The organism is Bacillus sp. SRL543 (assembly GCF_984799205.1).
Genome location: NZ_OZ481794.1, coordinates 1,522,012 through 2,444,757, shown reverse-complemented (window position 1 = coordinate 2,444,757; position 922,746 = coordinate 1,522,012). Strand labels below are relative to the sequence as shown.

The 922,746-nt window shown below is 45.9% G+C and carries 895 protein-coding genes, 3 tRNA genes, 8 pseudogenes, 4 riboswitches and 3 other annotated features (2 of these 913 cut by a window edge); of the genes and pseudogenes, 241 read left to right on the top strand and 665 right to left on the bottom strand.

What is annotated here, in order from left to right; translation table 11 throughout:
* The 3 genes from sucA to AC4E8B_RS12265 all read left to right on the top strand — a co-directional run.
* A protein-coding gene (gene sucA, locus AC4E8B_RS12275) for a 2-oxoglutarate dehydrogenase E1 component (protein WP_490219358.1) crosses the window boundary here: on the top strand, positions 1-209 show its end. Its footprint begins 2,632 nt before the window's first position; the window shows 209 of its 2,841 coding nt (coding positions 2,633-2,841); its start codon lies off the left edge, out of view; it ends in the stop codon at positions 207-209.
* A gap of 1 nt (position 210) precedes the next feature.
* Entirely contained in the window at positions 211-1,476 is a 1,266-nt protein-coding gene (odhB, locus tag AC4E8B_RS12270; RefSeq protein WP_490219357.1) for a 2-oxoglutarate dehydrogenase complex dihydrolipoyllysine-residue succinyltransferase, read from the top strand.
* 117 nt (positions 1,477-1,593) lie between these two features.
* The gene (locus tag AC4E8B_RS12265) at positions 1,594-1,719 is read left to right on the top strand and encodes a hypothetical protein (RefSeq protein ID WP_490219356.1); all 126 of its coding nucleotides are present in this window, start codon (positions 1,594-1,596) and stop codon (positions 1,717-1,719) included.
* Between the two features lie 119 nt (positions 1,720-1,838).
* On the opposite strand, the gene sda is transcribed toward AC4E8B_RS12265, so the two are convergent.
* Positions 1,839-1,961 carry a sporulation histidine kinase inhibitor Sda gene (sda, locus tag AC4E8B_RS12260; RefSeq protein ID WP_346992573.1) on the bottom strand — a complete coding sequence of 41 codons (123 nt, stop codon included), beginning with the start codon at positions 1,959-1,961 and terminating at the stop codon, positions 1,839-1,841.
* A gap of 269 nt (positions 1,962-2,230) precedes the next feature.
* On the opposite strand from sda, the gene AC4E8B_RS12255 reads away from it, so the two are divergent.
* The 10 genes from AC4E8B_RS12255 to AC4E8B_RS12210 all read left to right on the top strand — a co-directional run bounded on the left by AC4E8B_RS12255 (position 2,231) and on the right by AC4E8B_RS12210 (position 9,401).
* Positions 2,231-3,061, top strand: coding sequence for an AAC(3) family N-acetyltransferase (locus AC4E8B_RS12255; protein ID WP_490219355.1), 831 nt, complete (start codon positions 2,231-2,233; stop codon positions 3,059-3,061).
* Positions 3,045-3,824 (top strand): VOC family protein, encoded by a 780-nt coding sequence (locus tag AC4E8B_RS12250; protein ID WP_490219354.1) that lies wholly within the window; start codon positions 3,045-3,047, stop codon positions 3,822-3,824. Before AC4E8B_RS12255 ends, AC4E8B_RS12250 begins: the two co-directional genes overlap by 17 nt.
* 18 nt (positions 3,825-3,842) lie before the next feature.
* Complete coding sequence (locus AC4E8B_RS12245) at positions 3,843-4,259, top strand: secondary thiamine-phosphate synthase enzyme YjbQ (RefSeq protein ID WP_490219353.1); 417 nt, start codon at positions 3,843-3,845, stop codon at positions 4,257-4,259.
* Between the two features lie 84 nt (positions 4,260-4,343).
* Positions 4,344-5,075: a class I SAM-dependent methyltransferase gene (locus AC4E8B_RS12240; RefSeq protein WP_490219351.1), complete on the top strand. Its 732-nt coding sequence runs from the start codon at positions 4,344-4,346 to the stop codon at positions 5,073-5,075.
* Positions 5,076-5,215: 140 nt separating this feature from the next.
* A complete protein-coding gene (locus AC4E8B_RS12235; RefSeq protein WP_490219651.1) occupies positions 5,216-6,841 on the top strand; it encodes an AMP-binding protein in 1,626 nt (541 codons plus the stop codon).
* Between the two features lie 111 nt (positions 6,842-6,952).
* Entirely contained in the window at positions 6,953-7,102 is a 150-nt protein-coding gene (locus tag AC4E8B_RS12230) for a hypothetical protein (protein ID WP_490219349.1), read from the top strand.
* A gap of 141 nt (positions 7,103-7,243) precedes the next feature.
* Positions 7,244-8,113, top strand: coding sequence for a gamma-glutamylcyclotransferase (locus AC4E8B_RS12225; RefSeq protein ID WP_490219649.1), 870 nt, complete (start codon positions 7,244-7,246; stop codon positions 8,111-8,113).
* A gap of 90 nt (positions 8,114-8,203) precedes the next feature.
* Positions 8,204-8,431 (top strand): hypothetical protein, encoded by a 228-nt coding sequence (locus tag AC4E8B_RS12220; protein ID WP_490219347.1) that lies wholly within the window; start codon positions 8,204-8,206, stop codon positions 8,429-8,431.
* 51 nt (positions 8,432-8,482) lie between these two features.
* On the top strand, positions 8,483-8,686 hold the full coding sequence (locus tag AC4E8B_RS12215) for a DUF6501 family protein (RefSeq protein ID WP_490219345.1): 204 nt from the start codon (positions 8,483-8,485) through the stop codon (positions 8,684-8,686).
* Between the two features lie 112 nt (positions 8,687-8,798).
* Positions 8,799-9,401 (top strand): GNAT family N-acetyltransferase, encoded by a 603-nt coding sequence (locus AC4E8B_RS12210; protein WP_490219343.1) that lies wholly within the window; start codon positions 8,799-8,801, stop codon positions 9,399-9,401.
* Here the strand turns inward: AC4E8B_RS12210 and AC4E8B_RS12205 are convergent.
* From AC4E8B_RS12205 to AC4E8B_RS12195, 3 genes are all read right to left on the bottom strand, one after another.
* Positions 9,394-9,936 carry a YhcN/YlaJ family sporulation lipoprotein gene (locus tag AC4E8B_RS12205; protein ID WP_490219341.1) on the bottom strand — a complete coding sequence of 181 codons (543 nt, stop codon included), beginning with the start codon at positions 9,934-9,936 and terminating at the stop codon, positions 9,394-9,396. The genes AC4E8B_RS12210 and AC4E8B_RS12205 overlap by 8 nt on opposite strands.
* A gap of 117 nt (positions 9,937-10,053) precedes the next feature.
* Positions 10,054-10,842 carry a membrane protein insertase YidC gene (yidC, locus tag AC4E8B_RS12200; protein WP_490219339.1) on the bottom strand — a complete coding sequence of 263 codons (789 nt, stop codon included), beginning with the start codon at positions 10,840-10,842 and terminating at the stop codon, positions 10,054-10,056.
* Positions 10,843-10,867: 25 nt separating this feature from the next.
* Positions 10,868-11,170: a hypothetical protein gene (locus AC4E8B_RS12195; protein WP_490219338.1), complete on the bottom strand. Its 303-nt coding sequence runs from the start codon at positions 11,168-11,170 to the stop codon at positions 10,868-10,870.
* Positions 11,171-11,348: 178 nt separating this feature from the next.
* Between AC4E8B_RS12195 and AC4E8B_RS12190 the strand changes: the two genes are divergently transcribed.
* Complete coding sequence (locus tag AC4E8B_RS12190; RefSeq protein WP_490219336.1) at positions 11,349-12,245, top strand: lysylphosphatidylglycerol synthase domain-containing protein; 897 nt, start codon at positions 11,349-11,351, stop codon at positions 12,243-12,245.
* 42 nt (positions 12,246-12,287) lie between these two features.
* Here the strand turns inward: AC4E8B_RS12190 and AC4E8B_RS12185 are convergent, their stop codons facing one another.
* Together AC4E8B_RS12185 and AC4E8B_RS12180 are read right to left on the bottom strand one after the other, a co-directional pair.
* Positions 12,288-12,866, bottom strand: coding sequence for a biotin transporter BioY (locus AC4E8B_RS12185; protein WP_490219335.1), 579 nt, complete (start codon positions 12,864-12,866; stop codon positions 12,288-12,290).
* Positions 12,867-13,008: 142 nt separating this feature from the next.
* Positions 13,009-13,782: a glycoside hydrolase domain-containing protein gene (locus AC4E8B_RS12180; protein ID WP_490219333.1), complete on the bottom strand. Its 774-nt coding sequence runs from the start codon at positions 13,780-13,782 to the stop codon at positions 13,009-13,011.
* Between the two features lie 204 nt (positions 13,783-13,986).
* Between AC4E8B_RS12180 and AC4E8B_RS12175 the strand changes: the two genes are divergently transcribed.
* Genes AC4E8B_RS12175 through nadE form a run of 3 tightly spaced genes read left to right on the top strand, consistent with a single transcriptional unit; the run spans position 13,987 to position 16,852 of the window.
* Positions 13,987-14,532 (top strand): cysteine hydrolase family protein, encoded by a 546-nt coding sequence (locus AC4E8B_RS12175; RefSeq protein WP_490219332.1) that lies wholly within the window; start codon positions 13,987-13,989, stop codon positions 14,530-14,532.
* A 16-nt stretch (positions 14,533-14,548) separates the two neighbouring features.
* Complete coding sequence (locus AC4E8B_RS12170) at positions 14,549-16,012, top strand: nicotinate phosphoribosyltransferase (protein WP_490219330.1); 1,464 nt, start codon at positions 14,549-14,551, stop codon at positions 16,010-16,012.
* Between the two features lie 15 nt (positions 16,013-16,027).
* Positions 16,028-16,852, top strand: coding sequence for an NAD(+) synthase (nadE, locus tag AC4E8B_RS12165; RefSeq protein WP_490219329.1), 825 nt, complete (start codon positions 16,028-16,030; stop codon positions 16,850-16,852).
* 98 nt (positions 16,853-16,950) lie between these two features.
* Here nadE and AC4E8B_RS12160 read toward each other — a convergent pair whose 3' ends face one another.
* Complete coding sequence (locus AC4E8B_RS12160) at positions 16,951-18,000, bottom strand: hypothetical protein (RefSeq protein ID WP_490219328.1); 1,050 nt, start codon at positions 17,998-18,000, stop codon at positions 16,951-16,953.
* Between the two features lie 185 nt (positions 18,001-18,185).
* On the opposite strand from AC4E8B_RS12160, the gene safA reads away from it, so the two are divergent.
* The gene (gene safA / locus AC4E8B_RS12155) at positions 18,186-18,809 is read left to right on the top strand and encodes a SafA/ExsA family spore coat assembly protein (protein ID WP_490219327.1); all 624 of its coding nucleotides are present in this window, start codon (positions 18,186-18,188) and stop codon (positions 18,807-18,809) included.
* A 972-nt stretch (positions 18,810-19,781) separates the two neighbouring features.
* Here safA and AC4E8B_RS12150 read toward each other — a convergent pair.
* Positions 19,782-20,237 carry a cupredoxin domain-containing protein gene (locus tag AC4E8B_RS12150; RefSeq protein WP_490219326.1) on the bottom strand — a complete coding sequence of 152 codons (456 nt, stop codon included), beginning with the start codon at positions 20,235-20,237 and terminating at the stop codon, positions 19,782-19,784.
* 169 nt (positions 20,238-20,406) lie between these two features.
* On the opposite strand from AC4E8B_RS12150, the gene AC4E8B_RS12145 reads away from it, so the two are divergent.
* The 3 genes from AC4E8B_RS12145 (at position 20,407) to AC4E8B_RS12135 (ending at position 24,111) form a co-directional block, all read left to right on the top strand.
* Positions 20,407-21,612: a DHH family phosphoesterase gene (locus AC4E8B_RS12145; protein ID WP_490219324.1), complete on the top strand. Its 1,206-nt coding sequence runs from the start codon at positions 20,407-20,409 to the stop codon at positions 21,610-21,612.
* Positions 21,613-21,699: 87 nt separating this feature from the next.
* Positions 21,700-22,686: a glycine-rich domain-containing protein gene (locus AC4E8B_RS12140; RefSeq protein WP_490219323.1), complete on the top strand. Its 987-nt coding sequence runs from the start codon at positions 21,700-21,702 to the stop codon at positions 22,684-22,686.
* Between the two features lie 261 nt (positions 22,687-22,947).
* Entirely contained in the window at positions 22,948-24,111 is a 1,164-nt protein-coding gene (locus AC4E8B_RS12135) for a D-alanyl-D-alanine carboxypeptidase family protein (protein WP_490219321.1), read from the top strand.
* Between the two features lie 67 nt (positions 24,112-24,178).
* Here the strand turns inward: AC4E8B_RS12135 and AC4E8B_RS12130 are convergent, their stop codons facing one another.
* On the bottom strand, positions 24,179-24,424 hold the full coding sequence (locus tag AC4E8B_RS12130; RefSeq protein WP_490219319.1) for a YkuS family protein: 246 nt from the start codon (positions 24,422-24,424) through the stop codon (positions 24,179-24,181).
* A 104-nt stretch (positions 24,425-24,528) separates the two neighbouring features.
* Here AC4E8B_RS12130 and AC4E8B_RS12125 point away from each other — a divergent pair, with 104 nt between their 5' ends.
* Positions 24,529-24,666, top strand: coding sequence for a YuzL family protein (locus AC4E8B_RS12125; RefSeq protein ID WP_490219317.1), 138 nt, complete (start codon positions 24,529-24,531; stop codon positions 24,664-24,666).
* Between the two features lie 147 nt (positions 24,667-24,813).
* Here the strand turns inward: AC4E8B_RS12125 and AC4E8B_RS12120 are convergent, their stop codons facing one another.
* Positions 24,814-26,433 (bottom strand): ABC-F family ATP-binding cassette domain-containing protein, encoded by a 1,620-nt coding sequence (locus AC4E8B_RS12120; protein ID WP_490219315.1) that lies wholly within the window; start codon positions 26,431-26,433, stop codon positions 24,814-24,816.
* A 306-nt stretch (positions 26,434-26,739) separates the two neighbouring features.
* On the opposite strand from AC4E8B_RS12120, the gene AC4E8B_RS12115 reads away from it, so the two are divergent.
* A complete protein-coding gene (locus tag AC4E8B_RS12115; protein ID WP_009793811.1) occupies positions 26,740-26,874 on the top strand; it encodes a hypothetical protein in 135 nt (44 codons plus the stop codon).
* A gap of 183 nt (positions 26,875-27,057) precedes the next feature.
* Here the strand turns inward: AC4E8B_RS12115 and AC4E8B_RS12110 are convergent, their stop codons facing one another.
* The 3 genes from AC4E8B_RS12110 to AC4E8B_RS12100 all read right to left on the bottom strand — a co-directional run bounded on the left by AC4E8B_RS12110 (position 27,058) and on the right by AC4E8B_RS12100 (position 31,395).
* On the bottom strand, positions 27,058-27,657 hold the full coding sequence (locus AC4E8B_RS12110) for an SCO family protein (protein ID WP_490219313.1): 600 nt from the start codon (positions 27,655-27,657) through the stop codon (positions 27,058-27,060).
* A 215-nt stretch (positions 27,658-27,872) separates the two neighbouring features.
* The gene (locus AC4E8B_RS12105) at positions 27,873-29,357 is read right to left on the bottom strand and encodes an aldehyde dehydrogenase family protein (protein WP_490219311.1); all 1,485 of its coding nucleotides are present in this window, start codon (positions 29,355-29,357) and stop codon (positions 27,873-27,875) included.
* A gap of 820 nt (positions 29,358-30,177) precedes the next feature.
* The gene (locus AC4E8B_RS12100; protein WP_490219309.1) at positions 30,178-31,395 is read right to left on the bottom strand and encodes a NupC/NupG family nucleoside CNT transporter; all 1,218 of its coding nucleotides are present in this window, start codon (positions 31,393-31,395) and stop codon (positions 30,178-30,180) included.
* Between the two features lie 282 nt (positions 31,396-31,677).
* Between AC4E8B_RS12100 and AC4E8B_RS12095 the strand changes: the two genes are divergently transcribed.
* The 4 genes from AC4E8B_RS12095 (at position 31,678) to AC4E8B_RS12080 (ending at position 33,267) form a co-directional block, all read left to right on the top strand.
* Positions 31,678-32,331 (top strand): phospholipid phosphatase, encoded by a 654-nt coding sequence (locus tag AC4E8B_RS12095; RefSeq protein ID WP_490219307.1) that lies wholly within the window; start codon positions 31,678-31,680, stop codon positions 32,329-32,331.
* A 160-nt stretch (positions 32,332-32,491) separates the two neighbouring features.
* The gene (locus AC4E8B_RS12090; RefSeq protein ID WP_490219305.1) at positions 32,492-32,764 is read left to right on the top strand and encodes a hypothetical protein; all 273 of its coding nucleotides are present in this window, start codon (positions 32,492-32,494) and stop codon (positions 32,762-32,764) included.
* A gap of 94 nt (positions 32,765-32,858) precedes the next feature.
* Positions 32,859-32,960 carry a YjcZ family sporulation protein gene (locus tag AC4E8B_RS12085; RefSeq protein ID WP_490219303.1) on the top strand — a complete coding sequence of 34 codons (102 nt, stop codon included), beginning with the start codon at positions 32,859-32,861 and terminating at the stop codon, positions 32,958-32,960.
* Positions 32,961-33,108: 148 nt separating this feature from the next.
* Positions 33,109-33,267, top strand: a complete 159-nt coding sequence (locus AC4E8B_RS12080) for a hypothetical protein (RefSeq protein WP_490219301.1) — start codon at positions 33,109-33,111, stop codon at positions 33,265-33,267.
* A gap of 39 nt (positions 33,268-33,306) precedes the next feature.
* Here AC4E8B_RS12080 and AC4E8B_RS12075 read toward each other — a convergent pair whose 3' ends face one another.
* Together AC4E8B_RS12075 and AC4E8B_RS12070 are read right to left on the bottom strand one after the other, a co-directional pair.
* Entirely contained in the window at positions 33,307-34,368 is a 1,062-nt protein-coding gene (locus AC4E8B_RS12075; RefSeq protein WP_490219299.1) for a class I SAM-dependent methyltransferase, read from the bottom strand.
* A gap of 84 nt (positions 34,369-34,452) precedes the next feature.
* On the bottom strand, positions 34,453-35,685 hold the full coding sequence (locus AC4E8B_RS12070) for an MFS transporter (RefSeq protein ID WP_490219297.1): 1,233 nt from the start codon (positions 35,683-35,685) through the stop codon (positions 34,453-34,455).
* A gap of 295 nt (positions 35,686-35,980) precedes the next feature.
* Between AC4E8B_RS12070 and AC4E8B_RS12065 the strand changes: the two genes are divergently transcribed.
* Complete coding sequence (locus tag AC4E8B_RS12065; protein WP_490219295.1) at positions 35,981-36,814, top strand: manganese catalase; 834 nt, start codon at positions 35,981-35,983, stop codon at positions 36,812-36,814.
* A 199-nt stretch (positions 36,815-37,013) separates the two neighbouring features.
* On the opposite strand, the gene AC4E8B_RS12060 is transcribed toward AC4E8B_RS12065, so the two are convergent.
* Complete coding sequence (locus AC4E8B_RS12060) at positions 37,014-37,148, bottom strand: hypothetical protein (protein ID WP_490219294.1); 135 nt, start codon at positions 37,146-37,148, stop codon at positions 37,014-37,016.
* A gap of 47 nt (positions 37,149-37,195) precedes the next feature.
* Here AC4E8B_RS12060 and AC4E8B_RS12055 point away from each other — a divergent pair, with 47 nt between their 5' ends.
* Positions 37,196-37,414 (top strand): cold-inducible protein YdjO-related protein, encoded by a 219-nt coding sequence (locus AC4E8B_RS12055; RefSeq protein ID WP_490219292.1) that lies wholly within the window; start codon positions 37,196-37,198, stop codon positions 37,412-37,414.
* A 236-nt stretch (positions 37,415-37,650) separates the two neighbouring features.
* Here AC4E8B_RS12055 and AC4E8B_RS12050 read toward each other — a convergent pair whose 3' ends face one another.
* The gene (locus AC4E8B_RS12050) at positions 37,651-37,887 is read right to left on the bottom strand and encodes a transcriptional regulator SplA domain-containing protein (RefSeq protein ID WP_490219291.1); all 237 of its coding nucleotides are present in this window, start codon (positions 37,885-37,887) and stop codon (positions 37,651-37,653) included.
* Positions 37,888-37,901: 14 nt separating this feature from the next.
* Positions 37,902-38,093 (bottom strand): hypothetical protein, encoded by a 192-nt coding sequence (locus tag AC4E8B_RS12045; RefSeq protein ID WP_490219289.1) that lies wholly within the window; start codon positions 38,091-38,093, stop codon positions 37,902-37,904.
* Between the two features lie 150 nt (positions 38,094-38,243).
* Between AC4E8B_RS12045 and AC4E8B_RS12040 the strand changes: the two genes are divergently transcribed.
* Positions 38,244-39,491 carry an erythromycin esterase family protein gene (locus AC4E8B_RS12040; RefSeq protein ID WP_490219287.1) on the top strand — a complete coding sequence of 416 codons (1,248 nt, stop codon included), beginning with the start codon at positions 38,244-38,246 and terminating at the stop codon, positions 39,489-39,491.
* 36 nt (positions 39,492-39,527) lie between these two features.
* Here AC4E8B_RS12040 and pepF (AC4E8B_RS12035) read toward each other — a convergent pair whose 3' ends face one another.
* Both pepF (AC4E8B_RS12035) and yhfH read right to left on the bottom strand, forming a co-directional pair.
* Positions 39,528-41,345 carry an oligoendopeptidase F gene (gene pepF / locus AC4E8B_RS12035; RefSeq protein WP_490219285.1) on the bottom strand — a complete coding sequence of 606 codons (1,818 nt, stop codon included), beginning with the start codon at positions 41,343-41,345 and terminating at the stop codon, positions 39,528-39,530.
* A gap of 148 nt (positions 41,346-41,493) precedes the next feature.
* Positions 41,494-41,628 carry a protein YhfH gene (gene yhfH, locus AC4E8B_RS12030; RefSeq protein ID WP_490219283.1) on the bottom strand — a complete coding sequence of 45 codons (135 nt, stop codon included), beginning with the start codon at positions 41,626-41,628 and terminating at the stop codon, positions 41,494-41,496.
* 274 nt (positions 41,629-41,902) lie between these two features.
* Here yhfH and AC4E8B_RS12025 point away from each other — a divergent pair, with 274 nt between their 5' ends.
* Positions 41,903-42,748, top strand: coding sequence for a 3D domain-containing protein (locus tag AC4E8B_RS12025; protein ID WP_490219282.1), 846 nt, complete (start codon positions 41,903-41,905; stop codon positions 42,746-42,748).
* A 575-nt stretch (positions 42,749-43,323) separates the two neighbouring features.
* On the top strand, positions 43,324-44,580 hold the full coding sequence (ltrA, locus tag AC4E8B_RS12020; RefSeq protein WP_490219280.1) for a group II intron reverse transcriptase/maturase: 1,257 nt from the start codon (positions 43,324-43,326) through the stop codon (positions 44,578-44,580).
* A 77-nt stretch (positions 44,581-44,657) separates the two neighbouring features.
* Here the strand turns inward: ltrA and AC4E8B_RS12015 are convergent, their stop codons facing one another.
* Positions 44,658-45,287: a hypothetical protein gene (locus AC4E8B_RS12015; RefSeq protein ID WP_490219278.1), complete on the bottom strand. Its 630-nt coding sequence runs from the start codon at positions 45,285-45,287 to the stop codon at positions 44,658-44,660.
* A gap of 177 nt (positions 45,288-45,464) precedes the next feature.
* Here AC4E8B_RS12015 and AC4E8B_RS12010 point away from each other — a divergent pair, with 177 nt between their 5' ends.
* Entirely contained in the window at positions 45,465-45,884 is a 420-nt protein-coding gene (locus tag AC4E8B_RS12010; protein ID WP_490219276.1) for a hypothetical protein, read from the top strand.
* A 30-nt stretch (positions 45,885-45,914) separates the two neighbouring features.
* On the opposite strand, the gene AC4E8B_RS12005 is transcribed toward AC4E8B_RS12010, so the two are convergent.
* Complete coding sequence (locus AC4E8B_RS12005) at positions 45,915-46,118, bottom strand: DUF2188 domain-containing protein (protein ID WP_490219274.1); 204 nt, start codon at positions 46,116-46,118, stop codon at positions 45,915-45,917.
* 113 nt (positions 46,119-46,231) lie between these two features.
* Between AC4E8B_RS12005 and AC4E8B_RS12000 the strand changes: the two genes are divergently transcribed.
* The 3 genes from AC4E8B_RS12000 (at position 46,232) to AC4E8B_RS11990 (ending at position 47,301) form a co-directional block, all read left to right on the top strand.
* Complete coding sequence (locus AC4E8B_RS12000) at positions 46,232-46,372, top strand: hypothetical protein (RefSeq protein ID WP_490219272.1); 141 nt, start codon at positions 46,232-46,234, stop codon at positions 46,370-46,372.
* Positions 46,373-46,440: 68 nt separating this feature from the next.
* Complete coding sequence (locus tag AC4E8B_RS11995; RefSeq protein WP_490219271.1) at positions 46,441-46,587, top strand: lmo0937 family membrane protein; 147 nt, start codon at positions 46,441-46,443, stop codon at positions 46,585-46,587.
* Positions 46,588-46,803: 216 nt separating this feature from the next.
* Positions 46,804-47,301: a hypothetical protein gene (locus AC4E8B_RS11990; protein ID WP_490219269.1), complete on the top strand. Its 498-nt coding sequence runs from the start codon at positions 46,804-46,806 to the stop codon at positions 47,299-47,301.
* 71 nt (positions 47,302-47,372) lie between these two features.
* Here AC4E8B_RS11990 and AC4E8B_RS11985 read toward each other — a convergent pair whose 3' ends face one another.
* Both AC4E8B_RS11985 and AC4E8B_RS11980 read right to left on the bottom strand, forming a co-directional pair.
* A complete protein-coding gene (locus tag AC4E8B_RS11985) occupies positions 47,373-48,275 on the bottom strand; it encodes an aldo/keto reductase (RefSeq protein WP_490219268.1) in 903 nt (300 codons plus the stop codon).
* A gap of 51 nt (positions 48,276-48,326) precedes the next feature.
* Positions 48,327-49,289, bottom strand: coding sequence for a 3'-5' exonuclease (locus AC4E8B_RS11980; RefSeq protein WP_490219266.1), 963 nt, complete (start codon positions 49,287-49,289; stop codon positions 48,327-48,329).
* Between the two features lie 194 nt (positions 49,290-49,483).
* On the opposite strand from AC4E8B_RS11980, the gene AC4E8B_RS11975 reads away from it, so the two are divergent.
* From AC4E8B_RS11975 to dacB, 23 genes and pseudogenes are all read left to right on the top strand, one after another.
* Positions 49,484-49,915: a hypothetical protein gene (locus tag AC4E8B_RS11975; protein WP_490219264.1), complete on the top strand. Its 432-nt coding sequence runs from the start codon at positions 49,484-49,486 to the stop codon at positions 49,913-49,915.
* Positions 49,916-49,961: 46 nt separating this feature from the next.
* The gene (locus AC4E8B_RS11970; RefSeq protein WP_490219263.1) at positions 49,962-50,234 is read left to right on the top strand and encodes a hypothetical protein; all 273 of its coding nucleotides are present in this window, start codon (positions 49,962-49,964) and stop codon (positions 50,232-50,234) included.
* A 133-nt stretch (positions 50,235-50,367) separates the two neighbouring features.
* Positions 50,368-51,633: a glycosyl hydrolase family 18 protein gene (locus AC4E8B_RS11965; RefSeq protein WP_490219261.1), complete on the top strand. Its 1,266-nt coding sequence runs from the start codon at positions 50,368-50,370 to the stop codon at positions 51,631-51,633.
* A 111-nt stretch (positions 51,634-51,744) separates the two neighbouring features.
* Positions 51,745-52,668: a CAP domain-containing protein gene (locus AC4E8B_RS11960; protein ID WP_490219259.1), complete on the top strand. Its 924-nt coding sequence runs from the start codon at positions 51,745-51,747 to the stop codon at positions 52,666-52,668.
* A gap of 114 nt (positions 52,669-52,782) precedes the next feature.
* Positions 52,783-54,003 (top strand): MFS transporter, encoded by a 1,221-nt coding sequence (locus tag AC4E8B_RS11955; RefSeq protein WP_490219257.1) that lies wholly within the window; start codon positions 52,783-52,785, stop codon positions 54,001-54,003.
* A gap of 4 nt (positions 54,004-54,007) precedes the next feature.
* A complete protein-coding gene (locus tag AC4E8B_RS11950; protein WP_490219255.1) occupies positions 54,008-54,148 on the top strand; it encodes a hypothetical protein in 141 nt (46 codons plus the stop codon).
* Positions 54,120-56,357: an AAA domain-containing protein gene (locus AC4E8B_RS11945; RefSeq protein WP_490219253.1), complete on the top strand. Its 2,238-nt coding sequence runs from the start codon at positions 54,120-54,122 to the stop codon at positions 56,355-56,357. The genes AC4E8B_RS11950 and AC4E8B_RS11945 overlap by 29 nt, the downstream gene beginning before the upstream one ends.
* Before the next feature lie 338 nt (positions 56,358-56,695).
* Entirely contained in the window at positions 56,696-57,676 is a 981-nt protein-coding gene (locus AC4E8B_RS11940) for a ring-cleaving dioxygenase (protein WP_490219251.1), read from the top strand.
* 139 nt (positions 57,677-57,815) lie between these two features.
* Positions 57,816-58,556: an STAS domain-containing protein gene (locus AC4E8B_RS11935; RefSeq protein WP_490219249.1), complete on the top strand. Its 741-nt coding sequence runs from the start codon at positions 57,816-57,818 to the stop codon at positions 58,554-58,556.
* Between the two features lie 91 nt (positions 58,557-58,647).
* Positions 58,648-60,717, top strand: a complete 2,070-nt coding sequence (locus AC4E8B_RS11930) for a transglycosylase domain-containing protein (protein ID WP_490219248.1) — start codon at positions 58,648-58,650, stop codon at positions 60,715-60,717.
* Positions 60,718-60,928: 211 nt separating this feature from the next.
* Positions 60,929-61,123 carry a hypothetical protein gene (locus tag AC4E8B_RS11925; RefSeq protein WP_490219246.1) on the top strand — a complete coding sequence of 65 codons (195 nt, stop codon included), beginning with the start codon at positions 60,929-60,931 and terminating at the stop codon, positions 61,121-61,123.
* 119 nt (positions 61,124-61,242) lie between these two features.
* Positions 61,243-61,761, top strand: a complete 519-nt coding sequence (locus tag AC4E8B_RS11920) for an HD domain-containing protein (RefSeq protein WP_490219647.1) — start codon at positions 61,243-61,245, stop codon at positions 61,759-61,761.
* A 191-nt stretch (positions 61,762-61,952) separates the two neighbouring features.
* Positions 61,953-62,495: pseudogene (locus tag AC4E8B_RS11915) on the top strand (protoglobin domain-containing protein); the annotation flags it as partial.
* A gap of 291 nt (positions 62,496-62,786) precedes the next feature.
* Positions 62,787-63,257, top strand: a pseudogene (locus AC4E8B_RS11910) (methyl-accepting chemotaxis protein); the annotation flags it as partial.
* Between the two features lie 301 nt (positions 63,258-63,558).
* The gene (locus AC4E8B_RS11905) at positions 63,559-63,996 is read left to right on the top strand and encodes a peptidylprolyl isomerase (RefSeq protein WP_490219244.1); all 438 of its coding nucleotides are present in this window, start codon (positions 63,559-63,561) and stop codon (positions 63,994-63,996) included.
* Positions 63,997-64,094: 98 nt separating this feature from the next.
* Positions 64,095-64,634 carry a mismatch-specific DNA-glycosylase gene (locus AC4E8B_RS11900; protein WP_490219242.1) on the top strand — a complete coding sequence of 180 codons (540 nt, stop codon included), beginning with the start codon at positions 64,095-64,097 and terminating at the stop codon, positions 64,632-64,634.
* Between the two features lie 23 nt (positions 64,635-64,657).
* Positions 64,658-65,413 carry an exodeoxyribonuclease III gene (locus AC4E8B_RS11895; protein WP_490219240.1) on the top strand — a complete coding sequence of 252 codons (756 nt, stop codon included), beginning with the start codon at positions 64,658-64,660 and terminating at the stop codon, positions 65,411-65,413.
* Between the two features lie 111 nt (positions 65,414-65,524).
* Positions 65,525-66,598, top strand: coding sequence for an undecaprenyldiphospho-muramoylpentapeptide beta-N-acetylglucosaminyltransferase (murG, locus tag AC4E8B_RS11890; RefSeq protein WP_490219238.1), 1,074 nt, complete (start codon positions 65,525-65,527; stop codon positions 66,596-66,598).
* Positions 66,599-66,743: 145 nt separating this feature from the next.
* Positions 66,744-67,706, top strand: a complete 963-nt coding sequence (locus AC4E8B_RS11885; RefSeq protein ID WP_490219236.1) for a S8 family peptidase — start codon at positions 66,744-66,746, stop codon at positions 67,704-67,706.
* Complete coding sequence (locus AC4E8B_RS11880; RefSeq protein WP_490219234.1) at positions 67,703-68,512, top strand: endonuclease I family protein; 810 nt, start codon at positions 67,703-67,705, stop codon at positions 68,510-68,512. Before AC4E8B_RS11885 ends, AC4E8B_RS11880 begins: the two co-directional genes overlap by 4 nt.
* Positions 68,513-68,544: 32 nt before the next feature.
* Positions 68,545-68,874, top strand: a complete 330-nt coding sequence (locus AC4E8B_RS11875) for an MGMT family protein (RefSeq protein ID WP_490219232.1) — start codon at positions 68,545-68,547, stop codon at positions 68,872-68,874.
* Between the two features lie 22 nt (positions 68,875-68,896).
* Positions 68,897-69,134 (top strand) — a binding site (T-box leader).
* A gap of 55 nt (positions 69,135-69,189) precedes the next feature.
* The gene (ileS, locus tag AC4E8B_RS11870; protein ID WP_490219230.1) at positions 69,190-72,255 is read left to right on the top strand and encodes an isoleucine--tRNA ligase; all 3,066 of its coding nucleotides are present in this window, start codon (positions 69,190-69,192) and stop codon (positions 72,253-72,255) included.
* A 162-nt stretch (positions 72,256-72,417) separates the two neighbouring features.
* A complete protein-coding gene (gene dacB, locus AC4E8B_RS11865; RefSeq protein WP_490219229.1) occupies positions 72,418-73,905 on the top strand; it encodes a D-alanyl-D-alanine carboxypeptidase/D-alanyl-D-alanine endopeptidase in 1,488 nt (495 codons plus the stop codon).
* A gap of 55 nt (positions 73,906-73,960) precedes the next feature.
* Here the strand turns inward: dacB and AC4E8B_RS11860 are convergent, their stop codons facing one another.
* Entirely contained in the window at positions 73,961-74,218 is a 258-nt protein-coding gene (locus AC4E8B_RS11860; RefSeq protein ID WP_490219227.1) for a YpbS family protein, read from the bottom strand.
* 186 nt (positions 74,219-74,404) lie between these two features.
* Here AC4E8B_RS11860 and AC4E8B_RS11855 point away from each other — a divergent pair, with 186 nt between their 5' ends.
* The 4 genes from AC4E8B_RS11855 (at position 74,405) to AC4E8B_RS11840 (ending at position 79,703) form a co-directional block, all read left to right on the top strand.
* Positions 74,405-76,987, top strand: a complete 2,583-nt coding sequence (locus AC4E8B_RS11855) for a helicase-related protein (protein WP_490219225.1) — start codon at positions 74,405-74,407, stop codon at positions 76,985-76,987.
* Between the two features lie 264 nt (positions 76,988-77,251).
* Positions 77,252-77,638 carry an IDEAL domain-containing protein gene (locus AC4E8B_RS11850; protein WP_490219223.1) on the top strand — a complete coding sequence of 129 codons (387 nt, stop codon included), beginning with the start codon at positions 77,252-77,254 and terminating at the stop codon, positions 77,636-77,638.
* 40 nt (positions 77,639-77,678) lie between these two features.
* Positions 77,679-78,647 (top strand): LLM class flavin-dependent oxidoreductase, encoded by a 969-nt coding sequence (locus AC4E8B_RS11845; RefSeq protein WP_490219221.1) that lies wholly within the window; start codon positions 77,679-77,681, stop codon positions 78,645-78,647.
* 63 nt (positions 78,648-78,710) lie between these two features.
* Positions 78,711-79,703, top strand: coding sequence for an LLM class flavin-dependent oxidoreductase (locus AC4E8B_RS11840; protein WP_490219219.1), 993 nt, complete (start codon positions 78,711-78,713; stop codon positions 79,701-79,703).
* A gap of 919 nt (positions 79,704-80,622) precedes the next feature.
* Here the strand turns inward: AC4E8B_RS11840 and AC4E8B_RS11835 are convergent.
* Positions 80,623-82,032: an aldehyde dehydrogenase gene (locus AC4E8B_RS11835; protein ID WP_490219217.1), complete on the bottom strand. Its 1,410-nt coding sequence runs from the start codon at positions 82,030-82,032 to the stop codon at positions 80,623-80,625.
* A gap of 155 nt (positions 82,033-82,187) precedes the next feature.
* Here AC4E8B_RS11835 and AC4E8B_RS11830 point away from each other — a divergent pair, with 155 nt between their 5' ends.
* From AC4E8B_RS11830 to AC4E8B_RS11780, 11 genes are all read left to right on the top strand, one after another.
* A complete protein-coding gene (locus AC4E8B_RS11830) occupies positions 82,188-83,366 on the top strand; it encodes a M20 family metallopeptidase (RefSeq protein WP_490219215.1) in 1,179 nt (392 codons plus the stop codon).
* 221 nt (positions 83,367-83,587) lie between these two features.
* Positions 83,588-84,403 (top strand): adenosylmethionine decarboxylase, encoded by an 816-nt coding sequence (gene speD / locus AC4E8B_RS11825; protein ID WP_490219214.1) that lies wholly within the window; start codon positions 83,588-83,590, stop codon positions 84,401-84,403.
* Positions 84,404-84,706: 303 nt separating this feature from the next.
* Positions 84,707-85,597: a nitrilase-related carbon-nitrogen hydrolase gene (locus AC4E8B_RS11820; protein ID WP_490219212.1), complete on the top strand. Its 891-nt coding sequence runs from the start codon at positions 84,707-84,709 to the stop codon at positions 85,595-85,597.
* A 123-nt stretch (positions 85,598-85,720) separates the two neighbouring features.
* Entirely contained in the window at positions 85,721-87,046 is a 1,326-nt protein-coding gene (locus AC4E8B_RS11815) for an NAD(P)-dependent oxidoreductase (RefSeq protein ID WP_490219646.1), read from the top strand.
* On the top strand, positions 87,039-88,328 hold the full coding sequence (gene preA / locus AC4E8B_RS11810; protein ID WP_490219210.1) for an NAD-dependent dihydropyrimidine dehydrogenase subunit PreA: 1,290 nt from the start codon (positions 87,039-87,041) through the stop codon (positions 88,326-88,328). Before AC4E8B_RS11815 ends, preA begins: the two co-directional genes overlap by 8 nt.
* 13 nt (positions 88,329-88,341) lie before the next feature.
* Positions 88,342-89,757: a dihydropyrimidinase gene (gene hydA / locus AC4E8B_RS11805; protein ID WP_490219208.1), complete on the top strand. Its 1,416-nt coding sequence runs from the start codon at positions 88,342-88,344 to the stop codon at positions 89,755-89,757.
* Between the two features lie 140 nt (positions 89,758-89,897).
* Positions 89,898-91,352 (top strand): NCS1 family transporter, encoded by a 1,455-nt coding sequence (locus tag AC4E8B_RS11800; protein ID WP_490219206.1) that lies wholly within the window; start codon positions 89,898-89,900, stop codon positions 91,350-91,352.
* A gap of 21 nt (positions 91,353-91,373) precedes the next feature.
* Positions 91,374-91,601, top strand: coding sequence for a hypothetical protein (locus tag AC4E8B_RS11795; protein WP_490219204.1), 228 nt, complete (start codon positions 91,374-91,376; stop codon positions 91,599-91,601).
* Between the two features lie 128 nt (positions 91,602-91,729).
* A complete protein-coding gene (locus tag AC4E8B_RS11790) occupies positions 91,730-93,193 on the top strand; it encodes a CoA-acylating methylmalonate-semialdehyde dehydrogenase (protein WP_490219203.1) in 1,464 nt (487 codons plus the stop codon).
* 31 nt (positions 93,194-93,224) lie between these two features.
* The gene (locus AC4E8B_RS11785; protein WP_490219201.1) at positions 93,225-94,580 is read left to right on the top strand and encodes an aspartate aminotransferase family protein; all 1,356 of its coding nucleotides are present in this window, start codon (positions 93,225-93,227) and stop codon (positions 94,578-94,580) included.
* A 91-nt stretch (positions 94,581-94,671) separates the two neighbouring features.
* Entirely contained in the window at positions 94,672-95,136 is a 465-nt protein-coding gene (locus tag AC4E8B_RS11780; RefSeq protein ID WP_490219199.1) for an SRPBCC family protein, read from the top strand.
* A gap of 2 nt (positions 95,137-95,138) precedes the next feature.
* Here the strand turns inward: AC4E8B_RS11780 and AC4E8B_RS11775 are convergent, their stop codons facing one another.
* Positions 95,139-95,675 carry a ribonuclease H-like YkuK family protein gene (locus AC4E8B_RS11775; RefSeq protein ID WP_490219197.1) on the bottom strand — a complete coding sequence of 179 codons (537 nt, stop codon included), beginning with the start codon at positions 95,673-95,675 and terminating at the stop codon, positions 95,139-95,141.
* A 226-nt stretch (positions 95,676-95,901) separates the two neighbouring features.
* Here AC4E8B_RS11775 and AC4E8B_RS11770 point away from each other — a divergent pair, with 226 nt between their 5' ends.
* From AC4E8B_RS11770 to AC4E8B_RS11740, 7 genes are all read left to right on the top strand, one after another.
* Positions 95,902-96,528 (top strand): flavodoxin family protein, encoded by a 627-nt coding sequence (locus AC4E8B_RS11770; protein WP_490219196.1) that lies wholly within the window; start codon positions 95,902-95,904, stop codon positions 96,526-96,528.
* Between the two features lie 157 nt (positions 96,529-96,685).
* Positions 96,686-98,080, top strand: a complete 1,395-nt coding sequence (locus AC4E8B_RS11765) for a flavin monoamine oxidase family protein (protein ID WP_490219194.1) — start codon at positions 96,686-96,688, stop codon at positions 98,078-98,080.
* 157 nt (positions 98,081-98,237) lie between these two features.
* Positions 98,238-98,834 carry a branched-chain amino acid aminotransferase gene (locus AC4E8B_RS11760; protein ID WP_490219192.1) on the top strand — a complete coding sequence of 199 codons (597 nt, stop codon included), beginning with the start codon at positions 98,238-98,240 and terminating at the stop codon, positions 98,832-98,834.
* A 186-nt stretch (positions 98,835-99,020) separates the two neighbouring features.
* Positions 99,021-100,115: a branched-chain amino acid aminotransferase gene (locus AC4E8B_RS11755; protein ID WP_490219191.1), complete on the top strand. Its 1,095-nt coding sequence runs from the start codon at positions 99,021-99,023 to the stop codon at positions 100,113-100,115.
* A 365-nt stretch (positions 100,116-100,480) separates the two neighbouring features.
* On the top strand, positions 100,481-101,905 hold the full coding sequence (locus AC4E8B_RS11750) for an FAD-binding domain-containing protein (RefSeq protein ID WP_490219189.1): 1,425 nt from the start codon (positions 100,481-100,483) through the stop codon (positions 101,903-101,905).
* Positions 101,906-102,122: 217 nt separating this feature from the next.
* Positions 102,123-103,169, top strand: coding sequence for a tRNA 2-selenouridine(34) synthase MnmH (gene mnmH / locus AC4E8B_RS11745; RefSeq protein WP_490219188.1), 1,047 nt, complete (start codon positions 102,123-102,125; stop codon positions 103,167-103,169).
* A gap of 98 nt (positions 103,170-103,267) precedes the next feature.
* Positions 103,268-103,783 carry an NUDIX hydrolase gene (locus AC4E8B_RS11740; RefSeq protein WP_490219186.1) on the top strand — a complete coding sequence of 172 codons (516 nt, stop codon included), beginning with the start codon at positions 103,268-103,270 and terminating at the stop codon, positions 103,781-103,783.
* Between the two features lie 61 nt (positions 103,784-103,844).
* Here AC4E8B_RS11740 and AC4E8B_RS11735 read toward each other — a convergent pair whose 3' ends face one another.
* From AC4E8B_RS11735 to AC4E8B_RS11710, 6 genes are all read right to left on the bottom strand, one after another.
* Positions 103,845-104,456 carry a polysaccharide deacetylase family protein gene (locus AC4E8B_RS11735; RefSeq protein ID WP_490219185.1) on the bottom strand — a complete coding sequence of 204 codons (612 nt, stop codon included), beginning with the start codon at positions 104,454-104,456 and terminating at the stop codon, positions 103,845-103,847.
* Positions 104,457-104,493: 37 nt separating this feature from the next.
* Positions 104,494-105,246 carry a phosphonate ABC transporter ATP-binding protein gene (gene phnC / locus AC4E8B_RS11730; protein ID WP_490219183.1) on the bottom strand — a complete coding sequence of 251 codons (753 nt, stop codon included), beginning with the start codon at positions 105,244-105,246 and terminating at the stop codon, positions 104,494-104,496.
* A gap of 15 nt (positions 105,247-105,261) precedes the next feature.
* A complete protein-coding gene (gene phnE, locus AC4E8B_RS11725) occupies positions 105,262-106,017 on the bottom strand; it encodes a phosphonate ABC transporter, permease protein PhnE (RefSeq protein ID WP_490219181.1) in 756 nt (251 codons plus the stop codon).
* 11 nt (positions 106,018-106,028) lie between these two features.
* Entirely contained in the window at positions 106,029-106,931 is a 903-nt protein-coding gene (phnD, locus tag AC4E8B_RS11720) for a phosphate/phosphite/phosphonate ABC transporter substrate-binding protein (RefSeq protein WP_490219180.1), read from the bottom strand.
* Between the two features lie 115 nt (positions 106,932-107,046).
* The gene (gene selD / locus AC4E8B_RS11715) at positions 107,047-108,096 is read right to left on the bottom strand and encodes a selenide, water dikinase SelD (protein WP_490219178.1); all 1,050 of its coding nucleotides are present in this window, start codon (positions 108,094-108,096) and stop codon (positions 107,047-107,049) included.
* A gap of 46 nt (positions 108,097-108,142) precedes the next feature.
* Positions 108,143-109,138 (bottom strand): glycosyltransferase, encoded by a 996-nt coding sequence (locus tag AC4E8B_RS11710; protein ID WP_490219176.1) that lies wholly within the window; start codon positions 109,136-109,138, stop codon positions 108,143-108,145.
* A gap of 246 nt (positions 109,139-109,384) precedes the next feature.
* Here AC4E8B_RS11710 and htpG point away from each other — a divergent pair, with 246 nt between their 5' ends.
* Positions 109,385-111,262 carry a molecular chaperone HtpG gene (htpG, locus tag AC4E8B_RS11705; RefSeq protein WP_490219174.1) on the top strand — a complete coding sequence of 626 codons (1,878 nt, stop codon included), beginning with the start codon at positions 109,385-109,387 and terminating at the stop codon, positions 111,260-111,262.
* 152 nt (positions 111,263-111,414) lie between these two features.
* Complete coding sequence (locus AC4E8B_RS11700) at positions 111,415-112,305, top strand: vanadium-dependent haloperoxidase (RefSeq protein WP_490219172.1); 891 nt, start codon at positions 111,415-111,417, stop codon at positions 112,303-112,305.
* 128 nt (positions 112,306-112,433) lie between these two features.
* Here AC4E8B_RS11700 and AC4E8B_RS11695 read toward each other — a convergent pair whose 3' ends face one another.
* A complete protein-coding gene (locus AC4E8B_RS11695; protein ID WP_490219170.1) occupies positions 112,434-112,901 on the bottom strand; it encodes a nucleoside deaminase in 468 nt (155 codons plus the stop codon).
* 222 nt (positions 112,902-113,123) lie between these two features.
* On the opposite strand from AC4E8B_RS11695, the gene AC4E8B_RS11690 reads away from it, so the two are divergent.
* Complete coding sequence (locus AC4E8B_RS11690; protein ID WP_490219168.1) at positions 113,124-113,495, top strand: rRNA methyltransferase; 372 nt, start codon at positions 113,124-113,126, stop codon at positions 113,493-113,495.
* A 557-nt stretch (positions 113,496-114,052) separates the two neighbouring features.
* On the opposite strand, the gene AC4E8B_RS11685 is transcribed toward AC4E8B_RS11690, so the two are convergent.
* The 11 genes from AC4E8B_RS11685 to AC4E8B_RS11635 form a co-directional block, all read right to left on the bottom strand.
* Positions 114,053-114,529 (bottom strand): staygreen family protein, encoded by a 477-nt coding sequence (locus AC4E8B_RS11685; RefSeq protein WP_490219166.1) that lies wholly within the window; start codon positions 114,527-114,529, stop codon positions 114,053-114,055.
* A 77-nt stretch (positions 114,530-114,606) separates the two neighbouring features.
* Positions 114,607-115,377: a hypothetical protein gene (locus AC4E8B_RS11680; protein ID WP_490219165.1), complete on the bottom strand. Its 771-nt coding sequence runs from the start codon at positions 115,375-115,377 to the stop codon at positions 114,607-114,609.
* A gap of 291 nt (positions 115,378-115,668) precedes the next feature.
* Positions 115,669-117,114, bottom strand: coding sequence for an alanine/glycine:cation symporter family protein (locus AC4E8B_RS11675; RefSeq protein WP_490219163.1), 1,446 nt, complete (start codon positions 117,112-117,114; stop codon positions 115,669-115,671).
* A gap of 257 nt (positions 117,115-117,371) precedes the next feature.
* Positions 117,372-119,807: a DNA topoisomerase IV subunit A gene (parC, locus tag AC4E8B_RS11670; protein ID WP_490219162.1), complete on the bottom strand. Its 2,436-nt coding sequence runs from the start codon at positions 119,805-119,807 to the stop codon at positions 117,372-117,374.
* Positions 119,804-121,783 (bottom strand): DNA topoisomerase IV subunit B, encoded by a 1,980-nt coding sequence (gene parE / locus AC4E8B_RS11665; RefSeq protein ID WP_490219160.1) that lies wholly within the window; start codon positions 121,781-121,783, stop codon positions 119,804-119,806. Before parE ends, parC begins: the two co-directional genes overlap by 4 nt.
* A gap of 348 nt (positions 121,784-122,131) precedes the next feature.
* Positions 122,132-122,545 (bottom strand): CoA-binding protein, encoded by a 414-nt coding sequence (locus tag AC4E8B_RS11660; protein ID WP_490219158.1) that lies wholly within the window; start codon positions 122,543-122,545, stop codon positions 122,132-122,134.
* Between the two features lie 144 nt (positions 122,546-122,689).
* Entirely contained in the window at positions 122,690-123,550 is an 861-nt protein-coding gene (locus tag AC4E8B_RS11655; protein ID WP_490219156.1) for a GNAT family N-acetyltransferase, read from the bottom strand.
* Positions 123,551-123,661: 111 nt separating this feature from the next.
* Positions 123,662-124,963, bottom strand: coding sequence for a purine/pyrimidine permease (locus tag AC4E8B_RS11650; protein WP_490219154.1), 1,302 nt, complete (start codon positions 124,961-124,963; stop codon positions 123,662-123,664).
* A 96-nt stretch (positions 124,964-125,059) separates the two neighbouring features.
* Positions 125,060-126,778: a glycosyl hydrolase family 18 protein gene (locus AC4E8B_RS11645; RefSeq protein WP_490219153.1), complete on the bottom strand. Its 1,719-nt coding sequence runs from the start codon at positions 126,776-126,778 to the stop codon at positions 125,060-125,062.
* A 211-nt stretch (positions 126,779-126,989) separates the two neighbouring features.
* Positions 126,990-128,423, bottom strand: coding sequence for a phospholipase D family protein (locus tag AC4E8B_RS11640; protein ID WP_490219151.1), 1,434 nt, complete (start codon positions 128,421-128,423; stop codon positions 126,990-126,992).
* A gap of 123 nt (positions 128,424-128,546) precedes the next feature.
* Positions 128,547-128,867 (bottom strand): DUF3243 domain-containing protein, encoded by a 321-nt coding sequence (locus tag AC4E8B_RS11635; protein ID WP_490219149.1) that lies wholly within the window; start codon positions 128,865-128,867, stop codon positions 128,547-128,549.
* Between the two features lie 196 nt (positions 128,868-129,063).
* On the opposite strand from AC4E8B_RS11635, the gene AC4E8B_RS11630 reads away from it, so the two are divergent.
* Positions 129,064-129,543, top strand: a complete 480-nt coding sequence (locus AC4E8B_RS11630) for a DinB family protein (RefSeq protein ID WP_490219147.1) — start codon at positions 129,064-129,066, stop codon at positions 129,541-129,543.
* A gap of 57 nt (positions 129,544-129,600) precedes the next feature.
* Here the strand turns inward: AC4E8B_RS11630 and AC4E8B_RS11625 are convergent, their stop codons facing one another.
* Positions 129,601-129,858, bottom strand: coding sequence for a type B 50S ribosomal protein L31 (locus AC4E8B_RS11625; RefSeq protein WP_490219145.1), 258 nt, complete (start codon positions 129,856-129,858; stop codon positions 129,601-129,603).
* A gap of 258 nt (positions 129,859-130,116) precedes the next feature.
* Between AC4E8B_RS11625 and plsY the strand changes: the two genes are divergently transcribed.
* Together plsY and AC4E8B_RS11615 are read left to right on the top strand one after the other, a co-directional pair.
* A complete protein-coding gene (gene plsY / locus AC4E8B_RS11620) occupies positions 130,117-130,704 on the top strand; it encodes a glycerol-3-phosphate 1-O-acyltransferase PlsY (RefSeq protein ID WP_490219143.1) in 588 nt (195 codons plus the stop codon).
* Positions 130,705-131,030: 326 nt separating this feature from the next.
* On the top strand, positions 131,031-132,167 hold the full coding sequence (locus tag AC4E8B_RS11615; RefSeq protein WP_490219142.1) for a two-component system sensor histidine kinase NtrB: 1,137 nt from the start codon (positions 131,031-131,033) through the stop codon (positions 132,165-132,167).
* A gap of 545 nt (positions 132,168-132,712) precedes the next feature.
* Here AC4E8B_RS11615 and AC4E8B_RS11610 read toward each other — a convergent pair.
* A complete protein-coding gene (locus tag AC4E8B_RS11610) occupies positions 132,713-132,973 on the bottom strand; it encodes a hypothetical protein (protein ID WP_490219140.1) in 261 nt (86 codons plus the stop codon).
* Positions 132,974-133,211: 238 nt separating this feature from the next.
* Here AC4E8B_RS11610 and AC4E8B_RS11605 point away from each other — a divergent pair, with 238 nt between their 5' ends.
* Positions 133,212-133,502, top strand: a complete 291-nt coding sequence (locus AC4E8B_RS11605; RefSeq protein WP_490219138.1) for a HesB/YadR/YfhF family protein — start codon at positions 133,212-133,214, stop codon at positions 133,500-133,502.
* 44 nt (positions 133,503-133,546) lie between these two features.
* On the opposite strand, the gene AC4E8B_RS11600 is transcribed toward AC4E8B_RS11605, so the two are convergent.
* From AC4E8B_RS11600 to acnA, 10 genes are all read right to left on the bottom strand, one after another.
* The gene (locus AC4E8B_RS11600) at positions 133,547-133,837 is read right to left on the bottom strand and encodes a hypothetical protein (protein WP_490219136.1); all 291 of its coding nucleotides are present in this window, start codon (positions 133,835-133,837) and stop codon (positions 133,547-133,549) included.
* A gap of 8 nt (positions 133,838-133,845) precedes the next feature.
* Complete coding sequence (locus tag AC4E8B_RS11595; protein ID WP_490219134.1) at positions 133,846-134,280, bottom strand: acyl-CoA thioesterase; 435 nt, start codon at positions 134,278-134,280, stop codon at positions 133,846-133,848.
* Positions 134,255-136,618: an AAA family ATPase gene (locus AC4E8B_RS11590; protein WP_490219132.1), complete on the bottom strand. Its 2,364-nt coding sequence runs from the start codon at positions 136,616-136,618 to the stop codon at positions 134,255-134,257. Before AC4E8B_RS11590 ends, AC4E8B_RS11595 begins: the two co-directional genes overlap by 26 nt.
* Positions 136,619-136,784: 166 nt before the next feature.
* Positions 136,785-137,012: a small acid-soluble spore protein Tlp gene (tlp, locus tag AC4E8B_RS11585; RefSeq protein WP_490219130.1), complete on the bottom strand. Its 228-nt coding sequence runs from the start codon at positions 137,010-137,012 to the stop codon at positions 136,785-136,787.
* Between the two features lie 161 nt (positions 137,013-137,173).
* Positions 137,174-137,317: an acid-soluble spore protein N gene (locus AC4E8B_RS11580; RefSeq protein ID WP_009790921.1), complete on the bottom strand. Its 144-nt coding sequence runs from the start codon at positions 137,315-137,317 to the stop codon at positions 137,174-137,176.
* A 57-nt stretch (positions 137,318-137,374) separates the two neighbouring features.
* A complete protein-coding gene (locus AC4E8B_RS11575) occupies positions 137,375-137,506 on the bottom strand; it encodes an FbpB family small basic protein (protein ID WP_490219128.1) in 132 nt (43 codons plus the stop codon).
* A gap of 175 nt (positions 137,507-137,681) precedes the next feature.
* The gene (locus tag AC4E8B_RS11570; RefSeq protein ID WP_490219126.1) at positions 137,682-138,194 is read right to left on the bottom strand and encodes a peroxiredoxin family protein; all 513 of its coding nucleotides are present in this window, start codon (positions 138,192-138,194) and stop codon (positions 137,682-137,684) included.
* 24 nt (positions 138,195-138,218) lie between these two features.
* Entirely contained in the window at positions 138,219-138,635 is a 417-nt protein-coding gene (locus AC4E8B_RS11565; RefSeq protein WP_490219124.1) for a hypothetical protein, read from the bottom strand.
* Positions 138,636-138,725: 90 nt separating this feature from the next.
* Positions 138,726-139,769, bottom strand: a complete 1,044-nt coding sequence (mtnA, locus tag AC4E8B_RS11560) for an S-methyl-5-thioribose-1-phosphate isomerase (protein WP_490219122.1) — start codon at positions 139,767-139,769, stop codon at positions 138,726-138,728.
* Between the two features lie 144 nt (positions 139,770-139,913).
* Positions 139,914-142,622 carry an aconitate hydratase AcnA gene (acnA, locus tag AC4E8B_RS11555; RefSeq protein WP_490219121.1) on the bottom strand — a complete coding sequence of 903 codons (2,709 nt, stop codon included), beginning with the start codon at positions 142,620-142,622 and terminating at the stop codon, positions 139,914-139,916.
* 330 nt (positions 142,623-142,952) lie between these two features.
* Between acnA and sspO the strand changes: the two genes are divergently transcribed.
* Positions 142,953-143,102: a small acid-soluble spore protein SspO gene (gene sspO / locus AC4E8B_RS11550; protein WP_490219120.1), complete on the top strand. Its 150-nt coding sequence runs from the start codon at positions 142,953-142,955 to the stop codon at positions 143,100-143,102.
* A gap of 76 nt (positions 143,103-143,178) precedes the next feature.
* Here the strand turns inward: sspO and AC4E8B_RS11545 are convergent, their stop codons facing one another.
* The gene (locus AC4E8B_RS11545) at positions 143,179-143,439 is read right to left on the bottom strand and encodes a hypothetical protein (RefSeq protein ID WP_490219119.1); all 261 of its coding nucleotides are present in this window, start codon (positions 143,437-143,439) and stop codon (positions 143,179-143,181) included.
* Between the two features lie 110 nt (positions 143,440-143,549).
* Here AC4E8B_RS11545 and AC4E8B_RS11540 point away from each other — a divergent pair, with 110 nt between their 5' ends.
* Positions 143,550-143,693: a small acid-soluble spore protein P gene (locus AC4E8B_RS11540; RefSeq protein WP_148949502.1), complete on the top strand. Its 144-nt coding sequence runs from the start codon at positions 143,550-143,552 to the stop codon at positions 143,691-143,693.
* Positions 143,694-143,718: 25 nt separating this feature from the next.
* Here the strand turns inward: AC4E8B_RS11540 and selA are convergent, their stop codons facing one another.
* Complete coding sequence (gene selA, locus AC4E8B_RS11535; protein WP_490219117.1) at positions 143,719-145,143, bottom strand: L-seryl-tRNA(Sec) selenium transferase; 1,425 nt, start codon at positions 145,141-145,143, stop codon at positions 143,719-143,721.
* Between the two features lie 97 nt (positions 145,144-145,240).
* On the opposite strand from selA, the gene AC4E8B_RS11530 reads away from it, so the two are divergent.
* Entirely contained in the window at positions 145,241-145,612 is a 372-nt protein-coding gene (locus AC4E8B_RS11530; protein WP_490219115.1) for an Hsp20/alpha crystallin family protein, read from the top strand.
* A 59-nt stretch (positions 145,613-145,671) separates the two neighbouring features.
* Here AC4E8B_RS11530 and AC4E8B_RS11525 read toward each other — a convergent pair whose 3' ends face one another.
* Positions 145,672-145,905, bottom strand: a complete 234-nt coding sequence (locus tag AC4E8B_RS11525; protein WP_490219114.1) for an Rdx family protein — start codon at positions 145,903-145,905, stop codon at positions 145,672-145,674.
* A 302-nt stretch (positions 145,906-146,207) separates the two neighbouring features.
* On the opposite strand from AC4E8B_RS11525, the gene AC4E8B_RS11520 reads away from it, so the two are divergent.
* Positions 146,208-146,948, top strand: a complete 741-nt coding sequence (locus AC4E8B_RS11520; RefSeq protein WP_490219112.1) for an arylamine N-acetyltransferase family protein — start codon at positions 146,208-146,210, stop codon at positions 146,946-146,948.
* Positions 146,949-147,001: 53 nt separating this feature from the next.
* On the opposite strand, the gene AC4E8B_RS11515 is transcribed toward AC4E8B_RS11520, so the two are convergent.
* From AC4E8B_RS11515 to AC4E8B_RS11500, 4 genes are all read right to left on the bottom strand, one after another.
* Positions 147,002-147,949 (bottom strand): L-threonine 3-dehydrogenase, encoded by a 948-nt coding sequence (locus AC4E8B_RS11515; protein WP_490219110.1) that lies wholly within the window; start codon positions 147,947-147,949, stop codon positions 147,002-147,004.
* 47 nt (positions 147,950-147,996) lie between these two features.
* On the bottom strand, positions 147,997-149,187 hold the full coding sequence (locus tag AC4E8B_RS11510; RefSeq protein WP_490219108.1) for a glycine C-acetyltransferase: 1,191 nt from the start codon (positions 149,185-149,187) through the stop codon (positions 147,997-147,999).
* A gap of 687 nt (positions 149,188-149,874) precedes the next feature.
* On the bottom strand, positions 149,875-150,195 hold the full coding sequence (locus tag AC4E8B_RS11505) for an 8-amino-7-oxononanoate synthase (protein WP_490219106.1): 321 nt from the start codon (positions 150,193-150,195) through the stop codon (positions 149,875-149,877).
* A gap of 18 nt (positions 150,196-150,213) precedes the next feature.
* Positions 150,214-151,110, bottom strand: a complete 897-nt coding sequence (locus tag AC4E8B_RS11500) for an HD-GYP domain-containing protein (RefSeq protein ID WP_490219105.1) — start codon at positions 151,108-151,110, stop codon at positions 150,214-150,216.
* Between the two features lie 389 nt (positions 151,111-151,499).
* Here AC4E8B_RS11500 and arcA point away from each other — a divergent pair, with 389 nt between their 5' ends.
* A complete protein-coding gene (gene arcA, locus AC4E8B_RS11495; protein WP_490219103.1) occupies positions 151,500-152,729 on the top strand; it encodes an arginine deiminase in 1,230 nt (409 codons plus the stop codon).
* Between the two features lie 32 nt (positions 152,730-152,761).
* Here the strand turns inward: arcA and pdxR (AC4E8B_RS11490) are convergent, their stop codons facing one another.
* Positions 152,762-154,138 carry a MocR-like pyridoxine biosynthesis transcription factor PdxR gene (gene pdxR / locus AC4E8B_RS11490; protein ID WP_490219101.1) on the bottom strand — a complete coding sequence of 459 codons (1,377 nt, stop codon included), beginning with the start codon at positions 154,136-154,138 and terminating at the stop codon, positions 152,762-152,764.
* Positions 154,139-154,244: 106 nt separating this feature from the next.
* On the opposite strand from pdxR (AC4E8B_RS11490), the gene AC4E8B_RS11485 reads away from it, so the two are divergent.
* On the top strand, positions 154,245-154,793 hold the full coding sequence (locus tag AC4E8B_RS11485; protein WP_490219099.1) for a pyridoxamine 5'-phosphate oxidase family protein: 549 nt from the start codon (positions 154,245-154,247) through the stop codon (positions 154,791-154,793).
* 98 nt (positions 154,794-154,891) lie between these two features.
* On the opposite strand, the gene trhO is transcribed toward AC4E8B_RS11485, so the two are convergent.
* Positions 154,892-155,857 carry an oxygen-dependent tRNA uridine(34) hydroxylase TrhO gene (gene trhO, locus AC4E8B_RS11480; RefSeq protein ID WP_490219098.1) on the bottom strand — a complete coding sequence of 322 codons (966 nt, stop codon included), beginning with the start codon at positions 155,855-155,857 and terminating at the stop codon, positions 154,892-154,894.
* A 242-nt stretch (positions 155,858-156,099) separates the two neighbouring features.
* Between trhO and AC4E8B_RS11475 the strand changes: the two genes are divergently transcribed.
* On the top strand, positions 156,100-157,659 hold the full coding sequence (locus AC4E8B_RS11475) for an ABC-F family ATP-binding cassette domain-containing protein (protein WP_490219096.1): 1,560 nt from the start codon (positions 156,100-156,102) through the stop codon (positions 157,657-157,659).
* Positions 157,660-157,739: 80 nt separating this feature from the next.
* Here AC4E8B_RS11475 and AC4E8B_RS11470 read toward each other — a convergent pair whose 3' ends face one another.
* The 4 genes from AC4E8B_RS11470 to AC4E8B_RS11455 are packed head-to-tail and all read right to left on the bottom strand — an operon-like array spanning position 157,740 to position 162,483.
* Entirely contained in the window at positions 157,740-159,299 is a 1,560-nt protein-coding gene (locus tag AC4E8B_RS11470) for a fatty acid--CoA ligase (protein WP_490219094.1), read from the bottom strand.
* 42 nt (positions 159,300-159,341) lie between these two features.
* Positions 159,342-160,490, bottom strand: a complete 1,149-nt coding sequence (locus tag AC4E8B_RS11465; RefSeq protein WP_490219093.1) for a thiolase family protein — start codon at positions 160,488-160,490, stop codon at positions 159,342-159,344.
* Between the two features lie 30 nt (positions 160,491-160,520).
* Positions 160,521-161,672, bottom strand: a complete 1,152-nt coding sequence (locus AC4E8B_RS11460) for an acyl-CoA dehydrogenase family protein (RefSeq protein WP_490219091.1) — start codon at positions 161,670-161,672, stop codon at positions 160,521-160,523.
* 43 nt (positions 161,673-161,715) lie between these two features.
* Positions 161,716-162,483, bottom strand: a complete 768-nt coding sequence (locus AC4E8B_RS11455; protein ID WP_490219089.1) for a 3-hydroxyacyl-CoA dehydrogenase — start codon at positions 162,481-162,483, stop codon at positions 161,716-161,718.
* Between the two features lie 206 nt (positions 162,484-162,689).
* Between AC4E8B_RS11455 and AC4E8B_RS11450 the strand changes: the two genes are divergently transcribed.
* The gene (locus tag AC4E8B_RS11450; RefSeq protein ID WP_490219087.1) at positions 162,690-163,541 is read left to right on the top strand and encodes a DegV family protein; all 852 of its coding nucleotides are present in this window, start codon (positions 162,690-162,692) and stop codon (positions 163,539-163,541) included.
* A 102-nt stretch (positions 163,542-163,643) separates the two neighbouring features.
* Entirely contained in the window at positions 163,644-164,390 is a 747-nt protein-coding gene (locus tag AC4E8B_RS11445) for a metallophosphoesterase family protein (protein ID WP_490219085.1), read from the top strand.
* Between the two features lie 552 nt (positions 164,391-164,942).
* Here the strand turns inward: AC4E8B_RS11445 and AC4E8B_RS11440 are convergent.
* From AC4E8B_RS11440 to AC4E8B_RS11355, 18 genes are all read right to left on the bottom strand, one after another.
* Complete coding sequence (locus tag AC4E8B_RS11440; RefSeq protein WP_490215983.1) at positions 164,943-166,226, bottom strand: IS110 family RNA-guided transposase; 1,284 nt, start codon at positions 166,224-166,226, stop codon at positions 164,943-164,945.
* Between the two features lie 357 nt (positions 166,227-166,583).
* Positions 166,584-167,720, bottom strand: coding sequence for a homogentisate 1,2-dioxygenase (locus tag AC4E8B_RS11435; protein WP_490219644.1), 1,137 nt, complete (start codon positions 167,718-167,720; stop codon positions 166,584-166,586).
* 29 nt (positions 167,721-167,749) lie between these two features.
* The gene (locus AC4E8B_RS11430; protein WP_490219084.1) at positions 167,750-168,667 is read right to left on the bottom strand and encodes a fumarylacetoacetate hydrolase family protein; all 918 of its coding nucleotides are present in this window, start codon (positions 168,665-168,667) and stop codon (positions 167,750-167,752) included.
* A gap of 4 nt (positions 168,668-168,671) precedes the next feature.
* The gene (locus AC4E8B_RS11425) at positions 168,672-169,292 is read right to left on the bottom strand and encodes a flavin reductase family protein (protein WP_490219082.1); all 621 of its coding nucleotides are present in this window, start codon (positions 169,290-169,292) and stop codon (positions 168,672-168,674) included.
* 1 nt (position 169,293) lies between these two features.
* The gene (gene hisC / locus AC4E8B_RS11420) at positions 169,294-170,385 is read right to left on the bottom strand and encodes a histidinol-phosphate transaminase (RefSeq protein WP_490219081.1); all 1,092 of its coding nucleotides are present in this window, start codon (positions 170,383-170,385) and stop codon (positions 169,294-169,296) included.
* A gap of 26 nt (positions 170,386-170,411) precedes the next feature.
* On the bottom strand, positions 170,412-171,527 hold the full coding sequence (gene hppD, locus AC4E8B_RS11415; RefSeq protein ID WP_490219079.1) for a 4-hydroxyphenylpyruvate dioxygenase: 1,116 nt from the start codon (positions 171,525-171,527) through the stop codon (positions 170,412-170,414).
* 101 nt (positions 171,528-171,628) lie between these two features.
* Complete coding sequence (locus AC4E8B_RS11410) at positions 171,629-173,059, bottom strand: dihydrolipoyl dehydrogenase family protein (protein WP_490219077.1); 1,431 nt, start codon at positions 173,057-173,059, stop codon at positions 171,629-171,631.
* A complete protein-coding gene (locus AC4E8B_RS11405; protein WP_490219075.1) occupies positions 173,059-174,240 on the bottom strand; it encodes a dihydrolipoamide acetyltransferase family protein in 1,182 nt (393 codons plus the stop codon). Before AC4E8B_RS11405 ends, AC4E8B_RS11410 begins: the two co-directional genes overlap by 1 nt.
* Before the next feature lie 63 nt (positions 174,241-174,303).
* A complete protein-coding gene (locus tag AC4E8B_RS11400) occupies positions 174,304-175,299 on the bottom strand; it encodes an alpha-ketoacid dehydrogenase subunit beta (RefSeq protein WP_490219074.1) in 996 nt (331 codons plus the stop codon).
* Positions 175,300-175,301: 2 nt separating this feature from the next.
* Positions 175,302-176,366 carry a pyruvate dehydrogenase (acetyl-transferring) E1 component subunit alpha gene (gene pdhA / locus AC4E8B_RS11395; protein WP_490219073.1) on the bottom strand — a complete coding sequence of 355 codons (1,065 nt, stop codon included), beginning with the start codon at positions 176,364-176,366 and terminating at the stop codon, positions 175,302-175,304.
* 36 nt (positions 176,367-176,402) lie between these two features.
* On the bottom strand, positions 176,403-177,509 hold the full coding sequence (locus tag AC4E8B_RS11390) for a Leu/Phe/Val dehydrogenase (protein WP_490219072.1): 1,107 nt from the start codon (positions 177,507-177,509) through the stop codon (positions 176,403-176,405).
* 56 nt (positions 177,510-177,565) lie between these two features.
* Positions 177,566-177,964 carry a thioesterase family protein gene (locus tag AC4E8B_RS11385; protein ID WP_490219071.1) on the bottom strand — a complete coding sequence of 133 codons (399 nt, stop codon included), beginning with the start codon at positions 177,962-177,964 and terminating at the stop codon, positions 177,566-177,568.
* Positions 177,965-178,123: 159 nt separating this feature from the next.
* Positions 178,124-178,918, bottom strand: coding sequence for an ABC transporter ATP-binding protein (locus AC4E8B_RS11380; protein WP_490219069.1), 795 nt, complete (start codon positions 178,916-178,918; stop codon positions 178,124-178,126).
* A complete protein-coding gene (locus AC4E8B_RS11375; protein WP_490219643.1) occupies positions 178,902-179,921 on the bottom strand; it encodes an ABC transporter permease in 1,020 nt (339 codons plus the stop codon). Before AC4E8B_RS11375 ends, AC4E8B_RS11380 begins: the two co-directional genes overlap by 17 nt.
* Before the next feature lie 20 nt (positions 179,922-179,941).
* Positions 179,942-180,949, bottom strand: coding sequence for an ABC transporter substrate-binding protein (locus AC4E8B_RS11370; protein WP_490219067.1), 1,008 nt, complete (start codon positions 180,947-180,949; stop codon positions 179,942-179,944).
* A gap of 173 nt (positions 180,950-181,122) precedes the next feature.
* Complete coding sequence (locus AC4E8B_RS11365) at positions 181,123-182,121, bottom strand: NAD(P)H-dependent flavin oxidoreductase (RefSeq protein WP_490219065.1); 999 nt, start codon at positions 182,119-182,121, stop codon at positions 181,123-181,125.
* Positions 182,122-182,520: 399 nt separating this feature from the next.
* Positions 182,521-182,718: a hypothetical protein gene (locus AC4E8B_RS11360; RefSeq protein ID WP_490219063.1), complete on the bottom strand. Its 198-nt coding sequence runs from the start codon at positions 182,716-182,718 to the stop codon at positions 182,521-182,523.
* A gap of 35 nt (positions 182,719-182,753) precedes the next feature.
* Positions 182,754-184,229, bottom strand: coding sequence for a hypothetical protein (locus AC4E8B_RS11355; RefSeq protein ID WP_490219061.1), 1,476 nt, complete (start codon positions 184,227-184,229; stop codon positions 182,754-182,756).
* 119 nt (positions 184,230-184,348) lie between these two features.
* On the opposite strand from AC4E8B_RS11355, the gene AC4E8B_RS11350 reads away from it, so the two are divergent.
* The 3 genes from AC4E8B_RS11350 (at position 184,349) to AC4E8B_RS11340 (ending at position 187,574) form a co-directional block, all read left to right on the top strand.
* Positions 184,349-184,969, top strand: a complete 621-nt coding sequence (locus AC4E8B_RS11350; protein ID WP_490219059.1) for a hypothetical protein — start codon at positions 184,349-184,351, stop codon at positions 184,967-184,969.
* A gap of 36 nt (positions 184,970-185,005) precedes the next feature.
* A complete protein-coding gene (locus AC4E8B_RS11345; RefSeq protein WP_490219057.1) occupies positions 185,006-185,899 on the top strand; it encodes a glycosyltransferase in 894 nt (297 codons plus the stop codon).
* Between the two features lie 319 nt (positions 185,900-186,218).
* Entirely contained in the window at positions 186,219-187,574 is a 1,356-nt protein-coding gene (locus AC4E8B_RS11340) for a collagen-like triple helix repeat-containing protein (RefSeq protein WP_490219055.1), read from the top strand.
* 181 nt (positions 187,575-187,755) lie between these two features.
* Here the strand turns inward: AC4E8B_RS11340 and AC4E8B_RS11335 are convergent, their stop codons facing one another.
* Positions 187,756-188,499 carry a glycosyltransferase gene (locus tag AC4E8B_RS11335; protein ID WP_490219053.1) on the bottom strand — a complete coding sequence of 248 codons (744 nt, stop codon included), beginning with the start codon at positions 188,497-188,499 and terminating at the stop codon, positions 187,756-187,758.
* A 144-nt stretch (positions 188,500-188,643) separates the two neighbouring features.
* On the opposite strand from AC4E8B_RS11335, the gene AC4E8B_RS11330 reads away from it, so the two are divergent.
* Positions 188,644-189,741: a glycosyltransferase family 4 protein gene (locus AC4E8B_RS11330; protein WP_490219051.1), complete on the top strand. Its 1,098-nt coding sequence runs from the start codon at positions 188,644-188,646 to the stop codon at positions 189,739-189,741.
* A 126-nt stretch (positions 189,742-189,867) separates the two neighbouring features.
* Here AC4E8B_RS11330 and AC4E8B_RS11325 read toward each other — a convergent pair whose 3' ends face one another.
* Positions 189,868-191,103 carry a BMQ_0737 family morphogenetic spore coat protein gene (locus AC4E8B_RS11325; protein ID WP_490219049.1) on the bottom strand — a complete coding sequence of 412 codons (1,236 nt, stop codon included), beginning with the start codon at positions 191,101-191,103 and terminating at the stop codon, positions 189,868-189,870.
* Positions 191,104-191,262: 159 nt separating this feature from the next.
* On the opposite strand from AC4E8B_RS11325, the gene AC4E8B_RS11320 reads away from it, so the two are divergent.
* Positions 191,263-192,480 (top strand): hypothetical protein, encoded by a 1,218-nt coding sequence (locus AC4E8B_RS11320; protein WP_490219047.1) that lies wholly within the window; start codon positions 191,263-191,265, stop codon positions 192,478-192,480.
* A gap of 159 nt (positions 192,481-192,639) precedes the next feature.
* On the top strand, positions 192,640-193,491 hold the full coding sequence (locus AC4E8B_RS11315) for a hypothetical protein (protein ID WP_490219045.1): 852 nt from the start codon (positions 192,640-192,642) through the stop codon (positions 193,489-193,491).
* 463 nt (positions 193,492-193,954) lie between these two features.
* On the opposite strand, the gene AC4E8B_RS11310 is transcribed toward AC4E8B_RS11315, so the two are convergent.
* The 6 genes from AC4E8B_RS11310 to AC4E8B_RS11285 all read right to left on the bottom strand — a co-directional run bounded on the left by AC4E8B_RS11310 (position 193,955) and on the right by AC4E8B_RS11285 (position 198,155).
* Positions 193,955-195,130, bottom strand: a complete 1,176-nt coding sequence (locus AC4E8B_RS11310) for a BMQ_0737 family morphogenetic spore coat protein (RefSeq protein ID WP_490219043.1) — start codon at positions 195,128-195,130, stop codon at positions 193,955-193,957.
* A gap of 455 nt (positions 195,131-195,585) precedes the next feature.
* The gene (locus AC4E8B_RS11305; RefSeq protein ID WP_490219641.1) at positions 195,586-195,786 is read right to left on the bottom strand and encodes a hypothetical protein; all 201 of its coding nucleotides are present in this window, start codon (positions 195,784-195,786) and stop codon (positions 195,586-195,588) included.
* A 28-nt stretch (positions 195,787-195,814) separates the two neighbouring features.
* The gene (locus tag AC4E8B_RS11300; RefSeq protein WP_490219041.1) at positions 195,815-195,916 is read right to left on the bottom strand and encodes a group II intron maturase-specific domain-containing protein; all 102 of its coding nucleotides are present in this window, start codon (positions 195,914-195,916) and stop codon (positions 195,815-195,817) included.
* A gap of 28 nt (positions 195,917-195,944) precedes the next feature.
* Positions 195,945-196,424 (bottom strand): reverse transcriptase domain-containing protein, encoded by a 480-nt coding sequence (locus AC4E8B_RS11295; RefSeq protein WP_490219039.1) that lies wholly within the window; start codon positions 196,422-196,424, stop codon positions 195,945-195,947.
* A gap of 120 nt (positions 196,425-196,544) precedes the next feature.
* Positions 196,545-197,285, bottom strand: coding sequence for a glycosyltransferase family 2 protein (locus AC4E8B_RS11290; protein ID WP_490219037.1), 741 nt, complete (start codon positions 197,283-197,285; stop codon positions 196,545-196,547).
* A 24-nt stretch (positions 197,286-197,309) separates the two neighbouring features.
* The gene (locus tag AC4E8B_RS11285) at positions 197,310-198,155 is read right to left on the bottom strand and encodes a glycosyltransferase family 2 protein (RefSeq protein WP_490219035.1); all 846 of its coding nucleotides are present in this window, start codon (positions 198,153-198,155) and stop codon (positions 197,310-197,312) included.
* Between the two features lie 204 nt (positions 198,156-198,359).
* Between AC4E8B_RS11285 and AC4E8B_RS11280 the strand changes: the two genes are divergently transcribed.
* The gene (locus AC4E8B_RS11280; RefSeq protein WP_490219034.1) at positions 198,360-199,886 is read left to right on the top strand and encodes a glycosyltransferase; all 1,527 of its coding nucleotides are present in this window, start codon (positions 198,360-198,362) and stop codon (positions 199,884-199,886) included.
* 425 nt (positions 199,887-200,311) lie between these two features.
* Here AC4E8B_RS11280 and AC4E8B_RS11275 read toward each other — a convergent pair whose 3' ends face one another.
* From AC4E8B_RS11275 to AC4E8B_RS11265, 3 genes are all read right to left on the bottom strand, one after another.
* Complete coding sequence (locus AC4E8B_RS11275; protein WP_490219639.1) at positions 200,312-202,927, bottom strand: collagen-like protein; 2,616 nt, start codon at positions 202,925-202,927, stop codon at positions 200,312-200,314.
* Positions 202,924-203,088 carry a hypothetical protein gene (locus AC4E8B_RS11270; RefSeq protein WP_490219032.1) on the bottom strand — a complete coding sequence of 55 codons (165 nt, stop codon included), beginning with the start codon at positions 203,086-203,088 and terminating at the stop codon, positions 202,924-202,926. Before AC4E8B_RS11270 ends, AC4E8B_RS11275 begins: the two co-directional genes overlap by 4 nt.
* Before the next feature lie 431 nt (positions 203,089-203,519).
* Complete coding sequence (locus AC4E8B_RS11265) at positions 203,520-203,876, bottom strand: hypothetical protein (RefSeq protein ID WP_490219030.1); 357 nt, start codon at positions 203,874-203,876, stop codon at positions 203,520-203,522.
* Between the two features lie 832 nt (positions 203,877-204,708).
* Here AC4E8B_RS11265 and AC4E8B_RS11260 point away from each other — a divergent pair.
* The 6 genes from AC4E8B_RS11260 to AC4E8B_RS11235 are packed head-to-tail and all read left to right on the top strand — an operon-like array spanning position 204,709 to position 209,651.
* Complete coding sequence (locus tag AC4E8B_RS11260; RefSeq protein WP_490219637.1) at positions 204,709-205,833, top strand: aminotransferase class I/II-fold pyridoxal phosphate-dependent enzyme; 1,125 nt, start codon at positions 204,709-204,711, stop codon at positions 205,831-205,833.
* The gene (locus AC4E8B_RS11255) at positions 205,830-206,465 is read left to right on the top strand and encodes an acetyltransferase (protein ID WP_490219028.1); all 636 of its coding nucleotides are present in this window, start codon (positions 205,830-205,832) and stop codon (positions 206,463-206,465) included. Before AC4E8B_RS11260 ends, AC4E8B_RS11255 begins: the two co-directional genes overlap by 4 nt.
* A gap of 43 nt (positions 206,466-206,508) precedes the next feature.
* A complete protein-coding gene (gene rfbA, locus AC4E8B_RS11250) occupies positions 206,509-207,375 on the top strand; it encodes a glucose-1-phosphate thymidylyltransferase RfbA (protein WP_490219026.1) in 867 nt (288 codons plus the stop codon).
* A gap of 23 nt (positions 207,376-207,398) precedes the next feature.
* A complete protein-coding gene (gene rfbB / locus AC4E8B_RS11245; RefSeq protein WP_490219024.1) occupies positions 207,399-208,355 on the top strand; it encodes a dTDP-glucose 4,6-dehydratase in 957 nt (318 codons plus the stop codon).
* Entirely contained in the window at positions 208,352-209,203 is an 852-nt protein-coding gene (rfbD, locus tag AC4E8B_RS11240) for a dTDP-4-dehydrorhamnose reductase (protein WP_490219022.1), read from the top strand. Before rfbB ends, rfbD begins: the two co-directional genes overlap by 4 nt.
* Positions 209,193-209,651 (top strand): dTDP-4-dehydrorhamnose 3,5-epimerase family protein, encoded by a 459-nt coding sequence (locus AC4E8B_RS11235; protein WP_490219020.1) that lies wholly within the window; start codon positions 209,193-209,195, stop codon positions 209,649-209,651. Before rfbD ends, AC4E8B_RS11235 begins: the two co-directional genes overlap by 11 nt.
* 47 nt (positions 209,652-209,698) lie before the next feature.
* On the opposite strand, the gene AC4E8B_RS11230 is transcribed toward AC4E8B_RS11235, so the two are convergent.
* Positions 209,699-210,928, bottom strand: coding sequence for a glycosyltransferase family 4 protein (locus AC4E8B_RS11230; RefSeq protein ID WP_490219019.1), 1,230 nt, complete (start codon positions 210,926-210,928; stop codon positions 209,699-209,701).
* Positions 210,929-211,077: 149 nt separating this feature from the next.
* Between AC4E8B_RS11230 and AC4E8B_RS11225 the strand changes: the two genes are divergently transcribed.
* A complete protein-coding gene (locus AC4E8B_RS11225; protein WP_490219017.1) occupies positions 211,078-211,791 on the top strand; it encodes a glycosyltransferase family 2 protein in 714 nt (237 codons plus the stop codon).
* 13 nt (positions 211,792-211,804) lie between these two features.
* Here AC4E8B_RS11225 and AC4E8B_RS11220 read toward each other — a convergent pair whose 3' ends face one another.
* The 4 genes from AC4E8B_RS11220 to wecB are packed head-to-tail and all read right to left on the bottom strand — an operon-like array spanning position 211,805 to position 215,610.
* Positions 211,805-212,716, bottom strand: a complete 912-nt coding sequence (locus tag AC4E8B_RS11220) for an NAD-dependent epimerase/dehydratase family protein (RefSeq protein WP_490219635.1) — start codon at positions 212,714-212,716, stop codon at positions 211,805-211,807.
* On the bottom strand, positions 212,713-213,540 hold the full coding sequence (locus tag AC4E8B_RS11215; protein WP_490219015.1) for an SDR family oxidoreductase: 828 nt from the start codon (positions 213,538-213,540) through the stop codon (positions 212,713-212,715). Before AC4E8B_RS11215 ends, AC4E8B_RS11220 begins: the two co-directional genes overlap by 4 nt.
* Positions 213,537-214,526, bottom strand: coding sequence for a polysaccharide biosynthesis protein (locus AC4E8B_RS11210; RefSeq protein WP_490219013.1), 990 nt, complete (start codon positions 214,524-214,526; stop codon positions 213,537-213,539). Before AC4E8B_RS11210 ends, AC4E8B_RS11215 begins: the two co-directional genes overlap by 4 nt.
* Positions 214,513-215,610 (bottom strand): non-hydrolyzing UDP-N-acetylglucosamine 2-epimerase, encoded by a 1,098-nt coding sequence (gene wecB / locus AC4E8B_RS11205; RefSeq protein WP_490219011.1) that lies wholly within the window; start codon positions 215,608-215,610, stop codon positions 214,513-214,515. The genes AC4E8B_RS11210 and wecB overlap by 14 nt, the downstream gene beginning before the upstream one ends.
* Positions 215,611-216,391: 781 nt before the next feature.
* Here wecB and AC4E8B_RS11200 point away from each other — a divergent pair.
* A complete protein-coding gene (locus AC4E8B_RS11200) occupies positions 216,392-217,903 on the top strand; it encodes a glycine betaine uptake BCCT transporter (RefSeq protein WP_490219009.1) in 1,512 nt (503 codons plus the stop codon).
* 418 nt (positions 217,904-218,321) lie between these two features.
* Here AC4E8B_RS11200 and paaX read toward each other — a convergent pair whose 3' ends face one another.
* From paaX to AC4E8B_RS11135, 13 genes and pseudogenes are all read right to left on the bottom strand, one after another.
* Positions 218,322-219,197 carry a phenylacetic acid degradation operon negative regulatory protein PaaX gene (gene paaX, locus AC4E8B_RS11195; RefSeq protein ID WP_490219007.1) on the bottom strand — a complete coding sequence of 292 codons (876 nt, stop codon included), beginning with the start codon at positions 219,195-219,197 and terminating at the stop codon, positions 218,322-218,324.
* Positions 219,198-219,324: 127 nt separating this feature from the next.
* A complete protein-coding gene (locus AC4E8B_RS11190; protein ID WP_490219006.1) occupies positions 219,325-220,527 on the bottom strand; it encodes an acetyl-CoA C-acyltransferase in 1,203 nt (400 codons plus the stop codon).
* Positions 220,524-221,387 (bottom strand): 3-hydroxyacyl-CoA dehydrogenase, encoded by an 864-nt coding sequence (locus AC4E8B_RS11185; RefSeq protein WP_490219004.1) that lies wholly within the window; start codon positions 221,385-221,387, stop codon positions 220,524-220,526. Before AC4E8B_RS11185 ends, AC4E8B_RS11190 begins: the two co-directional genes overlap by 4 nt.
* A gap of 71 nt (positions 221,388-221,458) precedes the next feature.
* Positions 221,459-222,232, bottom strand: a complete 774-nt coding sequence (locus AC4E8B_RS11180; RefSeq protein WP_490219002.1) for an enoyl-CoA hydratase/isomerase family protein — start codon at positions 222,230-222,232, stop codon at positions 221,459-221,461.
* 13 nt (positions 222,233-222,245) lie between these two features.
* Entirely contained in the window at positions 222,246-222,554 is a 309-nt protein-coding gene (locus AC4E8B_RS11175) for an EthD family reductase (RefSeq protein ID WP_490219633.1), read from the bottom strand.
* A 36-nt stretch (positions 222,555-222,590) separates the two neighbouring features.
* Complete coding sequence (gene paaD / locus AC4E8B_RS11170; protein WP_490219000.1) at positions 222,591-223,091, bottom strand: 1,2-phenylacetyl-CoA epoxidase subunit PaaD; 501 nt, start codon at positions 223,089-223,091, stop codon at positions 222,591-222,593.
* 16 nt (positions 223,092-223,107) lie between these two features.
* The gene (gene paaC, locus AC4E8B_RS11165) at positions 223,108-223,926 is read right to left on the bottom strand and encodes a 1,2-phenylacetyl-CoA epoxidase subunit PaaC (RefSeq protein ID WP_490219631.1); all 819 of its coding nucleotides are present in this window, start codon (positions 223,924-223,926) and stop codon (positions 223,108-223,110) included.
* Entirely contained in the window at positions 223,904-224,269 is a 366-nt protein-coding gene (gene paaB, locus AC4E8B_RS11160; protein WP_490218998.1) for a 1,2-phenylacetyl-CoA epoxidase subunit PaaB, read from the bottom strand. The genes paaC and paaB overlap by 23 nt, the downstream gene beginning before the upstream one ends.
* A gap of 15 nt (positions 224,270-224,284) precedes the next feature.
* Positions 224,285-225,241 (bottom strand): 1,2-phenylacetyl-CoA epoxidase subunit PaaA, encoded by a 957-nt coding sequence (gene paaA, locus AC4E8B_RS11155; RefSeq protein WP_490218996.1) that lies wholly within the window; start codon positions 225,239-225,241, stop codon positions 224,285-224,287.
* A gap of 18 nt (positions 225,242-225,259) precedes the next feature.
* Positions 225,260-226,593, bottom strand: a pseudogene (locus AC4E8B_RS11150) (phenylacetate--CoA ligase family protein).
* Positions 226,594-226,847: 254 nt separating this feature from the next.
* Positions 226,848-227,276 carry a DUF6188 family protein gene (locus AC4E8B_RS11145; protein WP_490218995.1) on the bottom strand — a complete coding sequence of 143 codons (429 nt, stop codon included), beginning with the start codon at positions 227,274-227,276 and terminating at the stop codon, positions 226,848-226,850.
* A 344-nt stretch (positions 227,277-227,620) separates the two neighbouring features.
* Positions 227,621-228,376 (bottom strand): TraR/DksA C4-type zinc finger protein, encoded by a 756-nt coding sequence (locus tag AC4E8B_RS11140; RefSeq protein ID WP_148976976.1) that lies wholly within the window; start codon positions 228,374-228,376, stop codon positions 227,621-227,623.
* 144 nt (positions 228,377-228,520) lie between these two features.
* A complete protein-coding gene (locus AC4E8B_RS11135; RefSeq protein ID WP_490218993.1) occupies positions 228,521-231,937 on the bottom strand; it encodes a hypothetical protein in 3,417 nt (1,138 codons plus the stop codon).
* Between the two features lie 219 nt (positions 231,938-232,156).
* Between AC4E8B_RS11135 and AC4E8B_RS11130 the strand changes: the two genes are divergently transcribed.
* Positions 232,157-233,533, top strand: a complete 1,377-nt coding sequence (locus AC4E8B_RS11130; protein WP_490218991.1) for a dipeptidase — start codon at positions 232,157-232,159, stop codon at positions 233,531-233,533.
* A gap of 35 nt (positions 233,534-233,568) precedes the next feature.
* On the opposite strand, the gene AC4E8B_RS11125 is transcribed toward AC4E8B_RS11130, so the two are convergent.
* From AC4E8B_RS11125 to AC4E8B_RS11085, 9 genes are all read right to left on the bottom strand, one after another.
* Positions 233,569-233,760, bottom strand: coding sequence for a hypothetical protein (locus AC4E8B_RS11125; RefSeq protein ID WP_490218989.1), 192 nt, complete (start codon positions 233,758-233,760; stop codon positions 233,569-233,571).
* A gap of 70 nt (positions 233,761-233,830) precedes the next feature.
* Entirely contained in the window at positions 233,831-234,178 is a 348-nt protein-coding gene (locus tag AC4E8B_RS11120; protein WP_490218987.1) for a KH domain-containing protein, read from the bottom strand.
* 583 nt (positions 234,179-234,761) lie between these two features.
* Entirely contained in the window at positions 234,762-237,086 is a 2,325-nt protein-coding gene (helD, locus tag AC4E8B_RS11115) for an RNA polymerase recycling motor HelD (RefSeq protein ID WP_490218985.1), read from the bottom strand.
* Between the two features lie 300 nt (positions 237,087-237,386).
* Positions 237,387-238,085: a tryptophan 2,3-dioxygenase family protein gene (locus tag AC4E8B_RS11110; protein WP_490218983.1), complete on the bottom strand. Its 699-nt coding sequence runs from the start codon at positions 238,083-238,085 to the stop codon at positions 237,387-237,389.
* 15 nt (positions 238,086-238,100) lie between these two features.
* Positions 238,101-238,727: an arylformamidase gene (kynB, locus tag AC4E8B_RS11105; RefSeq protein WP_490219629.1), complete on the bottom strand. Its 627-nt coding sequence runs from the start codon at positions 238,725-238,727 to the stop codon at positions 238,101-238,103.
* A gap of 10 nt (positions 238,728-238,737) precedes the next feature.
* Entirely contained in the window at positions 238,738-240,009 is a 1,272-nt protein-coding gene (gene kynU, locus AC4E8B_RS11100) for a kynureninase (RefSeq protein WP_490218981.1), read from the bottom strand.
* Between the two features lie 117 nt (positions 240,010-240,126).
* On the bottom strand, positions 240,127-241,725 hold the full coding sequence (locus tag AC4E8B_RS11095) for an MDR family MFS transporter (RefSeq protein ID WP_490218979.1): 1,599 nt from the start codon (positions 241,723-241,725) through the stop codon (positions 240,127-240,129).
* A 29-nt stretch (positions 241,726-241,754) separates the two neighbouring features.
* Positions 241,755-242,117 (bottom strand): MarR family winged helix-turn-helix transcriptional regulator, encoded by a 363-nt coding sequence (locus tag AC4E8B_RS11090; protein WP_490218978.1) that lies wholly within the window; start codon positions 242,115-242,117, stop codon positions 241,755-241,757.
* 425 nt (positions 242,118-242,542) lie between these two features.
* Positions 242,543-243,808, bottom strand: a complete 1,266-nt coding sequence (locus tag AC4E8B_RS11085) for an MFS transporter (RefSeq protein ID WP_490218976.1) — start codon at positions 243,806-243,808, stop codon at positions 242,543-242,545.
* Positions 243,809-243,978: 170 nt separating this feature from the next.
* Between AC4E8B_RS11085 and AC4E8B_RS11080 the strand changes: the two genes are divergently transcribed.
* From AC4E8B_RS11080 to AC4E8B_RS11070, 3 genes are all read left to right on the top strand, one after another.
* The gene (locus tag AC4E8B_RS11080; RefSeq protein WP_490218974.1) at positions 243,979-244,404 is read left to right on the top strand and encodes a VOC family protein; all 426 of its coding nucleotides are present in this window, start codon (positions 243,979-243,981) and stop codon (positions 244,402-244,404) included.
* 147 nt (positions 244,405-244,551) lie between these two features.
* Positions 244,552-246,126, top strand: a complete 1,575-nt coding sequence (locus AC4E8B_RS11075; protein WP_490218972.1) for a histidine kinase N-terminal 7TM domain-containing diguanylate cyclase — start codon at positions 244,552-244,554, stop codon at positions 246,124-246,126.
* Between the two features lie 71 nt (positions 246,127-246,197).
* Positions 246,198-247,115 (top strand): nuclease-related domain-containing protein, encoded by a 918-nt coding sequence (locus AC4E8B_RS11070; protein ID WP_490218971.1) that lies wholly within the window; start codon positions 246,198-246,200, stop codon positions 247,113-247,115.
* A gap of 235 nt (positions 247,116-247,350) precedes the next feature.
* On the opposite strand, the gene AC4E8B_RS11065 is transcribed toward AC4E8B_RS11070, so the two are convergent.
* The 19 genes and pseudogenes from AC4E8B_RS11065 to AC4E8B_RS10975 all read right to left on the bottom strand — a co-directional run.
* Positions 247,351-247,812, bottom strand: a complete 462-nt coding sequence (locus AC4E8B_RS11065; protein ID WP_490218969.1) for an SRPBCC family protein — start codon at positions 247,810-247,812, stop codon at positions 247,351-247,353.
* 261 nt (positions 247,813-248,073) lie between these two features.
* Positions 248,074-248,445: a YhfM domain-containing protein gene (locus AC4E8B_RS11060; protein ID WP_490218968.1), complete on the bottom strand. Its 372-nt coding sequence runs from the start codon at positions 248,443-248,445 to the stop codon at positions 248,074-248,076.
* Between the two features lie 72 nt (positions 248,446-248,517).
* Complete coding sequence (locus AC4E8B_RS11055; RefSeq protein ID WP_490218966.1) at positions 248,518-248,922, bottom strand: NUDIX hydrolase; 405 nt, start codon at positions 248,920-248,922, stop codon at positions 248,518-248,520.
* A 72-nt stretch (positions 248,923-248,994) separates the two neighbouring features.
* Entirely contained in the window at positions 248,995-249,393 is a 399-nt protein-coding gene (locus AC4E8B_RS11050) for an NUDIX hydrolase (RefSeq protein WP_490218964.1), read from the bottom strand.
* Between the two features lie 162 nt (positions 249,394-249,555).
* A complete protein-coding gene (locus tag AC4E8B_RS11045) occupies positions 249,556-250,812 on the bottom strand; it encodes an MFS transporter (RefSeq protein WP_490218963.1) in 1,257 nt (418 codons plus the stop codon).
* A gap of 16 nt (positions 250,813-250,828) precedes the next feature.
* Entirely contained in the window at positions 250,829-251,332 is a 504-nt protein-coding gene (locus tag AC4E8B_RS11040; RefSeq protein ID WP_490218961.1) for an ArsR/SmtB family transcription factor, read from the bottom strand.
* Between the two features lie 123 nt (positions 251,333-251,455).
* Positions 251,456-252,709, bottom strand: a complete 1,254-nt coding sequence (locus tag AC4E8B_RS11035; protein ID WP_490218959.1) for an MFS transporter — start codon at positions 252,707-252,709, stop codon at positions 251,456-251,458.
* A gap of 53 nt (positions 252,710-252,762) precedes the next feature.
* Positions 252,763-253,170 (bottom strand): GNAT family N-acetyltransferase, encoded by a 408-nt coding sequence (locus AC4E8B_RS11030; protein WP_490218957.1) that lies wholly within the window; start codon positions 253,168-253,170, stop codon positions 252,763-252,765.
* A 148-nt stretch (positions 253,171-253,318) separates the two neighbouring features.
* Positions 253,319-253,765 (bottom strand): GNAT family N-acetyltransferase, encoded by a 447-nt coding sequence (locus AC4E8B_RS11025; protein ID WP_490218955.1) that lies wholly within the window; start codon positions 253,763-253,765, stop codon positions 253,319-253,321.
* Complete coding sequence (locus AC4E8B_RS11020) at positions 253,762-254,688, bottom strand: aminoglycoside phosphotransferase family protein (protein WP_490218954.1); 927 nt, start codon at positions 254,686-254,688, stop codon at positions 253,762-253,764. Before AC4E8B_RS11020 ends, AC4E8B_RS11025 begins: the two co-directional genes overlap by 4 nt.
* Before the next feature lie 60 nt (positions 254,689-254,748).
* Positions 254,749-255,597, bottom strand: coding sequence for a GNAT family N-acetyltransferase (locus AC4E8B_RS11015; RefSeq protein ID WP_490218952.1), 849 nt, complete (start codon positions 255,595-255,597; stop codon positions 254,749-254,751).
* A 22-nt stretch (positions 255,598-255,619) separates the two neighbouring features.
* The gene (locus AC4E8B_RS11010; RefSeq protein WP_490218950.1) at positions 255,620-256,567 is read right to left on the bottom strand and encodes a Gfo/Idh/MocA family protein; all 948 of its coding nucleotides are present in this window, start codon (positions 256,565-256,567) and stop codon (positions 255,620-255,622) included.
* A gap of 110 nt (positions 256,568-256,677) precedes the next feature.
* The gene (locus AC4E8B_RS11005) at positions 256,678-257,568 is read right to left on the bottom strand and encodes a phosphotransferase family protein (RefSeq protein WP_490218948.1); all 891 of its coding nucleotides are present in this window, start codon (positions 257,566-257,568) and stop codon (positions 256,678-256,680) included.
* A gap of 10 nt (positions 257,569-257,578) precedes the next feature.
* Positions 257,579-258,295 (bottom strand): class I SAM-dependent methyltransferase, encoded by a 717-nt coding sequence (locus AC4E8B_RS11000; RefSeq protein WP_490218946.1) that lies wholly within the window; start codon positions 258,293-258,295, stop codon positions 257,579-257,581.
* Positions 258,296-258,308: 13 nt separating this feature from the next.
* Positions 258,309-259,355, bottom strand: coding sequence for a hypothetical protein (locus AC4E8B_RS10995; RefSeq protein WP_490218944.1), 1,047 nt, complete (start codon positions 259,353-259,355; stop codon positions 258,309-258,311).
* A 249-nt stretch (positions 259,356-259,604) separates the two neighbouring features.
* Complete coding sequence (gene sdaAA, locus AC4E8B_RS10990; protein WP_490218942.1) at positions 259,605-260,477, bottom strand: L-serine ammonia-lyase, iron-sulfur-dependent, subunit alpha; 873 nt, start codon at positions 260,475-260,477, stop codon at positions 259,605-259,607.
* Positions 260,478-260,503: 26 nt separating this feature from the next.
* Complete coding sequence (gene sdaAB, locus AC4E8B_RS10985; RefSeq protein ID WP_490218940.1) at positions 260,504-261,163, bottom strand: L-serine ammonia-lyase, iron-sulfur-dependent subunit beta; 660 nt, start codon at positions 261,161-261,163, stop codon at positions 260,504-260,506.
* Between the two features lie 504 nt (positions 261,164-261,667).
* Positions 261,668-262,162 (bottom strand): methyl-accepting chemotaxis protein, encoded by a 495-nt coding sequence (locus AC4E8B_RS10980; protein ID WP_490219628.1) that lies wholly within the window; start codon positions 262,160-262,162, stop codon positions 261,668-261,670.
* Positions 262,163-262,210: 48 nt separating this feature from the next.
* Positions 262,211-262,537 (bottom strand): annotated as a pseudogene (locus tag AC4E8B_RS10975) (PAS domain-containing protein); the annotation flags it as partial.
* A gap of 339 nt (positions 262,538-262,876) precedes the next feature.
* On the opposite strand from AC4E8B_RS10975, the gene AC4E8B_RS10970 reads away from it, so the two are divergent.
* Together AC4E8B_RS10970 and AC4E8B_RS10965 are read left to right on the top strand one after the other, a co-directional pair.
* Positions 262,877-263,041 carry a hypothetical protein gene (locus tag AC4E8B_RS10970; protein ID WP_490218938.1) on the top strand — a complete coding sequence of 55 codons (165 nt, stop codon included), beginning with the start codon at positions 262,877-262,879 and terminating at the stop codon, positions 263,039-263,041.
* A gap of 235 nt (positions 263,042-263,276) precedes the next feature.
* Positions 263,277-263,903 (top strand): FMN-dependent NADH-azoreductase, encoded by a 627-nt coding sequence (locus tag AC4E8B_RS10965; RefSeq protein WP_490218937.1) that lies wholly within the window; start codon positions 263,277-263,279, stop codon positions 263,901-263,903.
* 45 nt (positions 263,904-263,948) lie between these two features.
* On the opposite strand, the gene AC4E8B_RS10960 is transcribed toward AC4E8B_RS10965, so the two are convergent.
* The 9 genes from AC4E8B_RS10960 to ltaS all read right to left on the bottom strand — a co-directional run bounded on the left by AC4E8B_RS10960 (position 263,949) and on the right by ltaS (position 272,048).
* On the bottom strand, positions 263,949-264,584 hold the full coding sequence (locus AC4E8B_RS10960; RefSeq protein WP_490218935.1) for an FMN-dependent NADH-azoreductase: 636 nt from the start codon (positions 264,582-264,584) through the stop codon (positions 263,949-263,951).
* A gap of 86 nt (positions 264,585-264,670) precedes the next feature.
* Positions 264,671-265,045, bottom strand: a complete 375-nt coding sequence (locus AC4E8B_RS10955) for a permease (protein ID WP_490218933.1) — start codon at positions 265,043-265,045, stop codon at positions 264,671-264,673.
* Positions 265,046-265,049: 4 nt separating this feature from the next.
* Complete coding sequence (locus tag AC4E8B_RS10950; RefSeq protein WP_490218931.1) at positions 265,050-265,265, bottom strand: helix-turn-helix transcriptional regulator; 216 nt, start codon at positions 265,263-265,265, stop codon at positions 265,050-265,052.
* Between the two features lie 591 nt (positions 265,266-265,856).
* A complete protein-coding gene (locus AC4E8B_RS10945; protein ID WP_490218929.1) occupies positions 265,857-267,041 on the bottom strand; it encodes an alanyl-tRNA editing protein in 1,185 nt (394 codons plus the stop codon).
* 26 nt (positions 267,042-267,067) lie between these two features.
* On the bottom strand, positions 267,068-267,796 hold the full coding sequence (locus AC4E8B_RS10940; protein ID WP_490218927.1) for a nucleotidyltransferase domain-containing protein: 729 nt from the start codon (positions 267,794-267,796) through the stop codon (positions 267,068-267,070).
* Between the two features lie 23 nt (positions 267,797-267,819).
* Positions 267,820-268,191 carry a VOC family protein gene (locus AC4E8B_RS10935; protein ID WP_490218926.1) on the bottom strand — a complete coding sequence of 124 codons (372 nt, stop codon included), beginning with the start codon at positions 268,189-268,191 and terminating at the stop codon, positions 267,820-267,822.
* A 90-nt stretch (positions 268,192-268,281) separates the two neighbouring features.
* The gene (locus AC4E8B_RS10930) at positions 268,282-269,244 is read right to left on the bottom strand and encodes an RNA polymerase sigma factor (RefSeq protein WP_490218924.1); all 963 of its coding nucleotides are present in this window, start codon (positions 269,242-269,244) and stop codon (positions 268,282-268,284) included.
* A gap of 467 nt (positions 269,245-269,711) precedes the next feature.
* On the bottom strand, positions 269,712-269,945 hold the full coding sequence (locus tag AC4E8B_RS10925) for a hypothetical protein (protein WP_490218922.1): 234 nt from the start codon (positions 269,943-269,945) through the stop codon (positions 269,712-269,714).
* Between the two features lie 132 nt (positions 269,946-270,077).
* Entirely contained in the window at positions 270,078-272,048 is a 1,971-nt protein-coding gene (gene ltaS / locus AC4E8B_RS10920) for a lipoteichoic acid synthase (RefSeq protein WP_490218920.1), read from the bottom strand.
* A gap of 373 nt (positions 272,049-272,421) precedes the next feature.
* Here ltaS and AC4E8B_RS10915 point away from each other — a divergent pair, with 373 nt between their 5' ends.
* Positions 272,422-273,036 (top strand): YczE/YyaS/YitT family protein, encoded by a 615-nt coding sequence (locus tag AC4E8B_RS10915; RefSeq protein WP_490218918.1) that lies wholly within the window; start codon positions 272,422-272,424, stop codon positions 273,034-273,036.
* A gap of 120 nt (positions 273,037-273,156) precedes the next feature.
* Here AC4E8B_RS10915 and AC4E8B_RS10910 read toward each other — a convergent pair whose 3' ends face one another.
* The 4 genes from AC4E8B_RS10910 to AC4E8B_RS10895 all read right to left on the bottom strand — a co-directional run bounded on the left by AC4E8B_RS10910 (position 273,157) and on the right by AC4E8B_RS10895 (position 278,314).
* Positions 273,157-274,122 carry an ATP-grasp domain-containing protein gene (locus AC4E8B_RS10910; RefSeq protein WP_490218916.1) on the bottom strand — a complete coding sequence of 322 codons (966 nt, stop codon included), beginning with the start codon at positions 274,120-274,122 and terminating at the stop codon, positions 273,157-273,159.
* A 14-nt stretch (positions 274,123-274,136) separates the two neighbouring features.
* Positions 274,137-275,183, bottom strand: coding sequence for an LLM class flavin-dependent oxidoreductase (locus tag AC4E8B_RS10905; protein WP_490218914.1), 1,047 nt, complete (start codon positions 275,181-275,183; stop codon positions 274,137-274,139).
* 81 nt (positions 275,184-275,264) lie between these two features.
* Positions 275,265-275,371, bottom strand: a riboswitch (SAM riboswitch).
* A gap of 101 nt (positions 275,372-275,472) precedes the next feature.
* Positions 275,473-277,764, bottom strand: a complete 2,292-nt coding sequence (locus tag AC4E8B_RS10900; protein ID WP_490218912.1) for a helicase C-terminal domain-containing protein — start codon at positions 277,762-277,764, stop codon at positions 275,473-275,475.
* A 103-nt stretch (positions 277,765-277,867) separates the two neighbouring features.
* A complete protein-coding gene (locus AC4E8B_RS10895; RefSeq protein WP_490218910.1) occupies positions 277,868-278,314 on the bottom strand; it encodes a C40 family peptidase in 447 nt (148 codons plus the stop codon).
* Positions 278,315-278,530: 216 nt separating this feature from the next.
* Between AC4E8B_RS10895 and AC4E8B_RS10890 the strand changes: the two genes are divergently transcribed.
* The gene (locus AC4E8B_RS10890) at positions 278,531-278,722 is read left to right on the top strand and encodes a hypothetical protein (RefSeq protein WP_490218908.1); all 192 of its coding nucleotides are present in this window, start codon (positions 278,531-278,533) and stop codon (positions 278,720-278,722) included.
* A gap of 48 nt (positions 278,723-278,770) precedes the next feature.
* Here AC4E8B_RS10890 and AC4E8B_RS10885 read toward each other — a convergent pair whose 3' ends face one another.
* Positions 278,771-279,805, bottom strand: a complete 1,035-nt coding sequence (locus tag AC4E8B_RS10885) for a mechanosensitive ion channel family protein (protein ID WP_490218906.1) — start codon at positions 279,803-279,805, stop codon at positions 278,771-278,773.
* A gap of 166 nt (positions 279,806-279,971) precedes the next feature.
* On the opposite strand from AC4E8B_RS10885, the gene AC4E8B_RS10880 reads away from it, so the two are divergent.
* Positions 279,972-281,057 (top strand): AI-2E family transporter, encoded by a 1,086-nt coding sequence (locus AC4E8B_RS10880; protein ID WP_490218904.1) that lies wholly within the window; start codon positions 279,972-279,974, stop codon positions 281,055-281,057.
* Positions 281,058-281,132: 75 nt separating this feature from the next.
* Here the strand turns inward: AC4E8B_RS10880 and AC4E8B_RS10875 are convergent, their stop codons facing one another.
* A complete protein-coding gene (locus tag AC4E8B_RS10875) occupies positions 281,133-282,557 on the bottom strand; it encodes a PAS domain S-box protein (RefSeq protein ID WP_490218903.1) in 1,425 nt (474 codons plus the stop codon).
* A 172-nt stretch (positions 282,558-282,729) separates the two neighbouring features.
* On the opposite strand from AC4E8B_RS10875, the gene AC4E8B_RS10870 reads away from it, so the two are divergent.
* Positions 282,730-283,764 (top strand): M42 family metallopeptidase, encoded by a 1,035-nt coding sequence (locus tag AC4E8B_RS10870; RefSeq protein ID WP_490219626.1) that lies wholly within the window; start codon positions 282,730-282,732, stop codon positions 283,762-283,764.
* A gap of 36 nt (positions 283,765-283,800) precedes the next feature.
* Here AC4E8B_RS10870 and AC4E8B_RS10865 read toward each other — a convergent pair whose 3' ends face one another.
* Together AC4E8B_RS10865 and AC4E8B_RS10860 are read right to left on the bottom strand one after the other, a co-directional pair.
* The gene (locus AC4E8B_RS10865) at positions 283,801-284,412 is read right to left on the bottom strand and encodes a M15 family metallopeptidase (RefSeq protein ID WP_490218901.1); all 612 of its coding nucleotides are present in this window, start codon (positions 284,410-284,412) and stop codon (positions 283,801-283,803) included.
* A gap of 351 nt (positions 284,413-284,763) precedes the next feature.
* On the bottom strand, positions 284,764-285,759 hold the full coding sequence (locus AC4E8B_RS10860) for a C40 family peptidase (protein ID WP_490218899.1): 996 nt from the start codon (positions 285,757-285,759) through the stop codon (positions 284,764-284,766).
* A gap of 417 nt (positions 285,760-286,176) precedes the next feature.
* Here AC4E8B_RS10860 and AC4E8B_RS10855 point away from each other — a divergent pair, with 417 nt between their 5' ends.
* Positions 286,177-287,571, top strand: a complete 1,395-nt coding sequence (locus AC4E8B_RS10855; RefSeq protein ID WP_490218898.1) for a M28 family peptidase — start codon at positions 286,177-286,179, stop codon at positions 287,569-287,571.
* 32 nt (positions 287,572-287,603) lie between these two features.
* Here AC4E8B_RS10855 and selB read toward each other — a convergent pair whose 3' ends face one another.
* The 6 genes from selB to AC4E8B_RS10825 form a co-directional block, all read right to left on the bottom strand.
* The gene (gene selB / locus AC4E8B_RS10850) at positions 287,604-289,487 is read right to left on the bottom strand and encodes a selenocysteine-specific translation elongation factor (RefSeq protein WP_490218897.1); all 1,884 of its coding nucleotides are present in this window, start codon (positions 289,485-289,487) and stop codon (positions 287,604-287,606) included.
* Between the two features lie 34 nt (positions 289,488-289,521).
* The gene (locus AC4E8B_RS10845) at positions 289,522-290,358 is read right to left on the bottom strand and encodes a type II pantothenate kinase (protein ID WP_490218895.1); all 837 of its coding nucleotides are present in this window, start codon (positions 290,356-290,358) and stop codon (positions 289,522-289,524) included.
* 134 nt (positions 290,359-290,492) lie between these two features.
* Positions 290,493-290,714: a hypothetical protein gene (locus AC4E8B_RS10840; RefSeq protein WP_490218893.1), complete on the bottom strand. Its 222-nt coding sequence runs from the start codon at positions 290,712-290,714 to the stop codon at positions 290,493-290,495.
* A gap of 655 nt (positions 290,715-291,369) precedes the next feature.
* Positions 291,370-292,077, bottom strand: coding sequence for a YwaF family protein (locus AC4E8B_RS10835; protein ID WP_490218891.1), 708 nt, complete (start codon positions 292,075-292,077; stop codon positions 291,370-291,372).
* 23 nt (positions 292,078-292,100) lie between these two features.
* Complete coding sequence (locus tag AC4E8B_RS10830) at positions 292,101-292,778, bottom strand: Dph6-related ATP pyrophosphatase (protein ID WP_490218889.1); 678 nt, start codon at positions 292,776-292,778, stop codon at positions 292,101-292,103.
* A gap of 88 nt (positions 292,779-292,866) precedes the next feature.
* Positions 292,867-293,748, bottom strand: coding sequence for a TetR/AcrR family transcriptional regulator (locus AC4E8B_RS10825; RefSeq protein ID WP_490218887.1), 882 nt, complete (start codon positions 293,746-293,748; stop codon positions 292,867-292,869).
* A gap of 175 nt (positions 293,749-293,923) precedes the next feature.
* Here AC4E8B_RS10825 and AC4E8B_RS10820 point away from each other — a divergent pair, with 175 nt between their 5' ends.
* The gene (locus AC4E8B_RS10820) at positions 293,924-296,977 is read left to right on the top strand and encodes an efflux RND transporter permease subunit (RefSeq protein WP_490218885.1); all 3,054 of its coding nucleotides are present in this window, start codon (positions 293,924-293,926) and stop codon (positions 296,975-296,977) included.
* Positions 296,978-297,159: 182 nt separating this feature from the next.
* Here the strand turns inward: AC4E8B_RS10820 and AC4E8B_RS10815 are convergent, their stop codons facing one another.
* Positions 297,160-300,300: an AAA family ATPase gene (locus tag AC4E8B_RS10815; RefSeq protein ID WP_490218883.1), complete on the bottom strand. Its 3,141-nt coding sequence runs from the start codon at positions 300,298-300,300 to the stop codon at positions 297,160-297,162.
* Positions 300,297-301,442, bottom strand: coding sequence for an exonuclease SbcCD subunit D (locus tag AC4E8B_RS10810; RefSeq protein ID WP_490218881.1), 1,146 nt, complete (start codon positions 301,440-301,442; stop codon positions 300,297-300,299). Before AC4E8B_RS10810 ends, AC4E8B_RS10815 begins: the two co-directional genes overlap by 4 nt.
* 256 nt (positions 301,443-301,698) lie before the next feature.
* Between AC4E8B_RS10810 and AC4E8B_RS10805 the strand changes: the two genes are divergently transcribed.
* On the top strand, positions 301,699-301,854 hold the full coding sequence (locus tag AC4E8B_RS10805) for a hypothetical protein (RefSeq protein WP_490218879.1): 156 nt from the start codon (positions 301,699-301,701) through the stop codon (positions 301,852-301,854).
* Positions 301,855-301,920: 66 nt separating this feature from the next.
* Here the strand turns inward: AC4E8B_RS10805 and AC4E8B_RS10800 are convergent, their stop codons facing one another.
* The 5 genes from AC4E8B_RS10800 to AC4E8B_RS10780 form a co-directional block, all read right to left on the bottom strand.
* Entirely contained in the window at positions 301,921-302,121 is a 201-nt protein-coding gene (locus AC4E8B_RS10800; protein WP_490218877.1) for a cold-shock protein, read from the bottom strand.
* Positions 302,122-302,320: 199 nt separating this feature from the next.
* Positions 302,321-302,488, bottom strand: coding sequence for a YvrJ family protein (locus AC4E8B_RS10795; protein ID WP_490218875.1), 168 nt, complete (start codon positions 302,486-302,488; stop codon positions 302,321-302,323).
* 94 nt (positions 302,489-302,582) lie between these two features.
* The gene (locus AC4E8B_RS10790; protein WP_490218874.1) at positions 302,583-302,801 is read right to left on the bottom strand and encodes a DUF2922 domain-containing protein; all 219 of its coding nucleotides are present in this window, start codon (positions 302,799-302,801) and stop codon (positions 302,583-302,585) included.
* Between the two features lie 29 nt (positions 302,802-302,830).
* Entirely contained in the window at positions 302,831-303,049 is a 219-nt protein-coding gene (locus AC4E8B_RS10785) for a DUF1659 domain-containing protein (RefSeq protein ID WP_490218872.1), read from the bottom strand.
* 497 nt (positions 303,050-303,546) lie between these two features.
* Positions 303,547-303,840, bottom strand: a complete 294-nt coding sequence (locus AC4E8B_RS10780) for a DUF3817 domain-containing protein (protein WP_022543779.1) — start codon at positions 303,838-303,840, stop codon at positions 303,547-303,549.
* A gap of 344 nt (positions 303,841-304,184) precedes the next feature.
* On the opposite strand from AC4E8B_RS10780, the gene AC4E8B_RS10775 reads away from it, so the two are divergent.
* Together AC4E8B_RS10775 and AC4E8B_RS10770 are read left to right on the top strand one after the other, a co-directional pair.
* Complete coding sequence (locus AC4E8B_RS10775) at positions 304,185-304,478, top strand: phage holin family protein (RefSeq protein ID WP_490219624.1); 294 nt, start codon at positions 304,185-304,187, stop codon at positions 304,476-304,478.
* A gap of 290 nt (positions 304,479-304,768) precedes the next feature.
* Positions 304,769-305,047: a hypothetical protein gene (locus AC4E8B_RS10770; protein WP_490218870.1), complete on the top strand. Its 279-nt coding sequence runs from the start codon at positions 304,769-304,771 to the stop codon at positions 305,045-305,047.
* Positions 305,048-305,100: 53 nt separating this feature from the next.
* Here AC4E8B_RS10770 and AC4E8B_RS10765 read toward each other — a convergent pair whose 3' ends face one another.
* The 12 genes from AC4E8B_RS10765 to AC4E8B_RS10710 form a co-directional block, all read right to left on the bottom strand.
* A complete protein-coding gene (locus AC4E8B_RS10765; protein WP_490218869.1) occupies positions 305,101-305,406 on the bottom strand; it encodes a DUF3219 family protein in 306 nt (101 codons plus the stop codon).
* 349 nt (positions 305,407-305,755) lie between these two features.
* Positions 305,756-306,796 carry a VanW family protein gene (locus tag AC4E8B_RS10760; RefSeq protein ID WP_490218867.1) on the bottom strand — a complete coding sequence of 347 codons (1,041 nt, stop codon included), beginning with the start codon at positions 306,794-306,796 and terminating at the stop codon, positions 305,756-305,758.
* 202 nt (positions 306,797-306,998) lie between these two features.
* Positions 306,999-307,853: a sugar phosphate isomerase/epimerase family protein gene (locus AC4E8B_RS10755; RefSeq protein WP_490218865.1), complete on the bottom strand. Its 855-nt coding sequence runs from the start codon at positions 307,851-307,853 to the stop codon at positions 306,999-307,001.
* A 58-nt stretch (positions 307,854-307,911) separates the two neighbouring features.
* Positions 307,912-308,694, bottom strand: coding sequence for a 2-dehydro-3-deoxy-D-gluconate 5-dehydrogenase KduD (gene kduD / locus AC4E8B_RS10750; RefSeq protein ID WP_490218863.1), 783 nt, complete (start codon positions 308,692-308,694; stop codon positions 307,912-307,914).
* 27 nt (positions 308,695-308,721) lie between these two features.
* A complete protein-coding gene (gene kduI / locus AC4E8B_RS10745) occupies positions 308,722-309,552 on the bottom strand; it encodes a 5-dehydro-4-deoxy-D-glucuronate isomerase (protein WP_490218861.1) in 831 nt (276 codons plus the stop codon).
* Positions 309,553-309,580: 28 nt separating this feature from the next.
* Positions 309,581-310,594, bottom strand: a complete 1,014-nt coding sequence (locus AC4E8B_RS10740) for a PfkB family carbohydrate kinase (RefSeq protein ID WP_490218860.1) — start codon at positions 310,592-310,594, stop codon at positions 309,581-309,583.
* Entirely contained in the window at positions 310,591-311,247 is a 657-nt protein-coding gene (locus tag AC4E8B_RS10735) for a bifunctional 4-hydroxy-2-oxoglutarate aldolase/2-dehydro-3-deoxy-phosphogluconate aldolase (RefSeq protein ID WP_490218859.1), read from the bottom strand. The genes AC4E8B_RS10740 and AC4E8B_RS10735 overlap by 4 nt, the downstream gene beginning before the upstream one ends.
* A gap of 42 nt (positions 311,248-311,289) precedes the next feature.
* Positions 311,290-312,783 (bottom strand): UxaA family hydrolase, encoded by a 1,494-nt coding sequence (locus tag AC4E8B_RS10730; RefSeq protein ID WP_490218857.1) that lies wholly within the window; start codon positions 312,781-312,783, stop codon positions 311,290-311,292.
* Positions 312,780-314,243, bottom strand: a complete 1,464-nt coding sequence (locus tag AC4E8B_RS10725; RefSeq protein ID WP_490218855.1) for a tagaturonate reductase — start codon at positions 314,241-314,243, stop codon at positions 312,780-312,782. Before AC4E8B_RS10725 ends, AC4E8B_RS10730 begins: the two co-directional genes overlap by 4 nt.
* 72 nt (positions 314,244-314,315) lie before the next feature.
* Positions 314,316-315,311, bottom strand: coding sequence for a LacI family DNA-binding transcriptional regulator (locus AC4E8B_RS10720; RefSeq protein WP_490218853.1), 996 nt, complete (start codon positions 315,309-315,311; stop codon positions 314,316-314,318).
* A 91-nt stretch (positions 315,312-315,402) separates the two neighbouring features.
* Positions 315,403-316,839, bottom strand: coding sequence for a glucuronate isomerase (gene uxaC / locus AC4E8B_RS10715; RefSeq protein ID WP_490218851.1), 1,437 nt, complete (start codon positions 316,837-316,839; stop codon positions 315,403-315,405).
* 264 nt (positions 316,840-317,103) lie between these two features.
* Positions 317,104-318,054 (bottom strand): aldo/keto reductase family protein, encoded by a 951-nt coding sequence (locus tag AC4E8B_RS10710; protein WP_490218849.1) that lies wholly within the window; start codon positions 318,052-318,054, stop codon positions 317,104-317,106.
* A gap of 461 nt (positions 318,055-318,515) precedes the next feature.
* Between AC4E8B_RS10710 and AC4E8B_RS10705 the strand changes: the two genes are divergently transcribed.
* The gene (locus AC4E8B_RS10705; protein WP_490218847.1) at positions 318,516-319,313 is read left to right on the top strand and encodes an alpha/beta hydrolase; all 798 of its coding nucleotides are present in this window, start codon (positions 318,516-318,518) and stop codon (positions 319,311-319,313) included.
* Between the two features lie 148 nt (positions 319,314-319,461).
* On the opposite strand, the gene AC4E8B_RS10700 is transcribed toward AC4E8B_RS10705, so the two are convergent.
* The 5 genes from AC4E8B_RS10700 to AC4E8B_RS10680 all read right to left on the bottom strand — a co-directional run bounded on the left by AC4E8B_RS10700 (position 319,462) and on the right by AC4E8B_RS10680 (position 324,743).
* Positions 319,462-320,403: a pectinesterase family protein gene (locus AC4E8B_RS10700; protein WP_490218845.1), complete on the bottom strand. Its 942-nt coding sequence runs from the start codon at positions 320,401-320,403 to the stop codon at positions 319,462-319,464.
* Between the two features lie 103 nt (positions 320,404-320,506).
* Complete coding sequence (locus AC4E8B_RS10695) at positions 320,507-321,502, bottom strand: pectinesterase family protein (RefSeq protein ID WP_490218843.1); 996 nt, start codon at positions 321,500-321,502, stop codon at positions 320,507-320,509.
* A 103-nt stretch (positions 321,503-321,605) separates the two neighbouring features.
* Positions 321,606-323,126: an extracellular solute-binding protein gene (locus AC4E8B_RS10690; protein ID WP_490218842.1), complete on the bottom strand. Its 1,521-nt coding sequence runs from the start codon at positions 323,124-323,126 to the stop codon at positions 321,606-321,608.
* A gap of 52 nt (positions 323,127-323,178) precedes the next feature.
* On the bottom strand, positions 323,179-323,850 hold the full coding sequence (locus AC4E8B_RS10685; protein ID WP_490218840.1) for a YesL family protein: 672 nt from the start codon (positions 323,848-323,850) through the stop codon (positions 323,179-323,181).
* A gap of 35 nt (positions 323,851-323,885) precedes the next feature.
* On the bottom strand, positions 323,886-324,743 hold the full coding sequence (locus AC4E8B_RS10680; protein WP_490219622.1) for an ABC transporter permease: 858 nt from the start codon (positions 324,741-324,743) through the stop codon (positions 323,886-323,888).
* 477 nt (positions 324,744-325,220) lie between these two features.
* On the opposite strand from AC4E8B_RS10680, the gene AC4E8B_RS10675 reads away from it, so the two are divergent.
* Positions 325,221-326,090 carry a carbohydrate ABC transporter permease gene (locus tag AC4E8B_RS10675; RefSeq protein ID WP_490218838.1) on the top strand — a complete coding sequence of 290 codons (870 nt, stop codon included), beginning with the start codon at positions 325,221-325,223 and terminating at the stop codon, positions 326,088-326,090.
* 160 nt (positions 326,091-326,250) lie between these two features.
* Here the strand turns inward: AC4E8B_RS10675 and AC4E8B_RS10670 are convergent, their stop codons facing one another.
* The 5 genes from AC4E8B_RS10670 to AC4E8B_RS10650 form a co-directional block, all read right to left on the bottom strand.
* On the bottom strand, positions 326,251-327,015 hold the full coding sequence (locus AC4E8B_RS10670; RefSeq protein WP_490218836.1) for an NAD-dependent epimerase/dehydratase family protein: 765 nt from the start codon (positions 327,013-327,015) through the stop codon (positions 326,251-326,253).
* 306 nt (positions 327,016-327,321) lie between these two features.
* Positions 327,322-328,224, bottom strand: a complete 903-nt coding sequence (locus AC4E8B_RS10665; protein WP_490218834.1) for a dienelactone hydrolase family protein — start codon at positions 328,222-328,224, stop codon at positions 327,322-327,324.
* Entirely contained in the window at positions 328,221-329,552 is a 1,332-nt protein-coding gene (locus AC4E8B_RS10660; RefSeq protein WP_490218833.1) for a glycoside hydrolase family 28 protein, read from the bottom strand. The genes AC4E8B_RS10665 and AC4E8B_RS10660 overlap by 4 nt, the downstream gene beginning before the upstream one ends.
* Positions 329,533-330,681 carry a glycoside hydrolase family 88/105 protein gene (locus tag AC4E8B_RS10655; RefSeq protein ID WP_490218831.1) on the bottom strand — a complete coding sequence of 383 codons (1,149 nt, stop codon included), beginning with the start codon at positions 330,679-330,681 and terminating at the stop codon, positions 329,533-329,535. Before AC4E8B_RS10655 ends, AC4E8B_RS10660 begins: the two co-directional genes overlap by 20 nt.
* A gap of 461 nt (positions 330,682-331,142) precedes the next feature.
* Entirely contained in the window at positions 331,143-333,365 is a 2,223-nt protein-coding gene (locus AC4E8B_RS10650) for a helix-turn-helix transcriptional regulator (protein WP_490218829.1), read from the bottom strand.
* A gap of 289 nt (positions 333,366-333,654) precedes the next feature.
* Between AC4E8B_RS10650 and AC4E8B_RS10645 the strand changes: the two genes are divergently transcribed.
* Together AC4E8B_RS10645 and AC4E8B_RS10640 are read left to right on the top strand one after the other, a co-directional pair.
* Complete coding sequence (locus tag AC4E8B_RS10645; protein ID WP_490218827.1) at positions 333,655-334,341, top strand: rhamnogalacturonan acetylesterase; 687 nt, start codon at positions 333,655-333,657, stop codon at positions 334,339-334,341.
* A gap of 33 nt (positions 334,342-334,374) precedes the next feature.
* Positions 334,375-336,138: an ABC transporter ATP-binding protein gene (locus AC4E8B_RS10640; RefSeq protein ID WP_490218825.1), complete on the top strand. Its 1,764-nt coding sequence runs from the start codon at positions 334,375-334,377 to the stop codon at positions 336,136-336,138.
* 184 nt (positions 336,139-336,322) lie between these two features.
* Here AC4E8B_RS10640 and AC4E8B_RS10635 read toward each other — a convergent pair whose 3' ends face one another.
* The gene (locus AC4E8B_RS10635; protein WP_490218823.1) at positions 336,323-337,021 is read right to left on the bottom strand and encodes an aspartate/glutamate racemase family protein; all 699 of its coding nucleotides are present in this window, start codon (positions 337,019-337,021) and stop codon (positions 336,323-336,325) included.
* A gap of 107 nt (positions 337,022-337,128) precedes the next feature.
* On the opposite strand from AC4E8B_RS10635, the gene pdxR (AC4E8B_RS10630) reads away from it, so the two are divergent.
* Complete coding sequence (gene pdxR / locus AC4E8B_RS10630; RefSeq protein ID WP_490219621.1) at positions 337,129-338,532, top strand: MocR-like pyridoxine biosynthesis transcription factor PdxR; 1,404 nt, start codon at positions 337,129-337,131, stop codon at positions 338,530-338,532.
* 42 nt (positions 338,533-338,574) lie between these two features.
* Here the strand turns inward: pdxR (AC4E8B_RS10630) and AC4E8B_RS10625 are convergent, their stop codons facing one another.
* The 9 genes from AC4E8B_RS10625 to AC4E8B_RS10585 all read right to left on the bottom strand — a co-directional run bounded on the left by AC4E8B_RS10625 (position 338,575) and on the right by AC4E8B_RS10585 (position 349,371).
* Positions 338,575-340,260, bottom strand: a complete 1,686-nt coding sequence (locus tag AC4E8B_RS10625; protein ID WP_490218821.1) for a methyl-accepting chemotaxis protein — start codon at positions 340,258-340,260, stop codon at positions 338,575-338,577.
* 409 nt (positions 340,261-340,669) lie between these two features.
* A complete protein-coding gene (locus AC4E8B_RS10620) occupies positions 340,670-341,473 on the bottom strand; it encodes a zinc-dependent metalloprotease (RefSeq protein ID WP_022543762.1) in 804 nt (267 codons plus the stop codon).
* Between the two features lie 528 nt (positions 341,474-342,001).
* The gene (locus AC4E8B_RS10615; RefSeq protein WP_490218819.1) at positions 342,002-343,444 is read right to left on the bottom strand and encodes a YcdB/YcdC domain-containing protein; all 1,443 of its coding nucleotides are present in this window, start codon (positions 343,442-343,444) and stop codon (positions 342,002-342,004) included.
* 120 nt (positions 343,445-343,564) lie between these two features.
* Positions 343,565-344,026: a FixH family protein gene (locus AC4E8B_RS10610; RefSeq protein ID WP_490218818.1), complete on the bottom strand. Its 462-nt coding sequence runs from the start codon at positions 344,024-344,026 to the stop codon at positions 343,565-343,567.
* A gap of 12 nt (positions 344,027-344,038) precedes the next feature.
* Positions 344,039-345,385 (bottom strand): PepSY-associated TM helix domain-containing protein, encoded by a 1,347-nt coding sequence (locus AC4E8B_RS10605; protein WP_490218816.1) that lies wholly within the window; start codon positions 345,383-345,385, stop codon positions 344,039-344,041.
* 175 nt (positions 345,386-345,560) lie between these two features.
* Positions 345,561-346,760: a YecA family protein gene (locus tag AC4E8B_RS10600; protein WP_490218814.1), complete on the bottom strand. Its 1,200-nt coding sequence runs from the start codon at positions 346,758-346,760 to the stop codon at positions 345,561-345,563.
* 648 nt (positions 346,761-347,408) lie between these two features.
* Positions 347,409-347,984, bottom strand: coding sequence for a class I SAM-dependent methyltransferase (locus AC4E8B_RS10595; RefSeq protein ID WP_490218813.1), 576 nt, complete (start codon positions 347,982-347,984; stop codon positions 347,409-347,411).
* Positions 347,985-348,007: 23 nt separating this feature from the next.
* A complete protein-coding gene (locus AC4E8B_RS10590; RefSeq protein WP_490218811.1) occupies positions 348,008-348,919 on the bottom strand; it encodes an NAD(P)/FAD-dependent oxidoreductase in 912 nt (303 codons plus the stop codon).
* 50 nt (positions 348,920-348,969) lie between these two features.
* Entirely contained in the window at positions 348,970-349,371 is a 402-nt protein-coding gene (locus AC4E8B_RS10585) for an Rrf2 family transcriptional regulator (RefSeq protein ID WP_490218810.1), read from the bottom strand.
* Between the two features lie 230 nt (positions 349,372-349,601).
* Here AC4E8B_RS10585 and AC4E8B_RS10580 point away from each other — a divergent pair, with 230 nt between their 5' ends.
* A complete protein-coding gene (locus tag AC4E8B_RS10580) occupies positions 349,602-350,165 on the top strand; it encodes a CBO0543 family protein (protein ID WP_490218808.1) in 564 nt (187 codons plus the stop codon).
* A gap of 193 nt (positions 350,166-350,358) precedes the next feature.
* Here AC4E8B_RS10580 and AC4E8B_RS10575 read toward each other — a convergent pair whose 3' ends face one another.
* The 25 genes from AC4E8B_RS10575 to AC4E8B_RS10455 form a co-directional block, all read right to left on the bottom strand.
* Positions 350,359-351,489 (bottom strand): sensor histidine kinase, encoded by a 1,131-nt coding sequence (locus AC4E8B_RS10575; protein WP_490218806.1) that lies wholly within the window; start codon positions 351,487-351,489, stop codon positions 350,359-350,361.
* Positions 351,479-352,186, bottom strand: a complete 708-nt coding sequence (locus AC4E8B_RS10570) for a response regulator transcription factor (RefSeq protein WP_490218804.1) — start codon at positions 352,184-352,186, stop codon at positions 351,479-351,481. Before AC4E8B_RS10570 ends, AC4E8B_RS10575 begins: the two co-directional genes overlap by 11 nt.
* Positions 352,140-352,742 (bottom strand): VanZ family protein, encoded by a 603-nt coding sequence (locus AC4E8B_RS10565; protein WP_490218802.1) that lies wholly within the window; start codon positions 352,740-352,742, stop codon positions 352,140-352,142. Before AC4E8B_RS10565 ends, AC4E8B_RS10570 begins: the two co-directional genes overlap by 47 nt.
* A gap of 402 nt (positions 352,743-353,144) precedes the next feature.
* Positions 353,145-353,423, bottom strand: coding sequence for an NUDIX domain-containing protein (locus tag AC4E8B_RS10560; RefSeq protein ID WP_490218801.1), 279 nt, complete (start codon positions 353,421-353,423; stop codon positions 353,145-353,147).
* A 100-nt stretch (positions 353,424-353,523) separates the two neighbouring features.
* Positions 353,524-355,113 carry a malate:quinone oxidoreductase gene (locus AC4E8B_RS10555; RefSeq protein WP_490218799.1) on the bottom strand — a complete coding sequence of 530 codons (1,590 nt, stop codon included), beginning with the start codon at positions 355,111-355,113 and terminating at the stop codon, positions 353,524-353,526.
* A gap of 333 nt (positions 355,114-355,446) precedes the next feature.
* Positions 355,447-355,887: a cell wall hydrolase gene (locus tag AC4E8B_RS10550; RefSeq protein ID WP_490218797.1), complete on the bottom strand. Its 441-nt coding sequence runs from the start codon at positions 355,885-355,887 to the stop codon at positions 355,447-355,449.
* 129 nt (positions 355,888-356,016) lie between these two features.
* On the bottom strand, positions 356,017-357,120 hold the full coding sequence (locus AC4E8B_RS10545) for a 5-methyltetrahydropteroyltriglutamate--homocysteine S-methyltransferase (RefSeq protein WP_490218795.1): 1,104 nt from the start codon (positions 357,118-357,120) through the stop codon (positions 356,017-356,019).
* Positions 357,121-357,260: 140 nt separating this feature from the next.
* On the bottom strand, positions 357,261-358,178 hold the full coding sequence (locus tag AC4E8B_RS10540) for a LysR family transcriptional regulator (RefSeq protein WP_490218794.1): 918 nt from the start codon (positions 358,176-358,178) through the stop codon (positions 357,261-357,263).
* A gap of 178 nt (positions 358,179-358,356) precedes the next feature.
* Complete coding sequence (locus AC4E8B_RS10535) at positions 358,357-359,685, bottom strand: 6-phospho-beta-glucosidase (RefSeq protein WP_490218792.1); 1,329 nt, start codon at positions 359,683-359,685, stop codon at positions 358,357-358,359.
* Complete coding sequence (locus AC4E8B_RS10530; protein WP_490218790.1) at positions 359,682-360,011, bottom strand: PTS sugar transporter subunit IIA; 330 nt, start codon at positions 360,009-360,011, stop codon at positions 359,682-359,684. Before AC4E8B_RS10530 ends, AC4E8B_RS10535 begins: the two co-directional genes overlap by 4 nt.
* A gap of 74 nt (positions 360,012-360,085) precedes the next feature.
* Complete coding sequence (locus AC4E8B_RS10525) at positions 360,086-360,409, bottom strand: PTS sugar transporter subunit IIB (protein ID WP_490218789.1); 324 nt, start codon at positions 360,407-360,409, stop codon at positions 360,086-360,088.
* A gap of 218 nt (positions 360,410-360,627) precedes the next feature.
* Positions 360,628-361,371 carry a chitin disaccharide deacetylase gene (chbG, locus tag AC4E8B_RS10520; protein WP_490218787.1) on the bottom strand — a complete coding sequence of 248 codons (744 nt, stop codon included), beginning with the start codon at positions 361,369-361,371 and terminating at the stop codon, positions 360,628-360,630.
* A gap of 12 nt (positions 361,372-361,383) precedes the next feature.
* Positions 361,384-362,736: a PTS cellobiose transporter subunit IIC gene (celB, locus tag AC4E8B_RS10515; protein WP_490218786.1), complete on the bottom strand. Its 1,353-nt coding sequence runs from the start codon at positions 362,734-362,736 to the stop codon at positions 361,384-361,386.
* A 13-nt stretch (positions 362,737-362,749) separates the two neighbouring features.
* The gene (locus AC4E8B_RS10510) at positions 362,750-363,055 is read right to left on the bottom strand and encodes a PTS sugar transporter subunit IIB (RefSeq protein ID WP_490218784.1); all 306 of its coding nucleotides are present in this window, start codon (positions 363,053-363,055) and stop codon (positions 362,750-362,752) included.
* Positions 363,056-363,292: 237 nt separating this feature from the next.
* A complete protein-coding gene (locus AC4E8B_RS10505) occupies positions 363,293-365,236 on the bottom strand; it encodes a BglG family transcription antiterminator (RefSeq protein ID WP_490218782.1) in 1,944 nt (647 codons plus the stop codon).
* A 304-nt stretch (positions 365,237-365,540) separates the two neighbouring features.
* A complete protein-coding gene (locus AC4E8B_RS10500) occupies positions 365,541-365,819 on the bottom strand; it encodes a hypothetical protein (RefSeq protein WP_490218781.1) in 279 nt (92 codons plus the stop codon).
* Between the two features lie 127 nt (positions 365,820-365,946).
* Positions 365,947-366,687: a GntR family transcriptional regulator gene (locus AC4E8B_RS10495; protein ID WP_426838199.1), complete on the bottom strand. Its 741-nt coding sequence runs from the start codon at positions 366,685-366,687 to the stop codon at positions 365,947-365,949.
* Between the two features lie 65 nt (positions 366,688-366,752).
* On the bottom strand, positions 366,753-367,574 hold the full coding sequence (locus tag AC4E8B_RS10490; RefSeq protein ID WP_490218779.1) for a PfkB family carbohydrate kinase: 822 nt from the start codon (positions 367,572-367,574) through the stop codon (positions 366,753-366,755).
* Entirely contained in the window at positions 367,574-368,464 is an 891-nt protein-coding gene (locus tag AC4E8B_RS10485) for a carbohydrate ABC transporter permease (RefSeq protein WP_490218777.1), read from the bottom strand. The genes AC4E8B_RS10490 and AC4E8B_RS10485 overlap by 1 nt, the downstream gene beginning before the upstream one ends.
* Positions 368,464-369,348, bottom strand: a complete 885-nt coding sequence (locus tag AC4E8B_RS10480; protein ID WP_490218775.1) for a carbohydrate ABC transporter permease — start codon at positions 369,346-369,348, stop codon at positions 368,464-368,466. Before AC4E8B_RS10480 ends, AC4E8B_RS10485 begins: the two co-directional genes overlap by 1 nt.
* A gap of 64 nt (positions 369,349-369,412) precedes the next feature.
* A complete protein-coding gene (locus tag AC4E8B_RS10475) occupies positions 369,413-370,693 on the bottom strand; it encodes an ABC transporter substrate-binding protein (RefSeq protein ID WP_490218774.1) in 1,281 nt (426 codons plus the stop codon).
* Between the two features lie 56 nt (positions 370,694-370,749).
* Entirely contained in the window at positions 370,750-371,724 is a 975-nt protein-coding gene (locus AC4E8B_RS10470; RefSeq protein ID WP_490218772.1) for an SIS domain-containing protein, read from the bottom strand.
* A 347-nt stretch (positions 371,725-372,071) separates the two neighbouring features.
* The gene (locus tag AC4E8B_RS10465) at positions 372,072-373,439 is read right to left on the bottom strand and encodes an excalibur calcium-binding domain-containing protein (RefSeq protein ID WP_490218770.1); all 1,368 of its coding nucleotides are present in this window, start codon (positions 373,437-373,439) and stop codon (positions 372,072-372,074) included.
* A gap of 232 nt (positions 373,440-373,671) precedes the next feature.
* On the bottom strand, positions 373,672-374,655 hold the full coding sequence (locus AC4E8B_RS10460) for a tRNA dihydrouridine synthase (RefSeq protein WP_490218768.1): 984 nt from the start codon (positions 374,653-374,655) through the stop codon (positions 373,672-373,674).
* 205 nt (positions 374,656-374,860) lie between these two features.
* Positions 374,861-376,555: a M3 family oligoendopeptidase gene (locus AC4E8B_RS10455; RefSeq protein WP_490218767.1), complete on the bottom strand. Its 1,695-nt coding sequence runs from the start codon at positions 376,553-376,555 to the stop codon at positions 374,861-374,863.
* A gap of 366 nt (positions 376,556-376,921) precedes the next feature.
* On the opposite strand from AC4E8B_RS10455, the gene AC4E8B_RS10450 reads away from it, so the two are divergent.
* Positions 376,922-377,752 (top strand): protein-glutamine gamma-glutamyltransferase, encoded by an 831-nt coding sequence (locus AC4E8B_RS10450; RefSeq protein WP_490218765.1) that lies wholly within the window; start codon positions 376,922-376,924, stop codon positions 377,750-377,752.
* Positions 377,753-377,941: 189 nt separating this feature from the next.
* Positions 377,942-378,100, top strand: a complete 159-nt coding sequence (locus AC4E8B_RS10445) for a YjcZ family sporulation protein (RefSeq protein WP_490219619.1) — start codon at positions 377,942-377,944, stop codon at positions 378,098-378,100.
* A gap of 366 nt (positions 378,101-378,466) precedes the next feature.
* On the opposite strand, the gene AC4E8B_RS10440 is transcribed toward AC4E8B_RS10445, so the two are convergent.
* From AC4E8B_RS10440 to AC4E8B_RS10415, 6 genes are all read right to left on the bottom strand, one after another.
* On the bottom strand, positions 378,467-379,180 hold the full coding sequence (locus AC4E8B_RS10440) for a hypothetical protein (RefSeq protein WP_490218763.1): 714 nt from the start codon (positions 379,178-379,180) through the stop codon (positions 378,467-378,469).
* A 375-nt stretch (positions 379,181-379,555) separates the two neighbouring features.
* Positions 379,556-379,882, bottom strand: a complete 327-nt coding sequence (locus AC4E8B_RS10435) for a hypothetical protein (protein ID WP_490218761.1) — start codon at positions 379,880-379,882, stop codon at positions 379,556-379,558.
* Between the two features lie 133 nt (positions 379,883-380,015).
* Positions 380,016-381,878 (bottom strand): FtsX-like permease family protein, encoded by a 1,863-nt coding sequence (locus tag AC4E8B_RS10430; protein ID WP_490218760.1) that lies wholly within the window; start codon positions 381,876-381,878, stop codon positions 380,016-380,018.
* Positions 381,853-382,617 carry an ABC transporter ATP-binding protein gene (locus tag AC4E8B_RS10425; protein WP_490218758.1) on the bottom strand — a complete coding sequence of 255 codons (765 nt, stop codon included), beginning with the start codon at positions 382,615-382,617 and terminating at the stop codon, positions 381,853-381,855. Before AC4E8B_RS10425 ends, AC4E8B_RS10430 begins: the two co-directional genes overlap by 26 nt.
* Positions 382,618-382,702: 85 nt before the next feature.
* Positions 382,703-383,701, bottom strand: a complete 999-nt coding sequence (locus tag AC4E8B_RS10420) for a sensor histidine kinase (protein WP_490219617.1) — start codon at positions 383,699-383,701, stop codon at positions 382,703-382,705.
* Entirely contained in the window at positions 383,698-384,405 is a 708-nt protein-coding gene (locus tag AC4E8B_RS10415) for a response regulator transcription factor (RefSeq protein WP_490218756.1), read from the bottom strand. The genes AC4E8B_RS10420 and AC4E8B_RS10415 overlap by 4 nt, the downstream gene beginning before the upstream one ends.
* Before the next feature lie 157 nt (positions 384,406-384,562).
* Between AC4E8B_RS10415 and AC4E8B_RS10410 the strand changes: the two genes are divergently transcribed.
* Positions 384,563-384,925 (top strand): YxeA family protein, encoded by a 363-nt coding sequence (locus AC4E8B_RS10410; RefSeq protein ID WP_490218755.1) that lies wholly within the window; start codon positions 384,563-384,565, stop codon positions 384,923-384,925.
* Positions 384,926-385,290: 365 nt separating this feature from the next.
* On the opposite strand, the gene AC4E8B_RS10405 is transcribed toward AC4E8B_RS10410, so the two are convergent.
* Together AC4E8B_RS10405 and AC4E8B_RS10400 are read right to left on the bottom strand one after the other, a co-directional pair.
* Positions 385,291-385,387, bottom strand: a tRNA-Sec gene (locus AC4E8B_RS10405).
* A gap of 80 nt (positions 385,388-385,467) precedes the next feature.
* Positions 385,468-385,812 (bottom strand): hypothetical protein, encoded by a 345-nt coding sequence (locus AC4E8B_RS10400; RefSeq protein WP_490218753.1) that lies wholly within the window; start codon positions 385,810-385,812, stop codon positions 385,468-385,470.
* 159 nt (positions 385,813-385,971) lie between these two features.
* Here AC4E8B_RS10400 and AC4E8B_RS10395 point away from each other — a divergent pair, with 159 nt between their 5' ends.
* Entirely contained in the window at positions 385,972-386,406 is a 435-nt protein-coding gene (locus tag AC4E8B_RS10395) for a DUF2621 domain-containing protein (protein ID WP_490219615.1), read from the top strand.
* Positions 386,407-386,703: 297 nt separating this feature from the next.
* Here AC4E8B_RS10395 and AC4E8B_RS10390 read toward each other — a convergent pair whose 3' ends face one another.
* The 3 genes from AC4E8B_RS10390 to AC4E8B_RS10380 all read right to left on the bottom strand — a co-directional run bounded on the left by AC4E8B_RS10390 (position 386,704) and on the right by AC4E8B_RS10380 (position 388,637).
* Positions 386,704-387,198, bottom strand: a complete 495-nt coding sequence (locus AC4E8B_RS10390) for a CcdC family protein (protein WP_101547531.1) — start codon at positions 387,196-387,198, stop codon at positions 386,704-386,706.
* 135 nt (positions 387,199-387,333) lie between these two features.
* Entirely contained in the window at positions 387,334-387,693 is a 360-nt protein-coding gene (locus AC4E8B_RS10385; RefSeq protein ID WP_490218752.1) for a response regulator, read from the bottom strand.
* A 236-nt stretch (positions 387,694-387,929) separates the two neighbouring features.
* Positions 387,930-388,637: a cytochrome c biogenesis protein CcdA gene (locus AC4E8B_RS10380; protein ID WP_490218751.1), complete on the bottom strand. Its 708-nt coding sequence runs from the start codon at positions 388,635-388,637 to the stop codon at positions 387,930-387,932.
* Positions 388,638-388,958: 321 nt separating this feature from the next.
* Between AC4E8B_RS10380 and AC4E8B_RS10375 the strand changes: the two genes are divergently transcribed.
* On the top strand, positions 388,959-389,132 hold the full coding sequence (locus tag AC4E8B_RS10375; protein WP_490218750.1) for a Spo0E family sporulation regulatory protein-aspartic acid phosphatase: 174 nt from the start codon (positions 388,959-388,961) through the stop codon (positions 389,130-389,132).
* A 49-nt stretch (positions 389,133-389,181) separates the two neighbouring features.
* Here AC4E8B_RS10375 and AC4E8B_RS10370 read toward each other — a convergent pair whose 3' ends face one another.
* Positions 389,182-390,981, bottom strand: a complete 1,800-nt coding sequence (locus tag AC4E8B_RS10370; RefSeq protein ID WP_490218748.1) for an ABC transporter ATP-binding protein — start codon at positions 390,979-390,981, stop codon at positions 389,182-389,184.
* Complete coding sequence (locus AC4E8B_RS10365) at positions 390,971-392,734, bottom strand: ABC transporter transmembrane domain-containing protein (protein ID WP_490218746.1); 1,764 nt, start codon at positions 392,732-392,734, stop codon at positions 390,971-390,973. The genes AC4E8B_RS10370 and AC4E8B_RS10365 overlap by 11 nt, the downstream gene beginning before the upstream one ends.
* A 207-nt stretch (positions 392,735-392,941) precedes the next feature.
* Here AC4E8B_RS10365 and AC4E8B_RS10360 point away from each other — a divergent pair, with 207 nt between their 5' ends.
* The gene (locus tag AC4E8B_RS10360) at positions 392,942-393,211 is read left to right on the top strand and encodes a hypothetical protein (RefSeq protein WP_490218744.1); all 270 of its coding nucleotides are present in this window, start codon (positions 392,942-392,944) and stop codon (positions 393,209-393,211) included.
* 45 nt (positions 393,212-393,256) lie between these two features.
* Here the strand turns inward: AC4E8B_RS10360 and AC4E8B_RS10355 are convergent, their stop codons facing one another.
* The 7 genes from AC4E8B_RS10355 to yneA all read right to left on the bottom strand — a co-directional run bounded on the left by AC4E8B_RS10355 (position 393,257) and on the right by yneA (position 398,079).
* Positions 393,257-393,454: a hypothetical protein gene (locus AC4E8B_RS10355; protein ID WP_490218743.1), complete on the bottom strand. Its 198-nt coding sequence runs from the start codon at positions 393,452-393,454 to the stop codon at positions 393,257-393,259.
* 139 nt (positions 393,455-393,593) lie between these two features.
* Positions 393,594-393,809, bottom strand: coding sequence for a YneF family protein (locus AC4E8B_RS10350; RefSeq protein WP_009790944.1), 216 nt, complete (start codon positions 393,807-393,809; stop codon positions 393,594-393,596).
* Between the two features lie 86 nt (positions 393,810-393,895).
* Positions 393,896-394,333, bottom strand: a complete 438-nt coding sequence (sirA, locus tag AC4E8B_RS10345) for a sporulation inhibitor of replication protein SirA (RefSeq protein ID WP_490218741.1) — start codon at positions 394,331-394,333, stop codon at positions 393,896-393,898.
* A gap of 201 nt (positions 394,334-394,534) precedes the next feature.
* Positions 394,535-396,535: a transketolase gene (tkt, locus tag AC4E8B_RS10340; protein WP_490218739.1), complete on the bottom strand. Its 2,001-nt coding sequence runs from the start codon at positions 396,533-396,535 to the stop codon at positions 394,535-394,537.
* 179 nt (positions 396,536-396,714) lie between these two features.
* Positions 396,715-396,954 carry a DUF896 domain-containing protein gene (locus AC4E8B_RS10335; protein WP_490218737.1) on the bottom strand — a complete coding sequence of 80 codons (240 nt, stop codon included), beginning with the start codon at positions 396,952-396,954 and terminating at the stop codon, positions 396,715-396,717.
* A gap of 129 nt (positions 396,955-397,083) precedes the next feature.
* Entirely contained in the window at positions 397,084-397,731 is a 648-nt protein-coding gene (locus tag AC4E8B_RS10330; protein WP_490218736.1) for a YneB family resolvase-like protein, read from the bottom strand.
* A gap of 15 nt (positions 397,732-397,746) precedes the next feature.
* Positions 397,747-398,079, bottom strand: coding sequence for a cell division suppressor protein YneA (gene yneA, locus AC4E8B_RS10325; RefSeq protein ID WP_490218735.1), 333 nt, complete (start codon positions 398,077-398,079; stop codon positions 397,747-397,749).
* 158 nt (positions 398,080-398,237) lie between these two features.
* Between yneA and lexA the strand changes: the two genes are divergently transcribed.
* From lexA to AC4E8B_RS10310, 3 genes are all read left to right on the top strand, one after another.
* Entirely contained in the window at positions 398,238-398,861 is a 624-nt protein-coding gene (gene lexA, locus AC4E8B_RS10320) for a transcriptional repressor LexA (protein ID WP_009791598.1), read from the top strand.
* Between the two features lie 253 nt (positions 398,862-399,114).
* Entirely contained in the window at positions 399,115-399,396 is a 282-nt protein-coding gene (locus AC4E8B_RS10315) for a DUF4257 domain-containing protein (protein ID WP_094767396.1), read from the top strand.
* Between the two features lie 205 nt (positions 399,397-399,601).
* A complete protein-coding gene (locus AC4E8B_RS10310; protein WP_490218732.1) occupies positions 399,602-400,144 on the top strand; it encodes a DL-endopeptidase inhibitor IseA in 543 nt (180 codons plus the stop codon).
* A gap of 159 nt (positions 400,145-400,303) precedes the next feature.
* Here the strand turns inward: AC4E8B_RS10310 and AC4E8B_RS10305 are convergent, their stop codons facing one another.
* Complete coding sequence (locus AC4E8B_RS10305; protein ID WP_490218730.1) at positions 400,304-400,837, bottom strand: helix-turn-helix domain-containing protein; 534 nt, start codon at positions 400,835-400,837, stop codon at positions 400,304-400,306.
* Positions 400,838-400,945: 108 nt separating this feature from the next.
* Positions 400,946-401,353: a hypothetical protein gene (locus tag AC4E8B_RS10300; protein WP_490218728.1), complete on the bottom strand. Its 408-nt coding sequence runs from the start codon at positions 401,351-401,353 to the stop codon at positions 400,946-400,948.
* 203 nt (positions 401,354-401,556) lie between these two features.
* Here AC4E8B_RS10300 and AC4E8B_RS10295 point away from each other — a divergent pair, with 203 nt between their 5' ends.
* Positions 401,557-402,078, top strand: coding sequence for a hypothetical protein (locus tag AC4E8B_RS10295; RefSeq protein ID WP_490218726.1), 522 nt, complete (start codon positions 401,557-401,559; stop codon positions 402,076-402,078).
* 82 nt (positions 402,079-402,160) lie between these two features.
* Here the strand turns inward: AC4E8B_RS10295 and AC4E8B_RS10290 are convergent, their stop codons facing one another.
* The 5 genes from AC4E8B_RS10290 to hflX form a co-directional block, all read right to left on the bottom strand.
* A complete protein-coding gene (locus AC4E8B_RS10290) occupies positions 402,161-402,406 on the bottom strand; it encodes a hypothetical protein (RefSeq protein WP_490218724.1) in 246 nt (81 codons plus the stop codon).
* A gap of 853 nt (positions 402,407-403,259) precedes the next feature.
* A complete protein-coding gene (glnA, locus tag AC4E8B_RS10285) occupies positions 403,260-404,594 on the bottom strand; it encodes a type I glutamate--ammonia ligase (protein ID WP_490218723.1) in 1,335 nt (444 codons plus the stop codon).
* A 36-nt stretch (positions 404,595-404,630) separates the two neighbouring features.
* Complete coding sequence (locus AC4E8B_RS10280; protein WP_224906531.1) at positions 404,631-405,035, bottom strand: MerR family transcriptional regulator; 405 nt, start codon at positions 405,033-405,035, stop codon at positions 404,631-404,633.
* 159 nt (positions 405,036-405,194) lie between these two features.
* Positions 405,195-406,463: a methionine gamma-lyase family protein gene (locus tag AC4E8B_RS10275; protein WP_490218722.1), complete on the bottom strand. Its 1,269-nt coding sequence runs from the start codon at positions 406,461-406,463 to the stop codon at positions 405,195-405,197.
* A 48-nt stretch (positions 406,464-406,511) separates the two neighbouring features.
* Positions 406,512-407,768, bottom strand: coding sequence for a GTPase HflX (gene hflX / locus AC4E8B_RS10270; protein WP_490218721.1), 1,257 nt, complete (start codon positions 407,766-407,768; stop codon positions 406,512-406,514).
* Between the two features lie 295 nt (positions 407,769-408,063).
* On the opposite strand from hflX, the gene AC4E8B_RS10265 reads away from it, so the two are divergent.
* Complete coding sequence (locus tag AC4E8B_RS10265; protein WP_490218720.1) at positions 408,064-408,675, top strand: trimeric intracellular cation channel family protein; 612 nt, start codon at positions 408,064-408,066, stop codon at positions 408,673-408,675.
* 41 nt (positions 408,676-408,716) lie between these two features.
* Here AC4E8B_RS10265 and spoVK read toward each other — a convergent pair whose 3' ends face one another.
* The 3 genes from spoVK to miaA form a co-directional block, all read right to left on the bottom strand.
* Positions 408,717-409,667, bottom strand: coding sequence for a stage V sporulation protein K (gene spoVK / locus AC4E8B_RS10260; RefSeq protein ID WP_490219614.1), 951 nt, complete (start codon positions 409,665-409,667; stop codon positions 408,717-408,719).
* Positions 409,668-410,407: 740 nt separating this feature from the next.
* Positions 410,408-410,641, bottom strand: coding sequence for an RNA chaperone Hfq (gene hfq / locus AC4E8B_RS10255; RefSeq protein ID WP_022543740.1), 234 nt, complete (start codon positions 410,639-410,641; stop codon positions 410,408-410,410).
* A 28-nt stretch (positions 410,642-410,669) separates the two neighbouring features.
* Entirely contained in the window at positions 410,670-411,659 is a 990-nt protein-coding gene (gene miaA / locus AC4E8B_RS10250) for a tRNA (adenosine(37)-N6)-dimethylallyltransferase MiaA (protein WP_490218719.1), read from the bottom strand.
* Positions 411,660-411,938: 279 nt separating this feature from the next.
* On the opposite strand from miaA, the gene mreBH reads away from it, so the two are divergent.
* Together mreBH and AC4E8B_RS10240 are read left to right on the top strand one after the other, a co-directional pair.
* Positions 411,939-412,946, top strand: coding sequence for a rod-share determining protein MreBH (gene mreBH, locus AC4E8B_RS10245; protein ID WP_490218717.1), 1,008 nt, complete (start codon positions 411,939-411,941; stop codon positions 412,944-412,946).
* Positions 412,947-413,107: 161 nt separating this feature from the next.
* On the top strand, positions 413,108-413,644 hold the full coding sequence (locus AC4E8B_RS10240; protein WP_490218715.1) for a hypothetical protein: 537 nt from the start codon (positions 413,108-413,110) through the stop codon (positions 413,642-413,644).
* 405 nt (positions 413,645-414,049) lie between these two features.
* On the opposite strand, the gene AC4E8B_RS10235 is transcribed toward AC4E8B_RS10240, so the two are convergent.
* Positions 414,050-414,589 carry a GrpB family protein gene (locus AC4E8B_RS10235; RefSeq protein WP_490218713.1) on the bottom strand — a complete coding sequence of 180 codons (540 nt, stop codon included), beginning with the start codon at positions 414,587-414,589 and terminating at the stop codon, positions 414,050-414,052.
* A 232-nt stretch (positions 414,590-414,821) separates the two neighbouring features.
* Between AC4E8B_RS10235 and AC4E8B_RS10230 the strand changes: the two genes are divergently transcribed.
* Positions 414,822-415,220 (top strand): nucleoside 2-deoxyribosyltransferase, encoded by a 399-nt coding sequence (locus AC4E8B_RS10230; RefSeq protein WP_490218711.1) that lies wholly within the window; start codon positions 414,822-414,824, stop codon positions 415,218-415,220.
* Between the two features lie 74 nt (positions 415,221-415,294).
* Here the strand turns inward: AC4E8B_RS10230 and AC4E8B_RS10225 are convergent, their stop codons facing one another.
* The 137 genes and pseudogenes from AC4E8B_RS10225 to AC4E8B_RS09545 all read right to left on the bottom strand — a co-directional run bounded on the left by AC4E8B_RS10225 (position 415,295) and on the right by AC4E8B_RS09545 (position 565,717).
* Positions 415,295-415,834, bottom strand: a complete 540-nt coding sequence (locus tag AC4E8B_RS10225) for a helix-turn-helix domain-containing protein (protein ID WP_490218709.1) — start codon at positions 415,832-415,834, stop codon at positions 415,295-415,297.
* A 106-nt stretch (positions 415,835-415,940) separates the two neighbouring features.
* On the bottom strand, positions 415,941-417,863 hold the full coding sequence (gene mutL / locus AC4E8B_RS10220) for a DNA mismatch repair endonuclease MutL (protein ID WP_490218707.1): 1,923 nt from the start codon (positions 417,861-417,863) through the stop codon (positions 415,941-415,943).
* 18 nt (positions 417,864-417,881) lie between these two features.
* Positions 417,882-420,533 carry a DNA mismatch repair protein MutS gene (mutS, locus tag AC4E8B_RS10215; RefSeq protein WP_490218706.1) on the bottom strand — a complete coding sequence of 884 codons (2,652 nt, stop codon included), beginning with the start codon at positions 420,531-420,533 and terminating at the stop codon, positions 417,882-417,884.
* Positions 420,534-420,754: 221 nt separating this feature from the next.
* Positions 420,755-421,195: a VOC family protein gene (locus tag AC4E8B_RS10210; RefSeq protein WP_490219612.1), complete on the bottom strand. Its 441-nt coding sequence runs from the start codon at positions 421,193-421,195 to the stop codon at positions 420,755-420,757.
* A gap of 291 nt (positions 421,196-421,486) precedes the next feature.
* Positions 421,487-421,798, bottom strand: a pseudogene (locus AC4E8B_RS10205) (VOC family protein); the annotation flags it as partial.
* 163 nt (positions 421,799-421,961) lie between these two features.
* On the bottom strand, positions 421,962-422,510 hold the full coding sequence (locus tag AC4E8B_RS10200; protein ID WP_490219610.1) for an outer spore coat protein CotE: 549 nt from the start codon (positions 422,508-422,510) through the stop codon (positions 421,962-421,964).
* A gap of 239 nt (positions 422,511-422,749) precedes the next feature.
* Positions 422,750-423,178, bottom strand: a complete 429-nt coding sequence (locus tag AC4E8B_RS10195; RefSeq protein ID WP_490218704.1) for a YlbF/YmcA family competence regulator — start codon at positions 423,176-423,178, stop codon at positions 422,750-422,752.
* Positions 423,178-424,719 carry a tRNA (N6-isopentenyl adenosine(37)-C2)-methylthiotransferase MiaB gene (gene miaB / locus AC4E8B_RS10190; protein ID WP_490218703.1) on the bottom strand — a complete coding sequence of 514 codons (1,542 nt, stop codon included), beginning with the start codon at positions 424,717-424,719 and terminating at the stop codon, positions 423,178-423,180. Before miaB ends, AC4E8B_RS10195 begins: the two co-directional genes overlap by 1 nt.
* A 484-nt stretch (positions 424,720-425,203) precedes the next feature.
* On the bottom strand, positions 425,204-426,070 hold the full coding sequence (locus AC4E8B_RS10185) for a 2-oxoacid:ferredoxin oxidoreductase subunit beta (protein WP_490218701.1): 867 nt from the start codon (positions 426,068-426,070) through the stop codon (positions 425,204-425,206).
* Positions 426,070-427,806, bottom strand: a complete 1,737-nt coding sequence (locus tag AC4E8B_RS10180; protein ID WP_490218699.1) for a 2-oxoacid:acceptor oxidoreductase subunit alpha — start codon at positions 427,804-427,806, stop codon at positions 426,070-426,072. The genes AC4E8B_RS10185 and AC4E8B_RS10180 overlap by 1 nt, the downstream gene beginning before the upstream one ends.
* Positions 427,807-428,048: 242 nt before the next feature.
* Positions 428,049-428,996 carry a dipeptidase gene (locus AC4E8B_RS10175; protein WP_490218698.1) on the bottom strand — a complete coding sequence of 316 codons (948 nt, stop codon included), beginning with the start codon at positions 428,994-428,996 and terminating at the stop codon, positions 428,049-428,051.
* Between the two features lie 232 nt (positions 428,997-429,228).
* Positions 429,229-429,489 (bottom strand): stage V sporulation protein SpoVS, encoded by a 261-nt coding sequence (gene spoVS / locus AC4E8B_RS10170; protein ID WP_490218696.1) that lies wholly within the window; start codon positions 429,487-429,489, stop codon positions 429,229-429,231.
* A gap of 202 nt (positions 429,490-429,691) precedes the next feature.
* Positions 429,692-430,489: a TIGR00282 family metallophosphoesterase gene (locus tag AC4E8B_RS10165; RefSeq protein WP_490218694.1), complete on the bottom strand. Its 798-nt coding sequence runs from the start codon at positions 430,487-430,489 to the stop codon at positions 429,692-429,694.
* 113 nt (positions 430,490-430,602) lie between these two features.
* Entirely contained in the window at positions 430,603-432,165 is a 1,563-nt protein-coding gene (rny, locus tag AC4E8B_RS10160; RefSeq protein ID WP_009791524.1) for a ribonuclease Y, read from the bottom strand.
* A 317-nt stretch (positions 432,166-432,482) separates the two neighbouring features.
* Positions 432,483-433,529 carry a recombinase RecA gene (recA, locus tag AC4E8B_RS10155; RefSeq protein ID WP_490218692.1) on the bottom strand — a complete coding sequence of 349 codons (1,047 nt, stop codon included), beginning with the start codon at positions 433,527-433,529 and terminating at the stop codon, positions 432,483-432,485.
* Positions 433,530-433,911: 382 nt separating this feature from the next.
* On the bottom strand, positions 433,912-435,153 hold the full coding sequence (locus AC4E8B_RS10150; protein ID WP_490218690.1) for a competence/damage-inducible protein A: 1,242 nt from the start codon (positions 435,151-435,153) through the stop codon (positions 433,912-433,914).
* Positions 435,154-435,185: 32 nt separating this feature from the next.
* Positions 435,186-435,764, bottom strand: coding sequence for a CDP-diacylglycerol--glycerol-3-phosphate 3-phosphatidyltransferase (gene pgsA / locus AC4E8B_RS10145; protein ID WP_490218688.1), 579 nt, complete (start codon positions 435,762-435,764; stop codon positions 435,186-435,188).
* Positions 435,765-435,956: 192 nt separating this feature from the next.
* Positions 435,957-436,862 carry a helix-turn-helix domain-containing protein gene (locus tag AC4E8B_RS10140; protein WP_490219608.1) on the bottom strand — a complete coding sequence of 302 codons (906 nt, stop codon included), beginning with the start codon at positions 436,860-436,862 and terminating at the stop codon, positions 435,957-435,959.
* Between the two features lie 20 nt (positions 436,863-436,882).
* Positions 436,883-437,674: a YmfK family protein gene (locus AC4E8B_RS10135; RefSeq protein WP_490218687.1), complete on the bottom strand. Its 792-nt coding sequence runs from the start codon at positions 437,672-437,674 to the stop codon at positions 436,883-436,885.
* 195 nt (positions 437,675-437,869) lie between these two features.
* Positions 437,870-438,133 carry a DUF3243 domain-containing protein gene (locus AC4E8B_RS10130; protein ID WP_490218685.1) on the bottom strand — a complete coding sequence of 88 codons (264 nt, stop codon included), beginning with the start codon at positions 438,131-438,133 and terminating at the stop codon, positions 437,870-437,872.
* Positions 438,134-438,209: 76 nt separating this feature from the next.
* A complete protein-coding gene (gene ymfI, locus AC4E8B_RS10125) occupies positions 438,210-438,932 on the bottom strand; it encodes an elongation factor P 5-aminopentanone reductase (protein ID WP_490218683.1) in 723 nt (240 codons plus the stop codon).
* A 70-nt stretch (positions 438,933-439,002) separates the two neighbouring features.
* A complete protein-coding gene (gene yfmH, locus AC4E8B_RS10120) occupies positions 439,003-440,289 on the bottom strand; it encodes an EF-P 5-aminopentanol modification-associated protein YfmH (protein ID WP_490218681.1) in 1,287 nt (428 codons plus the stop codon).
* Complete coding sequence (gene yfmF, locus AC4E8B_RS10115; protein WP_490218679.1) at positions 440,290-441,570, bottom strand: EF-P 5-aminopentanol modification-associated protein YfmF; 1,281 nt, start codon at positions 441,568-441,570, stop codon at positions 440,290-440,292.
* A 225-nt stretch (positions 441,571-441,795) separates the two neighbouring features.
* The gene (locus AC4E8B_RS10110; protein WP_490218677.1) at positions 441,796-442,854 is read right to left on the bottom strand and encodes a GGDEF domain-containing protein; all 1,059 of its coding nucleotides are present in this window, start codon (positions 442,852-442,854) and stop codon (positions 441,796-441,798) included.
* Positions 442,855-443,007: 153 nt separating this feature from the next.
* Entirely contained in the window at positions 443,008-443,967 is a 960-nt protein-coding gene (locus AC4E8B_RS10105) for an ABC transporter permease (protein WP_490218675.1), read from the bottom strand.
* Positions 443,968-445,017: an ABC transporter permease gene (locus AC4E8B_RS10100; protein WP_490218673.1), complete on the bottom strand. Its 1,050-nt coding sequence runs from the start codon at positions 445,015-445,017 to the stop codon at positions 443,968-443,970.
* Positions 445,010-446,545 (bottom strand): ABC transporter ATP-binding protein, encoded by a 1,536-nt coding sequence (locus AC4E8B_RS10095; RefSeq protein ID WP_490218671.1) that lies wholly within the window; start codon positions 446,543-446,545, stop codon positions 445,010-445,012. The genes AC4E8B_RS10100 and AC4E8B_RS10095 overlap by 8 nt, the downstream gene beginning before the upstream one ends.
* Before the next feature lie 270 nt (positions 446,546-446,815).
* Positions 446,816-447,913, bottom strand: coding sequence for a BMP family lipoprotein (locus tag AC4E8B_RS10090; protein WP_490218670.1), 1,098 nt, complete (start codon positions 447,911-447,913; stop codon positions 446,816-446,818).
* Between the two features lie 90 nt (positions 447,914-448,003).
* Complete coding sequence (locus tag AC4E8B_RS10085) at positions 448,004-448,729, bottom strand: GntR family transcriptional regulator (protein WP_490218668.1); 726 nt, start codon at positions 448,727-448,729, stop codon at positions 448,004-448,006.
* Positions 448,730-449,132: 403 nt separating this feature from the next.
* Positions 449,133-451,490 (bottom strand): DNA translocase FtsK, encoded by a 2,358-nt coding sequence (locus AC4E8B_RS10080; RefSeq protein ID WP_490218666.1) that lies wholly within the window; start codon positions 451,488-451,490, stop codon positions 449,133-449,135.
* Between the two features lie 261 nt (positions 451,491-451,751).
* Positions 451,752-451,952 (bottom strand): YlzJ-like family protein, encoded by a 201-nt coding sequence (locus AC4E8B_RS10075; RefSeq protein ID WP_490218664.1) that lies wholly within the window; start codon positions 451,950-451,952, stop codon positions 451,752-451,754.
* Positions 451,953-451,966: 14 nt separating this feature from the next.
* Positions 451,967-452,719: a ClpP family protease gene (locus tag AC4E8B_RS10070; RefSeq protein ID WP_490218662.1), complete on the bottom strand. Its 753-nt coding sequence runs from the start codon at positions 452,717-452,719 to the stop codon at positions 451,967-451,969.
* 171 nt (positions 452,720-452,890) lie between these two features.
* Complete coding sequence (locus AC4E8B_RS10065) at positions 452,891-454,564, bottom strand: ribonuclease J (RefSeq protein ID WP_490218660.1); 1,674 nt, start codon at positions 454,562-454,564, stop codon at positions 452,891-452,893.
* A 494-nt stretch (positions 454,565-455,058) separates the two neighbouring features.
* Positions 455,059-455,928 (bottom strand): 4-hydroxy-tetrahydrodipicolinate synthase, encoded by an 870-nt coding sequence (gene dapA / locus AC4E8B_RS10060; RefSeq protein WP_490218659.1) that lies wholly within the window; start codon positions 455,926-455,928, stop codon positions 455,059-455,061.
* 17 nt (positions 455,929-455,945) lie between these two features.
* A complete protein-coding gene (gene dapG / locus AC4E8B_RS10055) occupies positions 455,946-457,190 on the bottom strand; it encodes an aspartate kinase (RefSeq protein WP_490218657.1) in 1,245 nt (414 codons plus the stop codon).
* A gap of 29 nt (positions 457,191-457,219) precedes the next feature.
* Positions 457,220-458,269: an aspartate-semialdehyde dehydrogenase gene (gene asd / locus AC4E8B_RS10050; protein WP_490218655.1), complete on the bottom strand. Its 1,050-nt coding sequence runs from the start codon at positions 458,267-458,269 to the stop codon at positions 457,220-457,222.
* Between the two features lie 259 nt (positions 458,270-458,528).
* The gene (locus tag AC4E8B_RS10045; protein WP_490218653.1) at positions 458,529-459,128 is read right to left on the bottom strand and encodes a dipicolinate synthase subunit B; all 600 of its coding nucleotides are present in this window, start codon (positions 459,126-459,128) and stop codon (positions 458,529-458,531) included.
* Positions 459,118-460,026 carry a dipicolinic acid synthetase subunit A gene (gene dpaA / locus AC4E8B_RS10040; RefSeq protein WP_490218651.1) on the bottom strand — a complete coding sequence of 303 codons (909 nt, stop codon included), beginning with the start codon at positions 460,024-460,026 and terminating at the stop codon, positions 459,118-459,120. The genes AC4E8B_RS10045 and dpaA overlap by 11 nt, the downstream gene beginning before the upstream one ends.
* A gap of 650 nt (positions 460,027-460,676) precedes the next feature.
* On the bottom strand, positions 460,677-460,925 hold the full coding sequence (locus AC4E8B_RS10035) for a YlmC/YmxH family sporulation protein (RefSeq protein WP_490218649.1): 249 nt from the start codon (positions 460,923-460,925) through the stop codon (positions 460,677-460,679).
* Between the two features lie 637 nt (positions 460,926-461,562).
* Positions 461,563-462,801, bottom strand: coding sequence for a M16 family metallopeptidase (locus AC4E8B_RS10030; protein WP_490218647.1), 1,239 nt, complete (start codon positions 462,799-462,801; stop codon positions 461,563-461,565).
* Between the two features lie 46 nt (positions 462,802-462,847).
* Positions 462,848-463,849 carry a polysaccharide deacetylase family protein gene (locus tag AC4E8B_RS10025; protein WP_490218645.1) on the bottom strand — a complete coding sequence of 334 codons (1,002 nt, stop codon included), beginning with the start codon at positions 463,847-463,849 and terminating at the stop codon, positions 462,848-462,850.
* Positions 463,850-464,079: 230 nt separating this feature from the next.
* A complete protein-coding gene (pnp, locus tag AC4E8B_RS10020; RefSeq protein WP_490218643.1) occupies positions 464,080-466,203 on the bottom strand; it encodes a polyribonucleotide nucleotidyltransferase in 2,124 nt (707 codons plus the stop codon).
* Between the two features lie 240 nt (positions 466,204-466,443).
* Entirely contained in the window at positions 466,444-466,713 is a 270-nt protein-coding gene (gene rpsO / locus AC4E8B_RS10015; RefSeq protein ID WP_009795996.1) for a 30S ribosomal protein S15, read from the bottom strand.
* A gap of 118 nt (positions 466,714-466,831) precedes the next feature.
* A complete protein-coding gene (gene ribF / locus AC4E8B_RS10010; RefSeq protein ID WP_490218641.1) occupies positions 466,832-467,788 on the bottom strand; it encodes a bifunctional riboflavin kinase/FAD synthetase in 957 nt (318 codons plus the stop codon).
* Positions 467,789-467,820: 32 nt separating this feature from the next.
* Positions 467,821-468,738 carry a tRNA pseudouridine(55) synthase TruB gene (gene truB, locus AC4E8B_RS10005; RefSeq protein WP_490218639.1) on the bottom strand — a complete coding sequence of 306 codons (918 nt, stop codon included), beginning with the start codon at positions 468,736-468,738 and terminating at the stop codon, positions 467,821-467,823.
* A gap of 102 nt (positions 468,739-468,840) precedes the next feature.
* On the bottom strand, positions 468,841-469,212 hold the full coding sequence (gene rbfA, locus AC4E8B_RS10000; protein WP_224903554.1) for a 30S ribosome-binding factor RbfA: 372 nt from the start codon (positions 469,210-469,212) through the stop codon (positions 468,841-468,843).
* Positions 469,213-469,226: 14 nt separating this feature from the next.
* Positions 469,227-469,508, bottom strand: a complete 282-nt coding sequence (locus tag AC4E8B_RS09995; RefSeq protein ID WP_490218637.1) for a DUF503 domain-containing protein — start codon at positions 469,506-469,508, stop codon at positions 469,227-469,229.
* On the bottom strand, positions 469,508-471,760 hold the full coding sequence (infB, locus tag AC4E8B_RS09990; protein WP_490218636.1) for a translation initiation factor IF-2: 2,253 nt from the start codon (positions 471,758-471,760) through the stop codon (positions 469,508-469,510). Before infB ends, AC4E8B_RS09995 begins: the two co-directional genes overlap by 1 nt.
* Positions 471,761-471,779: 19 nt before the next feature.
* On the bottom strand, positions 471,780-472,082 hold the full coding sequence (locus AC4E8B_RS09985; RefSeq protein ID WP_490218634.1) for a YlxQ family RNA-binding protein: 303 nt from the start codon (positions 472,080-472,082) through the stop codon (positions 471,780-471,782).
* Positions 472,082-472,363: an RNase P modulator RnpM gene (gene rnpM, locus AC4E8B_RS09980; RefSeq protein ID WP_490218632.1), complete on the bottom strand. Its 282-nt coding sequence runs from the start codon at positions 472,361-472,363 to the stop codon at positions 472,082-472,084. Before rnpM ends, AC4E8B_RS09985 begins: the two co-directional genes overlap by 1 nt.
* A 16-nt stretch (positions 472,364-472,379) precedes the next feature.
* The gene (gene nusA / locus AC4E8B_RS09975; protein WP_490218630.1) at positions 472,380-473,564 is read right to left on the bottom strand and encodes a transcription termination factor NusA; all 1,185 of its coding nucleotides are present in this window, start codon (positions 473,562-473,564) and stop codon (positions 472,380-472,382) included.
* A 42-nt stretch (positions 473,565-473,606) separates the two neighbouring features.
* Positions 473,607-474,080 (bottom strand): ribosome maturation factor RimP, encoded by a 474-nt coding sequence (rimP, locus tag AC4E8B_RS09970; protein WP_490219606.1) that lies wholly within the window; start codon positions 474,078-474,080, stop codon positions 473,607-473,609.
* A gap of 340 nt (positions 474,081-474,420) precedes the next feature.
* Positions 474,421-478,743 (bottom strand): PolC-type DNA polymerase III, encoded by a 4,323-nt coding sequence (locus AC4E8B_RS09965; protein WP_490218628.1) that lies wholly within the window; start codon positions 478,741-478,743, stop codon positions 474,421-474,423.
* 1,344 nt (positions 478,744-480,087) lie between these two features.
* Positions 480,088-481,794: a proline--tRNA ligase gene (locus tag AC4E8B_RS09960; protein ID WP_490218626.1), complete on the bottom strand. Its 1,707-nt coding sequence runs from the start codon at positions 481,792-481,794 to the stop codon at positions 480,088-480,090.
* Between the two features lie 132 nt (positions 481,795-481,926).
* Entirely contained in the window at positions 481,927-483,204 is a 1,278-nt protein-coding gene (gene rseP / locus AC4E8B_RS09955) for an RIP metalloprotease RseP (RefSeq protein ID WP_490218624.1), read from the bottom strand.
* 68 nt (positions 483,205-483,272) lie between these two features.
* Positions 483,273-484,415 carry a 1-deoxy-D-xylulose-5-phosphate reductoisomerase gene (locus AC4E8B_RS09950; RefSeq protein WP_490218623.1) on the bottom strand — a complete coding sequence of 381 codons (1,143 nt, stop codon included), beginning with the start codon at positions 484,413-484,415 and terminating at the stop codon, positions 483,273-483,275.
* A 42-nt stretch (positions 484,416-484,457) separates the two neighbouring features.
* Entirely contained in the window at positions 484,458-485,255 is a 798-nt protein-coding gene (locus AC4E8B_RS09945; RefSeq protein ID WP_490218621.1) for a phosphatidate cytidylyltransferase, read from the bottom strand.
* 19 nt (positions 485,256-485,274) lie between these two features.
* Complete coding sequence (gene uppS / locus AC4E8B_RS09940) at positions 485,275-486,051, bottom strand: undecaprenyl pyrophosphate synthase (RefSeq protein ID WP_490218619.1); 777 nt, start codon at positions 486,049-486,051, stop codon at positions 485,275-485,277.
* A 290-nt stretch (positions 486,052-486,341) separates the two neighbouring features.
* Entirely contained in the window at positions 486,342-486,899 is a 558-nt protein-coding gene (gene frr / locus AC4E8B_RS09935) for a ribosome recycling factor (protein WP_490218617.1), read from the bottom strand.
* Positions 486,899-487,624, bottom strand: a complete 726-nt coding sequence (pyrH, locus tag AC4E8B_RS09930; protein WP_148975422.1) for a UMP kinase — start codon at positions 487,622-487,624, stop codon at positions 486,899-486,901. The genes frr and pyrH overlap by 1 nt, the downstream gene beginning before the upstream one ends.
* A 105-nt stretch (positions 487,625-487,729) precedes the next feature.
* Positions 487,730-488,611: a translation elongation factor Ts gene (gene tsf, locus AC4E8B_RS09925; RefSeq protein ID WP_490218616.1), complete on the bottom strand. Its 882-nt coding sequence runs from the start codon at positions 488,609-488,611 to the stop codon at positions 487,730-487,732.
* A 91-nt stretch (positions 488,612-488,702) separates the two neighbouring features.
* The gene (rpsB, locus tag AC4E8B_RS09920; RefSeq protein ID WP_490218614.1) at positions 488,703-489,404 is read right to left on the bottom strand and encodes a 30S ribosomal protein S2; all 702 of its coding nucleotides are present in this window, start codon (positions 489,402-489,404) and stop codon (positions 488,703-488,705) included.
* A gap of 147 nt (positions 489,405-489,551) precedes the next feature.
* A complete protein-coding gene (locus AC4E8B_RS09915) occupies positions 489,552-490,151 on the bottom strand; it encodes a hypothetical protein (RefSeq protein ID WP_490218612.1) in 600 nt (199 codons plus the stop codon).
* A 9-nt stretch (positions 490,152-490,160) separates the two neighbouring features.
* On the bottom strand, positions 490,161-490,424 hold the full coding sequence (locus AC4E8B_RS09910) for a hypothetical protein (RefSeq protein WP_490218611.1): 264 nt from the start codon (positions 490,422-490,424) through the stop codon (positions 490,161-490,163).
* Positions 490,425-490,533: 109 nt separating this feature from the next.
* Entirely contained in the window at positions 490,534-491,295 is a 762-nt protein-coding gene (locus tag AC4E8B_RS09905) for a FliA/WhiG family RNA polymerase sigma factor (protein ID WP_490218609.1), read from the bottom strand.
* A 262-nt stretch (positions 491,296-491,557) separates the two neighbouring features.
* On the bottom strand, positions 491,558-492,058 hold the full coding sequence (locus AC4E8B_RS09900; RefSeq protein ID WP_490218607.1) for a chemotaxis protein CheD: 501 nt from the start codon (positions 492,056-492,058) through the stop codon (positions 491,558-491,560).
* Complete coding sequence (locus tag AC4E8B_RS09895) at positions 492,051-492,707, bottom strand: chemotaxis protein CheC (RefSeq protein WP_490218605.1); 657 nt, start codon at positions 492,705-492,707, stop codon at positions 492,051-492,053. Before AC4E8B_RS09895 ends, AC4E8B_RS09900 begins: the two co-directional genes overlap by 8 nt.
* On the bottom strand, positions 492,700-493,164 hold the full coding sequence (locus AC4E8B_RS09890; RefSeq protein ID WP_490218604.1) for a chemotaxis protein CheW: 465 nt from the start codon (positions 493,162-493,164) through the stop codon (positions 492,700-492,702). The genes AC4E8B_RS09895 and AC4E8B_RS09890 overlap by 8 nt, the downstream gene beginning before the upstream one ends.
* A gap of 43 nt (positions 493,165-493,207) precedes the next feature.
* Complete coding sequence (locus tag AC4E8B_RS09885; RefSeq protein WP_490218602.1) at positions 493,208-495,247, bottom strand: chemotaxis protein CheW; 2,040 nt, start codon at positions 495,245-495,247, stop codon at positions 493,208-493,210.
* A 20-nt stretch (positions 495,248-495,267) separates the two neighbouring features.
* Entirely contained in the window at positions 495,268-496,347 is a 1,080-nt protein-coding gene (locus AC4E8B_RS09880; RefSeq protein ID WP_490218600.1) for a protein-glutamate methylesterase/protein-glutamine glutaminase, read from the bottom strand.
* The gene (locus tag AC4E8B_RS09875; protein WP_490218598.1) at positions 496,348-497,220 is read right to left on the bottom strand and encodes a MinD/ParA family protein; all 873 of its coding nucleotides are present in this window, start codon (positions 497,218-497,220) and stop codon (positions 496,348-496,350) included.
* Positions 497,213-498,358 (bottom strand): flagellar biosynthesis GTPase FlhF, encoded by a 1,146-nt coding sequence (gene flhF / locus AC4E8B_RS09870; protein ID WP_490218596.1) that lies wholly within the window; start codon positions 498,356-498,358, stop codon positions 497,213-497,215. The genes AC4E8B_RS09875 and flhF overlap by 8 nt, the downstream gene beginning before the upstream one ends.
* On the bottom strand, positions 498,355-500,391 hold the full coding sequence (gene flhA / locus AC4E8B_RS09865; protein WP_490218594.1) for a flagellar biosynthesis protein FlhA: 2,037 nt from the start codon (positions 500,389-500,391) through the stop codon (positions 498,355-498,357). Before flhA ends, flhF begins: the two co-directional genes overlap by 4 nt.
* Positions 500,392-500,508: 117 nt before the next feature.
* Complete coding sequence (gene flhB / locus AC4E8B_RS09860) at positions 500,509-501,591, bottom strand: flagellar biosynthesis protein FlhB (RefSeq protein WP_490218592.1); 1,083 nt, start codon at positions 501,589-501,591, stop codon at positions 500,509-500,511.
* Entirely contained in the window at positions 501,588-502,370 is a 783-nt protein-coding gene (gene fliR, locus AC4E8B_RS09855) for a flagellar biosynthetic protein FliR (protein WP_490218591.1), read from the bottom strand. The genes flhB and fliR overlap by 4 nt, the downstream gene beginning before the upstream one ends.
* A gap of 4 nt (positions 502,371-502,374) precedes the next feature.
* A complete protein-coding gene (gene fliQ / locus AC4E8B_RS09850; RefSeq protein WP_490218589.1) occupies positions 502,375-502,644 on the bottom strand; it encodes a flagellar biosynthesis protein FliQ in 270 nt (89 codons plus the stop codon).
* A gap of 13 nt (positions 502,645-502,657) precedes the next feature.
* On the bottom strand, positions 502,658-503,323 hold the full coding sequence (gene fliP / locus AC4E8B_RS09845; protein WP_490218587.1) for a flagellar type III secretion system pore protein FliP: 666 nt from the start codon (positions 503,321-503,323) through the stop codon (positions 502,658-502,660).
* Complete coding sequence (locus tag AC4E8B_RS09840) at positions 503,320-504,009, bottom strand: flagellar biosynthetic protein FliO (RefSeq protein WP_490218585.1); 690 nt, start codon at positions 504,007-504,009, stop codon at positions 503,320-503,322. The genes fliP and AC4E8B_RS09840 overlap by 4 nt, the downstream gene beginning before the upstream one ends.
* Before the next feature lie 28 nt (positions 504,010-504,037).
* Complete coding sequence (locus AC4E8B_RS09835; RefSeq protein ID WP_009795890.1) at positions 504,038-504,400, bottom strand: response regulator; 363 nt, start codon at positions 504,398-504,400, stop codon at positions 504,038-504,040.
* 21 nt (positions 504,401-504,421) lie between these two features.
* Positions 504,422-505,648, bottom strand: a complete 1,227-nt coding sequence (gene fliY, locus AC4E8B_RS09830) for a flagellar motor switch phosphatase FliY (RefSeq protein ID WP_490218583.1) — start codon at positions 505,646-505,648, stop codon at positions 504,422-504,424.
* The gene (fliM, locus tag AC4E8B_RS09825; protein WP_490218582.1) at positions 505,638-506,636 is read right to left on the bottom strand and encodes a flagellar motor switch protein FliM; all 999 of its coding nucleotides are present in this window, start codon (positions 506,634-506,636) and stop codon (positions 505,638-505,640) included. Before fliM ends, fliY begins: the two co-directional genes overlap by 11 nt.
* 43 nt (positions 506,637-506,679) lie before the next feature.
* A complete protein-coding gene (gene fliL, locus AC4E8B_RS09820) occupies positions 506,680-507,108 on the bottom strand; it encodes a flagellar basal body-associated protein FliL (RefSeq protein WP_490218580.1) in 429 nt (142 codons plus the stop codon).
* A complete protein-coding gene (locus AC4E8B_RS09815) occupies positions 507,098-507,319 on the bottom strand; it encodes a flagellar FlbD family protein (RefSeq protein ID WP_009795894.1) in 222 nt (73 codons plus the stop codon). The genes fliL and AC4E8B_RS09815 overlap by 11 nt, the downstream gene beginning before the upstream one ends.
* 48 nt (positions 507,320-507,367) lie before the next feature.
* Entirely contained in the window at positions 507,368-508,162 is a 795-nt protein-coding gene (flgG, locus tag AC4E8B_RS09810) for a flagellar basal body rod protein FlgG (protein ID WP_490219604.1), read from the bottom strand.
* Between the two features lie 82 nt (positions 508,163-508,244).
* Entirely contained in the window at positions 508,245-508,631 is a 387-nt protein-coding gene (locus AC4E8B_RS09805; RefSeq protein ID WP_490218577.1) for a TIGR02530 family flagellar biosynthesis protein, read from the bottom strand.
* A gap of 16 nt (positions 508,632-508,647) precedes the next feature.
* The gene (gene flgD, locus AC4E8B_RS09800; RefSeq protein ID WP_490218576.1) at positions 508,648-509,283 is read right to left on the bottom strand and encodes a flagellar hook assembly protein FlgD; all 636 of its coding nucleotides are present in this window, start codon (positions 509,281-509,283) and stop codon (positions 508,648-508,650) included.
* Positions 509,284-509,291: 8 nt separating this feature from the next.
* Complete coding sequence (locus AC4E8B_RS09795) at positions 509,292-510,581, bottom strand: flagellar hook-length control protein FliK (RefSeq protein WP_490218574.1); 1,290 nt, start codon at positions 510,579-510,581, stop codon at positions 509,292-509,294.
* Positions 510,582-510,610: 29 nt separating this feature from the next.
* A complete protein-coding gene (locus AC4E8B_RS09790) occupies positions 510,611-511,216 on the bottom strand; it encodes a MotE family protein (RefSeq protein ID WP_490218573.1) in 606 nt (201 codons plus the stop codon).
* On the bottom strand, positions 511,213-511,668 hold the full coding sequence (gene fliJ, locus AC4E8B_RS09785; protein WP_490218571.1) for a flagellar export protein FliJ: 456 nt from the start codon (positions 511,666-511,668) through the stop codon (positions 511,213-511,215). The genes AC4E8B_RS09790 and fliJ overlap by 4 nt, the downstream gene beginning before the upstream one ends.
* 3 nt (positions 511,669-511,671) lie before the next feature.
* Positions 511,672-512,988, bottom strand: a complete 1,317-nt coding sequence (fliI, locus tag AC4E8B_RS09780; RefSeq protein ID WP_490218569.1) for a flagellar protein export ATPase FliI — start codon at positions 512,986-512,988, stop codon at positions 511,672-511,674.
* Positions 512,985-513,755 carry a flagellar assembly protein FliH gene (fliH, locus tag AC4E8B_RS09775; RefSeq protein ID WP_490218567.1) on the bottom strand — a complete coding sequence of 257 codons (771 nt, stop codon included), beginning with the start codon at positions 513,753-513,755 and terminating at the stop codon, positions 512,985-512,987. The genes fliI and fliH overlap by 4 nt, the downstream gene beginning before the upstream one ends.
* Positions 513,739-514,755 carry a flagellar motor switch protein FliG gene (fliG, locus tag AC4E8B_RS09770; RefSeq protein WP_009795903.1) on the bottom strand — a complete coding sequence of 339 codons (1,017 nt, stop codon included), beginning with the start codon at positions 514,753-514,755 and terminating at the stop codon, positions 513,739-513,741. Before fliG ends, fliH begins: the two co-directional genes overlap by 17 nt.
* A gap of 12 nt (positions 514,756-514,767) precedes the next feature.
* Positions 514,768-516,354: a flagellar basal-body MS-ring/collar protein FliF gene (fliF, locus tag AC4E8B_RS09765; protein WP_490218565.1), complete on the bottom strand. Its 1,587-nt coding sequence runs from the start codon at positions 516,352-516,354 to the stop codon at positions 514,768-514,770.
* A gap of 77 nt (positions 516,355-516,431) precedes the next feature.
* Positions 516,432-516,740: a flagellar hook-basal body complex protein FliE gene (gene fliE / locus AC4E8B_RS09760; protein ID WP_490218563.1), complete on the bottom strand. Its 309-nt coding sequence runs from the start codon at positions 516,738-516,740 to the stop codon at positions 516,432-516,434.
* A gap of 13 nt (positions 516,741-516,753) precedes the next feature.
* The gene (gene flgC, locus AC4E8B_RS09755; protein WP_490218561.1) at positions 516,754-517,203 is read right to left on the bottom strand and encodes a flagellar basal body rod protein FlgC; all 450 of its coding nucleotides are present in this window, start codon (positions 517,201-517,203) and stop codon (positions 516,754-516,756) included.
* 2 nt (positions 517,204-517,205) lie between these two features.
* The gene (gene flgB, locus AC4E8B_RS09750; protein WP_490218559.1) at positions 517,206-517,604 is read right to left on the bottom strand and encodes a flagellar basal body rod protein FlgB; all 399 of its coding nucleotides are present in this window, start codon (positions 517,602-517,604) and stop codon (positions 517,206-517,208) included.
* 490 nt (positions 517,605-518,094) lie between these two features.
* Positions 518,095-518,874, bottom strand: coding sequence for a GTP-sensing pleiotropic transcriptional regulator CodY (codY, locus tag AC4E8B_RS09745; protein WP_490218557.1), 780 nt, complete (start codon positions 518,872-518,874; stop codon positions 518,095-518,097).
* 116 nt (positions 518,875-518,990) lie between these two features.
* Entirely contained in the window at positions 518,991-520,397 is a 1,407-nt protein-coding gene (gene hslU / locus AC4E8B_RS09740) for an ATP-dependent protease ATPase subunit HslU (protein ID WP_490218555.1), read from the bottom strand.
* A 96-nt stretch (positions 520,398-520,493) separates the two neighbouring features.
* Positions 520,494-521,036 carry an ATP-dependent protease subunit HslV gene (gene hslV, locus AC4E8B_RS09735; protein ID WP_490218553.1) on the bottom strand — a complete coding sequence of 181 codons (543 nt, stop codon included), beginning with the start codon at positions 521,034-521,036 and terminating at the stop codon, positions 520,494-520,496.
* Positions 521,037-521,058: 22 nt separating this feature from the next.
* Positions 521,059-521,961 (bottom strand): tyrosine recombinase XerC, encoded by a 903-nt coding sequence (xerC, locus tag AC4E8B_RS09730; RefSeq protein ID WP_490218551.1) that lies wholly within the window; start codon positions 521,959-521,961, stop codon positions 521,059-521,061.
* 62 nt (positions 521,962-522,023) lie between these two features.
* Positions 522,024-523,331, bottom strand: a complete 1,308-nt coding sequence (trmFO, locus tag AC4E8B_RS09725; protein WP_490218549.1) for an FADH(2)-oxidizing methylenetetrahydrofolate--tRNA-(uracil(54)-C(5))-methyltransferase TrmFO — start codon at positions 523,329-523,331, stop codon at positions 522,024-522,026.
* Positions 523,332-523,562: 231 nt separating this feature from the next.
* Entirely contained in the window at positions 523,563-525,638 is a 2,076-nt protein-coding gene (topA, locus tag AC4E8B_RS09720) for a type I DNA topoisomerase (protein WP_490218547.1), read from the bottom strand.
* A gap of 476 nt (positions 525,639-526,114) precedes the next feature.
* Entirely contained in the window at positions 526,115-526,960 is an 846-nt protein-coding gene (gene dprA, locus AC4E8B_RS09715; RefSeq protein WP_490218546.1) for a DNA-processing protein DprA, read from the bottom strand.
* Positions 526,961-527,056: 96 nt separating this feature from the next.
* On the bottom strand, positions 527,057-527,959 hold the full coding sequence (sucD, locus tag AC4E8B_RS09710) for a succinate--CoA ligase subunit alpha (protein ID WP_490218544.1): 903 nt from the start codon (positions 527,957-527,959) through the stop codon (positions 527,057-527,059).
* A 16-nt stretch (positions 527,960-527,975) separates the two neighbouring features.
* On the bottom strand, positions 527,976-529,136 hold the full coding sequence (gene sucC, locus AC4E8B_RS09705; RefSeq protein ID WP_490218542.1) for an ADP-forming succinate--CoA ligase subunit beta: 1,161 nt from the start codon (positions 529,134-529,136) through the stop codon (positions 527,976-527,978).
* 356 nt (positions 529,137-529,492) lie between these two features.
* On the bottom strand, positions 529,493-529,789 hold the full coding sequence (locus AC4E8B_RS09700; protein WP_490218540.1) for an EscU/YscU/HrcU family type III secretion system export apparatus switch protein: 297 nt from the start codon (positions 529,787-529,789) through the stop codon (positions 529,493-529,495).
* The gene (locus AC4E8B_RS09695; protein ID WP_490218538.1) at positions 529,786-531,660 is read right to left on the bottom strand and encodes a hypothetical protein; all 1,875 of its coding nucleotides are present in this window, start codon (positions 531,658-531,660) and stop codon (positions 529,786-529,788) included. The genes AC4E8B_RS09700 and AC4E8B_RS09695 overlap by 4 nt, the downstream gene beginning before the upstream one ends.
* A gap of 15 nt (positions 531,661-531,675) precedes the next feature.
* Positions 531,676-532,440, bottom strand: coding sequence for a ribonuclease HII (rnhB, locus tag AC4E8B_RS09690; protein ID WP_490218537.1), 765 nt, complete (start codon positions 532,438-532,440; stop codon positions 531,676-531,678).
* A 166-nt stretch (positions 532,441-532,606) separates the two neighbouring features.
* Complete coding sequence (gene ylqF, locus AC4E8B_RS09685) at positions 532,607-533,479, bottom strand: ribosome biogenesis GTPase YlqF (protein ID WP_490218535.1); 873 nt, start codon at positions 533,477-533,479, stop codon at positions 532,607-532,609.
* A 31-nt stretch (positions 533,480-533,510) separates the two neighbouring features.
* Positions 533,511-534,062, bottom strand: a complete 552-nt coding sequence (gene lepB / locus AC4E8B_RS09680; protein ID WP_224903407.1) for a signal peptidase I — start codon at positions 534,060-534,062, stop codon at positions 533,511-533,513.
* Positions 534,063-534,440: 378 nt separating this feature from the next.
* The gene (rplS, locus tag AC4E8B_RS09675; protein WP_224903403.1) at positions 534,441-534,785 is read right to left on the bottom strand and encodes a 50S ribosomal protein L19; all 345 of its coding nucleotides are present in this window, start codon (positions 534,783-534,785) and stop codon (positions 534,441-534,443) included.
* Between the two features lie 129 nt (positions 534,786-534,914).
* Positions 534,915-535,664 (bottom strand): tRNA (guanosine(37)-N1)-methyltransferase TrmD, encoded by a 750-nt coding sequence (trmD, locus tag AC4E8B_RS09670; RefSeq protein ID WP_490218532.1) that lies wholly within the window; start codon positions 535,662-535,664, stop codon positions 534,915-534,917.
* Positions 535,661-536,179, bottom strand: coding sequence for a ribosome maturation factor RimM (rimM, locus tag AC4E8B_RS09665; RefSeq protein WP_490218530.1), 519 nt, complete (start codon positions 536,177-536,179; stop codon positions 535,661-535,663). Before rimM ends, trmD begins: the two co-directional genes overlap by 4 nt.
* Before the next feature lie 15 nt (positions 536,180-536,194).
* Positions 536,195-536,581, bottom strand: a complete 387-nt coding sequence (locus AC4E8B_RS09660) for a YlqD family protein (protein WP_490218528.1) — start codon at positions 536,579-536,581, stop codon at positions 536,195-536,197.
* Positions 536,582-536,699: 118 nt separating this feature from the next.
* Positions 536,700-536,930 (bottom strand): KH domain-containing protein, encoded by a 231-nt coding sequence (locus AC4E8B_RS09655; protein ID WP_490218527.1) that lies wholly within the window; start codon positions 536,928-536,930, stop codon positions 536,700-536,702.
* An 11-nt stretch (positions 536,931-536,941) separates the two neighbouring features.
* Entirely contained in the window at positions 536,942-537,214 is a 273-nt protein-coding gene (gene rpsP, locus AC4E8B_RS09650; RefSeq protein WP_009795931.1) for a 30S ribosomal protein S16, read from the bottom strand.
* Between the two features lie 169 nt (positions 537,215-537,383).
* Positions 537,384-538,733 (bottom strand): signal recognition particle protein, encoded by a 1,350-nt coding sequence (gene ffh / locus AC4E8B_RS09645; protein WP_490218525.1) that lies wholly within the window; start codon positions 538,731-538,733, stop codon positions 537,384-537,386.
* Between the two features lie 12 nt (positions 538,734-538,745).
* Positions 538,746-539,078: a putative DNA-binding protein gene (locus tag AC4E8B_RS09640; RefSeq protein ID WP_490218523.1), complete on the bottom strand. Its 333-nt coding sequence runs from the start codon at positions 539,076-539,078 to the stop codon at positions 538,746-538,748.
* A 97-nt stretch (positions 539,079-539,175) separates the two neighbouring features.
* Positions 539,176-541,950: a VWA domain-containing protein gene (locus AC4E8B_RS09635; protein ID WP_490218521.1), complete on the bottom strand. Its 2,775-nt coding sequence runs from the start codon at positions 541,948-541,950 to the stop codon at positions 539,176-539,178.
* Positions 541,934-543,700, bottom strand: a complete 1,767-nt coding sequence (locus tag AC4E8B_RS09630; protein ID WP_490218519.1) for a vWA domain-containing protein — start codon at positions 543,698-543,700, stop codon at positions 541,934-541,936. The genes AC4E8B_RS09635 and AC4E8B_RS09630 overlap by 17 nt, the downstream gene beginning before the upstream one ends.
* A gap of 11 nt (positions 543,701-543,711) precedes the next feature.
* Positions 543,712-544,578 (bottom strand): DUF58 domain-containing protein, encoded by an 867-nt coding sequence (locus AC4E8B_RS09625; RefSeq protein ID WP_490218517.1) that lies wholly within the window; start codon positions 544,576-544,578, stop codon positions 543,712-543,714.
* Positions 544,571-545,584 carry an AAA family ATPase gene (locus AC4E8B_RS09620; RefSeq protein ID WP_490218515.1) on the bottom strand — a complete coding sequence of 338 codons (1,014 nt, stop codon included), beginning with the start codon at positions 545,582-545,584 and terminating at the stop codon, positions 544,571-544,573. Before AC4E8B_RS09620 ends, AC4E8B_RS09625 begins: the two co-directional genes overlap by 8 nt.
* Positions 545,585-545,589: 5 nt before the next feature.
* A complete protein-coding gene (locus AC4E8B_RS09615; RefSeq protein WP_490218513.1) occupies positions 545,590-547,137 on the bottom strand; it encodes a DUF8809 domain-containing protein in 1,548 nt (515 codons plus the stop codon).
* Positions 547,138-547,150: 13 nt separating this feature from the next.
* Entirely contained in the window at positions 547,151-547,990 is an 840-nt protein-coding gene (locus AC4E8B_RS09610) for an ABC transporter permease (RefSeq protein ID WP_490218511.1), read from the bottom strand.
* A complete protein-coding gene (locus AC4E8B_RS09605; protein WP_490218510.1) occupies positions 547,987-548,922 on the bottom strand; it encodes an ABC transporter ATP-binding protein in 936 nt (311 codons plus the stop codon). Before AC4E8B_RS09605 ends, AC4E8B_RS09610 begins: the two co-directional genes overlap by 4 nt.
* The gene (locus AC4E8B_RS09600) at positions 548,922-551,288 is read right to left on the bottom strand and encodes a DUF8725 domain-containing protein (RefSeq protein WP_490218508.1); all 2,367 of its coding nucleotides are present in this window, start codon (positions 551,286-551,288) and stop codon (positions 548,922-548,924) included. The genes AC4E8B_RS09605 and AC4E8B_RS09600 overlap by 1 nt, the downstream gene beginning before the upstream one ends.
* 760 nt (positions 551,289-552,048) lie before the next feature.
* Positions 552,049-553,038 (bottom strand): signal recognition particle-docking protein FtsY, encoded by a 990-nt coding sequence (gene ftsY / locus AC4E8B_RS09595; RefSeq protein ID WP_490218506.1) that lies wholly within the window; start codon positions 553,036-553,038, stop codon positions 552,049-552,051.
* Between the two features lie 80 nt (positions 553,039-553,118).
* Positions 553,119-556,685: a chromosome segregation protein SMC gene (gene smc, locus AC4E8B_RS09590; RefSeq protein WP_490218504.1), complete on the bottom strand. Its 3,567-nt coding sequence runs from the start codon at positions 556,683-556,685 to the stop codon at positions 553,119-553,121.
* Between the two features lie 13 nt (positions 556,686-556,698).
* Entirely contained in the window at positions 556,699-557,478 is a 780-nt protein-coding gene (rnc, locus tag AC4E8B_RS09585; protein ID WP_490218502.1) for a ribonuclease III, read from the bottom strand.
* Between the two features lie 228 nt (positions 557,479-557,706).
* The gene (locus AC4E8B_RS09580; protein ID WP_009795947.1) at positions 557,707-557,940 is read right to left on the bottom strand and encodes an acyl carrier protein; all 234 of its coding nucleotides are present in this window, start codon (positions 557,938-557,940) and stop codon (positions 557,707-557,709) included.
* Positions 557,941-558,033: 93 nt separating this feature from the next.
* Positions 558,034-558,777 (bottom strand): 3-oxoacyl-[acyl-carrier-protein] reductase, encoded by a 744-nt coding sequence (gene fabG, locus AC4E8B_RS09575; protein ID WP_490218500.1) that lies wholly within the window; start codon positions 558,775-558,777, stop codon positions 558,034-558,036.
* Entirely contained in the window at positions 558,774-559,721 is a 948-nt protein-coding gene (fabD, locus tag AC4E8B_RS09570; RefSeq protein ID WP_490218498.1) for an ACP S-malonyltransferase, read from the bottom strand. The genes fabG and fabD overlap by 4 nt, the downstream gene beginning before the upstream one ends.
* Positions 559,722-559,754: 33 nt before the next feature.
* Positions 559,755-560,756 (bottom strand): phosphate acyltransferase PlsX, encoded by a 1,002-nt coding sequence (plsX, locus tag AC4E8B_RS09565; RefSeq protein ID WP_490219603.1) that lies wholly within the window; start codon positions 560,754-560,756, stop codon positions 559,755-559,757.
* Between the two features lie 37 nt (positions 560,757-560,793).
* Entirely contained in the window at positions 560,794-561,363 is a 570-nt protein-coding gene (gene fapR / locus AC4E8B_RS09560) for a transcription factor FapR (protein ID WP_490218496.1), read from the bottom strand.
* A gap of 108 nt (positions 561,364-561,471) precedes the next feature.
* Complete coding sequence (gene recG, locus AC4E8B_RS09555; RefSeq protein ID WP_490218494.1) at positions 561,472-563,511, bottom strand: ATP-dependent DNA helicase RecG; 2,040 nt, start codon at positions 563,509-563,511, stop codon at positions 561,472-561,474.
* A gap of 144 nt (positions 563,512-563,655) precedes the next feature.
* Positions 563,656-565,338: a DAK2 domain-containing protein gene (locus tag AC4E8B_RS09550; protein WP_490218492.1), complete on the bottom strand. Its 1,683-nt coding sequence runs from the start codon at positions 565,336-565,338 to the stop codon at positions 563,656-563,658.
* 16 nt (positions 565,339-565,354) lie between these two features.
* Positions 565,355-565,717 carry an Asp23/Gls24 family envelope stress response protein gene (locus AC4E8B_RS09545; protein WP_490218490.1) on the bottom strand — a complete coding sequence of 121 codons (363 nt, stop codon included), beginning with the start codon at positions 565,715-565,717 and terminating at the stop codon, positions 565,355-565,357.
* 314 nt (positions 565,718-566,031) lie between these two features.
* Between AC4E8B_RS09545 and rpmB the strand changes: the two genes are divergently transcribed.
* Positions 566,032-566,220: a 50S ribosomal protein L28 gene (gene rpmB / locus AC4E8B_RS09540; RefSeq protein ID WP_009795956.1), complete on the top strand. Its 189-nt coding sequence runs from the start codon at positions 566,032-566,034 to the stop codon at positions 566,218-566,220.
* Positions 566,221-566,410: 190 nt separating this feature from the next.
* Here the strand turns inward: rpmB and spoVM are convergent, their stop codons facing one another.
* The 17 genes from spoVM to AC4E8B_RS09455 all read right to left on the bottom strand — a co-directional run bounded on the left by spoVM (position 566,411) and on the right by AC4E8B_RS09455 (position 584,598).
* Positions 566,411-566,491: a stage V sporulation protein SpoVM gene (gene spoVM / locus AC4E8B_RS09535; protein ID WP_022543708.1), complete on the bottom strand. Its 81-nt coding sequence runs from the start codon at positions 566,489-566,491 to the stop codon at positions 566,411-566,413.
* Between the two features lie 104 nt (positions 566,492-566,595).
* A complete protein-coding gene (locus tag AC4E8B_RS09530; protein ID WP_490219602.1) occupies positions 566,596-567,240 on the bottom strand; it encodes a thiamine diphosphokinase in 645 nt (214 codons plus the stop codon).
* Positions 567,241-567,313: 73 nt separating this feature from the next.
* Positions 567,314-567,958, bottom strand: coding sequence for a ribulose-phosphate 3-epimerase (rpe, locus tag AC4E8B_RS09525; RefSeq protein WP_490218488.1), 645 nt, complete (start codon positions 567,956-567,958; stop codon positions 567,314-567,316).
* A 1-nt stretch (position 567,959) separates the two neighbouring features.
* A complete protein-coding gene (gene rsgA, locus AC4E8B_RS09520; RefSeq protein WP_490218486.1) occupies positions 567,960-568,841 on the bottom strand; it encodes a ribosome small subunit-dependent GTPase A in 882 nt (293 codons plus the stop codon).
* A 20-nt stretch (positions 568,842-568,861) separates the two neighbouring features.
* Positions 568,862-570,835, bottom strand: a complete 1,974-nt coding sequence (gene pknB, locus AC4E8B_RS09515) for a Stk1 family PASTA domain-containing Ser/Thr kinase (protein ID WP_490218484.1) — start codon at positions 570,833-570,835, stop codon at positions 568,862-568,864.
* Positions 570,829-571,590: a Stp1/IreP family PP2C-type Ser/Thr phosphatase gene (locus AC4E8B_RS09510; RefSeq protein WP_490218482.1), complete on the bottom strand. Its 762-nt coding sequence runs from the start codon at positions 571,588-571,590 to the stop codon at positions 570,829-570,831. Before AC4E8B_RS09510 ends, pknB begins: the two co-directional genes overlap by 7 nt.
* A 4-nt stretch (positions 571,591-571,594) precedes the next feature.
* The gene (gene rlmN / locus AC4E8B_RS09505; RefSeq protein WP_490219600.1) at positions 571,595-572,686 is read right to left on the bottom strand and encodes a dual-specificity RNA methyltransferase RlmN; all 1,092 of its coding nucleotides are present in this window, start codon (positions 572,684-572,686) and stop codon (positions 571,595-571,597) included.
* On the bottom strand, positions 572,683-574,029 hold the full coding sequence (gene rsmB / locus AC4E8B_RS09500; protein WP_490218480.1) for a 16S rRNA (cytosine(967)-C(5))-methyltransferase RsmB: 1,347 nt from the start codon (positions 574,027-574,029) through the stop codon (positions 572,683-572,685). The genes rlmN and rsmB overlap by 4 nt, the downstream gene beginning before the upstream one ends.
* Positions 574,019-574,975, bottom strand: coding sequence for a methionyl-tRNA formyltransferase (gene fmt / locus AC4E8B_RS09495; protein WP_490218478.1), 957 nt, complete (start codon positions 574,973-574,975; stop codon positions 574,019-574,021). The genes rsmB and fmt overlap by 11 nt, the downstream gene beginning before the upstream one ends.
* A complete protein-coding gene (def, locus tag AC4E8B_RS09490; protein WP_490218476.1) occupies positions 574,972-575,457 on the bottom strand; it encodes a peptide deformylase in 486 nt (161 codons plus the stop codon). Before def (AC4E8B_RS09490) ends, fmt begins: the two co-directional genes overlap by 4 nt.
* 71 nt (positions 575,458-575,528) lie before the next feature.
* Positions 575,529-577,937, bottom strand: a complete 2,409-nt coding sequence (gene priA, locus AC4E8B_RS09485) for a primosomal protein N' (protein WP_490218474.1) — start codon at positions 577,935-577,937, stop codon at positions 575,529-575,531.
* On the bottom strand, positions 577,934-579,139 hold the full coding sequence (gene coaBC, locus AC4E8B_RS09480; protein ID WP_490218472.1) for a bifunctional phosphopantothenoylcysteine decarboxylase/phosphopantothenate--cysteine ligase CoaBC: 1,206 nt from the start codon (positions 579,137-579,139) through the stop codon (positions 577,934-577,936). Before coaBC ends, priA begins: the two co-directional genes overlap by 4 nt.
* Positions 579,140-579,672: 533 nt before the next feature.
* Positions 579,673-579,894, bottom strand: coding sequence for a DNA-directed RNA polymerase subunit omega (rpoZ, locus tag AC4E8B_RS09475; protein ID WP_148974242.1), 222 nt, complete (start codon positions 579,892-579,894; stop codon positions 579,673-579,675).
* Positions 579,895-579,898: 4 nt separating this feature from the next.
* Positions 579,899-580,513, bottom strand: a complete 615-nt coding sequence (gmk, locus tag AC4E8B_RS09470) for a guanylate kinase (RefSeq protein ID WP_490219598.1) — start codon at positions 580,511-580,513, stop codon at positions 579,899-579,901.
* A 10-nt stretch (positions 580,514-580,523) separates the two neighbouring features.
* Positions 580,524-580,787 carry an extracellular matrix/biofilm regulator RemA gene (remA, locus tag AC4E8B_RS09465; RefSeq protein ID WP_009795972.1) on the bottom strand — a complete coding sequence of 88 codons (264 nt, stop codon included), beginning with the start codon at positions 580,785-580,787 and terminating at the stop codon, positions 580,524-580,526.
* A gap of 57 nt (positions 580,788-580,844) precedes the next feature.
* Positions 580,845-581,720 (bottom strand): YicC/YloC family endoribonuclease, encoded by an 876-nt coding sequence (locus tag AC4E8B_RS09460; protein ID WP_490218470.1) that lies wholly within the window; start codon positions 581,718-581,720, stop codon positions 580,845-580,847.
* Positions 581,721-581,919: 199 nt separating this feature from the next.
* On the bottom strand, positions 581,920-584,598 hold the full coding sequence (locus AC4E8B_RS09455) for a calcium-translocating P-type ATPase, SERCA-type (protein WP_490219596.1): 2,679 nt from the start codon (positions 584,596-584,598) through the stop codon (positions 581,920-581,922).
* A gap of 332 nt (positions 584,599-584,930) precedes the next feature.
* Here AC4E8B_RS09455 and AC4E8B_RS09450 point away from each other — a divergent pair, with 332 nt between their 5' ends.
* Positions 584,931-586,643: an Rqc2 family fibronectin-binding protein gene (locus AC4E8B_RS09450; protein WP_490218468.1), complete on the top strand. Its 1,713-nt coding sequence runs from the start codon at positions 584,931-584,933 to the stop codon at positions 586,641-586,643.
* Between the two features lie 55 nt (positions 586,644-586,698).
* On the opposite strand, the gene pyrE is transcribed toward AC4E8B_RS09450, so the two are convergent.
* From pyrE to AC4E8B_RS09205, 49 genes are all read right to left on the bottom strand, one after another.
* The gene (gene pyrE / locus AC4E8B_RS09445; RefSeq protein ID WP_490218466.1) at positions 586,699-587,331 is read right to left on the bottom strand and encodes an orotate phosphoribosyltransferase; all 633 of its coding nucleotides are present in this window, start codon (positions 587,329-587,331) and stop codon (positions 586,699-586,701) included.
* Complete coding sequence (gene pyrF, locus AC4E8B_RS09440) at positions 587,328-588,044, bottom strand: orotidine-5'-phosphate decarboxylase (protein ID WP_490218464.1); 717 nt, start codon at positions 588,042-588,044, stop codon at positions 587,328-587,330. Before pyrF ends, pyrE begins: the two co-directional genes overlap by 4 nt.
* Positions 588,016-588,957, bottom strand: coding sequence for a dihydroorotate dehydrogenase (locus tag AC4E8B_RS09435; RefSeq protein ID WP_490218463.1), 942 nt, complete (start codon positions 588,955-588,957; stop codon positions 588,016-588,018). Before AC4E8B_RS09435 ends, pyrF begins: the two co-directional genes overlap by 29 nt.
* Entirely contained in the window at positions 588,954-589,733 is a 780-nt protein-coding gene (locus tag AC4E8B_RS09430; protein ID WP_490218461.1) for a dihydroorotate dehydrogenase electron transfer subunit, read from the bottom strand. Before AC4E8B_RS09430 ends, AC4E8B_RS09435 begins: the two co-directional genes overlap by 4 nt.
* Positions 589,730-592,942 carry a carbamoyl-phosphate synthase large subunit gene (carB, locus tag AC4E8B_RS09425; protein ID WP_490218459.1) on the bottom strand — a complete coding sequence of 1,071 codons (3,213 nt, stop codon included), beginning with the start codon at positions 592,940-592,942 and terminating at the stop codon, positions 589,730-589,732. The genes AC4E8B_RS09430 and carB overlap by 4 nt, the downstream gene beginning before the upstream one ends.
* Positions 592,921-594,027, bottom strand: coding sequence for a carbamoyl phosphate synthase small subunit (locus AC4E8B_RS09420; RefSeq protein ID WP_490218457.1), 1,107 nt, complete (start codon positions 594,025-594,027; stop codon positions 592,921-592,923). The genes carB and AC4E8B_RS09420 overlap by 22 nt, the downstream gene beginning before the upstream one ends.
* Positions 594,024-595,310, bottom strand: coding sequence for a dihydroorotase (pyrC, locus tag AC4E8B_RS09415; RefSeq protein ID WP_490218456.1), 1,287 nt, complete (start codon positions 595,308-595,310; stop codon positions 594,024-594,026). The genes AC4E8B_RS09420 and pyrC overlap by 4 nt, the downstream gene beginning before the upstream one ends.
* The gene (locus AC4E8B_RS09410) at positions 595,273-596,211 is read right to left on the bottom strand and encodes an aspartate carbamoyltransferase catalytic subunit (RefSeq protein ID WP_490218454.1); all 939 of its coding nucleotides are present in this window, start codon (positions 596,209-596,211) and stop codon (positions 595,273-595,275) included. The genes pyrC and AC4E8B_RS09410 overlap by 38 nt, the downstream gene beginning before the upstream one ends.
* 173 nt (positions 596,212-596,384) lie before the next feature.
* A complete protein-coding gene (locus AC4E8B_RS09405) occupies positions 596,385-597,689 on the bottom strand; it encodes a solute carrier family 23 protein (protein WP_490218452.1) in 1,305 nt (434 codons plus the stop codon).
* Between the two features lie 142 nt (positions 597,690-597,831).
* Complete coding sequence (gene pyrR, locus AC4E8B_RS09400) at positions 597,832-598,374, bottom strand: bifunctional pyr operon transcriptional regulator/uracil phosphoribosyltransferase PyrR (RefSeq protein WP_490219594.1); 543 nt, start codon at positions 598,372-598,374, stop codon at positions 597,832-597,834.
* 215 nt (positions 598,375-598,589) lie between these two features.
* Entirely contained in the window at positions 598,590-599,495 is a 906-nt protein-coding gene (locus tag AC4E8B_RS09395) for an RluA family pseudouridine synthase (protein ID WP_490218450.1), read from the bottom strand.
* Positions 599,470-599,958 (bottom strand): signal peptidase II, encoded by a 489-nt coding sequence (lspA, locus tag AC4E8B_RS09390; RefSeq protein ID WP_490218448.1) that lies wholly within the window; start codon positions 599,956-599,958, stop codon positions 599,470-599,472. Before lspA ends, AC4E8B_RS09395 begins: the two co-directional genes overlap by 26 nt.
* 99 nt (positions 599,959-600,057) lie before the next feature.
* Positions 600,058-600,399, bottom strand: a complete 342-nt coding sequence (locus AC4E8B_RS09385) for a hypothetical protein (protein ID WP_490218447.1) — start codon at positions 600,397-600,399, stop codon at positions 600,058-600,060.
* Between the two features lie 197 nt (positions 600,400-600,596).
* Positions 600,597-603,368 carry an isoleucine--tRNA ligase gene (gene ileS / locus AC4E8B_RS09380; protein WP_490218446.1) on the bottom strand — a complete coding sequence of 924 codons (2,772 nt, stop codon included), beginning with the start codon at positions 603,366-603,368 and terminating at the stop codon, positions 600,597-600,599.
* A gap of 89 nt (positions 603,369-603,457) precedes the next feature.
* Positions 603,458-603,699: a binding site (T-box leader), on the bottom strand.
* Positions 603,700-603,743: 44 nt separating this feature from the next.
* Positions 603,744-604,259: a DivIVA domain-containing protein gene (locus tag AC4E8B_RS09375; RefSeq protein ID WP_490218444.1), complete on the bottom strand. Its 516-nt coding sequence runs from the start codon at positions 604,257-604,259 to the stop codon at positions 603,744-603,746.
* A gap of 122 nt (positions 604,260-604,381) precedes the next feature.
* Positions 604,382-605,155 (bottom strand): YlmH family RNA-binding protein, encoded by a 774-nt coding sequence (locus AC4E8B_RS09370; RefSeq protein WP_490218442.1) that lies wholly within the window; start codon positions 605,153-605,155, stop codon positions 604,382-604,384.
* 108 nt (positions 605,156-605,263) lie between these two features.
* Complete coding sequence (locus AC4E8B_RS09365; protein ID WP_490218440.1) at positions 605,264-605,527, bottom strand: YggT family protein; 264 nt, start codon at positions 605,525-605,527, stop codon at positions 605,264-605,266.
* A 6-nt stretch (positions 605,528-605,533) separates the two neighbouring features.
* A complete protein-coding gene (locus AC4E8B_RS09360; protein WP_009791729.1) occupies positions 605,534-605,974 on the bottom strand; it encodes a cell division protein SepF in 441 nt (146 codons plus the stop codon).
* Positions 605,975-605,990: 16 nt separating this feature from the next.
* Positions 605,991-606,662, bottom strand: a complete 672-nt coding sequence (locus AC4E8B_RS09355) for a YggS family pyridoxal phosphate-dependent enzyme (protein WP_490218438.1) — start codon at positions 606,660-606,662, stop codon at positions 605,991-605,993.
* A complete protein-coding gene (locus AC4E8B_RS09350; protein WP_490218437.1) occupies positions 606,663-607,022 on the bottom strand; it encodes a purine nucleoside phosphorylase YfiH/LACC1 family protein in 360 nt (119 codons plus the stop codon).
* Positions 607,006-607,491 carry a purine nucleoside phosphorylase YfiH/LACC1 family protein gene (locus tag AC4E8B_RS09345; RefSeq protein ID WP_490218435.1) on the bottom strand — a complete coding sequence of 162 codons (486 nt, stop codon included), beginning with the start codon at positions 607,489-607,491 and terminating at the stop codon, positions 607,006-607,008. The genes AC4E8B_RS09350 and AC4E8B_RS09345 overlap by 17 nt, the downstream gene beginning before the upstream one ends.
* 73 nt (positions 607,492-607,564) lie before the next feature.
* Entirely contained in the window at positions 607,565-607,834 is a 270-nt protein-coding gene (locus tag AC4E8B_RS09340; RefSeq protein WP_009791726.1) for a YlmC/YmxH family sporulation protein, read from the bottom strand.
* Positions 607,835-608,267: 433 nt separating this feature from the next.
* The gene (gene sigG, locus AC4E8B_RS09335; RefSeq protein ID WP_490218433.1) at positions 608,268-609,047 is read right to left on the bottom strand and encodes an RNA polymerase sporulation sigma factor SigG; all 780 of its coding nucleotides are present in this window, start codon (positions 609,045-609,047) and stop codon (positions 608,268-608,270) included.
* Between the two features lie 145 nt (positions 609,048-609,192).
* A complete protein-coding gene (gene sigE, locus AC4E8B_RS09330) occupies positions 609,193-609,912 on the bottom strand; it encodes an RNA polymerase sporulation sigma factor SigE (RefSeq protein WP_009791193.1) in 720 nt (239 codons plus the stop codon).
* A gap of 44 nt (positions 609,913-609,956) precedes the next feature.
* Complete coding sequence (gene spoIIGA / locus AC4E8B_RS09325) at positions 609,957-610,895, bottom strand: sigma-E processing peptidase SpoIIGA (protein WP_490218431.1); 939 nt, start codon at positions 610,893-610,895, stop codon at positions 609,957-609,959.
* 270 nt (positions 610,896-611,165) lie between these two features.
* Positions 611,166-612,332 carry a cell division protein FtsZ gene (ftsZ, locus tag AC4E8B_RS09320; RefSeq protein WP_490218429.1) on the bottom strand — a complete coding sequence of 389 codons (1,167 nt, stop codon included), beginning with the start codon at positions 612,330-612,332 and terminating at the stop codon, positions 611,166-611,168.
* Positions 612,333-612,373: 41 nt separating this feature from the next.
* Positions 612,374-613,654 carry a cell division protein FtsA gene (gene ftsA / locus AC4E8B_RS09315; RefSeq protein ID WP_490218427.1) on the bottom strand — a complete coding sequence of 427 codons (1,281 nt, stop codon included), beginning with the start codon at positions 613,652-613,654 and terminating at the stop codon, positions 612,374-612,376.
* A 126-nt stretch (positions 613,655-613,780) separates the two neighbouring features.
* Positions 613,781-614,140, bottom strand: a complete 360-nt coding sequence (locus AC4E8B_RS09310; protein ID WP_490218425.1) for a small basic family protein — start codon at positions 614,138-614,140, stop codon at positions 613,781-613,783.
* Complete coding sequence (locus AC4E8B_RS09305) at positions 614,140-614,871, bottom strand: DUF881 domain-containing protein (RefSeq protein WP_490219592.1); 732 nt, start codon at positions 614,869-614,871, stop codon at positions 614,140-614,142. The genes AC4E8B_RS09310 and AC4E8B_RS09305 overlap by 1 nt, the downstream gene beginning before the upstream one ends.
* A gap of 46 nt (positions 614,872-614,917) precedes the next feature.
* On the bottom strand, positions 614,918-615,628 hold the full coding sequence (locus AC4E8B_RS09300; protein ID WP_490218423.1) for a DUF881 domain-containing protein: 711 nt from the start codon (positions 615,626-615,628) through the stop codon (positions 614,918-614,920).
* A complete protein-coding gene (locus AC4E8B_RS09295) occupies positions 615,597-616,382 on the bottom strand; it encodes a cell division protein FtsQ/DivIB (protein WP_490218421.1) in 786 nt (261 codons plus the stop codon). The genes AC4E8B_RS09300 and AC4E8B_RS09295 overlap by 32 nt, the downstream gene beginning before the upstream one ends.
* A 200-nt stretch (positions 616,383-616,582) precedes the next feature.
* On the bottom strand, positions 616,583-617,491 hold the full coding sequence (gene murB / locus AC4E8B_RS09290; protein WP_490218419.1) for a UDP-N-acetylmuramate dehydrogenase: 909 nt from the start codon (positions 617,489-617,491) through the stop codon (positions 616,583-616,585).
* A gap of 54 nt (positions 617,492-617,545) precedes the next feature.
* Positions 617,546-618,649, bottom strand: coding sequence for an undecaprenyldiphospho-muramoylpentapeptide beta-N-acetylglucosaminyltransferase (gene murG / locus AC4E8B_RS09285; protein ID WP_490218417.1), 1,104 nt, complete (start codon positions 618,647-618,649; stop codon positions 617,546-617,548).
* Positions 618,650-618,933: 284 nt separating this feature from the next.
* On the bottom strand, positions 618,934-620,034 hold the full coding sequence (spoVE, locus tag AC4E8B_RS09280) for a stage V sporulation protein E (RefSeq protein WP_148973840.1): 1,101 nt from the start codon (positions 620,032-620,034) through the stop codon (positions 618,934-618,936).
* Between the two features lie 109 nt (positions 620,035-620,143).
* Positions 620,144-621,496, bottom strand: a complete 1,353-nt coding sequence (gene murD, locus AC4E8B_RS09275) for a UDP-N-acetylmuramoyl-L-alanine--D-glutamate ligase (RefSeq protein ID WP_490218415.1) — start codon at positions 621,494-621,496, stop codon at positions 620,144-620,146.
* Positions 621,497-622,471, bottom strand: a complete 975-nt coding sequence (mraY, locus tag AC4E8B_RS09270) for a phospho-N-acetylmuramoyl-pentapeptide-transferase (protein WP_490218413.1) — start codon at positions 622,469-622,471, stop codon at positions 621,497-621,499. It abuts the gene before it with no gap.
* A 1-nt stretch (position 622,472) separates the two neighbouring features.
* Complete coding sequence (locus tag AC4E8B_RS09265) at positions 622,473-622,622, bottom strand: hypothetical protein (RefSeq protein ID WP_490218411.1); 150 nt, start codon at positions 622,620-622,622, stop codon at positions 622,473-622,475.
* A gap of 87 nt (positions 622,623-622,709) precedes the next feature.
* On the bottom strand, positions 622,710-624,170 hold the full coding sequence (locus AC4E8B_RS09260) for a UDP-N-acetylmuramoyl-L-alanyl-D-glutamate--2,6-diaminopimelate ligase (protein WP_490218409.1): 1,461 nt from the start codon (positions 624,168-624,170) through the stop codon (positions 622,710-622,712).
* Positions 624,171-624,489: 319 nt separating this feature from the next.
* Positions 624,490-626,406 carry a stage V sporulation protein D gene (locus AC4E8B_RS09255; RefSeq protein ID WP_490218408.1) on the bottom strand — a complete coding sequence of 639 codons (1,917 nt, stop codon included), beginning with the start codon at positions 626,404-626,406 and terminating at the stop codon, positions 624,490-624,492.
* 95 nt (positions 626,407-626,501) lie between these two features.
* Positions 626,502-628,742, bottom strand: coding sequence for a penicillin-binding protein (locus tag AC4E8B_RS09250; RefSeq protein WP_490218407.1), 2,241 nt, complete (start codon positions 628,740-628,742; stop codon positions 626,502-626,504).
* Positions 628,739-629,098, bottom strand: coding sequence for a cell division protein FtsL (gene ftsL, locus AC4E8B_RS09245; protein WP_490218405.1), 360 nt, complete (start codon positions 629,096-629,098; stop codon positions 628,739-628,741). Before ftsL ends, AC4E8B_RS09250 begins: the two co-directional genes overlap by 4 nt.
* 93 nt (positions 629,099-629,191) lie before the next feature.
* Positions 629,192-630,124 (bottom strand): 16S rRNA (cytosine(1402)-N(4))-methyltransferase RsmH, encoded by a 933-nt coding sequence (rsmH, locus tag AC4E8B_RS09240; protein ID WP_490218403.1) that lies wholly within the window; start codon positions 630,122-630,124, stop codon positions 629,192-629,194.
* A 58-nt stretch (positions 630,125-630,182) separates the two neighbouring features.
* Positions 630,183-630,614, bottom strand: coding sequence for a division/cell wall cluster transcriptional repressor MraZ (gene mraZ, locus AC4E8B_RS09235; RefSeq protein ID WP_490219590.1), 432 nt, complete (start codon positions 630,612-630,614; stop codon positions 630,183-630,185).
* Positions 630,615-630,956: 342 nt separating this feature from the next.
* The gene (gene bshC / locus AC4E8B_RS09230; protein ID WP_490218401.1) at positions 630,957-632,591 is read right to left on the bottom strand and encodes a bacillithiol biosynthesis cysteine-adding enzyme BshC; all 1,635 of its coding nucleotides are present in this window, start codon (positions 632,589-632,591) and stop codon (positions 630,957-630,959) included.
* Between the two features lie 127 nt (positions 632,592-632,718).
* The gene (locus AC4E8B_RS09225; RefSeq protein ID WP_490218399.1) at positions 632,719-633,114 is read right to left on the bottom strand and encodes a DUF3397 domain-containing protein; all 396 of its coding nucleotides are present in this window, start codon (positions 633,112-633,114) and stop codon (positions 632,719-632,721) included.
* A gap of 13 nt (positions 633,115-633,127) precedes the next feature.
* Positions 633,128-634,024: a 2-dehydropantoate 2-reductase gene (locus AC4E8B_RS09220; RefSeq protein WP_490218398.1), complete on the bottom strand. Its 897-nt coding sequence runs from the start codon at positions 634,022-634,024 to the stop codon at positions 633,128-633,130.
* A gap of 325 nt (positions 634,025-634,349) precedes the next feature.
* Positions 634,350-635,891, bottom strand: a complete 1,542-nt coding sequence (locus AC4E8B_RS09215) for an acyl-CoA carboxylase subunit beta (RefSeq protein ID WP_490218397.1) — start codon at positions 635,889-635,891, stop codon at positions 634,350-634,352.
* 31 nt (positions 635,892-635,922) lie between these two features.
* Positions 635,923-636,135, bottom strand: a complete 213-nt coding sequence (locus AC4E8B_RS09210) for a biotin/lipoyl-containing protein (protein WP_490218395.1) — start codon at positions 636,133-636,135, stop codon at positions 635,923-635,925.
* A gap of 14 nt (positions 636,136-636,149) precedes the next feature.
* Entirely contained in the window at positions 636,150-637,493 is a 1,344-nt protein-coding gene (locus tag AC4E8B_RS09205) for an acetyl-CoA carboxylase biotin carboxylase subunit (protein ID WP_490218393.1), read from the bottom strand.
* A gap of 341 nt (positions 637,494-637,834) precedes the next feature.
* Between AC4E8B_RS09205 and AC4E8B_RS09200 the strand changes: the two genes are divergently transcribed.
* The gene (locus tag AC4E8B_RS09200) at positions 637,835-638,314 is read left to right on the top strand and encodes an N-acetyltransferase (protein WP_490218392.1); all 480 of its coding nucleotides are present in this window, start codon (positions 637,835-637,837) and stop codon (positions 638,312-638,314) included.
* 55 nt (positions 638,315-638,369) lie between these two features.
* Here AC4E8B_RS09200 and AC4E8B_RS09195 read toward each other — a convergent pair whose 3' ends face one another.
* From AC4E8B_RS09195 to AC4E8B_RS09180, 4 genes are all read right to left on the bottom strand, one after another.
* Entirely contained in the window at positions 638,370-638,972 is a 603-nt protein-coding gene (locus AC4E8B_RS09195; RefSeq protein WP_490218390.1) for an RsfA family transcriptional regulator, read from the bottom strand.
* Positions 638,973-639,051: 79 nt separating this feature from the next.
* The gene (locus tag AC4E8B_RS09190) at positions 639,052-639,810 is read right to left on the bottom strand and encodes an enoyl-CoA hydratase/isomerase family protein (protein WP_490219588.1); all 759 of its coding nucleotides are present in this window, start codon (positions 639,808-639,810) and stop codon (positions 639,052-639,054) included.
* A gap of 137 nt (positions 639,811-639,947) precedes the next feature.
* Positions 639,948-640,121 (bottom strand): 50S ribosomal protein L32, encoded by a 174-nt coding sequence (gene rpmF / locus AC4E8B_RS09185; RefSeq protein ID WP_490218388.1) that lies wholly within the window; start codon positions 640,119-640,121, stop codon positions 639,948-639,950.
* A gap of 126 nt (positions 640,122-640,247) precedes the next feature.
* Complete coding sequence (locus AC4E8B_RS09180) at positions 640,248-640,769, bottom strand: YceD family protein (RefSeq protein ID WP_490218386.1); 522 nt, start codon at positions 640,767-640,769, stop codon at positions 640,248-640,250.
* 224 nt (positions 640,770-640,993) lie between these two features.
* Between AC4E8B_RS09180 and AC4E8B_RS09175 the strand changes: the two genes are divergently transcribed.
* Complete coding sequence (locus tag AC4E8B_RS09175) at positions 640,994-642,220, top strand: nucleotidyltransferase (protein WP_490218384.1); 1,227 nt, start codon at positions 640,994-640,996, stop codon at positions 642,218-642,220.
* Positions 642,221-642,260: 40 nt separating this feature from the next.
* Here the strand turns inward: AC4E8B_RS09175 and AC4E8B_RS09170 are convergent, their stop codons facing one another.
* Positions 642,261-643,283: a SepM family pheromone-processing serine protease gene (locus AC4E8B_RS09170; protein ID WP_490218382.1), complete on the bottom strand. Its 1,023-nt coding sequence runs from the start codon at positions 643,281-643,283 to the stop codon at positions 642,261-642,263.
* Positions 643,270-644,070, bottom strand: coding sequence for a patatin-like phospholipase family protein (locus AC4E8B_RS09165; protein WP_490218380.1), 801 nt, complete (start codon positions 644,068-644,070; stop codon positions 643,270-643,272). Before AC4E8B_RS09165 ends, AC4E8B_RS09170 begins: the two co-directional genes overlap by 14 nt.
* A gap of 342 nt (positions 644,071-644,412) precedes the next feature.
* On the opposite strand from AC4E8B_RS09165, the gene ylbJ reads away from it, so the two are divergent.
* The gene (ylbJ, locus tag AC4E8B_RS09160) at positions 644,413-645,639 is read left to right on the top strand and encodes a sporulation integral membrane protein YlbJ (RefSeq protein ID WP_490218379.1); all 1,227 of its coding nucleotides are present in this window, start codon (positions 644,413-644,415) and stop codon (positions 645,637-645,639) included.
* Positions 645,640-645,659: 20 nt separating this feature from the next.
* On the opposite strand, the gene coaD is transcribed toward ylbJ, so the two are convergent.
* From coaD to AC4E8B_RS09145, 3 genes are all read right to left on the bottom strand, one after another.
* Positions 645,660-646,148: a pantetheine-phosphate adenylyltransferase gene (coaD, locus tag AC4E8B_RS09155; RefSeq protein ID WP_490218378.1), complete on the bottom strand. Its 489-nt coding sequence runs from the start codon at positions 646,146-646,148 to the stop codon at positions 645,660-645,662.
* Positions 646,149-646,150: 2 nt separating this feature from the next.
* Complete coding sequence (rsmD, locus tag AC4E8B_RS09150) at positions 646,151-646,720, bottom strand: 16S rRNA (guanine(966)-N(2))-methyltransferase RsmD (protein ID WP_490218376.1); 570 nt, start codon at positions 646,718-646,720, stop codon at positions 646,151-646,153.
* 677 nt (positions 646,721-647,397) lie between these two features.
* Complete coding sequence (locus AC4E8B_RS09145) at positions 647,398-648,819, bottom strand: hypothetical protein (protein WP_490218375.1); 1,422 nt, start codon at positions 648,817-648,819, stop codon at positions 647,398-647,400.
* Positions 648,820-649,073: 254 nt separating this feature from the next.
* On the opposite strand from AC4E8B_RS09145, the gene AC4E8B_RS09140 reads away from it, so the two are divergent.
* Positions 649,074-649,463: a DUF7147 family protein gene (locus tag AC4E8B_RS09140; protein ID WP_490218373.1), complete on the top strand. Its 390-nt coding sequence runs from the start codon at positions 649,074-649,076 to the stop codon at positions 649,461-649,463.
* Positions 649,464-649,737: 274 nt separating this feature from the next.
* On the opposite strand, the gene AC4E8B_RS09135 is transcribed toward AC4E8B_RS09140, so the two are convergent.
* The 5 genes from AC4E8B_RS09135 to AC4E8B_RS09115 all read right to left on the bottom strand — a co-directional run bounded on the left by AC4E8B_RS09135 (position 649,738) and on the right by AC4E8B_RS09115 (position 651,853).
* Positions 649,738-650,013, bottom strand: a complete 276-nt coding sequence (locus AC4E8B_RS09135) for a YlbG family protein (RefSeq protein WP_490218371.1) — start codon at positions 650,011-650,013, stop codon at positions 649,738-649,740.
* Between the two features lie 138 nt (positions 650,014-650,151).
* Positions 650,152-650,592, bottom strand: a complete 441-nt coding sequence (locus AC4E8B_RS09130) for a YlbF/YmcA family competence regulator (protein ID WP_490218369.1) — start codon at positions 650,590-650,592, stop codon at positions 650,152-650,154.
* A gap of 59 nt (positions 650,593-650,651) precedes the next feature.
* On the bottom strand, positions 650,652-651,062 hold the full coding sequence (locus AC4E8B_RS09125) for a hypothetical protein (RefSeq protein WP_490218368.1): 411 nt from the start codon (positions 651,060-651,062) through the stop codon (positions 650,652-650,654).
* A gap of 132 nt (positions 651,063-651,194) precedes the next feature.
* A complete protein-coding gene (locus AC4E8B_RS09120) occupies positions 651,195-651,437 on the bottom strand; it encodes a YlbE-like family protein (RefSeq protein WP_490218366.1) in 243 nt (80 codons plus the stop codon).
* A 17-nt stretch (positions 651,438-651,454) separates the two neighbouring features.
* Positions 651,455-651,853, bottom strand: a complete 399-nt coding sequence (locus AC4E8B_RS09115; protein ID WP_490219587.1) for a YlbD family protein — start codon at positions 651,851-651,853, stop codon at positions 651,455-651,457.
* Positions 651,854-651,995: 142 nt separating this feature from the next.
* On the opposite strand from AC4E8B_RS09115, the gene AC4E8B_RS09110 reads away from it, so the two are divergent.
* Both AC4E8B_RS09110 and AC4E8B_RS09105 read left to right on the top strand, forming a co-directional pair.
* Positions 651,996-652,481, top strand: coding sequence for a PaaI family thioesterase (locus AC4E8B_RS09110; protein WP_490218364.1), 486 nt, complete (start codon positions 651,996-651,998; stop codon positions 652,479-652,481).
* Positions 652,482-652,507: 26 nt separating this feature from the next.
* On the top strand, positions 652,508-652,867 hold the full coding sequence (locus tag AC4E8B_RS09105; protein ID WP_490218363.1) for a hypothetical protein: 360 nt from the start codon (positions 652,508-652,510) through the stop codon (positions 652,865-652,867).
* A gap of 78 nt (positions 652,868-652,945) precedes the next feature.
* On the opposite strand, the gene AC4E8B_RS09100 is transcribed toward AC4E8B_RS09105, so the two are convergent.
* Both AC4E8B_RS09100 and AC4E8B_RS09095 read right to left on the bottom strand, forming a co-directional pair.
* Complete coding sequence (locus AC4E8B_RS09100) at positions 652,946-653,863, bottom strand: CAP domain-containing protein (RefSeq protein ID WP_490218361.1); 918 nt, start codon at positions 653,861-653,863, stop codon at positions 652,946-652,948.
* A gap of 586 nt (positions 653,864-654,449) precedes the next feature.
* Positions 654,450-654,881 carry a CBS domain-containing protein gene (locus tag AC4E8B_RS09095; protein WP_490218359.1) on the bottom strand — a complete coding sequence of 144 codons (432 nt, stop codon included), beginning with the start codon at positions 654,879-654,881 and terminating at the stop codon, positions 654,450-654,452.
* A 339-nt stretch (positions 654,882-655,220) separates the two neighbouring features.
* Between AC4E8B_RS09095 and AC4E8B_RS09090 the strand changes: the two genes are divergently transcribed.
* Together AC4E8B_RS09090 and ytvI are read left to right on the top strand one after the other, a co-directional pair.
* Positions 655,221-655,580, top strand: coding sequence for a YugN family protein (locus tag AC4E8B_RS09090; RefSeq protein WP_490218357.1), 360 nt, complete (start codon positions 655,221-655,223; stop codon positions 655,578-655,580).
* Between the two features lie 191 nt (positions 655,581-655,771).
* Positions 655,772-656,830, top strand: a complete 1,059-nt coding sequence (gene ytvI / locus AC4E8B_RS09085) for a sporulation integral membrane protein YtvI (RefSeq protein WP_490218356.1) — start codon at positions 655,772-655,774, stop codon at positions 656,828-656,830.
* A gap of 130 nt (positions 656,831-656,960) precedes the next feature.
* Here the strand turns inward: ytvI and AC4E8B_RS09080 are convergent, their stop codons facing one another.
* The 8 genes from AC4E8B_RS09080 to cyoE form a co-directional block, all read right to left on the bottom strand.
* Entirely contained in the window at positions 656,961-658,142 is a 1,182-nt protein-coding gene (locus AC4E8B_RS09080) for a GNAT family N-acetyltransferase (RefSeq protein ID WP_490218354.1), read from the bottom strand.
* A 132-nt stretch (positions 658,143-658,274) separates the two neighbouring features.
* Complete coding sequence (locus AC4E8B_RS09075) at positions 658,275-658,742, bottom strand: DUF420 domain-containing protein (protein WP_490218352.1); 468 nt, start codon at positions 658,740-658,742, stop codon at positions 658,275-658,277.
* Between the two features lie 160 nt (positions 658,743-658,902).
* The gene (ctaG, locus tag AC4E8B_RS09070; protein WP_490218350.1) at positions 658,903-659,814 is read right to left on the bottom strand and encodes a cytochrome c oxidase assembly factor CtaG; all 912 of its coding nucleotides are present in this window, start codon (positions 659,812-659,814) and stop codon (positions 658,903-658,905) included.
* 184 nt (positions 659,815-659,998) lie between these two features.
* Complete coding sequence (ctaF, locus tag AC4E8B_RS09065; RefSeq protein ID WP_035401058.1) at positions 659,999-660,334, bottom strand: cytochrome c oxidase subunit IVB; 336 nt, start codon at positions 660,332-660,334, stop codon at positions 659,999-660,001.
* Positions 660,335-660,338: 4 nt separating this feature from the next.
* Positions 660,339-660,968: a cytochrome (ubi)quinol oxidase subunit III gene (locus AC4E8B_RS09060; protein ID WP_009791129.1), complete on the bottom strand. Its 630-nt coding sequence runs from the start codon at positions 660,966-660,968 to the stop codon at positions 660,339-660,341.
* Complete coding sequence (gene ctaD, locus AC4E8B_RS09055) at positions 660,968-662,845, bottom strand: cytochrome c oxidase subunit I (RefSeq protein WP_490218347.1); 1,878 nt, start codon at positions 662,843-662,845, stop codon at positions 660,968-660,970. Before ctaD ends, AC4E8B_RS09060 begins: the two co-directional genes overlap by 1 nt.
* 25 nt (positions 662,846-662,870) lie before the next feature.
* On the bottom strand, positions 662,871-663,938 hold the full coding sequence (gene coxB / locus AC4E8B_RS09050; RefSeq protein WP_490218346.1) for a cytochrome c oxidase subunit II: 1,068 nt from the start codon (positions 663,936-663,938) through the stop codon (positions 662,871-662,873).
* A 110-nt stretch (positions 663,939-664,048) separates the two neighbouring features.
* Positions 664,049-664,987, bottom strand: coding sequence for a heme o synthase (gene cyoE / locus AC4E8B_RS09045; protein ID WP_490218344.1), 939 nt, complete (start codon positions 664,985-664,987; stop codon positions 664,049-664,051).
* Between the two features lie 534 nt (positions 664,988-665,521).
* On the opposite strand from cyoE, the gene AC4E8B_RS09040 reads away from it, so the two are divergent.
* Entirely contained in the window at positions 665,522-666,499 is a 978-nt protein-coding gene (locus AC4E8B_RS09040) for a COX15/CtaA family protein (RefSeq protein ID WP_490218342.1), read from the top strand.
* Between the two features lie 119 nt (positions 666,500-666,618).
* On the opposite strand, the gene pyc is transcribed toward AC4E8B_RS09040, so the two are convergent.
* The 3 genes from pyc to AC4E8B_RS09025 form a co-directional block, all read right to left on the bottom strand.
* Positions 666,619-670,059, bottom strand: a complete 3,441-nt coding sequence (pyc, locus tag AC4E8B_RS09035; RefSeq protein WP_490218341.1) for a pyruvate carboxylase — start codon at positions 670,057-670,059, stop codon at positions 666,619-666,621.
* Positions 670,060-670,283: 224 nt separating this feature from the next.
* Positions 670,284-671,492 (bottom strand): FtsW/RodA/SpoVE family cell cycle protein, encoded by a 1,209-nt coding sequence (locus tag AC4E8B_RS09030; protein WP_490218339.1) that lies wholly within the window; start codon positions 671,490-671,492, stop codon positions 670,284-670,286.
* 222 nt (positions 671,493-671,714) lie between these two features.
* Complete coding sequence (locus AC4E8B_RS09025) at positions 671,715-671,996, bottom strand: Fpa/YlaN family protein (protein WP_094768883.1); 282 nt, start codon at positions 671,994-671,996, stop codon at positions 671,715-671,717.
* 210 nt (positions 671,997-672,206) lie between these two features.
* On the opposite strand from AC4E8B_RS09025, the gene AC4E8B_RS09020 reads away from it, so the two are divergent.
* Positions 672,207-672,704 (top strand): peptidyl-prolyl cis-trans isomerase, encoded by a 498-nt coding sequence (locus tag AC4E8B_RS09020; RefSeq protein WP_490218337.1) that lies wholly within the window; start codon positions 672,207-672,209, stop codon positions 672,702-672,704.
* Positions 672,705-673,031: 327 nt separating this feature from the next.
* Here the strand turns inward: AC4E8B_RS09020 and AC4E8B_RS09015 are convergent, their stop codons facing one another.
* A complete protein-coding gene (locus tag AC4E8B_RS09015; protein ID WP_490218336.1) occupies positions 673,032-674,360 on the bottom strand; it encodes a PhoH family protein in 1,329 nt (442 codons plus the stop codon).
* A gap of 257 nt (positions 674,361-674,617) precedes the next feature.
* Here AC4E8B_RS09015 and AC4E8B_RS09010 point away from each other — a divergent pair, with 257 nt between their 5' ends.
* Positions 674,618-675,205 (top strand): YhcN/YlaJ family sporulation lipoprotein, encoded by a 588-nt coding sequence (locus tag AC4E8B_RS09010; protein ID WP_490218334.1) that lies wholly within the window; start codon positions 674,618-674,620, stop codon positions 675,203-675,205.
* 38 nt (positions 675,206-675,243) lie between these two features.
* Here AC4E8B_RS09010 and AC4E8B_RS09005 read toward each other — a convergent pair whose 3' ends face one another.
* Entirely contained in the window at positions 675,244-675,699 is a 456-nt protein-coding gene (locus tag AC4E8B_RS09005) for a pyridoxamine 5'-phosphate oxidase family protein (RefSeq protein WP_490218332.1), read from the bottom strand.
* Between the two features lie 256 nt (positions 675,700-675,955).
* On the opposite strand from AC4E8B_RS09005, the gene AC4E8B_RS09000 reads away from it, so the two are divergent.
* A complete protein-coding gene (locus tag AC4E8B_RS09000; protein WP_009791115.1) occupies positions 675,956-676,156 on the top strand; it encodes a YlaI family protein in 201 nt (66 codons plus the stop codon).
* Positions 676,150-676,593 (top strand): hypothetical protein, encoded by a 444-nt coding sequence (locus AC4E8B_RS08995; RefSeq protein WP_490218330.1) that lies wholly within the window; start codon positions 676,150-676,152, stop codon positions 676,591-676,593. Before AC4E8B_RS09000 ends, AC4E8B_RS08995 begins: the two co-directional genes overlap by 7 nt.
* 113 nt (positions 676,594-676,706) lie before the next feature.
* Here AC4E8B_RS08995 and AC4E8B_RS08990 read toward each other — a convergent pair whose 3' ends face one another.
* Genes AC4E8B_RS08990 through typA form a run of 3 tightly spaced genes read right to left on the bottom strand, consistent with a single transcriptional unit; the run spans position 676,707 to position 679,192 of the window.
* Positions 676,707-676,994 (bottom strand): hypothetical protein, encoded by a 288-nt coding sequence (locus AC4E8B_RS08990; RefSeq protein WP_490219586.1) that lies wholly within the window; start codon positions 676,992-676,994, stop codon positions 676,707-676,709.
* Positions 676,995-677,018: 24 nt separating this feature from the next.
* Positions 677,019-677,330, bottom strand: a complete 312-nt coding sequence (locus tag AC4E8B_RS08985; protein ID WP_490218329.1) for a YlaH-like family protein — start codon at positions 677,328-677,330, stop codon at positions 677,019-677,021.
* 23 nt (positions 677,331-677,353) lie between these two features.
* Positions 677,354-679,192 carry a translational GTPase TypA gene (gene typA, locus AC4E8B_RS08980; protein ID WP_490218327.1) on the bottom strand — a complete coding sequence of 613 codons (1,839 nt, stop codon included), beginning with the start codon at positions 679,190-679,192 and terminating at the stop codon, positions 677,354-677,356.
* A gap of 264 nt (positions 679,193-679,456) precedes the next feature.
* On the opposite strand from typA, the gene AC4E8B_RS08975 reads away from it, so the two are divergent.
* Complete coding sequence (locus AC4E8B_RS08975; protein WP_490218325.1) at positions 679,457-679,642, top strand: YlaF family protein; 186 nt, start codon at positions 679,457-679,459, stop codon at positions 679,640-679,642.
* 48 nt (positions 679,643-679,690) lie between these two features.
* Here AC4E8B_RS08975 and AC4E8B_RS08970 read toward each other — a convergent pair whose 3' ends face one another.
* The 3 genes from AC4E8B_RS08970 to AC4E8B_RS08960 all read right to left on the bottom strand — a co-directional run bounded on the left by AC4E8B_RS08970 (position 679,691) and on the right by AC4E8B_RS08960 (position 681,461).
* A complete protein-coding gene (locus AC4E8B_RS08970; protein ID WP_490218323.1) occupies positions 679,691-680,176 on the bottom strand; it encodes a GNAT family N-acetyltransferase in 486 nt (161 codons plus the stop codon).
* Complete coding sequence (locus AC4E8B_RS08965) at positions 680,163-680,963, bottom strand: inositol monophosphatase family protein (RefSeq protein WP_490218321.1); 801 nt, start codon at positions 680,961-680,963, stop codon at positions 680,163-680,165. Before AC4E8B_RS08965 ends, AC4E8B_RS08970 begins: the two co-directional genes overlap by 14 nt.
* Before the next feature lie 303 nt (positions 680,964-681,266).
* Positions 681,267-681,461 (bottom strand): hypothetical protein, encoded by a 195-nt coding sequence (locus tag AC4E8B_RS08960; protein ID WP_490218320.1) that lies wholly within the window; start codon positions 681,459-681,461, stop codon positions 681,267-681,269.
* 189 nt (positions 681,462-681,650) lie between these two features.
* Between AC4E8B_RS08960 and AC4E8B_RS08955 the strand changes: the two genes are divergently transcribed.
* Positions 681,651-682,271, top strand: coding sequence for a YktB family protein (locus AC4E8B_RS08955; protein ID WP_490218318.1), 621 nt, complete (start codon positions 681,651-681,653; stop codon positions 682,269-682,271).
* Positions 682,272-682,335: 64 nt separating this feature from the next.
* On the opposite strand, the gene AC4E8B_RS08950 is transcribed toward AC4E8B_RS08955, so the two are convergent.
* Positions 682,336-682,608, bottom strand: a complete 273-nt coding sequence (locus tag AC4E8B_RS08950; protein ID WP_490218317.1) for a UPF0223 family protein — start codon at positions 682,606-682,608, stop codon at positions 682,336-682,338.
* Between the two features lie 69 nt (positions 682,609-682,677).
* Complete coding sequence (locus AC4E8B_RS08945; RefSeq protein ID WP_490218315.1) at positions 682,678-683,637, bottom strand: NAD(P)H-dependent flavin oxidoreductase; 960 nt, start codon at positions 683,635-683,637, stop codon at positions 682,678-682,680.
* Positions 683,638-683,920: 283 nt separating this feature from the next.
* Here AC4E8B_RS08945 and AC4E8B_RS08940 point away from each other — a divergent pair, with 283 nt between their 5' ends.
* Together AC4E8B_RS08940 and AC4E8B_RS08935 are read left to right on the top strand one after the other, a co-directional pair.
* Positions 683,921-685,390: an aminotransferase class I/II-fold pyridoxal phosphate-dependent enzyme gene (locus AC4E8B_RS08940; RefSeq protein WP_490218313.1), complete on the top strand. Its 1,470-nt coding sequence runs from the start codon at positions 683,921-683,923 to the stop codon at positions 685,388-685,390.
* Positions 685,391-685,395: 5 nt separating this feature from the next.
* The gene (locus tag AC4E8B_RS08935; protein WP_490218312.1) at positions 685,396-685,629 is read left to right on the top strand and encodes a hypothetical protein; all 234 of its coding nucleotides are present in this window, start codon (positions 685,396-685,398) and stop codon (positions 685,627-685,629) included.
* Positions 685,630-685,695: 66 nt separating this feature from the next.
* On the opposite strand, the gene AC4E8B_RS08930 is transcribed toward AC4E8B_RS08935, so the two are convergent.
* Complete coding sequence (locus AC4E8B_RS08930; protein ID WP_490218310.1) at positions 685,696-685,818, bottom strand: GapA-binding peptide SR1P; 123 nt, start codon at positions 685,816-685,818, stop codon at positions 685,696-685,698.
* A gap of 252 nt (positions 685,819-686,070) precedes the next feature.
* Here AC4E8B_RS08930 and AC4E8B_RS08925 point away from each other — a divergent pair, with 252 nt between their 5' ends.
* Positions 686,071-686,505, top strand: coding sequence for a DUF1885 family protein (locus AC4E8B_RS08925; protein ID WP_490218308.1), 435 nt, complete (start codon positions 686,071-686,073; stop codon positions 686,503-686,505).
* Between the two features lie 59 nt (positions 686,506-686,564).
* On the top strand, positions 686,565-686,894 hold the full coding sequence (locus tag AC4E8B_RS08920; RefSeq protein WP_490218306.1) for a hypothetical protein: 330 nt from the start codon (positions 686,565-686,567) through the stop codon (positions 686,892-686,894).
* A gap of 38 nt (positions 686,895-686,932) precedes the next feature.
* Here the strand turns inward: AC4E8B_RS08920 and AC4E8B_RS08915 are convergent, their stop codons facing one another.
* Positions 686,933-687,802 (bottom strand): polysaccharide deacetylase family protein, encoded by an 870-nt coding sequence (locus tag AC4E8B_RS08915; protein WP_490218304.1) that lies wholly within the window; start codon positions 687,800-687,802, stop codon positions 686,933-686,935.
* A gap of 243 nt (positions 687,803-688,045) precedes the next feature.
* Here AC4E8B_RS08915 and AC4E8B_RS08910 point away from each other — a divergent pair, with 243 nt between their 5' ends.
* Positions 688,046-689,578 carry a glycine betaine uptake BCCT transporter gene (locus AC4E8B_RS08910; RefSeq protein ID WP_490218303.1) on the top strand — a complete coding sequence of 511 codons (1,533 nt, stop codon included), beginning with the start codon at positions 688,046-688,048 and terminating at the stop codon, positions 689,576-689,578.
* Between the two features lie 194 nt (positions 689,579-689,772).
* Here the strand turns inward: AC4E8B_RS08910 and AC4E8B_RS08905 are convergent, their stop codons facing one another.
* Positions 689,773-690,015, bottom strand: a complete 243-nt coding sequence (locus AC4E8B_RS08905; protein ID WP_490218301.1) for a hypothetical protein — start codon at positions 690,013-690,015, stop codon at positions 689,773-689,775.
* A gap of 217 nt (positions 690,016-690,232) precedes the next feature.
* Here AC4E8B_RS08905 and AC4E8B_RS08900 point away from each other — a divergent pair, with 217 nt between their 5' ends.
* A complete protein-coding gene (locus AC4E8B_RS08900) occupies positions 690,233-690,613 on the top strand; it encodes a small peptidoglycan-associated lipoprotein (RefSeq protein WP_490218299.1) in 381 nt (126 codons plus the stop codon).
* An 80-nt stretch (positions 690,614-690,693) separates the two neighbouring features.
* Here AC4E8B_RS08900 and lpdA read toward each other — a convergent pair whose 3' ends face one another.
* The 5 genes from lpdA to AC4E8B_RS08875 form a co-directional block, all read right to left on the bottom strand.
* Positions 690,694-692,103: a dihydrolipoyl dehydrogenase gene (gene lpdA / locus AC4E8B_RS08895; RefSeq protein ID WP_490218297.1), complete on the bottom strand. Its 1,410-nt coding sequence runs from the start codon at positions 692,101-692,103 to the stop codon at positions 690,694-690,696.
* 4 nt (positions 692,104-692,107) lie between these two features.
* Entirely contained in the window at positions 692,108-693,445 is a 1,338-nt protein-coding gene (locus tag AC4E8B_RS08890; RefSeq protein WP_490218295.1) for a dihydrolipoamide acetyltransferase family protein, read from the bottom strand.
* An 84-nt stretch (positions 693,446-693,529) separates the two neighbouring features.
* Complete coding sequence (locus AC4E8B_RS08885) at positions 693,530-694,507, bottom strand: alpha-ketoacid dehydrogenase subunit beta (protein ID WP_490218294.1); 978 nt, start codon at positions 694,505-694,507, stop codon at positions 693,530-693,532.
* A gap of 3 nt (positions 694,508-694,510) precedes the next feature.
* Positions 694,511-695,626: a pyruvate dehydrogenase (acetyl-transferring) E1 component subunit alpha gene (gene pdhA / locus AC4E8B_RS08880; protein WP_490218293.1), complete on the bottom strand. Its 1,116-nt coding sequence runs from the start codon at positions 695,624-695,626 to the stop codon at positions 694,511-694,513.
* 570 nt (positions 695,627-696,196) lie between these two features.
* Positions 696,197-696,793, bottom strand: coding sequence for a YkyA family protein (locus AC4E8B_RS08875; RefSeq protein WP_490218291.1), 597 nt, complete (start codon positions 696,791-696,793; stop codon positions 696,197-696,199).
* 342 nt (positions 696,794-697,135) lie between these two features.
* Here AC4E8B_RS08875 and AC4E8B_RS08870 point away from each other — a divergent pair, with 342 nt between their 5' ends.
* Positions 697,136-697,270, top strand: a complete 135-nt coding sequence (locus tag AC4E8B_RS08870) for a YjcZ family sporulation protein (RefSeq protein WP_490218289.1) — start codon at positions 697,136-697,138, stop codon at positions 697,268-697,270.
* Positions 697,271-697,452: 182 nt separating this feature from the next.
* Positions 697,453-698,007, top strand: a complete 555-nt coding sequence (gene def / locus AC4E8B_RS08865) for a peptide deformylase (RefSeq protein ID WP_490218287.1) — start codon at positions 697,453-697,455, stop codon at positions 698,005-698,007.
* Between the two features lie 41 nt (positions 698,008-698,048).
* On the opposite strand, the gene AC4E8B_RS08860 is transcribed toward def (AC4E8B_RS08865), so the two are convergent.
* Together AC4E8B_RS08860 and AC4E8B_RS08855 are read right to left on the bottom strand one after the other, a co-directional pair.
* Entirely contained in the window at positions 698,049-698,819 is a 771-nt protein-coding gene (locus AC4E8B_RS08860; RefSeq protein ID WP_490218286.1) for a Cof-type HAD-IIB family hydrolase, read from the bottom strand.
* Positions 698,820-698,854: 35 nt separating this feature from the next.
* Positions 698,855-699,751 (bottom strand): DMT family transporter, encoded by an 897-nt coding sequence (locus AC4E8B_RS08855; protein WP_490218284.1) that lies wholly within the window; start codon positions 699,749-699,751, stop codon positions 698,855-698,857.
* A 105-nt stretch (positions 699,752-699,856) separates the two neighbouring features.
* On the opposite strand from AC4E8B_RS08855, the gene AC4E8B_RS08850 reads away from it, so the two are divergent.
* The 3 genes from AC4E8B_RS08850 to rnjA all read left to right on the top strand — a co-directional run bounded on the left by AC4E8B_RS08850 (position 699,857) and on the right by rnjA (position 702,321).
* Positions 699,857-700,135: a hypothetical protein gene (locus AC4E8B_RS08850; protein ID WP_490218283.1), complete on the top strand. Its 279-nt coding sequence runs from the start codon at positions 699,857-699,859 to the stop codon at positions 700,133-700,135.
* 302 nt (positions 700,136-700,437) lie between these two features.
* Entirely contained in the window at positions 700,438-700,647 is a 210-nt protein-coding gene (locus tag AC4E8B_RS08845; RefSeq protein ID WP_490219584.1) for a DNA-dependent RNA polymerase subunit epsilon, read from the top strand.
* A 6-nt stretch (positions 700,648-700,653) separates the two neighbouring features.
* Positions 700,654-702,321 carry a ribonuclease J1 gene (gene rnjA, locus AC4E8B_RS08840; protein WP_490218281.1) on the top strand — a complete coding sequence of 556 codons (1,668 nt, stop codon included), beginning with the start codon at positions 700,654-700,656 and terminating at the stop codon, positions 702,319-702,321.
* Between the two features lie 92 nt (positions 702,322-702,413).
* On the opposite strand, the gene AC4E8B_RS08835 is transcribed toward rnjA, so the two are convergent.
* The 6 genes from AC4E8B_RS08835 to AC4E8B_RS08810 form a co-directional block, all read right to left on the bottom strand.
* Entirely contained in the window at positions 702,414-703,073 is a 660-nt protein-coding gene (locus AC4E8B_RS08835; RefSeq protein ID WP_022543668.1) for a potassium channel family protein, read from the bottom strand.
* Between the two features lie 64 nt (positions 703,074-703,137).
* Positions 703,138-704,151 (bottom strand): cytochrome d ubiquinol oxidase subunit II, encoded by a 1,014-nt coding sequence (locus tag AC4E8B_RS08830; RefSeq protein ID WP_490218279.1) that lies wholly within the window; start codon positions 704,149-704,151, stop codon positions 703,138-703,140.
* A 20-nt stretch (positions 704,152-704,171) separates the two neighbouring features.
* Complete coding sequence (locus tag AC4E8B_RS08825; RefSeq protein ID WP_490218277.1) at positions 704,172-705,518, bottom strand: cytochrome ubiquinol oxidase subunit I; 1,347 nt, start codon at positions 705,516-705,518, stop codon at positions 704,172-704,174.
* Positions 705,519-705,738: 220 nt separating this feature from the next.
* Positions 705,739-706,638, bottom strand: a complete 900-nt coding sequence (locus AC4E8B_RS08820; protein WP_490218275.1) for a DUF4349 domain-containing protein — start codon at positions 706,636-706,638, stop codon at positions 705,739-705,741.
* 201 nt (positions 706,639-706,839) lie between these two features.
* Positions 706,840-708,657 carry an ABC transporter ATP-binding protein gene (locus tag AC4E8B_RS08815; RefSeq protein ID WP_490218273.1) on the bottom strand — a complete coding sequence of 606 codons (1,818 nt, stop codon included), beginning with the start codon at positions 708,655-708,657 and terminating at the stop codon, positions 706,840-706,842.
* Positions 708,658-708,669: 12 nt separating this feature from the next.
* Positions 708,670-710,424 carry an ABC transporter ATP-binding protein gene (locus tag AC4E8B_RS08810; protein WP_490218271.1) on the bottom strand — a complete coding sequence of 585 codons (1,755 nt, stop codon included), beginning with the start codon at positions 710,422-710,424 and terminating at the stop codon, positions 708,670-708,672.
* Positions 710,425-710,622: 198 nt separating this feature from the next.
* Between AC4E8B_RS08810 and AC4E8B_RS08805 the strand changes: the two genes are divergently transcribed.
* A complete protein-coding gene (locus AC4E8B_RS08805) occupies positions 710,623-711,507 on the top strand; it encodes a mechanosensitive ion channel family protein (protein ID WP_490218269.1) in 885 nt (294 codons plus the stop codon).
* 92 nt (positions 711,508-711,599) lie between these two features.
* On the opposite strand, the gene AC4E8B_RS08800 is transcribed toward AC4E8B_RS08805, so the two are convergent.
* The 5 genes from AC4E8B_RS08800 to AC4E8B_RS08780 all read right to left on the bottom strand — a co-directional run bounded on the left by AC4E8B_RS08800 (position 711,600) and on the right by AC4E8B_RS08780 (position 715,750).
* Positions 711,600-712,721, bottom strand: a complete 1,122-nt coding sequence (locus AC4E8B_RS08800) for an N-acetyldiaminopimelate deacetylase (protein WP_490218267.1) — start codon at positions 712,719-712,721, stop codon at positions 711,600-711,602.
* Between the two features lie 95 nt (positions 712,722-712,816).
* Positions 712,817-713,527, bottom strand: a complete 711-nt coding sequence (gene dapD, locus AC4E8B_RS08795) for a 2,3,4,5-tetrahydropyridine-2,6-dicarboxylate N-acetyltransferase (protein WP_490218265.1) — start codon at positions 713,525-713,527, stop codon at positions 712,817-712,819.
* A 70-nt stretch (positions 713,528-713,597) separates the two neighbouring features.
* Complete coding sequence (gene ccpC / locus AC4E8B_RS08790; protein ID WP_490218263.1) at positions 713,598-714,482, bottom strand: transcriptional regulator CcpC; 885 nt, start codon at positions 714,480-714,482, stop codon at positions 713,598-713,600.
* 249 nt (positions 714,483-714,731) lie between these two features.
* Positions 714,732-715,178 carry a cyclic-di-AMP-binding protein CbpB gene (gene cbpB / locus AC4E8B_RS08785; protein WP_490218261.1) on the bottom strand — a complete coding sequence of 149 codons (447 nt, stop codon included), beginning with the start codon at positions 715,176-715,178 and terminating at the stop codon, positions 714,732-714,734.
* A 335-nt stretch (positions 715,179-715,513) separates the two neighbouring features.
* Positions 715,514-715,750: a YkuJ family protein gene (locus tag AC4E8B_RS08780; protein WP_490218259.1), complete on the bottom strand. Its 237-nt coding sequence runs from the start codon at positions 715,748-715,750 to the stop codon at positions 715,514-715,516.
* Positions 715,751-716,128: 378 nt separating this feature from the next.
* Here AC4E8B_RS08780 and AC4E8B_RS08775 point away from each other — a divergent pair, with 378 nt between their 5' ends.
* Positions 716,129-717,040 carry an MBL fold metallo-hydrolase gene (locus tag AC4E8B_RS08775; RefSeq protein WP_490218257.1) on the top strand — a complete coding sequence of 304 codons (912 nt, stop codon included), beginning with the start codon at positions 716,129-716,131 and terminating at the stop codon, positions 717,038-717,040.
* A 69-nt stretch (positions 717,041-717,109) separates the two neighbouring features.
* Complete coding sequence (locus AC4E8B_RS08770) at positions 717,110-717,346, top strand: glutaredoxin family protein (protein WP_490218255.1); 237 nt, start codon at positions 717,110-717,112, stop codon at positions 717,344-717,346.
* Positions 717,347-717,375: 29 nt separating this feature from the next.
* On the opposite strand, the gene AC4E8B_RS08765 is transcribed toward AC4E8B_RS08770, so the two are convergent.
* From AC4E8B_RS08765 to AC4E8B_RS08755, 3 genes are all read right to left on the bottom strand, one after another.
* Complete coding sequence (locus AC4E8B_RS08765) at positions 717,376-718,035, bottom strand: DUF3993 domain-containing protein (protein ID WP_490218254.1); 660 nt, start codon at positions 718,033-718,035, stop codon at positions 717,376-717,378.
* A gap of 197 nt (positions 718,036-718,232) precedes the next feature.
* Positions 718,233-718,472 carry a hypothetical protein gene (locus AC4E8B_RS08760; protein WP_490218252.1) on the bottom strand — a complete coding sequence of 80 codons (240 nt, stop codon included), beginning with the start codon at positions 718,470-718,472 and terminating at the stop codon, positions 718,233-718,235.
* Between the two features lie 69 nt (positions 718,473-718,541).
* Entirely contained in the window at positions 718,542-719,756 is a 1,215-nt protein-coding gene (locus AC4E8B_RS08755; protein ID WP_490218250.1) for an EAL domain-containing protein, read from the bottom strand.
* Between the two features lie 203 nt (positions 719,757-719,959).
* Between AC4E8B_RS08755 and AC4E8B_RS08750 the strand changes: the two genes are divergently transcribed.
* Positions 719,960-720,703: a C39 family peptidase gene (locus AC4E8B_RS08750; RefSeq protein WP_490218249.1), complete on the top strand. Its 744-nt coding sequence runs from the start codon at positions 719,960-719,962 to the stop codon at positions 720,701-720,703.
* Between the two features lie 42 nt (positions 720,704-720,745).
* Here AC4E8B_RS08750 and fadH read toward each other — a convergent pair whose 3' ends face one another.
* A complete protein-coding gene (gene fadH / locus AC4E8B_RS08745) occupies positions 720,746-721,507 on the bottom strand; it encodes a 2,4-dienoyl-CoA reductase (protein WP_490218248.1) in 762 nt (253 codons plus the stop codon).
* Between the two features lie 244 nt (positions 721,508-721,751).
* Between fadH and AC4E8B_RS08740 the strand changes: the two genes are divergently transcribed.
* The 5 genes from AC4E8B_RS08740 to AC4E8B_RS08720 all read left to right on the top strand — a co-directional run bounded on the left by AC4E8B_RS08740 (position 721,752) and on the right by AC4E8B_RS08720 (position 725,950).
* Positions 721,752-722,618: a metallophosphoesterase gene (locus AC4E8B_RS08740; RefSeq protein ID WP_490218247.1), complete on the top strand. Its 867-nt coding sequence runs from the start codon at positions 721,752-721,754 to the stop codon at positions 722,616-722,618.
* 62 nt (positions 722,619-722,680) lie between these two features.
* Positions 722,681-723,196 (top strand): L,D-transpeptidase family protein, encoded by a 516-nt coding sequence (locus AC4E8B_RS08735; RefSeq protein WP_490218246.1) that lies wholly within the window; start codon positions 722,681-722,683, stop codon positions 723,194-723,196.
* 236 nt (positions 723,197-723,432) lie between these two features.
* Positions 723,433-724,044, top strand: a complete 612-nt coding sequence (locus AC4E8B_RS08730) for a PadR family transcriptional regulator (RefSeq protein WP_490218244.1) — start codon at positions 723,433-723,435, stop codon at positions 724,042-724,044.
* Positions 724,045-725,322: an MFS transporter gene (locus AC4E8B_RS08725; RefSeq protein WP_490218243.1), complete on the top strand. Its 1,278-nt coding sequence runs from the start codon at positions 724,045-724,047 to the stop codon at positions 725,320-725,322.
* A 133-nt stretch (positions 725,323-725,455) separates the two neighbouring features.
* Positions 725,456-725,950: a YkyB family protein gene (locus AC4E8B_RS08720; protein ID WP_490218241.1), complete on the top strand. Its 495-nt coding sequence runs from the start codon at positions 725,456-725,458 to the stop codon at positions 725,948-725,950.
* Between the two features lie 223 nt (positions 725,951-726,173).
* On the opposite strand, the gene AC4E8B_RS08715 is transcribed toward AC4E8B_RS08720, so the two are convergent.
* Both AC4E8B_RS08715 and AC4E8B_RS08710 read right to left on the bottom strand, forming a co-directional pair.
* Positions 726,174-727,079 carry a chemotaxis protein gene (locus AC4E8B_RS08715; RefSeq protein ID WP_490218239.1) on the bottom strand — a complete coding sequence of 302 codons (906 nt, stop codon included), beginning with the start codon at positions 727,077-727,079 and terminating at the stop codon, positions 726,174-726,176.
* Positions 727,080-727,181: 102 nt separating this feature from the next.
* Positions 727,182-728,513 carry an MFS transporter gene (locus AC4E8B_RS08710; protein WP_490219582.1) on the bottom strand — a complete coding sequence of 444 codons (1,332 nt, stop codon included), beginning with the start codon at positions 728,511-728,513 and terminating at the stop codon, positions 727,182-727,184.
* 265 nt (positions 728,514-728,778) lie between these two features.
* On the opposite strand from AC4E8B_RS08710, the gene AC4E8B_RS08705 reads away from it, so the two are divergent.
* Positions 728,779-729,387, top strand: coding sequence for a TetR/AcrR family transcriptional regulator (locus AC4E8B_RS08705; RefSeq protein WP_490218238.1), 609 nt, complete (start codon positions 728,779-728,781; stop codon positions 729,385-729,387).
* 22 nt (positions 729,388-729,409) lie between these two features.
* Here AC4E8B_RS08705 and AC4E8B_RS08700 read toward each other — a convergent pair whose 3' ends face one another.
* Positions 729,410-729,880 (bottom strand): DinB family protein, encoded by a 471-nt coding sequence (locus AC4E8B_RS08700; RefSeq protein ID WP_490218237.1) that lies wholly within the window; start codon positions 729,878-729,880, stop codon positions 729,410-729,412.
* 121 nt (positions 729,881-730,001) lie between these two features.
* Positions 730,002-730,535, bottom strand: coding sequence for an RDD family protein (locus AC4E8B_RS08695; RefSeq protein ID WP_490218236.1), 534 nt, complete (start codon positions 730,533-730,535; stop codon positions 730,002-730,004).
* Positions 730,536-730,775: 240 nt separating this feature from the next.
* Between AC4E8B_RS08695 and AC4E8B_RS08690 the strand changes: the two genes are divergently transcribed.
* The gene (locus AC4E8B_RS08690; RefSeq protein WP_490218234.1) at positions 730,776-731,930 is read left to right on the top strand and encodes an aminotransferase A; all 1,155 of its coding nucleotides are present in this window, start codon (positions 730,776-730,778) and stop codon (positions 731,928-731,930) included.
* Positions 731,931-731,997: 67 nt separating this feature from the next.
* Here the strand turns inward: AC4E8B_RS08690 and AC4E8B_RS08685 are convergent, their stop codons facing one another.
* The 9 genes from AC4E8B_RS08685 to AC4E8B_RS08645 form a co-directional block, all read right to left on the bottom strand.
* Positions 731,998-732,876, bottom strand: a complete 879-nt coding sequence (locus tag AC4E8B_RS08685; protein WP_490218232.1) for an NAD(P)-dependent oxidoreductase — start codon at positions 732,874-732,876, stop codon at positions 731,998-732,000.
* A 183-nt stretch (positions 732,877-733,059) separates the two neighbouring features.
* Positions 733,060-733,518, bottom strand: coding sequence for a hypothetical protein (locus AC4E8B_RS08680; RefSeq protein ID WP_490218230.1), 459 nt, complete (start codon positions 733,516-733,518; stop codon positions 733,060-733,062).
* Positions 733,519-733,641: 123 nt separating this feature from the next.
* The gene (locus tag AC4E8B_RS08675) at positions 733,642-734,424 is read right to left on the bottom strand and encodes an SDR family oxidoreductase (RefSeq protein ID WP_490218229.1); all 783 of its coding nucleotides are present in this window, start codon (positions 734,422-734,424) and stop codon (positions 733,642-733,644) included.
* Positions 734,425-734,918: 494 nt separating this feature from the next.
* Positions 734,919-736,634, bottom strand: coding sequence for a phosphoenolpyruvate--protein phosphotransferase (gene ptsP, locus AC4E8B_RS08670; RefSeq protein ID WP_490218227.1), 1,716 nt, complete (start codon positions 736,632-736,634; stop codon positions 734,919-734,921).
* Positions 736,634-736,900 carry a phosphocarrier protein HPr gene (locus AC4E8B_RS08665; protein WP_009794289.1) on the bottom strand — a complete coding sequence of 89 codons (267 nt, stop codon included), beginning with the start codon at positions 736,898-736,900 and terminating at the stop codon, positions 736,634-736,636. Before AC4E8B_RS08665 ends, ptsP begins: the two co-directional genes overlap by 1 nt.
* Positions 736,901-737,233: 333 nt before the next feature.
* Positions 737,234-737,515: a hypothetical protein gene (locus AC4E8B_RS08660; protein WP_490218225.1), complete on the bottom strand. Its 282-nt coding sequence runs from the start codon at positions 737,513-737,515 to the stop codon at positions 737,234-737,236.
* A 55-nt stretch (positions 737,516-737,570) separates the two neighbouring features.
* Positions 737,571-738,857, bottom strand: coding sequence for a TgpA N-terminal domain-containing protein (locus tag AC4E8B_RS08655; protein ID WP_490218223.1), 1,287 nt, complete (start codon positions 738,855-738,857; stop codon positions 737,571-737,573).
* Positions 738,858-740,051, bottom strand: coding sequence for a DUF58 domain-containing protein (locus AC4E8B_RS08650; protein WP_490218222.1), 1,194 nt, complete (start codon positions 740,049-740,051; stop codon positions 738,858-738,860).
* 1 nt (position 740,052) lies between these two features.
* Positions 740,053-740,988, bottom strand: a complete 936-nt coding sequence (locus AC4E8B_RS08645; RefSeq protein ID WP_490218220.1) for an AAA family ATPase — start codon at positions 740,986-740,988, stop codon at positions 740,053-740,055.
* 172 nt (positions 740,989-741,160) lie between these two features.
* Here AC4E8B_RS08645 and AC4E8B_RS08640 point away from each other — a divergent pair, with 172 nt between their 5' ends.
* On the top strand, positions 741,161-741,541 hold the full coding sequence (locus AC4E8B_RS08640; RefSeq protein ID WP_490218218.1) for a PilZ domain-containing protein: 381 nt from the start codon (positions 741,161-741,163) through the stop codon (positions 741,539-741,541).
* Between the two features lie 204 nt (positions 741,542-741,745).
* Here AC4E8B_RS08640 and AC4E8B_RS08635 read toward each other — a convergent pair whose 3' ends face one another.
* A complete protein-coding gene (locus AC4E8B_RS08635; protein WP_490218216.1) occupies positions 741,746-742,486 on the bottom strand; it encodes an SDR family NAD(P)-dependent oxidoreductase in 741 nt (246 codons plus the stop codon).
* A 65-nt stretch (positions 742,487-742,551) separates the two neighbouring features.
* On the bottom strand, positions 742,552-742,746 hold the full coding sequence (locus AC4E8B_RS08630) for a hypothetical protein (protein WP_490218214.1): 195 nt from the start codon (positions 742,744-742,746) through the stop codon (positions 742,552-742,554).
* Positions 742,747-742,969: 223 nt separating this feature from the next.
* Here AC4E8B_RS08630 and AC4E8B_RS08625 point away from each other — a divergent pair, with 223 nt between their 5' ends.
* Positions 742,970-743,158 carry a YkvS family protein gene (locus AC4E8B_RS08625; RefSeq protein WP_490218212.1) on the top strand — a complete coding sequence of 63 codons (189 nt, stop codon included), beginning with the start codon at positions 742,970-742,972 and terminating at the stop codon, positions 743,156-743,158.
* A 66-nt stretch (positions 743,159-743,224) separates the two neighbouring features.
* Here AC4E8B_RS08625 and AC4E8B_RS08620 read toward each other — a convergent pair whose 3' ends face one another.
* Positions 743,225-743,893 (bottom strand): NAD(P)H-binding protein, encoded by a 669-nt coding sequence (locus AC4E8B_RS08620; RefSeq protein ID WP_490218210.1) that lies wholly within the window; start codon positions 743,891-743,893, stop codon positions 743,225-743,227.
* A gap of 207 nt (positions 743,894-744,100) precedes the next feature.
* Between AC4E8B_RS08620 and AC4E8B_RS08615 the strand changes: the two genes are divergently transcribed.
* Complete coding sequence (locus AC4E8B_RS08615) at positions 744,101-744,712, top strand: CPBP family intramembrane glutamic endopeptidase (RefSeq protein ID WP_490218209.1); 612 nt, start codon at positions 744,101-744,103, stop codon at positions 744,710-744,712.
* A gap of 86 nt (positions 744,713-744,798) precedes the next feature.
* Positions 744,799-745,494 (top strand): DUF8580 domain-containing lipoprotein, encoded by a 696-nt coding sequence (locus AC4E8B_RS08610; protein WP_490218207.1) that lies wholly within the window; start codon positions 744,799-744,801, stop codon positions 745,492-745,494.
* Between the two features lie 38 nt (positions 745,495-745,532).
* On the opposite strand, the gene AC4E8B_RS08605 is transcribed toward AC4E8B_RS08610, so the two are convergent.
* A complete protein-coding gene (locus AC4E8B_RS08605; RefSeq protein ID WP_490218205.1) occupies positions 745,533-746,576 on the bottom strand; it encodes a YkvI family membrane protein in 1,044 nt (347 codons plus the stop codon).
* A 185-nt stretch (positions 746,577-746,761) separates the two neighbouring features.
* Between AC4E8B_RS08605 and AC4E8B_RS08600 the strand changes: the two genes are divergently transcribed.
* Both AC4E8B_RS08600 and AC4E8B_RS08595 read left to right on the top strand, forming a co-directional pair.
* Positions 746,762-748,888, top strand: a complete 2,127-nt coding sequence (locus AC4E8B_RS08600; RefSeq protein WP_490218204.1) for an ATP-dependent Clp protease ATP-binding subunit — start codon at positions 746,762-746,764, stop codon at positions 748,886-748,888.
* A 148-nt stretch (positions 748,889-749,036) separates the two neighbouring features.
* Positions 749,037-750,626, top strand: a complete 1,590-nt coding sequence (locus tag AC4E8B_RS08595; protein ID WP_490218202.1) for a two-component system sensor histidine kinase NtrB — start codon at positions 749,037-749,039, stop codon at positions 750,624-750,626.
* A gap of 50 nt (positions 750,627-750,676) precedes the next feature.
* On the opposite strand, the gene AC4E8B_RS08590 is transcribed toward AC4E8B_RS08595, so the two are convergent.
* The 3 genes from AC4E8B_RS08590 to AC4E8B_RS08580 all read right to left on the bottom strand — a co-directional run bounded on the left by AC4E8B_RS08590 (position 750,677) and on the right by AC4E8B_RS08580 (position 754,593).
* Entirely contained in the window at positions 750,677-752,371 is a 1,695-nt protein-coding gene (locus AC4E8B_RS08590) for a M3 family oligoendopeptidase (RefSeq protein ID WP_490218201.1), read from the bottom strand.
* A gap of 111 nt (positions 752,372-752,482) precedes the next feature.
* Positions 752,483-752,923, bottom strand: coding sequence for a MarR family winged helix-turn-helix transcriptional regulator (locus AC4E8B_RS08585; protein ID WP_490218199.1), 441 nt, complete (start codon positions 752,921-752,923; stop codon positions 752,483-752,485).
* Between the two features lie 86 nt (positions 752,924-753,009).
* The gene (locus tag AC4E8B_RS08580; RefSeq protein ID WP_490218197.1) at positions 753,010-754,593 is read right to left on the bottom strand and encodes a bifunctional metallophosphatase/5'-nucleotidase; all 1,584 of its coding nucleotides are present in this window, start codon (positions 754,591-754,593) and stop codon (positions 753,010-753,012) included.
* Between the two features lie 141 nt (positions 754,594-754,734).
* On the opposite strand from AC4E8B_RS08580, the gene AC4E8B_RS08575 reads away from it, so the two are divergent.
* Positions 754,735-756,228, top strand: coding sequence for an ATP-binding protein (locus AC4E8B_RS08575; protein WP_490218195.1), 1,494 nt, complete (start codon positions 754,735-754,737; stop codon positions 756,226-756,228).
* Between the two features lie 63 nt (positions 756,229-756,291).
* Here the strand turns inward: AC4E8B_RS08575 and AC4E8B_RS08570 are convergent, their stop codons facing one another.
* A complete protein-coding gene (locus tag AC4E8B_RS08570; RefSeq protein ID WP_490218193.1) occupies positions 756,292-757,290 on the bottom strand; it encodes a phosphotransferase enzyme family protein in 999 nt (332 codons plus the stop codon).
* A 139-nt stretch (positions 757,291-757,429) separates the two neighbouring features.
* Between AC4E8B_RS08570 and AC4E8B_RS08565 the strand changes: the two genes are divergently transcribed.
* On the top strand, positions 757,430-758,662 hold the full coding sequence (locus AC4E8B_RS08565; RefSeq protein WP_490218191.1) for an MFS transporter: 1,233 nt from the start codon (positions 757,430-757,432) through the stop codon (positions 758,660-758,662).
* A gap of 216 nt (positions 758,663-758,878) precedes the next feature.
* Positions 758,879-759,610 carry a ZIP family metal transporter gene (locus AC4E8B_RS08560; RefSeq protein WP_490218190.1) on the top strand — a complete coding sequence of 244 codons (732 nt, stop codon included), beginning with the start codon at positions 758,879-758,881 and terminating at the stop codon, positions 759,608-759,610.
* A gap of 275 nt (positions 759,611-759,885) precedes the next feature.
* Here the strand turns inward: AC4E8B_RS08560 and AC4E8B_RS08555 are convergent, their stop codons facing one another.
* Entirely contained in the window at positions 759,886-760,098 is a 213-nt protein-coding gene (locus AC4E8B_RS08555; protein WP_490218188.1) for an aspartyl-phosphate phosphatase Spo0E family protein, read from the bottom strand.
* Between the two features lie 360 nt (positions 760,099-760,458).
* Between AC4E8B_RS08555 and AC4E8B_RS08550 the strand changes: the two are divergent.
* Positions 760,459-760,659: pseudogene (locus tag AC4E8B_RS08550) on the top strand (VOC family protein); the annotation flags it as partial.
* A gap of 31 nt (positions 760,660-760,690) precedes the next feature.
* On the opposite strand, the pseudogene AC4E8B_RS08545 reads toward AC4E8B_RS08550, so the two are convergent.
* The 6 genes and pseudogenes from AC4E8B_RS08545 to AC4E8B_RS08520 form a co-directional block, all read right to left on the bottom strand.
* Positions 760,691-760,840: pseudogene (locus AC4E8B_RS08545) on the bottom strand (VOC family protein); the annotation flags it as partial.
* Positions 760,841-761,395: 555 nt separating this feature from the next.
* Positions 761,396-761,929, bottom strand: coding sequence for a cupin domain-containing protein (locus tag AC4E8B_RS08540; RefSeq protein ID WP_490218187.1), 534 nt, complete (start codon positions 761,927-761,929; stop codon positions 761,396-761,398).
* 24 nt (positions 761,930-761,953) lie between these two features.
* A complete protein-coding gene (locus AC4E8B_RS08535; protein WP_490218185.1) occupies positions 761,954-762,583 on the bottom strand; it encodes a methylthioribulose 1-phosphate dehydratase in 630 nt (209 codons plus the stop codon).
* Entirely contained in the window at positions 762,580-763,242 is a 663-nt protein-coding gene (locus tag AC4E8B_RS08530; protein WP_490218183.1) for a 2-hydroxy-3-keto-5-methylthiopentenyl-1-phosphate phosphatase, read from the bottom strand. Before AC4E8B_RS08530 ends, AC4E8B_RS08535 begins: the two co-directional genes overlap by 4 nt.
* Positions 763,235-764,452: a 2,3-diketo-5-methylthiopentyl-1-phosphate enolase gene (gene mtnW / locus AC4E8B_RS08525; protein ID WP_490219580.1), complete on the bottom strand. Its 1,218-nt coding sequence runs from the start codon at positions 764,450-764,452 to the stop codon at positions 763,235-763,237. Before mtnW ends, AC4E8B_RS08530 begins: the two co-directional genes overlap by 8 nt.
* A 130-nt stretch (positions 764,453-764,582) precedes the next feature.
* A riboswitch (SAM riboswitch) is annotated at positions 764,583-764,687 on the bottom strand.
* 90 nt (positions 764,688-764,777) lie between these two features.
* Positions 764,778-765,950, bottom strand: coding sequence for a pyridoxal phosphate-dependent aminotransferase (locus AC4E8B_RS08520; protein WP_490218181.1), 1,173 nt, complete (start codon positions 765,948-765,950; stop codon positions 764,778-764,780).
* 140 nt (positions 765,951-766,090) lie between these two features.
* Here AC4E8B_RS08520 and AC4E8B_RS08515 point away from each other — a divergent pair, with 140 nt between their 5' ends.
* Together AC4E8B_RS08515 and mtnK are read left to right on the top strand one after the other, a co-directional pair.
* The gene (locus AC4E8B_RS08515) at positions 766,091-766,867 is read left to right on the top strand and encodes a carbon-nitrogen family hydrolase (RefSeq protein WP_490218179.1); all 777 of its coding nucleotides are present in this window, start codon (positions 766,091-766,093) and stop codon (positions 766,865-766,867) included.
* A gap of 89 nt (positions 766,868-766,956) precedes the next feature.
* A riboswitch (SAM riboswitch) is annotated at positions 766,957-767,113 on the top strand.
* Positions 767,114-767,212: 99 nt separating this feature from the next.
* Positions 767,213-768,400 carry an S-methyl-5-thioribose kinase gene (gene mtnK, locus AC4E8B_RS08510; RefSeq protein ID WP_490218177.1) on the top strand — a complete coding sequence of 396 codons (1,188 nt, stop codon included), beginning with the start codon at positions 767,213-767,215 and terminating at the stop codon, positions 768,398-768,400.
* On the opposite strand, the gene AC4E8B_RS08505 is transcribed toward mtnK, so the two are convergent.
* The 5 genes and pseudogenes from AC4E8B_RS08505 to AC4E8B_RS08485 form a co-directional block, all read right to left on the bottom strand.
* Positions 768,378-769,118 carry a GNAT family N-acetyltransferase gene (locus AC4E8B_RS08505; protein ID WP_490218175.1) on the bottom strand — a complete coding sequence of 247 codons (741 nt, stop codon included), beginning with the start codon at positions 769,116-769,118 and terminating at the stop codon, positions 768,378-768,380. The genes mtnK and AC4E8B_RS08505 overlap by 23 nt on opposite strands.
* A gap of 6 nt (positions 769,119-769,124) precedes the next feature.
* The gene (locus AC4E8B_RS08500; RefSeq protein WP_490218174.1) at positions 769,125-769,709 is read right to left on the bottom strand and encodes a DUF2087 domain-containing protein; all 585 of its coding nucleotides are present in this window, start codon (positions 769,707-769,709) and stop codon (positions 769,125-769,127) included.
* A 137-nt stretch (positions 769,710-769,846) separates the two neighbouring features.
* On the bottom strand, positions 769,847-771,733 hold the full coding sequence (locus AC4E8B_RS08495; protein WP_490218172.1) for a PAS domain S-box protein: 1,887 nt from the start codon (positions 771,731-771,733) through the stop codon (positions 769,847-769,849).
* Between the two features lie 266 nt (positions 771,734-771,999).
* On the bottom strand, positions 772,000-772,818 hold the full coding sequence (locus AC4E8B_RS08490; RefSeq protein ID WP_490219578.1) for a methyl-accepting chemotaxis protein: 819 nt from the start codon (positions 772,816-772,818) through the stop codon (positions 772,000-772,002).
* Between the two features lie 120 nt (positions 772,819-772,938).
* Positions 772,939-773,148 (bottom strand): annotated as a pseudogene (locus AC4E8B_RS08485) (HAMP domain-containing protein); the annotation flags it as partial.
* 935 nt (positions 773,149-774,083) lie between these two features.
* Here AC4E8B_RS08485 and AC4E8B_RS08480 point away from each other — a divergent pair.
* On the top strand, positions 774,084-775,124 hold the full coding sequence (locus AC4E8B_RS08480; protein WP_490218171.1) for an acyltransferase family protein: 1,041 nt from the start codon (positions 774,084-774,086) through the stop codon (positions 775,122-775,124).
* A 178-nt stretch (positions 775,125-775,302) separates the two neighbouring features.
* On the top strand, positions 775,303-777,063 hold the full coding sequence (locus AC4E8B_RS08475; RefSeq protein WP_490218169.1) for a B12-binding domain-containing radical SAM protein: 1,761 nt from the start codon (positions 775,303-775,305) through the stop codon (positions 777,061-777,063).
* Between the two features lie 258 nt (positions 777,064-777,321).
* On the opposite strand, the gene AC4E8B_RS08470 is transcribed toward AC4E8B_RS08475, so the two are convergent.
* Entirely contained in the window at positions 777,322-777,468 is a 147-nt protein-coding gene (locus AC4E8B_RS08470) for a hypothetical protein (RefSeq protein ID WP_490218167.1), read from the bottom strand.
* The gene (locus AC4E8B_RS08465; protein WP_187445804.1) at positions 777,468-777,629 is read right to left on the bottom strand and encodes a hypothetical protein; all 162 of its coding nucleotides are present in this window, start codon (positions 777,627-777,629) and stop codon (positions 777,468-777,470) included. The genes AC4E8B_RS08470 and AC4E8B_RS08465 overlap by 1 nt, the downstream gene beginning before the upstream one ends.
* 313 nt (positions 777,630-777,942) lie before the next feature.
* On the opposite strand from AC4E8B_RS08465, the gene AC4E8B_RS08460 reads away from it, so the two are divergent.
* The gene (locus AC4E8B_RS08460; RefSeq protein WP_490218165.1) at positions 777,943-778,278 is read left to right on the top strand and encodes a DUF3905 domain-containing protein; all 336 of its coding nucleotides are present in this window, start codon (positions 777,943-777,945) and stop codon (positions 778,276-778,278) included.
* 113 nt (positions 778,279-778,391) lie between these two features.
* On the opposite strand, the gene AC4E8B_RS08455 is transcribed toward AC4E8B_RS08460, so the two are convergent.
* Positions 778,392-779,747 carry a TrkH family potassium uptake protein gene (locus tag AC4E8B_RS08455; protein ID WP_490218163.1) on the bottom strand — a complete coding sequence of 452 codons (1,356 nt, stop codon included), beginning with the start codon at positions 779,745-779,747 and terminating at the stop codon, positions 778,392-778,394.
* 155 nt (positions 779,748-779,902) lie between these two features.
* On the opposite strand from AC4E8B_RS08455, the gene AC4E8B_RS08450 reads away from it, so the two are divergent.
* From AC4E8B_RS08450 to AC4E8B_RS08435, 4 genes are all read left to right on the top strand, one after another.
* Positions 779,903-781,033: a CdaR family transcriptional regulator gene (locus AC4E8B_RS08450; protein WP_490218161.1), complete on the top strand. Its 1,131-nt coding sequence runs from the start codon at positions 779,903-779,905 to the stop codon at positions 781,031-781,033.
* 98 nt (positions 781,034-781,131) lie between these two features.
* Complete coding sequence (glcD, locus tag AC4E8B_RS08445; protein WP_490218160.1) at positions 781,132-782,544, top strand: glycolate oxidase subunit GlcD; 1,413 nt, start codon at positions 781,132-781,134, stop codon at positions 782,542-782,544.
* Positions 782,541-783,893 (top strand): (Fe-S)-binding protein, encoded by a 1,353-nt coding sequence (locus AC4E8B_RS08440; protein WP_490218158.1) that lies wholly within the window; start codon positions 782,541-782,543, stop codon positions 783,891-783,893. Before glcD ends, AC4E8B_RS08440 begins: the two co-directional genes overlap by 4 nt.
* A 90-nt stretch (positions 783,894-783,983) precedes the next feature.
* The gene (locus tag AC4E8B_RS08435) at positions 783,984-784,184 is read left to right on the top strand and encodes an alpha/beta-type small acid-soluble spore protein (RefSeq protein WP_009794241.1); all 201 of its coding nucleotides are present in this window, start codon (positions 783,984-783,986) and stop codon (positions 784,182-784,184) included.
* A 35-nt stretch (positions 784,185-784,219) separates the two neighbouring features.
* Here AC4E8B_RS08435 and AC4E8B_RS08430 read toward each other — a convergent pair whose 3' ends face one another.
* The 5 genes from AC4E8B_RS08430 to AC4E8B_RS08410 all read right to left on the bottom strand — a co-directional run bounded on the left by AC4E8B_RS08430 (position 784,220) and on the right by AC4E8B_RS08410 (position 791,370).
* The gene (locus tag AC4E8B_RS08430) at positions 784,220-785,323 is read right to left on the bottom strand and encodes an anti-sigma factor domain-containing protein (RefSeq protein ID WP_490218156.1); all 1,104 of its coding nucleotides are present in this window, start codon (positions 785,321-785,323) and stop codon (positions 784,220-784,222) included.
* Positions 785,320-786,066: an RNA polymerase sigma factor SigI gene (sigI, locus tag AC4E8B_RS08425; protein WP_490218154.1), complete on the bottom strand. Its 747-nt coding sequence runs from the start codon at positions 786,064-786,066 to the stop codon at positions 785,320-785,322. Before sigI ends, AC4E8B_RS08430 begins: the two co-directional genes overlap by 4 nt.
* A 212-nt stretch (positions 786,067-786,278) precedes the next feature.
* Positions 786,279-786,758, bottom strand: a complete 480-nt coding sequence (locus tag AC4E8B_RS08420) for a hypothetical protein (protein WP_490218153.1) — start codon at positions 786,756-786,758, stop codon at positions 786,279-786,281.
* 90 nt (positions 786,759-786,848) lie between these two features.
* Complete coding sequence (locus AC4E8B_RS08415; RefSeq protein WP_490218151.1) at positions 786,849-787,952, bottom strand: SDR family oxidoreductase; 1,104 nt, start codon at positions 787,950-787,952, stop codon at positions 786,849-786,851.
* Positions 787,953-788,097: 145 nt separating this feature from the next.
* Positions 788,098-791,370 carry an efflux RND transporter permease subunit gene (locus AC4E8B_RS08410; protein WP_490218150.1) on the bottom strand — a complete coding sequence of 1,091 codons (3,273 nt, stop codon included), beginning with the start codon at positions 791,368-791,370 and terminating at the stop codon, positions 788,098-788,100.
* 289 nt (positions 791,371-791,659) lie between these two features.
* On the opposite strand from AC4E8B_RS08410, the gene AC4E8B_RS08405 reads away from it, so the two are divergent.
* Positions 791,660-792,412: an AAA family ATPase gene (locus AC4E8B_RS08405; RefSeq protein WP_490218148.1), complete on the top strand. Its 753-nt coding sequence runs from the start codon at positions 791,660-791,662 to the stop codon at positions 792,410-792,412.
* A 60-nt stretch (positions 792,413-792,472) separates the two neighbouring features.
* Here AC4E8B_RS08405 and nhaC read toward each other — a convergent pair whose 3' ends face one another.
* The 3 genes from nhaC to AC4E8B_RS08390 all read right to left on the bottom strand — a co-directional run bounded on the left by nhaC (position 792,473) and on the right by AC4E8B_RS08390 (position 797,251).
* Positions 792,473-793,855: a Na+/H+ antiporter NhaC gene (nhaC, locus tag AC4E8B_RS08400; RefSeq protein ID WP_490218146.1), complete on the bottom strand. Its 1,383-nt coding sequence runs from the start codon at positions 793,853-793,855 to the stop codon at positions 792,473-792,475.
* Between the two features lie 681 nt (positions 793,856-794,536).
* Positions 794,537-795,502 (bottom strand): EAL domain-containing protein, encoded by a 966-nt coding sequence (locus AC4E8B_RS08395; RefSeq protein WP_490219576.1) that lies wholly within the window; start codon positions 795,500-795,502, stop codon positions 794,537-794,539.
* Between the two features lie 171 nt (positions 795,503-795,673).
* Positions 795,674-797,251, bottom strand: a complete 1,578-nt coding sequence (locus AC4E8B_RS08390; RefSeq protein ID WP_490218144.1) for a peptide chain release factor 3 — start codon at positions 797,249-797,251, stop codon at positions 795,674-795,676.
* 193 nt (positions 797,252-797,444) lie between these two features.
* Between AC4E8B_RS08390 and AC4E8B_RS08385 the strand changes: the two genes are divergently transcribed.
* Together AC4E8B_RS08385 and AC4E8B_RS08380 are read left to right on the top strand one after the other, a co-directional pair.
* A complete protein-coding gene (locus AC4E8B_RS08385; protein WP_490218142.1) occupies positions 797,445-798,326 on the top strand; it encodes a metal-dependent hydrolase in 882 nt (293 codons plus the stop codon).
* Between the two features lie 110 nt (positions 798,327-798,436).
* Positions 798,437-799,654 carry a NupC/NupG family nucleoside CNT transporter gene (locus AC4E8B_RS08380; protein ID WP_490218140.1) on the top strand — a complete coding sequence of 406 codons (1,218 nt, stop codon included), beginning with the start codon at positions 798,437-798,439 and terminating at the stop codon, positions 799,652-799,654.
* Positions 799,655-799,689: 35 nt separating this feature from the next.
* Here AC4E8B_RS08380 and treC read toward each other — a convergent pair whose 3' ends face one another.
* The 4 genes from treC to AC4E8B_RS08360 all read right to left on the bottom strand — a co-directional run bounded on the left by treC (position 799,690) and on the right by AC4E8B_RS08360 (position 805,565).
* Positions 799,690-801,375 (bottom strand): alpha,alpha-phosphotrehalase, encoded by a 1,686-nt coding sequence (treC, locus tag AC4E8B_RS08375; protein ID WP_490218139.1) that lies wholly within the window; start codon positions 801,373-801,375, stop codon positions 799,690-799,692.
* A 37-nt stretch (positions 801,376-801,412) separates the two neighbouring features.
* On the bottom strand, positions 801,413-803,095 hold the full coding sequence (locus tag AC4E8B_RS08370; RefSeq protein ID WP_490218137.1) for a glycoside hydrolase family 13 protein: 1,683 nt from the start codon (positions 803,093-803,095) through the stop codon (positions 801,413-801,415).
* Between the two features lie 82 nt (positions 803,096-803,177).
* Complete coding sequence (gene treP, locus AC4E8B_RS08365; RefSeq protein ID WP_490218135.1) at positions 803,178-804,581, bottom strand: PTS system trehalose-specific EIIBC component; 1,404 nt, start codon at positions 804,579-804,581, stop codon at positions 803,178-803,180.
* 267 nt (positions 804,582-804,848) lie between these two features.
* Entirely contained in the window at positions 804,849-805,565 is a 717-nt protein-coding gene (locus tag AC4E8B_RS08360; protein ID WP_490218133.1) for an NAD-dependent deacylase, read from the bottom strand.
* A 105-nt stretch (positions 805,566-805,670) separates the two neighbouring features.
* Between AC4E8B_RS08360 and AC4E8B_RS08355 the strand changes: the two genes are divergently transcribed.
* Positions 805,671-806,117 (top strand): YkvA family protein, encoded by a 447-nt coding sequence (locus AC4E8B_RS08355; RefSeq protein ID WP_490218131.1) that lies wholly within the window; start codon positions 805,671-805,673, stop codon positions 806,115-806,117.
* A 23-nt stretch (positions 806,118-806,140) separates the two neighbouring features.
* On the opposite strand, the gene AC4E8B_RS08350 is transcribed toward AC4E8B_RS08355, so the two are convergent.
* Together AC4E8B_RS08350 and AC4E8B_RS08345 are read right to left on the bottom strand one after the other, a co-directional pair.
* A complete protein-coding gene (locus tag AC4E8B_RS08350) occupies positions 806,141-806,779 on the bottom strand; it encodes a cell wall hydrolase (RefSeq protein ID WP_490218129.1) in 639 nt (212 codons plus the stop codon).
* Positions 806,776-806,925, bottom strand: coding sequence for a hypothetical protein (locus AC4E8B_RS08345; RefSeq protein ID WP_490218128.1), 150 nt, complete (start codon positions 806,923-806,925; stop codon positions 806,776-806,778). Before AC4E8B_RS08345 ends, AC4E8B_RS08350 begins: the two co-directional genes overlap by 4 nt.
* An 88-nt stretch (positions 806,926-807,013) precedes the next feature.
* Positions 807,014-807,122: riboswitch (TPP riboswitch) on the top strand.
* Positions 807,123-807,282: 160 nt separating this feature from the next.
* Here AC4E8B_RS08345 and AC4E8B_RS08340 point away from each other — a divergent pair.
* The 6 genes from AC4E8B_RS08340 (at position 807,283) to AC4E8B_RS08315 (ending at position 811,808) form a co-directional block, all read left to right on the top strand.
* The gene (locus AC4E8B_RS08340; protein ID WP_490218126.1) at positions 807,283-808,281 is read left to right on the top strand and encodes an ABC transporter substrate-binding protein; all 999 of its coding nucleotides are present in this window, start codon (positions 807,283-807,285) and stop codon (positions 808,279-808,281) included.
* An 11-nt stretch (positions 808,282-808,292) separates the two neighbouring features.
* Entirely contained in the window at positions 808,293-808,583 is a 291-nt protein-coding gene (locus AC4E8B_RS08335; RefSeq protein WP_490218124.1) for a thiamine-binding protein, read from the top strand.
* Positions 808,580-809,344 carry an ABC transporter permease gene (locus tag AC4E8B_RS08330; protein WP_490218123.1) on the top strand — a complete coding sequence of 255 codons (765 nt, stop codon included), beginning with the start codon at positions 808,580-808,582 and terminating at the stop codon, positions 809,342-809,344. Before AC4E8B_RS08335 ends, AC4E8B_RS08330 begins: the two co-directional genes overlap by 4 nt.
* On the top strand, positions 809,341-810,087 hold the full coding sequence (locus tag AC4E8B_RS08325; protein ID WP_490218121.1) for an ABC transporter ATP-binding protein: 747 nt from the start codon (positions 809,341-809,343) through the stop codon (positions 810,085-810,087). The genes AC4E8B_RS08330 and AC4E8B_RS08325 overlap by 4 nt, the downstream gene beginning before the upstream one ends.
* Positions 810,084-810,854, top strand: coding sequence for a TatD family hydrolase (locus tag AC4E8B_RS08320; RefSeq protein WP_490218119.1), 771 nt, complete (start codon positions 810,084-810,086; stop codon positions 810,852-810,854). The genes AC4E8B_RS08325 and AC4E8B_RS08320 overlap by 4 nt, the downstream gene beginning before the upstream one ends.
* 195 nt (positions 810,855-811,049) lie before the next feature.
* On the top strand, positions 811,050-811,808 hold the full coding sequence (locus AC4E8B_RS08315; RefSeq protein WP_490218117.1) for a hypothetical protein: 759 nt from the start codon (positions 811,050-811,052) through the stop codon (positions 811,806-811,808).
* 585 nt (positions 811,809-812,393) lie between these two features.
* On the opposite strand, the gene AC4E8B_RS08310 is transcribed toward AC4E8B_RS08315, so the two are convergent.
* The 5 genes from AC4E8B_RS08310 to AC4E8B_RS08290 form a co-directional block, all read right to left on the bottom strand.
* Positions 812,394-813,269 (bottom strand): carbohydrate ABC transporter permease, encoded by an 876-nt coding sequence (locus tag AC4E8B_RS08310; protein WP_490218116.1) that lies wholly within the window; start codon positions 813,267-813,269, stop codon positions 812,394-812,396.
* Positions 813,266-814,246 (bottom strand): carbohydrate ABC transporter permease, encoded by a 981-nt coding sequence (locus tag AC4E8B_RS08305; RefSeq protein WP_490218114.1) that lies wholly within the window; start codon positions 814,244-814,246, stop codon positions 813,266-813,268. Before AC4E8B_RS08305 ends, AC4E8B_RS08310 begins: the two co-directional genes overlap by 4 nt.
* A gap of 75 nt (positions 814,247-814,321) precedes the next feature.
* Positions 814,322-815,614: an ABC transporter substrate-binding protein gene (locus tag AC4E8B_RS08300; RefSeq protein ID WP_490218112.1), complete on the bottom strand. Its 1,293-nt coding sequence runs from the start codon at positions 815,612-815,614 to the stop codon at positions 814,322-814,324.
* Positions 815,615-815,986: 372 nt separating this feature from the next.
* A complete protein-coding gene (locus AC4E8B_RS08295) occupies positions 815,987-816,607 on the bottom strand; it encodes a hypothetical protein (protein WP_490218110.1) in 621 nt (206 codons plus the stop codon).
* Positions 816,591-817,118, bottom strand: a complete 528-nt coding sequence (locus AC4E8B_RS08290) for an RNA polymerase sigma factor (protein ID WP_490218109.1) — start codon at positions 817,116-817,118, stop codon at positions 816,591-816,593. The genes AC4E8B_RS08295 and AC4E8B_RS08290 overlap by 17 nt, the downstream gene beginning before the upstream one ends.
* Positions 817,119-817,782: 664 nt before the next feature.
* Between AC4E8B_RS08290 and AC4E8B_RS08285 the strand changes: the two genes are divergently transcribed.
* Positions 817,783-822,111, top strand: coding sequence for a S8 family serine peptidase (locus AC4E8B_RS08285; RefSeq protein WP_490218107.1), 4,329 nt, complete (start codon positions 817,783-817,785; stop codon positions 822,109-822,111).
* A gap of 59 nt (positions 822,112-822,170) precedes the next feature.
* Here the strand turns inward: AC4E8B_RS08285 and AC4E8B_RS08280 are convergent, their stop codons facing one another.
* Positions 822,171-822,539, bottom strand: coding sequence for a hypothetical protein (locus tag AC4E8B_RS08280; RefSeq protein WP_490218106.1), 369 nt, complete (start codon positions 822,537-822,539; stop codon positions 822,171-822,173).
* 120 nt (positions 822,540-822,659) lie between these two features.
* Between AC4E8B_RS08280 and AC4E8B_RS08275 the strand changes: the two genes are divergently transcribed.
* Complete coding sequence (locus AC4E8B_RS08275) at positions 822,660-823,307, top strand: cobalamin B12-binding domain-containing protein (protein WP_490218104.1); 648 nt, start codon at positions 822,660-822,662, stop codon at positions 823,305-823,307.
* Positions 823,304-823,957: a hypothetical protein gene (locus AC4E8B_RS08270; RefSeq protein ID WP_490218102.1), complete on the top strand. Its 654-nt coding sequence runs from the start codon at positions 823,304-823,306 to the stop codon at positions 823,955-823,957. Before AC4E8B_RS08275 ends, AC4E8B_RS08270 begins: the two co-directional genes overlap by 4 nt.
* A 10-nt stretch (positions 823,958-823,967) precedes the next feature.
* On the opposite strand, the gene AC4E8B_RS08265 is transcribed toward AC4E8B_RS08270, so the two are convergent.
* The 7 genes from AC4E8B_RS08265 to AC4E8B_RS08235 all read right to left on the bottom strand — a co-directional run bounded on the left by AC4E8B_RS08265 (position 823,968) and on the right by AC4E8B_RS08235 (position 831,384).
* Positions 823,968-827,501 (bottom strand): CheR family methyltransferase, encoded by a 3,534-nt coding sequence (locus tag AC4E8B_RS08265; RefSeq protein WP_490218101.1) that lies wholly within the window; start codon positions 827,499-827,501, stop codon positions 823,968-823,970.
* Between the two features lie 358 nt (positions 827,502-827,859).
* Positions 827,860-828,057, bottom strand: coding sequence for a hypothetical protein (locus AC4E8B_RS08260; protein WP_490218100.1), 198 nt, complete (start codon positions 828,055-828,057; stop codon positions 827,860-827,862).
* A 137-nt stretch (positions 828,058-828,194) separates the two neighbouring features.
* Positions 828,195-828,332, bottom strand: coding sequence for a YjcZ family sporulation protein (locus AC4E8B_RS08255; RefSeq protein WP_490218098.1), 138 nt, complete (start codon positions 828,330-828,332; stop codon positions 828,195-828,197).
* 36 nt (positions 828,333-828,368) lie between these two features.
* Entirely contained in the window at positions 828,369-828,494 is a 126-nt protein-coding gene (locus AC4E8B_RS08250) for a YjcZ family sporulation protein (RefSeq protein ID WP_490218096.1), read from the bottom strand.
* 213 nt (positions 828,495-828,707) lie between these two features.
* Positions 828,708-830,255: a flotillin lipid rafts scaffold protein FloT gene (gene floT, locus AC4E8B_RS08245; RefSeq protein ID WP_490218094.1), complete on the bottom strand. Its 1,548-nt coding sequence runs from the start codon at positions 830,253-830,255 to the stop codon at positions 828,708-828,710.
* A 15-nt stretch (positions 830,256-830,270) separates the two neighbouring features.
* Positions 830,271-830,795, bottom strand: a complete 525-nt coding sequence (locus tag AC4E8B_RS08240; protein ID WP_490218093.1) for an NfeD family membrane protein — start codon at positions 830,793-830,795, stop codon at positions 830,271-830,273.
* 175 nt (positions 830,796-830,970) lie between these two features.
* A complete protein-coding gene (locus AC4E8B_RS08235) occupies positions 830,971-831,384 on the bottom strand; it encodes a hypothetical protein (RefSeq protein ID WP_490218091.1) in 414 nt (137 codons plus the stop codon).
* Between the two features lie 317 nt (positions 831,385-831,701).
* On the opposite strand from AC4E8B_RS08235, the gene AC4E8B_RS08230 reads away from it, so the two are divergent.
* Positions 831,702-831,995: a hypothetical protein gene (locus tag AC4E8B_RS08230; RefSeq protein ID WP_490218089.1), complete on the top strand. Its 294-nt coding sequence runs from the start codon at positions 831,702-831,704 to the stop codon at positions 831,993-831,995.
* Positions 831,996-832,074: 79 nt separating this feature from the next.
* Complete coding sequence (locus AC4E8B_RS08225; RefSeq protein WP_490218087.1) at positions 832,075-832,893, top strand: glycerophosphodiester phosphodiesterase; 819 nt, start codon at positions 832,075-832,077, stop codon at positions 832,891-832,893.
* Positions 832,894-832,933: 40 nt separating this feature from the next.
* Here the strand turns inward: AC4E8B_RS08225 and AC4E8B_RS08220 are convergent, their stop codons facing one another.
* The 8 genes from AC4E8B_RS08220 to AC4E8B_RS08185 all read right to left on the bottom strand — a co-directional run bounded on the left by AC4E8B_RS08220 (position 832,934) and on the right by AC4E8B_RS08185 (position 840,005).
* Positions 832,934-833,629 (bottom strand): protein-glutamine gamma-glutamyltransferase, encoded by a 696-nt coding sequence (locus tag AC4E8B_RS08220; RefSeq protein ID WP_490219574.1) that lies wholly within the window; start codon positions 833,627-833,629, stop codon positions 832,934-832,936.
* A 207-nt stretch (positions 833,630-833,836) separates the two neighbouring features.
* Positions 833,837-834,619 carry a glutamate ligase domain-containing protein gene (locus AC4E8B_RS08215; protein ID WP_490218086.1) on the bottom strand — a complete coding sequence of 261 codons (783 nt, stop codon included), beginning with the start codon at positions 834,617-834,619 and terminating at the stop codon, positions 833,837-833,839.
* A gap of 23 nt (positions 834,620-834,642) precedes the next feature.
* Positions 834,643-834,774, bottom strand: a complete 132-nt coding sequence (locus AC4E8B_RS08210) for a hypothetical protein (RefSeq protein WP_490218085.1) — start codon at positions 834,772-834,774, stop codon at positions 834,643-834,645.
* A 219-nt stretch (positions 834,775-834,993) separates the two neighbouring features.
* On the bottom strand, positions 834,994-835,992 hold the full coding sequence (locus tag AC4E8B_RS08205; RefSeq protein ID WP_490218084.1) for a DUF3231 family protein: 999 nt from the start codon (positions 835,990-835,992) through the stop codon (positions 834,994-834,996).
* Between the two features lie 114 nt (positions 835,993-836,106).
* Positions 836,107-836,271 carry a hypothetical protein gene (locus AC4E8B_RS08200; RefSeq protein WP_490218083.1) on the bottom strand — a complete coding sequence of 55 codons (165 nt, stop codon included), beginning with the start codon at positions 836,269-836,271 and terminating at the stop codon, positions 836,107-836,109.
* A 191-nt stretch (positions 836,272-836,462) separates the two neighbouring features.
* Positions 836,463-837,545 (bottom strand): Ger(x)C family spore germination protein, encoded by a 1,083-nt coding sequence (locus tag AC4E8B_RS08195; protein WP_490218082.1) that lies wholly within the window; start codon positions 837,543-837,545, stop codon positions 836,463-836,465.
* A complete protein-coding gene (locus AC4E8B_RS08190) occupies positions 837,542-838,642 on the bottom strand; it encodes a GerAB/ArcD/ProY family transporter (protein WP_490218081.1) in 1,101 nt (366 codons plus the stop codon). Before AC4E8B_RS08190 ends, AC4E8B_RS08195 begins: the two co-directional genes overlap by 4 nt.
* 16 nt (positions 838,643-838,658) lie before the next feature.
* The gene (locus tag AC4E8B_RS08185) at positions 838,659-840,005 is read right to left on the bottom strand and encodes a spore germination protein (protein ID WP_490218080.1); all 1,347 of its coding nucleotides are present in this window, start codon (positions 840,003-840,005) and stop codon (positions 838,659-838,661) included.
* Positions 840,006-840,148: 143 nt separating this feature from the next.
* On the opposite strand from AC4E8B_RS08185, the gene AC4E8B_RS08180 reads away from it, so the two are divergent.
* From AC4E8B_RS08180 to AC4E8B_RS08165, 4 genes are all read left to right on the top strand, one after another.
* Positions 840,149-840,222: transfer RNA gene (locus tag AC4E8B_RS08180), tRNA-Arg, on the top strand.
* A 189-nt stretch (positions 840,223-840,411) separates the two neighbouring features.
* Positions 840,412-840,531 (top strand): 3-methyladenine DNA glycosylase, encoded by a 120-nt coding sequence (locus tag AC4E8B_RS08175; RefSeq protein ID WP_490218079.1) that lies wholly within the window; start codon positions 840,412-840,414, stop codon positions 840,529-840,531.
* A 23-nt stretch (positions 840,532-840,554) separates the two neighbouring features.
* Entirely contained in the window at positions 840,555-840,815 is a 261-nt protein-coding gene (locus AC4E8B_RS08170; RefSeq protein WP_490218078.1) for a hypothetical protein, read from the top strand.
* The gene (locus AC4E8B_RS08165) at positions 840,808-841,230 is read left to right on the top strand and encodes a pyridoxamine 5'-phosphate oxidase family protein (RefSeq protein ID WP_490218077.1); all 423 of its coding nucleotides are present in this window, start codon (positions 840,808-840,810) and stop codon (positions 841,228-841,230) included. Before AC4E8B_RS08170 ends, AC4E8B_RS08165 begins: the two co-directional genes overlap by 8 nt.
* A 49-nt stretch (positions 841,231-841,279) precedes the next feature.
* Here AC4E8B_RS08165 and AC4E8B_RS08160 read toward each other — a convergent pair whose 3' ends face one another.
* The 15 genes from AC4E8B_RS08160 to AC4E8B_RS08090 all read right to left on the bottom strand — a co-directional run bounded on the left by AC4E8B_RS08160 (position 841,280) and on the right by AC4E8B_RS08090 (position 856,437).
* On the bottom strand, positions 841,280-841,852 hold the full coding sequence (locus tag AC4E8B_RS08160) for an HAD-IA family hydrolase (protein ID WP_490218076.1): 573 nt from the start codon (positions 841,850-841,852) through the stop codon (positions 841,280-841,282).
* Positions 841,849-843,873, bottom strand: a complete 2,025-nt coding sequence (locus AC4E8B_RS08155) for a putative bifunctional diguanylate cyclase/phosphodiesterase (RefSeq protein WP_490218075.1) — start codon at positions 843,871-843,873, stop codon at positions 841,849-841,851. The genes AC4E8B_RS08160 and AC4E8B_RS08155 overlap by 4 nt, the downstream gene beginning before the upstream one ends.
* A 159-nt stretch (positions 843,874-844,032) precedes the next feature.
* Positions 844,033-844,374: an Mpo1-like protein gene (locus AC4E8B_RS08150; RefSeq protein ID WP_490218074.1), complete on the bottom strand. Its 342-nt coding sequence runs from the start codon at positions 844,372-844,374 to the stop codon at positions 844,033-844,035.
* Between the two features lie 4 nt (positions 844,375-844,378).
* Positions 844,379-845,197, bottom strand: coding sequence for a serine hydrolase (locus AC4E8B_RS08145; RefSeq protein ID WP_490218073.1), 819 nt, complete (start codon positions 845,195-845,197; stop codon positions 844,379-844,381).
* Entirely contained in the window at positions 845,194-846,201 is a 1,008-nt protein-coding gene (locus AC4E8B_RS08140; protein WP_490219572.1) for an ABC transporter ATP-binding protein, read from the bottom strand. The genes AC4E8B_RS08145 and AC4E8B_RS08140 overlap by 4 nt, the downstream gene beginning before the upstream one ends.
* A gap of 2 nt (positions 846,202-846,203) precedes the next feature.
* Entirely contained in the window at positions 846,204-847,133 is a 930-nt protein-coding gene (locus AC4E8B_RS08135) for a C40 family peptidase (RefSeq protein WP_490218072.1), read from the bottom strand.
* Positions 847,117-848,226: a mandelate racemase/muconate lactonizing enzyme family protein gene (locus AC4E8B_RS08130; RefSeq protein ID WP_490218071.1), complete on the bottom strand. Its 1,110-nt coding sequence runs from the start codon at positions 848,224-848,226 to the stop codon at positions 847,117-847,119. The genes AC4E8B_RS08135 and AC4E8B_RS08130 overlap by 17 nt, the downstream gene beginning before the upstream one ends.
* A 12-nt stretch (positions 848,227-848,238) precedes the next feature.
* Entirely contained in the window at positions 848,239-849,159 is a 921-nt protein-coding gene (locus AC4E8B_RS08125) for a S66 peptidase family protein (protein WP_490218070.1), read from the bottom strand.
* 84 nt (positions 849,160-849,243) lie between these two features.
* Positions 849,244-850,875, bottom strand: a complete 1,632-nt coding sequence (locus AC4E8B_RS08120) for a peptide ABC transporter substrate-binding protein (protein ID WP_490218069.1) — start codon at positions 850,873-850,875, stop codon at positions 849,244-849,246.
* Between the two features lie 105 nt (positions 850,876-850,980).
* Positions 850,981-851,979 (bottom strand): ABC transporter ATP-binding protein, encoded by a 999-nt coding sequence (locus tag AC4E8B_RS08115; protein WP_490218068.1) that lies wholly within the window; start codon positions 851,977-851,979, stop codon positions 850,981-850,983.
* 7 nt (positions 851,980-851,986) lie between these two features.
* Positions 851,987-852,940, bottom strand: a complete 954-nt coding sequence (locus tag AC4E8B_RS08110) for an ABC transporter permease (RefSeq protein ID WP_490218067.1) — start codon at positions 852,938-852,940, stop codon at positions 851,987-851,989.
* A complete protein-coding gene (locus AC4E8B_RS08105; protein WP_490218066.1) occupies positions 852,940-853,872 on the bottom strand; it encodes an ABC transporter permease in 933 nt (310 codons plus the stop codon). Before AC4E8B_RS08105 ends, AC4E8B_RS08110 begins: the two co-directional genes overlap by 1 nt.
* A 12-nt stretch (positions 853,873-853,884) precedes the next feature.
* Positions 853,885-854,709, bottom strand: a complete 825-nt coding sequence (locus AC4E8B_RS08100; RefSeq protein WP_490218065.1) for a M55 family metallopeptidase — start codon at positions 854,707-854,709, stop codon at positions 853,885-853,887.
* A gap of 168 nt (positions 854,710-854,877) precedes the next feature.
* Entirely contained in the window at positions 854,878-855,207 is a 330-nt protein-coding gene (locus tag AC4E8B_RS08095; protein ID WP_490218064.1) for a DUF3870 domain-containing protein, read from the bottom strand.
* Positions 855,208-855,846: 639 nt separating this feature from the next.
* Positions 855,847-856,437: a molybdopterin-dependent oxidoreductase gene (locus tag AC4E8B_RS08090; RefSeq protein ID WP_490218063.1), complete on the bottom strand. Its 591-nt coding sequence runs from the start codon at positions 856,435-856,437 to the stop codon at positions 855,847-855,849.
* Positions 856,438-856,690: 253 nt separating this feature from the next.
* On the opposite strand from AC4E8B_RS08090, the gene AC4E8B_RS08085 reads away from it, so the two are divergent.
* The gene (locus AC4E8B_RS08085) at positions 856,691-857,707 is read left to right on the top strand and encodes an LLM class flavin-dependent oxidoreductase (protein WP_490218062.1); all 1,017 of its coding nucleotides are present in this window, start codon (positions 856,691-856,693) and stop codon (positions 857,705-857,707) included.
* 114 nt (positions 857,708-857,821) lie between these two features.
* Here AC4E8B_RS08085 and AC4E8B_RS08080 read toward each other — a convergent pair.
* The 3 genes from AC4E8B_RS08080 to AC4E8B_RS08070 all read right to left on the bottom strand — a co-directional run bounded on the left by AC4E8B_RS08080 (position 857,822) and on the right by AC4E8B_RS08070 (position 859,622).
* Positions 857,822-857,893: transfer RNA gene (locus tag AC4E8B_RS08080), tRNA-Val, on the bottom strand.
* A gap of 200 nt (positions 857,894-858,093) precedes the next feature.
* Positions 858,094-858,798, bottom strand: a complete 705-nt coding sequence (locus AC4E8B_RS08075; RefSeq protein WP_490218061.1) for a hypothetical protein — start codon at positions 858,796-858,798, stop codon at positions 858,094-858,096.
* Complete coding sequence (locus AC4E8B_RS08070; protein ID WP_490218060.1) at positions 858,795-859,622, bottom strand: ATP-binding cassette domain-containing protein; 828 nt, start codon at positions 859,620-859,622, stop codon at positions 858,795-858,797. The genes AC4E8B_RS08075 and AC4E8B_RS08070 overlap by 4 nt, the downstream gene beginning before the upstream one ends.
* Positions 859,623-859,793: 171 nt before the next feature.
* On the opposite strand from AC4E8B_RS08070, the gene AC4E8B_RS08065 reads away from it, so the two are divergent.
* Complete coding sequence (locus tag AC4E8B_RS08065; protein WP_490218059.1) at positions 859,794-860,018, top strand: hypothetical protein; 225 nt, start codon at positions 859,794-859,796, stop codon at positions 860,016-860,018.
* 161 nt (positions 860,019-860,179) lie between these two features.
* On the opposite strand, the gene AC4E8B_RS08060 is transcribed toward AC4E8B_RS08065, so the two are convergent.
* From AC4E8B_RS08060 to AC4E8B_RS08050, 3 genes are all read right to left on the bottom strand, one after another.
* A complete protein-coding gene (locus AC4E8B_RS08060; protein ID WP_490218058.1) occupies positions 860,180-862,141 on the bottom strand; it encodes a TRAP transporter permease in 1,962 nt (653 codons plus the stop codon).
* Entirely contained in the window at positions 862,131-862,661 is a 531-nt protein-coding gene (locus tag AC4E8B_RS08055; RefSeq protein ID WP_490218057.1) for a DUF1850 domain-containing protein, read from the bottom strand. Before AC4E8B_RS08055 ends, AC4E8B_RS08060 begins: the two co-directional genes overlap by 11 nt.
* A gap of 177 nt (positions 862,662-862,838) precedes the next feature.
* Complete coding sequence (locus AC4E8B_RS08050) at positions 862,839-863,837, bottom strand: TAXI family TRAP transporter solute-binding subunit (protein WP_490218056.1); 999 nt, start codon at positions 863,835-863,837, stop codon at positions 862,839-862,841.
* A gap of 312 nt (positions 863,838-864,149) precedes the next feature.
* On the opposite strand from AC4E8B_RS08050, the gene AC4E8B_RS08045 reads away from it, so the two are divergent.
* The 4 genes from AC4E8B_RS08045 (at position 864,150) to AC4E8B_RS08030 (ending at position 867,391) form a co-directional block, all read left to right on the top strand.
* Positions 864,150-864,872: an alpha/beta hydrolase gene (locus AC4E8B_RS08045; RefSeq protein WP_490218055.1), complete on the top strand. Its 723-nt coding sequence runs from the start codon at positions 864,150-864,152 to the stop codon at positions 864,870-864,872.
* Positions 864,873-865,650: 778 nt separating this feature from the next.
* Entirely contained in the window at positions 865,651-866,175 is a 525-nt protein-coding gene (locus AC4E8B_RS08040; protein WP_490218054.1) for a YjcG family protein, read from the top strand.
* Positions 866,172-866,597, top strand: a complete 426-nt coding sequence (locus tag AC4E8B_RS08035; protein WP_490218053.1) for a GNAT family N-acetyltransferase — start codon at positions 866,172-866,174, stop codon at positions 866,595-866,597. Before AC4E8B_RS08040 ends, AC4E8B_RS08035 begins: the two co-directional genes overlap by 4 nt.
* Before the next feature lie 119 nt (positions 866,598-866,716).
* A complete protein-coding gene (locus AC4E8B_RS08030) occupies positions 866,717-867,391 on the top strand; it encodes a DUF421 domain-containing protein (protein ID WP_490218052.1) in 675 nt (224 codons plus the stop codon).
* 22 nt (positions 867,392-867,413) lie between these two features.
* Here AC4E8B_RS08030 and AC4E8B_RS08025 read toward each other — a convergent pair whose 3' ends face one another.
* A complete protein-coding gene (locus AC4E8B_RS08025) occupies positions 867,414-867,695 on the bottom strand; it encodes a hypothetical protein (protein WP_490218051.1) in 282 nt (93 codons plus the stop codon).
* A 255-nt stretch (positions 867,696-867,950) separates the two neighbouring features.
* Here AC4E8B_RS08025 and AC4E8B_RS08020 point away from each other — a divergent pair, with 255 nt between their 5' ends.
* Complete coding sequence (locus tag AC4E8B_RS08020) at positions 867,951-870,236, top strand: UvrD-helicase domain-containing protein (RefSeq protein ID WP_490218050.1); 2,286 nt, start codon at positions 867,951-867,953, stop codon at positions 870,234-870,236.
* 54 nt (positions 870,237-870,290) lie between these two features.
* Here the strand turns inward: AC4E8B_RS08020 and spoVIF are convergent, their stop codons facing one another.
* The 20 genes from spoVIF to AC4E8B_RS07920 all read right to left on the bottom strand — a co-directional run bounded on the left by spoVIF (position 870,291) and on the right by AC4E8B_RS07920 (position 887,470).
* Positions 870,291-870,545, bottom strand: coding sequence for a sporulation-specific transcription regulator SpoVIF (gene spoVIF / locus AC4E8B_RS08015; RefSeq protein ID WP_490218049.1), 255 nt, complete (start codon positions 870,543-870,545; stop codon positions 870,291-870,293).
* Positions 870,546-870,650: 105 nt separating this feature from the next.
* Positions 870,651-871,622: a quinone oxidoreductase family protein gene (locus AC4E8B_RS08010; RefSeq protein WP_490218048.1), complete on the bottom strand. Its 972-nt coding sequence runs from the start codon at positions 871,620-871,622 to the stop codon at positions 870,651-870,653.
* A gap of 11 nt (positions 871,623-871,633) precedes the next feature.
* Positions 871,634-872,413, bottom strand: a complete 780-nt coding sequence (locus AC4E8B_RS08005) for an enoyl-CoA hydratase/isomerase family protein (protein WP_490218047.1) — start codon at positions 872,411-872,413, stop codon at positions 871,634-871,636.
* Between the two features lie 106 nt (positions 872,414-872,519).
* Positions 872,520-874,286 (bottom strand): acyl-CoA dehydrogenase FadE, encoded by a 1,767-nt coding sequence (locus AC4E8B_RS08000; RefSeq protein WP_490218046.1) that lies wholly within the window; start codon positions 874,284-874,286, stop codon positions 872,520-872,522.
* A 124-nt stretch (positions 874,287-874,410) separates the two neighbouring features.
* Positions 874,411-875,154: a 2-phosphosulfolactate phosphatase gene (locus tag AC4E8B_RS07995; RefSeq protein WP_490218045.1), complete on the bottom strand. Its 744-nt coding sequence runs from the start codon at positions 875,152-875,154 to the stop codon at positions 874,411-874,413.
* Between the two features lie 36 nt (positions 875,155-875,190).
* Complete coding sequence (locus tag AC4E8B_RS07990; protein WP_490218044.1) at positions 875,191-876,258, bottom strand: phosphotransferase family protein; 1,068 nt, start codon at positions 876,256-876,258, stop codon at positions 875,191-875,193.
* Positions 876,259-876,276: 18 nt separating this feature from the next.
* Entirely contained in the window at positions 876,277-876,693 is a 417-nt protein-coding gene (locus AC4E8B_RS07985) for an acyl-CoA thioesterase (protein ID WP_490218043.1), read from the bottom strand.
* A 13-nt stretch (positions 876,694-876,706) separates the two neighbouring features.
* A complete protein-coding gene (locus AC4E8B_RS07980; protein WP_490218042.1) occupies positions 876,707-877,486 on the bottom strand; it encodes an enoyl-CoA hydratase in 780 nt (259 codons plus the stop codon).
* Positions 877,486-878,373, bottom strand: a complete 888-nt coding sequence (locus AC4E8B_RS07975) for a 3-hydroxyacyl-CoA dehydrogenase family protein (RefSeq protein ID WP_490218041.1) — start codon at positions 878,371-878,373, stop codon at positions 877,486-877,488. Before AC4E8B_RS07975 ends, AC4E8B_RS07980 begins: the two co-directional genes overlap by 1 nt.
* Positions 878,374-878,440: 67 nt before the next feature.
* Complete coding sequence (locus AC4E8B_RS07970) at positions 878,441-879,004, bottom strand: TetR/AcrR family transcriptional regulator (RefSeq protein ID WP_490218040.1); 564 nt, start codon at positions 879,002-879,004, stop codon at positions 878,441-878,443.
* 122 nt (positions 879,005-879,126) lie between these two features.
* Positions 879,127-880,743 (bottom strand): long-chain-fatty-acid--CoA ligase, encoded by a 1,617-nt coding sequence (locus AC4E8B_RS07965; protein WP_490218039.1) that lies wholly within the window; start codon positions 880,741-880,743, stop codon positions 879,127-879,129.
* A gap of 106 nt (positions 880,744-880,849) precedes the next feature.
* Complete coding sequence (locus AC4E8B_RS07960) at positions 880,850-881,623, bottom strand: SDR family oxidoreductase (RefSeq protein ID WP_490218038.1); 774 nt, start codon at positions 881,621-881,623, stop codon at positions 880,850-880,852.
* 20 nt (positions 881,624-881,643) lie between these two features.
* On the bottom strand, positions 881,644-882,852 hold the full coding sequence (locus AC4E8B_RS07955) for an acyl-CoA dehydrogenase family protein (RefSeq protein WP_490218037.1): 1,209 nt from the start codon (positions 882,850-882,852) through the stop codon (positions 881,644-881,646).
* Positions 882,853-883,171: 319 nt separating this feature from the next.
* The gene (locus AC4E8B_RS07950; RefSeq protein ID WP_490218036.1) at positions 883,172-883,306 is read right to left on the bottom strand and encodes a YjcZ family sporulation protein; all 135 of its coding nucleotides are present in this window, start codon (positions 883,304-883,306) and stop codon (positions 883,172-883,174) included.
* A gap of 83 nt (positions 883,307-883,389) precedes the next feature.
* The gene (locus AC4E8B_RS07945; protein ID WP_490218035.1) at positions 883,390-884,094 is read right to left on the bottom strand and encodes a DUF421 domain-containing protein; all 705 of its coding nucleotides are present in this window, start codon (positions 884,092-884,094) and stop codon (positions 883,390-883,392) included.
* 79 nt (positions 884,095-884,173) lie between these two features.
* Positions 884,174-884,530 carry a stage V sporulation protein AE gene (gene spoVAE, locus AC4E8B_RS07940; RefSeq protein WP_490218034.1) on the bottom strand — a complete coding sequence of 119 codons (357 nt, stop codon included), beginning with the start codon at positions 884,528-884,530 and terminating at the stop codon, positions 884,174-884,176.
* Positions 884,531-884,564: 34 nt separating this feature from the next.
* Entirely contained in the window at positions 884,565-885,581 is a 1,017-nt protein-coding gene (spoVAD, locus tag AC4E8B_RS07935) for a stage V sporulation protein AD (protein ID WP_490218033.1), read from the bottom strand.
* Positions 885,582-886,052: a stage V sporulation protein AC gene (gene spoVAC, locus AC4E8B_RS07930; protein WP_490218032.1), complete on the bottom strand. Its 471-nt coding sequence runs from the start codon at positions 886,050-886,052 to the stop codon at positions 885,582-885,584.
* Positions 886,053-886,067: 15 nt separating this feature from the next.
* The gene (locus tag AC4E8B_RS07925; protein WP_490218031.1) at positions 886,068-886,535 is read right to left on the bottom strand and encodes a YhcN/YlaJ family sporulation lipoprotein; all 468 of its coding nucleotides are present in this window, start codon (positions 886,533-886,535) and stop codon (positions 886,068-886,070) included.
* A gap of 599 nt (positions 886,536-887,134) precedes the next feature.
* Complete coding sequence (locus AC4E8B_RS07920; RefSeq protein WP_490219570.1) at positions 887,135-887,470, bottom strand: DUF1360 domain-containing protein; 336 nt, start codon at positions 887,468-887,470, stop codon at positions 887,135-887,137.
* Between the two features lie 172 nt (positions 887,471-887,642).
* On the opposite strand from AC4E8B_RS07920, the gene AC4E8B_RS07915 reads away from it, so the two are divergent.
* Positions 887,643-888,140: a CotY/CotZ family spore coat protein gene (locus tag AC4E8B_RS07915; protein ID WP_490218030.1), complete on the top strand. Its 498-nt coding sequence runs from the start codon at positions 887,643-887,645 to the stop codon at positions 888,138-888,140.
* A gap of 434 nt (positions 888,141-888,574) precedes the next feature.
* On the opposite strand, the gene AC4E8B_RS07910 is transcribed toward AC4E8B_RS07915, so the two are convergent.
* The 4 genes from AC4E8B_RS07910 to mgtE all read right to left on the bottom strand — a co-directional run bounded on the left by AC4E8B_RS07910 (position 888,575) and on the right by mgtE (position 893,596).
* Positions 888,575-889,141, bottom strand: coding sequence for a CotO family spore coat protein (locus AC4E8B_RS07910; protein ID WP_490218029.1), 567 nt, complete (start codon positions 889,139-889,141; stop codon positions 888,575-888,577).
* Between the two features lie 291 nt (positions 889,142-889,432).
* Positions 889,433-890,206, bottom strand: coding sequence for an enoyl-ACP reductase FabI (gene fabI, locus AC4E8B_RS07905; RefSeq protein ID WP_490218028.1), 774 nt, complete (start codon positions 890,204-890,206; stop codon positions 889,433-889,435).
* Between the two features lie 138 nt (positions 890,207-890,344).
* A complete protein-coding gene (locus AC4E8B_RS07900; RefSeq protein ID WP_490218027.1) occupies positions 890,345-892,204 on the bottom strand; it encodes a monovalent cation:proton antiporter family protein in 1,860 nt (619 codons plus the stop codon).
* An 18-nt stretch (positions 892,205-892,222) separates the two neighbouring features.
* Positions 892,223-893,596, bottom strand: a complete 1,374-nt coding sequence (gene mgtE / locus AC4E8B_RS07895; RefSeq protein WP_490218026.1) for a magnesium transporter — start codon at positions 893,594-893,596, stop codon at positions 892,223-892,225.
* Positions 893,597-893,752: 156 nt separating this feature from the next.
* On the opposite strand from mgtE, the gene prpE reads away from it, so the two are divergent.
* On the top strand, positions 893,753-894,493 hold the full coding sequence (prpE, locus tag AC4E8B_RS07890) for a bis(5'-nucleosyl)-tetraphosphatase PrpE (RefSeq protein ID WP_490218025.1): 741 nt from the start codon (positions 893,753-893,755) through the stop codon (positions 894,491-894,493).
* A gap of 34 nt (positions 894,494-894,527) precedes the next feature.
* On the opposite strand, the gene AC4E8B_RS07885 is transcribed toward prpE, so the two are convergent.
* The 4 genes from AC4E8B_RS07885 to AC4E8B_RS07870 all read right to left on the bottom strand — a co-directional run bounded on the left by AC4E8B_RS07885 (position 894,528) and on the right by AC4E8B_RS07870 (position 897,390).
* Positions 894,528-895,415: an RluA family pseudouridine synthase gene (locus AC4E8B_RS07885; RefSeq protein ID WP_490218024.1), complete on the bottom strand. Its 888-nt coding sequence runs from the start codon at positions 895,413-895,415 to the stop codon at positions 894,528-894,530.
* Positions 895,416-895,432: 17 nt separating this feature from the next.
* Complete coding sequence (locus AC4E8B_RS07880; RefSeq protein WP_009794119.1) at positions 895,433-896,230, bottom strand: NAD kinase; 798 nt, start codon at positions 896,228-896,230, stop codon at positions 895,433-895,435.
* 71 nt (positions 896,231-896,301) lie between these two features.
* Entirely contained in the window at positions 896,302-896,940 is a 639-nt protein-coding gene (gene yjbM, locus AC4E8B_RS07875) for a GTP diphosphokinase (protein WP_490218023.1), read from the bottom strand.
* Between the two features lie 87 nt (positions 896,941-897,027).
* Positions 897,028-897,390 carry a UPF0738 family protein gene (locus AC4E8B_RS07870; protein WP_490218022.1) on the bottom strand — a complete coding sequence of 121 codons (363 nt, stop codon included), beginning with the start codon at positions 897,388-897,390 and terminating at the stop codon, positions 897,028-897,030.
* Between the two features lie 122 nt (positions 897,391-897,512).
* On the opposite strand from AC4E8B_RS07870, the gene AC4E8B_RS07865 reads away from it, so the two are divergent.
* The 6 genes from AC4E8B_RS07865 to AC4E8B_RS07840 all read left to right on the top strand — a co-directional run bounded on the left by AC4E8B_RS07865 (position 897,513) and on the right by AC4E8B_RS07840 (position 900,898).
* Positions 897,513-898,112, top strand: coding sequence for a CYTH domain-containing protein (locus tag AC4E8B_RS07865; RefSeq protein ID WP_490218021.1), 600 nt, complete (start codon positions 897,513-897,515; stop codon positions 898,110-898,112).
* A gap of 29 nt (positions 898,113-898,141) precedes the next feature.
* Positions 898,142-898,762, top strand: a complete 621-nt coding sequence (locus AC4E8B_RS07860; protein ID WP_490218020.1) for a lytic transglycosylase domain-containing protein — start codon at positions 898,142-898,144, stop codon at positions 898,760-898,762.
* 304 nt (positions 898,763-899,066) lie between these two features.
* Positions 899,067-899,474 carry a globin domain-containing protein gene (locus AC4E8B_RS07855; RefSeq protein WP_490218019.1) on the top strand — a complete coding sequence of 136 codons (408 nt, stop codon included), beginning with the start codon at positions 899,067-899,069 and terminating at the stop codon, positions 899,472-899,474.
* Positions 899,475-899,497: 23 nt separating this feature from the next.
* A complete protein-coding gene (locus tag AC4E8B_RS07850) occupies positions 899,498-900,349 on the top strand; it encodes a ClpXP adapter SpxH family protein (RefSeq protein WP_490219568.1) in 852 nt (283 codons plus the stop codon).
* A 28-nt stretch (positions 900,350-900,377) separates the two neighbouring features.
* Entirely contained in the window at positions 900,378-900,608 is a 231-nt protein-coding gene (locus tag AC4E8B_RS07845; protein WP_490218018.1) for a hypothetical protein, read from the top strand.
* A gap of 110 nt (positions 900,609-900,718) precedes the next feature.
* Complete coding sequence (locus AC4E8B_RS07840) at positions 900,719-900,898, top strand: hypothetical protein (protein WP_490218017.1); 180 nt, start codon at positions 900,719-900,721, stop codon at positions 900,896-900,898.
* 918 nt (positions 900,899-901,816) lie between these two features.
* Here the strand turns inward: AC4E8B_RS07840 and pepF (AC4E8B_RS07835) are convergent.
* The 6 genes from pepF (AC4E8B_RS07835) to AC4E8B_RS07810 form a co-directional block, all read right to left on the bottom strand.
* Positions 901,817-903,646 carry an oligoendopeptidase F gene (gene pepF / locus AC4E8B_RS07835; protein WP_490218016.1) on the bottom strand — a complete coding sequence of 610 codons (1,830 nt, stop codon included), beginning with the start codon at positions 903,644-903,646 and terminating at the stop codon, positions 901,817-901,819.
* Between the two features lie 128 nt (positions 903,647-903,774).
* Positions 903,775-904,989 carry a competence protein CoiA gene (locus tag AC4E8B_RS07830; RefSeq protein ID WP_490218015.1) on the bottom strand — a complete coding sequence of 405 codons (1,215 nt, stop codon included), beginning with the start codon at positions 904,987-904,989 and terminating at the stop codon, positions 903,775-903,777.
* A gap of 281 nt (positions 904,990-905,270) precedes the next feature.
* Positions 905,271-906,788, bottom strand: a complete 1,518-nt coding sequence (gene cls, locus AC4E8B_RS07825; RefSeq protein ID WP_490218014.1) for a cardiolipin synthase — start codon at positions 906,786-906,788, stop codon at positions 905,271-905,273.
* A gap of 84 nt (positions 906,789-906,872) precedes the next feature.
* Complete coding sequence (gene mecA / locus AC4E8B_RS07820) at positions 906,873-907,541, bottom strand: adaptor protein MecA (protein WP_490218013.1); 669 nt, start codon at positions 907,539-907,541, stop codon at positions 906,873-906,875.
* A 367-nt stretch (positions 907,542-907,908) separates the two neighbouring features.
* Positions 907,909-908,304: a transcriptional regulator SpxA gene (gene spxA, locus AC4E8B_RS07815; protein ID WP_009794105.1), complete on the bottom strand. Its 396-nt coding sequence runs from the start codon at positions 908,302-908,304 to the stop codon at positions 907,909-907,911.
* A 430-nt stretch (positions 908,305-908,734) separates the two neighbouring features.
* Positions 908,735-909,310: a GNAT family N-acetyltransferase gene (locus tag AC4E8B_RS07810; RefSeq protein WP_490218012.1), complete on the bottom strand. Its 576-nt coding sequence runs from the start codon at positions 909,308-909,310 to the stop codon at positions 908,735-908,737.
* A 262-nt stretch (positions 909,311-909,572) separates the two neighbouring features.
* Between AC4E8B_RS07810 and AC4E8B_RS07805 the strand changes: the two genes are divergently transcribed.
* The gene (locus AC4E8B_RS07805) at positions 909,573-909,755 is read left to right on the top strand and encodes a hypothetical protein (protein ID WP_022543609.1); all 183 of its coding nucleotides are present in this window, start codon (positions 909,573-909,575) and stop codon (positions 909,753-909,755) included.
* A 172-nt stretch (positions 909,756-909,927) separates the two neighbouring features.
* Here AC4E8B_RS07805 and AC4E8B_RS07800 read toward each other — a convergent pair whose 3' ends face one another.
* The 6 genes from AC4E8B_RS07800 to AC4E8B_RS07775 all read right to left on the bottom strand — a co-directional run bounded on the left by AC4E8B_RS07800 (position 909,928) and on the right by AC4E8B_RS07775 (position 917,129).
* Positions 909,928-911,127, bottom strand: a complete 1,200-nt coding sequence (locus tag AC4E8B_RS07800) for a putative glycoside hydrolase (protein WP_490218011.1) — start codon at positions 911,125-911,127, stop codon at positions 909,928-909,930.
* Between the two features lie 382 nt (positions 911,128-911,509).
* A complete protein-coding gene (locus AC4E8B_RS07795; RefSeq protein ID WP_490218010.1) occupies positions 911,510-912,445 on the bottom strand; it encodes an ABC transporter ATP-binding protein in 936 nt (311 codons plus the stop codon).
* A gap of 1 nt (position 912,446) precedes the next feature.
* Positions 912,447-913,514, bottom strand: a complete 1,068-nt coding sequence (locus tag AC4E8B_RS07790; protein WP_490218009.1) for an ABC transporter ATP-binding protein — start codon at positions 913,512-913,514, stop codon at positions 912,447-912,449.
* A 12-nt stretch (positions 913,515-913,526) separates the two neighbouring features.
* Positions 913,527-914,444 (bottom strand): ABC transporter permease, encoded by a 918-nt coding sequence (locus AC4E8B_RS07785; protein ID WP_490218008.1) that lies wholly within the window; start codon positions 914,442-914,444, stop codon positions 913,527-913,529.
* A 3-nt stretch (positions 914,445-914,447) separates the two neighbouring features.
* Positions 914,448-915,383, bottom strand: a complete 936-nt coding sequence (locus AC4E8B_RS07780) for an ABC transporter permease (RefSeq protein ID WP_490218007.1) — start codon at positions 915,381-915,383, stop codon at positions 914,448-914,450.
* Between the two features lie 105 nt (positions 915,384-915,488).
* Positions 915,489-917,129, bottom strand: a complete 1,641-nt coding sequence (locus tag AC4E8B_RS07775) for a peptide ABC transporter substrate-binding protein (RefSeq protein WP_490218006.1) — start codon at positions 917,127-917,129, stop codon at positions 915,489-915,491.
* Positions 917,130-917,734: 605 nt separating this feature from the next.
* Positions 917,735-917,977 (top strand) — a binding site (T-box leader).
* Positions 917,978-918,077: 100 nt separating this feature from the next.
* Between AC4E8B_RS07775 and trpS the strand changes: the two genes are divergently transcribed.
* The gene (gene trpS / locus AC4E8B_RS07770) at positions 918,078-919,067 is read left to right on the top strand and encodes a tryptophan--tRNA ligase (protein ID WP_490218005.1); all 990 of its coding nucleotides are present in this window, start codon (positions 918,078-918,080) and stop codon (positions 919,065-919,067) included.
* A 552-nt stretch (positions 919,068-919,619) separates the two neighbouring features.
* On the opposite strand, the gene AC4E8B_RS07765 is transcribed toward trpS, so the two are convergent.
* The 4 genes from AC4E8B_RS07765 to opp4B form a co-directional block, all read right to left on the bottom strand.
* Positions 919,620-920,366, bottom strand: a complete 747-nt coding sequence (locus AC4E8B_RS07765; RefSeq protein ID WP_490218004.1) for a YjbA family protein — start codon at positions 920,364-920,366, stop codon at positions 919,620-919,622.
* An 82-nt stretch (positions 920,367-920,448) separates the two neighbouring features.
* Positions 920,449-920,661, bottom strand: coding sequence for a YuzI family membrane protein (locus AC4E8B_RS07760; protein WP_490218003.1), 213 nt, complete (start codon positions 920,659-920,661; stop codon positions 920,449-920,451).
* 198 nt (positions 920,662-920,859) lie between these two features.
* The gene (gene opp4C / locus AC4E8B_RS07755; RefSeq protein ID WP_490218002.1) at positions 920,860-921,780 is read right to left on the bottom strand and encodes an oligopeptide ABC transporter permease; all 921 of its coding nucleotides are present in this window, start codon (positions 921,778-921,780) and stop codon (positions 920,860-920,862) included.
* Between the two features lie 13 nt (positions 921,781-921,793).
* Positions 921,794-922,746, bottom strand: the 3' portion of a protein-coding gene (opp4B, locus tag AC4E8B_RS07750; RefSeq protein WP_490218001.1) for an oligopeptide ABC transporter permease. It continues 13 nt past the right edge of the window; the window shows 953 of its 966 coding nt (coding positions 14-966); its start codon lies off the right edge, out of view; the stop codon is at positions 921,794-921,796.

The window sequence follows — 922,746 nt, the reverse complement described above, 5'->3', positions numbered from 1 at the left end:
TATGGGTTCAGGAAGAGCCGAAGAATATGGGAGCATGGAATTTTGTAGAACCGCGCCTTGCCGAATTGGCTCCAGCCGGTGCAAAAGTTTCCTATACCGGAAGACGCCGCCGTTCAAGCCCGGCAGAGGGTGACCCGAACGTCCACAAAAAAGAACAAGCGCGCATCATTAATGAAGTCTTAACACGTACGGAAGAAGGAGGATTTTAAAGTGGCAGAAATAAAAGTTCCAGAATTGGCGGAATCAATTACAGAAGGTACGGTGGCTCAATGGCTGAAACAGCCGGGCGACTTTGTCAATAAAGGGGATTATGTCGTAGAGCTGGAAACCGACAAAGTCAATGTTGAAATCATCTCTGAATACAGCGGCGTCATCAAGGATCTCGGCGCACAAGAAGGCGACACTGTCCAGGTTGGCGAAACGATTGCGACAGTTGATACGGAAGCGACAGAAGGCAGTGCTCCTGCTGAAGAAGCTCCAGCTGTGAAAGCGCCTCAGGCATCTGAGCCGCCGGCTGCTCCGAAAGAGCCTGTAACAAACGAAGCTAAGCCGCAGACAGAAGAAGAACAGGAAAAGAAGCAGCGTCCGATCGCTTCTCCTGCAGCACGCAAGATGGCCAGGGAAAAAGGCATTGACCTCAGCCAGGTTCCGACAGCCGACCCTCTTGGCCGCGTAAGGGCCCATGATGTTTCCGGCTACAACCCACAGGCTGCAAAGCAGGAATCAAAGCCAGCAGCAGCCCCGGCACCTGCTGCCCAGCCGGCACAGGACAGCAAGCCTGTTGAACGCGTCCGTATGTCCCGCCGCAGACAGACGATTGCCAATCGCCTTGTTGAGGTTCAGCAGAATGCTGCCATGCTGACAACGTTCAATGAAGTTGATATGACCAATGTCATGAACCTGCGCAAGCGCCGCAAAGACAAGTTCTTTGAAGAAAATGACGTCAAGCTTGGCTTCATGTCCTTCTTCACTAAAGCTGTTGTAGCTGCGCTGAAGAAGAATCCTTTATTGAATGCTGAAATCCAGGGTGATGAATTAGTCCTTAAGAAATTCTATGATATCGGCATCGCCGTTTCAGCAAAGGAAGGCCTTGTCGTACCTGTCGTGCGTGATGCTGACCGGAAGAATTTTGCTGAAATTGAAGGCGACATTATGGATCTTGCCGATAAAGCAAGAAATAACAAGCTTTCATTGAATGACCTTCAGGGAGGAACTTTTACAATCACTAATGGCGGAGTATTCGGTTCACTCCTTTCAACTCCGATCCTGAACGGCCCGCAGGTGGGGATCCTGGGAATGCACAGCATCCAGATGCGCCCGGTTGCAATTGACGCCGAGAAGATGGAAAACCGCCCTATGATGTATATTGCCCTATCCTACGATCACCGCATTGTTGACGGGAAAGAAGCAGTTACCTTCCTAAAACGTGTTAAAGAACTGATTGAAGATCCAGAATCATTGCTTTTTGAAGCTTAATAGATAAAAAGCAGAGCCTGACGGGCTCTGCTTTTTTTATTCACCTAAAAAAGTTTCCTCAAGGAAACTTTTTGTACTTTTTTGAATAAGCTGTATAAAAAGCAGGAGTGAGGAAAAATGGGACGGATCCAAAAAAAAATTTACAGCTACTCGGCGATCATGAAAAAAGCAGGGATCATTAATGATGCTGAATACCAGAAGATCATTGAGGCTTGCTGCGGCGGAAAAAGAAGAAGCGGATGAAAAGAGTAATAATATGTACTTGGCGGAGCTTGGACAAAAATCAGGAAAGAATGGGGAAGTTAAACGCGGATTATCTAAAAAACCCGTTTAGAATGCTCTAAACGGGTAATGTGCTTCATTTAATTCTTAAATGGCCTTAGACCTCTTCGCTGAATTTCACCTTTAAGTATGTTGATCCATTCTTTTTCCATGCCAGTTTTCAATGCATCACGATACGAGACGACAAGCTGTTCATTACTCATAATTTTCATTTTGCATTCCTCCCAGAAAAAGAATTGAATATTCTTACTATTAACTTATTGTAAATGATTGTGAACGTTTTGAAAAGCGATATGGGTAAAAAATTTATAATTAGTCCTTTTGTATCTTTTTCAGCAAAGTTTGCTCCTATAAGAGTATTTTTTCCAAAAAAGGGTATAGCTTTAATTTAATATTGTTTGAATATAGACGCTTGTTCTTTTAAAAAAGTAAAATAGATTGTGAGAAGCATACAAGAAATGAGTGGAAGCATATGAGCGAAGAGCAAGCAGTAAGGAAAAGCACCAGTCTGATAACAGCAGAAACGCTAAGTACGGACCTCGAATACCTGGGTGTAAAAGAGGGAATGACCTTGATCGTTCACTCAAGCCTCAGCTCGATAGGATGGGTATGCGGTGCCGAACAGGCTGTCATCCAGGCATTGCAGAAAGCTGTCGGGAACACGGGCACGATCGTGATGCCTGCCCAGTCACTTGGAAACAGTGACCCAAGCTTCTGGCAAAATCCTGCTGTTCCTGAGGAGTGGTGGGCAGGAATCAGGGCCAGCATGCCTGCTTATGATCCAAGGACAACCCCGACTAGGGGGATGGGAAGAATTGCCGAGCTTTTCCGCACATTTCCGGAAGCAAAACGGAGCGCACATCCGACCGTTTCGTTTTCAGCAGTCGGCCCGCTTGCAGAGGAGATCACGTGCACCCATTCTATCGATTATCCCTTCGGGGAAGATTCCCCCCTGGCGAAGCTGTACGAATACGGCTGCATGATCCTGCTTATCGGGGTGGGCTATGATAATAGCACAAGCATGCATTTGGGAGAGTACAGGGCAGGCGGTTTCCATACATATGAGCAAGGCTCAGCTATATATGAGGGAGGAAAGAGGATTTGGAAGACTTATACAGAAGTTGAAGTTGATTCCGACCGCTTTCCTCAAATTGGCCGCGCCTTTGAGAAAGAATTTTCAGTTAAAAAAGGGAAGCTTGGAAAAGCTGGATGCCTGCTGATGAATCAGAGGGAAATTGTTGACTTTACGGCACAATGGCTGCGTAAAGAAAAGGAGGCCATGAAAAATGAATCTAAAGCTTGATCATATCGTCCATTTTATTGACAGGCATCCGAGCGATGCGGTGGAAAAGCTGAAACAAGAAGGAATACAAGCCTTTATGGGAGGCAGGCATCCTCTCTGGGGAACTTATAACAGCGTCGTTTACTTCGATTCATCTTATGTTGAATTTTTAGCGGTAGAGGATGTGCCTATTGCTGCTTCTTCTGATAACCCTTTGATTCAACAGCTTGCGAAAGGGGTAAAACGAGGGGAAAGAATTGGGCAGCTATGCTTCAGGACTAATAATATCGGCAAACTGCAGGATCAATTGAAACATAACGGATTCAATACTTATATTCATGAAGGAAGGAGAACAAGGAATGACGGCAAGCTTATTCAATGGAAAATGCTGTTTGCAGAAGGAGATGAATTCCTTCCTTATCCATTTTTTATTCAGTGGGAACAAGATGATGAAGAACGTTTCAGGGATTTAAGGGAGGCCGGCCTACTGTTGCCCAGCCAGGAGATATATGCTGTGAAATCGATTAAAATTCTCACAGCGAATAAGGAAAGGACTTCAAAAAATTGGGCGAGGCTTTTTGAAGGGACTCCTGAAGTTCAGCGGACGGCTGATGAGGAACAGGTAATTTTACGTGCAGGAGACTGCCAGCTGGAGTTTGCTGAGCCATACAGCGATCTGACTAAAAGCATTTTCGCAGAATTTGGCGATACGATCTGGAAAGTAGGCTATAGCCGGCAATTGAAGGATGCAGAAATTAGTATCTTTGGAGGGATTTATCAATAACTGCAAAGGAGAGTGCTTATGCTGAAAAAGTATACACTATCGACCGGGATGCGGGATGAATTTATTGAAATAACTGAGATTGTCAGGGATTTTGCCGCTGAACAGGGAATAGAGGAAGGTGCAGTCCTTGTTTATTGCCCTCATACAACGGCTGGGCTGACAATCAATGAAAATGCCGATCCTGATGTGAAAACAGATATGGTCAACCGGCTGGATGAGACTTTTCCATGGAATCACCTGAAAGACCGTCATGAGGAAGGAAATACTGCCGCACATTTGAAAGCTTCAGCAATGGGAGCCTCCCAGCATATCATCGTGTCAGGCAGCCGCCTGCTGCTTGGTGTATGGCAGGGCATCTATTTTTGTGAGTTTGACGGACCGCGTGAAAGAACTTTTTACCTCAAATCTATCCGCGATGCTGCAAGCAGACTGTAAAAAAGGCGCTCAAGCGTCTTTTTTACAGTCTGGATTTATGATAAAATTCAGAAGATTTGAATACCTGCAGAAAGGGATGGAGCTATGCCATTTAAAGGGCCAGAAGCCTATGATGACAGCGTGTTTTTTAACAGTTATTTAACCAGGAGGAAGCGGGAAGACAGCCCCAATAATGCGATGGAGGAGCCCGCTTTTTCCGCTTTGCTCCGCAGCCCTGCAGGAAAAGAGATTCTCGAACTTGGCTGCGGGGATGGTGTATATGCGTCCGCACTGCTCGAGGCAGGCTGTTCTTCTTATACAGGCATCGAAGGGTCGCAGAAAATGGCAGCCCTTGCTCAAGCAAAGCTGGAACATACCAGCGGGACAGTGATTCACAGCCGGATCGAAGATTATAAATGGACATCTGAAAAGTATGATCTCATCATATCCAGGCTGGTCCTTCATTACATAGAAGACCTTAACGCGGTTTTGTCTCATACCCGCACGAGCCTGAAGCCTGGAGGAAGGCTGGTCATCAGCCTTCAGCATCCGCTGCTGACAGCTTCTTTCAAAAGCATGGCCACTGATGGAAAAAGGGAGGATTGGATCGTCGACGATTACTTTAAGACCGGCAGACGGGAAGAGCCGTGGATAGGCAATTTAGTTGTAAAATACCACAGGACCATTGAGGAATATTATACCATCCTTCAGCAGGCGGACCTCGTGGTGGAGTCTCTTAAAGAAGCGGTTCCGGAGGAAAGGTTTTTTAGAGATAAATCGGAGTATGAACGGAGGAGAAGAATTCCTTTATTCCTGCTGTTTTCATGCAGGAAATAAAGCTACAGCTATCTTTTAGGTGGTCCTGCTTTCAAAGCAGGGCCGTTTTGTTCTTTAATAATTGAATATTCTGTAAAATATGTTACCATATTCGTAAGCCTTTTCATTAAGAATTTGAGGAGTGGGATTTTATGCAGGGATTGCTGAATACGACGGTCGGAAAATTATTGGAAGAAAGAGCACGGCTTTACCCGGGGCATGAAGCCGTCGTATATCATACAAAGGGTCTGCGGATGACATACCTGGAATTTGACCAATATTGCCGGAAGACAGCAAAAGGCTTGATGAAGCTTGGCATTGAAAAAGGGGAGCATCTCGCCGTATGGGCAGCCAACACTCCCGAATGGCTTGCCTGCCAATTCGCCACAGGAAAAATGGGCGCAGTCCTGGTCACCGTCAATACGAATTACCAGGCGGCAGAGCTGGAATATCTGCTCAAGCAGTCCGATTCTTCCACTTTAATTCTACAGGAAAATTACCGGGGATCTTCTTACATAGACATGCTGTATGAAATTGTTCCAGAACTGAAGGACTCTGAACCGGGACAGCTGAAGAGCAAAAAGCTTCCCTTTCTAAAAAATATCATTGTCATGAGTGAAAACAGGCAACCCGGGACGTACTGCTGGGAAGATATTATAAAGCTTTCCGAAGAGGTTGAAGATAGAGAGCTGGATGACAGAATGGAATCCCTGGAGCCGGATGATGTAATAAACATGCAATATACATCAGGAACGACGGGCTTTCCTAAAGGCGTGATGCTGACTCATTCCAATATTATCAATAATGCCAGCAATATTGCAGGCTGTATGAAACTGGGCAGGGAGGACCGGCTATGCATCCCTGTCCCTTTTTTCCACTGCTTCGGATGTGTGCTTGGCACCCTGGCGTGCGTTTCTGTCGGTGCTACTATGCTTCCTGTCCAGGAATTTAGTTCAAAAGAGGTGCTTCTGACCGTCCAGAACGAAAAATGCACCGGGCTTCACGGGGTTCCGACGATGTTTATTGCAGAACTTAACGACCCCTCCTTTGGCGAATATGACCTCTCCTCACTGAGGACAGGAATCATGGCTGGCTCGAACTGCCCGATAGAAGTGATGAAGGCAGTCATTGAAAACGGTCAGACGGAATCTTCTCCGGTCATCACCCAGACAAGGACCGATGACCCGATTGAACTGCGTGTGAAATCAGTAGGTAAGGCGCTGCCTAATGTAGAAGTAAAGATCGTCACCCCTGGGACTTCAGACGAAGTTCCAAGAGGAACCCAGGGCGAACTATGCACAAGGGGCTACCATGTTATGAAAGGATATTATAAAAATCCTGACGCGACTAAAGAAGCGGTTGACAGTGACGGCTGGCTCCATACAGGTGACCTTGCCGTGATGGATAAGAACGGCTATTGCAGCATTACCGGACGCCTGAAGGATATGGTGATCAGGGGAGGCGAGAATATATATCCCCGTGAAATTGAAGAATTCCTGTATGCACATCCTAAAGTGCTGGACGTGCAGGTGACTGGAGTCCCTGATCCGGTTTTCGGAGAAGAGCTGATGGCATGGGTTATCCTGAAGGAAGGGGAAGCTGTGGAGAAAGAAGAGCTCAGGGCATTTTGCCGGGGGAAAATATCGAGGCACAAAATTCCCCGCTATATAGAATTTGTGAAAGAATATCCAATGACAGCCTCCGGAAAAATCCAGAAATTCAAATTAAGGGAACAGGCGAAGGAAATTGCTGAAAAAGAACAGGAAGTCCTTTCCCGCCATAAATAAGATACTCCCTTTTTCATTCAAAAGACTGAAACCCATTCCGCCTTCCCGCCAATGCTGCAGCAAGTTATATTGTTTATAATGAGCATATCATATAGCGGGAGGCGCAGCAGAATGTATGAAGAAACTTATGTATTTGAGAAGCTCAGCCAATTCAGGGAAAAAGAGCTGGCAGTGATAACCCACAGAGAAAAGGAAAAACCGGATAAATATCCTTTTTACTGCCAATATCCTTTATTTAAGAATAGGGCGGCCTGCCAATGAAGCCAGCTCAATCTCCAGTCGCGTAAAGCAGGGGCTTCGAATAGCCCCTGCTTTTGATTTTTTGTATAATAGCCATAAAGCGGAACATCTCGGAATTGAGCAGGTATCAATCATTATTTTGGAGGTTTAACATTGTCTTACGTGAAGCTGTTTGTTTACGGAACTTTAAGAAAGCATGAAGAAAATCATTATTTGCTGGAGACCAGCCGCTGCCTGGCAGAGCAGGCATGGGTATACGGTGAACTATATGATACAGGGCTGGGCTATCCTTCCATGATGTCCTCAGCCGATCAGAAAGTATACGGCGAATTATATGAGGTGCATTCGGACCAATTCAAGGACCTGGATGAATTAGAGGATTATATCCCGGGCCGCAAGGATAACCTCTATGACAGGGTGGAACAGGATATTCATACCGATATTGGCACCTCCAGCGGTTTTGTATATATATCCAACAGGGACGATCTTTTAGTAAAACCGATACTCCATGGCGACTGGAAGCTTTACAGGTTATTGGAGGACCCTCCAGCCAGGGTTTTGTATTTTGCCTATGGTTCCTGCATGGACGATGAACGATTCCGGCTCGCAAAGGTGGATCATTATTTTCAGAAAGTCATTGGCACCGGCCTTTTGGAAGGCTACTCAATGAAATATCTCCTGGAGAGGCCGGATGGGGGCAGAGGAGATATCATTGAGGATGGCGGAATCACAGAAGGTATTCTCTATGAACTGCCTTTCGATGCAGTCGAATACCTGTTTATACGGGAAGGCTTCCATGGAGGCTTGTACAGGCCTGTTTTCCTTCATATCGAATCAGGAGGCAGGCTGCATAAAAACGTCCTTTCTTTTCATGTGTACAATAAACGCGAGGAGCTGGCACCACCTGCCCATTATGCAGATGAAATTCTTCGCGGCGCGAGAGGAAGGCTGAGCAAAGAATATTTCAAGAAGCTTGAAGAAAATATCTCTGCGCTTCATTCCAAAATCCCCTTAGCAGACCAAACGGAATAAAAAATTCTGCCAGAGCCCATCCTGAGGTTTAATACTGGCCCTCCAGGTGGTAAATAACCTTTGCCATCATCTCAGAAAGAGGGTCAGCATATGAATATGATAATGGATAATGGCTTGCTGATTGAAGTAATCTATAAGAAAAAACTTTATCAATACTTAGAATTCATCCGGTTGGATAATATTTGCCAAAAAACATATATAACATGCAAGAATATTGTAACAGGTGAAATGTACACGTTTGATGAAGAATATATTGATAATATCATCACTAATATCCAGCCAAAACCTGATGGAGAGGAAAATCCAGTTGCTATATAGGCTCCCGATTCTTTATACTAAGAAGTGAAAAAGCTGAAGGAGTGGCAAAAGATGATCCATTTAGACTGGCATGAACGGCCAACATTAAAAACAGTAAAATGCATCCATACGAATGCAGCCAAGTATATAGTGAACAGGGCGCTTACTGAAGGTAAAGAGTATGAAGTTAAAAATGAGACAGAAGAATTTTATTTTGTCGCAGACAATTCCGGAAAAGTGAGCGGTTTTTATAAAGATTACTTTCAGGAAGCTTAAGAAGAGAGCTCCAGGCAATGTGCCTGGGGCTTTTAATTTTTTTTCGAAAAAAAGGATTTTTCTCACTTATTGTCGAATACATATTCTCTTAGCAGAACAGGAGGAGAATTCTATGGCATTATGGATAGAACCGCCCATCCTTGAAGGAAAGTCCGTCAGGCTTAGCCCTATGCGTGAAGATCAAAGCATAAGGCTGTGGGAGGCTGCTGCTTATAAGGAGATTTGGGAATACACGGCAACAAAAATCTTTAGTCTTGAAGAAATGAAGACAGATATCCGGAAAGCCGCGTTCTTGGAGAAGGAAGGGAAACAACTGGCTTTTTCGGTGGCCCTGAAGAAATCCGGCAGGCTTGTTGGCAGCACCAGGTATCTGGACGTCCTGCCGGAAAATAAAACGCTTGAAATTGGCTCTACATGGTATTCGCCAGAGGTCTGGCGGACATCTGTGAATACGGAATGCAAATTTCTCCTTCTAAGGCAGGCTTTTGAACAATGGGATATGAACAGGGTCCAGCTAAAAACGGACAGCAGGAATGTCAGATCCCAGAAGGCAATTGAAAGGCTCGGTGCAGTTAAAGAGGGCATCCTTCGGAAAGACAGGATCATAGCAGATGGATACGCCAGGAATACGGTATATTACAGCATTTTAAAAGAAGAATGGCCGGAAGTAAAAGAAATGCTCATACAGAAATTAGGCTATATCTGTCCTATTTAGAATCTGGAAATGTTTTTTCTGCAAGCATCATAAGCTCCTGGTATAGCTGATCAACCGGCTTTCCGGCAATGATTGCTTCCTGATAGGATTTTACGTGCTTATAAAACTCTGCATCCTCTGTTATATAAACAGTTCTTGCAGAGTTTTCTGCCTGTATTGCCTGTTTGATTTCCTGCCTGGAGTTTCCGGCAAGGCGGTAACCAGTATCTGGATTTACCGCAACAAATGTGCGGTTATTCGTTTTAATCACGACAGCATCATTCATTATGTCCATACTGCTGATTCTTTTAGAAGCATCTTCATCCAGGATCAGCCTGGGTGCTTCATTTTTCCCGTCATAAGATGTCCTTGTAGGATCCGTCAGCTTTGTGTTTGTTTCACTGTCTTCCTTCGGCGTGCTGACGAGATTTTCAGTCTGTTTGCTTCCCATATCCCTGATTGCCGTATCATCATATGTATCTTTTTCATTTAAACCGCAGCCAGGCAGGACAGAGAGGGCTGCAAATCCGGTTAGAAATAGCCTTTTGCTGATCACAATCCCACATCCTTTCTATTCTTCATTATTTCAGAGTTCCAGTCCATTTATGCAATGCTGTGCTCCATCAATAAAAAAAGAAGCATGAGGGGGAATCCCTTCATGCTTCTTTCGTTATTATTTGGATACTCCTGCTTCTTTGGCTGCTGGAGCCGCCTGATAAAGCCTGCGTCCTATCAGTGTCTGCAGAATAAGGAATGTTCCTCCCACTGTCCAGTATAAAGGCAGGGCTGCTGGAGCGCTGAAAGAGAAGACGACAATCATGATCGGCGAGAGCAGTCCCATGAATTTCATCTGGTTCTGCTGCTGGACCGGCATATTGGCCTGAGTCACTTTAAACTGCAGATAATAGACGATACCTGCAGCAGCTGTGATGAGCAGATCAGGCTGTCCAAGATTGAACCAAAGAAAAGAATGCGTAGCTATTTCATGAGAACTCCTGATGGCATAGTAAAAGCCCATAAGAATCGGCATTTGAATCAGGATTGGCAGACAGCCCACATTGAGCGGGTTGACTCCATGCTTGCGGTAAAGGGCAAACATTTCCTGCTGCAGTTTTTGCTGTTCTTTTGGATCTTTCGTCTTTTTCAATTGAGTCTGGATCTTGTCCATTTCCGGTTTCAGCACATCCATCTTGACTTTCATATCCTGCTGCCTTTTGTACTGCTTAAGCATAAGCGGCATAAGGGCCAGGCGGATGATCAGTGTAATAAGGATGATGGAAAGGCCGAAGTTGCCGTTGAATAATTCAGCAACCATATGGATGGCACCTGCAAACGGCTGAACAAGATAGGTATTGAAAAAGCCCTCACTCTGCTGGCCCGGCTGTGCCGCCTGGCAAGCGGAAAGTAAGATAGCTGTTAATGACAGAACAAGAAATGCAGCAAGATTTTTTTTTGGTTTCAATTGAATTCCTCCATTAATTTAAATTTTATAAAATAAATTTAAGTGTAATGGAGGAGTCTGCATCCTCGGAATCGCTGCCCGATCCTTCTTTGGCGCGTATATATTTGGCAATCCAGCGGAGAAGGGGGCTAAAAAGCCTGCCGCACGCTTCATAAAGCTTAAGGCCGTTGGAAGCAGTGCACAGCTCAGCTGGTCTGCATGTAGATTCTCTAAAAGAATATTCAATATTCCAAGCCCAGAAAAACTTTACTGTAAGTCCGAGCATGAAGCTCGCATACAATGTATATTCTGCTGGAATATTCGTAAAATCCATTAACAGATCAAACATTCATTCACCCCATAAATTAGTAGGCCAATACCTTTATTATAAGGCATTTCCGCATTGAAGGCAATTTTGCCCGGCGTAAGCACACTTGATGCCAGCCATGCTCCATATTCTTTTTACAGGAAAGAATGAATAAGATAAGTTATAGCTTTCAAAGATTGGAAAAGAGAGGAGGACAAGGGTGGCATTTAAAAGTAGATATATCTTTCTTCTGAAAATTGCGCTGCCAGTATTATTTCTCATCATTTTAGGATATGAAGCAAAAGGCATGCTCGCAAAATTGGACTGGGATGCTTCTGCCGCATTGGCCCGCAGCCTTTCGCTTCTGGATTTGCTCTATATTTTTGCTCTTGGGATAGCCGCCCTTTCTCCTATGTACTTTTATGATGTGGTACTGCTTCAGCTGTTTTCTGTGCATATACCGAAAACGAAATTATTTTTTTATTCACTATCAGCAAACGCTTATTCCAATATCGTCGGGCTCGGCGGAATAGCAGGCGCCACCCTCAGGACGTATTTCTATAAAAAATATTTGCCGAAGGACAGTCCGCTGGTCCGGACGGCTGCCAAGCTCTCTTTCTTCTTTTTAACCGGTCTTTCTTTTTTTGCTCTTGCTGTTATAGCAGAATCTGCTGGACAGCTGGATGGCTGGGAGGGGGTGCCGCTGTGGGCGATTGCTTTTTATAACCCGCTTTTTTTAGCCATTTATTGGCGGCGGCAGCCTTTTTGGGACATTCCGGGAAATAGAAGGGGCTTTGTGTCAGAGCTGATTGCCATTTCAATTTTTGAATGGCTGTTCATTGTACTTTGCATATGGGGCATTTCCCATACAATCGGTGTGAATATATCCTTTTTTCAGCTGTTCCCGATCGTAATCATAGCGCTGTGTACGGGAATTATCAGCATGATTCCGGGCGGAGCAGGATCTTTTGATCTGATCTTCCTCTTAATGATGCAGAGGGAGGGGGTTGCAAGTGAAGCTGCCATGCTCATCCTGTTTTTGTACAGGCTCAGCTATTATCTGTTCCCGGTCCTTCTGGGAACACCGTTTATTGTAAAAAAAATCATCAGAAAATAATAAGGCTGCCCATAAAATGGACAGCCCCAGTTTGTCAGCACATTAAGCAGACTCTTTTACTGCGGCTCCTGAAGTGAAAAGAAGCCTGGCGCTCACAAGCCTGCGTCTTACAATGATACCGGCCCATGCAGCCAGTGCTGCTTTAATGACCCCTACAGCAAGGAAAGGAGTAAAACCTCCCGCAAGTGCAGCACCCCAGCCAAGGCCTGCCGCAATCTTAAGCCAGGCAGTTCCAAAAATCAGGGTAATGAACATCCCGATTATGTTGGCCACTAATGCATGCTTTAAGGTGAAACCCATTTTCTCAATATACAGGCCGGTTATAAAAGCAGCAGGAATAAAGCCGACAAGATAGCCGCCAGTCGGACCGGCCAGCTTTGAAATGCCTCCTGAAAATTCAGCAAAAACAGGAACACCGGCAGCGCCGATAATCAGATATAGAATAACCGATAAAGTTCCATAACGGGATCCAAGGATGGTAGCTGCCAGTCCTATGGCAAGCGTCTGGCCAGTGATGGGCACGAGGGGGAGGGGAACAGTAATCTGTGCCAGCACTCCGATGATTGCTGCAAATAATGCCGTCACAATCATTGATCTGAGTTTTAGTTGGTCTTTAGTCATGAAGATTCTCCTTTTCTGTAAACTATAATCGTATGTATGTTAACAATTAAAATGTAAACCTTTCAGAATTTAATGTCAACTATAAATTCCAATGAGTTTACATACAGTTAAAGCCTGGCTGCAGGGAGCCAGGCTGTTTGTACTACCGCCAAATATACTCAAGCATAGATCCTTTAAATAGATTCGTATCGATATTACAGGCTTCAGCATCAAGCCCATACTGCCAGCCCAATACATTTGACCCTTCCGGAGCTTCAGGGGCGTAAGAAGGAGCCGAGTTTTCAGCGGTGATGCCCGTCTGCGGATAAGCAGTCCAAACAATGGTGTTCTTCTTCAGCTCACCGCTGTTGGCTGCTGCATTATTATAAGCGGCAGATAGCATGCTGCCGCTGGAAAAAACGCCATAGATCCCTGCCTTGTATGGAGATTCAGTCATGGCGCTGTAATAGCCTCTGATAAAATCAGAGTCAACCGGATAGTTGGGCTCTATATCCGCAAAAATGGCGGCCCCCTCCGGAACACCGAGCTCACTGGCAAGCTTAATCCCCAATTCACCTATTTCTTTTCCATTTTCAATGCCTGTTGCATCTGTAAATTGGTTATTAATCAGCAGAATGCCGGCATTACTGGATTGCAGATAGGCTGCTTCCTCTGTTGTCAGTCCCTTTGAAACTCCTTCTTTCGTTCCCAGATACCTCCCCCAGACTCTGGGATTCCCAAAGTTTTCCCTAACACAGGAAAATAGCTCTTCGGTTGTCATGCTGGCTGAATCGACTCCCCATACCACTGTCTCCGGGTCGGTTCGGCTGCCGCTGCCGTCTTCCTTTGAAGCACTTGAGTGGAAAACAATAAACGGAATGGCTGCTATCAGAAGGACTGGGACCAGTACAGCAAAGAACTGTTTCCAATTAATCATCTGTTCACACCCCTTTTCATCGCATCAGTACATAATATTCTCCGGGGAGGAAGGTGATTGGGCTGCTCAGGGCTTTAGAAGAGTAAATTTGAGGGAGTTGGGGTATCATCGTAGAAGATGCAGTGTTTTGGTGTGTTACTGGATGATTCCTTCCATGTATTGGATTATAATAGATTTAATCTTAAAATGAGGGAGGAATTCTATATGAAAAAAGCATTAATCAATATTGATTACACCTATGATTTTGTAATCGGAGCCCTGCCGTGCGGCAAGCCTGCCCAGGAAATCGAAGAATACATAACAAACCTGACTGAGACTTTCATTAAAGAAGGGCATTTTACCGTTTTTGCCATTGATCTGCACAAAGAAAATGACCCTTTTCATCCTGAGACAGAGCTTTATCCGCCCCATAATATAGAAGGTACTAAAGGGCGGGATTTATATGGAAGCCTGAAAAACGTGTTTACAGAGCACCAGAGTAAGGAAAATGTCCATTGGATGGATAAAACGCGCTATAGCGCCTTTGCAGGCACTGATCTTGAACTTAAGCTGCGGGAGCGGGGGATTGAAGAACTTCACCTGGCAGGGGTCTGTACCGATATCTGTGTTCTTCATACAGCTGTGGATGCTTATAATAAAGGCTTTAAAATCATCGTGCATGAGAAGGCGGTCGCAAGCTTCAACCAGGCAGGACACAGCTGGGCCCTGGAACATTTCAAAGGCAGCTTGAATGCTTCGGTAAAACAGTAATCTTTGGAGGTAGGACATGACAGGAAAGTACTTGGACGACAGTATGACTCTTCATACTGACTTATATCAAATCAATATGGCTGAAACATACTGGGAAGATGGTGTTCATAACCGGAAAGCGGTGTTCGAGCTGTTTTTCCGAAAACTTCCCTTTGGAAACGGATATGGCATTTTTGCCGGCCTTGAACGGGTGATCAGCTATCTGGAAGGTTTCCGTTTCACAGAAACAGATATTTCTTATTTAAGGGATGAGCTTCATTATAAAGATGACTTCCTTGAGTATCTGGCAGACTTGAGATTCACCGGATCTGTCCGGTCTATGGCTGAAGGAGAGCTTGTTTTCGGCAACGAGCCGATCATGAGGATAGAAGCCCCGCTTGCCCAGGCGCAATTGATTGAAACGGCGCTGTTGAACATTGTAAATTACCAGACCCTTATTGCAACCAAGGCTTCCCGCATCAAGCAGGTGGTCGGCGAGGAAACGGCAATGGAATTCGGAACGAGAAGAGCACAGGAAATGGATGCTGCAATATGGGGAACACGAGCGGCGTACATAGGGGGATTCAATGCGACATCCAATGTGCGCGCCGGCAAGCTTTTCGGGATCCCGGTTTCCGGCACGCATGCCCACGCACTTGTACAGGCCTACCGGGATGAGTATACTGCTTTCCATAAGTATGCACGCAGGCACAAAGACTGTGTGTTCCTGGTAGATACTTACGATACCCTGAAATCCGGAGTGCCGAACGCCATTAAGGTAGCGAAGGAACTTGGCGATAAAATCAACTTTATAGGAATACGTCTTGACAGCGGCGACCTTGCTTATCTTTCAAAGGAAGCCAGAAGGATGCTGGATGAAGCTGGATTCCCGGATGCCAGGATAGTGGCCTCCAATGACCTCGATGAATACACGATCATGAACCTGAAAGCCCAGGGCGCAAAAATAGATACCTGGGGCATCGGGACAAAGCTGATTACAGCATATGAGCAGCCTGCCCTCGGTGCTGTCTATAAGCTGGTGTCAATCGAGGATGAAGAAGGTGCCATGAAAGACACGATCAAAATCAGCGGCAATCCTGAAAAGGTTACGACCCCAGGCATCAAAAAAGTTTACAGGATCATCAATACGGCTAATCAGAAATCAGAGGGCGACTATATTGCCATGGAGGATGAACGGCCGGAGGATGAAGACAGGCTCAAAATGTTCCACCCGGTCCATACTTTTATCAGCAAATTCATTACAAGCTTCAAGGCGCAGGAGCTGCACCATGATATTTTCCGTGATGGGAAGCTCGTATATGAAACCCCTGAACTCAACAAAATCCAAGCTTTTGCGAAGAGCAATCTCCATGTGCTTTGGGACGAATACAAACGTTCCCTCAATCCAGAGGAGTATCCAGTCGATTTGAGCACTAAGTGCTGGGAAAATAAAATGCGCAATATTGAGCAAGTAAGAGAAAAAGTAAAACGGAACCAATAGAGGAGGAGAAACAGTATGAATCTGCAAAGAAAAATTATGGAAGAATTGAATATAAAGCCTGAAATCAATCCTTCCGAAGAAATCAGAAATAGAGTCCAGTTCTTAAAGGATTATCTGGCTGTCTCCAAGGCAAAAGGATATGTACTCGGCATCAGCGGCGGACAGGATTCGACACTTGCAGGCAGGCTGGCCCAGATGGCAGTAGAGGAATTGAGAAGTGAAGGCCATGAGGCACGCTTTATAGCCGTACGCCTTCCATATGGAGTGCAGCAGGATGAGGAAGATGCCCAGCTGGCATTATCCTTCATTAAAGCCGACACTGAATACGTGTTCAATGTGAAAAATGCTGTAGACGCTGTTAAGGAAGAATTTGACACCGTTACAAAAGGGGAGCCTTTATCTGATTATCATAAAGGAAATGTGAAAGCCAGGATGCGCATGATTGCACAATACGCTATCGGCGGTCAGGAAGGCCTGCTGGTTATCGGCACAGATCACGCAGCAGAAGCGGTTACCGGCTTCTTTACGAAATATGGAGACGGCGGTGCAGACGTACTACCGCTCACAGGACTCACGAAACGCCAGGGTAAGGCACTCCTGAGGGAAATGGGTGCAGCAGAACGCCTCTACCTCAAGACTCCGACAGCCGACCTTCTTGATAATAAGCCGGGGCAGGCAGATGAGACTGAGCTGGGGATCAGCTATGATGAACTGGATGATTACCTGGAAGGCAAAGAAGTATCGGCGGAATCTGCCGAAAAAATTGAAAAAAGATATCTGTTCAGTGAACACAAAAGGCAGCTGCCTGCTTCCATGTTTGACAGCTGGTGGAAAAAATAAAAAACGGACCGATGGCAAAAAAGCCGCAGCCAGTTAAAAAAAACTGCCTTTAGTCCTTATAGAATGAAAAGCCGTCCATTCAGATGGACGGCTTCTTATTACTCTGTCAGCCTGGATTTGAGTTCTGCCACAAATGCCTGCGGATCATCGGCATCCAGCACAATCCTGTCAGCCTGCCGGATAATTCCAAAGGGCATCAGTACTTTTCCCGGCTCTTTGAGCATAATTTCAATCTGCGGCTTTTCCTGCATAAAGTCAATGGCTCTTGCATCATAGAGGTTTTGCTGTTCTTTCCTTGTAAACTTCTCGGGACCTTCGTAGTAAGATATGCTTTTAATATTGCAAAGCTCTACTTCCATGCTTTGAGAAAATCCCGTTTGCAGCAAGATGAATTCTTGTGTCAGGAGATAAGGCGTCAGCCTCATCGCATGCAGCTCTGCGATGAGATATAAAACTGCATATACATTCAAAAGAAGTAGGATATAAGAAACCGCCGCATTCCACTGATGAAGCAGGAAGTGCAGTCCAACCGATTCCAGGACTGTCGCATGAATCAGCATAATATAAACCGCCGAAGAGCTTTTCTTCTTATGATAGGTGAATATTGGACCTGTGTCTGTACGGGGTTTTCTTTTCCAGGAGAATAAGGAATATTGAAACAGGGCGAGTTCAGACAATAAAAGCCTGAGCGCAGCTGTATCAGAAAAATATTTCTTTGCTGTTTTTTCCAGATTATATTTCAGAAAAGAATTGTGGCGGTTTTGCTCTTTAAGGTCTTTATAAAAATGCGATAATTTTTCTTTACTTCCCAGCAATGCTGCTGACAGGATAAAGATTTCCCCTAAAACAAGCATGTACTTCAGCATATTGGATGATTGCAGCTGTCCGTCCGGGATGATCAAATGCGAGAGGCCATAAGCTGCAAGAAGGACGGGGCTCAAGTACAGAATAGAATGTTTTTTTCTTAAAAGGAAAAAATATACCAAACCTGGAAGCACAATGAACAAATCCACCATTGTGCCCCAATAAACACCCTGGGGGACAGGAGCAAAAAGTGATGTCCGATAAAGCAGGCAGTTTGCTGCGATAACCAAGCCTGCAAGTACTGCAAAGATCCCTTTATCATACCGTTTTATAGTCATCAACATATATCTCACCTCATTTCCAGTATATAGAAAATCCACAAAGGTAAAAAGAGGCTTAGAGATTGCTTCTGTGAAATTTTTATGAATCATTAACTTTCCTTCCAAGTTTCATCAACCCGGGCAAATCTAGCATAAAAGTGCAAGAATTACCGCTGGCTCTGAGTCTATCTATCTGGTTAAATAGCAGTATGAAAACATTACTGAAATATTCTATCATCTTGCTGCTTTCTGTCACCTTTGTCTTTGGATCACGCCTAACAGCTGACGCGTCAACCGTGCATACTGTACAAAAAGGGGATACAATGTGGAAAATAGCCCAGCAGTACCAGGCGGGCATCACAGAAATCATCAATCTGAATTCCCACATTACCAACCCGAATTTCATTTATCCGGGCCAGAGGATCACTATTCCTTCAGCAGCAGCCGAACAATCTGCAGAAGAACAGGTAGTCCAGCTGGTCAACAAAGAAAGGGCGAAATACGGCCTTGAGCCCCTTAAGTCCAACTGGGAGCTTTCAAGGACTGCAAGGTACAAATCACAGGATATGATCAACAGAAACTACTTTGATCACAACTCTCCGACCTATGGTACGCCATTTGATATGATGAAGAGCTTTGGAATCTCCTACAGGACTGCAGGAGAAAATATCGCTGCCGGCCAAACCACACCACAGGCAGTCGTCACCGCCTGGATGAACAGTGAAGGCCACCGCAAAAACATCCTAAGCAGCAGCTTCACTGAAATAGGCGTCGGCTACGCCAAAGGAGGCAGCTACGGGCATTACTGGACACAGATGTTCATTGGAAGATAGGAAGGCACAGCCCGCTGTTATAAGCGACAGAATTAAGGGCCAAACCTCATCACCATTCTGTGCCGGGCAGTATCCATGCTATGCGGCCCTCAGTTAAGCTCAGGGCTATACTGAAGAGCAAATTGTATCTCAGACTCAGAAAAGTGGTTCCAGCCTGATGCGCTGGAACCTTTTTTTATTCAAATGAGGGGGAAACAGAACAGAGTTTATACATTGAGGTGAAATTTACTTGTGTTGTGTATGGCGAGGGTCTTAGTCGAATGAACTAGAACCCTCTGATCTGTGAAATGCTTGCCAGAGGGGCTTAGTCGGCTGTACTAGTGCCCTCTGATTGAGATAATGCTTGCCAGAGGGTGTTAGTCGGCTTTACTAGTGCCCTCTGATTGGAGAAATGCTTGCCAGAGGGTCTTAGTCGGCTGTACTAGTGCCCTCTGATTGGAGAAATGCTTGCCAGAGGGTGTTAGTCGGCTTTACTAGTGCCCTCTGATTGGAGAAATGCTGGCCAGAGGGTCTTAGTCGGCTTTACTAGTGCCCTCTGATTGAGATAATGCTTGCCAGAGGGTCTTAGTCGGCTGTACTAGTGCCCTCTGATTGGAGAAAAGCTTGCCAGAGGGTGTTAGTCGGCTTTACTAGTGCCCTCTGATTGAGATAATGCTTGCCAGAGGGTCTTAGTCGGCTAAACTAGAACCCTCTGATTTGTGATATGCTGGCCAGAGGGTCTATTATAGAAACTCCGAAGTCCTCTAATCCGAAAAAAAGCTTCCCGGTGGGTCTCAAACACACTGCCAGAATCCAGTTAACCTAAAACCTGCCATTCTTCATTCTCCACTATTGTTCTCAGGAAACAGTCTTTATTCTATCTATCCGGTTTTTGGGAATTTTGCCTTCCCAGCCGAAAAAAGGCACCGGAAATCCAGAGCCTTCATCTTCTCAATCTCATCCACCTGCCAAACATAAGGGAGGAGGTTCCTTTCAATCCACCACGATATACCCAATCATCGGCCCATTGCTGTCTCTATCAGGATGGGTGAGGCAGACCAGCCGGTAAATGCCTTCTTTATCAATCTTAATAGGAACTGATGTTTCTCCGCCTTTTTTTACAATGCCTTTTATGTCTGTACCTTCAATGATGAACGGATGCTCCATGCCGTTGATTCCGGAAATTTTCAGAACGACTTCCTCGCCTTCTTTGATGAAAATTGTTCCAGGATCCCAGCGGTATGCTTCGAGTTCCTTGCCATCAGGCAGCGTCGCCTTGAACTCGCCTGTAACCATGTGTATTTCTCTAGGTGCCTTTGCTGCTTTTTCCTGGCTGAATACACTTAAGCTGTCCTTACCGAGAAGAAACCAGCCTGTTGCCGACACGACAGCTGCCAGCAGAACGAGTGCAAAAATAACGGTGCTTCTTTTTAAAACTAAGAATGGCATATAACAGATCCCCCTTTAAATTGACTTATATCAAAGATATGCCAGGAGGCAGGGGGAACTTGTCTCATTCCGCAAAATATTTTTAAATTTTGTTCCAGCTGGGTAAAAGGCATAAAATAGGAAAGTTTCACCACACTATTTTAGGACAATAATTTTGGCGAGGTGTAGTATGTACCGTTTATTTACACATAACGATCTTGATGGGATAGGCTGCGGAATTTTAGCGAAGCTGGCATACGGTGACAAGGCAGAGGTTTATTATAATTCAGTATCCGGATTGGATATTCAGATCAGCCGTCATTTGGACCGGATGAAAAAAAATGAAAAGAAACAGGACACACTGCTGATCACAGATTTATCTGTCAATGAAGAAAATGCTCAGCGGTTAAGCCAGCTGCAAAAGGACGGAGGCAAAGTGCAGCTTATCGATCATCATAAGTCAGCACTGCATCTGAACACCCGCAGCTGGGCGAGCGTGACCGTGGAATATGATGACGGACGGCTCGCTTCTGCAACATCCCTGTTCTTCGATTATCTGATGAAGGGAAACCTTATAACCCCAACAGAAGCGCTTAAAGAATTTGTAGAGCTCGTCAGGCAATATGATACATGGGAATGGGATCAGAATGGAAACTTGAAGGCCAAACAGCTGAATGATCTTTTTTTCCTCCTTTCCATTGAAGAATTTGAAGAAAAAATGCTGGACCGGCTGAAGGACAGCACGTCATTCGAGTTTGACGAATTTGAGAAAAAAATTCTCGAAATGGAAGAAAACAAAATAGAACGTTACATGAGAAAAAAGAAGCGCGAGATCATCCAGGCTTTTATAGGCGAGCATTGTGCGGGCATTGTCCATGCAGAATCTTACCATTCCGAGCTTGGCAATGAGCTTGGAAAGGAATTCCCTCACCTGGACTATATAGCACTACTCAGCATTGGAGGGAAAAGGATAAGCTACAGGACCATCCACGATCATATCGATGTATCAGAAATAGCAGGCCGGTTCGGGGGCGGAGGGCATGCCAAAGCATCAGGCAGCAGCATGAATGAAGAGGCTTTTTCACTTTTTGTGAGAGACGTTTTTTCTGAAGATCCGATTAAAGCTGATGCCTTTAAAAATGAGCACAATCATAAGGAATCAGAGACAGGCTCCCTTTATGAAAACAGGAAGGGAGACTATTGCCTGATATTCAAGACCAATCATGCCTGGAAAATTGATGTGAACGGGCGCACGGCCGGTGAAGAATATGAGAGCTATACCGCTGCAGAACATGATCTGAAAAGGAACCATTCCGCCTGGCTGGCAAGGGACGAAATCTTCATTGATTATTTAAAAGGTTATTTCCTTGAAGCAAAACTGAATTCAAATCGCTGATACCGCCATGACTAAATGGCGGTTTTTTCCTGTAAAAAACATGCATAACAGAATATAATGGATATAGCAGACATAAGGAGGGGGAGAATGGCAGGTTTCATTATATTTATCATCGTATTCGTATTCATCGCAGGGATGGCCGTTTCTATCATCAGTGGCAATAAAGGAAAAAAGCGGCCGCGGCTATATGCTGATGAATTGCCTGAAGGATTAGGCATTGAAAACGCTGCGGCAAAACCGCTTGCACAGCACTTGGAAAAAGCCCTTTCAGAAGGGTTTCAGTCCAATATAAAAAACCGGATGATGAAAGAGCATCCCTCCTGGTCGGAAAAGCATTTTGACTGGGTATTCTTTGAGCTTAAAAGATTTTTTATTTTGAGCAGCATCTTAAAATCAGTGCCCATGTTCAGTGGAAAAGTGGATGCAGTCTGGCATGAAATGCTGATGTTCACAAGAGACTATGAAGATTTCTCGAAAAAGTTCTACAGCAGCTTTTTGCACCACACCCCTAATATGGAGGTTGTACCAATACCAGGGGAAAGGGCATTTTTTGACTGGGTCTACCTTCAAGTCTTCTCACCTGCTAGAAACAGCCGCCTGATTTGGGGTGATTTTTTAAAAACCCCGATTGAGCAGGGGATTTTGAATGATTTCAGAACCCAATCTGAGGGGGAGCTTCTCGCAAAGTACTTCAGGGAAGGAGAAGCAGCAAGAGAAGTTCAGCTTCATCTGATCCGGAAGCTCAAAACGGACATCAGGGAAGCAGAGATGACTTTCAGCAAAAATGAAAAAAAGCCATTCACACGGATTTCTTCTTCACATGATATGAGCATGCTTCTTCCGGCAGCTGTATTTTTCTCGATGTATGAGCATGATGATTATTCATCACATATTGAAGAGGTTCTTCCTGTGGAAATGATGAAAAACGGGTTCGCGGGAGCAACCTCTTGTTCAGGATTTGCCTGCAGCTCTGATCATGACTCTGATTCAGGCAGCTGTTCAGGGGGGTCGAACTGTTCAAGCGGATCCAGCTGCTCGAGCTGCGGAGGAGGAGGCGGCTGCGGGGGAAGCTAGATCTTTGCCGCCCTGGATAAAAAGTGTGCCGGGGCTAAAATTGCAGCTCTTCTTAAAAATACAAAGAACACTGAATGAAGCCATCTCAAAGGATGGCTTTTCATTTTGACCAGCTGCACATGATGGAGATTGCACGAAGACCAAACTGTTATTTTTCATTTTTGTAACAATTCATAAATAAGCCCATTTGCCGCAAAATATTTTGGTACAATCAAAATTAGGGAACTTAGCACTATTAAAATTAGCAAATGGAGATTGACAATGAAGAAATTTTTAGCTGCTTTAACGATTTTTATGCTTACTGTACAAGCCGGACAGCCCGCCAAGGCAGACGAGGAAAAGGAACCTGCCATAGTGAGTGAGGCTGCGGTTTTGATGGATTCTCAATCCAAGGCTATTTTATACAGCAAAAATGGAACCAGCCGCATGTATCCAGCCAGCCTGACAAAGATTGCCACAGCTATTTATGCGATAAAAAAAGGCAACCTCGATGATATTGTAACAGTCAGCAGGAATGCTGTTGAAACAGAAGGAACAAAGGTTTATTTAGAAGAAGGCGAGAAGATAACACTCAGGCGCCTGATACAAGGGATGCTGATAAACTCGGGAAATGATGCTGCAGCGGCTATTGCCGAGCATATTGATGGAAGCATGGAAGAGTATGAAAAAAGCGTTAATATCTTCCTCGAAAAAGAAGTGCGTGTCCATAACACCCACCTTACAAACCCGCACGGATTGTTTGATGAAAGGCATTACACGACAGCTGAAGACCTTGCCCTCATCACCAGTTACGCGCTGAAAGATAATACCTTCAGAACGATTTACGGGACGAAAGAGCTCGCATGGGATGGGGAAACCTGGGATACAACGATCTTCACCCACCACAGGATGCTAAAAGGGGAGTTGCCCTACAGCGGGATAACCGGCGGAAAGACCGGGTTTGTGAACGAAAGCAAGCAGACACTGGCAACATCGGCAGAAAACGGAAAGATCCAGCTGACTGCCATTGTTTTGAAAGCAGATTTTAAGAGGGATATCTATAATGACACGAAGTTATTGTTTGATTACGGCTTCAGCCATTTTAAATCGTCTATGATCAGCAAAGACACTTCCTTTCAAAAAGGAAATCAGCTTTTTTATAGTGGAAAAGACCGCTTTGTCACTATTCCATTGAATCATTTTGAAAAGGTCGTCACAGAAGAAGGACTTTTCAAAATAGTTGATGGGAGCGGAAAACTGATCCAAATATTCCCCCTCGAACCAGAGACTGTAAAAGCCGCAGGTCCGGCTGAAGCATCTCAAGATGTGGAAAACGAAGAGGCGCCGATGAAGTCAGGGGTCTTTTATACGGTATTTGTGCTGCTGCTGGCTTCTCTTTACATTATGTCCAAGAAAATATACCGGAAAATTAAACAAAGGCACTGAATCAGCTGATTCAGTGCCTTTTTATAAAGAAAAAGACTAAAGAGTCTTCTTTAGTCTTCTGCGCCAATTACTGAAGCCTTGATTCTACCTGCTGGCAAACTTCATCCGCCGATAACCCGTTTGCCTCGATGACTGAAGATTGAGTGAATGTATCCTGCATCCCCATTACATTGGAGTCCAGTCCTGTCACTACACAGCAGGAGCAATTTTGGACATCCTCCTGTGTTTTCATGTCCACTACATCATAGCCTTTCGCGCGAAGTGCTTCTTGGATATTGGTAAGAGATTGTTCTACCGCAATACGTTTCGCCATAACTAACACCTCCTCTGAAAGTTATGATGCCTGAAAAAAGGACGTCTTATTCCTATGAATGAGATCAGGCTTGAGAGCTAAAATTAATTAACGGAGGTGTTAAGATGGCTAAACATAAAAAAGATCCTTCAAAAACCGGATTAAGCTCGCCTGATGTTGAAGGACAGGGGACGACCCGCAGCGAAACAGGCGGTTTCAAAGCTGATTCTGCAAGAAAAAAATCTAAAAAACAGGATGTCTGACATCCAAAGAGCAAAAGCGCAGGCATCCTGATCCTAAAGGAAACTGCTGATGGACTGAATCAAGAATGTAAGATCCGCAGAATTTACAATTTTTCACTTTCTCAACAATTGAAAAACCAGGAAAGCCAAAGCTTTCCTGGTTCATTTTTATTTATACATTTCCGCAACCTGTTTTTGCAGATCTGCGTTTTCCAGGTATTCGTCATAAGTCATCTGCTTATCAACAATGCCGTTCGGAGTAATTTCAATGATGCGATTGGCAATGGTCTCAATGAACTGGTGGTCATGAGATGCGAAGATCATGGACCCTTTGTAGCTTGTCAGGCCGTTATTCAAAGCAGTGATGGACTCAAGGTCTAAATGGTTTGTCGGCTCATCAAGAAGGAGAACGTTCGCACCGCTGAGCATCATCTTGGAAAGCATGCAGCGGACTTTTTCCCCACCGGAAAGCACACTTGCTTTTTTGAGCACTTCTTCCCCGGAGAACAGCATTCTGCCAAGGAATCCGCGCAGGAAGCTTTCACTCTCATCTTGCGGTGAGAATTGGCGCAGCCAGTCAACAAGGGTAAGATCGCTGTTTTCAAAATACTGTGAGTTATCCTTCGGGAAATATGCCTGGGAAGTCGTAATGCCCCATTTAAATGAACCGCTGTCAGGTTCCATTTCGCCGGTAAGTATTTTGAACAATGTCGTTTTCGCAATTTCGTCTGTACCGACAAGGGCGATCTTATCATCTTTATTCATGATAAAGCTGACATTATCGAGCACCTTGACACCGTCAATCGTCTTGCTGATAGCCTCGACCCTAAGGAGATCGTTTCCGATTTCTCGTTCAGGTGTGAATCCAACATAAGGGTACCGGCGCGATGATGGCCTGATATCATCAAGCGAGATTTTATCGAGCAATTTTTTCCGGGAAGTTGCCTGTTTGGATTTTGAAGCATTTGCGCTGAAACGGGCAATGAAGCTTTGCAGCTCTTTAATTTTTTCTTCTTTTTTCTTATTTGCATCAGATGCCATCCTGGAAGCCAGCTGGCTCGATTCATACCAGAAATCATAGTTCCCGACATAAACCTGGATTTTTCCGAAATCAAGATCGGCAATATGCGTACATACTTTATTGAGGAAATGCCTGTCATGGGAAACAACAATGACAGTGTTTTCGAAGTTGATCAGGAACTCCTCAAGCCAGCGGATCGCCTTGATATCCAAATGGTTCGTAGGCTCATCGAGCAGCAGGACATCGGGCTTGCCAAATAGGGCCTGTGCAAGCAGGACCTTCACTTTATCTGATCCTGTAAGATCTTCCATCTTCTTATTATGGAGCTCATCGCCAATGCCAAGGCCTTTAAGTAGGATGGCTGCTTCAGACTCAGCTTCCCAGCCGTTCAGTTCAGCAAATTCGCCTTCCAGTTCAGCTGCCTTCATGCCGTCTTCATCCGTGAAATCAGCTTTCATATAGATGGCGTCTTTATCCTGCATGACCTGGTACAAGCGGGCATGACCCATGATCACCGTTGTCAGGACTTCGTGCTCCTCGTATTCATAATGGTTCTGCTTTAATACGGCGAGGCGTTCGTCCGGGCCAAGGGATACATTTCCCGTCTGGGACTCGATTTCTCCAGAGAGGATTTTCAGGAATGTCGACTTCCCGGCACCATTGGCGCCGATAAGACCATAGCAGTTCCCGGGATTGAATTTAATATTAACATCTTCGAACAGCTTCCTATCGCCGTAACGAAGACCTACATTGCTGACAGTTATCATATAGGTTTGATTCCTCCAAAAAAAACAATATCGTAAGAATTATAACACTTCCAGCGTCCAAGAGCGAATCTTTCCGACAGGGGCAAAAGAAAGAAAATGGAGAAAAAAGAAGAAAGGCAAGAGGAAAAAGTTTCAGCTGAGAAGAAATGGGAATAGATAGAGTAATCAGCTGACTCAGAATGCTTTACAATTTTATAAATTAAAATTATCAAAAATTATTCACATTTAATTTGTCTATTGTCATAGTTTTTTCATATTTTTCATGTAAAATGAAAACATACAGGCAAAACAAAGGAGTTTTTTGACATGGCTAAAAAGCAGCTCGTCGATTTAGTTAACCGTTTGAAAAAATCCGGCATCAAAATAAGCTTTACTAAGCCAAAATCTGACTACCTGCTGCACATTAACCAGGCCGGAAAGATATCTTCCTCCACGAACTGAGACATCAGTGTTACAGGAGACAGGCACATATACAGCTGTCTCCTGTTGTGCAGCCTGATCGCATGAAAACCAACATCTTAAACATGCGAATGAATATACATACATAAGGCTGATCTGCTCACCGGCAGTCAGCCTTTTTCATACTAAAAAAAACCGGCCGGTAATTACAAGAGACCGCTGATTTTAAAGCGCCTTCATGATTTTCTCATATACTTCTTTTCTATTAAAACTTTCTCCCATAGGAAACTTTTTAATATATTTATTGTTTTGATCCAGGAGATAAACATAAGTGCTGTGAACATAAAAGCCATCACCGGGGTCCCGGTACTGAAACTGAAAGGCATTGGCCAGTTCCTTTATTTCCTGCTGGTCTTCTTTAAGGCTGTCTTGATTTCCGGTCAGGAATATCCAGCTGCCGTCTTTTTTTATATCGAACGTGTCCATATATTTACGCAGTACTTCTGGTGTGTCACGATAGGGATCAATGGTGACAGTCAGGAATTTAACTTTACTCCCAAAAACTTTTTCTTTTTCGAGGTCGCTTCTGAGCATATTCATTTTTAGCGTTGTGGTAGGACAGATATCAGGACAATGGGTATAAATAAATTCAACTAATGTTAAGCTTTGCCCGCTCTTGCTGAAATCATAATCTTCTTCATTTTCGGTAACAAGTGATATATCTTCCGGTATTGATGCTGAATGATCTCTGATTACAAAAAAACCAATTCCGGCGGCAATTCCGGCAAAGATGACGAAGCTGCTGATCCAATAAAGTTTCTTCATTTCGTTCCCTCCCATTTAAGCATAGGGAAGAGAAGGAAAAAATGAAATGGATATTATGTGAAATTTGATAAGCCATGCAAAAATTCCTCGAACAGTTTCGGCTGCGAAGAAGGGAGGAGAGCCCCAGCTGTTAACACGATGTAAGATTTGATAGTCTGCTTGCAGTATGCCAACGAAAAAAGGAGCCTGGCCAGGCTCCTCCAATGACGTGTGTATCAGTTCATCCCGATCCAGACGCTCTTTACTTCTGTATAGTTATTCAATGCATAAGATCCCATTTCCCTGCCCATGCCGGACTGCTTATAGCCGCCAAATGGGGAGGCTGCGTCAAATGCGTTATAGCAGTTGACCCATACCGTTCCTGCCCTGAGCTGACTGGCGATATAGTGGGCTTTGGAGACATCCTTTGTCCAGACGCCGGCAGCCAGGCCGTACTCGCTGTTGTTAGCCCTGGCAATCAGTTCATCCAGGTCTTCATAAGGCATTGCCGAGATGACAGGCCCGAAAATTTCTTCTTTGGCAATTGTCATTTCATCGCGTACATCGGCAAAGATAGTAGGGGAGACAAAGTAGCCTTCCTCATACGGCTTATTTCCTCCCACAAGCAGTTCAGCTCCTTCGCTGACTCCTTTTTCAATATATCCCAATACCCTGTTCTGCTGTTCCGTTGAAACGAGAGGCCCGATCTGCGTATCAGCATGAAGGCCTGCACCCTGTTTGATCTTCTTGGCATGATCAACCATGTCCGACACAACATTGTCAAACTGCTTTTTCTGGATAAATACACGCGATCCTGCACAGCAGACTTGGCCCTGATTGAACATGACACCATTTAACGCGCCAGGGATGGCTTTTGTCATGTCCGCATCAGGAAGGATAATATTCGGCGATTTCCCGCCAAGTTCCAGCGTGACACGCTTCAGCGTCTTAGAAGCCCTCTGCATGATCATTTTTCCGACCTCTGTAGAACCGGTGAATGCTATCTTATCGACCAGAGGGTGATCGACCAGCGGCTGGCCGGCTGTTTCACCAAAGCCAGGGACGATATTTACGACTCCTTCCGGAAAGCCTGCTTCCTGGATCAGTTCGGCCAGGTACAGGGCGGAGAGGGGAGTCTGCTCTGCCGGCTTGAGGACAACCGTACATCCTGTTGCGAGTGCGGCCCCAAGTTTCCACATGGCCATGAGGAGAGGGAAGTTCCAAGGGATGATCTGGCCGACCACTCCTACAGCCTCGTGGCGTGTATAGTTAAAGAAAGGACCGTTTACCGGAATTGTCTGTCCGACAATTTTTGTCGTCCAGCCCGCATAATAGCGCATGTGCTCAACAGCAAGCGGGATATCAGCTGCAGAAGTTTCCCTTATAGGCTTTCCATTGTCAAGGGTTTCAAGCTGGGCCAGCTCTTCCTTGTTTTCTTCCATAAGATCTGCGAGTTTATACATAAGCCTGCTTCTTTTGGCACTGCCCATCTTGGACCATTTTCCTTCATCAAATGCCTTTCTTGCAGCGAGCACGGCTCTATCAATATCTTCTGGACCTGCTTCATACAGGGTCGCCAGCACTTCACCTGTGGCAGGGTTATAGCTTTCAAATGTTTTCTGAGAGGCGCTTTCCACGAATTCTCCATTAATGAAAAGCTTTTTCTTTCCGGCCAGGAACTTTTCTACTTTTTCCTTCAAATTAATTGTTAATTGGGTCATTGTAAATCCTCCCTGAAATTAATTTATGTAGCCTAAAGCATATCTTGATAGCGCTTCCATAAACTATGTTAGCATTTACGCAATCTATTATTCAAATAAAAAGAGAACAAATTTTCAGAAAGTTTTCGACATTATTCTTTAAGATGGGGGATAATGTTCTTTTTACCGCCACAGGGCGAACTAGGGAGCCTCTATATAGGGCTGGACAGCCGGGACCAGTATATTGTGGAAATCAAGGGGGAGAAAAAGGAAATACATTTTAAAAGGCTAAAGCTTTATATATTTTAAAAACAGGAAGGCTTATCCTAATTTGAGTGAAGCCTTAAAATAAGCGGAGATTTTCCGGGTAGGCTGCTGAATGTGGCCCAGGTGGGTGTTTATAAGCGGAGAAATTCCGGTTAAGAGGAGCAAAGTTGCTCATTTTCCTGTTTTTTGAGTCGGTAGTCGGAATTTCTCCGTCTATTTAAGCTATTTTTAGAGTTTTTTTGAAATTAGGGGGGATTTCTCCGCTAATTTTTCAACTTGTCACCGATTCACTCATTCAGAAGAAAAGAATTGCTCCTAGATAGCTTTTCCTGTATGACCCAACAAGCAGCTTACTGAACAGACGGGAGCTCTAATGGTATAAGAAATACAGTCGTTCCAACATAGGAATGGCTGTTTTTTACACGTATGAAATTGACGGGAATGCATTTGGATTCTGGCAAGCACGAGCAGCACTTGCCTCCTCAATGCGTATTTTATCACCTTTGGATGTCTATGCAAAAAAAGCCATAAATAAAGAAAGGAAAGAAGCGGACAGCTTCTTTCCTTTTACATTTTACAATAACATTCCTGCGATTGCTGCGCTTAATAATGAAGCCAGCGCACCGGCTATTACAGCTTTGAATCCGAGTCTTGCAATGTCGCCCCTGCGGTCTGGAGCAAGATTGCCAAGGCCGCCAAGAAGGATGGCCATTGATGAAATATTTGCAAAGCCGCAAAGGGCAAAGCTGATTATTGCAGAAGTCTTTTCAGACAGGTTGCCGATTTCCGGTGCAAAAGAAGAATATGCCACAAATTCATTCAGAACAAGCTTTTGGCCGATATATCCTCCGGCCTGGACTGCTTCAGACCACGGCACACCGACTGCAAACGCGATTGGCGAGAATACATACCCTAGAATCATTTCAAGTGTCAGATTATCAGCGCCAAACCAAGCGCCGACGAAGCCGATCAATCCATTGATCATAGCTACCAGCGCAATGAACGCCAACAGCATGGCACCGATATTCAATGCAAGCTGAAGGCCGACACTGGCGCCTTTGGCGGCCGCATCTACAACATTGACTGACTCTGTATCTTTTTCAATAGTAATCTCTTTATCTGTCTGTGATTGTTCTGTTTCAGGAATCATAATTTTTGCCATTACCAAGCCTGCTGGAGCAGCCATAAAGCTGGCAGCAAGAAGATATTCCAGAGGCACGCCCAGCAGGGAGTAGCCAATGAGGACAGAACCGGCAACTGAAGCAAGTCCGCCAGTCATGACAGCAAACAATTCCGACCTTGTCATTTTGCTGATGAATGGACGGACAATGAGCGGAGCTTCTGTTTGTCCCACAAATATATTAGCTGCTGCAGAAATCGATTCTGCCTTGCTCGTCCCAAGCAGCTTGGAAAGGCCCCCGCCGATAATCTTGATAACCCACTGCATGACGCCAATGTAATAAAGAACTGAAATTAAAGAAGAAAAGAATATAACAGTCGGCAGAACCTGGAAGGCAAAAACCATACCTATATTCGTTCCATCGGCAAACAGGCCGCCAAACAGGAAGTTGATTCCTTCGTTCGCATAGCCTACGATATTGTTCACTTTTTCAGTGAGCAGCTCGAGCGCTTTTTTCCCCGCATTCCATTTTAGAACGGCAAAAGCAAAGATAAGCTGTATGGCAAGTCCGCCCGCAATCGTCCTCAGGCTGATTGCCTTTCTGTTTGACGATAATAGAAGAGCAATGCCCAGGACAGCAGCAATCCCAAATAGTCCCCAAAGTAAATTCATCAGTTCCACCCCTTAAAAAACTAATAGTAATTTTAAATCAAGATAAATCTTTTTCAATGTCTTCCAAATGTTGTATGAGAACAGACGTCAGACATCTAACTGATTTCCCTGTTCATTTTAACATGAATCCGTTTACAGCACCGTTTTTTATTTAATTGAATTGTTTAGAAAATTGATACATATTTTTATCTTTTTCCTTAACGTCTACGGCTGACATTCCTCAATGATTAGCACATGCAGGTTCAGGGAAACAGAAGAAAAAAACATAGGGGTGTGATTAGGGTGGATCCTTATTTTTTTGGTATTTATGCACTGCTATACACAGTGCTGCTGGCATGGGGTATCTTGCTTCTGGTGAAAAAGGGAAAGACCTCTTATGGAGATATGCTGCTTATTGTCATTGCCGGGCTGATTTATGATAATAGCATCCTGGCGGCAGGACAGTTGGCCGGGAAATCAGAAATGCTACTGTACCTCAATAGAATGAGATATATTTTACATGCTGCTGCAACGCCGCTGCTAATCCTTTTTGGCTGGTATGCTGCAAAAGAAGCTGGCACAAGAACACTAAATAAAAAGATAACCCTGGCGGCTGCATGGCTTTTGACCGTTCTATTTATGCTCATTGAGTTCTTTGCGATCCGGAATCTGCAGCTTGAGGCAGTTACTGAATATGGGGTCCTGAAATATGCACCTTTGCATTCTCACGGTCCGCCTGTGATGGTGATCGGCGTATCCGTGCTTCTCTTAATTTCCGGTGCCATTGTCTGGAAAAAAACAGACTGGTACTGGATGTTTGCCGGAATTGCCATGATGACTGCCGGCAGCGCCATTCCTTTTGATCCAGGCAGTGCTGCTGTCACCAATCTGTTTGAGCTGATCCTGATTGTCAGCCTGCTGTTGACAAAAAAATATTTGGACAGGAAGTCAAACTGATGGATGCGGGGCAGCAAATTTGCCCCGTTTTTTTGTCTCCCCATTTTTTAATCTGTACAGCTTGCACTTAATTCCGCATTTGCCCCCGGACGATTGTCCATTATCTGACAGGCGCATATGCATATGATGATAACGGACAAAATATCGGAGGTGATTTGAAATGTCAGGTGGCTATTATAATCAGTGCAGAGGCGGCATGGGCCGAATGGTGCGCATCCGGACTGTGCATGGGAGAGAACATGTGGGTGTTATAGAACGTGTTACACCATCGAAGGTTTTTATCAGACCTGCAGGAGGCAGGAACTACGGCGGGCATGGATATGGAGAATATGATGGTTTTGCTTACCCGTACGGCTGGGGCTGGGGAGGCTTTGGTATCGGCATTGCATTCGGAGCTATTGCGGCCTTAGCTTTTGTTCCATTTCTATGGTAAAAGCTCAAATCAGCATAAAGATATGATTAGCCCATTCAAAACAGCTATCCTTCTCATACAATACCCTAGGTCTTGCATAAAGGGGGTGCAATAAATGAGTGGAGGAGCTGGATACGGCGGCGGATTTGCCCTTATCGTCGTGCTTTTCATCCTTTTGATTATCGTTGGAGCTGCTTATGTTGGAGGAGGATACTAATTTTCCCTTCATATAAGAGCAAAAAGGAATCTGTTTCTAAACAGATTCCTTTTTATTTTGTGAAACAATCTTCTGACGAAGAAATGCGGATGAATCAAACCACTGGATAAGATAAAGAATAATTATAACCAAAAGGAGGGATTTTGAAATGCCAAAAGAGGCGCAGGATGATATGTCACAATATAAGATGCCGGATGCTCTAAAGAAAAAACGCGATTCTTCCTATCAAGTCGGCTATACAGCGACTACAGGCAATCAGACTGGCGGGGAACCTGAAGTTGGAAAGAGGGCAGACTACAAGAACTAAAATGGACCAGGCTGCTGAATGCAGCTTGATCCATTCCATTTATCTTGCCCTTGCAACAATGCCGTTGTGCACCTTGATATAGCCATGCTGAAGAATTTCCAGTCCGTTTTCATACATATACAGCCCCATTTGTTCCACAGTCATGAGCTCCCTATACGTATGGTTCATGATATCGGCCATAATTTCATAATAAAGCTTTGAACGGAGCTGCGCCCTTGGGGTTGTCATGATAATATAACCGGAAGGCTTCACAAATTTCCGGTGCCAGTCGATCACTTCAGGCTTCATTTTATCAGGGAAATGCTCCAGCAGGCCCACACTCAAGACAATGTCAAATTCCTTTCCATAAGGCAGGTTCCTGATGTCTTCTACAACATAATCAATCTGGAAATCATTTTTGTAAAAAGCTCTCCTGCCGCCTGTATGTTTATTGTGGCCAAGGAAGGGATAAGATTCCGGAAATTCTTCAAAACGCGCATCCCTGCAGAAAGGATCGTAATCGACCAATACTGCTTCGCCGCCTGGATACATGGCAGACAGCTGCATAGCTTCATAACCTTCTGCAGCACCCAAAAACAGAATGCGGGGCTTCTCAAGGTCCAGATTGGCAAAAAGGCCTCTTTTTCCGCGCGGATCCCAAATCCCATCCTGTATCCTGTGTACATAGTTCCATAGTGACAGCCTAACAAGCTCCCCCAAGGCTGTTTTCGCTGCCTGTGGCTTTATCATGCCTGCATTTTTCAAAAAATCTTTTTTGGCCCTGTCCATTTCGGAGGGCACATCCTTAACAAACCACTGATGGAAGGAACGGTTGAACATTTCCCACGATGTATGGACCGGCAGTTCCTTTTTATGCCCCTTTTCCCAGTCATGTTTTTCTTTTGCAAACGATGATACTTCATAAGGCTTCCCGATATCTTTCCATGAGAGCATGGACCAGTCACTGACTGTATTCATTTTAATATATTTACCAGCCTGCTTTTCCGAGTATTCGCGCAATTCCCTCCTGTAAGAAGGAAGGAGGGATGTTTCCTCCGGAATTCCATCTACTGCCATTTCAGTTCCGAGCAATAATACCACCTCTTTCGCATGCGTTATCATAAGTATTCAACACTGTAAATCTCAATCCCTCTAACGGGTATGAATTAACGGGCTGATAGATGAAAAGAGCAGGATCACCTGCTCTTAAAGCGCTGTGGCCATCTTTCTTCTTTTCATTGTTGATGCTGCAAAGAGGAAGGAAAGCGCCGCAGCAAACCGGACCGCTGAAGTGATGCCCATAGCCGGCAGCATACCAAAGTGATCAAGAAGGTAAACACCGAATTGCGGGGCGATGAACCCGGCTAAGGCTAATAAAAAATTATAATTGGCAATATAGGTTGTACGATTTTTTTCCGGAGAAGCATTCAGAAGCTGATTGAACAGCAGCAAGTTTGTTCCCGCAACAAAAAGTCCGATCCAGAGGTTGATCAGCGTCAGGTAGACGAGATCGGCTGATGCGATTGTAAGCAGCGGAGCAGTGGCCATGCCGGATGCAGCAATGAACAGAACAAAGTTATTCCCTTTCCGGTCTGCCGCTTTTGCCCACCATTTAATGCTGGCAATCTGAGCCAGCTGGTTAGTAACTGAAAACAGAGAAAGCCACAGGGCCGTAGCTCCCGCTTCTTTTATTTGATAAATGCTGAATATCGACCATGCCATCTGGGCACCAAAATTGAACAAAAGACCGCAGAAAACAAATGCAACAAAAGGCCGGTGCTTGAAAACCGCTGCAGACAGTTTTTTTGTTTTCAGTCCCTCAGCTTCAACCGGCCTATCTACAGCAGCCCGGCTTTCTTTATGCTTAAGAAGATAATAAACCTCCAGCAGCGCGAACAGGAAGCCTGCCACAAACAGCATTTGATAAGGAAAAGGGGAACTCTGGTCAAACTGCTGAAGGAAAAAACCTGTACTGAACGTTATTAACATTGCAGCAATAGTGTTATAGCGATTCCGGCTGCTGAAGAATTCACCGCGCCTTTTTTCAGGGACCAGGTCTCCGATCATAGACTGCCAGGAGAGTCCGGAAACAGCTCCGGGGAAATTAAGCAGACCAATAAGCCCAACAAGGAACCAGGGCGCATATTCCTTTGGCAGGAACGGTACAAATAAGATCAGCATAAAAAGGAATCTTGTCGCGAATGTAGAAACAACTGCCACCTTTTTTTTGCTAGAAGAACGGTTGATCCAGATTGCTCCAGGGATGATAGCCAGAAGTCCAATGATAGAAGGAAGGGAGCTTATCAGGCCCATCTGCTGATTTGTTGCTCCAAGCACACTGATGGCCAAGAGCGGTATATAGCCGTTTACCGCATTGGCAGATATAGTAGAAGCCAGGCCATTATAAATGCTCAGCTTTTCATTTTGTGTATATTTCAATTCTTAATCTCCCTTTTACTTTTTCTTTGCCGAAATGGATTGTATGCTTTCGCTTCTCAAAAAACAATACATTTGGCATAAAAAGGGTAGAAGGAGGGACCTTCTCAATAGAGAACATAGACCTAAAGAAGGTCTTTTGTATTGGGTCTTAAGAGTCAGGTTTATTTGGTATATTTTTACTTATACGGAAATATTTTTTACTATTCCTCTTGAGTTTAGGGTGCTGGTACATGGGTACTAATTTTAGGAAGGCTTATCCAGCCAAACTAAATATCACCTGTCGAGGAGGAATTTTATGTTTTATCATGTAAAAGAATTGCAGTTTGAAGCAAGGCCGGAACGTCCGGATCCTTTGTTTGCCAAGAAGCTTCAGGAGCTGATCGGCGGACAGTATGGTGAAATGACCGTTGCCATGCAATATTTATTCCAGGGATGGGCAACGCGCGGGAATGAAAAGTACCGGGACCTGCTTTTAGATATAGGAACGGAAGAAATCGGACATGTTGAAATGCTGGCGACAATGGTTGCCCGCCTGCTCGATAATGCACCTGTCAAGGACCAGGAAGATGCAGCAAAAGATCCTGTCATTGGGGCAGTGCTCGGAGGGATGAATCCGCAGCATGCGATTGTAAGCGGACTTGGTGCACGCCCTAGCGATAGCGTCGGCAACCCATGGATGGGAAGCTATACAATTGCGAGCGGCAACCTTCTTGCTGATTTCAGGGCAAACCTCAATGCTGAATCACAGGGCCGTCTGCAGGCAGTGAGACTATATGAAATGTCCGATGACGCCGGGGTGAAGGATTTGCTTTCAACACTCATCGCAAGGGATTCATACCATCAGAATCAATGGATGGCAGCCATAGCTGAACTGGAGGAAAAAGAAGGGATCATTGCTCCGAGCACATTCCCTCGCGAGCTTGAGAAAAAGGACATTGCCTATAAGCTCTATAATCTTTCCGAAGGCCAGGAAAGCGGCGCAGGACGCTGGGCAAGCGGCCCGGCTCTTGATGGCCAGGGAACTTATGAATATGTAGCTGATCCTAAGCCAAATGCAGAGAAGCCTTTCCTGAACCCTGCACCGAAAAGCCTTCATAATACTCTGCCTGAAGACCTGAAAAATGAATAATTGAGAATCAAATGTCCCGGAGCTTCTTGCTCCGGGTTTTTCCTGCTGCGGGGAAAATAAAAAAGGCAGCAGGAAGTAAATAGGATGCACGAAATTTACATTCTCAGCCACAGAACATACCGTCTTACTCCCTTAGCCAAAATGCCTGCATATGGCCTTGGGAGCTAGATTGAAAGCAAACAGCCGCTTGTCGCGGCTGTTATTTATTCTTGCTTTGATGCCTTTCTGCCAGCAGCCTTTTTACTTCGTTGTACGAAAGTCCAGAGTCTGCATTTTTCTTCTTTACTTCCTCAATATCAGTTCCTGCAGCAGTATATCTTTTTTCTGACTTCAATTAAAATCCCCCCGGGTCATTTTTTTTACAGGTTAAAAAGGAAGAACATGCACATACTAGAAAAAAAGGAGGCGATTCCTATTTTTTTCAACAAGAGAGCACAAGAAGAAAAGCCTGAAGATATTTTGATGGATACTGAAGTATACTCCTGCGCCGGGGATTCCTGCAATGGCTGGATGAGAAAGAATTTCGCATCTGACGACCTATTATGCCCCCTTTGCGGAACAGGCATGACTGCTGAAATAAGAGAGCTCCCAAAGATTTGATGCTGCACGCTTAATGCGAAGAAGCCTGGACCTCGCCAGGCTTCTTTTTTTGTCTGCAGGACTCGGCATACTTAGCCTGCGTTCCTGTTTTGAACAGCCGCCTCCGCTTTTCTATTTGTCCAGCTCCAAAGCCTAGACCCTCGAGTCATAAGTCACTTAGGAATTGAAGGCAAAGAACGCCTTCTATTCCTAAGCGCCTTATGCCTGTCGGGTCTGAACAAGGCTTTTCCGCTTTTCTATTCATAATGTTCTTCAAATGCTTTTTCTGCGGCGGCTTGTGAGGTGAACAGGGCGTCGTCGTCTTCGATTACGTGAAAGGTTTCGTTTAGGAATAGAGCAAAAGCGTTTGGATCTTTTGGGTGCTGGACAATTTCTGCGGCCCGGATATTTGAAACGGTAGGGGTATGGGGATTGTTATATATAACGAAAACCTCGTCCCCGGTTTTCACTTCTCTAGGGTTAATCATATCCATATTGTCATTCTCCTTTATAAGTTCTCGTTTTGCTGGCCGATTTCGCCTGCAGCAATGATGCTATTCGCTGTTTCCTGTGATTCATGCTCATTGACGGAGTCTCCGGGCGTAATTCTGTCATTGATCCCGCGGGCATCGGTGTCTATCTTCATTTCTGGCTCAGAAGGTGCAAAACTTTTAGGGTCTTCATTTTTTTTCTCCTGCAATGATTGTACCTCCTTTTTTCCAGCTCTCTCTTTTAAAGTTTTTCCTGATGTATCTCCACTATTCATTACGACCAAATTAAAGCATGGGCTTTAGGGTGTGTGCAGCCGGGAAATACGCATTACAGATAGAAAAAACAAAGGAGGAACCTAATGTTCAATAAAAACGCAGAAAAAATGATTTCAGATATCCAGGCGCACAGCATAAGGATCGATGATTTCAATAACTTAGATGCAGCAGCAAAAGCTGCCGGCAGTTCCCAATTCGTCCTGCTGGGGGAAGCTTCCCACGGAACATCCGAATTTTATACCTGGAGGGCAGAGCTGACAAAAAAGCTTATTGAACAATATGGATTCAAGGCTGTCTGTGTAGAGGGGGACTGGCCATCATGCTTTGAAATCAACAGCTATATTAAGTCCTATAACCAGCGTCTGCCTCAAGATGTATTGAATGCAGCATTCAGCAGATGGCCGGAGTGGATGTGGGCCAATCAGGAGGTCCAGGATTTCATCGTGTGGCTCAGGAATTATAATGAACAGGAAGAAGATATGATCGGCTTTTACGGATTGGATGTTTACAGCTTGTGGGAATCCATGGAGGAAATCATCAAACATTTGGAAAAAGGCAGCTTCCTTGAAGCTGAGGCTGCCAAAAAGGCTTTTTCCTGTTTTGAGCCTTATTACAGAAATCCTGAGGATTATGCTGTGTCTTCTGGCTTTTACGGAAAGTCGTGCGAGGAAGAAGTGATGGCACTGCTGCTTAATATCCGGAGAAACATGACGAAATATCCTCCCCAAAATGAAACGGCTCTCAATCTTTCAGTCAACAGCCTTGTGGCGCTTCATGCGGAAAACTATTACCGCTCGATGGTGAAAGGGGGAGCTGAAGACTGGAACATAAGGGACAGGCATATGGTCAGCGCAATGGAGGAGATCATCAAATTTTATGGTGAGGATACAAAGATAGTCGTCTGGGAGCACAACACGCATATTGGTGATGCGAGAGCGACTGATATGGAACAGCATGGCATGACGAATGTTGGCCAGATCCTAAGGGAAAGGTATGATGGCAAAGTATTCGCGCTCGGCCTCGGAACTTATGAAGGGACAGTGATTGCCGGCCGCAGCTGGGGGGAGAGAAGGGAAGTCATGTTTGTTCCTCCTGCAGCAGAAGGGAGCTGGGAGGATTTGCTTCACCGGGCAGGTGCATATAATAAGCTCTTACTCTTCAACAGCGAAAATGGCGGCCTTTTTCAAGAAACGATTGGACACAGAGCGATTGGGGTCGTGTATAATCCGGAGTTTGAACTTAATGGAAACTATGTTCCTACACAGATTTCAGGCCGGTATGACGGATTCCTCTTTATAGACAATACAGTTGCACTGAAGCCGCTGAAATAAGAAAGGTGAGCCTGAATCAGGCTCACCTTTTGATATTTATTGGTAGCTGTCTGCCAGTTCATCTACAAGAGAGCCAACAAAAGAAACGGCTTTCCGGATTGAATCCGGCTTGCTCATATCGACGCCAGCATCCTTGATAAGATCAAGCGGCTTTTTCGTGCCGCCGGCTTTCAGTACATTGATCCACTGCTCGACGGCAGGCTGACCTTCTTCTTTGATCTTTTGTGCAACGGCAGTTGATACAGTCAATCCTGCAGAGTAAGTATAAGGATACAGTCCCATATAATAATGAGGCTGCCTCATCCATGTAAGGCTTGCACCTTCATCAATCTCAACTGAACTGCCCCAGAAATCTTCAAGCACCTGTTTTTTCTCTTTAGATAATACAGAAGCTGTCAGCGGAATCCCTTGCTCTGCTAAAGCATATACCCTTCTCTGGTATCTTCCTTCCAGCAGATGCGTAACAAAATTGTGATAGTAGGTTCCAAGGAGCTGAAGGATGACCCAGCGCTTCATCCGCGGATCTTCTGTGCCTTCCAGAAGATGCTGGCCCAGCAGAAGCTCATTGATCGTCGATGGCGCTTCTACAAAATACGTGGAAGGACGGGTATTCATGATCCTCTGATTTTTATTCGCCAGATAGAAGTGGCCGGCATGGCCCAATTCATGGGCAAGCACGAATGCTCCGCGCATTGTATCTGTCCATGTGATCAGGATATAAGGGTGGGAGCCGTATGGGCTTGAGCAGAACGCACCTGTCGATTTGCCGATATTGTCGGCAAGGTCGACCCATCTGTCTTCAAGGCCTTTTTTCATAATTTCTGTGTATTCTGGCCCCATCACCTGAAGAGCCTCAAGGATAACTTCACTGGCAGACTCATAAGTGGTGGGCGGGTTGAATTCAGGGTCAAGAGGCGCCTTAAGGTCAGCAAATGTCATCTTATCAAGTCCAAGGACCGTCTTTTTCAGTTCAGCATACTTGCGCATGATAGGGGCCAATTCTTCCCCGATGATATCAAGCTGATTGTGATACATCTCCTCTGTAACCTGCTGAGGCTCCAGCAGCATTTCTGTTGCAGATTCATACTTTCTCGCCCTTGACAGTACGACCTGCCTTTTCACTTCCGCCGAATAAGCGGCAGCAAACGTGTTTTTATACTGTTTCAGTGTATCGGTGAATGATTCATAAGCGGCTCTTCTTGTAAGTGTATCAGGTGAAAATTCATACCGGTCCTCAAACAGGGCGAAAGAGTTCGGCAGCACATTGCCCTCCTTGTCCTCAAATGAAGCAAACTGCATATCAGCCAGCTTGCTGTTCTGATAAACCTGATAAGGAGAGGCATGCACCTCGCCCAGTGAGGCAAGGATTTCTTCTGTCTCCGGGCTAAGCTTATGTTTTTTTGTTTCAAGAAGCTCTTCAAGATTCTTTCTGAACGCTTCCAGCTCCGGCTGTTCTTTTATGTATTTCTCAAGCAGCCCATCCTCGAAAGCAAGGATTTCCGATTCAATAAAAGAAAGGGAGGAATTCACCTTTGCACGGAGCGAGGCTGCAAGAGATGAGTTGGACTGATTGTCAGGATCTGAACCATCTTCAGATTGGCGCAGGGAAGCATAAGTTCCTGCCTGGACCATCCGTATGGAATAGGCTTCCTGTGCCAGCAGGCATTCCTTTAGTACAGCAGAGCCGCCGGCAAGCCTGCCTTTATATGAATCAAACTGGGACAGATCAGCTTCGAGAGCTTCAAGCTCACTTCTCCAGCTTTCTTCAGATGCGAACAAATCATTCAAATTCCACGTCATTGCCTCAGGGACCTCTGAGCGTGCGAGTCTCTTAACAAGTGTTTTTTCAGTCATCTATAAAGCGCCTCCTTTATGTAAAACGGGAAAATGTTTCGATTCCCTAAGGAAATTATACTTCATCTGAAGGCATTTTCATATCCTTTATCTAAATATTTTTAATCTTTACAACAAGAAAAAACGGGCTTAGCCCGTTTTCTGATTTCTATTCATGTTTTTTAGCAAGGCATCTGTCGCATTCAAGCAAGTAGGATTCTGCCTGCTCCTCCATATGCCCGCCGCATTCCGGGCATTCCTTCTTTGAAAGATTTCTGAAAAATTCAACCGGGTTCTTAATCATTGTAAACTCCTCCTTTTATAATACAACTAAAATTATTTGTTTCTGTTATAGTACAGTATACATTCAGAGCAATTATTTGTGAAGGGAAAATTTAATTAATTTTAGAATTTTCCACATCAGACAAAAAATAGGTGAAAATTCGAGAACCGAAATATTGCTGTTAAATGCTTGTCATGAACGTAAAGTATTTATTATCTGCCTGTTCTTTTTCTCAGATTTATTCGTGCTATGATAGATTCCGTTAGCCAGAAATAGCTATCAGGAGGTAATCATAATGAAAAAACAAATCTTATCTTTAGTGGCAGCAGCCGCCATGGCCGGAGCAGCCGGATCCAATGTGAAAGCAGATGAAATTTCCGTAAAAAAGGGAGATACCCTTTGGGGCCTTTCCCAAAAATATGAAGTAACCATAGATAATATCAAGCAGTGGAATGCCTTATCCTCGGACATGATTATAGCAGGATCGACTCTTTCTATTTTTCCGGAAAAAAAATACATAATTAAATCCGGTGATACGCTTTGGGATATCAGCAAAAATTACAGCGTAACCGTCGGCGAGTTAATGCAATGGAACGATTTGCAGTCAGATTTGATTTATCCTGGACAGGTTCTGGTCATCCATCCAGCAGGAAGCAACAAGGCAAAAACGGCAGCATCGGCTCCTAAAGCACAGGAACAGACTGAAAATCAGCAGGCAGTACCAGCTGCTGAGAAGACACCTGCTCCTGAAAAAGCATCCCCAGCTGTGACAAAGCCAGCTGAGAGCCAAGCATCAGAAAGTACCCAGCCTGCTCCAGAAGAAAGTTCACCCGTCCAGGAGGAAGAGGCAGGCAAGGAAATCACCGTTACGGCAACCGCCTATACTGCCAGCTGTGAAGGCTGTTCCGGCGTTACATCTACCGGAATCGATTTAAATGCAAATCCAGATCAGAAAGTCATTTCGGTAGATCCCAATGTCATTCCGCTTGGCTCCAAGGTATATGTAGAAGGATATGGCAATGCGATTGCCGGAGATACTGGGGGCAGCATTAAAGGAAATAAAATTGATGTCTTCATCCCATCTAAAGAAGAAGCAATCAAGTTTGGCAGACAGACACTGACAGTCAGGATACTCGATTGATATATACGATGTAAAAAAGAGGCCGATATTCCATTCGGCCTCTTTTTCATTGTGTGCCGGGCATGTTCATCAACTAGGCGGTGCAAGTCCGCTATGGGCGTTGGGATATGCGAACCATTAGCTGAAGGCAAGGGTGTCCATGGCGACGTGGAATCTGAAGGAAGCCCTAGGCAAATCCTCGGTCTGAGGTACACGAATCACATTTGAGGTGGACTGTTTCAGGACGAGTTTGCAAAACAAAACAAAGTCCAAAATATCCCCGGATGGAACAGACATAAATGTGGCAGATGTATGAGGAGAAAGTGGATGAACTTACCCCGGGAGGTCTCTTAGAAACCTCCGGAAGGAGAACCTGCTTAGTGATAAGCAGCTGAACTAAGAGAAGTCAGCAGAAGCCATAGTATCAACTATTTGTTGAGAAGGGCGGAACGAAAGGAGCTACCATGTTAGAGAAACTTTACAAAAGAACGATGACACAGCCAACAAATCTGGTTTAAGGCAGAACGCTCGGAAAGCTGGAAACCTTGAACTAGCGTGGAGTTACTTTTTTGCAATCTCAATAACATGGAAACAATATGGAATGTAACGAAACATTGATTGACCGTATCGTTGATACTGAAAACCTTGGCTTTGCTTTCAAAAAGGTTAAACGAAACAAAGGAGCAGCTGGTGTCGATGAGAAAGATATAGAAGCTACTCGCCTATATTTGAGGGAAAATGGACAAGAGATTATTCAACTGATACGAGAAGGAAAGTACAAACCTCAGCCAGTTAGAAGGGTTGAGATACCTAAAGCAAACGGTGGAAAACGACAGCTTGGAATTCCTACTGTGACGGACCGTGTGATTCAGCAAGCCGTGGTTCAAAGGTTAACACCTATATTTGAAAGGCAGTTCAGCCACTTCAGTTATGGCTTTCGACCAAATAAGAGTGCACATCAAGCCATTGAACAAGCAAGGCAATACATCGAAGAAGGCTACAACTTCGTTGTAGATATGGATCTAGAGAAATTCTTTGACCGAGTCCAGCATGACAAGCTAATGTCTCTGATAGCCAAGACCATCTCTGATAAACCGACACTTAAGCTTATCCGAAGATTTCTTCAAGCCGGGGTTATGGTGAACGGTGTGGTTATTACCAACAGAGAGGGGACTCCGCAAGGAGGTCCCTTAAGCCCTCTTCTCAGCAATATTATGCTTAATGAATTAGATAAGGAGCTGGAGAAAAGAGGACATAAATTTGTACGCTACGCAGATGACTGCAATATCTATGTTAAGAGCATTAAAGCTGGAGAGAGAGTTAAACAAGGAGTTACAGAGTTTCTAGAGAGAAAATTAAAGCTAAAGGTCAACGAGGAGAAAAGTGCGGTGGGAAAGCCGAGTGCACGGACATTCTTAGGAGTGAGTTTCTATAGAACGAAAACCAGGGTGTACGTGCCAAAGAAATCAAAACAAAGGCTTGAAACCAAGCTACTGAAGCTGACAAACCGTAACTGGGGAGTAAGTATGACTTACAGAATCCTTAAAATTAATCAACTCATCCAGGGATGGGGGAACTATTTTAAAGTTGGGGATATAAAATCATACGCAGAGGATATCGATAAACATATCCGTCGTAGACTGAGAGCGTGCCTGTGGAAACAATGGAAAAAGATAAAGACCAAATACAAAAACCTTAGGAAATTAGGTATCTCAAGAGAAAATGCATGGAAAAACGCCAATACCCGAAAGGGTTATTGGCGCAACTCCCGAAATCCTGTAATTAATGCCGCCTTGAACAATAAGTATTGGCGACAGCTAGGTTTAAAATCGTTACAAGTAATCATTTCATAAAACTTTCGAGGCGCCGTATACCGAACGGTACGTACGGTGCTGTGAGAGGTCGGCACGGTGACGTGCCTCCTACTCGATTATATAATAGTTTTTTCATCGTCCTTATTTTGCATCTGTTTTTCTTTAATTACGAAACGCTGTACAGGCTGTGTCAGCTGATAAAAACGGTCTTCCAGAAAACTGCTGACAGCGGCAAATCGATCCTGCATGCCTGAACGCAGTTCTTCGTAATGCCTGCCCAGTTTCTGAAGCAGATCTTCCTGTTTATCCAGGCGCTCCATAATGGTCACATGGGTCATTTCATGCAGACTTGCGAGAGAATTCACCTTATTCTTCAAGTCTTCCTGGTCTTCTAAAAGGCCATCAGCCGGGAGCAGATTATCTATCTTGCGGGAAAGTTCCAGCATCATCGTTTCCTGGATCATTTGCTGTTCATGCCAACTCTCGCGGCCAGCGGCTTTCTGCTCTACTTTTTCTGCAAGATGCTGGTGATGATTCTCCATCTGTTCAAGGCGCTGAAGAATCATTAAGGCAGCTTCCTCCTGCTGCAGCATATTTTCTTTCAGCTTTTTTATATAAGCTGCTTCCAGCTTGGTCAGATGTTCTGTATGACGGTCTGCAGCAGTGAGCATATCAAATTTTACAGATTCAATTGCCCGTGTGACAGCCTCTTTGAATAGACTGTCTTTATAGATAGCCTGATTCACGCGGTCAGAATCTTTAAGGGTCTCAGTGAATAGGATAGGCGGAATTTCTGAATTAGCATGGTTTCTGATAGGGCACAGCTCCTTTCTTGTTTTGCGATATCCTATGTAATGAATGCAGAAAAGCTGCAAATAATAGGCAGGTGACCCATTCAGAGTCGAACAGACCGGGAGGCATGTATGGAAATTTTCTCGTTTGATGAAGGCAAAGAGGCAAACATTGCCGGGACCATTATGATTTCGCCGTCGGAAAGATCTTTTTGGCTGGCGTTTTGCACCTTCAATATCCATTGGAGGGGGGAAGTGATCCAGACCAGAGACGACATCCTTATAGGTGAGAGGGAACAGCTGAAAAGGGAGTACAGTATCTTCCATGATCTTTATCAGCAGCTGTTGATGCAGCTTCCCTGGAAGGATGCAGCAGGTCTGAAGATGAATTTGAAGCTTGATGAAGGACTGCTTCATTTGGTCTTTGCGGAAATGGACACATTCAGGGAATATTGCTGGGAAGCTGGCGACACGGAAGGGGAAGAGCTCTGCAGCTCTTACAGGCTGCTATTGAAGTCTCTGCTTGATGGGGATTCAAACAGCAATGGTTAAGCCCAGCCAGTAAAGGCTGGGCTCTTTATTTTACTGAAATAATTTTTCGTCGATGACTTCATGATTATCATCCAAAACGATTACCTTACTCGGCATATTGTTTTTGGCCATCTTTTCAGCTTCGTCCACTGCCGCTGAACGGCTGCCGAACTGGGCTGCAGGTGCGGCATCTTCCAGTTTGACCAGCCAGAGGTTTTCATCCTTATTGGGTACAACTGAGTAGTTTTTAATCATATAAAAAACTCCTTTCACTTGCTTAATGGTTTTTTTCCCTTTCTGGGTGGGGCTAAACCGGGAATATGATTTCTTCAAAAGGAGATAGTAACATTAAAAAAGGAGTGATCAACTTGCCCAAGAAAGAACCTGCAATGGCTCCGGGAATTAAAGACAGTGACGAACTGAACCAGGAAGCGTCTGATCAGGAAAGGCAGAGAGGCGAATATACGAGCGTGACTGAATTTGTACAGGATGAAGCGGATCACGGCTGACATTATGTGTTTATGCTATAGCATCAAAGGGTATCTGAATGCTACCATGAATTGAAAGGAAGATAATCATGCTAAAATTTATTATAGGAGCTCTTCTCGTGCTCTGGCTGCTTGGCCTCATTTTTAAAATCGCAGGTGGGATTATCCATATTCTTCTCGTCGTTGCCGCTGTCCTGCTCGTCATCAATCTTATCAAAGGAAGAAAAACCAGCTAGACCAGACCTCCAGGCGGAGGTCTTTTTTTTGCCGGGGAGATAAAAATGTAAATATTTAATCTATTCATAATATTTAAACATTATTTAAAAATACCTTTTTGTTTCGACTTTCGAACAAAAAGGGGTTGAAAAAAGTAAGAAAACTAGTTAAATTATAAATTGTCAGTAAATAATCTTTATAAAAAAAGGGTCAACAGAAAAAGGAGAGAGAGAAGAATGAAAAAATTGATGGCATTATTAATGGCTTCCCTTATGACTGCCGGTTTGGCAGCGTGTTCAGATGACACGTCAAAAGAGGCAGATACCGAAAAGGACACTACAGCCGCTGAGACAGAAACAGCAGAACAGGCTGACGGCAGCAAAGAACAGAAATCTGCGCTCCTCAGCTACCAATCTGAAGTCACAAAGCTTATCCGCAGTACTGAAGCATCTTTTGCTGAAGAAGGCAAGGATCCTGCAGAAGCCGCTTCCGCTTTTGAACCTGGGATTGACGGGATTGAAATTCCGGAAGAATTGAGCGATTATTCGGCAGATATCGAAGGTGCATCTGACAGTCTCGTTCAATACTTCACAAAAAAAGGCGAGCTTCTTAAAGCAGGTTCAGAGGACCTTGCTGAAGCAGACGCATTCAAAGAAGATTATATTGCTGGCATGACAAAGGTTTTTGAAGGTGTGGATATTTCTACTCCAGCTTTCAAAGGCATGTTCCAATAATTATATTGACATTTGAACAAAATCATAAAGGCCGGTCCACTATAAAAGTGGACCGGCCTTTATGATTTTGTTTATGGTACTTCATGTCCCATGGAGCTTTGAAGGATATCGAACCACTGGTGGTGGTCCAGTTTCAGGTTCATGCTTCTGACTGCTTTTTCAATTCTGTTCTTTTTGCCAGACCCGACGATGGGCATAATCCGGGCTGGATGGTTCAGAAGCCAGGCATAAAGGACTTCATCAATATCGCTGGCTCCTGTCGCCATTGCTATATTTTTCAAAGTGTCCTGCAGCCTCTGTGCTTTGACATCTTGAGCTGAAAAAATCTTTCCTCCTGCAAGCGGGGACCAGGCCATAGGAGCAATCCTTTTTTCCTGGCAATGATTCAGTGTACCGTCTTCAAAATTCTCCAGATGATAGGCAGAGAGCTCGATTTGATTGGTGACCAGTTTGAAAGGCAGATAAGACTGCAGCATATCGAATTGATGGCTCTTAAAGTTCGATACCCCAAAGTTTCTGACCTTTCCAGCTTCCTTCAGTTCGATGAACGCCTGCGCGGTCTGTTCAGGATCCATGAAAGGATCAGGGCGGTGGATCAGCAGTGCATCCAGATAATCTGTTCTTAAGTTTTTCAATGAAGAATTGACTGACTCTATTATATGATCCCGGCTTGTATTATAGTGATGGGACTGATGGGTGGGCCGGTTTGGGGACTTAAGGACAATCCCGCATTTTGTAACGAGCTCCATTTTCTGCCTCAGTTCAGGTTTCAGGGCCAGCGCTTTGCCGAACAGCCCCTCACAAGTATAGCCTCCATAAATGTCGGCATGGTCAAACGTAGTAATGCCCATTTCCAGGCAATATTCAATTAACGACAGCGTCTCTTCGTCTGTCTGATTCCAGTCAGCAAGCCTCCACAGACCGTGTATGATGCGGGAGAAAGATAAATCCTCACCAAGTTTGATTCTTTCCATCTTATACAGCTCCTCATGCAGTTAGTGTTGATCATTATGTATCCGAAAGCCTTAAACGGCTTGCCGGTCTTGTTCATCCACGGATATCCTTGCCAAAAGCATCTTCCTGTATGAAAAATTCTCTTCATCCAGAATCAGGATTCTAGATGAATAGGTGATATGCTCCAGATAATTTTTCTTGAGGCCTTCATAAAAAAGGATAAAGTCCTTAGCATCCTGGCGGATTTCTTCATCAAAAATGCCGGAGCTGCTGTCGGCGACGTTTTTATACCTTTTGCATATCCTTTTCGCCTTCTTGACAAGCTGCTGGGCATCCTTCATTTTATAAATCCATTGCAGACTGGAAAAAAAATCTTCCATATCCTTGGCGAACTGGCTTTTCACCTCGCCATTTATTTGGTCCATGCTGAGTTTTCTCCCAGGCAAAATGAATCTTTCGGCCATAATCCTTTCGGTGAGCTGGGGATTCCGCTCAAAAGCAAAGAATATCCTGAGTGTGTTATAAGAATCGAACATCGGGTTGTGCGTTTCACCGACGAACTCCAGGTTATACAGCGCCAGGGCATTTTCAACAGAGGGTGTATTATTAGCCGCACGGTTTGAGAACACTTCCTGGAAATCAGTATATCTGGAATTGATTTTTTCTATCGTCTCAGCTGGAATCCTATGTCTCGCAGCATCAGCATTCAGGCGGGATAGATCACTTTTTGACCATGAATAAAACCTGGTTTTTTTCACTCCATTCACCCAATACAGAAAAGCGGAAAAAACATCAGCAAATCCGTCTGCACCGCGAAGATCTTTATCTTCAATGCCAGTCAGCCTTTTGCAGAACATACTGAGCGGCTTATGGTTTTCCGGCTTGATATATTCATCGAAAAATGAAAGTTTTTCAGTGAGTAAATCATATTTTACAGCACCGAGCCTGATTGCCTCCATATCTTCAAACAGCATCCCTTTGTTCGAGCAGAGCATTTCAAAATCGAAAAAAACATATTGCGTCAGTTCAGCCATTTTACACCCTCCTTTCCTAACAGTACATTATAGTCGAATTCGCATTTTAAGGAAAGGAAATATTTTTCCATCTGGTCACTCAGTTTCCTATCAAATGAGAGAGCTGATATCAAGTATGTGCATTTATGATGAATGTTCTTTGGATAAACGGGTAATAACATTGTAACAAAACATATTGCGGAGGAGTGGATCCGGTGAAAAAGATATACACCCTGGCAGCCGCTGCAGCCTTAGTGCTTTCAGGATGCGGTGCCGAAGAAGACAAAGAAACCGTATCAGATGAACAAAATACGACCGAAGGATATAATTCACAGACGAATACGGAAGGAGAGAAGAAAAAGCTCAGTGCAGGAGAACTCGATGACCGGATTACAGAAGGAATGGATTATGGGACCTATTCAGCCGAGGTTCAGTCATGGGCTGAAAAAGGGCAGCTGGAGTTCAAAGAATCGGTCAAGCTAGATGGCGGAGAGGAAGGGACCCTGGCAGACATCCATCAGCTCGCAGACGGATTCCTTGCAGTATCACATGATGGGCAACAGGTAACAGACGTATTGGTTTTCACAACCATAGAAGAAGCAAAGGAAACACTGAAAGGTGAAACAACTCCCGGCACATCTTCGTGATAAATCAGGCATAAATAACTTATTTAAAAGAAAGGGCGGATTGTTCATGATAACCGTTAATGCAGAGCTGCGTTTTGAAGGAAAGATAGATAGAGATGATATGAGGACAAAGCTGGAAGGGTACTTGCAGGGCACAGAGTTCGAGATTCTATCTGTAGATGAGAAAGATCATAGCCAGACACCTTTGGCTGATGAAAACAACAAAGAATATAAGCACCATAAGCTTCCTTCCCAGCCTGAAGGCGCTGATCCTGATGTTAATACTTCCGGAGCCGGAGGAATGGTTTCACCGGATACGGATGACTACAGCAAATATTAATAAGATTTTAAACAGGGCGATGAGAGCCCTGTTTTTTCTTTTGAAAAGGATTCTGGACGTTTTCAGCTATCTACATTCTATTATAGGAAGGACTTCCATATGATGGTATTAAAAACCTATCTGAGGTGCTGCAATGGGAATCCATGTTGTATCATACGGAGACACCTTATGGCAGATTGCCAATGAATATTCTGTTTCCCCGTCCGATATCTTACTTCTCAATGGATTGGAGGACGCCAATGAAATAGTGCCTGGGCTGGCACTGTATATCCCTGCGGGCAATCTGCCTGTCCGCTCTCATATAATCAGGGAAGGTGACACTGTGTATTCACTTTCCCTTTTCTATCAGACACAGATTGAATCTGTTCTGAAGGCCAATCCCGGCTTAAATCCATATAATCTTCAGCCAGGACAAAGTATATTTATCCCATCACCCCTTAAGTATAGAATTCAGACGCTTGGATTTATTTTGCCTTATAATACTGAGGCTATATATCCCATTCTGGAAGGGATTTCGCCGCTCCTTACCTATCTTGCCATCACTGCCTATTCATTTCAGGAAGACGGAACAGCCTACAGGCTCCTTGATGACACCTCTGTTATCAATAAAAGCAAGGAGCTGGGAATTCTACCGCTGCTCATGATCCGCAATTATCAGAATGGCGACTTTGATCCTGAATTGGCGGGAAGAGTGCTGGGAAATGAACAATATTCGGCCAATTTGATCAGCAGCATTGCGAGACTTGCCAGAGAAAAGGGATACAGCGGCATCAGCATTGATTTCGAATTTGTACCGCCGCCCCAAAGGAACAGTTTTTCCCGATTTCTTGCTGAGCTGAAGGATGCTCTTGGAAATCTGATTCTCCATGTCAATGTCCATGCAAAAACAGAGGATATTCCAACAAACAGGATCATTGGGGCCTATGATTATGAAGCAATCGGTGCTGCCGCAGACATTGTTGCCTTAATGACGATCGATTACGGCTATCCCGGCGGGCCGCCTGAGCCAGTTTCACCGCTGCCATGGATGGAAGAGGTCATCCGGTACAGCATCACCAAGATTCCGCCACGAAAGCTGCAGATGGCCATGCCTCTATACGGGTATGATAAATCCGGCCCTGAAAATAAGACTGTCTCTATGGCAGTTCTCCGGGCACAGAACCTGGCGATAGAAAAAGGGGCAGTTATCCAGTATGACAGCACCAGGGCAGCGCCTTCTTTCAATTATTATAATGATGGAAAGCTTCATATTGTATGGTTTGATGATGTGCGCAGCTACATGCAGAAATACCTCTTAATGGACCGGTACCAGCTTCTCGGCACCACTTTCTGGCAAATCAGCCTGAGAGCCCCGCAGAGCTGGCTCGCCCTTTATGACAATTATTATGTTATACGATAGGACTGGGAAATACCCTGATCATTCCTGCTGAAAAATAATTCCATTCATAATAAATTCGGTCCTGCAGTGCAAAATAAGACCGTTACATTATTATGAAAAGGGGTTAACAGAATGAGCAAAATAAAATTCAGCTTTTTGCCGGCAGCTTTCGCTGTGCTGCTGGTGTCCGCATGTGCTTCAAATAATGCGGCAGATGACAGCCAGAACAGATTGAACACACTTAACGCAGGGAATGGGAGACAGGGGCAGACTGATTTTTTAAATGACAGGGACGGACAGCAGGGCAAAGGGATGGCGGAAAGCCTCCAGGAGATCAACAGCGGCTTTATAACGATTGATCCCAACTCTTACAGCACAAGCATGGGGAGCAAAGATTTCCCTCATGCAGAACAATTCAAAACCGGTATGTTCAGATTTTATACTGGTGAGGAAAGAGGGCAGAAAGGACAGCAGGCCGATCAAGGGACAGGACAGGGCGGACAGGGCGGACAGAACGGAGCCGGGCAGGGTGCTGGCATGCAGCCTGGAGCACAGAACGGAGCCGGACAGGATGCTGGCATGCAGCCTGGCGCACAGGGTGGAGCAGGACAGCCAAAACAACAACAGGGTGCTGGAGAAGAGCAGGGACAGAAAAAGGCAGGAAACACTGACCAAAGCATCAGCGATATGGAATCAAAAGTCATTGAGCTGACCAATGCAGAAAGAACAAAGAACGGCCTTGCTGCTTTAAAGGCCGACAATTCTCTGAGCGGAGTCGCCCAGGAAAAATCGGATGATATGCAGGCGAAAAATTATTTTTCCCATACCAGTCCGACTTACGGCTCCCCATTTGATATGATGAGGGACTTTGGAGTGGATTACTCAACAGCAGGAGAAAACATTGCCATGGGTCAAAGATCTGCAGAAGAAGTGGTCGATGCCTGGATGAAAAGTGAAGGGCATCGGAAGAATATCCTCAGCAGCAATTTCACCCATATAGGAGTAGGGCATACTGGCGAAGGCAATTACTGGACACAAATGTTCATTGGCAAATAGCAGGGAAAAAGAAGTGCTTCTGAGAAGCACTTCTTTTCATTTGCCTGAAAACTTCGTATTGCGAAACTTTCAGAAACCGGATAAAATAGACGAAAACTGCACTGGAGTAAAGTGATGAACAGAAAAATTTTGTTGTATGTAAAAGCTTTTTCGGATTTTGGCACCTTCATGGATACAATCGTGCTTAATGTCATCATATATGCCGCTACCGGAAGCACCGGGTGGATGGCTGCCGCCATGGCATTCAGGACAGCCGGCGGCGTATTTTCAAGCATTTTTTCCGGCATATTGGCAGACAGGTTCGACAGAAGGAAGATCATGATTATCAGCGACCTGGCCAGGGGCGTTTTGATCTTGTCCCTGATCCCGTTCCCATCCCCTTATATGATTATACTTGTATCCTTTGCTATCGGTTTTTCCAACAGCAGCTTTATGGTCAGCTTTAATGCGGAGATCCCACAAATCTTTGGCGAAGATAAGGTACTTGAAACAAATGCTCTCATTTCCAGGCTCACTTCCGCCAGCCTGGTCGCCGGATTCCTGGCCGCTGGAATCCTGACAGATATGTTAGGCTACCACGTTACACTGATCATTGATTCAGCTACCTATTTCATTTCTGCAGCGGTTTTGCTGCTGCTTAAATGGGAATCGGCATCTGGCAGGCCAGCCTGGGGACAATCGGCCATACAGGGGAAACTGTCATCGATCTTCTCAGACATAAAGGAGGTTCATGTATATTTGAAGGCTGCTCCCATGCTCATGCTCGTCAACATTGTCTTCCTGGCAGGCTCTTTTGCCGGAAGCTCCCATAATCTCGGGATTCCGATTTTGGCCGAAGCGCTTAATCCTGACAGACAGAGCTTTTATTATGGACTGATTTGGAGTACATGGGGAATTGGTTCTATCCTGTCTGCATTTTTGCTGCCTAAGCTGAGATGGGCAAGGGGCAATCGGGTTTATGCAGCGTGCTTTATTTCAGCAATCCTGATGTCATCAGGTTTCATTATCTTTTTATCCAGCAGCTATGTCCCTGTAATCTTACTGGTTGCTTTTTTAACCGGCATTTTTGACGCAGCCTTTACAACCCTGCATGCAACGATCCTTCAAGGAACAGCGAACCATATACGGGGCAGGATTTTCGGGGTCGGCATGCTCCTGAAGTCGCTTGGTTTCGCGTGCGGATTCATCTTGGCCCCAGCTGTCCTGGACCGGACCAGCCTCCCGGTGCTCGCAGTCTTTTTCCATGGCACCCTTATCATGATTACAGTTTTCATTATGGTGCGCACATTTATATCCGCCAGGACTAAAAATCAGCAGGAAGCAGGGAGTGCTTGACTAATTGGCAGATTGGATTTTTGGCTGGAGCCGTGTTATATTATCTTTCATTAAAATGGCCGGCTCTCCTTCAGGAGGAGAAGCTTGGGTGATTGTTGAGAAAAGGAAGAAAACGTATGAGCAGTACAAAAAGATTGATAACTGAATGGCAAAAGGCCCTGCAATCAGAAATACAGCATATGAAAAAATATGGAAGCAGCAGATATTCCCTTTATAACGGCATTCTGATATCAAGCCATGAAGGATTTGTCTATTTTTTCGAAACAGATACCAAACTTCAGGTGCCAACCGGATCACAAGTGAAAATCTTATGGGGACATGTACAGGCAGCTGCAAGGATCCTGTCTTCTGAGGGCAGAAATATCATTGTAGCCGCCGATCAGTATTTGGGCGATAGCTTGCAATTTGCTTCCCTCCACCATGATCCCTGGGAGCTGATCGACCAGCTCATCCAGCGGCTGGATGACATAAAAAAAAGCAAAACAAAGAGATTGCGCATAAAAAAGCTCATGGATCCGTCCATGCCTGCAGCCCATCCGGAAGAAAAGGTCAAATCGCCTGTCCATGAGCTCATTTTGAGATCCAAGTATAATCCGGTTACATTCGTCTGGGGCCCGCCCGGCACAGGAAAAACTTATACACTTGCCCGGACAGCGGCCAATAAGTACCTTAAGAAGCAAAAGGTGCTCGTTCTGTCACACAGCAACCAGGCAGTAGATGTGCTGATGGCTGAAATCGCCTCCTTCTCGGCCCGCAAAGCCGATCCTAAGGAAGGCGATATACTCAGATATGGTACGAGGACCGGCACTGATGCCAATGCTGGCGGGCTTTATCATACAGATGGGCTAATCGAAAAGCACCACCCTGATTTAGCAGATAAAAAATCAGCTTTAGTGGAAGAAAAAAGGCTGCTGAAATCTGATTTGGGGCGTTCTTTCAGCAAAAGGGATTCTGAAAAGCTTGTTGAAATTGAAACTAAGCTTGCCGCCGTGCTGGAGAAGATCCGGAAAAAAGAAGTCGAATATGTGAAGGATGCAGGCATAATCGGGACCACACTTGCAAGGGCAGCAGGAGATCCTGCGATTTACGAGAGCCAGTATGATCTTGTCATTGTGGATGAAGCGAGCATGGCCTACGTTCCGCAGGCAGCGCTTGCCGCCTCACTGGGAAAAAGAATTATCATATGCGGGGATTTCAAACAGCTCCCGCCAATCGCAGCTTCCAGGACCGAACTGGCAGGCAAATGGCTGAAGGAGGACATTTTCCATCATTCAGGGGTAGCCTCAGCAGTGGGAAATGGAAAAATGCACCCCCATTTGTTTCTACTGAAAGAACAAAGAAGAATGCACCCGGATATTTCTGCTTTTACCAATAAGCATATTTATCATTCCCTTGTTACGGACTTTGAAGGTACGGCGGAACGGCGGAAAGGGATATCCGAACTAAAGCCTTTCAAGGACATGGCCTCGATCATGGTTGACAGCTCTGAAATGGGAATGTACGGCCTCAGGGACAATAACAGCGGCTCAAGAAGCAACCTTCTGCATTTGGCGCTTTCTTTCCAGCTGATCCACGAAGCTTACCTGGATGGGGCAAGGTCGATAGGATATGCTGCACCCTACAGGATTCAAGCTTCATTGATGGAACAGTTCATGGAAGAGGTATACAGCTCTGAAGCGTCAGCTGCAGGCATTGTGGCGGCAACGGTGCACAGGTTCCAGGGCAGTGAGAGGGATGTTATGGTCTTTGACACTGTAGACAGCTTTCCTTTTGATAAAGCAGGGATGCTTATGACAGGAAAAGACAGTGAGAGACTTATAAATGTAGCCGTAACCCGGACAAGGGGAAAGTTCATCCAGGTAGGGGATATCCAGTTTATAAAAGAAAAAGTATATTCAGGAAAAACTTGGCGCAAGCTGGCAGATCATCAGCTTCAGATGGGGCAGGCTGTTTCTCCCTCAAGCATTGGCAGATGGATCAGAAATCAGCACCCCGCACTCCAATGGATTCACAGCAGGAAAACCGGCAAAATAGAAGATGATTTATCCCTGGCGAACTCTTCCATCATCATTTCACTGCCAGGAACCCATGCACTGGACGAGGAATGGATCAGGATAGTGAAAGGACTGCCGGGGAGAGCGAGAGTCACGCTTATTTCAGACAAAAGGCATGAGGCTTTGAAGCAAGCCGCTTTCATTCAGAAAGATGCACCATTTCCTTTTATCAGCATTGACAGCCGCACTTTATGGCTTGGGATGCCTTTTTGCAGCCATAAAAACATCAAACCTCCATATATTGCTGTCAGATTCCAATCTGAAAGCATTGCCAGCTATGTTGAATCGCAATTTCTGTGAATATACCGGATTCTTAAAAGAAAATTTCTGTATCGTGCAATAACATCAAAGCAAGTTAAGTTATTAGTAAGACAACATAAAAAGACCCCCTGAAACAGGGGGTCTTGCGTATTGAGGCGGCAGGCTGCACGCCACATCGTGCATTTCCAATAAAGGAGCGCCCGCCGGCTTATTCAATTAGCTCATCGCTCAATAAATATATCACCAAAAAGCTCTGGATGCAAGATTAAATTTTTCCAGTGCGGTATATTATACAAACATATAGGTTCCATAAAAACAGAAAAAGAAGTAAAATTATCTCGAAGTAAGGATATTTTCGTGAAAAGGAAGTGCTTATTATGAACTTGCTGCCATTAAAAGGCATCCATCATGTGTCTGCCATCACAGCAAATGCAAAAAAGAACTATGATTTTTATACAAAAACTTTAGGGATGAGGCTCGTAAAGAAGACGGTAAACCAGGATGACACTTCTGTTTACCATTTGTTTTATGCAGATGAAAGGGGAAACCCGGGAACTGACTTAACCTTTTTTGAAATACCGAATGCAGGGCACACCTACCCCGGCACCAGCAGCATCAGCCTTACTTCCTTAAGAGTTCCGAATGACCGCTCCCTTGAATATTGGCAGGACCGGTTTGAGGAACACGGGGTCGAATATAATGCCATTACATCTGACAGCGGAAGAAACATGCTGTTTTTCACTGACTTTGAAGATCAAAGACTGGCACTTATTTCTGACGAAGCGAACGCCGGGGAAGAAGGCGGGCGCCCATGGGAGCTAAGCCCTGTCCCAGCCGAGCATGGAATCCTAGGACTTGGACCCGTATTCCTGACTGTCGCCGAACTGAGCCGGACAGAAGAAACCCTCGTCAGCCTTTTAGGGTTCCGAAAGAAAGATTCCTATTCCGCAACTGCGCTTGGCGGCCATACGGCACATGTATATGAAACAGGAAAGGGAGGGTCAGGGACCGAGGTACACATCATTGTGCGGGATGACCTGCCAAAGGAAAGGCCAGGCCGCGGAAGTGTGCATCATGTAGCTTTCCGTGTTGAAAACCAGGAAGAGCTGAATAAATGGGTTGCCCTCCTGAAAGAAAAAAGAATCCCCAGTTCCGGATTTGTAGAGCGCTATTATTTTAAATCGCTGTACTTCAGGGAGCCGAATGGCATTCTTTTCGAGCTGGCTACTGACGGACCGGGATTTGAGAGTGATGAGCCATTTGAAGAGCTGGGGCAGAATCTTGCTTTACCGCCTTATTTTGAAGATCGGAGAAAAGAGATAGAAGCTAAATTGAAGCCACTTGAAACCGATCGATAGGCTGAATCTGCCAACTATCCTGATTCTGCCTATTGAGCTGTACATGAAAGAGCCCAGGCAGTTTTTTTCACTCAGACTTTTATCTTTCTTTCTTTTCTGCTATGTTAAGATTAAGTTAGCAAATATAGGGAGATAACAAATGGATTTTATTGTATTGGATAATCTGTCGGTTGCAGTTATGGCGATTGACGAACACTTCACCATTAAAGTAGCGAATAAAAAATGTAAAGATATACTGGGAATAGACCCGGCAGAAGCCATCGGGCAAAATATCGATGAATTTTTTGGCCATCCGCCCGAATTTACAAGAACCGTCCAGCACACACTTGAGCAGGGCAAAGACTTCAGATACGATATATTCCCTTATACCTGGGGCAAGTATACATTGACTTTAAGCCAGCGTTCGACCCTGCTTAAAGATGAAAATAACCATATTAGAGGCGCTATGGTTGAATTTGACGATATTACTGAAAGACATAAGATGGAGGAAGAGTACAAAAACTTCATTGAGGAAAGCACAGTCAATATCATCCTTGTTGATGACAAAATCGGGATGCTTTCCCTCCATGCACTGCCTTATGATGTGTCACCGGCCAAAATGGCAGACCTTGCTGCAAAAGCCATGCAATCGGCCAGCCAAAAGCAGATCAGGGCTCTGATTTTCGATATGTCTAAACTGTTCACCATTAAATTGCTTGCAAATGCTGCCGGTTTTGTAAAGCTCATGCAGGGGTTCAGAATGATTGGCATTGAGGTTGTATTAGCAGGCATAAGGCCGGATATTGCTGTACAGTCGGTACAGGCCGGAATCAGGCTGGAAGGAGTCGAAACATTTTCACAGCTGGATTCAGCCATCAGGCACTTAAAGGAAAAGTATTAGCAAAAGGAAGGAAAATTTCATTTTCCTTCCTTTTTTCTGTATAAGTTGGTTAAAATAGATTATTGAATATGAATTTAAGGAGAAAGCATAGATGGAAAGACTCAAACAGGTCTGGGAATATATCAAACGCTTTTGGAAGAGAAAGCATATCACACAGATCCTGCTGCTTGCTGCCCTGACGGCCCTGCTGCTTGCCATATTGTTTTTTGCCTACCTGGCAGCAACGGCAAATGTACAGTCTTTGAAAGATGGGCTTAAGCAGTCGACTGTCCTGTATGATAAAGATGGAGATGAAGCTGGAAAGCTTGCCGCAAACAGGACTGGCGGAGCAGAAATAGAAGAGTTGCCTGAACATATGAAAGAAGCTGTTGTCAGTATAGAAGACGAGCGCTTTTACAAACATAATGGCTTTGATATAAAAGGGATTGCAAGAGCCTTTTTCAGCAATCTGTTTGCAGGCAGGATCACAGGGGGCGGCAGTACAATCACTCAGCAGCTCGCCAAGAATGCGCTGCTGTCGCCGGAACAAACATACAGAAGAAAAGCTGAGGAGATTTTCCTGGCGGTCGAAATAGAAAAGAATTACAAAAAAGAAGACATCCTTTTGATGTACCTGAACCAGGTTTATTTTGGAAGCGGGGCATGGGGGATTGATCGGGCCGCTAGAACGTACTTTAATAAACCGATAAGCAGAGTCACAATCAGCGAAGCGGCACTGCTGGCGGGACTGCTTCAGTCTCCTTCTGCTCTGGATCCTTATCAGCATTATGACAGGAGCATCAGCAGGCGCGACACGGTGCTTGGGAAAATGCAGGAACTTGGATACATCACAAACGATGAATATGAACAGGCTATAGCGGAGAAAATCGCCCTGGAAGATGGAAGTGCAGATACAGAAGCAAGAAAGTATCCCTATTATGTAGATGCAGTCCTTGATGAGGCAACAAGCAAGTACGGCCTTACCCAGGAGGAGATATTTACAAGAGGCTATACCATTTATACAGAACTCGATCAAAATGTACAATCCGGCCTTGAAAAGGTATATGACAGAGATTCCCTTTTCCCGGCAGGCAGAGGAGGACAGCTGGTGCAGAGCGGCTCAGTCCTTTTAGACCCGTCGACTGGCGGGGTCCGTGCCATTGTTGGAGGCCGGGGTGAGCATGTGTTCAGAGGCTTTAACAGAGGGACACATATAAAGGCCCAGCCAGGTTCCACTTTGAAGCCGCTGGCAGTTTATACTCCCGCCTTAGAAGAAGGCTATGATGCCTCTTCTATCCTGAAGGATGAGCCGATAACTTTCGGTGATTATAAGCCGGAAAACTTTTCACGCTCTTATGCCGGCGAGGTGCCGATGTATAAAGCAGTTGAAGAGTCGCTTAACATTCCTGCTGTCTGGCTTCTCAACGAAATCGGGATTGATAAAGGCATGGATTCTTTAAAGCGTTTTGGAATCCCGACAGAGAAGGAAGACAGAGCGCTTGGCATCGCTCTTGGCGGAATGAGAAAAGGAATTTCTCCGCTGCAGCTCGCAGAAGCATACGCGGCATTTCCTAATGAAGGAAAAAGGCATGATGCCCACTTTATCACCAAGATAGTCGGACCGACAGGAAATGTCATTGCAGAAAGAAAGAAAAAAACTGTCAAAGTCACTTCCAAGGCAGCGGCAAGGGAGATGACGTCCATGCTCCTTAATGTGGTTGAAAGCGGAACCGGCAAAAGGACCAAGCTCCCGGATGTCCAAATAGCAGGCAAAACGGGATCTACCCAGCTGCCATACAATGACATTGACGGCACGAAAGATCAATGGTTCGTTGGCTATACACCTTCACTTGTTGGGGCTGTGTGGCTTGGCTATGACAGAACAGACCGGGAGCATTATCTGTCCACCAGCAGCTCTGAAACGGTCGTACCGATCTTCAGAAGCATCATGGAGCAGGTGCTTCCTTATACAGAACAGAAAGAATTCGGCACAGAGTCAGTTAATGAGCAGCTTGCAGAAGAAACTGAGCCTGATGCAGATCTCCAGGAACAGGCTGAAGAATTCAGCGAACGGCTGAAGGAAGAAATGCCGAAATGGAAGAAAAAGTGGCAGGATGCCCAGGAATTGCTCAACAAAACAGAAGAAAAACTGAATGAGATTTGGGACAAAATCGGGATTTGACGGTTTCCTTTCACCACAAAAATCAATATGAATTCAAAGGGAAAGCATCTTTGTATGTTTTCCTTTTTTTCTGTGCGGCACATTATTATTCAACAGGAATTTTATTCGACAAATTCCGAAACCCTTACACACCATGATGTATAGCAAACTGCTAGCAAAGTAATAGCTATTTGATAACAGTGTGATATCCTATAAATAGGAGGTGCTATCATTGCCAAATGAACAAAGATCGCAATTAAATGTCCGGCTGCAGAAAGAAACGCTGCAGATGCTGGATGAAATTGTAGAATATTATCAGGAAAACACCAAGATAGGCCGAATATACAAAGCAGACGTGCTTGCTGATATCATTGAAAAATCATATGAAGTTATGAGGAAGCAGAAATCGAATGCCCGTAAATTCTAAAAAGATACTCAATGTTTTGAACTGATTTTATCTGGAAAAAATAATGATAACTTCTTCAAGGAGTCCTATTGCCGACCACAGGCAAAAACCTCAAAGAAATAATAAAAGGAATGGTTTTATTGAGAGATGTCACTTTAGAACAGATTTTCAAACACAGAATCGCCCAAAAGTATTTGACACGATCTGGGGTGGCCCATGCAGTTGCTGTATCCAATCACAGCTTTAAGCTTGCGAAAGAAAGAGGCGTTGACCCTGACACGGCTGCAAAAGCAGGGCTCCTGCATGATATGGGGCATTACACTTGGTACAAAAATGGAAAGTGGGATTATGATCTTTACAGAAAAAATGATATACATGCGATAAAAGGAGCTGAAAGGGCTCATAAGCTTCTGATCAGGCTTGGCGAAAACCCTGTTAAAGCAAAGGAAATTGCCCTGGCCATTCTTTTCCATACAGATTCCTTCCTTCCTGGAGGAGAAGTAATCCGCACACCACTTCAAACAATCGTGAAATTGGCCGACGAATTTGATGAAGAACCTGGCGGTGCCCACCATTACAGAATGGTTGATGAAGAAAGGGCCCTTCTAAGCCTTCGAAGGCTTGATAAGAAAATCGACAGTTTCCTGGAGGCTGAATAAAGGAATTCGCTGATAAAGCGGATTCCTTTTTTATACTTTTGAAGGCTTCGATTCTCATAATATATCTAAAAATATTCTTTAATGATTCTTTATACCTACTACTTTCTCCATGAATAGATTGTGAGACTGCACTGTTTCTTTTAAACTTAAATAATAAGGCAATGTAAAAATATTCCGACAGGAGAATCGGCATGCAACTCACATTATTTAAAAAAGGCAGGAACAAGCAAGAGCATTCTTTCAAACTTACTAATCATAAGAACATAGGAATCGATCAGTATCTTGACCAGGATATTTTAAGGCAGATTGAAATGATGGGACTTAAGGACATTGACCTGAATTACATAAACTCTCTGCAGCCATATGTGAAAGAAAAGATCCCTGAAATCATTGATCAGTTCTACAAAAATTTAGAGACCGAAAAATCATTGACTGAAATCATACAGGATAACAGTTCTGTTGAGAGATTGAAAAAAACATTGAGCGCCCACATTTATGAGATGTTCAGCGGAAGGATAGATAAAGATTTTGTTCAGCAGCGTTTTGTCATTGCACATGTCCATGTCAAAATCGGACTGCAGCCTAAATGGTATATGTGCGCTTTTCAGGATCTGTATCTGTCTCTATGCAGCATGATTGTAGGCATAATCCCTGATAAAGGACCCTGCACTGAGATGATGCTGGCTGTTTCAAAGATCATCAGCCTAGAGCAGCAGATAGTCCTAGAAGCTTATGAACAGGAAATGGCCCGGATCAGGAAAGAGTCTGATCGCTATAAAGAGCAGCTGAAACAACAAGTTGCAGAAGCTGCCGGTGAGCTTGCCGCTATCAGTGAGCAGACAAGCGCTTCGATCGAGCAGGCAGCCGACAGAACGAATGACATCAGGAGAGCTACGAAGACAGGGTCAGATATAGCCGTAGGTGCAGAGGAAAAATCAGAAGAAGGAATGAACAAGCTTATCGGGCTTGGCAGAACTCTGGGACAGGCCGAGGACACAATTTCCAGCATCAGCCAGAACATGGAACAGCTGATCGAGAGCTCTAAACAGATCGAACAGATCGCAGCAATCGTTACTTCGATTGCAGACCAGACGAACCTTCTTGCTCTTAATGCCGCAATAGAAGCTGCCAGGGCCGGCGAACATGGGAAAGGATTTGCAGTAGTGGCAGACGAGGTCAGGAAGCTGGCGGAAAACACTAAAAATGCAGTCTCAGAAGTATCAGGGCTGATCGGTGAAATGGAAAACCGGTCAGGCATCATGGCACTGTCAATCGAAGAAGCCAGTGTAAATATTAAATCTGGCTCTGTGCAGTCTAAGGAAATCAATGAATATTTTTCCCTCATCCTTGAGTCCATGAGACAAGTAAAAGAAAAGAATTTGGCCATCGTGAAGGAAATGGAAGATTTGAATAAAGTGTTTGATGATATCGGGGAGGCCTCCGGCCAGGTAGCAGCATCATCTGATATGCTTTCCGGACTGACCTTGACATTATAAAGAAAAAGCAAATAAAATGGCGGCTGCATAAGCAGCCGCCAGCCCTTTCCGTCCGTACAGTGGTTAAGTGTCCCGCAACAAGCGAATGTCCGGAAAGGGCTTTTTAAGCTTAACATATCCATTTGGGAAAATCAAAAGGGGAAAAAAAGCCAAGTTATTTTATTTCCTTCGCAAATAATGATATGATAATCAATGATTTTCAATCTTGGCGATGCTGACTCTCTAAACTGGCTTTCCGGCACCCAGCCGGAACAGATTTAGCTGAGATACAGCCTGCCATCAATCCAAGGAGATGATTTCAATGGCAAAAAAAGGATACATACAAATGAAAGACGGCGAGAAGATCGAATTTGAATTATACCCGAATGAAGCCCCAGGCACTGTAGCAAACTTCGAAAAGCTTGCAAACGAAGGCTTCTATAACGGTTTGAACTTCCACCGGGTGATTCCTGGATTTGTGAGCCAAGGCGGCTGCCCGAATGGCACCGGGACTGGCGGACCTGGCTACACGATCAACTGCGAAACAGAAGGCAACCCGCATAAGCATGAATCAGGGTCTCTTTCAATGGCACATGCAGGCAAAAACACAGGCGGCAGCCAGTTCTTCATCGTCCACGATCCACAGCCGCACTTGAACGGTGTTCACACTGTCTTCGGTAAAGTAACATCAGGCGTTGAAGCTGCTAAAGCGATGAAAAACGGCGATGTTATGGAAAAAGTTGAAGTATACGACGCCTAACCAGCAAAAAAGAGCCTCTGGCTCTTTTTTACTTTCAAAGAGCTTTTCTTCTGGCTGGACTATAATCAGGCAGCTTTTGATCAAAGAAAGGAGCAGGTATGCTAAAACCAATAAAAGACCATCTCAGGCCAGGCTTGGATATCATCTTTGTCGGCTTCAACCCCAGCATCCGGTCGGCTGAGACCGGACACCATTTCGCCAATCCGAATAACCGGTTTTGGAAAATCCTTTATGAAGCGGGCATCACTCCTAAAAAATTTCTCCCTCAAGAAGACAGCCTGCTGCTGGATTTGAACATGGGCCTGACTAATATCGTTCCAAGGCCGACCAAAGCTGCAGATGAAATAACCAAGGATGAATATAAAGAAGGCAGAGCAAGGCTAATCTCACTCATTACAGAGCTGAAGCCAAAGGCAGTCTGTTTTGTCGGCAAAGGTGTTTACCTGGAATACAGCGGCAGCAAGAAAGCACCATGGGGCCGCCAGGATCATCCTGTGGTGCCAGGGGTTATCGAATTTGCAGCTCCTTCCTCGAGCGGGCTGGTGCGGATGAAAATGGATGAAGTGATTGATATATATAAAGAATTGCCTGCCATCCTGCATGGACAGGCACCTTCCCGGCATGGAGAGGACAGCTAAAGGAAAACATGGAGGGTTTTAGAATGAAATTAGTATCTTGGAACGTTAACGGAATCCGGGCCTGCGTTAAAAAAGGGTTTTTGGATTTTTTCAGGGAAGAAGATGCAGATATATTCTGCATCCAGGAATCAAAGCTGCAGGAGGGACAGATTGAACTTGAACTGGATGGCTATCACCAGTACTGGAACTATGCCGAGAAAAAAGGCTATTCCGGGACCGCCGTTTTTACAAAGGAAAAGCCCCTCCATGTATCCTGCGGGATAGCCGGAAGGGAAGCAGAACCAGAAGGACGGAGCCTGACTCTTGAGTTTGAAAATTTTTATCTTCTGAATGTATATACACCCAATTCTAAGAGGGACCTGGCAAGGCTTCCGTACCGGCTGGAATGGGAGGATGAGATAAAAGAGTATATCCTAGAGCTGGAAAATAGAAAGCCGGTCATTCTCTGCGGCGACCTTAATGTCGCCCATCAGGACATAGACCTGAAAAATGCCAGGTCTAACAGAGGCAACTCCGGGTTTACGGATGAAGAGCGCGGAAAAATGACATCTCTTTTGTCAGAAGGATTTGTAGACTCTTTCAGGTTCCTTTATCCAGAGCAGGAAGGCGCCTATACATGGTGGTCTTATATGGCAAAGGTGAGGGAGCGGAATATCGGATGGCGCATCGACTATTTTATCGTGTCTGACAAACTGAAAGAACATATACTAGATTCAAAGATTTATTGTGATATCATGGGCAGCGACCACTGCCCGATCATGCTCGAAATGGCCCTTTAGATGATAAAGGGCTTTTTTTCTGTATATAATGGAATCAACATATATAAAAATAGGCGCAGTGAAGGAGGCAGGAGAGCCTGCCATTCCGGACAGCCATGACAGGAAGGTTTTATGAAAAAGACACTTGTATTGACGGGCGGGGGCTCAGCCGGCCATGTCACCCCTAATATGGCTTTGATTAAAGAGCTGGAGGGGGAAGATATAAACATCCATTATATAGGCAGCAGAGAAGGCATTGAAAAAGCTCTGATCAGCGGGCTTTCCATTCCCTATCATTCGATTTCAAGCGGCAAACTAAGGAGGTACGCCGACTTTGAAAACATAAAGGATATGTTCAAAGTGGCGAAAGGATGCACCGAAGCACGACGGATTCTTAAAAAGCTCAAGCCAGGCCTCGTTTTTTCCAAAGGCGGTTTTGTTTCCGTGCCTGTCATCGCAGCCGCAAAGCTGCTCGGGATCCCGATATTTATACACGAAAGCGATCTTACCCCGGGCCTGGCGAACCGGATTTCCAAAAGGTTAGCTTCTAAGATTTATACTTCATTTGAAGAGACTCTGCAGTACCTCCCGAATGGAAAAGCACAGGCAATCGGCTCGCCGATCAGAAGGGAAATCCTCTCTGGCATCAAGAAGAAGGGGCTGGAATTCCTCGGTTTTGACAGATCCAGGCCGGTTCTGGCCATTATGGGAGGCAGCCTTGGGGCAAAGAAAATCAACGAAGCAGTGCGGCAGGAGCTTGAACATCTTGGCGGCCAGTTTCAAATTGTGCATCTTTGCGGAAAAGGAAATCTTGATCCTGCATTGGAAGGCCGGCCAGGATACAGGCAATTCGAATTCCTGAACAGTGAACTTTCAGATGTACTTGCCTGTACAGATATGACGGTTACCAGAGGAGGATCGAATGCTATTTTTGAATTCCTTGCCCTCCGCATACCGATGCTTATCATTCCTTTGAGCAAGAAACAAAGCAGGGGCGATCAGATCCTGAATGCGGAAAGCTTTGAGGAAAAAGGCTATTCGCTGACCCTGCAGGAAGAAGACCTGACAGCTGCATCTCTATCAGAATTTATTGGCATTTTAAGCAGCAATAGGGAAAGCATATTGAAAAAGATGGGAGAATCAAAGCTGAAGGATGCTTTATCAGTCATGGCTGGTGACATAAAGGACAAATTGCAGCAGCAATAGGACTCCTGGGTCTTTGTTCGCTTTTTTGTTCGCTTCTCAGAAGGAAAATCAAGCCTATCTTCTTATCTGAATATTCCTTCAAATTTGCTATAATGGAGATACATCTTGTTTCTGCATCCTGAATTACTCTGAAGGAGGGAAAATAATGAAAGAATGTGTACGTGTGATCCCGTATCAGGTAATTGAACAATCAGAGGCGGTTTCAGGCATTCCGGAAGGCATCGGACTGATCCAGGCGCCAAAAATCTGGGAAGAAACAAGGGGAGAAGGCATTACAATCGCTGTACTCGATACAGGCTGTGACATCAGCCACCCTGATTTAAAGAACCAAATCATCGGAGGCAGGAATTTTACTGGCGATGATTCCGGAAATCCGGATATTTTTAATGATTATAACGGCCATGGCACCCATGTTGCGGGAACCATTGCAGCAGAAGGCAGAGAGACCGGCATATCGGGCGTTGCGCCAGGTTCAAAGCTGCTCATCGTTAAAGTGCTTGATAAAAACGGATCCGGCCAGTATGACTGGATCATTGAAGGAATCCGTTACGCTATTGACCAAAAAGCCGATATTATTTCCATGTCTCTCGGCGGCCCGAATGATGTTCCAGAGCTCCATGATGCTGTAAAGGAAGCCGTCCGGAATAACATAGCTGTTGTATGTGCAGCCGGCAATGAAGGGGACGGCAAAGATTCTACTGATGAGTTTGCCTATCCCGGCTGCTATAACGAAGTAATAAGTGTAGGCGCGATCGACCTGGAAAGGAATTCTTCACAATTTACCAATTCACATAATGAAATCGACCTTGTAGCACCAGGGGAAGAAATACAATCTACTTTCCCGAATGGGAAGTATGCCACCTTGAGCGGCACCTCCATGGCTGCCCCGCATGTGTCCGGTGCAATGGCGCTAATTAAAAATGCTGCCAACAAGAGCTTTGACAGGAAACTGTCAGAGGCAGAGCTGTTCGCCCAGCTCATCAGGCGCACCGTTCCCCTCGGCAATTCAGCAAAGCTTGAAGGAAATGGCCTGGTATATTTAACTTTGCTTGAGCACCTCTCAGATATTTTCACACCTAAAGTTCTGCCGATGGTCTTAAAATCATGAACAGCCTGGCAGAACAGCTTGCTGCTGAACAGGAAGCTGCACTGGCTAACCTGCAGATCCAAAGCGCGGAGCGTATATATTATGATGAAGCTGCAGACCGCGAGAAATGCAATGCATATTATGCTTCCCTCGACTTTGAGGCAGCTGAGGCTATAGAAGACCTTCAAAAGCTTGTGGAGGAAACCCATAAGACCGTCCTGAAATATTCACCTCATCTCTATTTATATCCCTGGGTGGACCTGCAGGAGAACCTTTCTCTAAAAAGCCTCTATTCAGGCGGCAGAATGGATCCGGCTGAGAGCATTAAGCACGATGCAGAAGTCCTGGTGAAGCGGAACCGGACCGGAGACACGCAGACAAAGCTGAATTGCGAGCATGTGATTCCGCAGTCCTGGTTCAGTGAACAGCAGCCGATGAAGGGGGATCTCCATCATTTGTTCGCCTGTGAGCCTGCATGCAACAGCATGAGAAGCAATTTTCCTTATGAAGATTTTCCTGCCTACAAGCCGGAAGCTTCTGCTTTCGGCATAAGGGGCGGCTGCGGCATGGCTGAAGAAGGGAAGTTTGAGCCGGAGTACGGCAAAGGAATCGCAGCCCGGGCATGCTTTTACTTTTTCCTGAGGTATAAGCATTTCAAGCCTGCAGAACATGGAATCAATTGCATGCTCCTCCATAAATGGCATCTTGAATTCCCTGCATCCATATATGAAAAGCACAGGAATGCGGCAATAGAGGAGCTGCAGGGCAATCGCAATCCGTTCATTGATTATCCTGACCTGGCAGGGAAAATCGCTCAAACATTCTAATAAACATCAATGGAGGTCAGACTTTTAGTTTTATGCAGCCTTTTACTCAAAGAACGATAAAAATCATTAAAGAAATACCTGCTGGAAAAGTAATGACTTACGGCCAGATAGCCGCTCTTGCAGGCAGCCCCCGGGCAGCCAGGCAGGTCGTCCGGATTCTTCATTCGCTGAGCAGGCAGGAGAAGCTTCCCTGGCACAGGGTCATCAGCAAAATGGGCGAAATCAGCATGAAAGATCCATTGGGCCGGGAGGAACAGAGATTTCTCCTTGAAGCGGAAGGCGTCACTGTAGACGGCAAAGGAACAATCCTTCTGGAAAATTTTCTGCACGAGCCAAAAAAAGGGCTGGATAATAATTCCTGATTCTGATAAGATAATAAAAATCTTAAATTCTATGACGAGAACAAGTAGGAAAGGGAATGTTCCTTCAGCGAGCCGGGTATGGTGAGAGCCGGCGGAAACGATCTTTCTGAAACATCATCTCTGAGATGCAGGACTGAAACATAGTAAGTCCTGACGGGTGTCCGCCGTTAAAAGGAACGCGTATGATGGTACGTTGATGAGCGCTATTGCGTCTGCAATAGAATTTGGGTGGTAACGCGGGTATAACACTCGTCCCTTTACAGGGGCGGGTGTTTTTTATTTCCCTAAAAATCAAAGAGAAAGGCAGGTACTGAAATGGAAAGCACTATGGCAAGAGAACACAGAATCAGGGAGTATTGGAGGCAGGAAAATATTTTTGCCAAATCCATTTCCAATCGTGCAGGCAGAACTCCTTTTGTTTTTTATGAAGGGCCTCCGACCGCCAATGGCCTGCCCCACGCCGGCCATGCTCTCGGCAGGACATACAAGGATCTGACAGCCCGCTACTGGACGATGAAAGGGAGGCAGGTAATCAGAAAAGCCGGCTGGGATACACATGGACTTCCGGTTGAACTGGGCGTGGAAAAAGCACTCGGCATATCAGGAAAAAAGGAAATTGAGGATTATGGTGTAGGTGCTTTTATCGAAAAATGCCGTGAAAGTGTATTTGAATATGAAAAGCAGTGGAGGGCATTCACAGAGCAGCTTGGCTACTGGACGGATATGGATGATCCTTATATGACATTAAGCAATGAATATATCGAATCGGTATGGCATATCCTTGGGACCATCCACGAAAAAGGTCTGCTTTACAAAGGCCATCGGGTATCTCCCTACTGTCCAAGCTGCCAGACTTCCTTGAGTTCCCATGAAACAGCACAGGGCTACAAAGATGTAAAAGATTTAAGCGCCACCGTCACCTTCAGGCTGAAGGGAAGGGAAAATGAATTTTTCCTCGGCTGGACCACAACGCCATGGACTCTTCCGGCCAATGTTGCGCTGGCTGTCCATCCGCAGGTCCAGTATGCAAGAGTAAAGAACGGAGACAAAATCTTTATTCTGGCTGAAAACAGGGTGGCAGATCTTTTTCAACGCTATGATGAAATCCTTGAAACACTGGAAGGCAAAGCGATTGCGGGAATGGAATATGAGCCTCCTTTTCAGATTGATGGGCTAGAAGGTGCGCACAAAGTCATTGCCGCTGAATTTGTCACTGAAAACAGCGGCACAGGAATCGTCCATATTGCTCCCGCTTACGGAGAAGACGACTACCGGGCCATAAAGGAAAATGGACTTCCTTTCATCAATATCGTTGATTCTAAAGGCTGTTATACTGATGAATTTCCGCCTCTTGCAGGGAGGTTCGTCAAAGACTGCGATGTGGACATCTTAAAAATGCTCGGCAGCATGGATCTTCTATTTTATAAACAAAAGTATGAACACAGCTATCCATTTTGCTGGCGGTGCGACTCTCCGCTCCTTTATTACGCAGCTGACAGCTGGTTCATCAAAACATCTTCGCTTAAAGAGAAATTTCTTGAGCTTAACAGCCGGGCTGAATGGCATCCAAGCCACATGAAAAACGGCCGTTTCGGCAAATTCCTTGAAGGGATGGTGGATTGGAATATCAGCCGGAGCCGTTATTGGGGTACACCTCTCAATGTTTGGGTCTGTGAAGCTTGCGGGGCAGAGAAAGCCCCAAAAAGCTTTCAGGAGCTGCAGGAGCTGTCTGAAGCCAGTGGAAAGCTCGCTGATTATCATAAGCCTTATGTTGATATAGTGAAAATTTCTTGCCCGGACTGTGATGGTAACATGGCCAGGACCCCTGAGGTCATCGATGTCTGGTTTGACTCTGGAAGCATGCCGTATGCCCAGCATCATTATCCTTTTGAACACACAGAGGCATTTTCAAGGCAGTTTCCGGCCGATGCAGTCATAGAGGGTGTGGATCAGACCAGAGGATGGTTTTACTCTTTGCTCGCCGTTGCAGTCTTATACAAAGGCGAATTGCCTTATAAAAATGTCCTCGCCCTTGAGCATGTCCTCGATGAAAATGGGCAGAAAATGTCTAAGAGCAAAGGAAATGCCTTAGATCCGGCAGAGCTGATCACTGAATATGGAGCAGATGCATTAAGATGGGCGCTTGTGGAGGACAGCAGTCCATGGAAGCCAAAGAAGTTTTCGGGAAGAAATGCAGCTGAGGCCAAATCAAAGCTGGTGGACTCGCTTGCAAGCATTCATCATTTTTACAGCCTCTACAGTGCTATTGATAATTTTGTCCCGGACAGCCGCCACTCTTCCGAAAATATAATGGACCGGTGGATCCTTTCACGGCTGCATAGTGTCATTGAAACGGTAAACAGGGAGATGGACAGCTTCCAGGCAACGAATGCCAGCAGGGCAGCAGGCACGCTGATCGAAGAGGTCAGCAACTGGTATATCAGAAGAAACAGGGAAAGGTTCTGGGCGAAGGGCATGGAAGCTGATAAAATCGCTGCGTTTCAGACACTGTACACTTTATTGGACAATATCTCCCGCATGCTGGCCCCTTTCGTGCCTTTTATAGCTGAAAGCGTCTATTTGGATTTGACAGGCAGGAGCGTCCACCTTGAAGACTACCCAGAAGCAGATTCCGCTTTGATTGACAGTAAGCTCGAGGAAAGCATGCTCGAAGTCATGGAACTGGTGGAGCTGGGCAGAAGCATCCGCCATTCCCGGCAGCTGAAGACAAAGCAGCCGCTGGCCGAAATGCTGGTGCAGTGCAGCAAGGAACAGGAAGGAAAATTAAAAGCTCTCAGCCCGGTCATCAAGGAAGAACTGAATATAAAAGAAATCTCCTGGGCGGAAAACTGGACGGAAAAATACACATGCCAGCTGAAGCTGAATTTTAAAGCAGCAGGCCGTAAATACGGAAAGAAAGCCAGCCTCGTTCATCAGTCGCTGCAGCAGCTCCCTGAAGCAGATATCCGCCAGCTGCTGGAGAAAGGGAGCCTCGTTCTGCAGGCAGGCGATGAAAAGCTGCAGGTCGAAGCCAGTGATACAACCGTGGAAAGACTCCCAAAGCAAGGCTACGCAGAAAGCAGCGGGCGAAATATGACTGTTCTTTTGAAGACAGAATTGACCGCTGAATTAAAAAGGGAAGGATATGTAAGGGATTTTATCAGGGGAATACAGGATTTAAGAAAGAAGCTTGAGCTTCCAATCGATAAAAGAGTTAGGCTGACTATCGATACAACACCTGAAGCAGAAGGAATACTGCGTGAATTTGAGGATCTTTTATACACCAACATCATTCTTGAAGGGATTGCTTTCAAGCAGCTGCAAGACCCGATGCTAAATGGAAAGCTTGGCGGGGAATTGATAGCTGTCTCATTAACATAATCATAAGCTGCACGGCTCAATTTTCAAAAACACTACTTTTTCCTCACGAAGAAAATAAAGGAAAATCATCTTTCAAAGAGAAGTAACTGTTAATACTTTTAAATAAGGCAAGACTTAACCTTTTATTGAAAGTTAAGTCTTGCCATAGGAGGGTGATGCTGATTGATGAAAAGGTGGAAAATTGTAATCTTGATAACAGCTTTATTGTTCATTTCTGCCTCCCCTTATGCTTACGAACTCTCCCGCCAGGCGGAGGCAGAAGAAGAAGGGGACAGCCTGACCGCAGAGCTCAACCAGCTTCTGAACAACGATCCAATTCTCTCAGGAGCGCTTGCAGGAGTGAGCATCAGGAAGGCAGATACGGGCGAGCTGCTGTATGACCATATCGGCGGCATCCGGCTGAGGCCTGCCTCCAATATGAAGCTGCTCACATCAGCTGCTGCTCTTCAGCTCCTGGGCGAAGATTACCGGTTCACCACAGAGGTCCTGACAGATGGACTATACAAAAAAGGCAATCTGCATGGAAATCTATTTCTGAAAGGAAAAGGCGATCCTACTCTAATGAAGAGCGACTTTGACCAGATGGCAGCCGAGTTAAAGCAAAAAGGCATCAAAACCATCCATGGCAGCCTGATTGCCGATGACAGCTGGTATGATGATATCAGGCTTTCAAAGGACCTGAACTGGAGTGACGAATCCTATTATTACGGCGGCCAGGTATCAGCACTGACTGCCTCGCCAAATGAAGATTATGATGCAGGCACAGTCATTGTAGAAGTGAATCCGGGGGAATCTGCAGGGAAAGCGCCGGCAGTTTCGCTGACGCCTGAAACCGGCTATGTTGAAATCATCAACGAGGCAGCCACTGTCCCGGCCGATGGCAAAAAGGACATCACCATTGAACGTGACCATGGGACGAACACCATCCGCATTTCCGGGACCATACCTGAAAAAGCCAGCAGGTCCAGGGAGTGGATTGCCGTGTGGGAACCGGCCGGCTATGCGCTTGATCTATTCAGCCAGGCATTGAAGGAACAGGGGATCCTTGTCACTGGCAAACCGGCTCAGGGAAAAGCTCCCGGGAAGAGTTCACTGCTTTCCGCTCATCAATCAATGCCATTGAAGGACCTGATGATTCCTTTCATGAAGCTGAGCAACAACAGCCATGCTGAAGTATTGGTCAAGGAAATGGGCAAAAAGATAAAGAACGAAGGCAGCTGGGAAAAAGGACTTGAAGCTGTATCCGAGCAGCTTGCACGCTGGGGCGTCAATAAAGATACGCTGATCCTCCGTGACGGGTCGGGCATATCCCACGTCAGCCTTATTCCGCCTAATGAATTATCACAGCTTTTATACAGTGTCCAGTCTGAAAAGTGGTATCCCTCTTTTGAAAAATCACTCCCAGTGGCTGGAGCACAGGACAGAATGGCAGGGGGCACACTTCGCAACAGAATGAAAAACTCGGCAGCAGAAGGAAAGATTAAAGCGAAAACAGGTTCAATCTCCACTGTAAGCTCCCTTTCCGGATATGCTGAAACCAAAAGCGGCGACAGGCTCATTTTCAGCGTTGTCCTTAATAATCTCAAAGATGACAGCAAGGCAAAGATCATAGAAGATAAAATCGCAATCTTGCTGGCAGAACAGCCGTGACAAAAAGAAGCACGCAGAGCCTTTTTATAAGGAATCTGCCTGCTTCTTTTTTGCTTTACTTTAAACGGCCTGCATACTCAAGGACCATAGCCGGAGTCACAAGCTTTCTTGAAGGAACGATTCCCTGCTTGGCAAGCTGATTGATTTCTTCTGTCACTATATTGATTTTTTCTGTTGAAAATGACTTTCCTGCCTTGCAGAGAGATAATGCTTCTTCAATATAAGCTTCTCTTTCAGCATCAAGCTCAAGGAAGCGGGTGATTCTGGTGTTCAATTTCTTGGCATGTGCGGTTAAAGCATGGTGTACACTCATCGTTTCACTCCTAATTCATAAAGCTATTATAATATTATCAACTAAATTCCATTCCGTTAAGAAAAATTTTTTCTTTATAATTGATCTTGAAAAACTTTAAAGGATAGGGTGCTGGCCAATACATGATAATATAAATAAACAGGCTCCCTTAGCGGCGCCGATTAACATTCAAAGGGGGGAATTTCCATGGAAGCATTGGAAACTCTCTATCCTCTTGCAGTAGACCAAGCCAAAGCAAAAATTTTAGAGGATATTCACTATTATTTATCAATGAAAGATTCCCTTCCCGATTTTGAAGAATATCTTCAGGACAGGAAGCAGTATTATGAACAGATCTGGATAAATGTCTGGCTTAATATGACCAATAACAAAGTGGCGCGCAAATTAAAAAAGGAATTTCTTCAGGAAAAGGGTTTTTCAACAGAGGGAACCGACAAGAAGGTCATCAACAGCCTTTTCCGTTCTGAAGTAAGGAACTATTCACCATGGAATGCAGAGAAATGGCTGCTTTCCCTTTATTCCCATGAATCAGGCAAATGGGAACAGAAATATCGGGATGCAAGGGAAAAGTATCTGCTCCAGCTTCAGCATGAGGAAAATGCCGAGCATATTGCCAAGGCTTACACAGCACTAGATAAAGCAGCCGGGAAAATCATGAGGAAGCATAGCCGGCTGTTCTATTTGAGGGCAAGATATGAGGCTGCCCGGCAATTGGAGAAAGATCTCAGCAGCGGCACTAAATATGGGCAGACGGATACATTTGCTCTCGAAGAAAAGCTCAGGCCGGAAGGACATTTCAACCCGGAGCATTATACATTCGCTGCCGATTTCTTTGAAGAGCTGACAGGCGGCATTCATTCAACAAACCATTGGGGCAGGCAGTATTTTGAGTATGAAACTTATTATTATAAATATGAAAAGCTTTTGATGGATTGCATGAAAGATATCGTTCCTGAGGCCGTATTGGAATTAATGGATCCTGCCATGCTGGCACAATATAAATCGCTGCATCCGGAAAATGACCCGGAAGCAGCCATCACCTCCATGACTGAATGGCCGTCAGAGGAACTTGCCGGAGAATTTCTGGAGGAAATTGAAAATGAATTCCTGGAGGACTTGCTCCGCCTCAGTTCATTTCCTTGGGAACCAGCCGTGCATCTGGAAATATATCGGCATGATCTCGAGGACCGGGAGCGGAAAGAGGCAGAAGCGAGAGCAGAGGAAGAGCGGAGAAAGCAGGAGGAAGCCAGGATCCTTGATGAAATCTTTGGCCGGGAATACAGCCCTTCTGTGGACAGGAGCGTCAAATACGTCCTTCATATCGGCGATACGAATACAGGCAAGACCTTCCATGCACTTGAAAGCATGAAACAGGCGGACACAGGAATTTATCTGGCTCCTTTAAGGCTTTTGGCGCTGGAGGTATACGATAAGCTGAACGGGGATGATATCCCTTGCACACTCAAGACCGGGGAGGAAGAAAAAGTAACTCCCGGGGCAAGCCATTTTGCTTCCACAGTCGAGATGTTCAGTGAAAAGGAACGTTTTGATATAGCAGTCATCGACGAAGCACAGATGATCACTGACAAAGACCGCGGATTCTCATGGTATAAGGCTATTACGAAGGCGAATGCAAGCGAAGTCCATATTATTGGCAGCAGAAGCTCACAGACGATCCTTCTCCAGCTTTTGGACGGAACTGACTTGGAAATTCATGAATACCATAGAGACACTCCGCTCCTCGTCGAGCAGAACGAATTCCGGCTGAAGCATAGCAGAAAAGGTGATGCACTTATCTGCTTCTCAAGGAAAAGAGTGCTGGAGACAGCTTCCCGGCTTCAGAATGATGGCCGTTCAGTCAGCATGATTTATGGAAGCATGCCGCCTGAAACAAGGAAAAAACAGGTGCAGCGCTTCATTGACGGCGAAACCGATATGATTGTAAGCACAGATGCAATCGGCATGGGGCTGAACCTCCCAATCCGCAGGGTCGTTTTTCTTGAAAATGAAAAATTCGACGGTGTCAGGAGAAGGCAGCTCACCTCCCAGGAAGTGAAACAGATTGCCGGAAGGGCCGGCAGAAAAGGCCTCTATAATACCGGACGGGTTGCATTTATGGAAAACATCAAGGAAATGGGTTCCTTGCTCGAACAGGAAGATGAGCCGGTCCATACTTTTTCAATCGCGCCGACCAGCGGTGTGTTTGACCGTTTCCAAAAATACTATCATGATCTGGGCACTTTTTTTGAGCTCTGGGACAAATTTGAAAGTCCGCCTGGAACCGTAAAAGCTTCACTTGCAGAAGAGAAGGAGCTTTATGAGCTTGTACAGGGAACAGAGATGGAAGCCCGGCTCAGCCTTGGGGACCTCTACGGATTCCTGCACCTTCCTTTTTCGGCGAGAGAGCCGGAACTGGTAAGACAATGGCGGATGTCTGTAATGGCATCAGTGCAAAATGAAGACCTGCCTGAGCCTTCTATCCGCAAAAGGACCCTGGAGGACCTGGAGCTCACGTATAAATCTGTCGGACTGCATCTGCTGTTCCTTTACCGGCTCGGACAAAGGACTGAGGCTTTATACTGGGAACGGGTCAGGGATGAACTCGGCACGATGGTCCACGAAAAGCTGAAAACAGATGTCCAGAAAATGACCAAAAAATGCCGCAGATGCGGCAAGAAACTTTCATGGGAGCATCACTATCCGATTTGCGATGAATGCCACGAGGGCGGGTTCCGGACCAGGAGGAAACCTTCTTACTTCAGAAAGTGATTAAAAGGGGCAGGCAGCCCGGGAGCTGCCTGCCCCTTTCATTGACAATCCGAACTGTATCTTTTATTATTACAGTATAAACAGAACAGATTGGCTGTTAACCAGATGCTTAAAGATACCTTTAAAGCCTCACCGGGTTTGCGTTATCACATGGAATTAAAGGGTATTGATACAATAGACGGCGGATACAAGCCGGCTTTGAACCAAGACTTCAACTGTAATGAACTTTAATAAATAATAATCTAATGAAGGCGGTGTTATGATATGAACAATCAAGACATTATTATGGGCGGATGGATCACAGGGAAGTCACGGAATGGGGAGCTTGTTCAGGGCTTCGTGGAAGCGGCATTGCCTGAGCGGGAATTTGTGACAGTTTTTGTTGTCGACAGCGACAATCCTGAAGTGATCGGCAGAAAGGTCCATATTGAAAAGAAAAAAGCCGAGACGATGAAAAATCATCTGCTTCCTTCTGCCGACGGTCTTCGCTCTCTTATCGACACAGCTTTGCTTACAAGGGACAGAGAATGGTTTATGGAGCTGTCAGATGCACTGAACCGCCTTGAACAGGCGGGGAGTGAAAAAAAAGCAAAAGCAGCCGGCAGCGTATCATTTCCTGTCAGCGAAGGCAGAATGAACAAGAAATATTAAAGCTTTCCAGATACAGAAATAATAGAAAGAAGGCAGGCAGATGAAGCTCGGAATACTTGATCAATCTCCTGTTCCGGAAGGGAGAACGGCTCAAGAGGCCCTATTAGCCTCACTTGAGCTTGCACAGGAAGCCGAACGGCTGGGCTACAGCCGCTATTGGATTGCAGAGCACCATAATATGACAGGGCTTGCCTGCTCTGCTCCTGAAGTGATGCTTCCCTATATCGGTGCCCAGACGGCACATATAAAAATTGGAAGCGGAGCCGTTCTTCTTCCTTATTACAAGCCCTACAAAGTGGCGGAAACCTATCATATGCTTGCCGCCCTTTTTCCGGGAAGAATCGATTTAGGAATCGGCAGGGCTCCTGGAGGTTCCGCTGAAACCTCCATGGCGCTATCGGACAATTTTCTGAAAGGCGTCGCAGACATGCCGCAGAAAATTTCTGAGCTGCTGAATTTCCTGAACGGCAGCCATCCTAAGGATGATATGTTTTACAAAGTGGCTCCTGCCCCGGTACCCCAAATTGCACCGCAGCCTTGGATTTTGGGAACAAGCCGCAAAAGCGCCCTTCAGGCTGCAGAGAAGGGCATAGCCTATTGCTTCGGGCATTTTATGAGCGATCAAGATCCTGAGGAGATTGTTTCACTATATAAGGAATCTTTTATTCCTTCCAAAAATGCTTCTTCTCCATACTGCATAGCCGCTGTAAATGCTATTTGTGCAGAAACAGAAGAACAGGCAGAGGAGCTGGCCTTAAAAAGCCGCGCATGGAGGAATCGGTTGAGCGGGGAAGAAGCGCTGCAGGAAGACCATAATTCCTCAAACTCAAGAGAACTCTTGCAGGACATGAAGAAAAAAATGATCATCGGGAATCCTGTTCAGGCTGCTGAACAGCTTGAAAGCCTGGCCAGAAGGATAGGGGCAGATGAACTTATGATCATCACTCTGACAACGGATTATGAAGATAGGCTGTTATCTTACAAATTAATCGCTGAACAGATGATATAAGAATCCGCTGTGTATGGCTGCAGCGGATTTTTCTTTTAGATTTTAGAAGGGGGATATTGATGTATGAAACTAAGCGTACTGGATCAAGCGGTCATTCGAAAAGGAGACTCTCCCGGTGAAGCGCTCAAGCAAACATCCCAATTGGCGAAGATTGCCGATAACCTGGGATATACCCGCTTTTGGACCGCTGAGCATCATAATTCAAATGGAATGGCTGGTTCTTCACCAGAAGTCCTGATCTCCCACATAGCGGCTGTAACGAACAGGATCCGGGTCGGGTCCGGAGGAGTTCTCCTTCCCCAATACAGTCCTTATAAAGTGGCAGAAACCTTTAAAGTCATGGAAGCCCTGTATCCTGACAGAATTGACCTCGGTGTCGGCAGATCACCCGGCGGCGGTGCACCCACAAGACTCGCTCTGACAGACGGAATCAGGAGGAGCATGAACGAATTTCCCGGCCAGCTGAGGGATCTCCAAGGTTTTTTAACCAACTCTTTGCCTGATAACCATCCTTTTAAGGAGGTAAAAGCCTTTCCGGATTTGCAGACTCTGCCGGAACTATGGCTGTTGGGGATTACCGAACGGGGCGCAAGAGCTGCAGCTGAAAACGGGATGCGCTTTACATATGGCCACTTCATCACCCCGGCAAACGGAGAAAAAGCCTTCCAATACTATTACCGTCACTTCCAGCCGTCTGCTATGCTGAAAGAGCCTACGGCAAATGTCTGTGTATTCGTTGTCTGCTCACCAACTAACGAAGAAGCCGAATACCTCGCGGCGAGCCAGGACCACTGGCTCCTGGACATCGAAAAAGGAGCCGACACAAGAATCATCTCACCAGAAGAAGCCCAAAAAAGAACCCTGACGGCTGCCGAAAAAGAAAAGATAAAACACAATCGAAGCAGAATGGCCATAGGCAATCCTCAAGAAGTAAAGGAGCAGCTGATGCAAATTAGTGACAAATACAACACCGATGAAATCATGGTCATCAACAATACCTTTCGTTTTGAAGACAGAGCCAGGAATCTGGAATTATTGGCTGAATCTTTCTTATAAAGCTCTTTTCGTAAAGATTGCTGCTTTTAATAATAACGGATTTTTTTTACATTTTTTGGTGTTGTTTGAAGAGAGGCTTATTCAGTTAATGGGGCATTGTAGTGATGGGATGGGATGGTTTAAAAAAACAGGAAGTCTTACCTTATATGAGTGACCAGCAAGCCTTAAAATAAGCGGAGATTCTCCGCTTATACCCATAATATGGAACAAACAGGTGTAAATTAGCGGAGATTTTCCGCTTATGGGAAGCAAAATTGCCCATTTTCCTGTTTTTTTAGTGTATAGTCGGAATTTCTCCGTCTATTCCAGCTATTTTTAGAGCTTTTTTCAAATTAGTGGGAATTTCTCCGCTTATTTTTTAACCTGTCACTGATTCCTCTTTGAGAATCTTTCGCCGTAGATGAGCTCTGAATCAAATCCCTGCTGTTTGGCACGGAAGGTACTAAGACTCCTCAAAAATGCACGCACATTTTCTTCGTGTAATCAGATTAGCGGAAGATGGTTCAAAGTCCTGCGGGACCACAGCGGCAGAGCTGAGACCCCGCAGCACCGCCCCGCGGAAAGCGAAGCGCCTGCAGTGCAGATCAGCAGCCCAGTTTATAACAGATCCCTAATGGAAACTTGTTCTGCTAAATAAACTGCTTGAATCACCCTTTTATTTAAAGGTCCAGTAACGGCGAAAAATTCTCGAAGCCCTGCTGATCGGAACGGAAGGCACGAAGACTCCTGCGGGATTGCAGCGGCAGAGCTGAGACCCCGCAGCGCGCAAGCGTGAGGAGGCTCAGCGCCGCCCCGCGGAAAGCGGAGTGCCTGCAGTGCAGATCAGCAGCCACATTTAAAAAGCCAAATAAAAAATTTTTTTATATCGGACTACATACATAAGAAGCCCTGAACCAAAAAAACGGCTCAGGCCTCCCAATCACTTCATCAGCTTCCGAATCAGCTTCAGCCCATTCTCAGCAGAAGGATAACGGAACGAAAAATCAAACAGCGTAGTCTGCTTCAGCACACTCTTATAATGCGAGAAAGTCCCAAAGCTGCTTTTACCATGATAACTCCCTATCCCGCTCTCGCCGACACCTCCAAAAGGAAGATACGGTGTCGCGATATGCATCAAAGTATCATTAATGCACCCGCCTCCAAAAGAAACCGTGCCATTAATCTTATTTTCTACATCCTGGCTTCCTGTAAACAAATACAACGCAAGCGGCTTCGGCCGTGACTGGATAAAGGAAATGGCTTCATCAAGGTTTCCATACCCGTAAACCGGCAGAATCGGGCCGAATATTTCATCCTGCATAACAGGCGAACCAAAAGAAGGGGCATCCATCAGTGTCGGCTCCATTTTCCTAAGCTCACCATTCACCCTTCCGCCTGAAAGGATTGGTCCGTCACTCAAATACGCTTCAAGCCTGCTGAAATGCCGGCTATTGACGATTTTGGAATAATCCTCATTATCAAGAGGATTATCAGTATAAAATTCCTTAATGTACTTCTTCATTTCCTCCAGCAGCTGCTGTTTTACATTTTCGTGGACAAACAGGTAATCCGGGGCAATGCACGTCTGTCCGGCATTTGTAAACTTGCCGAAAACAATCCGCTTCGCCGCCAGGCTGATATTGGCATCTTCATGGACAATGACCGGGCTTTTTCCGCCAAGCTCAAGGGTGACAGGAATCAGCCTTTTGCTGGCTGCCTCCATCACAATCTTGCCGACAGGGACGCTTCCTGTAAAGAAAATATAATCAAAATGCTGCTCAAGCAGCTGCTGGCTGGTCTCCACACCGCCTTCAACAGTTGAAATATAATCTTCCGGATAAATATCCTTAATCAGCGCTGACAGCACACGTGATACATTCGGGGTCAGCTCCGATGGCTTGATGACAGCCGTATTTCCGGCAGCAATCGCCCCAATGAGCGGGGACAGGGCCAGCTGGACCGGGTAATTCCAGGGCGCGATAATGAGGGCCGCTCCGTATGGCTCTGGAATAATATAGCCCTTGGAGCCAATATGGGTCATTGCCGTCTTCACTTTTTTTGCTTTCATCCACTTTTTCAGATGCTTCAATGTAAAGCCGATTTCTTCATATAAAATACCGATTTCCGTTGAATATGCTTCAAGTTCAGACTTTCCAAGATCTTCTTTTAACGCAAAGATCAGCTTCTGTTCATTTTTTTTGATGCTATCCTTAAGCACCTGCAGCTGGGCAAGCCTGAATACCGGGGGCTTTGTTCCCTGGTTCGCAAAAAAGTTCTTCTGGGCGGCAAGCAGCTCTTTGATTTTTTCTGCTGATGTCTCTGTTACGTTGTTTTTCTGCAATCCAACCACCTGCTTTCAGCTTGATTCTATGATTAAATTGAGCATACCTTTTCACTCTAAAATAGGCAATCAGCAGAAACTGAAAAATAATTATTTTCGAATACCGAATTATTTGTTATTCTAGAAAAAGGGAATAAAAATTCACCATTAAGGATGGTTATACAATGAAACAGATAATTCAGAACGAAATAGAGAAGCTCCAGCAGGAATTTGTCAATATCAGCACGTACATAGGAGAAAATCCTGAGCTCGGGCATGAGGAGTTCAAATCTTCGGCTATTTTGATTGAAACATTGGAAAAGCACGGATTTACTGTAGAAAAGGGAACCTGCGGGCTTCCGACTGCTTTTCGTGCTGTTTATGACAGCGGCATAGCGGGAGCAGCAATTGGGCTGATGGCTGAATATGATGCCCTTCCTGAGGTAGGACATGCATGCGGGCACAACCTCATCGGCACAATGGCAATTGCTGCAGGGATCGGCCTGAGCAAGGCTGTTGGAGAAACTGGCGGAAAAGTGATTGTGTATGGAACTCCTGCTGAAGAAACAAAGGGCGGGAAAGTGACAATGGCAGAGAACGGAATTTTCGACGAACTGGATGTTGCGATGATGGTCCATCCTTTGTCCAAGTATTTGAAAAGCGGCAGATCACTTGCCATGGATGCGATTCAGTTTGAATTCTTCGGGAAGAGTGCCCATGCGGCTGCAAGTCCGGAAAAAGGAATCAACGCCCTTGATGCCGTGCTTCAGACTTTCAACAGCATCAATGCCCTCAGACAGCATATCACTTCAGATGCAAGAATCCATGGCATCATCCCTGAAGGAGGAAAAGCGGCCAATGTAGTTCCTGACTATGCCTCTGCCCAGTTCTATGTAAGAGCATCAAGCCGCTCTTATGTGAATGAACTGGTTGAAAAAGTGAAAGCATGCGCCCAGGGCGCTGCGCTTCAGACTGGTGCAGAAATGAAAGCTTCTTTTTATGAATTTTCGTATGATGATATGCAAACAAACCAGCAATTATCGGATGCATTCACGAAGGAGCTGGTCGGGTTAGGCATCGATCCCGGCGAAATCCATGAAGACCGCGATGGTTCAGGATCGCTCGATATGGGAAATGTCAGTCAAATTGTCCCTTCCATTCATCCTTATATCAAGATCTGCAACGAAGATTTTGCCTGCCATACCCATGAGTTCCGTGAAACAGCCATGAGCAGCCAGGCACAAAAAGCGATGATTTTAGGGGCAAAGGCCATGGCTTTGACAGGTTATGAGATCCTCGCAAGTGAAGAACTGCTGCAATCCATCATGGAAGAATTCAAAAAGAAAACTCATGTTCATGCATAATGATAGTCAAAAAAGCTTATCCAAATGCGGATAGGCTTTTTTACATTCACCCAGAGCAGGACACATTTAGGAAAAATCCGTTTTTTTGCCTTTTATAAAGGGTACTCTAAATAGTAATCAGCCTCATCAGCTTGCCGCTGCACGTTCAAAAACTAGCCAACAGAGCGGCCATGACTGTTGATAAGGGCAACAAACTGACAGAGTTAAAGGGGATCTTGCAAATGAAACTTACACCAGAGCAACGGATTGAGCTGCATGGCTTTAATAATCTGACTAAAACCTTAAGCTTTAATATGTATGATATCTGCTTTACAAAGACTAAAGAAGAACGGGAAGCTTATATTGATTATATTGATGAACAGTATAGTGCTGAAAGGCTGACCAAAATTCTGACTAATGTGTCCGATATCATCGGGGCACATGTGCTGAATGTCGCCCAGCAGGACTATGTACCGCAGGGAGCCAGTGTCACGATGCTCGTATCGGAAGGCCCTGTTGTTGAGGTGCCTGAGGAATCACTGGAGGAATCACCTGGGCCGCTGCCTGACAATGTCGTCCTGCAGCTGGATAAAAGCCATATTACAGTCCACACCTATCCTGAGTTCCACCCGACAGAAGGGATCAGCACATTCAGGGCAGATATTGATGTTTCCACATGCGGGGAAATTTCCCCTCTAAAAGCCCTTAATTATTTGATCCACTCCTTTGAGACGGATGTAATGACCATTGATTACCGCGTCAGAGGGTTTACAAGGGACATCAACGGCGAAAAGCTATATATCGACCATGACATAAACTCTATTCAAAACTATATACCTGATGAAGCAAAAAGCCTGTATGATATGATCGATGTCAATATCTATCAGGAGAAAATTTTTCATACAAAATGCAAACTGAAGGAGTTTGACCTGAATAATTATCTGTTCGGCTTTACAAAGGAGAAACTGGATTCAGAAGAAGCGGAAGAAATCACCGACCGTCTTAAAACAGAGATGGACGAAATCTTTTATGGTACCAATATATCCTCGCAAAATTAAGTTCTATACTTTTTATTAAGGTAGCATGAGACTGCAAAGATCCTCTCATTATGGGGACATTTGCAGTCTTTTTTGTATGCAGATATCCTTCACACTGTCTTTTTGCTAGAGGATAAGCATTGTCTGAATGGTTTCTTACAGTCTTTTTCTTGCTACTCTCTTTAAATTAAGTTTTACAAATTGTCCTTCCTGCGTATGTTTAATTAATGGAACATTCTGAACTGTGCTGCCGCTAGGAACACATGGTGCAAACAGCATGGTTTTGAAAGGGATGATTCTTTTTATTTTAGAGGGGGAGTAGTAATGGCAGACAATGTGAAGATCGGCTTGATACAGGCAGCTCATGATGTGGACGGCAGCGAGCCGGTTGCAGTCCATAAGGAGAAGGCAATCGAAAAGCATATAAAACTTGTAAGGGAAGCGGCAGAAAAGGGCGCCCAGATTGTATGCCTGCAGGAAATCTTTTACGGCCCTTATTTCTGTTCCGAGCAGAATACGAAATGGTATGACGCTGCAGAAGAAATCCCGGACGGCCCGACAACAAAGCTTTTCCAGGAGCTGGCAAGGGAGCTTGGGATTGTTATTGTCCTTCCGATTTATGAACGGGAAGGGATAGCTACCTATTATAATACAGCTGCTGTCCTGGATGCCGACGGAACTTATTTGGGAAAGTACCGGAAGCAGCATATTCCGCATGTTGCCGCAGGAGGAAACGGCTGCGGGTTCTGGGAAAAATATTATTTTAAACCGGGGAACCTGGGCTATCCGGTATTTGATACTGCATATGCCAAAATCGGCGTGTATATCTGCTATGACCGGCATTTCCCGGAAGGAGCAAGGCTACTGGGACTGAACGGCGCGGAAATCGTCTTCAATCCATCCGCCACGGTCGCCGGCCTGTCCGAATATTTATGGAAACTCGAACAGCCTGCCCATGCAGTCGCCAACGGATATTATGTTGGCGCCATCAACCGCGTCGGCTATGAGGGTCCATGGAATATGGGAGAATTCTATGGGCAGTCATACCTGGTGGATCCTAAAGGAAGCTTTGTTGCCTCTGCCAGCCGGGATAAGGATGAAGTCATCATAGGTGAAATGAACAAGAAGCTGATACGGGAGGTCAGGGACACCTGGCAGTTCTACCGCGACCGCAGGCCGGAAACATACAGTGAAATGACATCCCTTCTTCCGTAAGGGGCTTTTTATGCGAAAAATAAGCTTTTCAATTGCCTGCCTGGCACAGGCAGGATAGGAGGGAACGCTGTGATCGATGCAAAACCAAAGCGAATCACACACACCGACCTGGAACAGAACTTCATGGAAGCGGAGCCTGCGCTGTCCAGCAGGGATGCTGTCCAGGAAGCCAACCGCTGCCTGTATTGCTATGATGCCCCTTGTATTAAAGCATGTCCGACCGGAATTGATATTCCTTCATTCATAAAAAAAATCAGCTCAGGAAATATACTGGGATCCGCCAAAACCATCATGGATGCCAATCCTGTCGGCGCAAGCTGCTCAAGAGTCTGCCCGACAGAAGAGCTCTGTGAAGGGGCGTGTGTATTGAATTCATCAAAAAGCCCAATTCTGATCGGCAAACTGCAGAGGCATGCGACTGACTGGGCCATAAAAAGCGGTAAGGACTTATTTTTACCAGGCACCGCCAACGGCAAAAAAGCGGCCATCATCGGAAGCGGCCCTGCGGGATTATCGGCTGCCAGGGAGCTGGCCCGCCTCGGCTATGAGACTGTTATCTATGAAGCCGAGGAAGAAGCCGGAGGGCTGAACACTTACGGGATCGTTTCATTCCGCCTGCCGAAGGCGATTGCCCATTGGGAAGCAGAACAGGTCAGGCGGATGAATGTAGACATCAGGACAAAAACGAAGGTCGGCCGGGATGTTACAGCCGGTGAACTGCTGGACGGATATGATTTTGTGATCCTTGCTGCCGGCATGTCAAAAGTGCCTGACCTTGGAATAGAGGGTGAAAATCTTAAAGGTGTCTTTGATGCGATTGAATTTGTGAAGCAGACAAAAACCGGTGAACTGAGTAGAGATGTAGCAGGCAAGAAAACAATTGTAATCGGCGCCGGCAACACAGCAATTGATGGAGCAACCTGTGCAGCAAGGCTCGGGGCGGGGAATGTGAAAATCCTTTACAGGCGGACACAGGAAGAAATGACTGCCTATGATTTTGAATATGAATTTGCGAAGCAGGATGGAGTCGAGTTCCGATGGCTGACGGCACCCAAAAGGATTATCAGCAATGACCGCGGGGAAGCAGCAGGAATGGAGTGCATCCAAATGATGCTTGGCGAGCCGGATTCGGACGGACGGAGAAGGCCTGTACCCATTGAAGGATCTGAGCATCTGCTCCCGGCTGACATCATTATTAAAGCCATTGGGCAGCAAAGGCATGAAAACCTGATCGATCAATTCGGCCTTGCTCACGATGGAGGAGTTGTAGAAATCAATCCTGAGACATGCCAGACCTCGAATCCGAAAGTGTTTGCCTGCGGGGATATTGTTTTCGGCAAAGGAAAAGGGGAAGCCATGGTCGTCACTGCTGCCCAGCAGGGTAAACAAGCAGCCCATGCGATCCACAAGCTGATGCTGAAGGAAGAAAGGAGAGAAGCAAATGGCTGATTTAAGCATAGAATTGGCAGGCATAAAATCCCCCAATCCTTTCTGGCTTGCCTCTGCACCGCCTACCAATTCAGGCTATCAGGTTCAGCGTGCATTCGAGGCCGGATGGGGCGGAGCAGTATGGAAAACGCTGGGTGAGCCCATTTTAAACGTTTCTTCCCGTTTTGCTGCTGTCAGCTTCAATGGACAGCGGGTCGCAGGCTTTAACAATATCGAGCTGATTACAGACAGGCCGCTTGAAGTCAATCTGAAGGAAATCTATGAAACGAAAAAGAAGTTCCCCAACAACACGATCATTGCCTCACTGATGGTAGAGCCGAAACAAGAAAAATGGCATGAAATTGTCAAGCGGGTCGAGGATATTGGGGTAGATGGACTTGAGCTTAACTTCGGCTGCCCGCACGGGATGGCGGAAAGGGGGATGGGATCTGCATCCGGACAGGTGCCAGAGCTGGTCGAAAAACAGACTTATTGGGCAAAGGAAGCGGCCCGGACACCCGTCATCGTGAAGCTTACCCCCAATATAACGGATATTACAGCAACAGCAGAAGCAGCGGTAAAAGGCGGAGCCGATGCTGTCAGTATGATCAACACCATCAACAGCCTTGCAGGGGTGGATCTTGATACCTGGAATACGATTCCGCATGTCGCAGGGAAGGGCGCGCACGGAGGCTATTGCGGCCCGGCAGTCAAACCGATCGCCCTGAACATGGTCGCTGAGTGCGCCAGGAATCCAGCAATATCTGTCCCCATTTCAGGAATGGGCGGGATATCGAACTGGCAGAATGCGGTTGAATTCATGCTGATGGGCGCTTCAGGCGTACAGATTTGTACAGCTGCGATGCACCACGGGTTCCGGATCATTGAAGATCTGATGGATGGTTTGAATAATTATCTGGATGAGAGAGGCATCCGGTCAGTCAGGGACATTATTGGAAAATCTGTACCAAGGTATTCTGACTGGGGCAATCTGGACCTTAACTATAATATTGCCGCGAGGATCGACCCTGATATCTGCATCAACTGCAATAAATGCCATATCGCCTGTGAGGACACCTCGCATCAATGCATTGATATACTGGCGGATGAAAACGGAAAAGAATATTTAAAAGTCCGCGAAGAAGACTGTGTCGGCTGCAATCTCTGTTCTATTGTCTGCCCTGAGGAAGGGGCAATTTCAATGGTAGAGCTTCCGCCCACACAGCCGCCTATGACCTGGAATGAACGGCAGGCCGCGATAGCCGGTGCCCAGGCATGCGAATTGGATCTATCTAAACGGTAAAGGGGTGCTGAATATGAAGAAAATAATAAAGAACGGCACTATAGTGACAGCATCAGATACTTTTCAGGCTGATATTTTAATAGATGAAGGAAAAATTGCCCTGATTGGCAGGGATCTTCAAGATCCCGGGGCGGAGATCATCAATGCTGAGGGGCTTTATGTTTTTCCGGGCGGCATAGACCCGCACACCCACCTGGATATGCCATTCGGCGGGACAGTGACAAAGGACGATTTTGAATCAGGCACCATTGCCGCAGCCTTTGGGGGAACGACGACCATCATAGATTTTTGCCTGACATCTAAAGGGAGGCCGCTTCAGGAAAGCATCGATGAATGGCATCAAAAATCAAAAAACAAGGCTGCCATCGATTACAGCTTCCACCTCATGATCGGGGAAATCAATGATAAAGTACTGGCAGAGCTGCCGAAAGTGATAGATTCTGAGGGAATTACTTCTTTTAAAGTCTTCATGGCCTATAAAAATGTCTTCCAGGCTGATGATGAAACGCTTTTCAAGACACTGGTCGCAGCAAAGGACCTTGGGGCTCTTGTCATGGTGCATGCAGAAAACGGGGATGTCATCGATTATCTTACGAAAAAGGCATTGGAAGAAGGACATACAGAACCGATCTACCATGCGCTGACAAGACCTCCTGAGCTGGAAGGGGAGGCAACGGGGCGTGCGGCTGAGCTGACCGGCCTTGCAGGCTCCCAGCTGTATGTTGTACATGTATCCTGCGCTGAAGCAGCAGAAAAAATTGCCGCAGCCCGCTCCCGGGGCATTGATGTCTGGGGGGAAACCTGTCCGCAGTATCTTGTTCTTGACCAGACCAGCCTCGAGAAGCCTGAATTTGAAGGCGCAAAATATGTGTGGTCCCCGCCGCTCCGTGAAAAATGGAATCAGGACATTTTATGGAATGCCCTCAAAAGCGGCCAGCTCCAGACGATCGGCTCTGACCAATGCTCTTTTGACTTTAAGGGGCAAAAGGACCTGGGCAGGGAGGATTTTACCAAAATTCCGAACGGAGGCCCGACCATTGAAGACCGGTTCTCGATCCTCTTTTCGGAAGGGGCGGCAAAGGGAAGGATCACCCTCAACCAATTTGTCGACATCACTTCGACCCGGGCTGCGAAGCTATTTGGCCTCTACCCGCAGAAAGGGACGATTGCTGTAGGCTCTGATGCCGACATTGTCCTTTTTGATCCTGAAAAGGAACGAACCATTTCTGCCGGCACCCACCATTTGGCTGTTGATTACAGCGCATTTGAAGGATTGTCAGTCAAAGGAGAGCCTGTCACTGTGCTCGTAAGGGGAGAGTATGTAATTAAAGACCGCCAGTTTGCCGGAAAAGCGGGCAGCGGGCAATATTTAAAAAGAGCAAAATATTTTAAGCACAAAACCTACAATAACGTGATTCCTGCTTATTAGATTAAGAGGGTTGGCTGTGGACGGAGATGAGTTTTCCGGCTTTGTTTCAGTGAACAGGATGATGGCACGCACTAACCCGGCTTTTCGGTTTCAATCAGCTTCTTGGCCTGACAAAAATTAACCGGACAGGATGTGTACGTATGAAAAAAAGCCATCTGAAATCCCCTGACCTATATCCGATCCAGCAAAAGGACAGGAATATCACCTCGCTCGGCTATTCATTCATGTGGGTGGGCATGGTGGTGGTACTCGCCACCTTTGCCATCGGAGGCTCCGGGGTCATGAGCCTCCCATTGCCGCTGGTCATTATTGCAACGGTGATCGGCTGCCTCGGAATCGGCTTGTTCATCAGTTTGATTGCAGACATCGGGATAGAGCACGGCCTTTCCTTCCCGGTCTATATGCGCGCCCCTTTCGGCACAATCGGGACTCATATCCCCTCAATCACGAGGGGCGTCACCGCATCCATGTGGTTTGGGATCAATACCTACTTCGGTGCCACTGCCATGAATGGCATCATGGATATTTTATTCGGTTTCGATAACTGGTTTATCTGTTTTCTTATTTTCGCAGCTGCACAGCTCATCAATACCTGTCTTGGGATAAAAGCGATAGAGCGTTTTGCTGACATGGCAGCTCCGGTCATTATCCTGATTTCCGTCTGGATGTACCTATCTTTATCTGATACGGCTGAAGAGGCAGGACGGAATATTTGGACATGGACAGAAAATCCGGCAGCGGGAACTGATGCATTCACTGCTTTCCTTGTTGTGATTTTCAGCAATATGGGCTTTTGGGCGACCTTGAGCGCTGATATCCCTTCCATTTCCCGCTTCATCAAGGCGCCTGTGAATGAAAAAAACTGGTTCAAGCGCAATAAAGGGGTGCTAATCGGCAATCTGGTCGCCATGCCGCTGACACAGACCTTTATGATCATCATAGGAGGGATCGCTTATATTGCCGTCCTGAATTACGATCCTGTCATCGCCCTTCAGGAAGCGGCGGGAGGACTGGTTCTATGCGTCCTGCTTCTGATGATTATCCTGGCGCAATGGTCCACCAACACGGCGGCCAATGTCGTTCCGGCGGCAACGATATTTTCTAATGTCGGCGGGCCGAAGTTTCCTTTCTGGGCCGGCGTCATTACAGCAGGCATTGTCGGGACAGTCGTCCAGCCATGGAATCTCTTTGGCGTCATCATCCCTGTGCTCCTATTTGTAGGCGGCATCCTGTCTGCGATTGTCGGCATCCTTTTTGCCGATTATTATCTGCTGAGAAAAAGGCGCGTCAATGTCCCTGAATTATACGAGGACCATGGGCAGTTCAGGTATTGGGGAGGAATCAACCTTGCAGGGTTCATCAGCTGGGTCATTGGTGCCGCAGTTGCATACTGGCTTCCCAACTATTCATTCCTGGCCGGATTCCTGGCCGGAGCAGGCTGCTATTACCTTCTCGCCAGGTACTGGTGGTTCCGCAAATATCAGCAGGCAGAAATCAATGATCCTGATGACAGCAAATATCTCGGGATCAGTGTGGGGCGAGACTGGATTTTGGAGGATGATCAGGAAAAAGCCGCTGATTCCGTGAAATCTTGACTATTTTCAGGAGGTCAGAGTATGTCAGACTACCAGTTCTTTTTGCATGAAAGAGACAAAATCGATTTTTATATCGGAAAAGGATTCCGCATCCTTCAGGTGAAAGAAGACTTGGATGGAGCGGCCATCTTGTTTGCCAATCCGGCCAGCGGGATCCAGGAAACGATCCATGTCGGGACAGCAGAAGCGCGGAAATACTTCAGCGGGCTTCTGCTCAAGCAGAAAGAGCATTCTGCAGAACAAAAATAGCTGTGATAGAGCGAAGGATTGCGCATTTTATTATTTGCCGCTGATCCTTCGCCTTTCATGTGCAGCTTTCTATAGAGGTCTTATAAAGATCTGAAGCGGATATTTATCATATGAAGGAGATGGAGCATATGGCGATCAGGCATGAAACAGAGGTTTTGAGAAATTTTATTGATGGCAATTGGGTCGAAGCTTTCTCTGCAGAAACATTTGAAGTCATCAACCCTGCCAATGATGAAGTGCTCGCAAGGGTGCCTGCCTCCAATGCAGAAGATGTCAGCCTGGCTGTCCAGGCAGCAGGAAGGGCATTCGTTTCGTGGAGGAAGGTGCCTGTCCCAAAGAGGGCGAGGCTTCTTTTCAAATATCATAATCTTCTGTCACAGCATCATGAACAGCTTGCTGAGCTGATTGTAAAAGAGAACGGAAAATCCTTCAAAGAAGCATTCGGCGAGGTTCAAAGAGGCATCGAGTGTGTGGAATTTGCCGCAGGTGCCCCGACCTTAATGATGGGTGAGTCGCTTTCAGGGATCGCTGAAGATATTGATTCTGAGATGTTCCGTTACCCGCTGGGCGTGGTTGGAGGGATCACTCCTTTTAACTTCCCGATGATGGTCCCTTTATGGATGTTCCCTCTTGCTGTTGCCTGCGGGAATACTTTTGTGCTGAAGCCGTCTGAAAGGACGCCGATCCTGGCAGCGCGCCTTGCTGAACTGTTTGCCGAAGCGGGCGCCCCTCCAGGAGTCCTGAACATTGTACACGGCGCACAAGATGTTGTGAATGCACTGCTTGAACATAAAGAGGTTGCCGCCATCTCATTTGTCGGTTCTCAGCGGGTTGCAAAATATGTGTATGAACGGGCGGCTTCTGAAGGAAAACGTGTCCAGGCGCTGTCAGGTGCTAAAAATCACCATATCGTCATGCCTGATGCTGATGTAGAGAAGGCGGCCCAGCATATCATCAGCTCTTCATTCGGCAGCGCCGGACAGCGGTGCATGGCATGCAGCGCGGTTGTGGTGGTGGGAGAAAACGACCGGTTTATCAATGAACTCAAGAAAAAAGCCGATGAGCTCAAGGTCGGCAGCGGGATGGAAGATGATGCCCTCCTGACGCCTGTCATCAGAAGGGAGCATCTTGAAAAAGTCCTCGGACTTATTGAAAAGGGAGAAGAAGAAGGGGCAGAGCTGATCCGGGACGGCCGCACGGAGATGGAGCGGCATCCAGCCGGGAACTTCCTTGGTGCAACGATCTTTGATAAAGTGACATGCGATATGACTATTGCAAAGGAAGAGCTTTTCGCGCCTGTACTGAGCCTGCTCCGGGCAGATGATCTTGATGAGGCGCTTGATTTCATCCGCAGGTCTAGATACGGAAACGGTGCGACCATCTATACGAATGATGCCAGGAGCATCAGGCAATTCCGTGAAGAGGCAGATGCCGGGATGCTCGGCATCAATGTAGGTGTCCCTGCTACAATGGCCTTTTTCCCTTTTTCAGGGTGGAAGGATTCCTTCTATGGGGACCTTCATGTCAATGGCAAAGATGGCTTGAATTTTTATACGAAAAAGAAAATGGTCACATCCCGGTTTGAACTCTGAAATAACTTAGCAGCAATGAGGAGGAGATAGGATGGCACAGTCAGTGAACGGAAATAAAACATTGCTTGAACAGGATGACCAATATGTATGGCATTCTATGAAGCCTTACAGCCCCCAGTCGACCATTGTCGCGGAAAAAGCTGAAGGTTCGTGGATAACTGCCAGTGACGGGAAGCGGTATTTGGATGCGATGGCCGGCCTGTGGTGCGTCAATGCCGGCTATGGCAGGAAAGAGCTTGCAGAGGCTGCATACGAACAGCTGAAGGAGATGCCTTATTTTCCGCTGACCCAGAGCCATTCCCCTGCCATCAGGCTTGCTGAGAAGCTGAATAGTCTGCTTGGCGGAGACTATGTTATTTTCTTTTCCAACAGCGGCTCAGAAGCAAATGAAACCGCCTTTAAAATTGCCAGGCAGTATCATCAGCAGCGCGGGGAATCGGGGCGCTATAAAATTGTGTCCCGCTACCGGTCGTACCATGGCAATACCTTGGGATCGCTCGCCGCGACAGGCCAGGCGCAAAGAAAATACAAATATGAGCCCCTCGCCCCGGGCTTCATACATGTACAGCCGCCAGACTCCTACAGAGACGGAGCCCATTCCGGCAGCCCGGCTGATCTGCCTGCAGTCAAAGCGCTTGACCAGGCAATGACATGGGAACTGAGCGAGACCATTGCAGCGATGATCATGGAACCGATCATCACAGGCGGCGGAATCATCACTCCGCAGGAAGGCTATATGAAGGCTGCCAAAGAGGTGTGCGAAAAGCATGGAGCCCTGCTGATCTCTGACGAGGTGATCTGCGGCTTCGGGCGGACAGGGAAGCCTTTTGGCTTTATGCATGACGGTATCAGCCCGGATATTATTACGATGGCCAAGGGAATCACCAGCGCCTATCTCCCGCTGTCGGCCACTGCTGTGAAAAAAGAGATTTACGAGGAATTCAAGGGCAGCGGGGAATATGACTACTTCAGGCATATCAATACATTCGGGGGAAATCCGGCTGCCTGTGCACTGGCACATAAGAACCTTGAAATCCTGGAAAAGGAAAACCTGTATGAACGCTCGGCCGATCTTGGCGCGAAGATGAAAGAGGAGCTTGCCTCACTACTTGCGGATCATCCTTTTGTCGGCGATGTCAGAGGGAAAGGGCTGTTGATCGGGATTGAGCTCGTCAGCAGCAAAGAGACGAAAGAGCCCCTCGACGCTGTCCTCGTCAATAAAGTCATAGCCTCCTGCCGGGAGAAAGGGGTGCTGATCGGGAAGAATGGAGCAACCGTGGCAGGCTTCAATAACGTCCTGGCGCTCTCGCCGCCTCTCAACATCAAAGAAGAAGATGCCGGCCTGGTTATCGGTACACTTAAGGAAGCCTTGGAAAGTATTTTATGAACTGCAGGCATCCCTCTTTTTTAAAGCATAAGGGAAAATGGTTAAGAATAAGATGTTAAATAGAACCTATTCAGAAAAGGGAGTTTGATACATGGCCAGCTGCAGCCACCAAGCCGAAGTAAATATACCGATTGAATCTTTGTGGGAGTTCGTCAGCAATATTGACCGCTGGGCCCCGCTTGTACCTGGATATATTGACCATAAGATCATCAATGACCGCGAATCGACATGGAGCTTTTACACTGATGTGGGCATCATGAAGAAGAAAATTCAGCTGAAGGTGGAGATTGTCACCTGGCAGGAGCCGGAAAAAGTGACTTTCAATCTTGAGGGAATCAACGAAAAAATTTCAGGTGAAGGCTATTTTTGGGCAAAAAAAGAGAACCGGACCAATATCATGACCGGCTGCCTGACCATCAGGGCAGAGGGCCTGATGGCAAAGATGGCCAACAGCATATTGAGTTCATCACTGCCTTCCATCACGATGGAGCTTACAGATGCGGTTGCCCGGAAAGCAGAAGAAATTTATAACAAAAAGATCAGGACTCCATTATAAGATTATTTAGTAAAGCGGTTCGCATAGCTGGATGCCACAAAGGCGTCCGGCTTTATTTTTGGCTCAAGCCCCATAGACTCCAGCCTGGCAACCATCTCATTCACGAATTCCCTCGTTTTATTCCGCGGGCCGGATCCAATATCAATATGCCCCTCTATTGCAAAAGTAGCACCTTTGTAGACATGAGGAAGGACGATATCAATCATTGCGTTCTTTTTTTCTTCATTGAAAAGGGCTACGACTTCTTCTGTTAATGATGTTTCAAAAGAAATCCGTTCGTGGAGCTGCTGCATCTTCCGGGGAACAGTCGTTTTCCTGATGCAGGCCCAGGCCCCTTTTCCTTCATTCTGAATAACAATCCCTGTTATAAACCGGGTCGACTCAGGATGTACCTGTGAATCTGTACCGACCATGAGCCGATAATTGCCTGCAGGCTGGCGGGACATGAAGCGCAGGATGCGTTCAAAAACCTGTTCAAAGGTTAGATTGCGCTCCTGCAGATTCTGAAAGCTGAAAGAAGAAAGCGAATCGGTTTTCACTCTTTATCACCGCTTTTCAGTTGGTTTATGGCAAGTATCCAAAGCATATTGGATTCTTTCTATTATCCAATGGGCAGAAGGAATATGACTGGTGCTTTCATTTATTATATTAATGAAATCAAGGGATGTTGTTCGTTTTTTTCAAAAGGCATTTTCTGAACATCTCCATGTTTGCCAGCGTCCTGTGAGGATATATAACAGTAGAGAACGCAAGGAGGCTAATAGTATGGAAATCAAGAGTTTATTTCTGAATTGCAGTTTGAAAGCAGGGGCAGAGCCCTCAAATACCCAGCGGCTGATGGATGAGGTAATCGGTCACTTTGACACCCTTGGAGTAGAATCAGAAACCATCAGGCTTGCTGATTTTAACATTTCCTACGGGATTTCCGCCGATGAAGGCGAAGGGGATGAGTGGCCGGAAATCTTTGAGAAGGTGAAAGAAGCGGATATCCTGGTCATTGGGACACCGATCTGGCTCGGGGAAAAGAGCAGCATTGCCACTCTGGCCATAGAAAGGCTTTACGGTGCCAGCAGCATGACAAATGATAAGGGACAGTATCTTTATTATAATAAAGTAGGCGGAGCCGTTGTCACAGGCAATGAGGATGGAGCCAAGGATGCATCCAAATCCATCATTTACGGATTATCACATATCGGCTTTACCATCCCGCCGAATGTGGATGCCTATTGGGTCGGCGAAGCAGGCCCAGGCCCATCATTCATTGAGGCTGAAGGCTATAAAAACAGCTTCACCAAACAGCATGCAAAAATTCTGGCCTATAATTTATTCCACTTTGCCAGCATGCTGAAAAACAAACCCATCCCTGCAGAGGGAAATGTCATTGAAGAATAGCTCCAAGGACCAAACAGGGCTTCCTCTCCGGAGGAGCCCTGTTTCTTTTTATTTCGCAAATGTACTTGCGCACAAAACTTTACTCCCCCGGGATTCAATACAGGCATTGGGGGAATGCTAAATTCTGCAATTTCAAGTTGGCAGCAGGAGTGACATTATGGACAGGGTTGAATTAAAACAGCATGCTATTGCCATTATAGGTGCAGGTCTCGCAGGACTTACCTGCGCTTTCCGGCTGAAGCAGGCAGGAATCGAAGCTGTGGTATTCGAAGCACAGGCTGGCGCAGGCGGCAGATGCCGGACAAACAGGAGTTTTTTTGCAGAAGGGCAGTTTGCTGAATGCGGTGGAGAGTTCATTGACTCTAACCATAAAGAAATACTTGGCTTGATTTCTGAACTCGGTTTGCAGACCGATGACCTGACCAGCTTTGAAAAAGAAGGGGGAGAGACGCTTTATCTTATTAATGGAAAAAGCATCCCCGGGAAAAGAATCGAGGATCTCTACAGCATGATAGCTGACACTGTCAAAGAAGAATACAGGCTTTGCGAATTCCCTCCTTTGTACAACAGGCATTCAAAGCGCGCGAAAGAGCTTGATAGCATGTCGATCGTAGACTGGATAGATCAAAATATCGAGGGAGGGACAGACTCTGAGTTCGGCCAGCTTTTATGCGATGCCTATACAATTGAATACGGGGCGGATTGTGCAGAACAAAGCGCCCTTAATCTCATCAGCCTAGTAGGAGGGCTGAATGGCTCGCATTTCAATGTGATCGGCACCTCTGATGAAAAATACAGGGTGAGGGGCGGGAACGGCCTCATCATTGAAAAATTAAAGGAGAAACTGAACGGATCTATCCTTTATGACCACCAGCTTATAAGCATCAAAGCCCTCGGTCAGGGCGGGTATCACCTTGCGTTTCAAACAGCAGGAAAAATAGAGAAAATCTATGCCGGCAAAGTCGTGATGGCCATTCCTTTTACTGTTTTAAGACATACTGTCGATTACACAGAGAGCGGCTTCAGCCCATTAAAAGCAAAAGCAATAGAAGAGCTTGGCATGGGCCATAATTTAAAAGCGCATTTTCAATTCAGCAGCAGATTATGGGAGAAGTACGGCAGCACCGGAACGATCTATACTAATGATATGTTCCAATCTGCCTTTGAAGCTACCCGGGCACAAAAGGGGGACGCCGGTATCCTTGTGCATTATGCAGGCGGAAAGGAAGCCGTTCGCTTGATGAAGGAAGGCAAGGAGAAGCATAAGCGGAGTTTTCTGCAGGATTTGTCACGCTTATTCACAGGTGCAGCAGATCAATTTAATGGCAGGGATTTGATTTCCTGCTGGATTGCCGGCAGCTGGACTGGAGGTTCCTATTCCTTCAGGAAGGTCGGGCAGCATACAGGCTTTGCAGGAGTGGAGATGGAAAAGGAAGGAAGCTGCTATTTTGCCGGGGAGCATACCTCCATCCTTTATCAGGGCTATATGAATGGAGCAGTGGAGAGCGGGGGCAGGGCCGCACTTGAAGTGCAGATGGACCTTTTGGAATAACAGCATACAGTCCCTTTATAAAGCTATATTACCCGGGGGTTCTGCCCTCCCCCGGATTCAAGTGTTATGTGAAGCCTGAAAGGAATGGTATACTGCTTATAAGCTCGTTAAAATTTCCGGGAATGAAATCCGCAAACCGCTGAAAAAGGAGAAGATCATGCTAAAAGAAAATCTTGCCTCATACATAGAAAAAGAACAAAAAGAAAAAGGGACAGCCTTGCTCTTTACAAAAGAAAAAGAATATATGGGTATAACAGACACAGATTCTGCTGAAGGTATTACGATCGGCAATGAGGGAGACCGCTTCCGCGAGGCTTATCTGGAAAGAGGCGATAAAGAAACAGAAGAGGTACTTGCTGAAGAATCGCCAGCTTTTCTGGAAAAGCCCATTTCATATTTCCGTGAGCATAAACGCGAGTTTGTGTATATGGAGTCCAAGTGGTTTGATGTCATCGGTGCAGATGCCGTCTCTCTTGAGGTGGATGATGTGTTCGGCAACTATGATATTATGCTTGGATTGAAGCTGCAGAAGAAATTTCAGAAATACCTGAAAGACAGCCTGGATAGGGGGCTCTCAGGAAACGGGGACGCATATGACCTGATGTTTGATTCAGGTGAAGGGATTTGGAACTTGAATTTTTCCCTTGATGCACTTGCTGGTTACCATGAGGGATTGTCAATTGGAGAAGCATACAGCCTAGTATATGAATTTCTTTTCAATCTTGCTGAAGGTGCACAAAGTCAGCAAGGATAAAGTTCTTGACTTTTGATTAAAGGATTGCCATAATATTAAGAATATTATCAAATGGTTAATTACTGGAAAAATAAGCAAGGAAGGGTGCAAATGATCAGGTGCGATATCGCATTCAATCATTTGCTTCTTTTTCACCCTTTCCCTTCAACACTTCAAAGCAGAATAGCAGAAAAGGAGTTTTTTCAAATGACAGATTGCCAGATCAGCGTAACTTTAAGGGATGAGAAAAAGGCCAAGCCAGAAGCAGCGGCACTGGAATTCGGCAGATATTTCACTGACCATATGTTTGTGATGGATTATAAGGAAGGGGCCGGATGGCACGATCCCCGCATCATTCCCTACCAGCCGATCACATTGGATCCGGCAGCTATGATTTTCCATTATGGCCAGAGCGTCTTTGAAGGCCTTAAAGCATACCGTACAAAAAATCAGGATATCCTTTTATTCAGGCCTGAACAGAATCTGCAGAGGCTGAACAGATCCAACAGCAGGCTATGCATACCTGCAATCGATGAGGATTTGGCGCTGGAAGCACTCAAGAAGCTGCTGGTGATCGAAGAAGAGTGGGTTCCTTCTGCTGAAGGTACTTCCCTTTATATACGGCCGTTTGTCATTTCAACAGAACCTTATTTAGGAGTTGCTCCATCTGCCAGCTATCAGTTCATCATCATCCTTTCCCCTGTGGGTGCCTATTACAAGGAAGGTATCAATCCGGTAAAGATTGCTGTTGAACAGGAATTCGTCAGGGCTGTTCCGGGCGGCACAGGCAATGCCAAGACAGGAGGCAACTATGCCGGGAGCCTTAAAGCCCAGCAGGGTGCAGGCAAAGGCGGCTATGCCCAGGTATTATGGCTGGATGGAAAAGAAAAAAAGTATATTGAAGAAGTAGGAAGCATGAATGTGTTTTTCAAAGTGAACGGAGAAATCATCACGCCGTCTTTGAATGGAAGCATACTTGAAGGGGTTACAAGGAATTCAATCATCGCCCTGCTTGAAGAATGGGGACACCCGGTTACAGAAAAAAGAATTTCCATTGAGGAGCTGGTGCAGGCTTACCGGAATGGTGAGCTGGAAGAAGCCTTTGGCACAGGGACTGCAGCTGTCATTTCCCCGATCGGCGAATTCCTGTGGCAGGATGAAAAGCTCGTCCTCAACAATGGAGAAACCGGAGCGCTGAGCCGGAAGCTTTATGATACACTGACTGGCATCCAGTATGGCAGAGTAGCCGATCCTTTCGGCTGGACGGTGAAAGTCGGGAAACCAGCAGCTGCAAAAGTGTAACACAAAAAACTGGAAGCTGTTTAAAGATGGCCCGGCAAATGCCGGGCTTTTTTATATTGCTGGAGGGTCTTATGCTTGTGGCCCACAGGATGCGGGTCATGCAGACGTTGCCACAGGACGTGGCGTTCCTAGTCTGCGTTCCTTAGTGAGCAAGCGTCCTACGCTTTTCTACTTGTCCAGCTCCGGACGCTAGCCCCTCGAGTCATAAGCCACTTCAGGATTGAAGGCAAAGAACGCCTTCTATCCTGAAGCGTCTTATTCTGCCGGGGCTGGGCAAGCGTCCTGCGCTTTTCTTTTACCCAGCTTTTTCTTTCTTCTTTCAGTATAATAGATGTAGACGCTATACTAGTTCGGAGTGATTTTCTATGAATATTGTATGGTTCAGGAAAGATTTGAGGATCCATGACCATCGGCCGCTTGCAGAGGCATGTGCTTCAGCGGAGGAGGTCATCCCTTTATATATTGCAGAGCCGCCTGCATGCGGTAAGGAATTATCGAAGCGGCAGATCCAGTTTGCTGAAGAGGGGCTGGAGCAGCTTGATGAGGGCCTGAGACTGCTTGGTGGCAGGTTATTTGCCGCCCAGGGAAGTCCTGTCGATATACTTGAAGAGCTATTAAAAAAGTACGGGGAATTCAGCCTGTACTTCCATGAAGAATATGATTCCCCAAGTGATATCCTGGCAGCGGAATGGATGGAGGCGCACGGGCTGCCTTTCTATCCTTCCCTTCCTCCCGGCCTCTTGAATACACCCAAAAGCAAGAGTGCCTTCAGAAAACTCTGGCATCAATCCATGCTCGATGAGATGACAGGCACTCCTGCTGCAGTCCGTGTGCCAGAAAAAGTGCCTGATTTTATTAATCTCTCTATCCAGAAGGCGCTGGCCATAAAAGTGAAAGGTGAGCCCATCAGGTTCGGGCAGAATGGCGGGGAAAAAAGGGCAATCGAGACGCTGGACTTTTTCCTGAAAGAACAGCTCGCCAATTATGAAAAAAATTATCAAAAACCGCTGGCTTCTTCTTTCTCTTCAAGCAGGCTTTCCCCTTATCTGGCATTTGGAAATCTTTCAGCGCGGCTGGCTTATCAGCAAGCTGCAGAGAAGGCCAAAGATTGTTCAGATGCTGAGAGACAGCAGCTGGATCTCTTTCAATCAAAGCTGCTTGAAAGGAGCGAGGCATTGCAGTGGCATGAAAGAGAACCGCAAGTAAAAGCAGCCGGCCATAACCTGCCAATAACCGATGATGAAGATCTCTATGAAAAATGGCGGACCGGAAACACCGGGATCCCTTCAGTCGATGCGAGTATGCGCTGCCTGCTCAAAACAGGATGGCTCAATTACAGCAGCAGAAGGATGCTGGCAGGCTTTGCCTGCCATATACTTTTATTAGATTGGGAGAAGGCTGCACTTGAGCTCGCCCTTTTGTTCCTTGACCACGAGCCTGCTGTTCACACGAAAGAAATGGGCATGCTTGCTGGTAAGATCGGCTCAAAAACCGTCAAAATCATCGATCCGGTCAAATGGGGAAAAGAGCTTGATGCCGATGGAAGCTTTATCCGCCGCTATGTTCCAGAGCTGAAGGAAGTTGATGCGGCATATATACACGAACCCTGGCTTTACCCTGGATTTTTCCAGCTTGGATACCCGGCACCCATCTGTGATGTCCGGAAAGCAATCAAGTACGCAAAAAGGCATTTATCCAGCCAGAAGAAAGACCAGAAACCTAAAGACATTTTCAAAAGTGAAACAGCTGCTCCCGGAAGTGAAGAACAGCTTACCTGGGATTTGGATTAACACCGAAAACCTGACAATGGCCAGGGAAAAATCTGAAAAAATGCTTTTAGCCCCGAAATGTTTTATAATGGGTAAAGGGCAGGATGTTCATCCGAGAAAGTCCCTCAGTTGAAGAGATGTTCTTCCAGCTGATCCTCCCACGCGAGTGATCAGCTTTTCTATGTGACAGCAGTGAAGATAAGCTTAGAATGCAACAGCAGGAAAGGCGGAATAAAAATTGTTCCAGGATGTAGGAATTGAAAAACTTTTAGAACTGAAGGAGAAACGAAAGCTTGTGCTTGTAGATGTAAGATCTCCTTCTGAATATAGAGATAGCACGATACCGGGAAGCATCAACATTCCCTTGTTCAATGACGAAGAGCGGGCCGAGATTGGCACTCTGTATAAGCAGGTGAGTGTTGAGGCTGCGAAAGAGCGCGGCCTTGAGATTGTTTCGGCCAAGCTTCCGGATTTCATCCGGGAATTTAATGAAGCCGAAGGCGACAAAGCCGTATTCTGCTGGAGAGGCGGGATGAGGAGCAGAACCTCAGCCACACTTCTTGATCTGATGGGCATACGCACATACCGGCTCGAGGGAGGAGTAAGAGCTCATCGCCGCTGGGTCATCGAAACGCTTGAACATATCAAGCTGAAGCCAAAAGCATTCGTCTTGAACGGCTATACGGGCTCAGGTAAAACCGCCATTCTCGAGAAGCTGGCAGAAAAGGATTATAGCGTAATCGACCTGGAGGGCCTTGCGAGGCACCGCGGCTCCATTTTTGGCCATATCGGCCTTGAACCGAGCAATCAGAAAATGTTCGATAGCAGGCTGCTGAGAAAGGTGCTTGAGGTGCAGGATGCTCCTTTTGTCTTTTTTGAAGCTGAAAGCAAAAGGGTCGGGAAGGTAGTGCTCCCTGAATCCATCATTGAAAAAAAAGAACAGGGGATTCAGCTGTTCATTGAGATGCCGATGGAAGAAAGGGTGCGCCATATCCTGGAGGATTACAAGCCGTGGGATCATCCTGAAGCATGCTTCAATGCGTTCAGCCATATTAAAAACAGGATCCACACACCGATTGCTGCCGAAATAGAACAAAATCTCATTGATGAAGAGTATGGGCCAGCGGTTGCACTGCTTCTTGAATATTATTATGATCCCCGTTATACACATACGGCTAAGATGTATCCTGAAGACAGGATTGTTACCATTAAAGCCGCAAATATCGGGGATGCCGCACAAAAGATAGAAGAATATGTCCTATCCCAGTCGCCGGTTGCGCAATAAAGCTGTATAAAGAAGGGCTGCATGTTGTCATGCAGCTCTTTTTATTTTTGCTGATAATGGTAAAATTATCCTATCAAGAAAATAAGGGGTCGGTATGTTTGGCTTTTCATAAGCTTTTAGGCTTATCTGAAACAAGCATAGACAGGCCAATCAAAATACGGGAAGCGGTCAGGGCAATCATCATACAAAATGACAAGATCCTTCTGCTTCAGACAAATACTGGCGGCTTTAAATTTCCAGGAGGAGGTGTAGAGGAAGGAGAAACCTTTACTGAAGCCCTTATCAGGGAAACCGCAGAGGAAACAGGCTACACAACCTGCAGGGTTAAAGGAATGGCCGGGGAAGTTGTCGAAAGGCGCATTGATGAATATGATGACAGCTTTATTTTTCAAATGAATTCTCATTACTTTATGTGTGAATTAACAGACCATGCCCCTGCTGGGCAGCAATTGGATACATATGAAGCAGAGCTGGGATTCATGCCTGAATGGGTGGCCATTGAGAAAGCGATAGAAGCAAATAAAAAAGCCATCGGAAAAATCAAAAACCATATATGGCTAAAAAGGGAAAATATCGTCCTCGGAGAGTTGAGGATGCTGCTAATAAAGCACTGAAAGCAAAAAAGCGCCCGGAGCATAGATGAACTCCGGGTGCTTTACTTTTGATTCTTACTGGCTAGAGGGAGGCAAAGCTGTATCCTTTTTGCTTGATTTCCTTTAAAAGCTCCGGCAGGATTTCAGCTGTCTGCTTGAGTTCATGCAGCAGGATGATTGCTCCATCTTCCAGGTTATCAGTGACATTGCAAATGATTTTCTCCGGGTTTTCTTTAAGTTCCCAATCCAGTGATGCGATCCGCCACATGACGGGAGTCAACCCGAGTTCCTCTGCCGCCAGGAGGGTAGCTTCATTGAACTGGCCGAATGGCGGCCGGAAGTATACAGGCGCCTTTCCGGTAACACGGTGGATCTTCTCCTTGCTTGCCGCCAGGTCCCTGTATTGCTCCTCATGCGGAAGAGCAGCCAGGTTTTTATGGCGGGAGGAATGGGTTCCAATGATATGCCCTTCATCAAGCACTCTTTTCCATGGCCTTTCAGGATACAGAAGCCGCGTCTGCCAGAAAAAAGAGGCTTCTGCATTTTCCATGGCCAGGGTGTCCAATATGGAATGTAAGTGCCTGCCCGGTCCGTCATCAAAGGTTAATACAACTGATGGGCTTTCACCTGTCTGTACTTTTGTCATTACTCCGGTATCTGCTGGGTCGTACACGACCCTTGTCTCATCAACCACTCAAGGACTTTTTGTCATGAATATTCTCCTTCCTGCATCAGACCGGAATCACTTCAGCCCCATAGGTCTGTTTATATAACTCATCCGTGAATTCTTCCGGATTCCCGTCAAATATGAGGCGCCCATCCTTCAAGGCAAGGATGCGGGTTGCATAGCGCTTTGCAAGGGAAACATCATGGACATTGATGACAGTCAGAAGATCATGCTCCTTGTGAAGGGAAAGAAGAAGGGAGAATATCCTCTCAGATGTCCCGGGATCAAGGCTTGCCACCGGCTCGTCTCCAAGGAACACCTTTGGGGACTGCAGCAGGGCTCTTGCTATGCCGACGCGCTGCTTCTGTCCGCCGCTAAGCTGTTCGACTTTCCTTCCGGCAAATTCACTAAGGCCGACATCTTCCATCACACTGCGGGCACGGCCTATTTCTTTTTTAGAAAAAGCGCCAATCAGGTTTTTGAATGTGCTTCTGTAGCCGAACATGCCCGTCAGGACATTTTGCATGACTGTCAGACGGGGGATGAGATTATAATGCTGAAAGATCATCCCCATTTCCCGCCGCACAAGCCGCTCTTCCTCAGCCGATTTGCCGGATATTGCCTTGCCATGGAAGTACACTTCGCCAGCGCTCGGCTTCTGGAGTCCATTCATGCAGCGGATAAGCGTAGATTTTCCAGCACCGCTTCTGCCAAGTATGCAGATGAATTCACCCTGATTCAGCTCAAGACTGACATTCTGCAGGGCAGGGGCGGCAGCCTTCGGATAACGTACGGTTACATTCTCCAGCTTGATCAAAAAGCCCAGCCTCCTTTAAATCACTTTATTTCTGACAAAGCTTCCAAAAAGATCGACGATCACGACAATGACCATAATGATCAGTACATCGAGCGAAACGGCCGAATAGTGGAAGGTCTTGAAATCATTGAATAATCTCTGGCCTATTCCGCCTCCGCCGATAAAGCCGAGAATAAGAGAGGTCCGGATCGCCACCTCGAATCGGTAAAAAAACTGGGACAGCACATTCGGCCAAATTTGCGGCAGAATACTGAACAGGGAAGCAAACCAGCTTTTGGCGCCGACTGCCCTCATGGCTTCCTGGGGGCCGCGCTCTGAAGACTCAATCAGTTCTGATACCAGCTTTCCGAGCACACCTGCATTATGGAACAGAATGGCCAGTACAGCAGGGAAAGGCCCAAGGCCCAAGGCTGTAAGAAGAATCAGTCCAAATACGATTTCCGGTACAGACCGGACGAAACTGAGGCAGAGCCTTGTTACATGATAAACTGTTTTCGATGGGGAAGTATTCCTGGCAGCCAGGAAACTGAGCGGCATTGCCGCAAGCAGGCCGAGGAAGCTTCCCAAAAATGCCATCGCCAATGTTTCCATGCTATCCTGCAGCATACGGGGCAGGAGCGAGAAATCCATCGGAAACCATTGCGATAAAAAATCGATCATATTCCGGAAATCGCGGAATTTGGCAAGATCGAATTCTGTCAGACGGGCACTGGCGTATACCGCCAGTGCCAGCAGAAGAACAGTAAAAATACTACGCTGTTTAAACCACACAATAATCAGCTCTATTCGTTAATGATTCCCTGTTTGACAGCCGCTGCCCTGATGCTTTCATAATCTTCATTGGAAGCCTTGGTAAAACCTGTAGCGCCAAACGCATCAAGCACTTCTTTATCATCGATCGCCAGGAATGTTTCCTGGAGCTTCTCTATTGTTTCTTTGTCTGTATCTTTATGGACTGCCCAAGGGTACTGGAACAGTTTCTCGGATTCCCAGATTGTTTTGAACTGCTCTCCATCAATTTTCCCGGAATCTACAAGCTGATTGTAGATGGCGCTGTCAATCGCCCCGGCATCCACCTGCTTGTTTTGCACAGCAAGTGCTGTGGCGTCATGTGAACCTGTAAATCTTACTGTTTTGAATTTGCTTTCATCCTCAGAAGTATAAACACCCTGATCCTGCAGCTCGATGGAAGGGATAAGGGAACCGGAAGTTGAATTGATGTCGCCAAAGGCAAAATCGATTTCTCCTGCCGCCGCTACAAGGTCTTCCATGTTGTTATAAGGGCTGTCTTTATGGGTGATGATATAAGAATGGTAGAAAGGCTCTCCATCTATCAGCTGTGTGATGATTGCTTCTGCGCCGCTTTTTTCGTGGGCAACCACATATGTAAGCGGTCCGAAATAGGCCATATCGATTTTATCGTAGTTCATCGCTTCAACTACGCCGTTATAATCCGGATACACCTCAACATCGACATTACGGTCCAATTCTTTTTCAAGGATAGACTGGAGTTTGTCCATTGCAGTTTCCATTGAGCCTTCCGTTTGCACCGGAATAACACCGATCGTGAAAGCTTCTTCTTTATTAGTGCTGTTTTCTTTTTGTTCTGTGCCTTCCTCTGAACCGCAAGCGGCAAGGATCATGATCAGCGTAAAGGCAGCTGCAGTCATTAGCCATTTTTTCATTATTAAAACACCTCATTAATATAATTGGGGGGGATGGGCAGAGAGGCAGCATAAACTCGAAGCAAGTCTGCCTGACATCCATTACCCCTTAAAAAAGGACTCTAATCGAGTCCTTTTACAATACTTTAATCTTCCCGGGAGATTGATCTGTTACTTCGCCGATGATAGCAGAAGTTACATTTCTTTCTTCAAGGGCCTTTTGCAGTGCTTCGGCTTCCGCCTCAGGCACAGAAATCAGCAGCCCGCCCGATGTGATGGCATCACACAGGATCAGCTGGGTTGTTTCATCAATATCAGGGCTGTATTCAATCCGCCCTGACAGCCATTTGTGGTTCTTCCTTGAACCGCCTGGGATGATATTCTGTTCAGCAAGCTCGCGGGTCCTTGGGAGGACCGGTACGCTTCCGCTGTTGATGGTCACACCGGCATTGCTTCCTTCAGCAAGCTCGATCGCATGGCCGAGGAGGCCGAAGCCCGTCACATCAGTACATGCGTTGACCTGGAAGCTATCCATTGCTTCTGCGGCATCTTTATTAAGTGCAGCCATCACGTTCATAACAAGATCAATATCATCTTTATCGAGCAGATCCCGCTTAATCGCTGTCGTAAGGATGCCGACACCGATCGGCTTGGTCAAAATCAAACGGTCGCCAGGCTTAGCGCCGGCATTGGCCCTGATTTTATCCGGATGGACTACACCTGTGACTGAGAGTCCGAATTTGGGCTCCTGGTCATCAATCGAGTGTCCTCCGACAAGGGCAGCCCCTGATTCCATGACCTTATCAGATGCTCCAGCCAGGATGTCAGCCAATATGCTTTTATCAAGGGTGCTGATCGGGAAGCCGACAATATTCATAACGGTGATTGGCTTTCCGCCCATTGCATAAACATCGCTAAGTGAGTTTGCAGCTGCAATCTGGCCGAACATATAAGGATCGTCAACAATCGGGGTGAAAAAGTCGAGGGTCTGCACTAAAGCAATATCCTCGCTGATTTTGTAAACTCCTGCATCATCAGAAGTATCAAGCCCGACAAGCAGATTTGGATCAGGTACAGCTTTGGGCAAATGGCGCAGAACCTGCGCCAGGTCCTCAGGACCAATTTTGCAGCCTCAGCCGCCTTTAGTGGATAGTGAAGTCAATTTGATAACTTCTTCTCTGGACATGATTTCCTCTCCTTTCGTTAAACAAGGGCTGTCCCAAGCAAGGTGTTCAGGAGCGGCCAAGCACCTGATTGTAAATCTTCAGCATGCTCTCGGCCTCAGAAATATTTGAGTGGTGTTCTGCTATATAATTTTTAGCAGCAGCTCCAAGTTTTTTTCTTATCTCGTAATTATTGATCAAGCGCTCGGCATAAGCAAGAAATTCGACTTCATTCTGATAAACAAACCCAGTGATCCCGTGCTTTACAAGACTTATGTTTCCTTCATTGGCTGAAACTAATACAGGCAACCCGTAATCCATTGCTTCTATGATGGCTGCCGGCTGTCCCTCGGAAATAGACGTGTTCAGTAGGGCATCTGCACATTCATAAAGGCTTCCCATCCTGCTGTGTGGAATCTGGCCGATATAGTATATCCAATCTTCCTGTGACGCCAGCTTTTTCACATATGATCCTTCTTCTTCTTCAATGACAGGTCCAGAGATGACAAGACGGATTTGCGGAAACCTATCATGAAGTTTTTTCAACGCCCTAATCGCAAAAGGTACCTTTTTAATTTTCCTGATTCCAGCGGGAAGAAGAAAAACAAGCGTATTTTCCTCTTTTTCAAAAACAGGCTCCGACTGTTCAAACAGACTTCTTCCTTGGGGGATGACATAGATTTTTGATGCAGCGCCCGGCACTTCTGCAGTAAGCAGTGACTTAGCCTGCTCGTTAAACACCGTAATGGCTTTAGCTTCCTGAAGCGTCCTGATTATGTCCTGCCGCCTCTCATGATCGAAGAGATCCTGATGAAGATCTGTGCCAGTCATCGTGATAATATAGCAATCTATCGGTACACCCAGCTTTTCCTTATAAAGAAAAAAGCGGTAGGCGTGAAACCCATGGACGATATCTCCCTGGGGAAGCGGCAGCGCCGGGCTTTCTGTTGAAGAAACGATCTCCGTATCTGTTCCTAATCTTCGGAGGCCGTCAGATATCCTTTTAACGGTGATAGTATTTCCGCGTTCCTGATGGAAATTGGGAGAAGCCAATATAACCTTCATCCAGTCACTCCTTATATGCCGATTCTCTGGTGAAAAAACTGACAGCCGCCTGCCGTTTGAGCAGGCACAATCAGTAGTATTTACATACCATCAAAATTATACCGGAATACCTCTTGAAATCAAGAGAATTGCACACTTATTTAAGGGAGAGTTGACAGAACAAAAGGTTATATGATATTAAAAAATCAGCACTCTGCTTCAATGAGTGCTAAAGAAACTTCATCATAAGCAGGAGGGATAAATAAAATGGTAAAGCAGCAATTCAAAGCTGAGTCCAAAAGATTACTGGAGATGATGATTCATTCCATCTATTCCAAAAAGGAAGTATTTATAAGAGAACTGATCTCAAACAGCAGCGATGCCATTGACAAGCTGTATTACAAGGCGCTGACAGATGATTCGATCAGCTTCAATAAAGAAAACTATTACATAAAAATAACAGCTGACAAAGAATCACGGACCCTTCGGATCAAAGATACCGGCATCGGGATGACAAAGGAAGAACTAGAAGACAATCTGGGCGTTATCGCCAAAAGCGGGTCATTGAACTTCAAAACCAACACAGAGCTTAAAGACGGCTATGATATCATCGGCCAATTCGGGGTTGGCTTTTATGCGGCCTTCATGGCTGCAGATTCTGTTACAGTCATCAGCAGGGCCCAAGGAAGCACAGAAGCATACAAGTGGGAATCAGAGGGAGCGGAAGGCTTCTCAATCGAGCCTGCCGTCAAGGAAGAGACAGGAACAGAGATCATCCTGAAGATAAAGGAAAATACCGAAGAAGAAAATTACGATGAGTTTTTAGATGAGTATTCACTTAAGAACATCATTAAGAAGTATTCTGACTTCATCCGCTATCCGATCCTGATGGATGTATCCGGCAGGAGGCCAAAGGACGGGGAAGAAGGGGAATTTGAGGAATACACGAAAGAAGAAACCATCAACAGCATGGTGCCGATCTGGCGGAAAAATAAAAGCGAGCTGACAGAAGATGACTACGAAAAGTTTTATGCAGAAAAGCATTTCGGTTTTGATAAGCCGCTGAAGTCCATTCACATCAATGTCGACGGCACCATCCGCTATCATGCCGTGCTCTTTATCCCGGAAAAGATCCCGTTCGATTATTATTCCAAAGAATACGAAAAGGGGCTTGAGCTGTATTCAAATGGCGTGCTGATCATGAACAAATGCGCCGAGCTGCTTCCTGATTATTTCAGCTTTGTGAAAGGAATTGTTGATTCAGAAGATCTGTCCCTGAATATCTCGCGCGAAATCCTTCAGCAGGACCGCCAGCTGAAGCTGATTGCAAAGAATCTCGGCAAAAAGATCAAAAGCGAATTGCAGTCCATGCTGAAGAATGATCGGGAAAAATATGAAGCATTCTACGAGTCTTTCGGCAGACAGCTGAAATACGGGGTATACAGCGACTTTGGCAGCAACAAGGAAATGCTGCAGGATCTGCTGATGTTCCATTCATCAAAGGAAAACAAGCTCGTAACGCTTGATGAATATATCGCAGGAATGCCTGAGGACCAAAAGTATATTTATTATGCTGCCGGGGAATCTGTCAGCCGGATTGAAAAGCTTCCGCAGACAGAGCTTGTTGCTGACAAAGGTTACGAAATTCTGTACTTTACCGAAGATATCGATGAATTTGCCATCAAGATGCTGATGAACTATAAAGAGAAGGAATTCAAGTCTGTGTCCAGCTCTGATCTGGGTATTGAAACTGATGAGGATGACAAGAGCGGCGAAAACGAGAAGTCATATGAAGAAATGTTTACAAACATGAAGGAACTGCTTGCAGGAAAGGTTAAGGAAGTCCGTGCTTCCAAGAGGCTGAAAAGCCATCCGGTCTGCCTGGCAGCAGAAGGGGATCTGACCATCGAAATGGAGAAGATTCTTAACAGCATGCCGGACAGCCAGAATGTAAAAGCGGAGAAAATCCTGGAAATCAATCCCAATCATGAGGTCTTTGCTTCACTGCAGAATGCGTTCGCAAATGACAAAGAGAAGCTTGCTTTATACACCAGTCTATTATACAACCAGGCTCTGCTGATCGAAGGTTTGCCAATCAGTGATCCAGTGGAGTTTACGAATGATATTTGCAAGGTTATGAAATGATATTCAATCCTGCACAGTAATGAAAAAGACGAACTTTCATAGTCCATGAAGTTCGTCTTTTTTTTTTTTTGAATCCGCTCTTAAATGAGTGAAGATGCCTATCCACATATCACTTTGATTTCATAAGCTGTTACATCAGGCAAGGAGGTGAAATGATGGAAGAAAATTATTTGCGCTGGTCTGAGCAGCCTTATGCGGGAGAAAGAATTCCGCCATCTGATGGTGTTACGCCATATGCCGGATCCTGGCCGCTGATCTTTTTAAAACGGGACAGCGATGGCCATTTTCTTGATCCAGATCACAAGAGAATCGTTTTGCCGATTAAAGATCCTCACCATATTGATTTTTATCGTGAATTAATAATCGTTCAGCGGACATTGAACAACTTGTCTCCGCAGCAGAAGAAAATCGGCATTTATTATGGTACAGGAGTTCCGACAAAGCAATGGACACCAGTCATTGACAAGCTGATCGATACGTATAGTGTAGGGCCAACCGAAGCGGCAAGGATTCTTGCTGTTGTGCATGGTGCTATAAATGACAGCATGGTGGTTACCTGGCATTTAAAATACCTTTGGGATGCAGCAAGACCTAATCAGTATGATCAGACGCTTGCAACATTGCTGTGCACCCCGAGATTTCCTGCCTATCCTTCGGGACACGCAGTAGTATCAGGCTGTGCAGAAGTCATGCTGACCTATTTTTTCCCGAAAGAAGCAGGGAAGATTAAAAGGATAGCTAAAGAAGATGCTCTTAGCCGGCTATACGCAGGAGTCCATTTCCCCTCAGATAATGATGAAGGGCTGAGGCTTGGCAGACATATTGGAAGTGTGATTATCAGCCACCTGAAAAGCCAGTCGGACGAGCGGGGAGGTTCCCCTGATTTTTCAGGCCGGAAGTACCGGAACGCTGGCATACTTTCAGAGGATTACCTGCAGGCCATTCCGTTTAATTTTAATGAAAGATGCCGCTCGCTCACAAGGGATGATGATGTTAGAGTGAAACAGAATACTGAAGCTGCTAAACCATACTTGAAATTCTAAAACTTTGTCTTAGTTTCACATACGCCGAAAGCTGGATATTAATATTCCGGCTTTTCGTTTTGAATATCAATTCCTGCGTTTTAAAAAGCTCTTCAAGTTAGTCATCTGCTTTAATTGGAATACGATCCCTAATACATGATCTTAGAAAAAGATTTTTCCCACATTTTGAATGGCATTAATGCTTCATCCATTTTTACTTGCACCATAGCAATGCTGCGCCGTTCAAGCGGGAGGGAGAGCTGTTCATATATAAATTGATCATCAAAACCAGCAGTGGCTGCATCCTCTTTCGTACAGGCAAAATATACTGCTTTCGGACGCGCCCAGTATATCGCTCCAAAGCACATTGGGCAGGGCTCACAGCTGGTATAGATCTCACAGTCGATCAGCTGGAAATCCTGGAGGTGCAGGCAGGCAGCGCGGATTGCCTGTATTTCAGCGTGGGCAGTGGGATCATACAGCGAAGTGACCCGGTTGGCACCTGTGCCGATCACCTTGCCGTCTTTTACCACAACCGCCCCAAAAGGACCTCCCAGATGGGCAGCAGCATTCTCAAGGGCAGCTTCTACTGCATTTTCCATAAAATAAAGATTCATGAACAGAATCACTCCAATCTATGGTATTTTATCTATTATTGGAGATTTTGGGTAAAAAAGCATGCGGTTTGGAAGGTAATCTGACAAAACTTTGAAAAGGCGGCTGTTAACTGCTGCCAAAGTGAGCAATTCACCCCACAAGAACATATGTTCCATATGTAAAAAACAGAAAATGATATAATGATTATTATATAGAGGAAATCTAAGCGGAAAGGTGATTTTATGTGGAAAAAAGTTGACGGCAAACTAATTCAATTAACAGATGAATCAAGGGTTAAGTTCAGGACAAATATCAGCAAAGCTTTGATTGAAAGATTGAATGATCTGGCATACGAATATGATACACATGTGAATTATTTACTTGAAACAGGACTGAAAAAAGTGCTGGAGCAGGATTATATAGAATTCAATAAGAAAAATCGCCCCAAAGACAGAGTCCAGTACAAAACTACATATGACAGCAGCCTGATTGAACAAATTAAATCATTCGCCAAAAAACACGATGTATTTATAAACGACGTTATAGAATACAGCGCAGGCTACATAGATGCTGATTCGGCAAAAGACAGCGGCTATAAGCACCGGATAGAGTAGGCAGCTGGTGCTGTCCTGTTTTTTAAAACTACGCCCCGAACATAATATATATTATAGGAAGTCGTGTAAACAGATAAATCTCTAGTCTCAATAGTTAAGTATACTTAAGATAGTGAGACGGAATCGAAATTTTTAGGATTTTGAGTGATTTTGTTTATTCTTACTTGAGCAGCAATCATTTTTTATGTTTGAGCCTCTTTTTATAAACTTTTTTAAAAAATTCATTATAATGCTCATTTATTGAATATCACAATCTTTTTCTGCCTGCTGCCGGTTTTCAGTATACCTGCAATCATGCTAGCATCATTCAATATACTTACGGCTGGTTTATAGCTGGTTTACAACTGTTTTTGATTGATTGGATATACTTTTACAGATCAATCCCTATTATTGACTTATTAACTCAATTTAATGGTACATTTGCTCTGAAATGCCCCTGCTTCTAAAAAGATAACTAGTTAACATAATAATTTTATATTCCACTTGCTCCCATGCTCATCACCAACAAAGCAAAACAAGCCCCAGTTTATTCCCGGGACTTGCTTTCACGTCTCTTTTCATATAACCGGCTGCTGGACGCTATTTAAATACTGTCTAGGCGTGCCATAATAAATCATCTTGCTGAATTGCGGAAATATAGAATCAAACTGCACGTATATCGGTGAATCCAGCAGCCATGGATAGCTGATAAAAAAGCTTCTGTCTCCGTACATGATTGCCTTGAGCGCTAAATCCATTTCCCGCTGAAAAATCATAAAGCGCATCTTCGAAGTTTCTTCGTCAAACTCTCCCCCGCTCACATATACTGCTGCCTTAAGAACATATTGCCCCATCTGCGGCAGCCACTCAGCCAGAACTTCATCCCTGAAATTTTTATTGACGGAGCTGTAATCATAAACGCAACCTATGCTAAGAAACAGTTCACTGGTCTCATCTGAATGTGTAAGCGTGTATTTCCTGCCGTCAACAGGCTTCTGCTCTGTTGCCGGAGCCAGATGCCGGACGCTCAGTTTCTGAGGATTAAATTGACTCATAGCAAGCTGCTCTCCCTTCGGAAAGAAGTTATTCTTGCTATAGCATATGAAGTTAGTCTCATAAGTGTGACAAAGGCCTATCTCTTTTTATGCCCCCTCCCTGTTTCGTATAGCTTGGTATCAAGTGTTTTCCAGCTGCCATTATCATATACCCATGTTGATTCAGCAAATGCTATTGTATCAGCGTTATATGCCCCGCTGATGCGCTGTACGCCTTTCAGGCCATTTTTTCCTCCATCAAGCATGATCGGGATGAGCGTGCCAAACGGATTGACCATCAGCTCTGCAGGCTCATTCAATTTGCCGTTATGATAGAGCCCCAATCGTTCGTAGTCTTCCTTTCTCTCTGTTAAATCAAAAGTATAAGACTGTCCAGTTGCAGGAATGGTTACAGAAGCTTTATAGCCATCCATAAATTCACTGTCAATCATCAATGGTTCAGGCACCTTTAAGTCCTCTAATTTGAAGTCTTTTAAGCTATACAGATAATAGTTGGAGAGCCCGCCGCTGCCCCCGGTGGCTACAGAAGCAAATAAATCTTTTACACCGTCATGGTTAAGGTCGATAAACTTAACGGAAGGCTCATATCCCCCTTCTAAATTCTCCCGGTACGTCTGGCCGTTCGATGCTTCGATGATCACATATACATCCTTTAAAAAAGAGGCTCCCTCCTCATATGGAATGGCTTTTATATAGACCGTATCCTTTTTTCCATCACCGGTTATATCTTCTTTCTTTTTAACAACAGTTTCTGCCTTGTCAGCTTCTTCAACTGCATAAGCTCCTGTAATGGCTGAAACTGACATAAAGAAAAACGCCGCAAATGCGAACAAAAGTTCCCTTCTCATAAAAACCGCCCTTTCCGAACAATTTTTATTCGTATTATGTCCAGATATGGGAAATATATGTACCGATTCAAAGCTTTCCAGCTGCTTTCCCTCAAGACCTTGAATCAACTAAATCGAGTCTGCACCGCACGAAGAAAATACTCCTGCTTTCAAAAAGAGATTCGTGCCTTCCGTTCCGCTCTTTGCTGAATCTTTTAAAAAGCAGGTCAGGCGCCAGTTTCACCTCTAATCTGCAAAATTAATTTCCGGCTGTACAAAAATGGCCTCCCTGCTTAGGGAAGCCATTTTATATTAGTTTACTTTTTTCTTCTTTAGAGCTTCTTCTTTAGACTCCCAGTATTCTATGCCTTTCAATCCAGGTATGCTGTCAGAATAAAAGACAGGATCTTTTCCTTCCCTGCGCTGATTTTTGTAATCTTTCAGTGCAGCAAATGCTATTCTGCCAAGCATTGTAATGGCTATCAGGTTGATGATGGCCATGATGCCCATGAACAGGTCTGCAAGTCCCCAGACAACTTCAAGGTCGACTGCTGCGCCGAAAATGACCATACCGATCACAGCCAGCCGGTAGATAAAGAGAGCAGGCTTGCTTTCTTTAATGAATTCAATATTCGTTTCACCGTAATAGTAGTTGCCTATGACAGAACTGAATGCGAACAGAAGGATCGCCACTGCCACAAAATAGCTTGCCCACGGGCCGATATGCGTTGCCAGGGCAGTTTGGGTGAGTTCGATTCCTGTCAGGTCTGTTCCCGCATAGTCGCCTGAGAGAAGGATTATGAAGGCTGTTGCTGAACAAATCAGGATGGTATCAACAAATACGCCAAGGGTCTGGATAAGACCCTGCTTCGCCGGATGTGTAACTGCTGCTGTGGCCGCAGCATTCGGCGCACTCCCCATACCGGCTTCATTGGAGAAGAGCCCCCGCTTGATCCCCATCATGACGGCAGCACCCATGGCACCCCCGGCTGCTTCCCTGAAGCCGAATGCACTTTCAATAATCAAGCTGAACATAGCAGGTATTTCAGTCACATTCATAACCAGTATGACAATAGCAAGGATCAGGTAGAGAACAGCCATGACCGGTACAATCACCTGTGATACATGGGCAATCCGCTTGACCCCTCCAAAGATGATGACAGCCGTAAAGATTGCCAGCACGATGCCGATCCACAGTCTGCCGATCCCAAAGGACTGATTAAATGCAAGTGAGATGGTATTGGACTGGACAGAGTTGAATACCAGTCCGAAACAGAAGGTAATGATAACCGCGAATACTATCCCCATCCAGCGTTTGTTTAAGCCTCTCTCCATATAGTAGGCCGGACCCCCGCGGAATCCGTCTTTATCTTTAACTTTATAAATCTGGGCAAGAGTGCTTTCAACAAAGCTGGAAGCCCCTCCAAGAAAGGCGATGAGCCACATCCAGAATACCGCCCCCGGGCCTCCCCCTGCAATCGCCGTAGCGACGCCGGCCATATTGCCTGTGCCAATACGCGAGGCAGCACTGATGCTAAACGCCTGGAATGACGAGATTCCCCTCTTGCCTTCAGCAGAAACCATGGATTTATCGCCAAGGATCCTGAACATTTCCCCAAAGTATCTCAGCTGCACAAATTTGGTTCTGAAGCTGAAATACAATCCCAGTGCAATCAAACCGGCTATCAAAATATAAGTCCATACAAAATCATTTACCAGGCCTACATATTCCTGGAACACGCTTACAAAAGTCTCCATTCGTTTCCCCCTTAACTGACTGCCAACAATTAGTTATTTTAAAATAGTAACTTTATTAAATCTATCAGAACTTTAGCTGGCGGACAAGCTGAAAATGCTTTCACATCAATGCTGACAGTCTGTTTTATGTAAACGTAATCCTTATACCCTAATAGTAAACCGGCAAAACAGGTCTTTTTGCCTGCTTTCATTTCCGCTAAGCCTCTTCAGCTATTTTCCATAACAAAAAGCCCCTGCTGCTAAACAGGGGCTTTTCGTCACTCAGCAGCTGGATCAGCCGCTTCTTTCCACATCTTTTTCGCTTTTCCGCTTTCAGATTCGTCAATGATGAACGATCCATTTGAATAGCGGTCATTAAAGCGGAGGTCAGATGCTGCCGTTTGCTCAATGATTCCTTTTTCTGATTCGATAAAAATCCGGTCATGGCTCTTTGCCAGCACCATGCCGACCACTCTGTGCGGACTTGCTTTTAGTTCCCGCAGCATAACGAGTCCGCGCTTGGCCCGGGAAGTCCTTTCAAACTCCGCAAGCTTCATTTTCTTTATGGCTCCGCGCTGGGTTGCAATGACAACCGCTTCCTCTTTGACACTGCTGACAAGCTTGCCGCTCACAACATAATCGCCGTCCTTCAGATTAATGCCTTTCACACCGGCAGCACGTGCACCAACTGCACTGACTTCCTCTTCAGGGAACCAGAGGGCATAGCCAAGTGACGTTGCAATCATCAGATCCTGCTTGCCGTCAGTGAGGAAGACATCTGTCACAATATCATCATTTTTCAAATTAACGGCCACAAGCGGCTTTGAATACCTTTGGGCCTTATAATTTTTCAGCTCCGATTTCTTCACCATGCCATTCTTCGTGATAAACATCAAAAAGGCATCAGTCTCAAAATCTTTCACCGGGATGGCGCCGATGATCGACTCGTCCCTGTCTATCGGCACAAGATTTGCGACATGCTGTCCTAGATCCTTCCAGCGGATATCCGGGAGTTCATGGACAGGCAGATACATATAGCTGCCTTTGTCCGTAAAGACAAGCAGGACATCTGTTGTATTCATATCAAGCTTAGACATGAGCCTGTCTGAATCCTTCATACCGAAGTCCTGGCCGTTCGATGCGGCATAAGAGCGCTGGCTTGTCCTTTTGACATAGCCTTCGTTTGTAACCGTGACGATGACATCTTCGCTTGCGATCAGCACTTCAAGATTGATTTTAATTTCTTCAATCTCTGCTTCGATGACAGACCGCCGATCATCAGCAAATCTTTTCTTAACATCTTTAAGATCCTTTTTAATCACACTCAGAAGCTTTTTCTCGCTTTGAAGGATGGAAAGCAGCTCTGCTATCTTCGCAGCAAGCTCCTCAGCTTCTGCCTGCAGTGCGGTTATATCTGTATTCGTCAATCGGTACAGCTGGAGAGATACAATCGCTTCTGCCTGCGGCTCTGTGAACCCGAACTGGCTGATGAGGTTATCCTTCGCATCGCGTTTGTCCTTTGAAGCCCGGATTGCGGCAATGACTTCGTCCAGTATAGATAGAGCCTTCATAAGGCCTTCCACGATATGCTGGCGGTCCTGCGCCTTTTTCAGCTCATACTGGGACCTGCGTGTGATAACTTCCTTCTGATGGCCGATATAGGCATCAAGCATTTCACGCAGTCCAAGAAGCTTTGGATGTCGGTTTGAAATTGCAACCATGTTGAAGTTATAAGGGATTTGAAGATCCGTATTTTTATAAAGATAGTTCAAGACTCCCGCTGCATCTGCATCTTTTTTAAGCTCGATGACGACCCTCAGCCCTGTCCGGTCCGTTTCGTCCCTGACTTCGCTGATGCCTTCAACCTTCCTGTCCATCTTCAGCTCATCGATCTTCTTGACCAGATTTGCTTTATTTACTTCAAATGGAATCTCGGTGATGACAATCTGCTGCCTGCCGCCGCGCATATCTTCAACCTCGGTTTTCCCGCGGATGATGATTTTGCCTTTCCCGGTCTCATAGGCCTTCTTGATGCCGTCTGCCCCCTGGATGGTTCCGCCGGTAGGGAAATCCGGCCCTTTGATCACCTGCATAAGGTCATCGACCGTACAGTCCGGATTATCCATGCGCAAAATGACGCCATCAATGATCTCCCCGAGATGATGAGGGGGGATTTCTGTCGCATAACCGGCTGAGATTCCCGTTGAACCATTGACAAGCAGGTTCGGGAACATAGCCGGCAGGACTGTCGGTTCACTTGAAGTATCATCAAAGTTCGGGATAAAGTCGACTGTATGCTTTTCGATATCACGCAGTAATTCCGAGGAAATCGCCGACAGCCTTGCTTCTGTATAACGCATTGCTGCAGGAGGGTCCCCGTCAATGCTTCCATTATTGCCGTGCATCTCGACCAGGTAATTCCTTACCTTCCAGTCCTGGCTCATCCGCACCATTGCATCATATACAGAAGAATCACCGTGAGGATGATAATTGCCTATAACATTCCCTACCGTCTTGGCAGATTTCCGGAAGCCTTTTTCATTTGTATTGCCTTCTACATGCATCGCATACAGGATGCGCCGCTGCACAGGCTTAAGTCCGTCCCTGACATCGGGGAGCGCCCTGTCCTGGATGATATATTTGCTGTAACGCCCAAATCGGTCGCCGAGAACATCCTCGAGGGGAAGATCCCGGAATTTTTCTGCAGAACTCATAGATCAGACTCCTCCTCTGCAACCGAGATGTTTTCATTTTCAAGGATGCTGCCGTCTTCTTCAAGACCGAAGGCAACGTTTGTTTCAATCCACTTTCTTCTCGGCTCGACCTTATCGCCCATCAAGGTCGTAACCCTTCTTTCTGCTCTTGCCGCATCATCGATCCTGACCCTGATCAGTGTCCTTGATTCCGGATCCATGGTCGTTTCCCACAGCTGATCGGCATTCATTTCCCCCAGCCCCTTATATCGCTGGATCATATAGCCTTTTCCGATCTTTTTCATGGCACCCTGCAGTTCATCATCGCTCCATGCGTATTCGATCTTTTCCTTTTTCCCTATCCCTTTGCTCACTTTGTACAGTGGCGGCAGGGCAATGAATACCTTGCCGGCTTCAATCAGCGGCTTCATATACTTGTAAAAGAACGTAAGGAGCAGCACCTGGATATGGGCGCCGTCCGTATCGGCATCAGTCATGATGACAACTTTCTCATAGTTGACATCTTCAACATTGAAATCCGCTCCTACCCCGGCGCCGATGGCATGGATGATCGTGTTGATCTCCTCATTTTTAAAAATGTCCTGGAGCTTGGCTTTTTCTGTATTGATGACTTTACCCCTGAGCGGCAGCACCGCCTGGAAGCGCCTGTCGCGTCCCTGTTTGGCAGAGCCTCCCGCTGAATCTCCCTCAACAAGGTACAATTCATTTTTCAGGGGATTGCGCGACTGCGCCGGCGTCAGCTTTCCGGAAAGGACCGCTTCAGAGCGCTTCCTCTTCTTTCCGCCCCGCGCTTCTTCCCGTGCCTTCCGCGCCGCTTCCCTGGCCTGGTATGCTTTGATGGCTTTTTTAATGAGCAGGGAGCTTATATTCGGGTTCTCTTCAAGGAAATACGAGAGGTGCTCACTCACGACTGCATCAACGGCAGAACGCGCTTCACTTGTTCCAAGCTTTCCTTTTGTCTGCCCTTCGAATTGAAGGAGCTCTTCCGGAACCCGCACAGAGATGATCGCAGAAAAGCCTTCCCTGATATCCGAACCGTCGAGATTTTTATCTTTTTCCTTCAGCAGTCCGACTTTGCGTGCGTACTCATTGAAGACCCTTGTCATAGCTGTTTTGCTACCGGCTTCGTGTGTTCCGCCGTCCTTAGTACGGACATTGTTGACAAAAGAAAGTACGTTCTCAGAGTATCCGTCATTAAATTGAAAAGCAAAATCAGCTTCAATCTGATTATGCTCTCCTTCAAAGCTGACCACAGGATGCAGAACATCTTTCTCTTCGTTCAGATAAGCAACAAAAGCTTCGATGCCTGTTTCGAAATGGAACAGGTCACGGGCATCGTTCCTTTCATCAATAAGTTCGATTTTCATGCCTTTCATCAGGAATGCGGACTCCCGGAGGCGTTCGCAAAGCGTCTCGTAGTTATAAACAGTCGCTGAAAAGATCGCCGGATCAGGCTTAAAATGAATCACTGTTCCCGACTGATTTGTTTTTCCGACCTTCTCAAGTGTAGTGGCCGGCTTGCCGCCATTCTCGAAACGCTGCTCATATACGAACCCATTTCTCCGGATTTTGACGACGAGCCATTCTGAGAGCGCGTTCACGACTGAGGCGCCGACCCCATGGAGCCCTCCGCTCGTCTTATACCCTCCCTGGCCGAACTTGCCTCCTGCATGGAGCACGGTCAATATAATTTCAGGTGTCGGTTTGCCGAGCTTGTGCATCCCTGTTGGCATGCCCCTGCCTTTATCCTGAACGCTGATGGAGTTATCTTTATGTATTTTGACAATAATATGGTCTCCATAGCCTGCCAGCGCTTCATCCACCGAGTTATCTACTATTTCATATACGAGATGGTGCAATCCTCTCGCATCTGTGCTTCCAATGTACATCCCAGGGCGTTTTCTAACTGCTTCAAGCCCTTCAAGTACTTGTATGGCATCATCATTATAATCAAATGCCTGCTGATTTGTTGCCACAAACATACCCCTTTCATTGCTGCACACAACCGTCTTGCTTTTGTATCTATGTTGTCGAACATCACTATAAGTATTCGCCTTTTCCCATGATAATCCCTGTCCCTGGCACAATAATACCGGTTGGGGAACAAGTGTTCTGTGTTTAAGTTTACCATATTTTCAAAAGGCGTCTATGCTTAATTGTATCTATTTATTTGGTTTTGGCAAATGAGTTCTGGATTTTTTTACATTAAGAATAGATGACACATGGCAGGGCCGGTGCACCGTCATCTCCCTTTAAACCTTCTTTTTCCGGCAAATGAAAGCACACTAATAGATGTATTAGTGTGCTTTCGGTTCCGTTTTGCGTCATTTTGTCATTGCATGCTCTACCTTGATACAGCGATCCATAATGACTGTATAGCCTTTATCTTTTAAAAAGTCATAGGCTTCCTGATTAGCAACACCCAGCTGGGCCCAAAATACATCTGCATCTATTTCTTCAAATTCCCTTGCAAGATCAGGCAGATATTCCGAACGCCTGAAAATATTCACAATATCTATATGTCCTTCTATTTCCTTCAATGAGCCGACTGCCTTTTCCCCGAGGATTTCGTCCTCGCCCGGATTAACTGGAATAATCGTATATCCTGCATCCTGCATCGCTTTCGACACCATATACGAAGTCCGGTCCGGATTCCCGCTCAGGCCTACGACAGCCACCCGTTTCGCTTTTTTAAGTATTTTGCCGATTTCTTCCCGGCTCGGATTTTCAATTGCCATTCTTTTCACCACTCCTTATTATTTCATATTCCTTTCAAGTTCGCCAGTATTCCTATAACCTGAAGGGATGGGTCCCAAACCTCAGAGGTCTTTCAGGCATTAATAGGCCAGGATGCATACGTGCTTGATTCCTGCGGGATTTTTTTATTTCTTTTTATAAAATAGAAGGGTGTTCGTTTCTTCAAAACCCACTTTTCTGTAGAGTGAAATCGCATTGCCATTCTCGCTTGAGACGCATAATTTTAACTTCTTGATCCCGCTTTCCTGCAGTTTTTCTGCAGCCATATGGATGAGCCTTGCTCCCGCTCCTTTTTTCCTCTCTGCAGGGGCAACACCCATAAACTCGATGCTTGCAGTCTGCTCCTCTTTGTCCAATTCTGCATAAAGATAGCCTGACAGCCTGTTTTCCTTCAATATCGCAAAAATCAAGTGATCATCATCAAGTTTTTCAAGCATCTCTCTCCCTGAATAATAGGTTTCGGGAAACAGGGAATCATGAAGGCCCGCAAAAACTTCGAAATACTCTTTTTGTAAATAAGACGGCGAATGATTGCTTATTTTACCTGCCAAATCAAGCTCCATGAACATCTGGGAAGAAGCAAGCCGGAAGCCCTCCTTATCAGCGAGCTTTCTGCAGCGCTCATTTTTCCGGCCGATGAACAGATGCCATTGGTTCAGCTTACTCCCATAATGTTCTGCCGCTAAAGACAAAAGATGTGCAGCAGAGCCCTCCCAATTGTTATGTTCTGCAAAAGGTCCCCATAATTCCCCGATTCCTTTTTCCAAATCGGCATCTACCCCGAGGAATCCGGTAATTTTGCCGGTATGATCCTTAAGGGTAAAACAGGAGGATTCCTCGTCTTCTTTAAGCTCTGACAGGTCTTTTGCTATATCCGGCGTTTCTTTTCCCAGATAGCCAATAAAGGATTCCGGCTGCCGGTTGTGTGCCGCTGTAAATTCAGCAAGCTCAAATATTAGCTCTTTAGATAGCATAGTTTTTAGCATAATATCCATCCTTATGTATTTTGCTGTAATTTTAACATTATTCAAAAAATAAAGTCTATAATTTGAAGAAAAAAATGGCAGGTGCCAAAATGACACCCGCCATCCAGGGAGTCAGCGGCTGTCCCCCGACTGCCTGCCGTAAACCCGTTTGGTAATCTGATCGGCTAATATTGCAACAACAGAGCCGAATATCAATCCATTATTTAAAAATGACGTAATCAGCGGGGAAACCCCTTCAAATGCCTCAGGCGGCACAAACATAGCCCCAACCCCGGCAAGCAGGGAAATACCGGCCACAAGGCGGATCCGCCCCGTCTCCTTCTCTTTGTCCAGCTCTCCTAATGCAATGCCTGCCATGTTGGCAAACACGACAAAGGTGACAGAATATCCGACAGGGGCCGGCAATGATGCAAAGAAGGACATCAGGGCAGGGAAAAAGCTTGCTGCCGTGATGATCGCTGCCCCAGCCATGAATGGAAGGAGCTTCGTGATCTTTGTCGTTGCAATGAACCCGGCAGAACCGGAAATCGGCACAGGTCCGATCGCAGAAAAAATGCCTCCGAGCAGCTGGTTGATCCCTGACACAAAGCCGGAAGCCCTGAACCGCGGAGAAGGCGTTTTTTCTCCTTCATTCTTCAGCACTTCATCTGTTACACGGATGCTTGCAATCATATTTGTCAGCAGAAGCAGTGTCACAAAGACGGCTGTCACAGTCATTCCTAAATCAAACTTAGGCGGGCCGAAAGCAAACAGCTCAGGCATGGAGATTACTCTGTCTCCAGCCAAAGAAACTTCCTCTGCCAAGCCAGAAAGGGAAAACAGCAGCCAGCCGCCGGCGAGGCTGATCAAAATGGAATATCGCCTTACTGTGCCGCTTCTGTGTTTGGATAAGTAAAACGCAGCAATGACAAGCGCCAGGCAGAAAAAGAACACAGGCAAGTCAGCTCCGTCCTTCCGATAGCCGATCCCGAGCATACCATTAAAAAAAGAACCGCTGAGCTGAAGGATAAGCAGCAGCAGGTAGACCCCGGAAACAACCGGTGTAAACAGCAGGGCTAGCCTGTCGATGAGTTTTAAGATACTAAGGAGGATAAAGACAGCACCAGATACAAGCATCGCTCCCTCCAGGGCCTGCAGGGTTTCGCCTGCTGAAGAGAACATTGAAGTGCTCAATCCCGCATAAATGGCAAACACGCCCCACCAGAGCCCTGCAGGACCTTCGTTTATGGGCAGCCTGTGCCCGAAGAACCCCTGAAGGAGGCTTGATATCCCCAGTACAAATATAGTGCGCTGGACGAGGCCCGCTGCCTCGGCTGGATTCAATCCGAATAGATCAGCTATGGCGATAGGGGCGACAATCGTGCCGGCAACCATGAATAGCATCCACTGCAGCGCTGAAAAACCAACTTTCATGAAAAAGACTCCAATCGTATTATAATTAAAAAAGAAAATGGCCCATTTTCGGCCATTTCCTATTATAAAGTATTGTGTGCTGTTTTTGGAGGTTTGTCACTTTTTTGCCGCCTGGCCCTTTCCGGGTGCAAGTGCAAGCCATGCTTCCGGATCTGCAAAATATCTGGACCAGCTCCCGACTCCGGCCAGTCCATGCCGGTCCGCAATCTCGGCTCTTTTCCTCAATGACATTTCATCCTCAAGCCATATTTTATAGGTTGCCTTATTTTTCTCAGAATAAAATTCAGCATAGTTTTGTCCTGATGCAGGATCATAAGCCGGCACAGCTCCCGTTTCCTTGAGCCACTCCTTAACCTGCTCCATGCTCAGCGCCTCTGAGGAGATGCCGCCTTCATCTTTTTCCTCCCAAAGCCTTGCATAAAGGGGAACCCCTAATATCAGCTTTTCTGCCGGCACGACTTCAAGCAGCGCCTGCAGATTGCTTTCTACCCAGGGAAGGCTGGATACACTTCCGGCAACCGGTGATGTGGCCCAGTGCTCATCGTACGCCATTACCGCCAAATAGTCGACAATAGCGGCAAGTTTATCTCTTTCATAGAAAGCCGACCAGTTGCCGCTTGAAGAGATAAACGAGATATCCATGGAAACCGTCAGTCCTGCCTGATGAAAATAAGGCGTTGCCTCACGGACAAACTGGGTCACCAGCGGCCCATCTTCCTGGTTTACATTTTCAATATCAAGATTGATGCCGTCCAGCTTATAAATTTGGCTGTAATGCAGGAGTGAGCGGATTATCTTTTGCCTTGTGTCAAAATCCTTGAATGTCTGATGAGTCAGTTCCGCGTCAAATGCATTGGAAAACAAGCCCCATACCTGGTAGCCGCGGCCATGCGCCCATTTTACATAATCCGCCGAGCCGAGGTTTTTCACAGATCCATCTTCTCCTGCAAGCTCAAACCATGTAGGAGAAACGACATTGACTCCCGGCATTGAAGGGAGAGCTGAATGGTCCGGATTCTTCGAATAAACCGCTTCCCATGTCAGATGGATCGGACCGTCGATCTTCTTCAGTGCAGCCTTCTTTTCCTCCACATTTGCAGATACTTCTGTTTGAACACCTTTAGTCAGATACTCTTTTTTGATATATCCAGCGCTTCCATCACTCTTTCTTGCAAAATAGTATTCTCCTTCTTCTCCTTCGATATACAGTTCCTCATCTTCCTTGGTTTCAGCTGTATAAGGAGACTGGAGATCAGGCTCTGTCCTCAGCCGCAATCTTTCTTCGCTGATATCGTCATCGATGATGGCTGCCTTCTGCAGTTTTTCGCCGTCCTTCAGTATCCATACTGCCCCGGAATCCTCAAGCACGGTATAGGATAGAGGATAATAGCGTTTGATTTCATCCAGAGAGATGAACAGGCCGCCTGACTGATTCCTGGCAGCGGGCAGCTGCAGTTCAACCGGCTTGCTGTTCACATAATATGACAAGGCGTCCGTCGGCATCTGGACGACTTTGTTTTTAGTTGTAAGAATTATAGATTGGGAACTTTCATCAAACACAATGGAGTCATCCAGCTGTTCCTGCAGAAAAGACAGCGGCAGATAGACATTCCCGTTATCAGCCCAGGCATTCCCTTCCTGCCTTCCTTCATAAATGATCGGATTCTCCCCTTTGAAATACTCTTCTTTCACTTGTGATGCAAAGGGGTAAAGCCAAACCAGGATTCCTGAAAAAACAGCCAGCAGCAACAGAAATATCCCCACAGCTAGGCCCCATTTCTTTTCCCGCTTTCTATCAAGTTGTATATTGGCCATAAAAAAATTCCTCCCGGACACTATCGTAACGAATCTATGCAGCAAAGGGAAGGATGAATCCGCTAGAATATCCTGCCTGTTTTTTCTTGCAGCACCTCTTTATATGAACGAATCCCAAAGGGAAAAGGTTTCATATGTTCTCACATAAAAAAAGCCTTCCAAAGCGGTTTGGCCTGGAAGGCTTTTGCAATTGCCGGGCTGGCGACTGCTTCTAATAAGTTGTAAAGCCGAGCATTTTTTGAAGGCTGTAAACGATATATCTGAAGACCGGAAGCTCTTCCTGGGTAGCATAGTCGAGTGTATAGATAGCATCTTCATTCTCCCAAATCCGGGTGAAGTAAGCTTCAGCGTCTTTCATGATTTGCGAATCATTAGCGGCTGCTATCTTAACATCCGTTTCAAGATTCAAATCGTCCAGATTCCTTTTTGTGAAATTGGCTGAACCTCCGATCATAACGCTTTCTTTATCTTTTTGGATGAACATCAGCTTAGGATGGTACTGCTCTTCGTCCGTATTATACCAGCGTATAGAAATATTTTCTTTTCCGAGTTTCTCAAGCTCGGAAGCAACCGGAATATTCGGAAGCCCTGTCTTTTCCGACCCAAAGGCATTCTGGTTCGGGTCGAATATGAGGTTGATCTGCACACCGCGTTCTGCTGCTTCCTCCAGTCCGCCAATGACATCCCGATCGGCAAGATAGAACATGCCAAGCCATATGGTATCTCCTCTCCGGCTTTCCTCAATTTCTTTGAGGATATGCTTGGAAATCTTCCCTTCTGTCAAAACCTGGAGGCTGATAGAGCCGCTTTCTTTTGCATTTCCCTGGTACTGTGGCAGCTGGATTTCATAGCCTGAGTAATCAATGACAGCTTGTTCCGTTTTAAGCAGATCTTCTATAAAATTGCCGCTGCCTTCAAAAGCGATATTTGAATGATAGCCGCTCGCATCATGCGGATTGCCTGAGGAAACCATAGCTGTTTTATCAGTAATGAAAACTTTACGGTGATTGGCTTTGATGTTAAGCAGATCCAGATAAGACCGCGCTGTCACATCAGGGGCAGAGTTGGCCAGCGGGTTGGGCAGCCAGCCTTTGCCATCCTGTCCGAACCACTGCAAAAACATCCGCCAGAAGCCCGAATATAGCGGGTTGGAGTCGCGGAGCGGCTCCAGTTCCGTCATGACTACCTCAATGCCGTTTTTCTTGAGCTCTTCAAGCTCGGGTGCCTTATGGGATCCGTATGTAGTATTGATTTTATCTGTTATGACAATCACGGGCATTTCAGGGTTCTGCTTCTTTTTCCTGATCAGCTCTTCAGTTATATTTTCGCTGAGCGGGGGAAACTCTTGCTCTTTGTCGTAATATCCGCTGTATAAGAACATGTCCATGACAATAAATTCTCCTGCTTCATCAATCGCTTCCAGCATCCTTGCAAAAATTTCCTGTTCATGCTGCCTCTTTCCATTCTTGTCTTCATATGACAGGTCCGTCAGCAGCTGCAGATCATCAGTCTGATGGATTTCTCCTTCAAAAGATAAGCCTTCCGGCAGTTTTTTATTTGTATGATAAATGACTGTAACGCTGTATATGATCAAAAGCAGCACCACAGCCGGAACCCAAACCTTTTTCTTTGTGATCGGCCCCATTTCTTTCCCCCCATTTTCCCGCCAAGCGGCTGAATGCCAATATAAAAACCCTATCTAAATGAAAACTGTGCAGCACCACAAAAAAAGAGCAAAGCACGCTGCTTTGCTCCTGTTGCCGTGTGATTAGCCTACCAGCTTAACCAGCAGATGGGAAAGGGCATGCTGCTCTTCTTCATTTCCGGACTTCCACAGCTCCTGAAGCAGCTTCTCCTCCCTATTGCGGGGATCTTCCTTCTTTGCCAGGTAGTCTCCTACTTTTTGAGCAGCGTTTGCCAGCTGCTCTTCATTCAGTCCCATTTTTTTACCTAGTGAGACCTTGCCTCCCAGATAATCCTTGAAGCCTTCAAAGCTTGATAGAATTTCGTCTTTTTTCTCAGAACCCATGTTGTCCAGTTTGTTTTCTACTTTGCTGTTTGTTTCGGCAGATCCATTAGTATGTTCCATTATAAATCTCTCCTTTGAATAAGTTATTTTTTGCTTCTGTTCTATAGATACCCGATTCTATTCAGGCGAAACACTGAACAGCATATTGAAAGATTCTTGAAATATATTAATAACAAAGAGTATATTTATTGGTAGTATCATCCGGCCGAAGCAATTATTCAGGCAACGGAACGATAAGAACACGGGAGGCGGGAATATGGAACAACTGATTTTTAAGCATATGGAGACGGTAAAAGCTATTACAGAAGGATCTCTTAAGCGCATACCGGAAGAAGCAGCCGATTTTATACCGGAAAACTTCAATAACAGCATCCGCTGGAATTTCGGGCATATTGTCTACATACAGGAAAAAATAGCATTCTCGCTGCTGAAAGAAAAGTCAGGACTGCCGGCATCTTATGAAGAGCTTTTCAGCGCTGGAACCAGTCCCCGCACATGGAAGCAGCAGCCTCCAAGCCTGAAGGAAATGGCCGATATTATGGCAGCTCAAAAGAAAAGGATCCTCCAATTTATGCCCGGCCGCCTTGAAGAGACGCTGGCAGAGCCTTTCACCAATAAAGCCGGCATCACATTCCATACAGCAGGGGAAGCTTTTCTCTTCAGCTTTTACCATGAAGCTCTCCATATGGAAGCGATTAAAAAGATCTACCAGGCCTATAAGAAAGAAAAAGCCTGAAGACCTCTTCCATCCAAATGAAAAGCCCGCCAGGATTGCAATCTGGCGGGCTGCTTATCATTTTTCTTTGTTTTCCATATTGTATTTCTTCATAAAACGGTCGACACGGCCGCCTTTATCGGCAAATTTCTGTTTGCCGGTATAAAACGGATGCGTATCAGAGCTTACCTCGACCTTTAACAGCGGATAAGTGTTGCCGTCTTCCCATTCTATAGTTTCGTTCGTCTTCTTCGTAGAGCCAGTTAAGAATTTATAGCCGCTGTTCACGTCCATAAATACAACCTGCCTGTAATCCGGATGAATATCCTGTTTCATTGAAGTCACCTCTTTATTAAGATATTTCTATTGTAATCGAAACGATTCCGATTATCAATTTTATTGCTCAACCTTCGTCTGTTATTCATTTTCCCGGATACAACTTCCCTAAACATGAATTAGTACCTGGTGCTAAGTTGTACTGACATGGTACAATATAAAGACCTGGCTTATCCTCTTTGATTGGTACCAGAACAAGTAATCAGATTTCCGCTGAATATTGGGGGAATCGGGGATTTTGAATAAAGGAGAGAAGTTATGACAGCAGGCATTATCATTGTACTGGCTTATTTGCTCGGATCCATCCCGTCCGGGCTCTGGATCGGAAAGGCATTTTACGGGACAGACATCCGCCAGCATGGCAGCGGCAACCTGGGCGGCACCAATACCTTCAGGACATTGGGCGTCAAGGCAGGCATTATCGTAACAAGTGCAGACATTTTAAAAGGGACCCTTGCAGCCCTCCTTCCCTATTTCCTGGGGGCGGATTTCAATTGGCTCGTGGCAGGCATATTTGCTGTTATTGGCCATATGTATCCTATTTTTGCCGGCTTCCGCGGAGGTAAGGCAGTCGCCACGTCGGGAGGAGTTCTGCTTGCATGTGCACCGCTCATGTTTGCAGTGATCGTGGTTATTTTTTTCCTCAGTTTATATATAACCAAATATGTTTCTCTATCATCAATGCTTGCAGCCGTTTCAGCTGTATTATATTCCCTTTTTGTCGGCGATTGGGATCCGCTGCTCACCATTGTTGTCTCCATACTGGCCTTCTTTGTCATCTATAGGCACAGAGCCAATATTAAACGCATCAAAAATAAAACTGAGCCAAAGATTTCCTGGCTTTAGAACAAAAAATAAACGGCTGGAATGCCGTTTATTTTCTTCCTGCCATCTCCTCCTTTTTTCACCAAGAGTTCATCCTTCTATATCACCTCTAAACAAATGTTCTGCAAAAGAAAAATATTGTGCGTTATTGTAGTGGGCAAACCAGTTTTGTATAATAGTATAAAAGTCATAATTATCCATCTTTTCGACTTAAATCTTTCTTTTTTATCATATTCTGCACATATCGTGAAAAGAAGATTCATATATTACGCTGAGGTCGGTCCACGATACCTTGCGGTTGAAAGGAGATGGACCCTGCCTACACTACTCGTTTTAAGGAGGGTATTATGATACCCGTAAACTCTTTATCTCAAGAATTATTCCCTTTTCCCTATTTAATTTTAAATTATGATTTGTATATCCTCTCATCTTCCGTAAATCAGCAGCATCATTATCATAAGCATATCTTCGAGATTCTGGCTGACTCCCGGAACGAACTGGAGCTGCAAAATTTTTTGCTTGGAAAACATGGAGAAAGCCTGGATGTGCAATTTAAAGAGGGATGGTTCCGCCTTTACAGGGCGGATGGGCCAGAGAACGAAACCATTCATTTGTTCTGCATTCCAATCGATACCTCAGCTGCGGATATTGAACTTGTATTAACACAATTTGAGGAGAAAGCGGCTGTATTTTCCCAAGCACTGAAGAAAAAAAAGGAAAAGCTTGTACAGACTGCAGAACAGGTGCAGGAAATGGCGGCCGCCTATGAATACCAGGCGAATCTCGGGAAGCTGGCTGCAGGCATCGCACATGAAATCCGCAATCCGCTTACTACAGTCAAAGGCTTCCTCCAGCTGCTCTTGCCTCAGCTAAAGGAAATCGGGAAAGAAGAGTACGCCAGTATTGCTTTAGGAGAAATCAGCCGGGCAAATGAAATTATCGGCAGTTTCCTGAATGCCAATAAACCTTCCGAGAACAAAATGAAAAAAGTGCATATCAATCAGCTAGTCAAGGAGATTGTGATGCTCTATGAAAGCGAAGCCGTATTAAGGGGAAGCCTGCTATTATTCGAACCTTCCCCCGATGACCCTGCCATGGAGGCAGTTCCCGGTGAGCTCAAGCAGGTGCTTTCCAACCTGTTCAAAAATGCAATGGAAGCACTGACTATACAGAGCATGCCCGGCTCTGTCCAGGCGAAGGTCGAATCCTGCGGCCGGCATGCTGTCATCACGATACAGGATAATGGCTGCGGGATGACGGAAGAAACAAAAGAAAGAATTTACGAGCCGTTTTATACGACAAAAGAAACCGGCACAGGCATCGGCATGTCAGTCTGCAAGAAGATTGTCGAGGAACTGGGCGGAAGCATTAATATATCAAGCAGGCCGGGAGAAGGAACGGCTGTGAAGGTCATACTACCCATTGATTCCGCAGCAGCAGAGGAATTGGGAGAGTCGCATAAAAGTCCGGAGAGCCGCTGGTAAAAGGTGAACTTGCAGAGAAGTCAGGAGGTTCACAAATATATCTGGATAGCTCGCAGAAATATTTTGAAAGTCTCCATATAATGGTAAAAGCCGCAAATCACCTTGCAGAATCACCAAACCAAACCGAACAAATCCCTGTGCAAGGGACATTTGGAATAAAAAAAAGCGGATGCCTGCCAGAGACATCCGCTTATCCGCCCTATATGGAGCTATAACTTGATCAATTGGAATTTGGCATTTCCAAATACATCTTTTACATAATCTAGCTTAGTATGGTCAAAATAGACAAAATCCTTATCATGGATCAAAACCGAAAGCTCGCCAAATTCAAAAGTTGTGTCATCGGTAATGGGCTGCTCTTCCAGAGACAGCTTAAGCTGAGGGCCGCCTCAGCCGATTCCCATGGAAAGGCGTACATACAGCTTCTCTTCCGCTGTCTTTCTTTCCTTTTCTACAGAATCAAGCAGCTTATCTGCTGCAGCGCCAGTCATTTTAAACATCGTGCCACCCCCTTCTAAAGAAAACTGCATTTATGCAGTTTTCTCCTAATGATGCGATCCGAAGAAAAATCCCTGCAGAAAAACCATGCTGACCGCCAACACTGCCAGCACTCCGATTACAGGAATAAAAATGCTCCGGTTTTTCTCGAAGATTGCCGCAAGTACAAAATAAATGACAGCCATGACAGCGGCAAAGGCTCCCGCTTCAATGGCTTTCTCTGCTTTATCTGTCTGCAGGACGACAAGAAGCGCTATCCCTCCGAAAATAAAGATGCCGATCATATTCATTAATCGATATTGAGACAAACTGACACATCCTTCACTTTATTTTTTCCTTACCCTGCCCTTCCGTCCTGTTAAACAGCCTGGCAGGGATTGCGGAGCTTATGCAAATTACCCTGATAAGGGGTATTTTCTGCAAATAAAACATAAAGTATAATGAATCCTGTTTCATTTATGCTGCCTGATTCAATTATTCGCTTTACACTGCATAGTCCTTTATAATGATTATGAAAAATACAGATTGCGGGAAAGGAGACTTTTTATGAACATACATATAAATGACGATGCCGCACAATGGTATAAAGATGAACTCTCACTGGAAAAAGGTGACCATCTCCGGTTTTTTGCCCGCTATGGCGGCTGCAGCACAGTCCAGCAGGGATTCTCCCTTGGGGTTGCCAATGAAGAGCCCGTCAATGCAGGCGCTGTAACCCAAAAAGACGGAATCACATTTTTTATTGAAGAAAAAGATCTTTGGTTTTTTAATGATCAAAACCTTTATGTAGAAATGAACCACAAGGCCAATGAGCCTGTATTCAAATATGAAGAGTAAGCAGCTGCCTTTCTAAGCGGCTGCTTTCTTCTTTTCAGGTATATTCAGTCCAGGGGATTATGGATGCCTTCCCTGGCAAGAATCTCTTTCTGCCTGTCTCCCAGCAAATCAAAATGAGAATAGCCGTCCTTTCTAATATCGATCCACTCCGGCAAAAGTCCGTGGGAAGTCCCCCACTTTTTCAGCTTTTCCAAATCGCTGCAGCCTACCTTTGTAACGGTTTTGCAGCCTGGAAAGCGGTCATCCAGCCAGTAATGAGTCAGGAAGGCAATCTCCCCTGAATCAATTTTATCTTTCCATTCTCTTAATTCTTTCTTTCCTATCCCAAATGCCACCCGATCACCTACTCAGCAGCTGCTAAAGCTTTTTTCGCTTTTTCATAGGCTTCATGCCAATCGGGATATTTGCGCTTAATGGATATAGGGCGGAAGTTTTCCTTTTTCACGCAGACATGCTTGGAAATGCCTTCAACTGACAATTCGCCGCCCTCTGTCAATATTTCATATCCATATGTGACACGGAAGCCGTCATACTCTTCGATCCAAGTCTTAATGACTGCTTTTTCGCCATATCTGACAGGCTTTTTATATGAAGCAGCAATATCAATTACAGGAGATATGATTCCGTCTTTTTCAAGCTCTGCATAATTGAAGCCAAGCTCCTCGATCAGCCTTGTGCGGCCAAGCTCCATCCAGACTAAATAATTGGCATGGTATACAACGCCCATTTGATCGGTTTCAGCATATCGGACTTCAATTTCTTTCGTTGATATCAGCATCTGTATTCCCCTTTGTGAGTTTCTTTACCGCTTTTTCAAAATCCTCTTTCTCAAGAAGAGATGCATTCTCCTTTAATTGGCCGGCATCCCCTTCCATAAGCCTGAAGGCCTGGAACTGAATGGATTCATCAGCAAGGCTGGCTGCAAGGCGCCCGTTTCCGCCAGCTCTTATGCCAGGCAATGTTTCATTCAAATAGGCTATAGCTTCTGCTGCCAGTTCATATTTATATTGGGCGGCATAATCCCTGATTATCTGTATCAGTTCACCAGCATTGTAATCCTTGAAATGGAAGAATTTCTTGAACCGGGATTTTAGACCCGGGTTGCTTCGCAGCAGCTTTTCCATCTCATTGGAATAGCCGGCAAGGACGATAACCAGGTTTTCATTATGTTTTGTCATTTCGTCAACCAGTGTGTCGACCGCTTCTTTACCGAAGTCACCTGGTGATTCACTTAAAAGGGAATACGCTTCATCTATAAATAGAACGCCTCCCAGCGCTTCCCTGATGATTTTCTTCGTCTTGATCGCTGTCTGGCCTACATATCCTGCTACAAGGTCTGAACGGCCTGCTGTGATCAGATGTCCCCTTTTCAGCATTCCGCATTTGTGAAGCAGCTCTGCATAGATTTTGGCGACTGTCGTTTTTCCTGTCCCGGGATTGCCGGTAAATACTGAATGAAGCTGGACAGGCACTGATGGGAGATCCTGATCGCGGCGGTACTGCTGCATTTTGACAAATGATATGAGCGACTCTACTTCTTCTTTAACGTTTTCGAGACCAACAAGCCTTTCCAGCTTCTTCTCGGGATTACTTCGTTCCCCATCATCCTGATGGAGGGTAAAGTCCTCTTTTTCAAGCAGTGTATAAGGAAGCAGATGATCCGTGGCTTCGGTTTGCGAGCCTTTTTCAAAGATGGCATCGAGGACAATATTTTTAGCAGTCCGCGCATTTCCGAAAGTGTCATCAACCTTTTCTTTCTCAAGCCTGCCTTTAAGCTCTGATTTTGCTTCATCAGTGAGGATATAATCATTATCGCCCGCGATTTTATCGGCGATTTCCACAAGCTCCTCTTCGGTATAATTCGGAAGGTGGAGCTGGTTGGATTGAGGGAAGCGGCTTCTGAGTCCTGGATTGCTATCAAGGAACTGACGCATTTCTTCCGGATAGCCTGCCAGGATGACCGCAAACTTGCCGCCGTATTCAGAGCCGGTCATCAGTGATACCAAAGTATCAATCGCTGTCTGGCCATAATCATTCCCTGTCTGGCCTTCCCGTTTCAGGCTGTATGCTTCATCGATGAACAGTACACCCCCGAGCGCCCTTTCAACAGCTGACCGCACATTTTCCTCTGTCTGGCCGACATAAGCACCAACTAACTGGGAGCGGTCAGCTTCCACCACTTCATCCCGTGGCAGCACGCCAAGTTCATGGTAGATTTTCGCAAACAGCCTTGCCAGAGTAGTCTTTCCTGTTCCAGGGTTTCCCGTCAATATCATATGAAGGCTCATTTCATCTTTGATCTGGAAGCCGAGCTGCTTTCTTTTTTTCTGGTATTTCAGGAACTTATAGAAATCATTGACCCGGCTTTTCACCTTCTCCATGCCAATCATTGTGTTAAGGCTTTCAAGTGCGCTGATTTCTTCGGTTTCTTCTTCTTCAGTCTGGAATAAAGCATGCCACTCTGCTTTCAGCCCGGCAATATGGTCAATATGCTTTTTCATGTCATTCACATGGGTTGCTGTATGGAAAACCCCTGAAATCGATTCTTCATATTCTTCAGCAGCTTTAAGCAGCAAAGCTGTTTCATCGACAGCCGATTCGAGCAGGCTGATCAGGCTGGAATATATGTCTTCGAACTTCTGGTCAGTCAGTTCCTCTGATACTTCCCTTTTGCCTGATAGCCTTTCCTTCTCTTCCTCAGATGCATCCAGGAAGCTTCGGCAAATGCTGATATACTGCTCGGCAATTTTCCGCTTTGCTGTCCTGTTGTCTGTTTCCCTGATAGAGGGAAACACAAGCCTATCCAGAAGATCACGATGCTTCTTCCAATCCCTCTGGGCCATAAAACTCCGTGCCTGCCCATTTTGCGGATCCAGTTCTAAAGCTTTGTCCATCCAGGCCGCAGCAAGGCTGTCGTCATTATTCCTGCCAAGCCTGGAAAGAGCGGCAAGCGTAAGGATGGTTGAAACCGATCCAGGGTCTTCATCGCTGTCTATTTCCTTCAGCAGGCTTAATAGCCTGCCTTCATTGGATATAAAGCCTTTTTCGCTGTATTCCTTTTCCCATTCCGAAATGGAGGCAGAGATTGGGGAATCATTTTGTTTCCTTTGGTTCATCACTATCACTTCTTCTTTAACTGAATTATTTTCTCTCCGCTTTTCGCGTCCGCTATTATTTTATCATAAATTCTGATATGTACTAAGCATTCTGCCGCGCTGGTCTGGATATGAAAAACGGCCCGGGTTCTGTTAATATCCCGGGCCGCTGTCTTCATTATTCTAATCATTTTTCCTGCTGTGCGCGATATTCGTCCTTTACCTCTGAACGGAAAGCATCCAGGCTGTCCCGGCGGCGCTCGTTCTTAGCTTCGATCCGCTTTTTATCTTCTTCGTTCCCAAACTCCATCGAAGCCTCAGCTTCCTGCATATTCTCAATTGTATGGACAATCATCGATTGCAGCTTCTCAACATTATCGCTTCTGTCATCGGGATTCGGTCTGTTGTGTGCCATAACGGAAACCTCCTTGGCGGTAGTGGATTGTTGCCTGATTAGTTTGCGGAATATGTTTCTTTTTCATGTAGGAAATGAGTAGGTAAAAGGCAAGATGCATAAGGACGAGCCGCAGACCATACAAACAGCCGCCCCGATAAAGGACGGCTGTAATTTATCATCTATTCGCCTTTTGTTTGAATAACCTGAGCATGCTTGCCTGATGTATCCTGCATTTTCTTGCCTTTGTTGCCGCCAAATCCCCTGGATTTCGTCCCTATATGGTTTGGCACAAACTGGCTGCTGTCTTTTTTCGGGTTGCCCATGCTAATCCCCTCCTCCTTATTATTGTCTCCTGAAAAGGGGGAGTTACGAATGGGAATTTATTCAGCTTTGCCCATTCGTTTTTCTTCAAGCCTTTCTTCAATACGGTCTATAGCAGCCTGATCTTTCAGAAGCTGGCGCTTATTTTCAAGAACAAGCTCTGCAAATGTCTGTTTTCGCGGTTTTCTCATTTCTTTCACCTTCCTTATTTCCTATTCTAACAGTTAATATGCCCAAAACTCATTGTAATTATTACAACTTTTCGAAAATTTAATTAAACGAAGTATTTAACACAGGGAGTTTATTCTTCCTGTATGAAAACCAATCCAAATTTTTTGCAAAAAAAAAGCATCCCCAGCAGGATGCTCACCTTTGTTTCATTTTTTCAGCCAGTTCCCACATGGTTTCAGCTTCCATCGCAGATAAATATTTATCCCGAATCATACCTTTTTCGTCAATGAAATAAGTAGTAGGAACCGTCATGACTTTATACTTGGTATTAACCTCATCTTCCCCATCCAGAAGGATCGCAAAGGTAATTCCCATCTTCTCAATAAATTTTGCCGAATTGTATTGCGGATCGATATTGACAGCCAGGATGCTGACCTCATTCCCGGCAGCTTCATGGAATTTTTGCATTTCAGGCATTTCTTGTTTGCAGGGCGGGCACCATGGCGCCCAAAAATTGAGCATGACCTTTTTCCCGCGGTAGTCGGAGAGTTTGATGGCATTTCCCTGAAGATCCTTCAGCTGAAAGTCAGGTGCCTCAGTACCGGCTGCAAGACCGGGCAAGTCCGCTTTAGCAGCATCTCCCGGCAATATGCCTGATATATGCACAGAAACTAAGAAGGCCATCAGCAGCATCAGTTTTCTGGCCATAGCTAATTTTCCTCCTTAATAAGCTTATTTAATGAAAAAATAAAGAATGCTTAACAGCCAAAATCCGCATAAAAAAGTTGTAACACCATAGATGACTAAATAAACCGCTTCCCTGGCAGCCCAGCCATGCTTCCTGCACTGTCCGGCAAAATATAGAGCAGCCGCGAATAAACCGAGGATAGCTTCTTTTATCCCTCCATTGAAGTAAAGCAAACCAAGGGGGTTAGTCCATAAAAGGGACGGCTGGAAAAGCAGCCTGCCAAATTTATATATAAGAAACCAAATCAGCACTGCTGTAAAAAGCTTGTCCTCGAAAGTTTTTCGAAACTCTTTTCTGTTTTTTAAATGAAAGAGGAAAAAAAGATGGACGATCAGCAGGGAAAGAAGGGAAACCACCAAGTCAATCTTAAGGTTTAAGGACCCTATTTCAATTGTCTCCATTATTACGTTGCCCCCATTAAAAAAATATATGAGCGTAAAGAGCCCGCAGACAAAAAGCAAGCATTGCTGCTTGCTTCCTTGAAATCATGATTAAAAAAGCTTCTTTAACTCTTCAGGATAATTACCTTGAATGATCCCTTTTTCGGTGATGATGGCTGTAATCAGCTCAGCAGGCGTCACATCGAATGCAGGATTGAAAACCTTGACTCCTTCAGGAGCGGTTTGTTTGCCAAAACCGTTTGTAATCTCTTCGGGTTCCCTGATTTCAATCGGGATGTCGCCGCCTGATTTTGTGTTCATGTCGATTGTGGAAGCAGGCGCTGCAACATAAAATGGGATATTATGTGCCTTGGCAAGGAGAGCAAGCCCGTAGGTCCCAATTTTATTGGCTGTGTCCCCATTTGCCGCCACACGGTCACAGCCGACAAAAACAGCTTCTGCCATCCCTTTCTGCATGACCATGGCAGCCATGCTGTCAGTAATCAGAGTTACATCAATGCCTGCCTTCTGGAGTTCCCAGGCCGTCAGCCTTGCTCCTTGAAGGAGCGGCCGCGTTTCATCTGCATAAACCTTAAGATCCCAGCCTTTTTCCTTTGCAAGATAAAAAGGCGCCAGCGCAGTACCGTATCTAGCAGTGGCAATGCCGCCTGCGTTGCAATGCGTCAGCACACCCATCCCATCCTTCAAGAGGGAAAGCCCGTGGATGCCGATCATACGGCATACTTCCTCATCCTCTTTCCTGATTTGGTGTGCCTCTTCCTCAAGTTTTTTCTTTATCAATGCAACTGGCTGTTCTTTTTCCGCCAAGGCACGCTCATCCATCCTCTGCAATGCCCAGAAAAGGTTTACGGCAGTAGGACGGGAACTCGCCAGGTACTCAAGATTTTCTTTAAAATCTTTGTAAAACGATGAGAAATCATCCTCAGGTGCCTTATTGGCAGCCAGAACAAGTCCGTAGGCAGCGGCAATCCCTATGGCCGGAGCACCTCTGACTTTCAGCTGCTTGATTGCGTCCCACGCATCCTCCACCTTGGTGATTTCAAGAAATTCTGTGACCGCTGGCAGCAGGGTCTGATCCAATATATATAATGTGCCGTTATCATATGTAACGGATTGAAGGAATGTCTGTCCCACTTTTTGTTCCCCTCTCGAAGACTTTTCAAATTTTTCTGATGCTACAAGCTATTGTAGCAAGAATTATGTATGGCGCATATAATTTTATTTTTATTTTTACAACAGAAAAAGCGCCGCAGCAATGCCGCGGCGCCAACACTTTTATTAGTTTTTAAGTCTTTCGCGCAGAACCATCTGCAGGATGCCGCCATGGCGGTAGTAGTCGATTTCAACTTCAGAGTCGAAACGGACAAGCACTTCAAAAGTGAGCCTGTTGCCATCTTCGTCTGTCGCTGTAACTTTTACGAAATCGCGAGGCCTTACATTCTCGTCGATTTGGACATCGAATGTTTCCTTGCCTGTCAGGCCAAGGACCTCTGCATTTTCTCCTGCTTTGAATTGAAGCGGAAGAACACCCATGAGAACAAGGTTGGAACGGTGGATACGCTCATAGCTCTCAGCGATGACTGTCTTGATGCCCAGAAGGTTTGTACCTTTAGCAGCCCAGTCACGGGAAGAACCCATGCCATAGTCTTTGCCTGCAAGAACCGCAAGGCCGGTTCCATCTTCTTTGTACTTCATGCAAGCATCATAGATGCTTGTCACTTCGCCGGTAGGCCAGTAAGTCGTGAAGCCGCCTTCGGTGCCAGGGGCAACCTGGTTGCGGATGCGGATATTTGCGAATGTTCCGCGCATCATGACTTCATGGTTGCCGCGGCGTGAGCCATAAGAGTTGAAATCGCGCGGCTCAACGCCATTTTCGCGCAGATATCTTCCTGCTGGTGTATCTTTGCCGATCGCTCCTGCAGGTGAGATATGGTCAGTCGTAACAGAGTCGCCGAACTTGCCGACTACACGCAGACCGTTAAGCGGCTTTACTTCATCCGCATTTGGCGTTAGTCCTTCAAAGAAAGGCGGGTTCTGAATGTAAGTAGAGTTTTCATCAAAAGAATACAGCGGTTCATTGCTGGTCTGGATTTCGTTCCAGCGCTCATTGTCGCTGAACACATGCTCATATTCTTTCTTGAACAGCTCAGGTGTAACACTCTTGCTGACAACCTCATTCACTTCAGCAGTTGACGGCCAGATATCTTTGAAGAATACATCGTTGCCATCTTTATCTTTTCCGAGTGATTCTGTCTGCAGATCGATGTCGACAGTTCCAGCCAGTGCATAAGCAACTACAAGAGGCGGTGAAGCCAGATAGTTACCTTTTACCAGCGGATGGATACGGCCTTCAAAGTTCCTGTTTCCTGAAAGGACGGAAGTGACAAGAAGATCTGCGTCAGCTACTGCCTTCTCGATTTCCTCTCTCAGCGGTCCGGAGTTGCCGATACAAGTTGTGCATCCGTACCCGACAAGGTTGAAGCCGATCTGCTCAAGGTATGGAAGCAATCCGGAATCACGCAGATAGCCTGTTACCACCTTGGATCCAGGTGCAAGTGAAGTTTTAACGTATTTAGGCACTTCAAGGCCAAGCTCAACCGCTTTCTTTGCTACAAGGCCGGCGCCGACAAGCACATATGGATTTGAGGTATTTGTACAGCTTGTGATCGCGGCAATGGCGATAGCACCTGTTTTCATTTTTGTTGAATCTCCATTTTGGAAATCCACAGTCACTTCTTTATTGATTTCTTTCTTGCTTAAGCCAAAGCCCTGGTTCCCTTGAGGAGCCGTAAGCGCCTGATTGAATTCTTCTTTCATGGCAGAAAGGGGAATCAGATCCTGAGGGCGTTTAGGGCCGGAAAGGTTTGCTTCGATTTCAGCAAGATTGATTTCAACTACTTCAGTGTATACCGGTTCAAGGGAAGGATCGAAGAACAATCCATTCTCTCTGCAGTACTTTTCAACAAGCTTGATCTGCTCTTCAGATCTGCCTGTCAGGCGCATGTAGTTAAGTGATTCTGAATCAACCGGGAAGAATCCGCAAGTTGCACCATATTCAGGAGCCATGTTCGCAATCGTCGCACGGTCAGCAAGCGGCAGAGCCGTTACACCTGGTCCGAAGAACTCGACAAATTTGCCGACAACGCCCTGCTGGCGAAGAACCTGGGTCACTTTAAGCGCAAGGTCTGTTGCTGTAGCCCCGTTAGGAAGCTCTCCGTTGAGCTTGACCCCTACTACTTCAGGCACAGGGAAATAGGAAGGCTGGCCGAGCATTCCTGCTTCAGCTTCAATTCCGCCGACACCCCAGCCTAATACGCCGATTCCGTTGATCATCGTTGTATGGGAATCTGTACCTACAAGTGTATCAGGGAAAGTTTCAAAATCGCCATCCGGCGTTTCGATTGCATGAACCACGTTTGCAAGGAATTCCAGGTTAACCTGGTGAACGATGCCAGTTGCCGGCGGAACAGCACGGTAGTTGTCAAATGCTTTCTGAGCCCAGCTTAGGAACTGATAGCGCTCGGCATTTCTTTCAAATTCAAGAACCATATTTGCTTCCAAAGAATCAGGAGTACCGTACTTATCAACCTGCACTGAGTGGTCGATAACCAGGTCGACTGGCTTCTCCGGATTGATTTTATCAGGATCTCCTCCCATGTCAGCCATTGCTTTCCTTAAGGAAGCAAGGTCAACAACCGCAGGAACGCCTGTGAAATCCTGAAGGATGACGCGTGAAGGCTTGAAAGGAACGTCTACTTCCTTCACTTGGTCAGATCCCCATTTTGCCAGGTTCTCTACATGCTCTTGTGTAATAACGCGTCCGTCAAACTGGCGCAGGACAGACTCGAGCAATACTTTAATGGAATAAGGCAACCTTGATACGTTGCCGATTCCTGCTTCTTCCAAAGCTGCTAATTGATAGTAATGATAGCGTTTACCGTCTAGTTCAAATGATTTCCTTGAATTAAAAACATCATTTTTAGACATATGCATTACCCCCTCTTATGATAATCATATACCAAAATTAAATTAATTGTCGAAAAGTTTGAATTGTCATTTTCATCGCCACTTTTCTCACAATTCTTATCTTAATACAACCTTCTATATAAGTAAATAACAAGAATGTTATTGTTTTTGATAAGTTTTGCTTATTGTTTTTTCCGCAGTACAATCAATAGCTTGAGCTGGGCCTTTAACAGAACCCATTTATGTATACCTTTATTAAGAAATTTAAAACAATTATTATTGCAAAAAAGCAATATTTCTCTGAATGCTGGATTGAATCCACGCAAAAGCTAAAAAGCGGAGGTGAGAATTTTGGCGAAAAGGAAGGCAAATCATATACGTCCAGGCATGAATGCAGCAAAAAGCCAGGGGCAGGGCGCCGGCTTCAATGAAGAATTATCTAACGAACCATTAACAGAGGCTCAAAAGCAAAACAATAAAAAGCGTAAGAAAAACCAGTAATATCCTTGTGAGGCCTGACTTCCATTTAAATAGCAAAATTAAAAAAACCCCTGAATCAGGGGTTTTTAACATTGTGTCATTCAGCTGAATTGACTTCCTGGATGATCCTCGACAAATCGTGCTGAAATTGCTCCAGCTGGCCCCGTTGATGTTCACTTGCTGTTTCAAGGGCATTTTCGATTTGCGCAAACGCTTCATTGACCTCATTTGCAAGATGCTTCAGCTGATGGCCGTAGCTTGCGCTGTCGCGGACGATTTCATTATATAAGCCGCTGGCTTCGGCGAATCCTTGCTCTGCCGCCTGGAAGGCCTGCTGCTTGTCTTTATGATATGGCATGTTTTCACTCCTGTTTATCAAGATGTAGTGTTAAATTGTGCAGTCGGCCGTGAAAATATTCGGTATAAAAACAACTGCAAAAAACATCCTAAAGTTAGGAGGGATGCTAAATGAACAAAAACGACAGCAAAGACATGCACAAAAATGCCCCAAAAGGGGATAACCCAGGTCAGCCTGAACCATTGAGCGGCTCCAAGAAAGTGAAGAACCGCAACCATACAAGACAAAAGCATAATTCCGGGCATGATATGTAGAGTCCCCTGCAAAAAGGCTTGTCTCCTACTCGGGAGACAAGCCTTTTGCAATCTCTGCCAGGGAGCCGGCAATGATTCCTGCTTCTTCTTCAGACACAGTCCTGAGATCAAACAGCGTTTCCTCCTGCCGAATCCTTGCAATTATTGGCGTGCCCTCCTGCGCTCTCAGCTTTACAGCCAGATCATCGGAAGAAATACCAGGGATTCTGATTGCCGCCGCAAAGGTCGGCAGCTCCACCTCCGGCATCGTACCCCCGCCGACCATGCTGGTGCTTTCCACTACCCTCACCCCGGACCCGGGACAATGCAAACGTACATTTGCAGCAAAAGCCTCTGTTCTCTCCCTGATCTCTTCCTTATCAGCAAGCATATCTCGTATGACGGGGATTTCCATTAAGGCTTTCTCATCTTTCATATATGCCGAGAGAGTTGCTTCCAAAGCCGCAAGGGTCATCTTATCAACTCTGAGAACCCTTGCCAGCTGATGTTTCTTCAGCTTATCGATCAAATCTTTCCGGCCTGCAATGATTCCGGCCTGCGGCCCTCCGAGCAGCTTATCACCGCTGAATGATACGATGCCGGCACCGGCCTTCAGCACATCGCTGACAACAGGCTCTTCCCCGATTCCATGCTTGCTGTAATCATACAGGACCCCGCTCCCGAGATCCTCGTAATAGATAAGCCCGCTTTTCGATGCTTCATCAGCCAGCTCACCTGCAGAGACGCTTTTTGTAAAGCCGACAATCTTGAAGTTGCTCGTATGCACCTTCATCAGCATCGCCGTTTCCTCTGTCATTGCGTCCCGATAATCGCGAAGATGGGTTTTGTTTGTTGTCCCCACTTCCACCAGCTTTGCCCCTGATTCCTCCATGATGGAAGAAATCCGAAAAGAACCGCCGATTTCAACAAGCTCTCCCCGGGAAACAATAACCTCACTGCCGGAAGCCAGCGCTCTCAGGACAAGAAATACAGCCGCCGCATTGTTGTTGACGATCATGGCAGCTTCAGCACCAGTGATTTCCTTGAGCAAATTTTCCACAAGCTCATGCCGGGATCCCCTGCTCCCTTTTTCCAGATTGTATTCGAGATTAGAGTAATTCCTGGCAATGACGGCCATATGTTCAACAGCTGCCTCTGAAAGCCTTGCCCTTCCCAGATTGGTGTGAAGGATGGTACCTGTAGCATTGATCACCTTCTGCAGTGCAAAGCTGTATTTTTGCTCAGCGGCAGCTTCTATATCCATAAATAAACGGGACAGAAAATCCGTGCTACCCGGTGCAGGCCCGGTGTACCTTCCTGCCAGAATCGCCTTTCTCGCTGTGTCAAGCGCCTCCTTGATCAGCTCGGCAAAACGCCCGGGTTCCAGTCCCAGTTTTTCCTGCAGGCTTTGTGCCCTTTCATCCCTCTGCATCTCGTGTACAGGGGGGATCTGTCTGAGAATATTGTTCACTTTTGTATTCCTCCAGCATATGAATTAGAAGTATTATACCACTTTCACCCTGTGCGCAGAAAATGAATATACTGACCGCAACAAGGGGGGCATTTCTATGGGAAAGAACAGCGAAGACAATCCATTCAAGGAAATGGAAAAATGGCTGGAGCATTTCTTTCTTGATCCGCTGACATCTTATCTTGATCAGACGGCTTTCCGGATCGACATTTATGAGACAGATGCGGAATATATTTTGGAAGCTCTGCTGACAGATTACACAGCTGCAATGCTTTCCGTTAAATTAGAAAGCCATGAACTGATCATCAGGGCTGAGAAGGATAAGGAAACAGTCAGCAGGGAAGTCGATTTTCCATTTCTATTAACAGAAAAACAGGTCACCTCCAGATTTTCCTGCGGCATACTGGAAATCTTCATTTCAAAAACCCGTAAAGGTTCCGGCAGAAATCGCAAGGTGCCCATACAATAACCGGCTATGCCGGATAAAGAAGCAGCCCCGCTTCCATAGAAGACGGGGCTGCTTCTTTATCATTTCATTTTATCAATGATTTCCTGGCTTTTAGGAAAGACGCCTGTTTCAAGCTTTGAATAGATTTTGCTTCCATTCACTGTCACTTCAAAGGCACCGCCTGAACTGGGGACCAGCTCCAACTTTCCTATTTCAGACCGGAAATGATTAAAAAGGTCTTCCGCGAAACTCGCGGCTTTTGGTGCGTAGTTTCACATCATGCAGAATTCAACCTTCACTTCATACTTTGCCATTACTGCTGCCTCCTCTCCTGCTAAGTTTGTATTTATTGTAGTACAAGCATCCCAGAGCCTGCAACCGTGCTGTCCTTCTCTCACTTTCATTAGTAAGGTATATTGGTTTCGTGCATTCTTTAAAATCGTACTTTTCGAAACCCGCAGCTGCCAGAATTAATTCTTCTCGGTTAATAATGGCTATAAAGACAGCGGGCAGTATACGATCCTAAAATCGGACAGCATGTTAAAATACGATAAGGGCCAGCCCGATTTAGTATAAATTTAAGTTTTTTAACTTATGCAAAGAAGGTGAAAACGATATGGATATTGACCGCTACCTTGCCAGGATAAAGGCCGATAAAAAGGAACCGGGACTTAATACACTGGCACAGCTCCAAAAAAAGCATATGCAAAGCATTCCGTTCGAAAATCTGGATGTCATCAGGAAGGTCCCGATCAGATTGGACACAGATCAGTTTTATAAAAAAGTGGTGGAAAACAGCAGGGGCGGCTTCTGCTATGAGCTTAACGGCCTCTTCCAAACCCTTCTTTCAGCGATGGGCTACAGCTCTGCCCTCATCTCCTGTACAGTCAAAACACCTGACGGATGGGCCAGGGAAAACAGCCATGCTGCCATACTGGTCTATCTTGACCAGCCCTATTTAACGGATGCAGGCTTCGGGGACTCAGCAAGACAGCCTATTCCCCTCGATGGCACAGAAAAGGAGGATGTGAGCGGAAAGTATAAAGTCAGGGATCTGGGAGAAGGCTGCTATGATTTGCTGCATTTTAACGGCGGTGAATGGCAGATTAAGTACCGGTTTACTGATGAAAAAAGAAGTCTGGATTTCTTCCAGGATTCCTGCGGATTTAATCAAACATCTGCAGAATCGCCATTCACCAAAGATGATATTATTACAATCGCGACAGAAAACGGAAGAATCACGCTTTCAGGGAACACACTGGTAAAAACAGAGAACGGTGAAAAGATCAAAACAGATTTAGACAAAGGTGCAAAACGGGATGCGCTAAAAGAATTCTTTGGGATCACAGAGGCATAGACGCTTAATAAAAAAGCTGGCGGAGATGATCTCCCGCCAGCTTTTTTACCTTATCAAACTGTTGTAACTTTCAGCTTTTCCAGCATATCTGCAGTCATTTTAGCAAGATCGTATTCAGCCTTAAAACCCCATTCTTCTTTTGCTGCTGTGCAATCGATTGAGTTAGGCCAGCTGTCAGCAATCGCCTGTCGGACAGGATCCACTTCATAGCTGAGCTCAAATGAAGGAATATGCTGGCGGATAGCTGCAGCAATCTCTTCAGGCTCAAAGCTCATTGCCGCAACATTGAATGAGTTGCGGTGCTTTAGCCTGCCCGCATCAGCTTCCATTAAATTAATAATGGCATCAAGGGCGTCAGGCATATACATCATATCCATATAAGTCCCTTTATCGATATAAGAAGTATACTTGCCTTCTTCAATCGCTTTATAATAAATTTCCACAGCATAGTCGGTAGTTCCGCCGCCTGGAGGAGTCACATATGAAATCAGGCCGGGGAAGCGCAAGCCTCTCGTATCCAGGCCGAATTTATGAAAATAATAATCGCACAAAAGCTCTCCGGCAACTTTATTGACTCCGTACATCGTTGTTGGACGCTGAATGGTATCCTGCGGAGTAGAATCCTTAGGTGTCGACGGTCCGAAAGCACCGATTGAACTTGGTGTAAAGAATTGGCTGTTCAGTTCCCGTGCAGCTTCAAGGGCATTCATCAGGCCGCCCATATTAAGGTTCCAGGCAAAAACAGGGTTTGCTTCCGCCGTTGCAGACAGTAAAGCAGCCATGTGGATGACCGTATCCGCATCATGTTTTTTTGCGGTATCAAACATAGACTTCGCATCTGTAACATCCACTATTTCAAACGGACCTGACTGGGCCGCCTCAGAATCATTCCTGCGGATATCAGTTGCAATGACATTATCGGTACCATATATGTTTCTAAGCTTGACAGTCAGCTCTGAACCGATCTGGCCAAGAGCACCTGTAATAAAGATCTTTTTCATCGTTTTCCTCCACCTAAATCCGTCGTTTCATATCTATATTTTAAATCTTAGATAATACCCATTTCCTTGCCGACCTTTTTGTAAATCGAAAGTGCCTGATCCAGCATATCCTTTGTATGTGCGGCTGTCGGCATGTTGCGGACACGCCCGGTGCCCCGCGGAACAGTCGGGAACACGATTGATTTAGCATATACGCCTTCATCATTCAATTTTTTGCTGAATTCCTGAGTGGCCACTTCATCACCGATGATGCAAGGAGTGATTGGCGTTTCACTGTCTCCAATATTGAAGCCGAGCTCTTTCAGGCCTTTTTTCAGATAATCGGCATTTTCCCAAAGCTTCTCATTCAGCTCAGTGCTTTCCATAAGGATGCTGATGGATTCGATGCACGCAGCTACATCAGGAGGCGTAAGGGAAGTTGAAAATAAGAATGGGCGGCTTCTCACTTTCAGCCAGTCAATCAGCTGTTTCTTGCCGGCCACATATCCGCCGACAACACCGATGGCCTTGGAAAGCGTACCGATTTGGAAGTCCACTTTATCGGATAATCCAAAATGCTTAACTGTACCTGCTCCTTTGCCGAGTACACCAGATCCGTGTGCATCATCAACATATGTGATCAGGTCGAACTCTTCAGCGATTTCCACAATTTCAGGGAGCTTCGCAATATCTCCATCCATGGAGAAGACTCCGTCTGTGATAACCATGACTTTATTATATTGTCCTGACTCTGTCGCTTCCTTTGCTTTTGCACGCAAATCTTCCATATCAGAGTGGTTAAAGCGGATGATTTTTGCGCGGGACAGCCTGCAGCCGTCAATAATGGAAGCATGGTTCAGTTCATCTGATAAAATGGCATCGTTTTTGTCCATGACTGCAGAGATGGCAGCCATATTACAGTTGAAGCCTGATTGGTAAGCGATGGCTGCTTCAGTATGCTTGAATTCTGCCAGTTTTTCTTCCAATTTGATATGGATATCCATTGTGCCGTTGATTGTCCTGACAGCACCTGCTCCTACACCGTATGTATCAATTGCTTTTTTGGCAGCACCTTTAAGCCTGTCGCTGGTAGCAAGGCCCAAATAATTGTTGGATGATAAATTGATCAATTCTCTGCCATTAATCTTGATCATAGGACCGTTCGGACTCTCAAGCGGGTCGATTTCATTATAAAGGCCCTTGCTCTTCAGGTCCTCGAGATTTTCATTTAAAAAGCTATCCAAAGTTTTGCTGGACATATAGATCCCTCTCTTTATATAGAATAGAATGTCATCTGCAAACAAACAACTGTACTCCTGATAAAGACATTCCGACACTCGACAAAGACTTGTATATCAAGGAGTTACTTAATAATTACTTTAACATATTTGATGGATTTGTACACTTGAAAAGGACATTGCTGAAGTTACTTTTATTTTTACCAATAAGAATGGATTTTAGTTGGATATTAAAAGAAGAAGCCGGTAAGCTTTCTAAGAATTGAAGTAAGATCTATATTGCGTTTAGTTTTAACGGTGGCTGACAAATGGGGCTGTTGATTTCCTTTCCAGGCACTTCGCTTTCCGCAGGGCGGCGCTGAGCCTCCTCTTCGCTTTGCACAGCGGGGTCTCAGCTTTGCCGCTATTTCCCGCGGGAGTCTGCGAGACTTCCACTATAATCAACAGGGTTAAAAAATAATTAACCTGGCAAAAAATCATGAGCAAACGACCAACTTATAATTAAAGTGAATATTAAAGAGGAAATTAAGTTTTTATAATTCTCTAGCTATCGAGTTTATTTGTCTCAATACTGTGTTTTTGAACAGCGTTGTCATTTACTTGTAAAATGGCCATATAAACAGAAAAAGGGGTAAGGATTGCTATCACCCCTTACCCCTTTTTACAAAGCATTACAAATGCCTTGAAACATTATTTTATTTTAATTGATTAGTATAGTGGATGTGGTGGATCAATTCCTAGTACTGGCTGTCCATCAACAGTAAGCCAGATATAATAGTGATCAATTTCAGTTTTCAACACTTTTTCAATTTTTGCAATAAGCTTTTCCTGGAAGTCAAAAGACATTTTAGCTGTCTCTTCTCCCAATTCAACATTTTTGAGACCCACGATATCTGCTATTGCGCGAGCCTGTTCATAAGATACCTCGACATACTGATCGTATTCAGGCAGGTACGCAGCCTCAGCCGGTTTAATGCTAAATACAGCACCAATTAGTAAAGCCATTAACAAGATGCTAACTTTTTTCATGATTTTCCCCTTTTCTATTTATATTTGGTCTTTCAAACCTAGGAATATATCTACAATGTACGGATTGTACATAGTTCCTCTGCATCGAAGAATTTCTTCGTAAGCTTCTTCCCGCGATCTCGCACTTTGATAAATTCTATTGGTTGTCATGGCATCGAAGGAATCAACAACAGCTATAATAGCTGCTTCAATAGATATCTCATCACCTTTTAAATTGTGGGGATATCCCATTCCATCATACCTCTCATGATGCTGTTCAACTATCGAACCCGCAACTTTCAAACTTGGCAAACTACTCTGTTCTAAAATTTCTCTGCCATATGTAGTGTGGAGCTTCATTAGCGCCCATTCTTCAGCATTTAACTTCCCAGGCTTCTGTAGTATTTCAATCGGAACGTTCACTTTTCCAATATCGTGAAGGAAACTCGCTAAATTAAGACGCATTAATTGTTTAGAAGTCAGACCGGCCTTTTCGCCAACAAGCATTGACATTGTCTTTATTCTGTCACAATGATCCTTTGTATAGCCATCCTTCTCCTCGATTGAAACAGCTAAATCTCTCAGTTTATTAGATACTTTGCTATAGAAGTGAAAAACTGGCTGCGATGTAACAAACAGAAACTCAGTACCACCAATTGATTCGAAAATGTAATGTTCCTCAATAGGGCATCGATGAAATGAGTCTCCAGCTAATAAATCTTCCATTTCATGATGGGAAATAATCTTCAGTTCACCAGATAGAATTTGCAGAAATTCTAATGCATCCCAGCCATCTTGTGGCTCAAGTACCCACCTGGTACCCGGCTGCAGCTTATGATAAATAACTTCTGTACCATCGCCAGATGCGAGGAGGGAAATCTGCAAGCCTTTCATGTGGACTGTTTCAATGAAACGATCTTCATTTATAATGCCCACTGTATTACCCTCATTTCTATTTCTAAGATTGCTGTCGAATCAAGAAGAAAACATTGTCAAAATTTCTTCTATTCTCCAACATTATAATACATAAAGTAAATTAGTAATATAGGGAATTAGAAAAATAAACAAGAATTTCCCTATTTTTTTTGGTAAATAATGAGAAAGTCCTAAGAACGGCTTAGTGACGCACACTAGCCTGCCATTATTTGCGGCAGCGGGTATCAAAAGAAGCAATAGTTTCGTTGTGATCTTGGCCATTTGGTTTGCATCCGCTGAATAATCATGCAAAAAATTGATTAGTTTACTCACATTGTTTTAAAGGAAAATGGAAAGTACATAAGAAATCCAGCGATACTGGCTCGTATACATATTTGGAGGTTATATAAATGAAGCATCCGTTACATGTTACTTCGGAAATAGGAGAGTTGAAGTCGGTCCTGCTGCACAGGCCCGGCAAGGAGGTAGAAAACCTTACCCCTCAATACTTAAAAAGGCTGTTATTTGATGATATCCCTTATTTGCCGGCAATTCAAAAGGAACATGATTATTTTGCAGGTGTGCTGAGCAATCGGGGCATTGAAGTGCTTTATCTCGATAAACTGATGACAGAAACGCTCGCTCAGCCAGATATCCGCGGCCAATTCACAGAACAAATCCTGATGGAAAGCCAGTCTAATGTCAACGGCTCCTTTGAGGCTGTCTCTGAATATTTGAATTCTCTGCCGACAGATGAACTGGTGAGAAATGTGATGGCTGGTGTAAGGAAGAATGAAATTGATTTAAAGGAAAAGGTACATCTTCATGAAATCATGGCGGATTCTTATCCATTTTTCCTTGATCCGATGCCAAATTTATATTTTACGAGAGATCCTGCAGCTGTCATTGGCAAAGGCATTACCATTAATAATATGAATGAGCCGGCCAGGAGGCGCGAATCTATTTTCATGGATTATATCATTAAGCATCACCCCCGCTTCAAAGAGCATGATATTCCTGTTTTCTTTAACCGGGATGAACATTATACACTCGAAGGCGGAGACGAGCTGGTGCTGAGCAGGGAAGTTGCTGCCATTGGTGTCAGTGCCAGAACATCTGCACAGGGAATTGAAAAGCTGGCAAGGGAATTATTTGCCCGCCAGGAGGATATTAAAAAGGTAGTAGCTGTCGAAATTCCTAAATCACGGGCCTTTATGCATCTGGATACTGTGTTTACGATGATTGATCATGATAAATTCACCTACCATCCTGCAATAGAATCCAGTGACGGGAAAATGAAGATTTACATTCTGGAGCAGGGAAACACTGGTGATCTGAAAATCACAGAAAAGGACAGCCTTGTGGAAACTTTGAAGGAAGTCCTGAATCTTCCGGAACTGGTCCTCTTGCCATGCGGCGGCGGAGATGTCATCGCAGCTGCAAGAGAGCAATGGAATGACGGCTCCAATACACTGGCAATTGCACCTGGAGTAGTGGTCACATATGACCGAAATTATGTTTCCAATGATATGATGAGGCAGAACGGCATCGAGGTGCTGGAAATCATGAGCTCTGAGCTTTCCCGCGGAAGAGGCGGCCCCCGCTGTATGAGTATGCCGATTGTCAGAAAAGAGTTGTAAAAGGGCCCAGCTGGCCCTTTTTTCTTCCTTTTTTAAATAAACCACGCCTCGCTGAGAATTTTGATTCCTTCCATTATTTCTTCTTCAGTGAGTCCTCCAAATCCGAGCATGATTGATTCATCTCCAGTGCCTTCTGCATAATATGGTTTGCTGGAATACACTTTAACCCCTCTTTTTGCGGCCATGTCAGCAAGTTCATCACTTTTCTTCCCTTCCAGCTTCAAAAGGATATGAAGCCCTGCCCTTTGCCCAATCACAACTGCTTTATTGCCCATCATGGAATCAACCGACTCCAGGAGTACTTTATGCTTTGCCTGATAAAGCACACGCATCTTCCGGATATGCTGTTCAAAGTCCCCTTCCTTTAAAAAATGTGCAGCAGCTTCCTGAATAATGGGCGACGCTGGCTGGCTGTACAGGCTGAAATCCCTTTTGTATGCTGCTATCAGGGCTGGCGGCAAAACGATATAGCTCAGCCGGGCAGCTGGAAGAAAGGACTTTGAAAAAGTTCCCAGGTAAATGACGCGCTCATGCTGATCCAGGCTTTTAAGCGAGGGAATGGGCTGTCCTTGATACCTGAATTCACTGTCATAGTCATCTTCAATAATATAGCCGCCTGTGTCCGCTGCCCACTTCAGCAGCTTCAGCCGTTTATTGATTGATAAGACCATGCCTAGCGGGAACTGATGGGAAGGAGTCACATACACGGTTTTGGCCCTCTTTTCTGCAAGCTCTTCCACATTTATCCCATCTTCCTCCACAGAGACCGGCTCCACTATGCCGCCTTGATGTAAGAGCACTTTCCTTACCCCGTCATAGCCCGGGTTTTCCATTGCAATCACTTCACCGCGAAGCTCGAGAATGTTCATGATCACCTGGATGCTATGCTGAGTGCCTGAAGTAATGATAATCTGTTCCGGTGAACAGTCTATCCCCCTGGATCTGTACAAATATCCTGACAGCTCATTTCTCAGGGAAAGCTGGCCTTGTTTATCGCCATATTGCAGGAGAGAGAGATCGAGAACAGCTTCCGCCAATGCATTTTTCCATCTCCTGGCCGGGAATGCTTTTGCATCAATATGGCCATATTGAAAATCAATTTTTGGCTTTACCAGCTCTTCTTTTATGACAACAGGCAATTCTGCCTTTACCGTTTTTAATGGGAGATCATCAATTTTATTAACAACAATGCTGCTTTTCGGCCTGCTGTCGGCATAGCCCTCAGCAATCAGCTGGTGGTAAGCCTCTTCTACTGTATTTTTGCTCACATCCAGAAAACGGGAAAACTTTCGGATGGAAGGAAGTTTTTCCCCTGGCTTGATTTTGCCAGACTCTATTTCCGACCTGATAAATTGATAAAGCTGTGTATATAAGGGCATCTGGCTTTCCCTGTCTAAAAACGGCGTCATAAGCAGCTCCTATCTGACCCCTTAAGAATATTTAAATCTGTCACTTTTAAGATGGTCACTCTGATATTAATCTGATTATATATCATATATCTTAGGAGTGAAGGAAATGTTTTCTATACGTCAATCCTTGCACGAAGTTAAAGACCCGGAGAAAATCGGCAGCTTCTTAAAACAAGCCAAAACAGGATATCTCGGACTTGCTGATGGTTTTTACCCTTATGTTGTTCCTCTAAATTATGTTTGGCAGGACGATTGTATCTATTTCCATGGGGCTTCTGAAGGGAGAAAAATGGAGCTGATGAAAACCAGCCCCCATGTCTGCTTTACGGTGAGTGAGGACTTCGGTACCCTGACCGATCCTGTCCCAGCAAAAACAGACACAGCGTATATGAGTATCATGATTTTTGGGAAAGCTGCTGTTCTTTCAGATTTGGATGAAGCAACTGAGATTATGCAGCATATGCTTGATAAGTATGTGCCCGGCTACTTTCAAGCGCCTCTATCAAAATCCCATGTTGAAAAATACCGCTCCTCCCTTGGAAGCAGGACTGCCGTGATAAAAATTACTCCAGATGCAATTACAGCCAAAGGGAACGAAGCCAAGGATGAAAGATTGTACTTCCCTGGTAAAACGGCGGCTGTGGACCTTAAGTGAAGAACAGTTCAGGGGAATAAATTTAGCTGACAGGCCAATTTTTAAAATATAAAAATGACGTGCAGATTCCTGCACGTCATTTTATCTTCTACCTGTACTTACGATTGAACAGCTTCTTCTTCAAGCTTTGTCATTCTTTCAGCCACTTCTTCTTCTGTAAGACCATGTTCGCTGATATAACGGTTGCGGGGATGGACCCGGCATTCATGGCTGCAGCTGCGGAGATATTTATGCTCATTATCCTCAGATGTCAGGATTTGCTTATTGCATTCAGGGTTTGCGCATCTTACATATCTTTCGCAAGGCTCGCCTGTGTAATAGTCGCGGCCGACAATGACATGCTCTTCCTGATTGACTGGAACACTGATCCTGTCATCGAACACATAGCATTGGCCGTCCCACAGCTTGCCGCGCACTTCAGGGTCTTTGCCGTACGTAACTATGCCCCCGTGCAGCTGGCCGACATCTTCAAAGCCTTCTTTAAGAAGCCACCCTGAGAACTTTTCGCAGCGGACGCCTCCGGTACAATAAGTAAGGATCTTCTTGCCCTCAAACTTTTCCTTGTTTTCCTTGATCCATTCAGGAAGCTCCCGGAAATTTTGGATATCAGGCTTGATTGCACCTTTAAAATGGCCGAGGTCGTATTCATAGTCATTTCTCGCATCAAGGACAACAGTATCAGGGTCCTGCATCTTCTCAAAAAATTCCTTAGGCTCCAGGTGGGTTCCAGTGAGCTCCAATGGATCGATATCGTCTTCAAGGCTTAAGTTAACGAGTTCTTTTCTCACCCTGACGCGCATTTTTTTGAATGCATGCCCTTCAGACTCATCAACTTTGAAGACAGTACCTTTAAATAATGGATGATTGTCCATCATCTCGATATAAGCCTGAGTCTGCTCTGCGGTGCCGGACACGGTGCCATTGATGCCCTCTTCTGATATCAGCACGCGCCCCTTTATGCCAATCCCGTTGCAGAAATCCAGGTGTTCTTCCCTTTGAGCTGCAGGGTCTTCTATATGAACATATTTGTAATAAAGCAGTATTCTATATGATTGTGTATCCATGATTTTTCTTTCCTTTCCAGACCGGATGCAAGATTCTGTTCCGGCAGGCTGACCTGTGCCGGAGTTTTTAACCTATTCCATTATAACAGCCATATAAAGAGTGTCAAAAACAATGTTTCAGCTTTGCAATGGAAAAAGGGCAGCCCCTCTTGATAATTGGTATGGAAAACACATGGTTTTCTCTATTGTTTTTTAGTATGATGTAATAATGGATTCTACATGCAAAGCGAGGAATATAAACGATGAGTTTGTTGACTGTAGATCATTTAAGCCATACTTTTGGCGATAGAACGTTGTTCAAAGATGTATCCTTCCGTCTTCTTCAGGAAGACCATGTCGGGATTGTAGGAGCAAATGGAGTCGGCAAGTCGACTCTTATGAATATCATCACCAATCAGCTGATCCATGACAGCGGAAAAGTGGAGTGGACTCCAAATGTGCATTACGGCTATTTGGACCAGCATACGATACTGACTCCGGGCAAGACAATGCGCGATGTGCTGAAGGATGCGTTCCTTCCGCTATTTGAGCAGGAAAAAACCCTTAATGAAGTGACCGCCAAAATGGCGGATGCAACTCCCGAAGAGCTGGAAGAGCTTCTTGAGCAGATGGGTGAAATACAGGACCGCCTCGATGCAGGCGGATTCTACTCCCTTGATATCAAGATTGAAGAGGCGGCGCGCGGGCTTGGACTGGATGCAATCGGCCTTGACCGAGATGTTGCTGCACTGAGCGGCGGACAGCGCACAAAGGTCCTTTTGGCAAAGCTTCTGCTTGAGCAGCCTCAGGTCCTTCTGCTCGATGAGCCGACTAACTATCTGGATGTCGAGCATATCCGCTGGCTCACCGGCTATCTGAAGGAGTATCCTTATGCATTCATGCTGATCTCCCACGATACTGAATTTATGAACTCTGTATCAAATGTCATTTTCCATCTGGAGTTTTCAAAGCTCAGCAGATACACCGCGAGTTATGACAAATTCCTGGAGCTTGCTGAAATCAATAAAAACCAGTATATCAGCGCATACGAAAAACAGAGAGAATTTATTAAAAAGCAGGAAGATTTCATTTCTAAAAATAAAGCCCGCTATTCAACAACCGGCCGCGCAAAAAGCCGCCAGAAACAGCTTGACCGGATGGAACGGATCGACCGCCCGGAAACTGCTGTTAAGCCTACCTTCGAATTCAAGGAATCCCGCAGCAGCAGCCGGTATGTTTTCGAAGGGAACGATTTTGAGATTGGCTACTCCGAGCCGCTCCTGCCCAAGCTGAATATGACGGTTGAGCGAGGCGAGAAAATTGCGATCGTCGGCTGCAACGGAGTCGGAAAATCCACGCTTTTGAAAACAATGCTCGGCAAAATTTCCCCTCTCAGCGGAAAAATCGAGCGCGGGGACTTCTTATTCCCTTCTTATTTTGAACAGGAAGTAAAAGCTGGCAGCATCACTCCGATCGATGATGTATGGAGTGAGTTCCCAAGCCTTGACCAGCATCAGGTCCGCGCAGCATTGGCAAGATGCGGATTGAAAAATGAACATATTTCACGCCCGCTGAATCAATTGAGCGGCGGTGAGCAGGCGAAGGTCCGCCTTTGCAAGCTTCTGATGAGTGAAAGCAATTGGCTCTTATTCGACGAGCCGACAAACCACCTGGATATCACCGCAAAACAAGAGCTGAAACGTGCACTGAAAGCTTATAAAGGCACAGTAGTCCTGGTATGCCATGAACCTGACTTTTATGAAGAATGGGTCACCAAGACCTGGAATGTTGAGGAATGGTCTCAAAAGATGAATAAGGCTTAACCTTTAAAGTCCCATGCTTTTAAAGCATGGGACTTTGTTTTTTCAGGTTAGTACAGGAAGATCGCTTTCTGCCTCTATTTTTATGTTTGTGCTGATTTGGACAATTCACTCCTCAACACAAATTTCTGCAGTTTTCCGCTGGCATTCCGCGGCAGGCTTTCACAGAAAATATATTTTCTTGGACGCTTATAATTGGCAAGCCTGCTGCTTTCCCTGCACCAGCTGTCCAAATGTTCCTCTGTTACAGAAGGATCTTTTTTCACAACGAATGCCGTTACAGTCTCTCCCCATCTGTCATCAGGCTGGCCGATGACAGCTGCGTCCAGGACACCGCTGTGTTCAAATAGCACATCCTCGATTTCCCTCGGGTAGATGTTCTCACCGCCGCTGATGATCATATCATCCACCCTGTCCCTTACCCATAAATAGCCATCCTCATCCATGGAGCCGATATCTCCGGAATGATACCACCCTTCATATAAAGCTTTTTCTGTCGCTTCTTCCATATTGAAATAGCCCTTCATCATGCTTGGACCCCTTACAATGATTTCCCCTGCTTCCCCGGCAGGAAGGATATCTTCCGGATCTGAAGCGCCATTTTCGTTTGGCCTGACGATCCTGATTTCATGGTTCAGGCATGCCTGGCCGGCAGAGCCTGCTTTAGAAAGCTGATCATGCTCGGAAAGGAATGTGATGGCAGGCCCCATCTCTGTCATTCCGTAAGCCTGGACCAATAGAATCCCAAGCTTTTCCCTGCACAGCTTAACAAGTGCCGGGGCCATCGGCGCCGCCCCATATAGTCCCAGCTTTAGGCTGTCCAGGCAATAAGCCATAATATCTTCCTGCAAAATCATATTCCACATAGTCGGTGCAGCGAAAAACTTAGTGATTTCCTCCTCCTCTATCAGCTGCAGCACCTTTTTCGGATTGAACTGATGGAGGATGACATTTCCAGCTCCAACATGGATGCGGGGAAGAAAGGCGCAATGCAGCTCTGCACAATGAAACATCGGAGCTGTGACCAGCCCTTTATCGGATGGTTCAAGCTTTGTCGCTGCGATCACTGTCATGCTCTGTTCAGCCATATGCCTGTGTGTATGGATGACTCCTTTAGGCCGGCCGGTCGTTCCGCTTGTATACATGATTGCATAATCATCATCTTCGCTGACATCAGCAACAACATTGCTGTCAGAAGCTTGCGAGAGTTTTTCATCAAAGGATGCCGCATAGGAAGGCGGCTTTTCATCAATATACCAGAAAGCGGTTGCAGGAAATTGTTGTTCGATAGAGGAAACCACTGCTTCAAGAGCCTTCTCAAAGATAAGAACCTTGGGACTTGCATCTTTTAGGATATAAGCTGTTTCTTCAGTCTGTAGGCGGAAATTGATAGGATTGAAAACGGCACCCAATTTAGCACAGGCAAAAAAGACTGCAGCCAGTTCCTCTGTGTTATATAGAAATACAGAAACTCTGTCTCCCTTGCTGACACCTTCAGCAGCCAGCGCATTTGCGGCCCGGTTGATCCGCAGGTTCCATTCACTGTAGCTATACCGCCTGTTTTTCCTAACATCAAACACCGCTTCTTTTGCAGGAAATTTCATTACAGCCAGATCTAAAATCCTTCCTATCGTCACAGTCATGGCTTACCTCCTGAATTTATTTATCTGAATCTACCCTGTCTGTCACAAGCGTTCAATGATGGTGGCATTCGCCATCCCGTAGCCTTCGCACATTGTCTGCAGCCCGTACCTGCCGCCTGTCCTTTCCAGTTCATGCATGAGCCCTGCCATGATCCTTGCGCCGCTTGCGCCAAGCGGATGGCCGAGTGCAATGGCTCCGCCATTTGGATTGAGCTTAGCCTGATCAGCCCCCGTCTCCTTCAGCCACGCGAGAGGGACAGAAGCAAAGGCCTCATTCACTTCAAATATATCAATATCCCTGATTGAGAGACCTGCTTTTTTCAGCGCATTTTCTGTTGCAGGGATCGGCCCAGTCAGCATAAGCGTCGGATCTGAACCGACAACAGTCCTTGTCAGGATGCGGAACCTCGGACGCAGTCCCAGATTTTCTGCTTTCTCCCCCGACATAATCAGAAGGGCGGCTGCTCCGTCACTTATCTGGCTGGAGTTGCCGGCATGAATCTTCCCGTTCTCCATGAATGCAGGCTTCAGCGTTCCAAGCAGCTCTAGCGAAGTTTCCTTCCGCGGCCCGGAATCCTCTGCTGCCACCAGCGTCGTCCCGTCATCCTGGATCGCTTCTATTGGTGCAATTTCTGTTTTGAAATGGCCCTCTGCCTGTGCTTTTAGTGCTTTTTCGTGGCTTTTAAAAGAAAATTCATCAAGCTGCTGCCGTGACAATCCGTATTTTTCTGCGATTTTTTCAGCGGAGATGCCCTGGTGGATCATCTCATGGCGCCTTTTAAGCTTTTCGCTTAACGTTGCTCCCTGGAAATTGGAGCCGAGCGGAACACGTGACATGCTCTCCACTCCGCCGGCTATGACTATATCCATATCTCCCGCTAAGATGGCCTGTGCAGCAAAATGGACAGCCTGCTGGCTTGAACCGCACTGCCTGTCAATGGAAACGCCGGGTACTTCAACCGGGAATCCTGCAATCAAAGCAGCAGCCCTTGCTATATCGCCGGCCTGCTCCCCGGTTTGGCTGACACAGCCCATGATGACATCATCAATTAAAGCAGGGTCCAGGCCCGACCTCGCAGTCAGCTCACTCAATATGAAAGCGGCCAGCTCATCAGGCCTGATATTTTTCAAGACCCCATTCTTCTTTCCTATCGGCGTGCGAACAGCTTCTACTATAACTGCTTCCCTCACCTTGCCATCTCCTCTCTTTCGGCTCTGTCGCTAAAGGCCAAGCCCTTTGGCTATGATCGATTTCATGATTTCATTGGTGCCCGCATAAATACTCGCAACCGGAATGTCTCTGTATCTCCTCGCAATTTCGTATTCCTCCATATAACCATATCCGCCATGAAGCTGCAGGCATTCAGCGGCTATCTTTCTTGCTGTGTCAGTCAGCTTCCATTTAGCCATAGAAACTTTTTGGGTAATATCCTTGCCTTGCATATGCTCTTCATTCAGGTTGTCAAGAAAGCTTCTGCCCATGGCGATATCAGTGGCCATTTCCGCAATCCTAAATTGGGTATTCTGAAATTTTCCGATCGGCCTGCCGAAAGCCTCCCTGCTTTTCACATAAGATAAGGTCAGCTCCAGCATCACTTCAGAGGCAGCTTGTGCCGCTATGGCAACCACAAGCCTTTCCTGCTGCAGCTTTTTCATCATATATTGAAACCCTTGCCCTTCTTCTCCAATCAGGTTTTCTTTAGGAACAAGACAATCTTCAAAAATAAGCTCAGCTGTATCCTGGCAGTGAAGGCCGATTTTATCCAGCTTTCTTCCCCGGGAAAAGCCTTTGCATCCCCGCTCAACAGCAAGCAGGCTGACTCCCTTATGCTTAGGGACCGCCGCGGGGTCTGTCTTGCAGGCAACAATGACCAAATCGGCGTGCATTCCGTTTGTGATAAATGTTTTTTGTCCGTTGAGACGATAATATTCACCTTCAGCCACGGCTGTTGTACTGATTCCTGCAAGGTCGGAACCTGCACCAGGCTCTGTCATTGCGATAGCTGTAATGATTTCGCCGGCTGCACATTGGGGGAGCCACCTGTTTTTCTGTTTTTCAGATCCAAATTCGGATAGGTATGGGACGGCTATATCATTATGCAGCCCGAAGCCAACCATTCCTGAACCTACTCTCTCCAATTCTTCATTTATAACAACGGAAAAGCCCCAGTCAGTTCCGCTGCCTCCATAGGTTTCATCTAAATCAGGGCAAAGAAAGCCCTGATCACCCATCTTTTTCCAAAAATTCCTTGGGATATGCCGTTCTTCCTCCCATTGGCTGTAGAAAGGACAGGCCTCCTTTTCCAGAAATTTTCGAAGCGCCTTTTGAAAAATCCTATGTTCATCTTTAAGGAAACCTGTTGTCTTTTCCATGTTCTCCCCCTTTAAAGAAAACGCTTTCAATTTTGATTCCGCCTCACTTTGGCTGCATGCGGATCGCCCCGTCAAGCCTGATGGTCTCCCCATTGAGCATTGGATTTTCTATAATACTTTGTACCAGCATGCTATATTCTTCTGGAAAGCCAAGACGGCGGGGGAACGGGACTGTGCTGCCCAACGCAGCTTTTGCATCATCAGGCAAAGAATCGAACATAGGAGTATGAAAAAGGCCGGGAGCAATCGCCATCACCCTGATGCCATGTTCAGCAAGTTCCCTTGCAATCGGAAGTGTCATGCTTGCAACGCCTCCTTTAGAAGCACTGTAGGCGGCCTGCCCGATCTGCCCCTCAAAGGCAGCTACAGAAGAGGTGCTGATGATGACGCCTCTTTCACCTTGCTCATTTGGTTCATTATCTTTCATCTTGTCTGCGGCAAGCCGGATCAAATTGAACGTGCCTGTCAGATTGACTGATATCACTTTTGAAAATAATTCGAGATCATGCATCCCCCTTTTTCCAAGCACCTTTTGAGCACCAGCAATTCCCGCGCAATTAATGCACGCATTAATGCTCCCAAAGTTTTCAACGGCTAAATTGACAGCTTCGGACGCCCGCTTAGCCTCTGTTATGTCTGCTTTGACAAACAGGCAGCTGCTGCCAAGTTCTTTTTGCATATTAGTTCCCTTTTCCTCATTCATGTCTATGATGCATACCCGGCCGCCCTTATCCAGTATTCTTCTTGCAGCCGCCTCTCCAAGGCCTGAGGCTCCCCCAGTCACAATGGCACAAATATTTTCTACCTGCATACGACTCCCCCTTTTTATAAGAATATTCTGAATACATAATTCTAGATTCCTGCTGATTTCTCCTTTTTTTCATAAAAAATTGCCGTTTTCTTTGTTTAAAGTTACCATGGGCCGTTCACAAAACTTTTGAAACATTCTTTGAGAAGTTCGTGTATAATGAAATGGCTTACAACTGCACGACAAACTTTTTGAAAAGGATAGACTAAATGACAAATAAACGGATCGCTTGGATAACTGACAGCACAGCATTTATCACCAAGGAGCTTGAGCTCCATCCAGATGTCTATGTAATGCCATTGACCATTGCATTTTCATCAGGCACTTATGAGGATGGGATCGATTTATCTTCTGATGATTTATATATGAAATTGAAAGCTGAAAAAGAAGTTCCGAAAACATCACAGCCTTCTGTCGGCAAATTTGCCGAGCTTTTTGAAAAATTGAAGGCTGACTATGACTGCGCAATCGCTGTCCACATCTCTTCCAAACTGAGCGGAACCCTGAACAGCTGCATGCAGGGCGCAGAGATTGCAGGCTTTCCAGTTGAAACAGTAGACTCAAAGATGATGTCTTATATCATTACCGGCCTGCTGAATAAAGGGATCGAACTTCAGTCCGAAAATATGGATTGGAAAGACATTGCCCATACACTGAGGCTTGAAGCCAATCAGTTCGAGAATTATATCCTGCTGGGCAATCTTGATCAATTCTATAAGGGCGGAAGAATGTCCGGAACCCAGTATCTCCTGGGCAGCATATTAAAGGTAAAGCCGATCATCCACGTTGACCGGAATGGTGAATTCCAGCTTTTTGATAAGGTGCGCTCGGAGAAAAAAGCCATAAGGCGGATGATGGAGCTTCTTGAACAATCTGCAGAGAAACACAGGATAAAGCAAGTTCAGATCATGCATGGCAATGTCCTTGAAAAAGCAAAGGAAATTGAAAAGGAGATTTTAACCAGGTTTCCTGAAATGGGCACCTTCATCGGTGAAATCAGCTCAACAATTGCTGTGCATGCCGGGGAAGGCACAGTGGCTGTTGTCTGGCATTTTGAATAAACACCTCAAACCTTCCGAACAGGAATCTTCTTGTTCCGGAAGGTTTTTTTTATTTATAAAGCGAAACTATTAGTATGATAGGCAGCAAAGGAGATGAATGAAATGAGCATTGCAGTAATTTCAGATATACACGGAAATATCACTGCACTCCATAAAGTGCTTGATTATTTAGAGGAGCGGCATATTGACAGGATTTTCTGCCTCGGCGATCTTGTCGGGAAAGGGCCGAATTCAAAGAAAGCGATAGAGCGGGTTCAAGAAAGATGTGAAGTAGTTGTGCGCGGAAATTGGGATGACTTTATCCAGAAGCCGGCCGGATTCCCTGATCTGCAGTGGCATCAGGAACAGATCGGCAAGGAAGGAATGGACTATTTAGCTACCCTTCCTTTTCACCACGACTTCATAATGAGCGGAAAATATATCAGGCTTTTTCATGCTTCCGCCAAAAGCATTTACCACCGGGTAGTGCCGATGCGCCATCCGATCGAAGAACGGGAGGCTATGTTCGGGGCAAGTGATTTCATTGATGAAGACAAAAGGGGGATTGTGCCTGACGTAGTCGGGTATGGAGATATCCACGCTGCCATGCTCGAGCCGATCGATCCCAAAAAGGTCCTGTTCAATACTGGCAGCGTCGGGAACCCGCTTGACGTTCCGGAAGCCTCTTTTGTTATCCTTCATGGTACATACCTGTCAGAAGAGCCGGCCCCTTTTTCAATAGAGATGGTCCGCCTTCCTTATGATATTGAAAAAGAAATAAGCATGGCCCGCGAAATGGGCATGCCAAACCTTGAACCATATGCGCTGGAACTAAGGGAGGCTATTTATAGAGGCAGGCAGAAGGCTTAGGATGGATTGGATTTCCCCTTAAAATTAAGGGAGAATTGTTCGTTCAATCGGGGTTAAGGAATAATGAACCTGATTTTATTTTAGGATGGGGCTGTTGCTTTGCGTTCCAGGCACTTCGCTTTCCGCGGGGCGGCGCTAAGCCTCCCTCATGAAAACGACCGTTTTCTTATAATTGCTTTGTTTTACTCCCATTTCATCTCTTGACTATAAAGAAGGGGGACGGCGTAGATGAACATTTTCATCCAAATTTTTAAGAATTTGGAAGTGGACTTTGCGTCTCAATAGACCGGATATATCAATTACCAGTTATAGGAAGTAAATTGATAATCGCACCTTTGGATCTCCACTTACGACATGGTGGTGGACCCTCCCATTTCTCTCGGCGTCTATGCGCGCAAATTCCTTCGTTCGACCTAGCCATGTGTGGATGCCGGATATGCTCCTCGGGTGGGTCTATGCCCTAATGCTCGGAATGGTGACCGGCTTATCCGTGCTTCTTCTGTCTTGATTTAGAAACAGTATAAACAAACAATACAAGAAACGGAATTTGATTTAAACAGCTACCTGTACATCAGAGAAATGTGGGATATCATGAATCATGCGTTCTTCACTGAAAGAACACTCCCGTGTTCCAATCACAAACAGGATTTTGATCAGCTTACGGCCTAAGGCAATGTAGGACTGTTTCCCCGTTAGAGGGTTTTTAGCCCTGTTTTTGTAGTGATAATGGAGGGCTTTGAACCCTTTATTGTGACAGGCCAGCGGGCGGGCGACTTGATACAGAATGGCACGCAGTCTCCGCCTTCCGCGTTTGGTAATGGTTGTCTGCCCCTTGTGCTTGCCGGATTGGTTCATCTTCAGGTTGAGTCCCGCTAATTTAATAATTTGGCGTGGATCTCGGTAATTTGAGAGGTCGCCAACCTCGGCAAAGAAGCCAACGACGGTCATAGACCCGATGCCTCTGATGTCCATCATCCTCTCCGCCCCTGGAACCTGCCGCACCAGCTCCTCCAATTCTACTTTAAGGTCTTGGAGGCGTTCTGATAACCAATGATACTGATCCACAAGATATAGAATCTCCTTGCGGGCCATCCGGAGACCAGTGGTCATTCCAACGCTTGAGGCGGCCGCCTGCTTAAGGCGGGATATCTTCGACATTGGAGTATTCTGGGCCACCGGCTTTACTTCTTTAAGAAGTTCTTCTTCTGTCTTTTGCTGAATATCTTCGGGCAGATAACCGCACTTCAAGAATTGTAGCGCTGCTTTGCCGTTCCATTCTTTAAAGACTGTTAAGAATTCAGGGAAATACCGATCCAGCACATTATGCATTTGTGCTTTAATCGAAGACAGGTCCTCTTGAATCATGTCAAACAGTTTGATTCCTTCACGAAGCTCTGCATATAACCCCTCAGGTAAGATAGGTTCATGATAACGGCCCGCACGTATGACCTGGGCGATTACTTTGGCGTCCTTCGTGTCATTTTTGGTGGGGGAATCATCATCCAGCTCTTTCGATTTTTTGACCTTCATCGGGTTTACAACGACGGTTTTTTCCCCTTTAGCTTTAAGAAAATAGGCTAAATTCAACCAATAATGGCCTGTGGGCTCCATGCCTATCATCAAGTTTGGACGACCTGTTTCCTGGCTTAGTTGCCTTGCCCACTGAAGTAAAAGGTTGAATCCTTCTAACGAGTTAGGGAAAACTAGCCGTTTGGATAAATCGATACCGCGGTCATCAATGGCCCGGGCCACATGATTGTACTTGGCGATATCGATTCCAATGATCAGTGTGTGTTCAGTAATTTGCCTAAGTCGTTCATTTTGTGTAATATCCATAGTAGAAGTCTCCCTTCGGTACTTAATTCGAGGTCATGCATGACACTCTCTATCGTACCAGGGGGACTTTTTTTATGCACATCGCAGAAATCCCGAAAAGTAACCCAATTACTTTATTACAGGAATGCTCCTCGTCGTACCTCCTGCGGGGTCTCAGCTTTGCCGCTGCAATCCCGCAGGAGTCTACGTGCCTTCCACTCCAAGCAACAGGGTTTTTAAAGTTTATTTGCGGAAAAACCTGTCTAACTAAAAAGGAAACTATAATTTTTAATGTAATTGAATCGTTTTCATTTATATTCCATTATTTTCCTTTTTCGTTAACTCCCTTTATTACCAGGTAGCACATTTCTAGGCCCCTCACTTCTCCAGCCAAGAATACATATAATTCTCATCCTCATATTCCCGGGCTTTTTTCACAACCTTCAGAGGCCTGAAAGTATCAATCATGACAGCCAGCTCCAGTGTTTCTTTTTTGCCGATGCTTGCCTCTGTTTTCCCCGGGTGAGGGCCATGCGGGATTCCTCCGGGATGAAGGGTGATGGATCCTTCCTTGATCCCTTTTCTGCTCATGAAATTCCCTTTGACATAATACAAAAGCTCATCACTGTTTACATTGCTGTGATAATAAGGGGCCGGGATGCTTTCCGGATGATAATCATACATTCGCGGGACAAATGAGCAGACAACAAAGTTATGCCCTTCAAATGTCTGATGGACTGGCGGCGGCTGGTGGACACGGCCGGTGATCGGTTCAAAATCGGAAATATTGAAGGCCCATGGATATAAATACCCGTCCCACCCTTCAACATCAAGAGGATGATGGGCCAAAATATGATCATGGAGATAGCCCCTCGTTTTTGTGACTACCTTATATGGCCCCCTTTCTGCATGAGTCTCCAGTTTTTCAGGAGCACGGATATCCCGCTCGCAGAACGGGCTGTGTTCTAGCAGCTGGCCGTATTCATTTCTGTACCTTTTCGGAGTCGTAATCTGGCTGAATGATTCAACAATAAGAGCCTTAGTGTCTTTTTCCGGAATGATCCTGAAAATTGTTCCGATCGGTATGACGACATAGTCCCCGGGTCCATAGCTGATTGTGCCGAACATCGTTTCAAACCGGCCATTTCCATGATGGATATAGTACATCTCATCGCCGTCGCTGTTCCGGTAATAATCCTGCATATCTTCTGAGATATTAGCAGAAGCAATCAGCAAATCCTCATTGCCGAGCAGATATTCCCTTGCCTGCAGAGCGTCTCCCCCGCGCTTAATGTTCTCTGTCAGCAGATGGCGGTGTTTAAGCGCTGGCTGCTCCTCATATTCAGGCAGATAGCTGCCTGAGAGGGAGACCTTTTCTGTCTCTGTAGGCATATAATGATGATACAAAATCGACTGTGTCCCCGAAAAGCCCTTCGTCCCCATAACTTGCTCCCTGAACAGTGACCCATCTTCTTTTTTGAACATCGTATGGCGTTTGTGCGGGATCCTCCCCATTTGCCTGTAATACAAGCCAGTTCCCCCTTTCAGTCTGTTATCGTATTTACAAGCTTCCCAAGGCCCGTGATCTCCAGCTCTACCGTATCCCCGGGCTTCAGCCAGCGGTGCACATCTTCACCGAGCTCAAGGATGCAGCCGGTCCCCACTGTACCTGAACCAATCAGTTCTCCTGAATGAAGGGTGGTATTCTCTGAAGCTTTCTCTATCATTTCATTGAATGAATAATAGATATCCTTTAAGTTCCCGTCTGACAGCAGGACCCCGTTCACTTTTGCCGTCATATCCAGGTCATAGCCATTTTCCACCCGATAGCTGTCCAGCTCGTCTTTTGTCACAATATAAGGGCCGATCGAGGTAGCAAAATCCTTTCCTTTTGCAGGGCCAAGCCCGACCTTCATCTCTTTTCTTTGAATATCCCTGGCACTCCAGTCATTTAAGATGCAATAGCCAAAGATATAATCATCAGCCTCTCTGGCAGAAATATTTCGGCCTTCCCTGCCGATGATGCAGGCAATTTCCAGTTCATAGTCCAGCAGGCTGCAGCCAGCAGGCACAGGAATGTGCTCACCTGTCCCTTTCATGGCTAGATGATTAGAAAAATAAAATACCGGCAGCTCATACCATTCTTGTATCATTTCAAGGCCCCTGTTTTCCCGGGCTGTTTTCACATGATCTTCAAAAGCATAAAAGTCACGGAAGCTTTTTGGGCTTGGAAGCGGGGCCTTCAGTGTTACTTCTTCTAATGGATAAGCACCGGCTCCCGACTCTCTCCATTCACGATTGGAGGCAATCCGCTCTGTAAAAAAACGATGATTCTCTATGAATGCCAATAAGGTTTTTGGCAGAATGCCATTAGAGGCCTCATACATATCAATGGCCGTGCTGCCCTCAAGCCAGCCGGACCGGATCGATCCATCCTGCTTTTGAAAGGTTATGAACTTCATCCCTTCACCCCGGTTCTATTTTTCTTATAATCTCGAAAACATCTGCGAGCGGGCCAGTATATGTATGGCCCGCCAGCCTTCCAACCGGATCCAGCTTTTTTGTGTCAATTTTCCCATCAATATACAAGTCATCATGAACCTGCACATGCCCGACCCTGCCAATCACCAGGCTTCCAGACCCAGGGCCTTTTCCAAAGTGAAGAAGCTGATGGAGCGTGCACTCAAGATGGACTTTGGAACTCCTGATTCTCGGCGGCCTTACAAAAACACTTTTTTCCTGCTCAAGACCCGCCTGTTCCAGTTCATTTACTTCCCGGGCATAATCGGCTGCACAGATATTCATTTTTTCTGCCATATCTCTGCTTACGATATTGATGACAAACTCCCCGGTTTCTTCAATATTCAGTAACGTATCCTTCTTTTGTCCGTCAGATCCTTTTCGCATAGGCGAAAAGCAAATGAGCAGGGGGTTCGCACATATAGCCGTAAAAAAACTGAAAGGTGCTGCATTGACTGTGCCGCTATTGTCCATGGTCGTCACAAAGGCAATCGGACGGGGAAGGATCGAGCCAGACAGGATTTTGTACGCCTCCTGCCAGGAAAGAGAAGAAACAGGAATTTCCATTTCACACCCCCCTCCCGCTCAGCGGCTTGCCGATAGCTTCCAGAACTGCATCATTATCTTCAACCGTACCGATCGTTAATCTGACAGCTTCTCCTTGAAAGCCTGCATGAAAGAATTTCCTGACAATGATCCCTGACTCCAGAAGCTTTTCAGCAAGCGTCCCTTTAACAAAAAGAAAATTGGCTTCAGAGGCAGAACATTTGAACCCAAGCTCTTCAATCCGGCCTCGCATTCTTTCCCTTTCCGTTGTATTCTTTTCTGCACTCATCCGGACAAAATACTGGTCCTCCAGCGCTGCTATGGCTGCGGCCTGGGATAGTGCATTCACATTGAATACCTCCCGTACCTTATCCAGCTCTGCAATGATGGAAGGATGCATCATTCCATATCCTGCCCGGAGGCCGGCCAGACCGTAGGCTTTCGAAAAAGTCCTCAATACTGCCACATGGTCATGGAAAGCCAGCAGCTTTTCTGCATCAGTCCTTTTCTCATGGTTCATATATTCATAATAGGCTTCATCCAGAACGATAAGTATATGTGACGGTACTGAAGCGATGAATTGCTCGAGTGCCTCTTTTTCCACTGCTGTCCCGGTCGGATTGTTCGGATTGCAGATAAAAATCATTTTCGTTCTGGCGCTGATGCGGCTGCTCATCCCTGCAAGATCATGCACTCCATCCTTGAGTGGGACTTCGACAGCCTTTCCGCCTTCAATCATCACATTTGCCTTGTACCTGGGAAAGGTAAGGTCTGCCATGATTGCTTCATCACCTTCACTGATATAGGCTCTTGCCAGAAGCCTGATAAGTTCCTCAGAACCGTTTCCTATTGTAATGTACTCAGAGGGAAGCTTGAGAAAATTGCCCAGTGACCGCTTGAGTAATGAACATGCCCCGTCCGGATACCGGGAAAAGTTCCCCGCCTGTTTGCTTAATGTTAAACCCACAAGCTTTGAGCAACCATATGCGTTTTCATTGTCTGCAAGGCTTCTGACATGAGACAGCTTGTATTTTTTTCTTAATTCTTCTGCTGTCATTCCTAATGGGTAAGGAGTGATCCCCCTGATGGTTTGCTTCGTTACGATCCGATCCATTGGAACCCCCTTTCTGTGTATGCCGATTAGAGGTTTCCGCGTCTTTCCTGCTCTCTTTCAATCGACTCAAACAGCGCCTTGAAATTGCCTTCGCCAAACCCCCTTGCTCCTTTGCGCTGGATGATCTCGATGAATAACGTAGGCCTGTCGACAATCGGCTTTGTGAAGATCTGGAGCAGATAGCCTTCATCATCTCTGTCTACCAGAATGCTGAGCTCTTTCAGCTTATCAATCTCTTCATCTATTTTGCCGACCCTCTCAGACAGCATGTCATAGTAGGAAGAAGGAGTATCAAGGAATTCAACCCCATTTTTCCTGAGGACAGCAACCGTCTGGACAATATCCTCTGTCAAAATGGCCAGATGCTGTACACCCGCCCCATTATAGAATTCCAGGAACTCCTGGATCTGCGATTTCCTTTTGCCTTCCGCCGGCTCATTGATAGGGAATTTGATCCTTCCGCCGTTATGCATCACTTTGGACATGAGAGCGGAATATTCTGTGCTGATATCAGAATCGGTGAAATGCTTCATTTCTTTGAATCCCATGACATTCGCGTAATAGTTCACCCATTCTTCCATTTCTTCCACATTTCCGACCACATGATCGATGCCAATGAAGCCGGCATCCTCGAATGGGGCCTTGGTTTCGTATGGCTCATAACCCGGCATAAAGGCACCCTTATAATGATTCCGCTCCACCAATGTGTGTATGGTATCTCCATATGTACCGATCACAGCCTTTTTGAGCTTGCCATGGTCATCCTCCAGCTCATATGGCGGCATCAGTTCAATTGCGCCGCGCTCCACCGCACCTTTGTAAGCACTTTCAACATCATCAACAGCAAGGGCGATATCCTTGACTCCGTCACCGTGCTTTTTCACAAAAGCAGCCACCTTCGTTTCCTCTGTGAGCGAGCCTGTTACTACCAGCCTGATTTTCCGCTGCTGCAGTACATATGACACAGTTTCCCTGTTTCCTGTCTCAAGCCCTGAATAAGCAACAGGCTTGAATCCAAAGCATGTGCAAAGGTAATGGCTGGCCTGTTTGGCATTGCCCGTATATATTTCAAGATAGTCGACTTCCTTGACCGGAAAAATTTCTTCTGCCTTTTGCGATGGTGAAACAGTTCTTTGTTCCATCTTAACCCCTCCAAATATTTTAATTTTCAGATTTATCTTAAAATATTTCTTTTCCTTCAAGCAAGAGCTCAATGTGAAGCTCTGCTGCTGTAAAGCAATTCTTAAGTTTTCGCTTTTTCCCTCGCAGGCAGATGAATGCTTCTCGCTTTAAGAGACTCAACAGCCTCCAGCAGGGCTTCGGCTGAGCTTGGATGAGCATACACAGGGAACAGCATATCTTCTTCCCTTGCAGCCATTTCAAGCAGAGAAACCCCCGCCATGATTAGCTCCTGTGCGCCTTCCCCTATCATATGGACACCTAATAGAAAGCCGGTTTCTTTTTCAAAAATCACCTTGGCAATTCCGTCCCGGCTTCCCTTCACGCTTGCATAGCCCAGTGAAGAAAAAGGAAAGGTTCCTGTATCTATTTTATACCCTGCCACAAGAGCTTCTTGCTCGGTCAGGCCTGCATAAGCAATAGGAGGCTGGGTATGGACGACAGCCGGTGCAAAACGCAAATCAGCTTCCCTTTCCATACCGGCAATCGTTTCAGCTGCAGCCTTTCCCTGCCTGATCGCCTTTGAAGCGGACGGCGGCCCATCTACCACATCCCCTGCTGCAAAAATATGGCTGACAGAAGTTTTCCCTTGCTCGTCTGCCTTAATAAATCCGGCTGTGTCTATCTCCACTCCCGCTCTTTCAAGCCCCAGATCCGCAGTATTGGGCCGGAAGCCGGCTGCCGCTAAGAAACAGGTACCTCCCAGCACATTAATTTCTCCATCCTGCTCATAGATAATCTCTACACCCGGCCCATTCTCTTCCACAGACAGCAGCTTTGCCCCGCGGTAGACTTTGATTCTATTTTTCTTTAAAATTCTGCCAAGCTCCCTATTCACAGCCGCATCAAATCCAAAATCCTCTTGTTCCTGATCCAGCACAATCGATGTCCTGGCCCCGAAAGCCTGAAAGCTCATGGCCATTTCCAAGGCGATATAGCCGCTCCCATAAATGATGAGCTCATCAGGAAGCTTTTCCAGGGAAAATACAGACCAGCAGTCCAAAAGCTTTTCTGAACGCGGAGAAACTTCGGATGGCCACTTTGGTGTGCTTCCTGTTGCTATGAGGCAGTGCTTGAAACGGAATACCTGATATGATTCTCCATTTTCAATGCCCATCCGGTCAGCTGAGAGAAAAAAGGCATTACCTTTGACTAGCTCAATCTCATTGCTTTTGCACAGCTCTTCAACTCCTTTTTTCAGCTGTGCTGTTTTCCGGTCTTTTTCCTCCAGGAGCTTTTCCAGCCGGAAAGCTGAGAAAGACAGATCAATTCCATATTCTCCTGCTGTTTTCAGTTTTCTGATCCGGTCGGCAGCTTCGGTAAAAAGCTTGGAAGGAATACATCCTTTATGGAGGCAGACACCGCCGAGCATACCCTTTTCAATCAGCGTCACCTTCCTGCCAAGCTGGGCTGCCCTGATGGCTGCCTGATAGCCGCCAGGCCCCCCTCCAATGATGACAACATCCTTTTCAAAAGCCAGTTCCCCTACAACCATCACACCAGCTCCAATAGCATCAGTTTGGGATTCTCAATCAGTTCCGAAAAACGGTTTGTAAAACCGACAGCAGCTGCCCCATCTGCTACCCTGTGGTCAAATGACATGGATAGCTTCATGATGGAGCGGATGACAATCTGCTCGTTCTCATCGACAACCGGCATTTTCTTTGTTTTATGCAAGGAAATGATGCCAGTCTGCGGGTGCTGGATGATCGGTGTGGCGCCTGTGCTCCCCTTCAGTGGACCAACATTGCTTACTGTGAATGTTCCTCCGGCTGTTTCCTTTGCTATCAGGCTGCCATCCTGCGCCTTCCTGGTCAATTCCTTCAGGTCCATTGCAATTTCTGCAATAGTTTTTTCCTCCACATTTCGGATTACCGGCACGATCAAGCCTTCATCAGCGTTTACGGCCACACCTATATGGTGCTCCGGCAGCAAATGGATCAGGCCCGCCTCCTCATCAAGAATGCTGTTAAAAACAGGAAAGTCTTTAAGTGCCACAGATATGGCCTTCAGATAAAAAGCTGTGGCTGTCACTTGCTTTCCTCTCTTTTTGAGCTCTTCACGGAATACGGAAAGCACTGTTACATCCACATCCTCAAAATGGGTGCAATGCGGAATAAGGGTAAGCGACTGAACCATTTTCTCAGCAGTCTTTTTCCTTCGGCCTGAATACGGGATGGCAGGGGGGTCAGCAGCTATAAGATTCTCATTCTCTTTTTTTATCTCTTGAGATCCTTCTTCACTGATAGACTCTTTGCTATGTCCTGCGATCCTGAAAATATCGGCGTCAACCACTCTTCCGCCAGGACCTGATCCTTCAATTTCTTCTATATTTATATCATTCTCTCTTGCCAGCTTCCTTGTGTAAGGGGAAGCAAGGATTCTTTTCGGTTTGGCCCTGTGGACCTGGAATTCATCTTCCCCCCCTGCGGCAGCCCTGCTGTTTTCAGGCTCCAGCAGCAGCAGGACAGATCCAACCGCTACCGTTTCCCCTGGACTAGCCACAAACTCCCGGACAATGCCAGCTCTGGGGGCGGGTATTTCAGCCGTCATTTTATCGGTCTGCACCTCGACCAGGGGCTCATCTGCACGGACAAAATCACCCTGTTTGACTAGAAAACAATTGATTTCCGCTTCCGACATTCCTTCGCCTATATCATGGAGCTTCACTTCCATCCTATTCCATAACCTCCTTAGAAAAGCGCATTGCTGAAGGATAAGGCACAACCTTTCTGAAGTTCAAAATGACCAGACCTTTTCAATCGCCCTGCAGACCCGATCGGCCGTAGGCAGATAATCGTCTTCAAATCCGAAATAAGGAACAGGCGCATCAAAGCCGGCAACCAGTTCGGCGGGTGCTTTCTGATATAAAAAGGAGGTGTCATTGATAATCGCAAGAACATCATTCCCGACTGAGGTTGATGCATGTGCTTCCTGGACGATGACGGTGCGCCCCGTTTTCTGCACCGATGCAGCGATGATTTCTTTATCCAGCGGGTAAAGGGTCCGGAGGTCAAGAACATCGCAAGCAATCCCTTTTGCCTTCATTTTCTCTGCCGCCTCCATGGCAACCGGCACCATGGCCCCCCAGGCTATGACTGTCACATCTTCACCTTCCGCCCTTTTGCTGCCTTTTCCGATTTCAATGCTATACTTCCCCCCAGGCACTTCGGCCCGCAGGGAACGGTAGCTTTTCATCGGCTCCAAAAACAGGACAGGATCCGGATCCTCAATTGCCGCAATCAAGAGCCCTTTTGCATCAGCCGGATTGGAAGGACAGACTACCTTGATGCCAGGCATATGGGTGAAAAGGGCTTCTGTGCTGTCACAATGGATTTCCGGCGCCCTGACACCCGCACCATATGGAGCCCTTATGACGAGGGGGACGGTATAATGCCCCATCGTTCTCATGCGGAGCCGTGAAGCATGTGTCATGATCTGCTCAAAGGCCGGATAAATGAATCCGAGGAACTGGATTTCCGCAACCGGCCGGAATCCGTTGACAGCCATACCGATGCTGGCGCCGATGAATCCCGCTTCACTCAGCGGGGTATCCATGACCCGCTCTTCTCCGTATTTTTCCTGCAGGCCTTCCGTCGCCCGGAAAACCCCTCCATTTTTCCCGATATCCTCCCCGAGCACAAGGACATCATCATTTTCCGCCAGCATGATGTCCAGGGCTTCATTTACAGCCTGTACAAGCGTCATGGTGCTGGCCTTGACTGCTGTCTCCATATTTAAGCACCCCCAAGCTGGCTCATGTATTTTTCTTTCTGTTCTTTAAGCGGCCATACCAGCTCTGCAAAAACATGATCAAAAATATCAGCCGGATCGGCAGGAGGAAATGCTTCCATATCTGCTATAGCCTGATCAATTTCAGCCGCTGTATCCTCTTCGATTCCCTTAGCCCAGCTCTCCGCATAGATGCCTTTATTTTTCAGCCATCTCTCCAGCCTCAGGATCGGATCGATTTTTTCCCTCATGGAACTGCTTTCCTGCTGATCCCTGTATTTGGAAGGATCATCGGCGGTTGTATGGGCACCGTATCTCCAGGTTACTGCCTCGATCAGTGTAGGCCCGCCGCCATCCCTTGCCCTCTCCAGCGCTTTTTTTGTTTCATGATATACAGCAAATACATCATTTCCATCAACCCGGACGCCAGGAATGTCATATGCCAGGCTTTTTTGCGCAATGGTCCTGGTATTCATCTGCTTCGAGAGCGGGACAGAGATGGCGTAGTGGTTGTTTTGATTGAAAAAGACTACAGGCGCCTTTAGGATGCTGGCAAAATTGAGCCCTTCATGAAAGTCTCCCTCCGATGTCGCCCCATCCCCAAAATAAACGATGGCAGCTTTTTTGCTTCCTTTCCGTTTTTCCGCATATGCCGCCCCTGCAGCATGCGGGATCTGGGTGGCGATCGGAATGGCAGGCGGGAAGATATTCTTCCCTTCAGGCGGGATGCATCCTTCATTGCGCCCGTTCCAGAAAAGCAGCACATTCCTCATTGAATGCCCGAAAGCCAGTGCAGCTCCGTGGTCCCGATAGGTAGGGAACATCCAATCCGTTCCTTCAAGCGCCATCGCACTCCCTATCTGCGCAGCCTCCTGCCCTTCAAAAGGCGCATAAGTCCCGATCCTCCCCTGGCGCTGCAGGCTGACCGCCTTCCGGTCAAAAATCCTGATGCGGACAAGCTGCCTGTAGAACTCCAGAGCCAGTTCATGGTCAGCGGTAAACCCAGAGCTGCCGGATATTTCGTTTCCATTTTCATCAATCATTCTATTGATTGGAAATCGGCTCTCCATCCTATCACCCTTTTCAGTAAAGTCATTGGCATACAGTTATGTCCGAACGGCCCATTTTGGCCGCTTCATATGGGAAAAAAAGCTGTTCCTTCTGGTTCTCGCTTCAATCCTCTGCTCGCAGAACCGATTGGCAGCCTCAATGGTTGTAATTCCTTCTGCCGCTGCATAGTCGTACACATTAAGCAGTGCACTATAAATCGCTTTCGTCTTCCGCAGCACTCTTTCCTTATTAGGAGAATACAGTTCATCTGCCACCTGGATAAGACCGCCTGCATTAACAATATAGTCCGGGGCATAAAGGATTCCTTTTTGCTGCAGCATCCCGCCGTGCCTTAGTTCAAGCAGCTGATTATTCGCCGAGCCGGCAACCGCCCTGACCTTAAGCTGTTCTATCGTTTCATTGTTAAGGATGCCTCCCAGGGCACAGGGGACAAAGACGTCCGCATCTGCACGGTAAATTTCATCGCTGCAGACAGCTTTGAGGCCCGCCCCGATTTTTCCAGCCTTTACCACTAGCTCATTGATGGCTTTCTCGTTAATATCTGCAACATAAAGATCAGCGCCTTCCTCCAGCAGCTTTTCAGCGACCTTAAATCCTACCTTGCCAAGCCCCTGGATGCTGTATGACCTGCCCCCAAGGGAAGTTGTTCCGTAAAGCACCTGGTTTGTCGCTTTAAGGCCATAAATCACCCCTTGCGCTGTCGGGACTGAAGAATCCCCGCTCCCTCCATATTCTTCATCTGCACCGACAATGCAGTTGGTCTCCTTCATTGCGTGGACAAAATCTTCTGGTGTGGTCCCCATATCTGTGCCTGTGTAGAATCTTCCATTCAGGGATTCAACGAACTGGCCAAATGCCCTGAAAAGCTCGGGCGTTTTATCTTTAGAAGGATCGCCGATGATGACCGCTTTCCCTCCGCCAAAGTCTACATCGGCTGCGGCACATTTATAGGTCATTCCCTTGGAGAGACGCAGTACATCTTCCAATGCCGCATCTGCAGAAGGATAGGGAAACATTCTGCAGCCGCCAAGTGCGGGACCGAGCCTTGTGCTGTGGATGGCAATGATTGCCTTGAGCCCTGTTGCTTCATCATTGCAGAACACAACTTGTTCATGATCGCGGATCGTATTAAACATATCCATCTTTACTCAATCCCCCTCATTATGTTAGCGCTTTCATTTAATGACGCATAAAAACATTACTCCTCTTGTGTGCTCTCTGTGAAACTTTTAATTCTGTTTCTTGGAAGAATGGCCTGGGTCACCTCCCCCTGGCCGATCATTGCATGTCCGCGAAAAGCCGATACGGAAGTAACAATCATGTTCCTTTCTATCTTTATGACCTCGGCAGTGACTTTTATAAGGCTTCCCTCTTCTGCTGGAGCCAGATGCCTGACAGAAACAGCTGCACCCATGCCTTCCTCACATTCTTCCAAAAAAGGCAGTATCACTTTTCGGGACGCCCACTCCATATAATAGACCATACTGGCTGTTGAAAAGAGCGGATGGACGACCTTGCCGCCGAACTGCGCAAACATCTCCTGCCCGACCGTCAGAAAGATAGATGAAGCCGCTCCTTTTGTTAGTCCTGGCTTCACTGAATATCACCCTTAATTATGTATGACGTATTTTTAACGCAATGATAACATTGTGACAAACAAATAGTCAATTAATTGAAAATATTCATAATTGTTATTCAAAATAAAGAGGATTAATTCAGGCCTGTCTCTGCCCATTTAATCCTCCCCCTTATTTTGCTACGAGAGAAGGGCCCTGTCGCTTGCCAGCTGCTGGCCGCGTATCCGCTGAAACTCGTTAAGCAAATCTTCAATTGCTAATTTTTTCTTTTTATCTTCTTCAATCTCCAGGATAATCTGCCCTTTATCCATCATGATAAGCCGATTCCCGAGATCCAGTGCCTGCTGCATATTATGGGTGACCATGATGGTGGTCAGCTTGTAGCTGCTGACAATCTCTTTTGTCAAGCTGGTGATCAGCTCTGCCCTCGCAGGATCAAGAGCAGCAGTGTGCTCATCCAGCAAAAGGATGGAAGGCTCCGTAAAGGTGGCCATAAGCAGGGACAAAGCCTGCCTTTCTCCTCCAGATAAGAGCCCTACCTTTGCATTCAGCCGGCTTTCAAGCCCCAAATGAAGGGTCTCAAGGACTTCTCTGAAGTACTCCCGGCGATTTTTCGTGACTCCCCGCTTGAGCGTCCTGCCTTTATTGCGGGAATAAGCCATCGCCAAGTTTTCTTCGATCGTCATGCTGGGGGCAGTTCCCGCCATCGGATCCTGAAAGACCCTCCCGATAAAAAATGACCTTTTATGTTCCGGCATCATTGCTACGTTTTCGCCATTGATCTTCACGCTTCCTGCATCGGGGATCATGACGCCCGAAATGATGTTCATCAGTGTCGACTTCCCCGCTCCGTTAGAGCCAATGACCGTGACAAAATCACCTGCATTCAGTGAAAGGCTCACACTGTCGAGGGCATTTTTCTCATCAGGCGTCCCTTCATTGAAGATTTTGCTGATATTATTTAGCTGGAGCACGCTGATCCTCCTCTTCTCCGGAAAAATAGTCTGCCCCAGGCTGAGTGCGCAGCCTTTTGGCTTTTCTTTTGCGTTCTCTTACGCGATCAATTGTTTTAGGCATGATCAAAGCGATGATGACAATAGCAGCTGTAATCAGCTTCATGTCCCCCGGCTCCAGGAAATCGACACGCAGGGCAAGGGTGACGACGATCCGGTAGATGATTGCCCCGCCAATTACGGCAAGGGTTGTCCGCGCAATCGTTTTTGTTCCGAACAAAGCTTCACCTATAATGACAGATGCGAGCCCGATGATGATCATCCCGATTCCCATCCCGACATCTGCAAATCCCCCATGCTGGGCAATCAGCGCCCCGGAGAAAGCGACAAGGCTGTTGGACAGCCCGAGGCCGAGAATGACCATCAGATTTGTATCTGCTGACAGGCTTCTGATCATTCTTTTATTATCGCCGGTCGCCCTTAAGGCGAGTCCTACCTCCGTTTTCAGGAACTGGTCGGCCAGAGATTTTATCGCCAGTGCAGTGACCAGCATCAGCACAAATATCCCCCATGTCCCGGGGAGGCTTCCCTCAAGGCCTGCCGCCGAAAGGAAGCCATTCAGCATCCCATCTAGTCCGGTTCTGTCCCAGGCATCCCTTATGGCTGTCATAGCTGTATCTGTATTCAGAAGCGGTACATTGGACTTTCCCATGATCCTCAGATTGATGGAATATAAGGCAATCATCATCAGGATGCCGGACAGCAGGCTGTTTATTTTTCCATAAGCATGCAGGATTCCAGTAAGGCAGCCGGCAGCAAAGCCTGCGATAAGGGCAGCGGCAGTAGCGAGAAAGGGATTGGCGCCGCTCACAATCAGGGTTGCTGCAACTGCAGCGCCTGTCACAAAGCTCCCGTCTACAGTAAGATCCGGAAAATCCAAAACCCGAAAGGAAAGATAGACACCGAGCGCCATGATGCTGTAAATGATGCCCGACTCAAACGCTCCGAAGATTGCTGTAAACATCCTAGATACCACACCCTTCGCTATTCTTCATAAAACTCAGCTATGTTCTTCCATTCTTCCTTGATTTCAAGTCCTTGCTCTTCTGCAGCCTTGGGGTTGAAAACGAGTTTGATATTCTCAGGCAGGCCGACCGGGATTTCACTTGGCTTCTTATTGCCCTTCAGGATGTCAGCAGCCATTTTGCCAGTCTGATAGCCGATTTCGTAATAATCAAATCCGCTTGCCGCTACCCCGCCGCGTTTAAGGGAATCAAGTTCACCAACAAATAGAGGTATTTTTTTGCTTTGTGCCACTCCTATGACAGATTCAAGTGCAGAAACTACCGTATTATCTGTCGGGACGTAAATGGCATCTGCCCTTCCTACCAAAGATTCGGCAGCCTGTTTGACTTCAGCTGAAGTGGAAACAGAGGCCTCTATCACCTTTGCACCATTTTTTTCTGCGAGTTCCCTGACTTTTTCGACCTGTACTTCAGAATTTTGCTCTCCTGCATTGAAGATGACACCAATCTTCTTGGCACCTGCTTCCTTTGTCATGAAGTCGATCGTCCTGCCGGTAGCTTCCGGATGATTATCTGTTGTGCCGGTGATATTATCGCCAGTCTCATCAAATGATTTAACAAGTCCTGCACCGACTGGATCTGTAACAGAAGTGAATACGATGGGGATATCTTTTGTAGTGTTCAAGGCACTGACAGCACTTGGCGTGGCATTGGCAAAGATAAGGTCTACCTGATCACCCGCGAAATTTTTTGCGATGGTTTGGGTATTATTCATATCTGCCTGGGCATTCTGGAAGTCATACTCAACATTATCGCCTTCTTTGAACCCTGATTCCTCAAGGGCCTTTTTAAATCCTTCTGTTGCTGCATCCAGTGAAGGATGCTCGGCAAATTGCGTCAGGCCGATCTTATAAACCTTCTTGTCCCCGTCTTTTCCATCGCCGCCTGAAGCCTCATTGCTGCCGCAGCCAGCCAGGAGCAAACTTCCTGCCAGCAATAGAGAAACAGCTTTGATCGAATTTTTCATGACAATCCCCCTCGCAAGATTTGTATTTTTCCACACTGACCCTCTCGTGCTGCACACATGTAATCGCTTACATAAAAATATGATAGATTATAACATCAGCGTTTTTACAACGTTATATTATCACCCGGCTTCAAAAAGTGTCAATAATATTCTAAAAATTTAATCTATTGTGCTCATTCATCCTTAGCTGCTGAATGGACACCGGGCTTCCTCCCTGAAAAGGATCTGAACTGGCCTGCTGCTTTTTCAATAGCCTCTTCCGCTTCCTGCATCATCCGCTTAAAAAGTTCGGCCACCGGCGGAATATCTTTTATAAGGCCTGCCGACTGTCCTGCATTCATGAAACCTCCCGCAGCGTCTCCTTCGAGTGCGCCTCTTTTATGATAATCTTCATCTGTAAACCGGCTGAACTCAGAAGGATTTACTATCTCCTTCTCTTTCTGCAGCAAAAAATCGGCATATTCTGTGTGAAGGATTCTTCTGATTTGTCCCGCACTCCTGCCGACTATGACCGTACTTGCATCTCTGGATTCAAGCAGCCTTTTTTTATAATTTTCATGGAAAGGCGCCTCTTCAACTGCAATGAGGCGTGTGCCGATCTGTACGCCGCTTGCGCCAAGCATGAACACCGATGCCACTCCCCTTCCATCACTGATTCCTCCTGCTGCAGCCACCGGAATCTTAACACTGCTGGAAATCTGAGGTATCAAAGCAAGAGTAGTCGTTTCAAGCCTGGAATTGATGCCAGCTGCTTCAAAGCCTTCTGCACAAACGATGTCCACTCCTGCTCCTTCTGCTTTTACTGCCTGTCTGACCGATGCGGTGACAGCGATAGTTCTGATTCCTTTTTTCTTCAGCCGGCTTATGTATGGAGCCGGATTTCCAGCTGACAGAGACACCGCTGCTGCGCCATATTTTTCAGCCAGCCCTAACGCCGCTTCCACAAAAGGAGACACGCTGATAGGGATATTTACAGCAAAGGGCCTGCTGGTCAGTTTCTTCAGCTCAAGCAGTTTAGCCTCTATTTCTTCCGGATGCATGGTCCCTATCCCGATGGTGCCCAGCCCGCCGGCCTCCGAAACGGCGGCAGCAAGCCTGCTGCTGCTGATATTCCCCATCCCTCCTTGTATGATCGGATAGTGGATATCTAAAATCTCAGTCAACCTATTCAACTGAATCCCCCTCGTAACTAATCTCGGTACTATTTAGAATATTAACACAAAAAGCTCCTGGATTTCCCGTATCCAGGAGCTTCTCGTTATACGCTCATTTACACAACTTATTCTTATATTAGAAAGGATTTATAACATACATACATTCTTACACCTCAAACTGTCTGCCATTATATCAATTCACTGCAGCACTTGGCTTACCATGCCAAGATAAAATGTGCAAAGCGAATATGCTTTTCAATACAAGACAAGTTTCAGTGTAGAATTGAGTGCTCTATCCCGCCATTTTAAATAAATTGAAACTTTTAAAACAAATCCGTTTTCTTTATACTGCCTGAATTCTGTCAGGAAAGATACGGGTGCTCCTTCTTGATGAATCTTCGGCATATAGACCGATGGTTACCGGCCGCAGCAGGTCCTTCGGCGCGGTCGTGTACTGTTCGCATTGCCGGAGATATAAGTTTTAGCATCCCCGTTTGGCAGCAACCGGTTTTTATTCTCCAACAATTCTTTCTTTTGGGATTCACCGGAAACCTTCCCAGCAGGAAACTTTTTTGCTTTCTTAAAGCTCTCATAAAATTTTTTTGCCTGTTCCATTTCATTCACTCCCTGATTGTTTTACCAAGTTAAGATCAATGTTTAAATGGATTAAAAACACTCGACTGGGACCGGGCTTGCGGATAATATTTTTGAATGAGCTCCATCTTATTATATTGGTGCTGATTTTTGTCCTGCCTCGCCTTGTCCCTGGCCCTCCTGATCAGCGCCTCTGCCATTTCTGCGGTGTGTTCGTTCCCAGCCCCCGGCTTTTTTGACGGCATTATCATGGCAGTGCTTCTCTGTGATTTGGCCATTGATTCCTTGATTTTATTTTGTTCCTGCTTTGATGGAGAGATAGGTTTGGCCTGCTGGATTTTGCTTGAGGTCCTTTTCTTCAATTGTTCCACTTTAGTTTTGAATTCTTGATCACGCATCTCCATTTCTTTCACTTTGCCGCCAAGCATTACATTCTGTTCTTTATAATCTGCGATTTCAGCTTCCAGCTCCCTCGTTCTTTGGAGATATTCTTCATCCCTCTTAATAAAATCGCGGATCTGCTCTTTCAGCTCTTTCAATTCGCTCGTATACTGCTGTTCATTTTGCTCGTAGCGCTCAAAATGGCCATTCATATCGCTAAAGAGATTTTCATACGAACTTAAAAGAGAATGCATTTCTTTAATCTTTTCCTGAAGCTCCTCAAGCTTTGCTAAACTTTGCGTCTGACTTTCATTATTCCACCAAGACCTTAGCAAATGAATCCAGCTCCCTCTTTTTATTGTATTCAGGTTTTGTTTATCTGGAGTAGGCAATGAGAATCCATCAGTCACCCATTTTTGCTCTATATTTTGAATATTGCTTTTTATTTGCCCGCGCAGAGTATTCTGCTCTTCCCTCAATACCATCGCCGCAGCCAGTTGGGAGTCGAAATCAAGGAGGATTTTCCTTCTTTCCTCATACCTCTCTTTGCTGTTAAGCATCCTGAAACCGGACGCCAGGCTGGATAACTTTGTTCTTTGCTCTTCCAGCTGAATGACAAGGTTTTCCTCCCTCAACCCGGTCTCCTTTAACTTCCTTTTATAATCGCTCTTCCTGCAGCGAAGCTCTTGCTCCAGCTCCTTATTTTTTTGACTGGAAAGCGCCAATAAAAACTCTAGGCTGGACAGATGATTGTAAATATCCGTATTTTGGGTTGCATATTGATTAATGGTTTGATTCTTCTGTTTTAATTCAAGTCGGAGTTCCTGGCCCTCCGATTGAATTTCACCCATTCTTAATTGGATGTCCTTTAACAGTGCTTCTATCTGAAGATCAAATGCCTGGCTTTGCATCTTCTCCTCTGTTTCTTTATATGCAATATCATCAGCAGGTTGTGTTTCTGATATGTTCTGCTCCAGGAGTTCAAGCTCTGATTGTAATGCTTTCGTCTTCCCGCTTTGAATGAGCATTGTTTTTTTTAAGCTTTTTAAGTCCTGCCTGGAGGAATCCAAAAACTTTTCAAAGCTTTCTGGCTCCCATGACCCGAATTCATCAATATGTTCCGATATTGATTGATTCACTTCCTTCTTCATCGCATTCCCTCCTTCCGAGGCATTTATCTTATTTATCTATATGTGAATTATGCTTTGCCGTTACAATATACAAGCACGAAACGATGATTCTGCAATATGTATATGCAGGGGTGATTACATTGAAAAAAAGCTATATGCTTGACCGATTTTTAACTGTTGAATACATGGAGCAGCTTGTCCAAAAAAACGGGTTTAATCTTGTCAACAAGCCTCCGCTAGATTTACAGAAAACGCTAGATTATTATAAAAGTAAACTGGAAGCTGGGGATGATGCCCCTTATATAGTCAGTCCCGATGAATGTGTAAGAGCCATAGTCCGGGTAAACGATACGGAATACTATCATTTGGAATGGAATATACCCAAACTACACTATCTGATTAAAAGAGAAAAAATTCAGAAAATATTTTTACCCAATGGGCTCACAGAAAAGCTCTTGCAAAAATCTGATATCGAACAAACCGGGCCTGCTGAAGATAAAGTGCAGGATATCATTCTGCTTTCATATCCCCCCATTACCCGTAAGTTCATTATTGCTCAGGGAAATTTGAAGGCAGCTGAGGAGTTAGGTGAAACCCTTACAGCTTATATCCTTCCACCCTATATCCACCTTCAGGCTGCAGCCAATTCCCGAAACCGAAATCTATTCTCAATTCATTTCAACTATTCGCTCATCTGCAGCTACTTAGCTGGCCAGATATCAATAGATGAAGCCGAAAAACGAATTTACCCTGTTTTTTAAAAAATAGGTTATCCGCGGGAAGGAGCGTGACTGAATTTGACTGAAAAACCCCTTGTTTCTATTATTTTCCCCGTTAAAAACGAAGGTGATAATGTAATTAAAACATTGAATTCTTTCTTTTCAGCAGCCAACGGCCATTCCTATGAATTAATTATTGTCGATGATCATTCAAGTGATCATTGCTGCGATTTCCTTAAAACAGAATACCTTGATAAAGGCATCAGACTGATTACCACGGAAGGAATCGGTGCAGCCAATGCCAGAAATGCCGGTGCAAAACTGGCTGAAGGAAAGGTACTGGTCTTCTGTGACGCACATCTCGAATTTACAGATTATTGGCTGGATCTGATGCTTGAGCCGCTTCTCTCAGGCCAGACAGACGCCGTTACACCGGCAATCGGCGCCATCGGCAATCCCCATTTCATCGGCTATGGCCAAACATTGTGGGTAAATGAAAAATCCACAAAAATCAGGACCAGTTGGAATGTCAAACAGGAGGATGTATTTGAGACAGCCATCCTCCCAGGAGGATGCTTTGCAATCAATAAATCAGTATTTGAAGATATTGAAGGATTTGAAGCAGGCTTTCCGGTATGGGGTTATGAGGATATCGAACTATCCATCAAGCTTTGGCTGTTCGGGTATAAGTGTGTTGTCCAGCCTCAAGCTAAGGTTCTGCACCTATTCAGGAAGGTACAGCCCTATCGGGTGGGGCTTGATGAATACTTCTATAATCTGCTAAGACTGGCTTATCTGCATTTCAATCCTGCGAGAATTTATAAAATCAGAAAGATGCTAATCAATGGGAATGATAAGGAGATTGAGAGACAGGTATTGGCAAATGGGGCACTCTCAAAAAGACAGGTCTATCTCGCTAGAAGGAAATATGATGATGACTGGTACTTTTCTAAGTTTAATATTATATTCTAACTGACCTTCGGACCTTCTCACCTGACGTTACTGAGTCATTCATCAAAAGCATTTACCCGGTTAATTGCCCTAAAATTTTTATTTGCTCTAGGACAAACTACCTTGGGTAATGTTTGGTAAATCATAAAATTACACCACTTTAAAAGCCTGCTTAATCCATCTTTGTGGATATCAGGCTTTTTCTATTAATGCTTAATTGCAGAATATCCGCACGGACTGGTGGACAAACCCACAGGCAATTTGAAAATTGAAAAATAAAATAATATGAATCGAAACTGATTAAGTTAATTTAATTCTACTTGGCAAAGGAGTATTCAAATTGGCCATTTTATCGACAGGCCCTATATCTAATAACCCGGCAGCTGGAAACAGGATAACCAGGACAGTTACTATTAAGCTTAATAATAGAGATTCAGCTCACTCATCAACAGTGCTGCTTCAGGGCTACAAGCTGGACAGTACAAGGATTTTATATGCCCTTGAATCGATCAATATCGGGCCTAATCAGGTGATAACAAGGAACCTGAACGCTAACTTTGATGTTTTTGAATTGGTCTTTACCACAAGCGGCCCGGCAGAAGCCAGCACACAGATATCGGTTTGGGGCAGAGACGTGTATGGCCAGCTGGTAGCAGCACATCGACTGGTATCCGATGAGCTGCTCGTTTCGGGCGAGGGAGCTCAAGGTCCTCAAGGAGCTACCGGCGCTTCTCGAGCTCAAGGCCCTCAAGGCCCTCAGGGAAGTACCGGCTCTTCCGGAGCTCAAGGCCCTCAAGGAAAACAGGGGCTAAACAACTTTATATGGGGAGAGGAAACCGTCTTCTGGGCCGATTCCAGCGCTCCAGGGCAGGGCGACGGCTCTCCTTCCAATCCATTTAATTCCCTGCAGGCAGCGATTACAGCTGCCGCAAACAGCCGGTTGGCTGCTGCAGATGGGATGCGTGCAAGACTTGTTATTTTGATTGCAGCTAATTCTGTGTTTGATGAAGACATAACTATTCCCCCCGCAAGGCATATCCAAATTTTAGGGTTTGGTCCTTGGGTGCTTGGAAACGCTGACTTGGCAAACTTCGGATCCTCGACTCCAAGAAACGTAACTATACAGACAAGCCAGGATGCCGAGAATATGTATCTGACTCAGGGCCCAGCCTTAAATGCACGTCCCGTAACGGTTATAGGCACATTTGATAATGGCACATCAGTCGCCACGCAAACGAATTACACGGATGGAGCAATCATATCAGGTAATGTCATCTTTCAAAACGTCGCAGTACTCAATCCTTTTACAGCGATTGACTTTCAGCTTCATAATGCAAATATTATCGGGAATTTCATCCAATCAGGCCATCAAGGCCAACTGAATGCCTATGTCTATAACAGCAGGCTTACTGGCACAGTGATCCACAATGGGTTAAGAATGCAGCGAATGGTCGACAGCCGTTCCGACAGCATCATGCAGATCGCTTTATATGGTCAAATCACCCATTCCTTTATAGGTGGAAGTGTTACGGCAAATCCGACCGCAGATGTACTTCCGATCGGCATTTTCAGCAGCCAGTTTGGGAGAATTACCTGGACAGGAAATCTGAATCTTGACGGGGCATCCAATTACTACTTTGTCGGATCAGGCTCCACAGTGACAGGTACAAAAGAGGTACTGTTCAACGAATCCTGATAGAATTTAAGCGCCACCCCACCTTAACCCATTGCTGCCGGTATGGGGGAAACAAATGGCCTAATCCCGGCAGTATACATACATTGTTCAGCTTGTCCCATCTTTTTGCAAAGATTGGACATTCAAAGCATTTTTATAAGGAATAGGCCGGGCATCTCATACCATAGAATGAGGGAGGGTCTTATTTTGCCCCCTTCCACCCGTGAAAATTGGCAAGATCAAGACTGTATAGTTTCTTGATTTGATCTGCCTCCTCACAGATTTTTTTATAATGCTTTTTTGTTCCCATACCTTTGTGGGTCCTATAAAGGGTCAGAGGCTTTTTGAGGAAGGCTAAGTCATGCTTCAGGTAAGCTCTGATCCAATACTCATAATCATGGGCATAGCGATACGAAGAATTGAAAATGCCAACATCGGCAAGGAGTCTTCTCTTCATCATCATGGTAGATCCATTGATTGTACATTTTGTTTTCAAATCCTCAAGCAGGGATTCTTTGCTGCAGCCGCTGAGTATACCTTCAGGAGTCAGGATTTCATCTTTTTCATTAATGATCTGGTAATCTGTGAATGAAAATGCCGCGTCCTCCTGTTTCATAAATTCCAGCTGCATTTCAACTTTTTCTGGCACCATCATATCATCAGAACTCAGCCAGGCGATATAATCGCCTTTTGCCTTTTTAAAACCTTTATTCAATGCTGATGCCGTCCCTCCATTTTTCTTTTTAACATAAACGATTTGGTCTAGAAAAGGCTTAAAGGATTGAAGATGCAGTGTGGAGCCGTCATCCACAACAATTATTTCAATATTATTATACGTTTGCTGCAAAGCGCTGGAGATTGCTCTGCCAGCAAAGCTGCAGTTATAGAATGGAATAACGATTGACACAAGGTCATTGTACTTTGTGCTGGAATCTGGGAGTGCCATTAAGATTCACCTTCCTGTACTTAAAATTATATTTTCAATTGGTTGAAAGGTCCTGTAAGATCTCATGATAGTATAGTGCTTGAATTCCTAAAAGGTGTCGCATCCGCATTACTTTCATTAAATTAGGAATGAGGTGAAAAGAAAATGAGTGAACGGAAGTTGAATATCCTGTTTACCTTCTATATACCAAGCGGTGGTGTCGAAACCTTAAATAGACAGAGATTATATGCACTCAAGCAGATCGGCATTAATTGTCATTTTCTTTACACACAAAGCGGTACAGGGCTGCAAAATAAAATCGATGCCCCTATATTTGTCACAGATTCTGATTTGGAAATGAAAGAAATCGTTGAGAAAGGAAACTATGATGCGATTGTTGTCGGCTCAGACCTAGCGATGCTTCAGCGTCTCCGGTCGCTGGGCTATAATGGAATACTAATTTTTGAAAGCCAGGGACTTGGACATGATAAGGACTATGCTGAAAAGTTCGTGAAAAAGACTGCCCTGCCTGTTCTCAATCACTATTGTGATGCCATTTTATACCCAAAAACCCCGCACCTAATCAAAGCTTTTGAAACATACTTCCCTGCCAAGAAGAAGTATTCCTTCCACAACTGCTTCAATACTGCAGACTTTCATTACAGGCAGCTGCCCAAAAGGTCCAGCCCGATTATCGGCTGGGTTGGGAGGTTAGAAGACAACAAGAACTGGAAAGATTTCCTGATGATCGGCGCCAAAATGATCAGAAAAAATCCAGCCATCAGGCTTTGGATGTTTGAAGATAGCACGCTCGCGTCACCTGAACAAAGGAAATCGTTTGAAACTACCATCAATCAACTTAACCTCCGGGCTTACCTTACTGTTTTTGCCAATCTTCCACATGATAGGATGCCCGATCACTATTCAATGATTGGGGACTCTAATGGATTCCTTTGTTCGACCTCTAAAGTGGAAGGTTTCGGCTACGCCATATTGGAGGCAATGGTATGCAGATGCCCAGTTCTTTCATCCGATTCAGATGGTGTCCGGCATTTTATCTTTCATAATGTGACAGGGAAATTTTTTCCGTTGAATAATATCCAGCAAGCAGTCAAAGAAGCCCATGATCTGCTCACCAACTCCTCTATGCGGGAGGCCATCAGGCAAAGGGCTTTTTACCATATCCAGAAGAATTTTTCTCCTGACGAGTATGCTACCCACTTTTTAAACATGATAACAGAGCTTTTACAAACCAAAAGATAACCTGCCACATGCTAATACAGGGATTTCCATCATTTTAGAAGCTGACAGAACACCTTTGAAATGCCGCCAAAGATAATAGAAAAAAAGAAGGGTTGCCCCTTCTTTTAGACCCATCAGCCTTTGCAATTATAAAGATTCACCATCCAATAGATTTGGGAAAGTTACGCAATCCTGGACAATCAAGTCTTCATCCGGCACAAAGCCAACACCCGCGCCTGCAAAAGTTACAAGCGGACCTCCGGCTACATCTGTCAAAGTAATAGAGTAAGCATCTAGAGATGAGCCAATATTTTCAACCACTGTCAATGTGAACAAAGCGGTTCGGTCTGTAATGCTAGGATCAGAGAATGCTATTGTACCTGCACCAGTTACAGTAAGTGTAGTAATGCCAAGCACGGTTGTGCATGTTGGCATGTTGAATTCCTCAGCTGTAAAAACAAAGCTTTGATCGACTGCAAGTGTTCCTGTTCCTGTCGGGACAACAAAGTCTTCAACAATCCATTGGAAGGTGCTGCCTGTCAGCTGGCAGTTATCGCAGACCTCCGCTCTTACTTCTGTTGTATAAGTTCCTGCTGCCAAAGGTTCAGCAAACAGAATTGGATCGAAGGTTATTGGTACAGGTCCTGTAAGCGGGTCTGTATCCACGAACGCCTGGCAGTCGCAGTTGTCGCGCGGGAAGAAGTCGCATTGCTCCGGCCATTCAAACGGCGGGCAAACCCCACCAGGAGGAATGACGATATCATTCGGACGCGGGAAGCAGAATTTAGCCAAGACTTCCAGCTTCACATCTGCTTCAACCTGAATTTCGAAGCAGATATCCAGCATGACCTGAAGGCCAAGATCAGGAATTCCTGTTTCAATAAAGTTTGTTTCACAGTTCAGGGAAATCAGGCGGCAGAATACATTGTCGCTTGTGAAAGGCTCAGGGGCACAGACAACGAGGCGGCGTGATTCGCTGATGGTCGGGCGGAAGCTGCAAATCACCGCTCCTGTGCTGTCAAAGATGGTTACGAGCGGCCTGATTGTGAAGATAACCTTCACAATTGCCAGCTCTGTCATGATGCCGTTTACCGGAATCTTGCGCCTTTCAATCCTGGAAGATACTGTACAGCTCGCATTTCCTTCCGTATCCGGAGGATCTAGCGGGAAAAATCCTCCTACATCAGGCACCTGGCACGTAACATCTAAAGGCGTCCTCCCTTCTGCAACTGCCAATGCAACTGCTGCTGCACATTCGGGCGGCAAGGTAATTCCTGTATCAGTTGTAATAGCATCAAATACCCAGTCATAAACCTTGGAAACCCGAATACATTCTTCTTGAACGTTATTAGGGGTCAGTTGTGGTCTCTTATGAGGCTTCAACTAAATCATCCTTTCTAATAGGTTGTGTATTCATTTCATCATATGGATATTTGTAATGAATGGTTCTAATCAATAAGCCTGTTTTTTTAGTTTGATAACCTCTGGCCAAATTTCATATATTTCTGTTTTGGCCTAATGAGATAGAGAGGAGCATATGCCATGAACCTATCTGTATTTCTGGAAGGAGAGCCAATGGGAGAAGCGGTCAATTCTTCGTTGATGAGCATTACGCTTTTTTGTGAGCATCATGGGTATATCACTAGATGGGAAGAAACAGAGAGAAAGCTTCACATAACTTCCGGAAGAAAGCAGGAAACCATCCTCTTCCCCCTGGTTTCAGCAGATTCATCAAATATTCCTTGGGCTGAAGAACTTAAGCATTATCTGAATGCAGAAGGATTTCATATCCTACCGGCTGATATCGATGAAAAAGAAAAGCTTAAGCCCCATATATTTATAGAAGCAGCAGAATCTGAAAACACTGCCCTGCCGCAGCTTATTTTAGAACATTCAACTCATTTAGATGATCGGGTAAAAAATGCTCTTTTATCAGAGCTTAATAAAAGGGCTGTTCCTTTCAAGTTCAGGGAAATGAGAAATATGAAAGCCAATGCCCCTCTTCAGCTGAAAATCGTGTGCATGCTGCCGAAGGATATTGCGGCCAGCAGCAGCCTTGCATCCATCCTGACAAGGGCGGTCGTCTGCTATTCTAGCAACAGTCCTAAAGAGTTGAAACAGACAGGTGCTTTCCTGCCGATTCCTGTCATGAAAACCCTTATCAATGGATTCTTATTACAAAAGGAAGGGAAATCAAAAAAACAGCCACCTGATGAAAAGAAAACACCGCAGGTACCATTGCGTCAGCCTAAAAGGCCTGTGGAAGCCAAAATGCAAGAAGAGCTCAAGGCAGATGCAGATATTAGCATGAACTATACCCTTCTTCTTCCAAGACTTGGTGAAACGGTACAAGAGGTAATGGTAAACGGGACGCTGCTTATGAAGAATAATGGAAACATCATTCTTTATAATCCGGTTATCTGTATTAAAGTCCCCCCTGAAACAGGGGTATCACTGCAAGGCCAGATTATCCCTCCGAAGATGGTCGAAGGATTGGCTGTCAAAGGGGACGGTGGAGACAAGGGCTGGAAATATGTATATGACAATTGGCGGGAAAGAGTCAAATCTAAGGGAGAATACTGGGTGACCCCTATTCAACAGCTGGAAGTGGCACCGGGGGAAACGTGTATATTCAACGCCCTGAATCTCTCCATTAAAGACCCGGAAGAAAACACTTCTGTTCTGATTCAGGCGTTTGTCTATTTTAATGAAGGAAAGCATCAATTTTCTTCAAACAATGCCATTTCGCTATCCTTTTAGAAGCCCTGAAACCGTCCGTTCCATCTAAGAATCAACATTACACCAGCCTTCGGGCACTTTCCGTTTGAATAAAAGCAGATGCCGCCTGCATTTTTGTCACTTCTACATTCCACGTGCATAAAATGCATTACCACAGCCCAGAAAGAAGAGGTGGCGTTAATGCTGCGAACAAGCTGCAGAGAAGATGATTACCACATGCTTCAGCAGAAAATCATCCATCTGAATTCCGAGCTTTCAAGGTATAAGGCAAGAGTCAAAGAGTACCAGGACGATTATCATTACAGCCAGTTAGAAAGGCTGAAAGAAGAAAATATCTCCCTCAAAAAGCAATTAAGTGAACTGGAAAAACACGGGCAGGAAGAAAGAGAAGCATTTGCTATTACACTTGAGAAGATTGAACAAGGCAATAAAGAATCGCTAACCTATCTGGAAGAATTTATTGAAGAGCTGGAGGGGAAAAACAGACGCAGTAACGAGCTGGTGATCGAACTGGAGGAAAAACTCCTAATCGCTATAGAGGGAGAAATCAGGCTTCAGGCTGAAATGGCAAACCTGGAAGAGAAAAACAAGAAGGAACAGGAAGCGCTTATCAGCCTAAGATTGGAATTGCGGAAAATGAAAAAGGATCTTGAAGGCAGCCAAAATGAAGCAGAAATACTGATTGCTGGCAGAAATGCGCTAATTGAAGAAAAAAATCACCTTAAGAAGCAGCAGCTGGACACGGTAAATGAGCTGTTGAGCATGAAATCAAAACTGGGCAGCACCGGAACGAAGCTTGTACCAAACACGATACCTGCATCCTCGATCACCAAGGAAAACACTAACAGAATCACACACTTAACCAGTGTGGTGAGAGAGCTTCAGAAACGCGTCAGCGAAAGCGATTCCGCCATTTCCGCAAGCATGCAGCAGATTTCTATGCTGGAGGATCAGATTGACCTCCTCTCTGCCTTAATTTTGAAACTGGACACACGCAGCGAAGGGATTACGGAGGACATTAAGCACCATTAAAAGAGCATTCATTGAGTTCCAATCGAATAAGCCTCTGGCCGCCCTCCTTATGACTCAAGGGGCTAGGCTTTAATGCTGGCAATGAATGCTTATTTCATGCGAATTTAAAGAAAAAATGACGCATGGCCACCTCTTCTGGCTGTAAATTTTTAACAGCGGACACACCCGGATCCCCCTTCACGCTTCCTGATGTGATTACTTATTTGATGAGATGCCATCTCCAACTGGGATTCTCGTGCATAACTACTGCTACCCAATGTTTCATGGATACAAAACAAGGTCTATAAAATTTGGGGAATTGAGAATTCATATTCTATTGAAAACCGCATTCACATATCTTCATCTGGGAGTACTTCAGGTTTTCATTGAATAAACCTGCGTTTAGCGAAACAACCATACTGACAATTACAATCGAACCATTCTCATACAAAAATTTTCAAGTCGCGGTAAAAGAACGTGTCGCTTATTCTTTTAATTGAGCGGATTGGCCGACAAAGCCTGTTCCACCGCCAGCAAAGGTTACAAGCGGATCTCCACCCATATCAGTCAATACAACAGAGTAACCCTCAATTCCGGCATCGATATCTTCAGCAAAGGTCAGTGTGAACAACGCTGTTCGATCCAGCATGCTCGGATCAGAGAATTCAATCGTACCTGCACCTGTTACTGTCAGTGTATTAATTCCCATAACCATAGTGCAAGTCGGCATGTTGAATTCTTCCGCAGTGAAAATAAAGCTTTGATCCACCGTTCCAGTTCCAGAAGGTACAACAAACTCTTCCACAATCCATTGGAGAGTGCTGCATGTCAGCTCGCAGTTGTAACAAATTTGAGCAGTCAATTCTGTCGTATAAGTTCCTGCTGCCAAATCTTCAGCGAACAGGATCGGGCTAAAAGTGATAGGTACTGGGCCTGTAATAGGAATTGTATCCACAAAAGCCTGGCAATCGCAGGTGTTGCGCGGGAATAAGCCACACTGCTCCGGCCATTCAAACGGCGGGCAAACCCCACCAGGAGGAATGACGATATCATTTGGACGCGGGAAGCAGAATTTAGCCAGAACTTCCAGCTTCACATCTGCTTCAACCTGAATGTCGGAGCAAATATCCAGCATGACCTGAAGGCCAAGATCAGGAATTCCTGTTTCAATAAAGTTTGTTTCACAGTTCAGGGAAATCAGGCGGCAGAATACGTTGTCGCTTGTGAAAGGCTCAGGGGCACAGACAACGAGGCGGCGTGATTCGCTGATAGTCGGACAGAAGCTGCAAATCATCGCTCCTGTGCTGTCAAAAATGGTTACGAGCGGCCTGATTGTGAAAATAACCTTCACAATTGCCAGCTCTGCCATGATGCCGTTTACCGGTAACTTTCGCCTTTCAATCCTGGACGATACCGTACAGCTCGCATTTCCTCTGGTATCCGGAGGATCTAGCGGGAAAAATCCTTCTACTTTAGGCACCTGGCACGTAACATCTAAAGGCGTCCTCCCTTCTGCAACTGCCAATGCAACTGCTGCTGCACATTCGGGCGGCAAGGTAATTTCTGTATCAGTTGTAATCGCATCAAATACCCAGTCATAAACCTTGGAAACGCGAATACATTCTTCTTGAACGTTATTAGGAGTCAGTTGTGATCTCATATGAGGCTTCAACTACATCATCCTTTCTAATAGGTTGTGCATTCTATTCATCATATGGTGATAGGGGATGAATAGTTCTAATCAGCAGCCTGTTTTAATTCACAAATCTTGGTCCCGTTTTCATTATATAGTGCCAATATAGGAACTTTTACTAAAAAACATATCTGGCTTTCTGGAAAACAGATAGGATAGACCAAAACCCATACATTTCCGGTATATTGAAAGTACTATATGAATCCCCGGTTAGTGTGTATACTGAGTTCTTCAGCCTTCAGAGTTCTCTGCCTGAGAATCATAGAGGCCTCTCTGCATTCACATTGAGGTTGAAAACTCGCTGCGCAGGTGTAACTGAAAACATCCGAAGCATATGAATCGAGTAGGAGGCACGTCACCGTGCCGACCTCTCACAGCACCGTACGTACCGTTCGGTATACGTCGCCGTCGCCTCGAAAGTTTTATGAAATGATTACTTGTAACGATTTTAAACCTAGCTGACGCAAATACTTATTGTTCGAGGCGGCATTAATTACGGGATTTCGGGAGTTGCGCCAATAACCCTTTCGGGTGTTGGCGTTTTTCCGTGCATTTTCTCTTGAGATACCTGATTTATTAAGGTTTTTGTACTTGGTCTTTATCTTTTTCCATTGTTTCCACAGGCACGCTCTCAGTCTACGACGGATATGTTTATCGGTCGATATCCTCTGCGTATGATTTTATATCCCCAACTTTAAAATAGTTCCCCCATCCCTGGATGAGTTGATTAATTTTAAGGATTCTGTAAGTCATACTTACTCCCCAGTACGGTTTGTCAGCTTCAGTAGTTTGGTTTCAAGCCTTTGTTTTGATTTCTTTGGCACGTACACCCTGGTTTTCGTCCTATAGAAACCACTCCTAAGAATGTCCGTGCACTCGGCTTTCCCACCGCACTTTTCTCCTCGATGACTTTTAGCTTTAATTTTCTCTCTAGAAACTCTGTAACTCCTTGTTTAACTCTCTCTCCAGCTTTAATGCTCTTAACATAGATAGTGCAGTCTTCTGCGTAGCGTACAAATTTATGTCCTCTTTTCTCCAGGTCCTTATCTAATTCATTAAGGATAATATTGCTGAGAAGAGGGTTTAAGGGACCTCCTTGCGAAGTCCCCTCTCTGTTGGTAATAACCACACCATTCACCATAACCCCGGCTTGAAGAAATCTTCGGATAAGCTTAAGTGTCGGTTTATCAGAGAGGGTCTTGGCTATCAGAGACATGAGCTTTTCATGCTGGACTCGGTCAAAGAATTTCTCTAGATCCATATCTACAACCCAACGCCCATAGCGGACTTGCACCGCCTAGTTGAAGAACATGCCCGGCACACAAAAGAAAAAGATGACACTTGGCCATCTTTTCAGGTGTAATACTATATAACTGCGGCCTCACCCCGAACCCCCATCTAGCTTTCTGATGTGATCACTGATTTTTGGCTTATAGAGTTCCTGAAGTGATGCCAGCTCCAGCTGGGCTCCTTGCTCATACACCTTAGTGCCCATTGATTCATGGATGCGGTACAAGGTCAATGGGATGTCTAAAAATGAAAATTCATATCTCATTGCAATTCTCATCCACATTTCATAATCTTGAGTAAACTTCAGCGTTTCATTGAATAGACCCATGACTTGCAAGACATCCATGCGGGCCATGACAGTCGAACCATTCACTGGGCAGAATTCTTTCAAGTCCTGGTAAAAGCTAAGCTGGTCCTTGTATTTTTTAGTCAGCGAATTCGCCATTGCTATTCCCTGGCTGTCTATCCAATTAAAATTAGTAAAGGAAATTAAACTATTCCTTTTCTTCATAAAGGCAAGCTGCAACATAACTTTCTTCGGTAAAAATTCATCATCAGAGCTGAGCCAGGCAAAATATCTCCCCCTTGCCTGTCTGATTCCCTCATTGAGGGCTGATGCAGTGCCGCCATTACTTTTCTTAATATACCGGATACTGTCCATGAATGGGGCCAGCTGATCAGTAAACAAGGTCGAACCATCATCCACTACAATAATCTCAATATGAGGATATGTTTGTCTTTGTGCACTCGCTACTGCTCTGGCCACATACTTGCAATTGTAGAACGGAATAATAATAGACACCAAGTCATTTGCAGAGTTACCGTATTTCATTATTGCGTCTCCTTCCAAATCCATTTACAGGCCTTCCAGAATACGATCGATCATTTGCACATCAGGCTTATACTGGTCAGTTCCGGCAATACGTGAGCGGTAGTTCATAAGACCCTGCTTATACAATTGATTAGAAATAAGAAACCCATTTTCCCTGCCAGCCATAATGAGATCGAGCCATTCACTGAATGCAGATTGACCAAGGATATGGTTGTTTTGGCTGGCATGCAGGCGAAAGAAACTGAGAGGCTCAGGGATATAGACGGCCCTTCCCTCTGAAAGAAGATTCAGCCAGGCAGCCAAATCATTCAGCAATGAATATTGTTTCCCGGCCAAAACCCCAAATTTTTCCTTCAAATCCTCTTTTTTGAACAAAACTGTCGTAGGCTCGCCGATGATGTTCAAACAGCGTGAAAGAGCCATATCAGCGAAAACTTTCCCATTAATGACCCTTGTCTCCTGAAATAGCCTTTCTGTTGCATATAAAGGGGCAATCCAGTTCCCCTCCTCATCGATTGTCTGCCTATAGGAAGTGACGAGAGTGATGTCCAGAAACTCTTGAAAAAAAAACATCATCTTCTCTATCTTTTTCTCATCAAAAACATCGTCATCCATCAAATAATTTACATATTCCCCGGAAGCCAAGTCAAACAGCTTGTGCCAATTTTTCAAAAATAAATTCTCTTCATTTTTATAATAGCGGATGGGGTCCCCGCTGCTGAAACAGGATTCAATCATTTCTTCAACCCGGCTGTCTGAGCTGTCATCGCAAATAATGACCTCAATACAGGGATATGTCTGCTTTAAGGCACTCTCAATGGCTGTCTTTAGTGTATCTGGCCGATTATATGCCGGAATGAGAATACTCACAAGAGGCAAAAGCATATTTAAACTCCTTCCATTAAACGTATGGACATTTCCGCCTTATTAATCTATTCCGGGTATCCTTCCTTTGTTCTGCAATGATGCAGGGTTCCGCTTAATTTCCGCACAGCCCGGATTTGGCAACAAGAGCAGGGATGCGAATATGAATATTAGAGGAGTCTGCCACTTTATAAAAGTTAGGAGAAAATCATGCAGGATAAAATAATACCTTTGCTAAAAGCTTATTTTTTTGTTTCAGAAAGTGTTTCCTTGAATGATATGAGTGCCCTTAAAACGAGATTGGTTGAGGATCATATCGTTACGATTATGTGCAGGGGAGAAGAAGTACCCGAGGATCTCAACACTAAAATTCCAAGAGTCTATATTTCCATCGGCAGTGACTGGAGAGAATTCCCAGGACTTATTTCCATGCCGGCCCATGAAAAGAAACGCTGGCTCCATTATGAAACGCCGAATAGAATTGAACCTGGACAGCTTTTTTATTGCTGGTTATCAGCAACTGATCCGCTTCCTGAAAATAAAGTCGTACCGCCAGCGAAATTCACCTCTATTAAACCCCTTGTATCCGTGTTTACTGCTGCCTACAAATCTAAGGAAAAGATACACCGCCCATTCAAATCTCTGTTAGATCAGACTTACGATAATTGGGAATGGGTTATTGTCGATGATTCTGACGATAATGACGAAACCTACCGGGAATACTTGACCAAGCTGGATGACCCCAGAGTCCGCAGATACAGGCAGGATAGCTATAAAGGGTACATCGGAGCAACAAAAAGATATGCAGCAGGTCTTTGTACAGGGGAAATTCTGGTTGAAGTCGACCATGACGATGAATTGACTCCGGATTGCCTGGAGAAAATTGTACGCGCCTTTCAGGATAACCCTGAATGCGGTTTTGTTTACGGCGACTGTACAGAGGTATTCGCCGAAAACCTTCATGCCCACTGGTACGGCTGGGACTGCGGATTCGGCTACAGCGTCTATTATCGGAGCTGGCTGCACTCCATGGACCGATGGCAAAACATCCTGAGGCATACAGCTATAAACGGAAGTACCATCCGACATCTTGTCGGACTGCCGAACCATCCTCGCGCATGGACCAGAGAATGCTATCATCTTGTCGGGGGACATAGAGAAGAGCTGCTCGTCAGTGACGACTATGATTTGCTTATAAGGACTTTCCTTTCTACAACATATGCAGCTGTGCCTGATCTTCTTTATATTCAATATCGAAATAAGGGAGGAAACAATTCCACGTTTATACGCAACAAACAAATCCAGATTCTGGTTAGAGAGTTGAAAGATTATTATCATCATAGAATCTCTCAAAAGATAAAAAGGCTTGGCATGCCTGAACTGGTTCCCTACAATCGCGTTTGGGAAACAAATCCGGATGATCCTTCAAGAAAAACAGCACATATTATAAATGTAAACATTAACAAAAAAGCTTTTATCTTTCCAATACCCTATTCATCTAACAAGGAGCCTTATCAGCTGTATGAAACTCTTGATAAAGGCATTAAAACGGGATTTGATAATATGGAGATAATTATAGTTGGTGATGTTCCCGATAATATCGAACCGCTTGCCGCCAAAGCCCCCCCCGGGAGTATTCGCTGGTGGCCAATGAAACCTGAGGATCCGTTAGAATTTTATATAGAATATGCGAAATTATGTTCTTCTTGCCAGGAAAAAATAATTATTATGCCCTAATAGAGAAATAGGCTGCCTCTAGAGCAGCCTATCCTTAAGAAATTCATAAAGATGATTAAGCAATAGCTAAATGCAAACCTAATATTTATTAAGAATCGCACCTGCTAGTAACGAACCTGATGAAAGGAAAATTTAATTGTACAGTTTTAGCTTTATAATGACCAGTAATCTGCAATAAATGAAATCTATTTATTTTGGTCTACTTCTTAAATTTACTAAAAGTATGCCTGAGTAAATAAAAAGGACAACACTTAGCCTAAAGAGATTCAATATATACATATAATAATATTAAAAATATGACAGGGAAGCTGGGGAAAATTCATTTGGATTTGGATTGATCCAAAAAAGCTGATTCATTAGTAGTTTCCACCTACCTAGTGAACCAGCCTGAAGTCACTAATAAAGTTTATACTTATCCGTATCCTTTAGACAAACTTTATTAAGTTTAAATTCCGTTGAACTACTATCGCAGTTAAATAGTTTGTTTGGGCCGTAACTATTACCCTCAATTGATAGACAGAGGCAGGATTTGTAGCCGGAGCGGTATCAACAAATGTGTCGGCAATATCAAAGGTTTGGCCACCTGAAGATGCCAAGTTCCTAGTTAGTGTTCTTGTCGTTAAGAGGGTGCCGCCCCTGTACAGTCTAAACTGTACTGCTATGGCGTTATTGGCATTAGCAGTAGTATCTAATTGAACAGCAGAATCGATTTTAATATTTTGACCTGCAGTCACATTTGTCGTAACAGATGCTACAACTACCTCACTTCCAGCCGGCAACACACTGATAGAGCCTGGAACATTAACAAATGCCAATGTTGGCTGGGATCCAGACGGACCTTGGGCACCTGTTAGTCCTTGCGGGCCCTGAGGACCTTGCGAACCTGTTAAGCCGGTCAATCCTTGCGGCCCTTGGGTTCCTGTTGCTCCTTGAGGGCCTGCCGCTCCTTGTGCTCCTGTTGTACCCTGTACCCCTGTTGCTCCTTGGGCACCCGTTAGCCCTTGTGGCCCTTGAGGACCTTGGGTTCCAGTTGCACCCGTGGATCCCTGTGGACCTTGGGTTCCAGTTGCACCCGTGGATCCCTGTGGACCTTGGGTTCCTTGCGGGCCGGTGGCTCCTTGGGCTCCTGTTGCTCCTTGTGGGCCGGCTGCTCCTTGCGCTCCTGTTGTTCCCTGTGCCCCTGTTGCTCCTTGGGCACCCGTTAGTCCTTGCGGCCCTTGAGGACCTTGGGTTCCAGTTGCACCCGTGGATCCCTGTGGACCTTGGGTTCCTTGCGGGCCGGTTGATCCTTGTGATCCTGTTGCTCCCTGTGCCCCTGTTGCTCCCTGTGCCCCTGTTGCTCCTTGGGCACCCGTTAGCCCTTGTGGCCCTTGAGGACCTTGGGTTCCAGTTGCACCCGTGGATCCCTGTGGACCTTGGGTTCCTTGCGGGCCGGTGGCTCCTTGGGCTCCTGTTGCTCCCTGTGATCCTGTTGCTCCCTGTGCCCCTGTTGCTCCTTGGGCACCCGTTAGCCCTTGTGGCCCTTGAGGACCTTGGGTTCCAGTTGCACCCGTGGATCCCTGTGGACCTTGGGTTCCTTGCGGGCCGGTGGCTCCTTGGGCTCCTGTTGCTCCCTGTGATCCTGTTGCTCCCTGTGCCCCTGTTGCTCCTTGGGCACCCGTTAGCCCTTGTGGCCCTTGAGGACCTTGGGTTCCAGTTGCACCCGTGGATCCCTGTGGACCTTGGGTTCCTTGCGGGCCGGTGGCTCCTTGGGCTCCTGTTGCTCCCTGTGATCCTGTTGCTCCCTGTGCCCCTGTTGCTCCTTGGGCACCCGTTAGCCCTTGTGGCCCTTGAGGACCTTGGGTTCCAGTTGCACCCGTGGATCCCTGTGGACCTTGGGTTCCTTGCGGGCCGGTGGCTCCTTGGGCTCCTGTTGCTCCCTGTGATCCTGTTGCTCCCTGTGCCCCTGTTGCTCCTTGGGCACCCGTTAGCCCTTGTGGCCCTTGAGGACCTTGGGTTCCAGTTGCACCCGTGGATCCCTGTGGACCTTGGGTTCCTTGCGGGCCGGTGGCTCCTTGGGCTCCTGTTGCTCCTTGTGGGCCGGCTGCTCCTTGCGCTCCTGTTGCTCCTTGGGCACCCGTTAGCCCTTGTGGCCCTTGAGGACCTTGGGTTCCAGTTGCACCCGTGGATCCCTGTGGACCTTGGGTTCCTTGCGGGCCGGTTGATCCTTGGGCTCCTGTTGCTCCTTGAGGGCCGGCTGCTCCTTGCCCTCCTGTTGCGCCTTGTGGACCTTGGGATCCTTGTGCCCCTGTTGCTCCTTGTGGGCCTTGGGTTCCTTGAGCTCCTGTCGCTCCCGTAGAACCTTGCGGCCCTTGAGGGCCTGTGGCTCCTTGGGCTCCTGTTGCTCCCTGAGGTCCTTGTTCCCCTTGAGAACCTGTGGCTCCTTGCGCTCCAGTCGCTCCTTGTGGACCTTGAGCTCCTAGTGAACCAGTTTCGCCTTGTGGACCTTGGGATCCTTGAGCCCCTGTCACTCCCGTGGAACCTTGAGGACCTTGGTTTCCTTGCGGGCCTGTGGCTCCTTGCGCTCCTGTAGCACCTTGTGGACCTTGAGCTCCTTGTGAACCAGTTGCTCCTTGTGGGCCTTGGGTTCCTTGAGTTCCCGCGAAACCTTGCGGCCCTTGGGTTCCTTGCGGGCCTGCATCCCCTTGTGCACCCGTTGCTCCTTGAGGACCTTGGTCTCCTTGTGCCCCAGTTGCGCCTTGTGGACCTTCTGCTCCTTGTGAACCAGTTGCACCTTGCGGCCCTTGAGCTCCTTGTGCACCTGTCACTCCAGTTTGCCCTTGCGGCCCTTGAGCACCCTGCGTTCCTGTAGCGCCTTGTGGGCCGGCCGCTCCTTGCGCTCCCGTGGAACCTTGCGGCCCTTGAGCTCCTTGAGCACCTGTCACTCCAGTTTGCCCTTGCGGCCCTTGAGCACCCTGAGTTCCTGTAGCGCCTTGTGGGCCGGCCGCTCCTTGCGCTCCCGTGGAACCTTGCGGCCCTTGAGCTCCTTGAGCACCTGTCACTCCGGTTTGTCCTTGCGGCCCTTGAGCACCCTGAGCCCCTGCAGCTCCTTGAGGCCCTTGGCTGCCCTGTGCACCTGTCGCTCCTTGAGGGCCTTGAGATCCTGTTGCACCTTGTGGACCCTGAGCCCCTTGTACGCCTTGATTGGATCCCAATAATTCATCAGACACAAGCCTGTGTGCCGGCACTAGCTGACCAGCAGCATCCCTACCCCAGACGGAGATTTGTGTACTTGCTTCAGCAGCTCCGCTAGTATTAAACACAAATTCAAATGCATCTAAATCTGCAAAATATTCCCTTGTCAATACCTGATTCGGACTAAGATTTACCTGTTCAAGCACATATACAGCTCTAGTGCCATTCAAGCTGTAGCCTTGTATTAAGACTGTAGAAGAATTGGCATTATCCCTATTATCTAGCTTGACCAAGACAGTCCTAGTCGGTCTTACCCCTCCTGCAAGGGGATTAGATATAGGGCCAGTGGAAAGTACCGCCAATTTATTCCCTCCTTTTTATTATTAAAAATATAAATGATCAAAAGCTTCTTGGTTTTTATTCCAAACAAAAGCACCATATATTTCAGTGTAAAAGTTTCTAAAGCTGCCCCAGCATCTCATCTGAAACAAGACGCTCTGTGAACGTGATTGCACCAGCTGCGGATTTCCCCCAAAGAGAAATTTGAGTGCTCGCTTCAGCAGGTTCACTGGTAGTGAATACATATTCAAATGCATCAACATTGCCAAAGTAATTCCTGGTCTCCACCTGGTCCGGGCCAAGATAAACCAATTCCTCTACATATAGAGTTCTTGTCCCATTTAAAATGTAGCCTTGGATAAGGACCGAAGAAGCACTCACAGAGCTTCTGTTATCCGCAATAACTGTAATCTGTGAAACCTGCCTAATTCCTCCAATAGCCGGATTTGCAATGGGTCCCGTTGAAATGACTGCCATTCCTAAACCTCCTTCTATTTTAATCTTCAGCCGTCAGCTGCTAGGTCTTTTGGATATTTAATCTTGCGTTAACTTATTGGGGGTTAGAAACTGTGCTGAGTTTGCTGTAAGGACAAAAAACTAGTTCTTGAGGAAAAAATGGCACTCACATTTCTTCCACACCTCATATTATTCGGCCTTTGCTTTTTGTGAAGCTCTATTAGCCTATTTTTCAGAAATTAAAGCTATTTTCGCCGTATTAATAGACCTCTGTCCAAACAACTCTTGGTTACCTGAAATGGACAGCAAGATACGATACAGTGCAAAAGGAGGGGCGGAGTGGAGATATATACTAATCCTATACGTTCCTGAATATCAATTTTCACTCCCCACAAAAAAACGGAATTTCCACAGACTAAAGGCATGTAGTCTCGCTTTCTATCACGCTTGTTTATTCTTACTCTATTACCTATAGAATGACTATTTTCCCATTATCCAACCTGATTTCCTAAGCTGGCCTTTCACTCGCTGTCCCAAAAGAGCGGATGTCATGAACTCTGGCAGGAAAATCAACATAGTATAATTTGGCGGCAAAAAAGAGTGGTCCATCCTCTGTTCCCAGCTTTCATGTTTACTCCATATGTTCCCAGTATCCGTTTATTTTCTTGACCATTTAATAAAACAGCATTGTTTCCATGGCATGCTTCTTACAGGGAGCTGATCAATTAGGAGGGCATTCATCTATAGGGCTGGGAGTTTTTGCAACAGCTAAAAACAGGGGAGAAATTTATCTTGCTAAACAGCGGATAGCCCTCTTTCACATATCACGCAAACGGAGATGGTAAAGACTAATATGAAAAACATTCCGTTTTTACAGCCAAACCTTGTTAAACAGGAAAGCTTCTCTCATTATTTCAGTCAAATAGAAATGACCAGAAAGTACAGCAACTATGGACCATTAAACTCCAGGTTCGAGGACACGGTGCTGGCAGAATATTTTGAAGGAAAAGGCGGAGCGCTAACAGTGAACAATGCCACGATCGGACTGATGCTGGCAATCAGGGGGAGCATGCTTAAAGCAGGCCGGTATGCGATCATGCCGAGTTTCACCTTTTCTGCAACCCCTCTGGCCGCGATGTGGTGCGGGCTTGAGCCTTATTTCGTTGATGTGGACGAAGACAGCTGGTGTATGGATGAGACATTGCTGGCTGATGCGCTGGACATTCTTGGGGAAGAAACAGCCGTCGTGGTCCCTTATGCCACATTCGGCACTAATCTGGATTTAAATTATTACAGAAAGCTCCATGAATCCGGCGTTCCTGTCGTGGTGGATGCCGCCCCTTGTTTTGGTTCAGCCGGCAGGGAAGGAGCTTTCTCAAAAGGGTTTCCCGGTATAAGCGTGTATAGCTTTCATGCGACCAAGTCATTTGGCATTGGAGAAGGCGGCCTGCTGTACAGCGGGGACAGCAGCATGATCAAGGAGCTTAAACAGGCAGGTAATTTCGGCTTCTCATCAAACCGGGAAACCGTTCAAATGGGATTGAACAGCAAACTGTCAGAATACGGGGCAGCGATCGCATTGGCAACATTGGACGCCTATCCGGAAAAAGTGCAGGAGAGGCAGCAAATTTATGAATGGTATAAAGAAGCATTCCAAACCTGCCCCTCCCTAAATAGGAGCTGGAAGCTGCAAAAAACAGAAGGCACTATATCCCATCAATTCATGCCGGCCCTTTGCCCGGAAAATGAAAACAATGGAGAGTATGTCAAGCTTTTGGCAAAAAACGGGATAGAAGCACGTTGCTATTTTTCCCCTGCTTGTCACCAGCAGAAGCTTTTCTCCCCCTGCAGACATTCAGATATGCCGGTAACCGACAGCCTGTCCGAAAGGATCTTGAGCCTCCCACTCTGGGAGGGGATGAAAAAAGCGAATGTCATCCAAATCGTTACCACTCTTGCAAAAGGCATCAGCCCATGAAAAAGCTGATTTTATGGGGATGCGGCGGGCATGCCAGAGAAGTGCTCCACCTCTGCGGGCAACTCGGCATAGATGTAGCAGGATTCCTGGATGAAAGGCCAGAAATGAAAGGCCGGTTTGTAGATGATATTGAGGTTCTGGGAAACTTGCAGGATATACACCATTTAAAAGAAAAAGTGGAGATTGTATGCGCCAGTGTGGGTGATCCCGCTCTAAAAAAGAAATTCTCAGAAGTGACGAAAAATGCCGGCTTTGTGTTAGCCCATTCCTTGATACATCCTGGTGTCTATGTATCTAGTAGAAATTCGATTGGCATTGGTTCTGTCATATGTGAAGGAAGCATTATGACTACTAATGTCCATATAGGTGATTTTGTCATCATTAACCGTGGAACGAATATCAGTCATGATAATAGGATAGAAGAATTTGCGACCATAGGGCCCGGAGTAAACATCGCCGGGAATGTGACAATCCAAAAAGGCGCCTATGTAGGCATCGGCTCCTCTATCAGAGAAAAAGTGACCATCGGATCCTGGTCTGTTATCGGTGGCGGAGCCTTCGTAAAAAGCGATGTTGCGGAAAAGACTTTATTTGCAGGAGTCCCCGCAGTCTTTAAAAAAAGAATAGAGTGATTATTTTGAGGATGCCTGCACCCTACTTAAGGATGTGAACAGCTTGAAAGGCATAATACTGGCTGGCGGCCATGGCACCCGCCTGTACCCACTTACCAAAGCAGTTTCAAAACAGCTGCTTCCGGTATATGATAAACCATTAATCTATTACCCGCTCTCTGTATTGATGCTGGCGGGAATAAAAGAGATATTAATCATTTCGACCAAGGAGGATATCCCCCGGTTCAAGAGCCTTCTTGGAGATGGGTCCCAGCTCGGCATCAGCCTGAGCTATATCATTCAAGCGGAACCGGAAGGCATTGCCCAGGCCTTTGTCCTAGGCGAGGATTTCATTGGGAAGGACTCTGTTTCCTTAATCCTTGGAGATAATATTTTTTACGGCCACAATTTCACTAAAATTCTTGAACATGCTGTGAGTAGCAATAAAGGCGCCACCATTTTTGGCTATCAGGTAAAGGATCCCGAGAGATTCGGCGTTGTTGAATTCGATGAAGAGCAGAATGTCATTTCGCTCGAGGAAAAGCCGTTGAAGCCAAAATCGCAATTTGCGGTGACCGGCCTATATTTTTACGACAACCAGGTGGTCGACTTCGCAAAGAGAATTAAAAAGTCGGCCAGAGGAGAATATGAAATCACCTCTGTTAATGAGCTTTACCTACAGCAGGGTACACTGAGGGCCGAGCTGCTTGGACGCGGATTCAGCTGGCTGGACACCGGCACACATAAATCGCTTATGGAGGCCTCGTCCTTCATTGAAACCATTCAGAGCAGGCAGAATATCCGTATTTCCTGCATTGAAGAAATAGCCTACCGGAAAGGCTTTATTACAGCAGGACAGCTTCTGGAGCTGGCAAAGCCGTTAAATAAGAATGACTACGGGCAATATCTAGAAAGGCTTGCCAATAATTGAGTGGATTCAGAAAGGAGATACACATGGAACTTCTAGTAACAGGAGCTGCAGGATTCATCGGATTAAATTTTATCCACCTCGCTCTGAAAGATCCTTACGTAAAGGTGACAGTCGTTGATGCTCTCACCTATGCAAGCCATCCGGCTGAAATGAAAAAACTATCATTCCACCCCCGCTTTCGCTTCATAAAAGGCAACATTTCCGATGGGCAGGAGCTGGAGGCTGCCTTTGACCGTAACTATGAAGCTATCATTCACTTTGCAGCCGAATCCCATGTCGATAACAGCATCCATAGTGCTGACAAGTTCATTGAGACAAACATCAGCGGCACTTACCAGCTGCTGCTGCGGATGCTTAAGGGAAGCGCAGGAAAATTGGTCCATATATCGACTGACGAGGTGTACGGGACCCTTGATGCCGGCCAGCCGGCATTCACAGAGCTTTCCCCCCTTTCACCAAACAATCCTTACTCAGCTACAAAGGCAAGCTCAGATCTTCTGGTGCGATCCTTCCGTGAAACGTTTCAACTGCCTCTCATCATAACCAGATGCAGCAATAATTACGGACCATACCAGCATAGCGAGAAATTCATTCCCACCGTTATACAAAAAGCGCAAAATGATGAAAAAATACCTGTTTATGGAGACGGTCTGCAGATCCGGGACTGGCTGTATGTTGAAGATCATTGCAGGGCCATTTGGATGATTATGGAAAAAGGAAGGCTTGGGGATGTCTATAATATCGGCGGGGGCAATGAGAAGACAAACATAGAGGTTGTAAGGCAAATTCTAAAGCTGCTTGGAAAGCCTGAGACCCTGATTGAATATGTAGAGGACCGAAAAGGACATGACCGCAGGTATGCGATCGACTCCACCAAGCTTCAGACCGAGCTGGGCTGGAAGCAGGAAGCAGCTTTTGAGAAGGCCCTTGAGAAAACCGTTCATTGGTATAAGAGCAGGCTAAAAGGACCTGGAGAATGAAGATCGTGGTCACAGGAGCCGGCGGACAATTAGGCAGAGAGCTTGCGTCTACTCTTTCCAGGTACGGCTGTACAGTGTTTCCCTTTACAAGAGAGGAATGGGATATTACGAATAAGGATCTGGCAGCCAAAAGAATACAGCAATTGCAGCCGGATGTACTAATAAATACCGCAGCCTTTACGGCAGTGGATCACTGTGAGACTGAACGGGACAGAGCTTTTCTCACCAATGGGATCGCTCCGTTTTATCTGGCCCATGAGGCCAGAAAGGCGCGGTCCAGATTTATCCATATCAGCACTGATTACGTCTTTTCAGGGAATAAATCCTCTCCGTGGGAGGAGCAGGATTCCCCTTCCCCTTTGAATGTATATGGAGAAAGCAAGTGGGCCGGGGAAACCCTGGCGCTCGCAGCACACTCTGACTCCTTGGTGATCAGGACTTCTTGGCTGTATGGCCATGGCGGCAAGAACTTTGTCAATACAATTGGGCGACTCTCGCAGACTAAAAGCAAGCTCGAGGTCGTTAAAGACCAAATCGGTTCACCAACTTACACAAAAGATCTGGCGGAGGCTGTATATCATCTTCTCCAGAAACCGCCCGGCATTTATCATGTTTCCAATACAGGAAGCTGCAGCTGGTATGAATTCGCAAAGGAGATCGCTGTCTTTTTAGAAAGCAGCGCAGAAATCGTCCCGATATCCACAAATGATTACGGTCTTCCTGCTAACAGGCCGGCCTATTCTGTCTTGGGCAATAAGAAATTAAATGACTGTGGCGTTTATATGAGGGATTGGAAAGAAGCGTTAAATGACTATTTGGAACAGGAGGCTGAAGGTAATGCAAATTGAGGGTGTCGTAACGAAGAAGCTTGTCAAGCACTGTGATGACAGAGGTTTTTTTTCGGAAGTGGTACGCGATGATGAAAACCTTTTGTCCAATTTCGGACAGCTTTCCTGGTCCACCTCCTATCCTGGTGTAATCAAAGCCTTCCATTATCATGAAGAACAGGATGACCTCTGGTTTTTTCCGTCCGGCAATGCCCAGGTTGTCCTGCACGATCTAAGGGAGCATTCAAACTCCTACAGCGAAACCAATGTTTATTATATGGGAGAGAATAATCCTATGATCATTCTAATTCCCAAAGGAGTTGCCCACGGCTACAGAGTGCTCGGCAATATCCCGGCTACGGTAGTCTACTGCACGACAAAATCCTATAACCCGGCAGCACCTGATGAAAAAAGGATTCCCTGGAACGATACCTCTATCGGTTTTAACTGGGAGACAGAGAACAGATAAATAAAAGACTGGCCTTTGAGTAAGCTTAAGGCCAGCCTTTTTCATTTTTATGAACGCTTCATGGCAATTGCCTTCTTGAATAATGAAAGAATATTTCCAACCAATACGTCATAACTCCATTTCGTTTTTGCCCACTCCAGAGAGCTTTGTCCCATCTCAATCCTTTTTTGATCATTACCAAGAAGGATTCGGATCTGAAGAAGCAGTGCTTCAATGTTATTGGCAGGGAAAATCAGCCCATTCACGTCGTGCTGAACCATCTCCGGCAGGCCAGCTGCATCACTGACAATGACAGGCAGCCCGGCCAGCTGTGCTTCCATCACGGAATGCGGCTGGGTGTCCTGTAATCCTGGAAGGACAAAGATATCTGCACTGTTCAGGTAAGTAATGACATTCCCCACCGTACCAAAGAATTTGACCGAATGAGCAATTCCGAGTCTGCTGCATTCCTGTTCTAATTCAGCCTTTATACCGCCATCCCCCAATATCCAGCACTCCCAGTCCTGTCTTTCCTGATAAAGCCTTCCAAGCGCAAGAATGAGAGAATGCACCCCTTTTAAAGGAACGAGCCTGCCCGTAAACAAAATGATTTTCTTTCCATTGGTGCCCAGCTTTCCATTGCTCTGCAGCGAGTTGATGAAATTTTGCGTGTCCATTCCATATGGAAATAACATCACTTTCTCAGGAGGAACCTGTGCAGCGTTAATCATAAGTCCACTCATCCACTGAGATTGCGAGTGGATCAGGTCACTTGAATTGTATCCAAGCCTTTCCAGGTTATGAAAAAAGTTGTACTCCTCAGTCTGAAGGATTTCCTGATCGGAACCACCGGGCCGCAGGCTTTTTAAATAGTGAAAAATCTCGCCCGATAAGTAACCATGGGCACTCATAACAAGCGGTACACCCCGTGGCTTGATCCTGCCAATAACACCGGCTGACATGGCATCCTGTGCATAAATCACGTCATAGTCCGTCAACCCGTAACGAAGGGCGGCCAACTCTAAAAAGCTCCGGGATACCTCCGTCTGGAAAATAAAGCCATAAGGACTATGTCCGGGATAAGCTTTTTGCACTTTACTGGTAATAGCAGCTGAAACATTTTTATGTGTCAGTTCTTCAGGACGGCCAAGTATCCGGTAGTTTAATGTTTCCTGATTGAGGCTCAGAATGGTGACGCTATGCCCCTTGGCCTCAAGGCGCCCTTTAAGCATTGAAACAAAGGTCCATATCCCTCCCGGAAAGGGAAGAGGGTAATAGGATGTCATCAGAATCTTCATAAAAAATCCCTTCCGGCAGTATTCACTCTCATCATTTGCTCATCCTTTCTCTTTGCACCTGACCAATCACTAAACCAAAAGGCGCATACCTTTTGATGAACTGGAGTATACATAGAAAACTCAGATAATTTAATTAGGAGGCAGGTACAGTGGCACAGCCTAAGGTAACAATTGTCATCCCTTTTTATAATTGCGGATATATTGCCCAGTCTATTACAAGTGCTGTCAACCAAACCTACGAAAATAAGGAAATCCTCGTGGTCAATGACGGATCAGACAGGCATACTGAGAAAATAGCTCCTTTCCTGGACCGGATAGTCTATCTGGAAAAAGAAAACGGCGGAACAGCCAGTGCCCTGAACATGGCTATCCATCATGCGACAGGTGAATATTTTTCCTGGCTGAGCTCCGACGATCTATTTCATCCCAGAAAGACCGAACTCCAAATGGCTTTTATGCAAAAAATCAAGGCAAGCGTCTCCCATACCAACTTTCATGTCATCAATGAGGAGTCAGTCATCACTCAGCATAATAGCGGAAAATGCATAAGCGACAGACATCAGTTTTATTCCTATTTGAGAACCTCCAATCATATTAATGGCTGCACGGTCATCATGAAGTCCGGGCTTTTTCAAAAAACGGGATTATTCAATGAAGACCTTTTGTATACCCAAGATTATGATATGTGGCTCCGCGTCCTTCAGCATGAATACATCCATTGCTTGAATGTACCGCTGGTCCTTAACAGGTATCATGAAAACATGGGGTCAGCAAAGCATCTTCATGAACTGTTGGAAGAGTTTGCACAAGTGAGAAAAAAATATGACCCTTTCCTTTTTAGCAGACTGAATAAAAACACCTAGCTGACAGACGATTTTAACTGCTTTGTATGATATCCCGCTGGTAGTTTAATAGATCCTCAAAGGTTTGCTCCCTGCTGATTAGAGGCACCCAGCCCAGCTTATACAGTTTTCGCGAATCCAAAAGGTATTTTTCGGAATCAGGTTCAGATGATTTTGCTGAAACCGCAAAGTCAATATTAGCGGCGGCTTTTAGATAGCCAATGACATCCCCCAATGTCAGCGAGTCCCCGGACGATACATCATAGATTCCTCCCCGCTCCCCTCTTTCGAAAAGGATGCCATAAGCACGTACGGCATCCCTCACATCCAGAAAGTCACGGCTTGAAAGAAGGCTGTTGACAGAAAGCACTTTTTCCGTTGAGCCTGCCTCCATCCCCGCAATACTCCTTGCAAACAATGAACATACCCCGTTAGAATTACCCGGTCCAATCAGATTGGAAGGCTTTGCGATCATCACATCCATTTGGAAGAGGGATTCCCATGCACGCGCAATAACTGTCTGAATCGACTTGGTCAGGCTGTATGGATGGAGCTGATCAGCGGGATCCGCTGATGTGCTCTCCAATGCTGATCCTGTAACAAGAACTCTAGCCTTCGGCTTTGCCTTCCGCAGTGCCTCCAGTAAATAAAGCGTCGAAACGACATTCACTTCAAAAGACGCAGCCGGATCCACCCATGACTGGCCGACATGGTTTTGAGCGGCCAGGTGGAGGACATAGTCGGGATCGGCCTGTGAAACCAGCCTATCCAATGCGCTTTTATCGAGAAGATTGCAGACTACTGTAAGGTCAGCTTCTTTGTCTGGCAGATCGCTCCTGTTCAACGCTGCCGCCACAAAGTAGCCCCTCTTCCTGAAATAGATACAGGCGTGTCTCCCTGTGAAACCTGAAGCTCCAGTTATGAGAATCCTTTTACTGCCGGTCAATGTCTTTCCATCCAATCTCTCAGCTCCAAAAGCATCTCTTCATAGCTGGGCACATGATAATCAAAATCAGTCCTTGTGTTAACGATGGTCCTGTCCAGGACAAATTCGCTGTCTGGAATAATTTCAACATCAGGCTTCTTAAATATCTTTTGAATCAAAATCAGAAGGTCGTGCTTTGAAATTTTCTGTTTTCCACCCAGGTGGCAGAGACCAGCCTTTCCATTTGTAATCGACCACTGGACAGCCTTGGCCAACTCAAGGGTTGTGACACCATTCCAAAATGCATTTGTAAATCCTTTAATCCTGCCCTGTTGTTTCATGAACCATAGAAACAGTCCGATCCCATCTTCCTTCAATTCCGGGCCAATGATGGAAGTCCTGATTGTCAGGTGCCTGTTGTCCACGATCTCCCCAAGCTGCTTGGATTGAGCATACACCGACTTGCCGTTCGGGAAATCATTTTCCTTGTAGCTTCCTTGTTCTCCCGAAAACACACAGTCTGTGCTGATGTGTACAAGCCTCCCCCCATACCTTTCAGCAAGCCTGGCAAGTTGGTGAGGCAAAAGACTGTTCAGCAGAAAAGCCAGTTTCTGATTTCCCGCAGCCTGGCTATTCAATATGCCAATGCAGTTAATGACAAAATCCGGCTTGATCTGGTCCATGACTTTTTCCAGCATAATCGAATCGGCAGCATCCAGATAAATGCCTTCCTTATCAGATGGGTCCCTTGTCGTAAAATAAACCTGGTATTCAGGAAATTCCCCCAGGTAGGCAGCCATCATATGGCCAGCCATACCTCTTCCGCCAAGGATGAGTATTTTCACTGAATAAACCCGCCCTTCTTCAGCATCGCTTTAATTTCACAGCGGCTCATTAGCCCTTTGCTTGAATTATAGTTCTCCATTTCAGCAGGGGTATAGGCAGAATAAATCTCTTTCAGACCCGGAATAAAGATTGGCGGAAGGATAACAAAGTATTCTTCATCATAGATGACGGTTGTGCCTGCTTCATATTCGGAAAGAAGCAGCTCATGAATTTTTTCTCCCGGCCTTGTACCAAGCACCTCAATTTCTATATCTTCCTTTCCGGCATCCTCGGCAAGGACATAAGCCAGATCGAGGATTTTGCAAGCAGGCATCTTCATAACAAAGATTTCTCCTCCTGCACTTTCTGCTGTCGCTTTAAATACGAGTTTGATGGCATCCTCAAGCGTAAGAAAAAATCGCGTCATCTCCTTATCTGTTATCCCAATCTTCCCTTTTGCGGTGATTTGCTTTTTGAAGACATGGATGACGCTGCCGTTGGTTCCCAGTACATTTCCGCCGCGGATACAGACAAATTTCGTACCGGAATTTAACGTATTTGCATGGATGATCAGCCGTTCTCCCATAGCTTTTGAAAGACCATAAAAATTCGACGGATTGGAAGCCTTGTCGGTTGAGATATAGATGACGCTTTCCACATTATTGGCTATTGCCGCGTCAATAACATTTTGGGTACCATGTACATTGGTTTTCAGCGCTTCAAGCGGCTGAACCTCACAAACAGGCACATGCTTTAGGGCCGCCAGATGAAAAACATAATCCACCCCGAAGCACGCCTCTGTCAGTTCATTTTTTTCTTTAATGTCACCAATCACAAAATGCAGAAGAGGATTACTATCAAAATCCTGCTTCATTGTAAATTGGTTTGATTCATTTCTCGAAAAAATCCTGATTTCTCTTGGATTACCTTCCAAGAGCTGCTTTACAAGCTCATATCCCCATGAGCCTGTGCCTCCCGTTACCAGAATCGTTTTATCCTTGAACATTTTCCATTCCTCCTAATAGAACTTTTATGACTTTGTCGGCTACACCAGACTGTGCATATCCCACAGGAAAGCACCATTTTCTGTCTGAAGCCGCCATGACCTCCACGCATCTCAGGATGCTTTCTGCTTGCAGGCCCGAAACCATATTGCTTCCACATTCAATCGTTTCTGGCCGTTCAGTTGTTTTTCTGATGGTTACTGCTGGCACATGAAACAGACAGCATTCTTCCTGGACGGTACCGCTGTCAGTAAGTGCGCCAAAAGCATTCTTTTCTAATTTCACAAAATCGAAGAAGCCGAATGGCTCATGAAATTCCACAAGTGGATGCATCTTGAGGGAAGAGATATGAGACAGTTTCGACCTCGTTCTCGGGTGGATGCTGCAGATGATCCGGAGTTTGAATGTCTCAGCCACCAGGTTTAGGCCCGTCATGATTTCCGTAAGCCTGTCTGCCCGGTCGACATTTTCTGCCCGGTGCAAGGTAGCCAGAAAATAGCCATCTGGTTCAAGCTTTAGTTCCTCCAGTATTTGGCTGTGTTCAATTTGACTTTTATACTGTTCGAGCACCTCGTAGATTGGATTTCCTGAAACGATGATCCTATTGGAAGGGATTCCTTCCCTCAACAAGTTTTCTCTGCTTTGAGGAGTATAGGGGAGATTGTAGGTTGAGATTGCATCAATCACTTTGCGGTTTTTTTCCTCAGGGACTTCGAGATCAAAACAGCGGTTGCCGGCTTCCATATGAATGACAGGGATTCCCATCCTTTCCGCTATTATGGCGCCAAGGCCGCTGTTCGTATCTCCCAGCACAAGAACACGATCAGGACTCTCATCAAGAATGATCCTTTCCAGTCCTAAAAATATGGCGGACAGCTGTTCCCCGAGTGTATGCTGTTTGTTCAACAGGGTATAGTCGGGCTTTCTTACCTTCAATTCCTTAAAAAATACGTCACTCAGATTTCCTGTAAAGTTCTGGCCGGTATGCACAAGAATATGCCTGCTGCATAACTGATCCAATTTTTTAATGATAAGGCTTAAGCGAATGATCTCAGGTCTTGTACCCAAGATGGTCATTACTTTCATCGTTTTTCCACTCCCTGGCCTGCATTCCCGAAAAACACAGTTATCTAGTTATCAACTTATGCTTGTATAATTTGTTGGTTCTAGGCATCTCTACCAATTTCAACGCATCTTATAGCAATCTCCTTCGGGGCGCTCCTGAATAGGCATGAATACACCGGACACTCTCCCATACTGTCTTAAAAAAAGAAAAAACAGGGCTGAGAGCACCCTGTTTCATTTAAGAAGATCGGTTAATCAGGTTTCTTCAATTTACAAATTGGCTTTCTACTGCTTAAGGATTTCAAAGAGTATGGGGGATGCCCTTTTCTGCTGCTGCTCTTTGCGTAGCTTCTAAAAAGAATGGCTGCCAGCTGAAATGGCCAGTTTCTCAACCTTTTCTCGCTGAATTGCCAGCGGAATCCTACCCTTAGAAATGAATGATCCTGCTATCTCCCGCAATGATCATACGTTAGCCCTCTTTTCAGTGCAGCTGCATCCTTCTCCAAAAATGCCATGTTTCAGAATTTTCCCGGGAATCTTCTCAGATGGGACCGCCGGTCAGTTTCCTCCTCCATTAACATAGCCTCCCCGAAGTTTCGGCTATGTTAATGGAGGGTATGGAAAAATGGTGTTGACATCGTTGAGTACTGGAGCCATTCTGATCCAGATACTACATTACAAAGCTTCCAACCTTGACATCGTCCTCTATTTATTACATACATACGGCTGTAATGGAAAACAATATACATAGGATAAATGTTGAGGTTGGCTGTTCAATCGCAGAAAGAAGGGAGAAAACATCTTGAAGCAAAAACTCGCGGTATTCTACATATCCGTACTCTTATTACTAGTACTTGTACTTGTTGGAATCTTTGCACCAAATCAGCTTGAAAATGTGACTGCCGGACTCCAGGACTTCATCAGCAACGCTTTCGGATGGTATTATCTCATTTTGGTAACACTTCTGGTCATTGTCTGCCTCTACTTCCTGATCAGCCCGATCGGAAGGCTGAAGCTCGGGAAACCTGAGGACAAGCCTGAGTTTTCAAGGGTTACCTGGCTTGCTATGCTGTTCAGCGCAGGGATGGGGATAGGATTGGTCTTCTGGGGAGCGGCCGAACCTCTTTCCCATTATGCAGTCAGCTCGCCAACCGGAGAAACCGGCACTGCAGAAGCACTGAAAGATTCTATGAGGTTTACCTACTTCCATTGGGGAATCCACGCCTGGGCTATTTATGGGATTGTCGCACTTGTACTTGCCTATTTTAATTTCAGGCATGGCGAACCCGGACTGATCAGCGCAACCCTGAAGCCCATTTTCGGCGATGCCGTTAAAGGCCCGCTGGGCAAGGTCATCGATGTTGTCGCTGTCCTTGCTACCGTGATTGGTGTAGCCACCACCCTTGGCTTTGGAGCTGTCCAGATAAACGGAGGCTTGTCCTTCCTTTTTGGCATCCCTTCCAATTTCGTTGTGCAGCTGATCATCATATCCATCGTGACAGTACTTTTCATGATCTCCGCCTGGTCGGGACTTGGAAAAGGCATCAAGATTCTCAGCAATGCCAACATGGGGCTGGCCTTGGTCTTATTCGTTCTCATGTTTTTCATTGGCCCTACCCTTTTCATCCTGAACTTGTTCACCAATACAATCGGGACCTATCTGCAGTCTATCCTTCAGATGAGCTTCCGGATTGCACCTTTGGATCCCGGCACACGTGAGTGGATCAATGGATGGACTATTTTTTATTGGGCATGGTGGATTGCCTGGTCGCCTTTCGTCGGCATATTCATTGCCCGCGTCTCCAAGGGACGCAGTATTAGGGAGTTTGTATTTGGCGTCCTTCTCGTGCCGACTGTCATCGGATTTCTGTGGTTTTCAACGTTCGGCGGCTCGGCCATGTATCTTGAGCATGTGAAGAATATTTCAATTTCGGGACTAGCAACTGAGGAAACCCTTTTCGCTGTTTTCTCAAACTTTCCGCTTGGAATGGTTCTTTCCATCATTGCCATCATTCTTGTCAGTACATTCTTCATTACGTCCGCTGACTCCGGCACCTATGTCCTTGGCATGATGACAACCAACGGGTCCCATACGCCCGGCAACAGAATTAAACTAACGTGGGGCATCCTGCTTGCCGTCATTTCTCTCGTACTCCTATACAGCGGCGGGCTGCAGGCACTTCAGAATACCATGATTGTCGCCGCTCTCCCGTTCTCGGTCATCATGGCCCTCATGACCATATCCCTTATCAAAGCATTGTATAAGGAATCCAAAGAACTGGGGATCGGTCAGATAAAAAGAAGGAAACAGTAGAAAAGCGGATGGCGCTTGCTCAGAATTAAGGAACGCAGGCTAAAGGTGAAAAGAGCGGACCTTCCAAGACCTAATTGAGGGAATTCAGTGACAGGCTGAAAAATAAGCGGAGAAATTCCCCCTAATTTTAAAAAAACGTAAAAAATAGCTCAAATAGACGGAGAAATTCCGGCTATCGGTTCAAAAAACAGGAAAATGGGCAATTTCACTCCGCTTAACCGAAAATTTTCCGTTTATTCACATCCACCCGGGCGACATTCAGCAGCTTAACCGGAAATTTTCCGCTTATTTTAAGGCTTGCTGGTCACTCAAATAAGGATAAGACTTCCTGGTTTTAAAACCATTCCTGCCCTGTCAGCTGAAGAAACCTCTCTTCACGAAATAGATAAAAAAGAGACCTTTTCAGAAGGTCTCTTTTTCATTCAAGAATATAGGGGTGATCCAGAACGTCATAATCATCTTCCCGGCTGCCGATTTCATTGCCGTCTTTGAAAACCGCTTCAAAAAAACGGGATGACGGTTCTGCCAGCTCTTTATAATAATCGCTGAACAGGGAGGCAGCATGCGCACCAAGCCACTGATCGGGAAGGAGCTCCGCAGGCAGGCCGGGATCGACAAACAGGAACTTCCTGTATTCATGGACCAGTTTTGTCCTTTCCACGAAACAGTCTGCATCTGTCATAAGCCCTTTCTGGATCCTGCTTTTTGCGATAATATATTTCTCGCTGTATTCAGTGATGAAGCTCTGGTACTTCCCATTGATTTCGTCCAGGTCCCAGCTTTTCCCGACAATCCTTTTGTTTTCATGCGGACCTTCATATTCAGCGATGAAAAAGTCAACATAATCCTCAATTTTATATTTATCAATCAGATCGGCGACCTGCTTCTCCAGGTTGTTTGCTGAAATCCAGCAGCTGCTGGAAAAAGAGCCGAATCCGCTCCAGACCAGCTCTTTTCTCAGTTCATCCCTGACAGATCTGATTTCCTCCGGGATAGTATACATAAGCATGCGCCATTTGCCGTCCCATTCTTCCGGCTTAAGCTTGAAGATCCGTTTTCCGGCCTCTTCTATCCTTTTCTGCCCCTGCCCGGTCAAAGAATAATAACTCTTATTGCCTGCCTTTTCGGCTTGCACCCATCCTTGCTTATTCATCCTGGAAATTGCTGCCCTCACTGACTGGTCATTATGGCCGAATTCACTTAATAGCCTGATCAGGCTGCCAATCCAGATTTTGCTTCCGTAATGTGAGATATAATCTCCATACAATGTAAATATCATCGATCTAGTATTCAAAGCTTCTTCATCCTTTTCTTTCCCTCTGCCATATGATGTCCCAAGCTATGGAGACGGATGGCCTGGCCTCTATTGTTGCAATACATATATATTACATGAAAATTCTTATTTTTAAAACAGTGGGTGATTATTGTTCCCACCGCTCCAGAATCGCTGCAATCCCCTGGCCGACACCAACGCACATCGCTGCCATGGCATAACGGCTATTCCTTCTTTTCATTTCATGAACAAGGGTAGTCAAAATCCTTGCCCCGCTTGCACCCAGAGGATGGCCATAGGCGATGCTGCCTCCATTTACATTGACCCGGCTGGGATCAAGGCCAAGCTGCTCTATGCAGGCAATGGACTGGGCCGCAAAAGCCTCATTCAACTCAATCAGGCTAATTTCATCAATTGAAATGCCCGCACGTTCAACCGCTTTTTTTGCAGCCGGCACAGGGCCGATTCCCATGATAGAAGGTTCAACACCTGCTACGGCTGAAGCTGTGTATTTGGCAAGCGGGCTAAGCCCAAGCTCCGCCGCTTTTTCCGCACTCATCAGCAAAAGGACAGATGCGCCATCATTGATGCCGGATGAATTTCCTGCGGTTACTGTGCCTCCGGAAAACAGGGGCTTCAGCTGGGTCAGCTTTTCAAAGGTAGTATTTGGGCGCGGATGCTCATCAATCGAAAAGGTTTTTGCCTCACCTTTGTTTATAAAATCAACGGGGATAATTTCATCTGCCAGCCTTCCCTCCTCTAACGCTGCTTTCGCCTTCATCTGGCTTTCAAAAGCGAACAGATCCTGCCTTTCCCTCGATATCCCGAATTTCTTTGCAACGTTTTCGGCAGTTTCCGGCATCGACTCTGCTCCATACAACTCCATTAATGCCGGATTTGTAAAACGCCAGCCGATCGTTGTGTCGTAAAGCTGCATGTTTCCTCTATGAAATTCATTTTCCGCTTTGGCCATGACAAAGGGAGCTCTTGTCATGCTTTCTGTCCCCCCTGCGATAAAAATATCTCCTTCACCAGCCAATATCGCTCTTGCCGCAAGATTGACCGCATCAAGTCCTGAACCGCAAAGCCGATTAACCGTCGTGCCTGCTGTTTCGACCGGCAGCCCTGCCAGAAGGGCTGCCATCCTGGCCACATTCCGGTTATCTTCACCAGCCTGATTGGCATTTCCCAATACAACTTCCTCAATGTCTGCAGGCAGGACCTGGGGATTTCTTGCCAGCAATGCTTTTATGGCCACGGCTGCAAGATCATCCGGCCGGACAGATTTCAAGCTCCCTTTATACCTGCCAATCGGGGTGCGGACAGCATCGATGATGACGACTTCCCTCATCGCTTCAGCTCCTTTTCCCCATATTCATATACGCCGCGGCCGGACTTCCTTCCAAGACGGCCGGCTTTAACGTACTGCTCGAGAAGAGGGGCCGGCCTGTATTTTTCACCAAGCTTCTCATGAAGATATTTCAGATTGTTCAGCCTTGTATCAAGGCCTACCAAATCCCCCAGTTCAAATGGCCCCATAGGATAATGAAGCCCCAATTTTATTGCTTTATCGATGTCCTCAGCAGTCCCTACCCCTTCCTGCAGCATATAGAAAGCTTCATTGCCGACGAGGGCGCTGATGCGGCTGGTAACAAACCCGGGGAACTCATTGATGATGACGGTTTCTTTGCCCATCTCTTCGGCAGTCTGCCGTATATATTCCACAGATTCATCGCTCGTCTCAAGACCTTTGACAATCTCCACAAGAGGCATTTTATGGACCGGGTTGAAAAAATGCATGGCCAGCACCCTGTCAGGCCTGCCGGTAAAAGAGCCGATTTCTGTCGGGCTCATTGTCGAGGTATTTGAAGCAAAAATGCAGTCTGCGGATGCATGCTGATCGATCACTTCGAATATATTCCTCTTAATCTCAAGCCTTTCAGGGACCGCTTCAATGATGAGATCGGCCTCGGCAGCGTTGGCTGCAAGGCTAACTGAAAAATGCAGCTTCTCCCAGATGCTTGAAACCTCACCTTCTGTCAGCTTGCCTCTCTGCACACCTTTTTGAATGATTGATGAGATTTCTTTTTCAGCATCCTTCAGCTGAGCATCGCTTATGTCAACCAGGACAGTCGGGAAACCGCTGGCTGCACTCACATAAGCAATGCCCCTGCCCATAACCCCGGAGCCGATGACCACTATCTTTTTCATCCTTATCCCCCCGTATGTGAATTGAAAAGAAAAAGCACCCAGGAGCGAGTGCCTAAATTTTTAGCGTAAAGCTACATGCCTATAAAAGCTGCCTTCCTTTTCTCGAGAAAAGCCTGGACACCTTCCTGATGGTCTCTCGTCAGCCCGGCCATCCGCTGTCCTTTTGCATCTTCTTCCAGGTAGTCATTGAGATTCATTTCCCAGCAATCCTTCAGCTGTTTTTTTATCAAACCTGCAGCAGCAGTCGGGAGTGCTGCTGCTCTATCAGCAAACTGCCGTACTCCATCCTCCCAGCTTTCGTGGGGAATCACCTTTGTCGCCAGCCCCAGCCTGAAGGCTTCTTCAGCATTTACTTTTTCTCCCAGCAAGGCAAGCTCCAAGGCTTTTGCCTGGCCAATCAGCCTTGGCAGAAAAAACATATTGCCTGCATCAGGAATGAGGCCTACATGTATAAATGACTGAATGAAGCTTGCCTTATCGGAGACAAGCCGGAAATCGCAGGCGAGCGCCAGGCTCATCCCTGCTCCGGCGGCAACACCATTTACCGCGGCAATGACAGGTTTTTCACAATGATACAGTTCCATGACCATAGGATTGTACCTTTTCCGCAGAATCTCTCCATGATCTGTATTTTCGCTGACACTGCCAAGATCCTCGCCCGAACAGAAAGCCCTGCCTTCACCGGTTATGACGATCGCCCTTATCTTAGGGTCAGATCCGGCTTCCCGCAAAGCCTGCCCAATTTCACTGTTTAGTTCAGCGGTAAAGCTATTCAGCTTTTCCGGCCTGTTAAGCCTGATCCAGGCGATTTTTCCTTCAGCTTCATAAATGATAGTCTGATACATGGGATACGCCCCCTTATTCTTTCGTTTCTTCGCCGATCATCAGTGTGATGATGTCTCCGGCAAATGACATCGCATCTTTTCCGGAAGCTTTCCCTTCATCGGTTTTCATTGCAGCTTTCAGTGCTTCATGACTGTCATAAAACATTTCGCACATAAGATAATACTTGCCTTCTCCACCCATGGGACTGCCGGTGATTCTGGTAATCTTCATTTCCCGAAGCCCCGGTATTTTGGCTGTGAGGGGGGCATGCGTCTGAAAATAATGCTCATCGAATGCCTCTTTATTTTCAGGGTGCTTGTAAAGAGCGATCAGTTTTACCATTTCTATCATCCTTTCAATCTATAAGTTTATTATTGCCTATAAAAGGCTTGATACCGGTTTCATTGCTTCAAAAGGATTTCTGCATGCACGGCAGTACAGCAGGCTCCTGCAGGCAGTCGGCCCGAATATATTCTCAAGAGAGGTGTAAGGAGAGCCGCAGTAAGGGCAATCAACCTTCCACTCTCCCGTTTCTTCCAGCTTTTCTGGAGCCGGAGCTATGCCGAATTCCTTCAAATGTGTTTTGCCATTTTCAGAAATCCGCTCAGAAGTCCATGGAGGATCATAAATGAAACGGACTTCAACTGGCTGTTCAAGCTTTAATGCCCCAAGTTCTTTTTCAACACTTTGTTGAATCATGTCCAGGGCAGGACAGCCAAGAAAGGTAGGCAGAAGCTCAATCACTATCTTTTCTTTCTCCGCCTGCACTCTTTCGACCATTCCAAGCTCAATAATCGAGACAGCCGGGATCTCCGGGTCTTTGACTTGATTTAATGCTCCGAGAATAGATTGCTCCAGCTCGCTTCTGACTTGATCCATATATGCACTTCCTTTTTCACCAGCAGGCTGCCGGGTCGCTTCTGTACACTTCCGAGAGTGTGGCCAAAGCTTCTGTTAAATCTTTTGTATGCTGCCCTTCTCTCCCGTTTCCAAGCTCGAGCCCAAAATGGCTTGGAAAAAGAGTGCCGGACGCTTCAAACACAGGCGCCAGGTTTGCTTTCAGGTTTTGTAATAGCTGCTCTTCACCGTCTATCAGACCCTCTGCCTGCATTTCTTCTGCCAGCGGGCCAAGGCAAAGCACATCCCCCATCATAGGATAGGCGCCTGAAGCCGCTTCCACCATACGCCTTCTCGCCTCACCTCCGGCCTGCATCAGCTGCAGGAACCAGGTTTTCCAGTGAAGGAGGTGATAGTGCAGCTCCATGCTTATTTTCACGGCTGCTGTCCGGAGCGGAAGAAAGGAGGAATTTTTCAGCGATTCTATTTTGACATTTTTTGCCTGCATATAAAGAAAATTACGTACAACAGCAAAAGCCCAATCATACTGCGGATTCTGCAGATAGTGGCCTGGCCCATTCGCCCTTTCAGCGAGGATGCTGTTCCGTCTTTCGTCAGCCTTCCTCAAATGGGCCAGATCATCAGATTTCCCCTCCCCCATATCCTCCAGAATCTGATAAAACATAGCGGCATGCCCCATGGTGTCCTGGCTTATAGAGGAAAAAGCTACATCTTCTTCGATATGCGGTGCCAGCCCAAGCCACTCTGACCCGCGGTATGAGAGGATGAAATCGTCATCCGCCAGCTGGTATAAAAGTTCAATGGCAGCCGCTGAAGCCTTATATCCGGGCTGCTCAGTCTTCAGTTCGCCTGTCATTGCTCCCGCTCCCTCCCCAAGACAGAATTTCTTTTTCATCAAGCATATTCTGTTCGTAATGCCTCCATTTCTTCTTTAAATAACCATAACCTTTCGCATTACGGTAATCTTTATTATCGAGCCGCTGAAGCGTAAGCCTCTCCTCCGGATTCATCTTGCGGATTTGGGAACGCTTGACGACCCAGATGTCGGCGACCTGCTCTCTTCTCATGAAATTTTCCTGTGCAAAAACAAGGGCAAGCTCTTCGTTTGGAGCCAGCAGCGAAAACTGATGCTGCATGGGTGAGGTGTCCGTTTTTTTGCTGAATACTTCATATTCACTGTAAAATTCAGAAGCGGGCACATGCTCCCTCCTTTCTTAATTTGCCTTCGCACCCAGGGCATCCCTGACCCATTGGGATGACTGATAGGCATCCCTGCGCAGATTCAGCCTTTCAGCTGATTTGGGACCTCTGTTGCTGATGATTTCTTTAAAGCGGCTCCAGTCAGGCTGTTTATACGTCCATCCTGTTTCTTCACTATAGTTCATGGTTGAATCCGGTATTGTCAGCCCGAGTGAAAGGATCCTTGGGACATACTTGGAAAAGAAGTCCTGGCGAAGCTCTTCATTTGTTTTTGTCCTGATTTTATATTTGATGGTAATATCCTGCTTGGAAGTGCCGGTCGCACGGGCATCTGCTGGTCCGAAAAACATCAATAATGCTTCCCACCAGCGGTTGACAGCATCCTGTACCATTTCTTTCTGTTTTTCTGTCCCCTCGGCCAATGCCATGATGATCGCTTCTCCATGCTGGGCATGAAAAACCTCTTCAGCGCAGATTCGTTTTAATGCTCTTGCATAAGGTCCATAAGATGAACCAAGCATATTCGTCTGGGTGATAATGGCTGCACCGTCCACAAGCCAGCCTATCAGCCCGGCGTCACCCCATGTCGGCGCCTCCATATGGAAGACATTGTGGAATTTGAGCTTTCCTGTGAAAAGATCGTCCATGATCTCATCCCTGCTTTTGCCGAGCGGCAGCATCAGGTCCTCTGCAACCCGAAGCAAAAGCTGTCCGTGGCCCATTTCATCCTGGACCTTGGCCATGATGCCCAGCTTCCTTTTTAGAGTCGGCGCTTTAGGGACCCATTCCTTTTCAGGCAGGGCACCCATGATTTCGCTTATTCCGTGCATGCTGATCAGCTTGATGAGTGTGAGCCGGTAATCATCCGGCATCCAGTCATCAGCTTCTATTTTTTCCCCATCAGAAATCCTGTGCATAAAGTTTTCCAGCTTTTCCTCTTCTGTTAAAGAAGAATGCAGCTGTCCTGCCATAATGTCAGCCTCCTTCTTTCAAGTCCTGCTTAATGCTTCCGGCCCATTCGTGCAATCCATAATCCTTACCGCTTTACCCTCAGAACGTGGTATGCTTTTCGGAGGATGAAGCTCTACGGAAATGGAAATATAGCATTGTGATTTTAAATGGTTTTTAAGCCTGTTTCGGATTTCTTCCGCATAATCGGACCGTAAATCACCGCCGAGCTTTGAATATGATCTTTCCTCCAACTCAAGATGCAGGACAAGTGATTTGAGCGCCTTGCCGGAATGAAGTGCAATCTGATAGTGAGGCGAGACGTCCTCCTGGCCAACCAGACAGCTTTCTATCTGGGAAGGAAAAACATTCACGCCATTGATATTAAGCATATCGTCGATCCTGCCTTTTACCCTCGACATCCTGGCAGTTGTCCTGCCGCATTTGCACTGTTCTTTAGACAAGCTCGCAATGTCGCCAGTCCGGTAGCGGATGACAGGAAAAGCTTCCTTCGAGATGCTCGTAAAGACGAGTTCACCTTCGCAGCCGAAAGGAAGCGCTTTCAAAGTTTCCGGGTCGATTACCTCCGCAATAAAATGGTCCTCTGCAATATGCAGCCCATCCTGAGCCTCGTGGCATTCCATGCTGATGCCAGGACCCATGACCTCGCTCAGCCCGTAAATGTCGCAGGCTTTGATATTAAGCTTCCTCTCCAACACATCCCGCATTTCCTCCGACCAGGACTCTGCACCGAATATCCCGTATTTCAGTGAAGTTTCTCCAGGATCTATCCCCATTTCCTCCATCTTCTCTGCAATAGTCAAAATATATGAAGGAGTCCCGCAAATAACTGAAGGTTCAAAGTCCTGAATGAGCATGATCTGCCGTTCTGTGCTGCCGCCTGAAACAGGGACAGTGGCCATTCCGAGGTGTTCGCTGCCATAATGCAAGCCAAGGCCCCCGGTAAAAAGCCCATAGCCATAGGCATTATGCAGGCGTTCACCCGGCTTTCCGCCGCCAAGCGCAATGGCACGGGCCACCAGCTCTGTCCAAATGCCAATATCCTTCTTTGTATAGCCGACAACCGTCGGCTTTCCGCTCGTGCCTGAAGAAGCATGCAGGCGGACCACTTTATCCATCGGAACAGCAAAAAGGCCAAACGGATACTGGCTCCTTAAATCTCTTTCTCTGTAAATGGCAGCCTCTGAAGATCTTCCAGCGTCTGAATGTCCTGAGGCAGTATGTGAGATTCCGAGAATCTCTGCCTGTAAAACGGAACTTCGCGAAATACTCTTGCAGCCGTAGTCTTAAGCCCTTCCAATTGGACTGCATCAATCCTTTCTCTGCTCGCATTTTCAATGCTATGAAGAATCAACGGACGCCCTCCCATTCCTATTTCTGTATATGACGTAAAAAATTCGTTGTGTATATTAACTGTTATACCATTAAGATAACCTGAACAAAAACAGATGTCAATTTATTTTTCAGAAAATTCAATTCTCGGTGGATAGTATGCTAAATGGGGAAGTTTTTTTACTCAGTCTCCGGTAATATAGTTGATGCTCCCTTTTGTCATTTAAAAAGCCGCCAGGAAAATATGATCTCCTGACGGCTTTATTATTGAACACTCTATCCCCTGCATCGGCCCTCTGTTGCGCATAATTCCTGGAGAGAAAAATCCCCTTCAGGCAATGAAATAAATGTAAACCCATCTTCACTGTATAATTCCCACCCCTCAAAATGGCAGCTGTCATGAAATAAATCGAGAACCATTGAGCCGGAAAAAGCGATGCGCAGCATTTTAACTTCTTCCATAAAATTTACTTCACTTACCTGGCAGCCAATGAGCGACTCTTTCAGCTGCACATTTGCAGGAACATCCCGGGAATCGCTGCTTCCGGCCATGATTTTATTTCCGCGCTGGAGCCTCCATGGACATTCAGCGACAAGCCCTCCTGCCGTCAACTCCACTTCAAGCAGAGAATTTGAGCCAATAATAACATTGACAATGGATTGCTTTTCAAAATGCGAAAAATCGATACCACTTAATTTGCTCATATATTTTATTCTCCCAGCTTTATGTACTTCAATTAGAGTTGCTTACCCTCTGGTTTAATTTTTCCGGTTTAGAGGGTTCCAAATATCTATGTTCCTGCATTTTCTCCAATACCTGACTTAACAGTCCCTTTTCATCCGATATGCTTCTTTTATTATATCTTTGAAAAAATACCATGCCAAATCATTAACCAGCATTTTCGGCAGATGCGGTGTATCTGTTGAGCCACAAAGGAACGGAAAAACAACTTGTCCTTGGTCAGCAATCCAGGGCAAAGGATACTAAAGAGTCACCTCAGCTGGAAATGTCATGAAGCCTTTACATAAAAAAAGCCAACTCCTAAGAGTCAGCTTTCGTCTTCGACATATGGATCATGTTCATAGGCAGGAAGGTCGCCGAAGGTTGTCATGATGCCTTCTTCATCAAGGGCCTCTTCATACCTTTCATGCTGTGCACTTGGGTATACTGTGATATTCTTGCCTTCAATATCTGTCCCGATGAAGTTTTCGTAATCCTCTACATAGCCGATATTTTCTTCCGCTTCGATATTGGTATCATTATAATGGTCAGGCGGAACAATAAAGTCGGATGGCGTCTCGGAGTTCCCCCAGCTTTCGACTTCCTGCCACGCATCCTCAGCATCAAACGAAACATTTTCATCCTGCTCGTCCATATCGAATTTGCCGAAAGGAGGCATCAGCACACCTTCTTCGATCGGCCTTTCATGGGAAGTAACCTGGTCAGGGCTGTGCTCCTTGCAGTACGTTGTATTCGGCAGAGCTTCCAGGCGTTCTTTTGGAATTTCTTTATGGCACACTTCACAAATGCCATAGGTTCCCTGGTCAATCGCCTGCAGCGCTTTGAGAATATTGCTCAGTTCAAGCTTATAATGCTCGTTCAGCGCAAGGTCTTTTTCGCGTTCGTACAGCTCCGTTCCTTCGTCACCAGGATGGTTATCGTAGCTTGACAGCTCCCCGACGGATTCATGGGGATGGTCCCTTGTCAGGTCAAAATTGTCATTGGACTGAAATCTTTCTTCGAGATCTTTTTTTTCATGCAATAGCTGGGAACGGAACGCTGCTATTTCGTCTTTAGTAAGCAAGATTCCATCTCTCCCTTCTGTTTTGTTCTACCTATATTTTGGGATGTACGGTGCAATTCCATGAGTGTTAAATAGTGTTAAATGAACGGTTCTTTGATTGCCGCTCTAATTTAAAAAGGAAAGGCAACTGCGCCCTCCCTTTCTCTATTTCCATTTTTTCAGACTCTGGATGATCCTATTCCGGAAACGTTCCAGTATGCCAGTCTCCCCTTTTGCAGCTTTCTGCTTATTCCATTCATAATAGCTTGCAGCTGCAATTAAAAGGCTGCCGGCGATCAGCAGGTAAGCCCACCATGGCAGATTGCCCCAAAACGGCCTGGATTGCATCAATACATTAAGTAAAAGAATGGCAAAGCCTGTAAAGAAATACGATTTGATTTTCCAGATCAGTCCGCCAAAAATGGACAGCAGCGATAAAACCCCAATGACCAGGGCATCCTGAATGGTCGAGCCTGCGAGGCCGTCTTCCACAAGAAGAAATGCTGACACAGCAAGCACAGCCCATTGAAGCTTGCTGATGAAGTCTGCGAAACGCCCCTTCAGGATGAGTCTTATCAGAATAACAACTGCAATGAAAGGAAGCACATAAGCCTCCCTGATGAGCACTTGAGGGATCGGTAAATACTCTAATAGGGCAAAGTATGGCTGAAGCAAATACACAGCACCGGCAGCGGGCGGAATCCAGCTCCATCTCTGCGGCATCCGCCTCCCTTGAGACCATAATGCCAACGAAATAAGAATTCCGGGCAGCACCTCCGTAAGTATGCCGCCCTCCGCCGGATACATTCCTGCCAGGAAAAGCAGGCCGGCCGGTGTATAGCTGTCAAACCTCAAACCCTGTTCAGTTTTTTGATAAAGCTGTTTGGAAAATAAATGGCCGATAAAGATCAGAACAGCCCCCATTCCGCCCATGACCAGCAGCCAGAGTACCGCCCCCATTCCAGATGCAGCAATATACATCATAGCTGCAAACCAGATCAGCACCAGCGGGAGGCCAATCAGGTACTCCAAGCTTCTGCTATGGAGATAGAATATAATACCAGCTCCGTATATGACAGCGAGGGAGAAATCTGCCAGGCCAAAAGGATACTCAAGCAGCAGGGAGGCAAGCCCGATTAAAGAGAATGGGACAAGATAATAAGGCAGCCGCTTCTGATCGTCCCCTGTCATCAGGCGGGAAAGCCCGTAGATCACAAAGCTTGAGAGCATGAAAACATACTGCCTGCTGCTTCCTTCAAAAATTAAAAGGTCAAGCGAATAGAAAAACAAAAACAGTGAAAAACAAGCACTGTACAAAAAGGCTTTCGTCTGCCACTCACGACAGGATTGCCGGGAACTGATCCAATATACAGCACATGCAGCAGCCAAACTGATGAAAGCATGCTCACTATGAAGCAGCCAGGTCAAAGCCAATGCAAAGGGCAGATAAACATGGGCAGACCATGCAAAAGAACGAAATAGCATTTGTTCTTTATTCCTTAAGAAAGCCGAAATTCCGGCAAGGATAATGCCCGGCATGACAATCTCTGTCCAGCGGACTATGTCAGGCAGTAACACCATCCTGCTGACAGCAGTTAAAAGAGCAAAATAAGCTGCAAACACGATTGCGGGCATCAGGTAAGACGACAGCCTATTTTTCACTGCTTCATGAAGTTTGTAATATATCCTTATTCCGCAAACCAATACAGCTGCTCTTATCCACTCATTCAGAGGGAGGAATATCGCAGAAAGAACGGCCGCGGAATAAAAAGCCTGGGAGATAAAAAACATATATCTCCTCATTGCCGGCTCAGATTCCTTATACAGCATCCTGGCTATCATCAAGCTGGCAGCAGCCAGAATAGCATTCATCGCAAATCCGAGTGTTTCCCTGTAAAATGGCCAGCTGGTTCGGAGCCATTCCCCCAAGGAGAAGAAAGCCAGTGCAAATGACAAAGGAACTGCCCATATCAAAGCTTCGCTGAACTCTTTCCTTTTTTCAGCGGTTCGGGACATCCGGAACAGAAGGCTGAGCAGCATCAGCATAACAGCAAGCTTGCCCCAATATGCAAAGCTTGAGGACAGCATCATGCAGATGCCCATTACACCCAGTCCAATATCCCGTGAACTTTGGCTGATCACCCGAAGCCATTCCGGTGTTTTAAGGATGCCGAATATAACATATATAGCAGCGCCGGACAAAAATACAGGAAACAGAAAATCTTTGAATGAGAAAAGCATATCAGCCAATAACAGAAGCTCCCATGATGCTGCGAATAAGAAAACAGGGCTCAAATAAGCAAATAATCCATTCTTCCCGCCGGCCAGAAACAAGAATTGGCATGAAAGAATCAGGTAAGCGAGGAGCAAGCTAAGAGACGGATCATTCAATCCTGCCAGCGCTGCCTCCGCACTTATAAATAAGAAGACAAAAAGAGACACAGCAGCACTCGTCCACTGGAATATCTTCTCCCAGCCTTCATCTTCCCTGAGCAGTTTTGGCAGGAACATAAACCCTGCGCCGGCAGCCGCATAAACTGCCGGGCTGAAAAGCTCCAGCAGGGAATTGTCCGTCAGCTGATAAATCCCCATAACAATCAGCAGCGTGAACGCAAAGTGGTATTCCTTCCTGCCCGAAACATACACACTGGCCATAAAAAGAACAGCTGCAAAAAGCAGATTGACACCAATACTAAAAGTATTTTGATAAAAAGAAAGCATCAAAACAGTCGATAAAATCAGGCTTGCCTGGACTATGTAAGACAGTTCCCCAATAAACAGGGGAGAAAAGCTCTTTTTCCTCCCTTTCAGGAACAGAGCAATCAGTCCAGCATTATAAATCATCATGCCTAAATAAAAGGTATCCTGCCCTGCGCCCAGTGCAAGCAGCAGGAAGCCTGCCGCCGATGTTAATGCTGAGAAAGAAAACCAGACGAAAAGCCTCGAACCCATTTGCCGGGCAAGGAAAGCATAAAACGGAGCCAGGATCAATGCTCCCGCAGCAGCATAAAAATAACTTCCCTCACCATAAAAAGATAAATATGAGCCCATGAGACCGAACCAGCTTACCGACAGCAGAAAGATGGGCAGAAACAGGCTTCCCAGCACATTAAAAGCAAAAGCCGTCTTATGTATTCCGAGAAGCTTCCCGGCTGCCAGGGAGATCCCGAAGAACAGCAATGATACAAGTGCAATAGAACCGCTCTTCATCCAATCGCTCATTTCATCCCAATTGCTTGTTGCAACAAACAGCCCTCCAACCAGGAGCAGCAAGACGCCGAGATTCAGCGTCATCGATATATTCCGTTCCCGTACTTCCTCGGGGCTCCGGTTTTTTGGTGCAGCACTATAAGGCTTGTCAGGTGAAGAGGCAGGCACAGGTGTACTGATCGCCTTCTCTTCCTTTTTCGGCTCCTCCGCCTTTTTCACTTCCACTTCATCCAATTCGAGTGACTGATAGTAAGCAAAATGAGCTCCAAGCACCCTGTCGTAATCGTCCGCGCCAATGAATTCCTGCTTTTTCAGTTTATACAGTTCTTTTTGGAAAATTTGCTTTTCATGCTCTTTGGTAAGAGAACTCAAGGATATGCCCCCCTTTTTCAATAAAATTCCAATGAATTCTTTTAGTGTAATATTACACCAAAAGAATCTTTTTTAAAACAATTTTTAATAAAATTGACAGAATTTTTGCGAGAGGGAGGTTTTATAGAGGGTTTTGGAGAATATAAAATATTTATTTGCTAATGCTCTGCCGGCTGGGGAGTATACCCGCCCTGTGCAGAGAAATAGGAGGCTGCAGCTATGCTAAACGATGTATTTAACCATTTGAAAAAAGAACGCGACACCCACCTGCAGGAGCTGACGGAGTTTTTATCGATTCCCAGCATCAGCGCCCTGCCTGATCATAAGGAAGATGTCAGAAAGGCAGCAGAATGGACGGCGAAGGCGCTTGAAAAAGCAGGTGCTGAAAATGTAGAAATTTTTGCGACATCCGGCCATCCGGTTGTTTACGGCGACTACATAAGAGATGAAAGCAATCCTACCGTCCTGATTTATGGCCATTATGATGTCCAGCCAGCCGATCCGCTCGAGCTGTGGCAAAGTCCCCCTTTTGATCCGGAGATCAGGGGTGATAAGATTTTTGCCAGGGGTGCGAGCGATGATAAAGGACAAGTGTTCATGCATATCAAAGCTTTTGAAGCATTATTGAAGGTGAATGGGACTGCGCCTGTCAATTTTAAATTCTGCATAGAAGGTGAAGAGGAAATCGGGAGTCCGAATCTGCCAAAATTCGCAGAGGAGCATAAAGAACTCCTTTCTGCAGATGCAGCAGTGATTTCGGATACCAGCATAATGGAAAAAGGCAGGCCCTCCATTTGCTATGGACTAAGAGGGCTCTGCGGGCTGCAGATTGACTTAAAAGGAGCAAATGCTGATCTGCATTCAGGCTTATATGGAGGAGCGGTGCAGAATCCGATACATGCCTTGGCGAAAATTGTGTCTTCCTTCCATGATTTTGACGGGAAAATATTGGTCGACGGGTTCTATGATCAGGTGGAAGCATTGACCCAGCAGGAAAAAGAAGCTTATGAAAATCTTGGCTTAGAAGATGACAGCTTCAGATCACAGGCCGGTGTAAAGGAGCTGTTTGGGGAATCAGGGTATTCAACTGTTGAAAGGCTTTGGATCAGGCCGACTTTAGAGGTGAATGGCATCGGGGGAGGCTTCCAGGGCGAAGGGATCAAAACGGTCATTCCTTCCCGGGCATCAGCCAAAATCACATGCCGCCTTGTCCCCAACCAGGATCCGGATGAAATCGCCCGCCTTCTCGAGGAGCATATCAAAAAGCAGACGCCCCCTGGAGTTGAACTGAGCGTCACTTTATTCGACAAAGGTGCACCTTACGTTACTCCATTTGATCACCCGGCCATCCAGACTGCCGGAAAAGCTTACGAAAAAGTATACGGTGTGCAGGCGGCGTTCACCCGCGGAGGGGGATCGATTCCGATCGTTTCCGTTTTCGACCAGCTTCTGGGGCTGCCAGTCGTACTGATGGGCTTCGGTCTGCCGGATGAGAATTTCCATGCTCCCAATGAGCATTTCCATCTGGAGAACTTTGATAAAGGCCTGCAGACCCTCTGCCATTATTGGATTGACCTGGCGGAAGAAAGGTTCTGAGACCATAGGAAAAGGCGCATCCCAGCGCCTTTTCTTTATTTCTTGATAGAAACTAATTTTACATCATCAAAGCTGAAACGGTGGTAATTTTCCTCTTTGTCTGTAAACTCGATAAATCCTTCAAGGTCCTTGATCCTTCCAATAACCTCAGAGCGGCTTTCGGCCTCAATCTCCTCAGTGACCTCCAGGCCTTTCTCGAATGTGTAAACAATTTTAAATTTTTCCATTTCAAAACATCTCCTCTTTAATTCTATATGATTTACCTCTGCCGGAAGGGAGATTCCAAACCACGATAGATCAGTTTGATTTTAAGAGTACAAGCAGCCCATCTTCTGCATAACCCAGGACTTCCCGGGCATCCGCGGCTGACAGGCCAAGGTCAGTCAGCTTTTCGAGACTGCGGGAAAGGGCCGGGTCTTCTCCATCCTGTTCAAACGCTGTGGCAAGATTCCGGAAAACCGGGCCATCGTTGGAAGGTGAATTTTTAACCATTTCAACCTGCACTCCTGTTTTTTCTTTCAGCTTGTCCGCCTCTTCACCTTCCCTGCCCACCACTATAAAGCTTTCTGCGGAAGAAGCATCCGCTGCTTTCCGGATGATTTCATCTGCAGAAGAAAATACGCCTGCCACTTTTGATTCAGCCATTATGTATCTCCACTCCTTCCGGCATCTCTTTCGCATTTTTCCCTATTGGCTGCATCCAAAACCTCTTTTTATTAGGGTCTCTTGGTAAAGATTGCTGCTTACTAATATAAATAGGATTAATTTACATTTTATGGTGTTGCATAAAGAGAGGCTTATTCAGCTAACGAAGCAGGATGGTGAAGGAATGGTTTTAAAAACAGCAAAACTTATCCTATTTGAGTGACCGGCAAGCTTTGAAAATAAGCGGAAATTTTCCGGTTAGACAGCTGAATAGGGCATCGGTGAGTGTACATAAGCGGAAAAATTCCGGTTAAGATGGGCGAAGCCGCCCATTTCCCTGTTTTTTGAGCCGATAGTCGGAATTTCTCCGTCTATTTGAGCTGTTTTTAGAGGTTTTTTGAAATTAGAGGGAATTTCTCCGCTTATTTTTCAACTTGTCACCGATTCCCTCACAGGAAAGTCCACTCTTTTGCGGCTGGACGGTGGAGAAAAAATTACTCTTAAATAGTTTTTCTTGAGTGAGCCCACCATTAGCAAAACATGAAAAAAAGACACTGAGTCTGCACTCAATGTCTTTTGAAAATTATCTGATTGTTTTATACAACTCAGGATCGACTTCCTGGATAAAATCATTCCATTTGCCTGTGCAGAAGATTTCAAGCTCATGCATGGCCCTTGTGCAGGCAGTATAAAAGATGGTCCGGTCACTTTCATGATCATAGGCAGACGCATCATAAATGATGACAGTGTCAAACTCGATTCCTTTTGCCAAATAAGCCGGAATGATGGTGACGCCTTTTTCATAGGAGATGGTTCCCTTTTCAATCAGCCGCACATCCGGGAGCAATTCCTTCAAGCCTGCAAATGCGGCCTTGCTCTCTTTTGCCGTCTTGCAGATAATGCTGATTGATTTATGACCATCTTTCAGCTGCCTCTCCACTGTTTCGGCAATTTTGGCATGAAGGGAGTCCCTGCTTTCTTCAAATATCACTGCCGGAAGCCGGCCTTCCCGATTAAACGGCTCAACAAGATCTCCGCCGCTGATAAAAGACCTTGTGAATTCTACAATTGGCCTGGAAGAACGGTAGCTTTTTGTCAGCACGATGGTCTTCGCATCTTCCTCATGGCCGTGGTACAGCGTAGTTGCACCGATGGAATGAGTATAAACCGCCTGGTTCACATCGCCAAGAAGAGTGAGCCTGCTGTAGGGAAACAGCTCTTTGATATAAGCAAACTGGAAAGGAGAATAATCCTGTGCTTCATCAATAAACACATGTTTGATGCCCGTATCCTGCTTCCTCCCTTCCAGGAGATGCTGCAAATATAAGTATGGTGTGGCATCTTCGTAGGGGATTTTTTCCTTGCTCAGATTCGCTGTGGTAATAGAGCAAACAGCATCCCAGTTTTCCGGAAAAAGAGAATCATCCAATAGATGATTTTTACGGAAAAGCTGTTCATATGTGGCGAATACATCAAGGAACTTTAAGTTCTTCACCCTGCTTTTCAGTCCTTTGAACCTTTTGTTGACCACCATGTTCTCGAGGAACTTCTGCTCTTGTTCAAACTCGTCGAAGTTCTCCCCGTTTTTATTTTGCTTTTGCTGTGCTTTTTTAAAAGCTTCCAGATAATCCACTTTCTCAAGAAGCTGAATTTCCTCTTCCACCCATACTTTTTTCCGCTCGGCTTTTTGGATTTTCCGGAGCTCCTGAAGCAGCCAGTCCTTTGTCAGCTGCATACGGTTTGGAATGGAGATGGATTGATCCAGCGAGTAGAAATAATGGCTGATCTTTTCATGTGAAAAAAGAATCTCCCCGCGGAAACGCAAATCTTCAAATTGCAGCCCTTCCTCCGAAAGCTTCCCGGCATACGCGTTTATCATATCATCGAATCCGGTATCAGACTTGAACCTGATTGCCTTCTTCCTCATCTCTTTTTCAGGAGTGTTTTCTTCTGAAAGGATGGATTCCAGCTGATCAAAAGGATCTTCTACCCCAAGCTCCCTGCCCAGGCTCCGTGTAATATACTCCTGATAGGTAGCCTGCGACATATTTTCCTCGCCAAGCTCAGGAAGGACGGTTGAAACATAGCTGTTAAAAAGGGAATTCGGAGAAAACAGCATGATATTGTCTGCCTGAAGGGTGCCTCTGTGCCGGTAAAGCAGATAGGCCACCCGCTGCAGGGCAGCCGATGTTTTGCCGCTTCCGGCGACGCCCTGGACAATCAGCACCTTGCTGTTTTCATTGCGGATAATTTCATTCTGTTCTTTTTGGATGGTTGCTACAATCGACTTCATTTGGGTGCTCGCCTTATTGCCGAGAACTTCCTGAAGAAGCTGGTCCCCGATTGTCAGCCCTGTATCAAACATCCCTTCAATTCTCCCGCCTCTGATGATGAACTGCCGCTTCAGCAGCATTTCTCCTTCAATGGTTCCTTCCGGTGTATTGTAATGGGCAGGACCGGGGGCAAAATCATAATACATGCTTGATATTGGAGCCCGCCAATCATAGACGAGGAAGTTTTCATCTTCTTCATCCATAAGAGAGGATATCCCGAGATAAATAACATCTCCCTCTTTTTCTCCGTCTTCATGGAAATCGATTCTTCCGAAATAAGGAGAATTCTTGATTTTTGCCAATGTACTCAGCTGCCGGTCAAGCTGGCTTTTGGTCCTTTCCCTTTCAGATAAAAGCTCAGCCTGCTGCTTGATGCTCGTAAACGTCTCAATCACATCATCCGGCTCATCCAGATTGACTGTAACATCTTCCCAGAATGTTTTTTTGAGTTCAAGGACATCTGAGCCTGCTGCAGAGCCTTTATCCAAAAGCTTATGCATCTTGCTGTCTGCAATCTTGATGATCTCTTTTACCCGATGCTGTTCCATTTCTTTGCTATCGCCTGGTTTGCTCATATAAAAAACACTCCCCGGAAAAAATTACGGCCGCTTATAGTTGACACCACTTGCGTTTCTGTGTTACTATTTAATTAGATAATAATATATATTTACAATCGTCTTTTTTAGACCGCTCTTCATTGTAACACTAATACATATATTAAACAAGACCGCTGTTTTTAGCCGGTCTTGTTTTTTTTGTGTTTTTGAGTTTGGCTTATATGCTGTCTGAAGGGCCGGGATTTTCTCACTTAATAAAACCTTAAATATACTGCAAGGGCTCCTGCAAAACAGCAGGAGCCCTATTTTTTTCACTATCTATAAAGGCTTCGGATCATAGCTTGATCCTGTAAGATCCGTCAGCTCGCAGACAGCATCCCAGGCAAGCGGATAAAACTCATGCTTGGCACCGCGTTCCAGAGCCTGGGCAGGTATCCCCTTAAGGCTTTTGGTGCGCAGGCCGATCATCCTTCTGACCAGCTGGATGTGTGAATGGCGGAAAGTCTGGAAATATTCATCAAATGTCAGCAGATTCTTCAAGAGCCGATAGAGCGTCCGATTGCTGTCCGGTGTTTCAAGAAGCTGGAGCACAGTCCTGTTTTCTTTCTTTATCAGCTGTTCGAACGGTTCCCAGAGCTTGGGCCCTTCTTTTAAAATAGCATTAAATCCTGGCGAGTCCTGGCCGCTTCCCCTTCCAAGGAACAGTCTGATAGTGTGATAGTCTGCAGGTGTGATGGCTTTTACGAGATCGAAAACGGGCGGGAGCTGGCGCAAATGCTCATTGATCCTGTCAAGCATGAGGCTCGCCCCTTCAGCATCCCCTTTTTTCATGCTCCTGCATGACCGGTCCAAGTATTGGAGGATCAGTTTGAAATGAAGCTCCGCAATCTGGTGGACTGTCTGAAAAGTGAGTTCATCCTCACAGCAAAGCTCACCTTCTTCCTTCTGAAGGCTGAGCAGTTCTTCTGTACGAATGTATTTTTCATAGTCGGTAGGCTGTTTGCTTTCCTCTTTCACAGTATCACTCCCATTTCAATCAGGATATTTTCTGAGCACTGCGCGCACCGGGCTTCCGTCAGCATGTTCAATAGGAAGGGGAAGTGCGATCAATTCGTAGACTCCCGGTTCTGCGCCGCTCAAATCGAGCCCCTCGAGAATATGGATCCCGCATCGCTGCAGCTCATGATGGGCGGGAAGGTCTTTGCTGTCCAGCTTATCAACGGAAGGTACATCCACACCAATTAGCTTGACGCCGTTTTCAGCCAAAAACACTGCGATGTCAGGATTTAAAAAGGTGATATCTTCCGGAAAATAATCAGCATCCTCCCATGATCCCGTCCTTAGAAGAATCCTCTCTGCGCCTTGCAGGTCAATTCCTTCAAGCTCTTTCTTACCGATGCTGGCTGCTCCTGCAAGATCGGCAACCAGCGCTTTTCCTATATACACTTTAAGCGGAATATCCGTCATCTTGTTACCTGCTGTGTCAAAATGGAAAGGTGAATCAACATGGGTGCCGGTGTGTATGCTCATGGTAAGCTTGCCGACATTAACAGAACCGCTTTCTTCCTTCGGCCAGCTCACTTCATAAGAAAAAGCTGTATCGCCGGGCCAGACAGGCATCCCTTTGTGAAGCTTTCTCGAAATATCGATGATCGTCATACGCTGCTCCTTATGCGATGATTTCGCGCTTGTTTTCATATTTTTCATATAATCTGTTTTCCATAATATCTTTTAAAATCGACACGGCTCTCCAAATATCATTGTACGAAGTATAAAAGGCAACCGGTGCGAGCCTGATGATATTCGGAGCACGGAAATCAGGTACGACGCCTTTTTCTTTTAAGGCTTTGCAGATCCTTGCTGCATCTGCATGCTCAAGAGCGACATGGCCGCCGCGCCTTTCATCTTCTCTTGGAGTTCCGATTGTAAGGCCATAACCGGACAGATAGGCTTCTGCCAGCTCCATCAGATATCCTGTTGCAGTCAAAGATTTCTCCCTGATTCTGTCTATCCCGGCTTCTTCGAACATTTCAAGCGATCCCAGGAGCGGCGCTGCGCTCAAAATATGCGGTGTGCCAATCTGATAAGCACCTGCATCATGGGCTGGAGTGAAACTGTGTTCCATGTCGAACTGCCTGGTTTTATCCGATCCGAACCAGCCCGTTAAGCCGGGCACTCTGCCGAAATGCTTTTTATTCACATAAAGGCCTCCTATTCCTCCGGGCCCGCTGTTCATATATTTATAGCTGCACCAATACGCGAAATCAGTGCCCCATTCTGAAAAATGGTGCGGAACCGCTCCAGCAGAGTGGCAGGCATCAAAGCCGATAAGGATGCCCCGCTTATGAGCTTCCTTCGTCAGCCGTTCTATATCAAGAAGCTGTCCGCTTCTATATAAAACGGTAGGAAGGATGATCAGGCAGATTTCATCCGTCATCGCCTCTATAATGTCTTCCTCACTGATGGTCCTGCCATCTCTGCTTTTCACCTGGACCAGATGCTCTTCAGGCGGCAGCCCCTTCAATTGGAGCTGCGACTGCAGAGCATAAATATCAGACGGGAAATTCAATTCGTCGGCCAATATTTTGGTCCGCTTGCCTTCCGGCTTGAAAAATGTTGCAGCAAGCTGATGCAGATTAATCGTAGTGGAAGCGGTTGCGATCACTTCTTCTGCTTCTCCTCCAACCAATGCTGCTGACCTCTGGCCCAATTTTTCTGATAAATAGTACCAAGGGTTCTTCCCGCTCATCCATCCGTCTATGCCAAGGTATTTCCATGAATCAAGCATGTCGAGCAGCGTTTTTTCTGCCCTTGCCGATAAAAGCCCCAGTGAATTGCCATCCAAATAGATCATCTTATCTTTTATGTAAAATTCTTCTGCAAACTTTTGGAGCGGATCCTGTTTATCCAAATAATCTGCTCTCTCTCTTAAATGTTCCAAGTTATTCCCTCCCAGCTCTCCTTAAAAGGTAAGACAGAAAAGGGGTATTGTCAATATTCTGAATGAACCTGGTAAACGGAAAAAGAACCTGGCAGAAGCCAGGTTCCTTTCGTTTATTTATTCGCTTTTTGCAGGCTCAGGTGCCTTTGTATCTGCCGCACTCCTGAGAGGAATTTCCTTCAGGAAGAAGGTAAGAACGACTGCCACCAGCATCGTGAAGGTGACAAATAAGAACACGCCTGACAAAGCGTAGCTGAGGGCTTCCCTTAGCATCGAAATAATTTGCTCGAACAAGGAAGCTGCTTCTGCCGGCAGCGAAGCTTTAACCTGGGCCAGTTTCTCATGATCCAGGAGAAGCTGAGGATTCTTCAGTGATTCCAGTTTCCCTGCAAGCTCAGGAGAAGCAGCCATATTATTGGTATTCTGGTTCTGTGACATCGTGGCCATTTTGTCTTCCATGCGGTTATTCAATAATGTACCCATAATGGCAACACCTACTGTTCCGCCGACAGAACGGAAAAGCTGGGACGTAGCGGTGGCAACCCCAAGGAATTTCTGCTCTACTGCATTTTGGACAGTCAGCGTAAATACCGTCATGCCGATCCCGATCCCAAATCCGACAAGAATCAGAAACCCAACAAGTGCATATTGCGAAGTATCTGCATCCATCCGCGACAATAAATACAAACCGACAGCTGAAATGCATAACCCCAGGATCGCCTGGAACTTATATTTGCCTGTCTTCGAGATGATCTGGCCGCCAAGAGCACTGGCAAAAACCAGCCCTAAAGTCATGGCCATCGTCAGGAAGCTTGAATGAGTGGCCGAGTATCCAAGAACTCCCTGGATGAAATAAGGCACATACATGACGCCGCCAAACATAGACACCCCGATGACGAAGCCAATGATGTTCGAAATCGTGAAAATGCCGTTTTTAAATAAAAATAGCGGCAAAATCGGTGTTTTGACTTTTCTTTCGACAAAAATGAAAATGATGAGTGAGATTACAGCACCGCCGAACAGCATGATAATCTGTGATGAACCCCAGTCATATTTCGTCCCCGCCCAGGAAAATCCTAATAAAGTAAGAACTATGGTAGCTGTCAGGAAGAATGCACCAATATAATCGACACTTTCTCCTTTTTTCTTTTCCTGTGACGGGAAGAGCTTCCAAATCAGGGCGAGTGCTACAATTCCGAGCGGAAGGAATACCCAGAATACCCATTTCCATTCCAGGTTATCAACGATATAGCCGCCGAGAGTCGGGCCGAAGACACTGGAGATCCCGAACACAGCACTCATTGCCCCCTGCCACTTCCCTCTTTCGCGCGGGGCAAAAAGGTCCCCTACGGCCGTAAAAGCGGTAGACATAATCATCCCGGCTCCAAAGCCCTGGATTCCGCGGTATGTGATCAGGTCAAAAATGTCGGAGGACGTTCCCGATAAAAAGGCGCCGATAGAAAAGATAATAATACCAATTAAAATAAACGGCTTACGTCCATAAATGTCGGACAGTTTCCCGACAAGGATTGTTGTAATGGCGCTGGTCAGCATATAAATCGTGAAAACCCAGCTGTAATAATCAAGTCCGCCCAGATCAGAAATGATTTTTGGAAGGGCGTTTCCGACGATCGTCTGATTGACTGCCGCAAAAAACATAGCGGCAATGATTGCAATCATAATCGTAATTTTTTCTTTTTGGCTCAAATGTTCCATTCTTTTCTTCACCTCTTGTGATATCTCTTTTAGTGGATTTTCCCCAGCAGCATGCTTGTCACAGCGAGCTCTTCGTCAGATAAATACTGAAGCTTTTCTTCAAAATAATCCTTTGATACCCGCTCCAGGTCTGCTGCCATCTTTCTGCCTTCTTCGGTCAGAGACAAATACACAATCCTTCTGTCTTGTGCGCTTCCGCCCCGCAGGATCAGTCCTTTGGCAAGCAGCTTTTCGCTGACTGCCGTTATATGGCTGCTTGAGACCCCAAGCTCACCAGCCAGCCGGGAAACCCTGCTTTCACCTTTTTCTGCCAGCCTTCTCAGAACAAGGAATTCATTAAAAGGAATATACCCGTCAAACAGGCCTTGAAAATCTGCTTTTGATTTTTTCACAGTTCCTCTCACTGCTATAATCAGGTCATAAATCAATCTATCCCTGCTAATTTATATCCCCCCCTGCTTCCATTTACCAGATAAATAATTCACTTTGTGAACTATTAACTTAAGCAACTATAATCCTATGCATTCTTTTTGTCAAGAAAACAAAAACGCAAGCACCTTGATCACTTAAGGAACGCAGACTAAGAACGCCTCGTCTTGTGGCAACGTCTGCATGACCAGCTTCCTGGGGGCCTCAAAACGAATTACCCGGAAAGGCGTTCTTTGCCTTTTTGGATGGTTTGGCTTGTGACCTCGAGGGGGCAGGCGCTGCAGCTGGACGTTGATTAAGATTTGAATTTTTTCCTAAGATTTACAAATTATAATTTTCTATACGACAAAAAAACCAAAAGCTTTTCATGCTTTTGGTTTTGTATTATTTAGATCGTATTTCTGGCTAATTTGAATGAATGGCCCTTTGATTTCCTTAAATAGATGAATAGGCCCAAGAAGAATATTGCACCTGCTCCTCTCAGTACCGATGAAACAACCATCGCTGAACCCATGCCCGCTGCTTCAAGAAGAAATACCCCGAACTGCGGTGCAATGAAGGCGACGAGCGCCAGCAATATATTATAATTGGAAATACTGATGCTGCGTGTTTCTTCTTCTGTTACCTCCAGAAGCTGGTTGAAGAGCAGCAGCACGGTGCCTGAAACAAACAGGCCGGAGAAGAAGTTGACGAGTACAAGATACACCATATTCGGCGACAAGATCGTCAGCACTGGTGCCGATGCCATACCCAAAGACACAAGGATCATCATTTTCGCATTGCTGTGTTTATCAGCCATCCTCCCCCACCATTTAAAGCTGACGATTTGGGCAAGCTGATTGGCGACAGTGAAAAGGCTGATCCAGAGCGCAGTGGCTCCCGCAATCTTGATCTGATAGATGCTGAAAAGCGACCACGCCATCTGCCACCCGAAATTAAAGAAAAGGCTGCAGATGATAAAATACAAGAAAGGCTTGTTCTTGAAAACATGAAGGCCGATACTGAGCTTTTTCTCCGCTTTCCTGCTGGACTTTGGCTCTTCATGCTTGAATAAATAATACACTTCCGCAAGCCCGATCAAAAAGGCTGCCAGGAATAAAGCCTGGAACGGCAGCGCATTCGACTGGTCAAACTGCTGCAGCAGAATGCCTATGGCAAATGTTGAAAGCATGCCCACAATGGTCATGACCCTGTTCCGCTCGCTGAAGAAACCGCTCCGGCGGCTGTCCGGTATCAAGTCGCCGATGAAGGACTGCCAGCTCAGGTTGGCAATCGAGCCTGGAAAATTCATCAGCCCGACAAGCAGGACGAATATCCAGCCCCTCATGCCCTCAGGCAGATACACAAGTAAAAACATCGCTAAAAGGAAAAAACGGGCTGCCAGGAAGGAGTATGCGGTAAGCCGCTTTTTTTCTCCCATCCTTCCTATTAGCAGGGAGCCGATCACCATGGCAAAAACTCCGATAAACTGGGGCAGGGAACTAATCAGTCCAACCTGGTAATTTGTAACGCCAAGGACACTGATCGCAAACAGAGGAAAATAATTGGTGCTGATGTTCAAAATGACAGTAGTAGCAATCCCATTGCGGATGCTGAGCTTCTCATTTGCATCGACAGCCGAAGCCGGTCGGGCCATATATACATCTTCTTTCATTATAGGATATTCATAAACAATAATTACCTTAGCTATCATAGTCTCTCAGCAAAACCGTTGCAAGTGCTTTTTATACATTTTTTGTGAATTTTTCATTAAGCTGCCTGCAGAAAAATTGTAAACAAGGCTTACTTCCTTTAAACTGTTAGAGATTGAAAGGAGCAATACTTATGGAAAAAATTATGGATCATATTGGGATTGCCGTAAGAGATATAGACAGCACTCTCAAGTTTTACACAAATATTCTCGGCGCTGAGCTGATTGACAGATATGTAAGTGAGGCACCGGGAGTCGAAAGCGAGGTCTGCATTTTGGCGGTCAACGGCGACCGTATTGAATTGCTGGCGCCGACAAACAATACAACCTCCCCCATCGCCCGGTTCATCAAGCAAAAAGGAAAAGGCGTCCACCACATCGCCTACCGGGTGCCAGATCTGATGGCGGCAATTGATGACCTTGAAACGAGTGGTATTCGGATACTTGAGGACTCCCTCCGGACAAACAAGCATGGCAGGAGGCTCGTGTATCTGAATCCTGCAGATACTGAAGGGACGATTATTGAATATTGTGATTATCCTGGAACAGTAAATGAATAACCCTAACCGCCTTCTCTAAAATGGAAGGCGTTTTTTTCTTTTTCATCCTTTAAATGACAAAAGACCTTCCCTGCCCCATAGGTCTTAAAGTATACTTTATTATGATTAATAATCTTTGAAAAGATTTCTACTACTGGAGTACATTACATGACCAATGAATTAATTTTATATAAATCGCTGGTAGCTTTTTCAGGAGTTTTGAGTTTATGTTTATGCCTATTTGCCTGCTTTAAGCTAAAAGGCGCTCCAGGTGCTAAATCATATATCATCGCTACCATCTTATCGTCACTTTTTTCCCTTTTCTATGTGTTTGAATTGTCCAGTTCCACACTGAAGGGCATCAAACTATGGTTAAGTATGGAATATCTTGTCATGCCCTTTATTCCTGCCTTTATCTTCTTAATGTGTGCCGAATATGCCGGTCAAAAGCTGAAACTCTGGGTCATTTATATGCTTTTCCTTTTTCCCAGCGTAACCATCTTCATGCATGCAACTAATGACCTTCACCACCTGTACTATAAGGCTGTTGAGCTGAGAAATGACGCCCCCTTCCCGATTGCCGATCTTGAATATGGCCCGTTCTTTTATGTTCATGCTTTTTATATGTTCATCTGTCTGGCGGTCAGTGTCCTGACATTGCTTCTTAAGCTAAAAGGTGCATCCCTTCTGTTCAGAATCCAAATATTGTCCATGGCTGCCGGGCTGGTATTCCCGATTCTTGCAAATTATTTCTACTTAAACGACCTTAGCCCATATGGCATTGATCTTGGCCCCGTTTCCATGAGCTTATCTTATCTTTTCCACTGGGCCGCTTTAATGTCTTTCAAAATGTTCGATGTAACTCCCATTTTGAGAGATACGGTTTTTGACAGAATGAAAGAAGGCGTTATTGTTCTAAATACGAAGGATATCATCCTTGACTACAACTCGGCGATGGTTCCAATCATGCCTTTTCTCAAGCCTTCTGTGATTGGTAAGCCATTTAAAGAGGCATTTTCCGGATTTCGCTTGCTTGAGGAAATTATAGAAAATGGGATGGACTGCGATTATGAGTGGATCCAGGATGATAAAAAAATCCATCACCAGGTTCAAATGTCAGATGTCGAGGATAAAAACGGCCATAAAATTGGGCGGATTATTTCATTCGTTAACATTACTGAGAAAATAGAGATCCAGGATAGGCTGAAAGAACTGGCATCAATCGACGGCCTTACCCAGGTGTTTAACCGGACCTATTTTATGAAACAATCCCAGGAATCACTCGGAGGCATCGGTCCAAATGGGGGGAATGTCTCCTTAATCATGTTTGACATCGACCACTTTAAAAAGATCAATGATGAATACGGCCATGAGACTGGGGATTTTGTACTCTCCCATGTTGCGAGGGTTGCCAAAGAGAGCATTCGCGCTGCGGATGTGATAGGCAGATACGGAGGGGAAGAATTTATCATTCTGCTGCCGGATACTTCCTTTGACGAAGCCTATGATTTAGCTGAAGCGATACGGCTCAATGTTTCAGGACAGTACACCAAGTTGGGCCAGGTTTATGTGCATGCAACGCTTAGTTTAGGAGTTTCACATATGTTTCTTTTTCCGCAGGTTTTGGACGATCCTATTCAATTTCTGATGAGAGAAGCAGACCAGGCTTTGTATGCTGCCAAAAGGAATGGAAGGAATAATGTCCAGCGATTTGTGAGGGAAGCAGAGTTGACGGAAGTATAGGCGGGAACAGGCTTTTATATGCGCCTGTTCTTTTTGTTTATGTTAAAATATGACAAAAGGAGTGATGATGATTGATTGTAAAAACACGGACAGAATCACGCGAGTTGAGTCTTTTTAGGGCCTTACATTCCCGTATGGATTTGTCACCTAAAGATGGAACCTACTATTCTAATTTAGAGAAAGGCTACCAGGGCGAGCTTCAATTTGATGAATGGTTGATTTCTGTAACAGAAGGAGGCCTGATTTTAAACGATTTGCTGCTGGAAATGAATAATACCTTATTTCAAATCGACTCAGTGCTGATCACCGCATACATCGTTTATCTCTTTGAAGTCAAAAACTTCGAAGGCGACTTTGTGGCAGAAGGAGATCAATGGTTCACCGCCTCAAAAACCGAAATCAAAAATCCCCTCCTGCAGCTCAAAAGAAACGAGCAGCTGTTCCGCCGGCTCCTCCAGGAACTAGGCTGCAAAACCAAAATCCAATCCCACCTCATCTTCATCAACCCGGAATTCCAGCTCTATCAAGCCCCTCTCAACCTCCCTGCCGTATTCCACCCGCAGCTCAACCGCTTTGCCGCTCCTCTAAAGAAGGATACCTCACTGAAACTGTCATCAGCACATACCAAACTCGCAGACAGACTGGCCGCTGCCCACCTTGATAAATCACCTTTTTCATCTGTGCCGGAGTATGGGTGGGATGGGTTGAGGAAGGGGATTGGGTGTAGGGGGTGTGGGGTGTTGTATGAGGATTTTGATGGGAAAAACTTGAAATGCGCGGATTGTGGAGGAAAAGAAAGCTACACCGCAGCTATTATACGTGCTGCAGAAGAATATAAGCTACTTTTTCCGGATAGGAAATTGACTACTAATGGGATTTATGAGTGGTGTGGGGTTATTAAAAACAGAAAAACCATTCGTAAAGCACTAACGGGCAACTATGATCGCAGAGGAAGCAGTAAATCTTCCTATTTTATCGACCGTTCATAGGCAGGGGAGGGTTTAGAGGATCTTAGTCCTCCCGACTAGCACCCTCTTTTTCGAGTTTTTGTGTTTAGAGGGTCTTAGTCTTCCTGACTAGCACCCTCTATTTTGAGTTTTTGGGTTTAGAGGGTCTTAGTCCCCCTGACTAGCACCCTCTGTTTGGAGTTTTTGGGTTTAGAGGGTCTTAGTCCTTCTGACTAGCACCCTCTATTTGGAGTTTTTGGGTTTAGAGGGTCTTAGTTCATTGCTCTCCCCCCTTCTCAGCCAACTCCCTCAACCCCTCAGCCCGAAACACTATAAACTCCCGCATATACCTCTCCAAAAACAGCTTATCAGCTGCAATTCCCAGCAGTCCAAAAGGCGATTCATATTGAAAAGTATCATTCATAACCGTACCTTCAGCTTCCTCCAAAAATTCATGGGTATGAACAAACGTCTTGAAAGCGCCTTTCACCATGATATCGACAAACCGATAAGGCTTTTCCATAACTGTCACTTTAGCCGTCAGCCTCTGTCTGATAACGAAATGCACGGCCTCCCAAGTTACCATATCGCCTTTTTCAAGCAATCCGCTGGTCACCCCCCCAACTGCCCTTTCCTGTGTTCTTGATGTTGTTTGTGTATGCACTTCAACACTTCTCGCAAGATCAAAACAAACTTCAATTGGTGCTTTTATGAGTTGTGAATGTTTGATTGTTGGCATTTTGGAGACTCCTCATTTTTGAGTTTACTAGATTATTTTAACCTAACAACACAAAAAGGACAGCTTTCCAAAGAGGACTGTCCTTCCCAGTTCAGGATTCAAATATTTTATAGTAACCTTTCCAATTAACTCTTCTTATTCGTAATGATTGGCCATTCCTTGCATGGTCCCTGAAAACCTCTGCTTGTTTTTATATGAGACGGATGTAGTTACCTAAAAGCAGCTATATCTGTTAGTACTCTGCTAAACAAAAATAAGAAGTCACTCGCTCAACATTCTCCCAATCCTAACAGCCGACCATCGAGAAAGCTTATAGATGGTATTCGTATCTTCCAAGTTCATAATCGTTCCATGGTTCTTATCAACCCAAAGAAAATAGCTCTCTTCCCCCAAAATGACTTTATAATGCGGATCAGCCATGTCCACTGCACCTGGCTGTTTCCTGGCTTTCTTAAAAGCGCTTCTGAAGGCCTTGACTTTCCGCTGGCCGGAAAATGTAATCTTGGAATCCTCTTTTACTGATGAGAAGCTTGCCATTTTATACACTTCTACTGTCTCAACCTTCTCAGGCCACAGGTTCCATCCGGCAAAAAGAACTAATGCCGCCAAAATAATCAGGACCCTTTTTTTCAAAAAAATCACCTCTTACAGGTTAGACGTTTTTCCATTCAAGAAGTTACCTCAAGAATTTTTTCAACTAGCCCTTCACTTCCCAATCATCATAGCCTCCGCATCAATACCCAACTTTTCAGTCCTCAGCCATTCAAATGCTTTCACCACTAATGGCGAAGCATTGTCCAAGCTTGCTTCATGCCCAGCAATCCATAAGTCTCCCAGCGAATCCTGGCCTTCAAACTGCATCGGCTGAGTAAAATCTTCAGTGCCCCCAACTTCATAAAAAACACAGATATGATGCACATGGGTATTTTCCTTCCAATCCCAAGGAAGCATGAAATCAATAACACCGATATTCCGGATGATTTCTATCTCCATGCCTGTTTCTTCAAGAAACTCTATCCTTAAAACCATAGGCAGGCTTTCTGAATCCTCAAGGCTTCCTCCCGGCAGATCATAGCGATTGGTGTATGGACCGCCTTTTTTGTTAATCACGAGGATTTTTCTTTTTCGAAAAAGAGGCCATGCACACCAAAAGCCCGGTGCATTTTTGATTGATTTTCCATATCAGCGGGCTTCCTCCAGTTTGCCAGCACGTAAGTAGTCAGGCGGGTTCTTTTTTGCAAAATGTCTTTCTACACTCATCAAAACCGCATCATTCCCCGGCAATGCCGCGGTTTCAATCGCTTCCGCAAATGACATCCATCTGTAAGCTGAATGTTCATGATTTAAGATAACTTCCTGATGCTCCGGAACATAGCCGACAAAAACAGGCGCCATGTAGATATAGTTGTCTTTTGCAGAGTATATCTGATCATATTGGTTGGATACATAAAGATAGGGCAGCGAGATGCCTGTTTCTTCTTTTATCTCTCTTAAAGCCGCCTCCCAGGCGGTTTCCCCTTCCTCTATGCTGCCGCCAATATAGCACCAGGCATCCGGCAAAACAGTTCCTGCTCTTTTCAAAAGTAATACCTTGCTTTCCTTCTCAAACTTTTTTATTAGGATTGCAGCAATGCCTGTGCATCTTATGGGAACTACTTGCATATATAAATTCCTCCAAAATATTTAGGCGATGTTTTCAATAATCAGACCTTCCATTTGTTCAAAAATCACTACATATTAATCTTACGCCCCTTTCCCAACCACCTTCCCAAGTTCAAATACAGAAGAATCAATCTCTTTTGAAGGCGGCAGCTTCCTTGTCACAGGATCTATGATCCAGGCGATTCCTGTAAGAAAGGTTATGATACCGCTGATCAATATGATTAATTCAGCACCAATGATGACACCCAAAGTTCCTCCAGCCAAGCCTCCAAGTGGAAAAGCGATTCCGCTTAAGCTCATTACGGCTGAAAATACCCTCCCAAGCAGCTTTTCGGGGATAGCTTTTTGAATAACTGTGTTGATCGCAATATTGGTAACAGCACCCGGTATAAAAGCAAGTCCGAAAAGCACAATCGCCAGCCAATTCCATGGGGAGAAAATAGACAGCCCCCAGGCTATTCCGCTTAAGCAAAAAGCAGCAGCATATAATTTTCCGATTGGAATATAATCCAGCTTTATGTAAGGAGCTGCCATTGCGCCTGCAAGGCTTCCGATTGCCTGGGCGGTCAGAAGCAGTCCATAGGATTCAGCACCACCCATTATTTTTCCATAAGCAGGGAGAACAACAAATGTGGCTCCCATTGCCAGATTTACAAGAATAATCCCGTACAGCAGTCTTGCCAGGGGGGTAAAAAGGATCATTCTCACACCATCTTTTAGCTCGGAAAAATATTTCGGTTTAGTTTCTGTAATAACTGGAACAGCTTTTTTACTTGGTATTAGAATCAAGGAAAAAACATATGCCCCAAGCAAAAAGGCTGCTGCATCTAGCAGGTAAATAGAAATCGCACCAGCCATAACGATCAGAATACCTGACACCGCGTTGCATGCAATGTCAATTCCTTGATAGGCTAGAGTAAAAAGAGAATTTCCTTTGCTTAAATCTTTTTCCTCAACGAAAGTCGGCAATGCTGCCATCTGGGCAGGAAACATGAACATATTAAGTGTGGTTAATATCGGAGTGATTATTAAAACAAGTGCAACAGTTAGATGATCAAAATAAGAAGCGATAGGAACAATGAGAAGCAATACTGCTTGAATTAGCTGGGAGTATACCAGCAAGGACCTGATGGGGATACGGTCTACGAACGGGCCTGCAAGGAGTTGAACAATCCTGGGAAAAAAAGATAGAAATCCTGCCAGTCCAGTATAAAAAGTTGATCCGCCCAAATCGTATACCAGCCACATAGCGGCAACAGCATACAGACTGTCTCCAATATTGGAAACAATTCTGCCTAAAAACAGCAATGTAAAGTTCTTATTCTTAAATATCCCCATCGCGGATTCTCCAATCTTAATGATCTTCTTTTTTCATGGCTTCCACCAGCCTTAATCCAACTGCATATTCCTGCATTTCATCTACATTGCTGAGATCCGAGTTTTTGACCCACTTTTCAAGCAAGTTTTTAACATCTTCAAGGAATCTATCTCTTTCTTCTTCTTTAAGGAATAGCCGCAGGCTCAGATTCGTAGAATAGCATTGACCATTTTCTGCACTTAAAGCCGGATCCAGCTCAATGCCGCCTTTTGTCTGATACCATTTTGATTTCGCTTTATAATACTTTTCGATGATTCCTCCTGAAGCCTTGGTCTCGACAAGCTCGATCAGGCCCCCTTCATTCAGCTTTTGAATATGATAATGCACACTTCCTGGTGAGTTTCCTAATAACTCGGATACTTGCTTAGAAGTAAGCGGTTTCTCCTGCAGAACGCTTATAATCTTGATGCGCAAAGCATTTCCTAATAACTTAGACTGCTCAACAGAAATTTGATGAGGCATTTTATCCTTCTTTGCCATGAAAAACCCACTCTCATTCTAAAAAATTAAATCATTCTAAAATATTAGATCACCTTTAAAGACTACCTTACTGGAAAAAAATTCATTTGTAAAGTTTTTTCCAATAACAGGTAGTCTAATCAATCACTCCACACTAATAACATTTTTCTTTTCCACACGCCCTTGGACATTCTCAAAATAGGCAAAATGATAAACCCTCCAATAAACCCCCACCAAAAAGATCCCCATTCCAACAAAAATTAAAGTAATTCCTATTTCCGGTATATATTCCATCGCCCAAATAAATAAACTGGAAATCATCCCTCCAACCGCCCCCACGAGTCCAAGGACCGATAAATGCTTTCCTCTTGAGTGTGAAGGAAGCGATTTTGCGGTGATGGCCTGAAGGGTTGGCAGATAGATGAGCCCGCCGGCAGAAATGAACAGCATTCCCAGCATCAAAAGGGCTGGATGTATGAAGTAGCTTAGGCAGACATAGCCCAGAACAAACAGCACCAAGCCCAGCATGAGGGACATTTTTTCCGAAAGCCTTTTGGTCAGCTTGAAAATGATGCCGGCTGCTATTGTGATGATGATCGTTTCTTCTAAATTTAAATAGCCGATCATCTTGTATCCTGAGATATCAATATCCCCAACAGGATATTTTGACACGATCCTGATGCTTAAATAATTGGGGAATTGTTCTTTCAATATATTGATCAGCAGCTGCCCTAGGCATAAGAAAAGAAATAATTGTGAGGCAAAAATACTTAGATTCTTTGCTCGAACGGCTGGCAGCTCAGTGATTGTATCAGCAGTTTTAAGAGGAATGTCTTTTATTAGCAGCGAGGTCAATATTGCGGATAATATAGAAGTTAGGCCAACTATAAAGAACAGCATGGAAGAATGATTTTCAAAAAGAAATCCTCCCAATAAGCTTCCGCCCGCAAATGCAGTACTTGAAATCCACATAAAGTATGTATAGATGATTTTTCTGTTATTTTCATTGCTCGCATCAATGATTAAAGCAGAATATGCGGGATTAGAGGCACTTTCAAAAAAGTAAATAAAGCTGAATGCCATTACAATAGGAATGGCGTAAAAGTGGTGGAGGGAATCAAAAAAGCATACAAGCAAAAAGCCGAACCCGGTCATCAATTCACTGGTGATGATGACTCTTTTCCGTCCGAACGTGTCAGCTGCCCGACCGCCTAAAAGATATCCTATGATACTAATAATTCCAATGATGATTATCATCATAGTTGTTAAAGAAGGCCCGATTTTCGCAGCAAAATAGACGACCGTGTAAGGCATGACCATCGTATGAACAAGCACGGTGAAGAATTTTAACAGCATTCTTATTCGGATGGTTTCATCAAAAGATAAAAATTGTTTCATATATGCTCCTTCGTCCTTTTAGAAAAAGCACAGAGAAATTCCCTGTGCTTACCCTATTTTATACCTGATTGCCTCTCGTAATTTCTGATTACCATTCCGCCGGCTTTTGTCATTCCCGCCTTCTCATAGAACGGAGCATGGGAATCATCACAAAGCAGATCAATCATATAAAGGCCATCAAGTTCTTCTAGCATCTTGGATAAAAGCTCTTTTCCAATCCCCAGGTTTTGATATTCCGGAAGTACTTCGAGCAATGGGATATACGCTGAGAGCACATTGTCACTGATGGCAGTGATGAATCCTGCTGCCTGCTCCGTTTTTTCATCGATGGCAAGGACCACTTTAAAGCTGTTTTCCAGCAGTTTCAGATGTGTCTCCGGCGAAGGAGGGTTATGCCAGCCGTCGAAAAAGCCTTTCAGCATTTCAGACGAAATCCCTTTTAATGAGCTTGTGTAGATCATAAGAAATTCAACTCCTGTCATTTAATTAGGTAATGTTGATTTCCCTGATCTCAATAAATAATAGAAACACCTGTATACCTCCGAAAAGTATAATATGGAATATTTCGACAAAAATCTTCCAAAACCTTTTTCTTCCATTAAAGTTTTCTTATTCCATCATTTTTTTCTCAAGGACGATTTTATGCATTCCTTTTTCATCAATATATGTTCCCAGGACATCAAATCCGTGCTTTATATTCAAAATCAGCATGTCGCGCCACTTGTTCATCGTTTTTGTCTGGACCACCTTATACCCGCAGCCTTTGATATATTCATGCTGCTTCTCCATCATTCTGGAAGCAATGCCTTTCCCTCTGAACTCCTCAGCCACGCCGCCAAGCCAGCTGTAAAACTTGCTTTCTTCCAGTTCATAGCCAATTTTGTAGCCAATTACCTCATCCTGATAGATCGCAACTCCAACAAGCAGCTTAGGTTTATCCGCCATCTTTTTTTCCAGCTGGCCTGATTCTCCGAAAATGCCAGCATGCAATGCAAGGATTGCATCCAGGTGTTCCTTTTTTGGCATTTCGGCAGAAAATTGATAGTTTACTTTCACTGAAACTTCCTCCTCTGCTGCAAATCGTACCACTTCGGCTTCAATCTATTAAAATAATCATGATCCTCCAAAAATATTTCTATTTTTCCAATCATTTCGTCCAAGTTTTTCGGTGTATGTTTTAATGCCCATATGACGGAGGAAAAAACGCACATCGCCAGGTAGACAGAATACAGGGTCCAGAATGTCTCCCCCGGTTCTTCATCATCAAAATAGCTTTTTATTTGCCCAATCGAAAAAGGAATGCTCACATTCCGGCTGAAGATGCCGATTTTCAAAAATTCATGAATCGGGTCTCCCCAATCAAACCGATTAAAATCAATAATCCCTGCCAATCTGTTATTTTGGATGATCAGGTTGCCCGGGTGAAAGTCATCATGCTGAAAATAGCTGGGACGATTTTTCATCCTGTGAAGATTTTCTTCAATAAAAGAGATGATCTTATCGTCATGTTTGATCTTCACTCCGCATGAAGAATATGCCTCCATATACTTCCTGTGTTTTTCAGCTTTCCTATCATACCAGGAAGGAGTTCCAGGAGGTGCAGATAGCTGATGCATTTTCCTCAATTCTTTTCCGGCCGCTGCCCCGATATCATACTGATTCTGTTCACTGAGGTACTTTATTTCTTCCTCCGCATCTTTCCCCTCGATAAAGGTTGTGATCATATATCCTCTTTCTCCTGCCTCGCCAATCTCTATAGGCTGGGAGCAGGAGACGCCATAACTTTGCATCTTCTTCAAAATGGAGAATTCCTGTTTTTTAGAGGCGAGTTTTGTCAGGTCAAATAGGCGCAGAGATAGTTTTTTATTTTCATCAAAATGAATGATGTATTTTTCATCCTGTGAAAACCCTTTTTGGATAGAGACAATATCTTTGCTTTTCCTGAGCAGCGGAATCTCACGTGCCAACAGTTCGATCATCTTTTCACCTCCGACAATAAAAGGCCAAATCACCGGGATTTGGCCTCGCATTTTTCAATATTACACCCACTTCAGCATCACAGAATCGGCTGCCGGTTTATAGCCTATTGCCTGGTAGATATGATTGGAGGTGGGATTGGCTAAATCCGTGTAGAGTGAGCAAAACTTGTAGGATTTCAGCAATTCCCTGCTCAATGCCGCCACACAGGCTGAAGCATAGCCTTTCTTCCGCTCCTCATCCGGCGTATAGACGAGATTGACAACAACGCCATTTTTGGTTGGCCTTGCTTTTTTCGCCATCGAAACCTGCCTGCCATCCTCCAGCCATAAATAAACAGATTCTTCTGCTATGAACTGCTGTGCCTTTTTCGTTGCTTCTTTTATGCTCAGGGTATTTTCGGGAGTGGCTCTGCTGAAATCGGATATCCATCCTGCGACGAGCTCCTCATCTTTTTCAGAAGCCAGAGCTAGTGTTCCGCCTGAATACGGAAGATCGTTCACCTCATCCAGGACATAGATCCTTTGATCCATCACAGTTTCACTGCCGGCACCGGTCAATCTCTTCCATTCCGCTTCAGCCTTCTGCGCTGTTTCCTTTGGTGCCACGATTCCTGGAAAGGGAATGTTTCTTTCAAAAAGCTCACGCAGGACCAAAGCAGCCGCTTCATCAGGAATGTCTCCTGCAGACCATATCAGATAGTGCGGCGGTGTCATGATGAGTGCTGCTATAATTTCTGCCTCCCTTTCTACCAATGCAAGGAAGGGATTTTTATAAGGGCTGTCAGGCTCAGCAGCCTGATAAAGCAGCCCAAGCGGAAGATTGTTTTCAGCTTCCCGTTCCAGCAGAAAAGCTTCTGTTCTTTGCAGGAATTCCTGCGGGTTTTCAAATACCGTAAAACGCAAACCCATTGTCCTTCCCCCAGGTCCTTTATTATGTATTCAGCAGCTGCTCAAGGACTTCCTGCACCTTGTATCCTTGTTTAAAGCTGACAATCCTTGCTTTTCCACCATCAATGCTATGGCAGATTTCACTGACAAGATCCATGTCATTTTCCCGTTGGATGGGAAGCATTTCGGCATCAGCATCCACGGTGCTTTCGGCCAGCTGGCTCCAGTTCTGCAGATCGATGGTGCCCTTTTCGCCAAAAATCTTAAAAGAAATTTTTTCCTGCTGGCCTATCCCGCTCGCTCCGTTGAAGACGACAGGAATATTTTCGCCAGCCGTCATCACTGCCACAAATCCTGTTTCGCATAAATCCGGGTCTTCAGGGTAGTCGACAAAAGAACGGACATCCTTGATGTCTCCGAAAACATCCAGAATCATCTGGATATAGTGCGGGCCGACTTCGCGGATAAATCCGCCCTGCTCCCTGCCGGCGATCCAATTATTTTTCTGCCATTTTCTTGGCCATTCAGTGAAATGCAGATTCACCTCAACCCGCTTGATTTCACCAAGCGTCCCATCTGCTGCTTTTTCCTTGAAAAGGGAGAAAACATTGCTGTACATCATCGGGAAATTGATAGCATTGACAATGCCGGCAGCCTCTGCAGCTTCTGCCATTTCCCTAGCCTCTTCGAGTGAGTTGGCCAGCGGCTTTTCACAGAGAATATGCTTTCCTTTTTTGATGCTGTCCAAAGCAATCTGGTGATGGAACTTTGGCGGCACCGCTATGTATACCAGTTCAATTTCTTCATTATCCAATAAATCCTCATAGTTGCTGTACAAAGATACTTCTCCAAGTTCGCTTTTCAGTTCCTCGAGCCGGGTTTCATTCGTGTCGCAAAGTGCTGCGACCCTAGTTCCTTCATTATACTGAAAATTTCTCAGCACTCTCTCCCCAATGGCACCAAGGCCAATAATCCCCACATTTTTAGACATGCCAACACTCCTATTTCTAATCTTTAGACAATTCCTATTATAGCTTATTGTGCAGGAAATGGGGATTCGAATATGTAAAGTTACTATTGTTTACATAATAATATTATGTACTATAACAATTTGGCTATTTTTCTATGAAGCTCCCTTACTCTTCTTCCTGCTGCTTCCCCCTGCACAGGATCCTTGAGTTCAGTATAAAATAACACAGTAAGCATGGCTGATGTATCCAGCTGATACAGATAGCGGACTGCTTCCGGCACCCTTTCCATTTCCAGCTCTGCCCCTGTATATCCCCGGAAAAAGTCTTCTGTCAGGAGCCCATAATCTTTTATCCTCATAAGCTCGAGGACCGGATCTCCAATCAGGGCATTCGTCCAGTCAATGACAGCTGCCGCCTTTCCTTTTTGAAAAATCAGGTTCTCCGGCCGGAGATCCATATGAAGCAGCCGTTTCTTCTGCTCGAATGAAGAAAAAATCCTGAAAATTTCTTCAGAGTCAGGCAGAGGCAGGCTGCACTCCAGAACTCTTTCAGCTGCTTTGGCCCTGATTACGATCCTTTCAGCCAATGACTGGTGCACGTCCTGCTCAGAAATGCCAGTCTCCGGCAATGCCTCGATACTGTGCAGCTCCTTTGCCATTCTTCCTATTTCTTCAATTGAAACACTCTGATCTCCTTCTATTAACTCCTGAACCAGAAAATCTGCTGTTTCGCCAAGATACAGGTGGCAGATCGCCGGGACCGGCAGGCCATGCCTCCTGCTGTGTGCAGTCAAAGCATACTCTTTCTGCAGCCCCAGCCTTGAATCGTTGATGGTATCCGTTTCCCTGTCAATCTGCCTTGACCATGGAGTCCGGATGGCTACCTTGCCCCACTCAGGGGAAAATCCCTTGAACACGCAATTTTCAACGCCAAACGCAAAGGGTTCAATATGCTGGATTTTGAATTTACCCTCGCACTCTTCCTTTACGCTCCTTAATAACCGCTTTATTTTATCTTCCATGGTAGTTCTCCTATTTTTTCTTTTGAAAAAGAGCTGCAAGCAGTCCGGATACACCGAACTCTGCTTCATCATTGTTCTTCTTTTTCATCGGCCTGATGTCAACTGCTCTAAAATCGCTGAATAAGTGCAGGAGTTTTTCCTTTGTGAAGCCGAGGCCGCCCTTCATGCTGCGTTCTCTATAGACGTCCCAGTCTGATTGCGGGGAACCGCCCAGCTCTCCGTTTTCTTCAAAGCATGTCAGGGCAAAATAGCCATTTGGCTTCAGCCTGTTCTGCAATATGGCATAGTAATCGGCTCTCCGGTGCGGCGGGATATGGTGAAAGCAGCCCGAATCATAAATGAAGTCATAATCAGTAAATTTTGAGTCCAGCTGGAATATGTCAGCTTCAACGAAAATGACATCGGACTGATTTTCCGTCATTCTCTCCCTTGCCCAATTTAGTGCTTCTTTGGAAGAATCAACCGCATCCACTGTGCACCCTTTTCCTGCCATAAATATCGCATTCCTGCCCGGTCCGCAGCCGAGTTCCAGCACCTTTCCTGCCGGAACCTGCGCCTCATTGAAATAAGCAGCCAAATTCTCATCGGGAACATTCCTGAAAAAAGGGACAGGATTTCCCCTTTGTTCATAAAATTGGTCCCATTGGAATGAGGACTTCTCTTTGAGCAGGCAATCCAGCATGTTCATTACATCTTCTGCGGTTCTAATCGTCTCTGTTTCAGCCATCTTCATTCTCCCTTCATTGCAGCGACAGTGATAAATTCGGATAAAGTCCCTGCAGCCTCTTCATTTCCTCCTCCAGGTTTGCTGAATTGAACCCGGCTTTAAACACTTTTTTATCAGGCAGAATGGTGATGCTCGTTCCTGTTTCAGTCGTTTCCCCTATTGGAACCACCCGTGCAAGAGCTTTGCCATACTGATATTCCTGCCTGTAGATCTGCTTGTCTTTTTTAATCAAAGCCGTCAGCTTTTCTGAAAAAGCGTTTATTGCCGCTGCAGGGATACCGGCTTTTTCATCGGATGAATGCTCCAGATAATTTTTGCCGACATCTGTCAGCACATCCTGAAGCCTGCTTAAGCTGGTTCCTTCCAGCAGGGAAACCGGGATGCCGCGGCCATCATCGGAAACAGTCGCACTTCCATCGCTGTGCAGGTAGACATTTATTCTGGATGCATGGCCTGCTTCATGCTCCTGGACTGCATGATGGATAAGTGAAAACAGCAATATATCTGCTTCATATTTCCCGTCATTCATCAAGTTTTCAGGTTCTTCCCTCAGCGCTTCGAGTGCCATATAGCGGCTGCTCTCAAACATTTCTGCTGCCCCTGCCAGCTGAAGGAGTATAGGGAGAATTTTATCTGGTGCGATTGAATAGCTGCCTCCCCGTTCTTTTTGTTCAATGATGCCTGCGTGCAGCAGCGGCTTCATATGGTGGTAAAGCTGTCCTGTTGTCCCCATCCCCAATTCCATGACTAATTCGTTGGCATTCTTGGGCTCCCGCAAAAGTGACTTGATCATTTCTATTCTCTGTTTATGCCCCAGAGAGGAGAGAATCTTTGCAAGGCTGCCGCTGTCGGGCGCCAGCACTTCACTGAGCGTTTTAGATGCCGGCTTCCACCTATTGTTTCCCTCTTGTGCGGTTATTGTCCCGCTATAGGTTATACTGGTACACTGCTTCTCTTCATCGCTTTGCTGGTGAGGAGAAGCAGCTTCCATGCTGTCAGCTTTCTCCATCAGAATTTCCAGCTGGTTTTTTATAAGCCTGAGCTCTTCTTTGAATATCATTGTCAGGTGGCACCTGCCCTTCATTGCATGCTGATATAGTTCCGAAAAATAATTATGTTATTACGTAAATTCATAATAACATATCCCAGAAGCACTTTCTTGATTTTCCTGCAAATTTCTCTTCTTTATTTTCAATTATAAAACGTGCTTTACTGCCTGATGTCTAATTCCCATCATGTTCACTTTTTTTAACAAAAGAAGAACGCAAAAAATCCCCCGCTCTTAAAAGCAGGGGATTCCTTCAGCACTTTATTTTCCAAAAATTTCAGCCTGCAGCCTTTTTCCGGTTGGAGTAGCGGCAAGCCCGCCTTCTGCAGTTTCACGCAGGGCAGATGGCATGGATTGTCCGATTTTATACATAGCAATGATAACTTCATCACACGGAATCCGGCTGGTGATGCCGGCAAGTGCCATATCGGCAGCCGTCATGGCGTTCGATGCGCCCATTGCGTTCCTTTTTACACAAGGGACTTCAACCAGACCTGCAACCGGGTCACAGACAAGGCCGAGCATATTCTTCAAGGTGATGGCCATAGCCTCTGCTGCCTGGGAAGGGGTTCCCCCCGCAAGCTCAACAATAGCTGCGGCCGCCATTCCGCTCGCTGAACCTACTTCAGCCTGGCAGCCGCCGGCAGCTCCGGAAATGGAAGCGTTGTTGGCGACGACAAATCCGAAGGCTGCTGATGTGAATAGGAATTCAATCATTTCCTGCCTTGTCGGGTTCAGCTTTTCTTTCACTGCGAACAGGGTGCCTGGCACAACCCCCGCTGATCCGGCTGTCGGTGTGGCACAGATGACGCCCATTGCGGCATTGACTTCGTTGGTGGCAACCGCTTTGCTTACTGCATCAAGAAGCAGGTTTCCGGATAAAGCTTTTCCGCTTTTTATATAGTTCTGCAAGAGGACCGCGTCTCCGCCTGTAAGGCCGGAAACCGATTTGACGCCTTTCAGGCCGCGTTCGACCGCTTCTTCCATTACGGTCAGATTGCGGTCCATCTGGGCAATGATTTCCTCGCGTGTCCGTCCTGATACTTCTATTTCCTGCTGAATCATGATTTCAGCTATTTTAACGCCCTTGCTTTCGGCAAGTTCGACTACTTCTGCTACATTGCGAAATAACATCGTATTCCCTCCCGGCTCCTAATCTTCTATTCTGCCATTCTGATGATTTGTGTGATATTAGGAAGCTGTTCCAATTCTCTGATCACGTCCAGATCGATGCGCTGGTCCACTTCAATGACCATCATTGCCATCTGGCCCTTTTCTTTGCGCGAAACTTCCATATGTCCGATATTGATCCGGTGCATTGCCAGCACATGGGTGACAGCGGATATCGCACCGAACTGGTCATTATGGATGACAAGTATGGCGGGATTTCCAGACAGCTTGAGTTTGAAGGAGTTCAGCTCTGTAATTTCTATGGTGCCTCCTCCGATCGAGATGCCTGTCAGATCCAGCTCCTGATTGCCGTCAGTCAGGTGTATGGATACAGTATTGGGATGTTCCATGACAGTGTCTTCTATCCTGAATTCAATGTCAAGGCCCGCTTCCTTAGCCAGTCCCAATGACTGGGGGATCCTTTCGTCGAATGTGTCGAAATCGAGCAGTCCGCCAACAATGGCTACATCTGTACCATGCCCCTTATATGTTTTGGCGAATGAGCCGTACAGGGAAATGACCGCTTTTGCAGGCATTTTTCCAAATAAGGTCCTTGCCACCCTTCCAATGCGCGCGGCACCTGCTGTATGTGAACTTGATGGGCCGATCATTACCGGGCCGATAATATCAAAAGCACTTCTATATTTCATTTTGCAACCCTCGCAATATTAAGTGTTTTTTCACATGTTCATGTTTCAATATATGTTATTCAATACATCCCGATTTTTTTTGTATTTTTAGCACTAACATAGCACTCTTAGGCTGACATTAGGCTGACATAATAAGTTTTCTGGCATTTGTTTGCATGAAAATAATCCCGCACAGATTTCATGGAAGCAGGATCAAACCGAAATTTATTCTTAAGCACTTAAGCTTACACCGGGATAAGAAGAATTGCAAGTAAAAGGCGAACCAGGTTGACTCTTACCTTATAAACTCGGCTGCTCTAAAGAAGAGCGGACTGAATTTACCCGAAACCCACTTTTGCAATCGCTTACAAAGCATGTCAGCTTCATAGTATCATAAATACGGTCAAAGTTAAAATATTTTTTATCACACTGCCATCACTGCAGCAAAAATCCTTGCAGGTTTTCCTCATTGAATACAACGAAAAACCGGCTATCTGAGTTAGGCCGGTCTCCATGCGCTGTGCATTATTTTAATATATCTTTAAACACCTTAGCCCTTGCATCAAGCGATCGGGCCGCACTCTCTATGCCCTTGAATTCTGCCATCGCCTGTTCGTTCAATAATCTGCTTTTATCGATGCCGTCCCTGGACTGCTTGGTTGCTTCGCTGATATGTTTCACCTCGCCTGAAATGCCTTCGATGTGGGCGTTCACTTCACCGATGGATTCCTGGACCCGCGTGGCTAGTTTCCTGACCTCCCCGGCGACAACATTGAATCCTCTTCCATGCTCCCCTGCCCTGGCTGCCTCGATGGCAGCATTCAAGGCAAGAAGATTTGTCTGGGCCGCGATTTCACGGATTGTTTTTACAATATCGCCGATAGACAACGCCTGCGTTTTTAGAGTATCAAGCATTTTGAGATTCTCTCTTGAATCGCCCGCAAGCTTCTCTGATGCTTCTGCCGCTTCTTCGCTCCTGGCGATTCCGTGCTCGGCCCGGTTCAGCAGCTCTCCTGCCATTTCCTGAAGCTCGGTCGCTACCGCAACCGTATTGCTTTCTCTTTCATTTATATTGGTAGCTAATTTCACCACGGCGATGACATTTCCTTCTTCATCCCGCACAGGTGTATATGTAGCTTCAAGCCAAATCAGATTGCCGCTTTTGGTAACCCGCTGTATTTTTTCCTGAAAGCTTTTGCCGCCCCTTAAGTTTTTCCATAATATTGCATATGCCGGGCTATTGGCAAATTCATCGGTACAAAATCTCCGGTGATGCATACCTTTCATTTCATTTACGTCATATTCCATAGTACTTGCAAAATTACGATTTGCCCATAGTACAGTTCCTTGCGGGCTGAACTCGATCATTGCATGTGATCTATCAATGGCAGCCAATACGGCCCCCTCATCCAGAATCTGTGATGTATCGGAAATATTGTTAGCTGGTACTGTCAATGTCAATGCTTTTCCTCTTCTCCTTTTATTCAGGCCGATGCTTTTGCAGCAAAATCATCTAAGGAAGCATGTCAGCATGGCTGCTGCTCGTTAAAGCTCGCTTTAAAATTCTCTGCATCCACCTTCACATGACTATTGTACTAGTCCGTGTAAGCGGCAAACAACTCAGAGTATAGTTTTACAATGTAACAAAATAGCTACACATCAATATTTGACACACATATTTTCTAAAAGGCGCCTGCAGTCTTTAATAGCAGACTGCTGCTGTTTTCTGCAGGTTTGTCCCCGGCACTGAAAGGGAATAGGTATGAAAATAAACACAGGAGGTATCATGCCATGAAGAAGCTGCTGAAAAACGTCATTAAGTGGGCACCCATAGCTTATCCGATCGTGAAAAAAATGTGGGGAAAAAGGAAGGCGCGCCAATTAAAAACATCATCTTAAACGTGGCTTGCACAACCATTTATGAAGGGAGACCGGCGTTTCCCTTTTTTCTCGGCTTACTGATCCTGTTGTAGACTATAGGATCAGTAAGCCAAAAATCTTTTGTTCTACAAGCAGATGTTTTGACCCTTCCAGCCACACTAGCTATAATAGCCAATATCCGCTCATTATCTTGAATTAAAGGTATTTAGCATGCGGAAAAAACTTCATAGTTATTAACGGAGGAATTATTCTTATGTCAAACGTTTTATTCATCAAAGCAAACTCACGTCCGGCCGACCAGGCTGTCAGCGTGCAAATGTACGATGCATTTTTAAGCAGCTACAAAGAGAACCACCCGGAAGATACAATCACTGAGCTGGACTTGTTTGAGGAAAACCTTCCTTATTATGATAATCTCCATATTACAGCTATGTACAAGCAGGGCCAGGGAATGGAGCTTACTGCAGAGGAAGAAACTGCTGCTGCCCGCGTCACAAAGTATCTTGACCAATTCATCCAGGCAGACAAGGCAGTATTCGCATTCCCGCTCTGGAACTTCACAGTACCTGCAGTCCTGCACACCTATTTTGACTATCTTGCACAAGCAGGCAAAACGTTCAAATACACTGAAAGCGGAGCTGTAGGTCTTCTTTCTGATAAAAAAGTTGCTTTGCTGAATGCCAGGGGCGGAGTTTATTCAGAAGGCCCTGCTGCAGAGGTCGAAATGTCTGAGAAGTATGTAAGTACACTTCTGGCTTTCTTCGGAGTCCAGGACGTCACTTCCATCGTGACCGAGGGGCACAACCAGTTCCCTGATAAAGCAGAGGAAATCATTTCTGAAGGCATCAAGCAGTCTGCAGATGCAGCTGCAAAATTCTAAATATGAAAAGAGATTTCTGCAGTGCAGAAATCTCTTTTTTTGTGCTTAAAAGCTTTTTGCTTTCTCTTTTGCCCTGGCCACACCGTCTTCTTTTATTTGCTGGGCGCGGTCCGGGAATTGATTATGGCCTTCGATAAAGATGCCTTCAAATGAAGGAATACCGAAGAACTGCATAATAATCCCGATATAACGGTGACCCATCTCCATCTCGGCAGCCGGTCCTTCAGAATAGATTCCTCCGCGCGCCTGGATATGGAGGGCCTTTTTATCAGGAAGAAGCCCTACAGGCCCCTCTTCTGTATATTTGAAAGTCTTCCCCGCTGTACATATGGAATCAAGATAAGCTTTCATCACTGGTGGAAAAGAGAAATTCCACATTGGTGTGACAAACACATATTTGTCGGCAGACACAAATTGCTCAGTCAATTCAGAAAGCCTGTTTACTTTATCTTTCTCCTCCTGAGACAAATCATCAAAAGAGCTGCCTGTACGAAGTTTGCCCCATCCGCTGAATACATCAGCATCAATCTGGGGAATATGCTCTTTATACAAGTCAAGCCTTATAACCTCATCCTCTGGATGGGATTCCCGGTAGGATTCAACAAAAGCCGTGCCGGCAGCCATGCTGAAGGATTGCGTTTCATCATGGGGATGTGCAGTGATATATAATAAAGTTGCCATATAATACCCGCCTTTTTATTGAGATTTACCTTGTTAGCTTTCTCAATTTGGCAGGATTTCAGTTCTGTTAAATTCCCCCGTCCCTGTCAAATCCTTTTAGAAACGAATACCATGGACAAAAAGACCGTGCTGATGGTAAGACTGGATAAAATCTGCAGCAGCTGCAAAGCGGAGATGTCAATTACCTTAAGGCCAAGCAGCAGAAAAAAGATGAGAAAATAGACAATGAGTGCAAAATAAGCATAAAACAGGCCTTTCTGTCTGATTTGCTTCATTCTTTCGTCTTTTTGCTTGAACTGCGGATACAAATATCCCATTGAAAAGCTCATCACTGTCAGCGAAAGCAGTGTCCAGGCCTGGGGCAGAATACCTTCGCCTGCTGCTATGCCGATGACCGCCATAAAGAGCGTCATGATTAAGAACAGGCCCCCGCATATATTAAAAGTAAGTCTTGATTCCATTCCTTCAATCTCCTTTCTTGTTTGGTTCTTCTTCATATATAAAAATATGCTCAATCGTTGTATCAAAGGTTTTAGCAATTTGGAATGCCAGCGGAAGCGAAGGCGAATATTTCCCTTTTTCAATACTGATGATCGTCTGCCGTGAGACACCCAGCCTGGCCGCAAGCTTATCCTGCGAAAAACCATAGTTTTTTCTTAGCTCTGCCAAATTATTTTTCATAAACGTCCTCCTTGGTTTTACTATATTGTAAAGGAAGCTTAACGTCAAGGTGACTTTACATAAAAATGGTTATAGGAAGCCCGGGACGGAATTTGATTTTTGAGAGAGGGTAAATTAGATGAGGGGCTGGAACCCATTATTTCTGGTGGAAATGATAATAGTGGGCCTAGGCATGGTTGCTGGAACCACTATTTTTGCCAGGAATGAAAATAGTGGGTGTTGGCAAGGTGGCTGGGATCACTATTACTGCCCTCTAAGCGGGCTGAATCCTCTAAAAAAAGCACAATTCCCATGAAAGGCTGCCTCCTCAGCTAAAATAGGCCAATTTAAAGAGAGAGGTTGGGGGCTTTTTCATCATTCTGCGGCTTTTTCTACCGAATAGCGCCTATTTTCTACCGAATCGCACATTAATTTCATTAATTCAGCTTGCTTTTTAACAAAAATCACGTTTTTTTCTACCAATTCTATCCTGAATCAAAAATAAGTGGTGCATCCCCCCCATATACAAGCCAAGCCTTCCAAAACCCGGCATCAGCCCTCCCACTCCATAAACAAAGACCCTGCTTGTCACAGGGCCTTTCAAAAAGCAGATCATAGATTTGCAGCCATCAGCTCAAGTAGCCTTTCTCCGCTCATTACAGCCTCTCCGCCTCCCTGGGCAAAATGCTTGTTTCCTCCGCCTCTTCCGTTAATCTCAGGGAGTACCGACTGTATGAGCGCTTTCATATTTGCTTCCGTTTCTGTTCCGCTTGCACAAACAGCCTGCAGCTGTGAACCGTTTTCCGCTGTAAACAGTACAATTGCCTGTCCGTTTTGCATGGCAATAGACTTGGCCAGCTTCTGAAGATCCTTAATGCTTCTATCGCGAAAAACCTGTTGGATGACCGGCGATTCGCCCGAAGCATTTCTGGCATATTCCTTACCTTCCTGCTCAAGAAGCTGGTTCTTTAATTCCTCCAGCTCTTTTTCCATCTGTTTCTGCGCGTCAAGCAGCTTGATGATGGCGTCAGGAATTTCCCCCTCTGGCGAACTGATCAGCTGGCCTGTCCGGGTCACTATCTCATTCTTGGTATGAAGCTGCTTCAGCACCCTGCCGCCGCACACAAATTCCACTCTCGTCTGCTTCTTCTGCCGGCTCCAGCCAAGAATTTTGATAGCCTGAACTTCCCCAGTTGCTGCTGGATGGGTTCCGCCGCAGCCGTTGTAATCAAACTCAGGTATGATGACCAGCCGGATATTTTCTTTGACCTTCGGCTCTTTTCTTAATGGGTAGCCGGCAAGCTCCTCTTTGCTGACCCATTTAGTCTCTATTGTAAGATTATTTGTAATTATTTCATTCGCTTTCTGCTCCGCCTGGGCTGCTTCTTCCTCACTCAGGTTTTCTGTCTCAAGATCAATCGTCAAAGTTTCTTTTCCAAGGTGAAAACTGACAGTACGGTAACCGAATATTTCGTCGAATGCAGCAGATAGGATATGCTGTCCTGCATGCTGCTGCATGTGATCGAATCTTCTCTGCCAGTTTACCTTGCCTTCCACTTCCCCTGCTTCCGGAAGTTTTTCGGCAAGATAATGCCTGATCTCGCCTTCCTCTTCTTCAACCTCTGTCACCCTTATGTTCTGGATTGTACCAGTATCATAAGGCTGCCCTCCTCCAGTCGGATAAAAGGCTGTCCTATCAAGGACGGCATACCACTTCCCTTCAGAAGTCTTCTCCATGCTGGTGACTGCCGCTGTAAATTCTTTTATGTATGGGTCCTTGTAATATAACTTCTCCATCACTGTGTCATTCCTTTTTTATCAGTTTATGAATCCTTGCCTTTTAGCAGAAAACCTTCAAAGCATCTGCCGCCGAATGGATTCATTATTTCATCCACGAGCTCAATCACGGGTCCTTTGTCCCCATCCTGATAAAAGCTGTCAAAGCATTCTGCAAACTTGTCTGCCAGGGCTTGATCAAAATGGGATAATTCCCTGTATATCCATTTGGACTGGCCAATCCAGTGTTTGTTGGCCCTAAGTACAAATTCATGTGCCAGCTCAGCCAGTTTTCCGGCAATAAAAAGGGTTTCATGCCGTTTGGTGCTGCCTGTGAAATCCTCCAGAACATCGGTAAGGAAATAACGCTTAAACGTCAGCTCTTCCACTGTCCACGGAGCAGGACCCGCAGCCATCAAGAAAGCAGCTTCCTTCCTTATAATATCCAGAAACTCCTCTCCCTTTAGCACCAATCCTTCTGCCAGCATACGCGGGAGCGTCGGCCTCGCCCTTTCCGCATCTTTGCGGAAATACAATCTGCAGGAATCGATTGTGTGAACAAAAAGCTCAACTGGCCACCCTTTATAAAGAATGGATTCTCTTCTAACAGACCCCTTATCGCCTCTTATTACAATAATATCAAGATCCGAAGTGGAAGTTTCTTCACCCCTGACGACACTTCCTCCAAGGATGGCCCCCCTGCAGTCCGGGAATCTTTCATCTATAAGCATCTTCGCCGTCTCGACCGCAGGCAGCCTTTCTATCATTTCTGTCATTTTTTCTGTCTCCCCATGCCTTTTTATCCTGTGCAGATCATAATGATATGGCCATCAGGATCTTTTACGTTGAAAAAGCTAAAATCGTCAAAGTGAGTAATTTCAGGTTGAACAGCAAAACCATTGTTTTCCATCCAGCTGTAAGCCTTGAGAATGTCCTCGGTATGCAGGTTGAACAATGGATAAGGGCCAGCCTGCGGTCTTTTCCCTTCACCGAAAGGTCCTGCATCCAGGGTAAGGCCAGTTGTTCCATCCATTCTTAAATTATATACCGGATTTTCCACCGGCTCTGTGACTTTCTGGCCAAGAAGCTTACAATACCACTCTGCCGACTTTTCCAAATTCTCCACATGGACAAAAACCGTATTCATTATATTAACTATTGGTGTTTCCATCTTCCCATCTCTCCCTGTCTTTTAGTAGAACTTAAACAAAAGCTCTTCAACAGCTATAACGGGAAAAAGACGCAAAATTATACATAGTATTTAAAAAATATGATAAAAATAGTCAGCCCCGAGTTTCACATCCAGCTCTTTAGCAGCTGCATTCATCAAATCCCAAGAAAAACAATAAAATTTCCAATACACTATTTTATCATCTTCCAGTTCAATATAGTGAATGTTCTGCAGCAGTTTCTCTCCGGATGTAACAGCAAACTCCAAAATGACCTGCCTGCCCCATAGCATCGCGATGGCAGCTTCGACTCCCTCCTGCCTGGAAACCACCTCTGCCCAGTCCTTAAGAGAATTTCCTTCTGTTTCTCTTTTTCCGAATTCCACACCAGCATGGGTGATATCTGTAAAAAGATTTTCATCAAGGAGTGACGCAATGAGATGCGCGTCTTTTTTTCGGAAGCCTTCAATCAGAGTGCTGATTGTCTTGTTATGTAAAAAAGACGAAGCAGCCCCTTCTTGCTGTCTCTGATTCTGCTGCCTTTCAGGGATTTCCTTCAACAGATTTCTTGCTCTCTGAACATTTGCGTAGACAGCGCCAGGCGAAAGACTGACGATGTCTGCAGCCTCTTTTGCTGTAAAAAGAAAAACGTCTGTAAGCAGAAGGCAGACAAATTGCTTCGGACTCAGCTGGCGGGCCAGATAATCGAGGGCTGGGAGAATTTCAAGCTGCTTTTCGCTTCCGCTTGCCAGATTCTCTACTGGAAATGAATCTGAATAGGCAGTCCGGTTCTTTCGCTGCTGGTCGATCCATACATTAGTGGCGATTTTGAATAAGTAGGATTTTACATTCAGCTCTTGAAAGACTTTTGAGAGCATAGCCAGCGATTTTAGCAAAGTGTCCTGCACAAGGTCTTCTGCATCCCATGGAGAACCGGTCAGCCTGTAGCAATATTTCCAGAGTAAAGAGCGGTAAGGTTCTACCTCCTGTTTGAATTTCTTTTCCAGATCTTTGATTTCCATGCTTATTGTATGTAAACCTTGATTGTTCTCCATGGGTACTCCTTTGTTAGAATAAATATATATTATTTGCTTACCGTCTAACAACTTCGGCAATTTTCGGCAATTTCCTTCATTAGACAGCAAAAAAGAGCCTTAGTGGCTCTTTTTAATAATCATAATATTCAATAAATAATTTTTAATTTGTTTTGCTTTTAAATAGGACTGGTGTTTCCCGTTCCAGGCACTTCGCTTTCCGCGGGGCGGAGCCTAAGCCTCCTCGCGCTGCGCGCTGTGGGGTCTCAACTTTTCCGCTATTTCCCGCAGGAGTCTGCATGCCTTGCACTGCAAACACCAGGACTTATATAATTTTATGGCGATTTTGCAACTGAAAGAAGCTTACAACCTTTATACGTAAATGGCTACTCAAGTAACTGTTTGTTATTGCTATTTAAAATTTTAAAAGCTGCGTATTCAACTCGGTTCAGCAGCTCTCTGAACCGCTTTTCCTTCTCTATATCACTTTAAACATTATTTACAATCATATACAGCCTTCTCTCCCGTTCTTCCTTCTCTTCTTCTGAAGCAAGGTCATATTTCTTCAGCAGGTGGAAAACGTCATTCAGGATTTCTTGTGTGTGTTCTTTTTGGAGAAATTCTTCCATCGGCGGCTGAAGTTCGTTGGGGAGATGCCCCTTTTGCTGTTCATATTTATTTTTAACATCCTCGACTGAATGGTTCAATTGGCATTCGCTCATTGTTACCTCTCCTTCCTGTTATTAAAAAGCTTTTGGCTATTTAAATAGCTTCCCTATTTTAAGGGTATTTACACCTGCTTTAAGGTTTCGGAAAAAGCAAAAAGCAGAAGCCGGGGCTTCTGCTTCTGCTTTTTATTTTTGAAGTCCTGTCATAGGGTTCGCTTCCTCAACAGGATCTTCTTTAATGTATTTGTAATCCTTGCGGTTGATCGGTTCGAAGCCTTCAGGGCTGTGGAATCTCAGCAAATCTTTGTACACAATATTATCTGACATCAGCAGTTCTTTCTTTGCCTGTTCAGACAGTCTTACACATGCACTGCCATCTTCAAGTTCTTCACCGGTTTCCGTCGAGTAGCATTTTTCATCTACAGAAGTGAATTCCGGGCTGATGAAGTCGCCGTTGCGGAAAGGTATAACTTCCCGGTGGGTTTCAGACAATAAATCTGAACCGATTTGCATATAGTCTTTTGTGCTGACGCCAAGAAGATGCATCACGGTCGGCATTACATCCACCGCTCCTCCGTATGTGTCCATCTCGCCGCCCTTAACACCAGGTACGTGAATGAACAGCGGAACCCTCTGTAGCTGGGCATATTCAAAAGAATCGATTTCTTTGCCAAGAATCTGCTCCATGGCAGGGTTATGGTTTTCAGAAATGCCATAATGGTCACCATACATGACGATAACTGTATTATCATACAGTCCGGAAGTCTTAAGATCGTTAAAGAACTGCTCGAGCGCCTGGTCCATATAATTGGCAGAAGTAAAGTAATGGTTAACAACACTGTCTTCTGTTTCTGCAGGCTGGAATTCTGTATCGCCTTCATCCATTTTGAATGGGAAGTGATTGGACAGAGTGATGAACTTTGTATAAAACGGCTGCTTCAGGCTTTCCAGCATCGGCATGGATTCTTTAAAGAAAGGCTTATCCTTCAGCCCGTAGTTCTTGGTGTTTTCGTCTGTCATATTGTAATATTCGGCGTCAAAGAAACGGTCATAGCCGAAGGATTTGTAAATTTCATTTCTGTTCCAGAACGTTTTATAATTCCCGTGAAAAGAAGCCGACGTATAGCCGCGCGTTTTCAATATTGCCGGGGCAGCCTGGTAAGTGTTCTGGGCTTTGTTGACAAAAACAGCCCCCTGTGACATCGGATACAGGGAATTTTCCATCATGAACTCGGCATCGGAAGTTTTCCCTTGTCCTGTCTGGTGGAAATAATTCTTGAAGTAAAAAGTCTCTCCATTATGAGCCAGGGAATTCAGGAATGGTGTTACTTCCTGGCCGTCCAGCTTATAATCGATCAGGAATGTCTGGAAAGATTCCAGCGACACATAAATGACATTCATACCTTTTGCTTTTGCGAAATAATCAGGATTCGGTTCTGCATAATTGGCTTTCACATAGTTTTCAACCTCGGTGATATCACTGCTGTCGGCCATGGCACGCTGGCTGGCAGACTTGGCATTTTGAATGATGTCATAAACAGTGAAATTGTAAGCGCCAAGGTACTTGACCAGATAATTGCGGTCAAATGAACGTGTCAGCAGTTCGGGACGGTCTTTTTCAGCAAGCCCGAGATTAATGAAGAAAGTGATGACTGCAGCAGCAATCACCAAGGTTGCCATCTTTTTCTTCCGTGTGTGCTTCGCCGGCTTATACCATTTGACCGATGCCAGCACAATTAAAAGGATCGTGTCGGCAAAATACAGGATATCAAATGGTGACATCAGCGAAAGTGCACTGTCCCCAAGCTGTCCGGCATTCGTTCTAGTCTGCATGAGCACTGGAACAGTAATAAAGTCATTGAAGAAACGGTAGTACACTACATTGGCATACAGCAGGAAAGACAAAATGAACTGAACAGCAATCAGTACGCCTGATTGTATCTTGCCTTTAAAAAATAACGCGATCCCCAGGAAAAGAAGGGATGAGCTCAGCGGGTTCAGGAAAAGCAGGAATTCCTGCATGCTGTTGTCGATTCCTAAATTGAATTCAATCTGGTATGCAGCATAAGTTTTCAGCCAGAGCAGTACAACTGCCAGGAAAAAAACGGCCATGCTGTTTTTAAATAGCTCCTTAGGCGATTTCAAGATCGATTTCATCCTTTTTTACACCTCTTAGTTTATATGTTATTGCAAGAGCACAAATTCCCATTTGGTGCTTCCTGCCAAAACCAGAAAAACTTAGCAGCCGCTAAGTTCGGAAATAACGTTATACTCCAAACCCGCGGGCTTAGAACCTAGTTTTTGTAAAAGATTCGTTAATTAATAGTGAACGAATGTTAAATACTATACCATATTTTAACCTACTTGAAAACATTCTTCAAATTTGAAGCAAATATTGTTTTGTGAAAAAATTAGCTTTTCTTATGGCAAATGATGATGGTACAATGTATCTTCCGCGTGAATCCGCTTTCTCTCATGCGGCTAAAAACAGGGATCAAAGGTGTAACAGCCTGATAAGAAGGAGAACATAATGAAGGAAAGAATCTTATTTTTTGCTGCAGGGCTGCTTGTCCTCACAATGGGTGTGGCGCTTATTATCAAATCTGCCCTCGGTGCTTCTGCATGGGATGCATTGGCGGTTGGCGAGTCAAATCTTTTTGGGCTGACTGTGGGGACTTGTGTATTTATAAATGGAATCGCTCTGATTATCATCAATTCCATATTACTGAAGAAAAAGCCGGAAATACTGGCTGCAGGAACCATTTTGATCATTGGTGCTTTAATTGATTTCTGGCTGCTGGCAGTGTTCAGAAACTTTTCTCCGGATATGCTGCTAACCCAGTCCTGCACCTTGCTCTCAGGCATCCTCACGATGGGGCTGGGAATCGCCGTCTACCTTCAGGCAAAATTCCCGCCAAGCCCGATGGATACCTTGATGGTCGCCGTCCACACAAGGTTTGGCCTGTCTTTAAGGATTTCACGTATTGTCAGTGAAGGTTTTGCCCTGATTCTTGCGTTTCTTTTCCATGGAGCGATCGGCCCTGGAACCATCCTGGTCACACTGACACTCGGCCTTGTGGTTCAGTATTTCCATCCTAAACTGGAAACCATAATGGCAAATGGGTTTAAAAAGGCTGCTGTGTAAAATAAATGGATTGAACTATCATACAGTTTTTTAACAAATTATATTTGCTCCATTCATCCGGAATTGAAGTCACACTATCAAAAAAGGCCGCTCCCAATGAGCGGCCTTCTTCTATATTTATCACACTCTGCTGTATTCCCTTGCCTTCTCCTGTTCTTTTTCTAGCTCGGCACCTAGGAATTTGGCGGCTTCAAGCATGCCGTATTTTCCTGCTTTTGCCTCTGCGTCAGAATTATAGTTTGTGTTTGTGTTGACATCGTACGTATAAATATCCCCATTGGCATTTTTAATGAATTCAATGCCGGCGATTTGAATGCCATTTTCCTTGAGGAAGCTTTCGTATTTTTTAATAATAGGGTCGTTGAAGCCTTCAATGATCTTAAACTTTGGTTTCTCTTCCACCTCTTCGCCAACCGGGCAGAACAGATCGCCAATTTGGCAGGCATCGGCCGGGCAAAGTTCAAAGCCTTCTGATGTATCCACCTGGACGGCATAGACGAATTTTCCGCCCACGAACTCACATCTGGTAATATATGATTCTGGCGATTCAATATATTCCTGGATCAGTGTGATGCCATCGACAGGCTCTTCAAAATTCGGCCCTTCGACATATTCCCTTAATGCATCCAGCGAATGGAACAGCTGAACGCCAAGCCCTTTGCCTGCGCGATTATGCTTCGTGATGAACGGAGCACAGTCAAGCTTTACAGCGGCTTCAAGAATCTGATTTTTTCCGACTGCTGCTATTGTCTTAGGAGTGCTGATGCCGGCAGCATTCAGTGCTGTATACTGATTGACTTTGCTGACCTCGAGCCTTAAAGCACGGCTGCCATTGAAGACTGTGCGGCCATGCTGCTCAAGCCATGACAGAACAGATTCCGTCAGCTCCGGCGCAAAGCGGTTCCCCCTTGTGTGGGAAGATGCGCTCATCCTGCTGTAGAAAATACCTTCCGGAGGCACACCGGTAAGATCAACAATCCCTTCATTTAAAAACCATTCCTCGTATGGAAGCTCCAGCTCTTCCAGTCTTTTGGTCAAATGTGCAGTCCACTCGCTGTTTTCGTGTATGATGTGTATTTTGCTCATATGTTCTCCCTCTTTTACTTTAAGATTTTCCTTTTGGCTTCCACCAGAGGCATGACTTTTTCCGAGAATCTCTGCATTTCCTCCAGCTGTGGAGAGAACTGAAGAAGCAGCAGATCGACGCCGGCCTCTTCATAGGCAATAATCTGTTCTGCAATCTGTTCAGGCGTGCCAATCAGATTTGGCCTGAGGCCGCGGTTGGAAACGGAATAATCGTAGAGTTTTACCTGCTGCTCGAGCTGTGATTTGCCGACAAAATCATTATAGCCGGCATAGCCGCTTGATTCTTTTACATTGGTGATGCGGGCGAGCTCTTCCTGCGCTTCTTCTTCTGTGTCACGGCATACGATGTAGGCTGCCATGCCAAATGATTTAAACGGCTCGTTCCCGCTTTCTTGCCTGCGTGCTTTCATGTCGTCAATTTTGGTTTTGACTTCCTCAACTGTGCCGCCGTGCATCACATAGGCGTCGCAGTGATTGACAATCGTTTCCTTGCCGCGCGGGCTCTCCCCGCCTGCATATAGGATCGGATTCGGCCTTTGCACTGGTTTAGGGGACAAATGGGCATTTTTAATAGAATAATATTTGCCGTCAAAATTGAAGGTCTCTTCTTCCCATAAACCTTTCATTACCTTGACGAACTCTTCTGTCCGATCATACCGCTCATCATGTTCAGTGAAAATGCCAGCGTACTGGCGCGACTCTTCCTCCCACCATGCCGATACAACGTTCAAGGTGAAGCGGCCATTGCTGATATGGTCGATGTTGCTCGCCATCTTTGCCGTCACGGCAGGATTATGGAAGCCGGGGCGGACAGCCGTCATGATTTCTATTTTCTCAGTGACCGCAGCAAGAGCGGCCGCTGTAGACCATGCTTCAAGCGAATCCTGCTCCGGGCCTTTTATATCATTCAAGTAAAGTTCTGCTATTAATGTGGTATCATATCCCCACTTCTCTGCTGCCTGGATGACTTCTTTCGCATAGCTGAAGGTCGGGGGCATATTCTCATCTTCTACATTGCGCAGCCAGCCGCCAAAGATCGGCAGCCAAAATCCGTATTTCATCTGTCTCTTCTCCTCTCACTTGCACCTTGTTGTCAGCAATAAAAAAAACTTCCCCGATAAGAAGAAGTTTGGTATGCCTCTATCTTATCTGCCAAAGCATTGCGCTTTGCTGGATTTAGCACCATTCTGACTAAGTCAGCGGCTGCCGGGTATCACAGGGCCAGTCCCTCCACCACTCTCGATAAGAATATTCAATTGATTTCATAGTAATCCTACAACAAAGGTCGGCTTTCTGTCAACTGACTAGTCTAACTATTTTAAAAAATGTTTTTTTGCCTGCTCGCCTTATTTATCGCGTGAGCCTTTTTAGCGGAAACCATTCTGCTGGAAGCAATTTTTCATATCGTCTTTGAAGAAAACGGTCATCAATCAGCAGGATGGTTCCTGTGTCTTCCTCAGAACGGATGAGGCGACCGCCAGCCTGGGCTGCTTTATTGGCTCCCGGAAAAGTATACGCATAATCATAGCCGTTCTTTCCTTCAGATTGAAAATAATCTTTGATCAGATTACGCTCAAGGCTCAGCTGCGGAAGCCCCACACCAACAATGATGACCCCGCCAAGCCTGCTTCCCTTCAAATTGATCCCTTCCGAGAAAATTCCGCCCAGCACAGCGAACCCAAGAAGGCTTTCAGCAGGATTTTCATGGAAGGAAGACAGAAACTCTTCTCTTTCTTCCTCTGCCATCCCCTGCTCCTGGACCATCATCTTCAAAGAGGAGGTACCTTTCATTTGCTCATGGATTTCCCTCATATATTGATATGAGGGAAAAAAGATTAAGTAATTCCCGGGCCGTTCAGCTGCCAGCTTTTCCACCGACCTGGCTAAAGCTGCCCCTGTTGCGCTTCTGTCCTTATATCTCGTGCTAAGCGGCAAAGCAAGGACTTCTGCATTTTCTTTTGGGAAAGGGGAAGGAAGTGACAGGGAATAATGATCCTCATTCCAGCCGAGCATGCTCTTAAAGTAATCGAAGGGCTGGAAGGTAGCCGAAAAAAAGAGTTTGCTGCGGAATCCCTTGCCCATTTTTTGGACAAGATCGGAGGGATCTAAACAAAACAGCTTGAGTACAACATCTTTTCCTGACTTTTCTGTATAAATGACAAAACGCTCATCTGCCAGTCTCGATATCCTCAGGAAAGCCTGTACAGAAAAATAGGTATCAAGCAGCAGCTCCTGCCCCTCGCTCCCCGGGCCGCTTATCAGCTCCTTTTCTGCGCAAGAGGCGAATTCCTCAAGCTGTTCGAGGAGACTTTCCGGCAGCTCTTTATGGATACGATGGCTGCTCTCCTTCAATTCTTTATTGAAAATGATGAAAACATCGTTCATCCTTTTTGCTGCGGAATACAGCTGCGGGGCTGTGTTTTTGTAAGCCCTTTTCAGCTGAAGGAAATTCTGCTTCCCCAGCTCCGCCGAAAACATATCCCTCGCCCGGTCCACCAGATTATGCGCCTCATCAATCAGAAGGGCAGTTTTTTTCTTGCCTTCTGTATGAAGCCTTTTCAGGGATACCCGGGGATCAAAAATGTAATTGTAGTCGCAAATGACCGCGTCTGCCGCATACGCAAGCTCCAGGGAAAATTCAAACGGGCAAACTGTGTGCTTCATGGCATATTTTTCAATAACAGTCCGGTCGATAATGGATTCATGGGAGAAGATATCAAGGACAGCTTCATTGAGGCGGTCATAAAAACCGTCAGCGAACGGACAATGTTCCCTCTGACAGACTGCCTGCTCCTGAAAGCATATCTTGTCCTTGGCCGTTATAGTCACTATATGCATATGAAGGCCTTTTTGCTGCATCAATGAAAAAGCTTCTTCGGCGGCCTGCCTTGTAATTGTTTTGGCCGTAAGATACACCAGCCTGGACAGCAGCCCCTCTCCCATCGCCTTGATGGCGGGAAAAGCTGTTGAAATAGTCTTTCCTGTCCCGGTCGGCGCCTGGGCAAACAAATCCTTTGCGTCCAGAATCGATTTGTACACGGCTTTTGCAAGCTGCCGCTGGCCCTTCCTGTATTCTGCAAAGGGAAAAGGGAGGGCTTTAATGCTATTGTCCCTCTTTTCCCTATGATGGAGCATGAGCCGTGCATAAGGATAGAAGTCTGCAATCAGCTCTTTTACATAACCTTCGAGAAAGGTGATGGTCTCCACCTTCCTGAAGCGCTTTTTTTCTTCCGTGTGGATCTGCAAATAGGTAAGCTGAACGGTGATTCTCTCAAGCCCGCGCTCTTTTGCAAGCATATAGGCATAACATCTTGCCTGGGCCCAGTGCACAGGATGGGTATCTTTATTAATTGCTGACAAATCCTTTGCCGTCGACTTGATTTCATCTATGACCAAGTCCCCATCTTCATTAATAATCCCGTCACAGCGGCCCTCCAGCAGGAACTCAATCTCCTCATGCTGAAGTGCTTCCCTCAAGAAAACCTCATGTTCATCTTCTTCCTTATAAGTACCCTGAATTTTCTTATGTGCTTTCGTTCCTTCCGCCATCGAAGAAGCTGCTGCAAATCCAGACTCAATGCTTCCGGAACGATATACATATTCCGCCAGGCTTCTGGCAGAAATTCTCCAGCTTTTAGTCATCACAAGGTCTCCTTGCCAGCTATGATAAAACCATTATAGCACATACGTTCCCGGACTTACGAAAACAAAAAGGGCGAGTTCGGCCCGCCCTTGTGATCTATTATTATATTCTTTTGGCTCCGTAATAAGCTTTGCTCCAATAAGGATTGGACATAGAATCAATTTTAACGCCCTTGGAGCTTGATGCATGGATGAATTGATTGCCTCCAAGGTAAAGGCCGACATGTGAAGGACCTTTTTTATAGGTGCTGAAAAAAACGACGTCCCCTTTTTTAAGGCTTTTCTTTTGTACAGCTTGTCCTGTTTTATAGAGCTGGCCAGTAGTCCTCGGGATCTTTTTCCCGGCTTTGCTGTAGCTGTATCCAATTAGGCCTGAGCAGTCGAAGCCTTTTGGCGACGTTCCGCCCCATTTATAGGGAACCCCTATGTATTTTTTGGCCATGACAGCCGCAGAAGAACCATAGGAAGCAGCTTCTGTATTTTCTCCTCCAAACAATCCGGCAAAAAGCAGGCTGGTGCAAAGAAAAACGCATGTGATCAGCTTCTTCATGTTGTCCCCCAAGTTTTTTTCTCTCTCTGTTTTTGTGATGAACTTAGTTTCTCACATGCTTCCTGAAAAATATTTTACAAAAAGATGTTTGTTATGTAACAAAAAGATTACAAATATTGACGTTTTTCGACCAATCATTTATTAGCAAGCGATTGCACTATACCCAGTCCTCCATTTTCCCAAGTACATATACTGTCAAGAAAGGAGGTGTTTTTCATGCAGCAGCTTTCACTTCTCTATCTTGCCTGCATCCTTGCAGGGTATGCATTAATCAAAACAGCCGGACTGGCTTTTGTGACAGGGGGCTTTGCAGCATTTATCACCGCTGTTGGCGTATCAGCCATGATCATATTTGCAGCAGCCCTGCTTTTCCTCGGCTTGAAGGCTTTATTCGGCCGCAAGCTTTAGTTTCAGTTCACTTGCAAAAAACATAGGCCAGGTGCTTTGGCCTCTGTTTTACATACCTGCCTCCCCCTTCACAGCAGGAAATCCGGCAAGGCTGATATCATGTTCATAAAAGATGCCGGCTATTGCATGGCGCAGGCGGCTTTCATATTTTTGCTTTGCATCAAAATTCCTGACCGGTACCTCGATTAAAAACAGCATCGTATTATACTTGAAGTCAACTAGCCTTATTTCAGCAAGGCCGACCTTTATATGAGCTGAAAAATCATCAGCTTCTTTTAAAACAGCCTCTTTCAGCAGCTTTTCAATCCTGCCTGTATCCTCGCCGAATTCAACGCTTACCTCTACGGATGCCAGCATTTCCGATCCGGTCCGGTTTTTGATGATCTGTTCAATAAAATGCTGGTTTGGAACGATCAATGTCCCCTCTTTGGCAGTTCTCACAATCGTGGAACGAAGCCGGATGCTTTCAATGGTTCCGATTTTATTATTGATTTCGATCAGTTCCCCTACTTCCACAGGCCGTTCAAACAGAATAATGATGCCTGAAATGAAGTTGCCGGCGATATTTCTCATCCCAAAGCCGATCCCGATCCCGAGCACCCCGAGTGCTGCTCCTGCCGCAGTAAGGTCAATGCCGACCGTTGTCAAACTGACGGCAACTGCAGCAATCATGACAACGTAATAGATGAAGCGGTTGAATGTATATCGCAGCCCCCTGTCGACATGATAATGTTCATAGACAGAAGATAGAAGCTGCAGCGTAAAAACCCTGACAAACTTATTCGCCAGAGAAACAATGAGGAAGGCAGTAAAAATCAGCCGCAGTGAAACTTTAACATCCCCCGCCTGGTAGAGCGTATAATTCAGCCAGTTCTGCGTTGAAAAAAAGTTCAAAAACAGTATCAGGGAAGCATAAAAGGCCGCCCAATTGAGGACCGAGAGTATGCCTTCCTTTGCTTCCGGCTGGGCCCATTGCCTTTTTGCAGCAAAATATTGCAGTATGTATTTAAGGACCCAAATGGCTGCAAGCCAGGAGAAAAACAGTATATATTCTTCTCTGGATAGTTCTTTAAAAAAGTCCATTGCCGTTCACCTTTACTTCCTTTATTTCTCTTTGTATTCCTTATAGGGCCGCTTTCTAAACTGGGATATTTTTTTAAAGCATGCAAAAGAATGGGTTTGGGTCCCGGCGGCAAGGGAAAAAAGGAAGGATACTATTAACTGAAATTAGGGATTCCAGGGGGATTATATGTGGATTAAGAAACCGTTTTTTATGTATATAACAGGAGCCATCCTTGTGCTGACTGTTATTTTTTTGCTGGGTAAGATAGATTGGTTCATCTGGCCTTTCCGGAAGCTTGTGGCGACCATTTTCTTCCCCATCCTGATATCGGGCCTTCTTTATTATATCCTTAGGCCAGTCATCCGATGGCTGAGCAGCTATATACCGAAGACTGCTTCCATCCTCATCGTATTCGGCACGCTGATTGGGATCGGAACCGGAATATTTTATTTCGGCGGAAGCCTGATAGCAGAACAGATTAGCCAGATATCTGACTCTTTCCCTGACAAAATGGAGGACCTTACGTCCGAGACCAAAGAGATGGTTGATAAAAACGACTTTGGCTTCCTTTCCTATGAGGAGATCGAGCAAAAGGTCCTTTCCTATTCGCAATCATTCTTTAATACAGTCGGCAGCAATCTGACCGGAATCATATCAGCCATAACAAGCGTCGCTACCGTATTGGTTGTTGTTCCCTTCATTGTGTTTTATTTTTCAAAAGATGACGAAAAGCTCCGGCCAAAACTGCTGAAATGGATACCGGATGAGCACAAAATAGAAGGAAACCGGATATTGCTGGACATCGACAAAACCTTATCAACTTATATCATCGGGCAGTTTATCATAGCTTTTGCCGATGGTGTCCTGATGTATATCGGTTATCTGATTATTGGACTGGATTATGCTTTAGTACTGGCATTGTTCGCCACCTTCCTGACGGTAGTCCCATTTCTGGGACCCCTTCTCGGCGTCATTCCTGCCATTTTTGTCGGGTTGATGCAGGACCCTTTTATGGTAATCAAAATCCTGATTGTCCTTGTTGTGGTCCAGCAGCTGGAAGGCAATCTCATCACTCCGCAGGTGATGGGAAAAAGGCTGAACATCCATCCGCTGACAGTCATCCTTGTCCTGCTGGTTGCCGGTTCCCTATACGGCTTCATCGGCATCCTGGTGGCCATTCCATTCTACTCTGTTGTAAAGGTGATTGTGAGGGATTTCTGGAAGTTCTACCGGCTTCGCCATTTAACAGGTTCCATTGGAAGCAAACAATGATGGATACGAACAAGAACCGCATGGAAAAATTCCAGGCGGTTCTTTCTTTCATTATATAAGCGGCCCTTTGAGCCATCAATTGCCGGTTGCCGGGAAATACACTCTTACTTTAGTCCCTTGGCCTTCTTCACTTTCGACTTTTATTCTTCCACGATGGTCGTCAGCAATTTTATAGCTTGTCATCAGGCCCAGTCCGGTTCCCTTTTCCTTTGTTGAATAAAATGGCTCTCCGAGATTGGCCAGTCTATCTTCTGGAATGCCGCATCCGTTATCCTCTACGATAGCGCATATCTCCCCGCCATCCTTACAGGTGCGGATAATGCTGACTCCCTTTTCTTCAATGGCATCAAGCGCGTTTTGAATAATGTTTATAAAAAGCTGCTTAAGCGAGTTGAGGTCTCCAAGCAGCTTATAGCTTGCATCTCCAGGCTCAAACACGATCTCTTTATTGTTCATTAAGGCCTGCGGCATCAGCAGATCAACCACATGCTTAATTAAATCATTCAGATCCAGAACTTCAACTTTCGTGCTGTGCGGCTTTGCCAATGCCAAAAATTCCGTGATGATCCGATCAATTCTGTTGATTTCATTAATAATGATAGATGAAAAAGCCGGATTAAAGCTTTGTCCGTTTGAGAACAGCTGCATAAACCCTTTGATTGGTGTAAGAGGATTCCTTATTTCATGGGCAACAGCGGCGGCCATTTGGCCAACTACCGCCAGCTTTTCAGACTTTCTCAGCAGTTCATCTGTTTCCATCCTTTTCTGGATGTCCCGGGATACGGATAAAAAATGCGCCCCATTTTCATGTGCATATTCACCAACGGCTTTAACATGAGACTCTATCCAGATATAATTCCCATCTTTCTTTTTAATTCTATGCGTAACCAAAACTGGTTCGCCGAATGTTCGTATCTGCTGATGCTTCCTTTTCACATCTTCAATATCTTCGGGGTGTATGAGCTGGAAAGCGTTCAGCTCGAGCATTTCCTCAGGCTCGTATCCCAGGATCCGCTTAACCGATGGAGATGCATACAGATATGTAATATCCTCCTTGTGCAGGATAATCAAATCGGAAATATTGTCTGCCAGAAGCCTGTAATTCTGCTCGCTTTCTTCTCTTTTTGTTTCCATGAGCTTCTGCTCAGTAATATCAAAGATCTGCCCGAACATATACTTTATGTCCTCTCCGTCTCCTTTGACAAGAGACAGAATCAGCAGGCCATTTTTATGTGAACCATCTTTGCAGATATAACGCTTCTCCAACTCACATTCCGTCCGTTTTCCGTCCAAAATTTCGTTGATCAGCTCTAAATCCTTTTTATAATCTTCCGGGTGGCTTACATCCTCCATTGTGTGGCCTGCCCATTCTTCCATTGAATAGCCAAGAAATTTACAGAAAGCCTCATTTACGATTACTTGATCTATACTTCCAATCACCACAGTCTGCGGGATCCTTGATTGATAAAAAAGCTGCATAAACATGTTATAATTCTTCATATTGCCTCCGATAAAGCTTAAAACGTTATTACCATCTTACTAAATATTGATCTTTTTATACAATCATTATCGGGATAATCCAAATATCATCAGACTTAACAAAAGTTTTTTTCCTAGTATAATGGAAAGGAATCCAAACATATTTAGGAGTGATACTGTGGCTAACAGCAATATAAAGCAAACGGCAGACCTGATCAGGAAACTTGTTTCCATACCCAGTCCATCCGGGAATACCAGTGAAGTAATTTCCTTTGTTCAGAATTATCTTGAACAGCTTGGCGTACATACATACCAAAACAGGAAAGGCGGCCTCATCGCCACCCTTCCAGGAAAAAATGAAAAGCAGCACCGCATGCTCACTGCTCATGTTGACACATTGGGGGCAATTGTAAAGGAAATCAAACCGAATGGCAGGCTCAAAATCGATCTGATCGGGGGATTTACATACAACTCGATTGAAGGCGAATATTGCGAGATAGAAACTGCAGATGGAAAAAAATATACCGGAACGATCCTCATGAAGCAAACCTCTGTACATGTGTATAAGGATGCGGCAAAAGCTGAAAGAAACCAGCTGAACATGGAAGTGCGCATAGATGAAAAGGTCCACAGCAAAGAGGAAGTGCTTGCCCTTGGCATTGAAGTGGGAGATTTTGTATCTTTTGATCCGCGTGTTCAGGAAACAGAATCAGGATATATCAAATCGCGCCACCTGGATGATAAAGCCAGCGTCGCAATCCTGCTTCAGCTGATCAAGACTTTAAAAGAAGAGAATATCGAGCTGCCTTACACGACCCACTTCCTGATTTCGAACAACGAGGAAATCGGCTATGGCGGGAACTCCAATATCACTCCTGAGACTGTTGAATACCTGGCTGTCGATATGGGTGCGATGGGTGAAGGCCAGTCAACAGATGAATATACGGTGTCCATCTGTGTGAAAGATGCAAGCGGCCCCTATCATTACGGACTTCGGAAGAATCTCGTTAAGATTGCAAAAGATAACAATATCGACTACAAGCTTGATATCTACCCTTATTATGGATCAGATGCTTCTGCTGCCATCCGTTCCGGCCATGATATCATTCACGGACTGATCGGGCCGGGGATCGACTCCTCACATGCCTATGAGAGGACTCACATGGAATCCCTCGACAACACCGCAAGACTGCTTCTCCATTATGTACAATCTGAGCTTGCCAATTAATGCAAAAGAGGATGCGTTCATCACGCATCCTCCTTTTTACTCCTCTTCAGGAGGCCTCTTCCCTCTCTGAAGCTCCCATATGCTCAGCCCAAAATCATATTGCAGATGAGGGTAATCCTTGAAGCTGCGCCAATCGCCGCCCCATTCAAATCCAAGACCCTTTGCAATCTCTACTACCTCATCCCAGTCAGCCCGGGAATTGCCGTTTCCGTCATAATTCATATCCCATATGACAGCTCCGTTTATGGAAAGAAGGGCAAAATCAATGGCAAGGCCATAATTATGGTATGACTCCCCGCCTTTGGCATTAGTCACGATATCTCCTTCAGCGGTCCGGCCTTTAGCATATAATTTATCCTGCTCTTCAATACTGCGGAAGTCCTGTGTAATGACAATATTGATCCCTTGATCCGCCGCCCGGCTGATCAGTTCATCCTTTTTGGCACTAACAACCGGATGAAGCTGGACCGGCAGGGGTGCATCCTCGTCAAAGCCATTATCAATATGAAAATCGATTTCCGGAAGCTGTTCTGCCTTCATGAGAAAAAGCAGATAGGTCATCCCGGCAATCAATATGAAAATCCAGAAGCCTGATCTTTTAACCGGCACTTTGTCAGTCCTTTCTATATATAAGGCTGTGATAAACATTGCTGTTGAATATAGCCGTATACAAATAGATATAAAAAAAGATGCGGGGCATCATCTAAAAATCTGCCTTACATCTTGTATCTTATTATACTAGGAAATTGTTTATTCAGTCTAGAATGAAGCTGCTGTGCGTGCTGGCTGTAAAATTTCAGCGGAGTAAAATGACTCATCTGATTAAAAGGAAGATGAAGGATCTTTTGCAGGTGGATGATTATAAAAAAAGACAGCTCTTTCGAAAAGAGCCTGTCCAATGTAATTCCCATAGATTTGATTGCAGCTAAGTGCATCCTTTTGAAGATATTTATTTATATTTATACGGCACAGCTTCAACATTAGAAGCCTTGGTGCCCATTATAGCAAAGACTTTGCCCCAAGATACCTAGTCTTCCAATATGATAAAGTCATATCACTGATTGTGACACCTGTTGAAGAACCAGAATGGATGAACCGGTTGCCCCCAAGATAGATTCCTGCATGTGAAGGACCTGTCCCGGTCTCAAAGAAGACGATGTCTCCCGGTGAAGGGGAAGAGACTGCTTTTCCAGCCCCCCAGATTGTCGCAACTGTCCTTGGGATTGAAACTCCTGACTGCTTGAAGACATAGTTGATATAGCCGCTGCAGTCAAAACCGGAAGGTGTACTTCCTGCCCACTTGTACGGAACGCCTATATACTTTTTCGCTTCGCTGATCATCTCATCGGCTTTCGAGGAAACAGATGCTGGTGCTGGAGGCTTCTCAGCCGCAGCTGTGCCGTTCAATTGGAGCTTCTGTCCGGCATAGATCCGATCGCTTGAAAGATTATTCACTGCCTTCAATTGAAGTACAGAGATATTGTTCCTGCTGGCAATGCTCCAAAGCGAATCTCCTTTTTGCACAGTATAACTTGACCCGGTTTGGGCTGGTGCTGAATTCTGCACTGGAGCATTGGCAGAGCTGTTCGTGGCAGATGAGCTGACCGAAAGCCGGTGTCCTTTATAAATTGTATCAGTTGACAGACGGTTCCATTGCTTAAGCGATGCGACGCTGACTTTGTATTTCAAGCTGATACCCCATAGTGTGTCTCCTGCTTGTACAGTATGTACTGTCGTGCTCGCTGCTGCTGCAGGCTGAGAAGCGTGGCTGTGCGGAGCAATAACAGACAGCTCCTGCCCCGTATAGATGACTGTACCGCTGAGCCCATTCCAGCTTTGAAGCTCGGCTGTATTTATATGATATTGCCTCGAGATTTTCCAAAGGGTGTCTCCTGAGGCTACCTTATGTGTCTGTTCATGTGCGCTTGCTGAACCTTGAAAAGGAGTCAGCATAAAGCCTGCTGCGGCTGCCATTGTTATAAGTTGTTTTTTCATGGTGTACACTCCTTTAATTTCTTTCACACCCTAATTTTAGTAATCATTAGATTAGAATAATATGTGTAAAAAATGGAGTGCATGGAATTTACTATTCATATAGGATAATTAAGGAATACTATCTTTGAATTCCCATAAACAAATAGGTTAATTACCCCATGTCTTAATCTTCTAAACTTACACAAAAATAATTTCCACCGTCAAAAGACATAAAAATTACGACAAAATCCAGAAGGTAATTTATTCCTCAGTTATTCTGCTGATTATCTCGTCCTGCTTAAAAAGTACTTCTGCTCTTTGCCAAGCCTAAAAATGAACGCAAAGGACTAAGAAATGCGGGAATATTTTACCTTATCCAAATATTAAGAATAAATTAGACTATTACTTGCCTATCAATTTTATCCAGGGAGGAATAGTATGAAAAAAACTTTTATTTCTATGTCACTAGCAGGCGTATTGGCTTTGGGGGCTGTAAATGCTCCTGCGCTGGCCCAGCCGAAGGAAGCTCCGAAGCTTGAAGTTCTTCATGGCCTTGAGAATAGTCTCATCAAAAGGATTTCAGCGGAAAAAATCTATCAATCCATTATGGATCTCTCACAGTCTCCGCGCGTGGCAGGAACAGCTTCTGAAGATCAGGCAGTAGAGTATATAAAGCAGAAATTTGAAAGTTATGGCTATAAGACAGAAATCCAGCCTTTCACCTTCTATGGCTATACCCCGCCTGAGAAGATTGAATTAACCGTCAACGGAGCGGAAGAGCCATTATCCCCTGCACCTTTCACTTATACAGTTAACGGGAATGTTACCGCTGAACTGGCAGAAGCCGGCTTGGGAACAAAGGAAGACACTGCAGCTGCTGATCTGGACGGTAAGATTGCACTGATTCAAAGAGGGGAAATCAGCTTTGCCGAAAAGGTATTGAATGCTGCTGAACAAGGTGCTGCAGGCGTCCTGATCTATAATAATGCTGATGGTCCGCTGAGCGGGACACTCGGAGAAGCCAATGAGGAGTACATACCTGCTGCAGCTTTATCAAAAGCTGCAGGTGAAAACCTGCTAGCAAGACTCACAGCTGGCGAAACCGTCACTGCCAACCTTGTCATCGAGGGCGCTGACGCCAGTGAAAAAACATCTCATAATGTAATTGCCGTTAAAAAACCGACTAATAAAAAGAAAGATACAGGAGAAGTCATTGTGCTAGGCGCACACCATGACTCTGTAGCAGGGGCACCGGGAGCGAATGATGATGCATCCGGCACAGCGATGACTTTGGAATTGGCAAGAGTGTTCAAAAACATTCCTACTGATTCAGAAATCCGCTTTGTCACATTTGGCGCTGAAGAGCTCGGCTTGCTTGGATCACGCTATTATGTGGAGAATCTGTCAGACAAGGAGCAGGATAGCATCATTGCCAACTTCAACCTTGATATGGTCGGAAGCAGGGATGCAGGCGACCTGGTCATGCTGACGGCTGATGGAGAACCGAATCTGGTGACAGAATTGGCTCAGAAATCCAGCTTAAAGCTGAATGGGGCAGCAACACCGTATGGCCAGGGAGGACGGAGCGACCATGTACCTTTTGCCGAAGCAGGCATCCCGGCAGCGCTGTTCATCCACAGCCCGAGTGAGCCATGGTACCACACACCAGAGGACACCATTGATAAAATCAGCAAAGACAAGCTTCAGGATGTAGCTGAAATCGTGGGATCAGCGATATATGATCAGGCGAAATTCGACCGGAAGCTGCCTAAGCCGGAGAAAGGGAAAAAGCATAAAACACCTCATTTATATCAAGAACAGGAAGTAAAATAACGAAGAAAAGCACCCTCCATGGGTGCTTTTCTCTATTTTTTCCAGATCCTTGTATTGTCTTCCCTCACGGTCAGCTTCAGCTCATCAAGCCGCTCAAGGAGAGGGATGATATATTTCCTCGATAATCCCAAAAGATCTTTAGCTTCGCCCACTTCAAAAACGCTTCCGGTTCCCGCCTTCAGCTTTTCAACCGCATCATTGAAAATGTCTGAATGATAGTAATACTGGCCATCAATATGCTCGATTCTGCCTGTATCTGTCAGAAAGCGGACCATATCAGCCTTCAAATCTTCCGGAATACCCGAATTGGCGAAATAGTCATCAAGGTATTGAACCTGCAGTCCATCTTCCCTTATCTGCTCCAGCATATTTTCAGCCCGTTTTTGCCAGCTTTTCGGAATATTCCTTTCAAAGCCTGAAGAAAACAGCCATTGCTCTTCTTTAATCCATTTCCCATCCAAGATTCCTTTTTCAACCGTATAATCCACCAGGCTTTTGCCGAAGATGCCTGCCAGCGATTGGACCAGCTCTGCTTTAAGGATCCCTTTCCTCATCGGAAAAGCAGAGTGAAATTCGCCAAGCTTCGCACCTGCTTCCATGGAGGCATTTTGCACCGTTTCGCTGTGAGCAAAGTCATTGGGCCCGATTTTTACAAAGTCATCTTCCTGAAGCACCTGCAGGACAGTCTCTTCGTCCACACCGGTTAAATGGGCAAGCTCTGAAGGCTTCATGCTGCTGTTCACTCTAAGGACATCGCTGATCCTCTCAAGGGGAGAACCTTGTTTTTTCTTATCAAGAAGCTCAACGGTATGCTTGCCAAACTTATATTTCCGGCCATGCGGATCAATGACCCATCCTCCGCCGATGGTTTCAGCGGGGCTCGGCCTCCTGAGGATGAACCGGTCTCCCCGCTTTGTAACCACCTCTTCATCCAGCCTGATCTGGCATAAGATTTCTTCTTTATCTTCCTTCAGCTCGTTGCGGTCAAAAAATACAATCCGGCCCATCACTTCTGCTGTTCCGATATGGCATTTGACAGGCATACGCTGTTTGATGACAGATTCCAGCCCCTCTGCCGTCCTGATGCTTGCATCAAACACATTTGTCACTGTAAAACTGTCAGCGGAAACAAGGACCTGCCCCCGGGCGGCATCTTCTTTTGCAACCCCGGACAAGTTGATGGCTGCCCGCTGCCCTGCAAATGCCTTTTCTGCCTGCTTCCGGTGCACCTGGATCTGCCTAGCCCGCGTTTCAATGGCTGAGGGCATGATTTTCAGCTGCTGGCCTTCTTCAACAGATCCTTCATAAACGGTTCCGCGGACCACTGTTCCCTGCCCCTTTACCGTAAAGGCCTGATCGATCGGCAGCCTGAAGGCGCCTGTTGTGCAGCGGGGGGTTATTTCTTTGAGTTCATCCTCAATCAGCACTTTCAGTTCTTCAATCCCTCTTAGAGAAAGGCTGTCCACGAGAACCGAAGGAGAGCCTTCAAAAACCGTGCCTTCAAGCTCCTGCAGAATGTCCTCCTCGACAAGGCCGATGAATTCTTCATCAACCCGGTCAGCTTTAGAAATAACGACGATCCCTTTTTCAATGCCAAGGAACCCAAGAATCTGGAGATGCTCTTTTGTCTGCGGCATCACACCCTCATCGGCTGCAACGACCATGATAACAAGATCGATGCCGGCAACACCGGCAATCATCTGCCTGATAAACCGCTCATGCCCGGGGACATCAATAACAGAAATCTCCATCTCGTCATCTTCATAAAGAGGTGCAAATCCCGGCTCTATCGATATCTGCCTTTCTTTTTCTTCCTTCAGCCTGTCTGTATCTATATTTGTCAACGCTTTGGTGAGCGATGTTTTGCCATGATCAATATGTCCGGCCATACCGATCGTAAAGTATTTCTTTCCCACGAATGCACCTACTTTAATTCATAAATTTATCATCTCAGCTGGACAAGTACGCACCGATTGCGCCGCTGTATTCGCCATTTGGCAGGAAATCAGCATCCAGGCCAGTCATCATGCTGTATTTAATAAGTCCCTTTTTAAGGGCTTCATTGCCCTGCAGGGAACTTCCAATATAACAAATCTTTTTGGACTGATGAATGTCAGCAGCCCCTTTGGTCAAAAGGACTGTTGTTTCGGCAATCATGTTTGCCGCCGCTGCCATAAGATCCCCTTCGGAAGGCTTACCCGCAATATGGGCAAAATTTCCTGCCGTAAGCCTGCCGTCAATAGGAGCTTCAACATCCTTTAGCCTTTCATTCTGGCCTGCTGCAGAAGGAAGCCAGCTTCTGTCTCCATAAATATTGCTCACCAGCAGGTCGGCATTTTCTCTGTTTCCTTCGGCTGCCAGCCCCGCGAGCATCTGGTAGTCCGTTTTTCCGGAAAAAATCCTGCCAAGTCCCAGAAATGTGCCTCCGCCCACGCCGCTGCCAAGGATTCTTTCATGTTTTCCATCTTCTATTTTATACCAGGATGTGCCTGTCCCAATGTTAACGAGCAGCAAACTTTCATGCGGGAGGCCCGCTTCCTTGATCAGATGGAGAGCTCCTTCACAAGTGGCAGTAAACTCAGGGAGAACTGCAGCTTCTGGAAAAAAGGCTTCCTTGAGAATAGCGGCTTTGCCGCCGGTAAGGGCATAATCCGCAGAAGGAGCCATCGTCTTAAGCCAGTTCAGCGCCTGCTCAGCAGCATCATATTCAATTTTTCTAAAATGTAGCCCATTTTCTTCGTAAACGATCTTAATCAGAGTCCCGCCAGCATCAATCCCTATTCTCACCCGAACGCCCTCCCCTGAGTATATTAACCTCATTATAAGCAATCTTGGGAGGAGCCTGCCAGCATTAAGCCCCGTTATCCAGAGGGAGTATTCCCGCTAAAAATAAAACCCCCTTGCTGAAAGGGGGCCAATTTCTATTCCAGCATTTCGCCGGTCTGATAATCCTTCATAAAACTCTCTATTGTTTCTTCAATCATGCCGCTTTCATCAGGAACCTGGACAATCACTTCATTTCTCCCCGTAACCGGGGTTACACTCACATTCTGATAACGGTTAACATCCAGCTGGACGCGGAGGTCTTTTGCGATCTGCGCACTTTCCGTTCCATCTTTCAATAAAAAACGAAGGTTTTTCATGTAGGCAAAGCTCCTTCCACCTCAGTATCTAAAGCTTATTATTGGGCCGGAAGAAACAAACTATACTTTCTGCTTTGCCTGATGTCCCGCTTGTTTTCCAACATTCAAATAGCATACCCTTCAAGTTCTGACATGAGGTATAAAAAGCAGCCATTGCTATGTTGGTACATCTGTATTTTTCACCCCGTTAAAACCCCCGTATGTGCATGGGTCATTCAAGAAAAGCTATTTAAGAGTTTTTTTCTTCCCCCTCCAGCCATAAAAGAGCGGACCTTCCCGGACCTGTGAGGTAATCGGTGACAGGGTGAAAAATAAGCGGAGAAAATTCCCCTAATTTCGAAAAAACTCAAAAAATAGCTCAAATTGACGGAGATATTCCGACTATCGACTCAAAAAACAGGAAAAAGGGCTACTTCGCTTAACTTAACCGGAAATTTTCCGCTAATTCACACCCACTCATGCCATTTCCAGCAGCGTAACCGGAAATCCTCCGCCTATTTTTAGTCCTGCTGGTCACTCACTCAAATAGGAATAAGACTTTCTGTTTTTTAGGAGCATTCCTTCACTACCCTGCCTTTCAGCTGAATAGGCCTTGCTTTATACTTTACGAAAAGAACCAAAATTAAAAACCCCGCCTAAGGGAGGGATTTGCTGTTTACTTTCTCTTACCAAAACCAAACGGAGCCAAAAGCACATAAAATAAGATAAGTGCAATTCCTTCAAGGGACAGGATATAAAGTGGATAAGGTCCCAGAAAATCGATCAGCGAGCCATTGGAAGGCTTATAGGCAAGAAACATATAATTTCCCCCGGTCCATTTATTGGCCAGGTATGCAAGGCCTGCTGATAAATTCAGAAACAGAAAGCTCAGCCACATTCCTTTATGGTCTGGTGCAAAGCCCTTTGCAAAAACATAGAATAGGCAGGTCCAGATGATCAGTATATGAGTGATGAAAAACTGGAAATAACGAAAATGCGGATAGCCAAAAAATAATTCAGGAGTCAGCACCGCCATTAAGGCTCCTGCAATCCCGATAAAATAGACTATCTGAAAAACGAGTCTTGATCCTGATGCGAGGAGGATCAGGCAAAGAACCAGGCTGATGGAGCACAGCTGCAGCGGCAGTGTGAAGGAAACATCCCATATTCCTGCACGGTACAGCCAATAGTGATACAGCGACTCCAGGAAAAATAAACCTGAGAAGAATGTCCACCTGACCGCTTTTTCGCTCGCAGCAAAAAACTCCCGGAAGTAGTATAAAGCAAATGAGCCTGCCGCAAAAACAGCCAGCATGATCCAATGTCCTGCCGAAAAAGCAGCAAAAGGATAAAGATCCGAATTTTGCCCGAATAACTCTGCCACAGCCGAATCCCCCTTTTTATGACTTAGGCTTTTTCTTTTAATGCGAAGTTTTCAAGCTCGAGCCGCCTGGTTGTCTCCAGCTGAATGATTTCCCCTGTGTCAAAGCTGACTTCTTTGCGGAATAGAGGGCCCTCGAACACGAAAGTATGATATTCCCCTGCCTCACCCATCGGGCAGCTGTCCGTATCCCTGATATCATTTGCAAAAGAACCATCCACATCGCGGCCAAGCCACTCAGTGCCAAGGATCTCTTCTCTTACCCTGATCACTTTTGCCTTGTACCCTGAATCCGCGAATGCTTCCAACGCTGACTGCGCTTCCTCTTTTTTCATCCATAAAGGATAGGAAGCTTCCAGGCCTGCAGCGGCTGCCGCCTTTTCGCCCCAATCTCTGTGTTCATCTAAATAAAGATCCCCAAAGGCAACCGCATCGAGTTCGTATTCCTTTTCTGCATCTTTTAAAGCGGCGATAAAGGAATCTGTATATCCTTCAAACGTGCACTCAATAAAGCGGACCGGAATGCCGAGTGCTTCTCCCTGAAGGGCAATAAGCTCCTGCTTTTCACCATGGCCGAAAGTCCTGCCCAGCTCTTTTGGCACTGTTGTCAGGAGACACTCAACTTCTACCCCTTTTTTAACCATTAAATCAAGTGCCATGCAGCCGTCTTTGCCTCCGCTCCATGAAAGTGCTGCTTTCTTCATCTTTCCAACTCCCTATTATTTGAATCTTCTGCCACTATTTTACCATGAATATCAAAGCAGTGCAGATTGCTTAAGTTCAATGCTGTCGTCAGTCATTCAGGATTTCCTCTTCCAGCTCCTTGGCTTCCTTTTTAATATCATCTTCTTGCTTCAATAAGGCAAACAGCCCTTCCAGAATGATTTTTTCAGGATTGGACTTTTTGGTTTCCTCGGAGATCCTGTTTGCGATTTCTTTTAACACTGAAGACTTTTGCGGTTCCAGACTGTTCAGCTTTTGATAAAGATCTTTCCATGCCTGTTCCCTTTTTTCAAAAGAAACAAAAGCGCCTTCCTTATCCATATGAACGACAAAATGCTTCATCATTTCATCAGTAAGAACCGGATTTCCGCCCTTTTCAAGAAAAACATTCGCCACCGCATCAAGCTGCCGGACTAAATGGACGCCGATAGCATCCGGTTTGATCTTTGCCTGGTCAGACACCATCAGCATCATATATGTCCGATAGATCGATTGAATCATGAACAGCAGATCCCATTGATATGTCCTGATTCTTTCTCCATACAGCTCCAGCAGGCTTTTCTGGAGCCAGGAAAACAGCCTTCCCCGCATTCTGTGCTCCATCCCTGCAATTTTTTCGCTGTTAACAGCCGTCTCTCCCCGCATCTGCATCTTCATATAAGCTTTATATTCCAGAATTCCTTCAAACTGGGCACTGAACTGCTTTTCCAGCTTCTGCTTAGGATCCAGATCCCCATCCAGTCCGATGACTAGGACTCTTTCAAAGACGAGCTGCTGGTAATGCTCATAAATGGAAATGATCAGATCTTCCTTTGATGAAAAAAAAGAATACAGTGAACCTTTTGCTATCCCAACTCCATCCGCAATTTCCTGCATGGATGTCTGGCTGTATCCTTTTTCAGCAAAAAGTTCAACAGCTGTTTCTAAAATCGCTTCGCGTTTGTTCATCATCACACCTCATATCTTAATGCCTGCACATTCTATAAACACATTCATTCTTGACTATTCAAACGAAGTCATGCAAAAATGACCATGTAGTCAAGAGTTATTCCCTTGATAGTATTAGATATTATTTTACATTCAACAAAAAATTGACCGTCCAGTCAAACCTCAGGAGGAATGGATTATGCTTGAATGGATACTAAAAAGATCCAAAATCTTTATCATTTTGTTCTTATTATTTATTATCGTTGGCGTCTACACTTTCCTTCAGCTTCCGCAGAGGGAAATACCTGAGACTTCCATCAATATCGGGACCGTCAGCACCGTTTATCCTGGTGCAACGGTCGACAGTGTGGAAAGGAATATCACCAATCCGATCGAAACGAAGCTGCAGTCAATAGAAGGAATCGAGGAAATAAGCTCATCCTCAAGCGCAGGCTTTTCTTCTATTATCGTAACGGTTGCCGACGGAGAAGACAAAAAAGAAGTGTTCGGCAATGTGCGCCAGGCTATTTCTGACCTTACAGCTTCTTTCCCGGAAGAAGCCTTTGAACCGGAAGTCAGTGAAGCAAATGTCAAGATGCCGATTGTATCTTACCATTTGACGGGCAGCGACAGCGAAAGCCTTTTTGCTCTTCAGGACGAACTGTCACGCTGGAAAGAAGAAGTTGAATCTGTACCTGGCATTTCTGGTGCTGTCATCAAAGGCCTCCCTGAAGAAAAAATCTCTATCGAGCTTGATCCGGAGCTGCTAAAAGAAAAAGGGATCATTCTGCCGGATGTGATCAGCAGCATTAATGATGAATTCTATCCTGCACCATTAGGAAAGCAGGAAATGGATCAGGAAATTGTACAGCTTACATTAGAGCATTACGGCTCTGTTGAGGATATGGAAAAATTATTTGTCGGCAAATCGCCGCAGGGCGAGTCCGTTCTGCTTGGCGACATCGGAAAAGCTGAAGTTGTGCAGAAAGAAACGGAGGATATTGTCACCATTGACGGAAAGCCTTCTATTTCATTTACTGCCTTTGTCGAAGCAGGACAGGATATCCCTTCTGTCGATGAAGCCGTCAGCAGCCTTGTCGAAGAGCTTGGGAAAGGGCTGCCTGACGATATTGAACTTCAGCCATATTATTCACAGGCAGATCAGGTATCCGATATTTTTGACGGCCTCTATCTGTCTCTCGCCATATCAGTAGCAGCAGTCATCCTGACTACAGCTCTCGGACTGACCGCCTCAGGGGCTTTCGTCGTTGCACTCGCCGTCCCGATTTCCGTATTGATGGGGCTGATCCCCCTTCCGTTCGCCGATGTCGACTTGAACCAGATTTCTGTCATCGGGGCGATCATCGCGCTTGGTATCCTTGTTGATGACAGCATCGTCGTCAATGATAATATCCAAAGGCGCTATAAAATGGGTGAAGGCGCGATGCTTGGGGCTATCAATGGAACAAAGGAAATTTGGGTTTCCATCGTCACATCGTCGCTCGCCATTGTTTTCACCTTCCTTCCGCTTGTCTTTCTTTCCGGGGGGAACGGGGCTTTCATCAGGGCCTTGCCGACCGTTTTAATCACGACCATATTGGCATCAACACTCGTCGCATTGATTTTTGTGCCGATGATGCGCTTTATGCTTTACCGGAAAACGAGCAAAAAAGTTTCTGACGCTCCCGGGCTGCTTGGAAGGCCGCTCAATTCAATAGCAGATATTTATGCAGACAAAATCCTTAAGCCATTTTCCAAAAGGCCGAAGCTCGTCGGTTTCCTTGGCTTGATTTTTACAACGGCGATCTTCGGGCTTGCTGTTCTGACTCCTTTTGAATTCTTCCCAGCCGCCGACCGTGAAGAGGTGACGATTGATGTTACACTGCCAATCGGTGTGACCCTCGAGGACACAGCCGGGCAGCTTAGGGACATCGAAGAAATGCTGCTGACTGACCCTGGCGTCAAGGAAACAAGCGTATTCGCCGGAACTGGCCTGCCTAACCTGTTCAACAGCTCCCTGCAGGCATCCGGAGAGAATACGGGGCAGATCGTCGCAAGAGTTGACCGCAAAAACCAGACTGCCCAGGGGCTGATTGACGATTGGTCATCTGTTCTGAGGGAAGAATATCCTGATGCTGAAATATTCATGGAAACCATCCAGCAGGGCCCTCCTGCAGGCGCCCCTGTCACAGTGACGGTAAAAGGGCCCGAGATAGAGAAGCTCCTTGAACTCAGGGATACTCTGTCAGGCAAAATCGAAGACACTGGAGCAGACTTTGTGGTCGACAATATCGGAACTCCCGAGCCGGCTGTAAAATATGTCCCTGACCGTGCCAAATTAGAAGAATACGGTATCACCATCAACCAAATCAGCGAGCAGATCGGCCTGGCAACTGAAGGCATCCCGCTGCAGGCATTTGATAATGGCGTATCTAAGCGCGATATGAGCATCATCCTGGGCGACCCTGAAGAACCCCTGAACCTTGAAGAACTCGAAATTCCGGCTGCCGGCAGCACACAGGCCGGGCCGCCTGAACTAGTTCCGGTCTCAGAACTTGTGGATGAGGAAAAAACAGAAGAGATCCAGCGCATTCCCAATCTTGATGGAGACCGGGCAATTACCATAAGAGCCTTCCCAAAAGAGGAAGAAGGCTTCAAGGAGAATGTCCAGAAAATTGTTGAGGATGAGCGGAAAGCATTGGACAGCAATGATTACACTATCCAGTTAGGCGGAGAGAATCAGGCGCAAAATGACTTCTTTGCCGAAATCACAGTACTGTTCATCATTGTCATCTTCCTGGTGTATCTGCTGATTGCCTTCCAGTTCAATTCACTGGGCCTTCCTTTCCTGGTTCTGACAGCCGTTTACCTGGCGATCGCAGGGAGTATCCTTGGCCTGTTCGTGACACAGACGCCGATCTCATTCCTCGCTGTCATGGGAATGGTTTCACTGACAGGAATCGTTGTCAGGAACTCGGTCGTCCTGATAGAATTCATGGAACAGGGGCTGCGTGACGGAATGGCCATCAAAGATGCCGTAGTGGAAGCAGGCCGTGTAAGGCTCAGGCCGATTCTCCTGACCGCCCTGACATCCATCGTGGCACTGATTCCAGTCGCTGTCAGCGGAGATGCCCTCTTTACACCGCTGGCCATCACGATCATTTCGGGAATACTGTTCTCAGTGATCCTGACCGTAATCATCGTGCCGATGCTTTATCTTGCATGTAAGAAAGTACCGGCTGATAGCAAATAAATAGCAGAGCAACTTCCTGCAGCGTGCTGCAGGAAGTTTCTTTATGTTGCAGTGAAAGGGGCTTTTGGAAGTTTTGCTTTTTTATTCACGACTCTTGTCAGCCAACCTGGCAGCATTTAATCCCCATACTTCTCCTCTTACCAAACAAAAAAGGGCAGGAAATCAATTCCTGCCCCATTCATTCAACCGTTTAAAAAGTGAAACTCCGTCCTGCTTCCCATCTGGGTTGCGGTGACTTCAAGCCTGACATCGATGCGCTCCTTCAGCTCAGGCACGTGGGAGATGATGCCCACTAGCCTTCCTGTGCTTTGGATGTCGATCAAAGCTTCTATGGCCTGGTCAAGTGATTCGGGATCAAGTGTCCCGAAGCCTTCGTCGATGAACATCGTTTCAAGCGAGACGCCGCCGGCATATTGCTGGACGACTTCAGCCAGACCCAGCGCAAGCGACAAAGCGGCCTTAAAGCTCTCCCCGCCTGACAGCGTCTTGACATGGCGCTCCTGCCCTGTGTACTGGTCAAAAATGAGCAGTTCAAGCCCGCTTTGGACATTTCCTTTTGAACGGTCCGTCTTTCTTAAAAGCCGGTATCTGCCGCTGGTCATTTTAGCGAGCCTGCCATTTGCCTCCCGCAGGATGTCATCAAGGAAAGCTGCAAGCACATAGCGCTCGAACGTAATCCTGAACGTATTCTGGCCCTTGGAAATCTCAAACAGATGGCCAAGGAGGAGGTAACGCTCTTCAAGCTGTTTAATGTCTTCGTTGATTTCTTCGACTTTTCTGCTGATTTCCAGGTTTTCACGCTTCTTCAGAAGCAGGCCGGTATACTCCTCCTGCAAGGCTGCAAGCAGCTTGTCCACTTCTCCAAATTGATCCTTCAAAGCCTGGATATCCGGCTCTTTCGCATCTTTAAGCAATTCTGCAAGCTCGTGATAGCGGTCAGCCGCAGAGCGCAATTGTTCCCGGTAGTTTCTGAGCTCTGCCTGCAGGCCGTCAAGTTCCCTTTCATTCCTCTTAGCCTGATGATAGTCCTGGTAGGCATTGAAGCCCTGCCCTGCCATCCTGTCACGGAACAGCTCGCGCTCGGCGGAAAGCTTTTCGCTTGTCTGCTTCAGCCTGGCATCCGCAGCCTCCAGGCGGGTCCTTTCAATAGAATGCTTTTCCCTTGTATCTGTATAGGCGGCCTGTGCTTCTTCAAACATCCGGATGAGCTTTTCCTGCTGGCGCAGGGCAGCCTGCAGCTCATCCTCATACGCCTCCCTGGAACGAAGGTTTTCAGGAACAGTTTCCATCATCCTGGAAAGCACCGTGTTTTTCTCAGCAAAAAGAATGCCTGCTTCCTGATTGTCCGCTGCTGCCTGGCGAAGCTCATCAGCCTGCCTGCTTTTCTCACTTTCAGCTTTTTGGATTTCCTGCTCAAGCCTGTCAGCCTGAGCTGCTTTTCTGCGAAACCCTGCAAGCTCATCTTCCATCCTGCTTTTATCCAGAAGAAGCTCCTGCTTATAAGCTGTGATGGTATCCTCTGAAAGCCCCGGTTTTTGTTCTGCCAATCTGGCAGACAATTCTTTCGCCGACTCTTTCAGAGCTTTTGCTGCCGACTGGATTTCATAAAAGCGGGCCTCGGCCCTGGAACGGTCTTCCTCGCAAGAAAGCTGCTGTTTCTTGGCTGCCTCTATATCCTTTTCATCAGGAAAATCCGGTCCACCAGATACAGCTGGCAATGGATGTTCCAGGGAACCGCATACAGGGCAGGCATCTCCATCCCGAAGCTTGCCGGCGAGGATCGCCGCCTGGCCATGCAGCCATTTCTGCTCAAGCTCTGCCACCAGCTGCCTCGCATCTTCAGCGCGGGCCTGCTGCTTTTCCAGCAGCTGTTTCTGCTGTTCCAATTTTTTAAGTGATTCGGCCAGTTTCTGTTCCTGGATTTCATATTTATTGATATTTTCAAGAAGGGACTGGGAGCCTTCAAGCTTCCTTTCCATTTCCACAGCTTGCAGAAGGCTTCCATCGGCCTCTTTCTTTTCTGCGGTGAGCCGCTTTAAGGTTTCATCCCATTGCTTTTGGCCGGCCTCTAGCGTATCTATTTTTTGTTTGGAAGAAGCAAGCCTTTTTTTCAGCATCTCTGACTCTGATCTGGTTTTGGAAAGGGCCAGGACATCTTCTTTCATCGCCTGCAGCCTTGAGACAGCTTCCGCTGATTCTTTCCTTTCAGATTCCCTGTTCTTTTCATGCTGATATGCGGCTTCTTTTTGCTGAAGAAGCTGATATAATGTTTCCGTACTTTTCTCAAGCCGTTCAAATTCAGCTTTGCAATAGTCCAAATCACTTTTCAGCTTATGGCACAGCTCTTCCTGCTGTTCAAGAATTGCAGCCTTTTGAGCAAGGATAATTTCCTGGTCTTTTGCTTCTGACCATTCCTTCCGGCTTTCCAGCTCTTCTTTTTTTGCTTTCAGCTCTTCTTTCAAGGCAAGCTGTTTCAAGATTGCTTCAGCTTCGTAGATCTTCTGCTGGAGTGAATCCCTTTCCTCCTGCTTTCGGCGCCCATCCTGGACAAGCTTATCCATTTCACCGTTCAAGAGCTCGATCTCTTTTTCAAGCAGTCCGAGGATTCTGCTGTCGTTCAGCGGATCTTCTTCCAGAGCTTCCAGCAGTTCTTCCTGATAAGATGCATGAATCTGGTGCAGAAGCTGGTTTCTCCTGTCTGCCTGCTTTTCGACACTCTTCTTCAGCTCTGTTGCTTCAGTCCTGAGCTTTTCTTCAATTTTTTTATAGATTTCCGTATGAAACAGTCTTTGCAGTATAATTTCTTTTTCTTTGCTGTCGGATGTGAGAAGCTTGCGGAATTCTCCTTGGGGAATCATCAGGATTTGCCGGAATTGGCTGCTGTCGATGAGCATGATTTCCTTGACCTTCTCATCCACATCCCTGACATTGGCCGCGAGCAGCACTTTCTCATTTTTTTCATCATACAGATAAAGCTCTGCCTTGGCGCCGATTGTCGTGAAGCCATCCCCTCGCTCCTTCTTTTTTTCCTGCTGTGGAGATCTGGTGATATAGTAGGTCCGGTCGCGCAGCGAGAATTGAAGCGATACTTCTGTCAGGAGATTGTTTTCGGCAAATTGGCTTCTAAGCTCAGGGCCATTTCTGTCTTCCCCGCTTGCTTTCCCATATATGGCATAGCTGATGCCGTCAAAGATGGTGGTTTTGCCTGCACCGGTCTTTCCAGAAATCACAAACATCGTTTTGCTGCCGAGCGAGGAAAAATCAATTTCTTCGGTTCCTGCATACGGTCCAAACGCCTGCATAGAAAGCTTTAACGGCTTCATTTCAACCCCTCCTCCTTCAGCACCGTTTGAATAATATCAGCAATGGCTGACTTCTTTTCTTCTGTAAATTCAGCTTCTGTCATATCTTTATAAAATTGCTCAAAAAGATCCAGTTCGGATTTTTTCTCTTCTTTCACAGCCTGGAATGCCACTTTTCTTTTCAGGTCGGTCTGTTCGATTTTCCTGCCCAGATGGAGGACATTGGGATACTTCTGGCGCAGCTTGCCCATCGGATCAATCAGGCTGCCATCATCCAGCAGGGTGATTTTTAAATAATCCAAATGATTCTGTATGCCCGCAAATGAAGGGTCGAGAAGCTCTTCCAGGTAGCCTTCAATCTCGTGCATATCCTGCTTGGGCGCAAGAGAATGCTCACGGATTTCAAAAGAACCGCTGTCATCCATTTCAATGATGGATACTGACTTTTTCTGCTTTGCTTCCGAAAATGAATATTTTAACAGTGAGCCTGCATATCGGACCGTATCATGCTTGATGGCGTCCGGACTGTGGAGATGCCCGAGCGCCGTATAGGAGAAAGGAGCAAACAGATCGGCCGTGACGCATCCTGACCCTCCGACTGACAAGGTCCTTTCCGAGTCGCTGGTCTGGCCTCCCAATACGAAAGCATGGCCGACAAGCACATTGGGTTCATTATGATTGATTGTTTCTTCCATTCTTCCTATGATGCTTTTCATGGCATCCTGATGGGAGTGGATAGAATCATCTCCCAAAAGCTGTCTGACAGTACCTGGTTCTGCATATGGCAGCAGGTAGAAGTTAACCCCATTTATATGTACAGGCCGAAAGCTGGCTTCAATATTTCCGTTCAGATAAAACTGGCTGTGCTGATACCACGAGCTGCCGAATGACAGTCGTTCTGCACTGTCATGGTTGCCGGAAATTGCCACAATCGGCGTTTTCAAATCGATATTCAGCTTAAACAGGGTTTCGTCCAGCAGCCGGACAGCATCTGTCGGCGGGACGGAACGATCATAAAGATCGCCTGCAATGACAACGGCGTCGGGTTTTTCCTCTTCCACCAATTTGACAAACTGCTGAAGCACCTCACGCTGATCTTCGGTCATATACACACCATGGACAAGTTTCCCCAGATGCCAGTCTGCAGTATGAATAAACTTCATGATTCTCCCCCTCTTTTTAACCTGATTGCTTCTCTTTCAGAATCCTATCATTATATCAAAAAGACGATAAAGAAGGTTTCTGAAAAAATAGGAAGCATTCCCAGACAGAATGTTTGTTCTCTTATTTTAACAGAAAAAGCAGCTTCTTTCTGAGGATTTTTTTCCAGAAGAGATTAAATTTTCTTCAAAACTGTTTCAAGATTGATTTTGTGGGTATATAGTAATGGTAACAAGAGACTAATCCGAGGCGGTGTGGATGATGACAGAACAAATGATTTTTTTGAACGAATTGAAAGAGTTATTGAACGAATACTGCCGCTGCAATATAAAGCCTGTCAAAAAGGCCATCTATAATGATATCCTCCTGATCTGCAGGGCATTTGCCCAAATGGATGAAGGACGCGCCGCCTGAGACCCCTTCTTAAAATAAAAAACAGTCCAGCCGCGAAGGCTGAACTGCGATATATGGTATTGCCTATTATAGTTTAGTAACGTTAGCCGCTTGAGGTCCGCGAGCTCCTTCAACCACTTCGAAAGAAACTTCTTGGCCTTCTTCCAGGGATTTGAAACCTTCTGATTGGATTGCAGAAAAGTGAACGAATACATCGTTTCCGTCTTCAGCTTCGATGAAACCAAAACCTTTTTCTGCGTTAAACCATTTTACTTTACCGTTTGTCATAAAAAAATCCTCCTAATGGCCAGCTTCAGCCATGTGTAAATTCACCATTTACAACGCATATAGCTTTTACGAATCATCACTTCTCCAAACAGTATAAAAACCCTGGAAAAAGCAGCTTTGCAAATCTATCACGGTGCAGAACGGCTGATTTAAATTTAGCATTAATCCATTTTCCTGTCAAGGAATGGAATCTGTTCCTTTATAGGCCGGAAGCACTGTCATTCCAGGCTTTTTCCTTTAAATTCTGGGGCAGGCCCTGTATGGATTGCACCACTGAATCCAGCTTCGCTTCAATCCTGTGAAGCAGATACAAAGTTACAACAATAGGAAAGCCTACATCGCTGATTAACGGGATCAATTGGTCCATATGCTCCTCCTTTATAAGCCTTTTTGTCTCCATCCTGAAGCTATGCCGAAAAAGAAAGAGACCGGCCCATGACGGCACCGCGCCCCTCCTTCTATTAAACTAGTTCATATTCGGTTACATTGCGGTCAATCACTTTTGCTCCTTTGACAGAAACCAGCTTTCCGCTCGGACCTGCAAAGATATCTGCTGCGATCAACTCTTCCATTGCCTGCTTCAAGGCAGCCGTGTCGATTGGTTCCTTGGGGGAGTCAACACTCAGGGAAGAAGTTTTGCCATTTTCAGTGAGAAATTGGATTTCCAGTGTTTTAGCCATTCTCTCACCTCCTTTCCGGATTTATTGTATTAGCCGATTACGTCAAAGCTGTCGTTTCTCTGAACAGAATTAAGAGGATATTCGCTTAGAGCTGCGAACGCCTGGGCTGCCTGGTGAAGCTGGTCCGCCGTTGCCGAGTTTTTCACATTGGACAATGTTTTTGACTTGTAAATCGGATCGCCTTTTTCGTTCATTCCTGTTTCAAAGTAGATTCGAAGACTTGTAGCTGTTGCGACTGTCTGTGCCATCTTGCATCACCTCCTTTCACCTTCTATATATAGATTTACTGGCGAAAAGGACATGGGTGATGAAAATTTTTTACATTAAGGCATTCTGTGATGTGTGGGAAAGAGAGCTTCAAAGGCTCGAGCACAAAAATTAAAATCTCAAACTTCAAGAGTATAAATAGTGTTTGGAATATTGGAAAGGCAGGCGTAACGGCTGGGGGAGCCGGTATGGATGGATTAAAGCAATAGGTTATATTTATTAACGGGGGCTGCTGATTTGCGCTCCAGGCACTTCGCTTTCCGCGGGGCGGCGCTAAGCCTCCTCGTCGTACCTCCTGCGGGGTCTCAGCTTTGCCGCTGCAATCCCGCAGGAGTCTACGTGCCTTCCACTCCAATCAGCAGGGCTTCTAGAATTCGATAGCGTTCCCTGATGCCTTATATAATTTAGATTTGCAGACAAATTCATTTTCTTTTTTCCTTTGCTATAGAAAACTAAAAAAGCCGGGGTTACCGGCTTTTTAAGCAAATCTTGATTTTCTCAGCCTTGAATCCAAAACGAAATTGCCGAATGGGATAAAAGCTACAGCCAATGCGCTTGCGACCCATATAAAGGACCAGCGGACCTTAAAGGTCACATAGGCAATGATGAACAGGTATGTAACAAACAAAAATCCATGCAGGGAACCTACTACAGTGACCGCTTCCGGAAATCCTGCAAAATACTTCAATGGCATCGCGATGAATAGCAGCACCAGCAGCGAGCCCCCTTCAAGAAAACCCATAATGCGAAAGCGTCCTATCGGTGTGTTCATGTATATCCTCCTTTCCTTATTTGCAATCAAGAGTTCAAGCCTTAATGCAATCATAAAGGCTTGCTTTTAAAAAATCCAGTGGCTCTTGGAGCATGGCTGCAATCACTGGCCCGCGCAGGTGCTGAACAGAAAGCCGGATAACAGGACAGCTAAGGCATGCTTTACATTTCCAGCAAATAGAGGCTCGTTTACATAATCAATCTATTCACGGTCTTCCCATTAAATTCTTAACCTTCATCATTAGTGCTCCCGGCATGCGGCATTAAAACAGGCAAAAAAACGCAGCCGTCATAGGATGTATCAGAAGCGGCATATCTTCCCGGCAACCGCATACCATGAAGGAGGTGGCGATTTTGGACTTGCTTCAGTTTCTGAACCAGAAATATATCATGCTGGTGCCGGCGCTTTGGGTCATCGGATTGGCTTTGAAGCATACACCATGGGTTCCTGACTGGACCATCATCTGGATTCTTTTATTCCTGTCGGTCGGCTTTGGTGCGATTGCCTTTGGCTTTTCCGTAAACGGTATCCTGAACGGCGTCACTGCGGCAGGTATAGCTGTACTCGGACATCAAATGTACAAGCAATCGCTGCTAAACAGACCTGCGCACAGAAAAAAGAATAAACATAAAGAATAAGGGGAGGTTTGCTGTTTTTAGCTGATATGGCGGATGCAAGGGGATATGCGGCTTCTTTTGCCTTTTTGATGCAAAAAAAACACCATAAAAGCAATTTGCCTTCATGGTGCCCGCCTATGAGGGCGGCAGCTCAGCATCTGATATATAGATACTGAAGTATACGGAGGAGATCTTCCCTACCAATATATTATAGAAACCAGAAAAAGTGTGGACAAATTACCTGAGCATTTTCATTAATTTTCAGATGTTTCTTAGCGAAACGGCTTATTTTTAGAGAAATGGGGGTAAAAATGGAACAGCACCGTAGAGACATAAGAGGTGATACGATGGAATGGAGAGGTTTATTCATCAATAATCCGGACAGGCAGATACAAATCTCAATATACCCTGCAGGAAACGCGAAGGACGGAGCGGAAGGGTATGTTGCCATGGCCAAGGAGCAGACCCGCCGAATTACAGTCCAGGAGTTCTCGAAATGCCGGCTGAAGGCAGTAAGGATGGCATTATCCCTTCTTGAGGACGAAATCCTTTTGAAAATGGAATATGACGAGGACAATACACCTCAATAAACAGGCAAGAAGAAGGAAACAGCCTCACCGCTCCTGCTTCCTTCTTCTTGCCTTCAGTCCTCTTCCCCGTCTGTTTCCTTCAGCTCCAGATGAAATTCCCCTACAGCATCTTCTTCGTATAAATTCGTTAACGAGGTAAAATAGTTATCGATCATTCCACGGAACTCCAAGTCATCTTCAGGTACCTTTACATCAAAATACAGATCATATAAAAGTGTAGTGATATCATGATATTCCTGGTGGCTGACTTTGAAGTCAAAGGAAAGATGAATCGCCTGCACACCATCATCCTGCACTTTTTCTTCTTTATAGTTATACACATCAATCTGGTTCCCATTCAGGATTACCTGTTTGGACATGAACGGATTCCTCCCTTTTCTAATTCATTTAAAACGGACAAGATTAGCTTATTTTATGTAAGAATTCCTGGTTAAATGAATCGTACACCTTTATTTATAGGATTTCAAACAACTTGTTTCCCATAATCCAGGCAAAAAAAAGAGCTTCAGGGGAAGCTCTTTCTCATTCGTCTTCTTCAGAAGTATTCAGATGCTCTTCTTCATCTATCAAGTAAGTCCAGTCGCTTTTTATCATATTGTCCCAGAGTTTCTCAATGATTTTCATGTGTGAATCCCTCTCTTCGGTGTATGGTTAATACATAATTACCCGATTTTCAGAGGAGCTAACATCCATTTCACAAAAATCATTTTAGATTTTTTTCTTGATCATATCAGCGTACTGCTTGGAGGTGCGCACCTCTACTGTCAGTTTCCCATTTTCCATCACGGTTTTGATAAGGAACGGAGCCCCGGCTTTATTTTGGAAGCGGAAATCCTTGCCTCCGTAAGAAACAGTGGCATCCCTGCCGACAGGCACATACCCGACTGTTACAGAATGATGGTGCTTTTCTACATAGTCTACCCCGACCTGGTCGACTGCATTGAAAAGGGTGGACGATGTCTGGCAGATCCCGCCGCCGATGCCCATGACCAGCTTTCCATTGATGGCCTCCTGCGCCGGCTGATAGCCATGTGCCTCATCACTCGGCCCTACTGTTGTATTAAAAGAGAAATAATCATCGATCCCTACAATCACATTTTGAATGGCTTGTGCCGAAAGCTCGATATTCTTCGTCCTTCCTGCTACAGAGCTATTGAATTTCGTAGTATAAGAGGAAACCAAGACTTCACTTAAATGAGCAGCATCTTCCTGCTTATACCCGCTTTCAGATACGACGAGCGGTATTTCAACATTTCCTCCTTCAGCAGAAGCCTCAATCACCTTTGCGGTCAGCTCCGCTTCCTCGAGGATCGTCCTTGGGTTTCCTTTTACGATCTGGCCGTTCGCATCGATCCGGTCAGGGATCATCCTTTTGTCATAGCCATCACTGGCATCTGTCCCTCTTGCCAAACCCTTCGCCCATTGGCTGATTTGCTGCTTATACTTTTCCTGATCCTTCTCAAAGCCCATTTCCTCCGGCTTAAAGGTTTTGATGATCGCTTTTGTTACCGGATCGATCACCTGGACAACGACAGGTTCTTTTTCTTCTTCAGCCTGTTTTTCCTGTTCCTTCTTTTCCTGTTCCTTCTGAAGCTGGCTTTCAAGTTCATTTACTTTCTCCTCCAGCTTCTCCTCCTTTGACGCCTGATCCGCACATCCGCCCAAAACTGCCAAACTGCCAATCAACAAAGCTGCAATCCATCGTCTGCTTTTCGCCATGACTCCCCCAACCCTGTTATTTATTTCCATAAACCGCAAACTTCTATCCTAAAAACAGCTTCCGTTTATCATCTTATTCTTCAATTTTGAAGGTATTCCCGGCAGAGCTAGGAACTATCTACTATTTTACAATAAAAAGGATTCTTTATAAAGAATTAGGTGTTTTGGGAATGAAAGGAAGCAGTGCTCTGAAATAAAAAAACACTCCCCTCCGGAAGTGTCCATTCTTATTTTATAGACTTGTGCTAATGCCGCTCCTGCCCAATTTCATTCTTAAATAGTCACTGCATGCATCGATATCAGGTTCTATTGTACCCTCCATGAGGACTTGGAGATACGGCTTCCGGTCATTGAGCAGTCCGGCAATTTTGTCATAGTTTAAGAGGCCCTGTCCTGCCGGGACGATTTTCACCTGATCATCTTCAATTACGAAATCTTTTGCATGGAAGATGGCAATCTTTTCCCCAAGGAGTTCAATAGCTTCTGCTAACAGCTCATCCTGTCTGTGGTAGTTTTCAACCGTTATAAGGTTGGCAGGATCAAATATGACCTGGACATTATTAGAGTCTACCAGATCCAAGAGCCGTTTGAGTTTTTCGGCTGAGTGGACTGGATGGTTGACCCCTGCCTCTACACCGACCATTACACCGAATTTTTCAGCTTCCTGTGCGAGCTCAGCAACACTTTCCACTGCGTCTAAAAAGGGCTTTTCCTCAAAATTTCTTTCACTATAGCCCATTTCAGGAAGAACACTTCCAGTCTCGGTACCGACGATGCTGCAGCCGAAATCCCTTGCATACCGGATATGCTCTTTAAATTTTTCCAGCCCCTTCCGCCTCTCAGACAGATCTGGATGAATGAGATTCACATAGCAGCCAAGGACGGCAATTTGTACGCCGGCACTTCCAAATGTCTTCCCTATGTATTGGGCCAGCCCTGGTGACAGGCTGCCTGGCGAGGGATAAAGAGAAGCTAGTGATTTTCCCAGCGCCAGCTGGATGCATGAAAAACCTTTGCGGCCAATTTCTTTTGCCAGCTCTTCCAATGAATCTTTTTCAATATCGTGGGCTCTGATCCCAAGGTTCATCTTGATTCCCTCCTAATAAGAAAGCCGCACTGGTGTACGGCTTTTCTCACATATTCTTTTATCGTACGAGCCAGCCTCCATCTACCGCTAAAAGATGGCCGTTCATATAGCTCGACGCATCGCTTGCAAGGAACACAACGGCCCCCATCAGATCGGCAGCCTGCCCCCATTTCCCGGCAGGAATCCGTGAAAGGATTTCTGCATTCCTCTTTTCATCAGACCGGATGGCAGCTGTATTATCTGTCGCAATATAGCCAGGGGCAATCGCATTGACCTGGATATTGGATTCTGCCAGCTCATTCGCAAAAGCCTTTGTCAGGCCTGCCACTGCATGCTTGCTTGCCGTATACGAAGGGACGAATTTCCCTCCCTGGAAAGACAGCATGCTCGCAATATTGATGATCTTCCCGGATTTCTGTTCAGCCATCACTTTTGCTGCCTCCTGGCTGAGCAAATAGAGCGAATTCAAGTTAACTTCCAATACAGCATCCCAATCTTCTTCTTTATATTCAAGAAGAGGGGCACGGCGGATGGTGCCTGCATTATTGACAAGGATATCAATTTTTCCGTATTCACTTAGACATGCTTCTACCGCTTCTTTGATCTTTGTCCGGTCGCTGAGGTCAGCCTGGAAAAATACCGCCCTCTGGCCTGTTTCTTCTATTAATCTTTCAGTATCCTGCCAATCGCCGCTCCTGGAAATGACAAACAAGTCGGCTCCTGCCTTGGCAAGCGCTGCAGCATAGGCCTGGCCGAGTCCTTTATTTCCCCCTGTCACAATGGCAGTCTTGCCAGTAAGGCTGAACATATCCATTGAAAAGGAACTTAGTGCCTCTGTCATATATAATCCTCCGTTTCTAACCGTCTTTTATCGCAATTCTTCCATTTTGACATGGTCCATATCGGTATAAGTGATATTCTCTCCGCACATTCCCCATATGAAGGTATAATTGCTTGTCGCCGTACCTGTATGGATGGACCAGCTAGGGGAAATGGCAGCCTGTTCATTTTTCATGACAAGATGCCTTGTTTCATCCGGCCTTCCCATGAAATGGAAAGCTCGTGTATCTTCCTCCATATCGAAATAGAGGTATACTTCCATTCTCCGCTCGTGCGTATGGCATGGCATCGTATTCCAGACGCTTCCCGGCGACAGCATCGTCAGGCCCATCTGCAGCTGGCAGCTTTCGCACACATTCGGATGGACATACTGGTAGATTTTCCGTTCATTCAGTGTGCCGGGCTCTCCCATTTCCAGCGGCTTGATTTCATTGATATCAATCTTAACTGTCGGATAGGTATGATGGGCCGGCGTGGAGTTAATATAGAACTTGGCTGGCTGTGCCGCATTTTTTGAGCGGAAAAGCACCTCCCTGGTCCCTTTTCCAACATATAATCCGTCCCTGGCCTGCATATCGTATTCTGTTCCATCAAGGATGACAGTCCCGTCCCCGCCTATGTTGATGATGCCGAGCTCCCGCCGCTCCAGGAAATACTCGACGCCCAATTCCTTGTCGAGCTTGATAGTCAATTCGCTCTCGGCAGGTGTAACACCGCCAAAGATCATCCGGTCATTATGGGTATATGTGAGGTGGACCTGCCCGGATTCGAATAGTGTTTCCACAAGAAATTCTCTTCTTAAATCATCGGTCGTATACTTTTTCATATCCTCGGGATGAATCGCATAGCGTGTTTCCATTGTGCATTCTCCTTTTCGTTCATTATTTTCAGCGGAGGATTTTTCCAGGTTCATTTTCCGCCAAAGCTAAAACTTCTTCCTTTGTGAATGAATTGCTGTCTCCATGGACTGTGTGCTTAAGGGCTGAAGCGGCTGCTGCAAAGTCTGCCGTCACCTGGGAATCCCACCCCTCCAGCACGCCTGCAAGAATCCCTGCCATAAAGGCATCCCCTCCGCCTACCCTGTCAACAATAGGCTCTATGGTATGGACTTTAGATTGAAAAAGCCGGCCTCCACTGTACAGATTTCCCTGGAGAGTGTTGCTGGAAGCTGAAATGATTTTCCGGAAGGTAGAACAGATATAACGGATGTCAGGATATTCTGCTGACAGCTTCTCATAATAGTTTTCCAGCCTCTCAATTTGTGAAAGAGAGGCATCGGCAGGCTCCATCCCCAGGAGATGGATGCTGTCCAGTTCCCCGCATGAACAGATGTCTGCATATGGAAGCAGTTTCTTTAAGGCCTCCCCGGCTTCTGGCTGGCTCCAGAGCTTTCCGCGGTAATTAAAGTCAAGGCTTGTCAGCACCCCATATTCCTTAGCTTTCTTGAAAGCGAGGAGTGCAAGCTCCCTGAGCTCAGGGGAAAGGGCAAGTGTGATTCCGCTTATATGAAAAAGTGAAGCATCGTGCAGCATGCCATCCAAGTCTGCTTCTTCAGGCAAAAGTTCCGAGAAGCTTGAATGCTTCCGGTCATAGGTGACCTGGGCGCTTCTCTCACCTGTCCCTTGTTCCAAATAATAGGTGCCGAGACGGTCTCCGCCTTTTAAAAGGAAATCTGTCCGGACGCCATTAGCTTTTAAATGCCTCTCCGCTCCCTGCCCCAAAGGGTTATCAGGCACTTTGCCGGCAAAAAAAGATTCATAGCCGAAGTTTGCCAAAGATACGGCGACATTCGCTTCCGCACCGCCATAGTGGACGGTAAGCCCTGCTGCCTGGGAAAGCCTTACGCCCTCTTCTGTCGAAAATCGCAGCATAATCTCTCCCAGCGTAACAATCTTCTTCATTGCAGCCCCTCTTTCCTTGCTTCTTCGACAATTTTTATATATTCTGCGGACATTTCAGTGATTTTTTCATAGTTTCCTGTTTTGGCAGGCGCCGCCAGGCTTCCTCCTACCCCAACTGCCACACAGCCGTTTCTGATCCATTCCCCGGCATTTTCCAGGCTGACTCCCCCGGTCGGCATAAGGTTAGCCTGAGGAAGCGGGGCTTTGACCGCCTTAATGAAGCCGGGGCCAAAGGCATTGCCCGGGAAGAGCTTGATAATATCTGCACCGTATTCCAGCGCTTCCTTCATTTCAGTGATCGTCATGCAGCCCGGCATATAGGGCACCTGATACAAATTGCACAGCTTGGCGGTCTCTCTGTCAAAAGCCGGGCTGACGATGAATTCAGCTCCGGCGAGAATGGCAATCCTCGCTGTCGCCGCATCCAGGACGGTTCCCGCTCCCAGCACTGCCCGCGGCTCATCCGCGAAAAATCCTGCCAATTCTTTTAAGACGTCTTCAGCTCCATCGATGGTAAAGGTGATTTCAATCCCGGCAATTCCGCCCTTTACGCAGGCTTCAGAGATTTTTACAGCTTCTTCCTTTGAGTCTGCCCGGACGACAGCCACCACTCCGGATTCTGTCAATCTATTCAATATGCTCAGTTTCTTCATAATTGCCTCCCCGGCAAGGTTTACGGTCTGTATGATCCCCGCCTATAAAGTGACTCCGCTTTTAAAAATAGAAATCTCCCTGAAATCATTTTTCTCGTTATTGACAGGTTCGCCGCTTGCCACACTGATGATATAGTCTGTGAACTGCTGAAGCACATCGTCCGCAGAAATTTCCTCTTCCAGGAGTGTGCCTGCATTGAAGTCGATCCAATGGGGCTTTGTTTCATAAAGCTGGGTATTGGTCGAGATTTTCATCGTCGGCACAAAAGTTCCGAAAGGGGTTCCCCTGCCGGTTGTGAACAGGACAATATGGCAGCCTGCAGCAGCCAGCGCGGTGGAAGCAATCAGATCATTCCCGGGTGCGCTGAGAAGATTCAGCCCTTTTTTGCGGAGAGTTCCGCCGTATGGCAAGACATCAACCACCTTGGATGTTCCTGCTTTCTGTGTGCAGCCAAGTGACTTATCCTCAAGGGTGGTGATCCCTCCTGCTTTATTGCCTGGTGATGGATTCTCGTACACAGGCTGGTTATGTTCTAGGAAATAGCCTTTAAAATCATTGATCAGGCTGACCACCTTTTCAAAAACCTCTTCGTTTTCCGCACGTTCCATGAGGATGGTCTCAGCTCCGAACATTTCCGGAACTTCGGTCAGTACTGTTGTGCCGCCTTGTGCGATCAGGTAATCCGAGAATCGTCCGAGCAAAGGATTAGCGGTAATTCCCGAAAATCCGTCAGAGCCGCCGCATTTCAATCCTATATTCAATTCAGACAGCGGGATATCCTCCCTTTTGTCATCCTTTGCTTCTTCATAGATATCTTTCACAAGCTGAAAGCCTGCTTCAATTTCATCAGATACCTCCTGGGAAACGAGAAACTTAACGCGGCTTTCATCCACTTCGCCAAGAGACTTCCTGAATTCCTCCATCTCATTGTTTTCACATCCAAGACCTAAGACGAGCACTCCGCCTGCATTAGGATGATGGACTGCATCAAGAAGGATCTTCTTCGTATTTTCATGATCGTCCCCAAGCTGGGAACAGCCGTAGCTGTGCTTTAATACAAGTGCCTGGTCAAATGGATTACATTCACCGGCATGCTTTTCAAAGCGGCTGATGATTTTCTCAGCAATCCCATTGACACAGCCGACCGTCGGGACAATCCACAATTCATTGCGGATTCCTGCCTTGCCGTTTTTGCGCCGATATCCCTTGAAGGTTCTTTGCTCTTGGCGGAAAAAGCTGTCTGCAAATGCCGGGGAATAACTGTATTCCTCCTGGCCAGAAAGATTCGTTTTCGTATTATGGGTATGCACCAGCTCTCCCTGGCCGATTGCAGCTGTGGCATGCCCGATCGGATAGCCGTACTTTACGATATTCTCATTTTCATTAATTTCGGATGCTGCAATTTTATGTCCCCGCCGGATGTCCTCACGCAAAATGACTGATTTGCCTTCGACTACTAATTCATCGCCGGCTTTCAGGTCTTTCAGCGCGAGAATAATATTGTCTGCCGGATTGATTTGAAGAAATTCTCTCATTCTGCTTCCCCCTTTGCTAAGACAGGCTTGCCGATTATGCGCTGAAGCGCTTTCTTAATGCCCGCCTCTTCTATTTCCCTGAGGTAGTCAGCCACTGCTTCCTTAAGGCCTGTAATTTCAGTAAGGTCCCTGCCCCAAAGGGTTTGTTCTTTCAGAAGATTTATGGACAGCTGATCCATTCCGATCTGCTTTTCCTCAAATCTGCTCCATTCCGCCTGGAAGATTTCGAGGACAGTGCTGCTGTCCTCCACATCTTTTTCTTTGTAAAGATATAAAAGGCAGCTTAAGGAGAAGACGATCCTGGCGGGCAGATTTCCTTCTTTCTTTGAATAATCAAGCAAGGAAGGAAGGTTTCTGGCAGAAAATTTCGACACCGAATTCATTGCAATACTCTGTACATAGTGCTTGATATAAGGGTTGGCAAATCGGTTCATCACTTCTTCGGCATACATCTCCAGCTCTTTTCTGTCTCCTTCCAGCGTTGGAAGGATTTCCTCTTCTATCAGCTTCTTTATAAAAAGCCCTGCTTCTGGATGGCCGACCGTTTCTTCGACTGTCTCAAGTCCTGTAAGAAGTGCCAGAGGAGTCATTGCCGTATGGGCGCCATTTAAGATCCTGACTTTTCTTGTACGATAAGGAGTAATGTCATCAGTAATCACAAGATTCAGTCCAGTCCCTTCAGCAGGCAGCTCATTCTTCAGCCAGGAAGGGCCTTCTATAGCCCAGAGATGATAATGCTCCCCTGTAACAAGGAGTTCATCCTGATAACCCAGCTCTTTTGTCTTTTCATCTAAACTGTCCTTCGGAAAGCCCGGGACAATCCGATCCACCAGTGTTGAGCAGAATACATTGGCATTTTCAATCCAGTTTTTGAAACCTTCATTGAGATTCCATGCATCAGCGTATTGGAGGACGATATCTTTCAGTTTCCCGCCGTTATTTTCAACCAGTTCACACGGAAGAAGTATGCACCCATATTTCTCGTCTCCCTGAAAAGCCAGGTAACGATGGTATAGAAAGCTTGCAAGTTTTCCGGCAAAACCCTTTTGCGGACGATCCTCCAGCTTGTCATCAGGATCAAAGGCCATTCCGGCCTCAGTCGCATTGCTGATGATGAATCTGATTTCCTTCTGCCCCGCAAGCCTGATAAATTCCTCATAATCTGAGTGAAGATTGATTCCCCTGCTGATTGAATCGATGACCATATGTTCTTTTACAGGAACCCCTTCCTTCAGCCCTTCCATATAGAGGGTATACAGACCATCCTGGCGGTTAAGGCGTTCAATCTTGCTTGACCCCCGCGGCTGTACGACAACCGCACTTCCATTGAACCCTTTTTTCTCATTTAAAATTTGAATCTGCCAGTCGGCGAACCCCCTTAAAAAGTTCCCTTCGCCAAATTGAAGGATCTTTTCAGGGAAAACTCTTTTGGCATGCGTTTTACTGTTTAGGCTTTCCATACCCTTCCTCCCTTCTATTCAATACTGCACACGTTAACATTTTTACCAGGAGCCCGCTGGCTGCGGGTAAAGCTAGCTAAGCGATTTTACAGAGCTTCTAACGATGAGCTCGGTATTAACAAAGATCTTTTCGGCCTCAAGCCCTCCTTGAACAAGAGAAAGCATTTTTTCCGCCCCCAGCAGACTGATTTGCTCTACAGGCCTCTTCACGGTGGATAGCGGCGGAGTGGTGTATGGTGAATAACCGATATCATCGAAGCCGATAACAGAAATATCATCGGGCACTTTCAGACCTTTTTCAAACGCACAGTTCATGGCACCGATCGCCATATCATCGTTAGAGCAGAAAACGGCAGTCGGCGGTTCCTTGAGTGATAAAAGCTGCGCCATAGCCAGAAAACCACTTTCCATATCATAATTGCCTTTCACTGCATAACTGCTTTTCACAGGAATCCCTTTATCAATCAGCGCTTGCATATAACCGTCCTTGCGCATCTGAGAGGATTTAAAGCTTGAAGTCCCTTCAATGATCGCAATCTCCCGATGGCCGTTTTCAATCAGAAATTCCACTGCCTGTTTCGAGCCTTCCGCATCATTTGAGCATATATTATAGACACTTTCCTCTTCTATCTCCCTGTTCAGGACGATAAGGGGAATCTCCTTTTGCAGGACATGGTAGATGAAGGGGTTATCCCGGACACTTTGGCTCATAAGGATGATGCCATCAAACCGCTGCCTGTTGATGCTGGAAAAATCCTGATAATCATCGATGCCGCGGATGAACAGATTATAATCCTGCGAAATGGCTCCGTTGACTCCCTTGATTGTATCCGCTAGGAAGCTCGCAGACGTTCCGTTTACGAAGCTTGTCAGGAACAGGCCGATCGTATGCGATTTCTGCATAACCAGGCTCTTCGCATTCACATTCGGCGAATAATTCAGCTGGGCGGCAATTTCAAGGATCTTCCGCTTTGTCGGCTCTTTGATCAGCGGGCTGTTGTTCAATGCACGCGATACCGTTGTATGCGATACATTGGCAATTCTTGCAATATCTTTAATAGTTACCATAAGTAAACCTTCCTTTTGACCAATCGATGCTATTCTTCCTGTTATTATAACTGCCTCTGCCCGCCGGCTCCAAACCTGGAGTGCTTCCGGGTTATTTTACCGAAGCTTCAAGCTGTTTTTGGGCTTCCTGGAATTGAAAATAGTCCTCTGCATTATAATAGGAAATTCCTTTGATAATTCTGCTGAGCAATTCCTTATCATTAGGGACTTCCCCATTTTCGACCCATTCACCGATCAGGCTGCAGACAATCCTGCGGAAATATTCATGCCTGGTGTATGACAGGAAGCTTCTTGAATCGGTTAGCATCCCGATGAACCTGCTGAAGAGCCCCATATTTGCCAAGGCTTTCATCTGATCGAGCATCCCATTCCTCGTATCATTGAACCACCAGGCAGTGCCGAATTGAATTTTCCCGGGAATGCTGCCGTCCTGGAAACTGTTGATGATGCTGGCAAGTATATGATTGTCCCCCGGGTTCAATGAATACAGGATCGTTTTAGGCAGCCCCCCTTCCTGAGCCAAAGAATCAAGCAGCCGGACGAGCGGCTTTGCAATTCTGTCATCATTAATAGAATCGTAGCCAGTATCAGGGCCCAGCGTCTGGAACATTTTCGTATTATTATTGCGGTGTGCATTCATATGGTATTGCATAACCCATCCCAGGCTGGCATAAAGCTTGCCCAGATGAATGAGCGTATAAGTTTTATACTGCTTTTCCTCTTTCTCGGACACAGTGCTTCCTGAAAGCTTTTTAGCAAAAATCTGTGAAACCTCTTCAAAGGTGGCTTCTTCATATACAACCATATCAAGCGCATGGTCAGAAACCCTTCCGCCGAGAGAGTGGAAGAAATGGACTCTTGAATCCAGAGCTTCAAGAAGTTTAGCGTAGCTGTCAACCGCAACTCCGCTCGCTGCCTCAAGCCGCTCTATCCACTCTTCGTAGCCATGCCGGTTGATTTCAAGGCCTTTATCTGGCCTGAAGCCCGGTACAACAAGGACTGGAAAACCCTCTTCCTTTAAAAGAAGCTGGTGATATTCAAGCGTATCGGCTGGATCGTCGGTCGTGCAGATGACCCGGACTTTTGATTTCTTGATAATCTCCCGGACTCTGAAATCTTCTTCTGCCAGCTGCTTATTGACCTTATCCCAAATGTCTGGTGCAGACTTTTCATTTAAGATGTCATAGATGCCAAAAAAGCGCTGCAGCTCCAGATGGGTCCAGTTATATAATGGATTTCCAATCGTCATAGGCACTGTCCTTGCCCAGGCAAGGAATTTATCATAATCGTCTGCATCACCGGTTATGTACTTTTCATCAATCCCATTGGCCCGCATTACCCTCCATTTATAATGGTCCCCGTACAGCCATGCTTCTGTAATATTCTTAAACTTTTTATTTTCATAAATTTCCTTTGGGCTGATGTGGCAATGATAATCAATGATCGGCAAATCCTTTGCTTCCTCGTGATACAAAGCTGCAGCCGTTTCATTTTTCAGGAGAAAATTCTCACCCATAAACTTTTCCATATGAATCAACCTCCTAGTGTTTTGTTAACGTTAACAATTTTCTATAAATTCAGTCTAACAAATTTAAAAAGGTCTGTAAACGACTTTTGTTAACGTTAACATTATTTGTTCTGCCAGCTGGTTTCCTTAATTAGTTTATGATTTATGGGATGGAAGGCCCTAGAAAGCTAAGTGCTAATTCTATATAAAAAAAGGGTCCCGGTATGATTTACCCCGGAACCCTTTAAAACTTAAGTAGTTCAAACTGCTGCTATAATAATAGCCTTATTCAGCAGTAAGAATTTCTTCTATCTGCTGGAGGCTGTCTTCTTTCAGCTTTACGCCTGATGCCTTTACATTTTCTTCAAGCTGTTCGGGGCGGCTTGCTCCGACAAGGGCGCTTGCTACGTTAGGCTGCCTGAGGATCCATGCAAGGGCAAGCTGGGATAAGGTAAGATCCTCCTGCTGCGCAATTTTTTCAAGGCTCTCTGCCTTTTCGAGATTACGGTCGTTCAGGACACCGTAAAGAGTGCCAAGGTCCTTTTGTGAGGCGCGGCTTCCTTCCGGCGGTGCTTCCCCTTTTTTATATTTGCCTGTCAGCACGCCCTGGGCAAGCGGCGAGAACACGACCTGGCCGATTCCATGCTTTTCGCTGACCGGGATGATTTCTTTTTCAATATTACGGTGCAGCATGCTGTAATTCGGCTGGTTCACGACGATCCGGTCCAGAAGCTTCTTATCTGCCAGGTGCACGGCTTCCGTCATCTGCTCTGCCGTCCATTCGCTAACACCTGCATAGAGAATCTTGCCCTGCCTGATCAGATCATCAAGAGCGCGCAGGGTTTCTTCCAGAGGAGTTTCCGGATGGAAGCGGTGGCAATAATAGACATCGATATAATCAAGCCCCAGCCGCTTCAGGCTTGCATCCGCCTGTTCCATGATATGCTTGCGTGAAAGCCCTGAATCATTGGGCCCGTCCCCCATCTTGCCGAAAACCTTCGTTGCAAGCACATAGGAGCTTCTGTCATATTTGGCAAGTGTTTTTCCAACGACCTTTTCTGCCTCTCCGCGCATATACACGTTCGCCGTATCAAAAAAATTGATGCCGAGCTCATATGCTTTATCTATGGAAGAGGATGCCTTCTGCTCTTCCACATACCCTCCATAGGTGAGCCAGCTGCCGAGGCTGATCTCGCTGACCTTAAGGCCTGTATTTCCAAGACGCCGATATTCCATATTCATTAGCTCCTTTATATATGTATTGATAGAGTTTTTTGAAAACTCTATGTATTTCAGTCTATCACCCTTTAAGATTATTTTCTTTTTAGATGCTCAGAGAAAGAATTGTAGCATTGCCGACCGTTTGTAACTTTTTCAATTCTCTGCGTAAAGCTAAAGTATTAGGATCAAGTGATGTTTGAATGAAACTCCGAGTATAAATGAGATATTTCTTTTTTAAATCATAGAATATTTTTGGTAAATTATATAGAAAGGAGTATGGGAAAGTGTGGATATAAACCAGTTTGATTTTTCAATGAAAAATTGTTTGGCAAAAGGCTGTTTAAAGAGTACAGATTAAAGGCTAGAGAAAGTAGAATAAAACCACTATATTAAATAATGATTATTCTTCAAAATTCCCAATTACTATATAATTTAATTCAGCTAGTGTTTATACCAAACGATTAGGAGGAATACCTTTGATTTATTCATTATGGGAACAAAGAATTCCTTTCTTGAAATCTGGTGATGAGGAGAACACTCCTGTCCTAGCTTTCTACCCTGCCAGTAACAATACAAGCAGAAGCGCAGTGATCGTCTGTCCCGGAGGGGGGTATCACCATAGAGCTGATCATGAGGGAGAACCAGTTGCAAAATGGCTGAACTCTCTTGGCATCTCAGCATTTGTGCTGCATTACCGAGTAGCTCCATACAGGCATCCTGTTCCTTTAGCTGATATGCAGCGGGCTATACGCTTTGTAAGATACTACTCTGAAAAGTGGAATATTGACAAGCAAAAGATTGGCGTATTGGGGTTCTCAGCTGGCGGACATTTAGCAGCCTGTGCCTCGACTTTATCACATCTCCGTACAACAAAAGATTCAGATAACATTGATTTAGAAAATTGCCGCCCCGATTTTGCTGTTCTGTGCTATCCGGTAATATCATTAGTAGAGCATTACCATGAAGGATCGATGATTAATCTTCTGGGAGAAAAACCAAATGAGGAAATGAGGACCTTATTATCCTGTGAGCGTGACATAAACAAAACTTTACCGCCGCCGACCTTTATATGGCATACAGCTGATGATTCAGCTGTTCCTGCTGAAAACAGCCTATTTTATGCTGCCTTATTGAGTAAATTAAAAGTGCCATATGAATTACACGTTTTTCCGCATGGACGGCATGGCCTAGGGCTTGCCAGCGATAACCCTGCCGCAGGGAAATGGACTGAGCTGTGTGCTGCATGGCTCTCTCAAAATTCATTCTGCCAATAATCTGATCTACAAGCTCTAGTTGAGTAAATGCCCGTTTTTATTAGCTTGATTTGTTAAACATGAGGTGCCTTTTCACTGAACATTATTATTGTAGTAGAATTTATCCTATTAAAAAGGGGCAGGTCTTTTTTCAGCCTGCACCCTTTTCCTATTTCGGATTCCACCCTTTTAAGACCGTTTCGATGCTGGCTGCTTCGGCTTCTGCATCTGTAAGCTGCGGCCGATTTGGATTTGAGCCAGGTCCTTCATTCCTGTATTCATAGAATCTTGCATCTTTGGCACTGAATCCAGACATATCCGTCCAGCCATCAGGATGGATATGGGCACCCATATAGTTATTATTGAAGATTACGCTTGCAATGGCCTCTGGATCACCACCCGGGTGCCAAGGCCTTCCAAGATAAACCGTTCCTTGTGCCGCTGAACTCGTAAATTGGTTATTTAAAAACAGGAATCCGTACGACTCATTAATATGGGTACTAGCAGCGGTTATATAACCATTATCTGCAGAAGATCCTCTGTTCAAGGAAAAAATCTCACATTCTTCGAAAACTGCTCTTGCCCCTCCAAAAATAAAATCGATATCACCTTCAATATAACATTGACTGAAATACTGAGATCCCTCTTTCAGGTAAAGGGTATCTTGATTCCCCAGAAACCGCACCTGGTAAAATCTCATTCTTTCACCGCTGGCATAGACAGCTACCGCCTGCGTCTCTTCATGCATTCGTTTTGGATTAAATGAATTTTCGAAGGTAAGATTTCTGGCTGTAAAATCCCCTGCATAAAGAAATACACTTGCACTATTGCGAGTTCCAATGATACCGCCATCCGGGGACATTATTTTTGCGTGATTATCGTAAGTAAGTATAGTGTTCTCGACACTTTCTCCAATCAATGTTACAAACGGTTTATTTGCCGGAACTACGATTCGTTCTTTATATACTCCATTCTTAATAAAAATTTCCACTTCATATTTATTATTTGCGGGTATAGCATCAATGGCTTCTTGAACGGTTTGATAAGCTCCTTTTCCTTCTTTGTCTACAGTTATTCTTAAGGGTTCTGATATGCTTTTTTCCGAGACCACTATATCACCACTCCTTTTCCTGGAAACTCCGATTTCGCTTCATTAACGCTCATTTTCTGGAAGTGATTTTTGCTGCATCATTTAGGTGGTTCTGGTCTTTTAATCAGTCACGCAGAAGGCGTATGTCACTGCCTCCCAAAGTTGGCCAGCCTTTCAGAGACCCAAAAATATTTTCATATGTATACTCTTTAACTTGTTCATCAGTCAGAATTTTCGCCCATCTTACCCTTCTGTCCATACAGCCGCCCGGGCCGCTGCTGTTATACTCTGCATAAAACGCAGTGTTTTCAGCATGAGGCTTATCCCAATTATGCCAGCCTTCTGCTTTAATATGCTCACCCATCCATGTATTGATAAATACTGTTTTGGCATAATCACGCCAAGGCCTTCCTAAGTAGACAGTACCTGGAGCAGCCGTGCTTAACAAAGTGCAATTGACAAAAACATAGCCATATTCCTGGTCAATAGGAGTGGATGCAGCTGTGATATAGCCATTAACATCCTTTCGGTTCAGATCTAAACTATGAATCTCGCAATCTTCAAAAACAGTCGTTGCCGATCCAAATATGAAATCCACATCGCCTTCTATGCAGCAGTGATTAAAATAGCTGCGGCAATGCCGTTTTTCCAATCCATCACGCGGCCCGCCGAACGAACTGCCTTCAATCGGCTTTGGCGGAAGAGGAGCCGTAAATACCGTATCCTGCCTGGCTAAAAAAGCACAATTGTGAAACTCGGTTTGATCGGCATCCACATACATGGCCACCGCCTGACCAACCTCGCTGCCTTTGCCGGCATTATTCTCAAAAGTAATATTTTCAGCCAAAAACCTATCACCTGTAACAATGCAGGAATAAGACCCGAATGTTCCCATCTTTTTGCCGCTATCTAATAGCTTATTAGCATAATCATCAAATGTAATTTTCACTTTATCACGGTGTGTTCCGATCAGGGATATTGACGGCTTATTGATATCGAGCTTTTCCTTGTACACGCCATCCTTTATATATATATTCATTCGGCTGCTGCCTTCCGGGATACTGTCTATAGCTTCTTGAATCGATGAAAATTGGCCTGTTCCATCTTGTGCAACAATCATTTTTATCACCCTATAAGTTTTTTTATAAATGCGGCAAACCCCTTGCCTTACAGGAAAAGTCCTTCCTTCAGTAAAAAGGAAGGACCGCTTATTGATTCTGTTATTACTTATTAGATTCTTTATAAGCTTCTTCGTATTCTTTCTTCATCTGGTCTCCGCCTGATTCATTCCATCTCTTAATCTCAGCTTTAAAACCTTTATCATCTATTTCTCCCATGATGTATTTTATAGTAGCATCAATGATCAGCTTTTGAAGTTCTGTACCCCTCTCACTGGCAGTTGGAGACTCAAGCGGGACAGATGGGTCCATGACAGCGAATTCGTCATTTTCTGAAATCATTTCATTTACCAATTGCTTATCAGGATCAGCGTCATTTAATTTATATGTGATCTCACTTGGCCTGGATCCTGAGAATCCTTGAACCTCTTTTTGCCACAATTCATTATCCAAAATTGTATAGGCATCCTTATCATCAATTGTATAGTGTGTTTCCTTTATACCGCCAGTCATCAGCATGAATACATCTTCGTTAATTAAATCGTTTACAAATTGGAGGACTTGCTTTAATTCCTCTTCTGTTTTAACGGCTGATTTAGGGAACGCTAACAATCCGTTAACTCCATTGCCTTCTGACCAAATCCGGTATTCACCATCCGGGCCGGCTATCTTATTCTGCGGAACGATTGCCACATTATTATTGATTCCTTCAGCAAGGTTCTTCAGCTGGGTTATGCTGATCAGGCCCGCATAGATACCAGCTTTTCCTTGTGCAAATTTTTGCAGCTGGTCGTCTTTTGAGGTAACAGCAAAGTCTTGATCCAGATAGCCATTTTCATACAACTTTCTGGAATATTCCATTGTATCCATATACTCTTTCGTTTCATGTTCTGCCGTGAATTTTCCATTACTGTCTACTGCCCAGCCGTTTGGAACACCAAAGTAAGAAGCCAGTGTTTTAAAGCTGCCGTATCTCAGCTCATTACGGTCACTCCAGCCAAACGTATCTTTTTTGCCGTTTCCGTCAGGGTCATTTTCTGTAAACGCTTTCGCCACTTCGAACAATTCATCCAAATTCTCAGGAACCTTCATGCCAAGTTTATCAAGCCAGTCTTTGCGGATTAACACACCGCCGCGGGCGAAATCCTTCTGAAATGGAACACCGTATAGATTTCCTTCAATAGAAGCTGCTGTGCGGCGATCCTCCGAGATTTTTTTCAAATTAGGATAATCATCCAGGTATTCGCTCACTTCCCAAAATACACCTGATTTCAATGCCTGTCTGACTGATGAATTTGTTACAAGAGTAGACGGCAAAGAAATGATATCGTCCAATTCGCCTGATGCAATGGATGCAATCATCCGCTCATCTTTAGTAGCATCCGGAATCCAATTAAATGTAAGATTGGTATTTGTTGCTTCCTCAATCTTCTTCTCTATCACATCATTTGGAGCTGTTGCTACATAAAGGATTGGGCTCCAGCTGATATTTGCATTTCCGTCCGAGTCAACAGCTGCTTTTGTACTGCTTGCCTCATCTTCCTTGCTGCAGGCACCCAGAATTAGTGATGAGGCCAACAAAGTGCCGGCTGCTAAGACTTTTCCAAACTTTTTGGGTTTCACCATGGTTACATCCTCCTAGATAATAAAAAATTTATTGGGAAAAGCAAAAGTTCATTTACTGGCTAAATTTCTTGTGCAGAGAAGGCGTGTTAGCCTCACCACCTCCTTCAATGGGACTATTTATAGCATCTGCCTGCAATTCTATTCTTTTAAACACTTGAATGGCCATCCACATGATGGTATATGCTCCTATACTAATTCCGAAAAGAACAACCGTTATTGGAATAAACATTAAAAGAATAAAATAGACCGCAGCGAGAGCAGCGAATAACATCAATGTATACTGCAAATACGATATGCCGAATAACAGGGAACACTTCAGCTTCAGCGTGACACTCTTCCAATCATAGTGAACCAATATAGGAAAAATGTAGATTAATGAAATCAAGTAAAGTACACCGACCACAATCAGCAGACCTCTTAATACTTGCGACTCTACATAAAGCAAATCAACGTAAAGGACCATTCCTCCTGCAGTGTAAAGAAAGCCAATTACTGAAGTTTCTTTAAAACCTGTCCTGTATGCATGATAGAATGCCTGAAAAATAGGAAAATCTTTGTTTCCTCTAATCCATTGCCTTAGTACGGTAAACATTGCGTAAGAAGAAGGTCCGATCCCCAACACGATTAATCCCAGAAAGGTGAATAAGAACCATAACAGCTGTATATATACCAGCTTGATCAGACCGATGCAAAAGTTGTTGAAGCGTTCTCCAATCCTGCTCATAAGCTCATCGGGACCTCCCTGTTAATATTTTCATTCTAATACAGTCCTTCTTCGCCGAATTTTTTTGCTAACCGGTTCGCTCCAACGACGAGAATCAGACCAACAAGCCCTTTAAATAGTCCCACAGCGGTACTGAAGCTTAACTGTCCGTTCTTCATCCCTGCTGTATATACATAAGTATCGAATATTTCCATCGCATCTCTGTTGATAGAGTTTAATAGCAGGTAAACATGTTCGAAGCCTAAATCTAAAGTATGGCCAATTTTCAGAATTAACATGATGATAATAATTGGCCGGATTGCCGGCAATGTAATATGCCAAATTTGACGCAGCCGGCTCGCACCATCCATTTTCGCTGCTTCATATAACCCTGGATCCACTGCAGTTACAGCTGCTAAGTAAATGATGGTGGACCAGCCCATTTCTTTCCATATGATTTGAAGGGTATAAATGATCCTTGACCAGGTGCCATCTGTCAAAAACGGTATTTTTTCTCCGCCCATGCCGGCAATTAATGCATTGATTGCTCCGCCGTCCTGCGCTAAAAATACATAACAAATGGACACGATGATAACCCAGCTCATAAAGTGCGGTATATAAATAATCGTTTGAACCCCACTTTTTATATATTTATTTTTCACCTCATTTAACATAAGTGCCAAAACGATTGGGATTGGAAAGAAAATGAATAAGTTTAATGCAAATAGCAAAAGCGTATTCCCAAGCAGCATAAAGAATGTAGGTTCCGTAAATAAACGTTCAAAGTGTTTCAAGCCGACCCATGGACTATTGGCTATCCCTAAGAATGGCTGATAGTCCTGGAAGGCGATAATGATTCCTCCCATTGGAAGGTACTTGAAGATAATAAAGTATAAGATACCGGGAATCATCATTAAATACAGCCATTTATTTCTCACAATAGCAGCGATAGTCTTTTTCCTGGACTTTTTGACTGCTTTCTTATTGAGACCCGGTAAAATACTTTGCTGATCCTCTGCAACAGTTGCGGACTCTCTCACCAGAAATTCCTCCTTCATTCAAGATTTTTTTATTAAGTTTTTTTGGCTTTTGTGTTTCAGTGTACAATTCAAAGGTATAAAAAATCAGGCATAACGTCTACAATCATTCAGTTAGATTGCGTTCAGAACAGCGGTGTGAAAGCGCTTTCTGCCATCAATCACATAAAATGATTATCAATTTCTGTAAATGAGTATTTCCCTGAGATTCCTTATAGTTGATAAAAGAACTCAATAAATTTCCCATCCTCTTCAAATAAACAGGTGGATGGAAAATGATTATGGACGTACCTTTTTTTAAGTTGATATAGTTAACTCAAGAAAAAATTAACTTCATTATGGAGGGATTCTCAAATGCACGACAAATCTTTTGGGAATCGCATATTTGACTTTGTTAACCATGCGATCCTGCTGCTCATCGCCTTAGCCTGCCTCATTCCCTTTATCAACGTGATTGCCAGCTCGTTCGCAACTACAGAAGAGATGGTGGCTAAAGATTTCATCTTGTTCCCTACCACATTTTCACTGAGTGCATATGAGTATATCTTTTCGACACCAACGATTTTTAAGAGTATGACTGTCTCAATCCTGGTAACATTGGTCGGAACATTTGTCAGTATGGTTTTAACAGCTTTTATGGCCTATTCATTGTCACGAAGGTATTTAACAGGAAGAAGTGCCATTAATTTTCTAATAGTATTTACCATGTTATTCAGCGGGGGCATGATTCCTACATATTTAGTGGTGAAGAGCCTTGGCTTGATCGACTCGTACTGGTCCTTAATTTTGCCAATCGCAATTAATGCATTTAATCTGATTATCATGAGAAACTTTTTTTCAGCAATTCCTGATAGCCTGGAGGAATCAGCAAAAGTGGATGGATGCAACGACTTGATGATTTTCTTTAAAATCATGCTTCCACTATCACTTCCTTCGATTGCCACCATTTCTTTGTTCTACGCTGTTGCATATTGGAATCAATATACAAATGCTATTCTTTATCTGACTGATTCTAATAAATGGCCAGTTCAAGTATTACTCCGCCAGATTGTTATCGTATCAAGCGGTATGCAGGCAGACTCTTCTGCAGTAGATGTTGTACCTCCTGCTCAAACCGTTAAGATGGCCGTTATTACTGTTGCAACTGTTCCAATGCTTATCATTTATCCGTTTCTCCAAAAATACTTCGTTAAGGGAGCAATGGTTGGTTCTGTTAAGGCATAAAGATATTTCTCTGATTCTGGCAAATTAAAAAAGCAGCTGTTACAGTTGCTTTTTTTGTTTTAAATTAATCGGATTCCCCTAACAAAGGACAAGGTTCATCTCAATTATATTTAGTCTCCACAACAAGAGGCTGGCCCCTATCCGGGACCAGCCTCCTGGTTTAATCACGATTCTCTTTCGATACCTGCTGCGCATTTTTCTTCGGGACAAAGCCCAGCTCTTTCCAGGCTGTTTCTGTCGACCAGGGTTTGTCCGGATTATCTGATACACCGTAATAGGTGCCATTTTTAACAGTCGACTGGATGGCGAGATCAAACAGCTGTACAGCATCTTCGTGTGATAAGAGAGTTCTGTGCAATCTGTCATCTTCCTTTACGGCTCCCTTTTCATCTGGATGAACGCTTCCGATCCTTAAATTGATCACTGAAAGGCGATTGTTTTCGTTCCTGGCCATGATTCGCCCGATGCCTTCAGATGCATATTTTAAAACACCGTACAACCCTATGGATATAGGAAAATCCTGTGGTGTGATCTCTCTGCCCAAAGAAGAATAGCCATTATTTTCATAATAATCGGTTGCGTGATTGCTGCTTGCAAATACGACTTTGGGAATTCCGAGGGAAGCTGCTGCATGGAGAATATAAAACGAAGCGATAAAATGGATGCTGGTCATCATGTGGAATTCCTGGAGATTCTCCAGTTCGCTGTCTGTCTTGATTGTCAGCAAATTAACAATCACGTCTGTGTCCTTTGGAATGTTTTCCAGAAGGTTCTCATAATCTGCTGCATCTGTTTCAAAAAACTCCGCTGTCTGCTCAGGCTTTTCTTTATCAAGAATGACGATATCATATTTGGAGCTAAGGCCTTTATATAAAACATTGCCAATCGTACCCGAACCGCCGATAAGGGCGATCTTCTTTTTCATCCGTTTCTCCTCCTATCCATGTAAGCGCTGTGATTTTATTTAAATTCCCCTACCTTGCATTCATTATTCCTATTTGCAGGGAATTTTTGCTGACTTTTGGGGAACAGCGTGCGGATGCTGTTTATCACCTTTGTAAAACAGTGAAATAGACGAAAATACTGGCAGCAAAAAAAGGCCGGATTCGCGTTATTCCGGTCCCTTTCTTTCTAGCCTTTCATTTTCAGGTCGCACCAAGATGGATGGCACAAGATCCACAGTGATGAGGAAACTTATCATTCTTCCCGACGGCTATGTCTTTTCCGGCGTTTACAGATGTTTGATCAAAAAAGCTTTCCATAATTCTCTCATTTCCTTCGTTTCCTGATGTCCACCTGTCAGAATCCGTCCTTCCCAATTCCCGCGAACCTGCCGTCCTTCATAAGAATCCTTCAGGCGGCTGTTCAAAAATACAGCTCCTTCTTTAGGACATAGGCGGTCGTCTTTGCCGATAACGCTAAGGCGCGCTCTCGGTACAATCAGCTCCTGGACCTCTAAAGTTGAAAAATGCTTCAGCAGACCCGGGACATAATAATAGAAGCCATGATGGTCAAGTCCGCGCTTGTCGATAAGTGTTTCGATATGCACCTGTGCTGCAATGTCAACTGATACTTTGATCCTTTCGTCCAGTGCGGAGAGCCACCAGCTCATCAGTCCGCCCATCGACATCCCGATGGAAGCAAGGCGATCTCCATCCACATCCGGGCGGCTCTGAAGATAATCAATCAGAGACATGCTGTCAAAAACCCTCATCCCCCACAAAGTTTGGCCCTTCAGCAGCATTTCCTTGACCAATTCGCTTTCCTGCTTTCCCATTCTTTCATTAAAACCCCACATATCTATGGCGCAGACGGCAAATCCAAGCCCGGTGATTGCTTCAATAAAAGGCTGTTCAACCAGGTAAGGGCTGCCTGTCAGCAGCTCGTCTTTGCCGTTCTCAAAATTCCCGCCATGAGAATGGCAGTAAATGACGGCAGGCAAAGGGCCGGATGCATCAACCGGCTTTGCAAAATAGGCAGGCACTGTTTCCAGGCCATTCAGGCTCAGCATCAGTGTCTCCAGAACATATCCCTGTCTTTTCTCCATCATAAGCACCTGGTGCTCAGTCACTTCTGGAACAGAGCGGTCACCCAACAGGCTCATAAGCGTCCGGCGTTTTTCTGCAGCTGTCATTTTACCGCCACTTCCCGGACCAGCTCTTCCCCTTCCTTCGTGTTCCTTGATTTGCAGGAGATGACTTCAACATCCTCGCTGTGTTCAATATGAAAGGCTGGCCCTTCATGGTTTTCAATCGTCACCCGGCTGAAAAGGACATTATTAGCAAAGCCGACGTAAAAGCCGCGGTTCGCCATATCCTCAATCCCGGCCATCATGGCAGGCTTGCCGGGTACTGCATTTTTCGCAAGTGAAATATCAATCTGGCTGAAAGTAATATCGGAAGCATACTGTTCTGCCAGGCCGTAAATGAATCCGGCTGACGCGTGCACATTCCTCGCCGTAATATTGGCGAAATGGAGACGGCGGAACATAGGTGTTTCAGCAGTAACGGGATATGGATTTTTGTCCCAAACATATTGATCTTTCCCGCGGGGTCCGCAGAAATAATAAAGATTGATGATGAATGGGCAGATGACCCCCTCCATCACAATATTGTCGACACGGACATCCTCTACGACCCCGCCGCGGCCGCGCCTTGATTTAAAGCGGATTCCCCTGTCTGTATCCTGGAATACGCAGTTGCTGATTGTCACATTGCGGATATCCCCGCTCATTTCACTGCCGAATACGACAGCTCCATGGCCATGGACCATCGTACAATTGGTAATCGTGATATTCTCGCAGGAAACTCTTTCTTCGGTATCCTCTGTGCCCGACTTTATGGCAATGCAGTCATCTCCGACATCAATATGGCAATTGCTGATTCTTACATTTTTGCACGATTCCGGGTCGATTCCGTCCGTGTTAGGTGAGTCGGCAGGATTGAGGATGCTAATGTTATCGACTGTCACATCCTGGCAGCAGATCGGATTGACTGTCCAGCTTGGAGAATTGATCAGGCGGACATCACGGAGGGTGATGTGCTCACAATTGTCAAAACTGATCAGCTTCGGACGCGGATATTTCAGTTCCTCCCTGCGGTTCCTGAAAACATCCCACCACTCCATTCCATTACCGTCAATCGTGCCAAATCCTGTTACAGCAATATTCCTCGCTCCTTCTGCAAACAGGCACGATGCGTACACCTCACGCTTAACACCCTCCCAGCGCGATGTTACTACCGGATAATCCTCCTGCTTGTCGGAAAATGTTAAAAGGGCGCCACTCTCCAGATGAAGTTCAATATTATCTTTAAGGAATAATGCGCCGGTGAGGAACTCGCCGGCTGGAATCACCACCTTGCCGCCGCCATTCTGATAGGCTTCATCAATCGCCTTTTGAATGCTTTCGGTAGCAAGTCCGGAATCCCCATTTAAATATTCGCTAATATGATAGACTGCCATGATCTGAGCTCCTTTTCATCAGATTTTCATACTCTGCCGCTGCCTGCAAAAATGACCCAAGCCCTTTCGGGTCATTGCATGTAATCGGCTCACTAATATAATAGGCATACGTCCCGTCCCGCTGGTCTGAGCCGCCAAGCCCTGCCACCTGGCAGTTTTTGTTCAAATTGACCCAGCCTTCTTTTGTCAGAAGAACAAATTCATCCAGCAGGCCTTGATAGGATTTCTGCAGCTGTGATTCCCACTTGTCCCTATCAAGGGCTCCCAGCCGGATTCCCCGGGCAATTGCACAGACAATCATGCTGCTGCAGGATGATTCAAGGTAATTCCCTTTTTCCTTAGGCTTATCAACAACCTGATGCCATACACCGCTTTCTTCATCCTGATAGTTGAGCAGCGCTTCAAGGGTATTTTCAAGCACTTTGACTAGAAAGCCCCTGCCTGGAGTGCCCTCTGGAATGACCTCCAGCACATCAGTGAGCGCAAGCAGATACCAGCCCATGGAACGGCCCCAGAAATTAGCAGACAATCCTGTTGTTTTATCTGCCCACGGCTGTACTTTTTTCTCATCCCACGCGTGATACAGCAGGCCGGTTTTTTCATCTAATAAATGGCTGTAGCTTATTTTGAACTGGCTGATGATATCTTCAAGCCCTTCTCCATCCAAAAATGCCGTCTGGTATTCCGCATAAAAAGGCGCACCCATATATAAGCCATCAAGCCATATTTGATAAGGGTAGATCTTTTTATGCCAAAAAGCGCCTTCTGAGGTGCGCGGATGTGTTTCCAGCTGTCTGCGGAGTAGATCGGCCGCTTTTTTGTACTTCTCATCTCCTGTTTCACGATATAAAACAAATAGCATCTTCCCGTTGTTGATATGGTCAATATTGTATTCTTCCATCTCATACCGGTTGATGGAGCCGTCTTCATTAATGAAGTGATCTATATTCTCTTTTATAAACTGAAAATACTTCTTCTCCCCGGTACTCTTCCATACAAGATGGAATCCTTTTAAAATCACACCATAATCATATGCCCATTTGCCATTATAGCCCTTGTCTTCAAACAATAAGGGAGTTCTTTCCATAATGGAATCGGCTGTCCTGACAGACCAAGTTTTATCCTGCACTTGTAAAATCCCTCCATTTTCTAACCATAGTTTGAATCGGGACAGAGGTTTTGAGCCTCCATCCCCGTTTTCCAGCTGCGTTATGCTTGCTTGTATTCGAATTTAATTACCTGCCTGGCAGCCGTTTTGGGAGAGTGTTCCCTTCTGGCTTAACAAAGCACTTGATGCTTTAAGAATACTAAAAGCAGGAAAATTCCGTATATAATCATTTTGTGATTACGCTTACAAAAGCTTATATATCAAGGGTTTAAGAAATAATAGCGTAAAAATGATACTTTTAAACTGGGAAACTGTTTATATCTATCATTTGGTTTTTAAGGTGAAATCATTCCTAATGGCAGTCAGATTGGATGGCGTATCCTTTTGTCCAGAATTTTTCTGCAGGGGAAACTGGTTAGCTCAGTAAACGCAACAGCATAACAAAAGCTTCTTCACAGGGAAGAAGCTTTTGCGCTGTTTCATTATCGGCGGTATTCTTTTCGGTAGTCACCGGGAGTCTTGCCTAATTTCTTTTTGAAAAAACGGATAAAATTCTGTGAGTTGCGGTATTGCAGCTTCTCGGCTATCTCTTTAATCGTCATATCCGTTTCCTTCAGCCACATCTGCGCCATTTGAAGCCGGTAATTCATTAAATAATCCACAAAATTCTCCCCATATTCCTTCTTGAACACATTACTTAAATAATTCGGGTTGTAATGAAGCCTGTCAGCAATGATTTCGAGGGAGATCTCCTGGTCAAATTCACTTTGGATAATATAAACAATTTTATCGGATATGTTTTTGAAGCCCTGTTCTGTATTGCTCTGCGTACTGATGATGACCGGCTGAATCAGCTGCTGGTATAGCATGTCTTTGATTTTTTCTGGATAATAGGCATTCATGGCAGTCTGGTAGAGCTTCTTAATATTTTCAAATATATTCGACTCTGCTCCAAGCAGCTGCCCTAATTGGACAAGATCATTGATCACCCTGACCAGAGTGACACCCAGACTGATCGGATTCTTGTTCAGCCTGAAAATTTCATCGACAAGCAAATCCGTCAGGTTCCTTACCTCATCCTCCCTGCCGGAGCGGATCGCACTCATCAACTCATTGTGCAATTCTATCGGAAATTTGGAAATCGAAGCATCATTCAGCATCGAGGAAATGTCATGGTAAAATATTATGCTTTCGGGTCCGACATTTACGCGGTAATGAAGCGATTCTTTCGCCAGATCCACTGCTTTTTTGCTGTCGATCAGTGAATGATACACCGGGCTGACGCCAACGCTCACAACCAGATTGAGCGTTTCCTTTACTTTTTCCTGGATTTCCTCGTAATACATCATGATTCGCCTTTCAGCTTCCTGTTCATTGTCACAGGCAAAGATCATCGCTTGCATCTCATCATTAAGAACAATCGGAATCAGCCTTTCCTCCTTCGGGACGATCTCGCGGACAATATGGTTGATTGCCAGCAGAAAGATATCTTTATCTGGATTCTGCCCGCCGTCCATATGGTCAATTTGGATAAGACCGGTATAAAAGACCTTGTCTGCTCCAAAATGATAGTCAAACTGCTCAAGTCTGTGCTGGATGTCCTGTTCAGCAATTCGCTTCCTGAACAGACTCAGCACAAATAACGTTTCAAGCTCCGGCTTTTGCTTTGATAAGCTTTCAGTGAGCAATTCATTCTGATCGACGATCCGGTCAACAGAGGCAGCCAGGAAGGAAAGCTCATTTTGCTTACGGCTGATGCCGCCCTGTGATAACCTTTCCTGGATTTTTTTGATCGGCCTGGAATAAGAATCTGCCAAAAGGTAGGATATTCCGCCGACAAGAAGGATTAAGATGACAGAAGCAAGAATCAGCCCCATCCTTGTATTGTGGATGATGCTTCCGATTTCGTTTTCGTTGATTTCCACAAGATACAGCCAATGGTTATAATCTGCCTCAAGGAAAACATAAGTTTTTCCGTTTTCAGCTTTATAGACGTCCGCTTTCTCCTCGCCTGCTTCGGCAGCTGCTTTCACCTCATCAAAGCTTGTTTCCGTCAGGCTGCTCCCCTCGTTCACACTGGAATATAAGAGCTTATCCTGGCTGTTATAAATTTCAACCGCATTATCTTGTTCCCCGACGATTTGATCAATGCTCCTTCTGGGGATATTGGCAATTCCCAGGGCAAATTTCTCGCGTTGATAGAATGGGAGTGTCATAACCATTTCAATGCCTTCTTCCGTCGGCTTCCAGAAGAGATTCCGGTCATTTTTATTTATGTATTGGTCCTTATACGCATTATATTCTTCAGGGGTCAGCTTTTTTAGGGATTCATTAACGATTCCCCATTTTTCCGCCAGGCTGATGAGGCTGTATTTACTGCCCTCAATTCCCATCATCTCTATATAGCTCATTTCTTTGATGATGTCCTGATATACCTCAAAGTCCCTGCCTGAAAGCGGTCTTGTGAAAACATCCTCAAAGCTTGCTGTAGAGCTGTAAGCAGTATAGCCATATTCAATAGTCCTTACCTTTTGCTCGACATTATGAAGAATTTGTTTTGTGTAACTTTCTTTATCCTTTAGGAAGCTTTCCTCAACAGAATTGTAAGTAGAGTTATAGATAAATATACTGAAGCCTGCCACAAGACCTATCCCCAATAAAAAGAACGGGATAAACAGCTTGTAAAACACTCTGCCATTCCTCAAAATGTCCAACTCCTTGTTTTCCGCCATACCACTTGAAAGCGCTGTCAACAATAGGTATATGAATCAGCCGATAAATAAGATGCCTGTTTCAATTGTTTGACTTTCTGATAGCCGGTTCTATATAATGTGATCGTTAACATTAATTTACAGAAATTTCTCACTTGTCCGTCATTAATAAGATAATAGCATAATATAATTCATTATCACAGAGGATTTTTACCTTTCTTAAAAATGTTAACGTTAACATGGTGGCGGACAGATAAATTCACTGGAAAGAGAGTGCATCATTATGGACCCAAAAACCACCATCTTTATCGCCGGCGACTCTACCGCCGCTGTCAAATTGCCTGAGAAGCGTCCGGAAACCGGCTGGGGCGAGTCATTTGTACAATATCTCAAAAGCAATGTTGTCCTGGATAACCGGGCGATCAATGGCAGAAGCACAAAATCGTTTATCAGACAAGGGCATCTGGCTTCTATTGAGAGCAGCATTTCTCCAGGCGATTACCTGATCATCCAGTTTGGACATAACGATCAGAAAACAGAGGATCCTGAGCGCGGAACCCGTCCCTATGGCGACTATCAGGAAAACCTTCTGGAATATGTGGAAACTGCCAGAAGAAATCAGGCTCACCCGGTACTGTTCACCCCCGTCACAAGGAGAAAGTATGATGGAACCCATACCATTGATGTGCTGTCAGTCGGGGATTTCCCTGATGCCATGAAGCAGTTTGCCGAAAAAAATCAGGTGCCGCTCCTGGACATCCACAAAGCCACACGGGATTTTTTTAATAGCATGAGTCATGGTGAATCAGCTTCTTACTTCCTGCATCTGGCACCGGGTGAATCACCTAATTATCCGGAAGGGCTTGAAGATAACACCCATTTCAATGAAAAAGGCGCAGATGCAGTGGCACATTTAATTGCCAAAGAAATTAAAGAAAGCGATCTGCCATTAAAAAACCTGCTTACATAGCAGCTTACATGGGGCATTAAGGAGAGGAATGCTTTGGAGGACTCTTTTATACAAAATATTTATAAACAAAATCAGCAGAATTCCCTGAAAGTGCTGCTGGGCCTTTATAGAGGCCATGCGTTAAAGCTGTTTTATTCTGCCGTCCTGTTCACTATCAAGCATATTCCTGCATGGGTCATGCCCATCGCCATTGCCAATGTCATCAATGCAGCCACCAATCATGGGGGAAACGGCATCCGCACCATCTATATCAATGCCATCGTGATGATCGTCCTTGTGCTGCAGAATATCCTATCAAACTATTACCATACCAAGCTGCACAGCTACGCGATCCGCAGCGTTGAATCCGGCCTCCGGGCATCACTCATTAAAAAACTTCAGGAGCTCTCCATCCCCTACCAGAAGGAAATGCAGTCAGGCCGGCTGCAGTCGAAAATCATGCGCGACGTTGAAGCAGTCCAAACTCTGTCCTCCCAGGTTTTTGTGAGCCTGCTGAATATATTCATCAATCTGATTGTAGCGCTTGCCATCACGCTCTACAACAGCCCTGTCGTCTTCCTGTTTTTTATCCTGACCGTTCCAATTTCCGCTCTTATCATTGTTGTTTTCCGGAAAAAGATAAAAAACTCGAATTCTGAATTCAGGCAGGAAATGGAGGAAACCTCTGCCCGGGTCATTGAAATGATCGAGCTGGTGCCGATTGCAAGGGCGCATGCCCTGGAGAAGCAGGAAGTTAAACGCCTCAACCACCGCTTTCAGCAGATTCTATTAAAAGGTTTTCACCTGGACATCATCCAATCTTTATTCGGTTCAGTCAGCTGGGCAAGCTTCCAGATTTTCCAGATCATCTGCCTGGTGTTCACCGGCATCCTTGCCTATCGCGGCTCTATCACACCAGGTGAGGTCGTTATGTACCAGACCTATTTTACAACAGTGGTGAACTCGGTTTCCGGCATGATCACCTTGATTCCGACGATTGCCAAGGGACTTGAGTCAGTCAACTCCATCGGCGAAATATTGACTGCAGGTGAGGTCGAAAACTATGAAAACAAACCGAAGCTAAAAAAGGTGAACGGCAGCTTTTCCATTCAGCATGTCAGCTACAGGTACCCTGGCGCCTATGAAAATACCCTGCAGGACATTACGATTGAAGTCAAACAGGGTGAAACCATCGCCTTTGTCGGCGAATCCGGCTCAGGCAAATCAACGATCCTCAATCTGCTGATCGGCTTCATTCAGCCGAGCGAAGGAAAAATCCTTCTGGACGATCATGATATGGCAGAGATTGATCTGAGATCGTTCCGCAATCATCTCGCCGTTGTCCCGCAATCAACGATCCTTTTTTCAGGGACCATCCGTCAGAATGTTACCTACGGCAAGCTGTCAGTATCCGAGGAAGAATTGAGAAAAGTGCTGAAAGCTGCAAATCTATGGGAGGTAGTCAAAAAACTGCCGGACGGCCTGGACACGATGATAGGCGAACATGGAGATAAGCTCTCCGGCGGGCAGCGGCAAAGGATTTCTATCGCCAGAGCACTGATACGGGATCCGGAGGTCATCATTCTCGATGAAGCGACCTCAGCCCTGGACAGCCAATCTGAAAGAAAAATCCAGGATGCTTTGGATACTTTAACCAAGGGCCGTACCACTTTCATCGTCGCTCACCGCTTCTCTACCATCCGCAACGCCGACAAAATCGCCGTCATTCAGGACGGCCGCTGTGTAGAGTTTGGCACATATGAAGAGCTGATGTATCAGCAAGGAAGTTTTTATGAATTGAAGCAGCTGCAGATGTGACCTGGAGTTTATGGGCGTTATACCATCTTCAGAGATGTAGGCTCATCTATTAACTCTCTTACATACATTCTGTGACTTTTTCAAACGCAGTCAAGTGCCATTATATTCTTTTAATACTTCCTTTTTGGAGGCATGCCCACACAGCCTGCCTCTCTTCTATTCTCAATCCCGTCGCATGCTCCGGTCAGCGATTATGATTGAGTACAAACTCTACCGCCTTAGCAGCATGTATAAAAGTTGTATCAAACAATGGTATTTGGCAGTCTTCCTGGCTTACCAGCAATGGAATCTCCGTACATCCTAAAATGATGCCTTTCGCTCCGTTTGCTCCCAAACGCCCGATTATATCGAGATAGGCAGCTTTAGAGCTTTCCTTCATTATTCCCCTGCATAATTCCTCAAAAATGACCTCATGAACCAGTTCACGGTCACCTTCCTCTGGAACCAAAACCTCAATGCCATTTTCCTCAAGGATTTTTTTATAAAAAGTCTGCTCCATTGTGAATTTGGTGCCGAGCAGGCCAACTGCCTCTATGCCTTGCTTTTTAATCTCCTCAACCACGCATTCAACAATATGTATGACCGGAATTTTACAAGCTTTTTGCAGATCTTCTGCCATCAGATGCATTGTGTTGGTGCAAATGATGATGCAATCTGCCCCTCCCTTTTCAAGGAATAAAGCTGCTTCGAGCATTTTTTCAGTTGCCTTTTCCCACTCCCCGTTTCTTTGCAGGGCAGCAATTTCTTCAAAATCAAAAGAATACAGCAGGCAGCGGGCTGAATGAATCCCTCCCAATTTTTCCTGAACAAAGCGGTTGATATAGGAGTAATACACGCTCGTTGACTCCCAGCTCATTCCTCCGATTAATCCAATTGTTTTCATCTTGATCATCCTCCTTCTGTTCATTTAAAGATAGCATGATATACTGGATGCAAATAGAGCCACAATTTGATTACTTTTATAGTACCAGTTGGCAGATTGGAGTAATAATCATGTGGTTTGAAATTGATCGTGCAGGCACAAAGTCATTGACACAGCAGATTTATGAAAAACTGAGAACGTATATTTTAATTGGGGAATTGCAGGAAGGAAAAAAGGTCCCTTCAACTCGAGAGCTTGCAGTTTCCTTAAATGTCTCCCGCAATATCACGCTTGAGGTCTATGATCAGCTGGCCTCAGAAGGCTACCTGGAGGTCCGGCCCAAATCAGGCACCTACATTGCCGCTGGGGCAGCCTTTCTCCCGTTAGAAACGATCCAGCATCGAAAAGAGAAAGAGACGCTGCCCAATCTAATAGAAGATAGAATAGATTTTAAAGCTTCCACTCCAGCCATGGATCATTTCCCCAGAAAAGTTTGGGGCAGGCTGGCAAAAGAGGTATGCTATGATGCCGCTGAACAAGCATTTGGCTATCATGATTCTTCAGGCATGCCGGAGCTTAGGGAGGAATTGTCCAGATACCTGTTACATACCCGGGGTGTAAACTGCACGGCAGATCAAATCGTCATTACAAGCGGTGCCACACAGGCGCTTTCACTGATAACAGGCATGCTGGTGAAAAACAAGGAAAGGATAGCGGTTGAAGATCCTGTTACGGATGAAATGAAAAATATCTTCTCATACCACGGAGCGAATTTGTTCCCTATCCCTGTCGACGAAAAAGGGCTCATGCCAGAACATCTTCCAGAGGACGAGCCTCCCGGCTTTATTTTTACCCTTCCTTCACATCAGTTCCCGCTGGGCAGTACGCTGACGATACAAAGAAGGATTCAGCTAATTGAGTATGCCCGCAGATATAACACATATATTGTCGAAGATGATTATGACAGCGAGTTCATTTATGAAGGTTCTCAGGTCCACAGCATACAGGGATTGGATCCTGAGAGGGTCATTTATGTTGGGACCTTCAGCAAGATACTTTCGCCTGGCCTAAGGATTGGCTATGCTGTCCTGCCCGCTGATTTACTGGCGGATTTCAAGAAGCTAAAATGGTATTCCGATCGCCATCACTCAGGTATAGAACAACTGATCCTTGCGCGTTTTTTAAAAGACGGCCACTTTGACAAGCATATAAGGAAGATGAAAAGAATCTACAGGCAGCGGCGGCAGGCTTTGGTTGACAGCTTGAAAGAACACTTTCCTGACTGCCGTATTTGGGGGCATGCTGCCGGGATGCATCTGGTTGCTGAATTTCCTTCCACTGTTTTTGACAAAAAGCTGCTGGACTTGATCTTCAGCTATTCTGTCCTCGTATATCCGGTAGAGCAGTACAGCATCATCAAAGGAAACCATAAGAATAAGATTGTGCTGGGTTATGGGAGCTTGACGCCTGATAGGATAGAAGAAGGGATTGCGAGGCTGAAAGAAGCGGTCAGGAGCTTCCCGGAAAAGTAAAAAAAGGGGAGAGCAAACGATAAAGTCTGCTCCCCCCTTTTATTATGATTTAAATCGTGAAATCATTTCCTGCAATTCCTCTGCCAATCGGGCAAGAGATTGTGTTGCATTTGATACGTCTTCTGAAGAAGCAAGCTGCTGCTGGCTTGCAGCTGCTGCGTTTTCAGAGCCTTCAAGCGTCTCTTGGGAGCCTGCCGCTATTCCTTCAATGGTATCGTGGACTCCTTCAAACTCGTCCGTCAAATACCTGGTGGCTGCAGCCGCCTCTTGAATTTGAGAGGTTACCTGCTCAATCTGCGCAAGAATCCTATTAAAATTAGAAACTGTTTCTTCCGAGAGGCTGATGCCTGCAGAGACATTTTCTTTTACCAGACGGATATCCCGAACCGTCCCACTTGACTCGGCTTGGATCGTTGCCACCAGATTATGAATCTGCTCGGCCGAAGCATTGGTCTCATCTGCCAGCTTTCTGACTTCTTCGGCAACAACCGCAAAACCTTTTCCTTGCTCGCCAGCCCTTGCCGCTTCAATCGCTGCATTAAGGGCTAAAAGGTTCGTCTGCCCCGAGATATCAGCAATCAGCGAGGAAATCTTTTGTATCTCCCCTGCGCTTGAAACCAGTGAAGATACTCCTTCTCCAGCCCGATCGACTGACTGGCTGATTGAGTTCATTTGCATTAGCATTTCTTTGACGGAAGAAACCCCATCCTCTGCCTGCTCCCTTACTTCTGATGAAACCTCTGCTGCTTTATCTGTATTGGCAGCTACAGTTTTCAGGCCGCCAAGGGAATCTGCTACAGATTTCAGGCTGCTGGCAATCATTTCCGTTTGTCTATGGTTATGAGTGGATATAGTCTGCATTGTTTCTGCTATATGCCCTGACGCCGCTTTTGACTGCTCCGCACTTGCAGAGAGCTCTTCAGATGCAGCAGCCACTTGTTCAGAGGACGAGCCTATGTGGGTAATCATCCCTCTAAGCGAACCTACAAAAGCATTAAAAGAGTGGGCAAGCTGTCCGAATTCATTCTTGCCCTTTACATCCACCGTTTGTGTTAAGTCGGCATCTCCTGATGCAATATTATTTAATTGCCTGTTGAGTGCCCCTAATGGAATGAGTATGGACCGGAGCAGCATGAAGCTTAAAATGCCGCCTGCCACCGATGCTGCAACTGCCAGGAAGATAAGAATGTCCTTACTTCCCTCAGAATTTTCTTCTTTAATTTTATTAATCTGTTCAAGTTCTTTATTCAGCACAGAAACAAGTTCATTCACAGCCGGGTCGAGCACATCCTTTCTCAACATGCGTTCTTCTCCGAAATGAAGGTCCCTGGCTGCCTCTGGATCAGTCTCATAAAGCCCAATGACTCTCTGATTGATATCCCAAAACAGGTTGAAGCTGGACTCCATTTTCTCTACCTGCTCAAGATTCTTGTTTTCAAGAGCTTTGCCCTCTGCCTGCCTGATCAGGGACTGGACATCCTCAGCCTTCTCCTTCATACTCTCTGCATACTGCTTATCGCCCGTCATAATCAAAGCTCTTTCATCGTTTGAAATCCCGGCGAGGCGGTATTGGATTTTTATGATATCTTTTTGAAAATCCATTTTATCCTGAAGCAGGTCAGTTCTTTTTACCTGTGCGTTAATTACATAGATTGAAAAACTGCCAAGCAGGATAATTGACCCTACCAGGATTGAAATAGTTGTGATTAAACGCGTTTTAATTTTCACTAGTTTCCTCCAAATACATTATATTAAGAATAATTTCTTAATCTTAATATCGTCATTGGAACAAGGTTTTTTAGGGTGAACAGGCAAATAAAAACAAGGATATATTTGGAAAGAAAAAATACATTCAGTATAAAACGCATCTATAAAACTATTTTAAAATAATTTAATACAACTCTTTTCCGAACCCCGTTAATCCCCGCCACTAATGCTCTTCCTTTCAGGAAGGATCCAATTCATTCTCCCGAAAAATGATGGTAATAACCAAAGGCCAGTTCAAAAACTTATAACCAGTATTCAATAGACAAGCCTGCTAATGAAATAATTTCAATATCTGTGTCTTTTATGCAGCCTGCCAAATTTTAGTCTCCGAACTGACAAAAAGCTCCCCCTAATTGGAGGAGCAAGTCTGCTAATTACCGTACCAATATTTATTCGCTGCAATCTGTGAATTATGCTGGGAGTGCCAGTAGTCGACGGAATAAGAATAGTCATAGTTCATGATGCAGCGGATCCCGCTTCCCTGTGCATCATGCCCGAGGCCAAAATTATGGGAGAATTCATGCTGTGCCGCTTTGGCAGTATTGGCTGTCCCCTGGTCCAGGTTCACACTGATCGCGCTGCCTGAAGGAGCTGCCTGGTACACATAGGCGATTCCACCCGCATCAAATGCAGCATCTCTAGTAAAACCGGCAACGAAATCATAGCCTCTTCCATCCCAGTCCCTTTGAAGGTCGCTGAGGATCTGGGAGCTGTTTGATCCCTGCGAGCTCCAGCTTGCGACCGCCTGGACAACAAAATCAACGCCGTGGTCCCTATTAAAAGCATTATCCGCGGTTTCTATAATATTTTGGATCCGGGTCTGCCAATCGCTATAGGCGCTCCGGTATTCTTCATCTGCCACCGCAAGGACCGTCACTTTCCTGGCTCCCGTATCCTGAGGTGAGGCCTTTCCGTTCTGTGTATTTTTGTTAGACTTCATAATACCAGTCACAGTCCCCTTTTCATTGAGGATGCTGACTGAAGTATCTCTTTCAACAACGGCTTCATCTTCAAGATCCTTGAAATCCGCTGCTTTCGGCAAGGAATCGCCCATGTATTGTAAGGCGTCTGTCGGATGCTCATGATGGTGCTCCCCGGACCCGGCATAAGCACTTGAGCTGATTACAAGGGTGCTGAGCAATGATAATGATAAGACCTTCAACTGTTTTTTCATAGATATACCTCCTTGAATTTTAATACAAAGGAGATATTCTTCTATTTCTTCCAGTTTCCTCTCATTATTGAATTGGGAAATCAATGATAGGACAATGGAAAGAATACCTGCAGTTTTATAGTGGAAAGAATCGGTTTTTAAAAAAAGAGAAACAAAAAATATTAGGATCTTACTAATATTATGAAAGGTGTCATTAAAAAGTTGGGAAAACTCCTTTTTTTGAGGCTCTTTTGGTCAAAGATAAATTACTTGAGAATAAGAAGGAGGACTTTTTCACTAAAATAAAAATAGGCCTCTGGAAGGAAGAAATTCTTCCCTCCAGAGGCCTATTCCTTAAAATGCCGTCCACCCGGGATCACCAGTAATGACAGTCCTATTCACAAAGCTGGAATCTTCTGATGCCAGGAACAGGGAAAAATAAGCGATTTCCTCCGGCTTGCCTACACGCGATGTGCTCTATTTTATGATTCCGGTCTAATATGGCTTTAACAGTTATGTTTTTTGATGCCTAAGAAAATAAAACTTCCCTTAATCCAAAAACAATGCATCGCCGACATCCACATACATGGCTTTCCCTGTAACAGCATCTATTGAACGGATATGGCCCACTGTTTCTGGGAATGAAGGCGTGTAAGAGAGGGAATAGACAGATTTCCCGGTTTCATCATAATCTCTCGTGAACACCTTTTCCATCTTGACAAATTTCCGATATATATCTTTTGCTTCCTGAAGGCTGATGGCAGGTTCGGCCGGCAAATGCCTATATAGCTCATCAGGCAGAATATCAAGAAGAAAATGAGTGACTTTTCCGGAATACTTCCCGACTTCTATTACCGTCGCATGCTGCCCTGCCCTAATTCCCTTGTAATACAGGTGAAAATAAAAGGTGTAAGCAGGCTCCTGTTCAATAAAATCCTTATCCCGGCCATCCAGGACTGATTCTTCTCTCTCTTCTTCAAGGTTCTCCGGCTCATTCTCTTCCTCGTCTATGTTAACCTCCAGCCGGAATCTTTCATGGGCATCAGGATACAGCTTGAACATAAGCTCAACTGCCTTTTTCCTGGCTGCTTCCTGCCCGATCTCTTCCCCGCCGCCGGTATGCAGATCCCCGCTCACAGCCCTCAGAAGCATACCAGACTTTTGTTCAAAAGATAACTTCAGAATATGAACATCTGTCTCTTCCATTTCAAAAGAAAACGACCCGGCATCTTCCTTCGTCCAAACCTCGACCCTTTTGCCTTCCTTCTCCCTTGTTTCCAAAAGCTTGTAATCCTGGTTAATCCCGAACAAGTCATAAATGGTATCATTACTGTGCTCATCACTAGAGATCGCCATATCAGCAGCAGGCTCCGCCCAGCTGCCATTATAATCAGATCCATCGATCGGGAGATTCGTGAACGGCTCAATAACCTCATAGGAAAGATGATATTGATGATCACCATTTTTGAAAATCTCTTTGTCAAAATGCTCAATACAAAGCTCAAATGTTACTCCCTGGAGATATTTCTCCAATGCCTCTTTCTCGGAAACTGCTTCTTCTGAGTACTTGACTTCATACTCCTCCCCGCTGCAGTGAAAACGCATCACCTGGCCGGCAGTGGAAACGGAAACAGTAAATCCTGTACTATGTAGAAATAACCCGTACTTTTCATCTCTTTTTTCATAAACAGCCCAATAAGGATTTCCCAGATCGAGGACTGCAGAAAGCTCAAACTCCTTCTGACCCGGATAAATGGCTCCGATGAATGCTTCTGCAATATCCGCAATTCCTTCTTTGGAAAGATTCCCCGCACGAGGTACCTCCTCTATTTCAAAATGGATAAGCCTGCCGTTTTCACCCAGTGAATAGCTCCCTATTATTTCTGAAGTCGCTGAATCCAGAAGATCATAAATTTGTTCCTCATCTTCCGCCAACCTATTGATTATGCCCGGCGGAAGAAATACCAGCAGCTTTTCCCATAATTCACTCACCCTTACCCCACCTCCACGCTATTTATTTACAAATATCATACCATCTATTAACCTTCAAAAATGTGGAAGAATAGGAAAAAGACCCATTGAAATTGCCAATGGATCCTGCTATTTTACACCTTAATGATGTCCCTCATGACTGCCGGAAGGCGCCTCCCCTTCCTTCATCAGCTCTTCCAGCACAGCTTCGGTAAGCTCCCCGACAACAAACCGCTTTTGCGGCATGATGAGCGATCCGGCGCTGCTGGCATGTACTTTAATCGTATAAACTCCGTCCCCTTTAAAGTTCTTTGTCAGCTGATACATGCCTTCACCTTCTTCTGATGCCTCTTCCATTGGATAATGAACACTGCCGTCCCGCTTCCAGATTTCGAAATGGACATAATCTGCACCTTCCACTTTCTTCCCGTTTTGCGTAAGCACCGCCCGGATTGGCACATCCTCTCCTGCAGCAAATGAGTCAGGCAGAATGATTTCAGCCTGGAGCGGCCACTCTTTTTTATATAAGTCCTCTGTATTTTCAGCCAGGGAACAGCCGCCAAGCAGCACTCCCATTACAATTAAAAATAAAACTCTTTTCACAATAAGACTCCCTTATGCATTCATGAATTTTTTGACAGCTGGAATCCGCCGGATGATGAGCCAGTCCACAAGCCAGACAGCTATGAGCGACAGGCCGACAAGCGGAAAAATGATGCCCAGAGCAACCAATATGAACAGGAAGACCTTCATTTTTAATGCTGAAGGACCTGCAGGGGCGCCCATCCCTTTTTTCGGCTTCCGTTTCAGCCAGAGATACAGTCCGCTGGCTGCGACAAGAATGATGCCAAGACAAATGAACAGACTTATAAGCTGATTGATCAGTCCAAACTGGGTTCCTTTATGAAGGGTGATTCCCCAGGCAACCAGCTTCCCGATAAAGCCATAATTGTCATAGCGGTAATCAGCAAGCACCGCACCCGAATACTGATCCAGATGGATGGTGGCTTCATTCTGGGCCTGTGCCGGAAAAGCAGAAAGTGTAAAAACACCTTCCTTCGTTGAAGGGAAAATGATTGTATAGCCCGGATCCATGCCTTCATACTGGGCAATCGTGACTGCATCATTGATGGAAAGCGGGATAAAGCCTTCCACTTCCGATTTTGGGACCTCGAGATTCTCGGCTGCCCAGGGTACTTCTGCAATATCCTTTGTCTTTACAGCAGATTCTGGGGCACTGCCGGTCCAGACGGAAGGAGGATAACCTTCCCCTGTGTTCGTGGCCCAGTTCTGGAAGTTCACTCCCCAGAAGCCTGACCAGGGCAGACCGGTCATAATCAGGAAAAGCATTCCTGCTGTCACCCAAAATGCAGGCACTGCGTGCAGATCTCTTCTGAAAACTCTTTTTCCCTTATTCAAGCGGGGAAGCAGCACGCCTGCCAGCCCTTTTGACTTCCTCGGAAACCATAAATAAAGTCCCGTAACAATCAGGACAACCGCGCAGCAGGCAGCCAATTCGACAATCCGGTCGCCAAGGGTTCCTGCCATCAATTCGCCATGGATTTCCTCAATTTTATCCATGATCCGGTCCTCATTGTTCAATGTCCCCAATGACTTTCCTGTATAAGGATCAATAAATACAGTAAGTGACTCTTCCCCATTTATAATGCTTACTTCACTGGAACGGGCGTCTCCCTCTCCAGGCCGGTATTTCGATATAAAAGCATCTGGATACAGCCTCTTAACTTCTTCAAGCTGTTCTGAAGGAAGAATGCGCTCCCCCTGCGGCTGGACTTCATAATATTCCTTGTAGATCACCTGTTCAATCTGCGGCTTGAACAGGTAGACCGATCCTGTCACTGCCAAAATGATCAGGAACGGTGCAAAAATAATGCCGGCATAAAAATGCCATCTCCAAATCGTTTTATAGAGGGAGCCCTCCGGTTTCACTTTTTTCTCCATAGAAGCTGTATTCCTTTCATAATCATATTCTATAAATCAATATAATATGGAAATGTGAGGGATGAATGAAGTTTTTGCAAAAAGTATTAATAGATTCAACAGCATAAAAAGAGCCTGCCACTGGCTAACAGGGCAGGCGTCTTTAACTGTACGGGCGGAAGCTAGCAAGCTGTGATTATCTTCCGCAGCATTTCTTATACTTTTTCCCGCTTCCGCAAGGACAAGGGTCATTTCTCCCCACTTTTGCTTCGGTATTGCTGTCCTTATTGGCAGCCGGGAGCGGCTTTAACTGCTTTTTCTCCATGCTGCTCAGCTCCATGGAGGTATGGCCTTTGAGGAACCATTCTCTTGTGCTGTTCATCAGTTCCACGACTATGTCCATCAGTGCCTGCAGTTTCTCAACACTGTCGAATTTAAACATGCTGGTCAAGTATTTCATCAGATCTTCAGGTGTATCTCCTACCCTTGTAGCAAAAACACACTCTTCGGCGACCAGGTCTGCATCTTCTTTCGTAATTTCGAATTGCTGCGCCAGGAATTGGACGAGCTGCATATAGCTTTTATTTCTTTCCACAAAGCCAGACTCACCAGCCGCCATGAGCTGCTGTTTGGTGAAAGGATAATATGATAGATTCTTCCTTGCCTGATGCTCCTGGATCACTCGTTTCGCATCAAATACCCTGCGATTAGAATAGCCATCCCCATTAATCTGCAGCTCCGTGCGGAATGAGTTGGCATCACGGATTACATTAAGATAATCCCTTAGGTGTACTGGATATTTTAGATATTTTTCCAGGAATTCTGCCAGCTGCACAAATGACAGGGTTCCATAATAATACAGAAGCCCGCCTGTAAGCCTGATCCATTCTGTGTTTTTATTGACGGCAGATCTGATATGTATACTGTTCTTTAGTTCTTTTACTTTTTCAATCAGTTCGTGTGGTACAGCAAGTACAGGCTCGCCTTCAATAACACCGCTGTAAATAAGGCCGGTTCCGCGGAAGTATGCAATCTGCTGCGCCTCTATATGTGGTGCTGGCATCATTCCGCCGCTTTCGGCAATATCCAGGAGCAGCTTAAACCTTTCGCTGTCCCAGCTAAGAGGAATGCTTTCAAGGTTTTCAGCAATTTTCTCCTCGAGCAGGATGATCAGCTCTGCCTTTTTCAAGCTGCTCGCATTTTTAATGGCCAGATTTCTTCTTATTTGATCAAGTTCACCCTTGGTGAAAGCATTCAGCCCTTCATTCAGTGTAAAAGGGACACGTAGTTCACTCCAGTGCTTTTTGAATTGTTTCACATCCTGGCTTTTCTTCAAATCTTTCAATCCGTCCAGGATATTATTTTTCTGTTTTTCAAGTACTGCATTTCCGCTCATGTATATGTACTCCTTTCTCTCTTATTCATTCACAATCAATCATCGATTTTTCATTAATGAATACATGTACATTTCCAATCTACTATTATACACATAAGAGCCTGCCGGGATAAAATGAATCAAAATAGAAAATAGTCCGTCAATAAGGATATTCCTTGATTTAGAGGGATATCAGGGATCATGCTGTCATAAATTAACGTCTCGTATAGGCGGTAAGTAGAGAACGGTCCTCTTGTACCTGAATAAGGGAATCAGTGACAGGCTGAAAAAATAAGAGGAGAAACCCCCCCTATTTTCAAAAAAACTCTAAAAATAGCCAAAATAGACGGAGAAATTCCGGCTATCAGATCAAAAAACAGGAAAATAGGTGACTTCGCTCTTCTTAACCGGAATTTCTACGCTTATTTACACCAACTCGTGCCATATTCAGCAGCCTAACCGGAAATTCTCCGCTTATTTTAATGCTATCTGTTTTGGGTCGATCTTCCATAATTTCGTTCCCAGGTTTGATGTATATTACATACTAACTTGCCGCGTTTGTGACATAAGAAAAGGGTCTCCCCTCTATTTAAGGAAAGACCACATAACTTTTTAAATTAAATACTTTAAAGACACTTAATATCCTTAATTAGATAAAAAAATATCTGCTTACTCCGTTCTCTGTGCAATTAGCATGTATAAAGATGATGCTGGAAAGGATTTCTCAGTTACTGTAAATCCTGCTTCTTTCATTTCACGCTCCATCCTTTCCATGGAAATTCTCGGCGCTTTCCCAGAACTTTTCTTTGGTTCAAGTTCCAGACAAATTAGATAACCTTCTTTTTTCAGGACATTTTTCATTTGCTGCAATAGCGGTGCGAGTGGCTTGATTTCATGCAGGACCAGAGAAGCAATAATGATATCAATAGAACTGTCTTTTAAAGGAAGTGCCTCCATACTCGCCAGCACTGGGACAATATTTGTCACCTGTTCCTCCAAAGCTTTCTCATTAATAATTTCCAGCATAGCCGCGTCGATATCCAGCGCATATACGCTGCCATTGATCCTTTTTGCTGCAGGGATGGAAAAATAGCCGGTCCCGGCGCCAAAATCGAGCACGCTATCCGTTTCCTTTAAAGGAATCATATTTAGTAATTGTTCGGGAGATAATACCTTTCTTCGCTCAGGGCTTTCTAAGTATGATACTTTTCCTTTATCGTGCTTGCCATGCGAGTGATGGATCATACAAATCCTCCTATTTTTGACTTTTATTTTTCTTGGCTATATCTCTCTTCTATAAGAGCTGCATTCACAGCAATGGCAGCCATACTGCCTTCCGCTGCGGCAATGATTAGCTGGGAAGCACCGGCTATTCGCGTATCCCCGCAGGCATACAGCCCTTCTGTGTTCGTGCGCTGCCAACTGTCAGTTGTAATCCCTCCCTGCTCATTTAGTGTGTAGCCGAGTGAATCAAAAGAAGCAGCCTGTTTCCATCCCGAGGCAATAAACCCTCCTTCACGAAGCACTGAAGTTTTATCTTCAAGCTGGATTTTTTCCAGCAGCCCCTCTTTTCCTATGAGTGAGGAAATCTTCTTTTCGTTAATACCGATGCCATTATTTTTGAGCAATGCTTTTTCTTCGAGCGAAAGGACTTTCCTGCCGTTCGTAAAAATAATTAAATCATTCGTCCAGTTAGACACCACTTTCGCCATATGAAACGCCGCCTGCTGCTCTTCAGCGATCACCGCCAGCGGCCGATCTCTTAATTCCCAGCCATCACAGTAAGGACAGCCGAACAGGCTCTTGCCATAGAACTCTTTAGCCTTTGGAATATCTGGAAGAATTTCCTTGAAGCCTGTGGCGATTATAATTTTTTTGGCACTATATACTTCCGCGTTTTCTGTCTCTATTTGAAACAAATTGTTTTCTTTATTTATACGATGCACCCGCTGCCGTTTAAGCCTCACGTTCGGGTACTTGCTTAATTCTCCTTGAGCAATCTTTTTGAATTCCTGCGGATGTATACCATCCCTTGTGATAAACCCGTGGGACTCAGAAGTTACCGCATTTCTCGGTTTGTTGTCATCAAACAGGATCGTTTTACGTCTTGATCTTCCGAGCACTAAAGCAGCATTCAACCCAGCCGGGCCTCCGCCAATCACCGCGCAGTCTAATACCATTTTGTTCACTCCCTCAATGAATTTAGATATTTTTGAATTTAGATATTTTCTTATTTCCGTTGTGATTCTGCCTCTTTAGCGATATCGATTAGAAGCTTTGATGCCAGTTCACTTTTCATATTTTCCTCAGCCTGTCTCATGACGTTCTCAATCAAGCAGCCTTCATGGTGAATGGAGCAATCGAATAAGCTGGTCTCCCCTTCAATCGCGTGGATAACATCCAAAAAGGATATGTCATGTTTTGTTCTGGAAATTTTATAGCCTCCCTTCGCCCCAGGAGTTGATTCGATCAAGCCCGCTTTCGCAAGTTTGGTTAAAACCTTAGAAAGGTAAGTCGGGGAAAGATGCTGCATTTCTGCTAATTCCTGTACCCCCACTGTGCCCTCCCCAGGCTCCAGCATTAGATGGACCATCGTATGCAGAGCATAGTTTGTCGCGTTTGAATATTTCATAATAACCTCCTTCAATAAAAAAGATATTAAAGACTCTTAATATCTGTAATTAAGTCGAGTCTATCACTTGAGGTAAAGGAAGTCAACAAGATGTTTTCAAAAGTAACTATTTTAACCAGGTCATGTGTATAGTTGCTTAGTGTATTCTTTACTCCCCTGCCAGCTAACCATACATAAGTTCCATAAAGTGGTGAAAAATATAATCACTAACATTTTGAGGTGAAGGAGATATGTCATTCAAGGAAGGACTGACCCAGTCAGAAAAAGCTTACAATCAATTTACTGATACCAATTCCCTTTTTGCGGAGATCTTGATGGAGGATTTACTATTTACTTGGCAATGGTGGGTTGGTATCGGACTCTTTATAATCCCATGGTTACTCTGGTTTTTCCTAAGAAAAAGGGAAAGCAGTGGACGTTTGCTTTTAGGCGGATTATTGACTGTCATTTTGTCACTTACAATCGACCTCGCTGCTTTGTCAACTGGGCTTTGGTCTTATCCGATGGTCATTATCCCATTAGCGCCCTTTTTATTTTTACCCTATCACTTTTCTTTAGCACCTGTAGGTATTATGTTTACATTGCAGATTAAGCCAAATATGAACTCTTTTTTAAAAGGTGTAATTTTTTCTGCGGTTGCTGCATTCGGAGGGATGAATCTTTTCAATGCCATTGACTTCTATAACCCCAAAAATTGGTCAACTTTGTATGACTTTTTCATTTTTCTTTTTCTTTATTATGCCGCACACAGCATTATAAAACTGGATAGCTTTGAGAAGATAAAAAAAGAGTAATTAACTAGAACAGTATCCTTCACTTCAAGAAGGAATACAGCTTACCATTTAGCAAAACAAAACGCCTTGACAATAGTGAATGTTAATATGATATTTTCTTGCGAAAAAGGAAGACCAAATCATAAGCGATTTGGTCTGTTAATTAATATGCCACTTCGAATTTTTCTCCCTAAACCCGGAAGGCGTTCAATTGTTATGTTCTTTGCCGTTCATCACTATATCCTCTTGGCAGTCTGATGATAAAAGCTGTCCTTCCCGGGCTGCTCTTTGCTTCAATTGTTCCTCCATGCAGCTCAATGATGCTCTTTGCTATAGCCAAACCAAGCCCGGACCCTCCAGTAAAATGCGATCTGGATTTTTCTACCCGGAAAAACCTCTCAAAAATATGAGGCAGTTCAGCCCCCGGGATGGCAGGCCCATAATTGGCAACCTGTATCTCGACATTATGGCCTGTGCCACCAAGGATGATATCCAGATACTTGCCTTCTCTGCCATACCGGACGGCGTTTTGGATCAGGTTCTCAAAGACCCGGATCAGCTTCCCTCCATCTCCGAGAACAATAGGGGATTCATCCCCTTCAAGGAACTGCCTCCACTCCATCCCAGCGTCCTCCAGCTGCACACGGGATTGAACCGCAAGCTGATTCATCAATTCCTCCAAATCGATCGGATGCTTTTCAGAGAGTGCCTGCTGGTTCTGCATGTATGTGTATTCGAAAATGTCTTCTATCAAGGAATGCAAACCTGCTGTCTTATCAGTGATGACTTGAATATAATGGCGCAGCTCCACCTCATCCTGATAGCGGTCTTCATTGATTAAATTTAAATAGCCGATGATTGAAGTGAGCGGAGAGCGCAAATCATGGGCCACATTTGTCACCAGTTCATTTTTCAGCTGTTCTGCTTTTCTTACTTCTACAATAGCCTGCTCTGATTTAGTGAAGATTTCCTGAATCCCTTCAGCCAGCCTGCTGAATTCGCCATTGCCGGATAATACAGCTTGGCCCTCTTCAAAAGCCAGCTGCTGAACCTCCTCCGTCAGCTTTTTCACATAAAAGCTTAGGTACCGTTTCCTTTCATACAGGTAAAAAAGCAGCAGGAATCCAGCCGTCAAAATTGCATAAAAAACGAGAAGCACCAATGACCTTCCGTAAGATAAAAGGAACAGCAGGCTTTCAGCAAATCTCGAATTGTCCTCTATATACCAGACAGCAGGCAATAGGAGGGCGGCAACAGCTATTGCAAGGAAAAAAGAGAGGATGATATACATCGCAATCTTCCATTTTGGAATGAAACTGAGGATATGTTTAAGATTATCTATCAATTTTATACCCCACTCCCCATACCGTTTTGATGAGTTTTTCGCCTGGTAAGGCTGCTTCAAGTTTTTCGCGCAGATTGCTTATATGGACCATAACTGTTTTATTGGACCCCTCACCTGGTTCATTCCATACACTTTCAAATATTTCTTCAGAAGAAAAGACACGGCCCTGGTTTCTTGCCAGCAGATATATAATTTCAAATTCAATGGAAGTCAGCTTTATGCTATTCCCTTCGGCCAGCACATGATGCTTTTGTTTATCAATCGCAAGGGGGCCGATTTGCAGAACAGCATCGCCCTTTTCTGGCTGGGAGTAGTTTGCTCTCCTAAGCAGAGCCTTCACTCTTGCAGTGAGCTCCAGCGGATTAAACGGCTTGCTCATATAGTCATCGGCGCCAGTCATCAGGCCCATGATTTTGTCCATATCCTCTACCTTTGCACTCACCATCAAAATAGGCACCTGGCTGCTTTTCCTGACCTGCGTGCAAAAAGACAGCCCGTCCATCTCAGGCATCATGATATCCAGAATGATTAAATCAGGCTGGCTTTTGCCAAAACTGTTCAAGGCTTCAACCCCATTGCCAGCTTTGCAAATCTCATAGCCTTCATTCTTTACATACACCTCAATCAGCTCAGCAATATGCTGATCATCATCAACAATCAATATTCTCGTCAATGACTGACTCTCCCTTCTTTTCATGCAGCTGAAACCGCTTCAGCAGATCGCCAATAAGCTTTAATTTGAACAGGCTTTTCACAATGAAAAATCCAAATATAGCTCCTGCTGTATTTGCCAGCAGATCATTCACATCCGTGCTTCTGCCGCTTCCCAGCGTAACCCGGATCAGCAGCTGAACCAATTCAAAACTAAGACTCAGTGCAAAGCCCAGCTTTGCTGCTTCTTTAAAGGAATCTATCCTCCTGTTCAGGAACGGAAGGTACATCCCGAATGGCACAAGCATAATCACATTCAGCATAAACGTCATCATATCTATTGTCAGGACAGGTATAAAGTTTACTGTCTGATACCACTTTACCTGATTTGCATACTTTCCTATATTCACATCTATCGGGAAAAATACAAGGTGAATAACGCAAAGCAAGTATATCCCAAATGACAGCAAAACAACATAATGAAATATCGTCACCTTCCTTTTTTGGCGCTTTCCCCAGACTGCCAGAAACAGGAGCCCCAATAAAAAGAGAGGACCCAGCACAACCCATGATTCAATAGTGAACATAATCGATTTTTCCATTAACTTTCCTCCTAGTCATTTGCTTAACAAAATCCAGTATAGGAGGAAATTGTAAAGAATTTTTAAAGAAAGAATTAAGGATAACTAAATTATCAATTTCTATGTTCTCTCTGCAGGCTGCCCCAGAAAACTGAAAAAGCCCCGTAAGTCTGCAGGGCTTTCAACAGTTGCTAGATAAGGAGAAAGGATTCACATTCAAGATGGCGAATATTCTAACTCAATACAGTTGTTTTCTTCCCCTCCGCCCAGTCTTGAATAAACTCCTTCTGCCTTGGATTTAAATTGCCAGGCAGTGCATTCCTCTCGAAATACCGATGCTCCCTGCTCTCGTCTCCGGTTTGCTTTAAAGTCCCGCTGAACGCGCTGGTCTTAAATATAATCTGGACACTAAACACCCTGTCTTTATTGGGATGGATATTCAACAAAGCATTTCTCCCCTGAGTAGATGCCGAACAGCTCCAGCTCGTGAACCTTCAGTCCTGTTTCTTCAAGGGTTTCTCTTTTAGCCGTCTGCTCAAAAGTTTCGCCCAGCTCCATCACTCCGCCGGGTATGCACCAATTGTCTTCGTCCGTACGGTGCTGAAGGAGTATTCTTCCCCCATTTTCGATGATGATGCCGCAGCCAACAGTGAACAGTGTTTCATGCCCGATCCATTTTCTCATTGTTTTTATGTAGTCCATTATCCTAACCTCTTTCCCTTCTTCATTTAAGGTAAAAAAGAACCCTTAATCACCATAATGATTAAAGGCTCTCGGTATCTTTAGTTAACATAATATTTTTCTAGGAAACTAATTCCTTTTTCATTAAGCCCAGCGTCTCGGCTGTTGAAGTCTGAATTTCATGGAAAAGAGCCGGATTGCTGGCCAGCGATACACCGAATGATGGAATCATTTCTTTGATCTTCGGCTGCCATTTCTGGATATGTTCAGGGAAGCATTTCTCAAGCACTTCAAGCATAACCTGTACGGCAGTGGATGCACCCGGGGATGCGCCAAGCAGGGCTGCGACCGAACCATCCGCTGCACTCACAACCTCTGTTCCAAATTGCAGCGTTCCTTTGCCGCCCGCTTCTGTGTCCTTGATGACCTGCACACGCTGTCCGGCTACGACTGTATCCCAGTCACCGCTTTGTGCGTTGGGGATGAACTCGCGCAGCTCCTGGATCCGCTTCTCATGCGACAGCAGCACCTGCTCAATCAGATACTTGGTTAATGGGAATTCCTTCATTCCCGCTGCCAGCATTGTAAAGACATTATTCGGTTTAACAGAACCGATCAGATCGAAATTTGAGCCTGTTTTCAGGAACTTAGGCGAGAATCCGGCAAAAGGCCCGAACAGCAGGGATTTCTTATTATCGATATATCTTGTATCAAGATGGGGAACCGACATTGGCGGCGCTCCGACCTTTGCTTTTCCGTACACCTTGGCATGGTGCCTGGCAATGACATCCGGGTTATTGCAGACAAGGAAGAGCCCGCTGACAGGGAAGCCCCCAATTCGCTTCGACTCCGGAATCCCGGTTTTCTGCAGCAGCGGCAGACTGCCGCCCCCGCCTCCGATGAAAACGAATTTGGCGGTGTGATGCTCAACCGTGCCGCTTTCGAGGTCCTTAACCTTTACCTCCCACATGCCCTGGCTGTTCCGTTTGATATCCTTCACCGCATGCTTGTAATTCATCTCTACGTTTTGCTTCTTCAAATAGTCAAAAAGCATCCTAGTCAAAGCACCGAAGTTCACGTCAGTACCGGAATCAATTTTCGTAGCGGCGATCGGTTCGTTTGATTTCCGGTCCTCCATAATGAGAGGAATCCATTCCTTCAATTTCTTAGGATCACGCGAGAATTCCATGCCCTGAAACAGCGGTACACCTGAAAGCGCTTTAAATCGTTTTTGCAGGAATTCCACATTTCCCTCGCCTTCCACAAGGCTCATATGCGGTATTGGCATGATGAATTCCTGGGGATTGCGAATTAGATCTTTTTTGACTAAATAAGACCAGAATTGGCGTGACAGCTGGAATTGTTCGTTAATGCTGATCGCTTTCTTTATATCGATAGAGCCATCAGGCTTCTCTGGCGTATAGTTAAGCTCGCACAATGCCGCATGGCCTGTACCCGCATTATTCCACTCGTTGGAACTTTCTTCGCCTGCACCCGCAAGCTTCTCAAAAACCTTGATCTCCCACTCAGGAGCCAGCTCCTTCAGAAAAGAACCCAATGTTGCACTCATGATCCCGGCACCAATTAAGATAACGTCTGTTGCTTTCTTTACGTTGCTCATAGTACATTCTTTGCCTCCTATATGTGAAAAAAGATTGTGCGCTATTTCACCTAGAAATTCACTCTTCCGTATCAAATAAAACCCTTTCATATTCTATTATAATGATTCATTGGTTAATTTATCTACTATTATCTGATTATTATATAATATTTTTTGTCTGGAAAAAAGTGCGAAGGTTTACTTTATACTGGAAAAATCAAAATTTCTGTACTTTTTCCGCCATAATAGGACTGAGATCAAATAGATATTATATTTCTATATTAAAATAAAAAGTAAGCGTTAACAAGTTTGTTTTATCAAGGCAAATTATTTTTCTTAAAGGCTTTGATAGTGTTCTATGTGTAACGTAGCCTTCTTAACAAATAGTTTTACATTTCCCGCTGCGTCTGCCGGAAAATAAAAAAGCCTACTCAAAGAGTAAGCTTACCCAGAATACACAGCCTCACAAGTGCCTGCCTGCGGCTCATAGTAACAATGATTTTTATATTGGCCGGCAAAAGGCTGGTCATACCAAGTCGGAGGACATGGCGCATACGGATTAAAATACCAAAGAGCATATTTTCCTGGATGCTGCCTCCAGAAGTCCAGGTTCTGCTTCGCTAATCTTCTCTCCGCTTCTCTTGCCCTTTGATAAAACACATTCCCTTTTTGGACAGCTTCAAAAGAATAATTCCCGCCCTGTACCTGATAAATGACATCCCGTACAGATCTCAAATCCTTAAAATCCAAACAGTTGGCTAAAAGACGGTTCACAATCACATTCCCCACATACAGCATTCCCTGTTTGCCTTCCCCTTCAGCCTCTGCCCGCATCATCCTGGCCATCAGGTCCACGTCAGCACTTCGGTAATTCACTCGTGGCATATTTCTCACCTCCATGACAGTGTATGACGGGATGGCCTGTTTGAATGTTAGTGTTTGTTGAATAGGGATGTCCTTTTTATGAATGGTACGAAAAAAGCGAACAGCCAAAAGCTGTTCGCTTAGTAAACTTTATCCCCAAATCTCCTTAGAAATATCTACAATATACTTCAGCTTTGCCCACTGCTCTTCCTCTGTCAAAATATTCCCGTGATGGGTTGAGGCGAATCCGCATTGAGGGCTGATGCATAATTGCTCTAAAGGCAGATATTTTGTGGCTTCTTCAACGCGCGCTTTGATATTTTCCTTGTCTTCCAGAGTGCCATGCTTTGAAGTAAAGACACCCAGCACGACCTGCGGGCCGCCATTTGGAACGAACTCCAGAGGACCGAAGTCACCGGAACGGTCATCATCATATTCCAGGAAGAATCCGTTCACCTTCTCTTTCGCAAACAATACTGGCGCGATTTTTGCATAGCTGCCTTCAAATGCCCATTTTGAGCGGTAGTTTCCGCGGCAGAGGTGGGTGGTTACAGTCAGATCCTCCGGTTTATCTTCCAGTACTCCGTTCACTACCCTCAGAGCCAGGTTAATCAGCTCTTCACGTGAATAGCCGCTGTCATTGAAAGGAATTTCCGGAGCATTCAGGCCGGCAATGTACACATCATCCAGCTGCAGGTAGCGGCAGCCGGCATCATAGAAGGCTTTGATCGCATCCTTGTAAGTCTGGATGATATCATTCGCATATTCTTCAACATCCGGATAGATGTCAAGGTTTCTGATGCCTGCGTTGAACAATTGGTTCGGGCTTGGGATGGTTTGCTTTGCAACTGCACGATCTCCGACAATTTCTTTAAATTCGATAAAGTCTTTAATATGCGGATGATCAGGACTAAACGATATTTTCCCAACTACACGAACATCATATCTTTCTGTTTCTTCCCCTTTGAAGGCAAAGCCATGATCCGGCACATAGCCCTCCACCCCATTCAAGTGCTCAAGGAAATCAGTATGCCAGAACCTGCGGCGGAATTCCCCATCAGTTACAGCCTGTAGGCCAACCTCAATTTGCTTGTCCACGATCTTCTTGATTTCTTCTGTTTCGATGGCATGCAGCTCCTGGGCCGTAATCGTGCCTTCCTGGAACTCCTTCCTGCTCTTGTGGATCCTCTCCGGACGCAATAAGCTTCCTACATGATCTGCTCTGAATGGAGCTTTAACAAGTGTCTTAGTCATAATGAACTCCCTCTCCCCATATATCCAAGGCTTATAAAAAAGCTGCCATGGAACTTGGCTTGTTTTAATTAAAGTAAGTGTAGCACAGGGAAATTCTTATAACGTAACACAATGTCGCTATGCCTTGTTATAGCTTTAAGCTATAACCCGCCAATCTCTTCTTTTATGCTTTCCTTCAAATACTGGATATAGATATTGGCAAGCGGGCTGTTTGTCACATTTTTATGCGTAATATAACCCACATTAATCTTCTCATCCACTTTCAATGGAATGGCAATGATATCCTTGCTGTTAAGTTTATGGCTTATGACACCTGTAGAAATGGTATAGCCATCCAAACCAATCAGCAGGTTAAACAAAGTGGCCCGATCCGTCACCCGGATATTCTTCGGCCTGGAAAGGGTACTGAGAATCTCCTCGGAAAAATAGAAGGAATTATAGTCTCCCTGCTCATATGAGAGATAGGGATACGGATCCAAATCAGATAAAGTGACATAATCCCTTTCCGCAAGCGGATTTGTAGAGCTGATAAATATATGGGGATCTGCCTCAAAGAGCTCATGAAACTCCAGGCTTCCTTCCCTCAGAAACTTGTAAATGACATTTTTATTAAATTCATTCACATACAAAATTCCGATCTCACTGCGCTGATTCTTCACATCATCAATGATTTCATAGGTCTTCGTTTCCCGCAGACTGAATTCATATTCCTCCGGATCATATTCTTTTAACAGGCGGACAAACGCACTGACTGCAAAGGCATAGTGCTGGGCAGAAACAGAAAAATGCTGCTGCGGAGACCGTGCATACGTATAACGATTTTCAAGAAGCTCCGCCTGTTCGACCACCTGCCTGGCATAGCCAAGAAACTCTGACCCTTCAGGAGTGATGACAATCCCTTTATTGGACCGCGAAAAAATCGTGATCCCCACTTCCTCCTCCAGCTCTTTCAGCGCATTCGAAAGACTGGGCTGGCTGATGAACAGCCTTTGTGCCGCTTTGTTGATCGAGCGGCTTCTGGCTACTTCGATTACGTATTTTAGTTGTTGTAGTGTCATGGTTACTTCCTTTACAAATAGTTTTTTCTGCTTTATTGCAGCTGTTTTCAGAAGATTATAAGGCATTCTGCAGCAATAATCCATTTAATACACCTTTTGGTGCTTAAACACTTCTGGTCCTGGATTCAAAGCAGGCAGAAAAAAGAACCCAGCCTGATCAGCCAGATTCTTATGTATTCTATGCTTCTACTTTATTGAAAAACTGCGGCAGATGTTCTTTGTGGGCTTCAAGCATTTCGTCGACAATTTGTTTTGCAAGCTTATCTGATGCAACTAAAGGATTAATTGTCAGTGCCAGGACAGCTTTGTCATAATCCCCGGTGACAGCAGCTTCTGCAGCAATTCGTTCAAATGATTTTATCTGCTGGACCAAACCGCGGATCGGCACAGGGAGGTCACCCATGACTATAGGCCTCGGGCCGTCCTTTGTGATAATGCAGCTTACCTCGACTGCTGAATCATCCGGTATGCTCGCTATTGCTCCATTGTTCAATGTATTGACAGGCTGGATATCGCGTTTATCATTGAACATGGAAGAAATCAGGCGGACGGCTGCATCAGAATAGTATGCGCCTCCCCGCTTCTCAAGCTGCGGCGGCTTAATGTCCAGGTTCGGATCCTTATAAAGTTCAAAAAGGTCATTTTCTAGTTTTTGAACTACTTCTGCACGGGTGCCTTCCATTTCTGAATTTTTCAAGTCCTTCTCAACCATTTCCCTTGTTTTATAATAATACAGATGGTATGGGCATGGAAGAGCGTTTAAGGCTTTAAGAAAAGATGGCTCCCAACCAATTCCCTGAACATTCTTTACAAAGCTGCTGTTCTGCGGATCAGTGAGAAGGTTTATTACTTTTTCTTTTACACTCTCTCCATCGAGGTACACATCAAGACCATATACCATGTGGTTCAATCCGGCAAAATCGATTCGAATACGGGAATGTTCCACATCAAGCAATTTCGCAATTCCCATTTCCATTCCTATAGGAACATTGCAGAGGCCTACTACCTTTTTGATATTAGAATAGCGGAGAACAGCTTCCGTCACCATTCCTGCAGGATTTGTAAAGTTAATCAGCCAGGCATCCGGACACAGTTCTTCCATATCTCTGCAGATATCTAAAATAACCGGTATTGTCCGAAGCCCTTTAAACAATCCTCCAGGACCGTTTGTCTCTTGTCCCAGCACTCCATATTTTAAAGGAATTCTTTCATCCTTTGCCCGTGCATCCAATAAACCTACCCGAAATTGTGTAGTTACAAAATCGGCATTCTTTAAAGCTTCTTTACGATCAAGAGACAAATGAACTTCGATTGGAAGGCCTGCCTTTTGAACCATTCGTTTTGCGAGATTGCCTACGATCTCCAGCTTCTCTTTCCCAGCTTCCACATCCACCAGCCAAAGTTCACTTACCGGCAGCTCCTGATACCTCTTAATAAAGCCTTCGACTAATTCAGGAGTATAACTTGATCCGCCGCCAATGGTAGCAATTTTCAATCCTTTTTTCATGCATTCACACCTCCGGATAAATTTACGTGCTCATACAAATCTACAAATTCGCCTGCCATGTCTTTTATCGTAATGCTATTCATGAGATGGTCCTGAGCATGCACCATTAATAGTGTAATCTCTGTACTTTCTCCTCTCACTTCTCTTTGGATCAGAGATGTTTGGATCAGATGCGCGCTGTTTAGCTCATTAGCTGCTTCCTCTATTTTTTTTCTTGCTCCAGCTATGTCCCCGCTCTTGGCAGCAGCAATTGCTTCCATGGCAGAGCTTTTGCCATTGCCGCCATGAAGGATGATCTGAAAGATTGTCTCTTCGATGCTAGCCATAAAGAAAACATCCCTTCTTTCTAAAAGTTTGTTTTAATGACAATCCATACTCATGTTTGCTCTTTTTAAAAAACCTATGAAACTATCCCTTTTTGACCGTTGATTAAATCAATAGCAGCTTTTAAGACTTCCGGTCCATTGCACATTCCATAATGAACGGGATTGATAGAATCTACGGGTATATTTTTTTCCTCGCACAGCTTTTTCATTTGAGGCATTAAATAACGCACCTGCGGACCAAGCAGCAGTACATCGGCATTGTCAATATGCCGTTTTACCGCATCGGCACCTTCCGCCCAAATCTTAGCTTCAATCCCCTGGCTTTTAGCTGCTGTTTCCATTTTGGTCACCAGTAAGCTTGTAGACATTCCAGCTGCACAGCAAAGCAAAATATTCATCTTTATTCCTCCCTGATTTTTTGTTCTGATTGTTTGTCTCCTGTTCAATAAAAATAATATTCGATATTTTTATTGATATTATTTTGAAAAATGGAGGGAAGACAAATGCCCGCCATATAATTCTCGTGTTAAAAAATCGCTTTTAAACCTTTGGTTAACACTTCAATTAAGAGAAACAGGTTCCGGACTAATCCGGTCCAAGAACCTGTTCGTTCTACTCACACCAAAGTTTCAATCGAAACCTCCCGAAAGGTTACAAGATCAATCCCGCGTGCAGTAATGGCTTCGCGGACAGCTGGATCGGTCAGGATAGTTAGTTCTCTTATACGCTGTATAGAATAAGAGCTTCCGGAATTTATCTGTTCATCAATATAAGCTGGATGTGTCATTAACTCTGCCGTCTCAAACGGTAGGACTTTATCAAGAAGTCCGATCAAATACTCTGTCGTCAGCTGGTCTCCGTAAAATTCATGATTGAAATATTGGACTGGCTGAAGTGGATTGGGATCGATGCTTGCTTTTCTTATCGGCAATTGATTTTCCAAGGCTATCTTCTCAACTGCCGGATAAACATGCTTAAGTGAATGGACATGATGATGGCTGTCAATATGAGTAGGCTTGATTCCAAATGATAGAAACTTTTCAAATTGGCTTCTTAATTCAAGTTCGATTTCCTCTGGTGCTCCGAGCTCATCTATTTCGGCAATTCTGTTAAATTCTCCTCTGTTGTTTACAAGGGAGGCCACTTTATTACTTACGGGACTTCCGCAGGTTAATACAAAGTGGATTCCCACTCCCAAATCGGGATTTTTCTTCGCCAGGCCGGCAGCATGTTCAGCTCCAGGCATATTGGCCATTAATGTAGTCGAAGTGACAACGCCATTTTGAAAGGCTTCAATAATGCCCAGATTAACTCCCTTAGAGTAGCCAAAATCATCGGCATTGATGATTAACTTAGTCATTCATTCAGCTCCTTAAATATTTACGACTTTTTTATCAGAAGGAGTTACTGGAGTTTCAAACCCGCCTTCTTCTGCAAGCTTTTGTTTATCCCAAATCCGGAAGAATGGATAGTATATCGCAAACGCCAAGGCGAAGTTTACCAGCTGAAGGACGGCTCCTGAAATCTTCCCGCCTGCTGCCAGGTATCCTCCAATTATTGGGGGCATTGTCCATGGAACTGCTATGCCTGCCGGTTTTGCCACTAATCCTGTACTCATGCCAATGTAGGTTGTAATTACCATTACAAGTGGTGTTATCACAAATGGAGCGATCAAAATAGGGTTCATGACAATCGGCATTCCAAACACTACAGGTTCATTAATATTAAATAACCCCGGACCAATCGCTAAACGGCCCAATTGCTTCATTTGCTTGCTTCGAGCCCTCAAAATCATCGCTATTACCAATGCCAGCGTAGCTCCGCTTCCTCCTACATAAACAAAGATATCGAAAAATTGCTGTGTGAATATGTTTGGCAAAGTTTCGCCTCCCTGGAATGCAAGGCGGTTTGCATCCATTGACGACAGCCATATAGGACCCATTACTCCTCCAACAATAGATGCTCCATGTAATCCACAGGACCATAACAGCTGTATAAGGAATACTGCAACCAGGCTGCCAATCAAACTTCCGCCTAAGATGCCAAGCGGTTTTCCGAGCACTTCGCCAATAATATTATGCAAGCTCTGAAAATCGGTTTGCTCTACAATAAGACGAAGAACCCAAATCAGCGATATAACAATAAAACCGGGAATAAGTGCAACGAATGACTTGCTGACAGCCGGCGGAACGCCGTCAGGCATTTTGATAATGATATTTTTCTGGATGAAAAAACGGTATATTTCTGTGGAAATCATCGCAATCAGCATTGCCACAAACAGGCCCTTGCTTCCCATTAAAGCTGCAGGGATAGCTCCTCCTACCAGAACCGCTTCAGAAGCCCCATCTGGTGTAAATGAAACTTGGTACGGTGTTGCCAATAAGAATGCAGCCACCGAAATTGCACCTGCAGATAGTGCATCCACTCCATATTTCTCAGCGAGGCGGTACGCAATGCCAAAGGCGGCAATTAAGGCCATAATGTCAAAGGTCGCACCCACAGGATACATCAGCTTTGTCAGCCATTGATCACCAAAAGTGTTTGCCATGAAGTCGGCATAACCAGGTATAGGCAGGAAGCCGAGAATCAAAAATAGTGAACCGACAATGATCAATGGCATAGTCAGGATAATCCCGTCACGGAGGGCCTGAAGATGACGCTGGCCGGCTATTCTCCCCGCTGCCGGCATCACTTTATTTTCAAGGAAATCATTCATTTTGCTCATTAAACTCACTCCCCTATTTAGTTACTAATTCTTCTGCAAAACTTAAAACTTCCTTACCATTGCATGTGCCGTAGTGGCCCATACTAATGACGTCAACCGGGATCTTTTTTTCTTCACCCAGCTTCTTTAATTGAGGAAGCATAAAACGCACTTGAGGACCCAGAAGCAGAACATCCGCTTTGTCAATATGGTGGTGGACCGCATCACTTGAAACGGCCCAAATCTTACACTGTTTTCCTTGATCTAAAGCACTCTTTTCCATCTTGGTAACTAAAAGACTTGTAGACATCCCTGCTGAACAGCACAGCAATATATTCACTTTCTCCCCCCTTTTCAACTCGAGAATCTGCTGACCCGTAACCTAATAATAAAATGAAAACGCTTCCATTAACACATACACTTTTTCCGTTGAGCAACGGAAAAATTTTATTTGACAATTCTGACTATTTTACTTTTACTAAGCAGCTTTTAACTCTTAGAAAAATGATTTTTGAAAATATATAGTGCTGACAGCAGCAAATAACACCATGCAAATAAAATAGCATGGTGTTAACTTTCATTTGTCCTTTTTGCTAAGAAATACAGCTAGAAACTCTTTGTAAGTTTTACACTTCAATAAACGATGCACAAGAGTGTTGTCTTCTACCACTTCAATAAGAAGCCTGTACATATTCACTAAGTCTTCCTTACTGTTTTTTCTGACACTTAGCATGCAAACAAATTGGACTTTCTTATCATCCCAGTCGACAGGTTTCTGGAGTGTGCATATCGCCCAGAAAGTTTCTTCTGTTTGCGGCATGATGGGATGCGGAATCGCAACTAGATTTCCAAAGCATGTCGGAGAAACTTCCTCTCTTTCTAAAACAGCAGGCAAAAAGTGATCATTAACCAAACCTTGTGTCATTAACTCGCTTGCTAGAAACTTCAATACTTCTTCCTTTGTTTCAAAACCCTTTTGAAGGTAAACCAGTTCTTTTCTTGTATAATCAAAAGACTGTTCTGTATGATCCTCCAGGACTTTTTCAATCTTCAATAAATCATTTCCCCCAAGAATGGTGTTTACCTGAATGACCGGCACCGGCAGTTCGCAGGTTATGGGAACTGTACTGACAATAAAATCGATCGTGTCTAAAGGTATTTCATTTATTTTGTAATATTCGGTCGTGCCTGCCAGCTTGATCCTTGAGCCAAATTGGGACTCAAGCTTATGATATAAAAGCCTGGCACTTCCTGCACCCGAAGCACAGACAATCAGACACCGCTTGACTGTCGTGCTTGCCCTGACTCTCTCCATCGCAGCTCCGATGTGCAGAGCCAGATAGGCAGCCTCACTTTCCCCTATTTGGTATCCAAGTTCTTCTTTAATACATATCCCCGCAAGGACGCCCGCCTGAAAAGCCACCGGATAATTTGACTTTATAGCATCCAGCATCGGATTTCGAAAGTTCATTCCAAATCGAAAACGGTTTATAGCCGGCTTTAAATGCAGGCACATGCTCACAAACAATTCTTTATCATTTTTTATTCCAAGCATAAGCTTTTGCTCGATCGTTTTCAGTATCTTTTTAGCCAGGTGAAAAACTTCCTCATCAACAAAACTGCGAATTTCTTTTTCAGTCATATCTGAGTGCGCAATCATCCTGATCCCCAATAAATGAATGGCAATATAAGCAATTTCTGATTCTGGAAACTCTATGCAAAGACATTCATTTATTTCTCGGACTATATCTGAAGCTACCACATATTCCTTTTGCTTTATTATTTCCTGGATTTCGTTCGGGAATAGCATGACATAATTTTCACTGCGTATTCTGCAGCATGCAATGGCAAGATGAGTGATCAAATTATTAAGGCCAATGTCCGAAAGAGATATTAGGTTCATCTTGACTTGATCAAGAATAATGCTGCGGATGATCTGCACTTCTTCTTTTGGAAGAATGGAAATACGGCTATCAAACATATCAAGAGCCGCTCTTTCCCGATTGTATATATACTCAGACAGACAAAAGCGAAGTTTCACTTCATCTCCCTTTATCTTGAGGCCATAATTTGGCCGCTTATCAACCGCAATTCCATACTGCTGCAAAATCCTTTTGGCTTCTCTTAAATCATTTTGAATGGAAGATTTGCTGATAAATAATTCATCAGCCAGGTCATCCAATTTTACATATTTATCAGCTAAAAGAAGCCGCTTGATCAGAAACTGGACACGATCCTCCGGTAGGTTTGGTATATGCCCGCTTTTTAAGGAATCCTCTCCTGCTGCTTGAGCTAATAAACTATTAAACGTAAGCTCATCCTCAACTTTTAATTTATATCCTGTTCCGCGGACCGATTTAATTTCAGCACCATTTTTAGCAAGCAGCATATTTAACTCTTTGATGGTATTCCTAATGGTACGGGAAGTAACTTGTATGATATTTGCCAAGTACTCGCTTGTGACTACATCGTCTGCCTCCATTAAAGTTTGTAGAATACTGCTCATTCGGGCATTCAGCATTCTAATCTTCCCCCCACCAACAATATTTTTATCTTTTATTGTGTATTTGTTTTAAGAACTATTGTGCAACCCTATCCAGAACTTATTTCCAGCCTTTAAAACCACTGTCATAAAAAAGGCTTAGTTATCTAAAATATCAGAAATTTATTAAGTTAATACCATTGTAATAGAAAAAATTTAAATTTGGACACTTTCACAAAAATTTCGGGGTAAATATATAATTAACCCTTTTTCACCCGGCAAAATAAATAGGGAGCTGCTCAGAGCAGTCTCCCTATAAGAGGTATTAACCACAATATTAGTGTTATAGCAATAATGGCTTAAAATACACCAATAAATCCTGTTGCTTATTATAAGCAAAATATGTACAAGGCTGCTGCCCAACTGGTGATGGAAAAATAACTTTTCCGCAGAGTGGGCAATTATCTCTTAGTCTAAAATGATGTTTTACTCCTACCGGGAAAGGATGGCTATCATTGCCAAGCAGGAAAACAAAAGCCTTGCCATCTACTTCAAAGTTGATTTCAAATCCTTTAAAAGCAGATGATCTTGTAATATTGTAATTTGCTATTTCTAACTCCACTTATCTCATCCGCCCCCCTGAAGAGTATTTATACCCATAACTTCCAGAAATGTTTGTTTCTAAGGGATTTTCAATTCGGAAATACAGCTATTCACTTAAGCCGATGTTCTCAATAAGTCCTCTTAAATCACTCCGGACTGATAATATGCTCTAACCTCAACTGTACACGTTCAGCAATCAGATAGTATTTTGAATAGTGGACAGGCAGATCTTGTTCACCATAAATCACTTTATCCACCAGGACAAGTAAATTGAAATTATTCACCTTTAAGTGTGTTTGCAATTCTTCGTCTGGATAGACAAATTCCAGGTTTTTGCGGACTCTTTTAAACTTAACAGCATACTCATCATGAATAATAGCAAAAGTAGAACTTTCGGGCGTTATTTTTTCTTCGATGCCTGGATAAAGATCAACAGGCAAATAGGCATAATCTACGCTTAGCGCCTGGTCATTGCGGTAGACTTTTCGCACAAGTTCAATATACTCCTTATATCGGCTGTTAAAAATTTTGTCTAAATCCGGATTGCTTTTGATCTTCTGGATGGAAATGATATCTTTCGTTATCGTGTCATTTTCGGTTGTTAATCCTTCAGTAAAACCCTGCAGGTCCAATAAATGAATTTCTTTTCTGGGGGCACTTACAAAAGTGCCCTTGCCTCTGACAATTGTAAGAGTACCTTCGTCAACTAATTCCTTGATGGCGCGTCTGATAGATATGCGGCTGGCTTTGAACAAATCTCCCAATTCTTTCTCGGTGGGGATTCGATCTCCCTCTTTTAGTCCATTACTTTTAATATAGTGCATCAGTCCGGTCATGATCTCTTCGTATAAATAAAGCTGATCTCGATTTAGATTGTCTTTTTCCATTGTCAACGCCTCAATATCTCAATTTTACAATAATTATACATGAATCCGCCCGTAATTAAAAAGAATCACATGTTTGCGGGATACCCAAATCCCCCATATTCCTGGCATGTCTTTTCAGCAGAAAGTGTTCCTTTTTCAAGAGCCTTTTCCACATTACCGCTCTTGGCATATTCAGTTAGAAAGCCTGCAATCAAGCTGTCTCCTGCCCCCATTGTATCGACAACATTGATTTTCCTCAGCTTCTGCTTGTAACTATTCCCTTGATGGACAAATACCGCCGGCTCTCCTCCCCGCGTCAGACCTATAACCTCAAAGCCAAACGGTGCAAGTTCTGCAATGAAATCATTAAGTTCTGCTTCAGATAATTCTGCAGCTGAGAAAAAGGCATAAGTGATAGATGGGGCTATTGATGAAATATATTCCAGGTCTTTCCGATTTGAAAAATCATACGAAACTTTAATCTCTTTAGCGATCTTTGCCAGTTCGCTTTCCATTGATGAATAGCAGCTTACATGGCAAACATCGAATTGCTTAATATAATCTATTTCCTCCGGAATCAGCTGAATTTTAAACCGGTGCTGAACAGTGTCTTTGGGTCCCCCCACAAACACCCGATCATTGTCCTCAGTCAGCGCGACTTTGGGCTGTCCTGTAATGCCGATAGCATCCCTGGAAAACTGGAAGTCGACCCCCTCTTGCTGCAATGCATTTTTGATATGTTCTGCAGGTTCATCTGTAGCAAAAATTCCAATATAGCCGACACGGCTTGCACCGTTCCGCTTGGCATTTACAGCGACATTCACACAATTGCCGCCAGGAAAATATTCATTCCGGTCCAAATAGCAGTCTACAACATTGTCACCCACAGCCATTAATTTCATCGTCATTATCCTTTCACCGAGCCTTCTGCAAGGCCTCGTACTAAATATTTTTGGAGCGCAATCAATAATAGAACCATTGGGACTGACGCAATGACCATTCCTGATAACAGGACACCCCAATCCGTTCGCAGTGCATCCCGGAAGACCATCAATCCTGATGGAATCGTTTTCAGTTCGCTGGAATTAATAAATACTGTTGCAAATAAGAACTCGTTCCAAGCATAAAAGGCGTTAATAATCACTGAAGTTATCACAATCGGAATAGACAGCGGCAAGTATATCCTCCAATAGATCCCAAACTCACTGCAGCCATCGATCAAGGCAGATTCTGACAGCTCTTGAGGTACGGTAATGAAGAAAGCGCGTATCAGTATAATCGTAAGGGGCAGCCGATAAGCAACATATGTCAGAATTAAAGCCCACCTTGTATCGATCAAATTAAACAGCGATAATATCTCAAATAAAGGAATAAGAGCCACCTGCGGATTCATCATTAAACCGCCAATGATGAATAAAAGAGCTGCATCTATCCAGCGGCTGCGGTATCTGGCCAGAACAAAGGCTGCCATGGTACCTGCCAAGACTGTGAGCAGGATTGAAAAGCCGGTAACATAAGCGCTGTTCAGAAAGTAATTTTGAATCCCTTTTTCCCATGCTAATGCATAATTTTCAAAATGCCATTCGCTGGGGAGCGCCCAAACATTTGAATAAATCTCCTTATAGCTTTTAAATGAAGAGATCACCATCCAAAAAAGCGGGTAGAGGATCATGATGGCGAAAATGATTAATCCCAGGAAAACTAAATTTCTGGAAAGCCGAGTTTTACGGGTAAGCTGCCTTCTTTTTACGGCCGGGAAAGTTAACTCTTTGGTTTGAAGATTTTCTATTTTCATCATCAATCTTCCTTTCCTGTTTTAGACACTTTGATCTGGACTAAGGCAAAGATGGCCGACAGCAGAAACACGGTTGTGGCGATTGAAGAAGCATAGCCCATATTGTCTTTGAAGAATCCATTCTGATACATATGAACAGCCAAGGTCATCGAGCTGTTCCCTGGTCCCCCATTGGTCAGGATATAGGGCTCATTAAAGACCAGGATGGAACCAGTAACGGTGATCAGCAGATTGACAAACATCGTTTCCTTAACTTGAGGAAGAGTAATGTGAAAAAACTGGCGTATTTTTCCTGCGCCATCTATATGGGAAGCCTCATATAATTCATTAGGGATTTTTTGAATGGCTACAATGAAAAGCATTGTAATTAGACCGATACTCTGCCATTGAGACATGGCAATAACGCTATAAATAGCCGTTGTTGAATTGCCTAGCCATGGTTTTGCAAGATCACCTAGTCCAATTAACTCCAGGAAGCTGTTTAACAATCCAATTTGCGGATTATATACAAAACCAAACAGCAGGGCAATAACAGAAATGGAGATCATCACAGGGATAAAGTAGATGATTCTGAGGGCTGGAGCGACTTTGCGAAACAACTTATCTTCCAGAATACTTGCCAGGATTAAGGCAAAGAATATTTGAAAAATCACAGAAATAACTCCATATTTCACATTGTTCCATAATGCGATCCCGATTACTTCATCTTCAAATAATTGCTTTATATTACTCATGCCAACAAAGGATTTTGAATCTGAAAATACATTGAAATCGAAGAAGCTGTTATAAAAGTTCTGAATGAGTGGTATGTAGATGAAAATGCCCAGGAATAGTACAGTTGGCAAAAGAAAGAGAATTGGCGTCATAGACATTTTTCTTAATTTCATACTTATTACCCACTTTCCCGATAATTAGAAAGCCCTGACACCCGAATGTCAGGGCCATCCTCTGTTACTCGCTCTTTTTCGCTGCTTCTTTTTGAACCTCTTTCATAATATCTTCCGGCGTTTTTTGTTTCGTAGCCAGCTCCTGGCCGCCGCGCATAAAGATGTCGGCAATCGTGATATCAACGGCATTGTCGAACCATGGTGCTGTCGATGCTGCATCTAACACAATCTGATAGGCTTCATAGCTGGTAGGACTTGTGTTTTCCTCCGTCACGCCATTCTTTACAGCATTAAGCTGGCCATCTGCTTTCGTAAATGCCTGAGCCGTTTCTTCAGAAGTCAGGAATTTCAGGAATTCAACTGCTTCTTTAGGAGCATCCTTGCTAAGCATCCACCCTTCAGGCGCACCCGTCAGCGAATCAGCACGTCCTGCCCCATCCGTAACTTCCGGGAAGTTGAAAAATCCAATGTCTACATCGCCAATTTCCTGAACCAATCCTACTTCAGCAAATTGCATATACAAAATTGGCACTTCTCCGGCAGCAAACATATTTCTGGCAGCTTCATGGTCAATTGCGGTAGACACCTCTCCCATAAAACCAGTCAGTTCCTGGAATATCTCTAAACCGCGGATATATCCTTCATCTGTGTATGGTGTATCACTTTCCAGATTATAGTCTGCCTCCCGCACTTCAGGATCTACTACTCTATCAAAAATGGTACCCAGATAGTGTGAGATAGCCCAGGCATTCGTCAGCCCTTCGACAACAGGCGTTTCATAACCCGCAGACTTTAATTGCTCTAAAACATCCACCAGTTCATCGTATGTTTTTGGAACCTTAATATTATTTTTCTCAAAGATCTCCTTATTGTAGAAGAAGGCTTTTCCATCTACCGTGAAAGGAATGCCGTATGTGCTGTCATCAAAAGTAAATCCGGCATATTGTGACTCAAGAATACTGCCGCTCCACTCTGTGTCTTCATTAATGATGTCATTAAGTTCCTTAATCCGGCCGGAACTTACCAGATTTTCAGCGAAAGAGTCTGACCAAGAGGAGAAAATATCTGGAAGGCCATCATTGGATACTAAAACCCGTATCTTTTCTTTATAAGAATCATTCAAGACAGAATCTACATTAATAGTGACTCCAGGATGCGATTCCTCAAACTCTTTGATTTTTTGATCATAAAATGATTTTCTTGGTTCATTTGGCCAGCGGTGGAAGAAATCAATAACTACATCATCGCCATTCGATTTTGAGCCTGAGTCAACAGATGAGTTACATCCTGCCATAATACCGGCCGCGATAATGCCGACTAAAAGAATGCTGAACATTTTTTTCATATGATCGCCTCATTGATATAGTTATTTTTAAAGATTTTACACCAATTCCAATAGAATTAATACTCCATTTTCCACATGTATCTTCTTACTGAAAGAGGATGTCCAGTATGTTCTGCCAGGCCATCAGCATAAAGCCTCATGACAGGACCTGTTAAGGCCGGGCCAAAGTACTCCTTCAAATCTTCATCGACTCCGCTGTAATCAAATTTAGAAGCATCTACTACTTCTACTTTCTCACTGTACTTAGTTACGAAATCCAGTGCCCGCTCATCTAATGGCCTGCTTGGGCCCTCACCTGCAATCAAGAGGAATGGCACATCAAAGTCTGTAATTTCAAATGGGCCATGGAAATACTCTCCTGAATGAATAGCATTTGAATGGATCCATAGCATTTCCATCAGCAGGCAGCTGGTGAAGGAATAGGCATGGTGGATATAAGCGCCGCTTGCCATCGTATAAATGGTCTTCTCCCTCTTATTGCGTTTCCCGAATTCAAAGGCAGCTTCTCTAAATTGCTGCTGATTCTTCTCAATCAAATCTCCGATATTGCTTAACTGTTCAATTCCTCTATCATACTTTTCGTCACCAGTAAAAATCTTTAACAGCTTGAAAATGAATGTATAATAAATACCGATTTCACCGTCAATGGCATCTGATCCATCTTTGTAATTGTAGTGAAGGACATATTCTGCTTCTTTGCAGAGCGGAGATTCAACATCCATAGAGATGGCGACAGTTAGAGCCCCTTTATTCCGGGCATATGTAGCTGCTTTAACTGTTTCTGGCGTAGTCCCTGAATGTGAGCGCAGGATAACTAAGCTGTTTTCATTTAGTGCTTTAGGATTTAAATGGATAAATTCATTAGAAGTATAAACAAAGCTCGGTTTCCCTGTATCTTTTGTGATGAAATAATCTCCAAAAGATAGAGACGCCATCGATCCGCCGCAGGCTACGAAAAATACATTCTGAATATTTTTGTTCTCAATGGCTTCAATGGCTAATTGGATTTGATTAGTATGTTCCTGTTTCATTACTCCCCCCTCCTTACTATTGTTTTTGATTGGCGATTTAGAAACTGATTGTGTCATACTAGCACCTCCGGTTTTTTATGATGTCCTATAACATCATATTGATAATTATAGTACGTCATATGATGTTATACGTCAACTGTATATTTAAAATTTTCTTAATATTTTTAATAAACAAATTATGACAAGTTTTATATCTTATAGTAGAATTCCAAGTGAATTATTTGTCATTAATTGAAAAAAAAAGATGCCTGCCTCTTCCTTTTTGTCATAGTCGACAGAACGGGAAGTGGCAGACACCTCGTTGAATTTTATTTAGCTAAAAAAGGATCCGGAAGCCTTAATCACCATTACCATTCACAGGCTACTCCATCCCCGTCACGGTCAAGTTTTCTTGAATACCCGGGATCACCGGTCCTGATCGGATCAGCTCCTGCAGCTTTTACAGCAGAGCAATTTTTATAAAACACGCTGGCTGCTGCAGCTTCTTCTTTTTTCTTTTGCTCCGCTGCAAGACGGGCTGCTTCTTCTTTTGCTTTTCTCTCTGCTTCAAGACGCAAGGCTTCTTCCTGTTTCTTTTGTTCAGCTGCAATGCGGACAGCTTCTTCTTCTTTCGCTTTTTTCTCTGCAGCCAGTCGCGCGGCTTCTTCTTCCTTCTTCTTTTGTTCCGCGGCTAAACGGGCTTTTTCTTCTGATTCACCCGCAGCTTTATTGGATTCGGCATTCACACTTTCCTGGTGTGATGGTTTTTTTTCATCAGCCTCTGCTTCCCAAAAAATCATCGTCAGGCCAAAAGTTAAAATGAGAAGGTAAGAAAGAGAGGCTATGCCCTTCTTCCAGAGCTTGCCGCTCCGAAAACCGAGTATTTTCTGATGCCACTTCCTTTTTTGAACCGTGAAAAAGGCGCCTTTTCCATTGAGCAGTTCAGCAAACTCTTTTCCTTTGGAATTGAAAGTCAGCTCCCCGCCATCAAAAGCAACGGCTGTTTTAAGGGCAAAATAATCGATCGTACTTCCATTAAAAGCTCCAAATGTCCAACTGTATAGAAGGGCTGCCCTCTTTTCTTTATCGTCATATTGATAGAGATAAACTGCGTCATCAACAACAATAAAATTGCCTTCGGTCTTTTCTTTTGTATAACTTCCTTGGATGATAAATAGGGCATGCGGGTGCCTCTCTTTCAGCAGCCGCAGACCGTTTGACTTGGTTCCCTGATCATCCCTCTTCTGCAAAAAAGGAGTAAGAACCACACCTTGCTTCCTTAATTCTTTCAAGCGCTCTGCATGCAAAAAGTAATTGAAATCATGTGTCACTGTTGTTCTAACACTGCGCTCCGGATTTTGAACCTTTTGGTTGAGAATATAGAAAAATTCATCAAAGTCATCATTCTTCGAAATCTTATCTACAGCAACAAAACCTATACGCGAATAAAAGCTCAGCTTCCATTCATGTTTATTTTTTTCATCCTGCTTCATACGGATGCTATGTATAGAAGAATAGGGATGCGAACTATTATCAGATTGTGAGATTAATATCATTCGTCTATCAGTAAGTGCCAGGATACCTTGCTTCTCTTTACTAAATTCACCCTGGATAATCTTTAATTTTTTTTCATATTCGCCCAGAAATCCCCATTTGTTCGCCTCAAGCATATTCTTATACTTCGCTTTAAGCGCCTTCTGCGACACGGTCGGATGGTTCCCAATCCACTTGTCCACTTTTGATGTTTCCCCCTGTGTTATATCTCTAGTTGTTATGAGCAATTATACCCTTGAGTATGGTAGCATATTATTTGCAGAATATGTCATTGGGGTGGTGAAAAAAGATGAGGTAATGATTGGTATATATGGGATAGAGGTACAAAGAAAAAAGACCTCAACATTTTGTTGAAGTCTTAATAATAACTGCTGTGATCAAGGAGCGACCTGTATACCTCAGTCAGCCTCTTATTTACTGAGCAACATTTTCCTCAATCTTGCTCTCATAGCTATCAAGCAGCGCACGCACATCTTCCGTAGTATCTGTATTCATCAATTGATTCCTTAATTCACCCGCACCCCGGAACCCTTTCACATAAATCTTGAAAAAGCGGTGAAGAGCCCTGAATGGACGTGCTTCCAGTTCTTTCGAATATTTATCATGAAGATCCAGGTGCAATCTCAAGAGATCAAGCAGTTCCTTAGGTGTATGATCTTTCGGCTCTTTTTCAAAGGCAAATGGATTCTTAAAAATACCGCGGCCAATCATCACACCATCGACACCATATTGATCAACCAGCTGCTGGCCGGCTTGACGGTCCAGTATGTCACCATTGATGGTCAAAAGGGTATCCGGTGCTACACGGTCACGAAGCTTCTTGATTTCCGGAATCAGCTCCCAGTGCGCATCCACTTCACTCATTTCCTTTCGAGTCCGAAGATGGATCGACAGATTAGCGATATCCTGTTCCAGGATGTGTGTGAGCCAGTCGTGCCACTCATCTACTTCAGTATAGCCAAGCCTTGTCTTCACACTGACAGGCAATCCGCCCGCTTTTGCTGCCTGCACGATATCTGCAGCCACATCAGGACGGAGGATCAGGCCGCTCCCCTTTCCTCTCTGGGCCACATTCGGGACAGGGCATCCCATATTGATATCAATGCCGCGGAAACCCTGCTCCGCCACACCAATACTTGTCTGCCGGAAAAACTCTGGCTTGTCTCCCCATATATGGGCAACCATCGGCTGCTCATCTTCGGTAAAAGTCAACCGCCCGCGGACACTTTGGTTTCCCTCCGGGTGGCAATAGCTTTCCGTATTCGTAAACTCAGTAAAAAACACATCAGGCCGAGCGGCTTCGCTCACGACATGGCGGAACACAACATCCGTCACATCTTCCATGGGTGCAAGTATAAAAAATGGCCGTGGCAATTCACGCCAGAAATTGTTAGTCATGTTGACATTCAAATCCTTTCATTATGGGATATTCTATCATACTTTCATCCCAGAACTTAGGCAAAAATTTTTGCTCCATATACACTTATAGCACGATTGGGCAAGGTTTATCAAACTAAAGTAAATTTTGAATATTCCCAACTATATTTAGTTGAAGCAAAAAAGGAGATTGGCCCTCACAAACCGGCCAATCCCCTTATGTTTTTTAAAGCGCCTTATCTTCAACAGTATCCAAATAAGCCTCAATTTCACCAATCACCGACTTCACACACCCATCTTCAAACGGAGAAATCAAATTCGCTTCTTTGACTAGACCTGTGAATGACTGGCTTCCGCCCTGCTTGCATAAGTGCAGGTAATCCTTCCAGGCTTCTTCGGTATTTTCCTGCGTACGCTTCCAGAATTGCAGCGCGCAGATTTGGGCCAGTGTGTAATCGATATAATAGAAAGGAACTTTGTAAATATGTCCCTGCTGCTGCCAGAAGCCGCCATTTTCCAAGAAGTCATTTCCTTCATAATCGCGATGCGGCAGGTACTTCTTCTCGATTTCTCTCCAAGCCTTCTTGCGCTCAGCTGGAGTTGCTTCCGGGTTGGCATACACAAAATGCTGGAATTCATCGACTGCTACACCATAAGGAATAAACAGAACCGCTTCACTTAAATGAGAGAACTTGTATTTATCCGTATCTTCCCCGAAGAAGAGGTCCATCCATGGCCAAGCAAAGAATTCCATGCTCATCGAATGGATTTCACATGCTTCCAGCGTAGGGAAACCGTACTCAGGCACTTCAAATCCACGGCTTTCAAATACCTGGAACGCATGCCCCACTTCATGCTTTAATACACGAACATCACCTTTGGTTCCGTTAAAGTTTGCGAAAATGTATGGTGACTTATGCTGGCTGATATAGGTGCAGTATCCGCCGCCAGCTTTACCTGCTTTACTTAACAGGTCCATCAGGTTGTTTTCCACCATATAAGTGTAAAACTCGTTCGTTTCCGGAGACATTTCCTCGTACATTTTCTTCGCCTGATCGACAATCCACTCTGCATCTCCCTTAGGATCAGGATTTCCTGTCTTAAAGCTGAAGCTGTCATCGTAATATCTGAAAGTATCGACACCAATGCGTTCCTGCTGCCTTTGTTTGAGTTTGGTAGCTAATGGAACAATGTACTCTTTCACCTGGTCACGGAACTTTGCAACCATTTCAGCATCATAATCTGTACGGGAAAGCCTGGCGTAAGCTAACTCTGTAAAAGAAGAGAATCCCAGCTTTTTGGCAATACTGGTACGCACTTTTACAAGCTTGTCATATAAATCATCCAATTGATCGGCATGCTCAACAAAAAAGCTGTACTTTGCTTCATTGGATTCCTTCCTGATGCTGCGGTCAGGTGACTGATGGTAAGGAACTAACTGAGCGAGATTTTTTACTTCCCCACCAAATGGGATTTTAGCTGAAGCAAGCAAATCCACATACTCACTAACCAGCTTGTTTTCTTCCTGCATCTCCTTCAACACATCAGGAGAAAATGTCTTTAATTGACTGTCCGCCAATAAAAATAACTGTTTCCCCCACTTATCCTCCAGCTGAGAGCGGAATTTAGAAGCAGTAAGGGCCTCATAAAATTTTGTGATTAGACCCTTGTAGGCTGGTCCGACTTCATTGAAAAAATCCTTTTCTTTCTTATAAAACTCATCTGTTGTATCAATTGTCTGACGGATTTGAACAATCGTTCTCATGCTGTCAAACTCAGAACGCAGCTCATTGATCTCCTTCATTACTCCGTCCTGAACCTCAAAGGACTCAGCCGATTGGAACTTCTCTAATAATTGATTAAATTTTGCTTCTACCTCTTCCATATTGGGTCTTGTGTATGGGTAATCATTAAAGTTCATGAAAAGGATCCTCCTTATGTAGTAAAAACATCATACGTACATATTTCGGCAGAATGAGACAAAATCCTTTTAATTTTGAAAAAAATTTCGTTATTCGAAATATAATTTCGCTGTTGTTGTGCTAAATTATCAAAAATAGCTAAGGAAGCGGCATTGAAGCCATCTTCATATGAAACACGTACTTTTCCAATGTTTAATTATTCCCTCTTCAAATCTTCACCGAGCTGTAGTAATGCAGTAACCTTAGCGGATTTGTTTGTTGAGCCAAGGGACCTGACCCCTTGGCTCTTTTTAACATGATTCATAAATAAGAGAATACGATAGATATGAGCGCAAAGAAAAGCTAAATAGGAATTGGGGGATTGTATGATCCAGATATCAGGGGTACCTTTTCAAAATCAAGAAAATGGCCAGCTTGGAAGTGTTGAGAAGACGATCATGCAGCAGATGCAGTCTGCACCAGTTTTGTATTCTTATAATTCCGAGTATGAATTATTTTTTGAACTTACAGTGCGGAAGAACATCATTCAAAGTGCGAAAGAAATGGACAAAAGTCAGGCTGTGTTTACAAGCTTTGAATATGCCCGCTGCAATCCCAGGTACTGGCAATTAACAAGAGCAGGCGGGTTCCTTATAAGGCCTGATGTGCGGCCGGCTGATGCAATTATAGATATTTATCGGAACGGTTCATTTTATGCATTTGAATGTGCCACAGCTATTCCAATCATCTATTACTATGCCATATTGAATAGTATCGGCAGCGAAAGGTTTAATTCACTGTTTCAAAATCTGTATCTTTACAGCTGGCATACAGATACAGACCTGGGCATCATCACCTTTTACTCTGATCATTTTATACCTGGAGACGTCCTGTACGTAAATAATCCTGACTTTGATCGAAAAACACCACATTTCAGGGGTGTTAATGCTGTGCTCCTTGAGGATGGCAGGCTGTTTGGACACGGATTTAATATAAGGACATCAGAAGAAATGATTCGGCTCCTTAATGAGACGAGAAAGCCGGACAGCCAGCAATCAGCATATATAACAAAATTGGTGACCAGGCCTTCTTTCAAGTATTTATTAAGAGCGGCAGGCTGGCAGAGGAACAGCGCAGCATACAAACCACAGCGTCCAATCGTGCATCATAACAAAAGCTCCATTTCATATGTACACTATCTCTATTATTCAATCTAATAGCCGGTCATATCAAATAACCCAGACATCCGCCCATTTTTTTATAGACGGGCTCCAAACTCACCTTCGAGAGTACTATATAGAGAAATTCATTACTCGAGGGAGGTATGATAAATGTATTCAAATCTAAACGCCCCGCCGACTCTTAGTGCAAATGTTCCTCCAAACGTTGCTCCAAATGCCGCTCCAATGCCTGCCTATACATCCCCAGCATATGATTATGGAGCTCCATATCCTGCATATAGCTACAGCTGCCCTAGTAATCGTAACGATTTTTTCTTAATTGTAGTTCTGTTTATTTTACTTATCATTGTGGGGGCAGGCTTTTACTCCGATAACAAATGCTAACTTCAATGCCTATAGGTAAGAATAATGGGAAATAATGATCAACCTAGGGACTTGGGGAACTCCTCAAGCCTTATTTTTATTTAAGAAATACAAAAATGTAATATTCTATTAAGGGATTTATTTCATCCTATTCAAATATTAATCAAAGAGCTGCTATTCTTGGAGTGGCAGCTGTTTAAACATTTTTTAATGCAATTTAATGCAATAGCTTCTTTCTATTACTATAAAGAATCGTGTCTTATACAACCCGATTGCCCTTTACAGGTAAAAAACCACCTGGGACTGGCGGCTCGTTTTGAACAATAGCATCCATTGGGCTGAATGAAAAATTTTTACTTTCTCCTCAACCCAAATTTTTATGAGATATTAAAAAAACTTTACAACATACATAATAAAAGTAACTACTAATAATACAGGCATAGCTTGCTGTGGCAATAGCAGTTCAATTTTGCGTCTGAATACAAATGCCATAATGAAAATAATGATTATTAAATACAACAAATAGCCTTCCTCTGCGATGATTGGCGTTACAGGTGTAAGAAATAAAATGGGGAAAGCCATTAAGAAAAACACAAGACGTCCTACAATTTGTGTTACACGTAAGGATTTTTTTGCCGCAAATATTAAAAATGGCATTGAAATGACGATACCGCCAAATACCCCTCCTGGAATAATAGTATGGTCAAATCGCATCGCAATGTATAGCGTCACGAATAATAGAGCCGCTGTTAATGCATCCACTAGCATCCTATTTGTGCGATAAACATAAAGGTATGCAAGTAGACAAAGTAGCATCCCTAGCATAATCAACACAATCGGCGTTGCTTGCAAAAATAAAATATCTCCAATTGTTAATAATGCATGCCATGTGATAACAACAAATAGCCATTTATGAAACGCTTTAAACTTTGTTTGCTGCACTAGCTTTACCCATCCAATTGTAAAGACAATATAAATAAGACCAGTTAAAGCCGCCATATAGACATCCCGCATTATATATTCTTCTGGATCAAATCTTGTAAGCGTCAATAAAATAATTGTACATATATATGTAAGCATCAATACTAACTTTTTCTTCATAATGATTCCTCCTATTACCATCACTATGGCACAAAAATTACGAAAGAAAATATATTTTCCCCATTTTAAACAAAATAAAGAGCTGTCACATTGACAGCTTTTCATATCCTTATTTAAACAAGCTATACATCGAAAATCTTACCGATAAACATAATCCTTCAGGTTTTTAATATATCTAGTTCGAAAGATTATACAGTATAGGAACTGTAGCACTACAAATCCTACAATAGTGAACGAAGTTGTTTGAAAGACATTTTCAAATCCACCATCTTGTTGTAGGGCATATAGGATTGCAGATGATATAGATGCCCTCGCTAAAGGAAATTGAAGTGGTTTAGTTATAGTACAAATCTTCACGATCTCTTTTCTAATTCTTTAATTCTTTTTTCTGATTTCTTCTTTTGAGACAACACACCAACCGTTTACTTTAAGTCCCTCTATATAGGTCTCTATCTCGATTTCTTCCCGTTCTAACTCAAGGGGGCATAGTGAAACCCAGCATTCATTTAAGGCATAATTCATTGTAACCTTAACAACTTCATAGCCATTATGAAATCCTGGATGGAATCCTGGATCATCTAAAATGTCCCCTTTTACAGGACGAATGTTAGATTCAAATGTTTTTATCACTATTTCTCCGATATTGTTTTCTTTTTGTTCTTTTATGGATGATATAAAAATCATTAAATTAATTTTCATCATAATTACCCTCTTTATATTAAATTGTATTAATTCAGTTATCTTTCTCCATAATACTACAAAATGGTGATATTATCCTTTCACTTATTGAGCTAATCTGCACCGTTAGTTTAAAAGGGGCTTTTTCTTTCATTGATTAAAGTACCTCTGCTTTAACTTGTTTTGTATAGAAATAGCGAACAATGAAAAAGTACAGTACTTGGATGGCAAAGAAGACAGAAAGGACGGTAACTGATTCCTTCACTAGACTTAATTTAGATAGGTGAGATAAGGCGGTAAGTGCGACTGCACCATGAATAATGGCAACAATGATGGGTGCAAAGAAAAGAATCATTGTCTGTCTACTGAGAATCTTCTTTAATTCCTTTTCTGTCAGCCCCATCTTAGCAATAGCCTTGAACTTGTGTTTATCTTCTTCTAAATCCATATATAAACGGAAATAGAGGAAGCTGCCTGCTGATACGAAGAAGACGATGCCGATAAATAATCCAACAAACATAATGGATGCATACTGTTTCTCCTTAACATAGAGCCTATATTCAGTAGGTTTAAACTGGTAATCGTTCAACTGAGGATAGAGCTCTTCTGAAACAGCAAATACCCTTTCTTCCCCATCTGTTACTTGCCAAGCATAAAAACTCATCTCGTCAATTGGTTTCGGAAGTTTTTCATAGTCTTGATCAGAAATAACATAATAAGAATATTGCTCAGGTAAGGCTTTAGAGACTAGAACCTTTCTTGGCTGCAAGGTAATTCCTGAATTCAGCTCTACCGTTTGCTTCATCAAAGCTTCTGTTTCACTAAGCTTTGAGTCTGGATACTCGACTACAATTAATTGTCCTTCTTCCACCTCAATGCTATCTTCCCCAATAAGCTTAGCGAAGCGGTTAAAATCGGATTCCTTTGCAATTAAGGTCCAGCCTGTTGACATTTCATATGAGGTCCACATCATATGTTCAGAGTGGGCTTTAACTTTTTCTTTTTGTAACACTTCATTAATGAGTTGTACATCATGCTCTTCATTTTCTCCGTAAGATTCATAGGAAAATGTAAACGGATTCGTTTTTGAGGCCTCTTTTACAAACGCAGATTGAAATCCGTACAAAGTTCCGATTGCACTAAAAGCAACTGTCGAAACCATCGCTACCATGAAGAAAGTACGTGCGTTATCCTTCATTCGAAATGAAAGGTCTGAGAAGAGAATCATATTGGTGTTTTTCCAAAAAAACTTTTTCTTTGTTTTTAATCGTTTGATGGCAAATACACTTAATTGCGTAAAAAACAAATAGGTGCCAATCGACACAATAATTATGACAGGGATCATGACGTTAATTACCATATCAGTTTCTGCTAACACGGCTGTACCGTAACCAGCTATCAGTAAAACAGCGGCAAGAATTGTTAAGAAGATATTTGCTTTTGGTTCGCCCTTAGACATTTCGTTCCCTTTAATAAGAGTAATGAGTTTATTGCTTCGTAGAATATAGGAAACAAACAAAGAAATAAAGAAAAACAAAGCTATAAAAGCAGCAAGTGTCAAAAGAACGGCTTGTATTGGAATATAGAAATTTAGTTTTTCGTTAAGAATGAGCAAATTTTCACCTAGCAAAAGAATAGCTTTAGCAAAAACGAGTCCAAGTACAATTCCACTTATAGTTGCTAATAATCCAATTACCATATTTTCTAAAAATACCATGGAACGAATTTGCTTCATGGACATTCCCTGCATCATTAACAATCCGAACTCCTTCTTTCGCGATTGTAAAAAAGAGCTCATGGAGTAGAGGATAAAGAAAAATGAAAAAACAAAAATGATGCTAGATGATACTTTCATACCTATATAGGAGCTTGTGTTTATTGAGCTACCTAAAGCTGGGTGAAATGAAAAAATAGAAAAGGTGAAGAAGACCATCACCATAAACATACTGCTTAAAAAGTACGCTGCATATAAACGTTTATTTCGAAAAACGTTATTAAATGCGAATTTGCGAAAGGTCATGCCCATCCCCTCCCATTAAAGAAAGTGTGTCGATAATCTTTTGGAAAAAGGCTTGGCGATTATCACCGCGATGGATTTCCGAATAAAATTTCCCATCACGGATAAAGACGACTCGATTACAGTAGCTTGCTGATTGAGGATCATGAGTCACCAGCATCATCGTTGTTTGCTTTTTTTGATTAATTTCTTGCAGCATCCCCATAACGTCCTTTGAAGACTTGGAATCAAGATTCCCTGTCGGTTCGTCAGCAAGAAGAAGCTTTGGTGAATGAATCATGGCTCTGGCGACAGCCGCTCTTTGCGCTTGTCCACCTGAAATTTCATATGTTCTTTTATTTAGAATTGCTGTGATTCCAAGTATTTCAGCAATTTCTGCTGCTTTTCTTTTCATCTCCGATACTGCTTTCCCATCCAATGTTAGGGGAAGGACGATATTTTCTTCTACTGTTAATGTGTGTAATAAATTAAATTCTTGAAAGACAAAGCCTAACTCACGACGGCGAAATTCTGCTAATCTATCTTTTTTTAGTCTATGCGGGTTCTTTCCGTTGATTAATACTTCACCAGTTGTCGGTTCATCGATTGTGGCAATCATATTAAGTAAGGTAGTCTTGCCACTTCCGGATGGACCCATAATTCCTACAAATTCTCCTTCGTCAATCTTCAAATTAATATCCATTAACGCTCGGTAGGCGACCTTACCTTCATAAATTTTACTGACTTGCTTTACGTTTAGCATCACAAGATCTCCTTTCACTACTTAGATCTGTGATTAGTATATCCTTAAATCACCAAGTGAAAAATCGATTAAGCTTTCACTTTTCTTACAGGGGTGTAAGGTTTTGCGTTTCTGGAAAAATAATACGAAACGCTGTTCCTTCTCCAACTGTTGAATCAACCTCTATCCGATGTCTGAGATACTCCGCTACTTCCTTTGTTAGATATAGACCCACCCCAGTAGATTCTCTAAATTCCCGCCCGTTTTCTCCTGTGAAAAAAGGTGCGAAAACTCGCTTTATATCTGTATTAGGTATTCCGACACCATAGTCTTTTACTTCTAATACTGCTTCATTATCCTTTTCGTATAGGGATAAAAGGATATGGATGCTTTTTCCTGCAGAGTATTTTACGGCGTTATTGATTAGCTGCATGAGCATAAAGTATATCCATTTCTCGTCTGATTCAACCGTAAGCTCCTTCTCGATTTGAAGCTTCGGATACACTTTGTTTCTTATATAAAAGCGTTTATTCTCCCCATTAACTTCATGAATTATTTTCGATAGGACTACCGGTTTGATATGAAAGTCTTGTTCAATAGAACGGAGACGCGCCATATAAAGAACCGTGTTCAAGCCAGTTTTCATTCGGTCCGTTTCCTCACGAATATCAGAAGAGTCTGGTTCATCTAGATTGTGGGCAGATAGCTCAATGACTGACAAGGGTGTTTTCATTTGATGAACCCATTGTTCTATGAACTTTAGATGCTCCTCTTGAGCAGACTCTAATTTTTTTATTTGTGTTTGATAATGCTTATATTGTTCCCTTAATAAGACTTTAAGTGCTTCTGATACGGGAGTTTGTTCTGTTTCTTGTAAAGACCCATCTAATGACTCAAGGGGTTGATTAAGACGGCTATAAAATTGGCGACGACTATAATATTGATAGAACAGATAGCATCCTAAAACAAAAAAGCCCAGGAAAATCCCATACAAAGCTGGTTTTAGTTGGCGGTACCCATCCAGCCAATAAATACCAAAAATAAGGGTAAACTGAATTAACTGTGCGAATATTAGGAGGAGATGTTCTCTGATAAATAATTTCATTTTTGATTCGCTTCCTGCCATATGTCATTAAGCCGATAGCCAGCACCTCTTACGGTCTCAATCGCACCTTTAATACCAATAGATTCAAGTTTCCTTCTGACGCGAGTCATATTCACATTCAAGGTGTTTTCGTCCACATATGCTTGTTCGTCCCAGAGCTTTTCAAGTATGTCTTCACGCCCTGCAACTCGGGGATAACGTTCCATTAAGTACTCAATGATATCCGCTTCATTTTGGGATAAGGTAATGGTTTGGTGCTTAAAATTCAGTTCGAGCCTCTCAGGAAACAACTGCAGCCCCTTTGTCTCTAGTACCCGCTCAACTGTTTGATTCGCATATTCCCCATATGCCCGGCGAAGCTGACTTCGTACCTTGGCCATAACGATTTCCGGATGGAAGGGCTTTGTAATAAAATCATCTCCGCCATTTTCTATTGCCAACACTTGGTCCATCTCCCCTATTCGGGCGGAAATAAAGATGACAGGACATATTGATTCTTTACGAATTTGTCTGCACCAATAATAACCGTCAAAACTAGGAAGATTAATATCTAAAAGCACAAGGTCTGGTTTGTGTTCAAGAAAGGTCTCCATAACGTTCTCGAAATTCATTGCCTTGATAGTCACGTAAGCATATTTATTGATATAGGATTCTAGGTGGTCTGCAATCTTAAGATCATCTTCAACAATCATAATCTTTTGCATAGTCTCTCTCCTTTCTTAGGAACATTATGACATAGATTAGTAAACCCATCACCCTTACAGTGCTGTAAGGGAATTGTAAGTGAAATCAATTTCTCCCCTACCTTTGATTTTATAGAATGTAAATAGGAGTTAAATTAATTGAGAAGGCGGGATAGCATTGAAAAAGTGGATTTATATTATCACTTGTATAAGTATAATGGGTATCGGTTGGAGTGTTTACTTTGAAAATACAACGAGTGGGCTTAGGCCAACAATTTCAGGGTTAATAGAGAGCGAATATAAGCCCCATTATGTAAAAACTGAAACAAACAATTATAAAAAGCTTTGGAATGGAAAATATCGCTATTCATTTACGGGCTACGCTGAGGATGGAAAGAAACAAGAAATCGTCAGAGTTATTGATAAAGAACTGCGCCCATATGCCTATTTGAGAATGTATGCAGAGGGTAGTCTCGGGAAATACTGGGAGGAAGTTCAAGAGGATGAAATACCCGAAAAGGCATTATCTAAACTTAAATAATGAAACTCTTTTAAGTTAGTGCATATTAGGATGATGCACTGTGCATACAAAAGAAGGACTACACAATTTTTTGTAGTCCTTTCATACCGAATTCAATCTAGATGAACTTCTTCTCTTTATTTCCCCATTTGCCTTTGTCAACACTTGCGAAACACAAGTGAAAAGTCTAGCCACACAGTTAGGGAGTTGAGTTTAATAATGAAAAATCTATCGGTAGGAGGAGAAGCAATTTTTTGATACTAATAGAATTTTTTTCTAAAAGAAATAAAGAAGTCAGGTGCTTGACCCCACACACATTAAAGCAACAACCAACACAAAAAAAACCGCACAGTCTCAACAACTGTACGGCACTAATATGTATACTATGGCGGGACCGCCTGGGAATCGAACCCAGCTGACCTGGCACGCAGGTCACGAGCGGTTTTGAAGACCGTGAGGGACACCAGTACCCCATTCAGCCCCGTGGATAAAGCAGTAAACATCTGCTCTTGTTATTTGGCAATAATGATATTATGCCGGATTTCTCGCTGCTTTTCAAGCCTTTAGCTCCAGCTGCCGGTTCCTTTGCCTTTATTCTGGTCCTGGTCTTCTTCCGCTATCTTTTTGAGCAGCTTTTTATTGTTCTTATTGATTTCAAATTGCACCTTGTAAACGCGAAAAAGCTGGACCATAAAGCGGATCCATAGAAAGACGGCAAGTGCGGCGAGGATAAAGAAGATAAGGGTTTCAACGGTGCCTTCAATTGGGCTGAAAAAGCTCATGAAGAGTCCGTAGGCGACACCTGCTGCAATGAGAAGAGCGATGCGCAGGAAAATCTGTAATAACAGCTTATCCTTTTGTTTTTGCAGCTTTTCTTTTTCCTGCTGTAGACTGCGTCTGCTTTCCATTATGTTCCCTCCCTTTTTCCTTATTGTACCATCAAACAATTTTTAATGGCTTTGCCATTTTCCTTATGTTCCACTTTTTATGCAGGAATCGGCTTGTCTCCTTCTCTTCATATGCTTATAATGATAGTAAATAAGTTTAATGTAATGAAGGTGAATAGAATGACAACAGAGCTTACTGGCTGGTTTTTGGTGTTTATTATGTTTTGGGTGGTTGTGCTGGTGTCACTGTTTGCGATCGGCGGCTTTTTTATGTTCCGGAAGTTTTTGAAGCGGATGCCAAAAGAGGATGGTAAATCGATCCTTGATTGGGAAGAGCATTATGTGGATCAGACGAGGAGCCTGTGGGCCCAGGATCAAAAGGTGCTGCTGGAGGATTTGGTGAGCCCTGTGCCTGAGCTTTTCCGAGATGTAGCGCGCCAGAAGATTGCCGGGAAAATCGGCGAGCTGGCATTGAATGAAAAGGCGAAGCGCATTACGGAGGATCTCATCATCCGCGGCTATATTCTGGCGACACCGAAGCGGGACCATAAATTCCTGCGCCGCAAGCTGACTGAAAGACAAGTTGATATGGCTCCTTATGAGCATTTATTTTAGAAACCATTCCACTGTACGTGGAGTGGTTTTTTTCATAAGAAAAGCGCAAGCGCCTTGGTCACCCCCTTTAAGGAACGCAGACTAAAAACGCCACGTCCTGTGGCAACGTCTGCATGACCCCCATCCTGGGGGCCTCAAGACGATCCTCCCGGAAAGGCGTTCTTTGCCTTTTTGGGAGGATTGGCTTGTGACCTCGAGGGGGTAGGCGCTGGAGCTAGACAGTAATCGAAGATAAAAAATATACTTTCTTATTTCCTAACAAAAAAACACCGAAAGCGAGTTCGATGTTTTCACTGTTTATACGGTTGTCTTTGTATCCAATGATGTACCATTGAGCTCATTGTAGATCTTTTTGTAGTTCAGGTACATGGCGATCCGCCAAGGGACGATCATGCCGAAAGCGAGGATCCAGAACATGCCGCTCAGCTGGCCTACGTCGATCGTGGAGCTGAGGATCAGCTTGGCCACAATCCGGACGACAAGAAGGCCGACCAGGATAAAAGCAAAGGCCTTTGATCTTTTTAAGAAAATATCATTATCACGCACTTCAAATGCCGAGGTTTTGATCAGCAGGATTGAAAACAGCATGCCGACTCCGGCAGCTTCTAATATCTCAAGCGGTGTGACGCGAAAGTACGGAAAGACGAACATCAATGCGCCTGTGCTCATGAAAAGCGGCGGCAAGATGATCTTTTTGGCTGAAGCAGGTTTCTTGGCTGCCCGCATCCGGATGAACATGACAAAAACAGCCATGCAGATGGCTCCGATCGAAGAAGCTACAACCATGTTCATAGCATTCATCCTTTTTATGTTTAATATTTACCATTATATTATATCCTAAATTCCTCTGTTTAGAAAATATTTTTCGGGACTTTGGACATCAGGGCAAAAAGAAAAGCCATTTAAGCGGCCTTAAATGGCTTTGAATCAGCTGAGGACCCGGTTGACTGCTTCCAGTACCCGGCCTTCATCGAATGGCTTCACAATAAAATCCTTGGCGCCTGCTTCGATGGCTTCGACGACCATCTTCTGCTGGCCCATCGCTGAGCACATCACTACCTTGGCATCCGGAAATTCCTGTCTGATTTCCTTCATGGCTTCAAGGCCGCTCATTTCCGGCATGGTAATATCCATGGTAACAAGCTCCGGCTTCAGCTCACGGTAAAGATCTATTGCTTCGCGGCCGTTTTCGGCCTCCCCGACGATTTCATGCTCGGCTTTCTTCAGGATGCCGGTTAAGGTGAGTCTCATGAATTTTGCGTCATCTACAATTAATATTCTTGCCATGCTGGTTCCCCCTCGACACTGCAACAGAAATCAATCTATTATTATGTATTTTTCTATATTTTCAAACGTCAAAATCACCTTCAGACAAAAGAGCACATATTTCAATATAACGCAATGTGATGGAGAATTCAATCCAAAGAATACGACAAATTTCGCTTTTCCATCATTTTTCAAGTTGTAATTTAAGGAAAAATGACTAAGTAAAAGAAAACCCGGCATGATCGCCGGGCTATCACTTAGAAACCTTTGAATCCGCCAAACAGAGCTGTGATAATCGAAATGATCTGAGTCATCCAGTTAAAGAACAGCACTATACCCATAACAATCATCAGATATCCGCCGATCTTCATGATTTTTACATTATTGCGGCGGATCCACTGCATTTTGCCGATGAAGAACGACAGCACGAAGAATGGAATCGCAAATCCGAGTGAATAGGCTATCATATACACAAGGCCTGATCCCGGGTTGGAGGCAGCAAGCGCCCATACTGACATAAGGATCGGCCCTGTGCATGGGGTCCAGCCTGCTGCAAATGCCAGCCCGATGAGGACTGAGCCCAGGTAGCCGCCCGGCCTGTTCTTGAATTCCATTCGCCTCTCCTTCATGAGTGCCTCCGGCTTGAAGACACCGACGACCATCAATCCGAAGATAACAATGAAGATTGCGCCGATCTGCCTGATCAGATCATTGTAATCGCTGAATATTCTTCCAATAAAAGAACCGCCAAAGCCGAGTGCGATGAAAATGATGCAAAACCCGAGCAGGAAGAAAAGGGTATGCAGCATGCTCCGCCTTTGCAGCATTGCGTTTTCTTCTTTCAGCTCGCCCACTGACATGCCGGTTATGTATGATAAGAATGCGGGATACAATGGCAGGCAGCAGGGAGAAATGAAGCTCAGGAAGCCCGCTCCAAGGGCAATGAATATATTGACATCTGTCATTCAGGACACCTTCTTTTCCTTGATTCCTTACCATTTTAACAAAAGCCGGCCGAGAAAGATAATGGACAGGTTGTGAACACTTTGTGACCTACTATAATTATATTAAAAACATATAAAGGACATGTTATAATTTTGATAATGTTTTTGTCATATCCGAAAAACTTTCTTTTGAATTTATTACCATTATTCGATATACTGTATGAGTAACTAACATTATTTGTTATAATCTATCATGTTTTTACATGGTTATGAATTGGAAGCATACATATAAACGATAATAAAATGGGGCCTCTTTAAATCCACAGGAAAGGACTATCAGCCGTGGCAGCAAAACAAGAACTACTGTCTTTGATTGAGAAGAAGCGGGCTGAACTAATCCATGTCGCCATGAAAAATGGCCTGCATTCAACTGCTGCGATTAAGTACAGTCAGGAGCTTGACCATCTCTTGAACGAATATAACCGCATTTTTATAAAAAAGGTTCAGACGCAATAGAAAAACAGCTTGGAAGCTATAAAAGCCCAAGCTGTTTTTATTTTGTCTTTCAGGCATTTCCGACTGCGTCTTCCACCCTCTCGACTGAGCCATTCTGCAGCAGGTACATCTTATGGTACAAGCCTTTCAGGGCGAGCAGCTCCTGATGGGTGCCCCGTTCAACAATTTCCCCCTGGTGCAGAACAAGGATCAGTTCGGCATCCTGGATGGTGGAAAGCCTGTGGGCGATGGCAATCGTCGTCCTGCCCTTCCTCATCTTCTCAAGGGCCGTCTGGATGGCCTCCTCTGTCTCTGTGTCGATGTTGGCGGTTGCTTCATCAAGGACAAGGATCTTCGGATTGCTGGCAATCGTCCGGGCAAAAGCGATCAGCTGCCTCTGTCCGCTGGAGAAGGTCGAGCCCCTCTCAACCACCTTGTGATTGTAGCGGTCATCAAGCTTCTCAATGAAGGTGTGCGCCTGAACGAAATGGGCTGCTTCTTCTATTTCCTTATCAGTCATCTCAATATCATGGAGGCGGATATTGTCCTTAACCGTTCCGTAGAACAGAAACGGATCCTGGAGGACAAGGCCAAGCTTCTCCCTCAGCTCTTCCCTTGGATAAGACTTAATCGACTGCCCGTCGATCAGAATGTCGCCCCTTGAGAATTCGTAGAACCTCATCATCAGATTGATGATCGAGCTCTTTCCGCTTCCTGTATGGCCAACCAGCGCCACTGTTTCGCCCGGCTTGGCAGTAAAACTGATGTTTTTCAGCACATCCCGCTTTCCATCATAAGAAAAGCTGACATCCTTGAATTCAATCTGTCCGTCGCCGATTGAAAGCTTCTCTTCCTTCTGGGCAGGCGCGAGCTCTTCTTCATCAAGGAGCCTGAATACCCTAGAGCCGGCAATGATGGCCTGCTGGTACATAGAAAGCCGCTGCATCATATTGTTGACCGGCTCGAAAAAGCGGTCCAGATAGCTGACAAAGGCAAATAATACCCCGATCTCAATCGGATTTTCGAATGATGTGATCCCGAAAAAGCCCAGGACAATCACAAGCGCAAGTGTGTACACAAGATCGATCGCCGGCCTGAGCAGCAGCCCATCGACCTTGATATTCCTCATTCCTGCATCATAATGCTTTTGGTTGATGTCCCCGAATTCTTTTCGGAGGCGCTTTTCCTGCCTGAACACCTGGATGATCCCCATACCCTGGAGCGACTCGCTGAGCTTTGCGTTAAGCTGGCTGAGCCTTTCCCTCATATCCTGATAAAAGCGAGAGCTGTATTTCCGGTACATCTGCATGATCATAAAAATGATAGGAAGAATCACCAGGCAGAATAATGCCAGCTGGACATTCAATGCAAACATGGCGATGAATATCCCGATCAATAGGAAGCCGCTCTGGATGAAGATAACCAGGACGCTGACAAACATATCCTTGATAGCCTCTGTATCATTTGTGACGCGCGAGACAATGCTTCCGGCAGGTGTCTGGTCGAAGTATTTAAGGCCGAGCGACTGCACCTTTGAGAAGACGTCGATCCGCAGCTGCTGAATGATTTTTAAAGCGATTTCCTGAAACTTAAGGAGCTGGAAATAAGAGATCAGGACATTCATGACCTGGATGCCGATATAGCCTGCGCCCAGCAGCAGCAAAGGCTCATATGCCAGGTTCCTTGGTGTCAGGTAATCATCGATGAATATTTTAACAAGGATCGGCCCCATGATATCGCCGATCGTTGTCAGCAATAACAGGCTGAAGGCCAGGATGATCGTTGGTTTATGCGGCTTAGTATAGGCAAGGAGCCGGTATAGGACGCTCCGCTGTTCTTTCTTATTAATATCCTGCTGGTTATGCTCCATGGCTTCTGCCTCCGTGCTCTACAAGTTCTTCAAGCTGCTGGCGGAGATACATGCTCTTATACCAGCCTTCCTGCTCCATCAGCTCAACATGTGTGCCTTTTTGTGTGATTCTGCCCTCATCTAGCACAATGATCACATTCGCATGCTGGATGGCGCTCAGGCGGTGGGCCGTGATGATCGTCGTCTTGCCTGCCCTGTTTTGCCTGAGTCCGTTCAGGATGGCTTCTTCTGTCTTCGCATCGACCGCTGACAGGGAGTCATCCAGGATCAGCACTTCCGGATCCATCATGAGTGCCCTGGCGATTGAGATCCGCTGCTTCTGCCCGCCTGACAGAGAAACGCCGCGCTCACCGACAACCGTTTCGTAACTCTCCGTAAATTGAAGGATATCTTCATGGATATTGGCAAGCTTAGCTGCCTTGAATACTTCCTCCCGCTCTGCTGAAGGGTTTGCAAAGGCGATATTTTCTGCAACCGTGGCTGAAAAAAGGAAATGGTCCTGCGGCACATAGCCGATGGCCTCATGAAGCTTTTCCAGCGAATACTCATCGACAGAATGGCTGCCGAAGCGGACATCGCCTTCAAAGCCGTCAAATTCCCTTATTAATAGCTTAAGGAGAGTCGTTTTCCCGGCACCTGTCTTCCCGACGATCCCTAAGGTTTCTCCCCTTCTCAACTGGAAGATGATATCTTCAAGGACAGGCTTATCTTCGTTCGGGTAATGAAATTGCCTGATATCATAGACAATATCCCCGCTCGGAACGATTTGCAGGGCATTCTCCTTGTCAGCCACTTCTGCCTTTTCAGAGAGCAGGCTCATGATCCGGTCATTGGATGCACGGCCTCTTTCAACGATATTAAAGAGCCAGCCAAAGGCAAGCATCGGCCAAATCAAAAGTCCCAAGTAAGTTGTAAAAGAAACAAGCTCCCCGATCGTCAATGCCCCTGAAATCACATATCTGGCACCAAATGCGACAGACAGGAAAAACGAAATGCCGACAATGATGCTGATTGTCGGATCAAAGAGCGAATCTACCCTGGCGACTGAAATATTTTTTTCCACCACATCATGTGATTGCTTCCGGAAGTCCTCGATATCTTCTTTTTCCTGGCCAAAGGTCTTGATGACTTTGATGCCCGTGATGCTTTCCTGTGTTTTATCATTCAAAGCAGAAAAAGCTTCCTGAGCTCCATGAAAGCGCCTATGGAGGAGCGTCCCATACCAGCTCGTCAGGATGGCCATGAACGGCATCGGGATCAGGCAGATGAGCGTCAGCTTCCAGCTGATTGTCGCAGCCATGGCAATGATCACAAATCCCCCTGTGGCAAGCGAGTCGACAAGGGTCAGGACCCCTGCGCCTGCCGTCTGCTGGACCGCCTGCAGGTCATTGGTCGCATGGGCCATCAGGTCACCGACCCGCTTTCTTTGGTAAAAAGATTGCGGCATCACAGTAAAATGCCGATACAGCCTGTTCCTCAGCTGCCTGGACAGCTTGACGGCTGACCCGAAAATCATGATCCGCCAATAATAGCGCAATATGTACATCATGAGTGCTGCTCCGATCAGTATCAGGAGCCATTTGACAAGAAGGCCGTTTGTCAGGGTATCGTTTTTGATATGGTCAACAACGATACCGATGACTTTCGGCGGAATCAGCTGCAGGAATGCCACAAACAGCAGCAATACAATTCCTGTCACATACGATTTCTTTTCTTGCTTAAAAAACCACATTAAATCTGCAAATACCTTCATGCTTGCTTCCCCCGGCTCTCGTTTTCCTTAATTTGCCTCAATTATGCTTCAAATAGTTTATCAAATATTATAAAAATAAGAAAGATTTTTTCGAATGGAAGGAAATAAGGGCATCTACATCATTTCTCCAAATCCGTGATATTGGCTGGGACAAGTTGGAGCGTACAAGCATTAACTATAGAGATAAAAACGAAAAGAGGTGTTTAAATGTCTGCTTGTATTCCATCTTTGCCAAGTTTGCCGACAGTTGTGACAGTCTGCTGGTTCCGGAACCCATTAAGCCCTGTATCACTGAGAAGGATTTCCCAGGCGACTGTTTTGGGGAATGACGCAGAAGCCTGCCTTGAGACACTTGAAACAGGAGCCCTTTACGGCCCCGCATCCGATTGCCTTCTGGCTAACGGCTTTCAGCTCGTGACTCTGCTTGACTTCGGCATCTACGGATTTTCCGTTTTCACATCTGCACCAGAAGCATAATAAAAGAGGACAAGTATCCCTGCTGCCCAGGGTGCTTGTCCTCTATCAGCTTCCGTTTCCGTCATAAAGCCGCACAAAATGCTCCATCAGCTCTTCTTCTGAAATCTGGATCCGATGCTCCAGGTCTTTCGTCCGCAAGACATATTCCTTAATACCGATGAATTCAGACTCTGCAATCAGCCAGAATATTGTACCGCGTTTGAATTTGCCGTTAAAGCCGGTTTTCAATCTGTATTTTTTCATGTTACCCTCAATTTAAAATTTGCTCAATCTATCTAAAAAGCCGCTTCTCTCTGTCATTATAACAGAAAAAGCGGCTTTCTTGATGTACAGTGATGGCTCCGTAACAGACCCTTTTACTCTCAGCAGAGCTATGTAAGCCTTACTTGCCGGACTGCTTGTTCATGGCAGACATCATCTGATTAATTTTCTTCTGTGATGGTTTCATCCCCATTTGCATCATCATCATTTTAAGCATTTGTTCGTTGATTGGCGGATTTTTCTTTAAGTAGCTCATCATATATTTACGAGCAATGAAAAATCCTAGTGCTACACCGGCGATCAATGCCAGTATACCAACTAGAATAACGTCCCACATTCAAAACTTCCTCCTTCATGTTGTCTATCATACAGTGTACTAAACCAAAGGTTATTATACAATATCTGCACCTGTTTTTCCCCTATTTAAATAAATTTTCTTTCTTTGATCGGCTTCAGCCATCCATAGCGGCTGTTATTCATATCAACCGCCAAATAAGAGGATTCGTTTTTCCTGAGGATTTCAAAGAACACCGTTTCAGCATCATAATTCCCATGTGATTCTATCACTAAACATCGGTCATAGACTTCAAGCCGCGCCGCACTGTTTTTTCCGCTTTGAATGACATAGGCCCCCTGATCGGCGGATGCCCCTTTTTTCCTTGAAAGCTGCTGTGTGAGATACTGGTGAAGCCTGAGGGCAGGGATTGGCCTGGTGATAAACTCAATCTGCCGGGAAAGGATCGATTTCAGCTCTCCCTTAGAACGGCTGTATTCCTGAAAGAGCTGGTAGAACATCCGCTCTCTGCCAAAATAATGCGAAGCAAATTCATCTTCTATTAAATAAAGCTGATAGGTTCTCACCAACATCTCCTCCAATATCTTCTATATTGCTTCAAGTATAAGGGAACAGAATCAGTTACTTTGTCTTTCAGCGTCAAAAATAGGCACTAGTTTTGTCGAACAGGCCGATTTGACTATATATTCTATTGAAATATTGTAAATTTTCAATTAATTAAATACAAATAAAAAAGAGAGCGTACTCTGACGCTCTCTTTATACCCTTTATAGAAGGGCCTTTAAACGTGCTACCACATTTTCTACTGTAAAGCCATACTCTTCAATGATCTTCTCGCCTGGTGCAGATGCGCCGAATGTATCAATCGCCAATACATCCCCTTCATCACCTGCATATCTGTGCCAGCCAAGTGAAGAGCCCATTTCGATTGCAAGGCGTTTCTTCACAGCCTTCGGAATGACGCTTTCTTTGTATTCCTTGGATTGTGCTTCAAAGCGGTCCCAAGCAGGCATGGAAACAACCGCAGCCTCAATGCCTTCTTTCTTCAATGCTTCCTGAGCTTTCACCGCAAGATGCACTTCAGATCCGGAAGCAAGCAGCAGGGCATCTGCCTGGTTTTTGCCTGCAGGTGAGACAACATAAGCACCCTTAGACACACCATCATAGGCGTTTTTGTCAGTATCCTGAAGGGTAGGCAGGTTTTGGCGCGTCAGCACAAGCGCTGTCGGCTTATCCTGTGATTCTACCGCCACTTTCCATGCAGCTGAAGTTTCATTTCCATCAGCCGGACGGATGACAGACAGGTTAGGCATCGCACGAAGTGATGCAAGCTGTTCAACCGGCTCATGAGTAGGGCCGTCCTCACCGACAGCAATGCTGTCATGCGTGAATACATAAGTAACAGGAAGTCCCATAAGAGCAGCCAGGCGGACTGCAGGGCGAAGATAATCAGAGAATACGAAGAAGGTTCCTCCGAATACCTTTAAGCCGCCGTGGAGGGCCATGCCGTTAAGCGCAGCACCCATGGCAAATTCCCTTACGCCGAACCAGATGTTGCGGCCTTCGAATGAAGCAGGGGTAAAGTCGCCTGAGCCTTTGATCATCGTTTTGTTTGAACCGGCAAGGTCAGCAGATCCGCCGATGAAGAATGGAAGATTCTGCGCGACTCCGTTCAGTGCTTCGCCGGAAGATGCGCGGCTTGCCAGGCTTGAACCTGTTTCATAAACTGGAATGTCCTTATCCCATCCTTCTGGAAGTTCGCCATCCATTGCTCCCTGAAGCTGGGCACCGAGCTCAGGGAATTCCTGCTTATAGCTGTCGAGCATAGAGTTCCACTCCTGCTCAGTCTGCGCTCCGCGGTCAGCGATATGCTTTTTGAAGTGGCTGTACACTTCCTCCGGAACATGGAAATCTTCTTCAAAGGTCCACTTGTAAGCTTCCTTCGTCAGCTTAAGCTCATCAGCTCCAAGCGGGGCTCCGTGTACGTCAGATTTTCCGGATTTATTTGGAGAACCAAATCCGATGACCGTTTTTACTTCGATCATAGTCGGGCGGTCAAGATCTCCTCTTGCTTCTTCAAGCGCATTCGCTACTTCGCTAAGATCATTGCCATCCTCAACACGGATATATTGCCATCCGTATGATTCAAATCTTTGCGCTACACTTTCAGAGAAAGAACGGTCAAGATCGCCGTCAAGGGAGATATCATTTGAATCATAAAGGACAACCAGCTTGCCAAGCTTCAAGTGGCCTGCAAGCGATGCAGCTTCGGCAGATACACCTTCCATGAGGTCACCGTCGCCGCAGATGCTGTATGTAAAGTGGTCGACTACATTATACTTGTCTTTATTGTAAACAGCTGCAAGATGGCGTTCTGCCATGGCCATGCCGACTGCCATGGCAATGCCTTGTCCAAGCGGGCCTGTTGTCGCGTCTACGCCCTTCGTATGTTTATATTCAGGGTGTCCAGGAGTTTTGCTTCCCCACTGGCGGAATTCCTTCAAATCATCGATTGTGAGACCGTAGCCTGATAAGTGCAGCAGGCTGTATAAAAGCATAGAGCCATGTCCTGCAGACAGGACAAACCTGTCACGGTTAAACCACTCAGGATTAGCCGGGTTATGGTTCATGAAACGGCTCCAGAGTGTATATGCCATCGGAGCTGCCCCCATCGGCATGCCAGGGTGGCCGGAATTAGCTTTTTCAATCGCATCGATAGATAAAGTTCTGATCGAGCTTATCGACAAATCATCAATAGATTCAAACATATACTACATCCTTCCTTTATAAAGAATCTTACTTTTTAATATTATAGCGGCTCTTAATTTTACACAACTGAGAAGCTTCTGTATAGCTTGTGCATTTTGAAAACCTGTATGTAAAAGAGAACCAAAAATAAATCCAAAAAGGGAACACATATTTATGAGTCCCTTTTTGGCATGGTGCATCAATGAAGGCGTTTCTTTTCGTCCTCGCGGAGCTTTTTGATCTTTTTCGGTGTAACATCATTCCCTTTGGGATCCATGATGGTTACACCTTTTAAGGTTGTAAGCATATTGGAACGGAAAGTCTGCAGATACTCGCTGCGAAGCTTCGTCTGCTCCTTGGCCTCTTCGGTCGTCAGTCCTGTGGTTTTTGCTTTGTTTGCCAGCTCATTGATTCTGGCCATTTTATCTTTAGGCAGCATAATAACGCTCCTTTTTCATTCATTTCATTTAGCTTTCTCTAGTCGTTTCCCCTTAAAACCCTGGTCTAAACGGCCGGAGAATACATCAAATGTTACTATAAAAAAAAGCGTTTGCCAAGGCAAACACTCTTACTCTTCCTGTGCATCTATGTATTCCTGATAGCGCCTGTGCACCGTCGCCTTGGAAATAGGATAGCCGAAGCCCCTGAGAGTTGCCGCAATCTCCGAAAATGTAAGCTTGCTGGCTCTAAGGCGGACAATTTCTTCTATTGGAACCTCAATCCGCTCCCTTCCGGAGTGCTCCCCCAGATTCTTAAGGTTCTTCTCCGGCCTGAACCCTCTGTGCACTGCCCTTTTCATGCCTCTTTTGATCTTGATATTATGCAGCTTGCGCTGATATTCTTCCACCATTGAGACAATATTAAGAACCATGGAATCTGATTCGGAAAGCTGCAGCTCCCCATTATGGGAAATGCTGTAGAGCATAGCGCCCTCTTTATATATGAAGTGAAGCAGGGCGATTTTTGCATTGCCCCTTCCGAGCCTCGTTTCATCCTGGATGAGGATGGCTTTGATCCCCTCAGTCTTAATAAGGTCAAGGAGCTCAAGCACACCGTCCCTCTCCAGGTCATACCCGCTGGCCTGTTCCCTGATGACTGCGGCTACTTCAAAGCCTTTTTCCCCGGCAAGTGCAGCCAGTTCCTCTTCCTGCCTCTCCAGTGATGTTTCCTGTGTTTCTTTTGTTGTTGATACCCTGCAATAGATTACTGCTTTCATATATGCTCCTTTATGTTATTCACCCGCAAAGTTCTGAAGGTCATCCTGCAGCTGCCTTGTATGGCTGTCCGCTTTTACCGGGATAAGGATCTGCTCACCCGCTTTGATCGTGCTGCCCGCTATTCCGTTCTCCTCTTCCACCCACATCACGAATTCTTCTGCTGACAGCTTGTGCTTTTCCGAAAATTGCTGAGACAGCCCCCATAATGTATCACCTTCATCTACTGTTACTTCTATATAGTCTTCTTCCCCGAAAATCCTGTCATATCCGGTAAGCAGCAAAGCCGACCCAAAGCTTAAAACGATAAGTATAATAGCATATGAATACTGGTTCCACAATTTTTTCATAAAAGACACCCCGTCATAAGAATATATGTTCGCATTTCGTTGAATTTATTATAAACCGAACATGTGTTTTCCGTCAACAAAAATTCGAACTTATGTTTGTATCTGTTTCGGGTACATGCTATAATTTAATCAATAATAACCATACGGGGTGCGAATACATGGCTAAAATATCCAAAAGGCAGCAGGACATACTGGAATTTATCAAAGAAGAAGTAAAGGCAAAAGGTTATCCCCCTTCAGTAAGGGAAATCGGGGAAGCGGTCGGCCTGGCGTCCAGCTCGACAGTGCACGGGCATCTCGCCCGGCTCGAAAGCAAGGGGATGATCAGAAGGGATCCGACAAAGCCGCGCGCAATTGAAATCCTGGAGCTTGATGAGACATCACATATCCCAAGGAACAATGTTGTAAATGTCCCTATACTCGGGAAGGTCACAGCAGGACAGCCGATCACCGCGATTGAAAATGTAGAAGAATTCTTCCCGCTGCCGGAAAGCATGGCACCGGCAGCCGAACAGGTCTTCATGCTTGAGATCATGGGTGAAAGTATGATCGAAGCCGGCATCCTTGACGGCGACTATGTCATCGTCCGCCAGCAGCAGTCAGCCAACAACGGCGATATTGTCGTGGCAATGACAGATGAAGATGAAGCAACCGTCAAGCGGTTCTTCAAGGAAAGGGATTATATCAGGCTTCAGCCTGAAAACTCTACAATGGAGCCGATCATCCTCCGGAATGTTTCCATTCTCGGCAAGGTCATTGGCGTATACCGCCATATTCACTGATTATATGATTCTCTCAGCCCGGGCACCTGATCGCCTGGGCTGTTTTCTGCTCAAAAAACCTTGTGAATACTAGAATAGTCGCATCTGCTGCTGCTTAGTTTTTCCTGAAGAGTAAATATGTACTATTAAATAAATCTGAAAATTCAGTCATTTTATCCATATCTTCACCCGGCAGGTCTGTTATATAATAGAAGCAACACCATGATTGACCTAAGGTCGCACCAAAAATTCCGGCTTTAGGAGTGTGAGGCAAATGTGGCAGCATGTCGTCTTCGCAATATTCATTGGTGGCCTTGTCGGCGCGGTTGGGCATCTAAAGAAACACGGGAAGCTGATCATGCCGAAAAGAACGAAGCAATTCATCTATCTCGGCTTTTTGGAGGAAATGGTATTGGGATCACTCGCCTCAGCGCTGCTTGTGCTTTCATCAGATGCAAGCTCCCTCTTGAAGGTAGCATTCCTGTCCATGCTTGCAGGACTGGGCGGTGAAGCCTTGATCCGCAGTCTTGACTTAATAAGGGCCGAAAAGAAATGAAACAGGAGGAAAAGCGGAAATTATGCTGAAACTATCACGAGTACAAACGTAAGAAGCCTCTCCCGGAAAGTTGGGAAGAGGCTCTTTTTACGCCTGAAAACTGTAAACAATCATCTGCATTTCGGTAACTTTTCTGTAACTCTTTTGAGGAGAAGGAAAGGTAATATAAGGTTAGAAAGCAAATACACTTATTGGAGGCTTTAAAATGAAAAAACTATTATCCATCCTGTTAGCCGCTGTCGCCCTGTTTACATTCAGTCTTGGCGCCTCAGCAAAATCCGCGGGCGGAGACTTAAGCAGCAAGAAAGCAATCGAACTGGCGGTTAACGCACGTGTGCATCACTGGAACAGCATGAACGGCCATATCCCATCCAAAAAGAACACAGCCTGCTCTATCAAAACTTTTCAATACAAAGGCACGGAATATCGCTACCTGTGCAGTGAAATCAATACTAAAAGCAAGCTGACCAAGTACCTTAATGAATCATTCACCTTAAATGCCATCAGCAAAGGCTACAAAAAATACAGATTCATTGAGTATAAAGGCAAGATGGCACAGCCGAATGCTGATGGCGGCAGCCTGCTTGAATGGAATAAAGCCAAAGCAAAGCTCATCTATTCCAGAAAAGATATCCGCCAGTTCGAATTTACGGTCCCTTACGGCGAAAAGCAATATGAAAAGAAAAAAGTTACGTTTGTAAAGGTCCTCGGGAAGTGGCAGATTAATGCTTTTGATGCGGTGAGATAATGTAAGGAACATGCACTGCCTTGGACGATTGTTCAAGGCAATTTCCTATTGCTTTAAAATTCCTATAAATTTATACATGGCTAATTATCGCATTCATTCTGAACTGTATTAGTTTTAAAATCGAATCGATTAGAAGATGCAATTACCTGTATTTTATAATTAAAGACCCAATGCATTTATTTTAATCCCAAATGTACCAATGCCAATTAATTCCCCATCGTCCCCAAGCAAGGGATATCCTACTATGTAATGCGTGTGTACTTCATTGTTATATTCGTATTCTGCAAATGTTCCTGATGTTTCTTTTGTATCAATCACTCTCTGCTTCAGGGATATCAGTTTTTGCGAATCGATGCAAAAACTTAATTCATCATCCCTGGCACCTATGAACTGATTAACTTCCGCCTGATTAGCAGAATCAAAGATCCATGTATACCTCAGCTCAAGGTCACTGTGTGCCAGCATGCATTTCGTCTGCGTAAACACCTCTTGAAAGGCGGCTAAATCAGATAATAACAGCGAAGGGTTAATATCCAGTACTTTGGCGATATTCCTGCTTATATCAACACTGGGATTCCTTGTTCCAGATTCAATTTGTGAATAATAAGCACGATCGATGAAAATCAGATCGGCCACATCTGCTTGAGTCATATTTTTGCTTTTCCTGAGTGTTATCAGCCAGTCACGTTTCATTTCATACCTCCCTCTTTAACATAATAAAGCCCTCCTGCAAAAATGAGAAGGGCTGGTTCAGGTCGAATGTGCAATTTTAATAAAAAAATGGCTGCCATACTGCTTGTCTTACTTGGAATCCAGATTTTGATTTAGATAAAAAAAGCTCTTCAAAGGAATCTCTTCGTAACTGCAGCCAAATTTGCTTTTAACATGGTCATTCAGCGCATACTCCAAGTTTCCTGCATAAAAATTCACTCTAACATGGCAATGTGCAAGTGCAAGATGATCAGTAAAGCTTTTTGCCAGCTGGTCCAGGTGATATATATGATCATCCAGAACTTTTTCCACTGAGTATACTTCTGCTTTAACGATATTTGATCTCATTTCATCAGATGGTACATGATCTTCCTGGGGGAAATCAGCAAGAGTACAGGCCCTTTTTTCATCAATGATAATCATCCGATAAGTTCTATCTTCCAAAAAAATGTCCCATGCTTCCAGTTCAGTCAAATTCAGTATCCTTTCAAAGTGCATGCACATAACCACCCTTTAGAATTTTCGATTTATCTATCTTTAATCCATTAAAAAAGGACATCCATTCCCTCTGAAATTTAGAAAGTAATGCCCTGATTATATATAAACCATAGGCTATAAAAATTTTCCCAACCCTCTTGATATTCCTGCCGTTAAAATATCAGGTTATAATTGTATAAATTATACAGTTGGGAGATAGATTTTTGAAGAAAATATTAACTTACGTACTCTTCATCCTATTGATAAGTTCAGGATGTTCTAATGAAAATGAAAAAAAAGACCTTCTTGCTGTAAGCCACAATTCTACAGAGGAACTGAAGACCTGGTCGCCCACACCTCATACAGTTATAGAACTGGAAGGGAAGTCTTTAAATTTATATGGAGAATCAGGAAAATACGCCCTTTCTCCGGATGTATTCAGGGTAGATACACAAGGGATACACACTTGGTATTTATGGGTGACACCAGAAGAAAAAAAGAAAATGCTTCATGAGAAAGTTACCATTAAGGGGATCAGTGAGAAAGATAAAAACGAGGAGATATACCTTGCGAACACCATGGTGGTTGATTTGTCCAGCGATGAAAAACAGAGCATGCCCTATTCGGAAAATGCATTAAAATTCGTCGCGAATATTACTCCAGTCAGGGAAGGACGCTGGAAATTAAACAGTTATGTGGACAACACACTCCTAGGAACTACTGTCACCGAGGCACAGCCAAAGTAAGGAAGAAATTCAGCCCTTTAAGGATAAAAGGGCCTTTTTTGAATTAGAAAAAGTCCTCTAGAGTGAGAAAGGTTTTTTTCCATTAAAAGAAAAAATAGAATATGCCGAAAGATAGTGACAATCCAAAGAAAATAGTCATCACCAAGTTAAAGTTATATGATCTATCTTTTTGCTTGGAATGAAGAATAGTTCTTGCCAAAGAAGCAAAAAAAATCAGTGATACCGTGGCCACAAAGAACAATTCTTTCTTACCCATAATTAAGAATGAGGTTGATGCTAAAAAGAGAAAGATGGCAGCTGCTTTTGGCCAGACCGGAGAATTATCCATTTGTCCCCTCCCTTTTTAGTGTATTATAAGCAATCTTATCGCGGTAGGAAAGAGGAAAATAAACTAACATATTGAGTAAAAAGCAAGCTATATGAGCATCCAGTATGGCCCGGCAGGACCATATCCGAATAAAAAGAAATATGAAAAGGCAAGAATGAACCAATTCGAGGACTGACCGGCTTTCTTAAGCGTCTGATTGACTCATATTCCCCACTAGAGGCACTCTGTTCGGCTTTTTTTCTTTAGAGTGCCTCATAGATTTATACTGAGTCACTCTGCCCAGCTTCTCCCGCCATCAGAGTGATTCATATTCTCCTCTTGAAGCACTCTGGTTAGCTCTTTCAGGTTTAGAGTGACTCATATCCTTATTTCGAAGCACTCTGGTTGGCTTTTTCAGGTTTAGAGTGACTCATATCCTTATTTTGAGGCACTCTGGTTGGCTTTTTCAGCTTTAGAGTGATTCATATTCTTAATTTAAGGCACTCTGCTCAGCCTTTCCCACCATCAGAGTGATTCATATTCTTAATTTAAGGCACTCTGCTCAGCCTTCCGCACCATCAGAGTGATTCATATTCTCCTCCTGAGGCACTCTAATTGGCTTTTTCAGCTTTAGAGTGACTCCTATCTTTTTCTCAAGTCACTCTAAACAGCTTCTTCCAGTATCAGAGTGACTCATACCCTCCTCTTGAGTCACTCTGACCTGTTTCTTCCACCACTAGAGTGACTCCTATCTCCCTCTTGAGGCGAACCGGCCAAATATATGAAGACTGCCCTTGAATCGTAAAAATCGGACCCCTCTTAAATCAACATAAAAAAACCCCTCAATACCAATGGTATCAAGGGGCCAAATCTATTAATACATCTGCAGGTACTGCTCGCGCTCCCAAGGGTGAACTTGTGTGCGGAACATATCCCACTCAATTTCCTTCGCTTCGATGAAGTGTTCGAAGATGTGTTCGCCAAGGGCTGAGACCATGATTTCATTGCTCTTCAGCTGTTCAAGCGCCTGGGCAAGTGTTGCAGGAAGATCTTCGATGCCTTCTGCTACGCGCTCTTCTTTGTTCATCACATAGATATTGCGGTCGACCGGTGCAGGAGGAGTCAGTTTGTTCTTGATTCCATCAAGCCCTGCTTTTAATAGAACTGCCATAGCCAGGTATGGGTTTGCTGCCGGGTCAACGCTGCGGACCTCAACACGTGTGCTCATGCCGCGTGATGCCGGGATGCGGATCAGCGGTGAACGGTTCCTTGCAGACCAAGCCACATAGCAAGGTGCTTCATAGCCAGGTACAAGGCGCTTGTAAGAGTTGACAGTCGGGTTCGTTACAGCTGTGAAAGCTGGAGCATGCTTGATGATGCCGGCGATGAACTGGCGTGCAGTGTCGCTGAGCTCAAGATTTCCAGTTGTATCGTAGAAGGAATTCTCGCCATCTTTGAATAATGACATATTGCAGTGCATACCTGATCCGTTTACGCCGAATAATGGCTTCGGCATGAATGTTGCGTGCAGGCCGTGCTTGCGGGCGATCGTTTTGACAACAAGCTTGAATGTCTGGATCTGGTCGCATGCAGTCAGTGCATCAGCATATTTAAAGTCGATTTCGTGCTGCCCTGGTGCCACTTCATGGTGGGAAGCTTCGATTTCAAAGCCCATTTCTTCAAGCTCAAGCACGATGTCGCGGCGGCAATTTTCGCCAAGGTCAGTCGGCGCAAGGTCGAAGTAGCCTCCGTTATCGTTCAGTTCAAGAGTCGGGTCGCCCTGCTGGTCAAGCTTGAACAGGAAGAATTCCGGCTCAGGTCCGAGGTTGAAGTTTGTGAAGCCTAATTCCTTCATCTCATCAAGGAGCCTTCTCAGGTTGTTGCGCGGATCCCCATCGAATGGAGTAAGATCCGGATTATAGATATCACAGATCAGGCGGGCAACTTTGCCTTTTTCAGCCGTCCAAGGGAATACCACCCAAGTGCTGAGGTCAGGATACAAGAGCATATCTGATTCCTCGATGCGGACGAAGCCTTCGATGGAAGAGCCGTCGAACATCATTTTGTTGTCCAGCGCTTTTTCAAGCTGGGAAATCGGGATTTCCACGTTTTTGATTGTTCCGAGGATATCCGTAAATTGAAGGCGGATAAATTTTACGTTTTCTTCTTCAGCAATACGTTTAATGTCATCTTTTGTGTAGTTAGCCATTAGTTTTTCCTCCCTTAAAGCACATCAATTTTATTTTTAATGGAAAAAGCGGGACATATCTCCCTGGCGGAGCGAATGCCGGTTGAATCGGCCGGCCTGCATCATTTCCTGCCTCAGGAGCTTTCTCAATTCATCATCAGATAAATCGCGCCTTACTTTTTCTGCTTGCTGCTGCACTTCAGCTGTTAATGTTTGTTCCTGCATGGCGAATAATTGCTTGATTCCCGCCATATTGACTCCCTGGTCGATCAAATCCTTGATTTCCAGGAGCTTATCAATATCATTCAAGGAAAAAAGCCGTCTATTTCCGTCAGTTCGTGCTGGAGAAATCAATTGGTGTTCCTCGTAATAGCGGATCTGCCTGGCCGTAAGCTCAGTCAGCTGCATTACAGTCCCAATTGGAAATAGCGGCATGGAACGGCGTATTTCACTGCCTTTCATCCGATTTCTCCTCCTTTACAATCATTTCTTGTGTTTATTATATGTAATGTCAGATTTGTTGTCAACTTTATGTAAGGTTTTATAACATTAAAACACAAAAAAATTTTCCTGAACGAAAATAAAAAGGACAGCTCTGCTGCCCTTTTATATATTCACCTATTAAAGTGGTATTAAACCCTTTTTTGCTAAGAAAGAGATGGCTGTGCATATGGCGATTTTTACATGCGAGTATGTAAGCCCGCCCTGGACGTAGGCAACATATGGCGGACGGGTCGGACCGTCGGCGGTAAGCTCGATGCTTGCTCCCTGGATGAATGTGCCCGCCGCCATGATGACATCATCCTCATAGCCCGGCATATAAGCGGGATAAGGGGTCACATGGGAATTGATGGGAGAAGCGTATTGAATGGCCTGGCAGAATGCCACCATTTTATCGCGGTCATCAAACTGGACGGATTGAATAAGATCAGTTCTCTCTGCATCCCATCTCGGGGAAGAATTCATCCCTAGCATTTCAAGCAGCGCAGCAGTGAATACTGCCCCTTTCAGCGCCTGTCCGGCAACATGGGGAGCAAGGAAGAATCCCTGGTACATCTCCTGGAGGCTGTACAGCGAGGCCCCCGCTTCCGCTCCGATCCCAGGCGATGTCATTCTGTAGGAGCATGCCTCAACCAGATCTTCCCGGCCGACGATATAGCCGCCCGTTTTCGCCAGTCCGCCGCCGGGGTTCTTAATGAGAGATCCGGCCATCAGATCAGCGCCAACATGGCAGGGCTCCATTTCCTCGATAAATTCCCCATAGCAGTTGTCTACAAATACAACCACATCCGGCTTGATTTCTTTTACAAACTGTATCATTTCCTTGATCTGGGAAATTGTAAAAGAAGGCCTGACAGCATAGCCTTTGGACCGCTGAATTCCGATCATCTTCGTATTCGGCTTGATGGCGCTCCTCACGGCTTCAAAATCGACATATCCATCCTCACCGAGAGGAACACTGCTGTAGCTTATGCCGAATTCTTTCAAAGAGCCTGTCCCTTTGCCCCTGATGCCGACGATTTCCTCAAGGGTATCATAAGGTTTCCCGGTCATATAAAGCAGTTCATCCCCAGGCCGGAGGATACCGAATAGAGCGGTTGAGATGGCATGGGTTCCGGAGATGATCTGCGGCCTTACAAGGCCTGCTTCTCCCCCAAACACTCTCGCATAAATTTTTTCGAGAGTATCACGGCCGATATCATCATAGCCATAGCCGGTTGAAGGGATGAAATGAGAATCGCTTACCTTGTAATGCTGAAAGCTTTCAAGCACCCTGAACTGATTGGCTTCGATTTTTTGGTCAATTTTTTTATGAACGGATGCAATTTGTTCTTCTGCCTGTGAAGCCAGTTCTTGAATCCGGCTTCCGTATTCTAAATGCTGAAACATGATGTTCTCCAATCCAAGAGCCGGAGGGTTCATCCCCTCCGGCCCTCTTTATACTGTGTATTTGTTTAATTCTCCTGTGATCTGGTGATCTTCAAGGGCATATCCTTTGCAGAGATAAACCTCCCTGTCTTCCTGGAAAGAGAGCTCTCTCAAAATCGTCTCATTTTTCAGCTGCGACAGAAGCCTTCCTTCTGTTGACGGAACTTCCACTTGATATGGCTTCATGAGGCCCAGCACAATTTCTTCGATTTTCCTCTTCAGCCTGCTGCGGTCTTCTTCCTCAAATGCGCTGATCACAAGGGATTCCGTCTTTGCCGTCGGAACAAAATCCGGGTGCATTTCGTCTCTCTTATTATAAACCGCCAGCTGCGGGATGTGCTGGATATCAAGATCCTCGAGCAGCTTGTTCACGGTCTTTTCATGCTGGAAATAATCCGGATTCGATGAATCGATAACATGGAGCAGCAAATCCGCTTCACTTACTTCCTCAAGCGTCGACCTGAAGGCCGCTACAAGGGTTGTCGGCAGATCCTGAATGAACCCTACTGTATCGGTGGCTAGCGCCAGATAACCGCTTGGGAGGATAAGCTTCCTTGTCATCGGGTCAAGCGTCGCAAAGAGCTGGTTTTCTTCAAAGGATTCAGCTTCGGCGAGCCGGTTGAACAAAGTCGATTTCCCGGCATTTGTGTAGCCTACAAGGGCAATCTGGAACGCTTTGTTCTTTTTGCGGCGCTCGCGGTATCTGTCCCTGTGCTGGACGATGACTGACAACTGCGACTTGATATCATCGATTTTCCTGCGGATGTGGCGCCGGTCGGATTCAAGCTTCGTTTCCCCCGGTCCTCTTGTCCCGATCCCGGCACCGAGCCTGGAAAGCTGAATGCCCTGGCCGCCAAGCCTCGGCAGCAGATACTGCAGCTGGGCAAGCTCAACCTGGAGCTTGCCTTCCTTCGACCTTGCCCGCTGTGCAAAGATATCGAGGATCAGCTGAGTGCGGTCAATGACCCTGCTGTTCACTTCTTTAGAAACATTCCTGACCTGGCTTGGGGAAAGCTCATCATTGAAAATGATCAGGTCCGCTCCTATCTCTTCCTCAAGCATCTTTAATTCTTCAACCTTGCCTTTTCCTATATATGTAGAAGGATGGATTCTGTCTCTTTTCTGGGACAGTTCGGCCAGTACTTTGCCATTGGCTGTTTCTGTCAGGGATGCAAGCTCCTCCATTGAATATTGAAAATGCCTGTCGTCCTCGCTAGTCTGGCAGCCCACGAGAATAACCCTTTCGAATTCCGTTTTATTTTCCAAACGATCCCTCTTTTCTTTAAAAATCCGCTTATTTCCAATACGTACACCTGACCTTAAAATATCATACCAAAAATATGCTTTCCATCCTACTATTTTCACCAGCCTGAGCGCTTTAAAACCCTTCTGTTTCTTATTCTTTTCCGCTCTTGGAAAATAAAGATTGAAAAATCATATTAGCATGTTAAAATCATATTTGGTTTGAATAGAATTTTATGCAGGGGAGCACTCAAAACTCTCTGCCTGATATAAATGAAAAGCTGGCCGGCAGCGGCCTTCACCAGAGGAGAAATGCACCATGACTTGGGAAGTATTGAGCATGATTGGCACGATCGCTTTTGCAGTAAGCGGCGCGATCATTGCCATGGAAGAAGAATATGATATTTTAGGGGTTTACATACTCGGGATTGTGACAGCCTTTGGCGGAGGCGCCATCCGCAACCTGCTCATCGGGGTGCCGGTGTCTGCCCTTTGGGAACAGGGGATGTTCTTCCAGATCGCCCTGCTGTCCATTACAGCGGTATTTCTGTTCCCCAATAATCTGTTAAGGCACTGGCAAAAATGGGGAAACTTCTTTGATGCAATCGGCCTTTCTGCCTTTGCGATCCAGGGTGCCATTTACGCATCGGAAATGGGCCATCCGCTCAGCGCTGTTATCGTGGCTGCAGTCCTGACTGGAAGCGGCGGAGGCATCATCCGCGACCTTCTTGCCGGAAGGAAGCCGCTTGTGCTCAGATCGGAAATTTATGCCGTCTGGGCCATCTTATGCGGCTTTGCCATCGGTCTTGGCATGGCAGAATCGGCCGTCGCCCTATACAGCCTGTTTGCGGCCGTTACCCTCCTGCGGGTGCTGTCATACACCTACCATTGGAAGCTGCCGGCGAGAAGGCTTGGCGCAGCCCGGCAGTAAATACAGAAAGCAAAAAGCAGGCCTGGGTGCCTGCTTTTTTCTTATATGTCTTCATCAAAAATTAGGTCATTGCTTCTGATCGTCATCAGCTCATGGCGGTCAAAATGGCTTTGCATCAGCAGCCTCATCGCCTGGGCACGGATTGATTTTTCAAGGATATTGCGGATATAGCGCCCATTTGAAAAAGCTGTTGTGCTGATATCCGATTTTGCCCATACAAGATGCTCCCTCAGCTTCTTCTCCGCTTCATGGCTCAGGGAATACTCTTTTTCCACAAGCATCTTTTGGGCGATTTCCATCAGCTGCTCTATTGTATAGTCCGGAAAATCGATCACGAGCGGAAATCTTGAGTGCAGGCCGGGATTGAGCGTCAGGAAATAATCCATCTCCCTCGAATAGCCGGCAAGAATCAGGATGAATTCATGCTGCCGGTCCTCCATATGCTTGACGAGCGTATCGATCGCTTCTTTGCCAAAGTCCTTTTCCCCTCCTCTGCCGAGTGAATAGGCCTCGTCTATGAAAAGAATGCCGCCGATCGCCTTTTTGATAAGATCACGGGTCTTTTGCGCAGTATGGCCGATATATTCACCGACAAGGTCGGCTCTTTCCGCTTCAATCAGATGGCCTTTAGCGAGAACATTCATCTTTAGGAAAAGCTTCCCGATCAGCCTGGCGACTGTCGTTTTCCCTGTACCGGGATTTCCCTTGAACATCATATGCAGGGCCTGCTTCCCTGCCTTCAGGCCTGTTTCTTCCCTCTTCTTGTTCACATATATCCACGCATAGATTTCCTTTATCATCCGTTTCATTTCTTCCATGCCGACAAGGGCAGCGAGCTCTTCCTCGATTTCCCTGAGTGCTGCATGCTCCTGAGGCAAGGCCCTTGGAACAACTTGAATGTCAGGGCTATCCTTCGTGAATGGCTTCCTTTTCTGCGAATTGAGCACAATGCTGATCTGGCCATTGTTTTTCATGCGTATCGGCTGGTCCAAAGCTTTCACCTCACTATTTCCCACCAGTATACTCCCTGCTGCCTTTCTTGTGACAAATGCCTATGAATCAGGCAGAATAGGTGCCGCATTTACTGCTAATGCGACAAAATATCCGGTTTTTCAGCCTCCCGGGGCCTGCAGATGTCACATCCTGCGGTTTCCCGAGAAATAACCGTTATTTTTATATATATTCACAAGCATCTGAAATCATTAAAGAAAGTTGCTGAAAAGAGAAATTGTTCTTTTAATATGGCTTTGTTACTCTGTTGGTGATAAATGTTTAAATGGAATGATAAAACCAGGAAGTCCTATCCTTAATTGAGTGCCAGCCAAGCCTTAAAATAAGCGGAGATTCTACTGTTAAGCTGCTGAATATGGCATGAGTGGGTGTAAATTAGCGGAGAAATTCCGGTTAAGCGGAGCGAAGTTGTCCATTTTCCTGTTTTTTGAGTCGATAGACGGAATTTCTCCGTCTATTTGAGCTGTTTTTAGTGTTTTTTCGAAATTAAGGGGAATTCCTCCGCTAATTCCCACCTCCGCCTGTCACTGATTCCCTCATTCAGGCTCGTGAAAGTCCCCTCTTTTATAGCTGGGCGGGAATGGCTCTTAGATGGATTTTAACTATCGGGTGCGTCAGTTTAATAAGCAAGTATAAGTAATATCACCGTTAAACTTTAACAGAGCCTTCAATATAAAAAGCCCGCTTCACGGAGGAAGCGGGCTTGCCTTTATAGTATGGACTATTGCTGTCCTTCAAGATCGATCTGGACATTGCGCTGCGGAGAAAAAGTGGAAATGGCATGCTTATAGACCAGCTGCTGCTTCCCTTCTGATTCAAACAGTACCGTAAAGTTATCAAACCCTTTGATCTGGCCCCTTAATTGGAATCCGTTCAAAAGGAAAACAGTCACCCCAGTGCCGTCCTTGCGAAGCTGATTTAAAAATTGGTCTTGAATATTAACGGATTGTTTCATGATAAATCCTCCTCTTTTGTCTCTAATATTATGTATTCGATTTTATTTGAAGCTTTCCTTCAATATACGCAGAAATTTCCGCGATTTTTTTTTCAAGCAAGCCTGGATCGGATACATGTGTCATATCAAACCATTCCACATTCATCTTGTTTCGAAACCACGTGAGCTGCCTTTTTGCGTATCTGCGTGAATTTTGCTTCAGGTTTTCTATGGCTTCCTCCAAAGAGGCAAGGCCGTTTATGTATTCATACACTTCCTTGTAGCCGATTGCCTGGATCGACTGGCAGTCCTTCAAACCCTGCCGGTGAAGGGCCCTGACCTCTTCCAGGAGGCCATCATGAATCATTTTATCAACCCGGCCGTTGATCCGCTCATAGAGCTTTTCCCTTTCCATGGAAAGCCCAATGATGCTTGTATCGTACAGCAGCTCAGGCGCCTGCTTTTCCTGATACTGTGACATGGTCTTTCCTGTACAGTGGAATACCTCAAGCGCGCGGATCACCCGTCTAGTATTATTGGGATGCATTTTCTCTGCGCTGGCTGGATCGATTTCACACAGTTCCTTAAATAGCGCATCTGCGCCTTCCGCTTCAAGACGCTTTTCCAGCGCCTCCCTGAAGGCTTCATCTGACGGTGCATCGGAAAACTGGTAATCATAGATGACCGATTGTATGTAAAGGCCTGTTCCCCCGACGATCATAGGCATCTTTCCCCTGGAAGCTATGCCGGCGATTTCCTTTCTGACCAGCTCCTGAAATTCAGCTGCCGAAAAGGGTTCATGCGGGGCTTTAATATCAATTAAATGATGGGGGATCCCTTCCATTTCATTTTCTGTTATTTTGGCAGTCCCTATATCCATGCCTTTATAGATCTGCATAGAATCGCCGCTGATGATTTCCGCCCCGAACCTTTTGGCCAGTTCAATGCTGAGCTTTGTTTTGCCGACAGCTGTCGGGCCAATCAGCACAATCAATTTCTGCTTTGTATCCAATCCATTCACACTGCCTTTATCTTTCATTTGCTGCAGCCATAAAGGCTTGATTCCCTTTTAAGGACATCGCTTTCCTATATCCTACCATAACTTGCCTGTACAATTGAATATCTATGCAGTATTGCCATCAGGGTTTTTATTTATTCAGGCAATTCTTCCCTTTTATTTTACCAATTATGATAAAAATTTCATGATTCATTACAGTTTTTTAACGTTTCGATAACATTCGTCAGAGAACCCCCTTTTTCGTGCTAATGTTACAGAAGATTATTATGCAATCATAAGAAAGAAAGAATAGGTGATAGGATGATTTCAACTTCTGAAATTGGAATTGACTTAGGAACTGCTAATATACTGGTATACAGCAAAAATAAAGGCATTGCCCTCAACGAGCCATCTGTTGTGGCCATCGACACAGATACAAGGAAGGTGCTCGCTGTCGGCAGGGAAGCTAAGGAAATGATCGGCAAGACACCGGGCAGAATTGTTGCCATACGCCCTTTAAAGGACGGGGTCATCGCTGATTATGACATTACAACCGAGCTGCTCCGCCATGTAATGAAACAGGCATCCAAAAAGCTTGGATTTGCCATCCGCAAGCCGAATGTTGTGGTCTGCACCCCGTCAGGCTCCACAAGCGTTGAAAGACGGGCCATCCATGATGCAGTCCGGAATGCAGGAGCAAAAAAGGTTCACCTGATTGAAGAGCCTGTTGCGGCAGCAATCGGGGCGGGACTGCCGGTCGATGAGCCTGTTGCGAATGTAATCGTCGATATCGGCGGAGGATCGACAGAAGTGGCGATCATTTCATTCGGCGGCGTCGTAGCCTGCCATTCTGTCCGTATTGGCGGAGACAGGCTTGATGACGATATCATTCAATATGTACGCAAAGAGTACAATGTCCTGATCGGGGAAAGAACAGCCGAGCAGGTCAAAATGGAAATCGGCTATGCCCTCATCGACCATGAGGAAATGAAAATGGACATCCGCGGCAGGGACCTGGTAACAGGACTGCCAAAGACCATTTCCCTAACTTCATATGAAATCAGGGATGCGATGAAAGAATCGCTGCTTCATATCCTTGAAGCGATCCGGGCCACCCTTGAAGACAGCCCGGCAGAATTAAGCGGCGATATTGTTGACCGCGGCGTCATCCTCACAGGAGGCGGCTCGCTGCTGAACGGCATGCAGGACTGGCTTTCACAGGAGATTGTTGTTCCCGTCCACCTTGCGTCCAGCCCGCTTGAATCTGTCGCAATCGGGACAGGCAAGGCGCTCAAGTTTATTGATAAGCTGCAGACGGCAGTGAGGTAACAAACTATAAAAAAATCCAGCCTATAAAACGGACTTCTTACAAGCCGTTTTATAGGCTGATTTGCTTTTTATAAAGATATTTGTCTGCAGCCTCCCCTGCATAATTCATAGCTTCTATGGAAATAATCAAAAATCAGATAGCATATTAGGGGGCGCCGCAAATGTTCGACATAGTCCAGAGACAAAGCGAAAGAGCCAGCCGTCTGGAATTGGAATACTGGCTGAATGAAGATTTATTCAGTCCGCACTGGTGGTTTATTTTTATTTTAAATCTATTATTCATACTTCTATTATTTGTCCTGATTGACCGTCACCGGCTCCTGCAAATGACCATTGCCTTCCTTATCAGCTTTATCCTTGTCGGGATTGTGAATGAATTAGGCTATTTTTATGGCTTATGGACCTATCCGCATCAGTTTATAACCGTCCTTCGCTCGTTCAATGCAGTTGATTTTGCGGTTATTCCGGTGATGATTACCTTAACCTATCAATTCTTCCGCAAATGGAAAAACTATTTGATTGCCAATGCCGCCATTTTTCTCGCCGTCTCGTATTTCATGATTCCCTTGTTTGTCCATTATCGTTTATACATTTTGTATAAATGGAATTATACATATTCATTTTTGTCACTATTTGTTTTATGCTTAGTGGTAAAGGCATGCTCCGACTGGATCTGCAATCGTTCACAGAATCCTTGAGCGGCAGACTTCCTTGATTTTTCACGTTTAAAAGAGCGGATCTGAGTGAGGGAAATGGTGACGAGTTGAAAAATTAGCGGAGAAATTCCCCCTATTTTCAAAAAAACTCTAAAAATAGCTCAAATAGACGGAGAAATTCCGGCTATCGACTCAAAAAACAGCAAAACGGGCAACTTCGCCCCTCTTAACCGGAATTTCTCCGCTTATATACACCCGCCTGTGCCATATTCAGCAGCCTAACCGGAAAATCTCCGCTTATTTTAAGGCTTGCTGGACACTTTTAAAACCATTTCATCATCCTGCCGCGTCTTATATAATCCCTTAACATATAAACTATTCCTTACACGAAAAGAGCCTTGTTCAACGGTGCTGAATTCATTTGCTTTCCCTTTTCATGCTCACCTATCACTTTCCCTCTGTTCCCCTCAGCCCCGCTATCCTGTTCACAAAGCTTTCCTTGGAATCTGTGTACGCTTTAATGCCTGTTGAGGCCTTCTTTATATAACCCAGCTTAAGCTGAACATATTCTTTTCTTGCATCTTCGTTGTCATTTAAATAATCCCTGAAGAAAAGGAGATTTTTCCAGAGTTCTCCTTCATACTCGACAAGATGCAGGAAATGAGTTTTGATTTTGTACTCCTCATCCGCAAATCTGGCAAAAACCACTTCCCCGGGCCGTTTGACTTTGAGTTGAAGAAAACCTGCGGCTTTCAGTCCGTTAATCAGGTGTTTATCAATAGCAGCCAGGTCTTCAACAGCTGTCATAACATCTATGATGGGTTTGGCTGGTATACCTGTGATTGCCGTGCTGCCAATATGCTCGATATGGCTGTCAGGGATATTTGTATTTTCCCGCAGGTCGTTTCGCACCTTTTGAAATTCTGTTTTCCAGCCGGGTGTATACTCTGCCAGCCTTACTTCATCAGCATGTAATCCGAGTTCCATTCAACATTCTCCCCTTTCTCCTGCATATTTCACTGCTTCGCTGGTTTTGCATTTATTTCCTTCCTGGCACAAGAAAATACTCCCCCCTTTGAGCAGAAGTAAATCAGAATTGGAAGGAAAGTTTTTATGTAAGTTTACATAATATAATTATTTAAAACCACAAAACCTAGCTTTCATTGACAAATTATTCTGAACCTATACACTATGAATAACCAATTGAAAGGATGATAGTATGAACTTTTACATCGGCTCGGGTTTTGCCAATATTCATCAGGTCCGGGAGCTTGCGGCATTCTTGAAAGAGCAGGGTTTCCATCAAACATATGACTGGACGGCTAATAGCCGGGCTGCAGATGCGGGGGAGCTCCGTGCAATCGGAGAAGCGGAATATGCAGCAGTGAAGGAAGCTGACTTTGTTGCCATCATTCTTCCGGCGGGGAAAGGCAGCCACATTGAGCTCGGACTTGCACTGGGCTTTGGAAAACGGGTGTATTTATATTCTGCCAAAAATTTGAAGGTTGACCCTGCTGAAGCGTCCACCTTCTATTTTATAAAAAATGTGACTCAAATTAACGGCATGTTTGAGGAATTAAAGCAGGAGATTATAAAAGCAGAATGTCTATATACATAATTTCATAACGAAGACCGGGGCTGGACTGTAGGGGCCATATGCACGTTTGCCTTCCCGCCAAGAAGGGCTTATGTTCATTCATCCTCCTGCAGATTATCCAATCTCATGGCAATAGTTCCCACACCAATCAATTCTCCGGACTGGTCAAAAAGAGGATAGCCGATAAAGCAATAATGATACGATTCTCCTTCGTGAAAACAGCTGTCATAAACCGAGACGGCCTTTTTAACGGCAATGACCTTCTGCTTCAGCTCCAGTATTTTTTTTGCATCTATGCTGTAATTGAGCTCATCATCCCTGGATCCGATAAAATGCTGGACTTTCTCCATGCCAGTCGGGTTATACACCCATGTATAACGGAGGTCCAGATCGCTGTGGGCAAGGATGCTTTTTGTCTGAAAAAATGCGTCCTGAAAAGCATTTGTGTCAGAGAAGAGCAGCAATGGGTCAATGTTAAGGATCTTCCCGATGGATCTGCTCACTTCTTCGCTTGGATTTCTCAACCCAGATTCAATTTGAGAGTAATAAGCTCTGTCTATATGGATAAGCTCTGCAATTTCTGCCTGGGTCAGATTCCTCTTTTCCCTGAGTGCAGTAAGCCAATACCTTTTCATATCACTTCGCCTCCTTTTCTATCATATAGAAAGCCCTTCCTCTGTGGGAAGGGCTTTCTGCAAGTTTTCACAAACCTTTAAGAGATTGTGATAAAATTGGACAAATTTACATGACTCTCTTGAACATCTTTTCCATTTCATAGGTAGAATAATGGATGATGATCGGCCGGCCATGAGGGCATGTGAACGGGTCTGACGATTTGCGGAGCATATCGAGCAGAGCCTGGATTTCATCAGTGCGCAGATGGTGGTTGGCCTTGATAGAAGCCTTGCAGCTCATCATGATGGCTGCTTCTTCCCTCAGCTTTTTCACATCGGCCCTTTTCATCGAAAGCACCTGTTCTATCATATCCTCGATAATCTGCTGCTCTTCTCCCTTAGGGAACCATTGGGGGTGGGACCTGACAATGAATGTGTTCTGCCCGAAATGTTCGAGGAAGATCCCGACCTTTTCCAGTTCAGTAATATGCTCATTGATTTTAATATATTCATCTGCAGGGTACTCAAATGTCAGCGGAACGAGCATTTCCTGAAGCTCGCATTCTACCTGGCCGACTTTGTCCCTGAAATATTCGTACTTGATCCGCTCTTGGGCAGCATGCTGGTCAATGATATAAAGGCCGCGGTCATTTTGGGCAAGAATATAGGTGCCATGCATCTGGCCGATCGGATAAAGGGGCGGCACCCTGTGAACGGCAGCTGCTTCCGGCTCAGCTGTCCCCTCGATCACTTCTTCTTCATCATCTTCCGGAAAGTCCGGGCTGCCTGCAGGCTGTTCCGCCTTGAATGGAAAAGCTATGCTATCAGTCCGCAGAATGTCCTGCGGCTGAAATGCCGGTGCTTCCTCACCTTGCTGGAAAGCCATTACCTCTTTAATGAACATCGGCTGTCCGGTTTCAGATGATGCCTGTCTGCTCTCATTCTGCCTGTGCTGAGCCTGTTCCTTATGTTCCATCTCTTTTTCCGGTAGATGGTCCAGTTCAAAAAAGGTCTGCTCAGACTTCGGCTTTTCTGCCCTTACCGGGGCAAATCCGGCAGGGATCAGTTCCTGTGACTTAAAGGCTTCCTTGATGGTTCCGGCTACAAGCTCATTCAGCTCATGTTCCTTGCTCAGCCTGACCTCCATTTTGGAAGGATGGACATTAACATCCACAAGCAGCGGATCCATCTGCACATCCAACAGCACAATCGGATAACGTCCGATCGGCAGGAGGGTATGATAGCCTTCCTGGATCGCTTTGGCGAGCGGGTAATTTTTGATGAACCGGCCGTTGATCATCGTTGAGATATAATTGCGCGAGGCGCGGGTGATTTCCGGGAGTGCGATATAGCCATGGACATGGAAATCAAGCGAGCTTGCCTCGACGGGAATCATCTTCTTGACGATATTCATGCCGTAAATGGCGGCAAGCACCTGCTGGACATTTCCATTCCCTGCCGTGTGAAGGAGCTTCCGCCCATTATGGACGAGGCGGAAAGAAACCTCCGGATGGGCAAGTGCGAGGCGGTTCACTACATCAGTAATATTGCCAAGCTCCGTGTGGATTGTCTTCATATATTTCAGGCGGGCCGGTGTATTATAAAACAGGTCGGAAATGGTGATATCTGTCCCTTTCCGGCTCGCGGCCTTTTCAAATTCCGCAACCTTTCCGCCTTCGATCAGGATCCTCGTTCCTGCATCACCAGTCGATGTCTTCAATTCAAGCCGGGAAACAGAGGCGATACTGGGCAGCGCCTCCCCTCTGAAGCCGAGCGTCCGGATGCGGAACAAATCATTTTCATCTTTGATCTTGCTTGTGGCATGGCGCTGGAAGGCCGTCATCACATCGTCTTCTTCAATGCCTTCCCCGTTGTCAACGATGCGGATTTTTGCCAGGCCCGCCTCTTCTGCATCAATTTCGATTATGGTGCTTCCCGCATCAATGGAATTCTCCACCAGTTCTTTTACGACAGATGCCGGCCGTTCGACCACCTCACCTGCGGCAATTTTATTGGAAAGGGCATCATCGAGCTGAACTATCTTTCCCACGAGCAACACCTCCTCTTTCTATTTCTTCGTGCTTTTTGCCGTTTTTTGCAATTCGTATAACATATTCATCGCATCAAGCGGCGTCATTTCAAGAATATCCATCTTGGCCAGCTTGTCCAGGATTTTCTTTTCCGCCGGGCTCAAGCTAGCTTTCTTCGGCTCAGCCGGGCCATCAAAGAATGACAGCTGGGCATCGTGAACTTCCGGGGCCCGTGCCGGGGCCGAGTCAGCTGCGGCGATCTCATGCATGCCTGCCGCGACTTTTTCGCGTACCGGCAGTACAGCGGGTTCTGCCTCTTTCTTTTCAAGCTGCTCAAGTATTTCATTCGCCCGGTCAATCAATTCTGCCGGCAGCTCTGCCAGCTGGGCAACATGAATTCCGTAGCTCTTGTCTGCTGCCCCTTCTTTGATTTTATGGAGAAACACAACTTTGCCATTCTGCTCTATGGCACTTACATGGACATTCTGCAGATCCGGCAGCTCTTCAGCAAGCACTGTCAGCTCATGATAATGTGTAGAAAACAGTGTCTTGGCCCCGATCCGGGAATGGATATATTCAATGATCGCCTGGGCCAGCGCCATTCCATCATAAGTTGAAGTCCCGCGCCCGATTTCATCGAAAAGGATGAGGCTGTTTTGTGTGGCATTGGCAATCGCATTCTTTGCTTCCAGCATTTCAACCATAAAGGTACTCTGGCCGGAAATCAGATCATCCGCTGCCCCGATCCTTGTGAACACCTGGTCAAAGATCGGCAGGACCGCCTCAGCTGCAGGTACATAGCAGCCGATCTGCGCAAGGATGCTGGTTAAGGCAACCTGACGCATATAGGTACTTTTACCGGACATATTCGGACCAGTGATCAAAAGCAGCCCGCGGCCGTCACCCATCACACAGTCATTCGGGACATACTCCTGGCTGTCCATCACTTTTTCCACCACAGGATGGCGCCCTTCTTTTACCCTGATTTCACGAGTATCGGAAAAAACGGGGCGGACATAATGGCGGTCCTCGCTGATCTGCGCAAAGCACTGCAGCACATCCAGCTCGCTGACCGTCCTTGCGAGAGACTGGAGCCTTGGGATATATTCCTTTACATGGTCGCGGACATGGCAGAACAGCTCATATTCGAGCTCGGTAATGCGCTCTTCCGCTTCAAGGATCAGTGTTTCCTTCTCCTTCAGCTCAGGGGTGATATACCGTTCGGCATTGGCCAAAGTCTGCTTCCGGTCATACCGCCCTTCCTCAAGCAGGTGGATATTGGCCTTCGTTACCTCGATATAGTAGCCAAATACACGATTATAGCCGATTTTTAAGGACCTGATGCCCGTGCGTTCCCGCTCCTGGGCCTCGAGCTGGGCAATCCATGTCTTTCCGTTCCTGCTTGCATCTCGGTACTGGTCCAGGTCTTCATGATAGCCGTCACGGATCATATTGCCGTCTTTTACGGAAATCGGCGGATTATCGACAATCGCGCTTTCAAGAAGGTCTGTGATCTCCCCGCAGGCATCAAGCTTTTCGGCCAGTGCTTTCGCATCTTCATTCTGAAGGCTGCCGACAAGCTCCTTCAGCAGCGGGACCTGGAGAAGCGAGCTTTTCAGCTGGATCAGATCGCGGGCATTAACATTCCCGAATGCGACACGGCCGGCCAGGCGCTCAAGATCGTAAACCTCTTTCAATTTTTCACGCAGATCCTGCCTGGCGAAATAATCATCCAGCAGAGACTGGACAAGCGAATGGCGCCGCCCGATCGCATCTTTATCGATCAATGGACGGTCGATCCACTGCTTCAGCATCCTTGCCCCCATCGCCGTCTTCGTTTCATCAAGAAGCCATAAAAGCGATCCTTTTTTCCCTTTTGACCTGATTGTTTCAGTCAGCTCCAGATTCCTTTTGGAAAAATAGTCGATCTTCATGAATTGATGCACCTGGTATGTAGCAAACGGCTGCAGGTGGTCAAGGCTCCGTTTCTGGGTCCTGAACAGATAATTCAGCAGTCTCGCCGCTGTCTCTCTGAGCTTGTCCTGATTCAGGCCATCCAAAAGGGGACCGTTCATCTCTGTTATGCTTGCATCCTGTTCGTATGACACAGCTGCGACAGAACGCTCCCTGAATTTGCGCTCAGAATCCGGGTCAAAATCAGAAGAAACCACCACTTCCTTCGCTCCGGACATGGCAAGCTCATTCAAAACCTCTTCTTTGCCTGCCAGCATGGTGATTTTATTCTCGCCTGTTGAAAGATCATTGCAGGCAAATCCGTAAGAGCCGTCCGGAAAGGCGGAGATGGACGCTATATAATTGTTTTCCTTTTCATTAAGTCCGCGCCCTTCCATCAGGGTCCCGGGAGTGATGAGCTGCACCACTTCCCTTTTCACCACTCCCTTGGCCTGGCGGGGATCTTCTGTCTGTTCGCAGATGGCTACTTTATAGCCTTTTTCTACTAGCTGCTCTATATATTGCTGGGCTGAATGGTAGGGAACCCCGCACATGGGGATTTTTTCTTCCACTCCGCCATTCTTGCCTGTTAATGTAATTTCCAGTTCCTGCGACGCCCTGATGGCATCTTCAAAAAACATTTCATAAAAATCCCCGAGCCTGAAAAACAAAAAGGCATCAGGATAGTCTGCTTTTACTCGTAAATACTGCTGTATCATCGGCGTGTAAGCTGCCATATTATCCTCCTGCACCATCTCTCAATATTTCATCTTCAGCTATCTATTATAACATAAGCGATGCTGGCATTGTTTGCTGATGGACAATTGGGGAGCAGGCAGAATCACGAGTTTGAGGGGAAATTTGGAATAGAAGGCCCAAACATCCTCTGCCAGAAAAATAGTACTTTACTTGTTATCAAGAACCCATACAATCCAGCAATATATTAGCCATTACTCCTTCAAATGCCCGCTGTATTCATCAGCACTATCCTCCAGCCGTCAGGATCTTCAATAGTGATACCGCCCCTTCCCCAGTAGGGATTCTCCGGCTCGACTTCCTGGTATCCCATTGCAAAAAGCCGGTCAGCCGCTGTGTTGAGCATATGAAGGTCAGGGATGTACAGGACAAGCAGATGGTCTTTTGCAGGACCTGGGAGTTCGTGTCTTACATCCGTCTGGGTGAACTCAAGATGATATTCCCTCTCCGGAAGCCCGTACATAACGCCTTTATATCCTTCATGGTGGAATCCGCCCAGCTCCTTAAGTCCAAGGCCAGCTCCATAAAATTGCTTTATTTTTTCCAGCTGGTTTGTCGGCCTGGCGAGCCTCACTTGGACGGCAGGAACAGGCTGCTGCCACTCCCCTCTGACTTGTATCTCATATGGAAGTTCATCATCCATATAGTGGGCATCCCTGCTGCCAGAGACAATCAGCATAATAGGGTGGATTTCAGCGGCCCGGTCTGTCGGATACCAGCAGCGCCCTTCTTTTACAAGGACGAGGACACCCGCATCATCACCATAAAAAGCGAATGAACTGCTGTCTGCCCCATGCTTATCGTCAAGAAGCGGCATCAGCTTTGCCCTCATTCCGGCAACGTCAGCCGAAGGAAATCCCACTTCCCCGACATCATGCCATCCCCCGGCTGCTTGGCACCGCAATGCCGGCCGCTCAAGGCACTCAAGGATGTTTCCGTCCGGATCGGTGAAATAGGCCTGCTTTCCTTCCCAGAACATGCTGTAGTCACCCTCCTCATTGGCAAGCAGACAGCTTTCTGCTCCCAGCCTGCTGAATATATGTTCAAAATAAGCTGCATCTGTCCGGAAGCAAAGATGATAATAAGGAATTGTTCCCCCTTTTTCAAAAAAAAGCTTTGTACTTCCTGCCCTTACCGAAAACCACCTCTCAGTCTGGTGAATCAGCTCCATCTCAAGAACTTCCGTATAAAAGGAGCACATCTCTTCAAGATGGAAGCACTGTAAGTTAATCTGATAGATCTGCATGATCTTCTCTCCCTTGTCTGCCAATTCGCTTCAGCTTCATTATAAGAGAAACGTTATGCAGAAAATTCAGCCTGAAGACTGAGGCTTCCTTCATCTTTTTGGCTGGCAGCATTACGCCAGAAAACAAAAGAAAACTAGGAAGCGGAACCTTCCTAGTTTACGATTATTCCTCTTCTGTTCCGACCAGGAAGTGTGGATTCAGATCCTCGAATTCCTCATCCTCGACATCGAGGCCCCATACTTCGTCATCATCGCAATCGCATTCTCCGTGGTAGACGGCAACACAGACTTTCGTCTCGCCGATCACTTCTACAAGGAATTCCCTTTCCACGTGAACGATGATTTTGTTTCCGTTCGGGGAAATGACTGCTTCAACACAATTCGGCTGCTGCAGTACTTTGGCAATGACATCCTGATCATCTAAGCAGTCATGATCACGGTATTTAAGTTTGATGACATCTTTATATTCAACCCGTTCAGTAACGACTTCCGTCTTCGTATTGTCGTTATAGGAATACCAAACGTTAATGTCATAATAGCCGCAGATTTCAACTGTCTTGCCGACCTTTTTCGCCTCATACTTGTGGTTTATAATCCAACAGCCAAGGATGCTTGTCGGGTGGTGTGCCGGGCATATCGTATGATTGGACTGGGTGAATTTGCGTCCCTTCGCTACGACGGCTTTTGTAATTATCTCTCTGTATTCTCCCATTGCGAGCGAACCCTCCTCATTCATTTTCAATTCATCCTATGCGGGATATTAGACTAGTGTGATTACAATTTTAAGGGTGCATGCAAAGCTTCTTGTAGGGTGCGATATACGGTATTCTATGCGGATACCCATGGTTTGGTGCCATGGTATCGGCTGGGGGGCACAGGATGAAGGAGACTGATTTTATAAAAATACAAAAAAAACCCTTGCTCCCAAAAGGGATGCAAGGGTCCTCAGCTTTAATGCTTGCAGCTGTTTTTGTTCTCCAGTTCTGCTCCTGTTTCACCGCTCAGGATGTTGCCTCCTGTTGAAACGAGGATTTCATCTGTGACTTTATTGCTGATTGTGTTTGCAACAAGCTGCAGAAGTTCATTCACTTCGACCTGGGACTGCTTGAATTCCTGGACAACCGGGATCTCGTCAAGCTGGCGCTCAAGCTCCTCGATTTTGGCTTCGGTCTTTTTTAAAGCTTCTTCTTTGCCAAAATGCTGCAGATTGACTGCCTGCTTCTGCAGTCCTTTTATGCTGGTGATCGCTGTACGGACCTTTTCATTGCTGTGTATCTGTGCTTCCGCTCTTTTGAAAAAGTCCACTTCTTCTGTCTCTGCTATGATTTGTGCAAGCTCCCTTGCACGTGCGATAATGTCGTCTTTAGTATATTTTCCCATTATTTCACCTCAGCTGGTTGAAGCTCTTCAACCATTTCTCCATTTAATGACCATGTTTTTGCATCTGTAATTTTAACAGAAACAATTTTTCCAATTGCTGACTTTGGTCCTTTAAAGTTTACAAGCTTGTTTTTTCTTGTATACCCTGCCAGAACCTCAGGATTGTTTTTGCTTTCGCCTTCAACCAGGACTTCGACAGTCTGGCCGTGATATTTCTTCATCGCTTGTGCCGACATGTCATTAACGAGGGCATTCAGGCGCTGAAGGCGTTCTTTCTTGACCTCCATCGGGACATTATCCTTCATCTTGGCCGCTGGTGTGCCTTCACGCGGAGAGTAGATGAATGTGTAGGCAGATTCATATCCGACTTCCTTGTAAAGTGAAAGAGTTTCCTCGAACTGCTCTTCCGTCTCATTCGGATAGCCTACGATGATATCCGTTGTGAAAGTTGCATTCGGAATGGCCGCCCTGATCTTCCTCACAAGCTCCAGGTATTGTTCGCGCGTGTACTTCCTTGCCATGATTTTCAGGACATCCGTAGAGCCGGACTGGACTGGCAGGTGGATGTGTTCAAGAAGGTTTCCGCCTTTGGCAAGCACTTCAATCAAATGATCATCAAAATCACGCGGATGGCTTGTAGTGAAGCGGATTCTCGGAATATCAATCTTTCTGATTTCATCCATCAGATCGCCCAGGCCGTACTGCAGGTCAGTAAAGTCCTTGCCGTACGCATTGACATTCTGGCCAAGAAGGGTGATTTCCTGATACCCTTGGGCGGCAAGCTGGCGCACCTCCTGGATGATTTCTTCAGGACGGCGGCTCCGCTCCTTGCCCCTAGTGTAAGGAACAATGCAATAGGTGCAGAATTTATCGCAGCCGTACATGATGTTGACCCAGGCCTTGATATTGCCTTTGCGGACTTTAGGAAGATTCTCAATGACATCTCCCTCTTTTGACCACACTTCAACAACCATCTCTTTGGACATATACGCTTCCTGCAGAATGTTCGGAAGTCTGTGGATATTATGCGTGCCAAAGATCATATCCACCTGGTCATATGTCTTGAGGATTTTATTCACTACAGATTCTTCCTGGGACATGCAGCCGCATACGCCGAGCAGCAGGTCAGGGCGTTCCTTCTTCAGGTGCTTCAGATGGCCAAGCTCGCCGAATACTTTGTTTTCAGCATTCTCGCGGATTGCGCATGTGTTCAGCAGAATGACATTCGCATCCTCGACAGTGTCAGTCGGCTCATAGCCGAGGCTGAGGAAAATGCCGGCCATGACTTCTGTATCATGCTCGTTCATCTGGCAGCCGAATGTTCTGATATAAAATTTGCGGTTATTCCCCATGCCGTGGAATTCAGCCGGAATATTGAAATCTTTATGATAGCGGACCTCTTCTTTTCCGCGTTTTTTTGCATCTTTCAAGGAAGGAGGCGCATATACGGTTTCAAAGTATTGGCTGTAGTCCTTTTCGGATTTTTTGTCCGAAGGATCGGCAGCTGCCAGCTGGCCTTCCATCCGCTGTTTTTCGTTCATAGAAAGTACCCCTTTCTTCTGTATATCCAAACAGTAATCGCTGTTTTCATTTTTATCATGTAAGCGCAGTTAGAATGTTGTACACATTATAATAGTATAAGGGTTTAAAACGCTGAAAACAATAGAAATCCTGCAAGGATACTGTCTCTATTGGTACTTTGCTGCTTTAGATGATGTGTTATTTAAAGTCTTAAAACGAGAAAAGCAAGGGCTTGGCAGTGCCCCTGCTTTTCTCATGATCCAGTCTGTTGTTTTCCGGTCCAGGAGCTTCGCTTTCCGCGGGGCGGCGCTGAGCCTCCTCATCGCTTACGCTCTTCCGGGGTCTCAGCTATGCCGCTACTTCCCGCAGGAGTCTTAGCTCCTTCCACTCCAAACAACAGAGCTTATAGAATTTATTTGCAGAATACAGTTGTTTTAGTACTATGTGTTCTAAGTATTTAGTTTCTGAACCCTGAGTCTTTCTTCAGCTTAGCGGCTTTTCAACTTACATAAATTCAGCTGTCAGTTTGCCGAAATGCTCTTCGTCCAGATTCAGGTCGGCATGGGCAAGAGGAGTTTCGGAATAGCCAGGGAGCATTTCCTGGTAGGATTTGCGCTCTGTATCCTGGTAGATCAGGCCTGTGACGAGTCCGTCATGCTTCATCAGCGTCTGCATTGCCATGGAGCGGTCTGAAGAGTCGTAGCCTTCTACCTCGGCCAGCTTCGTCAGGTTTTCTTTGAACCAGTCGTACGTATTCACTTTATTGTAAGTGACGCACGGGCTGAATACGTTGATGAGCGAGAAGCCTTTATGCTTGATGCCTGCTTCGATCAGCGCTGTCAAGTCCTTCAGGTCGGTCGAAAAACTTTGGGCTACAAATGTCGCACCTGCTGTCAGTGCCAATTCCATCGGAGAGATGGCTTGCTCGACAGAGCCGTGCGGCGTGGACTTTGTTTTGAATCCTGCAGCAGACCTTGGCGACGTCTGCCCTTTTGTCAGACCGTAAATCTGATTGTCCATGACAATATAGGTAATATCGACATTGCGGCGGATGGAATGGACGGTATGCCCCATTCCGATGGCAAAGCCGTCACCGTCGCCGCCGGAAGCGATGACAGTCAGGTCGCGGTTCGCCATTTTAAGGCCCTGGGCAATCGGCAGTGCGCGCCCGTGGATGCCGTGGAATCCATATGAGTTAATATAGCCGGAAATCCTGCCGGAACATCCTATCCCGGAAACGACTGCAAGGCTGTCTGGCTGCAGCCCCACATTGGCAGCTGCCCGCTGGATGGCGGCCTGGACAGAGAAGTCTCCGCATCCGGGACACCAGTTAGGCTTGACGTTATTGCGAAAATCTTTGAATGTGGCCATTAGAACAGCTCCTTGCAAGTGGTATGGATTTCATTCGGCAGGAACGGATTCCCGTCATATTTCAGGATTTTATTGATTTTTTGATGCTGGCCGACATTCATTTTAATCATGTTTGCCAGCTGTCCTGTTGCATTATTTTCAATAACGGCCACCTTTTTGGCAGAATCCATCAATGGTCTCAAGCTTTCAGACGGGAACGGGTGGATTAGGCGGATGTGCGCATGATTTACTTTTAGGCCATCCTTTTCAAGGCGGCCCATTGCTTCCTCAATAGCTCCCCTTGTGGAGTTGAAGCCGACAATCAGGAGGTCAGCTTCGTCATGCGGAGCATTTTTATGGACCGGATTGCTGAATTTGATATTCTCGACTTTCCGGAAACGCTTGTTCATCTGATCTCTACGGTTTGCAGCGGATTCAGAAGGCTTGCCGGTTTCGTCATGTTCCACGCCGGTTACGTGGTGGATGCCGTTCTTCATGCCTGGCACCACGCGCGGGGACACACCGTCTTCTGTCACTTCATAGCGTTTGAAATAACCTTTGTTCTCGATTTCAGGCAGCTCTTCGTCCACAAGCTTGCCCCTGCGTATTTCAACTTTGCTGAAGTCGAGCGGTTCCACTGTCTGTTTGCCGAGAGACAGCTGCAGATCAGAAAGCATGATGACAGGGCACTGGTATTCTTCCGCGAGGTTGAAAGCTTCCGCTGCATCATAGAAAGCTTCCTGGACCGTGCTTGGGGCAAAAACGATCTTCGGGATTTCCCCATGAGTTCCATAGATCATCGCCATCAGGTCAGATTGCTCCTGCTTTGTAGGAAGGCCTGTAGAAGGTCCTCCACGCTGTGTGTCTACAATCACAAGCGGTGTTTCGGTAATGCCGGAAAGGCCGATAGCTTCCATCTTCAATGACAGCCCGGGTCCTGCAGAAGCCGTCATAGCACGGACGCCGCCATAGTTGGCGCCGATTGCCATGGTCACAGCCGCAATTTCATCTTCTGTCTGGATGACGCTTCCGCCTAGAGGAGGAAGCTTTTTGATCAAGTATTCCATGATTTCGGAGGCAGGAGTGATAGGGTAGGCGGCCATGAAGCGGCAGCCGCCGGCAAGCGCACCAAGTGCGATGGCATCATTGCCGATCATGAACATGCGCTTTTTCCCATCAGCTTTTTCAAGCTCCATCGTTTCTGCGCTTTCTCCAGCCAGTTCCTTCATCCGGTCAAATCCAGCTTTGATGGCTTCCATATTCTTATCAACAACCTGCTGCCCTTTTCTGCCGAAAATCTCCTGGACAACTTCCTCAAAAACTTTGATATCCAGGTTAAGAATGGCACAAGTAGCCCCGACAGCGACCATATTTTTCATCAAAGAGGTCCCAAGTTCAGTGGCAAGCTCTGTAAAAGGTACTGCAAACAATGATGCATTCGTATCCTCAGGCTTCTTCGGATCGAATTTCGCATCAGCGATGATGACGCCTTTATCATGAAGCTCTTTATAGTTCACATCGATCGTTTCCTGGTCAAAAGCTACTAAAATATCAAGATCATCAGAAATGGAGCGGATCTGGGACGTGCTGACACGAATTTTATTATTCGTGTGGCCCCCTTTGATCCTTGAAGAGAAGTGCCGGTACCCGTACAGATAATAACCAAGCCGGTTAAGGGCTATAGAGAAGATTTCCCCTGTACTCTCGATTCCTTCCCCCTGCTGGCCGCCTACTTTCCAAGAAAGCTGCTTTAACATTCATTACACCCCTTCGGATTGTTCTATATATGTATAATTGTATGATCTATTAATAAACCCCCGCAGCCTATCAAACAACGGAAAACAGCTAAAAAAAATGGTGCAAAAGGGTACTAAACGCTTTCAATTCTAGACCGAACCCCCAAAAAAAGCAACCCTTTCCGCTGAATAATTCTTGTCATGCGAATATGGTAGAATCCCCCCAGAAACACCTGTATGAGTGGGTTTTTATAAGTGGACCTTTATATTTGCATCCCGTTTGTTCCGGCAGAAGGAAGCCTTTTTTCCATATTACGAAAAAGGAATTTTTCGACTTGTATTTCAGAATAGTGTTTCTGAAGTTCGTTTACTAGGTTCCCATAATAATCGAAAGAAGGCAGCCCTTCTACAGTATCATCGATGCCGTCAAAGTCGGATCCGAAACCAGCATGGTCCTCTCCTCCAATGGAGCAGATATGATCGAGATGTTTGAGGATATCTGAGATTCCGGACTCTTTTGTGCCTGTCAAAAATTCAGGTACAAACGTAAGTCCAACGACACTGTCCCGCTCAATCAGCGCCTTCAGCTGACTGTCGTTCAGGTTTCTGGGCACAGGGCACAGGGCATGGCAGTTCGAATGGGATGCAAAAGGATAATCCGCCAGCTCCATTACATCCCAGAAGCCTTTTTCAGATAGATGGGATACATCACATAAACACTGCTTTTCATTCAGGATCATGACCGCTTTTTTCCCAAAGGAAGAAAGCCCTGCCCCCCTTTCCTCAAGTGCCCCGTCTGCCGCATAATTGCTGTAATTCCAGGTGAGCCCCACCGATGAAACCCCGAGCCTTATAAGGGTCTTCAGCTTAAGGAGATCGTCTCCGATGCAGTCGCACCCTTCAAGCGTAAGGATGGCGCCGATTTCATCTTCCTTCAGCCTGCCGGCCTGCCCCCTGTCCCTGATATGCTTCATCTTCGGAAACGGCTTCAGCACCCTATCGTAGAAAAGCTCGATCATATAAAGCGCAGCATGGAACTTCATATTCGGATGGACTGACTCCGGGACATAGACAGCAAAGCACTGAACCTTCGAGCCTGCTGCCTTAAGCTTCCCGTAATCGATATGCAGCTGGCTGCTGCTCCTGAAATCTATCGAAGGATCGATAAACATTTTATAAAGGACGTCACAGTGGGAATCAAAAATGTTCATGCTTCCTCCCCTTTCAATATATCTGGATAGCATCTATATTCGATGGATGCTATTTCAATTCCTTTACCCAGCCCTGACAAACCAAAATAAAATTGGGGGCAGCCTCGGACCGGAATGAAAAAAGCCTGTTTGCTATTTACAAGCAAACAGGCATGGATGATGTGCTGCCGGCTATTTTATTGCCCAAAGGAAAGGGCCAATATATCTTAGATGCATCTGTTTTCCCCTTTTGTTATCTTGGTTCGACAATCAGCTTGATCGCTGTCCGCTCTTCACCGTCAATCTTAATATCTGTGAAAGCAGGGATGCAGATCAAATCCACTCCGCTAGGCGCTACGAATCCTCGGGCGATCGCTACTGCTTTAACCGCTTGGTTCAATGCACCCGCACCAATTGCCTGGATTTCTGCGCCCCCTCTTTCACGCAGAACACCAGCAAGCGCACCAGCTACAGAATTAGGACTAGACTTTGCTGAAACTTTTAATATTTCCATTCCTAGCTCCTCCTTGTTTATCCCCTCCTGCATGCCCTCAGGATTTTTTATCCTCTGACACATCAGGTATATCATTCCATTGCTACTATATTCAGAGGATAAAAAACATATTCCGGCTTGGACAAAATATTGGAAAATTCCGTACCTTTCATATCCCGTCAAGAAAAAGGGGGCTGCCTTTGCAAAAGGCACCCCCCATTCTTCAGCTGAAAAAAGGATGATCTTCGTTAATCAGGATCCGTTCAATTTTCTTGGAAAGCCCAGTTTTCCGGTCCAATTCTATGAACACGGCACTAAGCTGGTCCCGGCCTTCCTTCGGCACCTCGAAACGGACTGGAAGGTTCGTGATGAACCTTTTCAAGACAGCTTCCTTCTCGACGCCCAGAATGCCGTCATATGGGCCTGTCATGCCTACATCAGTGATAAAGGCTGTCCCGCCTGGGAGGATCCGGTTATCAGCCGTCTGGACATGTGTATGCGTGCCGACCACTGAAGACACCTTTCCATCAAGATACCAGCCCATTGCCTGCTTCTCGCTTGTCGCTTCTGCATGGAAATCAACAAAGATGAAGGGCGTGCGCTGCCTGGCTTCCTCGATGAGTTCATCCGCTTTTTTAAACGGACAGTCGGATGGCTGCAAAAAGGTCCTTCCCTGAAGGTTTATAACAGCCACTTCATCAGTGTTCACCTTTAAATATACAATGCCTTTGCCAGGATTATTATCCGGGAAGTTCGCAGGCCTGATCAGATATTTCGCACTCTCAATAAACTCAAATATCTCTCTGTTGTCCCATGTATGATTGCCAAGGGTCACCGCCTGTGCCCCTGCCTCCAGAAAGCCGCGGTAAATCTTTTCAGTGATCCCTTTTCCGCCTGCAGCATTTTCACCATTTATGATGGTCACCTGCGGACGGTACTTGTCTTTTAATTTGGGCAGATACTCTTTTACCATATCGCGCCCTGGAGAACCAACTACATCTCCAACAAACAAAATATTCATTAAGCAAACCCTTCCTAACTTCAAATTCTTCACTGTTATCATTGTAACACAAAAAGCAGGAATTCCATTCGTGCGGTTTCTGCAAAAAAATAAAGCAGCGCCGAAGCACTGCTTTATTTTGCGTATTCAACGGCTCTCGTTTCACGGATGACCGTAACCTTGATATGTCCTGGATAATCAAGCTCTTCTTCAATTTTCTTGCGTATATCCCTTGCCAGCCTGTGGGACTCAAGGTCATCAATTTGATCAGGCTTAACCATGATCCTGATTTCCCTACCTGCCTGGATGGCAAATGATTTCTCGACTCCATCATAAGATTCGGAAATCTCCTCCAGTTTTTCCAGACGGCGGATATAATTTTCAAGCGTTTCCCTTCTCGCTCCAGGCCTTGCTGCTGATAGAGCATCTGCTGCAGCAACAAGTACAGCGATAATGGATGTTGGCTCTGTATCGCCATGGTGAGAAGCGATACTGTTGATGACAACCGGATGCTCTTTGTACTTAGTCGCAAGCTCAACTCCGATTTCAACATGGCTTCCTTCCACTTCATGGTCGATTGCTTTACCGATATCATGAAGCAAACCGGCACGGCGGGCAAGTGTTTCATCCTCACCAAGCTCAGCAGCCAGCAGCCCTGAAAGCTGGGCAACTTCCATTGAGTGTTTCAGCACATTCTGTCCGTAGCTGGTACGGAATTTCAGGCGGCCGAGAATTTTGATAAGATCCGGATGAAGTCCATGTACGCCGACCTCAAAGGTTGTCTGCTCACCGATTTCACGGATATGCTCATCCACTTCGCGGCGCGCTTTATCCACCATTTCCTCAATCCTCGCTGGGTGAATGCGTCCATCCTGAACCAATTTTTCTAGAGCAAGCCTTGCTGTCTCACGGCGGATTGGATCAAACCCGGATAAAATGACTGCTTCCGGAGTATCATCAATGATGAGATCAATTCCGGTAAGCGTTTCAAGCGTACGTATATTCCGTCCTTCACGGCCGATGATACGCCCCTTCATTTCATCGTTAGGCAGATTGACCACTGACACAGTCGTTTCTGCAACGTGGTCAGCAGCGCAGCGCTGAATGGCCAGCGACAATACTTCCTTCGCCTTCTTGTCAGCCTCTTCCTTGGCGCGGTTTTCCGTTTCCTTTACCATAATGGCAATATCGTGAGCAACTTCCTGCTCGACCCGATCTAAAATGATGGATTTTGCCTCTTCACGAGTTAAGCCTGAGATGCGTTCCAGCTCAGATTGCTGTGCTCGTACCATCTCGTCCACTTTGCTTTCCATCTCTTCAATATGCTGTTGTTTTTTGTTAAGAGAATCGTCCCTTTTCTCCAGGATTGATTCACGCTTATCAAGCGATTCATCTTTCCGGTCAAGATTCTCCTCTTTTTGCAGTAAACGATTTTCTTGTTTTTGCAGCTCATTTCTTCGATCACGAACTTCTTGTTCAGCTTCAGTCCGAAGCTTGTGAATTTCATCTTTTGCTTCCAGCAGGGCTTCCTTCTTTGAAGCATCAGCTTCACGCCTCGCATCCTCAAGGATTTGCTCAGCAGCGTTCTTAGCTCCTGCTATCTTTGCTTCGGCAATCGATTTGCGAATAAAATAGCCAACAACTGCACCGACGACTAGGGCAAGCAAAATGGAGATGACTAATAAAATATCCATCATTTCACCTCCTCTTGCTATGAACTTTTTTGTGTTACGTTTCTAAAGTGTCGGCATGTACATTGCTAATATCAACATACAGCACTAAGGCTTTAAACGTTTTCAAATACTCATAAAAATGTAAAATATACAATATAATTGTAAAGCTGCGGATTTTTATTGTCAAGGGTTTGTCCTTGCGGCTTTTTTTAATATTTCGGACAAGTCTGGCAACTGCGCCGGATGTATCCCCATTTCCCTTAGTCCAGGCCGATCTTTTGGCCTCCGTTACTGCTTCATCAAAAAGTAAAAGGCAAAGCCTGTGGCTTTGCCTCAAGAGATCAGTCGATCAGTTCAAAATGCTCCTGGTCCTGATCCTGATTTTCATCTAGTGTCTTCTCTTCATCGAGGCTGTAGTGGTCGCGGATCTGCTTCTGGATTGTCAGCCTTAAATCGGGATTCTCCTTAAGGAACAGCTTCGCATTCTCACGTCCTTGCCCAAGTCTTTCCTCATTGTATGAATACCATGAACCGCTCTTCTGGACAATATCCAGCTCAGAGCCCATATCGATGATTTCGCCTTCTTTAGAGATGCCTTCCCCGTACATGATGTCGACTTCAGCGACACGGAATGGAGGGGCAACCTTGTTTTTGACAACCTTGATTTTCGTTTTGTTTCCGACCATTTCATTACCCTGCTTCAAAGTTTCAGCACGGCGCACTTCCAGGCGTACGGAAGAATAGAACTTAAGGGCACGGCCGCCAGGAGTAGTTTCAGGGTTTCCGAACATAACTCCGACCTTCTCACGGATCTGGTTGATAAAGATGGCGAGTGTTCTTGATTTATTGATCGCACCAGATAATTTACGAAGGGCCTGGGACATAAGGCGGGCCTGAAGACCAACATGGGAGTCACCCATTTCTCCTTCAATCTCTGCTTTCGGTACAAGTGCTGCTACCGAGTCGATGACAAGGATATCAACGGCACCGCTTCGCACAAGGGCTTCAGCAATTTCAAGCGCCTGTTCCCCTGTATCAGGCTGGGAGAGCAGCAATTCATCGATGTTGACGCCCAGCTTCTGGGCATATACCGGATCAAGGGCATGCTCTGCATCAATGAAGGCAGCTTGTCCGCCGTTTGCCTGCACCTCAGCAATCGCATGCAGGGCAACAGTCGTTTTACCTGAGCTTTCCGGGCCGTATATTTCAACGATCCGTCCCTTCGGGTAGCCTCCAACCCCAAGTGCCACATCAAGCGCCAGGGAGCCGCTTGGAGAAGTTGAGATCCTGCGGTCAGTCTGCTCCCCAAGCTTCATGATCGAACCCTTACCAAATTGTTTTTCTATTTGCTTCAAAGCCATATCTAATGCAGCTTGACGATCACTCACTAATGATTTCCTCCTTTATATATAAAGACAAATATGCATTGCATATATCATAAAATCTATCTCAAAGAACCTATCTTTACTATATACTTTTTTCACTTGTTTGTCGAGTAAAAAGTCGAACATTCATTCGTTTTTTTTGAAAGGTCCATTGATGGGCAAATACCCCCATTCCCCCTGGAGAAAACAATTTTCATCCGCCTCTTTTAGATCAGAAACGTCAAAACCGCCGGCTGTCTGAAAATTTCATAGAGAAGTGAGCGCAGTTTCGCAGCCTGCGAGATTGCCAGATACGTTAGGGTCATTCTGAAAGGAACTCTATGAGAACCGAGGAAACCGGTATTCATCAAAACAGAAAACAGGCCATAGTCAACGGCCTGTTCCTCTATTTTTCTTCCAGCTCTTTCATTAAAAAATGGCAGCCGTATTTCACCGATCGTGATCGATTGGCTGTACGCGATCCGCCGAGGTTCAGCTTCTCCACATGCGTCGGCCTGCCTTTGATGGCTATCCCGATATAGACGGTGCCTACAGGTTTCCCTTCAAGCTCATCCGGACCGGCAACCCCGGTGAAGCTGATCCCGATGTCGGCACCGGTCAGGGAGGCAGCATTTTCCGCCAGTTCTGCGGCGCATGTTTTGCTGACAACGCCATCTTTTTCAATGGTTTCCTTTTTCACCTTCAGGACTTTTTCCTTTACTTCGTTCGTATAGCAGACAACCCCGCCTTTAAGAAGGCTTCCCGCTCCCGGTATGGACGTGAATTCCTGCTGGAACATGCCGCCTGTCAGGCTTTCGGCACAGCCGATCGTCAGGCCTTTTTCCTTTAGCCGCTTTGTCAGCTCCATCATCAGCGATGTATCATCATAGCCATAGAAGAATTCCCCAGTCCGGCTGAGTATCTTCTTTTCCGTTCCCTCTATCAGCTGCAATGCTGTATCGAGGCTGGGATGCTTGGCTGTCAGCCTGAGTGTCACTTCCCCATCAGCGGCAAGAGGGGCGATCGTCGGGTTGGACTGGCTGTCAATCAGATCCTCTATCTCCGTTTCAAGCATGGCTTCCCCGATTCCAAAGAATCTCAGCACCCTCGAGAATATCTTATCCTGTGAATCCATCCTTGCAAGCAATGCTGGATGGCCGTAGGCAAGGAACATCGGCTCCATTTCCTTAGGGGGGCCCGGAAGAAGCATATATGTTTTTTCCCCTTTAGCATACACCATTCCAGGAGCCATGCCGTGGTCATTGGGGAGCACTTCAGAATCTTTAAGCACGATGGCCTGCTTTCGGTTATTTTCTGTCATAACCCGGCCGGTCCTTTGAAAATAAAGCTCAATCTGGCGGAGCGCGTCTTGGTTATGGACCAGCTCGGCGCCAAGGTGCTTGGCAATAGTCTCCTTAGTCAGGTCATCCTTGGTTGGACCAAGTCCCCCTGTGAAAATGACCAGGTCAGAGCGCTCTTCGGCAATGCCGATTGCGGCCTGGAGCCTGGAGGGATTATCTCCGACAACGGTATGGTAAAACACGTTGATGCCGATATCCGCCAGCTGCCTGGAGAGGAATCTGGCGTTTGTATTGTTGATCTGACCGAGCAAAAGCTCCGACCCCACCGCAATGATTTCTGCATTCATATCATTATCCCCCTCCTGTGTGAAGCTTCTTTCTACTTGGAATTAATGAAAGCTGCTCTATTTTTGTAAAAATAATCCCAGCCTGACCAGATTGTAAAGATCATCGCCACCCAAAGCGCGATATCATCGAATGGCACGGAAATCAATTCAAAGATGATGTTGTGCAGCAGGAGAGCAGAGATGGCGACGATCTGCGCCCATGTTTTCACTTTGCCAAGCATATTGGCTGCCACAACTTCCCCTTCTCCGGCAAGGACAAGCCTGAGGCCTGTAACGGCAAACTCACGGCTGATGATGACGATGACAATCCAGGAAGCCGCCAGTTCAAGATCGACCAGGACAATCAAGGCTGCTGAAACAAGCAGCTTATCTGCGAGCGGATCAAGGAACTTCCCGAGATTGGTGACCATATTCAGCTTCCTTGCATAATAGCCATCAACCCAGTCTGTCACAGAAGCAATGATAAAAATCAGGCTCCCGACAAGATGCGTGACAGGCATTTCAGCCCCTAAAAAGGCTGCCTCCCCCCACGAGAAGGGAACAAGCATCACAATTAAAAAAAGCGGAATCAAGAAAATCCTTGATACGGTAATTTTATTAGGCAAGTTCATTATGTACCTCCAAAAAGCTATGTAGTTTCGGCAGACTTACGCTGAAGGCTGAGAAAACATCCATGCCCTCAGGAAAGTCTTACTCTATAGTTTTACAGCAAAAAAATAAATATAGCAATTTTTTCACTTTTTTATCTTAATGGACCTTCCCTATCTTGCCGCCGGGAGAAAAAATAGCCATCACACGGATGGCTATTCGGTCGGTTTTGTGTAGCGGATGGTAATATCCTGCCGTACACTCTGGGAAGAAGGAATAGCATATTCCAGCTTCTGGTCATTGATATAGAGTTCAGTCGCGGAAGTGTTCCCGATAACAAGTACAGCCTCAGGCTCTTTAGACAAGTCGATTGTCTGGCTTCCGGACGCACCTTTTAACAGCATTCCCTCGAAGAAGGAATAGCCCTTGCCATTCTTGATGCTCACCCATGTTTCGCCTGTGCTTACCACTTTCAGCACGAATTTTTCAGCGTTTTTCACTTCATATACGGTATCATTGCCAGCTGACTCGACTACAGCGACTTCTTGTGCAGGCGGTTCCGGCTTTTCTTCCTCAGCCGGCTCTTCTTCTTCGGCAGCATCCTCGCCTTCTGCCTGGCCATCGTCTTCCTTAGGCTCTTCTTTCGCAAGGTCATCAGACTGGCCATATTCAACACCCTGTGTATTTCCGCTATCGGCCTGATCACCATCGTCCTTGCCGTTGTTTGCCATCACAATGAAATAATAAAGAAGCGCGATGACGCCGACAGCAAATACGCCAATCAGGATTTTAGGAAGCAGGTCTGCAAACTTTGAACTGCTGCCGGAAATATCCTTCCTGGTCTGAACCCTTGAAAGCTTTTCCGGTATATCGTCACTTGCGGCGGTGACAGGGATGTCGTTCTTGTACTGCTCAAAAAGCTCTTCCGGATCAATGCCGACTGCCTCGGCATATTGCTTGATGAATGCGCGGACATAGAATTTGCCCGGCATCATGCTGTAGTTTCCTTCTTCAATGCCTACGAGATAGCGCTTCTGAATCTTCGTCGCTGTCTGGAGATCGTCAAGGCTCATGCCTCTTTCGATCCTCGCCTCTTTTAAATGATTGCCTAATTCTGTCAATACAAACACCTTCCACCTTACTAAAAATCAAATCCCCCAAAATCGGTTCCGGAGAACATATCATTATTCTCAACCACATCATACTTGATCTCTTCATTGTGATCATGGCGCAGTTCAATAATATAATCAAAATCCTCCATCGAATATTCTGTATTCTGCACAAAAATATCCGGATGCTCAACGACCTTGACTGCAGGAAGGCGCATGATTTCCCTTACCAGCTGCCAATGCCTTTCATTTGCCCTTCTGGTTGAAACAATCCCGTCAATGATAAACAGATTATTTTCATTGTACTCATCCTGGATCAGCTGATTCCGGATGGTCTGCTTAAGCAGTGTTGATGACATAAAGAGCCATCTCTTGTTGGCGCATACGCTTGATGCCACGATGGATTCTGTTTTGCCGACGCGGGGCATGCCCCTGATGCCAATCATCTTATGCCCTTCCTGCTTGAACAGCTCCGCCATGAAATCGACGAGCAGGCCAAGCTCATCCCGGACGAAACGGAAAGTTTTCTTATCGTCTGCGTCCCTCTGTATGTATCGGCCGTGGCGCACCGCCAGCCTGTCCCTCAGCTTTGGTTCCCTGAGCTTTATTACCTTTATTGTGTCCATTGTATGTAGAATAGACTCTAATCTTTGGATTTGTTCATGATCTTTTGCAAGGATCAGCAATCCCCTTCGCCCTTCATCCACTCCATTAATGGTGACGATATTAATGGAAAGCATCCCAAGGAGCGAAGAAATGTCACCAAGCAGCCCAGGCCGGTTTTTTTGAATTTCGTATTCCAGGTACCATTCCGTTTTTTCCATAGGTAAACCTCCCAGATCGTGCCAAATCCGACATTTTCCTGCATATTTTTGTCTAGCTTCTATAATAAATGATTTTCCCTGAAGATGAAAGAAAAAACCAATGTCTTTCGAATCATTCCTCATATTTTTTCATCGCCTGCAAAGAAAAAAAGAGAGGGTTGGCCTCTCTTTGGAATTAAACCTGTATTGAAAGTTCTATTGCTGCTGTGAACCGTCGTTCTGAACAAGCTTGACCATCATATTGGCGATTGCATGCTGTTCTTCCGGGCTTGCAACTGACCATAGATCAGCCAATACCTTTTCCTGATCATTTTGAGGATCAACCTGTTTTGCAAGATAGTCCCCGATCTGATACGCAAGGTCATTGACTACACCTTTGTTCATGCCTTCGTTTTGAGCATGGTGAAGACGGTCCCCCAAGAAATCTTTCCAATGATTCCAGTTATCCAATACAGACATTGTTGGTACCTCCTTTTAATATAATACAAAGTTATTTTGCTTTCAGGAGGAGCAAAATATGCATCTGTCTGTAATTTTACGTGTACCAGCCGCCATTGACGCCCAGCACCTGGCCGGTAATATAGGAAGAACCCTCCTCAAGCAGGAAGGCCGCTGCATGGGCAACCTCCTCCGGAAGTGCCAGCCGCCCCATCGGTATTTCTTCCTCAATCGCCATTAATTCAGATTCATCAAATGTTTTCATCATCGGGGTTTCTACAGCGCCTGGTGCGATTGCATTCACCCGCACCCCGTTAAGTGCAGCCTCTTTGCTCAGTGCTTTGACAAAAGCGATCTGCGCACCTTTTGCCGCTGAATAGGCTGTTTCACAGGCTGCGCCTGTCTGGCCCCAAATGGATGAAACCACGATGATGCTTCCCTTCCGCTTTTGAATCAGTTTAGGCAAAAGCTCTCTCGTAAGCGCATAAGGGGACATGACATGAACCCGCATCAGCTGTTCAAGGATTGCATCATCTGTATCTCCCAATAATCCGTAATAGCCTGTGCCGGAGTTATGGACAATCGCATCGAGGGAGAAGATGCTGCCGGCAACCTTTTTATACCCTAAAGGATCTGCCAGGTCGCCCTGGATCGGAATATATTCCCCTTCAAACATTGAGAGGTCCTCCAATAACTCCTCAATGGCCTGTCTGTTCCTGTTATAATGCAGATAGAGCGAGTGCCCCTCTCGAGCAAGCCTGAGAGCAATCGCCCTCCCGATGCCCCCGCTTGCACCGGTTATCAACGTAAATTTCTTCATATTCATTTCCGCTCCCGCCCATTATTTACCACAATGACAGAAAGCGCCTGCACCAGGCGCTTTTATCATCTTATTTGGGAACAACCTGGCAGACCGTGAATCTGTCCTCGGACAGAAATACACCGGCTGTCTCTTTCAGCTGCTCTAAAGTGATCTTCTCGATTTGAGGCACTACATCAAACAGATCCATTCCATTGAAAGCGTATCGTGTAAACTGGTTGGCGATATACTCGGGCGAATTGACGGAGCGAAGGAATGCTCCGATCTTTTTCTTCTTCGTCCGGTCAAGCGCTTCCTGGCTGAATACAGCGCCATTCTTTGCTTCAAGCAGCATGTTTCTCAAAGTGCCGGCAAGCCTCTCTGGATCGCTTGTATCCCCGCCCAGCATGGCGAAGCCGAATCCCTGCTCTTGTGTATAGTCGTATGAGAAGGTTTCATCAATGAGCCCTTCCTTGTATAAAGTTTCGTAATTTTTGGAGCTTTTGCCGAACAGTATATCCAGCATGACATTCAGAGTCAGTTCATTCTTCAGCATTTCAGTGCCTTCCTGCTTCACATCAAGAGCCTTGATGCCTAAAAGGCATTTCGAGCTTTGCACATTCATCTTCAAAACCTGCTTCTTCTCAGCCACACCAGTCATTTCCTGCTCAGATTTACGTTCGATTGCAGGCTGGTCCTTGTATTCCTTTTTCTCCTGGTTGCTCCTGATCTGCCCCATTATAGCTTCAGGATCAACAGGACCTGTCACAAATAGCAGCATATTGCTCGGATGGTAGAAAGTATTATAGCATTCATATAGCAGATCTTTCGTTATATGGGAGATCGTTTCCACCGTTCCGGCAATGTCGATTTTCACCGGATGGTTCTGATACATATTCTGGATGAGGCCGAAATAAAGGCGCCAGTCCGGATTATCATCATACATGGTGATTTCCTGGCCGATGATGCCTTTTTCCTTTTCTACGGTTTTTTCCGTAAAATAAGGATCCTGGACAAAATCAATCAGTGTCTCCAGATTCCGCTCAACATCAGAGGTGCTGGAAAATAGATAAGCCGTTCTTGTGAAGGATGTAAAAGCATTGGCTGAAGCACCCTGCTTGCTGAACTGCTGGAAAACGTCTCCGTCTTCTTTTTCAAACAGCTTGTGCTCAAGGAAATGGGCGATGCCGTCAGGGACCTTTACATATTCCTCTTTTCCAAGCGGGACAAAGTGATTGTCAACAGAGCCGTATTTGGTCGTGAAGGTGGCGTAAGTTTTGTTGAAGCCCTGTTTCGGCAGTATATAAACATCAAGGCCATTGGCCATTTTTTCGTAAAATAATTTTTCTTTCAATTGCTCAAAAACGATCGTTTCCATTTATTCGCCCGCCTCCGTTCCTGTTAAGAAATATACGGTATCCATGCTGATTTTTTTTGCTGCGGCGACAATATCTTCTTTCGTGGCTTTGTCCATCTCTTCCATCCACAGATCGAGGGAAATGTCCTGGCCGGCGACAACATTATGGTAAAGGACCTCCGTCATCCCCCTGGCGGTGTCAATTGTCTCAAGAAGCTGGTTCTTGATCACCGCTTTGGTCTGCGCCATTTCTTCTTCCGTAAAATCGCCGTTTATCATCGCTTCCATCTGGTCTTTAATGATGCCGACTGCCTGATCATAGTTTTTATTATCGATGCCTGACATGACCATCATCAATCCTTTATGGCTTTCGAGCCTGCTGGCAACATAATAGGCAAGGCTTGCCTTTTCCCTGACATTGATAAACAGCTTTGAATGTGAGAATCCGCCAAAAATGCCATTGAAAACCTGCAGGGCGTAGTAGTCTTTATCTCCATAGAGAATATTGGTCCGGTAACCTATATTGAGCTTGCCTTGTTTTACATCCTGGATTTCTTTGACCTCGTTTACACTCGCAGCTCCATCAGCGGATCCCTGCTGAAGCTTCTTAGGCTCCCTTGGAGAGAACTTAAGATACTCCTCCGCCATCGCTTCTACTTCGCCGGGATCAACGTCGCCGATTACATAAAAATCGAGCTGATCTTCTGCAAATGCCCGTTCATAATACTGATAAAGCTTTTCAGGGGTAATGCTGTCCACTTCATCCATTTCACCGTTTACATGCAGGGCATATGGCTCGCCTTTGCACATTTCTTCTACCAGCCTGAAATTGGAATATCTCATCTTATCATCAAAGACAGATTGGATCCGCTGTTTTTGCGTCCTTTTTTCCTGCCTTACCGTTTCTTCATTGAAGCTTCCATCCTGCACATTCGGCTTCAGCAGGATTTCAGCCAGGAATTCAAAAGCCTTCCTTAAAAGAGGTGCCGGATCCGAAAGGAATTTTTCATTGGCGATATCCATTGAAAAAGTGACAACATGATACTCGCCCTTCTTCGCCAGATCGACATACAGGCTGGCACCGTATAAATCATCAAGATGTGATCGGAGAAGCCCTGTTGCTGGAAATTTGCTTGAACTGCTCTGCAGGACATACGGTAATAGCGCTCTTACAGTTGCAGATTCTTTGTCCAGAGGGGCTTTCATTTTCCAGATCAGGGTATTTGTTTTGAATTTGCCTGTTTTGACTATATGAAGGTCATACCCTCCCATAGGCTTTACAATTTCATCCATAACGGCCATATACATCCTCCTAAATTTCCTGCTTTTTTTATCTTATGTAGGCGCTGCTCAGGTTATTTTTTAATCTTCTCCATAAAATTAAAACATATTCTAACTATAACGTTTTCTAAATTAAGATAGCAAATGATTGAGGTGCAGACAGGGTTTTCCAAAGGGGTCTTTTGTGAGACAAACAAAGCAGCTCCCTTTTAAGGAAGCTGCTTCTTTGAAAGAGAATGTCCGTCATTATGCGTTACCAGCTTTTTTTGAAGAAAGCGTATTCTTCAGGACAAGGCCGCTGCTGAAGATGGCCCTGCTTTTCCCGCCCGTTTTGGCCTGGTAGAGCAGCGCATCGGCTTCTTCGAGTGCAAGCTTTGAATTTCCGCTGTTTATGAAGCTGACACCAAAGCTCATTGTGACAGGCTGTTCACTTCCAACCTTCACTTCCTGAACCACGCTGTCCAAAAGCCCTGCCAGCATGCCAATGACATTTTCCTCGCGGCGCCCCGGAAAAAGGAAGGCAAATTCTTCTCCTCCATACCGGTAAATTCTGCAGCCGCTCATCTTTTCAGCTTTCATAAAAGTGCTAGCCAGCTTTTTCAGCACTTCATCGCCTTCAAGATGGCCGTAACAGTCGTTTATACTTTTAAAGTTATCTACATCGCCTAAAAGCAGAAAGCAGGGCTCAGCTGTTTTTTCCAAAAGGGTAAGATGCTCATGAAATGCTCTTCGATTGGAAAGCCCGGTAAGGAAATCTGTGTATACCATTCTTTTTAATTTCCCGATCTGCGCTTTTTGCCTCATTTCCCTGACGGCAGCTCCGCCAGCCAGAATCACGGTAATCCAAAGAATGCCTAAAAGCAGAAGAACTCGTCCCGCATCCTGGCCGAAATCTGAACCGGCAAGAATAGCAGATGACAAGAACAGGGTTGAAGCTGCAGCTCCTTTGGTGTGAAGCCTGATGGCCGCATGTAAAACGAGAAGAATGGCCAGTGGATAAAAAAAGGCCGCCTCAGCTCCGGATAATAAGAACAGCACAGCTGCAGCAAGGTGGTCGCAGGCAGTCCACAGAACGGCAAGGCTCCTGCTTCCTTCCCGGTTTTTCATAAAGCTTGTACAAATATGGGAGGCTGCAATATAGAGGAACGAAAATGCGGCAAGGGCAGCCGGAAGCGCTGTTTTCTCTGCCTGTAAGGGAGCAGCTGGTGAGTGGCAAAGGAAGAAGATCAAAAGGAGGATGAGCCATCTGCTGTAAGAAACTATCTTATCTGTATGATGATCATTTAAAAACAAGGAATTTGGCATATGACGGCCCCGATCAGAAATGATAGAATATTAACTATTTAATTTTAAGTCAGCTTTTTCCAAGAGTCAATCATTTCAGTTAATTTTTTCCTAAAATCACATTCTATCAAAACAATAGAAAAAACCCGGCCTGCACGACCGGGTTCAGCTTTATTATCTTTTTCCTTTTATATATGGAGTCCCTAACGCCTTTGGTGCATCCGCGCGGCCGATGAACCCTGTCAATGCCAGGATTGTAAGCACATAAGGTGCGATCAGCAGGTAAACACTCGGGATGTTTTCAAGCAGCGGCAGGCTGGAGCCTACAATGCTCAAGCTTTGGGCAAAGCCGAAGAACAAAGCCGCACCCATTGCTCCAAGCGGATGCCATTTTCCGAAGATCAATGCCGCCAAAGCCATAAAGCCCTGCCCGCTGATGGTAGCGTGCCCGAAGTCAGAGGAAATCGACTGGGCATAAACACCGCCGCCGACACCGGCAAGCGCACCGGAGATGACAACGCCGATATAGCGCATCCTTGTAACATTGATCCCCATTGTATCAGCAGCCATCGGATGCTCGCCGACTGATCTCAGCCGGAGGCCGAATGGAGTTTTGAACATCACATACCATGCGATGAAAGCAACGATGATTGCAACAAAGGAAGTGTAATAGGTATTGGAGAAAAGCACTTCCCCTATAAAAGGTATATCGCTTAATAAAGGTATATCAACCTTGCTGAAGCCCACCTGGATAATATCTGTCTGACCTTTATCATAAATGAACTTGACAAGGAATAATGCCAGTCCGATAGCGAGCAGGTTGATGGCCACCCCGGAAACGGTCTGGTCAGCACGGAATGTGATAGAAGCAACAGCATGGATGAGGGCGAACAGTCCGCCTACAACCAGGGCTGCGACCAAAGCGAGCCATGGAGTTGCTTGTCCAAGTGAATCAACAAATGTCAGGTTAAATACGATTGCAGTGAACGCTCCTATAACCATTAACCCTTCAAGTCCGATGTTGACAACACCGGAGCGCTCAGAGAAGTTTCCGCCCAATGCAGTGAAAATAAGCGGTGCTGCCCATAAAAGCGTGGAAGGAACAATGATCAGCAAAATATCCATAAAGCCCACTTATTTCACCCCCTTCTTGCCAAACTTATCTATGACGATGCGAATCATGTAGCTGGCTGCTACGAAGAATACAATCAGCGCGATGATGATATCTACCAGTTCGTTCGGCACCCCGGCCTCAAGAGGCATATTCAGTGCCCCGACTTTAAGGCCCCCGAACAAGATGGCAGCAAATACGATTCCGATAGGTCCGTTAGCACCAAGGAGCGCAACTGCGATCCCGTCAAAGCCGACCCCGGTGAATCCGCCTTTGATTGTAGCATAGCCGAAGGTACCGAGACCTTCCATTGCGCCGGCAAGCCCGGCAAATGCACCTGAAATGACCATAGATAAAATAATATTAGAGCTTACATTCATACCGGCATACTGTGAAGCATGCTGGTTGAAGCCTACTGCCTTCAGTTCATATCCCTTGGAAGTCTTTTCAAGCAGGAACCACATGATGAACACACAAACCAGTGCAATCAAAATCCCCCAGTGAAGCCTGGAATAGTCAGTGATGCTTTCAAAGAAAGGAGATCTCAGGGAAGCTGATTCCGCAATGTTCTCTGTTCTGTCCGCATTTTCAGTCAAAACTGAACGGACAATATAGTTTGTTACATGCAAGGCAATATAGTTCATCATGATGGTCACGATTACTTCATGAACCTTGAACTTGGCCTTCAGCAATCCCGGGATGAAGGCCCAAAACGCACCTGCAGCTGCTGCAGCCAATACAGCCAGCGGAAGGTGGATGAATCTAGGAAGATCATCGAATGCCACGCCGACCCAGACGGCCGCAAGCCATCCGACAATCAGCTGCCCTTCAACACCAATATTGAACAGCCCTGTCCGGAATGCGAACGCTACAGCCAAACCGGCCAGTATATACGGCGTTACCTGGCGGACGACTTCACCCGTGTAATACACCTCGCCAAATGCTCCGTTCCATAATGCTGTATAACCGGCAACTGCATCATAGCCGGTCGCAATCATGATGATGGTGCCGACGATGACACCCAGCAGAACCGCTATTAAAGGAATCATTATATTTTTCAAACGACTAGACATTAGACTTTTCACCCGCTTCCTTTCTTTTCGATCCTGCCATCAGCAGTCCCAGTTCCTGCTCTGTCGTTTCAGCAGGATCAACGACAGCAACAATCTCGCCTTCATAAATAACGGCAATGCGGTCGCTGACATTCATGATCTCATCCAGCTCAAAGGAAAGAAGCAGAACGGCTTTCCCGTTATCACGCTGCTCGATCAGGCGTTTATGGATGAATTCAATGGCGCCTACATCAAGGCCCCTTGTCGGCTGGGCAGCGATCAGCAAATCAGGATCCCGGTCAATTTCACGGCCGATGATCGCTTTTTGCTGGTTTCCGCCTGATAATGCCCTTGCCTCTGTATATTCAGTCGGCGTCCTGACATCATATTCTTTAATCAGGCTGCGGGCTTTGTCATAAATCTCTTTAAAGTTTAATACCCCATACTTGGAGAAAGGCTTTTTGTAGTACGTCTGCAGCACGATATTGTCGCCAATCGGGAAATCGAGAACCAGCCCGTGCTTATGCCTGTCCTGAGGGATATGGCCGATCCCGCTTTCGGTGATTTTCCGTGGAGACAGATTTCTGATTTCTTTGCCATTCAGGCTGATGGTGCCGCCCTCTGCTTTTCTCAATCCAGTGATCGCTTCAATCAGCTCTGATTGTCCGTTGCCGTCAACGCCGGCAATTCCGACTATCTCGCCTGCTTTTATCTTGAGATTGAGATTGTTTACAACAGCAACGCCCCTCGAATCTTTAACAGTAAGCCCATTGATTTCAAATGCAACCTCTTTCGGATCTGCGGCCTTCTTTTCGGTCTTGAATGTGACCTCACGCCCAACCATCAGGCTTGCCAGCGCATTGGGGTCTGTCTCGCTTACGTTAACTGTGCCGATGCCGACGCCCTTGCGGATGACCGTAACCCTGTCGCAGACCTCCATGATCTCTTTCAGCTTGTGCGTGATAAGGATGATGGATTTTCCTTCCTTAATAAGTGTCCGGAAAATCTGGATCAGCTCGCCGATTTCCTGCGGAGTCAGTACAGCGGTCGGCTCATCGAAGATCAGGATCTCCGCTCCCCTGTATAGGGTCTTCAGGATTTCAACACGCTGCTGCATCCCCACAGAAATATCGGATATCTTTGCCTGGGGATCCACTGATAAGCCGTAGCGCTCAGAGATCTCCCTGACTTCCTGTTCGGCTTTTTTAATATCGATTCTGCCTGCTGTTGTAGTTTCTTTTCCAAGAATGATATTTTCAGTTACTGTGAACGTGTCAACCAGCATGAAGTGCTGATGGACCATGCCGATGCCCAGATCATTGGCAATGTTAGGGTTAGTGATGCTGACCGGCTTTCCATTGACACGGATTTCACCTTTTTCCGGCTGATAGAGCCCAAAAAGCACGTTCATCAGCGTAGATTTTCCTGCACCGTTTTCACCTAAGAGGGCGTGGATCTCACCCTTCTTCAGTTGAAGTGTAATATTGTCGTTTGCCACGATGCCCGGAAATTCTTTGCGGATATTGAGCATTTCAATAACGTATTCCATTCTTCCACTCCTCGCACGAATTAATAAAAAATATAGTAGTAAGAGGTCATACCTTAGAAGCTTTAAAAAAATCCGGCCAGGGCCGATTCCTCCGGACTGCGTTTTTGCATTCCGGTTTCAAGGTTTCTTAAACATCTATATTTCAGAGAAGATTATCTAAAACACTAAGTGAAAGGCAGAAGCATTCTGCTCTTCAATTAATGTTCCAGCCTCAGCTTTGCATTAAAAAGGAATAAGTGGGCCATACAACCCCCTTATTCCCTTTTTGTATTATTCAGCCTTGAAGGTTTCCAGCTCAGCTCTTGTACCAGGTACAACAACGTCGCCGCTCTTAATTTTATCCTGCCACTCAGTTACAGCAGCTTCGATGTCGGATTTTACAGAAACTTCGTCATTGATTTCTGCAAGGCCTACACCGTCTTCAGCCAAGCCGTAAGTAGTGATTTCTCCGCCAGGGAAGTTGCCTTCCATAGCTTTTGTTGAAAGGTCTTTCACTGCATTGTCAACGCGCTTAAGTGCAGAAGTGATAATGACATTATGGTCGCCGACTACACCTTCAGCTGTCTGGTCGGAGTCAACGCCGATTGCCCAGATTTCTTTAGAAGGATCTTTCTGCTTAAGGTCGCGTGCTTCTTTGAATAGTCCGTTTCCAGTTCCTCCGGCAGCATGGAAGATAACATCTGCTCCAGAAGAGTACATCTTAGCAGCAATTGTTTGGCCAAGTTCTGCTTTGTCAAAAGCGCCAGCGTACTGTACATCTACTTGCGCTTCAGGGTTGATCGCCTGTACACCTGCAAGGAATCCGGATTCAAAGCGTTCGATAACCGCTCCTTCAACACCGCCGATGAAGCCGATTTTATTTGATGTAGTTGTCAGGCCCGCTGCGATTCCAGCAAGGAAAGAAGCTTCCTGCTCTTTAAAAAGGATACTTGCAACGTTAGGCTGCTGAACTTCTGCGTCAACGATCGCGAAGTGTGCATCTTTCTGCTGCTGTGCGATTTCATCAACAGCTCCCTGCATCATGAAGCCAATTCCGAACACAAGGTTAAAGTCCTGGCGAACCAGGTTGTTCAGGTTTGTTGCATAGTCAGCGTCAGATTGTGACTGAAGATAGTCATAGCCGCCTTTGCCTTTTTCCAGGCCGTTTTCGTCACCAAATGCCTTAAGACCTTCCCAGGCAGATTGGTTGAATGATTTATCATCAACACCGCCGACATCAGTTACCATTGCAACAGAGAATGCATTTTCTTTTTCTGTGCCGCCTTCACCAGTTGCATCGTCTTTTTCTTCACTGTTTCCGCATGCACCAAGAATTGTGCCGGCTGCAAGAACGAGTGACAGTGCCAAACCAAATTTACGCTTTTTCAAGGTTTGTACCCCCCAAGGAATTTTGTTTGTGATTTCAGCAGGAATATTCTGATAAACAGATTTGTTTTCGCTTACACATCCGCAAAAAAATTATATTCTCCTGCGAAGGACATGGAAGCTGAACTTGTCGGCCTTAAAATAATTCACCGAATAGAGGATTGGTTCATCCATTTCGTCGTAATGCATCTGCTTTAATACAAGCAGTGCAGTTTCCGGTTCGCATTCAAGGATCGGGGAAATTTTTTCATGGTAGCCGATCGGTTCGATCTGGGCAACAGCATAGGTGATTTTTTTATTGGCTTCGTCTTCGAGCACATTAAAAATTGATTCCTGGTCGTGCGTAAAGCTTTCCGGGAGTATCTTTTCCGGCAGCTTGTCCACACAGTAGACAACAGGCTCCCCATTCGCTGTCCTGACTCTTTCGATAACGACTATTTCATCCCCCGCCGAACATGAGAAACGGCGCACATCCTCTTCGGTTGGCCCCTGAGTGACTGAGCTTAAGAAAACTGTTCCTGGTTTCATCCCTGCCTGCAGAATCATGTTCGTCACGCTGTTAAGCTGCTCGATTCCTGAAGTGAAGAGAGGCTTTGCATTCACAAAGGTTCCTACACCATGCCTGCGGATAATCACGTTTTCTTCTTCAAGAATTCGTAGCGCTTCACGCAGTGTAGCTCTGCTTACCCCAAGCTGTTTTGCAAGGTCAAATTCAGAAGGAAGCTTTTCTCTTTCTTTATAGAGCCCTTCTTCAATGTCCTGCTTTAATCGATCGATGACTTGCAGGTATAGATGCCGGTTATCTGACTTAATTGACATGCAGGGTTCCTCCAACCTTTTTTCTCAAGACATCAGACCTCTGATGTTTAATGATTCCTACTAATCGAAAATACTATAACACTTTTTTTTTGATAAATAAATAGAATTTCGAGAATTTGTCGAAAAAAGGTGGTTTAAACTCCTTTATCAGAAAAAACAAAAGAATCAATTGATTCAAAAGCGGAAATACAAGGAAAAACCATTCATTTTAAAGCGTTTTCCTGTTATTTATTTCCTACATATTTAATATATTTTTCCATATTACAAGACTCGCTGACTATAAAAAGGCGCCTTCCCCCTTTATTTATGTAAGCGCTTTTAATAGTATAACCTTATTGCCTGCTCTTCTGCTATCTTTTTTATATAGAAAAAAACCGGCCTGCCCGGACCGGTTTTCAGCTTTTTAAGAACTTGCTTCCTCTGATGGCTTGGCAACAAGGACCGACCTTGGCTTGCTGCCTTCGTATGGCCCTACAATCCCCCTCAGCTCCATTTCATCAATGAGCCTTGCTGCCCGTGTGTAGCCGATCCTGAAGCGCCTCTGAAGCATGCTGACGGATGCAGTCTGCATCTCCACTATTAGCTCCACCGCTTCTTCGTAAAGGTCGTCATCAACCTCTGACGTCGTTTCCGGCACATCATCGGGTATCATCTCTTCCTGATACTGCGCTTTCTGCTGTGAAATGACGAAATCGACTACCTCTTCTACTTCTTCATCGGAAAGAAAAGCGCCCTGGACCCTGACCGGCTTTGATGCACCGACAGGAAGGAACAGCATATCCCCGCGGCCAAGCAGCTTTTCAGCCCCGCCCATGTCCAGGATGGTCCTGCTATCAGTCATGGAGGAAACCGCAAAAGCGATCCTTGAAGGAATATTCGCCTTGATGACCCCTGTAATGACATCTACAGACGGACGCTGGGTCGCGATGATCAAATGGATGCCGGCTGCCCTCGCCATCTGTGCGAGCCTTGTGATGGCGTCCTCGACGTCCGAGGATGCGACCATCATCAGGTCAGCCAGCTCGTCCACTATAACGACAATATAAGGCAGCAGGGGCTGCTGTGCCTCTTCTTCTGCATTATGCCGTTTGACATGCTCATTATAGCCTTCAATATTCCGGGTCCCTGTATGCGAAAATAATTCATAGCGCCGTTCCATCTCACTGACCACTTTTTTCAGCGCCTGTGAAGCCTTCTTTGGATCGGTGACAACCGGCGCCAGCAGATGGGGTGCACCGTTATACACATTCAGCTCGACCATTTTCGGGTCGATCATCATCAATTTTACTTCATGGGGCTTGGCGCGCATCAGGATGCTTGTGATAATGCCATTGATGCATACGCTCTTCCCGCTCCCCGTTGCCCCGGCAACCAGCAGATGGGGCATCTTATTCAGCTCAGCCAGGACAGCTTCACCTGTGATATCGCGGCCAAGGCCGATCATCAGCTTGCTGTCCGGCTTATCGTTCTGCTTGGACTCAAGCACTTCCCTGAGGGAGACCATGGCAACCTCTGTGTTCGGCACTTCAATGCCTACCGCCGATTTCCCCGGGATCGGGGCCTCGATCCTGATGCCCTTTGCAGCAAGGGCAAGAGCCAAATCATCACTCAAACTTACGATTTTGCTGACCTTCACGCCGACATCGGGATGGACCTCGTATTTAGTAACTGCAGGCCCCAGATGGACCTGTGTTACCCGGGCCTTTACCCCGAAGCTCTGGAAGGTGCGCTCAAGCTTGGCAGCATTAGCATGTATCTGTTCATACTCCCCGCTCTGGTCAGCCTGCCTTGGCAAAGTAAGGAGGCTCAGCGGAGGAAGCTCATAATCCACATTTTCCACATTCTCTACTTCAGTAAAAGTGATGGCCGGGGCAGACTCATCCTCTTTAGCCTCTTCGCTGCCTGCCTTGGATTTCCGGTTTGCTGCTTCCCGCAAAGGCTCTGGCTGCTGCTGGTAAGCCCGCTCAGCGAAGCTTGAAATAATCGGTTCAGGTGAAGGCTCTTCTTCAGCCTGCGGCGGAGGCTGGGAGATATTGATGGGCGAATCAGGCTCCCGCTCTTCGGTTCCCTGGCTAACCTCGCCCTGCCTCTGCCTCCGCTCATCGCTGCGTTCACGGAATTTCCGCTTCGATTCTTTCATATCTTCCAGAAACGCTGCCCATTGCTTTTTGATGAAGCCCCAGATGGAGATAAACAGCTTGCCTGCTGCTTCCCCAAAAGTCTTTCCGGTCAGGAGCACGAGCCCTATGATGATCAGTAAAGCGGCAATCAGCTTTGTGCCGGCTTCATCGAATAAGAAGTAAGACATCGCAAACAGCACCGACCCAATCATCCCGCCGCCGAGATCGGTTGTGCTCGTTTCTCCGCCTGCCTCCATCCAGAAAAGCTCCCAGGTGTTGCCAATGACGCTTGGATCTTCAAACTTGCCGCCGTTTGAGAGCAGCTGGAAAAGTGTCACGTGGCTAAGGAGCAGCATAGATGCAATGATCAGGTACAGCCCGATCAGCTTGGTATGGAAAAGGTAAGGCCTCTCCCTTTTCCACATCAGATATCCTCCATAAACAGCCATCCCCAGAAGCCCCAGTATGTACCATTCTCCCATGAAAAAACGGAAGAACATGACGATCGATGTTCCGACCGCTCCGAGTTTTGCTATTGAAATCACTGACAGGGCAATCAATATCAATCCAGTCAGTTCATATTGCACCGTTTTTTTCAGCTTTTCTTTACTCTTCGATTGCCTTCTTTTTCTCTTTGCCATTTCATCACCCTGTACTGCAGATTTCTATCCGGATTCATTATAGCCTTATAGGACTTGTGGCAGACATTCGTTCCATGCCTCAGAAATAAATAAAACCCGGCAGACTGCCGAGCCCCTAAAAAGGCGGCGCAGAAACCATAGCCGCGCTTTTCCCATCTCAGCAATCCGGCCGCCGCTGCTTCCTTGCCATTACAAGGAAAGCAGCCATTTGGCTGCTCTTAGTAGTATATCAATATTATAGCATACAGCCCGGATTTTGGGTTATACTATTGTAATTTTAGAACCGGGCATGCATCTTTCATCCAGAAAATGATTAGGGTCTGTGCTCATGACTCTGATCACTGTATATTGCTGCGGCATATCACCGACAGCTTCGGCAAGCACGGGGATTCCTTCAAAAGAAAGGAATTTCTGTCTGGCAAATGAGCTTTCTTCAGGCTGGAAGATTAATTCCTGGGGCATGGATGTGTATAAAATCATTGCACCAGTCCTTCTTCCTTGCTCTTATTCAAGTCAATCATCTCATTCAGCTTCTTAAGGGCAGGCCCAACACCGCCGACTGCATCAATCAAGCCGTAAGACACCGCATCGGTACCGACTACATTCGTTCCAATATCCCTGGTCAGATTCCCTTTTGCAAACATCAGGTCCTTGAATTGCTGCTCAGACACCTGCGAATGCCCCGTCACAAAATTGATGACCCTGTCCTGCATTTTGTCCAGGTATTCAAAAGTCTGCGGCACGCCAATGACCAATCCTGTCAGGCGGATCGGATGGATCGTCATCGTTGCCGTTTCCGCAATAAAACTATAGTCACAGGATACAGCAATCGGAACACCGATGGAATGGCCGCCCCCAAGCACGATTGATACGGTCGGCTTAGAGAGGGACGCAAGCATTTCAGAAATGGCCAGCCCTGCCTCCACGTCTCCGCCCACTGTATTCAGGATCACAAGCAGCCCTTCAATTTTAGGGTTTTGCTCTATTGCCACGATCTGGGGGATCAGATGTTCATATTTTGTCGTTTTATTTTGCGGCGGAAGCTGGAGATGCCCTTCGATTTGTCCAACGATCGTCAAACAATGAATAGTTGTATCCTGCGGAAGCTGGGGCACATTTGTCTGGCCAAGCTGCTGAATTTTTTCCATCAGAGCTGATGGTTTATCTTCTTTGGGCTGTTCCTGAGTTCCTCCGCCTTCATTGGCATTTTGAAAAAAATTCTCGTCCATCTTGTATTCTCCTTTCAAGGCTTAATATCGTTAGTATGGACCCTGATGCCTTTTTCATTCCGGCACAGCCAAAAAAGCGGGATGGGAGATTCTTTCCGGAGCGGAGGTGGCACAGCTTGCAAAAAGAGGCCATAAAGCAGCTGCTTCATGACCTCTCACACGTTTTATATTCTATTGCTTTACTTCCATAATGATCGGCAGGATCATCGGACGCCGCTTTGTTTTTTCGTAGAAAAATTGATTAAGCTCGTCGCGCATATCCTGTTTGACAGCGGCCCAGTCAAAACTTTCTTTCTGGGAGCCGCGGCGGACGATCTCTTTGACCATGTCAGCTGCCTGGACCAGCAGCTTTTCGGACTCACGCACATATACAAATCCTCGGGAAATGATTTCCGGCCCTGCGGCTATCTGTTTATCATGGCGGTTAAGCGTTACGACAACAATTAAAATCCCATCCTGCGAAAGCAGCCTTCTGTCCCTCAGGACGATATTCCCGACATCCCCGACGCCGATTCCGTCAATGAGAACATTTCCAGCCGGCACGCGGCCGCTTTGCTTGATTCTTCCTTCTTTGATCTCGAAGACATCCCCTTTTTCAGGGATCAGGATCGAGTCCTGGCTAACCCCGCATTCTGCTGCGAGCTTTCCATGCGTCTTCAATGTTTTATATTCACCATGCACCGGGATGAAATATTTCGGCTTCATTAAATTGATCATGAATTTCAATTCTTCCTGGCTTCCATGGCTGGATGCGGTGGCACTGTTCTTTCCTGTAATCACGGATGCACCGGCCCTGTACAGCATGTCCATCGTCTTATAAATGAAAACTTCGCCTCCCCTGATCGGAGCTGCAGCGAGGTAGACGGTATCGCCTTCCTGGATCGTCACCTGACGGTGGGTCCTTTTCGCCATTTTCTGAAGCGCCTCGATCGGCTCGCCCTGGGAACCGGCTGTAAGAATGACCACTTCATGGTCCCTGAAGCTTCCAAGCTCTGATAAAGAGATGAGCATATCATCCTTGACAGCGAGATAACCGAGCTGAACAGCCAGATCATATACCTTTTGGATGCTCTTCCCGGCCACGGCGACTTTCCTGCCGCTTTCCCGGGCCGCATCGAATATATGCTGGATCTGGATTAGATCAGAAGCAAAGCAGGCTGCAATGACCCTTCCTTTTGCCGTGTAGAATGCATGTGCCATCGCCTTTTGCACGACTGCCTCGGATGTTGAATATCCAGGCCTTTCTGCATCTGTGCTGTCTGACAGGAGGCATAATACCCCATTGTCGCCGATTCCGGCCATCTTTCCGATTTCCGCTTTGTACAGTTCAGGGGCAGCCTGGTCAAACTTAAAGTCGCCGGTGTAGACGATGCTTCCCTCTGAAGTATGGACGCATATCCCGACTGAATCGGGGATACTGTGGTTGGTACGGAAAAATGATACACTGGAATGTTCGAATTCAAGCACTGAATCAGAATTGATTTCAATCAGCTCTGCTTTGCCCCTGTAGTCCTGCTCCTTCATCTTCGCCTTGGCCAAGGCAAGGGTAAGCTTTGTGCCATAGACGGGGACAGATATCTTTTTCAGCACATAAGAAAGAGCCCCAATATGGTCCTCATGGCCATGTGTCAGGAAAATACCCCGGATTCTGTCTTTATTCTGGACCAGATAAGAAACATCCGGAATCACAATATCAATCCCGAGCATCTCGTTCTCCGGGAACATTAGCCCTGCATCGAGGACATACAAATCTTCATCCACTTCTGCAAGGTACATATTTTTGCCGATTTCCCCTACGCCGCCGAGGGCGGTCAGCCTGATGCTTTCATTTTTTCTATTATTCACCTAAAAGCTCCTCCAATGCTGTTTCGGCTGCACCCCGGACAGGGGCCAGCCTTTTTAATATATAAAGCTGTATAGCTTGACACTCTTATAAACAGAAAACGTCCTGAAAAATATTATGTATACTAACTGACATGAATAAAGACAATTTTGGCCATTCAGCCGGGAACGGCTCAGGAACGGACCTGATAGGCAAACCTGGTTTCTAGGATGAGCCATCACTATTCCTTCCTGAATCCGGAGCAGCCCACACTGATCTTGCCTTCCGCTCAGCTGGCCTGCTCTATTGCAAAGCAGCTCGATCTCCAGGCCGCTTTACTCTATGAAAGAATATTCAAAAAATGCATTGCATAATCGGACGAGTTCAGTTACAACCATTATACTTGATTTATGAATTTTATGACAACCAATTTATTTTTTCGTTATGCCGGGCAGCAGCCGGCTGTATAGAAAAAGGCCGGGAGCAATGCTCACCGGCCTGATACTGGTTTTCTCAATCAGTTTTGAAACAAACTGAGCAGTGCAGCTCTTTCCTGTTCTGTAAGAGGAACAAGCGGCAGCCTTACTGAACCCGTGTCGATCCCTTTCAGCTGAAGGGCCGTCTTGACTGGCACCGGGCTTGGTGCGGCAAAAAGGCCTTCCATGAGCGGAAGGAGCTTCTGGTGCTTGACAGCAGCTTCTCCAACATTGCCATCAAGGAAAGAGGAAATCATGCTTTGCATTTCAATTCCAATCACGTGCGAAGCGACTGAAACCACTCCTGCGGCGCCGATCGCCATAGCCGGAAGCGTCAATCCATCGTCTCCTGAATACAGAAGGAAGTCTTCATCAGTGCCGGCTATGATCGCCGTCATGCTGTTCAGATCGCCGCTTGCTTCTTTGACCGCCTTGATATTAGGGATCTGTGACAGCCGGATGACTGTTTCGGGAGCGATATTGACTACAGACCTTCCCGGTATATTGTAAACCATAACAGGCAGGGATGTGCTTTCAGCAACATTTTTGAAGTGCTGATACAAACCTTCCTGATTGGGTTTATTATAATACGGAGCAACGACCATAACGGCATCCACGCCGATCTGCTCGGCTTTCTTTGTCATTTCTACAGAAGCATACGTATCATTGCTGCCTGTTCCCGCTATAACAGGGATCCTTTTATCGACAACTTTGACGACATGCTTGAACAGCGCCAGTTTCTCTTCTTTTGTAAGGGTCGGCGATTCCCCTGTTGTGCCGGCAACCACGAGGGAATCTGTTCCGTTCTCGATTAAATGGTTGATAAGCTGCGTTGTTTTTGTAAAATCGATATGCCCCTTTTTATCAAAAGGCGTCACCATTGCTGTAGAAACTCTTCCAAATAGAACCATTTTTCACAACTCCCTGCCTATATATCTGTCTGTTCGAATTCCATGGACTCCTGCTCAAGCTGGAAGGCATCATGAAGGGCATTGACTGCCTTGACAAGGTCCTTCTGCTTGACCAGCACCCAGATGGTTGTATGGCTGTCCGCTGACTGGAGGATCCTGATGCTCTCCTCTGAAAGTGCAGTGACAATCTTTGAAGTGACACCCGGCACTCCTGCCATTCCGGCTCCTACAACGGAAACCTTCGCGCAGTGGCGCTCAAGCACGGGCTCATGGCCCAGCCGCTCAAGCGTCCTGACCGCTTTGTCAGCCATATCCTCAGAAACGGTATATACCACGCCATTCGGCGAAATATTGATAAAATCGACGCTGATCTGTTCATTGGCCATCGCCTTGAAGACCTCTGCCTGCAGATTGTACTGGTCCTTTTTGGCAAAGACCTTGATCTGCGTCACATTGGACAAATGCGCGATGCCGGTTACAGGCCGCTCTTTAATATCGCTGCCGCGGCTGTTTTTATTGATGCTTGTGACCAGAGTCCCCAGTCCGTCGGAATAAGTGGACCTGATCCTGATCGGCACCTTGGCCTGCATGGCAATCTCCACCGCCCGGGGGTGGATGACCTTGGCTCCCTGATAGGCGAGATTGCAGACCTCTGTGTAAGTAACGATTGAAAGCGCCCGTGCATTCTCGGCGATGCGCGGATCAGCCGTCATGATGCCTTCAACATCAGTAAAGATATCAATCCACTCTGCCTGAAGCGCAGCCCCGAGAGCAGCGGCTGATGTATCGCTCCCGCCTCTGCCGATAGTCGTGATATCGCCATTCTTGGCTGCTCCCTGGAAGCCCGCCACCACGACGACATCAGATTCCTCCAGCTCCCTGAGCAATCTGTCGCATTTCATTTCAATGATTTTCGCATTCGTGAAATCGCTGTTGGTCCTGAAGCCGGCCTGTGCACCGGTCAGTGCTGCGGCCTCGATGCCTTCTTCCCTCAGCATATTGGTGAACACAATGCTTGAAATGGTTTCACCGCATGATAAAAGAAGATCGTTTTCCCGCCTGCTGATTTTGCTGCCGGTTCCGCCGATCAGCGATAAGAGGGTATCAGTTGCGTACGGATCGCCCTGCCGCCCCATCGCGGAAACGACTGCCACTACTTTATAGCCTTCCGACAAAGCTTTTTTAATATGCCTTTTTGCGTGCGCCCGGCTGCTGTCATCCCGTACGGATGTGCCTCCGAACTTCTGGACGATTATCTTCATCGTAACACCTCAAAAATATCCGTTTCCACTTATTTCACCAATTCCAGCTTGATTAAGCTTTCGGCGATCTGGACTGAATTCCACGCTGCGCCTTTCAAAAGGTTATCGGAGACTACCCACATGTGGAAGCCTTTATCATTGTCTAGGTCCTTGCGGATCCGGCCGACAAAGATATCATTTTTGCCTACACAGTCTGCAGGCATCGGGTAGATTTGATTTTCAGGGTCATCCTGAAGGACGACACCTGGGGAATCTTTAAGGATATCCTTTATTTCCTGCGCCTCCACGCCTCCGGCTTCAAGCTCAAAATATACTGACTCAGAGTGGCCGGTTGCTACAGGAAGGCGGACACAGGTAGCCGCTACCTGAAGATCAGGCATATGCATGATTTTCTTTGTTTCGTTGATCATTTTCATTTCTTCAAATGTAAATCCATTATCCTGGAACATATCAATTTGAGGGATGGCATTAAAGGCAATCTGATAATGCTTTTTGTCGCCTTTGACCGGGAGGATCTTCGGCTCATGCTCCTCATTATTAATGATCGCCCTCGTCTGGCTGTACAGCTCTTCAACTGCCGCAGCGCCTGAACCGGAAACAGCCTGATACGTAGAAACAATGACCTTGCTTAAGCCATGCTTCTTCCGCAGCGGTTCAAGGGCTGCAACCATTTGGATGGTAGAGCAGTTTGGATTGGCGATAATCCCATTATGCTTCTTGAGGTCTTCTTCATTCACCTCAGGGACAACGAGCGGCACATTTTCAGCCATGCGGAAAGCACTTGTATTATCGACCACAATGGCGCCATGCTCAACAGCATGCGGAGCCAGTTCTTTTGACACGCCGCCGCCTGCTGAGAATAAAGCGATATCCACACCGGCAAAGCTCTCCGGCCTGGCTTCTTCCACGATATATTCATTTCCTTTATAACTTACCTTTGTGCCAGCTGAGCGGGCAGAAGATAGTAATGTTAATTTCGATACAGGGAAATCTCTGCTTTCTAAAGTCTGCAGCATCTGCTGACCAACAGCTCCGGTAGCCCCGACGACTGCAACGTGAAATCCTTTTTTGTTCTCCATCCAAAACTTCCCCTTCCAGCATAAAAAATTAGTAAACGGTCTTGGTCTGCTTTTTCTTTTGCAGGCAATATAAGAGGACGGCAGCTGTTGATTTCTTCGCCACCGCCATTCTTATTGTAGTATAGCATTCACTATGCTTCCAGTATATGAGGTGATGGTCCAATGATTGAATAGGTGGACAAACTCATATTTAATATTTTTATTTTAACATATTCACCTGTTAAAGAAATAAACTTTTTTATGATGGAAGGCCTGGAGATCAGTTTGCGTCTTTATAGCGTTCGACAATGACCGGCTGGAGCTGTTTTCCAGTAATGGCCGCTTCAATCGTTTCTGAAAGCAGCGTCATCCTGGCAACCATTGAATTAGGCTTTTTAACGGGATCATCCTGTCCAAATGGGATGAAGTAAATATTCTTTACTGCCATCAGCCTCATCAGATTCATTCCGTTCAGTCCGAGGGCATCATTTGTGGAGATGCCAACTACAACAGGACTTTCATTCCTGAGCGTCGCCTTTGCCGCCATCAGAACCGGGGAATCTGTCATGGCATTGGCAAACTTGCTCATGGAGTTTCCTGTCAATGGCGCAATGACCATGCAGTCCAGCGGTATCTTCGGTCCGAGGGGCTCTGCCTTTACAATCGAATCGATCACCTTATTGCCAGTCAGGTTCTCGATTCTCTCAATCCAATCCTCACCCGCTCCAAATCTGGTTTCAGTGTTCTGGACAGTGCCGGTGACGACTGGGAGCACCTCTGCTCCTGCGTTGACAAGCTTTTCAATCTCAGGAAATACAGCATCGTAAGTACAATGTGAACCAGTAAGGCCAAACCCGATCTTTTTACCTTTAAGCGTCATGGTATTGCCCCCTTTTATTTTGAAAATCTTCAGCCAGCAGCTGGGCCAGCACATTCGCCAGGATCTGCCCTGCCGTCTTCGGGGCGACGATCCCTGGAAGGCCCGGTGCCAGCAAGGCCTTGATGCCCCTCTTCTCAGCATAGCGGAAATCTGTCCCGCCAGGCTTTGATGCCAGATCGATGATCAAGGTATGGGCAGGCATCTTGCTGATGACCGAAGCACTGACAATCAAATGCGGAATGGTGTTAATGCAAATATCCGTGTCTTTGACAAATGACTGAATATCATCCAAATGGAACGGGGTCACCCCCATTTCAGTAATTCTGGCAATATGTTCGCTCTTTCTGGCGCCAACCTTCACCTTTGCCCCTAAAGAGTGGAAAGTTCTTGCCACACTCATACCGACCCTGCCTAAGCCAAGCACCACCACATTGGAACCGTGGATCGTGAAATCAGTATGCTGGATGGCCATCATGATTGTGCCCTCCACTGTCGGGATCGAGTTATAGATGGCAATGTCATCCCTTTCGAACAGCTGCACCAGCTTTCTGTCATTCTGACTGGTGATATCATCCAGATAGGAATTTGTAATGCCAGAATATATGGTGCAGTGCGGCTGTGTATGGGCAATCATATCTTCTGTTAAAAATACCTTCTCGTTTGAAAATATAGTCTCAACCTGCCCCTCCAGGTTGGTGCCTGGCACAGGCAGGATTATGGCATCCAGAGCGGAAAAATCAACTTCATCCACTTTCTCCTTCGATGCTCCGGTAAAAGCATGATCCAGCTGCTCAAAGCCAATGAGCAAAGTTTTCGCATCCAGTTCAGTCAGCTTGCTGATGATCTCCAACTGCCTGGCATCCCCGCCCATTACTGCTATTTGCATCCCTGTCAGCATGAAATATTCACCTTCTTCTAAAGAATCTTACAGGAATCTCAGTTTCATAAAGAACTACTCCAACATCCTATGACAGCAACCCAGATAAGGTGAGTTTTTCGGAGAAGAAAATGGGCGAATAGAAAAGCGGAAAAGCCTTGATCAGCCCCGACAAGCATAAGACAAGCAGGACGGAAGGTTGGTTTTTACCTTCTGGGCTGATTGGCTTATGACTCGAGGGGCTAGGCTTTGGAGCTGGACAAATAGAAAAGCGGAAAAGCCTTGATCAGCCCCGACAAGCATAAGACAAGCAGGACGGAAGGTTGGTTTTTACCTTCTGAGCTGATTGGCTTATGACTCGAGGGGTTAGGCTTTGGAGCTGGACAAATAGAAAAGCGGAAAAGCCTTGATCAGCCCCGGCAAGCATAAGACAAGCAGGACGGAAGGTTGGTTTTTTCCTTCTGGGCTGATTGGCTTATGACTCGAGGGGCCAGCGCGCGGAGCCGGACAATACGAAAAGAGGAGGCTCTTGCCCTCTAAGATCATAAGTAAGAATGCCTGGCGTGATTAATCAACTTTATATAAAAACAAAAAGGGCACCGAATGAAACACTCATTCTGTACCCCTTTTCAGAGAACTGAACGGCCTTTTAGCGGCCGCTTTCTCCTGCTTTATTCAGTTTCATCTTCTGGCATATCAATGATAATCATATCACTGCCGATCTTCTTGATATGCTGCCAGGGCACTTTGATTTCCCCTCCCTGCCGCTTCAGTCCAAACCATTTTAGCGAAGGAATGAGAAGGGCCTTGATTTGCCCGTCCTTTTCATTTATTTCAAGGTCGGTCTGGCCAAGCACTCCCAGGCGCTCGGCTTTTTTTGCATCGACGATTTCCTTCCCGCTCAGCTCACTGAGTCTCACCGCAAATCCCCCCAGTCTTTGTCCTCAATATATATTTACGGCAGGAAATTGATTTTAGAAGTATTCCAGCTTTTCGATTAATAAAAACATATGGGGAGACAAAATCGAGGTCTTCGCCGGAGGCACTAACACCCTCTATTCTGCTAAATGACATTCAGAGGGTCTTAGTCAGCTTCACTAACACCCTCTATTCTGGAAATTGACTTTCAGAGGGTGTCGGCTTCACTAGCACCCTCTATTCTAAAAAATGACTCACAGAGGGGTCTTAGTCAGCTTCACTAACACCCTCTATTCTAAAGAATGACTCACAGAGGGTCTTAGTCGGCTTCACTAGCACCCTCTATTCTAAAAAATGACTCACAGAGGGTCTTAGTCAGCTTCACTAACACCCTCTATTCTAAAGAATGACTCACAGAGGGTCTTAGTCGGCTTCACTAACACCCTCTATTCTAAAGAATGACTCACAGAGGGTCTTAGTCGGCTTCACTAACACCCTCTATTCTAAAAAATGAGTCACAGAGGGTCTTAGTCCGCCTCACTTGCAACCTCTATCCAGTTTTCTCAGAGTTCCATTTGAGCTTTAGCCGAAACATAACAAAAACCCGGCATTCACGCCGGGTTCATGTCAGTTCTATTCTTATACAAGGTTCTTCGGCAGTACTCCGTCAGGGCTGATTAATGATACAGAAAATTGGTCAGAGAAGACAGAGTTTGCCATTGCGTTAACCCCTGTTTCTGTAACTTTATCGATTTGTTCGACTATCTCATCGAGTGAGCGGTGCCTTCCGAGCAGTAGTTCGTTCTTGCCATTGCGGCTCATGCGGCTGTTGGTGCTTTCAAGGCTCAGCATCAGGCTGCCCTTCATCTGTTCCTTGCTGTTCTTCAGCTCTTTCTCGGTGATGCCGTCTCCCTTCAAGGTAGAGAGCGTATCCTGGATCGTTTCAAACAGTACATCCAGCTGCTTGGCTCCGGTGCCGCCATATATAGTGACCATACCTGTATCCTGGAAAGAAGAGTGATAAGAAAAGACAGAATAAGCCAGTCCTCTTTGTTCCCTTACATCCTGAAACAGGCGGCTGCTCATGCTCCCGCCCAGGATATTGTTCAGGATTATCAAGCTGTACATATCTTCATGCCCGACCGGAAGGCCTTCATAACCTAAGCATAAATGAGCCTGTTCCGTCTCTTTTTTCCGGGAAACACGGTTTGAATGGAAGAGAGGTTTATCCTGATTTCTTTCCTGCTTTCCGGCTTCATAGGAACCGAACAGCTTCTCCACTTCCTGGATGAATGAATCCGAGATGTTTCCGGCAATGGAGATGACGACATTTTCCGGTGTATAGGTTTCATGCATATACTCCCTGAGTGTGTCCCCTTTAAAAGTCTCGAGGGTTTCCTCAGTCCCAAGGATCGGGTAGCCTAGCGGATGGCTTTCATATATAGCTTTTCCGAGAAGATCATGGACGATGTCATCAGGTGTATCCTCATACATCTTGATTTCCTCGAGCACAACATTTTTCTCTTTATTCAATTCTTCTTCATCAAAGATGGAATTAAAGAACATATCGGCAAGTACATCAAGTGCAAATTTAGAATGTGTATCAAGGACCTTTGCATAATAGCATGTGTATTCCTTTGATGTGAAAGCATTGACCTGGCCGCCTATGCTGTCAAAGGATTCTGCTATCTCACGGGCTGTCCTTGATTTTGTCCCTTTAAAGAACATATGCTCCAGAAAATGAGAAACTCCATTATTCCCGGAATGCTCATTCCTTGATCCTGTACCGATCCAGACGCCGATCGCAACTGAACGGACTGTCGGTATATTTTCCAGAACTACTCTTACACCATTTTGGCATGTATATTTCTTAATCAAAGCAACTCCTCCTGTTCTCTATCCTGGTGCATTTAGCGCGGTTTAGTTAGTATATCTCATTATTGTTATTTTTTCCAAAATCCTGTTTTTCTTTCACTGTTTTGTCCATAATCCGCTCTTCACTCAATAATCTTGAAACTGAGGCAATTTCAAGATCTTTATCTTTGATTTGCGTAATAAGCCTGTCGAGTGACTTTGCTGTGGAATCTGTTGGATGCATCAGAATGATGGCGCCATTATGCACTTTTGGAACCACTCTGTTCAGCAGCTCTTCAGGGGAAGGCTTACGCCAGTCCACTGTATCAAGGCTCCACATGACTGTCTTCAGTTTCTTTTCAGCGGCAATCAGGACCGTTTCATCCCGGTAGCTTCCGCTCGGCGGCGCAAACCAGGTGACTTCCTGCCCGGTTACAGCTTTTATGACCTGATTGGTCTTTTCGATTTCTTCCCTTATCCGGGCCGATGACAGGGTCTTCATGTCGGGGTGGGTAAAAGAATGATTCCCCGCCTCATGACCTGCTTCTGTAATCATCTTGGCAAGCTCAGGGTTCTGCTGGACCCACCTTCCCTCAAGGAAAAAAGTCGCAGTCACCTTATGTTTCTTTAAAGTGGCAAGCATGCCCGATAAATACTCATTTCCCCACGCTACATTTATGATGAATGAAACCATCGGCTTGTCGGGATTCCCTTTATAAATAGGGGCAGGAGGCAAATCACCCAGCTTCTTTTCCGGTTCGATCTGCTTTAGCACCAATTTATCAGGATCGAATTTTCCCTCGCCCTTCATTTTTTTATAAGATGCCTCTGCGTCAACCTTTACCCCGTTATAGCCAGGTATTGCCTTCCATACCGGGTCAATCTTCGCATCCTGTGGAGCTATGTAATATTTTTCTGATTCCTTCTCTATCCTTTGATTCAGAGAATCCGGCACTGCAGTTACAGCGAGGCTGTCCATCTTTAATTGCGTTACATAATGATCTGTAAAAGGGTTATTGACCAGTATCAGCGAAATCGCACCGATCAGCAGCATACCAGCTAGTCTTTTCATTTGTTCAGCCCTCCTTCACTAATTTCTATGTGAAGGGTGGACAGGGTAGAACAGCGGCTGGAAATATACTGCTTTCCCGCACGTATAGGTGATTCTATATGTATAGAAAAAGCCAGGGATCTCCCTGGCCTCAAAATCAGGCTGCCGCCATAGCCAGCAGGAAGCTGCATTTTCTCTGCGTTCCTCGGCAAGCCGGCTAAGCCTTCATTTTATGCTAAATCGGTTGGATATTATTGCTCCTGTGCCTTTTCCTGCTTTTCGCGCTGTTCCTTAAGGACCGCTTTGCGGGAAAGGTTGACCCTGCCCTGCTTGTCAATTTCAGTTACCTTTACAAGCAGTTCGTCTCCAAGTGACAGGATGTCTTCCACTTTGCCTACACGCTCTTCGGCAAGCTCTGAAATATGGACCAGTCCGTCTTTTCCGTTGAAGATCTCAACGAATGCGCCGAACTTTTCAATTCTTTTGACCTTGCCAAGGTACATCTGGCCGACTTCAACTTCACGGACGATGTCTTCGATGATTTTCTTGGCTTTGTCGTTCATTTCCTGGTCTATAGAAGAAATGAAGACCGTACCATCCTGCTCGATATCGATTTTGACGCCGGTTTCTTCAATGATCTTATTGATCTGCTTTCCGCTTGGCCCGATAACATCGCGGATCTTGTCCGGGTTGATCGCCATCGTAAGGATCTTAGGCGCGTACCTGGAAAGCTCCTTCTTCGGCTCGGCAATTGTCGAAAGCATAGAATCAAGGATCTGCATCCGGCCCTTTTTAGCCTGCTGGAGCGCTTCTTCAAGGATCTCGCGGGAAAGCCCATCGATCTTGATATCCATCTGCAGAGCAGTTACACCCTTCGAAGTACCTGCCACCTTAAAGTCCATGTCTCCAAGATGGTCTTCCATTCCCTGGATGTCAGTAAGGATTGAGTAATGCTCACCTGACTTAATAAGACCCATCGCGATGCCTGCAACAGGAGCTTTAATAGGAACACCAGCATCCATCATCGCAAGTGTGCTCGCACAGATGCTCGCCTGGGAAGTAGAGCCGTTTGATTCAAGAACCTCTGATACAAGGCGGACCGTGTAAGGGAAATCCTTTTCATTCGGGATTACCGGTTCCAAAGCACGTTCGCCAAGGGCTCCATGGCCGATTTCACGGCGTCCGGGACCTCTCATCGGGCCTGTTTCCCCTACGCTGAAGTTAGGGAAATTATAGTGGTGCATAAAGCGTTTTTCTTCTTCGATGCCAAGGCCGTCAAGGATTTGGACATCGCCAAGTGCGCCAAGCGTACAAATGCTCAGAGCCTGGGTCTGGCCCCTTGTAAACAGCCCAGAGCCATGGGTACGCGGCAGCAGGCCGATTTCAGATGACAGCGGACGGATTACATCGAGTCCGCGGCCGTCCGGGCGGACTTTTTCTTCAGTGATCAATCTGCGGACTTCCGCTTTGACAAGCTTGTCCAGCACCTTTTTCACCTGTTTGATGGTATCCTCGTCTGCTTCCTGCTCTTCATATTGTGCCAATACAGCATCTTTCACTGTTTTAATGGCAGCTTCACGGGCATGCTTTTCCTGCACCTGGATTGCTGAAACCATATCTTTTTCAGCAGTTTCGCGAATCCGGGATTCGATGTCAGCATCTATTTCGTATAATTTGATTTCTGTTTTTTCTTTTCCAACTTCAGAAACGATCTGTTCCTGGAAGGAAATAAGGCGCTTGATTTCGTTATGTCCGAACATGATGGCTTCAAGCATCGTTTCTTCCGGCACTTCATCTGCACCGGCCTCAACCATGTTGATGGCATCCTTTGTCCCTGCAACAACAAGGTGCATATCGCTCTCATTCTGCTGCTCTACAGTTGGGTTAATGACAAACTCGCCATTGATGCGCCCTACTGTGACACCCGCAATCGGGCCGCTGAACGGGATATCAGAAGCACTTAGTGCCAAAGATGAGCCGAACATAGCGGCCATCTCGGAAGAGCAATCCTGATCAACGCTCATTACCATACTTACAACCTGAACTTCATTGCGGAAGCCGTCAGCAAATAGCGGGCGGATCGGCCTGTCGATCAGGCGGCTGGCAAGAATGGCCTTTTCACTTGGGCGGCCTTCACGTTTAATGAAGCCTCCAGGTATTTTTCCAACTGCATACAAGCGTTCTTCGTAATTGACTGTCAGCGGGAAAAAGTCAAGGTTTTTTGGCTCTTTTGATGCTGTTGCTGTACTGAGGACTGCTGTATCTCCATAACGGATCAGCGCTGCTCCATTGGCCTGCTTTGCAAGCTGCCCGATTTCCACTGTAAGCGTACGTCCGGCCCAGTCAAGGGAATAAATCTTCTTATCTTGTCCCATTGCTTATAAACCCCTCTCTGCGTGTAAACTTTTTAGAGGTTTAGCGTATTATTGTATTAGCCTAAACCATCGTAAAATTCTTTTATAAATCAAAAAAAGACATAGTTGTATTTAGTATGCACAATTTCTATGTAAAAAATCAATCTATGTATACAGAAAGCCTGCTTTTTTAATAAGCCGGCTTTCTGCAGATATCACTTAAAGACGATAAAAAAGCGGGAAAAAATCCCGCTTTCAATACTATCGGCGTAAACCAAGCTTAGTGATTAACTCACGGTAACGAGTAACATCCTTGTTACGAAGGTAAGTCAATAGGTTACGGCGTCTACCTACCATCTTAAGAAGACCGCGGCGTGAATGGTGGTCTTTCTTGTGAGTGCGTAAGTGATCGTTTAAGTTGTTGATTGATTCTGTAAGGACAGCGATTTGAACTTCTGGAGATCCAGTATCGTTCTCATGAGTTTTGTACTCATTGATCAGTTCATTTTTACGTTCTTGAGTGATTGCCATCCTGTTCACCTCCTAATGTTTATCCCCTGTCACTGAGCAAGCGTCGGTGACTCGACTTGCCAAGCAAAGGTTCTTATTTTTGGTACGTTTATAAGAATACAGCTTTTTAGGACAAAAATCAAGTTAAACCTTCATTATTTTCGAAGTAGCCGACAGCTGCGTCTTTATCCCTCGAAATTTGGGCGACCAGTTCATCTACGCCTGAGAATTTCCTCTCTGTACGCAAATAGCGGTGCCATTCAATTTCGACTTCAGAGCCGTAGATTTCCCTGCTGAAGTCAAAAAGATGGACCTCTACAGAAGGACGGTCAGCAGCAGGCTTGTTGAATGTCGGTTTATAGCCGACATTGCAGACACCTTCGATCCAGCTTCCATCAACGCACATCCGTACGGCATATACCCCTGTAGGCGGACAGATATAACTGGTACCGATGTCGATATTGGCTGTCGGGAAGCCGATTGTCCTGCCCCGCTTATCTCCATGGATGACTGTGCCGCGGGTGGTGTAATATCTGCCCAGCAGCACCGGAAGTTCCTCTGTCTGGCCTTCCCTGATCTTCTGGCGGATGTTTGTTGAGCTGATTTTCTCTGTGCCGTCGGTCAGCTTGTCGACCACCGTGTATGTAAATTCTTCCCTTGAATGGAACGGAAGGGTCTCCATAGTGCCTTTCCCCATACGGCCATAGCTGTAATCGAAACCGGCCACGACATGCCCGGCATTCAGTCCGATCAGGTATTGGTCTACAAACTCCTGTGGAAGCAGGCTGGCGAAACTGCTGCTGAATTCGACGATAAATAAATAGTCGGCGCCAAGCTTCGCTATCTCTTTGATTTTATCTTCGAGAGGCGTTATATACTCTATATGCTGCACGCTTTTCCCAAGTACGACAGAAGGGTGGGGATCAAAGGTCATGACTGCGCTCTTCAGCCCTTTTTGCTCTGCCGCTTTTTTCGCTTGAAGAATGACTTTCTGATGTCCGAGATGAACCCCGTCAAAATAACCCAGGGCCATGGACAGCCCGGGAAAATCCCTTCTGGCAAATTGATGGGGATGTTTAATTGCAATGACTTCCATTGATGATACTCACCTTTTTCTATTGCTGGATACTATGCATCGTTTCTAAGCACTTTTGCCGGCTTCATGAGGCCGGGTTTTGCCGGATGGTGGAGATAGATGGCCAGGGCTGTCCCTGCTTCAGTCTGGACAGCGATCGGGCCTGTTTCCTGCTCCAGGAAATCCGGTATTTTCAGCAGTGCTCCATTTTTAACTTTCTCTGCAACTGTATCATTAATCGTGTATTTCGGCAAATGAGAAATCCCTTCTTCGAGCGGCCTGATTTTTGCAGCCAGCTCCCCGCTTTCCTGGAGTGCTTCGATGTCTGCGAATGTCAGGCACTCTTCTTTTTCAAAGGATGCTGACCGGATTCTTTCAAGATCCGACATATGGGCAGGATAGCCCAGCGCTTCTCCGATCATTACAGCAAGCGTACGGATATAGGTTCCCTTGCTGCATTCTACCCGGAAGCGGAAAGATGGGTTCGGGCCTTCAAATTCCAGGCCCTCGCTCAGCAGCTCGATCGAGTAGATGCTGACCTTCCGGGTCGGCCTTTCAACTTCAATGCCTTTTCTGGCATATTCATAAAGCCTTTTGCCATTGACCTTTACAGCCGAATACATAGGCGGCGTCTGTGTGATTTCGCCATTTAAATCTTCCAGTACAGCCAGGATCTGCTCCCTCGAAATCTTACCGAAGACAGGTCTTTCTTCTATCTTTTCACCGGATGCATCCTCAGTTGAAGTGGAAAATCCGATTGTGACTTCCCCCTCATAGGCCTTGCCTGCATCTGTTATGTATTCCGCGACCTTGGTGGCCCTGCCAATGCAGATGGGAAGGACTCCCGTCACATCCGGATCGAGTGTGCCGGTGTGGCCGATCCTTTTCATCCTCAGGATTTTGCGGAGCCTGAACACACAATCATGGGATGTCATCCCTTTTGGTTTAAATAACGGTATGATTCCTTCCATTTACATACCCCTCCATTACTATATGTACACTGGCTGCCCAGCCTTCCTTCCCTGCAGGGCAGCCAAAAAAAGGATAGACCAGAGTCTATCCTTTCCGGAAGCTTATTCTTTATCCTGTTCTTCTTTAGATTGGCCTTCTTCCTGTATTTTATGAAGAAGGGTATCAATGCGATTTCCATAATCGATTGATTCATCAAATTCAAAGATGATTTCAGGCGTTTTGCGAAGACGGATGCGCTGTCCAATTTCTGAACGGATGAACCCTTTTGCTTTGGCAAGTCCTTTAAGCGTGTTTTCCCTTTGCTCTTCATCGCCAAGAACCGATATATATACGGTTGCCTGCTGCAGGTCTCCGGTAACAGCAACATCGGTTACAGTCACGAAGCCGATGCGGGGATCCTTGATCTTTCGTCCAATGATCTCCCCAAGCTCCTTTTTCATTTGTTCTCCAACTCTGTTTGCTCTATGGCTCATATGATCACCTCTTGTTAAAGCCACTCTATATCTGTGATTGTCCGTTCTATTTCCGGAAACGAATCAATTAGCTTGAGAGCGTTCTGCAGCTCCGCTTCAGCGGAGACACGGGCAGAGGCAACTGCCGCAACGGCAATTTTGGTCCTCTGCCACATATCCTGGAAATCGACTTCGGCAACAGACAGATTATGCCTCTGCCTGAGCCGCATGATGATCCGCTGCAGAACTGCCCTCTTTTCTTTTAAAGAATGGGCATCGTATATAATGCATTCGCAGGCTGCGAGGCCAACTATCATTAACGTTCCACTTCTTCCATGATATATGCTTCGACAACGTCGCCTTCTTTCATGTCATTGAAGTTTTTGATGGTAATTCCGCACTCATATCCCTGGCTGACTTCTTTCGCGTCATCCTTAAAGCGTTTAAGCGCATCAATTTCACCTTCAAAAACAACGACACCGTCGCGAATCAGTCGAATGCCGCTGTCACGAGTGATTTTTCCGTCTGTGACATATGATCCGGCAATCGTACCAACCTTAGAAACTTTAAATGTCTGGCGGACTTCAGCCTGGCCGATGATTTTCTCTTCAAACTCAGGGTCAAGCATGCCTTTCATGGCTGATTCGATTTCATCGATTACTTTGTAGATGATCCTGTGGAGGCGGACATCCACTTCCTCAGTATCTGCTGCACGCTTGGCATTATTATCAGGCCTTACGTTAAAGCCGATGACAATTGCATTGGAAGCAGCGGCCAGGGTAATGTCGGACTCATTGATCGCACCAACTGCAGTATGGATGATCCTGACATTGACACCTTCAACATCTATCTTATTCAAAGCAGCTGCAAGCGCCTCGGCGGAACCTTGAACATCCGCTTTGATAATGATGTTTAGATCTTTCATTTCCCCTTGTTTCATATGTTCAAACAAGTTATCAAGGCTGACGCGGGTCTTTTCGCTCCTTTGGGCCTGGATGGCCTGCTGGGAACGCACTTCTCCGACCTGGCGGGCCGTTTTCTCATCTTTGAACACGACGAAGCGGTCGCCTGCTTGCGGGACATCATTCAATCCGGTAATTTCAACCGGTGTAGAAGGACCTGCTTCTTTAACGCGGCGGCCAAGGTCATTGACCATTGCACGCACACGTCCGAATGTTGTGCCGACTACGATTGGATCGCCGACTTTCAGTGTCCCATTCTGGACAAGAAGGGTGGCGACTGAGCCCCTGCCTTTGTCAAGCTGCGCTTCAATGACCGTTCCGACTGCATTGCGGTCAGGGTTGGCTTTGTATTCTTCCACCTCGCTGACAAGGAGGATCATTTCCAGCAAGGAATCAATTCCATCTCCAGTCAGGGCTGAAAGCGGAACAAAGATTGTTTCTCCGCCCCATGCTTCAGGCACAAGTCCGTGCTCTGTCAGTTCCTGCATCACGCGGTCAGGATTGGCAGAAGGCTTATCCATCTTGTTGACGGCAACGATGATCGGCACCTCGGCTGCTTTTGCATGGTTGATTGCTTCTACAGTCTGAGGCATGACGCCGTCGTCCGCTGCAACAACCAGGATTGTAATATCCGTGATCTTTGCTCCACGAGCACGCATGGTCGTAAACGCGGCGTGACCCGGCGTATCAAGGAATGTGATCTTCTTGCCGTTATCTTCTACCTGGTAAGCGCCGATATGCTGGGTAATCCCTCCAGCTTCCCCTGCGGTCACCTTTGTATTCCTGATGCTGTCAAGAAGGGTTGTTTTACCATGGTCAACGTGGCCCATGATCGTTACAACAGAAGGCCTTTCGGTCAGTTCCGCACTTTCATCTTCTGTGAAGTAAACCTCAAGGTCCGTTGTATCGATGCGGATTTCTTCCTCGACTTCCACGCCATATTCACCGGCAATCAGCTCGATGGCATCTTTGTCAAGGTCCTGGTTGATCGTAGCCATTACGCCAAGCATAAAGAGCTTTTTAATGATCTCTGAAGGTTCGCGGTGAAGCTTTTTACCGAGCTCCGCTACTGTCAATGAGTCACTGAAAGTGATTTTAGCCGGAAGTTCTTTTTCTTTGCGGGGCTGAGGAGCATGGTTTGTATGCTGCTGCTTCCCTTTATTCTGATTGTTGCGGTTGTTGCGGTTTTTATTATTGTTGTTATTATTGCCGTTCTTGTTGCGGTTGTTGTTATTATTGCTGCGGTTATTATTGTTATTATTGTTATTGCCGCCAAAGGACTTGGGTGCATTCCCGCCGCCTGATCGGTTTGCCGGTGCAGAAGGCTTTGCCTGATCGCGGTTTCCGGTATTGCTGTTCTGGCCGCCTGAAGGTTTTGGCCGAGGCTGGCTGTTCTGCTGCGGCTTCGGAGTTCCGGCTTGATTAGGCCTTGCTGGCTTGCTGTCAGTCTTTTTGGCAAAAATTTCATCCAGCTTTTTGACAGCATCATTTTCAATCGTTGTCATATGGTTTGAAACTTCCACGTTCATGTCTTTCAATTTCGTGATAACGTCTTTGCTTGAAATATTGAATTTCTTTGCATATTCATAGACGCGCATTTTACTCATATTTTCACCCCCGGTAGAATTAATCGAGCAGCGTCAACAGTTTTTTTGCAAACCCGCTGTCAAGGACAGCCACAACTACACGTGCTTCTTTTCCGATCGCTTGACCAAGAAGGTGCCGATTTTCCACTAATTTATATGGAACGTTATAGGATTTACATTTATCTGTTACCTTTTTTGCTGTATTCGCAGATGCATCTGCTGACAGCAGCACGAGCTTCGCTTTGCCGCCTCTGATTTCTTTGACGGAGAGCTCTTCACCCGATATGATTTTGCGTGCTCGATTGGCCAAGCCAAGCAATGACATCCATTGATTTGAGTTCATCAGGATAGTCGTTTCTCCTTCTCTATGAGCTCTAAAAGCTCTTCATATATAGAATCATCCACTGTTGCATCCAGATGATTTGAGAGTATGTTTTTCTTTTGTGCTGATAAGACTGCTTCTTTATCTCTGGAAAGATAAGCTCCCCGGCCTGACTTTTTCCCGGTCAGATCCAAAGAGACCTCGCCTTCCTTAGAGCGAACGATGCGAACCAGTTCTTTTTTCGGCTTCATTTCACCGGTAGCGACACATTTACGCATGGGAACCTTTTTATTTCTGTTCACGATCATTCACCCTTTCTTACTCCCTGTCTTCATCTGCGTCATAATCAGATTCAAAATCAGCATCTTCTTCCGCAGTGAAGTCTGTATCAGTATCATAATCCGCATCATCAGCGTAATCTTCTTCATCAAAAGTAAGAAGTGACTCTTCACGAGGGAAAATGCCTGATTCACGGGCTTCAGTCTCAGATTTAATGTCGATTTTCCAGCCGGTCAGCTTGGCAGCAAGGCGCGCATTCTGCCCGCGCTTCCCGATTGCAAGCGAAAGCTGGTAATCAGGCACGATTACCGTGGTTGCCTTATCGTCTTCATTTACAATCACATCCAGCACTTTGGAAGGGCTTAATGCATTTGCCACAAAAACAACCGGATCCGGCGACCATTTGACTATGTCGATCTTCTCGCCTTTCAGCTCATTGACGACTGCCTGTACGCGCGTGCCTTTTGGGCCTACACATGATCCCACAGGGTCCACTTCGCTGTTGTCGGCATGAACCGAAATCTTGGAACGGTCTCCCGCTTCCCTTGAAACAGATTTGATCTCTACAGTGCCGTCATAAATTTCCGGCACTTCAATTTCAAACAGCCGTTTCAATAAGCCGGGATGCGTCCGGGAAACAAAGATTTGCGGCCCTTTAGTCGTTTTTTCAACTTTCGTGATAAAGACCTTGATCCTGTCATGAGGCTTATATTGCTCATTAGGCATCTGCTCATTGGCTGGAAGGATGGCTTCAATCTTGCCGAGGCTGACGTAAATGAACTTAGGGTCCTGCCTCTGGACGATCCCGGTCATGATGTCTTCTTCGCGGTCGATGAATTCTGAATAGATGATCCCGCGCTCTGCCTCGCGGACACGCTGTGTCACAACCTGCTTGGCAGTCTGTGCAGCTATGCGGCCGAAGTCCTTCGGAGTGACCTCCAGTTCAACCACATCTTCAACCTGATAATTCGGGTTGATGCCCTTCGCTTCATCAAGGCTGATCTCAAGGCGCGGGTCAAAGACCTGCTCTACTACTTCCTTGCGGGCAAAAACCCTCATCGTTCCGCTTCCAAGGTTCAAATCGATGCGGACATTTTGTGCCTGGTTAAAATTGCGGCGGTAGGCTGAAATCAAAGCTGCTTCGATAGCCTCGATAATGATATCACGAGAAATTCCTTTTTCTTTTTCCAGCAACGTCAGAGCATCCAGCAATTCACTGCTCATGAGATTGTATCCCCCTTTAATCTCCTAAATCTCGTTTCTTCCTTATGAGAAAGTAACTGCCAAACGGGCATTGGCCACTTTTTCAAGAGGAATGGAAATTGTTTTTATTCTTGTTTTGACCCTGACTTCCACAGTCACTGTTTCACCATCAAATTGAGTGAGCTTACCTTCAAACGTTTTTTCGCCATCTATTGGTTCATACGTTTTAATGAGGACATTTTTTCCGACTGCACTTTTATAGTCCTTCTCTTTTTTCAGAGGGCGTTCAGCACCCGGCGATGAGACTTCCAGGAAATAGTTATAAGGAATAGGATCGAGTTCGTCGAGCTTTTCGCTGAGCCTTTCGCTGACAAGGCCGCATTCTTCAATGTCGACACCCTGCTCCTTATCAATAAATACGCGAAGGAACCACTCTTTTCCTTCTTTTACATATTCAATATCAACCAGCTCCAGATTAAGTTCATCCACGATAGGGGTGACCAGCTCTTCGACGGTTTCAGTCACTTTGCTCATAATTTCCCTCCTTTGGTGTTAAGGCATCCTTAAACCCGTATGTACAATCCCGGGATGCTCAGGCCCATGCCTGTAAAAAGCATGACCCCGGCATTTTAAAGAGACCCCCCTCTAAGGGGGGGCTCTCAGCCGGAACATGCTTCTTTCACAGAGCAGATGCCTGCAGAAGCGTTCAGAAATTAGCGTACACAACACGAAAGAGTGGGTTGCCCCACTCTTTTTCGAGAGTTATCCTTAGTATTTCCAATAAAACTATACCATATCCAAATTTTTTATGCAAATGGGACAGCGGCGGCAGCAAGGGGCCGCCATGCCCGCGGAACACTGCAGCCAAACTCCTGATTCAGAATAACGACAGCTGGTTTTGATCAGGGAGCGACTCCAGGCAGCCATGGTTATCCAGGTATTCAAGGATTGTCTTTGATATCCTTCCCCTTTGCTGGAGGTCTTCTTTAGAAAGGAACTCCCCTTCTCCCCTTGCTCTTACAATATTAAGGGCTGCATTCGTACCCAGCCCAGGGATGCTATTGAATGGAGGGATGAGAGAATCACCGTCGATGATGAAATCAGTTGCATCGGAACGATACAGGTCCACTTTACTGAATTTATAGCCGCGTTCGTTCATTTCAAGAGCGAGTTCCATAACCGTAAGAAGGTTCTTTTCCTTCGGCGAGGCATCAAGACCCTTTGCGCTGATCTCCTCTATCTTCGCCCGGATGGCCTGGGATCCGCGGACCATTGCTTCTACATCAAAATCTTCAGCCCTGACTGTAAAGTAGGCAGCATAGTAAAGGAGCGCATGGTGGACTTTGAAATAAGCGATCCTGACAGCCATCAGTACGTAGGCGGCAGCATGTGCTTTCGGGAACATATATTTAATCTTTTTACAAGAATCAATATACCATTCCGGCACTTCATTTTTCCTCATTTCTTCTTCCATTTCATCAGAGAGTCCCTTTCCTTTACGGACTGACTCCATGATTTTAAAGGCAAAGGCAGGCTCAAGCCCCTGATAGATCAAATAGACCATGATGTCATCACGGCACCCGATTACCTCACTCAGGGTACAGATGCTGTTATGGATAAGCTCCTGGGCATTGCCGAGCCATACATCCGTACCATGCGACAGGCCGGAAATCTGGACAAGCTCGGAGAAAGTGGTCGGCTTTGTGTCCTCAAGCATCTGGCGGACAAAGCGCGTACCGAATTCCGGTATGCCGAGCGTCCCTGTTTTACACATGATCTGATCTTGAGTGACGCCCAATGATTCAGTCCCGGAGAAAATCTTCATAACCTCAGGATCATCAGTCGGTATCGTCTTCGGATCGATCCCGCTCAGATCCTGCAGCATCCTGATGACAGTCGGATCATCATGGCCGAGTATATCGAGCTTCAGCAGATTATCATGGATGGAATGGAAATCAAAATGGGTTGTTTTCCATTCTGATGTTTTATCATCGGCCGGAAACTGGATCGGCGAGAAATCAAAAATATCCATATAGTCAGGGACAACGATAATCCCCCCCGGGTGCTGGCCGGTCGTTCTTTTTACACCTGTGCATCCTGATGCAAGGCGATCAATTTCTGCCCCGCGGATCTGCAGGTTGTTATCCTGCTGATATGCCTTGACATAGCCGTAGGCCGTTTTATCTGCTACCGTTCCGATCGTTCCCGCACGATAGACATTGTCTTCGCCGAACAGTACCTTCGTATAATTATGGGCCCTTGGCTGGTATTCACCCGAGAAGTTCAAGTCGATATCAGGGACTTTGTCCCCTTTGAATCCAAGGAAGGTTTCAAACGGGATATCATGGCCGTCCTTGCGGTAGGGAATCCCGCAAGTTGGGCAGTCTTTGTCAGGCAGGTCAAAGCCCGATCCGACAGAGCCGTCATTAAAGAACTCGGACTGCTTGCAGGCCGGACAGACATAATGCGGCGGCAGCGGGTTCACTTCTGTAATTTCCGTCATGGTTGCGACAAAGGAAGAACCGACCGATCCCCTCGAACCAACGAGGTAACCATCATTCAGCGATTTTTTTACGAGCTTATGAGAGATCAGATAAATGACGGCAAATCCATGGCCGATGATGCTCTTAAGCTCTTTCTCAAGCCTGGCCTCAACGATTTCCGGCAGTTCATCTCCATAAATATGCCTTGCCATGTCATAGCTCATATTCCGCATTTCTTCATCGGCACCCTCGATTTTCGGAGTGTAAAGATCATCCTTGATCGGTTTGATGGAATCTATCATATCCGCTACTTTATTCGTGTTAGCCACTACGATTTCCTTTGCCTTTTCCTTTCCGAGGAAGGAGAAGGCATCCAGCATCTCATTGGTCGTCCGGAAATGGACATCCGGGAGCTGGTGCCGGTTCAGCGGATTGGCGCCGCCCTGTGAATTAATCAGGATTTTCCTGTATATTTTGTCAACAGGATTCAAGTAATGGACATTCCCGGTAGCTGCGACAGGGAGATCAAGCTTCTCGCCAAGTTTCACGATGTTGGAAATGATCTCTTCCAGTGCTTTTTCATCCCTGACCAGCTCCATTTCGAGCAGGTGTGCATACACAGCTTTAGGATGAACTTCAAGATAATCGTAAAAAGAGGCCAATTCTTCAGCTACTTCCGGCCCCTTCTGCATCATCGCTTCAAAAACCTCGCCGCGGTCGCAGCCGGAGCCGACAAGGATTCCTTCCCTGTACTTCTCAAGCAGTGATCTGGGAACCCTCGGGACACGGTAAAAATAATTCATATGTGAAATGGAGACAAGTTTAAATAAGTTCTTCAGGCCTGCCTCTGTTTGTGCGAGCAGGGTGCAATGGTAAGGACGCGCCCTTTGATAGGCATTGCCTTTGCCCATATTGTCATTAAGCTGATTATGATAATCAATTCCTTTTTGCATAACTTCTTTCAGCATCTTGATCAGCAGGTACCCTGTGGCTTCGGCATCATAGATGGCCCGGTGATGCTGTGTTAGCTCTACATCGAATTTTTTTGCCAGGGTGTTCAGGCGGTGGTTCTTCATCTCAGGAAGCAGGAACCTGGCAAGCTCTAATGTGTCAATGACAGGGTTGGCAGCTTTGCCGAGACCATATCTTTTATACCCTGTATTCAGGAAGCCCATATCAAATGAAGCATTATGCGCAACCAGGATATCATTTTGGGACCATTCTTTAAACCTGCGGAGCACCTCTTCTACCTCTGGGGCATTCCTGACATCGTCATCAGTGATGCCTGTTAAATTTATTGTTGTCGCTGACAATGGATGATGCGGGTTGGCAAATGACTCAAACCTGTCGATGATTTCACCGTCATGTATTTTGACAGCCGCAAGCTCGATGATCGTATCATAAACAGCGGAAAGCCCTGTTGTTTCCACGTCAAAGACGATATACGTACCTTCTGCCAGGTGGATCGGGGCAGAATTATAGGCAATCGGAACGCCGTCATCAATCAGATTGATTTCGACTCCGTAAAGGATTTTAATATCATTTTTCTTTCCTGCACCAAATGCCTCCGGGAATGACTGCGCCACGGCATGGTCTGTAATGGCAATCGCCTTGTGGCCCCATTTCTTTGCCTGTGACACTAGCGCGCTTACAGATGATACTGCGTCCATCTGGCTCATAGGGGTATGAAGATGAAGCTCGACCCGCTTCTCATCTTCCGGTGCAGTGTCTTTTCTCAAGACCGGCTTGATTTCATTAATGTCGTTTCCGATCATGACCAGGTCGCGAACAAATGTATCGTTTTGGATGCTGCCGCGAACCTTTACCCACATGCCTTTTTGGACATGCTGATACAGAGCTGCATCCTCTTTGTCGCGCGAGAACATTTTGACCATGATGGAGCTTGTGTAGTCGGTGACCTTGAACGTCAGCAAAGTCCTTCCGCTGCGGAGCTCTTTAGTTTCTGCGGCAAAAATAAAGCCTTCAACCGCAACCCTGCGCTCTTCATCGACAATTTCCTCAAGACGCCTGAAGTCTGCATCGTCCTTGATGGTAAGGCCGATAGAAAGCGGACCCTGCAATTCCCCGGAGCCTGAATCGCCTTCGGCTTCTTTTTTCTGCATTTCAATCATTGCCTGGCGTCCCCGTTCCTGATCTTCCTGCTGCTTTGCCTTCAGGAACTGCTCATATTCAGCATTGGATGTGGAATCGGAGTTTATCTCTGTGTCGATTGTCAGCATAGGGAAACCGAACGTCTGGAAGACATTCGCTATCATGCCGGCATACTTGCGCTTGATCGCCAGCCCTTCCATTTCATTGCGGACGTTCAATATGACTTTTGCTCCCTGAACCTTCGGCGTCTGTTCGTTCAGAAGCTTGATCAGAGGAGGCGATATGCCCTCGATTTCCTGAATGCAGCTTTTCCAGTAATCCAGGAGAAGCTCTTCTGTGAAGTTCTGGTCTGCGACCTCAATAGTAAATGAAGTATTGGCTATATGTGAAAAGGTTTTTTCCAGCTGGACAGAGAACCGGCTGAAAACACTGCATGGCAGGATGCTGTCAAACTGGAAGTAGAAATGCCATTTTTTTGCTTGCTTTTCTATTACTACTTTGTCTATTTGGGCATTTTCAAAATGCTTTACAAAGGCATCTTCTGTGAGTTGAAGCTGCTGGAGCAAGAGGTGGAATCGCTCTTTTTTGCCTGTGGCATCGCTCATCGTTCTCTCTCCTATCCTTAAAATCTATTTTCTTTATTTGATTGTTTTGTATTAGAAACATTAGTCATTATACCATAAAGAGGGGGTGTGTTTTGAAAAAGAAATAGTGTGAAAAAGAAGTTGGATCTGATTTGGCATGCCTACTTTTTAAAGTGTTTACATTATCTATCAGAGCAATGAAATCTAACCCCTGGAGTAATCTGGTTGTTATTCGCAGAAAAATGTCTGCTGTATATGAGTCTGTTGATTTCCGTTCCAGACACTTCGCTTTCCGCGGGGCGACGCTGAGCCTCCTCACGCTTGCGCGTTGCGGGGTCTCAGCCTTGCCGCTATTTCCCACAGGAGTCTTCGTGCCTTCCACTGCAATCAACGGGTCTTTGAACTTTTTATGCGGATGAACTTTCTAACAACCAGATTCCTCTGTCTCTATTTCAACAAATTGTTTCGGGTATTAAACGGGCTGTTGATTTCCGTTCCAGGCACTTCGCTTTCCGCGGGGCGACGCTGAGCCTCCTCACGCTTGCGCGTTGCGGGGTCTCAGCCTTGCCGCTATTTCCCACAGGAGTCTTCGTGCCTTCCACTGCAATCAACAGGGTCTTTGAACTTTTTATGCGTATTAAATTTCTAAAGCCAACTTCCTCTGCTCAATTCCTGCAAATTGTTCCTGCTGTTATATGTGGTGTTGATTTGCGTTGCAGGCACTTCGATTTCCGTGGGGCGGAGTTGAGCCTCCTCGCGCTTGCGCGCTGCGGGTCTCAACTTTTCCGCTATATCCCACAGGAGTCTTCGTGCCTTCCACTGCAATCAACAGGCTTATAAACTTTCTGAGGTTTTTTAAAAGGCTCTTTTCGCACAGATTGCTGCTATCTTGTCATCCTTATAAGACATGATAAAATACCTCTTCAGGAGGCGTTTTTTTCCCGCCCTGTCATAAAAGAGCTGGCCTTTCCGGACCTGATTGAGGGAATCATTGACAGGTTGAAAATAAGCGGAGAAATTCCCCCTAATTTCAAAAAGGCTTCAAAAACAGCTCAAATAGACGGAGAATTTCCGTCTATCGACTCAAAAAATAGGAAAATGTGCAACTTCGCTCCGTTTTACCGGAAATTCTCCCCTTATTTACACCCACCCGTGCCTTATTCAGCAGTCTAACCGGAAAATTTCCGCTTATTCAAAGGCTTCCTGGCCACTCAAATCAGGATATAATACCACAAGGTTAAATCGTATATGAATATAATTAAAATCAACAATCCTTACGAATAAAGCCCTAAACTAAAATACCAACACCAAAGTCTTCCCCAAATTAAAACGGACCCCGCAATGGGATCCGTTTTTAGTCGATGATTACTTTTGTGATGTAAGGATGGAAGCGATATGCTCGGGAAGCTGGTCTTTGTGGATTTCTTCCATTTCGCCTGTGCTTCTGACTTTTACTTCGACGATGCCTTCGGAGGCTTTTTTGCCGGCTGTTACTCTGACTGGAAGTCCGATGAGGTCGGCGTCGGCAAATTTCACACCGGCTCTTTCGGGTCTGTCGTCAAAGAGGACTTCGTAGCCTTTGCTGCGCAGTTCTTTGTAAAGTTCTTCTCCGAGGCCTGCCTGGGCTTCGTCCTTCATGTTTACGGCAATGACATGGATTTTTAAAGGTGCAAGGTCTGCAGGCCATGTGAATCCTTTGTCGTCATTGTACTGCTCAGCGATCGCTGCAAGGATACGGGATACGCCGATTCCGTAGCAGCCCATGATCATCGGCTGTGTACGGCCGTTTTCGTCAAGGTAAACGGCATTCATCGCTTCACTGTAGCGTGTGCCAAGTTTAAAGACATGGCCGACTTCAATGCCCTTCGCAAAAAGGATTTTGCCGTTTCCATCCGGAGAAAGGTCTCCTTCCTGGATGAAGCGGAGATCGGCAAACTGAGACACTTCAAAATCGCGTCCGGCGTTGACATTGATATAGTGGAATCCTTCTTCATTCGCACCGCATACGCCGTTCACTACTGCTTCTACAGCATGGTCTGCAACAATTTCAACATCTTTAGCGCCGATTGGGCCCAATGAGCCTACAGAACAGCCAAGGATGCTGCGCGTTTCTTCCGGAGAAGCCAATTCAGCCGATGCAGCCGAGAAGAGGTTCTTCAGTTTAATATCGTTTACCTCGTGGTCACCGCGGACAAGCACCAGTACATATTTGTCATCCACCTTGAAAAGAAGTGATTTGATGCAATCCGCGCTGGAAACATTCAAGAATGAAGAAACTTCCTCAATCGATCTTTGATTTTCAGTCTGGACTTTTTCCAATTCATTTGGAGCAGCATCACTTTTCGAATAATTGCTGATGACTGGAGCCATTTCAATATTGGCAGCATAATCCGAAGAATCGGAATAAGCGATCGTATCTTCCCCGATATCGGAAAGCACCATGAATTCATGGGTATCTTTTCCGCCCATCGCGCCTGAATCAGCTATGACTGCCCTGAAGTTCAGACCGCAGCGTGTAAAGATATTGGAGTAGGCTGTAAAGAGCCTGCTGTATACTTCATCAAGGCTTTCCTGTGAAGAATGGAAAGAGTACGCATCTTTCATGATGAATTCGCGCCCTCGCAGAATTCCGAAACGCGGCCTCTGTTCGTCCCTGAATTTCGTCTGGATCTGATACAGCGTCATTGGCAGTCTTTTATATGACTTCACTTCGTCACGGACCAGGCTGGTGATTACTTCTTCATGAGTTGCACCCAAAGCGAACTCCCGGTCATTACGATCTTTTAATCTCATGAGCTCCGGCCCGTATGTATACCATCTTCCTGATTCCTGCCACAGCTCAGCCTGCTGGAGCGCCGGCATCAGCAGTTCGCTCGCCCCTGCATCATCCATCTCTTCCCGGACGATGGCTTCAATTTTCTGCAGCACTTTGCGCGCCATTGGCAGATAGCTGTACACACCCGCTGCGTTCTGGCGGATGAATCCTGCCCTGAGGAGAAGCTGGTGGCTTCTGACCTCGGCATCTGCCGGTACTTCTCTTAAAGTTGGAATAAGTGTCATGCTTTGCTTCATTATCAGCACCTCTTCGTTTCATATATTAATTCTTAATCAGGGTAAGGGCTTGTCCCGTTTCCCGGGTATCCGGAGAAAAAACTGGGCTATCGCCGGTTCTGGAGATAGCCGCAGATGTTTATTCATTTTATTCTATTGCAGGAAGAAACGCTGGATATCATTCCATGTGACAACAAGCATCAGCAGCATAAGGAGGGCGAATCCGATAAAATGGACCATCCCTTCTTTGTTGCGGTCGATCGGCTTGCCCCGCAATGCTTCCACTGCAAAGAACATGAGCCTTCCGCCATCAAGCGCCGGAATCGGCAATAGATTCATGATTCCAAGGTTGATGCTAAGGATCCCAGCCCATTTCATCAGATAATAAATGCCTGATTTAGCCACTGTATCTGTAGACACATAGATGCCGACAGGGCCTGATAAAGCATCGATGGAGAATTGGCCTGTGACAAGTTTCCCAAGCATGACGAAGATCTCCTTCGTCCATGTGTATGTTTCCTCTGCGCCATAAGCAATGGCTTTCAGAGGAGACTTCTCCATCGGGCTGTATACGCCGATTATGCCAATGGTTTCTTTGCCTTTTTCCCCTTCAACTTCCCTTGCCTCAGGGGTTACCGGTATTTCAAGTTCTTCTCCATCACGATTCAGGATGAAATCAAGTTCTTTTTCCGGACTCTGCTGGATGATTTCCACTACATCGTTCCAGCTTGAGATTTCAGCGCCATTGATGCTCTGAACCTGATCTCCTTCAAGGAGGCCTGATTCCTTGGCAGCTCCGTCGGGCGTCAGCCGGCCAAGCTCAGGTTCGTTTGTCGGCATCCCCTGAAGAAGGCCGATCAGTACAAAGACAACAAATGCAAGGATGAAGTTCATCATCGGTCCCGCAAATATGGCCATTGTCCTCTGCCCGAGCGTTTTGGAAGCAAACTGCCTGTCATACGGGGCAATGAGTGTTTCCACACCGTCCTCAACAAGGAGAGCATCCTTGTTGACCGGATATGAAACAAGCCTTTCTTCCTCTTCACCCTCGGCGTAACCGCGGATGACAAGATCATGCTCGATGTCGGCATATTCCACTTCGACCGGCCTTGCATCCGGATATTTATCTTTATTGTTAAGAATGATTTTGCTGACCCGCTCGTCACTATCCAAAATCAAACCAACACGATAGCCCGGCTTGATTTCCACCATTTCAGGATCTTCCCCTGCCATCCTGACAAATCCCCCAATTGGAAGCAGACGGATGGTGTAGACAGTTTCTCCTTTTTTATGGGAGAAGACCTTCGGGCCGAAACCTATGGCAAATTCCCGGCAAAGGATGCCGGCTCTTTTGGCGAATACAAAGTGCCCCAACTCATGGAAAAAAACAAGGGCTCCAAAAATGATAATAAAGGCTATCACAGTATTCAAAAATATAACCACCTTTTTTTTAGAGGTTGTTCAGTGTCACCCTCCACTTTCCTGGACTGAACACCAGCTTATAGAAGCGAGTTTACCAGTTGTCTTGTCTGACGATCAACTTCCTGGATTTCCTCAAGGCCCGGATTATCAGAAACAGAATGCTTTTCCATAGCTTTTTCGACCAAGTCCTCAATCTGAAGAAATGTAATTTTCCCTTCCAGGAAAGCTGCAACCGCCGCTTCATTGGCTGCATTCAGAACGGCAGGAAGCGAGCCTCCCCGCTTGCCCGCATCAAAGGCAAATTGCAGACATCGGAATCGGCTGTAGTCCATCTTCTGGAAATGAAGCTGGCCGATTTCTGCCAGGTTGAGCTTTTTGCCGGTACGGTGGGGAAGGCGGTCAGGATAAGTCAGTGCGTATTGGATCGGCACCCTCATATCCGGCGTCCCCAGCTGGGCGATGACCGAGCTGTCATGGAATTCCACCATAGAATGGATGATGCTTTCTTTATGGAGGAGAACCTCAATTTTTTCGTAACCTATAGAAAACAGCCAATGGGCCTCAATCACTTCAAGCCCCTTATTCATCATTGTTGCCGAATCAATGGTTATTTTAGCTCCCATAGACCAGTTTGGATGGTTCAAAGCCTGTTCAACCGTCACATCTTTGAGCTCATCCCTTGTTTTGTCCCGGAAGCTTCCCCCGGAGGCGGTAAGGATGAGTTTGTCTATATTTTTCTTCTGTTCCCCCTGCAGCGCCTGGAATATAGCGGAGTGCTCACTGTCGACAGGAAGAAGCTCCACACCGTTTCTCCTTGCAGCTTCCATCACGATATGGCCTGCTGTAACAAGGGTTTCCTTATTGGCAATCGCAATCGTTTTTTTGGCTTCAATCGCCTGAAGGGTTGGCTGAAGGCCGACACTTCCAAGTACAGCATTTACGAGGACATCCGCTTTTGGATGTACAGCCGTTTCAATCAGCCCTTCTTGCCCATATGAAAATTTAATCCCCGGGAACTCGCCTGCGAGTGTGTCTGCATCATGCTTCTCTGCAGCCGCCACCAGCTCAGGCTTGAATTCCCCAATGATTTTCCTGCCAAGCTCCAGATTTCTGCCGATGCTCATGCTGGCTAATCTGAATTGCTCTGGATGCTCCCTTATAACATCAAGGGTCTGGGTACCGATAGAACCGGTTGCTCCCATTAAACTAATATATTTCACTATTGTTCAACTCCTATTGTTTCAACAAGCTAGACTGCCCGGCTAGTTAAGCAGCTGAAAGAAGTGCAGAAGCGGCCACACGAATAAAAGGCTGTCAAACCTGTCCAGGATGCCGCCGTGCCCGGGAAGGATCGTCCCGGAATCTTTCACTTCATAATGCCTCTTAAGCGCTGATTCTGCCAGATCTCCTATTTGTCCGAAGACAGACAGTACAACGGTAATTAAAGTAAGCTGCAGCAATGTCGCATCTATATCAGTCAGCAGGACAAACAGGATTGCAACGATCACTGCACAAACTACCCCGCCTATAAAGCCTTCCACCGTTTTATTGGGACTGATTTCAGGCCACAGCTTGTTCTTTCCCATGGCTTTTCCGATAAAATAGGCACCGGAATCTGTTGCCCATACAATGAATAAAGAGAAAAAGATAAATAAAATGCCTGCTTCACGTGTTTCAATAAAATAATAAAAGCCTATCCCCACATATATCGATGCAAAGATCGAAAAGGCTGCATCATCAAAAGTAAATCTGTTCTTCGATGCCACGGTAAAGGTCAGCAAAAGCAGGACAGCAAGCAAGCCCATTTCAGTCTTTGACTCGGCAGCAAACTGCAATGCCGGCCATTCCTGTGGACCACCAGGCAGCATCAGTGCCCATAAAAAGGCAAGGGCAATGATGCCCGGCACTGACAGCAGCTTCAGCCTGCGCATCTTCAATACTTCATATAGTGCTGCTGCAGCCAGCAAATAGGCAAGCAGTACAACCGGTGTCCCTCCGTATATAACAACAGGGATTAGTATAGCTCCAAATATGATCGCTGTTACGATTCTTTGCTTCATCTAGTTTTCAACACCTTTATTATACTCCTCCGAACCGCCTCTGCCGGTTTTGGAACACCTCAATGGCCTCCAGCAATTCACCATCAGTGAAATCCGGCCATAATACATCAGTAAACCAGAATTCCGTATAAGCAAGCTGCCAGAGCATGAAATTGCTCAGACGGATCTCTCCGCTTGTCCGGATCAGAAGATCGGGGTCTTCCAGCCCTTCAGTCATTAAGTAGGATGAAAAAACTTCTTCATTTAGCTGGCTTTCTTCCATTATGCCACTTTGGCAATCATTTAAGACCCGCTTGACGGCTTCCAGTATTTCTGCCCGGCTGCCGTAATTGAGGGCAAAGTTGAGAATGAGGCCATCATTATCCTTTGTATCTTCCATTGCCTTTTCAATCGCTTTGAGTGTATGGCCCGGAAGCTGATCTTTATAGCCGATCATCTGAACACGGACATTTTCCTCAACCAGCTCGGGAAGGAAAGTCCCCAGGAATTCTTCCGGAAGCTTCATGAGATAATCAACCTCAAGCTTTGGCCGTTTCCAGTTCTCAGTCGAAAAAGCGTAAAGAGTCAGAGTCTTGATCCCAAGCTCATTGGCCAGCTTCGTTGTTCTTCTGACCACCTTCATCCCTTCATGATGCCCCGCTATTCTCGGCAAGGCCCGCTTTTTGGCCCAGCGGCCATTCCCATCCATTATTATCGCTACATGAGAAGGTACTTTTTGTTCCCTTATTTTTATTATGCGCTCTCGGAGATCGGAAGAAGGTGCTTGGTTCTTCCATTTTTTAAATTTATTTAACATAAGACGGCTCCTTCAAAATGCGTTTCTCTTATCCTCCGAAAAAAGATCTTTCCCCAAAATGTACGATTTGCCTATTCCCAAATTCCGCACGTTCTTATCATACCAAAAATAAATGAAGATATCTCTATAAAAAAGAATATGTAAACATAATAAAAATAAGAATACAAGAAAGCAGCACAATTATTGCAGGATGCCATAATTGTGCCCCATATCGGCCAAATGAGCAAAAGAACCCCCTATATACATAGAGGGTTCTTGTATATTTAGCTGATATAACTCAGGAAAAAGAATTAAACCTCAAGAATTTCTTTTTCTTTGTCTTTTGTGATGCTGTCGACCTTGGTGATATGCTCATCTGTCATCTTCTGGATGTCATCTGAGTAGCCGCGCAGGTCATCTTCTGTAATATCGCCACTTTTCTCCAGCTTCTTCAGATCATCGTTGGCATCACGGCGGATATTGCGGATTGCGACCTTTGCATCTTCTGATTCTTTTTTGACTACCTTGACGAGCTCTTTCCTGCGTTCTTCTGTAAGTGCAGGAATCGCTATGCGAAGCAGGTTGCCGTCATTAGTAGGATTCAGGCCAAGGTCTGATTTAATGATTGCCTTTTCGATTTCTCCCAGAATGGTCTTGTCATAAGGCTGGATGACGAGAAGGCGGGCCTCAGGAACGGAAATTCCTGCAAGCTGATTGACCGGTGTAGGAGCCCCGTAATAATCCACAGTGATCCTGTCAAGAAGCGAAGCGCTTGCCCGGCCTGCACGGATGCTTGCAAGCTCCCGTGAATACGCCTGGATTGCTTTTGTCATACGTTCCTTTGAGTTAGAAATAACTTGTTTTGGCATTATTTATTCCCCCTGACGATCGTTCCGATTTTTTCTCCGCATACGGCGCGCTTAATATTGCCGTTATCCATGATTGAGAATACAATAAGCGGAATATTATTGTCCATGCATAATGAGGAAGCTGTAGAATCCATTACGGCAAGCCCCTCTTTCAGGACATCAAGATAAGACAATTCTTCATATTTAACCGCATTAACATCTAAGCGAGGATCTGCGGAGTATACCCCATCTACATTATTTTTCGCCATTAAGATAACTTCTGCTTCGATTTCAGCAGCACGCAATGCCGCTGTAGTATCTGTTGAAAAATACGGGTTGCCTGTGCCGGCTGCGAAGATCACGACACGCTTTTTTTCCAGATGGCGAATTGCCCGCCTGCGGATATAAGGCTCTGCCACCTGGCGCATTTCAATGGACGTCTGAACGCGTGATTCAACATCCAGCATTTCAAGGCTGTCCTGAAGTGCCAGGGAATTCATGACAGTGGCAAGCATGCCCATATAGTCTGCATTCGCCCTGTCCATCCCCATCTCTTCTCCGATCTTCCCGCGCCAGATGTTGCCGCCGCCCACGACGACCGCCACTTCGACCCCAAGATCGGAAACTTCCTTCACCTGCTGTGCCACCGACTTGATGACAGCAGGATTAATGCCGAAGCCCTGCTCTCCTGCTAAAGCTTCACCGCTTAATTTTAAGACAACTCGTTTGTATTTAGGGCTGCTCATAAGAACCTCCATATGTATTGGAATTACATGATTTCTTGAAAAAGAGGGAACACAATGTGTTCCCCGGTTACCTTCATAAAAGCAGTTTTACCAGCTTTTATTTTATTATTTTTTCACTTGGTTCATAACTTCTTCAGCGAAGTTGTCTTCGCGCTTTTCAATGCCTTCTCCTACTTCATAGCGAACGAATTCGCTAAGAGTTCCGCCAGTTGATTTAACGAAGTCGCGGACCTTTTGATCAGGATTCTTAACGAAAGCCTGGTCAAGTACACAAACGTCTTCGAAATATTTGCTCAAACGGCCTTCAACCATTTTTGCAACGATGTTTTCAGGCTTGCCTTCGTTTAGAGCCTGCTGAGTCAGAACCTGGCGCTCGCGCTCTACTTCTTCAGCAGATACTTCATCGCGGGATACATACTTAGGGTTAAGTGCAGCAATGTGCATTGCTACGTCTTTTGCAGCCTGCTCATCAGTTGATCCTTCAAGAACAGTCAGAACGCCGATGCGTCCGCCCATGTGCAGGTAAGCACCGAATGCATCGCTGTCAGTCTTGCTTTTCACTTCAAAACGGCGAAGGGAAAGCTTTTCTCCGATTTTAGCGATAGCAGCATTGATATGAGCTTCGACAGTTGCTCCGTTTGCCATTGTTTGTGAAGCAGCTTCTTCAGCAGAAGCAGGCTTGTTTTGAAGCAGGTGCTCAGCCAATTCTTTTACAAGAACCTGGAAGCCTTCGTTTTTCGCAACGAAATCTGTTTCAGAGTTCACTTCTAGGATGACAGCTTCATTGCCTTGTGCAAGGATGTAAGTTGTTCCTTCTGCCGCAATGCGGTCAGATTTCTTAGCAGCTTTAGCGATTCCTTTTTCGCGAAGGAAATCGATCGCTTTTTCCATATCACCATCTGTTTCCTGAAGCGCCTTTTTGCAGTCCATCATTCCAGCGCCAGTTTTTTCACGCAGTTCTTTAACGAGTTGTGCAGTAATTGCCATATTGAAATCCTCCTTAAATATATGTAATCATTTCTTATTTTCTTTAAAAAAAGGTGATAAAGGGTGCTCCCTATTATCACCTTTACAGACATTAAGCAGTTGTTACTTCTTCCCCTTGCTTAGCTTCAAGGATGGCATCAGCCATTTTTCCTGTCAGAAGCTTAACAGCGCGGATTGCATCATCGTTTGCAGGGATAACAACATCGATTTCATCCGGATCGCAGTTTGTATCAACGATGCCGACGATAGGGATGTTCAGCTTGTGAGCTTCTGCAACAGCAATGCGCTCTTTGCGCGGGTCAATGATGAATAGAGCGTCTGGAAGAGTCTTCATATCTTTAATTCCGCCTAGGAATTTTTCAAGACGTTCTTGTTCTTTTTTCAATTGAACAACTTCTTTTTTAGGAAGTACTTCGAAAGTTCCGTCTTCTGACATTCTTTCGATATCCTTCAAGCGAGTGATACGCTTTTGGATTGTTTCAAAGTTAGTTAAAGTTCCGCCTAACCAGCGCTGGTTTACAAAGTACATACCAGAACGAAGGGCTTCTTCCTTAACAGAATCCTGAGCTTGCTTCTTAGTACCTACAAAAAGGATCGTTCCGCCGTTACCAGCAAGTTCTTTCACATAGTTGTAAGCTTCTTCTACTTTCTTGACCGTCTTCTGAAGGTCGATGATGTAGATGCCGTTACGCTCAGTGAAGATATATTTCTTCATCTTAGGGTTCCAGCGGCGAGTCTGGTGACCGAAGTGTACACCAGCTTCAAGCAGCTGTTTCATTGAAATTACTGACATGTTAGTTCCTCCTAATGGTTTGTTTGCCTCCGCCCATATCATCTTCAGTCAAAAACTGTACAAAACAGCACCAATTGCCTGAATCCATAGGCGTGTGTAATAACACCATGAGTAAATATAGCATAAGTGACTTTTACAATCAAGTTATTACTGCCGATTTTGACGAAATTTCAATAATAATGATATTTCAGTTTTCCCCCTGCCAAGTTTTTTGGCTATCTCCTCTTCGGCAAATCCCTGTTCCTGAAGGGATTGGGCCTGTTTCAGGATGGATCCGTCTGCCTCAGGTACCGCCGCCGGAGGTTCATCCGCCGTGGGAGAAGCATCTCCGAGCTCGACAATATCCTCCGGGAAAAGCAGGTCCTGCTCTGGCATCGGCTCCTCTTTTTTGCTATACGCCTGGACAGCCTTCTGCATCGCAGACCCTTTGCGCAGCTTCGGTGCAGGGGGTCCGTTCTGTCCGCCTGCACCGTCATTTGCTGGTGCTTTGGCAGCCGGAGCCGCATCTGTTTCAGATTGTACATCTCTTGCAGGCTGAGAGCTTTTTTGAATATTCTTCAATAGCTTTTCATTATCTTCTTTTATTTCGACTACGAAAGCGGTTATGGCTTCTTCCACTTCCCTGAATGACTGCCCCTGCCTTTTCTCCATTTCAAAAAGGCGATTTTGGCGCATATACAATAGTGCTACTGCAAAAATGAGAATCAGATTGATAATCAAACTGACTGCCAGCAGAAAAATAGTCATTGAATCCCTCTATCTTCTATAATCAATTGATGTTCCTTTGTAGGGATGAATCTCTTTCACTATTTCATCCTTTTCTTCCCTTGCCTTTTCAGGCAGCGGTCCGCCGCTGTTCGGGCTGCGTTCCTTCTGCCAGCCGGCCTGGAGCCCGGAATGCTTCTTCACGACAGACTTCCTGTCCTTCTCCTCCTGCTTCTGCACAGCCCTTGCCGCCTGGTCGTTCATCATTTGGCCCCTCTGCTGCAGCTGCTCCTGGATCTTGGATGCATCCTGCATCCTGGGAAGGGCAACCACATTTCAATCAGCTTCAAACTCATATCGGACACTTCCCTTCAGATCGCTCCTGCTGTTGTCAGCAGGGCATGAAACCCTCGGGCCAAGCCATTCACATGATCTTTTGAAGAGTATGCCTCAAGCTGAATATGGCTTTTGTATGGATCTGGGAAATCCTTGAAGTGGACAGCCCCATCACCTGGCCAATCTCTGTCAGTGTCAGCTCTTCTTTATAGAAAAGGCTGATGACCAATTGTTCTTTTTCATTCAGGCAGGAAACCGCATCGGCCATCTCTGCCAGCAGTTCATCTTTTGCGACCTTCTCCTCGGGGACGGCTGCCCGATGGTCTTTAAGAACAAAGGTTGCTCCATCCTTCTCTTCCTGATCCTGCGGCTGTTCATCCATCGACAGGACATTAGCGAAAAAATGCTCACTCATGACGTTCTGCACTTCATCTTCATTGAGGCCGACTTCCGCCCCGATTTCAGCTGCAGTCGCCTTTCTCATCAGCTGCTGTTCAAGCCTTTCTGCTGCCGCTTCGATCTTTTTCGCTTTTTCCCTTGTGCTCCTTGGAAGCCAGTCCTCTTTGCGCAGTCCATCTATTATCGACCCTCTGATCCGGAAGGAGGCGTAAGTATCAAACTTCAGGTCCCTTGTAGGATCGAACTTTTCAAGCGCATCATACAGCCCCATCAGGCCGAGGCTCCTCAGGTCATCCCTTGAGACATTTTTAGGAAGGCCAACAGATATTCTCTGAACATGATAGCTCACTAGAGGCATATATCTTTTTACAAGGAAATTGCCTGCCTCGGCTTCACGGCTTTGCTGCCATAACGCCCAATAGGCTTGTTCATCAGATGATTGTCCATGCATTCGTATGTATACCTCCTTAAGCGCAAGCCAGATGTAGTTTTTGTAAATTATATCAAAATTACTTTCCTATTAATATTGCCGCTGGCGAAATTCTCGGATTCAGGAAACATTTCCTATATATCCGCAGACCCCAAACCCATTTTCCACCGGGCCAGAAGCGGAAAAAATCAGCCCCATGCAAATGGCTGACTTTTTTCGGGAGATGAAATATTTCCGGGGTGAAGATATTATTGGTTAACTGTCAAGGTTATGGAGAATTCCGCTACAGCTCAGTGACCCCTTTGTTGACTGTCTTGATCTGCAGTATGCAGCTCTTCGGATTGAATTCTATCGTTCTGCCGCTGTTTCCCCCGACATCCTCTGCAATCAGCCTGATGTTATGATGATGAAGGGCTTTTTTGACTGCTTCCACATTCCTTGGCCCGATCCTCATAAGGTCGCTGCCTGAAGTGAATTGGAACATTTGCGCCCCTCCGGCAATTTTCGCCCTGAGGTATCCTGTACTTGCCCTTTGCTTGGCCAGTTGCCGCACAAGCTCTTCTATCGCTGTATCGGCGTATTTCAGCTTATTGACCGGACCGCCAGCTCTCGCAAGCGACGAATCCGGCAGCATGATATGTGCCATCCCTGCCAGGCCTGATGACTGATCATATACCGCCACCCCTACGCAGGAGCCAAGCCCCGAGGTGCGCAGAATGTCCGGCACAGATGCAATTTTCATATCAGCTATTCCGACCTTGACGATGTTGGCAATTTCATTCATCGCCGGCTACTCCCAAAGAGCTGAAAATCACTTCAAAGGAGCTGGGATCCGGCAGGAGGAAAAAATGGCCCTTTAATGTATGCGTCACGGCCGGTGCCACTTCAGTCAAAGTTGTCTCAATGACAATGGCATTGTCGCTCACCTGTGAGAGCTCAATAAGCCCGAAGCTGATGATTGCTCCTGCCATATCGATTCCGAGGGCAGGCACCGAAGGGTAGAGTGAAAGATTTGTAAAATCAGAGAGTGAGGTCAGATAGGAGCCGGCCAATATATTGCCCATTTCCTGCAGAGCCGACAAACCGATTTCATCAAAAGGCGGTTCTGCCAGCTGGAACCTGTCATCGCCAGTCATCTGCCGGATAAAGGATTCGGCCTGTTCCACCGGAAGGATGAAGAACATGCTCCCGGGTGCATCGCCTTCGATCCTTAGAAAAACGCTTGCGACAACATTTTCGGGACCGCCGGCCATGTCCATCATTTCATCAAATGAGACGACCTTTACATTCGGGACTTTCATATCAACCTTTTTATCCAGCAAAGTCGACAGAGCTGTCGCCGCATGCCCTGCCCCGATATTCCCGACTTCCTTCAGCAGATCCAGGTGCATGGATGAAATGCCGTTAAGGAAGCTGCCGGTCTGCTTACTCATGGGCTGCCAGCTTCATTTCTCCGCCTTCCAGAATCTTTCCAAGGTCGATCAGGATCAGCAGGCGTTTTTCCACCTTGACGACACCGCTTATGAATTCAGCCTCCTCGGCGCCGATCACGTTCGGCGAAGGTTCTATAGAGTCGCCTGATATGTCGATCACATCATTGGCCCCGTCAACCACCAGGCCGACTTCCATTCCATCCGCCGATGCAATGATGACCCTTGTGCTGTCACTATAATCTTTCAGTTCAAGCCCGAACCTGGTCCTCAGGTCAATGATGGGGGTAACCACGCCCCGCAGATTGATCACTCCTTTGACAGAGGAAGCCGCCCCGGGGACCCTTGTAATATGCTGCACTTTCTCGATTGATCTTACTTGAGAGACCGGTATCGCATATTCTTTATCTTTTAATAAGAAAATGATCAGTTTTAAGTCTGCGGTCAATGTTTCACTCATTTCATACACTCCCTGAATTGGCAGTAGCTTTCATGCCAGTCTATTAATTTATTAAAGCGTTGCAGTCCACAATCAATGCAACCTGCCCATCCCCAAGGATAGTAGCTCCGGAAATCGCAAAAATATCATTGAGATAGCCTCCGAGTGATTTAAGCACGATTTCCTGCTGTCCAATAAACGAGTCGACTACAAGTCCGGCCATCTTGTCCCCTTTGCGTACGATGACCACCGAATAATACCCATCTTCCTCCAAATGCACAGGAACTTTGAATACATCCTTCAAGAACAGAAGCGGAACGACCTTGCCGCGGAAATCAATGACCTTCTGGTTATGGGCATTCATGATATCCTCTTTCTTAATGATAGCCGTTTCAATAATGGAGGAAAGAGGAATTGCGTACTTTTCCTTCTGTACTTCAATCAGCATGACAGAAATGATGGAAAGTGTCAGCGGAAGCTGGATTGAGAAAGTTGAGCCTTTTCCTTCCTGTGAATCAATCATGACTGTTCCGCCCAATGATTCAATGGTGCTTTTCACAACATCAAGGCCTACGCCCCTGCCGGAAACATCCGAAATTTTGTCTGCGGTGGAAAAACCGGAGGCAAAAATGAGCTCGTACACCTGTTTATCTGTAAGAGAAGCGCCTGCCTGCTCGGTTATGATGCCATTTTTAACCGCCTTTTGCAGGACTTTATCCCGGTTAATGCCGGCACCGTCATCAATCAGCTCAATAAAGACATGGTTGCCGCTGTGGTAGGCTTTAAGAACAACTGTTCCTTCTTCATTTTTCCCGTTAGCCTTCCGTACTTCAGGCGTTTCAACTCCGTGGTCCAGTGCATTGCGGATCAAATGCACCAAAGGATCACCTATTTCATCTATGACGGTTCTATCCAGTTCTGTTTCTGCCCCGATGATTTCAAGATTGATTTTTTTATTCAGATCTCTTGCAAGCTGGCGGACCATCCGGGGAAAGCGGTTAAATACGGTTTCAACAGGAACCATCCTCATATTGAGAATAATATTCTGAAGGTCCCCTGAGATGCGGGACATTCTTTCGACAGTCTCATGGAGCTCCTGGTTATTGAGCTCTTTAGAAATCTGCTCAAGCCTTCCCCTGTCGATGACAAGCTCTTCAAACAGATTCATCAATATATCAAGGCGTTCTATATTCACACGGATCGTTTTGCTGCTTGCCTGTTTGGCTGGTGACGCATTCCTGCTGTCTTCTTTTGTTTCTTCGGCAGGACTGGCGGTCCCGGCTTCAGGCGCTGATGGCTCAGATTCCCCTTCAGCCTGTTTGGCAGGAGTCAGGTCTATGGCAATGATTTCCGCCTTCTCGACTTCCGATACCTTCATGACTTTCGCTTGAACCTCTTCTTTAGGTTCCTTTGTCACCAGAGTGACAGTAAAAGCTGTATCAAACTGTTCTTCCTCAAGCTGGTCTACAGGAGGATTGGACTTGATGATTTCACCGGACTTCTCCAATACTTCAAACACCATAAATACTCTCGCAGCCTTCAGGAGGCAGTCTTCCCTCAAAGAGATGGAAACCTCGTAAACGTCAAATCCCTGTTCTTTTGACTGGGCGAGCACTGTCCGTTCAAATTCATCATAATCACTTCTCAGCTCAGCAGGCATCTCTGCTTCTGCAGCAACAGCAGCCGCAGCTTCTTGCCTCGGCTTTCCGGCCTTTAAAGGGCTTTGGCCATTTTCAATCAGCTCCATCTGCTTTACCGCCGCACTGACGTCGCGCTTGCCGTCCCCGCCTTCTGAAATGGACAATACCATTGCTTCCAGATCGTCGACTGCCAGGAAAACGGCATCAAGAAGTTCGGCCGTGACACCTATCTTTTGGTTCCTGATAGCGTCAAGGACATTCTCCATCTGGTGGGTCAGGCGGGCCAGGTCTTCATAGCCCATTGTGGCAGACATACCTTTTAACGTATGGGCAGACCTGAATATTTCATTGATGATTTTCAGATCGGCAGGATTCTTTTCCAGTTCAAGCAGATGTTCATTAATTGCTTGCAGATGCTCCCTGCTTTCTTCAATAAATACTTCTAAATATTGGCTCATTTCCATGGCGCTTTCACCCCTCTGAATTAAACATAGCTCTTTATTTTTTCAGCAATTTCCTCTATGTTTGCAACACTATCAACAAGTCCAGTTTCAATTGCCGTCCTTGGCATTCCATATACAATCGCTGAATTCTTTGATTCTGCAATGGCAGAGGCATTTCCTTTGCGTTTGATTGCCTCAAGGCCTTTTGTCCCATCAGAGCCCATGCCAGTCAGGATCACTGCAATCTTATGGCAATTTTCTATCATGCTAGCCGACTCAAACAGCACATCTACTGAAGGCCTGTGTCCATTAACCGGTGCTGCTTCACTCAAGACAGCCATCAAGCCGGATTTTGTCTGCTGTACTGTCAGATGCAGGCCGCCGGGCGCTATATAAGCTGTCCCTTTTTCCAGCAATTCGCCGTGTTCGGCTTCTTTTACACACAGTCCAGACAAAAGATCCAGCCTGTCAGCCAATGATTTGGTAAAGCCCGGGGGCATATGCTGGACAACCAGGACCGGCGCGTCCAAAGTCCCGGGAAGCTTGGAGAAAACCTTCTGAAGGGCTCTGGGCCCGCCGGTTGAGGTTCCTATGCACACAAGTTTGTCTGCTGTAAGCCGGCTGCCTGATCCGGAAGTGCCTGGTTCTATTTTACTATAATTTTCGTATAGCTTAATAGTATTTTTTCCATATAAAGGCTTGTCTGCCAGTTTGGCAGCTGATATCCTGCTTGCTGCAATGACCTTCTCGGCAAGCTCCTGCTTAATTTTGAACAAGTCCAGTGAAATAGAGCCTGAAGGCTTTGATATAAAATCTGCAGCTCCGAGCTGGATGCTATTCATTGTCTTTTCTGCGCCCTCTTTGGTGGCACTTGCCAGCATCACAACAGGAAGCGGATGCACTTCCATGATTCTCTTCAGCGCCTCAAGCCCATTCAGCTTTGGCATCTCTACATCCATGGTGACGACATCCGGCTTCAGTTCTTCTATCTTCTTTAAAGCATCCTCGCCATCTTTAGCGGTACCGCATATATTGATTTCTTCATTTTCAGAAAGGAAGTCAGAGATGAGTTTTCTCATAAAAGCAGAGTCATCCACGACGAGTACATTGATTTTGCCCATCTAGTTCCGCCCCTTTTCAAAAAGCAATTGCTTTAGCCGCGACATAAATGGAGGCTTTCTGTCATCCTGCAGCTTTCCGTTCTGCTGCAGGAAAAAATCTGCTATGTCCAGCGTCGCTTTTGAGGCAGGCGAGCTTCTTTTATAAAGCAGATATGGTGTTTGCTTTTTGACTGCCTGCGTGACACTGCGGTCATCCGGGACAGCTCCAAGCCTGGAAACCTTTTTTCCCAGGAAGCTTTCCATCACATTAGAGATCCTGTTAAACGCCGAGATCGCTTCCTTTTCTGTTTCTGCTTTATTGACGACTATATGCATAGGCATCATCCTGTCCCTTAGGTGGATGAACTTCAGGGCAGCATAAGCATCGGTCAAAGAAGTCGGCTCAGGAGTTGTCACTGCGATCAGTTCATTAACGGACAGTATGAAATGCAGAGATTGGCTGCTGATCCCTGCACCCATGTCCAGAATAATATATTCATATTTAGAAAACAGGTCTGAGAAGTCCCGGAAAAATTGGTCAAGCACCGGTACTTGGATATCGGCCAGCTGAGAAAGGCCTGTCCCCCCTGCTATGTAATGAAGCCCATGCGGGCCTGCTGAAATTATTTCTTCGAGTGAAGCATTGCCTGCGAAATAATCTGCGACCGAATTGGGAGAAGCCAGGCCCATCAGGACATCTATATTCCCCATTCCGATATCAAGATCCAGAAGGAGAATATCATGCCCTTTTTCCTGGAGAGAGAGGGCGAAGTTCAGTGAAAAATTAGATTTCCCGACTCCTCCCTTCCCGCTTACGACAGCAATAGTCTTTGCTGAAGCCTTATCTTCCCCGTTCATCAGTTTCCTTCTAAGCTGTTCTGCCTGGTCATTCATACTTTGATTCTCCCATTATCGCCCCGGCTATCGTATTCGGGGTGGCGGGCACAAGGTCATCCGGAACATTTTGGCCGGTAGTCAGATAGGCTGCCCCTTTTCCCGTTTTGTCCATTATGTTAAGCAGAGGTCCAAAAGTCGACGTTTCATCTGCCTTTGTGAATATGAAGCTATTAATATCCACGACAGAAAATTGTTTGATCATTTCTTCCATATCCCTTTGCTTGGATGTTAAGGATAAGACGAGATAGGTCAGGCTGCTTTCTGCATCCAGCAGGCCTTTAAGCTCCTGGACATATTTCGGGTTGCGGAAATTACGCCCGGCTGTATCAATCAAAATGACCTCAAAATCCTTGAAGGTGTCCACTGCCGCTTTGAAATCTTCTTCTGTATAGCATACTTCCATAGGCACATCGAGAATATCGGCATATGTTTTCAGCTGGTCGATGGCAGCAATCCTATACGTATCTGTAGTGATAAAGGCCGTTTTTTTCTTTTGTTTTATCACACATTCAGCTGCAATTTTAGCCAATGTCGTTGTTTTGCCAACACCTGTAGGTCCAACAAAGTGAATGATCCGGTGATCAAACAAACTGCTGCCAGAATCAGCAGACTCAAGCTTTGCCGTCAGAAGTTCCCTCAACCAGCTCTTAACTTTGTTAAAATCAGGTTCCGGATCAGATTTATACCATTTTGCCAAAAGCTTTTCCATGAGCTCTTCAATGATTGAAGTTTCCACTTCCTGTCCTGCCAGCTCTTCCTGCACTTTTTTGAGCGGAAGCGGCAGGGAAGAATGGGCACCAATGCGGACTTCGGCAGAGGACTGCTGCATTAAGCGTTTAAGCTCCCGGATTTCCGCCGCCAGTTCTTCAGAAGATGGCCCCTCTGCTTTTGGAGTGATTCCAGCAGCCTTTAGCGGAGGGGGCTCGATTATTTTTTCTTTTACAGCTTCCTTTTGCCGGCTGGGTTCAGGGTCTATTGCAGCAATGACTTCAATATTCCTTTTTTTGAAGAAGCCTAAAAATCCATTTGTCTGCACCATTTTAGAGTTCAGGATGACTGCATCGCTGCCAAGCTCTTCCCGGATGATTTTCATTGCTTCCGGCATGGAAGGTGCCGTGTATTTTTTTACTTTCAATCGATGTTCACCACCCCTACACTTTGTACTTCCACATTTGCTTCCAATTCATTATAAGAAAGAATCGGCACGAGCGGGAAATAGCGCTCTGTCAATTGCCTGGCATACATCCTCACTGCCGGCGAACACAGGACGATAGGCGACTGGTCCATGATGGAAAGCTGTTCCACCTGGGAAGCGATCGATTCCAGGATGCTCTGTGAAACGGCCGGATCCATCGAAAGATAATTTCCATGCTCAGTCTGCTGGATGCCCTCTGCTATCAGCTTTTCAATTTTTCCGGATAATGTAACAACTTTAAGAGAATCTCCCTGTGCGGAATATTGATTGGTAATCTGGCGGGCCAGCGCCTGCCTTACATATTCAGTGAGCAGATCTGTGTCAGATGTCACCTTGCCATAATCAGCCAGCGTTTCAAAGATGATCGGCAAGTTTCGGATAGAAACATTCTCCTTCAGCAGCTTGGCAAGTACCTTTTGAACTTCCCCCACTGACAATGGGCTAGGCGTGACTTCGTCTGCAAGGATCGGATAGCTTTCCTTCAGATGGTCAATCAGCTGCTTTGTCTCCTGTCTTCCGATCAGATCATACGCGTTGGCTTTGATGACTTCAGTAATATGGGTAGAGACGACCGAAGGCGGATCCACCACCGTGTAGCCAAAAATTTCTGCTTGTTCTTTCGTTTCCTCTGTTATCCATTTGGCCGGAAGCCCGAAGGAAGGCTCTACAGTATCAATTCCGTCGATGCTGTCATCTTCAATCCCGGGGCTCATGGCCAGATAGTGGTCAAGCAGCAGCTCTCCGCGGGCCATTTCATTTCCTTTGATCTTCAGTCTGTACTCATTCGGCTGCAGCTGGATATTATCCCTGATCCTCACCACCGGAATGACCAGCCCCAGTTCAATGGCAAGCTGCCTCCGGATCATCACGATCCTGTCAAGAAGGTCTCCTCCCTGATTGGCGTCTGCCAGCGGGATAAGACCATAGCCAAACTCAAATTCAATCGGATCGACATTCAGAAGGCTGACCACACTTTCAGGACTCTTCATTTCATCTGTTTCCAGCTCTTCCTCTATCTCCTGAAGCTGCTCTTTATCAGGCTCTTTTACCCTTGAGAACATAAATCCGCCTAAGGCAAATAATCCGGCGATGGGGAAAGTAAGAATATTGCTGATGGGCGTAAACAGTCCAAGCAGGAATATCGTCGCCCCCGTTACATACAGCATCTTTGGATAAGCAAGTATCTGTGAAGTAATATCGCTGCCCAGATTCCCTTCCGATGCTGCCCGAGTCACGACAATTCCTGTTGCAGTTGAAATCAGCAATGCGGGAATCTGGCTCACAATCCCGTCACCGACTGTCAGAAGCGAATAGCGGCCGGCGGCATCTGCAAAGCCTAAGCCCTGCTGCATCATGCCGATGACAATTCCGAATATAAGGTTGATCAGGACAATGATGATCCCGGCGATGCTGTCCCCTTTTACAAATTTACTTGCTCCATCCATGGAGCCGTAGAAATCTGCTTCTCTGCTGACCTTCTCCCGTCTTTCCCTTGCCTCATGCTCGGAAATCATCCCGGCATTCAGATCAGCATCGATGCTCATCTGCTTTCCTGGCATTGCATCGAGTGTAAACCGTGCTGCCACCTCTGATACACGCTCAGATCCTTTTGTAATAACGATAAATTGAATAATGATCAGGATAAGGAAAACAACCATCCCTACTATTACGTTTCCGCCGACAACGAATGTACCGAACGTCTCGACGACGCCGCCCGCTTCACCTTTTGATAAAATGGATCGGGTGGTGGATACATTCAGTCCAAGCCTGAATAATGTCAGCAGCAGCAGGAGCGATGGAAAGATGGAAAACTGCAGCGGTTCATTCATATTCATGGATATCAGCAAAACGAGAAGCGCCAGTGAAATATTCATGATGATCAGAATGCTTAACAGCCAGGATGGAAACGGTATGATAAGCATGGCGACGATCAAGATGACACTGACAACAACCGATAAATCTCTACCAGACATAATCTCTCTCCTAACAGAAATGCGTAAGGCACTAGGTTCGATGGAACGCAGACTAAGTACGCCGCTTCAATCGGCAGCGTCTTGATGGCCGGATCCTGCAGGCCTCTTCACTGCTGCTTACATTTTGTTCTTGGTGCGGTATACGTACGCAAGGATTTCCGCAACCGTTTTAAAAAACTCCTCAGGTATGGTGCTGCCGATTTCGGTCTGGCTGTACAGGGCCCTTGCCAGCGGCCTGTTCTCCACCGTAATGACCTCATTTTCTTTAGCTATATATTTGATTTTCTGTGCGACAAAATCTGCACCTTTTGCCACCACGTACGGCGCATCCTGCTTTTCTTCGTCATACTTCAGGGCAATGGCAAAGTGGGTCGGATTGGTGATGACCACGTCGGCATTCGGCACTTCCTGCATCATGCGGCTCATTGCCATTTCTCTTTGCTTCTGCTTGATCTTTGACTTGATTAAAGGATCGCCCTCGATATTTTTATATTCATCTTTTATGTCCTGCTTGGACATCCGGATGTTTTTTTCAAAATCATACTTCTGATACAGATAATCCAGGACAGATAAAAATAGAAGGGCAGCTGATGCAAATAAACCCATCTGCACTGTTAAACTGGCCAAAGTGACCAATGCAGCCCCCGGAGATTTTTGTGAAAGCATCAGGATTTCATCAATCCGAAGCCATAAAACCACAAATGTGACGGCACCGACAAAACCGATCTTTAAGATCGACTTCAGCAGCTCCACAATGGCCCTCACTGAAAAAATCCTTTTAAATCCTTTGATAGGATCGATTTTCTCCAGCTTAAACTGGATGGCTTCTGTTGAAAATAAAAATCCAACCTGCATATAATTGGCCGCCGCCCCGGCAATCATGGCAATCAGCATGATCGGCCCCAGAAACAAAGCCAATTCCTTCATGACTGCAAGGAAGATTGCCTGGACATTGTTCTCTGTCAGTTCCATGAGCATAAATTCCTGAAAAGAGTGCATCAGCAAATACATGATGATATTTTTTAAATATCCGCCTGCAAACAGGAGAAACAGGAATACAGCCAGCAGAACCACGGCTGTATTAACATCCTGGCTTTTGGCAACCTGCCCTTTTCTACGGGAGTCCTGCCTTTTCTTTGGGGTGGCCTTTTCTGTCTTCTCCCCGCTGAAAAACTGCAAATCAAGCCTGAGCCTATTCATCCGCCAGCTCCCCCTATCAGATCCATGAGACCTTTCATTGTACTGGCCATCTCGCCGAAAAGCTGGGAAACCACATAAAGCAAAACACTCATGACAGCGACAAGAACAATGAAGCTGACGCCTATTTTCAAAGGAAGTCCGACTACAAACACATTGAGCTGGGGAACGGTCCTTGCGACAATCCCAAGCGCAACATCCACCAGGAACAGACAGCCGACCACCGGCACTGACATCTGGAATGCCGAAATGAACATCGAATTAAAGGCCCGCAGCATATATTCCGCCATAGCTTCATCACCGAACGGGATCCACGGCTGATCGAGCGGTATTGCCTGATAGCTGTAATAAATACCGTCAATGAGCAGATGATGCCCATTGACCATAAGAAGGAAAAACAGCGAAATTGTGTATAAATACTGGCCCATGAGCGGGCTTTGCGCACCTGTTTGCGGATCGATCACATTGGCGATGGCAAAACCCATCTGGAAGTCGATCAGTCCGCCTGCTATTTGAATGGCTGAAAGGATTAGATATGATATAAAGCCTATTACAAGTCCAACCAGTACTTCTTTCATAATCAGCAAATAATATGCACCATTGATCTCCAATGCCGGGGCATCCACTGTATAAAAGATGATCCAGGCCAGAAAGAAGCCCAGCCCGATTTTATGGGTGTTCGGGATCGACCTGTAAGAAAAAAGCGGCATCAGAAGAAAGAAAGAAGTCACTCTTACAAATATCAGTAAAAAAGCAGGAAACGCCGGGAGTAAATCTAGCATGTCATCATCCTACAAATCTAGTCAGATTTGAAAATATTTCATTCGTATAAGAAAGCATGTGGCTGAGCATCCATGGACCGAAAAAAACTACACCGAGAAGGACCGCGACGATCTTCGGCACAAACGCCAAAGTCTGTTCCTGAATCTGGGTAGTCGCCTGAAAGATGCTGACAATCAGCCCTACCACAAGCGCGAGCACCAAAAGCGGCCCACTGATATATAAAACACTCATAATTCCCTGTTCTGCGATCGATATAACCGATTCGGGACTCATTCAATTCACCTGCTTAAAAACTTTGTAGTAAAGATTTGACAACGAGATACCATCCATCCACAAGAACGAACAGCAGAATTTTGAATGGCAGCGATATCATGACCGGCGGCAGCATCATCATACCCATGGACATGAGCACACTGGCCACTACCATATCAATCACAAGGAAAGGGATGAAAATCATGAATCCAATCTGGAAAGCTGTTTTTATCTCACTGATGGCAAACGCCGGAACGAGCGCAGTCAGCGGTATATCCTGGATGGATTCCGGTGTTTCGGCACCTGAATATTCAAGGAACAGAGCTAAATCCTTCTGCCTTGTATGGGCGCTCATAAAGTCCTTGAAAGGGACCGAAGCCTTATCGTATGCCTGCTCCAGATTGATTTCTTCATTAAAAAGCGGGGTCAGCGCCTGCTCGTTAACCTCCTGGAAGACAGGTGCCATAATGAAAAATGTCAAAAATAGCGACAGGCCGACAAGTACCTGGTTGGGTGGCATTTGCTGGGTGGCAAGCGCCGTTCTGACAAAAGAAAGAACAATGATGATCCTGGTAAAACATGTCATTAAAATCAATATGCTTGGCGCCAGCGATAAAACCGTCAGCAGCAGGAGCATTTTTACAGAAGTGGATACATCATCAGGGGCACTCGCATTGAAAAATTCCATAAACTCATTCATTGGTCTTTAGGCCCCTTCTGCTCCATTTCCTGGTGGATTTTTTTGCGCTCCCGGCTCAGTTCTTCCAGCTGTTTTTTCAGAACAGACTGGAAATTGCCATTGCTGCCGTCAGCAGACTTTGTTTTAGCCGTATTTGCCAATTTTGCAGCCTTTGCTCTTTGAATCACTTTTGTCACAATATCGCTTGGCTGGACAAGCTGTTCCATTTTGGTGTTATAGTCTTTGATGATCTGATGATATTCTTCTTCATCATCTATTTCTTTCAACAGCTGTATATTATCACCCACACCCACTACAAGGAGCTGCCTGCCCACCTTGACGATCTGAATGCTTTTGCTGGCTCCAAGTGAGGTGCCGCCTAGATTTTCGACAAGCTGGGAAGATTTATAGGTTCTGCTTTTTTTGTTGATGAATTTCAGGAGGAAATACAGCAGGCCGATGACAAACGCTGATGCGAAAATCATTTTGGCTATATCCCAGCTGTTAATTCCAACTCCGGCTGAGCCTTCTTCCTTAGCAGCATCTGAATCCTCAGCAGGCTCAGAACAATCATTTCCCTTTCCGCTTTCGTAGCAGTCCTTGACGCTGTTATCCAGCTGCTCTGCATGGGCCACAGTTTGAAGGCCCGGCAAAGCAGCTGCAGCAAGAAGCAGGGTTATGAGCAATTGTTTTACTATTTGCAACATGATGCACCCTCTATTTATAAAATTGCTTTTAGCCTAATGTTTTTGAGATAGCTTCCAAAACCCTGTCAGCCTGGAATGGCTTAACGATGAAATCCTTTGCGCCGGCCTGGATTGCGTCGATGACCATTGCCTGCTGCCCCATGGCAGAACACATGATGACCTTCGCAGAAGGATTAAGCTTCTTGATTTCTTTGAGTGCAGTGATGCCATCCATTTCCGGCATCGTAATGTCCATTGTCACAAGGTCAGGCTGTGTTTCTTTATATTTTTCGACTGCCTGGGCTCCATCCGCTGCCTCGCCGACAACATCGTAGCCGTTCTTGGACAGGATGTCCTTGATCATCATGCGCATGAATGCAGCATCGTCCACTATTAAAATCTTCTGTGCCATAATACTTAACCCCCAAATTTATTATCGTAAATTTTTGATCCTGTCGCTCTGGCTTATGATATCTGTGACTCTGACACCAAAGTTCTCCTCGATGACAACCACTTCACCCTTTGCGATCAGCCTGCTGTTGACCAGTATATCAACCGGCTCTCCCGCAAGCTTGTCCAGCTCGATGATAGACCCGGCGGAAAGCTCCAGTATATCTTTGACAGAACGCTTTGTCCTGCCAAGCTCTACCGTCACCTGCAAAGGGATATCCAGGAGCATATTCAGGTTCTTTGTTTCTGCCTCCTGAAGCTGGTGGGGCTCGAAGCTTGAAAATACAGCCGGCTGGACCTGCGGTGCCTGGCCGCCTGGATACTGGGCACCGAGATGCTGGGGTGCTGCCTGGGCGGCCGGGCGCTGGAGCTGTTGCTCCATCCCGGGGTGCTGAGCCGTTCCCTGTCCGTAGCCGGCAGGGGCTGCTGCCATGTCAGGCACCGGGTCTGCAGGAGGCTGCTGGTAAACAGGCTCCTGTGTTTGTACAGGTTCCGGCTTGGTGATATCAGCAGCCGGCTCTTCCGCCTGCCCACCCGGATTCATAAGTTCCTCAACAAGCCTTTTAGCAAATTCCAGCGGGACCACCTGCATGATGCTTGAATCAATAAGATCCCCAATTTTCAGCCTGAAAGATACCTTAACAAGCATATCGTCATCCGGGATCCTATCTGTCCCTTCCCCTTGCTGCACATCCAGAAAATCAATGGATGGCGGCGAAATATCAACCCGTTTGCTGAAAATGGTGGACATGGAAGTCGCAGCAGAACCCATCATCTGGTTCATTGCTTCCTGCACGGCGCTCAGCTGGATCTCCCCGAGCAGATCAGCAGGGTTCACCCCGTCTCCTCCGAGCATGAGATCAGCTATGATTGCAGCATCTGATTGTTTGATTACAAGCAGATTGCTTCCTGAGAACCCTTCTGTATAACTGACCTGGATGGCCACATACGGATGCGGGAATTCTTCCTGGAGCTTTCTTTTTAATATGACAGAAACAGTCGGGGTTGTTATTTCAACCTTTTGATTCAAAAGTGTAGATAAAGCTGTGGCAGAACTGCCAAATGAGATATTCCCAATTTCGCCAAGCGCATCCTGTTCCATCATGGAGAGGTATTCTTCAACTGAAAAAATATCATCTTCCTCTATATCGTCGGTTCCTCTTAAAAGGGCATCTATTTCATCTTGTGAGAGCATATCGTCACTCATCATCGCTGTCTCCCCCCTTCAATGTATCAAGTATTTGAATAGCCAGCTTTTTGTTTGCTTTACCGGGCTGCCCCGTAAATTTAGGAATATCCCCGATCTTGATGGTCAGCGGACGGTCAATCGTCTGATTCAGCTCAATCACATCCCCGAGATCAAGCATAAGGAAATCCTGGATGGAAATATCTGCAGATCCAAGCTCTGCGGAGACCGGCACCTGTGCCTTTTGTAAGCTGTGCTCAAGCCTGCCCAGCTCCTCAGGCTCCCTCTCCTTTTTCTCTGTCTGCATCCAGTAGTGGACTGAGAGCTTTGGAATGATAGGTTCCAGCACCACATGGGGAATGCAAATATTGATCATTCCGCTTGTCTCTCCAATCATCGTGTTCAGCGAAATGACGACAACCGTTTCATTGGGTGAAACCATCTGCAGAAACTGCGGGTTGATTTCAAATTCGGCAAGGAAAGGATCTATTTCGGTAATCGTGCTCCACGCCTCCCTCAAATGCTCGAACGCCCGTTCAAAAGTATTGGACATGATCTTTGTTTCGATTTCTGTCAATGTATCAACTTTATTGATGCTCGACCCTCTTCCGCCCATCATCCTGTCCATCATCGCATAGGCAATATTAGGATTGACCTCCATCAGGATCCTTCCATCAAGCGGGGGGACCTCGAATACATTCAATATCGTCATTTTTGGAATAGATCTGATAAATTCCTCATACGGTATCTGGTCGGCGGAAGCCACCGAAATCTGGACATATGTCCTTAATTGCGCTGAGAAAAAGGTCGTCAATAGACGGGCAAAATTCTCGTGAATCCTGGTCAGGCTCCGAATCTGGTCTTTTGAAAACCGGAGTGCCCTCTTAAAGTCATACACTTTCACTTTTTTCTCAGATTGCTCTTTCTTTAATTCATCTGCATCCATTTCCCCTGTTGATATAGCGGAAAGCAGTGCATCAATCTCATTTTGCGATAAAACCTCACCAGACATGAACCCTCACCTCCATCTTCGTAATCTGCCGAGGAAATCCGGATTATTGGAGGAGAGACTCAGTGATATAGACACTCTCTACTTTTCCGTTTTGCATCAGGCTGTTGATTTTTGATTTAAGGTCCTCCTGCAGGCTGATCTTGCCTTCTTTCCCCTGCAGATCTTCCGCCTTCTTTTCTGAAAGCTCCTGGATGATGATATTCTTCACCTGGAAATCCCTCTTCTCCAGCTCTTCCTTCGCCTTTTTGCTGTCAGTCTGGACCTTGAAGGAGATGCGGATAAAATCATCGCTGGCCAGATTTGTTGTGATCTGGTTGATGTCCACAGATGCTTCCAGCACTTCTTCAATTGAAGGCTCTTTTGCCTCTGCACCGTCTGTATATTTCATGACAACGACCAATGCCACCGCGCCAACCAGAGTGATAGCTATGAGCAAAAACAGCATGATCATTAAGAGTTTATTATTCTTCATTTTCCATTCCCTCCAGCTGTTTGTGCCCAAGCAATCCGATAGATTGATAGAACCCGATAATCTTCCTTTTCACCGAGTCCTCATCATCCTTCACCACATACTTTCTTCCATTGGCCAGTGTAATGGTCGTGTCGGGAAAAGATTCGACCGTTTCTATATAAACAGCATTAATTGTAAATGTCTTTCCATTCAGCCTTGTAACAGTGATCATTGTAAGCGCCAGGACCGAAGGAATCCTTCAGCCCTGTCCCCCCTCAGCTTAACGTTTTAAGTTTACCAGTTCCTGCAGGATTTCATCGGATGTTGTGATGATGCGGGTATTCGCCTGGAATCCGCGCTGAGCCACGATCATTTCGGTGAATTCCTCAGAAAGGTCTACATTGGACATTTCGAGGGATCCTGAGACGAGAGATCCTGCTCCGGATTTACCTGGATCGACGTTTTGCGCAGTGCCTGAATTGGTAGTAGATTTGTAAAGGTTATTACCTACTTTTTCTAGACCTCCGTTGTTGGAAAATCTTGCGAGTCCAATCGTAGGGCCAGTTGTTGCCGTCCCACCTGCAACATAAGAGATGCTGCCATCTGCTCCAATGCTTAAATTCTCTATTTGGCTTATGTTAGCTATGCTAATGGGAGTATTGCCATTATTCAAAACCTGTTCTCCCGAAGCAGTGACCATGTTTCCAACGCTATCAAAGTAAAAGTTTCCTGCTCTAGTATAATAGGTATTGTCACCCTTTTTCACTTTAAAATATCCATCTCCCTGAATACCTACATCTAATATTCTGCCAGTAGTCTGCAGGCTACCTTGTGTATCAATTGTATCAATTGATGACATTTGAGAACCGAGTCCGACTTGCTTAGGGTTAATTCCACCTACTCCTGTATCTCCACCTGTAGCCCCCGAAACTGTCTGGCTCACCATATCCTTAAAAGTAACCCGGCCCTTTTTAAAACCGAAGGTATTGACATTGGCAATATTATTGCCGATTACATCTAACTTTGTCTGGAAGTTTTTCATTCCGCTAATTCCTGAGTACATCGAACGCAGCATTTGATCTGCTCCTTTCATGTTAAGTCTGCTTCAGTCAGTCGGCAGACTGTGGCTTCCTCAATGAGGTCCGGCCAATTTAGTGTTAGTCCATCAGTATCGTTCCGTCAATATTCGTAAAAATCTGGCTGTTTGCTTCCTTCCGTTCCATCGCCGTAATCACCGTGTTATTCCGGACGCTTACTATCAATGCGGCTTCCGGCAGCAGTACAAGCGATTCTGCGATTCCCATTCCCTTTGCTTCTGCCACTTTAGTTTCAACCTGATCCCAGCGGTCAGCGGTGATATGTATATCCCTCTGCTGCAGCCTTTCACTGGCATGCCTGCTGATACTCAGCTTTGTCGGAAGATTAATGGCATTCTGCAGATGATCTGAAAAAGAAGCAAGATTTAAATTTTTGTGTGCCTGCGGCTTTCTTGGGACTGCCGGATTTAATTGCGATTGAATTGGAAGATACACTTGCTTGCCCATCCAATCACTTCCTATCTTATTCGATTTCGGTAATTTGCGATGAATTCACAGCTGTACCATTGCCCAGCTGGAAGAGCGTAGTTCCGCCTTTAAGGCTGACCGATTTAACCAAATCCTTTTGCTCAGCCCCATCTTCCCCAACAAAGGTTATCATTCTCCCAATCAGCATGCTCGCCTGCATAAGGCTGTTATCCTGGGATCCTCCCTTGACTTCGGAAATATTGGCCGGTGTCAGTTCTGTACCGTCTTCCAGGATAAAAACAGCATTGCCGTTCTTGAACTGGATGGAGGAAACTCTTCCTGTTCCTTCCTCGATGGAAGGCTGTGCATTCGGATCATCTGATTCTGCGACTTTATGCCATTTGATTTCCTTGCCGGCAAATTCACTATAGGCAATCAGAGAATCCTGTTCCTGCATCTGGACCAGCTTTTGCATGCTGGTGTTCATGTTTGTCATCTGCTCCAGAGATGAGAATGTTGCCATCTGGGCAATGAAATCTTTATCCTGCAAGGGGTTTGAAGGATCCTGGTTTTGCAGCTGAACCATCAATATCTTTAAGAAATCATCTTTGCCTAAAATATCTGACCCGGTTTTCCGTTCTTCCTTTTTATAGCTTGAAAGCATTAAAGACGAATCGATTGTATTTGCCATGCTACCACCTATGCTTCTGTATTTAATAGAATTTCTTCAAAAGATTCACCGGCTGACTCTTCGTCTCTCTGAGCCTGTTCCTTTTGCCTGTCAGGCTGACTTTGCCCCTGCTGCTGTTGCTGGGCATCACGTCCTGGCATTCTCTCCTGCTGGCTCAGCTGCTGTGATACTTCAATTTTCTCAACCTGGATATTCTGTGAATGAAGCGCCTGTTTAAGTCCATTGATATGAGAATCAAGCATATCCTTAGCCGCACCAGTCGAAGTCAGGATCCTGGCTGTGAGCTGAGAATCCTTCTGGATCAGCTCAATCCTCAGCGAACCTAAGTTTTCGGGATTAAGCCGCAAAAACATCCGCTGCACCCCGCCTGTTTTCGTAAGCTGGCTTTTTGCCAGGATAGATTCGAATTGTTCGATAAGCTGTTCAGTTGAGACCATTTTCCCCTGGTTAGGCTGCATCAGTGTCAGATGCTCAACTTTTGTCATCTGCGGCATCAGAGTGAACGAAGGTGCGCCAGCATCCAGCCTGGAAATGGTTTTCCCGCCATCTGGCAATTGATTTTTACCTTCATTGCTTTTTTGCCGGCTCAGGTTTAAATCATTTGAAAGCTGGGTAAATGTTTTCTGCATATATTGGACCTTTTCTTTGCTTGCTGCTGACATGATAAAAGCGTCTAGTTTTTCAAGCAATTGCCTTGCCCCTTTGGCCAGCGGCTGTTCACCTGCAAAGTCGGCATTTTTTTGAAGAAGGTCGTATAATTTTACGATTTTGGCTGCATCCATAAATTCTTTGGATAATGCGCCGGGTGATTTATTTTCCGCGAGAGCTGTCACTTGAGAAAGGACGCTCATGATGTTTTCCATGTATTGCATTGTCTCTTCTTTTTCCGATTCATCAGTTTCAATACGAGCATCGATTCCCTCTGGTACTGATTCCACCTTATCTGTGAGCAATGACTTCAACTGATCCAGTATGTCTGCCATCCTTTCATCAGACAATCCAAGATAACTCTGAATCTGTTCAAGCAAACCGGTATCATCACCGCTCAAAAGCTGGTCAAGCAGCTGAGATCCGCCCTCAATATCAAGCAGGGAATCAGCAGACATGAATTCAGCCAATGATATGAGAGCCTCTTGATCAACTTCAGCTGTTTTCCCGCTGAAGTCCTGCTGGATTTCTCCCTGTCCTGCCATAAGCAATGACATCATAGCTGTGAATCCCTTGCCTGCCTCAGTTTTACCGGCATTTGGAGCTGACGGACCTGCACTGACGATTGCCCCCAAACCTGTTAGCTGCATTTTTTCACCCCCTTTCATATCACTCTGTGTCATTCTGAACCTGACTGGCTGCTTTCATTTGTTAAAAGCTCTGTGAATTTTGCCGCATCTTCAGGCTGCATTTTTTCCATGATGCCTGCCAGCGTGTCAGGCTTTACATTGGTAAGGATCTGAAGGGCTTCATCATCATTCATCTGCGCAAGGATGGGTGCAGCATTTTTGGCTGACATCGTTTCATAAGTTTTTACAATGTCCTTGAATACACGCTTGTTTTCCTCTTGTATTGCCAGCAGTTCATCAATCTGGTTCTGAAGCTGCTGTTTTTCCAGCTCATTTTCCTCAATCTCGCTGTCTTTCGATTCCAGCTGGGACTCCAGCCGCTCAATTTGTGCTTCTCTGTCCTCAATAGCTGCCCCTAGCTCGACGATCCTCTGATCTGCTTCTTCATCAGCAGCTGACTGTTCTTTATCGACCATCTCTGAGATAACAGGGATTTTGCTGCCCAGTTCCCTGCCGGCTTCAAATACGTTCGTCCCGTTTACTGTTAATACAACCAGTGTTACTGCAATCGCAAAAAGGAGCGGAATCACGATCAATACAAAAAACATTTGAAACTTGCTGTATTTCTTGTCTGTCTCTTCTGCCGTTTTATTCATTGGCCCACCCGGCTTCCCCGATTGGCATACAGCTGAATCGAGATATCATCCATTTGCCTGTTTTCTGCCAGCTTCACAGATTCTGTAAAACGGATAATATCGTTTTCTTTCATCTTTTCGTATTTTTTTACTTCTATATTTTTTTCCGTTAATTTGTCCTGATAATAATTCATTTGATTTCTTGCATTAAATACAACCTGCTGATAGTGTTCGATCGTTTTTTCGAGGCTATGGATAAAATGCTGATAATGCCTGATTTCCTGGACCGGCAATCCGCTGGCCAGTTTGGAGAGCTGGAATTCCTCCAGGTCTTCTTTCTTCTTAAGAAGCTCATAAAGCTTTCCTGCCGCTTCTTCAAACCTTTGGACAGATTGGTTGTAGCTCTCCATGGCTTCATCCTTTTCTCTTTCCCTTATCGACATTACCTTTTCAAATCTGTATTGATATTGCATGAATTATTCACCTGTTTCCATTAAACGGAGCAGGTGCTGTATGCTATCCTGCATCGTTACTTTTTCTTCTGTCCCCTGTTTTAAAAATGAAATGATTTCCGGATAAAGGCGGACAGCCTGGTCAATTTCCCTCGACGTTCCTTTTTTATAGGCTCCGATGTTGATCAGGTCCTCGGAATTCATATAAGTGCTCAGCCTTTCGCGCAGGATTTCTGCGCTTTTTTTATGCTCAGGCGGAACGATATTATTCATCACCCTGCTGACGCTTTTTAATATATTGATGGCCGGATACTGCCCTTTATTGGCCAGCCCCCGGTCAAGGACGAAGTGCCCGTCAAGTATTCCCCTCACGGTATCGGCAATCGGCTCATTCATATCGTCGCCGTCCACAAGGACCGTGTAAAAAGCCGTGATCGATCCTTTATGGTTCGTCCCTGTACGTTCAAGCAGCTTTGGCAGAACCGCGAATACAGACGGTGTATATCCTTTCGTGGTCGGGGGCTCCCCTACTGCGAGGCCGACTTCCCTTTGCGCCATCGCAACCCTTGTAACAGAGTCCATCATCAGCACGACATTCAAGCCTTTATCACGAAAATATTCGGCTATCGCGGTTGCTGTATATGCTCCCTTGATCCTCATTAGTGCTGGCTGGTCAGAAGTGGCCGCTATAACAATGGACCTCTTAAGGCCTTCTTCGCCAAGATCATTCTCAATAAACTCCCTGACTTCCCTGCCGCGTTCGCCGATAAGGGCAATAACATTAAGATCGGCCTTCGTATTTCTGGCGACCATTCCCAGCAGAGTGCTCTTGCCGACGCCGCTGCCTGCGAAGATGCCTACCCGCTGGCCGTAGCCCACTGTCAGGAGGCTGTCAATCGCTCTTACCCCAACCTCTACCGCTGCAGAGATGGGCGGGCGGCTCATTGGATTTGGCGGGTCCTGCTCAGTCGGAACAGATGCCAGACCCTTTGGCAATGCCTTCCCGTCAAGCGGGTGCCCAAGTGCATCTATGACCTCGCCGATAAGGGATGTGCCGATTTTAATCTCCAAAGGCTTTAAAGTTGCTTCCACCAGGCTGCCTGCGGCTATTTCACTTATTGCTGTATACGGCATCAAAATGACGTTCTCTTCTTTAAAGCCTACAACCTCCGCCATGATCTTCCGCTTTTTGCCTGAACCCACATGGATGAGGCAGACATCCCCAATGGAGCTCTCCGGCCCCTGGGACTCTATCATCAGCCCTACTACTTTTTTTACTTTCCCGTAGCGTTTATACGTATCGATCTGCCCAATTTCCCTAATCAGATCTTCAGCCTTCAACTGTCTTCACTCTCCAGCAGCTCAATCAGCTTCCTTTTCATTTCTTCAAGCTGGCTGTCTACACCCGCATTTATCCTTCCGCCCGGAGATTCAATGAAGCAGCTGTCCTCTTTAAGCTCTTCATCAGGATAGATATAAAGATTCGTCTCCCTTGGATACAGGGCCAGCAGTTCGTCTTTATGCTCAAGCAGGAAGCTGTAGCGGCTTGGGTGGACATGGAGCTGGACCTCACGGTATTCCCTTGACTCCTTAAGGGCCCTTTTGACAACCGGCAGGAATTTGCTGCTGTCTTCTTCCAGCACCCCGCTGAGAATCCTTTCAGCCACTTTGATGCCAATGTCAAGGATCGTTCCTTCGGAGGATTCAATCGTCTTCTGATATTCAGCTTTTGATGATGCTACAACTTCTTTTGCAAACTTTATCGTTTCGCTGAACTCCAGCAGGCCGGATTGCCTTCCTTCTGCCATCCCCTGCTGGAAGCCTTCTTGGCGTGCAGATTCTCTTGCCTCTGCTTTCTCCTGTTCGAATTGGGCTCTTTCCTGGTCTATGCGCTCGAGGAGCTGCCTGGCTTCATCATTCGCCTTCTGAATGATAGCCTCTGCTTCCCTGCGTGCCTCATCGATAAGCAGCTGATGATCAAAAGACATTTCTTCCTGCACCTCGGAAGCTTGAGAATGATGATTCAGCAGTTTAATAGATATTACTTTTTTCTGCTGTTCAGCAGGCTGTGCCCAATGCGACTTGATCAGCCTAGACAATGATATCATCCCCTCCGCCGCGTGCTACGACGATTTCACCCGCTTCTTCAAGGCGGCGGATAATGGCCACTATCCTTGATTGTGCTTCCTCTACATCCCGCAGCCTGACAGGACCCATATATTCCATTTCCTCTTTAAAGGTTTCTACCATCCGGGTTGACATGTTTTTAAAGACAATATCTTTAACATCATCACTGGAGACCTTCAATGAAAGCATAAGATCTTCGCTCTCACAGTCCCTGATCACCCGCTGGATCGCACGGCTGTCAAGGGTGACGATATCCTCGAATACAAACATCCTCTTCTTGATTTCCTCTGCGAGTTCAGGATCCTGGATTTCAAGGGCATCCAGGATTGTCCGTTCTGTTGTCCTGTCAACTCCGTTAAGAACATCGACAACCGCTTCGATACCGCCTGTTTGCGTATAATCCTGGGTGACTGTCGCTGAAAGCTTCCGTTCGAGAATCTGCTCGACTTCATTGATGATTTCCGGTGATGTGCTGTCCATTACCGCTATCCTTCTGGCAATATCCGCCTGCATCTCCTGCGGAAGCTCAGACAAAATCTGGCCAGCCTGAGGGGGATCCAGATAAGAAAGAATAAGAGAAATCGTCTGCGGATGCTCATTTTGGATAAAATTAAGTATTTGCGCCGGGTCTGCCTTCCTGGCAAAATCAAACGGCCTGACCTGAAGGGAGGAGGTCAGCCTGTTAATGATCAGGGCTGCCTGTTCCTCGCCTAATGCTTTTTCCAGGACCGTTTTTGCGTAGCCGATGCCCCCCTGTGAGATATAATCCTGTGCAAGGGCTATGTTATGGAATTCTTCAAGAATTTCTTCCTTGGAATGAGATTCGACTTTTCTTACTCCCGAGATTTCGAGTGTCAGCTTTTCTACTTCCTCTTCGCTTAAATGCTTGTATACTGAAGCGGCAACATCAGGTCCAAGTGATATGAGCAGAATGGCTGCTTTCTGTTTTCCCGTCAATTCCTTCAATTCTTTTTTTGCCAATTAATAACCCTCCTAGTCTTCCGCAATCCATGACCGCAGAAGCTTCGCAAAGTCCTCCGGTTTTTCTTTCGCCATCTTTTCAAGCTGTTTTCTTCTCAGGCTGCTTTCTGTTTCCTGCTCTTCGTTGACATCTTTAATGGAGACAGGTTCAGGCTGTTCTTCAAGCTCGGCCTGCTCTTCTTTGCTCTGCCTTCTTGCCCTCATAAACAGGAACACAAGAAGAAGGATGATGGCAACCAGCACTCCGCCAATTGCATACACCCACCAAGGAATGACGGCAGGAGTTTCTTCAGGGAATTTGGTTTTGCCCTGGAACTGCTGAACAGATACAACCACTTTGTCAGCTATATCTTCATCCGTAAGATCAGCACCGGCCGCTTTTTTATCGATGGTGGTCCTGACAATGGTGCTGAGAATCTGTGTAATATCATCGACCCGCTCCTGCGGGAGTGACGTTGGATCGTCAGCTGTCGGCGGCTCTACCATTACCTGAATGCCAAGATCCCTTACCTTATATGGGCTTTCTACAATTTCTTTCCGGATTTTGTTCACTTCATTATTGATCGTTTCTTCAATTCGTTCATAGTCGCCATTGGAGCCTTCTGCAGCACCTGGATAATTGGTCACTTCATTGTCTCCGGTGCCGGCGATACCGCCTGCCTCTTCTGCGCTTCCAGTAAAAGTTTCAGTGATTTTCTTGGCACTGATCGCAATGCCTTCCATATTTTCCTCATCAACAGGAGTAACCAGGTTTTCTTCCCTGTTTTCCTGGGTAAAGTCAATATCAGCAGAAACGGAAACCACTACTTTTTCAGGTCCCATCAATGTACTGAGCATGCTTTGGACCTGCCGCTGGACATCTCTCTCAATCTGTTTTTTCAGGTCGAGTTGAGCAGTAATCGTTTTTCCTGAAGAATCGTTGCTGTTTTCCAAATCAAAATACTCAAAGAACTGGTTTGTTACGACGATATTATCTGTAGGCAGGTTGGGAACACTTTTTGAAATCAGATGATACAGGGATTTGATTTGTTCATTTTCAAACTGATATCCTGCCTTTGTATTCAAAACGATGCTGGCCGATGCTTCTTCTGTCTGGTCATTTATAAAAATTCCCTTTTCAGGAAGATTGATCATGACTTTGGCATCGTTGACCCCTTCTATCCCTTTTATCAAATTGGACAGCTCAGTCTGCATGGCATCCAGCTTCAGAACGTTGAATTCATTTTCTGTCATTCCTATTCCGGCATTCTGGCTGAAAAATGAATAATCAATGCTGCCTGATTTCGGAATTCCCTCAGCGGCAAGCTCAACCTTCAAAGTATCCACAACTTCCTCGGGCACCATGATGGTCGAGCCTCCATCGGCTATTTCGGAAGCAATCCCTCTTCCGTCCAGACTTTCTTTTATTGCCCCTGTTTCCGATGGCGACAGATTGCTGTATAAAGGAACCATTGTTGTCCTCCCGGCAAGGAGTACAGCGGCGGAAGCAATCAATATGAGCAAAATAAGAGAGCCAGTCATCAGCCCCTTCTGCTTCTTAGTCCGGCTCTGCCAAAATTCTTTTAATGGGTTAAAAAATTTTTGAAGCTTTTCTTTCATCACAATCCCCCGGTTATCCTGTCTAGCAAGCCGCAGCTAATAACCGCTAAACATCATAATCTTTATTCAGCAATCTATTAAACCTGCATTCTCATGGTTTCCTGATATGCCTCTATCACTTTATTCCTGATTTCAAGCGTTGCCTGCATGGTAATGCTGGCTTTCTGTGACGCAATCATCACTTCGTGGAGGCCGATATCTTCTCCCCGGGCAAGCTTTTCTGTCATCACATCAGATTGCAGCTGGGAGCTGTTTACATTATCAATCGATTGCTTAAGCATGGAAGCGAAGCTGTTCTGGGCTTCTGCAGGGCTTCCCGCAGCAGGGCTTGTAATCTTAGCCGGCTGCATGATGCTTGAAACAGGTGAAAAAGATATATTATTCATCTTCTAGTCTCCTTTATTTTCCTATCTCCAAGGCTTTCATCATCATGCTTTTCGAAGCATTGAATACAGTGACGTTTGCCTCATAAGAACGTGTCGCACTCATCAGGTCAACCATTTCCCTGAGCGGATCTACATTCGGCATCTGTACATAGCCCTGTTCATTTGCATCAGGATGGCTCGGATCAAAGACAAGCTTGAACGGAGTCTGATCTTCCCTTATTTCTGATACCCGCACACCGCTTCCGGCACTTCCCGAATTCATAGCTGTATTCAGGAACGAGGAAAAGCTTTTTTCCTGGGGCTGCAGCACGACTTCCTTCCTTGCATAGGGCTGCCACACTCCATCAACAAGCTTCCCCCTTGTCGAATCCACATTTGCCATATTAGAGGAAATGACGTCCATCCTCAGCCTTTGCGCCGTCAGGGCAGAGGCTGTAGTGTTCATGCTGTGAAACATGCTCATGATTATTTTCCACCTCTTATTACATTCTGCAGGCTCGTAAATTTCCCGCTGAGCCTTTCAACCAGTGCATTATAGTAAATCTGGTTCTCCGCAAGCTCTGACATTTCCTTATCCATATCCACATTATTGCCATTATGGTTAAAATCCGTATTTTTATTGATGATGACTCCGGAATTCCCGCTGCCTTCAGCAGAAAAGCTGTAATGGCGGACATCGGTCCGTTTCGCCTCTATCCCGCCAATGGCCATTTCAGACTGCAGAACAGACTTAAAGCTGACATCCTTCGCTTTATAATTCGGGGTGTCTGCATTCGCAATATTCTGCGCTACAACCTTCTGTTTCAATGACGCTTGATTTAAAGAACTTTCAAGTGTCGATATAGTATTAGAAAAGATATTCAATTTCAGCACCTGCCAGCATATAGTAGAAAAAATGTTAATTCTTGTTGAAATTTGATGATTATAGGCGAATTTTCAATCTTAATCACTATTGTAATGAATTTGAAATAATATGTCTATGAACTTAAAGTTAAAATTGATAATACATAAGTCCTATTTTAGCGTTTCATTCTTTTGAACGAACAAAATCCTATTTTATGCAGAAAATTTTGCACCAATATGCTTTTTCTCCTTGCAGAGCGCGGTTTTTATAAACAGATTCCCACTTAAAAATAATTAGGTCTTTTGAATCACCAGCCTTCCCAATGTACCTCTGCATTTGGCAAAAATACGACTTTTATCATTATTAAGATATAATAATATTTCTATGATTTACCATGTTTTTCTGCTGAAATATGTAAACTTTCCGTAATATCTGTAATAATTATCTCCCTACTGAAAAGAACAATAAAAAAAACCTGTTTCATCAGAAACAGGTTTTTTTGGAATATCCTCAGCTAGTTTTCAGTTTCTCCAGCTCAACGAGGAATTTATCGTTCAGAACTTTGATATATGTTCCCTTCATGCCCAGTGAACGTGATTCAATCACTCCTGCGCTTTCCAGCTTTCTTAATGCATTAACGATAACAGAACGGGTGATTCCGACTCTGTCGGCAATTTTTGAAGCAACCAGCAGCCCTTCTTTGCCGTTAAGCTCTTCAAAGATATGCTCGATCGCTTCCAGCTCACTGTATGAAAGGGAGCTGATGGCCATTTGCACGACAGCCTTGCTGCGGGCTTCTTCTTCGATTTCCTCCGCTTTTTCACGCAGGATTTCCATGCCGACAACTGTTGCACCGTATTCGCCAAGGATCAGATCATCATCGTGGAATTGTTCCTGAAGCCTTGCAAGGATCAGCGTGCCAAGGCGCTCTCCGCCTCCGATGATTGGTACGATGGTTGTCAAACCATTCTTGAACAGCTCCTTGTTTTCAACAGGGAACGCAGTATAATCGCTGTCCACATCAAGATTTGAAGATGTTTCCCGGATATTGAACAGGCTCTTTGTGTACTCTTCAGGGAACTGGCGGTCTTCCAGCATTTTCTTCATGCGTTCATTTTCAATCTGCTGGTTTACTGCAAAACCAAGCAGCTTGCCGCGGCGGCTTACTACAAAAATATTCGCTTCGATTACTTCACTCAGCGTCTCTGACATTTCTTTAAAGTTTACCGGTTTTCCGGCAGAACTTTGCAGCATTGCATTAATCTTTCTCGTTTTTGATAATAAATCCATTGTTCTTCCTCCTATTGGCTGTGACACACTGCTTATTAAATGATAAAACCGGTGTTCATCCTCTAAAGGCTTGGGTACGTATGTGTTTGTTGTACCCTTACACCTTTTTGTTAAAACTATAAGATGAACTGGCTCAGGTCTTTATTGCGGGAGATGGCGCCAAGTTTTTCCTCTACATACTGAGGTGTGATGGTCACCTTGCCCATTGTAATCTCCGGTGCTTCGAAAGACAGATCCTCGAGAAGCTTTTCAAGGATGGTATGAAGTCTTCTTGCGCCGATATTGTCTGTATTTTGATTAACTTCGTATGCCACTTCAGCAATTCTACGAATAGCATCGTCAGAAAATTCAATTTGTATACCTTCTGTTTCCAATAATGCAGTATATTGTTTGGTGAGTGCATTATCAGGCTCAACCAGGATTTTATAAAAGTCTTCAACTGTCAGCTTTGTCAGCTCCACGCGGATCGGGAACCTCCCCTGGAGCTCAGGGATCAAGTCAGACGGCTTTGCGATGTGGAAAGCCCCTGCTGCCATGAAAAGGACATGATCAGTTTTGACAGAGCCGTATTTCGTTACGACCGTTGAGCCTTCGACAACAGGCAGGATATCACGCTGGACACCTTCCCTCGACACATCGGCATTCGAGCCTCCGCCTGATTTGCTGGCAATCTTATCAATTTCGTCAATGAAAATGATGCCGCTCTGCTCTGCCCTGAAGACAGCCTCCTGGGTAACTTCATCCATATCGATCAGCTTATGGGCTTCTTCATTCGACAGGATTTTGCGCGCTTCCCGGACAGTCAGCTTGCGCTTCTTCCTTTTCTTTGGCATAAGGCCGCTCAGGGCATCCTGCATGTTCATGCCCATCTGCTCCATGCCGGAGCCTTGAAGCATATCAAACATGGATGGCTGCTGCTCTTCGACCTCGACGGTGATCGATTCGTTCTCAAGCTCGCCCATGGCAAGCTTTTCCCTGGCGATTTTCCGCTTTTCTGAAAGGCTGTAGTCCTCTGCCGTTTCATTTTCCTGCTCCTGCTGGCCGCTTCCGCCGCCAAACAGCATTTCGAGCGGATTTTTGTAGGAAGCTGTTTTTTTGCCGGAAGGGACAAGCAGATCGACTATGCGGCGATTCGCATTATCTTCCGCCCTTTCCTTCACACTCTGCATCTTTTCTTCCTTAATGAGGCGGACGGATGTTTCGACCAGGTCACGCACCATGGATTCAACATCACGCCCGACATAGCCGACCTCTGTAAATTTCGTTGCCTCAACCTTTACAAATGGAGCTCCGACAAGTTTAGCCATCCGGCGGGCGATTTCCGTTTTCCCAACCCCGGTTGGACCGATCATAAGGATATTTTTCGGGCTGATTTCATCACGGATGGCTTCCCCGAGCAGACCGCGGCGGTAGCGGTTCCTCAAAGCAACTGCCACTGCTTTTTTTGCATCATTCTGTCCAATGATATATTGGTCAAGCCGTTCAACTATTTGTCTGGGTGTTAAATTTGTACTTAGACTCATATTCAGCACTCCTTTGTATTAGCCGGCCAAGACAATCTTGCCTTTGGCGGCAGCCTCAAATTCCGGGCTCCTGCCCCGCGGACGGGGCGCAGCCTTCTACAGCTCTTCCACAATGATATTTTCGTTGGTATATACACAGATTTCAGCAGCAACCTCAAGGGATGATCTGGCAATTTCCTTAGCTGACAGGTGTTCCCCCGCGTATTTCTTCAGGGACCTGCCTGCAGCCAATGCATAATTGCCGCCTGAACCGATTGCCAGAATGCCGTCATCAGGTTCGATTACTTCCCCGGTACCGGAAATGAGAAGAATATCTGATTCGTTCATGACAATGAGCATGGCTTCGAGCTTCCTGAGGACCTTATCGCTTCTCCACTCTTTCGCAAGCTCCACGGCAGCTCTCTGCAGATTGCCATTATACTCCTCAAGCCTGCTTTCAAACAATTCGAACAGTGTGAATGCATCCGCAACCGATCCTGCGAAGCCTGCAATCACTTTTCCGTTGAACAATTTCCTGACTTTTCTTGCTGTATGCTTCATGACGACAGCGTTTCCGAACGTGACCTGGCCATCGCCTGCCATGGCGCACTTCCCGTTATGCTGTACGGCAAAAATAGTTGTAGCATGAAATTGAGACATTGATTATTCCTCCTTTTGGAGCTTATGCCCGCGGGTGGGTGTTCAAATAGGTTTTGCGCAAATATTCATTTGTAACATGTGTATATACCTGGGTGGATGAAAGGAAGGCATGCCCCAGGAGCTCCTGTACAGTCCTCATATCTGCACCATTTGACAAAAGGTGCGTAGCAAAGGAGTGCCGAAGCATATGCGGGTGAATAGTGCCTTCCAAAGAAGATTTCTGGATCATTTTATTTAATATTTCCCGGATGCCCCGCGGTGTCAAGGGGCCGCCCCGGAAATTGACAAATAGCCTGTCATGGCTTTCCCTGCCTGTTAACAGATCTTTTCTGCCTTCAGTTATGTACAGATCCAATGCATCCTGCGCGAAGCTTCCGAAAGGGATATATCTGTCCTTCTGCCCCTTCCCGTGCACCAGCACAGTGGATGAAGCCATATCGATGTCCTTCAGGCTGATCTGGCTGCATTCGCTGACACGCATGCCTGTGGCATACAGAAGTTCAAGGAGAGCCTTATTCCTTTTCCCAAGGGGACTATCTGTTTCACAGCTTTCAAAAAGGCAGTTCAGTTCTTCTTCATAAAAAAATTCAGGCAGCCTTTTTTCCAGCTTCGGAAGCGAAACGGCAGAAAAAGGATTGTCATTTGCCAGTTTCTCTCTTGCCAGAAACTTATAAAAGCTTCTGAGACTGGATATTTTTCGGGCTGCCGATTTCCTGGAAAGCTTTTGGTCGTATAACTTGGTCAAATAAAGCCTGACATCAAAATATTCAACATCATTAACTGATTGAATGGCTTGTTCAGACATGAACAAGAAAAAATCTTTAATATCATGCTGGTAGTGTTCAATAGTATATTGTGAATAATTTCTTTCTATTTGTAAATATTCAATAAATGATTGTAACGAATCGTTCACATTTGGGCTCAAAATGATTCACCTCACAAGAGCTACTAAATAGTATCACAATTTAATAGCTCATGCAATAAAATTTACAAATTTTTCATAAAGTTCTGAATTGTTTCCAGCGCTCTGTTTGCATGCTGTTCATTGCGCTCCTGTTTGCCTTTGATCTTAGCCGGCAATTCAGGGAACAGGCCGAAATTGGCATTCATCGGCTGGAAGTTTTTAGAGTTTGTTGTCGTGATATATCTTGCCATGCTGCCGATTGCAGTTTCATGTGGGAATTCCAGGAGTTCTTTGCCCTCTGCCAGCCTGGCTGCGTTGATGCCTGCGATCAGGCCGCTTGCTGCTGATTCCACATATCCTTCGACACCTGTCATCTGCCCGGCAAAGAACAGGCCGCCGCGGTTCCTGAACTGATAAGTTGCCTCCAGTACTTTCGGCGAGTTGATGAAGGTATTGCGGTGCATGACGCCATAGCGTACAATCTCAGCTTCTTCCAGACCAGGAATCAGCCTCAGCACTTCCTTTTGCGGGCCCCATTTCAAATGCGTTTGGAAACCTACTATATTATATAGAGTTCCTGCTGCATCATCCTGCCTCAGCTGGACAACTGCATATGGACGCTTGCCTGTACGCGGGTCTTCCAGGCCTACCGGCTTCATGGGCCCGAACAGCATGGTCTTCTTCCCCCTGTTTGCCATAACCTCGATCGGCATGCATCCTTCAAAGAAGATTTCCTTTTCGAATTCTTTTAATGGAACCGTCTCAGCACTGATAAGGGCGTTATAGAATGTTTCAAATTCTTCTTCCGTCATCGGACAGTTGATATAAGCTGCTTCCCCTTTATCATATCTTGATTTAAGGTAAGCTTTATCCATGTTGATGCTGTCTTTTTCGATGATCGGCGCAGCTGCGTCATAAAAATATAAATGATCCTCGCCTGTCAGCTCCTTCAGCTGCCTGGACAGTGACTCACTTGTCAAAGGACCGGTTGCAATGACAGTGATTCCCTCTGGGATTTCAGTCACCTCTTCATTCATCACGATTACATTCGGATGGTTTCTGACCTGTTCTGTCACCCTGCCGGCAAACTCATGGCGGTCGACAGCCAATGCTCCCCCGGCGGGCACAGCACAGGCATCGGCCGACTGGATGATAACAGAGTCAAGCATCCTCATTTCCTCTTTCAGTACGCCGACTGCATTTGTCAGATTATTGGCCCGGAGTGAATTGCTGCAGACCAGCTCGGCAAATTTATCAGTATGATGGGCAGGCGTCTGCTTAACAGGCCTCATTTCATACAAATTTACCTTTAATCCCCTTTTCGCGATCTGCCAGGCTGCTTCACTTCCGGCGAGCCCCGCGCCGATAACATTGATTGCTGCTTCTTTCATTTTACGAACCTCCAGGTATACTTATGAATAGTTAAACCGGTTTATTGATCCAGCCGGATTTCTTATCTTTTTCAAAGGGCCTGTCCAATCTTTAAATTTGTTCCCAAAATGGACGGCGTTCATTCATATCCAATCTGCATTGTACAATACGTATGAAAAATAAAAAAGTTTCATGCCTTGCATTTCCAGTTCTTTCCGCGAAACAGAAAAGAGTGAGCATGAAGCCCACCCTTAGCCTTGCTTTTCTTCCTTGTAGTCACATTCAATGCATTGAACCTGGACGCCCTTTTTAAGCTTTTTCTCAACCAGGACATTATCGCATTTAGGACACTGTCTAGCAAGCGGCTTATCCCATGAAATGAATTCGCATTCCGGGAACCGGTCGCAGCCGTAGAAAATGCGGCGTTTTTTGCTTTTTCTTTCTATTATATTCCCTTCTTTGCAGTTCGGGCATTTCACACCGATTTCTTTCACAATCGCTTTTGTGTTCCTGCATTCAGGGAAATTGGAGCAGGCCATAAATTTGCCGTAGCGCCCCATTTTGTAGACCATCTCATGCCCGCATTTTTCACAATCTTCACCTGCGGGTTCATCCTTGATTTCTACTTCCTGCATCTCTTTTTCGGCTTTGTCCAGATGCTTCTCGAAATCTTTGTAGAATTCTTCTATGATATTCTTCCAATCCTCTTTGCCGTCTTCGACATCATCCAGATCCTGCTCCATCTTGGCCGTAAACTCAACATCCAGTATTTCCGGGAAAAACTCGAGAATCAGTTCAAGGACTATTTCTCCAAGTTCTGTAGGAATGAAGCGTTTATTATCCAGCGCTACATAGCCGCGTTTCTGAATCGTATCCAGTGTCGGTGCAAAGGTTGACGGCCTTCCGATTCCGAGCTCTTCCAGCGTCTTGACAAGCCTTGCCTCTGTATAGCGGGGCGGCGGCTGGGTGAAATGCTGCTTCGGCTCGATGTCCTTTTTCAGGACCTCGTCGCCTTCCTTCAGGTCGGGGAGCATATTATCTTTTTCTTCAGCCTGATCGTCGCTGCCTTCAACATAAACTTTCATAAAGCCGGGAAACTTTACTTTTGAGCCAGTTGCACGGAAGACAACTTCCCCGTTCTTCAGATCCACGCTCATCGTATCCATGATTGCGGATGCCATCTGGCTTGCCACAAAACGTTCCCATATAAGCTTATACAGGCGCAGCTGGTCTCTTGATAAAAATTCTTTAAGGCTTGCCGGCTCGCGCAGAGTGCTTGTCGGCCTGATTGCTTCATGCGCATCCTGTGCATTGGATTTCTTCGTTTCTTTCTTTTTCTCCCCGGGAAGATATTCCTGGCCATAAGACTCTGTGATATAGCCTGCGGCCTCAGTCTGTGCGATTTCAGAAATTCGGGTGGAGTCTGTTCTCATATAGGTGATGAGACCGACAGTCCCTTCCGATCCAAGATCCATTCCCTCATACAGCTGCTGGGCAAGCATCATCGTTTTCTTGGCCCTGAAGTTTAATTTCCGGGCTGCTTCCTGCTGCAGGGAAGAGGTTGTGAAAGGTGCAGCCGGATTCCGTTTCCGTTCCTTCTTCGAGACGGAGGCAACAGTGAACTTGTTCCCCTTCATCATACTGAGGATCTCTTTGACATCCTGTTCTGATTTCAGATCCGTCTTCTGTCCCTGCGCACTGAAGAAGGACGCTTCAAACACCGACTTCCCTTTCAGGAATTCACCATCGATCGACCAGTATTCTTCAGGGATAAATGCTTTGATTTCCTTCTCCCGGTCGATGATCAGCCGGACTGCCACTGACTGGACCCTTCCGGCGCTCAATCCTTTTTTCACTTTCTTCCATAATAACGGGCTTATATTATAGCCAACGAGCCTGTCCAGGATCCTCCGCGCCTGCTGGGCATCCACAAGATCCATATTAATCGGCCGGGGAGTTTTGAATGATTCTTTAATGGCATCCTTTGTGATTTCATTGAAAACCACACGGCAGTCAGAATGGACATCCATGTCGAGGCTGTGCGCCAAATGCCAGGCAATGGCTTCCCCTTCGCGATCCGGGTCAGCCGCCAGATAGATTTTCTTGGCTTTCTTTGCAGCTGTTTTAAGCTCTTTTAAAACAGGGCCTTTTCCGCGGATCGTAATATATTTTGGTTCAAAACGATTATCAACATCAACGCCCATTTGGCTTTTCGGTAGATCCCTTATATGCCCCATCGATGCTCTTACTTTATATTTTTTTCCCAAGTATCTTTCAATCGTCTTCGCCTTTGCCGGCGACTCAACGATCACTAAATAATCTGCCATTACACGTCCTCCTTAAGAGGGATAAGATTGGCCGCCTGCTTATCTTATGTATGCTGGCGGCACTGGATTTATTATATTTCTCTGTGTGATATTCTGCAGAAGCACAGCCGCTGCAGCTTACATTTTAAATTTTTTATGATCCTGCCATCCAGCAGGGTGAAATATTCCACTATTATTGTCCATGCTGCTATTCGTTGTCAAATCTTTGATAGCCGCAAGCAGCTTGCTCGGCATGGTTCCGGTAAAAAAACATACCTGGCCGGCACGCAAACGGTTTCATCCTGTTTTGCAGTCTTTACATTGCGTCTGTTGCACAATGTATAACAGATTTTAAATAATTTCAACCTTTTTGATATAAATTTTCTAATTTCAGTATTTCTTAGCAAAAATCAACTGTGATGAATTATACAATCCAACAGCAGGTTTTTATGCCTTATCTTAAAAAAATAACTGCGTCTAAATCATTCACTTTTCCCTTAAAGATTCAATTCTTCAAGTATTTCTCCTGCATCTGCAATCAGTTTTGCACCCTGCTGAATCAATTCATTCGTGCCTGCGGATGCCGGACTGAATATGCTGCCTGGCAAAGCAAACACATCCCTGCCCTCATTTAAAGCGTAGTTTGCCGTAATCAGCGATCCGCTCTTGCTTTTTGCTTCTATTATAAAAGTCCCTTGGGAAAGCCCGCTGATGATCCTGTTTCTCATCGGGAACTGCCATCTGTCCGGCCTCGCATCCGGCGGATATTCTGAAATGACAAGCTGTTCTTCCATCATCTTTCTGGCCAGCTTTTCATTAGCTTTCGGGTAAATATGATTAAGGCCGCCGGCAATTACCCCTATCGTCCTGCCGCCGAGAAAAAGGGCCGCTTCATGCGCCTCGGCATCCACTCCGGCTGCCAGTCCGCTTACAATGAGCACACCACTTCCCATCAAGTCAGGAAAAATTTTTCTGATGGCGCTTCTGCCGTATCCTGTCATCTGCCTGGAGCCTACGACAGCAAGCTTTGGATCTATCTGCAAAAAGCTGATGTCGCCTTTTGCATATAAGACCCAGGGAGGCTGATAAATTTCCTTAAGAAGCTGCGGATATTCCGGATCGAAGATTGTAATGCAGTGGATTCCTTTTTTTTCGTATATGCTGATTTTGTCTATTGTTTCCTCCAGGCTGCTTTTATTCGGGAATAAGAGTTTGGGGTCGCGGTCTGAGAAGGCTGCCAACAGGGAAGTTTTTAAGTGGGGATCTTTCTTTAGGAAGTGATACATGCTGCTCCAGGAACTTTTGTGATGAAGGCAGATAAATTTAAGCTTAAATTCGTCCATCGGGGGACCTCCTGATAGGGATATTTTTTTTTAGGGGAGTTGAAAGAAGGAGAAATAGTCCCCTTGAAGCAAGGGGACCGGAAAGCCATTATATCATTAGTGAGTTTTGCATTCGTCGTAAAGGCCTTTTTCTTTCAGGACCTTAATCAGTGTTTCACCCATTACGGATGGAGTGTCTGCTACCTGGATTCCGCATTCATTCATAACACGGATCTTTTCATCAGCAGTTCCTTTTCCTCCTGAGATGATGGCGCCGGCATGGCCCATGCGTTTCCCTGGAGGTGCTGTACGGCCGCCGATAAAGCCGACTACAGGCTTAGTCATATTGGCTTTCACCCATTCAGCTGCTTCTTCTTCAGCAGTTCCGCCGATTTCACCGATCATGATGACCGCTTTCGTTTCCGGATCTTCATTGAATGCATTCAAAACATCGATGAAGTTTGTCCCGTTGACCGGGTCGCCGCCGATTCCGACTGCTGTGGACTGGCCGATTCCAGCTTGTGTAAGCTGATGGACGGCTTCATATGTCAATGTACCGGAGCGGGATACCACGCCGACATGTCCTTTGGTATGGATATATCCTGGCATGATGCCGATTTTGCATTCGTCGGGCGTGATGACACCAGGGCAGTTCGGGCCGACCAGGCGGGTCTTCTTGCCTTCCATATAACGTTTTACCTTTACCATATCAAGAACAGGGATATGCTCTGTGATACAGATGGCAAGGTCCAGCTCAGCGTCAACCGCCTCCAGGATGGCATCTGCCGCAAAAGGTGCCGGAACATAGATGACAGAGGCAGTTGCTCCTGTTTCTTTAACAGCTTCTTGAACTGTATTGAAAACAGGGAGCCCTTCCACTTCCATGCCGCCTTTGCCTGGAGTTGTACCCCCGACGATCTGTGTGCCGTATTCCAGCATCTGCTTTGTATGGAAAAGGGCTGTTGAACCTGTAATCCCTTGAACTATTACTTTTGTATCTTTATTAATAAATACACTCACGTCAAATTCCCCTTTCTTAACCTACTAGTGAAACGATTTTTTCTGCCCCGTCACTCATGGAATCCGCTGCGATAATATCAATATCGGATTCTGCGAGAATCTTTTTGCCAAGGTCTACGTTCGTGCCTTCAAGGCGAACCACAAGCGGCACTTTCAGGCCGACCTGTTTTGCAGCCTCTACGACGCCTTCTGCAATGACATCGCATTTCATGATTCCGCCGAAGATATTGACAAAGATTCCTTTTACTTTCGGATCAGAAAGGATGATTTTGAATGCTTCTGTTACCTTCTCTGCTGTCGCTCCGCCCCCAACGTCAAGGAAGTTGGCCGGGTCTCCGCCGTAATGCTTGACAATATCCATTGTCGCCATCGCAAGGCCGGCGCCGTTGACCATGCATCCGATGTTCCCGTCAAGGGAGATGTAGCTGAGGTCAAATTTTGAAGCTTCGATTTCTTTTGGATCTTCTTCTTCCAAATCACGGTACTCCAGAATATCCTTCTGGCGGTAAAGGGCATTGGAATCAAAATTAAGCTTTGCATCAAGTGCGATTACCTTGCCATCGCCTGTGACGACGAGCGGATTGATTTCTGCAATAGAGCAGTCCTTCTCAATATAGGCATTATAAAGCGCAAGCATGAACTTTACTGCCTGGTTGACAAGCTTGCCGGGAATATTGATATTGAAAGCGATGCGGCGCGCCTGGAAAGCTGTCAGGCCGATAACCGGATCGATTTCTTCCTTGAAAATCTTTTCAGGTGTTTGTTCAGCAACTTCTTCAATTTCCGTGCCGCCTTCTTCAGACGCCATTAAAACCACGCGGGAAGTCGCACGGTCAAGCACAAGGCCGACATAATATTCTTTCTGGATATCACAGCCTTCTTCAATCAGGAGGCGCTTCACTTCTTTCCCTTCAGGGCCTGTCTGGTGCGTCACCAGTGTTTTCCCCAGGATCTCGGATGCATATGTACGTACTTCATCGAGGTTTTTCGCAACCTTGACGCCGCCCGCTTTTCCGCGTCCGCCGGCATGGATCTGCGCTTTAACTACAACTACCTCTGTGCCAAGTTCTTTGGCAGCTTCTACCGCTTCTTCAACTGTAAAAGCGACTTTTCCATTCGGAACCGTTACCCCGTATTTTCTGAGGACTTCTTTTCCCTGGTACTCATGAATATTCATTTCCCATCCTCCTATCAAACTCTTCAAAAAATAGACTGCGCTTTCATTTTATAAAATGAGTCCAACCTTGTCTACAGTTATGACTTAAATATTATATTTCTTTAAAAATTTTAAAATTTTTATCTATAAAAAGCCCTTTATATTAAAGCGTTTTCATTTTATTTCATCCGGAAATTATTTTTGCAGCATAGAATTAATGCAAGTAAATCATGGCTGCGGAAGCCGGGCTCAGGCACATTCACGGCCGCCCTGAATAAGAAAAAGCCTATTGTGCGGATGTCACCCTTCTTTGCAGTCCTTCCATGTCCATCCGCGGGGTTTCCCGGACGTAAGCCGGCAAGCTGCAGGACAGGCTGTCATACCTGTCCCCTGCTGTTCTCCCCTGCCCGCCTGTCTGCTTTATAGACAAAGGCAAAGATTTCTGCCACTGCCTGATAAAGCTCTTCCGGGATATTTTCATCGATGTTCAGCTTCCCGAGCAATTCGACCAGCGAAGGATCTTCCTCAATGGGAATATTATGTTCTTTCGCTTTTTCGAGGATATTTTCGGCTTTCAGCCCTTTGCCCTTGGCCGTAACCCTTGGTGCGTCATGCCCTTCTTTATAGGATAGGGCGACCGCTTCCTTCCTGATGATCCGGTCATTCTGTTTCATATTTTAAAATCAACTCCGCTGTATTTCCCTGATTCTGGCAGTGGCCGGAATTGCGCCGGGCCTTTCGTTGGCCCTTGGACCCCGCCGCTTTTTTCAAAAGCCACCGACGAGAGCCGGTAATCCAGCGCTTCCAGGCCTTTTTTCAGCCCGCCTATAAAAGGGGCTGCCCATTCCTTGATCTGGCTGTCCCCGTTAAAAACCTTTATCTGCACGATTCTGTTCTGGACCTGGACATCGACTGCCGTTTCCTTTAAGTGATCCAAGTCCAGGTAAAAAATGACGCGGCAATAGGCAGGGTCGATCTGTCCATCAGCGAGCTTCCTTCCGCTCCACTGCATGGTCATTTCCGCTGTCCTGTTCCACAGCGGCACAGGGAGCTGGAATATATACTGCTGCAGCGGACCTGTTTCCTGAGAAAATAGCTGGTGTCCGGTAAGTTTGTTCAATAACTGCTCTGCTATCTCTTTATGCTGGATAGGGTAATCTTCCTTCAGGAACTGCATGAGCAGCATTTTGAGTGATTCATGTTTAATGGAGCTGTCATCCCCTCCCGACAGGAAGCTGAGCGCCGCATGATCATGTGAATAGCCCAGGCTTTTCAGGATATGCGCAAGCCTGGTTTGCAGCAGCCCGTCACCGGCTCCGGCAGCCTGGGCTGCTTTTGCAGATATTTCAGCCAGCAGGGCAGGCCGGGCGTCTGCCGTTTTGTCCCCCTGACCTTCTTCAGCTCCTTCAGCCAACAAGCTGATGTTTTCGGCCACCCGATCTATGTCAGGCATTTGCGGATGCAAAATACGCAAAAGCTGGATTGCTTCTGCCGGCTTCATCCGTCCGCTGCCCAGCGCTGCAAAAAGCTGTGTCTTCCATGCCGCCGCTTGACCGGACTGGTGAGAGGCTTCAGCAGGGCGATTCGAAGCCTGCCCCTCCCTATTCTGATAAGCCAGAGAGCCAGGCTGTCCATTTTCCGGCCTCCCTGCCCCCTCCGCCGGTTCGTTCAAGAATACAGGCGCATTCACCTGCAGACGGCCGGCAAATGCCTTTAACACGTCTTCCAGTCCTCCTGAGAGCCTGCCGGACTGGCCGGCGGACTGCAGTATGCGCTGAAGCAGCTGAGGCTCCCCCAGCCCTTTTGGCAGGGCACCGGCCGCCTCCAGAAGCCGCATGGCTCCCTCGGCCCTCTTCCCGTCCTGGCTTCCCATCCATTCTTTCGCCAGGAAAGCGAGTGTTTCTTCCCCCTGCTTCACCTTAAGGGAAGCGCCCAGGTCTTTCACCTGGTGAAGGAGAGCTTTTCCAGCATCTTTCACCCCGGGCTGATCTAATAGATCCGCAAGCTCTGTGAGAAGGGCCGGCATCGGCTTTCCTCCCTGTACTGCCATCAGTGAATCCAGTACCTTGCCGGATAACGGCAGCTGCCTCGCCAAAGCCTGCTTGATTGCTTCAAGCTGATCCTGTGACGGCCGGCTGCCGCCAAGCCAGTCTGAAACCGCACCGAGGCCTTCTTTTGTGATTGGCAGCTGCTCCTTGACCATAAAAGAAATAAGGCCGGCATTCGTCTTTGTAGCTGCAATGGAAAGCTTATTAAGCAGCGCTTCTTCCGGGTTCATTCCTTTTGATGCATCAGCACCCGGCAGCAGCTTCAGGCGCGGAGCACCATCACCCGGCATAACCTGCAGCCAATAACGCTCATTTACCGACAGCGCGGTTTCAATCTGGGCTATCACCTTTTGCCCTCCAATCAAAACCTCTGCCGTCTGATTGGGATGAAGCTTGACGACCTTTGCGCTGACAATCTGCCCGGGGCTTAAAGCAAGCGGCTTAGGGGCACCGCCCCTCCCTTGCAGTATTGAACTGACAATATTCAGCGGCTCCATGTTTCTTCACCTCTACTATATGCCCTTGATCGGGGCAAAGCTTTTTCGATGCTCACTTATAATCCCATGCTTTTCAATCGCTTCAAGATGCTGCCGGGTACCATAGCCCATATGCTGTCCGAAGCCGTATTGCGGGTGCAGTCCGTCAAGCTCCCTCATATACCGGTCCCTCGTCACCTTGGCTATGACAGAGGCAGCAGCGATTGTCACACTCTTGCTGTCCCCTTTTATGACTGCCTCTGCCGGATAGGGGACATCCAAATCGACCGCATCTGTCAATAAATAGTCCGGTGTGCTTCCCATATCTGCCAAAGCCAGGAGCATTGCTTTCCTGGAAGCTTGAAGGATGTTAATCCGGTCGATTTCCCCAGCCCCGATCCGGCCCACTCCGACAGCAGCGGCGCCGGACATGATTATTTTGTAAAACTCGTCCCTCTTTGCTTCAGACAGCTTCTTGGAGTCATCAAGGCCCGGAAGATAGAACCCTTCAGGCAATATGACCGCGGCTGCGATGACAGGCCCGGCCAGCGGCCCCCTGCCTGCTTCATCCGTACCTGCAATCAAGGTCCAGCCGCTGTTCCTCAGCCTCCGTTCATAAACGGTCATTTCCTGGTGCCGTTCGTATAGCCTGGCCTCCTCGGCCCTTTTCTTGTCCCATCTCGTAAGCAGCTGCTGGACCCCTTTGCGCCCATCTGCTTTAAGCTCCCCGATCAATGGGTCCCTGCTGTCTTTCAGATCCTTCAGCTTATCACTGATTTCGCTGATTGTAAGCTGTTTCATTTCATCCACCCTTATGCTGTTATGTAGAAGGAAGGGCACCTGTAAGCGGCCGCCATTCCGGAAATTCAACTTCAAAAAATAAAGGCCCCATGCAGGGCCTTTATTTTTTGCTGCTATCTTATTTTAACATTTTTCCTGCCCTTATAGCGGGCAAATCTAAGCGGTGTTATTCTTTCTCTCCGCCGGCTGCAAAATCTGATGGATGCTCAAATGATAGAGGCCCAAGCTTCTCTGTCCGGATTTCCCGGATGATCAGCTCTGCGACTTTATCATAATCGACTTCGCCCCCGCCCATTAAGCAGCCCCTCAGCCTTCCGATTTTATCAAAGGCTTCTACCGCTTCCGCAGGGAACTCTTCAAGGCTGTATCTTTCCAGCAGCCTTCCAGGATAGTGCTTTTCAAGAAACTTCAGTGCATAAATGGCAATATCATGCAGGTTTAATAGCGTATCTTTTATCGCTCCTGATAGAGCCAGCTTGAGGCCCACTTCCTGGTCTTCAAATTTCGGCCATAAAATTCCCGGTGTATCCAGGAGTTCCATTTCCTTGCCGGCCTTGATCCACTGCTGGGCCTTCGTCACCCCTGGCATATTCCCTGTTTTGGCAATATTTTTCTTTGCCAGGCGATTGATGAGCGTTGACTTTCCGACGTTCGGGATTCCGACGATCATTCCCCTGATCGCCCTGGGCTTTACACCTTTCGCTCTCATCCGGTCAAACTTTTCCTTCAATATTTCCTGCGCTGCAGAGGAGATATCCTTCATGCCGGATCCTGCCTGTGAGTTGATGGCCAGCGCTTTGATCCCTTTATCGCTAAAATAGCGGATCCATGCCCTTGTGGCTTCTTTATCTGCCATATCGGCCTTATTCAGGAGCACAAGCCTCGGTTTATGCTGGATGATTTCGTCGATCATCGGATTTCTTGAAGACTGCGGCAGGCGCGCGTCAACAAGCTCAAAAATAATATCAACAAGCTTCAGCTTTTCTGTGACTTGCCTGCGGGCTTTTGCCATATGCCCTGGAAACCATTGTATTGTCAAGGCTGCCACCCTTTCTGACTCATAATAATTGCTATTTTACGATGCGGAAATCCTCGAGAGGCCAATAGATGATGTTTGTATCTCCCAGTACCTTCTCCATCGGGATGGTGCCGATATGGCGGCTGTCCTTGCTGTAGCGCCGGTTATCGCCCATTACAAAGAGATGGCCCTCAGGCACTGTCTCCTGCCCGATTTTATCTTCAAGTGTAAAAGGCTCTGTCAGCGGCCCATCGATGACCTCTTTCTTGTATTCATCAAGATACGGCTCCTCGACCGCTTCGCCATTTACATATAAGATATCATCTTTGTATTCGATCCTGTCACCCGGCAGACCGATCACCCTTTTTATGTAATCCTTATTTTCCGGGGCGTGGAAGACGATGATGTCAAATCTCTTTGGTTCGCCAAGTTTATATGAGAACTTATTTACGATCATCCTGTCCGTATCATGCAGCGTAGGCATCATCGACAGCCCATCCACCACAATCGGGGCGAATAAGAAATAACGGATGACGGCCGCGAGCAGCACAGCGATGATCAGCGCCTTTGTCCATTCCCAGAATTCACTCTTGCTCTTTCCCATGTTTGTTCCCACCAATCTCTGCTAAAAAATATAATCCAGCGTCATACTGATAATTTGCATGATTCATTCTTTACATTGACATTTTCTCACTGCAATAAACACGATGGGATGTATAATTCCTAGTATTGGCCTATTTTCTGCCATTTAAGCCCCCGGCACTTCCAGAGCCTGAGATAATCCGGAAGTCAGCCCGTTCGGCTGCATAAGGAGATCGGGTGAAAAAAAGCAAAACGAAAAAACCCGGCTGGCGCCGAGTTTGGCCAAGGCCGGATCCGGCTGATTAGCACGTCATACTTAACGCTTTCATGTGAAAAAGGAGCTTGATATACAAGCTCCTTCTTCGCAATTGGCGATGCAGAGAGCACCGCCGCTTTACTATTATCGGATTTCTTTGATACGAGCTTTTTTACCGCGCAGGTTACGCAGGTAGTAAAGTTTCGCACGGCGTACTTTACCGCGGCGGATAACTTCAAGCTTCGCAATTTTTGGTGTGTGTACAGGGAATGTACGCTCAACGCCTACACCATAAGAAACTTTACGTACTGTAAAAGTTTCGCTGATTCCACCACCACGACGCTTAATTACAACACCTTCATACACCTGAACACGTTCACGTGTACCCTCGATAACTTTAACGTGTACACGTACAGTATCACCAGGACGGAACGCAGGAACATCAGCGCGAAGCTGTTCTTTTGTAATTTCTTCGATTAATTTATGCATCGTTTTCAACTCCTTCCAACAGATGCTCTTGCACAGACTTTCTTTATTGCAGCGGAACATCGTTATAAGACCAGGCCGATCAATCAGCCCAAGCCACAAAAACTATCATAACATAAACAGCGCCTGTCATCAATAGCTAATATGCTCTTTTTTTATTTCTTCAAGAAGGCGGGCCTGCTCTTTTGTCAGCTCTGCTTCTTCAAACAGATCCGGGCGGCGGAGATAGGTCCTTTTCAAAGACTCTTTCATCCTCCACTCATCAACAAGGCGGTGATTGCCTGAGGTCAAGATATCAGGCACCTTCATCCCCCTGAAGTCCGCCGGCCGTGTATAATGCGGATGCTCCAGAAATCCGGTGCTGAACGAATCCTTCATATGGGACTCTTCATTTCCGAGTACACCCGGGAGAAGGCGGACGATGCTGTCAATCAGCACCATAGCCCCCAGCTCACCCCCGGTAAGCACGAAATCGCCGATGGAGATTTCATCTGTCACAAGATGCTCCCTTATCCGTTCATCGTAGCCTTCATAATGGCCGCACACAAAAATCAAATGATCGAGGGATGAAAGCTCCTCCGCCTTTTTCTGGGTATACCGCTCACCCTGGGGGCATAGGAGGACCACTCTCGGCTCCCCGCCGCCTGCGTTGACCTTTAAGTCCGCAACCGCGTCAAATATCGGCTGGGGCTTCAGCACCATGCCGGCTCCCCCGCCATAAGGATAATCATCGACCGTTTTATGCTTGTTGTCGGCATAGTCCCTGAAATTGACGACATTGTAGCTGACGGCATTATTTTCTTCTGCCTTCTTCAGGATGCTGTGGCCGAAAACACCGCCGAACATCTCAGGAAATAAAGTTAGTACATCGATCTTCATCATGACAGCAAGCCTTCCATCGGTTCAATGATGACGGTTTTTTCTTTCACATCCACTTTTTTGACAACTTCCTCGATATAAGGGATCAAAATATCTTTCTGTCCCTTTTTGCTGACCACCCATACATCATTGGCGCCAGGAGTCAGGATTTCCGTTATTTCCCCTATTTCCGCTTCATCAATCGTTTTGACTGTACAGCCGAGGATTTCATGGAAATAGTATTCATTCTCCTCAAGCTGCACCAGCTGATCTTCAGAAACCTTCAATATGCCGCCTTTAAGCTTTTCGGCTTCATTCAAGCCGTCAAGGCCTTCAAACGTCAGCAGATCAAACGATTTATGCTGTCTGTGTGTTTTTACTGTCAGCTTCACCGGTTCCTTTGATCCGGCCATAAACAAAAACAAATGGCGTCCGGCCTTATAGCGCTCTTCCGGAAAATCGGTGCGCGATACGACCCTGACTTCGCCCCTGACACCATGTGTATTGACAATCTTGCCTACATTGAACCACTTTTCCATCTTTGCCGATCACCTCTAGCGTATTTCTTTTACGATTCCATCTTCAATGATGATGGTTTTGTTTGCGGATACCTCATCCCAGGCGTCGCCAATGCCGATCTCCACGACAGCCTGAACTTCTTTTTCCTTCAGTTCACTGCCTAATGGTAGCATATGTAGTTGTTCGATTTGAAACTCCAGCAGCTTGATCTTTTCTTTGCGCCTGCCTGTTTCTTTTTCAAAATTGGCAGTCAGGCTTGCCTGCTGGAACTTTTTCGACTTCTCTATCTTTTTCGCTTCAAAGCGAAGCTGTTCGCATTCTTTTAAAAGCTGCGTTTTTCTTTCCATATAAGTTTCAAGAAGCTTCCTTTTGCTTTTTTCGGTTAGAATCTGTTTTACTGTGGCGGTTTGAAGTATTTTCACCCTTAAGCCTCCTTCAGCATCCTGGTACCGAACCTACTTATAAAAGCTTCTGAATGGGAAAAAAAGGAGGGGATCCCCCTCCTTTTTCTAATTCCTCCGGCTATGCCTCGGGAAAGGCTCATTCAGTTATTTCCATGAAAATTCTTTTTTGCTGTGATGATCCTGCTGCATATACAACAGTCCGTATCGATTTAGCGACGCGCCCTTGCTTCCCGATCACTTTTCCCATGTCATTCTTGTTGACAGAAAGCTGATAGGTAACGCGGTGGTCATCTTCCCGGACATCCACCCGGACGTCTTCGGGAAAATCAACCAGGGGCTTAACGATCGTTTCGATAAGCTCTTTCATCACGAACAGAATTACTTGCCGTTCTTAGCGTTATGGAATTTCTCCATAATGCCTTCTTTAGAGAACAGGTTGCGTACTGTGTCAGAAGGCTTAGCGCCATCGTTCATCCATTTAAGAGCAAGCTCTTCGTTGATTTCAACCTTAGCAGGCTGTGCAACTGGATTGTAAGTTCCAACTGTTTCAATGAATCGTCCGTCACGAGGAGAACGAGAATCTGCTACTACAATACGATAGAAAGGGGATTTTTTAGCTCCCATACGTTTTAAGCGAATTTTTACTGCCATGTTAAATAAGCACCTCCGAATAGTTTCACACAAGATAGTATAATATCAATAGATAAATGGTTTGTAAAGTGTTTTTTCTTTACATGTTATAAAAACTTGATTTCCACGGCTGTTTCCCTGTGCTTTAAAGCACGCGGGGACACTATTTCCAGGCGCAGAATGACAAATCTTAAAACGGATTGAAAGGCAGCTTGAAGCCTTTTTTCTTGCCCTTTTGCTGAATTCCTGTCATCTGCTTCATCATTTTTTTCATATCCTCGAACTGCTTGAGGAGACGGTTCACTTCGGGCACGGTCCTGCCGCTGCCCTTCGCAATCCTCTTCCGGCGGTTCGAGTTGATGATTTCCGGATGCGTCTTTTCTTCTTTTGTCATCGATTTGATGATGGCCTCTACATGCGCGATCTGCTTTTCGTCGATCTGCATGTTATTGAGCCCCTTGATTTTGTTGGCACCGGGCATCATTTTCAGGATTTCATCCAGCGGCCCCATACTGCGGACCTGGCCCAGCTGGTCAAGGAAGTCATCAAAGGTAAAGGAAGCTGTCCGCATTTTCTTTTCGAGCTCTTTGGCCTTTTCTTCATCAACGTTGGATTGGGCCTTCTCGATCAGGGTGAGAACATCTCCCATCCCAAGTATCCGGGAGGCCATTCTTTCCGGATGGAAGGCTTCAATCGCATCCATCTTTTCCCCGAGTCCGACGAATTTGATCGGCGTACTGGTAACGGAACGGATGGACAGCGCAGCACCACCGCGCGTATCGCCGTCAAGCTTTGTGAGGACAACGCCTGTCAATCCCAGCTGCTCATTGAAGCTCTGGGCGACATTCACGGCATCCTGCCCTGTCATCGCGTCAACGACAAGGAAGATTTCATCCGGATTTGAAAGCTCTTTGATTTCTTTGAGCTCATCCATGAGGGCTTCATCCACATGAAGGCGCCCAGCCGTATCGATCAGCACATAATCATGATGGTCTTCCTTCGCCTTGGCGATGGCCTGCCTTGCTATCTCAACAGGCGATACCTGGTCGCCGAGCGAAAATACAGGCATATTGATCTGTTTGCCAAGCGTTTCAAGCTGCTTGATGGCAGCCGGACGGTAGATGTCCGCAGCCACCAGCAGCGGATTGCGGTTATGCTTTTTCCGGAGCAGGTTGGCAAGCTTCCCTGTGGTGGTCGTTTTACCGGCCCCCTGAAGACCGACCATCATGATCACAGTCGGCGGACGGTTTGACACGGCAATTTTGCTCTGCTCCCCGCCCATCAGCTCGGTAAGCTCCTCTTTAACGACCTTTATGACCTGCTGTCCCGGTGTTAGACTTTTTAAAACTTCCTGACCGATTGAACGTTCGCTGACCTTTTTCACAAACTCTTTGACAACTTTAAAGTTAACGTCAGCTTCCAGAAGGGCAAGGCGGACTTCACGCATCATTTCTTTGACATCCGCTTCGGTTACTTTCCCTTTGCCGCGGATCTTCTGTATTGTATTTTGCAGTCGGTCGGCTAATCCTTCAAATGCCATAAACGCCGCCTCCTAATCTAATTTCTCTAGCTCAGCCACTGCTTCCATCAAGCTTTGACGGGAAGGGCTTCCTTCTTCAAGAAAAGTTTTCATTTCACGAATAAGTATGCTGCGCTGTTGAAATTTCTGAAATAACAGCAGCTTTTCTTCATATTCCTCCAGCATCGCTTCTGTACGCTTAATATTGTCGTACACCGCCTGCCGGCTGACGTCATATTCCTCGGCAATCTCCCCGAGGGAATAATCATCCAGATAGTATAGGGACATATAGCTGCTCTGCTTCGGCGTCAACAACGACTGATAAAAATCATACAAATAATTCATCCTCGTCGTCTTCTCCAGCATAGCTCATTCCCCCTTGTTAAGTGAAAAGCCTTTACAATAAATCAGTTTACACACAACCACAATTCCTGTCAAGGAAATCCGGGCTCTGCGGGCTTTGTCAGCTTTTCCTCTTTTTGGCTTCCAAAAGGCGCTTCATCCTCTCTTCCCGCTCATCCGGGCTGATGCTTGTTTCTCCGGAGCGTCCTTTAGGTTTCCGGACCTCAGTCTGCCGCCCGGCGGGTTCTGCTTCCTGAGCGCGGGATTCCGGAACCTGGACACCTTTCTGCCGGTCAGCCGCCATCCGCTTGGCTGTGGCTGTTTTCTCTAATGGCCTGCTTCTATCGGCCCCTGCAGCCTTTTTAGTCCTTCGTCTGTCCGGAACCAGCTTCAGCCCGAACCTCCTGGCCGCTATCTCGGCAAAGAAGAGCAGGAACGCCGCGAGGAGGAGCCATTCGCTGATTGCGGTTTTTTCAAAGCTTCCTGCCTCAAGCGGACGGAATGCTTCCTGGCCATTGTTCAGCCGCTTTCCGCCAGTTAAAGATGATATCTCCTTAAGAAGCCCTTCATTTTCTTTTTGCATTAAATATTCTTCTGAATAAGGGAGAGTAAAGCCTGTTTTATAGGCCGCCGTTTCTCCTGATGCGGTTTTCTGGCTGATGTTGACATAAAACATGCCAGGCTCTGACGGCATTTTAATTTCGTACTTGCCAGGAGCAGCCAGTTTAGTGCTGGCATCGATTTTTTTCCCTTTATCTGAAACAACAGCTATTTCTGCCGGCAGGGCAGCTTTGCTGCTTCCTTCAAGCAAAACAACCGTTTCTTCGTTGTCTCTCCGGACCGAAAGGCTGAAAGGTTCGCTCTCGTATTTTGGGAGAGAAATGCTGGCGAGTTTATTGATGAACTGCGGCCACTTTTCCCAGCGGGCCCAGTCCCCCGACCATTTTCCGCTTATATCCGATGTAAAGGCGATCGTATGCCCGATGCCATACTGCCATTCAGCAAGGATTGGATCTTCTTTCTCACTGAGAAGAGGAACCTCTGCACCCTGTTTGGCTTCAGAAGCAATATAGGCATTCATCTGCGGAACGCCGCCTGCAAAGAAATCGCCCCATTCCGGATACGGCTGCAAAGATGGATAAAAAGGATTATCTTCGATATATGTTCTCGTCGCCATGACGGTTTCCCTTGATAGAATGCTCGGGATCACCGAGGAGTCCGTGACATCATAGAAGCGCCCGGTCCCGAGCGAAGCCAGCTCCTCCAGCAGATTCCGGTCGGCGTCGCTTCCAAGCGCCACCGCTGATAGAGTAATATTGTTTTCTTTCCCGGTTTCTATCATGCTTTCATAATCCGCGCTCCGGGCAGACTGCCCGTCTGTCAGGAGGATGATATGCTTCCGCTGAAGCTTAAGGTTCTCCAGTTCTTCGTACGCCTTTTCTAGGGAAGGGAAGATTTCCGTGCCTCCCCCTGGAGTGACGGAGCCGATTTTATCCACAGCCTCTTTTTTATTGTCAAGCGGTCCGGTTTCCACGATAACCCAAGGGCGGTCATCAAATGCTATGAATCCAAGTGTATCTTTTTCCCGCAGCAGTTCAACAGATCTTGCTGCCGCCTCTTTGGCCAGCTCCAGCTTGTTCCCTGCCATGCTTCCGGAACGGTCCATAACAATCATAAGGCCGAAGGAGGGCATTTCCTTCTTCCCTTTAATATCCATGTTGACAGGCAGCAGCTTTTCGATGGGAGTCTTGAAATAGCCCCCAAGCCCGAAGCTGTTCTCTCCTCCTGCCATAATAAAGCCGGAGCCGAATTCCTTTACAGCCTTTTCGATAAGCATCATCTGATTCTCGGAAACAACCGTTGCCGGGACATTATTGAAAATGATGGACTGATATGGAAGAAACCCGGAAAGAGAGGTAGGAAGCTTTTCCGGCACGATGGAATCCGCCAGAAGGCCGGATCCGTCCAGTATGTTTTCAAGCTGGCTTTTTTCCTGCTCTACAATCAGAACCTTGGGAGTCCCTTTAATATTGACTGCAGACTGTAGGGCATTGTTTTCTATGAATCCATCTCCTTCAGCAGAAATTTCAGCCTTGAATGCGGATAAACCTGTTTCTTCCGCTTTGTGCTTGAAAGCATAGATGTTTTTTCCTTCTTTAACCGTGATTCTTTCTTTCAAGACTTCCCGGCTGTTTACAGAAAGCCGTAAATCAGCTTCTTTTGCAGAATTGCTGTCTATCACAACTGTAATGGATGCTTCTTCACCTTCATATAAAGCTGGCGGGACTTCCAGGCTGGAAATGGACATATCCTCTTTCCCAGTGCTGTCCAGCAGGACATAATCAAGCGCGATCCCCCGATTCTTCAGGAGCTTTGCCGCTTCCCGGCTGCTGCCGGCGGTTTCCCTCCCGTCTGATAGAAGGACAATCCGCCCCGGGGTTTCCTGCGGGATGAGAGTCGAAGCCAGCTGGATGCCTGCTTCGAGATTTGTTTCCCCCTTTCCGCTGTCAGTACTGAATTCCCGTAGCTCCCCCTTGATGCTTGCCAGCGAGCTTTCAGCAGCGGCGGCTTCTCCAGCCGATATAACGGCGTAGGAATCTTCCTTGCCTTTGGACTGGATGCCTGCTTCAATGAAATCGAGCATATCTCCTTCCCTGCCCTGCATACTGGCAGAGCGGTCGGCAATGAAGACCACCGGCTTCCCCGGAGCTGGCAGCCTGATTGAAGGGACAGCAAGCGCCAAGGCAAGCAAAATGAAAACTGCAGCCCTCAGAACCGCTGCTTCCTTCCTGTTTTCCCTGCCGCCGCCCTTCACTGTCTTGATAAACAAAAATATAAGGAGCAGAGAAGGGATGATGAGCAAAAGCATATAAGGATGCTTAAATTCTATTCCCACGCCTGAACACCTCCCATTCTGCAGCTATCAGGATGAACGCGAATAATGCGAGCCAGAACCAAAGTCCATCCTGCTCTATTTCACTGTAGCCAACTGAAGCGCTTTGGTCATTCATCGTAAAAGAAGGGGCATGCCTGGCAGCTTTTTCCCTGTCATCGAGCAGGACAGAGAAAAAATAATGTTCTTCCCCTGCGGCAGCCTGATAGACTCCCGGCTTATAGGGGGCAGCAAAGTTTTCCTTCGCTAAATCGAGTGAATACAGGTTTTCGTTTTTATCATTGTAAATATCCCACTCCGCAGAACCGCCACCAGCATTGAGCCACTTCTCTTCCCCCGGTGAAAAATAGCCAAGAAAATCAGACTGGGCGGCCAGCCACTGATAGGCATTATACAGGAAGACCGGGAACCCCGGCTGTAAAGGCCAGTCAGTGTCGCTCAAGTCAAAATTGATTACCACAGCGGGCACCCCATTCTGTAACCCTTTCTGGATCAGAGGCCGCCCGCCTGACTCCAGGAGGGTATCCCAATCGCCTTTAAGCGGCTCATAGGAGGAATCTATGAAAATATTTTCTGCTCCCACATGTTCAAGAATCGGGTCATTAGCGGCTGCCGGCGGTTCTTCCAGCTTTTTCTGGCCAGTTTCCGCATTGAAAATGATTGCAGGCCTTCCCTCTGCCATCTTAAGGCTGCCGGCATCTGCAAGGTATATTCCTTCTTCTCCGGCGGAAGCCGTTGAAGGATCAGCCTGAACCAGTTCCGCGCCCCATGTTTCAAAGCCTTTCAGCACAAACGGACTGATGCCGCCTGCGGCGATCACCTTCCGGCTCTGTTCATTATAGATCGCTGTCAGCTCATTGTCGGCTTGATAAGGATCATCCGCCTTTATTTCTGCTTTATAGTACGGATGCTCGGGGAGGGCGGGAATCTGGATCACAGATTGCCCATTTGCTTCAATTTCCATTTTTTGTTCATACAGTACCTGGTCTTCGTATATAACCCGGAAGGAAAAAGCGGCTTCCTCCGCCGACTGGTTTTCAACCGCAGCCCCTCCGGCAATCCCCTCCCCTTCCCGGACAACACCAAAAGATAAAAGAGAAAGATTCTGCGCCTCTTCACCAAAATTATGGACCTCAGTATAATTTCCTTCATCCAGGGCTGCGGCTGCTTCTTTTTCAAGTCCGTCAGTAAATATGTAAATGGATGAATTCTCTGCATCTGCCAAAGAATTGGCCAGCTGCACGGCTTTTGCCATATTTTCATGCTCATAAGTGATTTCAAGAGCACTGATCGACTTTTTAACAGCAGCTTTTTCTTTTTCTCCGGACAGAAGGATTTCCGGCTTTTCCCCGGCTCTTATCAGAGTAACCTCCTGGCCGGACAGGCTGCCGGCAAGCGAAAGCATCTTCTCCCTTGCCTTCTCGAAAACCGGGTCGCCATCTCTTTCAGCCAGCATGGATGCAGAGGGGTCGACCACAAATATCAAGCGGCTCCCCTTTATTTCTTCACTGTGCCAAAAAGGCCGCACCAGCGCAAATATCAGCAGCAGGAGGGCGAGAAGCTGCAGCCAGAAAAGCAGATTCTGCTGAAGCTTCTGCAGCCAGGGAGATGCCTGCCATTCATTCACAGCCTCCATCCAAAGCATATTGGAAGGAATGATTTTCTCATCAAATTGCTTCCGGAAAAAGTAGAATAATATTAAAGCGATGATAAAAAAGCACAATAAAAAATAGAGCGGGTTAAAAAAAAGCATAATGTTTCACCTCAATTCAACATGCCTTTACCAGGCAGGATGCGCAGCAATAAGGTCTGAATATCCGTATCGTCAGTGATCGATACAAACCGCCCGCCATATTTCCTGCAAATCGTTTCCAGCTGCCTCCCATGCTCTTCCAGCCTTTTCTTATATCCGGCAGCAATCGCGGTATTCATACTGACATTTACCGAAGCTTTGCTTTCGCTGTCTATCAGCCTGATATCACCGCTGTATAATGGATCTGCTTCCTCCCGGGCCAGAATCTGCAGCAGCCAGAAATCCTGCTTCAAGGCCCCCATCCTCTTGATTGCCGCCTCAAGACCACTGAGCGGCTCCATAGTGTCGGTAATGATGATGGACAGCTGCTGATTTTTTTGCAGGAAAATGCTCAAGTGCTCTGCAAAACCTGCATTGGTTCCGGCACCTTCCAGCTTAAGGATTTCTGCATACACTTTTTTGCTGTAATTGGCTCCTTTTTTCCTGAGAGGGGCTGAACCGCCAGCAGGCAAAGCGGCAAAATAGAGCCGGTCGCCTCCTGTAAGTGCAATATAGCATAAGGAAGCTGCCAGTTCTTTTGCAAGCTTCCATCTTTGATCGATGCTTTGCATGGAAGATGAGGCATCCAGATAAACGGCAGCTGAAATCTCCTGTTCATCGAGAAATCGTTTGATATAGTGCTTTTGCGTTCGTCCATAGACATTCCAGTCGATTTGCCTGACATCGTCTCCAGGCTGATAGAGCCTGAAATCGGAAAATTCAAGAGAAGATCCGAAGCTGCTGGACTGCCTTGTCCCTTTATGGGCGCCGCGCTTTTTCGTTTTGACCTGCAGGCGCTTTTTCTGCAGCCTGGAAAGAAGCCCGCTTCCGTTATGCATGCCGGCCAGCCCAGACAGGATTCCTGGATTCAGCCAGGTCCCGGATGATGTCATCTGCCGTGATTCCGCTGCTGTCAGCTTCAAAGTTTACAATGAGGCGGTGGCGGAGCACCGGGAGCGCTGTCTTCCGCAAATCTCCCATAGAAACATGGTATCTTCCCTGTGACATCGCCCTTGCTTTCGCCATCATGATCAGGCTCTGCAGTCCCCTTGGCCCGCTCCCAAACTGGATGTACTGCCTGACCATTTCCGTAGCATCAGGCGAGTCTGGATGTGTGGCTGAAATGATCGACACAGCTGCATCTATGATTTCTTCACCTATTAAAATCTCCTTTGCCAAAGCCTGGATTTCCAATATCTCCTTTTTGGCTGCCGCCTTTTGCACCCTCGAAGGCCGGGTTCCTGTCGTCCTTATTACTATCTCTTTCAATTCTTCCTTTGTCGGGTATGAGACCTGGATTTTGCATATGAACCGGTCCAGCTGTGCTTCCGGAAGCGGATAGGTCCCTTCCATATCAATCGGGTTCTGCGTAGCCAGAACAAAGAATGGGTGGTCCAGCATTTTTGTCTCACCCATGATTGTCACTGTTTTTTCCCCCATCGCTTCCAGGAGCGAGCTTTGTGTCTTCGGCGTCGCACGGTTGATTTCATCTGCGAGGATGATGTTTCCGAATAATGGCCCTTCATGGAAAACAAAAGCTTGTTTCCCGCTCCCGTCAGGCTGCAGGAGCATGGTTCCCGTTATATCGGATGGCATGAGGTCCGGAGTGAACTGGATCCGCGAAAACTTCAGGTCCATGCTTTCCGATATCGTCTTGACCAGCATGGTCTTCCCCATGCCGGGGAGACCCTCAAGCAGTACATGGCCGCCGGCAATGATACTCCACAGCACCTGATCGATTACGTCCTCCTGCCCGACGATAAACGACCTGATTTCTTCCTTCACTTTATGCATGATAGCGGCCGCTTCAGTAAATTGGTTTGCTTTCTCTTCAATTGATTCCAAATTCCTCACTCCCCATCAGGATCTATGTTTGTAAAATAGTTCTTTACGATTTCTGCCAGTTCATCAGGAAGCTTGTAGCGCTCGGAGCTTTCACGGTAGGATCTTTCATAAGATTCATAGACTTCGCTGTACGGCCTGGCGCTCCCCCGCAGGATGGGGCCGGTTCCTTCGCTCTGTTCAGCCGGCCCCCCTTCGCCTAATTGGCCTGAATCAGTTTCCGTATTCTCCTGGCCTGTGATCCTTTCCGGCACAGTCAGGAGCTCCCTCGAGCCCTGGCCAAGGCCGGCTCCAGATCCGCTTCCGGATCCGGTGCCAGCCCCTGAACCTGAACCCGAGCCTGAACCCGAGCCTGAACCCGAGCCTGAACCTGAACCCGACCCTGAACCGCTTCCGGATCCATTCCCTGAGCTTCCTTTGCCGGGCTGCTGGCCGCCGCTGCCTGCGTTCTGGCCAGGATTCTGCCCTGTGCTATTCTGTCCAGGCGATGCTGAAAGAGCCAGCTGGCCGGGGTTCATCCCATTTGCAGACATCCTGCTATGGAGATTCGTCCCTGCCTGGCCGACTGCCTGCTGTGCGGCAGCGAGCCTGGACAATGCACCGGAGGAGTTTAATGCTTTCTCCAGCTGTTCTGCCAGTTTGGCAAGCTCTTCATCTGTCAAAGGCCCATCCTTTTGAGCCAGCTCCTGGAGCGCCTCTTTTTGGGCATCTGAAAGCTCTGCAGGATTTTTCTGCAGTTTCTTCAGTTCATCCATGGCTTTTTGCAGATCCTTGTCATCGAGGGCAGCTGCAAGGGAGCTTAACCCGGCATTATTAAGCCGGCTTTTAGCTTCTTCAAGCTTCCTTTGCCTTTCCTGTTCCTTCATTTTCTGCAGTTCCAGCGACTTGTTCTGTTTTTCAAGCTCTTTCAAAGCCTCTGCGGCAGAGTCAAGCTTGCTGATTTCCTTTGCCGTCTCCTCGATCAGCTTCCGTGTTTCCGGATCCTTTTCTTTCTCTGCTTTTTCCAAAAGCTCTTCTTCAGCTGATTCTACAATTTCCTTCTCTTTGTCAAGCTGGCTTGCTTCTTCCAATTTTGCGCCGGGAAGATAAGCAGCGGCTGAAACTGCCAGAAAGACAGCCATCGCTCCGAGGATCCATTTAGGATAAAAGAACTGCTTTTTCCGTTTCAATACAGACTCGTGTTCCCTCTTCATAAAAGATAAGGCCTCTTCAAGCTGCAGCTGCTCCATCAGCCCCTCGCTGTCTAACAGTGAGTATGCCGTAAGCACCCTGTCATCAGGTACAAAGCAGTTGAAAACGGCAGCGGCCTCCCGAATGCCCGGCTTCCGGATCCAGAATCTGCAGAAAGATAACAATAGGGACGCAGCAGCAGCGGCATAAAGATATACCGGCAGATCTGTGATCACTACCGTCCGCGCCAAAAGCAGGACGAAAAGAATTGCGGCACCTCCGTAAAAAAGGAGAAGCTGAAGCTCCTTGAGGGCTGCTTTCAAGAGAAGCTGACGCCGGACAGGCTTCAGCAGATTAAAGAACTGCTCCCTGTTTTGTCTGGCCATAAGCTGACAACTCCTATCCTTTTTTCATATTTGGCCTTAGCTTTCTTATGCTGATCAGCAGCGCCAGCACAAAAATTACCGAGCTTGCGATCAGGTGGGCGATCCAGAGCGGAAATTCAATTCCTGTCTCATTGGCAAGCTCCCTCAGAAAGTCAGGTGTAAAAATGCCGAGAAGGACCATGGCAGGATTCAGCATGGCGGTAAAATAAGCAAACGGGCTGTCTGTCTGCACATTTGGATTCATATGTCCTAACTGCATCAATATCATCGTCAGAAATGCTGTTCCCCCGACCAGAAAAAGCGTTGCCCCATAGGTTGTAACCATGGAAACGACTGTTTTTCTGATCAGGGTCGAAAACAATACGCCAAGGCTGCCGTAAACCATGATTGTAAAGATATAGAACCCGAGTGTCAGGGCCACCTGTCCAGGCGAAACACCTCCAAACAGGAATACGATGCTGTACAGCGGAAGGCTTGCAATGATAAGCAGGAGCAGGAAGGAAATAGCAGATACGAGCTTGCTGATGATGATGCTCGCGGAGCTCTGCGTCGTCGTCAGCATGATATTTAGTGTCTGCCTCTCCCTTTCACTGCTGATGACCCCTGCTGTCAGCCCGGGTGTAATGAACAATATCAGGGCAAGCTGCAGGAAGGACAGCACAATGAACATCTCCCTGCTCTGATCAGGCTTAAAATAGCCCTGGCTGTTCGAAAGCATATTAATAAAAATGAAGCCCAAAATAATGACGCCTAAAGCCAGCAGGTAAAATAATACGCCGAGAAAGCTCTTGAACGAGCGGAACCGGAGTTTTATTTCTTTATTCAGCACAGGATTGACGGCGAAATTTTTCATGAAAGTTCCACTCCTTTCGTAATTTCCATGAAGACATCCTCAAGGTCAGTTTCGGCTTCTGCAAAGCTTGCAATCGAAAGACCGGCTTCTATCGCACTTTTCAGCAAGGCAATCTGCCCGGCATCATCGCCTTTATAGACAAACTGAAGTAAATTTTCCCCTTCCCCGGGCTTCAGCCCGCTCACCCCGGGATTGTCCTCAAAGAATGAAAAGGCTTTATGTACATCCTCAAGGACTTTCACCATGATCAGTTTTTCGCCGCGCAGCTTTGCCTGTATTTCTGTGACTGACCCCTCAGCTACCAGCACCCCTTGATCAATGATCCCGATCGTGTCGCACATTTCTGCAAGCTCCGGGAGGATATGGGAGGAGATGAGGATGGTCTTCCCCATGTTCTTCAGCTCCTTCAATATCTCCCTCATTTCCACGCGCGCCCGCGGATCCAGCCCTGAAGCCGGTTCATCCAGAATCAGGACTTCCGGGTCATGGATAAGGCTCCTTGCCAGACACAGCCTCTGCTTCATTCCCCTTGAGAGCAGATCAACGTAAGAATCGCGTTTATGCTCCAGATTCACCAGGTCCAGGAGCTGTGGAATGAGCTTTTTCCTTTCCTTGAAATCGATCCCATAGCTGGCGCCGTAAAAATGCAGATACTCTTCTGCCTTAAGCTGATCATAAACACCAAAAAAGTCGGGCATATAGCCAATTTGCCGGCGCACCATCTTCGGCTCTTTAGCGACATTATAGCCATTCACATAGGCGGTGCCCGATGTAGGAGCCAATAGTGTCGCCAGAATAGAGAAGGTGGTCGATTTGCCTGCGCCATTCTGGCCGACAAACCCGAATACCGACCCTTTTTCAATTTTAAGGTTCAGGCTGTTAAGGGCGGTAAATTTACCATATCTCTTTGTTAAATCAATAATCTCTATCATTAGGACGCCTCCCCTTTAATCGTAATTTTCGGCATCATGATCTGAGGGTCCTTCGATGTCTTGATAATGCGGACAACCACTTTTCCATCTTTGCCAATATAGCTGCCGATATTTTCCTGGATAGTGAGCTTAGAGTCGAACGGCTCCATTTTGCCAGATTCGTGGTTCAGTATGGCGTATTCTGCAAACTTGGTCTTCGCCGTTACGGACAGCTCACTGAATGTCAGGGATTTTGCTTTCACTTGTGCAGGAAGAGCTGCAATGAATTGGTATTCCCCATCATCAGCCATCATCTGATCTTTGCTGCCATTGACGTTCTTTTCGTAAACCATGCCCTGAACTGCCTCCAGGTCGGTATCTAGCACCTCATTGGACAGTGAGAACTGGCCTGTAAAATCAACTATTGCTTCAAATGGTTCAAAAATCAGGTTCAGGCTTGAGGTTTTTTCTTTTTTGGAAACGAGATCTGCCTCAATGACACTGTTCCTCGTGATTCCGGCAAGCATCGGGCCTTCCGCTGCCCCGCTTCCTGAAAAAAGGAATGCTGATGCAGCATAATCAAGCCTTTCTTTTTTCATCCGGTCAAGATCCTGGTTTGGGCCCGGATAGCCATAGCCTGAGCCAGACATATACGGAGCGGTGAGAAAGTCATTCTTCACTTTTTCGTCGACTTTCAGCGTTTCTCCTTTTTTCAGGCTGCCAATCTTGATTTTATTGCTGCCGGTCCAGATATAAAGCTCTTCAAAGTCATATGGATAGCCATTTGTTACTGTACCGGACAGCTGTTTATCCTTCAGCGTCAGATCAGCTCTCAGGCTGCCATCTTTGTCTGTTTGCGATTTGCCGAATATGGTCCTTGACGACCAGTATTCTACCTCATTGAAAACGATCTTCGTTTCCTTGCGGCTCTGTTCGATGACCCCGCCGCCTGAATGATCTGAGCCCGGTCTGTTCAGGGTGCTTGGTATCGCATTAAATTCCCCGCGCGGGACAGAAAATGCATATTCACCGCTTGTGTTTGAAAGCAGGGTCGCTGCCTGGATCCCGGCAAGCTGGCCATTCTCCGCTTTATAGACACCCAGCTGATTGACCTGAGGCTGGCCTAGCCTGTCTTTCGCCCCGATGCCAAAAATGACACCTGACATCAGCACGGCCAAGGAAGGGATGATCCACCAGGCATGCTCGCGTTTGTCCCGTTTTTTGAGAACAAAATAAAGGATTGGGACAATAACAACTAGATAGCCGATGAGCAGAATCAAAAGCTGGCCGATCGAAAAGCTGGAAGCAGGGAAATATTCATTGGCTTCAGCGAATTCATAAGTCAGCGGATCATAAATATCCGGTCCGTACTGGCTTCCTGCCGCAGATGGGGCAGGAACTGACTGCAGAACCCCGCCAAACCACCTGCTGTAGCCTGTCCAGGAAGACAGCGGCTCATCGCCGAGGGAAAAGGGAGTCTGCAGGATTGTACCTCTTCCATAATCCGATTTCACTGCTGCAGGAATTTTTCCGCTTAAGAACAAAATCTCCGCCTGCTCTTCCACAGGACCATAAAACATAGGGAGCTCCTTGAATGGAAGGTCTTTCTCTCCATTTTCCGCTAAAAAGGAGGCAGTCGACTTTCCTTCTGTTTCCGGCTTCATCGGCAGAAGCGGATAAAGGGCGCCCAGAGACTGGCTCGCATCAGGGGCTGCACCAGCAATCATGATTCCCCCACTGCTAATCCATTCTTTGATGGCATTTTGCTGCGACTCTGTAAGATCTGAGACGGCAAATTCGTCAATCAGAAGGTAGTCGAGCATTTCAAGTCCGAGCCCCTCTTCAGGCAGCTGTTCTTTTTTCAATTCCAGCGTCTCCACCGCTGCGGAGGGCAGGATCCTCAGCTCTTTCAGGCGGTCATAATCCTCGCTGAGAATGCCCATTGTCATTTCTCCGCCTTCTAGATATTTCGCCTTCAGCTTGCTGTCGCCGGAGAACTTGACTTTCTTCCCGTCCTTCCAGCTCCCTTTGTAAAGGTGGATCGCAGAAAGGTTCTGATAGGATGCCGGGTGGTCTTCGGAGTTGCCTGGTATTGTTAAATGAAAGGTTTTCACCGAATTCTCCGGCAGATCTGCCTTGATGCTGATGGCCCCGCCGGAGTTATAGGAAGGATGGAAATCGACCAATAGATCTCCACTGAAAGCCTCCCCGGTATTCTCAGCCCGGATCGTCAAAGGAAAGCCTTTTCCCCTTTTCACTTTTCCGTCCAGGCCTGCTTCTACTGTAATGCTGATGGCTGATGATGCTGCGGATGCAGGCTGATTTATGAAGAGAAACAGCAGCAGCGCAGCAATCACAGCGATGATTGCTTTTGTATGTATACGCAAAAAATACTCCCCCAGATTCTTATTCCACTACAATAGACGAACAGGAGCCGGCAAAAGTTTGCAATTATTGAAAAATAGATCTATTGCAGAATGTTGCCTTTCCGGCAAGCTGGGCCGGCTCATGTATAATAGACGAAATAAATCGGGATGTCCCTACAAGGAATGAGAAAAAAGACCAATTTTAAGCACAAAAAAACAGCCTGTATTTTGCAGGCTGTCAAATTATTAGAACTAGGATACTTTGCAGATAAGGAGTGTTGATTTGCGTTCCAGGCACTTCGCTTTCCGCGGGGCGGAGTTGAGCCTCCTCGCGCTGCGCGCTGTGGGGTCTCAACTTTTCCGCTATCTCCCGCAGGAGTCTTCGTGCCTTCCACTCCAATCAACTGGTTTTTTACAATTTTAAGGCAGGCGAGCAATTTAAGAAGGGAGGTCTTCCAATCTTTTTCACTAGCACATGAGTTACCTTTCTGAACAAGGGGGTGTTGATTTCCGCTCCAGGCACTTCGCTTTCCGCGGGGCGGAGTTGAGCCTCCTCGCGCTGCGCGCTGTGGGGTCTCAACTTTTCCGCTATCTCCCGCAGGAGTCTTCGTGCCTTCCACTCCAATCAACGTGTTCCAATTTTTTTGCAGCAAGTTTGTGCTTATTAAATAAAAGGAGAAGGGTAGCTCTAAAAAACTTTTCAATAGGATGCTAACTTAAACCGTATCCTTCTTCTCCAAACTGAAAGCAGCTGCATTTGCAGCTGCTGATCTCTTAACGTTTACTCTTCCGCATTCTCTACCATTTCAGCGAATAGTCCGTAGACATACCGTTCTGCGTCGAATTCCTGGAGGTCGTCCATTTTTTCTCCGAGGCCGACGAATTTGACGGGGATGTCAAGTTCCTTGCGGATGGCCAGCACGATGCCGCCTTTTGCGGTTCCATCGAGCTTTGTCAGGACGATTCCGCTCACATCAGTTGCTTCCTTGAAGGTTTTAGCCTGGATCATGGCATTCTGCCCTGTTGTTGCATCAAGGGTGAGCAATACTTCGTGCGGGGCGCCAGGGATTTCCCTTTCAATCACCCGCTTGACTTTTTCAAGCTCCTTCATCAGGTTGACCTTGTTCTGCAGGCGCCCAGCGGTATCGCAAAGAAGGATATCTGCATTCCTTGATTTCGCCGCCCTGACGGCATCAAACATTACAGCGGCCGGATCAGATCCTTCTGCCTGCTTGATGACTTCGACGCCGACCCGGTCGCCCCATACTTCAAGCTGTTCGATTGCCCCTGCACGGAAAGTATCCCCGGCGGCCATAAGCACTTTTTTTCCGTCCTGCTTGAACTTATGCGCCAGCTTTCCGATGGATGTTGTCTTGCCGACCCCATTCACACCGACGAACAGGATGACTGTCAGGTCGCCTTCCTGGATATTCAAAGCGGAAGATGCGTCCCCGCTCCCCTCATATATTTCAACCAGCTTCTCGGAAATGATGCTTTGCACACCTTGGGGGTCCTGTATGTTTTTGCGCTTCACTTCCATTCTCAGCTCTTCAACAAGCTCCATGACCGTGTCAAAGCCCACATCAGCCTGAATAAGGATTTCTTCGAGCTCTTCGAAGAAGTCCTCATCGACCTTCCTGTACCTCGCAACAAGATCATTGACCTTGCCGGAAAAATTATCCCTCGTTTTGGTCAGGCCATCTTTAAATTTTTCAGTCACTGTATCGGTTTGCTTCGTAATTTTATCTTTCAGTTTCTTAAAAAAACTCATTTGTTCACTTCCTTCTCAATCTTCAGTATGTATCGCCGGGAAAGGGGCGGGTATCCCCTTCTCCGGCAGATTTTGCCTGTCTATTGCGGGACAAGCTCGCGTGTTTCTTCAAGCCTGACTGAGACTAGCTTTGAAACACCTGATTCCTGCATCGTTACACCATACAGGACATCAGCTTCTTCCATCGTCCCTTTGCGGTGGGTGATGACGATGAATTGTGTTTCTTCGCTATATCTCTTCAGATATTGGCTGAAGCGCTGGACATTGGCTTCATCGAGCGCAGCCTCTACTTCATCGAGGATGCAGAATGGCACTGGGCGCACCTTCAAAATTGAGAATAGCAGCGCGATTGCCGTGAGCGCCCTCTCCCCGCCTGATAAGAGCCCCAGATTCTGCAGCTTCTTCCCTGGCGGCTGGGCGACAATGTCAACTCCTGTATTCAGGAGATCATCAGGCTGCGTCAGCTTCAGATCTGCCCGGCCTCCGCCAAACAGCGCCTGAAAGACAGATTCAAAATGGAATCTGATTCCTTCGAATGTCTGCTGAAATCTTTTTTTCATTTCAGCATCCATTTCATCAATCACCTGGAAAAGAGTGTCCTTCGCTTCCTGCAAATCATCTTTCTGTGCCAAAAGGAATTCATAGCGCTCTGATACGCGTTCATATTCCTCAATGGATCCGAGGTTCACTGTCCCAAGCTCCTCGATGGACAATTTGATAAGCTTGACCTTTTTCCGCGCTTCATCAGCAGGGATGCGGAGCGGATACTCCTCCCTGGCCGCTTCGAAGGTCAGCAGATATTCTTCCCTGAGATGGGCCAGGCGGTTATCGAGTTCAACATCCAGCCTGTTCAGCCGCACTTCCTCATCCTTCATGCTCTCAGTCATCCCTTTATGAAGGCGGCGGAGCTCCTTCGCTGACAGCTCCAGGTCTTCAAGTGTTTCCTGCAGCTTAAGGCGCTCTTCTTTCCTGGAAGAAATAAAGTCGATGGCTTCCTGCTTGTCCTTCAGCTTTTTCCTTGCCGCTTCCTCAAGCACTTCTTCGCCGGAAGAACTGCTGGTCAGCTCTGATGACAGCAGCGACAAGTCTTCTTTATAGGTCTGAAGCTTTTCGGATGTTTCGGCCAGATCCCCCTCAATGGCTGCGAAAGTATCTTTAGCGAAGTTCAGTTGCTCATTCTTGGACGCCAGTGTGATCTTAAGCTCGCCAATCATATCAAGCAGCGTCTCCTTGGAGGTCATCCTGGTGTTTTTCTGCTGTGTCAGGACCTCGATTTCCTCTTCCAGGCCTGAGATGCTTTTTTGCATCTTTTCAAGCTCAAGCTCGAGTTCAGCTTTCCTGGCTGAAAGCTTCTGCGACTCTTCGGCAGATTGCGACTTGTCCATATCATATAAGGATAGGCGTTCATTGATGTTTTTCTCAGCCATTTCAACTTCCCGGAGATCGCCCTTCAGGGAGTTTTCCTTCAGCCTCAGTTCTTCCCCGGACCTGCGCAGGCTTTCAATCAATTCTTCCTGTTTCTTGATGTCTCCCTTGACCCTTTTAACCTGCTCTTCCAGCAGCTGCGTTTTGGAATCCATTTCTGCCAAACGTTCTTTCAGCTCTTCCAGCTCTGTCTTCCGGCTGAGCAAAGAAGAAGACTTCTGCTTGACGGCGCCGCCTGTCATGCTTCCTCCCGGATTTACAACATCGCCTTCCATTGTGACAAACCGGCTTCTGTACTGGAGGATCTTTGCCATTTCATTGGCTCCCTTTAGATCCTTTGAAACTATGACATTGCCGAGGAGGTTTCTGATGACTTCTTCATACTTTGAATCATAAGATACCAGGTCAGCTGCAGCACCGATAAAGGATGGATGCTGCTTTAGCGATTGCAGCTGGCCCTGTGACAGCGACTTCCCTTTAATGACGTTCAGCGGCAGGAAGGTCGCCCGGCCGTATGAATGCTTTTTCAGGAACTGGATGGCGCTGCGGCCATTCTCTTCGTTCGCTACCACAACATGCTGCATCGCGCCACCAAGAGCGGTTTCAATCGCAGTCTCATACTGCTTCGGCACCGCAATCAGCTCGGCAATCGCCCCTTCAATGCCCTTGAGCGCACCGCCCCTTGCCTTCAGCACTTCTTTGACTCCCTGGAAGAAGCCTGAATAGTCCTCCTCCAGCTCTTCCAGCATGTCTTTGCGGGACTTGGCCTGCTGCAGATACTGATAAGCCTGGTAAAGAGTGGTTTCCTGCTTCTGATAGTTCGTTTTCAGCGATTCGGTCTTGGCCTGCTCATTCTTGAAAAGGCGGACCTGTTCCTCAAGCTCGCTCTGTATCTTTTCAAGCCTGCCAATGATTTCTTTCTTTTGGTCTTCTATCTGCTTTCGTTCTGCTAGGTACTTTTCATTGTCCGACTCAAGCCGGGTTGATCTTGCTCCCTGCTGGGCCAGCTGCTGGCCGATATATTGAAATTCATTTTTAAAAGCAGCCTGCCTGTTCAGCAATTCAATGTAATCACTCTTGAGGGAGTCGATTTTTTCTTCTGTATTTTCACTATAAAGTTTCAGCTCAGCCTGTTTTTCTCTCAGCTTTTTCTGAAGCTCAGCTGCCTCTTTCTGAAGAACATCGGCAATTCCCTGCTGCATTGCTTTTCTTTCTTTAAGAGAAGCTTCCTTTGCCCCCAGCTCTTCTATGTTTCTCTTCAGCTGTTCTTTATTATGAGAAGCATTTTTCTTTCGTTCCTTTAGGACCTCTTTCCTGCCCTCAAGCTTTTCCAGCTCCTCACTGGCACTAAGCAGCACACCCTGCAGATCATTGATGGACTCATCAAGATCTGCAATGCCTGCCCTTGCCACTTCGATTTCAGCTTCCTTTTCACCGATCGCACCGCCCAAAGCTTCTTCTTCCTTTTTCAGCTTTTCAAGCACGGCGGAAAGAGCTTCCCATTTTCCGTGAAGGTCTTCAATTTCAAAGGCAGTCAGGGCAACTTCAATTTTTTCCAGCTCTTCTTTTTGCTGCAGAAAGTCCTTTGCGATGGAAGACTGTATCTTCAGCGGCTCTACCTGGCTTTCGAGCTCATAGACGATATCATTCACCCTGTTCAGATTTTCCTGGGTTTCAAAAAGCTTGGCCTCTGCCTTTTTCTTCCTTGTTTTATATTTCAGGACACCGGCTGCTTCTTCAAAAATGCTCCTCCGGTCTTCTGCCTTGCTGTTCAGGATTTCCTCGACTTTCCCCTGGCTTATAATGGAGAATGCCTCCCGGCCAAGGCCGGAATCCATGAACAGGTCGATGATATCCTTTAATCGGCACGATTGGCTGTTAATATAAAATTCACTGTCCCCTGAGCGGTAGACCCTTCTCGTTACACTCACTTCATTATAATCAAGCGGGAGAAACTGGTCTTCGTTATCAAGGGTCAATGTCACCTCTGCAAAGTTCAGCGATTTCCTGCTGTCGCTCCCGGCAAAGATGATATCCTCCATTTTCGATCCTCTCAGGGACTTTGCGGACTGCTCGCCAAGCACCCAGCGGATGGAATCTGTAATATTGCTTTTGCCGCTCCCATTCGGGCCGACAACAGCTGTCACACCCGGGACAAAATCGACTGAGGATTTCTCGGCGAAGGATTTGAAGCCTGCTATATCTAGCCGTTTCAGAAACACTGCTATATCCCTCCTAGCTTCTCGGTTGATTTTCTTGGGATGATGGGTCATTCTGCAGATGGGATTTTAAAATCTCCAGCGCCATCTGGGCCGCATGCTGTTCTGCTTCTTTTTTCGATCTGCCTGTCCCGGTGCCAAGTTCATTCCCGGCCAAGGAAACACGCGAGACAAACTCCCTGCTGTGTGCAGGGCCTTTTTCCTGAAGGATTTTATATTCAATTGAACCTGCACCATCACGCTGGACGAGCTCCTGAAGCTGGCTTTTGAAATCCATCACATGAGAAAAAGCACCCGAATTGATTTTTGGAAAAACCGTCTGTTCTAAGAACTCAATGACTGTATCTATCCCTTTTTCCAGGTATAACGCACCTATAAACGCCTCAAACACATCAGCAAGCAAGGCAGGGCGCTCTCTTCCGCCAGTCATTTCCTCCCCTTTTCCGAGGAGGACGAGCTTTCCGAACTCAAGCTCGTTGGCAAAAGCAACAAGAGAGGGCTCGCAGACGACTGCAGCTCTCAGCTTTGTCAGCTCTCCCTCGCTCATCATGGGATATTTCTTGTATAAAAATTGGGATACAGTCAGTTCAAGTACGGCGTCCCCTAAAAATTCCAGCCGTTCATTATCTTCATACGGCTTTCTCCGATGCTCATTCACATACGATGAATGTGTAAAAGCCTGCTTCAGCAGCTTTTCATTCTCAAAAGAAATCCCGATCTGCTTCTGGAATTCCCTGAATTGCATTTCTGCCGCGCGGTATGCTTTTTTCTCTTGGTCTTTATTGTTCTTGCGCATATTGCCTCCACCTTGCTAATAGTTTACATACATTATCAGTTTACGTAATAAATCTTAAAAACGCAAAAAAACCTGAAAGCATCCTGAATATTCCAGGCAGCTTCCAGCCTATTGGACCAATGGGCCGATTCATCAGGAGCGCGGGCTCTGCCGGCATGTGAATCATCCCTGTATCCGCCTTTATAGAAGAAAGCCCCGTTCAAAACGGAGCTTTGCTCAATCTAACGATTACACATTAGCTTTTATGTAATTCACAGCGTCGCCGACTGTTGCGATCTTTTCTGCATCATCGTCAGAGATTTCCATATCGAATTCATCTTCCAGTTCCATAACCAGTTCAACTACATCCAGGGAATCTGCGCCAAGATTTTCTTTGAAAGAAGCTTCCAATGTTACCTCAGACTCTTCAACACCAAGACGATCTACGATGATCTTTGTTACACGTTCTAACACATCTGCCATGCTTGTCACCTCCCCTCAAGACATTATAGAGCATTTTTGCGGATTAATAAATGTCCAGCCTAACAATTTTTTCTTTTATCTGCAGAAGAGGCTCTACATCACCATTCCGCCGTCAACATGAAGGGTCTGCCCTGTCATATAGCGGCTGTCCTCCGAAGCCAGGAACAAGGCCACCTTTGCAATGTCTGTAGGTTCGCCAAGGCGTCCCAGCGGGATTCCTGACAGCATCTGCTTCTTCACTTCTTCATTGAGCTTGTCCGTCATATCAGTAGAGATGAAGCCAGGGGCAATTGCATTTACGGTGATTCCCCGTGAAGCCAGCTCTTTTGCAGAAGTCTTTGTCAATCCGATGACGCCTGCCTTCGCAGCAACATAGTTGGCCTGTCCAGGGTTGCCGCTTACACCGACAATCGAAGATACATTGATGATCCTGCCGCTGCGCTGCTTCATCATTTGCCTTGTTGCTGCCTTCGTGCAAAGGAAGACACCTTTGAGATTGATGCTGATGACTTCATCCCATTCTTCCTCTTTCATTCTCATAAGCAGATTATCGCGGGTGATGCCGGCATTATTGACAAGAATATCAATGCTTCCGAATCTTTCAATTGTCTCTTTCATCATGGCTGTTACAGCCTCACTGTCCGATACATCTGCCTTTACAGCAAAGGCGTCACGGCCGAGCGCCTTAATTTCTTCAACAGTCTCGTTCGCTTTTGCCTCGCTTCCGGAATAGTTGACTGCCACATTGGCTCCTTGCCTCGCAAGCTCCAATGCAATTTCGCGGCCAATTCCCCTGGAAGCGCCTGTTACGATCGCTGACTTGCCATCCAGCTTCATTGCTGCTCCCCCTTTAATGCCTCTACTGCAGCCGCACAGCTTGCTTCATCTGAAACAGCATATGTTTTGGCTGAGCGGTTTACTTTTTTCACAAGCCCTGATAAAACTTTTCCGGGGCCGATTTCAATGAATGTATCGACTCCAAGGCCGATCATCCTTTCGATGGAATCCTCCCACAGCACCGGGGAATAGAGCTGCTGGACAAGCTTTTCTTTAACATCCCCAGATTCTGTCATTTCTGAAGCACTAACATTGGAGATGACTGGTATTTGTGCATCAGAAACCGTGATGCTGTCCAGGACATCCCGCAGATTCTCTGCTGCCGGCTTCATGAGAGATGAGTGGAACGGTCCGCTGACATCAAGCGGAAGGACCCTCTTAGCGCCTGCTTCTTTCGCTTTTGCTGAAGCTTGCTCAACACCCTGCCTGGAGCCGGATATGACAATCTGGCCCGGACAATTCAGGTTTGCCAGCTGCACAGGTAAACCTTCCTGTGAAACTTCTTTTGTCACAGCGCGCAGTTCTTCCCTTCCAAGGCCAAGGACAGCTGCCATGGTGCCTTCGCCGTTTGGAACCGCGGCTTCCATGAACTCGCCTCTTTTTCTTACCGCATGCACCGCGTCTTCAAAAGAGATGCTGCCTGCAGCGACAAGCGCAGTATATTCACCAAGGCTGTGCCCGGCTGTATAATCAGCTCTGAGTCCTGACTCCCGGAACTTCGCAAGAATGGCAATGCTTGTCGTTAAAAGAGCCGGCTGGGCGTTGACCGTTAATGTCAGTGTCTCCTGCGGCCCTTCAAATATCAGGTTTGAAAGCTTCTCATTCAGTTTTTGGTCTGCCTGATCAAAGACAGCTTTTACTTTATCATCTGATTCTGCCAAAGATTTTCCCATGCCGACAGTCTGTGAGCCCTGGCCAGGAAATAAAAATGCGATTTTCCCCATGTTTCGATTCTCCTTTTCAAAGAAATCTGCAGGCTATTCCCTGCCTGTTCCCGGCAGCTTTTCCGCAGCTGCTCTAATTGTTTCCGCTACATTATTCTGAACCATCTCGCGGGTCTGCCTGACTGCGCTGTAAAGCGCATTGCGGTCAGAGGACCCATGGGCCTTGATGACTGGAGCATTCAGCCCGAACAGCCCTGCCCCTCCGTACTCCGAGTAGTCCATCTTTGATTTAAGCTGCACTAGATCCGGCTTCAGGACTGCTGCTGCCAGCTTGCTCTTCAGGCTGCCTGTCATCGCTTCTTTCATCATTTTAAATACGGCTAAGGCAGTGCCTTCTATTGTCTTCAGAACCATATTTCCTGTAAAGCCATCGGTAACGACCACATCTGCCGCACCTTCGAGAAGATCCCTCGACTCTACATTGCCTACGAAATTAAGTCCGGCATCCTTGATCAGGTTATATGCATTTTTGGCCAGTTCATTTCCTTTTTTCTCTTCTGTGCCGATATTCAGCAGGCCGACGCGGGGATTTAAAATGCCCCTGACTTTTTCACAGTAGATCGAACCCATGACTGCATATTGCAGGAGATGCTCAGGTTTGGCATCAACATTCGCACCTACATCAAGCAGAAGGAATCCTTTGCCATCTATTGTCGGCAGTGTCGGCGACAATGCCGGCCGTTCAATGCCCTCGATTCTTCCTACAACGAATAATCCTGCTGCCATCAGTGCGCCCGTATTGCCGGCTGAAATGCATGCATCTGCATTGCCATCAGCGACCTGCCTGGCAGCGAGGACCATAGAAGCATCCTTCTTCCTCCGCACAGCCCTGACTGGTTCATCGGTTCCAAGGATCATCTCTTCTGTATGGATGATTTCAATCCTCTCACTCTCTGCGAGATGCTCCCTGATTCTCTTTTCGTCACCGACAAGTGTAATATGTATGTCCTTGAATTCTGCTGCAGCCTTCATGGCCCCGAGTACAATTTCCTTTGGGGCGTTGTCTCCGCCCATTGCATCTATCGCTATCTTCATCATTCTGCATCATCCCCTGCTTGTTAACGGATTATTTTCATGCTTCTCTATGGGAACGGAACATGTCGAACTCGCCTTTGAAAACCAGTTCATTGTTCGCAAAGCTTGAAACCTCTACAAGTGTCCTGCCAGAGCTGTTGTCGATCTTAACGACTTTTGCTTTTGCGATTACCCTCTCATTCTGGTGCACTGAGCGGGTAAACTGGATGCTTGCTTTAGCCGTCAGTGCCAGCTCGTCATTTATGACAGCTACAGCCAGTGAATTGGCCTGTGCAAAAAGGTGGTGTCCGCGGGCGATCCGGTTCCTTTTGAATACATGCTCTTCTTTTACGTCAAATATAGAAATGGCCGTATGATCAAGTTCTATGTCAATGATTTCCCCGATGACTTCATCGATGGGAAGTGATTTGACTTCATCCTCGAAGGATTTCTCCGCAACATTTTTGATTCTTTCCCGAAGCTCGGGAATGGAAAGCTCGAGACGGTCGAGCCGGATGGTTTGGACGCTGACTGAAAACCGGTCGGCCAAATCTTCGTCTGTAATGAAGGGATTGTCCTTTATTGTATCAACCAGCAGCTGCTGGCGTTCTTTTTTGTTTTTTCTCATATCCTCCACCGCCGAGATATTAAGACTAGGTACTAATAGTAGTATATATAAAAAAAAAGCAGAGCGCAAGGCAGAACTTTTCCGTCCCGACTCCGTCTGCTTCCGGCTTCAATCAAGCTTTTCTCCTTGAAAGACGCCCGTATGATCAAGATATTCCCTCAGCATCTTATATTCCGGGCTTTCCCAGAAAACATTGGACTGTATCAGCTTAGATGCATCATTTCTTGCCGTTTCGAGAGCCCTGTAGTCATGGACCATGTCAGCCACCTTGAATTCCGGCACACCGCTTTGCTTGCGTCCGAAAAAGTCACCCGGCCCCCTCAGCTCAAGGTCCTTTTCACTAAGGACAAAACCATCGTTCGTTTCAGACATGATTTTCATCCGTTCCTTCCCGACCTCTGATTTTGGATCTGCCAGGAGGATGCAATAAGACTGTTCGCTTCCCCTTCCGACCCTTCCCCTGAGCTGGTGCAGCTGGGCAAGGCCGAATCTTTCCGCATCATAGATTACCATTATGGTAGCGTTAGGGACATTGACGCCGACTTCAACAACCGTCGTTGATACAAGAACCTGGATTTCATTGGAGCTGAACCTCTTCATCACGTCTTCCTTTTCTTCTGGATGGAGCCTCCCGTGCATCAATCCGATCTTATAGCGGTCCTGATAATAGAAAGTCAGGTTGCTGTGGACGTCGATCGCATTCTGGACATCGAGCTTGTCCGATTCCTCGATCAGCGGGCAAATGACATATGCCTGCCTTCCTTTCGAAAGCTCTTTCTCCATGAATTGGAGTATCCGGTCGAGCATTTCCTGCTTTGCCCAGTAAGTTTCGATTGTCTTCCTGCCTGCAGGCATCTCATCAATAATAGATACATCCATCTCCCCGAACACCGTTATGGCAAGCGTCCTCGGAATCGGAGTTGCCGTCATGAACAGGACATCAGGGCTTTCACCCTTTTCACGGAGCACCCGGCGCTGTTCTACACCAAAGCGGTGCTGTTCGTCTGTGATTACAAATCCGAGCCGCTTGAATTCAACTTCCTGCTGGATGAGTGCGTGCGTCCCGATCAGGACATCGATCTCCCCTTCCGCCAGCCTGGCGAGAATCTCCCTCCGTTTCTTGCCTTTGACTGAGCTTGTCAGCAATTCACACGACAGGCCATGCGGTTCGAGGAGCTCTTTGAGCGATTTCTCATGCTGTTCGGCCAGTATCTCTGTCGGCACCATCAGCGCCCCCTGATATCCTGCCGTTGCTGCTGCATATAAACCGATTGCGGCTACGACCGTCTTGCCTGAGCCAACATCCCCCTGAAGGAGCCTGTTCATCCGGTACGGGGATTTCATATCGGACAGAATTTCGTTCACTACTCTTTTTTGGGCTCCAGTCAAAGGAAAAGGAAGCGAGCCGATGAATTCTTTCAGTTTTTTCAAGTCATAGTTCTGGACGATCCCTTTTGACTGCTCGCGCTCGAATTTTCTGAGCGCCTGCATTTTAAGCTGGAAATATAAAAATTCTTCGTAGACAAATCTGCGCCTTGCCTGCTTCAAATCCTCGGGCCCATTCGGAAAATGCATCGCCCTGAGGGCATCTTTCCTGTTCAAGAGCTTATACTGCTCAAGAAGCCGCTCAGGCAGTGTCTCCACAACGCTGTCTGCATACTGGCTGAACGCCAGCCCAATGAACCTGCGGATGCCTTTGACGGTAATGCTGCCCTTCACTGCGTATACAGGTTCAAAGTCCTTGGAAGCTGCATTCTCCCCAAGATGAATTTCACTGGCGGAAATCATCTGGCGGTGCTGATCCCACTTCCCTGTAATCGTGACAGAATCATTGATGGCAAATTTCTTTTTTAAGTAAGGCTGGTTAAAAAATACCGCCTGGATCAAATAACGGCCGACAAGGACTCTTATCGTCAGGCGTGACCGTTTCCTGCCATAATAAGTAAGCAAAGGCTCGCTGTGGATTTTCCCTTCCACTGTAACCCTTTCCTCGTGCTTGACTTCTGACAGGTCTTTCAGCCGGTAATCCTCATAGCGGAACGGGAAATGCTCCAAAAGGGCGCCAACAGTCGAAATATTCATTTCTGCCAGTGCTTCCGCGGTCTCTGCACCTATTCCTTTAATGCTTGTAACTGGTTCGTTCAACATATTATTAATCACCTGATTTCGATTTTACTTTATAGGAGAATATGACTGTGGATACATCCGGGGATATCTTTTGGAAGCTGGGGGGCTTTGCCTGCCTGCATAGATAGAAATAGAAGGGGCATCCCCTTCTATTTCCTGATACTGCTATTCAATTGAAAAAATGAAAGCGTACAATGGCTGTTTGCCATCATGCACTTCAACTTCGATGTCCTCATATTCTTTTTCCAGGAAGTCTGCAATATCTTCCAGATCTTCTTCGGATGCATCCTCGCCTTTAAGGATTGTAATGATTTCAGCATCCTCATCAATCATATGGGTGAGGAGTTTTTTGGCCGATTCAATCTTATCCTTGTCTTTGACAACGATTTTTCCATCAGCGATGCCCATGAAATCTTCTTTCTCGATCTCAAGGCCGTCGATGCTGGTGTCTCGTACAGCAAAAGTAATCTGCCCTGTCCTGACATGGCTTAAAGCCTCGCTCATGCCGCTTTCATTTTCCTGAAGGCCGGCACCAGGATTGAAAGTGAGCAGCGCTGCCATACCCTGAGGTACAGTTTTGGATGGAATAACAATAACTTCTTCCTCTGCAACCTCTGCAGCCTGCTGGGCAGCCATGATAATGTTCTTATTGTTTGGCAGGATGATAATCTTTTTGGCATTCGCATCCTTTATTGCCTTAACAATGTCCTCGGTGCTCGGATTCATTGTCTGTCCGCCTTCGATGACAACATGGGCGCCGATGCTTCTGAAGAGGTCGGCAATCCCGCTGCCCATTGACACAGCTACAATGCCGTACTCAAGCTTCTCGTTTGTCCTGGCAGGTTCTCCGGTCCTTAGCGGGGTATGTGTCTCGCCCACTATGTTTGTGTGCTGCTGGCGCATATTTTCGATTTTCATATTCACCAGGCTTCCATACTTCTGGCCATAGCTCAGCACATCTCCCGGCTGCTCAGAATGAATATGTACCTTCACAAGCTCTTCATCGGCAATCACCAGAAGTGAATCACCGAAACGGCTTAAATCCTGACGGAAATGATCTTCAGAAAAGCTTTTTCCATTCAGCTTTTCTTCTTCAAGCTTCACCATGAATTCAGTGCAATAGCCGAATTCAATATCTGCCGTATTGATATGCCCCTGAACTGATTTGTGATGCTCGGCATTTACCATATCATCCATGCTCGGAAGGGAGGCAGGTGCGTCAGGGAGCTTTTCGCCCTTCAGCTCAGCAAGAAATCCTTCGTAAACGAATACAAGTCCCTGCCCGCCGCTGTCAACGACTCCAACTTCCTTCAGTACAGGCAGCAGGTCAGGTGTCCTGTTCAGCGAAGCTTTCGCTTCCTTCAGGACTTCCTCAAGGACTTTAATAATATCGTCCTCATTTTGCGCAGCTTGCACGCCCCTCCGGGCAGAATCCTTGGCAACAGTCAGGATCGTCCCTTCAACCGGCTTCATGACAGCTTTATAGGCGGTCTCGACACCTGTGTTCAGTGCGTCTGCAAACTCGCTTGCTGTAATTTCAGACTTTTGCTCAATTGCTTTAGAGAAGCCGCGGAACAGCTGGGACAGGATGACACCCGAATTCCCGCGGGCCCCCATCAATAATCCTTTTGATAGGGCAGTGCCCACTTTTCCAATATGCGCGTGTACATTATTCCTGACTTCCTTCGCTCCGGAAGTCATCGATAAATTCATATTGGTTCCTGTATCTCCATCAGGAACCGGGAAAACGTTTAGCGCATCTACATATCTGGCATTAGAGGATAAGTGGTTTGCACCCTGCATCACCATTTCCGCGAAACGCTTTCCATCTAAAACTGTAATTGACACAAATCTTTCCTCCTCACTACGGGTTCGTTACACGAACTCCCTGAACGTAAATATTAACCGAGTCAACGGCAAGTCCAACAGTTTTATCAAGGGTGTACTTTACTTTTGATTGCACGTTGTGGGCAACCTCGGAAATTTTCGTTCCATAACTCACAATAATATACATATCGATATGTACTTCTTCGCTTTCCTGGCGCACAATCACACCTCGTGTAAAGTTTTCCTTGCGCAGAATATCCGTAAGCCCGTCCTTAATCTGGTTCTTGGTAGCCATCCCTACAATGCCGTAGCAGTCAACAGCTGCGCCTCCGGCAATAGTAGCGATCACATCATTAGATATATCAATTTGCCCGAATTTCGTTTTTAATTCAATGGACATGAGTCGTTCCCCCTTTGGAAATTGCTCCTTGACTAAAGTCATTTTACTATATCAAAGGTAAATTTAAAAGCTATACTTCCCCTTTCTTATTATAGGGCTGCTTTCGCCATACTATGTCAAGGAAATTTTCTTGAAAGGTTGCAACACAAGTGTTGCATTCGTTTGGGTTGTATGATAAATTATTAAAGTATCTTTTAATGCCGAAAAACATACTCGTTACTGTTTTTCCATTACTTAGATTGAGCAATATGTTCATTGCAATTGAAAGCATGAAAAAATAGTTTCAAGCTTTGTGAGTTAGGAGGGAAATATACATGCCACGCAAATGTGTCGTAACAGGTAGAAAAACAACTTCAGGCAATAAGCGTTCCCACGCTATGAATGCAAACAAGCGTACTTGGGGAGCCAACCTTCAAAAAGTTCGCATCCTTGTAGACGGTAAGCCTAAACGTGTTTGGGTTTCTGCAAGAGCGCTTAAATCAGGTAAAGTAGAACGAGTGTAACAGCTCGAAAAGGACATCCCCCGGATGTCCTTTTTTATTTGTTTACGGGAATATAGCTGCCGCTGCATGAAGATAACCAGCCCATCTTTTGCTGTTAGTCTTCCATGCTAAAAAAAAAAACAGCACCCGGCGTCCGGATGCTGCTGAAGGTGTGGCTTTTTTTGTACGTCCTGCTATGGATCTATCACTTTCATTCCTTTTTGAAGGTTCCAAGCATTGCGCGGACAAGTCCGCCTAAAAACTTTGGCAATTTAATTGTGTAAAACTTCATGGATATGTCCCTCCTCGCCATCTAACCGCAATTCTCTCTGTCGTCTTTTGCGCCATTACCATCATATTCAAAAGATTAAGATGAGTACACTTTGTTCAAGACTTTTAATCATGACTCCTTATCACCATTATTATGCCTTCGGTAAATGAAAAAGTACCATAATCATATTTAAGTTCATTACTAATGCACAGAGTTGAGCCGAGCGGGACAAATTTATCTTTCAGCGGATATTTGAAGCCTTCGAGTGTCAGGTCCTTTATATGGCTCGTTACCGGGACAAAGGAAACGTATTTCATCTTTTCCAATGGCATGACAGAATAAGAGCCGGGGCCTTTGGCATAAATGATATTCCTGCTGTCTATCAGCTCGATATGGGTGCTTCTGCCTTTCAGGAGCGGCCCGATCAAAAGCTGTACATTGGCAAAAAAGTGGTCGAGCCGTCCCCCGGTTCCGCCATATATTTTGATGGCTTCCGGTTCCTGATTCAGTGCCCAGATGATGGCAAGCTCCATATCGGTTTCATCTTTCTCAGGATTGAACAGCCTGATTTCCTTTACAGCTTCCTTGATTTGCTCCATTTCTTCCCCGGAAACTGAATCAAAGTCGCCGAATGCTGCCTGCGGGACGATGCCTTTTGAAAGCAGGATGGAAACTCCCCGGTCCACACCTGCCCAGATGTCCCCCTCACCTGCAGCTACCAGTTCAGGAAGAAGCTCTGCCGGCCCTCCAGCCAGAATATGAATAATCAACTGCGACACCTGCCTTTCTCCTATAAACAGCTTAAGAAAAGCCAGCCGAATTATTCAGCTGGCTTTCTTTTTCTTATCCCCTAAGTGCAGCGATAGCTTTTGCGCGGTCTTTCTGATTATAAACGGCAGAACCGGCCACAAGGACATTAGCGCCTGCCTCTATACAAAGCTTTGCCGTCTCTTCATTCACGCCGCCATCCACTTCAATTTCAAGATCCAGCCCCTGCTCTGCGGCCATTTCTTTTACCTGCCTGATTTTCGGGAGCACCGATGAGATGAATTTCTGGCCGCCAAAGCCAGGATTCACTGTCATCAGAAGGACCATGTCGATATCCTGGATGATATGCTTAAGAGCTTCAGCCGGTGTCGCCGGATTCAGCACCACACCTGCTTTTACACCATAAGATTTGATAAGATGGATCGTCCGGTGCAGATGCCTGGATGCTTCTGCATGGACCGTAATATAATCGGCGCCTGCCTTGGCGAAGGCTTCGATATACTGATCAGGATTTTCAATCATCAGATGCACATCAAGCGGCAGTTTTGTAATCGGCCTGACCGCCTCTACAATCAGCGGGCCGATCGTAATATTCGGGACAAAATGGCCATCCATTACATCCACATGAATATAGTCGGCCCCTCCCTTTTCTACATCCTTGATTTCTTCTCCCAGCCGGGAAAAATCAGCAGATAATATCGATGGTGCAATCTTAACCATGTTAATACCTCGGCTTTCTATCTTTTATTTCCTGGAGGAAATCTTTATAGTGATCATATCTGTATTGCGGGATTTCCCCGTTTTCGACCGCTGCTTTTACCGCACATTTCGGTTCAGATATATGCAGGCAGCCGCGGAATTTGCAGTTTTCACTTTTTTCCCTGATATCAGGGAAGCAGAAATTCAATTCCTCTGCTTCAATATCGGTGAATTCAAGGGAGCTGAATCCCGGCGTGTCCGCAACCAGTCCCTGGCCGATCCCAATCAGCTCTACATGGCGGGTTGTATGCTTCCCCCTTCCCAGATGGGAGGAGATGATATCTGTTTTAAGTTCCAGCTCTGGCCTGAGGGCATTGAGAAGTGAAGATTTACCCACTCCCGACTGCCCGGCGAATACAGATATCCCTCTCTCAAGGAAAGGAAGGAGCTCCTCGATCCCAATCCCATTTTCAGAGGAAGTCAGCAGTACATCATAGCCTGCGTCCCTGTAGGCTGCAGCATAGTCCTCTATCCGGCCTTTCTCTTCTTCATTAGTCAAGTCCATTTTTGAGATGCAGATAACTGGCTGGATACGGTTGAATTCAACCAATACTAGAAATCGGTCCAGCAATGCTGTACTGAAATCCGGCTCTGATGCTGAAAAGACAAGAATCGCCTGATCAACATTCGCAATCGGCGGCCTTACCAGTTCATTTTTTCTTTCCTTCACTTCGAGGATATACCCTTCACTGTCGTTATCTGCCTGATATACGACATTGTCCCCGACAAGGGGCGTAACCTTGTTTTTTCTGAAAACGCCCCTGCCCCTGCATTGCACAGTTCTTTCGCCGCTGCGAACATAATAGAATCCGCTTAATGCCTTAATGATTTTGCCTTCAGGCATACAAACACTCCTAATTCATTTTAGTTCCCGGGATAATCAACTTCTTCATCAATGATCTGCTTACTGTTTCTAAGAACTTTATAATACGCTTTGCTGCCTTCCTGTATCAATAGTTCCAAATTATATTTGCGTTCTTCTGTAATATAGAATGTATCAAAAGGCGCTGTCATCTTATTATTCATATCCTCCACAAGGATCTGGATCTCCTGCGGCTCCCCTTCTTCCTCAGGCTCATAGGGAATCGTGATTTCTACGGGCACTGTCTTGGGAGGGATCTCTTCCTTTCCTTTTGAGAAGGTGACTGACAGGCTTGAACCTTTGCCAAGCTCCGTTCCTGCCGGCTGTGACTGGCTGATGACTAGGCCTTCTTCAACTGTGTCATGATATTCCTCTTTCGATGTATCAATACTCAGCCCCGTTGAATCGGCATAATCCTGGACACCCTTCAGATTCAAGCCGGTAAGATCTTTCAGCACAACCGGAGCCGGGCCGCTGCTTACGGTGAACACGAGCTCGGTTTCGCCAGGAATGACTTCATCCCCTTCATCGATGGACTGTTCGAGGATTGTGCCCTCCGGCTCTTCCTCATTATTGACGTCCTCCCGGGTGATTTGCTTAAAGCCCTCTTTTTCCAGGAGGCTTTCGACCTCTTCAAAGGACCTGCCGGTATAGTCTGACATTTCAACCTTTTCTTTTCCTGAGCTCAAATAAATCGTCACACTGGATTCTTCCTTAGCCATCCTGCCGGCTTTCGGATCAGTTTTGATTACGAGTCCCTCTTCAACCTCTTCATCATTGATCTCGACCGGATCACCCACTTCAAAGCCTGCTTTTGTCAGGATTGATGTGGCATCCTCAATCGTTTCCCCAGCCACATCAGGAACCTCAAGTTCTTTTGGCAGAAACAGCTCTGGAAGGACCGTCAAGGCCAGTACTCCCAGTACAACAAAGAAGAGAAACAGAGATACAAGGACAATCGGCCACTTCTTCTTTTTCTTTTCTTTCTTTTGTTTTTTGGCAGCAGGAGCCGGATTGGCTGGTGAGCCTTTATCATCTTTTTCATGTACGCGTGTATCGTCCATATTCTGATAAGGACGATCGCTGGTAATGACCGGAATCGCTTTGGTTGCATCATCATCATCGGGCACCGCAAATTTCTTCTCATTCATCCTGCCTGGTTCGAGGGCGGTCCTGATATCTTCCTCCATATCCTCTACATTTTCATACCGATGGAAAGGGTCCTTCGCAGTTGCCTTCAAAACGATATTTTCAACGCTTTGGGGAATAGACGGATTCCACCTTCTTAATGAGGGGGTTTCGGACTGGAGATGCTTAAGCGCGATGGAAACAGCAGATTCCCCGGAAAAAGGCAGCCTGCCGGTCAGCAGCTCAAACATCACAATTCCGAGGGAGTATATATCAGACTTCTTATTGGCCATCCCCCCCCTTGCCTGTTCAGGGGAAAGATAATGGACAGAGCCAAGCACCGAGTTGGTTTGAGTGATGCTCGTTGAACTCAGGGCCATGGCAATTCCAAAGTCTGTTATCTTTACATTCCCGACGCGGTCAACCAGGATGTTATGCGGCTTGATGTCCCTGTGGACGATATGATGCTGATGGGCATGTGAAATAGCAGAAAGAAGCTGCTTCAATATATCGAGGGCAGAGTCAACCGCTACAGGTGACTGCTGCTGGATATATTGTTTAAGTGTCTGCCCTTCCACATATTCCATAACAATATAATAGATTGAATCTTCTTCGCCTACATCGTAGATGCTGACTATATTCGGATGTGCGAGGCTTGTGGCCGATTGCGCTTCACGGTGGAATCTTCTGATGAACTCGTCGTTTTCAGCAAAATCCAGGCGCAAAATCTTAACAGCCACATCGCGGTCGAGGATCATATCATGCGCCAGGTAAACATTCGCCATCCCGCCGCCGCCGATCATATCCAAAATCTTATACCGGCCGCTTATTCTTTTTCCAATCAGCATTCTGTATCACCAGAACTGCCAGCATCCATAAACTCGACAATCACCAGCGTGATATTGTCTTCACCGCCGTTGTCATTGGCAAGCTGGATCAGATCCGCTGCCTTATCGCCGAGGCTTTTCTTCCCGGCCAGGATTTCGTCCATCTCCTGCTCTGAAACTTTGTTTGTCAGTCCATCCGAGCAGAGAAGCAGCAGGTCCTCTTCTTCAAATACAATGGTCCTGGTGTCCATCTGTACCTTTTCTTCTGTGCCGAGTGCCCTCAGCAAAACATTTTTCCGCGGGTGATGCTCTGCATCTTCTTTTGAAATCTGGCCTGACCGGAGGAGCTCATTCACGAGGGAATGGTCTTCTGTCAGCTGCTTAAAACCTGATTCATTCAATATGTAACCCCTGCTGTCACCAATATTGGCAATGGTGGCAAACAGGCCGGTCGCAATGGCGGCAACGATGGTCGTCCCCATCCCTTCGCATTCACTGTTATTCTTTGAATGTTCGAACAACAGGGAATTCACTTCTCCGATATTGGCCCTCAGCCATTCTTCAGCCTGCTCCGGTGTTTCAATCCCTCCATTGCCTTCCCAGAGCTCCTTCAGCTTCAGAAGGGTCATTTCACTGGCAACGTCACCCGCACGGTGGCCGCCCATGCCATCGGCTACGATGGCAAGGCGCTGCCCGTTGCGGTTGACAAAAATTCCGCCGTTATCTTCATTATGCTGACGGATTTTCCCTCTGTCCGTCATAAAGACAGCTTTCATTCTGTCACCTCGTCTCTTCTTTGCGCTCCTTCGCGCGGAGCTGGCCGCATGCTGCATCGATATCATGGCCCTGCTCACGGCGTATGGTCACGTTCACACCTCTGTTCTTCAGCGCTTTTTCAAAAGCAAAGATCTGATCCTTCGGTGTTCTTACATAATCCCTTTCAGGCACGTAATTGACGGGAATCAGGTTCACGTGGCATTTCAGCCCCTTGATCAGTGATGCAAGCTCCTCAGCATGCTCCACCTGATCATTCACGCTTCCGAACAGGCCGTATTCAAAGCTGACGCGCCTGCCCGTTTTATCGACATAATAGCGGATGGCATCCATCAGGTCCGGCAGTTTATACGCACGGTTGATCGGCATCAGTCTGCTGCGGATTTCTGTGTTGGGCGCATGCAGGGAAACTGCGAAATTGATCTGCATGTTTTCGTCTGCAAATTTGTAGATTTTCGGGATGATCCCGCTTGTCGAAACCGTGATATGGCGTGCTCCGATATTGAGCCCTTCATCATGGTTGATGATTCTGAGGAAAGACATCATATGATCATAATTGTCAAATGGCTCGCCGATGCCCATGATGACAACTGAGCTGACCCTTTCATCCGTTTCATCAAGTGCCTGTTGTACTTTTACGACCTGGGCAACGATTTCTCCTGCTTCTAAATTGCGTTTTAATCCACCGAGTGTGGATGCGCAGAAAGTACAGCCGATCCGGCAGCCTACCTGGGTAGTCACACAGACTGAATTTCCGTATTCATGGCGCATCAGGACGGTTTCAATAGAATACCCGTCATGAAGCTCGAACAGGAATTTAATCGTTCCATCCGAAGAGGTCTGCTGGATGAGTGTATTTAAAGTCGTCAAGGCAAATGTGTCATTCAGTTTATCTCTCAGTGCTTTTGAGAGGTTTGTCATATCTTCGAAAGAAGCCACCCTTTTCTGGTAAAGCCATTCGAAAATCTGCGCGGCACGGAATGCCTTCTCATTATTTTCCTTAAGCCAATCCTTCAGCTCATCGAGCTGCAATGAATAGATGGATGGTTTCTGCTCGGATGTCTGCTTCTTCTCTGTTGTTTTAACGTTTTCCACTATTGCACCTTCTTTCTCAGGCTGGCTATATAAAAGCCGTCCGACCCCAGGTCCTGGGGCAATATTTGTAGTTCAAAATCTTTTGTCAATGCTCTCACTGCTTCAGGCATCCTCTCTGCTAAAGATTGATCGCCGGAGAATTCGGGGTGAGAATCAAGAAATTGCCTCACTGCGTTTTCATTTTCTTCCCGATCCACTGTACATGTGCTGTAGATAAGGATCCCCCCGCCCTTCAGCAAAGGGGCGACTGCTTCCAGCAAATTGAGCTGCACTTTCTGCAGATGCATGATATCTTCTTCTTTTTTAGTGTATTTCATGTCAGGCTTCCGCCTCATCACTCCAAGTCCGGAGCATGGGGCGTCAAGCAGGATGCGGTCGAAAGAGGCAGCCTTGAAATGCTCCTGCACATTCCTGCTGTCCATGGCATGGGTTTCAATATTTGACAGCCCCAGCCTGCCGGCATTGTCAGCAATAAGCTTGACCTTATGCTCATGCAGGTCAAGGGAAATAACCTGTCCGGTATTTTCAAGCTTTTCGGCGATATGGGTTGTTTTCCCTCCTGGAGCTGCACAGGCATCAAGAACATGATTGTCCTTTTCTGCTCCCAGGGCATATGCCGCAAGCATAGAACTTTCATCCTGGATGGTCAGATAGCCTTCCTTGAATGCACGTGAATGGGCAAGATTCCCTTTTTTGCTTTTGATTGCCTCAGGGATGACAGGGCTCGGTTCAACAAGATAGCCTTCTTCTTCAAGCATTTCAAGGACTTCATCCATGCTCGCCTTCACAAGATTGACCCTTCCTGTCTGCAGAGGAGCTGTAAGGTTCAGCTCGCACATTTCTTTTGCCCGGTCAAATCCAAGCTGTTCGACCCATCTTTTGACAAGCCAGAGCGGATGGCTCGTTTCCATTGCCAGCCTTTCCACACTGTCCTTGATGCCGTCAAAGCTGCGGGCACCCTGTCTCTGAAGGCTCCGAAGCACGCCATTGACCATCCCGGAAATTCCTTTATGGCCTTTTCGCTTGGCAATTTCCACCGCTTCATAGATAGCCGCCCTGTCCGGGATTTTATCCAGATAAATCATTTGGTAAAAAGTGATCCGCAGCAGCTGCCTTACCCAGCTTTCCAGTTTCTTCGGGTTCTTAAGGAAAGGCTCCATTTGATAATCAAGGGTCATTTTCCTTTGGAGGGTACCGTAAACAAGCTCAGTAAGGAGCCCGACATCTTTAGTGCTTATTTCATTTTTCCTGATGCTGCTGTTCAAAAGGAGGTTGCTGTATGATTGGTTTTTTTCGATAGCTTCCAGCAGCTCTACCGCTGCCTCGCGCACATTTTTATTCGCCATTCTGTTCTCCCAGCACAGTGCCGATGCTCATGGAAGAGCCTGCACCGCGGAGAAATTGTTCTCCGGACATTTTTTTCTTTCCTGCCGGCTGCAGCTCGGTGATCTTGATGCCGGTCATATTCCCTGCCGCCACAATGAAGCCGTCATTTTCAATCCCGACAACAGTTCCGGGAAGGGCATTTTCCTTCAAGCTGACTTTTCCGGAACTCCAAAGTTTCAGCACAGTCCCGTCAAGGGTGGTAAACGCCACTGGCCAGGGGTTCATGCCGCGGATATGGTTATATATTTCTTCACCAGTCTTGGTCCAATCCACCTGTTCCTGCTCTCTTTTTATATTATAAGCAAATGTCGCCTCTTCATCATTCTGGGGAATCGGGTCCAGCCCGCCTTTGAGCAGCTTTGGAAGTGTTGCTGACAGAAGTGCTGCTCCTGCTGCGCTCAGCTTATCAAACAGGGTGCCTGCCGTATCATTCTCCTCGATAACAACCTCTGCCTGTGTCAAAATATCGCCTGCGTCCAGCTTTTCGGCCATATACATGATTGTGATGCCCGTCTTTTCTTTCCCCTGGATGATCGAATAATGGATCGGTGCGCCGCCCCTCAGCTCTGGGAGCAGGGAAGCATGGACATTGATGCAGCCGTATTTAGGGTAATCCAGAAGCTCCTTCGGCAAAATCTGGCCAAATGCAGCTGTTACGATCAGGTCAGGCTCAAGGGCCAGGATCTTTTCCAGCTCTTCCTTTACGCGGATTTTCTCTGGCTGAAAGACGGGAATCCCCTGCTTCACAGCTTCCGCCTTGACTGGCGGGGGCGTCAGGACTCTTTTCCTGCCGACCGGCCTGTCCGGCTGCGTTACCGCTGCAATTACATTATAGCCTTCCGATATCAATTGCTTTAAGATAGGGACCGAGAAATCCGGCGTTCCCATAAATACGATTTTTGTCATTCGCTTTCCAACCCTTCCAACTCTTCTTCTTCCAGATATCTGTTCACCTTTGAAGTAAACAGGACACCATCCAGATGATCAATTTCATGCTGAATCGCCCTTGCCAGAAAATCATCTGCCTCCATAGTGAAGCTCTTTCCTTTTCTGTCCTGGGCTTTTATTTTAACCGTGAACGGTCTTGTCACTTCTCCATACAATCCGGGGAAGCTCAGGCATCCTTCAGGGCCTGTCTGTTCCCCGCCCGTTTTAATGATTTCCGGATTAATGAGCTCGATCGTCCCATTTTCATCATCAATGTCAACGACGGCGATTCTCTTGTTAATGCCGATCTGCGGGGCTGCAAGCCCGACGCCGTCAAACTCTATCATCGTATCATACATATCATTCAAAAGCTTCACAAGCTTCTTATCGAATTCTGAAACCGCCTCGCACGGCTCTTCAAGTATTTCTGCTGGATAAGTAACTATTTTTCTAACGGCCAATTTCTTGCCTCCAATGTCTTTTTTCTCTATTTTCAACCAAATCCCTCAAACTCATAACCATTAATCCGCCGCTACATCATAATATAGGGATTAAGATCAACCGATATCTGCAGGCCTGCAGATATATCCTGCTGATAATGGTCGAGAACCGATTTTAATACTTTTTCCAATCCGGGTTCCCGTTTGTATTTTATCAGACATTGATAGCGATATCTATTATTGATCCGCGGAATCGGCGATGCAACCGGTCCGAGGATGTTTGCCTCCGGACTCAGCCTTGCAGCAGCAAACTGCGTGATCTTCTCGGTCACCGAAACAGCCTTCATCAAATCTTCATGGCTGACAGTGATGAGCGATATATAATAGAAGGGAGGATATTGATGCGTCTTCCTGACCATCATTTCCGTCCGGTAGAAGCTTTCAAAATCCTGCTCACCGGCAAGCTCAATGCTGTAATGATCAGGCGTGTATGTCTGTATGACCACTTCTCCCTCCAGCTCATGGCGCCCGGCCCTTCCGCTCACCTGTGTCAGGAGCTGGAACGTTTTTTCAGACGCCCGGAAATCGGGGAGGTGAAGCATTGTATCTGCTGACAGCACACCTACGAGCGTAATATTCGGAAAATCCAGGCCCTTGGCTATCATCTGAGTTCCGAGGAGGATATCAGCATGCCCTTCCTGGAATTCGTTCAGCAGCCTTTCATGTGAGCCTTTTCGGCTCGTTGTATCAACGTCCATCCTGACGACCTTGGCTTCAGGGAGGATTTTCCCGAGCTCTTCTTCCACTTTCTGCGTCCCTGTCCCAAAATAACGGATATGTTCGCTTCCGCATTCCGGGCATACAGGCGGGACATGGTCTTCATGTCCGCAGTAATGGCATTTCATCTGCTGGCTGTATTGGTGGTAGGTGAGTGAGATATCGCAATTGGGGCAGTTGACGACATACCCGCAATCCCTGCACATGACAAAAGAGGAATGTCCCCTTTTATTAAGAAAAAGTACCGTCTGCTCCTTCTTTTCCAGCCTGTCCTTTAATTTATCAAGAAGCTGGCGGGAGAACATGGAGCGGTTCCCTTCCCTTAATTCCTCCCGCATGTCCACGATCTCAACCTTTGGAAGGGGCTGGCTGTTCATTCGTTTGGTGAGCTCCAGCTTTTCATAGACACCTTTCTGGGCCCTTGCAAAGGTTTCAAGCGAAGGCGTGGCACTGCCAAGGACAACAGGGCAGCTGTGATATTGCGCTCTTTCAATCGCGGCGTCCCTCGCATGGTATCTGGGGTTTTCTTCCTGCTTATAGCTGTTTTCATGTTCTTCATCAATAATGATGATCCCAAGGTTCTCGAAGGGTGCGAAAACGGCAGACCTGGCCCCGACAACAACCTTCACTTCCTTGCGCTGGATTTTTCTCCACTCATCATATTTTTCCCCGGCAGAGAGTCCGCTGTGGAGGACGGCAACCTGATTCCCGAACCTCCCCTTAAACCTGGTCACCATTTGCGGGGTCAGGGAAATTTCGGGCACCAGCACAATCGCCTCCCGCCCCTTTTCAAGGACGCGCTGTATCGACTGAAGATAAACTTCGGTCTTTCCGCTTCCTGTAACTCCGTACAGCAGGAAGACATGATGCTCATTTCCATTGATGGAAGAAAGGATCGGCCTGATTGCTGCATCCTGTTCAGCCGTCAGTGTAAGGGGAGATGTTGCCTCAAATCTCCGGTCTTCATAGGGATCCCGGTAGACTTCCATTTCTTTTTCAGCAAGAATTCCCTTTTGCACAAGACCTTTAATGGTGGAAGAGGAAATCCCGAGGGCCGGGAGCAGACTGCGCAGTTCAACAGGTCCATGGTTTTCTATAAAATAATCAATAACCTCTTTCTGCCTGGAAGCCTGTACCGGCAAACCTTCCTTAAAGCTGAACAGTTTTTCCTGCGCAGCAGGGATAATATGCTTCAGCTTTTTCTTCCTTACCTTTTCCTTCACTTCATAGATGACTTCAAGATTTCCTGCATCAGCCTCTTTCTGCATAAGCGGCAGAAGCCCTTCTTTGGAAGCATCTTCCCAGAGCACTTCATCCCTGTTCCCAAAAGCACTCTGAACAGGCTCTGGCAATGATGCTATCGCCGAGTGGCCGGCAGGCCTTATCTTTTTCGTGTATTTTGCTTTAAGCGCAGCTGGCAGCATCGCCTGGAACGCGGATATTTTGTAGCTGAGCGTGTGGCTGGTCAGCCAATTGCCAAGAGAAAGAAGCTCTGCATTTAAAACAGGCGTCAAATCCATTGGCTCGATGAGCTCCTTCAGCTTCCCAAAATCAGAGCTGTCTTTTAAGCCGATGACAAACCCTTGTATTTTTCTCGGCCCAAAAGGCACAATCACGCGCATCCCCGGCTTGATCGCCCCGATAAGACTGTCAGGAATCTTATAATCAAAGGCCCTGTCTGTCTGCTTTGCCGGAACATCGACTATGACACTGGCAACATTCATCGGTCCTCATCCTTTATTAAAGCACAAGCTTCTTCAAGGATTCTGGCGGCTGCCTCGTGTTTGCTCATAAGCGGAAGCGCTATTTCTGCACCATCTTTTTTGTAAATCGTGACAATATTCGTATCTGTGCCAAATCCTGCTCCCTCAGACTTCACATTATTGGCAACGATCATATCAGCATTCTTTTTGGCCAGCTTTTTTCTGGCATATTCATCAACATGATCCGTCTCAGCAGCGAATCCTATGAGGATCTGCTGCTTTTTCCTCCTGCCGAGGTCCAATAGGATATCTTTTGTCCGCTCAAGCTCAAGGGTCTGGTCGCCATCCTGCTTTTTAACTTTGCTGTCGTGCACTACTTTAGGGCGGTAGTCAGAAACTGCCGCAGTTTTAATGACAATATCGGCTCCATCGAATGCCCGGTCGACAGCCTGATACATTTCTTCGGCACTTTCCACTTCAATGACTGCGGCCCCGGACGGTTTAGGGAGCGAAGTCGGGCCCGAAATCAGCGTCACTTCAGCGCCTGCCTTCAGTGCTTCCTCAGCAAGGGCATAGCCCATCTTCCCTGAAGAATGGTTGGTGATGTAGCGGACAGGGTCAATTTTTTCCCTTGTCGGGCCTGCTGTCACCAGCACTTTTTTGCCTGAGAGGGTTCCGCTGCTCCTGAAAAATCCTTCTATATTGCTGACGATCATTTCAGGCTCTTCCAGACGGCCTTTTCCAACATATCCGCAAGCCAAATAGCCTTCACCCGGTTCAATGAATCTGCAGCCGTATTCATAAAGTGCCATGATATTCTTCTGCACCGCCGGATGGTCATACATATGCACATTCATCGCCGGGGCGATCCATACCGGAGCAGTCGCGGCCAGGAGTGTTGTTGTGATCATATTATCCGCAATCCCATTGGCCAGCTTGCCGATTACATTGGCTGTCGCCGGGGCGACAAGAATCAGATCAGCCCAATCAGCCAGATCGATATGGGCAATCACCCTGGAGTCTTTTTCATCAAAAGTATCTATATAAACGTCATGGCGGGAAAGCGCCTGAAAGGTCAGCGGCGCCACGAATTTCATCGCAGATTCACTCATCATGACCTTAACCTCCGCACCGGCCTGAGTAAGCTTGCTGGTCAGCGCAGCCGCCTTGTAAACAGCAATCCCGCCAGTAACACTCAAGAGAATCCTTTTTCCATTCAGCATAAACCAAACCCCCATCCAACCCAATATTCTAAACTCCATTATGCTTGAAACGAACATATATTTCACCTATTTTATACCGAAATGCGGAAGCGGCTTGCTCAGAGCCGACAAGCATAAGACGCGGCAGAATAAAAGGCGTTCTTTGCCTTTAATTCTGCCGTGGCTTATGACTCGAGGCTCTAGCCGCTGGAGCTGGACAATCCGAAATGCGGAAGCGGCTTGTTCTATAAAGGAACGCAGGCTAAGAACGCCACGTCCTGTGGCAACGCCTGCATGACCCGCGTCCTGCGGGCCTCAAGCATAAGACAAGCAGGACGGAAGGTCGTTCTTTGACCTTTTGGCCTGATTGGCTTATGACTCGAGGCTCTAGCCGCTGGAGCTGGACAATCCGAAATGCGGAAGCGGCTTGTTCTATAAAGGAACCCAAGCTAAAAACGCCACGTCCTGTCGCAACGCCTGCATGACCCGCATCCTGCGGGCCCCAAGCAGCAAAAAAAATAACAACCCCGCATGCCAGGTTGTTATTTTTTGATTTATTCCAGTTCTTCACCCTGTGGAACTGCTCCTAATCTGTAGTGAAGCTCATTGGCATGAATTTCTTCAAGCGCCTTGCCGACATTTTTATGTGACACATATTTGTCAAGCTGGGGCTTCGCATCGATTTGAAGCTTGCGGGCGCGTTTTGCCGCCACAGATACAAGGGAATATTTAGAGTCAATTTTAGTCATTAATGAGTCAATAGAAGGATATAGCATATGGTTATTCAACCTCCAGCATTTTTTTATAGCGCGGCTCGACCCGTTCCCTGCGGCAATGTTCAGCCACAACGATGGATTTGATTCTTTCGCTTGCCAGTTCCACCTGGTCATTCTCTACAACATAATCATACAGATTCATCATTTCAATTTCTTCTTTGGCTGCAGTCAGCCGATTTTTGATAACATCCTCTGTCTCAGTTCCCCTTGTCGTTATGCGGTTTTTAAGCTCAGTCAGGCTTGGCGGCATAAGGAAAATGAACAGGCCGTCAGGGAACTTTTCACGGACCTGCCGCGCACCCTGGACTTCAATTTCAAGAAATACATCTCTTCCTTTATCCAGTGTTTCCCTGACATAATCAACAGGAGTCCCATAATAGTTGCCGACGAACTCGGCATATTCAAGGAGCTTCTCCTGTTTGATCAGTTCTTCAAACTCTTCCCTTTTTGAAAAAAAGTAATCAATCCCATGGACCTCGCCGTCACGCGGAAGCCTAGTTGTCATTGAAATCGAATACTCAAAAGAAGTATCCGGCTGTGAAAAAATTTGTTTTCGTACAGTTCCTTTCCCTACCCCTGAAGGACCAGAAAGAACGATTAGTAAACCCTTTTCCTGCATAGAATGGATCCTACCCTTCATCAATAATTTCATCACGGTCATTTAATCGGTGGGCGACCGTCTCCGGCTGGACGGCCGACAAGATGACGTGGTCGCTGTCCATCACAATGACAGCCCTCGTCCGCCTGCCGTATGTCGCATCTATGAGAGAGCCCCGGTCACGGGCATCCTGGATAATCCTTTTGATCGGTGCTGATTCAGGGCTTACGATCGAAATAATCCGGTTTGCTGACACGATATTGCCAAACCCGATATTAATCAGTTTAATCGGCATGGTGGTCCTCCAATCGTCAGTTACTTATTTTGGCCGTTATGGCAGTATTTTAAACGTTTATTCTATATTCTGGACCTGCTCTTTCATCTTTTCCAGAAGGCTTTTCATCTCAACCACTTCCATGGCAATCGAAGAATCATTGGCTTTAGATCCAATGGTATTGGTTTCCCTGTTCATTTCCTGGAGAAGGAAGTCCAGTTTTCTGCCGACAGGCTCATCCAGCAGAAGCGTGCTGCCAAACTGTCCGACATGGCTTTCAAGCCTCGTTATTTCTTCATTAATATCGGCTTTATCAGAGAAAACAGCCACTTCGGCCATGATGCGGTTTTGATCGATCTGCTCGCCGAGGAACTCTATCATCTTCTTCTCAAGCCGGTCTCCATACTGCCTGATAACGAGCGGGGCAAGGTTTTTAAGCTTCTCAAGGCAGGCCTGCAGCTTCTCCAGCTGCTCCTGGATATCTTTTTCCAGCTCCACCCCTTCAGCTTTCCGCATGGAAACAAGACGGGCTGCAGCTTCCTCGACCGCTTCGATGACAATGGCTTCCAGCTCCCCATCTGCGGCATCCTCTTCATGGACGGCAAGCATACCATCCCGGCTGATCAGGTCCGTGATGGACGGTCCGCCGCTCAGGTGATATTTTTCTTTGATTTGCATTATGTATTGATAATATTCATCCAGGAGGTCCCAGTCAACATTAACTTTCCGGCTGACGGCACCTTCACCATCGATGCTGGCAAATAATTCGACTCTGCCCCGTTTAATCCATGAGGCGAGAATTTTCTTTATTTTATCCTCAAGCCTGAACATCTGCCTTGGCATCCGGAGCTGGTGCTCGGAAAACCGGTGGTTCACCGTTTTCAGTTCGATGGTGACCGAAAGGGCATCTGTGCTTTTATTGCTCCGGCCGTAGCCGGTCATGCTTGCAACCACAAAATCACATCCATTCTTTTTTCGGGGCCGTCCCCGGCAGACAGCAACTTCCCTGCCTCCCAAAGCTGGAGCTGCTTTGAGGCTGTCAAATCTTGCTCAAATCTATGTATGCTGAGCAGCAAGCAAAGCTTGCCGGCGTTTCAAGACAAAAGAAAAGGTAATAGAGACTTCTCTACTACCTTTAGGATTATACCATAGTTTATTTTGTTTTTCTTAACAAAAACGTTCCGGCAAGCAAAAAAGTTGGAACAGAAGCTAGTGCCGTAATCATGATCCAGTCTCCAGGGTGTATAGCCATCGTGTGGAAGATTGGCTGCAGCGGAGGATAGTAGATGACGGCAATCATCAGCAGAAGCGAAGAAATCACGGCCCATACAAGATATTTATTGCCGAACGGATTCCTGGCAAGAACTGATTTTTCGCTCCTGCAGTCGAAAACATGGATGAGCTGGGCAAGGACAAGGGTAGCAAACGCCACCGTCTGCGCATATCCGAGAAGATCAGGATTATTCTTGTATGCGAGCATAAATGCTGCGAGCGTAACAATCCCGATCAGGAACCCCCGGGAAACGACCTTCCAGCCTAGCCCCCTGGCAAAAACGCCTTCTTTCGGGCTCCTTGGCTTTCTTTTCATCACATCATCTTCCGGCTGGTCAAGTCCAAGCGCCATGGCCGGAAGCCCATCTGTGACAAGATTGACCCAGAGAATCTGAATCGGCACAAGGGGCAGCGGCAATGCCAGAAGCATCGCAAAGAGCATCACCAGGATTTCACCTACGTTTGAGGCCAGCAGATATCTGATGAACTTGCGGATATTTTCATAGATATTGCGCCCTTCCTTGATCGCTGCCTTAATGGTGGCGAAGTTATCGTCAAGAAGAACAAGGGCCGAAGCTTCCTTCGCTACGTCTGTTCCTGTAATGCCCATTGCCACTCCGATATCTGCCGCTTTTATGGCAGGCGCATCGTTGACGCCATCGCCTGTCATTGCAACGATATGCCCTTTATTTTGAAGAGCTTTGACTATTTTGAGTTTATGCTCAGGCGACACCCTTGCAAAAACGGAAACCTCATCAACCACATCCTCCAGCTGGCTGACGGACATCTCCGAAAGCGCCTTTCCATCCAGCACTTTGCTGCCGCCTGTCAGGATGCCAAGCTGTTTGGCAATCGCCTTGGCCGTGATAACATGGTCGCCCGTAATCATCACGGTTTTAATGCCCGCTTCCCTGCACTCCTTCACCGCTGTCCGGACCTCAGGGCGGGGGGGATCGATCATGCCCTGCAGGCCGATCATGGTCAGGTTTTTCTCTGCTTCTTTTTCATCCAGGACCACCTGGTTTGCAGGAAGCTCCTTGAAGCCGATGGCAATGGTCCTGAGCGCCTGGGAAGCAAGTCCGTCGATCGCCTCCTGGACCGTTTTTTTCATTTCGCCCGTCATCACCTGGCGCTTATCGTCCCAGAGGATCGAGTTGCTGATCCCCGCCAAAACATCCGGGGCCCCTTTCGTCACAATGAATTGCCTGCCGTTCCTGTCTTTAACGATGATGCTCATCATTTTCCTGGCCGAATCGAAAGGGAATTCGTTAAGGACCTGGTACTGGTCCATAAGGCTTTCCCTCCTGTAGCCAGCCTTCATAGCCGCAACCAGAAGGGCTCCTTCTGTAGGATCTCCATCGATGACATATTCGCCTTTTTTCTCTGCTAGCTCCGCATGATTGCAAAGCAGGCCGAACATCAGCATCTGCTGGAGGGACTTCTGGGCCTTTACATCCACCCGCTTTTCGTCCCAATAAAAGTTTCCGGAAGGATTATAGCCGATTCCATCCACCGTCCACTGTTTCCCGCCGCTCCAAAGATGGGTGACCGTCATTTGATTCTGTGTCATTGTCCCGGTTTTATCGGAGCAGATGACCGAGGCGCAGCCCAATGTTTCAACGGCCGGGAGCTTCCTCACAATGGCATTCTTCTTGATCATCCTCTGGACGCCAAGCGAGAGGGCAACCGTCACAATGGCCGGCAGCCCCTCAGGAATGGCTGCTACCGCAAGCGAAACGCCAGCAAGGAACATTGTATACAGCTCATGTCCCTGTATGACACCGACAAGCACGACCAGGACAGTCAATAGGAGGGCAGCTGTGATCAGGATTTTCCCAAGCTGCTCCAGTCTGCGCTGAAGAGGCGTCTCCATTGTTTCAGCGTTCTGAAGCAGATCGGCTATTTGGCCCATCGCTGTCTTCATGCCAGTAGCAACAACCACCCCTACACCGCTTCCCCTAGTGATCATCGTACCCATAAAGGCCATGTTCTCCATGTCGCCCAGCCCCGGATTGTCGGCCTTCAAGGATGCGGTCGTCTTCTGGACCGGAACCGATTCTCCCGTTAAAGCCGACTCTTCTATTTCAAGGCTTTTGGATTCAATGAGCCTGATATCGGCGCCAATCCGGTCGCCGCTTGTGAATTTCAGCAGGTCACCCGGCACGACTTCCTTGGAGGGGACCCTGACCCACTTCCCGCCGCGGAGAACTTGTACCTGCGGTGCTGACAATTCTTTTAAGGCTGAAAGGGATCTCTCCGCCTTTCTTTCCTGGAAAAAGCCCAATAAACCATTGATGATGACAATTGCAATGATGGCAATCGCATCAATATATTCTCCCAGCAGCCCTGAAACAAGAGTGGCCGCAAGCAGGACCAGCACCATGAAATCCTTGAACTGGCTGAAAAACAGCAGCAGGGCAGATTGCTTTTCCCCTTCTGCCAGCTCGTTGAAACCATGATGGTTCCTCCGTTTTTTCACGTCATCATCGGTCAGCCCAGCCGAAAAATCCGTATTTAATGCTTCTTCCACTTCTCTTTCATTCATCTCATGGAATTTCATCCGGCCATCACTCTTCCTCCTTTTAAATTCTATGGGAGCCTGCCTGACTGCAGCAGGCCATGACAGAAATCCTGCTCGATCTGAATGAATTCCTTCGTCTTCCAGCCCTGCGGCCATTTATGGCACAAAGCTGTCCCACTCCGCTCTAAGAAATCTTATTCAAACCTGTCCAAAAAAATGCCAGCTGCCGGGGGAAGAATGAGCAATCCTGGCCGATTTTTGTTAGAATAAGATATTAGAAACAAATTCTGCTGAACAGATCAGCTCCTAAAAAAATACTTAATTGCGGATTGGCATCATACCCATCCGAACAAGAGAAAAGGATGTTCCTTATGTCATTTGATGGATTGTTTACAAGAGCCATGGCACATGAGCTCTCAGATACATTGCAGGGCGGGCGGATCAACAAAATCCACCAGCCGTACAAAAATGAGATTGTCCTTGTCATCAGGGCGAATGGAAAGAACCACAAGCTCCTGCTTTCCGCACATCCAAGCTATGCACGTGCCCAGCTGACCTATGAGGCCTACGACAACCCGAGTGAGCCGCCTATGTTCTGCATGCTGCTCCGGAAGCATCTGGAAGGCTACATACTCGAGGATATACGCCAGTCCGGGCTGGACAGGATTCTCATCCTGGACGTGAAAGGCAGGAATGAGATCGGCGATATCTCAAACAAACAGCTGATTGTGGAAATAATGGGGCGCCACAGCAATATTGTTCTTGTGGATAAAGGCCGCAATATGATCCTCGACAGCATCAAGCATGTTTCTTATGCCCTTAACAGCCACAGAGCTGTCCTGCCGGGCCAGGAATATGTGAGCCCCCCTGAGCAGAATAAAATCAACCCTCTGGGGCTTGAGGAAGAGGATATTCTCAGGAAGCTCGATTTTAATGCCGGGAAAATGGATAAACAGCTTGTCGAGCAATTTGCGGGCATTTCTCCGCTTTTTGCGAAAGAAGCTGTCAAGCGTGCAGGGATGGCCAACCGGAATACGATTCCGAAGGCTTTTATGCAATTGCTTGCCCCAGTAAAAAATCATGAATATACACCTGCCATTACAGCCGGGCAGAAAGAAAATTTCTATCTGTTCCCACTGGAGCATACAGGGGGCGAGAGCCGGACTTTCGATACTCTGAGCGGGATGCTCGACCGTTTTTATTTCGGAAAAGCTGAAAGGGACCGCGTCAAACAGCAGGGCAATGACCTTGAACGCTTTATCATCAATGAAAAAGAGAAAAATGAAAAAAAGATCGAGAAGCTGAAAAAAACACTGGAGGAAGCCAGGAACGCCGACCAGCATCAGCTGTCGGGGGAACTGCTGACAGCCAATCTGTATGCGGCAGAAAAAGGCATGAAGGAGATTGAAGTCATCAACTATTATGATGAAAACGGCGGAACGGTGATCATCCCGCTCGACCCGCTAAAAACGCCTTCTGAAAATGCGCAGAAATATTTCACAAAATATCAAAAAGCCAAAACCGCCGCTGGCGTCGTTAAAGAGCAGATTGATAAAGCAAAGGAAGAGGCCGCATACTTCGAGTCACTCATGCAGCAGGTTGAAGCGGCATCCACAAAGGATATTGAAGAAATAAGAGAAGAGCTGGCTGAGGGCGGCTATATACGAATCCGCCAGAAAAAGCAAAATAAAAAATCAGCCAGTGCAAAGCCGGTCCTTGACAGGTATACCGCAACGGACGGCACAGAAATTTTTGTCGGCAAGAACAACAAGCAAAATGACTACCTGACCAATAAGCTTGCTGCCAGAGATGAAATCTGGCTTCATACAAAGGATATTCCCGGCTCCCATGTCGTCATCAGGGATAAAACCCCTTCAGATGAAACGATACTTGAAGCCGCGAAGCTGGCTGCTTATTTCAGCAAGGCCCGCAGCTCAGGCTCGGTGCCGGTTGATTACACCCAGGTGCGCCACGTTAAGAAGCCAAGCGGGGCCAAGCCCGGCTTTGTCATCTATGACAACCAGCAGACCGTTTATGTGACGCCGGACGAAGAAACTGTTTTGACTCTTAAAAAATCCCAGTAACATTAGCTTAAATTGAAAAGGGAAGAAGAATCCCCGCATTCTTCTTCCCTTTTTCCTATTTCCTGACCGCACCCCATTCGGATGGATTCTCTCTCCAATCAGAAAGGGCGGACATTTCGCCAGATGTGATATAGCCCTTCTCCCTTGCAGTTCCTGCAAGCTCTGTAAAGCTGGTCAAGGAATAAGACTTTATCCCTGCTTCAGAAAGCTTCTGCTTCCCCTGCTCCAGCTCGTATGTAAAAATGGATACCGCCCCAAGCACTTCACACCCTGCTTCGCGGAGTGCCTCGACAGCTGTGATCACACTGCCTCCAGTTGAAATAAGATCTTCAACGACAACCACTTTCTGCCCTTTTTCTGCTTTTCCTTCAATTTGCTTCCCTTTTCCATGCCCTTTCGCCTTTGAACGGACATAGCACATCGGCAGTCCCAGCAGATCGCTTGCCCAGGCAGCATGGGGGATTCCTGCTGTCGCAGTTCCGGCTATGATTTCAGCTTCCGGAAAATGCTCTTCTATAAACACTTTCAGCCCAGCAGCAATTTCCTTTCGCACCTCAGGATAAGACATCGTCAGGCGGTTGTCGCAATAGATAGGGGACAGCAGGCCCGAAGACCAGGTAAAAGGATTGGAAGGCTGGAGGGTAACCGCTCCTATTTCCAGCAATCTTTCAGCAATTGGTTTCTTCATGACAAAACGCCCTCCCAATGATTTTTGAATGACAGATAAGCTTTATATGGATCAGCAGCTCTTGTGATTGAACGGCCGACCACTATGGCCGAGACTCCTTCTTCCTTTGCAAACCCAGGGGTGGCTATCCGCTTTTGGTCCCCTGACGCTTCATCTGCCAGGCGGATGCCTGGCGTCACTGTCAGGAATCCTCCTCCAAAACGGCTGTTCAGCAGCTTTGCTTCATGCGGGGAGCAGACGACACCATCAAGCCCTGACTGTCTGGCAAGTTTCGCATAATGGACCACAGAATCATTCAGGGAAACCTGGATCAGCTGCTCTGCCTGCATCTGATCTTCTGATGTGCTGGTGAGCTGTGTCACCGCAATGCACAGAGGCCTTTTTTTGCCGGCTGCTGTCCCTTCTTCCAGCCCTGCAATGGCCGCCTTCATCATTTCACTGCCGCCGGCTGCATGGACATTGACCAGGTCGCAGCCAAGGCCGGCAATTCTTCTCATGCTGCTGCCGACTGTATTAGGGATATCGTGGAGCTTTAAATCCAGGAATACTTCATGCCCTTCCGCCTTCAGTTCCCGGACCATATCAGGTCCCTCCTGGTAAAAAAGCTCCATGCCCACTTTAACAAATAAATTTTCTTCAGGAAATTTCCCGAGGAAGGATCGAACTTCTTCCTTTCCTGCAAAATCAAGCGCGATGATAAGCGGATTTTTCATGCTTGCCCCAGCTCCTTCCCGTACATTCGCTAATATGCTCGAAACCAAGCTTCTCCAGCAATTCCGGGAGCTCATCGATAATGTTTGGACAGACAAAAGGATCCACGAAATTGGCCGTTCCGACCGCAACAGCTGAAGCTCCGGCATAAAAGAACTCGATCACATCCTCCGCTGTCTCAACACCCCCCATTCCGATGATGGGCAGATCCACCTGCTGGCTCACTTCATAGATCATCCTTAATGCCACAGGCTTTATCGATGGCCCCGAAAGCCCTCCCGTCCGGTTGGCAAGGATTGGACGGCCAGTGTTCAGATCCACCCTCATGCCAAGAAGCGTATTGATCATGGTAAGAGCATCTGCACCGCCTTCTTCAACGGCTTTTGCCATTTCAACAATATTCGTGACATTGGGGGACAGTTTTACATATACAGGCACAGAAGAGGCAGCCTTCACTTTTTTTGTCAGGCTCTTTGCTACCTCCGGGCTGGTCCCGAAAGCGATGCCCCCTGTCTTGACGTTCGGACAGGAGATATTAAGCTCCAAAGCCTTTACATTGGCTGCTTTTGATAGCTCCCTGGCCACTTCTATATAATCTTCTTCTGTGCTGCCTGCTATATTGGCGATAATGGGTACATCATATTGCTCCAGCCTCGGAAGCTCTTCCATGAGGACCTTATCAAGCCCCGGATTTTGAAGGCCGATAGCATTCAGCATCCCCGCAGGCGTTTCTGCGACCCGTGGAGTCGGATTGCCGAATCTCGGCTCAAGAGTGGTCGCTTTGATCATAATGGCTCCAAGCACGCTCAAATCATATAACCCGCTGTATTCTTTTCCGAACCCGAAGCACCCGGACGCAGGCATAATTGGATTTTTAAGGCTTAAGCCCGGCAGCTCAACACCCAGGATACTCATAGAACAACCTCCCCTGCCCTGAAAACAGGACCGTCTGTGCAGACTTTTTTATAGCTGAAGCCCTCTGGATCATCAGCCGTATGGCAGACACAGGCAAAGCATGCCCCCAGGCCGCAGCCCATCCGCTCTTCCAGCGATAAAAAGACCTTTTTGTCTCCATAAGCATTTTCAAGCGCCTTCAGCATCGGTGTCGGCCCGCAGGCATACATTACATCAAATTCCAGCTCTTCCCGGACAATGATATCGGTCACAAAACCCCTTGACCCGTATGTTCCATCAGCTGTTGCAATAAAGGTCTCTCCCAGCTTAGAAAATTCCTGCTCGTAAAACACATGTTCAGCAGATTGAAATCCATGCACACTCACTGTCTTGACGCCCCGCGCTTTCAATCTTAGCGCCAATTCATATAAAGGCGGCACGCCGATCCCGCCCCCGACAAGAAGGGCTGTCTGGCCAGGACTGGCTTCCATTTCAGGGAAGCCGTTGCCCAGCGGACCGAGGACATCGACCTTTTCGCCTGCCAGCTTTGAAGCCAGCAGATTGGTCCCCCGGCCACCGGCCCGGTAAATCACAGTAAAGGTCTGGCGGCTTTTATTGATTTCTGCTATTGAAATCGGCCTTCTTAAAAGCGGATCATATCCTTGCGATACTTTTAAGTGGACGAATTGCCCGGCAGTCTCCATCTCATGGACAAGCTCACCCTTTAAGGTGAGCTCATAAATATCTCCTGCAATTTCTTTTTGTGACACGATCGTGCAGAGTTCCTGCCTGATCATAGAAGGACCGCCTTCTTCTCAGTAGTGCCAGGTGACATTGCCTCTGCCGAGAAATTCATAGATTCAATGACCTGCAGGATTGCTTCAGCCGTATCCAGGGATGTCAGGCATGGGACGCCGTTTTCCACTGACTCCCTCCGGATTCGGAAGCCGTCGCGCGCCGGCTGCTTTCCTTTTGTCAGCGTATTGATGACCAGCTGGGCCTCTCCATTGCGGATGACATCCAGCAGGTCAGGGCCGTCTGCCCCGATCTTGTCGACAACCTTCACCGGAATGCCGGCAGCAGAGAAATAGCCTGCTGTACCGCTCGTCGCCATAACCTGATAGCCGATTTCGGCAAATCGGTTGGCAAGAGCCAAGGCTTCTTCTTTATCTTTGTCAGCCACTGTCATCAGGACGTTCCCGTACTCGCTGATTTTCATCCCTGATGCCACAAGCCCTTTGTATAAAGCTTTTTCAAGGGTATGGTCTTTGCCCATCACCTCGCCTGTTGACTTCATCTCAGGGCCGAGCGTGATGTCGACCCGTCTCAGCTTCGCGAAGGAAAACACCGGCACTTTTACATACACGCCCTGCTTTTCCGGCACAAGTCCTGACTCGTAGCCCTGGCTTTCAAGCGACTGCCCGAGGATTACCTTTGTTGCAATATTAGCCATCGGGACATTGGTGATTTTAGATAAGAAAGGTACTGTCCGGCTGGAGCGCGGGTTCACTTCTAATACATAAACCTCTCCCTTTGCCACGACATACTGGATATTCAGCAGCCCGATGATGCCGAGCCCCTTTGCCAGCTTCTCTGTGTATTCAATCAGCTTAGCTTTTACTTCCCCTGATAGATTCTGCGGCGGATACACGGCAATCGAGTCACCTGAATGGACGCCTGCCCGCTCGATATGCTCCATGATCCCCGGGATGACGACTCTTTCCCCGTCACAGATTGCATCGACTTCAATTTCCTTCCCAGTCAGATAGCGGTCGATCAGTACAGGATGTTCAGGATTCACCTTAACCGCATTTATCATATAATGGAGCAGTTCTTCTTCTTTGTAGACAATCTCCATTGCCCTGCCGCCAAGGACATATGAAGGGCGGACAAGGACAGGATAGCCGATTTCGGCAGCAATCACGGCTGCATCTTCTGCAGAGAAAGCTGTTTTTCCCTGCGGCTGGGGAATGTTAAGATCTGTCAGTGCCATTTCAAATTTATCCCTGTTCTCAGCGCGGTCAAGATTTTCAAGTGATGTCCCAAGGATTTTCACACCCCGTTTCACAAGTTCTGCCGCAAGATTGATCGCTGTCTGGCCCCCGAATTGGACAACTGCGCCTTCAGGTTTTTCAAGATCAATGATATGCATAACATCTTCAATCGTAAGGGGCTCAAAATAGAGCTTATCGGAAATGCTGAAATCTGTTGAAACAGTTTCCGGGTTATTATTGATGATGATTGCTTCATAGCCGGCTTCTTTAATTGCCCATACAGAATGCACCGTTGCGTAATCAAACTCGATTCCCTGCCCGATGCGGATCGGCCCTGAGCCAAGCACGACGATGCTCTTCCTGTCTGTAACGATGGACTCGTTTTCTTCTTCATAAGTTCCGTAGTAATAAGGTGTTTCTGATTCAAACTCTGCCGCACAAGTATCGACCATCTTATAAACCGGAACGATGTTATTTTCCTTTCGCCATATATAGACCTCCTGCTCCGAGGAATCCCAGAGCCCGGCAAGCACTTTATCTGAAAAGCCCATTTCCTTTGCTTGTTTCGCCGCTTCCTGATCAAAGCATCTGGCAGAGAGAGTCTGTTCAAATGAAACGATTTTGTTCATCTTATAAAGGAAGAATAAGTCGATCTGGCTCCACTCATGGATGGTTTCAATTGATACTCCCCGCCTCAGCGCTTCAGAGATGTAGAACAGCCTCTCATCGCCTGCTTTGCGGATACGCTTTTCCATAAGAGCATCATCGATTTCCTCAGGATTGTTCAAAGCAAAATGGTATACATTGGCTTCGAGCGACCTGATGGCCTTAAGCAAGGACTCTTCAAATGTCCGCCCGATGGCCATTACTTCACCTGTTGCTTTCATCTGCGTGCCGAGCGAGCGGTTGGCTGACTCAAATTTATCAAAAGGCCAGCGCGGAATCTTGGTCACAATATAATCAAGGGCAGGCTCAAAGCATGCATACGTTTTTCCGGTGACCGGGTTCATCATTTCATCAAGCGTCAGGCCTACGGCAATCTTCGCAGCCAGCTTGGCAATCGGATAGCCTGTCGCCTTGGAAGCCAGCGCAGAAGAGCGGCTCACACGAGGATTTACTTCAATGATATAGTAGTCGAAGCTGTATGGATCCAGCGCAAGCTGGACATTGCAGCCTCCCTCGATTTCCAGGGCACGGATGATTTTCAGCGATACATTTCGGAGCAGCTGGTATTCACGGTCGCTTAAGGTCTGGCTCGGCGCGACAACGATAGAATCCCCTGTATGGACCCCTACCGGATCGATGTTTTCCATGTTGCAGACAACGATCGCATTGTCGTTGGAATCTCTCATAACCTCGTATTCTATTTCTTTAAAGCCGGCAATGCTCTTCTCCAGCAGGCACTGGGTGACAGGGCTGTTCTTCAGGCCGCTCGCCGTAATTTCCAGCAGCTCTTCTTCATCATGGCAGATGCCTCCCCCAGTTCCGCCAAGTGTAAAAGCAGGGCGGACAATCACCGGATAGCCGATCTGCTCTGCAAATGCACGGGCTTCATCAATATTATGGATGATTTCACTATCAGGGACCGGCTCGCCCAATTCGTTCATCAGGTTTCTGAACAGATCGCGGTCTTCTGCTTTTTCAATGGCCGACAGCTTTGTTCCGAGCACTTCCACGCCGCACTCCTCGAGCACGCCTGCTTTAGACAGCTCGACCGCCAGATTCAGGCCAGTCTGCCCGCCAAGCGTCGGAACAATCGCATCCGGGCGCTCCTTGCGGATGATCCTGCTGACAAACTCAAGCGTCAGCGGTTCAATATAGACAGCATCGGCAATCTCTGTATCTGTCATGATGGTCGCCGGATTCGAGTTGACGAGGATGACCTTGTATCCTTCTTCTTTCAGCGCTATGCAGGCCTGTGTTCCGGCATAGTCGAATTCAGCCGCCTGCCCGATGACAATGGGTCCCGACCCGATCACTAGAATGCTTTTTATATCTGTACGCTTTGGCATGCTGCAGCACCTTCCCGTTTCTCAGATTCGATCATTTGCAGAAATTGTTCAAATAGGTTGTTGGCATCCTCCGGCCCCGGAGAAGCTTCAGGATGATATTGGACTGTAAAAGCAGGTACATTCTTATGCTTCAGCCCTTCGACCGTCCCGTCGTTAAGGGCGGTATGCGTCACTTCAAGGGGTGTGCCGGCAATAGAATCTTCATTGACTGAATATCCATGGTTCTGAGATGTCAGCGCCACTTTCCCGGTTTCAAGTTCCTTGACAGGATGATTGGAGCCCCTGTGGCCGAATTTCAGTTTCTCTGTATCAGCGCCGCAAGCAAGTGCAAACAGCTGGTGGCCGAGGCAGATCCCGAACAACGGGACCTTACCGAGCAGCCCCTGGATCATCGGAATGGCTTCCTTTACATCTTTCGGGTCCCCAGGCCCATTTGAGAGCATAACCCCGTCAGGGCTCAGGCTAAGGATTTCTTCGCTTGTTGTATGGTATGGCACGACGATCACATCACAGCCCCGTTTGTTCAGCTCCCTGAGAATCCCATGCTTCATCCCATAGTCAACAAGCACAACCCTGCGGCCGCGGCCCGGGGAAGGATAAGCTGTCTTCGTTGATACCATTTTCACCTGGTCATGCGGAAGGACAGCAGACTTCAGCTTTTCAATCACCTCGGAAGGATCTTGTTCAATCGGACAGATGCTCCCTTTTAAAGTTCCATGCTTCCGGATGATCCTTGTCAGCTTCCTTGTATCGATGCCGGCTATTCCAGGAATGCCTTTTGCTTCCAGATAATCACTTAAAGAGTGCTCATTCCGCCAATTGGAAGGGAATTCAGACGCTTCTTTGACCACTAATCCGTTAATCGCTGGAGAAATGCTCTCAAAGTCGTCCCTGTTGATGCCATAGTTCCCGATCAGCGGGTATGTCAGTACGACGATCTGGCTGCAGTAAGAAGGATCTGAGAGAATCTCCTGATATCCTGTCATCCCTGTGTTGAACACCACCTCGCCGGAAGCTGCAGAACTGCTCCCGAATCCTTTTCCGATAAAAATGGTTCCGTCTTCCAAAATCAGCTGTTTTTTCATGCGTTGACACTCTCCTTTGCCCAAGCAGTTTTTCCGTTCACTATAGTCAGAACCGGCCATCCTTTGCAGGTCCAGCTTGAAAATGGGGTGTTTTTTCCCTTTGATAAAAATTCCTCCGGATCAATGTTCTGCTCATGATCGAGATCAAGCAGCACCAGATCGGCATATGATCCTTCCTCCAGTCTGCCGTATGGCAGGCCGAAAGCTTCCGAAGGCTTGATGGTCAAGAAATCAACCAGCTGTTTTAAAGTGATGATGTTCTTCAGCACCAGGTTGGTGTACAGAAGAGGAAAGGCAGTTTCCAGCCCAGTAATTCCAAACGGGGCAAGCTCCATTCCTTCTTCCTTTTCTGCCGCAGTATGCGGGGCATGGTCGGTTGCGATAAAATCGATAGTGCCGTCCAAAAGGCCCTCGATCAATGCCTCGCGGTCGCCGGCGCTCCTGAGCGGCGGATTCATTTTGAAATTCGGGTCAAGGCCAGGTATATCGTCTTCACATAATAGGAGATGGTGGGGAGTGACCTCAGCGGTTACCTTAATCCCTGCCCTTTTGCTGTCCCTGACAACCCTGACAGACTCTTTAGTAGAAATGTGGCACACATGATAGTGGCATCCAGCGGCTTCAGCCAGCAGCACATCCCTTGCAATATGTACAGATTCGCATACCGATGGGATCCCATTGATAGCATGCTTCCTTGAAAACTCCCCTTCATGGACGGAGCCTTTATTGATTAATGTATTCTCTTCACAGTGCGCAACAACAGGCATTTTGATGGCAGCGGCTTTTTTCATCGCTGAGAGCATCATCCCGGCTGACTGCACGCCCACCCCGTCATCGGTAAAAGCAAAGGCACCAGCCTGCTTCAGCCCTTCAAAATCCGTGAGCTCGCCGCCAAGCTGCCTGACGGTAATCGAGGCATAAGGAAGGACTCTTACATGAGCTGATTCCCCAATCCTTTTCGTCAGCCATTCCATTTGCTCTTTGGTGTCAGGCACAGGCCTCGTGTTCGGCATCGGGGCGATCGTTGTGAAGCCTCCATGAGCTGCAGCCCTGGTTCCCGTTTCAATCGTTTCTTTCTTTTCTCCCCCCGGCTCCCTCAGGTGCACATGAAGATCGACAAAGCCCGGGGCAGCCAATAATCCTGCTGCATCTATCACTTCTGCATCCTCACTGGCGATTTCCATCGCGATTTCAGCAATTCTCCCGCCCTCTATCAGGATATCCTTCTGTACCAGCTCTCCATTTTCAGTAAGCAATCTGGCATTTTTGATCAGCTTTTTCATGATTACCGCTCCCCTCTTTATGTTCAAGCGCCCTTTTAAGTACTGCCATACGAACAAATACACCATTTTCCATCTGCTTAAAAATCCTTGACCTGCTGGATTCCACCAGGCTGTCTGCTATTTCAACCCCTCTGTTGACAGGGGCAGGATGCATGATGATGCTTCCTGGCTTCATCCGCCTTTCGCGGCTTTCAGTAAGACCATACTTTTCATGGTACCTGGCAGCAGAACGTCCGGTGCTTTCCTGATGTCTCTCATGCTGGATTCTCAGGAGCATGACCACGTCTGCCGTTTCAATCGCTTCATCGATTTCTTCATAACTTCCAGAAAGGCTGAAGGTAGTGTCGAACCACTCCTCCGGCCCCGAGAACACAACCTCTGCACCAAGCCTTGCCAATGCTTCAGCATTTGACCGGGCCACCCTGCTGTGAAGAATGTCACCGATGATGGCAACCTTCAAGCCGGCAAAGCGGCCAAACTCCTGCCGGATCGTCAGCAGGTCCAGCAGCGACTGTGTTGGATGGTGGCCGCAGCCGTCACCTGCATTCAGGATCGGGATGCCTATCTTTCCGGAAAGAGAGCTGAAGTAATTCTCCTCCTGATGGCGGATGACCACCGCATCAACACCTACTGACTCAAGTGTCTTAACCGTGTCATAAAGCGACTCACCCTTCTGGACGCTCGATGTACCCGCTTCAAAAGGAATGACTTCAAGGCCAAGCTTCCTTTCAGCGACTTCAAAGCTGCACTTTGTCCTTGTGCTTGCCTCAAAGAAGAGATTGGCAACGAAGGACTGTGAAGACGGCCTCCAGGCCGCACCTTCAGCAAACTCCTGTGCCTGTTTAAGAATTCCCCCGATTTCTGTTATGCTCAGTTCATTCATCGTGAGCAGTTCTTTCATCTTTGCATCCTCCTTGACGGAGGCGGGCAAGGCTGTAAAAAAAGCACCCTGAACAAAGTTCAGGGTGCTGAAAAGTCAACATGCCATACTGCACGGGAAAAGCAGCCAGCTTCCTCCCGCAGCACATCAACACCCTTGCAAGCCTCTCTGGACTTTTTTAAAAAGTGTCTTTATTATGCAACATTACTTTTTTTTTCGGTTTCTGCTTCAAACAAGTCTTCTTCAATTTTCGGTTTGCCCGGCAGGATCAGGTTGAGCACTACGCCGCAGATTGCTGCAAGCGCCATGCCTTCCAGATTTAATCCGCCAAGGGTTACATGGGCTCCGCCAATTCCGATAACCAGGATCACAGAGGAGATGACCAGATTGCGTTTGTCTCCAAAGTCCACCTTGCTGTCAACCAGCATTCTCAGGCCGGATGAGGCGATGATGCCGAACAGCAGGATGGAAACCCCTCCCATCACCGGTGTCGGGATTGAAGCGATCAGCGCAGTGATCTTGCCGATGAAGCCAAACACGGTGGCAACAACTGCGGCACCGGCCAGCACATATACACTGTATACCCTTGTGATTGCAAGGACGCCGATATTTTCCCCGTAAGTCGTCTTAGGCGGTCCGCCGATCAGCGCAGAAATGATGGTGGCCATCCCGTCACCGAGAATCGATCTGTGAAGTCCCGGATTTTTAATATAGTCCCTTCCGACAACTTTGCTGAGAACAAGCTGATGCCCTATATGCTCTGATAAAGTAACCACTGCTACAGGCACCATCAATACTGCAATCTTCAATGATGAGAGATCAACACTATAGTCTGCAAATGGAATGAGGAAGTTTGGAGCTTCGAACCAATTTGCTTCCAAAACCGGAGTGTAATCCACGAGCCCCGCAAATACGGAGTATATATACCCAATGATGATCCCGCCAAGAATCGGGATCATGCTCAGCATCCCTTTAAAGTAGATGGAGAAAACAATGGTTGCGGCCAATGTGACAAGTCCAGCGGAAAAATACAGGAAGCTGTATTCCCCTTCCGCATTATTCATAGCCATTCCCACCGCTGTTCCTGCAAGTCCAAGCCCAATGACGATGATGACCGGTCCTACTACAACAGGCGGAAGCAGCTTCATGATCCAGCGATAGCCTGCTTTTTTAATGATGAGCGCCACGATGCCGTATACCAGGCCGGCCATAAAGCTGCCGATCATGGCTGCACCCGGCCCGCCTGCGGTCTTTGCTGCGATAATCGGAGCTATAAAAGCAAAGGACGAGCCAAGATATGCCGGAACCTGCCATTTTGTGATGATCAGGAAAGCAATGGTTCCAAGTCCGCTTGAAATGAGTGCTATGGCCGGATCAAGTCCGACGAGGTAAGGTACAAGAATGGTTGCGCCGAACATGGCGAATAAATGCTGTATGCTTAATGTGATCCATTGAAACGGTTTAGGTACTTCGTTTACGTCTAGTACTGGTTTATTCATGGCTTTGTCTCCTTTGTATTCGTCTTTCCCCGCAAAAAAACCCTCTTGCTTTTTCGCACAGAGGGCATAGGAGCACAGCTGAAAAGACACCAGCCATGTTCCCCTTTGCCAGCCTCTCTGGACTGCGTTAAAAGGGGGATCTTCAGTTTTCAAAGATGCTTACTTGATCGGTTTCATCTACTTCCTTCAGCTCAACGACTATTTTCTCCGAACTTGAAGTCGGTATGTTCTTGCCTACATAATCCGCCCGGATAGGGAGTTCCCTATGGCCCCTGTCAACCAGGACTGCCAGCTGTATCGCAGCCGGCCTGCCAATGTCCACCAGGGCATCAAGGCCGGCCCTGACCGTCCTGCCGGTGTACAGCACATCGTCAATGAGGATCACTTTCTGGTTGGTGATATCCTGCGGGATATCGCTGCCTTTGACAAGCGGCTGATCGTCATCCGTTTTCTTTGTCAAATCATCCCGGTATAAAGTGATATCCAGCTCCCCGACAGAAATCCTTTTGCCCTCGATCTGTTCGATCCTGTCAGCCAGGCGATTTGCCAGGTAGATGCCGCGGGTCCTGATACCCACAAGCACACATTCATCTATCCCTTTGTTCTTCTCGATGATTTCATGGGCAATCCTTGTCAGTGCCCTCCTGATTGCCTGTTCATCCAAAACTACTGCTTTTTGTGTCATCTTATCATCCTCCAGCATCAGGCTGCCTGATTCTATAAAAAAACCTCCCGCCTGCAGGACGAGAGGTTTTGGGTGCACTTTTGTGCAGGAAGGGGCATCCCCTTCCGTATCCGCTGCCTTCTCAGCCTCACAGGACTGGTTTTAAAGGTCATATTCATTAAAGCTATAGTAAAATATTTTAGGCTGCTTGTCAATGCTTTTTGAAAAGGTTATTGCTACTTGCCCAGCTTTTCCAGGAGTTCCGAGAAGTATTCAGGGAGCGGGGCTTCAAATTCCAAGTATTCCCCGGTTCGAGGATGCACAAAGCCAAGGACACCGGCATGGAGTGCCTGCCCTCCCAGTTCCAGGGTTTTTCTTGGCCCATATTTCGGGTCCCCTGCCAGCGGATAGCCGATATATTTCATATGGACGCGGATCTGGTGCGTCCTTCCTGTCTCCAGCTGGCATTCCACATGGGTAAAATCCTTATAGCGGTGGATGACATGGAAATGAGTGACCGCATTCTTGCCGCCATCAACCACTGTCATGCTCTGCCGGTCTTTAGGATCCCTTCCAAGAGGCGCATCGACCGTGCCGTAGTCATGGGGTATGGTGCCGTGGACGATCGCCTGGTACTTTCTTGTTACCGTTTTTTCTACCAGCTGATTCACCAGGCTTTCATGTGCCATATCATTCTTGGCAACCATCAGCAGGCCGGATGTATCCTTATCGATCCGATGGACGATACCCGGGCGCAGTACGCCATTGATCCCGGACAGGTCCTTGCAATGTGCCATAAGGCCATTGACAAGCGTTCCGGATGCATGCCCGGGAGCCGGATGGACGACCATCCCCTTCGGCTTATTGACGACAAGGACATCACCATCTTCATAATAGATATCAAGGTCCATTTCTTCCGGTATGACATCAAGCTCTTCCGGTTCCGGGAATGATATTTCAATTTTGTCATCAGTGCTGCATTTATAATTCGTTTTGGTTCCCTGGCCATTGACAAGGATAAGGCCATCCTTGATCATTTGCTGCGCCTGTGATCTGGACATTTCTTCATTCAGCAGTGAAACAGCTTTATCAAGCCTCTCTCCTGCTACTTCTTCATTAACGATGTATTCCATTTTCTCCATTCGATTTCTCCTTCGCTTCCCGCTCTTCCCGGAGCATTTGTATCATCAGTATAACTACTCCGACAACCAAAGATGAATCGGCCACATTAAAGACAGGAAAATCGTACCCAAAGATATACGTGTTGACGAAATCAACCACTTCTTTGCGGAAAACCCTGTCGATAAAATTGCCGATCGCCCCTCCGAGCATTAATCCAAGTGCGATGCCAAGCAATCGCTTCCCTTTTGCAGCGGTCTTGATGTAATAGACAATACCGATGATGACGGCAACTGTAATAACATAGAAAAACCACATTTGCCCTTCAAGAATTCCCCATGCAGCCCCCCTGTTGCGGTGCGATGTGATATAAAGGAAATTCTCGATCACCGGGATGCTTTCACCAAGCTCCATATTTTTAACAATCAGCCATTTGGTCAGCTGATCCAGAGCAATAACAAATAAGGCAATTATGTAATAAAACACAAAGGATACCTCCAATTTGAAGTCATTACCTTTGCATTTTAGCATAATCTCCATGAAAACGACACCTTTTATCCACTAAAGAGGGTGCTGACGCCGCGTTCAGCCTCTCGTAATCATCATTAAAAAAGAAGCTGTGTCTGCCGAAGGTTCAAATACTGACTCCATCGGCTTCCGGCAAAATGCCCCAAGCTTATCATAATCTGACATCGCCACCATGGTCGGGATGACCGACAGCAGATTTTCCGGTATCAATTCTCCGGAAATTTCACATTTACCATACTCCCCTGCTTCCAATTTACCGATGGCGCGGTTAATATCGGCCAACTCATCATATATTAAAGGCTGGATAAGGGCTGAGCACCTCCCGCTTTCCAGCCGCTCAAGCAATTCCTCTTTTGTTGCACGGAGTTCTGAATAGAGCTTTCCAAGTGAGCTGTCCATTGCCGCTTCCTCCGTTCTTCTTTGTTTAAAATTATTATCTCCGCCCCAATCGTACAGAACCTGATAAACATTTAACAAAGAGCACAAAGATTAGATAAGGTGGAAGTATTTATCGAAAAAAAAGGTAAACTTTCGGGGGTAAAGTGACAGGATAAAAAATTGAAAACCCGGCTGCATCACGGCAGCCGGGTCTGTTATTATGCCAAGTGGCTATAATTATTTTTTACAACACTTGCACAGCGCGGGCAAAGCGAAGGGTGGTCTGAATCAGCACCGACCTCCGGTGTAACTGTCCAGCAGCGTTCGCATGTTTCACCTTCAGCTTTGGATACAAGGATGGCCGCTTTGTCTAGCTTGAGGGCTTCTTCTGGCGCCTCGCCATATTCTCCGCCGATTTCAAAGCCGGAAACGATGAACAGCTGTTTCACATCTTCATTGATGCTGTCAAGAAGGCTTCTTGTTTCAGCAGTTGGATAAAGAGTGATCTTAGCTGTCAGTGATTTCCCGATCACTTTTTCATTTCGTGCTTCTTCAAGTGCTTTGAGGACTTCATCGCGCAGATTCATGAACATCGTCCATTTTTTCATCAGTTCATCTGCATTAGGAAGCTCTTTGTATTCAGGCATATCTGTCAGCTGAACACTTTCTTCCTTCACAGCAGGGATAAAGGACCAAACTTCATCTGCTGTATGCGAAAGAATTGGTGCAGTCAGCTTTGCAAGCGCAACAAGGCTTTCATACAGGACTGTCTGGATCGCGCGGCGGTCTGCATTGTCTTCTGCCTCGATATAGAGAACATCTTTGGCAAAGTCCAGGTAGAACGAGCTTAAATCCAATGTGCAGAAATTATTGATCGCATGGTAAATGCCTGCGAATTCGTAGCGATCATACGCTTCCTTGACGTTTTTGACCAGCTTGTTCAGCTTTACGAGCATGAACTGGTCAACTTCCCTGAGGCTTTCATAGGCAACTGCATCTTTTTCAGGATTGAAGTCAGACAGGTTACCAAGCAGGAATCTGAATGTGTTTCTGATTTTGCGGTACACCTCAGCAACCTGCTTCAGGATTGGGTCAGAGACTCTTACGTCTGCCTGGTAGTCTACAGATGCCACCCAAAGACGCAGGATATCGGCTCCGAGCTGGTTCATGACCTTCGCCGGCACTACGACATTGCCGATGGATTTACTCATTTTCCTGCCTTCGCCGTCAAGTGCAAAGCCGTGGCTGAGCACGCCCTTATATGGTGCCTTGCCAGTTACTGCAACAGCAGTGGACAGGGACGAATTGAACCAGCCTCTGTACTGGTCAGAGCCTTCAAGATAAAGGTCTGCAGGACGCTGCAGATCATCGCGTTCTTTCAGGACAGCCTGGTGGGATGAGCCTGAATCAAACCAGACATCCATGATATCTGATTCTTTAGTGAACTTCCCATTCGGGCTGCCTGGATGTGTGAACCCTTCAGGCAACAGCTCTTTGGCCTCTTTCTCGAACCAGATATTGGAGCCGTGTTCCCTGAAAAGGGCAGAAACATGATCAATCGTTTCATCCGTAATGATGCTGTCCCCGTTTTCAGCATAGAAAACCGGGATAGGGACACCCCATGCACGCTGGCGGGAAATGCACCAGTCGCCGCGGTCGCGGACCATATTGAACAGACGCGTTTCTCCCCATGCCGGAACCCATTTCGTTTCTTGGACAGCTTCAAGGAGCTCATTGCGGAAATCCTTGATGGATGCGAACCACTGTGCTGTTGCCCTGAAAATGACCGGTTTCTTCGTTCTCCAGTCATGCGGGTAGGAGTGGGTGATGAATTTCAGTCCCAATAATGCTCCCTTTTCTTTTAGCGCCTCAGTTATCGGCTTGTTGGCCTCATCATAAAACAGACCTTCAAAACCTTCAGCTTCATTAGTCATCAGACCTTTATCATCGACTGGGCACAGAACTTCAAGTCCGTACTTCTGGCCAACATAAAAGTCATCTTCCCCGTGGCCAGGCGCAGTGTGGACGCAGCCTGTACCCGCATCAACGGTTACATGGTCGCCAAGCATCACAAGAGAATCACGGCCATAAAGAGGATGTTCTGCAAGGATGTTTTCCAGCTCGCTTCCTTTGACTGTCTTCACAACAGCCGGATCTTCCCAGCCAGTTTCCCCTGCCACAGATTCCAGGAGCTCTTCGGCAACCAGATATTTGCCGCCCTCGGTTTCTGCCACCACATAATTGAGGTCAGGATGGACGCTGATTCCCAGGTTGGCTGGAATGGTCCAAGGAGTTGTCGTCCAGATGGCGATTTGGACATCATGGTCCAATATGCCTTTTCCATCTTTGACTTTGAAGCCTACATAAATAGAAGGAGATCGCTTATCCTGATATTCAATTTCTGCTTCTGCAAGTGCCGATTCACTTGAAGGAGACCAGTAGACCGGCTTCTTCCCTTTGTAGATATAGCCTTTTTTAGCCATATCGCCAAATACCTTGATCTGCTGTGCTTCATATTGAGGCTGGAGTGTGATATACGGGTTTTCCCAGTCGCCGCGGACACCAAGTCGTTTAAATTGTGAACGCTGGCTGTCGACCTGCTCGTAAGCATAGTCACCGCAAAGTTTCCTGAACTCGGCAACTGTCATTTCTTTTCTCTTTACGCCTTTATTAGTCAATGCCTGCTCAATCGGCAGGCCGTGAGTGTCCCAGCCCGGAACATATGGTGCATTAAAGCCGCTCATGGACTTATAGCGCACAATAAAGTCTTTCAGGATTTTATTCAGCGCGTGGCCCATATGGATATCGCCGTTTGCATATGGAGGGCCATCATGAAGGACGAACATCGGCCGGCCTTTCGTATGCTCCTGCACCTTTTTATAAATATTCATTTCTTCCCATTTGCCCTGGATCTCCGGCTCCCTTTTGGGGAGATTCCCGCGCATCGGAAATTCTGTTTTCGGCATCAATAATGTATCTTTGTATTCCATTGCCATTCCTCCTGCTTTCATTTAGGTAAATTGACTTGCCGTACCCGGATGGTTTTTCTAAAAAAAACAAAAAAGCCCCCTCATCCCGGTAAAGGGACGAGAAGGCTTATAGCTCCCGCGGTACCACCCTTGTAGACAGATAAAATCATTCTGTCCGCTCATAGCATCCTTAACGCAGATGATACGCCTGCACTTACTGGTTCGGAGAACGTTCAGGCAGGTACTCTAGGGTGATTTTCCAGCAATCCGCTTATTCCAGGCTCCCACCGTCCCTGGATCGCTAATCTAAAAAGCATGTAGAATGCTGTACTGTCCCTTTCAACGCAGTCAATATTTTCTTATGATATGGATTATATTCGATTTATGCAGGCTGCGTCAAGCCAGTGAGTCTTCTTCTTCTGTTGATTTCAGATCGGTTGAATCCAGTTCATATTGAAGGAGATGATCCCAGTCCTCTGTGTTGAGCATATCCAGCTGCGCTTCGATCAGCATCCTGAACCTTGTTCTGAACACCTTTGACTGCTTCTTCAAGTCCTCGATCTCCAGGGCGATCTTCCTTGCTTTTGATAAGGATTCATTCACGATGCGGTCGGCATTCTTCTCAGCTTCCTTGATGATCAGCTTGGCTTCCTTTTGTGCATTGCGCCTGACTTCTTCAGCGGCTTCCTGAGCAACGACGATGGATTTGTGCAGCGTTTCCTCAATATTGGTGAAATGCCCGATCCGGTCGTTCAGATCTGTAAGCCTTTCTGAAAGCTCCTTTTTCTCCCTGATCAGAATTTCATAATCCTTGATGATCTGGTCAAGGAATTCGTTTACTTCATCTTCATCATAGCCCCTGAAACCTTTGCTGAACTCCTTGTTATGTATATCTAATGGTGTTAAAGGCATAATGCCACCTCCTATAAGTCTTAAAGCATATGTATGACAGCGAAAATACACTAATTTCTGATATTATCACAGCGATAAAGATGTATTCGACAATTTCTTTTAAATTCCTGCAAAATCATAATTTATTTTTGCTTTCCCGTGGTGATTCTCCATTTTTCTTTCTTTGTTTTTCCTTCTACATCTATGATCTTAGAACGTCCCTTTCCCCTTACAGAAAGAACATCAGCTTCTCCGCATGCAAAAGAAGGATCTTCAACCTGTGCCCAGTTTACTTTTACAAGACCCTGCTGGATAAAGAGCTGTGATTTTTGCCTGGATAGATTGTATATTGCCGAAATGACGGCATCCAGTCTCAGCGAGGAGACCGTAGCTGACGATTCTTCCCATGAATCAATTGCAGTGATTGCTTTCTCCAGCGGCAATTTTTTCAGGGTGACTGAAGCTTTTCCGATTGATTCCAGCTGCATGCTAACATAATGTTCAATTTCTTTGGAAACAAAAAACTGCGCCCTTTCAGCCTGGACAGTGATATCACCGAATTTCCCCCTCTTCAGGCCAAGAGCCATGAGGCTCCCGAGTATTTGGGGATGTTCTATGGAAACAAATTTACTTGGATAACTTATCTCAAAAAGCGTGATCGAGAATTCTTCCTCATCAGGGATAAAATATTCAGGATACAGCAGGGCCCTTTTCCGCTCTGTCCCTTCAGCTCCCCCGAAGAAACGAAGCTTCACACCGGCATGCTCCCCGACAATCATTTTTACGATCTGCTGCTCTCTCGGATCGAGAAAGTCAGTCAGTTTAGGGGCATAGGATGTTTCTACAAAGTCCTTCCAGCCGAGAGACTGGTCGATGAATTCTTTTTCCTCCGGCCGAAAATGCTGATAAATAGACATCGGCACTCTCCTTTTACATTTTTCAGGAAGGCGGCTGCAGACAAGTTCAAGCATAGCACAGCAGCCACCAAAAAAGGGACTACTCAGAGTCCCAAGTTATTGGTAAATCTATGCAACCCAATAGAAAAGCTGATGAAGCCCCTGAGTGGCGAATCGAAGGACAAAAATCGCAACAATCGGGGAGATGTCAATCATTCCAAGCGGCGGGATGAACCTGCGGAATGGTTCCAGATACGGTTCGCAGATACGGGCTAAAAATTGGCCGATTGACGATTCTTTTGCATTTGGGAACCAGGACAGCAATATGTAAATGATCAGTGCCCAGGAATATAACGATATTATTTGACTTAAAATACCTACTACTGTTGCCATGTAAAGCTACCACCTCGCATTTTCTAGATCATGCTCCTGCATGATTTGGGATATATTCCCCGACACCTCCACATTATCTGGAGTGCATAAAAAGATATCTGTTCCGATTTTCTGGATGTCGCCGCCAATGGCATATACCGTGCCGCTCAAAAAATCGACAATCCTTTTTGCCTGATCCCTTTCGATGCGCTGCAGATTAACTACCACAGCCCGGCGGTTTTTGAGCTGGTCTGCAATATCCTGGGCTTCGGCATATACCCGGGGTTCAACAAGGACAACCTTTGAAGACTTTTGGACACTTTGCAGGCTGACCACATTCTGCTTTGGAGAAGCAGGCTGTTTTTGAGGCCTGACAGGTTCGATTTCTTCTTCGATGATTTCCTCTTCTTTATAGTCATATTCATCATCAAGGAAAAAAAATGTTTTTATTTTTGATTTAATGCTCATTTTTTATACCTCCTGCTTATTCTCCGACAAGAGCAGTTCCTATCCGGACCATGGTGGCCCCTTCTTCCACTGCAATTGCAAAGTCATTGGACATGCCCATAGAAAGTTCCCTGCAAGGCGCATGCGCAAGGTTTAGTTCCTGGATATCCTTCTGCAGAGTTTTCAGTGTCCGGAAACAATGCCGCAGTACTTCCTCATCGTCTGTCAAGGGAGCCATCGTCATCAGCCCTGCAGCAGAAATGTGAGGATAAGCCTCCAGCTCTTTTACAAACGGAATCACTTCCTCAGGAGAAAGCCCCTGTTTTGATTCTTCACCGGAAGCATTGACCTGTATCAGGCATTGGACTGCTTCTTCTGCCCGCTTGTCTAATTCCTTCGCCAGTGAAAGCCTGTCCAATGAGTGGATATAATCGGCAATGCCGATTATATTCTTAACTTTCCTGGTCTGCAGCGATCCAATGAAATGCCATTTGGCAGCATTGCCGATCTCTTCGTGCTTGGCAAGCATACCATCATCCCGGTTTTCGCCGAGATTGGCAATTCCGGCAGACACCGCCTCTTTCGCTCTTTCAGCGGATACATATTTGGTCACCGCGATGATGGTCACTTCACCTGGATTTCTACCTGACCTTTTACAGGCCTTATCTATTTCTTCTTGAATGTTCTTAAGATTTTCCTCTACCTTCATCTAGCTGCAGTCAGCCTCCTTCCAGCCTATGTAGCTCATCATCCTGCCAGTCTTCCCCTCATCCCTGCGATGGGAAAAAAAGTGTTCGTCATGGCAGCTGGTGCAAAAGCCGGATACGATTATATTTTCTTCCGGGACGCCTGATTTCATGAGAAGCTGTTTGTTCACTTCTTTCAGATCAAGCTGGTATTGATTCTCTTTTACTTGATTATATGGTTTTTTATCGACATCTTCTAGTCTATTTTTCACTAAATTGACAACTCTGCTGTCGACAACATAACATTTTCCGCAGATGGAAGGCCCAATCGCCGCCAAAATCTCTCCTGGTTCGATACCTTCACTCTTATAAATATCCACCATATTCGCGGCAATCCCGCCGGCAGTCCCTTTTCCAGCCCGCATGTGCCGCTCCTATTGCCCCAGATTCCGGATGTATGAAATATAGAGGGACACAATCGGCAAAGCATAAAGTCAAAAGCAGGCCACGGTCGTAAGTGAAAAAGCCATCAGTCCTTTTGAATGCCTGGCTGAAATCCGCAGCGCCGGTTCCTGCATCTTCCTTTGATGCCTTCCGTATAAAAGTTTCATGGGTCTGCTCTGCCCCAGTCCACGCTGACAATGGAAAATCGATTGCCTCAGAGAAAGATTCCCTGTTGCCGCATACAGCCTGGACTGAATCATTTACATGAAGGCCAAGGTTGAGGCTGCTGTAGTCTCCATTGCTATTCCCTCCATTTTTCGTAGAGAAACCTGCAGCAAGGCCCGGGAACCTTTCCGTCCAGTCTTCAATGGAAAAATATCTGCTTTCTTTAAGTACAAATGGCTCCATTTATCGAGTCCTCTTCGTGTTTTTCTTTAGTTTATCATAAAGAATGTTCGTGTTACAGAAAAAAGGAGGAAGCTTATGCATCCTCTTCCACCTGTTTGAGTTCTTCTGAAATTTTATAGCGAACAAGAATGACATCTTCGCCGATTTTTAAAATATTTTTCCACGGAATGATGATATCCTCATCTTTTCCGAAGAATCCGAGGACTTTTCCAGCCCCGCTGATGATGACCGCTTCAATTTTGCCGCTCATCAGATTGATGTCAATATCCCCGATGCTGCCAAGCTTTTTGCCATCGGCCACATTTACAACGTCCTTGACCTGGAATTCTGATATCTTAACCATGGTCCACCCCCGCCTTTTGTTCCTTGTTTGATTATATGTTGCAGTGGGTTGGAATATTTTGATTTGATGGGGGGTTTAGGGAAATATTCAATAATAGCTAAAACATTTTAAGCAGCTTACGAACTGTAAGTAAAACAAATTAAGTTATCTTCAACTTTTTTTATTTATTGATGGGGCTGCTGATTTCCGTTGCAGGCACTTCGCTTTCCGCGGGGCGGCGCTAAGCCTCCTCGCCGCTGCCGCTCCTGCGGGGTCTTAGCTTTGCCGCTGCAATCCCGCAGGAGTCTTCGTGCCTTCCACTGCAATCAACAGGTTTTCATAATTTATTTAGCGCCCATTTAACCCCACACACTGATTACGGATCCTATTCTTGATACAAGCCAGAATAGAACACTAACAAAACCCAAAACAAAAAGCTGCTTTTCAGCAGCTTTCAGCTTTGGATATTTTTGTTCATTTGCTTGATGGCGGCTTTTTCAAGGCGGGATACCTGAGCTTGGGAGATGCCGATTTCTTCGGCTACTTCCATTTGGGTTTTGCCTTGGAAGAAGCGCTTTTTCAGAATCAGTTTTTCTCTTTCGTTAAGCCTGCGCATGCCTTCTTTGAGGGCAATTTCTTCAATCCATTGAATATCTTTATTGCGCTCGTCGCTCAGCTGGTCCATGACAAATATGGGATCGCCCCCATCATTATAGATGGGCTCGAATAATGAGACTGGATCCTGTATCGCATCAAGTGCGAACACGATTTCTTCATGGGGCACTTCAAGCACCCTGGCAATTTCCTCAGCTGTCGGTTCTTTCGAGGTTTCACTCATCAGCCGTTCCCTGACCTGCAGAGCTTTGTAGGCTATATCTCTCAATGACCTCGATACCCTGATAGGATTATTATCCCTCAGATATCTCCTGATCTCGCCGATAATCATCGGAACAGCGTAAGTGGAGAACTTAACATTCTGGCTTAAATCAAAATTATCAATAGATTTCATCAGGCCGATACATCCCACCTGGAAGAGATCATCAACAAACTCGCCTCTGTTATTAAAGCGCTGGATGACACTCAGAACCAGCCGAAGGTTGCCATTGACAAGGCACTCCCGGGCATATGTATCACCTTCATGCATTTGCTTGAAGAGTTTTCTCATTTCTTCGTTTTTTAAAACGGGAAGCTTTGATGTATCAACACCGCAAATTTCTACTTTATTTCGAGTCAATCCATTTCCCTCCTCACAGGAGCTGCTGTACAAAAAACAGTATCTCCCCGGAAAGGAAAAATATGCACACACCGATTCCTCCTGCCCCCCAGGAAAACCGGCATGTTCAGTAGAAATAAGGGTTAAGCAGGACTTAAAAAATATTTTAAACCATTTTGTTAAATTCCTTTTTCAATCTTTTAATAATTCTCTTTTCAAGCCTTGATATGTAGGACTGTGAAATGCCAAGCATGTCAGCCACATCCTTCTGGGTTTTTTCCTCGCCGGACCCAAGGCCGAACCTCAGCTCCATGATCTGCTTCTCTCTGTCGGTCAGCTGGTGAAGGGCTTTCAGCAGAAGCTTCTTATCTACATTTGCCTCCAGGTCCTTTGTAATGATATCCTCCTCGGTTCCAAGCACATCGGATAAAAGCAGCTCATTCCCATCCCAGTCTATATTCAGAGGCTCATCGAAGGAAACCTCCGACCTGATTTTATTATTCCGCCTCAAGTACATCAGTATTTCGTTTTCAATGCACCGGGATGCATAAGTGGCAAGCTTGATTTTCTTTTCCGGATTAAATGTATTGACTGCTTTGATCAGCCCGATCGTCCCGATGCTGATCAGGTCCTCGATATTGATGCCCGTATTTTCAAACTTCCGGGCAATGTATACGACGAGGCGCAGATTTCTTTCGATCAGCATTGATCTTGCAGCTTTATCGCCTTTGGGGAGTTTGATCAGAAGAACTTCTTCTTCTTCTTTTGAGAGAGGGGGAGGGAGCGCCTCGCTGCCGCCTATATAGAATATTTCATCAGTCTTGAGACCAAGTTTGATCAGCAGTTTATACCAGTAATAGGATAGGCGAAACTTCAAATTTTTCATGAGTTGTCCTCCTTCTAAATTATGTTTTTCCGAGTATAGTATTATTAACTTACCTTTTCCGCTGGTTCTGCTTTGCCGGCACCTGTCATCATCTTTGGATGGATGATGCAGTCAAACGCATCGTCACTGGAGAGCTGCTGCATCGTGAAGGAGATGAGCGCCTTGCCTGCCAAGATTCTTTCTTCCCCCCTTTGGATGATGATCCTGTCTGGCTTCATGGCAATAATGAGCTGATGTTCTTGTCCAACCACCTTGCAGGGAAGAATTCTCATCCGATTTTCCCAGTCAGGCGGGATTCTTGCCTCACCCATCAGGAAAGGTTCTGGATCCTGTGAAACGGCGTGGAGAACTTCCGGAAGCATGTCGGCCATCCCTCTTAAGGATGCAATCATGACCGGAGTCCTGGAAATTGGATCATAAAGCTGATTGCCCGAGTCCACTAGCCCCTTGAAGTTCATGTCAATCCCATTAATGGAAACATTGACCTCGGCCAGCTGGTCATATTGAATATTTGCCATTTCCATGTTCTCTCCATGCTTCCGCGAAAAATGCCATGCTGCAGGAAATCCAAAGATGACAAACATCCAGCTGATTGGATCCCCGAAACCCTTGACACTTCCCACCAATACGGCTGAAGAAAGCTCAAAATCAAACTTCACAAAATAATGGGCACCTATCAAAGTCCCTCCAATCAGGAATGTGGCCATATAAAAAGTAAACAGGCCTTTGACAAAATAACCGGCCCTTTTATATCCAAAGGCAAGGACGACCATGACAATCGAGAAAAGCAGCTTTGATATGGGATGCCCGGAAACAGAGTGCATAGGTGTAACTGCGAGCAGAACGATCAGTGAGCCTGCAGCCCCACCCGCCAAAATCCTCCAAATAGAAACATCCCTTTTCAGGAAAACCGCAGTGAGATACAGCAGGAGACTGTCAAAAAGAAAGTTCAGCAGCCAAATGATATCCAAATAAATAGCCAATCCAGCTTCACTCCCAGACACACCAGCCATATTAGGCACGGATGCCAAAAACTTGATTTTTCATCTATCTATTAATCTTATGGAAAAGTATACCCCAGCCTTAGCATGAAAGTGTGTCACTTTCTGTAGCCTATTTAGGAGAAATTTTCACTATTCCCTTCGTTTTTTGTCAGTATTTTATATTATATGCCTGTCTAAAATATTCGGATCAATATTTAAAACCATTAAAAAACGGCGCCTCGTATGAGGCGCCGTTCAGCGAATTCTATCTTATCTTCTTCTATTGCGGTTTCTCAGGAAAGTCGGGATATCCAATGTTTCTTCACCTTGTGAAGACTGAGACGATGAGTTCCTTGCAGGAGGCTCATGGCTCTGCTCTTCGCGCTTTGGCTCCCTGTCCCTGTCCCGGTTAAGGGAAGGTGAATGCGTCTGCTGCTGTTTAGGCTGGCCAAATGACGGGCGTGCCGGTTTTGGCGCGGCCACTTCTTCATTGAACCCAGTCGCAATTACTGTAACGACAATTTCGTCTTTTAGGTTTTCATTGATAACAGAACCGAAGATCATATTGACATCCTGGTCTGAAGCGGATGCTACGATATCCGCAGCTTCCTGTACCTCATAAAGGCTCAGGCTTGAACCGCCGGTGATGTTCATCAGGACACCCTGTGCACCATCGATGGATGTTTCAAGCAGCGGAGAGGACACGGCTTTTTTTGCCGCTTCTGCCGCACGGTTTTCTCCGGAAGATACGCCGATCCCCATAAGTGCAGATCCCTTGCTTGACATGATGGTCTTTACATCTGCAAAGTCAAGGTTGATCAGCCCTGGAGTGGCAATCAGGTCGGATATGCCCTGTACACCCTGGCGAAGCACGTTATCCGCTTCACGGAATGCTTCAAGCATTGGAGTGCTTTTGTCCACAATCTCGAGCAGACGGTCATTTGGAATGACAATCAGGGTATCGACTGCTTCCTTCATGGAAGCAATTCCGCCTGCTGCCTGTCCGGCACGCTTGCGCCCTTCGAATGTAAACGGCCTTGTAACGACTCCGACTGTCAGAGCACCAAGGTCCCTAGCAATCTGAGCAATGACAGGTGCAGCACCTGTACCTGTACCGCCGCCCATTCCGGCAGTGACAAACACCATATCTGCTCCTTTAAGTGCTTCTTCGATCTGCTCCTTGCTTTCTTCAGCAGCCTTTTTTCCTACTTCCGGATTTGCACCGGCACCCAATCCGCGAGTAAGCTTTCCGCCGATCTGCATTTTCACTTCCGCTTTTGAGAGGTTCAGTGCCTGGGCATCCGTATTTACTGCGATGAATTCTACGCCTTGAACGCCGTGTTCGATCATGCGGTTTACCGCATTGTTTCCTCCGCCGCCAACGCCGATAACCTTTATGGTCGCTAGTGAATCTAAATTAGTGTCAAATTCCAACATGACAAATCCTCCTAATTCGTCGATATTCCTTAAAGCACTGTTTACTCGAAAAAGTAGCCAAGGAACTTTTTAACTCGTGATGTAATCTTTTCTTCCGGCTGTTTTTCCGGTCTTGCTTTTGGTTGCGGTTGTTTTTGGATGCGTTTTTCCTTCGCCTCGTTTACTTGGGCAGGCTCTATCTTCCTGCCCTGAAGCCTTGCATTTTTATATGCAAACTTGATCAGGCCGACTGCTGTTGTATACTGCGGCTCCCTTACGCCGATATAATCCGGAATGGCAATCCGGACACGGTTCTGGAAAATGATCTGTGCAAGCTCCAGGATGCCCTGGGTGTTGGCTACTCCGCCCGTCAGGACATATCCTCCAGGCAGGTCGCCCGCTCCCAATCTCTTAATCTCATTCTGGATCAGATCGAAAATTTCTTCCATCCTTGCTTCAATGATATCAGAAATTTCAAGCTGATTAAATTGCTGGTGCTGATCGCTCCCGATAATCGGGACGCTGAAGACTTCATCTTCAGAAGCATGGTCATAAAAAGCATAACCGTATTTCGTTTTGATTTTTTCGGCATCCTCTGTAGAGGTCCTGAGGCCGATGGATAAATCTTTTGTTATATGGTCCCCGCCGACAGGCAGTACAATCGTTGCCTTCATGATTCCCTGCTCGAACAGGGCAACGGTTGTAGAGCCGCCGCCCATATCGACCAAGGCCACCCCGAGATTCATTTCGTCCTTTGAAAGTGCGAATGCCCCTGCTGCAAGCGGCTGGAGCGTTATGTCCAAAATTTCAAGTCCTGCCCTTTCAACACATCTCAGAATATTATGTAGAATTGTCTTAGAACCTGTTATAATGGTGCCTTCCATTTCCAGGCGGACACCGATCATGCCCCGGGGGTCGTTTATTTCATTCAAACCGTCTACAATGAATTGCTTCGGAATGACGTCCACGATCTCTCTTTCAGGAGGGATGGAAACCACCTGGGCGGCGTCAATCACCCTTGCAACGTCTTCATCTGTGATCTCCCTGTTATCACTGGAGACAGCCACTACTCCATGTGATGACTGAAGCATAACATGGTTTCCGGTGATGCCGACGATTACCTGCCTGATCTCCATCCCTATCATTCTCTCAGCTTGTTCGATTGCCTTTTTTATAGAATGAACGGTTTCATCTATATCAACAATTGAGCCTTTCCGCAATCCTTCAGACTTCACATTGCCTACACCGATAATGTTTAAGGAGTCGTTGACCATTTCACCAATGATTACTTTTACACTGGATGTACCGATGTCAAGACTAACATAAATTTCATTGCTGTTCATTCTCTGGCACCTCCTTTTGCAAATCCGATTATTGAACAACAATAATGCCAATTTTCAATTTAATCTTAAATTAATATAATCATTTAAATTATTCGGCAAAACTAATATATTTCCCTTTATTCTATCTTAACTTTTTTCTACTTTTTCTCGGTTAGACCATTTGGTCAGAATAATCCTCCGGATGACCGCTATATTTTGGAAAAGCCTTACTCCAAACGCAAAAACAGCGGCTAAATACAAGTCTACACCAAGATGAACCCCCAGAAAAGCTAAAGATGCTGCCAGCAGTATGTTGAAGAAAAAGCCGGATACAAATACCTTCTCATCATATATATCCTGCAGGTGGGCACGGATGCCCCCAAACAGGGTGTCAAGGGCTGCCAGCACTGCAATCGACAAATAATTGGCGTACTCATCGGGGATCCTGAAATCCGTAAGAAGGCCCAGTACGGCCCCGATGAGCAAACCCAGTACGGGAAGCCACATTAAGAACTGCCTCCTTTTTCAGAATCTGCAGGTTCCATATTCTTTACCCTGATTGTGTCCTGATAGGCAGGGATGACTATATTCTCCTTCGGCTTCAGGATAGTGATCCTGAGGTTTTCGACGAAGAACTCTTCTGCCGATTTGGATACCTGCATCTGATTATAAAGCTTTTGCGCTGACTGCATATCCTCTGCGGCCGCTTTGACTTCTATCGGCAAGGAACTGATGGCATGGCCATCGATTTTGGTTTCGCCATTAATATCGCGGATGACGGTCGTATTAATGATCCTGTGCCCGTCAATCGATATTTGCTCAGCATCAAACATATTCAGCTCATTGACCAGCCTTTTAAGCATATCAGGCGATACATCACCTGGTGCATTGCCCAGGAGTGCTTCTTCAACAGCAGGCTCTATCAGGATTTTGACACCCGGAGCCTTGACCTCCGTAAGGCCTGCTTCTTCTTTGAGCTCACCGAGCGTTTCCTTCAGCACCTGTTCTTTGCTTTGTTCCCGCTTATTTTCATATTGAGCAAGCTTCAGCTCATTTGACCTGATTTCCCGTATCAGCCTCAGCTGAATTTCCTGTTCTTTCCGCAAGTCCTCCCTAAGCTGCCATGTGTCGCGGGTATCCCTCACAACCGGCTCTTTGACGGATTGGAACTGTATTGCAATCATAAATCCGACCACAGCGGAAATAACCGTAAAGCTTATGATCTGATTTTTTTTCACGATTTCCACCTTACTTTCTCCTGCTTCGTAAGTGGATCAGCCGTATTTAATTACCCAGATTGGGCTCCATATTGACTTCTGCCTTTTCCTCCAGCGAGAACTGGATATTCTCGTTGACCAGAGAATCCTTTACTCCGCCAGTAAGGTTGAGCGCTGAAGAAAGAACCTCCGGATCGCCGATTGCTTCAATGACGAATGGTGCCGGGTGCTGCTTTCCATCAATTTCAATGACAGGGCCATTGCACAAAATATAGGAGTCATGGGATAGCCGCTGGCCGTTTACCGCGACAGCCGAAGCACCGGAGATATACAGTTCATTGATGACCTTGAAAACATGGTGTTCATGGACGATATAGCTGTTTACATTAGCCTCGCTGGGATTATAATCCCCATCAGCCAAAGTGACCTCCACCCCTTTGCCCGTGACAGCGACTTTCCCAAGATACATCCTGTATTTTTCTGCATCTTCTGCCAGGTTGAAATAAACCTGCGCTTCCTTTGATAAATCCTTTTCGAACTGCAGGACCTGTCCCTGTTTGCTGTCCAGTTCCTTTTGCAGCCTGCGGTTGCGCTCTTCCATGCTGATGAGCTGGCTCCTCAGGGCAGAGTCCCGTTCCCACTGGCTTCCTGTCATGTCTGCTTCCTCATTTTCACTTTTTGTAAAATGATAGGAAAATGAAAGCATATAGCCGAGAACAAGGAGCACCAGTGAAAGGACGACCCGCTTACCTTTCACCTTCTTCTCCACGGCTATCATCTCCTTCCGGACCGTAGGCTTTAAAGTAAGAACCTACTTCCAGATCAATCACGCCGCTGACCCCAGGGTCCAGCTGGCTGATGATTGATGGATAATGCGCCATCTTTTCTGAAAAGCTCCGCAAAGTTGCACTAACTTCGAATCCGTCATTCATATATAAAGTAATATGATACTCGTCCGTTTTTTTGGGAGAATAATGAATCTCCGAGATTGCGTTCAGCACCTCTTTCGGAAGGCTTTCCAGGCTGTCGATCATCTCAAGAAGGACATCCCCCTCCTTGAAGCCGAGCAGCAGCGGTGCATTAACTGGAATGTCTGTGATTTCCTGTTTGCTAAGTATCATTCCATTTTCAAGTACAGGCAAAAAGCTTTTTTCTTTCGCTATGTAAGCAATGCGATTATGCTCAGCCACCTTAATTTCAACCGTATTGGGCAGGCGCGCTTCTATTTCAGCCCCGCTGATTTCGGGCAGCTCTTTCAGTCTACCCTCAACTGCCCCCTTATCAACCTTCCAAATATTTGTTTTCTTTGAAAGGCCGCTTACGGCAATCAATTCTTCTGTCGTGTATGTCTGATTTCCGCTGATGCTGATCTCTTTTACACGGCTTAAAGGCGACTGGAAATATATCACAAAAACAATCATAGAAAAGAATAAAAGCAATAATACTATAAGCCTGCGGTTCGCTTTTTTCCTTCTTTGCTGCTTCAGTTTGGGAATTCGATCCTCCAGCGAGACTACGTTCCCTTTCTCCATAACCTTCACCTCACTATAAAAGCTTTAGCCGCATAATGCCATTAGCCTATAGGCCTGGCAGGCAGCATAACGTTTCCGTCAGACTGAAAACAGGTGGGCACCGGCATACCGGATGCCGGTGACGCATCTGCCGCTTTTAAAGGTTATTTCTAAGGAAATATTATATCACAATAAATGGCAGGAGTAAGGAAAATTTCCTGTTACTTTCGGCCGATAATCTCCACTTCTGTCTCAATTTTTACATTAAATTGGGAATATATAGTATCTTTGACATGCTGGATCAACCCCAGAACGTCTTCAGCTGACGCGCTGCCGGCATTAACGATGAAATTTCCATGCAGCTCGGAAATCTTCGCACCGCCGATGCTGTGGCCTTTTAAACCTGCCGCCTCAATCAGCTGGCCGGCATAATGCGGAAGCGGATTGCGGAAAATGCTTCCTGCACAAGGATAATTATAAGGCTGTGTTTCTTTCCGGTAATCCTTGTTCTTCTGCATTTCCGCCACAATGCTCTCCTTATCCCCTTCCTGCAGGCTGAATACTGCCTCCAGCACGATGCCGGGCCGCTCCTTCTGGAGAACCGAAGTGCGGTAGGAAAAATTCATTTGCTCATTGGTGAGCCATTCCATTTTTCCATCTTCGAAGAGCACAAAAGCTTTTTTCAGGATCTTTGAAATATCGGAGCCGTGGGCGCCTGCATTCATATAGACCGCACCGCCGACCGAACCGGGGATGCCGCTTGCAAATTCCAGTCCGGAAAGGCCTTTCCGGCTGATCTGGACGGACAGGCTGACGATAGAGAATCCCCCGCCTGCCGTTACCTCAGAACCGTCAACTTCAAGTTTATCCAATCCCGGGCCAAGCTTGATGACGGCACCCTCAATCCCTTTGTCTGATACAAGCAGATTCGATCCTCTGCCGATCACTCTCCACTTGATACCATGTTCGCGGATTAGCTCCATTGTTTTAATGAAATTGTCTATAGACGAAGGTTCTACAAACAAATCGGCGGGTCCGCCTATTTTCATGGTTGTATGGTTGGCCAAAGGTTCTTGTTCTTTCACTTTTCCAACCTGCAAATCTTTAAGCCTGCTGATCAATTCGTCCATATATACCTCCCTTTCCATTCTTTTTCCTATCTTATGTCCTTTAAGCTCTTTGGGCTACCGGCCCTTCTTACGGACAAGGTCTTCCATGACGCGGTGCAGCCTTCTGGCCGCATCCGGTATTCCCAATTCCCTGGCAGCTTTTTTCATATCCTTCAGTTTCTTCTCATCAAGGAGAATACCGTCAATTGAAGCGACAAGCTTCTTGCTGGACAATTCTTTTTCAAGCAGCAGTTCTGCTGCCCCGTTTTCAGACAGGGCCCTGGCATTTTTCTCCTGATGGTTGTTGGTCACATAGGGGCTTGGCACCAGTATGCTTGGAATTCCAAGTGATGTCAGCTCTGCAAGGGTGGTCGCTCCCGCCCTTGCAACTGTCAGGTCCGTGCCGGCCAATACTTCCGGCATATTATGGATAAACGGCTTTATGATCACATTGGGCGGATTGCCGACCAGTTCTACCTCTTTCCTTACTTCCTCAAAGTGCACTTCTCCTGTTACATACAGCACCTGGTAAGGCTTATCCTGCAGCTCGGCGAGCGATTTCAGAACCGCTTCATTAATCGGCCTTGCGCCCCTGCTTCCGCCAAAAATCAAAACAGACGGGATGTTTGTCTTGAGCCCGGCTGACAGCCTGCCTTTGACCGGGTCCTGGCCAATCACTTCTGAGGCGCGGGGATTGCCGGTCAGAACGACCTTATCGGACGGAAAGAATTCTTTTGCTTCTTCAAAACAGACTGCTATTTTATCGACATATCTGCTCAGGAATTTATTGGTCAATCCCGGGACACTATTTTGCTCGTGTATGATTGTGGGAATGCCAAGCTTGGCAGCTGCATAGACAACAGGGCCGCATACATAGCCGCCGGTGCCGATGACGATGTCTGCCTTGAAATCCTTCAGCATTTTCCTGCTGTCAGCAGTTCCTTTCAGGAATCTGAATACAGTTTTTATATTTTCGAAAGAAAGCTTTCTTTTGAAGCCTGTGATATGTATGGATTTGAACGGGATGCCTTCTCTTTTTACAAGAGTGCTTTCAAGCCCTTTTTCAGTGCCTATATATAAAAACTCTGTGTCTTTATGCTCTTTTTGAATTTCTCTGATCAATGCGAGTGCAGGATATATATGTCCTCCTGTACCGCCTCCGCTGACTGCAATTCTCATGACTTTCACCTCAAAGAAGAGTGTTGGTATTACCTGAGGCATTTATCGCCTCTATGGGGTGGAAGCACAAAGTCTCCCTTAAAAAACACTCTCACACTTTACCCCATTCTACTATAATCTAAACGGCTCTAATAAGCCATAACATTAATGTCATGCAAATGTAATAAAAATCCTGAAAAAATTTGGATAGTCATCCTGATTATTGAAGCCGCACCGAAGCCGGGAACCTTCCTTTTTACAGAGCAAGCCTGGAAAAGTAAAAAGAAACCCTGTCGGAAACAGGGTCAATATCTCGCATGCCGGCTTATATTCAGGAGGACTCCGATTGCCATCAGCATCAGAGTGAGGGATGAACCGCCATAGCTGAGGAATGGGAGCGTAATCCCCGTTACAGGCATCAGCCCGGTAACAACCCCGATGTTTATCATGACCTGGATGGCCACCATTGCAATGATTCCGACGGCAAGGAAGCTGCCGTACAAATCAGGTGCCCCCAATGCAATCCTGATCCCCCTCCAGAGGAGGAGCGAAAACAATAAAAGCACGAAAGAACCGCCGATGAAGCCCAATTCTTCCGCAAGGATCGCAAATATAAAATCCGTCTGGGGCTCAGGCAGATAAAAAAACTTTTGCCGGCTCTCCCCCAGGCCAAGGCCAAAAAGCCCGCCTGGCCCTATCGCATATAATGACTGGATGATCTGGAACCCGCTCCCAAGCGGATCTTCCCATGGATCAAGGAATGATGTGATCCGCTTCATCCTGTATGGAGCGGAAAGCACCAGCCCTGCAAAGCCGCCAAGGCCGATAAGCCCAAGAACGGCAAAATGGCTTATCTTCGCACCAGAGATAAAGATCATGACCACACAGGTCCCGATCATGACGGTACCCGTTCCAAGGTCAGGCTGAAGCATAATCATCCCAAATGCCAGAAACGCGAGGCCAAGGGAAGGAACGAGCCCCTTGCGGAAGGAGGTTATCAGCTTTTGCCTTTCAGAAAGGTATTTAGCCAGAAACGCAATCATCGCAAGCTTCATGAATTCGGACGGCTGTATGGAAAAGGCACCGACGCCTATCCAGCTCCTTGATCCATTCCTGACATTTCCCACCCCGGGAATCAGAACGAGAACCAGCAGGACAAAGCAAATGATCACAATTGCCTTGGCCCAGGTCCTCCATGTCCAATAATCGATATTCATGATAAAAAACATGGCCATGATGCCTGCGGCTGCAAAGAGCATCTGCCTCTTCGCAAAGAAAAAGGAATCATCAAACTTATACTCTGCCCAAATGGCACTGGCGCTGTAAACCATGATGAGGCCGACTGCCAGCAGAGTAAACGTAACTAAAATCAATATAAAGTCCGGAGTAGATCTTTTTGTGGGCAACAGAATACACCTCGAATGCGAGTTTTAGGGCCTGCATGAGCATGCATTCCAGTTTGCAGCACAATGAAGATGCAGTCGCTCCCGGACGGTCAGCGCCCGGGACAAGCCCTTATTTAAGCTTATGCACCGCATCGATAAAAATGTCTCCCCTGACCTCAAAAGTTTTGTATTGGTCCCAGCTTGCACAAGCCGGCGAGAGGAGAATGACATCGCCCGGCTTTGAAAGCCTGCAGGCGGCGGGTACGGCGCTAGCAACATTATCGACACGCTTGATCGATTTTATTCCCGCCAGTTTTCCTGCCTCTTCTATTTTCCCCGCCGTCTGCCCAAAAGTTATCAGTGTTTCTACATGCCTGAGCGAAGGGATCAATTCTTCAAACCCATTGCCCCGGTCAAGGCCGCCGGCCAGCAGTATGACAGGAGCATCAAAAGCGGCAATGGCATTTTTAGTAGCAAGTATATTCGTAGCCTTGGAATCATTGTAGAATTTGCGGCCATCCACTTCCCCAATATACTGAAGCCTGTGTTTGACACCCGCAAAAGAGGACATGACCTTGAAAATCGCTTCATTATCCACGCCTGAAAGCTTCGCGGCAGCAATCGAAGAAAGGATGTTCTCAAGATTATGGCCGCCGGGAAGGGATGCATCCGCACGCTTCATGACAGGCTCCCCATTAAAACAGATCCAGCCATCCTTTACACATGCCCCGTCATCAAGAACCCTGCTGACAGAGAATGGCACAATCCGCGCACGGCTTTTTCCAGCCAGCTGAACGACCGCGTCCTGGTCTGCATTTATAATAAAGTAGTCTTCTTCTGTCTGGTTCTTTGTAATATTGGCTTTTGCCCCGAAATAATCGTGCCTTGTCCCATGATAATCAAGATGGGCATCATACAGATTTGTAAGGATGGCGATTCTTGGCCTGAAGGCCTCTATCCCCATCAGCTGGAAAGAAGACAGCTCAATGACAATGGTATCATCGGACTTTGCACCTTCTGCGACGCCAGTGGCAACTTTCCCGATATTTCCGGCAATCAATGGCGACTTTCCGCCCGCTTCCAGCATCTCATGGACAAGGGTTGTTGTGGTCGTCTTCCCGTTCGTGCCCGTAATGGCGATAAATGGCGCTTCAGAAATCTGATAAGCAAGCTCCACTTCAGTGATTACAGGAATCCCGAGCCGTGCGGCCCCCTCTACCATCGGGTTATGATAAGGGATCCCCGGGTTTTTGACAATAAGTTCAAATCCTTCATCAAGCAGTTCAATCGGATGGTCTCCGCATATAACCTTGATCCCCTGCTCAAGCAAACCCTGGGCTTCCGGATTTTCAGATAAAGGCTTCATATCGTTCACAGTGACGAAGGCCCCCAGCTTATGCAGCAGGGAGGCCGCACTCACTCCGCTCTTGGCGAGTCCGAGTACAAGAATTTTTTTATGGCGGTAAGTTTTTATCTGCTTCAATTATAACCACACCTCGATATAGATTCCCAGGATTGCAAACAGGAGCCCGACCGTCCAGAAAGTCACGACGACGCGCCATTCTGACCAGCCGACTAGCTCATAATGATGGTGAAGGGGACTCATTTTGAAAATCCTCTTGCCAGTTGTTTTAAATGATATTACCTGCAGGATAACAGAAAGCGTCTCAATGACAAACACCCCGCCGATGATGATCAGGATGATTTCAAGCTTCGTCAGGATGGCAACAGTCGCGATCGCTCCCCCCAGGGCAAGCGAACCGGTGTCGCCCATGAATACTTTTGCCGGATGGGCATTGAATACCAGGAAGCCCAGTACGGCACCGACAACAGCCACCGAAAAGATCGACACTTCAAATTGGGACTGATTCCAGGCCAGTACAGCAAAGGCCCCGAACGCAATGGCTGCCGTACCGGAAACAAGTCCGTCCAGGCCGTCTGTCAGATTGACAGCATTGGAAAAGCCGACAAGCCAGAAAATGATGAACAGTGCGTAGCTCCAGCCCAAATCAATGGACAGGTCCGTAAATGGAATGGAAACCTCTGTTGAAAACTCATTTGTCTGGAAAATAAAGTAGAAAATGAGCGATATGATAATCTGGCCAAGCAGTTTTTGTTTTGAAGTAAGGCCGAGATTCCTTTTTAGCGCCACCTTGATGAAATCATCAAGAAAGCCGAGAAGCCCAAAGCCCAGTGTGACCAGCAGGACCATGTATATCTCTGCTGTAGGCTCTGCAAACTTGCTGGACATCACCAGGGTGGTCACGGTGACCGAAAGCAGAATCATGATTCCGCCCATCGTCGGCGTGCCCGTTTTTTTCTGGTGCGACTGCGGGCCTTCCTCCCGGATGCTCTGGCCGAATTTCAGCCTTCTAAGGAAAGGGATGAAAATGGGAGATAGTAGGACTGTTATTAAAAAACCCATCAGGATTGTCAGAAATATTGCCTGCTCCACCATTTTACTCCCCTCCTTCCTGTAATGCCCGCTCATTCATTACTGCAATATCATATGTAGTGAGCCTGTCATTAAGACTTTTATTTTCTTTCATATGGTAGTTATGGGCAGCCATGCCGCATGCAGCACCGCTGGTTTGGATAGTATTCGTCATGATCAAAAGCCTTTCAGTATATCTATTTATTATTTATTGAAAATCATATGTTCAGCGGAGCAGCAGCTTTCCCGGCTGCTGCCCTGTTTATCTGTTCCTTATAGCTTCTCTCGCTGCGGTCCTGTCGTCAAAATCAAATGTCTGCCCGCCGATCTGCTGGTATGTTTCATGCCCTTTGCCTGCTATGAGAATCACATCCCCCTTGCCGGCAGCACCTACACTGTATGCGATTGCCTCTTTGCGGTCGGCTATCATTGTATAGTTTGCACCAGGGACACCAGCAGCCATATCTTTCAGGATTGCATCCGGATCCTCGCTTCTCGGATTATCAGATGTAAACACCGCATCAGTTGCAAGCCGGCAGGCGATTTTAGCCATAAGGGGCCTTTTTGTCCTGTCTCTGTCACCGCCGCAGCCAACTACGACGAAAATCCTGCCCTCGGCAAACTCTTTTACCGTTTCCAGTGCATTTTCCAGACTGTCAGGGGTATGCGCATAGTCGACAATCACAGAAAAGTCCTGTCCGGCATCCACTGTTTCAAATCTGCCCGCGACACCTTTGACAGTTGAAATGGATTCCAGGATAGCTCCGAGCTCAAGACCTGAAGCCAAAGCTGCACCAATTGCAGCCAGCACATTATAAACACTGAATTTGCCGATCATCTGCATGGCAACAGGGTGCATGCCAAAGGGGCTTACAAGGTCGAACGAAGTGCCTCTGGCATCCATCTGGATGTGCACGGCACGCAAATCAGCTTCATGATCGATTCCGTAGGTCAGAATCTGCGCGGCAGTCGATTTCCTGTATTCAGCGCTTGCCGGATCATCGGCATTCAGTACAGCATATTTAGGTTTATTGTGGTAGAACGCGCTCCCAAGCTGTGCAAAAAGCAAACCTTTAGCTCTTCTGTATTCGTCCATCGTTTTATGATAATCCAGATGGTCCTGTGTCAGATTTGTAAAAACGGCCACATTGAAATCACAGCCATGGACGCGCCCTTCATCAAGGGCGTGGGAGCTTACTTCCATGACAGCTGCTTCCACTTTCTTTTCGACCATGGAAGCAAAGGTTTTCTGCAATGTTAGGCTTTCCGGCGTCGTATTCTTGGTTTCAAGCGTCTCGCCTGCGACTTTTGTGTACATTGTCCCGATGAGGCCCGTGCTTTTGCCGGCATCAGCCAAAATCTTTTCAATAAGATGGCTTGTCGTCGTTTTTCCGTTTGTGCCGGTGATTCCGATCAGATGCAGCTGCTGGCTCGGCTGGCCATAGAAAGCGTCCGCCAGTACAGCCATGGCCCTTGCCGTATCCTTGACAATGATGACAGGGACATTCAGCGGAAGCTCCCTCTCAGCCAAAACGGCCGCCGCACCGTTTTTGACAGCTGTTTCTGCAAAATTGTGGCCATCAACAGTATAGCCCTCGATGCAGATAAACAGGCTCCCTTTTTTCACTTGCCTGCTATCATTTTCTAAAGACACAATTTCAGGATTATCTCCACCGAATGGTTTAAAAGGATGGAGATAATGAAGCAGTGTATGTAATTTCAATTGAACCCATTCCTCTCATTCCGCAGGAAAGACAGGCAGTATAAGCCTGCATTATCCCCTGCCGTTTTGCTCAGTCGCCCACGCAGCGGGTCTGCATATATTGTAAGATGAAAAAAAGCTGCTGTATGCTTTCCCTAAAGCTCCCAGCCACAATTATTCCTGCATGGCGACTTATATTTTACATGATTATTCTTGTTTTAGCCATTTAGTAATGAAAATTTAAAGAAAAACTTCCTTTGCCCAACAGGGATGCGGGAATTCCCATTTACTTCTTATCAAACAAAACGGGCAGCGCATTCCGGCCGCCCGCTTTCTGCTCTTATTTGTCATCAAAATACAGCCTGATTGTAGAGCCTTCTTTCAGTTTCACACCAGGCTGCGGGGTTTGCCTGACGACTGTTTCACCCTCCCCGCTGCCGTCTATCTTCAGGTTGACAAGCAATTCGCCGAGCTCTTTTTTTGTGATGCCAACCAGATCCGGAACCTCAACCATCGGTGTATCCAGCCATGTCAGTTCTTTTTCAAGCTGATCTTTCCTCGGTTCAACTCCCATTGCCCTAAGGCTGTCCCCCATGATACTCCCGACAATCGGCGCAGCGACAACCCCTCCAAACTGGATCGTGCCCTTAGGATTATCCACTGCCACATAAACAACAAGCTCGGGATCGTCCGCAGGGGCAAAGCCTATAAAGGAAACAATGTGATTGTTCTCGAGATATCTTCCGTTTTCCGCCTTTTGGGCGGTTCCGGTTTTGCCGCCGACCCTGTATCCGTCGACGAACGCTTTTTTCCCGGATCCCTGTGCTACTACACTTTCAAGCGCCAGGCGGATTTCCTTGGAAGTTTCCTCTGATATGACCTTCCTCTTTGCCTCTGGGGTTTTCCTCATCACAATTTCGCCTGAAACAGGATCAATCAGCTCTTTTGCTATAAAAGGTGTATACAATGTCCCGCCATTGACGGCTGCTGATATCGCGGCAACCTGCTGGATCGGCGTAACGGAAACACCCTGTCCGAAAGCAGTGGTCGCCTGCTCGACAGGACCGACATTATCGAGGTTGAACAAAATCCCTTTTGATTCCCCCTGAAGGTCTATGCCTGTTTTCGTGCCAAAGCCAAAGTCTTTAATATATTTGAACAGTGTTTCCTTCCCAAGCCTTTCTCCCAATTCTACAAAGCCCGGGTTGCATGAATTCTGCACGACTTCCAGGAATGATTGGCTTCCATGTCCCCCTCTTTTCCAGCATCGCAGCCTCGCGCCCCCTACCTCGGTAAAGCCCGGATCATGAAAATGATCTTTGGCAAGGTCGACCTTCCCCTCTTCAAGGGCAGCTGCAAGAGTGATGATTTTAAAAGTGGAGCCCGGCTCATATGAGCTCCAGACTGGAAGGTTCCGGTTGTAAACATCCGGTGCGACATTCCGGAAATTGGCAGGATCAAAATCCGGCCTGCTTGACATAGCGAGCACTTCTCCTGTATTTGGGTTCATGGCAATCGCAATGATGCCGTCCGGATTATAGGCCGCCTCTGCAATATCCAGCTCTCTCTCGACGATCGTCTGCACCTTCGAGTCGATCGTCAGCATCAGGTCCATCCCATCGACCGGCGCCTTATAATCATCTGCCATGTCGTTCATCCGCTGCCCTTTTGCATTTGCATAAAATTTGACAGAGCCTTTCTCTCCCTTAAGCTCTTTGTCATAATAAAGCTCCAGCCCCATCAGCCCCTGGTTGTCTATCCCCGCAAATCCGAGCACATGGGATAGATAATTGCCAAAAGGGTAATGCCGCTTTGAATCTTCTGCAATATAGACCCCGTCCAATCCCTCTGCCCTGATTTCTGTTGCTTTTTCGTGGGAGATTTTCCTGCCCTCAGGGATTTTTACACTTGACTCTTTCTTGGTGATGAGCTGGAAAGCCTTCTCTTTTGACATGTTCAATATGGCTGCCAGCTTCTCTGCCGTATCATCCGGATCTTTGACTTGCCTTGGAACTACATAAACGGTCGGAGCACTGACATTGGTTGCCAAAGCCACACCATTGCGGTCGACAATTTCTCCCCTTTCCGGCTCAAACGGAATGTCGCGGCTCCACAGCTCTTTAGCTTCATCCGTCAGCATGCTGCCAAGGAAAAACTGGACATATCCAAGCCGGATATCAATGATGAAAAAGATGAGTATGCCTGCCAATAATGCAATAGTCAACCGTTTCCTTACGGTAACATTTGATACGCGCATGAAAAACGAACCTCCTTCAATTATGGCTCGTTCAACTATATGCTTGTACCAATACAAATAGAACGCACCGCCTTAAGCGGTGCGCCTTAATCCTGCTAATCTTTGACTTCCTCTTCTGCACTATCTTCCCCGCCGGCAGCAGTGTCCTCTTCTTTTCCGGACCGGCTGTACTGCTCTAGCGGAGTTTCAAAGTCCACAATCAAATATTCGCCTTCCTTAACTGGTGACCCCGGGGAAAGATTCTGCTTCACCGCAAAGCCGCTGCCTACTGTATTCAGCTTCAGGCCTGCAATTTTAGCTGTCTTCATAACATCCCTCATAGACCAGCCCTGCATATCCGGCACATTCAGAGTTCCGTCCGTTTTGATGACCACCCGTTCCCCTTCAAGGATGGTGGCACCCGGCTCGGGAAGCTGTCCTGTAATTTTGCCGCCTTTCCCGATCACCGCTGGCACAAACCCGGCGCCGCTCAGCTTTTTGGCAGCTGCATCTGCAGAAAGGCCTGCTACATCTGGAACCTCTTTAGCTTCGACCTTCGTCTGCTTCGAAGGTTCGATATTCAAATATTGGAGGCTGTTCTGCATGACCGGCTTGAAGATCTGCGATACAGGCAGAGAACCTTTTACATAATCATCGATTTGCGGCTGCTGGACTGCCACGTACATGACCAGCTCCGGATTTTCCGCCGGGGCCATGCCCATAAAAGAGAAAACATAGTTCTCAGGCCCGGTCAAATATCCGCCTGATCCCGGAATCTGTGCGGTCCCGGTTTTCCCGGCAACTTTATAGCCTTCCAGATTATATTTTTTATAGCCTGTCCCTTTCTCTGATGAAACCACTGTTTCAAGTATATCAAGGACTTCCTTTGCCGTTTTTTCCGAAATCGGCTTTCCTGCGGCTTCTGGCTTTGTATCCTTGATCACTTCTCCCGTAGCTGAATTTACGATTTTGTCAATCACATGGGGCTTCATCATCTGTCCTTTATTGGCAATGGCGGTTGCTGCCTGGATCTGCTGGATCGGCGTGACGGCCGTCCCCTGTCCGAAAGCAGTGTTTGCCTTTTCAATCGGATACTGATAGGCGAACTTAGCACTTGTTTCACTAGGAAGGTCTATCCCGGTAGGATTATCAAACCCAAACCTGGTCAGATACTCCCTGAAAGCGTCAAAGCCAAGCTGCTCTTTGGCAATTTTTGCAAATGCGACGTTAGAAGAACGCTGCACCCCTTCAAGATAGGTGATTGAACCCCAGCCGCGTCCATAGTTATGGTCCCGGACCGGCCTTGATCCCTTGTCCACCACATATGTTCCTGACTCATACCAGGCATTAGGATTGAACTGCCCTTCTTCTATCGCAGATGCCAGCGTAAAAATCTTCATGGTCGAACCAGGTTCAAAAGAAATCTCGATTGCCTCATTATACCAATCGTCCTCAAGACCTTCCCTTGTCTGGGGATGGAAGGACGGCCGCTGCGACATGGCGAGGATGTCCCCAGTCTTAGGGTCAGCCACGATCGCAACCATTTTCTTCGGATTATATTCTTTCTGGACACTGTTCATGCTGTCTTCCAGGAATGTCTGGATTTTTTTATCAATCGTCAGATAAACATCATTTCCATCCTTGGCCGGTTTAACCTTTTCGTCAGTCCCCGGGAGAAGATATCCCCAGTGATCTTTTTCATAGGTAACCTTCCCATTGATGCCGCTCAGGACGGTGTTCAGGCTTTTTTCTATTCCAAGCCTTCCCACTGCCGGCGTTCTGTCCGGTTCATCCTGATCAGCTTCTTCCGGTTTTTCAACATATCCTACCAGGTGGGATGCGAACATTCCATTTGGGTAGAATCGCTTGATTTCCGGGCGGAAAGAGATTCCCGGAAGCTTCAGGTCCTCGATTTCCCTCTTAAGCGAATTTGAAATATTGCGGCCTGCCGTCCCAAACTCCACTTGATCTTTAGGTTTTGACAGTACCTTCTTAATCTCGGATTCTTCCATATCAATCAGCTTGGAAAGCTCCTCCGCCGTTTTATCTATGTCTACTACATGCTTGGGCTTCTTCTTATTGACGGTCATTTCTTTGTCAAGGATGGCAACCAGCGTAAATGAGCTTGCATCTTCTGCTACCACATCGCCGCCCCGGTCATAGATGGTTCCCCTTTTCGCCTCAAGGACGCGTTCATTGGTATATTTCTGCTCCGCTTTTGCTGCAAGGGGCTGCCCGCCAGCTTCTCCTGTTATCTGGATAGACACAAATCTGTACAGCAAGACAAAAAAGAGCAGGCTGAATATTACAAATAATATCGCTGCTCCATAATTGATATTTGGCTGTTTCTTCATCATTTATCCTGTACACCTCTGACATTTTCATTGAGTGTCAGACCAAGAGATTTTGCTTTTTCAAATATGCGCTCGTATGTACTAAGCTCGCTGATTTGCATTTCAAGCTCGCGATTTGATTTTTCCTTGCCCTGAATCGAAAATTGGATGTCCTGGATATCTTTGTTCATTTCATAAATGGCCGCCTGGTTTGAAATGATGTGAACAGCTCCAAAACAGACAATGGCCCCAAAAACGACACCCATTATTTTTTCGCCGGGAGAGAGCCACAGGTTCTTTATCCTAACCTTCTTCACCTTTACAGCTGTCTTGTGCTGCTGTACTTCCTCCTGCTGCATTTTCCTTGCCAAGTTGCTCATTTTATCCCTCCTGTGATCATTTAGTGCCGGACAATGCCTGGCATTTATTGTGTATGGGGGCAAGCTGTTAAGCTTGTCCCCTTTTTTGCTTGCTTACAGCTTTTCTGCAACCCTCAGCTTCGCCGACCGCGCCCTGTTGTTTTCTTCCAGTTCTTCTTCTGATGGAAGAATAGGCTTCCTTGCAACAAGCCTAAGCACCGGCTTGAATTCATCAGGTATGATCGGAAGGCCCGGAGGCAGCGGCGGAGTTTCGCTCGCTTTCTTTAAGGTCGCTTTGCATATCCTGTCCTCAAGCGAATGGAAAGTGATGACACTGATCCTGCCGCCTGGCTTCAAAATATCGATTGCCTGCTCAAGGGACTTCTCAAAAACGCCAAGCTCATCGTTGACAGCAATCCTGATTGCCTGGAAAATCCGCTTGGCCGGATGGCCGCCTTTCCTTCTTGCTGGTGCCGGTATGCCTTCTTTAATCAATTCAACCAGCTGGAATGTCGTTTCAATCGGCGCTTTTTCCCTGGCGGCTTCAATTTTTCTTGCTATTTGCTTCGAAAACTTTTCCTCTCCATATCGGAAGAAGATCCTGACAAGGTCCTCATACGGCCACTCATTGACCACTTCAAAAGCAGACAGGCTTGCATCCTTGTCCATCCGCATGTCAAGCGGGGCATCGTGATGGTAGCTGAATCCCCTCTCAGGTGTATCCAGCTGGGGCGAAGATACGCCAAGATCATAGAGTACTCCATCCACCTCTGTGACTCCGGCCTCTTCCAGCTCTTCCTTTAAATAAAGAAAATTGCTTTTTATTATAGTGATCCTGTCTCCGTATTGACTGAGTTTTAACTTTGCATTTTCAATGGCTGTTTCATCCTGGTCAAAAGCATACAGCTTCCCCTGGCTTGACAGCTGTGTCAGAATCAGTTCACTGTGCCCGGCACCGCCCATTGTGCAATCGACATAGACGCCATCAGGCTTAATATCGAGGCCGGCTACCGTTTCCTCCAGCAAAACTGTTTTATGATCAAACATACTTGTCCACCTTCCAATCGAATCATCGAGGAATTATTATACTAATAAAACATTCCCATTATATATCAAACCCAATCATATTTTCTGCAATTTCAGCAAAAGATTCTTCTGACTCTGCAAAAAAATCCTCCCACAGATGTTTGCTCCATATTTCGATCCGATTGGAAACGCCTACTATGACACATTCTTTATCCAGCTTCGCGTATTGCATGAGCGGACTGGAAATATTGATTCTTCCTTGCTTATCAAGTTCGCATTCAGATGCACCGGAAAAGAAAAAGCGGGTAAACGCGCGTGCATCTTTCTTAGTCAAGGGCAGCCCTTTCAGCTTTGTTTCGAGCTGCTTCCATTCAGAAAGCGGATAGCCAAATAAGCATTGATCCAGCCCGCGAGTCAAAATGAACACATCGCCCAAATTGTCACGAAACTTGGCAGGCACGATCAAACGGCCTTTTGTATCAACATTATGATGGTATTCGCCCATGAACATGCCCAAGACCCCACTTTCCAACTCAAATGTACCACATTCCCCCACTTTCCTCCACATGTTTTTAATATTCTCCTTGCTTTCTGCAATTCCTTCTGGTAAATAATTATTTTTCTCCTTTTTATTTCCTGGTGGAAAAATCCTTCCGGCCGTCATTTGGGTGGACAGTGGTGAGGCGCCGTCCCAGTATATGCAATTACGAACCCGGTGACGATGGGTGCGGGATGGCGGAGCAGATTCATTTTTACACGCTGTAAACTCCACACAAAAAAGGGGTTTGGAATGTTTTCATCCCAAACCCCTTTTACAGGCATTGCACGTCGCCGTAATAGGCAGGCCCAATGTTTAAAGCTTAATTAATTTATGGCTTCCATCAAATTCAAATGGAAGCTCCATGATATCGTCTATAAGGGTAAGCCCATACAAATTCAGATAATAAAGGATATTCCAGATCCGCTCCTGAGGCGAACCTGAAGGCCTTAAGGCAGCCTCAATCCGCCTGTATTTAGAAAGAATGGCGGAATGCCTGTTTTTCAAGCTTTCTTCTGTTTTTGCCTCCATGAAATCCAGCTGCTTCAGGAGGAATGATTCATTCTTTTCAAGCAGGGGGAGCATTCCCCTGTCCGTTTCCTGAAGACGGCTTTCAATCAGCTTATATTGGCTGATCAGCTGCTTTTTCGTCTCACCGAAAAGGCTTGAAAGCATCTGGTCTTTTACTCCATCGACAAAAGCTTCCTGCTCTTTGCCTGTTCCATTTTCCAGAACCTTTGTGATTTCGAGGCCCAGATCCTGAATATCCGAAGCAACAGGCCTTTCCAGCAATGTGATATTCAGCCTTGGCACAATCGGAGGCATCTCCATGCCGAGATGCTCGAAAGCCTGTTTGAGCTCTGCCCAATAAGCGATTTCGCCTGGACCGGCAATAAAAGCAAGGACCGGGAAAAGCCGTTCCTGTGTAATCGGCCTTGTCACCACATTATTGCTTAGCTTTTCTGGTGATTCTTTGGCAATGAGGGACAATTCTTCAAGAGAAAACTGAATAGCCCCGTTCTTGCCTTCAAACAGGCTGAGTTCCTCATTATACTCAAGAAGGACCCTTTCAGAATTGAGTTCATCATAGAAAAAAAGGTTTGCAGCATTATCGCCGATTTCGATTGCTGGTTTGAAACCGGCTGCCTCCACTTCCCTCTGCTGTTTCTTCACCGCTTTGGTGATAGAGGAAAACTGGCTCAGCTGCTCGGAGAAAATGCTTTTTTCAAGTTTTCTCAGGCGGCTGTCCCCTGAATCGGCAAGCAAAATGCCATATTCCTTAAACAGCTCCATGATCATATAAGAAAAAAAGTCGACAAATGTTGCTGACTGTTCGGCCGCATGCTGGACAAACTGAAGGAGATCTTTCGTATGCTCCGTTTCACCATAGCTCTCGATCAGGCTCTCGGCCCAGCGGAAACACAGGCTGTGATCCAGCTCGACCATAGACACCATCTTCTTCTCAAGAACCTTGTGCGGGTACACAGCTTTTTCAATCCGCCCGCTTTTCTCCGCAAAAATATGATTAACCTCGTGATAATCATGATCCTCCCCGGCTATCCAGAACACCGGCACCACGGGAACCCCCAGTTCAGCTTCCTTCTGCCTTGCAAGAATGATTATAGAAATTACTTTATGTATAGTGTATAAAGGCCCGGTCAATATTCCTGCTTGCTGTCCGCCGATGATGACCACACTGTCCTCCGAGCGAAGCTTATCTAATGAAATGCCTGTTTTATCCGAAGAAGGAAATCTGGACATATACTGCCCGATATAATCGGCAAGCTCTTCTCTGTAAAATTTCCGTCCCTTCAGCTCTTTCAAACGCCTTTGATATTCGCCGGCATCATGATAGCGGTAATGGAAAAAACGCTCCACCTCAGGCTCATGAGACGTATAATCTGTCGCAAACCGGCTGGATGCCGGCAGTGAGAGATTTAAAATCTCCATCTAAGTACTTCCTTTCTGGTCAACAATTTTCACTCCTACCTGAGTATATCATTGTCAGAATTGAAAAGAAAAAAACTTTGCCTGAAAAACACGCCGCAAAATCCGCTGTCAATGCCGCACCTCTTGCTTATGGAATAGACAGATAGCCGGAAACGCTTTGAAAAACGCCGAAGATTAAAAGGACAATATAGGCAGAGAAAAACAAAAGAAAATTGAAGCGCCAGAACCCCTTGAAAATCATCTGGAAATTAATTTCCTGCTTGACCTTCCAATGAATGACCGTGAAAATGACTGCAGCAAACAGCATGAACAGCACTATGATCCATAAATAAGACTGTTCCCATATAGCCAGGATCAAAAAATGAACTGAAAGGATTAAAAGAAAGGTGCTGCAGTCAAGTGCAATTCGGACAGACTTTTTGTGGTGGCCTGTGATTTGCTTGCTGACGATGAATACAATCAAATACCCCAGCAGCGGAACCGTTACAAGTGTGGCGGCAACTGACGAAAAGAATGATGACATAATGGAATCCCCCCTAGTTTCCAGGCTCCTTTCCCTTGATGCAATAGTAAAATGCATGGACAAGGGGAGCGTGTTTATTTTTTTTATCAGCTTCTCCAAGAATATATCCGAGAATAGCATCCGCTTCTGTTTTTCTCTGATTCTGCAGGTCTTTTAGCATAGATGAAGTGTTGGCTGAAGTTTCTCTGCAGACTGAAACCAAAGCGCCAAAGACCTCCTCAGGATCGGCCAGCTCCAGCACAGCGGCAATTTCAGCAAAATATTTCTGCACCAATATGTAATAATGGGGATTCTCAATCAATTCTCCATTTTTCACCTGGAGGATGCCGGTCAATGGATTGACAACAGCATTGATGACGAGCTTTTGAAGGAGCATATCATTGTAATCCTTACGGACGGCAAATGGAAAGCCGCGGGAAGCTTCCTCCAGGCATTCAGCTTCTTCTGCTCCTTTTCCTGAGAAAACGGCTATATTCGTTCTTCCAGCCCCTGTGTGATGGACGGTCCTCGCGTCTTTCTTTAATGCACCATGCTCAACAGTTCCAACTAGGATGGCTTTGGCCCTGAGTTTTGGAAGCAGTGATAGATGGCCCATCCCGTTCTGAAGAAATAAAAATGAAGGAGAGTGTGCAGCTGCCTGGTTATCATTAATGATAGAAATAAGGGAGTTAATATCATATTGTTTGACCGCAATAATAGTGAGCTCTTCTTCACCCTTCCATTCATCAATCCGCATTGCCTGAACATAAGAAATATGCTCCTGCCCTCCCGCAATCAAGGAGATTCCCCGGGAAGAAATAAGCTCTTTCTGCTCAGCGGAACGGACATAGAGGGTGACATCATGATTTCTCTGCAAATAGGAGGAGAATAATAATCCGATAGCCCCTCCGCCAATGATTCCTATTTTCATAATAACTCCTCTTTTTGCAACTTTTAGTAATATTCTATCAGATATAGCCAACTTCCTGTACTGTGCCCGGGACTTTTTCTTTCTTTATGCAAAAAAACCATTTTTTGAAATGGCTGAGGTTATGGAATGAAATCAAGCAAGCGGCAGGGAGCTTTAATTCTTTTTATGGGTAGCAGAACTGGCAGAGGGTTTTTTAAGTAATTGAAGGAGACTGCGGGAGGATTATTACTGAGACTTGGATTCTTCTTTTTGGTCAGAGGGTCTCAAGGGGCCTTGACTAATAGAGGGTCCCAGTCTCGGAACTGGAACCCTCCCCTTTTTTCCATCAAACCGGATAAACCGGGTGTTTTCTCACACTGAAGTTCAGCTCTTTTGTTTCATAATAGGAAAATCTCTCGATCAGTTGATTGCGCAACTCTGAGGCAGCGACGATATCATCCACGATCAGCTCTGAAGCAAGCTTGTAGATATCGATATGTTCTTTATATTCCTGCTGTTTCTCCTGGACAAAAGCGATTTTTTCCTTTGGATCTTCAATTTCATTTATTTTGTTGGAATATACCGCATTGACGGCTGCTTCAGGTCCCATTACCGCAATCTGTGCAGTCGGCAGGGCAATGCAGCAGTCAGGTTCGAATGCCGGGCCGGCCATTGCGTATAATCCGGCTCCATATGCTTTCCGCACAATGACGGATATTTTAGGAACAGTTGCCGAGCTCATGGCTGCGATCAGCTTGGCCCCGTGGCGGATGATGCCGGCGCGCTCAACTTTTGTGCCAATCATGAACCCTGGTACATCAGCAAGGAACAGAAGCGGAATATGGAAAGCATCACAGAGCTGGATGAATTTCGCTGCTTTATCGGCTGAATCGACAAACAGCACACCGCCTTTAACCTTCGGCTGATTAGCAATGATGCCCACAGCTCTGCCATCTATCCGCGCCAGCCCGGTAACGATTTCAGGGGCAAACAGCTTCTTGATTTCAAAGAAACTGCCTTCATCAATCAGGGCATCTATGCATTCATACATATCAAAAGGGGCGTTTTGGTTAACCGGAATGATATCTTCCAGCTGACGGCCCTCTTTAGGTGCAGCTCCCTCCAGCATTTCTGTTTTCTTCTGAAAGTTCGCTGGGAAGTATGGCAAGTACCTTTTGGCATACTCAATCGCCTCTTCCTCACTGTAAGCAAGCACGTCGCCGCAGCCGCTGACAGAACAATGCATACGGGCACCGCCCATTTCTTCAAGCGTCACTTTTTCCCCAATTACCTTTTCAGCCATCCTCGGGGAACCTAAATACATGGACGCATTTTGATCGACCATAATGACAATATCACAGAAAGCCGGTATATATGCCCCGCCTGCAGCAGAAGGGCCGAACAGCAGGCAGATTTGCGGGATGACTCCCGATAGCTTGACCTGATTGTAGAATATACGGCCGGCACCGCGGCGGTTTGGAAACATTTCCAGCTGATCCGTGATCCTGGCGCCTGCAGAATCCACCAAATATAATAATGGAACCTTCAGCTTCTCGGCTGTCTCCTGGATCCGGATTATTTTTTCGACGGTCCTCGCTCCCCAGGATCCGGCTTTTACAGTTGAGTCATTGGCCATGACACAGACTGTCTGTCCGCCCACTTTTCCAGTGGCGCAAACGACTCCGTCAGCCGGGAGGCCTTCTTCCTTGCAATTGGCAAATTTGCCGTCTTCCATATATTCACCGGCATCAAATAAAAGCTCGAGGCGCTTCCTGACAAACAGTTTATTCTGCGCCTTCAGCTTTTCATGATATTTAGGGGCCCCTCCGGCTTCTGCCGCTGCGGACCTTTCCCTTAATGTTTCGGTCAAAGTGTTGACTGCCTTCATGTTATGCCTCCTCTTTTCTTTTGGCGGACTGCTATTCAAGTACGATCAGAACGTCCCCTTCATTGACAAAATCACCGGCTGAGACTTTTACCTCAGCTACTTTTCCGTCCATATGGCTTTCAACAGGGATTTCCATTTTCATGGACTCCAGCATGATGACTTCCTGCCCGGCCTTGATCTCGTCCCCAGGACCAGCCAATGTATTCAGAACTGTCCCAGCCATTGATGATGTAATTTCTTTCATGTGATTTCCTCCTCTTAATGAACTGCAAATTTCTTTTCCGCCAAAAAGGCCGTTGTGTAATTTCCTTTTATAAAATCTTCGTCATTCAGTATTTGCTGAAATAAAGGAGCATTTGTTTTGATCCCCTTAATTTCCAGGTGTGCGAAGAACTCAGATGCCCGCTGGATTGCTTCTGCCCTCGAGTCTCCGAAAATGATGCACTTCGAAATCATTGGATCGTAAAAAGGTGTGACCGTGTTTTCCGCAAGATATCCATTATCCATCCGGATCCCATCCCCCTTTATCCAGGAAAAGCTATCAATTTTTCCAGGAGAAGGCATGAAACTTACAGGATCTTCTGCATAAAGCCGGAACTCGATCGCATGGCCGTTCCTTGCTATAGCATCCTGAAGCAATGGAAGCTTTTCTCCACGGGCCACGAGAATCTGCCATTTCACCAGATCAAGGCCGGTGGTCTGCTCGGTTACTGGATGCTCAACCTGGAGCCTTGTATTCATTTCGAGAAAATAGAAATTCTCTTCTTCATCTACAATGAATTCAACTGTGCCGGCATTCACATAGCCGACCGCTTCGCCTGCTCTCAGCGCTGTTTCCAGCATCTTCTGCCTTGTACCTTCAGATATGAACGGGGATGGCGACTCCTCAACGACTTTTTGGTGCCTTCTTTGGATAGAGCAGTCCCTTTCATACAGATGCACAAGGTTTCCGGATGAATCGCCGAATATTTGGACCTCGATGTGCCTGGCATTAGGAATATACTTTTCTACGAATACTTCCTCTGTGCCAAAATAAGCTTTTGCACGTGCTTTGGTTGATTCATAGGACTTAGCGAGCGCTTGCTCATTTTCACAGCGGATCATACCGATCCCTCCCCCGCCGCCGCTTGCCTTAAGCATGACAGGATAACCCATCTCATCTGCGAGGCTTACAGCCGCTTCCAGGGTGCCTACTCCTTCGCTGCTTCCCGGAACGACCGCAACTCCCGCCTTGGCCATTGTATCCCGGGAAACGATTTTGTCTCCCATCAGCTCGATGGTCTCAGGGGCGGGTCCGATGAAAACAATCCCCTCATCAGCTGCAGCACGGGCAAAAGCTGCGTTTTCTGATAAAAAGCCGTAGCCCGGATGAATAGCGTCAGCTCCTTCGGCTTTGGCGATCCTGAGCATTTCATCTGCTTTAAGATAAGATCTGCCGACCGGGGGCTCCCCTATCCGGAATCCGTAATCCGCTTCCTGGACATATGGCATTCCGCTATCTGCATCTGAGTAAACAGCAATTGTTTCTATTCCCATTTCACGGCATGTTCTAATGACGCGCGAGGCAATCTCGCCGCGGTTTGCAATCAGTATTTTTCGCACATTCAATCCCCTTTCCTGGCTTTATCCCTGCAATAAAATATATTTCTACAAAGTTCTCCTTTTTCCCTTCTTTTTTTGAAAACGCTTTCTAAATTATTTGGAAATAACGAATATTACTTTGATTTTTGCATTGCAGGGGATTATTCATATTAAAAATCCTCAGTCTGCCAAAAATTCAACACCATATACAAAGTGACTATGCAGAATTATTTGTTATTTTGTTATATAATGTTGGAAAGCGCCTTCAAATCTTTACTGCGCCAGGCAGGTTTGGTTTTCAAGACTGCAGGGCAAAAAAATTCATATGATGTAATGTAACCAGTACGCAAGGGGGAAACATAATGGAATTTAAAGTAGACAAATTAAAGGTGAACTACAAAACGCTTGAGGAATTTAAAAGATTCAAAGAATACGGCCTGCAGGAACTTTCCATGTTTGAAGATCTTGAAGCCAATATTATTGAAAACGACAGCGAGTCGCCTTTTTACGGAATTTATTTCGGGGATAAACTGGTTGCCAGAATGAGTCTTTACCGGGAGGCTGCGAAGTTTGACCGGTATTTCAGCCCGCCGCAGGATTATCTTGAGCTCTGGAAGCTGGAAGTTCTGCCTGATTACCAGGGAAAAGGCTACGGAACCGCTCTTGTGAACTTTGCTAAAAGCTTCGAGCTTCCTATCAAAACCAATCCCCGCATCAAATCAAAGGAATTCTGGGAGAGGATGGGCTTTACTTCCGTCTCGTATGACATAGAAAGGGATCTGGGAGAAAATCCATTGGTTTGGATCCCTGCCGGAGCAGCTGAACAGACGAATGAAAGCTGATTACCTGGCAAACAGCCAGAAAGCGGACATCTTTTTGTCCGCTTTTTAAGTATAATCACTTTTGGAATACCTGCTGGCCGTGCTTAGTTTTCTGCTGGCGGTCTTCCTCTTTAAGCACCACCATTTTCCGTGCTCGTTCCATTATTTCCGTCAGGGCTTCATAGTTTCTCTCCATGACCGAAATTTCCTTCAGCAGCCTTTCATTTTCGGCAGCCAGGTAAAAAACCTGGTTTTCCAGTTTCTTGATCTGCTCTCCCATTTCAGCGTCTGCCGGCTGACTGGCTTTGCGGTACAACGCTTCAATGAAACCTGCAAGAACATCAAATTCAGGGATATCACCCCCGGGTGAGGCATTTTCCGGGGAAATGCCGACTTCCTGTTTAGGAAGTTCAGGCTCCTGCTTGGCAATCTGGACTGCTTCCGGTTTTTTCTTCAATTCCTTCCGCTGCTTCTTGGCAAGCTCAATCCCTGATTTATACTGCTTTCTCACATAAGAATTCCATCTGAAACCGCATGCCGCAGGGGTCCTTGAAAGCTGTTTTCCCACTTCCTCGAAGGCCTGCAGCTGTGTACCGCCTTCCCTGATATGGCGAAGCACCACTTCAGCAAGCAGCAGATCCTCATCCTGGGTCCAGGCATCTTGCCTTGTTATCGACATCAGCTATCCCTCCTAGTCTTTTTAAAAGCATATGCTTCTGCTAGAAAAGATAGACTGATGCGAAAATAAATTTGAATGATTAAGAGCGCTTTAGGAATTTGTCCACCTGGGCATGATGCTCATCCTTTTCCCACAAGACCGCGCAGCGGCGGACCTCATCGTCAATCCTCTGCAGGATTTGGCTGTTTTGCCACTTTTCAGCCTGCAGCCTTTTGTAGCTTTCAAGAACATTCACATCCAGCTGAAGAATTTTTGACAAATAACTCCTGCAGCTTTCGAGCGCATCCTGTTCATCGATGCTATGGACGAATCCAAGCTCAAGCAGCTCAGAGCAGCTATAAACCGATGCTTCCGCCAGCATTTTTAAAGCATTGGCGGGAAGAAGCTTTTCCATCAGGATGGACCCGCCGCCCCAGCCGGTCGTAATCGCCAGCTTTCCCTGAATGAATCCCGCCTTTGCAACCGGTGCTGCTATAACGAAATCACAGGCAGCTGCAAGCTCACAGCCCCCTCCGACCGCCGTTCCATTTAAGAAAGCCACTGTCGGCTTGGGCAGGAACAGCAGGTCTTTCAGTATCGCCGCCATCCCGGACAGCATTCCAAAAGCCTCATCCTCTGTCTTCAGTCTATGGAAGATCCCCAGATCTCCGCCTGAACAAAAAGCCTGGCCGCCGGCTCCGGTTATCATTAGTGCTTTAACCTCTTTCCCGGCCGCCAATCCGACTGCCTTCCTCAGCCCTTCCATTACTTCATAATTGATTGCATTGCGGACTTCCGGCCTGTTGATTGTGAATTGCAGCAGCCCATCTTCATGCTGTTCTATTAAATACGTCATCATCATCTTCCTTCACTTTTCTTCCATTATAGGAAGTTGGCTGGCTAAATTGCAATAAAGTCGAAAAGAGGTCCCCTACCCTGAAAATGCCAAAATTAAAAGCACAGGGAATAAGATCCCTGTGCTTTTAATAGTGAAAATTAGTCGTTAACAACTTCTTTTCCTTTGTATGTTCCGCAAGCCTTGCACACGCGGTGAGCAAGTTTCATCTCACCACAGTTTGGGCATTCTACCATACCAGGCACTTGCAGTTTGTAATGAGTGCGACGTTTTCTTTTCGCAGTTTTAGAAGTTCTTCTAAAAGGTACAGCCATTCTTCCCACCTCCTTAAAGAGTATTAAGAAAGTTATGAAGGCCAGTATTCGCTGGATTCTTCAAATGCTTCTTGTAGTAGTTCATTCTTCCGGAAATATTCCGGCGACCAAAATCCCTGTCTCCAGCTATTCGCCGGAGGGATCATTTTGATCAAAGAAATTTGCAAGCCCAGCAAGCCGGGGGTCGACTTTCTTTTGAAGGTCTTCCTCCTGGATGACTTCCCAGTCCTTGCCGGATTGGGGGGCACCCTCTTTACCGCTGTCCTCGCAAAAAACCTGCATAGGGACTTCAAGCAAAAGGATCTCTTCAATGACCGGCTGAAGGTCAATGACATCGCCTTTCACCTGATGGGTTTCCTCTTCGGTTTCATAATCCAAACCTTTTAAGAGGAATGTTTCAGTTGTTTCAACATTAATTGGATAATGCACATCAACTAACGTACGAGAACAAGGCAGCACCAGATGACCTTTTATCGCTAAATGAAAAGTCACCTTGGACGAATCTATATCCGCCCGGCCAAATATATGAATCGGCGAAACTTCTCTGATCGTCGGGTCAGTATTCCTGATCCCGCTCACATCCACTGTTTCATCAATCGGATAATCCTTGCTTCGATATTTCTGTAATTGACTTATTGTCCATTTCATACGAATCACCCCAAGGCAACAAAAGTAATTATAGCTTTCATATAATTATTTGTCAATATTTTTTCTTTACACTATAATTTAAGCTAGCTAAACGCAGAATCGGCTTATTTTCCGGGCTTTTTCCGCTTAACGGAGAAGGCATATCTACCATTATAGCTTCTGTCACTATACTATAGGTTTATCACAAGCGGCCGATATTAAACCATTATAAGGGGAATGTTCTTATGAAAGCAGTTGGTGTAATCGTTGAGTATAATCCTTTCCATAACGGGCATTTATATCATCTGGAAAAATCGAGGGAAGCAGCCGGCGCTGATGTTGCCATAGCTGTCATGAGCGGAAATTTCCTCCAAAGAGGCGAACCGGCGCTCCTATCGAAATGGGCACGGGCCGAAATGGCATTAAAAGCCGGCGCCGATCTCGTCTTTGAACTTCCCTATAAATTCGCTGTTCAAAATGCTGAAACTTTTGCGGACGGCGCTGTTTCCATTCTTGCTGCAGCTGGCTGCAGCACACTCTGCTTTGGAAGCGAATCAGGCGACATCGAAAAATTCAACTCTACCGTCAATTTGCTCGACAAGCATCATGAAGCCTATCAGGAGAGGATCAAGCACCATATAAAGGACGGAAACAGCTACCCTAAAGCATTGTCCCTTGCTTTCAAAGATCTCGGGCTGGGCGAAGCCGGACTGGACTTGTCCAAGCCTAATAATATTCTCGGCTACCAGTACGCCAAGTCGGTCCATTCCCGTCATCAGGAATTGGAGCTGCTGACTGTCGAAAGAAAAAGTGCCGGCTATCATGACGAACACTTCTCATCAGAGACGATTGCAAGTGCAACCAGCATCAGAAAAGCTTTGTTCTCAGACGGGCAGGAGTTGTCCGATATCAAGTCATACGTTCCTGAAACAACGCTCGAAATCATGGAAGATTATAAAAAAAGCTTCGGTGCCTTCCACCAGTGGGAAATGTACTGGCCCTTCCTCAAATACCGGCTGCTCCAGATGTCAGCTCCTGAACTCAAGGAAATTTATGAAATGGAAGAAGGCCTTGAAAACAGGTTCATGCTTTCGGCTGTAAAGGCAGGCTCCTTCCAGGAGTTCATGGAATCCATTAAAACGAAGCGATATACCTGGACAAGGCTGCAGCGCGCCTGTGTCCATATACTGACCAACACGAAAAAAGAAGAAATGCTGCCGCAGCCTAAGTCAGCATCCTATCTCCGGCTGCTCGGGATGAGTGAAGAAGGACGGGTATATTTAAACAGGCATAAAGGAAGCCTGGGCCTGCCTGTCGTTTCCAAGCTGTCTTCCAGCCCGGAAGAAGCTGTGCGGCAGGATACACGGGCAGCCAGGATCTATGCTTCAGCCCTTCCCCATCCGCAGCGCCAGAAGCTGCTGGATATGGAATACACTCAGCCGCCGATCTATCTGAAGGGCAGCCGGGCTTGAGACAAATAGGAGCAGGCAGGAAATATTCCTGCCTGCATTGTTAATTCGGTTCCAAGCCTGCCAAATAATCTACTGCTTCCTCAAAAGTGTTGATCGGAATAATTTTCATATCTGTCCCGATTTCCTCGGCAGTTTCGGCTGCTTCGCTGTAATTCGACCCGGCTGCGCCATTTTCATTCGGCGCCAGAAATATTTCTGCACCCGCTTTGTCGGCCGCTACAATTTTCTGATCGATGCCGCCGATTCTTCCGACCGTTCCATCAGCAGAAATGGTTCCTGTTCCAGCAATCTGATAGCCTCTTGTCAAATCATCCTTAGTCAGCTGATTGTATATTTCAAGCGAGAACATCAATCCTGCGGACGGGCCGCCGATTTCATCTGTATTAAGGCTGACTTCCGGATCCACTTTTATCTCCTTGTCATCGACAAGTGATATGCCAATCCCGACTTTATCAGGATCATCCTTGAAGGCTTTCAGGGAAACCTCTGCTTCTTTGCTCTCCCCGCCTCTTTTGTAGGCAAGCGTGATGGTGTCTCCGGCTTTTTTCCCGCTGACATACGAAATGAATTCTTCAGAAGACTTGAATTGCTTATGATCGACTTCCGTTATCATATCCCCTGCCTTCAGCACTCCATCAGCAGGCATATCAGGCAGGACATTCATCACATAGACGCCTCTGTACTCATAATCCACCGGCAGGCCGGCCTTTTTATAGGCAACCTCGATGGCTGCTGTTTTTGATGTATCCATCAGATGCAGCTGGCGGACATTATACTCTTCATCAGTTTCATCCTCGCGCCTGATTTCCTCGACAGGATAGATTTCCTGGAACTTGCTCACCTTTGCAGCCAGATAGGAGTAAATATTGGCCCTTCCCATCCTGACGGTCGTAAGCATGAAGTCCCCTGTTTCATCATATCCGCCTTCCACTTCAATTATCGGTTCCAGCTGCTTGGCCATGCCTGGCTTTGTTACATAATAAGGCAGATAATAGAAAAATCCTGCCAGCAAAATCACTGCAGCGATAAAGAAGGAACGGAGGAAGATTTTATTTCTCTTCATCGTCTTCTTGCCCCTTCCAATTTTGGATAGCTTCCTTTATTCTGGGAATCTGCTTCCTTGCTTCCTCTTCCCCAATCCTGATGATATCTTCAATATTGGTGAAAGCACGGGAACTGTACATTTCCACATGCGGCCTTATCATGATATCAGAGGCGATCTCCCGGTTCGAAACAAGCTCCATCTGCATAATATCCAGGCTTTGCATGATCACATCAAATATGGATGTAATGTCCGAGCTGGTCTTCACTCTTGAGACATCAACAGCAATGATAAGATCCGCTCCCATTTCTTCAACAACAGACACCGGCACTCTGTCAATGACGCCTCCATCGACCAGGAGCCGGTCTTCCAGCTTTTCCGGAGTGAAAATGCCGGGTATCGATATGCTGGCCCTGACAGCGTCAGCAATCGGCCCTTTGCTGAAAACAACTTTTTCTCCTGCTTTAAGATCAGTTGCAACCACTCTGACAGGGATATCAAGGTCTTCCAGATTCTTGCCGTGGGTAAACAGACGAATAAGTTCCTTCAACTTCTTGCCAGCCAGAAAACCCATCTTTGGTACTGTAAAATCAAGATAGTACTTTCTTTTGAAAGCCCCGGCAAGCTTATAAAGCCTGTCAACATCCAGTCCTGCTCCATAAAAGCAGCCTACAAGCGCTCCCATGCTGCTTCCGGCTATAACATCGATATTGATCCCTTCCTCTTTCAGCACTTTTATGACGCCAAGATGGGCGAACCCCCTGGCTCCCCCTGATCCCAGCGCTAATCCAATCACGGGCTGCCTCATCAGCTTCCCCCCTCTTATATAAGACTCATGGCGGGTGATAGTCAAGAATTTGGATTTCAAATCATGCTTTCCTCCGCTTTAAGCATAGTGAAGCCTGGTTTAATCTTATGGTCTATTTTATCTTTCTATGAGTATATTGGGATATATGGGGACAAGGCGTGCCCGGCTGAAGCCGATTAGGCAAAGCAAATGGAAAACCCTGTATATTGACTGAAAAATCTATTATGCAGACACAAAAGGGACGGTTTGCTGCACCAGCCCCGCCCGCTGATTATACATACATTTTATCACTGTTCTGCAGGAGCTGCACAGTTTGTTTACCTGATAAGGGAGGATTTGCCGGTGTTGCGTTCCAAACTGAAAACACTCATATTAGCTTTATCCGTTACATTAATGGCTGTATCACTCATATCCTTTCCGCAAGAATCAGTGGACGCCTCAATAAGAGGACTTGATATGTGGTGGGAAATCGTCTTTCCTTCTCTCCTCCCCTTTTTCATCGTATCTGAGATGCTGATCGGATTCGGGGTGGTCAAGTTCCTCGGTGTTCTGCTGGAGCCGCTCATGCGGCCGCTTTTCCGCGTTCCGGGCGTCGGCGGGTTTGTCTGGGCGATGGGAATGGCATCCGGCTATCCCTCAGGGGCAAAACTCACTGCCAGACTCCGCCAGGAAGATCAGCTGACCAAAACAGAAGCTGAAAGGCTCGTTTCTTTTACAAACTCCTCCAACCCCCTCTTTATTTTCGGGGCTGTCTCTGTCGGATTTTTCAACAATGCAAAAATCGGCATCATCCTGGCTCTGGCCCACTATCTTGGAAATATCACTGTCGGCCTGATTATGAGGTTTTATGGGCGAAAAGAAGAATTGACCCGTTCGAAACAAAATAAGAAATACTCTCTCAGAGCTGCATTTTCTGCTCTCCATCAGACAAGGATAAATGACAACAGGCCCATCGGAAAGCTGCTCGGCGATGCAGTGATGTCTTCGGTCCAGACGCTGCTTATGATCGGGGGCTTTATCATCTTATTTTCAGTTATCAATAAATTGCTATTCCACCTTCATATCACGGCTTTTGCCGCTGAATTCATCGCTGTCGCCTTCAGCAGCATCAGCTTGCCTTCTGAGCTCAGCATCCCATTTATTTCAGGGCTGTTTGAAATAACACTGGGCAGCCAGATGACGAGCCAGATTCAGCAGGCCACCCTGATGCAGCAGGTAATCGTAACAAGTCTTGTACTTGGATTTTCCGGGTTCAGTGTACAGGCCCAGGTGGCCAGCATCCTGGCCCAGACCGATATCGGCTTTAAGCCTTTCTTTATTGCAAGAATCATCCATGGACTTGCAGCAGCCATGTTCGCCTTTCTTCTCTGGGGACCAGTCTATGTGAGGTTCTATCATACAGATGCCCCTTCCAATGCTTTGCCTGTTGGCCTGTTTGGCGGAAATGCCTATTCACAGGCCGCCGCCTTCCTGGCAGAACATGGACCGCTCATAACGCTCGCAGCATTGCTTGTCTATATTTTCCTGCTCGGCAGGCAACTTTATACGGGAGAAGCACAAAAAAAATAACCGGCAGCCGCCGGTTATTTTTAATTCTGCAGATTGAATTTCCCGCTGAGAGCTTTTTGGACAGCCTCTGGCACCAGCTCGGAAATATCTCCTCCGTATTTAGCCACTTCTTTAACGATGCTTGAGCTTAAAAAGGAAAATTGGTTATTCGTCATCATGAAAAACGTTTCTATTTCATCATTCAATACCCGGTTCATCGATGTTATCTGCATCTCGTACTCAAAGTCAGAAACGGCCCTGAGCCCCCTGATGATTGCGCTTGCCCCGACCCCTTTGGCATAGTCGACAAGGAGTCCCTGAAAAGAATCCACTTTCACATTGGGAAATTCCTTCGTCACTTCACTGATCAGGCTGATGCGCTCATCCACAGAAAACAGCGGGTTCTTGGATGAGTTGTTAAGCAGGACCACATGAATCTGGTCAAAAACCTTCGAGGCTCTTTTAATGATATCCAGGTGGCCATATGTAATGGGATCAAAGCTGCCCGGACAAACTGCAATGCTTGCCATTGTCATCCTCCTTCATTACCGTTGCTGTATGTAAAAATTGAAACTGCTATTATTCCATATGTCTCGCTTTTGGTTTTCATAAAGTTGCCGGCCGCATCCGGCAGCACTATATCTGAAGCATGCTCACAAACAATGACTCCCTCTTCTTTCAGGAGGGAATGCCTGCCGATCAGCTCCATCAGCTTCATCAGCTGCTGTTTTTTATACGGAGGGTCCAGAAAGATATAGTCAAAAGAAATTTCCCTTTTAACAATTGCTTTTAACGCCCTTTCAGAATCATTCCGGTAAACCTCCGCCTTTTCCTCAAGGCCGCAGGCTGCCAGGTTTTCATGGACCGTCTTGATTGCCTTTCCTTCCCTGTCGACAAAAATCATGCTTTCCATGCCCCGGCTTAATGCTTCGATTCCAAGGCCTCCGCTGCCGGCAAAAAGATCGAGGCCGGTACCGCCCTCAAAATATGGCCCAATCATGTTAAAGATAGCTTCCTTTACCTTATCGGTAGTTGGCCTTGTTGTATTTCCCGGCACAGCTTTTAAAGATATGCCTTTGCATTCGCCTGACACCACTCTCATATTCCATCACCACAATTATTTGACATTTTCCCTTATTTTCTTATTTATCCTAACATAATTCGCCCCATGCCGCCAACAGGCTAATTGAAAGCGGATTCATCAGAAATGCGGAAGCGCCTTGCTCACCCCCGACAAGCATAAGACGAGCCACCCGAAAAGGCGTTCTTTGCCTTTTTGGGTGGATTGGCTTATGACTCGAGGGGGTAGGCGCAGCTGCTGGACAGTAACCGAAGTATAAAAATTATCCCTTACTTCTTAGCAGAAAGGCGGAAGCACCTTGCCCACATAGGGAACGCAGACTAAGAACGCCACGTCCTGTGGAAACGTCAGCATGACCCGACCACATAGTTGGGGCAGCACGATTTCAATTGAGTGATTCTGCCGACTGGACTATTAAAATTTCCTTAACTGAAAAAATGTCCCAAAAGGTGTATAACCGTGTTTTTTATGGAAATAATGATAGTAACAACATCTATTCGAGGGTGTTGTTGCCAACCGCGGAGAAGACTTACGTTTCCCCATAAGTTCTTCCTCCGGTTTCTCCTCTCCCTTTGCCTTCTGTCCCTATGGGATTTAGAAGGGCCCTGCAGGAATGCAGGGTTTTTTCTTTTTTTTGCCAAGAAAACGCTGTGCGCAAGATTTAACAACAACGAAAAAGCTGGCATCACCAGCTTTTCTCATTTGCCTTTTTCGATTGATATCCGGTTTTCTTCTTCGGCTACTTTTATTTTAAATAGCGCTTCCAGCCAGTGCCTGTCCATATAAAGCTCAGAGCCTACTGTTACCAGCGGATTCTCCAGGAGCCCGTAATCTTCTTCATTGTAAATGAAGATATTTTTGTCAAGATAGAAACGGTAGCTGTTATTGCCCGCCCCCTGAAGAAGGATTTCCTTGCCGGAAACCTTTTCCGCTTTGAATCCCAGCTGCCCGGCAGTTTTGATAAATGGAAAATACGTTTTTCCTTCCAGGCCGATTGCCCTCAATCCTGACTCTGTCCCGTTAACATCTATTTTCCGCTCATCAGCAAAATAGAAAGGAATATAAGGGGCTGTCTCATCTTTGTTCAATGAAAAATAGCTTGTTTCCTTTCCAAGCTCACTTTCCAGGAAGCGATCCAGCTTTGCTGCATTCAATGAATCTGAGTTTTTAATGAATGAGAAGAAGTTTTCCATGCCTTCTTCTCCAAGGATTTCCTTCAGCCCTGCCAGAATACTTTTGGCTTTTCCAGAGCCTGGCTCCTGAGAGAGGGCAGCCGAAGCGGCGATTTCCAGCAGCCAGGTTTCATCAGCAGGTGTCCCGCTGAATTTCCCTTTTAGGGCATTGTACAGAACTTTCACCATCAGTTCATTTTGATCAGCACCAGGATTGATAATCATCAGCCCTCTTCCAGAAGACTCCCTATAGGAACTTGTCTGTATCAAAGTAATAAACGGCAGATCTGCAATTTTTTCCGCCTTTTCCGTATCTGCCACAAGTCCGTTTTCTTTTTCTGCAGATAAAAACATAACAGTATCGGCGGCCTTTAGTGTGTTCAGCTTTTCAGCCTGCCAGAAAACCGCCGGTGCGTCCCCATCATGTTCAAATACATAATAATCAATAAGTTCGCCCTGCTTGTACCCTTCCGGACGGCCGCCGGCAGCCCAGGTTCCCGACCTTCTGGAAGAGGAATCTACAATGACGGTGAGTGTATCATCTATTTCGACATCAGGAATCATGGTCGTCCAATCAGTCAGCAGGAATGAAGCGGGAGAAGCCTCCACAGGGATTATATACTCGAACGTGAGGCTGCCGTCATCAGTCATGAATGTAGACGGATCCTCATCAGAAGAGCTGCACCCCTTCCCTTCTAAGCCCAAACATTCCCATCTGAACTGCTTTTCAGCCTTGGCAGTCCTGTATTCTTTGCCTTGTGACAGGCCTTTTATAGTTTGAGTAACAAATAATTGATCTTGTTTTGTTTCTATTGTCAGCTCCTGCTGGGCTGTTTCCTTCACTTCAGAAGGCTCTGATTGTTTGGAATAGGCATTCCACTGCCAGAACAGCATTGCGCCGATTACAGTCCCTAAAACCAAAAAGCTGAGAAACAATCCTTTCCACATGCCGATTCCCCTTCGAAAAATAATTCTTTATTCATACAATAGCAAATGAATCTCAGCAGGACTATCCTTTTTTTTACGATTTTATGAAACTTTTATCCTGATTCTGATTTTAAAGCATTCCAATCTTTCATTGGATTCATTTAAACCAGGGTGCCTGTTTTAAGACTAGAGTGCGGGCTTCTCAAACACTCTTCTTAGTGATAAAGTAATCAGGAGATTCATTAATCCATACATATGAACCAGGAGGAATCATTGTGATCCAGCGTTTTATTGAATTAGGAGAAGGCTATTCCGATATATATGAATTACTTGAAATTGTCCGCTCTAACAAGCATCGGCTGCAGCATCTGATTGCATTCCACTCTTCATTTGAAGGAAAAGAAATGACATCAGTCGCCGCAGTGCTCAAGCCTGCCGAAACCGGTAAATTCCAGCCGCTGTATATTTGCCGGGAAGGCGTCCCCCATCCTGATGCAGCTCCCAACGCCAGGTTTCAATTATTTAAGGATCTGGCTGATGAATGCGGAAAGGAAATGATCCGGCTGGAAGTAAAGCCTTCGGCGCTCTTTGCAGAAAAAGAATTATTCTATCAGTATCTCATCGGCATTCTCAGGCTGAACCATTATATCCTTCCGCTGCACTAAGAAAAGCGGAAAAGCCTTGCACTTTAAGGAACGCAGGCTAAAAGCGCCACGTCCTGTGGCAACGCCTGCATGACCCACATCCGGTGGGCCTCAAGCATAAGCCAATCAGGACGGAAGGTTGTTCTTTAACCTTTTGACCTGATTGGCTTATGACTCGAGGGGCTCGGCTTTGGAGCTGGACAATAGAAAAGCGGAAAAGCCTTGCTGGGGCAGGGACTTCCATTAATCAAACTTATTTAATCCAGAAAAAAGGTGGGGATTTCTCCCCACCTTTTTAGATACCCATTTTATAATCGTATTCCTTCGCTTTATCCGGCTTCGAATTTTCAAATTCTGTTTTAAGGAACGGTTTATAGGAAGGCTCGGCCTTTTTTACAAACGAATAGGATGAGATCTTTTGGATCAACGCCTCTGTATCCTCTAAATCGCAATAAATGACCGCATACTTCAGCTTTTTGGAAACATAATGGACATTTCCGAACCGTCTCAGCATTTTTGCCTGCTTAAGAGAATAAAGCCATACAATAATCCCCTGTCGCTGACCTAGCATATAATTTTCCCCTTCGATTTGGCAGTTTTTTATAGTCTAGCAAACAAAGAAGCATATATCAAGAAAAGCTTGCAGACTTAAGGAGTGTCCATGGGATGCAAAAAGGCCGGGAGCATGAAGCTCCCGGTCCAGGTCAATCTATGCGGAACAGCTGCAGCTTCCGCCAGATCCGCAGCCGCCTCCGCAGCTGGAGTCAAAGAACGGATTGCCGGTCGGCACCTTTACACTTTCTGAGACAGACTTTCCAATGATCATACTGACTTCGTCAAGCAGGCTTTGCAGGTCTGTTTCCGCCTTTTTGAATTCAGCCAGCTGGATATCCATATCCATCTCCCTTTTCACTTCCCTGATGCTCAGCATTACTGTTTTATAATCAGGATGGTATCTTCCGAAGCGCTGCACTTCCTCGTACTGCTCCTTCATTTTTACAAATGCCTTAATCTTCCTTTGTGTCTCCCTGCTGTTCTTTACTTTATATAAACAAGCGCGGTACTGCTCCGCCGCTTCTGATGTAAGAATCATGGCCGATAATTGGTCAGCTCTCTCAAGCAAATCGATTCTTTCGGTTGTTGCAAGCATGAAAAGCCCACCTCCGATTCATATTCTATCATGAATATGCCAAATTGCGAAGTATGTGCCTAGGGAATTCTTACAGTAAATTCCTTTTCCGCCCCGGCGGTCCCGCTTTTTGAAACTATTTTTAATTTAATTTTATGAGGCCCGCTTTCGAGCCCTTTGACCGAAAAGGAGGCAGCATGAACTTCGCGTACTTTCTTACCGTCCGCATAAAGTAGAATTTTCCCCTGCTGTTCCCCGGCACTTTCCCGGAAGGAAATCCCGGTAACGATACAGTCTATGTATAGGTCCCTGCCCTGAACCGTATGTTTGACAAAAAGAGGGATCTCCTCTTCCTCCAGTCCGGCAGCTGATATATTTCTTGCTCTGATATCACCAACTTCAAAAGCACTTGCTTCCGGCTCCGGCAAATCCTTGCTGCATCCTGCAGCCAGCACTGCTCCCACTATGATCATGGTAAGTAATCTTTTCACTTTCAGTTCCTCCTTTGCCCTGCAGGCTATTACTAGTCTTTCTTGGAAAGAGGAGGTTTATGAAAGAAATTTACAAAGAAGTGAGTCACTCTTCCCCATAAAGAAAAGCTTTCCTCCCGGGAGAAAAGCTTTTTATGAGGATTGTGAGTTCATTGCCTGAAACATACTCATCATCATGGAAGCCATCTGGACGCCGTTGGTGAATTTCTCAACATGATGGGGAATTGTCCTTTTATAATAGTGAAGTGCGGCGACCTCCAGTGCTTTTATTTCCTGGGGATTCCTTGATAAAGTGCGATACCATTGGGGCTGCTCTCTCAAAAATTGCTTCAGTTCCTTTTTTTGTTCTAAATAGTCAAGTACATCTCTTCTCATTTCATACCTCCCTTAAATCAATCTTTGCGGAATGAAAAGGGATTAGGCGGCTTTGGCTGGGCAGTGCTTTGTGAACCTGGAGCCTGGCTCCCTGTCTGGAATTGGGAGATTACCCCTTGAACCGCAGACAGTGCCTGGCTTAGATTATTTATATATCCTTGCACCTGGTTGGGATCCATTTTTTTGACAGTGCCCATCACGCTGGACATCCAGTCGCTCTTTTTCTCTTCTTCCTTTACAGCTCCCCCGGGTGCCGCTTCCCCCCATCTGGTGTCTTCCTCTCCGAGAAGGTACCAATCTTCATATAAATCCTGCCACGTTGACTTTCCATCTCTTACTTCTTTTATAATATGCGGCCTGGATTTAACGAATTCCTTGAATTCTGCTACGGAAGGATGAATCTTCTTAACAGCCATCATTCAATCACCTCATCTGATGCATTCGCCTACGATACCATATGAAAAAGCTTAAGGAAATGTGAATGCTGCTTTCACAGATGCAAAAAATCCCATAGAAATGATAAGATATGAAGCATAAAGCATGTGAAAGGTGAATGTTATGGATGAGCAGCTAAGGGATTTATTTGAAGCCTGCCTGGAAAAGGCTTCTGAGGAAGACAGGCAGGTATTGCACACACTTCTTTCAGGTGTGAAAAAGAAGCAGGACAATGTGAACAGCTCTTATATAGGCGGCATCCTGCATATGGACAGAACCATTGCAGCGCAGGAATGCAGGGTAACACTGCCAGTGTCTCCCCTCCTGCACAATACGCTCGGCATCGTGCATGGCGGGATTACGGCCACTGCCGTTGATTCAGCGATGGGCACCCTCGCCAACTCCCTTCTGCCTGAGGGCTGCGGGGCAGTCACAACACAGCTGAATATCCATTACCTGGCCGTCGGCAAAGGCGAGAACATTGTATGTACGGCTGCCCTCAGCCATAAGGGGACAAAAACGATGGTTCTTTCCGCTGATGTATACAGGTCTGACGGACGGAAGATCGCGCAGGCTACTGGCAGCTTTTTTGTTATCGAAAAGAAATAAGCCGGACTATTTTTCAGGAGGACTTTATGGTCACTGCCATTGTCATCCCAATCATATGCTTATATTTCTTCTGGGTCACGAAGAAGGAAAGACGGAAATCCGAGGAAGAATGGAAAAGCATCGGCACGGTCTCCGAAGAAGCTGTGATTGAAGGGAAAATCACGAGGATTCACATTGAAAAACAGCGCTATTATCATCATATGCATATATGGGTGCTTGAAATGCGCATCCAGGCTGCAGGGCAGACAATCGTGGCCAGGAAGCTCCAGGCAGCAAATCAAGACTTCAGTAATCCAGGCTGGGAAGAGGGCGATGATATCGTCCTTTTTGGAAAATGGCAGAAGGATATTTTCATTGTGAATCGCTCATTGCTCCAGGATCTGTAAAGCGGAGATTTGACCGAGTTGACAGAATAGAAGACTAGAAAAGGCTCCCGGCAATGCCGGAAGCCTTTCTGACTATATTCATTCCTGCCATTTCTGAATAAAATTCTGTGTAAAATGCCTGTCGTACACCCCGACCCCAAGGTGGGTGAAATCCGGGTTGAGCAGGCTCTCCCGGTGGCCTTTGCTGTTCAGCCAGCCTTCCACTACCGCCGGGGCATCCACATAATGAGCAGCGATATTCTCGCCCGCCATCTGATAAAAAACCTCCCCAGCTTCAAGCCTGTCCGACAGTTCACCGTATTTTTCCGAGGTATGGGAAAACTGTTTGCTTTCATACATATCCCTGCTATGCTCATAAGCTACTTTCGCTGTGGCATCGTCCCATTCGAGTCTATTCAGTTCATGTCTTGATCTGATAAAATTGCTGATATCAAATATCTGCTTTTCATTGCCTTCTTCAATCAGCCTTTTTTCTTCCTGCTCCGGAGGCTGCGCTTCTATCAGGTCCCCCCTGTACACCAGTTCATACGGCCGAAGCTGTACGAGTGTAGGGGCATCCATATACCTGATGCTCGACAGCTTGCCTGTGAAACGGTCGATATACAGCTGTGCATAAATAGTGCCTGCCTTGATGAGCGGCCTTGTATTAAGATCATCCTCTGACAGTTCAAACCTGTAAGAGCTGCCTTTATATTGAAAATTAATATTAGTGTCAATAAATACTGATGAATATATTTCACTGACCGGCTGTCCAATCTTAAACGGTTTCACGTCAGCCTCAGGACCTGTGGCAAATAGCGTGACAACCTTTCCGTCCGATACACCCGCCTGGACATACTGGCTCGTGCCCTTCTTATAAATCCACCATTCATAACCATATTCTGATGGGTCTTTGCGTTCCGGGTCGCCAAGCAAAGCCTGCAGATCAGAAACACTTTTTCCTATCAGCGATGACAGGCCCTCCCCCGGCAGCTTTAAGGAAGATTCATCTATCATATTTTGGCCGCTGAGAGACGCGTCTTCCTGAGGTTTCGTTTCCTCGTCACTGATCAGGAGCTCGTCTTTAGGATCTGATGATATATTAAAATAAAAACTAATAACCAGAAAAATGGATACAATAATTAAAATACGGATTAATTTTAGCAGACTCCAGCCCCCTCCCTGCCGTCTTTTCTATCATTTCTATCATTATATGCCGCAGTATATAGATTATTATATCATTTTCAACTTTCTTTTTAATAGAATAGAATGATAAAAGAATGAATTTGCAGGTTTGTTATTGAAAACCAAAAAGACTGCCTAAGCAGTCTGAAAGTGGATAATTATTGAGTTAAGCGCGAGCAGCAATTAAATTTTGAACCCCCTGATGATTGTAGAGGAAGACACGTAGACTCCTGCGGGAAAGTAGCGGAAATGTTGAGACCCCGCAGCGCGTTAGCGCGAGGAGGCTCAACTCCGCCCCGCGGAAAGCGAAGTGTCTGGAGCGGAAATTATCAGCCCCATTAACAAAATAAAACTAATCTTAAAAATCAATCGTAATAGATTAGATATCTGACCTGCTGCTCGGTTCTAATCCAATAGTTTATTGAGTTGCTTCATTTTCGTGTTCGGAGATATCTGTGAGGGCTTTTCCGGCCTGGGCGTTGGTGCGGCTGCTGACGGCAAGGTCTCCGAGGGAAATGATGCCTGCCAGTTTGCCGTTTTCCACGACCGGAAGCCTCCTGATCTGATGCTCAGCCATAATCCTTGATGCGTCGCTGATATTGGTGTCAGGTGAGACCGTAACAAGATCACTGCTCATGATATCCTCCACCTTCGTGGATCCAGGGTGCTTCTCTGCAACCCCTCTTATCACGATGTCCCGGTCAGTTATCATCCCTACAAGCCTGTCAGCATCCACAATCGGGATGGCGCCTACATCCTGCTCTTTCATTTTCACTGCTACCTCAAACACATTGTCCAGCAGAGTGCAGCAATCCACATCCCTAGTCATTATGTCGCCGATTTTTTTCATTATGGGCCCTCCTTGTTTGGTTACTGCCTGCCGCTTCTTCAGAGGCAGGCTTATTCGTTACAAGATAGTTTTTCCAGGCAGTGGATAAATATGTACAGCAGCGGCAAAATAAGAATATCCGGCATAATCCCGCCTAAAATGTGACTGTTTTAAGTTTTCTTCATCTATTCGTTGCAACTTTGACATTTTTCTACTATTATTAAATTTGAGATAAAAGGGTCCCGATATCATTGCTAATAGTCCCGGGATGCCTTTTTTGAAAGGCTTTGGCCGCTGGTTGCCTTTACTTACAGAATTGCTGTCCAAAAAGGACGGCATTGTTTTTCAGGAGGGACAAAGATGAAGTTCGAAAATACTGGTTTAGAAGAACTGAAAGCTGATCTTACACGTCTGGATGAAGTGATGCTGGAACATGGATTGGTCCGTGAAGGCCAATGGGATTATGAAAGAGTTACATACGACCGCAAATTTGAATTAAAAGAAGGCGTTTTCTATCTGCGTGTCTTCGGCTACGCAGCAGAAGGGGATATTGGCTCCCATAAAGCTGTTATCCAGCTTATGACTCCTTTATTAGGAAAGCATTATTATCCTCATGGAATTGAGTATGGAGAAGGGGAAAGCTTCCCTAAGACACTGGTCAGCCAATGCGAGAAAAGCCTTGCAGACATCCAGTCCAAAGTAAAAGGGTTTGCACTGTAGGCTGCAAGAACCTCAATACAATGGAAGCACTGTTAAAGACGCATGAAACCCATGCGTCTTTTTTCCAGATAAAAAGCGGACTTAATTAGTTGTAGGCCATCAGTTCCGCGTAATATAATTATAAAATATATCTCAGTTTTAAGAATCAATATCTAAAAACAACCTTCAGTGATTTGGAAAGGAGTTTCACCTTGTCCGGTTTTTTTACAAAACGTTTTTTTATCTGGCTTATTGCGCTCATTTTAATAGGCACACTTTTCTATTTCATCCTCCCTGTTTCCGTCCCGCTGATCGTTGCGTTCATTACAGCACTGATGCTGGAACCGGTTGTAAAGCTTTTGCAGGGAAAATTTAAAATCAAACGAAGAATTTCTGTCATGATTGTCTTCATTGCTTTCGTGCTGTTCATCGGACTGTCCGGATACTTTATTACAACAAAGGTTGTAACGGAAGTCATTAAGCTTGTTGAAAATGCACCGGAATATGTGAATGAAATAAATAACGCATGGCTTGATGCAGAGAAGGAGTTTACCCGTGCAGCTGAGGATCTTCCGAAAGATGTAGTGGATGAGATCAGCAACCAGGTGCAGTCATTCCTGAATAAAACAAAAAATGAACTTGTTGCCTATGTGAGCATCGATAATGTGAAAACATTGCTGACCAATATTCCGAATTATCTTGTCAGCTTCCTTGTTTATTTAATAGCATTATTCCTGTTCCTGATCGATCTTCCGAGGCTGCGCCGCGGTGCCTACAACCACTTGACCGAAAAGACAGCAGACAAGGTCTCTTTCATGACGTCACGCCTCTCTTATGTCGTATTGGGCTTTTTCAAGGCACAGTTCCTCGTAAGCCTGATTATCTTTTTTGTGAGCCTTGTCGGACTTCTTATCATCGCGCCGGATATTGCACTCGTGATGGCGCTCGTCCTTTGGCTTATTGATTTCATTCCGATCATCGGTTCCATTGTCATACTCGGGCCCTGGGCGCTGTTTCATTTATTGACAGGTGATGTTGTACTGGGAACGAAGCTTGCCATCCTTGCAGCCGTCCTGCTCATCATCAGGAGAACCGTAGAGCCAAAAGTGATGGGGACCCATATCGGCCTTTCCCCTCTTTCAACTTTGATAGCCATGTATCTCGGGCTCAAGCTCCTCGGCATCCTTGGATTCATCATCGGCCCGCTCGTCTTGATTGCTTTTAATTCTGCAAAAGAAGCAGGGCTCATCAAGATGGACTTCAAAGTTTGAGCAAGTTAAAAAAACAAGCAGGAATCTTATGGTTTATAAGACCCTGCTTGTTTTTTTTATTTTATGTTTCTATATTAGGCGCCGGAGAATAACCCTCCACCATCCTGCAGATTCACACTATCAAATATTGTTAAAAGAAATCGCAGAAAAACGCTTGTTGATGTGGAACCATTCTTTCAAACATCTCAGCATCTTCTGCCGTTCCTGTGATTTCCCCTAGTTCATACAGCTCGATAGGACGCTTGTATCCGGTGATAACAGCGGTCAGTGCATTGATGCTCAATTGCAGCCCCCTTTTCGGCGGATGAGTGCAGCTCCCCCCCTCTTTTGGCGGAAAGTATTGTACACTGCTGCCGGACACCTGATAGGTCCCTGTATTCCACGGAGCTAAATCATCTATAATATGCAAAAACAATGTCTGATCCGGGTAACTAGTAAAATGATAGGCCGCCAATGCCGACGGAAGATCTACAATCCTTGCCATAAAATACGGAGTGATTTCCATATGCTGCTTAGGCTGTTTAAGATAATACGGGAAAGGATCGTGGACCGATGTAAGCACCTTTACTTTATCAACCATAGAATCATGCTGGCAGATAAAGTTCCACAGTCCGGTCCTTGCTTCAGCGGTTAACGCAACTAATTCTTCTATGTCCATGATGCTGTTCTCTATCTTGTAAAGAATATAACCCTCCGGACTTCCTCCATCTTTATGCCATGCCGCTACTTGGCAGTCAGAATACACAGACTCGAGCCACCAGTTCCTGTCCCTGACAAGCATGCCGGAATATCTGCTGCTGAAACGATTGTATATCTCTTCTGCTGCATCATTATGGTTATCTTTATTAAACCTCGTGATTCTTCCGGACAGCTGACCGATCATATGTAGATCTATCTTATTGATTTCTACCTTTTTTTGGTCGGAGACCAGTTCCCATCCATACTTTCGGTAAAAATGAATATTAAAAGGGTGGAGAAAGGATATTAACTGTCCATTTTCCTTCATTGACGACAGAGCCTGGCGCATAAGTCCTGAAACACAGCCTCTCCTTCTATACTCAGGAAAGGTGGCCACTCCTGCTATTCCGCCCATTTTCCATTCCTTATCCTGGATTTTGACTTTTAAATCCAGTAAATGAAGCTTGGCTGCCAGCTTTCCATCTTCATAGGCTCCATATATCTCATGCTTTTTCATTGTTTCTTTTCTTTTGGGATAATCACTTTCCGGTACATGGTACTGAAAAGCATAACTGGAAAGCCTTATGGCTTCTTCAAACGAATCTTCTTGCATCAATTTTATTTCCACTGTCATAGCCTCCATTCTCCTTTTATCAATTCTATAAAGTGCCCTTCATTTCCTTCATTCTAGAAAACAGAAGTCAGAAAAAGGGAAGCCTTCTTCCGGGCCTCCCTTTTTACATGATCACGCTTTGTTAAGTATATATCAGAATCCTAAAATGGCTTTGATGACTGATGTAGTTTCCCCGCCATGATAGAACACATACAGCAGCAGATAGACAGCAACACCTGTTATCGCTGTAAAAAACCAGATGATGCTTGTAATCGGACCAAGCTTGCGGTGCTTTTCCAATTTATTCGTATAGCCGGTCAGCAGTGTTACAATGCCAAACACAGCCCCTGTGGTAGCTAAAGTAATATGGAAAATCAAAAATAAAGTGTAATAAATTTTTATATCATCCGGTCCTCCAAAGGCAGTATTGCCGATAAAAACCGTCCTGCTCGCATAAATTACAAAGAAAATGATAGCAAATACTGCCGCAAGCAGCATTGTCTTTTTATGCGCTTCTATTTTCCGCTGGCGAATCTGATACCAGCCGATCGCTACTGTAACAGCGCTCAATACAATGAACGTGGTGCTGATTGTAGGCAAAACAGGCAATGAATAGTTCATAATAACTTCCTCTCTGGACTCATGTATTACAAAATTAATTCTATTAAAACAGCGGTGATTTTTCAATAAACAATCCGCTACTTTCAGCAATGTTCCTTAATTGTTCATATATCCGGACATCATTTAATAGAAAAAATCTCCCGGCATGGGAGATTTTTTCCTACTCGGCAATCTGCGGATCAAGTGATCTGGAAGCGTTAAGTTCTGCTTCAGTTTCCTGCTGTTCCTTCTTATACCATTGGAAGAATACCTGTGCAAGGACAACCCCGTATACAACTTCCTGGAAAACCTTCATAAGAACGCCGCCAAGCTGCTGATCATTGAGGGCAGACATGCTGTTGAACATTTCCGGGCCGCTTAAATTCAGCGAAGCCAGCGTGGCTGACGGAACACAGAGATGCATGGCATCAGCCCAGGCGCGCGGATCCGAGAAAGTAGCATAAATAGGTGTATCTGCGAAGATAATCAGCGCACAAGCGGGTGTAAGAAGAATGCCATCGGCAAAAATATAGCCGACCTTCTTCAGCCCATTCAAGGATTCATATTCTTCAAGTTTATTCACAAGCGGCCACCACATCAGGCCGGCAAGGATAAACAGCAGAATAGAATAGCCGCCATGAAGCCACATATTCGTCTTGACTGCGTCAAAGATCAAAGGAATATGGTAAATGGAGAAAACGCCATTGAACAAAATAAGTGCTATCAGGGGCTTTGTTAAGAACCTGAAGACTTTTTGGACGCTTGCCGGTGCCAGTATCTTTCGCCAAAGCCAATCAGGGGTCCCTGTAATTAAAAGCGGAGGTACAATCAGATATAAAATCGACATCTGAATCATATGCGCGTAGAAAGTGATATGGCTCATCAAATCTACCGGTGAGCCTTTAACTGCATATACAAGAATGATTGCTGCAGTAAAAAGAATCGCCTGTTTTGCTGAAAGCGGGCTGCTCCCGCTGAATCGCTGCCGGTATTTCACTGTCAGCAGGAAATAAGCTGCAAGAATTGCCAGCATGACTATAAAGAAATAAGGACTCCAAAGTGCTCTGAAACCGAATATGTCTAGTGTAAGCATCGCTTGCCACCTCTTAAAGTTTATTGTCCCTTGCACTGTAAAATGCACGTACAACGCCATTATACCCTTGCTGGAGATGAAACTCAATAATACTCAGCTTTCTCCAGTCAAGCCGTGCAGAAAGTTCATTAAATCTCCTTATTCATACAAAAAAAAGAAAATCGGCTAAAAGCCGATTTCTTTTTTACCACCAGATAATAGTCATGAAAGCCAATACTGTGATTGCACCCACGAGCAAGCCGGAATACAGGAACAGTGCAGGAGCTTCATGGCCTTTATGGCTCATATGCATGAAATAATAAAGCTGGAAGATTACTTGCACAACGGCAAGTATCAGGATGAACGGCACGATGAACCATGCCGAAAATTCCTCATAGCCGACAGCTACAAATGCTACAAGCGTAAGGAAGATCATCAGGGCAAAAGTGATGACCTGCATTCTCATTTCCTCTGCACTTTTCTTGCGACGGTATTCAATGTCTACTCTTGGGTTACCTGAGTTCGGTTGTTGATTCGCCATCAGTTTATCCCACCATTCCCATTAAGTATACTACTGTAAAGATAAATACCCAAACAACGTCAATAAAATGCCAGTATAAGCTTGCAACATAGAATTTTGGAGCGTTGTAGAGGCTCAATCCCCGTCTTGAGTTGCGGATCAGCAGTGTTGTGATCCACAGGAGACCGAATGCAACGTGGCCTCCGTGGAAGCCTACCAATGTATAGAAAGCTGAACCGAATGCACTGCTAGTGAATGTATGGTGGTATTCATGCACATAGTGATTGAACTCGTAAATTTCCAGTCCAAGGAACGCAGCCCCTAGAGCAACGGTGATCCACATCCAGAGCTGCATCTTCTTAAAGTTGAAGTTCTTCATATGGTACATTGCATAAACGCTCGTCAATGAGCTCGTCAATAGAAGCATTGTAGCTGCAAAAACGAGCGGCAATTCAAACAGGTCCTTAGCCAGGGCATGTTCTGTTCCCGGAACCTTATCTTTTAAGGCTAGATAGGTTGCGAAGAGAGAGGCGAAAAGCACCGTCTCTCCGCCAAGGAAGAACCAGAAGCCGAGAAATTTATTCTTTGCTTCAAGGGTTTGTTTCTCAGGCGATGCAGGCCATGTTTCTACAGTCATTTTTTCTTCTGTATGCATTATGCCTTTACCCCCTTGTCATCATCTTCTTTGAGCAAATCTTCTTTATGGATATGGAATCCGTGGTCATCCTTCACAGATCTTATGAACATGGAGCCCAATGTAATGGCCATGCCGAGGATCAGGACCGGAATGCCCCAGTTGTTGCCTTCGTCGCCATGGTACATTGCACCAAAGGCCGCTACGAATAATCCAAAAGAAATCATGAACGGAATGAAAGAGGAATTAGGCATATGGATATCGCCAATCGGCTCTGCAGGCGTCAAAGCGTTCTTGCCTTCCATCTTTTCAAGCCAGTATGCATCCAAACCGCGGACAAGCGGCGTCTGCTTAAAGTTGTAGAATGGCGGCGGTGAAGGGATCGCCCACTCAAGTGTACGTCCATCTCCCCAAGGATCATTCCCGACTTTAACATTTTTAACACTTGTCATGATGATATTAATAAGCAAAATCAGCACGGCAACTGCCATGAAGAATGCGCCGATTGTACTGATCATATTTCCTGTTTCAAGCCCCTGTCCAGGCAGGAATGTGAATACGCGGCGAGGCATACCCATCAAGCCCAGGAAGTGCTGGATAAAGAATGTCAGATGGAAACCGATCAGGAACAGCCAGAAAGTGATTTTTCCAAGCTTCTCGCTCAGCATGGTTCCAAACATTTTCGGCCAGTAGAAATGAAGGCCTGCCAATAATCCAAGAACAACACCGCCAACGATTACATAGTGGAAGTGGGCTACAACAAAGTAGCTGTCATGGAACTGATAATCGGCTGGAGCAGCTGCGTTCATTACCCCTGTTACCCCGCCGGCAACAAAGGATGGAATGAAGGCTACTGCATAAAGCATCGGTGTTGTAAATTTGATGCTTCCCCCCCACATTGTAAAGAGCCAGTTGAAAATCTTTATTCCTGTAGGAACGGCAATGGCCATTGTCGCTACAGCAAAGATAGCGTTGGCAATCGGCCCAAGCCCTGTTGTAAACATATGGTGGGCCCATACCATAAAGCCAAGGAAACCAATCAATACAGTTGCAAATACCATGGACGAATATCCGAACAGCCTTTTTCTTGAGAAAGTAGCAAAGATCTCAGAGAAAATCCCGAAAGCAGGCAAAATCAGTATATATACTTCAGGGTGTCCGAAAATCCAGAATAAATGCTCCCAGATAACTGTGTTACCGCCGTTGGCAACATCAAAGAAATTAGAGCCGAACATGCGGTCAAAGATCATTAAGAACAGACCTACAGTCAGGGCAGGGAACGCAAATAGAATAAGTGCAGATACTACAAATGTAGACCAAGTGAACAATGGCATACGCATATATGTCATGCCAGGGGCACGCATATTGACAATCGTTACAAGGAAGTTGATACCCCCGATAAGGGTACCTGCACCGGAAATCTGCAGCCCGAGTGCATAGAAGTCGATCCCATGGCCTTCAGATGCCATCGATAAGGATGCGTAAGACGTCCATCCTGCATCAGGAGCTCCGTCTAAAAACCATGATAGGTTCAGGAAGATCCCTCCAAAGAAGAACAGCCAGAAACCCAGTGAGTTAAGAAACGGGAACGCAACGTCGCGCGCACCGATCTGCAAAGGTACGACTGCGTTCATAAAAGCAAAGATCAATGGCATTGCTGCCAGGAATATCATGGTTGTACCGTGCATTGTCAATATCTCATTGTACAAGCCGGCACTTAAGAAATCATTGTTTGGAACTGCCAGCTGAATGCGGATGAACATGGCTTCAAGTCCACCCACTATAAAGAAGAAACCGCCGGCAATTAGATAAAGGATCGCGATCTTCTTATGGTCCACTGTTGTAAGGTAGTCCCATAAAGTGGCTCCGAATCCTTTCTTCTGAGCATAGGTACTCACAAGTTTTACCTCCCTTTCTAACTCATTACTCCTGAACTTTAAGGCCCATCAGGTATTCTGTCAGAGCGTTAAGCTGCTCATCTGATAGCTGGCCATATGTACCAGTCATTTTGTTGCCTGGCTTATAAGCTTCAGGATCCTTCAGCCAGTTTTTTAATTCTTCTTCATTGTGGTCAAGGATACCGGCAATGCGGTCACGCTCGCCAAAGTTGGCAAGGTTTGGAGCCTGTCTCGCCTGCTCCGGCCTTCCATCCTGCGGAGTTACAGCGTGGCAGCCGATACAGCTGTTGTTAAAGAGATCCTGACCCTGCTGGGCAACTTCTGACTGCGGCTGAGGTTCTTTAGCATTTTGCATATTCTCAACCCACTGATCAAACTCGTCGCCGGATAGGGCTTTTACTTTGAAATCCATAAGGGCATGTGAAGGTCCGCAAAGCTCCGCACATTTTCCATAAAAAAGATCTCCTGCTACTTCTGAGCTCTCTTTATCGAATTTCAGATAAAACTTATTGACATTGTCAGTATTGGTATCCATCTTGCCCCCTACTGCCGGGACCCAGAATGAATGCTTAACATCAGATGCCTTCAGATTAAAGTAAACCTTTTCACCAGTAGGAACGACAAGCTCCTGCCCAGTGATGATCTCCTGGTTCGGATACTCAAATTCCCACCAGTAAAGATTTGCACGGACATTGACAACCAGTGCATCCGTTTTTCCTTCTTCGTTCTTTTTCTCCATTGGAGAAACATCAGCAAGCTTGAAGGTCTGTGCTACTGTAGGAACGGTTAGAACAAGAAGCAGAAGAATAGGAATAACAGTCCAGATAATTTCTAATTTGTGACTTCCTTCAACCTGTTTTGGAATTCTTTCGTCTTTGCGGCGAAACTTAAAAATAACAACCAGGAAAAGCACCGTGACAACGACAATTACTCCCACCATAATCGCCGTACTCAGCAGCATTAAGTCATATTGCGTTTTCGCAACTTCACCGGAAGGCTGAAGCGTGGACAAAAACGGTTCGCCGCACCCGGAAAGAATGAGCGTCAAAATCGCAAACAATGATGCAAGACGCCATTTTGCAAGCCTTTTCATGCTTAATCAAACCCCTCTTTCGTAAAAAATTTCTTTTGTTGTTTGATCAAAAAAAATATGGATAAATTCCCTCCCCCGCCAGTGCGCGGAAGGGAATCTCCTAACGAAGGTTAAATAAGTGTAACGATCACCATAGCCACAAACATAATGGTCAGATATTGAAGCGAGTAAATGAACATTGCTTTAGCCCACTTGATATCATCTTTGAATTTGTTGGCATAAATCCCAAGGACTATCCAGCCGACATTCAATGCCGAAGCAAGGATCAGGAATGGAAGGCCGAGAGATGTTAGCATCAGCGGCAGCGGCAGAAGCACCGCAAGCCATGCAAAAATGTGTTTTTTCGTAGTGCGGAATCCTTTAACAACCGGGAGCATCGGTATGCCTGCTGCCCTGTACTCCTCTGCACGCCTCATGGCAAGTGCGTAGAAATGCGGCGGCTGCCAGGCAAACATCACAAGAAACAGCGCCCATGCCAGCATGTCAAGGTTTCCATCGACAGCTGCCCAGCCGATCAGCGGCGGCACTGCCCCGGAAATGCTTCCGACGATTGTGTTGGAAACATACTTCCGCTTAGTCCACATTGTATAGAGGACCACATAGCTAAAGACGCCTATCAATCCAATTACAGCCGCTGCGGGTGATGCAAGAAGCAGCAGCAGGGTGCCCAATGCGATGGTGGATATGCTCAGCAGCGCCACCCTCCCCGGACTGACCTTTCCTGTAACTGTAGGCCTGTCTTTTGTCCTTTCCATCAAATGGTCAATATCGCGGTCATAGTAATTGTTGTATGCACATGAGCCCGCGATGATCAATGAAGATCCAACCAGTGTATAAAAAACAATATCAAGATTGTTGAAAAAATGCTGATCTGTAAAATGAAGGGCCAGCCACAAACCAGTGAAGGTAGTGATCATGTTTGAATTGATTATACCCACCTTGATGAGCGCCAGGAAATCCTTCCATGCAGTTGTCTCCGGTATATTGGCTTGAAGGCTTCGTTCACTGTTCTCTAAAGCAGCTTCACTGAAAGCCCTTGTGTTTGACATAACTTCTCCTCCTTTAACCCTTATCACAAATAAAGCTTTTCTACACTACAACTACTATAAGTAATACGATGCTATATTTGCAACAGAAAACGAGGGAATGCTAATGGAAATAGCAGTTATTACTATTCAAATGTCATGAAAAATGTCAAAAGTTTGTGTAGAAAAATAACTATGCCTCTGTATATTAAATCATACTTTGGCTTTTTTTTGTGAATTTTTTTCGAATTAATTATGACTAATTTGTGTCGAGGAGATGACAAACATTGTAACGGGTTACTTTTTTAGCATAATATATAATTGAAGCAATAAGGGGATATCCCTTCAGTATAACTGACTTAAATGAATAATAGATTATAGCCGGAATATGCTGCCGGGGAGTTGTAAAATCCTCTATAATTGTGTAGTATCGAACAGTCAGCGTTTTCCTGATACCTGCCGCGCTGGCTCGCCCACCTGAACTATTATACCCTATTATTATACAGATTAAGTCTATTATGGCAATTTATGAAATTAATTAAAAAGAAGGTGACATGATTGCAGCGTTTGCTTAAATGGTTTGCAGTGCTGACAACGATCGGAATGCTTATGGTGCTCCTGGGAGGGGCTCTTGTGACAAAAACAGAATCAGGGATGGGGTGCGGAAGGTCCTGGCCGCTCTGCCACGGACAATTAATTCCGAGCAATATAACACCGGAACTGATCATTGAACTGGCGCACCGGGTGGTATCCGGCGGCGTCGGCATACTGGTCCTTGTACTATCGGTCTGGTCCTGGAAAGCACTGGGCCATGTTAGGGAAACAAAATTCCTGGCCCTTGTCTCTTTCTTCTTTCTCGTCCTGCAGGGACTTATCGGCGCAGCTGCGGTTAAATGGGGCCAATCAGATTTTGTACTGGCCCTTCATTTCGGGATTTCCCTGATTTCTTTTGCTTCAGTACTGCTCCTCACACTTCTAATCTTTGAGGTGGACAAAAAATTCCAGGCGGAAAAGCTTGTCCTGGATAAACGGATGCAAAAGCATATTATCGGCATTAGTGTCTATTCATATGCAGTCGTGTACAGCGGGGCGCTTGTCCGGCATACAAATGCCAGCCTTGTTTGCCGTGACTGGCCTTTCTGCCTGAATGACAGCATCATGCTGCCTGGGAATATGTATGAATGGATCCAAATGGGCCACAGGGCCGCTGCCGGAATCATTTTTCTTTGGGTAGGCTATATCACCATATTGGCCATAAGGCATTACCGCCACCAGAAGGTCGTGTTCTGGGGATGGATTATATCCTTTATCCTTGTGTCCCTTCAGGTTGCTTTTGGAGCGATGGTTGTTATTTCCCGCCTAAACTTGTTCATTGCACTTGGACACGCTTTCTTCATCTCTTGCCTGTTCGGTGTTTTCAGCTATTTTATCCTTCTTACTGCAAGGAGCAAGAAAAACGCCGCAGCACTTGCAAGCGTGCCGCCTGCACCTGAAAACGAAAGCAATGGCGCACACCGGTCTGTTCCTGTTCAATAAGAAACGCCGAAATGCTCAAAAAAAATAGCTTGATTGCAGTATTCATAAAAAGAGGATGGGCAGCTCACTGGCTGCCCATCCTCTTTTACTATGTTTTTTCTTTCTGCCCTGATTTTCCTCTATTTCGAAAGCTCAATCAATAGGTCTCCAGTCTGGATGGCTTCCCCATTTGCAACATGGATATCACCGACCGTACCGGAGTAAGGGGCCTGGACAGTCGTTTCCATCTTCATCGCTTCTGTGATCATCAGATGGTCGCCCTTTTCCACTTTTTCCCCTTTTTCAACAATCACCTTAATGACTGTACCTGGCATGGATGCTGCAATATGGCTCTCATTTTTTGGATCAGCTTTCTGCTTTGCAGATGCAGCAATTTTGATGCTTTCATCCTTGATCGATACCTCGCGCGGCTGTCCGTTTAATTCAAAGTACACAGTCCTGGTGCCGTCCGCCTGGGGCTGGCCAATGGAAACAAGCTTCACAATCAGTGTTTTGCCAGTTTCGATTTCGACCTCTATTTCTTCTCCCAGCCTCAAGCCGTATAAATAGGTCGGCGTATCCAGCACAGAAACATCGCCAAACTGTTCGACAGTGCTGCAGTATTCCATGAATACTTTCGGATAGAGCGCATAGGCAATCGCTTCAAAGCTTGTAACCGGCCTTCCAAGCTCGTGGAAAAGCTTTTCTTTGAGCTTATCGAAATCCACGTCCTCCAAAAGCTCCCCAGGCCTCACGGTAATCGGTTCTTTACCCTTCAATATGACCTCCTGAAGCTCTTTCGGGAAGCCGCCATACGGCTGGCCGAGGGAACCTTCAAACAGCTCCACTACAGAATCAGGGAAGTCGAGCGAGTGCCCGCGCGTAATGACATCCTCTTCTGTCAATTCATTTTGGACCATATACAAAGCCATATCGCCGACAACCTTTGAAGACGGAGTGACTTTTATAATATCTCCGAACATATGGTTGACCCGGGTATACATTTCTTTAACCAGGTCCCACTTTTCGCCGAGGCCTACCCCTTTTGCCTGCTGCTGCAGGTTGCTGTATTGCCCCCCGGGCATCTCATGCTTATATATCTCAGTATGGGGAGACTTCATTCCGGACTCAAAATCGTGGTAATATTTCCGGACATCCTCCCAATAGTGGGACAGCTGCTCTAAAGCTTCAACATTCACATCAGGCTGGCGCTCCTCCCCTGAAAGGGCATAATACAGGGAGCTGGCGCTTGGCTGTGATGTCAGGCCGGCCATCGTGCTTAAAGCCACATCCACAATATCAACTCCGGCCTCAATAGCCTTGCTATAGGTCATTATGCCGTTGCCGCTCGTATCGTGCATGTGAAGATGGATTGGGATATCAACGGTTTCTTTCAGCTCGGAAATCAGTTCATATGCTGATTTAGGCTTTAGCAGTCCTGCCATATCCTTGATTGCCAGAATATGGGCTCCCTGGTTTTCAAGCTCCCTCGCCATTGATTTATAATATTCCAGATTATACTTGGTCCTTGTGCTGTCTGAAATATCGCCGGTGTAGCAGATGGCTGCTTCTGCTATTTTCCCGGTATCACGCACAGCCTCTATCGCCACTTCCATCCCTTTGACCCAGTTCAGGCTGTCGAAAATACGGAAAACGTCGATTCCCGCATAAGCAGACTTTTGAACAAACTCCCTGATCACATTATCAGGATAGTTTTTATAGCCTACAGCATTGGAAGCCCTCAAAAGCATCTGGAAAAGGACATTCGGCATTTTTTCCCTCAGCTTGAGAAGCCTTTCCCAAGGATCTTCTTTTAAGAACCGGTATGCAACATCAAAGGTTGCCCCTCCCCACATTTCATATGAGAACATTTCCGGCAGAAGCTTTGCCGTCGGCTCTGCGATATGCTCGATATCAGTCGTACGCACGCGCGTGGCCAGCAGGGACTGGTGGGCATCACGGAAAGTAGTGTCAGTCAGAAGGACCTTTTCCTGGCCCTTGATCCACTTTACAAGCCCTTCTGGGCCCTGGCTGTCCAGGATCTGCTTCGTCCCGTCCTGGTACTGCTGGTTATAGCGGAGCTTCGGGACCCTAGGCTTTTCGAAGACAGGACGCTTCTTTTTCTCCACTCCAGGGAAGCCGTTCACCGTCACATTGCCAATATAGGTGAGCATCTTTGTGCCCCTGTCTTTTCTAACAGGAAATAAGAAAAGCTCAGGCGATTTGTCGATGAATGATGTATCATATTCCCCGGTAATGAATTTCTCATGCTTCACGACATTTTCAAGGAACGGGATATTTGTTTTGATTCCGCGGATCCTGAATTCCTGCAGGTTCCTGACCATTTTGGATGCAGCCTGCTCAAAGGTAAGAGCCCAAGTAGACAGTTTGACCAGAAGGGAATCATAATAAGGGGTTATGACAGCACCCTGGAAGCCATTGCCGGCGTCAAGCCTTACTCCGAAACCGCCTCCGGACCGGTAAGTCATGAGTTTTCCTGTATCCGGCATAAAATTATTTAAAGGATCTTCGGTAGTAACACGGGACTGAATCGCAAAGCCATTTATCTTGATATTCTCCTGTAAAGGGATCCCTACCTCCCGGCTGTGAAGCTCGAATCCTTGCGCGACAAGAATCTGCGTCTGTACAATATCCACTCCTGTCACCATTTCAGTGATTGTGTGCTCAACCTGCACGCGCGGATTTACCTCAATGAAGAAAAATTCGTCTCCCGAAGTCAAGAATTCCACTGTTCCCGCGTTGACATAGTCGACATTCTTCATCAGCCTTACAGCTGCTCCGCAAATTCTCTCACGCATATCCTCCGAGATCGAGACGCAAGGAGCAACCTCGACCACTTTTTGGTGGCGCCGCTGCACTGAACAGTCTCTTTCAAACAGGTGGATGATATTCCCGCTTCTGTCGCCTATAATCTGAACCTCGATATGCTTAGGGTTCTCGATGAATTTTTCTACATAAACTTCATCGTTTCCAAAAGCAGCTTTTGCTTCAGATTTTGCCCTGTCATAAGCTTCTTTTACATCATCAAGGCTTCTGACGATCCTCATCCCTCTGCCGCCGCCGCCGAGAGAGGCTTTGATGATAATCGGGAAGCCATGGTCCTTACCGAACAATATGACTTCTTCCAAACTTTTCACTGGCCCGTTGCTGCCCGGAATGACTGGTATTTCTGCACGCACTGCCTGGTCTTTCGCCTTGACCTTGTCTCCAAACATATCCAGATGCCCGGATGTAGGACCGATAAAAACGATGCCTTCTTCTTCACATCTTTTGGCGAATTCAATATTTTCTGACAAAAAACCGTAGCCGGGATGTATCGCATCTACATTTCTTGCCTTGGCAATCCCGATGATCCCCTCTATATCCAGATAAGCATCAATCGGCTTTTTGCCTTCTCCTACAAGATACGCTTCATCCGCTTTGTAGCGGTGATAGGATCCTGAATCTTCCTTTGAGTAAACCGCCACTGTCCGGATATTCAGCTCGGTGCAGGCCCGGAAGACCCGGATTGCGATTTCCCCTCTATTGGCTACCAGTACTTTTTTAATTTGTCTGCTCACAAATTCCACCCCATCTATTGTCTTTTTAGATGCCCTTCCGGAAACTGCAGAAAGGCCTGGCTAATTTGTATTGCTATATGTAAAGACTTCGGCCGCTTGCGGCAGTGGTTTTGCGGCAAAGCGGCCAAAGCCTGCAGCCCTGATATAAGTGCCCGCAGCTTTAAAGCGTTCCTGCATTAAGCTGGAATGTGTAAAAAAACACAGGGAAAACACGTCCCCTGCGCTTATTTTTTATAAAAATAGGCTCCCCCGGAAACTTTCTGGTTTTGTTCAGCATGTTTTTCGCTGGCTCTATCTTTATATTTAGATTCATAGTTTACAAACATTGATACGTTTACAAGGATCCCCATTGAAATTGACAGCTGGAGAAGTGAAGACCCTCCATAGCTGACAAATGGAAGCGGAACACCTGTTAAAGGTATGATGCCCGAGATCCCTCCCAGGTTGATGAAAGACTGGATGCCAATCATTCCCGCAATGCCGATGGCGAGCAGGCTCCCAAAAGGGTCCTTGCATTTCATTCCTATGTACAGGCCCCTCAGAACGATATACCCAAGTGCAAGCAAAACGAAACAAACGCCGAATGCCCCCAGCTCCTCTGCTATGACAGCCATGATGAAATCTGTGTGCGGTTCCGGCAGATAGCCCAGCTTCTGCACGCTCTGCCCGAGACCAAGTCCTTTTAAACCTCCTGCACCAAGAGCGAGGAAGGAATTGACGAGGTGGTAACCATTATCCTGCGCATCCGCAAAAGGATCCTGAAGAACCTGGATCCTGGCCATTTGCACATCAGAGAAGAGCTTGTCATTCATAATCAAGATAAATGGAAGTGCAATGATAAAGGCAATCAGGCATAGCTTTAATATGTTTTTATAGCTCATTCCGGAACTCAGGATGATGGTTGCAGATATCAGAAATATGATTGCCGCTGTCCCAAAATCCGGCTGTACCGCCACAAGCATGCAGACCAGGATCAAATATACCAGAGGTGGGACGACACCTTTGTTGAACTGGTCAATATAGCTCTGTTTCTTTGCATACACAGCCGATAAATAAATAATAACAAAAATCTTTACAAATTCTGAAGGCTGGAGACTCAATGGCCCCAGTTTGAACCAGCTTTGTGCATTACCTGCCACATGGCCGAATATAAACAGTGCGCCAAGGCCGATCAGAGAACCGAAAACCATCGGAACAAGGATCTTATTGCTGATCAGCGCCTTATAAGGAAACACCGCTGTAAAAACAAATACCAAAGCTGCTCCCATTAAATAGATTTTCTGTCTTTGATAGAAGTGGTCGCTTTCGAACCCGTATCTTTGGACGGCCGTTACCATGCTTGCACTGTAAATCATGATCAGCCCGAATAATGCCAGCATTACGACGACAGCAATCAATGTGTAATCGTATGATTTTAATATTTTTTTGAACATCCGACCTCTTCCTCATCTTCTGCGTTGTATTACCTATTCTACTATAGAAAGGAGATTCCTGCATTGAAGTAAAGAAAAGTTAATTTTAATGTAACATATTAATTCGTCAAATATAACAATTATGTCATACTAATTAAAAATATGTGTGCTTCCTTCTCTTTACCAATGCATGTACAAAAAAACTCAAACCTTTGTGTAAATGAAAGTTTGAGTTTTTTACATTTATTTTCTTAATGAAGCTTCATGCAGGATGGAAAGTTCTTTTTCAAGCTCTCCCAGGATGGCTTTGCCTGTCTTTTCCTCAATGAGCCCGAGCCGGACGGCAAAATCTATTTCACGGGATAAACCGAACATCTGCGTATCAAGCACTTCCTCATACAGAGGGCACTGGGGCATTGTCAGATTATCCATCTGCACTTTAATAAGCTTTAATATTTTATCAGCGTCCGCCTTAAGCAAGGCGTTGGCTTTTTCTTGATGATCGACTATCAGTTCTGACGCCAACATGGATCCCCCCGTTTCCGAGCGATTATCTATCTATAAATTTTATACTTAAGAAGGCAAAAATGCAAGACATATAAGGGGAAAGCTGCGCATGCGGAGATAAATGCCATCACCCCCGCCGAGAGGGGCTTCTGTTTGAGGTTCCCACAGTTTCTTTCACAGACAAAAATAGGTATAATTTAAGAAGGTACATACAGGAGGTAGCTAGCTATGGACAATATCATATTGATAAAAGGAAAAGTAAAATTTGAGATCACGCTGGATCCCGGTGTATGGATTTTTGATGACCGAAGGGTGGACCTGACGGAATTCTTTCATGCTGATGCCATCAAAAAGGATGAGCTCGAAGAGTATACGAAATCGGTCTCAAAGCATTGGGACAGGGAAATCATGGAGGGTGCTGTCCATCCTCCGACACTGAAAACCGAAAAGAAATTCGAGAAGGAAAAAGTGCTGAACGGGACATTCGGCATTCCTTTAAAGCCTTTTCTTGAAAATGCCGAACCTGAGGTAGATGCATCTTCCTTTGTCATCTCTGCCGGCGATGGCGAGGTGGAAATGCCGCTGGAAACCGCCAGGGATCTGATTCTTGGCTACTCTGTGAAAGGCAAGCCGCTGAAAGAGGACGGACCTGTTCACGTCTATTATGGAGACGGAAGCAATAAGGACAATCCTATAAAGCACATAAAGCAATTCATCGTCCGCTGAATATAAAGCAGGAGGGGGAGCCGGTATGCTCCGCCCTCTTTAATTATGGGCATATGCTTAATATTCTGCTGTGTTAAGGGAATTGTTTTCATGCGGCTCCGCTATTCTTTTTTTAAATTCAATGGCCGCGGTTCTTCTGGGTTGACCACTATTTCTCCTGATCCCCCACATGATGGCTCCAGTTCGACTGGCCGGTACCTCTATTTTCTTTTCCTGATACAGCGGCTTAAGTCTCCCTTTTAGGGAGCCCTAAACTGATACCCAGCAAATTAAAGACCATTCTGCTGCTATGCATTGTTTAAGTTTGTCTTGCCCGAGATATGCCCCTTACAATAGATCTGCCGCCAGTTGGGCCAGGCCGGATCTTTCCCCTTTAATGAGTTTTGCATGGCCTGAGATCTTTTGGTCCTTGAATCTTTCCACCACATAAGTAAGTCCATTATTGAAGGCATCAAGATAGGGGTGATCGATCTGTTCCGGATCTCCCATCAGGACAATCTTGCTTCCCTCTCCAACCCGTGTAAGAATGGTCTTTACTTCATGCTTGGTCAGGTTTTGGGCTTCATCAATGATGATATACTGATCCGGGACGCTTCTTCCCCTGATATATGTGAGCGCTTCGACTTCAATGGACCCCATCCCGGCAAGGATGGCATCAAGCTCGCCCGGCTTCTTGGCATTGAAAAGATATTCCAAGTTATCGTAGATCGGCTGCATCCACGGCCTTAATTTCTCCTCTTTCTCCCCTGGAAGATAGCCGATATCCTTGCCTACAGGAACAATGGGCCTCGCCACCAGCAGCTTTTTATATTCCCCAAAATCCTCGGTCTGCATCAGGCCTGCTGCAAGCGCGAGCAGCGTCTTTCCAGTTCCCGCTTTCCCAACCAGCGTCACCAGCGGCACATCTTTGCGGAGAAGGAGTTCAGCGGCCATCGTCTGCTGGACGTTGCGCGGGCGGATCCCCCAGATATGATCTCCGTCAAACACAAGCTTCCTGGCTTTTTTCCCTGCCTGGTCTACTATGCCTATGGCAGAAGAAGATGAGCCAAGGGCATCTTTCATGATGATGAACTGGTTGGGGTAAAAAGGATGATTGGCAATATCAGCAAGCGGGACCTCTCCTTTTTCATAAAATCTGCCCAGGAGATCGACGCTTACATAGACCTCAAGAAACCCCGTATAAATATGGTCATTTTCAACCACCCTGTCACTCAGGAAGTCCTCTGTCTGAAGCCCGATTGCATCCGCCTTCACCCTCACTAAAGCATCTTTGCTGACAAGTATGACCGGGCGGCCGTTTTCCTTAGTATCTTCTTCCAGTGAGAGATTCCTTGCGACTGCTAGGATCCGGTTGTCATTTGTTTTTTCAATGAATATTTCCTGCAGTTCATGAAAGGACCGGTGATTCAGCTCAATTCTAAGCCCCCCGCCATTTTCAAGCTGTATCCTTTCATGCAGCTTGCCGGTTTCCCTCAGGCTGTCGATCAGCCTTGAAACCTGCCTTGCATTTCTTCCGACCTCGTCCATATACCGTTTCTTAGAGTCAACCTCTTCAAGGACAACTGCCGGGATAACTACTTCATTGTCTTCAAAGGAAAAGATAGAATGCGGGTCCTGCAGCAGGACATTGGTATCCAATACGTATATTTTCGTCAATCTGATGCCTCCTGCTCCTTGTAGGTCAAAATGAATGTTCCTTCATAAGGCTTATATTTCGCTGTCTGCGGCCTGTCTTCTGCCTGGCTTGAAGAAGCAATCATAAGCTTTAAGAAACAAGCCTTGGTAAACTATATGTTTTCCTGCATAAAGTTAGACGATTTTTTGCAGAATAATCCTTACTAAGAACTTTCCGGGCATGTGGCTCTGCAGGACCTGGAAACCACCTGGAAAAAGAATCAATGGAGGTGCTTATATTGAAAAAATGGCTTGGATATATAGCCGCTGTTTCAATGCTGGCAGGCTGTGCAGCAAACAGCCAATCAGCAGATGACAGCAGCCGGAATCTGGTGAATGTAAAAAACAGCACCATAACGAATGACAGCAGGGGATCGGAGCAGGAAATCTCAAGGCATCTTGTTGATCTGGCGACAAGGGTGCCAAATGTCAAAGATGCGGCCGCTGTGGTTTTCGCCGGTTATGCCATTGTAGGAATTGATGTAGATAAAGACATAGACAGATCTGAAGTGGGTTCTATTAAATATTCTGTAACAGAAAGCCTGCGCAATGACCCTCATGGTGCAAGGGCGCTTGTCGTAGCAGACCCGGACTTGAATGCCAGGATCAGGGAAGTAGGCCAGGATATACAAAACGGCCGTCCGATCCAGGGGATACTGAACGAACTGGCAGATATTACGGGAAGGATCATGCCGGAAATCCCTGGGGATATCACAGACCCTCAGCCAAAGACTCCGACCGAGGAGCCAAAGAATAAACTTAATGCAGACGAACGTTCTGAGCTTGAAGATAAGCAGCAAAAGCAATCTAATTATCATAAAAATTAAAATGTATTCTCTGCACAAAAAAAAGCTTAGTCCGGCGACTAAGCTTTTTTCATGGCTTCCATTACCTGCTGATCGAGCCTCTCTGCTGCTTTTTTGTCATAGGTTTTGTCATATTTGGGATCAGCTGTCATCTTAGATCCGTAAAACATAACATCCCTTACTTCTTTGATCTTCAATTCTGCAAGTGCCAGCTTGAGGGGTACAGCTTCCAATCTCTCCAGCTTCACTGCCGCTTCTCCCTGGATGGAGTAAGTAGATTCGTTGGCAATGATATTGATGACAGCGTGTTTGTTTTTCTTGATATTTTCAATGATCCTGGATCTGCTGTCAATAGCAAAGCGAATCGTTTCTTCATCCTTTGCCAGGACCCATGATATAGCATTTACATTCGGGCCGCCTGTTTCATGGTCGACTGTTGCGAGAGTAACAAACCGCTCCTGCTGAAGCTCGTCGAATAAGGGCTTGAGCAGCCTCGGCTCCACTTGATTTGCCATTACTTTCCCCTCCTCATAGTCCTATAATAGTATGACTTCCCCCAACTTTCAAGAACCCCTTCTCTTATAGGGAAGAGTGCAGCGTAAACTACATTCGAAACTCTTGCCAAACTGTACTATAATATAGATAAGCACCATGCCTTAACAGGCTGCCATTGGAGAGGATAACGATCCGCCACTCCAGCCGGCCGCTAAGGCCCAGCGTTACATCTTTTAATAATAATCCTTCAACTACTAAATAAATCGGGGTGTCGTCATGAGAGTTAAATGTGTGCTTTGCGATAAAATAGAATCCATTGAAAATGAATCTTTTCAGGCAAAACGCCTGCGGAACCGCCCAATCCACACGTATATGTGCAAGCCGTGCGAAGAAAGAATAACAGAAAAAACCAACCAAAGGGCTGCCACAGGCAATTTCAAGCTTTACCGGAGCCGCACGGAAGAAGAGGAATGGTAAAAACCGCTCTTGCCTCCGGGGCAGGAGCAGGCATTATATTGGGGTTATTCCTGAAAGCTGCTGAAAAACTGACCGGCATGAAGGTGTATGTGCTGCTTCTAAATATCGACTTTATTCCCGTGCTTGGAAATTTCCCCTGGAACGAAGCATCTGAATTCTTTTTCCATCTCCTATTTTCGCTTCTGTTAAGCTTCAGCCTGCTGTTTATTTTGCAGTCCGGGGAAAGCCCGACACTGCGGAGATGCTTAAAATGGTCGCTTGCCATCACTTTCCCTGCCCTCCTGCTCTATTTCCCGCTCTCCCTTCTGGCAGAGCAGCAGGTACCGCCTCCGGCTGATATGAAGGCTTTCAGCGTGTGGACTGCGGGCCATATCCTGTACAGCATTGCTCTTGCCGGCTTTTCCTGGCTCGGAATAAGAAAAACCCGCTTGCCCTGATGGGAAAGCGGGTTTTTTTTATAGGCAGTGTTAAGCATTACTGTTGATTTCAGGTTCATTTTAGCTGTACTCGAAAGAATCTAAAATTAACATAGAACAATAACAGAGCCTTCTTATACAGGAAAGTTCGGATATTTCTCCGGCTCTTCATTGATTTGGTCCAGCATGACATCGATCAGCTCAGACGGAAAACGGAAGCTTTTTCTTTCAGCTTTATCCGTAAAATAGACAGTGTAAAAATCTGCTTCCTTTACAGCTTCAATTCCTGAAAGCTTCAAGTCCTCAGTCAGAATCGCTTTGAACATTTCTTCCGTATCTGCAGCTGCAGTATCCTCCGGCCGCGCGTCACACACAACCTTGATCGTAAGCCAATTATAGATTGAATCCTGCGTAGATTTCATCATAATGACCCGCCTTCCCGGCTGCTAGATGCCTGCTTCCTGTTTTTTCTGCTGATGCAGCCTGATTTTATAAATGATCAGGATAAGGGCGGCAACCACAAGCCCCTCCCCGATTGGGAGAAAGACTCCCAAAAAGGTAAGGACCGTACAGCCCAGGACCAAAAACAAATAGATCAAAGCTGACTTTGCCAGCGGGAGCTTTTTGGCGAAACCGAGCTTGAATACGAGTACACATAAAAGAATGATGGTTATATAGAGCAGCCACATACCCGACTCGGGATTCTCGTCCACTTTATATAACGCAGCGAAAAAAGACAGGCGTTCAGCAACATTCATATTGCTCTCCTCCTTATAAAGCCTTAGTTCGTTTCAGCGTATTTCTTCTTTTTAGCGATCCGTTCACGTTCGTTCTTATCCAGGATTTTCTTGCGCAGGCGGATGGACTCCGGAGTCACTTCGCAATATTCATCATCATTCAGGTACTCAAGCGCTTCTTCGAGCGTCATGATGCGCGGCTTCTTCATTGTAGCCGTCTGGTCTTTGTTGGCAGAGCGGATATTGGTAGCCTGTTTTACTTTCGTGATATTGACAGTGATGTCATTCTCACGTGTGTGCTCTCCAACAATCATGCCTTCATAGATTTCTGTTCCGGCTTCCAGGAAGATGATCCCTCTGTCTTCAACCTGCATGATGCCGTAAGTGGACGCTTTTCCGCTTTCCATGGAAACGAGCACACCCTGGCGCCTTCCGCCGACCTGCCCCTGTGCCATTGGCTGGTAGCTGTCAAATGAATGGTTGATGATTCCATATCCGCGGGTAAGCGTCAGGAATTCAGTTGTATAGCCGATCAGTCCGCGTGCTGGAACGTTAAAGATCAGACGGACCTGGCCGCTGCCGTTATTGATCATATCAAGCATTTCGCCTTTACGGGCACCGATCGATTCCATGATAGAACCAGTATGCTCTTCAGGAACATCGATCTGAACGCGCTCAACAGGCTCGCATCTGACGCCATCGATTACTTTTACAATGACCTCAGGCTTTGATACTTGCAGCTCATAGCCTTCACGCCTCATATTTTCAATCAGGATGGAAAGGTGAAGCTCACCGCGTCCTGAAACGACCCACGCATCCGGTGAATCTGTGTTCTCAACGCGAAGGCTGACATCCGTTTGAAGCTGGGCGCGAAGCCTTTCTTCAATTTTGCGTGATGTCACGAATTTACCTTCTCTTCCTGCAAATGGACTGTTATTGACAAGGAATGTCATCTGCAGTGTAGGCTCGTCGATGCGGAGGACAGGAAGGGCTTCCTGATGCTCCACAGGTGTAACGGTTTCGCCAACATTGATATCTTCCATTCCGGAAACGGCGATCAGGTCCCCTGCCTTCGCTTCCTGGATTTCCTGGCGCTTCAGTCCGAAGAAGCCAAATATTTTGCTTACACGGAATTGTTTTACGCTTCCGTCAAGCTTCATGAGTGCGACCTGCTGGCCGACCTGCATGGTTCCGCGGAATACACGGCCAATCCCGATTCTTCCTACATAGTCGTTATAGTCAAGAAGGGCAACCTGGAATTGCAGATGGTCTTCACTGTTATCCACTGGTGCAGGGATATGGTCAACAATCGCTTCATAAAGGGACTGCATGTTTTCATCCTGTTTTTCAGGATCAGTGCTTGCTGTTCCATTAATGGCAGATGCATAAATGACAGGGAATTCAAGCTGTTCTTCATTGGCATCAAGCTCGATGAACAGATCAATGACTTCATCGATGACTTCTGCAGGACGTGCAAAGTCACGGTCGATTTTGTTGACAACAACGATTGGCGTCAGGTTCTGTTCAAGAGCTTTTTTCAATACAAAGCGCGTCTGCGGCATACAGCCTTCATAGGCGTCGACAACAAGCAGAACACCGTCAACCATTTTCATGATACGCTCAACCTCGCCGCCAAAGTCAGCGTGGCCCGGTGTATCGAGGATATTGATCCTTGTATCTTTGTACTGGACGGCTGTATTTTTAGCCAGGATGGTAATTCCGCGCTCTCTTTCAAGGTCATTGGAATCCATCGCACGTTCTTCCACATGTTCATTAGTCCGGAAAGTTCCTGACTGTTTCAGCAGCTGGTCAACAAGTGTCGTTTTCCCGTGGTCAACGTGGGCAATTATCGCGATATTGCGAAGATCTTCTCTAATTTTCAAAAAAATTCACTCCTAGCTATATTCTAAGCTAATTTATTTTAAAGCTTTATAAACAATCACAACTAAAACATTATACCATAATGGCAGTGGTAAACTAAAAGTTTTTTGTGTAAAATATATTTTAAAGTTAAGAACACATATATACACTATACCTAAAGACTGTCCTTCATATACATTTTCAATGCTTTAGGCATGGGCCTGCATATGATCTGGGCTGTATCTTCGGGTGCCTGGTTCCGGTTAAACTTTGGGAGGTGGATATTTTTGAAAAGCATTAAATGGCCTTTATTATTTTTTGCCGTGGCAGCAGCAGCCTGCATTATGGGGGTAGGCATATCAATTGCCGAGAAAAGCGTGCCCGGTGCCGTTGCGTGTATTGCAGCCCTTGTACTTGTTATGGGCTTCGGATTCAAAACAAAGAAGAAAATGCGAGAAAACGGATTATTATAGTGTTAATAATAGCGAAAAGAAGCCGGCCCCTTATGGACCGGCTTCTTTTCAGCTTGCTTCTGTTCCTGGCTGGAGAGGCTTCAGGAAAAGGAGGTACTCTTTGCCTTCTTCGTCTTTTTCGTATTTATATTGCTCAAAGCCGCTCTTTGAAAGAAACTCCATCCACCCGTATTCACTTGCAGGAAGAGCGGCAAATACCGCTTTATTTTCTGCAGCCAATTCTTCCCCGAGAGCTGAGAGGATCCCGCGGCCAAGGCCTGTCCTCCTTCTTTCCGGGTCTATGAGGACAGTTCCGATCCAGGGCTTCTGGTTAGAAGGGGCCTTTGGCACGTGGAAAGAGACACCGGCCCTTTCTCCGTCCTTCTCCCATACCCTCCATTCACCCTCAACTCCCGAATAATCCTCTATATATTCCTGAACGTCTTTTTTCTTTGCTTCATGCACCAGCCAATTGCCGGAGTGGTCAGCCAGATATTGAAAATAAGCTAAGTCTCCCTCTGAAAGGCCTCTTGAGGCTAACTTACCAGTGCCCATCCTGCAGGTAGTCCTTGAGGATTTTTTCGTGCAGGCCCGGTTTGCTAATGAAAACAGAGCTCTGCTCTAACAGGTTCAAATCTTCCCCTTTCAGGGTAGTCGCCTTGCCTCCCAATTCAGTTATAAGGACATTCCCTCCAGCAAAGTCCCATGGGGCCAGCCTCAGCGAAATATAGGCATCAATGCGGCCGGTAGCAACATAGGCCATTTCAATGGCGGCCGAACCATAGGAACGGGTTCCTCTGACGTCCCTGACAAGCGGAGCGAGAAGGCTGGGGTCAATCCGTTTGTTTTCAGTGACCCACGTGGCATTCAATCCAATGATCGCATCCTGGACGCTTGTTTCTTTAAGCCTTGGTATTTCCACATCATCCAAATACGCACCTTTTCCCCGGAAAGCATGATAAAGTTCATCATGGACAACATCATAAATAAGGCCGATTTTTCCGATCCCATCTTCATAAATCCCGATTGAAATGGCAAAATTCCTTTGCTGGTGGACAAAATTCATTGTCCCATCAATTGGATCGATGATCCAGACTGTCCCATCCATATCCTCTATTTTGTCGCCAAAGCCTTCTTCGCCAAAAATGCGGTGTCCAGGATAGGTTTCGTTGATTTTTCTGATAAAAAACTGCTCGGTCGCCTGGTCGATATCTGTTACAAGGTCGTTGCGGTTGGATTTCGTTTCAATAGTGAGCGTTTTATCGAAAGAGTCCTTGATCCGCTTCCCCGCTTCTTTTACCCATTTCTTTGCTTTTTCATCAATTTGATCCCAGTTCGTCATTTCTTTTTCCTCCGTAAAGGCCGGGCTCCAGCTGCCAACCCCTGGGGGACTCGGCCGTAATTAATGATAAGATTATCGGAAATGCAGGAACTTCTCAAGCATAGCGTCCCCCCTCATCAACTATTAAGCAATATCATCTTTTTTCCCTTCCGGAAAAATAATAAACGGACTCCATCTGTGTTCCGGGAGCCCGCTTTTATTTTCTATAGATGTTTTCAGTTGACCATTCTGACATTTTTTCTCCTTTTAATGAACCTTTTTTATATAATTGCATAAAACAGTGATAGTGAGATTCTGTATCCTTTACAGCGCTTTCAGCCTTACTAGCTCCTCCCGTATCCTTTCGAGCTTTTGCTTGGATTGTTTTTTCACAGCCTCATTGCTATCGCCCATTGCTTCGAAAAGCGTCGCCAATTCATAATCCATTTCTAGTCTCAGTACGGCTGTCCTTTCCTTTTCACCTGCTTTTTTCTTTACAGTATTCATCAATTGTTTCATGAATCTTGCACCCCTTCCAATTTTGGTTGAATTTTCAGATTTCTTAACATTATATTATGAGGGCTTCAAAGCAGTTGCAACAAAATTGTGCTGATACCCATTTGTAAAGAAGCTGGCAGAAGCTGTTCATTTCCTCTTTTTCCGCCGCTGTGCTACAATGTTGCCAAATTCAGCAGGGAGGTTATACATATGTCGTTCAGCGGCTTTGCTCATGCAGACTTCGATGTGTTTAAAATAGATGGTTTAGACAATAGGATGGATAGCTTAAAAGAGAATATCCGTCCAAAACTCGAGGAGCTGGGCAGCTATTTCGCACCCGGCTTATCCGCCCTTACAGGCGATGAAATTCATCCCCATGTTGCCAAGCATGCAAGAAGGACCATCAACCCGCCAAATGATACCTGGGTTGCCTTTGCGGCCAATCCAAGGGGATATAAAATGCTCCCGCACTTCCAGATCGGATTGTGGGAAAGCCATGTGTTCATTTGGTTTGCAACCATTTACGAAGCACCCAACAAAGGGGAATTCGGTGCCGCTTTAAAGAAAAATTTAAGCCAAATCTACAGCAGCATCCCCGGCAGTTATGTATGGTCAGGAGATCACACAAAGCCTGGCGCCGTTTCTCACAGTTCCCTGGACAAGGAAGAACTTGAGGGAATGTTCGACCGCCTGGAAAACGTTAAAAAGGCGGAAATCCTTTGCGGTGTCAACATACCGCGTGAAGAAGCCGTCAAGCTTAGCGCTGAGGAATTCCTGCAGAAAGCTGATTCTGTATTTAAAAATCTATTACCCCTATACAAAATGGCATAAACACAGGGCCAGCAGCCCATTAACCCAAAAAGAACCTGCATCAGGCCGATGCAGGTTCTTTTTCTTATTTCATTTTTACCCTGTCTCCGGCTTTTGCCTCTTTGGCAGCTTTGACAGAACGGTATGGCGAATACCCGCTTGTATCTTCAAATTCGCTGCAGACTGTCTTTTCCTGTGCCTTGCCTGGTACAATTTCTTTAAAGCGGCGGTAGGATTCCATAAGGATCTCCCTGTCGACCCCTTTTTCATAAGCGGCTTCAACACTCTCAAAGAACTTTATCACGTCTACAATTTCTTCTGTCGACCAGTCCGGGTCGATTGGATACTGATATTCCAAAGATGTTCACTCCTCTTCAAGCTTCTTAGCTGATTTTAACCAGACAAAGAAAATTTTGCAATTCACGGCCTATTCTGCCCATGAGCGGCGGATATCTTCCGCTTCTTCAATGATCCTGCCTATGAGCTTTCCCGCTGAAGGAATATCCCTGATCAAGCCCATCACCTGCCCCGCCCAGGCAAAACCTTCGTTTTCTGAGCCCTCATGAATATAGCGCTTGTTTGCCAGTCCGCTTATGTAATCCTTCAGATCTTCATAACTGCCATTGTTCTTTTCAATTTCCAATATTTTTTCCGCCCATGTATTGGCTATGACCCTCGCCGGTGCTCCAAGCGATCGTTTAATGACGAGTGTATCGTTTTCAGATCCCCCGACCAGCCTTTCTTTATACAGCTTTGAAGCATGCACACACTCTTCAGTAGCCACGAATCTTGTGCCCATTTCAATTCCTTCCGCACCCAGGCTCAGGGCGGCCATCAAGCCCCTTCCGTCGCCGATCCCGCCAGAGGCGATCACAGGAATCGACACAGCATCCGCAACCTGGGGAACGAGCACCATCGTCCCGGTATCTGTCCTGCCAAGATGCCCTCCCCCCTCCTGGCCGACAACCATTACTGCATCCGCGCCAAGTTCCTCTGCTTTAACAGCCTGCCTTCTTGCCGCCACAAGCACAAGTTTCCTGACATCCGTCCCCTTCAGCATCTCAAAAATCGGAGCCGGATTCCCGCCCGTCATGGAAATGACCGGTACCCCCTCCTGAAGCGCTGCTTCCAGGAACTCCTCGAATGGCCTGCCGTGCTGCCCGATGGCAAAATTGACGCCGAAAGGCTTTTCCGTCATTTTCTTAACTTTTCTGATCTCCTTCTTGAGCTCCTCCGGCGAAGGCAGCGACATGGCCGTTATCTGGCCCAGGCCGCCTGCATTGGAAACCGCACCGGCAAGCTCGGAATACGCAAGATGGGCGAGGCCTCCCTGGATGATCGGGTACTGTATATCCAATAATTCCGTTACTCTAGTCTGCCATCTCATCTTCGTCTCTCCTTTTCCTTCTGGATTCTACTGCATATACTTCTGGACAGCTGATGAAAATACCTTTTTTAACAGCCAGGAAACTGGAGACCGGCTGTTTGGGCGGCCGGCGAATAGTCAGCAGGATTTCATCGAATGCTACAGAAAAGGCAGATGTTCAGCTGCTCTGCAAATTTGCCTGCTAATGCCGGCTAGAATCACTTTGCATCCATATGCTTTAATGCTATAATTCATTTGTTTTATAAGTATATTAACGACATTGATTAAAGAGGTGTGGGAATAGTTGCTACAATCTGAAACACCGTTATTCAGCGGTTTACTGGCACATGCAAAAAAGAACCCTATTCAATTTCATATACCCGGCCATAAAAAAGGGGCGGGAATTGACCCTGAGTTCCGTGAATTTATCGGGGATAATGCCCTGTCCATTGATTTGATTAACATCGGTCCCCTTGATGATCTCCACCAGCCAAAAGGAATCATCAAGCAGGCGCAGGACCTGGCTGCAGAAGCATTTGGTGCAGACCATACATTCTTTTCAGTACAGGGAACCAGCGGAGCGATCATGACGATGGTTATGGCAGTCTGCGGACCTGGGGATAAAATCATCGTTCCAAGAAACGTTCATAAATCTGTTATGTCGGCTATAGTTTTCTCAGGTGCCACCCCTATTTTCATCCACCCGGAGGTTGATGAAAAGCTGGGAATATCGCATGGAATCACCACAGATTCGGTGGAAAAGGCACTTAGCCAGCATCCGGACGCTAAAGGTGTACTGGTCATCAACCCTACTTATTTCGGGATATCTGCAAACCTGAAGGAAATTGTTGAAATCGCCCATTCCTATGAAGTGCCGGTCCTTGTAGATGAGGCGCATGGCGTCCATATTCATTTTCATGAAGACCTGCCGATGTCAGCCATGCAGGCAGGCGCCGATATGGCAGCAACCAGTGTCCATAAATTAGGCGGATCGATGACACAAAGTTCGATTCTTAATGTTAAAGGGACTCTCGTTTCCCCTAAGCGTGTCCAATCGATTTTAAGCATGCTGACAACGACTTCTACCTCTTATCTGCTGCTTGCTTCTCTTGATGTTGCAAGAAGAAGGCTCGCGACAGAAGGAAAAGAGCTGATTGAGCGGACAATAGACCTGGCCCAGTATATGAGGAAAGAAATCAATGAGATTGACCGCCTCTACTGTGTCGGTAATGAAATCCTTGAAACCAAGGCAGCTTATGACTATGATCCGACGAAACTGATCATCTCTGTTAAGGAATTGAATGTAACAGGATATGATGTAGAAAAATGGCTCCGCGAGAAGTATAATATTGAGGTCGAGCTATCCGATTTATATAACATCCTCTGCATCATTACTCCAGGAGATACCAGACAAGAGGCTGATGCCCTGCTTGCGGCGCTCAGGGAATTATCTGCAGGCGGCCTTCAAGAAACCGAACGCAAGGATGCAAAGGTCATGCTGCCTAATATTCCGGTTCTCTCATTGACGCCCCGGGATGCATTTTATGCAGAAACTGAGCTAGTCCCTTTTGACGAATCTGAAGGACGCATCATTGCAGAATTCATCATGGTCTACCCTCCTGGAATCCCGATCTTCATTCCAGGGGAGATCATCACAAAAGATAATCTCATCTATATTAAAACAAATATGGAGGCAGGACTGCCTGTCCAGGGACCAGAGGACTATGACTTCAAATTCCTGCGAGTTATAAAAGAGCATAAAGCGATCAGATAAGAATATTGAATATTGAACAAAAGCGCAAGCACCTTGATCACCCTAAAGGAACGCAGACTAAGAACGCCACGTCCTATGGCAACGTCTGCATGACCAGCTTCCTGGGGCCTCAAGACGAACCTCCCGGAAAGGCGTTCCTTGCCTTTTTGGGAGGTTTGGCTTGTGACCTCGGCGCAGCTGCTGGACGTGGATCAAGACTTGATAATAATCCACAAGATTTACACATTATAATTTCCTAAACAGTAAAAAAGAAAGCATGCATATTTTGCATGCTTTCTTCTATAAAATCATTCTTAATACTGATTCTAATTGCTTTTCTCTTTTGGTCCGCCTTTTCTGCAATTGCATTTCGCATACAGAACCGTTACCTTTTCATCTTCAAAGTGATCGATTGTTGAATTGCAATCCTGACATACAATTGTGCCCATCTGTTCAATCCCCTTTTCGCTGAATTTGGTTTTTGAAAGCGCTTTATTATCTTTGAATTAATAATAATATAACATTATTAAAATATCAAGCCTAAATTGTATGACACATTTCGCGGAATACTGCTTGTTTTTCATCCTGGTTTCCAGGCGGTATGTATTTTCGGCTGCTCAGTATGTCAATAAGGTTGCAGCATTCCCAGAAAATGTTACAATAAAATCGAAATATTCTGCTTTTTAAAAGGGGGATTCTTCATGTCAAGCAGTGCGTACATAAAACTGGTTAAAACATCAAGCCAGGAAACGATTACACTCCGGGAGGTAAAAGATTTACTGCAATACTATAAGTCTATAACAGAAAAAACCGGCGATCAGGTTGATTGGGGATACAGCAGGGCAGCCTTTCCTTACGAAATAAAGGAACATGCACAAGGAGACGGGAAATGGTTCTGGCTGAAATCTCTGGATGACCGTTATAATACGATACTGATAGGTGTAGGAACAGAAACTATACAAGATCCTGACAGTACAGACCGGATCCAGTCCTATATACAGCTTACCCTGCCTGAAAACGCAGCAATGGGCGACAAAAGCAAAGCGAATGAATTCTGCAGATTTTTAGCTAAGAAACTCCAGGCTGAACTCCAGCTGTTCAACGGCAGAATTATGTACTTTAACGGGCGAAAATAATAAGGTATGATAATATAGATTCGTTGAATTAAGTTTTCAGGTATTAAGGAGTTGTCAGATTGAAGAAAAGAGTGCTGATCATCATAGTAGTCAGTCTGGCTTTTACTTTCATGTCCCCTTTCATCTTTGATGCGAGACTGGAAGATAAGCCGGATTCATTAACACAGAATCTTCTATTCGGAGGCCCTTTCCCTTTTGCCGAACAGACCAGCTATCTGCCTGAGCAGGAGGATGCATATCCGGTGGTTATACAATTTGAATCCCCGCTGGAAAAAGAAACGAATTATAAGCTTACGCCCCTCGTGTTGACAGAGCTGAGCTATTTTCTGTTCTTTTTCGCAGTCACTACTATAATAGCCAGATTATTCAAAGGGAATGTAAGAAGATAAGAAGAAGAGCGGCAATCATATGCCGCTCTTTCTCTGATTTATAAAGCTGTTTGGATTCTGTCCGGATCCACAATTTCATACCCTTTTGCCTGCAGGCCCTTTACAATCCCTTCCAATGCACCATTTGTCCAATCCCTGTCATGCATCAGCAGGTTGGCACCGTCGGTCAGATAAGGGGAATTGACCATAATGTCTGTCAAAGACTCTTTGTTCTGATAGTCTTTTTCCCAATCATATCCATAGGTCCAGTTCATCAGCTCCATGCCTTCCGCTGCAGCAGCCTCCCTGCTCGCATCGGTATTAATCCCAAATGGAGCCCTGAAAAACCGCGGCTTTTCTCCAATGATTTCCTCTATGCGTTTATTTAATTTCAGCACCTCTTCTTTTTGCTGTGCCGGGGAAATTTCCTTTAAATTACTATGGCTGTATGTATGGTTACCGATTGGAAAGCCAAGATTATGTATCTCCTTCAATTTCTGCTCTTCCTCCGGGGTATCCAGAAAATGCCCGTTAACAAAGAATATAGCGTTCACGCCCAGCCCGTGCAAAGTTTTGGCCATCTCTACGGCATGTTTATCAGGTGCATCGTCAATAGTAAGAAGTACAATCTTTTTGTTCGCATCAGCCAGCGGCTCAATGGTCCAGTTATTTTCATTGATGCGGTATAATGGCTCTTTTTCCTCAGTTTCAGCAGGCTGTTCTTCCTGAGAGCCGGCCTTCTCTAAATCTGCACCGCTTGCCTCCTCACTTTCAACAGCTTCTTCCGCATCGCTGCTACCCTGGTCTTGGGCCGTTTCCACGGTATTTTTAGGTTCTTCTCCCTTATCTTCGGCTGCTTCCCCGCCTGCGCTGCACGCAGAAAGCAAAAAAACAGACAGTACCATGGCGGCAGTTTTTTTATTCATCATTACCCCTCCAATAAGCATTATGCTTTTTATTATACTTATAAAATGTTATTATTTAAAATGGTTTGCAACTGGTAGAGAAAATCGAAATAATAACTCCCCCTTTTTATCCGTAAGTATTTTTATCTGCTGTTTTCCCTAAACCACTGTTTCCACACTATACTATTTTCTAAACATAAAAATGCTGCACCTGCCGCTGAATATGGCTGGGGACGCATATATGTACGAATGAATTGGAGGGATTGGATGAAGAAACTGACACCAGTTTTTTGGGTATCAGTTATCGTAACTGTATTATTTATTATCTGGGGGCTTATTCCAAAAAGGATATTGCCGAATGCAAATTTAGACGTTGTAACACAAAATGTTCAAGGTTTCATCCTTGAAAAGTTCGGCTGGTTTTATATGCTGTCAGCCTCAATCTTTTTGATTTTTGCGATTGTACTTATTTTCACAAAGTATGGAAACATTCGTTTAGGGAAAGATAATGAGCAGCCCGAATTCGGTTATTTAACCTGGTTTGCGATGCTGTTCAGTGCAGGAATGGGGATAGGCCTTGTATTCTGGGGAGCTGCAGAGCCTATGTATCATTATTTCGATCCGCCATTCGGCGACGGAGAAACGCCGGACTCAGCCAGAACAGCCATGAGATACTCTTTTTTCCACTGGGGACTCCATCCTTGGGCCATCTATGCAGTGATTGCCCTCGCTTTGGCTTACTTTCAGTTCAGGAAAGGGGCTCCAGGTGTAATCAGCTCCATTCTTCGGCCGATCTTTGGGGATAAAGTCGACGGAATGCTTGGTGTCCTGATCAATTTCATCGCAGTATTTGCAACAGTCTTCGGTGTAGCTACCTCGCTGGGACTTGGCGCCATCCAGATAAGCGGCGGCCTCTCACACGTCTTCAGCGGCATCAGCAACGGCATCGGGACACAGATGATCATTATAGCTGTCGTCACGGTTTTATTTATGCTATCGGCCCAGACAGGCCTTAATAAAGGCATTAAATACTTGAGTAATCTTAATATCATTCTGGCCATTCTTCTGCTTTTATTCATGCTGTTTGTCGGCCCGACCAATTTTATTATGGATCTATTCACCACCACAATTGGTTCTTACTTGCAGAACCTGCCTTCTATGAGCTTCAGGCTCAGCCCGTTTGACCAGGAACTGACATGGTTCCAGGATTGGACCATTTTCTATTGGGCATGGTGGATTGCTTGGGCTCCATTTGTCGGAACTTTCATCGCCCGGATTTCAAAGGGCAGGACCATCAGGGAGTTTGTCATCGGTGTCCTCGCTGTACCAACATTATTCGGTGCGTTATGGTTCTCAGTATTCGGCGGGACCGGTATTTTTCTCGAGTTCTTTGAAAATACGCCAATCATGGATACGATGAACGAGAACGGCATGGAGATAGCTTTATTCGCTGTCTTTGAAAACTTCCCGTTATCCATAGTGCTGTCTTTGCTTGCCATCTTCCTTATCAGCACCTTTTTCATCACTTCAGCGGACTCGGCAACCTTTGTCCTCGGCATGCAAACGACGAATGGAAGCTTGAACCCGCCAAATAAGGTTAAATTTGTTTGGGGTATCATCCAGTCTGCATCTGCAGCAATACTGCTGTGGACAGGCGGCCTTGAAGCTCTGCAGCGGGCGTCCATTATAGCCGCCCTGCCATTTACAATCATCATGCTCCTGATTGTAGTATCACTGATGAAGGCCTTAAAAGAAGAAAACGTCAGCGGCACAAAAGCAAAACAGCAAAAATCTGTTTGATATAAAAGCTTCGGGATGATAGATCCCGAAGCTTTTTTTGGTATTTTATATAGTTTTATTCCCCTGCATTGTACTCACCTGGCTGCCATCGACTTCTGCTATATCCCTTCAGATGATTCCTCTCTTGCTTTTAATGGACCGGAGGCGGAATGTCTGCAGGCTGTCTATAACTTTCGTTCAACTATCACCAGGCTTCAATAATGAATAAATGCCAAAGCCGCCTGAAAAGAACCATATAATCCCAGTGACAGCATAGTGACCATAAAGGTTCTTTTCGGTGATTTCATGATGAAATTACCCAGAATAACGGCAAGGTAAAAAAATACAAAGAACATGAGAACATTATAAACTGGATGGTCATGCTTTGAAAGCCACTCCAGAAAAGTATAGCCGCTCCATATGATCAGCTGAATCATGATCACCGAATATGTCTTCATAGAAACACCGCCAATTGCAATATATATTTCCTTTATATGTTTGCTTGTAGTAAAGGCTTATATGTATTATATGTTCCACTCAGGCCGGGTATTTTTCAATTCTGTAACATTTGGGTGACAAGCGAATATATTACTATTTATTATGTTAAAATATGGGCTATTATGACGAAAATATTTACAGCTTTTAACACATTGAAGGAAGAAAAGGTGAGCATAAATGAAGGGTTTCCGTTTTTTACTGTTAGCTTCTTTTATGGTTTTGACCGTTTCCTGCAGCAAGACAAAAGCTGCTGATGACTTAATGCTGGATAGCTCGCAGATGCAGGTGATTTTCTTTACCGATGAATCTGACTATCAGAATGAAGCACCGTATTATGATGCGATCATAGAATTGAAAAGAGAATTCCCGGATGAAATAAAGAAAATGAGAGTTATAACTGCTGCCAAGGCGAAAAAGTATTATAATTCTTTTGAAATTAAAGGGTGCCCGGCCATTTTGATTTTGCACCAGGATGAAGTTGCAGCCAAAGTGAATGGCGATATGTCTAAAAATCAAATCGTGGAAACGATATCGAAAGCACTCAGAACTGATACGTAAAAAGACCTTCCCTCTTTGAGGAAAGGTCTTTTTTTCTAAGCAATAGGCTTGTCTTGCAAGCAGCTTTCGCTTTTCTCTAATTACTTAATGATGTGAATCGGGCTGCCGAGGGCAACTTCGGCTGCTTCCATAGTGATCTCACCAAGTGTTGGATGAGCATGGATTGTCATAGCCAAATCTTCAGCAGTCATGCCTGCTTCAATGGCAAGGCCAAGTTCAGCGATCATGTCCGATGCATTAGTACCGGCAATTTGCGCACCGATTACAAGGTCATCTTCTTTGCGCGTGATCAGTTTAACGAAACCATCAGTGCTGTCTAAAGCAAGGGCACGGCCATTTGCTGCAAATGGGAATTTGGCAGCATTGACTTCAATTCCTTCTTCTTTAGCCTGCTGTTCAGTATAACCGACTGAAGCAAGCTCAGGATCAGAGAATACAACTGCAGGAATACCAAGATAGTCAATCTCAGAATTGTGGCCCGCAATCGCTTCAGCTGCAATCTTGCCTTCGTAAGAAGCTTTGTGTGCCAATGGCGGTCCTTCGACAATGTCACCGATAGCGTAGATATTGCTTACGCTTGTACGGCACTGCTTGTCGATTTTGATAACACCGCGGTCTGACATTTCAACGCCTGCCTGCTCAAGGCCAAGCTCATCAGTGTTTGGACGGCGTCCAACCATTACGAAGACATAATCAGCTTCAACAGATTTCTCTTCGCCTTTTACTTCGTACTTGACGGTTACGCCGCTGTCAGTTTCGTCAACACCTTTTGCAAGTGCATTCGTGATGATTTGAGCGCCTTTTTTCTTCAGGTTCTTCTTAACCAATGAAGACATTTGCTTTTCAAACCCGTTCAGGATCTCGTCTGTTCCTTCAAGGATTGTTACTTCAGTACCGAAGTTAGCGTAAGCTCCGCCAAGCTCGGTTCCGATGTAGCCGCCGCCGATGACAACGATCTTGTTAGGAACTTCTTCAAGAGCCAATGCCCCTGTTGAATCAAGTACACGCTTTGTATATTTGAATGCAGGCAGTTCGATTGGACGGGAACCAGTTGCCACGATCGCATTCTTGAAAGTGTAAGTCTGTGAAGACTTCTCATCCATTACCTTCAGGGTATTGCTGTCAACGAAGAATGCTTCGCCGCTTACGATATCTACCTTGTTTCCTTTAAGAAGGCCTTCGACACCGCCTGTCAGCTTTTTGACAACTCCGGCTTTCCATTCCTGTACCTTTGTGAAATCAACTTTCACATTTTCCGCTGTAATGCCCATTCCTTCAGAATGCTTTGCATGTTCATAGCGGTGGCCAGCTGAAATCAAAGCCTTTGAAGGGATACAGCCGACGTTCAGGCAAACTCCTCCAAGAGTTCCTCTTTCAACGATTGTTACTTTTTGTCCAAGCTGTGCTGCGCGGATTGCTGCAACATAGCCTCCAGGACCTGCACCGATTACTATAGTATCTGTTTCAATAGGGAAATCTCCGACTACCATTTAATTACGCCTCCATTAACAATAGTTCTGGATCGTTGAGTAAACGCTTGATGTGGTTTAATGCATTTTGTGCTGTTGCGCCATCGATGATTCTGTGGTCAAAGCTTAAAGAAAGTGCAAGCACTGGTGCTGCAACGATTTCTCCGTCTTTAACAACAGGCTTTTCAGCGATGCGGCCAATTCCCAGGATCGCTACTTCAGGATGATTGATGACAGGTGTAAACCATTGTCCGCCCGCAGAGCCGATATTGGTAATTGTGCAAGAAGCGCCTTTCATTTCATCCGCAGCAAGCTTGCCGTCACGTGCTTTAGTTGCCAGGCTGTTGATTTCATCAGAGATGGCAAATGTAGATTTGCGGTCTGCATCCTTCACTACAGGAACAAGCAGGCCTTTCTCTGTATCAGCAGCTATACCGATGTTGTAGTAATGCTTGTGGATGATTTCGCCAGCAGCATCGTCGATTGACGTGTTGAGCGCCGGGAATTCACGCAGAGCACTTGTTAATGCTTTTACCACATAAGGCAAGAATGTAAGCTTGATGCCTTTGTTTGCTGCAACTTCCTTGAATTTCTTACGGTGTGCTACCAGTTTTGTTACATCAATTTCATCCATTAATGTAACATGCGGTGCAGTTTTCTTGGAATTAACCATAGCTTTTGCAATCGCTTTGCGGATTCCGCTCATTTTCTCGCGGGTTTCCGGATATTGGCCTTGAGGAGCTGCCGCCGCTGCTGGTGCCGCTGCTTCTTCTTTAGCTGCCTCTGCCTGTGGTGCTTCCTGAGCTGGTGCTGCAGAGCCGCCGTTCAGGAATGCTTCAATATCTTCCTTCAGCACACGTCCGTTTTTACCGCTGCCTGCAACCTGGCGGATATCCGCACCTTTGTCGCGTGCAAACTTGCGCACTGATGGCATAGCGATAATTCTGCGGTTTGGATCAACATCCGGCTGGGAGATGACAGTGCCTTTGCCTGTGTCTTCCTGTCCAGGAGCTTCTTCTTTCTTCACATCCTGGCCAGCTTCCATTGTTGATTGAACCTGTGCTTCCGTTTTTTCTGCCGGCGCTTCATCACCGTGTTCACCTTTAAATTGTAAATCCTCATACCCTGGTGCGTCAAAAGATACGAGCACTTGTCCGACAGTAGCAACGGTTCCTTCGCTGATATGGACCTCTTCAACTGTTCCTTCAACTGGAGATGGAATCTCTACTACTGACTTATCGTTTTGCACTTCGCACAATACGTCATCTTCTTGAACTTTATCGCCTGGCTTAATAAACCATTTTACGATTTCACCTTCATGGATACCTTCACCGATATCAGGCAATCTGAATTGGAATGACAATGGGTTCACCTTCCTGTTAGTAAATTGAGTGATGATGCAGGAAAGGGAGAAAAAACTTCCCTCTCCCATTAAAAATTTGATCTATTAGAAAGTAAGTACTTTTTTAGCTGTTTCCAGTACATCTTTGTAGTTTGGCAGCCAGATTGTTTCTGCTTGAGAGAAAGCATAGACAGTATCAGGTGCTGCTACGCGGAGAACTGGAGCTTCCAGGCTGAGAATCGCTCTTTCATTGATTTCAGCAACAACCTGAGCAGCTACGCCTGCCTGCTTCTGTGCTTCCTGGACAACAATGGCACGGCCTGTTTTCTCTACAGAGGCAATGATTGTTTCAAGGTCCAGCGGTGCGATTGTACGAAGGTCTACTACCTCTACTGAATAGCCTTCTTTTTCAAGTTCTTCCGCTGCTTTAAGTGATTCATGAACCATTGCTCCGTATGTGATGATGGACAGGTCTGAACCTTCACGCTTCACATCAGCCTTGCCAAGAGGAATTGTGTATTCTTCTTCAGGCACCTCTTCACGGAATGCACGGTATAGCTTCAGATGCTCAAGGAAAATAACCGGATCATTGTCACGGATAGATGAAATCAGAAGTCCTTTTGCATCGTAAGGAGTTGACGGCACAACCACCTTTAGGCCAGGTGATTGAGTCATCAGCCCTTCAAGGCTGTCAGAGTGAAGTTCCGGAGTATGAACTCCGCCCCCGAAAGGAGAACGAACAGTGACAGGTGAATTGTATCTGCCGCCTGAACGGTAGCGCATACGCGCCATTTGGCCGGCGATTGAGTCCATTACTTCAAATACAAATCCGAAGAATTGGATTTCCGGCACCGGGCGGAACCCTTGAAGGCCCAGACCAATTGCAAGCCCGCCAATTCCAGATTCAGCAAGTGGAGTATCGAATACGCGGTCTTCGCCAAACTCATTCTGAAGACCTTCCGTAGCACGGAATACACCGCCGTTTACGCCTACGTCTTCACCGAACACAAGTACGTTCGGATCATTGCGCATTTCTGTACGCAACGCATCGGTGATTGCCTGGATCATTGTCATTTGCGCCATCGCTTACTTCGACTCCTTTGCTTGGTAAATTTCATATTGTTCTTTAAGGTTCCGCGGCATTTCTTCATACATATTCTCCATGAAGTCTGTTACTTTCTGCTTCGGATAACCGTCAGCTTTCTTGATAGCTTCTTTGATGTCTTCTTTAGCCTGGTCAATTACTTCATTTTCCTTTTCTTCGCTCCAGACCCCTTTGTTTTCGAGGAACTTGCGGAAGCGGACTAAAGGATCTTTCTTTTCCCACTCGTTGTCAAGGTCAGACGTACGGTAGCGGGTAGGGTCATCGCCTGCCATCGTATGCGGGCCATAACGGTATGTCATAGTCTCGATGAGGGTTGGGCCTTCGCCATTTACCGCACGCTTGCGGGCATCGCTGACAGCTGCATATACTGCAAGAGGATCCATGCCGTCCACCTGGATTCCAGGGATACCTGCTGCCACTGCTTTTTGAGCTACAGTCTTAGCCGCTGATTGCTTTTCTACAGGAGTAGAAATCGCAAAGCGGTTGTTTTGCACAACAAAGATCGCTGGAGCCTTGAAAGCCCCTGCAAAGTTAAGACCTTCGTAGAAATCACCTTGTGAAGCTCCGCCGTCGCCAGTGTATGTAATTGCTACTGAACCGGCACCGCGCTTCTTCATTCCAAGAGCCACACCTGCAGCCTGGATGATTTGAGCGCCGATGATGATTTGAGGCGAAATCGTGTTCACGCCTTCAGGCATCTGGTTTCCGTGGAAGTGTCCGCGGGAGAATAAGAACGCCTGATAAAGCGGAAGGCCATGCCAGATCATCTGAGGCACGTCGCGGTATCCAGGAAGGATGAAGTCCTCTTTCTCAAGAGCAAACTGGGAAGCAAGCTGGGAAGCTTCCTGTCCTGCTGTCGGTGCATAGAAGCCAAGGCGCCCCTGTCTGTTTAGAGAGATTGAACGCTGATCAAGAATACGAGTGTACACCATGCGGCGCATCAATTCCTGGAGCTGCTCATCGCTCAATTCAGGCATTGCCGCTTCATTTACGACTTCGCCTTCTTCATTCAATATTTGAAACATTTCAAACTGCTCTTCTACCGCCTCGAGCGCTTTTTTAGTATCCAATTGTGCTTTCTTCGTTTTAGAAGCCATCTTTGTCACCCTTTCCTTTCATAAAAAAGACATTATTTTAAGAGATAAATACACAAAGCTTAGAATACCCAAAATGAGTTCATCTTAGAAATCTGCTTTTGTTTTTTCCCTATTATGTTTAGCCGTCCATGCGAAAAAACTGTCCGGCTTATCCTTTGACAGCTGCAAATACATAGTTTTACTTAGTTTTCCACAGTTGCCTCCGGAAAAAACGTCTATTCTGATATTCTTTTGAAACATTTTCTGTATCATTGAATTCCACATGACTCACTGATACAAGCAATGAAATCACCTTACTCATTTTATTATAAGAAATTCATTACAGTCAATTATTTAAACCTATTTTTTAAAAATATTTTCGAGTGTTTTATAAAACTGTATTAATAAGTTCGCAGTAACTGTACTATAAAAAAGAAGTCTTTTGCAGGATGTGTTATAACAAGAGAAGAATTATTTACGAAGAATTATTTTAATAAAATAATTTTTATACAAATTCAAAAAACCTTTCGGCATCCGTGCCGAAAGGCTTTTTGAATATTCTTTGGAAAAGCTAAGCTTCAATGCTGGTGATCACTCAGCAGCAACCTCTACTCCAGCCTGCTTGTAAAAGGATATTTTTATTTCATTATACTTTTTTGTCAGCTCATTAAATTCTTGATTATGTGCCATCAGCTGTTCGTAGGATTGATTGATCTTGCCAATCTGGGCTTCAAGCTGCTCCATTGTCAAATCTTCTTTCTTGAACAGCGAATACAGCTCTTTGTCCAGTTCAAGGCCATTCTTATATTCACTGTATAGTTTATCATGGACGCTGTAGCGGTCCATCATCACTTTGTACAGTTCCCCGGCACTTTCTTTTGCTTCCTTATCCTCAATATCAGAAATGACATCCTCCAGCGGCGCAAATTCCTCTTTTGAGGCCTCTATGCTCTCCTGCTCTTTATTCATGAGCTCTTCCCTCTTATCCACTGCTTCAAGAGCTTCATCAGACAGGTTTTTGATTTGGTCGAATTCCTTCATGCCTAAGGCAATGATCTGATCATACAGCTCTTTTTCCTGTTTTTCCAGTTTCACAAGCGGATCCTGCTGCTTTTCAAACCCATCTTCTGCATCTGCGGTTTTCTCCAGTATGCTGTAGGCTTTTTCACCTGGTGTCTCCTTGTTCATGCATCCCCCGAGCACTAACAAACTTAAAAACAATACTGCTAGTACTTTTTTCTTTCTGATAATGGACATCATTAAACCCCCTAAATGGAAAATAGCTGTTACAAATAAGCTGCAGACAGGTATGGTCCAAGACTTTTCATGAATCTTACGAAAAAGCTTGTCCAACCATTTAATTAGAATTCAGCAGGATAATGCCATAAAGATACATATTCCCCATTCTTTTCATTTATGACTGGGCAGCGGCCTACACCAATTTTCCCGTCTTTCATAGGCTATAGTAAATCGTCCATAAAACTTATAAATATGTAGGGGACGATACTTTATTTCAGGGAGGTTATCCTTATGTATGGTTATGGTGGATACGGTCACGGCTGCGGCTACCCTGTAGGCGGAGCCGGCTACGGAAGAGGATTTGCTTTAATTGTCGTTCTCTTCATTCTTCTCATTATTGTAGGCTGTTCCTGCTGGAAATTCTAATACAAGCCGAAAAGGTGCTTTGACAGAGCACCTTTTCTTTATTAACTTTTTCCTTTATGTCTGTTAGACTATTGACGTACATACAGCTCCCTGAAACTTTAATCAATTACCCGCCGACACAGCGGTTAAACCTATTATAATAAATTTCTGCCGAAAAAGGCATGCACAGGAGTGGATTCTTAATGATAACAGTGGCGGATATTATCCGGGATGGCCACCCATCCCTCAGAAAAATGGCAGAAGAAGTACCATTGCCGCCTTCACGGGAAGATAAACAGACTCTTGCCGATATGATGGAATATGTAAAGAACAGCCAAAACCCTGCCCTGGCTGAAAATTATGGGCTTAGACCAGGAATCGGGCTTGCTGCCCCCCAGATTGACTGTTTGAAAAGGATGATTGCAGTCCATGTAACAGATTCAGACGGAAAACTGTACAGCTATGCACTTTTCAATCCAAAGATCATCAGCCATTCGGTAGAGAAAGCATATTTGACATCCGGGGAGGGCTGCCTCTCCGTCGACCAGCCTTTTCCCGGATTTGTACCCCGCTATGCAAGGATTACCCTTAAAGGCTTTGACATCGACGGCAGAGAAATAAAACTCAGGCTGAGAGGCCTCCCGGCAATCGTCTTCCAGCATGAGATCGATCATTTGAACGGTGTGATGTTTTACGACCACATCAATAAGGAAAGCCCGTTTGAAATAATGAAGGATGCCCTCCCGATTGAAAGGTAATCTTAAAAGGAGAAGCAGGCTTGTTTGCCTGCTTCTTTTTTTTATATAAGACCAAGCTTTTTCAATCCGTTCCAGATTCCATCTTCCCCAACATCTGCAGTGATATAGTCCGCATGCTGCTTCACTTCTTCTGCAGCATTGCCCATGGCCACCCCCGTGCCCACGGCCTGGAGCATTTCAATGTCATTCAATCCGTCTCCAAATGCATAAACATCCTCAATTGCAAAGCCGAGGCGGCTGATCATCTTCTTTATGCCCTCTGCTTTTGAGCCTCCGGCAGGAAGGACATCGACGGAATGGGGATGCCACCTGATGAAGTGGAATTTCCCGTATCCGTCGCGATACTCCTGTTCCAGACTGTCATCCATAAAAATGAGGGACTGGTAAATTTCCCGCCCATTATAAAAGCTTTCATCTTGATCAGGATGCGGAAACTTGAGCGTACCCAGGCTTTCCGCAATGTGGGGATGATGGGAAACACTCGACTTCATGGTTGATTCATTCATGAAAACGAGCGGATGCCCGTTCCTTCTCCCATGCTCCAGCAGCCTTTCCAGCTCTGCAGTATCCAAAGGATTGGCATATATAGGTTCATTTTCGAATACAACGTACTGGCCATTGAAGCTGACGTAAGAATCAATGCCCAGCTCTTCCCGCAGGCTTTCATACATGAAAGGAGCACGGCCGGTCGCGATTGCCGTAAATACCCCTTTTTCCTGAAGAAGCCCGATTGCTTCCTTCGTTTTTACCGGCAGGTTTTTCCCGTGGTCCAGCAGTGTACCATCAATATCAAAAAAGACAATTTTCTTCATTTCTTACTTCCTTTCCAATTCCATGAACTGCATTCCTAAGCAGCCAAATCCTGTTTCTTTTCCCGCCTGACTTTATAGGAGGATATATATATGCCAAGAAAAATGACAGCCAGGCCAACAGCCATACCTGGTTTAATATGCTCGTCAAGGAGAAAGTAGCCCCAGGCAATTGCCGATATAGGGACAATATAAGTTACGAGGGAGGCAAACTCCGGGCTTCCCTTCTGTACAAGGAAATAGTATAGCAGATAGGCAGCGCCTGAGCCCAGGGCGCCGAGTATAATCAGGGATCCCAGCCTTTCCGGCTCAAAAAGAAGCGGTATGGCGGAAGGGGATGCAATCCCTGTATACAGGCCGCTTGCCAGGGCCGCGGATGTGAGCGTAAAAAGGGAAATCTGAAGGACCGAAACTCCCTGGAGATGTTTTTTGGACAGATGAGTTCCCAATCCATAGCAGAAGGCTGCCATTGACATGAATACGATTCCGGCCGTATTGCCTTCTGCCAAATCCCCGGCCCGGAAACCGCTTAGTATAAAAATGCCAAGAAACCCGATCATTATGCCGGCCCACTGGCTCTTTCGGAGCTTTGAGCCGAAGAAAAGCCACCCGATGATGATCGTCCAGATCGGTGTAGTAGCATTAATGACTGAGGCCATACTGGAGGAAATGGCCGTCTCGCTTTTAGAAATAAAATACCAGGGAAGTGCATTATTAATAAGCCCGACCAGAAACAGCATCCTGAAAGGCAGACGTTTCCATTGGACCTTCTCTCTTTTAATAAAGCTGATTCCCCACAATGCAGCTGCACCAAATAAGCATCTGCCAAAGACAACCGCCTCAGGGCCTAAATCATGGAGCAGAATCTTAATAAAAAGGAATGATGTACCCCAGATCAGGCTTAAGCCGATCAACGCACTATAAAGCTTACCCATTTACCCACTCTTCTTTCCAAGATGATGACTTTTACTCTGTTAAAAGCTAACTCTTGGACTGCTAAATGTCAATGCAGCATTTTTAACATTATTCCATCATTATCCATGAGATTTTTGGCTTTTTCATCATATAATAGAAGAAAAGGCGGCTCTCTTATAGCCCCCAAAAAACGGTTGGGTTCGGCAGCAGTGATTGTATTCCTTTACAATGGACAAGGTTGCGTTAAAATAGGAAGTAAGGAGATGATCCACTATGTTAAAGAAGCTGCGCAAAAAGCTCCTAAAACAGTGGAAAGACATGCTTCGCAAAAAAACGATCGCATAAACCTTGAGCCCTTCAAACTTGCGAAGGGCTCCTTCTTTAAGGTAAATTGTATTACATAAGAAAAGCGGAGGCGACTGTTCAGGTGCGACAAGCATAAGCCACGGAAGAATAAAAGGCGCTCTTTGCCTTTAATTCTTCCGTGGCTTATGACTCGATGCTTCAACAGCCTTCTGCGGGAAACACGTCCTGGCGATAGGAAAGGCAAAAAAGACAAACTGTAATCCTTGCGGGGGCCGTTCGTTAAACCCCGGAAATATAAGGAAAAACAGTGCTTTCTGTTCTTTTAAAAGAAAAAACATGAAAAACATGTTATTTTTTTATATAATAGAAAAAGTTATATCGGATTAAGGAGCGATTTATGATGATTTTTAAAGTTTATTACCAGGAATCCATTAAACAGGTGCCTGTAAGGGAAAAAACGAAAACGGTTTATGTAGAAGGAGATTCTCAAAAAGATGTGCGCAACAAACTGGCGGGCCAACCTTATAACATTGAACTGGTAACCCCTGTGGAAGGCGACTACCTGGAATATGAAAAACAAAATGAAGACTTTAAAGTATTGGAGATTTGATAATTTATGAAATTTGTCAAGAATGATCAAACAGCTGTATTTGCCCTTGGTGGACTTGGGGAAATTGGCAAAAACACTTATGCAGTCCAGTTTCAGGATGAAATCATCCTGATTGATGCTGGAATTAAATTCCCGGAGGACGAACTCCTGGGAATCGACTATGTTATCCCGGATTATACGTATTTAGTAAAGAATGAAGATAAAATCAAAGGCCTCTTCATTACGCACGGACATGAAGACCATATCGGCGGCATTCCCTATCTTCTGAGACAGATTAATATCCCTGTTTACGGCGGGAAGCTTGCCCTCGGTCTGCTTCGCAATAAGCTTGAAGAACACGGCCTCCTGAGAAAGACAAGAATGATTGAAATCAAGGAAGATGATATTATCAAATTCCGGAAGACTTCTGTCACTTTCTTCAGGACTACACACAGTATTCCGGATTCATACGGCGTCGTAGTGAAAACACCGCCAGGCCAGGTAGTCCATACTGGGGATTTCAAATTCGACTTCACCCCTGTTGGCGAGCCGGCGAACCTTACAAAAATGGCTGAGATCGGCAAGGATGGAGTACTTTGCCTCCTTTCTGACAGCACCAACAGTGAAATTCCTAACTTTACAATGTCTGAACGGCGCGTCGGCGAAAGCATCCACGACATCTTCCGCAAAGTGGATGGACGGATTATTTTTGCGACATTCGCTTCAAATATCCACCGCCTTCAGCAGGTTATCGAGTCTGCTGTGATCAACGGAAGAAAAGTGGCTATTTTTGGACGGAGCATGGAAGCAGCAATCAACATCGGGCGGGAGCTTGGCTATATAGTCGCTCCTAAAGATGTATTCATTGACGCACAGCAGATTAACCGGCTCCCTGCCAACCAGGTTACCATCCTTTGTACAGGAAGCCAGGGAGAGCCTATGGCAGCCCTTTCTAGGATTGCCAATGGCACACACCGCCAGATACAGATCATCCCTGGGGATACCGTGGTATTTTCATCTTCCCCTATCCCGGGTAATACGATCAGTGTAAGCAGAACGATCAATATGCTTTCACGGGCTGGTGCAGAAGTTATTCACGGGCCTTTGAACGATATCCATACGTCAGGGCACGGCGGCCAGCAGGAACAAAAGCTGATGCTCCGCCTAATTAAGCCGAAATTCTTCATGCCGATCCACGGCGAGTACAGAATGCAGAAAATGCACTCAAAACTGGCGATAGAATGCGGCATCCCTGAAGAAAACTGCTTCATTATGGACAATGGAGAAGTACTGGCCCTGAGCGAGGATACCGCACAGGTGGCAGGAAAGATTCCTTCAGGTTCTGTTTATATCGATGGAAGCGGTGTAGGCGATATCGGAAATATCGTTCTCAGGGACCGCAGGATCCTTTCTGAGGAAGGACTGGTCGTTGTCGTAGTCAGCATCAACATGAAAGACTTCAAAATTTCTGCAGGTCCTGATATCATTTCCCGCGGTTTCGTGTACATGCGTGAATCAGGCGACTTGATCAGCGATGCCCAATCCTTGATCTCTAAGCATCTGAACAAGGTCATGGAAAGAAAAACGACACAGTGGTCTGAAATTAAAAATGAAATTACCGACACACTTTCGCCTTTCCTTTATGAAAAAACAAAACGCCGTCCAATGATCCTTCCGATCATTATGGAAGTATAATAACCCGCATAGAAAAGCACTCACAAATTGCTGTGAGTGCTTTTTTCCTATCGCTGGCATTCTGTGACTGCTGCCGCTTTCGCAAGTCCGGCTTAGGCCATCAGTTTTTTCTCAAAGCGGTTGATATCGACATCGGCTCCGATTACGATAAGGATATCATCTTCCCGGATTACTTCATTTGCCTGCGGGGATACAATGATTTCATTTTTTCTTTTTATCGCGACGATGTTGATGCCGTAATTGGCACGTACATCCAGATCGATGATCGAATTCCCGCCAAGCTTGTCGCTTGCCACAATTTCCACGATGCTGTGTTCGTCGGAAAGTTCGAGATAATCCAATACATTGTTGGAAACAATATTATGGGCAATCCTTCTGCCCATATCCCTTTCCGGATGGACAACATGGTCCGCCCCGATTTTGCGCAGGACTTTCTCATGATAATCATTTTGCGCCTTGACGGTAATCTTATTTACACCGATTTCCTTCAAGATCAATGTTGTAAGGATGCTGGCCTGGATATTATCGCCGATCGCTACAATGACATGGTCGAAATTCCTGATGCCCAGACTTTTAAGAACATTCTCATCGGTGGTATCCCCGACGACGGCATGAGAAGCAATCAGGGCAAATTCGTTTACCCTGTCTTCATCATTGTCGATGGCCATAACCTCCATGCCCTCTTCTGCGAGCGCCCTGCAGATACTTCCTCCAAAGCGTCCCAACCCTATTACGGCAAATTCTTTTTTCACGGATATTCCTCCAGCAGTTTCAAAGTTCGTCTCTATTTTATCATAGCTTAACTCTTAGTAGCATTCACTTTTCACCCTTAACATAATCTGCGTTAAATAAGAACAGCCTCATCAAAAGGATCAGTGACGGGATGAGGAGCAGCAGTCCTGCAATAAATGCTGCAACCAGCGCCGACCCCATCTCCGGATTTGTATAGCCTGAATAGATCGTTATATACGGGTCAAGGATGTAAGGGAGATGGGAAGCGCCATATCCGAAAAAGGCGAAAAAGAACTGAAGCATGACCAGGATAAAGCTGGTTCCTAATCTCTTTTTCTTATAAACCAGCAGCACAGCAGCCAGGAAACAGAGAAGCGACAAACCAAACATCCACCAAATCTCCAAAGCATTGTTGAAATGGCGCCCATTATGCTCCCTTAATGATGCAAAGACAAGGAAGCTGGCAAGTATGGTCGGCGGACTCCAGAACAGCGCAAATGTCCTCAGAAGATCCCTTGCCGGAATGTCTCCTGCCCTGTCTGCATAATAAGTAAGAAATACCGCACTGATAAAGAGCACCGATACAATTGCAAGAATCACAACAGACCATGAATAAGGGGAACTCACAAGCTCCCCGGCAAGGAAAATGACCTTATTCCCCTGTTCTTCTATAAATCCCCCTTCTGAAATCGTCAATGCCGTCGACAATGCTGCGGGTATCAGCAGGCCTGTTGCTCCGTAAAGAAATAAATAAATTGAATTGTCCTTGGATCCATAGTTGCCGAATGCATAGAATGAGCCTCTAATGGCAAGCAGAATCAAGGCGATGCTTCCAGGTATCAATAAAGCAGTTCCATAATAATAGGCTGCGTCCGGAAAAAAGCCGACTAGCCCGACAAAGAAGAAAACAAAAAAGACGTTGGTCACTTCCCATACAGGAGATAGATATCTGCTGATTATATGGCTGATCACATGCTCCTTCCCCGTCACCCGTCCATAATAGGCAAAAAAGCCGGCCCCAAAATCTATTGATGCCACAATAACATAACCATAGAGAAACACCCAGAGAACCGTTATGCCCAGGATTTCAATGCTCATGGCCTCCACCCCTTTCCAGTTTATTGGCCTATGCCCGGAGAGTCCGGGAAACGGTCATTAAATTCTGCATGAGCCGGCTTATTCCTGAACATTTTAAGCAGCACAGTGACTGTAATGATTCCCAGTACAATGTACAGCGCTAAAAACATCAAGAAGGTCACACCCACATTATCTGCCTGTGTAGCCCCTTCCGCCACCTTCATATAGCCTCTCAAAATCCAGGGCTGCCTGCCGACTTCTGCATAAATCCAGCCGAATTCAATTGCCAGCATGGAAAGCGGCCCTGAGCAGACAATCAGGAACAGCAGCCATTTTTTCATGGGATTCGCCTTTTTCTTATATGACAGAAAGACAAACAGTGCTGAAATGCCTAAGGCAAAAAAACCGATTGAAACCATTGAGTCAAACAGATAGTGAATCCATAGCGGTGGACGCTCATCTTCCGGAAACTCATTCAGGCCGATCACTTCTGTATCAAAAGAACTTCCTGCAAGGAAGCTGAGCGCATTTGGAATGCGAATTTCATTCCTGATTTCATTGTTTTCATTAATTGTTCCAAAGACAACCAAATCAGCCCCTTTTTCAGTTTCGAAATGCCATTCAGCTGCAGCCAATTTTTCCGGCTGCTCTTTTGCAAGGAATTTCGCTGAAATATCTCCTGCAAGTGCTGTAGCCAGGGAGAAAAGTAAACCGCATACCATTGTGAGCTTCAGTGCTTTACGGTGATACTCAGTACCCCTTCCCCTTAGGATGGCAAAGGCAGCGAGGCTGGCCAAAATGAAAGCAGCTGTCATATATGATGATGTAAGTACATGCAGCACCTTCGACGGGGTTGCCGGATTGAACATGGCGGCAAGCGGTTCGATTTCCGTTATGGTCCTGCCTTCAAGCTTGAATCCCTGCGGAGTGTTCATAAATGCATTAACCGTTGTAATGAAGAACGCAGAAGCAGAAGAGCCGATTATGACAGGTATAGAAAGCAGCCAATGATGGAGCGGCTTTTTGAACCGGTCCCAAGTATAAAGGTAGATGCCCAGGAAAATGGCTTCAAAAAAGAAAGCAAAAGTTTCCATGAAGAGCGGCAGGCTGATTACATGGCCTGCAATCTGCATAAAGCTCGGCCATAAAAGAGAAAGCTGAAGGCCGATGCATGTCCCGGTTACAACACCTACCGCCACTGTAATGGTGAAGCCTCTTGCCCATCTGCGCGCCAGAAGGATATAATGATCATCTTTTTTCCTGATCCCGATAAATTCAGCTGCGGATATCAGCACAGGCACACCAACCCCAATGGTGGCAAAAATAATATGAAAAGCAAGTGTTAAAGAAGTGAGCATCCTGCTCAATGTGACACTATCCAATTCCATCTTCCTACCTCCAGACTATCTTAGTTTCTTTGTCACTGCATGGGCTCCTTAAGAGCGGTGTCATATGTATGTCCATAAACCAGAGCTGCTTCAGACTGTCTTTTACCCTAATTCATATGGATGCAATCTCTATCAGATGCAAAGAAATTCCGGAAGTATACAATTCCGCTGAAAGCCCAAAAGAAAAGGCCGGAATGCTTCCATTCCGGCCCGCTTCAACCTATGAATCCTTTTTTGGTCTAAATTTCTTAAATATCAAATAGCCAGTTGCTCCTATGGTCCCAAGCAGTACAAGCACAGGTAGGTTCCCGGCTAAGAACACAAACAATCCAGAGAATGCAGAAAGCAGGAAGCTAAGACTTTCTGTAAACTGTTCTTTCGTTCTTTCCCAGGTATTCAAATCGGTTTTATCGATTGAAGGCGCCCGATCCTCATAGAGACTGACCGTTACAGTCGAAAAATCAGTCTGGTTCTTCAAATAGTTGATTCTTCCGGCCAGCTGTTCGATTTCCTCCTGAATCCCGGCAAGGTCCTGTGATATTTTTAGCAGATCTTCCGTTTCTTCAGCTTTTTCCATAAAAGAGATCAGCCGCTCTTCAACCACTCTCTTGGACCGCAGGCGGGATTCCAGATCCACATATTCTTCCGTCACGTCCTGGCCGCTTACATGTCTGTTATCGACTTTTGAGGCAGTACCTTCTGCGTCATTCAAAAATTGATTAAAGTTTTTCTGGGGAATTCTGATCACCAGTGAACCGCTGAGCTGCAGGCCCTCATCCCGGTAACTGCTGGATTCCACAATAAACCCGCCGTACTGGGCCGCCTTTGACTCCAGTGCGGCTTGGGCTTTCATGAAGTCCTTTACCTTAAGATCCAATTCCGCGTTGTAAATAACCATCCTTTCGCCCGCCGCACTCTGATCTGTCCCCTCTGCTTCCTTCCCGCCGCTGCTGATCCCCGACTCGGAATCCTGTTCAGCTGAATCAGCGGCAGACTCTGCTTTTTCCGAACTCTCAGACTGGCCAGCTGAATCGGAAGATTCTTTACTTTTTTCTCCGCTGCTGCACCCGAAGAGAATCAATGAGCTCAAAAATATGAATAGTCCCGTTTTCCACTTCATAATATCCCCCCCTGAATTAAACTCTTTTGTTAACAGACGAAAAGATTACGAAAAAGTTACAAAAATGTAAATTTTATTGCAAAAAAGAAAGAAGCCCCCTCAACGGAGACTTCTTTCAATATTTGGTGCTTAAGCACGTGTTATAAAAGTGGCTGCAAAAGAACGCAGCGTTCTTAGCATGCGATCCTTTTCTCCGCTTTTCTATATCGCATCAAGCATTGTAAATTGTGCTTTTACTAGCTGGAAGTATTGGCCTTTTTTGTCCATGAGTTCTTCGTGGCTTCCTTCTTCAAGGATGGTGCCATGGTCGAGTACGAAGATTTTGTCGGCGTCGCGTATGGTTGACAATCTGTGGGCAATGATGATGGCGGTCCTTCCTTTCAGTAGTGTTTTAAGGGCTTCCTGGATTCTCATTTCGGTCTCTGTATCGATGCTGGCAGTTGCTTCATCGAGAATCAGGATGCGTGGATCGGCGAGAAGCGCCCTGGCAAAAGATAGAAGCTGCCTTTCCCCGACAGAAAGGATATTGCCCCTTTCCTCTACCTCTGTATCATACCCTTTAGGGAGATTGCGGATGAAATCAGCTGCACCTACCGCTTCGGCAGCCCGGATTACTTCTTCCTCGGAGGCATCAGGCCTTCCGAAGCGGATATTCTCTCCAATGGTACCGGAAAAGATGAAAGTATCCTGTAGCACTACGCTGATTCTGGCCCGCAGGCTCTTCAATGAAACATCTCTTAAATTGTGGCCGTCAATCAGGACAGATCCTTCAGTAGGATCATAGAAACGGCTGATGAGGTTCGCGATGGTCGTTTTTCCTGAACCAGTATGGCCGACCAAGGCAGCAGTCTGGCCTGCTTTTATTTCCAGATTGATCTTATTTAAAGCGGTCCGCTTGGAGTCATAAGAGAACTCTGCATCCTTAAATTGAATCTGCCCCTTCATATCCTCCATCACAATCGCATTTTCAGATTCTGACACGATCGGTTTTTCGTCAAGGAATTCGAAGATACGCTCTGAAGAGGCCATTCCCATAAGAAGCTGGTTATAGACCATCCCAAGCCTCGAGATCGGCTCCCAGAACATACCAAGGTAAAAGGCGAAGGATACGAACACGCCGATGGTGATGCTCCCATTCTGGATCAAGTGGGCTCCATACCAGATTAGTGCTGCTGTACCAAAGGCATTGGTCAATTCTACAAGCGGCCTGAACATGGCATTTTTTTGTGAAGCCTGCCTCCAGCTTTCGAAATTTTCGTTGTTCACACCATCAAAGAACATCATATTTTCTTTTTCCTGTGTGAACGCCTGGGTAACCCGTATTCCCTGAAGGCTCTCATTCAAATGTGAGTTGAGCTTAGACTGCTTCAGCCTCACCGTCTGCCAGGACCTCCTGATATTCCTGCGCAGGCTCGTAGAGATAAAAAACATGATCGGCAGAATGACCATGATGGCCAGTGTCAGCTGCGGACTTAACGAGAACAGGATGACAAATATGCCGCAAAGCAATATAAGATCCATCAGCAGGTTAATGACACCGTTTGTAAACAGCTCCTGAAGGGAGTTGATATCATTCATGATCCTCACCAGGATCGACCCTGCAGACCTCTGATCAAAGAAGCGGTGCGACAGTGTCTGGACATGGGTGAATAAATGCTTCCTTAAATCATAGATGACATTCTGGCCAAGGGCATTCATCCATTTGATCCTGAAAATATTGGCTATATAAGAGCTGGTATACAAGGCAGCAATTATAATGACGAGGGTTGTGAGCAGCCCTGTGTCTTTATCCTTCAGTGCCTTATCCAATGTGTAAACCCCGATCAAGATTGGTATTATCAGTCTGACTGCTGTCGTGATCAAGACCATCAGGACCGATAAAGGGAGCAGTTTCTTCCGGTATGGCTTCATATAGCTGAAAAGCCGGAACATCTGCTTCCAGTTAAACGGTTTTTCAATAACATCTTCTGTTGAGTAATGGAATCTTTTCAATACTGTTTCTTTTGCTGTCTCCTTCAAGCTCACCCCTCCTTAGCTTATTTGAGATTGGAGAACCTTTTGATGGTCCTTGTATTGAATATCATAGATCCGCTGATATGGACCATTGTTTTTCAGCAGGTCTTCATGGCGGCCCCTTTCCGCAATGCGGCCGTCTTTGAAAACAAGGATTTCATCAGCATGCTTCAAGGAAGAAATCCGGTGTGCGATAATGAAGGTCGTCCTTCCCTTCATGACTTCCGTCAGGGCCTGCTGGATATTGAATTCTGTAGTCATATCCACTGCAGAGGTGGCATCATCAAGGATAAGGATCCCGGGGTCTGTGCATATTGCCCTTGCTATGGCTATCCTCTGCTTCTGGCCGCCGGACAGCCCCATCCCCCTTTCACCAAGCATAGTGTCATAACCATCAGGCAGCTCCATGATGAATTCATGTGCCTGTGCCCGTTTTGCAGCATCTACGATAACTTCCATGGAAGCTTCAGGTCTTCCGTACGATATATTTGCTTTAATGCTTGATGAAAACAGGAAGGATTCCTGAAGGACAAAGCCAATGCCGCTTCTCAGGGATTCGAGTGAATAGTCCCTGACATTCCTGCCATCAATCAGCACTTCCCCGGATGATGCTTCATAGAAGCGTGTCATCAGCTGGGTTACGCTTGTTTTGCCCGATCCGGTTGCACCGATGAGTCCGATTGTCTTGCCAATATGCGCTTTGAATGAAACCTCATGCAGCGCCTCTTTATCTTCTTCTGTATATTGCAGGGAAACGGATTTGAAATCTACCTCTCCATGGATCCTATCAGGTTTGGCAGCATTGGCAGCCTCTTTGATTTCATTTTCTGCTTCCAGGATCTCCAGCAGCCTCTCGCCCGAAGCCTTAGCCTGCGAAAATAGATTGATGACAAACCCGAGGTTCATAATCGGCCACATTATGTACCATACAAGGCTGTAGAATGCTACCAGCTCCCCTGGCTGGAGTGATCCGTCTATCACCAGATATCCTCCGTAAGAAAGCAGGAGAACGACGCTTAGATTTCCGAGGAACTCCATAAGCGGAAAATATTTTGCCCAGATATCTGAGGTAAATAAATAATTGTCTCTATAGTTCTCATTGGACCGGTTGAACTTCCTTATTTCAAAATCTTCCCTTGAAAGGGATTTCACCGTATTGATGCCGCTGATATTTTCCTGCACCTTTGTATTCAGCTTTCCGAACGACTTCCGGATGTCCCTGAAGGCAGGGTGGACTGCTTTATCGAACTTAAAGGTGACTACAGCGAGAAACGGCAGGGTTGCCAGCGTTACTAAGGTAAGCGGCACTGAGTAATGAAACATAACAGAAAAACTGATGCCGATAAGCAGGATGAACCGGATCAGCTCCGAAAATCCAAAGGACAGGAAAAACCTGAATCCCTCGACATCAGCTGTCAGCCTTGACATGATATCCCCTGTTTTCGCATTATCGTAATACTTGAATGGCAGGAACTGCAATTTTTCATAAAGGGAGTTTCTCAGTTTATATACAGATGTAATACCGAATAAATCTCCGGTATATTGATGAATATAAGTTGCAACCCCTTTGATGAACATGATGCCGATGAAGCCTAACGCCAAATAGGGAATCCATTCATACTTGCCTCCCAGCACAACCTCATCGATTGTCACCTGGAGAATCATCGGATAGACCACGGTGATGCCTGTTACTGCCAGCAGGAATACCATCGACCAGATAAAATATTTCTTATAGGGCCAGTAATATTCTTTGAGTTTCTTAAATATTTCCAATTCCATTTCCCCCTCTCTTGTTGTTTAGAATTGAAAAATAAAAGACCGTAATATTAAATATAACGGTTATCGAAATAATTATCCATAGTTTTTAGTTTGAATTTTCCAGTTTTTTAGATTATTTAAAATCCAGTCTTACATGCTGATGTGGAAGGGGATTGGCTGTTCAGCCCGGATTATATTTGTTAGAATGAAAAAATGCTTACACATGAAAGGATTGATTTTTTGAACTTTAAAGAAGCTGAAGAGTATTTTGGGAATATTGATTGGGGGGCTATTGCTTTCTCGGCAGGCGCCGTCATTTTAAAGCTGGCAGCCATCCTTATTGTTTTTTTGATTGTGCGTGCTGCAGGGGGCAGGCTCATTTCAAAGAGCTTTGACACTTTTGAACAGCGGGAAAATATTTCTTCGGCACGGGCACAGACGCTCAAAAGCCTGACAAGCAATGTTTTTTCTTATGTACTGATTTTTATTATTACGGTCACCGTCCTTCAGATATTTGGGATCCAGGCAACCGCCATCCTGGCAGGTGCGGGTGTTGTCGGCCTGGCTATCGGGTTCGGCGCACAGGGCCTTGTGAGCGATGTGGTTACAGGCTTCTTCCTGCTTCTTGAAAAACAGATAGATGTCGGGGATTATGTGACAGCAGCCAGCTTTTCCGGCATTGTCGAGCAAGTGGGCCTGCGCACAACACAAATCAGGGGCTTTGACGGAACACTGCATTTTGTACCCAACAGGGAGATTACGAGCTTGAGCAATCATTCCCGCGGAAACATGAGAGCACTTGTCGATATCGGCATTTCCTATGATGATGATATTGATAAAGCAATCATGGTGCTCCAGGAGGCATGCGATAAAGTGAAGGCGGGGAATGAGGCCATCATGGACGGACCGAATGTCATTGGCATACAGTCCCTTGGCTCATCGGACGTGGTTCTCCGCATTATAGCAAAAACGCAGAATATGGAGCAGTGGGGCGTTGAACGGGAATTGCGTAAAGCGCTGAAAGAAGCGCTCGACGCCAACGGCATTGAAATCCCGTATCCGCATCAGGTTTATATTGAAAAAAACAGCAATGATTGAAATAGGCCGGGTAGATGTTCATCGGGCTGCTTAAGTTTATAGAATAAAAGGATGATCCTCATCAGGATCATCCTTTTATCTTTCTTTCAGCTTCATTGATTACCTTTATATTCCATATAGGCAGTCATATAAGAGATTGCTTTTTCAATTGCCTCTTCCTTTGGCTGAAGGCGGGAATGATGCAGACCGAATTCCGAATCTGTACCCAGCCAGAACATAAAGCCCGGAATCTCGCTCAGCATATAGCCAAAATCTTCGCCTGTCATTGCTTCCCTGCATTCAATCACTTCTGCATCTGTCCCGGTTCGCAAAAAGTCCATGAACTCTCTCGTGAGCACCTCGTCATTGTAGACCTGGTGATACATGGCTCCATAATCTATCCCGGCTTCGCATTCGAAACCGGCTTCGGTGCCTTTGACCAGAGCCTCAATCCTTTTCTTCACCCTTGCCATTGATTCCACGGAAAGGGTCCTGATTGTCCCCTCAAGCCTCGCTTTCTCGGCAATGATATTCTGGACCGTCCCTCCGGTGATTTTTCCAATCGTAATGACCGCGCTGTCAAGCGGATCAACATTTCTTGCTATGACCGTTTGAAGCTGTGAGACGAGTGAGCATGCAGCAACAATCATATCATTTGTTTGATGAGGATATGCCGCATGCCCTCCTTTCCCCTTTAAATCTATAAATAGCTCTGAAGTATTGGCAAAGAGGAGCCCTTCTTTCACGGCAACCGTCCCTGCCGGGTATTCTGGAGCGATATGGAGTGCCGTAATCATATCAGGGCGCCATTCTTTCATAATATCTGATTTCAGCATCGGCTCCGCACCGCCGGGTCCCTCCTCTGCAGGCTGGAAGATAAACAAAAGATCATCTTTTATACGTTTTTCCGTAAAATGGGCAATGAGGCCAAGGGCAATGCTCATGTGGAAATCATGTCCGCAGGCATGCATATTGCCCTCATGCTTGGATGAGAATTCGAAGTCTGTTTCCTCGGTGATCGGAAGGCCGTCGATATCTGCTCTATAGCCTATCAGTTTGCCCGGCATTGTCCCGTTCAGCTTCACAAAAATGCCTGTTTTCCACGTTCTGATCTCCATATTGGTCTGGTCAAGTGTTCCCAGGTAATCAAGCAGATATTGCTGTGTTTTGTACTCTTGGTATCCCAGCTCCGGAATCTGGTGCAGATCCCTTCTAATCTGAATGAACTGATTCATGTGATCTCTCTCCTTTAAAGGTGAAAATCCAGCATAATAAAGGTACAAAAAAGGACCGGCCTCCCTTTTGGAAGGCACGGTCCCCTATCCTGCCTTTACAGCTGGCGAAGCTCCTGCTTGATTTCAGTCTTTGATTTTGTCTTTTCATCAATCTCTTTGATGACGCGTGCCGGAGTTCCAGCCACTACTGTGTAAGGAGGAACATCATCAATCACAATGGCTCCTGCTGCCACAACAGCACCCTTGCCTACTGTAACGCCCTCAAGAACGACGGCATTTGCTCCGATGACTACATCATCCTCTACGATAACCGGCTTGGCTGAAGGCGGCTCGATGACGCCTGCAAGGACTGATCCTGCTCCTATGTGGCAGTTCTTCCCTACAGTAGCTCGTCCTCCAAGGACTACATTCATATCAATCATCGTGCCTTCGCCTACAACAGCTCCGATATTTATGGAAGCACCCATCATGATAACGGCGTTGTCTCCGATTTCAACCTGATCCCTGATGATTGCACCCGGCTCGATCCTTGCCTTGATGTTTTTCATATCAAGCAATGGGATCGCTGAGTTGCGGCGGTCGTTTTCCACCACATAGTCTTCGATCCGGGAAGCATTGGCTTCAAGAGTCTTGCTGATTTCAGCCCACTCTCCAAAAACTACTGCGGTATTGCCAGTTAAAAAGGTTTTCGCGGACGGACCGAAATCCAGTCCTTCCAGATCGCCTTTGACATATAGTTTTACAGGTGTAGATTTTGTGCTATTTTGAATAAATGAAATAATTTCATTTGCGTCCATCATTTTCATGTGGCAGGCCTCCTATGTATGTAACTAGCATTACTTTAACAAACAAAAGCACTGAAAACAAGAAAAAAACCTAATTTCCTTCCTCTTCTACATGCTCCCTTATGAGCTCCGCAAATGCCTTGACCTGCTTCAGCTGGAAGGCAGACTCATAGCCCAGAAGCCAAGTATCCCGTTTGATAGGCTCATTGTCCTCGTCCAATAGCGGAATCTTAAATATATCCTTTTCTGCGCCATTAAGCGTTATCGCCGGGAGTATGGCATAGCCGATGCCATTAAAGGCCATTTGTTTGCATGTTTCAATCTGGTCCACAACAACCGTCCGTTTAGGAGGCGTCTTAAACTGCCGCATCCACCAATCCTGGATTTCCTGATAATAATTGGAATCACTTTTAAATTGAATGAATGGACGGTCTGTCTCGAGGACCTGCTCCGGCCGGGTAATTTCTTTATCAACCAGGTAGAGGCTGTCTTTGAAAAGATGGATTTTGACTCCCTTCCAGTCCGGTGTACCGCGGATGATCCCGATATGGACCTGATCCTCATACAGCGATTTGGAAATTTCACTGCTCCAGCCGGTCATAAGGGAGATCTTTGCCTGCGGATATCGGCTGATATATTTTTTCAGCACCTGTGGAAGCCAGTTCTGCCCGACGATTGAAGCGACAGCAAGCTTTAATGTTCCATGCACTTCGGAGTTGAGAGCACCGATGGATTCCTTGACCTTCTCTTCCCTTGCAATAACCTCATTGGCAAACTGGATCACCAATTCACCGGCAGGTGTCAGGGTAAGTCCCTTCTGAGAACGCACAAACAATTTGGTCTCCCATTCCTTCTCAATCGACTGCAGCCTTTGCGACAGGGCAGGCTGAGAGACAAACAGCCGTTCCGCCGCCTTTCTCATATTCATTTCCTGGGCCAGGACAGATAATAGATGAAATTCTGAGAGTGCCGACATTGTAGATTCTCCTTATCCGCTTTATAACTTTTCTTATATTATATCTTATTTTTTTCGATTTTCATTATGGACAAGACTTGAATACAGTTAAAGCGAAAGAAGGATAAGATGAAATACTTTGTCTTAATCGTGATTGTTTTTTTGTCTGCTTTCATGGAAACACTTCCGGGCAGCGGCAGACTCATTGGAATGCCCTCCAGGCTTCTGCTGCATATGACGAAAAAACAGCCCCCGCAGGAGCTGCTAAAATTATTTCCTGTTCAATCTGCGCACATGCTTGTTCAGCCGGTCAAGGAGTGCTCTCCTTGTTAATATCCCCTCAAAGAAGCCGTCATCATTTTCGACGCAGACAAAGGGATGATCAACCAAAAGCTCTATTGCCAGCTTCATATTCGAATCTGCTTTTAGGCGGGGGATGTTTTGATTCATGCATGCCTCCACGCGTTTTTCCTCCAATTTTTCAAACTCGATCCTTTCGATCCCGAGGATGGAATCCATGATGGAAGGAGTGCCTATGAGGCCATGGAGTTTATAGCTTGGATCCAGTACAGGGATGGCTGTATAGCCGCTTTTTGTCAGCACCAGCACCGCATGCTCCAGGGTATTGCCAATCTGTACATGGGCTACCCTTTCAGAGGGGATCATAAGGTCCCTGATGCTTATTTCCAGGTACTCACTACTGTGAAGACTTATCATAGCCGAAACTCCTCAAATGAAAGTGTTTACTTTTTCATTTTATCATATTTTTTCGGCGCTGGCCTTCTTACCCTTTGCTGGTAGGAATATCTTTTTTGGTAAAACGGCATTTGGGGCATTTATAAATAACATTCTGGTTGGACTGTGCTGTCAATACTCGTTCCATGCTATCTTCATCATGGCATTTTGGGCATTCAACTGTCGGAAACATGGCTTCACCCCTTTTTTATCTATTAGGATAGGCTGATTTTCGCAGTTTATTCTGATTGCATAGGCAGGGATAGCCATGGAAAACGCAAAAAAGGAACCTAGAAGGTTCCTTTAAAGGGCTTGCGTTATTGGATGAGATCAAAGATTTCGATTGTAATCATATCCATATTGTCAAACTGGTATCTTTTCGGCTTTTCTTTGTCATTATATACTTCCAGCTCGTATGTTTCTGTTTTTGGATGAAAAGTAACCTGGCATTTTCTTTCACCATTCACCTCAAAGAAACGCTGGGCGGGTTCCCCGCTGCTTGACTGTTCCTGTAAATTCTTTAAACGAGTTAATATACCTTGAAGCTGTGACATGCTCCCTCTCCTTTCGAACAAAACCAAATCAAATATATGCCGCCATTATATATGAAGGATATTGGAAATACAATTCCAATCGGCAGCATCGGCGGAGCTGCTCCATCCTTAAGCCGGCGAACCTGCAAACGGGAAAGCTCCGTTCCTTTCCTTCATACAAACCTTCATCTTGCTCTTAGGTTTCACTTTCAGCATGTTTCTATCCCAAAGAATTAAAATCTGAATATTCGAATCGTAATTCTTTACATGCCAATATTAACAGCATAAAATAATGACATGCTTTGTACAAGCAAAAGCTTCGGAAAAGGACGTGATTTTTTGCAAAAGCCGGCAAAGTTAGCCGAAAAACTTTTTTTAATCGATGATTACGACCTTAATATGGAAGAGCGGACAGGAACTTACATATTGGCTGAAGACAGCCTTGCCATCATTGAAACCTCCGCAAGCCCTTCAGTCGCGAGAATCATCGCCGGGCTCGAAGCGTTAAACCTCTCTGCCGAAGACGTGAAATATATCATCCTCACCCACATTCACCTTGATCATGCCGGGGGCGCTGGACTAATGCTTCGTTCATGCCCGCAAGCAAAAGTAATCGTACATCCAAAGGGCGAAAAACATCTGGCAGAACCCTCCCGTCTGATTGCAGGAGCAAAAGCCGTATACGGCGATCAATTTGAAGCACTGTTTGACCCGATAATCCCCATACCTCAAGACAGGCTGGAAGCAATGGAGGATGGAAGCGAGCTGAGGCTGAGCGATACATGTACACTGGCCTTTTATGATACACCAGGCCATGCAAACCACCACTTCAGCGTCTATTACCCCCCTGAGAACGGGATGTTCACGGGCGACACGGCTGGCATCTTTTATCCCCAGCTTTATAGGGAGGGTGTTGAATTTTATTTGCCTTCCACTTCGCCAAATCAATTCAGTCCTGAAAAGATGCTGTCTTCCATCTCTTTATATGAATCAAAACAACTGGACTGCCTTTTCTTCGGGCACTTTGGCATATCGCGAAATCCTGCCGAAGCATATTTTCAGGTCAGAAGCTGGCTTGAAATCTTCATGGAAGAAGCAGAGGCAGCCTTTAAGGGCGCTTCATCACATAATGAAGCACCAGGCCTCATAGCCTCGCGCCTCAAGAAGAGGGTAACTGCCCATTTAAGCCAAAAGGGCATTGCGGAGGACCATCCAATATACAGCCTGCTGTCACTGGATTTAGAAGTGTCAGCGATGGGGCTTGCGGATTATTTGGCAAAAAGGGACAAAAAAACGAAAAATCCGGGGTAAGGGCATAATAGCCTAGCATAAAAAATATGGTATATTGAATGTGCAAAAAAACTTAAGGAGCAGATTCAATTGAAGCAAATCATCCTATATTCTCAGCCAGACTGCCCTCCTTGCGAGATTTCCAAGCGCTTCCTCCAGGAATACGGTTTTGCATATGAAGTGAAAGATATCAGCAAGGATAAGAAAGCCAGGGACGAATTAACAAAGAAATATAACTCCTATTCCACTCCGACCTTTGTCATCGAGCAAACGGTCATAACGGGTTTTGATCTGGAAAAGCTGAAGGCAGAGCTGAATATTGAATAAAGAAAGGGCAGGCTGTTCGCCTGCCCTTTTTATGCCTCCATCAACAAGCGGCTTATACTGCTGTCACCAGAAAATATTCGCTGTATCAGTGTTTGGCTGCCGGCCATCGGCTTAAGGTTCTCTGATTCCCTTGAGAATATTTCTCCGCCTTGTGACCCTTTATAAACTAAATCAGATGTGGCCCTTGCAACTGCATTTTGTGGTACTTCATCATAGAGCCATTCTGCCACTTTCCAGCCAGATGATGTCTTTTCAAGGCGAAGGCCTTCATAATGCCCTGAATAAGTGACAGGTCCTTCCACCATGCCTGGAAAATATTCGAAGACATGGATTTTTTCTTTATCAATAATCACCTTCGTTTCCTCTGAAAATTCAAAGAAGGGAATATAATACAACCCAAAGTCAGTTCCGTAAATAATATGCCCGTCCCCTTCCTCTGACAGGTTTTCCTGCAGAAAGAGGCTTGCATAGCTGTCTGTAAAATAAGGGTCAAGAACTGCTTCTATTTCTTCCAGTGATCTTGGCTCTTTACTGAGGGACGTCTGTGCTTCAAAAGCATTTTCCAGGAACTGCAGCACCTCTTCCCTGTTTTCGAGTACATTGCCTTCAGCAGCTTCGGCACTTGCCATCGGCAGCATAAATGCCAGGATGGCGGCAGCCGGCAGGATAATCAGCTCTTTTATATTCATGCATTTCTTCCTCCTCATTTATTGTCATCAACCGACCTATGATCAGCAGCAATAATCTTTACTGTTTGTTCTTTTTCTTAATAAAGAAATTACCCGCTATTGAGAAGGAATAACAGTTTTTTTAAAATTCCGCCTGTGCATTTATTGGAAATAAAAAAGAGACAGCCTTAAACGGCAGTCCCTCACTTTAAATTCAGCTACCAGCTGACTGTGGTTGTATAGTAGGCAATAAAGATGACTAAAAGAATGAAGCATATGGCATATGTCAGGATGACCGGATTGCGGATGTACGGATGATCCTGCACCTGCCGGGAAATGCTTGAATCCAGATCTCCCTTTACCGCCCTCTGGTTTCGGGCGATGGACATCGTATATAAAAAGCCGGTTAGCAAAATGCCGGCAGCGATGATCAGAAGGATGGTCATAAATACGCTCATTTTAAGTCCCCCCGGGAAAGTAGTATTCCTAATGTGCCACTTACCGTCCGGGACTATGCAGGAAAAATCTTATAGCAGGCCTTCCTGGTCGTACAAAAATGAATAAGCAATATCTATGAACAGGTAATCCTTGGAATGCAGAGGGAAAGAAAACGTCCTGATGGTTTCGCCTGTTTCAATATCGCTGTAAAGATCAGAAAGGATGCCTTTTTGGTCATTTCTCATCCTCACTATATTTTCAAGGAAGTATGGGCGCCAGCTCCAGTTCTTCTTATAATATTGCCGCTGGATGATCCAGTCCTCCCGATCCTTGAAAATATTCGGGGACTGCTGGAAGCCTTCCACATCACACACATACATCCTGAAAGCAACTCCATCCATTTCCCCTGAAAACGCCAGGAGGAGTTCTTCATAATCCTGGATTTTCTTGTACTTGTACAATAGCTCCTGAATTTTAACCTGAAATCCGGCAGCAGCTGCATGAATCTTTTCCAGCTTCTTTGTTTCATGCAGGATGAAACGGTGGAATTCCGTTTTCAGCTTTTCCTTCAGGTGATCCTTTTCAATTGTGGCAGACTGGGGTTTGGCCAGATAAAAGCCCTGGTAATATCTCCCTCCATTTTTCCAGGCGAATTGCAGCTGATAGACCATTTCAATATTTTCAAACAGGAGAGTCGCTCCGATCCTTCTTGCCAGGAGGGAAAGTGAATACAAAATATCGCGATAGGCAGCAGCAGAAGCATTCGACCTGAGGCCTTTGAGGTCCGCTTTGATGATATCAGGAGAAAGCTGGCCGATCCTGTCAAGCCGGCTGCTGTCATTCCCCATATTGTCAACGGCTATCTTGATGCCATATGTCCTGTAATAATTGAGGAGGTGATCGAGATGTTCCAGATCTCCCTTATAATTTCTTTCGGTAATCTCAAGTACAATCCTCCCGGGGCTGATGCCTTTATCCTGATATTGCAGAAGGAGCTGCAGGAAGTGCTCTCCTGAATCGAGCATAAGCAGACTTGCGTCCCGGTTGATGAAAATGAGTTCTTCTCCTTCCCTGCTGGCAAAATGATCCAGTGCTTTCATCAATATCGTATTGTCCACCTCAAGCCTGTATTCTTCTGGGATGCTGTCATCCAGAAAAAACGGGCCAAGGCTCTCGGCCGAGCCGCCGGCTGCAAATCTTCCCAATACCTCATAACCGATAACCTTATGTTCGTCAGCACTGAATATGGCCTGGAAATGCGGTATAACGCGGTCAAGTTCTGTTAATATATCCAATGCATCCATCGCTTTTCCCCGCCTTTCATTTTATTGGAGCCTGACAAAAAGGATGGGAAATCCATCTAAGCAGGCTATGAACCAACCAGAAAATCAGCCGGAATAACTTTAGCCGGCTAAGATAAAAATAAAACTTGAGCTGTTTCTTGATCTGGCATGGCCCGTTTACGGAGGCCGGATAGAAGGAAGGGCCTGCCTTGAAAAATATGTATATGATCATCTTACTGCTTCCGCTGCTGGGCTGCAGCAGCCGCTTCGATGAACAGGAGCGGGCAATGAAGAGCCATGCTGCGGATGGGATACATGAAATCCGGACAGCAGGCAAGGAGACTGCCGGAAAGCCCGGATCTGCCGCCAGCAGGGAGAAGATTGTATTGGATGTTCCGCTGATAAAGCAGAATCCTGAGTTGAAATATGGCTGTGAAGTAACAAGCCTTGCCATGATGCTGCACTACGCAGGTGTCAAGGCCGATAAGATGGAGCTTTATCACAAAATAAAAAAAGATCCTGACCCAATTATAAAATCAAACAGGGATATTGTTCAATGGGGAAATCCCGCCCACGGGTTTGTCGGGGACATGACCGGAAAGAAAGCGGGCTATGCAGCCTTTGATAAACCGATTTATGAACTGGCGGGTCATTATCTTCCGGGCAGGGCACTGAATTTGACTGGGGTATCCTTTGAAGACATCCTGGCCCATTTAGGGCAAGGCTATCCAGTAGTAGTCTGGACAACGGGCGATTACAGGCTGCCTGACCGATGGGAATCATGGACACATGATGGAGAAGTGATCAAGACGCCTCTTGATTTGCATGCGGTGACCCTCGTTGGATATGACCGCCAATCGGTTTATATCAACGACCCGCTTTCAGGAAAAAAACAGGTGCGCATCGCAAAAGAAAGATTCAAATCCTCGTGGCATGCATTGAAATCGAGGGCCGTCAGCTATAAATAATAAACAACAGCGGCCTGACGGGCCGCTGTTGCCATGAACATTTCAGAATGGATGCTGATTGAGCCACTGGCCCCCGTCCATCGAAATGCATTCGCCATTAATATAGGAAGCGTGTTCTGAAAAGAGGAAAAATGCAAGCTCGGCAATCTCCTCCGGCTTCCCCAGCCGCCCTAATGGGACACTGTTCAATGTCCGCTTCGCCGCTTCTTCTGACTCCCAAAGCTTATCTGCACCGCCAGTCCTTTCAATCGGCCCGGGCGCTATTGCATTAACGCGTATGCCATACTTCCTGCCCCACTCCACAGCCAGGGTCCTTGTCATGGAGAGGACTCCTGCTTTAGCAGCTGCAGAATGGATCACCCCCGGTCCGGCGTCCCAGGCATAAGTGGCAACCATATTAATGATGCTTCCTTTAATGCCCTTTTCAATCCAATACTTCCCGATTTCACTGCTGCAGTAAAAGGTTCCATTCAGAACGATATTAATGACAGAATTCCACCCATTGGCACTCAAGCTTTCTGCCGGGCAAATAAAGTTCCCTGCAGCATTATTGACAAGGAAATCAATGCTTCCAAATGTTTCATGCGCCTTTTCCGCCATCGCTTTAACATGCTCAGGCTCCCTGACGTCCATTTGAAAAGGAAGCACTGTTCCCTTCGTTTCGATCTCCTTTTTAGCTTCCTCCAGCTTTTCCATATTGCGGCCGGTGATCATAACATTCGCTCCTGCTTCCGAGAATCTTTTAGCCATATATTTGCCCATTCCGCTGGAACCGCCGGTTACAATGACTGTTTTGCCTCTCATTACTAATCCCCCCAAAAAAATGAATGGTTGTTCATTCTTCTATTTTATCATAAATAGAGAATTTTCTAATATTTTTTATAGATAAAATTATTAGAAAGAGATTTGGTCAAGTAAGCATTATTCCCAGTTTTTCTCTGAGCTGTCATCTTGTTTTTCCATTTGCTGCAGATTGGCGCTTTCTTTTCCTCGCTCTTGTCTGATAGTATAAATACGTATATTTATATATAGATAGGCTGGTAGATATATGCCCAAAAAAATATCACGAAGATCATTTTTGAAAACAGCTGCCGGATCTCTTGTGACAGCATTAGCGGCAGGTTCCGGAAGCTATTACTATGCGCGCGAGATAGAACCGAAGTTACTGGAAACGACTGTCCATAAGATAACAGATTCAACCATCCCGCAAGCCTTCAATAATTTCAGAGCCGTGCAATTCAGCGATACCCATATAGGCTTTCAGTACACACTCGCCCAGCTCGAAAAACTGGCCGGCAGGATAAACAGCCTGAAACCGGATATCATCCTCTTTACAGGGGACCTGATGGATGAACCTAATAAATTCATGCAGGCAGAACAAATTGTCTCACTGCTGAAGCAGCTGGAGGCTCCTTTTGGCAAGTTTGCTGTCTACGGCAATCACGACCACGGCGGATACGGATCAGATATTTACAGAAATATCATTGAAAAAAGCGGCTTCAAACTCCTGCTCAATGAGTCTCATCAGCTGAAGCTTGGAGAAAGCAGCATATATATAGCCGGAGTTGATGATGCCATGCTCGGAAGGCCGGATCTGGAAAAAACGGCAGGAAGCATCCCGGACGGTCAATACAGCATCCTCCTCTCCCACGCTCCAGACCTGGCAGACAAGGCATATGAAAATTCCTTCCACTTCCAGCTGAGCGGCCACAGCCACGGCGGACAGGTAAAGATCCCGTTTTTCGGCGCACTGGTCACCCCTCCTTTCGGACAGAAATATTATGAAGGCTTCTACACAATCGGCGAAAGTAATCCTTTAACCCTTTATGTCAACCGGGGGCTGGGCACGACGAGGCTTCCATTCAGATTTCTTTCCAAGCCTGAGCTGACGCTATTTACCTTTCATTCCTCCTGAGGCAATCCCTGTACTCAGGAGGAAAAAAATCAGCCGCTGGAGCATATGCTTTAATAAACTCTATGAAGGAGTGGCTGCTTATCTACCATACAGTCAGGCAAGGCGAGACCTTGACAAGCATCTCCATGGATTACCGCAGGCCGATTCCCCAGTTATTGGCTGCAAACCCGCAAATCAGCAATCCAGACCAGATTTTTCAGGGGCAAAGGGTGATGATTCCCGGACTTCCTGAACCTTCCACCATACCGTATTCGATCAATATTACGTTATCCAGCCGACGCTTATCTCTCTTAAAAAATGGACTGCTGCAAAAAACTTATCCTGTCGGCATCGGAAAGATGCTTACCCAAACACCGCCCGGCGATTATGTGATTGTTAACCGTGAACCCAATCCCGGCGGCCCTTTTGGCGCCATGTGGCTCTCTTTATCAAAAACTGGCTACGGAATTCATGGAACCAGCAATCCTGCCTCCATCGGCAAGCCAGTCTCCAAAGGGTGTGTGAGGATGTACAATCATGATGTGCTGGAACTTGCCGGAATTGTACCAAATGGCACACGAGTTAAGATTAGAAATTGAAAAAAACCCATTCTGCATAAAATTTGCAGGATGGGGTTTTCCATTTTGATAAAGAAATATAGGCTGTATGCAATTTTAATCCATTCTCACTAAAAATCTGATGACTTTATATAAGTCTTCCTGACTTCCAAATTATCACCTGTAAAAAACAAATGCCTATTGTAATTTAATCCTAACCAATGTATCATGTTGATATATCAAACTGATACATCAATATGATATATGGAGGGATTATATTGTCAACCGAACACAGCTTACTTGCAGTTCTCAGTTTTTGGCCCAGCTCAGGCTATGATATTAAATCCGAATTTGAACATAAAGCTGCCGGCCTCTATTGGGGCATGAGCTATGGAAGCATTTATCCGAAGCTGAAAAAGCTGGAGGAAGAAGGCTATGTATTTTCAATGGAAAAAGAGGAAAACGGCAGGAATAAAAAATTATATGAACTGACGGAAAAAGGCTGGCAGGAATTTGAAGAGTGGCTGTGCACTCCGCCTGCATACCCGGCCATCAAAGATGAACTGTTCATGAAAATGAGCACCTGGCACAAGGATATGGATACCCGCCATTTAATCAGCCATCTCGAGAAAAGAAAACGCGAATCCGAAGATATCCTGGATTTTGTGAAAGCATGGCCAAGGAACGGGATCTCCTATGTAAGCAGTATAGGCATGCTGTCGATCCGCTATGCAGAGATGCGGCTGGAGACGGAGCTGAGATGGATAGACGAGAGCATATCAATATTAAATGCCGGGGAATTGCCGGAAGGCCAGGATCCAACCGGGGCAGAGAATAAAATGCTGGCCAGGCGCAGGGAATCGCTTGGACTGAAATCGGAGGAAGAATAAATGAAGAACGGCATTTTCTCCCCGTTGAAAGATAAAGCCTTCCGTTCCCTTTTTGGAGCACAGGTCTTTTCAGATTTGGGAAATTGGCTGGATTTTGTTGCATTGCAGGTCATCGTTGTTTATTATTGGGGACTTGGCGAATCAGCCATCGCAGCCGTCATCATCACTCTAGGCATTCCATGGGTCCTGATCGGGCCGTTCGCAAGTGTGTTTGTTGACAGGATGCCGAAGAAAGCCTTGATGATGATTTGTATGTTATTCAAAATTTTATTTGTCGCAGGCCTATTCTGGTCGCCGAATTTGTACGTGCTGCTCGTGTTTGTCTTTTTAAAGGGGGTTGCTGCTGCTCTTTATGACCCGGCAAGGCAAAGCATGATCCGGGCAATTGTGGCCGAAGAAAAGCTCCCGGAGGCTGTAACTCTGAGCCAGCTGTCAGTGAATACCATGAAAATTGCAGGACCGGCACTTGGAGGTCTCCTGATGGCTCTATTCGGAACAAAGAGCCCGTTTATTTTTGAAGCTGCCGGTTTCCTGGTCAGCATCTTATTCCTGGCATCGCTGCCGGCATCCAAAGGATTGCCTGCAGATGGAGCATCCATCGAAAAAGGCGCGCCTGAAGAGAATCCCGGCTATTGGACAGATTTCGCAGCTGGCATCAGGCATATAGCCAATACACGGCTTTTGAAAATTTCCATCCTCCTGTCTTCTGCCGCTTTCTTCATCATTTTCCTATATGATGGACTGTTCATTTTTGTTGCCAAAAATCTCGGCTTCACGAAAGAAAGCTTTACCTTCCTGATCAGTGCGGTCGGCCTAGGCAGTGTTGCAGGGTCACTGGCTCTCGGAAAATGGACTTTCTGGAAAAAGGCCCCGATCCATTTGATGTCTGCATCAGCATTTATCAGCGGACTTTTTATTATCCTGGTTGGTTTAGGCAGCTTCGGCATCCTTGATCTCCCCCAAATAGTCTGGCTTGCAGGCGCCTTCCTGCTCGGCTTCTTCGGAGCAGGAGAAGCTGTTCCATACGGTTATGTGCTTCAGTCAGAAACGCCGCAGAATATGATGGGCAGGGTATCTGCTGCGGCCATGGGTCTGCAGACCTTCGCAATGCTGATTGCCCCTGCTGCGGGAGCCCTTCTGGCCAAATTATGGGGGGTATCTTATGTTATGGCTGGTGCCGGAAGCGCCACTTGCCTAATGGGGGCTCTAGTGCTGCTGTACGTTCTGAAGAAGCTTAAAGCGTCAGCTCCGGAGAAATCAATCAGTCACTCCGTCTGATAAAAAGCGATACATCATAATCTTTCCAAATACCAGAAGGAAGAGGTATAATGAAGTATATCTCTTCCTCTGGCAGATTTATGGAAGACATGACTTTTAATCTGCAGAAAAAACTGGTACAATGTTTTCTATTATGTTTAAAGATTGGAAAGGAGCCAAAACATTGAATTCGGATAGAAATCAGCCCCCCCGGTTGCATCCAACGGTTGAAAACCTCTCTCAAGCCATCTTCACTGTGAACCGCCATGCGAAAACTGCGACAAACCCTAAGTTTTTATATAAACTGAAGCTCGAAGCGATCCTGAAGCTGATCAAGAACGGAGATGCCCGCAAAATTGGCCTTCACTACTCCGGCAATCCAAAGTACAGCCAGCAGCAGTCAGACGTCCTGGTGGAGTGCGGGAGCTATACCTTCCACATCCCTCCTGCCAAGAAAGATTTCGAGGACCTCCCCCATCTCGGGAAGCTTGATTCCTTTGTGCGCAATCCTAAAACACGGCTTCCCCTCGGACAAGCAAAAAAACTCCTGTCTTCTTATACAGGATTAAAGGAAGAATCGGAAAGCCAGCATGATAATAAGAAGAAATACCAAAAACCCGTTTTCAAGAAACTGGGAGAAAGCTACTAAGAAAAGCGGAGGGCGCTTGCTCAGCCCCGACAAGCATAAGACGAGCAGGACGGAAGGTTGTTCTTTAACCTTCTGGCCTGATTGGCTTATGACTCGAGGGGCTAGCCGCTGAAGCTGGACAAATCGAAATGCGAAAAGCCTTGCTCAATAAAGGCACGAACTTAAAGCACCAAGTCCCGCGCAAACAAAAAAGACATCCGCAGATGTCTTTTTTTGTTTGCCGTCATAATGCATGCTTATCGATCAATAGTACAAGCTCACCAATTTCGGGCTTGCTAACCTGGGCATCCGCCCCGACCATTTGCCCTTTATGACGCAAATCATCGGTGATCAAAGAGGAAAAAATGATGACAGGCAGCTCTCCGAAGGACTGGCTTGATTTAATGCGCTTCGTCAAATGATGGCCGTCCATCTGCGGCATCTCTATATCCGTTATGACCAGCTGGACTTCCTCTTTGAGATTCTTGCCTTCCTCTTCCAGCTTCTGAAGATATTCGAGTGCATCCCGCCCATTTTCGAAGAAATCCACGTATTGAAAGCCTGCTTCAGCAAGGGTATCGTGCAAGAGCTTTCGGAGAAGGGGAGAATCTTCTGCCACGATAAGCTTCTTGGTGCTGCGCTCTCTTTTACCAAGCTTTTGCACCTTTTGGACATTGATCCCTGAATCGGGATTGATATCTACTACAATTTTTTCAAAATCGAGCAATAATACCATGTCGCCATTTATTTTGACGACCCCGATGATCTGGCTCTCCGCTCCCTGATACAGCTCTGATGGCTTCTCGATTTTATCCCATGATATCCGATGGATCTGGGTAACGTTCTGGACATGGAATACAACCTTCTGCTGGTTGAATTCTGCCACGATATATTTATCGGTTTCCGGACTCCCGCCTGCGGCAAGCCCGAGAGCCTCTGCGACATTGATGACTGGAAGGACCTCTCCGCGCAGCTCAATGATCCCCTCTACATTTTTGTGTGACCGGGGAATCTGAACGATTGGCAAAGGATTGATAATTTCCTTCACCTTTATGACATTGATTCCGAATTTATTGCTGCCAACTGTAAACTCGACGATTTCAAGTTCATTCGTACCGCTTTCCAGCAAAATACCATTATTGTGTTCCATTTAATCTCCTGCCCTCTTCAAAAACTGATCTCAACCTTTATATCGGCAGGAAACCATCGCTGTTTAACAGCGCTTAACTGATTGATCCATTTATCAGCCCTGCTATTGCACGTCAGCCGGCTGCTGGATTTTTGAATGGACGATAAGGCCGATAATAGTGAGAATCATGAGCGATCCCAGCGCCATCCGGCTGGCAATATCTCCCCAGTCTGCAAAAATGAGCGTGATGCTTCCGTAAAGGACAGGACCGATGATGGACGAAACCTTTCCGGAAAAGGCAAACAGCCCGAAGAACTGGCCCCTTTTATCTTCGGGCGTCAGCTCGACAATATACGTCCTGGTTGTCACCCACATTGCCCCGAGGGAAATGCCAAACATGCTTCCTGCTGCCCAGAACATAGCTTCGTTCACAGCAAAAGTGGCTATTATAAGGGCTGCCAGCAGCAGGATGCCGACATATTTGACTGCCTTGTTCGCTCCCTTTGCTTTCGTGATATAGCCAAAAATAAAGGATCCTATGATGCTTGATAAGGTGGACACCAGATACAGCAGGATGAATTGGCCAGTGGAAAAGCCAATGATCGCTTTCGCATAGATTGCCATCATGGCAATAGTGGTGGCTATCGCGTCATTAAGAAAGAAATAGGCAATCATGAAGGTGAAGACCGGTTTATACAGCTTCATCTCTTTAAAGGTTTGGTAGATTTCCCTGTATCCGGACAGAAAAGATTGTTTCCCTGTTTTAGCCTGCGGCTTCGGATTGTCTTTTACAAAGAAAAAAAGCGGCAGGGAAAATACCAGGAACATGATTCCGGTGGGAATGAAAGCTTCATGAAAATTGTCATCTCCTATAAAAGGATAGACAGTGAGCCCCACTAATGTACCGATATACCCGACAGCAACTCCAAAGCCGGAAATGAGGGGGATGTTCTCCTTTGTTCCTATATCTGTAATCATAGAATCATAGAAAACCAGGCTGGAATGGAAAAAGAACTTGGCTATCACAAAGGACACCACAACGAGTGCGAGGGACATTGGGAGCCCCAGTATGGTACTGTCCATGCTGCTTCCGGCAAAAACCCCCATCAGTATGATGGCCGCCACGGAAATGAGCGTGAAAATGACAATGTATTTCTTTTTCCTTCCGGTCCTATCAATCATGACACCGAATAACGGCGAAAATAAAACTAAAAAGAAACTTGCAACTGCGTTTGAATAAGAGATAAAAGTGCTGGCAATCTGATCGAGCACCTCGCTCGTCCCGACCACTTCATCCAGATAAAACGGAAAGAAAATAGTATTGATATTGGATGAAAATATCGTATTGGCAAAATCGTATAAAGCCCAGGAAATGACAGGAAGTGTAAAATACAGCTTCCAAGGGCTTATCCCGCTCCCTGTCTTAGCTGTCTGCTTTTTTTCCAGTGCAGGCATCCCTACAACCCCTTTTTTTCTATTTTCGTTTTCTCTTTTTTTATTCCCAGTATCATTGTATACCTGCTTCTCAGGCTGGTAAACAGCTTCTTTCCCCTTCCCCCTCCTCTCCCCATCCATCTTATATTCAAGGTCTTAGGACAAAATACCTTTCGTTTTACAATTAATTTACAAAGAAGCATAACTCATATTAATTTAAGTTTTTCAATAATTATTCAAGACGGGTATGGTATAATGACAGGAATTAATTTAAAGGTGGGGAACGATGAGGAGGAAGGAACAAAAAGAACAGACAAAACAGCTTTTATTTGACAGTGCGATCGAATTATTCAAAAAGCAGGGATTTCAAAACACAACCGTTCAGCAAATCAGCAATCATGCCGGTGTAGCCAAGGGGACATTCTTTAATTATTTCACATCCAAAGAAGCGGCGCTGCACGCAATCGGATCCCATCAATTAGCTCTGCTGAAGGATTTTAAATCGGAATACGAATCCTGCTCAAGCATAGAGGCAGCGTTTATGGCACTCTTCAGCAAAATGGCCGCGGTCAATGAAGAATATGGCCCGAATCTGCTTTTATCCATTTTTCATATTATGACGGTTCAGAAAGACTTTCAGCATTCCGAGCTTAAAATGTCCGGCTTTTTCAAGGATTTCCTGGCCAGCATGATTAAGGAGGGCCAGGAATCCAACGAATTTTCCCGTTCCATAGATGCTGAGCCATTTGCACAGATGATTGTGAACTCATTTTTTGGAACCCTTTTTCATTGGGTCCATCATTATGAGCAGGAATCACTGGAAGAACTAATGGCCAGTATGGCTGGGCTTTACCTTTTCAGATTGAAGAACGGCCAGCATCCGCAGAACAGCTGATTACTTTTTCACGGAGAAAAGTCTAGCTGTGCCGCTCATTCAACAGCTGATCGATCTGCTTTTTATGGTGAAGATCATGTTCAGCGAAATCCATGAAATATTCTCTTGCCGAAAGTTTATTGCCGCCAATGAAGAATTCTTTGTCAAGGTCGCTGTCTGCCAGGCCTTCAATTAATTGGATGACTCTGGCCCTCGTTTCGGCAAACCTGCTGAGAATTTCTTCTCTGGCGGCCCCATTAAAAGCGTAATCTTCTGCTTGATCATTAATTTTTTGAAAGTCCGGGAACTGAGGAAGCTTGGCGCCTTCTGCAAAGTATGGAAATCTTTCGGTCAAGGAATATTGATCCCAGAACAGCATATGGCTGACAATGGCAGCCGGGGGCCATTTACCCTCGGCTGTCGGCATAAGCCATGCCTCATCATCCTCTTCTTTTAGAGAAAGGACCCATTCTGAAATACTTTTATTATGTTCAATCAAATCTTCTTTCTTCACTTATGATGCACCTCCTCTTACTAGTTAATAAATTCAGCATCTTGCTTATAAAATCCTTTTTCCCATGAAAAAAAGGGCAGCCATAAGTGCTGATGCCCTTTTTCCAACAACCTTATCGCTCTCAGTTTCTTACAACAACCGTGCCGGCAATCATGTCATGCAGCGACTGCTTTCTTTCCGTAAATGCGGCCAAAATATAACCTATCAGCAATATTTGTGATAAAAAGGCTTTGGCCATGTATCTGCCAAGCGCTCTCCAGAAAGTAATCCTGTTGCCGCGAAGGTCCGTCACTTTCAGGCCGACAAGCTTCTTCCCTAAGGTAGCCTGCCATTTAGATGCGTGCATCCCTGCAAAATAAGCTACTGCGACTACTGTGCCGATTAGTAAAGTCAGCAGCAATGCCCCGAAGTAGCGGGCGATGAAGTCCATGGCCTCCGCATCTGTCATCTCTCCGGATTCCATATATGCCGGATCGGTGAACGATGACATGACAGAATCTGAGGTGCCAAGAAAGACGACAAAAATGATAGCTGTTATAATGGCGATTGGAATCCCTACTATGATACTGTCAATCAGGTAGGCTCCGAATCTGAGCCAAAAACCCCCATACTCCTTTGGTTCTGAATAATTTTGTTTTTCAAATGCTGCCTCCACTAAAATACCTCCCTTACCATTATCAATTCCATGTTAAAGGTTTCCACGCCGATATTCAATAGCTGATTTATCCTTAAATAAACCATAATTGGAATATCAAACCATAAACTTTTACCCCTAAACTCTATATGCCAAACAGCCTGCATGGTTACAATTCGTTAAATCTGATAAAATATTGCTATTGATTAGCATAGCTGGGCAACATCTTCTCTCCAGCACTTTCTGTAGGAGGTACATATTTTGGAGCATTTGATAAATAAAAACGTGCAAAAGATTGAAATATCGGGCATCAGGAAATTCTTCAATATGGTTGCAGGGACAAAGGACATGATCTCACTCACAATTGGACAGCCGGATTTCCCGACTCCCCAACATGTCAGGGATGCAGCCAAAAGAGCGATTGACAGCGGCTTTACATCTTACACACACAATGCCGGGGATATCAGGCTCAGAAAAGCGGCTGCCTCATTTGTTCAGAAAAAATATAAGATGAATTACAATCCGGATAATGAAGTCATTGTGACAACAGGCGCCAGCGAAGCGATCGACATTGCATTCCGCACCATTCTTGAGGAAGGTGCTGAAGTCATCCTTCCCGGTCCGGTCTATCCAGGGTACGAACCGATTATCAAGCTGTGCGGCGCAGTACCCGTATATGCTGATATAAGGGAGAGCCGGTTCCGTTTTACTGCAGATGTCATCCGCGGGCATCTCAGCCCGAAGACCCGCTGCATCGTTTTGCCTTATCCTTCGAACCCGACCGGCGTCAGCCTTACGGATGAAGAATTGTCAGAAATAGCGGATCTTGTAAAAGGCAGGGACATCTTTATCCTGGCCGACGAAATATACAGCGAGCTTAACTATGGCAGGCCTCATACATCGATATCTTCCCTGCTGAGGGAGCAGACTATCGTCATTAACGGACTGTCAAAGTCGCACTCCATGACAGGCTGGAGAATCGGCCTGCTGTTTGCGCCGGAAGCCATAGCAAAGCATATCCTGAAGGTGCATCAGTATAATGTCACCTGCGCTTCTTCCATCTCCCAGATGGCCGCTCTGGAGGCTCTGACAGAAGGAATCGATGATGCTATCCCTATGAGGGAGGAGTATCTGTCAAGAAGGGATTATGTTTACGGCCGCCTGGAAAATATGGGGCTTGACGTTGTCAAACCGGACGGTGCCTTCTACTTTTTCGTCAAGATTCCGGAAAAAAATATTACTTCTTTTGATTTCTGCCTGAAGCTTGTCAACGAGGTAAAAGTCGCTTTCGTTCCTGGAAGTTCATTTTCGGAGTACGGAGAAGGTTATTTCCGCCTTTCCTTTGCGTATTCGCCGGATACACTGAAAGAAGGGCTCGACAGGCTTGAAGCCTATCTTGGCAGACTGGACAGTTAAAATTGCAGGAAACCCGCAATCCTTTGACTGCGGGTTTCCTTTTTGAATCCTCCTGGGCAGAATTCCTTTATTTCTTCCAATGCTTGTAAAGGGCCTGTGTTCCGCTTTCTTCTTCCCCTTTTTCAGCAAGCTCTCTGTAAAGCGATTCTGAAAGAGAAAGTCCGGGAGTATCCATGCCCATTTGCCTTGCTTCTTCAAGGGCGATAGTCATATCTTTCAGAAAATGCTTTATATAAAAACCCGGCTCGAAGTCTCCTTCTATCATTCTTGGAGCCAGATTGGACAATGACCAGCTGCCGGCTGCTCCTGCAGAAATGCTTTTCAGCACTGTCTCTGGATCCAGCCCTGCCTTTTCTGCATAGACAATAGCTTCACTGACGCCGATCATATTGGATGCAATGGCGATTTGATTGCACATCTTCGTATGCTGGCCCGCTCCAGCCGGTCCCTGGTATACAATATTGCTTCCAAGCACCTCCAGCAAAGGAAGCAAAGTCTCAAAGTCTTCTTTTTCACCCCCTGCCATGATGGACAGCATCCCATCCCGCGCGCCGATATCGCCGCCCGAAACAGGTGCATCAATGGCCTTCATCCCTTTCTGTCGGGCTGCTTCATAAATTTCTTTGGCCAAAGTGGGAGTAGATGTCGTCATATCAATCAAATATGTATGCTCTTTCCCGTTTGCCATCAGGCCTTCTTCCCCCAGATAAATCTCTTCTACATCCTTTGGATAGCCAACGATCGTAATGATCACATTGGAAGTTTCGGCTATTCTCCGGGGGGAATCTGCCCATTTGGCCCCCAGTTCCAAGAGCTCTTCGGCCTTTGATTTTGTTCTCGTATACACAGCCAGTGAATAGCCTGCCTTAAGCAGATTCTTAGCCATGCTATTCCCCATGACCCCTGTGCCGATGAAGCCGATGGTTGTATTTTCAGATGACACCATTTCCATTCCCCTCTCTGCTTATGTCTAATTTAGATTGTAGCATATCGGCAATAGATCAGCTTTCCTCAAGTCCTGCTGCTGCCCCTCTCTGATAAAATGACAAAAGACCAGGCAGCTGCTGCCTGGTCTATCCCCAATTTTATGCGCGTAAAGCTCTTTACCCGCTTAGCAGGAAAGCAAACCTTAAAATTGAGTTGAAAAGTTGGTCAGATAAGCTTCCGCAATAACTTTTTGATCATTAAACACTTCGACCGAAACAGCCTGATCGGATGAAATCATCCTTTCAATATCCGAGGAGAGCAAATCTTGCTGAAGAGGGATTGGATCCATATATACCATTTTCTCTCCGCCATCTTCTTCAGCTTCCATATACTGTCCATCATAAACAGAATCTGCGCCGTAGATTATTTCTTTTGTACCGAGCGCCTTTGCAAGCCTTTGGTTATGTATTAATACCTTTACCTTGAACAGCTCTTCCCCGCTTAAGATCCGGCTGTTAAGCTTAAAGCGGAACTGAAGCTCATTCTGGTTCGTCAAATAAGCTTCTGCATGCTTGTTTACAATCGCCTTTTCGTCTGCAGGCATGCAGCCTGGCAGAATGGCCGCAGACAATAGGAAGAGGAGCGGGACCAATCGTTTCATAAACACACCTCCTTGCCATTACCATTTCCTATAGTCTGCTATCTTAAACGCTAATTTCCAAAAAGGGAAAATTCCACCCCTTTCAGACCACAGAAAAAGCCGGGATCTCTCCCGGCCTTCTCTTTAGATCGATTTAACCATGCCCCCATCCACAAGAAAAGAGCTTCCTGTCATATAAGTATTTGCATCCGATGCCAGAAAAACAGCAACCTTTGCAAACTCCTCTGGTGTTCCATAGCGATTGAGCGGGATGGATTTTTTTGATTTCTCCTTCATCTCCTCAGGGGAAACACCCGCTTTTTCACCATTCACCTGATCCAGATGCTTCACCCTGTCCGTGTCGATCCTGCCCGGTGCCAGTGTATTCACAAGGATGCCGTATGGAGCAAATTCCTCTGCCAAAGTCTTGGAAAGCCCAACTATCCCTGTCCTGAATGTATTGGACAGCACCAGGCCTGGAATCGGCTCTTTAATGGAGGAAGAAGCCATATTAATGATTTTTCCGCCGTTTTTCTTCAGGTGAGGCAACGCTTCCCTTATAATTCGCACATAGGAGAGCAGGTTAAGCTCGAAAGAATGAACCCACTGTTCATCAGAAAGAGATTCAAAGGAGCCGGATGGCGGGCCTCCTGCATTATTGACCAGGATATCAATCCCTCCAAAACGGTCTGCTGCAGATTTCACCATATTCTTTATATCGTTTTCAGAAGTGACGTCTGCACGTATGAACTCTACCTCACCGCCCAGATTCTCAAGCTCTGACTTAACTTCCTTCAGCTTTGCTTCATCCCTGCTTGCCAGCATAACATTCGCGCCTTCTTGCAGAAGCGCCTCTGCGATTGCCTTTCCCAGCCCCTGGCTGGAAGCAGCGACAAGCGCCGTTTTTCCTTTTAGGTTCAATTCCATTAGTCAGCCTCCTGTACATTTATTTATAGCAACATTATACAGAATATACAGGCAAATTACACAGATGGTGCATCAGGCATCCTGCCGGCACTCTGTCCGGCTCAATGGAGGACCCTGCTTAAAAATGGGCTTTGTGACATATACAATTCATTCCTCTGTTTCTCTTTCAACTGGTAATATCTGTCTTCAATAAAAAAGCTGATGATCATGCTAATCATTTTTATCAGCATCCTTCCGTTTCTTATGTTTTTATTATAAAAACTTTGAAACGGATCAGTAACAATCAAGAGGATGGATTTGGCTCCTCCTCTGGTCTGAATTCTCTCTTCTTCTTATGGCGGAGCCACTATTGGACAAAAAAATACCGACTGGCATCGCCAGTCGGTCAGTAAGGGGGGAAAATGAGAATGATCAGCTTACTTGCATCTTGCTTAAGTGCTTACTCTGAATATTCCCCGTGTTTATCTGCTTAAAACCTTTTTTCAAAAAAAGTTTTATTTTTGTGTGGCCTGCTTTACAGCTGCCACTACTTCCTCTGCTGTCCCCATCTGAAGCGCCTTTTGGGCAAGCTCTTTCATTTCTTCCCTTGACAGGCGGAGAATTTGCGAGCGTGCTTTCAGAATGGATGTGGCACTCATGGAGAACTCGTCCAAACCGAGGCCGAGCAGAAGCGGGATGGCGGTCTCATCCCCTGCCATCTCACCGCACATGCCAGCCCATTTTCCTTCTTTATGAGCTGCATCGATCACCATTTTCACAAGGCGCAGAATGGCCGGATTATATGGCTGGTATAAATAAGATACCCTTTCATTCATCCTGTCAGCTGCCATTGTATACTGGATCAGATCGTTCGTGCCGATGCTGAAGAAGTCCACCTCTTTGGCAAACTGATCGGCAAGAACAGCAGTCGATGGAATTTCGACCATGATGCCAAGCTCAATCTTATCAGCTGTTTTCACGCCTTCGGATGCAAGCTTTTGCTTTTCCTCTTCAAGGATAGCTTTCCCCTGGCGGAATTCATCCAGAGTAGCGATCATCGGGAACATGATCTTCAGATTGCCGTAAGAGCTCGCTCTCAGCAAGGCTCTCAGCTGCGTGCGGAAGATATCCTGTTCTTCGAGGCACAGACGGATCGCACGGAAGCCAAGGAAAGGATTCATTTCCTTCGGGAGGTTCAGGTAAGGAAGCTCTTTATCCCCGCCGATATCCAGTGTACGGACTACAACAGGCTTTCCTTCCATTCCTTCAAGGACAGCTTTATAGGCTTCAAACTGCTCTTCCTCTGTCGGAAGCTGGTCCCTGCCCATATAAAGGAATTCTGTACGGTAGAGGCCCACAGCTTCCCCGCCATTATTAATGACTCCTTTAAGATCCTTGGGCGTACCGATATTGGCTGCCAGTTCCACATGATGGCCATCGGCAGATAGCGTCTTTTCGTTGACAAGCTTGGCCCATTCGGCTTTTTGTGCTTCAAAAGCAGCATTTTGCTTTTTGTAGCTTTCAATCGCCTCAGGTGTAGGATTCACGTGAACCTGGCCAGTAAGACCGTCCACGATCACCATATCGCCATTCTGGATTTCCTCTGTAGCTGTCTTTGTGCCGACAACCGCAGGTATTTCCATTGAACGGGCCATGATGGCTGAATGGGAGGTCCTTCCGCCGATATCAGTGGTAAATCCTTTAACAAACTGCCTGTTCAATTGCGCAGTGTCAGACGGCGTCAAGTCTTCCGCAATGATGATGACTTCTTCGGCAATCATGCTGGGATTGACGACCTGGACTCCAAGCAAATGGGAAAGCACACGCTTAGTGACATCGCGGATGTCTGCTGCGCGTTCTTTCATATACTCATTATCCATTTGTTCGAACATGCTGACGAACATGTCAGCTGTTTCCTTCAATGCCTGTTCAGCATTCACTTTTTCTGTCTTGATTTTGTCTTCGATGGGTGATATTAATTCTGGATCGCTGAGTACCAGGAGATGTGCATCAAAGATGGCCGCTTTATCTGCGCCCAGGTCTTTTTCCGCTTTTGCCCTGATTGCCTCAAGCTCTGATTTGGAAGTGGCCAAAGCCTGCTGAAAGCGGCCCGCTTCACTGTCTGCATCCTCAACCGTCTTTTTGCTGAAAGACAGATCAGGTTCTACCAAACGGTATGCTTTAGCAATCGCAATACCGCTTGAAGCTGCAATTCCCTGTAGAAAGCTCATTATTCAGCAAGTCCTTCTTTGGTTAAAGTATCTTCAAGTGCTTTTACAGCCTCAGCTTCGTCGTTTCCTTCAGCAATGATCTTAATATCAGCGCCCTGGCCGACACCAAGAGACATAACACCCATGATAGACTTTAGGTTAACCTTTTTTTCTTTATATTCTAAATGCACATCTGAATCGAACTTGCTTGCAGTTTGAACCAATAATGTAGCTGGACGAGCATGGATTCCAGTTTCAGCCGTTACTTTAAATTGTTTTTCAACCATTGAGATCAGTCTCCTTTAAAATTAATTGATCATAGCAAGATGTATATGAGTTTGTTGCCTACTAACTTAATCTAAGCAGTTGCCGGAAACGCCCATGAAAGCCGCATTCCGTTCTAAATGGAACAGGCCGAAAGCGCCAGTACATATTGCATCTATTTGTCCACGCAATAGTATTTTTTCCATCTATGGTTTATTCATGTATGAAATTAAGTATAGTTTAGTCGCCTTTTTTCAAGTCATCAGACAACCAACATCTCAAAAAAAAGAATAGCATTTCCTCCCGTCTTAGACAACGTTAATGCCTTATTTTTTAAGGAATTGCGGGTATTTTTTTTATGAAACGCTTTCATTTGCCATTGTTTTCTTTTCTTTACCCAAAAAGAGGATATTATAACTTACTCTCAATTTGTTAATGGCTGCTTCATACTCATATAAAGTGTTTTCATTGCCGGGTGTTTGCAGCTTTGCCATTTCCTTCACGCATCTTGCAAGCAGTTCGGCAGCCTGCTTCAGATCCTTCGCCTCAAATTCAGTCCGGTCTTCAACAAGCTGCTCTAGTATTGAATCTGCAAGGTCCAAGATTCTGTAAAGACGCTCTTGTTTTGATAAAACCATTTCCGCCGCCTCCTCCGTGCTTTTTAGATTTATATGCCGGAGGCTTCTTTAGATGTTATGATTTGCGTCCTTTCAGCTGCTTTTTTTGAAAAATGCCAAGAAACCTGCCTGAAGATATTTCTCCTTCCTTAACAAGATTCTGATGAAGCCGCTTCACTTCTTTTTTCAAAATAGCGATTTCTTCAAGAAAATCTGCAGCTTCAGCAGTGTCAGCCAGCTTTTCTCCGTACCTTACTTTTTCGTAAATGCTGCTGGTAAGAGGGTCAACATGCAGGCCGATTCTTCTCATCCACTCCGGAAAGCTTTCGGACTGCCTTCTGCCTAGCTGCAGTTTATCACTGTAGGCTTCAAGCTGGTATATCTCCCTCCTGACAGGATCTGAAGGCGCCTCTGCCCGTTTTTTTCCGCGGCCTCTCCCTCCATTGCTGCCAGGCTCACGCTCGACAGTGATATATGATTTCTCCTTATCCTGCATCATGCCACCTGAAGTTTTCTTCCTTTTCTTATATAGATAGTACATGATAAAAATAAGGCAGGCTGCAGCAGCAGCTGCGAATACCATTTCAAATCCCTGGCCCTGTTCTTCCATTAAAGGCTGCTCCCTGCTCTCATCCAGCTGCTGATCCTGGCTTTCAGGTTCTTCATTTAAAGGAACGCTCCAGTCGCGTTTTTCGGCCCATTGGAAAAATGGCGATGCAGCTGCGCCAAAAAGGTAGGCAATGCCCTGCATCAAGAAAAAGAACCCCCTGCTGACAGCGGGAATGGCGAGCACAGCTGCCCCTCCAACCGCAAAAATCCCCAGCATGGCAAGTACAAAATCACGGATCAGAAGGCTTTTGTTTCTTCGGGATGCCCCTGATGCGGCCAATCTTGACGAAAATCCTGCAGCAAGAATGAACGCTTCCTGCATGACGATCATCCAGACCACCTTGCTTATCCATGTACGATCCAGGAAAACAGCCGCCAGGATAACGGCAAAACCGCCAACGAAAACCAGCACAAAGAGATTGCTTTCAGATCTCCCCTCAGGGTCTTTAAACACAGATTCTGTCCGCCAGAAAACAAGCACCCCGAAGCATAACAGCGCAAACCAGGAAAATCCTAAAAGGGTTCCAGCAATGAAGATAAAGGGCAGGACAGCGGCAAAGAACAGCATGCTCCCTCTGCTGCCTGCAACATTCCGCAGGAAGAAAAACAGCATGGATGATGCGGCCAGGATAGAAAACGAATACAATACCGGCAGCCAGTCGCCTGAGGGCATGAATACAGGGCAGAGCAGCATGCTTGCAAGTGCAGCCTCCGAAATAAGCGTCGTATAAGGATGCCATTTGATTCCTGTCATTTATACCACCTCTTTTTGAACCGTTTTTGCGAATGGCTTTATGCAGGCTTTCTGCTCCAGGAGCTGCATGTCCAGAACTGAAAAGCCTTTCTGTACCAATTCTATAAAATATTTTTCTCCAGCCTGCGGCTTGGAGCCCCCATGAATGATATAAGGCTGCAGCGCAAAATGCCTTGTATAATGGGCAGCCATCTTGTCATATGGATACAGGACAGAATGATAGCCTGCAACCGCAAAGCTCTCCAGCACCTTCTGCAGGTGCGCCTTTCCGGTCCCGGCGGGTATATATTGAAAGGGGATGGGCCCTGCCGTCCTGACATTCATGCATACTGCAAAGGGAATGCCTTCTTTGGCTGCTGTGTATGCAAGCTCCGCAGAACAGCTCAGGAGCTCCTCAAGCCTTGGGGTGATGGAATACCCTTCTGAAAGATTCAGTGAAAGCAGCAGGCCTTTTTCAGAAACCGTTTCATATACTTTAGTCTGGATGCTCTGGCTCCTTGCCGTAGCTTTCCAGTGTATTTGATTGAAGCTGTCTGTCGGCACATAATTCCTCGTGCCGGCAGGAGACATCACATCATAAAACAATGAATGCCTGGCCGCTTCATTCCCTGGTTTGGCTGAAACAAAATCTTCCTTGTTCTCTACAGGCAGCCTTTTCGGGTAGATGAGCGCTTCCTGGCTGATTATATTCCTGTATTCCAGGACTGTCTCTCCAAAACCGAAGAAATGCGGAATCCGGAGCTCCATGCTGCGGATTTTTGCCAGTCCTCTCCTGCCGGCTGAAAACGGAATACGGACTGAAAATTCCCCTCTTCTTGGCAGCGTGAATGGGATGGAAAGCTCATATTTAGAAAATCTCGGCTGCTGCGCCCCCTTTAAAGGAATCGCAATATCATCAAAATAAACATGCAGCCTGGCATTCATTATCGGAAGGCCATTATTAAGAAAATCCAGTTCCCATGCACTTTGCTCATCAATAAACATCCGTTTCCTGGCAGCTTTATTACTGAATTCGACTCCTTCCCCCATTTTCTTCAAATAATAATTATTGGCAAAGAGAATACAAAAAAACAGAGTGGATACCAGGAATAAGATGACTGAATTCAAATAAAGACTCAACAGGGCCAGAAGCAGGGCAAGCGCAGCCATCACCGGCAATGACCGGTTTTCGACCGTATACTTTTTCCACTCCATCCTAGCGTGCACCCGCTTCAACAGGCACTTCGACAGAATCTATGATTTGTTTGATCACTTCCTCCTCTGTGCTGGTAAGTGAGGCCTCGGCTGTAAGATAAATTCTATGTGCCAGTACATATGGCGCCATTTCCTTGATATCCTCAGGGACGGCATATTTTCTCCCTTTTAACAGAGCAGCGCCGATTGCAGCCCTGAGCAGGGCAAGCGAGCCCCTTGGGCTGACCCCAAGTTCTATGGCTTGTGTTTCCCTCGTCTTCCTGACAATGCCGAGGAGATAGCCTTCCAGCTCTTCTGATATATGTATCTGTTCCGCTGCCTCTCTCAATCCGGCAAGCTCCAGCGGGCTTAAAACCTGTTCTACTGGGACTGCTGGCCCTCTTTTACCTTTCAATATCATTTTTTCCTCTTCAAGACCGGGATAGCCCAGTTTAACTCTTATGAAAAAGCGGTCAAGCTGGGCAGCAGGCAGCGGGAATGTCCCTTGCTGCGACTCTGCGGGATTTTGCGTGGCGATCACCATGAAAGGCTCCTCCGCCTTAAAGGTATGGCCGTCAATTGTTACCTGGCGCTCTTCCATGGCTTCCAGCAGGCTTGACTGTGTCCTTGGGGTGGCCCTGTTGATTTCATCAGCCAGTACAATGTTGGCAAGTATAGGCCCCGGGCGAAACTCAAATTCCTGGCTTTTTGGATTAAAAAATTGGATCCCTGTTATATCGCTTGGTAGTACGTCCGGTGTAAATTGAATCCTTGAGAACTTGCCCCCAAAGGTTTCAGAAAAGGTTTTGGCCATTAGCGTCTTGCCTGTTCCAGGGACGCTCTCAAGGAGCACATGGCCATTGAATATAAGGGAAATGGCCAGCAATTCTGCTTCTTTATCACGGCCGACGATCACCTTGCCTATCTCTCTTTTAAGCTTTTCAATTTTCTCCAGCATAAGGGCACCTCTATAGTTCTAATATTTTGTCTTTTTTAATATAACATGAAATTATACAAGCATAGCAACACATTGAAAGAATTAACCCTGACAGAAAAAGGTTGCAAAACAGCCAGTCAGGTGATTCAATTGACTTACAAGATTTAACAGATAAATTCAAAAAGGTGATTGTATGAGATATAAACGCGATGAGCCATTCCGTTTTCAATTCCCCAAACCGCTGCACGGGTCCTTCCGCATACTGAAAATTGATGATAAACCTGTTGAAACAAGGCCGGGAACAGCAGATATTATGGATCTGAGCCCTAACGGCCTGCGTTTCAAGGCTGCCATGGACCTTCCGGTGAGAGAAAAAAAACTGCTGATGGAAATTTCTTTCATGATTAACGATTCTCTTATCATCATGACCGGCGAGCCGGTATGGCAAAAGCACGATTGGAACAGCAATATTTATGGCTTTGTATCTGCAGAAGGCAGCGAAAAAAGCCTTGAAGTCATCCAGCAGCTTAAAGAATATGCAAAAAAAGCTGCCGGCTCCTACAAATCCAGATAAGAAAACTCCGGCCGCCTGGCCGGAGTTTTTTTACTGTAACTTTACGTTCATGAAACGGAAATATTATGATCCCCATTTATGATGATAATAAACCATCCTAGGAGGCTTCATATGTTTTCCCATGTCTTTAGCTGCCTGATTTTCATAGGAACTGTTTTTATTTTCAGCATCCTCATGCTGCGGAAAAACTAGAGGGGAAGCCTGCTACTCCTCGTACATCATTTTCCTGGTCATCCCCCCATCGACCACGATGTTTTCACCGGTAACAAAATCGTTTTCCGGGTCGCAAAGGTAGAGGCAGCAGCGGGCTATATCAGCGGGTTTTCCCACTCTTCCAGAGAGATGCTGGCTATGGTCCTTTTTCCTCAATTCATCGTAATGCCGGGTTTCAATCCAGCCAGGGCTAATTGAATTAACCCTGATTCCCTTCCCGGCCAAGGTTCTTGCCAGAGCGTGAGTTATGCTCGTGATTCCCCCTTTGGATGCCGAATAAGCCTCTGTGTCCGGCTCAGACATAGATGCCCGGGTTGAAGCCATGTTCACGATCGATCCTCCATTTTTCATCCGCTTTACGGCTTCCCTGCTGCAGAGGAAAACGCTCCGCAGATTGGTCTGAAGGACCTCATCCCATTCATCCAATGTCATCTCCGAAAATGGTATGAACTTTGAGATCCCTGCGTTATTGATAAGGATATCTATATTTCCATACTTTGCTGCAGTCTGTTCCATTGCAGCCATTACGCTTTTTTCATCCTTTACATCTGTGTACACAAAATAGGCTTCCCTGCCTTCGGATACCAGCTCCTCCTGAAGCACAGCACCATCCTTTTCAGCTATATCCGCTATAACTACCTTTGCACCTTCTTCAGCAAATGACCTGGCAATCCCTTTTCCAATGCCATTTGCACCACCGGTAATGAATACTGTCCTATTTTTGAACTTCACCCATCATCGTCTCCCTTCCTATATATAAGTTTATAAACAGCCATCCTTTGAGATCATTTTCAAGATCAGCTGCGGGGCTCAGCAAGATACTGATATAACACATCTCCCCCGCGCTGGGCAATACCGCGGAATTGCTTAAAGTCTGTCCGGCTGACCAGCACCATCCTAAACTCGAGGAAGTCTTCCTTTTTTACATAGTACTCTGCAATTTCTCCGTTTTTTAGCTTTTCAAGCACTTCATTCACCAAATTCTGTTCCAAGCCAATACCTCCCTTTTCATATACTATTTGTATACCAAATTAACATTGGAATTTCCACGGAAATACTCAAAGTATAGAAGTCGTGCAAAATTTACAGGTGATAAGCAAATTAAAATGGAATATTGAGTTAATAATGTTCAAAATTCTTTACGAATTTTAAAAAGTAGTGCAAAATATTAATAAGCTTTTAGAGAAGTGAAAACACGGGAGAGGGAGAGATTGTATGAAGAAAGCTGAAGTCGGGAACGTGATTGAGTTCCGGGAAGGCCTAAAAGGCATAGTTGAAAAAGTCAATGAAAATTCCGTAATCGTTGACCTTACACTTATGGATAACTATCGTGATCTTGAGCTGGACCAAAGAACGGTTGTTAACCATAAGAACTATAAAGTCATTAAAGAATCGGTTCTCTGACTTAAAAATGTAAGCGTCTGCATGAATAGAAAAATCCATATCCCCCGCACACCAGGCGGGGGTTTTTCATTTTCCTGCAAGAAAGGCTATTTCATCGGATTCATATACCCTTGCAGCTTTATGGGCTTCCTTATCCTGAATAGCTGCAGCAGCCATCCCTTTTGCAACATCGCTTGCCAGGATGCTTTTATATCTTTTAAGGCTTCCTATCATAAATGGCCCTGCCGCCTTCAAAAAAACTTCCCCGGCTTTTTCCCCTAACCTGAATTCCGCCCTGCTGCCGACAAGGAGTGACGGCCGGAATATGTGGAGGCTGAATGCATTAAAAGCCTTAAGCTCACCTTCCAGCTGTCCTTTTACCTTATTGTAAAAAAATGCAGAATCCGGGTTTGCCCCCATCGAAGAGATGATCAGGAATCTGGAAGCACCTGCTTTTCGTGCAAGATGTGCAGCCTTTAAGGGATACTCCATATCTGTTTCCCGGAAAGCGCCTTTGCTGCCCGCCTTTTTGATGGTGGTGCCAATGCAGCAGAAGACATCATCGGCGTCGAAGGCTTCCCCAATCTCTTCCAGGCTTCTGAAGTCTCCGATAAATACTGTCAGCTTTGGATGCTTGATCATGAGCGGGCGCCTGCTGATTACTTTTATTTGTCCGTAATGGCCGCTGCCCAGGAGCAATTCCAAAAGATGCCCCCCTGTCAGGCCGGTTGCACCTAAAATCAATGCCTTTCGCATCAGTTTCCCTCCTTTATGCTGTTCCAAAACATTTCCCGCACAAAAGTAGTGGCAGACTGCTTTCGTTTTTTGATAAAATAGTGATTGGTTTGTTAGAACTTAGCAATAGTATACAAGCCGGCAGCTTACCTGCTGATTATACAGCATAAGATGGAATCCACCGTAAACTAACATTATATTTTCTACTCTGCCGAAAGGAGATAATGAATGAAATTTGGCTCGATTGATATAAGACTGGTTCTTGGGATCATGATTGCCCACCTGCTGCTATTTTTTACTTTTCAGGACAGAGCGGTCTTTTGGTATATTTTCACCGCGTCCATGCTGTTTCTGATCAGCTATTCGATTATGGCAGAAGAAGTGGAGGACGAGGCTTCCTTGGGATCCTACCTATTCTATGGAGCCGTTTCCGGGATTTTGCTTTACGGATTGTTCTGGACAGGCCATTTCCTCATAGAGGCGATGAACCTGCCATTCGCAAGCCAGATTGGCAGATTGTACAGCCGGCTTTCTCCTGAAGTGATCTGGCATTATATCGTTTTGATCCTTGTCATCATTCCGGGCGAAGAAATTTTTTGGCGGGGTTTTGTGCAAAAACGCCTGCAAAGCTACATAAGACCAGGATGGGCCGTGCCTTTGGCTGCTTTACTTTACGCCTCTGTCCATTTCTATTCCGGCTATCCGGCCCTTGCCCTGGCCGCCCTTGCTGCCGGACTGTTCTGGGGATATTTGTATGCATGGAAGAAAAGCCTGCCTCTGGTCATTGTCTCACATCTCCTATTTGATCTGTTCATTTTCGTCATCTTGCCATTGAGCTGATGAAATCAGGATAATTTGTAACTTTCTGCCGATAACCACCGTCTACTCTATTATAAAACTTCATGATATACAGGAGGAATGCTAGGATGAACACACTTCAAAAACTATTGCTGGCTACAGGGATTCTTTCACTCGCACTCGCCGGGTGTGGAACTTCAGAAGACACAGGCAGTGAAGACAACGCAACAAATACAGAAGAAACAGCGGGCACAGCAGACGGCACCCAGGAAACTGATGACAATTCAAATGGTGCTGGCACAGAGCAGAATGATGATCAGTCTGAAGGAGAAGAAAACGCGGAATCAGTCAGTTCTGAAATGGAGCAGGAAAAATCCCTGTCATATCAGGTGAATGGTGAAACGATGGAAGAAACTGCAGTCCTTGAAAAAAGCGACAACCAGAATTATTCCATGTATGTCCTTCCTTCATATGAACTGACAGCTGAAGAGCCTAATAAAGATGTTCTTTATCTGACAGAAAATGATCAAGTATTCATGAGGATTGAGCTGCTGCCTGAGGATATAGACTGGGAAATGGCTGAAGAGAATGCAAAATCCCAGCTGACAGCGGTAAGCAGTGAGGTGCAATCTGTGGAGGCTTCTGATGATGAATTCTTCCAGGATGCGATCATTTACGAAGCTGCTTCTGAAGAAGATAAAGCAGCGGTCTACCTGCTTAAAAACGATGTACAGCACCTTAAGCTGAGCATCTACACAAAAATTGAGGCCGATCACACAGATGCATTCATTCAGATGGCAAAAACCATTTCAGCAGAGAAATAAGAGAAACAGGCCGATGAATCACCTCATCGGCCTGTTTTTTATGCTTCTTTCCCTTCTGCCGGCTTTATCCAGAGCAGGACAATAAATAGAATGCTGACATACCCGAATATCGGATAAAGATAGGAAAGCAGTGTACTGTATTCTATCATGCTGATTAAACAGGTAATTAAGTAAATCCCCCCGACAATCCAGATCGCCGGGATTGAAACATACTGCCTTATCTGCCTCTCCAGCCCGAATATATTCCCGATTATCGAAGTAAAGATCTCTCCATAAATGATCAGTACAAACAGGCCGTAAAAACCAGAAGCAAGATTTTTCATGATAACAGCCATGGGTATTTCGTACATTTCCAGATCAGGAAGCATAATAAGAGTCAGATGGCTTGATAAAAGGATGATGGTCAATGCTGCCCCTCCGATATACCCTCCCAGCCTAATGGTCCGGTCATCCTTTATCTCAGCTGCAACAGGCACCAGGACTGCCTGTGCCAGGGCCAGATTGAGAGCGGTATAGGAAAATGGCGCAGCCACAGCTTTCCATCCATCCTCCGCAAACGGAATGAACAGCATCTGTTCCTGAAAGCCCGGAAGCTTTATAGAAATGAACATTAAGATAAAACTGAAGGCAATCATCATAGGGACTACAAATAAATTCACAGCAAACAGGCCTTTAATGCCGATAATCATTACAACCACCGATAATATGATCGTTGCAAGCACCCCTGAGAGCTTGGTCAACCCAAGCTGCTCCTGAAATACAGCTCCTGCACCGGACAGCATGACTGCACATACGCCAAGAAGCATGATCAATGTCAGGACATTGATCACTTTCCCAAAATATCTGCCGAACAGATAATCATTCAGCTCCTGGTAGGATTTTGCCTGTATCCGGGCTGAGATCCTCATCAGCTTCGTTCCCAGCATAATAAATATATATCCGCTCATCAGAATTCCGATCAGCCCGATAAACCCGAACCGGGTAAAAAACTCTACTATTTCCTTGCCTGTTGCAAAACCCGCCCCCACGACTGTACCAACATAGACAGCAGCAATCTGCAAGGCTCCAGTCCAGTTCTTCACGAAACCGCCTCCTCCCCTTCATGTATATGACCGGCTTTTCCAACAAAGACGAGCTTTTCAAAACAATTCACTGCTATGGCTAAAATTGCCAAGTCTAATTGCTTGAAAGTCAAATTAGGTCAAAGTATAATAAAATCAAAGTTAGTCAAAGATAGTCAAAGTCAACATACAGGAGGCATTGATTGATGAACTGTGAAAAATGTCAACAAAACCAGGCAACAATCCAATTAAGGTTTAATATAAATGGCAATAAAATAGAAACACATCTCTGCAGCAGCTGCTATCAGGCCGAAAAGCAGAAAATGAACGCTTCCTTCGGGTATCAGAATCCCTTTGAGGCTTCCGGAATGGAAGACCTGTTCAAACAAATGGGCGCCGGTGAAGGCATTGCCGGCAAGGAAATGAAACAGCAGCCAAGCCAAAAGCCAAACGGCTTTATTGACCAGTTTGGCAAAAACCTGAGCAATGCAGCGAACGCAGGCTTAATAGATCCTGTCATTGGCAGAGATGAAGAGATTGACCGTGTCATTGAAATTCTCAATCGGAGAAATAAAAATAATCCAGTACTGATCGGGGAGCCCGGTGTCGGGAAAACTGCCATTGCAGAAGGGTTGGCGCTGAAAATTTCTGAAAAGAAAGCACCACGCAAGCTGCTGAATAAAGAAGTTCATCTTCTTGATGTCGCTTCGCTTGTTGCCAATACCGGCATTCGCGGCCAGTTTGAAGAACGGATGAAACAGCTGATCACAGAGCTGCAGGAAAGAAAAAATATTATCCTGTTCATTGATGAAATCCATCTTCTTGTCGGAGCAGGTTCCGCGGAAGGCTCCATGGACGCGGGCAACATCCTGAAGCCTGCTCTTGCACGCGGCGAACTTCAGGTGATCGGTGCGACTACTTTAAAGGAATATCGCCAGATTGAAAAAGACCCGGCGCTCGAAAGGCGCTTCCAGCCTGTTCACATTCAGGAGCCAACACAGGAACAGGCTTTAGAAATCCTGAAAGGCCTCCAGTCTAAATATGAGGACTTCCATGAAGTCACCTATTCGGAAGAGGCGCTGTCAGCATGTGTCACTCTGTCAAGCAGGTATATCCAGGACAGATTCCTTCCGGATAAAGCCATAGATCTGTTGGATGAAGCAGGATCAAAAATCAATCTGACAGCAGAATATACACCTGGGGAAGAAATTGAGCAGAAGCTGGCTGAAATATCAGCAGCCAAAGAAGAAGTCCTGAAGAAAGAAAATTATGAAGAAGCGGCCAAGCTCCGCGAACAGGAAATCCAGCTTGAAAAAGCATTGAACAATGATTCCGCAGAAAGACCAGTTGTAAAAGTGGGACATATCCAGGAAATCATTGAAAGAAAGACCGGCATTCCGGTCGGCAAAATCCAGCAGGATGAACAATCCAAGATGAAGAACCTGGAAAAATCCCTTTCCGAAAAAGTGATCGGCCAGGAAGACGCAGTTAAAAAGGTCGCCAAAGCAGTACGCAGAAGCAGGGCTGGATTAAAATCCAAAAACCGCCCAATCGGCTCTTTCTTATTTGCCGGACCGACCGGTGTTGGTAAAACCGAACTGACAAAAACACTTGCTGAAGAGCTCTTCGGCTCTAAAGACAGCATGATCAGGCTTGATATGAGCGAATATATGGAAAAACACAGCATATCAAAAATCATCGGTTCCCCTCCGGGATACATCGGCCATGATGAAGCTGGCCAGCTGACTGAGAAGGTGCGGAGGAATCCATACAGCATCATTCTGCTGGATGAGATAGAAAAAGCCCATCCTGACGTACAGCATATGTTCCTGCAGATTATGGAAGACGGACGCCTGACAGACAGCCAGGGCAGGACCGTCAGCTTTAAGGATTCTGTTATCATCATGACGAGCAACGCCGGTGCAGGACACAGGGAAATCAAGGTCGGTTTCGGCAGCAGCGAAGCAGTCAAGGAATCAGGGATCCTTGATTCTCTGGGCAGTTTCTTCAAGCCTGAGTTCCTGAACAGATTTGACAGCATCATAGAGTTCAAACAGCTGGAAAAAGACAGCCTGCTGAAAATTGTACAGCTGATGCTTGCAGAGCTGAATACGGCACTGAAAGAACAGGATATGCTGCTGACTTTCACTGATGAAGCTGTTGAAAAATTGGCCGAGCTTGGCTATCATCCGGCGTTTGGAGCCCGTCCGCTTAGAAGGGCAATCCAGGAGCAGCTGGAAGACAAAATTGCGGACTTTATTCTGGAAGATCCATCCTGCAGGCAGCTGCATGCAGACCTTCTGAATGGAAATATTGCGGTTACTGGAAAATAAAAGATTCAGTTCAATTATGAAAGACATACAGAAGCCTGATTCAGGCTTACTGTATGTCTTTTTCTGTTGAGATGCGAAAGTTTTCCAACAAATTCTGACAAATTGTGATAAAATTGGTGAATAAATCATCCGAAAGGCACCAAAAGCCATGAACAAAACAAGCCTGATAGAAAGCCGGAATAAGCTTCTGATACAGCTGCTCTGGCTGTTTTACATAATAGATACAGCTTTTTACTCATTTGTCGATCAGCGTTATGATCTGCTGTGGCCGCCTGTCGGCCTCGGCTTTTGCCTGCTGCTCACCGGTCTCAATTATCTTAAGCCAAAGCCGCACTATATGATGATTGTAATCCTGGCCAGTATATACAGTTATCTGTTTTACCTGAACCTGCAGCTTCCTTATTTGGTCAATTATATTTTTCTGGTATTCGGGATCATATTATCAGCCTTTTACCAGAGCTATCTTGCCCTTGGCATTTCCACCTCGCTGGCTGCCATATCCCTCATAACCCTGAATGCGGCCAATGGCCATATAATTGCCGAAATGTCCGGCCCCGAGGACCTGCCTTATATTCTCCTTTTTGCCCTGCTCACAAGCATTCTGCTGTTTTTCATGATCAAACACGCGAACAGGCTGTGGGAAAAAGCGGAGAGAAATGAAATGAATGCGAGGAAGGACCTGGAATCGACCAAGTCCTATATTGACGCTTTTTTTGACAATACCAGCGATTCCATTGTAATTGCAGATGCAGATAAGAAAATCCTCAGGATGAATGACAGCTTCTGCCTGCTGTTTCACTCGGCAGCTCCTGAGATCGGGGACAGCCTTGAAACCATCATGGCGGATGAAAATGGTGAAATTTCCGCTATGCTTGATTCGGCGCTTCATGGCCGCAGTATTTCCGGTGCTGAACTTTCTTTTCCGGGTGTCAGTGATGAGCCAATCGTGCTAGAGGCAACCGTATCCCCTGTCTATAATTCTCAGCATAAGATTTTTGCAGCATCGATGGTCATAAGAGATGTTACTGAAAAGAAAAAGCTGGAAGAGTATCTGCGTAATTCTGAAAAACTGAAGGTCACAGGTGAAATGGCGGCGAGCGTTGCCCACGAAATTAAAAATCCATTAACTGTCATATCCGGCTTTATCCAAATGATTGGTGAAAAAGAGAATGATTACGGGCAATACATTTCCATCATTCATTCTGAGCTGGAGCGGATGAACGGGATCATAAATGAATTTCTGTATCTATCCAAACCGCACACACCATTGATGAAGCCTCAGCGTATAGAACCACTTTTAAGTGAAGCAGCCCTTCTTTTTGAATCTGAGGCACATTATAAAAATGTGCATCTTCTGAAGGATATTGCTCCTGGCTGCGGAACTGTCCTTTGCGACGCCGGCAAGCTGAAGCAGGCATGCATCAATCTTGTGCAAAATAGCATTGACGCTATGCCGGAAGGCGGTGTTGTAAAGATCACGTGCAGACAGACCATCTGCGGTGAAGCAAAAATTTTAATCGAAGACAGCGGATGCGGAATGCCCGAGGAACTTTTGCAGAATATCAAAAAACCTTTCTTTACCACAAAGGAATCAGGCACTGGCCTCGGACTGATGATTACAGAGCAGATTATCCAGCAGCATAAAGGAAGGCTCTCAATCACAAGCAGGGTGGGAGCTGGCACAACTGCCGAAATCCGTCTTCCCCTTTTTACAGAAGATCTGGACGGCAATCAATAAAATAACATTACCAACAAGAAAGAGCCGGGGAATCCCCGGCTCTTCTTATTTTACAGGCTTTTGTCATCTACAGAATTCAGCCAGCTTTCAATTTCACCGATCACGGATTCTACACAGCCTTCCTCAAATGGCGAAAGGAGATTGGCTTCCTTTACCAGCTCTGTGAAAGGAAGGCTTCCGCCTAAACCGCACAGCTTGACATAATCGCTCCAGGCGTCTTCCTGGTTTTCCCTTGAACGCTTCCAGAACTGGAAAGCACAGATCTGTGCAAGCGTATAGTCAATATAATAGAAAGGAGAATTGAAGATATGCCCCTGGCGCTGCCAGAAACCGCCATTCTCCAAATACTCATTTCCTTCATAGTCTTTATGCGGCTGGTATTTCTTTTCAATTTCCCTCCAGGCCTGCTTCCGCTCCTGTGGAGTAGCCGTGTGGTTTTCATAGACCCAATGCTGGAATTCATCGACGCTTACGCCGTAAGGAAGGAATAGCAATGCTGAGCTCAGATGGGAAAACTTATACTTTTCCGTATCTTCCTTAAAGAAATTCTCCATCCAGGGCCATGTGAAGAACTCCATGCTCATGGAATGTATTTCCGCCGCTTCATATGTCGGCCAGTTGTACTCCGGAATTTCAAAATGGCTGCTGGAATATACCTGGAAGGCATGGCCGGCTTCATGTGTCAGTACATCGATATCCCCTGAAGTCCCGTTAAAATTTGAAAAGATGAACGGTGCTTTATGGTTTTCGATATAAGTGCAGTATCCGCCCCCTGCTTTCCCCTTCTTCGCCACAAGATCCATCAGCTGATTTTCATCCATAAAGGAAAAGAATCTGCCTGTTTCTTCTGACAGCTCATCATACATTTTCTGGCCGTTTTCAATGATCCATTCAGGGCTTCCCTTCGGCACTGCATTGCCGGTCTTATATTGGAAAGGCTCATCATAGTATTTTAGCTCATCAAGGCCGATTCTTTCCTGCTGGCGCTGCTTTAGCTTTGATGCAATCGGAACAATATGCTCTTTGACCTGGCCGCGGAATTTAGCCACCATTTCAGCATTATAATCCGTCCGGTACATCCTGTAGTACGCCAGCTCCACGAAGTTATTGTAGCCAAGCTTCTGTGCAATTTCAGTCCTCACTTTGACAAGGTCATCATAAATCCGGTCAAGATCCTCTTCATTGTCAGCAAGGAATCCAAAACGCGCCTCCTGCGCTTTTTTCCTCATTTCCCTGTCGGTTGATTCAGTGAAAGGTTCCATTTGGGCAAGCGTCCGCTCTTCCCCTTCAAAATCAATCTTGGCAGAGGCCATCAGCTTCGTATATTCCGAGGAGAGCTTGTTTTCCTTCTGCATCAATGGAAGTATTTCAGGCTTGAATACCTTCAGCTGGGCATCAGCCAGTGCAAATAGCTGTTTCCCCCACTTTTCTTCAAGTTCTGCACGGAACCTGGAATCTACCAGTTCTTTATAATATTCCGTTACGTAGCCTTCTAGCTGCGGCTGGACTTCATCCATATAATCCTGTTCATTTTTATAAAATTCGTCATTTGTATCAATCGAATGGCGGATATAGCATAAATTGAACATCGTCCCGATATCATTGCGAATCTGATTGATTTCCTTCATCGCTTCATTCTGATCATCAGCACTTGCTGCCCCCTTGAACTTCTCCAGCACAGCCTCAAATTTCCTGCCCGCTTCGTCCATGTCTGGACGGACATATGTATATTCACTGAAATTCATTCTTTTCCCCCCGAATAGCTTTATTTTTCAAAAACCCTACTAAAGATTCGACATCCAGCTGAAAAATCCTCCTAAAAAACAAAAAACACAGCAAGATCACTGTGCTTTGCTTTAGAATCTTCCGACAGATAAGCCGAGCTTTTTTAATAGATCGATCGCTGTCTGCTTTTCTTCAATAGAAAGCTCTGTCATCAGTTCATGGATGAACTGCTCGTGAGACGGAAAGATCTCCTCGATGAACTCTTTGCCCTTTTCTGTAATCTGGGCAAATGTCACACGACGGTCTGTCGGGCAGGCCACACGGCGCAAATACCCTTTTTCTTCAAGCTTGTCCACAACATAGGTAATACTGCCGCTTGCGAGCAGGATCTTGCCGCCGATTTGCTGCAGCGGCTGATCTCCTTTGTGATAGAGCAGCTCAAGCACCGCAAATTCAGTCGGATTCAATCCGTATGTCTGAATCAGCTTATTGACATTCTCATTAACAGCCCTGCAGGCCCTTGATAAAACGATAAAAAGCTTCAATGATTGATTTACCTGTTCGTTCCCCATTTTAAACAGATCCTTTAACACATTATTTTATCTCAAATTCGTCATTATTATAAGGAAGGTTGCCCAATGTGTCAATTTTTGGGCTGCTATGATGGAGAATTGAATGTAACTTTCCAGTTTGCATTCAATTCTGCCTTCACCGGCTGTTCTCTCCGGATATATTCGGCCAGCAGTTCTGTCATATCCCTGTGGATTTCACGGATGACAGGCTTATTCTGAAACATCCAGTAGCCGCCTCCTCCTCCTGCCCGGTAATGGTTCATCACCACTTCATATACTTCATCCAACTTCATTGCCTCTCCTCTGTGCTCCAGGACAGTGACCCGGCTTCCTTCAGGGAGTGACAGATTGAATTCATAGTCGATACCTTCCCACATATCATAATTATAGTGCTGGGGCTTTGGCCTTGAAAAGGACGGATTCACTCCGATTTTCCCGTTTTCACTGACCTGGAAGTAGGAGGCAGACCTTTCCAGTGCATCTTTGATGTCCTGGCCTGTTACCTGCAATACAGCGAGTGTGTTTGGATAAATATAATTGGTCATAATATCCCTCATGGTCACCGTGCCGCTGAATCCCGGGGCACCTTCATTGAACAGGGCCGTACAGGATATATTTGCGCCGGAAGCGTCCATCTGGACACGGTTGACCAGCTCGATCAATGGATGCTCCCTGATTCTTGCTTCCAGAGGATCTGTGATCAGCATATTTTCCGTCAGAGAGCCAATTACTTCATCTAGCCACTTTTGCGTTTCATTTTCGTAAAAGCTTGCATCGTGGATGATTTCCTTGTCACACTCCCCTTCATTGCTGATCAAAGAAGACTCCAGGCCGGCAATCGTCCATTCATGGCGGACCTTCTCAAAAGTCACTTCTACTTTGCCCAGATGGCTTCCATGGGCCCCCGGCATGATGACCGGCACACCATTCACCTCTTTGCCTGCAATCCTCCTATGCTGGTGGCCCGTGATCAGCAGATCGATTTCCGGAAATTCCATGCAGATCCTGTAAGCCTCATTTTCTCCTGTTTCCTCCTCCGCCTTGGCCCCCGTTTCCAAATCCCGTTCAAAACCTCCATGATAAGCGACCGCAAGGAAGTCAGGCTTTTCGGTTTCTTCTATATAGGGAATCCAGCGCCCAAGGGCCTCGATTGCCGAATCGAAGAAAAGTTCCTGGATATGATCAGGTCTTTCCCAATTCGGGATATGGCTTGTTGTAATCCCAAGGATGGCTATCTTTAGATCACTCATTTCTTTAATCACATAGGGTACTCCGAAATACGGCTCCTTCGTTGTCCGGTGCAGCACATTGGCGCTCAGCCAGGGAAAATTGGATTCGCTGGCCGCACTCTTGATCATTTCGATGCCATAATTGAATTCATGGTTTCCGATTACAGCAGCATCATATTCCAGCTTATTCAGGACCTGGACCATAGGGTTGACACGGTGCTTTAAGAACCGCGAATAATGGTACGTTAGCGGTGTGCCCTGGATCAGGTCGCCATTGTCCAGAAGAAGTGTATGTTCGGACTTCGCTTTCTCCCGTCTGATCACTGACGCCAGTTTGGCAATTCCCTCACTCAATTCTTTTCCAGTGCTGTAATCATATGGATAGATGCTGCCGTGCAAATCAGATGTAATCAGGAACGATACTGTCTCTTTGTTTTTCATCTAACTCCTCCCTTTAGTTCCTATTTATCATTCTCGGCTGCTGTTAAACTTGAATTGTCCATAAGTGGTATAATAGCAAAAGAGCTGGCCGGTTAAGAGGCGCTCTTCCAATTATATAAATATCTATTGAGGTACATACAAATGAAAAAATCAAGGAACTATATTTTGTATCTCGCAGCCGTTTTGGTCCCTGCAGTCATTTCCAGTCTCTTTTATATGAACAAGCTGCTGGATCAGAATATCAGCGACCGCCAGGAAGCAGCCAGGTGGACCGCAGCGATCCACCAGCGCCATTGGGATGATTTTATCTCGGAAACTGTTTCTACCCTCGAGGTCCTTTCCATTGCGGCATCAGCGGAAATGCAGAATCCTGCTAAAATTTCCCCGCTGCTTCAGCGCATCCATTTGATGGATTCACGCTATGGGGGATTATATGTAGCCAATGCCAGCGGTGAAGTTATTGCAGGTTCAAACTCTCTTTTTGACAACAAAAAAATGCTTGAAAAAGATTATATACAGGAAGCGATGGATGCTAAGGATATCGTCATTTCCTCCAGGCAGGAAACGCTTGAAAACGGCCAGAAGGTTATTGGCCTCGCAGCTCCGGTGCTAGGAGAAAACCGGAAGATTGCCGGAATTGCCATAGCGCAGATCAGGGTGGACCATATTGAAAATATCTTGACCATGCTGACGCCGGATGCCAGGCTTGTCGTCTACAACCAGGAAGATGCTCCCATCATGAGCTTTAATATGGGGCCTTCCCGTTCATTTGGGGACATGCAGACAGTCATGATGCCGATCGAGAGGCTCCCCTGGACGATCAAAACAGCCGTACCTGTCAGAGATAACGCTGCGATCTTTAAAGAGGCAGCAGGATTTATTGCAAGGCTGCTGATCATCTTCCATATCATCTTCTTTTTCATCAAATATATCATGCTTAAAAGGCAGGCTGCAGAAGAAAAGAAGAAAAACGAATTGCAGAAGCTGGAGCTGGTCGGCACACTTGCAGCAAGCACAGCCCATGAAATCCGGAATCCTCTGACCGGAATAAAAGGGCTTGTACAGCTTCTCAGTGAAAAATACACACATTCGGAGGATCAATACTTCTTTAAAGTGATTGACACAGAGATAAGCAGGATCAATGAAATTGTAAGTGAATTCCTGATCCTGGGGAAGCCTACAGCCCTGAAAACGGAAAAAATCAATCTTAAAGAGATCATTTTCGACTTGATCCCCCTTATCGAATCCGAAGCGTCACAGGCAAGCGTCCAGTGCAGTTATCATCTGCCGGACATGCCTGCAATAGCCGATGGTACTCAGGATCAGCTGAAGCAGGTCCTTCTCAACCTTGCGAAGAACGCTTTTGAAGCTATGCCGGACGGCGGGCAGCTGTCCATCTCCCTGCACACCGGCGGCAAATGGCACAGCATCATTCTGGAAGATACAGGGACCGGCATAAAGGAGGAAGATCTGGATAAGGTTTTCACTCCATTTTTCACATCAAAGGATATGGGTACCGGGCTCGGCCTTGTAGTATGCCAAAGGATCATCGAGTCCTTCGGAGGCAGCATCAGCATCTCAAGCAGATTGGATGAAGGAACAAAAGCCGAGATCCTGCTGCCTGTAAAAGAGTGAGGAACCAGGCCTCCATCAAATAACACATATAAAGCAGGGCAGCGTACGGTGCTCTGCTTTATTTCATTCAAGGGTGAATATCGGCTGTTTCGCCTCGATCCTGCCCTTCAGTTCACCCATCATCGAAAGAAGTCCGCTGCTTCTGTCCTCTGGTGCAATTTTTTTATGGAGAACGGTATAGAGAACAACATCCCTTAGCTTTAGAAACAGCGGCAGCTGGGCGTTCCAGCCGGGAGGCAGCGGCCTGATCTCCTCATAGCCTGCAGCAAATGCTTTCAGGAAGAGGGAAGCAAAGGCATCTTTCTCCTCCTGCCTGCCATCCATGTATCGATAAAGGACCGAGTAATACACTGGGATAGCTATATCTGAAGCAAACCAGTGATAGGCACAATCATCGAAATCAAACGGATAGACCTGCGTTCCATCAAAAAAGAAATTGCCTGAGTGCAGGTCAGTATGCACAAGCCCAAAGCTGTCTTCTCCGGCAGGCAGCTCTTTAATGCTGCTGATAAGCTCCCTGCTGTTTGCTATAACACTTGCATGCCCATCAGCCGGTACATATCTTTCAGGAAAAAGGACATCTTCCTCATCCCAGCCCGGCCTTGTTCCAATTTTAGCATTTGCCTTATAAATGGCTGCTGCGGCATGCATCTGGGCAATGACCCTTCCCCATGACTGGAAAAGAGGCTTATCAAACTCTTTATCTGTAACTTTTACCGGCCTGCCCGGAGCTTTGGAGAACAAACAAGCATAGAACTCGCTGCCATCCCTGCACCCAGCGGTTATGATGTTAATTCCCTTCGGGGCCAGAATGACCTCAGGAACATGAATTCCTTCGGAGAATAAATGGTTGAGCCAATCAATCTCGGCAGCAATGTCCTGCAAAGACCTGTGCGATTGATGAGTAAGCCTGAGGATAAAGGAATCTTCCCCCTTCCTCACTTCATAAACATAATTTTCAAAATCCCCCAGCAGCCTGCAATCCTCTTCAAGTCCATAAATGTTCAGTATGTCTTGAAGGATAGAGCTGCCATCCAGCAATCCCTGAATATGTTTTTCCATATCTGCCTCCTTACTTGACTTCATCACTGTTCATTAAAAATGAACCATGGATAAATCTACTAAAATATATTATGCTATTTTATTATGTCTTAATTCTATAAAAAACTCTATCGACAGATAAACATCAGGAGGGAAATCAATGGGACACCCTGCAGCCGTCCAAAAGCGGGAATACAGTGAAAAAACAGCCTACAAGGTTTTATTTATTATTGGGATCTGCCATCTATTGAACGATACCATCCAGGCTGTAGTGCCTGCGATGTTTCCGATCCTCGAAAAGTCCATGGGTCTGACTTATACCGAGCTCGGCATCATAGCTTTTTCCCTGAACATCGTCTCTTCGGTCCTGCAGCCGGTTACCGGCATGCTGACTGACCGGAAGCCGATGCCTTTCGCACTTCCAGCCGGGCTGGCCATTTCTTTGGCAGGTGTGCTGGGCCTGGCTTTGGCCGCCAATTTTCTTTCAATAGTCCTTTCTGTTGTGCTGATTGGACTTGGTTCAGCGATTTTTCATCCTGAAGGGTCGCGTGTAGCCTATATGGCTGCCGGTACAAAAAGGGGGCTGGCACAGTCCATTTATCAAGTGGGCGGCAATACAGGACAGGCACTCGCCCCGCTCATTACTGCCCTTGTACTTGTGCCGCTGGGGCAAAGAGGCGCTGCCTGGTTTACCTTGGCCGCCGCCCTGGCTTCCGCCCTGCTTGTCTATATTGCCTTCTGGTATTCCGGAAAGCTGAAAGAAGAAAGTCAGATCCTCTTAAAAAAATCAAGGATAAGGAAAAAAGGGCAAACTGCCTTGAACAAAAAAATAGCTCTTTCACTGGCCGTTATCCTCTTCCTGATTTTTGCGCGGTCCTGGTATATCTCAGCCATAACCAATTTCTATGCTTTTTACGCTATCTCAGAATATTCCTTCACGATCACTCAGGCACAGGTATTTTTATTTGCTTTCCTGGCAGCCGGTGCTGCTGGGACGTTCTTTGGCGGCCCATTATCAGACCGTTTCGGAAAGAAGAGAGTCATATTTGTCTCAATGGCCGCATCTGCACCATTCTCGATCCTGATTCCATACATGCCGAAAGAACTTGCTTTTGTCTTTCTGCTGCTGACCGGCTTTATTCTTATGGCCAGTTTTTCAGTTACGGTTGTATATGCCCAGGAGCTGGTGCCGGGAAAAATCGGAACCATGTCCGGTCTGACAGTCGGCCTGGCATTCGGCATGGGAGCGATCGGCTCAGTGGCACTCGGATGGCTGGCTGATATGATCGGCCTTCCCCTGACATTGGCCATCACCGGCTTCCTCCCTCTGTTGGGACTTTTATCGGCCCTTCTGCCTGCAGACCGCCAGCTTGCAGAAATGCAGGCCAAATAGAAGTAACAGCAGCTTTTGAAAAGGGCTGTCCAAACCGGATTTCCGGCTTGGACAGCCCTTTTCATGTTCATTCTTTTTTATTGCGCAAAGATTTTACCGGGAACTTTTTTCTTCCTGCTGTATATATTAGTATTGCGCGTTAAGCCCATAAATACGGTAACTTTATATTGCATGGTGCTCATCATGCTTTAAATGAAAGGCGGGGAGCTTTATACCATGAGTGAGGTAATTGTCGGGAGCGTACTGTCTGCCCTTTCAACAGGCCTTGGGGCTTTGATCATACTATTTATGCACGGAAGCATCACCCACAGCTGGAGAGATATCCTATTGGCTTTCACAGCTGGCATCATGATGGCAGCATCCATGATGGGCCTTATACCGGAGGCGCTCTCTGCGGGGGGATTTCTGCCGCTGGCTGCAGGTGTTTTCCTCGGCGTCCTATCCTTGACGCTCCTGGAGAAGAATATACCCCATATTGACCTTCAGCATTCAAAAAAGGGGCTTGAATTCGATGAAAAGGCAATGCTTATCATCGCGGCCATCACCCTGCATAATATTCCGGAGGGTTTATCGGTGGGGGTCAGCTACGCTTCGAGCACAGAAGATACAGGCAACCTGATTGCCTTTGCAATCGGCCTGCAAAATGCCCCTGAAGGATTTCTGGTGGCGTTATTTCTGGTAAACCAGAAAATACACAAATTCAAAGCATTTATTATTGCTACCCTGACAGGTGCTATCGAGATCGTCACCGGCCTCCTCGGTTTCTATCTTACATCATTTATCAGCTTTCTTGTTCCCTATGGCCTTGCCTTCGCCGCGGGCGCCATGCTGTTCATCATCTATAAAGAGCTGATTCCTGAGAGCCACGGGGATGGAAATGAACGGACTGCCACTTACTCCTTTATCGTCGGCCTGCTGTTCATGATTTTTTTAATCAATATTTTTTAGTCTGGGCAAATATAGAGAAGGGGGGCCTTAATGTCAGGCCTCCCTTCTCCATGATACTGTTTAGATCAGCTGCAGCTCCGCCGGGGAGCCTTGCTTTCCAATAGTTGTGTGATCGTTTGTTTATGCTGTGCTGTTTTCTTCTATGAGGAGAATAGCTGTGAAGTGTGATTTGCGAGTAATTTGTGAAGTAATGTATCGCGAAAAATGTTCCGGCCTTGTCACCGATGCTCCTTTTTTCAAGCTGACAACTGCAAACCTGCCACTATCCGTGCATTTTATACTTTTGCCAGCTCTCTCGGCCAAAGGATCATCTCTTTATAGGGGCCCTTAAATGCTTCCTTATTTCTATTTTCTCTCTTCATGCTTTGCTGAAACTCCAGAATCAGCTTGTCGAGCTCCTGGCTGCAGCGGATTGTTGCTGCACTGGAAACCCCTTCTCTCTCTGCAATCTTAATCATCGCTTCCCTTTTCACCTGGATTTCTTTCATTAAATATTCATTTGACTGGCACAACTTTCTTTTCCTCCTAATCTGTATCCCATTCCTTTTTATAATCCAATCAGTCTATCTTCCCTCTTTAATTATTTATCTCTATATATAATAATGAAAACAAAGGCGTTTTCCCCAGTCATCCCTTATCTATTTGACACCATTCGTGGAATGCTGAGAAATAATAGGCCACTTGAAGCATTATTACAAGAATTTCTATAAAAGTAAATAGATTCGCAATATTAGACAAATTCTTCAGAAAAAAATGTTCTTTCGCAAATCGAAGTATTCTTTTTCGACAAATTCCTTCATGTTTTGCAGAAAAATCTGGCGGTGTTGAACAGAAAGAGGGGCAAAAAAATGCAGCTTATTAACCATTTTTGTTTTTCTGTATCAAATCTTGAAAAATCCATTTCTTTCTATCAGCAAGCATTCAACGCAAAATTGCTTGCTTCCGGCAGGACAGTCGCTTATTTTGATATGGATGGGCTGTGGATAGCTATAAATGAAGAAAAAAATATTCCGAGAGAAGAAATCAAAGATTCTTACACTCATATCGCTTTACATGCAGAAGAAGGAGAATTGGCAGCCCTCAATAAAAATTCAAAAGCTGTTTTTCCTTGCGGTAATAATCAAGACGATCCTGCGGGGTGCCGGTGTGATATTCGAATTTATGCCCATCCGGATCCTCAAAATAGATGGACAGGCCGTCTTTTTCGTGCCTCCTTCTGCCTGCAAGAATAACAGCTCCGGCTTTTATAAGCCTTATTTCCAGTTAAGCAAAAAGCTGTTTTAACTACATAAATTATAATAGGAATCACAAAATAAATTATAAAACCCTGTTGATTGAAGTGGAAGTCACGCAGACTCCTGCGGGATTGCAGCGGCAGAGCTGAGACCCCGCAGGAGGCACGACGAGGAGACTCAGCGCCGCCCCGCGGAAAGCGAAGTGCCTGGAACGGAAATCAACAGACTCCATTTGAGGAAGAATCTAGGTAATTCAACAGACAGCTAAAAAAATCAGAATGGAGAATCGCAATAAAAGTATTAAACCCTGTTGATTGGAGTGGAAGGCACGCAGACTCCTGCGGAATTGCAGCGGCAAAGCTGAGACCCCGCAGGAGGCACGACGAGGAGACTCAGCGCCGCCGCGCGGAAAGGAAGTGCCTGGAACGGAAATCAACAGACTCCATTTGAAAACCTATAGTATGGTAAAAAGGGATAAAAAATAGGATCGGCATTTCCCGATCCCATTGTTAACAGCCTTCAGGCATTCAAGCTGCCTCATTCTCTTCAATTAAGCTTCTGCGCCTTCTTTTTCATAGATAGGAACCCAGCCTTCAGAGGTAACAAAGATGCGCGCGGCGACAACCTTGCGATCTTCCTGGAGAGTAAAATAATGCCTGATATTTTCCGGCACAGAAATCAGGTCGCCCGGATCAAGGAACACTTCAAAAAAGTTTCCGTCTTTACCCTGGATGATGAAAACTCCATGCCCGCTGACAATAAAACGGACCTCATCATCTGTATGATGATGCTCCTGCTGAAAATTCTTCAGCAGCTGATCAAGATTCGGCGTGCTTTCAGACAGGGAAATAACGTCCTGCGCCTGATAGCCTCTCCGTTCTGAGATATCCTTGATTTCAGCAGCAAAGCTCTCAAGAATCCTTTCTTTCTCTTCATCTGAAAGATTATACTTTTCTCTCAAATCCTCCGGCAGCTTCTGAATGTCCCAGTTTTCATAAATGACTTCCTGGCTGTCAAGGAAAGCGGCAACCTCTTCCTGGTTCCTGATTTCTTCTTTAGTTTCCTGCAATACAATATATGCCATTGTTTTAATCTCCCCTCAACTTTTTTATATAACGGCTTGAAGCGGCTTATGCTGCAGCAGCTTCAGCTGATAGCGGAATAAAAACTCCGAAGCCTCCAAAAGCTTTTTGGCTTCAAAAGGGGTGCGCCCCCATACTGTAATTCCATGGTTGCGGATCAGGACAGCACCTGAGTCAGCAAGAATATGCTCTGAAAAAGACTCAGCAAGCCTTGGGATATGGGCGTGATTCGGAATGATCGGGATCGTCAGGACAGCATCTTCTTCCCACATATCAAAAGCTTTGATGAGCTCCTGGCCTCTGAAAGAAACAGAACCTGCATCCCCATATAGTTCAGAAATCACATTATTATCAACTGTGTGGACGTGAAGGCTGCAGCCCGCATCGGTATTGTTGTAGATTTCCACATGAAGAAGCGTTTCTGCAGAAGGTTTCAGATCTGTTTCCCAAACTGGCTTCCCGCTGTGGTCGACTAGCAGGAAATCCTCTTCTGTCCGCCTGCGCTTATCTTTCCCGCTTGCCGTAACGAGGAATTGAAGCGGCTCGCCGGCAACCTTGATCGCAAGGTTCCCGCTTGTCCCCATAAACCAGTCACGGGCAGCAAGTTCATCCTTAATATCTGCCAGCTGGTCCCATTTTTCCTGAATACAACTCATGATCTCACCCCTGCCAACCTTTTTAATTCGCTGATGCAATCGAAAAAGTCGGTGAATGGCCTGTGATTCAGGCCGAGCTCACTGCTTTTCTGCAGCAGCAGATCTCTTGCCAGGACAAAATCTGCCTGCTTGGCTGCCTGAAGATCTGTAATGCTGTCGCCTATGACAATCTTATATAATCCTTCTTCATCCCGCGACCTCATGATGGAAGGCTTGCAGCAGCCGCAGCCGTTTACACATTCTTCATCACATTCATGCGGCCAGATGATTTTAATCGCTTCCCCGCTGAAATCAGAATGGTTGCAGTAGATAGCTTCAAAAGGGCCATACTTCTCAAGCATCGGATGAATGAAAAAGTCGATGCCGCCGCTGACGATGTATAAAGGGATATTTTCTCCTTTTAGATACGCAATGAACTCCTCAAATCCTTTTCTTATCTTGGCCTGGCCAAGCACAAAACTGGTGATTTCCTCCTTCAGGCTGCTCGGCAAAAGCCTGAACATCCGGCCGACGCCTTCCTGAATGGAAATCTCTTCTGCCAGTACCTTGTCCTTCAAGGCTTCCCATTCAGGCGGAGCGAAACGCTTCATTACGCTGATAATATTGTCTGACTCCGTTATCGTTCCATCAAAGTCGCAGAATACTGCAAGATTATCCATGCTGCACCACCTCTTTGCTTCCCCAAAGCGCTATCGCTTTTGCCAGTTCAGGAAATTCCTGTTCTGGCTGCTGCAGCGTTTTTCCGGCAAGCACAAGATCGATCGCCTGGCGGAATGCTGCACCGCCGCCTCTTGCGCCGTCAGGATGGCCATGCACGCCGCCGCCGGCATTTATGACGCTTTCAACCCCGAAATCTTTGAAAAGAAGCGGGACAAGCCCCGGATGGATGCCGGCTGAAGGGACAGGAAAACTTTTCTTATATATATCTTCCTCTGTGAGCGCAGTACTGATGGATAGTGCCTGGTTCCGCTCCAGTGCCACGGATCCATATGGCGACGGGAACAGTGATAAATCAGCACCGGCCATGCGGGCTAGTTTTCCGAGAAGCAGGCTGTGGCTCATACCATAGAGAGCAGAAGAGGTCATCGCCCCGCTCACTGCCGGGTGGGCCATGATAGGCAGGCCGATGTCCCCATCCTCCCTTAACGCCTGCAGCACATCCAAGCCGTAGGCAAAGGCATTGAACAGCAGCATATCTGCCCCGAGCTCTGCCGCTCTTTTTGCTTTGTCCTTCAGTTCAAACGTACGCCCCGTCAGATTCACTGCATAAAGTGTCCTTTGCCCTGTTTCTTCAAAGGCTTCCCTCAGCACCCTCTTTCCTTCTGTAATCCTCTGGGTGAATGGGGCAAGCTCATTATCAAAGAAAATTTCATCATCCTTGACAATATCGATCCCCCCGCGGGCCTGTTCCTTCAGCTGCTTCAGAAGATAATTGAGATCCCTTCCAATCACACCTTTGAAGATGCTCATCAGCAGCGGCCGCCCATGGACATCAAGCTTATTGCGGATTCCTTTGATGCCAAAGCGCGGGCCCGGGAATATCTGTTTGAAGTCTTCTGCTGCATGCAGATCCAGAAGCTTGATTTTTCCGTCGAGCGAAAGCTTCCCGAATACAGTTGTCAGAACAGCAGGGATATCAGCGCTGAAATTGACAGCAGGGTAGGCGATTTTAATCAGTGCTGCACCTTCATTCCCATATGATCCCTCAACAGAAACGACTCTCCCTTTATGTTTCTTGAGCTGATCCCGCTCAAGATCCGGCAGATCTGTCCAGGAACCCACTGTCAGGCCCAACGCAATTTCTTCTGCCTTTTTCTCCAAGTTCCCGCTGAAACCGTTCAGCAGATAAGACGCAATCACTTCACCCATATCGATTTCCTCCTGCCATTTATGTATAGTCCATGCTGTATTGTCAATTGTAAAAGGCATGTAAAACAATGCCTCAAAAACAAAGAAAAAACCTCTTCAGAAAGAAGAGGTCAGCGCTGTGTCCAACATCTTCTCATCTATCAGCCTACATGCTGCAAGAATTAGCACCGTGCTTTACACAAAGTCGGTTGCCGGGCTTCATAGGGCTAGTCCCTCCGCCTGCTCTTGATAAGAAAACGAAATATATGTGAGATTTAAAAGTATTCAGATAATCAATAATTCATTTGGATTATGTCATGATTATAAAAACATGTCAATTGATTTTTCAAAAAATATTCAACTTTCCGATCCGGGCTGCGGCCTCTTTAAGTCTCTCTTCATCTGCAAGCAGGCCTGCGCGGACATATCCTTCCCCATACTCGCCAAAACCGATGCCGGGAGCCACCACAACATGTGCTTTTTCGAGCAGTACATCTGCAAATCGCTCAGACGTCCATCCTTCCGGCACTTTCAGCCAGGCAAAAAAGGATCCCTGCGGAGCTTTAACATCCCAGCCTATCTCCCTAAGGCCTTCAATAAAAGCCTTCCGCCTGGAGGCATAGATCTGCACCAGCTCATCCACACAGTTCTGCGGCCCGGCCAGCGCCTCGGCTGCTGCTTCCTGTACTGCGCCAAACAGGCTGACATAAAGATGATCCTGCATTAGATTGATGGCTTCTATCACACTTTCATTCCCTGCCGCAAACCCCACTCTCCAGCCTGCCATATTATACGTTTTCGAGAGTGTATAAATTTCAATGCCCGTCTCTTTTGCCCCTTCCGCCTGCAGGAAGCTGACAGGCTTTTCGCTGTTAAAGCCGATCGCACCGTAGGCAAAATCATGGACGACGCAAATGTCGTTTGCCGATGCAAAGCGGACCGTTTCTTCAAAGAATTCCTTCGTAGCCGTTGCACCGGTCGGATTGTTCGGATAATTGAGGAACATCATCCTGGCTGACTGGATGTCCTGCTCAGAAAGCTCACCATAATCCGGCAGAAAATGATTTTCTTCTTTCAGAGGCATGACAGCCATGGACGCTTTCGCAAGGGCCACCCCTGACCAATAATCAGGATAGCCGGGGTCGGGAACAAGTATCGTTTCCCCCGGATCCAAAAGGCATTGAGGGATTTCAACCAGGCCGGCTTTCCCGCCGAATAAAATGGCTATTTCCTTTTCCGGATCAAGGTCCACCCCATATTCCCTTTTGTAAAATTCCGCCGCTGCAGCTTTCAGGCTGTGCTGCCCGCGAAAAGGGGAATATTTGTGATTAAGGGGATTTTCGGCTGCTTCCTGCAGCTTCCTGACGATATGAGGCGGAGTGGGCCTATCAGGATTTCCCTGGCCAAGATTGATGACATCATGCCCCTGCCCGGCATACCTGGCTGCTTTTTGCACCAATGTCGCAAAGAACTGCTTTGGCAGACTTTGCAAAAGTTCAGATTGAGAAAATATTTTCATCACATAGTCACCTGCTTTTCATGTGGATTAAATTTTTTTGTTTGAAAAACTAATGACAAATGATATAACGTAAAAGGCAGGAAGTAAAGAAATATTCTGCAATTTAAATATATAATCCTTTGCATACGGAGGTTTACCCAATGAAAATAACCTGCATCCAAATGGACATCTCCTTTGGCAGCCCTGAGAAAAATTTCGAAAAAGCTGCAACGCTGATCGAGCGTGCAAGCAAGGATAATCCCGATATCATCGTGCTGCCCGAGCTGTGGACAACTGGCTATGATTTAACCCGCATGGAAGAAATCGGGGACGTGAACGCAGAATCAAGCATCCGGTTTTTGCAGACTATGGCCCAAAAGCATCATTCTGCCCTCATTGGAGGAAGCGTCGCAAATAAAACAGCTGATGGCGTTTTCAATACCCTGCTTGCAGTCAGCAGCACAGGTGAACTCCTGCACCAATACAGCAAGCTCCACCTTTTTAAACTGATGGATGAACATCTCCACCTGTCACCCGGGAGCGGGGATGCGTCTTTCAAGCTGAATGGCCATCCGATGGCCGGCTTTATCTGCTATGATATCCGTTTTCCTGAATGGATCCGCAAGCATGCACTTGAAGGAGCAGAAGCCATTTTCGTTGTGGCTGAATGGCCTCTGCCCCGCCTCGCCCATTGGCGCGCGCTGCTGATTGCGAGAGCCATTGAAAATCAATGCTTTGTGGTTGCCTGCAACAGGGCTGGATCTGATCCTGCCAATCAATTTGCAGGACACTCCATCATCATCGATCCATGGGGCGAAGTCATTGCAGAGGCTTCAGAGAACGAAGAAATCCTCTCAGCAGAGCTCGACCTCAGGCTTGTAGAGGAAGTGAGGGCGCGCATCCCGGTTTTTACGGACCGCAGGCCTGAATTCTATTAGAATTTTTTAAATTTTTATTGACAGAAAACATGAGCCGCTGTTACTATTTTTTCAAACGGCTGAGACAGCCGGTCTGACAAACTAATATTCTCTTATCAAGAGCAGGCAGAGGGACTTGGCCCGATGATGCCCAGCAACCGACCGTAATTCCATCGTGAGATGGGGCGCAATACTTGCGCCGGAGAATTTCTCCATAAGGCACGGTGCTAATTCCAGCAGAAAGCTTGGCTTTCTGGCAGATAAGAGGTGCGAAGCTCAATACTTCAAGCCTCTTTCAGCATGAGAAAGAGGCTTTTTTATGTCCTGATGGATAAACAAAGCCTCCAAATTCAGGAGGGAAAAATCATGACACTCGTAAAAAATAAATATGCTCCGCTGACAGAAAAGACAGCCGCAGAACTCGCTGTAAGCCTTGGCCAGTTTCCCGGCAATGCATCTTTAGCTACGGAAGAAATAGGCGACGGCAATCTTAACCTTGTCTTTAGGATCAAGGAAAACGGGACAGGAAAAAGCCTCATTATCAAGCAGGCTCTCCCTTTTGCCAAGGTAGTAGGCGAAAGCTGGCCGCTGACTTTGAAAAGGGCTGCGATTGAAGCAGAAGCTCTTAAACTTTTTAAAAAGCTTGCTCCGGATTTTGTGCCGGAGGTCTTCTACAATGATGAAGAGCTCGCGGTGACTGTGATGGAAGATCTTTCACACCTGGAGATCAGCCGTACAGGGCTGATCTCTGGAAAAGAATATCCGCTGCTTTCCGGCCATCTTGGAAACTACCTGGCAAGAACTTTGTTCTATACCTCTGACTACGGCCTTCTGCAGGCTGATAAGAAAAAGCTTGCCAAAGATTTTTACAACCCGGAGCTGTGCAAAATTACGGAAGACCTGATATTTGCAGATCCTTTTTTCAATAGCCCGACCAATGATTTTGAAGAAGAGCTGAAAGGCGATGCAGAAGCCTTATGGGCTGATTCAGCATTGAAACTTGAGGCGGCGCGCCTTAGGAAGATTTTCTTAAATGAAGCGGAGGCGCTCCTTCACGGGGACTTGCATACAGGCAGCATCTTTGCATCCAATGCTGAGACCAAAGTCATTGACCCGGAATTTGCTTTCTATGGTCCTGCAGGTTTTGATATTGGCCAGGTGATTGCAAATCTTTTATTCCAGTCAATCGCCAATCCTGAGAAAACAAGACTAATAGACCAACATATAAAATCATTCTGGGAAGCTTTTTCCCAGGAGTTCACCCGTTTATGGCAGAATGATAATAAAGATCCTTTTGCAGGAACAGATGGTTTTCTTTCCGCTGTCCTCCGGAAATATTGGGCAGATGCCGTCGGCTTTGCAGGCTGCGAGCTGATAAGAAGGACAATCGGGCTCGCACATGTTGCCGACCTTGACGGAATAAAGGACAAAGAAAGGCGCCTGTCTGCCAAAAGAGCGGCACTGGCTGCAGGGAGAAACCTGATCCTTCAGCGCAGTGAAATTGCAGATGCAAAGGAATTATGCAGGAATGTCAGCCTCGTTTACGCAGGGTAAAAATATGGTATCCGGCCGGTTCGGAAAATCTCAGTTTTTCCGCCAGCCTTATACTTGCCAGATTGGCCGCGCTGCAATCCCAGCGCGGCTGCAGATTTTTCTCCAGGGAAGCTCCGATGAATCTGGAGCCAAGTATGGCACCCAGCCCATGGCCCCTGCTGCTTTCAGCTATATGGATATCCATTTCTGCATATTCCCTGCTCCTGAATATAGAAATGCATTCCCCTGCTGCCCGCTCCCCCATCATCACCCTGACCCCAAAACCAAATTTCAGAAACTGCTCAACCGAGCCCCAATATGTGCTGAAATATTCAATCGGAAACTCGGAGTATTTGCCTGCTGATTGCCTGCTGAGCTCAAGAATGCAGACTTTGCTTGAAGGAGGGACAGGTGCCGGCGAAAACTTCTGGAAAGAATAGCGCCGGTGCATGTCCAGCTTATCCCCAAACCGCTCTGAGAGGAATTGGTCCCAGCCCTTTGAACCGGAAAAGAGCGTAAAACGCCCGCCGCTTTTCTCAGCCTCCGCCAATTTCCCAGCCAGCAGTTCACATGAACCGGAGTCCGTACTGCCTGCAGCAAAATGGATGCCGCTGCCGTGGGATATAAGGAGGCACCCTTCCCTTTTCTTCACCTCACCCGGTATGAAGCCATCTAGAACTGCTAAGGCAAAGACAGGAATAAAACCTGTACCTGGTATATTTGCGTATTCTTTATCCATATCAAACTACTCCGGCTTTGCCCACATTTCACGGGGATTCAGCTCATAAATGCCGTTTTCCCTGTACATGAAATGGTTGATGATGAATTCCCTCCTGATCGTTGCATAGTCCTCATGGAATTTCTTTATATACTCATTAAGCTCATTTTCTGGATATTTCTCACCCATCTTAAGTCCTGAGGCGATATGTTCAAAGATGAACAGCTTTTTCTTGCGCTGTGCCGGAATATTTTTCAGCTTACCTTCTTTTGTGATAAAGTTTTCGATAACCTTTTGTTTCTCATTGTGCATTTCCAGCATCTCTTCCATCTCCCCTTCTTTTTTATCAAACATATCAATGAGCACTTCTGCCTGCTGCTTGATAACCGACTCATTCACATAATAATATATGGTATTTTTATCACGGCGCTGATAGATGCCATTAATAGCTTTCAGCTTGTTTAAATGATGGGTGATTGTCGGAGGAGTCAGTCCCAGCTTGCCTGCAATTGCCTGGCCATGGAGAGGCCCATTCGATAATAGTGCAATAATCCGTATTCTGGCAGGGTCGCCCATCGTTTTATGAAATGCCACTAATCTGTCTAACTGCATAAAAAACCCTCCAAATTCGATATATATCTAATTAGATTTATATCAAATCAGCTCTCAGAAGTCAATTCACTTTTTGTAAAAAAAATGCATCATTCCACTGAATGATACAAATTTGGACGACTGCTATTTTTTTATGGCTATTTAGTAAAAAGGCCGGCTAAATCCTGGTACCCCGCCCGCTTCATGGGAAGTTCGATATGGAAAACGGTTCCTTCCCCCATCTTGCTTTCCACTTCGATCGTGCCTTCATGTTCTTCTATAATTTTGTATGTGACCATCAGGCCAAGCCCGGTGCCCCGTTCTTTCGTTGTATAAAATGGTTCTCCAAGCTTGCGCAGTTTCTCTGGAGGGATTCCCGTCCCCTCATCCCTAATGGAAATCCGGACGCTGCCGACTTGGGTTTTCTCAATGGAAATGGTAATGATTCCGCCCTTCGGCATTACTTCAATTGCATTTTTAATGATGTTAATAAAGACTTTCTTCAGCTGGTTCGGCTCGCAGAAAATCAAGGGGAGGCCTTTTGTGTAATCTGTCCTGAACTGTACATTATGGAGAACCGCCTGAGCTGTCAAGAACTCGACTGTTTCTTTCATCAGCTGGATGATATCTTTCTCGACGAACTGTATGGCCTGAGGCTTCGCCAGGATCAGGAACTCATTTATGATTGAATCGATCCGCTGAAGTTCAGAGGTAATGATATTAAAATACATGGAGTTACCGCTTCCGGCACTGTCTTCCAAAAGCTGGATGAATCCTTTCAAAGCCGTCATCGGATTCCTGATTTCATGGGCGATTCCCGCTGCCAATTCCCCAATCACATTCAATGTATCCGATTTCTTCAGCTGCTCCTCCATCTCCAGCTTTTCTGTAATATCCTTGAATGTCGTCAGGCTGAGCCCGGAAAAGACATTCTGCTTTAAAGAGAACTCAAAATGCATTTTCCTGCCCGACTTCAAAATATAGGAAATCGTCCCGTTGGATTGACCATTGTCTGTCAGCTCTCCAAGATGCCGGCGCAGCTCCTCTTCTGTTATCTTACAGTCATTCAATACAGCAAGAAGGGACTGTCCCACAATTTCATGCTGCGGCATCTGCAGCATTTTTTCGCCTGATGCATTGATATCGACAATGGTAAAGTTTTCATCCCACAGAATCAGCCCCTCAAGGGCGCCTTCAAAAATACTGCGGAATTTCCTCTCGCTCTCCCGCAGTTCTTCTTCCATCTTATACCGTTCACTGACATTCCTGAAGATTGTCATATGATAGCCTTCGACCGCGTTCAGCTTTACAGTGAACTCAAGAAGCTTCTTCTGTCCATTTGGCATCAGAAAAAACAGCTCATTCCTCACTTGCCCCTCTTTGTACAGCTCCTCGAGGATGCGGAAATAGCTTCTGTCCTTGTAAAGAACAAAATCATCCACCTTCCGGGCAAGAAGCTCATCATGGGTGCTTTCAAATATTCTGCATGCTGCCTGGTTTGCATTGATGATCGTCCCTTTGTCCCTCCAGTAGACAATTCCATCGAGCGCTTCTACAAAAAGATCTTTATATAAATCCTCATGTTTGCGGATTTTCTGTTCAAGTTGCCTTTTCTCCGTCACATCCCGAAAAATGGACAACAGCAGACTGCTTCCGGGAAGGCGGCTCGTCGTAAATTCAAAGTAGGCCAGGCTGCCTTTATATGCCATCGGCAGAACGCCTTTAACTTTTTCCTGGGAGTGCAGCAGCTTTTTCTGTTTTTCCAGCTTAAAATGGTAATCCCCGGGGACCAGGTCATCCAGCCTGGTGCCCTCAAGCTGTATCTTCTCAGTCCCTAAAAACCGGGACATTGAAGAGTTAACGGCTAAAATCTCCCGCTGTTCAGTATAAATCATCATGCCATCTGGTGCAGAATCAAAAACATGTTCCCCGGCAGCATAGTTTTCCCCGGAACCGGCTCCCTGTCTCAGCCTTTCATTCTCCAGTTCCAGCTCTGCTATCCTTTCCTCCATCTGTTTTCTTACTATATTTGATAAAGCCCCCACCTTTTTTCCTCCTTGAAGACATAGACTTGCCTGCAAACATCTATCAGATACCTTTCCATCTGCTCAGGAAAAATCTCTCGGCTTATATGGCTTGCATAATATGATACTTACATTTTATTACTGTTCGGGTTAAAAAAAAACAATTTTTAGACAATTACCCGCAAATTTTCCCCCTGTCTTCCTTTTTCCGATGCAATGATGAGTCTCAGATTCCATCAAAAACAGGCTGCGGCAAAGGAATTTCGCCGGCAGCCTGTTATATGCATCTATAGCCTGAATTTAGAAATCATCTCGTTCAGCTGATCTGCCAGCTCTGACAATGACTGCGCATTATCTGAAATTTCTTCCATAGAGTGGTTCGTCTGGCTGATGGAAGCGCTCGTCTGTTCAATCCCAGCGGCAGATTCCTCGGAAACGGATGCAATATTTTCGATTGAGTCATTCATAGAAGCAGAACTGCTAGAAATTTGTTCAAGGCTCCTGGAAATTTCATTGATGTTTTCAGACATCCTGTTGACAGATTGATAGATGTTCTGGAATGTCCGGCCTGTATGCTCGATCTGGCCGGTCCCCTCTTCAACCTGCTCATATCCATGCTTGAGGGAAAGGACAACATCATTGGATTCCGCCTGGATTCCCTGCACAATCCTGGTGATGTCTGACACAGAGAAAGATACCTGTTCAGCCAGCTTCCTGACCTCATCCGCCACCACTGCAAACCCTCTGCCATGCTCACCAGCCCTTGCAGCCTCAATGGCAGCATTAAGGGCAAGAAGGTTGGTTTGATTGGCAATATCATGGATTACCTGCACAAGCTTCGATATTTGCTTAGTCTGCTCATCCAGCCCCTGCACCTTTTGTACCGAGGATTTCATAATTTCGTTTATGCGCAGCATCTGCTGCTGCGATTGCTTCATAAGCCCATCGCCATTCTTCGTCATGTGCAGTACTTCTCCTGAGTCTTTCCTGATGGCTGCACCGCTCTTGTTGGCATACTCGACTTTCTCCAGGTATTCTTCCATCATCTCAGCAAGGCTGGTTGCAGAATTGGCCTGCTCCTCTGCACCCCCGGAAAGCTCCTGCATGGTGGACGCTGCCTGCTGGCTTGCCGACCTGACTTCATTTGCCGAGATATTTAATTCCCCGCTCCTGTCTGTCACATAGGCGGACACGGCCGAAATCTCCTGGATCATAGCCTGAAGCTTTTCTTTCATAGAGTTGGAGGCACGGCTGAGCTCGGCCAGTTCGTCCTCCCCTTCAATTTCCACCGATTCTACATTAAGGTTGCCGGCCGCCACCTCATTCGATAAGGTGACAATTTGGCTCAGCTTGCCGGAGATCAAACGCCCGATCAGCAGGATGCTCACCACTCCCAGAACAGAAGAAACAACGACAGAAACAGCCAATACGATCATCGTCAGGATGGTCCCTGCTTTGGCTGACGCAACAGCGCTTTTTTGTTCTTCCTTTAGTATAGTGCGCAGCTCGTCCAATTGGCCTGCTGTTTCTGTGATAATATTATCCACCTGCAATTTGCCCAGACGGTAGCCTCTGACATTCTGAAGCTTTACCTCAGGGATAATTACATCATTGAATATCTTGGTTATCTGTTTGTCATTTTGATCAATCCGCTTATAAAGGCTTTTTGTTTCTTCATTCCTAAGAGAAGGCTGGACCTGTTTTTTGAGCTTGCCCATCTCTTCTTCAAGATCTTTGAAAGTATTCAAATGCCTAGGATTGGAATCTATGATAAAATTTCCGACCGTGCTTCCTTTATTATTGAACAGGGCTGCAATCTCTGTTGTCTGGATCGTCTTATCCCCTGTTTCTGCAACGGTGTCCATCTTTACATTGACCATCGTCAGCAATACAAACGTAATGATGGTCGACACAGCAAAAAGTCCAATGGTAATGAATAGTGCCGCACCATATTTCTGCCCCAGCTTGAGCTTTCTCCAGAACTTTGTATTCATCAGCTTTGCAGCCAAGGCTGACCCTTTCCGGCCTTTTTCATTTATTATCTTCGGCTTTTTGGCTTTAACCTTTTTAACCCTTGCCTTTTTTTCCCCTTTCACTTCTATTCCCCCTATTTATTCTCCGCTGAACCAAACTTTTGTCCTAATAAGCAGAAATATAATATGTAACTTTTTAACTATTAACATTCATTATAATATATAGATTTTTGATTTTGAAGAAATACTTTCCAAAGTTTCAGAAAAAAACGGCAGCTATTTTATTAGAATTTACTGGAACATCACCCTCAAATTAACACGGCACAACTGTTTAGCAGCATGTTAGGCTGGGTATTATAGATAAAAGTTTTATGGGGGTCTTTAATCAAGGAGGATTTATGAAACAGCGAGACTATTACTTTGACAACGCCAAATTCATTTTGATCTTTTTTGTTGTCTTTGGGCATCTGCTCCGTTCCTTTATTGAAGATAATGAAACAATCTACACGCTGTACAAGGTTATTTATACCTTCCATATGCCGGCTTTCATTCTGGTTTCAGGCTTTTTTGCAAGAGGGATATGGAAACAGGGTTATGTAAAAAAAATTGCCAAAAAGCTGATACTGCCTTATTTAATTTTTCAGGCAATCTATTCTGTGTTCTATTATTATCTTTATAACAAATCAACGATTTCTCTTGATCCTTTTACGCCGCACTGGTCACTATGGTTTCTGCTGAGCCTTTTCTGCTGGAATATCATGCTGCTTCTGTTCGCAAAATTCAAGCCAGCTTATTCCATCAGCGCTGCCATATTGATAGGTCTGCTGATCGGCTATGCTGACACAGTATCCAATTACTTAAGCCTTTCCCGGACGTTTGTGTTCTTCCCGCTTTTCCTGATCGGATACTTTTTGCGGAAAGAACAGCTGTATATGCTCTTCAGGCCAAGATTCAGGCTTGCGGCGCTGGGCATCTTTGCAATCGTGTTCATCGGTTTCTATTTTTACCCGGATATCAATTATAAATGGCTGCTGGGCTCTAAGCCTTATGCTGAAATGGGCGCAGCTTCTTTCAAGGCATTGCTGACCAGGCTGTCCTTTTATATACTCAGCCTCATCATGGTATTTTCCTTCCTGGCTTTCGTACCAAAAAAGAAATATTTCTTTACGAACCTTGGAAAGAATACCCTTTATGTCTATCTTCTGCACGGATTCTTTGTGCGCCTGTTCAGGGAGAGCGAGCTCCAGGATTACTTCCACGAACCAAGGAATTTCCTGCTGCTTGCCGGGATTTCACTGATCCTTACGCTTCTCCTGTCAAGCAGGATTGCAACTTCCTTTGCCCAGCCGCTCATAGAGCTCAACACTTCCAGATTGAAACATCTTCAGCTGCGCGGAAAAACATGGCTGGAATTTTATAGAAGAAAACTTTTAAGCTGATTGAAAGCCCGCCGGCCGGCGGGCTATTGTTTTTGTGCGCGGGCAGATTGGGTCATGCCTGACAGTACAAACGCAACTAAACGGAAATAGATGATTTACAGCTACTTTTTTTGTCTACAATAACGTATAATAATAAGTTGTTCTGAATTGCACTACTCTTTAAAGGAGTTCAACCATTATGAATATCGTTTGCACCACACTGAACGCTAAATATATCCATACCAATATTGCCATCAGGTATCTGAAATCTTACGCCCAGCCTGAGTATGACATTCAGCTGGCAGAATACACCATTAAGGACCCTGTCATGAATATCGTGACCGATCTGATCAGAAAAAAACCGGATGTTATCGGATTCAGCTGTTATATATGGAATATTGAAGAAACAATCAAAGTCATCAATATTATTAAGAAAATCGATCCTGCCATCCAGATAGTTGCCGGCGGACCGGAAGTTTCCTATGATGTGCCCGAATGGATGGAGAAAGTCGGAGCATTCGACTATATCGTCATCGGTGAAGGAGAAGAAACCTTCAAGCAGCTTCTTTCAGAGCTGGATGGCGGAAGGAAAATGGAAAATGTCCATGGGATTGCCTACAGGGAAAACGGCAAAGTGAAATTCAACCCGCAGCGCAACAAGCTGAACTTGAAGGACCTTCCTTCACCTTTTCGTTTTGATGAAGACAAAGCCCATCTATCAAAACGCGTCACTTATATTGAAACGAGCAGAGGCTGCCCTTTTTCCTGCCAATTCTGCCTTTCATCCATTGAAGTCGGAGTCCGTTATTTCGACAGGGAGAAAATAAAAGAAGATATCCGCTATTTGATGGATAATGGAGCCAAAACGATTAAGTTCGTGGACCGGACTTTCAATATCAGCAGGAGCTATGCGCTTGAGATGTTCCGTTTTCTGATTGATGAACATCGGCCGGGAACCGTATTCCAGTTTGAAATCACGGCAGATATCATGCGGCCAGAAGTCATTGATTTTCTTAATAAGGAAGCTCCGCCGGGATTATTCCGCTTTGAGATCGGCGTCCAGTCTACCAATGATGCAACCAATGAGCTGGTCATGAGAAAACAGAATTTCGCCAAGCTGACAAGGACAGTCACGATGGTCAAGGATGGCGGAAAGATCGATCAGCATCTCGATTTGATTGCCGGTCTGCCTGAGGAGAATTATGATTCGTTTAAGAAGACATTCAATGATGTATTCGCTATGAGGCCCGAGGAGCTTCAGCTCGGCTTCCTTAAAATGCTGCGCGGCACCGGCCTGAGGCTGAGTGCAGAAAAGCACGGATATACTTATATGGACCATTCGCCATATGAAATCCTGGGCAATAATGTCCTGCCCTTTGAAGACATCATCAGGATCAAACAGGTTGAAGATGTTTTAGAAAAATACTGGAATGACCATCGCATGGATCATACGATTGAATACTTGACTACCCGATCATTCCCGACTCCTTTTGACTTTTTCCAGGAGTTTGGAGGCTATTGGGAAGAGATGGGCTGGTCAAGGATCGGCCATCAGCTTGAGGATCTATTCCGCAGGCTGCATCAATTTATTGAGCACAAAGGGCTGGCAGATATGAGGGTCATTGAGGGACTTATGAAATTGGACTACCTTGCAAACCAGAAGTATAAGCCAAGAAAGCCATGGTGGGAAGCATCATATGAAAAAAGCGAACGATCCGCGATTTATCAGGAAATCGCCAGGAACCCTTCTTCCCTTGGGAGCCAATTTGAAAATCTGCGCCTGAGCGAGAAGGACCTTCACAAACATACACTTCTCGACCAAGTCGATTTTGATATCAGCGCGTATCTGGAAACGGGAGAAATTTTGCCGGAAGCATCCAGCATCATCGCATTTTTCGATGCGTCAAAGGAGCAGACTCAAATTTTTTCTTGTACCAAACATAATCTTAAGCCAGCTTAACCTTCAAAAGGCCTGAAACGGTTCAGTTTCAGGCCTTTTTTTGTTCACAAGATTGGTTCTGGCATTATGCTCTCCTTACGAACCAGCTGATTTTAGGGGGTTAATCAGCGATAAGAGATTATTTACGATTCCAAGCTATTATCAGCTTAATGTTAGTGTTTTTTTATTATTTCCCGAATCAATTTAATCATTTCCTGCTTTTTTCTACCAAACCCCCATAACCAACCCAAAATGGCATTGTGTATGGAGGGTCCTATCTTATTTACTGTTTCTTTCCTTTTGGTTCTTTCCCCTGAAAGCTTCTGGATGTTCGTAGAATTTGCTTGCATTCATATCCCCGAATTCCAGCCCGAACTCAACATTAGAGGTCTCCTGCTTCAAGTTACCTTCAGGTTTCCTTTTCATCAGCCCCTCCCCTTTCTCCCTTGCTTAGAGTTCCGGTTAGCTCCTTTGGCAGCTTCTTCTCCATGCGTGAACTCTGCAGAGAATTCAGATTCTGCGACATTCTTCTTCGGTGTTTTTGAATATTTTTCTACAGCATCGTGTTCAGCTTTTCGCTTTGCCATTTTAATTCCTCCTAAGTCATTCTTGCTCTTTTATTTTCTTCGTTCCAGCCTGAAAGAATTCTCTCTTGCTCCTTCCTTTATTTGCAGGTCCTGCTTCTTTATAAAAAGGGAGAGTGTTTGTAAAAATAATACTTGTCCAGCTCTAAACTCTAGCCCCTCGACTCATAAGCCACCCAAGATTTAAAAGCAAATAACGCCTTTTATTCTTGATTGGCTTATGCTGGGCCCACAGGACGTAGCGTGCTTAGCCTGCGTTCCTTGATGCTGGGCAAGGCTTTCCGCCTATTTATAAAGAAAGGATGTGCCATAACAGATGAAGAAAGATAACCATCTTGGCATTGACGGGACACTTCCCCATCAAATATCCTCACCGAGCTTTAAAGGGACAAACAGGAAGATGGAGGAGCCATTCAAAAACTCTTTCGGTGTTACAATCGGAGACAGCTTCTATGCTTCCGAAAATTCCCCCCTGGAGCAGTGGACCGAAGAAACCGACCCGGCTGTCATGTCCGGGGAGCAATGGGTCCACCCGACAAATGACATCGGCTGGAACACAGATGAAAACAGAGAACTGCTGGAAAAAGAACAAAAACCCCAGGCCTCCCCCTTCATGCATCCGCAGAAAGATGCGAGCAGGGGAACGGACTGAATGAAGTGCGGAAGCGGCTTGGCCACTTAGGAACGCAGGCTAAAGACGCCACGTTCTGAGTGGCTTGAGTTTCTGCCCAGAAAAAAAAGCATATAACACATGGTTATATGCTCTTACCCGATGATGACCCTTTCCTTTGGATAATGATAGATTGACTTCTTTTCTTTCCCCCCAATAATGAATAAGAAGGAAGTGAGGCCAATTCTTCCGATGAACATCAGAATGATGATTATGCATTTTCCGATTGCAGAAAGATCTGAGGTTATCCCCATTGACAGCCCTGTCGTTCCAAAGGCGGAACATACCTCAAAAATGATTGCCGTTACACTGTGGCTCTCGGTCAGACTGAGCACGATGACTGCAAAAAAACACATGCCGACAGCCAGGATCGTGATGACCAGGGATTTTAATACATCATCCTGATGGACTTCCCTTTTAAACACTTTAATGTCCCTGTTCCCATGGGCAAACTGGTAAAGGAAGAGGACATTAAGGGCGAAAGTCGTAGTCCTGATCCCTCCCCCCACCGAGCTTGGGGAAGCACCGATGAACATCAGCCCGCTCAGCAGCAGCTGGGTGGACTCAGCAAAATCACTCACATTCAGAGTCGACAGTCCGCCGCTCCTTGTTGTGGCAGATTGGAAAAATGCATAAAAAAACGTCTTATGCCAGCTCATGCCGCTAAAATATTGCCTGCCTTCCAAAAGGAGGATAAGAACTGTTCCCACCACCAGCAATACGGCAAAAGTCGCGCTCGTCAGCTTTGTGAATAAGGAGAAGCGGAAGTTCTTATAATCGCTCCGGTCAAAAAGATAATGCTTTACTTCTATTAAAACAGGGAAGCCGATCGCTCCTAGTGTAATCAGGATAATATGTATAAGCTGTACAAAATAATCGTCCGCATAAGGAATTAAAGAAGCCCCTGTTATATCGAACCCTCCGTTTGTCGTTGCACTGACCGATGCAAAAAGGCCGTGCAGCATGGCTTCCCGGAATGTATCATAATATTTCAGGAAGTGCAGGCCAAGTACAAGCGCGCCAGCAGCTTCAATGATCAGAATCAGCTTAAGGATCTCCCTGATCAGATTGACCAGCCCCGACAGATTCGATTGATTATGATCGACCATGATGAGCCTTCTTCCTCTCAGGCCGATTTTCTTTCCAAGTATGATCCAGAAAAAAGTACCAAGTGTCATGATGCCGATTCCCCCGAATTGCAGGATGAACATCAGCATAAATACCCCAAAAGTACTGTATGTTTCAGATATATTCAAAACTGAAAGCCCCGTTACGCTGACGGCACTGACAGCTGTAAAAGCTGAGTCGAGCCATGATACCTCAACCCCAGTCTGATGTACGGCAGGTATGCGCAGAAGCAGCACCGAAATGCTGACAGCAAGCAGGTAATAGCCGGTGATAACCTGGGCAGGGGATAATCTATCCAGCCTGTATTTAATTTCATCCCACATTTTGATTCTTTCCCTCCTAAATTGCCTATCCCCTATCATAAAGAAAAACAGAAGTGTTTAAAAGGAATTTGAGGCTATTAGCGTGTTTTTTTTTATTTTTATATAATGAAGTATAAGAACATAATCTATTCCAACAGTAATAAGGGGGCTCAACCATGCTGCTGCCTGCGCTTGCCGAAAAAATCCTTCGCGAGGTCAGGGGGGTCTTGAAAGAAGAAATCATTGTCGTGAATGCAGATGGGATCATTGTTTCAAGCACATCACCAGAAAGAGTCGGGTCTTTCCATGAAGGCGCACTCCAGTCTGTTAAAAACAGAGATAAAAGAATCATCACAACAGAAGATGAAAAAAAATTGAAAGGCGTAAAAGCCGGCATAAATCTTCCAGTATTTTTTCAAAAAGAAGTTGCTGCCGTGATAGGAATCACAGGCGACCCGAAAAAGGTCGCTCCTTACGGCGAGATTATCCGGAAAATGACAGAGCTGTTAATCAGAGAAAATTTTTACAGCGAACAAATCGACTGGCAGTCAAGGGCCCTCGAAGGTTTTGTCTTTGATTGGCTGCAGGAGCGGGGGCGCGGCGATTCTTTTATGGACCGGGCTATAATGCTGAAGGTCGACACCAGGCTTGACCGGCTGGTGTTTATTGCTGAGTTCCTTGAGCCGGAAAAGATTTCTTCAAGGGAAATATGGCAAAGGCTCCTCTCCTGGCCGGAAAGAAACGAAAATGACCTTTTTATACGCTGGGGGCATGATAGAATTGTTGCTCTTTTTGCACATCCTTCAGAAGAGCAGATACAAAGGCTTGAAGACAGGGTATCCCGGTATTACCGCTATCTTGGCAGGAGTTCCGGATCAGTGCTTTCAGGAGGGGCTGGGCAGCCGGCATCTTCTTCTGTCCTTTCCCGTTCCTTCAGGCAGGCAGAAAGGGCGTTGAAGGCCGCCAGGAAAGCCGGGCACTTAAATTTTGATAAAGATCTTACCCTGGACATGCTGATGGATGAAGTCAAGCCTGAAACCAAATCAGATTATATAAAAAGGACCATCGGCCCCCTGCTGGAACACACTGACGTTCTTGAAACGCTCAAAGAGCTGTTCAGGCAGAACCATTCATTGAAAAAAACAGCTGAAAGCTTGCATATACATATTAATACCCTCCACTACCGCCTTAGGAAGATTGAGGATCTTACAGGGCTGAGCACTGGGAATGCCCAGCAGCTGTTCATCCTTTATATGGCGATTCTGCTGTTGGATGAATATACAAATAACCATCCATCAAAGGAATAAAATTTGTATTTTCATCTATAGAAAACAAAATTCTACTCTTTTATACTGAAGCTAAAAGCACTGCCGGCAGAAGCCGTCGGCGACTGGAGGCTCCTGTTATGATACCTGAAGCTGCTAAAGAGAAATTATCAGCGATTGCAGGCATAGATCAATACGATGACTCAAATGCGGTGCGCCTTGTTTATTCCTACGATGCCACCCCGAATTTCCAATCTCTCCCTGATGCGGTCATTAGCCCGCGCAATACAGGTGAAATATCTGACATTGTGAAAGTATGCAATGAGTATTCCATTCCCATTGTCCCCAGAGGCTCGGGCACGAATTTGTGCGCCGGTACATGCCCGACAGAGGGCGGGCTTGTTATTTTGTTCAAGCATATGAACCAGATTCTGGAGCTCGACGAAGAGAATCTTACTATTACTGTCCAGCCTGGGCTTGTGACGCTTGACTTGATACGCGAGGCAGAAGAAAAAGGGCTTTTTTATCCTCCTGATCCGAGCTCCATGAAAATATCTACCATCGGCGGAAATATAAATGAAAATTCCGGCGGCTTGCGCGGCTTGAAATATGGAGTGACCCGGGATTATGTCATGGGGCTTGAAGCGGTCCTCGCTAATGGAGATATCATCAGGACCGGAGGCAAGCTGGCAAAGGATGTCGCAGGCTATGACTTTACACGCCTGTTCACAGGCTCTGAGGGTACGCTTGGAATCATAACCGAGGCGACCTTGAAGCTGATCCCGATGCCGGAAACAAAAAAGACGATGCTTGCCCTATACCAGGACCTTGAAGCGGCAGCGAAGACTGTTTCAAAAATCATCGCAAATAAAATCATTCCCGCAACATTGGAATTCCTCGATCAGCCGACACTTGAGGTTGTAGAAGAGTTTGCACAAATTGGACTGCCTACAGACGTTAAAGCCGTTTTACTGATTGAGCAGGACGGACCTGCTGAAGTCGTCGAGCGTGATATGGCAAAGATGGAGGAGATTTGCCGGGAAGAGAGTGCTGTTTCTGTCCAGATCGCCAAAACAGCTGCCGAGGCAGAGGCTTTGACTGCAGCACGGAGAGCCGCCCTTTCAGCGCTGGCCAGGCTAAAGCCCACCACAATCCTGGAGGATGCCACCGTCCCCCGCTCTGAAATTGCCAATATGGTAAGAGCAATCAATGAGATTGCCCTTAAATACGAGGTGAAAATCTGTACTTTCGGCCATGCCGGAGATGGAAACCTTCATCCGACCTGTCCGACAGATGCAAGAAATAAAGAAGAGATGGAACGGGTGGAAAAAGCTTTTGCCGAAATTTTTGCAAAAGCGATCGAGCTTGGAGGAACGATCACGGGCGAGCACGGCGTGGGTGTCATGAAAGCACCGTATCTTGAGCTTAAATTGGGAAGTGAAGGCATTGCTGCCATGCAGGCTGTCAAAGCGGCACTGGATCCGAAGAATATCATGAATCCGGGAAAAATCTTTGCCAAAGACAGCAGGAAACGTGTGGTGGTATCTAAATGAGTACAGCAATTGAAAGGGAAAGGATCCAAAATGAATTCAGCAGCAGGATGGATGAAGATGAACTGCTGAACTGCATGCGGTGCGGATTCTGCCTTCCCTCCTGTCCCACTTACATTACCTCAGGCTTTAAAGAGGAGCATTCGCCAAGAGGCAGGATCGCACTGATGAAAGCTGTTGCAGATGGCCTGATCGAGCCGGACAGCGATGTGGAGCGGTCCCTGGACCTATGTCTGGGCTGCAGGGCATGTGAGCCTGTCTGTCCTTCAGGTGTGAATTATGGACACCTTCTTGAAGAAGCAAGAGATATTATCAGCCAGAACAAAAAGTACTCACTCCCGGTCAAGGCGATCAGGAAAACTGTTTTTCACGGGCTGTTCCCGCATCAGGAAAGAATGACTGCAGCGGCTGGCCTCCTTTCCCTGTATCAGCGGACTGGCCTGCAGACCGCTGTAAGGAAAATAGGTTTTATGAAGCTTTTCCCTGACAGCCTTGCGGCAATGGAAAAAGTACTCCCTGCTGTTCCTTCCTACAGGGACATGAAGAAGCGTCCCAAAGAGCTGCCTGCTCATGGGAATCCAGTGAAAAGGGCAGCATTTTTCTCCGGCTGCCTGATGGACACCATATTTATGGGGACAAATGATGCAACCATGAAGCTGCTTCAGATGGCCGGCTGCGACATAGTGATACCTAAATCACAAGCCTGCTGCGGGGCCCTTCATGGACACAGCGGGGAAAAAGAAAAAGCCAAGGAACTGGCAAAACGGAACATCGCTGCCTTTGAAGATACGAAAGCGGATTATATCATAACGAATGCAGGCGGCTGCGGGGCTTTCCTAGTGGACTACGATCATCTCCTGAAAGATGAGCCAGAATGGAAAACCCGCGCTGAGAGCTTTAAAAATAAAATCAAGGATATTTCCCAGATTCTTTTTGAACTGGATTTCCATAAAAACCATAAGATGGCCCTCCCCCATCAGATCATTACGTACCAGGATTCCTGCCACCTTCGCAATGTGATGAAGACCGCTGCTGCCCCGCGCATGCTCCTGGACTCCATCGCCGGGGCAGAGTACCGGGAAATGAAAGACGCGGACAGATGCTGCGGCTCAGCGGGAATATATAATATTGTTGAATCAGAAATGTCCATGCAAATTCTTGATCACAAAATGGACCAGGCCAGAACGACAGAAGCGGCAGTCATTGTCACTTCAAACCCGGGCTGCCTTCTTCAGATGAAGCTTGGGATTGAGCGTGAAAGAGCGGCAGACCATGTCAAGGCAGTCCATATTGCAGATCTGCTTTTGGAAGCTGCAGAATATGCTGCAGCAGGTGCCAAGACAGCAAGATAACTTTACCAAACATGAAACAGCGCCAGAATTCCATACTACAGATACAGGGCCTTAAGCTCTGCATCAATATGGAAGGAGCTGAAATTCAATATGGCAAGAAGCAGCAATAAACTTCTCGTTCCCGGCATTGAGCAGTATCTTGATCAAGTCAAATATGAAATTGCTCAGGAATTTGGCGTGAATCTGGGTTCAGATACAGTATCCCGCTCAAATGGTTCTGTTGGCGGAGAAATTACAAAGCGCCTTGTACAACAAGCTCAATCCCAGCTTGCTGGCCGGAACGAACAATAATAATTAAATATAAATGGCAAAAAATCCGGCTGCCCTCAGCCGGATTTTCCATTATTCCCCTTTTGCCCCTTATCATGTCCGTTATTGCCATTACCCCGTCCATTATTGCCAGGCGGAGGTGAACCTTTCTTTTCATTGCCATTATCCTTTTTTTCGTGCTTTTCATGTTCCTGTTTTCTTTGTTCTTGCTTTTTTTGTTTGTCCCGCCCCTTGTTTTCGTCCTGCCTTTTTTCAGGCTTTGCTTTGCGGGCATCATTTTTCCTGTCTGCTTCCTTGTTCTTTCCTTCCTGCTTTGGAACAGGACCTTTTGGAAGCTGAGACGAAGGCTTAATGCCGCCTGCCCCCTTTGTATCTTTCGTCTTATTGGCGCTATTTTGCTGGTTTTGTTTCCTTTTAATACTTTCCGTTTTCTCCCTGGCAGCTTCTTCTTTTTCCCGTTCTCTTTCCTCCAGCTGCTGCTTTCTTTCTATTTCCTCTTCTTTAAATTTCCCGGCAGTCAGCCCTTTTTCTTTGGCCTTCTCCCGGTCACCTTCAGTCGCTTCGACTACTTTGACTTCAAGATTCTCTGCTTCTGCAGCTTCTTTGATGCTTTCAACCTGACTGTTCAGCTTCCGGCTTTCAGAGGAATTCTTGCTGACCTCTTCCTTCAGTACAGAAGCGATGATCATTTCTTTGTGCTCTCTTAGATATCCCTGCTGCTGTGCCAGGCTGAGGATCTTCCGTGTTACGTACCCGGCGCTTTTGCCCTTCCAATCTTCCATCAGAAGGAGCAATTCCCTGCCCTCCTGATTATAAGAATGAAGCTCTACTACAGACAGGTCCTTATCGACACCCAGCTCGATGCCCGGATTCACATCAATTGTCATATAGGCGTAAACTTCGCTGTTGTTATTAAAAGGAATGACAAGAGTTAAAATGAGAAGGCAGGCCAGGGCGGCAGCGGCGATCAGCTTCTTCCTTGCCCCCAGGCGTGAAAAGAGCCCTTTCCCGGCTTTTTCTGCAGTTTCAACAGGGCAGAAGCAGATTTCTTCCCCTATCTGATGATGTCCTTCCGTATTAAGGGCACGAAGAAATTCGCCTTCGGGAGTAAGCACCGTCATAAAACGTCCCTCAATTTCAAGGATGACTCCTTTTTTCACGTTTTCAGCACCCCCTTTATATACTCCTGTAAAAACACATAATCTCCCATTAAAATAAGAGAAACAGCAATGATATACTTCCTGTTCCTTTCAATCGTTTTTCTGCTCACTTCTGCTCTGCCTTCCAGCTGCTTGATGGGAAGGCGTTTCTTTTCATGCAAATAGGCAGTAAGCTCTTTGTCACTGACAAGTGACGATGCTATTTCCATAGCATTTTTCCGCGCGTCGGCATGTTTCGGGGACTGGTCTGCGATTTCGGCAAAAGTTAGTCCATAATCTTTGAGAAGAGCTGAAAAGTGAATGATTTCTTCACGCCTCAGCTCTTGTTCTGTTTTCTTCACAAACTCTTCAAGCGAAAGCCTGTCTTCCACAAGACTGGCTGAAGTTTGTTCATCAGCGCTTCCTCCGGCACCATCAAAGCTGATGCTCATATGCCTTGCCTGCTGCCTGATATAATCAATGACCCTTCGCTTGATTATGATTTCAGCAAAACTCAGGAGGGAACTGCCCTTCTCAGGACTGTATTTATGGACCGCTTCATCAAAGGCAATCAGGCCGATGCTGTATTCATCATCTGACTCATGGATATAGCGTCTGCAGACGGAGGATACGGTTTTTGCTATAAAAGGTTTGTATGACTCTATCAGTTCATTAAGCAGCTGGCTGTCACCATGCTGGATTTTCATTACGGTTTTTTCGAGCGGCTGTTTTCTCTTCTTAGTGATGAATAAATAACCGAACATATCCTCACCTCTTCACCAGCACATTATACCATATGGGAAAGAACAGCCAGTCAGGGAAGGATTTAAGATTGAAATAAGGAAGATTTTCATTGCTAACATAAAGCTTCGCTCAGATAGAGGGGCTTTTGGGGGTGGTTCAAAGATTGCCCATGAACGGCGGAAAACCTTTGCTGATTTCAGCAAAGGTTTGTTTAATGGCCGCTTGGCCCGCATTATGCATGTCCTGCAGATTTTTTTCGCAGAAACAGCAGCAGTGCTCTTATTGCAAAGCCCGTCAAAAGGCCGGGAATGAGGAAAATCATCGGCAAAAACACCGGGCCAAACAAAACGCCAAAAAGCTTGAGCCTTACAGAATACATGAGACCTACAGTTACAAAATAGGCTCCAAAAACAAAAGGCAGGAAAGACAATTCTTCCTTAGCGGGCATGGCTTCCTTATAAGCATCCCACATAGCAAACATATACAGACAAGGATAAAACATCAGCCACTGATAATCGAGCACTGCCGCTGCCTTATCGATTTCCCAAAGGAAACTGTACATGATACCCAAATTAAAGTTGCTGAAAACATTGATCAGAACTTCAAGTGCCACAAAAAGAACACCTTTTACATATTGGCCCGTCAGCAGCTGGCTGAACCCGGGCAAGGCAATGCTCCATAATACGGCTTCTAGCTTTCCGACTTTTTTCATCCATTATCACCAGCTATATTTCTATAGTGATATCATGCGCCAAAGATCTCTCTTTTATCACAAATACCTGAACATGCTTCAAAATGCCTGCTAAGAATAAATCTTATGCACCTGAAATCGCGGATCAGATTTATGCCGCCTGAAAAATGAAACCATCGGCGGGATGCCTTCCTTGAGATCCGGACAGCGGATTCCTGATCCCTCCAGATCGGTCTGTGCTATTGAACAATCGAAGCGCCCCTGCCAGGTAAAATAGTCAAGCGCCTCCTGCTCCACACCAAGGTAATTCCTCAGCTTTTTGATGCGCAGCGCCCCTTTTGCAGCACTCAGGGGAAAGCTGCCGGCCGGCCTTTTCCCGCAGAGCTCCACCATCAGCATTTCGTACAGATCGGAAACTTTATAAGGGTTCGGATCTGTAAGATGGTAGGTCTTCTTTTTGCCAGCAGCAGATGTCCCAAGGAATACGGCTGCTTCAATGATATAATCCACCGGCACCAGGTTGATGCGGGCTTCACCTTTCCCGAGCATAGGCAGGAACGGCAGCCTGCTTAGGCGATCCATAAAATTCAGGATGAAATACGACCCATCGAACTTGATTGTTTCTCCTGTTACAGAATGCCCCTTTACAATCCCAGGCCTTAAGATGGTAATCGGCATTTCACTTTTAGCGGTTTCAACAATGACTTCGGCCAGATATTTAGTTTCCTCATAATGGTTTTTGAATCCAGTCGGCTCTATCAGCTCATCTTCCTTCAGCAGCCCATCCCTTTTTCCAGCCACATAAGCAGTACTGAAATAGACATATCTTTCCATATTTTCAATCGTTCCTGCAAATTCTGTGATCTGCCTCGTGCCTTCAACATTTACCTTATACGCAATATCCCTGGGCACAGCCAAATCATATATGGCGGCTAAATGGAAAAGATGGGTGATGTTTCCCCTGAGGAATGCTAAGTCCTGCTGACCGATACCAAGACCAGCCCTCGTAATATCTCCAGTTATGATTGAAAAGCGCTCGCTCCCTGCACCGGTCTCCTCACAAATCTGCCTGATTTCATCATTTGCAGCCGCTTCCATTTCCCGCAGGCTTAAGACGCTGATATGTACATTCCCCGGCTCTTTATTGAGAACCTCCCTGATTAGCCGGGAGCAGATAAATCCAGGAAATCCTGTAAAAAAATAATGCCTAGCCACTTTGCGACCGCCTCTTTCTTTCATAGATTTACTCAAATTGTAACTGTTCACACCAGATGCAAACAATATATATTTCTGATAATTCAAAAAACCCTTCTCATAAAAAAAACCTTTCCCCGAAGAGAAAGGCTTTTTGCGCAAAAAATTATCTGTCCTCCTGATCCTCGTCCTGCTTTTTTCTTTCCTCATCTTTTACTGCCCTAAGCAGGTCCTCAAGCATGGCTGCCATGTCCTCTCGGCTGTAATTCTTATTGCTTTGGACAGGAGCCTGAGGCACATCGCTCTGTTCCTTCTGGTCTTCGTACCTTTCTTCAAGGAGATAAGCGGGAATCAAGTGGCCGTCAGGTGTAGCATACATCTTGTTGAGCTTCCTTGTATCTTTATCAAAGAAGCTGTATACGACCGGGATGACGAACAGTGTCAGGAAGGTGCTGCTGATCAGGCCGCCGATGACAGTGATGCCCATCGGCTGGTTGATTTCTGCCCCTTCGCCGATTCCCAGCGCAAGCGGAATCAGTCCGAGGATCGTCGTAAGTGCAGTCATCAGGATAGGCCTGGCCCGATCTTTTACAGAAACGACAATGCTGTCATAGGTTTTCATCCCGCTTGCCTTTTTCTGATTGATATAATCCACAATGACAATGGCATTATTGACGACTATGCCGGCAAGGACAATGATGCCGATGATAGCAGTCAGGCTGACAGGAGTGCGTGTCACGGTCAATGCTATAGCTACGCCAATGACCATAAGCGGAACTGTGAACATAATGACAAACGGATATTTCAGTGATTCGAATTGGGCCGCCATCACAAGATAGATGAAGACGACTGCCAGAATAAACGCCAGGAGCATATCATCAATGGATGATTCCAGGAGCTCCCGGTCCCCTCCGAAGACAATTTCTGTTTCTTCCGGAAGATCCAGGTCAGCGATTTCATCATCCACCAGATTGGAAATGGACCCAAGGTTTGTTGAGGTCTTGTATTTCAGCGTAAACTGGACAGCATCCTGCTGGTTGATCCGCTGAATATTGACAGGTCCTTCGCCTCTTTCAATAGCCGCTACCTGGTCCAGGGTTGTATAGCTGCCATCAGGCTTACGCAGCAGGAGTTTCTTTAGATTATCAAGGTTTTGGGTAACTTCCGGGTCATATTCTACGAAAACACCATAAATATTGGAATTCTCATCGATGATCTGGGTTGCCTGATTGCCTCTTGTTACATCATTGACAGTCATCGCAACCTGGGCAGGTGCAAGCCCCGCTGCACGCGCCTTTTCCCGGTCGACCGTAATCTGGATTTCCTCTACCGTATCCATCAGGTCTGTGGAGAGTTCGTTTACGTCATCAAGGTCTTTGAGTGAATTGTAAATGTTGTTCACCGATTCATTCAGCCGCTTTTCGTTCGTATCGCGGACACTGAATGAAAGAGTATTCGGCGCGGATCCAGCGGAAGACTGCAGATTGAATGAGACCTCTGCCGTGCTATTGGCTTTCTCTGCCGCCCTCTCCAGATCTCTCTTCACATCGTCGACAAACTCAAATGTCGAGCGGTCCCTCTCCTCCAGGTCCTTCATCTTTACATAAAGCTCAGCCACATTCGGATTGCCTGAGCCTCTGAAAGAAGATTCCTGGGTTGTGCCAATCAAGCTGACATATGTCTCGACATCGTCTTCTTCCTTCAGCTGCTCTTCAAGCGCTCCCATGACTTTTTCAGTTTCTGTAAGCGCAGAGCCATTCTCAAGATTGACCCTGACACTGAAGAACCCTTCATCCGAATTAGGAAGGAACTGTGTGCCGACAGTCGTAATCCCATATCCGCCGCCGGCAAGAAGGACTAGCATGATCACCAATACAGCAAGCCTGTTGCGCAGGGCCCATTTGACAGAACGCTCTAGCCCCTTCATGATGGCCGACTCCTGGCGCTTTTCTTCCAGATTGTTTTTCGGCGCTTTCAGCAGCCTGCTGGCAAGCATCGGCACCACAGTCAAAGCAACGACAAGCGACGCAAAAAGACTGAAAGAAATGGTCAAAGCAAATTCAGTGAAAAGCTGGCCGATGATTCCTGTAATAAAGACAACAGGCAGGAACACCGCAACAGTGGTGAGGGTGGAAGCTGTAATGGCAGCACCTACTTCTCCTGCACCGTCTCTTGCCGCTTCTTTAGGATCTTTCCCCATCGATAAATGCCTGTAGATATTTTCAATCACAACGATTGAGTTATCAACGAGCATCCCGATCCCCAGCGCCAAACCGCCAAGGGTCATGATATTGAGGGTGAAATTTGAAAAATACATCAGCACAAAGGTGAAGATGACGGAATATGGGATGGCAATCCCGATTATCAGCGGGCTTTTGACATTTTTTAAGAAGAAAAATAAAACGATCATGGCGAACAGGCCGCCTAAGAGAAGGGAAGTTGAGATATTCCCGATCGCCTGCTGGATATAATCGCCCTGATCAAACAGGATATCAGACTCAATACCCTCATATTGATCTTTTTCAAGCAGTTCGTCGAGCTGGCTGATAAACTCCTTCGACACCTCTGCAGTATTTGAATCAGACTGCTGCAGGACGCTCAAGAGGACGGAAGGCTCCTGATTCGTCCTTGTGATCGTCCGGTCGTCCTGGTTTACAAGCTGGACGCTGGCCACATCCTGAAGGAGTATATCATTTCCATTAGACGGATTTGCGGCTACCACAAGTTTTTTTAAGACATCGACTGAATCAATGCTGCTGATTACCCTGGTAGTCAGCTCCTTGCCGTTTGTTAAAATGGTATCCCCCGGAAGGGATATGTCGTTTGCCTGAATGGTATCTACGATATCAGACTGGCTGAGCCGGTAATCCCTCAGCTTGTCCTGGTCCAGTTCGACCTTTACTTCCTTAATGCTTGTGCCGGAAAGATTGACGCTGGCCACACCGTCTACCTTTGTGAGCTCCAGCTCCAGCTGTTCGGCAATGCTTCTTAATGATTCCGCATCACTGTCAGAGCTCAAAGAAAGCTGAATGATCGGAAATTGGGAAGGGTCAAATTTCAGGAAGCGCGGTTTGTCCACATCGTCCGGCAGCGGAGTCTGGTCCAGCCGCTGAATGATCTCCGACTGCACTTCGTCAATATCAGTCGTCCAGGAAAATTCAAGCAGTACGAGGTTGGCGCTTTCCTGTGACGTTGCGGTCATTGTTTTTAAACCAGGAAGCGTAGCAAGGCTCTGTTCCAAAGGTTTTGTCACCTTTTCAGAAACCTCTTCTGGGCTTGCTCCCTGATAATTCGTTACTACAACACCGACAGGCGGATTTATATCCGGTATAAGTTTCAAAGGGATATTCAAAAGGGAAACCACCCCTAAAACGAGAACCAGAACCATTGTAACAAGTGTAAAAATCGGCCTTCGGATCGAAAAATTGCTTATCTTCACTTATGCTGCTCCTTTCATCTGCAGAGCCGGACCCGGCCGGCTTTCAACATTGTGCAATAATTTAACTATATAAGAGGCAAAAACGGGATGCAAGTATGGAGAAGCCCGTGAATATGCTCCGTGCATCTCAGGAATATCTGCAGCCAAGGTATGCATGAAGAGGGCTTTCGGGAACTGTCACTAGCATTTTACAGACAGCTCTTGTCTCCGGGTAAGCTATTTAGAATGTTTATGCCGCCGATTCAAAAAGCTGTTATGATAGGTAAAAGACCGAATTGGAGGCACGAAAATGGAATTTGATAACGGCCATTATTTTAAAAGCATTAAACTGAAAAAAAGCGATATCCCTTCTTATTCCAGGTATCCCTTTAATCTTCCGGCCGTCAGAAATCTCGAAGACCTGCCCCTTCATCCTGATGTAACCTTTATTGTCGGTGAAAACGGGATGGGCAAATCCACGCTCCTTGAGGCCATTGCCATCGCGGCAGGCTTTAATCCGGAAGGAGGGTCGCTGAATTTCAGCTTTACTACATACAACTCCCATTCAGAGCTAGAGCAGTACTTAAGGCTGTCAAGGGGATCTGAGCGGCCCGAGGACGGCTTTTTCCTAAGAGCCGAGAGCTTTTATAATGTGGCATCTTATATTGATGATCTTGATAAGGAATCTCCCGGGATTCCCCTGATCGACTCTTTCGGAGGCACTTCCCTTCATGAACAGTCGCACGGCGAGGCCTTTTTTGCTACATTCCTGAATCGCTTCCGCGGAAAAGGGATTTATATTCTTGACGAGCCTGAAGCAGCCCTGTCACCGCTCAGGCAGCTTTCGATGGTTTCACGCATCCACGAACTCGCCAAAGACCGGTCGCAATTCATCATCGCCACCCACTCCCCCATCATTATGTCGTATCCTTCCGCCAAAATCATTGAACTGAGAGAGGAAGGGATTCAGGAAGTACGTCTTGAAGAAACCGGCCACTATCAATTCATGAAGCAGTTTTTTGAAAACCGGGAGAGGATGCTGCATCATTTGCTGGAAGAGTGAAGCGTGGATAATCCTGTTAAAAGGAAGAGGAGCGGCGATTGCCGCTCCTCATATTTCAAATCATTTAGCTTTAGTGATTGTTATGCCTGTCCAACCAAACAGCAGCGTGATGATCGGAGAAAGCAGGCAGAAAAAGGCGTATGGCATATATTCAGCAGTCGGCACATTCAGCACACCTGTCAGGAATACCCCGCAAACACTCCAAGGGACCAGGGGATTAATGACCGTCCCTGCATCCTCAAGGACTCTTGAGAGATTCTTCAGATGCAGACCAGCCTTTTTATAAGACTCTGCGAAAGCATTTCCTGTGAGCAGGATGGACAGATACTGTTCGCCAAGGAGGAAGTTGATTCCGATGGCAGATGCAGCTGTGGCACTGATCAGTGCAGGTGCCTTTACAATCAGTCCTTTGATGCCTTCCAGAAGTGCCGGCAATATGCCGAGCTTGAAGAGCAGTCCGCCCATTGAGAGGGCCAGGAGGACCAGCGATACCGAAAACAGCATGCTTTCAATTCCTCCCCTTGTCAGGAGGGAGTCGAGCTCCTCCATCCCGGTATTTGATTTGTAGCCGGAGTACAGTATATTGACCATGTCCTTTAATCCGAAGCTGCCTTGAATAAATGGTGCAAGAATCAGGGCGGATACTGTACCGGCAGACAAAGCGAGAATAGCAGGCACCTTCCTTAGCGCAAGGACAGCGAGCACTGCAAACGGGATCAACGACTGCCAGCTGACGAGATGGAGTTCCTCAAGGCTGGTCTTGATTGCAGCGATTTTTTGGAAATCGGTCTCTGCTGCTTCCGGCGAAATGATGGCAAAGAGTATGATGGATATGACAAAAGCCGGGATGGTCGTCCACGCCATATTCCTGATATGATCAAACAGATCGACTTTCACTGTCATAGAAGCCAGATTGGTCGTATCTGATAAAGGGGACATCTTGTCGCCGAAGAACGCCCCTGATATAACAGCACCTGCTGCAGCTGCTGTGCTGAGATCCAGTGCAGCAGCTGCACTGACAAAGGCGGCTCCAAGCGTTGCCGCTGTCGTCAGCGAGCTGCCGATGCTGATCCCGATAACCGCGGTTACTGCAAAGGCGATGGCGAAAAAGTACTTTCCGTTCACGGCAGAGAGCGCCAAATGGATAAATGTAGGAATCGTTCCGCTCGCCATCCAGCTGCTGATCAGCATGCCGATAAAAAAGAAAATGAACACAGCGCCCAATCCAGATCTGGCACCTTCAGCCATCCCTTCCTCCAAATCCTTCATGCGGACCTTCTTAACCAGCCCGTATATAAGCAGGGCGATGATTGCCCCTATAATCGGCACATGGGGAACCGCCCCTGCGCCTATGATTGAAAAACTGATACCCCCGAGCAAAAGAAGAGATATGATTACAGCCTCCGCTGTACTGATTTTTATGACCGCTTGATCCTGATGCATTATATTTCCTCCTGTTGAATGACTGACTCCGGTCGGCGGGAATTTTATTGTGATGCAGATAATGAAAACAGCACAAAAAGCCCTCTCGCCGGCTAGGGACGGAGGAGCTCCGCGGTACCACCCTAATTGAAAGGCACAGCGGCCTTCCCTCTCTTCACACGCATGCCTTGAAATCAATAGCTGTAATTCAAACCGCCATTGCCTGGGCTTTCACCAGCCGCCCAGTCTCTATTTGCTGCATCTGCCGACTCTACTTTCGTCTATCAGGCAAAACTATTCTACTTAAACGCTTTTTAGCGTTAAAGCGTTTATTTGTAAGTCTACTATAATCGTAATCAGGGCTTTTGTCAATTTTTTTTAGCGGCATGAGATGGGGGGGGGCTTCGGGGGAGAGTTGCTAATATAATTGGAAAGTTGCTAATATATCCAGAAAGTTGCTAATAAAATGAAAAAGTTGCTAATAAAATCAAAAAGTTGCTAATATCCCGAAAAAGTTGCTAATAAACCAAAACTAAGCTGACACCGCCCCCCTGCAAAAGCTTCATTCTTCACTGTATGCCGCCAATATGGAGACAAACTTCATAGATAAGCCCTATTTTTATTCAAGAAATCACTTTTCTATAAAAAAACAGGCCCCGAAGACACCAGGACCTGCTGTATTTCCCAAAACTAACAGCTTGATTATGAATTCACCTGCAAAGCTAGATCTATTTCCTTTGCAGGGCGCCCAATATAATAGCCCTGGGCGAGATCTGCGCCAATCGACCGGCAAAACTCCAATTCTTCTTTCCTTTCAATTCCTTCTGCAAGGACGATGATGCCGAGTCCGTCTGCAATATTCATAACCTTAGAAAGAAATTGCTGACTATCAGGCTTTTGGTCGCAGTAATCGATAAAGCTTCTGTCTATTTTCAAATAGTCGGGCTGGAGTGCTTCAAGCATTTCGAGGGTTGAGAATCCGGCCCCGACATCATCAAGCGCCACTTTCATGCCCCTTTTCTTATATGTATCCAGTACTTTTTTCAGGTGATCGACATCACTTATCTTTTCGGTCTCTACTACTTCGAAAACGAGATCTGCCGGATCGATTTCGTATTTCTCTACAATCTGGAAGGTATGCTGGAGACAGAAGTCCGGATTGTAAATTGTGGACGGAAGGAAATTGATAAAGCTTTTGATGCCAGGCGGGATGATATTTTTTCTTGCTTTGATTGCCGCTTCCCTCGCCTTTTGGTCAAGCATGGACATCAAGCCTGTTTCCTCGGCCGTCTTGAAAAGGATGCCTGGCGGTATTTGATTATGTCCTGCCGTTCTCAGCAAAGATTCATAGCCATAAATCGAGTCTTCCTTTTTCAGGCTTATGATCGGCTGCTGATAGCTTAGGAACTCGCCATACTGGATGGTCTGGACCATTTCCCGGTGATTAACCCTTGAAAACAGTTCAGAAGCATTCAGCAGCTGGGCAGGCTTGCTGCCATATTGCGATATGCCGGCTTTTAATTTTTTGGCGCCCTCCCCCAATTGCCTGCATAAGGCCTCCAGCTTTGTTTCAAGTTCATCAAGGCTTTGATAAGGAGCTTTGATCCAGCTCTCCTGTTTTTGTCCGGCATTTACATTCTGGTGGAAGAGGAATCCCTCTTCTTCCAGAGTGAAAGGCAGGCCGCACTGTGCGCATAGATGTCGAATAGCAGATCCCTTCTTCCTCTCTTTTTTTTTATTTTAGCAAAATCATCCGAATTCGTCACTTCATAAGCTAGTCCATTCTGCCCAGATCAGTCAGCAAAAAAAACGATCCCTAAACAGGAATCGTTTTTCATTTTATTGTTCCACATCCATCGGATTATAAAGTTTTACATCCGGATTTTTGTCCTGGAACCACCTCAGGGCAAAATCATTTTCAAACAGGAAGACTTTTTTATCATAGCGGTCAGTTACAAGTAGGCTCCGCGAGCTGGATAGGCTCTCGTCCACTTCTCCCTCGATCCAGCGGGCAATCTTGCTTCCCTGCCCTTCCATCCGGACTTCCGCATTGTACTCATTCTTCATTCGGTGTTCGAAAACCTCGAATTGGAGCTGGCCGACTGCACCAAGAAGATATTCATCTGTTTTGACTGTCTTATACAGCTGGATGGCACCTTCCTGGACAAGCTGCTGGATCCCTTTATGGAAGTGCTTCTGCTTCATCACGTTCTTTGCAGTGACTCTTACAAAAAGCTCCGGGGTGAACTGGGGAAGTTTTTCATATTGAAACTTATTTTTCCCCACTGTCAGGGTATCGCCGATCTGGTAAAGGCCTGGATCATACAGGCCGATAATATCGCCGCTCACTGCCTCGTCAACCGTGCTGCGGTCATCTGCCATGAATTGGGTGGACTGGCTCAGTTTCAGCTGCTTGCCTGTACGCGGTATATTGATTGTCATTCCCCGCTCGAATTTTCCTGAGCAGATTCTTAGAAATGCTATCCGGTCGCGGTGGGCAGGATTCATATTCGCCTGGATTTTGAAGATAAAGCCAGAGAAATCCTCTGAAAGCGGATCGATTCTGCCATCAGTGGAATTGCGGGCCTGTGGAGCCGGCGCAAATTCCAGATAAGATTCAAGGAATGTCTGCACACCGAAGTTGGCCAGGGCGCTGCCGAAGAAAACAGGCGTCAGCGTTCCATTGGCCACCTTTTCACGGGAGAATTCATTTCCGGCTTCATTAAGGAGCATGATTTCCTCCAGCGTCTGGTCGTATAAGGAAGACTGTTTCATAGGATGGTCCCCATTGATTTCCCCATCTTCGTTCAGTTCGAGGAAACGATCAGATTCATCCACACGGAACTGTTCAATCCGGTTATGATGGCGGTCGTAGATGCCAAGGAATTCCTTGCCCATCCCGATCGGCCAATTCATCGGATAAGACTCGATTTCCATTACTTCTTCAAGCTCGGCAAGAAGCTCCAGAGGGCTTTTCCCCTGGCGGTCAAGTTTATTCATGAACGTGAAAATCGGTATGCCCCTCATGCGGCAGACCTTGAAGAGTTTCAATGTCTGGGCCTCTATCCCTTTGGCTGAGTCAATGATCATCACTGCGCTGTCAACCGCAGTCAAAGTACGATAGGTGTCCTCACTGAAATCCTGATGCCCCGGAGTATCCAGAATGTTTACACGGGCATCTTTATAGTCAAATTGCATAACGCTCGAAGTGACGGAGATGCCGCGCTGCTTCTCGATTTCCATCCAGTCGCTAGTGGCAAATTTGCCGGTTTTTTTTCCTTTAACGGTACCGGCATCGCGTATCGCTCCTCCAAACAGGAGCAGCTTTTCTGTTAAGGTAGTCTTTCCGGCATCCGGGTGGGAGATGATCGCAAACGTGCGCCGTGAAAGAACTTCATCTGAAAAATTGTTAGACATGTTGTATTCCTCTCTTATTAACTTCGTTTATTATCATAACATCTATCTTATCTCCCTGCAGAAAAGTTTGCAATCGGGGAAATCAACTTCCAGCATTCAGGATGGCTCTCCCGGCTGATTTTTGCTACGATTTATAAAAAACAGTACACGCTGCCGGTTCAGCCAGGCAGCCATGACAGAATTGAGGAAAAAAATGGATACCATTACACATACATTATTCGGGCTTGCCCTTTATGCTTCAGTTGATAAAAGCAGGCTGGAGAAAAAAGAAAAGGCCGCCTATTTGGCAGCAGCGGTTGCGTCCAGCCAAATTCCTGATATCGACGTCATTTCACAGCTTTGGGATACCCGGGGCCTCTATCAGATGTGGCACAGGGGCATCACCCATTCTGTCTTCCTCACACCTCTTTGGGCACTGCTGATTTACCAGGTGTGCCGATGGATCTTCGGGGCAAAAGATCCCAAACTCTTTTTCCTTAGCTGGATTGCCGTCTTCATCCATGATACGAGTGACCTGTTCAATGCATGGGGAACCGGCTACCTGGAGCCTTTTTCTGACAGAAGGATCACGTTCGGGACCATCCCGATAGTCGATCTTGTTTTCTGGGCAATCATCCTGGCAGCTTTTCTCCTTTCAGTCCGAAAACGGAAAAGAAGGAGAGGCCATGTCTATTTCAGACTGGCATGGGCGCTGATGCTCCTGCATCTTGCAAGCCAAAGCATCCAGGGCTATATTCTGTATGATCAATACAGCAGCGAATACAGCGAGGTAGCACTTTCAGCTGATTTTGTACCCTGGCATTTTACCGTTATTACTAAAAATGGCCCGGAAATCTCTCTTTATAAAGATGGATTATACAGCAGCAAGGAAAAGACTTATAGCCTTCTGTCTGCGGAGGATGCAGATATGGACAGGCTTTTCAAAGATAATCCGAAAGCAAAGACACTTTACCAATGTTCCCCTTTTGTTGTCATAGTTGATGATGACGAACAGCTGGGGCTTTACGATCCCCGATTCTACAGAAATGGCCAATCATTCTTATTTGAAGCGATAAAAAAAGAGGCAGGGCAATAGGCAAAAAAGTATGGGCAGAAAAAATAAAGCCCATACTTTTTTTAATGATGGGCAAAATAGCACTAATTGGTTGAACAGATTCTTCTATTACCATTGAATGGAGTGCTATTATGAATTTTATCTGGGGAATTGCCGGAATACTGACTGTGCTAGTCATTGCTCTGCTGCTTTCCAATAACCGGAGGGCGATCAATCCCCGCACCATCATAGGAGGACTCGCCATCCAGATCCTGTTTGCTTTTGCGGTCCTCAAATGGGAAGCAGGGCGCAAGGCGCTGAACTGGCTCACTACCGGGGTCAACAACATCATTAATTATGCCAATGAAGGCATTAATTTCTTATTTGGCGGGCTCTTTGCTGAAGGATCAGGGGTTACATATGTTTTCGCCTTTCAGGTGCTGCCGATTGTCATCTTTTTCTCGGCGCTTATATCAGTGCTGTATTATTTGAAAATCATGCAGTTCATCATCAAAATCCTTGGCGGGGCACTGTCCTGGCTTCTCGGCACACGCAAGGCGGAATCCATGTCGGCTGCGGCCAATATATTTGTAGGGCAAACAGAAGCGCCGCTCGTCATCCGGCCTTATATCGGCCAAATGACGAACTCTGAACTATTTGCCGTCATGACAGGAGGACTGGCTTCTGTAGCAGGGTCTGTCCTTGTCGGCTATTCGCTTTTGGGGGTCCCGCTTGAGTACCTTCTCGCCGCCAGTTTCATGGCTGCTCCGGCCGGCTTGATCATGGCTAAGATCATTTTTCCGGAAGTAGACAAAAAGGAAGAACCAAAGGAACTTGAAATGGAAACGGACAGCGAATCGACGAATGTTATTGATGCTGCCGCAAGAGGAGCCAGTGTCGGCCTGCAGCTCGCTCTCAATATAGGCGCCATGCTTCTTGCATTCATTGCGCTCGTTGCGCTGTTGAATGGATTGCTGGGCTGGATCGGCAGCTGGTTCGGATTAGGAGGTTTGACGCTGCAGCTCATTCTGGGCTATATCTTCTCTCCTCTTGCATTTGCTATAGGCGTTCCCTGGGCAGAGGCTGTGGAGGCAGGAAACTTCATCGGACAAAAACTGATTTTGAATGAATTTGTCGCCTATTCCTCCTTTGCCCCGGAAATTCCAAATCTGACTGATAAGACTGTTGCCATCATCAGCTTTGCTCTCTGCGGATTTGCCAATATTTCGTCGCTTGCCATCCTGCTTGGCGGCTTGGGAAACCTCGCCCCCAGCAGAAGGGCCGATATCGCCAGGCTGGGGATAAAATCAGTCATCGCAGGAGCGCTCGCATCGCTCCTCAGCGCCGCGATAGCAGGGATGCTTTTTTAAAACGAAAAAAGACAGGCCGGCTGCCTGTCTTTTTCTTATTTGGCCAGATGGAAGATGAGCGATTCATAAGGCCTTAAAGTAATTTCCCTGATATCAGTTGGTCCTTCTTCATAGTTTGAAAGCAAAAGCTCTGCATTGAATTCTTCCGCTATTTTGCTGTCAGGAAGAGTAAAGACTGTTTCCCTGCCATAAAAATTATTGATGACAAGGAGCTTTTCGTCCTTCCCATTGCGTAAATACGCAAAAATCTCCGGATGTTCCTCCAGCAGCAGCTCATAATTTCCGTAAGTGATGATTTCATATTCTTTGCGGAGGCTAATCAGCTTTTTATAATGGTGGAAAATCGAATCAGGATCTTTCACTGCATTTTCTGCGTTGATTTTCTTGTAATTCCCGGCAATGCCGATCCATGGCGTTCCCTCCGTAAATCCGGCGTTCCGGCTGTCATTCCACTGGACAGGTGTTCTTGAGTTATCTCTTGATTTGCTTTGGAGTATTTCAAGTATTTCTTCCTCCGGAACTCCTTCTTTTCTTTTAATTTCAAAGATATTCAAGGATTCAACATCACGGTATTCGCTGATTTTTTCAAAATAAGGATTGGTCATCCCAAACTCTTCGCCCTGATAAATATAGGGGGTTCCCTGCATCATATGGATGGCAGAGGCCAGCATCTTAGCTGACTTATCGTGGTATTTCCCATCATCTCCGTACCTCGATACAACACGGGGCTGGTCGTGATTGCACCAGAAAAGGGCATTCCAGCCGCCCCCTTTATGCATTTCCACTTGCCATCTGGAAAGTATCTTCTTCAGTGCATGAAAATCGAAGTCTGCAAGCGCCCATTTCTCGCCGCCCGGGTAATCTACCTTCAGGTGATGGAAATTGAACGTCATGCTGAGCTCTTCCCGCTCAGGATTTGAATATTTCACGCAATGATCGATTGTTGTAGAAGACATTTCGCCGACAGTCATGCTGTCATGCTTCGAAAATACCTCCTGGTTCATTTCATGCATATATTCATGGACTTTGGGACCATCTGTGTAAAACTTTCTGCCGTCTCCCGGGGGTACCGACCCGTCGTCATCGGGGAACCGCTGATCTTTGGATATCAAGTTGATGACATCCAGGCGGAAGCCGTCCACTCCTTTGTCAAACCAGAAGTCCATCATACCGTACACTTCCTGGCGGAGCTTTTCATTTTCCCAATTCAGATCTGCTTGAGTGACATCAAACAAATGGAGATAATACTGGCCGGTTTCTTCGTCATACTCCCAAGCATTACCGCCAAACTTGGATTCCCAGTTGGTTGGAGCGCCGCCATCTTCTTTTGCGTCTTTCCAGATGTAAAAATCCCGATAAGGGTTATTTTTTGATTTCCTTGCTTCCTGGAACCAGTGATGATCTGTCGAGGTATGGTTTACGACAATATCCATGATGACCTTGATCCCCCTGCTGTGCGCTTCTTTAAGCAGTGAATCAAACTCCTCCATAGTCCCGTATTCCTCATGGATGCTGAAATAATCACTGATATCATAGCCGTTATCCCGCTGGGGAGACCGGTAGATCGGCGTAAGCCATATAACATCAATGCCAAGCTCCTTTAAGTAATCCAGCTTTTCAATGATGCCCTGCAGATCGCCCACACCGCTGCCGGTCGTATCATTGAAGCTTTTCGGATAGATTTGATATACTGTCGCTTTCTTCCACCAAGGTTGTTTCATCTCCGCCACCTGCCATTTTATTTTTCGTTTCGTCTGCTTACTTTTCGCCAATCAAGACTACCGCCTCATAAGCCTTAAGCTGCTGAGGCACTTTGCTCTTTCTGCCTTCATGAACATAGTTCCCTGTCAGCCATGAATATTCCAGGCCTTTAAGCTCCTCCGGCAATTCCGGCTGCACCGTTCTGCCGTAAAAATTGCAAAGCACTACGAGCACCTGATTTCCCAAAGTCCTGGTGTATGCATAAATCTCCGGGTCTTCTTCTAATATTAATTCATATTTTCCATGCACTATAATTTCATGCTCTTTTCTGAGCCTGATTAGATTCTGATAATAATAATAGATCGAATTCGCATCTTCCAGGGCTTCTTCCGCATTTATATCCCGGTAATTCGGGTTCATGCCAATCCAGGGGGTTCCGCTGGTAAAACCGGCATTCTCCGAGGAATCCCATTGCATAGGTGTCCTGGCATTGTCCCTTCCTTTTGCGTAGATGCTTTCCATTGCTTTACCTGCCGGCACTCCGGCTTCTGTTGCTTCACGGAAATAGTTCAGGGTTTCAATATCCCGGTAATCTTCTATACCCGGGAATTTAACATTTGTCATCCCGATTTCCTCGCCCTGATAAACATATGGCGTGCCCTTCATCATATGAAGCAGGGTAGCCAGCATTTTTGCTGATTCTTTGCGGTATTCACCATCATTGCCGAACCTTGAAACTGATCTTGGCTGGTCATGATTATTGAAATATAACGAATTCCAGCCAGTTTCCTCAAGCTCAGTCTGCCATTTGGTCAGGCTTTTCTTCAGGTCAAAAAGATCGAGCGGCTTTAGATCCCACTTTCCTCCTGGCCCATTGTCGAGGCTAACATGCTCAAACTGGAATACCATATTCAATTCATTCCTGCTTTCCCCTGTATAATCACGGGCCATTTCAGGCTTGACCCCAGGCATTTCCCCGACAGTCATAACATCATAATGCGAAAGGACTTTTTCGTTCATTTCCTGAAGATATTCATGGATTCTCGGCCCATTTCTATAATATTTGCTTCCTGACGCATATTTTTTCCCTGGTTTAACTTCATCATCCGGGAGGCCATCTTCCTTTGAAATGAAATTGATGACATCCATTCTGAAGCCGTCAATTCCCTTATCCAGCCACCACTGCATCATATCATATACTTCCTGCCTCAGGGCAGGATTCTCCCAATTCAAGTCAGGCTGTTTCTTTGAGAACAAATGAAGGAAGTACTCTCCAGAATGTTCGTCATATTCCCAGGCTGAACCCCCGAAATTAGAGCCCCAATTGTTTGGCTCCTGACCGTTCTTCCCTTTGCGCCAGATATAGTAATCTCTGTAAGGATTCACCTTCGACTTCTTCGCTTCTATGAACCATGCATGCTCATCAGAGCTGTGGTTGACGACAAGGTCCATGATGAGCTTCATTCCGCGGCGGTGCATCTCGCTGAGAAGCTCTTCCCAATCACCCATCGTCCCGAACTCGTCCATAATATTCTTATAATCGCTAATATCATAGCCATTGTCATCATTGGGTGATTTATATACAGGCGACAGCCAGATGACGTCTATCCCCAATTGTTTGAGATAATCCAGCTTGGAGATGATGCCCTGCAGATCGCCTATGCCATCGCCATTGCTGTCCATGAAGCTCCTCGGATAGATCTGGTATACAGTGCTGTCTTTCCACCATTGCCTTTTCATTTATAAAACCTCCCAATATTTCTCAGCTCTTTATGTAAATAGCGGTACCATGGATATCCTCTTATCCATGGTACCGGAAAAATCATTCAGCTCTTTTAAACCTGCCGAACAGGAATGTCAGCACAAATGGCACAACTAGCACGATCGCCATCCCGATAAAGAAGGATCCCCAGTTCTCAGATAAGATCGAGAAGAAAGCAGGAAGCCCCCCGACTCCGATCGATGGTGCAATGACCCCTTTGATGGTAATGAACATCCCGCCTATTGCAGAGCCGATTACCGCTGCGATGAACGGATATTTAAAGCGCAGATTCACACCAAACATAGCAGGCTCTGTAACTCCCAGGAAAGCTGAAAGTGAAGAAGTAGCAGCAAGACCTTTTACTTTTTCATTTTTATTTAAGAAGAACATCGCAAGAGACGCTGAACCCTGGGCAATGTTTGACAGTGCAACCATCGGCCAGAGGAATGTACCTCCGATTGACCCGATCAGCTGCAGATCCACTGCCAGGAATGTGTGGTGCATGCCTGTGATGACAAGCGGTGCATAAAGGCCGCCGTAAATCAGTCCTCCAATGGCAGGGGCCGCATCAAAGATCGCTACCACACCATCAGTGATCCAGCCTCCGATTGTGAAAGTGACAGGCCCGATCGCAATGAAAGACAAAAAGCCTGTGATAAGCAGCGCAATCGGGGCGACTGTCAGCAGCTGGATGCTATCAGGTATTCTTTTCCTTAAGAAAATTTCAATTCTTGCAAGAACATAGGACGCAGCCAATACCGGCAGCACCTGTCCCTGATAGCCGACTTTCTCAATTTCCAGTCCGAACAGGTTCCAGACAGGCACTTCTTCTGTAGAACCGTATCCCCATGCATTAAGCAAGTCAGGATGTACAAGCATTAATCCCAGCACCATACCAAGAAGCGGGCTTCCGCCAAACCGGCTGACAGCACTCCAGCCAATCAGCCCCGGCAAAAACACAAACGCTGTATTGGCGATCATATTAATGATATTAGCCAGATCAGCCCATCCAGGATGGACGTCAATGAATGATTTGCCTGTATAAAAAATATCAGGCGCTGTCATGATATTGTTGATTCCCATCAGCAAACCGGCTGTAACGATTGCCGGGAGGATAGGAATGAAAATATCAGCGAGCGTTTTGATTGCTCTTTGAAGCGGATTCATTTTTTCAGAAGCAGCTGCTTTCACTTCTTCTTTTGACACTTCGCCGATCCCTGTAGCCGCTGCCATTTCCTTGTATACCTTATCAACCAGTCCCTGGCCGATGACCACCTGGAATTGGCCGTTTGTTGAGAATGATCCTTTAACACTATCTATATTCTCCAATGCTTCTTTATCAACTTGGCTTTCATCCTTCAAAGCAAACCGCAAACGTGTTACGCAGTGCGTGGCTGCGGCAATATTTTCTTTGCCGCCAACCGCTTCTACTATCTGCTCGGCAGATTCTCTGTAATTGCTCATGCCCTACTCCTCCTGTTACCGTTTTCATTAGCAAGAAAAAAATGCCTGCCAGGAATACTTCATATATTTGTTATTATCCGCCCGGCATGCAATAGTATCCTTTTTTGCTTGACTGAACACTTGTATATACATGATGTTCACGCTTTCATTATATCCTGTATATACATGTCGGTCAACCATTTTATTATACTAAAAAATCTTTTCTGAGTTTTAGTTTGGAGAGCCGCTGCCATAAGAAAAAGCCCCCAAGTTAATGAAGGCTTCAATTTATCTTATTTCTGCATCAAGCTCTTTCAGCAGCTCTCCCACTTTTTTTCCGTTAATGACCTCGTCGCTGTAAAAATCCAAATCGGTAGGTTCCATATTGACTATAGCCAGTTTGGCACCATTCTGCTTTGCAATGAGAGGGAACTGGTTGGCGGGAGTGACAGAGAGAGATGAGCCAAGGACAATGAATAGGTCTGCCTTCTCTGCCTCAGCTGCTGCAAAGTCAATCGCTTTCTCAGGCAGCATCTCTCCAAATAGGATGATGGACGGCCGCAAAATCCCCCCGCAATCACTGCAGCGGTAATGCTCATCTATATATTCATCATTCGGGAAAGCTCTTCCGCACTCCTGGCAATGGACTTGCTGCAGGGTCCCATGGAGCTCCGCCACATTCCTGCTTCCCGCCTGCTGATGGAATCCGTCCACATTCTGAGTGATGATGCTTCGGATGATCCCTCTTCTTTCCCAGTCTGCCAGTATATAGTGTCCGGCATGGGGCTTGCATTCCTTCAGCCCCATGACTCTGCTGCGGTAAAATTCAATGAATTCATTGACATGTTGGTTGAGTGCTTCTGTACTGGCAATTCTCCCGTAATCCATCGTATTCGATAACCCGCTGCCTGCAGACCGGAAATCAGGCAGCCCGCTCTCCGTTGACATCCCTGCTCCCGTCAATATAACCGTATATCTTGACTCCTTCAGCCACTGTAAAAGCATATGGACACCTCTCTTTTTTTCCTATTATAAGCTTTTCGTGGGTTCAACCATCCGAAAATAGGATAAAAGAATAAAAAGAATTTCTTAACCGGAAGGATGTTATATATGAAAAATTTCAAAAAGGAAGATTACGAAAAGGAATATAAAAAATATGAGAGCCGCGCTGCCAAATACTTAAATGATCCGGGCAAGACAAGCGGACTTCTTTCCAAAGCAAGCAAAAAAGCCGATTCAAAGAAAAATGCCCTGTCTGAAGTATGGGACAAGCTGCAGCTCCTGTTTGAACTCATTAAAGCCTACACTAAAGGACAATATAAAGACATTTCTGCAAAAACAGCCGTTACAGTCATTGCGGGCATTCTCTATTTCGTATCTCCCCTGGATCTTGTCCCGGACTTTCTTGCCGGAATCGGCATATTGGATGATGCCGCGATCATCGGCTTCATTATCAAGCAGATCACAAATGAGCTTGAGAGATTTAAGCTCTGGAAAGAGAACCAGCCGGATCATATCATTGATATGGAAAAAGACAGCAAAAAAACTCTTGTATAGCCACAAGAGTTTTTTTCTTTTTCTTATTTCGCAAACCGGTGGTTGCCGATTTCTTTTGTAACGGCCCTAGTACGGAGCCATTTGCTGTTAGTTTTCGAAGGATTGAAGAAGAACAGGGATTCTCCATCTTTTCTCTCTTCTGTGAGGGCTTCCTGGACAGCTTTCTGTGAATCCTTCCCTGCCGGTTTATTGATCATCCCATTGTCCACAGGCTCAAACTGCCTGTCTTCGTATATAACTTCTTTGACTGTATCCGGAAATTTTTCATCCTTCATTCTATTGAGGACCACTTCAGCCACAGCAACTTTTCCGGCATGCGGCTCACCTTTGGCCTCGGCATGCACAAGCCTTGCCAAAAGGTCTTTTTCTCCTGTAGATAAACTAGTCTCTTCTTCTGTCTTTTTCTTCTTTTTCTTTGATGCAGACGGAATGATGAGCTTATCACCTGCGGAAATCTTTTCATCTTTTTTATAATTCGCCTTCTGTATTTCCTGCGCAGCAACACCAGATTGCTTGCTGAGCTTCGCAAGGGTATCCTCTTCTTTTACAGTATATATATCGACATGATCAATCGTTTTGGCAAATGCTTTTTTTCCGGGACTTTGGACAAGCTGGAATGAGATCAGCATGAATGCAGCTATCAGTAAGGCAAGATATTTCATTGCTTCTCCTCCATTCTTTCTTTTTTTAACATTCCTAACCCTATCACATATGCAGATTCAGTTCCAAACTTAAATCTTTCCATGGCAGCAGAGGGATATCCAGGGATAATCCCTAATTTTCCGGAAGGAAGCTGTTTCAATGCCATTGCAGAGAATATCTGTTATAATGGACCATAATTCCCGCCAAATGCGGGAGCTCTGACGGACCGGCTGCTTTATGCGGCTGTAAATAGGAGAGAATTGTGGGGGAACCGGGCGCGGTTGAGACTTTATTTTTACGATAAAGGACCCTTTGAACCTGATCTGGAGAGATGCCAGCGTAGGAAACATATTCTTAATCGGATGAATGTTTTTTATTGCGCACGGGTTCTGAATCCGGGCGCTTTTTGTTGTGCACCGGTACTTAAAGAAGCAGCATCTCAACCCGCGGCTGCCTTGATGATTTTTTGCCATTATCCGGCGGCTTTTTGGAATAATATTAGAAACAGCATGGAGGATTGATCATGAAGAAATGGATCAGCGCATTGTGCGCCATCTGGCTGCTTGCCGGCTGCACAGGCGGACAAACTGGGCAGGAAGAAAAGAAAACCAATGATAAACAGGATCTTGAAAAAATCACCGTTGTACTGGACTGGACGCCAAACACCAACCATACCGGACTGTATGCCGCAAAGGCTAAGGACTATTTCAAGGAAGCAGGCCTTGATGCCGAGATTATCATGCCTGGTGAAGCAGGAGCCGACCAGCTCGTCGCTTCCGGAAAGGCTGACTTTGGCGTCAGCTATCAGGAAAGCATCACGCAGGCCCGGGTGCAGGGTGTGCCGCTCGTTTCCGTCGCAGCTGTAATTCAGCACAATACATCCGGGTTTGCTTCCCCTGCGGCAAAGAATATCGATTCACCGGAGGATTTTGCCGGGAAGAAATATGGAGGCTGGGGATCGCCTGTTGAGGAATCCGTGATTTCCTCATTGATGAAACAGGAAAATGCAGATGTCTCTGATGTCTCTTTTATCAACATGGGAGATGCCGATTTTTTTACAGCTGTTAAAAGGGATATCGATTTTGCCTGGATCTATTATGGATGGACAGGCGTCGAGGCGGAGCTTCGCGGAGAAGATCTGAATATGGTCTACCTCACCGACTATTCCGATAAGCTCGATTACTATACACCTGTTCTGGCTACCAATGAAAAAATGATCAAAAACAGCCCTGATACTGTTAAAGCCTTTGTAAAAGCAGCATCACAGGGCTATCAGTTTGCGATCGCGAACCCGGAAGAAGCAGCCGATATCCTGCTTGAAGCTGCCCCTGATTTAGACGTCGAGCTGGTCAAGAAAAGCCAGGAGTGGCTGTCTCCAAAATATCAGGATGATGCTGAACAGTGGGGAGAACAAAGGTTAGAGGTTTGGGAAAATTATGCTCAATGGATGTATGAAAATAAATTGCTGGAAAGCGAACTGGACGCTGAAAAAGCTTTTACCAATGAATTTTTGCCAGAATAGGAGGAACCATAATGGCCAATACACTGATCAGCATTCAGATCATACCTAAAACAAAAAACGGGGAAGATGTTATCCCATATGTGGATGAAGCGATTAAAATCATCGCAGAATCCGGAGTCAAATATGAGGTCCATCCGCTGGAGACAACAATGGAAGGCGAGCTTGAAGAGCTATTCAGGATCATTGCAAGGATGAATGAAAGAATGATTGAAATGGGAAGCAAAAATGTCATCTCTCAGGTCAAAATCCTGTTTCAGCCTGATGGGATCACGATGGATGACCTGACGGATAAATACAAATGAAGAAAGTGGTTGTAAGAGGATGGAAGCCGGCAGCGGTTCTCCTCCTTTTGTTCATTATATGGGAAGCGGCGGTCAGGCTCGCTGAAGTCCCTGCCTGGCTCCTGCCGCCCCCCTCTGATATCATGGCAGAATCTGCGGAAAGCTGGGCCCGTTTTTCAGGCCACCTGGCATCAACAGTGCTTTTATCACTGTCCGGCTTTGCATTGGGGACTGTTTTCGGGCTCACTGCCGCCATCTTCCTCCACCGCCTGCCGGCTTTAAGGGAATCTGTATACCCATTGCTGATACTCTCCCAGAATGTGCCCGTCATCGTCCTTGCCCCTCTCCTTGTCATCTGGTTCGGATTTGGACTGCTGCCGAAATTCATTGTCATTATTCTTGTCTGTTTTTTTCCAATCACAGTGGCAGCTTTGGACGGCTTCAGGCAGATTCCGGCCGAGCTTAAGCATTATATGGCCATGTCAGGCGCCACCAAAAGGCAGCTGTTCTGGAAGCTGGAGTGGCCCGGCTCCCTTCCCTCGCTATTTTCAGGGCTGAAAATCTCGGCCACATACAGCGTAATGGGCGCTGTCATTTCCGAATGGCTCGGTGCGGAAAAAGGGATAGGCGTTTTTATGACCCTGGCCTCATCCTCCTTCCGGACAGACCGGGTTTTTGTTGCCATCTTTGCCATCATGATCTTAAGCCTGATTTTCTTCGGAGCAATCCTTTTGGCAGAGAGCCTGCTTTTAAAATGGAATAAAAAGGAGCAGATGAAATGAGCCTCCTCCAGCTGGAAAATATATCGAAATCTTTTGGGGAACAAGCTGTTCTCAGTAATTTAAGCCTTGAAGTCAATGAAGGGGAATTCGTTTCCCTTCTTGGGCCTTCGGGAAGCGGAAAAAGCACTATTTTTAATCTGATAGGAGGGCTGCTTCTCCCTGATAAAGGAAGCATCCAAATGAACGGCCAATCAATCACCGGCCAAAAAGGATTCATGAGTTATATGCCGCAGACCCCTTCCCTTCTTCCGTGGAGGACAGTTTTGCAAAATGTCCTTCTGGGACAGGAACTGACAGGCAGAACCGATAAAGAAAAAGCTATGGAAATGATCCATAAAGCAGGCCTCGGGCAATATATGCATGCCTATCCGCATGAATTGTCCGGCGGGATGAAGCAGCGCGCATCCTTCATCAGGGCACTGCTCAGCCCACAGGAGCTGCTTTGCCTGGATGAACCTTTTTCAGCACTGGATGAGCTGACCCGGCTTGATATGCAGAAATGGCTCCTGGCCATATGGGAGGAGCAGCGGCCAGCCATCATCTTTATTACTCACAACATAGAAGAAGCTCTTTTTCTGTCAGATCGCATCATTGTTTTATCAGAAAAGCCGGCCCATACAGCAGCTGAATTTAAGGTGCCTTTTTCCCGGCCAAGGATAGAAGAACTGTTTCTGGAAGAGGAATTTTTGGAATGGAAAAGAAAGGTCCATCATTCACTGCGGCCAAGGAGGGACAAAGGATGAACAAGATTATTGACAGCCATATCCACTTGGACCGCTATGCTGATCAGGATATTGCTAATATTTGCAGCATCCCGGAGCTCGACTCACTCGTAACTGTCTCGTGGGATCTCAGCTCCTGCAAAAAGAACCTGCACCTTGCAGAGAGGTTTCCAAAGGTAAAGCCGGCTTTTGGGTACCACCCGGAACAGGTCCTCCCTTCTGAAGCAGAACTTGCTGATCTGATAAGCTGGATGGGGGATCATAAAGAAAATATGATAGCCATCGGAGAGGTCGGCCTTCCATACTATTTAAGGCAGGAACAGGGAGATTCCTTTATAGGTCCGGAGCCTTATCTCGAAATACTGGAGCTGTTTGTCCAGAAATCAAAAGAATGGCAGCTCCCCGTCATTCTCCATAGTATTTATGAAGATGCAGAAATAGTCTGCAGCCTGCTTGAAAAGTATTCTATCGAAAAAGCCCATTTTCATTGGTTCAAAGGCTCAGCCGCTGCGGCTGAACGGATGGCCGCGAATGGCTTCTTCATCTCAGTGACTCCCGATGTATTGTACGAAGAGGAGATCCAATCGCTTGTAAAGGCTTATCCAATACGGCAGGTAATGGTTGAAACAGACGGCCCCTGGCCGTTTGAAGGGCCTTTCCATAGAAGATTGACTTCACCCGTCATGATGCATCATTCTGCAGCGAAAATCGCTGAAATCAAAGAAATGGACCTGCAGGATGTTTATACGCAGCTGCTGACTAATACCAAGGCATTTTACAGCATTTGAGAAGCATTCTGTTAAACAGGGTGCTTTTTTTGTGTGTACAGGCTGAAGATCCTTTGATAAGGAAGATATAATCTTTAAAAAGTAAAATCGGCTCTTAGTAGTTTTGTACCAATTCAGTTCTTAATAAATTTTCCCCATATCTACAGATGGAAATATAAGGTACAGTAAAAGAAAAGCTTATTGGAGGACTGCTCAATGAAAAGATATGGCCTGATCCTGCTTATCATCTTGTTTTCTTTTTCCACCTCTGCTTTTGCCCAGCCGAAAACTGCCAGCCTGATTCCTTCTGAAAAACAATTTCTTAAGCTGGTTAAGAAAACGGAGGAGTATAAGGACTTTAAAGATTACTTTCTCTCAAATGACCCTTATATCCTGAATCCGCTTAAAGACGAAGAAGACCGGCAGTATGGCTGGATTGTCCAGTATGAGATTAAATATAAGGAAGAAGCTTCACTGGCCGCAGGCGGTGCAGCCACTGTCAGTTTCTCCTCTATCCTTACCTTTGCATATGACAGCATCAATGATGACATGAAGGCTTATATTCTCGACTATAGCAGTATTCTCAAAGATAAAGCTATCTATCTTGAGGAGCTTTCCAACGGTACAACCACGGCAATTGATATGTCTGAGACAGACTTATACGCAGAGCTTGCCGAACAGACGGAGGAAAAAGCAGAAGCGATGGTCAGCTCAGCGGAGCTTCAAAAAGGAAATTCTGCAGATGAAGAAGCAGTTAATGGAAGCAATTATCTTTGCTGGCAATGTACAAGTTATACAAATGGGAGCGTTTCCCTGCCATGTGTCAATTTGATTGGCAGCTATTGTTCGTCAGGCTCACAATACTCAGTCGGCAGGCTGCTGTGCGCCGGCAAAACGATCATCGATTGCTATGTGCCAAAGGATAAAGTTTGTGTTAAAGGCGTCTGGAAAACCACCTGTCCGGCACCGGCTTAATAGAATTTGCTGTAAAGAAAGAACCTTTGCCATTCACGGTAAGCAGTTCAGTTCTGGAGAAGATACAATGTAAATGGCATATGAGTTAGCATAGATGAAGAGTGAGTAACCAGTGATAGAAAAATAGGGGAAGTTTTTTCTGTTAAATGCAGATTAGAAGTTGGTTTTGGAAAAATAAGGGGAGTTTTTCCTTCTATGCAAAGCAAATCTGCCTATTTTCACGTCTTCGAGTCAAATTAAAGGAATTTCTCCCTCTATTTAAGCTGTTTTCAGTACTATTTGCAAAATAAGAGAAATTATTCCCCCCTATAAATCTCAATTAGCCGGAACATAGTTTCATTGTTTAAGAACGCAAAAGTTTAATGGTAAATCGGCTGTTCGACTGTTCAGCGATTGGGTGCGTTAATTGAATTAGAACAACCTATTTAATAGTAAAAAGCTTGGGGTATCCCAAGCTTTTTGGTTGTTGATTGTATTTTAAGCTGCGAAAACGCAGGTGATTTGGGCTGAGATTTGAAGTTTTCTTCACATGATCTGAACTTCCATCCACGGCCTGCAGCACCTGAACAGCCGCCTCCGCTTTTCTTACCCCTTACTCCCCGATGCAATATTAGAGCCTTCGATGAAGTGCTTTTGGAAGAAGAAGAACAGCAGGACGACCGGCAGCAGGACGGTGACTGACATCGCCATCAGATAGTGCCACTGGGTCGATACTGTCCCTTTGAATGTCTGCAGCCCGATCTGCAATGTATAAAGGCTTTCGTCATTTATATAAAGCAGCGGTCCAAGCAGGTCATTCCATGCACCATTGAAGGAGAACAGCGCAACGGTAATCAGCGCCGGCTTGGTGAGCGGAAGCATGATATTCCACCAGATCTGCAGATGGCTTGCACCGTCAAGAACGGCTGCTTCAATCAGTTCATTCGGGATGCCCATCATGAACTGCCTTAAAAGGAAGATGAAAAACGCACTTCCAAGGAAGGCAGGAACAATCAAGGGAAGATACGTGTTGATCCAGCCCAGCTTTGAAAACAGGATATATTGCGGAACCATAGTGACGAATCCAGGTATCAGCATGGTAGATAACACGATAACAAAGAGTGCGTTTCTGCCTTTGAAACGAATCTTTGCGAATGCATAGGCAACGAGAGAATTGACAAGTACGCTTCCAATCATTCCGGCAACGGCAATAAATAAAGTGTTAAGCGCCCATCTGGTAAATGGCGCAGTCTGCCAGGCCTCAAGATAATTGGAGAAATGGAATTCGTTTGGAATGAAGGTTGGCGGATATTGGGCAATTTCCTGCGGCGACTTCAGTGAAGTTGAAATCATCCACCACAGAGGCGACAAGATCAGCACGCTTCCAGCCAGAAGCAGGAAAGCAACAAAGACATGCTTTGTCCGCTGCCTGAATTTTTTTGTCTCATAAAACCTTGGTGCTTCAGCAGCTGCCTGCTTCATTTATTGTCTCCTCCTTCATAATGAACCCATTTCTTGCCGAGTGTCAGATTGATTACTGTCAGTATCATGACGATCAGGAACAGCAGCCAGGCCATCGCTGAGGCGTAGCCCATATCAAAGATTTCAAACGCATTGTTCCACATGTGAAGGTTGTAGAACAGCAGGGAATTCCCCGGTCCTCCGTCTCCATTCTCGGTCATCACATAGGCTTCCTGGAAAATTTGGAACGATCCAATGGTGCTGGTAATGACATCAAAGAAGATGATCGGTGAAATCATCGGCAGCGTGATATGGAAAAACTTCTGGAATGAACTTGCCCCATCCAGGTCTGCGGCTTCATACATCTGCGCAGAAACTCCCTGCAGGCTGGCAAGGTACAGGAGCATGCCTCCGCCGACGCTCCACATCTTCATAAGCAAGAGCGCAGGCTTTGTCCATTCAGGATCAAACAGCCATGCCGGCCCTTCAATGCCAAACCACGCAAGAAAGGTGTTGACAAGGCCTGTCGAAGGACTTAAAAGCTGCATCCACAGAAAATAGACAGCCACACCCGAAAGAATGGCAGGCAAATAGTAAACTGTCCTGAAGAATTTCATACCTTTTACCCTCTGATTCAGCAGCACAGCCAGCAGGATAGCGCCAGCCGTGGTCAGGGGGACGGAAAACAGCACATAGTAGATAGTGTTCCAGAGCGATGTTTTGAAAAGATCGTCGATCGTAAACATTCTCTTGAAGTTGTCCAAGCCGATGAAATTCATTCTTGAGGTTATATTGTAGTCTGTAAAACTCGTGAATAATGAAAATAATAGCGGACCCAGCGTCAATCCCAGAAAACCAATGATCCAGGGACTGATGAATAAATAGCCAAATAGATTATCCTTAGCTTTCCGCGAAAGCCTTTTAGGCTCAGCCTGAACCTTCTCTTTGCCCAAGCTTTTCGCATCGTTCTGAGAAATTGTAGAATCGTACGGTTTCAAGCCCCTTCACCCTTTCCCTGAAATGAATCAATTCGAAGAAGAGAAGGTGGCCCCTTCTCTTCTTGACACAAGTTATTATCTTTTTAGTTTTTCAACATCATTTTCTGCTTTCTCCAAAGCCTCTTCCGGAGACTGCTTCCCGAGAAGGGCATTGTCGATCTGCGGATTCACCCTGCTCAAATAATCAGGATATTCAACCGGCACCGGGAATAGCTGAGTATCTTCAAGGTTTTTGATGGTTGCCTCGTAGACCTCTTTATCTTTTCCTTCAAGCTCTTCTGCTGCGGCCTCTGCACCTTCAATGCTGGCAACATTGTCAAAGTTTTGCATCGCCCAGTATTTCTGTGCTTCAGGTCCTGTCAGATATTCAATAAAGTCCATAGCCTCTTCCGGGTTGTTGGAGCCTTTAGGCACTTCGGCGACAAAACCGCCGCCATCACTCCAGTTTTCAGCGCCTTCTTCATAAGCAGGGATCGGGGCTACCCCAAATTCCATATCCTGCCCATAGTCCCTGATCTGGGTATAGAAAGTCCCGACATCCACCCACATGGCCACTTTTCCGGCAATAAAAGGATTGGACTGTTCGCTTCCGAATTCAGCTTTCAGCGCCTGTACATTGGATTCGCCAAGGCGGTCCTGCCACTTAAGCACCCATTCAAGGGCTTCCTGCTTTTTAGGTGTATTGATCTGGAGCTCTCCATTGTCGATGAAGCCTTTTCCTTCATCCGCGCTGGTCATCCAGCTTCCTGCCCCGATGCTTCCCCAGAGAGGATAGAAGCCGACCCTGTCATAGGAGTTGCCGTTTTTCACATCAAGCTTTTCGGCATATTCTTCAAGCTCTTTCCAAGTTGAAGGCGGCTTGTTCGGATCAAGGCCTGCTTCCTTGAAAGCTGTTTTATTATAGAAAAGAAGTCTTGTATCGGTATTGAATGGAACGGCATAAGGCTTGTCCTCATAAAGGACTGTGTCCCAAAGATGCGGATAAAATTGCTCATTGAAGCCTTCATCCATGTATTCGCTTAAATCTTCAACCTGTTTGGCTTCTGCACGCTGCCCTACTGTATTGATATCATTGATGATGACATCCGCCGGATTCCCGGCTGCTACTGAGGCAAGGTTCTTTGTCCAGATATCTCCCCAAGGCAAATATGTATGCTTAACAAAAACCTTATCCTGTGACTCATTGTAATCGTCTATGATTTTTTCAATGATTGGCCTTCTTGTTTCTGATCCCCAGAATGTCCAGAAATCAATGACTACTTTTCCATCCTTCGTTTTCTCTGCCTGCGCAGACTCCCCGCCTGAGCATCCGGCCAGGACGCCAAGAAGCAGAAAGACAGAAATGAATAAGCTTATTCCCTTTTTCATATGTATCCCCCTAAAAATGTCTATTTTTTTTCTCCCTAAATAACACCCGGCTGCCTTTGCGCAAAGGATCCATTAATGGTAACGGACTCCGGGAAGGAATTTACTGTAAAACTACCCGCTTCTTCTGCTTCTAAACCTGATTGATAAAAAAAGATCGAAATTTGTCTAAATATTTTTTCTAAATATGGGCCCGGTTTCCAGTCCGGCTGAAGAGGTGCAGACTTTACAGCGGTTTGCATATTAAGGCACGGCATACGAAAACAAAAAAAGGCTCATGGGCAGTATCCTCCCATGAACCTATTCCTATGTTATAAAAGAAGGTGCCTCTTTCTGCCGGCTTCTTCTTCAATATTTATTTTCACTGCCTTTTCCTCATCCGGCTTTCTTCCAGCTGAACCCATCCTTTTTCAGGGTTTTAAGGATGCTGCCCGACAGTTTTTCAGGTGCCTTAAAGAATTCTTTTCCGTCCTCCTCCTTGAAGTAAATGACATCATTAACATTCCATACCTTCAGCTGGATCACGTCTCCGCCTTTGAACCTGATGAGGATGTCATATGCTGGCTTTTCTGCCGGGGAATAATTGGTGAGAGCCGATTCTTTCAGCATCGACCTGATCATTGCTTTCATGAAAGGATTATCGGCATAGCTGGATTCATTAAGCTCTATATTGACACCATTGTTAATATAGCTGTATTCGGAATCAGTTTCAGCCATTATGATATCCGCTATCGGCAATTCCTTCAGTTCAGCGTATGTGCTGTCCGCACCAGGAATGCTGAAATGGGAATAAAAATAGATAGCCGCAATGAATACCGTTGCTGCGGTCAAAAAAGCCCCCTTAAGCCCAAGGAATGGCATAACCTGTTTTTTCTCAAGCCTCCCGGGTTCTGCAGCTTCCATAATCTTCTTGAAAGTACGGTCCTTTTGCATTTTGGAACGGGGAATGTCATCAAGCTTTTCAAACGATACTGTGTCTTCAAATAACTCCTTCAAGGGTGTCCCCCCTTTTTTCCATCTCTTTTTTCAGGGCGGCCATCGCCCTGGACGTGGTTATTTTCACTTTGTTCTCATTCCAGCCCAGAATCTGTGCCGTTTCCTTGATCGAAAATTCCTTGATCTTGCGGAGGATAAGGACCTCCTGGTAACTTAGCTTCAGTGCATGGATTGCATCATAAAGGCGGGCTGTTTTTTCCCCTTTGACCATTATTTCCACCGGTGTATCAAGACCCGAATCAAATTGGTATTTTTCAATGGAAAAGAATTTAAAGCGGTTTCTCTTCCGGATATGATCAATGGCTACATTCCTTGATATCCTGACAAGCCAGGTGAAAATATGGGACTCGCCATTAAATTGATGGAAGTGCTTATAAGCCTTTATAAAGGTATCCTGGGTCAGGTCTTCCGCTATTTCTTTATTATTCACATACATGAAGATATATCCGTAGATTTTGTCGCTGTATTCATAATAGATGCTCTCAAACGTTTCTGCAGAAACTTTATTCATTGTAGGCGCCCCCTCTTGCACATAGTTAGACGATTGACAGCAGAAAAGGAAACAGCTTCCATTCATATTTTTTTATTTTTTATTAGAGAACAGGGCATTCCCTGCATCTTTCCTCCTGCCCGCCCCAGGAAAGATAGAGATTAAGCATCAATTTTCATCACTTTTTGAAAATGGTGCAATATGTCTGCAACTTTTCAGATTAATGGGGGATTGCGTAAAATGACAGCAGTGCCGCAGGCACCTTTTCTTATTTTTTCTACATATTCTCCTATATTCCTCCCTTCCTCTCTTAAAATATCTTGTACTGATCATCCCGAGCTTTTTTTAAAATTTTTCTGTAAATCTGCCTCTTATAATCTGATTCTCTTATTTTTCAAGCACCTTCATCTATTTTCGCCGCTATTTGGATATAATTGCCTGCTCTCATACTGCAAAATGAATTGAAAAAGGCCTATGAATTGTCATATTGCTATATTAACGGCTGGGATGATTGAATGATTTCACTGCTAAGCGGACTTTTTCTCTCATTTTTCGACAATTTGCCATACTGAATTCCGCTACAGTAAGAGTCACAGCAGGATATGCCATAATTGGAAAATTTATAGGAAAGGTGGGCTGGTGGCTGCTGTACGGAAAATGAATAGAATAGAGGAGGAATAGGTTCATGAAGAAAAAGAAGCAATTCCGCTGGCTTTATCTCATGCTCACGGCACTTTTGATCACTTCCCTGCTGAGTCCTTATCAAGCACAGGCGGGAGCCGGCAAGTCTCCCCATGTATCGATGAAGAAGGCTTCCCCCGAATCTTCAAAAAGCAAAATATCGGGCAGGCTCCTTGATCAGTTTGATGGAAAAGACAAGGTTACCTTCCTCATAAAAATGAAAGAGCAGGCTGACACGAAAAAAGCCGCTCAAGAAGCAGCAAAAAAAGCATCAGCGGATAAAGCAACTTCCTCCAAGGCTAAATTCATGAAAAGATCTGCAGTAGTTTCCTCTCTAAGAGCCGTCGCAGCCGAATCACAATCCGGTGTACTCCAATATATCGAGCAGCAGGAAAAAGCCGGCAAAGCGAAAGATAGCAAATCCTTCTATATTGTGAACAGCATTGCCGTCACAGCCACTAAAGATGTCATGGAAAAGCTGGCAAGCTTTCCTGAAGTAGACAAAATCCTTCCTAATGAGACCAGACAGCTTCATAAGCCAGTAAAAGAAGCCGCCAAACCTTCCATCCAGATGGAAAAAAATGCAGATAATAAAACCAGCTCCATTGAATGGAACATAGACAGGGTCGGCGCACCAGCAGCCTGGGAAATGGGCATAGACGGTTCCGGTACAGTGGTCGCCTCAATCGACACAGGTGTCCAGTGGGACCATCCCGCGCTAAAGGAAAAATACCGCGGCTATGATTCTTCAAACCCTGATCAGCCTTCACATACTTACAACTGGTTTGATGCAGTAGGAGGACAATCCTCCCCGTATGATGACGACGGTCATGGCACCCATGTGACCGGCACCATGGCCGGTTCCGATCCTGGCGGTGCAAACCAGATTGGAGTTGCACCAGGTGCCAAATGGATTGCTGTAAAAGCTTTCAGTCCAAGCGGCGGGTCAGATGTCGACCTTCTGGAGGCTGGGGAATGGATTCTTGCTCCTAAAGATGCCAATGGCACCCCGCATCCTGAACAGGCGCCAGATGTTGTAAATAACAGCTGGGGCGGCGGACCCGGGCTTGATGAATGGTACCGGCCAATGGTCCAGTCATGGCGGGCAGCCGAAATCTTTCCGGAATTTTCAGCAGGAAATACAACACTGACCAATCCAGGCGGACCTGGTTCAGTCGCCTCTCCAGGCAATTATCCAGAGTCCTATACTACCGGGGCCACAGACATCAATAACAGACTCGGCTCTTTCTCCCTTCAAGGGCCATCGCCATACCAGGAAATCAAGCCTGACATTGCAGCACCAGGAGTAAATATCCGCTCATCAGTTCCGGGTTCTGGTTACGAAGGGGGCTGGAACGGCACTTCTATGGCCGGCCCGCACGTAGCAGCAGCTGCAGCCTTGCTGCGGCAGGCAGATTCAAGCCTGACAGTTGATGAAATAGAAGAAATTCTCTCATCGACAGCGGTACCGCTGACAGATTCCACTTTTCCGGATGTACCGAATAACGGCTATGGACACGGACTAGTTAATGTGTTCGACGCCGTCTCTTCCGTAGTTTCCGGCCTGGGCAAGCTAAAGGGCCAGGTTTCCAAAGAAGGAGATGACAATGAAGCACCAGCCATTTCACATCAAGCACAGACTGAAACATATGCCGGTATGAATCTTGCTGTCCGGGCAGAGGTTTCCGATAACATCAGTGTTACAAATGTAGTGCTTGAGTATGTGAAACCTGACGGAAGCACCGAAGCTGTTGGAGCAGAAAGAGTATCCGGCAGTTATACTGACGGGACCTATGAGGCAGTCATTCCTGGAGAGGATATCGAGGAACCTGGCCTGTCCTACCAGTGGAAGGCAGTTGATTTCGGCGGAAACAGCGCCGAATCTGATACATTTGAAGTAAATGTCATCCCAGGCATAAGCACGGGATACAGCCAGGATTTTGAGTCCCAGCCTGAAGGATGGACTTCGTATGGAACCAATGACAGCTGGGAATGGGGAGCTCCGGCATCCGGCCCGGGAAATGCCGCATCAGGTGAGAACGTCTATGCGACCGCCCTTGGAGGAAACTATGCCAATTCTGCTAACATGACGCTTCTCATGCCGCCGGTTGATCTTGGCGAAGGGAATGCCTATCTGCAATTCAAACAATGGCATGAGCTTGAGAACCGCTATGATTACGGCCATGTCTTTGTATCGGCAGATATGGAAAATTGGACTCAGAAACTGAGGGTTAACGGAAATACAGACGGCTGGATTGACGGTGAGGTAGATCTGAGCGAATTTGCCGGCCAGCGCATCTATATTGCCTTCAATGTGACAACTGACAGCTCAGTCCAGAAGCAAGGCTGGTATTTGGACGACGTGTCACTGTCTGACACACCTAACGCACCATCCAAGAAAGCCCAGCTTGGAAAAATCGGTACAGCCGGGCCATCCGGGCCAGCTGTGTCTGCTAAAAAGCAAATCGACCCTGCCAAGATTGTCCCGGAAAAGGAGCAAGGGAAAAAAGAGCAGGAAAATGGTTCTGCCCCTTCCCCTGCATTACTTCCTGTAAATGCGGAAGTCACCGTATTAGAGACAGGGCGTTCAGTCTTCACAGATCCGCAGGATGGTTCCTATGAAATGACCCACGCATCCGGCACTTATACGGTGCAGGCAGAAGCATACGGGTTCCGATCAGAATCACAAAGCGTCAATATCCCTGAAGACGGAGAGGCATCAGCAAACTTTGTTCTGGAAGAAATACCGAAAGGAACGGTTACAGGTTCGGTTACAAACGAATTGACCGGCGAGCCTGTACCGGGCGCCATGGTTATGCTTCTGGAGGATGCAGCTGTTGAACCAGTCTACGCGGATGAGAGTGGACAATATTCGCTGACAGCCTATGAAGGAACATACACTTTAAAGGTTGTTGCTCCATCGTTCTATAGCGAAGAAGTTGAAATAACAATTGAAGGCAGTTCAAGTGCCGAACAAAATATACAGCTGAAGCCATTCATCGGCTACCCTGGTGAAATCGGCTATGACGACGGAACCGCAGAAAATGCAAGAGCATTTTATGATGCCGGAAACGGCTGGGCTGTGAAAATGTCACTCGAAAATGGCCAGAACAGCGCGATGGTCACCGGCGGCATATTCCGCTTCTGGGACACTGAGTGGCCGGTGCCTGGAGGAACGGAATTCCAGCTTGCTGTCTATGACGCAAGCGGGCCTGACGGTGCCCCCGGGAAAAAACTTGCCGGGCCATTTGAAGCGTCTGCTTTAAGAAACGGTGAATGGACCCGTGTTGATTTAAGAGACAAAGGCATCATGGTCAATGGCGATTTTTATATGGTCTATATCCAATCAGCTCCAAATCCAAATACCCCGGGCCTTGGTACAGATGAAGACGGTCCAAACGCTGGGCGGAGCTGGCAGCTGGTCGGCGGTGCCTGGTCACCAGTCCCTGCCGAGGAAGGCAATTATATGATCCGGGCAGCAGTTGACTATGAAGTGAGTGCCCCTGTTATCACTTCGCCTGCTGACGGCACCATCACAAAACAGAAGCACGCAGTGATTGAAGGCACTTCTGCGCCATCCACTGCGGTCCACCTGTACATTAACGGTGAAAAGGCTGCGGAAACAACAGCAGACGACTCCGGGAAATTCTCTGCAGAAGCTGAATTGAACGAGGGAGAAAATATCCTGACTGCCAAAGCAGCCACTGACAGCGGATCAACTGACTCTTCCGCTCCTGTAAAGGTTATTGTGGATTCAGAAAAACCGGAACTGACAATCACCTCGCCTGCTGACGGCCTAAAAACCAATAAGGAAACAGTCACTGTCGAAGGTACTGTTGCAGATGCCAGCCTTGATTGGGTGAAGGTCAACGGGAAAAAAGCTTCAATCCAGGACGGGGCCTATTCATTACGGATCCTTTTGAACGAAGGTGAAAATACCATCACTGTCACTGCTCAGGACAAGGCAAAAAACAAGACAAACAAAAAAGTGACAGTGTTTGCCAAATACACAGCACCTGTCATTGAGAACCTGCTGCCGGAAGAGAATAAAGATCTAAAATCCGGCGAAAGCGTCAAGATCGAATTTGACAGTGAACCAGGGCTGAAAGCTGTGTTCTCCATCAGAATGCCGCTGACAAATACCGGCGGACAGCTGACAAATGCAGTCGAGCTTCCTATGATGGAAACGTCGGAGGGCCATTATGTGGGCTATTATACAGCAACGAAGAACGTCAAAGCACCAGGCGCAGAAGTCGAGGTCAAGGTGACGGATGACTTCGGCAATGAAACAAGGCTGACGGCTGAAGGAAAGCTGAATATCAACGCCAAATAATCAGGCCGCAGAAGGAGCCCGCCGGGAAACCGGCGGGCTTTCTTTGTTATCTGGCATCTCTATACTTGGCTGCTCCCTGACTCCAAATCTTCGAGAACCTCTATTCCTTCTTTAAGAGCTGCAATATAGAAATCTTTTTCCTCTGCATCTGTTTCTGCCAATTCCTCAATCAGCCATTTATAATTGAGTACCAGATAAAAAGAATCAAGCCCGCGGGATGTAAGTATATCCTGGAGCCACTTGCTGTAATCGGTGAATATTTGAATATTAGTCAATTTATAGGCAGTTTCGAGATATTGAAAGTGATAATATATATCTTCTTCCGTCCTCTTTTTGCCTGATTCCCCGAATTTCTCAAGAGATGGAAACTCTTGATAAAATCGGTCGAAGAGCTTCTTAACGATTCTATCTTTTTCAGGTTTTTCCATACTGGGAGCCTCCTCAATAATTTTTCCGGATGCGGCTTCATTCTCTTATATAGTATACTATCAATAAGAAAATGTTTTTGGGAGCACCTAATACAAAAAGTTTGCCAGGAGTTGATATCATTGTATTCAGCAGCAGCCAAGGAACTTGCAGGCTACCTTTTAAAAGGCGATATAAATAGCACCTGGGCCATTATCCAGGAATATGATTATAAAGACTATCGATCCTGCTATATATTTGAAAGTCTGCTGAGCGAGAGCATGCACTATATAGGGGAGCTGTGGCAAAAAGATATCATTTCTGTGGCAGATGAACATCTCGCTACCGGAATTTGCGATTACATTCTTACAAAGTACTCTTTTGATAAAGGCCATGAAGCATCACAGGGAAAGAGAGCCCTCCTCTTTTGTCCGGAAGGCGAGCAGCATTACCTCGGACTTAAAATGACTGCCTCGATATTCAAAGAAAATGGCTGGGAAGTAAGAAATCTCGGTGCCAGCCTTCCATTGGAATATGCCTTGAACAGTGCGGAAAAATGGAAGCCTGAGGTTATCGGCATCTCATTGTCCCTGACCCACCATCTGCCTTTGCTGAAGAAATATATAGAAGTGCTTGAACAGCTTTCTTTCCGGCCAAAGATCCTTGTCGGGAGCAGACTGATCAACCGCTATGATTTTAAACCCTTCTGCGGCAAGGAAACCATTCTTATAAAGAAGCTGGAAGATCTTGAAGCCTGGATTTTGAGCGAGTCGAAAGAACCTGCCCTATGATAAGAACAAAAGCGCAAGCGCATTTTATGAAAGCGGTGGCCATCAATATGAAAACAGACTTGAATTTGCTTCCAATCCCCTTTTTTATACTGGACACTGACCTTAAAATACTGTTTGCTTCGGACGCTGCTGAAAACAGATTCCCTTATTGCATCAGTTTTATCCAGCTTGCTGACCAGGCCAGCCTTGAAAAAGTGTTCAGCATACCTGGGAAAAATGCCGGAGAAATGATTGAAATCAACCTGCGCACCTCAGGAAATACTGTTGAACTTTTTAACATCTATTATTCACGCATCACTGAAAAGAATCTCATTTATGTATGCTGCGCCCCCATCTCTTCCAATCTTCTTGAGGTTCAGCATCATTTGGCCTTGCTTCGCAACAGGCTTTCATCTCTGCAGCCGGCGGATCTAACAATGACGGGCCAAAATTACCCCCTTTCTGAAGAAAGAATAGATTCACATGAAAAGCTAATGGCAATTGAACATAAAAAGAAGCTGAAGGGCATCAGCCATTCAGCTTGCGAATCGATTGATCTGATGAACATCCTCAAGCCCCTTGCCATTGAGCATGGAAAAACGGAATACTTGGAAAGAATCCAGAAAAATCTAATGGAAATCATATCAGCGGCAGACTCTTTGATAGACTGAGAGTCTGCTTTTATTGAATGCCGGGAATACGGATTTCTGCTGTTGTCCCTTTCCCTTCAATGCTTGCATAATTAAGCGAGCCTTTATGGTTTTCAATGATCCTGAAACTGACCATGACCCCAAGACCAGTTCCTTTTTCCTTTGTAGTGTAAAACGGCTCTCCCATCTTATTGAGCTGCTGCTCTGGTATTCCTTTTCCCTGATCGGAGATTTTGACGAGCAGATTTTTCCCCTCCATACCCGTCTCAATCAGGATCGTCCCTCCGTTATCCATCGCTTCAATAGCATTTTTCACCATATTGATGAAGACTTGCTTCAGTTCCTTTTCATTTCCTTTAACTTTTGGCAAGGATTCCTGATGGATTGCGGTTATGCTGATATTCTGCATAATTGCCTGGGTATCAAGGAGGACGCAAACATCCTGGATGACCTTGGAAACATCTACAAGATCAAAGACTGCTGCTTTGGGTTTAGCAAGGACCAGGAATTCGTCTATGATGGCTTCCAGCCTGCCGAATTCAGACATCATGACTTCAGTGTATTCTTTATTATAGCTGCCAGTCTGCATCATCAGCTGCAGAAATCCTTTCAGGGAAGTGAGCGGATTGCGGATTTCGTGTACAATCCCTGCTGCAAGCTGCCCTACAGCTGAAAGCATTTCTGATTTCTGCAGCATAGCCTCTGATGCTTTATGGACAGTGATATCTTCTATGATGCCAAGATAGCTGCTGACATCACCGGCCTGATCCTCGATCGGCAAAAAGCAGACGTTTTCCCACTTGGCGATGCCGCCATCCAGTGGATAGGACATGCTGCCCTTCCAAACCTCCCTGGCAATTATCGCATTTTCAATTTCTTCAAAATCAGCAGTATTCATTTGATCTCTGTAAAGATCTTTAATGTTCCTTCCCACAAAGCTGTCAGGTTTTCCTTCATGCTCCGCGAACTCTTTATTGTGGTATTCGATATTGCCTGATTTATCAATGATCAAGATCCGGGATGGGCTCTGATCAAGTGCATTGGAGGTGAGTTTAAGCTTCTGGTTGAAACGCTTTATCTCAGTGATATCACTGAAGGTAAACACCACTCCGTCCATCACATTCTCGCTAGTGCGGTATGGGAAGGCCTGCATAAGATACCATTTATGGTCCTTGGACTTCAGCTCTTTCTCAATTTTCCCGAAAGATTTGACGACCCTTTCAGCATCCTCCACAAGTGATGCCTGTTCAAAATTATGAGATATGTGGAAGAACGGCCTGCCGACATCCATATCGAATACATTGATGACCTTCTTCGCTTCCGGCGTAAAAAGGCGGATATTCAAATCGCTATCCAGGAATACTGCTGCTATATTTGTGCTGATGAGCAGGTTGTCCATATCATCTGCAAGCTCGGTCACTTCTTTGATTTTTTGTTCATACTCATGATTTACATTCACAAGCTCTTCATTTATGGAATGCATTTCTTCGTTGGCGCTCTGCATTTCTTCATTTGCCGCAATGAGCTCCTCATTTGCAGACTGAAGTTCTTCATTGGAAGTCTCAAGCTCCTCAATGGTTGTCTGAAGCGTCTGCTGTGTATAATACAGCTCCTGCTCCAGGTCTGCAATCCTCTCGGCCACCGTACTGTGAGGATCGAAATATAGAGGCATGGTCTTTTTTTCCTTTGTATTCTGTTCTTCATCAAAAAGGATGATCGTAAGTGATTCATTGCCTGCAAAATTTTTTACTACCAGATCAAAATAGCGGTTCTCCCCATCTACATCGAAATGGACATTTTTATAGCAGACCTCATTCCGTTCCCCTGCTAATTTCTTTAACGCGGTCCCAATCATAACAGATAAATGGACAGGGACCATTTTATAGATGCTTTTGCTTGAAGATTCATTGAGGAAATTCAGGTACTTGTTTGCCCTCCGGGACGTGAATATCACCTCATTTACTTCGTTGAGGACAATGCACGGAAGAACATAATAATCCACAAGGGTTTGATTGATAGCTGCCCTCCTGCGTGCAGAGAGTGAATCTCCGGCAATATTTCTATTTTCAGCTTGTTCTGCCAAAGCCGGCATATACGAAACTCTCCTTTCTGACTGAATCATCCAGTTTTCGGAAATCGCATTTTTGTAAATATTCCACTTGCTGTTGACCGGACGGAAGAAGTGGGACATTTTTCCGGTTGTTTCGCTGTGCCCAAGAACGAGGGTGCCCTTTTCGTTCAAAGCAAAATTAAAAAGTGATAACAGCTTCCGCTGCATGTCCGGCTGAAAATAAATCATTACATTTCTGCAGCTGATTAAATCCATATTGACAAACGGAGAGTCTTTTAACAGATTGTGTGGAGCAAATACGACATAGCTGCGGATGCGCTTGATGATTTCCCAGCAGTCTCCCTTTTTCACAAAATACTGTTTCAGCAGCTCTTCAGGGATGCCCACTGTCTGATGGGCCGGATACACTCCACGTCTGGCAAACTCAATTGCATCTTTATTGATATCTGTTGCAAAGATTCTGACAGTTAGATCTATACCCATTTTCTGAACATAGCGGTCAAAAAGAATCGCGTAGGAGTATGCCTCCTGTCCGGTGGAACAGCCGGCGATCCATATTCTGAGCTCTTCCTTTGCAGCCGCCTTTTGATGGACGGCTTCAGGCACAATCACATCTTCAATGATTTTGAAAGCTTCTGTGTCCCTGAAAAAGTGGGTGACGCCGATCAGCAGGTCTTTTTGGAGGCTTTCAACCTCTCCGCTGTCAGCCTTGAGAAAATCAAAATATTCTTCAACGCTTTGCTGCCGGGATTCAAGCTGCAGAATCCGCCGTTCAATTCTTCTGATAATGCTGTTTTTCTTATAATAAGAGAAGTCTAATCCAGTTTTCTTTTTTATCAATCCAAAAATTTCTTCTAAGGTTTCCTGGCTGTAGCGGGGCATAACACTTTCATTGAAGGAACTGAGAATAGAGGGCATGTTGGGAGGGACTTCAATATAATCTGCATAGCCTGAAAGAATTGCACTTTCCGGCATATCATTGAATTTGGCTGACTGTCCATCCTGGACTATCACAGTTCCGCCATTATCCTTGATTGCTTTCACTCCAGCCGTTCCGTCGTTTCCTTTTCCCGAGAAGATGATGGAAACCGCCTTGTCCTTTTTACTGGCAGCGAGGGATTTCAGAAATGCATCAATCGGAAGATGCAGCTGTTTGTCTTTTTCATATTTGCTCACCTTAAAAATATTTCCTTCAAGGGAAGTATAGCAATCCGGGGGATTCAAGTAGATGGTGTCTGGCTGGACCTGCATCCCTTCTTTGATGCGCACTATTTTCATCTTTGTCTTCTTTGCCAGTAATTCCGGCATAAAGCTTTTATATTTGGAGGACAGATGCTGAACAACTATATAGGCCATACCTGAATCGGCAGGAACTTTCGCAAAAAACTGTTCAATGGCATCCAGGCCTCCTGCAGACGCGCCAATCCCTACGATGTAAAATTCTTTTCCCAAGGGATTTTTCCCGGCAGTGTTCATTGATTGTTTCATAGACATGCTTCTTTGATTCCTCCTGATTAATGCCGAAAATAAGCCAGGCTCCAGCAAAGGTTCCCCCTTCATTGGCCAGGCACTGGATCTGCAATAGAGTTATAGGATTTCCAGGGAAAAAATCGAAATATATTCAGCAGCAGCGGCAAATGCTTCTTAGAAATTTAGGAGAAGGCGGACAGTGATTCCACTTATAGGAAATTCATTATACTCATGATTATAGTGGTTCTTCAACAGCCAATCAAGATTTGTCGGCAATTCATTCGCATGTGGCTTTTCCGCCAAGTTTTCAGTTTTTCAGGCAAGAAGGCTGCTGCTCAGAAAAATTAAAAAAGCCTTCATATAGAAGGCAGCTGTTCCATCCTTAATCTATTCGTTTATGTTTATTCAACAGTTCTTTGAACATATTCAGCACTGTGATTCTATCCTCTTTATCAAAAGAAGCAACCCATTTAGTTATAATGCTGTGTTCCTTCGGATTAAGCTCCCGTTGAAGCCCGCTCTCCAAAAGTCCATAAATCTCATCAAGCGTATAATGTCTGTCTTCAGTCTGATGCTCCATTCTTCTCTCCTCCATTTACTCTTTTCCTACCCATTCCCTCTGCAAGGGAGGATAAAACAAATGAAATGCGGAAGGCGCTGTTTATTTTGGAATACAAAAAGAGAGACAGGATGCCCTGTCTCCCCCCTTTCAATCTATTACCATTTAAAGCAGGCTGCACCAACGATGATCAGAAGGATGAATAGTACAACAATCAGCGCAAACCCGCCGCCATAGCCGCCGCCGCCTCCGTAGCCGCAGCCGCCATAGCCGCCGTATCCGTATCCGTATGCCATTGGAAGATCTCCTCCTTTATTCTTTGTCAGTACTGATTAGTAGCCGTAGCCGCCGCCGTAGCCGCCTCCGCCATAACCCCAAGAAGCACCAATGATAATCAATAAGATGAACAATACTACCAGCAGGGCAAAACCTCCGCCGTATCCGCATCCGTCTGACATTTAAAAAACCTCCTTTAGTTGATTCAATATATCCTATTCAGCAATGAGCTATTGTGCGAATAGACAAACGCACATTTTTTGGGTCATTTAATCAGGGGCATGGAAAAAGCAAGGGCCGGATGGCAAATAAGAAAAGCAGAAAAGCTTTGATCCTGAGGCGGACAAATCAAAAGAAAAAAGACGCAGGAATGATTCTTCCCGCGCCTTACCAGCTTATGAAGTAGGGATTTCCCCCTTCTCCTCCCCTTTATTCTGCGCCGCTTCCTTCAGCTCATACGTAAGCTCATCAAGGCTTTGGCGGACATTGCCCTTGCCGGAAAGGTTCTCGAGCAGTTCTTTAACGTCTATGCCCGAAGATGCCTTCAGCGTTTCCTGCATGGTGCTCATCAGATTGGTTGCATATCCTGCAACCCTGTTGGCGCCGCTGTTTTTGCCATCTCCTCCTGTATCGACGACTGTAATCTTGTCGATGTTGGCCAATGGACTTGCAACCTGTTTGGCATATTCAGGGAGCATCTTCAGGACCAAGTCCAGTACAGCTGCCTGGCCGAATTGTTCAAATGCCTCAGCAATCTTCCGTTTGGCTTCACCTTCAGCAAGACCTTTAAGACGGATGATTTCAGCCTCGGATTCCCCTTGTGCCCTTAATGCATCTGCTTTGGCAATGCCATCGACCCTGACTCTTTCCGCCTCTGCCTTCGCTTGTGATTCAATCCTGTACTGGTTAGCATCAGCTGCCGTGATCTGCTTCCGCTTTTCTGCCTCTGCCGCCTGCTCAACCGCATATCTGTCAGCATCTGCCTTCTTTTTAACCTCAGAATCATATTGCTTTTCCCGTCTCAGGATTTCTTTCTCCTCAAGTTCGATCTGCTTTTGCCTTTCTATAATGCGGATCTGCATCTCATGCTCGGTTACTTCCTGCTTGGCTCTAGCTGTCTCCAGATCATAAGCCTGATCAGCCCGGGCCTTGGCAATATCCTGGTCTCTCCGATAATCGGCCATTTTCATTTTATTTTCCTTTTCGGCTTCCGCGATTTCGGTTGCCCTCTCGAGCTCAGCCCTTTTGGCATCTTTATCAGCTTCGGCTTTTTTGATCCTCGTTTCTTTATCTGCTTCAGCTGTCGCAATATCGGCATCCCTTTTAACCTGTGCAATTCTCGGTTTGCCCAGGGAATCCAGATAGCCGTTCTTATCCCTTACATCCTTGATCGTCAGTGAAACGATGACAAGCCCCATCTTCGCCAGATCCTGTGAAGCCACCCTTTGAACCTCCTGCGAAAATTTGTCTCTGTTTTTATAGATTTCTTCAACTGTCATGGAACCAAGGATAGAACGGAGGTGGCCTTCGAGCACTTCCTTTGCTTCATTCTCCCTGTCTTCCTTTGATTTTCCAAGGAACTGTTCTGCTGCAGTGGCAATCTCGCTGATGGAGCCGCCTATTTTAATGATGGCAGTGCCATCGGCCATCACTGGCACTCCTTGTTCTGTGTATACCTCGGGCGTTGATACCTCAAGTTTGCTTGAAAGCAGGCTCAGCGGCTCTGACTGCTGAAATACCGGCAGGACAAAAGTTCCTCCTCCCCTGATGATCTTAATTTTATTGCCAGACTCATCCACATGGACCCGCTTGTTTCCAAGATAGCTGCCCGTGACGATCAGAGCCTCGTCAGGTCCGGCCGTCTTATATTTAGTAACAAATACACCCAGCAGAGCAATCAATAGAAATGCTGCAATACCAACTACCACCCAAACCATTGCCATTTTGTTCCCTCCTGTTTATAATCCTTCATGCCTGACAACCTGAAGGACATTTTCATTAACTTCTATAATAAGTACTTCCTGGCCTTCTTCAATCGGCCCGCCTTTAAAGCTCTGGGCTGACTTGGCGATCCTCCCGCTGACGCTTTCGATCAGCACTTCGCCGAACCCGCCCTCTGGTATCGGGATGATGACCTTCCCAACTCTGCCTCTTAAGGATTCGTCTGTATAGACCAGCGATTCTTCCGCATTGGATAAGGGGATCAGCACAAAAAGATATAAAACGATATCCAGAACAAAAGCAATTGCCGCCGAAATGGACATGATCAAGACGCTGCCCAACCCGGTTGTATATTCCATCAGGAAGCCGGCTGCCGAAAAAATCGTCAAAAAAGCAAAAATCACTATGGGATTCAGCAAAGGGCTGATTTCACCGGCCCCCTCAAGTACATCACCGAACAAAACATATAAGACTATTATTCCACCTGAAAAACATAAAATGTACAAGTATAGAGTCTCGATCGGCAACCCAAAGATCTCCATATAACTATCAAACCTCCTTCCCGCTTAGCGCACATGGCATATAGCAGACTTTATTGACGCTTTGCTTTTCCCCTCAGAATATCCATCTGGAAGCTTCTGTATTATTTACGAGCGGGCACAGCGAAAGTTTCAATTTTCTAATTTTTTGCCATAAAAAAAAGCATGGTTTCCCATGCTACCTCGCAGCAAGCTCTGAGGTGCCGCTGCTGCTTTTAGGCAATTGGTAAGAGCTGTACTGGCTGGTTTCTTTTATATTTTCAAATGAAAATTTATATATAATATTTTCTTCTACAGGTATTTCCAGCCATCGTCTGACCCCATATTTCGTCATCATTTCTTTATAAGCCGGCCTGCAGTTTTCCAGTAGTGCCACCTTCAATGTCTCAAATCCATCTGAGTGCAAAATGGCTTCTTCAATCTGCTTCCTGATGACAGGCGAAGTAGCTTCATCTGATTTTTTCAGCGGCAGTGTAACGACCAGAACATCGTTCAAGGCCTTTTCTTCCAGCGTCAGCTTGGAAGCCGAAAGCTTCTTGAAATACCTGCTCAGTTTCCATATATTAATTCCATCTATGGTTTCCCAAATCATAATTCTTCCTCCGGTTAATCTGATTGGACTCTCTTAAAATATATATGTAATCCTGCTCCGTTACCTACCATATCATACAATCAGCCAAAACAGAAATAGACTAATCTACCAAAATTGATTGCATGCCTGCAGCTGCTCCCGGTTAAAATCGAGGCAGAATAGTCAATCTGGCCTAAGGATCGCCAACAGCCGGCCGTATGGCAAACAGCCTCTTTTTGTCATCGGGTCCGCGGCTGCTGCATACGCTAGTAAAGACTTTTTTTAGAGCCCGTTTATGCTTTGCGTGCATTTATATTTTAACGGAGGTTGCAAATACCATGAGATCAGACAGATATTCCAGCAGGCGGCCAATATCATGGAAGATCCCTTTCCTCATCCTGATGACGGCGGCAGCAGTTTCTCTAATTTTCTACTATTCCACAAGCACTATCAAAATAAAATCACCGGAAAAGGACCTGGGCCAAAAGGTAGTCATTGAACTGCCTGCAGGCAAGAATATTTACACTTACGAAAAGCTGTTGATCAAAGAAAATGGAAAGCTTTACTATAAAGGTGAACGAAACGAAATAGATTTGACTGGCGGCAGGATCATATATGAAGATTGGGACTAAGTTTTCATTTGCCGAAACAGGCGGCGCTTCATTATGATAGATTTTCAGGGTAAAGAAAACAAATCATCAGTAAAAGGAGATGAAAAGCTTGGGCAGCTACCGGAATGCATTAACCCCGCTTATGGCCAGGCTGAAAGCACTTCGAAAAGTACAGGAGGCATATGGCAGCCTGCCATCAAAGCTTAAAATCGGACACCGCGGAGCCGCAGGAACCAGGCCGGAAAATACCTTTTCATCATTTGACTATGCGATTCAAAAGGGAGCAGATTTTCTTGAATTTGATGTCCAGCGAACCAAGGATGGAATGCTTGCCGTCATTCATGATCCTACTGTCGACCGGACGACAGACGGAAAGGGAAAGGTTTCTTCCCTGACATGGAAAGAGCTGAGGAGCCTGGATGCAGGCAGCTGGCATTCAAAGGAATTTGCGGGGGAAATCATTCCGTCATTCACTGAAATGCTGGATAAATATGCTGAAAAAGCAGGGCTCCTGATCGAGCTGAAGAAGCCTGCCCTTTACCCGGGGATAGAAGAACAGATCGCAGAAGAACTAAAAAGGCGTAACCTGGACAATGGCGCGGGATCCCGGATCATCATCCAATCTTTTGACAGGAGCTCAATGGAAAAGATCCATAGTCTGCTCCCTTCCATCCCGGTCGGAATTCTTCTGAATTACAAGGCGAAGAGGATGAGCGAAAGAGAGCTTGAACAGATTGCAGAGTATGCCAGCTATTTAAATCCAAAACATACCATCGCGAGCAGGCAGCTTCTGGACCGGATACACCAGAAAGGCATGAAGGCAATTATATGGACCATCAGGACAGAAAAAGAAGCAGAAAAAGCTTTGAAGCTCCCTGCTGATGGCATTGTAGCAGATTTTATCGAGCTCCTTGACTGAAGCGCAGCCAAGGGGCCGCTTTTTTGGACAAGCTTCCTGCCTAAAAGCCCTGGGTCCTTTTGGCAAATTGAAATAAGTAGCGGAAATTGATCCTGCTGTGCTGGGAGATGAGGAATGCTGATTGGGTGGCATTGGGTTTCCTGAGTGTATTGAGGGCAGCAACCATTTCCTGCTCTGACATGATGCCTATTCCATGCCCAAAATATGTGTCATTGCCCAGATATACTGCATTTTCGCCCGTCCAGACCGGGTGCCCGAAATCAGGATTATAAAAATAGACAATGTCACCCGGAATGAAGTACGACCCTATTTTTGTAATAATGCCCAGATCTCTGTCATAATTCCAATCCCATACCAGCAGATTTTGGAACAGCTGGTTAAAGTAGCGGACAGAAATAGACTCAAGCACTGCCTTGTACAAGATAATCACGATGGCGGTTGAACATTCAAAAGCATATTTGCTGCCATTGGAAAAAACATCGTTGACCGCGTCCGAAGGGCGAACGTCCGGCCTTAAGGCATATCCCGCCCTTGTTTTGGTCCAATATGCCGGATTGAAGAAAGAGTCTTGGAAGGCGGCAAAAACAGCGCCGCTCTTACTCAGCTTCCTGGAGTAGTACAGAATTCTTTCCCTTGTTTCCAGCTCAAACAAGAGCTCCCCAGCAGTATTATAATAAAATGTCTCCGGGCTTCTATCTAACGCTTGCCATATAGCCCTTTGGCTTTCTGGCAGCATATCAGCGGACAGCCCTGGAAAAACGGGCAGCTGTATCATAGAAAACTCCTTTCCAAGTACGGCTTCCCTATACCTTATGGCAGAGGTCTCTTTAAAATGCCCCTGAGTTTTGCCCGCTGCCCGCAGAAAAGCCCGTCATCATTCAGATGGCAGGCCCCTCTGTCCAATCAATCCCCCTGCAGGGCTTGTTCATGTTTCTTAACACTTTCAATAAATGAAGACGCACATCAAAGTTCTCGTATAAAAACAGGAGTGTATCTCCCTCCTGGGATAATGACCAGGCTTTCTGATAAGCTTCGAGTTCATCCGGGCAAATGAACACTGACTGGCTGTCAATAACCTTTGAAGCAGCACTTTCAAAAGTGATGCGATTTCAAGGGGCAGTCTTCCTCTCAGATCTTTATCTTCCTTTATAACTATTAAATCTGAATGGCCCGCTGTAATTTCTGCCATCCTAGCAATATCAGAATCAGACCGGTCTCCCGGAGCCGAAAGGATGGTGATGAGCCTCTTATTCTTCATATGATCGGCCGTATCAAAGACAGCTGACAGCCCTGCAGCATTATGGGCATAGTCAATAATGATTTCCCGCCCCTGAACAGGGAAAGCATTGAACCTTCCCCTGGAATTTCTGGAGTCAGGCATAAAGGATAAAGCCTTTTCTTTGAGTGTTTCAAGACATACTCCTTGCGCAGCCGCCGCGGCCAAGGCCTGCAGCAGATTGGCTATATTGTGCCTTGCCCTGCCATTGATTGTTACAGGTACATCAGCAGCAGGCAGGAATTCCGCCTTGATGCCCGCTTCCGCGTACACAATCTGGCCCATGCTGTCCAGATACCAAAGAGGTTCACCCTTCTCAAGAGCCCTTCGGGAGCCTTCGCTCTGTTCATCCAATGATGTATAAATGACTTTCCCCTTGGTGTATGCTGCCATTTTTAATGTCTCCGGATCATCGGCATTTAAGATGCAATAGCCTCCTTCAATGACCACTTCCGGTATCAGCCTTTTCAGTTTTACGAGCTGGCCGAAATCTCAATCCCGTCCAGTCCGAGATGATCTTCAGAGACATTGGTGACAATCCCCACATCACAATGGCGGAAGGCAAGCCCTTCTCTGAGGATTCCTCCCCTGGCAGACTCGAGCACCGCTATATCAACATTAGGATGGCTTAATATCTTCCGTGCCGAAATCGGTCCTGAGCAGTCCCCTGTATCGATGCACTGTTCCCCGACATAGACACCATCCGAACTGGTGTATCTTCATTAAATCCCAAGCTACTATACCCCCGTATAATCCTAAATGAAACCGCATCCATTAAAAAATCACAAAATAAAAAACAGCCCTTTGCCCTGGGCCGTTTTCATTCAGATCAAAGCATTGCGGTCTTCCATTTGCGGCGGCTCTTCCATCCATCCGTTCTTGGCCATGATCCTTCCGCCTTCATGTCCATATGTATAGATATCTTTCGCCAGAGCTGCCATTTTCAAAGGCAGATCATTGCGCAGGCTGAAGGCAGTGCCTATGGCATTGCTTCCGAGTCCGAAGCTGCACAAAAGACTGGTGCAATAAAGCATGAGTTTATCAGTGAAAGGGCCTTCAGTCGAAGATGTAGGGTACCCGGCAGAAGTAGATGGCACCTGTATATCACTATCTGTCAGCTTTTGTCCAAATTCAATAATGATCTTCTGGGAAAGGTCTTTCCCTTTATTGAGGAAGTCCCTCACTTCCTGCTTCTTTGCAGTCTGTGCAAATCCAGTGATCATTTGCATACCCGTTACATTGCTTTCAATAGCATGATATATAAACGCGACTTCAACTGTGTTCAGAGATCTTTTGTTGCCAAAAAGGTCGTTTCCCTTCATATATCCAGTACCCTCGGCAATCTCAACATCCCTGGGCATCGTAACGGAAGGCGGCCGCGGCAGCAGGCCCTTCTTGAGCAAAAACTGTGTAAAATGCTGATAGAACTCCTGTGTAACCTGCGAAAGATTCCTGTATAAGCTGATGATATCCTCTCTGTAAGCCATGCTGAGATGGAGCGTATGGAGCCCCATGCTGATTTCCTTCATCAGCCTCAGAAAGTGGATATCAAAATAAGGCTGATACAGAACTGGGGCATCGGGATTGACATCCTGAGAGGTAAAACCCATAGGGATGACTGCACCATCTTCCTTAAGTATACGCTCTATACTTTCTTTAAATGGGGATATCTGGACCAATAAAGACTGCAGCAGCTCTTTTCCTTCCGGATCTTCAGCCTTTCTAATAAAATATGGCAGCATATGAATCAGCATTGTTTTTTGCTGATATGTCATCCATAAAGTACCTAGTTCAGACGATGAAATCGCCGGCTTGTTTCCCATGGGACCACTCCTTTTAAAATGCCTGCATAATTAAGTATGGTCTCCAAAAATCTCCCATTGGATTCATGATTCGCTCAAAGTAAAAGCTGCCTCCGCGGGGCAGCCTGCTTACACTTATTCAGAATCCTCTTCGGTGCCTTCATCAGAATCTGTTCCGGCATCTTCATTCTGCTCTGTATCTGTGCCAGTATCCGTATCCTCATCTTCCGTACCGCTGCATCCAGTAACTGCCATTGATAAAGATAGAGCTGCAAAAAGCATCAATAACCATTTTTTCACTTATTATTCCTCCTCTTTTATTATCATGAACCGGTTACAGCCTTATCTTACAAAATTTTTTAAAAATAAAAATAGAATTTTGGGGATCTTAACTTCTCTTAACCGTAACTTATCGCCTGCTTATAAAATTTACCAATTCTTTATATAAGAACATTTCCTTTGTCCCTTTACAGAACGGCTTGCCTGCCATATTACTCAATGATTCCCGTCCCCATGATCTTTGACTCTGCTTTTACATGGATGTTGATTTCCGGATAGATTTCATTCCATTTCTCCCACTCATCATGGTTAAAATGGCTGGCCCTGTAAGCCAGTCCAAACCCCATGGGATCCAGTGAATTTTCCTGGAATTTTTTCAGCAGGTCTTTCACAATCCTTTCTATCTCCTTCTCAAGAAGCTTGTTATAAAGCTCAAGCTCTTTTTCCGATAGATCGCTTCTTGATTCTTCTATTGTACCCTGGACAGAAATGCCAACTTCTACAGCAGCACCTTTGCTTTCTTCAATAATCTTGATATCAGATTTATAGTTATCAATGGAAACAACGAAGAATTTGCCTTGTTCTTTAACTGTGATCTGCTGTTTTTCAAATTCGTGCTTAAGGGCATTAAAGGTCTTTGTCTCATTTTTCGAAAGCCGCATGGCGCGTTTATGGTTCATGAAAATATCGGCCTGGTTGATTTCAAGAAGGCCATTCTTCACCTTGACAACCGGCAGCACCGGATTGATCCCTTTGCTCTTGCTTTCTCTGTAAAATTGGAATAAATATTTGGAAATCGTATAAGGCGACTCAGACCCCTGAAGGTCAAAAGAAAGAAAAAGTGTATTGGATGCCAGCCTCTCAGAAGGAGGTTTTACTTTCATCACCTCTTCAGCAGTAGGCTTGCCGATCGCCATCCAGGCAATTTTCTGGATATCCCTTCTTCTGTAAAACCAGTCCATTTCACGTTTGATGCTTGCATCCGTCAATTGGTCTCCCAGCAGGATGACTTTCAGGTGCCCAAAATCAAGCTCCTTATCCACCCTAGATTTAATGATTCTGATTGCTTCTGAAAGGGTTTCCGAGGTTTCTGTGACAACAACAAAACGGCTGTCATCCGACCTGGTGTCTGCGGTAGGTATGGCAAGCTTTAAGGAAACCTTGATCAAATCACCGCCTTCCTCGGACCGGTCGATCCCCATTGTCACAACAAAAAACCGGTTGTCGATATCCTTGAATCCGCAGCCTCCCAAAAACATTACAAGAACGAAAACAGCCATCAGCTCTTTCTTCATTTGTTCTTCCTCCAGGAAAGCAATAATAACAGAACAATCACAATGTATTCGCTTGGCATGCGGATATTCATCCACCAAACCGTAAAGACAGACATAATCTCTTCATTAACAATAAACTCTCCAAAAAAATATATCACCGCAAATAGGAGCAGCGGGCTGTTTTTTAAAAGTGCCCCGGTTTTCGACTTCTTCTTTTTCATAGGAAGCTGAACCGCACTTTTGATCAGTGCCTGCGCTACATGCCAGTGGACGACAACATTCATCAGAGAAATACCTATATAGATTAGGATAAAAATATAGAAGGCCCGTTCAATAAAGGCCAGTTCCATTCTGACTGCATCTGCACTCGACAGCCAGGGATATGCCAGATCCCCCACCCCTTCAAAGCCAAAGGTGCCGATCGGAACGAAATACGTTGTTGCCAGCACCGCTGCTCCCGCCGGGAGGACCAGCAAAAAAAAGCGGGGCTTAGCCTTCCCCTTCAGCACTACATTGAAAATGACTAAATTTGCGTATCCGGAAAAGACATATGTTGCAGCAGATACCGACTTCCAGGTAGGCATATGCCACAGATGGGTGGCTGCCTCTTTAATGTCGAACCAGCTCAGCGATCCGCTGAGATAAATCTTAACAAGAAGCAGAACCGCAAGCGGCCCGTTCAGGATGAGGATGATTTCAAGGAGGTAAAGCACCTTTTCGGGCTTTGAAGAAGCCGCCCATATAACAAATAGCAGAAAGAAAAGTGCTATCTGCCATTTCTCCATGTCCGGATTGATGAATCTTTCTGTTATATCTGTAAAGGCATAAAGAGTGATAAGGCCTGATGTCAGCCATAAGCCCGCCAAGTAAAGAATAAGCAGCTTCCCGGCCCATCCCGGAACAAAAGAATTCTTCAAAATCTGCGGCAGGCTTCTTCCTTCAAAGCTGCTCATCGCCCTAGAGAAAAAATAGGTTCCGATTACTCCAAGAGGCAAAGCAACCGCCATTGACATCACGGCGCCGCCTGAACGCTCGTCAATCAGCATCTTAGGCACAAACACAATGATATTGGCCAGCATATTCAGCAAAATCAAATAATAAAAATAACGGCTAGTCATTCGGACCTCCTTGCTTCTACTGTTTACTGCCTTCACCAAAAAACATTTTCAGGTACGGCTTTCCGAAGCTGTCCAATCGGACAAGGAAGAGTAGCAGGCCCATCAGGCCGATAACCAGGCCAATCATGCCGGTCAAAGCCGCCAGAAGGAGGATGACATATTTCATTACCCTCATCGAGAAACTCATTTCATTGATCGGAATTACAAAATTGGAAATGGCAACAGCAGAGACGATAATGATCATGATGTTTGACACCAGCCCTGCCTCTGTTGCAGCCTGCCCCAAAATCAGCCCTCCAACCGTTGTCGCTGTCGATCCAATCGATTTAGGGAGCCTGATGGATGCCTCTGTCAAAAGCTCCATCATAATCAGCATGAACAGCACCTCCAGATAAGATGGATACGGGACTGATGATCTGCTCCCCGCAATGCCGAGTGCGAGCTGGACCTGGAAAACTTCAGGATTATAGGAAGTAATGGCTACATACAGGCCTGGCAGCAGCAGACTGATAAACAGGCCCAAATACCGCAGGGTGATTAGAAATCTCGAAACCCAATAAGGCTGATACAGATCTTCCATGGAGCTCATAAAATCAAAGAAAACAGCCGGCAGTATCAGGCCGAAAGGTGAACCTTCAATAAGGATGACCATTTTTCCCTGTGCCAGATTAAGGGCAATGCGATCTGTTCTTTCGGTGATCATAAATACAGGGAACAGCGTTTTCTTGTGCGGCGTCAGCATTCTATGGATTTCCCCGGCTGACTGGACAATTTTCTGCGAAGCTTTGATGATTTCTATTTTCTCTTTTATCCCTTTAAGGGTATCTTCCTCAATCTTCTCCTTGTCATAGAGGAGCAGAAGGCCCAGCCCGGAAACAGAGCCGATTTCATTTTCTTCCACCGTGAGACTTGTTTTATGATAGCGGTGGCGGATGATATTCAAGTTTGTCCCTAAATCCTCGCTTAAGGCAGTCTGCGGCCCCTGGATCGTCGTTTCGACCGTTGCATCCTTGACTCCCTGGCTTATGTATTTCCTGACCTGTACAACATAATACGTATCCCTGAACAATAGGATCGCTGAACCTCTCATCAGATCCTTCAGCGCCTGCCCTCTGTCCCGGAGCTCGCTGACTCCGGACAGGGAACAGATATATTTTTTGAATCCTGATTCATCCTGCAGCTTGAAAAAGGGCTCTACCAGCTGCTGCTGGATTTTGTCGGTATCGCATATACTTTTTATATAAAATAGATAGACAGAAACATCCGTTCCTTTTAGCTCCTGAACGGCAGCATCTGATGCATGTCCCGCCTTTTCCTTTAAATACCGGATAAGCTCTTCCCTCTTATTGCCGCCCTTGAACATCTCTTCACCAACTTACTTAAGAAATATCCACTATTGTCCCACTGTAAGGAAATTTCATGCAAAATCATTTCCCGAAAAAAACAGGATTTTTTTTTCGATCATTATTGACCAACAGAGAAAAAGGATATATAATAAATAACGTTGTCCCAGTAGCTCAGCAGGATAGAGCAACAGTTTCCTAAACTGTAGGTCGGGAGTTCGAATCTCTTCTGGGACGTATATTGAAAATGCCCGCTGCATATGCAGCGGGCATTTTTTTATTGTCACTGGAAAGAAAATCAGCCTGTACGTCCTGATGATTTGCACCCCTCCCTCCCGACAGCTGCACATTGAAATTCTCCTCCAAGTTTTTCACTTCTGAAAAAGGGTAATGTACTATTACACAATCATCAAGGAGGTTATATTCATGGCTGAAACAAATAAACACCAGGACAATGACTCCATTGAACAGGAAAAGAAGAAAGAACACAACAAAGATATTGAACCGCAAAGAGAAGGCTCCAAAACAGAAAAGAACAGAAAATAATCTCGTATAAGAGGTGATTTCGCATGGAACGCGAAAAAGACGGTAAATACGAACAGCAGGACATGGACAACCCTGAACAATTTAAAACCGACAAAGAAAGCATCTACGATAAATTCAAGGAAGAGCAGAATGTCGATACCATTCCTCTTGAAGATTTGAAGCAGGAGCAGCGCGAGGAGAAAATGGGGAGGAACACGAAAGATAATTCCTCCAGTGAAGAAAAGTATAATGCAGACTTCGAAACGATTGATAAAGATAAAATAGGAGGGGATTCTTATGACTAATAATGATGTGAAAGAAAAAGTGCTCAAAATATTGGAAGATAACAAAATAGGAACACTTGCCACAGTAAAAAGCAATAAGCCCCATACACGCTATATGACATTTTTCAACGATGAGCTGAAGCTTTATACTGCAACAAGCAAAGAGACCGATAAAACGGACGAAATTGAAGAAAATCCGAATGTGCATATACTTATCGGTTATGATGGCGAAGGGCTGGGAGATGCCTACCTCGAGATTGAAGGAAGGGCCTCTGTAAACGCTTCTGAAGATCTTAAGGAAAAGGTCTGGAATGACCATTTAAAGCCATGGTTCGACGGACCGAATGACCCTGCCTATATCGTCCTCGAAATACAGCCGACAAATGTCAGGGTAATGAACAGCAAAGACAGCTCTTTTGAAACCCTTGAATTATAATTTATAGAAACAGAAAGCAGGCAGCCCCGCTGCCTGCTTTCTGTTTTATTTAAATTCCTTCCCATCCGATGACAGTGTCAAAATCTTTGTACTGTGACAAATAATAATCCGCTCCAGGTGTACTATTCTGGAAAAGGCAAGTCTTTATGCCCAGCTCCTTCGCCGGAAGGATATCCAGTTCCCTGTCCCCGATGGCAAGATCAATGCTGTTTATAGCATGCAGATATTCATAAGATGCTTTATGCGGCTTCCTCGGATATCCATCATCACCGGCAACCAGATCGGCAAATAAGGAGGACATATCATGATGCTCCAATATGGCCAGCACATCCTCCCTTTCTTTATGTGTCATGATGACATTGCATCCTGCCCTTTTCAGCACATCCTTCACTCCAGGGAAGGGCTGCAAATCTTGCGGCTTCAGACTTCTTGCCATCTGCCTTATGTAAGAAATCTCCACTTCGTTAAGATTATAATAGCTGAAGGCATGGGTGAAGGATATCTTTAATTGGGACAAAATCTCTTCCTGTTCTGCCTTTCTCCCCAGCACGTCTTTCACAATCCGCGTATAGGCGGGATATGTATCAAAAAGTGTCCCGTCAAAGTCCCATAAAATATTCATCCCTGCTCCTTTCCGGCTATTGCTTTGCTGCCGGCATTGATTGTATTCAGTATCTGCTCGATCGGCTTTGGCCTGGAAAAGTAGAATCCCTGCGCCTCATCACATCCGATTTCCATCAGGAATGACAGCTGCTCCGGAGTTTCAACTCCCTCTGCAGTAATCTGCATGCCAAGATGCTTGCCCATAGACACAATGGAAGCTACCAAGGCTTTGTTATGCTCATCACTTTCCATTTGCTGTATAAAGGTTTTGTCTATTTTAAGGCGCTGGATCTGCAGCTCCTGCAGGTTGCTCAGCGAATTATATCCTGTGCCAAAATCGTCGACGCTCAGCATCAGGCCCAGGTCAAGCAGCTGCATAAAAGCATCTCCCGCAGAATAGGCATCATTCATGGCCACCCTTTCTGTTATTTCCAGTTCAAGAAGCTTCGGGTCCAGGCCGGTTTCATTTAGAATGGCCGAAACAGTTTCCACAATATCCTTTTGAATAAGCTGCTTGATTGAGAAATTCACTGAAATGATATATTGCCTGCCATATTTTTCGTTAATAGCGGATATTTCTCTGCACGCCTGCCTCAGCACCCAGCTTCCGATTTCAGAAATGGAGCCGGATTCCTCGGCTATCGGAATAAACTCAGCCGGGGGAATAAAGCCGATTGAAGGATGCTTCCATCTCAGAAGCGCTTCATATCCATTCACTGATTGGTCGGATACTCTGATTTTCGGCTGGAAGTGCACTTCCAGTTCATCCCGCACTAAAGCATGCTTTAAATCTTCCTTCAACGTCATCTTGCGGATGATGCTCTCGTCAAGCTCAAGCGTGAAGATAAAGTATGTGTTCCTCCCTTTATCCTTGGAGTTGTACATAGCTATATCCGCCTTTTTCATAATGTCATTAACATCTTTTCCATGCGTCGGGAATAAGGCTATTCCGATGCTCGTTGTGATAATAATTTCATGTTCAAGAATCTGGACAGGCTTTACAACCTTTTCAATCAGTTCTGTTGAAAAATGGTCAAGCTGCAGATTTTCCTTAACAGGCTTCAAGATGATGAACTCATCGCCGCCCAGCCTGCCCACAATGTCTCCGCTGGCAGAATTCTCTTTCAGCCTGGCTGCAATCTGTTTCAGCAGCTCATCCCCGATATTATGGCCGAGAAGATCATTGACATGCTTAAAATGATCCAGGTCGATAAAAACAACAGCAAACTGGATATCCTCTGCCATCCACTCCTCAATGGACTGCATGACCTTTCTCCTGTTCGGGAGTCCTGTCAATGTATCATGATAGGCAAGGTGATTGAGGTGCTTATTGCTTTCGACCAATTCCTGTTCTTTCCGGTTATACTGCTTTTCCCCGTAAACCGTCGTCACACCGAGAAGCAGCAGAATGGACAGCACCTCTGTTAAGAATAAGCTGTTGCCCCCGCTGCTGTTCAAGCTCCTGATGATTTCAATGGTGCTCCCCACAAATGTATAAGCTACCAGAAGCGCTCCAAAGGAAAGAAACCATAAAGGCACCTTTTGCTTATTGAACACTTTATCAATATAAATCTGCTGGACGAACCGGAAGCATAGAAATAATGAAATAATGAAGAACAAGCTGGCAATGAGAATATGCTCAGTGCTGACAACTAACGAAGGATTTATTTTTCTGACAAAATACACATCTATTCCTATTGTAAATGCAACAAAGAATACACACAGCACCATATTCTTGAGGGACATTTCCCGGTCATCTTTAACTCCCGCAAATTGAAAAAGAACCATATAAATAGCGAGCTGGCACAGAAAAATGGCCAGGCTTTGCAGTGTAAATGCATCTGCAGGTTCAATAAATCCGTAAATGCTTAAAAGGGTCATCAGCTGCAGCCACACATAAAAGGAGCTGGAAATCGGAAGAAGCAGTGTCTGGGAATACTTTTGTTTTTGATAGATATATCTGCTTCCCAGGAAAACGGAAGAAAAAAAGATGAACGCAAGCAGCACCATAGCTGCTGCAGAAATAATATAGCTGTTCACAATGATGTCCACCTATCCTAGTCTAGTCTATTATCAGGAAAATATTACTATATCCTTATGATTATATTACTATCCCACCCCTCTAGTGTCAAAGTCGGATATGCGGCAGCCTGCAAATGAAAGAAGCATCCTCACGATTGAGAATGCTCCTCTTATAGTCTATTTTTCTGCTGAATATTGTTCAGGCAGATTGTCGATTTCTCTTGAAAGCCGACCAGTTAAAATATAGAAATACATTTGGAAATCTGCCCGAAGCGACCAGAATGGATGTCCAAAAGTTGCAGGCTTGTTTCCTTCAATAAAGAAATGGGAGAACCAGGCAAACCCATATGCAATGACCGGCGCCAGGATGATGAACCAGAAGTTCAAATAAATGATGGCAAGAGCAATACAGATATAAACAAAAGTAGTGCCGATGAAATGCCATGTCCTTGTGGATTTTTTGCTGTGCTGCGACAGGTAAAAGGGCCAGAACTCAGTATAATTCTCGAACTCTCTCATAGATTCAACTCCTTTCTTTTTCCGGAAGGCAAAGAAACTCAGATAACCGGCTTCCAATCAGCCTTATTGCATGGTTCCCTTCTTCGCGGCTTGAGAGGCCGTCGATCAGGACAGCAGCATATAAGGCATCCCGGCCTGCAGTGAAGATGGCACAATCATGCTCAATTCCAGGCAGCTCTCCGGTTTTATTGGCAATCTTCAGCTCAGTGCAGTCCGCAATGGCCGGAAGCTTTTCTCTGAATTGCTGCGCTTCCATTATATCGAGCATTCTGCTGCGGCTCTTTTCGGAAAATACTTTTCCTTCTTTTATTACTCTCAGGCATTTAACCATATCCGCAGCAGCGGTGTAATTTTCAATACCTTTTGCTGCCGCTTCAAAATCCATCATTTTTCTGCCCAGTACAGTTGTTTGAAGGCCAAAGCCAAGCATTCTATCATTAATATTCTTCATGCCAAGCACTTTGATCAGCAGATTTGCAGCTGAATTGTCAGAGACGGCAATCATAAGTGTTATAAAGTCTATCAGTCTTAAAGAAGCTCCTTTTGAAAGGAATTGAATGATCCCGGCTCCGCCTGCCTTTTCAATTTCGCCAATAGGCACCTGCTCATTGAGGTCAATGGCGCCCTCCTCTTCCTGAAAGAAAGCTTCCATCATGATCGGGATTTTGATGAGGCTTGCTGCAGGATATTTTCGCCCGCTGTTCATATAGATGGCCGCCTGGCCGTATTCAACTGCCAGACTGGCATTGCCCGGACATTGGCTGAGGATATCAGCTAGCCTCTGTTCAAGCTGATTGAACTTTTCAGAGAACAGCCCGGTCATTTAGATGCTGCTGCCTGTGAGCTGTCATGATTTCCAGTCAGCTTGGGATCGTATAAATGGCAGGCGACAAACTGTGATTTTTCCGCCTCCTGCCAGACAGGCGTCTTTTCTGCACAAATATCCATGCTGTGAGGACATCTGGTCCGGAACACACAGCCGCTTGGAGGATCGATAGGGCTGGGAAGCTCGCCTTGAAGGATGATTCTTTCCCTTTGATCCTCGACATCCGGATCCGGGATCGGAATGGCTGAAAGCAAAGCGCGTGTATATGGATGAAGCGGGTTCCGATACAATTCCTTACTGGTTGTAAGCTCCATCATTTGCCCCAGATACATGACGCCGATCCGGTCGCTAATCTGCTTGACCATTGAAAGGTCATGGGCGATGAATAAATATGTCAGCCCTTTGTCTTTCTGAAGCTTTTTGAGCAGGTTCACCACCTGGGCCTGGACCGAAACATCCAATGCTGAAATCGGTTCATCTGCTATTATGAATTCAGGCTCAAGGGCAAGGGCCCTCGCAATTCCGATCCTTTGTCTCTGTCCCCCGCTGAATTCATGCGGATATCGTCCGGCGTGCTCTCTATTAAGTCCGACATCCTCCAGAAGCTGATAAATCTTTTCCATCCTCTTTTGTTTGTTCCGAAATAAGCCATGGACCTCCATTGGCTCGGCAATGATCTCGCCTACTGTTGAACGGGGATTAAGAGAAGCATAGGGATCCTGGAAGATCATCTGCATTTGCTTGTGAAAGGAGAACCTCTCCCTGTTAGTCATACTATGAACGTTTCTTCCATTAAAAATGACTTCCCCATCAGTGCTGTCATAAAGTCCGATGATCGTCCGGCCGGCAGTCGATTTGCCGCACCCTGATTCTCCGACAATCCCGAGGGTCTCTCCTTTTTTTATATCAAAGGAAATGCCGTCTACGGCTTTTAATACCTCTCCTTTTCCGAGCGCAAAATGTTTTTTGAGATTTTTCACTTCAAGTATGCTCTCAGGCATTGTCAATCTTCTCCCTCCTGCCAATAACGGCGTGCTGCGCAAAGTTCTTTTTCATAAATGGTGTCTTTCAGGGAGATAATTTCGATCGTTTTGCCAGTATTCGGCGAATGCAGCAGCTTGCCGTCTCCATAGTAGATTCCCACATGATGGATGCTGCCCTTTCCTTCTTGATAGGCAAAAAACAGCAGATCGCCCGGCTGGATTTCAGACAAATCCACCTTTGTACCATTTCCCGCCTGATCATTGGCATCCCTTGGGATGATATAGCCGTTTGCCCTGCACATATTGTAGCTGAATCCAGAGCAGTCAAATCCCCAGCTGCTCATGCCTCCCCAAAGGTAAGGCAAACCAAGGAAGCGCTCCCCTTCGGATACAATCCCGGCTCCATCCCCCTTCCTTCTGCCTTCTAAAGATGGATGAAGGAGGATATCCTCCTGCCGAAGAAGTCCGTACCCTTCTGGAATTCTCACCTTGATCCACCCATCAGATTTCTCTACGGCAGGCAGGACCGTTTCAAAACTCAGTTCCATTAAAGGCTTCTCTTCCTCTGAATACAATACAGCTTTTTTCGCGCTGATGGATGCAACAGGGCCTTTTTTGATATTCCATTCATTTAATTTCATCAGCTGGCTTTTTGGCATCCAGCCGGGATAGCCCCTTTCATCCTTCCCTGAAGGCTGGCTAAGAACGGTGACATTCGCCCAGGCTCCAACTTCTTCAAGAAGGATGACTTCCTGGCCAAAGAGCGCTTGGGTCTGGACCCTGTTTTCATCACAGAGCGCCAGACTCGTTTCATATGTCAGTCCCGCCAGCCACTCCTCCATGTCCGCCCGGCTGGAAATGGCTTTCCCATCTATTTCCCTTGCCGATTCAGGGGTGGTCCAAATTGTCGCCACTGGTACATTGACCAGCCATTTATGCTGGATTCCCACTTGAAATTCCTCCTTCTGAATAAACCTGCCTGATGCCAAGTCCTGCTGCATCAGGGAAAGTGATTTTTCTTCCGCTGTAACTGATGCCGCCCTCTACCATATCTTTTGCGAGCATAAGCGGAGCGTCAAAATCAAAGCGGGTGATATTTTTTTTGCTTGCAGCAAAATGGGCAGCAGCACTGATGCCGATCTTCGTTTCAATCATGCTTCCTACCATGCATTCAACACCGCAGGTTTCAGCCAGCTGATTGATGGCCTGCGCCTGGAAAATCCCGCCGGCCTTCATTAATTTTATATTGATCAGATCTGCGCTCCTCGTACAGAGCACTTGAAGCGCCTGCTTTGGGCTGAATACACTTTCGTCCGCCATGATGAGTGTTTCAACAGAATCTGTCACTTGCTTGAGCCCTTCAATATCATCAGCAGGAACCGGCTGTTCGACGAGCTCAATATCCAGGAGGCTGTCTTCCATTTTCCTGATGGCCCTTACTGCGTCCTTTGCCTGCCAGCCCTGATTGGCATCCAGCCTGATTTTCACCTTATTGCCGACACGCCTCCTGATTTCCTTGATGCGGCTGATGTCTGTCAGGATATCATCTTTGCCTACCTTTACCTTCAGCACATTGAATCCCTGATCTATATAGGAAGCAGCGTCATCCCCCATTTCTTCAGGGTTGTTCACGCTCACTGTATAATCAGTCTCGATTTCATTTTTGGCGCCGCCGAGGAATTGATAGAGCGGGAGTCTGCAGTGCCTGGAAAGGCAGTCATATAAAGCCATATCCACCGCAGCCTTTGCACTAGAATTTCCAACCATCAATGTCTTTATTGCCTGGAAAATAGTTTCATAATTCAGAAGGCTTTTACCGACAAGATATGGTTTGAATACATGGTGGATGGCCGATTCGATGCTCATGAGGCTGTCCCCTGTAATGACGACTGTCGGCGGAGCTTCACCCCAGCCTTCAATTCCGTTGTCGCATATGATTTTGATGACTACAGATTCCGCTGTCGTCACGGTCCTCAAGGCAGTTTTAAAAGGTTTGATTAATGGGATGGCAACCCTGAAGGTTTCTATTCGCTCAATTTTCATCCTTGCACCTCTTTAGCGTACGCCGCTTTCGACATACAATTGTTTTTCCGCCGTATCAAGCACCGCATCCGCTCCAAGCGGAACGGAGAAGTGCGGGGAGCAATGGCCGATCTTAAACCCTTTCATGGCTGGCCTGCCTGCTTTAATCAAATAGTAATCAAGAACTTCATCAAGTGAAAGGCTGAGCTCCCGCTGAGGTTCACATTTATTGAAGTCCCCCACAACAATGCCGGCTGCTTCAGATAATTTGCCTGCCATCAGCAGCTGATTCAGCATCCGGTCGACGGAGCGCGGCTCTTCGTTGATATCCTCGATCAGCAGCAGCTTCCCTTTGGCATCAATCTCATAAGGCGTTCCGAGCGTACTCGCTATCAAACAGAGATTGCCTCCGGCCAGGGGACCTTCTGCCCTTCCTTCCACCACTGCTGACAGAGGTGAAAGCTCTTCAGTGTATAAGGAATCCCTTGGCTGGAAAAGCTGGCTGAAATATTGTTTGGACAATGGATGGGCGTCCTCCTTCCCGATATCGGATGCAAGCATTGGACCGTGAAAAGTTACAAGCCCGGTTTCCTGGCCAATACTCGTATGAAGGAAGGTGATGTCGCTGTAGCCCCAGAGTATTTTCGGGTTAGCCTTAATAAGGCCATAATCCAGGTCAGCTGCAATCCTGGCAGTTCCGTATCCCCCGCCAGCACAAAAAATCGCTTTGATTTCCTTGTCTTCGAACATATCATGCAGATCCTCGAGCCTTTCTTTGTCTGTACCAGCCAGGTAGCCATTCTGTTTCCTCACAGATTTTCCTTCCCTGACTTTTAGACCCAGCTCCTTAAGAAATTCAATGCCTCTATCAAGGCTTTTGACCGCAGGCGGGCTGGCCGGCGATACAACACCGACAGCATCACCTTTTTTTAAATGTCCCGACTTTATTTTCAAAGACTGCTGCCCCCTTCCATATGTATTGAAGTTTCAATATCTGCCAGTAAAAAGGGATGTTCAGCAGAACACCCCTTTTCAATGCTATTCTTTGTCAGCCCATTTTAATTCCAGATATCCGACTGGGTGGCGGACGATACCTGACACAGCTTCATTTTGCAGGTAAACCTGGTTATAGAAATGCAGTGAGAAAATAGGCGACTCGTCATAAAGGATTTTTTCTGCTTCGTACATCATGTCATATCGTTTCGCTTCATCAGCTTCATTTTTTGCACCTTGGATCAGCTTATCGAACTCCGCATTGCTCCAGCCAGTCCGGTTCATCGAGTGGCCGGTCTGGAAGTTTTCAAGGAAGTTGATCGGGTCCGCATAGTCAGCAAGGAAAGAGCTTCTGGACAGCTGCAGGTTCAGCGCCTTCTGTTCAGTCGCGAAAACATTCGCTTCCATGTTTGCGAGCTTCACATCAACTGCAAGATTTTCTTTAAGCATCTGCTGAAGGGCTTCTGCAATCTTTTTGTGGACATCATTTGTGCTGTATGTCAGAGTCACCTCTGGAAGCTCGCTGTAGCCTTCTTCTTCCATGCCTTTCTTCAGAAGTGCTTTGGCCTGTTCCACATCAGTTTTGACAAGGTCCCCATTCACTTCGCGGAAATCATTCCCTGACGGATCCTTGAATCCAGGAGGAACGAATCCATAGGCAGGCTGCTCCTGATTCTTGGTCACGAATTCAACGATCTGCTCCTGGTCAACAGCCATCGCAAATGCCTTCCTGATGTTCACATTCTGGAATGGCTCTTTATTCACATTGAAGCGGTAGAAATATTGGCCGGCCTGATCTTCAACCTTGACCTTGCCTTCTTCAAAGAGCTGCTCGCTCAGGTCTGCCGGAACATCTGAAGTATCCAGCTCCCCTTTTTGATACATCTGATACTCGGTGTTCGTGTCATTCACCATCGCCCAGTGCACTTTATCCAGTTTGACATTTTCAGCATCCCAATACTCTTCATTTTTCTCCATGACCATATTTGTGTCATGCTCCCATTCAGTCAGCTTGAACGGGCCATTCCCCACAAAGGTGTCAGCTTCTGCGAACCATTCAGGGTTTTCCGTCGCTGCCTTTTCGTTGACAGGGAAAAATGCCGGATTGGCAATAATGTTTAAAAAGTAAGCCTGAGGGCTTGTCAAAGTCACTTCAAATGTTTTGTCGTTTACAGCTTTTACCTTTACTTCATCAGCTGAGCCTTCACCTGTGTTGAAGGCTTCACCGCCCTCAATGAAATATCCGAGGAAAGCCGCCGGTGAACCTGTATTTGGATCAAGCAGGCGTTTCCATGCGAAAACAAAATCCCCAGCTGTCACATCATCCCCGTTTGACCATTTTGCATTGTCACGGATTTGGAATGTGTATGTCTTGCCATCTTCTGAAACATCCCACTTCTCTGCAGCTGCAGGTTCGGCTTCATGCTCTTTGCCGAGCCTTGTCAGGCCTTCCATGATATTATTCAGCGAGTTCCATGATACTGCATCAAACCCGATCGGAGGGTCAAAGGATGTAGGCTCTACACCATTATTCAAGTAAAGCACCTTTTCACTTTCGGCATCCCCACTATCCTTGCCTTCATCTGAAGGCTCGCTTCCTGTATCCGAATTGGCTGTACAAGCTGCCATGACGAATACAAGCGACATTGCCAGAAACAACATGAAAAACTTTCTCATTTTTCTCCCCCTCATTCCATTTTCATCTATCAACGCAGTTCCATAAGGATCCTGCATCTGGATAATTCCGCTATCCCTGTCCGGCCTGGCCGGAAGGGGGCGGTGTTATCTTACTTGGGACAGCAATTTTTTTGCGCGTTCATCCTGAAGCCAGCAATCTACATGATGCTGACTGCTCAGCCGGGTTTCAAAAGGATAGACCTTTTCACATACCTCCATTGCATAATCACATCTCGCTGCAAATGGACAGCCCTGCGGCGGAGCAAAGAGATCAGGGGGTGAACCAGGGATCGGCACAAGCTCAGCTTCCTCGGAATCAAGCCGGGGCACCGAGTTCAACAGTCCCTTTGTATAAGGATGCTGCGGGCTATAGAAGATTTCCCTTCTCGTGCCCGCCTCAACGATCTTCCCGGCATACATGACAGCCACCCTGTCAGCCACCTGTGCCACCACTCCAAGATCATGGGTGATCAAGATTATGGATACACCTGTATTTTGCTGAATTTCTTTAAACAGATCGAGTATCTGCGCCTGAATGGTAACGTCAAGAGCAGTAGTCGGCTCATCGGCAATCAAAATTTCAGGCTCGCATACAAGGGCCATGGCAATGACAATCCTCTGCCTCATCCCTCCGCTGAACTGGTGCGGATATTGTTTGAGCCTTGATTCCGGACTGGGAATGCCCACCAGCTTGAGCATTTCCAATGCCTTTTTCTTAGCCAGTTCTTTGGATGCGGATTGATGCTGGCGTATCCCTTCAATAATCTGTTCTCCTACGGTAATCGTGGGGTTAAGGGCAGTCATGGGATCCTGAAATATCATGGATATGTCTGCGCCCCGGATCTTCCGCATTTCCGCCTCTTTCAGCCGGGTCAGATCCTGGCCATTGAACAGGATCGAGCCATCTGCAATTCTTCCAGGCGGGGACGGTATCAGCTTCATGATACTCTGGGAAGTGACGCTTTTGCCGCTTCCCGATTCACCGACTATGGCCAGGGTTTCCCCTTTGTATAAATCAAACTCCACTCCGCGGACAGCTTTCACTTCTCCGCCATAAGTAGCAAATGATACATGCAAATTTTTGATTTCCAACACTTTTTCCACTATAGCCCTACCTCCTCAGCTTTGGATCCAGGGCATCCTGCAGGCCGTCCCCAAGAACATTGAATGCAAACATCGTCATGGAGATGAAAAATGCAGGAAAGAACAGCCTCCACCAATGGCCCGAGAGGATGGTTGAGAGCCCGTCATTCGCCATAACACCCCAGCTGGCAAACGGCGCCTGGATTCCCAGGCCAAGAAAGCTCAGGAATGCTTCTGCAAATATGGCCGATGGCACAGTCAGCGTAAGCTGGACGATGATCGGCCCCATCGTATTCGGGAGGAGATTCTTTCTGATGATCCTCGATGTCTTTGTTCCAAAGGTTTTGGATGCCAGTATAAATTCATAGTTTTTTATTTGCATAACCTGTCCCCTGACAATCCGGGCCATGCCGATCCAGCCTGTAACAGACAGTGCTACAATGATGGTCGTCAGCCCTGGTCCCATCACCACTGCCAGCAGAATGACAACCAGCAGATACGGGAGGCCGTACAGGACTTCAATGATCCTCATCATCAGGTTGTCGGCCCTGCCTCCTTTATAGCCTGCAACGCCTCCGTAGATGATTCCAATCATAAAGTCCAGCAGCGCCGCAATCACCGCTACGAATAGCGATACCCTGGCACCATACCAGGTTCTTGTAAAAACATCCCGCCCCAGTTCATCCGTGCCGAACCAATGGCTGGAGGATGGAGGGAGATTTTGGTCCATCAGCTTAGAGCTTTCGACGGAATGCGGTGAAATGACAGGCCCAAAAATGGCCATAAAGAGCAGAAAGATGAGAAATAACAGCCCGGCCATTGCCAGCTTGTTGCGCGTCAGCCTTCTCCATGAATCCTGCCAGAATGACAGGCTTGGCCTGACTACCGCTTCAGCTTCGCCCTCCTCTTTTGAACGGGGTGTGAACCACTCATCAGGAATTTCCGGAGATATGTTCCGCTCCTGCTGTTTTCGCAATTCCATTATCGTCCCTCCCTTTTACTCAGCTTGATGCGGGGATCCAGTACGCCATAGGCAAAGTCCACCAAAAACAGCATGAAGATAAGTACGGCGCTGTAAAAAACGGTCGTCCCCATGATGACGGGATAGTCCCTGTTGCCGATGCTTTCAATAAAATACTTGCCCATCCCCGGTATGGCAAAGATCTTCTCAATGACAAAGGTGCCAGTCAATATGCTTGCAGCCATGGTGCCAAGCACCGTCACAACAGGGAGCAATGCATTGCGCAGGGCATGTTTGAAAACGATTTTTACAGGTGTCAGCCCCTTCGCTTTGGCTGTCCTTATATAATCCTGGGTCAATACTTCAAGCATACTTGCCCTTGTAAGCCTGGCAATGATGGCCATCGGGCCGGTTGCGAGTGCCAGTGTCGGCAGGATCATATGTTTCCAGCTGGTCCATGTAGCTGCAGGAAGCAGGTCCCAGTTGACAGCAACCTGCTGGATCAGAAGGGTTGCCAGGACAAAGTTCGGAACTGATATGCCGAGCACGGCAATGGTCATCGCCAAATAATCAATGAAGCCGTTATGCCTGAGTGCCGCAATGATGCCAAGTACGATGCCCGAAACGACTGCCAGCAGCAGTGTCCACATCCCAAGCTCAAATGACACAGGGAAGCCCCTGCTCAGCATGTCATTGACTGTCTGTGAAGATTTTTTAATAGAAGGCCCGAAATCAAGAGTCACAAGGGACTTCAGGTAAGATACATATTGCACCGGAAGGGGTTCATCCAGGTGGTAGTATGCTTCCAGGTTCTTCTGGACAGCTTCGCTCGTCGCCCTTTCTTCGTTAAATGGCGAACCAGGGATGCTGTGCATCAGGAAAAAGGTAAGTGTAATGATCAGCCACAGCGTAATAAGCATGGATAACAGCCTTTTGAGTACATAACTATTCATACCTGCCACTTCCTAACAAAATGCTGTTCTCATGGCCAGCTCGGTCATGACCAGCATAGCCTGATAAGCTTCTAGAATATTTTTCGCCTGGAACCGGACGGTCGTCGTCCCTTTTTCTATTTCCGTGCCAGGCATCAGCCCTGCCCATTCCGCCTGTCCGTAGTTGGCAAATTCAATCCGCAGGAGAGGTGATTCCGGCGGGGCCAGCGGTTTGACCTTATTCCTGTTTTCCAGTGCAAAGGCGGTTTTTTCCTTCAGAAGCTTCCCGGCTTTAGCTGGTGTCAGCGTTTTCACCGCCGAACGGGAAATGGTCTGTTTTACAACAGCTGTCGTTACATTCGGAATCAGCTCTTCCGCTTCCCTTGCCGCCCGGTCATCTCCTGCAACCATAATGACAGGAACGCCATAATAGCCAGCCACATAAGCGTTGAATCCCAATTCTCCGACTGCTGTATCGTTTATGTACATATTCCTGACCCCAAATATCATCGAATGAGACATGACACCTTCCATGGATGCCCTTGCATGATAGCCTGCAAATATCGCTCCGGAGAAGTCCGAATCCAGCCCCTGTACCATACTGTAGGGTTTGACATCCCCTGTAATCAGCTGGGTTTCCGGGTGCAGCCTTTCAACAAGCAGATTGTTCATTTTCGAATGGCTGTCATTCACAAGCACCTCAGAAGCGCCTCTGTCAAAAGCTTCCGAAACAATATAATTGGCTTCATCTGTCATGATGATCCGGCTTCTTTCATAGTTATGCCTGGAAGAATCAACATGGGTATAATCAGACAGCCCCGTTATGCCTTCCATGTCAACCGATAAATATATTTTCATAGACACTCCACACTTTCAAATATTTCGAATTTTCTTACTATTATAACGTACAAAATACTATATTTCAATAGTGTTACTGCCGGAAAAGCAAGGAAGCTATAAAAAAATCCAGCTGCCAGAGAGGATCTCCAACAGCTGGATTTTATCTGTGTTCAGCAGAAAAAGCAGCTATACATTTAAATTTATTCCGGCTATTTGTTTGTACTTTATGCTGGCATTCTTAAAAGCAACCATCAGCGCTTTCTGCGAAGAACCGAAATACCTCGATTCGATCTCAGAGAGGATGCCATCTTCCTCCAGCATAGATCTCCCTGCAAACAATGACTTAACAAACAGGGAAGTCAATTCTATTGTTGAAGAGCATTCTGCGTCTTCAATCTTATGCGTGTCCCTGTCAATAACGAGTGCAATAAAAAATCCATTGTATTTCTGCATGATCGGATTATTGGAGGATGTCTTGCTGTCTCCAATAATATACACGGTGCTGTCCTGATACATATTGCCCTCCTGCGGCGCGGGGATATTATATGAGGCATTTATGCGGGAACATAAATATTCATTATAATGCACACGCCCTTATAGAAATTGTAATATAACAGAGACAGCCTGACAATTATTTTTATGCATTTTTCTAAATTTTTTATTTATTTGATTGGTTTTTCACTCACGAATAAATAGGCTGCTCAGCTTGTATGTCTTGCCTATTGGCTGCTGTCAATAGTTTGAGGAACCCTGCAAAAAATAAGTAAGCGGAGATTTTCCGGCTAAATACAGAATGGTGCTCGTTTTGGGGTAAATAAGGGGAGATTTTCCTGTTATGAAAAGGAAATCTTCATATTTTCACCTTTTTCGAGTCCATAGGCGGAATTTCTCCGTCTATTTTTGCTGTTTTTTATTGAAATTACTAATTAAGCGGAATTCTTACGTCTATTATTCAGATTGACTCTATAACCTGCCTTCGCAGGACAATAAAAGTGTTCATCATTCCTGCGTCTTCAAAAGGAATTTCAAGGGCCTTTTGCATCACTTACAGACCAGCCCTACGCCCAATGTATTTGCCCGTTACGTTGCACTATCCCGGCAAAACCGCTGCAACACTTATGACCAATAGGTATTTATAACCGGACAAAAGCCCTTTCATCTGTACCGCTCCTCCTTAAACGGGTCAGCAGTCATGGAGTAGCCAAGCTCCTCCCAGAAGCCTTCTTCATCCTCTTTCATAAATCGGATGCCGGATACCCATTTTGAGCCTTTCCACAAATAGAAAGAGGCTGGCGGAATGAATCGGAGCGGGTAGCCGTGTTTAGGTGATATTTCCTGCCATTCATGGTTTTCATCTTTCCATCTGTATACAAGCAGGGCGTCATCGCCTAAAAGGTCCCCAAGAGGCAGGTTTGCAGAGTAGCCAAAACGGTCCCCGCTATAATATCCGTATATCTTAATATATTTGACATCTTCCTTGATATTGACAAGCTGCAGCAATTCCCTTAAAGCGATCCCTTCAAACTCGGTCCCAAACTTGGACCAGGTAGTCACACAATGCATATCTATGCTGGACACCGTTTTAGGCAGCATCATCATTTCAGCATATGACAGGGAAACCTCCTCTTCCACCTCCCCAAAGAGCCTGAAATCCCATGAATTTTCATCAAATTCATAAACATCGCCCTGATGGAGAACCGGCCATTTTTCCGTTTCAAATTGTCCTGGCGGCAGTACCTTCTTCAAAATCATCATCCTTTGCTGTTAGAGTTTTATTTAGGATACCCTTTACAGCTGCCTGCCGCAAGAAATCCCTCCTTAGACAAAACCCGCTGGACAATTCTTTTCCCCTAAATTTTTAGCGAAATAAAAGCAAGGGAAGCTGGTTTTTCCGGTTTAAATCATAATATTTTGAGAGACTAATGACTGCTGATAAAATAGACATGTGCTGATAATCTCCATTTTATCAGCAGCCATTCCAGAAGAAAGAAGTGACAATATGTCTGAGAATAAAAAATTAAGCGATATTAAATATTCTGTACTTGACCTTTCCCCTATCAATGAAGGCAGTACAGCAGCCGTTTCATTGAAGAATACTCTCAACCTTGCCCAGCATGCCGAGAAATGGGGCTATACACGGTATTGGCTTGCAGAGCATCATAATATGGCAGGAATCGCCAGCTCTGCCACTTCTGTTGTGATCGGTCATGTAGCCGGGGGAACCTCTTCCATCCGGGTTGGTTCCGGCGGAATTATGCTCCCCAACCATGCACCGCTTGTCATAGCAGAGCAGTTCGGTACATTAGAATCCCTTTATCCCGGCAGAATTGATCTTGGACTAGGGCGTGCACCTGGTACTGACCAGCTAACAGCTCATGCCCTGCGCAGGGACCGCGGAAACGATGGACAGGATTTCCCTGAACAGCTTGAAGAACTCCGTGAGTATTTTGAAGCTGAGTCACCGGCTGAAAGGAAAAGAGTGAGAGCCATTCCGGGGGAAGGCTTAAACATCCCGATCTGGCTTCTGGGCTCAAGCGGCTTCAGCGCCAGGCTTTCCGCACAGCTCGGACTTCCTTTTGCATTTGCCAGCCACTTCTCGCCTGATAATACCCTGCCTGCCCTTCAGCTTTACCGCAGCCATTTCACTCCATCAGAAGTATTATCTGAACCGTATGCAATGGTAGGGGTCAATGTAATCGCCGCTGATACACAGGAAGAAGCTGAAAGACTTGCCACAAGCATGCAGCAGCAGTTCCTCAACCTGATCCGCAATACTCCGGGCGCTCTGAAGCCGCCTGTCGACAACATGGATGAATTATGGAGTGAATACGAAAAAGCCCTGCTGCAGCAGCAGCTTGGCTCATCCATTATTGGAGATGCAGAAACGGTGCAGAAGAAGCTGCAGGAATTCCTGGATAAGACCCAGGCGGACGAGTTCATGGTCAACGCCCAGATTTATGATCACGAAGCCCGCTTGCGGTCATTTGAAATTGTTAGTGAGATCATGAAAAAATAATATACAAAAAGAGCTGCCGATCAAACCTCGGCAGCTCTTTTTTTGCTTCTATATTAGACTTTTTGATCAAAAATAGAAAATGCCCTGCAGTATGCTGCAGGGCATTTTTCAGTATGATCTGAGAGGGATTCGAACCCCCGACCCCTTCCCTGTCAAGGAAGTATTCTCCCGCTGAACTATCAGATCGTGTCTTAACTACATATTTAATTATATTCATTTTCAGGGCAAAGTCAATACTATTTCAGATATTTTTTCATTTTGATTTATACTTTTTTATTACTGCCGGTTTAAGACATTTTGGGAGAAAGTCTCCATGACAGAAAGGCATTTTCGACAGTCCCCCATAACCACATTGTTAAATTTGGATCTTAACCGGCTATGTCTATTCACGCTTCCTTTTTTAGGAATAAAAGACCCCCTGCAGCAGCTGCTGCCAAGCAATAAGTGACGATAAACAGGCTGTCTTTAAGTAATGGGACCAGTTTCACTGCTGTGTCCCCCTGGCTTAGATAACTCAGCGCCTTCATGACAGGGGGCAGCAGCCAAAGGAACCAGGAAGATCCCTTCCACTCATCTGCAGCTGATTCTGCTGCTAATGAAGCTGTCAGTATGAGAACAGCGGCCAGCCAGGCATACCTTTTGTCCGCAAGCTGTCCGCCAGAGAAAAGCATTGATACAAGCAGCCCGAGGATGGCCAGCATAATATGGGCATAAAAAGCCAGCAGGTAAAAAGAAACTTCCATTTCCGATCTAAAGCTGCCTGTGATCACAGGAAAGTAGATGGCAAATAGCATAAGCGGCAGGGAGGAAACAAACACAGCAGCCGCCTTGCCAGCAAGATATCTCGTTTTGCTGCCTAGGTGTGACATCAGGATAAACTTTTCCTGTTCCTGATCCAGCGAAAAGAAAAGCATGCCCAGCCAGGCTGTACACAAATATAAAGCAATCGATGAGACCGCGTAGCTGCTAAGGACGGGTGCCCCTTCGTAGGTGTACAATACGAAAATCCAGACCAGATAAACAGTATAGGGAGGCAGGAATCTGTATGATCTGATTACACTCCTGAGCTGATACTGAAGGAAAGCCATCAAAGCGCTCCCCCCCTTTCTATCACTTCAACTATTGAACAGCCAGTATTAAGAAGGCTTTTTAGAAGGATGTCTGACGCCGAAGCTGCTTCTTTGATGATAAATAGGTTATGGTCCAGCTGGCTATACTGAACGGCTGGCAACTCTTTTAGGATAGAAATATCCGGCACTATGGCTTTTATGTATTTCACGGCTTCTACAACATTATTAACATCAGATATAACAGAACCGTTTTCCAATTTAATCACCCTGTCAGCCGCCTCTCTGACAAGAAAGCTTTCATGAGCAGTAAAAGCAATGGCCATTTTTCCTTTAAGGCCTGGAAGGTACCTGAGGAATGCCTGCTGGGCTTCCTCGTCCAGTCCGGTCAAAGGCTCATCCAGGAGGAGAACATCCGGCTGCAGAAGGAGGGCTTGGATGATCCCGGCCTTCTGCATCGTTCCCTTAGAACAATTCTTCAAGGGAGTTTCCAGAAACCCCTTTGCATTGAATAACTCAGCATAATATTCAATCTCCTCCTCAAGCTCTCCCTTCGTTCGGCCTCCCATTCTTCCGGCAGACAAAAGAAACTCTCTCATCCTGAACCGATTTTGATCAGGGAAATGTTCAGGAACAAACCCAATCTTCTTGGTCCTCCTTTTTACGCTCCCGGCAGTAGGTTCAAGAAATCCTGCCATCAGTTTCAATAAGGTGCTTTTCCCAGAGCCATTGTGCCCGATTATGGCTGCCCGCTCCCCCTGGTCAAGGCTTATACTAATGTCAGTAAGAATCCTGTTCCCTTTTATGTTTTTTTCTGCTCCAATTAATTCAATCATATGTTTATTCATTACAATCCCCTAGTCAATTTTCTTTAACGCAAGCACCAGTTACTCATAATGACTTCAAAATGTAAAAAAATGAAAAAAGTTATGCTCTGCACTTGAAAAAGAACATCTGTTCGCATATAATGAAAGTACAAGAAAAGTAAGCCCTAAATGGCTTGATAGGAGGAAAGCTAAATGAAAGGCATTTTATACAGATCAATGGAAAAGAATATGGCTATTCAGGTAATCTATCTTTCCGCCAAGAACAAACTGACACACAGGAAGATTCTAGTGAAAGATATAAATGGGACTACAGTTCTTGCCTATTGCTTCACAAGGAGGCAAATGAGAATCTTCAAGCTCGAAAACATTCTTTCGTCTATGCCGGAAAAAGAGCAGACATACCGGAAAATCAGCTAATTTCAATATTTGTATTGGAATTAGCTCTTTGGCTTTGGCCATCAAAATTTCTCCCACCGTCCCCATCAACATCACTTCAGTATAAATTTCCCTCCTCTCCCATATTAGCACAATTCCAATCATTCAAAAAAAAGGGAGCCCGATTGGACTCCCTTTGTAAATCAGCCTGCAGTCTGCGGCTTTAGTGAATCATCCCTTTTAATAACGAACTGAAGGATGATAAGAGCTGCAAATGAAACAAGGCCGATTATATCTGTTAAAGTTTCTGGATAGATGAGGCATAAGCCTCCAGCAATGCCGATTACGCGTTCAAACCACCAAAGCCTTCTGAACCAGTAGCCGATAACACCTGACCCGATAGCCATCATACCCGCCAGAGCGGTAAAGACTACCCAGACCAGGTAATACCATGTTGTATCAATCATTAACAACTCCGGCGACAGAACGAACATATACGGAATGATAAAGGCTGCGATGGCCAGCTTCGCCGAATTGACCCCGGTCTTGATCGGCTCCCCTCCGGAAACCCCTGCAGCAGCAAAAGCTGCCAGCGCAACAGGCGGTGTGATGTCGGCAATGATGCCAAAATAAAAAACAAACAAGTGAGCTGATAAATCCGGGACGCCAAGCAAAATGATGGCCGGAGCAGCAATGGTTGACGTGATAACATAGTTTGCCGTTGTCGGAGAACCCATACCCAGAACTATTGCAGCCACCATGGTCAGCATAAGAGTCGGTATTAAAGCACCGCCGGCCAGATCAAGCAGTCCATTTGCCAGCTTCAGACCCAGCCCCGTCTTGGTTACCACACCGACTATGATGCCGGCAGCCGCGGTAGCAGCTGCTACACCAAGAGCTGTTCTTGCCCCGTCAACGAGCGCATCAATAGCATCTTTAAAATTAATCCTGGTTTCTTTTCTGATAGCGCTGACTGCTATTGTAATGAGGATAGACCAAAGAGCGGCCCTAATTACACTCATACCGCTCATAAGCAGGATAACCACTGCGAGGATAGGCAGCAGCAGATAGATTTTGCTCAGCACTTCTTTGCGGTTTGGCATTTCTTCTTTCTTAAGACCCCTGAGCCCTATTCTTTTTGCTTCAAAATGGGTCATGATCCATATCCCTGTAAAATAAAGAAGCGCAGGAATCGCAGCTGCTTTGGCAATATCCCAGTAGGTGATGCCTCCGCCAATGAATTCGACCATCAGGAAGGCCGCCGCCCCCATGATTGGCGGCATCAGCTGTCCGCCTGTAGAAGCTGCTGCCTCAACCGCTCCCGCAAATTCCTTTTTGTATCCAAGCTTTTTCATCATCGGGATTGTAAAAGAACCAGAAGTTACAACATTGGCAACTGAGCTCCCGCTGATTGTACCCTGCAGTGCACTGGAGAAAATCGCTACCTTAGCAGGTCCCCCTGTCCTTTTTCCGGCAATGCTGACAGCCAGGTCATTGAAATATTGCCCTACTCCCGTTTTTACCAGGAATGACCCGAACAGCAGGAACAGGAAGATGAAGGTGGCAGAAACTCCGAGCGGCGTCCCCAGTATTCCTTCGGTTGTAAAGAACATCGTCTGTACCAGCCGCTGAAGATCCAGCCCCCTGTGCGCAAGGAACCCGGGCATTTGCTGACCGAACAAAGCGTACGCAAGGAAAAGTGCAGCAATGATGGTTATAGGAAGCCCGACTGCCCTCCTGGTTGCCTCTAAGACAAGGATGATTGCTGTAATTCCAATATAAAAATCAAGATCGGTCAAACGGCCGACCCTCATGACGATTTCATCGATCATAAGCGGCCAGTATGCCCCAACTGCAATCGCAGCAAGTGCAAGGATCAAATCATACCAAGCTACCTTATGCTTTTTTCCCCTGTCCTTTTTCCTCGCCGGGAAAAGAAGAAAAATAAGCGCAAGTGCAAACCCCAAGTGGATGGAACGCTGTAGCTGCGCAGTCAATACACCGAATATCCCAGTGTACAGCTGGAATAGGGAGAAGGACAGCAAGCCTAAAAAGACAACCCATCCCAGCACTCCCTTCAGCTTTCGCGTCCCTGCTTCGGGATCATATTTTTCGAGCAGCTCCTGCTGCTGTTCCTGAGTCAGTGTTTCTCCATTATTGCTCAAGGATATTCACTCCTTCCAACTGCTGGTAAATGTTTATTTTATCAATTGTAAATCTTACCCACGTTCCAGGCTCGACAAAACCTGCCATAGGGTACTCGATTCCATTATATATGATTCTATGATTCGCCCTGACCTTGCCTGTCCGCATGTCAAAATGAGGGAAAACTCTATTCATATTCCGGATATAGTATTTCCCATCCTTTTGTTCAAATACCTCACCTGCGGAAGCGTTATCAGGCATGCCGATCGCAAAGTCTTCATACATAAGCTCGTATTGCCGGATCTTCGAGTCCTTTGTTGGTTTATAGCTCTCTACCACATCTGAAAGATGGATTGAATGGGTATATTTGATTTTAAAAATTTCTTCCTCGGTGAAAGGGATATAGGCAAGCACTTTGCCTGTATTCTGGTATTGAATTACAAGTGCTTTTTTATAAGGGATAAAGATAATAATTGCAATGGCAGCAATTAAGAGGGGAAGCAGCAATAATGCTCTCTTCAATCTTGTTCGTTTTTTCATCGGGACCCCCCTGTATGAAAATGGGATGAAGGCCGATGCCTCCGCCAGGCCCATCGCCAATTGGCCGTATGGCTGGCTTAAACTTCAGGTCCTCTTAAAGAGAATTGACCGGCGCGTAACCTGTTACAGGTTTGCTGCGCCGGCCAGAATGAAGCCAATTAAAAAAATTCAAGCAGACTATTCGGCTTTTACGCCTTTTTCGTCAAAATACTTCTGAGCTCCCGGGTGCACCTCGATGCCTACCCCGTTCAGAGCACTTTCAGCTGTAATCAATTTGCCTTTTGCGTGTGTGATCTTATCTGTGTTTTCGAAGATAGCCTTAGTAATGTCGTAAACCGTATCCTCAGAGAGGTCATTTGAAACGACAAGCATCGCCTGGACGGCAACAGTTGCTACGGCATCAGAGAGGCCGTAAGTTCCAGATGGGACTTCATCCTGGATATAGTAAGGGTACTTCTCAATCAGAGCATCGATTTTGTCCTGTTCAATCGGAACAATGACAACATCTTCAGTTGCTGAAAGACCTTCAACAGCACCAGTAGGAGTTCCGGCAGTTACGAAAGCTGCATCGATAGTTCCATCCTGGATGCCGGCAGTAGACTCGTCAAAAGAAAGATCCTGCTTGTCGATGTCATCAAATGTCATCCCATGCATTTCCAGGATCTGCTCAGCATTCGGATTTGTGCCTGAACCAGGGGCTCCGACAGAAACCTTCTTGCCTTTCAAATCCTCAACAGTTTTAATGCCGGATTTGGCAGTAGTGACAATCTGGATTGTCTCAGGATAAAGAGTTCCGATAGCGCTGACATTGTCAACAGCGGAACCTTCAAACATAAGCTTTCCGTCTTTTGCATATGAAGCAATATCAGTTTGTGAAAAAGCAAGTTCAGCATTTCCATCCTTCAGGGTATTCATGTTCTCAGCAGAAGCGCCTGATGTTTCAGCATTGGCCTGGATGCCAGTTTCATCGGAAATGATATCCGCGAACGCGCCTCCAAGCGGGAAGTATGTACCGCCGGTTCCACCGGTAACGATGCTGAGGAATTCAGGCTTATCTGATCCGCCTTCCCCTCCTTTGTCTGATCCGCCTTCATCTGAATTGCCGCCGCAGGCAGCCAGAATCATAGAAAGCGCCAGCAGCAATGCTGCTGAAAGTAGAAAACTTTTTCTTTTCATAAAATATCCCCCTCTGTTTTTGTTTAGAATTTCTCAAGTTTATTTTAACATAAACTTTTACACAATTGTCAATTACCATCCCTTGGCGGTCCGAAAACCAATAGTGGAGCGGTTTTGCCGGCAAGGCAAATAGTCTTAGCTTTCTATATATAGAGTTATTATGACCGCTGTCCTAAAATGGGTTTATTATCCAATCATAACACATTGCTGCAGACCAGCTGAACCAATAAGATGCACAGATTGGGCAATTCTTAAATTCTTATGTTAGAATTCCTTTTAAAAGGCTTACAAAGCTGTTTATGGAGGTCTGGCATGGAAATTCAAAATGGAACGATAAAAGAAATCTCTTTTCAGAGCAGGGAGCTGGGGGAAGAGCTGGATATGCTTATCTATCTTCCTGCCTCTTATTCTCCCCTTTATAAATATTCCCTTCTCATCGCCCAGGATGGAAAGGATTATTTCCAAATGGGACGGGCAGGACGGGCAGCGGATGAGCTCCTTCACAACAGAGAAATAGAGAACGTTATCATTGTGGGCATTCCTTATAAAAATGTGCATGACCGCAGAAGCAAATACCATCCGGAGGGAGATAAGCACAGGGCGTACATAAGATTCCTTGCACATGAGCTTGTGCCTTACCTTGATGCAGAATTTCCTACTTATCAAATGGGACAGGGCCGCATTTTGGCCGGAGACTCCCTCGGCGCTTCAGTCTCGCTCCTGGCTTCGCTGGAATACCCGAATACCTTCGGAAAAACCATCCTTCAATCTCCTTTTGTGGACGAAAGCATGCTTGAAGCTGCACGGAGCTTTCCGAGCCCGGGCCTGCTGAACATCTATCATGTAATCGGCACACAAGAAACAGAAGTAAAAACGACAAACGGAGAAATAGAAGATTTCCTTACACCAAATAGAAGTCTCTCCTCCATATTGTCCGAGAGGGGTTTTCAATATTTCTACGATGAATTCGAAGGCAATCATACATGGAAATACTGGCAGCCGGACTTTAAAAGAGCATTGAAGCACATGCTTTAAAGAAAAGCGGAGGCGACTGTTCAGGTGCGACAAGCATAAGACGAGCAGGACGGAAGGTTGTTCTTTAACCTTCTGGCCTGATCGGCTTATGACTCGAGCACCTAGGAGCCGGAGCTGGACAATAAGAAATGCGGAGGGCGCTTGCCCAGCCCCAACAAGCTTAAGGAACAGAGCGAAAGGTTTGCTCTTTAACCTTTTGATCTGTTTGGCTTAAGACCTCGAGGGGCTAGCGCCCGGAGCTGGACAATAAGAAATGCGGAAAAGCCTTGATCAGCCCCGACAAGCATAAGACGCGCAAGAATAAAAGGCGGTCTTTGCCTTTAATTCTTGGGTGGCTTATGACTCGAGGGGCTAGGCTTTGGAGCTGGACAATAAGAAATGCGGAGGGCGCTTGCCCAGCCCCGACAAGCTTAAGACGAACAGAGCGAAAGGTTTGCTCTTTAACCTTTTGATCTGTTTGGCTTAAGACCTCGAGGGGCTAGCGCCCGGAGCTGGACAATAAGAAATGCGGAAAAGCCTTGTTCAGCCCCGACAAGCATAAGACGCGCAAGAATAAAAGGCGGTCTTTGCCTTTAATTCTTGGGTGGCTTATGACTCGAGGGGCTAGGCTTTGGAGCTGGACAATAATAAAAGCGGAGGGCGCCCGCACAGGTGCGAAAAAAAACACTAACTGAATGAAAATTGGACCTACTATCATTGAAGTCGGAAAATTTGTTATAATAGTTAAATAAATCTTATTATATGTGCTTATCATTTTTAATCAATGGAGGTATTCAGGATGAAATATGGAATAGTTATATTTCCTGCAAAGAAACTTCAAGATCTGGCCAATTCCTACCGGAAGCGCTATGACCCGAATTATGCCCTCATTCCGCCGCACCTGACACTGAAAGGGGCTTTTGAGGCAACTGATGAGCAGGCAGAGTCGCTTGCAGAAAAGCTTCATAAAGCTGCGGAGAAAGCACATCCTTTTATTATGAGGGTAAATAAGTTCAGCTCTTTTCAGCCGGTCAATAACGTTATTTATCTTAAGGTTGAACCCGATGATTACCTGGATGCACTTCATACGGAAATAAATCAAATATTCCCTGGCGGCGAAAATCAGGAATATGCATTTGTCCCTCATATTACAGTCGGGCAAAAGCTGTCGGATGATGAGCATTCCGATGTCTACGGCTCACTCCGGATGGAGCGGGTCAATTATGAAGAAACAATTGACCGCATCCACCTCCTTTATCAGCTGGAAAACGGCTCATGGACCGTATATGAAACATTTCGTTTTGGAAAGGAATCTAAATCGTGATTGTAAAGAAGGCAGTTGAACAGCAAGAGATTGAAGATGTATATAAAATCAGGAGAATTGTCTTTATTGACGAGCAGCAGGTTCCTGAAGAAGAAGAATATGATGAATATGAAAAGGAAGCTGTCCATATCATCCTCTACGATGACAGCCGGCTCCCGGCAGCTGCCGGAAGATACAGGGTCGTGGATGGGATCGGGAAAGCTGAGAGGATCTGCGTCCTTAAGGATTACCGCAAAATCGGGGCCGGCAAGGCGGTCATGGATAAAATCGAAGAGCTTGCCAGAGAGCAGGAGCTTTCTGCTGTAAAATTAAATGCCCAGACGCAAGCGATCCCTTTTTATACTAAACTGGGGTATGAAGTGGTCTCGGAGGAATTCATGGATGCAGGCATCCCCCACCGAACAATGAAAAAATACTTATAAAAACCAAGGCGCCCTAAGTCCAGGGCGCCTTTCCTTTTGGAAAATACTTTTACCAGTCAATAATTTCCTCCGTTTCCGCACATACTATCCAAACAATACCACTTAAAGGAGTTATGGCCATGGAATATCTGCATATATTCGCAGAGCTGGTTGTTGGATTTGCGTCCCTCTTTTTGATCACCAAATTTCTTGGGAAAACTCAGATCACCCAAATTACGACATTTGACTTTGTATCGGCACTTGTCCTGGGGGAACTGGTGGGCAATGCATTATTCGATGAAAAAATCGGGCTTGGCCAAATCCTGTTTGCCGTCTTCTTGTGGGGCGTGTTGATTTATTTCACTGAGTATCTGACACAGAAATTTAAAAGAATGCGCCATTTTTTAGAAGGTGAACCCTCGATTGTCATCAAAAAAGGGAAGATCATTTACGAATCGCTAAAGAAAAACCACCTTGATATCAATCAGCTTCAGCATCTTTTAAGATCGAAGGATATTTTTTCAATACGTGAATGCGAGTATGCGATACTGGAAACCGACGGGACAGTAAATGTACTGAAAAAACCGCAATACAGCTCCCCTGCAGCCAAGGACTTCAACATCCAGCTGCAGCCGGAAGAACTTCCTGTCACACTGGTGCTTGACGGTGAAATTGTCCTAGATAATCTGCATATGATCCATTGGGATGAAACCAGGCTTCAATCCGAACTGAAGGGCTGGGGAGCTGAAACTGTCAAAGATGTGCTTTATGCTGAATGGAAAAAGGGAGAGCCTCTGCATGTGCAGACCTTTTAGGCTCTCCCTTTCTTTATTTCCATTAAACAGATTCGCTGAATAGTGTTCCTTTACCTGTCATGTCCCCGTACACTCTTTCAACCGTACGTTCATTTACCTTTCTCGCCGGCTTTTCCTCCGGGTATCCTGACTGGGCAGGTCTTGAAAATTGAAACAGCTGCTCCGGCTGGAACCATTGTGTGTCATTTTCCACCCTGTTCACCCTTGTAACTGGATACAGCCGGAATGGATCCTGCTTTTTATCCAAGTCCCTCACAGCGTACTGATTGTATTGATAATGATTGAAAGGCACGATATATCCCATTGTCCGATCCTCCACTTCAAGGTTTTTTCCAGTCTATGCCGAAAGTGTATATTTCCCTTTTTATACCCCTTCGCCAGAGAGATAAACTGTGGATATGCCTTTTTTTAAATGACTGGTTTTGTTATGATAGACTTCGCCGGCTTCGGCATGTTTTTGGGTATGGAATAATGGAATAATTATTTTCAAGGTGGAAACCCAGGTTTACGGGTATTCAATACATAATTAGATGAACAAGAAAAACGGGGATGACTTTACATGAAAACTGCTGTATACCGGCAACAGACTATTAATATAGAAAACTACAGCCGCGAAGAATTCCAAAAAATTCATGACGAAGGCAAGAAAGGCAAACTTTTCTGCCCGGCATGCGGAGAGCGGGTGAGGATGTACTTGGGGATACAGGATTCCCCCTACTTCTACCATCTTCATTCTAATGCCGAATGCCGCGATGCAGAGGAGGCATTGATTGAGGAGAACACAGAACCCGCTGCAGCGGAAATTCCCGCCGGCGGGTTCAGGCTCCCGAAGTCGAGGGCAATCACGGCTGCTGAAATGCCTCCTTCTGTGTTCCAGGATGCATCATTTGTCAAAACAGGAGCGCCTTTTCAGTATATGCCTTCTAAAAACAATGCGGGCAGCGGGTACTTAAAGGAACTCGCAGACAGTGGATTCCAATTGGATGCTGCACAGTCTGCTGCGGTATCCCATATTGACGGGCCCCTGCTTGTTCTTGCCGGGGCCGGGAGCGGAAAGACAAGGGTTTTAACCACCCGTACTGCTTATATGCTCCAAGAGCTGCATATAGACCCGAAATCCGTCATGCTGGTTACTTTCACGGCTAAAGCGGCTGCTGAAATGAAAAGAAGGCTGATCGATTATCCCGGCATAAAAGCTGCCCAGGCACAGCAGCTCCTTGCCGGCACCTTCCACAGCATTTTTTACCGGATCCTGTCCTTCCATGACAGAGAAGGATGGAACTCTCAAAAGCTGCTGAAAAAAGAATGGCAGCGCGAGCAGATTTTAAAAGGAGCAGCCAAAGAACTCAAAATCGATGAAAAGGACTTCGCTTTCGATCTGGCTCTCCAGAAAATCGGCTTCTGGAAGAATTCACTAATCCTTCCCCATGACACAAAGCCTGAAAATGATTGGGATAAAACAGTCACAGAATTATACAGGATTTATGAACAGTATAAAGAGAATCACCGGCTCTTCGATTTTGATGATATGCTTCTCGGATGTTATCGGCTTTTTCAAGAGAACCCCCATCTACTGGAATCGTATCAAAACCGGTTTCGCTATTTCCTTATCGATGAGTTCCAGGATATCAATAAAGTCCAATACGAGCTGATCAAGATGCTCTCAGCCAAGAGTAATAATGTTTGTGCAGTCGGGGACGATGATCAGTCCATTTATGCATTCCGTGGAAGCGACCCCCGATATCTGCTCGAATTTGAAAAAGACTTCCCGGCTGCCAGAGTCGTTGTGCTCGACCAGAATTACCGGTCCGCACATGAAATCGTTTCAGCCGCAAACAGCATTATTGTCAAAAATAAGCAGCGGCGCGACAAACAGATGAAGGCCCAGTATTCAAAGGCGAGGAAGCCGCTCCTCTTTTTCCCGCTTGATGAGGAAGAAGAAGCAACGATGATTGTGACCGATATCCAGGAGAAGATTTCCAAGGGCGGGAGTCCATGTGATTTCGCAATATTGTTCAGGACCCATACAGGGATGAGGGCTATTTTTGAAAGGCTGGCAAATTCCAGCCTTCCATTCAGGATTGACCAGGATGCCGAATCATTTTATGACCGTTATTTAGTCCGGACCCTCCTGGCTTTCTTAAGATTGTCCCTTGATGAGGATAGCCAGGAATCGATCAAGAATATCCTGCCGGCGCTCTTCCTTAAGCAATCTGTGCTGCAGGATCTCAAAGCAGAGAGCATCCTGACCGACAGGACTCTTCTCGAGTGCCTTGCTGATGTGAAAACCGGCTTTGCGTTTCAGGAAAAAAAGCTGGCAAAGGCCGTCCCATCGATTCGTTCCATTAAACATAAGAGTCCTGCCGCTGCAATTGATATGATTGAAAAGGAGCTCGGTTTCAATGACTTCCTTAAAAAGCGCGGGCTGGAAGGCTCCAAGCTGGAAAAAGGCTCAGATGATATTCGCGATTTAAAGGTTGCTGCAAATAATTTTGAGAGCATAGCGGACTTTCTTGAACATGCCGAGCATATGCGGGCCATGAATAAAGAAATGAAAAAGCCTGGCAATATAAGGGACAATAGCATTACCCTCAGTACGATCCACCGGTCAAAAGGCCTTGAATATGGGACTGTATATATCATCGGGGCTGTTGACGGGAGCATCCCTCATGATTTCGCCCTTGAAGCATACAGGAATGGAGATCCTGACCCGATGGAAGAGGAAAGAAGGCTATTATATGTAGCGGTTACACGTGCACAGGAGGAGCTGTTCATATCTGTCCCGCAGAAAAGGCGCGGCAAAAAGGCAAAGCCTTCCCGATTTCTTGCGCCGGTAAGAAGCTGAAACTTTTAAGAAGGCAAAGAAGGACTTGGCTCGCCCCAAGTCCTTTTCTGCTGATTACTTTTTATTTATCATCTTGCTGATTGTATTAAAATCCAGCTGTTTGCCATCGGCTACGATGGATTGTACAATTTTATCCTCAGTTTCTTTTGGAACCGGTTTGTTGGCAATTTGGGAAACCCTGCGGATTACGCTGCGGACTGTTTTTTCATCCTTGAAATTTGCATTCTGCAAAGAATTCGCCAGATCCAGAATATCCTTCATGTTAACGCCTGTTTTCTTCTCGATATTTTTAAAGAATCCATTATCCATGCTGAATTCAAGCCTCCTTCTTAAACTACTTTATATAGTATGAAGGAGGGCAGAAAAGGTGTAATGAATAAGAAGAAAAGCCTTAAAAGTTGCCTGCAGCTCCTTTCAGGGCGTTAAAATCAGCTTTCCGCTCGTTTTTCTTCCCTGCATCTGTTCATGGACAAATGAAGCTTCTCCCAGCGGATAAATCCCGCCGACCGTCAGCTTCAGCTTTCCTTCTGCCAGGTAGCCAAGAAGTTCCTTCATGCTTGCATGAAGAAGTTCCGGCATTTTCATGATCTGCGGAAGAAAGAATCCGATTACCGACTGGTTTCTGGCCATGAGGGAGGATGGGTACATTCTGTATTGTTCTCCGCTTGCCACTCCGTAGACGACCACTCTCCCAAATGGCGCCAGACACTTCATGGTACCCGCAAATATCTCTCCACCTGCCATTTCGAGGGCGAGATCAGCCCCTTTTCCGCCTGTCGCTTCCATAACTTTTTCTTCCCAGCCGGCTTCTGTATAATCCACCAGAACATCAGCCCCCAAATCCCGGGCCAGGCCGAGTTTTTGCGCAGAGCTGGCTGTCGCAATGATCTTTCCAGCCCCGAATATTTTGGCAAGCTGGACAGCCAATGTTCCTACGCCTCCAGCGGCCGCATGAACAAGAACTGTTTCGCCTGCCTGAAGCCTCCCCATTGTTTTTAAAATATGATAGGCGCTCAGCCCTTGCAGGGGCAGTGCTGCTGCCTCATGGAAATCAAGCTCTTCCGGAATGGGAATAAGCCCCCTGCCGTCTGCAAGAGCAAATTCCGAATATCCTCCGGATTCGATCAATGCCACTACCCTCGTCCCCGGCACTATTTCCGCCTTTTCACCAGCTGCCTTGACCACTCCTGCCACTTCCGCACCAGGAACAAAGGGGAGCGGGGTTTTTACTACATACTGCCCTTCCCTTCTTGCTGTATCGGCATAGTTCACGCCAATCGAGTGGATTTGAATCAATACCTCATGCCCCCTTGGTTCCGGGACGTCCAATTCAACGAGCTTCAGGACACCAGGTCCTCCATATTCCTTTAACTGGATTGCCTTCATCTAAATCTCCCTCACTTTCCCTGAAACCGCGGCTTCCGTTTTTCTTTGAATGCGGCAATTCCCTCTGAATGATCTTCTGTTCCGGCCATCATCGTCTGGATTAGGCGTTCTTGTTCCAATATCTCCTCAAGTGTAGCGGCATGTGCGCGGTCAATCAGCTTCTTCATCATCCCATATGCTTTGACAGGTCCTGATGCAAGTTTTTCCGCCACTATCACCGCTTCATTTTCCAGTTCAGCACCGGGGACAATCCTGCTGACGATTCCCAGCTGCAGCAGCCTGTCAGCGGGTATGGCTTCAGCAGTAAAGAAAAACTCCTTAGCGAGATGGGGCCCGACCAGCCGCGGCAGGAAAAATGATCCCCCTCCATCTGAAATAAGTCCTACTTGTGAAAAACTCATCGCAAAGCGGCTGTCTTCTGCCGCGATGATCAAATCACAGGCAAGGGCCAAATTGAACCCCGCACCTGCGGCAAATCCATGGACAGCGGCAATGACAGGCTTACTGGAAGATTTAATGCTTAAAATGCACTCATTGAGCTTTCCGATATGTTCATAGATCTCTGCAGGTCCCGCCTGCCCCATTGTCTTTACATCTCCGCCTGCAGAGAAAGACCTGCCTGCGCCGGATAAGACGATTGCCTTAATTTCCTCATCCTCATCTGCCTGGCGGAATGCTTTTGTCAGGCCGGTAATCATTTCACTGCTGAAAGCATTCAGGCTGTCAGGCCTGTTCAGAGTTAAAAGCAAGACATTAGCTTTTTTTTCAGACAGCAGATGTTCATTATCCATTTTCTTTCCCCCAATCAGTTATTAAGAATGGAAACAGGGAAGCCGCATTCAGCGTGCACTTCCGGCCAGCCTACACGCAGGGCTCCCCAGGCTTTTTCTAAAGCTTTTAGCATACATAGCGGTTTGCGTCATAGATTCTTTCAGCAATTCTCCGGTTTCGGCTGAAGCCTCCGCCTTCCAGCTGAATTCTTCTGAACCTGGTTTCAACAGCAGAGGCCAGTTTTTTTTCATCTTCCCGTGCTGCCAGCTCGTATGAAAGGGTCCGGAAGGCTTTTTCACATTCCCACAGCGCCTCTTCCAAATAAGATCTGGCGAGGTCAATTTTTGGAGCAGCCGCTTCTTCGCCGGATTCATTGATGCTTTTATATGTCCTGTAGACTGCCGACTCGGCTGCATACAAAGATATCGCCATATCAGAAAGCCTCATCAGCGTTTCCTGCTCCTCCGAAATCCGCTGGCCGTGATGCTTCAGGGCCAGGCCAGCTGCAAGCAGAAACGCATTTCTCATCAGGGAGACATCCTCCCGCTCCATTGCCATGGCTCCATGAAGAGATGCAGGGTTCAGGATGGCTGATGCCGCATCTTCGGTCATCTCCCTGAAATCCACTTCTCCCTTTGCTGCTTTCTTAAACAAGCCCGCCGGGATGAGAAGCCGGTTGATTTCATTAGTCCCTTCAAAAATCCGGTTGATCCGGGAGTCTCTGTATATCTGTTCGATTCCATATTCTTTTATAAACCCGGCTCCCCCATAAAGCTGCAATGTTTCGTCTGCTGCATAATCAAGGGTTTCTGAGCCAAATACTTTGCAGACAGCACACTCTGACGCATACTCGCTCATTCTCTTCCCTGCAAGGCGGGAATCAGAGCTGTCCCATACATCGCAAAGCGCATCCTCGAGCAGGCCTGCTGTCCTGTATTGCATCGATTCTGAGGCATAAATCCTCGCTGCCATTTTTCCCACTTTTTCTTGTGTGGCATGAAAATCAGCAATCTTCCTGCCAAACTGCTTCCGCTCCTGTGTATATTGAACTGCTTTCTTCAAGCTGTATTTGGCTGCGCCCATACAGGCCGACCCGAGATTGAACCGGCCCAGATTGAGGACATTAAGGGCGATTACATGCCCTTTCCCCTGCTCCCCGAGCATATTTTCAGCCGGCACCTCGCAATCTTCTAAAATGACAGACCGGGTTGATGAGCCTTTGATGCCCATTTTATTTTCTTCCGGCCCCAGAACCAGGCCTGGAAAATCCTTTTCTAAGATAAAGGCGGTAAAATCCTTTCCATCAACCTTGGCATAAACAATGAAGGTATCTGAAAATGCGGCGTTAGTGATATAAAGCTTTGTTCCGTTTAAAATATAATGCGTCCCGTCTTCATTGAGGCGCGCCACGGTCTGCGAGGAAAGAGCGTCAGATCCTGCATTCGGCTCTGTCAGGCAATAGGCGCCGATATACTCTCCGGACGCCATCTTAGGCAGATATTTATTTTTTTGCTCTTCTGTTCCAAAATATGTGATCGGCAGGGTGGCAATACAAGTATGATTGGAATGGGCTACACCATAGCCGCTGGAGGCGCCGATATTTTCGCCCACGATCCCTTTGGTTATTTTATCCAGTCCAAGCCCGCCGTACTGCTCAGGGATGCTGTGTGCCAGCAAGCCGAGATCACCGGCTTTCTTCAACAGTCCCTTCACCAGCCCGAAATCCTGGCTTTCGATTTCTTCTTTTAAAGGGGCCACTTCCTGCTCAATGAACTGCCTCGCTGAAGTGCCGATCATTTTGTGTTCGTCAGTAAACTCTTCAGGTGTAAACAATTGGCCTTCATCAATCTCCGTTAACAGAAACCCGGAGCCCATAACCTTTGTTTTTGCCATGCTGCTCACTCCTCTTTTTTTAAAATGGCTGTGTTAAACATTGTTGTTCAGGCTCATTTCAGCACATCTTAAATAAGCCCAAATCAATATGGAACACTAACAAAGCCTAAAAATGTAAGCCTTCCTATTTGAACACCTTTGCCGCAGAGATGTGTCCATTCTCATAGACTGGGACTATATGAACGCTGTCTAAACTGGACGCAAAAGAAAGTTCCTCACTTAGCCCATGGCGGGCCAGCAGGCACCCTACATAGGAACTGCCTAACACTTGCTCAGCATCGTCCCGCTTCGACTGAAAAAAGAGCATGGCAGCCCTCGCTGCGTCTGTCAGCTGATAAGGCTTCTTTCCTGCATTTTGAAGGCAGTCAATTAAATGGCCGGCTCCATAGAAATCCTCAAGGCTGAATTCCCCTGAGTTTCCGGCACAGATGATGATAATGGTTGGATCTCCGCCATCTTCGCTGATTGCTTCGGCCACAGCGAAATTATTTAACAGGGACGAAGCATATACCTTTTTTGCTGCCTGTGCCTTTGCAAGGGCAACCGTCCCGTTCGTAGTCGCCAGGACAAGCGTCTTTCCGCTTACCTGCCCTCTGAGAAACTTCGGGCTTGGATAAACAAAGCCAGTGACAGGACGCGCGTTGACTTCCCCGGCAAGGAGCAGCCCGCCGGATTCACCCGGGTCAATGCAGGTTCGCGCTTCTTCACAGCTTATAGCCGGAATGACTTTGGACGCTCCATCCTTTAAAGCGGAAGTGATGCTTGTAGTCGCAAGAAGGATATCCAGCACAACAGCGGTTTTATTGCCTTCTCCCAATTTCTGTTCATCTATTTCTTCCTTTTTCAGCAGCAGATGAATCTTGCCCATATGAGCCTCCCGGTGAAGTTCTGACCTGCATTGCTGTTATGCTTTTTCATAGGCAATACTTGAGCTCTGCTGGATAAGGCTTCTGACAAAGCTATCAAATTGTGAAAATCTCTTATCGGCTGTCTGCCCTTTTTTATAGCGGTAGTAGATTTGCTGGCAAATGACAGCAAGCTTAAAGTAAGCGAATGTCAGATAAAAGTTCATGCCGGTTATATCCCTCCCGCTCCGCTTTGCATACGCTTCCATAAATTCCTTCCGTGAATAAAAGCCCCTCAAGGCCGTTACAGGCGGCTTGCCAAGCCCATATTTCAGCATGTCCGAATCATCTTCCTGGATCCAATAGCTCATGGCAGCCCCAAGGTCGGCAAGCGGGTCCCCCACCGTTGACATTTCCCAGTCGAATAGCCCAGTCATCGTTTCCAGTTTATAATCGAACATGCTGTTGTTCAGCTTATAATCATAATGAATGATGCTATGGCCGCTCTCGGCAGGGATGTTTGCGGACAGCCACTTGATGAGCGCAGCCGCCTCTTTGATTTCATCAGTCTTTGCTTTCTCATACCGGCTGATCCATCCGTGGACCTGTCTTTCCATGAACCCTTCCGGACGGCTGATTTTTTCAAGGCCGGTATCCCGGTAAGGAAGAGAATGCAGCTCGGACAGGTTGTCGACCATGGCTTGTGATAAGTGCCGGCAAACCTCCCCAGAAGGAGTGATATGCTCTGGAAATTCTGTATCCAATACAATCCCATTCTTTCTTTCCATCAGGAAAAATGGGCTTCCGATGATGGTTTCATCCCCCGTATAGATAAATGGCTTAGGGGCGGGAGGGAACATGCTGTTCAATTCCTTCAGAACGATGAATTCACGTTCCATATCGTGGGCTTTGGCAGCCACCGGGCCGAGTGGAGGGCGCCTCAGGACTGCCTCCCAATCCCCCGATTTCAGCTGGTAGGTTAAATTGGAATGCCCGGCTGAAAACTGGCGGACTTCAACAGGCCCGCCCGGGTATGAATCCACTTTGTTTTCCAGGAATATGGCAAGGCTGTCCAAATCCAGCTCTTCCCCTTTTCTTACGATTATTGTGTCTTTGCCGGCAGGCATGTACAGCGCCTCCTTTATTTAAATTTTCAAATTATTTGAATCACAAAGATATCCTTCTAGCCCCTTCCTTAGCTGATCCGGCAAGGAGATGCTCTTCTGCACTTCAAAATCAAAATAAACGATGACAGCATTCCCTTTGGCTATAGTTTCCTTTGTTTGTGCACAAAGGATTTCATGTTCCAGCTGAAAGCTCTTATTCCCTATTTTTGAAACATATGTTGTTATGGCCAGTTTCTGATTGAAATAGCCCTGATTCAGGAAATCACATTTCGTGGAAGCAAGGATAAAGCTCCATTCTTTGGTATCCATGGTATAGCCGAGCGATTCGAAAAATTCGATCCGGGCTTCCTCCAAATAAATGAAGTAGCTTGTATTATTCACATGGCCAAGGGCATCTGTTTCACAAAACCGGACTTTTACCTGCGTTTCCTGCATGCGGCATCCTCCCTTAGCGGTGCTTGAATTCCGCTTTTCTTTTTTCAATGAAGGCCTTTACACCTTCTTGTATATCCTCCGTGCGGAAAACCTCTTCAAACAGGCGGGCTTCAAGCTTAACGCCGTCTTCTAAAGTTCTGTCAAGACCTTCATCCACCGCCTGCTTGATTCTGGAAAGGGCCTGAAGCGAATGGCCTGCTATCTTGGCTGCAAGCTCCCTTGCGGTTTTCATGCCTTCCCCGGAAGCAGCAACTTTATTGACGAGGCCGGCCCTTGCTGCCTCTTCTGCCGTGATAGGCTCTCCTGTGTACATCAGTTCCTTGGCCTTTGCTTCACCAACCAGCCGTGGCAGCCTCTGTGTGCCGCCGCCGCCGGGAAACAGGCCGAGCTTTATTTCCGGGAGGCCGATTTGGGCATGCGCTTCCGCTATCCTGATATCACACGCAAGGGCAAGCTCGCATCCGCCCCCGAATGTAAGGCCGTTCAGTACAGCGATAGTAGGCTTTGGAAACCGGTCTATGCTGTTCAGCACTTCATGAGTCGCCATTACCTCTTCGATCATACGGGGATTGCTCATCATCTCAGGAAATTCCTTAATATCCGCTCCTGCAACAAAGGCCTTGTTCCCTGCCCCCGTTATAAGGACAGCAACTGCTTCGTCATTGGTTCTGAGCGATTCAAATGCTTCCCCCAGCTCCTGGAAAACTTTCTTGCCCAGCACATTGAGCGGGGGATTATTGATTGTCAAAACCGCAATCTTTTCTTCTATATGAATATCCACATAATTTCCCATCAGCGCACCGCTCCCTCTTTGTTATACTCGTACCAGCCTTTTCCTGTCTTTCTGCCCAAGTTGCCTTCTTTCACTTTTTCTGCTATACAGGCGGCAGGCTTATCTAGGGGATCCCCGGTTTCAGCGTAACGCTGCTCCATCACATAATAGCCGACATCAATACCTGATAAGTCCATCAGTTCAAAGGGGCCGATTGGATGGTTAAGCGCCTTTCTGCAAATGATGTCTATATCCTTGTAGTCTGCAATGCCCTGTTCATATAATTGGACCGCTTCCCGCTGCAGCGCTCCAAGAATACGGTTGGCCACAAACCCGGAAATCTCTTTTTTCAGGAGGACAGCTGTCCGGTTGATCGCCTTGCAGACTTCCATCGCAGTCTCGGCTGTTTCTTCAGAAGTCCGGCTGCTCATCACCACTTCTACACAGTCCATGACAAGAGGCGGGAAGAAGAAATGCATATTGACTGTCTTTTCGGGCCTGTCTGCCGCATCGGCCAGCAGGCTGTTGACAATGGTCGAGCTGTTCGTCGCAAATATGGCATGGGTGGGCGCACATTCTTCAAGTTTTGAAAACACTTCCCTTTTGGCCTCCAGCTTTTCCACAACCGCCTCAATGACAAAATCGGCAGACTTGACAGCTTCCCCAAAATCAGATGTGCAGCGGAGCCTGCTGAATGCGGCTTCTATTTGTTCTGGCGGGAGTTTACCTTTTGCTGCCCATTTATTCATAATTCCGCGAAGTTTTTCCTGTGCCTGCTCTAATGCTTCTTCCTTCATGTCATGCAGGGTGGTCTCAAAACCTCCCAATGCGCACAGCATAGCAATTTGGTGGCCCATTTGCCCTGCGCCAACCACAGTAATATTTCTGACTGTCAAAGCCATCAGCATTTCCTCCTTTAGTATCACTATTAAACTGCCAGGTATTGCATCCCGTTTTCCAGGAGAAAGGCAGACTTCACTTAATGATTCCATTCAGAATCATATCTGTGAAAATATGCGCCACTTCATGGTCCGGGACGCTTCCTTTCGGATTGAACCATTGGTAGCTCCAGTTTGCGGCGCCGAGAATGCCGAATGTAATGATGGGAGCGTTAAGGTCCTCCCTGAACTCCCCGGTCCTGATGCCTTCTGCTATCAGTGCTTCAATATTGGTCCTGAACCGGTCCCGCTTCGGAATGATCTGACCAAGTCTCTCTTCACTCAAATTTCTGATTTCCCTGAAGAACACTTTGGCGCTTGCCCCCTGGTTTTCGATGCTGCCGATCAGCATGGCGACTACATCATACAATTTCCCTTTACAGTCTGTGGCGCTGTTCCCGAGGATAATTTCCTGCTGTGAAAGAAGGTCATCTATATAACGGAGATGTATATCCATCAGCAGTTCTTCTTTGCTTGAAAAATAATAATAAAAGGTTCCTTTGGTCACTCCAATTGAATCGACTATATCCTGGATTGATGTCTCGCTGAATCCTTTTTTGTCAAATAAGCGGATGCTTTGTTCTGTTATTTTTTCCTTCATAATGATGTCCTCTCAATCTTTGAATATCGCCAAGGATTATACCATGAAATGGATTTTCCTTTCTATGGAATGCCTATAGGAATGCCTAATGTCCGATGCCCCGGCGGGTGCTAGCCCTGATCCTAGCGCCTGCCTGTTCCGCCTTCCTCGCGCAGAGCTCTCCGGAGGATTTTTCCTACACTTGTTTTCGGGAGCGCGTCCCGGAATTCGACCATGCCCGGCACCTTATAGGCGGCCATATTGGCGCGGCAGAATTCAATGATTTCCTTCTCGTCGGCCAGCTTGCCCGATTTAAGCACGATGACCGCTTTGACGTTTTCTCCCCTGTAAGCGTCGGGAACTCCGATCACCACTGCTTCCTGGACAGAAGGGTGCTCATAGAGCACTTCTTCAATATCGCGGGGATAGATGTTATAGCCGCTCGCGATGATCATATCTTTTTTCCGGTCGACAATATAGAGATAGCCTTCTTCATCCACCCTCGCAATATCCCCTGTATAGAGCCATCCGTCGCGGAGGGCATGCGCGGTCTCCTCAGGCATATTCCAATAGCCCTTCATAACCTGCGGCCCCTTTATGATTACTTCGCCTAGCTCACCGGCAGGGACTTCTTCGCTTCCTGATGCCAAATCCACTATCTTATAGTCGGTTGAAGGAAACCCGATGCCGACGCTCCCTGCTTTACGGCCAGCAAATACCGGATTGCAATGGGTGGTAGGAGAAGCTTCAGAAAGCCCGTAGCCCTCCAGTATGACAGCGCCTGTCTTTCTTTCAAACTCCTTCAGCACCTCGACCGGCATAGGGGCGCTTCCGCTGTTGCAGACCTCGATGCTGTCAATCCCGTATTCCTCTGCCCGGGGATGGTTTGTAATAGCTCCGTACATCGTCGGAACACCTGGGAAGACTGTAGGCTGCTCGTTTTTAATCGTTTCCAGCACCTCTTCCAGCTCAAATCTGGGCAGCATGATGGATTCCGAAGCCGTATAGATTGAGAGATTCATGCAGGAAGTCATGCCAAACACATGGAACAGCGGGATGACAGTCAGATAGCGTTCTTCACCGATATCAATAGTCTGCTTGAAGAACTCGTAAGACTGCACCACATTGGCGATAATATTCCTGTGGGTCAGCATGGCCCCTTTGGACCGGCCTGTCGTTCCCCCTGTATATTGAAGGACGGCTGTATCATGCTCCGGCTCCATCATCACCGGTGCAAAATTTCCTTTGCCCCGCTGCAGGAAGCTTTCAAAGGTGCTGTCTTCGCCATAATCCACGGCGGACGGCTGGAGGCTTACTGCTATGATTTCTTTAAGGGGCGTGCTGCTGCGGACACTGCTGGCTTTTGGATAAAAAGCATCAAGGACAATCATCCTTTCTGCACCAGAATCATTTAAAATATATTCAATTTCTCTTTCCACACTCATCGGGTTCACTTGGGTGACGATCCCTCCGGCGGCAAGGATGCCGTAGTAGGAGATAACATATTGCGGGCAATTCGGGAGCATGACTGCAACCCGCCCGCCTTTCTCAAGCCCGCTCTCCTGCAGGGATGCAGCGAATAGCCTGACGTGCTGCCCTAGTTCCTTGTAGGTAATCTTCTTTCCATAAAAAGACAATGCGATATGCTCCGGATATTGTTCTGCCGTATCATCCAGCATTTTCGGCAGAGTAATATCAGGGATTTCCACTTCTTTTGCAGCTGAATACGGATAATGGGCAAGCCAGTTCTTTGTGCTCATCTTTATACCTCCTGTATTAAAAGCATAGTTTAATAGCGGAATACCAAAAGAAAATGAAAAGGCTTACAATATTGTCGGCAGCCGGAGAATCAGACACATCCTTCTGCTACATTGCGTGGGTGCCCCCATCTACAACCAGGACATTGCCTGTGACATAGCTGGATGCCTCCGATGCCAGGAACAGGGCCGCCCCCTTCAAATCCTGGTCAGTGCCGAAGCGCTTAAGTGGTGTAGCATCAAGGATAGGATCTTTTCCGTGTTCAATGATGGCCTGTGACATTTTTGTAGGGAAAAAGCCGGGAGCGATGCTGTTGACATTGATATTGTATTTGCCCCATTTCACCGCCAGATCCTTTGTCATCGTAATGACTGCCCCTTTGCTCGTATTATAGCCGAGCGTATCCATGACGCGCGGATCTGTCCCTCCGAGGCCTGCAACTGAGGCAATATTGATGATTTTTCCGCTCTTCTGCTTTATCATCACTTTCCCTGCCGCCTGGCTCATCAGAAAAGTTCCGGTCACATTGACATCGATTACCTTCTTCCATGCTTCAAGAGGCATTTCTGCGGCAGGCGCCCCCCAGGTTGCACCGGAATTATTGACCAGTATATCGATTGAGCCAAACTCCTCCATTGTTCTGTCCACTGTCTGCTGCACCTCTTCGGGGCTGGATATATCGCACTGCAGGGCCAGCGCCCTGACTCCGAGGCTTTCAATGCGGGCCGCAGTTTCCCTGCAGGCTTCAAGCTTTCGTGAACAGATGACGATATTGGCACCAGCTTCTGCTAGCCCTTCTGCAATCTGGGCGCCGAGCCCCCTCCCGCCGCCGGTGACAATCGCTGTTTTTCCTTTCAGTTCAAAAAGTTCCATCACATTCATGTTCTAAAACCCCCAGTTAATTATTGATGCTTCCTCATTTCCAATTTTGCGACCTGAGCCCTGTGGACTTCATCGGGACCGTCTGCCAGCCTCAATGTCCTGGCATTGGCCCATTGTGCAGCCAGCGGGTAATCATCGGAAACGCCCGCTCCTCCCATAGCCTGGATGCTTCTGTCCAAAACCCGGAGTGCCATCGAGGGAGCTGTGACCTTTATCATCGCAATTTCTGCTTTTGCCTCTTTGTTCCCGACTGTATCCATCATATAAGCAGCTTTAAGCGTCAGCAGCCTGGCCTGTTCAATCTCGATCCGGGAGTCTGCAATCCATTCGCCAATCACCCCTTGCCTTGCCAGCGGCTTTCCGAATGCAGTCCTCGTCTGTACACGCCTGCACATGATTTCAAGCGCCCGCTCAGCCGCCCCGATCAGCCTCATGCAATGATGGATCCTTCCCGGGCCGAGCCTGCCCTGGGCGATGGCAAATCCTTTCCCTTCCCCCCAGATGATATTTTCTTTTGGCACCCTGACGTTTTTGTATGTAATCTCTGCGTGCCCGTGCGGGGCATGGTCATAGCCGAATACAGGGAGCATGCGTTCAATCGAAACGCCCGGGGAGTCCAGCGGCACAAGGATCATGGACTGCTGCTGGTGGCGCTCGGCAGCTTTGTCGGTTTTCCCCATCACGATTGCCACCCTGCACCTTGGATCCCCAGCACCCGAAGACCACCACTTCCTGCCGTTTATAACATAATCTTCCCCATCCCGCTCGATGCTTGCCTCGATGTTGGTCGCATCAGAGGAGGCAGTCCCAGGTTCGGTCATTGAAAAGCATGATCTTATTTCACCTGCCAAGAGGGGGTACAGCCATTTGGCTTTTTGTTCATCGGTCCCGTATCTGACCAGGACCTCCATATTCCCTGTGTCAGGGGCGCTGCAGTTAAACACCTCCGGGCCAATCAGGGATCTGCCCATGATTTCGCATAGCGGGGCATATTCCAGATTTGACAGGCCTGCCCCAAAGTCACTTTCCGGAAGAAATAAATTCCACAGCCCCTCCGCCTTCGCCTTCGCCTTCAATTCTTCCATAATTGGCGGTACCCGGCTCCAGCGCGAATCCTGCTCATTGAGCTGCTGTTCATACACATGTTCAGCAGGATATACATGCCTTTCCATGAATTCTGTAAGCTTTTCCTGCAGTTCCCTGACTTTGTCAGAATAAGAAAAATCCATCTTGAGTGCTCCTCCCATAACTTACTAACCGGTCGGTATGTAAAATAGTATACTCTTTTTTGGGAATTATTCAACTATTGTTCTAAAGATTCTGTCTTTTACCCGGAATAGCTCACAAATGAACGCAAACTAAGAACGCCGCGTCCTGTGGAAGCGTCATCACGACCAGCTTCCGGTGGGCTTAAACAGTCCTCAGCAAAAAGTGTTCTATAGCTTTTGCAGGAAAGGTATGTGACCTCGAGGGGGCAGGCGCAGCTGCTGGACGATACTTTCTTAAACGAAAAAAAGAACTGCCCAGCGGCAGCCCTTCTTCTTCGTTTTAGTTATAGAAGCTAGCTCCAACAACAATCAACAAAATGAACAGTACAACGATTAATACGAAAGTTGAACCGCCTCCGTAATAGCCGCCGCCACCGCCGCCGCCGTAGCCGCATCCGCCATATCCGTAGCCCATCAAAGTCACCTCACTTTGTCTTTACTCACTTATAACATATGAGAAATGAGCGAAGTTGTGTGGGCAAGCTCCCATTATTGCAGTTAATTTTCTTTTGGGATTTTCAAAAAAGGCTGGATCTGTTTGCGGAACGTTTCCATTTCTGAAGAAAACTGTCTATATGCTTCAGAAAACTGGGGGGCGTCTGCAGAAAATCGTTCAAATTGTTCCTGCCACTTCGTGATGTAAGCCAGTATATTTACTGCAGCCATATCCTGTCCGCTAATGACATTTCCCTCCGGCCCATGGAATTCCTGCCGAAGGCGTTCAAGATCTTCATAGACGACAGGCTGCTTTTCTTTCTTCAGAAGAACACTGATCTGCCCATTTGTTTCAAGCTGGGCAAACTCGACATCTTCAGGCCTGAAAATACTCTTCAGCCTCAGCTGCTCCTGAAGCTCATCCATCGTATACTTTTCCTTTTTCACCTTTTCCTTCAGCAGACTGCCATTTTTAATGAATTCAGTAGCTTTTCCTTCCACAGCTCCCCGGAATTTAGGAAAATGGAGGGACAAAAGCGATACAATCAGCGGGGTAGCGGACCAAATAAGGAGCGCCGGGAGGCTGGATGCCAGGCTGAGCCTTGGATCCATCGAGATGCTGCCTGCGATATCGCCGATGGTTATCCCGACAATATACTCATAAAATGATAAAGAAGAGAGCTGTTTCTTTCCGAGCACTTTTGTAATAAAAAATAGAGCGATGATGATCAAAACCGATCTGATAATTGCAGCTCCATAATCCGGCACCCTGCCAGCCTCCTCCTATTAACCTTAAATGGCAGCTCCACGGCACCTTTCTTTCCGATTTCCCCTTGCGGATCCGGGCTTATCCTTTGGGCTTGAACAGCAAAGCGCCGATAAAGCCGAATACAATAGCAGCAGATATACCAGAGCTTGTCACTTCGAACATCCCCGTCAGCACCCCAACAAGGCCGTGCTGCTCCGCCTCCTGGAGGGCTCCATGGACCAGGGAGTTCCCAAAGCTTGTAATCGGGATGGTGGCACCTGCGCCGGCAAAGTCAGCAAAAGGCTCATAAATGCCCAGGCCATCCATTACCGCCCCAATGACGACAAATAAGCTTAAAGTATGGCCTGGAGTCAGCTTGCCTACGTCCAGCAAAAGCTGTCCGATCACGCAAATGATCCCTCCTACTACAAATGCCCAAAAAAACATTGCAAGCATGCACAATTCTCCTTTCTATACGCCCGTTTCTCCATCACTGGATCATTTCAATCGCTACTGCATGGGCAATGCAGGGGATGCTTTCTTTTTGCTGAAAAGTCAGCGGGGAAAGAAGTGCACCAGTTGCCACTACAAGAATCCTTTTCAATTCTCCCTGCTTCATCCTGTTTAATAGATGCCCGTATAGTACGGAAGCTGAACACCCGGCCCCGCTTCCCCCTGACTGTACTGGCTGACTGTCTTTGTAGATTAAAAGGCCGCAGTCTGCAAATTTACTTTCATCAATTTCAAGCCCATCATTTTGCAGAAGCTCAAGGAGTGTTTCCCTCCCGATTTTTCCAAGGTCCCCAGTGACAATCAGGTCATAATAGGAAGGTTCTATCTCCATATCCCTGAAGTGGGCAGAAATCGTGTCAGCGGCAGCGGGAGCCATGGCCCCTCCCATATTAAAGGGATCTGCCAGTCCCATATCGATGACTTTTCCGATCGTAGCAGAAACGGCAGCCGGCAGATCCTTCTGCCCTGTATTTTCACCCACAAGCGCCGCCCCACCGCCGGTCACGGTCCATTGGGCAGTAGGCGGCTTCTGGCCTCCATATTCAGTTGGATACCGGAACTGCTTTTCTACGGCAGAGTTATGGCTTGAAGCTCCGGTAATGATTTTCTTTGCCCCTCCGTAATTAATAATGAAAGCAGACAGTGCCAAGCCCTCCATTGAAGTTGAACATGCTCCGAAAACGCCGAAATACGGGAGCTGGATAGTCCTTGCTGCAAGGCTGCTGGGAGTAATCTGGTTAATCAGGTCTCCGGCAATAAAAAACTGTACATCATCTTTCTGTACAGAACCTTTTTGCATAGCTGTCTTGGCTGCCTCCTCCATGAGGACCCTGTGCGCTTTTTCATATGACTCCTCCCCCATCCACAGGTCTTCGTGTAGGATATCGAAGTCCTCAGCCAAATTGCCTTTTGCTTCAAAGGGACCCCCTGACACGCCTGTCGAGAGAATGACAGGGCGGTTCTGAAAAACCCATGACTGTTTACCTTTCAGCATTTACACCACCCCCCACATAATTAATAGTGTTTTGACAAGAGCCACGACAAAAGCGGAAAAAACTCCAAATAAGATAACAGACCCGGCCAGCTTGAACATATTTCCTCCGACCCCCAGCACGAACCCTTCTGTCCGGTGCTCTATGGCGGCAGAGATGACTGCATTCCCAAAGCCTGTAACCGGCACAGCCGACCCAGCTCCGGCATATTGGCCGATGTGGTCATAAACCCCGAATCCTGTCAGCAGCATGGATATGAAGATCATGGTGGCGACTGTAGGATTCCCTGCTGTCTGTTCTGTAAAGTCAAAGAAATAAATATAAAAATAAGTGATGGCCTGGCCAATCAGACAGATTACGCCGCCTACCCAAAACGCCTTCAGGCAGTTTTTTAGTACAGGGCGCTTTGTTTCATGCTTTTGCTCAAGCTTTTCGTATTTTTTCTGCTCAGGTGTTTTGCTGGATTTTGCCACTTGCTTCGCCCCTTTCTATGTGAGCTCTTTTTTCATATTGATTATTTTCTCAAGCTTTTCCTTGGCTTTTTTACGTGTGAAATCCGGATCCTCCAGCTGTTCCTTTAACTCAACAGCTTCAAGAAAAATCTTATAGTCGCTGGAAACGATGAAATCTTCTTTGGGAAACTTTTCCTCCAGGAGCTTATTGATCCTCTTTTCAATTTTTTTCATGCGAAAACGCTGAAGATGCTTTACCTTATAGGCTACAAGGACCTCCTTCTCACCAGCAACGACCGCAACATCGTACACCTCTTTTATCGCTTCAATTTCTTTTTCCACTTTAGGGGCTAAATTCTTTCTCCCCTCTTGATCATCAAGAAGCAAAGGCTGCGGATTAGTCGTTTTTATCAATGCCAGGCGGCTTTCAGCTGTTTTCTGTTCGCTGCTGCAGCCGCTCACATAAAGGATGGCCGCTATGATGATCATTGACTTTCTAAACATCTGTTTACTGTTCATAAGCTATCCTTCCTATGTAAATAAATTTATTCGCTCTTATATTTTCTTCGCGGCACAGGCAATTTATGAATAAAATATTCTTGTAAAAATTGGAAAAAGCAAGAGCGTAAGCGCCTTGATCACCCTTAAGAATCGCAACTAATAACGCCACGTCCTGTGGCAACGTCTGCATGACCCCCTTCTTTGGGGCCTCAAGAAGAACCTCCCGGAAAGGCGTTCTTTGCCCATCTTGGGAGGTTTGGCTTGTGACGTAGCGGGGGCAGGAGAAAAAGCTGGACGCTGATCAAGAATTGATAATTATCCATAAGACTGACAATTTGTGGATTCATAAAAAATAAAAAAGCCGCAGTTTGCGGCTTTTGAATGGGCATCTTTTGCCTTCTTGTTCAGCTGTTCCCTTTCTTTTTACCGCAATTGCAGCCCTTTTTCTTTTTTTTCCTTTTTGCAGGACGAGGCGCTGTCCCGTGCACCGATTTATCAGCATTTAACATAAGGATGCCCTCCATTATTCTAATTTGAATCACAGAGTATTTTATGCACGAAAACCAAACCCTGTGCCGGCATAGTGCCATTGTCCAGGAATGTCAGATAAGCCGCTGTATGACAGATTCAATTAAAGCAGCAGCACCGGCGATGGCCAGGACGAAAATGACAGGGACAGCCGCCATTGGGAAATAAAGATAACTCAGATAAAGCAACGCTGCGGCCCATACACCTGTGCACCAATAACAGCTGATAAGCTCGCCGATAAAACCTCTGATGAAACCCGGCCTCGTCACATAATAAATTTCCCCTTTTTCCTCGGCCTCTTCCAAAAAAATCTGCCTGAAGAATTCAGTGATCGAATCAAATACAATAAGCCTTGTCAGCCGGAAAGCGGCAAATGCCAGCACAGTGAATTCCCATAATGATATGAACATCATGTATCCCCTCTTCTTCATTTTTCCTTAAGCAAATGCAGTACTATACTTTATGCACCTCAGAAAAAAAACTGCCTAATTTTCAGAAACAAGGCGTTTGTCCGTAACCCATAAGCCCTTTCGGCAATATGTTATTAGTGTAGTATCACAAGAAACAAAGGAGGAAAAGATAATGGGTTGTGGAAAAAAAGACAATGTTTTAAGCTCAAACAGCTGTGTCTGCGAAGTGGTTCGTGCGATAAAAGATATTCAAGATAATGCCGAAGATGTATGCGAGTGCCCGACGAATTGTTTCCTGGAGCCGCTTGGGACACTGGTTTCTCCGTCTAAAAGGCAAAATGCCGATACACGCGTTTTTGTCCTGAAAACAGCTGACGGGTCACCATTCCATGCTTTCTTCAGAGGCAACGACTGCTCTTGCGTATCCATCTTCTTCCGTGTAGAAGATATTTTTGATAACTGCTGCGCAGTGCTCCGCGTCCTTGAACCGCAAAAAAGAACACATGACGGCTATGATACAGTAGATCTGACAGAAGACTGCTGCATCGACCTCAAAAAGGTCTGCCAGGTAGACCGCTTTGTTAAGACGAATGACTGCATCACAGTCGATCTGAAATGCTTCTGTGCTGTGCAGTGCATCGCCGATGTCAACCTAGACATCTGTGACTAGCATCCTGGCCATTCCTAATGGCCCATCTGAGTTAGAACCTTCTTTGCATAAGTCAGGCAAGTCAATCACTTGGCGTTCGCCGGCTATAACCGGCGAACCGCTTGTTTTTGTGTAGAAATGCGGAGGCGACTGTACAGGTGCGAAAAGCATAAGGCGCTTTGGAATTGAAGGCGTTCTTTGCCTTCGGTTCTTAGGTGGCTTAAGACCTCGAGGGGCTAGCGCCTGGAGCTGGACAATGCAGAAATGCGGAAGGCGCTTGTTCAGCCCCGACAAGCTTAAGACGCCTAAGAATTGAAGGCGTTCTTTGCCTTCGGTTCTTAGGTGGCTTAAGACCTCGAGGGGCTAGCGCCTGGAGCTGGACAATGCAGAAATGCGGAGGCAGTTTTTCATTCATTAAAAAAGCCAGCCCAAGGGCTGGCTTTTTCATGTTCTTGTCATCTTGTAAAGCCTATCATCCTGATTTCCTTTATAGCCTTTACCGTTAATGTTTCAAAGGATTGATCCATAAGCTTTAGCTCCACCTTATCTTCAGAAGGCATGCCGTGCACAATCCCCCTGTAGGTCTTATCTTCTGTGGAAATCAGGCAGGGAACCGGCGGCAGCTGCTTTGGGAAATTGAGCAGATAATCCAGCCTTTCGTCCACATTCATTTCTTTGAAGGGCTTAACCCTTTGAAAAGAAAAGAACCCCTTTTTCCGTGATTCTTCTTCCTTTTTTTCAAGCTGGGCCTCCTGATAATCACTGATGGCTGACTGGACGGCTTCTTTTCCTTCTGGCAGATCTGGTTCCTGGCTGGTTGGACCGAAAATGGATTCTTCCCTTTGTCCGGCCGCCTTACTTTTTTTATGGTTATCAGGTGCCTGACGATTTGCCGGAAGTTTCTCCTGCTTTTTATCATTTTTTGCAGAGTAAACTTCCTGCATTTTGATATCCGGCACTTTAAAGCTTGGCTGATGAATATAAAGCATAGGTTCTTTTGTTTTTTTCTCTTTTTTCTCCACCCTGTGCACCTCCGCATTATTTCTCCTTCATATATGTATGCAAAATGGGCCGATTCGTTTACTGGGCAGCTAAGGATCTTGACATTGCGGTTAAGGAGAGAAATCAGATGTGCATCTTGCAGGGGGCAGCTTTACAAAGGATTAACACGGCGGGAATATATTGTTCATAATCATGTGATATTGTTGCCATATAAGAAACCTTAGTGCGGGGAAAGGCATTTCCCCGCACCAGGGTTTTCCCCCCCATTTACATATTGAAAAGGCAGGCCAAGATTGGCCTGCCGATTTTTTTTAGCCCATGATATGGAAACCGGAGTCAACATGAATGTTTTCCCCCGTAATTCCTCTGGACATATCGCTGAATAAGAACACCGCAGTATCTCCGACTTCTTCTTGTGTGGTGATGCGGCGCAGAGGTGCCTTTTCTTCAATTTCCCTCAAAATCGAATTGAAGTCGCTGACACCTTTTGCAGACAAGGTGCGGATCGGGCCTGCAGAAATAGAATTGACTCGGATCCCGGCTTTGCCAAGATCTGATGCAAGATACCTGACGCTTGCATCCAGGGACGCCTTGGCCACTCCCATGACATTATAATTCTGCATGACGCGCTCTCCGCCCAGATAGGTCAAAGTAACAATGCTTCCTCCATCAGTCATCAGTTCTTTTGCTTCCTTTGCCACTGCTGTCAAAGAGTAAGAGCTGATATTATGGGCAAGAAGGAATCCGTCCCTGGTCGTGTTCATAAAGTCTCCCTGCAGCTCCTCTTTATTGGCAAAGGCGATGCAGTGGGCAACTCCGTGAATGGTTCCAGCCTGGGCTTTAATCTCAGCAAAGCACTTGGCTACCTCCTGGTCATTTGTGACATCGCACGGGATTACAAGACTTTCTGCATTTTCCAAAGAGCCTGCCAGCTCTTTAACGCTTTTTTCAAGGCGTTCTCCTGCATATGTAAATATCAGGCGCGCTCCTGCTTCATGCAGTGAACGGGCAATTCCCCATGCTATGCTGCGTTTATTGGCCACTCCCATTACAACATATGTTTTTCCAGCTAAAGAAAGAGTCATAGTCGGTGCCTCCTATATTAATACATGTTATTAGTACCTAGTACTAATGTTACTACATAATCAGGCAAAAGGAAAGTGCTGCAGAAGAAATAAGAAAGCCGGCCCATGCTACTGGGCCGGCTTTACGAAAACTGAATGCTAACACCACTCACAGAACTCAAGCTCACGCTTTAATTCATCTACATACTCTTTAGAGCCTGTTACAATCAGCCTGTCATTCATTTGGAGCTCAGTATCACCATGCGGGACGATCGAATCCTTTCCGCGGAAAATGCGGACGAAGATAACATCCCCGGTAAATGGAAACCTCCTTAAAGTCATGCCGTCAAACTGGCTGTTCAGCAGCTTGATCTCATACAGGGACGTCTCCTGATTGGTCAGGATATTAATCACACTCGGAGATTCAATCAGAGCACGCAAAAGCGCCTTTGTCGATAAAAGCACTGAGAAGACTTCCACTTCCTGCTCTCGAAGGGATTCCTCCAGGTCAGGGCTCTCGATACGGCAGATGACACGATCTACTCCCCGTTCTTTGAAAGCGACGGACAATGTGGCATTTGCTTCTTCATCACCTGTAGAAATGACCACAATATCCGAACTGAAGACATCTGTCTCCTCAAGGACTTCCACTGTGAAATCCTCAACTTCTTCAATTTCAAAAAGGGAATCGGCAATCTGCTTATCAGACTTCTCTTGCTTTTTATGATACAGCTTCGGTTCATACAGCGGTGATTTCAGTTCGCTGTAAACCGGCAGGGTAAGCTGGTTTGCACCAATAAAGGCGACTTTGAGCATTTTTTCCTCTGCCGCTTCTTTCGGAAAAAGCTTTTTGAATACGATCGGAGTCAGCACACAGGTGATGATGGCTACCAGAATCAGCGTTCCGCTCATCTCTGCTGTGATGATTTCCATCCTTTCCCCGATGGTTGCTGCCGCGATGACAAGGGACAGTGTGGATGTCAGCAAGAACCCTGATGAAATCACGGTTTTTGCGTCATACCATTTCTTAAGAATGAGAACAGGGACAAGCTTGGAAGCAAGCAGGGCAATCAGCAGAAGCGGAATAAGCATAAGCATCTTCTGATCGCTGAATAATGTCCAAACATTAAGGTCGACACCGACCATCACAAAGAAAATAGGGATCAGGAAGCCATAACCGAATGAGTCCAGCTTATGGATCATTTCCTGATTTGGTGCAAGGAGGGACACAAGCACACCCGCCAGGAATGCACCAAGGATATTCTCCGCGCCAACCGTTTCTGAAAGGCCAACCAAGAGCAGAATGAGTGTGAAAACTGCCCTGGTCCCAATTTGGACTGTACCGGTTGACATGGCTTCAATGAAATTGCGTTTCTGGAATTTCTTCCCAACAAAAAACAGGATGACTCCGGCTCCGAATAATACTAGCAGAAGCCAGGTATTGCCTTCGCCGCCATCATAAAGCGACACAAAGACAGCCAGAAGGATCATTGTAGCCAAGTCGGCAATGACTGCAATCAAAAGGATGATCTGCCCGATCCCTGTTTTCATCAGATGGGCTTCTTTCAATGTTGGTACTACCACCCCAAGGGATATTGTCGAAATGATCAAGGTCATCAGGAAGGCATTATCAATGAATCCTGCCAGGACAAACAAATAGGAAAGCAGCAGCGATACAGCGAAAATCCCGACAAACACAATGGACGCAACAAAAAACGTGTTTGGCTCAGGCTTTCCATTTGGCAGGACTGCTCTTTTCTTGCTCTTTTTAAAAGCTGAAAAGTCAATTTCAAGCCCGCTTAAAAACATAAGGAAAATAAAGCCGAGGGTCGAGAGAGTTTCCAGCCACATGTCTTCATGTACCAGATCAAATCCGCTCTTTCCTATGATGAGGCCGACAATGATTTCTGCCACGACGACAGGGATAAAGTTTAATTTCAATCGATGCAGCACAATAGGTGTAATAAACGCTGCAAGAATGACTATAACAAGAGAAGCAACAGATGCTCCATGCTCCATATCTATTCCTCCTCTGACTTAAATCAGATAGCTCATGAACAATGTGGCCATCCCAAAATAAATTAAAATACTGATAATATCGTTTATTGTCGTAATAAAAGGTCCTGAAGCAACTGCCGGGTCAATATTCATGCGGTGCATGATCAATGGCACGAGCGCCCCTGCTAGTGTTGCAACAATCAATGTAGAGAAAATGGAAATGCCGACAAGCAGGCCAAGATAGATATCGCCATGCCAGAGCCATACAGCGAGACTGACCAAAATCCCGCAGATTGTCCCTGTAATGACCCCTGTCCCGGCTTCCCTGAAAATAAGCTTAGATTTGTTCTCTCTTTCAAGATCGCCTGTTGCAATCCCGCGTACAGCGACTGCCAGGGCCTGTGTGCCTGTATTTCCAGCCATACCGGCGATAAGCGGTATAAACACAGCCAGTATTGACACCTTGCTCAGCGTTTCTTCAAACCGTCCAATCAGACTGGCAGTCATCATCCCCAGAAACAGCAGAATAATAAGCCATGGCAGCCTCTTTCTGGCAGCAGCAAATGGACTTCGATCAAGAGTATCCATGTCAGAAACCGCTGCTAGCTTGGAATAATCGTCTGATGCCTCTTCTTCCATGACATCCATGACATCATCAACTGTTATGATTCCCAATAAATGATTTTGAAAATCGACAACCGGGACCGCAAGGAAATTGTAATCCTTTATTTTTCTTGCTACTTCCTCCTGGTCTTCTCCCACCGATACCGATACGACCCTGTCATTGGTGATTTCCGCTATCATCGTGTCATCATCGTTCACAATCAAATCACGGAGAGAAATGACCCCTGCCAGCTTTTTGTCCTCATCCACCACGTATACATAATAGATAGTTTCGGCCCGGGGGGCTTCATTTTTCAGGATATACATAGCAGAACGGACCGTCTGATTTGCAGAAAGAGAAATGAATTCGGTCGTCATGATGCTTCCGGCCGTATATTCTTCATAATGCAGCAGGTCTTTGATTTCCTGTGCCGCATCACTGTCCATTATGGTCAGATAGCTTGCAGCCTGGTCTTTGTCCAGTTCATTCAGGACATCGACCGCATCATCGGCATACATATTTGACAGCATATCTGCTGCATAGCTTGGATTCATTTCAGCCAGTACATCTTTGTATTCTTCCTCTTCCACTTCCAGATTTTCAAAAAGATCTGCCATTTCCTCAGGGGACAGGAATTGATAAATGACTGAACGGGCTTCTTCCTCCAGCTCCTTAAAAAATGAAGCTTGATCATAAGGGTGCAGATCAAGAAACTCTTCCCTGAAAACATCTAAATCTTCATTTTGTAAAGATTGGAGCAGCAGCTCGCGGTTATATTGCTCTGCTGGTCTTTCTTGCATATCGGGCATGATTTCCCCCTCCTTCCGGGTATACTGAAACAGTCTTTACTATACTAGCAAATGTTTGTTTTTTTGTCGTCATTAAAATCTTCCCACAGGAATATTTTGAGGATTTCAAATATACAGAGTGAGGCCTGCTTGAATGATAGGCGGAGGAGGAACAGAATGAAGATTGATATCATAGGGGATATTCATGGATGTTTTGCTGAGTTCAAAACACTTACATTGAAATTGGGCTATTCCTGGGAAACCGGCATCCCTGCCCATCCTGATGGGAGAAAGCTTGCTTTTGTCGGTGATTTGACTGACCGGGGCCCCGAGTCGCTGAAAACGGTCGGAATTGTCTGGGAGCTTGCAGCCAGGCGGCAGGAAGCCTATTATTCACCGGGCAACCACTGCAACAAGCTTTACCGCTTTTTCCTGGGCAACAAAGTCCAGATCACCCACGGCCTTGAAACGACTGCTGCTGAATATGAAGCCCTTCCCTATAAGGAAAAAAAGGAAATAAGAAGAAAATTCATGGAACTGTATGAAAAGGCTCCCCTCTATCAGGTGCTTGACGGCGGAAAGCTCGTCATCGCCCATGCGGGGATCAAGGAAGAATACATCGGGAAAAATAATGCAAAGGTGAAAACTTTTGTACTATACGGAGACATTACCGGAAAAAACAATGCGGACGGCACTCCTGAAAGAAGAGACTGGGCAAAGGAGTATAAAGGAGAGAGGGTCATTGTCTATGGCCACACGCCCGTTAAAGAACCCCGCACCATCAATTCTACCTATAATATTGATACAGGTGCCGTTTTTGGCAATAAGCTTACGGCCTTGAGATACCCGGAAATGGAATTGGCTTCTGTCGGCTCGTCCATGCCTTTGGTGGCAGAAAAGTTCCGGGAAATGCTTTAATATTAAAACGGCCGCCTTTGAAGGCGGCTGTCTTTTATTCCAGCAAATTCTTCATATCATCGGGCAGCCCGGCTGAGAAGCTAAGCTGCTTGTCCAGGAACGGGTGGAAAAAGCGGAGTTCCCGGCAATGAAGCGCCTGCCGGCTGATTTTGTTTTTATTCCCTCCGTACAGCCCGTCCCCAAGCAGGGGGTGTCCGAGATGGGAAAGATGGACCCGGATCTGGTGGGTTCTCCCTGTTTCAAGCACCAGCTCCACATGTGTGAACTCACCGGTCTCCTTTACCTTGTAGTATGTACAGGCATACTGCCCATCTTGGAAATTGACTTCCCTTTCAATAATGCTGTCCGGCTTGCGGGCAATCGGAGCCTGTATGGCTCCCTCTTCAGGAAAGATTTCCCCTTCTGCAAAGGCTTCATAGGTTCTTTTCACCCGGCCTTCCTTTTGCAGTTTGCTCATTAAGTGATGGACATGGCGATGCTTGGCGACCAGGACCAGCCCGGAAGTGTCGCGGTCAAGCCTTGTAACGATATGGACAGTCGATGCCAGGCCGATTTTCCTGTAATAGCCGATGAGGGCATTCGCAAGGCTGCCGCGGGGATGCTCCCTGGATGGGATTGTGCTCATGGCGGCTGGCTTGTTGACAACCAGAACATAAGAATCTTCATAAACGATAGCCAGCGGGATGTCTTCTGCTTCCATTCCCGGACTCGGCATCTCAGAAGGGAACATAAGGTAAAGGCTGTCGCCCTCCTTTAGCATATAGCGCACATTTTCCTCTTTGCCATTCACTTCAATCTTCCCGCCGCTGAACTTAATGTCAGTCAGGGCAGCCTTTGAAATGTCACGCTGCTTCAGATAATCTTTTATGGACTGTCCGCTGTCCTGCTTGTCGATTCTCCATTTTAATGTGAACGAATCCATGGACGGCCCTTCCCTTCTTAGTTGTCGGTAATAAATGAATCATGGACCCTTTTCCAGAATGGGAATGGGCGGAATCGGGCAAACCTGATCTTTTCATCCGCCACCCTGAACTGGATTGACTTTACATCCTTGTGCAGGAGCGTCAGATGATCGATTGTAATCTGAAAATCCGGTACATTGACCGGCTTGAGCATACACGTATGATGGGCCGGCAGGACAAGCGGTGAACCCAGCGTCCTGAATACCCGGTTATTGATGGAAGCCATTTCCGCAAACTGAATGGCAGGCAGAGACGGATGGAGGATGGCCCCTCCGAGCGCTTTGTTATAAGCCGTACTTCCTGATGGAGTGGACAGGCAAAGCCCGTCTCCCCTGAAGCGCTCGAAATGCTGTCCCCTGATTTCCACATCCATCACAAGTGTGCCCTCGATGCTCTTGACTGTCGACTCATTCAAGGCAAGATATCTCGTTTCCCTTCCTCCATGCTGATAACGGATGATCACCTCAAGAAGAGGGTATTCAATCACCTGGTACGGCGTCTTGGCAATGGCAATCACAAGCTTTTCAATCTCTTCCGGCACCCAATCAGCATAAAAGCCAAGATGGCCTGTATGTATGCCGACAAAAGCCGTTTTCTCCAGCCTGCTGCTGTACCGGTGGAAAGCATAAAGAAGTGTGCCATCACCGCCTATGGATACAACGATATCCGGCTGATCCTCATCATATATTAAATCAAAATCCAGTAAATACGTTTTCATTTTATGCATAAGTGTATTTGATTTGGAGTCGCCTTTAGACGTTATGGCAAATTTCATTGTGCTTTCTCTCTCCTTTTCAAAATCGCTGTCTGCCCCTTGCCCGGGTGTGGACAGAAGGCTGTCAGCCGTCAGCTTCCGCCTTCCTTCTGATGCTCTTTCTTCCGTGTGAAGAACGCCTGTGCATCCTGGATTTCCCCTCTGATCAAAGACATTTCTTCATCCAGGCGAAAAGCAGCCTCAGCGGCCCTTTTCAGCCTCATTTGTATATCCTTAGGGAATTGGCCGCGGTATTTGTAATTTAATGAGTGTTCAATAGTCGCCCAAAAGTTCATGGCCAGCGTCCTTATCTGGATTTCAACAAGGATTTTTTTCTCGCCATTGATCGTTTGGACAGGATATCTTATCACAACATGATATGAACGGTAGCCGCTTGCCTTTTTGTGGGAAATATAATCCCGTTCCTCTATCAGCTCAAAATCGTTCCTTCTCCGGAGCATTTCAACAACAAGTTTTATGTCATCCACAAACTGGCACATCATCCTTAAGCCTGCGATATCCTGCATCTCGGTTTCCAATTTATCAAGCGGGATCCCCTTTTGATTGGCTTTATCCAATATGCTCGCAATCGGCTTTACCCTGCCTGTCACAAATTCAATCGGGGAATTCGAGGAATCCAGTTCAAACTGGCCCCTCATTCCTTTCAGCTTCACCTTCAATTCCTCGACAGCCTGCTTATAAGGTGCTAAAAAATGATCCCAATGCTTCATGCGCATCTTCACCTCATCCCATTTTCTCTGTTTTCCGGAGAAAGGCCGGGGTGCGCCAGCCTTTCTGCCGGGGGGCTACTGCGCTTGTCAGAAGGCGGCTTCTACCTTTGCCACCATTTCATCTCCATAATTGCTGTTGCCTTTAATATTCTCGATCAGATAGCCGAGTTCCTCCCTGAATTGCGGAAGGGGCAGCCTGTCAGGACCGTTTGCCAGATAGGCATCCGCCCCTGCTGCAAGCGCCTGGCTCATGACGGCCCAGATGCCTTCTGAAAGGGCTATGTATGTATATTCATCATTGCTTTCCGCAATATAAACAAACGCCAGGTTATCTGAATCGACCAGCATCTGTTCATTTGCCTTAAGCCCATTAATATCCTGCTCTGTTTCCAGCAGCAGCTCGTTCTTTTCTGTAAGAGCCGCCTTGATTATGTTTATTTTTTTATTCATGAATTCTACCTCCAATACTCCCCTTTATTTTATCACAGGTTGTTTCTATATCCTAAGGATTGAAGTCTGCGGGAAGGAAAGAGATAATAAAACTGACTAAACCCGGAGGGAGCACATAATATATGAGCCATTCGCAGCATATTGAAATAGAATTTAAGAATTTGCTTGAGCACCATGAATTCGAGGAAGCCGCAGCCTTCCTCCAGGTTGGGCAGGCAGATTTTTTCATGCAGGAAAACCATTATTTCGATACACCAGACTTTAAGCTGAAGAATAAAATGAGCGCGTTAAGGATCCGCATGAAAAATGGGACATATGAAATGACGCTCAAGCAGCCAGCCGGCGAAGGGCTGCTCGAGACAAATATACAGCTTTCGCAATTGGAAGCTGATGCCTGCATGAACACAGGCTCGATTCCGGACGGCCTTATAAAAGATGCACTGGAAGTCATGCATATTCCTGCAGCCGAACTCGAATACTTTGGATCCCTTTCTACCAGACGGGCCGAAAAAGCTTATAAAGGCGGCCTGATGGTTCTCGACCATAGTTCCTATTTAAATTGTGAGGATTATGAATTAGAATATGAGGTAAGTGACAGCGAAAAAGGAAAGAAGGAATTCATCCTTTTCCTGAAAACCCTAAACATTCCCGAAAGAAAGACCGAAAATAAAATTAAGAGGTTTTACACCCAAAAATTAAAAATGAACACTGCTAATGATTAAAGCTATAGCAGTTATATAAGGAGCCAGCAATGAACATTGACCAACTGAAAGTGATGCTAGAACTCCAGGCCCTGCAGAATTTCGGCGGAAACAGTACCCCTTCAGACTCCGGCTTGGGCAGTGTCTTCACGAGTATCATGAATGAGATGATTGCAGCAGATGAGGCGCCCAAGGACCAGCTGTCTGCAGGTGCAGGTGCAGACGCCTACCTGTCTGGGAAAATGGCGGCCGCCCTGCCTCCAGCAAGCTTTACAAAACTTTCAGGCGGGCATGGAGAACTCTTTTCAGATATCATCAATGAGGCAGCAGAGCTGTACAAGCTTCCGGCCAAGCTCATCCACTCTGTCATCAAGCAGGAATCCAACTTCAATCCCGGAGCTTCCAGTGCTGCCGGCGCTTCAGGGCTGATGCAGCTCATGCCCGAAACAGCCAGAGGACTTGGCGTCAAAAATGTGTTTGACCCACGTGACAATATATTCGGCGGCAGCAAATATCTGCGGGAAATGATGGACAGGTACGGCGGAAACATTGAAAAGGCGCTTGCAGCATATAATGCAGGCCCGGGAAATGTTGATAAATACGGAGGGATCCCTCCTTTTAAAGAAACAATGAATTATGTAAAAAAAGTAACCGGCAGCTTCTTCTCTTAAAGAATAATGCGAGAAAGCCTTTTGCAGCCCCAGGCCCTGCAGAAGGCTTTTTTTGGTGAAAACAAACCTCTTTTCCCCTTCATACTGACCTGACAATGGTTCACGCTGGAAAAATTCCGTGATATTGGTTAAAGTAATGAATGCCGCCCCTTTGTTCTGCTTGTCCTCAAGCTATTTGTTTGAGATATAAAAAGGGCGTTGTTAAAATAAAGAAAGCACAGAGACCCTAACTGCAAAATGATGGTTCCTGCTATAACTGATTCTTTGGAAACTTACTTATTAAACTCGAAAAGGAGTTTTTATAATGGCCGAGAAAATGAATGTACCGTTCGATGCTATTGGCGAAGAAAAACTTCACCGGCTGGTTGATGTTTTTTACAGCCTGGTTGGACAGCACCCTGATCTCGCTCCTATCTTCCCTGATGATTTAACTGAGACGGCCAGAAAGCAAAAACAGTTCCTGACACAATATCTTGGCGGACCTGCTTTATATACAACCGAACATGGGCACCCTATGCTAAGAGCACGCCACCTTCCCTTCGAAATTACGGAAACAAGGGCAAAGGCCTGGCTGTCATGCATGGAACAGGCTATGGATGCAACAGGATTGGAAGGCAGCTTCAGGCAGCATTTCTTCTCCAGGCTCGCATTAACCGCACAGCATATGGTCAATACACCAGAAAAAGATATGATGAAAGGTGAGAGCACGTGAGGGAAAAAGAAACATCTCAATTCATGCATGCATCTCCTCATTGCCAGGGCAGCGAGAAAAAGCGGGTTGAGATTTACATGTTCATCGATCCTCTCTGTCCCGAGTGCTGGGCGCTGGAACCAATTATTAAGAAATTGATGATAGAGTATGGAAGCTACTTCTCCTTTAAGCATATCCTTAGCGGCAGGCTTGCCTCCCTGAACATGGGGAAAAAACAGAAGCTGGAAAGCCTTGCTGACTATTGGGAAAAAACTGCAAGCCGTTCAGGCATGTCATGCGACGGCAGCGTCTGGTTTGAAAATCCCGTTTCATCCCCTCACCTGGCTTCAATTGCCATAAAGGCTGCCGAGCTGCAGGGAAGAAAAGCAGGCATCCGCTTTCTGCGGAAGCTGCAGGAGGTGCTTTTCCTTGAAAAGCAGAACGTTTCAAACTTTGATGTACTCAAATCCTGTGCACAGAATGTTGGCCTGGATGTTGTCGAATTCATTGCCGATATCCACTCAGACAGCGCAGCTAAAGCTTTTCAGTGTGACCTGAAAATCACTTCAGAAATGGACGTACAGGAAATCCCTACACTCGTATTCTTTAATGAAAATATTGAAGAGGAAGGAATCAAAGTCACAGGCTATTACCCTTATGAAGTGTATGTGCAGATCATTGAAGAAATGCTGCAGACGAAGCCTGAACCTTCCGAGCCGCCACCCCTCGAAGCATTCCTGAAATACTTTAAACTGGTGGCAACCAAGGAAATCGCAGTTGTATACAATATGACAGTTTCCCAGGTGGAAAAAGAAATGAAAAAACTCCAGCTGAAGCAGCTCGTCGAACAGCTCCCTGCAAAATACGGGACTTTTTGGAGATACTGCGGAGAATAGCAATTAGGAAATAAGAAAAGCCCTGCATATGCAGGGCTTTTCTTATTTCAGGGTGGGAGTTTTTTATGTTTCAGAAGGGGTTTGGTTGGTTGGTTGGTTGGTTGGTTGGTTGGTTGGTTGGTTGGTTGGTTGGTTGGTTGGTTGGTTGGTTGGTTGGTTGGTTGGTTGGTTGGTTGGTTGGTTGGTTGGTTGGTTGGTTGGTTGGTTGAATAGATTGGTTGATTGTGAATTATGTCACAAATATATCTTATCTTATTGAAAGCAGGCTAAACAACCGTTTGTTCACCTCTTCACAGAATTGTTACGAAATTATCCCCCCACTCTGCATATACATATACAAGCTCTGAAACTATTAGCAGGAGGTTAAGCATGCTTAAAAATAAAGCCATCTTATTTCTGATCATCCTGGCAGTCGCTGCTGCTTTCATTCTGAATATATTGGGCCTCATGAAGATGCTGCCCCTCATCGTCACCTCACCGCTCTTATTCCTGGCGCTTTTGAGCCTGGTGCTATACATTAGTGAAAGAAAGCGGTTTAAAGGTTTTTAAGCGGAAAATGCTGAGGCGGCTGTTGAGGTGGAACAAGCTTGAGACGTGCAGACGGAAGGTTGTTTTTTAATCTTCTGGCCTGATGTGTTATTAGTGAGTACCTAGGAGCCGGAGCTGGTTTGGAACGGTTTTGCGGGGGATGATTCCTGGCCGAGGTGAGGGTGTGGCAGAGTGGAGTTGCTAATATATGGCGGAAGTTGCTAATATAATTGAAAAGTTGCTAATATATAGCGGAAGTTGCTAATATAATTGAAAAGTTGCTAATAAAACGGAAAAGTTGCTAATATCCGTCCAGCAGAAGCTCCCTTCCTGCCAGACAGCCGCTCAGCTTCGCCATTCCCTCCCACCCCAACTCGCAAATATATCTTAAAACCCGCAAATATATCAAAAATCTCGCAAATAACCGCCCTCCAAATCCCCAATCCACCCACCGGCCACACAATAAAACGCCAAATTCCCAGATTCAGCACCCCACTCTCAATCAAACCACCACTTCCGCCGCTTCCCCGGCAGCAACAGAACATAAATATGCTTCACTTGCAGCATTTCTTCATCCAAAACCTCAGTAAGCCGCCGCGTTCCTATCACGTTCCTATATTGTAAAAAAAGAAATAGTATCAAAAGTCCATTACAGGTTTTCTTTTGTTTTTTGCCGAACTCTTAATTAAAACTTCCCCCCCTGAGTCTATCTATTTCATGTTTAAAATACGCCATTCCTGAAGCGTGTTAGCACAGAAACTAATAGTATGAGAATGTTCTTCCCCGGTGTGGTTTCGCCAATAAAATGTCATAGATTTTACTATACAAAAAAAAAAGCATGCTAAATCATAAACGATTTAACATGCTTTTTGAGTGGTTTTACATGTTTAGCACCCCAAAAAAGAGAACCTCTTACAAAAGTCCATCCCCTTCTCTGCTTTACTGTTTAACCCTGTTCAAAAGTTCTTCCATCTCATTCAGCTTTTCCTCGAATACCTTGCAGGCATCTGCAATCGGAGCAGGGCTTGTCATGTCAACACCCGCTTTTTTCAGCACTTCAATCGGGTAATCCGAGCTTCCTGCCTTCAGGAAGTTGATATACCTTTCGACTGCCGGCTCGCCTTCCTCAAGGATTTGCTTGCTTAGTGCAGTTGCTGCGCTGAAGCCTGTAGCATATTGGTATACATAGTAATTGTAATAGAAATGCGGGATTCTTGACCATTCCAGCCCGATTTCCTCGTCGATGATGATATCTTCTTCGCCGAAATATTTTTTGTTCAGCTCATAATAATCCTGTGTCAGCGCATCTGCTGTCAAAGCTTCATTATTTTGGGCTTTCTGGTGGATTTGATGTTCAAATTCAGCGAACATGGTCTGGCGGAACACTGTGCCCCTGAATCCTTCTAAGTAATGGTTCAGAAGGTAAAGCCTTTTTTGATCATCATCAATCGTTTTAAGCAGATAGTCGTTAAGCAGGGCCTCATTGCAAGTAGAAGCCACTTCAGCCACAAAGATTGAATAGTTTCCGTAAGGATATGGCTGCGTTTTTCTTGTATAGTAGCTGTGGACAGAATGCCCGAATTCATGGGCAAGGGTAAACAGATTGTTCACATTGTCCTGCCAGTTCATCAGGATATATGGATTTGTGCCATATGCGCCTGAAGAGTAGGCTCCGCTTCTCTTCCCTTTATTTTCCTGGACATCGACCCAGCGGTTTTCAAAACCCTCTTTCAATAAGGAAAGATATTCTTCACCCAGCGGCTCCAGTCCTTTTAAAATATATTCCTTTGCCTCATCATAAGGAATTTCCATCTTCACATCTTTGACAAGCGGTGTGAAGAGGTCATACATATGAAGCTTTTCAAGACCAAGAACTTCTTTTCTCAGCTTAATGTAGCGGTGGAGAAGGTGCAGATTATCGTTGACCGTATTGACCAGATTTTCATAGACGCTTTCAGGGATATTATTATCCGAAAGTGCAGCATGGCGGGCAGAATCATAATTTCTGACACGCGCATAGAAATTGTCTTTTTTGACATTGCTGCTTAAAGTGCTTGAAAAAGTATTCTTGAATTTACCATAAGTATCATAGACAGCTTTGAAGGCATCCCTGCGGACCCGCTGGTCGTTGCTTTCGAGGAAGCGGATATAGCGGCCGTGTGTAACCTCGACTTCTTCGCCGTTTTCATCTTTAATGGATGGGAATTCAAGATCGGCATTATTGAGCATCCCGAATGTGTTCCCTGGTGCATCAAGGACTTCTGAAGCCTGTGCAAGCAGTGCTTCTGCTTCTGCTGATAATACGTGCGGCCTTTGAAGATTGATTTCTTCCAAAGAATGCTTATAAAGCTTCAGCTCTTCTTTTTCGTCAAGGAAGCTGCTGATTTTCTCTTCATCGATTGCCAGGATTTCGGGCACAATATAGGCCAGGCTGCTTGCTGCCTGGGAATACAGGTTCTTGATGCGGTCATCCAGACCCTGGTAGAAGGAATTGGTCGTATCCTGGTCATACCTCATATGGGCATATGCATAGAGCCTGCCCAGCCTTTCAAGGAGATGATCCTGGTATTGAAGGGCTTCATATAACTTGTCTGCACTGTCACCCAATTTACCCTGGAACCCGCCCGCTGCAGGCAGCAGCTGTTTTACTTCCTGAAATTCTTTTTCCCAGGCATCGTCTGTTGAAAAAATATCTTCAAGTCTCCATGTGTCCTCTGGCTTTATATCGCTTCTTGAAGGCAATTTCTTTACTGCAGTTTCATTTGCCATGTTTATATCCTCCATTTCGGTCATTTCGTGGTTTAAATAAAAATCGGTTCACTAGTTATTTCTACCTTTAAGGGGCAAAATCCTTCTTTAATATACCTCCTTATTGTATGTCAGTAATGCTGTTTTCATTATTGCCTTCCATGATGAATGCCACTGTCAGCCGCTTCCTCCATTCTTTTATAAAAGCGCATTCTCAACAGCTCGGCTTCATTCATTGTCTTAGGGACGATCCATTCCTGAACGAGCCTGAACTTTCCCTCTCCTTCAAACTGAAAGATCCCGGATGCTGATAAATGGGTTAAATATTCTGTTATGGCCAGACTGTATTCTCCCTCTGCAAGGGGGAGTTCCCTGAGTTTCACATCGCCAGCCCGTATACGCCCATTCAGTGACTGCAGGATTTCATTTTCAGTCACCTTCCCTCCAGGTTTCAGGCCTTTGAAACAATCAGTATGCAGATACCCCTGCCAGATCAGCGGAGGTGTTAATATCCATGGTGAATGGCGGACAGGAATGCCGATATGCGGCGGGAGCAGAGAGAGATTTAAGCCAGCTTGATATATGGCCATGTAGAAGGGGTGTTTGAAAGTGTTGGGAGTCAGCGTATAGGTTTGCTGCAGCCTGAAGATTTCCTTCTGCCAGTCTGCAGGCGGAAAACGGGAAATCCACGGGGCATTTATAAGATTTGGAGGTTTCATTTCAGCTAGCGGTATGACTGAGAAGTCTGTCAGCACATTGCGGGTGGTGAGCGGGCAAATATTGGAGAGGAAAATAAAGCTCTGTGCATCGGGGCAGTATGAAAGCAAATGATATGGAGCATAAAATGAATGATTGGTAAAACTAAAATGGAATTCAGAGAAGCTTGCTTTTCGGGCTGAGGTCCGCCTGATCTCTTTTCCTCCCAGTATCCAGATTGGTGTAAAACCTGCCTCTTTATAAGCCTTCGTCCTGCTGGCAAACAGCGATTCCGGAATAGGGGAGCACTGGAACTCAACGGCATATTTCTTCCCTCCGTACACAAAGCATATATCAGGGCGCTGCTTGATGCTTTTTATATAAGTTTCCAGCCTGGCATGCACTTTATTGGCCATCAGCCACAGGTAAATATCCAGTTTTCCTTTCAAATGATAGTCTGACTCATTTTCAAAGGATGCTTCACAGGAATGTTCCTTAAAATGTGCAAAGTGGGGGATCTTACGGGTTCCCACCTTCAGCATAACTCTTTCCCTGCAGACTGGACAGAGGAAGTTCCCCTCCTTTACCCTGAGCTTCCGCAGCGTTTCCCTATCCGTGAAGTCAGCAGTATTGATGGTCTTGCCTGATTTACGGACTGCTGTAAGCATAATTCGCCTCCTATCTTTTTTCTTTGTTCTTGGCTCTGTTAGTGTTCCATGTTGATCTCGGGCTGATTGGTGTGAAAAACTGTGTTTTATTAGCATTTCAGAATAGCTGAAATAAGGCAGAATGAACATCTGGCTGACAGACCCTAAAAACAACAATGTTTAACATAACCTAGTTATTAATTCGCTGTTTGAAATGGATATCCTGCCAGAGATTACCTCTTCATAGAAAAATGCCGCAGCAGCTGCTGCGGCATTCTCCTCATATGTTAACGGCATATATCTTAAAGCAGGGGCGACAGCAGGCGGGCAGTTGATTCCAGCAGCCTGTATCCGATATGCCGTTTGCCGAACAAATCCCCTGTGATTTCCTTGGAGTTATCAAGATCAAGCAGATATTCAGAAGCAAGCTTTTGTGTACTGTGAGTTTTAAAAAGAAAAGCGTTGACTTCAAAATTCAGGTGAAAACTTCTCATATCCATATTTGAAGTCCCGATAGAAGCGAGCTCATTGTCAACAATCACAATTTTGCTGTGCATAAAGCCTTTTTGATACTCATAAACCTTTACTCCCGCATCAAGCAATTCAGGGAAATAAGACCTGGACGCATGGAAAACAATGCGCTTATCAGGACGATGGGGCACCAGCAGGCGGACATCAACCCCGCTTAAAGCAGCCACTTTGAGTGCAGTGAAGATATCTTCATCAGGGATAAAGTACGGGGAAGCTATCCACACAGACTCCCTTGCAGAGGTAATCATCGAGAAAAATATATTCTTAATAACACTCCATTCATTGTCAGGTCCCCCTGCAATCAGCTGAACTCCTCCATGGTTGTTCTCTTCAGGAACCGGGGTCAGGTATTCAGCTGTCAAAAAGCTGTCATTGGTCATATAATACCAGTCCTGCAGAAAAATGAGCTGCAGTGTGCGGACTGCTTCCCCTTGGAGCATCAGGTGGGTATCTCGCCAGAAACCGAAATGGGCATTGCGCCCCAGATACTCATCCCCGATATTGAGACCGCCCATAAAACCTGTATTGCCGTCAATGACAATGATTTTGCGGTGGTTGCGGAAGTTGAACTTGCTGTTCAGCAGCGGCATTTTTACCGGCCCGAATGCAGCTGTCTCCACCCCAGATGACCTTAGGTCGCGAGTATACTTCTTGGATATCTTCCAGGAGCCCACAGCATCGTACAAGAATTTAACTTTGACCCCTTCCCTCGCCTTTTGCATGAGTATTTCTTTAATCTCCATCCCAATTTGATCGTGGCGGACAATATAATATTCCATATGGATGTGGTGGGTGGCATTCCGGAGGGACTCCAGAATTTGATTGAAGGTTTCTTCTCCATTTGTAAGGATTCTAGTACTTGTGGCAAACGAAATCGGGCTGTTTCCAATTTCATGTGCCAAACGGAACAGCTTCCTTTGGTGTTCTCCCATCTGGCGCACTTTTTCAGCATAGTTTCTCCCATGGTTTTCCTGCACTTTCCTGAAAGCTTCCTTATCCAGAAAGTATTTTTTCCGGAACATCTTTTCCTTCCGATAGTTGCGCCCGAAAAGGAGGTAGAAAATAAATCCGAGCAGGGGGAATCCCCCCAAAACCACGAGCCATGTCAAAGTCTGTGAGGGATGGCGGTTTTCAAGGAAAATGATAAACCCTATAAAAATGACGGATAAAGTCACCAAAAGGCTGAAGTAGCCTAAAAAGCCGCCATTGACGGGAAAGAATTTATTGATTGCAAATAGGAGGAAGATCAGGGATCCGCTGAATATGATAATCCTAACGGCATTTTTCATTGCTGTCACCTGTCCCAACCGGCAAGCTCATGCTGCCTTCTATATAAAAAGAAAACACCGATTTCATTCAGAAATCGGCATTGTTTAATCAAAATACTTCCTGAGTTCCCCGAATACACCCTCACCTATGATAAGCTTGCCGTATTCTTCAATCCGGTGGATCGTCGTCTGGGTTTCATGCCCGAATTCAAGAAGGATGCTCAAAGCATTATCAATCTGCTCTTCATCGATCTCTTCTTCGTCAGGAAATTCAACATACAGATAGTATTTATTTTCAAATGAATAAAGCTTTGTTGCCAAGGAATCGAGGCTGGAAGTTTTGGACAGGGAAATGACATCCTCAAAATCATTGAATTTCAGAAGAAACTCAAGATTATCTTCATAAGAAGAGTCTTCTTCGTCTTCATGCTTTGTGAAATGCTGATCCAGCAAATCCTCGATCCGCTCTTCCACAGGCAGATCTTTCAGTTTATCCTCTGGCACGGGAAGTTCGAATTTCTGGCCGTCTTTGGAAAGCTGCGCCTTGGTGACAAGCACCTCAAGCCCTTTATCCAAAGCTTGTACCTGAATCCATAAAGGACCTTCCACCATAAACTCTTCTTCCTGATGCACTTCGTCCATCATTTCCCAAAAGAGTTCTTCGCTCCGCTCCCGGTTGTACCAGATTTCATCCCGGTCAAAGCCTCTCTCTTCTATATCAATATAAGAAATGTAAAACTTAACAGTATTATCATTAATCCGTTCAATTTCCATTCAGAACTCTCCCTTCCGGCGATTGTTGAAGGGACTAAATACCCCCATAAGATGTTTGTTTATCCTTTACCCAATATAAATGGCTCTAATCTTTCTAGGAAGGTAACAGTATTGTTGCCTTATACTCCTATTTTATGACAATAAGGGGATAAAGGGAATTAAAATGAAGCAGGTTTCAAAAAACCATTATATGCCTATATGCTTCATTTTAGTACAGTTAATCTTACCAAAAAAATTAATTGTGTACAAACAACTGAGCTTGCCGATAAGGCGTTATGGCCCATAATGATACAAATTGGGGAAAACAAGAAGAAAAATGGAGAAAAATAAAAAGCCTCATATCTCAGAGAGATAAAAGGCTTTTTCATTAATTAACCATTCGCTGTGCTTCCCGCAGCTGATACGTACGCACTTTGCGCGGAAGGAATCGTCTGATTTCGTCTTCATTATAGCCAACCTGGAGGCGCTTTTCATCGATAATGATCGGGCGGCGCAGCAGGCCGGGGTTATCTTTAATCAACTCAAACAGCTCTTGAAGCGGCATGGTTTCGAGGTTTACGTCAAGCTTTTGGAATGTTTTTGATCTCGTAGATATAATCTCATCCGTACCATCTTCCGTCATTCGAAGGATTTCCTTGATTTCATCGATTGAAAGGGGTTCGGAAAAGATATTCCGCTCTTTATAGCCTATTTCATGCTCTTCAAGCCATGATTTCGCTTTCCTGCAAGATGTGCAACTTGGTGAAGTGTATAATGTGACCATTTTACAAATTCACACTCCTTAATTAGACATATATAAAGATCTTTTACAAGAATTATACTCAGAAAATATGAACCCTTAATTAAAATTACTTTAAATTAGTAATTTATATTAATTATACACCATTAAAGATGCATTTGGTATCCCTTTTTGGAAATATGCTAAAAGACTTATGCAAAGGTTCTACAGTTCATTTTTCTTAAGCATTCTACTATATAAGACGTATGAGAAAGATAAAAGTTTCAAAAATTTTTGATAGATTCTATCTTTCACTGTTTGACAGCCATATTTACGGAAGTTTCAAGATGGCCCGTTGCCGCAATTGACCTTTATATGTTTAATACCCGCCCTGTCCAATCATTAAACCTTATTTTTAATTCTCAATTAATTTATGAAAATGAAAATGCTGCTATTAAAAATAGCAGCATTTTACCTAAAGCCCTTTCAGGACATCTTCAGAACTTTTGTCTTCTTCAAATGTCAGCACTTCTTCTACCGGCTGGTAGGATTCTCCATAGAAATGTGCATCTTTATACGTATGAATCATTTCATACGTCTTCTTCATGCTGTCGTAAATCAGTTCTTCCGATTCATTGCCTGGAGCCCAATAAAGGATTTCCATGCTGTTGATTTCCTTCGTTGCCAGCGAACGCCTTCTATAGCCGATTGATTGGGCATGTTCAAAGCCTTCCCGCTTGTAAAACTTGAGCCTTTTTTCCGTGTCGGTGTCTTCATAATCGACCGGCTCTACTTCAAGGATGATCGGCTTTCTCTTTTTCTTAAGCTTGTCAAGGAGTTTATGGCCCAGTCCCTGCCCCCTGGCCGCCTTTGAAACAAACAGGTAGTCAATAAACACAAAGTTATCCAGTTCAACGTACATCAGGACATGGTTATCCCCTTCGTCCTTATGATAGATTTCAGCGCGTTCTTTAAGCAATGTTTCCATATGCTCACGGGATTTCATTTCTTCAATAGGGAAATATTGATTCAATTTTTCATACCAATGCATATTTTAGCTCCTTTGATTTAATATTCCAGTCCCGATAAGCATCCATCTTTCGCTACACTTTCACGGATGTTACCGGGCGTAATTTGCCCAGCTCCGCATCGCACACGAAAATACACTAATAATTTGCCAAATAGAAAAGTATTTATACAATAAACCTTTTCTAATAACTGCCGTTCTTTTACAATAAATAGAAAGGGTTACTGGCATTTGGCTGTACAAATCATTCGCAGCGCCGCTGTGAAAAGAAAGATGGAGGTTTATCATGATTGAATTTGCCGCGGATTTATCGATTGTTGCCCTGCTCGTGATTGGGATTACTGCTATAATTGGAGTTGCAGCTAATGGAATCGGCGAGAAGCTGTTCGGCGGTAAACGAAAATCCGAATTTGTGGATCAATCCGCTAAGGTGCAGACTGGGTGGAAAAATGTAGGCGGCAGAAAGTAAATCTGATCCTGCCATATACTATGATACCGCATACAGCTTCTGTGTCAAATAACACCATGATGAAATCGCTTTTTAGAGAACTGCAGTCAGCAGTATACAGTCTTATTTTGTAAAATGACCGTACAATTGAGCAAAAACGGAAGCCGGGCAAATTTGCCCGGCTCCCCTCTTTTTATTCCCCTGGTGTATAGTCAACGCCTGGCGTATAGGAATTGCCAGCATTCCAAAGTAGATATTCATTAATACCCTGGTCTTTAAGGGCCTTGATCTGAGCTTCTACCTCTTGCTTGCCGTATGTCTTGTAATTCCCTGTACCCAGCCAGGACGCCGTAAAGTCCTGAAGCCATGGCCTTGAAACAGGTGCCTGTTCCAGTGCAGCAAGTTTCTTCTTCTCAACCTTGGAATACTCAGCCACAAGCTTATATGGCTCCAGATCAGGCCTGCTGATGCCGAAATAGGATGTCCAATGGCTTGGATAAATCATGGAAGAAATCACATCCACATTGGAGGAGATCTTAGAGAAATTCTGGCCTATCCCCGGCGCTTCCGGCAGTGTTGCGCTGTAACCAAAGATATCAACGGAAACCTGTACATCATAAGGCTTAAGTTTTTCTCTTGCATAGGCAACAAAGTCTGTGACAGCATGTACCCTTCTTTGTACATTATCATCACCGTCAGTATACTCTCCAGTAGAGTAAGTTAAAGTATCTTCCCGCTTTTCAAACCCTTCCGGAAAACGGACATAATCAAATTGGATCTCCTGGAAGCCCATCTTCGCAGCTTCAATGGCAATCCCGACATTATAATCCCATACTTCTTTCAGAAATGGATTTACGAAGGATTCGCCTCTCCCATTTGACCAGACCTTATTTCCATCTTTATAGGACCATTCCGGCTTAGCATTAGCCAATACGCTGTCCTTAAAGACAACCACACGGGCAATAGGATAAATCTTCTTCTCCTCCATTGTCTTCAAAACCTTTGCAGGGTCTTTTATGTAGGGTTTGCCGATTGAGCTGTACGGCGATTCTCCTTCAGGATTATAAGTCAGATTGCCCCAGTCGTCCTTTATATCAATAACCATGGCATTTAAATCAGTTTTGTCTATCAAATCTACTAACTTATTAAATTTTTCTCCTCCGGCAGAATGCCCGGTAACATAGACTCCCCTGACAGCATCAGGATAGTCAAATGTGTAGCCTGAATCATATTTGAATCGTGCCATGGCTGCTGGCAGTTCCTTTTTCATTTCTATGTATTCTTTAACGGGCATAGAGCTGTTTGACAGCCTTTCGCTCTCAGCAGCACTGGCATGCATTGTAATGAGCGAAGACAAGGCAGCTGCAGCCGCAGTCATTTTTAGAGCCTTCATATTCCGTATCCCTCCTATCTTATAATTTCATTATAAAGGCAGCATGCTTCTATTTACATATGTAAAAAGCAACAACATGGTACTCATTCCCTTTATGCTTGCCTAATACACATAAAATTGGAACTTTTTTTAATTCCAAAAGTTATTCATTGAATAAATCGAAAATTTTCAATAGTAATTTTTATCAAAATGTTATATTATTATTACAAGTAATTTGCGTTAATGAGAAAAAGGGTTAAAGTGATACTTCATGTTCCGAAATAGATTGTTTTTACAGCCTAGTTATTTACATCACACCAATTTTGTTTATGGATCAACTCTGTTCCTTTGTTTTGATGTAAATAAAAGCCAAAAGACGATCTCGGAATGAGATCGTCTTTTGTTATTTTTTGTATTGCGCCTTATATTGTGCTGCTTCCTTTTCAGAGCAATACACATAATGGCCAGGTGCAATTTCACGCATTTCCAGCTGATCGCTGTCAGTGTAGCTGTGGTCAGCAGGATCATACGCTGTACGCTTTCTTGTCCTCTCTGTTTCCGGGTCCGGAAGTGGAATGGCAGAAAGAAGGGACTGTGTATATGGATGCAGCGGGTTGTTGTACAGATCATCGGCTGGAGCAATTTCAACCAGCTTCCCGAAGTACATAACCCCGATCCTGTCACTGATATATTTAACCATTGACAGATCATGGGCAATAAACAGATAAGTCAATCCTTTATCACGCTGCAGCTGCTTCATCAAGTTGACAACCTGTGCTTGAATGGAAACATCAAGCGCTGAAATCGGCTCATCTGCAATGATGAATTCAGGCTGTACGGCAAGAGCGCGGGCAATTCCGATACGCTGGCGCTGTCCGCCTGAAAACTCATGCGGATAACGGTTGGCATGCTCTTTGTTCAAGCCGACTGTTTCAAGAAGCTCATAGACTCTTTCCATCCGCTCTTTCTTGCTATTGGCAAGCCCATGGATGTCAATGCCTTCTGCAATGATATCAGCTACAGTCATACGCGGATTCAGCGACGCATATGGATCCTGGAAAATCATCTGCATTTTGCGGTTGAATTTCTTCAGTTCTTTGGCCGATTTCTTCCCATGGACATCCTCGCCTTCAAAAAGGACCTGTCCATCTGTAGCATCATACAGCCTGATGATCGACCTTCCAGTTGTTGATTTGCCGCAGCCGGACTCTCCTACAAGGCCAAGCGTTTCGCCTTTGTAGATGTCAAATGAGATGCCGTCTACTGCCTTAACCATATTAGGGCGGCCTACATTGAAGTGCTGCTTAAGATTTTTGATTTCAATTAATTTTTCAGCCATTTTATTTGCCCTCCTTCACTAAAACGGGCTTATCGAATGTGGAAGAGAGCTTGCGGATTCTGCGCTTAACAGCCTCAGGCGGTTCTACATTCGGTGCATCCGGGTGAAGCAGCCATGTTTTTGCAAAGTGTGTTTCAGAGATCTGGTACATTGGCGGTTCTTCTTCAAAATCAATGGCCAGCGCAAACTGGTTCCTCGCTGCAAATGCATCTCCTGCTGGAGGGTTTGTCAGATCTGGAGGAGTTCCAGGTATCGCTGTCAGTTCAGTCTGATTGTTGTTTTCAAGACTAGGCATGGATGCCAGCAATCCCCAAGTATAAGGATGGCGCGGGTCATAGAAGATTTCATCAACCGTGCCCATCTCAACGATCTGTCCGGCATACATGACAGCCACACGGTCAGCGACATTTGCCACTACGCCCAGGTCATGGGTGATAAAAATGATGCTAGTATCCATCTTGCTTTGAAGATCCTTCATCAAGTCAAGGATTTGAGCCTGGATTGTTACATCAAGCGCTGTTGTAGGCTCATCGGCAATCAAAAGCTTTGGACTCGCTGCAAGTGCGATGGCAATCATGGCACGCTGCCTCATACCGCCTGAGAATTCATGCGGATATTGGTTTACACGCTTCTCCGGCATAGGAATTCCTACAAGGCGAAGAAGTTCTGTTGCCCGCTCTTTAGCAGCGGATGATGACATATTCTGGTGCTTGATCAGCACCTCCATGATCTGGCGCCCGATTTTCATCGTCGGATTCAGGGAAGTCATTGGATCCTGGAAGATCATGCTGATTTCTTTACCGCGGATCTTTTCCATTTCCTTATCTGATTTTGGGACGATGTCGTCGCCATTAAGGAGGATTTGTCCTCCAGCAATTTTGCCTGGCGGCATCGGAATCAATTTCATGATTGTCTGGGAGGTAACACTTTTACCTGAACCGGACTCGCCGACAATCGCCAGTGTCTCACCTTTATGAAGGTCAAAGGACACGCCGCGGACAGCCTGGACCTCTCCTCCATAAGTTTGGAATGAGACTCTTAAATCTTTTACTTCGAGTAATTTTTCCATTTATCTCACTCCTTATTTGCGTAGTCGCGGATCTAGCGCATCACGAAGTCCGTCGCCGATTACGTTAAATGCAAAGATGGTCAAGCAGATAAACGTTGCTGGGAAGAACAAGCGCCAAGGATAATATCTAAGTGCCGGAAGGCCATCATTTGCCATGGTTCCCCAGCTTGCTACAGGCGGTGTCAAACCAAGTCCAAGATAGCTAAGGAATGCTTCAGTAAAGATTGCAGATGGCACTGTAAGTGTCATGGTTACAAGAATAGGGCCCATTGTATTCGGAATCAAGTGCTTGAACATGATCCGCGAAACATTTGCTCCCAAAGTGCGTGAGGCAAGTACATATTCCTGATTCTTAAGTGACAGGACTTGTCCACGGACAATACGGGACATGTTGATCCATCCTGTGATGGTCATGGCAAGAATCATTGTGCCGACACTTTGTCCAAGTACAACCATTAGAAGGATAACTAGAAGCAAGTAAGGGATTCCATAAAGAACATCGGCTGCACGCATCATGAACTCATCAGTGCGTCCACCCTTGAAGCCGGCAATGCCGCCCCATAGTACACCAATAAATAGATCGATTAAAGCAGCTGCCAAACCAATGAACAGGGAGATTCGAGCACCTTCCCATGTACGGGCAAATACATCGCGTCCCAAGTCATCTGTACCGAACCAATGCTCGGATGATGGCGACTGGTTTTTGTTGCCAAGATCATTCGATGCATAATCATATGGTGTCATATATGGTCCAAAGATTGCCATAAACACAAGGATGGCCAAAAGCACAATCCCAAACATGGCAAGCTTGTTTTTTCGGAATCTAAGTGTAACATCTTTCCAGAACGATAGGCTTGGTTTACTGATTTTTTCAGCATCATTTTCTTGTGTGCCAACAACTCTGAATTTATCTTTTGATAACTGTCCCATAATTTACTCTCCTTTCTTCCCGCCAGCAAGTTTGATGCGCGGGTCAATGAGTCCGTACGCAATGTCGACAAGGAGAATAGACACTAACAGAATAACACTGTAGAATACGGTAACTCCCATAATTACGGTATAGTCTCGGTTTGCGATGCTTAATACAAAGTGGGAGCCGAGTCCCGGGATACCAAAGATTTTCTCAATTACGAAACTTCCTGTAATGATCCCCGCTGAAAGAGGTCCCATATATGAAACAACCGGAAGCATTGCATTTCGGATAGTATGCTTTATAGTGATGACACCCTGGCTTAAACCTTTTGATTTAGCCGTCTTGATATAATCATTCGCCAGTACTTCAAGCATGGAAGAACGGGTCAGGCGGGCAATAAACGCCATCGGCGAGGCTGCCAATGCCAATGCAGGCAATATAGTGTGCATAAATGATTCCCACCTTGCTACTGGGAAGACGCCAAGCTTAATGGCAAGGAAATATTGCAGGAATGTTGCCATGATGAAGGATGGAACCGAAATTCCCATAACCGCAACGATCATTGCTGTGTAATCCTGCCACTTGTTGTGCTTAAGTGCTGCGATGACCCCCAAAACAACACCAATTGATACAGCAATCAGGATGGCTTCAATTCCAAGCATCAGTGATACAGGGAAACCGTCGCTGATCAGGTCATTTACACTCTGGCTCTTATACTTAAAAGATGGGCCGAAATCCCATTTTAAAATCCTCAGTAAGTACTCCCCATATTGAACATACCATGGCTGATCGAGCCCGTAGTGGGCATTCAGGTTTGCTTCAATTTCGGGAGGCAGCTGTTTTTCTGATGTAAATGGGTTCCCTGGTGCAATGCGCATAAAGAAAAACGTTGCTGTGATGATAAGCCACAGCGAGACAATCATATAGATTAAGCGTTTTCCAATATATTTCGCCATTGTCAAACACCTCCAATTTTATTTCTGCTTTATTCAGAAACGAAGGTATATGGGGGAGAAACCCCATATACCTCTCGTTTAGACAGCTATTATTATTAGCTATTCTTATTCAAAGTACGCCCATTTGTATTGAACGTCGCCAAGTCCGGAAACAGCTACGCCTTTAAGGCTTTCATCCTGAACCCAGTTGTTTGTGTAGAAGTAAATCGGTGCTACAGGCATATCTTCCATGAAGATTGCTTCAGCATCTTTCAGCAGCTGCTGGCGAGCATCTGCGTCAGCTTCTGTTGCAGATTTAGCTAACAGATCCTGGAATTCTTTGCTTTCCCATCCAGTATCGTTGTTTCCTCCATCTGCATCACGGTAAAGCTCAAGGAAGTTGATCGCATCATTGAAATCTCCAAGCCAGCCCATACGAGCTACCTGGTAGTCAAGCGCGTGAACTTTATCAAGGTATACAGCCCACTCAGAGTTGTCAAGAGTTACTTCAACTCCAAGGTTTTGTTTCCACATATCCTGGATTGCCTGGGCAATCTTTTGGTGAGCTTCAGAAGTATTGTAAGAAAGAGTTACTGCAGGAAGCTCTGAAGCATCACTGTAGCCAAGCTCTTCCAAACCAGCTTTCAAGAATCCTTTTGCTTTTTCTACATCATTGTCAGCAAAGTAGCCTTCTTTGTTTTCAGCGAACATTGACGGCGGAACGATAGCCATCGCTGGAAGCTGCTCACCCTGAAGGATGTTGTCGATAAGCTCCTGACGGTTGATTGCATAAGTGAATGCCTTACGGATATTAACATTATTGAAAGGTTCTGCAGTTGTGTTGAATTTATAGTTGTAAACACCAGCGATAGGCTGTGTTACAAGGCGGTCTTCGTCTTTAAGGGCCTGCATTGCATCAGTCGGAAGTGCTCCAGTCGGTGCTCCAGCCCAGTCAAGCTCGCCGTTGTCAAGCATTGAAAGCTCAGTATTCGGATCATTAACCATGATCATTTCGATAGAGTTAAGCTTTACAGTATCTTTATCCCAGTAAGTATCGTTCTTTTCAAGAACAATCTTGTCACTGTGTGACCATTCAGTCATCTTGAATGGACCGTTAGAAGTATAGTCATCTCCTGCATCGGTTGCCCAGTCAGGGTTTGCTTGTGCAACCTTGCTGTTGATCGGCAGGTAAGTATAGAATGCAGTCAATTCATCAAAGAATGGAGTCGGATTAGCCAAAGTTACTTTAAGCGTTTTGTCGTCAACGACTTCGATTCCTACGTCATCAAGAGAACCGCCGCCAGTGTTGGCAGCTTCTGCACCAGCGATGTAGTAAAGCTGGTAAGCATACTCAGATTGGTTGGCTGGGTCTATAGCCCACTTCCAAGCATAGGCAAAATCTTCTGCAGTAACAGGATCCCCATTAGTCCATTGAGCATCCCTAATAGTGTAAGTATAAACTTTCTGATCGTCAGAAACTTCAATTTTCTCAGCTGCTGCAGGTTCAGGCTTTCCATCTGGATTGATTCGTGTCAGACCTTCGAAAGTCTGGCGAAGAACAGTTCCGGAAGTCGCATCCTTTGCAAGGCCCGGGTGAAGTGAAGGCGGCTCTGAGTTAATGTTTACAGCCAAGTCTTGAGGTACATCTGACTTGCCTCCGTCGCCGTCGCTGCTGCTGCTGCTGTCTTTGTCGCCGCCGCTGCAGGCTGCTAGGAACATGCTAAGAACAAGAAGCATACTAAAAAAGACCGATAATCTTTTGTTCACGGTGTTACCCCCCTATATAATATCCACAAATGCCTTTTTATGGAATCTGTACACTCTGGCATAAACAGTTGTCCGCCTCGGATATATTGCTCAAATAGTCAGTAAATTAATTCCAAAAATAAACTGATAATCCGCGCAGCAAAAAAAGTAAGTCTATAACTGTAAAAGACTAAGATTATCCTCTATTCTGACAATTCAAGAGAAAAATCAAAGAGGATAAGCCAATATTCCGTAAGCTATAAACTTACTATTTAATCTCTTTATCCATAGGTTTTCCGAACTATATGCAAGAATGTTACAAATTCGTAAAGAATCATTTGTTACGTTTATTATATGTATTTTAAAACTTGTTTGCAAGGGGCTTTTATTTTCAGCGGGAAGCAAGTTGAGAAAATTGTCGAAAAAATACTTTTAAATCAAGAGTTTGCTAGTTTTAATTTTTTTGAATTATTTCTTGAATTCCCTTTCAAAGAAGGTCATTATGGCTTTAAATTCTTCCATTTTTTCTTATTTTAATGACTTCTTTCCAGACAGGAACTTTCGAATTTCCTTGATTTTTTCTGCAGTTTTGGTATATTTTAATGTATAAAACCAATACTGTTGATGATAAAGCGATGACAAAGAGTAGTACATTTGCTCAGGGATTATAGAGAGTTTGTGTCTGGTGGAAACAAACATCCCGGCAGATTGAATGGACTTTTGAGCTCCGGCTGCGAAAGGCTGCTTCATGCTGCCTATTAGTTTCCGGCGTATCCCGCGTTATGGGAAGCCCGGCCTGCATGCAAGCCGGGGATAAGAGGCCTCAGCCGAGGCACTTAGGGTGGCACCGCGGACCATTCGTCCCTATTTTTAATGGGGACGAATGGTCTTTTTACGTTGTTTGCGCAGTCTCCCCCATTTTTTGCGGCTCACTTCTTTGTCTGCTTATACATCCAAGGAGGAATATATATGAAGACCATTTTTTCCGGCATCCAGCCGAGCGGCACTCTTACACTGGGGAATTATATAGGTGCCATGAAGCAATTCGTTGAATTGCAGAATGAATATAACTGCTATTTCTGTATAGTCGATCAGCACGCCATCACTGTTCAGCAGGACAGGATGGAGCTCCGCAAAAATATCAGGAGCCTTGCCGCACTCTATCTCGCTGTCGGGATCGATCCGGAGAAAGCGACTCTTTTCATCCAATCTGAAGTACCAGCCCATGCACAGGCCGGATGGATGATGCAGTGCGTTTCTTATATCGGCGAGCTTGAGAGAATGACCCAATTCAAAGATAAATCACATGGAAAAGAAGCAGTTTCATCCGGCCTTCTGACATATCCGCCGCTTATGGCTGCCGACATCCTTCTATATAAAACAGATTTAGTTCCTGTAGGAGAAGATCAGAAGCAGCATTTGGAGCTTACAAGGGATCTGGCAGAAAGATTCAACAAAAAATATAATGACATCTTTACAATCCCGGAAGTGCGGATCGCAAAAGTAGGAGCAAGAGTTATGTCCCTGCAGGATCCAACAAAGAAGATGAGTAAATCTGACTCTAATAAGAAGGCATTCATCTCTTTGCTTGATGATCCAAAGCAGATCGAGAAAAAAATCAAAAGCGCGGTTACAGATTCTGAGGGAATTGTTAAGTTCGATAAAGAAAATAAGCCTGGCGTTTCGAATCTTTTATCTATCTACTCCATCCTTTCAGGCAGGACAATAGAAGATATCGAGGAACAGTACGAAGGAAAAGGCTACGGAGACTTCAAGGGCGACCTTGCTAAAGTGGTTGTCGATACAATTGTGCCAATCCAGGAAAAATACACACAGCTCATGGAATCCAGCGAGCTGGATGAAATCCTGGATAAAGGGGCCGAAAAAGCTCAATACACTGCCAATAAAATGCTCGCCAAAATGGAAAACGCCATGGGGCTCGGCAGAAAACGCCGTTAATAAGAAAAGCGGAAGCAACTTGCTCACCTAAAGGAACGCAGACTAAGAGCGCCACGTCCTGTGGCAACGTCTGCATGACCAGCATCCTGGGGCCTCAAGACGATCCTGCCGAAAAGGCGTTCTTTGCCTTTTGGGCAGGATTGGCTTGTGACCTCGAGGGGGTAGGCGCTGCAGCTAGACAGTAATCGAAGTTAAAAAACTATACTTTCTTATCTTGTGAAAAAAAGGAGCTGTGATCAGCTCCTTTTTATTATTATCACAAACGGGCAGGAGGGAAAATCTCTGCTCCTTAGGTTTCAGGGCAGCCACCAAAAGTATCAAACCCTGTTGATTGGAGTGCAAGGCACGCAGACTCCTGCGGGAAATAGCGGCAGGGCTGAGACCCCGCATGAGCGTAGCGAAGAGGAGGCTCAGCGCCGCCCCGCGAAAAAGCGAAGTGCCTGGAACGGAAATCAACAGTCCTCATTTAACAAGCAAGTTTATGATAAGCGCAATAAATCTGTCTATAATTAGAAAAGGAGCTGCACCCAGCTCCTTTTTATATCTTGCATATTAATTCACTTTCGAGCCATGCTCCATTTCCCACAATTTTTCAAAGAATGGCTGTCCTTTGATGATATTCTCGCAAAAAGCTTCATGTTTTCCTGACCAGCCCAGCTGCGTTTCCTCAAACAATGACTTCCAGGCCTGTTCAAATTCCAGCTGCTGGATTACGGAATATTTCTCCGGATTCCATTCTGTATACCAATAGCGGATTTCAGCTGTATTCCCAGATGAATGAAGCTGATCCAGAGCCATGAAGAGAAGCTGCTTCAGCTGCCTTTCTTTTCTCGTAAGGCCATTCATCATTTCAGGCGCCGGCGACAGAATGTGAAAATCCTTTAAACAGGAGTGGTCGTTGAATGCATAATGGATTGTCTCTTGGTTATCAAGCATTTCGTAAGCAAGCTGCTCCTGTCTTGGAATAAGCCTGCTTTTGCGGATCGGGATATTATAGCTGATCGTATCAACTGCCAAAATGCCTGAACCGTCGGAGACGACAAAACAGTAATCAAGCTGGGTCCGTTCATGGTTTTTTCGCAAATATGCTTTTTGGTAGATGTCGTTCAGCAGCTGCTGCGGAAGTTCTGATAAGTCGTTTTCTATGTAGTTAAAAAGAAGCGGTTCTACCTTTAACAATGGGACCTGGTCAAGCAGCTCCACACTGTCATCTTTTCTCCATTCATGAAAATGGCATACATTATATCCATTTTCTTCGCCTTCAAACCAGTTCACCCATACATCATGAAGATACAACATCTTACAACCCCTCACTTCTAGTAACTATTTGTCACTCAGTATGGGCAGGAAATAGTTAATTTATTCCTTTAAACACAACAGTTTACTCTTCGTTTCCTTGCGGAAAGTATATGGCCAATGTGATAATGACCATTCCGGCCGGGAGCAGACCGCACTCAGGCCTTTTGAATATATATGAAAAATAATCGCTCAGTCCATGCCCGGCAATTAAGAGATTCAAATATGCCACCATGCTGATGCCGCCCGCTACAGCCAGTCCAAAACCGGTGATAAAAATAAACAGCCTGAAGATCATTTGGCAGGCAGAATCCTTTTGGCTTGTCCCATGTATGCTCCTGCTCCCTTGTTTTTTATTACATATATATGATAGAGAGGGTTAAATTATACGGCAAAAAAAAAGATCCCAAAAGGATCTTTCATGCCGGCATGCATTAAAAAAGGGTGAGCACCCGAAGTGTCTCGCCCTTTATGGTTCCGGCTGAGGCCAGCCGCATTATCTATTTGACTTAGGGTTAAATGCGTCCTTCAGACCCTCGCCAACGAAGTTGATTGATAGTATTGTCAGTGTCAGAACCGTTGCGGGCGGTATCCATATCCACCACTTGCTCGTCAATACATCCGGGCTCCTTGCATCCTGAAGCATATTGCCCCAGCTCGGTATGTTCATCGGCACCCCGAAGCCCAGGAAGCTTAAGCCTGTTTCTGCCACGATCATGGCAGCCAGTGTCAATGTAGCCTGTACAATAATTGTGGACATTACATTCGGCAATAGATGCTTGGAGATCGTTTTAACTGACGAACTCCCGATAGAGATGGAACTCATGATATACTCGTTTTCTTTCTCTACCATGACCTTGCTTCGCACAAGACGGGCTATTCCTGTCCAGCTTAGAACACTAATGACGAAAATGAGTGTAGCTGTACTGGATTCTATGAAAATGGACTTAAGCACGATAACGAAAAGCAGGAACGGAAAGTTCATCATAAAGTCGGTGAATCGCATAAGCACATTGTCAACCCAGCCTCCGAAGAATCCGGCTGTGGCTCCTACGATTGTTCCGATCACAACTACCGAAATGGTGATGGAGAAAGCAAGAGTCAATGACGTCTTCCCGCCATGGAGGGTTCTCGCAAATACATCTCTCCCAGACTTATCTGTGCCAAAAAAGTGGTCTGCAGAAGGCTCTTTGCTGATTTCAGTCAAATTCAGCTTAGCCGTTTCTTCAATCGGCATGGACAGCGGCTCAGCAAAAATTGATACTAAGACAATCAGTACAAGATAGCAGAGACTGATCATGGCGAGTTTATTCTTTAAGAACTTCCTTCGGGCGAGAGCCCATGGTGACTGGCTTTTGGGAGGCTTTACAGGCTCCTGAACAGCCGTTGTGCTTTGCTGTGATAATGTTGGTTCCATAACTCTCACCTACCTAACTTAAACGTATGCGCGGATCTACTATTCCATATAGTATATCTGCCACTAAATTTCCAATCAGCGTCAGGATGGTCAGCATCATGGTGATGGCCATCATAACGGAATAATCACGTGAGTTTACTGATTCTACAAACAGGTATCCGATGCCCGGATATGTAAAGATGGTTTCGGTAATAATAGCTCCCCCGAAAAGGCCAGCAATGTCAAAGCCCAGCAGTGTAATAATCGGAATGACCGAATTTCTGAGGATATGCTTATTATAAATCGCGGATTCCTTCGTACCCTTTGCTCTGGCCGTACGAACATAATCTTTGCGAGAGCTTTCGATCATATCATTGCGCAGGAACTGGGTGTATCCGGCAGTAGCCATTGTACCCAATACAAGCGCAGGAAGAATAGTATGCTTAATTTTGCTCAAATAAAATTCAAAAGACCCTGGTTCAACACCTGAACCGATACTTCCAGTCGCCGGGACCCATCCCAGCTGGAAAGAGAATACATAAATTGCCACTAATGCTGCAACAAAGCTTGGAATGGCCAAGGCCAAATAGTTTATGCCAGATATCAAATAATCTCCTGGACTGTAGGCAAATCTGCCTGAGAACCTGCCCATCATAAATGCTAGAATGTACGTGATCATAAGTGAAGTAAAACCTAAGAAAACAGTGTTCGGCAGCCTGTCGCCGATCAATTCCATTACATCGCGCTTATGGATGAATGAATCCCCAAAATCCCCTTGAACCACTCCGCCTATCCAGCGGAAATACTGTGTATGGATCGGGTCATTCAAGCCCATCTTTTCACGCATTTCCTCGATATATTCCGGATCGGAATTAAGCGGATCGATTTTTCCAGAGAGGGCGTCCCCTGGCATAAGCTTTGCCAGGGTGAACACCACTATGGAGATAAGGAAAATTATTGGGATCATACCTATAAGTCTTCGGATTG

Bases quoted from the DNA above. Each gene is read 5' to 3' on its own strand.
- AC4E8B_RS12265 (WP_490219356.1), top strand. From the start codon at position 1,594: ATGGGACGGATCCAAAAAAAAATTTACAGCTACTCGGCGATCATGAAA.
- sda (WP_346992573.1), bottom strand. From the start codon at position 1,961: ATGAGTAATGAACAGCTTGTCGTCTCGTATCGTGATGCATTGAAAACT.
- AC4E8B_RS12255 (WP_490219355.1), top strand. From the start codon at position 2,231: ATGAGCGAAGAGCAAGCAGTAAGGAAAAGCACCAGTCTGATAACAGCA.
- AC4E8B_RS12250 (WP_490219354.1), top strand. From the start codon at position 3,045: ATGAATCTAAAGCTTGATCATATCGTCCATTTTATTGACAGGCATCCG.
- AC4E8B_RS12245 (WP_490219353.1), top strand. From the start codon at position 3,843: ATGCTGAAAAAGTATACACTATCGACCGGGATGCGGGATGAATTTATT.
- AC4E8B_RS12240 (WP_490219351.1), top strand. From the start codon at position 4,344: ATGCCATTTAAAGGGCCAGAAGCCTATGATGACAGCGTGTTTTTTAAC.
- AC4E8B_RS12230 (WP_490219349.1), top strand. From the start codon at position 6,953: ATGTATGAAGAAACTTATGTATTTGAGAAGCTCAGCCAATTCAGGGAA.
- AC4E8B_RS12220 (WP_490219347.1), top strand. From the start codon at position 8,204: ATGAATATGATAATGGATAATGGCTTGCTGATTGAAGTAATCTATAAG.
- AC4E8B_RS12215 (WP_490219345.1), top strand. From the start codon at position 8,483: ATGATCCATTTAGACTGGCATGAACGGCCAACATTAAAAACAGTAAAA.
- AC4E8B_RS12210 (WP_490219343.1), top strand. From the start codon at position 8,799: ATGGCATTATGGATAGAACCGCCCATCCTTGAAGGAAAGTCCGTCAGG.
- AC4E8B_RS12195 (WP_490219338.1), bottom strand. From the start codon at position 11,170: ATGTTTGATCTGTTAATGGATTTTACGAATATTCCAGCAGAATATACA.
- AC4E8B_RS12185 (WP_490219335.1), bottom strand. From the start codon at position 12,866: ATGACTAAAGACCAACTAAAACTCAGATCAATGATTGTGACGGCATTA.
- AC4E8B_RS12180 (WP_490219333.1), bottom strand. From the start codon at position 13,782: ATGATTAATTGGAAACAGTTCTTTGCTGTACTGGTCCCAGTCCTTCTG.
- AC4E8B_RS12175 (WP_490219332.1), top strand. From the start codon at position 13,987: ATGAAAAAAGCATTAATCAATATTGATTACACCTATGATTTTGTAATC.
- AC4E8B_RS12170 (WP_490219330.1), top strand. From the start codon at position 14,549: ATGACAGGAAAGTACTTGGACGACAGTATGACTCTTCATACTGACTTA.
- nadE (WP_490219329.1), top strand. From the start codon at position 16,028: ATGAATCTGCAAAGAAAAATTATGGAAGAATTGAATATAAAGCCTGAA.
- AC4E8B_RS12160 (WP_490219328.1), bottom strand. From the start codon at position 18,000: ATGTTGATGACTATAAAACGGTATGATAAAGGGATCTTTGCAGTACTT.
- safA (WP_490219327.1), top strand. From the start codon at position 18,186: ATGAAAACATTACTGAAATATTCTATCATCTTGCTGCTTTCTGTCACC.
- AC4E8B_RS12150 (WP_490219326.1), bottom strand. From the start codon at position 20,237: ATGCCATTCTTAGTTTTAAAAAGAAGCACCGTTATTTTTGCACTCGTT.
- AC4E8B_RS12145 (WP_490219324.1), top strand. From the start codon at position 20,407: ATGTACCGTTTATTTACACATAACGATCTTGATGGGATAGGCTGCGGA.
- AC4E8B_RS12140 (WP_490219323.1), top strand. From the start codon at position 21,700: ATGGCAGGTTTCATTATATTTATCATCGTATTCGTATTCATCGCAGGG.
- AC4E8B_RS12135 (WP_490219321.1), top strand. From the start codon at position 22,948: ATGAAGAAATTTTTAGCTGCTTTAACGATTTTTATGCTTACTGTACAA.
- AC4E8B_RS12130 (WP_490219319.1), bottom strand. From the start codon at position 24,424: ATGGCGAAACGTATTGCGGTAGAACAATCTCTTACCAATATCCAAGAA.
- AC4E8B_RS12125 (WP_490219317.1), top strand. From the start codon at position 24,529: ATGGCTAAACATAAAAAAGATCCTTCAAAAACCGGATTAAGCTCGCCT.
- AC4E8B_RS12120 (WP_490219315.1), bottom strand. From the start codon at position 26,433: ATGATAACTGTCAGCAATGTAGGTCTTCGTTACGGCGATAGGAAGCTG.
- AC4E8B_RS12115 (WP_009793811.1), top strand. From the start codon at position 26,740: ATGGCTAAAAAGCAGCTCGTCGATTTAGTTAACCGTTTGAAAAAATCC.
- AC4E8B_RS12110 (WP_490219313.1), bottom strand. From the start codon at position 27,657: ATGAAGAAACTTTATTGGATCAGCAGCTTCGTCATCTTTGCCGGAATT.
- AC4E8B_RS12105 (WP_490219311.1), bottom strand. From the start codon at position 29,357: ATGACCCAATTAACAATTAATTTGAAGGAAAAAGTAGAAAAGTTCCTG.
- AC4E8B_RS12100 (WP_490219309.1), bottom strand. From the start codon at position 31,395: ATGAATTTACTTTGGGGACTATTTGGGATTGCTGCTGTCCTGGGCATT.
- AC4E8B_RS12090 (WP_490219305.1), top strand. From the start codon at position 32,492: ATGTCAGGTGGCTATTATAATCAGTGCAGAGGCGGCATGGGCCGAATG.
- AC4E8B_RS12085 (WP_490219303.1), top strand. From the start codon at position 32,859: ATGAGTGGAGGAGCTGGATACGGCGGCGGATTTGCCCTTATCGTCGTG.
- AC4E8B_RS12080 (WP_490219301.1), top strand. From the start codon at position 33,109: ATGCCAAAAGAGGCGCAGGATGATATGTCACAATATAAGATGCCGGAT.
- AC4E8B_RS12075 (WP_490219299.1), bottom strand. From the start codon at position 34,368: ATGATAACGCATGCGAAAGAGGTGGTATTATTGCTCGGAACTGAAATG.
- AC4E8B_RS12065 (WP_490219295.1), top strand. From the start codon at position 35,981: ATGTTTTATCATGTAAAAGAATTGCAGTTTGAAGCAAGGCCGGAACGT.
- AC4E8B_RS12055 (WP_490219292.1), top strand. From the start codon at position 37,196: ATGCACATACTAGAAAAAAAGGAGGCGATTCCTATTTTTTTCAACAAG.
- AC4E8B_RS12050 (WP_490219291.1), bottom strand. From the start codon at position 37,887: ATGGATATGATTAACCCTAGAGAAGTGAAAACCGGGGACGAGGTTTTC.
- AC4E8B_RS12040 (WP_490219287.1), top strand. From the start codon at position 38,244: ATGTTCAATAAAAACGCAGAAAAAATGATTTCAGATATCCAGGCGCAC.
- pepF (WP_490219285.1), bottom strand. From the start codon at position 41,345: ATGACTGAAAAAACACTTGTTAAGAGACTCGCACGCTCAGAGGTCCCT.
- yhfH (WP_490219283.1), bottom strand. From the start codon at position 41,628: ATGATTAAGAACCCGGTTGAATTTTTCAGAAATCTTTCAAAGAAGGAA.
- AC4E8B_RS12025 (WP_490219282.1), top strand. From the start codon at position 41,903: ATGAAAAAACAAATCTTATCTTTAGTGGCAGCAGCCGCCATGGCCGGA.
- ltrA (WP_490219280.1), top strand. From the start codon at position 43,324: ATGGAATGTAACGAAACATTGATTGACCGTATCGTTGATACTGAAAAC.
- AC4E8B_RS12010 (WP_490219276.1), top strand. From the start codon at position 45,465: ATGGAAATTTTCTCGTTTGATGAAGGCAAAGAGGCAAACATTGCCGGG.
- AC4E8B_RS12005 (WP_490219274.1), bottom strand. From the start codon at position 46,118: ATGATTAAAAACTACTCAGTTGTACCCAATAAGGATGAAAACCTCTGG.
- AC4E8B_RS11995 (WP_490219271.1), top strand. From the start codon at position 46,441: ATGCTAAAATTTATTATAGGAGCTCTTCTCGTGCTCTGGCTGCTTGGC.
- AC4E8B_RS11990 (WP_490219269.1), top strand. From the start codon at position 46,804: ATGAAAAAATTGATGGCATTATTAATGGCTTCCCTTATGACTGCCGGT.
- AC4E8B_RS11985 (WP_490219268.1), bottom strand. From the start codon at position 48,275: ATGGAAAGAATCAAACTTGGTGAGGATTTATCTTTCTCCCGCATCATA.
- AC4E8B_RS11980 (WP_490219266.1), bottom strand. From the start codon at position 49,289: ATGGCTGAACTGACGCAATATGTTTTTTTCGATTTTGAAATGCTCTGC.
- AC4E8B_RS11970 (WP_490219263.1), top strand. From the start codon at position 49,962: ATGATAACCGTTAATGCAGAGCTGCGTTTTGAAGGAAAGATAGATAGA.
- AC4E8B_RS11965 (WP_490219261.1), top strand. From the start codon at position 50,368: ATGGGAATCCATGTTGTATCATACGGAGACACCTTATGGCAGATTGCC.
- AC4E8B_RS11960 (WP_490219259.1), top strand. From the start codon at position 51,745: ATGAGCAAAATAAAATTCAGCTTTTTGCCGGCAGCTTTCGCTGTGCTG.
- AC4E8B_RS11955 (WP_490219257.1), top strand. From the start codon at position 52,783: ATGAACAGAAAAATTTTGTTGTATGTAAAAGCTTTTTCGGATTTTGGC.
- AC4E8B_RS11945 (WP_490219253.1), top strand. From the start codon at position 54,120: ATGAGCAGTACAAAAAGATTGATAACTGAATGGCAAAAGGCCCTGCAA.
- AC4E8B_RS11940 (WP_490219251.1), top strand. From the start codon at position 56,696: ATGAACTTGCTGCCATTAAAAGGCATCCATCATGTGTCTGCCATCACA.
- AC4E8B_RS11935 (WP_490219249.1), top strand. From the start codon at position 57,816: ATGGATTTTATTGTATTGGATAATCTGTCGGTTGCAGTTATGGCGATT.
- AC4E8B_RS11930 (WP_490219248.1), top strand. From the start codon at position 58,648: ATGGAAAGACTCAAACAGGTCTGGGAATATATCAAACGCTTTTGGAAG.
- AC4E8B_RS11905 (WP_490219244.1), top strand. From the start codon at position 63,559: ATGGCAAAAAAAGGATACATACAAATGAAAGACGGCGAGAAGATCGAA.
- AC4E8B_RS11900 (WP_490219242.1), top strand. From the start codon at position 64,095: ATGCTAAAACCAATAAAAGACCATCTCAGGCCAGGCTTGGATATCATC.
- AC4E8B_RS11895 (WP_490219240.1), top strand. From the start codon at position 64,658: ATGAAATTAGTATCTTGGAACGTTAACGGAATCCGGGCCTGCGTTAAA.
- murG (WP_490219238.1), top strand. From the start codon at position 65,525: ATGAAAAAGACACTTGTATTGACGGGCGGGGGCTCAGCCGGCCATGTC.
- AC4E8B_RS11885 (WP_490219236.1), top strand. From the start codon at position 66,744: ATGAAAGAATGTGTACGTGTGATCCCGTATCAGGTAATTGAACAATCA.
- AC4E8B_RS11880 (WP_490219234.1), top strand. From the start codon at position 67,703: ATGAACAGCCTGGCAGAACAGCTTGCTGCTGAACAGGAAGCTGCACTG.
- AC4E8B_RS11875 (WP_490219232.1), top strand. From the start codon at position 68,545: ATGCAGCCTTTTACTCAAAGAACGATAAAAATCATTAAAGAAATACCT.
- ileS (WP_490219230.1), top strand. From the start codon at position 69,190: ATGGAAAGCACTATGGCAAGAGAACACAGAATCAGGGAGTATTGGAGG.
- AC4E8B_RS11860 (WP_490219227.1), bottom strand. From the start codon at position 74,218: ATGAGTGTACACCATGCTTTAACCGCACATGCCAAGAAATTGAACACC.
- AC4E8B_RS11855 (WP_490219225.1), top strand. From the start codon at position 74,405: ATGGAAGCATTGGAAACTCTCTATCCTCTTGCAGTAGACCAAGCCAAA.
- AC4E8B_RS11850 (WP_490219223.1), top strand. From the start codon at position 77,252: ATGAACAATCAAGACATTATTATGGGCGGATGGATCACAGGGAAGTCA.
- AC4E8B_RS11845 (WP_490219221.1), top strand. From the start codon at position 77,679: ATGAAGCTCGGAATACTTGATCAATCTCCTGTTCCGGAAGGGAGAACG.
- AC4E8B_RS11840 (WP_490219219.1), top strand. From the start codon at position 78,711: ATGAAACTAAGCGTACTGGATCAAGCGGTCATTCGAAAAGGAGACTCT.
- AC4E8B_RS11830 (WP_490219215.1), top strand. From the start codon at position 82,188: ATGAAACAGATAATTCAGAACGAAATAGAGAAGCTCCAGCAGGAATTT.
- speD (WP_490219214.1), top strand. From the start codon at position 83,588: ATGAAACTTACACCAGAGCAACGGATTGAGCTGCATGGCTTTAATAAT.
- AC4E8B_RS11820 (WP_490219212.1), top strand. From the start codon at position 84,707: ATGGCAGACAATGTGAAGATCGGCTTGATACAGGCAGCTCATGATGTG.
- AC4E8B_RS11815 (WP_490219646.1), top strand. From the start codon at position 85,721: ATGGAAGCGGAGCCTGCGCTGTCCAGCAGGGATGCTGTCCAGGAAGCC.
- preA (WP_490219210.1), top strand. From the start codon at position 87,039: ATGGCTGATTTAAGCATAGAATTGGCAGGCATAAAATCCCCCAATCCT.
- hydA (WP_490219208.1), top strand. From the start codon at position 88,342: ATGAAGAAAATAATAAAGAACGGCACTATAGTGACAGCATCAGATACT.
- AC4E8B_RS11800 (WP_490219206.1), top strand. From the start codon at position 89,898: ATGAAAAAAAGCCATCTGAAATCCCCTGACCTATATCCGATCCAGCAA.
- AC4E8B_RS11795 (WP_490219204.1), top strand. From the start codon at position 91,374: ATGTCAGACTACCAGTTCTTTTTGCATGAAAGAGACAAAATCGATTTT.
- AC4E8B_RS11790 (WP_490219203.1), top strand. From the start codon at position 91,730: ATGGCGATCAGGCATGAAACAGAGGTTTTGAGAAATTTTATTGATGGC.
- AC4E8B_RS11785 (WP_490219201.1), top strand. From the start codon at position 93,225: ATGGCACAGTCAGTGAACGGAAATAAAACATTGCTTGAACAGGATGAC.
- AC4E8B_RS11780 (WP_490219199.1), top strand. From the start codon at position 94,672: ATGGCCAGCTGCAGCCACCAAGCCGAAGTAAATATACCGATTGAATCT.
- AC4E8B_RS11770 (WP_490219196.1), top strand. From the start codon at position 95,902: ATGGAAATCAAGAGTTTATTTCTGAATTGCAGTTTGAAAGCAGGGGCA.
- AC4E8B_RS11765 (WP_490219194.1), top strand. From the start codon at position 96,686: ATGGACAGGGTTGAATTAAAACAGCATGCTATTGCCATTATAGGTGCA.
- AC4E8B_RS11760 (WP_490219192.1), top strand. From the start codon at position 98,238: ATGCTAAAAGAAAATCTTGCCTCATACATAGAAAAAGAACAAAAAGAA.
- AC4E8B_RS11755 (WP_490219191.1), top strand. From the start codon at position 99,021: ATGACAGATTGCCAGATCAGCGTAACTTTAAGGGATGAGAAAAAGGCC.
- AC4E8B_RS11750 (WP_490219189.1), top strand. From the start codon at position 100,481: ATGAATATTGTATGGTTCAGGAAAGATTTGAGGATCCATGACCATCGG.
- phnD (WP_490219180.1), bottom strand. From the start codon at position 106,931: ATGAAAAAATGGCTAATGACTGCAGCTGCCTTTACGCTGATCATGATC.
- AC4E8B_RS11710 (WP_490219176.1), bottom strand. From the start codon at position 109,138: ATGAAGGTTATATTGGCTTCTCCCAATTTCCATCAGGAACGCGGAAAT.
- htpG (WP_490219174.1), top strand. From the start codon at position 109,385: ATGGTAAAGCAGCAATTCAAAGCTGAGTCCAAAAGATTACTGGAGATG.
- AC4E8B_RS11700 (WP_490219172.1), top strand. From the start codon at position 111,415: ATGATGGAAGAAAATTATTTGCGCTGGTCTGAGCAGCCTTATGCGGGA.
- AC4E8B_RS11695 (WP_490219170.1), bottom strand. From the start codon at position 112,901: ATGAATCTTTATTTTATGGAAAATGCAGTAGAAGCTGCCCTTGAGAAT.
- AC4E8B_RS11690 (WP_490219168.1), top strand. From the start codon at position 113,124: ATGTGGAAAAAAGTTGACGGCAAACTAATTCAATTAACAGATGAATCA.
- AC4E8B_RS11685 (WP_490219166.1), bottom strand. From the start codon at position 114,529: ATGAGTCAATTTAATCCTCAGAAACTGAGCGTCCGGCATCTGGCTCCG.
- AC4E8B_RS11680 (WP_490219165.1), bottom strand. From the start codon at position 115,377: ATGAGAAGGGAACTTTTGTTCGCATTTGCGGCGTTTTTCTTTATGTCA.
- AC4E8B_RS11675 (WP_490219163.1), bottom strand. From the start codon at position 117,114: ATGGAGACTTTTGTAAGCGTGTTCCAGGAATATGTAGGCCTGGTAAAT.
- parC (WP_490219162.1), bottom strand. From the start codon at position 119,807: ATGAGTTCTGCAGAAAAATTCCGGGATCTTCCCCTCGAGGATGTTCTC.
- AC4E8B_RS11660 (WP_490219158.1), bottom strand. From the start codon at position 122,545: ATGGCAATTGAAAATCCGAGCCGGGAAGAAATCGGCAAAATACTTAAA.
- AC4E8B_RS11655 (WP_490219156.1), bottom strand. From the start codon at position 123,550: ATGCTAAAAACTATGCTATCTAAAGAGCTAATATTTGAGCTTGCTGAA.
- AC4E8B_RS11650 (WP_490219154.1), bottom strand. From the start codon at position 124,963: ATGAAAGTTGGTTTTTCAGCGCTGCAGTGGATGCTATTCATGGTTGCC.
- AC4E8B_RS11645 (WP_490219153.1), bottom strand. From the start codon at position 126,778: ATGGCCAATATACAACTTGATAGAAAGCGGGAAAAGAAATGGGGCCTA.
- AC4E8B_RS11640 (WP_490219151.1), bottom strand. From the start codon at position 128,423: ATGGGGCCGATCACAAAGAAAAAGGTTTGGGTTCCGGCTGTGGTGCTG.
- AC4E8B_RS11635 (WP_490219149.1), bottom strand. From the start codon at position 128,867: ATGGAACATACTAATGGATCTGCCGAAACAAACAGCAAAGTAGAAAAC.
- AC4E8B_RS11630 (WP_490219147.1), top strand. From the start codon at position 129,064: ATGGAACAACTGATTTTTAAGCATATGGAGACGGTAAAAGCTATTACA.
- AC4E8B_RS11625 (WP_490219145.1), bottom strand. From the start codon at position 129,858: ATGAAACAGGATATTCATCCGGATTACAGGCAGGTTGTATTTATGGAC.
- plsY (WP_490219143.1), top strand. From the start codon at position 130,117: ATGACAGCAGGCATTATCATTGTACTGGCTTATTTGCTCGGATCCATC.
- AC4E8B_RS11615 (WP_490219142.1), top strand. From the start codon at position 131,031: ATGATACCCGTAAACTCTTTATCTCAAGAATTATTCCCTTTTCCCTAT.
- AC4E8B_RS11605 (WP_490219138.1), top strand. From the start codon at position 133,212: ATGAACATACATATAAATGACGATGCCGCACAATGGTATAAAGATGAA.
- AC4E8B_RS11595 (WP_490219134.1), bottom strand. From the start codon at position 134,280: ATGCTGATATCAACGAAAGAAATTGAAGTCCGATATGCTGAAACCGAT.
- AC4E8B_RS11590 (WP_490219132.1), bottom strand. From the start codon at position 136,618: ATGAACCAAAGGAAACAAAATGATTCCCCAATCTCTGCCTCCATTTCG.
- tlp (WP_490219130.1), bottom strand. From the start codon at position 137,012: ATGGCACACAACAGACCGAATCCCGATGACAGAAGCGATAATGTTGAG.
- AC4E8B_RS11580 (WP_009790921.1), bottom strand. From the start codon at position 137,317: ATGGGCAACCCGAAAAAAGACAGCAGCCAGTTTGTGCCAAACCATATA.
- AC4E8B_RS11575 (WP_490219128.1), bottom strand. From the start codon at position 137,506: ATGAGAAAACCGCGAAAACAGACATTTGCAGAGCTTGTTCTTGAAAAT.
- AC4E8B_RS11570 (WP_490219126.1), bottom strand. From the start codon at position 138,194: ATGGCCAGAAAACTGATGCTGCTGATGGCCTTCTTAGTTTCTGTGCAT.
- AC4E8B_RS11565 (WP_490219124.1), bottom strand. From the start codon at position 138,635: ATGGAGACAATTGAAATAGGGTCCTTAAACCTTAAGATTGACTTGGTG.
- acnA (WP_490219121.1), bottom strand. From the start codon at position 142,622: ATGTCTAAAAATGATGTTTTTAATTCAAGGAAATCATTTGAACTAGAC.
- AC4E8B_RS11545 (WP_490219119.1), bottom strand. From the start codon at position 143,439: ATGCCATATCATAAAGACAAGCAGCAGGCCTTCCAGGCGGCAGAGCAA.
- AC4E8B_RS11540 (WP_148949502.1), top strand. From the start codon at position 143,550: ATGAACAAAAACGACAGCAAAGACATGCACAAAAATGCCCCAAAAGGG.
- AC4E8B_RS11530 (WP_490219115.1), top strand. From the start codon at position 145,241: ATGGGAAAGAACAGCGAAGACAATCCATTCAAGGAAATGGAAAAATGG.
- AC4E8B_RS11520 (WP_490219112.1), top strand. From the start codon at position 146,208: ATGGATATTGACCGCTACCTTGCCAGGATAAAGGCCGATAAAAAGGAA.
- AC4E8B_RS11515 (WP_490219110.1), bottom strand. From the start codon at position 147,949: ATGAAAAAGATCTTTATTACAGGTGCTCTTGGCCAGATCGGTTCAGAG.
- AC4E8B_RS11510 (WP_490219108.1), bottom strand. From the start codon at position 149,187: ATGTCCAGCAAAACTTTGGATAGCTTTTTAAATGAAAATCTCGAGGAC.
- AC4E8B_RS11505 (WP_490219106.1), bottom strand. From the start codon at position 150,195: ATGAAAAAAGTTAGCATCTTGTTAATGGCTTTACTAATTGGTGCTGTA.
- arcA (WP_490219103.1), top strand. From the start codon at position 151,500: ATGAAGCATCCGTTACATGTTACTTCGGAAATAGGAGAGTTGAAGTCG.
- pdxR (WP_490219101.1), bottom strand. From the start codon at position 154,138: ATGACGCCGTTTTTAGACAGGGAAAGCCAGATGCCCTTATATACACAG.
- AC4E8B_RS11485 (WP_490219099.1), top strand. From the start codon at position 154,245: ATGTTTTCTATACGTCAATCCTTGCACGAAGTTAAAGACCCGGAGAAA.
- trhO (WP_490219098.1), bottom strand. From the start codon at position 155,857: ATGGATACACAATCATATAGAATACTGCTTTATTACAAATATGTTCAT.
- AC4E8B_RS11475 (WP_490219096.1), top strand. From the start codon at position 156,100: ATGAGTTTGTTGACTGTAGATCATTTAAGCCATACTTTTGGCGATAGA.
- AC4E8B_RS11470 (WP_490219094.1), bottom strand. From the start codon at position 159,299: ATGACTGTGACGATAGGAAGGATTTTAGATCTGGCTGTAATGAAATTT.
- AC4E8B_RS11460 (WP_490219091.1), bottom strand. From the start codon at position 161,672: ATGGAAAAGACAACAGGTTTCCTTAAAGATGAACATAGGATTTTTCAA.
- AC4E8B_RS11455 (WP_490219089.1), bottom strand. From the start codon at position 162,483: ATGCAGGTAGAAAATATTTGTGCCATTGTGACTGGGGGAGCCTCAGGC.
- AC4E8B_RS11450 (WP_490219087.1), top strand. From the start codon at position 162,690: ATGACAAATAAACGGATCGCTTGGATAACTGACAGCACAGCATTTATC.
- AC4E8B_RS11445 (WP_490219085.1), top strand. From the start codon at position 163,644: ATGAGCATTGCAGTAATTTCAGATATACACGGAAATATCACTGCACTC.
- AC4E8B_RS11440 (WP_490215983.1), bottom strand. From the start codon at position 166,226: ATGGATATTACACAAAATGAACGACTTAGGCAAATTACTGAACACACA.
- AC4E8B_RS11435 (WP_490219644.1), bottom strand. From the start codon at position 167,720: ATGGGGAGGATCCCGCACAAACGCCATACGATGTTCAAAAAAGAAGAT.
- AC4E8B_RS11430 (WP_490219084.1), bottom strand. From the start codon at position 168,667: ATGAAGTTCATAACCTTTCAAAAGCAGGATGGATCGATCCGGTCCGGC.
- AC4E8B_RS11425 (WP_490219082.1), bottom strand. From the start codon at position 169,292: ATGGAAATTCCTGTTTCTTCTCTTTCCTGGCAGGAGGCGTACAAAATC.
- hisC (WP_490219081.1), bottom strand. From the start codon at position 170,385: ATGGATCGGATCGTAACGAAGCAAACCATCAGGGGGATCACTCCTTAC.
- hppD (WP_490219079.1), bottom strand. From the start codon at position 171,527: ATGGAACAAAGAACTGTTTCACCATCGCAAAAGGCAGAAGAAATTTTT.
- AC4E8B_RS11410 (WP_490219077.1), bottom strand. From the start codon at position 173,059: ATGGTTGTAGGGGAACTGGCTTTTGAAAAGGATGTTGTCATCATTGGA.
- AC4E8B_RS11405 (WP_490219075.1), bottom strand. From the start codon at position 174,240: ATGGAAGTGAAGCTCCATGATATAGGCGAAGGAATGTCGGAAGCGGAA.
- AC4E8B_RS11400 (WP_490219074.1), bottom strand. From the start codon at position 175,299: ATGGAGACAGCAGTCAAGGCCAGCACCATGACGCTTGTACAGGCTGTA.
- pdhA (WP_490219073.1), bottom strand. From the start codon at position 176,366: ATGGAGAGCCGATTTCCAATCAATAGAATGATTGATGAAAATGGAAAC.
- AC4E8B_RS11390 (WP_490219072.1), bottom strand. From the start codon at position 177,509: ATGGATATGTTTAATACGATCCGCGATCATGAACAAGTTGTGTTCTGC.
- AC4E8B_RS11375 (WP_490219643.1), bottom strand. From the start codon at position 179,921: ATGTTTACAGCAATCTTCGGAGCGTTTGAGTCGGGCATCATTTACAGC.
- AC4E8B_RS11370 (WP_490219067.1), bottom strand. From the start codon at position 180,949: ATGAAAAATTCGATCAAAGCTGTTTCTCTATTGCTGGCAGGAAGTTTG.
- AC4E8B_RS11360 (WP_490219063.1), bottom strand. From the start codon at position 182,718: ATGGAACAGGCAAAAAAATTTTATGAGAGCTTTAAGAAAGCAAAAAAG.
- AC4E8B_RS11355 (WP_490219061.1), bottom strand. From the start codon at position 184,229: ATGAAGAAGGAAGTGAATCAATCAATATCGGAACATATTGATGAATTC.
- AC4E8B_RS11335 (WP_490219053.1), bottom strand. From the start codon at position 188,499: ATGGCACTCCCAGATTCCAGCACAAAGTACAATGACCTTGTGTCAATC.
- AC4E8B_RS11330 (WP_490219051.1), top strand. From the start codon at position 188,644: ATGAGTGAACGGAAGTTGAATATCCTGTTTACCTTCTATATACCAAGC.
- AC4E8B_RS11320 (WP_490219047.1), top strand. From the start codon at position 191,263: ATGAACCTATCTGTATTTCTGGAAGGAGAGCCAATGGGAGAAGCGGTC.
- AC4E8B_RS11315 (WP_490219045.1), top strand. From the start codon at position 192,640: ATGCTGCGAACAAGCTGCAGAGAAGATGATTACCACATGCTTCAGCAG.
- AC4E8B_RS11310 (WP_490219043.1), bottom strand. From the start codon at position 195,130: ATGAGATCACAACTGACTCCTAATAACGTTCAAGAAGAATGTATTCGC.
- AC4E8B_RS11300 (WP_490219041.1), bottom strand. From the start codon at position 195,916: ATGACTTACAGAATCCTTAAAATTAATCAACTCATCCAGGGATGGGGG.
- AC4E8B_RS11295 (WP_490219039.1), bottom strand. From the start codon at position 196,424: ATGGATCTAGAGAAATTCTTTGACCGAGTCCAGCATGAAAAGCTCATG.
- AC4E8B_RS11290 (WP_490219037.1), bottom strand. From the start codon at position 197,285: ATGAAATACGGTAACTCTGCAAATGACTTGGTGTCTATTATTATTCCG.
- AC4E8B_RS11280 (WP_490219034.1), top strand. From the start codon at position 198,360: ATGCAGGATAAAATAATACCTTTGCTAAAAGCTTATTTTTTTGTTTCA.
- AC4E8B_RS11270 (WP_490219032.1), bottom strand. From the start codon at position 203,088: ATGAATTATTGGGATCCAATCAAGGCGTACAAGGGGCTCAGGGTCCAC.
- AC4E8B_RS11265 (WP_490219030.1), bottom strand. From the start codon at position 203,876: ATGGCAGTCATTTCAACGGGACCCATTGCAAATCCGGCTATTGGAGGA.
- AC4E8B_RS11260 (WP_490219637.1), top strand. From the start codon at position 204,709: ATGAAAAACATTCCGTTTTTACAGCCAAACCTTGTTAAACAGGAAAGC.
- AC4E8B_RS11255 (WP_490219028.1), top strand. From the start codon at position 205,830: ATGAAAAAGCTGATTTTATGGGGATGCGGCGGGCATGCCAGAGAAGTG.
- rfbB (WP_490219024.1), top strand. From the start codon at position 207,399: ATGGAACTTCTAGTAACAGGAGCTGCAGGATTCATCGGATTAAATTTT.
- rfbD (WP_490219022.1), top strand. From the start codon at position 208,352: ATGAAGATCGTGGTCACAGGAGCCGGCGGACAATTAGGCAGAGAGCTT.
- AC4E8B_RS11235 (WP_490219020.1), top strand. From the start codon at position 209,193: ATGCAAATTGAGGGTGTCGTAACGAAGAAGCTTGTCAAGCACTGTGAT.
- AC4E8B_RS11230 (WP_490219019.1), bottom strand. From the start codon at position 210,928: ATGAAGATTCTGATGACATCCTATTACCCTCTTCCCTTTCCGGGAGGG.
- AC4E8B_RS11210 (WP_490219013.1), bottom strand. From the start codon at position 214,526: ATGTTCAAGGATAAAACGATTCTGGTAACGGGAGGCACAGGCTCATGG.
- wecB (WP_490219011.1), bottom strand. From the start codon at position 215,610: ATGAAAGTAATGACCATCTTGGGTACAAGACCTGAGATCATTCGCTTA.
- AC4E8B_RS11190 (WP_490219006.1), bottom strand. From the start codon at position 220,527: ATGAGGGAAGTCGTCATCATCGATGCTGTCCGCACCCCGATTGGCAGG.
- AC4E8B_RS11185 (WP_490219004.1), bottom strand. From the start codon at position 221,387: ATGAAAAAGATAGTGGTCATCGGCTCCGGGGTTATGGGCAGGGGCATT.
- AC4E8B_RS11180 (WP_490219002.1), bottom strand. From the start codon at position 222,232: ATGTATCAGACTATCATTTATGAAGCTGAAGGAAAAATCGCCTGGATC.
- AC4E8B_RS11175 (WP_490219633.1), bottom strand. From the start codon at position 222,554: ATGGTAAAACTGATCGCTCTTTACAAGCACCCTGAAAATAAAGAGGCA.
- paaD (WP_490219000.1), bottom strand. From the start codon at position 223,091: ATGGATCAAGTCAGAAGCGAGCTGGAGCAATCTATTCTCGGAGCATTA.
- paaC (WP_490219631.1), bottom strand. From the start codon at position 223,926: ATGACAGGCGAACTGAAGACTGAGCAGCCCGGATATAAGGCTTCAGCG.
- paaA (WP_490218996.1), bottom strand. From the start codon at position 225,241: ATGGCAGGACAGCTGCATTCTTCTTTAACAGAAGAGGAAAAGCTGGAA.
- AC4E8B_RS11145 (WP_490218995.1), bottom strand. From the start codon at position 227,276: ATGAGCAAATTAAGTGGTATCGATTTTTCGCATTTTGAAAAGCAATCC.
- AC4E8B_RS11130 (WP_490218991.1), top strand. From the start codon at position 232,157: ATGCTAAACGATGTATTTAACCATTTGAAAAAAGAACGCGACACCCAC.
- AC4E8B_RS11125 (WP_490218989.1), bottom strand. From the start codon at position 233,760: ATGGAAAAATTTAAAATTGTTTACACATTCGAGAAAGGCCTGGAGGTC.
- AC4E8B_RS11120 (WP_490218987.1), bottom strand. From the start codon at position 234,178: ATGGCTGAATCAAAAGTGGCAGGCGTATTTTCTTCTGCAGATGAAATC.
- helD (WP_490218985.1), bottom strand. From the start codon at position 237,086: ATGAGCAAACCAGGCGATAGCAAAGAAATGGAACAGCATCGGGTAAAA.
- kynB (WP_490219629.1), bottom strand. From the start codon at position 238,727: ATGACGATCATCGATATTTCGAGAAAGCTTCACAAAGGGATGCCTGTC.
- AC4E8B_RS11095 (WP_490218979.1), bottom strand. From the start codon at position 241,725: ATGGAACATTTGAGCCAAAAAGAAAAAATTACGATTATGATTGCAATC.
- AC4E8B_RS11085 (WP_490218976.1), bottom strand. From the start codon at position 243,808: ATGAAAGAAGATGTATATATGGCCCGACCGGCTTCGGCTGTCGATGCA.
- AC4E8B_RS11080 (WP_490218974.1), top strand. From the start codon at position 243,979: ATGGAAAAAATTATGGATCATATTGGGATTGCCGTAAGAGATATAGAC.
- AC4E8B_RS11075 (WP_490218972.1), top strand. From the start codon at position 244,552: ATGACCAATGAATTAATTTTATATAAATCGCTGGTAGCTTTTTCAGGA.
- AC4E8B_RS11065 (WP_490218969.1), bottom strand. From the start codon at position 247,812: ATGCCAACAATCAAACATTCACAACTCATAAAAGCACCAATTGAAGTT.
- AC4E8B_RS11045 (WP_490218963.1), bottom strand. From the start codon at position 250,812: ATGGGGATATTTAAGAATAAGAACTTTACATTGCTGTTTTTAGGCAGA.
- AC4E8B_RS11040 (WP_490218961.1), bottom strand. From the start codon at position 251,332: ATGGCAAAGAAGGATAAAATGCCTCATCAAATTTCTGTTGAGCAGTCT.
- AC4E8B_RS11035 (WP_490218959.1), bottom strand. From the start codon at position 252,709: ATGAAACAATTTTTATCTTTTGATGAAACCATCCGAATAAGAATGCTG.
- AC4E8B_RS11030 (WP_490218957.1), bottom strand. From the start codon at position 253,170: ATGATCTACACAAGCTCATTAAAAGGGATTTCGTCTGAAATGCTGAAA.
- AC4E8B_RS11020 (WP_490218954.1), bottom strand. From the start codon at position 254,688: ATGATCGAACTGTTGGCACGTGAGATTCCGCTGCTCAGGAAAAGCAAA.
- AC4E8B_RS11015 (WP_490218952.1), bottom strand. From the start codon at position 255,597: ATGGGTTTGCGTTTTACGGTATTTGAAAACCCGCAGGAATTCCTGCAA.
- AC4E8B_RS11010 (WP_490218950.1), bottom strand. From the start codon at position 256,567: ATGTCTAAAAATGTGGGGATTATTGGCCTTGGTGCCATTGGGGAGAGA.
- AC4E8B_RS11005 (WP_490218948.1), bottom strand. From the start codon at position 257,568: ATGGAAGATAAAATAAAGCGGTTATTAAGGAGCGTAAAGGAAGAGTGC.
- AC4E8B_RS11000 (WP_490218946.1), bottom strand. From the start codon at position 258,295: ATGGCTGAAACAGAGACGATTAGAACCGCAGAAGATGTAATGAACATG.
- AC4E8B_RS10995 (WP_490218944.1), bottom strand. From the start codon at position 259,355: ATGATATTCAAAGAAGAGCTCAGGCTTATAAAAAACCAGCTGGAAATT.
- sdaAA (WP_490218942.1), bottom strand. From the start codon at position 260,477: ATGTTATTTCGCAATGTAGCAGAAGTAGTCGAACTTGCCGAAAGCAAG.
- sdaAB (WP_490218940.1), bottom strand. From the start codon at position 261,163: ATGAAATATAGAAGTGCTTTTGATATTATCGGCCCGGTAATGATCGGC.
- AC4E8B_RS10980 (WP_490219628.1), bottom strand. From the start codon at position 262,162: ATGGCAGGAGAGCTGCTGAACCGGGCCGAGCACGGAATCGCCAGGAGC.
- AC4E8B_RS10965 (WP_490218937.1), top strand. From the start codon at position 263,277: ATGTCAAACGTTTTATTCATCAAAGCAAACTCACGTCCGGCCGACCAG.
- AC4E8B_RS10960 (WP_490218935.1), bottom strand. From the start codon at position 264,584: ATGGCAACTTTATTATATATCACTGCACATCCCCATGATGAAACGCAA.
- AC4E8B_RS10955 (WP_490218933.1), bottom strand. From the start codon at position 265,045: ATGGAATCAAGACTTACTTTTAATATATGCGGGGGCCTGTTCTTAATC.
- AC4E8B_RS10950 (WP_490218931.1), bottom strand. From the start codon at position 265,265: ATGAAAAATAATTTGGCAGAGCTAAGAAAAAACTATGGTTTTTCGCAG.
- AC4E8B_RS10945 (WP_490218929.1), bottom strand. From the start codon at position 267,041: ATGGAGAAGTTATATTACAAGGACCCATACATAAAAGAATTTACAGCG.
- AC4E8B_RS10940 (WP_490218927.1), bottom strand. From the start codon at position 267,796: ATGACAGAAATGATAGAAAGGCTGCCTGCGGTCGAGACGGCGAAGATG.
- AC4E8B_RS10935 (WP_490218926.1), bottom strand. From the start codon at position 268,191: ATGGAAACACCAATAGTTAATATAATGAATACGGTTTTTGTCCATGTG.
- AC4E8B_RS10930 (WP_490218924.1), bottom strand. From the start codon at position 269,244: ATGGAGAACAATCAAGGTTTACATACAATAAGCATGGAAATCAAAGAT.
- AC4E8B_RS10925 (WP_490218922.1), bottom strand. From the start codon at position 269,945: ATGAGCGAATGCCAATTGAACCATTCAGTCGAGGATGTTAAAAATAAA.
- ltaS (WP_490218920.1), bottom strand. From the start codon at position 272,048: ATGAAATCGATCTTGAAATCGCCTAAGGAGCTATTTAAAAACAGCATG.
- AC4E8B_RS10915 (WP_490218918.1), top strand. From the start codon at position 272,422: ATGAAGGAAAGAATCTTATTTTTTGCTGCAGGGCTGCTTGTCCTCACA.
- AC4E8B_RS10910 (WP_490218916.1), bottom strand. From the start codon at position 274,122: ATGAGCAAAATACACATCATACACGAAAACAGCGAGTGGACTGCACAT.
- AC4E8B_RS10905 (WP_490218914.1), bottom strand. From the start codon at position 275,183: ATGAAATACGGATTTTGGCTGCCGATCTTTGGCGGCTGGCTGCGCAAT.
- AC4E8B_RS10900 (WP_490218912.1), bottom strand. From the start codon at position 277,764: ATGACTAAAAGCTGGAGAATTTCTGCCAGAAGCCTGGCGGAATATGTA.
- AC4E8B_RS10895 (WP_490218910.1), bottom strand. From the start codon at position 278,314: ATGAAGAAGCTGATCACATGCGTTTTTCTTTGCACCAGCCTGCTTTTT.
- AC4E8B_RS10890 (WP_490218908.1), top strand. From the start codon at position 278,531: ATGCAGCAGCTTTCACTTCTCTATCTTGCCTGCATCCTTGCAGGGTAT.
- AC4E8B_RS10885 (WP_490218906.1), bottom strand. From the start codon at position 279,805: ATGGACTTTTTTAAAGAACTATCCAGAGAAGAATATATACTGTTTTTC.
- AC4E8B_RS10880 (WP_490218904.1), top strand. From the start codon at position 279,972: ATGTGGATTAAGAAACCGTTTTTTATGTATATAACAGGAGCCATCCTT.
- AC4E8B_RS10875 (WP_490218903.1), bottom strand. From the start codon at position 282,557: ATGAAGAATTATAACATGTTTATGCAGCTTTTTTATCAATCAAGGATC.
- AC4E8B_RS10865 (WP_490218901.1), bottom strand. From the start codon at position 284,412: ATGTTTATCACAGCCTTATATATAGAAAGGACTGACAAAGTGCCGGTT.
- AC4E8B_RS10860 (WP_490218899.1), bottom strand. From the start codon at position 285,759: ATGAAAAAACAACTTATAACAATGGCAGCCGCAGCAGGCTTTATGCTG.
- AC4E8B_RS10855 (WP_490218898.1), top strand. From the start codon at position 286,177: ATGAAAAAAACTTTTATTTCTATGTCACTAGCAGGCGTATTGGCTTTG.
- AC4E8B_RS10840 (WP_490218893.1), bottom strand. From the start codon at position 290,714: ATGAAAAACCTTCGTTTTTTATTGAAAGATGGAACGGAAAGTGCGCAG.
- AC4E8B_RS10830 (WP_490218889.1), bottom strand. From the start codon at position 292,778: ATGAAGAAAGCAGCACTTTCATGGAGCGGAGGCAAAGACGGCTGCATG.
- AC4E8B_RS10825 (WP_490218887.1), bottom strand. From the start codon at position 293,748: ATGATGAACAAACGCGAAGCGATTTTAGAAACAGCTGTTGAACTTTTT.
- AC4E8B_RS10820 (WP_490218885.1), top strand. From the start codon at position 293,924: ATGCTTGAATGGATACTAAAAAGATCCAAAATCTTTATCATTTTGTTC.
- AC4E8B_RS10815 (WP_490218883.1), bottom strand. From the start codon at position 300,300: ATGAAGCCGTTAAAGCTTTCTATGCAGGCGTTTGGACCGTATGCAGGA.
- AC4E8B_RS10810 (WP_490218881.1), bottom strand. From the start codon at position 301,442: ATGAAGTTTATTCATACTGCAGACTGGCATCTGGGGAAACTTGTCCAT.
- AC4E8B_RS10805 (WP_490218879.1), top strand. From the start codon at position 301,699: ATGATGACAGAACAAATGATTTTTTTGAACGAATTGAAAGAGTTATTG.
- AC4E8B_RS10800 (WP_490218877.1), bottom strand. From the start codon at position 302,121: ATGACAAACGGTAAAGTAAAATGGTTTAACGCAGAAAAAGGTTTTGGT.
- AC4E8B_RS10795 (WP_490218875.1), bottom strand. From the start codon at position 302,488: ATGGACCAATTGATCCCGTTAATCAGCGATGTAGGCTTTCCTATTGTT.
- AC4E8B_RS10790 (WP_490218874.1), bottom strand. From the start codon at position 302,801: ATGGCTAAAACACTGGAAATCCAATTTCTCACTGAAAATGGCAAAACT.
- AC4E8B_RS10785 (WP_490218872.1), bottom strand. From the start codon at position 303,049: ATGGCACAGACAGTCGCAACAGCTACAAGTCTTCGAATCTACTTTGAA.
- AC4E8B_RS10780 (WP_022543779.1), bottom strand. From the start codon at position 303,840: ATGAACACACCGATAGGACGCTTTCGCATTATGGGTTTTCTTGAAGGG.
- AC4E8B_RS10770 (WP_490218870.1), top strand. From the start codon at position 304,769: ATGGAACAGCACCGTAGAGACATAAGAGGTGATACGATGGAATGGAGA.
- AC4E8B_RS10765 (WP_490218869.1), bottom strand. From the start codon at position 305,406: ATGTCCAAACAGGTAATCCTGAATGGGAACCAGATTGATGTGTATAAC.
- AC4E8B_RS10760 (WP_490218867.1), bottom strand. From the start codon at position 306,796: ATGGAAATAAATAACAGGGTTGGGGGAGTCATGGCGAAAAGCAGACGA.
- AC4E8B_RS10755 (WP_490218865.1), bottom strand. From the start codon at position 307,853: ATGAACCTTGGGATCAGAGCCCACGATATTGAAAAAGATTCATTGGAA.
- kduD (WP_490218863.1), bottom strand. From the start codon at position 308,694: ATGACAGAGGCACTAAGTTCCTTTTCAATGGATATGTTCAGCCTTACT.
- kduI (WP_490218861.1), bottom strand. From the start codon at position 309,552: ATGGAAACACGCTATGCGATTCATCCCGAGGATATGAAAAAGTATACG.
- AC4E8B_RS10740 (WP_490218860.1), bottom strand. From the start codon at position 310,594: ATGAAGAAGATTGTTACGCTGGGAGAGATTATGCTGCGATTTTCGACA.
- AC4E8B_RS10735 (WP_490218859.1), bottom strand. From the start codon at position 311,247: ATGAAGAAACTGAGCATATTGAATAGATTGACAGAATCCGGAGTGGTG.
- AC4E8B_RS10730 (WP_490218857.1), bottom strand. From the start codon at position 312,783: ATGAGAGAATTTCTTCAAATCAATCCGGCAGACAATATTATTCTCGCG.
- AC4E8B_RS10725 (WP_490218855.1), bottom strand. From the start codon at position 314,243: ATGGAAAGCCTAAACAGTAAAACGCATGCCAAAAGAGTTTTCCCTGAA.
- AC4E8B_RS10720 (WP_490218853.1), bottom strand. From the start codon at position 315,311: ATGGTAACTATTAAAGATATTGCAAGAATTGCCAATGTATCGCATACA.
- uxaC (WP_490218851.1), bottom strand. From the start codon at position 316,839: ATGGAAAAGTTTATGGGTGAGAATTTTCTCCTGAAAAATGAAACGGCT.
- AC4E8B_RS10710 (WP_490218849.1), bottom strand. From the start codon at position 318,054: ATGGAATATCGGCGTCTTGGAAATACAGGCCTTAAGGTCAGCGAGATC.
- AC4E8B_RS10695 (WP_490218843.1), bottom strand. From the start codon at position 321,502: ATGATTGTTGCACAAGATGGAACAGGCCAATTTTCATCGATTCAAGAA.
- AC4E8B_RS10690 (WP_490218842.1), bottom strand. From the start codon at position 323,126: ATGGTGAAACCCAAAAAGTTTGGAAAAGTCTTAGCAGCCGGCACTTTG.
- AC4E8B_RS10685 (WP_490218840.1), bottom strand. From the start codon at position 323,850: ATGAGCAGGATTGGAGAACGCTTCAACAACTTTTGCATCGGTCTGATC.
- AC4E8B_RS10680 (WP_490219622.1), bottom strand. From the start codon at position 324,743: ATGATGATTCCCGGTATCTTATACTTTATTATCTTCAAGTACCTTCCA.
- AC4E8B_RS10675 (WP_490218838.1), top strand. From the start codon at position 325,221: ATGCACGACAAATCTTTTGGGAATCGCATATTTGACTTTGTTAACCAT.
- AC4E8B_RS10670 (WP_490218836.1), bottom strand. From the start codon at position 327,015: ATGAAAAAGAAGATCGCCCTTATCGGCGGTTCGGGTACGATTGGCAAT.
- AC4E8B_RS10665 (WP_490218834.1), bottom strand. From the start codon at position 328,224: ATGACAGCTGCAGAAAAACGCCGGACGCTTATGAGCCTGTTGGGTGAC.
- AC4E8B_RS10660 (WP_490218833.1), bottom strand. From the start codon at position 329,552: ATGGCAGTCTATCATATTAGCGAATATTTAAATGGGGATTCCGGACTT.
- AC4E8B_RS10645 (WP_490218827.1), top strand. From the start codon at position 333,655: ATGGACCCAAAAACCACCATCTTTATCGCCGGCGACTCTACCGCCGCT.
- AC4E8B_RS10635 (WP_490218823.1), bottom strand. From the start codon at position 337,021: ATGAAAACAATTGGATTAATCGGAGGAATGAGCTGGGAGTCAACGAGC.
- AC4E8B_RS10620 (WP_022543762.1), bottom strand. From the start codon at position 341,473: ATGAAAAAACAGTTGAAGGTCTTATCATTATCATTGCTCAGCACCCTT.
- AC4E8B_RS10605 (WP_490218816.1), bottom strand. From the start codon at position 345,385: ATGGAGAAAAAAGTGAAACCGGAGGGCTCCCTCTATAAAACGATTTGG.
- AC4E8B_RS10600 (WP_490218814.1), bottom strand. From the start codon at position 346,760: ATGAGCGGAAATGCAGTACTTGAAAAACAGAAAAATAATATCCTGGAC.
- AC4E8B_RS10595 (WP_490218813.1), bottom strand. From the start codon at position 347,984: ATGATCCATCACTCGCATGGCAAGCACGATAAAGGAAAAGTATCATAC.
- AC4E8B_RS10590 (WP_490218811.1), bottom strand. From the start codon at position 348,919: ATGGTATTAGACTGCGCGGTGATTGGCGGAGGCCCGGCTGGGTTGAAT.
- AC4E8B_RS10585 (WP_490218810.1), bottom strand. From the start codon at position 349,371: ATGAAATATTCAAACGCGACAAACTATGCTCTGCATACGATGGTCCAT.
- AC4E8B_RS10580 (WP_490218808.1), top strand. From the start codon at position 349,602: ATGTCATTCAAGGAAGGACTGACCCAGTCAGAAAAAGCTTACAATCAA.
- AC4E8B_RS10570 (WP_490218804.1), bottom strand. From the start codon at position 352,186: ATGAAAAGAAGGGAGAGTCAGTCATTGACGAGAATATTGATTGTTGAT.
- AC4E8B_RS10565 (WP_490218802.1), bottom strand. From the start codon at position 352,742: ATGGAAAAATCGATTATGTTCACTATTGAATCATGGGTTGTGCTGGGT.
- AC4E8B_RS10560 (WP_490218801.1), bottom strand. From the start codon at position 353,423: ATGGACTACATAAAAACAATGAGAAAATGGATCGGGCATGAAACACTG.
- AC4E8B_RS10555 (WP_490218799.1), bottom strand. From the start codon at position 355,113: ATGAAAGGGTTTTATTTGATACGGAAGAGTGAATTTCTAGGTGAAATA.
- AC4E8B_RS10550 (WP_490218797.1), bottom strand. From the start codon at position 355,887: ATGCCACGAGTGAATTACCGAAGTGCTGACGTGGACCTGATGGCCAGG.
- AC4E8B_RS10545 (WP_490218795.1), bottom strand. From the start codon at position 357,120: ATGACTAAGACACTTGTTAAAGCTCCATTCAGAGCAGATCATGTAGGA.
- AC4E8B_RS10540 (WP_490218794.1), bottom strand. From the start codon at position 358,178: ATGACACTACAACAACTAAAATACGTAATCGAAGTAGCCAGAAGCCGC.
- AC4E8B_RS10535 (WP_490218792.1), bottom strand. From the start codon at position 359,685: ATGAAAAAAGGATTGAAAATTGCTACCATTGGCGGCGGATCAAGTTAT.
- AC4E8B_RS10530 (WP_490218790.1), bottom strand. From the start codon at position 360,011: ATGGCTAGCATCGAAGAGACAATCTTTCAGATCATCCTTCATGGCGGC.
- AC4E8B_RS10525 (WP_490218789.1), bottom strand. From the start codon at position 360,409: ATGAATATTTTGCTTTGCTGTGCAGCTGGAATGTCTACAAGCTTACTG.
- chbG (WP_490218787.1), bottom strand. From the start codon at position 361,371: ATGACTAAGTTAATCATCAATGCCGATGATTTTGGCTACTCTAAGGGA.
- celB (WP_490218786.1), bottom strand. From the start codon at position 362,736: ATGAGCAAAATGAATGATTTCCTTGAAAATAAAGTGATGCCGGCAGCG.
- AC4E8B_RS10505 (WP_490218782.1), bottom strand. From the start codon at position 365,236: ATGCTGAATGCCCGAATGAGCAGTATTCTACAAACTTTAATGGAGGCA.
- AC4E8B_RS10495 (WP_426838199.1), bottom strand. From the start codon at position 366,687: ATGGAAAAAGACAATCTAAATCGAGATCAGCTTTATTTATACGAAGAG.
- AC4E8B_RS10490 (WP_490218779.1), bottom strand. From the start codon at position 367,574: ATGACGATGAAATTAATGGCTGTGGGTGACAATGTTGTAGACTGCTAT.
- AC4E8B_RS10485 (WP_490218777.1), bottom strand. From the start codon at position 368,464: ATGATGAAAATAGAAAATCTTCAAACCAAAGAGTTAACTTTCCCGGCC.
- AC4E8B_RS10480 (WP_490218775.1), bottom strand. From the start codon at position 369,348: ATGAAATTAAGAAAAATGTCTATGACGCCAATTCTCTTTCTTTTGCCA.
- AC4E8B_RS10475 (WP_490218774.1), bottom strand. From the start codon at position 370,693: ATGAAAAAAATGTTCAGCATTCTTTTAGTCGGCATTATCGCGGCCGGT.
- AC4E8B_RS10470 (WP_490218772.1), bottom strand. From the start codon at position 371,724: ATGAAACAGGAACATACTAATCAAATCCAATTAGCCATTGAAGCCATT.
- AC4E8B_RS10460 (WP_490218768.1), bottom strand. From the start codon at position 374,655: ATGACTAACAATTTCTGGCGTGAATTGCCACGGCCATTTTTTATACTT.
- AC4E8B_RS10455 (WP_490218767.1), bottom strand. From the start codon at position 376,555: ATGAACTTTAATGATTACCCATACACAAGACCCAATATGGAAGAGGTA.
- AC4E8B_RS10450 (WP_490218765.1), top strand. From the start codon at position 376,922: ATGATCCAGATATCAGGGGTACCTTTTCAAAATCAAGAAAATGGCCAG.
- AC4E8B_RS10445 (WP_490219619.1), top strand. From the start codon at position 377,942: ATGCCTGCCTATACATCCCCAGCATATGATTATGGAGCTCCATATCCT.
- AC4E8B_RS10440 (WP_490218763.1), bottom strand. From the start codon at position 379,180: ATGAAGAAAAAGTTAGTATTGATGCTTACATATATATGTACAATTATT.
- AC4E8B_RS10435 (WP_490218761.1), bottom strand. From the start codon at position 379,882: ATGATGAAAATTAATTTAATGATTTTTATATCATCCATAAAAGAACAA.
- AC4E8B_RS10430 (WP_490218760.1), bottom strand. From the start codon at position 381,878: ATGACCTTTCGCAAATTCGCATTTAATAACGTTTTTCGAAATAAACGT.
- AC4E8B_RS10425 (WP_490218758.1), bottom strand. From the start codon at position 382,617: ATGCTAAACGTAAAGCAAGTCAGTAAAATTTATGAAGGTAAGGTCGCC.
- AC4E8B_RS10420 (WP_490219617.1), bottom strand. From the start codon at position 383,701: ATGAAATTATTTATCAGAGAACATCTCCTCCTAATATTCGCACAGTTA.
- AC4E8B_RS10415 (WP_490218756.1), bottom strand. From the start codon at position 384,405: ATGCAAAAGATTATGATTGTTGAAGATGATCTTAAGATTGCAGACCAC.
- AC4E8B_RS10400 (WP_490218753.1), bottom strand. From the start codon at position 385,812: ATGGAAAGCAGACGCAGTCTACAGCAGGAAAAAGAAAAGCTGCAAAAA.
- AC4E8B_RS10395 (WP_490219615.1), top strand. From the start codon at position 385,972: ATGACAACAGAGCTTACTGGCTGGTTTTTGGTGTTTATTATGTTTTGG.
- AC4E8B_RS10390 (WP_101547531.1), bottom strand. From the start codon at position 387,198: ATGAACATGGTTGTAGCTTCTTCGATCGGAGCCATCTGCATGGCTGTT.
- AC4E8B_RS10385 (WP_490218752.1), bottom strand. From the start codon at position 387,693: ATGGCAAGAATATTAATTGTAGATGACGCAAAATTCATGAGACTCACC.
- AC4E8B_RS10380 (WP_490218751.1), bottom strand. From the start codon at position 388,637: ATGACAGATGTCAATATATTCATTGCCCTTGGAGCGGGCTTCCTGAGC.
- AC4E8B_RS10370 (WP_490218748.1), bottom strand. From the start codon at position 390,981: ATGGAGCATAACCAGCAGGATATTAATAAGAAAGAACAGCGGAGCGTC.
- AC4E8B_RS10365 (WP_490218746.1), bottom strand. From the start codon at position 392,734: ATGAAGGTATTTGCAGATTTAATGTGGTTTTTTAAGCAAGAAAAGAAA.
- AC4E8B_RS10360 (WP_490218744.1), top strand. From the start codon at position 392,942: ATGTCTGCTTGTATTCCATCTTTGCCAAGTTTGCCGACAGTTGTGACA.
- AC4E8B_RS10355 (WP_490218743.1), bottom strand. From the start codon at position 393,454: ATGAAAAAATACAGATTGAAAACCGGCTTTAACGGCAAATTCAAACGC.
- AC4E8B_RS10350 (WP_009790944.1), bottom strand. From the start codon at position 393,809: ATGTGGGACGTTATTCTAGTTGGTATACTGGCATTGATCGCCGGTGTA.
- tkt (WP_490218739.1), bottom strand. From the start codon at position 396,535: ATGTTTGAATCTATTGATGATTTGTCGATAAGCTCGATCAGAACTTTA.
- AC4E8B_RS10335 (WP_490218737.1), bottom strand. From the start codon at position 396,954: ATGCTGCCTAAAGATAAAATGGCCAGAATCAATGAGCTGGCAAACAAA.
- AC4E8B_RS10330 (WP_490218736.1), bottom strand. From the start codon at position 397,731: ATGAAAGCAGTAATCTATTGCAGGGTATCAACAACAAAAGAAACACAG.
- yneA (WP_490218735.1), bottom strand. From the start codon at position 398,079: ATGAAAAAATTGTGGAACCAGTATTCATATGCTATTATACTTATCGTT.
- lexA (WP_009791598.1), top strand. From the start codon at position 398,238: ATGGCTAAAATATCCAAAAGGCAGCAGGACATACTGGAATTTATCAAA.
- AC4E8B_RS10315 (WP_094767396.1), top strand. From the start codon at position 399,115: ATGTGGCAGCATGTCGTCTTCGCAATATTCATTGGTGGCCTTGTCGGC.
- AC4E8B_RS10310 (WP_490218732.1), top strand. From the start codon at position 399,602: ATGAAAAAACTATTATCCATCCTGTTAGCCGCTGTCGCCCTGTTTACA.
- AC4E8B_RS10305 (WP_490218730.1), bottom strand. From the start codon at position 400,837: ATGAAACGTGACTGGCTGATAACACTCAGGAAAAGCAAAAATATGACT.
- AC4E8B_RS10300 (WP_490218728.1), bottom strand. From the start codon at position 401,353: ATGCACTTTGAAAGGATACTGAATTTGACTGAACTGGAAGCATGGGAC.
- AC4E8B_RS10290 (WP_490218724.1), bottom strand. From the start codon at position 402,406: ATGGATAATTCTCCGGTCTGGCCAAAAGCAGCTGCCATCTTTCTCTTT.
- glnA (WP_490218723.1), bottom strand. From the start codon at position 404,594: ATGGCTAACTACACAAAAGATGACATTAAACGTATTGCTGAAGAAGAA.
- AC4E8B_RS10280 (WP_224906531.1), bottom strand. From the start codon at position 405,035: ATGAAAGGCAGTGAAATACGCCGTTCCATGCCGCTATTTCCAATTGGG.
- AC4E8B_RS10275 (WP_490218722.1), bottom strand. From the start codon at position 406,463: ATGTTTCAGCATTTAGAATACGGAAGCCGGATTCAAGAACTGGCTTCA.
- AC4E8B_RS10265 (WP_490218720.1), top strand. From the start codon at position 408,064: ATGACTTGGGAAGTATTGAGCATGATTGGCACGATCGCTTTTGCAGTA.
- hfq (WP_022543740.1), bottom strand. From the start codon at position 410,641: ATGAAACAATCCGTTAATATTCAAGACCAATTTTTAAATCAGCTTCGC.
- miaA (WP_490218719.1), bottom strand. From the start codon at position 411,659: ATGAAAGATAAAGGCAGTGTGAATGGATTGGATACAAAGCAGAAATTG.
- mreBH (WP_490218717.1), top strand. From the start codon at position 411,939: ATGATTTCAACTTCTGAAATTGGAATTGACTTAGGAACTGCTAATATA.
- AC4E8B_RS10240 (WP_490218715.1), top strand. From the start codon at position 413,108: ATGTTCGACATAGTCCAGAGACAAAGCGAAAGAGCCAGCCGTCTGGAA.
- AC4E8B_RS10235 (WP_490218713.1), bottom strand. From the start codon at position 414,589: ATGGAACTCGGATTACATGCTGATGAAGTAAGGCTGGCAGAGTATACA.
- AC4E8B_RS10230 (WP_490218711.1), top strand. From the start codon at position 414,822: ATGAACTTTTACATCGGCTCGGGTTTTGCCAATATTCATCAGGTCCGG.
- AC4E8B_RS10225 (WP_490218709.1), bottom strand. From the start codon at position 415,834: ATGAAAAGGTATTGGCTTACTGCACTCAGGGAAAAGAGGAATCTGACC.
- mutS (WP_490218706.1), bottom strand. From the start codon at position 420,533: ATGGCAGCTTACACGCCGATGATACAGCAGTATTTACGAGTAAAAGCA.
- AC4E8B_RS10210 (WP_490219612.1), bottom strand. From the start codon at position 421,195: ATGGATGATGAACTTCCATATGAGATACAAGTCAGAGGGGAGTGGCAG.
- AC4E8B_RS10200 (WP_490219610.1), bottom strand. From the start codon at position 422,510: ATGGGAGAATACAGAGAGATAATTACAAAAGCCGTCGTAGCGAAGGGA.
- AC4E8B_RS10195 (WP_490218704.1), bottom strand. From the start codon at position 423,178: ATGGGAAAATATACTAAAGACGACATTATCGCACGTGCAAGGGAGCTT.
- miaB (WP_490218703.1), bottom strand. From the start codon at position 424,719: ATGAACGAAAAACAGCGGATGGAAGGCCAGCTGGCAGCTGCCGATCCT.
- AC4E8B_RS10185 (WP_490218701.1), bottom strand. From the start codon at position 426,070: ATGGCCACATTCAAAGATTTTCGCAATAACGTCAAGCCTAACTGGTGT.
- AC4E8B_RS10180 (WP_490218699.1), bottom strand. From the start codon at position 427,806: ATGTTAAAGCAGCTTTCTTGGAAAGTAGGCGGCCAGCAGGGGGAAGGA.
- AC4E8B_RS10175 (WP_490218698.1), bottom strand. From the start codon at position 428,996: ATGAACATTTTTGATTCCCACTGTGACGTCCTTTATAAAATGTTTATC.
- spoVS (WP_490218696.1), bottom strand. From the start codon at position 429,489: ATGGAAATATTAAAAGTTTCAGCAAAGTCTAGTCCTAATTCTGTAGCT.
- AC4E8B_RS10165 (WP_490218694.1), bottom strand. From the start codon at position 430,489: ATGAATATTTTGTTTGTTGGAGATGTAGTTGGTTCTCCAGGGCGCGAT.
- rny (WP_009791524.1), bottom strand. From the start codon at position 432,165: ATGATGGATATTTTATTAGTCATCTCCATTTTGCTTGCCCTAGTCGTC.
- AC4E8B_RS10150 (WP_490218690.1), bottom strand. From the start codon at position 435,153: ATGAATGCAGAAATCATTGCGGTGGGGTCGGAGCTTTTGCTCGGTCAG.
- pgsA (WP_490218688.1), bottom strand. From the start codon at position 435,764: ATGAACTTGCCTAATAAAATTACCGTATCAAGGATTTTCTTGATTCCG.
- AC4E8B_RS10135 (WP_490218687.1), bottom strand. From the start codon at position 437,674: ATGGAAAAAACGGAATGGTACCTGGAATACGAAATTCAAAAAAACCGG.
- AC4E8B_RS10130 (WP_490218685.1), bottom strand. From the start codon at position 438,133: ATGTCTGTATTGGATAACTGGAATCATTGGAAAGATTTCTTGGGGGAC.
- ymfI (WP_490218683.1), bottom strand. From the start codon at position 438,932: ATGAAGAAATTTACGTTGATAACCGGTGCAAGCGGGGGCATCGGGAGG.
- yfmH (WP_490218681.1), bottom strand. From the start codon at position 440,289: ATGGAAACGATCGTTTTTGAGCAATTGAAAGAAAAATTATTTTACGAA.
- yfmF (WP_490218679.1), bottom strand. From the start codon at position 441,570: ATGGCCGTTATGGATGAAATTGTAAAGCCTATGGGAGGGTATGACCTT.
- AC4E8B_RS10110 (WP_490218677.1), bottom strand. From the start codon at position 442,854: ATGCCAAATTCCTTGTTTTTAAATGATCATCATACAGATAAGATAGTT.
- AC4E8B_RS10100 (WP_490218673.1), bottom strand. From the start codon at position 445,017: ATGTCTAGTCGTTTGAAAAATATAATGATTCCTTTAATAGCGGTTCTG.
- AC4E8B_RS10095 (WP_490218671.1), bottom strand. From the start codon at position 446,545: ATGGAATACGTTATTGAAATGCTCAATATCCGCAAAGAATTTCCGGGC.
- AC4E8B_RS10085 (WP_490218668.1), bottom strand. From the start codon at position 448,729: ATGTCAATTAAGTCAGATAACCGGCATCTATACCTGCAAGTCATCGAT.
- AC4E8B_RS10080 (WP_490218666.1), bottom strand. From the start codon at position 451,490: ATGGCAAAGAGAAAAAGAAGGCAATCGAAGAGTAAAGAAAAGCTGAAA.
- AC4E8B_RS10075 (WP_490218664.1), bottom strand. From the start codon at position 451,952: ATGCCCCAGGAATTAATCTTCCAGCCTGAAGAAAGCTCATTTGCCAGA.
- AC4E8B_RS10070 (WP_490218662.1), bottom strand. From the start codon at position 452,719: ATGGACGAGAATTTTTTTCAAAATGCCAATGAAGGCGGAGGAACTCAG.
- dapA (WP_490218659.1), bottom strand. From the start codon at position 455,928: ATGGTTCTATTTGGAAGAGTTTCTACAGCAATGGTGACGCCTTTTGAT.
- dapG (WP_490218657.1), bottom strand. From the start codon at position 457,190: ATGAAGATAATCGTCCAGAAGTTCGGAGGCACATCCGTACGGGATGAC.
- asd (WP_490218655.1), bottom strand. From the start codon at position 458,269: ATGGAGAACAAAAAAGGATTTCACGTTGCAGTCGTCGGGGCTACCGGA.
- AC4E8B_RS10045 (WP_490218653.1), bottom strand. From the start codon at position 459,128: ATGACGCTTAAAGGTAAAAAGATCGGGTTTGGCCTTACTGGTTCACAT.
- dpaA (WP_490218651.1), bottom strand. From the start codon at position 460,026: ATGCTGACAGGGATGCAAATAGCAGTAATGGGCGGGGATGCCAGGCAG.
- AC4E8B_RS10025 (WP_490218645.1), bottom strand. From the start codon at position 463,849: ATGAAAAGACTAGCTGGTATGCTGCTGATCGGTGCGATTTCGCTGATA.
- pnp (WP_490218643.1), bottom strand. From the start codon at position 466,203: ATGGGACAAGATAAGAAGATTTATTCCCTTGACTGGGCCGGACGTACG.
- rpsO (WP_009795996.1), bottom strand. From the start codon at position 466,713: ATGGCAATCACTCAAGAACGTAAAAATGAACTGATCAATGAGTACAAA.
- ribF (WP_490218641.1), bottom strand. From the start codon at position 467,788: ATGGAAGTCATTGCAATTAAACATCCCCATCAATTTGCCAGAAGGGAT.
- truB (WP_490218639.1), bottom strand. From the start codon at position 468,738: ATGGAAGGAATCATACCGTTATTTAAACCAAAAGGGATGACATCCCAT.
- rbfA (WP_224903554.1), bottom strand. From the start codon at position 469,212: ATGAGCCATAGAGCAAACAGAGTTGGAGAACAAATGAAAAAGGAGCTT.
- AC4E8B_RS09995 (WP_490218637.1), bottom strand. From the start codon at position 469,508: ATGATAGTTGGCCTCGCAGCCTGCGAATGCATTATATACGATGCCCAT.
- infB (WP_490218636.1), bottom strand. From the start codon at position 471,760: ATGAGTAAAATGCGCGTCTATGAATATGCAAAGAAATTCAATATTTCA.
- AC4E8B_RS09985 (WP_490218634.1), bottom strand. From the start codon at position 472,082: ATGAACTCAAATCAATGGATGTCATTGCTTGGCTTGGCCAATCGAGCA.
- nusA (WP_490218630.1), bottom strand. From the start codon at position 473,564: ATGAGCAGTGAATTGCTGGATGCTCTGACGTTGCTGGAAAAAGAAAAA.
- AC4E8B_RS09965 (WP_490218628.1), bottom strand. From the start codon at position 478,743: ATGAGCGATGCCACAGGCAAAAAAGAGCGATTCCACCTCTTGCTCCAG.
- AC4E8B_RS09960 (WP_490218626.1), bottom strand. From the start codon at position 481,794: ATGAAGCAAAGCATGACACTTATTCCAACTTTAAGAGAAGTACCGGCA.
- AC4E8B_RS09945 (WP_490218621.1), bottom strand. From the start codon at position 485,255: ATGAAGCAAAGAATCGTAACAGCGATCATATTTGGAGCTATACTAATC.
- uppS (WP_490218619.1), bottom strand. From the start codon at position 486,051: ATGTTAAATAAATTTAAAAAATGGAAGAACCAAGCACCTTCTTCCGAT.
- frr (WP_490218617.1), bottom strand. From the start codon at position 486,899: ATGCCAAAACAAGTTATTTCTAACTCAAAGGAACGTATGACAAAAGCA.
- pyrH (WP_148975422.1), bottom strand. From the start codon at position 487,624: ATGAGCAGCCCTAAATACAAACGAGTTGTCTTAAAATTAAGCGGTGAA.
- tsf (WP_490218616.1), bottom strand. From the start codon at position 488,611: ATGGCAATTACTGCACAACTCGTTAAAGAACTGCGTGAAAAAACTGGC.
- rpsB (WP_490218614.1), bottom strand. From the start codon at position 489,404: ATGTCAGTAATTTCAATGAAACAGCTGCTTGAAGCTGGTGTACACTTC.
- AC4E8B_RS09915 (WP_490218612.1), bottom strand. From the start codon at position 490,151: ATGACTATTTTTCTGCTGGCAGTCAGTTTGATTATCAATCTGATTCTC.
- AC4E8B_RS09910 (WP_490218611.1), bottom strand. From the start codon at position 490,424: ATGCAGGATGCATCCAAGATCCAGGAGCAGCTGCAGCAGAGGGGCCAA.
- AC4E8B_RS09905 (WP_490218609.1), bottom strand. From the start codon at position 491,295: ATGCATGGACAATCATCTGATGAACAAGCCTATTGGGCGTTATGGCAG.
- AC4E8B_RS09900 (WP_490218607.1), bottom strand. From the start codon at position 492,058: ATGAATGAAATTGCCAACATCGTCAAGGTCGGAATAGCTGATATGAAA.
- AC4E8B_RS09895 (WP_490218605.1), bottom strand. From the start codon at position 492,707: ATGAGTAAGCAGACCGGCAGCTTCCTTAACGGCATTTCATCCATGCAC.
- AC4E8B_RS09890 (WP_490218604.1), bottom strand. From the start codon at position 493,164: ATGAGTGAAACATTGACCGCAGACTTAAAACTGATCATTTTCTTATTA.
- AC4E8B_RS09885 (WP_490218602.1), bottom strand. From the start codon at position 495,247: ATGGAAATGAGCCAATATTTAGAAGTATTTATTGAAGAAAGCAGGGAG.
- AC4E8B_RS09880 (WP_490218600.1), bottom strand. From the start codon at position 496,347: ATGGGCAAAATCAATGTACTCGTCGTGGATGACTCTGCTTTTATGAGA.
- AC4E8B_RS09875 (WP_490218598.1), bottom strand. From the start codon at position 497,220: ATGAATGACCAGGCAGAACAGCTTAGAAGGAAACTGATGAACGGGGAA.
- flhA (WP_490218594.1), bottom strand. From the start codon at position 500,391: ATGTCTGGTAGAGATTTATCGGTTGTTGTCAGTGTCATCTTGATCGTC.
- flhB (WP_490218592.1), bottom strand. From the start codon at position 501,591: ATGAATAGGCTCAGGCTTGATTTGCAGTTTTTCAGCGGGGAGAAGACA.
- fliR (WP_490218591.1), bottom strand. From the start codon at position 502,370: ATGCTAGATTTACTCCCGGCGTTTCCTGCTTTTTTACTGATATTTGTA.
- fliQ (WP_490218589.1), bottom strand. From the start codon at position 502,644: ATGAGTCCCGAATCGGTTATATCGATCGCAGAACAGGGAATTATGAGT.
- fliP (WP_490218587.1), bottom strand. From the start codon at position 503,323: ATGAATGAGTTTATGGAATTTTTCAATGCGAGTGCCCCTGATGATGTA.
- AC4E8B_RS09840 (WP_490218585.1), bottom strand. From the start codon at position 504,009: ATGTTGCAAATAGTAAAACAATTGCTCATAACCCTGCTTCTTGCTGCA.
- AC4E8B_RS09835 (WP_009795890.1), bottom strand. From the start codon at position 504,400: ATGGCACAGAAGATTTTAATAGTGGACGATGCTGCATTCATGCGCATG.
- fliY (WP_490218583.1), bottom strand. From the start codon at position 505,648: ATGATGAGTGACGATATGCTCTCACAAGATGAAATAGATGCCCTTTTA.
- fliM (WP_490218582.1), bottom strand. From the start codon at position 506,636: ATGTCTGGTGAGGTTTTATCGCAAAATGAGATTGATGCACTGCTTTCC.
- fliL (WP_490218580.1), bottom strand. From the start codon at position 507,108: ATGAAGAATAATAAACTCTTAATGATCATGCTGTTTTTGCTCATAGCT.
- AC4E8B_RS09815 (WP_009795894.1), bottom strand. From the start codon at position 507,319: ATGATCACTGTTACAAGGCTGAATGGAAAGACATTTACAATTAATGCT.
- flgG (WP_490219604.1), bottom strand. From the start codon at position 508,162: ATGCTGCGTTCGATGTACTCAGGAATTAGCGGAATGAAAAACTTCCAG.
- AC4E8B_RS09805 (WP_490218577.1), bottom strand. From the start codon at position 508,631: ATGGGCAAGCAAGTGTATCTTCCAATTCAATCGCAATTAAATCCGGCA.
- flgD (WP_490218576.1), bottom strand. From the start codon at position 509,283: ATGGCAAATACAATCGATTCGTCTTTAATGCTTTCAAGCTATAAAAAG.
- AC4E8B_RS09795 (WP_490218574.1), bottom strand. From the start codon at position 510,581: ATGCAGCTAACAGGTTTGGGGGCAATCGTCAGTGCAGGTCCGTCAGCT.
- AC4E8B_RS09790 (WP_490218573.1), bottom strand. From the start codon at position 511,216: ATGAATAAAACGGCAGAAGAGACAGACAAGAAATACAGCAAGTTTCAA.
- fliJ (WP_490218571.1), bottom strand. From the start codon at position 511,668: ATGCAATATCAATACAGATTTGAAAAGGTAATGTCGATAAGGGAAAGA.
- fliH (WP_490218567.1), bottom strand. From the start codon at position 513,755: ATGATATCATTGTCTAGGCTGATCAAGTCGCATTGGGCACAGCCTGCT.
- fliF (WP_490218565.1), bottom strand. From the start codon at position 516,354: ATGAAAGAAAAGCTTCAAAAATTTTTTAACCCATTAAAAGAATTTTGG.
- fliE (WP_490218563.1), bottom strand. From the start codon at position 516,740: ATGAATAATATATCTTTTTCACCTGTTTCAAGCATCATGCAGCCGGCT.
- flgC (WP_490218561.1), bottom strand. From the start codon at position 517,203: ATGAGCATGTTTCACAGCATGAACACTACAGCCTCTGCCCTGACGGCG.
- codY (WP_490218557.1), bottom strand. From the start codon at position 518,874: ATGGATTTATTATCAAAAACGAGAAAGATTAATGCAATGCTGCAAAGT.
- hslU (WP_490218555.1), bottom strand. From the start codon at position 520,397: ATGAGTCTAAGTACAAATTTAACACCCAGACAAATAGTTGAACGGCTT.
- hslV (WP_490218553.1), bottom strand. From the start codon at position 521,036: ATGTCTCAATTTCATGCTACAACTATTTTTGCCGTACAGCATAACGGG.
- trmFO (WP_490218549.1), bottom strand. From the start codon at position 523,331: ATGAAAGAAGCAGCAATCAATGTTATCGGCGCGGGGCTCGCCGGAAGT.
- topA (WP_490218547.1), bottom strand. From the start codon at position 525,638: ATGGCAGATTATTTAGTGATCGTTGAGTCGCCGGCAAAGGCGAAGACG.
- dprA (WP_490218546.1), bottom strand. From the start codon at position 526,960: ATGGACGAATTTAAGCTTAAATTTATCTGCCTTCATCACAAAAGTTCC.
- sucC (WP_490218542.1), bottom strand. From the start codon at position 529,136: ATGAATATTCATGAGTACCAGGGAAAAGAAGTCCTCAGAAAATACGGG.
- AC4E8B_RS09700 (WP_490218540.1), bottom strand. From the start codon at position 529,789: ATGAAACAGAATGACCGGATCATCAGGAAGGAAGCGGTCGCCCTATCC.
- AC4E8B_RS09695 (WP_490218538.1), bottom strand. From the start codon at position 531,660: ATGGAGCCGCTGAATATTGTCAGTTCAATACTGCAAGGGAGGGGCGGT.
- rnhB (WP_490218537.1), bottom strand. From the start codon at position 532,440: ATGAAACAGCTTACAATCAGCGAAATCAGTGATAAGCTGAAGGATCTG.
- lepB (WP_224903407.1), bottom strand. From the start codon at position 534,062: ATGGGAAAGAGCAAGAGTGAATTCTGGGAATGGACAAAGGCGCTGATC.
- rplS (WP_224903403.1), bottom strand. From the start codon at position 534,785: ATGCATAAATTAATCGAAGAAATTACAAAAGAACAGCTTCGCGCTGAT.
- trmD (WP_490218532.1), bottom strand. From the start codon at position 535,664: ATGATGAAGATCGATGTACTAACTTTATTTCCTGAGATGTTCGGCGGT.
- rimM (WP_490218530.1), bottom strand. From the start codon at position 536,179: ATGGAAAAGTGGTTCAATGTAGGCAAGATTGTCAATACACATGGTGTC.
- AC4E8B_RS09655 (WP_490218527.1), bottom strand. From the start codon at position 536,930: ATGAAAGAGCTTATCGAAACGATCGTTAAGCCCCTGGTTGATTTTCCC.
- rpsP (WP_009795931.1), bottom strand. From the start codon at position 537,214: ATGGCAGTAAAAATTCGCTTAAAACGTATGGGAGCTAAAAAATCCCCT.
- ffh (WP_490218525.1), bottom strand. From the start codon at position 538,733: ATGGCATTTGAAGGATTAGCCGACCGACTGCAAAATACAATACAGAAG.
- AC4E8B_RS09640 (WP_490218523.1), bottom strand. From the start codon at position 539,078: ATGCTGGAGAAGACGACGAGGATGAATTATTTGTATGATTTTTATCAG.
- AC4E8B_RS09630 (WP_490218519.1), bottom strand. From the start codon at position 543,700: ATGCTTTTTTTTAACCCGCTCTATTTTTTATTGTGCTTTTTTATCATC.
- AC4E8B_RS09625 (WP_490218517.1), bottom strand. From the start codon at position 544,578: ATGCATAACGGAAGCGGGCTTCTTTCCAGGCTGCAGAAAAAGCGCCTG.
- AC4E8B_RS09615 (WP_490218513.1), bottom strand. From the start codon at position 547,137: ATGGCCAGACAAAACAGGGAGCAGTTCTTTAATCTGCTGAAGCCTGTC.
- AC4E8B_RS09610 (WP_490218511.1), bottom strand. From the start codon at position 547,990: ATGAAAAATTTCGCCGTCAATCCTGTGCTGAATAAAGAAATAAAACTC.
- AC4E8B_RS09605 (WP_490218510.1), bottom strand. From the start codon at position 548,922: ATGATAGAGATTATTGATTTAACAAAGAGATATGGTAAATTTACCGCC.
- ftsY (WP_490218506.1), bottom strand. From the start codon at position 553,038: ATGAGTTTTTTTAAGAAACTGAAAGATAAAATTACGAAGCAAACCGAT.
- rnc (WP_490218502.1), bottom strand. From the start codon at position 557,478: ATGCGCAAGAACAATAAAGACCAAGAGAAAAAAGCATACCGCGCGGCA.
- AC4E8B_RS09580 (WP_009795947.1), bottom strand. From the start codon at position 557,940: ATGGCAGATGTGTTAGAACGTGTAACAAAGATCATCGTAGATCGTCTT.
- fabG (WP_490218500.1), bottom strand. From the start codon at position 558,777: ATGAAGCTGGATGGCAAGTCAGCGATCGTAACAGGCGCTTCCAGGGGA.
- fabD (WP_490218498.1), bottom strand. From the start codon at position 559,721: ATGGGGAAAATCGCATTTTTATTTCCTGGCCAGGGCTCACAGACTGTC.
- plsX (WP_490219603.1), bottom strand. From the start codon at position 560,756: ATGAAGATAGCGATAGATGCAATGGGCGGAGACAACGCCCCAAAGGAA.
- fapR (WP_490218496.1), bottom strand. From the start codon at position 561,363: ATGAGAAAAAACAAAAAAGAACGCCAGCAGCTGCTGGTTGATACAATA.
- recG (WP_490218494.1), bottom strand. From the start codon at position 563,511: ATGTTGAACGAACCAGTTACAAGCATTAAAGGAATAGGTGCAGAGACC.
- AC4E8B_RS09545 (WP_490218490.1), bottom strand. From the start codon at position 565,717: ATGTCCATTGAATTAAAAACGAAATTCGGGCAAATTGATATATCTAAT.
- rpmB (WP_009795956.1), top strand. From the start codon at position 566,032: ATGCCACGCAAATGTGTCGTAACAGGTAGAAAAACAACTTCAGGCAAT.
- spoVM (WP_022543708.1), bottom strand. From the start codon at position 566,491: ATGAAGTTTTACACAATTAAATTGCCAAAGTTTTTAGGCGGACTTGTC.
- rpe (WP_490218488.1), bottom strand. From the start codon at position 567,958: ATGGTTAAGATTGCACCATCGATATTATCTGCTGATTTTTCCCGGCTG.
- rsgA (WP_490218486.1), bottom strand. From the start codon at position 568,841: ATGCCTGAAGGCAAAATCATTAAGGCATTAAGCGGATTCTATTATGTT.
- pknB (WP_490218484.1), bottom strand. From the start codon at position 570,835: ATGCTGATTGGAAAAAGAATAAGCGGCCGGTATAAGATTTTGGATATG.
- AC4E8B_RS09510 (WP_490218482.1), bottom strand. From the start codon at position 571,590: ATGAAAGCTGTCTTTATGACGGACAGAGGGAAAATCCGTCAGCATAAT.
- rsmB (WP_490218480.1), bottom strand. From the start codon at position 574,029: ATGGCGAATAAAAATGTGCGCGAGGCAGCGGTAGAGCTGCTGGAAGCT.
- fmt (WP_490218478.1), bottom strand. From the start codon at position 574,975: ATGACAAAAATCGTATTTATGGGAACGCCGGATTTCTCGGTCCCTATC.
- priA (WP_490218474.1), bottom strand. From the start codon at position 577,937: ATGAATGTTGCCAGTGTCATAGTCGATGTTCCGGCAAAGCAGACAGAC.
- coaBC (WP_490218472.1), bottom strand. From the start codon at position 579,139: ATGCTGAATGGAAAAAGGATTCTCTTGAGTGTTACTGGCGGGATTGCT.
- rpoZ (WP_148974242.1), bottom strand. From the start codon at position 579,894: ATGCTATATCCTTCTATTGACTCATTAATGACTAAAATTGACTCTAAA.
- gmk (WP_490219598.1), bottom strand. From the start codon at position 580,513: ATGCAGGAAAAGGGTTTACTAATCGTTCTTTCTGGTCCTTCAGGGGTA.
- remA (WP_009795972.1), bottom strand. From the start codon at position 580,787: ATGCCGATTAAACTGATTAATATCGGGTTTGGCAATATCGTGTCAGCA.
- AC4E8B_RS09455 (WP_490219596.1), bottom strand. From the start codon at position 584,598: ATGAAATTCCATGAGATGAATGAAAGAGAAGTGGAAGAAGCATTAAAT.
- AC4E8B_RS09450 (WP_490218468.1), top strand. From the start codon at position 584,931: ATGTCATTTGATGGATTGTTTACAAGAGCCATGGCACATGAGCTCTCA.
- pyrE (WP_490218466.1), bottom strand. From the start codon at position 587,331: ATGAAGAAACCAATTGCTGAAAGATTGCTGGAAATAGGAGCGGTTACC.
- pyrF (WP_490218464.1), bottom strand. From the start codon at position 588,044: ATGAAAAATCCGCTTATCATCGCGCTTGATTTTGCAGGAAAGGAAGAA.
- AC4E8B_RS09435 (WP_490218463.1), bottom strand. From the start codon at position 588,957: ATGAGTATCCTGGGTGTTGAGCTGCCGGGCTTAAGCCTTAAAAATCCA.
- AC4E8B_RS09430 (WP_490218461.1), bottom strand. From the start codon at position 589,733: ATGATCAGGCAGGAACTCTGCACGATCGTGTCACAAAAAGAAATTGCA.
- carB (WP_490218459.1), bottom strand. From the start codon at position 592,942: ATGCCAAAGCGTACAGATATAAAAAGCATTCTAGTGATCGGGTCGGGA.
- AC4E8B_RS09420 (WP_490218457.1), bottom strand. From the start codon at position 594,027: ATGAAAAAACAGCTGATTTTGGAAGACGGAACCATTTTTATCGGAAAA.
- pyrC (WP_490218456.1), bottom strand. From the start codon at position 595,310: ATGAAAAAGCTGATCAAAAATGCCAGATTGCTTACTGAAAATGGAGAG.
- AC4E8B_RS09410 (WP_490218454.1), bottom strand. From the start codon at position 596,211: ATGAAAGAACTGCTCACGATGAATGAACTGAGCATAACAGAAATCGGG.
- AC4E8B_RS09405 (WP_490218452.1), bottom strand. From the start codon at position 597,689: ATGAATAAACCAGTACTAGACGTAAACGAAGTACCTAAACCGTTTCAA.
- pyrR (WP_490219594.1), bottom strand. From the start codon at position 598,374: ATGACACAAAAAGCAGTAGTTTTGGATGAACAGGCAATCAGGAGGGCA.
- AC4E8B_RS09395 (WP_490218450.1), bottom strand. From the start codon at position 599,495: ATGGAGAAAATGGAATACATCGTTAATGAAGAAGTAGCAGGAGAGAGG.
- AC4E8B_RS09385 (WP_490218447.1), bottom strand. From the start codon at position 600,399: ATGGACAGCTCACTTGGAAAGCTCTATTCAGAACTCCGTGCAACAAAA.
- ileS (WP_490218446.1), bottom strand. From the start codon at position 603,368: ATGGAATACAAAGATACATTATTGATGCCGAAAACAGAATTTCCGATG.
- AC4E8B_RS09375 (WP_490218444.1), bottom strand. From the start codon at position 604,259: ATGCCTTTAACACCATTAGATATACATAACAAGGAGTTCAGCAAAGGT.
- AC4E8B_RS09370 (WP_490218442.1), bottom strand. From the start codon at position 605,155: ATGTCTATTTATCAGCATTTTCGGCCGGAGGAAAAAGAATTCATCGAC.
- AC4E8B_RS09365 (WP_490218440.1), bottom strand. From the start codon at position 605,527: ATGGCAACAGTAGTAGGTATTTTAAGTCAAATAATATCGTTATATTCC.
- AC4E8B_RS09360 (WP_009791729.1), bottom strand. From the start codon at position 605,974: ATGAGCATTAAATCAAAAATAAAAACATTTTTTTTCCTTGATGATGAA.
- AC4E8B_RS09355 (WP_490218438.1), bottom strand. From the start codon at position 606,662: ATGAAGGTAGAGGAAAATCTTAAGAACATTCAAGAAGAAATAGATAAG.
- AC4E8B_RS09350 (WP_490218437.1), bottom strand. From the start codon at position 607,022: ATGGTGGATATTTATAAGAGTGAAGGTATCGAACCAGGAGAGATTTTG.
- AC4E8B_RS09345 (WP_490218435.1), bottom strand. From the start codon at position 607,491: ATGGAGCCATTTGTACTTAAAGAAAGCAGATATTTTTCCATTGAAGAC.
- AC4E8B_RS09340 (WP_009791726.1), bottom strand. From the start codon at position 607,834: ATGGTTAAGATATCAGAATTCCAGGTCAAGGACGTTGTAAATGTGGCC.
- sigE (WP_009791193.1), bottom strand. From the start codon at position 609,912: ATGAAAAATTTGAAGTTTCGCCTATCCTATTACTGGTATAAACTGCTG.
- ftsZ (WP_490218429.1), bottom strand. From the start codon at position 612,332: ATGTTGGAATTTGACACTAATTTAGATTCACTAGCGACCATAAAGGTT.
- ftsA (WP_490218427.1), bottom strand. From the start codon at position 613,654: ATGAACAGCAATGAAATTTATGTTAGTCTTGACATCGGTACATCCAGT.
- AC4E8B_RS09310 (WP_490218425.1), bottom strand. From the start codon at position 614,140: ATGTGGCTTCCCGTACTGGGTTTGCTCATCGGGGCCGTACTGGGCCTT.
- AC4E8B_RS09300 (WP_490218423.1), bottom strand. From the start codon at position 615,628: ATGATAGCCGTGGAGAAGAAGGTGAAAGGTAAGCGGGTCGTCCTTTCA.
- AC4E8B_RS09295 (WP_490218421.1), bottom strand. From the start codon at position 616,382: ATGGAGAAAGGGAACGTAGTCTCGCTGGAGGATCGAATTCCCAAACTG.
- murB (WP_490218419.1), bottom strand. From the start codon at position 617,491: ATGGACGAATTGATCAGCAGGCTTAAAGATTTGCAGGTTGGAAAAGTG.
- murG (WP_490218417.1), bottom strand. From the start codon at position 618,649: ATGAGAATTGCAGTCAGCGGAGGCGGTACAGGAGGACATATATATCCT.
- mraY (WP_490218413.1), bottom strand. From the start codon at position 622,471: ATGGTGGAGCAGGCAATATTTCTGACAATCCTGATGGGTTTTTTAATA.
- AC4E8B_RS09265 (WP_490218411.1), bottom strand. From the start codon at position 622,622: ATGACGAATACTATCCAAACCAGCGGTGCTGCATGCGGCATGGCTGCC.
- AC4E8B_RS09255 (WP_490218408.1), bottom strand. From the start codon at position 626,406: ATGCGCGTATCAAATGTTACCGTAAGGAAACGGTTGACTATTGCATTA.
- AC4E8B_RS09250 (WP_490218407.1), bottom strand. From the start codon at position 628,742: ATGATGAAGAAACAGCCAAATATCAATTATGGAGCAGCGATATTATTT.
- ftsL (WP_490218405.1), bottom strand. From the start codon at position 629,098: ATGAGCAACTTGGCAAGGAAAATGCAGCAGGAGGAAGTACAGCAGCAC.
- rsmH (WP_490218403.1), bottom strand. From the start codon at position 630,124: ATGTTTGATCATAAAACAGTTTTGCTGGAGGAAACGGTAGCCGGCCTC.
- mraZ (WP_490219590.1), bottom strand. From the start codon at position 630,614: ATGTTCATGGGCGAATACCATCATAATGTTGATACAAAAGGCCGTTTG.
- bshC (WP_490218401.1), bottom strand. From the start codon at position 632,591: ATGGAGATTTTAAATCTCTCACTGCCGGCATCCAGCCGGTTTGCGACA.
- AC4E8B_RS09225 (WP_490218399.1), bottom strand. From the start codon at position 633,114: ATGTCATCATTCTTTTCGTCAGTTGCCGCCACACTTGTAACGGTTCCG.
- AC4E8B_RS09220 (WP_490218398.1), bottom strand. From the start codon at position 634,024: ATGAAAATAGGAATCATTGGCGGAGGGGCTATCGGATTATTATTCTCC.
- AC4E8B_RS09215 (WP_490218397.1), bottom strand. From the start codon at position 635,891: ATGAAGGCAGTCAACACTTTGACCGAAACATTAAGGGAAAGGTCCGCA.
- AC4E8B_RS09210 (WP_490218395.1), bottom strand. From the start codon at position 636,135: ATGAAAGAAATTACATCATCAATGGCTGGGACAGTTCTGAATACATTG.
- AC4E8B_RS09200 (WP_490218392.1), top strand. From the start codon at position 637,835: ATGGAATTTAAAGTAGACAAATTAAAGGTGAACTACAAAACGCTTGAG.
- AC4E8B_RS09195 (WP_490218390.1), bottom strand. From the start codon at position 638,972: ATGTCGATAACAAGGCAAGATGCCTGGACCCAGGATGAGGATCTGCTG.
- AC4E8B_RS09190 (WP_490219588.1), bottom strand. From the start codon at position 639,810: ATGATGACGTATTTAATAGAACAGCATGAAGATGGGCTGCTGCAATTC.
- rpmF (WP_490218388.1), bottom strand. From the start codon at position 640,121: ATGGCTGTACCTTTTAGAAGAACTTCTAAAACTGCGAAAAGAAAACGT.
- AC4E8B_RS09180 (WP_490218386.1), bottom strand. From the start codon at position 640,769: ATGAAATGGACAATAAGTCAATTACAGAAATATCGAAGCAAGGATTAT.
- AC4E8B_RS09175 (WP_490218384.1), top strand. From the start codon at position 640,994: ATGAAAGCAGTTGGTGTAATCGTTGAGTATAATCCTTTCCATAACGGG.
- AC4E8B_RS09170 (WP_490218382.1), bottom strand. From the start codon at position 643,283: ATGAAGAGAAATAAAATCTTCCTCCGTTCCTTCTTTATCGCTGCAGTG.
- AC4E8B_RS09165 (WP_490218380.1), bottom strand. From the start codon at position 644,070: ATGAGGCAGCCCGTGATTGGATTAGCGCTGGGATCAGGGGGAGCCAGG.
- coaD (WP_490218378.1), bottom strand. From the start codon at position 646,148: ATGGCAAGCATTGCAGTTTGTCCGGGCAGCTTTGATCCCATTACATAT.
- rsmD (WP_490218376.1), bottom strand. From the start codon at position 646,720: ATGAGAGTGGTGTCAGGCGAATGCAAAGGCATATCTTTAAAAGCTGTG.
- AC4E8B_RS09145 (WP_490218375.1), bottom strand. From the start codon at position 648,819: ATGTGGAAAGGATTGTTTCTCAGCTTTTTGGTTTTAGGGACTGTAATC.
- AC4E8B_RS09135 (WP_490218371.1), bottom strand. From the start codon at position 650,013: ATGCTAGGTCAGCGACAGGGGATTATTGTATGGCTTTATTCTCTTAAG.
- AC4E8B_RS09130 (WP_490218369.1), bottom strand. From the start codon at position 650,592: ATGCTTGCAACAACCGAAAGAATCGATTTGCTTGAGAGAGCTGACCAA.
- AC4E8B_RS09120 (WP_490218366.1), bottom strand. From the start codon at position 651,437: ATGAGAAGAGATGTACTTGACTATTTAGAACAAAAAAAGGAACTGAAG.
- AC4E8B_RS09115 (WP_490219587.1), bottom strand. From the start codon at position 651,853: ATGGCTGTTAAGAAGATTCATCCTTCCGTAGCAGAATTCAAGGAATTC.
- AC4E8B_RS09110 (WP_490218364.1), top strand. From the start codon at position 651,996: ATGGATGAGCAGCTAAGGGATTTATTTGAAGCCTGCCTGGAAAAGGCT.
- AC4E8B_RS09105 (WP_490218363.1), top strand. From the start codon at position 652,508: ATGGTCACTGCCATTGTCATCCCAATCATATGCTTATATTTCTTCTGG.
- AC4E8B_RS09100 (WP_490218361.1), bottom strand. From the start codon at position 653,863: ATGATAGATGAATCTTCCTTAAAGCTGCCGGGGGAGGGCCTGTCATCG.
- AC4E8B_RS09095 (WP_490218359.1), bottom strand. From the start codon at position 654,881: ATGAAAAAAATCGGCGACATAATGACTAGGGATGTGGATTGCTGCACT.
- AC4E8B_RS09090 (WP_490218357.1), top strand. From the start codon at position 655,221: ATGAAGTTCGAAAATACTGGTTTAGAAGAACTGAAAGCTGATCTTACA.
- AC4E8B_RS09080 (WP_490218354.1), bottom strand. From the start codon at position 658,142: ATGACAGTGGAAATAAAATTGATGCAAGAAGATTCGTTTGAAGAAGCC.
- AC4E8B_RS09075 (WP_490218352.1), bottom strand. From the start codon at position 658,742: ATGAACTATTCATTGCCTGTTTTGCCTACAATCAGCACCACGTTCATT.
- ctaG (WP_490218350.1), bottom strand. From the start codon at position 659,814: ATGCTTACACTAGACATATTCGGTTTCAGAGCACTTTGGAGTCCTTAT.
- ctaF (WP_035401058.1), bottom strand. From the start codon at position 660,334: ATGGCGAATCAACAACCGAACTCAGGTAACCCAAGAGTAGACATTGAA.
- AC4E8B_RS09060 (WP_009791129.1), bottom strand. From the start codon at position 660,968: ATGCATACAGAAGAAAAAATGACTGTAGAAACATGGCCTGCATCGCCT.
- coxB (WP_490218346.1), bottom strand. From the start codon at position 663,938: ATGAAAAGGCTTGCAAAATGGCGTCTTGCATCATTGTTTGCGATTTTG.
- cyoE (WP_490218344.1), bottom strand. From the start codon at position 664,987: ATGTCAAACACAAGGGCTTTCAGTGAAGCTGCTTTAGAGAACAGTGAA.
- AC4E8B_RS09030 (WP_490218339.1), bottom strand. From the start codon at position 671,492: ATGTTCAAAAAAATATTAAAATCATACGATTACACATTGATTGCTGTC.
- AC4E8B_RS09020 (WP_490218337.1), top strand. From the start codon at position 672,207: ATGGACAATATCATATTGATAAAAGGAAAAGTAAAATTTGAGATCACG.
- AC4E8B_RS09005 (WP_490218332.1), bottom strand. From the start codon at position 675,699: ATGGCAAATCAAGTGGAGCCGAGGCTGCTCAAGCCCTTATTCGACGAG.
- AC4E8B_RS09000 (WP_009791115.1), top strand. From the start codon at position 675,956: ATGAGAGTTAAATGTGTGCTTTGCGATAAAATAGAATCCATTGAAAAT.
- AC4E8B_RS08995 (WP_490218330.1), top strand. From the start codon at position 676,150: ATGGTAAAAACCGCTCTTGCCTCCGGGGCAGGAGCAGGCATTATATTG.
- AC4E8B_RS08990 (WP_490219586.1), bottom strand. From the start codon at position 676,994: ATGAAATCTACGCAGGATTCAATCTATAATTGGCTTACGATCAAGGTT.
- AC4E8B_RS08985 (WP_490218329.1), bottom strand. From the start codon at position 677,330: ATGAATGTTGCTGAACGCCTGTCTTTTTTCGCTGCGTTATATAAAGTG.
- AC4E8B_RS08970 (WP_490218323.1), bottom strand. From the start codon at position 680,176: ATGGGCACTGGTAAGTTAGCCTCAAGAGGCCTTTCAGAGGGAGACTTA.
- AC4E8B_RS08965 (WP_490218321.1), bottom strand. From the start codon at position 680,963: ATGACGAACTGGGATCAAATTGATGAAAAAGCAAAGAAATGGGTAAAA.
- AC4E8B_RS08960 (WP_490218320.1), bottom strand. From the start codon at position 681,461: ATGAAACAATTGATGAATACTGTAAAGAAAAAAGCAGGTGAAAAGGAA.
- AC4E8B_RS08955 (WP_490218318.1), top strand. From the start codon at position 681,651: ATGTCGTTCAGCGGCTTTGCTCATGCAGACTTCGATGTGTTTAAAATA.
- AC4E8B_RS08945 (WP_490218315.1), bottom strand. From the start codon at position 683,637: ATGAGATGGCAGACTAGAGTAACGGAATTATTGGATATACAGTACCCG.
- AC4E8B_RS08930 (WP_490218310.1), bottom strand. From the start codon at position 685,818: ATGGGCACAATTGTATGTCAGGATTGCAATTCAACAATCGATCACTTT.
- AC4E8B_RS08925 (WP_490218308.1), top strand. From the start codon at position 686,071: ATGTCAAGCAGTGCGTACATAAAACTGGTTAAAACATCAAGCCAGGAA.
- AC4E8B_RS08915 (WP_490218304.1), bottom strand. From the start codon at position 687,802: ATGATGAATAAAAAAACTGCCGCCATGGTACTGTCTGTTTTTTTGCTT.
- AC4E8B_RS08910 (WP_490218303.1), top strand. From the start codon at position 688,046: ATGAAGAAACTGACACCAGTTTTTTGGGTATCAGTTATCGTAACTGTA.
- AC4E8B_RS08905 (WP_490218301.1), bottom strand. From the start codon at position 690,015: ATGAAGACATATTCGGTGATCATGATTCAGCTGATCATATGGAGCGGC.
- AC4E8B_RS08900 (WP_490218299.1), top strand. From the start codon at position 690,233: ATGAAGGGTTTCCGTTTTTTACTGTTAGCTTCTTTTATGGTTTTGACC.
- lpdA (WP_490218297.1), bottom strand. From the start codon at position 692,103: ATGGTAGTCGGAGATTTCCCTATTGAAACAGATACTATAGTAATCGGT.
- AC4E8B_RS08885 (WP_490218294.1), bottom strand. From the start codon at position 694,507: ATGGCGCAAATGACAATGATCCAGGCAATCACCGATGCGTTGCGTACA.
- pdhA (WP_490218293.1), bottom strand. From the start codon at position 695,626: ATGGCTTCTAAAACGAAGAAAGCACAATTGGATACTAAAAAAGCGCTC.
- AC4E8B_RS08875 (WP_490218291.1), bottom strand. From the start codon at position 696,793: ATGAACAAGGAGACACCAGGTGAAAAAGCCTACAGCATACTGGAGAAA.
- AC4E8B_RS08870 (WP_490218289.1), top strand. From the start codon at position 697,136: ATGTATGGTTATGGTGGATACGGTCACGGCTGCGGCTACCCTGTAGGC.
- def (WP_490218287.1), top strand. From the start codon at position 697,453: ATGATAACAGTGGCGGATATTATCCGGGATGGCCACCCATCCCTCAGA.
- AC4E8B_RS08860 (WP_490218286.1), bottom strand. From the start codon at position 698,819: ATGAAGAAAATTGTCTTTTTTGATATTGATGGTACACTGCTGGACCAC.
- AC4E8B_RS08855 (WP_490218284.1), bottom strand. From the start codon at position 699,751: ATGGGTAAGCTTTATAGTGCGTTGATCGGCTTAAGCCTGATCTGGGGT.
- AC4E8B_RS08850 (WP_490218283.1), top strand. From the start codon at position 699,857: ATGAGATTTTTGGCTTTTTCATCATATAATAGAAGAAAAGGCGGCTCT.
- AC4E8B_RS08845 (WP_490219584.1), top strand. From the start codon at position 700,438: ATGATTTTTAAAGTTTATTACCAGGAATCCATTAAACAGGTGCCTGTA.
- rnjA (WP_490218281.1), top strand. From the start codon at position 700,654: ATGAAATTTGTCAAGAATGATCAAACAGCTGTATTTGCCCTTGGTGGA.
- AC4E8B_RS08830 (WP_490218279.1), bottom strand. From the start codon at position 704,151: ATGAGCATTGAAATCCTGGGCATAACGGTTCTCTGGGTGTTTCTCTAT.
- AC4E8B_RS08825 (WP_490218277.1), bottom strand. From the start codon at position 705,518: ATGGAATTGGATAGTGTCACATTGAGCAGGATGCTCACTTCTTTAACA.
- AC4E8B_RS08820 (WP_490218275.1), bottom strand. From the start codon at position 706,638: ATGAAGTGGAAAACGGGACTATTCATATTTTTGAGCTCATTGATTCTC.
- AC4E8B_RS08805 (WP_490218269.1), top strand. From the start codon at position 710,623: ATGCTTACACATGAAAGGATTGATTTTTTGAACTTTAAAGAAGCTGAA.
- AC4E8B_RS08800 (WP_490218267.1), bottom strand. From the start codon at position 712,721: ATGAATCAGTTCATTCAGATTAGAAGGGATCTGCACCAGATTCCGGAG.
- dapD (WP_490218265.1), bottom strand. From the start codon at position 713,527: ATGAAAATGATGGACGCAAATGAAATTATTTCATTTATTCAAAATAGC.
- ccpC (WP_490218263.1), bottom strand. From the start codon at position 714,482: ATGTCGGCACTCTCAGAATTTCATCTATTATCTGTCCTGGCCCAGGAA.
- cbpB (WP_490218261.1), bottom strand. From the start codon at position 715,178: ATGATAAGTCTTCACAGTAGTGAGTACCTGGAAATAAGCATCAGGGAC.
- AC4E8B_RS08780 (WP_490218259.1), bottom strand. From the start codon at position 715,750: ATGTCACAGCTTCAAGGTATATTAACTCGTTTAAAGAATTTACAGGAA.
- AC4E8B_RS08775 (WP_490218257.1), top strand. From the start codon at position 716,129: ATGGAAGAGCGGACAGGAACTTACATATTGGCTGAAGACAGCCTTGCC.
- AC4E8B_RS08765 (WP_490218254.1), bottom strand. From the start codon at position 718,035: ATGAATATAAAAGAGCTGATTATCCTGCCGGCTGCCGCCATCCTGGCA.
- AC4E8B_RS08760 (WP_490218252.1), bottom strand. From the start codon at position 718,472: ATGAGCGTATTTATGACCATCCTTCTGATCATCGCTGCCGGCATTTTG.
- AC4E8B_RS08755 (WP_490218250.1), bottom strand. From the start codon at position 719,756: ATGGATGCATTGGATATATTAACAGAACTTGACCGCGTTATACCGCAT.
- AC4E8B_RS08750 (WP_490218249.1), top strand. From the start codon at position 719,960: ATGATCATCTTACTGCTTCCGCTGCTGGGCTGCAGCAGCCGCTTCGAT.
- fadH (WP_490218248.1), bottom strand. From the start codon at position 721,507: ATGAGAGGCAAAACAGTCATTGTAACCGGCGGTTCCAGCGGAATGGGC.
- AC4E8B_RS08740 (WP_490218247.1), top strand. From the start codon at position 721,752: ATGCCCAAAAAAATATCACGAAGATCATTTTTGAAAACAGCTGCCGGA.
- AC4E8B_RS08735 (WP_490218246.1), top strand. From the start codon at position 722,681: ATGAAGGAGTGGCTGCTTATCTACCATACAGTCAGGCAAGGCGAGACC.
- AC4E8B_RS08725 (WP_490218243.1), top strand. From the start codon at position 724,045: ATGAAGAACGGCATTTTCTCCCCGTTGAAAGATAAAGCCTTCCGTTCC.
- AC4E8B_RS08720 (WP_490218241.1), top strand. From the start codon at position 725,456: ATGTTTAAAGATTGGAAAGGAGCCAAAACATTGAATTCGGATAGAAAT.
- AC4E8B_RS08715 (WP_490218239.1), bottom strand. From the start codon at position 727,079: ATGGAACACAATAATGGTATTTTGCTGGAAAGCGGTACGAATGAACTT.
- AC4E8B_RS08710 (WP_490219582.1), bottom strand. From the start codon at position 728,513: ATGCCTGCACTGGAAAAAAAGCAGACAGCTAAGACAGGGAGCGGGATA.
- AC4E8B_RS08705 (WP_490218238.1), top strand. From the start codon at position 728,779: ATGAGGAGGAAGGAACAAAAAGAACAGACAAAACAGCTTTTATTTGAC.
- AC4E8B_RS08685 (WP_490218232.1), bottom strand. From the start codon at position 732,876: ATGGTGTCATCTGAAAATACAACCATCGGCTTCATCGGCACAGGGGTC.
- AC4E8B_RS08680 (WP_490218230.1), bottom strand. From the start codon at position 733,518: ATGAAACGATTGGTCCCGCTCCTCTTCCTATTGTCTGCGGCCATTCTG.
- AC4E8B_RS08675 (WP_490218229.1), bottom strand. From the start codon at position 734,424: ATGGAATTGAACCTAAAAGGAAAAACGGCGCTTGTCGCTGCTTCCAGC.
- ptsP (WP_490218227.1), bottom strand. From the start codon at position 736,634: ATGAGCTTTCTACAGGGAATTGCAGCTTCAAGCGGTATTGCGATTGCT.
- AC4E8B_RS08665 (WP_009794289.1), bottom strand. From the start codon at position 736,900: ATGGTTGAAAAACAATTTAAAGTAACGGCTGAAACTGGAATCCATGCT.
- AC4E8B_RS08660 (WP_490218225.1), bottom strand. From the start codon at position 737,515: ATGGTTTTATCAAAACAAGAGCGTCTTTACAGAATCTTGGACCTTGCA.
- AC4E8B_RS08655 (WP_490218223.1), bottom strand. From the start codon at position 738,857: ATGACAGGAATCAAATGGCATCCTTATACGACGCTTATTTCGGAGGCT.
- AC4E8B_RS08650 (WP_490218222.1), bottom strand. From the start codon at position 740,051: ATGGAGTGGAAAAAGTATACGGTCGAAAACCGGTCATTGCCGGTGATG.
- AC4E8B_RS08645 (WP_490218220.1), bottom strand. From the start codon at position 740,988: ATGCTGGAGAAAATTGAAAAGCTTAAAAGAGAGATAGGCAAGGTGATC.
- AC4E8B_RS08640 (WP_490218218.1), top strand. From the start codon at position 741,161: ATGAGATATAAACGCGATGAGCCATTCCGTTTTCAATTCCCCAAACCG.
- AC4E8B_RS08625 (WP_490218212.1), top strand. From the start codon at position 742,970: ATGAAGAAAGCTGAAGTCGGGAACGTGATTGAGTTCCGGGAAGGCCTA.
- AC4E8B_RS08620 (WP_490218210.1), bottom strand. From the start codon at position 743,893: ATGCGAAAGGCATTGATTTTAGGTGCAACCGGCCTGACAGGGGGGCAT.
- AC4E8B_RS08615 (WP_490218209.1), top strand. From the start codon at position 744,101: ATGAAATTTGGCTCGATTGATATAAGACTGGTTCTTGGGATCATGATT.
- AC4E8B_RS08610 (WP_490218207.1), top strand. From the start codon at position 744,799: ATGAACACACTTCAAAAACTATTGCTGGCTACAGGGATTCTTTCACTC.
- AC4E8B_RS08600 (WP_490218204.1), top strand. From the start codon at position 746,762: ATGAACTGTGAAAAATGTCAACAAAACCAGGCAACAATCCAATTAAGG.
- AC4E8B_RS08595 (WP_490218202.1), top strand. From the start codon at position 749,037: ATGAACAAAACAAGCCTGATAGAAAGCCGGAATAAGCTTCTGATACAG.
- AC4E8B_RS08590 (WP_490218201.1), bottom strand. From the start codon at position 752,371: ATGAATTTCAGTGAATATACATATGTCCGTCCAGACATGGACGAAGCG.
- AC4E8B_RS08585 (WP_490218199.1), bottom strand. From the start codon at position 752,923: ATGGGGAACGAACAGGTAAATCAATCATTGAAGCTTTTTATCGTTTTA.
- AC4E8B_RS08580 (WP_490218197.1), bottom strand. From the start codon at position 754,593: ATGAAAAACAAAGAGACAGTATCGTTCCTGATTACATCTGATTTGCAC.
- AC4E8B_RS08575 (WP_490218195.1), top strand. From the start codon at position 754,735: ATGAAAAAATCAAGGAACTATATTTTGTATCTCGCAGCCGTTTTGGTC.
- AC4E8B_RS08570 (WP_490218193.1), bottom strand. From the start codon at position 757,290: ATGGAAAAACATATTCAGGGATTGCTGGATGGCAGCTCTATCCTTCAA.
- AC4E8B_RS08565 (WP_490218191.1), top strand. From the start codon at position 757,430: ATGGGACACCCTGCAGCCGTCCAAAAGCGGGAATACAGTGAAAAAACA.
- AC4E8B_RS08560 (WP_490218190.1), top strand. From the start codon at position 758,879: ATGAGTGAGGTAATTGTCGGGAGCGTACTGTCTGCCCTTTCAACAGGC.
- AC4E8B_RS08555 (WP_490218188.1), bottom strand. From the start codon at position 760,098: ATGAAAGAAATCCAGGTGAAAAGGGAAGCGATGATTAAGATTGCAGAG.
- AC4E8B_RS08540 (WP_490218187.1), bottom strand. From the start codon at position 761,929: ATGGCATATATTGTATTGCAGGAAACTAAAGAAGAAATCAGGAACCAG.
- AC4E8B_RS08535 (WP_490218185.1), bottom strand. From the start codon at position 762,583: ATGAGTTGTATTCAGGAAAAATGGGACCAGCTGGCAGATATTAAGGAT.
- AC4E8B_RS08530 (WP_490218183.1), bottom strand. From the start codon at position 763,242: ATGGATAATCTTGCAGTATTCTGCGACTTTGATGGAACGATAACGGAG.
- mtnW (WP_490219580.1), bottom strand. From the start codon at position 764,452: ATGGGTGAAGTGATTGCGTCTTATCTGCTGAACGGTTTCAGCGGGAAC.
- AC4E8B_RS08520 (WP_490218181.1), bottom strand. From the start codon at position 765,950: ATGAAAATATTTTCTCAATCTGAACTTTTGCAAAGTCTGCCAAAGCAG.
- AC4E8B_RS08515 (WP_490218179.1), top strand. From the start codon at position 766,091: ATGAAAATAACCTGCATCCAAATGGACATCTCCTTTGGCAGCCCTGAG.
- mtnK (WP_490218177.1), top strand. From the start codon at position 767,213: ATGACACTCGTAAAAAATAAATATGCTCCGCTGACAGAAAAGACAGCC.
- AC4E8B_RS08505 (WP_490218175.1), bottom strand. From the start codon at position 769,118: ATGGATAAAGAATACGCAAATATACCAGGTACAGGTTTTATTCCTGTC.
- AC4E8B_RS08500 (WP_490218174.1), bottom strand. From the start codon at position 769,709: ATGCAGTTAGACAGATTAGTGGCATTTCATAAAACGATGGGCGACCCT.
- AC4E8B_RS08490 (WP_490219578.1), bottom strand. From the start codon at position 772,818: ATGCAGGAGCTTTCCGGGGGTGCAGAGGAGCAGGCCAATTCTGCAACC.
- AC4E8B_RS08480 (WP_490218171.1), top strand. From the start codon at position 774,084: ATGAAACAGCGAGACTATTACTTTGACAACGCCAAATTCATTTTGATC.
- AC4E8B_RS08475 (WP_490218169.1), top strand. From the start codon at position 775,303: ATGAATATCGTTTGCACCACACTGAACGCTAAATATATCCATACCAAT.
- AC4E8B_RS08470 (WP_490218167.1), bottom strand. From the start codon at position 777,468: ATGAAAAGGAAACCTGAAGGTAACTTGAAGCAGGAGACCTCTAATGTT.
- AC4E8B_RS08465 (WP_187445804.1), bottom strand. From the start codon at position 777,629: ATGGCAAAGCGAAAAGCTGAACACGATGCTGTAGAAAAATATTCAAAA.
- AC4E8B_RS08460 (WP_490218165.1), top strand. From the start codon at position 777,943: ATGAAGAAAGATAACCATCTTGGCATTGACGGGACACTTCCCCATCAA.
- AC4E8B_RS08455 (WP_490218163.1), bottom strand. From the start codon at position 779,747: ATGTGGGATGAAATTAAATACAGGCTGGATAGATTATCCCCTGCCCAG.
- AC4E8B_RS08450 (WP_490218161.1), top strand. From the start codon at position 779,903: ATGCTGCTGCCTGCGCTTGCCGAAAAAATCCTTCGCGAGGTCAGGGGG.
- glcD (WP_490218160.1), top strand. From the start codon at position 781,132: ATGATACCTGAAGCTGCTAAAGAGAAATTATCAGCGATTGCAGGCATA.
- AC4E8B_RS08440 (WP_490218158.1), top strand. From the start codon at position 782,541: ATGAGTACAGCAATTGAAAGGGAAAGGATCCAAAATGAATTCAGCAGC.
- AC4E8B_RS08435 (WP_009794241.1), top strand. From the start codon at position 783,984: ATGGCAAGAAGCAGCAATAAACTTCTCGTTCCCGGCATTGAGCAGTAT.
- sigI (WP_490218154.1), bottom strand. From the start codon at position 786,066: ATGTTCGGTTATTTATTCATCACTAAGAAGAGAAAACAGCCGCTCGAA.
- AC4E8B_RS08420 (WP_490218153.1), bottom strand. From the start codon at position 786,758: ATGAAAAAAGTCGGAAAGCTAGAAGCCGTATTATGGAGCATTGCCTTG.
- AC4E8B_RS08405 (WP_490218148.1), top strand. From the start codon at position 791,660: ATGGAATTTGATAACGGCCATTATTTTAAAAGCATTAAACTGAAAAAA.
- nhaC (WP_490218146.1), bottom strand. From the start codon at position 793,855: ATGCATCAGGATCAAGCGGTCATAAAAATCAGTACAGCGGAGGCTGTA.
- AC4E8B_RS08390 (WP_490218144.1), bottom strand. From the start codon at position 797,251: ATGTCTAACAATTTTTCAGATGAAGTTCTTTCACGGCGCACGTTTGCG.
- AC4E8B_RS08385 (WP_490218142.1), top strand. From the start codon at position 797,445: ATGGATACCATTACACATACATTATTCGGGCTTGCCCTTTATGCTTCA.
- AC4E8B_RS08380 (WP_490218140.1), top strand. From the start codon at position 798,437: ATGAATTTTATCTGGGGAATTGCCGGAATACTGACTGTGCTAGTCATT.
- treC (WP_490218139.1), bottom strand. From the start codon at position 801,375: ATGAAACAACCTTGGTGGAAGAAAGCGACAGTATATCAAATCTATCCG.
- AC4E8B_RS08370 (WP_490218137.1), bottom strand. From the start codon at position 803,095: ATGAAAAGGCAATGGTGGAAAGACAGCACTGTATACCAGATCTATCCG.
- treP (WP_490218135.1), bottom strand. From the start codon at position 804,581: ATGAGCAATTACAGAGAATCTGCCGAGCAGATAGTAGAAGCGGTTGGC.
- AC4E8B_RS08360 (WP_490218133.1), bottom strand. From the start codon at position 805,565: ATGCTTTTACAGTGGCTGAAGGAGTCAAGATATACGGTTATATTGACG.
- AC4E8B_RS08355 (WP_490218131.1), top strand. From the start codon at position 805,671: ATGAAAAATTTCAAAAAGGAAGATTACGAAAAGGAATATAAAAAATAT.
- AC4E8B_RS08350 (WP_490218129.1), bottom strand. From the start codon at position 806,779: ATGAAATATCTTGCCTTACTGATAGCTGCATTCATGCTGATCTCATTC.
- AC4E8B_RS08345 (WP_490218128.1), bottom strand. From the start codon at position 806,925: ATGGCATTGAAACAGCTTCCTTCCGGAAAATTAGGGATTATCCCTGGA.
- AC4E8B_RS08340 (WP_490218126.1), top strand. From the start codon at position 807,283: ATGAAGAAATGGATCAGCGCATTGTGCGCCATCTGGCTGCTTGCCGGC.
- AC4E8B_RS08335 (WP_490218124.1), top strand. From the start codon at position 808,293: ATGGCCAATACACTGATCAGCATTCAGATCATACCTAAAACAAAAAAC.
- AC4E8B_RS08330 (WP_490218123.1), top strand. From the start codon at position 808,580: ATGAAGAAAGTGGTTGTAAGAGGATGGAAGCCGGCAGCGGTTCTCCTC.
- AC4E8B_RS08325 (WP_490218121.1), top strand. From the start codon at position 809,341: ATGAGCCTCCTCCAGCTGGAAAATATATCGAAATCTTTTGGGGAACAA.
- AC4E8B_RS08320 (WP_490218119.1), top strand. From the start codon at position 810,084: ATGAACAAGATTATTGACAGCCATATCCACTTGGACCGCTATGCTGAT.
- AC4E8B_RS08315 (WP_490218117.1), top strand. From the start codon at position 811,050: ATGAAAAGATATGGCCTGATCCTGCTTATCATCTTGTTTTCTTTTTCC.
- AC4E8B_RS08310 (WP_490218116.1), bottom strand. From the start codon at position 813,269: ATGAAGCAGGCAGCTGCTGAAGCACCAAGGTTTTATGAGACAAAAAAA.
- AC4E8B_RS08300 (WP_490218112.1), bottom strand. From the start codon at position 815,614: ATGAAAAAGGGAATAAGCTTATTCATTTCTGTCTTTCTGCTTCTTGGC.
- AC4E8B_RS08290 (WP_490218109.1), bottom strand. From the start codon at position 817,118: ATGAATAAAGTTTCTGCAGAAACGTTTGAGAGCATCTATTATGAATAC.
- AC4E8B_RS08285 (WP_490218107.1), top strand. From the start codon at position 817,783: ATGAAGAAAAAGAAGCAATTCCGCTGGCTTTATCTCATGCTCACGGCA.
- AC4E8B_RS08280 (WP_490218106.1), bottom strand. From the start codon at position 822,539: ATGGAAAAACCTGAAAAAGATAGAATCGTTAAGAAGCTCTTCGACCGA.
- AC4E8B_RS08270 (WP_490218102.1), top strand. From the start codon at position 823,304: ATGATAAGAACAAAAGCGCAAGCGCATTTTATGAAAGCGGTGGCCATC.
- AC4E8B_RS08265 (WP_490218101.1), bottom strand. From the start codon at position 827,501: ATGTCTATGAAACAATCAATGAACACTGCCGGGAAAAATCCCTTGGGA.
- AC4E8B_RS08260 (WP_490218100.1), bottom strand. From the start codon at position 828,057: ATGGAGCATCAGACTGAAGACAGACATTATACGCTTGATGAGATTTAT.
- AC4E8B_RS08255 (WP_490218098.1), bottom strand. From the start codon at position 828,332: ATGGCATACGGATACGGATACGGCGGCTATGGCGGCTGCGGCTACGGA.
- AC4E8B_RS08250 (WP_490218096.1), bottom strand. From the start codon at position 828,494: ATGTCAGACGGATGCGGATACGGCGGAGGTTTTGCCCTGCTGGTAGTA.
- floT (WP_490218094.1), bottom strand. From the start codon at position 830,255: ATGGCAATGGTTTGGGTGGTAGTTGGTATTGCAGCATTTCTATTGATT.
- AC4E8B_RS08240 (WP_490218093.1), bottom strand. From the start codon at position 830,795: ATGGAGATCTTTGGGTTGCCGATCGAGACTCTATACTTGTACATTTTA.
- AC4E8B_RS08235 (WP_490218091.1), bottom strand. From the start codon at position 831,384: ATGATTTGGGAAACCATAGATGGAATTAATATATGGAAACTGAGCAGG.
- AC4E8B_RS08230 (WP_490218089.1), top strand. From the start codon at position 831,702: ATGAGATCAGACAGATATTCCAGCAGGCGGCCAATATCATGGAAGATC.
- AC4E8B_RS08225 (WP_490218087.1), top strand. From the start codon at position 832,075: ATGAAAAGCTTGGGCAGCTACCGGAATGCATTAACCCCGCTTATGGCC.
- AC4E8B_RS08220 (WP_490219574.1), bottom strand. From the start codon at position 833,629: ATGCTGCCAGAAAGCCAAAGGGCTATATGGCAAGCGTTAGATAGAAGC.
- AC4E8B_RS08205 (WP_490218084.1), bottom strand. From the start codon at position 835,992: ATGGGAAACAAGCCGGCGATTTCATCGTCTGAACTAGGTACTTTATGG.
- AC4E8B_RS08195 (WP_490218082.1), bottom strand. From the start codon at position 837,545: ATGAAGAAAGAGCTGATGGCTGTTTTCGTTCTTGTAATGTTTTTGGGA.
- AC4E8B_RS08190 (WP_490218081.1), bottom strand. From the start codon at position 838,642: ATGACTAGCCGTTATTTTTATTATTTGATTTTGCTGAATATGCTGGCC.
- AC4E8B_RS08185 (WP_490218080.1), bottom strand. From the start codon at position 840,005: ATGTTCAAGGGCGGCAATAAGAGGGAAGAGCTTATCCGGTATTTAAAG.
- AC4E8B_RS08175 (WP_490218079.1), top strand. From the start codon at position 840,412: ATGGCTGAAACAAATAAACACCAGGACAATGACTCCATTGAACAGGAA.
- AC4E8B_RS08170 (WP_490218078.1), top strand. From the start codon at position 840,555: ATGGAACGCGAAAAAGACGGTAAATACGAACAGCAGGACATGGACAAC.
- AC4E8B_RS08165 (WP_490218077.1), top strand. From the start codon at position 840,808: ATGACTAATAATGATGTGAAAGAAAAAGTGCTCAAAATATTGGAAGAT.
- AC4E8B_RS08160 (WP_490218076.1), bottom strand. From the start codon at position 841,852: ATGAATATTTTATGGGACTTTGACGGGACACTTTTTGATACATATCCC.
- AC4E8B_RS08150 (WP_490218074.1), bottom strand. From the start codon at position 844,374: ATGAGAGAGTTCGAGAATTATACTGAGTTCTGGCCCTTTTACCTGTCG.
- AC4E8B_RS08145 (WP_490218073.1), bottom strand. From the start codon at position 845,197: ATGACCGGGCTGTTCTCTGAAAAGTTCAATCAGCTTGAACAGAGGCTA.
- AC4E8B_RS08140 (WP_490219572.1), bottom strand. From the start codon at position 846,201: ATGCCTGAGAGCATACTTGAAGTGAAAAATCTCAAAAAACATTTTGCG.
- AC4E8B_RS08130 (WP_490218071.1), bottom strand. From the start codon at position 848,226: ATGAAAATTGAGCGAATAGAAACCTTCAGGGTTGCCATCCCATTAATC.
- AC4E8B_RS08120 (WP_490218069.1), bottom strand. From the start codon at position 850,875: ATGAGAAAGTTTTTCATGTTGTTTCTGGCAATGTCGCTTGTATTCGTC.
- AC4E8B_RS08110 (WP_490218067.1), bottom strand. From the start codon at position 852,940: ATGGAATTGCGAAAACAGCAGGAGCGGAACATATCTCCGGAAATTCCT.
- AC4E8B_RS08105 (WP_490218066.1), bottom strand. From the start codon at position 853,872: ATGAATAGTTATGTACTCAAAAGGCTGTTATCCATGCTTATTACGCTG.
- AC4E8B_RS08100 (WP_490218065.1), bottom strand. From the start codon at position 854,709: ATGAAAATATATTTATCGGTTGACATGGAAGGCATAACGGGGCTGTCT.
- AC4E8B_RS08095 (WP_490218064.1), bottom strand. From the start codon at position 855,207: ATGTATCAGGACAGCACCGTGTATATTATTGGAGACAGCAAGACATCC.
- AC4E8B_RS08085 (WP_490218062.1), top strand. From the start codon at position 856,691: ATGTCTGAGAATAAAAAATTAAGCGATATTAAATATTCTGTACTTGAC.
- AC4E8B_RS08070 (WP_490218060.1), bottom strand. From the start codon at position 859,622: ATGAATAAACATATGATTGAATTAATTGGAGCAGAAAAAAACATAAAA.
- AC4E8B_RS08065 (WP_490218059.1), top strand. From the start codon at position 859,794: ATGAAAGGCATTTTATACAGATCAATGGAAAAGAATATGGCTATTCAG.
- AC4E8B_RS08055 (WP_490218057.1), bottom strand. From the start codon at position 862,661: ATGAAAAAACGAACAAGATTGAAGAGAGCATTATTGCTGCTTCCCCTC.
- AC4E8B_RS08050 (WP_490218056.1), bottom strand. From the start codon at position 863,837: ATGAAAAGAAAAAGTTTTCTACTTTCAGCAGCATTGCTGCTGGCGCTT.
- AC4E8B_RS08045 (WP_490218055.1), top strand. From the start codon at position 864,150: ATGGAAATTCAAAATGGAACGATAAAAGAAATCTCTTTTCAGAGCAGG.
- AC4E8B_RS08040 (WP_490218054.1), top strand. From the start codon at position 865,651: ATGAAATATGGAATAGTTATATTTCCTGCAAAGAAACTTCAAGATCTG.
- AC4E8B_RS08030 (WP_490218052.1), top strand. From the start codon at position 866,717: ATGGAATATCTGCATATATTCGCAGAGCTGGTTGTTGGATTTGCGTCC.
- AC4E8B_RS08025 (WP_490218051.1), bottom strand. From the start codon at position 867,695: ATGGGATATATCGTGCCTTTCAATCATTATCAATACAATCAGTACGCT.
- AC4E8B_RS08020 (WP_490218050.1), top strand. From the start codon at position 867,951: ATGAAAACTGCTGTATACCGGCAACAGACTATTAATATAGAAAACTAC.
- spoVIF (WP_490218049.1), bottom strand. From the start codon at position 870,545: ATGGATAATGGATTCTTTAAAAATATCGAGAAGAAAACAGGCGTTAAC.
- AC4E8B_RS08010 (WP_490218048.1), bottom strand. From the start codon at position 871,622: ATGAAGGCAATCCAGTTAAAGGAATATGGAGGACCTGGTGTCCTGAAG.
- AC4E8B_RS08005 (WP_490218047.1), bottom strand. From the start codon at position 872,413: ATGGATAATGAACATCTGCTGTCTGAAAAAAAAGCTAATGTCTTGCTT.
- AC4E8B_RS08000 (WP_490218046.1), bottom strand. From the start codon at position 874,286: ATGGCAAAAACAAAGGTTATGGGCTCCGGGTTTCTGTTAACGGAGATT.
- AC4E8B_RS07995 (WP_490218045.1), bottom strand. From the start codon at position 875,154: ATGGGCAAGATTCATCTGCTGCTGAAAAAGGAAGAAATAGATGAACAG.
- AC4E8B_RS07990 (WP_490218044.1), bottom strand. From the start codon at position 876,258: ATGCCTGCCGGCAAAGACACAATAATCGTAAGAAAAGGGGAAGAGCTG.
- AC4E8B_RS07985 (WP_490218043.1), bottom strand. From the start codon at position 876,693: ATGCAGGAAACGCAGGTAAAAGTCCGGTTTTGTGAAACAGATGCCCTT.
- AC4E8B_RS07980 (WP_490218042.1), bottom strand. From the start codon at position 877,486: ATGGGAAATTATGTGGATATTCATATAGAAGAAAAGATTGCGGTTTTG.
- AC4E8B_RS07975 (WP_490218041.1), bottom strand. From the start codon at position 878,373: ATGCTGATGGCTTTGACAGTCAGAAATATTACTGTGGTTGGCGCAGGG.
- AC4E8B_RS07970 (WP_490218040.1), bottom strand. From the start codon at position 879,004: ATGAAGGAAAAAATAACAGAACAAAGCATCCGCTTATTTGACAAAAAA.
- AC4E8B_RS07965 (WP_490218039.1), bottom strand. From the start codon at position 880,743: ATGAGCACAAAGAACTGGCTTGCCCATTATCCGTATTCAGCTGCAAAA.
- AC4E8B_RS07960 (WP_490218038.1), bottom strand. From the start codon at position 881,623: ATGAATGTGATGGAACTTTTTGAACTGAAAGGAAAAACAGCGATTGTC.
- AC4E8B_RS07955 (WP_490218037.1), bottom strand. From the start codon at position 882,852: ATGGATTTTTCTTATTCTGACAAAGTCAGGGAACTGCAGGAAAAGCTT.
- AC4E8B_RS07950 (WP_490218036.1), bottom strand. From the start codon at position 883,306: ATGGGCTACGGATATGGCGGATGCGGCTACGGCGGCGGCGGTGGCGGC.
- spoVAE (WP_490218034.1), bottom strand. From the start codon at position 884,530: ATGCTTGCAATGTTTTTTTGGGCATTTGTAGTAGGAGGGATCATTTGC.
- spoVAD (WP_490218033.1), bottom strand. From the start codon at position 885,581: ATGCTGAAAGGTAAACAGTCATGGGTTTTTCAGAACCGCCCTGTCATT.
- AC4E8B_RS07925 (WP_490218031.1), bottom strand. From the start codon at position 886,535: ATGTTTAGAAAGTCAATGATCATCATAGCGGCCATCCTTTATGTGAGC.
- AC4E8B_RS07920 (WP_490219570.1), bottom strand. From the start codon at position 887,470: ATGTTCATATCATTATGGGAATTCACTGTGCTGGCATTTGCCGCTTTC.
- AC4E8B_RS07915 (WP_490218030.1), top strand. From the start codon at position 887,643: ATGGGTTGTGGAAAAAAAGACAATGTTTTAAGCTCAAACAGCTGTGTC.
- fabI (WP_490218028.1), bottom strand. From the start codon at position 890,206: ATGACTCTTTCTTTAGCTGGAAAAACATATGTTGTAATGGGAGTGGCC.
- AC4E8B_RS07900 (WP_490218027.1), bottom strand. From the start codon at position 892,204: ATGGAGCATGGAGCATCTGTTGCTTCTCTTGTTATAGTCATTCTTGCA.
- mgtE (WP_490218026.1), bottom strand. From the start codon at position 893,596: ATGCCCGATATGCAAGAAAGACCAGCAGAGCAATATAACCGCGAGCTG.
- prpE (WP_490218025.1), top strand. From the start codon at position 893,753: ATGAAGATTGATATCATAGGGGATATTCATGGATGTTTTGCTGAGTTC.
- AC4E8B_RS07885 (WP_490218024.1), bottom strand. From the start codon at position 895,415: ATGGATTCGTTCACATTAAAATGGAGAATCGACAAGCAGGACAGCGGA.
- AC4E8B_RS07880 (WP_009794119.1), bottom strand. From the start codon at position 896,230: ATGAAATTTGCCATAACGTCTAAAGGCGACTCCAAATCAAATACACTT.
- yjbM (WP_490218023.1), bottom strand. From the start codon at position 896,940: ATGAAGCATTGGGATCATTTTTTAGCACCTTATAAGCAGGCTGTCGAG.
- AC4E8B_RS07870 (WP_490218022.1), bottom strand. From the start codon at position 897,390: ATGAATAAAAAAATAAACATAATCAAGGCGGCTCTTACAGAAAAGAAC.
- AC4E8B_RS07865 (WP_490218021.1), top strand. From the start codon at position 897,513: ATGAGCCATTCGCAGCATATTGAAATAGAATTTAAGAATTTGCTTGAG.
- AC4E8B_RS07860 (WP_490218020.1), top strand. From the start codon at position 898,142: ATGAACATTGACCAACTGAAAGTGATGCTAGAACTCCAGGCCCTGCAG.
- AC4E8B_RS07855 (WP_490218019.1), top strand. From the start codon at position 899,067: ATGGCCGAGAAAATGAATGTACCGTTCGATGCTATTGGCGAAGAAAAA.
- AC4E8B_RS07850 (WP_490219568.1), top strand. From the start codon at position 899,498: ATGCATGCATCTCCTCATTGCCAGGGCAGCGAGAAAAAGCGGGTTGAG.
- AC4E8B_RS07845 (WP_490218018.1), top strand. From the start codon at position 900,378: ATGCAGGGCTTTTCTTATTTCAGGGTGGGAGTTTTTTATGTTTCAGAA.
- AC4E8B_RS07840 (WP_490218017.1), top strand. From the start codon at position 900,719: ATGCTTAAAAATAAAGCCATCTTATTTCTGATCATCCTGGCAGTCGCT.
- pepF (WP_490218016.1), bottom strand. From the start codon at position 903,646: ATGGCAAATGAAACTGCAGTAAAGAAATTGCCTTCAAGAAGCGATATA.
- AC4E8B_RS07830 (WP_490218015.1), bottom strand. From the start codon at position 904,989: ATGCTTACAGCAGTCCGTAAATCAGGCAAGACCATCAATACTGCTGAC.
- cls (WP_490218014.1), bottom strand. From the start codon at position 906,788: ATGAAAAATGCCGTTAGGATTATCATATTCAGCGGATCCCTGATCTTC.
- mecA (WP_490218013.1), bottom strand. From the start codon at position 907,541: ATGGAAATTGAACGGATTAATGATAATACTGTTAAGTTTTACATTTCT.
- spxA (WP_009794105.1), bottom strand. From the start codon at position 908,304: ATGGTCACATTATACACTTCACCAAGTTGCACATCTTGCAGGAAAGCG.
- AC4E8B_RS07810 (WP_490218012.1), bottom strand. From the start codon at position 909,310: ATGCATTGGTATGAAAAATTGAATCAATATTTCCCTATTGAAGAAATG.
- AC4E8B_RS07805 (WP_022543609.1), top strand. From the start codon at position 909,573: ATGATTGAATTTGCCGCGGATTTATCGATTGTTGCCCTGCTCGTGATT.
- AC4E8B_RS07800 (WP_490218011.1), bottom strand. From the start codon at position 911,127: ATGAAGGCTCTAAAAATGACTGCGGCTGCAGCTGCCTTGTCTTCGCTC.
- AC4E8B_RS07795 (WP_490218010.1), bottom strand. From the start codon at position 912,445: ATGGCTGAAAAATTAATTGAAATCAAAAATCTTAAGCAGCACTTCAAT.
- AC4E8B_RS07790 (WP_490218009.1), bottom strand. From the start codon at position 913,514: ATGGAAAAATTACTCGAAGTAAAAGATTTAAGAGTCTCATTCCAAACT.
- AC4E8B_RS07785 (WP_490218008.1), bottom strand. From the start codon at position 914,444: ATGGGACAGTTATCAAAAGATAAATTCAGAGTTGTTGGCACACAAGAA.
- AC4E8B_RS07780 (WP_490218007.1), bottom strand. From the start codon at position 915,383: ATGGCGAAATATATTGGAAAACGCTTAATCTATATGATTGTCTCGCTG.
- trpS (WP_490218005.1), top strand. From the start codon at position 918,078: ATGAAGACCATTTTTTCCGGCATCCAGCCGAGCGGCACTCTTACACTG.
- AC4E8B_RS07765 (WP_490218004.1), bottom strand. From the start codon at position 920,366: ATGTTGTATCTTCATGATGTATGGGTGAACTGGTTTGAAGGCGAAGAA.
- AC4E8B_RS07760 (WP_490218003.1), bottom strand. From the start codon at position 920,661: ATGATCTTCAGGCTGTTTATTTTTATCACCGGTTTTGGACTGGCTGTA.
- opp4C (WP_490218002.1), bottom strand. From the start codon at position 921,780: ATGGAACCAACATTATCACAGCAAAGCACAACGGCTGTTCAGGAGCCT.